876 protein-coding genes, 8 tRNA genes, 9 pseudogenes and 1 other annotated feature (1 of these 894 only partly in view) are annotated in these 886,136 nt (G+C 67.5%); of the genes and pseudogenes, 398 read left to right on the top strand and 495 right to left on the bottom strand.

Annotated features, from left to right (window positions below; translation table 11 throughout):
* The 5 genes from rnr to rpmG all read left to right on the top strand — a co-directional run.
* Positions 1 to 631, top strand: partial view of a ribonuclease R gene (gene rnr, locus SNOV_RS07545; protein WP_041782083.1) — the 3' portion only. 1,613 nt of this gene lie to the left of the window's left edge; 631 of the gene's 2,244 nt are visible here — the last part of the coding sequence; the start codon falls outside the window, past its left edge; it ends in the stop codon at positions 629 to 631.
* 37 nt (positions 632 to 668) lie between these two features.
* Positions 669 to 1,121 carry a DUF983 domain-containing protein gene (locus SNOV_RS07540; RefSeq protein ID WP_013166324.1) on the top strand — a complete coding sequence of 151 codons (453 nt, stop codon included), beginning with the start codon at positions 669 to 671 and terminating at the stop codon, positions 1,119 to 1,121.
* A 14-nt stretch (positions 1,122 to 1,135) separates the two neighbouring features.
* Entirely contained in the window at positions 1,136 to 1,876 is a 741-nt protein-coding gene (locus tag SNOV_RS07535) for an NUDIX hydrolase (RefSeq protein ID WP_013166323.1), read from the top strand.
* Positions 1,877 to 2,150: 274 nt separating this feature from the next.
* A complete protein-coding gene (locus SNOV_RS07530) occupies positions 2,151 to 3,308 on the top strand; it encodes an MFS transporter (RefSeq protein ID WP_013166322.1) in 1,158 nt (385 codons plus the stop codon).
* Between the two features lie 163 nt (positions 3,309 to 3,471).
* Positions 3,472 to 3,639 carry a 50S ribosomal protein L33 gene (rpmG, locus tag SNOV_RS07525; protein WP_013166321.1) on the top strand — a complete coding sequence of 56 codons (168 nt, stop codon included), beginning with the start codon at positions 3,472 to 3,474 and terminating at the stop codon, positions 3,637 to 3,639.
* Between the two features lie 405 nt (positions 3,640 to 4,044).
* Here rpmG and SNOV_RS07520 read toward each other — a convergent pair whose 3' ends face one another.
* Positions 4,045 to 4,416: a response regulator gene (locus SNOV_RS07520; protein WP_013166320.1), complete on the bottom strand. Its 372-nt coding sequence runs from the start codon at positions 4,414 to 4,416 to the stop codon at positions 4,045 to 4,047.
* 133 nt (positions 4,417 to 4,549) lie between these two features.
* Between SNOV_RS07520 and SNOV_RS07515 the strand changes: the two genes are divergently transcribed.
* Positions 4,550 to 4,846, top strand: a complete 297-nt coding sequence (locus tag SNOV_RS07515) for a DUF3572 domain-containing protein (RefSeq protein ID WP_013166319.1) — start codon at positions 4,550 to 4,552, stop codon at positions 4,844 to 4,846.
* A gap of 23 nt (positions 4,847 to 4,869) precedes the next feature.
* Positions 4,870 to 6,243, top strand: coding sequence for a DNA polymerase IV (locus SNOV_RS07510; RefSeq protein ID WP_013166318.1), 1,374 nt, complete (start codon positions 4,870 to 4,872; stop codon positions 6,241 to 6,243).
* On the opposite strand, the gene SNOV_RS07505 is transcribed toward SNOV_RS07510, so the two are convergent.
* A complete protein-coding gene (locus tag SNOV_RS07505) occupies positions 6,200 to 7,018 on the bottom strand; it encodes a cell envelope integrity EipB family protein (protein WP_013166317.1) in 819 nt (272 codons plus the stop codon). The genes SNOV_RS07510 and SNOV_RS07505 overlap by 44 nt on opposite strands.
* A gap of 134 nt (positions 7,019 to 7,152) precedes the next feature.
* Between SNOV_RS07505 and SNOV_RS07500 the strand changes: the two genes are divergently transcribed.
* From SNOV_RS07500 to SNOV_RS07485, 4 genes are all read left to right on the top strand, one after another.
* A complete protein-coding gene (locus SNOV_RS07500) occupies positions 7,153 to 7,614 on the top strand; it encodes a RidA family protein (RefSeq protein WP_013166316.1) in 462 nt (153 codons plus the stop codon).
* A 2-nt stretch (positions 7,615 to 7,616) separates the two neighbouring features.
* Positions 7,617 to 8,363: a glycerophosphodiester phosphodiesterase family protein gene (locus SNOV_RS07495; protein ID WP_013166315.1), complete on the top strand. Its 747-nt coding sequence runs from the start codon at positions 7,617 to 7,619 to the stop codon at positions 8,361 to 8,363.
* 120 nt (positions 8,364 to 8,483) lie between these two features.
* Positions 8,484 to 9,779: a GNAT family N-acetyltransferase gene (locus tag SNOV_RS07490; protein WP_013166314.1), complete on the top strand. Its 1,296-nt coding sequence runs from the start codon at positions 8,484 to 8,486 to the stop codon at positions 9,777 to 9,779.
* A 54-nt stretch (positions 9,780 to 9,833) separates the two neighbouring features.
* The gene (locus SNOV_RS07485; protein ID WP_013166313.1) at positions 9,834 to 10,256 is read left to right on the top strand and encodes an HIT family protein; all 423 of its coding nucleotides are present in this window, start codon (positions 9,834 to 9,836) and stop codon (positions 10,254 to 10,256) included.
* Positions 10,257 to 10,258: 2 nt separating this feature from the next.
* Here SNOV_RS07485 and SNOV_RS07480 read toward each other — a convergent pair whose 3' ends face one another.
* The 5 genes from SNOV_RS07480 to SNOV_RS07460 all read right to left on the bottom strand — a co-directional run bounded on the left by SNOV_RS07480 (position 10,259) and on the right by SNOV_RS07460 (position 15,121).
* Complete coding sequence (locus tag SNOV_RS07480; protein ID WP_013166312.1) at positions 10,259 to 10,606, bottom strand: AzlD domain-containing protein; 348 nt, start codon at positions 10,604 to 10,606, stop codon at positions 10,259 to 10,261.
* A complete protein-coding gene (locus tag SNOV_RS07475) occupies positions 10,603 to 11,322 on the bottom strand; it encodes an AzlC family ABC transporter permease (protein ID WP_244412901.1) in 720 nt (239 codons plus the stop codon). The genes SNOV_RS07480 and SNOV_RS07475 overlap by 4 nt, the downstream gene beginning before the upstream one ends.
* A gap of 362 nt (positions 11,323 to 11,684) precedes the next feature.
* Positions 11,685 to 14,123, bottom strand: coding sequence for an ATP-dependent Clp protease ATP-binding subunit ClpA (clpA, locus tag SNOV_RS07470; protein WP_013166310.1), 2,439 nt, complete (start codon positions 14,121 to 14,123; stop codon positions 11,685 to 11,687).
* 31 nt (positions 14,124 to 14,154) lie between these two features.
* Positions 14,155 to 14,490 carry an ATP-dependent Clp protease adapter ClpS gene (gene clpS / locus SNOV_RS07465; protein ID WP_244412964.1) on the bottom strand — a complete coding sequence of 112 codons (336 nt, stop codon included), beginning with the start codon at positions 14,488 to 14,490 and terminating at the stop codon, positions 14,155 to 14,157.
* 292 nt (positions 14,491 to 14,782) lie between these two features.
* Positions 14,783 to 15,121, bottom strand: a complete 339-nt coding sequence (locus SNOV_RS07460; protein WP_013166308.1) for a phasin family protein — start codon at positions 15,119 to 15,121, stop codon at positions 14,783 to 14,785.
* A 424-nt stretch (positions 15,122 to 15,545) separates the two neighbouring features.
* On the opposite strand from SNOV_RS07460, the gene SNOV_RS07455 reads away from it, so the two are divergent.
* Complete coding sequence (locus tag SNOV_RS07455; RefSeq protein ID WP_244412900.1) at positions 15,546 to 17,204, top strand: serine hydrolase; 1,659 nt, start codon at positions 15,546 to 15,548, stop codon at positions 17,202 to 17,204.
* A gap of 10 nt (positions 17,205 to 17,214) precedes the next feature.
* On the opposite strand, the gene SNOV_RS07450 is transcribed toward SNOV_RS07455, so the two are convergent.
* Positions 17,215 to 17,913 carry a DnaJ domain-containing protein gene (locus SNOV_RS07450; protein WP_013166306.1) on the bottom strand — a complete coding sequence of 233 codons (699 nt, stop codon included), beginning with the start codon at positions 17,911 to 17,913 and terminating at the stop codon, positions 17,215 to 17,217.
* 12 nt (positions 17,914 to 17,925) lie between these two features.
* Entirely contained in the window at positions 17,926 to 18,639 is a 714-nt protein-coding gene (locus tag SNOV_RS07445; protein WP_013166305.1) for a vWA domain-containing protein, read from the bottom strand.
* Positions 18,640 to 18,777: 138 nt separating this feature from the next.
* Between SNOV_RS07445 and panC the strand changes: the two genes are divergently transcribed.
* Positions 18,778 to 19,638, top strand: coding sequence for a pantoate--beta-alanine ligase (gene panC, locus SNOV_RS07440; RefSeq protein WP_013166304.1), 861 nt, complete (start codon positions 18,778 to 18,780; stop codon positions 19,636 to 19,638).
* Positions 19,639 to 19,647: 9 nt separating this feature from the next.
* On the opposite strand, the gene SNOV_RS23765 is transcribed toward panC, so the two are convergent.
* The 3 genes from SNOV_RS23765 to SNOV_RS07430 form a co-directional block, all read right to left on the bottom strand.
* Complete coding sequence (locus tag SNOV_RS23765; RefSeq protein ID WP_013166303.1) at positions 19,648 to 19,818, bottom strand: hypothetical protein; 171 nt, start codon at positions 19,816 to 19,818, stop codon at positions 19,648 to 19,650.
* Positions 19,819 to 19,888: 70 nt separating this feature from the next.
* Positions 19,889 to 20,323: a DUF1489 family protein gene (locus SNOV_RS07435; RefSeq protein ID WP_013166302.1), complete on the bottom strand. Its 435-nt coding sequence runs from the start codon at positions 20,321 to 20,323 to the stop codon at positions 19,889 to 19,891.
* A gap of 29 nt (positions 20,324 to 20,352) precedes the next feature.
* Complete coding sequence (locus SNOV_RS07430; protein ID WP_013166301.1) at positions 20,353 to 21,027, bottom strand: glutathione S-transferase family protein; 675 nt, start codon at positions 21,025 to 21,027, stop codon at positions 20,353 to 20,355.
* A gap of 60 nt (positions 21,028 to 21,087) precedes the next feature.
* Between SNOV_RS07430 and SNOV_RS23760 the strand changes: the two genes are divergently transcribed.
* From SNOV_RS23760 to SNOV_RS07420, 3 genes are all read left to right on the top strand, one after another.
* Positions 21,088 to 21,402: a hypothetical protein gene (locus SNOV_RS23760; RefSeq protein WP_187291100.1), complete on the top strand. Its 315-nt coding sequence runs from the start codon at positions 21,088 to 21,090 to the stop codon at positions 21,400 to 21,402.
* A 222-nt stretch (positions 21,403 to 21,624) separates the two neighbouring features.
* Positions 21,625 to 22,305: a DUF599 domain-containing protein gene (locus tag SNOV_RS07425; protein WP_013166299.1), complete on the top strand. Its 681-nt coding sequence runs from the start codon at positions 21,625 to 21,627 to the stop codon at positions 22,303 to 22,305.
* Positions 22,295 to 22,573 (top strand): DUF3253 domain-containing protein, encoded by a 279-nt coding sequence (locus tag SNOV_RS07420; RefSeq protein WP_013166298.1) that lies wholly within the window; start codon positions 22,295 to 22,297, stop codon positions 22,571 to 22,573. The genes SNOV_RS07425 and SNOV_RS07420 overlap by 11 nt, the downstream gene beginning before the upstream one ends.
* Here SNOV_RS07420 and SNOV_RS07415 read toward each other — a convergent pair.
* The 3 genes from SNOV_RS07415 to mgtE (SNOV_RS07405) form a co-directional block, all read right to left on the bottom strand.
* Positions 22,543 to 23,367, bottom strand: coding sequence for a YdcF family protein (locus tag SNOV_RS07415; RefSeq protein ID WP_013166297.1), 825 nt, complete (start codon positions 23,365 to 23,367; stop codon positions 22,543 to 22,545). The genes SNOV_RS07420 and SNOV_RS07415 overlap by 31 nt on opposite strands.
* 9 nt (positions 23,368 to 23,376) lie before the next feature.
* Positions 23,377 to 25,572 carry a putative bifunctional diguanylate cyclase/phosphodiesterase gene (locus tag SNOV_RS07410; protein WP_049785713.1) on the bottom strand — a complete coding sequence of 732 codons (2,196 nt, stop codon included), beginning with the start codon at positions 25,570 to 25,572 and terminating at the stop codon, positions 23,377 to 23,379.
* Between the two features lie 206 nt (positions 25,573 to 25,778).
* On the bottom strand, positions 25,779 to 27,173 hold the full coding sequence (mgtE, locus tag SNOV_RS07405; protein ID WP_013166295.1) for a magnesium transporter: 1,395 nt from the start codon (positions 27,171 to 27,173) through the stop codon (positions 25,779 to 25,781).
* Positions 27,174 to 27,361: 188 nt separating this feature from the next.
* On the opposite strand from mgtE (SNOV_RS07405), the gene SNOV_RS07400 reads away from it, so the two are divergent.
* Entirely contained in the window at positions 27,362 to 27,655 is a 294-nt protein-coding gene (locus SNOV_RS07400; RefSeq protein WP_013166294.1) for an acylphosphatase, read from the top strand.
* On the opposite strand, the gene lipB is transcribed toward SNOV_RS07400, so the two are convergent.
* The gene (gene lipB / locus SNOV_RS07395) at positions 27,652 to 28,389 is read right to left on the bottom strand and encodes a lipoyl(octanoyl) transferase LipB (RefSeq protein ID WP_013166293.1); all 738 of its coding nucleotides are present in this window, start codon (positions 28,387 to 28,389) and stop codon (positions 27,652 to 27,654) included. The two genes, SNOV_RS07400 and lipB, sit on opposite strands and share 4 nt — an antisense overlap.
* Before the next feature lie 182 nt (positions 28,390 to 28,571).
* Here lipB and SNOV_RS07390 point away from each other — a divergent pair.
* Positions 28,572 to 28,656: transfer RNA gene (locus SNOV_RS07390), tRNA-Leu, on the top strand.
* A 76-nt stretch (positions 28,657 to 28,732) separates the two neighbouring features.
* On the opposite strand, the gene SNOV_RS07385 is transcribed toward SNOV_RS07390, so the two are convergent.
* The 37 genes from SNOV_RS07385 to SNOV_RS07205 all read right to left on the bottom strand — a co-directional run bounded on the left by SNOV_RS07385 (position 28,733) and on the right by SNOV_RS07205 (position 53,577).
* Positions 28,733 to 29,521, bottom strand: coding sequence for a polysaccharide deacetylase family protein (locus SNOV_RS07385; RefSeq protein ID WP_013166292.1), 789 nt, complete (start codon positions 29,519 to 29,521; stop codon positions 28,733 to 28,735).
* Positions 29,522 to 29,617: 96 nt separating this feature from the next.
* Entirely contained in the window at positions 29,618 to 30,709 is a 1,092-nt protein-coding gene (locus SNOV_RS07380; RefSeq protein ID WP_013166291.1) for an RluA family pseudouridine synthase, read from the bottom strand.
* A 58-nt stretch (positions 30,710 to 30,767) separates the two neighbouring features.
* The gene (crcB, locus tag SNOV_RS07375) at positions 30,768 to 31,142 is read right to left on the bottom strand and encodes a fluoride efflux transporter CrcB (RefSeq protein WP_244412962.1); all 375 of its coding nucleotides are present in this window, start codon (positions 31,140 to 31,142) and stop codon (positions 30,768 to 30,770) included.
* A 23-nt stretch (positions 31,143 to 31,165) separates the two neighbouring features.
* Positions 31,166 to 32,479 carry a replication-associated recombination protein A gene (locus tag SNOV_RS07370; protein WP_013166289.1) on the bottom strand — a complete coding sequence of 438 codons (1,314 nt, stop codon included), beginning with the start codon at positions 32,477 to 32,479 and terminating at the stop codon, positions 31,166 to 31,168.
* A gap of 7 nt (positions 32,480 to 32,486) precedes the next feature.
* Positions 32,487 to 33,944 carry a DegQ family serine endoprotease gene (locus SNOV_RS07365; RefSeq protein ID WP_013166288.1) on the bottom strand — a complete coding sequence of 486 codons (1,458 nt, stop codon included), beginning with the start codon at positions 33,942 to 33,944 and terminating at the stop codon, positions 32,487 to 32,489.
* Between the two features lie 158 nt (positions 33,945 to 34,102).
* Positions 34,103 to 34,531: a 50S ribosomal protein L17 gene (gene rplQ / locus SNOV_RS07360; RefSeq protein WP_013166287.1), complete on the bottom strand. Its 429-nt coding sequence runs from the start codon at positions 34,529 to 34,531 to the stop codon at positions 34,103 to 34,105.
* Between the two features lie 74 nt (positions 34,532 to 34,605).
* Positions 34,606 to 35,622 carry a DNA-directed RNA polymerase subunit alpha gene (locus SNOV_RS07355; RefSeq protein WP_013166286.1) on the bottom strand — a complete coding sequence of 339 codons (1,017 nt, stop codon included), beginning with the start codon at positions 35,620 to 35,622 and terminating at the stop codon, positions 34,606 to 34,608.
* 124 nt (positions 35,623 to 35,746) lie between these two features.
* Positions 35,747 to 36,136: a 30S ribosomal protein S11 gene (rpsK, locus tag SNOV_RS07350; RefSeq protein ID WP_013166285.1), complete on the bottom strand. Its 390-nt coding sequence runs from the start codon at positions 36,134 to 36,136 to the stop codon at positions 35,747 to 35,749.
* A gap of 115 nt (positions 36,137 to 36,251) precedes the next feature.
* A complete protein-coding gene (rpsM, locus tag SNOV_RS07345) occupies positions 36,252 to 36,620 on the bottom strand; it encodes a 30S ribosomal protein S13 (protein ID WP_013166284.1) in 369 nt (122 codons plus the stop codon).
* Positions 36,621 to 36,809: 189 nt separating this feature from the next.
* Positions 36,810 to 37,394 carry an adenylate kinase gene (locus tag SNOV_RS07340; protein WP_013166283.1) on the bottom strand — a complete coding sequence of 195 codons (585 nt, stop codon included), beginning with the start codon at positions 37,392 to 37,394 and terminating at the stop codon, positions 36,810 to 36,812.
* On the bottom strand, positions 37,391 to 38,722 hold the full coding sequence (gene secY, locus SNOV_RS07335; RefSeq protein WP_013166282.1) for a preprotein translocase subunit SecY: 1,332 nt from the start codon (positions 38,720 to 38,722) through the stop codon (positions 37,391 to 37,393). Before secY ends, SNOV_RS07340 begins: the two co-directional genes overlap by 4 nt.
* A 55-nt stretch (positions 38,723 to 38,777) precedes the next feature.
* Positions 38,778 to 39,269: a 50S ribosomal protein L15 gene (gene rplO / locus SNOV_RS07330; RefSeq protein ID WP_013166281.1), complete on the bottom strand. Its 492-nt coding sequence runs from the start codon at positions 39,267 to 39,269 to the stop codon at positions 38,778 to 38,780.
* A gap of 18 nt (positions 39,270 to 39,287) precedes the next feature.
* On the bottom strand, positions 39,288 to 39,497 hold the full coding sequence (gene rpmD / locus SNOV_RS07325; protein WP_013166280.1) for a 50S ribosomal protein L30: 210 nt from the start codon (positions 39,495 to 39,497) through the stop codon (positions 39,288 to 39,290).
* A gap of 26 nt (positions 39,498 to 39,523) precedes the next feature.
* Positions 39,524 to 40,075 carry a 30S ribosomal protein S5 gene (gene rpsE, locus SNOV_RS07320; protein WP_013166279.1) on the bottom strand — a complete coding sequence of 184 codons (552 nt, stop codon included), beginning with the start codon at positions 40,073 to 40,075 and terminating at the stop codon, positions 39,524 to 39,526.
* Positions 40,076 to 40,115: 40 nt separating this feature from the next.
* Positions 40,116 to 40,478: a 50S ribosomal protein L18 gene (gene rplR, locus SNOV_RS07315; protein WP_013166278.1), complete on the bottom strand. Its 363-nt coding sequence runs from the start codon at positions 40,476 to 40,478 to the stop codon at positions 40,116 to 40,118.
* A 12-nt stretch (positions 40,479 to 40,490) separates the two neighbouring features.
* Complete coding sequence (gene rplF / locus SNOV_RS07310; RefSeq protein ID WP_013166277.1) at positions 40,491 to 41,024, bottom strand: 50S ribosomal protein L6; 534 nt, start codon at positions 41,022 to 41,024, stop codon at positions 40,491 to 40,493.
* A 20-nt stretch (positions 41,025 to 41,044) separates the two neighbouring features.
* Positions 41,045 to 41,443 (bottom strand): 30S ribosomal protein S8, encoded by a 399-nt coding sequence (rpsH, locus tag SNOV_RS07305; RefSeq protein WP_013166276.1) that lies wholly within the window; start codon positions 41,441 to 41,443, stop codon positions 41,045 to 41,047.
* A 13-nt stretch (positions 41,444 to 41,456) separates the two neighbouring features.
* The gene (gene rpsN / locus SNOV_RS07300) at positions 41,457 to 41,762 is read right to left on the bottom strand and encodes a 30S ribosomal protein S14 (protein ID WP_013166275.1); all 306 of its coding nucleotides are present in this window, start codon (positions 41,760 to 41,762) and stop codon (positions 41,457 to 41,459) included.
* A 59-nt stretch (positions 41,763 to 41,821) separates the two neighbouring features.
* Complete coding sequence (rplE, locus tag SNOV_RS07295; protein WP_013166274.1) at positions 41,822 to 42,379, bottom strand: 50S ribosomal protein L5; 558 nt, start codon at positions 42,377 to 42,379, stop codon at positions 41,822 to 41,824.
* Entirely contained in the window at positions 42,372 to 42,689 is a 318-nt protein-coding gene (rplX, locus tag SNOV_RS07290; protein ID WP_013166273.1) for a 50S ribosomal protein L24, read from the bottom strand. The genes rplE and rplX overlap by 8 nt, the downstream gene beginning before the upstream one ends.
* A complete protein-coding gene (rplN, locus tag SNOV_RS07285; protein ID WP_013166272.1) occupies positions 42,689 to 43,057 on the bottom strand; it encodes a 50S ribosomal protein L14 in 369 nt (122 codons plus the stop codon). The genes rplX and rplN overlap by 1 nt, the downstream gene beginning before the upstream one ends.
* A 74-nt stretch (positions 43,058 to 43,131) precedes the next feature.
* On the bottom strand, positions 43,132 to 43,380 hold the full coding sequence (rpsQ, locus tag SNOV_RS07280) for a 30S ribosomal protein S17 (RefSeq protein WP_013166271.1): 249 nt from the start codon (positions 43,378 to 43,380) through the stop codon (positions 43,132 to 43,134).
* A 10-nt stretch (positions 43,381 to 43,390) separates the two neighbouring features.
* Complete coding sequence (gene rpmC / locus SNOV_RS07275; RefSeq protein WP_013166270.1) at positions 43,391 to 43,600, bottom strand: 50S ribosomal protein L29; 210 nt, start codon at positions 43,598 to 43,600, stop codon at positions 43,391 to 43,393.
* 11 nt (positions 43,601 to 43,611) lie between these two features.
* Positions 43,612 to 44,025, bottom strand: a complete 414-nt coding sequence (gene rplP / locus SNOV_RS07270; RefSeq protein WP_013166269.1) for a 50S ribosomal protein L16 — start codon at positions 44,023 to 44,025, stop codon at positions 43,612 to 43,614.
* Between the two features lie 29 nt (positions 44,026 to 44,054).
* Positions 44,055 to 44,762 carry a 30S ribosomal protein S3 gene (gene rpsC / locus SNOV_RS07265; protein WP_013166268.1) on the bottom strand — a complete coding sequence of 236 codons (708 nt, stop codon included), beginning with the start codon at positions 44,760 to 44,762 and terminating at the stop codon, positions 44,055 to 44,057.
* Positions 44,762 to 45,142: a 50S ribosomal protein L22 gene (gene rplV, locus SNOV_RS07260; RefSeq protein ID WP_013166267.1), complete on the bottom strand. Its 381-nt coding sequence runs from the start codon at positions 45,140 to 45,142 to the stop codon at positions 44,762 to 44,764. The genes rpsC and rplV overlap by 1 nt, the downstream gene beginning before the upstream one ends.
* 10 nt (positions 45,143 to 45,152) lie before the next feature.
* The gene (gene rpsS, locus SNOV_RS07255) at positions 45,153 to 45,431 is read right to left on the bottom strand and encodes a 30S ribosomal protein S19 (RefSeq protein WP_013166266.1); all 279 of its coding nucleotides are present in this window, start codon (positions 45,429 to 45,431) and stop codon (positions 45,153 to 45,155) included.
* A 17-nt stretch (positions 45,432 to 45,448) separates the two neighbouring features.
* Positions 45,449 to 46,282: a 50S ribosomal protein L2 gene (rplB, locus tag SNOV_RS07250; RefSeq protein ID WP_013166265.1), complete on the bottom strand. Its 834-nt coding sequence runs from the start codon at positions 46,280 to 46,282 to the stop codon at positions 45,449 to 45,451.
* Between the two features lie 22 nt (positions 46,283 to 46,304).
* Positions 46,305 to 46,601: a 50S ribosomal protein L23 gene (locus SNOV_RS07245; protein WP_013166264.1), complete on the bottom strand. Its 297-nt coding sequence runs from the start codon at positions 46,599 to 46,601 to the stop codon at positions 46,305 to 46,307.
* Entirely contained in the window at positions 46,598 to 47,218 is a 621-nt protein-coding gene (gene rplD, locus SNOV_RS07240) for a 50S ribosomal protein L4 (protein ID WP_013166263.1), read from the bottom strand. Before rplD ends, SNOV_RS07245 begins: the two co-directional genes overlap by 4 nt.
* The gene (rplC, locus tag SNOV_RS07235; RefSeq protein WP_013166262.1) at positions 47,218 to 47,973 is read right to left on the bottom strand and encodes a 50S ribosomal protein L3; all 756 of its coding nucleotides are present in this window, start codon (positions 47,971 to 47,973) and stop codon (positions 47,218 to 47,220) included. The genes rplD and rplC overlap by 1 nt, the downstream gene beginning before the upstream one ends.
* 22 nt (positions 47,974 to 47,995) lie before the next feature.
* Complete coding sequence (gene rpsJ, locus SNOV_RS07230) at positions 47,996 to 48,304, bottom strand: 30S ribosomal protein S10 (protein WP_013166261.1); 309 nt, start codon at positions 48,302 to 48,304, stop codon at positions 47,996 to 47,998.
* A gap of 111 nt (positions 48,305 to 48,415) precedes the next feature.
* Positions 48,416 to 49,606 carry an elongation factor Tu gene (tuf, locus tag SNOV_RS07225; protein WP_013166243.1) on the bottom strand — a complete coding sequence of 397 codons (1,191 nt, stop codon included), beginning with the start codon at positions 49,604 to 49,606 and terminating at the stop codon, positions 48,416 to 48,418.
* Between the two features lie 53 nt (positions 49,607 to 49,659).
* Positions 49,660 to 51,735, bottom strand: a complete 2,076-nt coding sequence (gene fusA / locus SNOV_RS07220; protein ID WP_013166260.1) for an elongation factor G — start codon at positions 51,733 to 51,735, stop codon at positions 49,660 to 49,662.
* Between the two features lie 28 nt (positions 51,736 to 51,763).
* Positions 51,764 to 52,234 (bottom strand): 30S ribosomal protein S7, encoded by a 471-nt coding sequence (rpsG, locus tag SNOV_RS07215; protein ID WP_013166259.1) that lies wholly within the window; start codon positions 52,232 to 52,234, stop codon positions 51,764 to 51,766.
* Between the two features lie 11 nt (positions 52,235 to 52,245).
* On the bottom strand, positions 52,246 to 52,617 hold the full coding sequence (rpsL, locus tag SNOV_RS07210; RefSeq protein WP_013166258.1) for a 30S ribosomal protein S12: 372 nt from the start codon (positions 52,615 to 52,617) through the stop codon (positions 52,246 to 52,248).
* Positions 52,618 to 53,091: 474 nt separating this feature from the next.
* Positions 53,092 to 53,577, bottom strand: coding sequence for a MarR family winged helix-turn-helix transcriptional regulator (locus SNOV_RS07205; protein WP_013166257.1), 486 nt, complete (start codon positions 53,575 to 53,577; stop codon positions 53,092 to 53,094).
* A 480-nt stretch (positions 53,578 to 54,057) separates the two neighbouring features.
* Between SNOV_RS07205 and SNOV_RS07200 the strand changes: the two genes are divergently transcribed.
* A complete protein-coding gene (locus SNOV_RS07200; protein ID WP_013166256.1) occupies positions 54,058 to 54,480 on the top strand; it encodes an organic hydroperoxide resistance protein in 423 nt (140 codons plus the stop codon).
* Positions 54,481 to 54,558: 78 nt separating this feature from the next.
* Here SNOV_RS07200 and SNOV_RS07195 read toward each other — a convergent pair whose 3' ends face one another.
* The 15 genes from SNOV_RS07195 to SNOV_RS07125 form a co-directional block, all read right to left on the bottom strand.
* Positions 54,559 to 55,902, bottom strand: coding sequence for a trypsin-like peptidase domain-containing protein (locus tag SNOV_RS07195; protein ID WP_013166255.1), 1,344 nt, complete (start codon positions 55,900 to 55,902; stop codon positions 54,559 to 54,561).
* 259 nt (positions 55,903 to 56,161) lie between these two features.
* Positions 56,162 to 60,352 carry a DNA-directed RNA polymerase subunit beta' gene (gene rpoC, locus SNOV_RS07190; protein WP_013166254.1) on the bottom strand — a complete coding sequence of 1,397 codons (4,191 nt, stop codon included), beginning with the start codon at positions 60,350 to 60,352 and terminating at the stop codon, positions 56,162 to 56,164.
* A 128-nt stretch (positions 60,353 to 60,480) separates the two neighbouring features.
* The gene (gene rpoB, locus SNOV_RS07185; RefSeq protein WP_013166253.1) at positions 60,481 to 64,611 is read right to left on the bottom strand and encodes a DNA-directed RNA polymerase subunit beta; all 4,131 of its coding nucleotides are present in this window, start codon (positions 64,609 to 64,611) and stop codon (positions 60,481 to 60,483) included.
* Between the two features lie 284 nt (positions 64,612 to 64,895).
* Positions 64,896 to 65,279 carry a 50S ribosomal protein L7/L12 gene (gene rplL, locus SNOV_RS07180; protein ID WP_013166251.1) on the bottom strand — a complete coding sequence of 128 codons (384 nt, stop codon included), beginning with the start codon at positions 65,277 to 65,279 and terminating at the stop codon, positions 64,896 to 64,898.
* A gap of 49 nt (positions 65,280 to 65,328) precedes the next feature.
* Positions 65,329 to 65,847 carry a 50S ribosomal protein L10 gene (rplJ, locus tag SNOV_RS07175; RefSeq protein WP_013166250.1) on the bottom strand — a complete coding sequence of 173 codons (519 nt, stop codon included), beginning with the start codon at positions 65,845 to 65,847 and terminating at the stop codon, positions 65,329 to 65,331.
* Positions 65,848 to 66,326: 479 nt separating this feature from the next.
* Complete coding sequence (gene rplA / locus SNOV_RS07170; RefSeq protein ID WP_013166249.1) at positions 66,327 to 67,028, bottom strand: 50S ribosomal protein L1; 702 nt, start codon at positions 67,026 to 67,028, stop codon at positions 66,327 to 66,329.
* 4 nt (positions 67,029 to 67,032) lie between these two features.
* Complete coding sequence (gene rplK / locus SNOV_RS07165; protein WP_013166248.1) at positions 67,033 to 67,482, bottom strand: 50S ribosomal protein L11; 450 nt, start codon at positions 67,480 to 67,482, stop codon at positions 67,033 to 67,035.
* 245 nt (positions 67,483 to 67,727) lie between these two features.
* Complete coding sequence (locus tag SNOV_RS07160) at positions 67,728 to 68,105, bottom strand: ribbon-helix-helix domain-containing protein (protein WP_013166247.1); 378 nt, start codon at positions 68,103 to 68,105, stop codon at positions 67,728 to 67,730.
* Between the two features lie 79 nt (positions 68,106 to 68,184).
* Entirely contained in the window at positions 68,185 to 68,796 is a 612-nt protein-coding gene (locus SNOV_RS07155; RefSeq protein WP_013166246.1) for a DJ-1/PfpI family protein, read from the bottom strand.
* A gap of 159 nt (positions 68,797 to 68,955) precedes the next feature.
* Positions 68,956 to 69,486 carry a transcription termination/antitermination protein NusG gene (gene nusG / locus SNOV_RS07150; protein WP_013166245.1) on the bottom strand — a complete coding sequence of 177 codons (531 nt, stop codon included), beginning with the start codon at positions 69,484 to 69,486 and terminating at the stop codon, positions 68,956 to 68,958.
* Positions 69,487 to 69,497: 11 nt separating this feature from the next.
* On the bottom strand, positions 69,498 to 69,695 hold the full coding sequence (secE, locus tag SNOV_RS07145) for a preprotein translocase subunit SecE (RefSeq protein WP_013166244.1): 198 nt from the start codon (positions 69,693 to 69,695) through the stop codon (positions 69,498 to 69,500).
* A 221-nt stretch (positions 69,696 to 69,916) separates the two neighbouring features.
* Positions 69,917 to 69,993, bottom strand: a tRNA-Trp gene (locus SNOV_RS07140).
* Between the two features lie 224 nt (positions 69,994 to 70,217).
* Entirely contained in the window at positions 70,218 to 71,408 is a 1,191-nt protein-coding gene (gene tuf, locus SNOV_RS07135) for an elongation factor Tu (RefSeq protein ID WP_013166243.1), read from the bottom strand.
* A gap of 223 nt (positions 71,409 to 71,631) precedes the next feature.
* A tRNA-Gly gene (locus SNOV_RS07130) sits at positions 71,632 to 71,705 on the bottom strand.
* 30 nt (positions 71,706 to 71,735) lie between these two features.
* Positions 71,736 to 71,820, bottom strand: a tRNA-Tyr gene (locus SNOV_RS07125).
* A 212-nt stretch (positions 71,821 to 72,032) separates the two neighbouring features.
* On the opposite strand from SNOV_RS07125, the gene rlmB reads away from it, so the two are divergent.
* Positions 72,033 to 72,845 carry a 23S rRNA (guanosine(2251)-2'-O)-methyltransferase RlmB gene (gene rlmB, locus SNOV_RS07120; protein WP_013166242.1) on the top strand — a complete coding sequence of 271 codons (813 nt, stop codon included), beginning with the start codon at positions 72,033 to 72,035 and terminating at the stop codon, positions 72,843 to 72,845.
* Between the two features lie 351 nt (positions 72,846 to 73,196).
* The gene (locus SNOV_RS07115) at positions 73,197 to 74,876 is read left to right on the top strand and encodes an MFS transporter (protein ID WP_013166241.1); all 1,680 of its coding nucleotides are present in this window, start codon (positions 73,197 to 73,199) and stop codon (positions 74,874 to 74,876) included.
* Between the two features lie 112 nt (positions 74,877 to 74,988).
* Here the strand turns inward: SNOV_RS07115 and SNOV_RS07110 are convergent, their stop codons facing one another.
* From SNOV_RS07110 to SNOV_RS07100, 3 genes are all read right to left on the bottom strand, one after another.
* On the bottom strand, positions 74,989 to 75,330 hold the full coding sequence (locus SNOV_RS07110) for a RidA family protein (RefSeq protein ID WP_013166240.1): 342 nt from the start codon (positions 75,328 to 75,330) through the stop codon (positions 74,989 to 74,991).
* 107 nt (positions 75,331 to 75,437) lie between these two features.
* Positions 75,438 to 76,046, bottom strand: coding sequence for an OmpA family protein (locus SNOV_RS07105; protein WP_013166239.1), 609 nt, complete (start codon positions 76,044 to 76,046; stop codon positions 75,438 to 75,440).
* 36 nt (positions 76,047 to 76,082) lie between these two features.
* On the bottom strand, positions 76,083 to 76,502 hold the full coding sequence (locus tag SNOV_RS07100) for a cysteine rich repeat-containing protein (RefSeq protein WP_013166238.1): 420 nt from the start codon (positions 76,500 to 76,502) through the stop codon (positions 76,083 to 76,085).
* A gap of 312 nt (positions 76,503 to 76,814) precedes the next feature.
* Here SNOV_RS07100 and SNOV_RS07095 point away from each other — a divergent pair, with 312 nt between their 5' ends.
* From SNOV_RS07095 to SNOV_RS07085, 3 genes are all read left to right on the top strand, one after another.
* The gene (locus SNOV_RS07095; RefSeq protein WP_041782072.1) at positions 76,815 to 77,594 is read left to right on the top strand and encodes an alpha/beta hydrolase; all 780 of its coding nucleotides are present in this window, start codon (positions 76,815 to 76,817) and stop codon (positions 77,592 to 77,594) included.
* A gap of 199 nt (positions 77,595 to 77,793) precedes the next feature.
* A tRNA-Thr gene (locus SNOV_RS07090) sits at positions 77,794 to 77,868 on the top strand.
* Between the two features lie 271 nt (positions 77,869 to 78,139).
* Positions 78,140 to 78,952 carry a hypothetical protein gene (locus tag SNOV_RS07085; RefSeq protein WP_013166236.1) on the top strand — a complete coding sequence of 271 codons (813 nt, stop codon included), beginning with the start codon at positions 78,140 to 78,142 and terminating at the stop codon, positions 78,950 to 78,952.
* 72 nt (positions 78,953 to 79,024) lie between these two features.
* On the opposite strand, the gene SNOV_RS07080 is transcribed toward SNOV_RS07085, so the two are convergent.
* Both SNOV_RS07080 and SNOV_RS07075 read right to left on the bottom strand, forming a co-directional pair.
* Positions 79,025 to 79,735, bottom strand: a complete 711-nt coding sequence (locus SNOV_RS07080; RefSeq protein WP_013166235.1) for a sulfite oxidase-like oxidoreductase — start codon at positions 79,733 to 79,735, stop codon at positions 79,025 to 79,027.
* Between the two features lie 88 nt (positions 79,736 to 79,823).
* Entirely contained in the window at positions 79,824 to 80,570 is a 747-nt protein-coding gene (locus tag SNOV_RS07075; protein ID WP_013166234.1) for a TerC family protein, read from the bottom strand.
* A 199-nt stretch (positions 80,571 to 80,769) separates the two neighbouring features.
* Between SNOV_RS07075 and SNOV_RS07070 the strand changes: the two genes are divergently transcribed.
* The 5 genes from SNOV_RS07070 (at position 80,770) to SNOV_RS07050 (ending at position 85,227) form a co-directional block, all read left to right on the top strand.
* Positions 80,770 to 81,765 carry a transglycosylase SLT domain-containing protein gene (locus tag SNOV_RS07070; protein WP_013166233.1) on the top strand — a complete coding sequence of 332 codons (996 nt, stop codon included), beginning with the start codon at positions 80,770 to 80,772 and terminating at the stop codon, positions 81,763 to 81,765.
* A 126-nt stretch (positions 81,766 to 81,891) separates the two neighbouring features.
* Positions 81,892 to 83,016 carry an extracellular solute-binding protein gene (locus SNOV_RS07065; RefSeq protein ID WP_013166232.1) on the top strand — a complete coding sequence of 375 codons (1,125 nt, stop codon included), beginning with the start codon at positions 81,892 to 81,894 and terminating at the stop codon, positions 83,014 to 83,016.
* Positions 83,017 to 83,174: 158 nt separating this feature from the next.
* Positions 83,175 to 83,768 (top strand): outer membrane beta-barrel protein, encoded by a 594-nt coding sequence (locus SNOV_RS07060; RefSeq protein WP_013166231.1) that lies wholly within the window; start codon positions 83,175 to 83,177, stop codon positions 83,766 to 83,768.
* Between the two features lie 98 nt (positions 83,769 to 83,866).
* Complete coding sequence (locus tag SNOV_RS07055) at positions 83,867 to 84,889, top strand: MBL fold metallo-hydrolase (RefSeq protein ID WP_013166230.1); 1,023 nt, start codon at positions 83,867 to 83,869, stop codon at positions 84,887 to 84,889.
* Positions 84,890 to 84,981: 92 nt separating this feature from the next.
* Positions 84,982 to 85,227 (top strand): DUF3297 family protein, encoded by a 246-nt coding sequence (locus SNOV_RS07050; RefSeq protein ID WP_013166229.1) that lies wholly within the window; start codon positions 84,982 to 84,984, stop codon positions 85,225 to 85,227.
* Positions 85,228 to 85,237: 10 nt separating this feature from the next.
* On the opposite strand, the gene cutA is transcribed toward SNOV_RS07050, so the two are convergent.
* Positions 85,238 to 85,576, bottom strand: coding sequence for a divalent-cation tolerance protein CutA (cutA, locus tag SNOV_RS07045; protein ID WP_244412899.1), 339 nt, complete (start codon positions 85,574 to 85,576; stop codon positions 85,238 to 85,240).
* A gap of 29 nt (positions 85,577 to 85,605) precedes the next feature.
* Between cutA and SNOV_RS07040 the strand changes: the two genes are divergently transcribed.
* Positions 85,606 to 86,424: an NAD kinase gene (locus tag SNOV_RS07040; RefSeq protein WP_013166227.1), complete on the top strand. Its 819-nt coding sequence runs from the start codon at positions 85,606 to 85,608 to the stop codon at positions 86,422 to 86,424.
* 3 nt (positions 86,425 to 86,427) lie between these two features.
* Here SNOV_RS07040 and SNOV_RS07035 read toward each other — a convergent pair whose 3' ends face one another.
* Entirely contained in the window at positions 86,428 to 87,552 is a 1,125-nt protein-coding gene (locus SNOV_RS07035) for a DUF2336 domain-containing protein (protein WP_013166226.1), read from the bottom strand.
* Positions 87,553 to 87,656: 104 nt separating this feature from the next.
* Positions 87,657 to 88,694: a hypothetical protein gene (locus tag SNOV_RS07030; protein ID WP_013166225.1), complete on the bottom strand. Its 1,038-nt coding sequence runs from the start codon at positions 88,692 to 88,694 to the stop codon at positions 87,657 to 87,659.
* 224 nt (positions 88,695 to 88,918) lie between these two features.
* Between SNOV_RS07030 and SNOV_RS07025 the strand changes: the two genes are divergently transcribed.
* From SNOV_RS07025 to sseA, 9 genes are all read left to right on the top strand, one after another.
* Positions 88,919 to 89,482 (top strand): nitroreductase family protein, encoded by a 564-nt coding sequence (locus SNOV_RS07025; RefSeq protein ID WP_013166224.1) that lies wholly within the window; start codon positions 88,919 to 88,921, stop codon positions 89,480 to 89,482.
* 4 nt (positions 89,483 to 89,486) lie between these two features.
* Entirely contained in the window at positions 89,487 to 90,086 is a 600-nt protein-coding gene (locus SNOV_RS07020; protein ID WP_013166223.1) for a flavin reductase family protein, read from the top strand.
* 151 nt (positions 90,087 to 90,237) lie between these two features.
* Positions 90,238 to 90,939, top strand: a complete 702-nt coding sequence (locus tag SNOV_RS07015; protein ID WP_013166222.1) for a L,D-transpeptidase — start codon at positions 90,238 to 90,240, stop codon at positions 90,937 to 90,939.
* An 84-nt stretch (positions 90,940 to 91,023) separates the two neighbouring features.
* Positions 91,024 to 91,665 carry a ParA family partition ATPase gene (gene parA / locus SNOV_RS07010; RefSeq protein ID WP_013166221.1) on the top strand — a complete coding sequence of 214 codons (642 nt, stop codon included), beginning with the start codon at positions 91,024 to 91,026 and terminating at the stop codon, positions 91,663 to 91,665.
* A 277-nt stretch (positions 91,666 to 91,942) separates the two neighbouring features.
* Positions 91,943 to 92,191: a hypothetical protein gene (locus tag SNOV_RS07005; protein ID WP_013166220.1), complete on the top strand. Its 249-nt coding sequence runs from the start codon at positions 91,943 to 91,945 to the stop codon at positions 92,189 to 92,191.
* 160 nt (positions 92,192 to 92,351) lie between these two features.
* Positions 92,352 to 93,791, top strand: a complete 1,440-nt coding sequence (locus SNOV_RS07000; RefSeq protein WP_013166219.1) for a cryptochrome/photolyase family protein — start codon at positions 92,352 to 92,354, stop codon at positions 93,789 to 93,791.
* Positions 93,792 to 93,871: 80 nt separating this feature from the next.
* Positions 93,872 to 94,903, top strand: coding sequence for a cysteine synthase A (locus tag SNOV_RS06995; RefSeq protein WP_013166218.1), 1,032 nt, complete (start codon positions 93,872 to 93,874; stop codon positions 94,901 to 94,903).
* On the top strand, positions 94,903 to 95,616 hold the full coding sequence (locus SNOV_RS06990) for an alanyl-tRNA editing protein (RefSeq protein WP_013166217.1): 714 nt from the start codon (positions 94,903 to 94,905) through the stop codon (positions 95,614 to 95,616). Before SNOV_RS06995 ends, SNOV_RS06990 begins: the two co-directional genes overlap by 1 nt.
* A gap of 24 nt (positions 95,617 to 95,640) precedes the next feature.
* Entirely contained in the window at positions 95,641 to 96,489 is an 849-nt protein-coding gene (gene sseA / locus SNOV_RS06985) for a 3-mercaptopyruvate sulfurtransferase (RefSeq protein ID WP_013166216.1), read from the top strand.
* Positions 96,490 to 96,564: 75 nt separating this feature from the next.
* Here the strand turns inward: sseA and SNOV_RS06980 are convergent, their stop codons facing one another.
* From SNOV_RS06980 to SNOV_RS06965, 4 genes are all read right to left on the bottom strand, one after another.
* Positions 96,565 to 97,362 (bottom strand): amino acid ABC transporter ATP-binding protein, encoded by a 798-nt coding sequence (locus tag SNOV_RS06980; protein WP_013166215.1) that lies wholly within the window; start codon positions 97,360 to 97,362, stop codon positions 96,565 to 96,567.
* Positions 97,363 to 97,373: 11 nt separating this feature from the next.
* On the bottom strand, positions 97,374 to 98,750 hold the full coding sequence (locus tag SNOV_RS06975) for an amino acid ABC transporter permease (RefSeq protein ID WP_013166214.1): 1,377 nt from the start codon (positions 98,748 to 98,750) through the stop codon (positions 97,374 to 97,376).
* Between the two features lie 10 nt (positions 98,751 to 98,760).
* Positions 98,761 to 99,957, bottom strand: coding sequence for an amino acid ABC transporter permease (locus SNOV_RS06970; RefSeq protein ID WP_013166213.1), 1,197 nt, complete (start codon positions 99,955 to 99,957; stop codon positions 98,761 to 98,763).
* A 105-nt stretch (positions 99,958 to 100,062) separates the two neighbouring features.
* Complete coding sequence (locus SNOV_RS06965; RefSeq protein ID WP_013166212.1) at positions 100,063 to 101,082, bottom strand: amino acid ABC transporter substrate-binding protein; 1,020 nt, start codon at positions 101,080 to 101,082, stop codon at positions 100,063 to 100,065.
* A 292-nt stretch (positions 101,083 to 101,374) separates the two neighbouring features.
* Between SNOV_RS06965 and metC the strand changes: the two genes are divergently transcribed.
* Positions 101,375 to 102,586, top strand: a complete 1,212-nt coding sequence (gene metC, locus SNOV_RS06960) for a cystathionine beta-lyase (RefSeq protein WP_013166211.1) — start codon at positions 101,375 to 101,377, stop codon at positions 102,584 to 102,586.
* On the opposite strand, the gene SNOV_RS06955 is transcribed toward metC, so the two are convergent.
* The 24 genes from SNOV_RS06955 to SNOV_RS06840 all read right to left on the bottom strand — a co-directional run bounded on the left by SNOV_RS06955 (position 102,568) and on the right by SNOV_RS06840 (position 131,472).
* Positions 102,568 to 104,340 (bottom strand): ArnT family glycosyltransferase, encoded by a 1,773-nt coding sequence (locus SNOV_RS06955; protein ID WP_013166210.1) that lies wholly within the window; start codon positions 104,338 to 104,340, stop codon positions 102,568 to 102,570. The genes metC and SNOV_RS06955 overlap by 19 nt on opposite strands.
* A 79-nt stretch (positions 104,341 to 104,419) precedes the next feature.
* Positions 104,420 to 106,651 (bottom strand): putative bifunctional diguanylate cyclase/phosphodiesterase, encoded by a 2,232-nt coding sequence (locus SNOV_RS06950; protein ID WP_187291099.1) that lies wholly within the window; start codon positions 106,649 to 106,651, stop codon positions 104,420 to 104,422.
* Positions 106,652 to 106,871: 220 nt separating this feature from the next.
* The gene (gene ureG, locus SNOV_RS06945; RefSeq protein ID WP_013166208.1) at positions 106,872 to 107,513 is read right to left on the bottom strand and encodes an urease accessory protein UreG; all 642 of its coding nucleotides are present in this window, start codon (positions 107,511 to 107,513) and stop codon (positions 106,872 to 106,874) included.
* Between the two features lie 17 nt (positions 107,514 to 107,530).
* The gene (locus SNOV_RS06940) at positions 107,531 to 108,250 is read right to left on the bottom strand and encodes an urease accessory protein UreF (protein ID WP_013166207.1); all 720 of its coding nucleotides are present in this window, start codon (positions 108,248 to 108,250) and stop codon (positions 107,531 to 107,533) included.
* Positions 108,243 to 109,007, bottom strand: coding sequence for an urease accessory protein UreE (locus SNOV_RS06935; protein WP_013166206.1), 765 nt, complete (start codon positions 109,005 to 109,007; stop codon positions 108,243 to 108,245). The genes SNOV_RS06940 and SNOV_RS06935 overlap by 8 nt, the downstream gene beginning before the upstream one ends.
* A gap of 159 nt (positions 109,008 to 109,166) precedes the next feature.
* Positions 109,167 to 110,879: an urease subunit alpha gene (gene ureC, locus SNOV_RS06930; RefSeq protein WP_013166205.1), complete on the bottom strand. Its 1,713-nt coding sequence runs from the start codon at positions 110,877 to 110,879 to the stop codon at positions 109,167 to 109,169.
* 44 nt (positions 110,880 to 110,923) lie between these two features.
* Positions 110,924 to 111,544, bottom strand: a complete 621-nt coding sequence (locus tag SNOV_RS06925) for an urease subunit gamma (RefSeq protein ID WP_013166204.1) — start codon at positions 111,542 to 111,544, stop codon at positions 110,924 to 110,926.
* A gap of 40 nt (positions 111,545 to 111,584) precedes the next feature.
* Entirely contained in the window at positions 111,585 to 112,454 is an 870-nt protein-coding gene (locus tag SNOV_RS06920) for an urease accessory protein UreD (RefSeq protein WP_013166203.1), read from the bottom strand.
* A complete protein-coding gene (urtE, locus tag SNOV_RS06915) occupies positions 112,429 to 113,124 on the bottom strand; it encodes an urea ABC transporter ATP-binding subunit UrtE (protein WP_013166202.1) in 696 nt (231 codons plus the stop codon). The genes SNOV_RS06920 and urtE overlap by 26 nt, the downstream gene beginning before the upstream one ends.
* A 4-nt stretch (positions 113,125 to 113,128) precedes the next feature.
* Positions 113,129 to 113,956 (bottom strand): urea ABC transporter ATP-binding protein UrtD, encoded by an 828-nt coding sequence (gene urtD / locus SNOV_RS06910; protein WP_013166201.1) that lies wholly within the window; start codon positions 113,954 to 113,956, stop codon positions 113,129 to 113,131.
* Between the two features lie 10 nt (positions 113,957 to 113,966).
* Positions 113,967 to 115,133, bottom strand: coding sequence for an urea ABC transporter permease subunit UrtC (gene urtC, locus SNOV_RS06905; RefSeq protein WP_013166200.1), 1,167 nt, complete (start codon positions 115,131 to 115,133; stop codon positions 113,967 to 113,969).
* On the bottom strand, positions 115,130 to 116,749 hold the full coding sequence (gene urtB, locus SNOV_RS06900) for an urea ABC transporter permease subunit UrtB (RefSeq protein WP_013166199.1): 1,620 nt from the start codon (positions 116,747 to 116,749) through the stop codon (positions 115,130 to 115,132). The genes urtC and urtB overlap by 4 nt, the downstream gene beginning before the upstream one ends.
* 141 nt (positions 116,750 to 116,890) lie before the next feature.
* Positions 116,891 to 118,198, bottom strand: coding sequence for an urea ABC transporter substrate-binding protein (urtA, locus tag SNOV_RS06895; protein ID WP_013166198.1), 1,308 nt, complete (start codon positions 118,196 to 118,198; stop codon positions 116,891 to 116,893).
* Positions 118,199 to 118,393: 195 nt separating this feature from the next.
* Positions 118,394 to 119,578, bottom strand: coding sequence for an aminotransferase (locus SNOV_RS06890; protein ID WP_013166197.1), 1,185 nt, complete (start codon positions 119,576 to 119,578; stop codon positions 118,394 to 118,396).
* Positions 119,579 to 119,716: 138 nt separating this feature from the next.
* Positions 119,717 to 119,935, bottom strand: a complete 219-nt coding sequence (locus SNOV_RS06885; protein WP_013166196.1) for a hypothetical protein — start codon at positions 119,933 to 119,935, stop codon at positions 119,717 to 119,719.
* A gap of 230 nt (positions 119,936 to 120,165) precedes the next feature.
* Complete coding sequence (locus SNOV_RS06880) at positions 120,166 to 121,287, bottom strand: DUF1513 domain-containing protein (protein ID WP_013166195.1); 1,122 nt, start codon at positions 121,285 to 121,287, stop codon at positions 120,166 to 120,168.
* Between the two features lie 11 nt (positions 121,288 to 121,298).
* Complete coding sequence (locus tag SNOV_RS06875) at positions 121,299 to 122,423, bottom strand: imelysin family protein (RefSeq protein ID WP_013166194.1); 1,125 nt, start codon at positions 122,421 to 122,423, stop codon at positions 121,299 to 121,301.
* 15 nt (positions 122,424 to 122,438) lie between these two features.
* Positions 122,439 to 123,659 (bottom strand): di-heme oxidoredictase family protein, encoded by a 1,221-nt coding sequence (locus SNOV_RS06870; RefSeq protein ID WP_013166193.1) that lies wholly within the window; start codon positions 123,657 to 123,659, stop codon positions 122,439 to 122,441.
* Positions 123,659 to 125,122, bottom strand: a complete 1,464-nt coding sequence (locus SNOV_RS06865) for a multicopper oxidase family protein (RefSeq protein ID WP_013166192.1) — start codon at positions 125,120 to 125,122, stop codon at positions 123,659 to 123,661. The genes SNOV_RS06870 and SNOV_RS06865 overlap by 1 nt, the downstream gene beginning before the upstream one ends.
* 7 nt (positions 125,123 to 125,129) lie before the next feature.
* A complete protein-coding gene (locus tag SNOV_RS06860; protein ID WP_013166191.1) occupies positions 125,130 to 126,425 on the bottom strand; it encodes an imelysin family protein in 1,296 nt (431 codons plus the stop codon).
* Positions 126,426 to 126,596: 171 nt separating this feature from the next.
* The gene (locus SNOV_RS06855) at positions 126,597 to 126,884 is read right to left on the bottom strand and encodes a hypothetical protein (RefSeq protein WP_013166190.1); all 288 of its coding nucleotides are present in this window, start codon (positions 126,882 to 126,884) and stop codon (positions 126,597 to 126,599) included.
* Positions 126,885 to 127,203: 319 nt separating this feature from the next.
* Entirely contained in the window at positions 127,204 to 128,565 is a 1,362-nt protein-coding gene (locus SNOV_RS06850; RefSeq protein ID WP_013166189.1) for a TIGR03862 family flavoprotein, read from the bottom strand.
* Between the two features lie 6 nt (positions 128,566 to 128,571).
* Positions 128,572 to 130,392: a single-stranded-DNA-specific exonuclease RecJ gene (gene recJ, locus SNOV_RS06845; RefSeq protein WP_013166188.1), complete on the bottom strand. Its 1,821-nt coding sequence runs from the start codon at positions 130,390 to 130,392 to the stop codon at positions 128,572 to 128,574.
* A 456-nt stretch (positions 130,393 to 130,848) separates the two neighbouring features.
* Positions 130,849 to 131,472, bottom strand: a complete 624-nt coding sequence (locus SNOV_RS06840) for a TetR/AcrR family transcriptional regulator (protein ID WP_013166187.1) — start codon at positions 131,470 to 131,472, stop codon at positions 130,849 to 130,851.
* 230 nt (positions 131,473 to 131,702) lie between these two features.
* Between SNOV_RS06840 and SNOV_RS06835 the strand changes: the two genes are divergently transcribed.
* Complete coding sequence (locus SNOV_RS06835; RefSeq protein ID WP_013166186.1) at positions 131,703 to 132,680, top strand: homocysteine S-methyltransferase family protein; 978 nt, start codon at positions 131,703 to 131,705, stop codon at positions 132,678 to 132,680.
* A 122-nt stretch (positions 132,681 to 132,802) separates the two neighbouring features.
* Complete coding sequence (locus SNOV_RS06830) at positions 132,803 to 134,179, top strand: esterase-like activity of phytase family protein (RefSeq protein ID WP_013166185.1); 1,377 nt, start codon at positions 132,803 to 132,805, stop codon at positions 134,177 to 134,179.
* Between the two features lie 47 nt (positions 134,180 to 134,226).
* Here SNOV_RS06830 and SNOV_RS06825 read toward each other — a convergent pair whose 3' ends face one another.
* A complete protein-coding gene (locus SNOV_RS06825) occupies positions 134,227 to 135,090 on the bottom strand; it encodes a DMT family transporter (protein WP_013166184.1) in 864 nt (287 codons plus the stop codon).
* A gap of 249 nt (positions 135,091 to 135,339) precedes the next feature.
* Between SNOV_RS06825 and SNOV_RS06820 the strand changes: the two genes are divergently transcribed.
* Positions 135,340 to 136,035, top strand: a complete 696-nt coding sequence (locus SNOV_RS06820; RefSeq protein WP_244412895.1) for an alpha/beta hydrolase — start codon at positions 135,340 to 135,342, stop codon at positions 136,033 to 136,035.
* A 186-nt stretch (positions 136,036 to 136,221) separates the two neighbouring features.
* On the opposite strand, the gene SNOV_RS06815 is transcribed toward SNOV_RS06820, so the two are convergent.
* The 6 genes from SNOV_RS06815 to SNOV_RS23400 form a co-directional block, all read right to left on the bottom strand.
* On the bottom strand, positions 136,222 to 136,563 hold the full coding sequence (locus SNOV_RS06815; RefSeq protein WP_013166182.1) for a hypothetical protein: 342 nt from the start codon (positions 136,561 to 136,563) through the stop codon (positions 136,222 to 136,224).
* 422 nt (positions 136,564 to 136,985) lie between these two features.
* Positions 136,986 to 137,981, bottom strand: a complete 996-nt coding sequence (glpX, locus tag SNOV_RS06810; RefSeq protein ID WP_013166181.1) for a class II fructose-bisphosphatase — start codon at positions 137,979 to 137,981, stop codon at positions 136,986 to 136,988.
* A 13-nt stretch (positions 137,982 to 137,994) separates the two neighbouring features.
* A complete protein-coding gene (locus SNOV_RS06805; protein ID WP_013166180.1) occupies positions 137,995 to 139,314 on the bottom strand; it encodes a homoserine dehydrogenase in 1,320 nt (439 codons plus the stop codon).
* A gap of 60 nt (positions 139,315 to 139,374) precedes the next feature.
* Positions 139,375 to 140,592 carry an LL-diaminopimelate aminotransferase gene (locus SNOV_RS06800; protein ID WP_013166179.1) on the bottom strand — a complete coding sequence of 406 codons (1,218 nt, stop codon included), beginning with the start codon at positions 140,590 to 140,592 and terminating at the stop codon, positions 139,375 to 139,377.
* A 139-nt stretch (positions 140,593 to 140,731) separates the two neighbouring features.
* On the bottom strand, positions 140,732 to 141,247 hold the full coding sequence (locus tag SNOV_RS06795) for a hypothetical protein (protein WP_144295960.1): 516 nt from the start codon (positions 141,245 to 141,247) through the stop codon (positions 140,732 to 140,734).
* Between the two features lie 100 nt (positions 141,248 to 141,347).
* Positions 141,348 to 141,872, bottom strand: a complete 525-nt coding sequence (locus SNOV_RS23400) for a hypothetical protein (protein WP_187291098.1) — start codon at positions 141,870 to 141,872, stop codon at positions 141,348 to 141,350.
* A 241-nt stretch (positions 141,873 to 142,113) separates the two neighbouring features.
* On the opposite strand from SNOV_RS23400, the gene phaC reads away from it, so the two are divergent.
* On the top strand, positions 142,114 to 143,847 hold the full coding sequence (gene phaC, locus SNOV_RS06785; RefSeq protein ID WP_187291130.1) for a class I poly(R)-hydroxyalkanoic acid synthase: 1,734 nt from the start codon (positions 142,114 to 142,116) through the stop codon (positions 143,845 to 143,847).
* A complete protein-coding gene (locus SNOV_RS06780) occupies positions 143,844 to 144,197 on the top strand; it encodes a lysozyme inhibitor LprI family protein (protein ID WP_013166176.1) in 354 nt (117 codons plus the stop codon). The genes phaC and SNOV_RS06780 overlap by 4 nt, the downstream gene beginning before the upstream one ends.
* 22 nt (positions 144,198 to 144,219) lie before the next feature.
* On the opposite strand, the gene SNOV_RS06775 is transcribed toward SNOV_RS06780, so the two are convergent.
* Both SNOV_RS06775 and argC read right to left on the bottom strand, forming a co-directional pair.
* Positions 144,220 to 144,930: a carbonic anhydrase gene (locus tag SNOV_RS06775; protein WP_013166175.1), complete on the bottom strand. Its 711-nt coding sequence runs from the start codon at positions 144,928 to 144,930 to the stop codon at positions 144,220 to 144,222.
* Positions 144,931 to 145,021: 91 nt separating this feature from the next.
* Positions 145,022 to 146,077 (bottom strand): N-acetyl-gamma-glutamyl-phosphate reductase, encoded by a 1,056-nt coding sequence (gene argC / locus SNOV_RS06770; protein ID WP_013166174.1) that lies wholly within the window; start codon positions 146,075 to 146,077, stop codon positions 145,022 to 145,024.
* Between the two features lie 232 nt (positions 146,078 to 146,309).
* On the opposite strand from argC, the gene SNOV_RS06765 reads away from it, so the two are divergent.
* Both SNOV_RS06765 and parE read left to right on the top strand, forming a co-directional pair.
* Positions 146,310 to 146,594 carry a hypothetical protein gene (locus SNOV_RS06765; RefSeq protein ID WP_041782060.1) on the top strand — a complete coding sequence of 95 codons (285 nt, stop codon included), beginning with the start codon at positions 146,310 to 146,312 and terminating at the stop codon, positions 146,592 to 146,594.
* Positions 146,595 to 146,872: 278 nt separating this feature from the next.
* Positions 146,873 to 148,915, top strand: coding sequence for a DNA topoisomerase IV subunit B (parE, locus tag SNOV_RS06760; protein WP_013166172.1), 2,043 nt, complete (start codon positions 146,873 to 146,875; stop codon positions 148,913 to 148,915).
* A gap of 185 nt (positions 148,916 to 149,100) precedes the next feature.
* On the opposite strand, the gene SNOV_RS22560 is transcribed toward parE, so the two are convergent.
* The 3 genes from SNOV_RS22560 to greA all read right to left on the bottom strand — a co-directional run bounded on the left by SNOV_RS22560 (position 149,101) and on the right by greA (position 152,075).
* Complete coding sequence (locus SNOV_RS22560) at positions 149,101 to 150,876, bottom strand: glycosyltransferase family 2 protein (RefSeq protein WP_049785711.1); 1,776 nt, start codon at positions 150,874 to 150,876, stop codon at positions 149,101 to 149,103.
* 72 nt (positions 150,877 to 150,948) lie between these two features.
* Positions 150,949 to 151,578, bottom strand: a complete 630-nt coding sequence (locus SNOV_RS06750) for a LysE family translocator (RefSeq protein ID WP_013166170.1) — start codon at positions 151,576 to 151,578, stop codon at positions 150,949 to 150,951.
* On the bottom strand, positions 151,575 to 152,075 hold the full coding sequence (greA, locus tag SNOV_RS06745; protein ID WP_013166169.1) for a transcription elongation factor GreA: 501 nt from the start codon (positions 152,073 to 152,075) through the stop codon (positions 151,575 to 151,577). Before greA ends, SNOV_RS06750 begins: the two co-directional genes overlap by 4 nt.
* A 216-nt stretch (positions 152,076 to 152,291) precedes the next feature.
* Here greA and SNOV_RS06740 point away from each other — a divergent pair, with 216 nt between their 5' ends.
* A complete protein-coding gene (locus SNOV_RS06740) occupies positions 152,292 to 153,791 on the top strand; it encodes a DEAD/DEAH box helicase (protein WP_013166168.1) in 1,500 nt (499 codons plus the stop codon).
* A gap of 222 nt (positions 153,792 to 154,013) precedes the next feature.
* Here the strand turns inward: SNOV_RS06740 and SNOV_RS06735 are convergent, their stop codons facing one another.
* The 10 genes from SNOV_RS06735 to SNOV_RS06690 all read right to left on the bottom strand — a co-directional run bounded on the left by SNOV_RS06735 (position 154,014) and on the right by SNOV_RS06690 (position 162,601).
* Positions 154,014 to 154,367, bottom strand: a complete 354-nt coding sequence (locus tag SNOV_RS06735) for a TfoX/Sxy family protein (RefSeq protein WP_013166167.1) — start codon at positions 154,365 to 154,367, stop codon at positions 154,014 to 154,016.
* Between the two features lie 165 nt (positions 154,368 to 154,532).
* Positions 154,533 to 154,919, bottom strand: a complete 387-nt coding sequence (gene sufA, locus SNOV_RS06730) for a Fe-S cluster assembly scaffold SufA (RefSeq protein ID WP_013166166.1) — start codon at positions 154,917 to 154,919, stop codon at positions 154,533 to 154,535.
* A gap of 90 nt (positions 154,920 to 155,009) precedes the next feature.
* The gene (locus SNOV_RS06725) at positions 155,010 to 155,402 is read right to left on the bottom strand and encodes a GFA family protein (protein ID WP_013166165.1); all 393 of its coding nucleotides are present in this window, start codon (positions 155,400 to 155,402) and stop codon (positions 155,010 to 155,012) included.
* Between the two features lie 43 nt (positions 155,403 to 155,445).
* Positions 155,446 to 155,877 (bottom strand): VOC family protein, encoded by a 432-nt coding sequence (locus tag SNOV_RS06720; RefSeq protein WP_013166164.1) that lies wholly within the window; start codon positions 155,875 to 155,877, stop codon positions 155,446 to 155,448.
* Positions 155,874 to 156,248: an SUF system Fe-S cluster assembly protein gene (locus SNOV_RS06715; protein WP_013166163.1), complete on the bottom strand. Its 375-nt coding sequence runs from the start codon at positions 156,246 to 156,248 to the stop codon at positions 155,874 to 155,876. Before SNOV_RS06715 ends, SNOV_RS06720 begins: the two co-directional genes overlap by 4 nt.
* Entirely contained in the window at positions 156,245 to 157,507 is a 1,263-nt protein-coding gene (locus SNOV_RS06710) for a cysteine desulfurase (RefSeq protein WP_013166162.1), read from the bottom strand. The genes SNOV_RS06715 and SNOV_RS06710 overlap by 4 nt, the downstream gene beginning before the upstream one ends.
* Before the next feature lie 128 nt (positions 157,508 to 157,635).
* Entirely contained in the window at positions 157,636 to 158,949 is a 1,314-nt protein-coding gene (gene sufD / locus SNOV_RS06705) for a Fe-S cluster assembly protein SufD (protein ID WP_013166161.1), read from the bottom strand.
* 10 nt (positions 158,950 to 158,959) lie between these two features.
* Positions 158,960 to 159,718, bottom strand: coding sequence for a Fe-S cluster assembly ATPase SufC (gene sufC / locus SNOV_RS06700; RefSeq protein WP_187291128.1), 759 nt, complete (start codon positions 159,716 to 159,718; stop codon positions 158,960 to 158,962).
* A gap of 120 nt (positions 159,719 to 159,838) precedes the next feature.
* Positions 159,839 to 161,314 (bottom strand): Fe-S cluster assembly protein SufB, encoded by a 1,476-nt coding sequence (gene sufB, locus SNOV_RS06695; RefSeq protein WP_013166159.1) that lies wholly within the window; start codon positions 161,312 to 161,314, stop codon positions 159,839 to 159,841.
* Positions 161,315 to 161,431: 117 nt separating this feature from the next.
* Positions 161,432 to 162,601 carry a cysteine desulfurase family protein gene (locus tag SNOV_RS06690; protein WP_013166158.1) on the bottom strand — a complete coding sequence of 390 codons (1,170 nt, stop codon included), beginning with the start codon at positions 162,599 to 162,601 and terminating at the stop codon, positions 161,432 to 161,434.
* 363 nt (positions 162,602 to 162,964) lie between these two features.
* Here SNOV_RS06690 and SNOV_RS06685 point away from each other — a divergent pair, with 363 nt between their 5' ends.
* A complete protein-coding gene (locus tag SNOV_RS06685; protein WP_013166157.1) occupies positions 162,965 to 163,630 on the top strand; it encodes an alpha/beta hydrolase in 666 nt (221 codons plus the stop codon).
* A gap of 105 nt (positions 163,631 to 163,735) precedes the next feature.
* On the opposite strand, the gene SNOV_RS06680 is transcribed toward SNOV_RS06685, so the two are convergent.
* Together SNOV_RS06680 and SNOV_RS06675 are read right to left on the bottom strand one after the other, a co-directional pair.
* Positions 163,736 to 164,104, bottom strand: coding sequence for a hypothetical protein (locus SNOV_RS06680; RefSeq protein ID WP_013166156.1), 369 nt, complete (start codon positions 164,102 to 164,104; stop codon positions 163,736 to 163,738).
* A gap of 232 nt (positions 164,105 to 164,336) precedes the next feature.
* Positions 164,337 to 165,491: an anhydro-N-acetylmuramic acid kinase gene (locus SNOV_RS06675; RefSeq protein WP_013166155.1), complete on the bottom strand. Its 1,155-nt coding sequence runs from the start codon at positions 165,489 to 165,491 to the stop codon at positions 164,337 to 164,339.
* Positions 165,492 to 165,582: 91 nt separating this feature from the next.
* Between SNOV_RS06675 and tyrS the strand changes: the two genes are divergently transcribed.
* On the top strand, positions 165,583 to 166,854 hold the full coding sequence (gene tyrS / locus SNOV_RS06670; protein ID WP_013166154.1) for a tyrosine--tRNA ligase: 1,272 nt from the start codon (positions 165,583 to 165,585) through the stop codon (positions 166,852 to 166,854).
* A 149-nt stretch (positions 166,855 to 167,003) separates the two neighbouring features.
* Here the strand turns inward: tyrS and SNOV_RS06665 are convergent, their stop codons facing one another.
* A complete protein-coding gene (locus SNOV_RS06665; protein ID WP_013166153.1) occupies positions 167,004 to 170,567 on the bottom strand; it encodes a YhdP family protein in 3,564 nt (1,187 codons plus the stop codon).
* 152 nt (positions 170,568 to 170,719) lie between these two features.
* On the opposite strand from SNOV_RS06665, the gene bcp reads away from it, so the two are divergent.
* Positions 170,720 to 171,187: a thioredoxin-dependent thiol peroxidase gene (gene bcp, locus SNOV_RS06660; RefSeq protein ID WP_013166152.1), complete on the top strand. Its 468-nt coding sequence runs from the start codon at positions 170,720 to 170,722 to the stop codon at positions 171,185 to 171,187.
* A 157-nt stretch (positions 171,188 to 171,344) separates the two neighbouring features.
* Here bcp and prfB read toward each other — a convergent pair whose 3' ends face one another.
* Positions 171,345 to 172,475, bottom strand: a complete 1,131-nt coding sequence (gene prfB, locus SNOV_RS06655; protein ID WP_013166151.1) for a peptide chain release factor 2 — start codon at positions 172,473 to 172,475, stop codon at positions 171,345 to 171,347.
* Between the two features lie 190 nt (positions 172,476 to 172,665).
* Here prfB and SNOV_RS06650 point away from each other — a divergent pair, with 190 nt between their 5' ends.
* A complete protein-coding gene (locus SNOV_RS06650; RefSeq protein ID WP_244412893.1) occupies positions 172,666 to 173,298 on the top strand; it encodes a glutathione S-transferase in 633 nt (210 codons plus the stop codon).
* Positions 173,299 to 173,316: 18 nt separating this feature from the next.
* Here SNOV_RS06650 and SNOV_RS06645 read toward each other — a convergent pair whose 3' ends face one another.
* Together SNOV_RS06645 and SNOV_RS06640 are read right to left on the bottom strand one after the other, a co-directional pair.
* Positions 173,317 to 175,755 carry a penicillin-binding protein 1A gene (locus SNOV_RS06645; protein WP_013166149.1) on the bottom strand — a complete coding sequence of 813 codons (2,439 nt, stop codon included), beginning with the start codon at positions 175,753 to 175,755 and terminating at the stop codon, positions 173,317 to 173,319.
* Positions 175,756 to 175,927: 172 nt separating this feature from the next.
* Complete coding sequence (locus tag SNOV_RS06640) at positions 175,928 to 177,217, bottom strand: N-acetylmuramoyl-L-alanine amidase (RefSeq protein WP_244412891.1); 1,290 nt, start codon at positions 177,215 to 177,217, stop codon at positions 175,928 to 175,930.
* A gap of 793 nt (positions 177,218 to 178,010) precedes the next feature.
* Here SNOV_RS06640 and SNOV_RS06635 point away from each other — a divergent pair.
* On the top strand, positions 178,011 to 180,758 hold the full coding sequence (locus SNOV_RS06635) for an Rne/Rng family ribonuclease (RefSeq protein ID WP_013166147.1): 2,748 nt from the start codon (positions 178,011 to 178,013) through the stop codon (positions 180,756 to 180,758).
* Between the two features lie 257 nt (positions 180,759 to 181,015).
* Here SNOV_RS06635 and SNOV_RS06630 read toward each other — a convergent pair whose 3' ends face one another.
* Positions 181,016 to 181,858: an SDR family oxidoreductase gene (locus SNOV_RS06630; protein WP_013166146.1), complete on the bottom strand. Its 843-nt coding sequence runs from the start codon at positions 181,856 to 181,858 to the stop codon at positions 181,016 to 181,018.
* Between the two features lie 137 nt (positions 181,859 to 181,995).
* Here SNOV_RS06630 and SNOV_RS06625 point away from each other — a divergent pair, with 137 nt between their 5' ends.
* Complete coding sequence (locus SNOV_RS06625; RefSeq protein WP_013166145.1) at positions 181,996 to 182,364, top strand: winged helix-turn-helix transcriptional regulator; 369 nt, start codon at positions 181,996 to 181,998, stop codon at positions 182,362 to 182,364.
* A gap of 3 nt (positions 182,365 to 182,367) precedes the next feature.
* Here SNOV_RS06625 and SNOV_RS06620 read toward each other — a convergent pair whose 3' ends face one another.
* Positions 182,368 to 183,543 (bottom strand): pyridoxal phosphate-dependent aminotransferase, encoded by a 1,176-nt coding sequence (locus SNOV_RS06620; protein WP_013166144.1) that lies wholly within the window; start codon positions 183,541 to 183,543, stop codon positions 182,368 to 182,370.
* Between the two features lie 183 nt (positions 183,544 to 183,726).
* Between SNOV_RS06620 and SNOV_RS06615 the strand changes: the two genes are divergently transcribed.
* The 6 genes from SNOV_RS06615 to aat all read left to right on the top strand — a co-directional run bounded on the left by SNOV_RS06615 (position 183,727) and on the right by aat (position 189,243).
* Positions 183,727 to 185,148 carry a M48 family metalloprotease gene (locus SNOV_RS06615; protein WP_041782053.1) on the top strand — a complete coding sequence of 474 codons (1,422 nt, stop codon included), beginning with the start codon at positions 183,727 to 183,729 and terminating at the stop codon, positions 185,146 to 185,148.
* Between the two features lie 40 nt (positions 185,149 to 185,188).
* Positions 185,189 to 185,965: a DsbA family protein gene (locus SNOV_RS06610; RefSeq protein WP_013166142.1), complete on the top strand. Its 777-nt coding sequence runs from the start codon at positions 185,189 to 185,191 to the stop codon at positions 185,963 to 185,965.
* A 175-nt stretch (positions 185,966 to 186,140) separates the two neighbouring features.
* Positions 186,141 to 186,590, top strand: a complete 450-nt coding sequence (aroQ, locus tag SNOV_RS06605; protein WP_013166141.1) for a type II 3-dehydroquinate dehydratase — start codon at positions 186,141 to 186,143, stop codon at positions 186,588 to 186,590.
* A gap of 31 nt (positions 186,591 to 186,621) precedes the next feature.
* Positions 186,622 to 187,104 carry an acetyl-CoA carboxylase biotin carboxyl carrier protein gene (gene accB, locus SNOV_RS06600; protein WP_013166140.1) on the top strand — a complete coding sequence of 161 codons (483 nt, stop codon included), beginning with the start codon at positions 186,622 to 186,624 and terminating at the stop codon, positions 187,102 to 187,104.
* 11 nt (positions 187,105 to 187,115) lie between these two features.
* Positions 187,116 to 188,468 (top strand): acetyl-CoA carboxylase biotin carboxylase subunit, encoded by a 1,353-nt coding sequence (accC, locus tag SNOV_RS06595; protein WP_013166139.1) that lies wholly within the window; start codon positions 187,116 to 187,118, stop codon positions 188,466 to 188,468.
* Positions 188,469 to 188,565: 97 nt separating this feature from the next.
* Positions 188,566 to 189,243: a leucyl/phenylalanyl-tRNA--protein transferase gene (aat, locus tag SNOV_RS06590; protein WP_013166138.1), complete on the top strand. Its 678-nt coding sequence runs from the start codon at positions 188,566 to 188,568 to the stop codon at positions 189,241 to 189,243.
* Here aat and SNOV_RS06585 read toward each other — a convergent pair.
* From SNOV_RS06585 to SNOV_RS06575, 3 genes are all read right to left on the bottom strand, one after another.
* Positions 189,174 to 189,845: a DUF2155 domain-containing protein gene (locus tag SNOV_RS06585; protein ID WP_244412889.1), complete on the bottom strand. Its 672-nt coding sequence runs from the start codon at positions 189,843 to 189,845 to the stop codon at positions 189,174 to 189,176. The two genes, aat and SNOV_RS06585, sit on opposite strands and share 70 nt — an antisense overlap.
* A gap of 119 nt (positions 189,846 to 189,964) precedes the next feature.
* Positions 189,965 to 190,378, bottom strand: a complete 414-nt coding sequence (locus tag SNOV_RS06580) for an NADH:ubiquinone oxidoreductase subunit NDUFA12 (protein ID WP_013166136.1) — start codon at positions 190,376 to 190,378, stop codon at positions 189,965 to 189,967.
* A gap of 90 nt (positions 190,379 to 190,468) precedes the next feature.
* Positions 190,469 to 191,668, bottom strand: coding sequence for an MFS transporter (locus SNOV_RS06575; protein WP_041782049.1), 1,200 nt, complete (start codon positions 191,666 to 191,668; stop codon positions 190,469 to 190,471).
* A 564-nt stretch (positions 191,669 to 192,232) separates the two neighbouring features.
* On the opposite strand from SNOV_RS06575, the gene SNOV_RS06570 reads away from it, so the two are divergent.
* From SNOV_RS06570 to SNOV_RS06550, 5 genes and pseudogenes are all read left to right on the top strand, one after another.
* Positions 192,233 to 195,958 carry a vitamin B12-dependent ribonucleotide reductase gene (locus tag SNOV_RS06570; RefSeq protein ID WP_013166134.1) on the top strand — a complete coding sequence of 1,242 codons (3,726 nt, stop codon included), beginning with the start codon at positions 192,233 to 192,235 and terminating at the stop codon, positions 195,956 to 195,958.
* A gap of 226 nt (positions 195,959 to 196,184) precedes the next feature.
* Positions 196,185 to 196,649 carry an Rrf2 family transcriptional regulator gene (locus tag SNOV_RS06565; RefSeq protein ID WP_013166133.1) on the top strand — a complete coding sequence of 155 codons (465 nt, stop codon included), beginning with the start codon at positions 196,185 to 196,187 and terminating at the stop codon, positions 196,647 to 196,649.
* Positions 196,639 to 197,532 (top strand): NAD(P)/FAD-dependent oxidoreductase, encoded by an 894-nt coding sequence (locus SNOV_RS06560; protein WP_013166132.1) that lies wholly within the window; start codon positions 196,639 to 196,641, stop codon positions 197,530 to 197,532. Before SNOV_RS06565 ends, SNOV_RS06560 begins: the two co-directional genes overlap by 11 nt.
* A gap of 537 nt (positions 197,533 to 198,069) precedes the next feature.
* Positions 198,070 to 198,354: pseudogene (locus SNOV_RS06555) on the top strand (DUF2243 domain-containing protein); the annotation flags it as partial.
* Between the two features lie 348 nt (positions 198,355 to 198,702).
* Positions 198,703 to 201,036, top strand: a complete 2,334-nt coding sequence (locus tag SNOV_RS06550) for a PAS domain-containing protein (protein WP_187291097.1) — start codon at positions 198,703 to 198,705, stop codon at positions 201,034 to 201,036.
* A gap of 37 nt (positions 201,037 to 201,073) precedes the next feature.
* On the opposite strand, the gene SNOV_RS06545 is transcribed toward SNOV_RS06550, so the two are convergent.
* The gene (locus SNOV_RS06545) at positions 201,074 to 201,712 is read right to left on the bottom strand and encodes a sulfotransferase family protein (RefSeq protein ID WP_013166128.1); all 639 of its coding nucleotides are present in this window, start codon (positions 201,710 to 201,712) and stop codon (positions 201,074 to 201,076) included.
* Positions 201,713 to 201,745: 33 nt separating this feature from the next.
* Positions 201,746 to 204,589 (bottom strand): ATP-binding protein, encoded by a 2,844-nt coding sequence (locus SNOV_RS06540; protein ID WP_013166127.1) that lies wholly within the window; start codon positions 204,587 to 204,589, stop codon positions 201,746 to 201,748.
* Positions 204,590 to 204,917: 328 nt separating this feature from the next.
* On the opposite strand from SNOV_RS06540, the gene SNOV_RS06535 reads away from it, so the two are divergent.
* Positions 204,918 to 205,292, top strand: coding sequence for a DUF488 domain-containing protein (locus SNOV_RS06535; RefSeq protein ID WP_013166126.1), 375 nt, complete (start codon positions 204,918 to 204,920; stop codon positions 205,290 to 205,292).
* Between the two features lie 310 nt (positions 205,293 to 205,602).
* Here SNOV_RS06535 and SNOV_RS06530 read toward each other — a convergent pair whose 3' ends face one another.
* Positions 205,603 to 206,799, bottom strand: coding sequence for a cupin domain-containing protein (locus tag SNOV_RS06530; RefSeq protein WP_013166125.1), 1,197 nt, complete (start codon positions 206,797 to 206,799; stop codon positions 205,603 to 205,605).
* Between the two features lie 488 nt (positions 206,800 to 207,287).
* Here SNOV_RS06530 and SNOV_RS06525 point away from each other — a divergent pair, with 488 nt between their 5' ends.
* The 4 genes from SNOV_RS06525 (at position 207,288) to SNOV_RS06510 (ending at position 209,709) form a co-directional block, all read left to right on the top strand.
* A complete protein-coding gene (locus SNOV_RS06525; RefSeq protein WP_013166124.1) occupies positions 207,288 to 208,130 on the top strand; it encodes an alpha/beta fold hydrolase in 843 nt (280 codons plus the stop codon).
* A gap of 347 nt (positions 208,131 to 208,477) precedes the next feature.
* Complete coding sequence (crcB, locus tag SNOV_RS06520) at positions 208,478 to 208,861, top strand: fluoride efflux transporter CrcB (RefSeq protein WP_244412885.1); 384 nt, start codon at positions 208,478 to 208,480, stop codon at positions 208,859 to 208,861.
* Positions 208,862 to 208,945: 84 nt separating this feature from the next.
* A complete protein-coding gene (gene crcB, locus SNOV_RS06515) occupies positions 208,946 to 209,347 on the top strand; it encodes a fluoride efflux transporter CrcB (RefSeq protein WP_013166122.1) in 402 nt (133 codons plus the stop codon).
* An 11-nt stretch (positions 209,348 to 209,358) separates the two neighbouring features.
* On the top strand, positions 209,359 to 209,709 hold the full coding sequence (locus SNOV_RS06510; protein ID WP_013166121.1) for a DUF190 domain-containing protein: 351 nt from the start codon (positions 209,359 to 209,361) through the stop codon (positions 209,707 to 209,709).
* Between the two features lie 46 nt (positions 209,710 to 209,755).
* On the opposite strand, the gene SNOV_RS06505 is transcribed toward SNOV_RS06510, so the two are convergent.
* Positions 209,756 to 210,685 (bottom strand): AraC family transcriptional regulator, encoded by a 930-nt coding sequence (locus tag SNOV_RS06505; RefSeq protein ID WP_013166120.1) that lies wholly within the window; start codon positions 210,683 to 210,685, stop codon positions 209,756 to 209,758.
* Positions 210,686 to 210,786: 101 nt separating this feature from the next.
* On the opposite strand from SNOV_RS06505, the gene SNOV_RS06500 reads away from it, so the two are divergent.
* The 7 genes from SNOV_RS06500 (at position 210,787) to SNOV_RS06475 (ending at position 216,806) form a co-directional block, all read left to right on the top strand.
* Positions 210,787 to 211,224, top strand: coding sequence for a nuclear transport factor 2 family protein (locus tag SNOV_RS06500; RefSeq protein WP_013166119.1), 438 nt, complete (start codon positions 210,787 to 210,789; stop codon positions 211,222 to 211,224).
* Positions 211,225 to 211,263: 39 nt separating this feature from the next.
* On the top strand, positions 211,264 to 212,280 hold the full coding sequence (locus SNOV_RS06495; RefSeq protein ID WP_013166118.1) for a quinone oxidoreductase family protein: 1,017 nt from the start codon (positions 211,264 to 211,266) through the stop codon (positions 212,278 to 212,280).
* Positions 212,281 to 212,332: 52 nt separating this feature from the next.
* On the top strand, positions 212,333 to 212,536 hold the full coding sequence (locus SNOV_RS24380) for an SDR family NAD(P)-dependent oxidoreductase (RefSeq protein ID WP_081440944.1): 204 nt from the start codon (positions 212,333 to 212,335) through the stop codon (positions 212,534 to 212,536).
* Positions 212,442 to 212,786, top strand: coding sequence for an aldehyde dehydrogenase family protein (locus tag SNOV_RS06490; RefSeq protein WP_041782045.1), 345 nt, complete (start codon positions 212,442 to 212,444; stop codon positions 212,784 to 212,786). Before SNOV_RS24380 ends, SNOV_RS06490 begins: the two co-directional genes overlap by 95 nt.
* A 97-nt stretch (positions 212,787 to 212,883) precedes the next feature.
* Positions 212,884 to 213,714, top strand: coding sequence for an SDR family NAD(P)-dependent oxidoreductase (locus tag SNOV_RS06485; RefSeq protein WP_013166117.1), 831 nt, complete (start codon positions 212,884 to 212,886; stop codon positions 213,712 to 213,714).
* Positions 213,715 to 213,772: 58 nt separating this feature from the next.
* Positions 213,773 to 214,555 (top strand): carbon-nitrogen hydrolase family protein, encoded by a 783-nt coding sequence (locus tag SNOV_RS06480; RefSeq protein ID WP_013166116.1) that lies wholly within the window; start codon positions 213,773 to 213,775, stop codon positions 214,553 to 214,555.
* 169 nt (positions 214,556 to 214,724) lie between these two features.
* Positions 214,725 to 216,806: a putative bifunctional diguanylate cyclase/phosphodiesterase gene (locus SNOV_RS06475; protein WP_013166115.1), complete on the top strand. Its 2,082-nt coding sequence runs from the start codon at positions 214,725 to 214,727 to the stop codon at positions 216,804 to 216,806.
* A 730-nt stretch (positions 216,807 to 217,536) separates the two neighbouring features.
* On the opposite strand, the gene SNOV_RS24375 is transcribed toward SNOV_RS06475, so the two are convergent.
* Complete coding sequence (locus SNOV_RS24375) at positions 217,537 to 218,430, bottom strand: hypothetical protein (RefSeq protein WP_144295957.1); 894 nt, start codon at positions 218,428 to 218,430, stop codon at positions 217,537 to 217,539.
* Positions 218,431 to 218,482: 52 nt separating this feature from the next.
* On the opposite strand from SNOV_RS24375, the gene SNOV_RS24370 reads away from it, so the two are divergent.
* Complete coding sequence (locus tag SNOV_RS24370; protein WP_049785707.1) at positions 218,483 to 219,004, top strand: GGDEF domain-containing protein; 522 nt, start codon at positions 218,483 to 218,485, stop codon at positions 219,002 to 219,004.
* 99 nt (positions 219,005 to 219,103) lie between these two features.
* On the opposite strand, the gene SNOV_RS23385 is transcribed toward SNOV_RS24370, so the two are convergent.
* The 4 genes from SNOV_RS23385 to SNOV_RS06455 all read right to left on the bottom strand — a co-directional run bounded on the left by SNOV_RS23385 (position 219,104) and on the right by SNOV_RS06455 (position 223,240).
* Complete coding sequence (locus SNOV_RS23385; RefSeq protein ID WP_013166114.1) at positions 219,104 to 219,385, bottom strand: hypothetical protein; 282 nt, start codon at positions 219,383 to 219,385, stop codon at positions 219,104 to 219,106.
* A gap of 232 nt (positions 219,386 to 219,617) precedes the next feature.
* Positions 219,618 to 220,358, bottom strand: coding sequence for an SOS response-associated peptidase (locus tag SNOV_RS06465; protein ID WP_013166113.1), 741 nt, complete (start codon positions 220,356 to 220,358; stop codon positions 219,618 to 219,620).
* Positions 220,359 to 220,922: 564 nt separating this feature from the next.
* Positions 220,923 to 222,194 carry an organoarsenical effux MFS transporter ArsJ gene (gene arsJ, locus SNOV_RS06460; RefSeq protein ID WP_013166112.1) on the bottom strand — a complete coding sequence of 424 codons (1,272 nt, stop codon included), beginning with the start codon at positions 222,192 to 222,194 and terminating at the stop codon, positions 220,923 to 220,925.
* 2 nt (positions 222,195 to 222,196) lie between these two features.
* Entirely contained in the window at positions 222,197 to 223,240 is a 1,044-nt protein-coding gene (locus SNOV_RS06455) for an ArsJ-associated glyceraldehyde-3-phosphate dehydrogenase (RefSeq protein WP_013166111.1), read from the bottom strand.
* A gap of 202 nt (positions 223,241 to 223,442) precedes the next feature.
* Here SNOV_RS06455 and SNOV_RS06450 point away from each other — a divergent pair, with 202 nt between their 5' ends.
* The 6 genes from SNOV_RS06450 (at position 223,443) to moaA (SNOV_RS06425) (ending at position 231,377) form a co-directional block, all read left to right on the top strand.
* Entirely contained in the window at positions 223,443 to 224,327 is an 885-nt protein-coding gene (locus tag SNOV_RS06450; protein WP_013166110.1) for a substrate-binding domain-containing protein, read from the top strand.
* A 2-nt stretch (positions 224,328 to 224,329) separates the two neighbouring features.
* Positions 224,330 to 225,781: a sensor histidine kinase gene (locus SNOV_RS06445; protein WP_013166109.1), complete on the top strand. Its 1,452-nt coding sequence runs from the start codon at positions 224,330 to 224,332 to the stop codon at positions 225,779 to 225,781.
* Positions 225,771 to 227,081 (top strand): sigma-54-dependent transcriptional regulator, encoded by a 1,311-nt coding sequence (locus SNOV_RS06440; RefSeq protein WP_013166108.1) that lies wholly within the window; start codon positions 225,771 to 225,773, stop codon positions 227,079 to 227,081. Before SNOV_RS06445 ends, SNOV_RS06440 begins: the two co-directional genes overlap by 11 nt.
* Before the next feature lie 175 nt (positions 227,082 to 227,256).
* Positions 227,257 to 227,784, top strand: a complete 528-nt coding sequence (locus SNOV_RS06435) for an arsenate reductase (azurin) small subunit (RefSeq protein ID WP_013166107.1) — start codon at positions 227,257 to 227,259, stop codon at positions 227,782 to 227,784.
* Between the two features lie 11 nt (positions 227,785 to 227,795).
* On the top strand, positions 227,796 to 230,258 hold the full coding sequence (locus tag SNOV_RS06430) for an arsenate reductase (azurin) large subunit (protein WP_013166106.1): 2,463 nt from the start codon (positions 227,796 to 227,798) through the stop codon (positions 230,256 to 230,258).
* A 72-nt stretch (positions 230,259 to 230,330) separates the two neighbouring features.
* Positions 230,331 to 231,377, top strand: coding sequence for a GTP 3',8-cyclase MoaA (moaA, locus tag SNOV_RS06425; RefSeq protein ID WP_013166105.1), 1,047 nt, complete (start codon positions 230,331 to 230,333; stop codon positions 231,375 to 231,377).
* Positions 231,378 to 231,390: 13 nt separating this feature from the next.
* Here moaA (SNOV_RS06425) and arsH read toward each other — a convergent pair whose 3' ends face one another.
* From arsH to SNOV_RS06365, 12 genes are all read right to left on the bottom strand, one after another.
* The gene (gene arsH / locus SNOV_RS06420; RefSeq protein ID WP_013166104.1) at positions 231,391 to 232,143 is read right to left on the bottom strand and encodes an arsenical resistance protein ArsH; all 753 of its coding nucleotides are present in this window, start codon (positions 232,141 to 232,143) and stop codon (positions 231,391 to 231,393) included.
* Between the two features lie 11 nt (positions 232,144 to 232,154).
* Complete coding sequence (locus SNOV_RS06415) at positions 232,155 to 233,411, bottom strand: MFS transporter (RefSeq protein ID WP_013166103.1); 1,257 nt, start codon at positions 233,409 to 233,411, stop codon at positions 232,155 to 232,157.
* Positions 233,408 to 234,754: an FAD-dependent oxidoreductase gene (locus SNOV_RS06410; protein WP_013166102.1), complete on the bottom strand. Its 1,347-nt coding sequence runs from the start codon at positions 234,752 to 234,754 to the stop codon at positions 233,408 to 233,410. Before SNOV_RS06410 ends, SNOV_RS06415 begins: the two co-directional genes overlap by 4 nt.
* A gap of 41 nt (positions 234,755 to 234,795) precedes the next feature.
* Complete coding sequence (locus SNOV_RS06405; protein WP_013166101.1) at positions 234,796 to 235,137, bottom strand: ArsR/SmtB family transcription factor; 342 nt, start codon at positions 235,135 to 235,137, stop codon at positions 234,796 to 234,798.
* Positions 235,138 to 235,199: 62 nt separating this feature from the next.
* The gene (arsB, locus tag SNOV_RS06400) at positions 235,200 to 236,255 is read right to left on the bottom strand and encodes an ACR3 family arsenite efflux transporter (protein ID WP_013166100.1); all 1,056 of its coding nucleotides are present in this window, start codon (positions 236,253 to 236,255) and stop codon (positions 235,200 to 235,202) included.
* A gap of 132 nt (positions 236,256 to 236,387) precedes the next feature.
* Positions 236,388 to 237,260 (bottom strand): metalloregulator ArsR/SmtB family transcription factor, encoded by an 873-nt coding sequence (locus SNOV_RS06395; protein WP_013166099.1) that lies wholly within the window; start codon positions 237,258 to 237,260, stop codon positions 236,388 to 236,390.
* Positions 237,261 to 237,279: 19 nt separating this feature from the next.
* On the bottom strand, positions 237,280 to 238,299 hold the full coding sequence (gene pstS, locus SNOV_RS06390) for a phosphate ABC transporter substrate-binding protein PstS (protein WP_013166098.1): 1,020 nt from the start codon (positions 238,297 to 238,299) through the stop codon (positions 237,280 to 237,282).
* Positions 238,300 to 238,531: 232 nt separating this feature from the next.
* Positions 238,532 to 240,391: a DEAD/DEAH box helicase gene (locus tag SNOV_RS06385; RefSeq protein WP_013166097.1), complete on the bottom strand. Its 1,860-nt coding sequence runs from the start codon at positions 240,389 to 240,391 to the stop codon at positions 238,532 to 238,534.
* Positions 240,392 to 240,740: 349 nt separating this feature from the next.
* Complete coding sequence (locus SNOV_RS06380) at positions 240,741 to 241,358, bottom strand: UbiX family flavin prenyltransferase (protein WP_013166096.1); 618 nt, start codon at positions 241,356 to 241,358, stop codon at positions 240,741 to 240,743.
* A 19-nt stretch (positions 241,359 to 241,377) separates the two neighbouring features.
* Positions 241,378 to 243,015: a UbiD family decarboxylase gene (locus SNOV_RS06375; RefSeq protein ID WP_013166095.1), complete on the bottom strand. Its 1,638-nt coding sequence runs from the start codon at positions 243,013 to 243,015 to the stop codon at positions 241,378 to 241,380.
* Between the two features lie 21 nt (positions 243,016 to 243,036).
* Positions 243,037 to 243,465 (bottom strand): SRPBCC family protein, encoded by a 429-nt coding sequence (locus SNOV_RS06370; protein ID WP_013166094.1) that lies wholly within the window; start codon positions 243,463 to 243,465, stop codon positions 243,037 to 243,039.
* An 89-nt stretch (positions 243,466 to 243,554) separates the two neighbouring features.
* A complete protein-coding gene (locus tag SNOV_RS06365; RefSeq protein WP_013166093.1) occupies positions 243,555 to 244,595 on the bottom strand; it encodes an FUSC family protein in 1,041 nt (346 codons plus the stop codon).
* Between the two features lie 36 nt (positions 244,596 to 244,631).
* On the opposite strand from SNOV_RS06365, the gene SNOV_RS06360 reads away from it, so the two are divergent.
* Complete coding sequence (locus SNOV_RS06360; protein WP_013166092.1) at positions 244,632 to 245,987, top strand: UbiD family decarboxylase; 1,356 nt, start codon at positions 244,632 to 244,634, stop codon at positions 245,985 to 245,987.
* A gap of 169 nt (positions 245,988 to 246,156) precedes the next feature.
* Here the strand turns inward: SNOV_RS06360 and SNOV_RS06355 are convergent, their stop codons facing one another.
* The 5 genes from SNOV_RS06355 to SNOV_RS23755 all read right to left on the bottom strand — a co-directional run bounded on the left by SNOV_RS06355 (position 246,157) and on the right by SNOV_RS23755 (position 249,212).
* Positions 246,157 to 246,474 carry a DUF6634 family protein gene (locus tag SNOV_RS06355; RefSeq protein ID WP_013166091.1) on the bottom strand — a complete coding sequence of 106 codons (318 nt, stop codon included), beginning with the start codon at positions 246,472 to 246,474 and terminating at the stop codon, positions 246,157 to 246,159.
* Between the two features lie 156 nt (positions 246,475 to 246,630).
* On the bottom strand, positions 246,631 to 246,816 hold the full coding sequence (locus SNOV_RS06350; RefSeq protein ID WP_013166090.1) for a hypothetical protein: 186 nt from the start codon (positions 246,814 to 246,816) through the stop codon (positions 246,631 to 246,633).
* A 174-nt stretch (positions 246,817 to 246,990) separates the two neighbouring features.
* Positions 246,991 to 247,227, bottom strand: a complete 237-nt coding sequence (locus SNOV_RS23380; RefSeq protein ID WP_144295956.1) for a hypothetical protein — start codon at positions 247,225 to 247,227, stop codon at positions 246,991 to 246,993.
* A 239-nt stretch (positions 247,228 to 247,466) separates the two neighbouring features.
* On the bottom strand, positions 247,467 to 247,973 hold the full coding sequence (locus SNOV_RS23375; RefSeq protein WP_144295955.1) for a helix-turn-helix domain-containing protein: 507 nt from the start codon (positions 247,971 to 247,973) through the stop codon (positions 247,467 to 247,469).
* A gap of 1,071 nt (positions 247,974 to 249,044) precedes the next feature.
* Positions 249,045 to 249,212 (bottom strand): hypothetical protein, encoded by a 168-nt coding sequence (locus tag SNOV_RS23755; RefSeq protein WP_187291096.1) that lies wholly within the window; start codon positions 249,210 to 249,212, stop codon positions 249,045 to 249,047.
* On the opposite strand from SNOV_RS23755, the gene SNOV_RS22545 reads away from it, so the two are divergent.
* The 6 genes from SNOV_RS22545 (at position 249,199) to SNOV_RS23370 (ending at position 255,516) form a co-directional block, all read left to right on the top strand.
* Positions 249,199 to 249,759, top strand: coding sequence for a PDDEXK family nuclease (locus SNOV_RS22545; protein ID WP_049785706.1), 561 nt, complete (start codon positions 249,199 to 249,201; stop codon positions 249,757 to 249,759). The genes SNOV_RS23755 and SNOV_RS22545 overlap by 14 nt on opposite strands.
* Before the next feature lie 11 nt (positions 249,760 to 249,770).
* Positions 249,771 to 251,936, top strand: coding sequence for a Mu transposase C-terminal domain-containing protein (locus SNOV_RS06340; protein WP_013166087.1), 2,166 nt, complete (start codon positions 249,771 to 249,773; stop codon positions 251,934 to 251,936).
* A 2-nt stretch (positions 251,937 to 251,938) separates the two neighbouring features.
* On the top strand, positions 251,939 to 253,048 hold the full coding sequence (locus SNOV_RS06335) for a TniB family NTP-binding protein (RefSeq protein WP_013166086.1): 1,110 nt from the start codon (positions 251,939 to 251,941) through the stop codon (positions 253,046 to 253,048).
* Complete coding sequence (locus SNOV_RS06330) at positions 253,045 to 253,821, top strand: TniQ family protein (RefSeq protein WP_041782042.1); 777 nt, start codon at positions 253,045 to 253,047, stop codon at positions 253,819 to 253,821. Before SNOV_RS06335 ends, SNOV_RS06330 begins: the two co-directional genes overlap by 4 nt.
* Positions 253,815 to 254,906 (top strand): hypothetical protein, encoded by a 1,092-nt coding sequence (locus tag SNOV_RS06325; protein ID WP_041782041.1) that lies wholly within the window; start codon positions 253,815 to 253,817, stop codon positions 254,904 to 254,906. The genes SNOV_RS06330 and SNOV_RS06325 overlap by 7 nt, the downstream gene beginning before the upstream one ends.
* Positions 254,907 to 255,213: 307 nt before the next feature.
* Complete coding sequence (locus SNOV_RS23370; protein ID WP_144295954.1) at positions 255,214 to 255,516, top strand: hypothetical protein; 303 nt, start codon at positions 255,214 to 255,216, stop codon at positions 255,514 to 255,516.
* Positions 255,517 to 255,708: 192 nt separating this feature from the next.
* Here the strand turns inward: SNOV_RS23370 and SNOV_RS06320 are convergent, their stop codons facing one another.
* The 6 genes from SNOV_RS06320 to SNOV_RS06295 form a co-directional block, all read right to left on the bottom strand.
* The gene (locus SNOV_RS06320; RefSeq protein ID WP_013166084.1) at positions 255,709 to 258,549 is read right to left on the bottom strand and encodes a cation-translocating P-type ATPase; all 2,841 of its coding nucleotides are present in this window, start codon (positions 258,547 to 258,549) and stop codon (positions 255,709 to 255,711) included.
* A gap of 86 nt (positions 258,550 to 258,635) precedes the next feature.
* Positions 258,636 to 258,965 (bottom strand): P-II family nitrogen regulator, encoded by a 330-nt coding sequence (locus tag SNOV_RS06315; RefSeq protein ID WP_041782039.1) that lies wholly within the window; start codon positions 258,963 to 258,965, stop codon positions 258,636 to 258,638.
* A gap of 41 nt (positions 258,966 to 259,006) precedes the next feature.
* A complete protein-coding gene (locus SNOV_RS06310; protein ID WP_013166082.1) occupies positions 259,007 to 259,732 on the bottom strand; it encodes a DUF1538 domain-containing protein in 726 nt (241 codons plus the stop codon).
* Entirely contained in the window at positions 259,726 to 260,421 is a 696-nt protein-coding gene (locus SNOV_RS06305) for a DUF1538 domain-containing protein (protein WP_013166081.1), read from the bottom strand. Before SNOV_RS06305 ends, SNOV_RS06310 begins: the two co-directional genes overlap by 7 nt.
* Positions 260,422 to 260,529: 108 nt before the next feature.
* Entirely contained in the window at positions 260,530 to 261,642 is a 1,113-nt protein-coding gene (locus tag SNOV_RS06300) for an AI-2E family transporter (RefSeq protein ID WP_013166080.1), read from the bottom strand.
* A 339-nt stretch (positions 261,643 to 261,981) separates the two neighbouring features.
* On the bottom strand, positions 261,982 to 263,517 hold the full coding sequence (locus SNOV_RS06295) for a sensor domain-containing diguanylate cyclase (RefSeq protein ID WP_013166079.1): 1,536 nt from the start codon (positions 263,515 to 263,517) through the stop codon (positions 261,982 to 261,984).
* A 137-nt stretch (positions 263,518 to 263,654) separates the two neighbouring features.
* On the opposite strand from SNOV_RS06295, the gene SNOV_RS24320 reads away from it, so the two are divergent.
* From SNOV_RS24320 to SNOV_RS06250, 9 genes are all read left to right on the top strand, one after another.
* Positions 263,655 to 264,668 carry a response regulator transcription factor gene (locus SNOV_RS24320; RefSeq protein ID WP_335328979.1) on the top strand — a complete coding sequence of 338 codons (1,014 nt, stop codon included), beginning with the start codon at positions 263,655 to 263,657 and terminating at the stop codon, positions 264,666 to 264,668.
* The gene (locus SNOV_RS06285) at positions 264,668 to 266,044 is read left to right on the top strand and encodes a histidine kinase (RefSeq protein WP_013166077.1); all 1,377 of its coding nucleotides are present in this window, start codon (positions 264,668 to 264,670) and stop codon (positions 266,042 to 266,044) included. The genes SNOV_RS24320 and SNOV_RS06285 overlap by 1 nt, the downstream gene beginning before the upstream one ends.
* Positions 266,045 to 266,137: 93 nt before the next feature.
* Positions 266,138 to 267,088: an AAA family ATPase gene (locus tag SNOV_RS06280; RefSeq protein WP_013166076.1), complete on the top strand. Its 951-nt coding sequence runs from the start codon at positions 266,138 to 266,140 to the stop codon at positions 267,086 to 267,088.
* On the top strand, positions 267,082 to 267,921 hold the full coding sequence (locus SNOV_RS06275) for a DUF58 domain-containing protein (RefSeq protein WP_013166075.1): 840 nt from the start codon (positions 267,082 to 267,084) through the stop codon (positions 267,919 to 267,921). The genes SNOV_RS06280 and SNOV_RS06275 overlap by 7 nt, the downstream gene beginning before the upstream one ends.
* A complete protein-coding gene (locus SNOV_RS06270) occupies positions 267,908 to 268,249 on the top strand; it encodes a hypothetical protein (RefSeq protein WP_013166074.1) in 342 nt (113 codons plus the stop codon). Before SNOV_RS06275 ends, SNOV_RS06270 begins: the two co-directional genes overlap by 14 nt.
* A complete protein-coding gene (locus SNOV_RS06265; RefSeq protein ID WP_013166073.1) occupies positions 268,246 to 269,187 on the top strand; it encodes a VWA domain-containing protein in 942 nt (313 codons plus the stop codon). The genes SNOV_RS06270 and SNOV_RS06265 overlap by 4 nt, the downstream gene beginning before the upstream one ends.
* Positions 269,184 to 270,068: a vWA domain-containing protein gene (locus SNOV_RS06260; RefSeq protein WP_013166072.1), complete on the top strand. Its 885-nt coding sequence runs from the start codon at positions 269,184 to 269,186 to the stop codon at positions 270,066 to 270,068. The genes SNOV_RS06265 and SNOV_RS06260 overlap by 4 nt, the downstream gene beginning before the upstream one ends.
* Positions 270,065 to 270,676 carry a hypothetical protein gene (locus tag SNOV_RS06255; RefSeq protein WP_013166071.1) on the top strand — a complete coding sequence of 204 codons (612 nt, stop codon included), beginning with the start codon at positions 270,065 to 270,067 and terminating at the stop codon, positions 270,674 to 270,676. The genes SNOV_RS06260 and SNOV_RS06255 overlap by 4 nt, the downstream gene beginning before the upstream one ends.
* Positions 270,670 to 271,842: a BatD family protein gene (locus SNOV_RS06250; protein WP_013166070.1), complete on the top strand. Its 1,173-nt coding sequence runs from the start codon at positions 270,670 to 270,672 to the stop codon at positions 271,840 to 271,842. The genes SNOV_RS06255 and SNOV_RS06250 overlap by 7 nt, the downstream gene beginning before the upstream one ends.
* A 336-nt stretch (positions 271,843 to 272,178) precedes the next feature.
* Here SNOV_RS06250 and SNOV_RS06245 read toward each other — a convergent pair whose 3' ends face one another.
* The 5 genes from SNOV_RS06245 to SNOV_RS06230 all read right to left on the bottom strand — a co-directional run bounded on the left by SNOV_RS06245 (position 272,179) and on the right by SNOV_RS06230 (position 275,616).
* Positions 272,179 to 272,874 (bottom strand): type 1 glutamine amidotransferase domain-containing protein, encoded by a 696-nt coding sequence (locus SNOV_RS06245; protein ID WP_013166069.1) that lies wholly within the window; start codon positions 272,872 to 272,874, stop codon positions 272,179 to 272,181.
* 61 nt (positions 272,875 to 272,935) lie between these two features.
* A complete protein-coding gene (locus SNOV_RS06240; RefSeq protein WP_013166068.1) occupies positions 272,936 to 273,688 on the bottom strand; it encodes an SDR family oxidoreductase in 753 nt (250 codons plus the stop codon).
* A 25-nt stretch (positions 273,689 to 273,713) separates the two neighbouring features.
* Positions 273,714 to 273,866 (bottom strand): hypothetical protein, encoded by a 153-nt coding sequence (locus tag SNOV_RS23750; RefSeq protein ID WP_013166067.1) that lies wholly within the window; start codon positions 273,864 to 273,866, stop codon positions 273,714 to 273,716.
* Positions 273,867 to 273,972: 106 nt separating this feature from the next.
* Positions 273,973 to 274,152, bottom strand: coding sequence for a hypothetical protein (locus tag SNOV_RS06235; protein WP_013166066.1), 180 nt, complete (start codon positions 274,150 to 274,152; stop codon positions 273,973 to 273,975).
* 33 nt (positions 274,153 to 274,185) lie between these two features.
* The gene (locus SNOV_RS06230; RefSeq protein WP_013166065.1) at positions 274,186 to 275,616 is read right to left on the bottom strand and encodes an NAD-dependent succinate-semialdehyde dehydrogenase; all 1,431 of its coding nucleotides are present in this window, start codon (positions 275,614 to 275,616) and stop codon (positions 274,186 to 274,188) included.
* 215 nt (positions 275,617 to 275,831) lie between these two features.
* On the opposite strand from SNOV_RS06230, the gene SNOV_RS06225 reads away from it, so the two are divergent.
* A complete protein-coding gene (locus tag SNOV_RS06225) occupies positions 275,832 to 276,746 on the top strand; it encodes a LysR substrate-binding domain-containing protein (RefSeq protein WP_013166064.1) in 915 nt (304 codons plus the stop codon).
* Positions 276,747 to 277,176: 430 nt separating this feature from the next.
* Here SNOV_RS06225 and SNOV_RS06220 read toward each other — a convergent pair whose 3' ends face one another.
* Both SNOV_RS06220 and SNOV_RS06215 read right to left on the bottom strand, forming a co-directional pair.
* Positions 277,177 to 278,529 (bottom strand): ATP-binding protein, encoded by a 1,353-nt coding sequence (locus tag SNOV_RS06220; protein WP_013166063.1) that lies wholly within the window; start codon positions 278,527 to 278,529, stop codon positions 277,177 to 277,179.
* Positions 278,526 to 279,188, bottom strand: coding sequence for a response regulator (locus SNOV_RS06215; protein WP_013166062.1), 663 nt, complete (start codon positions 279,186 to 279,188; stop codon positions 278,526 to 278,528). Before SNOV_RS06215 ends, SNOV_RS06220 begins: the two co-directional genes overlap by 4 nt.
* Before the next feature lie 115 nt (positions 279,189 to 279,303).
* Between SNOV_RS06215 and dsbD the strand changes: the two genes are divergently transcribed.
* The 5 genes from dsbD (at position 279,304) to SNOV_RS06190 (ending at position 283,958) form a co-directional block, all read left to right on the top strand.
* Positions 279,304 to 281,154, top strand: coding sequence for a protein-disulfide reductase DsbD (gene dsbD, locus SNOV_RS06210; RefSeq protein WP_013166061.1), 1,851 nt, complete (start codon positions 279,304 to 279,306; stop codon positions 281,152 to 281,154).
* Positions 281,155 to 281,193: 39 nt separating this feature from the next.
* Complete coding sequence (locus tag SNOV_RS06205; protein ID WP_013166060.1) at positions 281,194 to 281,814, top strand: DsbA family protein; 621 nt, start codon at positions 281,194 to 281,196, stop codon at positions 281,812 to 281,814.
* A gap of 4 nt (positions 281,815 to 281,818) precedes the next feature.
* Positions 281,819 to 282,496 (top strand): L,D-transpeptidase, encoded by a 678-nt coding sequence (locus SNOV_RS06200; protein WP_013166059.1) that lies wholly within the window; start codon positions 281,819 to 281,821, stop codon positions 282,494 to 282,496.
* Positions 282,497 to 282,654: 158 nt separating this feature from the next.
* Positions 282,655 to 283,455, top strand: coding sequence for a TlpA disulfide reductase family protein (locus SNOV_RS06195; RefSeq protein ID WP_013166058.1), 801 nt, complete (start codon positions 282,655 to 282,657; stop codon positions 283,453 to 283,455).
* 26 nt (positions 283,456 to 283,481) lie between these two features.
* On the top strand, positions 283,482 to 283,958 hold the full coding sequence (locus SNOV_RS06190; RefSeq protein WP_013166057.1) for a thioredoxin family protein: 477 nt from the start codon (positions 283,482 to 283,484) through the stop codon (positions 283,956 to 283,958).
* 67 nt (positions 283,959 to 284,025) lie between these two features.
* Here SNOV_RS06190 and SNOV_RS06185 read toward each other — a convergent pair whose 3' ends face one another.
* Both SNOV_RS06185 and SNOV_RS06180 read right to left on the bottom strand, forming a co-directional pair.
* Complete coding sequence (locus tag SNOV_RS06185) at positions 284,026 to 284,259, bottom strand: hypothetical protein (protein WP_013166056.1); 234 nt, start codon at positions 284,257 to 284,259, stop codon at positions 284,026 to 284,028.
* 87 nt (positions 284,260 to 284,346) lie between these two features.
* Entirely contained in the window at positions 284,347 to 284,565 is a 219-nt protein-coding gene (locus tag SNOV_RS06180) for a hypothetical protein (RefSeq protein WP_013166055.1), read from the bottom strand.
* A 241-nt stretch (positions 284,566 to 284,806) separates the two neighbouring features.
* Between SNOV_RS06180 and SNOV_RS06175 the strand changes: the two are divergent.
* Positions 284,807 to 285,064 (top strand): annotated as a pseudogene (locus SNOV_RS06175) (transposase); the annotation flags it as partial.
* A gap of 62 nt (positions 285,065 to 285,126) precedes the next feature.
* Positions 285,127 to 285,261 carry a hypothetical protein gene (locus tag SNOV_RS24210; protein ID WP_272481028.1) on the top strand — a complete coding sequence of 45 codons (135 nt, stop codon included), beginning with the start codon at positions 285,127 to 285,129 and terminating at the stop codon, positions 285,259 to 285,261.
* 154 nt (positions 285,262 to 285,415) lie between these two features.
* On the opposite strand, the gene SNOV_RS06170 is transcribed toward SNOV_RS24210, so the two are convergent.
* The 6 genes from SNOV_RS06170 to solA all read right to left on the bottom strand — a co-directional run bounded on the left by SNOV_RS06170 (position 285,416) and on the right by solA (position 291,332).
* Positions 285,416 to 286,813: an MmgE/PrpD family protein gene (locus tag SNOV_RS06170; protein WP_013166053.1), complete on the bottom strand. Its 1,398-nt coding sequence runs from the start codon at positions 286,811 to 286,813 to the stop codon at positions 285,416 to 285,418.
* Positions 286,813 to 287,580 (bottom strand): amino acid ABC transporter ATP-binding protein, encoded by a 768-nt coding sequence (locus tag SNOV_RS06165; RefSeq protein WP_013166052.1) that lies wholly within the window; start codon positions 287,578 to 287,580, stop codon positions 286,813 to 286,815. The genes SNOV_RS06170 and SNOV_RS06165 overlap by 1 nt, the downstream gene beginning before the upstream one ends.
* Positions 287,581 to 287,594: 14 nt before the next feature.
* Positions 287,595 to 288,452: an amino acid ABC transporter permease gene (locus SNOV_RS06160; protein WP_013166051.1), complete on the bottom strand. Its 858-nt coding sequence runs from the start codon at positions 288,450 to 288,452 to the stop codon at positions 287,595 to 287,597.
* Entirely contained in the window at positions 288,449 to 289,195 is a 747-nt protein-coding gene (locus tag SNOV_RS06155; RefSeq protein WP_013166050.1) for an amino acid ABC transporter permease, read from the bottom strand. The genes SNOV_RS06160 and SNOV_RS06155 overlap by 4 nt, the downstream gene beginning before the upstream one ends.
* 94 nt (positions 289,196 to 289,289) lie before the next feature.
* A complete protein-coding gene (locus SNOV_RS06150) occupies positions 289,290 to 290,102 on the bottom strand; it encodes a transporter substrate-binding domain-containing protein (protein ID WP_013166049.1) in 813 nt (270 codons plus the stop codon).
* A gap of 81 nt (positions 290,103 to 290,183) precedes the next feature.
* Positions 290,184 to 291,332 carry an N-methyl-L-tryptophan oxidase gene (solA, locus tag SNOV_RS06145; RefSeq protein ID WP_049785704.1) on the bottom strand — a complete coding sequence of 383 codons (1,149 nt, stop codon included), beginning with the start codon at positions 291,330 to 291,332 and terminating at the stop codon, positions 290,184 to 290,186.
* A 170-nt stretch (positions 291,333 to 291,502) separates the two neighbouring features.
* Here solA and SNOV_RS06140 point away from each other — a divergent pair, with 170 nt between their 5' ends.
* Complete coding sequence (locus tag SNOV_RS06140; protein WP_013166047.1) at positions 291,503 to 292,468, top strand: LysR family transcriptional regulator; 966 nt, start codon at positions 291,503 to 291,505, stop codon at positions 292,466 to 292,468.
* Between the two features lie 241 nt (positions 292,469 to 292,709).
* On the opposite strand, the gene SNOV_RS24315 is transcribed toward SNOV_RS06140, so the two are convergent.
* From SNOV_RS24315 to SNOV_RS06130, 3 genes are all read right to left on the bottom strand, one after another.
* Complete coding sequence (locus SNOV_RS24315; RefSeq protein ID WP_335328978.1) at positions 292,710 to 292,892, bottom strand: DUF6634 family protein; 183 nt, start codon at positions 292,890 to 292,892, stop codon at positions 292,710 to 292,712.
* 158 nt (positions 292,893 to 293,050) lie between these two features.
* Positions 293,051 to 296,161 carry an efflux RND transporter permease subunit gene (locus tag SNOV_RS06135; RefSeq protein ID WP_013166046.1) on the bottom strand — a complete coding sequence of 1,037 codons (3,111 nt, stop codon included), beginning with the start codon at positions 296,159 to 296,161 and terminating at the stop codon, positions 293,051 to 293,053.
* Entirely contained in the window at positions 296,158 to 297,276 is a 1,119-nt protein-coding gene (locus SNOV_RS06130) for an efflux RND transporter periplasmic adaptor subunit (RefSeq protein ID WP_013166045.1), read from the bottom strand. Before SNOV_RS06130 ends, SNOV_RS06135 begins: the two co-directional genes overlap by 4 nt.
* Before the next feature lie 83 nt (positions 297,277 to 297,359).
* Here SNOV_RS06130 and SNOV_RS06125 point away from each other — a divergent pair, with 83 nt between their 5' ends.
* The 3 genes from SNOV_RS06125 to SNOV_RS06115 all read left to right on the top strand — a co-directional run bounded on the left by SNOV_RS06125 (position 297,360) and on the right by SNOV_RS06115 (position 299,044).
* Positions 297,360 to 297,965 carry a TetR/AcrR family transcriptional regulator gene (locus SNOV_RS06125; protein WP_013166044.1) on the top strand — a complete coding sequence of 202 codons (606 nt, stop codon included), beginning with the start codon at positions 297,360 to 297,362 and terminating at the stop codon, positions 297,963 to 297,965.
* Between the two features lie 143 nt (positions 297,966 to 298,108).
* Positions 298,109 to 298,486 (top strand): antibiotic biosynthesis monooxygenase family protein, encoded by a 378-nt coding sequence (locus SNOV_RS06120; protein ID WP_013166043.1) that lies wholly within the window; start codon positions 298,109 to 298,111, stop codon positions 298,484 to 298,486.
* A gap of 84 nt (positions 298,487 to 298,570) precedes the next feature.
* A complete protein-coding gene (locus SNOV_RS06115; RefSeq protein WP_013166042.1) occupies positions 298,571 to 299,044 on the top strand; it encodes a methyltransferase family protein in 474 nt (157 codons plus the stop codon).
* Between the two features lie 185 nt (positions 299,045 to 299,229).
* Here the strand turns inward: SNOV_RS06115 and SNOV_RS06110 are convergent, their stop codons facing one another.
* Positions 299,230 to 300,084, bottom strand: a complete 855-nt coding sequence (locus tag SNOV_RS06110) for a LysR family transcriptional regulator (protein ID WP_041782956.1) — start codon at positions 300,082 to 300,084, stop codon at positions 299,230 to 299,232.
* A gap of 105 nt (positions 300,085 to 300,189) precedes the next feature.
* Here SNOV_RS06110 and SNOV_RS06105 point away from each other — a divergent pair, with 105 nt between their 5' ends.
* Positions 300,190 to 301,197, top strand: a complete 1,008-nt coding sequence (locus SNOV_RS06105) for a zinc-dependent alcohol dehydrogenase family protein (protein WP_013166040.1) — start codon at positions 300,190 to 300,192, stop codon at positions 301,195 to 301,197.
* Between the two features lie 45 nt (positions 301,198 to 301,242).
* Here the strand turns inward: SNOV_RS06105 and SNOV_RS06100 are convergent, their stop codons facing one another.
* The 3 genes from SNOV_RS06100 to SNOV_RS06090 all read right to left on the bottom strand — a co-directional run bounded on the left by SNOV_RS06100 (position 301,243) and on the right by SNOV_RS06090 (position 304,124).
* Entirely contained in the window at positions 301,243 to 302,361 is a 1,119-nt protein-coding gene (locus tag SNOV_RS06100) for an L-dopachrome tautomerase-related protein (RefSeq protein WP_013166039.1), read from the bottom strand.
* A 119-nt stretch (positions 302,362 to 302,480) separates the two neighbouring features.
* Positions 302,481 to 302,930 carry a GlcG/HbpS family heme-binding protein gene (locus SNOV_RS06095; protein WP_013166038.1) on the bottom strand — a complete coding sequence of 150 codons (450 nt, stop codon included), beginning with the start codon at positions 302,928 to 302,930 and terminating at the stop codon, positions 302,481 to 302,483.
* A gap of 294 nt (positions 302,931 to 303,224) precedes the next feature.
* Positions 303,225 to 304,124 carry a LysR substrate-binding domain-containing protein gene (locus SNOV_RS06090; RefSeq protein ID WP_013166037.1) on the bottom strand — a complete coding sequence of 300 codons (900 nt, stop codon included), beginning with the start codon at positions 304,122 to 304,124 and terminating at the stop codon, positions 303,225 to 303,227.
* 123 nt (positions 304,125 to 304,247) lie between these two features.
* On the opposite strand from SNOV_RS06090, the gene SNOV_RS06085 reads away from it, so the two are divergent.
* Both SNOV_RS06085 and SNOV_RS06080 read left to right on the top strand, forming a co-directional pair.
* Complete coding sequence (locus tag SNOV_RS06085) at positions 304,248 to 305,234, top strand: zinc-dependent alcohol dehydrogenase family protein (protein ID WP_013166036.1); 987 nt, start codon at positions 304,248 to 304,250, stop codon at positions 305,232 to 305,234.
* Positions 305,231 to 306,418, top strand: a complete 1,188-nt coding sequence (locus SNOV_RS06080) for an L-dopachrome tautomerase-related protein (RefSeq protein WP_210160644.1) — start codon at positions 305,231 to 305,233, stop codon at positions 306,416 to 306,418. The genes SNOV_RS06085 and SNOV_RS06080 overlap by 4 nt, the downstream gene beginning before the upstream one ends.
* A gap of 235 nt (positions 306,419 to 306,653) precedes the next feature.
* Here SNOV_RS06080 and SNOV_RS06075 read toward each other — a convergent pair whose 3' ends face one another.
* The 10 genes from SNOV_RS06075 to SNOV_RS06030 all read right to left on the bottom strand — a co-directional run bounded on the left by SNOV_RS06075 (position 306,654) and on the right by SNOV_RS06030 (position 317,862).
* Positions 306,654 to 307,598, bottom strand: coding sequence for an acyltransferase domain-containing protein (locus SNOV_RS06075; RefSeq protein ID WP_013166034.1), 945 nt, complete (start codon positions 307,596 to 307,598; stop codon positions 306,654 to 306,656).
* Entirely contained in the window at positions 307,595 to 308,470 is an 876-nt protein-coding gene (mdcB, locus tag SNOV_RS06070; protein ID WP_013166033.1) for a triphosphoribosyl-dephospho-CoA synthase MdcB, read from the bottom strand. Before mdcB ends, SNOV_RS06075 begins: the two co-directional genes overlap by 4 nt.
* On the bottom strand, positions 308,446 to 309,204 hold the full coding sequence (mdcG, locus tag SNOV_RS06065; protein ID WP_086012066.1) for a malonate decarboxylase holo-[acyl-carrier-protein] synthase: 759 nt from the start codon (positions 309,202 to 309,204) through the stop codon (positions 308,446 to 308,448). Before mdcG ends, mdcB begins: the two co-directional genes overlap by 25 nt.
* Positions 309,113 to 309,844: a biotin-independent malonate decarboxylase subunit gamma gene (locus SNOV_RS06060; RefSeq protein ID WP_013166031.1), complete on the bottom strand. Its 732-nt coding sequence runs from the start codon at positions 309,842 to 309,844 to the stop codon at positions 309,113 to 309,115. The genes mdcG and SNOV_RS06060 overlap by 92 nt, the downstream gene beginning before the upstream one ends.
* Positions 309,831 to 310,760 carry a biotin-independent malonate decarboxylase subunit beta gene (locus SNOV_RS06055; RefSeq protein ID WP_013166030.1) on the bottom strand — a complete coding sequence of 310 codons (930 nt, stop codon included), beginning with the start codon at positions 310,758 to 310,760 and terminating at the stop codon, positions 309,831 to 309,833. Before SNOV_RS06055 ends, SNOV_RS06060 begins: the two co-directional genes overlap by 14 nt.
* On the bottom strand, positions 310,753 to 311,070 hold the full coding sequence (gene mdcC / locus SNOV_RS06050) for a malonate decarboxylase acyl carrier protein (protein WP_013166029.1): 318 nt from the start codon (positions 311,068 to 311,070) through the stop codon (positions 310,753 to 310,755). The genes SNOV_RS06055 and mdcC overlap by 8 nt, the downstream gene beginning before the upstream one ends.
* A gap of 10 nt (positions 311,071 to 311,080) precedes the next feature.
* Positions 311,081 to 312,751: a malonate decarboxylase subunit alpha gene (mdcA, locus tag SNOV_RS06045; protein ID WP_013166028.1), complete on the bottom strand. Its 1,671-nt coding sequence runs from the start codon at positions 312,749 to 312,751 to the stop codon at positions 311,081 to 311,083.
* A 78-nt stretch (positions 312,752 to 312,829) separates the two neighbouring features.
* Positions 312,830 to 313,183, bottom strand: a complete 354-nt coding sequence (locus SNOV_RS06040) for an alpha/beta fold hydrolase (RefSeq protein ID WP_081440941.1) — start codon at positions 313,181 to 313,183, stop codon at positions 312,830 to 312,832.
* A gap of 901 nt (positions 313,184 to 314,084) precedes the next feature.
* Positions 314,085 to 314,894, bottom strand: coding sequence for an autotransporter outer membrane beta-barrel domain-containing protein (locus tag SNOV_RS06035; RefSeq protein ID WP_049785703.1), 810 nt, complete (start codon positions 314,892 to 314,894; stop codon positions 314,085 to 314,087).
* Positions 314,818 to 317,862: a beta strand repeat-containing protein gene (locus SNOV_RS06030; protein WP_144295952.1), complete on the bottom strand. Its 3,045-nt coding sequence runs from the start codon at positions 317,860 to 317,862 to the stop codon at positions 314,818 to 314,820. Before SNOV_RS06030 ends, SNOV_RS06035 begins: the two co-directional genes overlap by 77 nt.
* Before the next feature lie 283 nt (positions 317,863 to 318,145).
* Between SNOV_RS06030 and SNOV_RS06025 the strand changes: the two genes are divergently transcribed.
* The gene (locus tag SNOV_RS06025) at positions 318,146 to 319,279 is read left to right on the top strand and encodes a TIGR03032 family protein (RefSeq protein ID WP_013166027.1); all 1,134 of its coding nucleotides are present in this window, start codon (positions 318,146 to 318,148) and stop codon (positions 319,277 to 319,279) included.
* A 142-nt stretch (positions 319,280 to 319,421) separates the two neighbouring features.
* Here SNOV_RS06025 and SNOV_RS06020 read toward each other — a convergent pair whose 3' ends face one another.
* Positions 319,422 to 320,060: an HD domain-containing protein gene (locus SNOV_RS06020; RefSeq protein WP_013166026.1), complete on the bottom strand. Its 639-nt coding sequence runs from the start codon at positions 320,058 to 320,060 to the stop codon at positions 319,422 to 319,424.
* A gap of 92 nt (positions 320,061 to 320,152) precedes the next feature.
* Here SNOV_RS06020 and SNOV_RS06015 point away from each other — a divergent pair, with 92 nt between their 5' ends.
* Complete coding sequence (locus tag SNOV_RS06015) at positions 320,153 to 321,163, top strand: GlxA family transcriptional regulator (RefSeq protein WP_013166025.1); 1,011 nt, start codon at positions 320,153 to 320,155, stop codon at positions 321,161 to 321,163.
* 44 nt (positions 321,164 to 321,207) lie between these two features.
* Here SNOV_RS06015 and SNOV_RS06010 read toward each other — a convergent pair whose 3' ends face one another.
* The 4 genes from SNOV_RS06010 to SNOV_RS05995 all read right to left on the bottom strand — a co-directional run bounded on the left by SNOV_RS06010 (position 321,208) and on the right by SNOV_RS05995 (position 326,565).
* The gene (locus tag SNOV_RS06010; protein ID WP_013166024.1) at positions 321,208 to 322,689 is read right to left on the bottom strand and encodes a SulP family inorganic anion transporter; all 1,482 of its coding nucleotides are present in this window, start codon (positions 322,687 to 322,689) and stop codon (positions 321,208 to 321,210) included.
* 62 nt (positions 322,690 to 322,751) lie between these two features.
* Positions 322,752 to 322,807: a sequence feature (sul1 is cis-regulatory element that is thought to sense ions involved in sulfur or methionine metabolism; They are found in Alphaproteobacteria), on the bottom strand.
* A 464-nt stretch (positions 322,808 to 323,271) separates the two neighbouring features.
* Positions 323,272 to 323,994 carry an ABC transporter ATP-binding protein gene (locus tag SNOV_RS06005; RefSeq protein ID WP_013166023.1) on the bottom strand — a complete coding sequence of 241 codons (723 nt, stop codon included), beginning with the start codon at positions 323,992 to 323,994 and terminating at the stop codon, positions 323,272 to 323,274.
* A complete protein-coding gene (locus tag SNOV_RS06000; protein WP_013166022.1) occupies positions 323,987 to 325,213 on the bottom strand; it encodes an ABC transporter permease in 1,227 nt (408 codons plus the stop codon). The genes SNOV_RS06005 and SNOV_RS06000 overlap by 8 nt, the downstream gene beginning before the upstream one ends.
* Entirely contained in the window at positions 325,210 to 326,565 is a 1,356-nt protein-coding gene (locus SNOV_RS05995; protein WP_013166021.1) for an efflux RND transporter periplasmic adaptor subunit, read from the bottom strand. Before SNOV_RS05995 ends, SNOV_RS06000 begins: the two co-directional genes overlap by 4 nt.
* 432 nt (positions 326,566 to 326,997) lie before the next feature.
* On the opposite strand from SNOV_RS05995, the gene SNOV_RS05990 reads away from it, so the two are divergent.
* The 6 genes from SNOV_RS05990 to SNOV_RS05965 all read left to right on the top strand — a co-directional run bounded on the left by SNOV_RS05990 (position 326,998) and on the right by SNOV_RS05965 (position 330,918).
* Positions 326,998 to 327,516 (top strand): Hsp20/alpha crystallin family protein, encoded by a 519-nt coding sequence (locus SNOV_RS05990; protein WP_013166020.1) that lies wholly within the window; start codon positions 326,998 to 327,000, stop codon positions 327,514 to 327,516.
* Positions 327,517 to 327,581: 65 nt separating this feature from the next.
* Positions 327,582 to 327,815, top strand: a complete 234-nt coding sequence (locus SNOV_RS05985) for a transporter (protein WP_013166019.1) — start codon at positions 327,582 to 327,584, stop codon at positions 327,813 to 327,815.
* 201 nt (positions 327,816 to 328,016) lie between these two features.
* A complete protein-coding gene (locus tag SNOV_RS05980) occupies positions 328,017 to 328,703 on the top strand; it encodes a CBS domain-containing protein (protein ID WP_013166018.1) in 687 nt (228 codons plus the stop codon).
* A 37-nt stretch (positions 328,704 to 328,740) separates the two neighbouring features.
* Positions 328,741 to 329,181 carry a DUF2267 domain-containing protein gene (locus tag SNOV_RS05975; RefSeq protein WP_013166017.1) on the top strand — a complete coding sequence of 147 codons (441 nt, stop codon included), beginning with the start codon at positions 328,741 to 328,743 and terminating at the stop codon, positions 329,179 to 329,181.
* 39 nt (positions 329,182 to 329,220) lie between these two features.
* Positions 329,221 to 329,658 (top strand): universal stress protein, encoded by a 438-nt coding sequence (locus SNOV_RS05970; RefSeq protein WP_013166016.1) that lies wholly within the window; start codon positions 329,221 to 329,223, stop codon positions 329,656 to 329,658.
* A gap of 237 nt (positions 329,659 to 329,895) precedes the next feature.
* The gene (locus SNOV_RS05965; protein ID WP_013166015.1) at positions 329,896 to 330,918 is read left to right on the top strand and encodes a ribose-phosphate diphosphokinase; all 1,023 of its coding nucleotides are present in this window, start codon (positions 329,896 to 329,898) and stop codon (positions 330,916 to 330,918) included.
* On the opposite strand, the gene SNOV_RS05960 is transcribed toward SNOV_RS05965, so the two are convergent.
* The gene (locus SNOV_RS05960; protein ID WP_013166014.1) at positions 330,905 to 331,960 is read right to left on the bottom strand and encodes a hypothetical protein; all 1,056 of its coding nucleotides are present in this window, start codon (positions 331,958 to 331,960) and stop codon (positions 330,905 to 330,907) included. The two genes, SNOV_RS05965 and SNOV_RS05960, sit on opposite strands and share 14 nt — an antisense overlap.
* A 100-nt stretch (positions 331,961 to 332,060) precedes the next feature.
* On the opposite strand from SNOV_RS05960, the gene SNOV_RS05955 reads away from it, so the two are divergent.
* The 8 genes from SNOV_RS05955 to SNOV_RS05920 all read left to right on the top strand — a co-directional run bounded on the left by SNOV_RS05955 (position 332,061) and on the right by SNOV_RS05920 (position 342,836).
* Positions 332,061 to 332,783: a dienelactone hydrolase family protein gene (locus SNOV_RS05955; protein WP_144295951.1), complete on the top strand. Its 723-nt coding sequence runs from the start codon at positions 332,061 to 332,063 to the stop codon at positions 332,781 to 332,783.
* Positions 332,780 to 333,442, top strand: coding sequence for a phosphoribosyltransferase (locus tag SNOV_RS05950; protein ID WP_013166012.1), 663 nt, complete (start codon positions 332,780 to 332,782; stop codon positions 333,440 to 333,442). The genes SNOV_RS05955 and SNOV_RS05950 overlap by 4 nt, the downstream gene beginning before the upstream one ends.
* 171 nt (positions 333,443 to 333,613) lie before the next feature.
* A complete protein-coding gene (locus SNOV_RS05945; protein ID WP_013166011.1) occupies positions 333,614 to 335,158 on the top strand; it encodes a thymidine phosphorylase family protein in 1,545 nt (514 codons plus the stop codon).
* On the top strand, positions 335,155 to 336,060 hold the full coding sequence (locus tag SNOV_RS05940; protein ID WP_013166010.1) for a ribose-phosphate pyrophosphokinase: 906 nt from the start codon (positions 335,155 to 335,157) through the stop codon (positions 336,058 to 336,060). Before SNOV_RS05945 ends, SNOV_RS05940 begins: the two co-directional genes overlap by 4 nt.
* Positions 336,057 to 337,655 carry an MBL fold metallo-hydrolase RNA specificity domain-containing protein gene (locus SNOV_RS05935; protein WP_013166009.1) on the top strand — a complete coding sequence of 533 codons (1,599 nt, stop codon included), beginning with the start codon at positions 336,057 to 336,059 and terminating at the stop codon, positions 337,653 to 337,655. Before SNOV_RS05940 ends, SNOV_RS05935 begins: the two co-directional genes overlap by 4 nt.
* 371 nt (positions 337,656 to 338,026) lie before the next feature.
* Positions 338,027 to 340,126: a putative bifunctional diguanylate cyclase/phosphodiesterase gene (locus SNOV_RS05930; protein WP_013166008.1), complete on the top strand. Its 2,100-nt coding sequence runs from the start codon at positions 338,027 to 338,029 to the stop codon at positions 340,124 to 340,126.
* 16 nt (positions 340,127 to 340,142) lie between these two features.
* Positions 340,143 to 342,323: a GGDEF domain-containing protein gene (locus tag SNOV_RS24050; RefSeq protein ID WP_013166007.1), complete on the top strand. Its 2,181-nt coding sequence runs from the start codon at positions 340,143 to 340,145 to the stop codon at positions 342,321 to 342,323.
* Between the two features lie 321 nt (positions 342,324 to 342,644).
* Positions 342,645 to 342,836: a hypothetical protein gene (locus tag SNOV_RS05920; protein ID WP_013166006.1), complete on the top strand. Its 192-nt coding sequence runs from the start codon at positions 342,645 to 342,647 to the stop codon at positions 342,834 to 342,836.
* Between the two features lie 204 nt (positions 342,837 to 343,040).
* Here the strand turns inward: SNOV_RS05920 and hmpA are convergent, their stop codons facing one another.
* Both hmpA and SNOV_RS05910 read right to left on the bottom strand, forming a co-directional pair.
* Positions 343,041 to 344,255 (bottom strand): NO-inducible flavohemoprotein, encoded by a 1,215-nt coding sequence (gene hmpA / locus SNOV_RS05915; RefSeq protein ID WP_013166005.1) that lies wholly within the window; start codon positions 344,253 to 344,255, stop codon positions 343,041 to 343,043.
* 14 nt (positions 344,256 to 344,269) lie between these two features.
* Positions 344,270 to 344,701, bottom strand: coding sequence for a group III truncated hemoglobin (locus SNOV_RS05910; protein WP_013166004.1), 432 nt, complete (start codon positions 344,699 to 344,701; stop codon positions 344,270 to 344,272).
* A 103-nt stretch (positions 344,702 to 344,804) separates the two neighbouring features.
* Here SNOV_RS05910 and SNOV_RS05905 point away from each other — a divergent pair, with 103 nt between their 5' ends.
* The 3 genes from SNOV_RS05905 (at position 344,805) to SNOV_RS05895 (ending at position 349,398) form a co-directional block, all read left to right on the top strand.
* Positions 344,805 to 345,245 carry an Rrf2 family transcriptional regulator gene (locus SNOV_RS05905; protein ID WP_013166003.1) on the top strand — a complete coding sequence of 147 codons (441 nt, stop codon included), beginning with the start codon at positions 344,805 to 344,807 and terminating at the stop codon, positions 345,243 to 345,245.
* 330 nt (positions 345,246 to 345,575) lie between these two features.
* On the top strand, positions 345,576 to 348,230 hold the full coding sequence (locus SNOV_RS05900; protein ID WP_013166002.1) for an ATP-binding protein: 2,655 nt from the start codon (positions 345,576 to 345,578) through the stop codon (positions 348,228 to 348,230).
* Positions 348,220 to 349,398 carry a response regulator gene (locus SNOV_RS05895; RefSeq protein ID WP_013166001.1) on the top strand — a complete coding sequence of 393 codons (1,179 nt, stop codon included), beginning with the start codon at positions 348,220 to 348,222 and terminating at the stop codon, positions 349,396 to 349,398. The genes SNOV_RS05900 and SNOV_RS05895 overlap by 11 nt, the downstream gene beginning before the upstream one ends.
* A 10-nt stretch (positions 349,399 to 349,408) precedes the next feature.
* Here SNOV_RS05895 and SNOV_RS05890 read toward each other — a convergent pair whose 3' ends face one another.
* Complete coding sequence (locus SNOV_RS05890) at positions 349,409 to 350,128, bottom strand: winged helix-turn-helix domain-containing protein (protein WP_049785800.1); 720 nt, start codon at positions 350,126 to 350,128, stop codon at positions 349,409 to 349,411.
* 263 nt (positions 350,129 to 350,391) lie between these two features.
* On the opposite strand from SNOV_RS05890, the gene fmdA reads away from it, so the two are divergent.
* The 3 genes from fmdA to SNOV_RS05875 all read left to right on the top strand — a co-directional run bounded on the left by fmdA (position 350,392) and on the right by SNOV_RS05875 (position 352,584).
* Entirely contained in the window at positions 350,392 to 351,618 is a 1,227-nt protein-coding gene (fmdA, locus tag SNOV_RS05885) for a formamidase (RefSeq protein ID WP_013165999.1), read from the top strand.
* 66 nt (positions 351,619 to 351,684) lie between these two features.
* On the top strand, positions 351,685 to 352,203 hold the full coding sequence (locus SNOV_RS05880) for an AmiS/UreI family transporter (RefSeq protein ID WP_013165998.1): 519 nt from the start codon (positions 351,685 to 351,687) through the stop codon (positions 352,201 to 352,203).
* 78 nt (positions 352,204 to 352,281) lie between these two features.
* Entirely contained in the window at positions 352,282 to 352,584 is a 303-nt protein-coding gene (locus SNOV_RS05875; protein WP_013165997.1) for an FmdB family zinc ribbon protein, read from the top strand.
* Between the two features lie 252 nt (positions 352,585 to 352,836).
* On the opposite strand, the gene SNOV_RS05870 is transcribed toward SNOV_RS05875, so the two are convergent.
* Positions 352,837 to 354,189 (bottom strand): sensor histidine kinase, encoded by a 1,353-nt coding sequence (locus tag SNOV_RS05870; RefSeq protein WP_013165996.1) that lies wholly within the window; start codon positions 354,187 to 354,189, stop codon positions 352,837 to 352,839.
* On the bottom strand, positions 354,186 to 354,845 hold the full coding sequence (locus SNOV_RS05865) for a response regulator transcription factor (RefSeq protein WP_013165995.1): 660 nt from the start codon (positions 354,843 to 354,845) through the stop codon (positions 354,186 to 354,188). The genes SNOV_RS05870 and SNOV_RS05865 overlap by 4 nt, the downstream gene beginning before the upstream one ends.
* 143 nt (positions 354,846 to 354,988) lie before the next feature.
* Here SNOV_RS05865 and SNOV_RS05860 point away from each other — a divergent pair, with 143 nt between their 5' ends.
* The 18 genes from SNOV_RS05860 to SNOV_RS05775 all read left to right on the top strand — a co-directional run bounded on the left by SNOV_RS05860 (position 354,989) and on the right by SNOV_RS05775 (position 371,667).
* The gene (locus SNOV_RS05860; protein ID WP_013165994.1) at positions 354,989 to 355,300 is read left to right on the top strand and encodes a PepSY domain-containing protein; all 312 of its coding nucleotides are present in this window, start codon (positions 354,989 to 354,991) and stop codon (positions 355,298 to 355,300) included.
* 162 nt (positions 355,301 to 355,462) lie between these two features.
* Positions 355,463 to 355,813, top strand: coding sequence for a hypothetical protein (locus SNOV_RS05855; RefSeq protein ID WP_013165993.1), 351 nt, complete (start codon positions 355,463 to 355,465; stop codon positions 355,811 to 355,813).
* A 42-nt stretch (positions 355,814 to 355,855) separates the two neighbouring features.
* Positions 355,856 to 356,326, top strand: a complete 471-nt coding sequence (locus SNOV_RS05850) for a DUF2271 domain-containing protein (RefSeq protein WP_013165992.1) — start codon at positions 355,856 to 355,858, stop codon at positions 356,324 to 356,326.
* Positions 356,327 to 356,335: 9 nt separating this feature from the next.
* Positions 356,336 to 358,543 carry a PepSY domain-containing protein gene (locus SNOV_RS05845; protein WP_013165991.1) on the top strand — a complete coding sequence of 736 codons (2,208 nt, stop codon included), beginning with the start codon at positions 356,336 to 356,338 and terminating at the stop codon, positions 358,541 to 358,543.
* A complete protein-coding gene (locus SNOV_RS05840) occupies positions 358,524 to 359,498 on the top strand; it encodes an FAD:protein FMN transferase (RefSeq protein WP_013165990.1) in 975 nt (324 codons plus the stop codon). Before SNOV_RS05845 ends, SNOV_RS05840 begins: the two co-directional genes overlap by 20 nt.
* Positions 359,495 to 359,749 (top strand): hypothetical protein, encoded by a 255-nt coding sequence (locus SNOV_RS05835; RefSeq protein WP_041782024.1) that lies wholly within the window; start codon positions 359,495 to 359,497, stop codon positions 359,747 to 359,749. The genes SNOV_RS05840 and SNOV_RS05835 overlap by 4 nt, the downstream gene beginning before the upstream one ends.
* Positions 359,746 to 360,447, top strand: coding sequence for a VIT1/CCC1 transporter family protein (locus SNOV_RS05830; protein WP_013165988.1), 702 nt, complete (start codon positions 359,746 to 359,748; stop codon positions 360,445 to 360,447). Before SNOV_RS05835 ends, SNOV_RS05830 begins: the two co-directional genes overlap by 4 nt.
* Before the next feature lie 153 nt (positions 360,448 to 360,600).
* A complete protein-coding gene (locus tag SNOV_RS05825) occupies positions 360,601 to 361,956 on the top strand; it encodes a ferredoxin reductase family protein (RefSeq protein WP_013165987.1) in 1,356 nt (451 codons plus the stop codon).
* Positions 361,957 to 362,149: 193 nt separating this feature from the next.
* On the top strand, positions 362,150 to 362,350 hold the full coding sequence (gene napE / locus SNOV_RS05820) for a periplasmic nitrate reductase, NapE protein (protein WP_013165986.1): 201 nt from the start codon (positions 362,150 to 362,152) through the stop codon (positions 362,348 to 362,350).
* A gap of 8 nt (positions 362,351 to 362,358) precedes the next feature.
* Positions 362,359 to 362,871 carry a ferredoxin-type protein NapF gene (gene napF, locus SNOV_RS05815; protein ID WP_013165985.1) on the top strand — a complete coding sequence of 171 codons (513 nt, stop codon included), beginning with the start codon at positions 362,359 to 362,361 and terminating at the stop codon, positions 362,869 to 362,871.
* Entirely contained in the window at positions 362,864 to 363,127 is a 264-nt protein-coding gene (locus SNOV_RS05810) for a chaperone NapD (RefSeq protein ID WP_013165984.1), read from the top strand. Before napF ends, SNOV_RS05810 begins: the two co-directional genes overlap by 8 nt.
* Positions 363,124 to 365,619: a periplasmic nitrate reductase subunit alpha gene (gene napA, locus SNOV_RS05805; protein ID WP_013165983.1), complete on the top strand. Its 2,496-nt coding sequence runs from the start codon at positions 363,124 to 363,126 to the stop codon at positions 365,617 to 365,619. The genes SNOV_RS05810 and napA overlap by 4 nt, the downstream gene beginning before the upstream one ends.
* Positions 365,592 to 366,092, top strand: coding sequence for a nitrate reductase cytochrome c-type subunit (locus tag SNOV_RS05800; RefSeq protein ID WP_013165982.1), 501 nt, complete (start codon positions 365,592 to 365,594; stop codon positions 366,090 to 366,092). Before napA ends, SNOV_RS05800 begins: the two co-directional genes overlap by 28 nt.
* A 9-nt stretch (positions 366,093 to 366,101) precedes the next feature.
* Positions 366,102 to 366,806, top strand: a complete 705-nt coding sequence (locus SNOV_RS05795) for a cytochrome c3 family protein (protein WP_013165981.1) — start codon at positions 366,102 to 366,104, stop codon at positions 366,804 to 366,806.
* Between the two features lie 229 nt (positions 366,807 to 367,035).
* On the top strand, positions 367,036 to 367,488 hold the full coding sequence (locus tag SNOV_RS05790) for a c-type cytochrome (RefSeq protein WP_013165980.1): 453 nt from the start codon (positions 367,036 to 367,038) through the stop codon (positions 367,486 to 367,488).
* Positions 367,489 to 367,500: 12 nt separating this feature from the next.
* A complete protein-coding gene (locus SNOV_RS05785) occupies positions 367,501 to 368,850 on the top strand; it encodes a cbb3-type cytochrome c oxidase subunit I (RefSeq protein ID WP_013165979.1) in 1,350 nt (449 codons plus the stop codon).
* 71 nt (positions 368,851 to 368,921) lie between these two features.
* On the top strand, positions 368,922 to 369,746 hold the full coding sequence (locus SNOV_RS05780; protein ID WP_013165978.1) for a CbbQ/NirQ/NorQ/GpvN family protein: 825 nt from the start codon (positions 368,922 to 368,924) through the stop codon (positions 369,744 to 369,746).
* Positions 369,747 to 369,756: 10 nt separating this feature from the next.
* On the top strand, positions 369,757 to 371,667 hold the full coding sequence (locus tag SNOV_RS05775) for a nitric oxide reductase activation protein NorD (protein WP_013165977.1): 1,911 nt from the start codon (positions 369,757 to 369,759) through the stop codon (positions 371,665 to 371,667).
* A 12-nt stretch (positions 371,668 to 371,679) separates the two neighbouring features.
* Here SNOV_RS05775 and SNOV_RS05770 read toward each other — a convergent pair whose 3' ends face one another.
* On the bottom strand, positions 371,680 to 372,858 hold the full coding sequence (locus SNOV_RS05770) for an NnrS family protein (protein WP_013165976.1): 1,179 nt from the start codon (positions 372,856 to 372,858) through the stop codon (positions 371,680 to 371,682).
* 74 nt (positions 372,859 to 372,932) lie between these two features.
* Positions 372,933 to 374,297, bottom strand: coding sequence for an oxygen-independent coproporphyrinogen III oxidase (hemN, locus tag SNOV_RS05765; RefSeq protein ID WP_013165975.1), 1,365 nt, complete (start codon positions 374,295 to 374,297; stop codon positions 372,933 to 372,935).
* A gap of 151 nt (positions 374,298 to 374,448) precedes the next feature.
* Here hemN and SNOV_RS05760 point away from each other — a divergent pair, with 151 nt between their 5' ends.
* Positions 374,449 to 374,670 (top strand): DUF1858 domain-containing protein, encoded by a 222-nt coding sequence (locus tag SNOV_RS05760; RefSeq protein ID WP_013165974.1) that lies wholly within the window; start codon positions 374,449 to 374,451, stop codon positions 374,668 to 374,670.
* A gap of 101 nt (positions 374,671 to 374,771) precedes the next feature.
* Here SNOV_RS05760 and SNOV_RS05755 read toward each other — a convergent pair whose 3' ends face one another.
* Together SNOV_RS05755 and SNOV_RS05750 are read right to left on the bottom strand one after the other, a co-directional pair.
* On the bottom strand, positions 374,772 to 375,128 hold the full coding sequence (locus tag SNOV_RS05755; RefSeq protein WP_013165973.1) for a DUF2249 domain-containing protein: 357 nt from the start codon (positions 375,126 to 375,128) through the stop codon (positions 374,772 to 374,774).
* 80 nt (positions 375,129 to 375,208) lie between these two features.
* The gene (locus tag SNOV_RS05750) at positions 375,209 to 375,904 is read right to left on the bottom strand and encodes a Crp/Fnr family transcriptional regulator (protein ID WP_041782021.1); all 696 of its coding nucleotides are present in this window, start codon (positions 375,902 to 375,904) and stop codon (positions 375,209 to 375,211) included.
* Between the two features lie 209 nt (positions 375,905 to 376,113).
* Here SNOV_RS05750 and nirK point away from each other — a divergent pair, with 209 nt between their 5' ends.
* The 9 genes from nirK (at position 376,114) to SNOV_RS05705 (ending at position 383,128) form a co-directional block, all read left to right on the top strand.
* Positions 376,114 to 377,238, top strand: coding sequence for a copper-containing nitrite reductase (gene nirK / locus SNOV_RS05745; protein WP_013165971.1), 1,125 nt, complete (start codon positions 376,114 to 376,116; stop codon positions 377,236 to 377,238).
* 60 nt (positions 377,239 to 377,298) lie between these two features.
* Positions 377,299 to 378,123 (top strand): SUMF1/EgtB/PvdO family nonheme iron enzyme, encoded by an 825-nt coding sequence (locus SNOV_RS05740; protein WP_013165970.1) that lies wholly within the window; start codon positions 377,299 to 377,301, stop codon positions 378,121 to 378,123.
* Positions 378,124 to 378,130: 7 nt separating this feature from the next.
* Positions 378,131 to 378,499, top strand: coding sequence for a hypothetical protein (locus SNOV_RS05735; RefSeq protein WP_013165969.1), 369 nt, complete (start codon positions 378,131 to 378,133; stop codon positions 378,497 to 378,499).
* A 35-nt stretch (positions 378,500 to 378,534) separates the two neighbouring features.
* Positions 378,535 to 378,909, top strand: coding sequence for a metal-sulfur cluster assembly factor (locus tag SNOV_RS05730; RefSeq protein ID WP_013165968.1), 375 nt, complete (start codon positions 378,535 to 378,537; stop codon positions 378,907 to 378,909).
* Complete coding sequence (locus tag SNOV_RS05725; protein ID WP_144295949.1) at positions 378,879 to 379,973, top strand: hypothetical protein; 1,095 nt, start codon at positions 378,879 to 378,881, stop codon at positions 379,971 to 379,973. The genes SNOV_RS05730 and SNOV_RS05725 overlap by 31 nt, the downstream gene beginning before the upstream one ends.
* 95 nt (positions 379,974 to 380,068) lie before the next feature.
* The gene (locus SNOV_RS05720; protein WP_041782018.1) at positions 380,069 to 380,503 is read left to right on the top strand and encodes a pseudoazurin; all 435 of its coding nucleotides are present in this window, start codon (positions 380,069 to 380,071) and stop codon (positions 380,501 to 380,503) included.
* A gap of 38 nt (positions 380,504 to 380,541) precedes the next feature.
* Positions 380,542 to 381,702 carry an NnrS family protein gene (locus tag SNOV_RS05715; RefSeq protein WP_013165965.1) on the top strand — a complete coding sequence of 387 codons (1,161 nt, stop codon included), beginning with the start codon at positions 380,542 to 380,544 and terminating at the stop codon, positions 381,700 to 381,702.
* Positions 381,699 to 382,136 carry a hypothetical protein gene (locus SNOV_RS05710; RefSeq protein ID WP_013165964.1) on the top strand — a complete coding sequence of 146 codons (438 nt, stop codon included), beginning with the start codon at positions 381,699 to 381,701 and terminating at the stop codon, positions 382,134 to 382,136. The genes SNOV_RS05715 and SNOV_RS05710 overlap by 4 nt, the downstream gene beginning before the upstream one ends.
* A gap of 302 nt (positions 382,137 to 382,438) precedes the next feature.
* A complete protein-coding gene (locus tag SNOV_RS05705) occupies positions 382,439 to 383,128 on the top strand; it encodes a hypothetical protein (RefSeq protein ID WP_013165963.1) in 690 nt (229 codons plus the stop codon).
* 38 nt (positions 383,129 to 383,166) lie between these two features.
* On the opposite strand, the gene SNOV_RS05700 is transcribed toward SNOV_RS05705, so the two are convergent.
* The 7 genes from SNOV_RS05700 to SNOV_RS22535 all read right to left on the bottom strand — a co-directional run bounded on the left by SNOV_RS05700 (position 383,167) and on the right by SNOV_RS22535 (position 393,602).
* On the bottom strand, positions 383,167 to 386,706 hold the full coding sequence (locus SNOV_RS05700) for a tetratricopeptide repeat protein (protein ID WP_013165962.1): 3,540 nt from the start codon (positions 386,704 to 386,706) through the stop codon (positions 383,167 to 383,169).
* A gap of 335 nt (positions 386,707 to 387,041) precedes the next feature.
* The gene (locus SNOV_RS05695; RefSeq protein ID WP_013165961.1) at positions 387,042 to 388,175 is read right to left on the bottom strand and encodes a DegT/DnrJ/EryC1/StrS family aminotransferase; all 1,134 of its coding nucleotides are present in this window, start codon (positions 388,173 to 388,175) and stop codon (positions 387,042 to 387,044) included.
* Positions 388,168 to 389,466 (bottom strand): glycosyltransferase, encoded by a 1,299-nt coding sequence (locus SNOV_RS05690; protein ID WP_013165960.1) that lies wholly within the window; start codon positions 389,464 to 389,466, stop codon positions 388,168 to 388,170. Before SNOV_RS05690 ends, SNOV_RS05695 begins: the two co-directional genes overlap by 8 nt.
* On the bottom strand, positions 389,463 to 390,494 hold the full coding sequence (locus tag SNOV_RS05685) for a glycosyltransferase family 4 protein (protein ID WP_013165959.1): 1,032 nt from the start codon (positions 390,492 to 390,494) through the stop codon (positions 389,463 to 389,465). Before SNOV_RS05685 ends, SNOV_RS05690 begins: the two co-directional genes overlap by 4 nt.
* The gene (locus SNOV_RS05680; RefSeq protein WP_013165958.1) at positions 390,491 to 391,543 is read right to left on the bottom strand and encodes a glycosyltransferase family 4 protein; all 1,053 of its coding nucleotides are present in this window, start codon (positions 391,541 to 391,543) and stop codon (positions 390,491 to 390,493) included. The genes SNOV_RS05685 and SNOV_RS05680 overlap by 4 nt, the downstream gene beginning before the upstream one ends.
* The gene (locus tag SNOV_RS05675; RefSeq protein WP_013165957.1) at positions 391,540 to 392,172 is read right to left on the bottom strand and encodes an acetyltransferase; all 633 of its coding nucleotides are present in this window, start codon (positions 392,170 to 392,172) and stop codon (positions 391,540 to 391,542) included. Before SNOV_RS05675 ends, SNOV_RS05680 begins: the two co-directional genes overlap by 4 nt.
* A complete protein-coding gene (locus SNOV_RS22535; protein ID WP_049785702.1) occupies positions 392,169 to 393,602 on the bottom strand; it encodes an FkbM family methyltransferase in 1,434 nt (477 codons plus the stop codon). Before SNOV_RS22535 ends, SNOV_RS05675 begins: the two co-directional genes overlap by 4 nt.
* 302 nt (positions 393,603 to 393,904) lie before the next feature.
* On the opposite strand from SNOV_RS22535, the gene SNOV_RS05665 reads away from it, so the two are divergent.
* From SNOV_RS05665 to SNOV_RS05655, 3 genes are all read left to right on the top strand, one after another.
* The gene (locus SNOV_RS05665; protein WP_013165955.1) at positions 393,905 to 394,477 is read left to right on the top strand and encodes a hypothetical protein; all 573 of its coding nucleotides are present in this window, start codon (positions 393,905 to 393,907) and stop codon (positions 394,475 to 394,477) included.
* 44 nt (positions 394,478 to 394,521) lie between these two features.
* On the top strand, positions 394,522 to 395,475 hold the full coding sequence (locus SNOV_RS05660) for an amidohydrolase family protein (RefSeq protein ID WP_013165954.1): 954 nt from the start codon (positions 394,522 to 394,524) through the stop codon (positions 395,473 to 395,475).
* A 119-nt stretch (positions 395,476 to 395,594) separates the two neighbouring features.
* Complete coding sequence (locus tag SNOV_RS05655) at positions 395,595 to 395,840, top strand: hypothetical protein (RefSeq protein ID WP_013165953.1); 246 nt, start codon at positions 395,595 to 395,597, stop codon at positions 395,838 to 395,840.
* Positions 395,841 to 396,154: 314 nt separating this feature from the next.
* Here SNOV_RS05655 and SNOV_RS05650 read toward each other — a convergent pair.
* Together SNOV_RS05650 and rocF are read right to left on the bottom strand one after the other, a co-directional pair.
* Positions 396,155 to 397,220, bottom strand: a pseudogene (locus SNOV_RS05650) (ornithine cyclodeaminase).
* Position 397,221: 1 nt separating this feature from the next.
* Entirely contained in the window at positions 397,222 to 398,139 is a 918-nt protein-coding gene (rocF, locus tag SNOV_RS05645) for an arginase (RefSeq protein WP_013165952.1), read from the bottom strand.
* Between the two features lie 128 nt (positions 398,140 to 398,267).
* On the opposite strand from rocF, the gene SNOV_RS05640 reads away from it, so the two are divergent.
* Together SNOV_RS05640 and SNOV_RS05635 are read left to right on the top strand one after the other, a co-directional pair.
* Positions 398,268 to 398,705: an Lrp/AsnC family transcriptional regulator gene (locus SNOV_RS05640; RefSeq protein ID WP_041782922.1), complete on the top strand. Its 438-nt coding sequence runs from the start codon at positions 398,268 to 398,270 to the stop codon at positions 398,703 to 398,705.
* Between the two features lie 197 nt (positions 398,706 to 398,902).
* Positions 398,903 to 399,316, top strand: coding sequence for a GFA family protein (locus tag SNOV_RS05635; protein WP_013165950.1), 414 nt, complete (start codon positions 398,903 to 398,905; stop codon positions 399,314 to 399,316).
* Positions 399,317 to 399,527: 211 nt separating this feature from the next.
* On the opposite strand, the gene SNOV_RS05630 is transcribed toward SNOV_RS05635, so the two are convergent.
* The 3 genes from SNOV_RS05630 to SNOV_RS05620 form a co-directional block, all read right to left on the bottom strand.
* Positions 399,528 to 399,743, bottom strand: coding sequence for a cold-shock protein (locus tag SNOV_RS05630; RefSeq protein ID WP_013165949.1), 216 nt, complete (start codon positions 399,741 to 399,743; stop codon positions 399,528 to 399,530).
* 290 nt (positions 399,744 to 400,033) lie between these two features.
* A complete protein-coding gene (locus SNOV_RS05625) occupies positions 400,034 to 400,246 on the bottom strand; it encodes a cold-shock protein (protein ID WP_013165948.1) in 213 nt (70 codons plus the stop codon).
* Between the two features lie 304 nt (positions 400,247 to 400,550).
* Positions 400,551 to 402,830, bottom strand: a complete 2,280-nt coding sequence (locus tag SNOV_RS05620; RefSeq protein WP_013165947.1) for an NADP-dependent malic enzyme — start codon at positions 402,828 to 402,830, stop codon at positions 400,551 to 400,553.
* Positions 402,831 to 402,991: 161 nt separating this feature from the next.
* Between SNOV_RS05620 and SNOV_RS05615 the strand changes: the two genes are divergently transcribed.
* Complete coding sequence (locus SNOV_RS05615) at positions 402,992 to 404,980, top strand: hypothetical protein (RefSeq protein WP_013165946.1); 1,989 nt, start codon at positions 402,992 to 402,994, stop codon at positions 404,978 to 404,980.
* A 282-nt stretch (positions 404,981 to 405,262) separates the two neighbouring features.
* Here SNOV_RS05615 and aspS read toward each other — a convergent pair whose 3' ends face one another.
* A complete protein-coding gene (gene aspS / locus SNOV_RS05610) occupies positions 405,263 to 407,035 on the bottom strand; it encodes an aspartate--tRNA ligase (protein WP_013165945.1) in 1,773 nt (590 codons plus the stop codon).
* 137 nt (positions 407,036 to 407,172) lie between these two features.
* Positions 407,173 to 407,643: a DUF992 domain-containing protein gene (locus tag SNOV_RS05605; RefSeq protein ID WP_013165944.1), complete on the bottom strand. Its 471-nt coding sequence runs from the start codon at positions 407,641 to 407,643 to the stop codon at positions 407,173 to 407,175.
* A gap of 141 nt (positions 407,644 to 407,784) precedes the next feature.
* Here SNOV_RS05605 and rnd point away from each other — a divergent pair, with 141 nt between their 5' ends.
* Positions 407,785 to 408,942: a ribonuclease D gene (rnd, locus tag SNOV_RS05600; RefSeq protein ID WP_013165943.1), complete on the top strand. Its 1,158-nt coding sequence runs from the start codon at positions 407,785 to 407,787 to the stop codon at positions 408,940 to 408,942.
* A 4-nt stretch (positions 408,943 to 408,946) separates the two neighbouring features.
* Here rnd and SNOV_RS05595 read toward each other — a convergent pair whose 3' ends face one another.
* From SNOV_RS05595 to SNOV_RS05580, 4 genes are read right to left on the bottom strand one after another with little or no spacing between them, the layout of a single operon-like run.
* The gene (locus SNOV_RS05595; RefSeq protein WP_013165942.1) at positions 408,947 to 410,452 is read right to left on the bottom strand and encodes a Ppx/GppA phosphatase family protein; all 1,506 of its coding nucleotides are present in this window, start codon (positions 410,450 to 410,452) and stop codon (positions 408,947 to 408,949) included.
* Positions 410,453 to 410,468: 16 nt separating this feature from the next.
* Positions 410,469 to 412,769, bottom strand: coding sequence for an RNA degradosome polyphosphate kinase (locus SNOV_RS05590; RefSeq protein WP_013165941.1), 2,301 nt, complete (start codon positions 412,767 to 412,769; stop codon positions 410,469 to 410,471).
* An 18-nt stretch (positions 412,770 to 412,787) separates the two neighbouring features.
* On the bottom strand, positions 412,788 to 413,513 hold the full coding sequence (locus tag SNOV_RS05585; protein WP_013165940.1) for a P-loop NTPase family protein: 726 nt from the start codon (positions 413,511 to 413,513) through the stop codon (positions 412,788 to 412,790).
* 2 nt (positions 413,514 to 413,515) lie between these two features.
* A complete protein-coding gene (locus SNOV_RS05580) occupies positions 413,516 to 414,640 on the bottom strand; it encodes an AI-2E family transporter (protein WP_013165939.1) in 1,125 nt (374 codons plus the stop codon).
* Between the two features lie 194 nt (positions 414,641 to 414,834).
* On the opposite strand from SNOV_RS05580, the gene SNOV_RS05575 reads away from it, so the two are divergent.
* From SNOV_RS05575 to purN, 3 genes are all read left to right on the top strand, one after another.
* Positions 414,835 to 416,022, top strand: coding sequence for a benzoate/H(+) symporter BenE family transporter (locus SNOV_RS05575; protein ID WP_013165938.1), 1,188 nt, complete (start codon positions 414,835 to 414,837; stop codon positions 416,020 to 416,022).
* 83 nt (positions 416,023 to 416,105) lie between these two features.
* The gene (purM, locus tag SNOV_RS05570; protein WP_013165937.1) at positions 416,106 to 417,185 is read left to right on the top strand and encodes a phosphoribosylformylglycinamidine cyclo-ligase; all 1,080 of its coding nucleotides are present in this window, start codon (positions 416,106 to 416,108) and stop codon (positions 417,183 to 417,185) included.
* Positions 417,151 to 417,852, top strand: a complete 702-nt coding sequence (gene purN, locus SNOV_RS05565) for a phosphoribosylglycinamide formyltransferase (RefSeq protein ID WP_049785700.1) — start codon at positions 417,151 to 417,153, stop codon at positions 417,850 to 417,852. The genes purM and purN overlap by 35 nt, the downstream gene beginning before the upstream one ends.
* On the opposite strand, the gene SNOV_RS05560 is transcribed toward purN, so the two are convergent.
* The 5 genes from SNOV_RS05560 to ndk form a co-directional block, all read right to left on the bottom strand.
* On the bottom strand, positions 417,849 to 418,634 hold the full coding sequence (locus SNOV_RS05560) for a cyclase family protein (protein ID WP_013165935.1): 786 nt from the start codon (positions 418,632 to 418,634) through the stop codon (positions 417,849 to 417,851). The genes purN and SNOV_RS05560 overlap by 4 nt on opposite strands.
* Before the next feature lie 173 nt (positions 418,635 to 418,807).
* On the bottom strand, positions 418,808 to 420,889 hold the full coding sequence (locus SNOV_RS05555; protein WP_013165934.1) for a molybdopterin-containing oxidoreductase family protein: 2,082 nt from the start codon (positions 420,887 to 420,889) through the stop codon (positions 418,808 to 418,810).
* A gap of 69 nt (positions 420,890 to 420,958) precedes the next feature.
* Positions 420,959 to 421,702, bottom strand: coding sequence for a TerC family protein (locus SNOV_RS05550; protein ID WP_013165933.1), 744 nt, complete (start codon positions 421,700 to 421,702; stop codon positions 420,959 to 420,961).
* Between the two features lie 178 nt (positions 421,703 to 421,880).
* Complete coding sequence (locus SNOV_RS05545) at positions 421,881 to 422,579, bottom strand: TerC family protein (protein WP_013165932.1); 699 nt, start codon at positions 422,577 to 422,579, stop codon at positions 421,881 to 421,883.
* 377 nt (positions 422,580 to 422,956) lie between these two features.
* Positions 422,957 to 423,379, bottom strand: a complete 423-nt coding sequence (gene ndk, locus SNOV_RS05540) for a nucleoside-diphosphate kinase (RefSeq protein WP_013165931.1) — start codon at positions 423,377 to 423,379, stop codon at positions 422,957 to 422,959.
* Between the two features lie 226 nt (positions 423,380 to 423,605).
* Here ndk and SNOV_RS05535 point away from each other — a divergent pair, with 226 nt between their 5' ends.
* Both SNOV_RS05535 and SNOV_RS05530 read left to right on the top strand, forming a co-directional pair.
* Complete coding sequence (locus SNOV_RS05535; protein ID WP_013165930.1) at positions 423,606 to 423,821, top strand: hypothetical protein; 216 nt, start codon at positions 423,606 to 423,608, stop codon at positions 423,819 to 423,821.
* 250 nt (positions 423,822 to 424,071) lie between these two features.
* Positions 424,072 to 424,290, top strand: a complete 219-nt coding sequence (locus SNOV_RS05530) for a hypothetical protein (protein ID WP_013165929.1) — start codon at positions 424,072 to 424,074, stop codon at positions 424,288 to 424,290.
* Positions 424,291 to 424,592: 302 nt separating this feature from the next.
* Here SNOV_RS05530 and SNOV_RS05525 read toward each other — a convergent pair whose 3' ends face one another.
* On the bottom strand, positions 424,593 to 425,285 hold the full coding sequence (locus tag SNOV_RS05525) for an aquaporin (RefSeq protein WP_013165928.1): 693 nt from the start codon (positions 425,283 to 425,285) through the stop codon (positions 424,593 to 424,595).
* 209 nt (positions 425,286 to 425,494) lie between these two features.
* Here SNOV_RS05525 and SNOV_RS05520 point away from each other — a divergent pair, with 209 nt between their 5' ends.
* The gene (locus tag SNOV_RS05520; RefSeq protein WP_013165927.1) at positions 425,495 to 426,034 is read left to right on the top strand and encodes a DinB family protein; all 540 of its coding nucleotides are present in this window, start codon (positions 425,495 to 425,497) and stop codon (positions 426,032 to 426,034) included.
* 9 nt (positions 426,035 to 426,043) lie between these two features.
* Here the strand turns inward: SNOV_RS05520 and SNOV_RS05515 are convergent, their stop codons facing one another.
* Complete coding sequence (locus tag SNOV_RS05515; protein WP_013165926.1) at positions 426,044 to 426,862, bottom strand: cyclase family protein; 819 nt, start codon at positions 426,860 to 426,862, stop codon at positions 426,044 to 426,046.
* A 124-nt stretch (positions 426,863 to 426,986) separates the two neighbouring features.
* On the opposite strand from SNOV_RS05515, the gene SNOV_RS05510 reads away from it, so the two are divergent.
* Entirely contained in the window at positions 426,987 to 428,858 is a 1,872-nt protein-coding gene (locus SNOV_RS05510) for an ABC-F family ATP-binding cassette domain-containing protein (protein ID WP_013165925.1), read from the top strand.
* Between the two features lie 257 nt (positions 428,859 to 429,115).
* Here SNOV_RS05510 and SNOV_RS05505 read toward each other — a convergent pair whose 3' ends face one another.
* The 3 genes from SNOV_RS05505 to SNOV_RS05495 all read right to left on the bottom strand — a co-directional run bounded on the left by SNOV_RS05505 (position 429,116) and on the right by SNOV_RS05495 (position 432,714).
* Complete coding sequence (locus tag SNOV_RS05505; RefSeq protein WP_013165924.1) at positions 429,116 to 430,405, bottom strand: porin; 1,290 nt, start codon at positions 430,403 to 430,405, stop codon at positions 429,116 to 429,118.
* A 306-nt stretch (positions 430,406 to 430,711) separates the two neighbouring features.
* Positions 430,712 to 431,158 carry a DNA polymerase III subunit chi gene (locus SNOV_RS05500; RefSeq protein ID WP_013165923.1) on the bottom strand — a complete coding sequence of 149 codons (447 nt, stop codon included), beginning with the start codon at positions 431,156 to 431,158 and terminating at the stop codon, positions 430,712 to 430,714.
* Between the two features lie 47 nt (positions 431,159 to 431,205).
* Entirely contained in the window at positions 431,206 to 432,714 is a 1,509-nt protein-coding gene (locus tag SNOV_RS05495; RefSeq protein WP_013165922.1) for a leucyl aminopeptidase, read from the bottom strand.
* A gap of 200 nt (positions 432,715 to 432,914) precedes the next feature.
* Here SNOV_RS05495 and lptF point away from each other — a divergent pair, with 200 nt between their 5' ends.
* The 6 genes from lptF (at position 432,915) to rsmA (ending at position 440,683) form a co-directional block, all read left to right on the top strand.
* Positions 432,915 to 434,072 carry an LPS export ABC transporter permease LptF gene (lptF, locus tag SNOV_RS05490; protein ID WP_013165921.1) on the top strand — a complete coding sequence of 386 codons (1,158 nt, stop codon included), beginning with the start codon at positions 432,915 to 432,917 and terminating at the stop codon, positions 434,070 to 434,072.
* A 52-nt stretch (positions 434,073 to 434,124) separates the two neighbouring features.
* Complete coding sequence (gene lptG / locus SNOV_RS05485) at positions 434,125 to 435,210, top strand: LPS export ABC transporter permease LptG (RefSeq protein WP_013165920.1); 1,086 nt, start codon at positions 434,125 to 434,127, stop codon at positions 435,208 to 435,210.
* A 167-nt stretch (positions 435,211 to 435,377) separates the two neighbouring features.
* Complete coding sequence (locus SNOV_RS05480; protein WP_081441022.1) at positions 435,378 to 437,687, top strand: LPS-assembly protein LptD; 2,310 nt, start codon at positions 435,378 to 435,380, stop codon at positions 437,685 to 437,687.
* A gap of 102 nt (positions 437,688 to 437,789) precedes the next feature.
* Positions 437,790 to 438,770, top strand: a complete 981-nt coding sequence (locus SNOV_RS05475) for a SurA N-terminal domain-containing protein (RefSeq protein WP_013165918.1) — start codon at positions 437,790 to 437,792, stop codon at positions 438,768 to 438,770.
* A 7-nt stretch (positions 438,771 to 438,777) separates the two neighbouring features.
* Entirely contained in the window at positions 438,778 to 439,824 is a 1,047-nt protein-coding gene (gene pdxA, locus SNOV_RS05470) for a 4-hydroxythreonine-4-phosphate dehydrogenase PdxA (protein WP_013165917.1), read from the top strand.
* 7 nt (positions 439,825 to 439,831) lie between these two features.
* Complete coding sequence (gene rsmA / locus SNOV_RS05465) at positions 439,832 to 440,683, top strand: 16S rRNA (adenine(1518)-N(6)/adenine(1519)-N(6))-dimethyltransferase RsmA (RefSeq protein WP_013165916.1); 852 nt, start codon at positions 439,832 to 439,834, stop codon at positions 440,681 to 440,683.
* Here the strand turns inward: rsmA and gmk are convergent.
* The 7 genes from gmk to fabD form a co-directional block, all read right to left on the bottom strand.
* On the bottom strand, positions 440,680 to 441,342 hold the full coding sequence (gene gmk, locus SNOV_RS05460; RefSeq protein WP_013165915.1) for a guanylate kinase: 663 nt from the start codon (positions 441,340 to 441,342) through the stop codon (positions 440,680 to 440,682). The two genes, rsmA and gmk, sit on opposite strands and share 4 nt — an antisense overlap.
* A gap of 10 nt (positions 441,343 to 441,352) precedes the next feature.
* Entirely contained in the window at positions 441,353 to 442,240 is an 888-nt protein-coding gene (locus SNOV_RS05455; protein WP_013165914.1) for a YicC/YloC family endoribonuclease, read from the bottom strand.
* Between the two features lie 118 nt (positions 442,241 to 442,358).
* A complete protein-coding gene (mltG, locus tag SNOV_RS05450; RefSeq protein ID WP_013165913.1) occupies positions 442,359 to 443,498 on the bottom strand; it encodes an endolytic transglycosylase MltG in 1,140 nt (379 codons plus the stop codon).
* A 238-nt stretch (positions 443,499 to 443,736) separates the two neighbouring features.
* Complete coding sequence (gene fabF / locus SNOV_RS05445; protein ID WP_013165912.1) at positions 443,737 to 444,999, bottom strand: beta-ketoacyl-ACP synthase II; 1,263 nt, start codon at positions 444,997 to 444,999, stop codon at positions 443,737 to 443,739.
* A gap of 70 nt (positions 445,000 to 445,069) precedes the next feature.
* Complete coding sequence (locus SNOV_RS05440) at positions 445,070 to 445,306, bottom strand: acyl carrier protein (RefSeq protein WP_013165911.1); 237 nt, start codon at positions 445,304 to 445,306, stop codon at positions 445,070 to 445,072.
* 228 nt (positions 445,307 to 445,534) lie between these two features.
* A complete protein-coding gene (gene fabG, locus SNOV_RS05435; protein WP_013165910.1) occupies positions 445,535 to 446,272 on the bottom strand; it encodes a 3-oxoacyl-[acyl-carrier-protein] reductase in 738 nt (245 codons plus the stop codon).
* 31 nt (positions 446,273 to 446,303) lie between these two features.
* Complete coding sequence (fabD, locus tag SNOV_RS05430; protein ID WP_013165909.1) at positions 446,304 to 447,254, bottom strand: ACP S-malonyltransferase; 951 nt, start codon at positions 447,252 to 447,254, stop codon at positions 446,304 to 446,306.
* Positions 447,255 to 447,660: 406 nt separating this feature from the next.
* Between fabD and rpsF the strand changes: the two genes are divergently transcribed.
* The 12 genes from rpsF (at position 447,661) to SNOV_RS05370 (ending at position 459,462) form a co-directional block, all read left to right on the top strand.
* Positions 447,661 to 448,155, top strand: a complete 495-nt coding sequence (gene rpsF / locus SNOV_RS05425; protein ID WP_013165908.1) for a 30S ribosomal protein S6 — start codon at positions 447,661 to 447,663, stop codon at positions 448,153 to 448,155.
* Positions 448,155 to 448,421 carry a 30S ribosomal protein S18 gene (rpsR, locus tag SNOV_RS05420; protein WP_013165907.1) on the top strand — a complete coding sequence of 89 codons (267 nt, stop codon included), beginning with the start codon at positions 448,155 to 448,157 and terminating at the stop codon, positions 448,419 to 448,421. Before rpsF ends, rpsR begins: the two co-directional genes overlap by 1 nt.
* A gap of 144 nt (positions 448,422 to 448,565) precedes the next feature.
* The gene (locus SNOV_RS05415; RefSeq protein WP_013165906.1) at positions 448,566 to 449,522 is read left to right on the top strand and encodes a DUF2232 domain-containing protein; all 957 of its coding nucleotides are present in this window, start codon (positions 448,566 to 448,568) and stop codon (positions 449,520 to 449,522) included.
* 42 nt (positions 449,523 to 449,564) lie between these two features.
* Positions 449,565 to 450,134, top strand: coding sequence for a 50S ribosomal protein L9 (gene rplI / locus SNOV_RS05410; RefSeq protein WP_013165905.1), 570 nt, complete (start codon positions 449,565 to 449,567; stop codon positions 450,132 to 450,134).
* Between the two features lie 242 nt (positions 450,135 to 450,376).
* Positions 450,377 to 451,639, top strand: a complete 1,263-nt coding sequence (locus SNOV_RS05405) for an SAM-dependent methyltransferase (RefSeq protein WP_013165904.1) — start codon at positions 450,377 to 450,379, stop codon at positions 451,637 to 451,639.
* A 171-nt stretch (positions 451,640 to 451,810) separates the two neighbouring features.
* Positions 451,811 to 453,295 carry a replicative DNA helicase gene (locus tag SNOV_RS05400; protein WP_013165903.1) on the top strand — a complete coding sequence of 495 codons (1,485 nt, stop codon included), beginning with the start codon at positions 451,811 to 451,813 and terminating at the stop codon, positions 453,293 to 453,295.
* 10 nt (positions 453,296 to 453,305) lie between these two features.
* On the top strand, positions 453,306 to 454,430 hold the full coding sequence (gene alr, locus SNOV_RS05395) for an alanine racemase (protein WP_013165902.1): 1,125 nt from the start codon (positions 453,306 to 453,308) through the stop codon (positions 454,428 to 454,430).
* Positions 454,431 to 454,502: 72 nt separating this feature from the next.
* Positions 454,503 to 455,930 carry a DNA repair protein RadA gene (radA, locus tag SNOV_RS05390; protein WP_013165901.1) on the top strand — a complete coding sequence of 476 codons (1,428 nt, stop codon included), beginning with the start codon at positions 454,503 to 454,505 and terminating at the stop codon, positions 455,928 to 455,930.
* 120 nt (positions 455,931 to 456,050) lie between these two features.
* Positions 456,051 to 456,656: a CvpA family protein gene (locus tag SNOV_RS05385; RefSeq protein WP_187291127.1), complete on the top strand. Its 606-nt coding sequence runs from the start codon at positions 456,051 to 456,053 to the stop codon at positions 456,654 to 456,656.
* 100 nt (positions 456,657 to 456,756) lie between these two features.
* The gene (gene purF / locus SNOV_RS05380) at positions 456,757 to 458,256 is read left to right on the top strand and encodes an amidophosphoribosyltransferase (RefSeq protein WP_013165899.1); all 1,500 of its coding nucleotides are present in this window, start codon (positions 456,757 to 456,759) and stop codon (positions 458,254 to 458,256) included.
* A 6-nt stretch (positions 458,257 to 458,262) separates the two neighbouring features.
* A complete protein-coding gene (locus tag SNOV_RS05375) occupies positions 458,263 to 458,679 on the top strand; it encodes a VOC family protein (protein ID WP_013165898.1) in 417 nt (138 codons plus the stop codon).
* 18 nt (positions 458,680 to 458,697) lie between these two features.
* On the top strand, positions 458,698 to 459,462 hold the full coding sequence (locus tag SNOV_RS05370) for an SDR family NAD(P)-dependent oxidoreductase (RefSeq protein WP_013165897.1): 765 nt from the start codon (positions 458,698 to 458,700) through the stop codon (positions 459,460 to 459,462).
* A 91-nt stretch (positions 459,463 to 459,553) separates the two neighbouring features.
* Here SNOV_RS05370 and der read toward each other — a convergent pair whose 3' ends face one another.
* The 5 genes from der to SNOV_RS05345 all read right to left on the bottom strand — a co-directional run bounded on the left by der (position 459,554) and on the right by SNOV_RS05345 (position 463,618).
* A complete protein-coding gene (der, locus tag SNOV_RS05365) occupies positions 459,554 to 460,903 on the bottom strand; it encodes a ribosome biogenesis GTPase Der (protein WP_013165896.1) in 1,350 nt (449 codons plus the stop codon).
* 26 nt (positions 460,904 to 460,929) lie between these two features.
* Positions 460,930 to 461,217: a hypothetical protein gene (locus SNOV_RS05360; protein ID WP_013165895.1), complete on the bottom strand. Its 288-nt coding sequence runs from the start codon at positions 461,215 to 461,217 to the stop codon at positions 460,930 to 460,932.
* A 10-nt stretch (positions 461,218 to 461,227) separates the two neighbouring features.
* Entirely contained in the window at positions 461,228 to 461,935 is a 708-nt protein-coding gene (locus SNOV_RS05355; protein ID WP_013165894.1) for a tetratricopeptide repeat protein, read from the bottom strand.
* A gap of 255 nt (positions 461,936 to 462,190) precedes the next feature.
* Positions 462,191 to 463,012, bottom strand: coding sequence for a 3-methyl-2-oxobutanoate hydroxymethyltransferase (gene panB, locus SNOV_RS05350; protein WP_013165893.1), 822 nt, complete (start codon positions 463,010 to 463,012; stop codon positions 462,191 to 462,193).
* 36 nt (positions 463,013 to 463,048) lie between these two features.
* Positions 463,049 to 463,618 (bottom strand): NnrU family protein, encoded by a 570-nt coding sequence (locus SNOV_RS05345; RefSeq protein ID WP_013165892.1) that lies wholly within the window; start codon positions 463,616 to 463,618, stop codon positions 463,049 to 463,051.
* 462 nt (positions 463,619 to 464,080) lie between these two features.
* On the opposite strand from SNOV_RS05345, the gene SNOV_RS24365 reads away from it, so the two are divergent.
* Together SNOV_RS24365 and SNOV_RS05335 are read left to right on the top strand one after the other, a co-directional pair.
* Positions 464,081 to 464,497 carry a L,D-transpeptidase gene (locus tag SNOV_RS24365; protein ID WP_049785797.1) on the top strand — a complete coding sequence of 139 codons (417 nt, stop codon included), beginning with the start codon at positions 464,081 to 464,083 and terminating at the stop codon, positions 464,495 to 464,497.
* 91 nt (positions 464,498 to 464,588) lie between these two features.
* Positions 464,589 to 465,761 (top strand): GGDEF domain-containing protein, encoded by a 1,173-nt coding sequence (locus SNOV_RS05335; protein WP_013165890.1) that lies wholly within the window; start codon positions 464,589 to 464,591, stop codon positions 465,759 to 465,761.
* Positions 465,762 to 465,765: 4 nt separating this feature from the next.
* On the opposite strand, the gene SNOV_RS05330 is transcribed toward SNOV_RS05335, so the two are convergent.
* Positions 465,766 to 467,385, bottom strand: coding sequence for a peptide chain release factor 3 (locus SNOV_RS05330; protein ID WP_013165889.1), 1,620 nt, complete (start codon positions 467,383 to 467,385; stop codon positions 465,766 to 465,768).
* Between the two features lie 116 nt (positions 467,386 to 467,501).
* Here SNOV_RS05330 and SNOV_RS05325 point away from each other — a divergent pair, with 116 nt between their 5' ends.
* Positions 467,502 to 467,792 (top strand): putative quinol monooxygenase, encoded by a 291-nt coding sequence (locus SNOV_RS05325; RefSeq protein ID WP_013165888.1) that lies wholly within the window; start codon positions 467,502 to 467,504, stop codon positions 467,790 to 467,792.
* Between the two features lie 9 nt (positions 467,793 to 467,801).
* Here the strand turns inward: SNOV_RS05325 and SNOV_RS05320 are convergent, their stop codons facing one another.
* Entirely contained in the window at positions 467,802 to 468,149 is a 348-nt protein-coding gene (locus SNOV_RS05320) for an ArsC family reductase (protein WP_013165887.1), read from the bottom strand.
* 86 nt (positions 468,150 to 468,235) lie between these two features.
* Positions 468,236 to 468,457, bottom strand: coding sequence for a YMGG-like glycine zipper-containing protein (locus SNOV_RS05315; RefSeq protein ID WP_013165886.1), 222 nt, complete (start codon positions 468,455 to 468,457; stop codon positions 468,236 to 468,238).
* 171 nt (positions 468,458 to 468,628) lie between these two features.
* Between SNOV_RS05315 and SNOV_RS05310 the strand changes: the two genes are divergently transcribed.
* On the top strand, positions 468,629 to 469,483 hold the full coding sequence (locus SNOV_RS05310; RefSeq protein WP_013165885.1) for a quinoprotein dehydrogenase-associated SoxYZ-like carrier: 855 nt from the start codon (positions 468,629 to 468,631) through the stop codon (positions 469,481 to 469,483).
* 151 nt (positions 469,484 to 469,634) lie between these two features.
* Here the strand turns inward: SNOV_RS05310 and SNOV_RS05305 are convergent, their stop codons facing one another.
* The 10 genes from SNOV_RS05305 to SNOV_RS05265 all read right to left on the bottom strand — a co-directional run bounded on the left by SNOV_RS05305 (position 469,635) and on the right by SNOV_RS05265 (position 476,851).
* A complete protein-coding gene (locus SNOV_RS05305) occupies positions 469,635 to 470,087 on the bottom strand; it encodes a hypothetical protein (protein WP_013165884.1) in 453 nt (150 codons plus the stop codon).
* A gap of 23 nt (positions 470,088 to 470,110) precedes the next feature.
* A complete protein-coding gene (locus SNOV_RS05300; protein ID WP_013165883.1) occupies positions 470,111 to 470,779 on the bottom strand; it encodes a hypothetical protein in 669 nt (222 codons plus the stop codon).
* Between the two features lie 14 nt (positions 470,780 to 470,793).
* Positions 470,794 to 471,936 (bottom strand): pyrroloquinoline quinone biosynthesis protein PqqE, encoded by a 1,143-nt coding sequence (gene pqqE, locus SNOV_RS05295; RefSeq protein WP_013165882.1) that lies wholly within the window; start codon positions 471,934 to 471,936, stop codon positions 470,794 to 470,796.
* The gene (gene pqqD, locus SNOV_RS24430) at positions 471,933 to 472,244 is read right to left on the bottom strand and encodes a pyrroloquinoline quinone biosynthesis peptide chaperone PqqD (RefSeq protein WP_013165881.1); all 312 of its coding nucleotides are present in this window, start codon (positions 472,242 to 472,244) and stop codon (positions 471,933 to 471,935) included. Before pqqD ends, pqqE begins: the two co-directional genes overlap by 4 nt.
* Positions 472,241 to 472,978: a pyrroloquinoline-quinone synthase PqqC gene (gene pqqC / locus SNOV_RS05285; protein ID WP_013165880.1), complete on the bottom strand. Its 738-nt coding sequence runs from the start codon at positions 472,976 to 472,978 to the stop codon at positions 472,241 to 472,243. The genes pqqD and pqqC overlap by 4 nt, the downstream gene beginning before the upstream one ends.
* Positions 472,975 to 473,913 carry a pyrroloquinoline quinone biosynthesis protein PqqB gene (gene pqqB / locus SNOV_RS05280; protein ID WP_013165879.1) on the bottom strand — a complete coding sequence of 313 codons (939 nt, stop codon included), beginning with the start codon at positions 473,911 to 473,913 and terminating at the stop codon, positions 472,975 to 472,977. The genes pqqC and pqqB overlap by 4 nt, the downstream gene beginning before the upstream one ends.
* Before the next feature lie 38 nt (positions 473,914 to 473,951).
* Positions 473,952 to 474,029 (bottom strand): pyrroloquinoline quinone precursor peptide PqqA, encoded by a 78-nt coding sequence (gene pqqA / locus SNOV_RS22850; protein WP_081441021.1) that lies wholly within the window; start codon positions 474,027 to 474,029, stop codon positions 473,952 to 473,954.
* Positions 474,030 to 474,212: 183 nt separating this feature from the next.
* Positions 474,213 to 474,902: a response regulator transcription factor gene (locus tag SNOV_RS05275; protein WP_013165878.1), complete on the bottom strand. Its 690-nt coding sequence runs from the start codon at positions 474,900 to 474,902 to the stop codon at positions 474,213 to 474,215.
* Complete coding sequence (locus SNOV_RS05270; RefSeq protein ID WP_041782007.1) at positions 474,899 to 476,527, bottom strand: sensor histidine kinase; 1,629 nt, start codon at positions 476,525 to 476,527, stop codon at positions 474,899 to 474,901. Before SNOV_RS05270 ends, SNOV_RS05275 begins: the two co-directional genes overlap by 4 nt.
* Before the next feature lie 114 nt (positions 476,528 to 476,641).
* The gene (locus SNOV_RS05265) at positions 476,642 to 476,851 is read right to left on the bottom strand and encodes a hypothetical protein (RefSeq protein ID WP_013165876.1); all 210 of its coding nucleotides are present in this window, start codon (positions 476,849 to 476,851) and stop codon (positions 476,642 to 476,644) included.
* 486 nt (positions 476,852 to 477,337) lie between these two features.
* Between SNOV_RS05265 and fae (SNOV_RS05260) the strand changes: the two genes are divergently transcribed.
* Positions 477,338 to 477,844: a formaldehyde-activating enzyme gene (gene fae / locus SNOV_RS05260; protein WP_013165875.1), complete on the top strand. Its 507-nt coding sequence runs from the start codon at positions 477,338 to 477,340 to the stop codon at positions 477,842 to 477,844.
* A 540-nt stretch (positions 477,845 to 478,384) separates the two neighbouring features.
* Here fae (SNOV_RS05260) and SNOV_RS05255 read toward each other — a convergent pair.
* The 5 genes from SNOV_RS05255 to SNOV_RS24040 all read right to left on the bottom strand — a co-directional run bounded on the left by SNOV_RS05255 (position 478,385) and on the right by SNOV_RS24040 (position 481,877).
* A complete protein-coding gene (locus tag SNOV_RS05255; protein WP_013165874.1) occupies positions 478,385 to 479,110 on the bottom strand; it encodes an ABC transporter ATP-binding protein in 726 nt (241 codons plus the stop codon).
* Positions 479,098 to 479,847, bottom strand: coding sequence for an ABC transporter permease (locus SNOV_RS05250; protein WP_013165873.1), 750 nt, complete (start codon positions 479,845 to 479,847; stop codon positions 479,098 to 479,100). Before SNOV_RS05250 ends, SNOV_RS05255 begins: the two co-directional genes overlap by 13 nt.
* A gap of 7 nt (positions 479,848 to 479,854) precedes the next feature.
* Positions 479,855 to 480,847 carry an ABC transporter substrate-binding protein gene (locus SNOV_RS05245; protein WP_013165872.1) on the bottom strand — a complete coding sequence of 331 codons (993 nt, stop codon included), beginning with the start codon at positions 480,845 to 480,847 and terminating at the stop codon, positions 479,855 to 479,857.
* Positions 480,844 to 481,368, bottom strand: a complete 525-nt coding sequence (locus SNOV_RS05240) for a DUF3280 domain-containing protein (RefSeq protein WP_013165871.1) — start codon at positions 481,366 to 481,368, stop codon at positions 480,844 to 480,846. Before SNOV_RS05240 ends, SNOV_RS05245 begins: the two co-directional genes overlap by 4 nt.
* Positions 481,369 to 481,529: 161 nt before the next feature.
* The gene (locus tag SNOV_RS24040; RefSeq protein WP_244412877.1) at positions 481,530 to 481,877 is read right to left on the bottom strand and encodes a hypothetical protein; all 348 of its coding nucleotides are present in this window, start codon (positions 481,875 to 481,877) and stop codon (positions 481,530 to 481,532) included.
* Between SNOV_RS24040 and SNOV_RS05235 the strand changes: the two genes are divergently transcribed.
* From SNOV_RS05235 to SNOV_RS05210, 6 genes are all read left to right on the top strand, one after another.
* Positions 481,855 to 482,886 carry an ABC transporter substrate-binding protein gene (locus SNOV_RS05235; protein WP_244412876.1) on the top strand — a complete coding sequence of 344 codons (1,032 nt, stop codon included), beginning with the start codon at positions 481,855 to 481,857 and terminating at the stop codon, positions 482,884 to 482,886. The genes SNOV_RS24040 and SNOV_RS05235 overlap by 23 nt on opposite strands.
* 27 nt (positions 482,887 to 482,913) lie before the next feature.
* Positions 482,914 to 483,897, top strand: a complete 984-nt coding sequence (locus tag SNOV_RS05230; protein ID WP_013165869.1) for a PQQ-dependent catabolism-associated beta-propeller protein — start codon at positions 482,914 to 482,916, stop codon at positions 483,895 to 483,897.
* 44 nt (positions 483,898 to 483,941) lie between these two features.
* Positions 483,942 to 484,367, top strand: coding sequence for a cupredoxin domain-containing protein (locus SNOV_RS05225; RefSeq protein ID WP_013165868.1), 426 nt, complete (start codon positions 483,942 to 483,944; stop codon positions 484,365 to 484,367).
* A gap of 88 nt (positions 484,368 to 484,455) precedes the next feature.
* Complete coding sequence (locus SNOV_RS05220; protein WP_013165867.1) at positions 484,456 to 485,241, top strand: ABC transporter ATP-binding protein; 786 nt, start codon at positions 484,456 to 484,458, stop codon at positions 485,239 to 485,241.
* On the top strand, positions 485,238 to 486,080 hold the full coding sequence (locus tag SNOV_RS05215) for an ABC transporter permease (RefSeq protein ID WP_013165866.1): 843 nt from the start codon (positions 485,238 to 485,240) through the stop codon (positions 486,078 to 486,080). The genes SNOV_RS05220 and SNOV_RS05215 overlap by 4 nt, the downstream gene beginning before the upstream one ends.
* 53 nt (positions 486,081 to 486,133) lie before the next feature.
* Positions 486,134 to 486,754, top strand: a complete 621-nt coding sequence (locus SNOV_RS05210; protein WP_013165865.1) for a hypothetical protein — start codon at positions 486,134 to 486,136, stop codon at positions 486,752 to 486,754.
* A gap of 2 nt (positions 486,755 to 486,756) precedes the next feature.
* Here the strand turns inward: SNOV_RS05210 and SNOV_RS05205 are convergent, their stop codons facing one another.
* From SNOV_RS05205 to SNOV_RS05170, 8 genes are all read right to left on the bottom strand, one after another.
* Positions 486,757 to 487,347, bottom strand: coding sequence for an HXXEE domain-containing protein (locus SNOV_RS05205; RefSeq protein ID WP_013165864.1), 591 nt, complete (start codon positions 487,345 to 487,347; stop codon positions 486,757 to 486,759).
* A 23-nt stretch (positions 487,348 to 487,370) separates the two neighbouring features.
* Positions 487,371 to 487,958 (bottom strand): PQQ-dependent catabolism-associated CXXCW motif protein, encoded by a 588-nt coding sequence (locus SNOV_RS05200; RefSeq protein ID WP_013165863.1) that lies wholly within the window; start codon positions 487,956 to 487,958, stop codon positions 487,371 to 487,373.
* Between the two features lie 24 nt (positions 487,959 to 487,982).
* A complete protein-coding gene (locus SNOV_RS05195; protein WP_013165862.1) occupies positions 487,983 to 488,816 on the bottom strand; it encodes a substrate-binding domain-containing protein in 834 nt (277 codons plus the stop codon).
* A gap of 1 nt (position 488,817) precedes the next feature.
* Complete coding sequence (locus SNOV_RS05190) at positions 488,818 to 489,438, bottom strand: c-type cytochrome, methanol metabolism-related (protein ID WP_013165861.1); 621 nt, start codon at positions 489,436 to 489,438, stop codon at positions 488,818 to 488,820.
* 215 nt (positions 489,439 to 489,653) lie between these two features.
* Complete coding sequence (gene xoxF5 / locus SNOV_RS05185) at positions 489,654 to 491,432, bottom strand: lanthanide-dependent methanol dehydrogenase XoxF5 (protein WP_244412875.1); 1,779 nt, start codon at positions 491,430 to 491,432, stop codon at positions 489,654 to 489,656.
* Positions 491,433 to 491,834: 402 nt separating this feature from the next.
* Positions 491,835 to 492,791 carry a quinoprotein relay system zinc metallohydrolase 2 gene (locus SNOV_RS05180; RefSeq protein ID WP_013165859.1) on the bottom strand — a complete coding sequence of 319 codons (957 nt, stop codon included), beginning with the start codon at positions 492,789 to 492,791 and terminating at the stop codon, positions 491,835 to 491,837.
* Between the two features lie 46 nt (positions 492,792 to 492,837).
* On the bottom strand, positions 492,838 to 493,242 hold the full coding sequence (locus tag SNOV_RS05175; protein ID WP_013165858.1) for a c-type cytochrome: 405 nt from the start codon (positions 493,240 to 493,242) through the stop codon (positions 492,838 to 492,840).
* Between the two features lie 258 nt (positions 493,243 to 493,500).
* On the bottom strand, positions 493,501 to 494,361 hold the full coding sequence (locus SNOV_RS05170) for a hypothetical protein (RefSeq protein ID WP_013165857.1): 861 nt from the start codon (positions 494,359 to 494,361) through the stop codon (positions 493,501 to 493,503).
* Positions 494,362 to 494,596: 235 nt separating this feature from the next.
* Here SNOV_RS05170 and SNOV_RS05165 point away from each other — a divergent pair, with 235 nt between their 5' ends.
* The 3 genes from SNOV_RS05165 (at position 494,597) to SNOV_RS05155 (ending at position 496,355) form a co-directional block, all read left to right on the top strand.
* Positions 494,597 to 495,322, top strand: coding sequence for a carbonic anhydrase (locus tag SNOV_RS05165; protein WP_013165856.1), 726 nt, complete (start codon positions 494,597 to 494,599; stop codon positions 495,320 to 495,322).
* 185 nt (positions 495,323 to 495,507) lie between these two features.
* Positions 495,508 to 495,864, top strand: a complete 357-nt coding sequence (locus SNOV_RS05160) for an ArsR/SmtB family transcription factor (protein WP_013165855.1) — start codon at positions 495,508 to 495,510, stop codon at positions 495,862 to 495,864.
* The gene (locus SNOV_RS05155; protein WP_013165854.1) at positions 495,861 to 496,355 is read left to right on the top strand and encodes an SRPBCC family protein; all 495 of its coding nucleotides are present in this window, start codon (positions 495,861 to 495,863) and stop codon (positions 496,353 to 496,355) included. Before SNOV_RS05160 ends, SNOV_RS05155 begins: the two co-directional genes overlap by 4 nt.
* Before the next feature lie 23 nt (positions 496,356 to 496,378).
* On the opposite strand, the gene SNOV_RS05150 is transcribed toward SNOV_RS05155, so the two are convergent.
* From SNOV_RS05150 to SNOV_RS05115, 8 genes are all read right to left on the bottom strand, one after another.
* Positions 496,379 to 497,086: an HAD family acid phosphatase gene (locus tag SNOV_RS05150; protein WP_013165853.1), complete on the bottom strand. Its 708-nt coding sequence runs from the start codon at positions 497,084 to 497,086 to the stop codon at positions 496,379 to 496,381.
* 16 nt (positions 497,087 to 497,102) lie between these two features.
* Positions 497,103 to 497,402: an antibiotic biosynthesis monooxygenase family protein gene (locus SNOV_RS05145; RefSeq protein WP_013165852.1), complete on the bottom strand. Its 300-nt coding sequence runs from the start codon at positions 497,400 to 497,402 to the stop codon at positions 497,103 to 497,105.
* A gap of 21 nt (positions 497,403 to 497,423) precedes the next feature.
* The gene (tam, locus tag SNOV_RS05140) at positions 497,424 to 498,209 is read right to left on the bottom strand and encodes a trans-aconitate 2-methyltransferase (protein WP_013165851.1); all 786 of its coding nucleotides are present in this window, start codon (positions 498,207 to 498,209) and stop codon (positions 497,424 to 497,426) included.
* A 126-nt stretch (positions 498,210 to 498,335) separates the two neighbouring features.
* Positions 498,336 to 499,418 carry an ABC transporter ATP-binding protein gene (locus tag SNOV_RS05135; RefSeq protein ID WP_013165850.1) on the bottom strand — a complete coding sequence of 361 codons (1,083 nt, stop codon included), beginning with the start codon at positions 499,416 to 499,418 and terminating at the stop codon, positions 498,336 to 498,338.
* Entirely contained in the window at positions 499,411 to 501,174 is a 1,764-nt protein-coding gene (locus tag SNOV_RS05130) for an ABC transporter permease (protein ID WP_013165849.1), read from the bottom strand. The genes SNOV_RS05135 and SNOV_RS05130 overlap by 8 nt, the downstream gene beginning before the upstream one ends.
* A gap of 102 nt (positions 501,175 to 501,276) precedes the next feature.
* Complete coding sequence (locus SNOV_RS05125; protein ID WP_013165848.1) at positions 501,277 to 502,374, bottom strand: ABC transporter substrate-binding protein; 1,098 nt, start codon at positions 502,372 to 502,374, stop codon at positions 501,277 to 501,279.
* A 168-nt stretch (positions 502,375 to 502,542) separates the two neighbouring features.
* The gene (locus SNOV_RS05120; protein WP_013165847.1) at positions 502,543 to 503,634 is read right to left on the bottom strand and encodes an isocitrate/isopropylmalate dehydrogenase family protein; all 1,092 of its coding nucleotides are present in this window, start codon (positions 503,632 to 503,634) and stop codon (positions 502,543 to 502,545) included.
* Positions 503,635 to 503,734: 100 nt separating this feature from the next.
* The gene (locus SNOV_RS05115) at positions 503,735 to 504,661 is read right to left on the bottom strand and encodes a GntR family transcriptional regulator (RefSeq protein ID WP_013165846.1); all 927 of its coding nucleotides are present in this window, start codon (positions 504,659 to 504,661) and stop codon (positions 503,735 to 503,737) included.
* A gap of 326 nt (positions 504,662 to 504,987) precedes the next feature.
* Here SNOV_RS05115 and acnA point away from each other — a divergent pair, with 326 nt between their 5' ends.
* Positions 504,988 to 507,591 (top strand): aconitate hydratase AcnA, encoded by a 2,604-nt coding sequence (gene acnA / locus SNOV_RS05110; RefSeq protein WP_013165845.1) that lies wholly within the window; start codon positions 504,988 to 504,990, stop codon positions 507,589 to 507,591.
* A 124-nt stretch (positions 507,592 to 507,715) separates the two neighbouring features.
* Here acnA and SNOV_RS05105 read toward each other — a convergent pair whose 3' ends face one another.
* From SNOV_RS05105 to SNOV_RS05080, 6 genes and pseudogenes are all read right to left on the bottom strand, one after another.
* Positions 507,716 to 508,804 carry a c-type cytochrome gene (locus SNOV_RS05105; protein WP_013165844.1) on the bottom strand — a complete coding sequence of 363 codons (1,089 nt, stop codon included), beginning with the start codon at positions 508,802 to 508,804 and terminating at the stop codon, positions 507,716 to 507,718.
* Positions 508,801 to 509,430, bottom strand: a complete 630-nt coding sequence (locus tag SNOV_RS05100; protein ID WP_013165843.1) for a cytochrome c oxidase assembly protein — start codon at positions 509,428 to 509,430, stop codon at positions 508,801 to 508,803. The genes SNOV_RS05105 and SNOV_RS05100 overlap by 4 nt, the downstream gene beginning before the upstream one ends.
* Positions 509,427 to 509,795 carry a hypothetical protein gene (locus SNOV_RS05095; protein ID WP_013165842.1) on the bottom strand — a complete coding sequence of 123 codons (369 nt, stop codon included), beginning with the start codon at positions 509,793 to 509,795 and terminating at the stop codon, positions 509,427 to 509,429. Before SNOV_RS05095 ends, SNOV_RS05100 begins: the two co-directional genes overlap by 4 nt.
* A gap of 9 nt (positions 509,796 to 509,804) precedes the next feature.
* Positions 509,805 to 512,309, bottom strand: coding sequence for a cytochrome c oxidase subunit I (gene ctaD, locus SNOV_RS05090; RefSeq protein ID WP_013165841.1), 2,505 nt, complete (start codon positions 512,307 to 512,309; stop codon positions 509,805 to 509,807).
* On the bottom strand, positions 512,306 to 513,295 hold the full coding sequence (gene coxB, locus SNOV_RS05085) for a cytochrome c oxidase subunit II (protein WP_013165840.1): 990 nt from the start codon (positions 513,293 to 513,295) through the stop codon (positions 512,306 to 512,308). The genes ctaD and coxB overlap by 4 nt, the downstream gene beginning before the upstream one ends.
* A gap of 271 nt (positions 513,296 to 513,566) precedes the next feature.
* Positions 513,567 to 514,202: pseudogene (locus SNOV_RS05080) on the bottom strand (LysR substrate-binding domain-containing protein); the annotation flags it as partial.
* Between SNOV_RS05080 and SNOV_RS05075 the strand changes: the two are divergent.
* The 3 genes and pseudogenes from SNOV_RS05075 to SNOV_RS05065 form a co-directional block, all read left to right on the top strand.
* Positions 514,190 to 514,501, top strand: a pseudogene (locus SNOV_RS05075) (pyridoxamine 5'-phosphate oxidase family protein); the annotation flags it as partial. The pseudogenes SNOV_RS05080 and SNOV_RS05075 sit on opposite strands and share 13 nt — an antisense overlap.
* Positions 514,502 to 514,649: 148 nt before the next feature.
* Positions 514,650 to 515,669, top strand: coding sequence for an MBL fold metallo-hydrolase (locus tag SNOV_RS05070; RefSeq protein WP_013165839.1), 1,020 nt, complete (start codon positions 514,650 to 514,652; stop codon positions 515,667 to 515,669).
* A 76-nt stretch (positions 515,670 to 515,745) separates the two neighbouring features.
* On the top strand, positions 515,746 to 516,654 hold the full coding sequence (locus SNOV_RS05065; RefSeq protein ID WP_049785698.1) for a CobW family GTP-binding protein: 909 nt from the start codon (positions 515,746 to 515,748) through the stop codon (positions 516,652 to 516,654).
* A 21-nt stretch (positions 516,655 to 516,675) separates the two neighbouring features.
* Here SNOV_RS05065 and SNOV_RS05060 read toward each other — a convergent pair whose 3' ends face one another.
* Positions 516,676 to 517,122 carry a hypothetical protein gene (locus SNOV_RS05060; RefSeq protein ID WP_013165837.1) on the bottom strand — a complete coding sequence of 149 codons (447 nt, stop codon included), beginning with the start codon at positions 517,120 to 517,122 and terminating at the stop codon, positions 516,676 to 516,678.
* 262 nt (positions 517,123 to 517,384) lie between these two features.
* Here SNOV_RS05060 and SNOV_RS23745 point away from each other — a divergent pair, with 262 nt between their 5' ends.
* The 5 genes from SNOV_RS23745 to SNOV_RS05035 are packed head-to-tail and all read left to right on the top strand — an operon-like array spanning position 517,385 to position 522,740.
* The gene (locus tag SNOV_RS23745) at positions 517,385 to 518,086 is read left to right on the top strand and encodes a J domain-containing protein (protein WP_049785697.1); all 702 of its coding nucleotides are present in this window, start codon (positions 517,385 to 517,387) and stop codon (positions 518,084 to 518,086) included.
* Between the two features lie 32 nt (positions 518,087 to 518,118).
* Positions 518,119 to 519,963, top strand: a complete 1,845-nt coding sequence (locus SNOV_RS05050) for a beta-propeller fold lactonase family protein (RefSeq protein WP_013165835.1) — start codon at positions 518,119 to 518,121, stop codon at positions 519,961 to 519,963.
* Between the two features lie 25 nt (positions 519,964 to 519,988).
* Positions 519,989 to 521,221 carry an ABC transporter permease gene (locus tag SNOV_RS05045; RefSeq protein ID WP_013165834.1) on the top strand — a complete coding sequence of 411 codons (1,233 nt, stop codon included), beginning with the start codon at positions 519,989 to 519,991 and terminating at the stop codon, positions 521,219 to 521,221.
* Positions 521,158 to 521,892 (top strand): ABC transporter ATP-binding protein, encoded by a 735-nt coding sequence (locus SNOV_RS05040; protein ID WP_244412871.1) that lies wholly within the window; start codon positions 521,158 to 521,160, stop codon positions 521,890 to 521,892. The genes SNOV_RS05045 and SNOV_RS05040 overlap by 64 nt, the downstream gene beginning before the upstream one ends.
* A complete protein-coding gene (locus tag SNOV_RS05035) occupies positions 521,889 to 522,740 on the top strand; it encodes a hypothetical protein (protein WP_013165832.1) in 852 nt (283 codons plus the stop codon). Before SNOV_RS05040 ends, SNOV_RS05035 begins: the two co-directional genes overlap by 4 nt.
* A gap of 322 nt (positions 522,741 to 523,062) precedes the next feature.
* On the opposite strand, the gene SNOV_RS05030 is transcribed toward SNOV_RS05035, so the two are convergent.
* From SNOV_RS05030 to SNOV_RS04995, 8 genes are all read right to left on the bottom strand, one after another.
* Positions 523,063 to 523,746 carry a class I SAM-dependent methyltransferase gene (locus SNOV_RS05030; protein WP_013165831.1) on the bottom strand — a complete coding sequence of 228 codons (684 nt, stop codon included), beginning with the start codon at positions 523,744 to 523,746 and terminating at the stop codon, positions 523,063 to 523,065.
* 28 nt (positions 523,747 to 523,774) lie between these two features.
* Positions 523,775 to 524,593: a phosphonate ABC transporter, permease protein PhnE gene (gene phnE, locus SNOV_RS05025; protein WP_013165830.1), complete on the bottom strand. Its 819-nt coding sequence runs from the start codon at positions 524,591 to 524,593 to the stop codon at positions 523,775 to 523,777.
* Positions 524,577 to 525,377: a phosphonate ABC transporter ATP-binding protein gene (locus SNOV_RS05020; protein WP_013165829.1), complete on the bottom strand. Its 801-nt coding sequence runs from the start codon at positions 525,375 to 525,377 to the stop codon at positions 524,577 to 524,579. The genes phnE and SNOV_RS05020 overlap by 17 nt, the downstream gene beginning before the upstream one ends.
* Entirely contained in the window at positions 525,374 to 526,246 is an 873-nt protein-coding gene (gene phnD, locus SNOV_RS05015) for a phosphate/phosphite/phosphonate ABC transporter substrate-binding protein (protein WP_013165828.1), read from the bottom strand. Before phnD ends, SNOV_RS05020 begins: the two co-directional genes overlap by 4 nt.
* Before the next feature lie 98 nt (positions 526,247 to 526,344).
* A complete protein-coding gene (locus SNOV_RS05010; RefSeq protein ID WP_013165827.1) occupies positions 526,345 to 527,481 on the bottom strand; it encodes an alpha-D-ribose 1-methylphosphonate 5-triphosphate diphosphatase in 1,137 nt (378 codons plus the stop codon).
* 132 nt (positions 527,482 to 527,613) lie between these two features.
* Positions 527,614 to 528,360, bottom strand: coding sequence for a phosphonate metabolism transcriptional regulator PhnF (gene phnF, locus SNOV_RS05005; RefSeq protein ID WP_013165826.1), 747 nt, complete (start codon positions 528,358 to 528,360; stop codon positions 527,614 to 527,616).
* 178 nt (positions 528,361 to 528,538) lie between these two features.
* Entirely contained in the window at positions 528,539 to 528,808 is a 270-nt protein-coding gene (locus SNOV_RS05000; RefSeq protein WP_013165825.1) for a hypothetical protein, read from the bottom strand.
* Positions 528,809 to 528,826: 18 nt separating this feature from the next.
* The gene (locus tag SNOV_RS04995) at positions 528,827 to 529,645 is read right to left on the bottom strand and encodes a DUF899 domain-containing protein (protein WP_013165824.1); all 819 of its coding nucleotides are present in this window, start codon (positions 529,643 to 529,645) and stop codon (positions 528,827 to 528,829) included.
* A gap of 112 nt (positions 529,646 to 529,757) precedes the next feature.
* Here SNOV_RS04995 and SNOV_RS04990 point away from each other — a divergent pair, with 112 nt between their 5' ends.
* Complete coding sequence (locus SNOV_RS04990; protein ID WP_013165823.1) at positions 529,758 to 530,978, top strand: hypothetical protein; 1,221 nt, start codon at positions 529,758 to 529,760, stop codon at positions 530,976 to 530,978.
* Between the two features lie 9 nt (positions 530,979 to 530,987).
* The gene (locus tag SNOV_RS04985; protein ID WP_013165822.1) at positions 530,988 to 531,623 is read left to right on the top strand and encodes a Vgb family protein; all 636 of its coding nucleotides are present in this window, start codon (positions 530,988 to 530,990) and stop codon (positions 531,621 to 531,623) included.
* Between the two features lie 5 nt (positions 531,624 to 531,628).
* Here SNOV_RS04985 and SNOV_RS04980 read toward each other — a convergent pair whose 3' ends face one another.
* Genes SNOV_RS04980 through SNOV_RS04960 form a run of 5 tightly spaced genes read right to left on the bottom strand, consistent with a single transcriptional unit; the run spans position 531,629 to position 535,445 of the window.
* Entirely contained in the window at positions 531,629 to 532,096 is a 468-nt protein-coding gene (locus SNOV_RS04980; protein ID WP_013165821.1) for a hypothetical protein, read from the bottom strand.
* A gap of 5 nt (positions 532,097 to 532,101) precedes the next feature.
* Complete coding sequence (locus tag SNOV_RS04975; RefSeq protein WP_013165820.1) at positions 532,102 to 532,881, bottom strand: anti-sigma factor family protein; 780 nt, start codon at positions 532,879 to 532,881, stop codon at positions 532,102 to 532,104.
* The gene (locus SNOV_RS04970; protein WP_013165819.1) at positions 532,878 to 533,444 is read right to left on the bottom strand and encodes an RNA polymerase sigma factor; all 567 of its coding nucleotides are present in this window, start codon (positions 533,442 to 533,444) and stop codon (positions 532,878 to 532,880) included. Before SNOV_RS04970 ends, SNOV_RS04975 begins: the two co-directional genes overlap by 4 nt.
* 31 nt (positions 533,445 to 533,475) lie before the next feature.
* Entirely contained in the window at positions 533,476 to 534,933 is a 1,458-nt protein-coding gene (locus tag SNOV_RS04965; protein ID WP_013165818.1) for a YncE family protein, read from the bottom strand.
* A gap of 11 nt (positions 534,934 to 534,944) precedes the next feature.
* Positions 534,945 to 535,445, bottom strand: a complete 501-nt coding sequence (locus tag SNOV_RS04960; protein ID WP_013165817.1) for a DUF305 domain-containing protein — start codon at positions 535,443 to 535,445, stop codon at positions 534,945 to 534,947.
* A 220-nt stretch (positions 535,446 to 535,665) separates the two neighbouring features.
* On the opposite strand from SNOV_RS04960, the gene SNOV_RS04955 reads away from it, so the two are divergent.
* Positions 535,666 to 536,091 carry a nuclear transport factor 2 family protein gene (locus tag SNOV_RS04955; RefSeq protein ID WP_013165816.1) on the top strand — a complete coding sequence of 142 codons (426 nt, stop codon included), beginning with the start codon at positions 535,666 to 535,668 and terminating at the stop codon, positions 536,089 to 536,091.
* A gap of 46 nt (positions 536,092 to 536,137) precedes the next feature.
* Here the strand turns inward: SNOV_RS04955 and SNOV_RS04950 are convergent, their stop codons facing one another.
* From SNOV_RS04950 to SNOV_RS04940, 3 genes are all read right to left on the bottom strand, one after another.
* Positions 536,138 to 536,923 (bottom strand): sulfite exporter TauE/SafE family protein, encoded by a 786-nt coding sequence (locus SNOV_RS04950; protein ID WP_013165815.1) that lies wholly within the window; start codon positions 536,921 to 536,923, stop codon positions 536,138 to 536,140.
* A complete protein-coding gene (locus tag SNOV_RS04945) occupies positions 536,923 to 538,614 on the bottom strand; it encodes a bifunctional protein tyrosine phosphatase family protein/NAD(P)/FAD-dependent oxidoreductase (protein WP_013165814.1) in 1,692 nt (563 codons plus the stop codon). The genes SNOV_RS04950 and SNOV_RS04945 overlap by 1 nt, the downstream gene beginning before the upstream one ends.
* A 71-nt stretch (positions 538,615 to 538,685) precedes the next feature.
* On the bottom strand, positions 538,686 to 539,609 hold the full coding sequence (locus SNOV_RS04940; RefSeq protein WP_013165813.1) for an MBL fold metallo-hydrolase: 924 nt from the start codon (positions 539,607 to 539,609) through the stop codon (positions 538,686 to 538,688).
* Positions 539,610 to 539,710: 101 nt separating this feature from the next.
* Between SNOV_RS04940 and SNOV_RS04935 the strand changes: the two genes are divergently transcribed.
* The 7 genes from SNOV_RS04935 to SNOV_RS04905 all read left to right on the top strand — a co-directional run bounded on the left by SNOV_RS04935 (position 539,711) and on the right by SNOV_RS04905 (position 543,203).
* On the top strand, positions 539,711 to 540,364 hold the full coding sequence (locus SNOV_RS04935; RefSeq protein ID WP_013165812.1) for a peroxiredoxin: 654 nt from the start codon (positions 539,711 to 539,713) through the stop codon (positions 540,362 to 540,364).
* A gap of 5 nt (positions 540,365 to 540,369) precedes the next feature.
* On the top strand, positions 540,370 to 540,759 hold the full coding sequence (locus tag SNOV_RS04930) for an ArsR/SmtB family transcription factor (RefSeq protein WP_013165811.1): 390 nt from the start codon (positions 540,370 to 540,372) through the stop codon (positions 540,757 to 540,759).
* Positions 540,760 to 540,878: 119 nt separating this feature from the next.
* On the top strand, positions 540,879 to 541,097 hold the full coding sequence (locus SNOV_RS04925; RefSeq protein ID WP_013165810.1) for a YgaP family membrane protein: 219 nt from the start codon (positions 540,879 to 540,881) through the stop codon (positions 541,095 to 541,097).
* Positions 541,098 to 541,101: 4 nt separating this feature from the next.
* Positions 541,102 to 541,983: an MBL fold metallo-hydrolase gene (locus tag SNOV_RS04920; RefSeq protein WP_013165809.1), complete on the top strand. Its 882-nt coding sequence runs from the start codon at positions 541,102 to 541,104 to the stop codon at positions 541,981 to 541,983.
* A gap of 21 nt (positions 541,984 to 542,004) precedes the next feature.
* Complete coding sequence (locus SNOV_RS04915; protein ID WP_013165808.1) at positions 542,005 to 542,361, top strand: ArsR/SmtB family transcription factor; 357 nt, start codon at positions 542,005 to 542,007, stop codon at positions 542,359 to 542,361.
* Positions 542,358 to 542,786 (top strand): YeeE/YedE family protein, encoded by a 429-nt coding sequence (locus SNOV_RS04910; RefSeq protein WP_013165807.1) that lies wholly within the window; start codon positions 542,358 to 542,360, stop codon positions 542,784 to 542,786. The genes SNOV_RS04915 and SNOV_RS04910 overlap by 4 nt, the downstream gene beginning before the upstream one ends.
* Before the next feature lie 3 nt (positions 542,787 to 542,789).
* Positions 542,790 to 543,203, top strand: a complete 414-nt coding sequence (locus SNOV_RS04905; protein WP_013165806.1) for a DUF6691 family protein — start codon at positions 542,790 to 542,792, stop codon at positions 543,201 to 543,203.
* Positions 543,204 to 543,218: 15 nt separating this feature from the next.
* Here the strand turns inward: SNOV_RS04905 and SNOV_RS04900 are convergent, their stop codons facing one another.
* The 3 genes and pseudogenes from SNOV_RS04900 to SNOV_RS04890 form a co-directional block, all read right to left on the bottom strand.
* A complete protein-coding gene (locus SNOV_RS04900) occupies positions 543,219 to 544,346 on the bottom strand; it encodes a YeeE/YedE family protein (RefSeq protein WP_013165805.1) in 1,128 nt (375 codons plus the stop codon).
* 69 nt (positions 544,347 to 544,415) lie between these two features.
* Positions 544,416 to 544,780 (bottom strand): annotated as a pseudogene (locus SNOV_RS04895) (metalloregulator ArsR/SmtB family transcription factor).
* Positions 544,781 to 544,833: 53 nt separating this feature from the next.
* Positions 544,834 to 545,223, bottom strand: coding sequence for a thioredoxin domain-containing protein (locus tag SNOV_RS04890; protein ID WP_013165804.1), 390 nt, complete (start codon positions 545,221 to 545,223; stop codon positions 544,834 to 544,836).
* Between the two features lie 108 nt (positions 545,224 to 545,331).
* On the opposite strand from SNOV_RS04890, the gene SNOV_RS04885 reads away from it, so the two are divergent.
* The gene (locus SNOV_RS04885) at positions 545,332 to 546,066 is read left to right on the top strand and encodes a cytochrome c biogenesis CcdA family protein (RefSeq protein ID WP_013165803.1); all 735 of its coding nucleotides are present in this window, start codon (positions 545,332 to 545,334) and stop codon (positions 546,064 to 546,066) included.
* Positions 546,067 to 546,108: 42 nt separating this feature from the next.
* On the top strand, positions 546,109 to 546,666 hold the full coding sequence (locus tag SNOV_RS04880; RefSeq protein ID WP_013165802.1) for a SoxW family protein: 558 nt from the start codon (positions 546,109 to 546,111) through the stop codon (positions 546,664 to 546,666).
* A gap of 9 nt (positions 546,667 to 546,675) precedes the next feature.
* On the opposite strand, the gene soxX is transcribed toward SNOV_RS04880, so the two are convergent.
* Both soxX and soxA read right to left on the bottom strand, forming a co-directional pair.
* The gene (soxX, locus tag SNOV_RS04875) at positions 546,676 to 547,302 is read right to left on the bottom strand and encodes a sulfur oxidation c-type cytochrome SoxX (RefSeq protein WP_013165801.1); all 627 of its coding nucleotides are present in this window, start codon (positions 547,300 to 547,302) and stop codon (positions 546,676 to 546,678) included.
* An 11-nt stretch (positions 547,303 to 547,313) separates the two neighbouring features.
* A complete protein-coding gene (soxA, locus tag SNOV_RS04870; RefSeq protein ID WP_041782881.1) occupies positions 547,314 to 548,141 on the bottom strand; it encodes a sulfur oxidation c-type cytochrome SoxA in 828 nt (275 codons plus the stop codon).
* A 269-nt stretch (positions 548,142 to 548,410) separates the two neighbouring features.
* Between soxA and soxY the strand changes: the two genes are divergently transcribed.
* The 9 genes from soxY to SNOV_RS04825 all read left to right on the top strand — a co-directional run bounded on the left by soxY (position 548,411) and on the right by SNOV_RS04825 (position 556,764).
* Complete coding sequence (gene soxY, locus SNOV_RS04865; RefSeq protein ID WP_013165799.1) at positions 548,411 to 548,875, top strand: thiosulfate oxidation carrier protein SoxY; 465 nt, start codon at positions 548,411 to 548,413, stop codon at positions 548,873 to 548,875.
* Positions 548,876 to 548,940: 65 nt separating this feature from the next.
* On the top strand, positions 548,941 to 549,270 hold the full coding sequence (gene soxZ / locus SNOV_RS04860; protein WP_013165798.1) for a thiosulfate oxidation carrier complex protein SoxZ: 330 nt from the start codon (positions 548,941 to 548,943) through the stop codon (positions 549,268 to 549,270).
* Between the two features lie 47 nt (positions 549,271 to 549,317).
* Positions 549,318 to 551,012: a thiosulfohydrolase SoxB gene (soxB, locus tag SNOV_RS04855; protein WP_013165797.1), complete on the top strand. Its 1,695-nt coding sequence runs from the start codon at positions 549,318 to 549,320 to the stop codon at positions 551,010 to 551,012.
* A gap of 72 nt (positions 551,013 to 551,084) precedes the next feature.
* Positions 551,085 to 552,371 (top strand): sulfite dehydrogenase, encoded by a 1,287-nt coding sequence (gene soxC, locus SNOV_RS04850; RefSeq protein ID WP_013165796.1) that lies wholly within the window; start codon positions 551,085 to 551,087, stop codon positions 552,369 to 552,371.
* Positions 552,355 to 553,026 (top strand): c-type cytochrome, encoded by a 672-nt coding sequence (locus SNOV_RS04845; protein WP_013165795.1) that lies wholly within the window; start codon positions 552,355 to 552,357, stop codon positions 553,024 to 553,026. Before soxC ends, SNOV_RS04845 begins: the two co-directional genes overlap by 17 nt.
* 51 nt (positions 553,027 to 553,077) lie before the next feature.
* Positions 553,078 to 553,599: a DsrE family protein gene (locus tag SNOV_RS04840; protein WP_013165794.1), complete on the top strand. Its 522-nt coding sequence runs from the start codon at positions 553,078 to 553,080 to the stop codon at positions 553,597 to 553,599.
* Between the two features lie 3 nt (positions 553,600 to 553,602).
* Positions 553,603 to 554,877 carry an FCSD flavin-binding domain-containing protein gene (locus SNOV_RS04835; RefSeq protein WP_013165793.1) on the top strand — a complete coding sequence of 425 codons (1,275 nt, stop codon included), beginning with the start codon at positions 553,603 to 553,605 and terminating at the stop codon, positions 554,875 to 554,877.
* Positions 554,878 to 554,917: 40 nt separating this feature from the next.
* On the top strand, positions 554,918 to 555,313 hold the full coding sequence (locus SNOV_RS04830; protein ID WP_013165792.1) for a CBS domain-containing protein: 396 nt from the start codon (positions 554,918 to 554,920) through the stop codon (positions 555,311 to 555,313).
* 569 nt (positions 555,314 to 555,882) lie between these two features.
* A complete protein-coding gene (locus SNOV_RS04825; protein WP_244412869.1) occupies positions 555,883 to 556,764 on the top strand; it encodes a crotonase/enoyl-CoA hydratase family protein in 882 nt (293 codons plus the stop codon).
* A gap of 45 nt (positions 556,765 to 556,809) precedes the next feature.
* On the opposite strand, the gene SNOV_RS22520 is transcribed toward SNOV_RS04825, so the two are convergent.
* The 6 genes from SNOV_RS22520 to guaB all read right to left on the bottom strand — a co-directional run bounded on the left by SNOV_RS22520 (position 556,810) and on the right by guaB (position 566,964).
* Complete coding sequence (locus SNOV_RS22520; protein ID WP_187291095.1) at positions 556,810 to 559,281, bottom strand: hybrid sensor histidine kinase/response regulator; 2,472 nt, start codon at positions 559,279 to 559,281, stop codon at positions 556,810 to 556,812.
* Positions 559,282 to 559,323: 42 nt separating this feature from the next.
* Positions 559,324 to 561,465: a putative bifunctional diguanylate cyclase/phosphodiesterase gene (locus tag SNOV_RS04815; RefSeq protein ID WP_013165789.1), complete on the bottom strand. Its 2,142-nt coding sequence runs from the start codon at positions 561,463 to 561,465 to the stop codon at positions 559,324 to 559,326.
* Between the two features lie 586 nt (positions 561,466 to 562,051).
* Positions 562,052 to 563,653, bottom strand: coding sequence for a glutamine-hydrolyzing GMP synthase (guaA, locus tag SNOV_RS04810; RefSeq protein WP_013165788.1), 1,602 nt, complete (start codon positions 563,651 to 563,653; stop codon positions 562,052 to 562,054).
* A gap of 31 nt (positions 563,654 to 563,684) precedes the next feature.
* A complete protein-coding gene (locus SNOV_RS04805; RefSeq protein ID WP_013165787.1) occupies positions 563,685 to 564,995 on the bottom strand; it encodes an RsmB/NOP family class I SAM-dependent RNA methyltransferase in 1,311 nt (436 codons plus the stop codon).
* Positions 564,996 to 565,005: 10 nt separating this feature from the next.
* Positions 565,006 to 565,437: an MAPEG family protein gene (locus SNOV_RS04800; RefSeq protein WP_013165786.1), complete on the bottom strand. Its 432-nt coding sequence runs from the start codon at positions 565,435 to 565,437 to the stop codon at positions 565,006 to 565,008.
* 36 nt (positions 565,438 to 565,473) lie between these two features.
* Positions 565,474 to 566,964, bottom strand: coding sequence for an IMP dehydrogenase (gene guaB, locus SNOV_RS04795; protein WP_013165785.1), 1,491 nt, complete (start codon positions 566,962 to 566,964; stop codon positions 565,474 to 565,476).
* A 311-nt stretch (positions 566,965 to 567,275) separates the two neighbouring features.
* Between guaB and SNOV_RS04790 the strand changes: the two genes are divergently transcribed.
* Positions 567,276 to 568,709: a DHA2 family efflux MFS transporter permease subunit gene (locus SNOV_RS04790; RefSeq protein ID WP_013165784.1), complete on the top strand. Its 1,434-nt coding sequence runs from the start codon at positions 567,276 to 567,278 to the stop codon at positions 568,707 to 568,709.
* On the opposite strand, the gene SNOV_RS04785 is transcribed toward SNOV_RS04790, so the two are convergent.
* From SNOV_RS04785 to SNOV_RS04775, 3 genes are all read right to left on the bottom strand, one after another.
* Positions 568,706 to 569,416, bottom strand: coding sequence for an RlmE family RNA methyltransferase (locus SNOV_RS04785; protein ID WP_013165783.1), 711 nt, complete (start codon positions 569,414 to 569,416; stop codon positions 568,706 to 568,708). The two genes, SNOV_RS04790 and SNOV_RS04785, sit on opposite strands and share 4 nt — an antisense overlap.
* On the bottom strand, positions 569,413 to 570,591 hold the full coding sequence (locus SNOV_RS04780) for a Ppx/GppA phosphatase family protein (protein ID WP_013165782.1): 1,179 nt from the start codon (positions 570,589 to 570,591) through the stop codon (positions 569,413 to 569,415). Before SNOV_RS04780 ends, SNOV_RS04785 begins: the two co-directional genes overlap by 4 nt.
* 174 nt (positions 570,592 to 570,765) lie before the next feature.
* Positions 570,766 to 571,284 carry an invasion associated locus B family protein gene (locus SNOV_RS04775; protein WP_013165781.1) on the bottom strand — a complete coding sequence of 173 codons (519 nt, stop codon included), beginning with the start codon at positions 571,282 to 571,284 and terminating at the stop codon, positions 570,766 to 570,768.
* A 486-nt stretch (positions 571,285 to 571,770) separates the two neighbouring features.
* On the opposite strand from SNOV_RS04775, the gene SNOV_RS04770 reads away from it, so the two are divergent.
* Both SNOV_RS04770 and SNOV_RS04765 read left to right on the top strand, forming a co-directional pair.
* Entirely contained in the window at positions 571,771 to 572,376 is a 606-nt protein-coding gene (locus tag SNOV_RS04770; RefSeq protein WP_244412867.1) for a recombinase family protein, read from the top strand.
* 104 nt (positions 572,377 to 572,480) lie between these two features.
* On the top strand, positions 572,481 to 573,794 hold the full coding sequence (locus SNOV_RS04765) for an MgtC/SapB family protein (protein ID WP_244412865.1): 1,314 nt from the start codon (positions 572,481 to 572,483) through the stop codon (positions 573,792 to 573,794).
* Between the two features lie 21 nt (positions 573,795 to 573,815).
* Here SNOV_RS04765 and SNOV_RS04760 read toward each other — a convergent pair whose 3' ends face one another.
* Both SNOV_RS04760 and SNOV_RS23740 read right to left on the bottom strand, forming a co-directional pair.
* A complete protein-coding gene (locus SNOV_RS04760; RefSeq protein ID WP_013165778.1) occupies positions 573,816 to 574,061 on the bottom strand; it encodes a hypothetical protein in 246 nt (81 codons plus the stop codon).
* 76 nt (positions 574,062 to 574,137) lie between these two features.
* Complete coding sequence (locus SNOV_RS23740) at positions 574,138 to 574,821, bottom strand: hypothetical protein (protein WP_013165777.1); 684 nt, start codon at positions 574,819 to 574,821, stop codon at positions 574,138 to 574,140.
* 195 nt (positions 574,822 to 575,016) lie between these two features.
* Here SNOV_RS23740 and SNOV_RS04750 point away from each other — a divergent pair.
* The 3 genes and pseudogenes from SNOV_RS04750 to SNOV_RS04740 all read left to right on the top strand — a co-directional run bounded on the left by SNOV_RS04750 (position 575,017) and on the right by SNOV_RS04740 (position 577,592).
* Positions 575,017 to 575,780: pseudogene (locus SNOV_RS04750) on the top strand (response regulator).
* The gene (locus SNOV_RS04745; RefSeq protein ID WP_013165776.1) at positions 575,777 to 577,054 is read left to right on the top strand and encodes an ATP-binding protein; all 1,278 of its coding nucleotides are present in this window, start codon (positions 575,777 to 575,779) and stop codon (positions 577,052 to 577,054) included. Before SNOV_RS04750 ends, SNOV_RS04745 begins: the two are co-directional and overlap by 4 nt.
* 85 nt (positions 577,055 to 577,139) lie before the next feature.
* Positions 577,140 to 577,592, top strand: a complete 453-nt coding sequence (locus SNOV_RS04740) for a cache domain-containing protein (RefSeq protein WP_013165775.1) — start codon at positions 577,140 to 577,142, stop codon at positions 577,590 to 577,592.
* 89 nt (positions 577,593 to 577,681) lie between these two features.
* On the opposite strand, the gene SNOV_RS04735 is transcribed toward SNOV_RS04740, so the two are convergent.
* A tRNA-Gln gene (locus tag SNOV_RS04735) sits at positions 577,682 to 577,755 on the bottom strand.
* Positions 577,756 to 578,299: 544 nt separating this feature from the next.
* Here SNOV_RS04735 and SNOV_RS04730 point away from each other — a divergent pair.
* Complete coding sequence (locus tag SNOV_RS04730) at positions 578,300 to 578,506, top strand: DUF1127 domain-containing protein (RefSeq protein ID WP_013165774.1); 207 nt, start codon at positions 578,300 to 578,302, stop codon at positions 578,504 to 578,506.
* On the opposite strand, the gene pbpC is transcribed toward SNOV_RS04730, so the two are convergent.
* Positions 578,493 to 580,598 carry a penicillin-binding protein 1C gene (gene pbpC, locus SNOV_RS04725; protein WP_013165773.1) on the bottom strand — a complete coding sequence of 702 codons (2,106 nt, stop codon included), beginning with the start codon at positions 580,596 to 580,598 and terminating at the stop codon, positions 578,493 to 578,495. The two genes, SNOV_RS04730 and pbpC, sit on opposite strands and share 14 nt — an antisense overlap.
* A gap of 13 nt (positions 580,599 to 580,611) precedes the next feature.
* A complete protein-coding gene (locus SNOV_RS04720) occupies positions 580,612 to 585,975 on the bottom strand; it encodes an alpha-2-macroglobulin family protein (protein ID WP_041782866.1) in 5,364 nt (1,787 codons plus the stop codon).
* A 280-nt stretch (positions 585,976 to 586,255) separates the two neighbouring features.
* Between SNOV_RS04720 and SNOV_RS04715 the strand changes: the two genes are divergently transcribed.
* The 6 genes from SNOV_RS04715 (at position 586,256) to SNOV_RS04690 (ending at position 591,886) form a co-directional block, all read left to right on the top strand.
* Positions 586,256 to 586,537: an acyl carrier protein gene (locus SNOV_RS04715; protein ID WP_013165771.1), complete on the top strand. Its 282-nt coding sequence runs from the start codon at positions 586,256 to 586,258 to the stop codon at positions 586,535 to 586,537.
* Between the two features lie 36 nt (positions 586,538 to 586,573).
* The gene (locus SNOV_RS04710; RefSeq protein ID WP_013165770.1) at positions 586,574 to 587,089 is read left to right on the top strand and encodes a 3-hydroxyacyl-ACP dehydratase FabZ family protein; all 516 of its coding nucleotides are present in this window, start codon (positions 586,574 to 586,576) and stop codon (positions 587,087 to 587,089) included.
* Positions 587,082 to 588,266 carry a beta-ketoacyl-ACP synthase gene (locus SNOV_RS04705; protein ID WP_013165769.1) on the top strand — a complete coding sequence of 395 codons (1,185 nt, stop codon included), beginning with the start codon at positions 587,082 to 587,084 and terminating at the stop codon, positions 588,264 to 588,266. The genes SNOV_RS04710 and SNOV_RS04705 overlap by 8 nt, the downstream gene beginning before the upstream one ends.
* 40 nt (positions 588,267 to 588,306) lie before the next feature.
* The gene (locus tag SNOV_RS04700; RefSeq protein WP_013165768.1) at positions 588,307 to 589,587 is read left to right on the top strand and encodes a beta-ketoacyl-ACP synthase; all 1,281 of its coding nucleotides are present in this window, start codon (positions 588,307 to 588,309) and stop codon (positions 589,585 to 589,587) included.
* Between the two features lie 245 nt (positions 589,588 to 589,832).
* Positions 589,833 to 590,855 carry a zinc-binding dehydrogenase gene (locus SNOV_RS04695; protein WP_013165767.1) on the top strand — a complete coding sequence of 341 codons (1,023 nt, stop codon included), beginning with the start codon at positions 589,833 to 589,835 and terminating at the stop codon, positions 590,853 to 590,855.
* A 2-nt stretch (positions 590,856 to 590,857) separates the two neighbouring features.
* Positions 590,858 to 591,886, top strand: coding sequence for a lipid A biosynthesis lauroyl acyltransferase (locus SNOV_RS04690; RefSeq protein WP_013165766.1), 1,029 nt, complete (start codon positions 590,858 to 590,860; stop codon positions 591,884 to 591,886).
* A gap of 75 nt (positions 591,887 to 591,961) precedes the next feature.
* Here SNOV_RS04690 and SNOV_RS04685 read toward each other — a convergent pair whose 3' ends face one another.
* Entirely contained in the window at positions 591,962 to 593,071 is a 1,110-nt protein-coding gene (locus SNOV_RS04685) for a polyamine ABC transporter substrate-binding protein (RefSeq protein ID WP_013165765.1), read from the bottom strand.
* Between the two features lie 106 nt (positions 593,072 to 593,177).
* A complete protein-coding gene (locus SNOV_RS04680; RefSeq protein WP_013165764.1) occupies positions 593,178 to 594,587 on the bottom strand; it encodes a glutamine synthetase family protein in 1,410 nt (469 codons plus the stop codon).
* A gap of 169 nt (positions 594,588 to 594,756) precedes the next feature.
* Between SNOV_RS04680 and SNOV_RS04675 the strand changes: the two genes are divergently transcribed.
* Both SNOV_RS04675 and SNOV_RS04670 read left to right on the top strand, forming a co-directional pair.
* Positions 594,757 to 596,136 carry an aspartate aminotransferase family protein gene (locus tag SNOV_RS04675; RefSeq protein WP_013165763.1) on the top strand — a complete coding sequence of 460 codons (1,380 nt, stop codon included), beginning with the start codon at positions 594,757 to 594,759 and terminating at the stop codon, positions 596,134 to 596,136.
* 61 nt (positions 596,137 to 596,197) lie between these two features.
* Positions 596,198 to 597,577 carry an aspartate aminotransferase family protein gene (locus tag SNOV_RS04670; protein WP_013165762.1) on the top strand — a complete coding sequence of 460 codons (1,380 nt, stop codon included), beginning with the start codon at positions 596,198 to 596,200 and terminating at the stop codon, positions 597,575 to 597,577.
* Positions 597,578 to 597,595: 18 nt separating this feature from the next.
* On the opposite strand, the gene SNOV_RS04665 is transcribed toward SNOV_RS04670, so the two are convergent.
* Both SNOV_RS04665 and SNOV_RS04660 read right to left on the bottom strand, forming a co-directional pair.
* Positions 597,596 to 597,937 (bottom strand): rhodanese-like domain-containing protein, encoded by a 342-nt coding sequence (locus tag SNOV_RS04665; RefSeq protein ID WP_013165761.1) that lies wholly within the window; start codon positions 597,935 to 597,937, stop codon positions 597,596 to 597,598.
* A gap of 63 nt (positions 597,938 to 598,000) precedes the next feature.
* Positions 598,001 to 599,023, bottom strand: a complete 1,023-nt coding sequence (locus SNOV_RS04660) for a DMT family transporter (RefSeq protein ID WP_013165760.1) — start codon at positions 599,021 to 599,023, stop codon at positions 598,001 to 598,003.
* Between the two features lie 203 nt (positions 599,024 to 599,226).
* On the opposite strand from SNOV_RS04660, the gene SNOV_RS04655 reads away from it, so the two are divergent.
* Together SNOV_RS04655 and chrA are read left to right on the top strand one after the other, a co-directional pair.
* Positions 599,227 to 600,096 carry a LysR substrate-binding domain-containing protein gene (locus SNOV_RS04655; protein WP_013165759.1) on the top strand — a complete coding sequence of 290 codons (870 nt, stop codon included), beginning with the start codon at positions 599,227 to 599,229 and terminating at the stop codon, positions 600,094 to 600,096.
* Between the two features lie 58 nt (positions 600,097 to 600,154).
* Positions 600,155 to 601,375, top strand: a complete 1,221-nt coding sequence (gene chrA / locus SNOV_RS04650) for a chromate efflux transporter (protein ID WP_013165758.1) — start codon at positions 600,155 to 600,157, stop codon at positions 601,373 to 601,375.
* Positions 601,376 to 601,378: 3 nt separating this feature from the next.
* Here the strand turns inward: chrA and SNOV_RS04645 are convergent, their stop codons facing one another.
* Positions 601,379 to 602,149, bottom strand: coding sequence for an SDR family NAD(P)-dependent oxidoreductase (locus tag SNOV_RS04645; protein WP_013165757.1), 771 nt, complete (start codon positions 602,147 to 602,149; stop codon positions 601,379 to 601,381).
* A 330-nt stretch (positions 602,150 to 602,479) separates the two neighbouring features.
* Here SNOV_RS04645 and SNOV_RS04640 point away from each other — a divergent pair, with 330 nt between their 5' ends.
* Positions 602,480 to 603,067, top strand: a complete 588-nt coding sequence (locus tag SNOV_RS04640; RefSeq protein WP_013165756.1) for a protease inhibitor Inh/omp19 family protein — start codon at positions 602,480 to 602,482, stop codon at positions 603,065 to 603,067.
* Between the two features lie 313 nt (positions 603,068 to 603,380).
* Positions 603,381 to 603,614 carry a lipase chaperone gene (locus SNOV_RS04635; protein ID WP_013165755.1) on the top strand — a complete coding sequence of 78 codons (234 nt, stop codon included), beginning with the start codon at positions 603,381 to 603,383 and terminating at the stop codon, positions 603,612 to 603,614.
* Positions 603,615 to 603,626: 12 nt separating this feature from the next.
* On the opposite strand, the gene pssA is transcribed toward SNOV_RS04635, so the two are convergent.
* The 4 genes from pssA to SNOV_RS04615 form a co-directional block, all read right to left on the bottom strand.
* The gene (gene pssA / locus SNOV_RS04630; protein ID WP_013165754.1) at positions 603,627 to 604,517 is read right to left on the bottom strand and encodes a CDP-diacylglycerol--serine O-phosphatidyltransferase; all 891 of its coding nucleotides are present in this window, start codon (positions 604,515 to 604,517) and stop codon (positions 603,627 to 603,629) included.
* Positions 604,518 to 604,538: 21 nt separating this feature from the next.
* Complete coding sequence (locus SNOV_RS04625) at positions 604,539 to 605,276, bottom strand: phosphatidylserine decarboxylase (RefSeq protein WP_272481027.1); 738 nt, start codon at positions 605,274 to 605,276, stop codon at positions 604,539 to 604,541.
* An 86-nt stretch (positions 605,277 to 605,362) separates the two neighbouring features.
* Complete coding sequence (locus SNOV_RS04620) at positions 605,363 to 607,294, bottom strand: ABCB family ABC transporter ATP-binding protein/permease (RefSeq protein ID WP_013165752.1); 1,932 nt, start codon at positions 607,292 to 607,294, stop codon at positions 605,363 to 605,365.
* Positions 607,295 to 607,376: 82 nt separating this feature from the next.
* The gene (locus SNOV_RS04615) at positions 607,377 to 607,760 is read right to left on the bottom strand and encodes an ArsR/SmtB family transcription factor (protein WP_244412861.1); all 384 of its coding nucleotides are present in this window, start codon (positions 607,758 to 607,760) and stop codon (positions 607,377 to 607,379) included.
* A 189-nt stretch (positions 607,761 to 607,949) separates the two neighbouring features.
* Here SNOV_RS04615 and SNOV_RS04610 point away from each other — a divergent pair, with 189 nt between their 5' ends.
* The gene (locus tag SNOV_RS04610) at positions 607,950 to 609,140 is read left to right on the top strand and encodes a hypothetical protein (RefSeq protein WP_013165750.1); all 1,191 of its coding nucleotides are present in this window, start codon (positions 607,950 to 607,952) and stop codon (positions 609,138 to 609,140) included.
* Positions 609,141 to 609,242: 102 nt separating this feature from the next.
* Complete coding sequence (locus SNOV_RS04605; protein WP_041782862.1) at positions 609,243 to 609,854, top strand: LOG family protein; 612 nt, start codon at positions 609,243 to 609,245, stop codon at positions 609,852 to 609,854.
* Between the two features lie 229 nt (positions 609,855 to 610,083).
* Here the strand turns inward: SNOV_RS04605 and SNOV_RS04600 are convergent, their stop codons facing one another.
* Entirely contained in the window at positions 610,084 to 610,554 is a 471-nt protein-coding gene (locus SNOV_RS04600; RefSeq protein ID WP_187291123.1) for a GNAT family N-acetyltransferase, read from the bottom strand.
* A 29-nt stretch (positions 610,555 to 610,583) separates the two neighbouring features.
* Entirely contained in the window at positions 610,584 to 611,978 is a 1,395-nt protein-coding gene (gene cysS / locus SNOV_RS04595; protein ID WP_013165747.1) for a cysteine--tRNA ligase, read from the bottom strand.
* 317 nt (positions 611,979 to 612,295) lie between these two features.
* On the opposite strand from cysS, the gene SNOV_RS04590 reads away from it, so the two are divergent.
* Positions 612,296 to 612,631 (top strand): hypothetical protein, encoded by a 336-nt coding sequence (locus SNOV_RS04590; protein ID WP_013165746.1) that lies wholly within the window; start codon positions 612,296 to 612,298, stop codon positions 612,629 to 612,631.
* A gap of 9 nt (positions 612,632 to 612,640) precedes the next feature.
* On the opposite strand, the gene SNOV_RS04585 is transcribed toward SNOV_RS04590, so the two are convergent.
* Positions 612,641 to 613,168 (bottom strand): CreA family protein, encoded by a 528-nt coding sequence (locus SNOV_RS04585; RefSeq protein ID WP_013165745.1) that lies wholly within the window; start codon positions 613,166 to 613,168, stop codon positions 612,641 to 612,643.
* Positions 613,169 to 613,373: 205 nt separating this feature from the next.
* On the opposite strand from SNOV_RS04585, the gene SNOV_RS04580 reads away from it, so the two are divergent.
* Positions 613,374 to 614,396, top strand: a complete 1,023-nt coding sequence (locus SNOV_RS04580; protein WP_013165744.1) for a DUF2865 domain-containing protein — start codon at positions 613,374 to 613,376, stop codon at positions 614,394 to 614,396.
* Positions 614,397 to 614,399: 3 nt separating this feature from the next.
* Here the strand turns inward: SNOV_RS04580 and SNOV_RS04575 are convergent, their stop codons facing one another.
* The 5 genes from SNOV_RS04575 to SNOV_RS04555 all read right to left on the bottom strand — a co-directional run bounded on the left by SNOV_RS04575 (position 614,400) and on the right by SNOV_RS04555 (position 620,800).
* On the bottom strand, positions 614,400 to 615,755 hold the full coding sequence (locus SNOV_RS04575) for a glutamate--tRNA ligase (RefSeq protein WP_013165743.1): 1,356 nt from the start codon (positions 615,753 to 615,755) through the stop codon (positions 614,400 to 614,402).
* Positions 615,756 to 615,804: 49 nt separating this feature from the next.
* Positions 615,805 to 616,608: a pentapeptide repeat-containing protein gene (locus SNOV_RS04570; protein ID WP_013165742.1), complete on the bottom strand. Its 804-nt coding sequence runs from the start codon at positions 616,606 to 616,608 to the stop codon at positions 615,805 to 615,807.
* 112 nt (positions 616,609 to 616,720) lie between these two features.
* The gene (locus SNOV_RS04565; RefSeq protein ID WP_013165741.1) at positions 616,721 to 618,394 is read right to left on the bottom strand and encodes an NAD+ synthase; all 1,674 of its coding nucleotides are present in this window, start codon (positions 618,392 to 618,394) and stop codon (positions 616,721 to 616,723) included.
* 56 nt (positions 618,395 to 618,450) lie between these two features.
* Positions 618,451 to 620,352, bottom strand: a complete 1,902-nt coding sequence (locus SNOV_RS04560) for a rhamnan synthesis F family protein (protein WP_013165740.1) — start codon at positions 620,350 to 620,352, stop codon at positions 618,451 to 618,453.
* A gap of 100 nt (positions 620,353 to 620,452) precedes the next feature.
* Positions 620,453 to 620,800, bottom strand: a complete 348-nt coding sequence (locus SNOV_RS04555) for a winged helix-turn-helix transcriptional regulator (RefSeq protein WP_013165739.1) — start codon at positions 620,798 to 620,800, stop codon at positions 620,453 to 620,455.
* A 170-nt stretch (positions 620,801 to 620,970) separates the two neighbouring features.
* Here SNOV_RS04555 and SNOV_RS04550 point away from each other — a divergent pair, with 170 nt between their 5' ends.
* Positions 620,971 to 621,990 (top strand): zinc-binding alcohol dehydrogenase family protein, encoded by a 1,020-nt coding sequence (locus SNOV_RS04550; protein WP_041782859.1) that lies wholly within the window; start codon positions 620,971 to 620,973, stop codon positions 621,988 to 621,990.
* A 143-nt stretch (positions 621,991 to 622,133) separates the two neighbouring features.
* On the opposite strand, the gene SNOV_RS04545 is transcribed toward SNOV_RS04550, so the two are convergent.
* From SNOV_RS04545 to gor, 4 genes are all read right to left on the bottom strand, one after another.
* Entirely contained in the window at positions 622,134 to 622,943 is an 810-nt protein-coding gene (locus SNOV_RS04545; RefSeq protein ID WP_013165737.1) for an alpha/beta fold hydrolase, read from the bottom strand.
* A gap of 115 nt (positions 622,944 to 623,058) precedes the next feature.
* Positions 623,059 to 623,841: an alpha/beta fold hydrolase gene (locus SNOV_RS04540; RefSeq protein ID WP_013165736.1), complete on the bottom strand. Its 783-nt coding sequence runs from the start codon at positions 623,839 to 623,841 to the stop codon at positions 623,059 to 623,061.
* 100 nt (positions 623,842 to 623,941) lie between these two features.
* On the bottom strand, positions 623,942 to 625,327 hold the full coding sequence (locus tag SNOV_RS04535; RefSeq protein ID WP_013165735.1) for a class II 3-deoxy-7-phosphoheptulonate synthase: 1,386 nt from the start codon (positions 625,325 to 625,327) through the stop codon (positions 623,942 to 623,944).
* Positions 625,328 to 625,492: 165 nt separating this feature from the next.
* Complete coding sequence (gene gor / locus SNOV_RS04530) at positions 625,493 to 626,908, bottom strand: glutathione-disulfide reductase (protein ID WP_013165734.1); 1,416 nt, start codon at positions 626,906 to 626,908, stop codon at positions 625,493 to 625,495.
* A 257-nt stretch (positions 626,909 to 627,165) separates the two neighbouring features.
* Here gor and SNOV_RS04525 point away from each other — a divergent pair, with 257 nt between their 5' ends.
* The 3 genes from SNOV_RS04525 (at position 627,166) to SNOV_RS04515 (ending at position 630,326) form a co-directional block, all read left to right on the top strand.
* The gene (locus SNOV_RS04525) at positions 627,166 to 628,131 is read left to right on the top strand and encodes a Bug family tripartite tricarboxylate transporter substrate binding protein (protein WP_013165733.1); all 966 of its coding nucleotides are present in this window, start codon (positions 627,166 to 627,168) and stop codon (positions 628,129 to 628,131) included.
* A 184-nt stretch (positions 628,132 to 628,315) separates the two neighbouring features.
* Positions 628,316 to 628,801, top strand: a complete 486-nt coding sequence (locus SNOV_RS04520; protein WP_013165732.1) for a tripartite tricarboxylate transporter TctB family protein — start codon at positions 628,316 to 628,318, stop codon at positions 628,799 to 628,801.
* Positions 628,802 to 628,814: 13 nt separating this feature from the next.
* Positions 628,815 to 630,326, top strand: a complete 1,512-nt coding sequence (locus SNOV_RS04515; RefSeq protein WP_013165731.1) for a tripartite tricarboxylate transporter permease — start codon at positions 628,815 to 628,817, stop codon at positions 630,324 to 630,326.
* A gap of 54 nt (positions 630,327 to 630,380) precedes the next feature.
* Here the strand turns inward: SNOV_RS04515 and SNOV_RS04510 are convergent, their stop codons facing one another.
* The 3 genes from SNOV_RS04510 to SNOV_RS04500 form a co-directional block, all read right to left on the bottom strand.
* Entirely contained in the window at positions 630,381 to 630,926 is a 546-nt protein-coding gene (locus tag SNOV_RS04510; protein ID WP_013165730.1) for a DUF2059 domain-containing protein, read from the bottom strand.
* Between the two features lie 23 nt (positions 630,927 to 630,949).
* Complete coding sequence (gene rpiA, locus SNOV_RS04505) at positions 630,950 to 631,654, bottom strand: ribose-5-phosphate isomerase RpiA (RefSeq protein WP_013165729.1); 705 nt, start codon at positions 631,652 to 631,654, stop codon at positions 630,950 to 630,952.
* Between the two features lie 93 nt (positions 631,655 to 631,747).
* Positions 631,748 to 632,239, bottom strand: coding sequence for a lactonase family protein (locus tag SNOV_RS04500; protein ID WP_013165728.1), 492 nt, complete (start codon positions 632,237 to 632,239; stop codon positions 631,748 to 631,750).
* A 170-nt stretch (positions 632,240 to 632,409) separates the two neighbouring features.
* On the opposite strand from SNOV_RS04500, the gene SNOV_RS04495 reads away from it, so the two are divergent.
* Both SNOV_RS04495 and SNOV_RS04490 read left to right on the top strand, forming a co-directional pair.
* On the top strand, positions 632,410 to 633,111 hold the full coding sequence (locus SNOV_RS04495; RefSeq protein WP_013165727.1) for an HAD-IA family hydrolase: 702 nt from the start codon (positions 632,410 to 632,412) through the stop codon (positions 633,109 to 633,111).
* Between the two features lie 89 nt (positions 633,112 to 633,200).
* Positions 633,201 to 633,275 (top strand) — tRNA-Val (locus SNOV_RS04490).
* Between the two features lie 9 nt (positions 633,276 to 633,284).
* Here SNOV_RS04490 and SNOV_RS04485 read toward each other — a convergent pair.
* Positions 633,285 to 634,136, bottom strand: a complete 852-nt coding sequence (locus SNOV_RS04485; RefSeq protein ID WP_013165726.1) for a sulfotransferase family 2 domain-containing protein — start codon at positions 634,134 to 634,136, stop codon at positions 633,285 to 633,287.
* Positions 634,137 to 634,342: 206 nt separating this feature from the next.
* On the opposite strand from SNOV_RS04485, the gene SNOV_RS04480 reads away from it, so the two are divergent.
* Positions 634,343 to 636,268: an acyltransferase family protein gene (locus SNOV_RS04480; RefSeq protein ID WP_013165725.1), complete on the top strand. Its 1,926-nt coding sequence runs from the start codon at positions 634,343 to 634,345 to the stop codon at positions 636,266 to 636,268.
* Between the two features lie 192 nt (positions 636,269 to 636,460).
* Positions 636,461 to 637,051: a L,D-transpeptidase gene (locus SNOV_RS04475; protein ID WP_417872008.1), complete on the top strand. Its 591-nt coding sequence runs from the start codon at positions 636,461 to 636,463 to the stop codon at positions 637,049 to 637,051.
* Between the two features lie 117 nt (positions 637,052 to 637,168).
* On the opposite strand, the gene SNOV_RS04470 is transcribed toward SNOV_RS04475, so the two are convergent.
* On the bottom strand, positions 637,169 to 637,561 hold the full coding sequence (locus tag SNOV_RS04470; RefSeq protein WP_013165723.1) for a gamma-butyrobetaine hydroxylase family protein: 393 nt from the start codon (positions 637,559 to 637,561) through the stop codon (positions 637,169 to 637,171).
* A 245-nt stretch (positions 637,562 to 637,806) separates the two neighbouring features.
* Between SNOV_RS04470 and moaA (SNOV_RS04465) the strand changes: the two genes are divergently transcribed.
* From moaA (SNOV_RS04465) to SNOV_RS04455, 3 genes are all read left to right on the top strand, one after another.
* Positions 637,807 to 638,853 carry a GTP 3',8-cyclase MoaA gene (gene moaA, locus SNOV_RS04465; RefSeq protein WP_013165722.1) on the top strand — a complete coding sequence of 349 codons (1,047 nt, stop codon included), beginning with the start codon at positions 637,807 to 637,809 and terminating at the stop codon, positions 638,851 to 638,853.
* Positions 638,854 to 639,155: 302 nt separating this feature from the next.
* Entirely contained in the window at positions 639,156 to 640,337 is a 1,182-nt protein-coding gene (locus tag SNOV_RS04460; RefSeq protein ID WP_013165721.1) for an MFS transporter, read from the top strand.
* Between the two features lie 108 nt (positions 640,338 to 640,445).
* On the top strand, positions 640,446 to 641,381 hold the full coding sequence (locus tag SNOV_RS04455) for a DMT family transporter (RefSeq protein WP_013165720.1): 936 nt from the start codon (positions 640,446 to 640,448) through the stop codon (positions 641,379 to 641,381).
* Positions 641,382 to 641,580: 199 nt separating this feature from the next.
* On the opposite strand, the gene SNOV_RS04450 is transcribed toward SNOV_RS04455, so the two are convergent.
* The 5 genes from SNOV_RS04450 to SNOV_RS04430 form a co-directional block, all read right to left on the bottom strand.
* Complete coding sequence (locus tag SNOV_RS04450; RefSeq protein ID WP_013165719.1) at positions 641,581 to 642,690, bottom strand: TRAP transporter substrate-binding protein; 1,110 nt, start codon at positions 642,688 to 642,690, stop codon at positions 641,581 to 641,583.
* A gap of 23 nt (positions 642,691 to 642,713) precedes the next feature.
* Positions 642,714 to 643,802, bottom strand: coding sequence for a TRAP transporter substrate-binding protein (locus SNOV_RS04445; RefSeq protein ID WP_013165718.1), 1,089 nt, complete (start codon positions 643,800 to 643,802; stop codon positions 642,714 to 642,716).
* Between the two features lie 199 nt (positions 643,803 to 644,001).
* Positions 644,002 to 645,093: a TRAP transporter substrate-binding protein gene (locus SNOV_RS04440; protein WP_013165717.1), complete on the bottom strand. Its 1,092-nt coding sequence runs from the start codon at positions 645,091 to 645,093 to the stop codon at positions 644,002 to 644,004.
* 153 nt (positions 645,094 to 645,246) lie between these two features.
* Positions 645,247 to 645,654, bottom strand: coding sequence for a type II toxin-antitoxin system VapC family toxin (locus tag SNOV_RS04435; RefSeq protein WP_013165716.1), 408 nt, complete (start codon positions 645,652 to 645,654; stop codon positions 645,247 to 645,249).
* Positions 645,654 to 645,890, bottom strand: a complete 237-nt coding sequence (locus SNOV_RS04430) for an antitoxin (RefSeq protein ID WP_013165715.1) — start codon at positions 645,888 to 645,890, stop codon at positions 645,654 to 645,656. The genes SNOV_RS04435 and SNOV_RS04430 overlap by 1 nt, the downstream gene beginning before the upstream one ends.
* A gap of 186 nt (positions 645,891 to 646,076) precedes the next feature.
* Between SNOV_RS04430 and SNOV_RS04425 the strand changes: the two genes are divergently transcribed.
* Complete coding sequence (locus SNOV_RS04425) at positions 646,077 to 646,898, top strand: isocitrate lyase/PEP mutase family protein (protein ID WP_013165714.1); 822 nt, start codon at positions 646,077 to 646,079, stop codon at positions 646,896 to 646,898.
* Between the two features lie 7 nt (positions 646,899 to 646,905).
* On the opposite strand, the gene apbC is transcribed toward SNOV_RS04425, so the two are convergent.
* Complete coding sequence (gene apbC, locus SNOV_RS04420) at positions 646,906 to 648,096, bottom strand: iron-sulfur cluster carrier protein ApbC (RefSeq protein ID WP_013165713.1); 1,191 nt, start codon at positions 648,094 to 648,096, stop codon at positions 646,906 to 646,908.
* 242 nt (positions 648,097 to 648,338) lie between these two features.
* On the opposite strand from apbC, the gene SNOV_RS04415 reads away from it, so the two are divergent.
* From SNOV_RS04415 to SNOV_RS04405, 3 genes are all read left to right on the top strand, one after another.
* Positions 648,339 to 649,124 carry an ABC transporter substrate-binding protein gene (locus SNOV_RS04415; RefSeq protein ID WP_013165712.1) on the top strand — a complete coding sequence of 262 codons (786 nt, stop codon included), beginning with the start codon at positions 648,339 to 648,341 and terminating at the stop codon, positions 649,122 to 649,124.
* Between the two features lie 81 nt (positions 649,125 to 649,205).
* The gene (locus tag SNOV_RS04410) at positions 649,206 to 649,928 is read left to right on the top strand and encodes an ABC transporter permease (protein WP_013165711.1); all 723 of its coding nucleotides are present in this window, start codon (positions 649,206 to 649,208) and stop codon (positions 649,926 to 649,928) included.
* Positions 649,928 to 650,677 carry an ABC transporter permease gene (locus SNOV_RS04405; protein WP_013165710.1) on the top strand — a complete coding sequence of 250 codons (750 nt, stop codon included), beginning with the start codon at positions 649,928 to 649,930 and terminating at the stop codon, positions 650,675 to 650,677. The genes SNOV_RS04410 and SNOV_RS04405 overlap by 1 nt, the downstream gene beginning before the upstream one ends.
* A gap of 136 nt (positions 650,678 to 650,813) precedes the next feature.
* On the opposite strand, the gene SNOV_RS04400 is transcribed toward SNOV_RS04405, so the two are convergent.
* From SNOV_RS04400 to cobT, 3 genes are all read right to left on the bottom strand, one after another.
* Positions 650,814 to 651,449 carry a uracil-DNA glycosylase family protein gene (locus tag SNOV_RS04400; RefSeq protein ID WP_013165709.1) on the bottom strand — a complete coding sequence of 212 codons (636 nt, stop codon included), beginning with the start codon at positions 651,447 to 651,449 and terminating at the stop codon, positions 650,814 to 650,816.
* 206 nt (positions 651,450 to 651,655) lie between these two features.
* On the bottom strand, positions 651,656 to 652,180 hold the full coding sequence (locus tag SNOV_RS04395) for a thermonuclease family protein (RefSeq protein WP_013165708.1): 525 nt from the start codon (positions 652,178 to 652,180) through the stop codon (positions 651,656 to 651,658).
* A 4-nt stretch (positions 652,181 to 652,184) separates the two neighbouring features.
* On the bottom strand, positions 652,185 to 653,207 hold the full coding sequence (gene cobT / locus SNOV_RS04390) for a nicotinate-nucleotide--dimethylbenzimidazole phosphoribosyltransferase (RefSeq protein WP_013165707.1): 1,023 nt from the start codon (positions 653,205 to 653,207) through the stop codon (positions 652,185 to 652,187).
* Between the two features lie 107 nt (positions 653,208 to 653,314).
* Between cobT and bluB the strand changes: the two genes are divergently transcribed.
* The 4 genes from bluB to SNOV_RS04370 are packed head-to-tail and all read left to right on the top strand — an operon-like array spanning position 653,315 to position 655,681.
* The gene (gene bluB / locus SNOV_RS04385; protein ID WP_013165706.1) at positions 653,315 to 653,965 is read left to right on the top strand and encodes a 5,6-dimethylbenzimidazole synthase; all 651 of its coding nucleotides are present in this window, start codon (positions 653,315 to 653,317) and stop codon (positions 653,963 to 653,965) included.
* Positions 653,966 to 653,973: 8 nt separating this feature from the next.
* On the top strand, positions 653,974 to 654,771 hold the full coding sequence (locus SNOV_RS04380) for an adenosylcobinamide-GDP ribazoletransferase (RefSeq protein WP_013165705.1): 798 nt from the start codon (positions 653,974 to 653,976) through the stop codon (positions 654,769 to 654,771).
* 14 nt (positions 654,772 to 654,785) lie between these two features.
* Positions 654,786 to 654,956, top strand: a complete 171-nt coding sequence (locus SNOV_RS04375) for a DUF1289 domain-containing protein (protein ID WP_013165704.1) — start codon at positions 654,786 to 654,788, stop codon at positions 654,954 to 654,956.
* Positions 654,953 to 655,681, top strand: coding sequence for a TIGR02281 family clan AA aspartic protease (locus SNOV_RS04370; RefSeq protein WP_013165703.1), 729 nt, complete (start codon positions 654,953 to 654,955; stop codon positions 655,679 to 655,681). The genes SNOV_RS04375 and SNOV_RS04370 overlap by 4 nt, the downstream gene beginning before the upstream one ends.
* A gap of 5 nt (positions 655,682 to 655,686) precedes the next feature.
* Here SNOV_RS04370 and SNOV_RS04365 read toward each other — a convergent pair whose 3' ends face one another.
* Together SNOV_RS04365 and dusA are read right to left on the bottom strand one after the other, a co-directional pair.
* Positions 655,687 to 656,523: a sulfite exporter TauE/SafE family protein gene (locus SNOV_RS04365; RefSeq protein WP_013165702.1), complete on the bottom strand. Its 837-nt coding sequence runs from the start codon at positions 656,521 to 656,523 to the stop codon at positions 655,687 to 655,689.
* Positions 656,523 to 657,497, bottom strand: a complete 975-nt coding sequence (gene dusA, locus SNOV_RS04360) for a tRNA dihydrouridine(20/20a) synthase DusA (RefSeq protein ID WP_041781989.1) — start codon at positions 657,495 to 657,497, stop codon at positions 656,523 to 656,525. Before dusA ends, SNOV_RS04365 begins: the two co-directional genes overlap by 1 nt.
* A gap of 151 nt (positions 657,498 to 657,648) precedes the next feature.
* Here dusA and SNOV_RS04355 point away from each other — a divergent pair, with 151 nt between their 5' ends.
* Positions 657,649 to 658,710 (top strand): site-specific integrase, encoded by a 1,062-nt coding sequence (locus SNOV_RS04355; RefSeq protein ID WP_013165700.1) that lies wholly within the window; start codon positions 657,649 to 657,651, stop codon positions 658,708 to 658,710.
* Here SNOV_RS04355 and SNOV_RS04350 read toward each other — a convergent pair.
* On the bottom strand, positions 658,707 to 659,795 hold the full coding sequence (locus tag SNOV_RS04350; protein ID WP_013165699.1) for an LLM class flavin-dependent oxidoreductase: 1,089 nt from the start codon (positions 659,793 to 659,795) through the stop codon (positions 658,707 to 658,709). The genes SNOV_RS04355 and SNOV_RS04350 overlap by 4 nt on opposite strands.
* Positions 659,796 to 659,910: 115 nt before the next feature.
* Here SNOV_RS04350 and SNOV_RS04345 point away from each other — a divergent pair, with 115 nt between their 5' ends.
* The 4 genes from SNOV_RS04345 to SNOV_RS04330 all read left to right on the top strand — a co-directional run bounded on the left by SNOV_RS04345 (position 659,911) and on the right by SNOV_RS04330 (position 663,188).
* Positions 659,911 to 660,921, top strand: a complete 1,011-nt coding sequence (locus tag SNOV_RS04345) for an ABC transporter substrate-binding protein (protein ID WP_013165698.1) — start codon at positions 659,911 to 659,913, stop codon at positions 660,919 to 660,921.
* A 4-nt stretch (positions 660,922 to 660,925) separates the two neighbouring features.
* Positions 660,926 to 661,798 (top strand): ABC transporter ATP-binding protein, encoded by an 873-nt coding sequence (locus SNOV_RS04340; RefSeq protein ID WP_013165697.1) that lies wholly within the window; start codon positions 660,926 to 660,928, stop codon positions 661,796 to 661,798.
* Positions 661,791 to 662,603 carry an ABC transporter permease gene (locus SNOV_RS04335; RefSeq protein WP_013165696.1) on the top strand — a complete coding sequence of 271 codons (813 nt, stop codon included), beginning with the start codon at positions 661,791 to 661,793 and terminating at the stop codon, positions 662,601 to 662,603. Before SNOV_RS04340 ends, SNOV_RS04335 begins: the two co-directional genes overlap by 8 nt.
* Before the next feature lie 135 nt (positions 662,604 to 662,738).
* The gene (locus SNOV_RS04330; protein WP_013165695.1) at positions 662,739 to 663,188 is read left to right on the top strand and encodes an RrF2 family transcriptional regulator; all 450 of its coding nucleotides are present in this window, start codon (positions 662,739 to 662,741) and stop codon (positions 663,186 to 663,188) included.
* Between the two features lie 23 nt (positions 663,189 to 663,211).
* Here SNOV_RS04330 and SNOV_RS04325 read toward each other — a convergent pair whose 3' ends face one another.
* From SNOV_RS04325 to SNOV_RS04310, 4 genes are read right to left on the bottom strand one after another with little or no spacing between them, the layout of a single operon-like run.
* Positions 663,212 to 664,156: a sulfonate ABC transporter substrate-binding protein gene (locus SNOV_RS04325; protein ID WP_013165694.1), complete on the bottom strand. Its 945-nt coding sequence runs from the start codon at positions 664,154 to 664,156 to the stop codon at positions 663,212 to 663,214.
* A 54-nt stretch (positions 664,157 to 664,210) separates the two neighbouring features.
* Positions 664,211 to 664,993 carry an ATP-binding cassette domain-containing protein gene (locus SNOV_RS04320; protein ID WP_013165693.1) on the bottom strand — a complete coding sequence of 261 codons (783 nt, stop codon included), beginning with the start codon at positions 664,991 to 664,993 and terminating at the stop codon, positions 664,211 to 664,213.
* Positions 664,990 to 665,844: an aliphatic sulfonate ABC transporter permease SsuC gene (gene ssuC, locus SNOV_RS04315; protein WP_013165692.1), complete on the bottom strand. Its 855-nt coding sequence runs from the start codon at positions 665,842 to 665,844 to the stop codon at positions 664,990 to 664,992. Before ssuC ends, SNOV_RS04320 begins: the two co-directional genes overlap by 4 nt.
* 1 nt (position 665,845) lies before the next feature.
* Positions 665,846 to 666,457, bottom strand: coding sequence for an NAD(P)H-dependent oxidoreductase (locus SNOV_RS04310; RefSeq protein WP_013165691.1), 612 nt, complete (start codon positions 666,455 to 666,457; stop codon positions 665,846 to 665,848).
* A gap of 112 nt (positions 666,458 to 666,569) precedes the next feature.
* Between SNOV_RS04310 and SNOV_RS04305 the strand changes: the two genes are divergently transcribed.
* The 8 genes from SNOV_RS04305 (at position 666,570) to SNOV_RS04270 (ending at position 674,983) form a co-directional block, all read left to right on the top strand.
* Positions 666,570 to 667,550 (top strand): aliphatic sulfonate ABC transporter substrate-binding protein, encoded by a 981-nt coding sequence (locus SNOV_RS04305; RefSeq protein WP_013165690.1) that lies wholly within the window; start codon positions 666,570 to 666,572, stop codon positions 667,548 to 667,550.
* A gap of 1 nt (position 667,551) precedes the next feature.
* The gene (locus SNOV_RS04300; protein WP_013165689.1) at positions 667,552 to 668,415 is read left to right on the top strand and encodes an ABC transporter permease; all 864 of its coding nucleotides are present in this window, start codon (positions 667,552 to 667,554) and stop codon (positions 668,413 to 668,415) included.
* Between the two features lie 3 nt (positions 668,416 to 668,418).
* Positions 668,419 to 669,177, top strand: coding sequence for an ABC transporter ATP-binding protein (locus tag SNOV_RS04295; protein WP_013165688.1), 759 nt, complete (start codon positions 668,419 to 668,421; stop codon positions 669,175 to 669,177).
* A gap of 8 nt (positions 669,178 to 669,185) precedes the next feature.
* On the top strand, positions 669,186 to 670,364 hold the full coding sequence (gene ssuD / locus SNOV_RS04290; protein WP_013165687.1) for an FMNH2-dependent alkanesulfonate monooxygenase: 1,179 nt from the start codon (positions 669,186 to 669,188) through the stop codon (positions 670,362 to 670,364).
* An 86-nt stretch (positions 670,365 to 670,450) separates the two neighbouring features.
* Positions 670,451 to 671,884 (top strand): FAD/NAD(P)-binding protein, encoded by a 1,434-nt coding sequence (locus SNOV_RS04285; RefSeq protein ID WP_041781987.1) that lies wholly within the window; start codon positions 670,451 to 670,453, stop codon positions 671,882 to 671,884.
* 246 nt (positions 671,885 to 672,130) lie between these two features.
* Positions 672,131 to 673,150: a taurine ABC transporter substrate-binding protein gene (gene tauA / locus SNOV_RS04280; protein ID WP_013165685.1), complete on the top strand. Its 1,020-nt coding sequence runs from the start codon at positions 672,131 to 672,133 to the stop codon at positions 673,148 to 673,150.
* 157 nt (positions 673,151 to 673,307) lie between these two features.
* Positions 673,308 to 674,081 (top strand): taurine ABC transporter ATP-binding protein, encoded by a 774-nt coding sequence (locus SNOV_RS04275; RefSeq protein ID WP_013165684.1) that lies wholly within the window; start codon positions 673,308 to 673,310, stop codon positions 674,079 to 674,081.
* The gene (locus SNOV_RS04270; RefSeq protein ID WP_013165683.1) at positions 674,078 to 674,983 is read left to right on the top strand and encodes an ABC transporter permease subunit; all 906 of its coding nucleotides are present in this window, start codon (positions 674,078 to 674,080) and stop codon (positions 674,981 to 674,983) included. The genes SNOV_RS04275 and SNOV_RS04270 overlap by 4 nt, the downstream gene beginning before the upstream one ends.
* A gap of 169 nt (positions 674,984 to 675,152) precedes the next feature.
* Here SNOV_RS04270 and SNOV_RS04265 read toward each other — a convergent pair whose 3' ends face one another.
* From SNOV_RS04265 to SNOV_RS04245, 5 genes are read right to left on the bottom strand one after another with little or no spacing between them, the layout of a single operon-like run.
* A complete protein-coding gene (locus SNOV_RS04265) occupies positions 675,153 to 676,376 on the bottom strand; it encodes an acyl-CoA dehydrogenase family protein (RefSeq protein ID WP_013165682.1) in 1,224 nt (407 codons plus the stop codon).
* A gap of 7 nt (positions 676,377 to 676,383) precedes the next feature.
* Positions 676,384 to 677,382, bottom strand: a complete 999-nt coding sequence (locus tag SNOV_RS04260; protein ID WP_013165681.1) for an ABC transporter substrate-binding protein — start codon at positions 677,380 to 677,382, stop codon at positions 676,384 to 676,386.
* Positions 677,383 to 677,400: 18 nt separating this feature from the next.
* Positions 677,401 to 678,129: an ABC transporter ATP-binding protein gene (locus tag SNOV_RS04255; protein WP_013165680.1), complete on the bottom strand. Its 729-nt coding sequence runs from the start codon at positions 678,127 to 678,129 to the stop codon at positions 677,401 to 677,403.
* Positions 678,126 to 678,968, bottom strand: coding sequence for an ABC transporter permease subunit (locus SNOV_RS04250; protein WP_013165679.1), 843 nt, complete (start codon positions 678,966 to 678,968; stop codon positions 678,126 to 678,128). Before SNOV_RS04250 ends, SNOV_RS04255 begins: the two co-directional genes overlap by 4 nt.
* Before the next feature lie 31 nt (positions 678,969 to 678,999).
* A complete protein-coding gene (locus tag SNOV_RS04245; RefSeq protein WP_013165678.1) occupies positions 679,000 to 680,082 on the bottom strand; it encodes an LLM class flavin-dependent oxidoreductase in 1,083 nt (360 codons plus the stop codon).
* A 258-nt stretch (positions 680,083 to 680,340) separates the two neighbouring features.
* Between SNOV_RS04245 and SNOV_RS24360 the strand changes: the two genes are divergently transcribed.
* The 4 genes and pseudogenes from SNOV_RS24360 to SNOV_RS24305 all read left to right on the top strand — a co-directional run bounded on the left by SNOV_RS24360 (position 680,341) and on the right by SNOV_RS24305 (position 682,065).
* On the top strand, positions 680,341 to 680,871 hold the full coding sequence (locus tag SNOV_RS24360; protein WP_081440935.1) for a transglycosylase SLT domain-containing protein: 531 nt from the start codon (positions 680,341 to 680,343) through the stop codon (positions 680,869 to 680,871).
* A complete protein-coding gene (locus tag SNOV_RS23735) occupies positions 680,781 to 681,011 on the top strand; it encodes a hypothetical protein (RefSeq protein WP_187291173.1) in 231 nt (76 codons plus the stop codon). Before SNOV_RS24360 ends, SNOV_RS23735 begins: the two co-directional genes overlap by 91 nt.
* A 665-nt stretch (positions 681,012 to 681,676) precedes the next feature.
* Positions 681,677 to 681,730 (top strand): annotated as a pseudogene (locus SNOV_RS24355) (hypothetical protein); the annotation flags it as partial.
* Positions 681,731 to 681,810: 80 nt separating this feature from the next.
* Positions 681,811 to 682,065 (top strand): hypothetical protein, encoded by a 255-nt coding sequence (locus tag SNOV_RS24305; protein ID WP_041781983.1) that lies wholly within the window; start codon positions 681,811 to 681,813, stop codon positions 682,063 to 682,065.
* A gap of 458 nt (positions 682,066 to 682,523) precedes the next feature.
* Here SNOV_RS24305 and SNOV_RS04230 read toward each other — a convergent pair whose 3' ends face one another.
* The 21 genes from SNOV_RS04230 to msrB (SNOV_RS04130) all read right to left on the bottom strand — a co-directional run bounded on the left by SNOV_RS04230 (position 682,524) and on the right by msrB (SNOV_RS04130) (position 709,655).
* Complete coding sequence (locus SNOV_RS04230; RefSeq protein WP_013165677.1) at positions 682,524 to 683,555, bottom strand: NAD(P)-dependent alcohol dehydrogenase; 1,032 nt, start codon at positions 683,553 to 683,555, stop codon at positions 682,524 to 682,526.
* A 44-nt stretch (positions 683,556 to 683,599) separates the two neighbouring features.
* Positions 683,600 to 684,337, bottom strand: coding sequence for an SDR family oxidoreductase (locus SNOV_RS04225; protein ID WP_013165676.1), 738 nt, complete (start codon positions 684,335 to 684,337; stop codon positions 683,600 to 683,602).
* Positions 684,337 to 685,425, bottom strand: coding sequence for an ABC transporter ATP-binding protein (locus tag SNOV_RS04220; RefSeq protein ID WP_013165675.1), 1,089 nt, complete (start codon positions 685,423 to 685,425; stop codon positions 684,337 to 684,339). Before SNOV_RS04220 ends, SNOV_RS04225 begins: the two co-directional genes overlap by 1 nt.
* A 40-nt stretch (positions 685,426 to 685,465) precedes the next feature.
* A complete protein-coding gene (locus tag SNOV_RS04215) occupies positions 685,466 to 686,287 on the bottom strand; it encodes a carbohydrate ABC transporter permease (protein WP_013165674.1) in 822 nt (273 codons plus the stop codon).
* Positions 686,284 to 687,189, bottom strand: coding sequence for a carbohydrate ABC transporter permease (locus tag SNOV_RS04210; protein WP_013165673.1), 906 nt, complete (start codon positions 687,187 to 687,189; stop codon positions 686,284 to 686,286). The genes SNOV_RS04215 and SNOV_RS04210 overlap by 4 nt, the downstream gene beginning before the upstream one ends.
* A gap of 205 nt (positions 687,190 to 687,394) precedes the next feature.
* A complete protein-coding gene (locus tag SNOV_RS04205; RefSeq protein ID WP_013165672.1) occupies positions 687,395 to 688,750 on the bottom strand; it encodes an ABC transporter substrate-binding protein in 1,356 nt (451 codons plus the stop codon).
* Positions 688,751 to 688,947: 197 nt separating this feature from the next.
* Positions 688,948 to 689,940: an AraC family transcriptional regulator gene (locus SNOV_RS04200; protein ID WP_013165671.1), complete on the bottom strand. Its 993-nt coding sequence runs from the start codon at positions 689,938 to 689,940 to the stop codon at positions 688,948 to 688,950.
* Between the two features lie 63 nt (positions 689,941 to 690,003).
* Positions 690,004 to 690,951, bottom strand: a complete 948-nt coding sequence (locus tag SNOV_RS04195; protein ID WP_013165670.1) for a carbohydrate kinase family protein — start codon at positions 690,949 to 690,951, stop codon at positions 690,004 to 690,006.
* A gap of 3 nt (positions 690,952 to 690,954) precedes the next feature.
* The gene (locus SNOV_RS04190; protein ID WP_013165669.1) at positions 690,955 to 692,598 is read right to left on the bottom strand and encodes an FGGY-family carbohydrate kinase; all 1,644 of its coding nucleotides are present in this window, start codon (positions 692,596 to 692,598) and stop codon (positions 690,955 to 690,957) included.
* A 37-nt stretch (positions 692,599 to 692,635) separates the two neighbouring features.
* Positions 692,636 to 693,409 carry an SDR family NAD(P)-dependent oxidoreductase gene (locus SNOV_RS04185; protein ID WP_013165668.1) on the bottom strand — a complete coding sequence of 258 codons (774 nt, stop codon included), beginning with the start codon at positions 693,407 to 693,409 and terminating at the stop codon, positions 692,636 to 692,638.
* A gap of 28 nt (positions 693,410 to 693,437) precedes the next feature.
* Positions 693,438 to 694,442, bottom strand: coding sequence for an ABC transporter ATP-binding protein (locus SNOV_RS04180; RefSeq protein ID WP_013165667.1), 1,005 nt, complete (start codon positions 694,440 to 694,442; stop codon positions 693,438 to 693,440).
* Positions 694,443 to 694,457: 15 nt separating this feature from the next.
* The gene (locus SNOV_RS04175; RefSeq protein ID WP_013165666.1) at positions 694,458 to 695,288 is read right to left on the bottom strand and encodes a carbohydrate ABC transporter permease; all 831 of its coding nucleotides are present in this window, start codon (positions 695,286 to 695,288) and stop codon (positions 694,458 to 694,460) included.
* Between the two features lie 2 nt (positions 695,289 to 695,290).
* Entirely contained in the window at positions 695,291 to 696,163 is an 873-nt protein-coding gene (locus tag SNOV_RS04170; protein WP_013165665.1) for a carbohydrate ABC transporter permease, read from the bottom strand.
* A 184-nt stretch (positions 696,164 to 696,347) separates the two neighbouring features.
* Positions 696,348 to 697,661: an ABC transporter substrate-binding protein gene (locus tag SNOV_RS04165; protein ID WP_013165663.1), complete on the bottom strand. Its 1,314-nt coding sequence runs from the start codon at positions 697,659 to 697,661 to the stop codon at positions 696,348 to 696,350.
* A 285-nt stretch (positions 697,662 to 697,946) separates the two neighbouring features.
* On the bottom strand, positions 697,947 to 698,900 hold the full coding sequence (locus SNOV_RS04160; RefSeq protein ID WP_013165662.1) for a sugar-binding transcriptional regulator: 954 nt from the start codon (positions 698,898 to 698,900) through the stop codon (positions 697,947 to 697,949).
* Positions 698,900 to 699,571 carry an HAD family hydrolase gene (locus SNOV_RS04155; RefSeq protein WP_013165661.1) on the bottom strand — a complete coding sequence of 224 codons (672 nt, stop codon included), beginning with the start codon at positions 699,569 to 699,571 and terminating at the stop codon, positions 698,900 to 698,902. The genes SNOV_RS04160 and SNOV_RS04155 overlap by 1 nt, the downstream gene beginning before the upstream one ends.
* Before the next feature lie 271 nt (positions 699,572 to 699,842).
* Positions 699,843 to 704,111, bottom strand: coding sequence for a translocation/assembly module TamB domain-containing protein (locus SNOV_RS04150; protein WP_013165660.1), 4,269 nt, complete (start codon positions 704,109 to 704,111; stop codon positions 699,843 to 699,845).
* Complete coding sequence (locus SNOV_RS04145; protein WP_417871990.1) at positions 704,111 to 706,123, bottom strand: autotransporter assembly complex protein TamA; 2,013 nt, start codon at positions 706,121 to 706,123, stop codon at positions 704,111 to 704,113. Before SNOV_RS04145 ends, SNOV_RS04150 begins: the two co-directional genes overlap by 1 nt.
* Positions 706,124 to 706,366: 243 nt before the next feature.
* Positions 706,367 to 707,077, bottom strand: coding sequence for a peptide-methionine (S)-S-oxide reductase MsrA (gene msrA, locus SNOV_RS04140; protein ID WP_013165658.1), 711 nt, complete (start codon positions 707,075 to 707,077; stop codon positions 706,367 to 706,369).
* A gap of 28 nt (positions 707,078 to 707,105) precedes the next feature.
* Positions 707,106 to 709,025, bottom strand: coding sequence for a redoxin domain-containing protein (locus tag SNOV_RS04135; RefSeq protein ID WP_013165657.1), 1,920 nt, complete (start codon positions 709,023 to 709,025; stop codon positions 707,106 to 707,108).
* A 144-nt stretch (positions 709,026 to 709,169) separates the two neighbouring features.
* Complete coding sequence (gene msrB / locus SNOV_RS04130; protein ID WP_013165656.1) at positions 709,170 to 709,655, bottom strand: peptide-methionine (R)-S-oxide reductase MsrB; 486 nt, start codon at positions 709,653 to 709,655, stop codon at positions 709,170 to 709,172.
* Between the two features lie 223 nt (positions 709,656 to 709,878).
* On the opposite strand from msrB (SNOV_RS04130), the gene pncA reads away from it, so the two are divergent.
* Positions 709,879 to 710,535 carry a bifunctional nicotinamidase/pyrazinamidase gene (gene pncA / locus SNOV_RS04125; protein ID WP_013165655.1) on the top strand — a complete coding sequence of 219 codons (657 nt, stop codon included), beginning with the start codon at positions 709,879 to 709,881 and terminating at the stop codon, positions 710,533 to 710,535.
* A gap of 44 nt (positions 710,536 to 710,579) precedes the next feature.
* On the opposite strand, the gene SNOV_RS04120 is transcribed toward pncA, so the two are convergent.
* Entirely contained in the window at positions 710,580 to 711,353 is a 774-nt protein-coding gene (locus SNOV_RS04120) for an SDR family NAD(P)-dependent oxidoreductase (protein ID WP_013165654.1), read from the bottom strand.
* 61 nt (positions 711,354 to 711,414) lie between these two features.
* On the opposite strand from SNOV_RS04120, the gene SNOV_RS23350 reads away from it, so the two are divergent.
* Both SNOV_RS23350 and SNOV_RS04115 read left to right on the top strand, forming a co-directional pair.
* Positions 711,415 to 711,672: a hypothetical protein gene (locus SNOV_RS23350; protein ID WP_144295944.1), complete on the top strand. Its 258-nt coding sequence runs from the start codon at positions 711,415 to 711,417 to the stop codon at positions 711,670 to 711,672.
* Entirely contained in the window at positions 711,669 to 712,094 is a 426-nt protein-coding gene (locus SNOV_RS04115; RefSeq protein WP_013165653.1) for an organic hydroperoxide resistance protein, read from the top strand. Before SNOV_RS23350 ends, SNOV_RS04115 begins: the two co-directional genes overlap by 4 nt.
* A gap of 18 nt (positions 712,095 to 712,112) precedes the next feature.
* Here SNOV_RS04115 and yghU read toward each other — a convergent pair whose 3' ends face one another.
* Positions 712,113 to 712,988, bottom strand: a complete 876-nt coding sequence (gene yghU, locus SNOV_RS04110; RefSeq protein WP_013165652.1) for a glutathione-dependent disulfide-bond oxidoreductase — start codon at positions 712,986 to 712,988, stop codon at positions 712,113 to 712,115.
* Positions 712,989 to 713,212: 224 nt separating this feature from the next.
* Here yghU and SNOV_RS04105 point away from each other — a divergent pair, with 224 nt between their 5' ends.
* The 3 genes from SNOV_RS04105 (at position 713,213) to ligD (ending at position 718,674) form a co-directional block, all read left to right on the top strand.
* On the top strand, positions 713,213 to 714,976 hold the full coding sequence (locus tag SNOV_RS04105; protein WP_041781980.1) for a chloride channel protein: 1,764 nt from the start codon (positions 713,213 to 713,215) through the stop codon (positions 714,974 to 714,976).
* A gap of 299 nt (positions 714,977 to 715,275) precedes the next feature.
* The gene (gene ku, locus SNOV_RS04100; RefSeq protein ID WP_013165650.1) at positions 715,276 to 716,139 is read left to right on the top strand and encodes a non-homologous end joining protein Ku; all 864 of its coding nucleotides are present in this window, start codon (positions 715,276 to 715,278) and stop codon (positions 716,137 to 716,139) included.
* 6 nt (positions 716,140 to 716,145) lie between these two features.
* Positions 716,146 to 718,674, top strand: coding sequence for a DNA ligase D (gene ligD / locus SNOV_RS04095; RefSeq protein ID WP_013165649.1), 2,529 nt, complete (start codon positions 716,146 to 716,148; stop codon positions 718,672 to 718,674).
* Positions 718,675 to 718,843: 169 nt separating this feature from the next.
* Here the strand turns inward: ligD and ku (SNOV_RS04090) are convergent, their stop codons facing one another.
* The gene (ku, locus tag SNOV_RS04090) at positions 718,844 to 719,650 is read right to left on the bottom strand and encodes a non-homologous end joining protein Ku (RefSeq protein ID WP_013165648.1); all 807 of its coding nucleotides are present in this window, start codon (positions 719,648 to 719,650) and stop codon (positions 718,844 to 718,846) included.
* Between the two features lie 222 nt (positions 719,651 to 719,872).
* Entirely contained in the window at positions 719,873 to 721,288 is a 1,416-nt protein-coding gene (locus tag SNOV_RS04085; RefSeq protein ID WP_013165647.1) for a helix-turn-helix domain-containing protein, read from the bottom strand.
* A 145-nt stretch (positions 721,289 to 721,433) separates the two neighbouring features.
* Here SNOV_RS04085 and SNOV_RS04080 point away from each other — a divergent pair, with 145 nt between their 5' ends.
* The 3 genes from SNOV_RS04080 (at position 721,434) to SNOV_RS04070 (ending at position 725,784) form a co-directional block, all read left to right on the top strand.
* Complete coding sequence (locus SNOV_RS04080; protein WP_013165646.1) at positions 721,434 to 721,682, top strand: hypothetical protein; 249 nt, start codon at positions 721,434 to 721,436, stop codon at positions 721,680 to 721,682.
* A gap of 157 nt (positions 721,683 to 721,839) precedes the next feature.
* The gene (gene aceA / locus SNOV_RS04075) at positions 721,840 to 723,138 is read left to right on the top strand and encodes an isocitrate lyase (RefSeq protein ID WP_013165645.1); all 1,299 of its coding nucleotides are present in this window, start codon (positions 721,840 to 721,842) and stop codon (positions 723,136 to 723,138) included.
* 468 nt (positions 723,139 to 723,606) lie between these two features.
* Positions 723,607 to 725,784 carry a malate synthase G gene (locus SNOV_RS04070; RefSeq protein ID WP_013165644.1) on the top strand — a complete coding sequence of 726 codons (2,178 nt, stop codon included), beginning with the start codon at positions 723,607 to 723,609 and terminating at the stop codon, positions 725,782 to 725,784.
* A 69-nt stretch (positions 725,785 to 725,853) separates the two neighbouring features.
* Here the strand turns inward: SNOV_RS04070 and SNOV_RS04065 are convergent, their stop codons facing one another.
* Positions 725,854 to 726,465 carry a nitroreductase family protein gene (locus SNOV_RS04065; protein WP_013165643.1) on the bottom strand — a complete coding sequence of 204 codons (612 nt, stop codon included), beginning with the start codon at positions 726,463 to 726,465 and terminating at the stop codon, positions 725,854 to 725,856.
* 164 nt (positions 726,466 to 726,629) lie between these two features.
* Here SNOV_RS04065 and SNOV_RS04060 point away from each other — a divergent pair, with 164 nt between their 5' ends.
* Positions 726,630 to 726,950: a GNAT family N-acetyltransferase gene (locus tag SNOV_RS04060; protein WP_013165642.1), complete on the top strand. Its 321-nt coding sequence runs from the start codon at positions 726,630 to 726,632 to the stop codon at positions 726,948 to 726,950.
* 322 nt (positions 726,951 to 727,272) lie between these two features.
* Positions 727,273 to 729,852, top strand: a complete 2,580-nt coding sequence (locus SNOV_RS04055; protein ID WP_013165641.1) for a DNA translocase FtsK — start codon at positions 727,273 to 727,275, stop codon at positions 729,850 to 729,852.
* Positions 729,853 to 730,075: 223 nt separating this feature from the next.
* Here SNOV_RS04055 and SNOV_RS24025 read toward each other — a convergent pair whose 3' ends face one another.
* The 4 genes from SNOV_RS24025 to SNOV_RS04040 all read right to left on the bottom strand — a co-directional run bounded on the left by SNOV_RS24025 (position 730,076) and on the right by SNOV_RS04040 (position 732,536).
* Positions 730,076 to 730,711, bottom strand: a complete 636-nt coding sequence (locus tag SNOV_RS24025; protein WP_244412859.1) for a BBE domain-containing protein — start codon at positions 730,709 to 730,711, stop codon at positions 730,076 to 730,078.
* Positions 730,708 to 731,574: an FAD-binding oxidoreductase gene (locus tag SNOV_RS24020; RefSeq protein WP_244412858.1), complete on the bottom strand. Its 867-nt coding sequence runs from the start codon at positions 731,572 to 731,574 to the stop codon at positions 730,708 to 730,710. The genes SNOV_RS24025 and SNOV_RS24020 overlap by 4 nt, the downstream gene beginning before the upstream one ends.
* Positions 731,575 to 731,650: 76 nt before the next feature.
* The gene (locus SNOV_RS23345; RefSeq protein ID WP_049785693.1) at positions 731,651 to 732,016 is read right to left on the bottom strand and encodes a hypothetical protein; all 366 of its coding nucleotides are present in this window, start codon (positions 732,014 to 732,016) and stop codon (positions 731,651 to 731,653) included.
* On the bottom strand, positions 732,003 to 732,536 hold the full coding sequence (locus tag SNOV_RS04040) for an MgtC/SapB family protein (RefSeq protein ID WP_013165640.1): 534 nt from the start codon (positions 732,534 to 732,536) through the stop codon (positions 732,003 to 732,005). The genes SNOV_RS23345 and SNOV_RS04040 overlap by 14 nt, the downstream gene beginning before the upstream one ends.
* A gap of 156 nt (positions 732,537 to 732,692) precedes the next feature.
* Between SNOV_RS04040 and SNOV_RS04035 the strand changes: the two genes are divergently transcribed.
* From SNOV_RS04035 to SNOV_RS04015, 6 genes are all read left to right on the top strand, one after another.
* On the top strand, positions 732,693 to 734,153 hold the full coding sequence (locus tag SNOV_RS04035) for an NAD-dependent succinate-semialdehyde dehydrogenase (RefSeq protein WP_013165639.1): 1,461 nt from the start codon (positions 732,693 to 732,695) through the stop codon (positions 734,151 to 734,153).
* Between the two features lie 264 nt (positions 734,154 to 734,417).
* Positions 734,418 to 735,242, top strand: coding sequence for an EamA family transporter (locus SNOV_RS04030; RefSeq protein WP_244412857.1), 825 nt, complete (start codon positions 734,418 to 734,420; stop codon positions 735,240 to 735,242).
* A gap of 195 nt (positions 735,243 to 735,437) precedes the next feature.
* On the top strand, positions 735,438 to 736,754 hold the full coding sequence (locus SNOV_RS04025) for an ATP-dependent DNA helicase (protein WP_013165637.1): 1,317 nt from the start codon (positions 735,438 to 735,440) through the stop codon (positions 736,752 to 736,754).
* A gap of 65 nt (positions 736,755 to 736,819) precedes the next feature.
* Positions 736,820 to 736,966, top strand: coding sequence for a hypothetical protein (locus SNOV_RS23730; protein WP_013165636.1), 147 nt, complete (start codon positions 736,820 to 736,822; stop codon positions 736,964 to 736,966).
* A 99-nt stretch (positions 736,967 to 737,065) separates the two neighbouring features.
* On the top strand, positions 737,066 to 737,515 hold the full coding sequence (locus tag SNOV_RS04020; protein WP_013165635.1) for an RrF2 family transcriptional regulator: 450 nt from the start codon (positions 737,066 to 737,068) through the stop codon (positions 737,513 to 737,515).
* 17 nt (positions 737,516 to 737,532) lie between these two features.
* Complete coding sequence (locus SNOV_RS04015; protein ID WP_013165634.1) at positions 737,533 to 737,934, top strand: methylglyoxal synthase; 402 nt, start codon at positions 737,533 to 737,535, stop codon at positions 737,932 to 737,934.
* A 122-nt stretch (positions 737,935 to 738,056) separates the two neighbouring features.
* Here the strand turns inward: SNOV_RS04015 and SNOV_RS04010 are convergent, their stop codons facing one another.
* Entirely contained in the window at positions 738,057 to 739,295 is a 1,239-nt protein-coding gene (locus SNOV_RS04010) for an acyl-CoA dehydrogenase (protein ID WP_013165633.1), read from the bottom strand.
* 277 nt (positions 739,296 to 739,572) lie between these two features.
* On the opposite strand from SNOV_RS04010, the gene SNOV_RS04005 reads away from it, so the two are divergent.
* The 5 genes from SNOV_RS04005 (at position 739,573) to SNOV_RS03985 (ending at position 745,429) form a co-directional block, all read left to right on the top strand.
* Positions 739,573 to 741,171, top strand: coding sequence for an ABC transporter substrate-binding protein (locus SNOV_RS04005; RefSeq protein WP_013165632.1), 1,599 nt, complete (start codon positions 739,573 to 739,575; stop codon positions 741,169 to 741,171).
* Positions 741,172 to 741,383: 212 nt separating this feature from the next.
* Positions 741,384 to 742,394, top strand: coding sequence for an ABC transporter permease subunit (locus tag SNOV_RS04000; protein WP_013165631.1), 1,011 nt, complete (start codon positions 741,384 to 741,386; stop codon positions 742,392 to 742,394).
* 73 nt (positions 742,395 to 742,467) lie between these two features.
* Positions 742,468 to 743,373 carry an ABC transporter permease subunit gene (locus tag SNOV_RS03995; RefSeq protein ID WP_417872110.1) on the top strand — a complete coding sequence of 302 codons (906 nt, stop codon included), beginning with the start codon at positions 742,468 to 742,470 and terminating at the stop codon, positions 743,371 to 743,373.
* 3 nt (positions 743,374 to 743,376) lie between these two features.
* Complete coding sequence (locus SNOV_RS03990; protein ID WP_013165629.1) at positions 743,377 to 744,372, top strand: ABC transporter ATP-binding protein; 996 nt, start codon at positions 743,377 to 743,379, stop codon at positions 744,370 to 744,372.
* 13 nt (positions 744,373 to 744,385) lie between these two features.
* Positions 744,386 to 745,429, top strand: a complete 1,044-nt coding sequence (locus SNOV_RS03985; RefSeq protein WP_013165628.1) for a dipeptide ABC transporter ATP-binding protein — start codon at positions 744,386 to 744,388, stop codon at positions 745,427 to 745,429.
* A 1,303-nt stretch (positions 745,430 to 746,732) separates the two neighbouring features.
* Here SNOV_RS03985 and SNOV_RS22830 read toward each other — a convergent pair.
* The gene (locus SNOV_RS22830) at positions 746,733 to 747,005 is read right to left on the bottom strand and encodes a hypothetical protein (protein ID WP_013165627.1); all 273 of its coding nucleotides are present in this window, start codon (positions 747,003 to 747,005) and stop codon (positions 746,733 to 746,735) included.
* Between the two features lie 374 nt (positions 747,006 to 747,379).
* Positions 747,380 to 747,718, bottom strand: a complete 339-nt coding sequence (locus SNOV_RS03975; protein WP_041781973.1) for a hypothetical protein — start codon at positions 747,716 to 747,718, stop codon at positions 747,380 to 747,382.
* Between SNOV_RS03975 and SNOV_RS03970 the strand changes: the two genes are divergently transcribed.
* Positions 747,708 to 747,887, top strand: coding sequence for a hypothetical protein (locus SNOV_RS03970; RefSeq protein WP_013165625.1), 180 nt, complete (start codon positions 747,708 to 747,710; stop codon positions 747,885 to 747,887). The two genes, SNOV_RS03975 and SNOV_RS03970, sit on opposite strands and share 11 nt — an antisense overlap.
* Positions 747,888 to 748,011: 124 nt before the next feature.
* On the opposite strand, the gene SNOV_RS03965 is transcribed toward SNOV_RS03970, so the two are convergent.
* The 3 genes from SNOV_RS03965 to SNOV_RS03955 form a co-directional block, all read right to left on the bottom strand.
* Entirely contained in the window at positions 748,012 to 748,518 is a 507-nt protein-coding gene (locus SNOV_RS03965; RefSeq protein ID WP_013165624.1) for a DUF6790 family protein, read from the bottom strand.
* Between the two features lie 385 nt (positions 748,519 to 748,903).
* A complete protein-coding gene (locus SNOV_RS03960; RefSeq protein WP_013165623.1) occupies positions 748,904 to 749,956 on the bottom strand; it encodes a sensor histidine kinase in 1,053 nt (350 codons plus the stop codon).
* A 576-nt stretch (positions 749,957 to 750,532) separates the two neighbouring features.
* Positions 750,533 to 750,781 (bottom strand): hypothetical protein, encoded by a 249-nt coding sequence (locus SNOV_RS03955; RefSeq protein ID WP_013165622.1) that lies wholly within the window; start codon positions 750,779 to 750,781, stop codon positions 750,533 to 750,535.
* A gap of 204 nt (positions 750,782 to 750,985) precedes the next feature.
* On the opposite strand from SNOV_RS03955, the gene SNOV_RS03950 reads away from it, so the two are divergent.
* The 4 genes from SNOV_RS03950 (at position 750,986) to SNOV_RS23725 (ending at position 752,242) form a co-directional block, all read left to right on the top strand.
* Entirely contained in the window at positions 750,986 to 751,216 is a 231-nt protein-coding gene (locus SNOV_RS03950; protein WP_041781971.1) for a hypothetical protein, read from the top strand.
* 192 nt (positions 751,217 to 751,408) lie between these two features.
* Positions 751,409 to 751,702 (top strand): hypothetical protein, encoded by a 294-nt coding sequence (locus tag SNOV_RS03945; protein ID WP_144295942.1) that lies wholly within the window; start codon positions 751,409 to 751,411, stop codon positions 751,700 to 751,702.
* A 72-nt stretch (positions 751,703 to 751,774) separates the two neighbouring features.
* The gene (locus SNOV_RS03940) at positions 751,775 to 752,017 is read left to right on the top strand and encodes a hypothetical protein (protein WP_144295941.1); all 243 of its coding nucleotides are present in this window, start codon (positions 751,775 to 751,777) and stop codon (positions 752,015 to 752,017) included.
* 51 nt (positions 752,018 to 752,068) lie between these two features.
* The gene (locus SNOV_RS23725) at positions 752,069 to 752,242 is read left to right on the top strand and encodes a hypothetical protein (protein ID WP_013165619.1); all 174 of its coding nucleotides are present in this window, start codon (positions 752,069 to 752,071) and stop codon (positions 752,240 to 752,242) included.
* A gap of 34 nt (positions 752,243 to 752,276) precedes the next feature.
* Here the strand turns inward: SNOV_RS23725 and SNOV_RS24015 are convergent, their stop codons facing one another.
* From SNOV_RS24015 to SNOV_RS03925, 4 genes are all read right to left on the bottom strand, one after another.
* Entirely contained in the window at positions 752,277 to 752,483 is a 207-nt protein-coding gene (locus SNOV_RS24015) for a hypothetical protein (RefSeq protein ID WP_013165618.1), read from the bottom strand.
* A gap of 303 nt (positions 752,484 to 752,786) precedes the next feature.
* Entirely contained in the window at positions 752,787 to 753,032 is a 246-nt protein-coding gene (locus SNOV_RS23335; protein ID WP_144295940.1) for a hypothetical protein, read from the bottom strand.
* 79 nt (positions 753,033 to 753,111) lie between these two features.
* The gene (locus SNOV_RS03930; RefSeq protein ID WP_013165617.1) at positions 753,112 to 753,303 is read right to left on the bottom strand and encodes a hypothetical protein; all 192 of its coding nucleotides are present in this window, start codon (positions 753,301 to 753,303) and stop codon (positions 753,112 to 753,114) included.
* A 94-nt stretch (positions 753,304 to 753,397) separates the two neighbouring features.
* Positions 753,398 to 754,435 carry a fatty acid desaturase gene (locus SNOV_RS03925; RefSeq protein WP_013165616.1) on the bottom strand — a complete coding sequence of 346 codons (1,038 nt, stop codon included), beginning with the start codon at positions 754,433 to 754,435 and terminating at the stop codon, positions 753,398 to 753,400.
* A gap of 88 nt (positions 754,436 to 754,523) precedes the next feature.
* On the opposite strand from SNOV_RS03925, the gene SNOV_RS24350 reads away from it, so the two are divergent.
* Entirely contained in the window at positions 754,524 to 754,757 is a 234-nt protein-coding gene (locus SNOV_RS24350) for a DUF6894 family protein (RefSeq protein WP_013165615.1), read from the top strand.
* On the opposite strand, the gene SNOV_RS23330 is transcribed toward SNOV_RS24350, so the two are convergent.
* The 3 genes and pseudogenes from SNOV_RS23330 to SNOV_RS03915 all read right to left on the bottom strand — a co-directional run.
* Positions 754,749 to 755,255 (bottom strand): hypothetical protein, encoded by a 507-nt coding sequence (locus tag SNOV_RS23330; protein ID WP_144295939.1) that lies wholly within the window; start codon positions 755,253 to 755,255, stop codon positions 754,749 to 754,751. The two genes, SNOV_RS24350 and SNOV_RS23330, sit on opposite strands and share 9 nt — an antisense overlap.
* 453 nt (positions 755,256 to 755,708) lie before the next feature.
* A complete protein-coding gene (locus tag SNOV_RS22820; protein WP_335328983.1) occupies positions 755,709 to 756,041 on the bottom strand; it encodes a tyrosine-type recombinase/integrase in 333 nt (110 codons plus the stop codon).
* A gap of 45 nt (positions 756,042 to 756,086) precedes the next feature.
* Positions 756,087 to 756,395 (bottom strand): annotated as a pseudogene (locus tag SNOV_RS03915) (chromosome partitioning protein ParB); the annotation flags it as partial.
* On the opposite strand from SNOV_RS03915, the gene SNOV_RS23720 reads away from it, so the two are divergent.
* The 3 genes from SNOV_RS23720 to SNOV_RS24005 all read left to right on the top strand — a co-directional run bounded on the left by SNOV_RS23720 (position 756,351) and on the right by SNOV_RS24005 (position 757,723).
* On the top strand, positions 756,351 to 756,503 hold the full coding sequence (locus tag SNOV_RS23720; RefSeq protein WP_187291172.1) for a hypothetical protein: 153 nt from the start codon (positions 756,351 to 756,353) through the stop codon (positions 756,501 to 756,503). The pseudogene SNOV_RS03915 and the gene SNOV_RS23720 overlap by 45 nt on opposite strands.
* A gap of 831 nt (positions 756,504 to 757,334) precedes the next feature.
* Positions 757,335 to 757,496 carry a hypothetical protein gene (locus tag SNOV_RS24010; protein WP_244412855.1) on the top strand — a complete coding sequence of 54 codons (162 nt, stop codon included), beginning with the start codon at positions 757,335 to 757,337 and terminating at the stop codon, positions 757,494 to 757,496.
* Positions 757,493 to 757,723, top strand: a complete 231-nt coding sequence (locus tag SNOV_RS24005; RefSeq protein ID WP_244413042.1) for a hypothetical protein — start codon at positions 757,493 to 757,495, stop codon at positions 757,721 to 757,723. Before SNOV_RS24010 ends, SNOV_RS24005 begins: the two co-directional genes overlap by 4 nt.
* A gap of 184 nt (positions 757,724 to 757,907) precedes the next feature.
* Here SNOV_RS24005 and SNOV_RS03905 read toward each other — a convergent pair whose 3' ends face one another.
* Positions 757,908 to 758,696: an SDR family NAD(P)-dependent oxidoreductase gene (locus tag SNOV_RS03905; protein ID WP_013165613.1), complete on the bottom strand. Its 789-nt coding sequence runs from the start codon at positions 758,694 to 758,696 to the stop codon at positions 757,908 to 757,910.
* A gap of 111 nt (positions 758,697 to 758,807) precedes the next feature.
* On the opposite strand from SNOV_RS03905, the gene SNOV_RS03900 reads away from it, so the two are divergent.
* The 3 genes from SNOV_RS03900 to SNOV_RS03890 all read left to right on the top strand — a co-directional run bounded on the left by SNOV_RS03900 (position 758,808) and on the right by SNOV_RS03890 (position 762,059).
* A complete protein-coding gene (locus SNOV_RS03900) occupies positions 758,808 to 759,356 on the top strand; it encodes a TetR/AcrR family transcriptional regulator (protein WP_013165612.1) in 549 nt (182 codons plus the stop codon).
* 702 nt (positions 759,357 to 760,058) lie between these two features.
* Entirely contained in the window at positions 760,059 to 760,274 is a 216-nt protein-coding gene (locus SNOV_RS03895; protein WP_013165611.1) for a hypothetical protein, read from the top strand.
* A gap of 57 nt (positions 760,275 to 760,331) precedes the next feature.
* The gene (locus SNOV_RS03890; protein ID WP_013165610.1) at positions 760,332 to 762,059 is read left to right on the top strand and encodes a recombinase family protein; all 1,728 of its coding nucleotides are present in this window, start codon (positions 760,332 to 760,334) and stop codon (positions 762,057 to 762,059) included.
* Positions 762,060 to 762,162: 103 nt separating this feature from the next.
* Here the strand turns inward: SNOV_RS03890 and SNOV_RS03885 are convergent, their stop codons facing one another.
* From SNOV_RS03885 to SNOV_RS03870, 4 genes are all read right to left on the bottom strand, one after another.
* Positions 762,163 to 763,035: an energy transducer TonB family protein gene (locus SNOV_RS03885; protein ID WP_013165609.1), complete on the bottom strand. Its 873-nt coding sequence runs from the start codon at positions 763,033 to 763,035 to the stop codon at positions 762,163 to 762,165.
* Positions 763,032 to 763,571, bottom strand: coding sequence for a TonB system transport protein ExbD (exbD, locus tag SNOV_RS03880; protein WP_013165608.1), 540 nt, complete (start codon positions 763,569 to 763,571; stop codon positions 763,032 to 763,034). The genes SNOV_RS03885 and exbD overlap by 4 nt, the downstream gene beginning before the upstream one ends.
* Positions 763,572 to 763,577: 6 nt before the next feature.
* Positions 763,578 to 764,651, bottom strand: coding sequence for a tonB-system energizer ExbB (gene exbB / locus SNOV_RS03875; RefSeq protein WP_013165607.1), 1,074 nt, complete (start codon positions 764,649 to 764,651; stop codon positions 763,578 to 763,580).
* Positions 764,652 to 764,866: 215 nt separating this feature from the next.
* Positions 764,867 to 766,300, bottom strand: a complete 1,434-nt coding sequence (locus tag SNOV_RS03870; RefSeq protein WP_013165606.1) for an FAD-binding oxidoreductase — start codon at positions 766,298 to 766,300, stop codon at positions 764,867 to 764,869.
* Positions 766,301 to 766,352: 52 nt separating this feature from the next.
* On the opposite strand from SNOV_RS03870, the gene SNOV_RS03865 reads away from it, so the two are divergent.
* The 10 genes from SNOV_RS03865 to mgtE (SNOV_RS03820) all read left to right on the top strand — a co-directional run bounded on the left by SNOV_RS03865 (position 766,353) and on the right by mgtE (SNOV_RS03820) (position 775,528).
* A complete protein-coding gene (locus tag SNOV_RS03865; RefSeq protein ID WP_013165605.1) occupies positions 766,353 to 766,634 on the top strand; it encodes a type II toxin-antitoxin system ParD family antitoxin in 282 nt (93 codons plus the stop codon).
* Positions 766,624 to 766,932, top strand: coding sequence for a type II toxin-antitoxin system RelE/ParE family toxin (locus SNOV_RS03860; protein ID WP_013165604.1), 309 nt, complete (start codon positions 766,624 to 766,626; stop codon positions 766,930 to 766,932). The genes SNOV_RS03865 and SNOV_RS03860 overlap by 11 nt, the downstream gene beginning before the upstream one ends.
* Positions 766,933 to 766,978: 46 nt before the next feature.
* Positions 766,979 to 768,787, top strand: coding sequence for an ABC-F family ATP-binding cassette domain-containing protein (locus SNOV_RS03855; RefSeq protein WP_013165603.1), 1,809 nt, complete (start codon positions 766,979 to 766,981; stop codon positions 768,785 to 768,787).
* Complete coding sequence (locus SNOV_RS03850) at positions 768,784 to 769,590, top strand: TrmH family RNA methyltransferase (RefSeq protein ID WP_013165602.1); 807 nt, start codon at positions 768,784 to 768,786, stop codon at positions 769,588 to 769,590. The genes SNOV_RS03855 and SNOV_RS03850 overlap by 4 nt, the downstream gene beginning before the upstream one ends.
* A 245-nt stretch (positions 769,591 to 769,835) precedes the next feature.
* Positions 769,836 to 770,435, top strand: coding sequence for an amino acid kinase family protein (locus SNOV_RS03845; RefSeq protein WP_013165601.1), 600 nt, complete (start codon positions 769,836 to 769,838; stop codon positions 770,433 to 770,435).
* On the top strand, positions 770,432 to 770,995 hold the full coding sequence (locus tag SNOV_RS03840) for a flavoprotein (protein WP_013165600.1): 564 nt from the start codon (positions 770,432 to 770,434) through the stop codon (positions 770,993 to 770,995). The genes SNOV_RS03845 and SNOV_RS03840 overlap by 4 nt, the downstream gene beginning before the upstream one ends.
* A complete protein-coding gene (locus SNOV_RS03835) occupies positions 770,988 to 772,466 on the top strand; it encodes a DUF6513 domain-containing protein (protein ID WP_013165599.1) in 1,479 nt (492 codons plus the stop codon). The genes SNOV_RS03840 and SNOV_RS03835 overlap by 8 nt, the downstream gene beginning before the upstream one ends.
* Positions 772,463 to 773,029, top strand: a complete 567-nt coding sequence (locus SNOV_RS03830) for a DUF447 domain-containing protein (RefSeq protein ID WP_013165598.1) — start codon at positions 772,463 to 772,465, stop codon at positions 773,027 to 773,029. Before SNOV_RS03835 ends, SNOV_RS03830 begins: the two co-directional genes overlap by 4 nt.
* Positions 773,030 to 773,034: 5 nt before the next feature.
* Positions 773,035 to 773,766 carry a (5-formylfuran-3-yl)methyl phosphate synthase gene (locus SNOV_RS03825; protein ID WP_013165597.1) on the top strand — a complete coding sequence of 244 codons (732 nt, stop codon included), beginning with the start codon at positions 773,035 to 773,037 and terminating at the stop codon, positions 773,764 to 773,766.
* 361 nt (positions 773,767 to 774,127) lie between these two features.
* Positions 774,128 to 775,528, top strand: a complete 1,401-nt coding sequence (gene mgtE, locus SNOV_RS03820; RefSeq protein WP_013165596.1) for a magnesium transporter — start codon at positions 774,128 to 774,130, stop codon at positions 775,526 to 775,528.
* A gap of 48 nt (positions 775,529 to 775,576) precedes the next feature.
* On the opposite strand, the gene SNOV_RS03815 is transcribed toward mgtE (SNOV_RS03820), so the two are convergent.
* From SNOV_RS03815 to SNOV_RS03790, 6 genes are all read right to left on the bottom strand, one after another.
* Positions 775,577 to 775,789 (bottom strand): DUF1059 domain-containing protein, encoded by a 213-nt coding sequence (locus SNOV_RS03815; protein ID WP_013165595.1) that lies wholly within the window; start codon positions 775,787 to 775,789, stop codon positions 775,577 to 775,579.
* A 156-nt stretch (positions 775,790 to 775,945) separates the two neighbouring features.
* Positions 775,946 to 776,746, bottom strand: a complete 801-nt coding sequence (locus SNOV_RS03810) for a formylmethanofuran dehydrogenase subunit C (protein WP_013165594.1) — start codon at positions 776,744 to 776,746, stop codon at positions 775,946 to 775,948.
* Positions 776,743 to 777,657, bottom strand: coding sequence for a formylmethanofuran--tetrahydromethanopterin N-formyltransferase (gene fhcD, locus SNOV_RS03805; RefSeq protein WP_013165593.1), 915 nt, complete (start codon positions 777,655 to 777,657; stop codon positions 776,743 to 776,745). The genes SNOV_RS03810 and fhcD overlap by 4 nt, the downstream gene beginning before the upstream one ends.
* Complete coding sequence (locus SNOV_RS03800) at positions 777,654 to 779,321, bottom strand: formylmethanofuran dehydrogenase subunit A (RefSeq protein WP_013165592.1); 1,668 nt, start codon at positions 779,319 to 779,321, stop codon at positions 777,654 to 777,656. Before SNOV_RS03800 ends, fhcD begins: the two co-directional genes overlap by 4 nt.
* Positions 779,322 to 780,563 (bottom strand): formylmethanofuran dehydrogenase, encoded by a 1,242-nt coding sequence (locus SNOV_RS03795; protein ID WP_013165591.1) that lies wholly within the window; start codon positions 780,561 to 780,563, stop codon positions 779,322 to 779,324.
* Between the two features lie 16 nt (positions 780,564 to 780,579).
* Positions 780,580 to 780,960 (bottom strand): 4a-hydroxytetrahydrobiopterin dehydratase, encoded by a 381-nt coding sequence (locus tag SNOV_RS03790; protein WP_013165590.1) that lies wholly within the window; start codon positions 780,958 to 780,960, stop codon positions 780,580 to 780,582.
* A 158-nt stretch (positions 780,961 to 781,118) separates the two neighbouring features.
* Between SNOV_RS03790 and SNOV_RS03785 the strand changes: the two genes are divergently transcribed.
* The 6 genes from SNOV_RS03785 to SNOV_RS03760 all read left to right on the top strand — a co-directional run bounded on the left by SNOV_RS03785 (position 781,119) and on the right by SNOV_RS03760 (position 786,978).
* Entirely contained in the window at positions 781,119 to 782,138 is a 1,020-nt protein-coding gene (locus SNOV_RS03785) for a beta-ribofuranosylaminobenzene 5'-phosphate synthase family protein (RefSeq protein WP_244412853.1), read from the top strand.
* 87 nt (positions 782,139 to 782,225) lie between these two features.
* A complete protein-coding gene (locus SNOV_RS03780) occupies positions 782,226 to 783,122 on the top strand; it encodes an NAD(P)-dependent methylenetetrahydromethanopterin dehydrogenase (protein WP_013165588.1) in 897 nt (298 codons plus the stop codon).
* Positions 783,123 to 783,144: 22 nt separating this feature from the next.
* Positions 783,145 to 784,251 (top strand): ATP-grasp domain-containing protein, encoded by a 1,107-nt coding sequence (locus SNOV_RS03775; RefSeq protein ID WP_244412851.1) that lies wholly within the window; start codon positions 783,145 to 783,147, stop codon positions 784,249 to 784,251.
* 20 nt (positions 784,252 to 784,271) lie between these two features.
* Entirely contained in the window at positions 784,272 to 785,240 is a 969-nt protein-coding gene (mch, locus tag SNOV_RS03770; RefSeq protein ID WP_013165586.1) for a methenyltetrahydromethanopterin cyclohydrolase, read from the top strand.
* Complete coding sequence (locus SNOV_RS03765; protein WP_013165585.1) at positions 785,237 to 786,145, top strand: RimK family alpha-L-glutamate ligase; 909 nt, start codon at positions 785,237 to 785,239, stop codon at positions 786,143 to 786,145. The genes mch and SNOV_RS03765 overlap by 4 nt, the downstream gene beginning before the upstream one ends.
* On the top strand, positions 786,142 to 786,978 hold the full coding sequence (locus SNOV_RS03760; RefSeq protein ID WP_013165584.1) for a triphosphoribosyl-dephospho-CoA synthase: 837 nt from the start codon (positions 786,142 to 786,144) through the stop codon (positions 786,976 to 786,978). Before SNOV_RS03765 ends, SNOV_RS03760 begins: the two co-directional genes overlap by 4 nt.
* Here the strand turns inward: SNOV_RS03760 and SNOV_RS03755 are convergent.
* The gene (locus SNOV_RS03755; protein WP_013165583.1) at positions 786,968 to 787,666 is read right to left on the bottom strand and encodes a HisA/HisF-related TIM barrel protein; all 699 of its coding nucleotides are present in this window, start codon (positions 787,664 to 787,666) and stop codon (positions 786,968 to 786,970) included. The genes SNOV_RS03760 and SNOV_RS03755 overlap by 11 nt on opposite strands.
* Before the next feature lie 43 nt (positions 787,667 to 787,709).
* Between SNOV_RS03755 and SNOV_RS03750 the strand changes: the two genes are divergently transcribed.
* Genes SNOV_RS03750 through folB form a run of 3 tightly spaced genes read left to right on the top strand, consistent with a single transcriptional unit; the run spans position 787,710 to position 790,098 of the window.
* Positions 787,710 to 788,672, top strand: coding sequence for an ATP-grasp domain-containing protein (locus SNOV_RS03750; RefSeq protein WP_013165582.1), 963 nt, complete (start codon positions 787,710 to 787,712; stop codon positions 788,670 to 788,672).
* A complete protein-coding gene (locus SNOV_RS03745) occupies positions 788,669 to 789,712 on the top strand; it encodes a hydantoinase/oxoprolinase family protein (RefSeq protein WP_013165581.1) in 1,044 nt (347 codons plus the stop codon). Before SNOV_RS03750 ends, SNOV_RS03745 begins: the two co-directional genes overlap by 4 nt.
* A gap of 23 nt (positions 789,713 to 789,735) precedes the next feature.
* The gene (gene folB, locus SNOV_RS03740; protein ID WP_013165580.1) at positions 789,736 to 790,098 is read left to right on the top strand and encodes a dihydroneopterin aldolase; all 363 of its coding nucleotides are present in this window, start codon (positions 789,736 to 789,738) and stop codon (positions 790,096 to 790,098) included.
* A gap of 60 nt (positions 790,099 to 790,158) precedes the next feature.
* Here the strand turns inward: folB and SNOV_RS03735 are convergent, their stop codons facing one another.
* On the bottom strand, positions 790,159 to 791,400 hold the full coding sequence (locus tag SNOV_RS03735; protein WP_013165579.1) for an acyltransferase family protein: 1,242 nt from the start codon (positions 791,398 to 791,400) through the stop codon (positions 790,159 to 790,161).
* Between the two features lie 192 nt (positions 791,401 to 791,592).
* Here SNOV_RS03735 and pepN point away from each other — a divergent pair, with 192 nt between their 5' ends.
* Both pepN and SNOV_RS22510 read left to right on the top strand, forming a co-directional pair.
* A complete protein-coding gene (pepN, locus tag SNOV_RS03730; RefSeq protein WP_013165578.1) occupies positions 791,593 to 794,241 on the top strand; it encodes an aminopeptidase N in 2,649 nt (882 codons plus the stop codon).
* 127 nt (positions 794,242 to 794,368) lie between these two features.
* A complete protein-coding gene (locus tag SNOV_RS22510; protein WP_013165577.1) occupies positions 794,369 to 795,820 on the top strand; it encodes a sensor domain-containing diguanylate cyclase in 1,452 nt (483 codons plus the stop codon).
* A 365-nt stretch (positions 795,821 to 796,185) separates the two neighbouring features.
* Here the strand turns inward: SNOV_RS22510 and fae (SNOV_RS03720) are convergent, their stop codons facing one another.
* Complete coding sequence (fae, locus tag SNOV_RS03720; RefSeq protein ID WP_013165576.1) at positions 796,186 to 796,725, bottom strand: formaldehyde-activating enzyme; 540 nt, start codon at positions 796,723 to 796,725, stop codon at positions 796,186 to 796,188.
* 285 nt (positions 796,726 to 797,010) lie between these two features.
* Between fae (SNOV_RS03720) and SNOV_RS03715 the strand changes: the two genes are divergently transcribed.
* Together SNOV_RS03715 and SNOV_RS03710 are read left to right on the top strand one after the other, a co-directional pair.
* Positions 797,011 to 799,323 carry an ATP-binding protein gene (locus tag SNOV_RS03715; RefSeq protein WP_013165575.1) on the top strand — a complete coding sequence of 771 codons (2,313 nt, stop codon included), beginning with the start codon at positions 797,011 to 797,013 and terminating at the stop codon, positions 799,321 to 799,323.
* Positions 799,324 to 799,333: 10 nt separating this feature from the next.
* Positions 799,334 to 800,443 (top strand): NAD(P)/FAD-dependent oxidoreductase, encoded by a 1,110-nt coding sequence (locus SNOV_RS03710; protein ID WP_013165574.1) that lies wholly within the window; start codon positions 799,334 to 799,336, stop codon positions 800,441 to 800,443.
* A gap of 141 nt (positions 800,444 to 800,584) precedes the next feature.
* Here SNOV_RS03710 and SNOV_RS03705 read toward each other — a convergent pair whose 3' ends face one another.
* The 15 genes from SNOV_RS03705 to SNOV_RS03640 form a co-directional block, all read right to left on the bottom strand.
* A complete protein-coding gene (locus tag SNOV_RS03705; protein WP_013165573.1) occupies positions 800,585 to 803,584 on the bottom strand; it encodes a bifunctional [glutamine synthetase] adenylyltransferase/[glutamine synthetase]-adenylyl-L-tyrosine phosphorylase in 3,000 nt (999 codons plus the stop codon).
* A gap of 73 nt (positions 803,585 to 803,657) precedes the next feature.
* Positions 803,658 to 805,067, bottom strand: a complete 1,410-nt coding sequence (locus tag SNOV_RS03700) for a sensor histidine kinase (RefSeq protein ID WP_013165572.1) — start codon at positions 805,065 to 805,067, stop codon at positions 803,658 to 803,660.
* Positions 805,051 to 805,731: a response regulator transcription factor gene (locus SNOV_RS03695; RefSeq protein ID WP_210160641.1), complete on the bottom strand. Its 681-nt coding sequence runs from the start codon at positions 805,729 to 805,731 to the stop codon at positions 805,051 to 805,053. Before SNOV_RS03695 ends, SNOV_RS03700 begins: the two co-directional genes overlap by 17 nt.
* 290 nt (positions 805,732 to 806,021) lie before the next feature.
* Positions 806,022 to 807,590, bottom strand: a complete 1,569-nt coding sequence (locus tag SNOV_RS03690; RefSeq protein ID WP_013165570.1) for a Do family serine endopeptidase — start codon at positions 807,588 to 807,590, stop codon at positions 806,022 to 806,024.
* Positions 807,591 to 807,681: 91 nt separating this feature from the next.
* A complete protein-coding gene (locus tag SNOV_RS03685; protein ID WP_013165569.1) occupies positions 807,682 to 808,227 on the bottom strand; it encodes a cytochrome c-type biogenesis protein in 546 nt (181 codons plus the stop codon).
* Positions 808,227 to 808,418: a DUF2283 domain-containing protein gene (locus tag SNOV_RS03680; protein ID WP_013165568.1), complete on the bottom strand. Its 192-nt coding sequence runs from the start codon at positions 808,416 to 808,418 to the stop codon at positions 808,227 to 808,229. Before SNOV_RS03680 ends, SNOV_RS03685 begins: the two co-directional genes overlap by 1 nt.
* Positions 808,415 to 808,666 carry a DUF4258 domain-containing protein gene (locus SNOV_RS22810; protein ID WP_013165567.1) on the bottom strand — a complete coding sequence of 84 codons (252 nt, stop codon included), beginning with the start codon at positions 808,664 to 808,666 and terminating at the stop codon, positions 808,415 to 808,417. Before SNOV_RS22810 ends, SNOV_RS03680 begins: the two co-directional genes overlap by 4 nt.
* Before the next feature lie 3 nt (positions 808,667 to 808,669).
* Positions 808,670 to 810,658: a heme lyase CcmF/NrfE family subunit gene (locus SNOV_RS03675; RefSeq protein WP_013165566.1), complete on the bottom strand. Its 1,989-nt coding sequence runs from the start codon at positions 810,656 to 810,658 to the stop codon at positions 808,670 to 808,672.
* The gene (gene ccmE / locus SNOV_RS03670) at positions 810,655 to 811,101 is read right to left on the bottom strand and encodes a cytochrome c maturation protein CcmE (protein ID WP_013165565.1); all 447 of its coding nucleotides are present in this window, start codon (positions 811,099 to 811,101) and stop codon (positions 810,655 to 810,657) included. The genes SNOV_RS03675 and ccmE overlap by 4 nt, the downstream gene beginning before the upstream one ends.
* A gap of 6 nt (positions 811,102 to 811,107) precedes the next feature.
* Positions 811,108 to 812,232 carry a c-type cytochrome biogenesis protein CcmI gene (gene ccmI, locus SNOV_RS03665; RefSeq protein ID WP_013165564.1) on the bottom strand — a complete coding sequence of 375 codons (1,125 nt, stop codon included), beginning with the start codon at positions 812,230 to 812,232 and terminating at the stop codon, positions 811,108 to 811,110.
* 273 nt (positions 812,233 to 812,505) lie between these two features.
* A complete protein-coding gene (locus tag SNOV_RS03660; RefSeq protein ID WP_013165563.1) occupies positions 812,506 to 812,973 on the bottom strand; it encodes a YMGG-like glycine zipper-containing protein in 468 nt (155 codons plus the stop codon).
* Positions 812,974 to 813,229: 256 nt separating this feature from the next.
* Entirely contained in the window at positions 813,230 to 814,603 is a 1,374-nt protein-coding gene (locus tag SNOV_RS03655; protein ID WP_013165562.1) for a sensor histidine kinase, read from the bottom strand.
* Positions 814,603 to 815,304, bottom strand: a complete 702-nt coding sequence (locus tag SNOV_RS03650) for a response regulator transcription factor (protein WP_013165561.1) — start codon at positions 815,302 to 815,304, stop codon at positions 814,603 to 814,605. Before SNOV_RS03650 ends, SNOV_RS03655 begins: the two co-directional genes overlap by 1 nt.
* Positions 815,305 to 815,651: 347 nt before the next feature.
* Positions 815,652 to 815,900 (bottom strand): hypothetical protein, encoded by a 249-nt coding sequence (locus tag SNOV_RS03645; protein WP_013165560.1) that lies wholly within the window; start codon positions 815,898 to 815,900, stop codon positions 815,652 to 815,654.
* The gene (locus SNOV_RS03640; protein ID WP_013165559.1) at positions 815,894 to 816,691 is read right to left on the bottom strand and encodes a glycoside hydrolase family 108 protein; all 798 of its coding nucleotides are present in this window, start codon (positions 816,689 to 816,691) and stop codon (positions 815,894 to 815,896) included. The genes SNOV_RS03645 and SNOV_RS03640 overlap by 7 nt, the downstream gene beginning before the upstream one ends.
* 15 nt (positions 816,692 to 816,706) lie before the next feature.
* On the opposite strand from SNOV_RS03640, the gene SNOV_RS03635 reads away from it, so the two are divergent.
* Positions 816,707 to 817,174 (top strand): hypothetical protein, encoded by a 468-nt coding sequence (locus tag SNOV_RS03635; RefSeq protein WP_144295937.1) that lies wholly within the window; start codon positions 816,707 to 816,709, stop codon positions 817,172 to 817,174.
* Between the two features lie 7 nt (positions 817,175 to 817,181).
* On the opposite strand, the gene SNOV_RS03630 is transcribed toward SNOV_RS03635, so the two are convergent.
* The 14 genes from SNOV_RS03630 to SNOV_RS03565 form a co-directional block, all read right to left on the bottom strand.
* A complete protein-coding gene (locus SNOV_RS03630; protein ID WP_013165557.1) occupies positions 817,182 to 818,057 on the bottom strand; it encodes an arabinofuranosidase catalytic domain-containing protein in 876 nt (291 codons plus the stop codon).
* Position 818,058: 1 nt separating this feature from the next.
* Entirely contained in the window at positions 818,059 to 818,364 is a 306-nt protein-coding gene (locus tag SNOV_RS03625; RefSeq protein ID WP_013165556.1) for a spike base protein, RCAP_Rcc01079 family, read from the bottom strand.
* An 11-nt stretch (positions 818,365 to 818,375) separates the two neighbouring features.
* Positions 818,376 to 819,065: a DUF2793 domain-containing protein gene (locus tag SNOV_RS03620; RefSeq protein WP_013165555.1), complete on the bottom strand. Its 690-nt coding sequence runs from the start codon at positions 819,063 to 819,065 to the stop codon at positions 818,376 to 818,378.
* A gap of 292 nt (positions 819,066 to 819,357) precedes the next feature.
* Positions 819,358 to 823,260 carry a baseplate multidomain protein megatron gene (locus tag SNOV_RS03615; RefSeq protein WP_013165554.1) on the bottom strand — a complete coding sequence of 1,301 codons (3,903 nt, stop codon included), beginning with the start codon at positions 823,258 to 823,260 and terminating at the stop codon, positions 819,358 to 819,360.
* A 116-nt stretch (positions 823,261 to 823,376) separates the two neighbouring features.
* Positions 823,377 to 823,808: an NlpC/P60 family protein gene (locus SNOV_RS03610; RefSeq protein WP_013165553.1), complete on the bottom strand. Its 432-nt coding sequence runs from the start codon at positions 823,806 to 823,808 to the stop codon at positions 823,377 to 823,379.
* Positions 823,808 to 824,671: a DUF2163 domain-containing protein gene (locus SNOV_RS03605; RefSeq protein WP_013165552.1), complete on the bottom strand. Its 864-nt coding sequence runs from the start codon at positions 824,669 to 824,671 to the stop codon at positions 823,808 to 823,810. The genes SNOV_RS03610 and SNOV_RS03605 overlap by 1 nt, the downstream gene beginning before the upstream one ends.
* On the bottom strand, positions 824,668 to 825,309 hold the full coding sequence (locus tag SNOV_RS03600; RefSeq protein ID WP_013165551.1) for a DUF2460 domain-containing protein: 642 nt from the start codon (positions 825,307 to 825,309) through the stop codon (positions 824,668 to 824,670). Before SNOV_RS03600 ends, SNOV_RS03605 begins: the two co-directional genes overlap by 4 nt.
* Positions 825,309 to 825,917: a phage tail tape measure protein gene (locus SNOV_RS03595; RefSeq protein WP_013165550.1), complete on the bottom strand. Its 609-nt coding sequence runs from the start codon at positions 825,915 to 825,917 to the stop codon at positions 825,309 to 825,311. The genes SNOV_RS03600 and SNOV_RS03595 overlap by 1 nt, the downstream gene beginning before the upstream one ends.
* A gap of 15 nt (positions 825,918 to 825,932) precedes the next feature.
* Positions 825,933 to 826,133 (bottom strand): rcc01693 family protein, encoded by a 201-nt coding sequence (locus tag SNOV_RS03590; protein WP_013165549.1) that lies wholly within the window; start codon positions 826,131 to 826,133, stop codon positions 825,933 to 825,935.
* Positions 826,130 to 826,483 carry a gene transfer agent family protein gene (locus SNOV_RS03585; RefSeq protein WP_013165548.1) on the bottom strand — a complete coding sequence of 118 codons (354 nt, stop codon included), beginning with the start codon at positions 826,481 to 826,483 and terminating at the stop codon, positions 826,130 to 826,132. The genes SNOV_RS03590 and SNOV_RS03585 overlap by 4 nt, the downstream gene beginning before the upstream one ends.
* A 177-nt stretch (positions 826,484 to 826,660) precedes the next feature.
* On the bottom strand, positions 826,661 to 827,068 hold the full coding sequence (locus SNOV_RS03580; protein WP_013165547.1) for a phage major tail protein, TP901-1 family: 408 nt from the start codon (positions 827,066 to 827,068) through the stop codon (positions 826,661 to 826,663).
* A 225-nt stretch (positions 827,069 to 827,293) separates the two neighbouring features.
* Positions 827,294 to 827,698 carry a DUF3168 domain-containing protein gene (locus SNOV_RS03575; protein WP_013165546.1) on the bottom strand — a complete coding sequence of 135 codons (405 nt, stop codon included), beginning with the start codon at positions 827,696 to 827,698 and terminating at the stop codon, positions 827,294 to 827,296.
* 73 nt (positions 827,699 to 827,771) lie between these two features.
* The gene (locus SNOV_RS03570; protein WP_013165545.1) at positions 827,772 to 828,092 is read right to left on the bottom strand and encodes a head-tail adaptor protein; all 321 of its coding nucleotides are present in this window, start codon (positions 828,090 to 828,092) and stop codon (positions 827,772 to 827,774) included.
* Complete coding sequence (locus tag SNOV_RS03565; protein WP_013165544.1) at positions 828,089 to 828,655, bottom strand: head-tail connector protein; 567 nt, start codon at positions 828,653 to 828,655, stop codon at positions 828,089 to 828,091. Before SNOV_RS03565 ends, SNOV_RS03570 begins: the two co-directional genes overlap by 4 nt.
* A 101-nt stretch (positions 828,656 to 828,756) precedes the next feature.
* Between SNOV_RS03565 and SNOV_RS03560 the strand changes: the two genes are divergently transcribed.
* Positions 828,757 to 829,476 (top strand): S1 family peptidase, encoded by a 720-nt coding sequence (locus tag SNOV_RS03560; RefSeq protein ID WP_013165543.1) that lies wholly within the window; start codon positions 828,757 to 828,759, stop codon positions 829,474 to 829,476.
* Between the two features lie 200 nt (positions 829,477 to 829,676).
* Complete coding sequence (locus SNOV_RS03555) at positions 829,677 to 829,883, top strand: hypothetical protein (RefSeq protein WP_013165542.1); 207 nt, start codon at positions 829,677 to 829,679, stop codon at positions 829,881 to 829,883.
* A 77-nt stretch (positions 829,884 to 829,960) separates the two neighbouring features.
* On the opposite strand, the gene SNOV_RS03550 is transcribed toward SNOV_RS03555, so the two are convergent.
* The 5 genes from SNOV_RS03550 to SNOV_RS03535 form a co-directional block, all read right to left on the bottom strand.
* On the bottom strand, positions 829,961 to 831,229 hold the full coding sequence (locus tag SNOV_RS03550; RefSeq protein WP_013165541.1) for a phage major capsid protein: 1,269 nt from the start codon (positions 831,227 to 831,229) through the stop codon (positions 829,961 to 829,963).
* 230 nt (positions 831,230 to 831,459) lie between these two features.
* Positions 831,460 to 832,023, bottom strand: a complete 564-nt coding sequence (locus SNOV_RS03545) for an HK97 family phage prohead protease (protein ID WP_013165540.1) — start codon at positions 832,021 to 832,023, stop codon at positions 831,460 to 831,462.
* A gap of 2 nt (positions 832,024 to 832,025) precedes the next feature.
* Complete coding sequence (locus SNOV_RS23715) at positions 832,026 to 832,193, bottom strand: hypothetical protein (RefSeq protein WP_013165539.1); 168 nt, start codon at positions 832,191 to 832,193, stop codon at positions 832,026 to 832,028.
* Positions 832,190 to 832,378: a hypothetical protein gene (locus SNOV_RS03540; RefSeq protein WP_013165538.1), complete on the bottom strand. Its 189-nt coding sequence runs from the start codon at positions 832,376 to 832,378 to the stop codon at positions 832,190 to 832,192. The genes SNOV_RS23715 and SNOV_RS03540 overlap by 4 nt, the downstream gene beginning before the upstream one ends.
* 63 nt (positions 832,379 to 832,441) lie before the next feature.
* The gene (locus tag SNOV_RS03535) at positions 832,442 to 833,611 is read right to left on the bottom strand and encodes a phage portal protein (RefSeq protein WP_013165537.1); all 1,170 of its coding nucleotides are present in this window, start codon (positions 833,609 to 833,611) and stop codon (positions 832,442 to 832,444) included.
* A gap of 128 nt (positions 833,612 to 833,739) precedes the next feature.
* On the opposite strand from SNOV_RS03535, the gene SNOV_RS03530 reads away from it, so the two are divergent.
* Positions 833,740 to 834,882, top strand: a complete 1,143-nt coding sequence (locus SNOV_RS03530) for an endonuclease/exonuclease/phosphatase family protein (protein WP_013165536.1) — start codon at positions 833,740 to 833,742, stop codon at positions 834,880 to 834,882.
* A 1-nt stretch (position 834,883) separates the two neighbouring features.
* Here the strand turns inward: SNOV_RS03530 and SNOV_RS03525 are convergent, their stop codons facing one another.
* The 4 genes from SNOV_RS03525 to SNOV_RS03515 all read right to left on the bottom strand — a co-directional run bounded on the left by SNOV_RS03525 (position 834,884) and on the right by SNOV_RS03515 (position 838,963).
* Positions 834,884 to 836,206 carry a DNA-packaging protein gene (locus SNOV_RS03525; protein ID WP_041781954.1) on the bottom strand — a complete coding sequence of 441 codons (1,323 nt, stop codon included), beginning with the start codon at positions 836,204 to 836,206 and terminating at the stop codon, positions 834,884 to 834,886.
* On the bottom strand, positions 836,172 to 836,687 hold the full coding sequence (locus tag SNOV_RS03520; RefSeq protein ID WP_244412849.1) for a hypothetical protein: 516 nt from the start codon (positions 836,685 to 836,687) through the stop codon (positions 836,172 to 836,174). The genes SNOV_RS03525 and SNOV_RS03520 overlap by 35 nt, the downstream gene beginning before the upstream one ends.
* Before the next feature lie 435 nt (positions 836,688 to 837,122).
* Positions 837,123 to 837,734: a hypothetical protein gene (locus tag SNOV_RS23325; protein WP_144295936.1), complete on the bottom strand. Its 612-nt coding sequence runs from the start codon at positions 837,732 to 837,734 to the stop codon at positions 837,123 to 837,125.
* Positions 837,735 to 837,982: 248 nt separating this feature from the next.
* Complete coding sequence (locus SNOV_RS03515) at positions 837,983 to 838,963, bottom strand: IS1595 family transposase (protein ID WP_013165533.1); 981 nt, start codon at positions 838,961 to 838,963, stop codon at positions 837,983 to 837,985.
* A gap of 134 nt (positions 838,964 to 839,097) precedes the next feature.
* On the opposite strand from SNOV_RS03515, the gene SNOV_RS03510 reads away from it, so the two are divergent.
* The 9 genes from SNOV_RS03510 to SNOV_RS03480 all read left to right on the top strand — a co-directional run bounded on the left by SNOV_RS03510 (position 839,098) and on the right by SNOV_RS03480 (position 845,013).
* On the top strand, positions 839,098 to 840,069 hold the full coding sequence (locus SNOV_RS03510; protein ID WP_013165532.1) for an IS1595 family transposase: 972 nt from the start codon (positions 839,098 to 839,100) through the stop codon (positions 840,067 to 840,069).
* Positions 840,070 to 840,328: 259 nt separating this feature from the next.
* Positions 840,329 to 840,571: a hypothetical protein gene (locus SNOV_RS03505; RefSeq protein ID WP_013165531.1), complete on the top strand. Its 243-nt coding sequence runs from the start codon at positions 840,329 to 840,331 to the stop codon at positions 840,569 to 840,571.
* Positions 840,572 to 840,721: 150 nt separating this feature from the next.
* Positions 840,722 to 841,366 (top strand): hypothetical protein, encoded by a 645-nt coding sequence (locus SNOV_RS23320; RefSeq protein ID WP_144295935.1) that lies wholly within the window; start codon positions 840,722 to 840,724, stop codon positions 841,364 to 841,366.
* 185 nt (positions 841,367 to 841,551) lie between these two features.
* Positions 841,552 to 842,238, top strand: coding sequence for a DUF6610 family protein (locus SNOV_RS23315; protein ID WP_013165530.1), 687 nt, complete (start codon positions 841,552 to 841,554; stop codon positions 842,236 to 842,238).
* Between the two features lie 55 nt (positions 842,239 to 842,293).
* Positions 842,294 to 842,860 carry a hypothetical protein gene (locus tag SNOV_RS23310; RefSeq protein ID WP_144295934.1) on the top strand — a complete coding sequence of 189 codons (567 nt, stop codon included), beginning with the start codon at positions 842,294 to 842,296 and terminating at the stop codon, positions 842,858 to 842,860.
* 168 nt (positions 842,861 to 843,028) lie between these two features.
* The gene (locus SNOV_RS03495) at positions 843,029 to 843,535 is read left to right on the top strand and encodes a hypothetical protein (RefSeq protein ID WP_013165529.1); all 507 of its coding nucleotides are present in this window, start codon (positions 843,029 to 843,031) and stop codon (positions 843,533 to 843,535) included.
* A gap of 82 nt (positions 843,536 to 843,617) precedes the next feature.
* A complete protein-coding gene (locus SNOV_RS03490) occupies positions 843,618 to 843,791 on the top strand; it encodes a TOBE domain-containing protein (protein ID WP_049785692.1) in 174 nt (57 codons plus the stop codon).
* 70 nt (positions 843,792 to 843,861) lie between these two features.
* Complete coding sequence (locus tag SNOV_RS03485) at positions 843,862 to 844,446, top strand: TetR/AcrR family transcriptional regulator (RefSeq protein WP_013165528.1); 585 nt, start codon at positions 843,862 to 843,864, stop codon at positions 844,444 to 844,446.
* A gap of 72 nt (positions 844,447 to 844,518) precedes the next feature.
* A complete protein-coding gene (locus SNOV_RS03480; protein ID WP_013165527.1) occupies positions 844,519 to 845,013 on the top strand; it encodes a hypothetical protein in 495 nt (164 codons plus the stop codon).
* Between the two features lie 5 nt (positions 845,014 to 845,018).
* Here the strand turns inward: SNOV_RS03480 and SNOV_RS03475 are convergent, their stop codons facing one another.
* Together SNOV_RS03475 and SNOV_RS03470 are read right to left on the bottom strand one after the other, a co-directional pair.
* The gene (locus SNOV_RS03475; RefSeq protein ID WP_013165526.1) at positions 845,019 to 846,545 is read right to left on the bottom strand and encodes a serine hydrolase; all 1,527 of its coding nucleotides are present in this window, start codon (positions 846,543 to 846,545) and stop codon (positions 845,019 to 845,021) included.
* A 192-nt stretch (positions 846,546 to 846,737) separates the two neighbouring features.
* Positions 846,738 to 847,307 carry an NADPH-dependent FMN reductase gene (locus SNOV_RS03470; protein ID WP_013165525.1) on the bottom strand — a complete coding sequence of 190 codons (570 nt, stop codon included), beginning with the start codon at positions 847,305 to 847,307 and terminating at the stop codon, positions 846,738 to 846,740.
* A 243-nt stretch (positions 847,308 to 847,550) separates the two neighbouring features.
* Between SNOV_RS03470 and dcd the strand changes: the two genes are divergently transcribed.
* Positions 847,551 to 848,108 (top strand): dCTP deaminase, encoded by a 558-nt coding sequence (dcd, locus tag SNOV_RS03465; protein WP_013165524.1) that lies wholly within the window; start codon positions 847,551 to 847,553, stop codon positions 848,106 to 848,108.
* Between the two features lie 33 nt (positions 848,109 to 848,141).
* Here dcd and SNOV_RS03460 read toward each other — a convergent pair whose 3' ends face one another.
* Positions 848,142 to 848,468 carry a DUF6481 family protein gene (locus SNOV_RS03460; protein ID WP_013165523.1) on the bottom strand — a complete coding sequence of 109 codons (327 nt, stop codon included), beginning with the start codon at positions 848,466 to 848,468 and terminating at the stop codon, positions 848,142 to 848,144.
* Between the two features lie 171 nt (positions 848,469 to 848,639).
* Between SNOV_RS03460 and SNOV_RS03455 the strand changes: the two genes are divergently transcribed.
* Genes SNOV_RS03455 through SNOV_RS03445 form a run of 3 tightly spaced genes read left to right on the top strand, consistent with a single transcriptional unit; the run spans position 848,640 to position 850,437 of the window.
* Positions 848,640 to 849,539 (top strand): DMT family transporter, encoded by a 900-nt coding sequence (locus SNOV_RS03455; RefSeq protein ID WP_013165522.1) that lies wholly within the window; start codon positions 848,640 to 848,642, stop codon positions 849,537 to 849,539.
* Complete coding sequence (locus SNOV_RS03450; protein WP_013165521.1) at positions 849,536 to 850,024, top strand: helix-turn-helix transcriptional regulator; 489 nt, start codon at positions 849,536 to 849,538, stop codon at positions 850,022 to 850,024. Before SNOV_RS03455 ends, SNOV_RS03450 begins: the two co-directional genes overlap by 4 nt.
* Positions 850,021 to 850,437 carry a VOC family protein gene (locus SNOV_RS03445; RefSeq protein WP_013165520.1) on the top strand — a complete coding sequence of 139 codons (417 nt, stop codon included), beginning with the start codon at positions 850,021 to 850,023 and terminating at the stop codon, positions 850,435 to 850,437. The genes SNOV_RS03450 and SNOV_RS03445 overlap by 4 nt, the downstream gene beginning before the upstream one ends.
* A 5-nt stretch (positions 850,438 to 850,442) precedes the next feature.
* Here the strand turns inward: SNOV_RS03445 and SNOV_RS03440 are convergent, their stop codons facing one another.
* Entirely contained in the window at positions 850,443 to 851,234 is a 792-nt protein-coding gene (locus SNOV_RS03440; RefSeq protein ID WP_244412845.1) for a FadR/GntR family transcriptional regulator, read from the bottom strand.
* Positions 851,235 to 851,487: 253 nt separating this feature from the next.
* Between SNOV_RS03440 and SNOV_RS03435 the strand changes: the two genes are divergently transcribed.
* The 3 genes from SNOV_RS03435 (at position 851,488) to SNOV_RS03425 (ending at position 855,120) form a co-directional block, all read left to right on the top strand.
* A complete protein-coding gene (locus SNOV_RS03435; protein WP_049785691.1) occupies positions 851,488 to 853,134 on the top strand; it encodes an L-lactate permease in 1,647 nt (548 codons plus the stop codon).
* Between the two features lie 57 nt (positions 853,135 to 853,191).
* Positions 853,192 to 854,331 carry an alpha-hydroxy acid oxidase gene (locus SNOV_RS03430; protein ID WP_013165517.1) on the top strand — a complete coding sequence of 380 codons (1,140 nt, stop codon included), beginning with the start codon at positions 853,192 to 853,194 and terminating at the stop codon, positions 854,329 to 854,331.
* Between the two features lie 210 nt (positions 854,332 to 854,541).
* Entirely contained in the window at positions 854,542 to 855,120 is a 579-nt protein-coding gene (locus SNOV_RS03425; RefSeq protein WP_041781948.1) for a LysE family translocator, read from the top strand.
* A gap of 40 nt (positions 855,121 to 855,160) precedes the next feature.
* On the opposite strand, the gene SNOV_RS03420 is transcribed toward SNOV_RS03425, so the two are convergent.
* The gene (locus tag SNOV_RS03420) at positions 855,161 to 855,667 is read right to left on the bottom strand and encodes a YcgN family cysteine cluster protein (RefSeq protein ID WP_013165515.1); all 507 of its coding nucleotides are present in this window, start codon (positions 855,665 to 855,667) and stop codon (positions 855,161 to 855,163) included.
* A 170-nt stretch (positions 855,668 to 855,837) separates the two neighbouring features.
* Here SNOV_RS03420 and SNOV_RS03415 point away from each other — a divergent pair, with 170 nt between their 5' ends.
* From SNOV_RS03415 to SNOV_RS03405, 3 genes are all read left to right on the top strand, one after another.
* Positions 855,838 to 858,087 (top strand): transglycosylase domain-containing protein, encoded by a 2,250-nt coding sequence (locus tag SNOV_RS03415; RefSeq protein WP_013165514.1) that lies wholly within the window; start codon positions 855,838 to 855,840, stop codon positions 858,085 to 858,087.
* 73 nt (positions 858,088 to 858,160) lie between these two features.
* Positions 858,161 to 858,751 (top strand): DUF1214 domain-containing protein, encoded by a 591-nt coding sequence (locus SNOV_RS03410; RefSeq protein ID WP_013165513.1) that lies wholly within the window; start codon positions 858,161 to 858,163, stop codon positions 858,749 to 858,751.
* Positions 858,752 to 858,794: 43 nt separating this feature from the next.
* The gene (locus SNOV_RS03405) at positions 858,795 to 859,340 is read left to right on the top strand and encodes a DUF1254 domain-containing protein (RefSeq protein WP_013165512.1); all 546 of its coding nucleotides are present in this window, start codon (positions 858,795 to 858,797) and stop codon (positions 859,338 to 859,340) included.
* On the opposite strand, the gene SNOV_RS23710 is transcribed toward SNOV_RS03405, so the two are convergent.
* Positions 859,335 to 859,505, bottom strand: a complete 171-nt coding sequence (locus SNOV_RS23710) for a hypothetical protein (protein WP_013165511.1) — start codon at positions 859,503 to 859,505, stop codon at positions 859,335 to 859,337. The genes SNOV_RS03405 and SNOV_RS23710 overlap by 6 nt on opposite strands.
* A gap of 138 nt (positions 859,506 to 859,643) precedes the next feature.
* On the opposite strand from SNOV_RS23710, the gene SNOV_RS03400 reads away from it, so the two are divergent.
* On the top strand, positions 859,644 to 860,885 hold the full coding sequence (locus tag SNOV_RS03400) for a DUF2336 domain-containing protein (protein ID WP_049785690.1): 1,242 nt from the start codon (positions 859,644 to 859,646) through the stop codon (positions 860,883 to 860,885).
* A gap of 6 nt (positions 860,886 to 860,891) precedes the next feature.
* Here the strand turns inward: SNOV_RS03400 and SNOV_RS03395 are convergent, their stop codons facing one another.
* Entirely contained in the window at positions 860,892 to 861,236 is a 345-nt protein-coding gene (locus SNOV_RS03395; RefSeq protein ID WP_013165509.1) for a DUF1491 family protein, read from the bottom strand.
* 8 nt (positions 861,237 to 861,244) lie between these two features.
* Positions 861,245 to 861,922: a peptidoglycan-binding domain-containing protein gene (locus SNOV_RS03390; protein ID WP_013165508.1), complete on the bottom strand. Its 678-nt coding sequence runs from the start codon at positions 861,920 to 861,922 to the stop codon at positions 861,245 to 861,247.
* 216 nt (positions 861,923 to 862,138) lie between these two features.
* On the opposite strand from SNOV_RS03390, the gene SNOV_RS03385 reads away from it, so the two are divergent.
* Positions 862,139 to 862,621 carry a DUF5330 domain-containing protein gene (locus SNOV_RS03385; RefSeq protein WP_013165507.1) on the top strand — a complete coding sequence of 161 codons (483 nt, stop codon included), beginning with the start codon at positions 862,139 to 862,141 and terminating at the stop codon, positions 862,619 to 862,621.
* A 70-nt stretch (positions 862,622 to 862,691) separates the two neighbouring features.
* Entirely contained in the window at positions 862,692 to 863,132 is a 441-nt protein-coding gene (locus SNOV_RS03380; protein ID WP_013165506.1) for a SufE family protein, read from the top strand.
* Here SNOV_RS03380 and SNOV_RS03375 read toward each other — a convergent pair.
* Both SNOV_RS03375 and SNOV_RS03370 read right to left on the bottom strand, forming a co-directional pair.
* Positions 863,120 to 863,668 (bottom strand): DUF6456 domain-containing protein, encoded by a 549-nt coding sequence (locus SNOV_RS03375; protein ID WP_013165505.1) that lies wholly within the window; start codon positions 863,666 to 863,668, stop codon positions 863,120 to 863,122. The genes SNOV_RS03380 and SNOV_RS03375 overlap by 13 nt on opposite strands.
* On the bottom strand, positions 863,661 to 863,999 hold the full coding sequence (locus SNOV_RS03370; RefSeq protein WP_086012041.1) for a helix-turn-helix domain-containing protein: 339 nt from the start codon (positions 863,997 to 863,999) through the stop codon (positions 863,661 to 863,663). The genes SNOV_RS03375 and SNOV_RS03370 overlap by 8 nt, the downstream gene beginning before the upstream one ends.
* A 184-nt stretch (positions 864,000 to 864,183) precedes the next feature.
* Here SNOV_RS03370 and SNOV_RS03365 point away from each other — a divergent pair, with 184 nt between their 5' ends.
* The gene (locus SNOV_RS03365) at positions 864,184 to 864,480 is read left to right on the top strand and encodes a hypothetical protein (protein WP_187291093.1); all 297 of its coding nucleotides are present in this window, start codon (positions 864,184 to 864,186) and stop codon (positions 864,478 to 864,480) included.
* Positions 864,481 to 864,537: 57 nt separating this feature from the next.
* On the opposite strand, the gene SNOV_RS03360 is transcribed toward SNOV_RS03365, so the two are convergent.
* The gene (locus tag SNOV_RS03360) at positions 864,538 to 864,960 is read right to left on the bottom strand and encodes a Ros/MucR family transcriptional regulator (protein ID WP_013165503.1); all 423 of its coding nucleotides are present in this window, start codon (positions 864,958 to 864,960) and stop codon (positions 864,538 to 864,540) included.
* Positions 864,961 to 865,325: 365 nt separating this feature from the next.
* Here SNOV_RS03360 and msrB (SNOV_RS03355) point away from each other — a divergent pair, with 365 nt between their 5' ends.
* A complete protein-coding gene (gene msrB, locus SNOV_RS03355) occupies positions 865,326 to 865,763 on the top strand; it encodes a peptide-methionine (R)-S-oxide reductase MsrB (protein ID WP_013165502.1) in 438 nt (145 codons plus the stop codon).
* A complete protein-coding gene (locus SNOV_RS03350; RefSeq protein ID WP_013165501.1) occupies positions 865,760 to 867,871 on the top strand; it encodes a S9 family peptidase in 2,112 nt (703 codons plus the stop codon). The genes msrB (SNOV_RS03355) and SNOV_RS03350 overlap by 4 nt, the downstream gene beginning before the upstream one ends.
* Positions 867,872 to 867,920: 49 nt before the next feature.
* Here the strand turns inward: SNOV_RS03350 and SNOV_RS03345 are convergent, their stop codons facing one another.
* Positions 867,921 to 868,799: a hypothetical protein gene (locus SNOV_RS03345; protein WP_013165500.1), complete on the bottom strand. Its 879-nt coding sequence runs from the start codon at positions 868,797 to 868,799 to the stop codon at positions 867,921 to 867,923.
* Positions 868,800 to 869,060: 261 nt separating this feature from the next.
* On the opposite strand from SNOV_RS03345, the gene SNOV_RS03340 reads away from it, so the two are divergent.
* Positions 869,061 to 869,657 (top strand): superoxide dismutase, encoded by a 597-nt coding sequence (locus SNOV_RS03340; protein ID WP_013165499.1) that lies wholly within the window; start codon positions 869,061 to 869,063, stop codon positions 869,655 to 869,657.
* 55 nt (positions 869,658 to 869,712) lie between these two features.
* On the opposite strand, the gene SNOV_RS03335 is transcribed toward SNOV_RS03340, so the two are convergent.
* Both SNOV_RS03335 and SNOV_RS03330 read right to left on the bottom strand, forming a co-directional pair.
* Positions 869,713 to 870,099, bottom strand: coding sequence for a hypothetical protein (locus SNOV_RS03335; RefSeq protein WP_013165498.1), 387 nt, complete (start codon positions 870,097 to 870,099; stop codon positions 869,713 to 869,715).
* A gap of 112 nt (positions 870,100 to 870,211) precedes the next feature.
* Positions 870,212 to 871,198, bottom strand: a complete 987-nt coding sequence (locus SNOV_RS03330) for a zinc transporter ZntB (protein WP_013165497.1) — start codon at positions 871,196 to 871,198, stop codon at positions 870,212 to 870,214.
* A gap of 178 nt (positions 871,199 to 871,376) precedes the next feature.
* Between SNOV_RS03330 and SNOV_RS03325 the strand changes: the two genes are divergently transcribed.
* Entirely contained in the window at positions 871,377 to 871,697 is a 321-nt protein-coding gene (locus SNOV_RS03325) for a hypothetical protein (protein WP_013165496.1), read from the top strand.
* 77 nt (positions 871,698 to 871,774) lie between these two features.
* Here the strand turns inward: SNOV_RS03325 and folK are convergent, their stop codons facing one another.
* Positions 871,775 to 872,326, bottom strand: coding sequence for a 2-amino-4-hydroxy-6-hydroxymethyldihydropteridine diphosphokinase (gene folK / locus SNOV_RS03320; RefSeq protein WP_013165495.1), 552 nt, complete (start codon positions 872,324 to 872,326; stop codon positions 871,775 to 871,777).
* Positions 872,316 to 873,158, bottom strand: coding sequence for a dihydropteroate synthase (gene folP / locus SNOV_RS03315; RefSeq protein WP_013165494.1), 843 nt, complete (start codon positions 873,156 to 873,158; stop codon positions 872,316 to 872,318). Before folP ends, folK begins: the two co-directional genes overlap by 11 nt.
* Positions 873,159 to 873,345: 187 nt before the next feature.
* Here folP and SNOV_RS03310 point away from each other — a divergent pair, with 187 nt between their 5' ends.
* The 3 genes from SNOV_RS03310 (at position 873,346) to SNOV_RS03300 (ending at position 877,383) form a co-directional block, all read left to right on the top strand.
* Complete coding sequence (locus SNOV_RS03310; protein ID WP_013165493.1) at positions 873,346 to 874,872, top strand: helicase HerA-like domain-containing protein; 1,527 nt, start codon at positions 873,346 to 873,348, stop codon at positions 874,870 to 874,872.
* A gap of 129 nt (positions 874,873 to 875,001) precedes the next feature.
* Entirely contained in the window at positions 875,002 to 876,384 is a 1,383-nt protein-coding gene (locus SNOV_RS03305; protein ID WP_013165492.1) for a dipeptidase, read from the top strand.
* A gap of 138 nt (positions 876,385 to 876,522) precedes the next feature.
* Positions 876,523 to 877,383 (top strand): branched-chain amino acid aminotransferase, encoded by an 861-nt coding sequence (locus SNOV_RS03300; RefSeq protein WP_013165491.1) that lies wholly within the window; start codon positions 876,523 to 876,525, stop codon positions 877,381 to 877,383.
* Between the two features lie 69 nt (positions 877,384 to 877,452).
* On the opposite strand, the gene SNOV_RS03295 is transcribed toward SNOV_RS03300, so the two are convergent.
* The gene (locus tag SNOV_RS03295; protein WP_013165490.1) at positions 877,453 to 877,656 is read right to left on the bottom strand and encodes a CsbD family protein; all 204 of its coding nucleotides are present in this window, start codon (positions 877,654 to 877,656) and stop codon (positions 877,453 to 877,455) included.
* Positions 877,657 to 877,746: 90 nt separating this feature from the next.
* Between SNOV_RS03295 and meaB the strand changes: the two genes are divergently transcribed.
* The 3 genes from meaB to SNOV_RS03280 all read left to right on the top strand — a co-directional run bounded on the left by meaB (position 877,747) and on the right by SNOV_RS03280 (position 879,958).
* A complete protein-coding gene (meaB, locus tag SNOV_RS03290) occupies positions 877,747 to 878,742 on the top strand; it encodes a methylmalonyl Co-A mutase-associated GTPase MeaB (protein ID WP_013165489.1) in 996 nt (331 codons plus the stop codon).
* Positions 878,743 to 878,857: 115 nt separating this feature from the next.
* The gene (locus SNOV_RS03285; protein WP_013165488.1) at positions 878,858 to 879,244 is read left to right on the top strand and encodes a response regulator; all 387 of its coding nucleotides are present in this window, start codon (positions 878,858 to 878,860) and stop codon (positions 879,242 to 879,244) included.
* A gap of 15 nt (positions 879,245 to 879,259) precedes the next feature.
* Entirely contained in the window at positions 879,260 to 879,958 is a 699-nt protein-coding gene (locus SNOV_RS03280; protein WP_013165487.1) for a pyroglutamyl-peptidase I, read from the top strand.
* Here SNOV_RS03280 and SNOV_RS03275 read toward each other — a convergent pair.
* Positions 879,936 to 880,244: a c-type cytochrome gene (locus tag SNOV_RS03275; RefSeq protein WP_013165486.1), complete on the bottom strand. Its 309-nt coding sequence runs from the start codon at positions 880,242 to 880,244 to the stop codon at positions 879,936 to 879,938. The genes SNOV_RS03280 and SNOV_RS03275 overlap by 23 nt on opposite strands.
* A gap of 79 nt (positions 880,245 to 880,323) precedes the next feature.
* Positions 880,324 to 881,610, bottom strand: coding sequence for a PQQ-dependent sugar dehydrogenase (locus SNOV_RS03270; RefSeq protein ID WP_013165485.1), 1,287 nt, complete (start codon positions 881,608 to 881,610; stop codon positions 880,324 to 880,326).
* Between the two features lie 351 nt (positions 881,611 to 881,961).
* Here SNOV_RS03270 and SNOV_RS03265 point away from each other — a divergent pair, with 351 nt between their 5' ends.
* Together SNOV_RS03265 and SNOV_RS03260 are read left to right on the top strand one after the other, a co-directional pair.
* The gene (locus tag SNOV_RS03265) at positions 881,962 to 882,888 is read left to right on the top strand and encodes a sulfite exporter TauE/SafE family protein (protein ID WP_013165484.1); all 927 of its coding nucleotides are present in this window, start codon (positions 881,962 to 881,964) and stop codon (positions 882,886 to 882,888) included.
* Complete coding sequence (locus SNOV_RS03260; RefSeq protein WP_013165483.1) at positions 882,885 to 883,655, top strand: TIGR02186 family protein; 771 nt, start codon at positions 882,885 to 882,887, stop codon at positions 883,653 to 883,655. The genes SNOV_RS03265 and SNOV_RS03260 overlap by 4 nt, the downstream gene beginning before the upstream one ends.
* Here the strand turns inward: SNOV_RS03260 and SNOV_RS03255 are convergent.
* Both SNOV_RS03255 and SNOV_RS03250 read right to left on the bottom strand, forming a co-directional pair.
* Complete coding sequence (locus SNOV_RS03255; RefSeq protein ID WP_013165482.1) at positions 883,652 to 885,061, bottom strand: AtzE family amidohydrolase; 1,410 nt, start codon at positions 885,059 to 885,061, stop codon at positions 883,652 to 883,654. The genes SNOV_RS03260 and SNOV_RS03255 overlap by 4 nt on opposite strands.
* An 11-nt stretch (positions 885,062 to 885,072) precedes the next feature.
* Complete coding sequence (locus SNOV_RS03250; protein WP_013165481.1) at positions 885,073 to 885,267, bottom strand: DUF4089 domain-containing protein; 195 nt, start codon at positions 885,265 to 885,267, stop codon at positions 885,073 to 885,075.
* A gap of 177 nt (positions 885,268 to 885,444) precedes the next feature.
* On the opposite strand from SNOV_RS03250, the gene SNOV_RS03245 reads away from it, so the two are divergent.
* Positions 885,445 to 885,521 (top strand) — tRNA-His (locus tag SNOV_RS03245).
* A gap of 120 nt (positions 885,522 to 885,641) precedes the next feature.
* Positions 885,642 to 886,019, top strand: a complete 378-nt coding sequence (locus SNOV_RS03240) for an A1S_2505 family phage non-structural protein (protein WP_013165480.1) — start codon at positions 885,642 to 885,644, stop codon at positions 886,017 to 886,019.
* Positions 886,020 to 886,136 lie beyond the last annotated feature (117 nt).

The raw sequence follows: 886,136 nt of genomic DNA, 5'->3' as shown, positions 1-886,136 counted from the left end.
ATATGCCAACGAGAATTACGGCCATTTCGGCCTCAACCTGCGCCGCTACGCGCATTTCACCTCGCCGATCCGCCGCTATGCCGACCTCATCGTGCATCGCGCGCTGATCCGCGGCCTCGATTTCGGCCGTGACGGCCTGCCGGAAGCGACCACGCCCGAGCAGCTCGCCGAGGTCGCTGCCCGCATCTCGGCGAGCGAGCGCCGCGCCATGGCGGCCGAGCGCGAGACCATTGACCGGCTGATCGCCCACCACATGGCCGAGCAGATCGGCGCTACCTTCAAGGGCCGCATCGGCGGCGTCACCAAGGCGGGGCTTTTCGTCACCCTCGACGACACCGGCGCCGACGGCTTCATCCCCGCCGTGACACTCGGCATGGACTATTATCGCTACGACGAAGGCCGCCACGCGCTGATCGGTGACCAGACCGGCGAGATGCACCGGCTCGGCGACCGCGTCGAAGTGAAGCTCGTCGAAGCGGCGCCGGTGGCTGGCGCGCTGCGATTTGAGCTTATATCCGAGGGACACTATGTGAAGGGTGAGAAGCGCGGCCCGCGCGGACCCGGCCGTGGCCGCTACCGGCGGCCGGAGGAGCGCTCCCGCCGCCCCGCCGCGCGCGGCAAACGCAGATAGGCAGCGAACGCTGACAGTGCCTTGGAGGCGCGAGAGAATGGAATTCCAATCGGACCGACCGATCGGCCAGGCGTTGCGCAACGGCTTCAGTTGCCGTTGCCCCGCCTGCGGCAAGGGTGCGCTCTACAGCGCCTATCTGAAGGTGAACGAGCACTGCCCGAACTGCGGCCAGGAGCTGTGGCACCACCGCGCCGACGACGCTCCGCCCTATATGGTCATCACCATCGTCGGCCATATCGTCGTACCGCTGCTTCTGGCGGTGGAGATGGCGCTGCACCCGGCGCTGTGGATCCACCTCGTCGTCTGGCTGCCGCTGACCGTCCTCCTTTCGCTGGTGCTGCTGCCACCGGTGAAGGGGGCGCTCATCGGCTTCCAATGGGCGGTGCGCATGCACGGCTTCGACCCCACCGACGAGGAATACGATCCCGTCCCGCCGAGCCGCCGGCCGGATGCCGCGCTCGTGCCCTCCTCCTCCCGTCCGCCCGCCTGAGCCTTCCGAACAGCATGAGCCCCACCGACGTCTCCGCCCGCTTCCTCGGCGTGGACCGCGATGCCCGCCATCCGACCGTCCGCCCCGCCGACGCCGCCACGCTCGTCCTCGTCGACCGCTCGAAGCGCACGCCGCGCCTCCTGTTCGGCCGGCGCAACCCGAAGCTGAAGTTCATGCCGGGCAAGTTCGTCTTCCCCGGCGGTCGGGTGGACGCACAGGACCGCCGCATGCCGGTCTACGGCACGCTCGACGCCGAGAGCGAGCGGCGCCTGCTCACCCGCGTCACCCGGCCGAGCCCGGCCCGCGCCCGCGCGCTGGCGCTCACCGCCATCCGCGAGACCTGCGAGGAGACCGGCCTCCTGCTCGGCACCCGCGAGGCCGGCGTGCCGGAAGGGCTACCCGAGGGCTGGGCGGCCTTCGGCGCGGCCGGCGTGTTCCCCAATCTCGAGGCGCTGACCTTCGTTGCCCGCGCCATCACCCCGCCCGGCCGCCCGCGCCGCTTCGACACCCGCTTCTTCATGGCCGACGTTGCCGACATCGCTCATCGCGAGGAAGGCGTGGTCGGCCCTGACGCCGAGCTGGTGGAGACGGCGTGGCTGACCATTGCCGAAGCCAAGAAGGCCGAGGTGCCGAACATCACGCTGGCGATCATCGAGGAGATCGAGACCCGCCTCGACGGCGGCAATCGCCCCTGGCTTCCGGTGCCGTTCTATTTCACCCGCGGCGGCAAGATGTACCGCGACTCGCTGGCGTAGCCTCCTCCCTCCGTCATCCCGGCCGAGCGCAGCGAGGGCGGGATCGCTCTCCCGGACAAAACATCGTCATCCCCGGGCCTGCCCCGGGTATCCACGCCTTGGACCGGGCATGCGGCGGGACCGAAGGAGTGGATGGCCGGATCAAGTTCGGCCATGACGTCGTCCATGGAGATCCGTCATGACCGCATCTGCAAAAGTCATTCGACTTCCACGGCCCATGGTTTAGACGGAACGGCCCGGAGGCTGCCCGCCTCCCCTGCGTCAGGTGAGCGTCATGCATGCCCCCGCCGCGCCGCGCGGCGTCAATATCGCGTCCATCGCCGCCGCCATCGGCGCCATCTCGGTGGTCGGGCTGGGCCTCGCCTTGTCGATCCCGCTGCTCGCCTTCGAGCTGAACGACCGCGGCATCCCCTCGACCTGGATCGGCATCAATACCGCGGTGGGCGGCGTCGCCACCGTCATCGTCGCACCTTTCCTGCCCAACCTCGTGCGCCGCGTCGGCGCCGGGCCGCTGCTGCTCGCCGCCATCGCCAGCGCGGCGCTGAGCCTGATCGCCTTCAAGCTCACGCCGTCCTTCGTGCTGTGGTTCCTGCTTCGCTTCATCTTCGGCGCGGCGCTCTGCGTGCTGTTCGTCGTCTCCGAGTTCTGGATCAACGCCGCCTCGCCCAACCACCGGCGCGGCTTTGTCATCGGCATCTACGGCACCGTCCTCTCCATGGGCTTCGCCGGCGGACCGGCGATCCTCAGCCTCGTCGGCACCCATGGCTGGGCACCCTATCTCGCCGGCGCCGCCTTCTTCGCCATCGCCGCCATCCCGGTGATGATCGGCGCCTCCGGCGCGCCGGCCATCGAGAAGGAGAGCTCGCGCGGGGTGTGGAGCCTGATGCGCATTGCGCCTGCAGCAACGCTCGCCGCCTTCGTCTTCGGCGCGGTGGAGACCGGACTGATCAACTTCCTGCCCCTCTACGGCCTGCGGCGCGGGCTGGAGGAGAACCAGGCGGCGATCCTGCTCACCGTCGCCGAGCTCGGCAATGTCGGGCTGCAGCTCCCCCTCGGCCTCCTCAGCGACCGGCTCGACCGGCGGCGGATGCTGCTCGCCTGCAGTGTCATCGGCGTCGTCGGCGCCCTGTTGATTCCCTATCTGCCGATCGACGGCTGGTCGATGTGGATCGTCGTGTTCCTCACCACCGGCATCACCGCCGGCCTCTACACGGTCGGGCTCGCCCTGCTCGGCGCTCGATTCGACGGCGCCGCGCTCGCCACCGCCAATGCCGCCTTCGTCATGCTCTATTCCATCGGCCTGATCGTCGGCCCGACCGCGGTCGGCGGCGGCATGCAGATGTTCGACCCGGACGGCTTCGCCTGGACCATCGGCGCCTTCCTGCTGGTCTATGTGCTGGTTGTCGCGGGGCAGATAAGGCGCGAGCGCTGAACACCTTCGGAAGTGCCTTTTGGCGCCCCTTTTCCTGGCGCCCTTCCTTGACTTTTGGGCGCCGATCCCTGATACGGACGCCCAACGAGCGGCGTTCGCGCCGCGCGAACCTTATTTCTTCGGCGTGGCCCGGCTGCGTCCGAACGCCTCCAGGAGACCGGCCATGGCCAAGGCTACGACCATCAAGATCAAGCTCGTGTCGAGCGCCGACACCGGCTTCTTCTACGTGACCAAGAAGAACTCGCGCACCATGACCGACAAGCTGGTCGTCAAGAAGTACGACCCGGTCGCCAAGAAGCACGTCGAGTTCCGCGAAGGCAAGATCAAGTGATCTGACGCCATACGGGCTCACGCCCGGCATGCGAAAGGCGCCGCGAGGCGCCTTTTTTGTTGGCTGCGGGACTGCCCCGCTCACCGTCATCCTGAGGTGCGAGGCAGCGAGCCTCGAAGGATGGTCCTTGCAGCGCGCCAGGACGCCCCTCCTTCGAGGCCGCCTTTCGGCGGCACCTCATGATGACGGTTATCAGGGAAACAGAGAGCTACTCTGGAATCGGCGGGCGATGGGACGGAGAGGCCTTCCGAGCCATCGCCCGCCGACCAGACCTGCGGGCCCAGGAGATGCGGCGGACCCGAGCATTCCGCAGGGCAAGCGGATAGGTCGGGAAAGCTACCCCAACCGACCGGGAAAGCAACGGGGTACGGGCGGCCTGGCTGCGAATCGCCACCGGCGTGGCCTTCAGGCCGCAGGCAGGAACTGGCGCACCGTCTCGAGGAACTTCGACACCGAGATCGGCTTCGACAGATAGGCCTCGCAGCCGCCTTCGCGAATCCGCTCCTCGTCGCCCTTCATGGCGAAGGCGGTCACGGCGATGACGGGGATCGCCTTCAATTCCGGATCGGCCTTTAGCGCGCGGGTCACGTCGAGGCCGGAAACCTCGGGAAGCTGGATGTCCATCAGGATCAGGTCGGGCCGGTGCCGGCGCGCCAGATCCATCGCCTCCACGCCGCTGCGCGTGCCCACCGTGCTATAGCCGTGCGCTTCGAGCAGATCGTTGAAGAGCTTCATGTTGAGCTCGTTGTCCTCGACGATCAGGACGGTCTTGGACATCTGGTGACGGATCCTCGACTCGACGCCGACGGATTCGGCGACGGATTAAGCGACCGCGGATCATGACGGAATCGTGCATGCGTCCGCCCGTCGATAGGTTAGCTTTAAGCATGCATTCCTTACGGAACCGGAAATGAGAAGCTCCAAACCCCTCTCGACCCAGCAGGCCGCGCGCGAGGTCAGCCTCGGCGCCCTTTCCTATCTCGCCGTCGATCCCGAGCGCATCGGCCCCTTCCTGGCGGAAAGCGGCCTGTCGCCTGCCGATCTGCGCGGGGCCATCGGCTCGAGCGCCTTCCATGTGGCGCTGCTCGACTACATGATCAACCGGCAGGACCTGCTCGTCGCCTATGCGGACGAGGCGGAGATCGAGCCCGGCCATGTGGTTGCCGCGCGCGAGATACTGGCCCACGCCGACATAGGCGAAGAGTAGGGCCGGGAACCGAGGGACGCGCCATGGCGCTGCCGGGCTTCTGCCGCGACTGCCTGTGCGAGGCGGACGACGCACCGCGCTGCCGGCATTGCGGCAGCCCGCGCCTCGCCCGCCACGCCGAGCTCGAGCAGCTCCACATCGCCCATATCGACTGCGACGCCTTCTACGCCGCGGTGGAGAAGCGCGACGACCCGAAGCTGCGCGACGTTCCCGTCATCGTCGGCGGCGGCAAGCGCGGCGTGGTCTCCACCGCCTGCTACCTCGCCCGCGTCAACGGCGTGCGCTCGGCCATGCCGATGTTCAAGGCGCTGGCGCTCTGCCCCGACGCCGTCGTGGTGAAGCCGAACATGGCGAAATACGTCGTGGTCGGCCGGCAGATCCGCGAGCGCATGCTGGCTCTCACCCCCCTCGTCGAACCGCTCTCCATCGACGAGGCATTCCTCGACCTCGCCGGCACCGAGCGCCTGCATGGCGAGAGCCCGGCCCGCGCGCTCGCCCGCCTCGCCCGCTCGATCGAGAGCGAGATCGGCGTGACCATCTCCATCGGGTTGGCGCCGAACAAGTTCCTCGCCAAGATCGCCTCCGAGCTCGACAAGCCGCGCGGCTTCGCGGTAATCGGCGCTGCCGAGGCGGTGGACTTCCTCGCCTCCCGCAGCGTCGCCACCATCTGGGGCGTGGGAAAAGCGACGCAGGAGCGCCTCGCCCGCGAGGGCTTCCGCCTGATCGCCGACCTGCAGGCGGCGGACGAGGCGACGCTCGCCCGGCGCTTCGGCAATGAGGGGCTGCGGCTGTGGCGTCTCGCGCGCGGCATCGACTCGCGGCCGGTGAATCCCGAGCGCGAGACCAAGAGCGTCTCCACCGAGACCACCTTCGACGTCGACATCAGCGATTTCCGCGCGCTGGAGCAGGAGCTCTACCGGCTGACGCGAAAACTCTCGGATCGGTTGAAAGCAGGGAACTATGCCGGCCGCACGGTGACACTGAAGCTGAAGACCGCCGATTTCAAGCTGATCACCCGCGCCCGCTCGCTGGAAGACCCGACGCGTCTCGCCCACCGCATCTTCGAGCATGCCCGGGAATTGCTGGCGAAGGAGACGGACGGGCGCCGCTTCCGCCTCATCGGCGTCGGCGTTTCGGAACTCGCCGACCCGACGCTGGCCGATCCGGCCGACCTCGTCGACGCGCGGGCCACCAAACGCGGCTTGGCCGAACTCGCCACCGACAGCCTGCGCGCCCGCTTCGGCAAGGAGATCATCGACCGCGGCATCGCGCTCGACGCGCCGCGCCGGCGCGGCGCCGAACAACCGCACCGCAACGTGCCCGACGCCGCGGCGCAGGAAGCGGCGGAGAGCACTACTTCGCGCACTCCTCCTTCGGCAGCGCCTCGTAGGCGGTGAGCGTGCCGCGCAGCGCGAACTCGCCATAGTCGAGCTTGAGGTTCCGGCTCACCCCGTTGTCGAACATGTCGAAGCTGATGATGTAATCCGGCGTCTGGCTGTCGCCGCCGCGCTCGTAATAGCTGATCGTCACCGGAAAGCGCATGCGCCCGGCGAGGTCGCCCTTGGTCGCGGCCTCTTCCAGCCCCTTCGCGTCGCTCACGCCCTTGCCGATGATGGAGAGCGTGTCATAGACCTTGCGCGCGTCCGGCGAGCCGTCGAACACCGGCGCCTCGAGCACGGATTCTCCCTGCTCGGCGCTGGTGATCAGCTTGAGCACGTGCTGGGTCGGCAGCAGCACGCCGGTCCCGAGCTGCACCGTGCCCGCCTCGGGCTTGGTCGCCTGCACCACCAGCTTGCCATCCTTGCGCTCGGCGACGCCATCCGCCTCGTCCGGCGCCTCGCCGTTCAGCGCGTTGGTGACGCGGAAGCGGTAGGCGTTGCCGTCGCCGTCCTCCCAGGTCGCAGTGGTCACCGCGCTGTTGAGCCGCCCGCCCTCGGTGGCGAGGTCGGTGCTCTGGCGAAGCTGGACAGAATAGCCGGCGCACGGGTTGCCGCGCAGCTCATAGGTGATCTGCCCCTCGGCGCCGTTGACCCGGTTGCCGGGCTTGGAGGCGTCGAGCGAGACGGCATAGGTGGCGCGGTGCGGCGTCAGCTGGATCGCCGCCGCCGGCAGGGCAGAGCCGCCGAGCAGCGAAAGGGCCGCGGCGGCGCGGACGGGGTAAGCGAAACGCATAGGCAAAAGGCTCCTCGGCAGCTCGACGCGGCTTGCGGATGACAGTTTGATCGGCCAAACATCGCCGACAGAAAATGGCAATTGCACGTCGGCTCCCCGCCGGCGCACGCGCACAACGATAGCAGGAGAAAGCCATGTCAGGAACGGTTGAGGCGAAGCTCGCCTCGCTCGGCATTGTCGTCCCCGCCGCCACTGCGCCGGCAGCGAACTACGTGCCTACCGTCGTCAGCGGCAACCTCCTGTGGATCTCCGGCCAGATCTCCGTCGCCAACGGCCAGATGATGACCGGCAAGCTCAGCTCCGAGGCCGATGTCGAGGCCGGCCGCGCCGCCGCGCGCCAGTGCGCCATCAACGTGATCGCGCAGATCAAGTCGGCGCTGGGCGACCTCGACCGGGTGAAGCGGGTGGTCAAGCTGGTCGGCTTCGTCAACTCCGCGCCGGACTTCTCCGATCACCCCAAGGTGGTGAACGGCGCCTCCGACCTGTTCGTCGAGGTGTTCGGCGATGCGGGCCGCCACGCCCGCTCGGCGGTGGGCGTCGCCGCCCTGCCCTTCAATGTCAGCGTCGAGGTCGAGGCCGTCATCGAATTCGCCTGATCATGAACGCCCCCGATTGGCTCACCGCCCGGCCGGTGGCGCATCGCGCGCTGCACGATGTCTCGCGGGGCGTCATCGAGAACACGGCCTCGGCGGTAGATGCTGCCATCGCCCGCGCCTACGCCATCGAGGTCGACATCCAGCTTTCGTCGGACGGCGAGGCGATGGTGTTCCATGACGACACGCTGGAGCGCCTCACCCTCGCCGCCGGCCCTGCCAAGGCGCTCAGCCGCGCGCAGCTCAAGGCGATCGAGATGCGCGGCACCGCCGACCGGATGATGACGCTCGCCGAATTGCTGGCGCGCGTCGCCGGCCGCGTCCCGCTGGTCGTCGAGTTGAAGAGCCAGTTCGACGGCGACACGGCCGTCGCCGCCCGCGCCGCCGACATCCTCGCCGCCTATGACGGCCCGGCGGCGCTTATGTCCTTCGATCCCGATCTCGTCGCCGCCGTGCGCCATCTGGCGCCGCACCTCCCGCGTGGCATCACCATGGAGCACCGCTACGACGACCCGGAATGGGACATGCTCCCGCCGGCGAGGAAGTTCGCCTACGGCAACCTGCTGCATTTCCCGCGCACAAGGCCGGATTTCATCGCCCACTATGTCAAGGAGCTGCCCTCGGCGCCGGTCTCCCTCGCCCGCCGCGCCTTGCATCTTCCGGTGCTGACCTGGACCGTGCGCACCGCCGAGGATCGCGCCATCGCCGCGCGGCACGCGGACCAGATGATCTTTGAGGGCTTTCTGCCCTGAAGGGGGTGGCCGAAGCCCCGTTCCCGTTGTCGTGAACGGACTTCCATCGCCGGGGCAAGGCGCGCAAAGTAACCGGGCGCCTTCGTCAAATCCCTCGTGCCGAAAGCCTCCATCACACCCATGTCTGACGACACGTTCAGCCTCCGCGTCGAGAGCGACATCACTGCGCTTTCGCCCGATGCCTGGAACGGCTGCGCCAACCCGTCGCCCTCGCACATCAAATTAACATCTTCCTGTAACCAATTGATTCGCATAGAAGACGAGACACATGAAGAGATTCAACCAGCGCCTCACTCCATAGCTGCGGCGGCTGAGCGGCGCCCCTACAACCCCTTCGTCAGTCACGAATTCCTCGCGGCGCTGGAAGAGTCCGGCTCGGCCGCGCCCGCCACCGGCTGGCTACCGCAGCACCTCGTGCTGGAGGCGCCGGACGGCACGGTGATCGGCGCCTGCCCGGCCTATCTCAAGTCCCATTCCAAGGGCGAATATGTCTTCGACGGCGGCTGGGCCGAGGCCTATGAGCGCGCCGGCGGGCGCTACTACCCCAAGCTCCAGGTCTCGGTGCCCTTCACCCCGGCGACCGGCCCGCGCCTGCTCGCCGCGCCGGGTCCCCTGTCCGACACCGCCCGCACGGCACTCGCCGAGGGTCTCGTGACGCTGGCCGGCATGCGCAAGGTCTCCTCCATCCATGCCACCTTCCTCGAGGATGCCGACGCCGCCGTGCTGGAGGAGGAAGGCTTCCTCCCTCGCACCGACCAGCAGTTCCACTGGCACAATCGCGGCTATGACGACTTCGACGCCTTCCTCGGCGAACTCGCCTCGCGCAAGCGCAAGCAGATCAGGCGCGAGCGGCGCGAGGCGCTGGAGGACGGCATCACCATCCACCAGCTGACCGGCAAGGACCTCACCGAGGACGTCTGGGACGCCTTCTTCGATTTCTACATGGAGACCGGCTCGCGCAAATGGGGACGACCCTATCTGACGCGCGAGTTCTATTCGCTCATCGGCGAACGCATGGCCGACAAGGTGCTGCTGGTGATGGCGAAGCGCGCCGGCCGCTGGATCGCCGGCGCCATCAACTTCATCGGCGGCGACACGCTCTACGGCCGCCACTGGGGCGCGATCGAGCACCACCCCTTCCTGCATTTCGAGGTCTGCTACCACCAGGCCGTCGACTTCGCGATCACCCGCGGCCTCTCCACCGTCGAGGCCGGCGCGCAGGGCGAGCATAAGCTGGCGCGCGGCTATATGCCGGTCACCACCCGCTCGGCGCATTACATCGCCGATCCGCAGTTCCGTGCGGCGGTGGCGCATTATCTCGAGCGCGAGCGGGCCTATGTGGCCGAGGCCGGCGAGGAGCTGGCCGAGCATGCGCCGTTCCGCCACGCCCAAGCCGAGGCGCGCGACGAGCCTTGACCGGCGCCGCGCGGCTTGCCATCAGGTCGGGCCACAGGCGAGAGGGAGAGACGCATGGCCTACGATCCCGGCAATATCTTCGCGAAGATCCTGCGCGGCGAACTGCCCGCCCACCGCGTCTATGAGGACGACCGGGCGCTCGCCTTCCTCGACATCATGCCGCGCTCGACGGGCCACGCGTTGGTGATCCCGAAGGCCGCCGCGCGAAACCTGCTCGACGTCGCCCCCGACGACCTCGCCTATGTGGCGCAGGTCGCCCAGCGCATCGCCAGGGCGCAAGTGAAGGCGTTCGACGCCGACGGCATCAGCGTCCACCAGTTCAACGAGACGGCCGGCGGCCAGGTGGTGTTCCACCTGCACGTCCACGTCATCCCGCGCTTCGAGGGCGTCGACCTGCTGCCGCCGCAATCGAAGATGGAAGCGCCCGAGGTGCTGGCGGAGAACGCCGCGAGGCTGAAGGCGGCGCTGGAGAACTGATCTCAGACGCCCAGCCACCAGCCGCCGAGGATCAGCACCGCCTCGGCGGTGAGCACACCGGCGAGAACCGAGCGGCGCAGGAGGAGGAAGCCGGCAATGCCGCTCGCCACCGCGCCGATGCGCAGCCAGAGCGGCAGCGTCACCAGCGCGCCGCTCGGCACCAGCAGGAGCCGGGCGACGACGGCAGCGAGCAGCGCGGTGGCCACCGCCCTCACCCACTGCATCCAGACGCTGTTCTCGTCGATGCGCCGGCCGAACAGCACGCCGAGCACCCGCCAAAGCTCGTTCGGCAGGAAGCCGACGAGGACCACGACCAGCATGGCGCCGAGCTCGGTGGAATAGAAGTTCATGCCCGCCGCCTCGGCATATGGCGGGCGATGAGGAAGGCGAGCGTGCCCCCTCCCACGCCGGCCCAGAACAGGTCCAGCCCGCCCGGCGCGTTTACCGCCAGAGGCGATATCCCCGCGCCGAGCACGATGGCGAGCCAGTCCACCGGCTCGCGGGCGTTGCGCACCAGGAGGATGGTGAAGGAAATCGGGGTCAGGAGCAGCAAGGCAATGGCGAACGGCCCCGGCAGCGTATGGGTGAGATAGAAGCCGATCGCCGTGCCGGCCATGCTCAGCGCGATCAGCCCGCTCCCCAGCCCGCAGGCATAGGCGGGGCGTCCCTCAGGGGATACCTTGGGCAGCAGGCGGAAGCCTTCGACCCAGAGAGTCACGGCGACGAAATGGGCGCAGAAGAGCTCGGTGGAAAGGCGCGGGCGCGGGCCGCGCATCAACGGCATGAGCGACACCACCATCGGCAGCAGCCGCACGCCCGACAGGCAGACGGCCACCGCCAGTGCCGGCAGCGAGGCGCCCGCGGCGAGCCCGCCGATCAGGATCACCTGTGCCGGCAGCGCCCAGATCAGCAGCGTCGAGAGCAGCCCGGCGCCGAGCGGGAAACTGAGGTCGTGAAGTAGCCCGCCAAAGCCGACGAAAGTCGCCACCAGCACGAATCCCGGCACGGAAAGCGCCCCCAGCAGACCGCGCGCAAAACACTGCGCCGGGCGGACCGGGACGGACACGGGCGGATCGGGGATTGCATGCATAATGATGGACTCGATGCCCATCGTTCATCGACATTGCCGCGCGTCCGGTCAAGCCGAACCTGCTCCCGACTGTGCATGGCTGGCATGAGGCGGCGTGTCCGGCGACGCAACGCCCCGTAACATTATCCAACCCACGCCTTCATCCTGAGGTGCGAGCGGAGCGAGCCCCGAAGGATGGTCCGCTGGGTGCACTCGCACGAGCATCCTTCGAGGTCCGGCCGCTGGCCGGGCACCTCAGGATGAGGGTGCTCCATCAATCCGTCTCGGGAGGTGCCTTAAAAGCAAACCGCCCGCAGGTCTCCCCGCGGGCGGTCGCAATCTTCAGAGACGAAGGCGCGTCAGGCCTTGACCAGCGGCACCTTTGGCACCCGCGAGCCGGTCGGCTTGGCGCGGCTGCCGGTGCCGGGGGCCTTCTTGGCCTTCGGCGCTGCCGGCTTGCGGCGCGTCGCACGCTTGGCCTTAGCCGGCGCGATCTTCTCGGGCTTGGGCGTGATCGGCCCTTCCGGGAACTCGAAGCCGAGCGTGGTCTCGCCATCCTCGTCCGTCTTGACGATGACGCGGACATGCCCGCCCGAGCGCAGCTTGCCGAACAGCACCTCGTCGGCCAGCGGCTTCTTGATGTGCTCCTGGATCACCCGGCCCATCGGCCGCGCTCCCATCTGCTGGTCGTAGCCGCGCTCCACCAGCCACGCGCTCGCCTCGTCGGTGAGCTCGATGGTGACATTGCGGTCGGCGAGCTGCGCCTCCAGCTGCAGGACGAACTTCTCCACCACCAGCGCGATGATCTCGTTGGTGAGGTGGGCGAAGGGGATGATCGCGTCGAGGCGGTTGCGGAACTCCGGCGCGAACAGACGGTTGATCGCCTCCACGTCGTCGCCCTCGCGCTTCGAGCGGGTGAAGCCGAAGGCCGATTTCGTCAGGTCGGCGGCGCCCGCATTCGTCGTCATGATCAGGATGACGTTGCGGAAATCGACCTGCTTGCCGTTGTGGTCGGTCAGCTTTCCGTGGTCCATCACCTGCAGCAGGATGTTGAACAGGTCGGGATGCGCCTTCTCGATCTCGTCCAGCAACAGCACGCAGTGCGGATGCTGGTCGATGCCGTCAGTGAGCAGTCCTCCCTGGTCGAAGCCGACATAGCCGGGAGGCGCGCCGATCAGCCGCGAGATGGTGTGCCGCTCCATGTACTCGGACATGTCGAAGCGCAGCAGCTCGACGCCGAGCGAGGAAGCGAGTTGCTTGGCCACCTCGGTCTTGCCCACGCCCGTCGGGCCCGAGAACAGGTAGGAGCCGATCGGCTTCTCCGGCTCGCGCAGGCCCGCGCGGGCGAGCTTGATCGCCGAGGCGAGCGCCTCGATCGCCTTGTCCTGACCGTAGACGACGCGCTTGAGCGTGGTCTCCAGCCCGGCGAGGATCTCGGTGTCGTCCTTCGAGACGGTTTTGGGCGGGATGCGGGCGATGGTGGCGACCGTCGCCTCGATCTCCTTGACGCCGATGGTCTTCTTGCGCCGGCCCTCGGGGAGCAGCATCTGCGCCGCACCCGACTCGTCGATAATGTCGATCGCCTTGTCGGGCAGCTTACGGTCGTGGATGTAGCGCGCGGAGAGTTCCACCGCCGCCTTGATGGCGTCGTTGGTGTAGCGCAGCCGGTGATAATCCTCGAAGTAGGGCTTCAGCCCCTTCAGGATCTCGATCGCGTCGGGCACGGTCGGCTCCGGCACGTCGATCTTCTGGAAGCGGCGGACCAGCGCCCGGTCCTTCTCGAAGTACTGACGGTACTCCTTGTAGGTGGTCGAGCCGATGCAGCGCAAAGTCCCGGAGGCGAGCGCGGGCTTCAGCAGGTTGGAAGCGTCCATCGCGCCGCCGGAGGTGGCGCCGGCCCCGATCACTGTGTGGATCTCGTCGATGAACATGATGGCGTCGGGATAGGCCTCGATCTCCTTCACCACCTGCTTGAGGCGCTCCTCGAAGTCGCCGCGATAGCGCGTGCCAGCGAGAAGCGCGCCCATGTCGAGCGAGAAGACGGTGGCCTTGCGCAACACGTCCGGCACCTCGCCGTTGACGATGCGGCGCGCCAGGCCCTCGGCGATGGCGGTCTTGCCCACGCCGGGGTCGCCGACGAAGAGCGGGTTGTTCTTCGAACGGCGGCAGAGCACCTGGATGGTGCGCTGGATCTCGCCGTCGCGGCCGATCAGCGGGTCGATCTTACCTTCGCGCGCCTTCTTGTTGAGGTTCACGCAGTAGGCATCGAGCGCATCGGCCTTCTTCTTGGAATCCTCCCCGGTCTTCGTCTCCGTCTCCTCTTCGGCTCCGCGCACGGGGCGGCTCTCCGACATGCCGGCGCGCTTGGCGATGCCGTGGCTGATGTAGTTGACCGCGTCGTAGCGGGTCATGTCCTGCTCTTGCAGGAAATAGGCCGCATGGCTCTCGCGCTCGGCGAAAATCGCCACGAGCACATTGGCGCCGGTCACTTCTTCGCGGCCGGAGGATTGGACGTGGATGACTGCGCGCTGGATCACGCGCTGGAAGCCGGCGGTCGGCTTGGAATCCTCGCCGCCGTCCTGGACCAGGTTGTCGAGTTCGGTGTCGATATATTCGACCAGGTTCCGCCGCAGCTTCTCAAGGTCGACATTGCACGCGCGCATCACCGCCGCCGAGTCCTGGTCGTCGACCAGAGACAGCAGCAGGTGCTCAAGCGTCGCATATTCGTGGTGGCGCTCATTGGCGAGCGCAAGGGCCCGGTGAAGCGACTGCTCGAGGCTGCGGGAGAAGGTTGGCATCAGGACCTCTTCATTTAGCCGTCGCGGGGCGTCACTTCTTCTCCATGACGCACTGCAAAGGATGCTGGTGCTTGCGCGCGAAGTCCATGACCTGCGTGACCTTGGTCTCGGCCACCTCGTAGGTATAGACGCCACACTCCCCCACGCCATGCTGATGCACATGCAGCATGATCTGGGTGGCTTCCTCCCGGTTCTTGGTGAAGAAATGCTCCAGCACGTGCACGACGAACTCCATTGGCGTGTAGTCGTCGTTGAGCAGGAGCACCCGGTAGAGGCTCGGCCGCTTCACCTGCGGCTTGGTACGCGTGATCACCGCCGTTCCGGGCGCGTTGTCCCCGCGCCGCCGACGCTCCTCGTCGGCCATCATCGCTTCGCGGAACTGGGACGTGACGTACTCGGACATTCAGGCTGGACCTTCCCCGACCGGCTCACCGGCTCGTAGCTATAATATGTACGCCTCCCCGGCGGCGCCAGAGCCGCATTGCGACAGGACCGTCGCAATCCGGTGACATTTTCACGAGCCGGCCCGGATGCCTTGCGCGAAGGGGCAAAGACCGTGCGCGGCCGAACAGGCAACGAAAAAGGCCCGGCAACGTTGCCGGGCCTTCCGAAAATCTCTGGCGCAGTCGCCCGGCCGGACGGCCGCCGCTAATGAGCGCTCACTTGCCGGTCGGGATCTTCCCGATCAAGCTCTCATACGGCTTGTAGGTCTCCTTGGCGAGATCGGCGTAGAGTTCACCCATCTTGGTCGCCTGGGCGACGAAGCCCTCGTAAGCGTGCTTGAAATACTCGGACTGGATCTCGACCGCCTTATCGAGGGTCTTGGCGCCGAACAGCTTCTCGGCGGTCGCGGTGCCTTCCTCGAACGACTTCTTGGAATAGTCGGCAACTTCGACGGCGATCGCCTGGACGCCCTTCGAAACGGTACCGAAGCTCTTCATGGCGAGGTCCAGATTGTCCTTACCGAGCTTCTGGATATCATCGATGTTCTGCAGCATGAGCCAACTCCTTGTGGTGTTGCCACGCGCGCCGCGCTCCAACCGCTCGCGCCCGCCCGGGAAAGCTCTCTCCCTGCTTTATTGCTAATGCACCGCACCAATCATCGTCAAGCGAAATTGTGCAGTGCAATATAATGCATTCTACGCTTCCCCACCCTGCGCTCATCTTCTCGCCACATCCACAGGGTTCATCACGCATCTTTACGACTCTGTAACCGCACCCTTTTTAAGGTTTGGGAAGTGATGGTTCGGCAGAGTTCCTTAACGGTCGGCCCCTTCGCAACGGCAACAGAACCGCTGCAGGGCCCGGGATTTTGGCGGACGAGTGGGGTTCCGGCGGCGGCCGGAATTGAGTAGCGGGACAGGGTACATGCGAGTTCCGGGGATTGTCGGCACGTCTCTCATGCGTGTCGCCGTAGCGGTCTTGGCGATCTCCCTCGTGGGAGCCGGGGTGGCGGAAGCCGCCTCGAAAAAGAAGAAGCGCACCGCGCGCAACAAGGCCGCCGTCACGCGAACCGTGGCGAGCGGCGACTGGCACCGCGGCTACTCCGACATCATCATCGACGCCAATACCGGTCGCATCCTGCACGAGCAGAACGCCGACGCGCTGCGTCATCCCGCTTCCGTCACCAAGGTGATGACGCTCTATCTGCTGTTCGAGCAGTTGCAGGCGGGCAAGATGCGCCTCAACACGCCGCTGCGCGTCTCCGCCTATGCCGCCAGCCAGCAGCCCTCCAAGCTCGGCGTGAAGCCGGGCTCGACCATCGTGGTCGAGGATGCCATCCAGGCGCTGATCACCCGCTCGGCCAACGACGTCGCCGTGGTGGTGGCGGAGAATATTTCGGGCGACGCCTCGACCTTCGCCGCGCTGATGACCCGCCGCGCCCGCCAGCTCGGCATGTCGCGGACCACTTTCCGCAACCCGAACGGCCTGCCCAACCCGCAGCAGGTGACCACCGCGCGCGACCTCGCCACTCTCGGTCGCGCCATCCAGGAGCGGTTCCCGAAATACTACGCCTATTTCGAGACCCGCAGCTTCATGTATCGCGGCCAGGCGATCCGCAACCACAACCGTATGTTCGGCCGCATCAACGGCGTCGACGGCATCAAGACCGGCTACACCAATGCCTCCGGCTTCAACCTGCTGACCAGCGTCAAGCAGAACGGCCGCTACGTCATCGGCGTGGTGATGGGCGGCGCCAGTGCCGCCTCGCGCGACAACCGCATGGTCGCGCTGCTCAGCGACGCCATGCCAAAGTCCTATGCCGGCCGCCAGCAGGTCGCGCGGATGGATTCCGTTCCCTCCGGCGCCGCGGATGATGATGTCGTCACCCCGGTCGCCCTCGCCGCGGCCGAGCCCACCCCGACGCCTGTCGCCGCACCTGCGGTCGCCCAGGAAGTGGCGCGCAAGCCAGCGACGATCCCCGTTCCCTCGGCCAATCCGCGCCTCGCCATGGCCTCGGCCGCTGGGGAGATGGACCAGGAGACCACCGCCTCCATCCCTGCCCCGGCTCCCGCGCCAGCCCGTCCGGCGCAGGTCGCTGCCGACGCGCCGCCGGTCGGCTCCGCCGCCCCCATCGTCCCGGTCGCGGTCAAGACTGTCGCTATCGGCCGCCCGGCCGCGCCAACCGCCGCCTTCAGCAACCAGCCGGGCATCCTCGGCACGCTCTCCTTCACCAACGGCCAAGTCTCCGGCGCTGCCAAGAACGCGCAGAGCGCCGTGCAGGCCGCTCCCGCCCAGCAGGCGATCAAGCCGGTCCAGCTCGCCAGCGCCGGCGCCACCGAGATTCCGCGCCAGGAAGCCGAGAGCGCCGACCAGTCTGCCGCGCCCCGTTCGGGCGGCTGGGCCATCCAGATCGGCGCCTATGGCAGCGAGGCCGACGCCCGCGCCCAGATCGCCAAGGCCCAGCAGAAGGTCGGCGCCCCCCTGTCCAAGGCCGATCCGTACACGGAAGCGGCGACCAAGGGCTCGACTAAGATCGTTCGCGCCCGCTTCGCCGGCTTCGACGCGGAATCTGCTGCCCGCAAGGCTTGCCAGGCGCTGAAGCGCAGCGATTTCGGCTGCATGGTCTTCCGGAATTGACGGGGAGGCCTCAATGCCCGTCGAGCAGGATATCCTTGGCTTCGTTCACCCGGGCGGCGAGATAGTTCGACCCGCCCTGGTCGGGATGGAGTTTCTTCATAAGGGATCGGTGAGCTTTTCGGATCTCGTCCGTCCCCGACCCCGGCTGAAGCCCCAGGATCTGGTAGGCCTCCTCTTCCGTCATCGCGCCGCGGCGCGGCGGGTCAGCGCGCCGCCCACCCGTGTCGCCCTGAGCGTTCTCACGCCAGCCGGGCGACCGGCGGTCAAGATAAGCTTCGAGTAGCTGCCGGCTCTCCACGTCGACGTCCAGCGCCAGACGCGCCAGCGTCGGCACGTCGAGCGCATCCAGCGCGGCGCCCGCAAGAGGCCCGCTCGTCACCTTGCCCGTCAGCCGGCCGCTGTCATGGTCGAGCATCATGTCGAGCGCGGCGGTGCGCACCTTCGAGGTCCGGCCCGGGCTGGCGCTGCCGCGCGACCAGGGCATGGCGCCCCTTATGTCCCAGCCGATCAGCGACAGGCCGAATATGCCGAGCGGCAGCGCGGTCTCGATATGGCCGCGAGCACCGAGAAAAGCGGCGAGGAGCAGCAGCGCGCCGCCGCCGGCCCGACGGCCGAGCGTCGCCAGCGCCTTGGCATCGGCACGGCCGAAGGCCTTCAGGCCGTAATAGATCAGCGCGACGATGGCAGCGCCGATGACGAGGTTGATCATCGTGCGTCGTCCTTACCGCGTGTCCCGCATGGCCGCGATGAGCCGACGGGCACCAGGAGAGGCATCCGCCAGTGCGGCGAGCGCCTTGGCGCCGCCGGCGGCGTAGCTCGCGGCCGCCCGCAGCAGCGCCCGCAGCTCGGCGGCGGCACCGGCGTCGAAGCGGCAATAGGCGCCACGTGTCAGCCGGGCGATCTCGCGGAAGGCGCGTTCGACCGTGGGATCGTGTCCCTCCTGGAACATGAACACCGGCACGCCGCGCAGCGCCAGCGGCCCGGCCTCGGCGCAGAGTGCGTCGATCGGCTCCTCCATCGCGTCGCCGACGAAGACCACCGCGCCGACCGGACCCTTTTCCGCCTGCGAGGCCGCGTGACCCAGCACCCGGCCTATCTGCGTGCGCCCTCCCCGGCAGTCGATGCGCGCCATCAGCGCGCCGAGCTTGTTCGCATCCGCCATCCAGGGCGAGGCGCGGCATTCGCCGAGGCCACGGTAATAGACGAGCTGGATATCGAGCCCGCCGATCCTGCCGGCTTCCTCGAACATCTCCGCCTGCAGGGCGCAGGCGAGGTCCCAGGTCGGCTGCCGGCTCATCGTGGCGTCGAGCGCGAAGATCAGCCGCCCGCGCCGCTCGGCGGTCAGCGGCGCGCGCGCCTCCAGCTCCTTGAGGAAGGCGGCGACGCCTTCGGATTGGGCAGTGGGCGCGTTGGACTTGGTCTTCTCGATGGCCATCGGACGGTACGCAGCTCGGATTCGGCGCGAGTGTAGCGGGATGGCGCGGCGGGAACAGCATCCTCCCGCAAGGTTGACCCGTTGACCCCCCTTCTCGCTCTGCTAGCTTCCGCGCCCCGACGCAACGGACCTGCCACCATGAGCACCGCCCGCACCATTCGCACCGTCCACACCGTTTCGGAGCTGCGCGAGCAGGTGAAGGCATGGCGAGCGGCGGGCGAGCGCGTGGCGCTGGTGCCGACCATGGGCGCTCTGCATGCCGGCCATGTGGCGCTCATGAGAGCCGCGCGGTCGCACGCCGAGCGCATCGTCGTCTCGATCTTCGTCAACCCGACGCAGTTCGCCCCGACCGAGGACCTCTCCCGCTATCCGCGCACGCTGGAAGCCGATCTCGACAAGGCGGATGCGGCCGGCGTCGACCTCGCCTTCGTGCCAGACGCGGCGGAGATGTACCCGGAGGGTTTTTCCACCACCATCTCGCTCACCGGCCCGGCGCTCGGGCTGGAGACGGATTTCCGCCCCACCCATTTCGCCGGCGTCGCCACGGTGGTCGCCAAGCTGCTGCTCCAGGCGGCACCGGATGTCGCGATGTTCGGCGAGAAGGACTACCAACAGCTCCAGGTCGTCACCCGCATGGCGCGCGACCTCGACATTCCGGTGCGCATTGTCGGCGTACCGACCGTGCGCGAGAGCGACGGCCTCGCCCTCTCCTCGCGGAATGTCTATCTGAGCCCGGAGGATCGCGCCGCCGCCCCGGAGCTGCACCGCGCGCTGAGCGGCGCGGCAGCTGCCATCGCCTATGGCGGAAACGTGCTCTCCGCCGTCGATGCAGCGCGGCGGACGGTGACAGCGGCCGGTTTCCAGCTGGACTATCTCGAGGCGCGGCACGCCGAGACGCTGGCTCCAGTTGCCTCGCGCGAACAGGGGCCGATCCGGCTGCTGGTCGCGGCGCGGATCGGCGCCACCCGTCTCATCGACAACCTCGCCGTGCCGGACTGACATCCGGCATCAGGTGAAGCTCATATAGCTGATCGCAAAGCCGATGATGACCAGCGCCAGCCCGATGCCGAGCACATAGCGCATCGGCTTCACCTCGACGGCCTGGCGCTCCTCGGTATTCGCCTTCACCACAACCTCGCCGTGCTCGACGACGCGGTGATCATCCGAATCCTGCACCATGAGCGCCTCCCTTTCACGCTGTCTCACGCAGGGACAACGCGGAAAGAGGCGTCTCGGGTTCCCTCAAAGCTCAGAGCAGGCCGAGCGAGCGCAGTTCGCGGCGGAGCGTCTCGGGCAGCAGCGGCGCATCGCCGACCGCGTCGAGGTCCGGCGGCGCATCCTTGGCGGGAAGGTAGCGCCAGCCCTGGAACGGTCGGCTCGGGCGCGGTATCACCCGGTACACCACCGGCTCCAGCATCAGCCGGCAGCGGCGTATGCCGTCCTCGTCGACGAAGGGGCGGATGCCGGTCAGCACCTGCCGGCAGGCCACCTCGCCCTTGATGACCCAGTAGAGCGAGCCGCCGCCCAGCAGTTCCTCGGTACGGGTCGGCACCATGCGGGTGGTGTGGAACTGCTCCACCGGCTCGCCACGCGCCGCCTTGTCCGCAAGGTTCTCCGCGATCCACTCTTCCAGGTCCTCGATGGACTCGGCGCCGACGCAGAGCTTGATGAGGTGCAGAGGCATGGGCAGGCTCGCGATAGTTCTCCCGCCCTCTATACGCGCTTGACCGTCGGCCAGTCGACCTCGTCCTCCGGCAATACCCCGGTTTCCTTCAGCCCCTCTTCCTTCCAGGCGACGAAGGCGGGGTGGGCGTGGATCGCCTCGACATAGGCGGCCGCGACCTCGTCGACCTCGATCGCATAGGTGCGGATGCGTGTCGCCACCGGGGCATACATGGCGTCGGCGCCGGAGAATGCACCGAACAGGAAGTCGCCACCCTCGCCGAAGCGCCGGCGCGCCTCGCCCCAGCGCCGGACAAGGACGCGCACGTCCTTGAGTGCCGCCTCCGGCAGGGTGCGCGGCTCCACCGGCCGCCAGAGGTTCATGGGTGCCACGCTGCGCAGCGCACCGAAGCCACCATGCATCTCGGTCGCCAGCGAACGGGCATGGGCGCGGGCCACCGGCTCGCTCGGCCAGACGTTCTTTTCAGGGAACCGCTCGGCCAGATGCTCCAATATAGCGATCGATTCCCACACCACCGCCTCGCCGTCGATCAGCACCGGCACCTTGCCGGCGGGCGAATGCGCGCGGACACGGTCCTTGAAGTCCGGCGCGTCGAGCGGCACCAGGATCTCCTCGAAGGGGATGCCGAGCGCGGTCATCGCGAGCCATGGACGCAGCGACCATGACGAGTAGTTCTTGTTGCCGATGATGAGCTTCAGCGCCATCGTGCGTCTCCCCGTGGATGGACGCCAAGATTCCGCCAGAAGCGGCCGGCGCGCAAACGCATGCGCGTGATGGCGACCATTAATCCGGGTGATCGCAATCGGGCCGATCCCGAGGCCGAAAATGGAAACGGCCCGGCCTTGCGGGCCGAGCCGTCATGGAATGTGCGGGGCGGTCTTTCCGACCACCGCCAGGCGCAGCTGCCGTCAACTGGCGACGATCTGAGCCGCCTGAAAACCGCCGAACAGATAGACCAGGGCGACGCCGGCCAGGAAGGCGGCAACAGCCCAACGCGCGACTCCCCAACAGGAGCGCTCGGGAACCGAATTCATGGTAATCCTCGGAACATCTCACTGCCGCGTCGCGTGCGCCGATGATTCGCGCCATGCGAGCGGTCTGACTGATATTTAATAAAACGTTATCGACTTCGCAATCGCGAAATGGTGATCATTCACTGCAAATCAGCCCCGATCCAGACGCATGACGCAGCGTCGGCAATGCGCAGTCATGCTCCTGGCTCTCGCGAGCCGCTTCCAAGGCAGCAGCTTTCGGTTCACCTAGTGCGTCAAAGCAAAAAATGAGGGAATTTGCCTAAGATCATGCTCGGCTTCACTTATGTCGATGCCACGGCCTTCGCCGCCTTCGTCGCCGCCTGGGTCGCCTATCATCTGTTGATGGAAGGCGGCTGGGCGGAGGGACGCACTCTCAACCGACGCATGGACAAGTACCGCCACGAGTGGATGCAGCGCATGCTGGCGCGCGAGAACCGCATCGTGGATGCCCAGATCGTCGCTGCACTGCAGAACGGCACGGCCTTCTTCGCCTCCACCTCCCTGCTCGCCATCGGCGCTTCGCTCGCCATCCTGCAATCGACCGACGCGGTGATGGCGATCTTCCTCGACCTGCCCTTTGTCGAGCCCAACCGGTCGAGCTGGGAATTGAAGACGCTCGGCCTGACGCTGATCTTCGCCAACGCCTTCTTCAAGTTCGCCTGGGCCTACCGGCTGTTCAACTACACCACCATACTGCTCGGCTCGACGCCACCGCCTGACGAGGCGACGACGCCGCGGGCGCAGGCGCATGCCGTCAAGCTGGCGCGCATGGCCACCCTCGCCGGCCGGCATTTCAACCGTGGCCAGCGCGCCTTCTTCTTCGCCATCGCCTATCTCGGCTGGTACATCAACGGCTGGGCGCTGATGGCGGCGACGTTGGCGATCTTCTTCGTCATGACCAACCGCCAGGTCGGTTCGGACTCGCGATGGCTGCTTGATGATGAATGACAAACCCGTTTACCCTTCCGAAGAGGCCGCTGAGGCAGCCATCCTCGCCCTCGCCGGCCGCCCCGACGCACCGAAGACGATCGCGCCGGAAGAAGCCGCCCGGGCGCTGGCGAGCAATGCCGACTGGCAGAACCTGCTGCCGCTGGTCCGTCGCGCCGCCGTGCGGCTGGCCCAGTCCGGGCGGCTCGTCATCTACCGAAAGGGCAAGCCGGTCGACCCGGCTGACTTTCGCGGCGTCTACCGGCTCGGACTGCCGCCGGGCGGCTGATCCGGCGCCGGGAAGAGCGCGTCGGTACGCCCTGCAAGATAATAGGCGACGAGCCCCATCCATTCGCGGGTGGCGAGATCGACGAAACTCAGACCGTCCGCCACCGTGCCGAAGAGACGGAAAAGCTCCGGCCGGCCGATGGTACGGTAGTCGACCGGATAAGGGATGACCGGAAACCCCGCCGCGCGGAAGCAGCCGATGGCGCGCGGCATGTGAAAGGCTGAGGTGACGAGCAGCCAGCGCTGATCCGGCTGCGGTTTGACGAGCTCGCGGGCGAGCCGGGCGTTCTCTGCCGTGTTGCGGGAATAGCGCTCGAACTCCACCCGTGCCGGATCGACGCCGATCTGCGGCAGCGCCAGGCGAACGACGTCGGCCTCCTGCATCGGCGAGGCCTCGACCAGGTTGCTGCTGCCGCCGGCGAAGACGATGCGCGCGCCGGGGTAGCGCCGCGCCAGCTCGCCCATCGCCAGCATGCGCTCGCCGGCCTCCTGGAAGGAGGACTGGCCGCGCGCGGCCGTGATGCCGGCGAGTTCGGCCCCGCCGAGCACGATCACGCCGTCGACCGGCGACCCTTCGTCGACATAGGCGGGAAAGCGGTTCTCCAGCGGAACCATGAGCATCCGCCCGATCGGGCTGAGACCGGCGACGAGAAGTCCGACGCCGCCGAGAACCGTCAGCACCGTGCCTAGCCGCCGGAACCACGGCAGCAGCACAAGACCGGCCACCGCCAGCAAAGTGAGGAAGGTCGAAGGTGCGGCGACCGCCCAGGCGAGTTTCGAGAGCGTGAAGAACATGCCGACTCGCTAGATAGCCGCGCGCGAGGCCGAGGCGGCGGGCGTGGCGCGCTCCAGATAGCGCTCGATGCTGGACACGGGCACAGGCCCGGCCAGAAGGTAGCCCTGCACATGGTGGCAGCCGACCAATTGCAGGTAACGCAGCTGCTCGCGTGTCTCCACGCCCTCGGCGGTGACGGTGATCGCCAGCGCCCGCGCCAGCCGCACCACGCAGTCGATGATCGCCGCCGCATCGTCGCTCTGGCCGATATTCTGGGTGAAGCCGCGGTCGATCTTGATGGTGTCGACGCGGAAGCGGCGGATATAGCCGAGCGAGGAATAGCCGCTGCCGAAATCGTCGAGCGCGATGCGGATGCCCATGCGGCGCAGCGCGGCGAGCGAGGCGAAGGCCTCCGGCTGGTTGCCGAACAAGAGGTTCTCGGTTATCTCGATCTCCAGCCGCTCGGGCGGGAAACCGGTCTCCTCCAGAATGCGCTTCACCTGCGCTTCGAGGTCGCGCGTGCGGAAGTCGACCGGCGACAGGTTCACCGCCAGCTTGACCGAGCCCCAGCCACGCGCCTGCGCGCAGGCATTGCGCAGCACCCACATGTCGAGCTCGGTGATCAGCCCGGTCTGCTCGGCGATGGGGATGAACTCTCCTGGCGAGATGAGCCCCTGGGTCGGATGCACCCAGCGCACCAGCGCCTCGAAGCCGATAACCGCCTCGCCGTCTATGGCGAATTGCGGCTGGTAGTAGACGGCGAGCTCGCCTTCGGCGAGGGCACGCTGGAGCTCCAGTTCGAGGTCGCGCCGCCGCATCACCTCGCGCTCCATGCGCGGGGCGAAGATTTGGACGTTGCCGCGCCCCTCCGCCTTCGCCCGATAGACCGCGATGTCCGCGAGGCGGATCAGCTCGATGGCATCGACGCCGTGATCGGGTGCGACTGTGCAGCCGATGGAGCCGCTCACCGTCAGCGTCTGACCCGCGATCGGCGCCGGCTGGCGCACCGCGTCCAATATGGCGCTGCCAGCCGCCTCGATGTCCTCGCGCTCGTTCGCCACCGCGACCAGTATGACGAATTCGTCGCCGCCGAAGCGCGAGGCCAGCAAGCTGGAAAATGGCAGCCGCTTGAGGCGGTTACCGATCTCGGCCAGAAGCAGGTCGCCGACATGGTGGCCGAGCGTGTCGTTGATATCCTTGAAGCCGTCGAGATCGAGGAACAGGATCGCCAGCCGCTCGCCGCTGCCCACGCGCTGCAGTCTCTCGCCGAGGGTGCGCATCAGCATGGTGCGATTGGCGAGGCCGCAGAGCGGGTCGGTATAGGCAAGGCGCGAGGCGAGCGCCTCGCTCTCCGACAATTCCTGCGCTGCCCGACGCGCGTACCAGAGCACGATGGCGGCGACCATCAGCAGCAGGGCAGCGGTGCCGACCAGGGCCGGCAGCAGTGCAGCAAGCAGCGCGCTGCCGGGATTCTCCGGCACCCAGCTAAGCCAGGCCGGCGGCGTCTGCGGGTCGTGGAAGGGAATGGGTATGCCCTGCCGGTCGGGCGGTGGCGGCGTGTCCGAGATCAGCGGCTCGGTCATGTGCAGCTCACCGACCAGATCGCCGAGGAAGCTGCGGTCGAGAAACAGCACCGTTACCGCGACCGGTGGCACCCGCGAGGGCGAGACGACCCGTCCGTAGTCCGGCGTGATGCTGATGGCGCCGACCAGCGCCGGGCGTCCCTCGACCCGCATGTAGCCGGCACGGAACACTGGCGGGTTCTCACGGCCACGCGGCTCGGCGGAGGAGCCGGCTGCCTGCATTGCGGACGTCTGGTCGCGATAGGCAGCCTCGACGCCGCGCACCAGCGGGGTGATCGCCGCCTCGTCGAAGGGCGCCTGCGGCACCTGGAAGGAGACGCCGTCTATGGACGCATAGGCTGGGCCGCTCTCCAGCACGATATAGGAGCGGTCATGGCGCTGGGTCTCGTAAAGCCAGCGGCCGAAATTCTCGTGGACCCATTCCACGTCGAGAAAATAGGCGGTGCGCAGCACCGACTCGTCCCAATGGGCAAAGCTGGAGAGGTCGCGTTCGAGGAAGGCCGCACGGCGTTGCAGCGAATCCAGCACCAGCCGGTTCCAGCGATCGCGCGAAGCCACGTCGATCCGCTCGGCGGCGACCAGCGAGAACGCCCCCATCACCACCACCGCCGCCACGATGACGAGCGCCACCGCGAGGATCATGCCGTCGCCGGCTCGTAAGCGCCGTCGCGGCGTCACGGCAATCGGAATTGCCTCGGACACCGGCTCGCCCCGGGACTGGAGCCCCGGACGGCCGCCCTCTGGCGCCCTCATCCGCTCCTCCGACTCGCCACGATCAATCCAATTTATGTTTTTGATGCTGCTCGACGTGGTGGGCACTCAATGAATACAAACTTTGTCGACGAAGTTCAAAACCACAGCGAAGCGATACCGAGAAAGGCGAAGAAGCCCACGACGTCGGTCACGGTGGTGACGAAAGGCCCCGACGATACGGCTGGATCCACCTTAAGTCGATCCAGCGTCAACGGGATCATAATACCCCCGAACGCAGCCGCCAGCAGATTGATGATCATCGCAAGGGCGATGACGAAGCCGAGATCGGCAATGCCGAAACGGGCGAAGACGACGACCGCCATGATCACCGCGAACACCACGCCGTTGAACAGGCCGACCAGCAGCTCGCGGGCCACCACCCGTCGTGCATTGCTGGCGCGCAATTCGCGCGTCGCCAGCGCGCGCACGGCCACGGTCATCGTCTGCGTGCCAGCGTTGCCCCCTTGGCTGGCGACGATCGGCATGAGGACGGCGAGCGCCACCATGCGCTCCAGCTCGCCCTCGAACAGCGAGATGACGAAGGAAGCGAGGTTGGCGGCGATAAGGTTGAGCAGCAGCCAGGAGAAGCGGCTTCTGGCGATGTACCAGAAGCTGTCGGACAGCTCCTCGTCGCCCGCGACGCCGCCCAGCGCCTTCAGGTCCTCATCAGCCTCCTCCTGGATGACGTCGACAATGTCGTCGATGGTCAGTACGCCGACCAGGCGGCCGGCGTCGTCCACCACGGGCGAAGAGATGAGGTTGTAGCGCTCGAAGACGCGCGCGACGTCTTCCTGGTCGTCGGTGGCGTTGACGACGTGGCGGTCGGGCGTGACCACCTCGCCGAGCTTCACCCCGCGCTTGGTGCGCAGTAGCCGGTCGAGCGGCACCGAGCCGGTGAGCCGATAGGTCGGATCGACGACGAAGACCTCGAAGAAAGTCTCCGGCAGGCCTTCGGTTTCGCCGACATAGTCCAGCGTCTGGCCGACGGTCCAGAACGGCGGCAGAGCGATGAACTCGGTCTGCATGCGCCGGCCAGCGCTCTCCTCCGGATAGTCGAGGCTGCGCTGCAGCGCCGCCCGCTCCGGGATCGGCAGATGGGCGAGGATCTCCTGCTTGTCGGCGTCGTCGAGGTCTTCGAGGATATAGACCGCATCGTCGGATTCGAGCTCGCGCACGCCCTCCACGACGGTCTGCGTCGGCAGCTCCTCGAGGATTTGCACACGGACGGTCTCGTCGAGCTCCGTGAGCGCGGTGAAGTCGAAGTCGCTGCCGAGCAGCTCGATGAGCTGCGGCCGATCCGCTGGCGGCAGGGCTTCCAGCAGGCGCGCAAGATCGCTCTCGTGCAGGTCGGCGACGAGGGCCCGCAGCGCATCGACGTCGCGCGATTCGATCGCGCCCAGCGCCGCCTCGACGAAACCGGGCGTCTCCGTCGGGTCCGCGTCGTGTTCCGGGCCGCGCGGCAGGGCGGCGAGATCGGTCTCTTCGCGCATGCCTCGCTCCAGCGGAAGGTTCTGGCGGAAAAGGCGATGGCTCCCCACCTCGGGAAGCCCATGTTGCTTCTAGCGGAATTGTTCTTAAAGAAGCGTCGGCGAAGGACAATGCGGAGCCGACGCGTTCGGTTCGCCGCTTTGCGTCTCGAATCCACCTCTGCGACAAGGCACCGCCAAAGGGCAAGGTCATGAGTTCGAAGCTCGCCACCCGCCTTCTCATACGCGGCCGCGTCCAGAGCGTCGGCTATCGCGCCTGGTTCGCGGCGGAGGCCGAACGGCGTCGGCTGACGGGCTGGGTGCGCAACCGGCGCGACGGCAGCGTCGAGGCGCTGATCCTTGCCCCGGCCGAAACTCTACATGATCTCATCGAGGCCAGCCGGAGCGGACCACCGGCGGCACGCGTCACCGAAGTCGCGTTCAGCGAGGAAGACGTGCAGGAGAGTGAGGCCGGACCCGGCTTCGACGTGCGGCCGACCGCCTAAGCTTCGTCCGGCGTGACCACGGTGGGGCCGAACACCGCCTCGAACTCGCTGCGCAAAGCCAGGTCGACATCCTCCATCGTCACCGGCAGGCCGAGTTCGACGAGACTAGTGACGCCGTGCTCGCGCACTCCACAGGGAACGATGCCCGCGAAGTGCGACAGGTCGGGCTCCACATTGAGCGAGATGCCATGCATCGTCACCCAGCGCCGGACGCGGATGCCGATGGCGGCGATCTTGTCCTCACCCTCCCCGGCCTTGGTGCGATGGCGTACCCAGACGCCGACGCGGTCCTCGCGCCGCTCGCCGCGCACGTTGAAGGCGGCGAGCGAGCGGATGAGCCATTCCTCCAGCGCGGCGACGTAGCGGCGCAGGTCCGGAGCCCGGCGCTTCAGGTCCAGCATCACATAGGCCACGCGCTGGCCAGGGCCGTGATAGGTGAACTGTCCGCCCCGTCCCGTCTCGAAGATCGGGAACCGGCCGGGCTCGACGAGATCCTCAGGCCGCGCGCTGGTGCCGGCAGTGTAGAGCGGGGGATGCTCGAGCAGCCAGACGAGTTCGTCTTCGCGCCCGGCGGCGATCTCCTCGGCGAGCCTGTCCATCTCGGCGAGTGCATCGGGATAGGCGACCGGATGTGCGCTCACGCGCCAGCGCACCGGCCGGCTGGCCGGCTGCGGCAGCAGCAGCGGTGACAGCTCGTCACGGGCGATGGCAGCAAGGATCGGCGCGTCGTTCATGGCCGATACATAATCATCGTGCGGCCCGCTGTCGCCTGCCTATAGCAGCGCCCGCGCCATGCGTTCTCGGCGGAGCTGTGTACAGCCCTGCCGGAGCGGCGGCAGGCCTTGTGGAGCCCCATTCGATCTGTTAGACGATCCCCCGCTCGCGCCGGCCCCGCTCAGTGGCCGCGTGCGGTGATGCGGTCGTGGCGGAATTGGTAGACGCGCTGCCTTGAGGTGGCAGTGGGTAACACCGTGGAGGTTCGAGTCCTCTCGACCGCACCATAATTCGGATCGGAACCATACGATCCCAGCGAACGGCGACCTTCGGGTCGCCGTTGTCGTTTCAGGCCTGTCTCGCCTAATGCGGCGCCGCTGCCGTCTGCACCGGCGGCGGTACGACGTGCACCACGCGGTAGCCCTTCTCCCGCAGCGCCGCGAGGAAGAGCGGCAGCATCCTCGCCGTCTGGTCGCGAGTGTCGTGGAACAGGATGATGCCGCGATGCTCATGTTCCAGCCGCGCCATCACCAGATGCAGCTGTTCCTCGGGCGTCATCGGGTTCCAGTCGCCGGCCCAGAAGTCGGCACCGAACACGCCGATGCCCCGCTGCTTCAGATAGTCGAGCAACTCGGGCGTGGAACCGAAGCCGGGAAACCGGAAAAACGCCACGCGCGGACGTACGCCAGCGCTGCCATAGGCGGCCTTCTCGTCGGCGCGAAACCCCTTCTCGATCTCCGTAACCGCCTTGTCATAGGGAATGTCGGCCAGCGTCATCGGATGGGTCATGCTGTGATGGCCGAGCGTGTGGCCTTCGGCGAGGATGAGGCGCACGAGGTCCGGATGGGCTGCGGCATTCCGGCCGATGGTGAAGAAGGTCGCGTGCACACATTCGCGCGCCAGTGCCTTCAGCACCGCCGGCGTCGTGCCGGGATGCGGGCCGTCATCGAAGGTCAGCACGACCTCCTTGTCGGCGAGGTCGAGCGTCTGGGGGAAATGCTTGGTGCCGACCTGCAGCCCCACCGGGTCGACCTCCAGCACCCGCGAGGTGCCGAGCTTGCCGGTACAGTCCTGGGGCATGGCCAGCGCCGGTGCAGCCATGAGCGTGCACAGCGCCACGGCGAGAAGGACGCGGCGCGCGAGGTTGGGCATATCGAATCCCTGAGAAGCAGATGTTGGCGTCTGCATAGCCGATCCGCCCGCGCCACGCCGTCACGCCGGCGCCACACCAGGCCCTCTAAAGCCCGGTCAGCTCTCCGGCGCGTCGACGATCGGGTCGTAATGCGAGGTGTCGAAGCCGAGCACGTTCCAGCTCTGCTGCATGTGCGGCGGCAACGGCGCGGAGACATCTATCAGCTTGTCGGCCCTCGGGTGCGGGATGACCAGCCGGCGCGCCAGCAGATGCAGCCGGTTCTGCAGCCCGCCCGGCAGCGGCCAGTTCTCGACGTTGAAATATTTCGGGTCGCCGACGATGGGATGGCCGATATGCGCCGCATGGGCGCGCAGCTGGTGGGTGCGTCCCGTCACCGGCTTCATCGACAGCCAGGACAATTTCTGCGCCGCATGGTCGACAACCGCGTAATAGGAGATGGCGTGGCTGGCCTCGTCGTCGCCGTGGCGGGCGACCCGCATGCGCTCTGCCGCCTCGTCCTTGGCGAGATAGGTGGAGATGCGCCCCTGTGCCGGGCGCGGCACGCCGGGCACCAGAGCCCAGTAAACCTTGCGGGCCGAGCGCGAGCGAAAGGTCTTGGCCAGCGTCGAGGCCGCAAGCCGACTCTTGGCAACCAGCAGGATGCCCGACGTGTCCTTGTCGATGCGGTGGACGAGGCGCGGCTTCTGGCCATCGTCGCCACGCAGCGCCTCCAGCATGCCGTCGACATGGCGGTAGGTGCCGGAGCCGCCCTGCACGGCGAGGCCGTAGGGCTTGTTCAGCACCAGCACGTCGCGGTCCTCGAACAACGTCATCGCCTTGAGCGCGGCGGCGTCCTTGTCGTCGACACTGGCGCGCTTCACCGCCGGGGCAGCAAGATCGGATCGGCGGGCGCCCTCCCCGTTCCGTGGCGGGCGCGGCGGAGCCTCGCCGCGCGCTATCGCTTCCTCCGCCTCGATGTGGTCGGCGGCGGAGAGCTGCGGCTTCTCCTCCAGCGGCGGGATGCGCACGCTCTGGCCGGAAGAGAGACGCGTATTGGTCTTCACCCGACCGCCATCGACCCGCACCTGGCCGGAGCGCAGCAGCTTCTGCAGATGGCCGAAGGAAAGTTCGGGAAAATGCGTCTTGAACCAGCGGTCCAGGCGCATGCCCTCCTCATCCCGATCGACGCGGCGTGTCTCGACGGCCATTTCAAATCTCCTCAACCCAGCAGATAGCCGAGGATTGAGGCCAAGTCATTCGGCCAGTTCACGCGACGGCGCGCACCAGCGCGAGGCCGCCGAACACGGCGGTGAGCGAAAGCGCCACCGAGCCGCCGACATAGAGGGCGGCAAGGCCCACCTCTCCGCGGTGCACCAGCATCGCCGTATCCAGCGAGAAGGAGGAGAAGGTGGTGAAGCCGCCCAATATGCCGGCCATCACGAACAGCCGGGCCGGCGTCGTCCATGACGCACCGCCCTTCATCGCCATCCAGCCGGCAATGCAGCCGATGACGAAGGAGCCGACCACGTTGACGACGAAGGTACCGGACGGAAAGTGCATGCCGAACACGCGCATCGCCGCCTCATAGGAGGCGTAACGCAGGACGCCGCCGATGCCGGCCCCGATGAAAACCAGCACGATCGCGTTCACTGCCCTGCCCTCGCCTATTTGCCCTGTTGGCGCTCCGCTCTCAGCCGCGCCCAATATTCCAGCCGCTTGCGGATTTCCCGCTCGAAGCCGCGCTCCACCGGTTCGTAGAAATGCTGGCGCCCGAGCTTCTCCGGGAAATAATCCTGCCCAGAGAAGGCGTCCGGCGCGTCGTGGTCGTAGTCGTAACCCACGCCGTAGCCCTCCTGCTTCATCAGGCGGGTCGGCGCGTTGAGGATATGCCTTGGCGGCACCAGCGAGCCGCCTTCCTTGGCGACGCGCAGCGCCTGCTTCCAGGCGGTGTATACGGCGTTCGACTTGGGTGCCGTTGCCAGATAGACCGCGGCCTGCGCGAGGGCGAGTTCGCCCTCGGGCGTTCCGAGAAAATCGTAGGCGTCCTTGGCCGCGCTGGCGACGACGAGCGCCTGCGGGTCGGCATTGCCGATGTCCTCGGACGCCATGCGCACCAGCCGGCGGGCAAGGAACAGCGGATTCTCGCCGGCGTCGATCATCCGCGCCAGCCAGTACAGCGCCGCGTCGGGGTCGGAGCCACGGATCGACTTGTGCAGGGCGGAGATGAGGTTGTAGTGGCCGTCCTCGCTCTTGTCGTAGATCGGCGCCCGGCGCTGCACGATCTCCTGCAGCTTCGCGCCATCGAACACCTCGCCCGGCCGGGCGGCGCGCCAGGCTTCCTCGGCCAGCGTGAGCGAGGCGCGCCCATCGCCATCGGCGAGGCGCACCAGCACCGCGCGCGCCTCCTCATCGAGCGGCAGCGGCTTGCCCTCCAGTTCCTCGGCACGCGACAGCAGCCGGCCGATGGCGTCGTCGTCCAGCGAGCGGAAGGTCAGAACGCGGGCACGGGAGAGCAACGCTGCGTTGAGCTCGAAGGACGGGTTCTCCGTCGTCGCGCCGATCAGCGTGACGGTGCCGTCCTCCATGACGGGCAGGAAGCTGTCCTGCTGCGCCTTGTTGAAGCGGTGGATCTCGTCGACGAAGAGCAGCGTGCCGCGCCCCACCGCACGGCGCCCCCGCGCGGCCTCGAACACCTTCTTGAGCTCGGCGACGCCGGTGAAGATGGCCGAGACCTGCTCAAAATGCAGGTCCGTCTCGTGCGCCAGCAGCCGCGCCACCGTGGTCTTGCCGGTGCCGGGCGGCCCCCAGAAGATCAGCGAGCCGAGCGAGCGGCTGTCGATCATGCGGGTGAGGATGCCGTCCGGGCCGGTCAGGTGCTCCTGTCCGACCACCTCGGCGAGGCGTTGCGGGCGCAACCGGTCGGCCAGCGGGCGCGGCGCGGCGCCTTCGAGCCCGGCACTGGTGAAGAGGTCGGACAAGATCGCCTCAGCCCGGCAGCACGGCCGAGAGCGTGCGGCCGCCGCGCTGCAGCGTGATCCGCCACATCCGCGCCGGTGTCGCCGTCGCGCGCGCGAGGTCGGCGGTGCGGGTGATCGGCACGCCGTTCACCTCGAGCAGGATGTCGCCTGGCCGGAAGCTGGTGCGCTCGGCGAGGGAGCCTTCTGCGACTGCCGTGATCACCACCCCCTTGCTGGCATCCACCGTGCGCATCTCCTCGACCACGGCCGGGGAGAGATTGACCACCGTCGCCCCGGTCAGCGGCGAGCGCCCGGCAAGAGTGATCTCCTCGCGCGGCACGGTCTCGGGCGCGGTCTCCAGCATCACCCTGAGCGTCACCGGCTTGCCCTGTCGGATGATTCCCAACTCGACGGCGCCGCCCAGCGGCCGGGTGGCGAAGCGGTAGCCGAAAGCGTCGGGATCGCCGACTTCCTGGCCGGCGACCGCGATAATGAGGTCACCCGCCCGAAGCCCGGCCTTCGACGCGGGGCTATCCGGGAGCACATTCTGCACGAGCGCGCCGGTCGGCCGGGCGACATCGAGCCCATCGGCGATATCAGGTGTCACCTGCTGGAGGTCGGCGCCGAGCCACGGACGCCGCACCACCTTGCTGCCGGTGAGCGCAGACTGCAGAACGACGCGCACCATGTCGGCCGGGATGGCGAAGCCGATGCCCAGCGAGCCGCCGGAGCGCGAGAAGATCGCCGTGTTGATGCCGACGATCCGGCCGGCTCCATCCACCAGCGCACCGCCCGAATTGCCGGGGTTGATGGCCGCGTCGGTCTGGATGAAGAACCCGTAATCGGTGATGCCGCGCTGCGTGCGCGCGAGCGCCGAGACGATGCCCTGCGTCACCGTCTGCCCCACGCCGAACGGATTGCCGATCGCCAGCACGATGTCGCCGACCTCGAGGTCGTCGGAAGAGCCGAACACGGCAGAAGGAAATCCACCCTTGGCGCCCTCGATGCGCAACACGGCGAGGTCGGTGCGCGGGTCGCGCAGCACGACATCCGCGTCGAACTCGCGCTTGTCGGACAGGGAGATGCGGATCTCGTCGGCGCCTTCGATCACATGGTTGTTTGTAACGACGATGCCGGACGGGTCGACCAGCACGCCCGAGCCGAGCGAACGCTGGATGCGCTCCGCCGGCATGTCGAGGCCCGGCACATCCGGGCTACCCCTGTCGCCGAAGAAGCGCCGGAAGAAGGGATCGTCCAGCAACGGATTATTTCGAGCCGGCATCGCCTTCATCGCATAGACATTGACGATGGCCGGCGCCGTGCGCGCCACGATGGGCGCAAAGGACAGCCCGATCTCGGCGCGCGAGGCCGGTACGCGCGGCCCACCTACCGCGGCCCCGGGCGCGGGTGCCGTCTGGGCGAGGACGGGAGCGGCCATGAGCAGGGCCGCGGCGACGAGGGCGGAGCGTGTGGCGAAGCGTTTCATGCCGCCAGATATAGTCCCCGGCCTGCGGCGGAGAAAGGGCAAGACGCCAACGCAGCGCCCATATCGCGGCACCGCCGGCTGGCGCGCACCTTCACGGGAGGCGCAAAAGAAAAGGGGCGGTGAAACCGCCCCTCGCCTCAATTCGATGTCGCTCAGGCTCAGGCCGCGACGGTCTCTTCCGAGCGGGCCGCCTCGACGCGGGCGAGGTCCGCCGCGCCCTTGGCCGCCTCGTCGCGATCGACCAGCTCGATCACCGCGATCGCCGCCGAATCACCGTGGCGAAAGCCCGCCTTGATGATGCGGGTGTAGCCGCCGTTGCGGTCCTTGTAGCGCGGGCCGATCACGTCGAAGAGCTTGCGCACGACGGCGACGTCGCGCACCTCGGCGATCGCCTGGCGGCGCGCATGCAGGCCGCCGCGCTTGCCGAGGGTGATCAGCTTCTCAACCACCGGGCGCAGGTCCTTTGCCTTCGGCAGGGTGGTGACGATCTGCTCATGGGTGATGAGCGCCTGCGCCATGTTGGCGAACATGGCCTTGCGGTGTTCCGCGGTCCGGTTGAACCGGCGATGGGCTTTGCCGTGGTTCATGGCGACTAAATCCTAACGTGCGACGGCTTCGAGCCGGGTGGTGAATGTGACGGCCCGAATGCCGCGTTCAATGCTCAGTAATGGTCTTCGAACCGCTTGGCGAGGTCCTCAATGTTCTCCGGCGGCCAGCCAGGCACTTCCATGCCGAGGTGCAGGCCCATGGAGGCGAGGACTTCCTTGATCTCGTTCAGCGACTTGCGGCCGAAGTTCGGGGTACGGAGCATCTCCGCCTCGGTCTTCTGGATCAAGTCGCCGATGTAGACAATGTTGTCGTTCTTCAGGCAGTTGGCCGAACGGACCGAAAGCTCCAGCTCGTCCACCTTCTTGAGCAGCGCCGGGTTGAACGGCAGCTCCTGCATCGCAGGGCTCTCCGTCTCGCGCTTGGGCTCCTCGAAGTTGACGAAAATTTCGAGCTGGTCCTGGAGAATGCGCGCGGCGAAGGCAAGCGCGTCCTCCGGGCTGACCGAGCCATTGGTCTCGATGGTCATGGTCAGCTTGTCATAGTCGAGGATCTGGCCCTCGCGGGTGTTCTCGACCTTGTAGGAGACCTTCTTGACCGGCGAGTAGAGGCTGTCGACCGGGATGAGGCCGATCGGCGCGTCCTCGGGACGGTTGCGCTCACCCGCGACATAACCCTTGCCGGTATCGACGGTGAATTCCATGCGGATCTCGGCGCCGTCGTCGAGGGTGCACAGCACCAGCTCGGGGTTCAGCACCTGCACGTCGCCCACGGTCTGGATGTCACCGGCGGTGACAATGCCGGGACCCTGCTTCTTCACCACCATCCGCTTCGGGCCGTCGCCGGCCATCTTGATGGCGATGTCCTTGATGTTGAGGACGATGTCGGTCACGTCCTCGCGCACGCCCGGGATCGAGGAGAACTCGTGCAGCACGCCGTCGATATGCACCGAGGTCACCGCCGCGCCCTGCAGGGACGACAGCAGAATACGGCGCAGCGCATTGCCGAGTGTCTGGCCGAAGCCACGCTCCAGCGGCTCGGCGACAACGGTCGCGAGGCGCTTCGGGTCGCTGCCTACGGCGACCTCGAGCTTCTCGGGCTTGATCAGCTCTTGCCAGTTCTTCTGAATCACGACGTCACCCTTGGTTTCGACGGTGCCCCGGACACCCTGCCGGCCGTTCCATCCCCCATGGGCGGGAGGGAAGGCCGATGGCAGCGGCCCCTGCGGCGCCGAAGCGCCGCTGGATAATTAAGCGTCAGACGCGCCGACGCTTGCGCGGACGGCAGCCATTGTGCGGGATCGGCGTGACGTCGCGGATCGACGTCACGGTGAAGCCCGCCGCCTGGAACGCGCGCAGCGCCGACTCGCGGCCGGAGCCGGGACCCGACACCTCGACCTCGATGGTGCGCATGCCGTGCTCGGACGCCTTGCGGGCGCAATCCTCGGCAGCGACCTGCGCCGCATACGGGGTCGACTTGCGCGAGCCCTTGAAGCCCATGGCACCCGCCGAGGACCAGGCAATGGTGTTGCCCTGCGCGTCGGTGATGGTGATCATGGTGTTGTTGAACGACGCATTCACATGCGCGACGCCGGAGGCGATGTTCTTGCGCTCGCGGCGCTTGATGCGGGCAGCTTCTTTAGCCATAGACCTCAGATCCTTCAGGCGCGCCCGTCATTCCAGGCGCTCGGGACATTACTCGTAACGAAGCGCCGGCCGCTGAATGCCGCCAGCGCGCAAAAGCGGGCCGAAGCCCGCAAAATCACTTCTTCTTGCCGGCGATCGGCTTGGCCGGACCCTTGCGGGTGCGGGCGTTCGTGTGGGTACGCTGACCACGCACCGGCAGACCGCGACGATGGCGCAGGCCACGGTAGCAGCCGAGGTCCATCAGGCGCTTGATGTTCATCGAAACTTCGCGGCGCAGGTCGCCTTCGACCAGATAGTCGCGGTCGATGGTCTCGCGGATCTGCAGCACTTCCTGGTCGGTCAGCTGGTTGACCCGGCGATCGAGCGGAATGCCGACCTTCTCGACGATATCGGCCGCGTTCTTCGCGCCAATGCCGTGAATGTACTGAAGCGCAATGATGACGCGCTTGTTGGTCGGGATGTTAACGCCTGCAATACGAGCCACGTCGCTCTCTCCATGTGGACCGGACGAGCCGGAAGGGATTGCTCCGCGTCCGGTGGAGGCCGGCCCCTGCGGAGATACACACGAAGTCGCGCGACATCAGCGAATGATGTCGATGCGCGACGCTCGCTTAAGTGAAGCGCGGCACATAGAGCGATTCAGCCCTGATGTCAAGCCGCACGGTCGAGTTTCTCAGACGGTCTCCAGAACGTCCGAGATCGCCTGCGTCACCTCATCGATCGGCCTCATGCCGTCGATCGCCACCAGGAGACCGCGCTCGGCGTAATAGGGCGCCACCACGGCGGTATCGCGGTTATAGGCTTCGAGGCGGGTCTTGAAGACCACCGGATCGTCATCCTTGCGCACCGGCTCGCCGCGGGCGGCGGTCTCACGGGCGCGCTGCAGGATGCGATCGACCAGCTTGGCCTGATCCACCTTCAGCTCGATCACCGCGTCGAGCTTGAGGCCCTTCTCGGCGAGGATGCTATCGAGCGCCTCGGCTTGCGCCACCGTGCGCGGGAAGCCGTCGAGGATGAAACCTTTCGAGCAGTCCGGCTGGTCGATGCGATCGGAGATGATGCCGATCACAATGTCGTCGGACACAAGCTGGCCCGCATCCATCACCGCCTTGGCCCGAAGGCCGACCGGCGTACCGTTGCGTACCGCCTCGCGCAGCATGTCGCCCGTCGACAGCTGCACGATACCGTGGCGCGCGACCAGTCGCTGCGCCTGCGTGCCCTTCCCCGCCCCCGGAGGTCCGAGCAGTATCAGCCTCATCGGCGCTTCCCCCTGAGCTTAGCCTTCTTGACCAGCCCTTCGTATTGGTGTGCCAGCAGGTGCCCCTGAACTTGGGCCACCGTATCCATGGTCACGCTCACCACGATCAGCAGCGACGTGCCGCCGAAGTAGAACGGAACCGCAGCATAGGAGATCAGAATCTCCGGGAACAGGCACACTATCGCAAGGTAAGCCGCACCGATGACAGTGATGCGAGTCAGCACATAGTCGATGTACTCGGCGGTACGCTCGCCCGGACGGATGCCGGGGATGAAGCCGCCATGCTTCTTCAGGTTGTCCGCGGTCTCGGTCGGGTTGAACACGATCGCGGTGTAGAAGAAGCAGAAGAACACGATCAGCAGCACGTAGAGCAGCATGAACAGCGGCTGACCGTGGCCTATCAGCGTCGTCACCGTGGTCAGCCAGCCCGGACCCGAACCCTGCATGAAGCTCGCCACCGTCGTGGGGATAAGCAGCAGCGAGGACGCGAAGATCGGCGGGATGACGCCCGAGGTGTTGAGCTTCAGCGGCAGGTGCGAGGACTGGCCCTCATACACCTTGTTGCCGACCTGGCGCTTCGGATACTGGATCAGCAGCCGGCGCTGCGCGCGCTCCATGAAGACGATGAACATGATGACCGCCACGGCCATCAGGATCACCGCCAGAATGATGCCGGTCGACAGGGCGCCCTGGCGGCCGAGTTCCAGCGTGTTGGCGATCGCCGAGGGCAGCTCCGCCACGATGCCGGCGAAGATGATCAGCGAGATGCCGTTGCCGATGCCGCGCGAGGTGATCTGCTCGCCGAGCCACATCAGGAACATGGTGCCGCCGGTCAGGGTGATGACCGTCGAGATGCGGAAGAACCAGCCCGGATCCGACACAACGGCGCCCGAGCCCTCAAGGCCGACGGCGATGCCGTAAGACTGGAACACAGCGAGCACCACGGTGAGGTAGCGCGTGTACTGGTTGATCTGCTTGCGGCCCGCCTCGCCTTCCTTCTTCAGCGCTTCCAGCGTCGGAGAGACGGTGGTCAGCAGCTGAATGATGATGGAGGCCGAGATGTACGGCATGATGTTCAGGGCGAAGATCGCCATGCGCGAGACCGCGCCGCCCGAGAACATGTTGAACAGGCCGATGATGCCCTGCTGCGCCGTGCGGAACACGTCGGCGAGCGCGTCGGGATTGATCCCGGGCATCGGAATGTAGGTGCCCAGCCGATACACGAGAAGCGCACCCAGCGTGAACCAGATGCGCTTCTTCAGTTCGTCGGCTTTTGCCAGAGCACCGAAATTGAGGTTTGCCGCAAGCTGTTCTGCTGCCGAGGCCATGGTGGCTCCGCTCCTCGTCTGTGCCCTGATAGATACGGTAGGCCCGACTTAAGCGTCAGGCCGCCGTTTCGCCAGTGTCGGCCTTCGACGCGAGCAGCGTCACAGTGCCGCCGGCCTTCTCGACCGCCGCGACGGCGGACTTGGTGGCGTGGGCCACTTCGAGCTTGACCTTGGCCTTCAGCTCGCCGCCGCCGAGGACGCGTACGCCCGCCTTGGCGCGGCGCAGCACGCCGGCCTCGACCAGCGCTTCCTGCGTGACGGTCGCCTTGGCGTCCAGCTTGCCGGCATCCACCGCCTGCTGGATACGGCCGAGGGAGACCTCGTTCCAGTCCAGCGCAAAGATGTTGTGGAAGCCGCGCTTGGGCAGACGCCGATGGATCGGCATCTGGCCGCCTTCGAAGCCCTTGATCGCCACGCCGGTGCGCGAGGTCTGACCCTTCACGCCGCGGCCGGCGGTCTTGCCCTTGCCGGAACCGATGCCACGACCGACGCGCATCCGCTTCTTGCGGGCGCCTTCGTTGTCCTTGATCTCGTTAAGGCTGCTCATCGCCTGTCTCCTTCGCCGTCACGCTTCGACGACGCGGACGAGGTGGCGGACCTTATAGATCATGCCACGCACGGCCGGGGTGTCTTCGAGCGTCGAACGACGCCCGAGCTTGTTGAGGCCGAGGCCGATAAGCGTCGCCCGCTGCTCCTGAGGGCGGCGGATCGGGCTGCCGGTCTGCTCCACAGTGACGGTGGCCTTCGCGGCCGCCTTCTGGGTGCTCTTCGCCATGATTAGCTTCCTACCTCTCAGGCGGCTCAGTCGGTCGCTTCCGCGTCGTCGACGCGGCGGCGGGACTGGAGCTGCGACACCTTCAGGCTGCGACGGGCAGCCACGAGACGCGGGCTGTCCTGGTTCTTCAGGGCCTCGAAGGTCGCGCGGACCATGTTGTACGGGTTGGACGAGCCGAACGACTTCGCCACCACGTCCTGCATGCCGAGCGTCTCGAAGACGGCGCGCATCGGGCCGCCGGCGATGATGCCGGTACCGGCCGGGGCGGCGCGCAGGATGACTTTGCCGGCGCCGTGATGGCCGTGCACGTCATGATGCAGCGTCCGGCCCTCGCGCAGCGGCACGCGGATCAGCGCACGCTTGGCGGCTTCCGTCGCCTTGCGGATCGCCTCCGGCACCTCGCGGGCCTTGCCGTGGCCGAAGCCGACGCGGCCCTTCTGGTCGCCGACGACGACCAGCGCGGCGAAGCCGAAGCGACGGCCGCCCTTCACCACCTTCGCGACACGGTTGATGTGGACCAGCTTGTCCACGAACGTGTTGTCGCGATCCTCGCGTTCACGCTCACGTTCACGAGCCATGATCTTATCCTCGTCGTTCTGCGGGGGATCCCGCTCGTGATCAGAAGTTGAGGCCGCCCTCACGGGCGGCTTCGGCGAGCGCCTTCACGCGGCCGTGATAGATGAAGGCGCCGCGGTCGAACACCACGTCCTTCACCCCGGCCGCGACGGCACGTTCCGCCACGAGCTTGCCGATAGCCTGGGCCGCCGCGATGTCCGCGCCGGTCTTCAGGCTGCCCCGCAGGTCCTTCTCAAGCGACGAGGCGGCCGCGATGGTCACGCCGCGCGCGTCGTCGATGATCTGCGCATAGATGTGCTTCGACGAGCGATGCACCGAAAGGCGCGGCCGCCCGTTCGCCGTCGAGCGGATCGCCCGACGGACACGCGCCTTACGGCGCTCGGTAGCGTCCTGATACTGTGCCATGGTTCGGGTCCGTTACTTCTTCTTGCCTTCCTTGCGGAAGATGAATTCGCCCGCGTACTTCACGCCCTTGCCCTTATAGGGCTCCGGGCCGCGATATTCGCGGATCTCGGCGGCGACCTGACCGACCTTCTGCCGGTCGATACCGGAGACGACGATCTCGGTGGGCTTCGGCGTGACAATCTGGATCCCTTCCGGGATCGGATAGTTCACGTCGTGGCTGTAGCCGAGCGCGAGGTTCAGGGACTTGCCCTGCACCGCGGCGCGGTAGCCGACGCCGTTGATCTCCAGCTTCTTCTCGAAGCCCTTGGTGACGCCCTCGACGAGGTTCGACACCAGCGTGCGGGACATGCCCCACATCGCCTTGTGGCGGTTGGTCTCGCCGTTCAGCGAGAAGAGGATGGCGCCGCCTTCCAGCTTCACGCCGATCTCGTCGACAACCGTGACTTCCAGGGCGCCCTTGGGGCCCTTCACCTTGACCGTCTGGCCATCGACCGTGGCAGTGACGCCGGCCGGGATGGTGACGGGAGCTTTACCGATCTTGGACATGTGCTCTCTCTCCTCCCCGATCAGAAGACCGTGAAGAGGACCTCGCCGCCCACGTTCTTATCGCGGGCTTCGTGGTCCGCCATCACGCCCTGCGGCGTGGAGACGACAGCGACGCCAAGGCCGTTGGCGACGCGGGGAAGGGTCTTGACCGACGAGTAGACGCGCCGGCCAGGCTTGGAGACGCGGGAGATCTCGCGGATCACCGGCTCGCCGTCATAGTACTTGAGCTCGATCTCGAACTCGGTGCGGCCGTTGACCGGCTCGCCCGCGGTGTAACCGCGGATGAAGCCTTCGGCCGTGAGCACCTCGAGAACGCTAGCGCGCAGGCGCGAGCCAGGGGTGGTGATCTTTTCCTTGCGCCGCAGCTGAGCGTTGCGGATGCGGGTGATCAGATCGCCGATCGGATCAGTCGTGGACATGGATCGACCCTCCTCACCAGCTCGACTTGACGAGGCCAGGGATCTGGCCCTGCGAGCCGAGCTCGCGGAGCGCGATACGGCTCATCTTCAGCTTGCGATAGAACGCGCGCGGACGGCCGGTGACTTCGCACCGGTTGCGGATGCGCACCTTCGCCGAATTGCGCGGGAGCTGCGCGAGCTTGAGGACCGCAGCGAAGCGCTCCTCGATCGGCAGATCCTTGTCACTGATAAGGGCCTTGAGACGCGAACGCTTGCCGGAATAGTTCTTCGCGAGCTTCCGGCGGTGTTCGTTCTTTTCGACCGCGCTCTTCTTCGCCATATGATCTTGCTCCTAGTCTCCGCGTTTGGGGCTCCCGCCCCACGGCCGGAAGGGGATGCTTACTGACGGAACGGGAAGTTGAAGGCCTTCAGAAGCGCGCGCGCCTCTTCGTCCGTCTTCGCCGTCGTGCAGACGATGATGTCCATGCCCCACATCTGATCAACCTTGTCGTAGTTGATCTCGGGGAACACGATGTGCTCCTTGATGCCGAGCGCGTAGTTGCCGCGCCCGTCGAAGCTCTTCGGGTTGAGGCCGCGGAAGTCGCGGACACGCGGCAGGGCGATGTTCACGAGCCGATCGACGAACTCAAACATGCGCGTCTTGCGCAGCGTGACCTTGGCGCCGACCGGCTGGTTCTCGCGTAGCTTGAAGTTGGAGATCGCCTTGCGGGCCCGGGTGACGACCGGCTTCTGGCCGGCGATCAGCGCGAGGTCGCCGGCGGCGTTCTGCACCTTCTTCGTGTCGGCGGTCGCCTCGCCAACGCCCATGTTGATGACGATCTTCTCGATCGTCGGCACTTCCATGGCGTTCTTGTAGCCGAACTGCTCGATCATCTTCTGGCGGACCACGTCCTCGTAATAGGACTTCAGCCGCGGCGTGTAGCTGGTCTCAGCCATCGATCTTCTCCCCCGAGCGCTTGGCGACGCGCACCTTGGTGCCGTCCGCCTGCACAAGGAAACCGACGCGGGTCGGCTTGCCGTCCTTCGGATCGGCGATCGCGATGTTCGACAGGTCGATCGGGGCCTCCTTGGAGATGATCCCGCCTTCCTGGTTCGCGCTCTGCCGCTGGTGGCGCTTCACGAGGTTGACGCCGCGCACGCGGGCGGTTCCCTCCTTCGGCAGCACCTCGAACACCTCGCCGGAGCGGCCCTTGTCGCGGCCGGCGAGAACGACGACCTTGTCGCCCTTCTTAATCTTCGCGGCCATCAAAGCACCTCCGGCGCCAGCGAAATGATCTTCATGTGGTTCTTCGCGCGCAACTCGCGCGGAACCGGCCCGAAGATACGGGTGCCGACCGGCTCCTTGTTGTTGTTGATCAGCACGGCCGCGTTGCGGTCGAAACGGATCACCGAACCGTCGATGCGGCGGATGTCCTTGGCCGTGCGAACCACGACCGCCTTCATCACGTCGCCCTTCTTCACGCGGCCGCGCGGAATCGCTTCCTTCACCGACACCACGATGATGTCGCCGACATGGGCATACTTACGCTTGGAACCGCCAAGCACCTTGATGCACATGACGCGACGCGCACCGGAATTGTCCGCCACGTCGAGATTGGTCTGCATCTGGATCATGACGCACCTTTTTCTCGCAAAAACCGCGCGCTGCCGTCACCGGCGCGCGCCCCTCAATTCCCGTTGCCGGGCGCTCAGACTTCAGCCCGCTTCTCGCCCTGGACCACGATCCAGTTCTTGAGCTTGGACAAGGGGCGGTGCTCCTCGATCCAGACGGTGTCGCCTTCCTTCCACACATTGCCCTCGTCATGGGCATGGTACTTCTTGGAACGGCGGACGGTCTTCTTCAGCAGCGGATGGGTGAAACGGCGCTCGACCCGGACCACGACGGTCTTGTCCTGCTTGTCGCTCACCACGACGCCCTGCAGCAAACGCTTCGGCATCGTTATCTCCTCACTTCGCCTTGGCCGCGGAAGCGGCCTTCTGCGCCTGGATGGTCTTGGTCCGCGCGATATCGCGGCGGACCTGACGCACCCGCGCCGTGTTCTCGAGCTGGCCGGTCGCCTTCTGGAAGCGCAGGTTGAACTGCTCCTTCTTCAGCTTGAGCAGCTCGTCCTGAAGCTCGTCCGCGGTCTTCGTCCGAATGTCGGAAGCCTTCGTCATCGTTCCCTCCGTCACTCGGCGATGCGCTCGACGAAGCGCGTCTTGATCGGCAGCTTCGCGGCGGCGAGGGTCAGCGCCTCACGGGCGATCTCGTGGCTGACGCCATCGATCTCGAACATGATGCGGCCCGGCTTGACCTTGGCGGCCCAGAATTCCGGGGCGCCCTTGCCCTTACCCATACGGACTTCGGTCGGCTTCTTCGACACCGGCACGTCCGGGAAGACGCGGATCCACACGCGGCCCGCACGCTTCATGTGACGGGTCAGCGCGCGGCGCGCGGCTTCGATCTGACGCGCGGTAACGCGCTCCGGCTCCAGGGCCTTCAGCCCGAACTGGCCGAAATTGAGGTCAGTCCCGCCCTTCGCAGTGCCGCTGATGCGACCCTTGAACTGCTTGCGGAACTTTGTGCGCTTTGGTTGCAGCATGTCGCGCCTCTTATTCCTTGCGTCTCAACTCACGCCGCGTCGCGGCGCGAGGAGCGACCACCCGACGGCTCACCTTCCGCCTGGCGCTTGTCCTGCGCCATCGGATCGTGCTCCAGGATTTCGCCCTTGAAGATCCAGACCTTCACACCACAGGTGCCATAGGTCGTGAAGGCGGTGGCCGTACCGTAATCCACGTCCGCGCGCAAGGTGTGAAGCGGCACGCGCCCTTCACGATACCATTCGAGGCGGGCAATCTCGGCGCCGCCGAGACGGCCGGAGCAGTTGATACGGATGCCTTCCGCGCCGAGGCGCATGGCCGACTGCACGGCGCGCTTCATGGCGCGACGGAACGCCACACGGCGCTCGAGCTGCTGAGCGATCGATTCGGCGACGAGGCGCGCGTCGATTTCCGGCTTGCGGATCTCGACGATGTTGATGAAGACCTCCGAGTTGGTCATCTCGGCGACCTTCTTGCGCAGCTTGTCGATGTCGGCGCCCTTCTTGCCGATCACCACGCCCGGACGCGCCGAGTGGATGGTCACGCGGCACTTCTTGTGCGGACGCTCGATCACGATCTTCGACACCGCCGCCTGCTTGAGCAGCTTCAGCAGCATCTCGCGGATCTTGATGTCCTCGTGAAGCAGCTGGCCGTATTCGCCCTTGCCGGCGAACCAGCGCGAATCCCAGGTGCGGTTGATGCCGAGCCGCAGCCCGACCGGGTTGACCTTCTGACCCATCAGGCCTTCTCCTCGACTTCACGCACCACGATCGTGATATGCGAGAACGGCTTCTCGATGCGGCTGGCGCGACCACGGGCGCGCGCCGCGAAGCGCTTCATGACCAGGCCCTTGCCGACATGCGCCTCGGCGACGATGAGATCGTCGACGTCGAGCTCATGGTTGTTCTCGGCATTGGCGATGGCCGATTCCAGGCACTTCCTCACGTCGCCGGCGATCCGCTTGCGCGAGAATTGCAGGTCGGCGAGCGCCGCCGAGACCTTCTTGCCGCGGATGAGACCGGCGACGAGGTTGAGCTTCTGGGGGCTGACGCGGAGATTCCGCGCAACCGCCTTGGCTTCCGTATCCGCGAGCGTGCGCGGACGAGCTGCCTTACCCATGACCCTGCCCTTACTTGCGCTTGGCTTTCTTGTCCGCCGCGTGCCCGTAATAGGTACGGGTCGGGGCGAACTCGCCGAACTTGTGGCCCACCATGTCTTCGGTCACCGAGACCGGGACATGCTTGTTGCCGTTATAGACGCCGAACGTGATCCCCACGAACTGCGGGAGGATCGTGGAACGGCGGCTCCAGATCTTGATGACGTCGTGACGACCCGACGAGCGCGCGGCATCCGCCTTCTTGAGGAGGTAGCCGTCGACGAACGGACCTTTCCAGACCGATCGAGACATAGTTCAGATTCCCTCGCTCACTTCTTGCGGGCGTGCCGGCTGGACACGATGAACTTACCCGTCGACTTGTTCTTCCGGGTCTTCTTGCCCTTGGTGGGGAAGCCCCACGGGGTGACCGGATGACGGCCGCCCGAGGTGCGGCCTTCACCGCCGCCGTGCGGATGGTCGACCGGGTTCATCGTGACACCGCGGTTGTGCGGGCGACGGCCGAGCCAGCGCTTGCGGCCGGCCTTGCCGAGATTGGTGTTCATGTGGTCGGGGTTCGACACCGCGCCCACCGTGCCCATGCACTCGCCATGCACCAGACGCTGCTCACCCGAGTTGAGCCGGATGATCACGTAGCCCTGGTCGCGGCCAACGATCTGCGCATAGGAGCCAGCGGAACGGGCGATCTGGCCGCCCTTGCCGATCTTCAGCTCGATGTTGTGCACGATCGTGCCGACCGGCAGGTTGCCGAGCGGGGCCGCATTGCCGGGCTTCACGTCGACGCTCTTGGAGGCAATCACCTGGTCGCCGACCGCGAGGCGCTGCGGCGCGAGGATGTAGCTCAGCTCGCCGTCCTCATACTTGATGAGGGCGATGAAGGCGGTACGGTTCGGATCGTACTCGATCCGCTCGACGACCGCCGCCACATCGCGCTTGGTGCGCTTGAAGTCGACGAGGCGATAGGCCTGCTTATGGCCGCCGCCGCGGAAGCGGACCGTGACCCGGCCGGTGTTGTTGCGGCCGCCCGCCTCGCTCTTGCCCTCGGTCAGCGTCTTGACCGGCTTGCCCTTGTACAGGGCCGAGCGGTCGACGATGACGAGCTGGCGAAGGCTCGGCGTTACCGGCTTGAAGGTTTTGAGCGCCATGTCTCTGGTCCCTATCCCCGGCTCACAGACCCGTCGTGATGTCGATGGAGTGACCCTCGGCGAGGGTCACGACCGCCTTCTTCACGTCGCTCTGCACGCCCTTGCGGCCCTTGAAGAACTTAGTCTTCCCCTTGCGGACCAGCGTGTTGACGCTCTCGACCTTCACGTCGAAGAGCTTCTCGACCGCCTCCTTGATCTGCGGCTTGGTGGCCGACAGAGCAACCTTGAAGACGACCTTGTTGTGCTCGGACGCGGTCGTGGCCTTCTCGGTGATCACCGGGGACACGATCACGTCGTAGTGGCGCGGATCGAGACTCATTTGAAGCGGGCCTCCAGGGCGTCGACAGCCGCCTTCGTCAGCACCAGGGTCTGACGGCGCAGGATGTCGTAGACGTTGATGCCCTGGACGGGCAGCACGTCGAGATGGCCGACATTGCGCGAGGCGAGGCCGAAATTGGCGTCCACCTCGGCGCCCGAGACGACGAGCACGTTCGACAGGCCGAGACCCGCCAGGCGCTCCTTCAGCAGCTTCGTCTTCGGCTCGGCCAGCGTGGCGTCGTCGAGGACGACGATCTGCTGGTCCTTGGCCTTGGACGACAGGGCATGCTTCAGGGCGAGCGCGCGCACCTTCTTGGGAAGGTCGATCGCATGGCTGTGCTGGACCGGGGCGAAGGCCTTGGCGCCGCCCCGGAACTGCGGAGCGGAAGCCGCACCGTGGCGAGCGCCGCCGGTGCCCTTCTGCTTGTACATCTTCCGCTTGGTGCGGTTCACCTCAGAGCGCGAGAGCGTCTGGTGCGTACCGGCCTGGCGGCGGGCGAGCTGCCACACCACCATGCGGTGCAGGATGTCCTGGCGCGGCTCGAGACCGAAGATCTCGTCCGACAGGGTCACGGAGCCGGCGTCGGTGCCGTCGAGCTTTTTGACCGCGAGTTCCATCACACGTTCTCCTCAGCCGCGGCCTCGGTGGCGGGCGCGGCGTCAACCGCCGGCGCCTCGCTCGCCGGGTCCTCGGCACCCGGCAGCCGGAACTTGCCCGGCTTCGGCGCTTCGGCCGGCAGCTTCTTCTTCACCGCGTCGGCGACGATGATCCAGCCGCCCTTGTTGCCGGGAACCGCGCCCTCGACCGCGATCAGGCCGCGCTCGACGTCGGTCAGAACGACCTTGAGGTTCTGGGTGGTCACCGTCTCGGCGCCGAGATGGCCAGGCATCTTCTTGTTCTTGAAGGTCTTGCCCGGGTCCTGACGGCCGCCGGTCGAACCGATCGAACGATGCGAGATGGACACGCCGTGCGTGGCACGCAGACCGCCGAAATTATGGCGCTTCATGCCGCCGGCAAAGCCCTTGCCGATGGAGGTGCCGGTCACGTCGACGAACTGGCCGACCACGAAGTGGTCAACCGTCAGCTCAGCGCCGACCGGAATGAGGTCGCTCTCTTCGACGCGGAACTCCGCCATCTTCCGCTTCGGCTCGACCTTCGCGACAGCGAAGTGGCCGCGCAGAGCGCGGGTGGTGTTCTGCGGCTTCGCCTGACCGACGCCGAGCTGCACGGCGGTATAGCCGTTCTTCTCGACGGTCCGGTGGGCGACCACCTGGCAATTATCGACTTTCAGCACAGTGACCGGAACATGTTCACCTGCATCGTTGAAGATGCGGGTCATGCCGACCTTCTGGGCGATGACGCCTGACCGCATGGCCGTGTCCCCTCGCCTTCCCTCAGAGCTTGATCTCGACGTCGACGCCCGCGGCGAGGTCGAGCTTCATCAGCGCGTCCACCGTCTGGGGGGTCGGGTCGACTATGTCCAGCAGACGCTTATGCGTCCGCATCTCGAACTGCTCGCGCGACTTCTTGTCGACGTGCGGCGAACGGTTGACCGTGAATTTCTCGATCCGCGTCGGCAGCGGAATGGGGCCGCGAACCTGCGCGCCGGTGCGCTTCGCCGTCGACACGATCTCACGCGTCGAGGCGTCCAGGATGCGGTGATCGAACGCCTTGAGGCGGATCCGAATGTTCTGGCCGTTCATTGACTTCAGGCTCCCGGAGGGTTCGCCAAATTGGGGCTCGTAAAAGGGCTCTCACGAGCTCCACGAAATAAGGGGCGCAGGCGATCCCGCGCCCCTCGGGTCTTCTCTAGTTCACTCGATGATGGAGGCGACGACGCCGGCGCCGACGGTGCGGCCGCCCTCGCGGATGGCGAAGCGCAGCTTCTCTTCCATCGCGATCGGAACGATCAGCGCCACGTCAACCGTGATGTTGTCGCCCGGCATCACCATCTCCGTGCCTTCCGGCAGCGTCACGATGCCCGTCACGTCCGTCGTCCGGAAATAGAACTGCGGACGATAGTTGGTGAAGAACGGCGTGTGACGGCCACCCTCCTCCTTCGTCAGGATGTACGCCTCGGCCTTGAACTTGGTGTGCGGCTTCACCGAACCCGGCTTGCACACCACCTGGCCGCGCTCCACGTCCTCGCGCTTGGTGCCGCGGACGAGGATGCCGACATTGTCGCCCGCCTGGCCCTGGTCCAGCAGCTTGCGGAACATCTCGACACCGGTCACCGTCGTCTTGGTGGTCGGACGAATGCCGACGATCTCGACTTCGTCGCCCACCTTGATGATGCCGCGCTCGACGCGGCCGGTCACCACCGTGCCGCGGCCCGAGATCGAGAACACGTCCTCGATCGGCATCAGGAAGGGCTGGTCGATCGGACGCTCCGGCTGCGGGATGTAGGCGTCGACCGCTTCCATCAGCTTCAGCACCGCGTCGCGGCCGAGCTTGGGATCGCCGTTCTCAAGCGCCACCAACGCCGAGCCGCGGATGATCGGGATGTCGTCGCCGGGGAAGTCGTACTTCGACAGCAGCTCGCGAACCTCGAGCTCCACCAGCTCAAGCAGTTCCTCGTCGTCGACCATGTCGCACTTGTTGAGGAACACCACCAGCGCCGGAACGCCGACCTGGCGCGCCAGGAGGATGTGCTCGCGGGTCTGCGGCATCGGGCCGTCCGCCGCCGACACCACCAGGATCGCGCCGTCCATCTGCGCCGCGCCGGTGATCATGTTCTTCACATAGTCGGCGTGGCCGGGGCAGTCGACGTGCGCGTAGTGGCGGTTCGTCGTCTCGTACTCGACATGCGCGGTCGAGATCGTGATGCCGCGCGCCTTCTCTTCCGGCGCCTTGTCGATCTGGTCATACGCCGTGAACGTCGCGCCGCCAGACTCCGCCAAAACCTTCGTGATCGCCGCCGTCAACGACGTCTTGCCATGGTCAACATGGCCAATCGTCCCAATGTTGCAGTGAGGCTTCGAACGGTTGAACTTCTCTTTGGCCACGGGGCTCTCCGTCGGTCAGTATTCGATGTTGATTACGAATTCGCTCAAAAGACTCAGGCGTACTTCGCCTGAACCTCCTGCGCGACGTTCGACGGCACCTGCTCGTAGTGGTCGAACTGCATGGTGAAGGTCGCGCGGCCCTGGCTGAAGGACCGCAGCGTGTTGACGTAGCCGAACATGTTGGCGAGCGGCACCATCGCGTTCACGACGTTGGCGTTGCCACGCATGTCCTGGCCCTGGATCTGGCCACGGCGGGAGTTGAGATCGCCGATGACCGAACCGGTGTAGTCTTCCGGGGTGACGACCTCGACCTTCATGATCGGCTCGAGCAGCACCGGGCCGCCCTTCTGCAGGGCTTCGCGGAAGGCCGCACGCGAGGCGATTTCGAAGGCGAGCGCCGACGAGTCGACTTCGTGATAGGCACCGTCGGTCAGCGTCACCTTGACGTCGACGACGGGGAAGCCGGCCAGCACGCCCGAACCGAGCACGCTTTCCAGACCCTTGTTCACGCCGGGGATGTACTCCTTCGGCACCGCGCCGCCGATGATGGCGCTCTCGAAGGCGAAACCCTTGCCGACTTCGTTCGGCTCGACGGTGAACTTCACGCGAGCGAACTGGCCGGTACCGCCGGTCTGCTTCTTGTGGGTGTAGTCGACCTCGGTCTTGCGGGTGATCGTCTCGCGATAGGCGACCTGCGGGGCGCCGATATTGGCGTCGACCTTGTAGGTGCGCTTCAGGATGTCGACCTTGATGTCGAGGTGCAGTTCGCCCATGCCCTTCAGGATGGTCTGGCCGCTCTCGAAATCAGTCGACACGCGGAAGGACGGATCCTCGGCCGCCAGCTTGGCGAGCGCGAGACCGAGCTTCTCCTGGTCGGCCTTCGACTTCGGCTCGATGGCGATCTCGATGACGGGTTCCGGGAACTCCATCTTCTCGAGGATCACCGGCTTGGCGGGGTCGCACAGCGTGTCACCGGTGCGGACTTCCTTGAGGCCGGCGAGAGCGACGATGTCGCCCGCATAGGCTTCCTTGATGTCCTCACGGTTGTTCGCATGCATCAGCAGCATGCGGCCGACGCGCTCGCGCTTGTCGCGGGTCGAGTTGAGCAGACCCATGCCGGTCTCGAGCTTGCCCGAGTAGATGCGGCAGAAGGTGATGGTGCCGACGAAGGGGTCGTCCATGATCTTGAACGCCAGGACCGACGTCGGGTCGCCGTCCGACGGCTTGCGATCCGTCTCTTCCTCGGTGTTGAAGTCGATACCCTTGATGGCGCCACGATCGATCGGCGAGGGTAGGAAGTCGCAAACCGCGTCAAGAAGCGGCTGTACGCCCTTGTTCTTGAAGGCAGAACCGCAGAACACCGGGTTGAAGACGCGGCCGATGACGGCCTTGCGGATCAGGCTCTTGAGGGTCGCCTCGTCCGGCTCGACACCGTCGAGATAGGCCGCGAGCACGTCATCGTCGAGCTCGACGGCGGCTTCGAGCAGCTTGCCGCGATACTCGAGCGCCTGATCGGCGAGCTCGGCCGGGATCTCTTCGTCGCGATAGGTCGCGCCGAGGTCCTCGTTGTCCCAGACAACGGCCTTCATGCGGACGAGGTCGATCACGCCCTTGAAGTTGTTCTCCGAGCCGATCGGGAGCTGGCAGCACACCGGCTTGCCGTCCACGCGGTCGATGATCATCTCCACGCAGCGGAAGAAGTCCGCGCCGGTCTTGTCCATCTTGTTGACGAACACGATACGCGGCACGTTGTACTTGTCGGCCTGGCGCCACACGGTCTCGGTCTGCGGCTCGACGCCCTGGTTGCCGTCGAGCACGCACACGGCGCCGTCGAGCACGCGCAGCGAACGCTCGACTTCGATGGTGAAGTCGACGTGGCCGGGGGTGTCGATGATGTTCAGGCGCTTGCCGTGCCAGAAAGCGGTCGTCGCGGCCGACGTAATGGTAATGCCGCGCTCCTGCTCCTGGGTCATCCAGTCCATGGTGGCGGCGCCATCATGGACTTCGCCGATCTTGTGGCTCTTGCCGGTGTAATAGAGGATCCGCTCGGTCGTGGTGGTCTTGCCGGCATCGATGTGGGCCATGATGCCGAAGTTGCGGTAGTCTTCGATAGCGTGCGTGCGCGACATAATCAGATCCTCGTCCCGGCTCTCGTCATCACCAGCGGTAGTGAGAGAAGGCGCGGTTGGCTTCCGCCATGCGATGGGTGTCTTCGCGTTTCTTCACGGCAGTGCCGCGGTTGTTCGAGGCGTCCAGCAGCTCGGCCGACAGACGCTCGACCATGGTCTTCTCGTTGCGGGCACGCGCGGCGGTGATCAGCCAGCGGATCGCCAGCGCCTGACGACGCTCGGGACGCACCTCGACCGGCACCTGGTAGGTGGCACCGCCGACACGGCGGGAGCGCACCTCGATGGCCGGGCTCACATTGTCGAGCGCCTGGGTGAACACGCCGAGCGGCTCGCTCTTGGCGCGGTTCTCGACCATGTCGAGAGCGCCATAGACGATGGCTTCGGCGACCGACTTCTTGCCGTCATACATGACGGCGTTCATGAAGCGGCTCAGCACCTCGGACCCGAACTTCGGATCCGGCGTGACTTCACGGCGCTCTGCACGATGACGACGGGACATCGCTCAAATCCTCACTTCGGCCGCTTGGCGCCGTACTTCGAACGGCGCTGCTTACGATTCTTGACGCCCTGCGTATCGAGCACGCCGCGCAGGATGTGGTAGCGCACGCCCGGAAGATCCTTGACGCGGCCGCCGCGGATCATCACCACGGAGTGTTCCTGCAGGTTGTGCCCCTCGCCGGGGATGTAACCGATGACTTCGTAGCCATTGGTCAAACGAACCTTGGCGACCTTACGAAGCGCCGAGTTCGGCTTCTTCGGGGTCGTCGTATAGACGCGGGTGCAAACACCACGCTTCTGCGGGCTGGCCTGCAGCGCCGGAACCTTGTTCCGCGCCCTCTGGGCTTCCCGCGGCTTGCGGATCAGCTGGTTGATCGTCGGCACCTGTCTCGCCTTCGTCTCGCTGCGCCAGGACACGAATGCCCCGCGCTAACCCAATTTCCGCGGCCGCAACCGCATTCTTCTCTCTCGACGGGTCGGAACCTTCCGCACGAATCCGGCCTGTCGCGAACGAAAGAAGCGCCGCCAGCCAGAACCTGGCCGGGGGCGCTCAACGTTCAGAGGATCGCGCGAACGGTCGAAAACCGTTATTTTGCGCGATCATGCGCCGGATTTTAGTCGTGCCTGCGTTCCGGCAGCGTCTTGGGATTCTGTGTCCAGACAAGGCGTCCGAACGCGGTAATCCCAACCGCCTGCCGTGAAAGTAGGCGCCTTCTACGCGCCGAGTCGCCTTTCGTCAACCCCAAACCGTGCAATGACGCCAGTCACGGAGGCGTGCGGGGCGTTGCAGACGTTAGATTTCGCCGCGCCCGTCATGCGCGCAACTAAGTGACGGTCGCGGACGGCCGGTGGCGCGGATCAGGGCACCTCTATATTCCCCGGCGCCGTAGCGCCGCCCTTCTCCGCCCGCGTGGCGGCGAAGGACCGGCGAATCCCCGTCAGCTCGTCACGCAATTGCAGGAGACCGGGCAGGTCCCGGCCGGAGGCGCAGAGAATCGCGTCGGGAATCGCCTCCGCCTTCTCCCGCAACGTCCGGCCGGAATCGGTCAGGCTGACGATGAGCTGGCGCTCATTATCGGGATTGCGCCGGCGTCCGATTAGCCCCAGCAACTCCAGCCGCTTGAGCAGCGGGGTGAGCGTGCTCGAATCCAGCAGCATGCGCTCGGCGAGCCCCCCGACCGTCTCGTCGCCCTCCTCCCACAGCACCAGCATGACGAGGTACTGCGGATAGGTGAGGCCGAGCGGCTCCAGCAGCGGGCGATAGCTGCGCATCACCGCATGCGCCGCGGAATAGAGCGCGAAGCAGAACTGGCTTTCGAGCTTGAGTATGTCGGTGCTGCTCATAGTGGCCTCTCGCTGCTTCCTTCTCGGTCATCCCAGCGCACCATCATCCCGAGGTGCGGTTCCGGACGTGATCCGGGCGAGCCTCAGAGCCTGCCCCAGCAATTCGCGACCGGGATGCTTGGATCTTCGTCATGGCCGGGCTTGGCCCGGCCATCCACGCCTTCGGTTCAGTTCGCGCCGGGCAAGTCGTGGATCCCCGGGCCAAGCCCGGGGATGACGGTCCAAAGGCGGCATCCCCGGGCCGAAAAGCCATTACACGTCAGACGCTAAGAATAAGGTTCAGAAGTCGGACTGTGCCCTACGCGAACCGGAGTCAGCTTCCGGTTCATCCCAACCATCGCTGGTTACATAATAGTTAGCGCGATAATTTTTCGCTAGACACCCGTTCGCCGCCCGACTATTACGATTTACATCGCGCACGATATTTTATCGCGGACGAATTTCCGGGCGCCTTGTCGCCCTCAAATGGGAGTGCTGACCATGAAGGTTCTCTACAAGACGCAGGCCACGGCCACCGGCGGGCGCACCGGCTCCGCCGCCACCTATGACGGCGCGCTGAAGGTCGACCTCGTGACCCCGAAGGAGCTCGGCGGGCCGGGCGGCGTGGGCAACAATCCCGAGCAGCTCTTCGCCGCCGGCTATTCCGCCTGCTTCCTCGGCGCGATCAAGTTCGTGGCCAGCCAGCAGAAGATCAAGGTATCCGACGAGAGCACCGTCACCGCCGATGTCGGCATCGGCCCGCGCGACGACGGCCAGGGCTTCGGCCTGGACGTGGCACTGACGATCAAGCTGCCGGGCGTCGAGCGCACGGTCGCCGAGGACCTGGTGCAGCGCGCCCATATCGTCTGCCCCTATTCGCACGCGACCAAGGGCAGCCTCGACGTGCGCCTCACCGTCGCCTGACGTCGCCTTCTCGGCAGAAAACATAAGGGCCGCTCCAGAAGGAGCGGCCTTTCTCATGTTTGAGGTCGTATCAGTTTGTCAGCGTTCCTCTTCGAGCGGCAGCAGGATGCGCGCCTCGCCCCGCCGCACGGCCAGGACCACATCCTCATCGCCGGGCCCGCTCGATGCCAAAGCCGCAAGGTCGTCGATGGGGCGCGTGTTGATGCCAACCAATATGTCGCCGACCGCCAGCCCACTGGCGGCCGTCTGCTTCTCGTCGCTGTAGAAACCGGCAATGCTGGGCTCCAGATCGACCACCACCACACCCTTGGCGCCGGCCTCCGGCCTCGGAGCGAAGACGGCGCCGAAGCGGTTCAGCCGGTTCTTAGGCTTGCCGTCGAGCGCGACTTTCATCTCGCGGCGGCCGCGGTCGCGCATCACCGTCAGCTTCACCTCCCGCTTGGTGTCGGAGATGCTGACTGCGTTGCGGAACTGGCTGGCGCGACGCGCCGGCCGGCCGTCGATCTCGACGATGATGTCGCCGGTCTTCAGCCCCGCCCTGTCGGCGGCAAGCCCAATGCGCACCGCAGTCACGAGGATGCCCGCCGGCGGACCGAGTTCGAGCGCACGCGCGATGGACGGCGTTAGCGAGCGCACCTCGGCGCCGACCGCCGGGCGCGAGACCTCGCCGGCGTCCGCAAGCTGGCGCGCGATGCGCAGCGCGAGGCCGGAGGGGATCGCGTAGTTGATTCCGGTCTCGTCGTTCAGATCGTCGAGATAGGACGCATTGGTGATGCCGACCACGTGACCCCGGGCGTCGATCAACGCGCCGCCGGATGAACCCGGATTGATGCGAGCATCGGTCTGGATCAGTTCCTCATAGGCCTGCCCGCTGCTGCGGCCGAGGCCGCTGACGATGCCCATGCTGATGGTCTGTTCGAGACCGAACGGGTAGCCGGCACTGAGGACCAGATCGCCGACCTCCAGCCCGTCCTCGGTGTCCAGCGTCGCGGCGGGGAGACGATCCGGCGGTATCTCGATCAGCGCGAGGTCGGTCGCCGGATCGACGCCCCGGATGCGGCCGCGAAACAGCCGGCCATCGGGAAGCTCGACGGCAACCGACGACACGCCCTCGATGACATGGTTGTTGGTCAGCAGCAGCCCTTTCGCCGCATCGAAAATCACCCCCGAACCGGAACCGTCATACGCGCGTGGCCCCGGCCTGGACGATCGCGTGCCCTGGCGCTCGACGACGGCGAGGGGCGGCGCCGGCTCACCGATATCAACCAGCACCCGGACCACGGCGGGCAGCACCGGCGCCAGCACGGCGCGATAGCTGGACACTTTCGGCGGCTCCGACCGGGCGGACGACGCCCACATCCCACTGACCGCCAGCGCGGCAAGCATGGCCGCCGCATGAAAACCCTGCTTACACATGCGCATCCCGTCAGCTCCGGACACCTGAAACGGCCGAAACTCCCGATGCCGCCGCGCAGCATTCCCAATTCTGAGGCACGAGGCGGTCCACCCCCACGCGGAACCTCGCACCACTGAGAATGCGCTCAATCGTGCAAGTTGCAACCGATTATGCGTCAACCCGCCATTACCCTCCCCACGCCGGCCCCGCCGAACGAAAAAGGCCGCCCTCACGGGCGGCCTCTTCCACTTTCGAAGATGCGAGATTCGAGAATGCCGGAGCCGATCACTCGGCGGCGGCGGGACCTTCGATCTGCGGCGCGTTGCTGGCGCCGTTGTCCTGCTCGTTCTGCGCGGCGATGAGATCGTCGCGCGTCGTAGCAGTGACGCGGAGCTTCGACATCTGCGCGCCGGTGCCCGCCGGGATGAGGCGGCCGACGATGACGTTCTCCTTGAGGCCGGCGAGGTCGTCGGACTTGCCGTTGACCGCCGCCTCGGTGAGCACGCGGGTCGTCTCCTGGAAGGAGGCGGCCGAGATGAAGGAGCGCGTCTGCAGGCTCGCCTTGGTGATGCCGAGCAGCACCGGGTGGCCGGCCGCAGGCTTCTTGCCCTCGGCGATGAGCACCTCGTTCAGCTCGTTCAACTCCGAAGCGTCGATTTGCTCGTTGGTGAGCAGGTCGCTGTCGCCGGCGTCGTCGATCTCCACCTTCTGCAGCATCTGGCGGACGATCACCTCGATGTGCTTGTCGTTGATGAGCACGCCCTGCAGCCGGTAGACCTCCTGGATCTCGTTGACCAGATAGGCGGCGAGTTCCTCGACGCCCTTGATCGCCAAGATGTCGTGCGGCGCCGGGTTGCCGTCGACGATGAAGTCGCCCTTCTCGACGAGGTCGCCATCCTGCAGGTGGATGTGCTTGCCCTTCGGGATCAGGTACTCGACCGTGTCGTCGGTCGAGTCCTGCGGCTCGATGGAGAGGCGGCGCTTGTTCTTGTAGTCCTTGCCGAAGCGGATCGTGCCGGAGATCTCGGCGATGATCGCCGCGTCCTTCGGACGACGAGCCTCGAACAGCTCCGCCACGCGCGGCAGACCGCCCGTGATGTCGCGGGTCTTGGCGCTTTCCATCGGCACGCGGGCAAGCACGTCGCCGGCCTTGATGTGCGAACCCGGATCGGCCGAGAGGATCGCATCGACCGGCAGCGTGTAGCGGGCGTCGCCGCCGCGCTGCAGCTTCAGCACCTTGCCGTCCGGCCCCTTCACCACCAGCGAGGGACGCAGCTCAGAGCCGCGACCGGTGCGCCAGTCGGTAACGACGCGCTTGGCGATGCCGGTCGATTCATCGACCGTCTCGCTCAGCGAGGCGCCTTCCACCAGGTCCTCGTAGCCCACCGTACCCTCGACCTCGGTGAGGATCGGGCGGGTGTAAGGGTCCCACTCGGCGATGCGCTGGCCGCGCTTGATCGCGTCGCCCTCGTCCACCTTCAGCTTGGCGCCGAACTGGATGCGGTGCGCCGCCTTCTCCGAGCCGTCATGATCGACGATCAGGACGGAGAGGTTGCGGCTCATCGCGATCAGCTCGCCTTCCGAGTTCCGCACCACGTTGCGGTTGCGGATCTTCACCGTGCCCTCGAAGGAGGCCTCGATGAAGGACTGCTCGGAGAGCTGCGCCGCGCCACCGATGTGGAAGGTGCGCATCGTGAGCTGGGTGCCCGGCTCCCCGATCGACTGCGCCGCGATGACGCCGACCGCCTCGCCGATGTTCACCGGCGTGCCGCGCGCGAGGTCGCGGCCATAGCAGGTGCCGCAGACGCCGTTCTTGGCCTCGCAGGTGAGCACGGAGCGGATCTTGATCTCCTGCACGCCCGCCTTGCTGATGCGCTCGACATCGGCCTCGTCGATCATGTGGCCGGCCGGGATCAGCACGTTGCCCGTGCCGCCCTCGATCACGTCCTCCGCCGTGGTGCGGCCGAGCACGCGCGAGCCCAGCGTCGCGACGATCTGGCCGGCGTCGACGATGGCGCGCATGGCGATGCCGTTGTCGGTGCCGCAATCGCGGATCGTGATGATGCTGTCCTGCGCCACGTCGACCAGACGGCGGGTGAGGTAGCCCGAGTTCGCGGTCTTCAGCGCGGTGTCCGCGAGGCCCTTACGAGCGCCGTGGGTCGAGTTAAAGTATTCGAGAACCGAGAGGCCTTCCTTGAAGTTCGAGATGATCGGCGTCTCGATGATCTCGCCCGAAGGCTTGGCCATCAGGCCGCGCATGGCCGCCAGCTGGCGCATCTGCTCGCGCGAGCCGCGCGCGCCGGAATGCGCCATCATGTAGATCGAGTTGATCGGCTTAGCCCGGCCCGTCTTGGGGTCGGTCTTCACCGCCGAAATCTCGGCCATCATCTCGTCGGCCAGGCGCGCGGAGCACTTGCCCCAGGCGTCGACGACCTTGTTGTACTTCTCGCCCTGGGTGATCAGGCCGTCATTGTACTGCTGCTCGTACTCCTTGGTGAGCGCACGGGTCTCCTCGACCATGTCCCACTTCTTGGAGGGCACCACCATGTCGTCCTTGCCGAACGAGATGCCGGCGCGGAAGGCGTTGTGGAAGCCGAGCGACATGATCCGGTCGCAGAAGATGACCGTCTCCTTCTGACCGCAGTGGCGGTAGACGGTGTCGATCATGTTCGAGATTTCCTTCTTGGTCATCAGCTTGTTGACGACGTCGAAGGTGATCTTGGAACTGCGCGGTAGCAGCTCGCCGAGCTTCATGCGGCCCGGCGTGGTCTCGTAGATCTTGGAGACCTCGTTGCCGTTCTCGTCCACGCCGATGTACCGCCCGCGCACCTTGGTGTGCAGGGTGATGACCTTGTTGCCGAGGGCGTGGTCGATCTCGCCCATGTTCGCGAACGCCATGCCCTCGCCGGGCTCGTTGTCGCGCATCATGGTGAGGTAGTAGAGGCCGAGCACGATGTCCTGCGACGGCACGATGATCGGCGCGCCGTTCGCCGGGTGCAGGATGTTGTTGGTCGACATCATCAGCACACGGGCTTCGAGCTGCGCCTCGATGGACAGCGGCACGTGAACCGCCATCTGGTCGCCGTCGAAGTCGGCGTTGAAGGCGGCGCAGACCAGCGGGTGAAGCTGGATCGCCTTGCCCTCGATCAGCACCGGCTCGAACGCCTGGATGCCCAGGCGGTGCAGCGTCGGGGCGCGGTTCAGCATCACCGGATGCTCGCGGATCACCTCGTCGAGGATGTCCCACACCTCGGGACGCTCCTTCTCGACGAGCTTCTTCGCCTGCTTCACGGTGGCGGACAGGCCCTTGGCGTCGAGGCGCGAATAGATGAAGGGCTTGAACAGCTCCAGCGCCATCTTCTTAGGCAGGCCGCACTGGTGCAGCTTCAGCTCGGGACCGACGACGATCACCGAACGGCCGGAATAGTCGACGCGCTTGCCGAGCAGGTTCTGGCGGAACCGGCCCTGCTTGCCCTTCAGCATGTCGGCGAGCGACTTCAGCGGGCGCTTGTTGGCGCCCGTGATGACGCGGCCGCGACGGCCGTTGTCGAACAGCGCATCGACCGCTTCCTGAAGCATGCGCTTCTCGTTGCGGATGATGATGTCCGGCGCCTTCAGCTCGATCAGTCGCTTCAGGCGATTGTTGCGGTTGATGACGCGGCGGTACAGGTCGTTGAGGTCGGAGGTCGCGAAGCGGCCGCCATCCAGCGGGACGAGCGGGCGCAGGTCCGGCGGGATCACCGGGACATGCGTCAGGATCATCCACTCCGGCTTGTTGCCGGACTCCTGGAAGGCCTCGACGATCTTCAGGCGCTTGGCGAGCTTCTTAGGCTTGAGCTCTGTGGTCGCCTCGGCGATCTCCTTGCGCAGGTTGCCGGCGATCTTCTCGAGGTCCATGCCGCGCAGCAGCTCGCGGATCGCCTCAGCGCCGATCAGCGCGGTGAACGAATCCTCGCCATACTCTTCCTGGGCGCGCAGATAGTCCTCTTCCGAGAGGAGCTGACGTTCCTTCAGCGGGGTGAGGCCCGGCTCGATGACGCAGTAGTACTCGAAGTACAGGATGCGCTCGAGGTCCTTGAGCGTCATGTCGAGCAGCAGGCCGATGCGGCTCGGCAGCGACTTCAAGAACCAGATGTGCGCGACGGGGGCGGCGAGCTCGATGTGGCCCATGCGCTCGCGGCGCACGCGCGACAGCGTGACCTCGACGCCGCACTTCTCGCAGATGATGCCCTTGTACTTCATGCGCTTGTACTTGCCGCACAAGCACTCGTAGTCCTTGATCGGGCCGAAGATGCGCGCGCAGAACAGACCGTCACGCTCGGGCTTGAACGTGCGGTAGTTGATGGTCTCCGGCTTCTTGATCTCACCGAAGGACCACGACAGGATCTTTTCCGGACTCGCGATCGAGATCTTGATCTGATCGAAAGTCGGCGCCGGCGCCGCCGGGTTGAAGAGATTCATGACCTCTTGATTCATCGCCGTCTCCTTCGGCTGGACCCTGCCACCGCCGCCGCGGGTAGTCGGGGTCACTGAAAAGTCTGTCTATCGCGCGAACGAAGGGCGCGGGCACCACCCTGAAGGGGCGCCCGCGCGGGGTTCGTCGGTCACTCGGCCGCCGGCAGGCTCTCGCCCGGGGTCGGCACCGGAGCGTGGGTCTTGGAGTTCATCAGCTCGACGTTCAGGCCGAGCGAACGCATCTCCTTCACGAGAACGTTGAAGCTCTCGGGAATGCCCGCCTCAAAGGTGTCGTCGCCGCGCACGATGGCCTCGTAGACCTTGGTGCGGCCCGCCACGTCGTCCGACTTGACGGTAAGCATCTCCTGCAGCGTGTAGGCCGCGCCGTATGCCTCGAGCGCCCACACCTCCATTTCGCCGAAGCGCTGGCCGCCGAACTGCGCCTTGCCGCCCAGCGGCTGCTGAGTGACGAGCGAGTACGGACCGATCGAGCGAGCATGGATCTTGTCGTCGACAAGGTGATGCAGCTTCAGCATGTAGATGTAGCCGACGGTGACCTTACGGTCGAACTGCTCGCCGGTACGGCCATCGAACAGCGTCGACTGCGCTGAACTGTCGAGGCCCGCCAGTTCCAGCATGTGCTCGATGTCCGCCTCGCGGGCGCCGTCGAACACCGGCGTGGCGATCGGCACGCCGCGGCGCAGGTTCGATCCGAGCTCGACCAGACCGTCCTCGTCGAGCGAGGCGATGGTCTCGTCCTTGCCGTAGATCTTGCCGAACGCGTCCTTCAGCGGCGCGACGTCGTTGGTCTGCCGGTAGCTCTCGATGGCACGGTCGATGACCCTGCCGAGACCCGCGCAGGCCCAACCCAGATGCGTCTCCAGGATCTGGCCGACGTTCATGCGCGAAGGCACGCCGAGCGGGTTGAGCACCATGTCGACCGGGGTGCCGTCCTCAAGGAACGGCATGTCCTCGACCGGGACGATGCGCGAGACCACGCCCTTGTTGCCGTGCCGGCCGGCCATCTTGTCGCCCGGCTGGATCTTGCGCTTCACGGCGATGAAGACCTTGACCATCTTCATCACGCCGGGCGGCAGCTCGTCGCCGCGCTGCAGCTTCTCGACCTTGTCGAGGAAGCGCTGCTCCAGACGCTTCTTGGACTCGTCGTACTGGTTGCGGATCGCCTCCAGCTCGCCCATCAGCTGATCGTCGGCAACCGCGAACTGCCACCACTGGCTGCGCGGATACTCGGCGAGCACCGAACGGGTGATGGCGGTGTCCTTCTTGAAGCCCTTCGGACCGGCGACGCCGGTCTTGCCGTCGAGCATCTCGGCGAGACGGCCGAAGACGTTGCGGTCGAGGATCGCCTGCTCGTCGTCGCGGTCCTTGGCGAGACGCTCGATCTCCTCGCGCTCGATCGCCTGGGCGCGCTCGTCCTTGTCGACGCCATGGCGGTTGAACACGCGGACCTCGACGACCGTGCCGGTGACACCCGGGGGAACGCGCAGCGAGGTATCGCGGACGTCGGCCGCCTTCTCGCCGAAGATGGCGCGAAGCAGCTTCTCCTCGGGGGTCATCGGGCTCTCACCCTTCGGCGTGATCTTGCCGCAGAGGATGTCGCCCGCCTGCACTTCCGCGCCGATATAGACGATGCCGGCTTCGTCGAGGTTCTTCAGCGCCTCTTCCGACACGTTCGGAATGTCGCGCGTGATTTCCTCCGGACCCAGCTTGGTGTCGCGGGCCATCACCTCGAATTCCTCGATGTGGATCGAGGAGAAGACGTCGCCCTTGGAGATGTTCTCCGACAGAAGGATCGAGTCTTCGAAGTTGTAGCCGTTCCACGGCATGAAGGCGACGAGGATGTTCCGGCCGAGCGCCAGGTCGCCGAGATCGGTCGAGGGACCGTCGGCGATGATGTCGCCCTTCTTCACCCGGTCGCCCACGCGCACCAGCGGACGCTGGTTGATGCAGGTCGACTGGTTGGAGCGCTGGAACTTCTGCAGCCGGTAGATGTCGACGCCCGACTTCGACGGATCGTTCTCTTCCGTCGCGCGGATGACGATACGGGTGGCGTCCACCTGGTCAATGATGCCGGTGCGGCGCGCCGCGATGGCGGCACCCGAGTCACGGGCGACCACCGACTCCATGCCGGTGCCGACGAAAGGCGCATCGGCGCGAACCAGCGGCACCGCCTGGCGCTGCATGTTCGAGCCCATCAGCGCGCGGTTCGCGTCGTCGTTCTCAAGGAACGGGATGAGCGCGGCCGCGACCGAGACGAGCTGCTTCGGCGACACGTCCATGAAGTCCACGCGGTCCGGCGTCACCAGGAGCACGTCGCCGGCGTGACGGCAGACGATCAGGTCCTCGGTGAAGCGGCCTTCCGCGTCGAGCGGGATGTTGGCCTGCGCGACGTAGTACTTCCCCTCCTCCATAGCGGAGAGATAGACCACCTCGTCCTGGACCTGGCTGTCCTTGACGCGCCGGTAGGGCGCCTCGATGAAGCCGTACTTGTTCACGCGGGCGAAGGTCGCCAGCGAGTTGATCAGGCCGATGTTCGGGCCTTCCGGCGTCTCGATCGGGCAGATGCGGCCATAGTGGGTCGGGTGCACGTCGCGCACCTCGAAGCCCGCACGCTCGCGCGTCAGACCACCCGGGCCAAGCGCCGAGAGGCGGCGCTTGTGGGTGATCTCGGAGAGCGGGTTGGTCTGGTCCATGAACTGCGAGAGCTGCGACGAGCCGAAGAACTCGCGCACCGCCGCCGCCACCGGCTTCGCATTGATCAGGTCCTGCGGCATCACGGTGTCGATGTCGACGGACGACATGCGCTCCTTGATGGCGCGCTCCATGCGCAGCAGGCCGACGCGGTACTGGTTCTCCATCAGCTCGCCGACGGAGCGCACGCGGCGGTTGCCGAGATGGTCGATGTCGTCGATCTCGCCCTTGCCGTCGCGCAGCTCGACCAGCGTCTTGATGACCGCGAGGATGTCCTCGCGGCGCAGCACGCGCACCGTGTCCTCGGCGTCGAGGTCGAGGCGCATGTTCATCTTCACGCGGCCGACGGCCGAGAGGTCGTAGCGCTCGGAGTCGAAGAACAACGAGTGGAACATCGCCTGCGCGGAATCGAGCGTCGGCGGCTCGCCCGGGCGCATGACCCGGTAGATGTCGAACAGCGCGTCCTCACGGGTGAGGTTCTTGTCGATCGCCAGCGTGTTGCGGATGTAGGCGCCAACGTTCACATGGTCGATGTCGAGGATCGGGAGCTCGTCATAGCCGAGCTCCGCGAGCTGCTTGAGCATCTTCTCGGTGACTTCCTCGCCGGCCTCGACATAAATCTCGCCGGTCGACGGGTTCACCAGGTCCTCGGCCACGTACTGACCGACCATCTCCTCGTCGGAGATCTTGAGCGCCTTGAGGCCCTTCTCGGCGAGCTGGCGGGCCTGGCGGACCGTCACCTTCTTGCCGGCCTCGATCACGACTTCGCCGGTATCGGCGTCGACGAGATCGGCCACGGCCTTGTAGCCCTTCATCCGCTTGGGATCGAACGGCATGCGCCAGCCGTCCTTCGTGCGGGTGAAGGCGATGGTCTCGTAGAAGGTGTTGAGAATCTCCTCGCCGTCGAGGCCGAGGGCGAAGAGCAGGCTCGTCACCGGAATCTTGCGGCGGCGGTCGATACGCGCATAGACGATGTCCTTGGCGTCGAACTCGATGTCGAGCCAGGAACCGCGATACGGGATGATGCGGGCGGCGAAGAGCAGCTTGCCGCTAGAGTGGGTCTTGCCCTTGTCGTGGTCGAAGAACACGCCCGGGGAGCGGTGCATCTGGGACACGATGACTCGCTCGGTGCCGTTCACGATGAACGTACCGTTCGAGGTCATCAGCGGGATGTCGCCCATGTAGACGTCCTGCTCCTTGATGTCCTTGACGGACTTGGAGCCGGTATCCGGGTCGACATCGAACACGATCAGGCGCAGCGTCACCTTGAGCGGCGCGGCGAAGGTCATGCCACGCTGCCGGCACTCGTCCACGTCATATTTCGGCGGTTCGAACTCGTAGCGGACGAATTCGAGCATGGCAGCGCCCGAAAAGTCCGAAATCGGGAAAACCGACTTGAAAACCGCCTGAATGCCGTCGTCCGCGCGACCGCCCTTCGGCTCGTCGATCTGCAGGAACTGGTCGTAGGACGCCTTCTGAACCTCGATGAGGTTCGGCATCTCGGCCACTTCCGTGATCTTGCCGAAGAACTTGCGGACCCGCTTACGACCGGTGAACGTCTGCGCCATGTCGCTCCTCGCTCCGTCCGAGTACCCGTCCGCGCGCTCCACGACCCGGCGGGAATATCCCGCCCTATTCCGTGGAGGCGCATGATCGCGGAACAATCGGTCAAGGATGCGGCACCAAGGTGCCAGCCCTCCGACCATTCCGCGTCCGACGGCTCGCCGGACGATCCCTCTCGGACCGTCGGGGAAGCCGTCGGGGCTTCCCTGCACTTCTCGAAATCCGCCTTCGGCACGCAACCGAAGGCTGAGGCCGCCGGCGAACCGGCGGCCTCCTCATGATCAGATGATCACTTGAGCTCGACCTTGGCGCCGGCCTTCTCGACCTGGGCCTTGATCTTCTCGGCCTCGTCCTTGGACACGCCTTCCTTGATCGGCTTGGGCGCGGCCTCGACGAGGTCCTTGGCTTCCTTGAGGCCCAGGCCGGTGATGGCGCGGACTTCCTTGATGACTTCGATCTTCTTGTCGCCGGCCGAGGCCAGGACGACAGTGAACTCGGTCTGCTCTTCGGCAGCCGGAGCAGCAGCGCCGCCAGCGGCGCCCGGAGCGGCGGCGACGGCCACGGCGGCCGCGGCGGAGACGCCCCACTTCTCTTCGAGGAGCTTCGCGAGCTCGGCAGCCTCGAGAACGGTCAGGTTGGAAAGCTCGTCAACGAGCTTCGACAGATCAGCCATTTTGCTTAAGTCCTTGGATTTCGGTTCGAACCAGTATTACCGGGAAGCCTCACGCGGCTTCGTTCTCGCGGCCGTAAGCCCCGAACACGCGGGCCAGCTTCGCTGCCGGCGCGGTGCTGAGCTGCGCAATCTTGGTCGCCGGGGCCTGGATGAGGCCGATCAGCTTCGCACGCAGTTCATCAAGGGACGGCATCGTGGCCAGAGCCTTGACACCATCGGGGTTGAGGGCCGTCTTGCCGAACGCTCCGCCCAGGATGACGAACTTGTCGTTCGCCTTGGCGAAGTCGACGGCAACCTTCGGAGCCGCTACGGGATCGCTGGAATAAGCGATGATGGTCGGACCCTTCAGCAGGGACGCGACGTGAGCGACTTCCGAACCTTCGAGAGCGATCTTGGCGAGGCGGTTCTTCGCCACCTTCACGGTCGCACCACTGGCCTTCATCTGCCGACGCAGGTTCGACATCTGAGCCACGGTGAGGCCGGAATAGTGGGCCACGACGACGACCGAGGTGGTGTTGAACACCTCGGTGAGCGACGTGACGAGCTCTTCTTTTTGTGCTCGATCCACTTCACTTGCTCTCCGGTGGCGAGGAAGGGAAACTTCCCCGCCGGGTTTGCGCCTTGCCGCCCCTCCTCGCGGAGAGACGACGGTTAGCATCCTGTCCCCTTGGGACCGAAAACCGGCCAAGGCGCTGGTTCGAGCCGAAATCCAAGTCCCGGCGCCGCCGGAACCTTTCTCACGGTCCGTACCCCGTCTATGCTGGCCCCTTGCGGGATTAAGCCACCTCGAATGAGGGGCGCCGGCAGTCTCGGACAGGACTTAAAGCCGGCAAGGCGAGCCCTGCCGGCCTCTCCGCCCGGTTTTACGCGGGCGAAAGCTTCGAATTTCGTTGGTTCACACTCGACTCACGCCGGGCGCGAAACCGTCCATATAGTGGGTCCATTGGGATTTGTCACCCCTGATAGCATCAAGGGCTTGACAAATCCACACCCGTGCGATCACGGGGCCGCGACCGGCCCCGCTCGCTCATTTCACCCGATCGGGCGTCAGCCCGCCGTCAGCACCGAGGCCGGCTCGACCTTCAGGCCGGGGCCCATGGTCGAGGACAGCGCGATGCGCTGGACATAGGTGCCCTTTGCGCCGGTCGGCTTGGCCTTGACCACCGCGTCGGCGAAGGCGCGGATGTTCTCGGCGAGCTTCTCGACCGGGAACGAGGCCTTGCCGATGCCGGCGTGGATGATGCCCGCCTTCTCGACGCGGAACTCGACCGCGCCGCCCTTGGCGGCCTCGACGGCACCCTTCACGTCCATGGTGACGGTGCCGACCTTCGGGTTCGGCATCAGGCCGCGCGGACCGAGCACCTTGCCGAGACGGCCGACCAGCGGCATCAGGTCCGGAGTGGCGATGCAGCGGTCGAAGTCGATCGTGCCGCCCTGGATGGTCTCGAGCAGATCCTCGGCGCCGACGATGTCGGCACCCGCCGCCTTGGCCTCGTCGGCCTTGGCGCCACGCGCAAACACGGCGACGCGCACGGTGCGGCCCGAGCCGTTCGGCAGGTTGCACACGCCACGGACCATCTGGTCGGCATGGCGGGGATCGACGCCGAGATTCATCGCCAGTTCGATGGTCTCGTCGAACTTCGCGGTCGCCCGCTCCTTCAGGAGCGCGATCGCCTCATCGAGGCCGTACAGCTTTGCGGGGTCGACACCCTCGCGCACGGCGCGCACACGCTTGGAAATCTTGGCCATCAGCTCAACCCACCACTTCGAGGCCCATGGAACGGGCAGAGCCCTCGATCATGCGGACCGCCGATTCGACGGTGTCGCAGTTCAGATCCTTCATCTTCTTCTCGGCGATCTCCGCGAGCTGGGCGCGCGTGACCTTGCCGGCGAAGCCGCCCTTGCCCGGGGTCTTGGAACCGGAGCCCGGCTTCTTCTTCGTGTCGAGGCCGGCGGCCTTCTTCAGGAAGTAGGAGACCGGCGGGGTCTTCAGCTCGAAGGTGAAGGAACGGTCCTGGTAGGCGGTGATCACGACCGGGATCGGCATGCCCTTTTCAAGCTGGCCGGTCTGGGCATTGAACGCCTTGCAGAACTCCATGATGTTCAGGCCGCGCTGACCAAGCGCAGGGCCGATCGGCGGCGCAGGGTTGGCCGAGCCGGCCGGCACCTGCAGCTTCACGTAGCCGGTAATCTTCTTCGCCATAGTGAACTCCTCGGCGCCGCGGCTGCCGGCCGCAAACGCCAAAGCACGCCGCCGCGACGGCTTCATCGCGGGCAACGCATATTGAGGATCGCGGTCGCGGCACGTTTTTCACGCCGGCTGGCGAACCGGCCGTGCCTCCCGCGTATGGATGCGGCCCGAGGGACGCGGGCGGTGCGATACAGCAAATCGCACGCCAAGGCAATGCGCCGGCCGAGACCGGCGGCATGCCTCGCCCAGATAGGTATTCAGGCGACGGAGGACAAGCTGCGCCCACGTCCGCTGCGGCGCGCCTCGCGGGCAAGGATGGCGTCGGCGTCGAGGCTGCGGATCGGCGTCGACAGATCGCGCGGCACGTCGCCTTCGAGCTGCAGGGCTAGGTAGCGCCCGCAGCACACGCGCAGGAAGGAAGCGAAGTTCTCGACCTCGCCATGGGCGAAGACCAGCTCCTCATGCAGCTTCGCTAGCAGCTGCGGCAGGCTCATGCCGTCGCGCTGGGCGATCTCGTCAAGCACCTGCCAGTAGAGGTTCTCCAACCGCACGCTGGTGGAGAAGCCGTTGAGCCGCACCGACTTCAGCCGCGTCTGCCAGAGCCGCGGATCGGCCTCGATGAAGAGCTTGCACATGACGGCCTCCCTTCGCGGCGGAACACCCCTGCCCCGCCGCGCCATCATAGTCCCGCTTGCCGCGCCCGCGAAGGCGGGCTCACGCAGCCTTGCGCGCCGTGCTCACCTCGCCGTGGGAGATGCTGGTGCCGAGCACAGCGAGGAACTGGGCGATCCAGGCCGGATGCGCGGGCCAGGCCGGGGCGGAGACGAGGTTGCCGTCGGTCACCGCCGCATCGATGGCGATGTCGGCATAGGTGCCGCCGGCGAGCTCCACCTCCGCCCGGCAGGCGGGATAGGCCGAGCAGGTGCGCCCCTCAAGCACCCGCGCGCCGGCGAGAAGCTGGGCGCCATGGCAGATGGCGGCGACCGGCTTGTCGGCATCGAAGAAGTGTTTGACGATCTCGATCGCCTTCAGGTTCAGGCGCAGATATTCCGGCGCCCGCCCGCCGGGGATCACCAGCGCGTCGTAGCGGGCCGGGTCGACGTCGGCGAAAGTCGCGTTCAGCGCGAAATTGTGCCCGCGCTTCTCCGAATAGGTCTGCGCGCCGTCGAAATCGTGTATCGCCGTGGCGACGCTGTCGCCGGCCTTCTTGTCCGGGCAGGCGGCATGCACGGTATGGCCGACGGCGAGCAGCGCCTGGAACGGCACCATGGTCTCGTAGTCTTCCACATAGTCGCCGACGATCATCAGGATGCGTTTGGCAGCCATCTTCATCCTCCCTTGGTCACGCCCGTGTGGGGTGTCGGGAGAGGATAGGCCGGGCGGCAGGCGCCGCGGTGTTAACGGGCTAACGCAGGCGCCGAACGAAAAAGGCGCGGGACCCTGCCCGCGCCTTCCGAAACTTCCGTCTGCCGCCGAGACCGCAGCTCAGGTCTTCTCGACCTGGGCGAACTCCAGCTCAACCGGGGTGGCGCGGCCGAAGATCGACACCGCGACCTTGAGGCGCGAACGGGCGTCGTCGACTTCCTCGACGATGCCGTTGAACGACGCGAAGGGGCCGTCCGACACCTTGACGGTCTCGCCCACCTCGAAGGTGATGGAGGGCTTCGGCCGCTCGATGCCTTCCTGCACCTGCTGAAGGATGCGCATCGCCTCCTTCTCGGCGATCGGCATCGGCTTGTTGTCGGCGCCGAGGAAGCCGGTGACCTTCGGTGTGTTCTTGATGAGGTGGAAGGCCTCGTCGGTGAGGTCCATCTTCACCAGCACATAGCCGGGGAAGAACTTGCGCTCGGCGTCGACCTTGCGGCCGCGGCGCACCTCGACGACCTTCTCGGTCGGCACCAGCACCTGCTCGAACAGGTCGGTGAGCCCGCGCTGAGCCGCCTGCTCCTTGATGGAATCGGCGACCTTCTTCTCGAAGTTCGAATAGGCGTGGACGATGTACCAGCGCATCGACATCGGTTCTCTCCTCACCGGCCGATCTGCAGGACCTGAGCGATCACGAAGCTCAGGATCTGATCGGCGACCAGGAAGAACAGCGAGGCCAGCACCACCATGACGAACACCATCGCCGTGGTGATCAGCGTCTCGCGACGGGTCGGCCAGGTGACCTTGCGGGCTTCCGCGCGCACCTGCTGAAAGAACTCGACGGGATTCGTCTTCGCCATATTCGTCTCGAAACGCTTCTAGCGCGGGGGATTTAAGTCCCGCGCTGTCCAATCCAAATCGAAGGGTAGGCCGGGCGTATAGCCTGTGCGGCCCGTCGCGTCAAAGGACGCCGTGAAGATTTGTGCGCGGCCGCCGCTTCCGCAAGGCCGCGCGGGCATTAGTTTCGACGCAGGGTGGGGAAATGGCTCGCCTGGCGGTCCGCTGCCACCCCTTGAGAGGGTGGCAGGAGTGGAGGGACTCGAACCCCCAACCCCCGGTTTTGGAGACCGGTGCTCTAACCAGTTGAGCTACACTCCTAGACCCGGCGACGCGGGCGCGCCTTCCTAGGCGATGCGATGGGGGCATGTAAAGAGGGGGCGTCAAGCTCGCTTTGGACAAGTGACGTTCCGATGAACCTTATCCCGAGGCGCTAGTGCAGCGAGCCTCGGAGGATGTCCAAGCGGCTTACCCGTGCCCCCAAACGCAAACGGGCGCCCGAAGGCGCCCGTCGCAGTTTCCCGTACCGGCCGAAGCCGGGAGGTTCACTCGATGATGGAGGCGACGACGCCGGCGCCGACGGTGCGGCCGCCCTCGCGGATGGCGAAGCGCAGCTTCTCTTCCATCGCGATCGGAACGATCAGCGCCACGTCAACCGTGATGTTGTCGCCCGGCATCACCATCTCCGTGCCTTCCGGCAGCGTCACGATGCCCGTCACGTCCGTCGTCCGGAAATAGAACTGCGGACGATAGTTGGTGAAGAACGGCGTGTGACGGCCACCCTCCTCCTTCGTCAGGATGTACGCCTCGGCCTTGAACTTGGTGTGCGGCTTCACCGAACCCGGCTTGCACACCACCTGGCCGCGCTCCACGTCCTCGCGCTTGGTGCCGCGGACGAGGATGCCGACATTGTCGCCCGCCTGGCCCTGGTCCAGCAGCTTGCGGAACATCTCGACACCGGTCACCGTCGTCTTGGTGGTCGGACGAATGCCGACGATCTCGACTTCGTCGCCCACCTTGATGATGCCGCGCTCGACGCGGCCGGTCACCACCGTGCCGCGGCCCGAGATCGAGAACACGTCCTCGATCGGCATCAGGAAGGGCTGGTCGATCGGACGCTCCGGCTGCGGGATGTAGGCGTCGACCGCTTCCATCAGCTTCAGCACCGCGTCGCGGCCGAGCTTGGGATCGCCGTTCTCAAGCGCCACCAACGCCGAGCCGCGGATGATCGGGATGTCGTCGCCGGGGAAGTCGTACTTCGACAGCAGCTCGCGAACCTCGAGCTCCACCAGCTCAAGCAGTTCCTCGTCGTCGACCATGTCGCACTTGTTGAGGAACACCACCAGCGCCGGAACGCCGACCTGGCGCGCCAGGAGGATGTGCTCGCGGGTCTGCGGCATCGGGCCGTCCGCCGCCGACACCACCAGGATCGCGCCGTCCATCTGCGCCGCGCCGGTGATCATGTTCTTCACATAGTCGGCGTGGCCGGGGCAGTCGACGTGCGCGTAGTGGCGGTTCGTCGTCTCGTACTCGACATGCGCGGTCGAGATCGTGATGCCGCGCGCCTTCTCTTCCGGCGCCTTGTCGATCTGGTCATACGCCGTGAACGTCGCGCCGCCAGACTCCGCCAAAACCTTCGTGATCGCCGCCGTCAACGACGTCTTGCCATGGTCAACATGGCCAATCGTCCCAATGTTGCAGTGAGGCTTCGAACGGTTGAACTTCTCTTTGGCCATAACTCGTTTCCTTCAGCGACAGCGGGTCGCGAAAAATCGGGCCGTGGGATAGGCGGTTTCCCGCGTTTCCGCAAGAGCGGTTTCACACGCCGCTTTCACGCGCCGCGTGAGGTGCTCCGCGACGACGCGGCACGCATTTCCCGAAAACCCGGCCGGACGACCCGATAAGTCCGCGCGGGAGCGCGGGACCGGCCGTCGCCTATATAGGTATCCTTGGTGGAATTGGAGCGGGTGAAGGGAATCGAACCCTCGTCATCAGCTTGGAAGGCTGTTGCTCTACCATTGAGCTACACCCGCAAGGCAGAGGTAATCTAGCGAGAGGCGAGGTGGTGGGGGAGGTAGGACTCGAACCTACGAAGGCATAGCCAGCGGATTTACAGTCCGCCCCCTTTGCCGCTCGGGACACTCCCCCAAGTCACTCAGGCACGTCGCGGTCGTTGCCGGCGCGATGTCGCCTGTCGACCTCACGGGGCAAGCCGGCGCGAACGCCGGTTCCCGTGCGGCGGGCTTTATGGTGACGTGCCCCTGCCCTGTCAACCCCGCCCGCGGCACCGTCCCCGGTCGCAAGCGAATGCGCGCGCGCACAAATTGCCAAGCCGGGCACGCCGTGACAGAACGCGCGACATGAACGATCGCCCTCGCCGCCCCGCCCGGCCGTACCATGCCTCCCAGCGCCAACCGCGTCCGCGGCCGGCGGGCCGTCCCTTTGGCGCCTGGCCGGACGACGTGGCGATCCTCTATGGCTGGCACAGCGTTGCCGAGGCGCTGCGCAATCCGCGCCGCAAGATCCGCCGCCTGCTCGCCACCGAAAACGCCGCCAAGCGGCTGGAAGAAGAATCGATTCCGCTCAAGGTGAAGCCGGAGATCGTGCGGCCGGGCGAGATCGACCGGCTGCTCGACCCCGACGCGGTGCATCAGGGTCTGCTGGCGGAATGCGATCCCCTGCCCGCGCTCAGCCTCGCCAAGGCGGCGGAGAGCGACCTCCTGCTGGTGCTCGACCAGATCACCGACCCGCACAATGTCGGCGCCATTGTGCGCTCGGCGGCGGCGATGAAGGTCGGGGCGATTGTCACCACCGCCCGCCACAGCCCGGCCGCCACCGGCGTGCTGGCGAAGAGCGCCAGCGGCGGGCTGGAGCATGTGCCGTTCTGCTTCGTCGGCAATCTCGCCCGCACGCTGGAGGAGCTGAAGGAGCGCGGCGTGCAGGTGGTCGGCCTCGACAGCGAAGGCCCGGCCGATCTTGCCGATACGGCGATGCGCGCGCCGGTGGCGCTGGTGCTCGGCGCCGAGGGCAAGGGCCTGCGCCAGCTCACCCGCCAGACCTGCGACACACTCGCCCGTATCGACCTGCCCGGCGCCATCGTCAGCCTGAACGTCTCGAATGCCGCCGCGCTCGCGCTCTACCTCGCCCGGCGCGCTGTCGCCCGGCCCGCCTGACAGCGGCGGAAAATACTTCGCGCGCCGGCGATTTCTCCCGCGCCGCAGCAATTGCGCGAGTTTACGACCAATTGCCAATCGTCAAACCGAACATGTTTCGCCAAGCTTTCCTTTAAGGCAGCGACGGAATCGCAGAATTGCGCGCGCCTAAGACCGGGGAAGGCCGCCGCTCAAGTCGTCGCGGGCCTCTTCCGGGAGGAGACAGCCCGAGTGCGAGGTGTTCCCGGACGGAACTCCCAAACTCGACAAAGACTATCGACGGGCCTCGCGGACGAGCTCGTCCTTTCGCGCGTGCGGACATTGCTGCACGTCTGAACATCGGCGCGACTTATTCTGGGGAAGGGAACGAACATGAGCGTAACTACAGCAGGGCCCGCCCGAAAGGCGGCCCCGATGACCCGGGAAGAGAGGAAGGTGATCATCGCCTCCTCCGCCGGCACCGTCTTCGAATGGTACGACTTCTACCTTGCGGGCTCGCTCGCGGCCAACATCGCCGCCACTTTCGTGCCCGGCACCAACGACACGGCGAAGTTCATCTTCGTGCTGTTCGGCTTCGCCGCCGGCTTCGCGGTCCGCCCCTTCGGCGCCCTGGTGTTCGGCCGCCTCGGCGACCTCATCGGCCGCAAGTACACCTTCCTCGTCACCATGACGATCATGGGCATCGCCACCTTCCTGGTCGGCCTGCTGCCGAGCTATGAAAGCATCGGCTATGCCGCCCCGGTGATCTTCATCATCTGCCGCCTGCTGCAGGGCCTCGCGCTCGGCGGCGAATATGGCGGCGCGGCGACCTACGTGGCCGAGCACGCCCCGCACGGACGGCGCGGCTTCTACACCTCCTGGATCCAGACCACGGCGACCGTCGGCCTGTTCCTGTCGCTGCTGGTGATCCTGTCGCTGCGCCTGTCGATGACGCCCGAGGACTTCAACGCCTGGGGCTGGCGCATCCCGTTCCTGCTGTCGATCATCCTGCTCGCCTTCTCGATCTGGATCCGGCTGTCGCTGAGCGAATCCCCGGCCTTCCAGAAGATGAAGGACGAGGGCCGCCGCTCGAAGGCGCCGCTCACCGAGGCCTTCGGCAAGTGGAGCAACGCCAAGATCGCCCTGATCGCCCTGCTCGGCGGCACCGCCGGTCAGGCCGTGGTGTGGTATTGCGGCCAGTTCTACGCGCTGTTCTTCCTCACCCAGACGCTGAAGGTCGACGGCACGACGGCGAACCTGCTCATCGCCTTCAGCCTCCTGATCGGCACGCCGTTCTTCATCTTCTTCGGCTGGCTGTCGGACAAGATCGGCCGCAAGCCGATCCTGATCGCCGGCTGCCTCATCGCGGCGGTCACTTATTTCCCGCTGTTCGAGAACATTGCCCGCGTCGCCAACCCGAACCTCATCGCGGCGACGGAGAACGTGAAGATCGACATCACCGCCGATCCGGCGGAATGCGGCACGCTGTTCGACCCGGTCGGCGTGCGGGTCTTCACCCGTCCCTGCGACGTCCTGCGTCGCACGCTGGCGACCAACTCCATGCACTATGAGCTGAAGCCCGGCCCGGCCGGCTCGCCCGTCGCGGTGACGATCAACGGCACGGCAGTGACCGCACCCGAGCCGACCGGCGCGGCGATCGGCACGGCCACCGTGGCAGCGGCGCAGGCGGCCGGCTATCCCAAGGTGGGCGACGCCTCGATCGTCAAGCAGCCGACCGTCGGCGGCGTGCTGACCGATGCGCGCACGCTGTCGCTGATCGGCCTGCTGTTCATCCTCGTCCTCTACGTGACGATGGTGTACGGCCCGATCGCCGCCCTGCTGGTCGAGCTCTTCCCGACCCGCATCCGCTACACCGGCATGTCGCTGCCCTACCACATCGGCAATGGCTGGTTCGGCGGCTTCCTGCCGCCCACCGCCTTCGCCATAGTGGCGGCCACCGGCAACATCTTCTCCGGCCTGTGGTACCCGATCGTGGTGGCGCTGATGACCGTCGTCATCGGCCTGATCTTCCTGCCGGAGACCAAGGACCGGAACCTGGAAGACTGGCACTGAGCCGGCGCCCGGCTCCGCCCCTCCGGGACGGAGCCTCCCCGCAATAAAAAGGCCCCGTCGCGAGACGGGGCCTTTCTCGTTAAGGCACGTCGCCGGCAGGCGGTGGCGGATATCAGATCGCCGCAGTGACGACGATCTCGACCTTATATTCCGGTGTCGCCAGAGCGGCCTCGACGGTGGCGCGGGCCGGCGTGTTGCCGGCCGAAACCCACTTGTCCCACACGGCGTTCATCTCGCCGAAGGTCGCCATGTCGGCGAGATAGATGGTGGTGGTCAGCAGCTTGGTCTTGTCGGTGCCCGCGACGGCCAGCAGCGCGTCGATCTGGTCAAGCACCGCCTCGGTCTGGGTCGTGACATTCTCGCCCTTGGCAACCTGGCCGGCGAGATAGGCGACCGATCCATGGACCACGGCCTGGCTCATGCGCGGGCCGACTTCGATTCTCTTGATGCTCATGGGAATGGACTCGTTCCGGTGCTGGAAAACAATACGGCCGGGCGCCAATCATGGCGCCCGGCCGTCGCTATAGCCGGAAAGGACGGCGGTGCGAAACCGCCGTCGCCTTACTCGAGGCCGATATTGAACAACTGCACGCGGCGGTTGATCGGGTTGGTCGGGTCGTTCGGGGTCTGCAGGTCCTCCTGGCCGAGACCGACCGCCTCGAGGCGGGCCGGATCGACGCCGAACACCGTCACCAGCGCCTGCTTCACGGCATCCGCGCGGGCCTGGCTGAGCTTCAGGTTGTTCGCCCGGGTGCCAGTCGTGTCCGTGTTGCCGACGATGAGGAAGTGGTAGTTGAACAGGATCGGGTGGTGCAGCGCATCCGAGATCGCGCCGATCGTGGCGTAGGATTCCGGGCGGATGATGTCGGAACCCAGCGCGAACTGGATCTGCACCGTGATCTGCGCCAGCTTGAAGAGCTGGGCGGCGACCGCCGACTTGTTGAGGTCGAGCGGCACATTGTTCGCCACGGCCTGCTCGGCCATCTGGCGAAGCAGCTGGGCGGTGATGGTCGGCTCTTCCTGCGTGGTGGCGGTCAGGCCCTGCAGGATCTGCTGGTTGGTCAGGCTGGTCTGCGCGGCGGCGGGCGCGACCGCGAACGGCGCCGCGAGCAGCGCGGCAAGGGCGGCATTCCGGGCGAGGCGCGCGGCGCGAGCGGTGATGCGGGTCATGATCTCATCTCTCCGATCAGGCTTGGTTGCGGCGCGTCACTGCCAGCCGGCGTCGACGATCACCTGCTTGCAGGCGCCGCGGACAACCTTGCTCGAAGCGAGGAGACAATCGAGGATGCGGGCGTCGCCCGGCTTCACGCCGGGGCAGAACTGGCGGATTTCGGCGTTGCAGACGTTGAAGGCACTGTCCTGCGCCGCGTTGCGCTTCGACAGCGAAGCCTGCGCCGCCACGAAATCGCTGAAGCACTGGGCCGGCACCTGGTCCTTGTGCTGCGTCAGGCACTGCTGCACCTGCCCGGTGCCGATGTTCACCTTCGCGCAGAAGCGCTCGATCGACGGGCCGCAGCTCTTGGCGATCAGGGCACCGGCTTCGGCATAGCTCATGGTCTGGGCCGACGCGCTGCCGGCCATGCCGGCCAGCAGCAGCGCCGCCAGTCCGACGATATGTCGCTTCATTGTAAGCCTCCCATTGCGCGCGCCTCGCCGGCGGCCCCGCTGGCGAAAGGGGATCGGCACGCGGTCCCGAGCTACCTCCCCCAGGGTCCGGTCTCGCAGAAGCCCGCCCGTGACGCAACGTCGAATTTCGATCCCATCCGGTTTTACCGCTGGACGGTATCCCGTGGCGGGATCGCGGAGCGCCTGCCGAGTCCATCGTCGGCTACGGGCGGTCGTCCGCGCAAACACCCGTTGACGACCGTGCGAGTGCGTAACGGCGGGCTCGGCTTCGATCGACACTCCCGCGACCGGACAGGTCCTATGGAGATCCCAATGATGAACCGCCGCACCTTCTCGAAAGCCGTGGCCATCGGAGCCGTGGCTTCGCTGGCAGCTTCCCGCGGCATCGCCGCGAGCACCGACAAGCCGGCTCCGGCACGCAACGTCGTCTTCGTTCACGGTCTCTACGCCGACGGCTCCTGCTGGAGCAAAGTGATCGCGCGGCTTCAGGCCAAGGGGCTGAACGCCATGTCGGTGCAGAACCCGCTGACCACGCTGCCGGAGTCCGTCGAGGCGGCGGAATGCGTGCTGGCGCGTCAGGACGGCCCGACCGTTCTGGTGGGACACTCCTTTGGCGGGATGATCGTGACACAGGCCGGCGTCCATCCGAACGTGTCGGCGCTGGTCTATGTCGCGGCACGCGGCCCGGACGCCGACGAGGATTATGCCGCGCTGGCGAAGACCTATCCGGCGGCACCCGCCTCCGCGGGTATCGTGTTCGACGGCGACGAGGGCTGGCTGAGCGAAGAGGCGTTCCTGCGGGACTTCGCGGGCGACCTGCCGGCGGCCGAAGCCAAGGTGCTCTATGCCGTGCAGGAGCCCTTCCGCAAGCCGTTGCTCGCCGGCAAGGTGACCCGGGCGGCCTGGCGCTCCAAGCCAAGCTTCTATGCGGTCTCGACCGAGGACCGCACCATCAACCCCGACCTGCAGCGCTTCATGGCCAAGCGGATGGGCGCCAAGACCATCGAGCTCCCGGCAAGCCATCTGTCGCTGATCTCGCGTCCCGACGAGGTGAGTGCGCTGATCCTTGAGGCCGCCGGCCAGACAGCCTAGCGGCCGGATAGCTGGCTATAGCGCGTGCGCCATTTGACTTCCTCACTCGGAAGCGGCAGCGCGCAAGCGGCTTGACCGGAAGGCCGGTGCGCGCCAAGAGAAGAACGCCGCGACCCGATCGGTACGGCACAGAAGACGGCACATGGCCATCGGTGTGCAATGTGCCGTCCGTACTGAATTCCTGCGGGAATATCAGTTTGCCGGGTTAGCACAGCGGTAGTGCAGCGGTTTTGTAAACCGAAGGTCGGGGGTTCGATCCCCTCACCCGGCACCAGTCCCCTCCTCGCCGTCCCATGCCGCTGACAGGTTGTCGCGCGCGGATGCGGCCGACGGCTCCCGGGGCAGGTTCCGGAGCCGGCCGCGCCAGGCGAATACAGCTGATAATGTTAACCTATTCTTAACTACCCTACGGGCGTCGCCGATTCGACCTGCGCCGGGAGGTCATTCGTCCCTCAAGACGGCGTTTCGACATGATTTATTTTGTCTAAGGCGCTGAGATTCCCACGAATCAGCTATGTTGTTTCGAAATTTTGGGGGATTTGGTGATGAACTCCAAATGGCGGGCACCCGCGTGCTATCTCGGCGTCGGTATCCTGTGCGCTCTGTATCTCTCCATCGTTCCCGGCGTGCGCTTCACTGACGTCTGCGCCGGTGCCGGCCTCGGGGCGGCGGTGATGTGGGCGATCAACGAGTGGGAGACCGGCAAGTGGAACGTTCCCCTGCCGGTGCAGCCGGCGCTGGCCGCGGTCTTCGCCCAGCCCCTCGCGCAGCCGGCGCTAGCGGGAGAGGCGGCCGCGTTCCAGGCAATGGCTTCCGCTGCTGCTCCCATCGCAGCCGTGGCGCTTCCCGTCGCCGCGGTTCCGCCGCCTGCGGAAGCCGTCGCTCCCCCGCCGCCCGCTTTGCCCGATCCCGAGCCGCGCGAGCGTGTCGATGCCGGCGCGGCGACGCCGGAGAAGATGGAGAAGTGGGAGATCGACGAGAAGGAGCCGAGCTGGGACCCGACCGCGCTGGCGGAAACATGGGCGAAGCTGCGCGCCGAACTCTCGATCAACCGGCCGCAGCGTCCCGCCGTCGCGCCGGACCTGCCGCGCACCGCCCAGCTGGCCCGCAACGCGCCGACCACGCGTCCGATCGCCACGACCTCCGGCGCCAAGCCGGCAGCGTCCTCCGGCGCCTCGCCCAGCCAGACCGGCTACACGCTCGGCAGCCTCGGCAAGGCCGGCGGATCACCGGTGCTGAATCGCCTCGCCGGCAGCGCCGCCAGCCAGCCGCCGGCACGCAAGGTGGCGAGCGCGGCGTCCGAGCCGGCGCGCCAGCCGCCCGCCTTCTTGCGGCCGAGCACGTTCCGACCGCGCTGAACGCCCTACCCCGAAATGACAAAGGCCCGGACAAGTGTCCGGGCCTTTTACTTTGGCACCGCCAGAAACGGCTCACTCGTCGGCCGAGTAGCGCTCTTCCTTCCACGGGTCGGCGTGGTTGTGATAGCCGTTCTCCTCCCAGAAGCCGCGCTTGTCCGAGGTGCGGAACTCGATCCGCTTCAGCCATTTCGCGCTCTTCCAGAAATAGAGATGCGGCACCACGAGGCGCACCGGACCGCCATGCTCGCGGGTGAGCGGCTGTCCCTCCCAGCTGTGCACGACGAGCGCGTCCTCGGCAGCGAAGTCCTCAAGCGCGAGATTGGTGGTGTAGCCGTCATAGGAGTGCAGCATGACATGCGTTGCCTCCATCTTCGGCATGACGACGTCGAGCAGGTCGCGCGTGGCGACGCCCTCCCAGCGATTGTCGTAGCGCGACCAGGTGGTGACGCAGTGGATGTCGGTCACCTCCCGCGTCTGCTTCTGCGCCTTGAAGGTGTCCCAGTCCCAGGAGACGGCATTCTCAATCGCGCCGTCGATGTCGAGCCGCCAGCGCTCCAAGGGGACGCGCGGCTGCATGCCGAGATCGAGCACGGGCCAGTCGCGCACCAGATGCTGGCCGGGCGGCAGGCGGTCCTCTTCCGGCCGCGTCACCCTCCCGGTGAGAAACTTGCCCTCGCGCGCCCAGCGCTGCTTGGTGGCGGTCAGCTTGGTATCCGCCGGCAGGCTCGAAAGCCCGCCGGCAGCGTTATCCTGGGGGACGCGGGGGTCGGCGTCATCGCTCATTGACCGGGCTCCTCGGCAAAGGGGAGCCCGATCATAGCATTGTGCGGCGCGGCGCACTTGCCCCGGCGCACGTCAGGCGTGGGCACGCCTAGTGCGCGCCGCTGCTCCGCGCATGCCGCCGACGCTGCAGCATGTTCAGCCCCTCCACCGCCGCCGAGAAGGCCATGGCGGTGTAGATGTAGCCCTTCGAGACGTGGGCGCCGAAGCCCTCGGCGATCAGCGTCGTGCCGATGAGCAGCAGGAAGCCGAGCGCCAGCATCACGATCGACGGGTTGCGGTTGATGAAGTTCGCCAGCGGACCCGCCGCGAACAGCATGGTCATCACCGCGAAGATCACCGCGATCACCATAATCGGGATGTGCTCGGTCATGCCCACCGCCGTGATGATGCTGTCGACCGAGAAGACGAGGTCGAGGATGAGAATCTGCACGATCGCCGCGCTGAAGCTCACCTGAAGGGTGCCGCCCAGCGACGCCTCCTGCTCGTCGTGCGGCGCCATCGCGTGGTGGATTTCCTTGGTCGCCTTCCACACCAGGAACAGGCCGCCGGCGATCAGGATGATGTCGCGCCAGGAGAAGGCGTGGTCGAACACGCTGAACACCGGCTGGACCAGCGTCACGATGAAGGCGACGGTGCTGAGCAGGCCGAGGCGCATGATCAGCGCGAGCCCGATGCCGATGCGCCGCGCCCGCGGACGTATGTCCTCCGGCAGCTTGTTGGTCAGGATGGAGATGAACAGGAGGTTGTCGATGCCGAGCACCACCTCCATGGCGATAAGGGTCACCAGCGCCGCCCACGCGGCGGGGCTGGCGGCAAGTTCAATCAGATATTCCATGGGTCACTCTGCCGAAACGAGGGTCACGATCGAGACAAGCGGGATCGCGGTGTCCGCAGGCGCGGCACCCGATGGTCGAACAAAGATGGACGGCAAGCGAGGCTCCTCTGGCCGGCACGGATGTCGGGTTTAGATCCGACATCACGCAAACGCCGGCATGGCTCGCGTCAGAGGGGCCCGGATCGGGTAGAAGCAATTTATGGCACGGCTGGCCGTATCGCAATGGGAGGAACGCCGCTCCGGCGCGGCTAACGCACGCGGAGGCGCCCTGTTCCTCGCGCTCGCCCTGCTGTTCGCCTTGTGCGGAGCAGTGGCGGGCGAGCCCTCGCGCGCGCCTGCCGAGGCCGAACCGCCCAAGTCGGCGTCGACCGAACCCGAGAAATCGGCGCAGGGTGAGACGGTCGAGCAGGCGCTGTGCCGGCTGATCGAAGGAGCCGCCATCCACAACGACCTGCCGGTCGATTTCTTCACCCGACTGATCTGGCGCGAGAGCAGCTTCCGTTCCGGCGCGGTGAGCCCCAAGGGTGCGCAGGGCATCGCCCAGTTCATGCCCGGCACGGCGGCCGAGCGGGGCCTCGCCGATCCTTTCGACCCGGAGGCGGCCCTGCCCGCCTCCGCCGCGCTACTGGCGGAGCTAGAGGCACGCTTCGGCAATCTCGGCCTCGCCGCGGCGGCCTACAATGCCGGCCCGGCACGGGTGGAGCGCTGGCTCGCCGGCGAAGGCGGACTGCCGCTGGAGACGCAGGATTATCTGGTCTTCGTCACCGGCCGGGCGGCCGAGGACTGGGCCGCCGACCGCGCCGCCGCTCTGCGCCCGCCGGCCACCGGCGCTCCAGCCGAGCCCATGCCACCGCCCCCGCCGCCGAAAACCGACTGCCTTACCGTGACGGCGGCGCTGCGCCGCGGCGGCGGCGAGATCGCGCAGGAGATCGCCACCGTCACCGCGCCCTGGGGCGTGCAGCTCTCCGGCAATTTCTCCAAGGCGCGGGCACTCTCCAGCTATCAGCGGGCGCAGAAGCGCTATGCCGCCGTCCTTGAGGGCACCGAACCGATGATCATCGGCACACGGCTGCGCTCGCGCGGCTCGCGCGCCTTCTACCGCGTGCGCGTTGCCCAGCCGACGCGGGAGGCCGCGACTGCTCTGTGCAACAAGCTGCGTCGCGCCGGCGGCGCTTGCATCGTGCTCCCGAGCTGAAGTTTCGGGACACAGCCGACGAACACCATTTCACCGCTTCCGCGCCGCCCCAGCGCATGTCATCGTCCGTTCATTGCCCGGAAATAGAGCGGATGCGGTTTCGCCTGCCGGTGCTGGGAGGTATCGATGATCCGCTTTTCCCGCCGCGACGTGATGAAGGCCGGCGCCGCCGCGCTGGCCGCGCCCGCCGTCCTGCGCGCCCATGACGCGCTGGCCACCTCGGGCACGCTCAACGTCTATGCCTGGAAAGGCTTCTTCGACCAGAACACGCTGCTCGCCGACTTCACTAACGCCACGGGCATCAACATCCAGCTCTCGACCTACACCTCGAACGGCGAGGCTGAAGCCAAGCTGCGCGCGGTTGGCGGCAAGGGCTTCGACCTCATCTTCCCCTCGGTCGACACCGGCCCGAACTACTACAAGGACGATCTGCTGCGGCCGATCGACGAAGCCAAGCTCAAGGTCGCGCAGATCATCCCCTCGATCTACCGCAGTTCGCTCAAGCTCGGCGCGGAGTATCGAGGCCGGCGCTACCTTGTGCCGTTCGACTGGGGCACCGAGGGCCTCACCTGGGATTCGACCAAATTCGACGCCAAGTCGGGCGAGATCTCCTATGGCGCCCTCTGGCTCCCCGCTAACCCGAAGCAAACCGCCATCCGACCGACATCCGCCTTCACCGGCGTCGCGCTCTATCTCGACGCCACGGGCGAACTGCCCTCCGACCGGGCGCAGGACATGTACAAGTCCGAGGCGGACGCTCGCCGCGTGTTCGACGGCTGCCTGAAGTTCCTCCTCGCCCACAAGGCCAACATCGGCGCCACCTGGAACAACGCGGCGGAAGCCACCGCCGCCTTCGTGAGCGGCGGCTGCACCATCGGCCAGACCTGGGACAGCACCGGCATAGCCCTCCACCGCGACACCGACCGGAAGTGGCGCTACGGCATGCCGAAGGAGGGCGGCCTCGCCTGGACCGACACGCTCGCCATCCCCTCCGGCGCGGCCAATATCGAGCAGGCCTACGCTTTCGCCAATTTCATGTATCAGCCCGATATCGGCGCCCGCTTCGCTAACACCACCGGTTACAACAGCTGCGCGGCTGGTTCGCAAAACTACCTCTCGGCCGAGGACCGTTCCGCCTTCGAGGCCGCCTATCCGGCAGGGACCCTCGACAAGCTGTTCTGGTGGCCGATGCAGACGGACGTCTACCTTACGCTCCGCTCTGAATATGTGGGAAAGCTCGCCAATAGCTGAGCCCCAGATATCTGCACCCCAGGTGTTGCGGAAAGGCACCTACGGCCGCCAACGAGGCTCTTATTGGAACATGATACCGCAAAGCATCCCTATGTATGATTGAGGGGTGCTGGCGGATCGTAGAGCGGTAGGCGTCCATACAGGGGGAGCTGGGGACGATGCGCTACGGCCTGACCATTCTCGCGAGCTGCGCGATGCTCGCCGCCGGCATTCATGCCGCCGCGGCCGACAGCACCAGCATCGGCGGAACCTTCACCACCGAGCGTGGGCCGGAGGATTTCAGCGCCACCACCGGCACCGACTGGCAGGGCGACATCACCCACACCTTCGACAACAAGTTCAGCATCTCCGGCGCCGTGAAATATTACGACACTGCCGGCACCACCGATTCCAAGACCAACGTGCAGGTCGGCATCGGCTACACATGGGAGCTGGGCAAGATGTCGTTGACCGGCAGCATCGGTGCCGGCCAGCACTTCATCCATTCGGACGACGACACCAGCTTTCCCTATTACTACCTGACCATCGCCGGCTCGGTGCCGATCGCGGAGAAATGGTCCTGGACCATGTTTCGCCTGCGCTACCGTAATGCCTTCGACACGTCGAACGATTACGACACGCCCGAGGTTGCCACCGGCGTGACCTACAACATCGATGCCCACAACAACGTCTCGCTGTTCATCGAGCGCGACTGGTCGAATGGTGCGGCGAGCTACACCGGCATCGAGGTCGGGTACCACTACAAGTTCTGACCTCTCCTCACGGCAACGTGACTCCCTGCCGGGTGACCGCGGCGGGAGCGCCTCCTAGCCTTCCGGCCCGACAGATTCCCGTCACGGAGAGCCTGCCCATGGCCACCCCCACCATGTCTCGCCTGTCCCGTCGCAACCTGATGATCGGCGCCGGCGCCCTGCCGCTGGCGGGCACGCTCGCCGGAACCGGCCTCATCGGAACGGGGCTCGCCGCCTCGACGCCGGCTGCGGCGCAGACCGCCTCCGGCCAGCAGGTGCCGGGCCTGTACCGCTACAAGATCGGCAACATCGAGTTGACCGCGGTCAATGACGGCGCCCGCAGCTTTCCGTTCGGCGATAGCTTCGTGCGCAACGCCTCGCGCGACCAGGTGAACACGGCGCTGGAGGCCGCCTTCCAGCCGAAGGACGCGATGACGGTCCAGTTTAACCCGCTGCTGATCAACAATGGCGGCAAGCTGACCCTCATCGACACCGGCAACGGGCCGCAGGCGGCCAACTCCACCGTCGGCAAGCTCACCGCCAATCTCGCCTGGGCCGGGGTCAAGCCGTCGGACATCGGCACGGTGGTGATCTCGCATTTCCACGGCGACCACATAAACGGGCTGCGCGCCGAAGATGGCAGCCTCGCCTTCCCCAATGCCGAGATCCTCGTACCCGAGGCCGAGTGGGCCTTCTGGATGGACGAGGGCGAGATGAGCCGCGCCTCGGAAGGGCTGAAGGGCAATTTCCAGAACGTGCGCCGGGTGTTCAAGGACATCGACAGCAAGGTGAAGCGCTATCAGTGGGACAAGGAAGTGGTCCCCGGCCTCACCGCGGTCGACGCTTCCGGCCACACGCCGGGCCACACCGCCTTCGTGCTCGCCTCTGGGAACGGCAAGCTGTTTATCCAGTCCGACGTCACCAACACGCCGATCCTGTTCGCACCGAACCCGGACTGGCAGGTGCAGTACGACATGGACGGCGCCAAAGCGGCGGCCACGCGGCGGCGCATCTACGACATGCTCGCCGCCGAGCGCTTGCAGCTCACCGGCTACCACTACCCCTTCCCGGCCACCGGCTTCATTCGCAAGGCCGGCAACGGCTATGAGGTGGTGCCGGCGGTCTGGAACCCGGTGCTGTGAGCCCGATCTAGAAACACCGATGCCGACTTGGCAGGCAGCGGGCGCGGGGCTATGTCTCGCGCCCTTGATTTGTCGAGCCTGCGAGGACCCCGATGAGCGACACTCTCCCCGACCGCCTGTCGAGCGACCCGAACAGCCCCTATTTCAATGCCGAGCTGATCGAGCGCGGCGTCGGCATCCGTTTCAAGGGCGCCGAGAAGACCAATGTCGAGGAATACTGCGTCAGCGAGGGCTGGATCCGCGTCTCGGTCGGCAAGGCCAAGGACCGCGCCGGCAACCCGATGACCGTGATGCTCAAGGGCCCGGTCGAGCCCTATCTGCGCGACGCCGAGGGCTGAGCGCCGCCCTTCATTCCTCCGTCTCGGCGGCGATCCAGTCGAGATAGTCGGCGTCGCCACCGGTGACAGGGATGAACAGCACCGCCGGTGTCTCATAGGGGTGGCGGGCGCGCACCGCCTGCGCCACCGGCTCGGCGAGGTCGGCGCGGGTCTTCAGGATCATCACCACCTCGTCCGCGCGCTCGATCTCGCCCTGCCAGCGATAGATCGACACCATTCCCGGCAGTATATTGACGCAGGCTGCCAGTCCGTCCGCCACGATGGCCCGGCCGGCAGCTTCCGCCTCGACGGCGCCGGGCCACGTCGTATAGACCATGATCGTGCTATAGCCGCCCTCTAGCATCGCCATCCCTCACCCCGCGCATCGGGCTGTCCCGCATGAACGAAGTCGCCCGCCCCGCCCCGGAGAGCAGCGTGGAAGCCGACTCTTTACCAGCATATGGCCGAATCGCCTTCGTCGCGAGCGAGGCGCCCGACGCCGTGCAGGCGCAGGCGCGGCTTGTCGCCCGTTACGGCACCATCGCGCCGGAGGACGCGGACATCGTCGTCGCCCTCGGCGGCGACGGCTTCATGTTGCAGACGCTCCACCGCTTCCGCGACAGCGGCAAGCCGATCTACGGCATGAACCGCGGCTCGGTCGGCTTCCTGATGAACGGCTTTCGTGAGGAGGACCTGCCCGAGCGTATCGCCGCCTCGCAGCGCGTGGTCATCCATCCGCTGATGATGGAGGCCACCGACGTCAACGGCCGCCAGCACCGCGCCTGGGCGATCAACGAGGTGTCGCTGATCCGCCAGTCCTACCAGGCCTCGAAACTGCGCATCGCCATCGATGGCAAGGTGCGCATGGAGGAGCTGATCTGCGACGGCGTGCTGGTGGCGACGCCCGCGGGCTCCACCGCCTACAACCTCTCCGCCCAGGGTCCGATCCTGCCCATCGGCACGCCGCTGCTGGCGGTGACCCCGATCTCGGCCTTCCGTCCGCGGCGCTGGCGCGGCGCGCTGGTACGCGACCATGCGCGGGTCGACATCGCCGTGCTGGAATTCGAGAAGCGGCCGGTCAACGCCACCGCCGATCATTTCCAGGTGCTGAACGTGGTCGCCGTGCGGGCGCGGCTCGATCGGGAGTCGTCCATGACCATGCTGGTCGATCGCGACCACTCGATGGAGGAGCGCATCCTCCTCGAGCAGTTCGGCTGAGCCTCAAGCCGCTATCACGCGGCCCGTATCCTTCGCCTCGTCGCGCCAGCGCCGCAGCAGGGCGACGACGCCGTTGCCACCCGTCGTCTCGCCTTCCGCCTCATAGGCGGCGATGACGCGCTCGACGATGCGCTGCTTGAGGCCCGGCGCCTCGTCTTCCTCGTCGAGATAGGCCTCGGCCTGCACCACCTCCAGCGCTGTGCGGAAGCCGATGAAGGCGCCCGCCGGCAGTCCGATGCGGTCATAAAGCAACCGGAATGCCTCCCCAGAGCGGTCGGCGGCGAGCGCGGCGACATGGTCGATCTTGATACCCGAGATCACCGACACTGCCTCCAGGAACAGCCGCACCTGGCCGCACAGCAGCGAACGCAGCACCAGCGCCGAGGTCAGTTCGCCACGTCCGTGCAGCGCCTCGACCAGCGCGCGCACCTCGTCTGCCTGGCGGCGCGATGCCTCGTTGACGGCAGCGGATTCACAAGCCTCGCGCGCGACGCGGGCGGCCTCCGCCGGCGGCAGCCATTGCCGCTCCCCGACGAAGGACGACAGCGTGCCCGCGACGGCACGGATCAGCGCATGATGCGCCGCGGGCGGTAGGTCGTGCCGCACCAGCAGGGCCGCGCGCAGTTCCGGCACATGGCCGAAGCGGGAGACGATATGGCCCAGCGCGAAACCGGGGACGTCCGCCGTCGGGTTGCGCACCAGCGCAAGGCAGGCGGCGACGTCGCCGCTCTCGGCCAGTGCGGCGGACACCGGCGCCGGCAGCGCCTCGCGGTCGGCAATGGCCACTTGCCGGCTGACGACATCGGTCGCCGCGAACCCGATGAGCTCGCGCATGTTCAGCACCGGCGAATGGGTGAGCATCTCCTCGCCCGCCGCGCCGCCGAGCGCGGCCAGCCGCAGCACGAGGTCCGCCGGCACGAGCGGGTGGCGGCAGAGCGCCGAGGCCAGGGCGAGTTGCACCAGTGGCGAAGGATCGCCGGCGATCTGCGGCAGGGCAGCGTCCATCTCGGCACGGTCATCGGCCGCGAGGTCGGGACGCAGATAGACCTTGGCCAGAGCCGCCACCGCCTTGGCACGGGCGTCCTCCGGTGCCGTACGCGCCCACTCAAGAAACTGACGTACGATCATGGCCGACTCCCGGCTGCTTCCATCGATGGGTGATGATGGGAGCCGCCGCTTAAGAAAGCGTTGACCATGATGACGGAGGCGCGACGTGAACCGCCGCGCGGCGCTCAGTCGCCGCTGCCTTCCGTGGCGTCGAGGCTCGGCGGCGCCACCTGCTCGCCGAGCATCACCTCGACCGGCCCGTCCTTGCCGGATTCGACGGTGAACTCCTTGGTGTAGGTCTTGCCCTCGTAGCGGGCGACGGCGGTGTACTCACCTTCGGCCAGCACGAAGGTCGGCAGCGTGTTGATCGATTCCTTCACGCTGTCGCCGCCGGGGGTGAGCACCGACCATTGCGTGTCGGGCAGAGGATCGCCACCCGCCACCTTGACCAGTCGCAGCGCGATCTCGCCGGCCCGGTGATGCAGCGTCGCATCGGTCACCTTGCCCGGCGCCACGGCAACGTCGGCCTGGATGACGGCGTTGCCCTCGCCATAGGTCGAGACAACGTAATAGCTGCCGGCGGGCAGCACGATCAGTTCGCCGGAATTGGCGCCCCGGTAGAACGGACGGCTAGCGGCGCGGCCCTGCAGGAAGCTGCCCTCGAAAATGTCGTAGGTGACCTTCTGCGCCGGGATCGGCTTGTCGCTGACGTCGCTGTGCAGCGTCACGCCGCCGGCGGAGAGCAGCAGTTGCTCGCGTCGCGACTCCTCGCCGACCACGATGCGGCGGGCGACGCTGGCGAGGCCGTAGGAGACGTGGACGACGTAGCCGCCCGGCGAGAGGAAGAACACCGGCGCGGGATCGGCCGCTTCGGCGACCAGCGGATAGGCGCCCGAGGCCTCCGGCCGGTCGGCGAAGATGCGCCAGACCAGCCCGCGCGGAATGAACGGGTCATTGTCGCCAAAGCGCGCGCTCATGCCGATGGCGACCTTCCCCGCCGGGGGCTGCGGCAGGATGGAATGCGGATCGCCGGCCTTCGGCGGTACCTGCGGCTGCTGGCCGGGAGCGATCAGCGCCGGCAGCGCCATGCTGCCCGCCAGTGGCCGTCCAGGCACCTGCGTACCGACGAAGGGCAGCGCGCCCGATGGCGGAGCCTGATCGGATTGCGCCTGCACCGACGCGACAGCCGCCCACAGCATCGGCAGCAGCAGCGCCGCGCGCATGATGAAACGCGTCCTCGCGCCGCCGGTACGCGGGCGGCGCGGATTCGAAGCGACGGGCGAATGGCGGGACGCGTGCGTCATCGGCGCCGTTGGTGCCTTTAAACAGCGGCAAATTCAAGTCGGCAGGAGCCAATGCCGAATGCCACGGCGCCGCCACCGCCGCGGCTTGGTGGCACGCCGGCGCCGTGCTACGCGCAGAGAACGCTGAAGGAACGCCATTGGCCATGACCGACGCCCTGACCCTTCTGAAGACGCGCAAGAGCCCGAAGGTCTTCGATCTCACCTCCCCTGGCCCGACGCCGGCCCAGCTCGACGAGATGCTCGCCATCGCCTCGCGCGTGCCCGACCACGGCAAGCTCGCCCCCTGGCGCTTCGTCATCTTTGAGGGCGAGGCGCGCGGGCGTGCCGGCGAGGCCATCGCCGCCGCCTTCCGCGCCGACAACCCGGACGCCGACGAGGACCGCGTCGCCATCGAGCGCATGCGGCTTTCGCACGCACCGCTGGTCATCGGCGTCGTCTCGAAGGCAGGACCCCACGCGAAAATTCCCGAATGGGAACAGACGCTTTCCGGCGCCGCGGCCTGCACGCTGCTGGTGCTCGCCGCCCATGCGCTCGGTTATGCCGCCACCTGGCTCACCGGCTGGCAGGCCTATGACGCGCGCGTGCGCGCCGCGCTCGGCCTCAGCGAAAACGAACGCTTCATCGGCTTCGTGCATGTCGGCACGCTCGCCCGCCCGCAGGACGACCGGCCGCGCCCGGCGCTCGCCGACATCGTGACGAGGTTCTAAGGCCATGTTTTACGAGCCGACCCGCCGCAATCATGGCCTGCCGCACAACCCGCTTAAGGCCATCGTCGCGCCGCGCCCCATCGGCTGGATCTCCACCCTGTCGGAGGACGGCGTCGCCAACCTCGCCCCCTACTCCTTCTTCAACCTGGTGAGTGAGGGGCCGGACATCGTCATGTTCTCCAGCGACGGGTTGAAGGACACGGTGCGCAACGTCATGGCGACCGGTGAATTCGTCTGCAATCTCGCCACGCACGCACTGATCGAGCAGGTTAACCTCACCTCCAAGCCGATCCCGCCGGACGAGAGCGAATTCGAGCTCGCGGAACTCGAGCGCGCGCCCTCGCGCCTGGTGAAGCCGCCGCGTGTGGCAGCCGCTCCCTGCGCGCTCGAATGCGTGTGGATCGAGACCATCGACCTGAAGGACCGCCACGGCGCGGAGACTGGCCGGCATCTCACCTTCGGCGAGGTGATCGGCGTGCATATCGACGAGAGCTTCATCGAGGACGGGCTGCTGCGCACCGAAAAGCTGCATGCGCTCGCGCGCGGCGGCTATTTCGACTTCTCCTGGGTCGACAACCTCCGCTCCCTGCCCCGCCCGCGCTGAACCCACGCGAACGCCCCGACCGCATGATCACGAATGCGGCAGCCGCACCCCGCAGCGGGGTGTGGAGGCGCGCGATCACGCGCTCGGCAAGAACTTGTTCACCATATTCGCATTAATATGTGCGGGTTGAATTCGCGGAGGGTTGCGGAACATGCCTAACCTTGATCGTCGCGCCGTGCTGGGCCTTTCCATGGCCGGCGTCGCCCTTGCTTTGGGCGGCTGCAAGCGGACGACCACGGCCAGCGCGCCGCTTACCCCGATCACGCCGGTCACCTCCTATGCGCCCACCGGCACCTACGGCCCGATGGCGGATCGCTTCCCCATCGCCGAGGTCGACACCTCGCGGATCAATCCGGTCTATCTGCGCCGCGAGGTGCCCTATTCGACCAGCCAGCCGCCCGGCACCATCATCATCGATCCGCGCGAGCATTTCCTGTACTATGTGATGCCCGGCGGGGTGGCGATGCGCTATGGCGTCGGCGTCGGCAAGGAAGGCTTCGGCTGGTCCGGCAGCGCCACAATCAACTCCAAGCAGGAATGGCCGGACTGGTATCCGCCGAAGGAGATGATCGACCGCAGGCCCGACATCAAGCCGCAGCTCACCAAGCTGCAGAGCGGCCAGGGCGTGGCCGGCGGCCTGCAGAACCCGCTCGGCGCCCGGGCGATGTATCTGTGGCAGAACGGCAAGGACACGCTGTACCGCATCCACGGCACGCTGGAGCCCTACACGATCGGCACCAACGTCTCCTCCGGTTGCATCCGCATGATCAACCAGGATGCCATCGACCTCTACAACCGCGTGGCGGTCGGCACCAAGGTGGTCGTGCTCGGCGGCGCCTCGCCTAGCGCGTGACGCACGCCGGCTGACGTCGCGCGATTAAACGGTTGCCGCCCGCCTGCTGCAGTGCAACGCTGACGGGAGCGGGAGGCACCAGCGATGAGCGGGCGAATCATCACCATTGCCCAGCAGAAGGGCGGATCGGGCAAGACCACGCTCGCCGCCCATCTCGCCGTTGCGCTCGCTCAGGCGGGCGCACGCGTCGCACTGCTCGACTGCGACCCGCAGGGCAGCCTCGGCGAATGGTTCGAGGCGCGCGAGGGCACGCTCGGCGAAGACGCGACCGGGCTCTCCTTCCGCACAGCCTCTGGCTGGGGCGCACGCCGCGAAGCGCGCAGTCTGGCACGCGACTATGGCTTCGTGGTCATCGACACGCCGCCGAAATCCGACGTCGAATCCCGTCCGGCCATAGAGACGGCAAGCCTTGTCGCGGTGCCGGTGCAGCCGACCCCGATCGATCTGTGGGCGACGCAGCCCACGCTGGACATGATCGCTAAGGAAGGCACCGCCTCGCTCATCGTCATTAACCGCGCGCAGTCGCGCGCCGCCCTCACCCAGGAGATGAGCGAGGCGATTCGTGCCCTCGGCCATCCGGCGGCGCAGACGCTACTTGGTAACAGGGTAGCGTTCGCCGCCAGCATGGGCGGGGGGCTGACAATCATGGAAACGGCGCCGGGCTCCAAGGGCGCTGGGGAAATCGAGGCGCTGGCCGCCGAATTGCGGCAGCATCTGGGCGACTGAGCTTCCGCGCGCTTGTCGCAGCGCAACATGGACAGCCAGCCGCCACTCCTTGCCCCAAGAAGCTTTAGCCGGCTCACGAACTTTTGAGTCGCCAATTCAATAGGTATTCAATCGCACACGATCAAGTCGCGATCACCTATATGTTATTGCACTGACGCAATACTAACGGTGCGAATGAACACCGTGCAATGCACCATCGCCGGACATACGTTCCACGTCATCAACCCGGCGGCCGCGTTCGACGGCTGCCTTTCCTCCAAAATCAGGAGATGGAACCATGAACAAGCTCATCCTTGCCGCCGCCGCTGTGGCCACTCTGGGTCTCACCGCTGCCGCCCATGCGGAGTCGCGTGATCCGGCGGAGCGTGCCGCCTACAACGAGACTGTCCGCACCTCGGCGCAGCTCGCCGTTCCCGGCGCGGGTCTCGTGGAAGGCCGCAACGCCGCCGTCGTTTCCCAGCCGACCGCGGGCGTCGAGCCCTACATCCAGCAGCAGATCGAGCAGAATGCGCGCAGCGCGCGCTGAACGCGGATAACTACGCGACGCTTTCTCCCCTGAGGCGACGCTGTGAGGAAGGCGCGGGTGGCGACACCCGCGCCTTTTTCGTGCCGTCAGGATCCCCACGCCATGGTGGCGTCGGTCGGCCTCGCCCTCGGCGGGTCGGATCGGTTAGGCTGCGGCCGCCATGCCTGCATCGCCCGCCCTCGTCTGGTTCCGCGACGATCTCCGCCTCGCCGACAATCCCGCGCTCCATGCCGCACAGCGGAGCGGCCGGCCGCTCGTGCTACTCTACCTGCTGGACGAGGAGAGCGAAGGCATACGCCCGCTCGGCGGCGCCGCACGCTGGTGGCTCGGCCGGGCGCTGGCGTCCGTGACGGAGGCGATTGAGGCCAAGGGCGGCCAACTGATCCTGAGGCGCGGCAAGGCGGGCGAGGTTGTCCCCGCCGTGGCGGCGGAGGCCAAAGCCGGCGCCATCTACTGGAACCGCCGCTACGGCGCGGCCGAGATCGCCGTCGACGCCGCGCTCAAGACGGAGCTCGCACAAAAGGGCCTGATGGTCGAGAGCTTCAACGGATCGCTGCTGCATGAGCCATGGACGGTGAAGACGCAGTCTGGCGGTCCGTTCAAGGTGTTTGGACCGTTCTATCGCAACGCCGCCCAGCACGACATCCGCCGCCCTGCCAGGGTGGGCAGCCACTGGCATTTCGCCGAGACGCCGGCGGGCGATGAGTTGCGCGACTGGAAGCTGGAGCCGACCACGCCCGATTGGGCCGGCGGGCTCCGCGAGAGCTGGATTCCCGGCGAGGATGGCGGCCGCGCCGCGCTCGCCGCCTTCGTCGACGGCGGCCTTCGCAGCTATGCCGCGGGTCGCGACCGGCCGGACATGGAGCACACCTCGCGCCTGTCCCCATATCTGCGCTTCGGCCATCTCTCGCCACAACAGGTGCTCGCCGCCGTGCGCCACGCCGCAGATGCCGGCGAGGTGCGGGGTACGGATGTCGAGAAATTCGTCAGCGAGCTCTACTGGCGCGAATTCTCTTACCATCTGCTGTTCCATTTCCCGGACCTCGCGCAGGTCAATTTCAACCGCCGCTTCGACGGCTTCGAATGGAACCAGGATGCCAAGATCGAGCGCGCCTGGCAGCGCGGACTCACCGGCTATCCGCTCATCGACGCCGGCATGCGCCAGCTCTGGCAGACCGGCTGGATGCATAACCGCGTGCGCATGGTGGCCGCCTCCTTCCTCATCAAGCACGCGCTCGTCGACTGGCGGCGCGGCGAGGTCTGGTTCTGGGACACGCTGGTCGATGCCGATCCGGCCAACAATGCCGCCAGCTGGCAATGGGTCGCCGGCTCGGGGGCGGATGCCGCGCCCTATTTCCGCATCTTCAATCCGGTCACCCAGGGCGAGAAATTCGATCCCGATGGCGCCTATGTCCGGCGTTTCGTGCCGGAGCTGGCGGGCCTTCCCGACACGTCGATCCACAAGCCGTGGCAAGCCCCGCCGCAGGTGCTGGCACAGGCCGGCGTGAGGCTGGGCGAGACCTATCCGCACCCGATCGTCGACCATGCCGCGGCGCGCCGGCGTGCGCTGGAACGCTATCAGCGCATTCGCGGGGATTGACGTGCATTGGAGTTGCCGAGGCGATACCGGCCCACTAATTTCGTGAACCCTTGAAGCACGGCAGCAGAACTCAAAAAATCATGGACATCCGGAACGGTCTGGTCGAGGCGGTCGGCAACACGCCGCTCATCAAGCTCAAGCGTGCCTCGGAAGCCACCGGCTGCACCATCCTCGGCAAGGCGGAGTTCCTCAATCCCGGCCAGTCGGTGAAGGACCGCGCGGCGCTCTTCATCATCCAGGACGCGGTGGCGCGCGGCGAATTGCGCCCCGGCGGCGTCATCGTCGAAGGTACGGCCGGCAATACCGGCATCGGCCTCGCTCTGGTCGGCAACGCGCTGGGCTTCCGTTCGGTGATCGTCATCCCCGACACCCAGAGCCAGGAAAAGAAGGACATGCTTCGGCTCGCCGGCGCCACGCTGGTGGAGGTGCCGGCGGTCGGCTACGCCAACCCGAACAACTATGTGAAGGTCTCCGGCCGCCTCGCCGAGGCGCTGGCGAAGACCGAGCCGAACGGCGCCGTCTGGGCCAACCAGTTCGACAACGTCGCCAACCGGCTGGCGCATATTGAGACCACCGGCCCGGAGATCTGGCAGCAGACCGACGGCAAGGTCGATGCCTTCGTCGCCGCCGTCGGCACGGGCGGCACGCTGGCCGGCACCGGCATCGCGCTGAAGGAGCGCAACCCGGCAGTGAAGATCGCCCTCGCCGACCCGTTCGGCGCCGCGCTCTACAGCTACTACACCACCGGCGAGCTGAAGTCGGAGGGCTCCTCCATCACCGAGGGCATCGGGCAGGGTCGCATCACCGCCAATCTCGAAGGCGCGCCGATCGACATCGCCTACCAGATCCCGGACGCCGAGGCGGTGCAGATCGTGTTCGACCTGCTGGAATTCGAGGGCCTGTGCCTCGGCGGCTCCTCCGGCATCAATGTCGCCGGCGCGATCCGGCTGGCGAAGGAGCTCGGCCCCGGCCACACCATCGTCACCGTGCTGTGCGACTACGGCACGCGGTATCAGTCCAAGCTCTTCAATCCGGCCTTCCTGCGCGAAAAAGGCCTGCCCGTGCCGGGTTGGCTGGAACGCGACGTCGAAGTCCCCAACATGCTGGTCTGATGGCTACCATTCTCCTCTTCCGCGACGACGCCTACCAGAAGGAAACGCCGGCCGTGGTGACCGCGGTGACGCCGGAAGGCGGCATCGTCGTCGACCGCACGGTGTTCTACGCCACCGCCGGCGGCCAGCCGGGCGACCGCGGCACGCTGCTGCGCACGAATGGCACCGAGATCCCGATCGAGACCGCCATCTACGGTCCTTCCAAGGTCGACATCGTCCATGTGCCCGTCGGCGGCCCCATCCTGCCCGAACCGGGCGAGGCGGTGACGCTGCGGCTGGACTGGGCGACGCGCCACCGCCGCATGCGCATGCACACGGCGCTGCATTTGCTCTCCGTCGCCCTACCCTTTCCGGTCACCGGCGGCTCCATCGGCGAGGAGGAGAGCCGGCTGGATTTCGACATTCCCGAGGCCGGGCTCGACAAGGACGAGATCACCGCGAGGCTCGCGGAGATGATCGCCAGCGGGGCGAAGGTATCCGAGCGCTGGATCAGTGACGAGGAACTCCTCGCCAATCCGGGCCTGGTCAAGACTATGGCGGTGAAGCCACCCATGGGCACCGGCAAGGTTCGCCTCGTCGAGATCGCCGGGCTCGATTTGCAGCCCTGCGGCGGCACCCATGTGCGCAGCCTCGAGGAGATCGGCGCGGTGCAGGTGAGCAAGATCGAGAAGAAGGGCCAGCAGAACCGCCGCGTGCGGCTCGCCTGGGCCTGAGCGTTGTTTCCCTCGGAGTCCGCCATGCCGGAAGATAGCCGCTTCGTCTCCACTGAATGGCTGGCCGCCCATCTCGGCGCGCCGAACCTCGTCATCGTCGACGCGTCCTGGCACATGCCGGCCACGGGCCGCAGCGGCCGCGACGAGTATCTCAAGGCGCACATTCCCGGCGCGGTGTTCTTCGACATCGACGCCATCTCGGACCCGTCCAGCGGCCTGCCGCACATGCTGCCGACCGAGACGCTGTTCACCGCGGCGATGGAAGCGCTCGGCATCGGCCGGACGATGAAGATCGTCGTCTATGACACCGCCGGCCTGTTCTCCGCGCCGCGCGTCTGGTGGACGCTGCATGCCTTCGGCGCCGTGGACGTGCAGATTCTCGACGGCGGCTTCCCCAAATGGCTCGCCGAAGGCCATCCGACGGAAAGCGGCGAGGCGCCGCACTACCCCGCCCGCTTCGACGCAAAGCTCGACCGCAACTGGGTCGCCTCGATCGACGAGGTGGCGAAGCGGCTTGCCGAGGGCAGCGCGCAGGTGCTCGACGCCCGCGCGGCCGAACGTTTCCGCGGTGAGGTGCCGGAGCCGCGCGCCGGCGTGCGCCCCGGCCATATCCCCGGCGCCCGCAACCTGCCAGTGTCGGAAGTGGTGAAGGACGGCCACCTGGTCGATCCGGCGGCGATCCGCGCGGCGGTCGCGGCCGCCGGCATCGATCCGTCGAAGCCGGTCATCACCAGCTGCGGCTCGGGCGTCACGGCGGCGATCCTGTGGCTGGCGCTCGACGTCATCGGCACCCCGCCCAAGGCGCTCTATGACGGCTCGTGGACCGAATGGGGCTCCTCCGACAAGCCCGTAGCCACCGGCCCGGCGGACTAAAGCCGGCTCACAAGCCTCGAATCGAAAAGGCCGGGCGCCAGCGCCCGGCCTTTTATTTGCCGACTACCAGATATCTCAGTGCAGGATCTGGCTGAGGAAGAGCTTGGTGCGCTCGTGCTGGGGGTGGGAGAAGAAGGCTTCCGGCTCGTTCATCTCGATGATCTGTCCGGCATCCATGAAGATCACCCGGTTCGCCACCTGACGGGCGAAGCCCATCTCATGGGTGACGCACAGCATGGTCATGCCCTCTTCGGCGAGGCTCACCATGGTCTCCAGCACCTCCTTCACCATCTCCGGGTCGAGGGCCGAGGTCGGCTCGTCGAACAGCATGATCTTCGGCTTCATGCACAGCGCGCGGGCGATGGCGACGCGCTGCTGCTGGCCGCCGGAGAGCTGGCCGGGATACTTGTTGGCCTGCTCGGGGATCTTCACCTTGCGCAGGAAGTGCATGGCGAGCTCTTCCGCCTCCTTCTTGGGCGTCTTGCGTACCCAGATCGGCGCCAAAGTGAGGTTCTCCAGCACGGTGAGGTGCGGGAACAAGTTGAAGTGCTGGAAGCACATGCCGACCTCGCGGCGGATCTCGTCGATGCGCTTGAGGTCGTTGGTCAATTCGATGCCGTCGACGATGATCGAGCCCTGCTGGTGCTCCTCCAGCCGGTTGATACAGCGGATCATGGTCGACTTGCCCGAGCCCGACGGCCCGCAGATGACGATGCGCTCGCCGCGCAGCACCCGCAGGTTGATGTCCTTCAGCACATGGAACTCGCCATACCATTTGTGCACGCCGGAAAGCTCCACCGCGACCTCCCGGCTCGGCGGCGTATGCACGGCGGGCAGTTCGTCGCTCGGGACGATCGAATGAGCTTCGGTCATAAGGGCCTCCGTCAATGCCGGTGAGAGGTGTTCAGCCGCCGCTCCACGAAGAGTGAATAGCGCGACATGCCGAAGCAGAAGAGGAAGTAGACCACGCCCGCGAAGGCGAAGCCGGTGTAGAGCGTCACCGGGCTCGCCCAGTTAGGGTCGGTGAAGGACGCGCGGAGCTGGCCGAGGAAGTCGAAGATCGAGACGATCAGCACCAGCGTCGTGTCCTTGAACAGGCTGATGAAGCTGTTGACGATGCCGGGAATGACCAGGGTCAGCGCCTGCGGCAGGATGATGAGCCGCATCATCTGGCTCCAGGTCAGGCCCACCGCCATGGCGCCCTCATACTGGCCCTTAGGGATCGCCTGCAGGCCGCCGCGTATCACCTCGGCCATATAGGCGGCCGAGAACAGCGCGACACCGACAAGGGCGCGCAGCAGCCCGTCCGGGTTCGAGCCCTGCGGCAGGAACAGCGGCAGCATGTAGGTGGCGAAGAACAGCACGGTGATCAGCGGCACGCCGCGCCAGAACTCGATGAAGACCACCGAGAGCAGGCGCACGATAGGCATCTGCGAACGCCGCCCGAGCGCCAGGGCGATACCCAGCGGCAGCGAGGCGACGATGCCGGTCACCGCGATCACCAGCGTCACCAGGAGCCCGCCCCATTGCCGCGTCTCGACATAGGGCAGGCCGAAGTCGATGTCCCAGGCGAGCACCAGCAGGCCGAAGGCGAGGAAGACCCACATGGTCGCCCGCGCCGCCGCCCGGCCGTCGCCACCAATGAGGCGGATGACGCCGCCGATCGCCGCCATGACGACCAGCGCGGTGAGGATGTAGTCGGCCCAGAAAATCAGGTTCACCCCCGCCACATGGACATGGCCGAACACCGAGTGGAGGAGGCCGAAATGCTCGAACAGGAAGGCTTCCAGCTGGATGTTGCCACCGGTGAGCAGGATGAAGGCGACGATCGGGTAGATCACGAAGAACAGGAAGGCGTTGAGCTTCTTGAAGGGCCAGCTCAGCACCAGGAGCGGCACGAGCAGGACGGCGCCGGCGGCGAAGACGATGTTCGGCCGCCAGCGCTGGTCGATCGGGTAGAAGCCGTAGATCAGCTGGCCGAGCTTCGCGTTGATGAACGGCCAGCAGGCGCCGGTCCCGGGAGCGAGGCAGGCTTCGCGGCTCTGTCCGGTCCACACCGCGTCGATGAACATGAAACGGACCAGTGGCGGCACGATGAGCAACACCAGCCCGAGGCCCACAAGGGTGAGCACGGTGTTGAGGATGCTGGAGAATAGGTTCTCGCGCATCCAGCCGATGGCGCCGACCTGGCGCCGCGGCGGCGGCAGCGGCGCCACCATTTCGGTGCGGATGAAGGTCCCGTCGTCGAAGGTAAGGCTCATCGGCGCGCCCTCACCGTTCCACCAGCGCGATGCGCTTGTTGTAGGCGTTCATGATGAGCGAGGTGAGAATCGACAGCACGAGATAGACGCCCATGGTGATGGCGATGATCTCGATCGCCTGCCCGGTCTGGTTCAGCGAGGTGCCGGCGAACACTGCCACGAGGTCGGGATAGCCGATGCCGACCGCGAGCGAGGAGTTCTTGGTCAGGTTGAGATACTGGTTGGTCAGCGGCGGGATGATCACCCGCATGGCCTGCGGGATGACCACGAGGCGCAGCGTCTGGCCGTTGCGCAGCCCCAGCGAATGCGCCGCCTCGGTCTGCCCGTGGCTCACCGCCATGATGCCGGAGCGGACGTTCTCGGCGATGAAGGCGGCGGTGTAGGTGGCGAGCGCCACCGTCAGCGCCACGAATTCCGGGATGACCCGCACGCCGCCGGCGAAGTTGAAGCCCTTCAGCTCCGGCCGCTCGAAGGTGATCGGGAAGCCGGTGTAGATCATGGCGGCGAGCGGCACGAGGACGAGGATGCCGAGCCCCACCCACAGCATGGGGAAGCGCTGGCCGGTTTCCTCGCGGCGCCCGCGGGCCCAGTAGCCGATCAGGATGACGGCGAGCAGCGCCGCGCCGAAGGCCCACAGCACCAGTCCCGTGCCCTCGCCGAACAGCGGGCGCGGGATGATCAGGCCGCGGTTCGAAATGAAGACCTCGCCGAAGACGGAGATGCTCTGGCGCGGGCTCGGCATGGCGCTGAGCACGGCGAGGTACCAGAACAGGATCTGGAACAGCGGCGGCAGGTTGCGCAGCACCTCGACATAGGTCGTCGAGATCAGCCTCACGACGAAATTCTTCGACAGGCGGCCGATGCCGACCAGGAAGCCGATGATGGTGGCGAGGAAGATGCCGACCACCGCCACCAGTATCGTGTTCAGCAGGCCGACGAGGAAGGCACGGCCATAGGTGGATGTCTCGCTATAGGGGATCAGCGTCTGGCTGATCCCGAAGCCGGCGGTGTTGTCGAGAAAGCCGAAGCCGGTCGCGATCTTCTGCGCCGCGAGGTTATCGCGGGCGTTCTCCGCGAACATCCAGCCGAGCAGGATGACGAGTATCAGCGCGACGAGTTGCAGGCCGATGCTGCGTACTTTCGGGTCGTTGATGAACGACGCGCTATTCGAGCGCCCTTGGACGGGCTCTAACACCAGGTCCGACATGGTCCCCCTCGCCTCTTCCGAGGCCAACAAATCCCGCGCCGGACGTGCCGCCGGCTTTGCGGGAAAAAGCGAGGGCTCCCGGCATGCCGCCGGGAGCCCTGTTTGTCAGCGGATCGGCATGCCGTACTGCTGGCCGCCCTTGGTCCACAGCGCATTGGCGCCGCGCTCGAGCTTCAGCGGCGTGGCGGGACCGACATTGCGGTCGTACATCTCGCCGTAATTGCCGACGCCCTTGATGACCTGGTAGGCCCAGTCATTGCCGATGCCCATGCCCTCGCCGAACTTGCCCTCGGTGCCGACGAGGCGCTTGATCTCCGGATTGGTCGCCGACTTCAGCTGCTCGTCGACGTTCTTGGAGGTCACGCCGAGCTCCTCGGCGTTGATCTGGGCGAAGAGCACCCACTTCACGATGTCGAACCACTGGTCGTCGCCATGGGCGACCACCGGGCCGAGCGGCTCCTTGGAGATGATCTCCGGCAGCACGACGTGGTCGTCCGGATTAGTGAGCTTGAGGCGTTCGCCCGCGAGGCCGGAACGGTCGGTCGTCAGCACGTCGCAGCGACCCGCGTCATAAGCTTTGACCACCTCGTCATTGGTGGCGAAGGCGATGACCTCGTAGGTCATGTTGTTGGCGCGGAAATAGTCGGCGAGGTTCTGCTCGGTGGTGGTGCCGGTCTGGGTGCAGACCGAAGCGCCGGACAGCTCGAGCGCCGAGTTCACCTTCTTGTCCTTGCGGATCATGAAACCCTGGCCGTCATAATAGGTGACGCCGGTGAAGTTCAGGCCCAGCGAGGTATCGCGGGTGATGGTCCAGGTCGTGTTGCGCGACAGGATGTCGATGTCGCCCGACTGGAGCGCGGTGAAGCGGTCCTTCGCCGAGAGCGGCGTGAACTTGACCTTGGTGGGATCGTTGAAGACCGCTGCGGCGACGGCGCGGCAGAAATCCACGTCAAGGCCCGTCCAGTTGCCCTTGTCGTCCGGGGTCGAGAAGCCCGGCAGGCCCTGGCTGACGCCGCATTGGATGAAGCCCTTCGACTTCACCTGGTCGAGCTTGGCGGCCTGCGCGCTGACCGCACACAGCCCGAAGGCCCCGGCGATGGCGAACGTGGAGAGGAGGCGTTTCATGTTGGCAGCCTTCTTCATTCGGTTTTGAGCTGGCGTACCGGCCGCGCGGCACGCGGACGACACGGGCGGAAGAAAAAGCAATTCGCATGCCGCGATTGGCGTTAGGAAGCGGGGCATGCCTACGTCCTTCGTCTGACGGGTGGCTGGACAGTCCGCGAACCAGCCTTCCCCGTCTCCCCCTACAGACGCCACGTCATCAGAACGCCGTAATCCGGTCCGGTCAAGCGCTTGACGTAGGCGCCTCGTCCACTCCCAATTGGCGCCCCGCAGCACAGGTCGGCAGGCAAAACGAATGGCAGAACAATCGGAAGGCGGAGCCGTCCGCAAACGCTCGGTCGAGACCGAGCTGGTCACGGCCGGCCGCGATCCGCAACGCTTTGACGGCTTCGTGAATACGCCCATCGTGCGCGGCTCGACGGTGCTCTCCGCGACGGTGGCCGACCTCGAAGGCCACACGGGACGCTACTCCTATGGAAGGCGCGGCAACCCGACGGTGGAGACGCTGGAGGTAGCAATAACCCGGCTGGAAGGCGGTGCCGGCACCGTGCTCACCCCTTCCGGTCTCTCGGCCGTGAGCACCGCGCTGCTGGCCGTGCTGGAGGCGGGTGACCATCTTCTGATGGTCGATACCGCCTATCAACCGACGCGGCGGGTGTGCAACGAAGTGCTGCGCCGCTACGGCATCGAGACCACCTATTACGACCCGCTCGTCGCCGGTGGCATCGAGGAGCTCCTCAGGCCGAACACGCGCGCCATCTTCCTGGAGTCGCCAGGCTCGCAGTCATTCGAAATCCAGGACGTGCCCGCCATCGTCGACATCGCCCGCAAGCGCGGCATCGTCACGCTGATGGACAATACCTGGGCGACGCCGCTGTTCTTCCGTCCACACGATTTCGGCGTCGACGTCTCGATCCAGGCCGGCACGAAGTACGTCGGCGGCCATTCCGACCTCAACCTCGGCACCATCTCCGCCAATGAACGCCTTTGGCGCCGGCTGAAGCTGGTCCATGGCGACCTCGGCCTCACCGTGGCGCCGGAGGACGCGTTCCTCGCCGCGCGCGGCCTGCGCACCCTGGCGGTGCGGCTCGCGCATCATCAGGCATCCGCGCTCACCGTCGCGCACTGGCTGGAACAGCGGCCGGAAGTGAAGCAGGTGCTGCATCCCGGCCTGCCGCGCCATCCCGGCCACGCAATCTGGCAGCGGGACTTCACCGGCAGCTCGGGCCTGTTCAGCTTCATCCTGCAGCCCGCGCCGAAAGCGGCGGTCGACGCCTTTCTCGACAGTCTGGAACTGTTTGGCCTCGGCTATAGCTGGGGCGGCTTCGAGAGCCTCGCCATCCCGTTCGACTGCAGCAGCTACCGCAGCGCGACCACATGGGCGCCGGGCGGGCCGGCCATCCGCCTGCATATCGGGCTGGAAGACCCGGCCGACCTCCTCGCCGACCTCGAACAAGGTTTCGGGACGCTGGCGGCGGTGCGCGACGCTCAGGAGCCGACGCGGTAGAGCGTCAGCCGCACAACCCGCAGGCCGTTATACTGGAAGCCGCGGACCTCGGCGCCGCGCCCGATACGCAGGCCGAGCGCCTCGGCCCGGCGGGCGAAGCGTGCTTCGTGCCGACCCTCGACGAAGACCACGCGGCAGCCGCCCTCCTTGAGGAAGTCGGCGGCCCCGGCGCCGTCGACGAAGCGGGGCGGCTGCGCCAGCAGCAAAGCGAGGCTCGGCTCGCTGTAGCCGGCCGAAGCGACGAGGATGTCGGCACCGCGCACTGCGCAGGGCTCGTGCTCCGCCAGCGCGACGAGGCGCGGCGAGATCCAGAAACTCCACATCTGCGGCAGCACCAGCTGCATCACCCCAAAGCCGGAGACCAGCATGCCGGCGATCGCCGCCAGTGACGCCTTCTCGACGCCGTAGTCCCGCACCGAGCCCGCCGCCGTCACCAGCGCGAAGAAGCCGATCAGCAGCAGCGGCCAGGCGAGCAGGCTGGTGGTGTGGTCGAAGACGGCGAGGCCGAGCAGCGCGGCGACCGCAATCGCAGCGCCGATCAGCGGCCACAGCCAGAGCAGCCGGGCGAGCCGCGTATTGCCCAGCGCCATCGCGCCGCGCTCGACCGCCAGGGCGATGAGGATGGCGATCGCCGGCAGGGTCGGGCCGACATAGGCCGGCACCTTGGCCGGCAGGAGCTCGAACAGCAGCCAGGCCGGCAGCACCCAGGCCAGGAGAAAGCGCACGGCACCGATGCGCCGCGCCCTCCACAGCATCGGCACGGCCAGCGCGGCGAGCGGCGCCGCCGGCCAGAACAGGCCCCAGAACATGAGCAGATAGGCGCCGGGCGGACCGTTGAAGCCCTGATAGTCGGGCGCGACGCGCCCCAGCAGCAACCGGGCGACGAACTCCTCATGCGTCTCGGGCGGCGCGTAGCGCCGCAACAGGAACCAGCCGCCCGCCACCAGCACGATCAGCCCGAGACCTATGAGCGACTTCGCCCGCTTGAGGAAGCGCGCGGTACGGTCGACGATCGCCAGCGTCGCCAGCGGCAGCAGCACATAGAGCGGCGCGATCAGTCCCTTGGCGAACAGCGCGAAGGCCAGCGCGCCCCAGAAGATCAAAGAGAGTTGCGCCTGCCTGTGCGCCTGCGCCGGCCCCTCGGCCGGCTCGCCATGGCGCTCGTCGAGATAGAGCCGCCCCATTGAACCGATCATCGCCGCGATGGCCGCGAGCAGAGCCGTCTCCGGCACGGCGAGGCGACCGGCCACGCTGAGCGCCACGCTGCTGGCCAGAAGGCAGGCAGCGAACATCGCGGCGCGCCGGTGCGCGAAGGCCAGCGCCGCCCAATAGGTCAGCAGCACGCTGGCGATGGCGGCGGCGAGCGAGGGTAGCCGGTAGAGCCAGATGCGGCGCTCGGCGCCGGGTACGCCGACGAGGTCCGCCGCAGCGACCACCGCCGCCTGCATCCAGTGCAGGCCGAGCGGCTGCGTGTGCCGGGTCTCCCAGCCGAGGCGGGTCTCGGTGAAATCGCCGGTGTCCAGCATCTGCCGTGTCACCTGCGCGGCACGCGCTTCGTTGCGGTCGACCGGCGGGATGGAGAAGAAGCCCGGCAGCAGCGCGACGAGGGTCAGCAGGACGAGGAACAGGCAGGCGCGGCGATCGGAGCGGCTGGCGGCATCGAACAGCTCGATGATCCGGCTGGGCAGGCGCAGGCCGGCCCACGTGTAGAGCGGACCGGGTCTTCCGCGCCGGCCCGCGTTCATTGGCGTCATCTGGTGGAATCCCTCCGAGCCACCAAACCATACCAGACGAATCCAGCGGGCGATGTGTCCCGGAGGCGACGGCTTGGCGTCAGCTGGCGATGTCGACCGCCTTGGCGGACTCGGTGGCGATGACGTCGGCCGCGTCCCAGCCACGCAGCAGCGCCGGAATGCGCGAGGCTGGCAGCGCCTTGGAATAGAGGAATCCTTGCGCGAGATCGCAGCCATTGGCGCGCAGATAGGCAGCCTGCGCCGGCGTCTCGACGCCCTCGGCCACGGTCTCGATACCAAGGCTCTGGCCGAGATGGATGACGGCGCGCACGATCGCCGCGTCATCGATATCGTGCTCGATGTCGTGCACGAAGGAGCGGTCGATCTTGATGCGATCCACAGGAAACTGCTTGAGGTGCGAGAGCGAGGCGTAGCCGGTGCCGAAATCGTCCAGCGCGATGCGCACGCCGGCATGGTTCAGCGACTGCAGGCTGTGGCGCACCATCTCCGTGCCGCGACCGAGGAAGACGGTCTCGGTGACCTCTATCGCCAGGCGCTCGGGCTGGATGTGCGAATTGTCGAGCGCCGTGAGCACCCGCTCCGGCAGCCCGCCGCGGGTGAATTCGGACGAGCTCATATTGATGGCGACATGGCCGAACTCGCAGCCCTGCGCGACCCAGGCGGCCATATCGCGCGTCGCCAGCTCCAGCACCCGTTCGCCGATGGCACCGGCAAGGTCGGCATCGTCGAACACCTGGCCGAACTCCTGCGGGCCGAGCAGGCCCCGGCGCGGATGACGCCAGCGCAGCAGCGCCTCGAAGCCGACGATGGCGCCGCTGCGCAGCGACACCTTGGGCTGGTAGTAGGGCTGGAACTCGCCGTTCTTCAGCGCCAGCCGCACGCGGGCATAGAGCTGGATGCGCTTCTCGGTCGCCTGCTGCATCCGCATGTCGTACTCGACCGCGACGCCTCGCCCCGCCGCCTTGGCGCGGTAGAGGGCGATGTCCGCGTTCTTGAGCAGCGTCGAAGGGTCGGTGCCGTGCTCGGGCGCCACGGCGATGCCGATGCTGCCGCGACAGGAAAGCACGGTACGACGGTAGCTGAAGGGCAGCCTCAGCGCCGAGAGCGCGTGCTGCGCCGCGACCATCGCGTCAGTCGGGCTGTCCATGCGGGTGAGCAGGACGATGAATTCGTCGCCGCCGAGGCGCGCCACCATGTCGACATCGCCGATGCAGCCGCCGAGGCGCTGCGCCGCCTCCACCAGCAGCGCGTCGCCGGCGTCGTGGCCGAGCGTGTCGTTGACGTCCTTGAACTGGTCGAGATCGACCAGCAGCACGCCGACATAGCGGCGCGACCGGCGCGAGCGGCGCAGCGCCGCCTCCAGCCGTTCCCGCATCAGCCCGCGATTGGGCAAGCCGGTCAGCGCGTCATGATTGGCCATGTGCCACATGCGCTGCTCGGCTTCCTTCTGCTCGGTGACGTCCTGCAGCATGCCGAAGGCGCGCAGCTCACCGTCGCCGTCGACCTCCACCGCGCAGGATTTGCGCACCAGCCGATGGTTGCCATGCGCGTCAACGAAGGGCAGCTCGATCTCGAAGGATTCGCGGTTGCGCAGCGCCGCCTCGAACTTCTTCTGGAAGTGCTGGCGCGCCTCCGGCGGGAAATGCGACAGGGCCAACTGCACATCGGGCTCGACGCTCTGGGCAAACCCGTAGATGCGGTAGATGCCGTCCGACCAGTTGAGCCGTTCGGTCGCGACGTCGAACTCCCAGCCGCCAATCTTCGCCAGCCGCTCCGTCTGGGCGAGAAGGCTCTGCCGGCGCCAGAGCTCGCGGCTCTGCATCTCCAAGAGCCCCTGGCTCATCCGCCGGTATTCGAGCTCGCGCCTCGTGCGCTGCGTCGCCTCGTGCAGGCGGAACTGGTCGACGATGATGCGCGACAGGTGGGTGATGATCTCGGTCTCGGAGGCCGACAATGTCCGCGGCTCGGGCCCCCACAGGCAGAGCACGCCGATGTTCAGCCCTGCCCGCAGCGCCAGCGGTGCGCCGGCATAGAAACGGATAAACGGCTCGCCGGTGACAAAGATGTTGTCGGCAAAGCGCGGGTCCTCGCGCGCATCCGGCACCACCATCACGTCGGGCGACATGATGGTCCAGGCGCTGAAGGAGTGCTCGCGCGACGTGCCATCCATGTCCACGCCGGCCTTCGCCTTGAACCATTGACGGTCGCGGTCGATGAGACTGACGGCCACGCTGGACACGCCCAGCATCTCGCGCGCGAGCACGCACACGCCCTCCAGCGCGGCCGAAGGTGCCGTATTGAGAATCTGCAACGCGTGAAGCTCGGCGAGCCTTTCGGCTTCATTTTCCGGTAGCGGATATGCCATCACACACCTTGGCGGATCGGCAGGGAGCGTAACGGCCCCAGTTCAGAAAGCTTTATGATACCTCAAATCGAACATCAAACCCTGCCGGCCGCCCCATCCGCCAAGATCCCACCACAACTATAGCATCTGACGCACAACCAGAAGTACACGAAGCACGTCCGGGCTGTCAGTGCGCCGCACCTTCGGCAGATGCATGGACCAGGCCACCCGCTTCCTCGATGAAGCGCGCCACTTCGTCCACTCCGCTGCCGGCCCGCACATTGGCGAAGACGAAGGGCCGGCGCCCGCGCATGCGGCGCGAATCCCGGTCCATCACCTCCAGTGAGGCGCCGACCAGCGGCGCGAGATCGACCTTGTTGATGACGAGAAGGTCCGAGCGGGTGATGCCCGGCCCGCCCTTGCGCGGGATTTTCTCACCGGCCGAAACGTCGATGACGTAGATGGTGATGTCGGCGAGCTCGGGCGAAAAGGTCGCGGCGAGATTGTCGCCGCCCGATTCGATGAGGATCAGGTCGAGAGCGGGAAAGCGGCCACGCATCTCGGCGATGGCGGCGAGGTTGGCGGAGGCGTCCTCGCGGATGGCGGTGTGCGGACAGCCACCGGTCTCCACGCCCATGATCCGCTCGGCCGGCAGCGCGCCGGCACGGGTGAGGATTTCGGCATCCTCCTTTGTGTAGATGTCGTTTGTAATGGCCGCGAGGTCGTAGCGCTCGCGAAAGGCTCGGCACAGCGCCTCCATCAGCGCCGTCTTGCCAGAGCCGACCGGCCCGCCAATGCCGACCCTCAAGGGTCCGCTGCTGCTTGCCATGATGCTTCCCCTCGCCTTCAGCTTCGGAACAGCCGCGTGTACTGCGTCTCGTGACGCATCGACGCGATGTCGGATTTGAGTGCAGCCCCGCCAAGCCGGTCCAGCGGCACGTCGAGCGCCAGCGGCGCGACCTCACGTACGGTCTTCGTCGCCGCTGCCAGCGCCCTGTTGCCGTCGGTTTGGCCGAGCGGCACGAGGCGGACGGCGGCGGAGATCAGGTTCGCCGCCACCGCGTTGAGATAGGCGGCGAGCGTCGCCTCCAGCGGCAGGCCGTGCGCCGCCGCCGCGATGCCGACCGCGACCGGATAGGCGACGCGCCCGTCCCAGATCGCGGAGAGCCGTTCCAGCGCCGGCGCCGGCCAGGCGGTACGGGTGGCGGCGAGGAAGGCGTCGCCTTGGTTCAGCGTCTCCATCTGCCGCTCGCGCGAGGGCGCGAAGGCCGCCGCCAGTTCCAGCACCTCGACGAGGCGGGCATCGTCGCCCTCGCGCAAGGCGCGATAGGCATGGGCGAGCAGCACCGCGTCGGCAAAGGGGCCGCCATGGTGCAGGAGGTCGTCGACCCAGCGGGTGAGCGAAGCGACATCCGAGATGTCCTGCGTCTCCACCGCCCATTCGAGGCCATGCGAATAGGCGAAGGCGCCGACCGGATAGGCCGGCGAGAGCCAGACGAACAGCGCCAGCAGGTCGGGTGCGGGCTCGCCGCGCGCGCCCTCTGCCGGCCCGTCCGCATCAGCCATGGCGGTGGTCGTGCCCGTGCCCATGGTGGTCGTGATCGTGCGAGTGGTCGTGATCATGCTGGGCATGGTCATGGGAATGGTCGTGCCCGCAGCCGCACGCCTCGCCATGCTTGTGCTCGTGGCCATGATGTTCGTGAGCGTGTGCATGCTCGTGCTTGTGGTCGTGCTCCTGACCGTGGACATGCAGCACGTCCCGCTCATGCGCGTAATGATCATGCCCATGATGGTCGTGATCGTGGGAATGATCGTGCCCGCAGCCGCAGGCCTCGCCATGCTCGTGATGGTGGTGGCCATGATCATGGTCGTGATGGCCGTGTGCCTCGGCGGCCTCATAGGCGCCGCCCTCCGGCTCGAAGGCGGCTTCCACCACCTCGACGGTGGCGCCGAGGCCGCGCGCCATCTCCTCCAGCACACCGTCGCGGGCGATGCGGATACGGTCGGCAAGCAGCTCAGCGGGCACGTGCCGGTTGCCGAGATGCCAGGCGAGCCGCGCGAGGTGATGGGCATCCTGCGCCACGATTTCCGCCACCGGCTCCTCGGCGGCAACCACGGCCACGACGCGCCCGTCTTCCAGCGCCAGCCCGTCACCGTCCCTCAGCCGCGTCGCCTCGTCGAGGTCGAGCAGGAAAGCGACGTCGTTCTCCCCGCGCATGGCGATGCGGCGGCGGTAGCGCCCGTCATGCGGCAGCACGACACGGTCGGCGGCGGTGGCGGCATCCCAGCTGCCGGCGGGCAGAAGCGAACGGGCACGGATCATGGAGAAACTCCGGGTAGAGGGGCGGCGCTCGGCTGGAGCATCCTTCGAGGCTCGCTGCGCTCGCACCTCAGGATGAGGTGGTTTCTTGAGCGCCCTCATCCTGAGGTGCCCGGCAAGGCCGGGCCTCGAAGGATGCTGAAACAGAGCGCCCTCCCACACTTAGAACAGGAAGTAGCGCTGCGCCATGGGCAGCTCGGTGGCGGGGGCGCAGGTCAGGAGCTCGCCATCCGCCCGTACCTCATAGGTTTCCGGGTCGATCTCCAGATGCGGCGTCGCGCTGTTGTGAACCATCGATGCCTTGGAGATGCCGCCGCGCACATTCTCCACCGCCACGGTGCGCTTCTCCAGCCCAAGCTTGTGGCCGACATTGAGGTCGATCGCCGCCTGCGAGACGAAGGTCAGGCTGGTCGCGGTGCGGGCCTTGCCATAGGCGCCCCACATCTGCCGGTAATGCACCGGCTGCGGCGTCGGGATGGAGGCATTGGGATCGCCCATCTGCGCCGCGACGATGGTACCGCCCTTGATCACCATGTCCGGCTTGGTACCGAAGAAGGCCGGCGACCAGACGACGAGGTCGGCGAGCTTTCCCGTCTCCACCGAGCCGATATGGCGGGAGACGCCGTGCGCGATGGCCGGGTTGATCGTGTATTTCGCGATGTAGCGCTTGGCGCGGGCATTGTCGTTGCGTTCGCTGTCCCCCGGCAGCAGGCCGCGCTGCAGCTTCATCTTGTGCGCGGTCTGCCAGGTGCGGGTGATGACTTCGCCGAGCCGGCCCATGGCCTGGCTGTCCGAGCTCATCATCGAGATGGCGCCGAGGTCATGCAGGATGTCCTCGGCTGCGATGGTCTCCTTGCGGATGCGGCTCTCGGCGAAGGCGAGGTCCTCGGCGATCAGCGGGTCGAGGTGGTGACACACCATGAGCATGTCGAGATGCTCGTCGAGCGTGTTGATGGTGAAGGGCCGCGTCGGATTGGTCGAGGACGGCAGCACGTTGGGCAGGCCAGCCACCTTCATGATGTCCGGCGCGTGACCGCCGCCCGCCCCTTCCGTGTGGAAGGCGTGGATGGTGCGTCCCTTGAAGGCGGCGATGGTGTCCTCGACGAAGCCGCTCTCGTTGAGCGTGTCGGTGTGGATCATCACCTGGATGTCGTACTCGTCGGCCACCGACAGGCAGTTGTCGATCGCCGCCGGCGTCGTGCCCCAGTCCTCATGCAGCTTGAGCGAACAGGCCCCCGCCTCGATCATCTCGATCAGCGGGCCGGGCAGCGAGGCGTTGCCCTTGCCGGACAAAGCAAGATTGACGGGGAAAGAGTCGAAGGCGCGCAGCATCATCTCGATGTGCCATGGCCCGGGCGTGCAGGTCGTGGCGTTGGTGCCGGCGGCGGGGCCGGTGCCGCCGCCGAGCATGGTGGTGACACCGCTCATCAGCGCGTGCTCGATCTGCTGCGGGCAGATGAAATGAATGTGACTGTCGAAGCCTCCAGCCGTAATAATCTTGCCCTCGCCGGCGATGATCTCGGTCGAGGCGCCGATGATAATGTCGACACCTGGCTGGATATCGGGATTGCCGGCCTTGCCGATGCCGTGGATGCGCCCGTCGCGAATGCCGATGTCGGCCTTGACGATCCCCCAGTGGTCGAGGATCAGCGCATTGGTGATCACGGTGTCGACCGCGCCCTCGGCGCGCATCACCTGCGACTGGCCCATGCCGTCGCGGATGGTCTTGCCGCCGCCGAACTTCACCTCCTCGCCATAGACGGTGAGGTCCTTCTCCACCTCGATGATGAGCGACGTATCTGCCAGCCGCACGCGGTCGCCGGTGGTCGGCCCGAACATCTCGGCATAGGTGGCGCGGGAAATCTTGATGGACATGGAAAATTCCGTTCGAGCGGGTACCAATCAGCGGCGGAAGAGGGTCACAGCTTGCCCATGACGTCCTGGCGGAAGCCGTAGACCTCCCGCTTGCCGGCGAGCGCCACGAGCTTCACCTCGCGGCTCTGGCCCGGCTCGAAGCGCACCGCGGTGCCGGAGGGGATGGCGAGGCGCATGCCGCGCGCCTTGTCGCGCTCGAAGGCGAGCGCCGGGTTGGTCTCGAAGAAATGGTAGTGGCTGCCGACCTGGATCGGCCGGTCGCCGGTATTGGCGACGGTGAGCGAGACGAACTCCCGCCCGGCCAGCAGCTCAATCTCGCCTTCCTCGTGCAGGATCTCGCCCGGCGCGCCTTCATGATGCGCGGAGGCGATGGGCTCGTGCACGGTGACGAGCTTGGTGCCGTCCGGAAAGGTCGCCTCGACCTGGATCTCGACGACCATCTCGGCGACGCCGGGCATCACCTGCTCCGGCGAGAGCACGGTGGTGCCGAGCGTCATCAGCTCGGCGACCGTCCTGCCGTCGCGCGCGCCCTCCACCACCACGTCGGTGATCAGCGCCACCGCCTCGGGGTAGTTGAGCTTCACGCCGCGCTCGAGGCGGCGGCGGGCCACCATGGCCGCCATGGCGACGAGGAGCTTGTCCTTCTCGCGCGGGCTGAGGTTCATCACTGCGTCTCCGGCTCTGCAAAAGTCAGTATTACCTGCATCAGGAATGCCAGATGCGCGGTATCTCGGCGATGCCGAGCGCGCCGACGACGCGGCGGATCGCGGCTTCCAGCGGCGCGCCGTCGCGCGCCAGCAGCCGGATCGACAGCATGCCGTCCCAGGCGCTGGCGCCGGCATCGAGGTTCTCCGGCAGCTCATCCGGCAGGCCGAGCGCCGCGCGGACGGCCTCCAGCCGGCCCTCGGCATCCGGCGCGACCAGCAGGATCGTGGCGAAGGCGGCCCAGCCGCCGAGCGTGGCGCGGCGGTCCAGCACCCCGGCGATATCGCCGTCGAGTTGCAGCCCGTCGGCATAGACCAGCCTGCCACCGCGACGGATGCGCCAGCGGTCGAACAGAAGGCCATGGCTGAGGCGCTCGCCGCGCGCGGTGCGCCCGAGGATCACCGGCTCGACCAGCAGCAGCCGGCCTTGGGGCGCAACCTCCGCTGAGATGGAGCGCTCGATGCGGGCGCCGTCGAAGACGATGGTCGCCTGCGGCATCCAGTCGAGGCTGGCGCCCGCCGCCACGGAAAGATCGACATCGATGCCCGAGACCGCGCCGTCCGAGCGATAGACCTTCTCGGCAGCCTGCGTCGTGACCACAAACTGGGCAGCTTCCAGGGCATGGAGGACGGTTTGCGAGCGGTCGCCGCCGGCGAGCCCGCCGCCGGTGTTGATCATCACCGCCTCCAGCGCGCCGCCGCGCCGGCCGGAGAGCGGGAAGCGCACGCGCGCGAACCCCTCCTCCTCGATCCGCCCGCGCACCGTCCGGCCGCCGTCCCCGCGCACTTCGACGAGAACCCGTCCGGAGCCCCGCCGCTCGACCGGGATGGTCGCCGGCACGGCGTCAGACGGCAATGCGGTTGCGTACATCCGGGTCCTCGAGAGCGGCGCCGTCGCCCGACATCACCACAGCCCCGCGCTCCATCACGATGAAATGGTCCGCGAGCTCCTTGGCGAAGTCGAAATACTGCTCGACCAGCACGATGGCCATGTCGCCCTTGCTCCGCAAGTAGCGGATGGCGTTGCCGATATCCTTGATGATCGAGGGCTGGATGCCCTCGGTCGGCTCGTCGAGAACCAGCATCTTGGGACGCATGGTGAGCGCCCGGCCGATGGCGAGCTGCTGCTGCTGGCCGCCCGACAGGTCGCCGCCGCGCCGCCGCATCATCGAATCCAGCACCGGGAACAGCGAGAACACATCGTCGGGGATGAAACGGTCGGCGCGCTTCAGCGGCGCGAAGCCGGTCTCCAGATTCTCCGCCACGGTGAGCAGCGGGAAGATCTCGCGCCCCTGCGGCACGAAGGCGATGCCGCGCCGCGCCCGCTCGGACGGCGCCATGGTGGTGATGTCCTCGCCGTTGAAGCGGATGGCGCCCTTCGCCACGGGCGCCTGGCCGACGATGGCGCGCATCAGGCTGGTCTTGCCCACGCCGTTGCGCCCGAGAACGCAGGTGACCTTGCCGGCCTCGGCCTTCAGCGAAACCCCGCGCAGGGCCTGTGCCGCGCCGTAGAAGAGGTTGACGTCGTTGACTTCCAGCATGCCGTCAGCGCCCCAGATAGACTTCGATGACGCGCTCATTGGCGCTGACCTGATCGAGCGTGCCTTCCGCCAGCACCGAGCCTTCGTGCAGGCACATGACGCGCACGCCCAGATCACGCACGAAGGTCATGTCGTGCTCGACCACCACCACCGAGTGGCCGCTGGCGTTGATCTCGCGCAGCAGTTCGGCGGTCTGCGCGGTCTCGGCGTCGGTCATGCCGGCCACCGGCTCGTCGACCAGCAGGAGCTTGGGGTCCTGCGCCAGCAGCATGCCGATCTCCAGCCACTGCTTCTGCCCGTGCGACAGCGCGCCGCCGAGGCGCTCCCGGTGCTCGGTCAGCCTGATGGTCTCGAAGATCTCGTCGATGCGGTCGCGCTCGGCCCCGGTCTCGCGGCGGAAGATGTTGGGCAGCGCGCGGCGCTGGCCCTTCAGCGCGAGCCGCAGATTGTCGAGCACGGTATGGCTCTCGAACACGGTCGGCTTCTGGAACTTGCGGCCGATGCCGAGCGTGACGATCTGCGTCTCGTCGAGCCGGGTCAGGTCGGTGGTGCCGCCATTGAAATAGGCGTCGCCGCGGTCCGGCCGGGTCTTGCCGGTGATGACGTCCATCATCGTCGTCTTGCCGGCGCCGTTCGGGCCGATGACGGCGCGCATCTCGCCGGGATCGACGGTGAAAGACAGCGCGTTCAGCGCCCGGAAGCCGTCGAAGGTGACGGTGACGTCGTTGAGGTACAGCAGCGCCTCGGTCAGGGTCTTCTTCTGCGCCCCGAGGCCGTCTGCCGGCTCGTTTTGGACCGCTTCGGGAGCGGCCAGCAGGTCGATGTCGCTCATGGCTCTCCCCTCACTCGGCGGGCTTCGGTTCGGCGACCGGCTCGACCGGGATATCGGCGGGTATGTCGTCTTGCGCGCGACGGCGGGCGCGCCAGTCGTAGAAGGTGCCGACGATGCCCTTTGGCAGGAACAGCGTGACGGCGACGAACAGGCCGCCGAGCATGAATAGCCAGTAGGGGGCGAGGAAGCCGGAGGTGAAATAGGTCTTGGCGTAATTCACCAGCACCGCGCCGAGCGCCGCGCCGACCAGCGTGCCGCGCCCGCCCACCGCCACCCAGACGATGATCTCGATGGAGTTGGCGGGCGAGAATTCGCTGGGGTTGATGATGCCGACCTGCGGCACGTAGAGCGCGCCGGCGATGCCCGCCAGCATGGCGGAGACGACGAAGGCGACGAGCTTGTAGTTCTCGGCCCGGTAGCCGGTGAAGCGCACGCGGGTCTCGGCGTCGCGGATGGCGATCAGCACCTTGCCGAAATGCGAGCGCACCAGGAAGCGGCAGAGCACATAGCCGAGCCCCAGCGCCAAGGCGGAGAGCACGAACAGCACGGCGCGCGTGCCGTCGGACTGGATGTTGAAGCCGAGTATGTCCTTGAAGTCGGTCAGGCCGTTATTGCCGCCGAAGCCCATGTCGTTGCGGAAGAAGGCCAGCAGCAGGGCGAAGGTCATCGCCTGGGTGATGATCGACAGATAGACGCCGGTGACGCGCGAGCGGAAGGCGAACCAGCCGAAGACGAGGGCGAGGATGCCCGGCGCCAGCAGCACCATGATGGCGGCGAAGGGGAACAGGTCGAAGCCGTACCAGAACCAGGGCAGTTCCTTCCAGTTCAGGAACACCATGAAGTCCGGCAGCACCGGATCGCCATAGACGCCGCGCGTGCCGATCTGGCGCATCAGGTACATGCCCATCGCGTAGCCGCCGAGCGCGAAGAAGGCGCCGTGGCCGAGCGAGAGGATGCCGACATAGCCCCAGATCAGGTCGACCGAGAGCGCGAGCAGCGCATAGGTCAGGTACTTGCCGAGCAGCGAGACGACATAGGTCGGCACATGCACCGCCGATTCCGGCGAGGTGGCGAGGTTGAGGACGGGCACCAGCACGGCGGCGGCGAGCAGCACGCCGAGGAAGACGAGCCCGCTGGTGGTGAGCAGCGCGGGCTGACGGGTATCGCTCGTGCTCATGCTTCGATCGACCTCCCCTTGAGGGCGAAGAGGCCGCGGGGCCGTTTCTGGATGAACAGGATGACGATGACGAGCAGCGCGATCTTGCCGAGCACCGCGCCGGCATAGGGCTCCAGGAGCTTGTTGGCGACGCCGAGCGACATGGCGCCGACCAGCGTGCCCCAGAGATTGCCGACACCGCCGAACACCACGACGAGGAAGCTATCGATGATGTAGCTCTGGCCGAGGTTCGGCGAGACGTTGTCGATCTGGCTCAGCGCCACCCCGGCGATGCCGGCGATGCCCGAGCCGAGGCCGAAGGTCATGGCGTCGACCCAGTTGGTGCGGATGCCCATGGAGGCGGCCATGCGCCGGTTCTGCGTCACCGCGCGCATCTCCAGCCCGATGCGGGTGAGGCGCAGCGTCGCCAGCAGGGCGACGAAGACCAGCATGGCGAAGACGATGATCCAGAGCCGGCCATAGGTGATCGACATCTGGCCGAGCTCGAAGGAGCCGGACATCCAGCTCGGCGCGCCGACCTCGCGGTTGGTCGGGCCGAACAAAGTGCGGATCGCCTGCTGCAGGATCAGCGAGATGCCCCATGTGGCGAGCAGCGTCTCCAGCGCGCGGCCGTAGAGGAAGCGGATGACGGTGCGCTCGATGATGACGCCGATCAGGCCGGTGAACAGGAAGGCGAGCGGGATGGCGATGATCAGCGACCAGTCGAACAGGCCGGGATTATAGGTGCGGATCAGCTCCTGCACGACGAAGGTGGTGTAGGCGCCGAGCATCACCATCTCGCCATGCGCCATGTTGATGACGCCCATCACGCCGAAGGTGATGGCGAGGCCGATGGCGGCGAGCAGCAGCACCGAGCCGAGCGATAGGCCGTACCAGACGTTCTGCACCATGCCCCACAGAGCGAGGTTGCCCTCGATGCCGGAAATGGCGGCGGCGGCGGCGTCCTTCACCGCCGGCGAGGCGTCGGCCGGCACGCTGCGCAGGATGGCGAGCGCGTCCTGGTTGCCCTCGGCGCCGACGGTGGCGATGGCGGCGATGCGGTCGGCCTCCGAGGTGCTCTCCTGGCCGATGAGGATGGAGGCGCGCGCCAGCGTCATCGCCGACTTCACCTTCGCGTCGGTCTCCTTGGCCAGCGCGGCGTCGAGCGCCGGCAGCGCCGCCGCGTCGCGCGAGCGGCCGACCGCCACGGCCGCTTCCAGCCGCTTGGCCGGATCAGGGCTGACCAGCGAGAGCGTGCCGCTGGCGGCCTCGATGGCGCGGCGGATGCGGTTGTTGACGCGCACCGGCTTCACCGGCGGGGCGTCCGCGACCGGCTGCAGGGTCAGCGGGTCGAGCAGGGCCCGGCCCTCGCCTTCGATGAAGACGCGCGGCGGCGCGCCGCCGAAGACCAGCTTGCCGTCCGCCAGCGCCGACACGATCCCGGCGGCGGCGGGGCTGCCGCTCACCGCCAGCGCGGCGAGCGCGGCTTCGGTGTCGTCATATTTGTTGGTGGTGAGCTGGGCCAGCGGGGCGCCGATGTCCTGCGCCTGCACGCGGCCGGTAACGAGCGCGACGGCGCCGAGCACCGTCAGAAGCAGCGCGCAGCCGAGGCTGCGAAGGCGGGCGGGAAAATTCATGTCATCCGTCGATGTGGCGGTGCGGATGGCCGGAAGGTCTCCGGCGGCGAAGGGAAGGCGGATGCCGCCTTCCCCCGTATCGCGGCGGACGCCGGCTGCCAGCGGGCAGCCGGGCCCGACCTTAGGTTCAACCGCGCGGCATCAGTTGCCGGCGCCGCCGCACTTGCCGGTCTTGACGTTGAAGTTGCCGCAGGCGAGCGGCTTGCGCCAATCGGCGATCAGGTCCTTGGAGCCCTCGAGATAGGGCGACCACTCTTCGGCGACGATCAGGCCGGGGGTCTGCTCGACGATGTCGAACTGACCGTCGTCCTTCACCTCGCCGATGAGCACCGGCTTGGTGATGTGGTGGTTCGGCATCATGGTCGAATAGCCGCCCGACAGGTTGGGCACCGAGACGCCGATCAGCGCGTCGATCACCTCGTCCGGATCGGTGGTGCCGGCCTTCTCGACCGCCTTCACCCACATGTTGAAGCCGATGACGGTGGCTTCCATCGGGTCATTGGTCACGCGCTTGTCGTTCTTGGTGAACTTGCGCCAGGCGTCGATGAACGCCTTGTTCTCGGGCACGTCGACCGACTGGAAGTAGTTCCACGCGGCGAGATGGCCGACCAGCGGCTTGGTGTCGATGCCGGCGAGCTCTTCCTCACCCACCGAGAAGGCCACGACCGGGATGTCGGTCGCCTTGATGCCCTGGTTGCCGAGTTCCTTGTAGAACGGCACGTTGGCGTCGCCGTTGATGGTCGACACGACGGCGGTCTTCTTGCCAGCCGAGCCGAACTTCTTGATGTCGGCGACGATGGTCTGCCAGTCGGAATGACCGAACGGCGTGTAGTTGATCATGATGTCCTCGGACTTGACGCCCTTCGCCTTCAGGTACGCCTCGAGGATTTTGTTGGTGGTGCGCGGATAGACGTAGTCGGTGCCCGCGAGCACCCAGCGCTGCACGCCCTCGTTCTCCATCAGGTAGTCGACCGCCGGGATCGCCTGCTGGTTCGGGGCGGCGCCGGTGTAGAACACGTTGCGCTCGCTCTCCTCGCCCTCGTACTGGACGGGGTAGAACAGGATGCTGTTCAGCTCCTTGAACACCGGCAGCACGGACTTGCGCGACACCGAGGTCCAGCAGCCGAACACGACCGCGACCTTGTCCTTGGAGATCAGCTCGCGCGCCTTCTCGGCGAAGAGCGGCCAGTTGGAGGCCGGGTCGACGACGACCGCCTCGAGCTTCTTGCCGAGCACGCCGCCCTTGGCGTTCTGCTCCTGCACCATGAACAGAACGGTGTCCTTCAGCGTGGTCTCGCTGATCGCCATGGTGCCGGAGAGCGAGTGCAGCACGCCGACCTTGATCGTTTCCTGAGCCTGCGCCGCAACGCCGCCGGCCAGCGTCAGCGCCGCCGCGCCGACGAGCGCGCGACCGGCCATGCGCCGCGCATGGTTGAACATGTTCAGCATCTCAATTCCCTTCTGGAGTTCACGCGCAGGACCCCCGTCCGCGCGCCGAAGGAAGGGATTGCAATGGCCGTGCCAATGACCGTCGAAACAATGTGACGGCAATCGCCCGCGCCGATATACCCGCGATCCGAAGCAATAATGCCTAAAAATCAGGCGTAGCTTTTGAGAATCCGGCGGGAATATGCCCAAGTCGCGTCATTTGTATGCATGCAAGCTCGCGGCGCCCGCGCCGCGATCGGCGAAAGAGCCGGCGAGCCGCTCCAGCGCCCGGTCGAGCGTGGCGTCGGTCTTGGCGAAGCAGAAGCGGATGACGCTCTCCACCGGCTGCTCGGCATAGAAGGCCGAGACCGGGATCGCCGCCACGCCGTGGCGCTCGACCAGAAGGCGGCAGAAGGCCTCGTCGCGCAGGCGCGCGTCGAGTGGCGCCAGATCGACATTGAGGAAATAGGTGCCGGCCGAGGGCAGCACCGAAAAGCCGAGCTCGGCGAGCCCCACCGCCAGCCGGTCGCGCGAACGCTGCAGGCCGGCGCGCATGGCGTCGAACCAGCCGGGGTCCTTGCCGAGCCCATAGGCCACCGCCTGCTGCAAGGAGGGCGGCGTGGTGAAGGTGAGGAACTGGTGCGCCTTGGAGAGCACGCGCATCAATTCCGGCGCGGCGCAGACGAAGCCGACCTTCCAGCCGGTCATGCCGAAGATCTTCCCCGCCGAGCCGATCTTCACGGCCCGCTCACGCATGCCCGGCAGCGACAGCACGGAACGGTGCACACGGCCGTCGAAGACGACGTGCTCCCATACCTCGTCGCTCACCAGCACGGCACCGGAGCGGGTGCAGAAGCGGGCGAGCAGTTCGAGTTCCTCGGCATCGAACACCCGGCCGGTCGGATTGTGCGGGTTGTTGAACAGCACGAGGCGCGTGCGCGGCGTGAATGCTTCGGCCAGCGCGTCGTCCGTGATCCGCCACGCCGGCGGCACCAGCCGCACGAGGCGCGGCACGCCGCCGGCGCGCTGCACCAGCGGCAGATAGGCGTCGTAGAGCGGCTGGAACAGCACCACCTCGTCGCCGGGCTCGATCAGCGCCAACAGCGCCCCGGCGATGGCTTCCGTGGCGCCGGAGGTGATCATCACCTCGCTCTCGTCGAGGTCCAGCCCCTGCCAGTCGCGGTAATGCGTGGCAACCGCCCGGCGGAGCTCCGGCGCACCCATCATCGGCGGGTACTGGTTCCAGCCATGCAGCACCGCCTCGGCCGCCTTCTCGCGCACGTCGAGCGGGCCGGGATCGTCCGGGAAGCCCTGGCCGAGATTGACCGCGTCATGATCGCGCGCGAGGCGTGACATGGTCTCGAAGACCGTGGTGGGCAAAGCGGCGAAGACGGAGTTCATTTCACAGCACCGGAGCGAAATGGAAGCGATCGGACGCTTCGGCTCCGTTTTATCCGCCGCCGGCTAAAAGAGGAAGGTCGCAAAAGAAAAGGGCCGCAAGCTGCGGCCCCGGCTCCAGGAGGGATGCCAGTCTCGGGCTTAGAACGCGTGATCGATGCGGCCGTGCCGCATGCAGAACCCGTCGACGCCGGGCGAAGCGTCGAGGAAGAAACCGCTGGAATTGATCGACAACGTACTGGACGCGGAGGCCTCGACGGCCACGGGCGTCGCCACCGACAGAGGAAGATCCGCTGCGATGGCGACGCCCGCCGGCACCCCCACTCCCACCGTAAAAGCGGCGACAGACAAACTCTTCATCACCATCCCCCAGCGGATGATGCGGCGACACTAGTGTTCGGGTCGGGTTTTGACTAGTGTATTCGTGCAACACTCGCCAGATATCCAATGTATTCGTCCGACCTGACGAAGAGACGGGACGCCTCTTCTGGCCCACCGCCGGCTACCTCTCATAGAATATCCGATGGCCGGATACTCCATGAACGCTGTCGCGCGCCGCGAATGCTGCGAACGCGATGCGATTGCTCGATTCAGGCGGCCAGCACCGCGTGATTGTCGAAGCGCGGGCCGCCGGAGCGGCGGGCCACCACGCCGACCTCCTCGCCGTCGGTGGCGATCAGCACCGTCTCGCCGAGCCCGCTGGTGGCGAGGAAGCGGCCCGCCTCGCGGGTCGGGGCGAGGCCGCAGCCGTCGACCAGCGGCAGCGCGCCGATGAAGCGCCCGTCGCGCCGCCACAGCATCACCCGGTTGCCGCGCGGGCTGGCGCAGGCGACATAGGCGCCGGACGCATCGAGGCAGACCGAGCCGACATAGGTGCGCAGGCCCCGCCACGCCTCTTCCGGCGCGTCGAAGGCGCGAAGGCCATCCTCCTCCACCGCATAGATCAGCGGCCGGGCGATGCCGTCCGCCAGCAGGTCCTGCGCGGCGACCACGGTGAAGCCGTCGGCGGAGCTGGCGAGATGGCGCAGCGACAGCGAGGCGAGGTCCTCGGACAGCGCCGCCACCGTTCGCACCGCGCCGGTCTCGGGGTCCAGCCGGGCGACGCTGGCGCCGGCGATCTCGGCGCCCAGCGCCTCCGGCGTGTGCGGCTCGACCCCGCCATTGGCGACGATGAGCGCGCCGCCGCGAGGAAGCGCAACTTGCAGCATGTCGTGCGGGCCGATTCCGGAGGAGGCCCATTCCGCCTCGATGGCGAAGCCGGATTCGACGACGCGGCGCGAGACCACGCCCTGCCCGCTCGCGCGCTCGATCTCCACCGCGAGGAAGCGCCGCCCATTGTCGATGAAGCGGCCATGGCCGGAGAACACCCGCCCCTCGCCCGGCTCGAAGGTGGCGAGCACCGTACCGGCGCGGCGGTCGAACAGCACGGCGGTGGTGCCGGGGCGGCGGGCGACGGCGACCGCGGTGCGCCCGTCCGCGCTCGGCTCGACCCAGTGCAGGCGCTGCGTGCCGCTGCCGACCGGCGTGGCGGCGAAATCCGGCGAGAGCACCACCGGGGCGAAGCCCTCGCCGACGCCGGCGGTGGCGAGCCATTCGGCGTCGAGCAGATGGTCCTGCGCATGCGCCGCGCCACCGAAGAGCACCCGAGGGGCGCCGACGAGGCTGCCCAGCGTGCCGATCAGCGAGCGGCGGGAAAGATCGAGGATGCCCATCGTTTCCTCCCTCAGTCGCCGTCGAGCGCGTTGAAGCCGAGCGCGACGCCGAGCCCGGCGGCCAGCGGCTTGGCGACGCTCGCCTGCGCCGTCTTGAAGGCGGCGGCGGCGCTCTCCAGCTGCTTGCGGCCGGCCGGCGTGGTGGCGGCGGTGCCGATGTTCTCCGGCAGCGCATTGGCAGCGGCGGTGGCGGCCTGCATCGCCTTGGCGATGGTCGCCTGGTCCTTGGCGTTCAGCCCCTGCGCCAGCCGCTCGGCCAGCTCGCCGGCGCTGGCGATGATGGTGAGAATAGTTTCCTTGGCGAGGCCGCTGCGGCGGCGGTCGGCGAGCAGCGGCTTGGCCTCGTCCGCCTCCTTGCCGAGCACGACCAGCAGGCGCTGGTCGACGACGCGCTGATAGGCGCCGGCCAGATCCGTGACGATCTGGCTGAGCAGCGCGGCGGGCTCGGGGAAGAACACCGGATCGGACTTGCCGGCGATGAGCTGCGCCAGCAGCCCCTCGCTGCGGTTGCCCCAGCCGGAGCGGATCTCCTGCGCGATGGTGGCGAGGTTACCGGCGACCGCCCGCCCGAGCTGGCAGCGCCGCGCCGCCTCGTTGCCGGAGACGAGCGCGGCCTCGGCGCCGTCGTCATAGAGCAGGCGCTCCATGGCCGGCAGGCCCTGCGCCGCCGCGCTGAGGCGGAAGAAACGCTGCGGCTGCAGCCGCTCGTCCGTCGGGTCGGCGATGAGCTCGGCCACCGAGCGGCCGACCGCGTTGCGCCGCTCCGGGAACAGGTTGAAGCGGTCCGGCCGCAGCGACAGCATCACCGGGCCGAAGGTGATGAACTCCACGGCCGACCAGGCGTCGGACGCCGCCGCGAAGCGCGCCTTCAGCTCCTTCACGCCATCAGTGGAGGGCGCCTTGCAGAAGGCGGCCCACGCCTCCTGCTGCGCCTTTGTCGTGGCGAGCAGCGTGTCGTAGCGCGGCAGCAGCCAGTCCTCGACCACCTGCGGCGCCGAGACGGCGGCGGCATGGGCGCGGCCGACGAGGATGTTGGAGATCAGCGCGGTCGCCGCCGCGATGGCCGGCACGCCCTGTGCCGCCTGCCCGATCTGGCTCGCCAGCGCCAGCGCCACGGCGAAGGGGGATCGGTTCATGCGCATGCCTCGGGTCTAGAGAGAGGAAACATAGTCGATCAGCGCGCGCCGCCGGGCGGCGTCCAGCGCCTCGAAGCGCGCCCGCGCGCCCGACGCCTCGCCGCCATGCCAGCGCACCGCTTCAACGACGCTCGACGCGCGGCCATCGTGCAGCAGGCCGACGCCACGCGCCAGCGAGGTGGAGATGCCCGCGAGCGGGGCGGTGCGCCATTCGCCCGCCGCCGCACCGGGGACGCCGGCCGGATCGGCGAGGCCCTCGCCCATCTCGTGCAGCAGCACGTCGGTGTAGAGGCTGAGGCTACCGCCCTCGCGCATCGGCAGCGAAGGCTTGTGGCAGGCCGCGCAGCCGGTGGCGGCGAAGAGTTTTGCACCGCGCCGGTCGGCCTCGGCCTGCGGCACCTTGAGGGCACGCAGATAGGCGACGATGCGCTCGACGATGGCGCCAGTGATCTCCGGCTCGCCCTCGGCCTCGCGTCCGTGCGGGGCGTCGCGGCAGGCGGCCTGCGCCTGCGTGCAGTCGCCCCAGGGCTCCATGCGCAGCGGTGTCGACAGGCCGAGATCGAGCGCGAAGGCTTCCGAGGTCTGGCTCGCCAGCGTCGCGTGGCTCGCCTTCCAGCCGAAGCGGCCGATGATCGAGCCGCCCTCGGCATGTTGCAGCCGCCGGGCGCGGCCACGCACGCCGTCGCCGTCGCGGTCGTCGGGGTCTTCCAAAGCGAGGATGGCGTCGTCGTCGACGCGTTCGAGCTTGCCGCGCCCGCGCAGATCCGGCGCCGTGCGCAGCGAGACATGCGTGGCGGCATCGAGCGCCCCGTAACCGGGCTCGTCGATGCGCGGAATGCGGCGGCCGTTCTCTGTGGCGACGGTGAAGCTGCCTTCGACCGGCACGCCCGGCAGCGTCATGGTCTCCAGCCGATGGCCGTAGACCGGGTCGTCGCCGCCATCGGCCCGGAACAGCGACAGCACCATGCCGAGCCCGTCCGGCTTGCCGTCCGCGTCCAGCGCGGTCGCGCCCTTGCCGGCGCCGCCATGGTGGCAGGCGGAGCAGGAGCGCGCGTCGAACAGCGGGCCGAGCCCGTCATTGGCGCGCGTCGAGCTCGGCGCCGGCACCCAGGGCCGCTCGAACAGCGCCTTGCCGATGGCGGCGTCGAGGCCGGCATCGTCGGCAGTGGCGACCGCGAGCGGCAGCATCGCCACGGCGAACGCCGCGCACCGGAACAGCCTGCGCACCGCGCCCATCACACCACCCGGAACCAGCCCATCATCCCGGTCTCCATATGCTCCAGGATGTGGCAGTGGAACACCCAGTCGCCGGACACGGCGACGAAGCCGATCTCCACCGCCTCGCCGGGCTGCACCAGCACCGTATCGGCGAAATGGCGCGGCAGGCGGCCCTTCGAGGAACCCAGCACCGCGAAGGCATGGCCGTGCAGGTGGATGGGATGGGGAAAGCGCGTCTCGTTCTTGATCTCGATCCGATAGCTCCGGCCCTCCTTCATCGCCGCCAGCGGCGGCGGCAGGCCGAGCCGATCGCCGGCGGCCCAGGAGGTCTGGCCGATCGACCAATAGGTCGCGGCGCCGACGCAGAAGCTCGCCACCAGCGCCTTGGCCAGCGGATCGTCCGGCGGCAGGCCGAGATTCTTCACCGCCTCGTCCGTCGCCTGCTGAAGCGTGAAGGAATGGAATTCGGCCGCCTCGAGATCGGGGAACGGCAACTCGGCCGCCGGCAGCGCGAGCGGCCCGCGGCGCGGCTTGCGCTTCGGCTTTCCGGACGGGACCAGCGTGGCGAAATGGTAGATGTCGGCCGCGCGGTAGTCGCCGACGCTCACCCGCTTGCCATCGGCCGGCATGCGCACATGCAGATCGATGCGCTGCGCCGGCCCCATGCGCCAGATGCCATCAGGCAGATCGTCGAGGCGCACGGGTTTCAGCGCATGGCCGTCCACCGCGATCAGCCAGGCCTCGGCGCCCTCGACGCCGATATCCATGATGCGCGTGGCGTCGACATTGAGCACACGCAGGCGCACATCCGCGCCCGGCGCCGCCGAAAGCTCCACGGTCGGCTTGCCGTTCACCGTGCGCGTGGCGCCGAAGGTGCCGGCCTTGGAGGCGCCGTCCGGCTCCGTCAGCGGCAGGAAACCGCCATTCTCGGCGAGCCGCCAGTCCTTCAGGCAGAGGATCTCGTCGGCATCGAATTTCGGGTCGCGCTCGTCCTCGACGATGAGCACGCCCACAAGTCCGCGCCCGGCCTGCCCGGTCTCGTCGCAATGGGGATGGAAGAAGAAGGTGCCCGGATCGTCCAGCGGCAGCAGATGCACGAAGCGCCCGCCCGGCTCGACGAGGGGCTGGGTCAGCGGCGGCACGCCGTCATATTCGTTCGGCATGCGGATGCCGTGGAAATGCAGCGACGAGCCTTCATCGAGGCCGTTCACATAGGTCGCCTGCAGGCGCGTGCCGCGCGGCAGGCGCAGCGTCTGGAACGGCGTACCGTCATAGGCGAGGATGCGGGTCGCCGGCTTGTCCGGCCCGAGCAGCTTCAGTTCGGCGTCGCCGGATTTGAGCGTCAGCGTCTTCGTCGGAACGAAAGGCGCGGGTGCCCTCGCCTGCCCGGTCCTCGTCGGTGACAGCACCGCCAAGGCCCCGAAGGCCGCACCCGCGCCGAGAAGGGCGCGGCGCGAAAGTCTCGCGCCGCCGATCGTCATTTTCGCCTCACTGGCCGACCTTGGACGGATCGTCCAGGCTGTCCGAGCCCTCGACCTTGATCTTCAGCTTCAGCGCCGCGACCACGCCTTCGATGGCGCGGGTCTGGGCGACGAGCGAATCGACGCCCTTCTGCACCAGCGCGTTGCCGGCGGCGTTGCCCTCGCCGATCATCTGGTCATAGGCCTCCTTGCCGCTGTCGCCCTCGTCCTTGATGGCCTTGAGCGCAGCGAGCGCGGCGTCGACCTTGGCATCGGCCTCCTCGGCGGCCTTCGGCGCCTTGGCGGCGGCGTAAGCGGCGACCGACGCACCCTCGACGACGCTGCCGTCAACGCGGGTGTACTTGCCGCGATAGATCGAGGCGATGCCCAGCTCGTCGTAATAGTGCGAGTTGTAGGTGTTGTCGGAGAAGCAGTCATGCTCCTCCTCGGGGTCGTGCAGGATGAGGCCGAGCTTCATGCGCTCGCCCGCCAGCTCGCCATAGGAGAGCGAGCCGAGGCCGGTGAGGATGGTGCCGAGGGCGGCCTTGTCCTTCTGCTTCGCCACGGCGGCGCGGGCCTTGCCCTTGGCGCCCCACCACTTGGTCATGTCGGTGAGATCGGCGACGAGCAGGTCGGTCGCGGCCTTGAGATAGGCGCCGCGGCGGTCGCAATTGCCGTTGGTGCAGTTCGTGGCCGAGTAGTCGGTGGCGGGCCGCTTGCCGGCGCCCGGACCCGTGCCGTTGAGGTCCTGGCCCCACAGCAGGAATTCGATGGCGTGGTAGCCGATGGCGACGTTGGATTCGACGCCGCCGGCTTCCTGCAGGCTGTCGAGCAGCTTGGGCGTGATCTTCGTGGCGTCGATGGTCTTCTTGCCGACGCGGATCTTGGTGTTGGCGATCACGTTGGCGGTGTAGAGCGGGTTCTCGTCGGACGAGTCGCCGTAGCTCTTCTTGTCCACGTAATCGATCAGCCCCTCGTCGAGCGGCCAGGCGTTCACGCGGCCCTCCCAGTCGTCGACGATGGCGTTGCCGAAGCGGTAGCCTTCCGTCTGCTGGTAGGGAACGCGCGCGGCCTTCCACGCGGTCTTGGCCTTGTCGAGATTGGCCTCGGTCGGATCGGCGAGGAAGGCGTCGACGGCGGACTGGAGGTCCTTGGCCGTCTTCAGGCTGTCGCCATACATCGCCTCGGCAATGTCGGCATAGGTCGTGACGATGTCGCGCACCTTCGGCGCCTGGGTCTGCGCACCGGCGGGGCCGGCGGCGACGACGGCACCGAACGCGAAGGCCGCAACGAGCGGCGCGGCGAACAGTGATCTGGCTCGCATGGATATCTCCTCCCGCCGCCCGTGCGGCTTAGCGGGGAAACTCCTACGCCAGCGATGCAAGAAATCGCAAGTGTTCGGCAACACATTAGAATGGTTATACAGTGCAAAGACAAAGGACGTTGCGCAAGACGTCATGTAAATCCGTATGAATACTTTTGCGCGCCCACCTGCCTATGCCGTTACGTCAAGCAGCGGCTGCAGCGCCTCGGCGAGCTCCGCATCCGTCACCGTGCTCAAGGGCTTCATGAGCTTGGCCGCCTCGGTACGCCGGCCGGGGCGCATCACCAGCACCACCGTCTCGGCGCCGCCGCAGGCCGGGTCGCCGCAGGCGATCTCGCTGATCGATATGGTGGTTTCCTCGCCGACGCCGAGCAGCGCGCGCGCCTTGGCGGCGAGCTCGCGCGCCGCGTCGGGCGCCGCCTCGCCGGCCGATCCCCGGCGGAAGAACAGACGTGCCATGAGGAATGACCTCCCGCCTCTCGCTCGCGCGCTGCCGCCTCGCCCGCTCTCACTGAGGTACGCCCGCCATCCCCTTCGCGCAAGGCGTCGCCCGACCGGCGGTGTGCGGTGAAGTAAAACTCTGCCGGTATAGTTTAGAACTATAATAATCCCGGAAGATAATCATTGTGCATGACAAGGGCCACGCGTATTTATCTCGCCAACGCCGACGACGGCGCGCGAATACCAGAACGCGCCCGTCGACATTACCGGCAACGCCTTCGCGAGACCACATCCCGGCAGGTCTCGTGAACCGCGCGGGACGACGGCACGCGCTCCCTCAGTCGTCGTCCCGCGCCTTCCTTCCCTCATCCGCCGCCGACCACGGCCCGGCCCATGCCTCAGGCTGCGGCAGGCCGAGATGCGTCAGCATCCCGCAGGCCGCCGCGAAGCCGGTGGAAAAGCACGCCTGCAGCAGGTAGCCGCCGGTCGGCGCCTCCCAGTCCAGCATCTCGCCGGCGAGGAAGGTTCCCGGTTTCGCGTGCAGCATCAAGTGCTTGTCGAGCATGGCCCGCGACACGCCGCCGGCCGAGGAGATGGCCCGCTCGATCGGCGCCATGGCGGTGGCGGTGAGCGGCAGCGCCTTGGCGAGCGCGGCCAGCGCGCGGGGATCGGCCGGCAGTTCGCGCGAAGCCTCGCGCAGCAGGGCGCTCGCGACCGGCGGCAGGCCGGCCTTGCGCAGCCGGTTGGACAGGCTCTCGCCCTTGCGCCCGGTCGCCAGCTTGTTCGCCAGCGCTTCTAGGGAAAGGTCGGGCCGCAGATCGATCTCCAGCCTTGCCGCGCCGTCGCGGAGGATCGCCTCACGCAGACGTGACGACAGCGCATAGACCGCCCCGCCCTCCAGCCCCGCGGCGTCGATCATCGCCTCGCCGCGCACGCTCGCCCCATCGACGGCGAGCGCGATGCGCTTCAGCGGTTCGCCGGCGAAGCGGGTGCGGAAAGTCTCCGACCAGCCGATGCGCACGCCGCTATTGGCCGGCCGCAGCGGCTCGACCGCTATGCCCGCCGACTGGAAAGTGTCGACCCATTGCCCATCGCTGCCCAGGCGCGGCCAGCTCGCGCCGCCCAACGCCAGCAGGGCGGCGTCACTGGTGACGCTAATGGTGACATTCCGGCCGCCACCGGTGGCATCAGCCGGTGCCTCGAAGCGCAATGCGGTGTCACCTTGCGCATCGTTTGCCCAGCCGAGCCAGCGGTGGCGGGTCATCAGCCTGACGCCGAGCGCGTCGAGCCGGTGCAGCCACGCGCGCAGCAAGGGCGAAGCCTTGAAGCTCGTCGGGAAGACCCGCCCGCTGGAGCCGACGAAGGTCTCCTCCCCCAGCCCCTCGGCGAAGGCGCGCAGCCGGCCGGGGGGATAAGCGTCGATCATCGGCGCCAGCCACTCCGCCGCCGCGCCATAGCGGGCGAGGAAGCGCTCGCGCGGCTCGGAATGGGTGAGGTTCAGCCCGCCGCGCCCGGCGATGAGGAATTTGCGCGCCGGCGAGGCCATGCGCTCATGGATCGTCACACGGCATCCCGCCCGCGCCAGCGTCTCCGCCGCGATCAGCCCCGCCGGCCCGGCGCCGATGATGGCCGCGCGAGGCGGCTCAGATTTTGATTCAACGCCCTGCCGATCCGATTCCGCAAACCCGCCCAACCCCATGGCGTGTCAGCCGATTTCCGGCATGGCGACATCGCAGATGCGCAGGTTCACCTGCGTGCGGCCCTGCCATGAATCGAGCTCCAGCATGCCGGCGACATGCGCCTGCTGGCCGCGCGCGGCGATGAGCGCCTGGCCGAGCGGCGTGTTGGCGGCGCGGAAGGCGACGCCGGAGAGCACCGTGCCGTCCGAGCCGCGCAGCCGCACGCGCACCTGGTCGGAATTGCCCGGCTCGGCATAGACGATGCGATGCGCGGGAAAGGCGAAGATCGGCTGCGGGTTGCCGGCGCCGAACGGCCCGGCCTTCTCGATCAGTTCCACGAGATCGGGTGTCGCCCCGGCGGCGGAGAGCGCGCCGTCGATCACCGTCTCGTCCACCGCCCGCGCCTCCTCGACCGAGACGGCGAGCACCTCCTCCAGATGCGCACGCAGCTCGCCGAGTTTTTCCCGCGCGACCGTCAGACCAGCGGCCATGGCGTGGCCGCCGCCCTTCACCAATATGCCGAGCTCGACCGCCGCCCGCACGGCGCGGCCGACATCGACGCCGGGGATGGAGCGGGCGGAACCGGCGCCGCTCTCGCCGGTGAAGGCGATGGCGAAGGCCGGGCGGCCGAACTTCTCCTTCAGCCGCGCCGCCACCAGCCCGACCACGCCCGGATGCCAGCCCTGCCCCGAGGAGAGGATCACCGCCCCCTCCCCGGCGCGTCCGAGCGCGGCTTCGGCCTCCGCCTCGGCCTGCGCGACGATGGCCCGCTCCACCTGCTGGCGCTCGGCGTTCAGCCGGTCGAGCTCGGCAGCGATGGCGGCGGCCTCGATGGGATCGCGGGTGAGCAGCAGGCGCGTGCCGAGCGCGGCGTCGCCGATGCGCCCGCCGGCATTGATGCGCGGGCCGAGCAGGAAGCCGAGATGCCACGCCTTGGGCGGGCCGGAGAGCCGGGCAGCGTCCATCAGCGCGGTCAGGCCGGGGCGCTCGCGCTTGCGGAGCTGGAGCAGGCCCTTGGTCACATAGGCGCGGTTGAGGCCGAGCAGCGGCACCACGTCGGCCACCGTGCCGAGCGCCACGAGATCGAGGTCGGCGAGCAGGTTCGGCTTGGGGCGCGCCGCATTCCACCAGCCGCGCTGCTCAAGCTCGCGCAGCAGCCCGACGGCAACGACGAAGACGAGGCCGACGGCACAGAGATGGCCGAGGCCGGAGAGGTCGTCGACGCGGTTCGGATTCACCAGCGCCGCGACTTCGGGCAGGGTCTCGCCGGCCTGGTGATGATCGATGACCACCACGTCGAGGCCGAGCTCGCGGGCGCGGGCGAAGGGCTCGAAGCTCATCGTGCCGCAATCGACGGGGACGAGGAGGCTCGCCCCGCCCGCCGCCAGCCCCTCTATGGCCGGGATGTTCGGCCCGTAGCCCTCGAAGATGCGGTCCGGGATGTAGAAGGCGGGATCGAGCCCGCCGGCGCGCAGCACCTCGACCAGCAGCGCGGTGGAGGTGGCGCCGTCGACATCGTAGTCGCCGAACACCGCGACCTTCTCGCCCGTGGTGACGGCGTCGGCGAGGCGGGCGACGCAAGGCCCCATGTCGGTCAGCGTGTCCGGATCGGGCAGCAGGCGCTTGACGGTCGGGTCGAGCCAGGCTTCGACCTCGTCGATGCCGACGCCGCGCCCGGCGAGCACGCGGGCGAGGATTTCCGGCACGCCGGTACGCTGCACGATGGCGAGCGTCGCCTGCGCGCCGCGCAGGTCGAGCCGCTCGCGCCAGAAGCGCCCGGTGGCCGAGCGCGCCACGCCGAGGAAGGCGCGCGGCGCCGGCGCAGCGGTGGGAAGGTTCAGACTCATGCGCGCAGGATAAGCCTCAAGCGCGCGCCCGCGTCGAGGGGGGATGGCGGCATGGGGGATTTGGCCATGCTTGGCGTACAGCGCCCGATCGCCTTCTGTCGTCCCCGACGAACCTCATCCTGAGGTGCCCGGCCAACGGCCGGGCCTCGAAGGATGCTCATCCGGGCGCGCTTAAACGATCATCCTTCGAGGCTCGCTGCGCTCGCACCTCAGGATGAGGATGCGCGGTGGGTCGGGCTCTCAAGATGAGGGTGTACTGCGGGTCAGGCACTCAGGATGACGAGCACGCGTGCCCGATATCCTATTCCCTCGCCCAAGGAACCTCATCCTGAGGTGCCCGGCCAACGGCCGGGCCTCGAAGGATGCTCGTCCGGGCGCTCGGTGGCGAGCATCCTTCGAGGCTAGCCTTTGGCCAGCACCTCAGGATGACGGTGCACGTCCCAGGAGGCTGCCCCTTCAAGGCTGGAACGTCAGCCGCAGGAAATCGCGGAACAGCAGGATCTGCTTCGGCAATATGGAGGGGTCCTTCAGCGCGCGGCCCATCACCAGCCCGCCTTCGACCAGCGTCGCGATCATGTCGGACAGCGCGTCGAGGTCGACCGGCTCGTGTTGCGGGTAACGCTCGGCGATGGCGTCGAGACGGGCGCGGAAGCGCCGGCGCCAGGCGAGCACGCTCTCGGCGTTGAGTGCGTGCACGGTGCGGTCGAAGAGCTGGTCCTGGTAGCAGAGCGTGGCGGCGAGGCAACCGGGATGCGCCTCGGGCAGCGCCGCCATCATCTCGGCGAACAGCTTCAGGCCGACGAGGAAGCCGTGCAGCGGGTCGTCGTTCAATTCGTCGGCGCGCTGGAAGATGTCGTCGAGCAACACCCGGTCGCGCTCGATATGCCGCTCCAGCAGCGCGCGGGCGAGGTCGTTCTTGTCGCGGAAATGATAGAAGAAGCCGCTCTTGGTGATACCGACACCGACGATCAGCTCGTCGATGGAGGTCGAGGAAAAGCCCTTGGCGAGCACGGCCTGCTCGGCGAGCTCGAGCAGGCGCTGCCTGGTATCGGTGCGGCGCTTCGGCGTGTTTTCCAACATGACGTAACTGTACCACAGGCACAGTAAAGCGGCGCGGCTTCGCGTCATGCGCGCATCGGCAGGCGTGGACGGAACCATCAAATACTTGAGAAAACAAGTAAAAATAGAATCTCGGCGCGACTTGACCGCGAGACGGCTAGGTCGGCGGGCCGATCCGGGGCATCAACACGGCCCAGGGCGGGTCCGGTTTCCGCCAGTAAATGCGAAGAAGACAACCCGAGAGGACGACCATGACCGACGCCAATCCGTACGGCGCGAAATATCGCCATGCCCTGCCCCTGCTCTCAGACCGCCTGTTCCTGATGGACGGCGGCATGGAGACGACGTTCATCTTCCACGAGGGCATCGACCTGCCCTGCTTCGCCTCCATCGACCTGATGAAGGATGCGGCGGGGCGCGAGGCCTTGCGCGCCTATTACGCCCGCTTCGCCGAGCTCGCCCGTGCCCACGGCACCGGATTCGTGCTGGACGCGCCGACCTGGCGGGCCAGCCCGGACTGGGCGGACAAGCTCGGCTTCACGCAGGAGGCGCTCGCCGGGTTCAACCGCGCCAGCATCGACCTCCTGGTCGCGCTGCGCGAGCGCCACGAGACGCCCGCCACGCCGGTCGTGGTGAGCGGCGTGGTCGGCCCGCGCGGCGACGGCTACCGGCCGGACGGCGCCATGGCGATCGACGAGGCGGCGGACTACCACGCCACGCAGATCGGCATCTTCGCCGACGGCCCGGCCGACATGGTGAGCGCCTACACGATGAACTATGTCGAGGAGGCGCTCGGCGTCGCCATCGCCGCACAGGAACTGCGCCTACCCTCCGTCATCTCCTTCACGCTGGAGACGGACGGGCGCCTGCCCACCGGCCAGCCCTTGCGCGAGGCGATCGAGCAGGTGGACGCCGAGACCGGCAACACGCCGGCCTATTACATGATCAACTGCGCCCACCCGACGCATTTCGACCATGTGGTGGCGGAGGGCGGCGCGTGGCTGGAGCGCATCCGCGGGCTGCGGGCCAACGCCTCGCACCGCAGCCATGCCGAGCTCGATTCCTCGCCGAACCTCGACGCCGGCGATCCGGCCGAGCTCGGCCGGCAGTACCGCGATCTGCGGGGCCGGATGAAGAACCTCCACATCCTCGGCGGCTGTTGCGGCACGGATTTGCGCCATGTCGAGCAGATCTGCCTCGCCTGCGCACCCGCACAGGCGACGGCGTGACGGGCGGCGAAAGACGGAGGGAGCGTCATCGCTCCGTCATCGTAACGTAGCGTGAAGGACATGGGCGGGGCCCACGACATCGCGCCCGGCCTTGCGCCGGCCGATTTCAAAGGAGATCCGCCATGTCCCCCCTCTCCTCCCGCCTGTCCCTGCTGGCCGGCGCCGCGCTGGCGCTGGTGTTCGCCACGCAGCTCGGCACCTCCGCCCACGCCGACGAGACCTATCCGGCGACGCTCGCCGGCCACGCCGTGATGCCGGCCGAGAGCTTCATCGAGATGCCGGCCGACGCACCGGCCGACCTGAAGACCTCCGGCAAGTTCACCACCGGCACCCGCGTCGAGGCCGCCGGCACGGTGGAAGGCAAGTCCGGCGGGCGCCCGACCGGCGTGTCGCTGCCCTTCAAGGGCCAGCCGCGCCAGGGCCATTCCGGCATCAAGATGATGGCCGACGGCTCGTTCTGGATCATCACCGACAACGGCATGGGCGCGAAGGCCAACAGCCCGGATTCGGCGCTCTACCTCAACCGCTACAGGATCGACTGGGAGAAGGGCACGTTCGAGCCGCTCCAGACCGTCTTCCTCACCGACCCCGACAAGAAGGTGCCGTTCCGCATCGTCCATGAGGGCACAGAGAAGCGCTACCTCACCGGCTCGGACTTCGACACCGAGAGCTTCCAGATCATCGGCGACAATTTCTGGATCGGCGACGAGTTCGGCCCCTATTTGATCAAGGCCGACATGAACGGCAAGGTGCTCGGCGTGTTCGAGACGGTGGCTGGCGAGACGCCGGTGCGCTCGCCCGACCATTACGCCGTCGCCTCGGCCGGCGTGCCGAACCAGACCGCGGCCTTCAACGCCCGCCGCTCCAAGGGCTATGAGGGCATGGCCTCGTCCAAGGACGGCAAGTACCTCTACGCCCTGCTCGAAGGCCCGCTCTGGGACGCTTCGACGAAGGACTGGCAGAAGACCGCCGACGGCAAGACCTTCCTGCCGATCCTCGAATTCGACGTCGCCAACCAGAAGTGGACCGGCCGCATGTGGCAGTACGTCCTCGAGCAGAACGGCAACGCCATCGGCGACTTCAACATGATCGACGGCACGACGGGGCTCATCATCGAGCGCGACGACGCCGAGGGCACCGCCGACAAGGCCTGCCCGGAAGGCCAGAAGCGCCCGGACTGCTTCCACGACATCGCCAGGTTCAAGCGCATCTACAAGATCGAGCTGACCGACGCGAACGCCGGCAAGGCGGCGCACAAGATCGGCCATATCGACCTGATGAAGATCGCCGACCCGGACAAAAAGGCCCGCAAGCCGCTCAATGACGGCGTGCTGACCTTCCCCTTCTTCACCATCGAGAATGTCGAGGTGGTGGACGCCACGCACATCGTGGTGGGCAACGACAACAACCTGCCCTTCTCCTCCTCGCGCGAGCCGAACAAGGCCGACGACAACGAGATGGTGCTGCTCGAGGTCGGCGAGTTCCTGAAGGCCAAGTGACGGACTGACGAAAGGCGGCCGGGGCGGCGACGCTCCGGCCGTTCGCCTCACGCCGTGTCGGGCAGCTTGGCGTCGCGCTTGCGCAGGATCAGCGCCACGCCGGCCACCATGACCAGCGCGCCGGCCACCTTCACCGGCGAGGGATCGTCGCCGATCAGCACGATGCCGAACAGCACCGAGAGCAGCGGGTTCAGCATCGAATAGGGCACCACCGCGCTGATCGGGTGGCGCCGCAGCAGCCAGTACCAGATGCCGTAGCCGAAGATGGACGAGGCGATCGCGCTGTAGAGCACGCACAGCCAGCCATGCCAGCCGGCGGCGTAGACAAGCGGCCACTCCGCCCGTTCGAAGACCCAGGAGCCCAGCAGAAGCTGCGGCACCGAGAGCAGCGACGACCAGCCCATGATCGCCATGGGCGAGATGTCGTCGATGTTCTTGACGATGAGGTTCGACACCGCCCAGCCCGTGGCGCTGATCGTCAGAAGCGTGAAGGACAGCGGCCCCGGCAGCGTCGGGCCGGCGGCGAGGATGGCGATGCCGGCAACCGAAACGAGAAGGCCGAGCAGGCGGCGGCGGCCGAGCGGCTCGCGCAGGAACAGGCAGGCCAGCAGGGTGGCGATCGGCGCGCCGAGCTGGATGATCACCGCGCTGGTGCCGGCCTCGGCGTTGCGCAGGCCGGCGAAGAGAAAGCCGAAATGCAGCGTGCCGAAGGTGAAGGACAGCAAAGCGAGGACCGGCAGGTCGGCCCGCTTGATGCGGGTGAAGGGCAGCACCAGCCCCGCCACCAGCACGAAGCGCATCGCGCTCATCAAGAGCGGCGGGATCTCGGCCACGCCAAGCTTGATGACGATCATGTTGAGCCCCCACACGCCGACCACGGCGATGGCGAGCAGCTTGTCCCTGAGCGGCATTGCGGTCCAAAGGCGGGGCGGGGCGAAACCGGCGGCACCGACCGGAAGCCGATCGCCAACCGCGCGCCGCGATGGGGAGAATCGCGGCAGCTTCTAGCTGATAGCCTTCCGGACCTCCCCGGCAAAGGCCCGCGCCGCCATGCCAGCCCTGCGCCCGCCTCATGACGCGGCGGGACTTGGCTCTGCGCCGCCCCTCTTTGGGCACGCGCGCGGCTTGCACCGGCGGAAGGCCGCACTATGGTGCGCGCCATGCTCGACCTCAGCCTGCTCGGCCGCCTCGCCTTCACCCATGCCGCCCCGACCAAGCCGCCGCTGCCGCCCGGCCGGCACGATCTCGGCCTGTTCGACACGCGCGACTATGTGCTCATCGTGCCCGAGGGCATCGACGCGGCGCGGCCGACGCCGCTGGTGACGCTGTTCCATGGCGGCGGCGGCAGCGCCGAGAAGATCATGCCGATCCTGCGCGGGCACGCCGAGGAGCGCGGCTTCCTGCTGCTGGTGCCGCAGTCGCTGTTCCCGACCTGGGACATCGTCATCGCCGGCAACGGGCCGGACCGCGAGCGGCTCGACATCGGGCTTGCCGAGGTTGCCTCGCGCTTCACGCTGGACCCGGCGCATTTCGCCTTTGCCGGCCATTCCGACGGCGGCAGCTACTCGCTCTCCACCGGGCTGAGCAACGGGCACCTCGTCTCGCACATCCTCGCCTTCTCCGCCGGCTTCATGACGGTGCTGGCGCAGGAGGGCTCTCCACGCGTGTTCATCGCCCACGGCCAGCAGGACACGCAGACGCCGATCGACACCGCCGGCCGCTCCCACGCCGCCAAGCTGCGCCGCGCCGGCTACGAGCTGACCTATGTCGAGCACCCCGGCCCGCACGCCTCCCAGCCCGACATGGTGAAGCTGGGGGTGGAGTATTTCCTGAAGGGCGTGGCGGCGAAGGGCTGACTCCGCAGCCTCGTACAACGTCATGCCCGGGCTTGGCCCGGGCATCCACGACTTGTCCGCGCACAGACCAGAAGACGTGGATGGCCGGGCCAAGCCCGGCCATGACAGTGTTCCGAGTGGCCCCGCCGCAAACAAAAAGGCCGGCCCAGCGGCCGGCCTTCCGTAAACCTCGGCAGAGAAAGCCGCTCAGGCGACCTTCTTCACCGTCTTGGCGATCTCGGCGACCGCGGCGTCGGTTTTGGCCGTGAATGCGCCGAACTCCGCCGGGCCGCTCTTCAGAGCCGCCGCAAGGTCGGACGCCCAGGTGATGTGGCGCAGGGTGAAGGTGGTGGTGGCGGAGGAGCCGTACTTCTTGGCGAGGCGGTCGGCGACCTTGAAGGGGATCGGCTCGGCGGCCATGTAGGTGGTCGTCGGGTGCTCCTTCACGAAGGCCGCATAGGCCTCGGCGACCTCGGTGTATTTGTCTTCGCCGATGAGGCCGACGATCTTCGACTGCAGGGCGGGGATCTCGGAATGAGGAGCGGGCATGGGTCGTTCCCTTGGCAATTGGCTTTGCGTCCCGCGAAGGCTCTCCCGGACGGAAGCGCTTCGACGGCCCACTGGTATACAGCACACCGCGACGCATCCAAAGCCCGGGCTGGGCTTCCGCGTGCCCCGGCCCGCACGCCTGCCGGCAAAATGAAAACGGGGCGCCTCGCGCCCCGCTGACTTCTCTATCCACCCACTCGACCTCATCCTGAGGTGCCCGGCAAAGCCGGGCCTCGAAGGATGCTCATCCGCGTTTGAAGGACCATCCTTCGAGGCTCGCGGAGCCTGTCCTCGGGCTTGCCGAAGGCAAGACCCGTGGGCTCGCACCTCAGGATGAGGGTGCGCTACTGGAGATCGCTCCCCATTCTGCACGCGATCCCGGATCGGCCTGCGGCCGTCCGGGATGACGGCTGCGGGCAGCCTCACCCCAGATGGAACTTCGACATGTCCCGGTGCTCGGCCTCGATCCAGCGGACCGTGCCGGAGGCGGAGCGCATGACAACGGTGTGGGTCTTCACCACGCCCTTCTCGTACTTCACGCCCTTGAGCAAATTGCCGGTGGTGACCCCGGTCGCCGAGATCAGGCAGTCGCCGCGCACCATGTCGAAGATGGTGTAGATCTTCTTCGGGTCGGTGACGCCCATGGTCTTGGCACGCTCGCGCTTCTCCTCGGTGTCGAGGATGAGGCGGGTGTACATCTCGCCGCCGATGCAGCGCAGCGCCGCCGCCGCCAGCACGCCTTCCGGCGCGCCGCCGGTGCCGAGATAGATGTCGACGCCGGTCTCGTCCGGGTTGGTGGTGTGGATCACGCCTGCGACGTCGCCGTCGGTGATGAGCTGCACCGAGGCGCCGGTCTTGCGCACCGCCTCGATGATGGCGGCGTGGCGCGGGCGGTCGAGGATCAGCGCGGTGATCTCGGCGGGCTTCACACCCTTGGCCTTGGCCAGCGAGTGGATGTTGTCCGCCGGCGTCGCGTCGATGTCGATAGTGCCCTTCGGGTAGCCCGGCCCGATGGCGATCTTGTCCATGTAGACGTCGGGCGCGTAGAGCAGCGTGCCGCCCTCGGCCATGGCCATCACGGCGATGGAGCCGGGCATGTTCTTGGCGCAGAGCGTGGTGCCTTCCAGCGGATCGACGGCGATGTCCACCGCCGGGCCCTTGCCGGTGCCGACCTCCTCGCCGATGAACAGCATCGGCGCCTCGTCGCGCTCGCCCTCGCCGATGACGATGCGGCCGGCGATCGGCAGGCGGTTGAGCTCGCGGCGCATGGCGTCGACCGCGGCCTTGTCGGCCGCCTTCTCGTCGCCGCGCCCGCGCAGGCTCGCCGAGGCCACTGCCGCGCGCTCGGTGACGCGCACCAGCTCCAGCGTCAGGATGCGCTCGAGCGCCTGGCCCGCCTTGACCGTAATTTCCGCCATCGTCCCAGCCCTCTCAGTCTTTCTCGATCCGTATCACCTGCGGCGGCGAGGCGATGACGCCATCGAGATCGATGGCGGCGATCGCGCGTCGCACCGCGTCCTCGTTCGTCGCGTAGGTGATCAGCACCACCGGTGCCGGGTCCTCCGCGCTCTCCGCGCGCTCGCCGCCATGGGGGCGGCCGCGCCGGTGCTGCATGATGGATTCGAGCGAGATGTTCTGCTCGGCCATATGCCGGGCGATGGCCGCCGCCGTTCCGGGCCGGTCCACCGCCGCAAGGCGGATATAATACCCACCTTCATGACGCTGGATTGCTGCCTTCTCCGCCGCGCGCAAACTCGCCGAGCGCCAGCCGAAGGGCGCGCCGCCCTTGCCGCCCGCGATGTCGCAGAGATCGCCGACCACGGCCGAGGCGGTGGCGTCGCTGCCGGCGCCGGGGCCGACCAGGGTGAGATGGACCGCGTCGCCGTCGATCGCCACCGCATTGGTGACGCCGGAGACCTGGGCGATCGGCCAGTGCTTGGGCACCATGGTCGGGTGCACGCGCAGCTCCACCTTGTCCCCGGTGCGGGCGGCGACGCCGAGCAGCTTGATGCGGTAGCCGAGCTCGTCCGCCGCCTCGATGTCGGCGAGCGTGATGGAGCGGATGCCCTCGATATGGATGGCGTCCGGGTCCGGCTGCACGCCGAAGGCGAGCGCGGCGAGCAGAGCGAGCTTGTGCGCGGTGTCGAAGCCATCGACGTCGAAGGTCGGGTCGGCCTCGGCGTAGCCGAGATGCTGCGCTTCGGCGAGGCAGGCGTCGAAGGACAGCCCTTCCTCCTGCATCCGGGTCAGGATGTAGTTGCAGGTGCCGTTGAGGATGCCGGAGACGCGGGCGACCTCGTTGCCGAGCAGCGCCTCGCGCAAGGTCTTGATGACCGGAATGCCGCCGGCCACGGCCGCCTCGAAATGGATGCCGACGCCCTTCTCCTCCGCCGCGCGCGCCAGCGCCACGCCGTGATGGGCGAGCAGCGCCTTGTTGGCGGTGACGACCGTGTGGCCGGCTTCGAGCGCCGCTTCCACCGCCGCCTTGGCGATGCCGTCGGGGCCGCCGATCAATTCGACGAAGACGTCGATGTCGGGGTCGCGCGCCAGCGCCACGGCGTCGTCGTACCAGCGCATGCCGGAGAGGTCGCAGTCGCGGTTGCGGGAACGATCGCGGGCGCTGACCGCCACCACCTCGACCGGCCGGCCGATGCGGGCGGCGATCTCGTCGCGGCGGCGATCAAGCATGCGAACCACGCCCGCGCCGACCGTCCCCAGGCCGGCGATGCCAATTTTCAGCGGCGACGCCATCAACGTGTCCGAACTCAAGAATCAATCAGGAAGCGGCCGCGCCCGGCGAAGGCCCGGGCGTCAGCGTGCCGCGGCGAGAGGGACGACGTTGTGCAATGTTTCGGCGCCCGTTTCAAGGAAGCGGCGGATATTGCGGGCCGCCTGGCGGATGCGCTGCTCGTTCTCCACCAGGGCGATGCGCACATATTCGTCGCCATGCTCGCCGAAGCCGACGCCGGGGGCCACGGCGACGTCGGCCTTCTCGATCAGCAGCTTGGAGAATTCGAGGCTGCCGAGGCTCCGGAACTTCTCGGGGATCGGCGCCCAGGCGAACATGGAGGCGCTCGGCGAGGGAATCTCCCAGCCGGCCTTGCCGAAGCTCTCGACCAGCGCGTCGCGGCGCTTCCTGTAGACGCCGCGCATCTCGGCGATGCACTCCTGCGGGCCGTTCAGCGCCGCGGTCGCCGCCACCTGGATCGGCGTGTAGGCGCCGTAGTCGAGATAGGACTTCACCCGCGCCAGCGCCGCGATGAGGCGCTCATTGCCCACCGCGAAGCCCATGCGCCAGCCGGCCATGGAGAAGGTCTTGGACATGGAGGTGAACTCCACCGTCACGTCCACCGCGCCCGGCACCTGCAGCACGGAAGGCGGCGGATCGCCGTCGAAATAGACCTCGGAATAGGCGAGGTCGGACAGCACGATCAGGTCGTGCTTCTTCGCGAAGGCGACGACGTCGCGGTAGAAATCGAGGTCCGCCACCTGCGCGGTCGGGTTCGACGGATAGCAGAGCACCAGCGCCAGCGGCGAGGGAATCGAATGCGCCACCGCGCGCTCCAGCGCGTGGAAGAACTCCGGCCCCGGCTCGCAGGGCACGGAGCGGATCGCCGCCCCGGCCATCAGGAAGCCGAAGGCGTGGATCGGGTAGGACGGATTCGGCACCAGGATCACGTCGCCCGGGGCGGTGATCGCCTGCGCCATGTTGGCGAAGCCTTCCTTGGAGCCGAGCGTGGCGACGACCTGGGTGTCGGGGTTCACCTTCACCCCGAAGCGGCGCTCGTAATAGGCCGCCTGGGCGCGGCGCAGGCCGGGAATGCCCTTGGAGGCCGAATAGCGGTCGGTGCGCGGCTTGCCGATGGTCTCTTTGAGCTTTTCGATCACATGCGCCGGGGCGTCGAGGTCCGGATTGCCCATGCCGAGGTCCACGATGTCGGCGCCGGCGTTGCGAGCGGTGGCCTTCACGCGATTGACCTGCTCGAACACGTAGGGCGGCAGCCGGCGAATGCGATGGAAATCGGTCATGGTCCTCAAGCTCCTAGCCGCTGCGAGTCCCGCAGTCGGCGCAACGAGCGCTTCATATCACCTCTGGCGCGCCCGCACAGCGATCGTTGTCAGCGCAAATGGGCAGAAGAATGATGCGGCGGGCGGCCGGGCCTGTCCATTACTGGTCCGCTTCGAGCTCGCGCAGCGCCTTGGCCTCGCGTTCCTTGGCGAGCGTCTCGAGGTCCTTCTGCAGCTTGGCGGTGTCCTCCTTGCTCATGACCGGCTTGTCGCCGATCTGCGCCGGGGTGCCGAAGCTCGGATAGGGCAACTCCTTCGGCTTGCCGCTGGGCGGCGCCGGCGGCGCGGCGCGCGAGCCGTCGCGCGCGGTGCGGGAGGAGGTCTCGGCAGCGGCGGGCGACGTTGCTGGAGCGGATGCGGCGGGAGCGGATGCGGCGGCAGCGGTCGCGGCCGGCGGAACGGCCTGACCCACCGAGGCTTCGGTCGCCGCGGGCTCGGCGGCCGGCGTCTCCTGCGTCGCCACCACGGCTTCGCCGCCCGCCGCGGGCGCCTCCAGCGCCTCGCCGGTGATCACGCCGGACGGCCCACCGGCGCCGGCGCAGCCGGCCAGCGCCAGCGCGACGGCCAGCACGGCGAGACTCGCCGCCGGTCCTCGACCCTTCAGCCTGTCACCCAAATTCACCGCTCCCGAACATTGCGGCACGCTGTCGCCTCCGCCCTCATACGCACTCGCTAGCATCGGATGGCGCGTCTATTATGGCCACCTATGAACGCACCTACCCGCGGGGACAAGCGGTGAGCAACCGACGCATGAGCCGGAAGCCGGTCTCTCCTCCGAAATCCGAACCGATGGAAGCGGCCGCGCCGCGCAAGGTGGCGCCCTCCCGCGCCGGCGCCGCAAAGGCGACGCAAGCCAAGGCGACATCGGCCAAGACGACGGCCGCCTCAGCGACGGCCGTGAGGTCGGCGCCGGCCAAGCCGGCTGCGGCCAAGCCCTCTGCGGCCAAGCCGGCCGGGACAAAGTCCGCCGCGGCGGCCCCTCCCCCTGCCCGCAAGGCCGTCGCCAAGGCGGCGCCGGCCCCGGCGGCGCGATCGTCGGCCAAGGAAATTGATAAGCCGACTAATAAGATCGAAAAGGTACCGGCCCGCAAGCCGGTCACGCCTGCCCCTGCGGCAGCGAAGCCGGCGGCGGAGAAGCCGACCGCGCCCAAAATCTTGGCGTTGAAGGCGGCATCGGTCGCCGCCGAGCCGGTCTCCGCCAATCCTGCCCCGCCGGCGAAAGCGCGGCGCACCACGGCCAAGCCGACGCCGGCCCCCGCGCCCGTTGCGCCTCCCGCCGCCAAGGCTGCGGCCAAACCCGCTCCCAAACCTGCACTCAAACCTGCCGCCAGACCCGCCGCGAAGCGTCCGGTGAAAGTCGCGACGAAGCCGGCCGCCCCGGCGCCTGCCGCCGCGCCGGCCGCGCCCTCCCCCGTCGCCGCACCGGAGGTGCCGCGCTCCGGCCCGATCGACCTCGAAGCCTTCGCCGGCAACCTCGCCCGCATGATGGAAGAGGGCGGCAAGGCCATGGCCGCCTATCTGCGCCCGCGCGAGGACGGGCGAATCAAGGACGACGTCGCCGAGGACATCGCCGACGTGATGAAGACCATCGGCAACGTCGCCGAATACTGGCTCGCCGACCCGCAGCGCACCGTCGACGCGCAGTCGCGGCTGATCGGCGGCTATCTCTCGCTGTGGTCCTCGACCCTGCGCAGGCTCAGCGGCAAGAAGGCCCGCCCGGTGGCCGAGCCCACCACGCGCGACGGGCGCTTCGTCGACCCGGAATGGTCGAGCAACCCGTTCTTCGACGCGCTCAAGCAGGCCTATCTCCTCACCGCCAACTGGGCCGAGGAGATGGTCGAGGACGCCGAGATCGACGCCCACACCAAGCACAAGGCCGAGTTCTACGTCCGCCAGATCGCCAGCGCGGTCTCGCCTTCCAACTTCGTGCTGACCAACCCGGAATTGCTGCGCACCACGCTCGCCTCCAACGGCGAGAACCTCGTGCGCGGCATGAAGATGCTGGCGGAGGACATCGAGGCCGGCGGCGGCGATTTGAAGATCCGCCAGACCGACGCCTCGAAGTTCCGCGTCGGCGAGAACCTCGCCTCGACGCCCGGCAAGGTGGTCTTCCAGAACGAACTGATGCAGCTCATCCAGTACGCGCCGCAGACGGAAAGCGTGCTGGCGACGCCGGTGGTGATCGTCCCGCCCTGGATCAACAAGTTCTACGTGCTCGACCTCAGCCCGGAAAAGTCCTTCATCCGCTGGGCGGTAAAGCAGGGGCTGACGGTGTTCGTGGTCTCCTGGGTCAATCCCGGCCCCGAGCTCGCCACCAAGGGCTTCGACGCCTATATGCGCGACGGCGTGCTCAAGGCCTTCGAGGTCGCCAAGAAGGCGAGCGGCGCCAAGGAAGTACACGCGGTCGGCTATTGCGTCGGCGGCACCATGCTGGCGATGACGCTGGCGTGGCTCGCGGCCTCCGGCAAGAAGGCCGGCGTGCGCTCGGCCAGCTTCCTCACCACCCAGGTCGACTTCACCTATGCCGGCGACCTGAAAGTGTTCATCGACGAGGAGCAGGTCGCCAATCTCGAGCGCAAGATGCTGGAGGCGGGCGTGATGCAGGGCCGCCATATGGCGAACGCCTTCAACATGCTGCGCTCCAACGACCTGATCTGGCCCTATGTCGTCAACAACTACCTGAAGGGCCAGGCGCCCTTCCCGTTCGACATCCTCTACTGGAACTCGGATTCGACGCGGCTGCCGGCGGCCAACCACTCCTTCTATCTGCGCAATTGCTACCTCGACAACCGGCTGGCCAAGGGCGTGCTGATGCTCGCCGGCAAGCTCCTGGACCTCAAGACCATCGACCTGCCGGTCTACAGCGTGGCGACGCGCGAGGACCACATCGCCCCGGCGCCGTCCGTCTTCCTCGGCGTGCAGCTGTTCGGCAATCCCGGACGCTTCGTGCTCGCCGGCTCCGGCCATATCGCCGGCGTCATCAACCCGCCCGAGCGCGGCAAGTACCAGTACTGGACCGGCGACGCCCCCACGGGGAAGCTGGAGGACTGGATCGCGCGGGCTGAGATGCATCCCGGCTCCTGGTGGCCGGACTGGTTCTCATGGATCGAGGAACTGGACGGCCGCCGCGTGCCCGCCGACACCCGCATTCCCGGCGAGGGGGCCTATCCGGCGCTGGAGGACGCGCCGGGCAGCTATGTGAAGGTGAAGTCGTGAAGCGGACGGCGCTGCTTGCCGCCGCGCTGGCCGGCATCGGCCTTTCCGCGCCGGCCCATGCCGCGAGCTTCGACTGCGGCAAGGCGCAGGCGGCGGACGAGCGGGCGGTCTGCGCCGACCCGGCGCTCTCCGCGCTCGACAGCGAGATGGGCGGGCTGTGGTTCGCCTATGGCCGCCTGCCAATGCTGATGGGCGCGAACGGCAACCGGCATGACGAGGCGCGCGCCTTCCTGACCTCGCGCGCGGCCTGCGGCGCCAATGCGACCTGCCTCACCGCGCTCTACCAGGCCCGCATCGCCGCGCTGAAGCAGCAGATCACCGCCTATATCAAGGCCATGCCGCCGCTGTGAGGCGGCGCCGGGCGTTCGTCGGTCAGTCGAGGAAGGCCACCTTGCCGCTGGCGAGGTCGTAGACCGCGCCGGCCAACCGCACCTTGCCCGCATCGCGGGCCTGCGCCACCAGTGGGCTGGCAGCGGCGATCTGCTCGAGCACCAGCTCGACATTGGTGCGCACCGCATTGGCCATGAGGTCGCCCTTCATGCCCTGCGCCTTGCGCACCGCCGGTACGATCGGTTCCACCATCTGCCCGATGGATCCGGGATAGGTGGCGCCCTTGGTGACGACCTTCGTCGCCGCCTCGACCGCGCCGCAGCCGCTATGGCCGAGCACCAGCACCAGCGGCGCGCCGAGCACCGCCACGCCGTACTCGATCGAGCCGAGCGCGGTGTGGTCGACCGTGTTGCCGGCGACGCGCACGATGAACAGCTCGCCGAGCTTACCATCGAACAGGTGCTCGGGCGGCGTGCGGGAATCCGAGCACCCCACCACCACGGCGAACGGCGCCTGCCCTGCGGCAAGCGGCGCGATATGGCCATGGCCGCCGGCCGGCGTGCAGCTTTCGCCGCCGACGAAGGCGGCATTGCCGCTCTTCAGCCGGCTCAGCGCCTCGTCCGCCGAGACCGAGGTCGACGCCGCCGGCGAGGCGGCGAAAGCCGAGCCGCGGCCAAGACCGGCAGCGGCGGCGCAACCGCAGGCAAGCGCGGCGAACACGCCGCGACGCGAGGCAAGGATGGCATTCGGCATGGCATTTCCCCTAAAGCAACCTTGATCGGCCGACTGATATACTGTCGACCATATCGCTGTCGGGGATGCTGCGAAAGACCGATGTCTGCCCTTACGGGAACAGCGCGATCTGCTCCAGACCCAGCGTCTCGGGATAGCCGAGCACGAGGTTCATGTTCTGCACCGCCTGGCCGGAGGCGCCCTTCACCAGATTGTCGGTGGTCGCGATGACGATCACCCGGTCCGGCGCGCGGTCCTTGATCACGCCGATGAAGGCCATGTTGGAGCCCTTCACGAAGCGCGTCTGCGGCACCTGGCCAAGCGGGAGCACATGCACGAAGGGCTCGCCGCGGTAGAAATCGGCCAGCACGCGATGCACGCCTTCCGCGCCGACGCCGGCGCCGGTCTTCAAATAGATCGTGGCGTAGATGCCGCGGCTCATCGGGATGAGGTGCGGGGTGAAGCTCGGGACGATAGTGCGCCCGGCCGCCTTGGTGAACTCCTGGTCGAGCTCGGCCATGTGGCGGTGGCTGCCCACCCCGTAAGCGTGCATCCCGTCCGTCACCTCGGTGTAGAGCAGGTTCTCCTTGGCCGAGCGGCCCGCGCCGGTGACGCCGCTCTTGGCGTCGACGACGATGTGCTCGGGATCGATGGCGCCGGCCTCGATCAGCGGCACCACGGGCAGGATCGCCGTCGTGGTGTAGCAGCCGGGATTGGCGACCAGCCGAGCCTTTTTGATCTCGTCGCGGTAGAGCTCGACGATGCCGTAGACGGCCTCCTGCTGCAGCTCCAGCGCCTGGTGCGGGTGGCCATACCACTGCTCATAGGCGCCGGCGTCGCGCAGCCGGAAATCGGCCGAGAGGTCGACCACCTTCACATGCGGCGCGCTCTCGAACACCTGCTTGATGACGAGCTGCGTCGTACCGTGCGGCAGCGCGCAGAAGACGAGGTCGACCCCGCTCCACTCGACTTGCTCGATGGTGATCAGGTCGGGCAGCTTGAACGGCGCGAATTGCGGGAACACGCTCGCCATGGGCTGGCCCGCCTTGCGGTCGGCGGTCAGCGCGACGATCTCGACGCGCGGATGGCGCAGCAGCAGGCGGACGAGCTCCGAGCCGGTGTAGCCCGAGGCCCCGAGGATGGCGATCCGTGCCTTGCTGTCGCTCATGGCGGCAATCCCTGCAATGTTCCCGGCAAACCGCAAGGCTCTCGCTGCGGAGCCCTCGCGCATGGAGGAGCGCCATTACACCTTCTGCATGTCCGGCGGAAGACGCGATGCGCGCGCGCATCGCATGGCGGATGCGCGGGTTTCGCAGGAACTGTCGCACGCGATGGGACTTACCTCCCCGCCTGCCGCGCGGTGCCCTACCCTGCCCGGCCGCCTTGTGGAGTATCGCGTCATGTATCCCTTCGACCTCTTCCCGCTGTCCCTCGACCTCGCCCGCCTCGGCCTCGACGCGCAAGAGGTGGTGGCCGAGCGGATGACGAAGCTGGCGCGCGGCGACCTCGCCGCCGGAATCGAGGCGGTGCGGATGGTGACGGAGAAGACCCTGGCGCTCGGCGAGGCCAACGCCCATCTCGCCTCCGCCGCCGCTTCCGGCAAGCTCGACCGGGCGGCGCCGCAGATCGTCGCCCTCTACCGCCGGAAGGTGCGGGCGAACCGGAAGCGGCTGCGCAAGCGCTGAGGATTGGCGAGCGCCTGCACGCCTTGCTCACGATACGCCGTCATCCTGAGGTGCGAGCGCAGCGAGCCTCGAAGGATGGTTGCTACAGCGCGCCCGGACGAGCATCCTTCGAGGCCCGGCGAGACGCCGGGCACCTCAGGATGACGGCGCGTTGGCGAGCGCGCCTCGCCCGAGCCGCCCCGATATGTTCACGGAGCGTTCCGGTTTGGGCTTGCGCCTGCCATAGTGCTGGTGCACACCGAATCATCGCCCGAGAGATCCGAGCCGAAATCCCGCCCATGTCGAATGCCGACGACCTCTTCTCCGCCGCTCCTCCCGCCCCGCGCCCGGCCCGTCCGACGGCGAAGGCTGCCGCGCGCGGCGAGGCACCGCCCCCGGCAGAGAACGGCTACACCGCCGCGCATATCGAGGTGCTGGAAGGGCTGGAGCCGGTCCGCCGCCGGCCGGGCATGTACATCGGCGGCACCGACGAGAAGGCGCTGCACCACCTCTTCGCCGAGGTGATCGACAACTGCATGGACGAGGCGGTGGCCGGCCATGCCAGCTTCATCGATGTCGAGCTGACCGAGGACGGCTTCCTCGCCGTCACCGACAACGGACGCGGTATCCCGATCGAGGACCACCCGAAATATCCCGGCAAGTCGGCGCTGGAGGTGATCCTCACCACGCTGCATGCCGGCGGCAAGTTCGACTCTAAGGTCTACGAGACCTCGGGCGGCCTGCACGGCGTCGGCGTCTCCGTGGTAAACGCGCTCTCCGACGTGCTGGAGGTCGAGGTCGCGCGCGGGCAGATGCTGTACCGCCAGACCTATTCGCGCGGCCTGCCGCAGGGGCCGATCCAGGAGGTCGGCCGGGTGCTGAACCGCCGCGGCACCCGCGTGCGCTTCCATCCCGACGCGCAGATCTTCGGCGAGGGCGCCCGGTTCAAGCCGGCCCGCGTGTTCAAGATGGCGCGCTCCAAAGCGTACCTCTTCGGCGGCGTCGAGATCCGCTGGAGCTGCGACGCCTCGCTCGTCGCCGGCAGCGAGATCCCGGAAAAGGCGGTGTTCCGCTTCCCCGGCGGCCTCAAGGATTATCTCGCCGCCGACATCGAAGGCCACACGCTGGTCCACCCGGATGTTTTCGCCGGCAAGACCTCGCGCCCCGGCGGCCATGGCTCGGCGGAATGGGCGGTGGCGTGGCTGGGCGATGCCGACGGGGCCATCTCTTCCTATTGCAACACCATCCCGACCGCCGAGGGCGGCACGCATGAGGCGGGGCTGCGCTCGGTGCTGCTCAAGGGCCTGCGCGACCATGCCGAGCGTACCGGCAACACCAAGCGCGCCTCAATCATCACCACCGACGACGTGATGGCCGGCTGCGCCGCCATGCTCTCGGTCTTCGTGCGCGAGCCGGAATTCCAGGGCCAGACCAAGGAAAAGCTCGCCACCGCCGAGGCGACCCGCATCGTCGAGGCCGCGCTGCGCGATCCCTTCGACCACTGGCTCGGCGGCAACCCGACGCAGGCCTCGCGCCTGCTCGACTGGGTGATCGAGCGCGCCGACGAGCGCCTGCGCCGCCGGCAGGAGAAGGAAATCTCCCGCAAGACGGCCGTGCGCAAGCTGCGCCTGCCCGGCAAGCTCGCCGACTGCTCGAACAATTCGGCGGCCGGCTCGGAGCTGTTCATCGTCGAGGGCGACTCGGCCGGCGGCTCGGCCAAGCAGGCGCGCGAGCGCCAGACCCAGGCCGTGCTGCCACTGCGCGGAAAGATCCTCAACGTCGCCAGCGCCGGGCGCGACAAGCTCGCGCAGAACCAGCAGCTCGCCGACCTGATGCAAGCACTGGGCTGCGGCACCGGAACGCATTACCGCGAGGAAGACCTGCGCTACGAGCGCGTGATCATCATGACGGACGCCGACGTCGACGGCGCCCACATCGCCTCGCTGCTCGTCACCTTCTTCTTCCGGCAGATGCCGAAGCTGATCGAGAACGGCCACCTCTTCCTCGCCGTGCCGCCGCTCTACCGCATCAGCCAGGGCGCCAAGACGCTCTATGCGCGCGACGAGGCGCACCGCGACGAGTTGCTGAAGAAGGAATTCTCCGGCCGCGGCAAGGTGGAGATCGGCCGCTTCAAGGGCCTCGGCGAAATGATGCCGGCGCAGTTGAAGGAGACCACGATGAGCCGCAAGACGCGCACGCTGCTGCGCGTCAGCATCGAGGAAGCCGAGCGCGCCGCGACCGCCGACATCGTCGAGCGGCTGATGGGCAATAAGCCCGAGAGCCGCTTCGCCTTCATCTCCGAGCGCGCGGCTTTCGCCAGCGAGGAACTGCTGGATATTTGAGGGCTGGTTTCCGCTGGCCCCACCTCATCCTGAGGTGCCCGGCCAACGGCCGGGCCTCGAAGGATGCTCGTCCGGGCGCGCTGTGACGACCATCCTTCGAGGCTCGCTGCGCTCGCACCTCAGGATGAGGGTGCACTATCCCGGCTCTACGGCTTCGCCTTCGGCGGGGATGACGGCTTACGCCCTCACGCCGTCGGTGCCTGCGTATAATGCCGGTCGAGGATGTCCTGGATCGCGCCCTTGTAGCGGTCGCGCGCCACGAGCTTGGCGACCTCGCGGACCTGGCGGCCGCTGCTCAGCTTCATCTCCGCCGAGGCGCCGCTCCAGGTGCCCTGCGCGTGCATGCGGTAGACGCTCATCGGCCGGTTCAGGTAGCCAATGGCGCCGAAGCGGTCGAGGTGGAAGGCGAGGCCCATCTCGCTCAGCCGGTGGCGATAGAGGATGCCGGGCAGTTCCTTCATCAGGTCGCTGCGGAACATGCAGCTCGACAGGTTGGCGATGAGGTTGAGGCTGGGATCGGCGAGGAAATCCGCGGCATCCAGCTTGTTCTTGCGGATGCGGTCCTGGCGTTCCAGCGTGGTGCGGCGCCGGCTGCCGGCCGCCTCCACCTCGATCTTGGAGAACACCATCGAGCAGTCGGGATTGGCTTCGAGGAACGCCACCTGCTTGGCGATCTTGTCGCGGTCGCTCCAGTAGTCGTCGCCTTCGAGAATGGCGAGATAGGCGCCGGCGGCGGTGGCGAAGCTCCGGCGGAAATTGCCGGAGATGCCGCGGTTGATGCCGTCGCCGATGGAGCGCATGCGCCAGCGGTTCTTCTCGCAGTAGCGCTGGACGATCTCCGCCGTGCCGTCGGTCGAGCCGTCGTCGGCGACGACGATGTCCTGGTAGAAGTCGCCGCGCTGGGCCAGCACGCTCTCGATCGCCTCGGCGATGTACTCCGCCTGGTTGTAGCAGACGATGACGCTGGTCACGGTCGGGCAGACATCGTAGCGCCGCAGGATGCGCGCCATGGGCAGCGTCACCGCCTCGCGGTCGGTGATGCGCCCGAGCTTCTTCCCGTCGCGGTCACGGTAGGTCATCAGCACCTCGCCGACGAAGACCGGCGGGTAGCGGTGGAGATATTTCAGGATCAGGTCCCAGTCGACCAGCCGGCGCAGGCTGATGTCGAAGCCGCCGAGCTCCTGGAAGCAGGCCGCGTGGTGCACGAACACACCGAGGTCGATGTAGTTGTCGCGCCTGAGCGCCTCGAGATCGAAGGCTCGGCCGACCACGCGCGGCACGCTCTCCTGGAAGAAGCGGGCGTAAAGGGTGCGCACGCCCTCGTTCATCACGATGCGGCGGGCGAAGGCGTCGAGGAAGCGCGGGTCGACCACATTGTCGGAATCGACATAGGCGATCCACGGGTTGCGCGCCGCCAGCAGCCCGGCATTGCGCGCCGCCGACACGCCGAGATTGCGCGAGAAGCGGATATAGGTGATGCGCCCATCCGCGAACTCGGCGGCGAAGCGCTCGCGCACCAGCGCCTCGGTGCCGTCCGCCGAGCCGTCATCGACGATGATCAGCTCGAAATTGCGGTGCGTCTGGGCGAGGATCGAGCGGATCGAATCCTCGATGATGCCGGCCCGGTTGTAGGTGGCGAGGATGACCGAGAAGGCGATGTCGTCGGCCGCGTCGGTCTGCGGCATGGCCCGCATCGCCCGCCCTTCGTTGCGGCCGAAGCGGACATAGTGCAGCAGCGGGTTCACCCCGGCCGCGGCGACGTCGGGGTTCGCGGAGAGGTAGTGCGCCGCATCGAAATAAGGGGACGGTGCATCGCCCCGTCGCCAGCCGATCTCGAGATAGTGACGCAGAGGCTGGGCATAGGGTCCGATGAACTCGGGATGCTGCTCAAGGTACCAGGCCTCGTCGAACAGCCCGGATTGCCCGACGAGTTCGATGTCCTCGGTCTTCAGTCGGCCCATTTTCTGCACGGTTACCTTGGCTCGGCCCCCGTCGATCAAATGGGGCCTCAAGAAAAGCTCCTGAATAGAGCGTCAATGACGGTCGAAGGCAATACGCGCCGCAAGGCCCAGGAGCAATGCGCCGGTAAATCTTTGCAGCCATGCGGAGAGGCTCGGCCGCTGCGTCAACCCACGGCTGATGGAGCCGGCGAAACCACCCACGAGGCAATTCACGATGGTGCCGCCGACATTCAGCACCAGGCCGAGCAGCATGAACTGGGTGAAGCTGTCGCCGCGCGTGGGATCGACGAATTGCGGCAGGAAGGCCAGCACGAAGATGGCGACCTTCGGGTTGAGCAGGCTCACCAGCACCGCCTCGCGCCACGCCTTCAGGGCCGAGGCCCGGCGTGCCGCGGGCGCGGCGTGGAGGGCGCCGGCACCGCGGATCGCCTGGATGGCGAGATAGACGAGATAGGCGGCGCCCGCCCAGCGCAGCACGGCGAAGGCGCCGGGATGGGTGGCGAGCAGCGCCGCCAGCCCGACCGCGGCGGCGAGCGTGTGCAGGAACACCCCGGCGGCGATGCCGAAGCTTGCGGCGATGCCTGCGCGCGGGCCCGACTTCATGCCTTGCCCGAGGCAGAACAGCATGTCGTTGCCGGGGGTGAGGTTCAGCGCCAGCGCGGCCGGCGCGAAGACCATGAGCGTCTCGACGGGAATGATCACGATGGCCCCATAGCTTCGGGTGCCGTGGCTTCCGGCGCCGGATCGACCGCGACGATCTCCATCGTGCCGACCGGCAGGCTGACCTCGTCGCCGATCCACTTGCCCATCAGCGCGCGGGCGACCGGCGAGATCCAGGCGATGCGCCCCTCGCGCGGCTCCGCCTCGTCCTCGCCGACGATGCGGAAGCGGCGCTGCGCGCCGTCCTCGGCCTCCAGCGTCACCTGCATGCCGAAGGTAATCGCCTCGCCTTCCGCCGGCGGGTCGACCGGCTCGGCATTGGCGCGGCGCGAAGACCAGTAGCGCAGCTCGCGCGAAGCCTGCGCCGCGCCGTCGCGGTCGCCCTTCGCGCCGGCGGCGGCGAGCGCGGCGCGATGGCGCGCCAGCTCGGCCTCGATCAGCGCCAGGCCCCTGCGGGTCACAAGGTTGCGATGCGGGCTGACCGGCCGTTCCGGCAGGCTGTCGGCGCCGCTGTCTTCCTTCACGAATGCGCGGCTCATCGCGCGACCTGCCCTTCCGCACCGCGGTAAGGCCGGCACGCGCCGGAAAGCCCTTGACAGCGGTGAAAACCATTGACTTTCGAGGCGTTATGCATATGGTGCAACGCGTCGTCCGATCCTATCCGACCGATGCGCTCCGCGCGACGACGATCACGCCATCCCCGGCCACGGCCCGGGGCCCCGGCCAGCGGTGCGCAGCCGTAGAATTGACCCCAGATGCCTTTTAACGAACTGGGCCTGAGCGACAAGGTGCTCTCGGCCGTCGCCGATGCAGGTTACACCGAGCCGACGCCGATCCAGGCGCAGGCCATTCCTCATGTGCTCGCCCGCCGCGACGTGCTGGGCCTCGCCCAGACCGGCACCGGCAAGACGGCGGCCTTCACCCTGCCGATGCTCACGATGCTGGAGCAGGGCCGCGCCCGGGCCCGCATGCCGCGCACGCTCATCCTCGAGCCGACCCGCGAGCTGGCCGCGCAGGTGGAGGAGAACTTCACCAAATACGGCAAGAACCACAAGCTGAACGTCGCCCTCCTGATCGGCGGCGTCTCCTTCGGCGACCAGGACGCCAAGCTGCTGCGCGGCGTCGACGTGCTGATCGCCACCCCCGGCCGCCTCCTCGACCACGTCGAGCGCGGGCGCCTGCTGCTCTCCGGCATCGAGATCCTCGTCATCGACGAGGCCGACCGCATGCTGGACATGGGCTTCATCCCGGACATCGAGCGCGTCTGCAAGCTGGTGCCTTTCACCCGGCAGACGCTGTTCTTCTCGGCCACCATGCCGCCGGAGATCCAGCGCCTCGTCGCGCAGTTCCTGTCGAACCCGGTGCAGGTCGAGGCGTCGCGCCCCTCCTCCACCGCGGCCAATATCACCCAGTTTCTGGTGGCCTGCGGCAAGGAAGACTTCGCCAAGCGCGAGACGCTGCGCGAGCTCATCAACTCCGCCGACAACCTGCAGAACGGCATCATCTTCTGCAACCGCAAGAGCGAGGTCGCGGTCGTCCATAAGTCGCTCAAGCGCCACGGCTTCAACGTCGTCGCGCTGCATGGCGACATGGACCAGCGCTCGCGCATGCAGGCGCTCGACCAGTTCCGCACCGGCGAAGCGAACCTGCTGGTGGCCTCCGACGTCGCCGCGCGCGGCCTCGACATCCCCGCCGTGAGCCACGTCTTCAACTACGACACGCCGCACCATGCGGAGGACTATGTCCACCGCATCGGCCGCACCGGCCGCGCCGGTCGCTCCGGCGCCGCCTTCACCCTCGTCACCCCCGCCGACACCAAGTCGCTGGCGGCGATCGAGAAGCTGATCGGCCGTTCCATCGACTGGAGGGAAGGTTCTTCCCTCGACGCGCTGCCGCCCTCCGAGGCGCGCCCGCGCCGCGACCGTCCCGAGCGCGGCGAGCGCAAGGGCGGGGAGCGCGGCCGCAAGGGCGAGCCGCGCGAGGAGGAGCGCCGCGGCGCCCGTCCGGCCCGCCGGCGCGAGAAGGTCGAGGAAGTCGACAACGCGCCCATCGCCGCCGCCGAGGGGCCCGTCGCCGCCCGCGGCGAGCGTCGCCCGCGCGGCGAGAAGCCGGGCCCGCCCGCGCCGGCCCCGGCCCGCGCGCCGGTCACCCCGCTCACCCATCGCCGCAGCGAGCGCGCGCCGGTCGACGAGCCGGCCGACACCTCGCACCTGCCGGCCTTCCTGCTGCGTCCGGTGAAGATCAAGGCGGGCTGAGGCCCGCCTCGCCTACCCCCAAGTACACCTGCCCCACCCAAGACGACCCTCATCCTGAGGTGCCCGGCCAACGGCCGGGCCTCGAAGGAGGCTCGTCCGGGTGCGTTGCAACGACCATCCTTCGAGGCTCGGCTGCGCCGAGCACCTCAGGATGAGGTTGTTTCATAGATATTCCAGCGAGTTGGCATTCTCGCCCCGGTCGCGTAACGCCGGGCGGCGGGTTCAGCCCTTCGCGCGCTTGGGGCGCCGCGGCGGCTTCGAGGCGGCCGCAGCGAGCGCGACGCGCAGGGCGCGGGCGGCAAGCTCGGCCGCCGCCTCGGCGTCGTCGATGGCGCTTTCGGGCAAGGTCCAGTAGGGCAGGCTCACCTGCCGCCCCTTGGCCTCATAGGTGAAGCGCTCCGCGCCCATGGCTTCGAGGTCGCGGGAAAAGTCGGGATCGGCCTTGAGATAGATGCGCTCGAAGGCGACGAGGCCGAACATCACCCCATCGGCATAGATGCCCAGCCCGCCGAACATGCGCCGGCAGCGCACAGGCCGGAAGGCGGCGAAGATGTCGGCGACGTCGTCGGGGGTCACGGGACGGCTCGGCTAGGGGCGGCGCTCGGCTTCAGCATCCTTCGAGGCTCGCTACGCTCGCACCTCAGGATGAGGTTGTTCTACAGAGCCACCTCATCCTGAGGTGCTGGCCAACGGCCAGCCTCGAAGGATGTTGAAGCCGTAGAGCCTGAAGAAGCGCCAACCTCACGCGTGGGCGTCGGCGACGTCGCGCTTCACCGGGGTGATGGCGACCGATTCGCCGCAGCCGCAGGCCGAGGTCTGGTTCGGGTTGTTGAACACGAACTGGGCGGAGAGCTTGTCGGTCTTGTAGTCCATCTGCGTGCCGAGCAGGTACATGATCGCCTTGGGGTCGATCAGCACCTTCACGCCCTTGTCCTCGACCACCTCGTCGAAGCGCCCGGCCTCCTCGGCGAACTCCATCGTGTATTCCATGCCGGCGCAGCCGGCATTCTTGATGCCGACGCGAAGGCCGGCGACCGGCTTGTCGGAGCGCGCGATGATCGCCCGCACGCGCTCGGCAGCGGCGTCGGTCAGCGTCATGACGGGAGGACGGGAACGCAGGTCGGCCATGTCTCAACTCCTAATCGGCGCCGGTTCAAGGCCGACGGATCGGTGCCCCTAAGATGGGGTATGCAGGGGATGCAGGCAAGAGAGAAGCCCCTACTCCTCGAAGCGGCCCGTGCCCTCGCGGTCATGCTCGTAATGGTGCGCGAGCGGGAACGGCGGCAGCCAGGATTCGCGGCGGACGGTCCAGAGCTCGTAGGTCGGCACGAACTGGTCGGGCGCGTCCAGCGTCCCCAGATTCACCTCGACCTCGTCGCCGGTGCGCCCGAAGACGGAGGAGCCGCAGCGCGGGCAGAAGAACCGCCCCGCATAGTCGCGCGTCTCGCCCTCGATGGTCACCGCCTCCTTGGGGAAGATCGCCGAGGCGTGGAACAGCGCCCCGTGATGCTTGCGGCAGTCGAGGCAGTGGCACAGGCCTACCCGGTAGGGGCGCCCCGTCGCCACGATCCGCACGTCGCCGCACAGGCAGCCGCCGGTGAACCGCTCCATGCGCGTCTCCTCCTGTTGCCGGGGCCGGGATGAGGACGAGGGGCTAGTAGTTCGGCCACAGGCCCGGCGTCGCCAGCTCGACCAAGTTCTCGTCCGGGTCGCGGAAATAGAGGCTGACGCCGCCGCCCTTCCAGTCGACCCGGCTCTCGACCGCCACATGGTGCGCGGCGAGATGCGCCGCCCATTGCTCGACCGAGCCCTTGGGGATCGCCAGCGCGTAATGCAGCGGGCCGTGCCCGTCATGCGGGGGAATGGTGCCCTCGGCCATCGCCACCGGCTCCAGCGTCGCCCCGCGCTTGAACAGCAGCAGCACGCTGCCCGGCCCGGCGTCATAGGCGCAGAAGCGCCCGTCGGCGATCATCGGCTTGAGGCCGAGCACGCGCTCGTAGAAGTCGCGGGCGCGCGGCATCTCGTCGACATAGAGCCCGGTTTCCACCACGCCGGCGATCGGCGGCGGTACGGGCGTCTCGCTCACCAGAGGTTCAGCGCCAGGCGCGCCTCCTCCGACATCCGGCCCTGGTCCCAGGGCGGGTCGAAGGTGAGGTTGACGGTCACGCCCGAGACGCCGCCCACGCTCGCCACCGCGCCTTCCACCATGCCCGGCAGCTCGGCGGCCGAGGGGCAGTTCGGCGTGGTCAGCGTCATCTCCACCGCCACCTGGCGGTCATCGGCGATGTCGACCTTGTAGATCAGGCCGAGCTCGTAGATGTCGACCGGGATCTCCGGGTCGTAGACGGTCTTCAGCGCGCCGACGATGTCGTCGGTCAGCCGGTCCAGTTCTTCCTGCGGGATGGCGGACTCGATCGCCGGAGCGTTCGGGCCGTCGGATATCTGGGTTTCGCTCATGCGAACAGATCCTGAGCCTTTATGAGGGCGTCGGCGAGCACGTCGACCTCCTCATGCGTGTTGTAGAGCGCGAACGACGCCCGGCACGTCGCCGTTACACCATATCGCCCCAGAAGCGGCATCGCGCAATGGGTGCCCGCGCGCACCGCCACCCCGGCGCGGTCGATGATCGTCGCGATGTCGTGAGGATGCGCCCCCTTCACGTCGAAGGCGAAGATGGCGCCCTTGCCCGGCGCGTCGCCATAGATGCGCACCGAATTGATGCGCGAGAGCCGCTCCTTGGCATAGGCGCCGAGCGAGGCTTCGTGCGCAGCGATCCGCTCGCGGCCGAGGCTCTCCATATAGGCCAGCGCCTCGCCGAGGCCGATCGCCTGCACGATGGGCGGCGTGCCGGCCTCGAAGCGGTGCGGCGGCTCGCCATAGGTGACGCCACTCTCGGTGACGGTGCGGATCATCTCGCCGCCGCCTTCATAGGGCGGCATCTTCTCCAGCAGCGCGCGCTTGCCGTAGAGCACGCCGATGCCGGTCGGGCCGTAGAGCTTGTGGCCGGTGACGCCGTAGAAATCGACGTCGAGGTCGACCACGTCGACCGGCATGTGCACCGCCGCCTGCGCGCCGTCCGCCACCACCACCGCGCCGGCCTCATGGGCGAGGCGGGCGATCTCCTTGAGCGGCGTCACCGTTCCCAGCACGTTCGACATGTGGGTGACGGCGACGATCTTGGTGCGCTCGTTGAGCAGTTCCTTAAAGGCGTCGAGGTCGAAGGCGCCGTCCTCGGTCACCGGCACCCAGCGGATCACCGCGCCCTTGCGCTCGCGCAGATAGTTCCACGGCACGATGTTGGAGTGGTGCTCCATGATCGAGAGGATGATCTCGTCACCCTCCTCGATCGACTGGCCGAGCGAGGAGGCGACGAGGTTGATGGCGCCGGTGACAGAGCGGGTGAAGATCACCTCTTCCAGCGTCGGGGCGTTCAGGAAGACGCGGCAGCGCTCGCGCGCCTGCTCATAGGCTTCCGTCATCGCATTGGCGAGGAAGTGCAGGCCGCGATGGACGTTGGAATATTCGTTCTCATAGGCGAAGCGCATGCGGTCCAGCACCTGCACCGGCTTCTGCGCCGAGGCGGCGTTGTCGAGATAGACCAGAGGCTTGCCGTAGACTTGGCGTGACAGGATCGGGAAATCCTGGCGCACGCGGGCGACGTCGTAAGTGCCGTTTGCGACGGCGGGGTGGATGGTGGTCATGGCTTCACCCGTCATGGACGGCGCCTTCGGTACGCCGTCATGCCCGGGCTTGGCCCGGGCATCCACGCCTTACGCGTGGAAGGAAGACGTGGATGGCCGGGCCAAGCCCGGCCATGACGATCCTAATGCGGCCTAGCCGCGCCTCACGCCCGCGCCTTGAGCCAGGCTTCCGCCTGCTCGACCAGCGCCTCGCGCAGGCCGTCATGCTTGACCGTCTCGATGGCCTCGCCGACGAAGGCCTGCACGAGGAGGCTCTGCGCCTCCTTCAGCGGGATGCCGCGGGCGCGCAGGTAGAACAGCAGCTCCTCGTCGATGTCGCCGCAGGTGGCGCCATGGCCGCAGGCGACGTCGTCGGCGAAGATCTCCAGCTCCGGCTTGTTGTCCATCTCGGCGTCCTCGCCGAGCAGGAGCGCGCGGCTCATCATCCGCCCGTCGGTCTTCTGCGCCGCCTGGCGGACGACGATCTTGCCCTGGAACACGCCACGGGAAGAGTCGTCGAGCACGGTCTTGAACAGCTCGCGGCTCTCGCAGCCCGGCACCTGGTGGTCGACGAACAGCGTCGAATCCGAGTGCTGGCGACCCTTGAGCAGCGCCGCGCCGTTGAAGCTTACATGGCTGGCATCGCCCGACAGCGTCGCATAGAGCGAGGTGCGCGCCACGCTGGCGCCGGTCGCGAAGGTGAAGGCGTGGACCTGCGCGTGGCGACCGACATCGAACAGGATGGTCGACAGATGGAAGGCGCTGCCGCCCTCCTGCTGGAGGCGCACCACGTCGAGATGCGCCTCGTCGCCGACCACGAATTCGGTGACGCTGTTGGCCTGATAGGCGATCGCCTCCGGCCCTTCGAAGCTCTCGACATAGGTGAGCTTCGCGCCGGCGCCGACCACCACCAGCGAGCGGGCATAGCTCGCCGCTGCCGCATCGCCGGCGAAGACATGGGCGACGTGGATCGGTCGCTCGAGGATCGCGCCCGGCGCCACGGTGAGGACGACGCCGTCCTTGGCCAGCGCGGTGTTGAGCGCCAGCGCGGCGTCGTAGCGGCCCGGCAGTATGCCGCCGACGCGGCTCAGCACCTCGTCGCCGGACGCGATGGCGGCGGCGAGCGTGGTGACGGCTAGCCCCGCTTCGAGGCCGGCGAGGTCGGAAAGCTCCGGCACCACGGCGCCATTGGCGACGACGATGCGGCGTACCTCCACCTCGCGCAGCGCGGTGGCGCGCGCATCCGCTTCGGCGACGGCGGCGCTGCCGGCGACCGGCACAGCGTCGCGCATCAGCGTGCGCAGGTCGGTGTATTTCCACTCCTCGACGCGGCGATGCGGCAGGCCGTGCTCCTCGAAGGAGCGGGCGGCGGCGCGGCGCAAATCGGCGAGGCGGTCGGTGCCGGCCGGCAGACCGCCGAGCTCGGCGATCAGCGCCTGCTCGGCCGGGGTACGGATAGGACGTATCTCAGCGTTCATCGCCCCCTCCTCACGCCGCGTCCTGCTGGTACTCGGCATAGCCGTTGGCTTCCAGCTCCAGCGCCAGTTCCTTGCCGCCCGAGCGGACGATGCGGCCCTTGTGCATGACATGCACGAAGTCCGGCACGATGTGATTGAGCAGGCGCTGGTAGTGGGTGATGACGATCATCGCCCGGTCGGGCGAGCGCAGCGCGTTGACGCCCTCGGAGACGACCTTCAGCGCGTCGATGTCGAGGCCGGAATCGGTCTCGTCGAGGATGCACAGCTTCGGCTCGAGAATGGCCATCTGCAGGATCTCGGCGCGCTTCTTCTCGCCGCCGGAGAAGCCGACATTGACGCCGCGCCGCAGCATGTCCTGGCTGATGCCGAGGTTCGCCGCCTTGTCGCGCACGAGGCGCAGGAAGTCGGGGGTGGAGATCTCCGCCTCGCCGCGCTTCTTGCGCTGCGCGTTCAGCGCCGAGCGCAGGAAGGTCATGGTGGCGACGCCGGGCACCTCGACCGGGTACTGGAAGGCGAGGAACACGCCCTTCGCGGCGCGCTCGTCGATCTCCATCTCCAAGAGGTCCTCGCCGTCGAGCGTGACCGAGCCGTCGGTGACCTCGTAGTCCTCCTTGCCGGCCAGGATGTAGGAGAGCGTCGACTTGCCGGAGCCGTTCGGGCCCATGATGGCGTGGACCTCGCCGGGGTTCACCTTCAGCGAGAGGCCCTTGAGGATTTCCTGCCCCTCGTCGCCGTCGATCTTGGCGTGCAGGTTGTCGATTTCGAGCATGGCCATTTCATCAATTCCGTATCTGGAGCGCGTCGTCCGTCGGGAGCGCGCTGAAATCTGGGAAGCGATCCCGGATCGCGGCGGCGCCGCGTCCGGGATGACGTCATCGGGAAAGGGCCGTCAGCCCACCGAGCCTTCGAGGCTCACCGCGATCAGCTTCTGCGCCTCGACCGCGAACTCCATTGGCAGCTGCTGCAGCACGTCCTTGACGAAGCCGTTGACGATCAGCGCCGTGGCCTCCTCGGGATCGAGCCCGCGCTGGCGGCAATAGAACAGCTGGTCCTCGGAGATCTTCGAGGTGGTCGCCTCGTGCTCGAAATGCGCCGTCGAGTTCTTCGACTCGATGTAGGGCACGGTGTGCGCGCCGCATTTGTCGCCGATCAGCAGGCTGTCGCAGTTGGTGAAGTTGCGCGCGTTGGTCGCCTTGCGGTGGGCCGAGACAAGACCGCGATAGGTGTTGTCCGAGTGGCCCGCCGCGATGCCCTTGGAGATGATCCGGCTCGACGTGTTCTTGCCGAGGTGGATCATCTTGGTGCCGCTGTCGACCTGCTGGCGCCCGTTCGAGATGGCGATGGAGTAGAACTCGCCCTGCGAATTGTCGCCGCGCAGGATGCAGCTCGGGTACTTCCAGGTGATGGCCGAGCCGGTCTCCACCTGCGTCCAGGAGATCTTCGAGCGGTCGCCGCGGCAGTCGCCGCGCTTGGTGACGAAGTTGAAGATGCCGCCCTTGCCCTGGCTGTCGCCCGGATACCAGTTCTGCACCGTCGAGTACTTGATCTCGGCGTCCGCAAGGGCGACGAGTTCGACCACGGCGGCGTGAAGCTGGTTCTCGTCGCGCATCGGCGCGGTGCAGCCTTCGAGGTAGCTCACATAGGCGCCCTCGTCGGCGATGATCAGCGTGCGCTCGAACTGGCCGGTGTTGCGCTCATTGATGCGGAAATAGGTCGAGAGCTCCATCGGGCAGCGCACGCCCTTCGGCACGTAGACGAAGGAGCCGTCGGAGAACACCGCCGAGTTCAGCGTGGCGAAGAAGTTGTCGGTGACCGGGACGACCGAGCCGAGATACTTCCTGACCACCTCCGGGTACTCGCGGATCGCCTCGGAGATCGGCATGAAGATCACGCCGGCCTTGGCGAGCTCCTCCTTGAAGGTGGTCGCCACCGAGACAGAGTCGAACACGGCGTCGACGGCCACGCGCGCGCCGCCGCTCTCGATGCCGAGCAGCGCGTCGCGCTCGCGCAGCGGGATGCCGAGCTTCTCATAGGTCGCGAGGATCTCCGGGTCGATGTCGTCGATCGACTTCGGGCCCTCTTTCCGCTTCGGCGCGGAATAGTAATAGAGCTCCTGATAGGCGATCGGCGGATAGCTCACCCGCGCCCATTCCGGCTCGCGCATGGTCTGCCAGCGGCGGAAGGCTTCGAGCCGCCATTCCAGCATCCATTCCGGCTCGTCCTTCTTGGCCGAAATGAAGCGGATCGTATCCTCGGTCAGGCCCTTCGGCGCCTTCTCGGACTCGATCTCCGTGAAGAACCCGTACTTGTACTGATCGACATCGATGGAGCGGACCTGGTCCACTGTCTCCTGTACGGCCGGCATCGTCTCATCTCCTCTCCCACGCGGGGTCAAGGCCCGCGGGTCAGGTCAACACGTCTTCCGCCGGGCTTCGCGCGCCGCCCGGTGGCCTTTATCGCCGCGAGACGCGGCGCCCTTCCCTCACGCCGCCGCGCGGCGACGCAAAAGTCCCGGCAACACCCGGCGGAACGCGCCGAGTGCCCGGTCGACATCCTCTTCCCCGCTCGACCAGCCGAAGGACAGGCGGAAAGCCGCGCGCGCAATGCGCTCGGGCACGCCCATCGCTCCCAGCACATGCGAGGCCTGGACCTTGCCCGACGAGCAGGCCGATCCGGCGCTCACCGCCACGCCGGCGAGATCGAGCGCGATCACCGCGGTCTCCGCCGCCACGCCGGGAAGCGCGAGGCAGGAGGTGTTGGGCAGGCGGTCGACATCGCCGACGAGCAGGACCAGCTCGGGGAATTCGCACCTTAGAGCGTCTTCAAGCCGCTCGCGCAAGTCGCCTATGCGCGCGGCGTCGGCTTCCGCACAGGCGGCCGCGCGTTCGGCCGCCGCGCCGAAGGCGGCGATGGCCGGCACGTTCTCGCTGCCGGCGCGAAGCCCGCGCTCCTGGCCGCCGCCGGCGAAGACCGGCGCGGGCCGCAGATCGGGGTCCGCCATGATCAGCGCACCGCCCCCCGGCGCGCCGCCAAGCTTGTGGGCGGAAACGGAAACGAGGTCGACGCCGAGATCGGCGATCGACACCTTCATGCGCCCGGCGACCTGCACCGCGTCGCTATGGACGAGCGCGCCATGCGCATGCGCCCGGCGGGCGATCTCGGCGATAGGCTGAATCACCCCGGTCTCGTTATTGGCCAGCATGACCGAGACGAGCATCCGATGCCCGGCCTCGGCATGGCGCTGAAGCGCCGCGTCATAGAGGTCGAGCCGCACGCGCCCGCGCGCATCGACCGGCAGCACTTCGACCCGGTCGGCGGGGAAGCGGTGGCCGCGCAGCACGGCGGCGTGTTCCACCGCGCTCACCAGCAGCACGTCGAAGGACAAGGGTTCCTCGCCGCGGCGGAAATCAGGCGTCAGCGCCAGCGTGTCGGCCTCGGTGCCGCAGGAGGTGAAGACGACGCCGCGCGGATCGGCGCCGACCAGCGCCGCCACTCGCGCTCGCGCGGCCTCGATCATCGCCCGCGCGGAGCGGCCCTCGCCATGCACGGAAGAACCGTTGCCGGTCGCGTCCAGCGCTTCGAGAAGCGCGGCGCGGGCCTCCGGCCGGATCGGCGAGGTGGCGTTGTGGTCGAGATAGGTGCGTTCGCTCATCAGTGTATCGGCTCGAAGACTTCGGCCCGACCTTCGGGCTCGAAATTGCGCGGCCGCCCCCTATATAGGAAAGCGTCACGCAGTCTGCCTGTCCTTTCCGCTATATGCTTGCAAATTCAGGCGACGTCCTGCATAGCTTGGCATCCGTCATCTTCGAAGGGCGTGCCGGGCGCGCAGATTGCATGCGACGCAACCGCAACCCAACGTAGAAACTTAGAATTATTCTAATAAGTTAGGGTTCTTACCCTTTGTCGTCAAGGCGCCTGCGGTAAAGCAGTCCTTTGGGACACGCGCCGGACGCGCACATGCCGGCCCCTCCCGACGGATTCGCCTTGCCCCGCCGCATCCAAGGTCACGCACTACATGCCTGAGGTCATTTTCACCGGCGAGAAGGGGCGGCTCGAGGGCCGCTACCAGCCGGCCAAGCAGCGCCACGCGCCGATCGCCATCATCCTGCACCCGCACCCGCAGTTCGGCGGCACGATGAACAACCCGGTCGTCTACAACCTCTACTACCAGTTCGTGAACCGGGGCTTCTCGACGCTGCGCTTCAACTTCCGCGGCGTCGGCCGCTCGCAGGGCACGTTCGACCACGGCCAGGGCGAGCTGGCGGATGCCGCCGCGGCGCTGGACTGGGCGCAGTCGATCAACCCGGACGCGCGCGCCTGCTGGATCGCCGGCTTCTCCTTCGGCGCCTGGATCGGCATGCAGCTCCTGATGCGCCGGCCCGAGGTCGAGGGCTTCATCTCGATCGCCGCCCCGGCGAACCTCTACGACTTCTCCTTCCTCGCCCCCTGCCCGTCCTCCGGCCTGTTCGTGCATGGTGACAAGGACGCGGTGGTGCCGTTCTCCGCGGTCACCGGCCTGGTCGAGAAGCTGAAGACGCAGAAGGGCATCGTCATCGACCAGCAGACGGTCGCGGGCGCCAACCATTTCTTCGACGGCAAGACCGAGGAGTTGATGGAGGTCGTCGGCGCCTATCTCGACAAGCGCCTGCCCGAGACGGCAAAGAAGATCACGGCGGCCTGAACGGGCTTTCCAGCCTCCTTCAGAAGCGACCTCGTCCTGAGGACCACGACAAACAAAAAAGCCCGGCCTAGCGCCGGGCTTTCTGCTTTTGGACTGCCGGGCCGCTCAGTTCAGCACGAGGCGGGCGGGCTCGTTCACCGTCAGCACGTCGCCGCGGCGGGCGATCTCGACGGTGCGGCTGGCGCCATCGGGCGCGCCCGGCACCGAGAAGCTCATCGCCTGCTCCGGCTGGAGCGTGGCGGCGACGCGTACCGGCGCGCCGTCGGCGACGCTCAGCGTGGCGACGACGTGATAGCCGTCATTCTCGGAGGTGTAATAGGCGACGCCGGTGACGTAGCCGAGTTCGATCTTCTGGGCGGTGGCGGGACGCAGGCCGGGCGCCTTGTCGGCAGCGCGGACGGGGGCGATGAAGGCGACGGCGATCAGGCCGGCCGCCATGGCCAGGGGGAGAAGGTCGCGGGAAAGGGCGCGCATCGGGGTGCTCCAAGTTCTGTCCAGGCGTGTTGAAGAGGAAGCTGCCTGCCTGGCGAGCCGGACTTCCGGGAGCCCCGAACATAGTTGGAATATTGTGCAGTGCATCACACGATTTTGCATCGCACTAATGCGTTTCAGGAATACTGCGACAATCGTTCACTGAATTCAGTTTTTCTGAATGACGCCTTCAGCTTTGCTTGCAGTGGCGGCTGCGCTGGTGAAGGCGACAACCTCAGCCGGCCGCGATGACGACCCCGCCGAGCATCGGCCGGGGCACGCCCGTCGTGGTCGGGAAGCTCAGCGGAAGGCCGCGCAGGGACCGCACCGCCAGGAAGGCGAAAGCCTGCGCTTCCAACGCGTCGCCCGACCAGCCCACCGCATCCGCCGTCACCACCTCGACGCCGAGGCGCTCCCGGAGCATGGCGAGAAGCGTCGGGTTGTGCGCCCCGCCGCCGGCCGCGATCAGCGTCGCCGGGCGCTTCGGCAGATGCGGCAGGATCGCCCCGACGCAGGCCGCGGTGAGCGCCGTCAGCGTCGCTGCGCCGTCTTCCACGCTCATCGCGTCGAGGCCGCCATGCACCGCAACCCATTCGCGAAAATCGTTCCGATCCAGCGACTTCGGCGGTTTCCTTGAGAAGAAGGGATGGGTGAGCAGGCGCGCGATCACCGTCTCGTCGACCCGCCCCGCCGCCGCCGCCGCTCCGTCGCGGTCGACCGGCACGCCGGTGCGCGCCTTCATGAAATCGTCGATCAGCGCATTGGCCGGGCCGGTGTCGCAGGCGATGGGATCGGCTTCACCGTCGAGCCAGGTGATGTTGGCCACACCGCCGAGATTGAGCACCAGCAAGGGGCCGGGCAGCGCCAGCTCCTTCACCAGGCCCTGCGCAAGCGCCCGGTGATAGGCGGGCACCAGCGGCGCCCCCTGCCCGCCCGCGGCGACGTCGGCGGCGCGCAGGTCGTAGACCAGCGCCGGGCCTGGCGCCGGGGTGAGCGCGCGGATCGCCCACGCGAGCGCCGGGCCGTCGCCTATCTGCACCGTCAGCCGGATTTCCGGCCGGTGCAGCACGGTCTGGCCATGGAAGCCCACCGCCGCGACGTCGCGATGCTCGGGAAACTCTGCGAGGAACGCCGCCAGCGCCTGCGCATGGCGCTCGGTCACCACCCGCTCCGCCTCGGCCAGCACGCCGGGCCGGGCACTGCGGTCGGTGAGCGGCTTCGCCTCCTCCAGCGCCCGCATCAGCAGCGCCCGGTCGGCCTCCGCATAGGCATAGGTCCGCCCCGGCCCGAAGGCGGCAACATTCTCGCCATCGGTCTCGATCAGCGCGACGTCCACCCCGTCGAGCGAGGTGCCGCTCATCAGGCCGATGGCCTTCACGGGGCGGGACATGCACAAACTCCGGCGCGGGATGCTTTCGGGGCGCGAAGCTGATACATCCACCCGCCCCTCCTAACATGGCGTTGATGCCCGCAGGCCCGATATGAGCAAGTTCCGATCCGATTTCCTCCGCACGCTGGACGAGCGCGGCTTCATTCATCAGATCTCCGATGAACAGGGCCTCGACGATCTCTTCGCGAAGGAAACCGTCACGGCCTATATCGGCTTCGACCCGACGGCGCCGAGCCTGCATGCCGGCGGCCTGATCCAGATCATGATGCTGCACTGGCTGCAGCAGACCGGCCACCGCCCCGTCTCGCTCATGGGCGGCGGCACCGGCATGGTGGGTGACCCGTCCTTCAAGGACGAGGCGCGCCAGCTCATGACCGTGGACACGATCGAGGCCAACATCGCCTCGATCAGGCGGGTGTTCTCGAACTACCTGAGCTACGGCGACAGCAACCACGGCGACAGCCTTCGCGGCGCGCTGATGATCAACAACGCCGAATGGCTGCGCGAGCTCAACTACCTGGAGTTCCTGCGCGACGTCGGCCGGCACTTCTCGGTCAACCGCATGCTGTCCTTCGACAGTGTGAAGATGCGGCTGGAGCGCGAGCAGTCGCTGTCCTTCCTCGAATTCAACTACATGATCCTGCAGGCCTACGACTTCGTGGAGCTGAACAAGCGCTACGGCGTGCGGCTGCAGATGGGCGGCTCCGACCAGTGGGGCAACATCGTCAACGGCATCGATCTCGGCCACCGCATGGGCAGCCCGCAGCTCTATGCGCTGACCTCGCCGCTGCTCACCACCGCCTCCGGCGCCAAGATGGGCAAGACGCTGGGCGGCGCCGTGTGGCTGAATGCCGACCTGCTCGGCCCCTACGAGTTCTGGCAGTACTGGCGCAACACCGAGGACGCGGACGTGCCGCGCTTCCTCAAGCTCTACACCACGCTGCCCATGGCGGAGATCGCCCGGCTTTCCGCGCTCGGCGGCGCGGAGCTCAACGAGGTGAAGAAGATCCTCGCCACCGAGGTCACCGCCATGCTGCACGGCCGCGCGGCGGCGGAAGCGGCGGCGGAGACGGCGCGCAAGACCTTCGAGGAAGGCGGGCTCTCCGCGGATCTGCCGACCGTCGAGGTGCCGGCGGGCGAGCTGGAGGCCGGCATCGGCGTGCTCGCGGCGTTTGCCGAGAAGACGGGGCTCGTCGCCTCGAACGGCGAGGCGCGCCGGCAGATCAAGGGCGGCGGGCTGAAGGTGAACGACGCCACCGTCACCGACGAGAAGGCCGTGCTGACCGCCCGCGACCTCACCCCCGAGGGCGTGGTCAAGCTGTCGCTCGGCAAGAAGAAGCACGTCCTGCTGCGGCCGGTGTAAGGGCGGCCTTGCCGTAACAAAAAGGCGTCATCCCGGCCGAAGCCCGAAGGGCGTAGAGCCGGGATCGCTCTCCAATGTTTGCGCGATCCCGGATCGGCCTAACGGCCGTCCGGGATGACGGCGTAATGGATGATGGCCGAGCGGGCGCCCTACCGCGTCGGCACCACGGCCGGCGGCGTGGGATCGGGCGCCTGGCGGAACTCGAAGATCTTGCGCAGGAAGCCCGGCGCCACGGCGGAGATCGGGTTCACCCGCAGCGTCGGGCCGGAGAGCGGGCCGACGATCTCGTAGGTCACGCCCACCAGCCCCTCATTCGGCCCGCCGCCGAGGAAGAAGCCGACCACCGGCAGGCGGCTGAACAGATTGTTCAGCCCATAGGCCGGCACGAAGGTGCCGCGCACCGAGATGCGGTCGGCGGCGAAGTCGAGCGTGCCGTCGAAGGTCGAGCCGATGGTCGGGCCCCAGATGGCGCCCTCGCGAATGGTGAGCTGCTCGGCCGAGCGCTGGAAATCGACCTGAAGCTTGCGAAAGGCGATGGCCGAGCCCGGCTGCAGGCGCCCGTCGCGCGTGGACGACGGCGCCGCCGCGATCAGGCGGTCGAGGCCCGGTTCGCCGCGGATGACGAAGTCGCGCATGTTGATGATGCCGAGCTGCGGCTTGCCGTCGCCGCGCGGGGCGTCGACGTCGATCCACATGTCGCCGCCATAGATGCGGGCATAGAGATTGATGAAGCGCAGCAGCGCGCCGGCGTCGCTTGTCGCCACCCGCAGCTTCGGACGGCCATTGCCCTGCGGCGCCAGATCGCCGTTGACCCCGCCGTCGCGGCCGACCAGCGCGCCGAGCGTGAAGGCCCGCAGGTCGCCGCCGCGGCGCGACAGCTTGAGCACCGCCTGGCGCATGGTCTCGCCATTATTGCCGACGACCACGCCGAGATTGACGTCGAGGTCGATGTCGAGCGGCTTCTCGTTCGGCCGGCCGGCGACGGGGGCTTCGAGCAGATGCTTGAGGAAGGCCCGCGCCTCGATCACCTCACCGCGCACGGTGACCTTCATCACGCCATCGGCGTTCTCGGCCTTCACGCTGGCCTTGTCGCCGTCGGAAAGCTGGAAGGTCGGCAGGTTGGCGCTGACCAGCCCGGCCTTGGAGTCGAGCTCGACGGTGCCGCGTATGTTCACCCCCTGCCCGCTCACCACCAGGTCGTCGAGCTTGGTGCCGGCGGACGTCACCGTCGCCTTGGCGGTCAGCCTCGCCTGCTTGCCGGCCGGCTTCGACCAGCCCGGCACCAGCTCGGCAAGACGCGCCCCGGTGAGATCGATGTCGACGTCCGCGGTCTTGGACTTGGCGCCGACGACGCCGGACAGCTTGACGCCCACCGTGCCGGACAGGCCGGCGAGATCCATGCCGAGCTTCTGCCGGGCCGCGTCGTCCAGCGTCGCCTGCAGCACGAAGGTCATGTCGCCGTCGACCGGCTTGGCATATTCGAAGCTCGCCGGCGCCCCGCCGAACTTGCCCTCGCCGCGCAGCACGGTGGCGGCCGGCGTGACGAAGGCACGCACGGTGGCGTCGTCGAGATTCTGGCCGAACGCCACCTTGGCGGCCCCGAAGTCCTTCAGGTCGGCATCGAAGGCGAAGTCGACGTCGGAAGGCTCGATATGCTCGGACAGCCGCACGCTGATCTGCGCGGTGCCGTCGATCGTGCCCGTCGCCGAGGAGGCATCGAGGGGAATCGCCGCCGGGCCGCGCAGCGCCGGCATGCCGGCCAGCTCGATGGCGGCCGCGGCCGAGCCGTCGACCGTCACCCTCACCTTCGCCTCCGGCTTCGCCGGCGCGGTGTCGGAAATGTCGAAGACGCCTTCGCTCACATTCAGGCGGCGCTTGCCCGGCGTGTCGATCGCGCCGTCGGCGACGAGAACATGGGCGGTGCGGCCGGTCACGCGCACGGTCACGTCCGCGCCGGAGACGGGAGGCAGCCCCGGGACCGGGTGGAAGCTGCCATCGGTGCCGACGACATTGATGGTCAGGGCATCGTCGGCCAGCGGCTTGCTCTTGTTGCCGATGGAGGAGAACGGCGCCTTGAAGGCAATCTCCGCCGAGGTCACGTTGCCGGAGATGAGGTTCTCGTAGACCCAGTGGCGCGGCTCCGGCGCCGCGAGCACCGGCCAGAGCCGCTTCAGCGAGGTGACCGACATCGGCGTCGCCGACACCGTCAGGGCGAGCGAGGGCTCCGGCGGACCGAGTTCGAGCGCGCCGCCGAGCGTCAGCCCGCCCTGCGGCCCCTTGAGGTCGCCACGGTCGATGGTCACCTTCTGGGCCGCCGGATCGAAGGAGAGGTCGATGGCGATGTCGTCGAGGAGCAAGGGCGGCTCCTTCTCGGCATGGATTCCGCCGCCGCCGAAGCTCGCCTTCGCCGAGGTGGTGTGCAGGCTCCACTTGCCCGCCGCATCCGCCGGCATGCTCACGACGCCCGACAGGTCCATGCCGAAGGGGCCCGCCTGCACCGCCACCGAGGTCAGGTTGATCTGCCGGTGCGCCGGATCGAGGTTGAAGGCGATGGCCGCCTCGTCGATCAGCATGCGCCCGCCGACATCCGGACCGAGCTGCAATTCGCCGGCGCCGGCGGCGAGGCGCCCCTCCGTCGAGATCAGCATGCCGGCGCGGTCGATGCGGGCCTTGAGGTCCACCGTGAGCGGCGAGGTGGCGAGGATGTCGTCGCCCGCCTTGCCGGCGGCGATCAGCAGGTCGCGGGGGGCGAGGTCGCGCACTTCGAGCGAGAGCTCGCGCTGCGTGTCGACCAGCGCGCCGATGGTGGCGCGCGCCGACCAGGGCCCGTCCGTTCCGCCGGCCTTCACGTCGAAGCTCACGCCGCCGGCCGGCGGCCGCGACAGCGACAGGTCGATGTCGTCGAAGGTCCATTGCCGGCCGCTGATGTCGCTGCGGATGACGACGACGCCTTCCTTGAGGCCGATCTCGCTGAGCTTGCCGCCGTCGAGCCCGCTATGGTCGATCCGGTCGGCCAGCGCCGCCACGGCCGCGAGGCGCAGCGGGCCGAACGGCGTCACCGCCTCGGTCACCGGGGTCGACGGCGCGGCCGTCCCGGCGGGGGGAGCGGCGGCCGTGGGCGGCGGGACAGCGGCGGAAGACGCCGGCGACGCCGCATCCGGAGCGGGCGCGTCCTGGGGCGAGGCGCGCAATGTGCTGCCGCCTTCGGTGGAGACCGCGAGCTGGCCCTGCGCGTCGATCAGGATGTTCAGCCGCACGCCGACGAGATCGACCCGCTTGGGCTGCATCAGCCACGGCAGCCAGCTGTCCTGCAGCGCCACCTCGGCCTGCGGCGCGGCGGCGACGATGTCGCCATCGGGATCGCGCACGGTGATGTCGCTGGCGCGCAGGAGGATGCCGCCATCGCTGGCGCGGTCGGCGACGATGCCGCCGATCGCCACGGCGCGGCCCTCGCCGATCCGCGCTTCCAGCGCCCGCTCGACATAGGGACGGGCCATGTCGACGGTGAGCATGCCGGTGGAAAAGAGCAGGTAGACGAGGACGAAGACCGCCACCAGGGCGCCGGCGACCGAGCCCGCCGACCAGCCGCAGATGCGCAGCCAGCGCCGCTTGCCGGCCGGGACGGCGCACGCCTTCGCCGCGCGCCGCATCCGCAGTCGCTTGACGTGGCGCTTACCGCCGGAATCCGACCTGTGCGTCGTCGGCTCTTTCATCTACGGCTCGAATCCCCGCAAGCTTCACCATAATGCCCGCGCGGCGGACGAGCGGCGACACCTTTCCACACACTGGCTGACGCTTTGCTTTCAGCTGCTGCGCGGCGCTATTGGTCAGCCGATTGCGCCAAATCGCGCCGAAAGGAAGGCAAATGAGCAAGATCGCCGTCGGACAGCCCGCTCCTGACTTCACCCTCGGCACCGATACGGGCGAGAGCGTGACACTTGCCTCCTGCCGAGGACGCAAGCTGGTGCTGTACTTCTACCCGAAGGCCGGCACGCAAGGCTGCACGCTGGAGGCGCACGACTTCAACCAACTCAAGGACGCGTTCGACGCCGCCGACACGCGCCTCATCGGCGTCTCGGCCGATCCCGCCAAGGCACTGGCGCGCTTCCGCGCCAAGCAGGGGCTCGGCTTCACGCTCCTGGGCGACGAGACCCATGCCGTGCTGGAGGCCTATGGCGTGTGGACGGAGAAGCAGATGTACGGGCGCAAGTTCATGGGCATCGAGCGCACCACGCTCTTGATCGACCGCGACGGCCGCATCGCTCGCATCTGGCCGAAGGTGAAGGTCGCCGGCCATGCCAAGGAGGTTCTGGAGGCGGCGAAGGGGTTGTGAGGCGAGCCGGCGTCGAGGGCCTGCGTGCTTCGAGACGCGGGGCTTTGCCCCGCTCCTCAGCATGAGGAATCGGGAGCCTAGACCTTCCTCATCCTGAGGTGCCCGGCACAGCCGGGCCTCGAAGGACGCAGGACCTGCCCGCTATCACGCCGGCGCCTCAGTCCACGTCCTCGACGCTCGCCGGGCCGCCGCCATAGGCGCGCTGGGCGAGCGCGGCTTCCATGAACGGGTCGAGGTCGCCGTCCAGCACCTCCTGCGGCGTGCCGGAGGTGACGCCGGTGCGCAGGTCCTTCACCAGCTGGTAGGGCTGGAGGACATAGGAGCGGATCTGGTGGCCCCAGCCGATGTCGGTCTTGGCGGCCTGGTCGGCGGCGGCCTGCGCCTCGCGCTTCTTCAGCTCCATCTCGTAGAGCTTGGCGCGCAGCATGTCCCAGGCGGTGGCGCGGTTCTTGTGCTGCGAGCGGTCGCCCTGGCTGACCACGGCGATGCCGGTCGGGATGTGGGTCAGGCGCACCGCCGATTCGGTCTTGTTGACGTGCTGGCCGCCGGCGCCGCCCGAACGCATCGTGTCGACGCGCACATCGGCTTCCTTGATGTCGACCACGATGCGGTCGTCGATCACCGGATAGACGTCGATGGAGGCGAAGGAGGTCTGGCGCCGCGCGTTCGAATCGAAGGGCGAGATGCGCACCAGGCGATGCACGCCGCCCTCGGTCTTCAGCCAGCCATAGGCGTTGTGGCCCTTCACCAGCATGGTGGCGGACTTCAGCCCGGCGGTTTCACCCGCCTGCTCTTCGATCAGCTCGACCTTGAAGCCGCGCCGCTCGGCCCAGCGCGTGTACATGCGCAGCAGCATCAGCGCCCAGTCCTGGCTGTCGGTGCCGCCGGCGCCGGCATGGACTTCGAGATAGCTGTCGTTGGAATCCGCCTCGCCCGAGAGCAGGGCTTCGAGCTGGCGGCGGGCGACTTCGGCCTTGAGGCGGTCGAGCGCGGCGGCGGCCTCGTCGACGATGCTGTCGTCGCCCTCGGCCTCGCCGAGCTCGATCAGTTCGACATTGTCGGCCAGCTCGCGATTGATCCGCTCGATGGCGCCGAGACCGTCCTCCAGCGTGCCGCGCTCCTGCATCAGCTTCTGCGCGCGCTCGGGGTCGTTCCACAGGTTCGGGTCCTCGGCGAGCGCGTTCAGCTCGGCGAGGCGGGCCTTGGAACGGTCGAAATCGATGTGCTGCCGCAGGAGGCCGGCGGCTTCACGGATTTCGTCGACGCTCGCGGCGAGCTCGGCGCGCATGATCTTACACTCTCGATGGGACGCGGAAGGCGGCGGAAAATAGAGGGCGCGGCACGGGCTGTAAACGCCCCTTCACATGCCGGACGATCCTGCCACCGTCGGGCTTATGGGCTTCGGCCTCGCCGTGCCGATTTCCTGCTGTTCTGGAGCCGTCGCGGCGCCTTGAATCAGCTAGGCTGGACCTCTCACCATGGAGACGTCCCTAATGCGCCTGATCGGCATGCTGGATTCGCCCTTCGTCCGCCGCGTGGCGGTGTCGATGAAGTTCCTCGACGTGCCGTTCACGCACGAATCCGTGTCGGTGTTCCGGCACTTCGACCATTTCGCCAGCATCAACCCGGTGGTGAAGGCGCCGAGCTTCGTCACCGATGACGGCGTGGTGCTGATGGATTCGACGCTGATCATCGACCATGTGGAGCGCCTTGCCGACCCGGCGCGCTCGCTGCTGCCGGCCGACGTCGCCGACCATGCCCGCAACCAGCGCCTCGTCGGCCTGGCGCTCGCCGCCTGCGAGAAGACGGTGCAGATCGTCTACGAGCACCAGCTCCGTCCCGAGGAGAAGCGCCACGAGCCCTGGCTGGAGCGTGTGCGGGGCCAGCTGCTGGCCGCCTATAGCCTGATCGAGGCGGAAACCGGCAATGGGGAGAGCTGGCTGATCGGGGATCGTCCGATGCAGGCGGACATCACCGCGGCCGTCGCCTGGACCTTCACCCAGGAGATGACGCCCGGCGAGGTGCCGCTCGGCGTGTTCCCGGCGATCGAACGGCTCGCGGCCCGCGCCGAGTCGCTGCCGGAGTTCCGCGCCATGCCCTATGACGGCTGAGGAACCGGCGATGCGGGCTCAGTAAAGCCCGCCGGTGCCATTGGTGCCGAGCGCGCGGTCGGCCTCGGGGTTGATGCTGGTCGGCTGGCCCGAGGCATCGGTGGCGCCGATGATCGAGTAGCTGTCCGGCGGCGCCGTGCCCGGCTTGAAGGCCTCGAGGATGGAGCCTTCGCCCGGCCCGGCACGCAGGCCGGTCTTCGGGTTGATGCGGATCAGCTTGATGCCGGGCGGCACGCGGAACGGCACCGCCGGGCGGTCGGCCAGCGCCACCTGCATGAAGTCGCGCACCACCGGCGCGGCGAGCACGCCGCCGGTCGAGCCCTTGCCCATGGGCTTGGGCGTGTCGAAGCCGAGATAGACGGCGACCACCATGTCCGGGGTGTAGCCGACGAACCAGGCGTCCTTCTCTTCGTTGGTCGTGCCGGTCTTGCCGGCGATCGGCTTGCCCAGCACCTTCAGCGCGGTGCCGGTGCCGCGCTGGACCACGCCCTCCAGCATGGAGGTGACCTGGTAGGCGGTCATCGGGTCGAGCGCCTGCTCGCGCCGGTCGATCAGCACAGGCTCGGCCTGGCTCGCCCATTTGGCGGCGTCGCAGCCGCGGCATTCGCGCTCGTCGTGCTTGTAGATGGTCTTGCCGTAGCGGTCCTGGATGCGGTCGATCAGCGTCGCCTTCACCTTCTTGCCGCCATTGGCGAAGATCGAATAGCCGGCGGCCTGGCGCAGGACCGTGGTCTCGCCGGCGCCGAGCGACATGGAGAGCACGGGCAGCAGGTTGTCGACCACGCCGAAGCGCTTGGCATATTCGGCGATCAGCGGCATGCCGAGATCGTTGGCGAGGCGCACGGTCATCACGTTGCGCGACTGCTCGATGCCGAAGCGCAGGGTCTGCGGTCCGTAGAACTTGCCGGAATAGTTCTCCGGCCGCCACGTCGCCTGCCCCTGCTGCGCGAGCTCGAAGGGGGCGTCCAGCACGACGCTGGAGGGCGTGTAGCCATTGTCGAGAGCGGAGGCATACACATAGGGCTTGAAGGAGGAGCCCGGCTGGCGCTGCGCCTGCGTGGCGCGGTTGAACTGGCTCTCGTCGAAGGAGAAGCCGCCGGCCATGGCCAGCACGCGCCCGGTGGAGGGGTCCATCGCCACCAGCGCACCCTCGATGTTGGGCTGCTGGCGCAGGCGCCACTGGTCGGGCTTGCCGTCGATCGGCTCGACATAGACCACGTCGCCGGGCTTCAGCACGCCGGCGACGCCGGTCTTGGCGCCGCGCAGGGCCCATTTGACGCCGTCCGGCGTCACCATGCCGACGTCGCGCTGGGTGGCGAGGGCACCCGAGCGGTCGCGCTGCGGCTGCAGCCCGATGCGCGCGCCCTGCGCGTCCGATTCCAGCACGACGGCGAGGCGCCAGGGAATGTCGGTGAAGGTTCGCACGTCGGCGAGGCGCGCGCCCCAGTCGCCGGTGACCTCGATCTTGGTCACCGGGCCGCGGTAGCCGCGCCTCTCGTCATAGCCGGTCAGGCCGTCGAGCAGCGCCTTCTTGGCGAATTGCTGGAGCTTCGGATTGAGCGTGGTGCGCACCGACAGGCCGCCGCCATAGAGCTTGTCCTCGCCATAGCGCTCGAAGATCTCGCGGCGCACTTCCTCGGCGAAATATTCGGCCGAGAAGATGTGCGCGCCGGTCGGGCGCACGGTGACGGCGAGGTCGGAGTTCTTGGCGTCGTCGGCTTCCTTCTGGGTGATGAAGCCGTTCTCGGCCATGCGGTCGATCACCCAGTTGCGGCGCTCGATGGCGGCGTCGTGGCGGCGGAACGGGTGGTAATTGTTCGGCCCCTTGGGCAGGGCGGCGAGATAGGCGGCCTCGGCGACGGTCAGTTCGGAGACCGACTTGTCGAAATAGAGCAGCGAGGCGGCGGCGACGCCATAGGAGCCGATGCCGAGATAGATCTCGTTGAGATAGAGCTCGAGGATCTTGTCCTTGGAATAGGCGCGCTCCATGCGCAGCGCCAGCAGCGCTTCCTTGATCTTGCGGTCGAGCGAGACCTCGTTGGTCAGGAGGAAGTTCTTCGCCACCTGCTGGGTGATGGTCGAGGCGCCCTGCGGGCGGCGGCCCGAGCCGTAGTTCTGCAGGAAGGCGTAGCCGGCGCGGAAGATGCCCGACGGATCGATGCCGCCATGCGAATAGAAGTTCTTGTCCTCGGCGGCGAGGAAGGCGTCGATCACCCGCTTGGGGATGTTCTGGATCGGCAGGTAGAGCCGGCGCTCCTTGGCGTATTCGGCCAGCAGCGAGCCGTCCGCCGCGTGGATGCGGGTCATCACCGGCGGCTCGTAGTTCTGCAGCTGCGAGTAGTCCGGCAGATCCTGCGAGAACTTCCACACGAAATAGCCCGCGACCGCGCCGCCGACCACGAACAGGATCGTGCCGAGCGCGAACAGGAAGCCCAAGAACCGCAGAAGCAGCCGCATGCGGCCAAGCCCCCTTCAGCTGAAAAATACGTCCCCCGACGCGGTGCGAGTCATCGCCCACGTCGCGCTGGAACAGAGCACGCCCCAGCCTTCCAAATCTAGCGCACCTTGTTGCCGATCAAGTGATTTTGCTTGATCGGTCAGGGGCCAGAGGCATCCGTGTGCGTGCCAACTATGGCCTTATCGCGGCCGGTTCGGCCCGTGTCGAGGCCAGCGGCTCACCATTCGCCCCGCCCAGGCTCGCAGGCAAGGCCCCCGGCGCGCCGTCCTTCGGCTTCTGCGCCGCGAAATAAGCGTCGATCGCCGCCACCATGGCTTCGGTCACGTTGGATTGCCACTCCGCCGACGTCATGAGCCCCACATCCTTGGCGCTCGAAATGTAGCCGAGCTCGAACAGCACGGAAGGCACGTCGGGCGCCTTCAGCACCTTGAACCCGGCCGATTTCAGCGGCGATTTGTGCATCCGCGCCGCGCCGGCGACGGCCCCGGCGAGGGTGCGGGCGAAATGGGCGGAGAAATTGCGCGTCTCGCGCTGGGCGAGGTCGAACAGGATGCCGGCGACGTCGGCCGGCTCCTCGGAGAGGTCGAGGCCGGCGATCATGTCGGACTTGTTCTCCGAATCGGCCAGCCGCTGCGCCTCGGCGTCGGAAGCGCGGTCGGAAAGCGTGTAGATGGTGGCGCCGCGCACGTCGCTGTCGCGCGAGCCGAGCGAATCGGCGTGCAGCGAGATGAACAGCCGCGCGCCGTTCTCGCGGGCGAAGCGCACGCGCTGGCCGAGCGAGACATAGGTGTCCTTCTCGCGCGTCATCAGCGCCCGGTAGCGGCCGGTCGCCTCCAGCCGGTCGTGCAGCTGCTTGCCGATGGCCAGCATCAGCTCCTTCTCGCTGATGCCGAGGGCGGCATTGCGTGCGCCGGGGTCGATGCCGCCATGGCCGGGATCGATGATGACGACGGGCCGCGTGTCGCCGGCCTCGGCGACCTCGACCTTCGGCATCTCCGGCTCCTCGGCGCGGCGCACCGGGGCGGCCACCGACTGCAGGAAGGTGGTGCGGTCGGTCTTGACGAGATCGACCACGAGCCGGGCCGGCTGGTCGTCCATCGCCTCCAGCACGAAGGCCTTGTCGATGGTCACCGGGGCGGAGACGTCCATGACGATGCGCGCCTTGCCGGGCGCGAACAGGCCGAAGCGATAGGCGGAAACGAGGCCCCTGCCCTCCTGCCCGGCCGAATCCGGCAGGGCGAAGACGACGTCGGGAATGTCGACGACGACGCGGTAGGGATCGGCGAGGGTGAAGGCGCCCAGCGGCACGGAACGGGACAGGTCGACGACGAGGCGCGTGCGCTCGCCGTCGCCGGCCAGGCGCGCATCGGTCGCCACGACAGGATCCGCCGCGCCCGCCGGACGCGAGACGGACAGCGCCGCCGGCAGCAGCAGCGCTGCCGCCAGAAAGACACCGAGCATGCCCGCACGCCAAGACATTGCCGCGTACCGCCTCCTGCGCGCCCTCAATCGGAAAAGTCGTCGGGACGACGTGCGTTCCGACCTTTCTAGCCAAATACGAACGAAGCGTTAACCGCTCCTTGCCGCGATCGCGGCCGCCCGCGCGTTCTGGACCGGCCCCGTTGCGCGCGGGCAACGCAGAAGCGGAATTCGATCGGATGCGATCCTTGCCAAATCGGCACCCATGCCGCTATTAAGGGCATGCATATGGTTCGCATTTCCGGCTCGCTCGCTTGACGTCCGGCTTTCGCGGTCCTGCGGCGATGGGCGGTCCAGCAATGGACAGGCTTGGCACATGCGACGATTGGGCTTCCCAGGAGCGCGTCGTTGTGCCGAATGCGGTCGAACCCGGCCGCGCGCCGACGGATTGCGGCTCTGCCTCGTCTTTTCCGGGCCAGCGGATGCGCGCTTCGCGCAGTTCCTGCGCAATTTCACGTGTCCGTGACTTTCGCGGCCATATGCCTTGAGCCGGATCCGGTGCGATCGCGGCTTGTCCTGTTCGGTCGAGGAATGGACGGCAGCCAACGATGATGTGTCAGCCGGCGAGTGGGGGGCAGGTGCGAGGCGGTAACGTCCGTCGCGCCTATGTCCTCCGGTCCGCGGCCCACGCATCGCGTCGGCGCCCCGCATGCGAGGCGTTCCGCCCCTCCCGCCGCTTTTCACATCCGCTTTCAGTCACCGCTTACAGGCACGGCCACCGCCGTCCGGCGCCCTTCCCGGCGTCGACGCCGCCGCTGCCGCATATGAGAGTTCAATGGCCAACAAGATGCTCATCGACGCCACCCATCCGGAGGAGACCCGGGTGGTGGTGGTGCGCGGCAACCGAGTCGAGGAATTCGACTTCGAAGCCGCCAACCGCAAGCCGCTGCGCGGCAACATCTACCTCGCCAAGGTCACGCGGGTAGAGCCCTCCCTTCAGGCCGCCTTCATCGAGTATGGCGGCAACCGGCATGGCTTCCTCGCCTTCAGCGAGATCCATCCCGACTACTACCAGATCCCCGTCGCCGACCGGCAGGCGCTGCTTGCCGAGGAGGAGCGCCAGCAGCGCCGCGAGGCCGAGGCGGAGAACGAGGACAAGCCGAAGAGCCGCTCCCGCCGCGGCCGCGGTGCGGCGAAGAGCGCGAACGCCGACGAGACGGTCTCCGAGGAGGCCGCCGGCGAGGACGCGCCCGCTGCCGAGGAAGCCGAGGCCGCCCCGGCGCGCCGCTCGCGCCGCCGTCCCCCTTCTTCCTCCTCCTCCGACGACGAGAACGGCGGCGGCGAGGTCGAGGAGATCGCCGGCGAGGAAGAGGTGGTCGACGAGGTCGGCTCCGACGACGCGCTGGAAGAGGTTCCCGAGCGCGGGGCGCCGCGCGTGCGCGCCCGCCAGTACAAGATCCAGGAAGTGATCAAGCGCCGGCAGGTGATGCTGGTGCAGGTCGTGAAGGAGGAGCGCGGCAACAAGGGCGCGGCGCTCACCACCTATCTCTCGCTCGCCGGCCGCTATTCGGTGCTGATGCCGAACACCGCGCGCGGCGGCGGCATCTCCCGCAAGATCACCTCGGCCGAGGACCGCAAGCGGCTGAAGGAGGTCGCCTCCGACCTCGACGTGCCGGAGGGGATGGGCGTCATCCTGCGCACCGCCGGCGCCAACCGCACCAAGCCGGAGATCAAGCGCGACTTCGAATATCTTCTGCGCCTGTGGGAGAATGTGCGCGAGCTCACGCTGGGCTCGACCGCGCCTTCGCTGGTCTATGAGGAAGGCTCGCTGATCAAGCGCTCCATCCGCGACCTCTACAACAAGGACATCGACGAGGTCCTGGTCGCCGGCGACGAAGGCTACCGCGAGGCCAAGGACTTCATGCGCATGCTCATGCCGAGCCATGCGAAGAACGTGAAGGTCTACAAGGACCTCCAGCCGATCTTCACCCGCTTCGGGGTGGAGAGCCAGCTCGACGCGATGTTCCTGCCGCAGGTGCAGCTCAGGTCCGGCGGCTATCTCGTGATCAACCCGACCGAGGCGCTGGTCTCCATCGACGTGAACTCGGGCCGCTCGACGCGCGAGCACAATATCGAGGACACGGCGCTCAAGACCAACCTCGAAGCCGCCGAGGAAGTCGCCCGCCAGCTGCGCCTGCGCGACCTCGCCGGCCTCGTCGTGATCGATTTCATCGACATGGACGAGAAGCGCAACAACCGATCGGTCGAGCGCAAGCTGAAGGATTGTCTGAAGAACGACCGCGCGCGCATCCAGCTCGGCCGCATCTCGCATTTCGGCCTGATGGAGATGAGCCGCCAACGCATCCGCACCGGCGTGCTGGAATCCTCCACCGAGGTCTGCCCGCACTGCGGCGGCACCGGCCATGTGCGCTCCTCGCCGTCGGTCGCGCTGCAGCTGCTGCGGGCCGCCGAGGACCTGCTGCAGCGTTCCAACACGCATAATCTCATCGTGCGCACGCGCACCGAGAACGCGCTCTACGTGCTCAACCACAAGCGTGCGCATCTGCACGAGCTGGAGGAGCGCTTCGGCGTCGTCATCACCATCAGCGCCGACCCGACGCTGACCGGCCTCACCCCCTTCGCCATCGATAAGGGCGAGGCGGTGGCCAATCCCATCCCCCTGCCCCGCGCGCCCGAAGTGGTGATCGAGCCGGAGGAGGAGTTCCCGGTCGCCGAGGAGGTCGAGGAAGAGGAAGCCGAGGTCGCCGAGACCCGCGCCCCGTCCGCGCCGTCCGATGGCGAGCAACCGCAGGGCGACCGCTCGGGTCGCCGCCGGCGCCGCCGGCGTCGTCGGCGCGGCGGCGGCCAGAATGGCGAGAACGGTCATCGCCCGGGCGAGAACGAAGCGGCGGACGCCGCCGGCATCGAGTTCGAGGATGATGGCGAGGATGAGGGCGGCGAGGCCGAAAGCGGCGCGACCGACGTGATCCCCGCCGTGCCGCTGTCCGACGAGGACGCGTCGCTGGTGGCGCCGCCGGCCGAGGACATGGCCGCTCGTTTCGCCGCGAGCGAAGGCGAGCCGGCAGCCGAAGCGCCGGCCGAGGCGCCCGCTACCGAAACGCCGGCCGAGGCGGACGCCGAGGAGACCAAGCCGCGCCGCGGACGTCGCGGCGGACGGCGCACGCGCAAGGCGAGCGAGGCCGGCGAGGAAGCGGTTACGGCCGAGGCGGCTCCCGCCGAGCCCGCAGCCGAGGTCGCCCCGGCCGTCAGCACCGTGCGCGAGCCGGCTCCCGTGGCCCCCGCGCCCGAACCAGCGGCCGAGCACGTCGCGGAAGCCAAGCCGCGCCGCCGCCGTTCGACGGTGCGCGAACCCGCCCCGGTGGTGACCACCGAGACGTCCGCCGCCGTGGCGCCGGAAGTGCCGGCTGCCGCGCCGGAAGCGTCCGCTCCCGAGGAAGCGGCGCCGGAAGCGCCTGCGCCGGAGCCCGCCGCTGCCGAGCCGGCCCCGGCCGCGCCGGCCGCCGCGGAATCCGACCGCCCGCGCCGCACCGGCTGGTGGCAGCGCAAGATCTTCGGCGAGTGAGTTCATCCACTTTCTGAAAACGGAAACGGCGCCTCGCGGCGCCGTTTTCTTTTGGGGCGGCCTCCGGGGCTTGCCCTATAAAGCGCCCTCATCCTGAGGCGCCCGGCATTTCGCCGGGCCTCAAAGGATGTTCGTCCGGGCGCGCTTAAGCGACCATCCTTCAAGGCTCGCTGAGCCTGTCCTTGGGCTTGCCAAAGGCAAGACCCGAGGGCTCGCACCTCAGGATGAGGTTGGTCTCGTAGGATTGGAAAGAGCCCTCACGCCCTCAGCGCGGCCGCGTTCTCCTTCGCCCAATCCGCGACCGTGCGCGGCTTCCGGCCGGTCAGCGTCTCGACGTCGGTCGTGACGGCCGCGGTCCAGCCTTCGCGGACCGGATGGAAGATGCTGGCAAGGAAGCGCGCATAGTCCGGGTCAACACCGGCGCCCGACAGAATGGCGACGAAGGTATCGTCGTCGAGCGGCGTGTAGCCGATCTTGCGCCCCGTCGCCTGCGTCAGCACCGCCGCCGCCTCGCCATAGCTCAGCGCCTCGGGACCGGTGAGGTTGAACGCCTTGTTGTCGAAGCGGTCCGTGGTCAGCGCCGCCGCGGCGCTCTCCGCGATGTCGCGCGCGTCGATGAAGCTGCTCTTCCCCTCGCCCGCAGGCACGGCGATGGCGCCGGTGTGGTCGATGCCCGGCTTCCAGAAGGCGAGGAAATTGTCGGTGAACCAGTTCGGCCGCAGGAACACATAGGGCGTGCCGGACTTCTCCAGCACGATCTCGAGCTGGCGGTAGGGGATGGAATCGTCGGCATCGGCGCCGAACACGCTCTGTAGTACCACCTTCACCTTGCGGGCCGCGGCGGCCTCGACCACCGGCAGCGCCATTTCCCTGGGATGCACCGTGCCGCCCGGCACCAGCACATAGGCCCGGTCGACACCGTCAAAGGCCGCGTCGAAGGTCTCCGGGCGGTCGAAAGCGAAGGCGACACCCTCGGCGCCCTCCACCGGCTGCCCGGTGCGCGAGGCGGCCTTCACCTTCTCGCCCTTCGCCAGCAGAGCCTTCACCAGCGGCCGCCCGACGGTGCCGGTGGCGCCGAGCACGAGAATCTTGCCTGCCATGATCATTCTCCTTAGTATCCATTAGAAACCACGTTTCGAACGGATACATACGCCCGGCCCCGGAAGTGCGGAAGAGAGCACTTTCCGCTCACATGGTGGCCTCGAGGAAACCGGCCCGGCCGGCGACGGAGACGAGAATGCGCTATTCCTACGACGTCTATGAGGATCGCTGCCCCACGCGCATGGTGCTCGACCGCATCGCCGACAAATGGGCGGTGCTGATCCTCGACCGGCTGGAGGACGGGCCGGTGCGCTTCAACGCCATCCGGCGCGAGATAAAGGGCATCTCGCAAAAGGTGCTGTCGCAGACGCTGAAGAAGCTGGAACGCGACGGCCTTATCACCCGCACGGTCTACCCGACCGTGCCGGTGACGGTGGAATACGCCCTCACGCCGCTCGGCCGCACGCTGACCGAGACCGTCTCCGCCCTCGCCCATTGGGCCGAGCACAATATGGACGCGGTGCTGGCGGCGCAGGCCACCTATGACGCGGCCGGGGCGCGGTAAGCCTCACCCCCTGCGCAGGAAGTCCCCGATGCGGTTCACCGCCTGGCGCATCTCGTCGGCGGCGCCGGCATAGGACAGGCGCAGATAATGGTGGCCGCGATGCGGGTCGAAATCGACGCCGGGCGTCGCCGCCACCAGCGCTTCGTCGAGCAGGCGCCGAGCGAAGGCGGCCGAATCGTCGGTGAAGTGCGAGACGTCGGCATAGAGATAGAAGGCGCCGTCGACAGGCAGGAACTCCGGCAGGCCCACCTTGGGCAGGCCCTCGGTGAGGATCAGCCGGTTGGCCTCGTAGCCGTGCTTGACCTCCTCCATCTCGGCGGCGCCGTCGAAGGCGGCCTCGGCGGCGACCTGCGAGAGCGTCGGCACCGAGATCATCAAATTCTGCTGCAACCGCTCCACCGCCCGCACCAGCGGGGCCGGCATCACCATCCAGCCGACCCGCCAGCCGGTCATGCAGAAATACTTCGAGAAGGAATGGATGATCGTCGCCTCGTCGCTGATCGACGCCGCGGTGGTGGCGGGGAAGGCGTAGTCCAGCCCGTGATAGATCTCGTCGGAGATGAAGCGGATGCCGAGCCCCTCGGCGGTGGCGATGAGTTCCGCCAGCGCCTCGGGACGCATCATCGTGCCCGTGGGATTGGCCGGGCTGGCGACGAGAATGCCCTTCAGCGGTGTCCGGCGGTGCGTCTCGATCAACGCCTCCGGCGTGATCACCCAGCGCGAGGCGGCGTCGGTCTCGATCAGCACCGGCTCGCAGCCGAGCGCGGTGAGGATGTGGCGATAGGGCGGATAGCCGGGATTGGCGATCGCCACCCGGTCGCCCGCCTCGAACAGCGACAGGAAGGCGAAGAGGAAGCCGGAGGAGGAGCCGGTGGTCACCACCACGCGCGCCGGGTCGAGGTCGACGTCGTAGGTCTCGCCATAGTGCCGCGCGATGCGGGCGCGCAGCGAGGGGATGCCGAGCGCCGTGGTGTAGCCGATGCGGCCATGGTCGAGCGCGCGCCTCGCCGCCTCGCGGGCGGTCGAAGGCGCCGGCGCGGCCGGCTGGCCGACCTCCATATGGATCACATGGCCGCCCGCCGCCTCCAGGCGCGCGGCGCGCTCCATCACGTCCATGACGATGAAGGGCGCGATCTCGCTGCGGCGCGAGGCGCCGGCGAGCGCCGCGGCGGCAGCCATGCGAGGTGACGTAGAAGAAAGGTCCATGCTGCCGGCCCTGCGAACCGCCGTATCCATGCCGCATTCTGCGGCTCGTCTCGGCTGACGTTCAATTGAAGACAATACGATCGAAGATGATAGGAGGAAGACTTGACCCTGTCGCCTCGACAGCGTCAGGTCGCCCCGAACCATTTCCGTCGATGGATGATGCCTTCATTGCTGCCTGACAACCCCTCAATTGGGCGGCCCGCCGCGCGCGGGCTCGGCCTCGTCGCGGCATTGGCGCTCGCTGCCGCGCCGGCCGTGGCGCAGGCGCAGAGCCGCCAGCCGGGCATCATCCGCGACGCCGAGATCGAGACGCTGCTGCGCGACTATACGCGGCCGGTCTTCAGGGCCGCCGGGCTCACCCAGCAGAACATCCAGATCGTGCTGGTCGGCAGCGACAGCTTCAACGCCTTCGTCGCCGACGGGCGCCGCATCTTCATCAATACCGGCGCGCTGAAGCAGGCCAAGACGCCGAACGAGATCATCGGCGTGCTGGCGCACGAGACCGGCCACATTGCCGGCGGGCATCTGGCGAATATGCGCCAGCAGCTCGAATCCGTGCAGACCGCCGCCATCGTCGGCATGCTGCTCGCCGTGGGCGGCATCGCCGCCGGTGCCTCCACCGGGGCAAGCTTGGGCGGTGCGCCGGCCGCGGCGCTGATCGCGCCGCAGGAGATCGCCCGCCGCACGCTGCTCTCCTACCAGCGCGGGCAGGAAGCCTCGGCCGACCGGGCGGCGGTGACCTACCTCAACGCCACCAAGCAGTCGGCACGCGGCATGCTGACGACGTTCGAGCGCTTCCAGAACGACCAGATCTTCCTCAGCCAGCGCGTCGATCCGTATGTGCTGAGCCACCCGATGGCGACCGAGCGCATCGCCCTGCTCTCCGAGCTCGCGCATAAGAGCCCTTATTTCAACGCCACCGACCCGCCGGCGCTGCAGGCGCGGCACGACATGATGCGGGCTAAGCTCGTCGGCTTCACCCAGCAGCCGGAATCGGTCAGCCGCGTCTATCCGCCATCCAATACCTCGCTGCCGGCGCGCTATGCCCGCGCCATCTCGGCCTATCGCTTCGGCAGCATCCCGGACGCGCTCCGTCAGATCGACGCGCTGATCGCCGAGCAGCCGAACAATCCCTATTTCTACGAGATCAAGGGCCAGGCGCTGCTGGAAGCCGGCCGGGCGCGCGAGGCGGTGCCGCCGCTGCGCCGCGCTGTGGCGCTTTCGAACGGCCATCCGCTGATCCGCATGCTGCTCGGCCAGGCGCTGGTTGCGACCGACGACAAGTCGACCGCCGAGGAAGCGGTGCGCGAGCTGAATTTCAGCCTGCAGCGCGAGCCCGACTCGCCCGGCGGCTGGCGCTATCTCGCCATGGCCTATGGCCGCAAGGGCGACATCCCCAATGCCGACCTCGCCTCGGCGCAGTCGGCTTTCCTGGGCGGCGATTTCCGGCTCGCCCGCGAGCTGGCGACCCGCGCCAAGAACGGCTTCAAGCTCGGCTCGCCCGGCTGGCTGAAGGCCGACGACATCGTCAATTTCAAGCCGCCGCCGGAGCGGCGCAAGAAGCCGCCGGGTCCCTGAGATGACCCAGCGCCACGCCCCTTTCCCCCTGGAGACTGCCATGCCGACCTTCCTCCGCGCCGGCCGCCGCGCGCTCGCCGCCGTCATCGCCACCGGCTTCATGCTCGGCGCCGCGATCGCCCCCGCCTCCGCGCTCGACGATGCCCAGCGCAAGGAATTCGAGGGTGTCATCCGCGATTACCTGCTGAAGAATCCGGAGGTGATCCAGGAAGCGATCATGGAGCTGCAGAAGCGCCAGGCCGCGGCCGAGGCGAGCCAGCGCCAGCAGGCGCTCACCGAGCTCAAGCCGCTGGTGTTCGATTCCCCGCGCGGCACCGTGGTCGGCAATCCCAAGGGCGACGTCACCCTGGTCGAGTTCTTCGATTACAATTGCGGCTATTGCAAAAAGGCGCTCGGCGACCTCGTCGAGCTGGTCAAGTCCGACAACAAGCTCAAGGTGGTGCTGAAGGAGTTCCCGGTGCTCGGCCCGGGCTCGGTCGAGGCGGCGCGGGTCGCGGTGGCGGTGCGCCTCACCGCGCCGGACAAGTACTTCGCCTTCCACCAGAAGCTGCTCGGCGACCGCGGCCAGGCCAACAAGGCCAAGGCGCTGGAAGCCGCCGGCGAGGTCGGCATCGACAAGGCGGCGCTGGAGAAGGCGCTCGCCAATCCCGAGATCGACGCCACGCTGCAAGAGAGCCTGCAGCTCGCCGACGCGCTCGGCATCGACGGCACGCCGAGCTATGTGCTCGGGGACTCGGTCATCGTCGGCGCGGTCGGCCACGACCAGATCCGCAACGCCATCCAGTCGGTGCGCAACTGCGGCAAGACGCAGTGCTGATCTGCCGGTGCTGATCTGCCCGGTGCTGATCGGCGCCGCCTGAGCCCTTCCACGCACGCGGCTGGGGGTTAGTCGCCCCCGGCGCGCGCCGGGGCTTGGCGCGCGCGCAGCCATTGCCTATAAACCCCCGCCGCCTTGGGCACGGGCCGGGTGGCGGGGGAATTTTCGAGGCGCGATGCCCGACACGCTGCATGTTCTGAACGGACCGAACCTCAACCTGCTCGGCACGCGCGAGCCGGAGGTGTACGGGCGCGCGACGCTGGCGGATGTCGAGGCGGCCTGCCGTGCCGCCTGCGAGCGCCATGGCCTCGGGCTCGTCTTCCGCCAGACCAACCACGAGGGCGAGCTCGTCACCTTCCTGCAGCAGGCGCAGGGCTCGGTGGGCGTGGTGCTGAACGCCGCCGCCTACACGCACACTTCGGTCGCGGTTGCCGACGCCATCAAGGCTGTCGGCCTCAATGTCGTCGAAGTCCACCTGTCCAACGTCTTCGCGCGGGAAGCTTTCCGCCACCATTCGTTCATTTCGCCGGTCGCCCGCGGTGTGATCTGCGGTTTCGGGATAGAGGGCTACCGGCTTGCCATCGACGCACTCGCCAGTTCGCTCGCCGATCGCCGCGTCAGCTGAAGGGAGGCGGCGCGACCGTCACGGGATCATGATGAAAACCAACAAGCCGAACATCGACCCCGCGCTGGTGCGCGAGATCGCCAACCTTCTGTCCGAGAGCGACCTCACCGAGATCGAGGTGCAGCACGAGGACCTGCGCATCCGCGTCGTGCGCGCCCCGCCGACCGTCTATGCCGCCCCCGTCGCCGTGGCCGGCCCTGCCGCCGCGCCGGTTGCCGCCTCGGTGGCCGCCGCGCCTGCCCCGGTAACGGCCGCCGCGTCGGACGACGTCTCCAAGCATCCCGGCCTCGTCACCTCGCCCATGGTCGGCACCGCCTATCTCGGCCCGGAGCCGGGCGCCAAGTTCTTCGTCGACGTCGGCGCGGTGGTGAAGGAAGGCCAGACGCTGCTCATCGTCGAGGCGATGAAGACCATGAACGCGATTCCCGCTCCGCGCGCGGGCACCGTCACCCGTGTCCTCGTTGAGAATGCGCAGCCGGTCGAATATGGCGAGCCGCTCCTGATCATCGAGTGAGGAGCGCCTCCATGTTCGGCAAGATCCTCATTGCCAATCGCGGCGAGATCGCGCTGCGCGTGCTGCGCGCCTGCAAGGAGCTCGGCATCGCCACCGTCGCGGTGCACTCCACCGCCGACGCCAGCGCCATGCACGTCAAGCTCGCCGACGAGAGCGTCTGCATAGGCCCGCCGCCGGCCAAGGACAGCTACCTCAACATCCCGGCCCTGCTCGCCGCCTGCGAGATCACCGGCGCCGAGGCGGTGCATCCGGGCTACGGCTTCCTCGCCGAGAACGCCCGCTTCGCCGAGATCCTGATCGACCACGGCGTGCAGTTCATCGGGCCGAAGCCCGAGCACATCCGCATCATGGGCGACAAGATCGAGGCGAAGAAGACCGCCAAACGCCTCGGCATCCCCTGCGTGCCCGGCTCGGACGGCGGCGTCTCCTCCGACGAGGAGGCGGCCAAGGTCGCCCGCGAAATCGGCTTCCCCGTGCTCATCAAGGCCGCCGCCGGCGGCGGCGGGCGCGGCATGAAGGTGGCGCGCTCCGAGCAGGAACTGTCCTCGGCGCTGTCGACCGCCCGCTCCGAGGCCCGCGCGGCCTTCGGCGACGACGCGGTCTATATCGAGAAGTATCTCGGCACGCCGCGCCACATCGAGATCCAGGTGCTGGGCGACGGCAAGGGCAACGCCATCCATCTCGGCGAGCGCGACTGCTCGCTGCAGCGCCGGCACCAGAAGGTGTGGGAGGAGGCCCCCTCCCCGATCATCACGCCCGAGCAGCGCAAGCGCATCGGCGGGACGGTGGCGCAGGCGATGCGCGACCTGAAATATCTCGGCGCCGGCACCATCGAGTTCCTGTACGAGAACGGCGAGTTCTACTTCATCGAGATGAACACCCGCATCCAGGTGGAGCATCCGGTGACTGAGGCGATCACCGGCGTCGACCTGATCAACGAGCAGATCCGCGTCGCCGCCGGCCTGCCGATGAGCGTCACCCAGGACGACATCGTGCTGAAGGGCCACGCTATCGAGTGCCGCGTCAACGCCGAGCACCCGCGCACCTTCCGCCCCTCGCCGGGCCGGATCACCAACTGGCACGTGCCGGGCGGTCCGGGCGTGCGGGTCGATTCCGCCGTCTATCAGGGCTATTCGATCCCGCCCTATTACGACAGCCTGGCGGGCAAGCTGATCGTCACCGCCGACACGCGCGAGCAGTGCCTCGCCCGCCTGCGCCGGGCCATCGACGAGTTCGTGGTGGAAGGCATCGAGACCACGCTGCCGCTGTTCCGCGAGCTGCTCGAGAACGACGACATCAAGCGCGGCGCCTACGACATCCACTGGTTGGAAGCCTTCCTCGCCGAGGGCGAGCCGGGGAGCTGAGGGGCGCCTGAAAAGGCGGGGCCGCGGCCGTTCGGTTTGACAGCGGAACGACGCGCGCCCCCTTCCCCACGCCCCGCATCTCCGTCATTCTTGCCTCATGTCACGCCCGCGCGAACATCAGGTCGAGATCACGCCCGAAGTGCTGCTGAAGGCCTATGCCTGCGGCATCTTCCCGATGGCCGAAAGCGCGGACGACCCCGGCCTCTACTGGATCGAGCCGGAGCGCCGCGGCGTCATCCCGCTCGACGGCTTCGCCATCTCCAGCCGCCTCGCCCGCACCGTTCGCTCGGACAAGTTCGAGGTGCGCATCGACCATGATTTCGAGGCGGTGATCGACGGCTGCGCCGCCCCGGCCGACGGGCGCGGCTCGACCTGGATCAACCGGCGCATCCGCAAGCTCTATTGCGACCTGTACGCCCGCGGCTACTGCCACTCGGTGGAGACGTGGCAGGACGGGGAGCTCGTCGGCGGGCTCTATGGCGTGCGGCTCGGGCGCGCCTTCTTCGGCGAGAGCATGTTCCACACCGCGCGCGACGCCTCGAAGGTGGCGCTGGTGCATCTGGTGGCGCGGCTGAAGCGCGGCGGCTTCACCCTGCTCGACACCCAGTTCGTCACCGACCATCTGAAGAGCTTCGGCGCGGTCGAGGTGTCGCGCCGGCATTATCACAAGCTGCTCACCCACGCGCTGGAAGGCGAAGGCGACTTCTACTGCTGGGGCCCGGGCGAGGCGATCACCGGCGCGGTCTGCTTGCAGTCGGTCAGCCACACGTCATAGATCGGGTGCTCGACGCCGTGCAGGCCGGGGCTGGACGCGAACATCCAGCCGCCGAACAGCGGCTGCACCTTGCCGTCCAGCGTGATCTCCTGAACCTCGACGAAGCCGGTCGTGTTCTGCTGCTCGGTCTCGGGTCGCGTGTAGCAGGCGCGCGGGGTGATCCGCAGCGCGCCGAACTGCACCGTCTCGTTCACCGACACGTCGAAGCTGATGATGCGGCCGGTGATCTTGTCGAGGCCGGAGAAGACGGCGGTCTTGTTCTCGATCTTCTGCTCGGGCGGCTGCACCACCTCGATGTCGCCGCCCGGGCCGACGGTGGCCTGGCCGGGAACCTCGGGCTGCGCCGGGGCGGGTGCGCGCGGCGCGCCGCCGTCCGGGTCTTCCATGATCGAGGGCACGCCGGGACCGCCGGGCGGCGAATCGGGATTTTCCACCTGCCCCTGCCCCTGCCCCTGCCCCTGCCCCTGCTCCGCGCCGGGCGGCGGCGCCAGCGGCTGCGAATCGACGCCGCCCTGCCAGCCCTGCTGGGCGGCGGCCGGCGCCGTCAGCGCGGCGAGCGCCACGGCGGCATAGAGCGCGGAACGGAGCGGACCGGCGAACATCGGAAAGCCTCGGAAGCCGCGCACCGCCATCGGCGCGCGCTCGAGGCCAAGATGCGGGGCAATGCGGCGATGTCGGGGCGGGCGGAAAAAGAACGCGGTCGGCGCCGAACGCAAAGGGCTCACTCGGGCGTCCAGGCCTTGTAGTCGCCGGTCACCGCCGGACGGTGGCCGAGGCCGAGCGTCGAGCCCGGCGGGCGGTAGGCCAGCGCCGTACCGGTGGGATTCGGCCGGTGCGGCTTCTCCCATTCGTGCGGCACGTAGTCCTGCTTCGGCGGCGGCACATCGGAGCGCTGGTGCATCCAGGCGTGCCAGCCCGGCGGGATGGCGGTCGCCTCGGCATAGCCGTTGAAGATCACCCAGCGACGCTCGAAGCCCAGCGCCGGATCGATCTTGCCGCCCTTGGTGCGGTAGTAGCGATTGCCGAACTCGTCATCGCCGACGAACTCACCATGGCGCCAGGTGTGGAAGCGCGTGCCCATGGTCTGGCCGTTCCACCAGGTGAAGGTCTCGGTGATGAAGTCGGAAAGCTTCACGGAAATCGTCCCTGCGCCGGCATTCTAGCTGGCGCGGAACATGCCACCCGCGCCCGCCGGTGTCCAGCCGCGCGCATGATTCTGCGACGCTCAACCACGGCGGAATTCGGTCGCGTAGTAGAGCAGCGCGAGGATCATGATGGCGCTTCCCGCCAGCGTCACCGATCCCCAGCCGGCGACCTCGTAGAGCGGGCTCGCCAGCGCCGAGCCGAGCGCGCCGCCGAGGAAGAAGGTGGCGATGTAGAGAGCGTTCAGCCGCGAGCGGATCTCCGGCGCCAGCATGAAGATGGCGCGCTGGCCGAAGACGAGGTTCGCCGTCGCCGCGCAGTCCAGCACGATGGCGCCGATCGCCAGCACCACGACCGAGGAGGTGGCGACGCCGAGCTCGGTGACGAGGAAGCCGGCGATCGCCAGCAGCAGCGCCGCGCCGGTCGCCGCGCGCGACCAGCCGCGGTCGGCGATCCAGCCGGCGAGCGGCGAGATGAACACGCTCGCCGCCCCCGCCAGCGCGAAGATGGCGATGCCCTCCTGGCCGAAGCCGAATTGCGGCGAGGCCAGCAGCAGCGGCACGGCGGTCCAGAACAGCGTGAAGACGCAGAACATCGCCGCCTGATAGGCCGCGCGGCGGCGCAGGATCGGCTGCGAGCGCATCAGCGGCCACAGCGAGGCGACGAGCGCGCCATAGCTCGCGCCACCGCCGGTCGTCGTCGCCGGCCGGCGCTGCGGCAGGGCGATTCGCAGGCCCACCGCAAGCGCGAGGATCAGCAGCGCGGCGAGCAGGAACACCGCCCGCCAGCCGAGGAAATGCGCCACCAGGCTGGAGACCGGCCGCGCCAGCAGGATGCCGGTCATCAGCCCCGAGACGACGCTGCCGACCTTGCGCCCGCGCTCTTCCGGCCGCGCCAGATGCGCGGCAAAGGGCACCGCCACCTGCGCCACCACCGAGCCGACGCCGAAGACCAGCGCCGCGAACAGGAACAGCGCGGGCTCGCTCGCGACGAAGGCGAGGCCGAGGCCGACCGCGGCGCAGATCAGGATGGAGCCGATGAGCCGCCGGTTCTCGACGATGTCGCCGAGCGGCACCAGCAGCAGCAGGCCCAATATATAGCCCACCTGGCCGATGGTGACGACGAGGCTCGCCAGCGTCTCGTCGAGCCCGATGTCGGCGCCGATCAGCGCCACCAGCGGCTGCGCGTAATAGAGATTCGCCGCCCCGAGGCCGGCGGCCAGCGCGAGCAGAAAAAAGGTGAAGCCGCCGGCCGTGGGGGCGGCGTCGGTCCGATCGGTCATGTTCGCTATGCCGGCTGGGGGGAAGCCTTGGGAGATCGCCATTTGGGCCCGGCGGGCGCGGCTGTCCAGATGCCCGACGGTATAGCTCCCATGCCGTGAGGCGGTTCGCCGTGCGTTCCCGACAGGCGGCATGCCCGTGATCCCCGTTGTCCACCGGGGTGGGATAACGCCTTCGTGCTGGACTCCGCCCGCGAATCCGCGCTCGATAAGGGTTCGCGGGTTGCTAGGCCGGCGTCGGCACCCCACATACGAGATGTAGGGCTTTGTTTACGACTCCCCACTATCTCTTGACGTCATAAGAAGAGTCGTACAGTTTGAGTTTCGTCCCCGCCTTCGGCGTTTCGCGTCGGTCCGGGGACACCTCCGAGCCCAGCACCTTCCCCGATCCGGCAGCGATTGCCGGAGCCGGAAAGGCATGTCCGGGCCGAAGGGCTGGCGGAAACGATAGGCGCCTTGGGCGGTTGTTTCCGACATGGGACGGGGAGGCTACGGACGGAGAGCCGGGCCAGTTGATGTCGACGTGCGGGTCGGGGACAGACCCGCCGCGAACCGGGGACGAAGATCATGCGCATCGAGCGCCGCTATACCAAGGCCGGCCGTTCACCCTATGCGGACATCCCGTTCCGCAAGGACACGAGCGAAATCCGCAATCCCGACGGATCGGTGGTGTTCCGCCTGGAAGGCATCGATGTGCCCGAGCACTTCTCGCAGGTGGCGACCGACATCATCGCGCAGAAGTACTTCCGCAAGGCCGGCGTCCCCGCCCGGCTGAAGAAGGTCGAGGAAGAGACCGTCCCCTCCTTCCTGTGGCGCGGCGCGGCCGACGAGAAGGCGCTCGGCGCGCTGCCTGAGAAGGAGCGCTTTATCGGCGAGACCGATTCCCGCCAGGTCTTCGACCGCCTCGCCGGCACCTGGACCTATTGGGGCTGGAAGGGCGGCTACTTCGATTCGGAGGAGGACGCGCAGGCCTTCTTCGACGAGCACCGCTTCATGCTGGCCATGCAGATGGCCGCGCCCAACTCGCCGCAGTGGTTCAACACCGGCCTGCACTGGGCCTATGGCATCGACGGTCCCAGCCAGGGCCATTTCTACGTCGATTACGCCACCGGCAAGCTGACCCGCTCCAAGACCTCCTATGAGCATCCCCAGCCGCATGCCTGCTTCATCCAGTCCGTCTCCGACGACCTGGTGAACGAGGGCGGCATCATGGATTTGTGGGTGCGCGAGGCGCGCCTGTTCAAATACGGCTCGGGCACCGGCTCCAACTTCTCGGCGCTGCGCGGCGAGGGCGAGCGCCTGTCCGGCGGCGGCCGTTCCTCCGGCCTGATGAGCTTCCTGAAGATCGGCGACCGCGCCGCGGGCGCCATCAAGTCGGGCGGCACCACCCGCCGCGCCGCCAAGATGGTGGTGGTCGACGCCGACCATCCGGACATCGAGACCTATGTCGACTGGAAGGTGAAGGAGGAGCAGAAGGTCGCCGCCCTCGTCACCGGCTCCAAGACCGTCGCTAAGCACATGAAGGCCGTGATGAAGGCCTGCGTGAACTGCGAGGGCGAGGATGACGACTGCTTCGAGCCGGAGAAGAACCCGGCGCTGAAGCGCGAGATTCGTGCCGCCAAGAGGGCGCAGGTGCCGGAGAACTACATCCGCCGCGTCATCCAGTTCGCGCGCCAGGGCTACACCGACATCGACTTCCCGATCTACGACACCGACTGGGATTCGGAGGCGTATCTGACCGTCGCCGGCCAGAACTCCAACAATTCGGTGCGCGTCGACGACGCATTCCTCACCGCGGTCGAGGCCGATGGCGAGTGGAACCTGACCTCGCGCACCACCGGCAAGGTGACGAAGACGCTGAAGGCGGCCGAGCTGTGGGAGAAGATCGGCTATGCCGCCTGGGCGAGCGCCGATCCCGGCATCCAGTTCCACACCACCATCAATGACTGGCACACGAGCCCGGCGGGCGGGCCGATCCGCGCCTCCAATCCGTGCTCGGAGTACATGTTCCTCGACGACACGGCGTGCAACCTCGCCTCGCTGAACCTGCTGCAGTTCCGCAACGCGGATGGCACGTTCGACGTCGAGAGCTACGAGCATGCCTGCCGGCTGTGGACCGTCGTGCTCGAAATCTCGATCCTGATGGCGCAGTTCCCGTCCAAGGAGATCGCCAAGCTCTCCTATGACTACCGCACGCTCGGCCTCGGCTACGCCAATATCGGCGGCCTGCTGATGACCTCAGGCATCCCCTACGACTCCGAGGAAGGCCGCGCCTATTGCGGTGCGCTGACCGCCATCATGACCGGCGTGTCCTATGCGACCTCGGCGGAGATGGCTAAGGAGCTCGGCCCCTTCCCTGAATACAAGCCGAACGCGACGCACATGCTGCGCGTCATCCGCAACCATCGGCGTGCCGCCTATGGCGAGCACGGCGGCTATGAGGGACTGGCAACCAACCCGGTGCCGCTCGACCATGCCAAGGTGCCGGAGGCGATCCTCGTCGACCACGCCAAGGCCGCCTGGGACCGCGCCCTCGCCCTCGGCGAGGAGCACGGCTACCGCAACGCCCAGACCACGCTGCTCGCGCCCACCGGCACGATCGGCCTCGTCATGGATTGCGACACCACCGGCATCGAGCCCGACTTCGCGCTGGTGAAGTTCAAGAAGCTGGCCGGCGGCGGCTACTTCAAGATCATCAACCGCGCCGTGCCGGAAGCGCTGCGCACGCTGGGCTATTCCGAGAGCCAGATCGCCGAGATCGAGGTCTATGCGGTCGGCCACGGCTCGATCACCCAGGCGCCGGCGATCAACCACTCGACGCTGCGCGCCAAGGGCTTCGACGACGCCATGCTGGCGAAGATCGATGCCGGCGCGAAGTCCGCCTTCGACGTCAAGTTCATCTTCAACCGCTGGACGCTCGGCGACGAGGCGATGGGCAAGCTCGGCGTTCCCGCCGACAAGCTCGCCGACCCGGCCTTCGACCTGCTGTCCTTCCTCGGCTTCTCCAGGAAGGACCTCGAGGCCGCCAACATCCATGTCTGCGGCGCCATGACCCTGGAAGGCGCGCCCTTCCTCAAGGTCGAGCACTATCCGGTGTTCGACTGCGCCAATCCCTGCGGGCGCATCGGCAAGCGCTACCTCTCGGTCAAGAGCCACATCTTCATGATGGCGGCGGCGCAGCCCTTCCTCTCGGGCGCGATCTCCAAGACCATCAACATGCCGAACGAGGCGACCGTCGAGGACTGCAAGGAGGCCTACCTGCTCTCCTGGCGCCTGGCGCTGAAGGCCAACGCGCTCTACCGCGACGGCTCCAAGCTCTCGCAGCCGCTCAACTCGCAGCTCATCGCCGACGAGGACGAGGAGGAGGATGCGGTCGAGGCGTTCCTCGACAAGCCCGCCGCCGCCCGCGCCGCGCAGATCACCGAGAAGATCGTCGAGAAGGTGGTGGAGCGCATCGTCGCCGTGCGCGAGCGCGAGAAGATGCCGGACCGCCGCAAGGGCTACACCCAGAAGGCGGTGGTCGGCGGCCACAAGGTCTACCTGCGCACCGGCGAGTACGATGACGGCCGCCTCGGCGAGATCTTCATCGACATGCACAAGGAAGGCGCGGCGCTGCGCTCCTTCATCAACAACTTCGCCATCTCGGTGTCGCTGGGTCTCCAGTACGGCGTGCCGCTGGAGGAGTATGTCGACGCCTTCACCTTCACCCGCTTCGAGCCCGCCGGCCCGGTGCAGGGCAATGAGGTGATCAAGTACGCCACCTCGATCCTCGACTACATCTTCCGCGAGCTCGCCGTGTCCTATCTCGGCCGCAACGATCTCGGCCATGTGGATGCCGGCGAATCCAACTTCGACGCGCTCGGCAAGGGCGTGGACGAGGGCAAGGCGAGCCAGGGCGCCGCGGCGGCCGCCGCCTCGCGCATGGTCTCGAAGGGGCTGACGCGCGGCAAGTCGGTCGGGCTGATGGTGGTGCCGGCGACCAGCGCAGGCGCGCCGGCGTCGAACGTCACCGCGCTGCGCGGCGGCATCCAGGGCGCCACCGCGCTGAAGGCGGCGCCGGAGGCGGAGGACGAGGAGGAGACGGTGGGCGACACCGACGCCCTCCCCTGGTCCGCCCCCGCCCCGGCGGCCTCCGCTTCGGCCGGCGCGCCGACCAAGGCCGAAGCCCGCGCCATCGCCCGCGCCAAGGGCTACGAGGGCGAAGCCTGCCCCGAGTGCCAGAACTTCACCATGGTGCGGAACGGCACCTGCCTGAAGTGCGAGACCTGCGGGTCGACGACGGGGTGCAGCTGAGGCATCACAAACAATTGCCTTGTGTAGACGCACCCAAAGGATGGCCGGATTCACCCAAAGTGCGCCTCGATGCCCCCGGAAGTTCGCCGCACCCCCAAGCGGCGAGCTCTCCGGAATAGGCACAGAGCCTGAAAAAGCCCGGCTTCGGCCGGGCTTTCGATTTTTTGGGCGAAAGCGCCTTGCCCAGGGCTTGATTAGCCGAGCATCACGCAACATATGATGTTGCATGAGAAGAGACAGCCGATTGTCGGGCGTGCTGCACGTCCTCCTGCACATGGCCGAACGGGACGGTCCGACCACGTCGGACATGCTGGCCCGTGCGATGGACACCAACCCGGTGGTGATCCGCCGGGTCATGGCGGGCCTGCGCGACCGTGGCTACGTACAATCCGAAAAGGGCCATGGCGGCGGCTGGACCATCGCCTGCGATCTCGGCGCGATCACGCTCCGCGACATATACGAAGCGCTCGGCAGGCCCGAACTTCTGGCCATGGGAAACCGCACCGACGCGCCGGGCTGCCTGATCGAGCAGGCGGTCAACGCCGCCCTCGGCGAGACGTTCGATGAGGCCGAGGCACTGCTGCTGAGCCGGTTCGGACAAATCTCCCTCGCCGCGTTGAGCGCCGACTTTCATGCCCGACTTGCCGAACGCGGTGGAGCGCCGACCCCGGAGACCAATCATGGATCATGACGCCGTCATCATTGGAGGCGCCTTCGCCGGGCTTGCCGCCGCTACCTATCTTGCCCGTGCGCGGCGCCGTGTCTGCGTCATCGACGCGGGGCGCCCGCGCAACCGCTTCGCCGAGGCCTCGCATGGGTTTCTGGGCTCCGACGGCAGTGATCCATTGGCGATCGTCGCGAGGGCACGCGAACAGCTTTCCGCATATCCTGGCGTCACGATAATCGGCGGTGAGGCGACTGCCGCCCGCGCGTTCGACGACGGCTTCGCCGTCTCGTTGTCGACCGGCGAGGAGATTTCAGCGCGCAAGGCGATCCTCGCCTTCGGGCTGCACGACACTCTCGATCCGATACCCGGCCTGCAGGAGCGCTGGGGCAAGACGGTGCTGCATTGCCCCTATTGCCACGGTTTCGAGTTCAGCGATCGGCAGCTCGGCGTGCTGGCACGCACTCCGATGTCGGTGCATCAGGCCTGCCTTGTTGCCGAATGGGGCCCGACGACGCTGTTTCTCAACGGAGCAGCGCTTGATCGGGCCGATGCGGAACTGCTCGCGCGCCATGGCGTGATGATCGAGTCCGGCGAGGTCGCGCGCCTGGTCGGAAACGGGAGCGCCTTGTCCGCCGTGGAACTGGGGGATGGGCGTGAGAAGCCGGTGGCGGCGCTCTATGTCGCGCCGCAAACCTCCCTGGCCAGTCCGATCGCCGCACAGCTCGGCGCCGCGATCGACGACGGACCGATGGGGCCGATGATCCGGACGGACGCCGATAGGATGACAACGGTGCCGGGCCTGTACGCCGCCGGCGACATCGCTCGCGCGCCGCACAGCGTGAGTTGGGCGGTTGCCGATGGCGTCACGGCGGGAACGTCCGTTCACCGTGCCCTGGTGTTCGGCTGATGGACCGGATGCATGTCAGCGACCACGAGATCGAGGACGTCGACCAGGAGTGGGCGAAGGAGATGTATTTCCAGCTCCTCAGAGGTGGAGGAGCGCCTGCGTGATGCCCGGGCCCACGCCCCGGTGCCGGAACGCACTCTGGTGAACGCCGCGCTTCCCAGGCTGGATTGATAGCAGGCTTCCTCACATCGATGACGAGGCGGAAGCTGCTGGCGAGGCCTATTGCGATGGCTGAGCTCCGGATGCCATGGTGAGCAGCACCGTGACATGATCTCCACCGCCCGAGTGTCGTGGCACCCAAAGGATGGACATTTCGAGCCATAGTTCGGCTCGATGCCAGCCGAAGGTTGGCGCAATGTGCTCAAGCGGTGTTTTGATACGATCGAGGCCCGCCGGGGCAACCCGGTGGGCCCTTCTTTCGAGCGCGACCGATCTGGCTGGTCCCGGGGATGGCGACGATGATCCTCCACCAGTTCCAGCCGCAGCAGCCATTCCGCCCTCCATCACCAAGACGACGGCTATAACGTCTTCGTCGTCGCCGGGGTCGTGTTGCTGTTCCGCAGTAGGCGCTCGCGCCTCCGGGGAAATTGGTCGACGCGACGCTTCATCGGAGCGCTGCTCATCGGCTTCGGCGCCTTCAATCTCGTGGAGGGTGTCGTCAATCACCAGCTATTCGGCCTGCATCACGTCAACGAGACCGTGCCGCGGGAGCAGTGGGTCTATTGGGATATCGGCTTTCTTGCATGGGGAGCCACAATGCTCGTCGGCGGGCTCCTGCTCAGCCAGCGACCAAAAATGGCGCGGTCACGCAGCGGCACGTAGGTCTTCGGGGTTGAGGCACCTCCAATCGTGCCGACCATGCAGCGTGCCATTGAGAGCATGGCAGCGCTGCATGGCGCGGCTCTCCTGCCCAGTGGCCGCTCGACGTCCGGTTAAGCGATACCGTCCCGGGCCAGGGCGGGGCAACCTGCCAAACCGCATGAATTACACCTTGCCCAATTAGCACCCAGCCGCTCGAAACTTAACGAAATTAAACTTGCTGGCGCCGCCATCGACGGCCACCTTCCGCTCGTCGCCACCATATTTCCGATGGAACTGACTCGTCGGTGGCGAGGCTTGCCCGATCACGGCAAGCGCCCAGGCCGGAGCCACTCAAAATGCAGCGGAGCCATGGAGGATAAGGTGGCTCGACGTCTTCTCGCAGCGGCTGGACGCTTCAAGTTCCTTAGCGCACCCGAATGGATGCCGACGAGCTCTTCGAAGCAAGCCGCTGCCAATAACCTCCCAATATCTGCATCGAGCTCGTGGCTTGTTCACCTCACGGCAGCGCTGATCGCCGGGTGCTTTATTACAATCACATTTGCCAGCTTTGCCTATCTCTTCCTGACTTCGGTCGGATCCGAAGAGATCGCGCAACTCCAAGAGCCGTCCGACGAACGGGAACTTCTGATAACACTCCTTGGCTTTATCGCCCTGACCGGCAGCGCCAGCTGGTTCGCCAACCAATTCGCCAGACGTCGTCTCATTGACGACAGCGGTGCCGGGGCCGAACGGGAGCTTCGGAATGCCATCAATACCATTCCCGCCATAGTGTGGAGCACGTCGCCCGACGGTAACAACGATTTCCATAATCAGCGATTGCTTGCCTACACCGGTGTCGACGCGGCAACCGCTCTAGGAATGGGTTGGGTCGACATGCTTCATCCGGAAGACTTGGAGAGGCACGTGGCCGCTTGGCGCGATGCCGTGGCGACCGGGACCGCCTTTGAGTGTGAGTCGCGCCTGAAGCGGTCGGACGGCCAGTATCGCTGGTTTCTGGCCCGGGCGGAGCCGCTGCGCGATCCATCCGGCAGGGTTGTCCGGTGGTATGGCACCAACGTCGACATCGACGATCGCCGCCGGGCGGAGGAGGCCTTGCGCCGCAGCGATGCCTATTTGGCCGAAGCGCAGAAACTCAGTCGCACCGGCAGTGCGGTCTGGAACCTCGCGACTGGAGAGGTCGTATGTTCCGATGAATTCTATAGCATTTTCGGCTTCGCCCCGAGGTCACGACTGTCGGTCGAGATGATCCTGCAACGCACGCACCCGGATGACGCCACGTTCGTTCGACGTGAGCTTGCGCGTGCCGTCGCCGAGGTCGGCCAAATCGATCTGGAGCATCGGCTCCTGATGGAGGACGGCAGCGTGAAGCACGTCCACCTCGTGGCCCACAGCACGCGTGATGCCCAGGAGCGGTGCGAGCTCGTCGGCGCGGTCATGGACGTGACCGCGAGAACGAAGGCATATGCCGCGCTTGAGGCGAGCGAATGTCGCTATCGGCATCTCTTCGATCATATGCCCGTCGCGCTGGGACAACTCGACCTGGGCGAGATGGCGGGACTCTTCGCGGAACTCCGAGCGAGTGGAGTGACCGATCTTGACGCCCACTTCGACGCTCACCCGGACCTCCTGACTTTCTGCCAAGGCTCGCTTGTCATTACGGCGGCCAACGGGAACCTGATCCGACTGCTCGGCGGCACCGATGAAGGCGCCATTATTGGACGGTCGGCGTTGGGCGGGCTCCTTGGAAGCTCCGACACGATCAGAAGGTCCTTGGTGTCCTGCTTCCGCATGGAGACAAGCTTTCAGGACGAGACCAAGATCGAGACTATCGACGGCAGAAGGATCGATGTCCTCTTCACGAGTTCGATCACTAGCTCAGGGCCCGACAGGGACACCGGCGTCCTCGGATTGATCGACATCTCGCAGCGCATCCGCGCCGAGGAAGGTCTGCGGCGGGTTCAAGCCGATTACGCTCACTCCGCGCGGGTGTCGACCCTCGGTCAGCTGACCGCATCCATCGCGCATGAGATCAATCAACCTCTCGCCGCGATCGCCACCCATGGAGAGGCCGGTCTACGTTGGCTGGACAATGCCACGCCGGATCTGGATGAAGTGCGGAAGTCGACCCGGCAGGTGATTGCGAATGCGCATCGCGCATCCGACATCGTGGGACGCATTCGCGCGATGGCGGTCCGGCGGGAACAGCCGCACGAAGTGCTGGCATTCGACACCCTTCTGCGGGAGACCATTCTCTTTCTGCGCCACGAGGCGCAGTCGAGAGGGGTTACGATCATACATCGTAACAATGCGGACAACCTCGCTGTACGCGCCGATCGAGTTCAGCTGCAGCAGGTCGTCGTCAATTTGATAATGAACTCGATCCAGGCAATGGCGGACAGCGAAGCCGACAGGCGCAGGATCACCATAAACACCACACCCGACGGAATGGCTGCCCTGCTCTGCCATTTCGATGACAGCGGCCCCGGCATCAGGCCTGAGCATCTCCCTCGCCTCTTCGAGAGCTTCTTCACGACGAAATGCGACGGGATGGGCATCGGCTTGCCCATTTGCCGATCGATCATCGAAGCTCACGGCGGAAGCATGAGTGCGGAGAATGGTGGTGCCGAGGGCGGCGCCCGATTCATCCTTAGGCTGCCGACGGACGTCTCCTCCGCCAACTAGGTCGAGTACCTAGGAACACAGGGCGGCGCCAACAGCATCAACCTTCCTCCGGTCGCCCGCCGACGAGGTCCCAGAACTCGTCGCGCGTGTTCGTGCGCGGAAAGTCATCATCCGGAACGGGCACTTCGAGAAAACGACACAGAGGCTCCCATCCCTCTGCCGGGTTGAACACGAGCAGGCGCCCCGGAGCGATCACTTCGCGAACCCGCTCATTGTTCTTGCGATACGCCTCTATCGCGCTCTCGCGCTCGATGCGCGGCCCGAACGTCTCGGTGACGAACCACCCCTTCATCACGTCCAGTACCGGGACCAGGTGCGCAGGTAGCGTCGGCACGGGATGGGCATTGAAGAGCATCCCGATCGTCCTGCTGTAGCTCTCCCACCACTCTTCCGCCGGGCGTTCCGTATGGATCACCTTGGCCCCGGGGAACGCCTGTTGAACTTCATGCCACACGGCCGCCCCCGGCCAGTCCACCTGAGAAACATAGCCCTCGTAGACATCCTCCCATTCGACGCGTTGGCCCGCGGCGATGGCCTCCCAGAAGCGAAGTTGGTCCGGCTTGCCCAGGACCTCGACCATGTGATGGCAGGGGCCGAATCCGAGACGTTCGAGGGCAATCTTGGTCGACATGGTGCCGGTCCGACCGAAGCCCGAGCCAATCACTTTGAGGGCCATGACTACATCCCGTCCGTTTTCGCAATTCTTGTCTCAGAGAAGCCGAAGATTACGCGGTTTGGCCAGTTCGTTCAGAAGTTGCCGGGCGGACTTCAGATCACCCGTGTCGAAGCCCTCCCGAAAGCGGCCGTAGACGGCGTCGAGAGTCTCGCGGGCGTGATCGCGCCTCCCTTGTCTCACCAGCAGCCGCGCCAAGCTCGTCGCACAGCGAAGCGCCCACGAGAGCGCGGTTTGTTCCTCGGCAAGGGCGATCGCGCGACGGTACTCTCGTTCGGCGGCACCATAGTCGCTTGATTCCAGGATCAGCGCGTTGAGCCTCAACAGCTCAGGCCAACTGAGTGACCCCCCTCCTTGGGATATCCCTGCAAGCGCTCGATCGACGGTCGACCTTGCTTCGTCCACATCCCCGGACGCCAGAAGAGCATCCGCCAGGGCACAACTCAGCACTGGAACGAACAGCGCATAGCGATCGGCAAGGAGTGAGGTGACCGAAGACTGCAAAAGGCGGATGCCTGCGTCGCCGCTGCCTTGTCTTACCAGTATCTCCCCGGTTATCCCCTGGATGACGGCTTCATAGGGCTTCAGGGAATACCGGTTGGCGAGATCGCTCAATTGATTTCGACAGGACGAGGCATTCGCGATGTCCCCGGTCCAGAGAAATACAAACGTCGTCCACAAAAGGCATATGCAATGCGTGATCGGCTCTCCCTTCATGGACGCGCTGCGCACGCTTTGCATCGCTACCGCGAGTGCTTGATCCGGAGAGCCTTGCAACCATAGGACCTGTGCGAGGGCATTACGAGCCCGCTCGGCATAATCGAAGCCGATGTCCGTTGCCGCCTGCGAAAGCGACGATTGGGGTTGCAGCGCCTGCTCCAGGTGTACGCGAGCGGCCGCTTGGTGCCCGATGAAGTGGTGGGAAATGCCTGTCATCCAGTGCGCGGCGGGCAACATGTCACTGTTCCCGCGCATATTGCTCAGAGACTCGGCCTGCTGGGCCAGCGCGAGCATCTCGCGGAATGACCCCGTGCGGATATGGTACATCAGCAGCTGGGCGATCGCTCTCAGATGCACCCGAGGCTGGTTCTGGCCAGCAGCCAGTTCGGCGGCCCTTGAAAGGGCTGCGTGAGCATGTTGGCCATGACCCTCGACGAACATGGACGAGAGCCCCAAGGCGCCCTGGAGTTTCAGCTCGACGTCAGAGCCAAGCATACCCTCCTCCAGTTTATGCAGGGCGACCCTGCACCATCGTTCGCACTCGCTCAGACGCGAAGACGCAAGCAGGAAGGACGATGCCTCGGCAGCGAGCCGAACGAAAAGGTCGGCGTCCTCTGGTCTATCGATGCTCCACGTCAGCGCGGCTCGCACGTTGTCGAGCGCCTCGGTGAATTCACCCAGCCCGGGTTCGCCAGGACGCAGGGAGCTGAGATGGGAAAGGAAAAATCGAGCATGCCGACGACAAACGTCGTCGCGATCCGCTCCTCTACCGAGCCGATCGATGGCATACGCCCGCGTCGTATCAAGCAGGCGGTAGCGAGCGGTCGGTCCCGGTGCCGTTGAGACGAGGGACTTGCTGACCAGAGAACCCACCGCTCGACCCACGAGAGACTCGTCGAGCAGCTCGTCCGAGACGACCGCTATCGCGGCTTCCAGACTGAACGAGCCTACGAACGGGGACAGCCGAATGAAGACCCGCCGTTCCGCGTCATCGAGGAGCTGGTAGCTCCAATCGATCAAGGATCCCAGCGTTTGGTGTCGCTGTTGACCGGTACGCCGCCCTGGCCAAATCAACGGCAGCCGATCGCCGAGCAACGATGCCGTCGCGGTGATGCCGTGGATCCCCACTCCGCCCGCCGCTAACTCTATGGCCAGGGGCAGCCCGTCAAGCCGTCGACAGATCGAGCCGATGGCGAGTACGTCAGCCTCATTCCCGGCCGCGTATCCGCCCGCGATCGCTCTCTCGATGAAGAGGCGCACGGCCGGGTACCCGAGGGCCGCGATCGGCTCCACGTCAGGCCCGTCCGGAGGACAATCGAGTGGCGAAAGGCGAAAGATGTACTCACCCTCGACTCGCAAGGGTTCCCTGCTTGTCGCCAGGATGCTGACCTGCGGACCCTCCTGGAAAATCCGTTCCGCCAACGCCGCCACGCTGTCTACGAGAGGTTCACAACTGTCCAGCACGAGGAGGATACGTCGCTCCGCGAGCGAACGAATGACGGTGGCGAGCATGTCATTGGCATCGACCATCAGCCCGAGCCGCGACGCGAGCCCGTTGATAAGCGAGCTGGAATCTTCGTAGGCGCTCAGATCAAGGAAGAGGACGGCGCCGCCGAACCGTTCGATCTGCTCCTGCACGACCGCCAGGGCGACGGTCGTCTTCCCCAAGCCCCCGGTGCCCAAGATCGTGACAAAACGATGCCGTGTCAGATGCTCGGATATCGCCCGCACCGCGTCGTCCCGACCGACCATGCGCGCCAGTGGCCGTGGAAGATGGCCCCAATGTTCGCGGCCTTCTTGGCGTTGATCGATGCTTTCCGTCGGCCCCTTGCCATCGGCGACGCCCACGAATGAATAGCCTCGCGTCGGCACATTGATGATGTAACGGGCGCCATCCTGTCCATCCTGCAAGACCTTGCGCAGGCTGGCGATATGGACACGCAATGCGACCTCTTCGACGGCGATGTTCCGCCAGACGGAAGACAACAATTCTCGCTTGGAAACCACCTCGCCCTGGCGCTCGATAAGCGTGACCAGAATGTCGAACGCACGCGCCCCTAGCCTCACCGGCGAGCCATTCTTCTCAAGCAATCGCTTCGCGAAGGAAAGCTTGAATGGGCCGAAAGTCAGAACGCGGTCGCCTGTGCCATCGTCAAGCATCTGACCTACGGGTGAACACGGGGGTACCAGCCCGATGCTACCGCAGTTCCCTAGCGGCACGCTAGATCAGAGTGGAGGCGTCATGTTGCCCCTACCATCCGAGCGAGAACCTTTCGCGCGGCGGCATCACGCGTGGAACAGTCCGATCTCCGCCCGACAGTCAGCTCGAGAGAAGCGAAAATTTCTCTAGGCGACATTGTCAATAATCGCGTCATTCGATCTGGTAATTACTCCTCGTAAATATTGCTTATGCTTCAGCAAATTGATTGATCCGGCGATACGTAAACGTGTGGTCGGCACCGATCAATTCACTTGCGGAGATGCTCGCATGACGTCATCTGAGCCAGACCTCCTGATGAAGCGCGCCTATGAGCCCGCGCGTCCCGACGACGGCGCTCGCGTCCTCGTCGACAGGTTGTGGCCGCGAGGCGTGCGGAAGGATGACCTGAAGCTGACCTTATGGCTGAAGGACATTGCGCCGAGCACCGAGCTGCGGGAATGGTTCGGGCACGATCCGGCTCGGTTCAAGGAATTCGCGCGACGGTACCGCGAGGAGTTGCGGGCGAATGAAGGTGCGCTCGCGCCCCTCGAGCAGCTCTTGGGGAGCGGCCGGGCCACGCTGATCTACGCCGCACGGGACGCCGATCACAATGAGGCGGTGGTTCTCGCCGATTATCTTCGCGAGCGCTTCCGAACGGGATGAAGGCAGATCGGGCGGCGGTGGCTTTGCCCCTCGACCCACGGCTGCCTGCTGGACACCGTAGGTCTCGCCCCGCTTCGCCGGGAATGTTCTGTCGTCAGTTCGGCAGCGCGAAGGGTAACGGAGCTATGCGGCGCGCGCGGTTGCCGGTTGAAGCTCTCAAGCGACGCGGACGATGAGACGGGACGCACCGTGTCGACGTCCGTCCGCGCTCGTGCAGGCGTGTGGCGACGCCACTGCGGATGACCGGCGGGGTAGCTTCAGCCACCACCGCCTTCACCGGCGATCAGGAGGAGAGCCACGAAACCGGCCTCTACCGCAAAAGCGGGCGGTCCCCGGCGGGAATCCTGCTGATGTCCTGGTCGCTGAGATTGGTGTGCGACCGTACGGTTTGTGAAGGCAATGCGCGGAGCCACTGGTTGAGAGAAATCTGCTGGAATTCCGGGGCCGCGAACATCTCGAGGAATACGAGATCCTCCTCGCCGGTATTCTCGATGTAGTGGCCCGCCATGTTCGAAACGAAACCAACGTCGTTCGCGTTGAAATCCATCGTGCGGGCGGCTTCCTGACCTGGGAATACCGTCATGCGGCCCTTTCCCTTGATCCAGTACTGCCATTCGCTGCCATTGGGGTGCCAATGGAGCTCCCGAAGGCAACCGGGCCTTACCGTCACGATCGCGGCCGTGATCTTGGACGAAGCCGGAAAATTGCGGGAGTCGATGATCTTCACAGTTCCGGCCTCGCCTTCAAAGGTGGGCTTCATCGTGCCCGTCTTGAACGTATAGGAGAGCGACGGCCGGGAAGCATGGCGTGCGACCTCGACGATCTCTTCGTCGAGCGACTTCTCCGGTTCATTGCTTCGAAAGATGTAGAGCGGCTCGCCCTTGGGCAATTTCCCGATCGCGTCGGCGTCCAGGCCGCAATTTCTCTCGAGGATTTCCGGGGGCGTGTGTTTCAGCCAGTCCGACAACAGGAGCGTACTCTCCTCGGAGAAGTCGCCCTGATTGAAGACCAGCAGGAATTCGCAGCCCTCATCTCCCAATGCCTGGATCGAGTGTGGGGCGCCCGCAGGGAACAACCAAAGATCGCCGGACGCGACGTCATCGACGAACATCGCCCCTTCCGGCGTGAATACGGTCACGCGAGCCCGTCCGCTCAACATGATCGCCCACTCATCGGCGAGATGCCAATGGAGTTCACGAAAGCTCCCCTTGGCAAGGCGCATGTTGACCCCGGCGATCTCCGTGGAGACCGGCAGTTCCCGGGAAGTGACCTGGTGCGTCCATCCGCCCTCCTGAACGCGTCGATGCGTCAGATCGAAGGAGTACCAGAATGGCTCCACGACGCCGTGATCCGTCGGTGGCGGCACATCGGCGTTTGGGTTGAGCTTGGCGAGAGCCTCGTTGGTCGGGCCCGGGTTCACCGCTGAATCATCGTGTTCGGCGCGGAAGGTCTGGTCTGACAGGGAACCGAAAAGACCGTCGGAAAGAGGCGAGCCTTCTGTAGACATGTTCCATCCTCGTTGGTCACCGGGTTGGTCGCGGCCAGGACGTTCTTCAGGCCACGTCATCTGGCGAAAGCGGTGCACGCACGTCCCAATTGGGCCACGAAGCCCCTGAAAGGCTGCACACGCTAGTCGTCGGACGGAGCGACAATGTCACCGAGGGTATCGGATGGGTTCGGCGTCCATCAGCTTTGTCGACCGACACTTGAGTACTGTGGTGGCCGCGATGATTCCTGGCGAGTTTATTTTCGTTAATTCTGTCTACCTATTTCGGAAGACGGGACCAGAGGCATCCAGGAAGGTCCGTTGTTGTCGCTTACTGTGCAGTCGGTCCAACCCCGCGCCCTAAATTTTAACAATCTTTAACTGGCGACGCGGCCAGTTTCTGTCGATCGTCTCGTCCGCCAGATCGGCCCAGCCGATGCCGCGCCGCCGATCGGGGCGCGTCATCGCACGGCTTGGCCTTGCTGAGCAGTCGCCTAGGGAGCAGAACCATGCGCAATGGCTACGTCACCACCAAGGACGGCGTCGAGATCTTCTACAAGGACTGGGGTCCCAAGGACGCCCAGCCGATCTTCTTCCATCACGGCTGGCCGCTGAGCTCGGACGACTGGGACGCCCAGATGCTGTACTTCCTCGGCGAGGGCTTCCGCGTCGTCGCCAGCGACCGCCGCGGCCATGGCCGTTCGGCCCAGGTGAGCGAGGGTCATGACATGGACCATTACGCCGCCGACGCCAGCGCGGTGGTGGAGCATCTCGACCTCCATAACGCCATCCATATCGGCCACTCGACCGGCGGCGGTCAGGTCGCCCGCTACGTCGCCAAATTCGGCCTGCCGCAGGGCCGCGTCGCCAAGGCGGTACTGGTAGCCGCCGTGCCGCCGATCATGCTGAAGACCGAAGCCTATCCTGGCGGCCTGCCGATTGAGGTGTTCGACGGCTTCCGCGCCGCGCTCGCCGCCAACCGTGCCCAGTTCTACATTGATGTCGCTGCCGGTCCGTTCTACGGCTTCAACCGCGATGGCGCCAAGGTCTCGCAGGGCGTGATCGACAATTGGTGGCGCCAGGGCATGATCGGCAGCGCCAAGGCGCATTATGAGGGCATCAAGGCCTTCTCCGAGACCGACCAGACCGAGGACCTCAAGGCGATGACCGTCCCGACCCTCGTTCTTCAGGGCGATGACGACCAGATCGTCCCCCACAAGAACGCCAGCGCGCTGCAGGCCGAGTTGCTGCCGGACGCCACGCTCAAGGTCTATCCCGGCTTCCCGCACGGCATGCTCACCACCCATGCCGACGTCATCAACCCGGACATTCTCACCTTCATCAAGGGCTGAACCATCGACCGCAGACGATGAGGTCGCGAGCGGTCAGCCTACCGGGCCACTCGATTGCAACTAGGCTGTTGAACGAGTCGGCCCTTCGACCGCACGACCTGCTCGAAGCCGTCCCTCTCCCCGCATACCGCCGGGTCCGTCGCTTGGCTTCTCGCAAATGGCTTTTCACCGCGACGGATCACCGGTCACGAAGCGAACGTGAAAATACCCGCAACGAACGATCCGTCGAGGAAAGGAATGATTCCCTTTGTCGAAATCATCGGTGCGTTCGGGGAAGAACCGGTCGGTGGAGCCGCTAGAACCATTCATGTTGCCAATGGCCGGAGACGCCAGGGATGCTGGGAGCCGTGACCGATCTCATCTGGGTGGCGCTGGGCAGTTCGCTCGGCGGACCGGCCCGCTACTTCCTCTCCGGGCTGATCGACCATCGTCTCGCTACGACGTTTCCATGGGGCACGATCGTGGTGAACATCAGCGGCGCGATGATGATGGGCGCGCTGGCGGCAACCGCCGCGGTCAAGGGGCTGCTGCCCCTCCCCGCAGCATGGGAATTCGCGGCGGTCGGGTTCATGGGCAGCTACACGACCGTATCCTCGTTCAGCCTGCAGACGTTGATGCTGGCGCGCGACGGCGACTTTGCTCGGGCGGGCGCCAATGTGGGCATCTCGCTGATCGCATGCTTCTCGGCCATCGCCATCGGCTTCGCCGCCGCGACGTCCGTGCTGTCGTAGGCGCGCGCCATGGATAATCCCGCTCCGACGCGAGAGAGCCCAGGTCATCCCTCGGCTACGCGGAGGCTTGTCCCTTCGGTTGCCATGGGCGCGACGGCCGAGTTGTATCTGGCGGTCAGCGCCGGGGCCGTTCTCGGATCGGTGGCGCGGGCACTTGTCGCGATCGTGGCGGTGGCCTACCTGGGCGACGCCTTTCCGGTCGGCACGCTGTTCGTCAACGTCGTCGGCTCCTTCGTCATCGGCTACTTTGCCGCCCTTACCGGTCCGGGCGGGCGCATAATGGCCTCCACGCGCCTGCGCCAGTTCGTCATGACGGGTTTCTGCGGAGGCTTCACGACGTTCTCCACCTTCAGCCTGGAGACGCTCATGTTCATCAGGAGCGGCGACGCCCACCTGGCGGCGGCCTATGTCTCCGTCTCCATCGTCACCTGGCTGCTCGCGGTGTGGCTGGGTGCCACGCTCGCGATGCGCTTCAACCGCATGTGAGGGACCTAATCATGCAGGTGCCGACGCAAGCCATGCTGCTTCGGATATTCATTGGCGAGGACGATCGCGCCGAGGATCGACCGCTCTATGAGGCCATCGTGCTGAAGGCGCGCGAGGCAGGACTCGCCGGGGCAACCGCATGGCGAGGCGGCATGGGCTTCGGAAGGTCGAGCGTGCTGCACACCATGAAGCTTCTTCGCCTGTCCGAGGACCTGCCGGTGATCGTCGAGATCGTCGACGCCGAGACGAAGATCAGGGCCTTTCTCCCGACACTGCAGGGCCTGCTCGACGGGGGCCTCGTGACCATGGAGAAGGTCGAGGTTCTTAAATACGGGTCGGATGGGTCAGCGATCGATCCCTGACGACCGCGCCGCAAGAGCCGACGACCTCGCGACTAGTTGCGCGCGCTCATGCGAACGCCGCTTCTCGTACCGCTTCCTTCCGGAAGGCACCCGGTGTCCGGCCGGTCTCCTTCTTGAAGGCGCGATTGAACGCCGCCAACGACTCGTAGCCAACGCTGCGCGAGACCTCGGCGAGGGCCGCGCCCCGCTTCCGGATCATCCTCGTTGCACGGTAGATGCGCCAATGGGTCAGGTAGTCGAGCGGCGTCCGACCGACGACCGCCTTGAACCGGGCGGCAAAGGCCGAGCGCGACATTCCCGCCTGTCGCGCCAGAGTTTCAACGGTCCAGTCACGCGCCGGCTCCGCATGAATCGCCTTGATCGCGTGCGCCAGGTTGCGGTCGGCGACCGCCCCCAGCCAGCCATGCGTGGGCCCCTCCGGATGCGATGCGAGTGCGCGGATGGCGTGCACGAACAACAGCTCGAACAAGCGGCTCGTGACGGCCTCCGAGCCGAGCCCGGGCGCCTCCGTCTCGGCAGCGAGCAGCTCGAGAACCGACTGGAAGGCCAGCGATCGGTTCTGGTCCAGCTTCAGGTGAAGCAGCTTCGGCAGGACATCGAGGAGCGGCTGCGCGTCGAGCGCATCGATCTCGAAGGCGCCGCTGACGAAGGTGGTGAGCGCACCACCCCCGCCGAGCTCGATGCGGTGACCGACGCGCAGCTTCTCGACGTCGACGCAGTCGATCATCTGCGAGCCATCATGATCGAACAGGCGATAGGGCACGTCGTCGAGCATGATGAAGACGTCGCCGCTGCGCAGCGGAATGGGATCGAAATTCCTCCCCGCCGTGAGGATTCCCGAGCCTCGCACCACCAGCACGAACTTCACGGCCTGCTCGCCCTTGGACACGAAGCCCCAGGGCGCCGTCGCGTCGAGCCGGGTGAAGCTCGCCTTGCGGATGCGCATCTGCGTGAAGATTTCCGTCAACGGGTCCATGTCCGGCACCTGTTCTGGACGATAGAGCAATAACTCTGGCGCATCGATATCTATTCGTTCCACTGCATCGGAGCAATATGTGTCGCAGAAGGAGACCAGCAATGGATGCGACCAGAGACGACATCGAGCAGGTTCGGCGCGCCAAGGCACGCTACGCCCGCTTCCTCGACACCAAGGATTGGGATGGGTTCGCCGCGCTCTTCGAGCCGAACGTGCGGGTGCGCATGTTCGACCCGGCGGGAAACATCATCGTCTCCCATGACGACCGCGACAGCTTCGTGGAAGCCGCGCGGGTCGGGCTGGAAGGCGGACAGTCCATCCATCAGATGCACAACGACGAGATCGATCGGGTTTCCGAGGACGAGATTTCCGCGATCTGGTCGATGGAGGACATGATCATCTTCCGCCCGGGTTCGGTGGGACCGGGGCGCATGCATGGCTACGGCCACTACCATGAGCTCTGGCGCCGCGGCCCCGACGGTTGGCGCATCGCGCGTCTCGAGCTTCGCCGCACCATCCTCGAATTCACCGAGAAGTAGGAGGCGGCGATGACGGCAACCCCTCTTCCCGCCACGACGATGCGGGCGCTCGTCATGGCGCGCGCCGGAGGGCCGGAAGTGCTCGAGCTGCGCGAGATCGCGCGCCCGAGCTTCACGGCCGATACCGACATCCTCGTTCGCGTGAAGGCGGCGGGCATCAATCCCGCCGATTGGCAGAACCGCAAGAACGGCGCGGTCTATGGCGACGGGCCGAGCGGCGCCTTCACGATCCTCGGGATCGACGGCACCGGCGTGGTCGAGGCGGTCGGCGCGGGCATCACGCACCTCAAGCCGGGCGACAAGGTCTGGTATGTCGACGGCGGTTATGCGGGTAATTTCGGCAGCTATGCCGACTACAAGGTGCTGAACGGCCATTACGCGGCTCGCATGCCCGCGAGCCTCGGCTTCGTCGACGCCGCCGCGCTGCCGACCGTCGCGCTGACCGCGTGGGAAGCCGTGTTCGACAAGGCCAGCGTCCGACCGGGTGACTTCGTCCTGGTCCATGGCGGCGCCGGCGGCCTCGGGCACATCGCCATCCAGTATCTGCGCAAGTTGGGCGCGCGTATCGCGGCGACGGTCTCGAGCGAGGCCAAGGCGGAGTTCGTCCGCTCGCTCGGGGCCGAACTCGCCATCAATTATCGCACTGAGGATGTGCTCGCCGCCCTCCGTGGCTGGACCGGCAAGGAAGGCGCCGACACCGTCTTCGACTTCGTCGGTCACGAGAACTTCGCGCGCAGCTTCGATCATGTGGCGCCCTTCGGGACGCTGGTGAACACCGTCGTCTCGGCATGGCCGTCGGGGACCAACGCCGCCGCAGAGTGGAACAATCTCGACATCCGTTTCGTGAACATCGGCCAGCCGCAGATCGCTCGCGATCACGCGCGGCGCCTGCGCGCGGCGGAAATCCTCACGCGCGTGGCGGAAATGGTCGATCGCGGCGAGCTTCGGCCTCGCGTCGACCGGGTCGTTCCGTTCGAAGGCGTGGGGGCCGCGCATGATGCCCTGGAGGCGGGCGAGACGCTCGGCCGGGTCGTCTTAAACGTGACGCTCTCATGAGGACATCCAAGCCCGTCGTCCCCCTAAAGGCCGGGCTAACAGGAAGAGAGACATGGATCTGCAACTTCACGGGAAGCGGGCTCTGGTGACCGGCTCGACCGGCGGCCTTGGGGAGGCAATCGCAAAGATGCTTGCCGCCGAAGGTGCGGCGGTCATCGTTCATGGACGCGATGACCGTTTTTGCCGACGTGCACAACGAAATGGATATCGCGCGCGAAGAGATCTTCGGCCCGGTCCTGGTGCTCATCTCATATGAAACGGATGCGGAAGCGGCGAACCTGGCGAACGACTATCCCTACGGCCTTCAAGCTTATGTTTTCTCCCGCGAGCGCGAACGAGCCCTGCGTCTCGCCGACCGGCTACACGCCGGAAGTATCTTGGTGAATACGATCCGACCTGATCTCCTGGCCCCATTCGGGGGTGTCAAGCAATCGGGCCTCGGCCGCGAATTCGGGCTTTTCGGGCTGGAGTCGTTCCTCGAACCCAAGTCGATGATCGTCGAGTGAACATGCTCACCGCCCGCCGCCGCCTCCACGAACATCAAAGCGCTGTCGGAGAACGAGACCGGATCACTCCGCGCAGTCGCGCACAAGGAAGAATGTCATGTCCCGTCAAACCTGGTTCATCACCGGCGCCTCCAGCGGTCTCGGCGCCGCCATCGCGAAGGCGGCGCTGCGCGCGGGCCACCGCGTGGCCGCCACCGCAAGAGACAGCGCACGTCTCTCAAGACTGGCCGAGGCCGGAGGCGAGCGAGTACTCGCCCTCTCCATGGATCTGACCGTGCCGGATCAGATCGAGGCGGCCGTCGCCGCCGCCGAGAGCTGGAACGGCATCGACGTGCTCGTGAACAACGCGGCGCTGGGTTATCTCGCCGCCGTCGAGGAAGGCGAGGATACCAAGATCCGTACTCTCTTCGAAACGAACGTGTTCGGCCTGGCGCACACCATCCGTGCCGCCCTTCCGGGCATGCGCCGTCGGGGAGCGGGCACGATCATCAACGTGTCGTCCTTCAACGGCGTCGTCGCCATGCCCTCGCTCGGCTATTACAGCGCCACCAAGTTCGCCGTCGAAGGGCTCACCGAGGCCCTGGCGCAGGAGGTCGCACCGCTCGGCATCAAGGTGTTGGCCGTCGAGCCCGGAGGCATCCGCACGGGCATCGTCGAACGCAACCTGCGCAGCCCGCCAATCGACGCCTATCGCGAAACCGCCCACGCGATCATCGACCTTCTCGAGAACGACAGGGATGGCACGCTGGCTCCCAGCGATCCTGATCGCATCGCCGACATCCTCGTCCGGCTGGCGGAGACCGGCGAGATGCCGCGCCGCCTCATTGTGGGCGCGGACGCCTGGGCCGGGATCACTTCCGCACTGGATGCGCGCCGGGCCGAGTACGAGGCCTGGAAGGACCTGGCGCACGCCACGTCCTTCGCGTGACGACGGGTCGCTCGGCTGCCCGGCCGCTGCCTCATCAATCGGCAATGGGAACTCAGGAATGACGCGTATCGGGTTTGTGGAATGGCCGGACGGGCTGCTTCCAGAGGGCGCGGCGTGGGACCGGATCGCCAGCGATTTGGACGAGGCGCGGCCCGACGTGCTGGTGACCAACGAACTGCCCTTCGGCGAGTGGATCGCATCCGCGCCGATCTTCGATGCCGCCGCTGCCGCGGTGAGCGTCGAGGTTCATCAGCGCGGCGCGGAGGCGCTGCTCGGGCTCGGCATTGCGACCATCGTGTCCTCGCGTCCCGTCTGGGAAGGGGATCGCCTCGCCAACGAAGCCATCGTCATCGAGCAAGGCCGGGTACGTGCCGTTCACAGGAAGCAGTATTTCCCCGCCGAGGCCGGTTGGCACGAGACCGAGTGGTATGGAGGGGATTCCTCGGGCTTCGAGACTGCCACCATGGGCGGACTTACGGCCGGGGTGCTGCTGTGCACCGAACTGATGTTCAACGAACATGCCCGCGCATATGGCCGCGCCGGAGCGAGCCTGATTGCGGTGCCGCGCGCAACGGGCACGGACCAACGATCGTGGCAGATCGCTGGGGCGATGGCCGCTCTCGCGAGCGGTGCCTTCGTAGTCAGCTCGAACCGGGCGGGACGGGCGAGCGCAAACGGCCCGACCTTCGGCGGGCAAGGATTTGCCTTTGCTCCCGGCGGGTGCCTGATCGCGACCACGTCCCCGGAACGTCCGCTGTCCATCATCGAGCTGGATGTCCAACGATCGGCCGAAGCCCAGGCCTCTTATCCGGTGTATGTCGCGGAGTTGCCTCGGGGATAGCAATCAAGCAGCGCGGCGACCACTTTGGCCGCGCGCCCTGCGGGCTAAATCTGGCCCTGGCGCGTCGCTCGCAACCGATGGCATCCGTGGTGTCACCGATGGGATGGCCACTTCCCCACCGTTAGGTGATGATGGCGAGAGTGAGTGCCGACGCGGGGAAGGTGTCTCAATGACGATGCAGAGGCGGGTGCGCAGGGCGGTACTGCTGTTCCTGTTGGCCGTCGTGCTGTTGTCTTCCCTCGCGGGAGCAGTGCTTTACGAAATCGACACGGAAGCGGAAGACGTCGAATATAACTGGATACCTGCCATCCGCATCGTCTCGGGCATCGGCGATCAGGTCCGCGCCCTTGATATGGATCGGGCCGTTTCGGCAAGAACCGAGCACGCTGGGGCGTCGATCGAGGATGCTGAAGCAAAGCGGGCCGAGACGATCGAGGGGCTGCTCCGGGAGTTGGAGGCCGTGCCTCCGGCGACGGTCGTTCCCGCCGCTCGCGTCCGGGTGGAGACCGCGGTCCGCGCCTTCGTCGCGTCGGCGAGCGCGGCCACGGCGAGCACCGGTTCTCCGCAGGGAGGCGGAGGCGAGGCAACCGCGCTTTACGCGGCAGCCGACAAAGCCCTCACCGAGCTCTCGGCCTTCCTCCACGAGCAGGCTTATGTTCATGCGAACCACGTCGATGAAGCCGTCGACTTCGCGGGACTGCTGCTTGTTTTGAGCGTTCTCGCGTTTCTGGCAGTGGCGCTCGAGGCAGGTCGGCGCTTCAACAGGCACATTATCGGCCCCCTTGATGAGCTGGGCCGTGCGCTGGAAGGTCTCTCGCGGGGCGATCGGGATGTTCGCATCGGCTTCCAGGATCGCAGGGACGAGATCGGCGATCTCGCCCGCGCCTGCGTGGCCTTCCGCGACAGCCTCCTTTCCCTTTCGCTGTCCGAAAAGGCGCGGGAGAAGGCCGAACTCGAACGCGAGCATGTCGCCGGTCATGACCTGGTCACCGGCCTGCCGAACAGAGCCACGTTCACTTCGCTGCTCGGCTCCGCCCTTGCTCGGGGCGGTCAGAACGCGTCGACATACCTGCTGGTCATGGCCGTGGACGGCCTGAGATCGGTCGCGGAGCTGCACGGCGCCGCGGTCAGGGACGAGATGGTGCGGGAGATCGCGAGACGTCTGAAGGCGGAAGCGCCGCAGGAAGTCACGGCGCGCCTGGAAGGGGGTCTGTTCGGCGTTTTCACGGTGGGGTCGAGCAGATCCACGGCGGGGGCGAAGCGCCTCGCCGGGAGGCTGTTGGAGGCTCTCGATCGGCCGATCGTCGTCGGTCCCGCAACCTTGGAACTGCGAACCCGCATCGGCATATCCACCCACCCTGCGGACGCACGCTCCGCCAGCGAGCTTGTCCGGCTCGCCGAGCTCGCGCTGAGCCGCGGCGCGGAGGGCGCACGCACGATACTCTTCGAAGCGAGGATGGACCGGGAGCTTCGGCTCGAAGCCGCCATGGAGGCCGACGTCAAGGCGGCCGTGGCGGGGGAAGCGATGGTCCCCTGGTTTCAGCCGGTCGTGGAGACGGCAACGGGCGTTATCTTCGGCGTCGAGATGCTTGCGCGCTGGCCCCGGGAGGGCGGGGAGATCGTCGGCCCCGGGGAATTCATACCCGTGGTCGAGCGGCTTGGCTTGATGAACGAGTTGACGCTCTCGCTCATGCGCCAGGCCTTCCGGTCCGCCCGTGACTGGCCCCGGGACATCCACCTGGGCGTCAACTTCTCCGCGTCCCAGCTCAACGAGGGAACGCTCCCGCCGCGTCTCCTGAGCCTGCTGCAGGAAGAGGACTTCGATCCCCATCGGCTCGAGGTCGAGGTGACCGAGGACGCCCTGCTCAACTATGAGGGCGCGGCCATGAACGCCCTAAACACGCTTCGAGAATTGGGCGCCTCTCTGGTCATCGACGATTTCGGCATGGGCTATTCGAGCTTCTCCCAGCTTAGGACACTGGCCTTCGACCGGCTGAAGATCGACCGATCCTTCGTGCAGGGGATGCGAGGCGAGCTCGACGGCCGGATCGTGGACGCCATGATCGGCCTGGCATCCGGACTCGGCATCGATGTCGTGGCCGAGGGCGTCGAGGAGGAGTGGATGGCGCGGCTGCTCGTCGAAAAGGGCTGTCGCTTTGCCCAAGGCTTCCATTTCGCGCGCCCGATGCCGGCCGATCGGTTGGCCCGCCTCCTGGCCGGAGGCCGACCCCTGCCCGCTCCTGCCGATTAGGACGACCAAGACAGCCATGGCCGCCTTTCTGAACGACCAGCTCGATTTCATCTTCTTCTTCTACGGATTGGCCTTCCTATTGTTGGGGGCCACGTCCTGGGCGATTTCCCGGCGCCGCCCGGACGAGCTCCCGTGGACGATGCTGGCAGCCTTCGGACTGATCCACGGCGTTGGCGAATGGCTCGATCTCGGCGCGCTCATCCTCGGCGACAGGCCGACCTATGCCGCCGTTCGGATCGGCGTGATGACGGCCTCCTTCGTCTTCCTGGCCGAGTTCGGCAGGCTCCAGTTGGGAGGCTTGGCTCCGAGGCGCTGGGTCTATCTTCCCGTCATCGGACTGGTCGTCGTCACGGGCTACCTGGCCGGACTGACGGAGGCTGGCGTCGCCTCCCGTTACACGCTGGGCCTGTTCGGATCGCTTGCGGCCAGCTGGGCGCTGGTTCGCCTCACTGAGCGCCTCTCCGGGACCGGCGGGTTCCATGCCCGGGCGGCGGCGCTCGCCTTCACGCTTTATGGCCTCGCCACCGGCGTGATCGTGCCCGAGGCCCCCTTCTGGCCCGCGAGCGTCGTGAACTACCAAGCCTTCGCGGACCTTACTGGAACTCCGATCCAGCTCATTCGCGGCCTGCTTGCCTGCTGGATCGCACTATCGGTCTGGGCGCTGTGGGGTCAGCACCTCGCCTCCGAAGTCTCGTCGGAGAGCTTCACGGCCTACCTGCGCAGGCAGTTCCTATGGGCTTCCGGCATCATGTTCGCGATCCTGCTGCTGGGATGGCTGCTGACCGAGCGGCTCGGCGTCGTCTATCGCCGGAACGTGGAGATCGAAGCCGCCATCGACATCGATCTGCTCGCGAGCCGTCTCGCCGGGGAGATCGATGTCGCCGGCGCCCTGGTCAAGGTTCTCGCGGCAAGCCCGATCATCAGGGAGGCACCGGAGCAAGCCGAGGGACAGCTGCTCGCCCAGGCCAATGAGATACTGGCAGTATATGTCGAGGTTGGCCGTGCGCAGGCGGGATATCTCCTGAACGAAGGCGGCGCCACCGTGGCATCGGCGGGTCCCCTTGCGCACCGACCCGCAAGCGAATTCGTGGGCGCAGCACACGATGACAGGGCTGTCGAACCTTCCGCCGGTTTTCTCTTCGATGCCGCCACGAACATGATCGTCCATTTCACGCGGCAACCGGTCCTCGGCGGAGAGGGCCGCGCCGTCGGCGCCGTAGCGCTCGTGGTCTCCATCGAGGGGTTCGCGGGTGACCTGGCGGGTTTGAACAGGCCCTACTTCTTCGTCGACCCGCATGGCGTCGTGATGATGTCGAACGTCTCCGAGGCCGTGAACCGCACCCTTTGGCCGCTCAACCCGGCGACGCTGGCCGAACGGGCGAGCCTTGCCGCACTCGACCTCAAGCCGATAGGCAGCGCCGAGATGGAGGACGCCGCCTGGGTGAACTTCGAGGGATCGCGGGACTATGTCCGCAGGCGGTTCATCGCGGGGACCGATTGGTCCCTCATCATTCTCAAGCCCACGCGGCAAATCTTCGCGACGCGCTTCGTCGGCATCGTCATCACCCTGCTGACTGCGATCGTCGCGCTGATGTACCTGCTGGGAAAGGAGCGATGGATGCACGAGGCGTGCCCAAAGGGAGACCCAGTCGAAGCTTCAAGGCCTCGCGCACGACATGAGCATCAAGGCCGTCACGGATCCCCTGACGGGGCTGTACAACAGGCTGCGCCTCAAGGACGTCCTGCCGCGGGAGATGGCGCGGACCGATCGCACCGGGAACGCACTCTCCGTCGCGATGTTCGACATCGACCGCTTCAAGCGGATCAACGACAGCTTCGGCCACGCGACCGGGGACAAGGTACTCGTCGCTCTTTCCCGGGTGGCGGCGGGGTCGCTGCGCGCCACCGATCATCTGGTGCGCTGGGGCGGAGAGGAGTTCCTCGTTGTGCTTCCCGACGCCAACGCGGAGGAGGCCCGTCACGTCGCCGAGAAGCTCCGCCAAGCGATCGCGAACCACCGCATCGACGAGGTCGGAGAGGTGACGTGCAGCTTCGGGGTTGCGCAATTTGCGCCCGGAGAGGTCACGGCGGACCTGATCGCGCGGGCGGATCGAGCCCTTTACCAGGCCAAGGCGAACGGCCGAAACAGGGTTGAGGTAGCACCAACGCTACTCAACCTCCCGGGGCCGGAGGTCTAGCCCTGCCGCGGCGGAGCACGCACTGTTAGGGTGTCGGAGCAGCCTGACATTCCGCTCGCAGGCGCGGGTTTCGCATCGCCCCGACGTCCATATCGTGGATCATGACTTGCCGCCTTTCACGACCGCGAAGGTCGCCAAGGGCTCATCTGGCGGTCGGTTCCGCGGCCAGTCCAGCAGGCGCGCCTGGCAGCCTTGCCGATAGGGATGGTTTTCCCGGCGATGGTGGCAATCCGAAGAGAGCTTCCTGACGAGCTCGGCGAGTTCGATCTCCGGGCCATAGCAGGCGGCAAGGCGTGCGAGTTTATACGCGCCATACCGTTCGCAGCGCGGGCAATGCACGCGGACGGTTACATAGGGATAGTCTGAAAGCCTCGATCCCATGGGATGGCATCTTGACGATGATCACGCCCGCGGCGAGCGGCGAAGGGGTTGCCGCCGGCACGGCGCATGAAGGCCCTCCCGGTCTGCCGCATCGGCAGATCCGAACGGCAATAGCTTCCAGTTCGGCGGGCGGTGCTCGCTCCTCATGGTGGTCACTCCTCATCTGAGGGCGACGATAATTTCACGAGAACAGACAGAGAACAAGAAGGGTGGCAGCGGCGGGTGGTCGTCGCTACAGCAGCAGCCCCGCCGGTTCCGCCGCGGGATCTTCCTTCGCGCCGCGTGCGACGATCGTCAGAGCGTCGTCGGGCAATGGCCGCTGCAGCGCGCAGGCCTCGCTCCACGGCGCGCGCAGCCACACCTCCCGTTCCTCGGCGGTGGTGAGGATGACCGGCATGGCCTTCGGGTGGATCGGTGCCACCACGGCGTTCGGCTCGGTGGTGAGGAAGCCGTAGACGTCACAGGTGACCTCGCCTTCCCTCACCTTCCGGACGCTGGTCCAGTTCGTCCATAGCCCGGCGAAGAAGGCGAGCGGTCGGCTGTCATCCAGCGCGAACCAGATGTTGCCGCCAGAGTCCTTGTTGAACTCGCTGAAGCTCGTCAGCGGAACCAGGCAGCGATGTTCCGGTTCGAGCCAGCGCTGCCAGTGGCGGCTCTTCACGTTGCGGATGTTCGTGGTGCCGCTGTCCGGCTCGAGCCGAAGCAGTTCCTTGAAATCCACCATTCGGCCTTTCGCCTGCAGCTTCGCCGCGCGGTTCCTGGTGGCCGCGAACAGTGCCTCGGACGAGGACGGCATGCCCCAGCGCGCCATGACGAGTTCACGCTCGTCGTCCGCGCCCGTGCGGACGATCGGTGCCGGGTAGTCGGGGTAGATCCCGGTCTGCGGCGCCAGATTGCCCGAAAGGTTGCGCAGGGCGCCGACGAGATCGCGGATTGCCTCGACGTTGCTGGTGTGGCTGTAGAGATTGCACATGCCCGGAACCTACCCGGACGTCGCGATTTCGCAAAGCTCCTTGTTCCTGCTTCGTTCTCATGGAATACCTTCGGCGATGCCCTTCATGCGGCGGGCTTCCGCCCGGCAACGGGAGCGAAGCCCAAGCTTCGGCGCCCCCATCTCCGCAATCCGCTGAAGGTGGCCACGCGCACGTCGGGTGGCTGAGAGGGTGTGATCCGTGCGGCGACCGGGCCGGACGATCGCTCGCTCCCCACAGCAGGAAGAGGACGTCAATGCCGCACCCGCTCATCTGGGCGGAGAGCGGTCCGGTTCAGTCATCTCGGCCATCGGAAGCGTGAAAGCCTTTCTGGCTGACGCCGGTTCAAAAATAACGAGTCTCGCATTTTCTGCGAGTCCCGTTATTTTTGGATCGTCAACCTTCCAGCTCCCCCATTGACCCGATGCTAGTCCCCGGCTTGGACGCGTCGGAGACCGCACTATTCATCGCCGCAGCAGATCATAACGGCGCGTGCCGACGCCGCATCGTCACCCAGCGCCACGCGGAAGCTGCGCACTCAGGCAGGAAATGGGGCTGCTGGCTACCTATGAGGTCGGCTGAGAAGCGGTCCGCGAATTGTTTCGCGACCCACTCCGAGTAGGCAGCGCCAGCGTCACAATCCAGCAGACGAACAACATAAGCGCCGACCCGATCAGGCACGCGTAGATGCCGCCCAGTTGATAGAGAAAGCCGGATGCGAGGATGCCGATGAAGCGTCCGGCTGCGTTGGCCGCGTAGTAGAAGCCGACGTCTTCCGCGGCCTTTTCGGACCCCGCATAGGCGAGCACCAGATAGGAATGAACCGAGGAGTTGACGGCGAAGGCAACGCCGAACACCCCCAGCCCGACTACCAGAACGACGGTCGGATCGGGTGGCGCCAGTGCCAGCACGATGGCGATCAGGACCGGCACGATCGCCAGCGCCAGGGACCACCAACGGGCCGCTGGCACCTCCCGGGACAGACCATCCGGGCTGCGCGCCACGACCGAAGGCGCGGCGGCCTGTACCAAGCCGTAGCCGATCGTCCAGAGAGCCAGGAAGGCGCCGACCATGGTGAAGGTCCACCCGCTGGCATAGAGGAACACCGGAACGCCGACCACGAACCAGACATCGCGGGCGCCGAACAGCACGACGCGTGCGGCCGCGAGCAGGTTGATGCCCCGCGACCTGGCGAAGAGCTCCCGGGCGCTACGGCTGGCCTTGGCCCTGCCCATCATCGGCGGGAGCGAGAACACGATCCCGAGCAACACCAGGAACAACACACCCGCCATGAGCCACAGCGAATGGCGGAAACCGACCAGCTGGAGCAGCAATCCGCCGAGAAAGAAGCCGACGCCCTTCATCGCGTTCTTCGAGCCGGTGAACCAGGCCACCCATTTGAACAGGCGGCCGTCGCCGCCGCCCGTGGCCTGGGCTTCCGTGATCTTGATTGCGGACTTGGACGCGGTCTTGGTCAGGTCCTTGGCGACGCCACACACGCCCTGCGCGACAACGACCCATACGACCAGCAGGGCACTCCCCCATTCCGGGGAGACGGCCGAAAGCAGCAGGAAGCCGAAAATCTGCGTCGACAGCCCCACCATCAGCATGCGCGTGATGCCGAAGCGCGCCGCCAGCCACCCGCCGATGAAGTTCGCGCCGATGCCCGCGGCCTCGTACAGGAGGAACAGGAAGGCGAGCGTGAAGGGCGAATAGCCGAGCTGAAAGAAGGTGAACAGCACCAGCATGCGCAGGGCGCCGTCCGTGAGGGTGAAGCCCCAATAGGCAGCCGTCACGATCGCGTAGTTGCGCAGTCCACTCGCCGATGCTGCCGACATGATCAGATCCCGACTTTTTGCAGATGGCAGGCGAGATCGACCATGCGGCAGGCATAGCCCATCTCGTTGTCGTACCAGGCATAGACCTTGAGCAGGGTCTCGTCGGTCACCAGGGTGGAGAGGCCGTCCACCACCGAGGAACGAGTGTCGCGAGCGTAGTCGGCCGACACCAGCGGCCGCGGCTCGAAGCCGAGGATGCCCGCAAGCGGCCCTTCCGCCGCGGCGCGGAACAGCTCATTGACCTCTTCCGCCGTGGTCGGCCGCTGCATCTCGAACACCGCGTCGGTGAGCGAGGCGTTCAGCACGGGGGCACGAACCGCGTGGCCGTTCAGCTTGCCCTTCAATTCCGGATAGATCAGCGCGATCGCGGTAGCACTGCCGGTGGTCGTGGGCTGGAGCGAGAGCATGGCCGAGCGGGCACGGCGGAGGTCGCGGTGCGGCGCATCCACCACGACATTGGTGTTGGTCGGGTCATGGATGGTGGTGATCTGGCCGTGGCGGATGCCGATGGCCTCATGCACGACCTTGACCACGGGAGCGAGGCAATTGGTGGTGCACGAGGCCGCCGTGACGATCGGATGGGACGCCGGATCGTAAAGGTGCTCGTTGACGCCGACGACGACGTTCAGGACCGATGGGTCCTTGACCGGCGCGGCCACGATGACGCGCTTGGCGCCACGATCCAGGTGCCCCTGCAGGACGTCCGGGTTGAGGAACTTGCCGGTGCATTCCAGCACGATGTCGACGCCGAGGTCGCCCCAAGGAATCTCGGCCGGTGCACCGAGCGCGGAGAAGGAGATGCGCTTTCCCTCTATCGTGACCGCATCATCGCCGGTCGCGGCAATGTCGGCCCGCCAACGGCCCTGAACGCTATCGAACTCAAGCAAATGCGCGGTCGCCGCCGAGCCGCCCTTGATCTCGTTGAAGTGGACGACATCGAGCGTGTTGTCGGCACGCGGGTCGCTTCCCGGACGTTCGGCGGCTCCCATCGCTGCACGCAGCGCCAGGCGCCCGATCCGTCCCATGCCGCTAATGCCGACTCGCATGTCGCCCGCTCTCCTATCGGTTTGGTCTTCGCCCGATCTCAATGGGATGGGTGCGCCGTAACAGGCTTGAATGACAGTTAGGTGACGTCTTTTGCGGGCCCGGCTCCTGGGTGGTCGCCATCGTGATGATGGTCCGCATTTCCGTCCCAAAGGAAACAGGGTAACGTCTCTGGAAAAAGAAGAACTAAAAACGGGAAACGCCATGTTGGGGAGCGCCGATACGACGGTGAGCCGCCGCCTGTTTCTGAAACAGATCGCGGCCACGACCGCTTGCTTCATGGCTCCTGAAAGCTATTCGTCTGCGAACGTCGAAGAACTTCGCTTCGGGCTGACGCCTGTTTTCCTGACATCCGACTTAGAACTGCTCGGCCGACTTCAACTTTATTTATCTCGCGCGACTGGCTTCCCGGTGACGCTGCTCACGCGACGCACTTATCAGGAAATAGTAGCTCTCCTTATTTCGAGACAGATCGACGCGGCGTGGATCTGTGGCTATCCATACGTCATGCATGAGAGCGAGCTCCAGCTCGTTGCCATTCCGGAATGGCGGGGTCGGCCGCTCTATCAGTCCTATTTGATCGTCGACGCAGATCGTGACGGCGACGATCTCGGAGACTTGCGGGGCGACACCCACGCCTTTTCCGACCCGGACTCCAACTCCGGCTTCCTCGTTACCCGCGCCGCCTTGGCCGAGATGCGAGAAACTCCGGAAAGGTTTTTTGCCCGGACGTTCTTCACCTACGGGCACCGGAACGTTATCCGGGCCGTGGCCTCCGGGCTGGCCGCGTCCGGTTCCGTCGATGGCTATGTCTACGAGGTCGTGGCCGCGATGGAACCCGCGCTGGCGGCGCGCACGCGCGTGATGTGGCGCTCGGAATGGCTCGGCTTCCCCCCAATCGCCGCGCCTCGCAATCCGGTCGACCCGGCACGTCTCGCCCTGTTGTCGAAGGCGCTGCTGCACATGATGGAAGACGAGGACGGACGTGCCGTGCTCGCCATGTTGCGCCTTGATGGTTTCGTGAGCCGGGGACCGGAGCTGTTCGGCCCAATCGCCGCGAAGGCGGCACTCGTTGCATCGGCAGGCTAGCGATGATTGGCTGGCTCCATCCAACCAGCTGGCCGATAACCGTCAAGGTCCCGCTGGCCGTCGCCGCGCTGATGATCCTGGTCGGTGTCGTGCTCTCGGAACGAGTGCTGACGCATCTCGATGAATCCCAGCAACGGCACCTGCGCGACCTGGCACAAAGCTATCTCGACGGTCTCTCCTCGGCGGCGGCTCCCTCGATCCTCCGCGATGATGTCTGGGAAGTCTTCGACGCCATCGAACGGGCGCAAGCGCTGAACAAGAGCGTCAATCCGGCGGAGACCATCGTCGCGAATGCCGACGAGCGCGTGATTGCAGCCTCCGACCCGCGCCGGTTTCCTATCGGGTCCCCCGTGCCACGCGTGGTTCTTGACCAGACACACGCACAGCCCTTCTGGTTCGATATCGGCGGGGATCGCGCCTATGCCATGCGGACACTCGCCTATCCCGGCCGCGAGGTCGGCACGATCTTCGCCAGCTTCGATACCAGCCATCTGGCAAGCGAGCGTCGCGGTGTGATCCTGACACTGGCGGCGACCAATGGCCTGCTCACCTTCCTGCTGGCCGCCGCCGGTTGGGTGCTCGTCGCTCGCATGATGCGCCCGATCCGTGTCCTCTCGGACCATCTGGGCAGTGCCCGGGAATCTGGCGCGACGCCGATCGCGGGTGAAATCGTCGCCCACAGCAGAGGCGAATTTGCGCGCCTGTTCATCGCCTACAACGAGCTGGTCCACTCGATCGATCAGCGGCACGAATTGTCCGCCCGGCTCGCCGAGGAGGAAAAGCTCAGTAGCCTTGGCCGTCTCGCATCGGCGTTGGCGCATGAGATCAACAACCCTCTCGGGGGCATCTTCAACGCGCTCGCGACCCTCAAGAGCCATGGCCATCTTGAAAGCGTTCGCGCTGGTAGCATCGACCTGGTGGAGCGCGGACTCGTCGGCATTCGCGATGTTGTGCGCAGCACCCTCGCCCTTCACCGGACGGACGGCTCGACCCGGGACCTGATCCCTGCGGACATCGACGACCTCTGCCTGTTGGTGGCCCCCGAAGCCAGCCGCAGATCGGTGACGGTATCGATCCACAACGGACTGGCGGGCAAGGTTCCTGTGCCCAGCTCATCGGTGCGGCAGGCGACCCTCAATCTTCTCCTCAACGCCCTCGCCGCGGCGCCACCCGGCTCGCGTGTCGACCTGTCGGCCCGCGTCGCAGATGGTCGCCTCATGCTCGAAGTGGAGGATCGCGGCGGGGGATTGCCCGCCGCCACGGCCGAACAGCTGACCGGTGCGTCGACCAGCCGTCCATTGCGCGACGGAAGCGGTCTCGGCCTCTGGATGACGCGGAGGCTGATGGACATGCTGGACGCGACCATCGCCGTAGAGCGTCCCGAGGAAGGCGGCACGGTCGTGCGGATCCGGGTTCCCGTTCCACAACATGAGGTTCTCGCCGATGTCGCCTGACGCGCCGCTCATCGGCCTCGTCGAGGATGATTCCATCATGGGCGAGAGCCTCGTCCAGCGGCTCGCGCTGGAAGGAGTGACCGTCAAATGGTGGCTGGCAGGAACGCAGGCGCTTGGCGAGATGGGGCGCCACCCGTTGCAAGCCGTGGTCTGCGACATCAGGCTTCCCGACCTCAGCGGCGAGGCATTATTCCGAGAGGTCGTGCGCGTTCCCAACGCTCCTCCGTTTCTGTTCATCACTGGCCATGGCGACATCGATCAGGCGGTCCGGCTGATGCGGGCCGGGGCGGTCGATTACGTCACCAAGCCATTCGAGATGGATGATTTCCTGGCTCGGCTCGGTGACCTCGTCAGGGGACACGATCCGGCGACACAGACGCTCGGCATGTCACCCGCCATGCTGGATGTGGAGCACCTGCTGCGGCGGGTCGCGCGCATCAATTCGAACGTCCTGATCACCGGCGAGACCGGAACGGGCAAGGATGTCGCGGCACGCCTCCTTCATGCCGCCTCCGCCGATCCGTCCACTCCCTTCGTTGCGGTCAACTGCGCCGCCATTCCCACCCATTTGATGGAAAGCGAACTGTTCGGTCACGAAAAGGGAGCCTTCACCGGGGCCGTACAGCGCCATGCCGGTTACGCCGAGCGGGCGGCCAACGGAATCCTCTTCCTCGACGAGATTGCCGAGCTCCGTCCGGATCTCCAGGCCAAGCTGCTACGGCTCATCGAGGAGCGGACCCTTCACCGTGTGGGTGGCGAGCGGCCGGTCCCCTTCCGCGGCCGCCTGGTCACGGCGACCAACGCCGACCTCCCGTCACGCGTCCGGGAAGGAAGCTTCCGCGAGGACCTGTTCTACCGAGTCAACGTCGTCACCATCCGCCTTCCGGCGCTGCGCGAGCGACTCGAGGACATCCCGTGGCTGATGGACCGCTTCTTCGCGGAACTCTCGGAACAATTACCGACGCAGGCTCGCGGCATTAGCGGCCTCGCCCAGGAGGCAGCCCTCGCGCATGCATGGCCCGGCAACGTCCGCGAGCTGCGCAACCGCATGGAACGTGCGGTCGCCTTGGCGATGGGGCCGTGGCTGATGCCCGGCGACCTCTTCCCTGAATCCGCCGGCAGGCCTGTGTCTTCGGCCACCTTCGAATCCCTTGAGACCGCTCGGCTCGAGGCGGAACGTCGACACATCGTACGGGCGCTGGCCGCGACGAATGGCGAGATCAGCGGAGCGGCGCGGCTGCTCGGCATCGGGCGTACAACCCTGTGGGAGAAGATGCGCCGCCTCGGCCTCGATGCGTAGGCTTGTCCGGAAACCCGAACCCACGGCGTTGCAGCATGTTCGGGTTCCCGAACGTCGAAGCAGGCCATTAGACGTCCCGGATCAGCCAACCATCTGACAAACAACAAGATTCGTTCTTGGCCCAATGGCTGCAATGCCGCTCCCGTCCGATCGGACACTATGGGAGGGAGCCAAGATGAAGAGGTGCAACAACCTCGTGGATGCCGGGCGCCGGAAGTTCCTGACGGGAGCCGGGGTCATGACGGCGGGCGCGGCGGTGACGAGCGTGCTGCCCGCGGAGGCCCAAGCGGCCCAGCCCGCGGCGGCGGCATTGGTCAAATATCCGGTCAACCGCCTCGGCAACGTAAAGGACCTGAAGGTCGACGAGGCATTCGACGTCACTTATCCGGACGAGGATGCGCCGGGCGTCCTGCTCAAGCTCGGCACGCGCGTGCCCGGCGGCGCGGGCCCGGACGGCGACATCGTCGGGTTCTCGACCGCGTGCCCCCACAAGGGCTTTCCGCTGTCCTATTCGGCGGGAGACCGCACGCTGAATTGCCCCGGGCACTATTCCCGCTTCGACTGCGAGAAGGGCGGGCAGCAGATCTGGGGCCAGGCGACGCAGAACCTCCCCCAATACGCTCTGCGCATCGATGACAAGGGCGACATCTACGCCGAGGGCGTAGACGAGCTCCTCTATGGCCGCCTGTCGAACGTGCTCTGAGGGAGGGAAAGATGGCCTACAAGCGCCAGATCGGCCGGCTGCCCATAGTGCCGGTGAATGCCAAGGTTCACAACGTCGTCTGCCACTACTGCATCGTCGGCTGCGGCTACAAGGCCTATAGCTGGGATGCTCGCTACGAGGGCGGCACCGCCCCGGCGGACAACGCGTTCGGCGTGGATCTCTCGCAGCAGCAGGAGGCGGATACGCCTGCCTGGTACGCGCCGTCCATGTACAACATCGTCCGGCAGGACGGCCGCGACGTTCACATCGTCATCAAGCCCGATCGTGAATGCTCGGTGAACTCCGGGCTCGGCTCGGTGCGCGGCGCGCGCATCGCCGAGATGAGCTATTCGCGCCAGCGCAATACGCAACTCCAGCGGCTCACCGATCCCCTCGTTTGGCGCTACGGCCAGTTGCAGCCGACAAGCTGGGAGGACGCGCTCGATCTCGTCGCCCGGGTGACGGCCGCGGTGATCGCCGAGCAGGGCGAGGACGGCCTGTTCGTCTCCGCCTTCGACCATGGCGGCGCCGGCGGCGGCTATGAGAACACCTGGGGCACTGGCAAGCTCTATTTCGGGGCCATGAAGGTCAAGAACATCCGCATCCACAACCGCCCCGCCTACAACTCCGAGGTTCACGGCTCGCGCGACATGGGCGTGGGGGAGCTCAACAACTGCTACGAGGACGCGCAGCTCGCCGACACCATCGTCGCGGTCGGCACCAACGCGCTCGAGACCCAGACCAATTATTTCCTGAACCACTGGGTGCCGAACCTGCGCGGCGCGTCGCTCGACAAGAAGAAGGCGGAGTTCGGGAGCGAACCCGTCGAGCGGGGACGCGTCGTGATCGTCGATCCGCGGCGGACGGTGACGGTCAACGCTTGCGAAGCCGAGGCGGGGAAGGAGAACGTGCTCCATCTCGCGCTTAACTCGGGCACCGACCTGGCGCTGTTCAACGCCTGGTTCACCTACGCGGTCGACAAGGGTTGGATCGACAAGGCCTTCATCGGCGCCTCCACGAACGATTTCGACAAGGCGGTCGCCGCCAACAAGACGTCGATCGCCGAGGCGGCGAAGATCACCGGCCTGTCCGAGGCCGACATCGTCAAGGCGATCACCTGGATCGCCGAGCCGAAGGCGGGGGGCGCGCGCCGCCGCGCCATGTTCGCCTATGAGAAGGGCCTGATCTGGGGCAACGACAACTACCGCACCAACCAGTCGCTGGTGAACCTGGCGCTGGCGACGGGCAATATCGGACGTCCCGGCGGTGGCTGCGTGCGCATGGGCGGTCATCAGGAGGGCTACTCCCGCCCGTCGGATGCCCATGTCGGTAGGCCCGCGGCCTATGTCGACAAGCTGCTGATCGAGGGCAAGGGCGGCGTCCACCACATCTGGGGATGCGACCACTACAAGACGACGCTGAACGCCATGGAGTTCAAGCGGGTCTACAAGAAGCGCACCGACCTCGTGAAAGACGCCATGAACGCCGTCCCCTATGGCGATCGGCCTGCCATGGTCGCGGCCATCATGGATGCGATCCGCAAGGGTGGGCTGTTCTCGGTCGACGTGGACATCGTTCCGACCAAGGTCGGCGAGGCCGCCCACGTCATGCTGCCCGCGGCCACCTCGGGCGAGATGAACCTCACCTCGATGAACGGCGAACGGCGCATGCGGCTCACCGAGCGCTACATGGATCCGCCCGGTGTCGCCATGCCGGACTGTCTCATCGCGGCGCGCATCGCCAACCACATGCAGCGCGTGCTCGGCGAAATGGGCAAGGCGGACGTCGCGGCGAAATTCTCGGGCTTCGACTGGAAGACCGAGGAGGACGCCTTCATGGACGGCTATCACGGCCATGAAAAGGGCGGCGAGTTCGTCACCTACGACCTGCTGCGGACCATGGGCACGAACGGCTTCCAGGAGCCCGCGACCGGCGTCCAGGACGGCCAGATCGTCGGGACCAAGCGGCTCTTTGCCGACGGCAAGTTCAACAAGCCGGACGGAAAGGCGGTGTTCGCGCAAACTCAGTGGCGGGGTCTGGAGGCACCCGGCAAGCAAGCCGAGAAGGACAAGTTCCCCTTCCTGATCAACAACGGCCGGGCCAACCTCGTCTGGCAAAGCGCCTATCTGGATGTCGAGAACGAGTTTGTCACCGATCGGTGGCCCTACCCGTTTATCGAACTGAACCTCCAGGACATGGCCGAACTCGGCCTCAAGCAAGGCGATCTCGTCGAGGTCTACAACGACAACGGCTCGACCCAGGCCATGGCCTACCCCACGCCGAGCGCCAAGCCCAAACAGGCCTTCATGCTGTTCGGCTACCCGACCGGCGTTCAGGGCAACGTGGTGTCGTCGGGGGTCAACGAGTTCGTCATCCCGAACTACAAGCAGACCTGGGGCAGCATCCGGAAGATCGCCGACGCGCCGAAGGGCGTGCAGCATCTGAGCTTCAAGTCGCAGGAATACACCTCCTGACGGTGCCGGGCCGCCGCCTGACGGCGGCGGCCCATCTTCTTGCCCGCTCTACGGCCCTCCCGGAGACACACGATGAATGTCCGGTTCGCGTCCGCGGCCGCCGCGGAGCGCCACGCTGTTCCTGTGCCGCTCGTCGACACCTTCGGCCGCGCCGTCACCTATCTGCGTGTCTCGGTCACCGACCGCTGCGACTTCCGCTGCGTGTACTGCATGGCCGAGCACATGACCTTCCTGCCGAAGCCCGAGCTGCTGACGCTGGAGGAGCTCGACCGCCTCTGCTCCGCCTTCGTCGCCCGCGGCGTGCGGAAGCTGCGCCTGACCGGCGGCGAGCCGCTGGTGCGCCGCGACGTCATGACCCTGTTCCGCTCGCTCTCGCGGCACCTCGATTCCGGCGCTCTCGAAGAGCTGACGCTGACCACCAACGGCTCGCAGCTCGCCCGCTTCGCCTCCGAGCTCGCCGATTGCGGCGTCAAGCGCATCAACGTCTCGCTCGACACGCTCGACCCGCAGCGCTTCCGCGCGCTGACCCGCTGGGGAGACCTCAACAAGGTGCTCGCCGGCATCGACGCGGCGCAGGAAGCCGGCATCCACGTCAAGCTCAACGCCGTCGCCCTGCGCGGCGAGAACGAGGACGAGATCCCCTCGCTGATCGAATGGGCGCATGGGCGCGGCATGGACGTCTCGCTCATCGAGGTCATGCCGCTCGGCGAGACCGGCTCCGAGCGCGTCGACCAGTATCTGCCGCTCTCCACGGTCCGCGCCCGCCTCGAAGAGCGCTGGACGCTGGAGGACATCCCCTTCCGCACCGGCGGCCCGGCGCGCTACGTCTCGATTCCCGAGACCGGCGGCAAGCTCGGCCTCATCACCCCGCTGACGCATAATTTCTGCGAGGGCTGCAACCGCGTGCGCGTCACCTGCACCGGCACGCTCTATATGTGCCTCGGCCAGGAGGACGCGGCGGACCTGCGTTCGCCGCTGCGCGCCTCCGAGAGCGACGAGAAGCTGCACGCCGCGCTCGACGACGCGATCTTCCGCAAGCCGAAGGGGCACGATTTCGTCATCGACCGCCCCGGCCGCGCCCCCTCCGTGCGCCGCCACATGAGCGTGACGGGCGGCTGAGCGTCTTGGTGCATCAGCCGCGGTGCGCGCTCCCTTCCATCGCGATCCGCGAGAGATCGGCCTGCTCGGCCTCCGCCTTTAGCGCGGCCTCGCGCCGCTCGCTGTAGCGGCTGGTGAAATAGTCCTTCCGCTCGCGCAGCAGCAGGGTGAACTTGATGAGTTCCTCCATCACATCGACCACACGCTCGTAATAGGGCGACGGCCTCATCCGGCCCGCCTCGTCGAATTCCTGGAAGGCCTTGGCGACGGAGGACTGGTTGGGGATGGTCACCATCCGCATCCAACGGCCCAACACGCGAAGGGCGTTCACGGCGTTGAAGGACTGCGACCCTCCGGACACCTGCATGACCGCCAGCGTGCGCCCCTGCGTGGGCCGGATCCCGCGATATTCGAGCGGGATCCAGTCGATCTGGCTCTTGAACAGGCCGGTGATGGTGCCGTGCCGCTCGGGACTGCACCAGACCTGCCCTTCGGACCACTCCGACAGGGTGCGCAACTCGACCACCTTGGGGTGATCCGCGGGCACGCTGTCGGGCATCGGAAGTCCACGCGGATCGAAGATGCGCGTCTCAGCTCCCATGGCGTCCAGCAGCCGGGCGGCCTCTTCGACGAGAAGGCGGCTGTAGGATCGCTCCCGGAGCGAACCGTAGAGAAGGAGGATGCGCGGTGGGTGCGTCAGGACCTGCGCAGGCGCCAGCTTGTCGGCATCCGGCCGATCGAAGTGCGCGGGATCGAGCGCATCGGTGAAGTCGTCAAAAGTGGTCATGAAAAGGTACCTCAGGACGTGGCGCGCTCGGCGCGGCGCGAAAGATAGGCTGCCAGCCAGAACCCGGCGGCCACTACCACCGTCATGATGACGATGCTGAACAGGACCGCGTCATAGGAACCCGACATCGACCAGATCATCGCCCCGGCCAGCGGAGCCAGGGCGCGCGACACGGTGCTCGGGGCGGACATGGCGCCGTTGACGGCCCCGTAGGCTTCCCGCGTCAGCATTTCCGGGACGGAGAGACCGCGCACGATGGTGGTGATGCCATTCGCGGCGCCGTAGAGCAGCGCGACGACCGCCAGCAGCAGGAAGCTCGGGGGCAGAATGTCCAGCGCCGTCAGCGCAACCGGGAAGATGGCGACGGTGGCCGAGCCGATCACTCGCACAGGCGCGCGCTGGGCGAAAACCCAAATACCGATGCGACCGGCGACCTGCGCCGGGCCGATCAACGTCATGGCGGCAACGACGGATGCGGTCTCGAAGCCCTTCTCGATCAGCAACGGATAGAGGTGGAAGGTGAAGGCCGAAAACGCCGCGGAATAGGCGGTGAACGCAACGGCCAGCGCCCAGAACACCGGCTGATGCATCGCCCAAGCTACGGCCGCCCGGCCGCTGAGCGGCGGGGCGGCGCTCGAGGAACGATGCTGGGGTGCATCCGCTTCGGGATCGATGACCGACCAGTAGCATCCCGCGCAGACGAGGATGTTGATAGTCGCCAGCACCAGCAGCGCGTCGCGCCACCCCATGGTGTCGAGCAGGAACTGCACCAGTGGGATGAACACGGTCGAAGCGAAGCCGCCCCAGAGCGTCAGCGCGGTGATGCCGGATCGCGCATGAGCAGGCCCGGCCCGGCGCGCGATGACGGCGAAGGCCGGGTCGTAGAGGGTGGCAGCCTGGAGGGCGCCGATCCCGGCCACCGCCAGATAGAACAGGAAGATATCGTCGACCTGGGACCACAGCACGAGCAGTAGCCCCGCAAGCACCGAGCCCGCGGTCATGATCGAGCGGCCATGCCCCCGGTCAATGGCCGCCCCGATGGGATAGGCGGCAAGCCCCGCTAGGGCGAGCCCGAGGGTCGCTGCTCCGTACAGCGTGGTCTTCGACCAGCCGAGCTCGTGCCCCATCGCCTCGGCGATCAGGGGAAAGCTGTAATAGAGGGAGCCCCAGGAGCAGACCTGTCCAATACCCAGCCCGGTGACGAACGGACTGCGCGCGCCGGGTGGAGGGTGGTCCCGAACGCCCGAAGCAAGGACGTTGTCGCTCACGCGCGCGACCCGCAGCAAGAAGAAGTCGGCACGGCGGTTTCGGCCTGCCTGGTGGGCGTGCAGCAGCCGGTCGCAGAGGTCTCTTCCGCCCCGATGGACGTGCTGCATACGCCGGTTTCCGGCAGCACCAGCCGCACGTCCCGCGCTGCCGCGTGATCACCGGCAATGGCCGCCGCCACAGAGCGGACCTGCTCGTAGCCCGTCATCATCAGGAAGGTGGGCGCCCGCCCATAGGACTTGGAGCCCACGATGTAGAAGCCCGGCTCGGGATGAGCGAGCTCGGCGGCTCCATGCGGCGGCACCGTCCCACAGGAATGCAGGTTCGGATCGATGAGCGGCGCCAGCGCCGGGGGCGCCTCGACAATCGGGTCGAGCGCCACCCGCAATTCCCGGAATAACGTCAGATCCGGCCGGAAACCGGTGGCGACGACGATACGGTCGACATCCAGGGTGACGGGGTCGCCAGCGAGACGCGCGGCAACCTTCAGAGACCCTTCCTGTTGGCTTATGCGCTCCACCGCGAACGGAACCAGCAGATCGAGGCGGCCCTCATCGATGGCGCGGCGGGCAGCGAGCCCCAAGGCTCCGCGTTCGGCAAGCCGGTCGTCGGCCCCGCCGCCGACGATCTTGGCAAGGCCGTTACGCCGCAGCGCCCAGAACACGCGCGTTGTCGGCGCTTCATCCTTCAGACGCAGCAGATCAAGCACAACGTTGATCGCCGAGTGGCCGCTGCCGACCACGAGGACCCTACGCCCCTCGTAGTTGGACCGCTCGGCGCCAGCCACGTCGGGAATGCCATAGGCGACGTGGTCAGCGGCGTCGGCCTCGCCGGGAACCGGCAGGCCATCGACGCCCATCGGATTCGGCTGACGCCAGCTGCCGGAGGCGTCGACGACCGCGCGGGCGACCACCTGCTCCTCGCTCCCGGCAGGGCCGCGCCAGCGCACCAGGAAGGGGGCGTTCTCGCGGCCGGTGGACGTCAGCTTGTCGAACCCGAGGCGGCTGACGGCGACCACCTCGGCATGAAAGCGAACATGCGGCGCAAGAGCCGGAACGCTCGCGAGCGGCTCCAGATAGTCTCGTACCAGGGCAGCTCCATCCGGAAGTCCCTCCGGATCGGGTTCCTGCCAGCCCCTGTTGATAAGCAGGTCCCGCGCGGCGGCGTCGATGTTGTAGCGCCACGGGGTGAATACGCGCACATGTGCCCAGTCGCGCAGCGATGCGCCAACGCCCGCACCGCGTTCCAGAACCAGCGGCGTCAGACCACGTGCAAGCAATTGCGCCGCGGCGGCAAGTCCCACCGGCCCCGCTCCGACGACGACGACGGGAAGGTTCTGGTCCATCTAATTCGATCCTTCCAGCAAGTTGGAAATATCAGGCAAATTCAATCCGCCGTTTTGGCCTGCGCGGACATCTCCGGCGATGCTGTCCCGGAACAGCCCTCATCCGCACAGCATTCGTCGGCGAGAAAACCGATCAGGGCGTTCATGGCGGGGTAGTGGGCGCGGCAGATCAGCGTCGTGGCCTGTCGCTCCTGGGTCACCAGTCCGGCATCGATAAGACGGCGCAGGTGATGCGAGAGTGTCGAGGCAGCGACGCCAAGCCTCTCCTGCAAGTGGCCAACCGGCAGCCCTGCATGCCCCGCCCGCACCAGCGTGCGGTAGATGGCCAGGCGGGTCGGGCTGCCGATGGATTCGAGCTGGCGAGCTGCTTGTTCGAGATTCATTGAAATAAGCTAGACCGCCACAGGATGAACGTCAACGCTATTTCGACGATCATCGAAATTTGTCAGCGCGTCTCATGTGCGGTTCGCGAGGTCGAACTCCCGCTCTCGTACCATCCCTTCGACCGGTTCACGATCCAGACGACGGACAGCATCACCGGCACCTCGATGAGCACGCCGACCACCGTCGCCAGCGCGGCTCCGGACTGGAATCCGAACAGGCTGATGGCAGCGGCCACGGCCAGCTCGAAGAAGTTGGAGGCACCGATCAGCGCAGAGGGTCCCGCCACGCAGTGTTGCTCGCCGGCGAGGCGATTGAGGAGGTAGGCCAGCCCCGAGTTCAGGTAGACCTGAATCAGGATTGGCACCGCCAGCAGGGCTATGACGAGCGGCTGGGCCAGGATCTGCTCGCCCTGGAAGCCGAACAGCAGCACGAGGGTGGCGAGCAGAGCCACGAGGGAGAGCGGCTGCAAGCGCGCTAGCAAGGCATCGAGGCTCGCCCGCCCTCCCCGCGCCAGCAGCGCGCGGCGTACGACTTGCGCGACCACCACCGGCACGACGATGTAGAGCACCACCGACAGCACCAGCGTGTCCCACGGCACCGTGATCGCCGACAGCCCCAGCAGGAGGCCCACGATCGGTGCGAAGGCGAACACCATGATGGTGTCGTTGAGCGCCACCTGGGTCAGGGTGAAGTGCGGCTCGCCCCGGGTCAGGTTCGACCAGACGAACACCATGGCGGTGCAGGGTGCGGCCGCCAGGATGATCAGCCCGGCAATGTGGCTGTCGATCTGGTCGGCCGGGAGATAAGGGCGAAAGAGCCAGCCGATGAACAGCCAGCCGAGCGCGGCCATGGAGAACGGCTTCACCGCCCAGTTGATGAACAGGGTGACGCCGATCCCGCGCCAATGCCGGGTGACCTCTCCCAGCGCGGCGAAATCGATCCGGAGCAGCATGGGCACGATCATCAGCCAGATCAGCACCGCGACCGGCAGATTGACTCTGGCGATCTCCGCCGCGCCGATGGCATGGAACACGCCCGGCAGAACATGACCGAGGGCGATGCCGACGACGATGCAGAGGGCGACCCAGACGGTCAGGTAGCGTTCGAAGGTTGACATGCTTGCTCCTAGGCGGCCGCCACGCGGTGGCCATCGGCGTCCACGACCAGCTCGCCGTCTTCCTTGCGGAACAGGCCGCGCTGCGCATCGGGGAGGATGTCCAGCACAGAACGATGATCGCTGGTCAGTGCCTCACGCCGCGCGGGCGGCGACGGTCATTTCGGTTGCGCCTTCCATGACGCCGATGTCGCCGAGTCTTCTTTTGAGGGCGGCAAGGTCCAGCGTCTCGATCGGCAGGTTCACGAAGGCCGACATGCGCGCCGCGATCTGCCGGTACGTGCTCTGGAAGGCTGCGCGAAGTTCGGCCTCGTTGTTGCCCGCAGCCGCCGGATCGGGCAGTCCCCAATGGGCCGTAAGAGGGTGTCCCGGGAAATTCGGGCAGCTTTCGCCAGCGGCCGAATCGCAAACGGTAATGACGAAGTCCATCGGCTCGACGGCGCCGTCGGCAAACTCGTCCCAGCTCTTCGAGCGAAGATCGTCGGTCGTGTAGCCGAGGGTGCGGAGTAGATCGATCACCAGCGGATGCGGCGCGCCGCGCGGCTGGCTACCGGCCGAATAGGCGTGGAAGCGGCCACGCCCCTCTCTGTTCAGGATCGCCTCCGCCATGATCGACCGGGCTGAATTATGCGAGCAGACCAGGAGGACGTTGTAGGTACGCGCCACCGGTTCGCTCGGCCGCAGCCGCGGAAAGGCGAGTTCCTCCGCTGCCGGAACCGGCAATTCCGAGATCAGCAACGACAGAATGGAGGCCGTGCGGCCCGTGCTGGCCGCATAAATGATGGAACGGCCTTCGCGACGGGAAGTGACGAGACCTGCGCGTTCCAGCTGGGCGAGGTGCGTCGACATGGTGTTGTGCGGCACGGCCAGCAGACGCGCGATGTCCCCCGCCGCGAGGCCGTAGGGCGCGTAGCGCAGCAGCAGGCGGAATGCATCGAGACGGGTAGGCTGGGCAAGCGCGTCGAAAACCTCGACCGCATCGTCGGACAGCAGGCGCTTCACATCCATCGTGCGCTAGGTCTCCGCTTCAGCTGCCGCTCTTGAACGCCGTGGCCCAGTACTCCTTCACCTGCCGCACCAGCGGCTCCGGAACCGGGACATAGCCGAGTTTCGATGCATATTCACTGCCTTCGCCAAGTGCAAAGGCAAAGAATGCGAAGGCGGTCCGGCTGCGGTCGGGGCTGACGGGAGCCCTGTACATGAGGGCGAAGGTAGTAGCCGCGATCGGATAGGCATCCGGCGCGGGGGAGTCGTTGATCGTGGCATAGAAATCGCGCGTCTGCTTCCAGTCCACGCTCAGCGCCGCGGCCTGGAACGAGGCTGCGCTCGGAGCGATGAAGTTCCCTGCACGGTTCTGGACCAGACCGTAGGCCAGCTTCGCTTGGGTGACATAGGTGAACTCGACGTAGCCAATCGAGTTCTCTACGCGCTGGACTTCGAGCGCCACGCCCTCATTGCCCCGTGCCCCGCTGCCGACCGGCCAGGCGACGGAATTTCCTTCGCCGAGTGTCTCCTTCCACTCCTGGCTGGCTTTCGAAAGATACGAGACCCAGTTGAAGGTGGTGCCGGACCCGTCCGAACGGTGGATTACCGCGATCAGGCTATCGGGAAGCGGAAGGTCCGGGTTGAGCGCCTTGAGCGCGGGATCGGACCACTTTGTGATCTTCCCCATGTAGATGTCGGCCAGCACGGCTCCGGTGAACCGCATGGTGCCGGGTTTGACGCCCGGGATGTTGAAGACCGGCACCACGCCGCCGAAGACGATTGGAAACTGGCCAAGCCCCAGACGCTGCAGTTCTTCGGGCTTCAGCGGCTTGTCCGAAGCCCCGAAATCTACCGCCTTGTCGCGGATGCGGTTCACGCCCGCCGACGAGCCGACCGACTGGTAGCCCACGATGGTGCCATGTGCCTGGCGGTAGGCCTGGGCCCACTGCCAGATGATCGGGTAGGCGAAAGTCGATCCCGCCCCGCTCAACTCGTCCGCATGTGCGGGACTGGCCAGTGTCATGAGGGCGGTGGCTGCCAAGGCGAGGAGAGAGCGGCGCATGGGGTTCTCCCTGATTTATAATTCAATCCGTCGAGATTCATCGACACGATTATAAAAATGATGCACGACATATCAATGACGCAAGCCATAATGTCTTTATGTCGAGAATTATCGACGTTTTTTTGAGCGAGAGGATAGCGAAGCACGTAAAGGCCGTTCCGGATGCGCTGCGGCAAGGCGCCTACGTCCTCGGATAACCATGGCGGTGCTGGGCGGGCTCGGCAATCTCCCGTCAGAAGCGTCGCGTCGACTTTCCTCTTGGTCTTCCCTCGAACGCGTTCGAACGCCGGCTTTTCCGCTGGCCTTCGCTTTTGCCCTGATCCGATGGCTTGCCCTCGCGCGGCTTCTCGAACGCGCCCTTGCCGTGCTCCGCTCTGCCATCGGCCGATTTCCCAGGCGCGGGACCATTGCGAAACTTCTTGCCGCGGGAGGGCTTCTCGGATGGCGGCAGGCCGCGCATCGGCTTCCCGCGGGCGGGACGCGCCGAATGGCCCTCCGGCGGACCGGGCAACCGCTCGATGATTACGTCGTCACCGTCCGCCTTGCTGGCCACCTTGCCGAAGCGGTCAGCGGCGGCGAGGCTAACCTCGAAGGCCGTTTCCTCATCGAATATGCGGATGACACCGATATCCTTTCGGGTCACGTTCCCGCGCCGGCAGATCAGCGGTAGCAGCCATTTCGGATCGGCATTCTTGCGGCGCCCGACATTGAGGCGGAACCAGACACTGCCGGCTCCCGATGCTCCGCCGAAATCCCGACCGGCAGCAAGGTCGCGCGCGGCACGCGGCTCCCCCGGATCGGCGACCTCCTCCGGGGCCGGCAAGCCGGCCCGATAGAGGCGAACCAGCGCGGCGGCCAGATGCTCAGGCGAATGCGCAGCGAGCAGCGCAAGGCCGGCGCTGGCATCCTCTTCATTCGGCTCATCGGCGACCAGGGGGTCGCGCAGCATACGTTCGTGGTCGAGCTTGCGGATGTCCTCGGAGGTCGGCGGGCCCGACCATGAGGGCTTGATGCCCAACGCCCGCATCAGATCTTCCGTCCGGCGCCGACGAAACGGCGGCACCAGCAGCACGCTAACGCCCTTGCGGCCTGCCCGGCCAGTGCGGCCGCTGCGGTGCTGCAGGCTTTCGGCATCGTTCGGGAGGTCGGCATGGATGACGAGGCCGAGGTTCGGCAGGTCGATGCCACGCGCCGCGACATCCGTGGCGACACAGACCCGCGCCCGCCCGTCCCGCAATGCCTGCAAGGCGTGGTTGCGCTCGTTCTGGCTCAGTTCACCGGATAGCGCCACCGCGGAGAACTGCCGCTCCTGAAGCATGGCGTGCATACGCCGCACGGCTTCCCGCGTGTTGCAAAACACGATGGCACTCGGAGTGTCGTAATAGCGCAGCACGTTGACCACGGCATGCTCGACCTCGGTCGGCGCGACGCGCATCGTGCGGTACTCGATGTCGGCGTGACCCCCTTCAGCGCTTGCCACCTCGATCCGCAGCGCGTCGCGCTGATAGCGCCTGGCAAGCGTGGTGATGCCACGCGCCATGGTCGCGGAGAACAGCAGGCTGCGCCGCTCCGGCGGGGTGGCGTCAAGTATGAACTCGAGATCTTCGCGAAAGCCGAGGTCGAGCATCTCGTCGGCTTCGTCGAGCACGGCGACGCGCAGCGCGGAGAGGTCGAGGCGGCCTCGTTCCAGATGATCGCGCAGGCGGCCGGGCGTGCCGACGACCACATGGGCGCCTTGGTTCAGCAGCCGCTGCTCCTGGCGCGGATCCATGCCGCCGACGCAGGAGACGATGCGGGCTCCGGTCGCCGCGTAGAGCCAGGCGAACTCGCGCTGGACCTGCAGCGCCAATTCGCGCGTCGGGGCCACCACCAGCGCCTGCGGCACGGTCGCGGCCGCAAATCTCTCCGAGACGCCCAGCAGCGTCTCGGCCATGGCGAGGCCATAGGCGACTGTCTTGCCGGAACCGGTCTGGGCAGACACCAGGAGGTCGCGACCTGACGCCTCGGGCGCCAGCACGGCAAGCTGCACCGGCGTTGGGTTGTCGTAATCCCGGGCGGCCAGGGACCGGGCGAGCGCCGGATTCGTCGTCATGAAGGGCACGGCTGTTTCCGCCTATCTCGCGGTGTCGTCAGGCGTCGAAGGCGAGCCGTCGGAAAGTATGTGGAGCGCCTTCTTACTAGGCTGGGAGTCCAGATGCCACAGCCGTCCGGGTGCGCTTCCAAGGCGCATCGCGTCGTTCTCGTAAAGCTGCGGGCCAAGGATTGCCCACGGCAGAGGCTCGTCCCGATGCGATTGGGGGATGTCTGTTATTTCAATCAACCCCTGATCTTGCATCGACCCGAGCACTTCCAATTCACTGCACAATCACTGCGCCATCCTGGGTCTCGACAATGGGTGTTCGCGCCTGCGAGCGAGCGGTAGTTCGCCCCGGCCGCCGAAGCTATTGGCCGGGCGTCGCCGGGGCCGCTTCTTGCGCCGGTACGCCGTCCTCCTCGCCCCAGCGGGGAAATGCCTTGAGGTCGAGATCGAACAGATCGAGCACCCGGCCGATCGTGTGGGTCACCATGTCGTCCAGCGACTGCGGGCGCGCATAGAAGGCCGGGACCGGCGGCGCGATGACGCCGCCCATCTCGGTGATCGCCAGCATGCTCTTCAGATGCCCGGCATGAAGCGGCGTCTCGCGCAGCATCAGCACGAGCCGGCGGCGCTCCTTCAGGCAGACGTCGGCCGCGCGGCTGATGAGGCCGGAGGTCACGCCATGGGCGATGTCGCTCATGCTGCGCACCGAGCAGGGCGCCACGATCATCCCCATGGTGCGGAACGAGCCGCTGGAGATCGGCGCGGCGATGTCGCTCGGCGAATAGACCACATCGGCGAGGCTGCGCAGCTCCTCGGACGACATCTCGGTCTCATAGGCGCGCGTCATCTCGCCCGCCTTCGAAACGACGAGATGGCTCTCGATCTCGAGCTGTCGCAGCGCCCTCAGCAGCCGTACGCCGTAGACGATGCCGGTAGCGCCGGTGATGCCCACCACCATGCGCCTGGGTACGCTCCCCATTGTCAGGCTCCCAGCGCCGTCATGCCGACGTCGAGCCTACATGCCGCGGATCGAAATTGGACACGGCCGCCGGCTTGGCCTCGAAGGCGAACGGCCGGTCGGACAGCGTGTAGCGATACCACGGCGCGTCGTTCATGCGGCCGAGCTTGTGGCGCAGGCCGCCGAAGGCGCCATAGATGAGCTTGTAGGGCTGGCCGTGGAAATGCTTAAGGATGTCGAGCCAGGCGCGGGGTTCCGCGCCGATGAAGGCCTCCATCTCCCGCGCGATCTGGTCCTCGCTCATCGGCACGAGGTCCGCCGGCGGGTCGCCGAGATCGGTCACCGCGCTCTTGATGAACTCGTCCGGGTTCCAACCGGCCCCCATGGGCTTGGTGCAGTCCATGCCGATCTTCGAGGCGACGCCGGGCTCGGCGCATTTCGGGTCCACCGTCATGGTGTTGCAGTCCTTGATGATGACGGTGTCGCGGTCGGGCATGTAGCGGAACGCCATGGCGGCGAGCACCGCCTGGTCGTCCCAGATGTCGACGTCGTCATTGAACACCATCGCCACCTTCGGCAGGCCCTGCTTGGAGCAGGTGAGCATCAGGCCGAGCGCCTGCTTGGCATCGCCCGCGCCGAGCGGGCGGATCTTGGCATAGGCGATGTTGGACAGGCCGCCGGCGGGGCTGCGCACCTCGACCACGTCGATGCCGGCAAGGCGCAGCGCGCCGTAGAGGTCGGCCTCGATGGCGGGCAGCTGCAACATGTTGTCGGTGTACCAGGGATGCATGCCGCCGATGGTGCAATGCTGGTAGATCGGGTTCTTTCGGTAGGTCATCGCCTTCACCTTGAGGCGATAATTGTGCTTCATCCCGCCGCCATACATGCCGGTGAACTCGCCATAGGGGCCCTCGTCGAAGTTCAGCCCCTCGGTCGCCATCAGCTCGCATTCGAGCACCAACTCGGCATTGGCCGGCACCATCACGTCGATGGTCTCGCATTTCACCATCTTGGCCGGCGCGCCGTAGAAGCCGCCGAGCACCTCGAAATCGTCGGTGTCGCCAGGCACGCCGACCAGGGCCGAGATCTTGTCGAGGGTCGGCCCGCCGATGACCATGGCGACCTCGAGGTTCTGCCCCTTCGCCGCCGCGGCCATTGCGTGGATGCGCTGGCGGTGCGAGGTGCAGGTCATGTCCACCGACTTCTCGTTCTTCGAGCGGAACATGGAGCGGTAGATGCCCCAGTCATAGACGCCGGTGTCGGGATGCTTGCTGATGAGCAGGTTGTCGTTGGTATAGGCGTGGCCGTCGCGGTCGTGATGCAGGAACAGGGGAAGCCGCGTCAGGTCGACCTCGTCGCCCTTCAGAATGACCTCCTTGCAGGGCGCCGTGTCGACGACCTCCCATTTCACGCGCGACTTCGCCGTCTCGACCATCTTGCGGCCAGTCTGCGTCTTGTCGCACTCCATGGCCCAGGCATACATGTCCTGGTTGGAGTAGGCATTTGCGAGGACCGAGAACTCGCAATCCTTGATCTTCTCGATCAGCACCGCCTTGGTCGGATTGGCCTCGAGCGTGACAGGGATCTGGTCGACGCGGATCTCGTCGGTGATGCGGACGAGGAACCCGGCATCGTCCATGGCCCGGACGAATTCAGGAAGCGACTGCTGCGACGGCATGGGGAGAGCTCCGGGGCGGACTTAGGCAAACGCCGGGTTGGAGACGCCGGATTCCACGTATTCGCGCAGGTGATGCATCAGCGCGCCCCAGATCGTATTGCATTTGATGAAATTGGCTTCGTCGTGGGGCCAGCCGCCATGGGTGACGCGCACCCGCGTCCGTCCGTCAGGCGCCGACGCGAAGGTGAAAGTCGCTGTGGTGCCGACGGAGTCGCCGGGACCCTTGGTGCAGGTCCACAGGATGTCTTCCGGGTTATCCTGGTCGATCCTCCAAGAGAATTCAGGGCGTCCCGAATATTTCAAATTCCAAAGCGTTCCGAGGTCGCCGCTTCCCTCGACATGTGGAGTATTCCATCCCCGGAGGCCTTCGGCGGTGCTCAGCGCTCTTCTGACCTTTTCTATATCGGCCGAAATGAAGATTTCATGCTTCAGCGAATGTGCACCGGCCATTTGGCCCTCCCTTGGCGTTGCGCGATACTGATCCGAATGTCGCGCGCGATGCAAGCAACCCAGCCGCGTCTCGATCCGGCGCGCATGCGTCAAGCCTCGCTCTCGATGCGCGGTGCGGCGAGCAGCGCGAGAAGCCTGCTGCCGACAAGGATCGCCACGACGGCCACGGCAGCCCCGAGCCCGGCCTCGGCCAGCCGCTCGACCAGCAAGGGAGACCATGGGAGATTTCGGCCGAGATTGCTCATGCCGATCGCCAGCGGCGTGATGAAGACGAGCGCCAATGCGTAGTTACGAGCCATGAACAGTTCCGCCACCGCCTGGCAGAGCGCGATGCTGATGATCAGCGCCAGCGGTCCGGGCTCCTGTGCGAACAGGACGGCGCCGATACAGACGCCCCCCAGCGTGCCCAGCAACAGGTAGATCGCCCGGCGCATAGCGTCGGCGGGAGTGAGAGCCGGCATCAGCGCCGCCACCGCGATGGGAGCCCAGAAGGGATGGCCGATGTCGAGGGCGAGAGCGAGCAACCATGCGCCGGTTGCTGCCATTGCCGCGATCGTGATCGTGATGGCGTGGCGGGTCCGGTCGAGGGTGGCCAAGCCGGCCTGCATCCTCAGGCGAACGCCACGCGCAAAGGGCTCTGCGTCAGCCCTGCCGCCCCGCTCCAGCAGTGTGAGCAGAATCGAGAACGCGGCCCCACCGGCGCCGACGGCGATGACCGGCAGTATCTCCTCAGGCGTCAGCGGGATGCCGGCGACGACCAGGAAAACCAGAATGAAGAAGATCTCGCCGCGCGGCACCCAGCGCATGATGGTGCCGAGCGTTCCCGCCCCGACGACCACCGCGGCGAGCATGACCGGCAGCAGCCATTGCGGCCCCTGCGTGACCGAATAGAGCGCCCCCGAAGCAAGGGTGGCGACCAGAGCGGCGCCGGCCACGACCTGCGTCTCGACACGCCGTTCGACGATTTCGCTATGGCCATAGAGCGAGGTCAGCGCTCCAAAGGCCGCATAGACGGCAAAATGGATATGTCCCGATGCATAGATCGCCCATATGGGCAGTCCCACCGAGACGCCGACACGCAGCGCGGCCCTTAGGTCCTGCGTCTTTACCTCGAAAGGAAAGCTGCGCATTAATCACGCCCCTGCGGGCAGCGAGAACGGTGGAACATGCCTTACAAGGACCTGCGAGCTTTCCTCTCGACGTTACGGCAGGCCGGCGAACTCGTCGACATTACCCGGCCCATCGCCCTGCAGTATGACGTCGCCAAGGCCCTCGCCAAGACCAGCGCGCTCGACGGTCCGGCGCTGATGTTCAAGGAAAATGGCACCCAATTCCCATTGGTGGGCGGTCTATACGGCAATCGGCGGCGCGCCCTCATCGCGTTCGAGGCGACGGACGAGACCATTCACGAACGCGTGACCAAAGCTATCGACAATCCCATTGGCCCGGTCGACTTCGACGGGCCCGCGCCGTGCCAGGAGGTCGTCCTGACTGGCGAGGACATCGACCTCAGCAAACTTCCTGTGCCGACTTACAGTCCGAAGGATGGCGGCCCGTACATCACCGCCGGCATTGTCGTTTCCGAGGACCCGGACACCGGCGTGCCTGACATCGGCAATTACCGGTTCCAGCTGCACGATTCGAAGGTGCTCGGCGTGTGGGCCGCGCCGAGCCACCGATTCGGCAAGAATATGGCGAAGGCTATCGCGCGCAAGGTTCCTCTGCACGGCGCCATCGTCATCGGCGTCGACCCGATGACCGCCTTCTCCTGCCAGGTGCAATCAGGCGACACCACCAATGACTGGTTCGTCGCCGGCGGATTGCGCGGCGCGCCGGTCGAACTGGCCAAGGCAGTGACCAGCGACCTGAAAGTACCCGCCCATGCGGAGTTCATCATCGAGTTCGTGGTCGATTCTGACGACCAGCGCGACGAGGGCCCGCTCGGCGAATATACCGGCTATTACACGCCGGTCTCGCCGAAGCCGACGGCGAAGGTCACGGCGATCACCCATCGCAGGGACGCCATCTTCCAGGGCCTGCTCACCGGCAAGCCGATTACCGAGAACCATGTCCTCAAGCAGATTCCGTTCGAGGCGTCCGTGCTGCGCCAGTTGAAGGCGCAATTTCCCACCATTGCCGATGTTTCGATCACCAGCTCGGGCGGTGTTCAGGTCTATTTCGTCATCGCCATGACGCCGCGCTACGAGGGCGAGGCGCGGCAGGCGATCCTGGCGGCCATGGCCCTGAACATTCATCCGAAGTGGGTGGTGGTGGTCGATCCCGACATCGACATCCGTAGATCGTCCGAAGTCGAGTGGGCGATGTCGTTTCGGGTGAAGCCGCGCGAGGACGTGTTCGTGGTCGACCGCACGGCGGCAGCACCGCTCGATCCCTCCACCGATGGCGGCTATTCTTCCACGGTTGGCATCGACGCGACGCGCCCCTTCGGGGTCGAGTTTCCCGAGGTCTCGGAAGTGCCGGACTGGAAGATCTTCGACCTGCCGGAAATCACTCCGCAGTGAATAGCGCGTTCCGGCATCCTCTTGGTTAGTTTGGCGGCCCGTGTTCCGGAAATCACTCCCATGAATGCTCCTGCGATCAACGCTGTTCCAGCGGGCCCTGGAAGTTCGTCGTTGTAGCCACGCAGCGGGTCGAGCAGGCTGCTCGTTGGCCTTTCAGGAGCCAAGCCGGTCAGTGGTAGAGCTTGGAAAGGGGCACCTTGGGCGGTGGCAGTGCGGACTTGCCGAGGCGATACCAGCGACTGAGAGTGCGCGCGATCGTCCGGTCCTCGCTGATCCACAGAACAGGACTGGTCGTGATCCACTGATCGCCCAGATGCGGATGGCCCACCGACTCCCCGATCAGCACCGGCATCTCGCCGTCAATCGCCACCATCCAATTTTCCAGACCGACGGCGCCGATGAGATCGGTCTCCGAAGGCCGCCATCCTTTCGCCAGACGACGCAGGTCGGCGGTCGCAGAAGCGACTCTTTCAGCCAAGCTGGGCATCGCTCATTCTCCTGTCACGTGCATGGGAGGAATGCCATTCCCGTCAGACGGAAGGCGCGCCAGCGCCGCGCCGGTAGTGCGGCGCCGCCGAGAACTGGGCTTATCTTCGCTCGCGTTCGCAGAGCGGCGCCGAGCGCCGACCGGCCGAGATGTCGGTCACGGGATTCGGGCGCCCGCGCCGAGTTCGGCTTTCGCTCGCTCAAACGCGATCCGTCTTCGGATTATGTCCGCCAGCGCTCGGATAACTGTCTCGGGCTCGGCACCCAGCATCACCGCGAGCTCGCCCGCGGCGCCGAGCAGCCTCTCGACTTCCGGTCCGGCGTCTGCCTGTTCGTCCAGCATGGACCTCCATCGAGGAGAATCAGGGCACGCTCGGCACTTGCGTGGGCGGCGCGCGCATTTTCGCGGCACGGCGCATGTGCACGTGAGAAATACCCACGGTCCCGGGCTATGCGCGTGCGTCGAGAGCAGAGCCCATGCGCCCTGCCCTCCCTAACCTACAATCGGGGATGATGATCAGAGCTGGTTTGCCAATCTCAGCAGTGTCTCAGGCTCGCACGTCAGTTCATCGAAGTCGGCGTCGATGACGTCGACGATTTCGTCATCGATACGAACTGGAACCCTGCTTCGCTCTCTCGCCCTCTGGCGTTGACGCTTTGCCAGATTTCTTTGGCGGCGGCCGGTATGTCCGCGTTCAGCGCTGCTGGCGGCCAATAAATCATGCGTAACGTGAAGACGTCGGTCCGTGATCATGCGGCTCTCCAACGGTTCATTGACGCCAGGTCAGCCAATCAGATGGCCGCCAAAGCCCTTGAATGATGGAAACGAAACGCACTTCCGGTGAACGGATGGATGGGGCGCTCGGCTGGATTGCTTCCAGCGAACCTGACCGCATCGCCGAGGCAAATGAGACGCCTCCAACCTATGAACTAATTATACCATTGATATAAATCTTGTCCGCAGATTCCGTTAACTATGGTTAACGCCCGACGTCACCTGGTCCGCCGCTTGGCCGATCGCGAACTGAGGCTCTCTTCCTCGTTCGAACGATATACGACGACTCCGAGGACGTCTTCTCCGAACACGAACTGTGCGCCCCCGGCTTCGAGTGCACGCCGAATACGGCCGATTATCTCATCGCTTGGCTCGAGAAAGCCGTTTTCGAAATCATTGATCGTCTTCTTCGACACGGCAGCCTGATGCCAGAGCCACGCCTGGGAAACGTTGAGGAGGGTCCGCGCGGCCTGGCAAAGAAACCCCGGAATTGGCATTCCCGGCCGCAGAGGCATGAAGCTTGCCGAGGTCAATGGAAGCGGAGAGGCATTATTCAGGTGAAATATTTTTATAGCACTGGTATAATGCCAGCGTCGCTTCTGCCCGGACTGATGTTCCAACGGGCTCGAGTGAGGATCACCTTTCGAGTGGGGTGTTTTAGTCGAAATCGCTCGCCTCATCGGATCGTCGTCGCTTTCAATCAAAGCACCGGCGCGAACTACCAAGCATATCAACGCTCGAACGTCGACACGCGGCGCGGGGTCGAATCCCTAAGGCCTGCGTGATGATACATCAGCGAAGCCTTATTGCGGTCGGGCAAAGGATTTGAACCCTTCCCGGCAGCAGATCACGGAGCGCACTCACGACTGATCCTGCTTGTCGACCTGTGAATCCTGCCTCGTCGATCCCCGAGATCAGGTAGGCCGCGGAAGGCTGGTGAAGATACTGGAACTCGTGCGCCTTTCCTCGGCCACCAGCACCGCGTCTGGGCGCTCCTGTGGTCGCTCGCAGCCTCAGGCTGACTTTGGGCTCGTATCGTCAGCACCCGGGAGCGTCGGCCGTATAGAGATCGCACGTCCACAGCTTGTGCCGAAACAACCGAGGCATCCGTAAATGGGAGCCGGAGAATTTTCAGTGTATTCGCGTTTCGGATCTTGCATTGGCTTTCGGCTCCGGGTATGAGGGCCGCCGCTCTTCAAGAGGTAACCATGCGCCCCCACGACATCATAACGATACGCGACCGGCGGCACGTCCGCGGTCGGATCGATGTCTGGGCAGTGCGCACTGCCTGAGAGCGACCCGATCCGCAACGTCCCGCCGTCCAGGCCCCGGTTTCGAGCCGTGGCCCGTGCGGGAATGCGAAGCTGATCACTTCCCTCCCGGACTGACTTCGAACCCCGCGGGCGACCGCGGGCTCGTCTAGAGGATGCCGTGCCCGCCGGTGCCGATCGGCAGATCGAAACCGGGCGGTCCGACCATCCTCCGTCGTCTGCAACCAGCGCCAAGCGCTCACCAGGAGGAGTGGTCAATGTTCGACGTCATCGATTTCCGCCGCGCCCTCCCCAGCGTTCATCTCTCCATAGCGCGCTCGATACGCATCGCGGGCTGAGTCCCGTTCTGCTTCGACCGCCGAAACCTCCGCGCTGCTTAAGCCGCGGAACGAGGAGACATGGCATGACTATTGGGAAGATCTCGATTTACTACCCGTCGCCGCGTCGGCAGAGGCCCAGGCCCGCAACCACTTCGTGCGTCGCTCCGCCTGCCACTGCGGCTGGCGTCAACGCGGATGCTGCGGGTCATCCCAGCCGCAGCGAGGACGCGACGCAGCGGCCCCGTACCGAGAAGATCTGGATCGCGCCGTCGGCTTCGGTGGCGAGCCGCAGGCCCGCGAAGAGGTCCCGCGGCGCATTCCGGGGGGCGATGGTGAATCCCAGGACCAGGCGGGAGATCGTGTTCGAGAGCACCCTCGAGCGCGATCTGGCCTACATCCTGACCACCACGCCGTCGGTTGTCGATGTGCGCGATCAGGTCGGCCCTGTCGAGTACGTCGACACGGACGGCGTCGTTCGGCAGCACACGCTCGATTTCGTCGCTGACCTCGAAGACGGGACCAGGACGGCATTCGCCGTGAAGCCCGCTCGGCGCGTTGGCCCGAGTGGCATCGGGCGGACGCTGGAGTTGATCCGGGATCAGCGGCCCGGCGTCGCGGACAGGTTCGTGGTGCGTACCGGCGATCACATCACCCGGGATCGCGCCGTTAACGCCAGGTTGCTGCACCGCGCCCTGCGGGGCCGCGACGAGGCCCACATCGCCGACGTCAAGGCGGTTGCGTCGACGCTCCGCGGATGCGTGGCCATCCGCGAAATCCTCGCCGCCTCTCGGGATCCCGGTCAGGGGTTCATGGCGGTCGCCTGCCTGATCGCCGACGGCGTGCTCGAGCATGTGGGACCCGGCCGCCTTTCCATTGACAGCTTCGTGCGCCCGCGCCGCACGACCGGCACCAACCATTGAAGGAGATTGTCATGACGAATGCCATCCAGACTATCCATGTCGAGCCTGCCGCCTACCCGACTCCGCGCTGGAGGCTCGAAGCCCACGACAAGGTCACCGTGGACCGGGAGATCGACTATGTGCCGGTCTCGGATGATGAATCCGGCCACGTACTGCGTCGCGTCGACAATCCCAATCTCTGTGAGCGCTTCAGCCACGACGAGTTCGAGACCCTGCGGCGCGAGGGGCGCGTCAGCATCAGCCGGGGCTTCTATCTGGCGACGAAGGCGAAGCTGCAGTCGCCCGGGGACGTTTCCCGGATCACTGACCTGAGCAATGACCAGCAGATCAAGGTCCTCTGGCAGAAGTCGATCTGCGACGGTTTCCTGCGTATGGAATCCGAGGGCGCCGCAAATCGTTCCGACAGCTCCATGGCAATGGCAATCGCCAACATCATGGCCAAGCTCCTCGCCACTCAGTTCGCTAACGGACGCTGCGGCAGTGCGGACGTCGCGGTAAAGCGTCCTCCGAGCCCGAGGACGCTGCGCAGGTGGCTCCGCCGTTATGAGGCGTGCGGCTACAACGCAATGGCCCTCGTCGACGCGTACCACCGCTGCGGTGACCGCCACACCACGCGCCTCGGCGCCGATGAGAAGGCGTTGATGCAGGAATTCGCCGAGAAGTATGCGAGCAGTCGCAGGCCCACCAAGGCAAGCCTGCTCAGGGATCTGCACGGCGAAATCGAAAAGCGTAATGCAGACCGGAAGAAGGGTGGTCAGCGCCGTCTCGTTAAGCCGAGCCGCAAGGCCTTCGAGCACGTCATCGACGCCCTCGACCCGTTCCATGTCGAAGCGGGTCGGACCTCGCCTGAAGCCGCTCGCAAGAAGTTCTACATCGTCCGCGGTGGGTTGGATGTCATCCGGCCCTTCGAGCGCCTCGAGTTCGATGAGAGCAAGATCCCGCTCCAGGCGATCCTGATGGATGCGGGCCTCTGGGCCCAGCTGTCGCCGGAAGAACGGGCTGAGATCGGACGGGCCCGCTACTGGCTCTCCGTCGCGGTCGACGCCGCCACTCGTTGTTGCGTTGCGGCCCTTCTCGTTGAGAAGCTGTCGGCCTCGACGGCCGTCGCCACGCTCGAAATGGCGGTGAATGACAAGTCGGCTTACGCCGCCGCGGCCGGATGCTCCACGCCCTGGGACATGTGCGGAACGCTCGAAACGGCGGCGCAGGACTCCGGCTCCCAGTTCCTTAGCCACGAGTACTGGGCGGCGAATACGGACCTCGGCTCGGAGGTGATCTTCCCGCCCGCGGGCATGCCGCAGATGCGGGCCCGGAACGAACGGTTCTTCCGCTCGATGAACAAGGGCCTGTTCTCGCGGATCGACGGACAGACGTTCGAGAATGTGGTGATCAAGGGCGACTATGATTCTGAGGCACGCGCCGTTCTCGATGTCGCGGAGATCGGCCGGATGATCGTCCGCTGGATCGTCGACGTGTACCATAATACGCCGCATGCTGGCCTTGGAGGGGAGACGCCTCGCAATGCCTGGCTGCGTCTGTCCAAGACGTATCGCGTGATGCCGCCGCCGGACGTCGACGTGAGCCGTCACATTTTCGGCGTCACCATCGAGCGGAAGATCGGGAACGAGGGCGTCCGCGTTCTCGGCCTGCGCTATCAGAGTCTCGAACTTCAGCGCCTGCGTAGGGACGCCCGGCTGAAGCCCGTTCTCGTCCGCATCAATCCCGCCGATCTGGGCTACGTTTCGGTCCGCACGAACGAAGGTTGGCTGACGGTCCCCTGCCAGCGCCCCGGCTTCGACGGCGTCTCCGTGACGCGCTGGCTCGAAGCGGAGCGCAGCTTGCGTCGCACGAACGCGAACATGGCCAAGCTGTCCGAACCGATCGTCTTCCAGGCGCTGCAGGACATCCAGGAGATGTCCGATGCTGCAACGAAGCGGGCGGGCATCGCGTCTCCGCTCCTGGCGTCGGCCGACATCGACGCTTTCGAGCGCAGCCACTTCCACAGTTTCGAGTTCGCGCGCGGTCCCGAAGGCGGCCCTGTCGTTCTCGACGAGCACACGCTGGGTGACAAGGTCACCGACACGGCGGATGTGCACGCCTTCGAGGAAATCGGAGGAAGCGCGACGGGTGCCCCGGCGAACGACGTCGGTGATGACGATTTCTTCGTGGAGGACTGATCATGGACACGACTGTTCCTGATCTCGTCACCCACGAGGATGCCATTGCCCGCATGCGTCGTCTTCAGTCGGAGCGGCGCGCCCGCGGCGGCGACGTCATGGCGAGTGTCCTCTCCGCTTATTTCGGGACGTCGAGCGACCGGCTGCTCGAGGCAGAGCTCGACAATCTCGTCGACGCCTTCCTTCTTTCCGAGGACGCCGGCAACAGCGATGCTGCCCGTCGCGTCGGGCGGCTCCGGGAAGGCCGGGCGCTTACGATTGTCGGGGAATCCGGCACCGGAAAGTCGAGAACGTTGGACCGTCACTTCCTCAAGCGTGAGGAGTTCGCGGGATATGGCGCCCCGAACAGCGACTGCATGCTGATCTCGGTTACGGCCCCCTCGCCCTGCACGCTCCGTCTCCTGGGCATGAGCGTGCTGGCGGCACTCGGCTATGAAACGACCCGGGAGCTGAAGGAGAATGTGGTCTGGGACCTCGTCCATCATCAGCTCGAGCTTCGGGGCGTTCGCTTCCTGCACATCGACGAACTTCAGCATGTTCTCCAATCCCGGAACCAGCTCGAAATTGCGAAGGTGCAGGACACCCTCAAGGGGTTGATGCAGCATCGGCAGTGGCCTGTCTGGCTGATCCTGTCGGGTCTTCCTGCCGTTGCGACCATGCTTTCCGGTGACGAACAGATCTGGCGCCGCACCCGTCACGTGACTTTCGAAGATCTCACCCTCGAGCGGGATGTGTCGCTGGTACGCCGCCTCGTCGCGTTCTACGGCGCCGAGAAGGCAAGTCTCTCGATCGGGTCATTGGCCGATGACGAATTCGTCGCGCGTCTGCTCCACGCTGCCATGTATCGGTTGGGCGTCGTTATCGAGCTTGTGCAGGATGCGATCCGGCATGCTGTGCTGCTCGGCTCGAGCGCACTTGAGGTCGAGCATTTCGCGGCCGCCTTCGCCGCACGCACCGGCTGCGTTCCCGATCGCAACATTTTCACCGCGTCCACCCTGGACTGGCACCTGATCGATCCCCGCGAGGGCCTTCAGCGCAAGGATCCGGCCGACAGCACGGTGAAGGACAAAAAGAAGAAGCCCCGGGCTCCGCGCGATACGAGGAACAAATGACCCAGCTTCCCATCCAGATGACCGTCGCGCTGGCTAACGACGAGACGCCCGCGAGCCTCTGCTCGCGCAACGCTCTGCTCGTCGGCCGCACCGCCCGCGACTTCTGCCGGGACGCTGGGTTCACGTTCCAGAATGTCGTCGACGGCACTCCGTCCGCACTCGAGGCCTTGGCCGACCGTTGCCGGGCGAACGTCGATCTCCTGGCAGCGACCGCGGCGGTAAAAGTCGCCGAGCGCCGCTACATGATCGGTGAGCAGATCCTGGTGCGGGAAAGCCTGAGCCGCAAGACGCTGCGGGTCTGCCCGCGCTGCCTTTCGCAGGATATCGAGTCCGGCCGGGGACCGGAGCGAACCCGCCCCTACGGTCGCCTGCTCTGGCAGATCGAGCCGATCCGTACTTGCCGCGAGCACGGTATCGCACTGGTTGCAGTCTCGAACGACGACCATCCTCATCGCGTCCACGACTTCGCCATGCTGGTTCAGTCGAGTCTGTCGGATATCCATCGTCTGGCCAGCGAAGCGCCGCGGCGACGTTGGTCTCCCTTGGAGGATCATCTTGCTGGGCGCCTCAAGAACCCGGGATATGGTGAAGCGCTCTGGCTGAGCACCCTGCCCTTTTATGCCGCCGCGAAGGCGTGCGAGATCCTCGGCGCCGTCGCCGCCGCGGTATCAGCTTCGTCGCGGACGCCCTCTCCGATGCGGATTGGCATGAGGCCGGGGCGGTCGGGTATGACATCGCTGCAGCGGGAGAGGCAGGCATCCGGAGCTTGCTGACGCGCCTTCAGGACGGCTTCCAGCAGCGCAAGGGCGACTGGGGCCCCCGGTCGGTCTTTGGCCGCCTCTATGAGTGGCTCGCCCATGAAACCAGCGATCCCGCCTACGATCCGCTCCGGGATATCATCCGGAAGCATGTGATCGAGACCATGCCGGTTGGACCGGGAGACCAGATCTTCGGCCGAGAGGTGACGATCCGGCGCCTCCACTCCGTGCGTTCGGCTTCATTGGAGACGGGTGCCCACCCCAAGCGGCTGCGGAAACTTCTCCACGCAGCTGGCCATATCCCGGCTGAAGTGCTTGCACTCTCCGACGAGCGTATCGTCTTCGACGCCGACGAAGCTCACGGCTTCCTCGATCGCATTACGGAAGCAATGTCGCTCAACGAAGCGCGTGAATATCTGAACATCCCTCGCCCGCAAGAGAGACATCTTTTCGAGGCGGGACATATCCGCCCCTTCGTCATGGGCGGCACCGAGGTCCTCAAGGATCACGCCTTCGCAAAACGCGACCTCGACGCGTTCCTCGACCGGCTGCTGATCGATGCTAGCGAATTGGCTCCCGGTGACGACGGGTTCCTGCCGATTTCCGCTGCCGCGCAGAGGGCGACCTGCTCCGCCATGAAGGTGGTCGAGCTCTTGCTGCGCCGACGGCTGACGCGGGTTCGGTACCGTCCCGACGTCGCCGGCTATCTCTCGGTGATGGTGGATCCCGACGAGGTCAAGGACCTGCTGTACGAACGGACCGAAGGTACCCTGTCGCTCAGGGAGGTCGAGCAGATGCTGAGGTCTTCGACACGGGTCGTGGCGGCTCTGATTGAACTCGGTCACCTGGGCGCGAGCGTCGTCGTCCACCCCGTGTCCCGCTTGAAGCAGCGAGTGGTTTCAGAACAAGAGCTCGATCGCTTCACGAAGCGGTTCGTGAATCTCCACTCGCTCGCCAAGGAAAGCGGCGTCCACTTCCGGAAGCTCGCGAATATCCTCGATGACAGAGGGATCGAACCCGCATTCGACCCGGAGGCGGTGCACGCGACCTTCTACGAAAGGCTCGTCGTTGCGGATGGTGTTTCCCGGCTCGACGGGTAGCCGAACCTCTCAATCCCCACTCATCTTCAAGCACTGGGACCCTCGGCTTGGGCCGAGGGTTTTTCTTTGGTCCCTGAAGTGTGCCTCAGGCTGCGGCACACTTCAGGGGACGAACCTGCGGCAGACTTCGGCGGGCAATCGGCGGGCAATCGGCGGACGCCGCGGCATTCTCCGAATATTTATATAGCTATTACAGTTACTTATGAGGACATCAGCGGCATCCTTTGGGTACCGCTACACACTCGTCAAACGACGAGTGGGCGTTTTTGTGCAGTTAACTGCAACCGACGATGGAGGTGAATCGAGATTGAACCCAAACAATTCGGCAAAAGAAAACACCACGCTGGTGGCAGCCAGCGTGGTGTCACAGCACATTCACGACCCCTCACGCGGAGCTATGAACATGGCAGATATCATTTATCTGACAGGCAATATGACTCAAGAATCCAAAGAAACGATTAAGCTCGCTTCGAATGATAATGCAAGCGTCGCCTATATCGTTCCGATGTATGTATCGGAAACCGGCGAAATTCTCATTCCTAAATTTGAGAACGATAATTTCATTCTCAAACCCATCGGAATCGATACCCGCGGTCACCGACTCTCTTGACGAAATGGATATAACATCGATGAGCAATTTCATCCACTCTTAGCCCACATAGCTCACAAAAAAGAGCTGCAAAAAAGTGGGGCGTATCAGCCTTCCTTCGGTGACGTGCGCCTCCTCCATTCTTGCCGTTCGGCAGCCGTCGTGACGCGTTGCATGTGCGGAATGAGCGCCCGCCCGCGGCGGAACAGTCTCCTATCGGAGTGGTGAACGATCATACTGGCCGTTCGGAACATCGGCGGGGGCCATCATGATCTTGCTCAATTCGCGGAGCCACAAGACCGAACTTGAGACCGCCGCACAAAACAGCCAGTCTCCGGCGCCAAGGCCGACGGTCGAGAACGCCTGCTGAAGGAGGGGCGTGTAAACCACGAAAGCGTGCAGCAGCAGTGAAAGCACGACCGCGCTCCAGAGCCAGCGATTGGTGAAGAGGCCGTGAAAGGCGCTGCGATCGTCGGAGCGCGCGTTGAAGACGTTGAACAGCTGGAACATCACGAGCGTCGTGAAGGCCATGGTCCGGCCATAGGCGAGAGTGCCCGAGCCTTCGATCAGTCCCCCGGGCAGCGCGGCGTCGAGCACGAACAGCGTGCCGACCGCCATGATCGCGCCGACCAGGAAAATGCCGGCCCACATCTGTCCCGTGATGACGCCCTCGCCGCGCGGGCGGGGCGGCCGGTGCATCCCATCCTCGTCGGCGGGATCGATGCCGAGCGCCAGCGCCGGCGCCCCGTCGGTGACGAGGTTGATCCAGAGGATCTGCGTGGCGAGAAGCGGCAGCGCGATGCCGCTGGCGGCCGTGCTGGCCAATCCGATGACGTCGGCGAGGAGGATGCCGAAGAACATGGTCATGACCTCGCCGATGTTTGACGACAAGAGGTAGCGCAGAAACTTCCTGATGTTGGCGAAGATCGCCCGCCCCTCTTCCACGGCGGCGACGATGGTGGCGAAGTTGTCGTCCGCCAGCACCAAGTCGGCCGCCTCCTTGGAGACGTCGGTGCCGGTGATGCCCATGGCGACACCGATGTCGGCGGCTTTCAGCGCGGGAGCGTCGTTGACGCCATCGCCGGTCATGGCGACCGTCTCTCCCCCGCGCTGCAACGCCTTGACGATCCCCAGCTTGTGCTCGGGATTGACCCTGGCATAGACGCAGACCTCCCGGACGGTCCGGTCGAGCTCGGCCTCGGTCATCGCCGCAAGCTCGGCGCCGGTGACGGCGCGGCCGTCAGAGATGATGCCGAGCTCGGCGGCGATGATCGCCGCGGTCACCGGATGATCGCCAGTGATCATGATGCAGCGTATGCCCGCCGACTGCGCCCGCGCGACGGCTTCCCGCGCTTCCTGGCGCGGCGGGTCGATCAGCCCGATCAGGCCGAGAAAGACGAGATCGTGTTCCACATCCTCCGCGAAGGCGCCATGGTCAGCGTGCTCGGCCGGCAGCGAGCGGAAGGCGACGGCGAGCGTCCTCAGCGCCTCATGGGCGAGCGCGTCATTGCTCGCCATGATCTCGGCCCTGCGCGCCTCGGTGAGCGCGACGGCGTCCCGGCCGACAAGCTCACGGGTGCAGCGCGCCAGCAGGATATCAGGCGCCCCCTTGGTCACCGCGATCAGACGCTCGGACTGCTCGGCATCCGTGTGGACCGTGCTCATCAGCTTGCGTTCGGAGGAAAACGGCACTTCGCCAACCCGCGCGAAGCGCGCATCGAGGGCCTCCGGGAACAGACCGGCCTTGCGCGCCGCAACGAGCAGGGCGCCCTCCGTCGGATCCCCCTGGACGGTCCAGTTGCCGTTGCGCTCCTGCAGCACCGCATTATTGGCCCGTTCGGCGGCGGTCAGCGCGCGCATGAGCTCGAGCTGCAACGGTGCGTCGGGCGATGGCGACCCGACGAACTCTATGTCGCCATGCGGCGCATAACCGGTCCCCGACAGATTTGCGCTCCCGCTCGCCGTCACGACCCGGCGCACCGTCATCTCGTTTCGGGTCAGCGTGCCGGTCTTGTCGGAGGCGATGACCGTCGCCGAGCCGAGCGTCTCCACCGCCGCCAGCCGGCGGATGATGGCCTTGTTCTTCGCCATGCGTTGCATGCCGAGCGACAGCACGGCGGTGACCACCGCCGGCAGTCCCTCCGGCACCGCGGCGACGGCCAGCGCGACGCCGAGGATCAGCACGTCGAATATCTCGGCGAAGCCGTGGATATCGCTGACGAGGAAGATCGTGCCGATCATCGCGAGGGCGATGAGAACGACGGTGACCGCCAGCGTCTTCCCGACCCGACCGAGTTCCCGCTGCAGCGGCGTGATCTCGTCCGGCGCCTTTTCCAGCATGCCGGCGATGCGCCCCATGGCGGTCCGCATCCCGGTCGCGGTCACGACGGCGCTGCCATGGCCATAAACCGCCGCGGTTCCGCTAAAGACCATGTTGTGCTGGTCGCCGAGCTCGGGCGTGCCGGAGAGGACGGCGATGTCCTTCGAAACCGGGAGGCTCTCGCCGGTGAGCGCGGCTTCCACCGTCTGCAGGGAGGTCGATTCGATCAGCCGCGCATCGGCGGGGATGGTATTGCCCTCCGCAATCAGGACGATGTCGCCGGGCACGAGCTCGGCCGCCGGGATGCTTCGCCTATCGCCGTCGCGGATGACGGTCGAATGTGTGGCCGACATTTGCCGCAGCGCCGCCGCAGCTTGCTCCGCCCGGGCTTCCTGAATGTAGCCCATCAGGGCGTTGAGGATCACGATGGCGAAGATCGCCAGGGCCTCATAGGGGAGCGCCGTGTCTCGCTCCTGCAGCCAGATCGCGGCGGAAACCATCGCCGCGACGAGCAGCAGGAGCACCAGCACGTCGGTGAACTGGTCGAGGAACTTCAGCCATTGCGGACGCGGCGGCACCGCATCGAGCTCGTTGCGGCCATAATGCGCCAGGCGCCACGCCGCCTCCGTCCGGCTGAGGCCGGACTGGCGCCGCGTCTCCAGGATGGCGATGATCTCGTCGGCGCTCTGCCGGTAGGGCTCATCGACGAGCGGGGCGGGGGACGTCGCGGACATGCTGCGACGATACCCATCCGCGACCGATTGCATAGCTGGGTTCTACCGATGCGGCGATCGATTCCCGGTCGGCCGCGCGGCTTGGATCACGAGGGGCGTTCCTCGACCAGATGCACGATGCCGGCCACTTTATCGACCGGGACGACGAAGGCGAGGCCGTTACCGGGCATAGTCAGTTCCGCGGCACGCACGATCTCCTCAAGCATCACCTCCTTCAGATCCGCCGGCACGACGGTCAGGACGATTTCCTTTTCCGGCTCGATCTGGATACCGAAGACGTGCTGCTGCTCGTTGCGCCCGACGCCGCGCCCGAACAGGACCGTGCCGCCATGGGCGCCCGCGTCCATCGTGGCCTTCAGGACGGTGTCGCCCCAGCCTTTGCGCACGATGGTGACGATCAGGCACGGGCTCTGCATCGGGGCTGGTTGCGTCGAGGCTGGTTGCATTGGAGTCACTCCTAGGTGCGGGTCTTCAGCCGGACGAAGAGCCCGAGCACCATGACGGATATGATCGGCGCCAGGGCGATCAGCGCGACGAAGCCGAAGCCGTGGACGATGGGATCCTGATCCCCCATCGACGCAGAGGCGCCAAGTGCCAGAGCCAGGAGGAAGCTATTGGCCAGCGGCCCGGTCGCGACGCCGCCGGCATCCACGGCAATCGCGACGAAATCCCTGTCGCTGAGCCACATCAGGCCGATGGCCAGCAGATAGCCCGGCACGAGCAGGTATAATAGCGGAATCCCGTAGGCAATTCTGAACATGCCCAGACCGACCCAGAGAGCGACGCCGACGCAGATCGCCCACAGTACAAGCGATCCGGGAATGGAGCCGCTCGAGGCCTGCTCCACCTGATCGGCGAGAATGCGCACCGCGGGCTCTCCCCATGCCGTGAACAGCCCGAGCAGAAGCCCGCCGAGCACGAACAGCCAGGTTCGGTCCAATGCGCCGAGAGCCGCACCCACGGCCCTGCCGAAGGGCAGGAAACCGATGCCGATGCCAAGCAAAAACAGGAAAAGCCCCCCTGCCGCGATCGCTGTTCCCTTGAGGATATCGGCGACCTCCCGTTGCGGCAATTTCAGCAGGAAGACCTGAACGAGCAAGAAGAGCAGGACGAGCGGCACGATGGCGATCGTCACGCTCAGGGCGGTAGCCTTGATCTCCGCGGCCCATGCTCCGGTCACCATAGCCACATCCCGACCAGCAGCACGGCGATGATCGGACCGACGGAGGCGAATCCGAGAAGCCCGAAACCGTCGGACACCGCAGAGCGTCCCGCCAGCACCGAGCTCAACCCGATGGCGAGAGCAATCACGACGGGCCCGGAGAGGACCCCCGTCGTCACGCTGCCGGCATCGAACGCCAATGGCACGACCTCCCCCGGAGCGAGGAGCGACAGGGCGACGACCAGGCCATAGGCGACGGTCAGCATAAGCCGCAGGGACCACCCCAGAATGATGCGGCCCATAGCCATGGCGGCGAAGCCCGCGACCCCGACCGCAATGAGGTAGAGGATCGCCGAGCCGGCGATCGCGCGCCCAGAAACCGCGTCGACCTGCGAGGCCAGAACCAGCACGTCGGGTTCGGCGACCGTCGTCGCGAAACCGAGGGCGAAGCTCACGGCGACGATCAGCATGATCGACCCCTTCTTCGGCAGTTCGGCGCCGATGAAGCGTCCCATCGGCAGGACGCCGAGGTCGACGCCGACAAAAAGCAGCAGCATGCCGAAGACGGCGAGGATCGAGCCGGCGAGAAACTGGAGGAACAGGTCGAGCGGGGCGTGGACGATCGTGACCTGCAGCATGCTGACGAGCCCGACGAGCGGCGCGACGGCCTTGAGCACGTCGATGAGCTTGTCTTTCAGCACGGTCACCATGATCGATCAGACAATAGCATGGATCGGAAGCCTTGCCGCGTCATGCCAGATGCCGACCTTGCCGAGGCGACGGACCTCGCGGCTTCGAGTCTCATGGTGTGAAGCGGTTCAGGAATGCAGCTGCTCCTCGGAGAACAGCGACCAGACGGCAATGAACAGCGCGGCGATCAGGGGGCCGATGACGAAGCCGTTCATGCCGATCACCGAGAGGCCACCCACCGTCGATATGAGGACGACATAGTCCGGCAGGCGCGTTCCCCGGCCGACCAGAGGCGGGCGCAGCAGGTTGTCGACCGTGCTGATGACCAGCACCCCGACCGCAAAAAGCACGACCCCTCTGAAATAGTCGGCCGCGAGCAGGAAATAGACGGCCACCGGGACCCATACGAGCGCCGCGCCGATCGCAGGAAGAAGCGACAAGAACGCCATGAGCACACCCCACAGGAGCGCCGCCTGAATGCCGAGCATCCAAAACGCAATGCCGCCGATCCCGCCCTGGATCGCCGCTATGATGATGTTGCCCTTGACCGTCGCGGCGACGACGGACGAGAATTTTTCGAGGATATGATCGGTGTGGCGACCGCTGAGCGGGCTGGCCTTCCGGATCAGGTTCGCCAATAGCCTGCCGTCGCGAAACAGGAAGAACAGGAGGTACAGCATCACGCCGAGGCTAACGAAGAACTGTGCTGTGTTCTGGCCGATGCTGAGGGCGCGCGTGGCGACCTCCTGGCTGGCGTACATCAGGAAGGACGTCAGCCTGGTCCGGATTTCGACGAAGTCGCCCAGATTCAGCGTGGCGAACGCCTTCTCGACGAAGGGTGGAAGCGCGCCCTGGATCTCCCCGAGCAGGGTCGCGAGATCGAATTCCCGCGTGTTGATCCGGTTGTAAAGGCTGGCTGCCTCCTGGGCCAGAGAGGCGAGGATCGCCGCACCGGGAATGACGACTATGCAGATGCAGGCCAGGACGCTGAGCGCCGCCGCAAGATTGCGACATCCACCTAGTCGGGCCTCCAGGCGCCGGCGCAGCGGATCAAACAGGATCGCCAGGATGACGGCCCAAAGAATGGCACCGTAGTAAGGAAGCAGAAGCCAGAGGAAGGCCGCCGTCACCCCAATGACGAGGACGACGAAGCTCAGCCCCTGGATCGTCGCCTTGGTCACCAGGCAATGCTCCCGCCCGCACAGGCTCCCATCGGTACCCCGTGTGACATAGAGCACCATGAGGATGCTTGTCGATCGGTTAGCGCCAATCCGGACGGTACGAAGGCGCGATCGCGCGACCTCTTGGCCAATCGGCGATCTTCAGGCATGTGCCCTCTTCCAGGCAGCAATCTCCGGTCAGGTCCCGGCATGCGCCCGGCGGCCCTGCGGCTTCGCCATGAACCGGTGGGAGAACTCGTCCTGCCGCGCCGGCACGCCGCTGACGGTACCACAAACCTGCCGGATTTGGATACCATTAGCGAGGCGTCTGCCCTTGCGTCAAGAGACAAGGCCTGAAGGTGCCCCGCGAGGCGTCTCGATGGCCATCCGGGCCATCGGAACCGTGCGCGCGGCCAGATATCACGCCGGGTCCGATACCCGGCGATACTCCGCGGCCGGCTCCTCACGAGCAGAGGCGGCCACGACCCTATTCCGACCACTCGACTTGGCGTTGTACAATGCCCTGTCAGCCTTCTGGACGAGATCCTCGATGGTGCTCGCATCATCGACGCTTCGGGTGGCAAGCCCGATGCTGATCGTCACGCCGGAAAGGCCGGGTGCCTCGGCCTGCAAGTCCTGACCCTCGATCGCGCGACGGACCCTCTCCGCCAGGAACAGCGCCCCGTCCGCCCCGGTCGACGGCAGGATCAACATGAACTCTTCCCCTCCATAGCGCGCAGCATAATCGCCCGCGCGACGCGCGGTCGCCTCGATCGTTGCCGCTACGCGGGCGATCACCCGATCGCCGATCTGGTGGCCATATCGGTCATTGACCCGCTTGAAGTAATCGATGTCGATCATGGCCACCGACAGCTCGGTCTTGTCCCGCGCTGCCCGCAGGGCCTCGTGCGCCAGCATAAGATCGCACGCACGTCGGTTGGGCAGGCCGGTAAGGGCGTCGGTGAGGGAGAGGCGTTGGAGCATCGCCTCCATTTCGCGGCTGCGCAGCAGGGCCAGGTGCAGCGTCCTGATCGTGAACACGACGATCAGCAGGGTGCACAGGACGACCGCCGCGGAAACGGCCAGCTGCTGGTACCATCCTTCCAGAGCCCCGACGGAAGAAATCGCCATGACCAGGACGAGCGGGTAGCCGCTGATCCGATGGGAAAGCAGATAGCGGTTGCCGCCTTCATCGCCCGGGGCTTCGGCCTGCCAAACGCCGGCTTCGGAAAGACCGCCTCGAAGCGCCAGCCGTCTCGCGCCGTCGGCCGCCACGTTATCCGATGCGGGATAGCCGTAGATCGGGGTGCCGTCGGCGTTGAGGAGAACGATCGTATGACCCTGGCGGAGGGTTAGATTCTCGAAAAGGCTTCTGAAGTAGGAGACCCGGACCGTCGCGACGGCAACGCCCGCGAACCTCCCATCGGCGTCGGTAAGTCGACGGCTGATTGCGACGGAGGGTTCGCCATTGCTGATCCGGCTCGGAAAGGGAGCGCTTACGAAAAGCCCCGCATCCGGGGCGAGCTGGGCCTTGAAGTAGTCACGGTCGGCGAGGCTGGCGACGCGCGGCGGATCGGCGGCCGAATCCGCCAAGATCTGCCCGCGTGGGTCGATCACCAGCATGGCCCCGAACCCGCTGGCGCGGACGGAGCTATCGAAAAGTACCTTGCCGCGGATTTCCGGCGGCAGGGCAGATATGGAGGGGTCCACCGCGCCGGCGGCAAGACGTTCCAACGCCAGGCCTATGACATCGAGATTTCTCTCTATGTTGGCGGCGATCGTGCGAAGCGTGTTCTCGGCCGAATTGGTCTCGAGCTGCCAGATCGCCTGATACCTTCCCCAGAGGGCCCATCCCTGGACGACGACGATCAGGACGACCGCGAGTGCCGCCAGGACGGGCGGAACCCACAACTGGAGCTTGCCCTTCCCTGGAAAATGGCCTGCCCCGAACCTCATGATCTCCCGCTGGATTGCCGAGGTGGGCTGCCTGAGCCACCTGGACCACCTGCTCCCCCATGTCGCAGGACCGGACATGTTCTCGCAGGGCACGGAGAATTCGCCATGGGAGTCACCGCCAATCCCGCGATCGCCACATGATCGCCATTCGCGGCGCGGCGCAACATGCACGTTCTACCGTCAAAATCCAAGTCCGACCGATCCTTCTCTTGCTCGCGGGAGACCCGCAACTCATCGGCGCCTGCCGACGCCCTATTGTAACCCGGCGCCATGCTGGCGTGCTGCTGGTTCGTGGACACCGAGATAAGGTGTTCAACGGGACTGGTGAGCGGGAATGCAACGATGGACCGGACCTGAACGAAACTCTGTTGCGGCGCAACAAGGAATCCCGCGCTGGCTGGAAAACACTGGTCACACCTTATGTCAGGAAAAACGCGACTGCGTTTCTTGCGGCTGCTCGGCCCTTCTCCCGCAGGGTGACCGTTTGTTCCAACGACGGCCCGCTATATGCTCGCGCCATGAACCTGATCCGCATTCTCCTGGTCGACGATCATCCGGTCGTGCGCGAGGGGTATCGTCGGTTGCTCGGGCGCCAGCCCGGCTTTTCGGTCGTGGCCGAGGCCGGCGATGGCGAGGCGGCACGGGCGGCCTTCGCCGAGCATCGGCCGGACATCGTGCTGATGGACCTGTCCATGCCGGGCGGCGGCGGCTTCCCGGCGGCGGAGGCCATCCTCGCCGGCGATGCCCAGGCCCGCATCATCGTCGTGTCGATGCATCAGGGCGCGATCTTCGCCCAGAAGGCGATGGCCGCGGGCGCGCGCGGCTTCGTCTCGAAGAGCAGTCCGCCGGACGAGCTCATCCGCGCCATCAAGACCGTGATGTCGGGACGGCGCGTGCTCTCGGACGACATGGCGCAGGAATTCGCCCGCACTTCCCTCGACGACGATGTCGCCGGCCTGACGCCGCGCGAGCGCGACATCCTGCTCCTGCTGGTGCGCGGCATGAACGGGCGGGCCATCGCGCAGGATCTGGGCCTCTCGTCGAAGACCGTGCAGAACAACCTGTCGCAGATCCGCGCCAAGCTCGGCGCCTCCGGCGACGCCGACCTCGTGCTCAAGGCGCAGCGCGCCGGCCTCGTTCCGGCGCTGTGATGCGCGGGCTCCTGCCCCAGCTGGTCCTGCGCGTGCTGGCGGCCGGGCTTCTCACCGTCGTCGCCGCCGCCGGCTGGGTGCTGTGGGACACGGCCAGCGCCGCCCGCCAGGATGCGCAGACCACCGCCACGCTCGTCTCCGACGCGGTGGCCGCCCGGCCGAGCTTCGAGGGCCTCGCCTTCGGCGGCGTGGCGCCGACGCCGGTGTTCCGCGACTGGCAGGAATTCCCCGCCTGGAGCCTGATCGCGCCGGGAATCTGCGTCGAGCTGGGACCTCGGGACCAGCCGGTGCAGAGGCGCTGCGGGCCCTATCTGGCGGCTGACGCGCCCCCGCAATGGTTCGCGTGGCTGGCCCGGCATCTCGGCCTGGTGCCGGAACCGGTCGCCGTGCCGGTGAGGACACGCTACATCTCCGACGCCTACGTCACCGCCATCGCCGATCCCGGCGTCATCATCACCCGCGCCTGGGCACGCACCGGCGACCTCATGCGCGTGGCGGTGGGCATGGCGATCGGCGGCGCTGTTCTTACCGGCCTGCTGGTGATCCGCCTGCTGGCACCGTTCCGCATCATCTTGCGCGGCATCGAGCGGCTGCAGCGCGGCGACTTCGCCACGCGCCTGCCGCGCCTGCACGTCGCGGAGTTCGACCGTCTGAGCGCGGCGCTGAACGACACCGCGGCGACGCTTCAGGAGGCGCAGGCCACCCGGACGGAGCTGACGCGGCGCCTGTTCACCGTGCAGGAGAGCGAGCGGCGGGCGCTGGCGCGCGAGCTGCACGACGAGTTCGGCCAATGCCTCACAGCGACCCGTGCGCTGGCGGCCGCCGTCGCCCAGTCGGGCGAGTCGACCGCGCAGGAGGGGGTGCGCATCGCCGAGATCTCCGGACAGATGATGGACAGCCTGCGCGCCGAGCTCTCCCGGCTGCGCCCGCCCGACCTCGACGATCTCGGTCTGCGCCCGGCGCTGGAGCGGCTGGTCGCGGGCTGGCGTACGCGCGTGCCGTCGGTGCGCTTCGCTCTGGAGCTCGTCGGCGACCTCGACGCCGTGCCGGACGAGCTGGCGCTCAGCCTCTACCGCATCGCTCAGGAGTGCGTGACCAACGCCATCCGCCACGGCGCACCGAAGAATGTCACCCTGCGGATCGATGTCACCGGTGACACCGACGCTGCCACCGGTGGCGGCGAAAATGTCACCGAAAATGTCACCGGCGGAATCACCCTGATCGTCACCGATGACGGCTCGCCGCGCCATGACGGCCTGATCGGCGACGGCTACGGCCTGCTCGGCATTCGCGAGCGGGTGGATGCGCTCGGCGGCAGCTTCGCGCTGGCCCCGGTCGAGGGCGGCATGCGCGCCATCGCCCGGCTGCCGCGCTGAGCCGGGTGATCTTCCCGGGTCAGCCGGGAAGGCCTCTCTGGCGGCCCCCTTCCTGCCGGACGCATGCTCTCCCGATAAAGGGAGGCTTGCCGCATGAACGACATGAGCCATCCGATAACGCGCCTTGGCACCGAGGTCGCCGCCGGGCTGATCGGCCACGAGGAGATGGTCGAGCGGCTGCTGATCGCCCTGCTCGCCGGCGGGCACGTGCTGATCGAGGGCCCACCTGGCATCGCCAAGACCCGCGCCGTCAAACGGCTTGCGGCCTATCTTCCGGGGAACCATGCGCGCATCCAGTGCACGCCGGACCTGCTGCCCTCCGATCTCACCGGTACGCAGGTGTTCCGCCCGGAGACCGGCGGCTTCGACTTCGTGCCCGGCCCGCTGTTCCACGCGCTGGTGCTGGTGGACGAGATCAACCGGGCGCCGCCCAAGGTGCAGTCAGCCTTGCTCGAGGCGATGGCCGAGGGGCAGGTGACGACCGCGGGCGTGAGCCGCCCGCTGCCCGATCCCTTCATGGTGGTCGCCACCCAGAACCCGATCGAGCACGAGGGCACCTTCCCTCTGCCCGAGGCGCAGATGGATCGGTTCCTGCTGCATCTCTCGCTCGGCCTGCCGCTGGCGGAGCAGGAGCGCGCCATCCTCGATCTCGTCGCGGCCGAGCGGATCGCGCCGCCGGCCCTGGCGGCGGTTCCGCTGTCGGCGGAGAACCTGCACGCCGCCAAGGCCGAGGCCGCGCGGGTGCATCTGGCGCCGGCGCTGAAGGACTACATCGTCCGCCTCGTCATGGCGTCGCGGCCCGGCGGCGTGGTCGCCGAATGGGTCGAGCATGCGGTCTCGCCGCGCGGCACGCTGGCGCTGGCGGCCGCCGCGCAGGCGCGCGCCTGGCTGCGCGGCCGCGACTATGTGCTGCCCGAGGACGTAACCGCACTCGCCCCGGACGCACTTGCCCACCGGCTGATCCCGAGCTGGACGGCATTGGGTGAAGGGCGCACCGGGCGCACCCTGGTCGCCGACATCCTGCGCGCGGTGGAGCCATGGTGAGTGCGGCGCTGGACGCGCCGGGCATACGCCTCACCGCGGCGGAGTTGCTGGCGCTGCGCGAGGGCGTGCCGAGGACGGGCCGGCATCGTCCCGCCTCGCGCCGGCCCGGCGCGCTTCCCGCCAAGGCGGCGGGCGCGGGCATGGACCTGCGGGAGATCCGCGCCTTCGCCGAGGGCGACGATGCGCGCCGGATCGACCCCGCCGCCACCGCCCGCACCGGCCTGCCGCACATACGCAGCTTCCACGAGGACCGCGACGACACGCTGCTGCTGATCGCCGACTTCCGGCCCGCCATGCTCTGGGGCACCGGGGAGACGCTGCGTTCGGTGCGGGCGGCACGGGCGCTGGCGCGACGGGGGTGGCAGGCGGTGGCGCGCGGCGCCTCGCTATCGGCGATCAGCGTCGATGCCGCGGGTGTCGCGGTCATCCCGCCCGGTGGCGGCGTGCCGCAGATGAGCCGCATCAGCCACATGCTCGCTGGCCGCCACGACCAGGCCCTCGACGCGCGCGGCGATGCTCCCTCCCTCGCCGAGGCGCTCACCCGCGCCGCGCGGCTCGCCCCGCCGGGTGCCGACGTGCTCATCGCCACCGATGTCGAGGGCGTGGCGCCCGACGATGAGCCGGCGCTGGCCCGGCTCGCGCGGCGCCGGCGGGTGCGGCTTCTTCTGCCGCTCGATCCGCTGGATACCGCACCGCCCGCGCCGGCGCTGCCTATCCATACCGGTCCGCTGAGCCGGCTGGCGCGGCTGCGCCCGCTCGACCACGCCGCGCTGGCGCAGCGCATGCGGGCGCTGAATGTCAGCCTGGAGACGGTGGCCGATGACGCAGGCTGAGCTGATCGCCGCCCTTCCGCAGGGGCGCCTGCCGCCCGAACTGATGCAGCTCCACGCCGCCGACTACGCGCTGCTGTTCGGCGCCGGGCTGCTGCTGGCCGCGCTTCTCTCCCTGCTGGCACTACCGCTGCTGGAACGCCGCCCGTCCCGCCGCTCGCTGATCCGCGCCACCCGCGCCTTGCCGCCGCAGGAGCGATCCCTCGCCATCGCCTGCATCCTCGGCCACCTGCCAACGGGCCTGCGCGCCACCGCATACGGCGCCGCGCCGCCGCTCGATTCCGACACGATCGAGCGGATCGCGCTGAAGGCAGGGCGCGTGCGCCGATGAGCTTCGCCTTCCCGCTCGCGTTTCTCCTGCTGCCGCTGCCCTGGCTGATCCGGCGCCTTCTCGCGGCCCGCGCACCCGTGGCCGCGTCGCTGCGCGTCGGCCCCAAAGCCTTCGCCGCCGCCCTACCGGCAGGAACGCGCGACGACCGGCTGGGCATAGCTCTGGCAATCGCGGCCTGGGCCGCGCTGGTGTTCGCGCTGGCCGGCCCGCAACTGCCGGCGACGAAGGATGTCGTGACCGCCTCCGGCCGCGAAATCGTGCTCGCGCTCGACCTTTCGGGCAGCATGGTCAAGGAGGATTTCGTCCTCGACGGCAAGCCGCTGTCGCGGCTCGATGCGGTCCGGCGCGTCGCTTCCCGTTTCGTGGCGGCGCGACGGGGCGACCGGATCGGCCTCGTCATCTTCGGCGACCGCGCCTATGTGGCCCAGCCGCCCACCTTCGACGTCGGCTCCGTCGCCCACGCCATCGAGGCGGCGCAGATCGGCATTTCCGGGCGCTCGACCGCGATCTCCGACGGGCTCGGCCTTGCCACCCGGCGGCTCCTGCAGAGCGACGCTACCAGCAAGGTCGTCGTGCTGCTCTCCGACGGCGTCGACACCTCGGGCAAGGTGCAGGCGGGCGATGCCGCACGGCTCGCCGCCAGCCACGGCATAAGGGTACACACCATCGCGCTCGGTCCGGAGGATCTGGAAAACCAGCCGGAGTCGCGCGACGCGGTGGATGCGGCAGCGCTGCACGCCATGGCGGAGGCGGGCGGCGGCACCAGCTTCCGCGTCCGCAACATGGAGGATCTGGAGACGATGGCCGCCAGCCTCGACGAGCTCGAGCCCAATCCGATGAGGCGCCCGCCGCTGCAGTACTGGCAGCCGCTCTGGATATGGCCGGGCGGCGTGGCCATGGCGCTCACCCTGCTGCTTGCCGCGCGGAGGCGGGAATGAGCGACCTCGTCCTGCTGCGCCCCGGTTGGCTGGCTGCTCTGCCTCTCCTGGCCGTGCTGACGCTGTGGCAGTGGCGCCGTGGCCCGGCGGCCGGCGGCTGGGAGCGGGTGATGCCTTCAGTCATGCTGGCGGCGATGCGGGCGCTCGGCCATCTGCGCTCTGCGGCCGGCCGGCAGCGTTATGCGGCGCTAGCAGCCGCGGCGCTGATCGGCCTCGGTCTTTCCGGTCCGGCTTTGCCGCGCGCGGACACCCCGCTGCTGGCCGGGAGCGGCGCGATCCTGATCGCCATCGACATGTCCCCCTCCGTCGCCGAGAGCCCGGCCCTGGCCGACGCGCAGGCGGCCGCTGCCGCTATTCTGGCCGCGGCCAACGGTCGGCCGGTCGGCCTCGTCCTCTATTCCGGCGAGGCCTATGACGTCGCCGCCCCCACCGCGGACCCGGCGACGCTGGAAAGCCAGATCGCGGTGCTCGCGCCCGACACCATGCCCGGCGGCGGCAGTCGTCCGGCGACTGCCCTGGCGCTGGCGCGGCAGATGCTCGGCGGGAGCCGCGACGCAGATCTCGTGCTGATCTCCGATGGCGGTGGCATCGACGATGCGACGCAGGTGGAGGCCGGAAGGCTCGCCGGTGACGGCATCCGGCTTTCCACCCTGGCTCTCGAGGGAGCCATGGGCGAGGCGAGCGATGGCGCGGCGCTGGAAGCGATCGGCAATGCCACAGCGCCGGCACGTTCGCCGGAGTCGGTGCTGCGCCGCCTTGCGCGCGGCGGCGGGCTGGAACGGGACCCGGCGCTCGCCGCTTTGGAGTTCCGCGACCTCGGGCCGCTCATCGCCGGGCTGGCGGCGCTCCCGCTGCTCAGCCTGTTCCGGAGGCGCGCATGAACCGCGCTGCGCTTATGGCCGGCGCCGGCCTCGCCTTCATCCTCCTCGCGGGCCCGGCCGCCTGGGGCCGCCTCGCGCTCTGGACCGGCGTGCCTGTTGCGGGGCTTCTGGACGACCCCGCCGCGCGGGGGCTCGCGCTTTATCGCGGCGGCGCCTATGAGGCGGCCGATGCCGCCTTCGCGGAAGCCGGGCGCAGCCAGACCTTCAACCGTGCCCTGACGCTCGCCGCAACCGGCCGCCATGCGCTGTCCGTCGCCTATTTCGACGCCGTGCTCTTCGCCAATCCGGCCGATGAGGAGGCGCGCCGGCTGCGCGATCTCGTCGATGCCATGGTCGACAAGACCGGGGGCGAGAGCATCGCGCCCGGGCGGCTGCCCGGCGAGGGGGGCCTTGGACCGTCGGCGCAGGCGAGCGGCCAGATGATGGCCAGTACGCCCGATCCCAGCTGGAAGAAGCCGATCGTGGCGCGCGGCTTTGCCGCCTCGGATGCCTGGCTCGAAACACTCGCCGACGATCCCGGCGAGTTCCTGCGGCTGCGGCTGCAGAAGGAACATGAACGCCGTGCCGGCCTCGGCCTATTGCGGCCCGAAGAGGGCAACAGATGGTGAAGTGGATCGCCGTCTTTCTCCTGCTGCTCGCCGGCGGCGCCCATGCCGACACATTGCGCCTCGTGGTGCCGGAGGGCATGCGGCCGGTGGTCGGCGAGATGATCCCGGTTACGCTGCGGGGCGAATACACCAGCGTGATCGCGTTGGAAACGCTGACCTTTCCGGGCTCGGACGACTATGACTGGGTGCAGCTCGCGCGCGACCAGTGGCGGGACGAGGAGATCGACGGGCGCACCGTCCGCGTGTTCGAGCGGCGCCTTGCCGTGTTCCCGCGACGGGCGGGCGCGCTGACCATTGGGCCTGTCACGCATCGTCTCACCGTGGTCGGCGCGGACAACCTGCGCACGCCGCTGGAGGTGGTGGCAAGTTCGGTGACATTTCCGGTGCCACCGGTGGCATCCCTCGCCACCGAGGGGACACCCCTTGCCGCCCGCAATGTCACCATCGCGGACGAGCTGTCGTCGGCACCAGGAAACCTCCGCGACGGCGAGACGCTGGTGCGCCGCGTCACGCTCAAGGCCGAGGGCACGCTGCCGCATCTCGTGCCGCCGCGACCGGCCATGCGCGAGCCCTGGCTGATCAGCTTCGCGGCGCCGGAGCAGCGCGAGATGCAGCTCACGCCGGCCGGGCCGGTGACGACGGTCACCTGGGAATGGCATCTGCGGCCCAAGACCGGCGAGCCGGGCGTGCTCCCCGCCGTCACCCTTCCCTGGTTCGACACGGTCGCCCGGCAGATGCGTAGCGCCGAGATTCCGGCGATCCCGTTCGGCTATGCCAGCTTCCGCGACAATCGCCGCGGCATCGACCGGCTGCCCGCCGGGCAGGCGCGCGCCGGGCTGCTCGCCGTCGCGGCGGGGCTGGCGGCGGGTCTCGCCTGCGCCTTTGCGGGGCTGTCGCGCCGGCGCAGGGACGACATGCGGCGCCGGCTGCGGCGGCTCTCGCCCTTCGACCCGACGCGCCACCGTCTCAAGCGCGCGGTTCGCGGCGGCGATCTCACCGCCATCCGCCGCGCGGCCGAACACTATCTGAGCCGCCGCCGCAAACTCGGCCGGCCGGTGAGCGGGCGGGAAACTGCCCAGCTCGACGCGACGCTGTATGGACGGGCTGGAAATGCACCGGAAGTGGGGCCGGAAATGGCAGCGGCGGCGGTCTTTCGACATGGATGAGCGATAGGCCCGCTGGGCCCGGCAGCGCGGACTTGCCGAGGCGACCCCAACAACAGAGGGTGCGCGCGATTGTTCAATCCTCACTGGTCCACAGGGCGGGACTGGTGGGGATCGGCTGGTCCCCGAGAAGGGGTGGCCAACCGCCGCGCCAATAAAGCTATTGGGACGGCCGTTTTGATTGACGCAGGAGAGAATTGATCACCTGCGGTCAGGGTTAGCACGAGCCAGCAGCACCAATTGCCGCCAGGCGATTGATGAGGAGCGAGGGAAGGCGCCTTTTTCGTACCCTGGGGGCGGTCCCGAATTGGCCCGCCCGAAAGCAATCCTACGCGAAGTCTAAGACCTCAGCGCCGTAATGACGGCCTTGGCGACGGCCGCGCTGGAGGCCGGGTTTTGACCCGTGATAAGGTTGCCGTCCTCGACGACGAAAATGCCCCAGTTCGGCCCCTGCTCAAACGCCGCTCCTCGCTCGCGCAGTCGGCGAGCGAGGAGCCAGGGTGCATTCTCGGCCGTGCCGAACTCGATCTCTTCCTCATCGGTGAAAGCCGTCATGCGACGCCCCTCGAACGGCCAGCGAGCATAGTCATCGGCCGCCAGAAGGGCAGCGGGGCCATGGCACACCGAGCCGATTAGCTTCCCCGCACGGTTTGCTTCCACCAGGACGCGGCCCATGTCAGCGTCCTTCCACAGATCCTCGACCGGGCCGTGACCGCCGGGGATTACGATGGCGTCGTAGGTCAGCGGATCGACATCGGCGAGGACGAGAGGCGCTTTCAGACGACCGGAATTCGCGTCGAGGTAATCCCTGTAGCGATTGGCGGTGGCCTCGCCGATCAGATCGGGGGAAAGGCTGAGGGCGTCGATGGTCGGCGCTGCACCGCCGGGCGTTGACAGGTCGACCCGGAGGCCCGCCTGATGAAAGGCCTCGTCGATGACGATGAACTCCTCGGCCCAGACACCGGTCTCGTAGAGCGAGCCGTCCGCGCGAGTCCAGTGATCGGCGGCGGACAGCACGATGAGAATGGACTTCATGGGTAGTCTCCTTGAAAGGGGGGACGTATGACGCCCGCCGTCGGGAAGTACGGATCAGGGATCAGATGTTCTGGCCGCCCGAGATCTCGATGCGCTGGGCGGTGATCCAGCGGTTCTCGAGGCCGAGCAAACTGGCCACGGCCGGACCGATGTCGTCGGGAACGCCTACCCGACCAAGCGCGATCATCGCGGCAAAAGCGTCGTTATAGGCCGGGGTGTCCCGCACGGCGCCACCGAGGAAATCGGTGGCGATGGCCCCTGGCGCGACGACGTTGGCGGTGATGCCCCGGCCGCCCAGTTCCTTCGCCATATAGAGCGTCATGATCTCTACAGCGCCCTTGGCGGCCGAGTAGGCCGAGAAGCCCGGGTAGGAGACACGGGTGAGGCCGGACGAGAAATTTACGATCCGGCCGCCATCGGCCAACATCGGCAGCAAGGCCTGCGTCAGGAAGTAGACGCCCTTTACGTGAACATTGAATATGAGGTCGAATTGCGCCTCGGTCGTCTCGGCGAAGGCGGCCATCTCGCCGTGTCCGGCGTTGTTGACGAGATGGTCGAAGTTGTCCCGGCCCAGAGACGTCAGCGCGTCGCGCACCTGATCTGAGAAAGCGCCGAAGCCCGAGATGTCGCCAGTGTCGAGCTGAAGGGCGACGGCCCGGCGGCCCATGGCTTCGATCTCAGTCACCACCGCTTGGGCCTCGTCGGCGCGGTTGCGGTAGGTCAGGATCACATCGCCGCCATGGCGAGCGATGCTGAGAGCGGTGTTGCGGCCCAGGCCACGGCTGCCGCCGGTGACGATAGAGAGCGTGGTCATTGTCTTCGTCCTTTGAAGGTGAGGGTTAACCAAGCTTGATGTTGCGGAGCGCGACCTCGCCGTGCTCGCGATCAAGGCGCAGCAGGGCGCCGCTGGAGGCGCTCTCTATGAAAAGGGCCAGGGTCGCAGCCAGGAGAGCGGCGAGGCCCAGTCCGGCCGAGACGAACATCCCTGTCATCAGCAGATCGGCTCCGCCGTTGCGGAGACGGCGGCATTGAGCCACCCCAGGCAGTTCAACTGCAGCCAGACGCGCCGACGGATCAGCTGAAGCGCCTAGGTCCGTTTCACGTAGCGGACCGCGAGGCTCTGTCGATTGGTCTCTCAAGAGCCGCGCGGGTTTCACGCCGGTGGCTGATGGCCAGGTTGTAGCGCGTCGTGGCGCCGTTCTGGAGGATGGCGCTGGCGTTGGTCAGGATGGCCGGCCCGGCGATGAAGGACAGGGAGGCGAAGGAATCTTCGAGCACGTCGGACCTCCAGGCTTTGAGGAGCGCGCCGGATCAGGCCGCGAGGCTCAGATGCTTGGTGCGCTGATAGGGCTTGAGGATCTCGGGTCCGCCCTCGGTCTCCATGCCGCTCTCCTTCCAGCCGCCGAGCGCGGCTTCGGGATTGTGGGTAATGGGACCGTTGACGCCGACGACGCCGTATTCGAGCGCGTCGATCAGGCGGCGCTGGCGCACCGGATCATGGGTGACGACGTAGGACGCCAGTCCGAACTCCGGACGATTGGCGCGACGCAGCATCTCGGCCTCATCCGTAAAGGAGAGCATCGGCGCAATCGGACCGAAGGGCTCGTCGTTCAGGACCGAGGCTTCTTCAGGCACGTCGTCCAGCACGGTCGGCGCGTAGAAATAGCCTTCGTTGCCAAGCCTGCGGCCCCCGGTCAAAACGGTCGCACCACGCATCCGCGCGTCCTCGACCATGGCTTCCACGGAGCCCAGGCGGCGGGCGTTGGCGACCGGCCCCATCTCGACGCCAGGATCCTGACCGGGACCAACCCGCAGGGCTTCGGCGCGCTCGACGAAGCGGGCGACGAAGCGATCGCGGATCGAAGCCTCGACGAAGAAGCGCGACGGGCTGAGGCAGAATTGGCCGGCGTTGTGGAACTTGGCAGTCGCCAGCATGTCGGCGGCCCAGATCGGGTCGACGTCGCCGCATACAATGACCGGCGCGTGGCCGCCAAGCTCCATGCTGACGGTCTTGATGCGCGCGCCAGCCGCGGCGGCCAGGCGCTTGCCGATCGGGATCGATCCGGTGAAGGACAGCTTGGCCACTTCCGGCGCGGCGACGAGATGGTCGGAGATCAGGCTCGGTTCGCCGAAGATGACGGAAATCGCTGCCGGCGGCACGCCTGCCTCCAGCAGGGCACGAGCCAAGGTCAGCACGGATCCGGGCGTTTCCTGCGACGGCTTGCAGATCACCGAGCAGCCTGCTCCAAGGGCGCCGGCGAATTTCTTGGCGGCCAGAGCCATGGGAAAATTCCATGGCGTGAAGGCGGCCACGACGCCGACCGGATGCGCTTGGACCTCGGTGCGGCTGCCCGGACTGCGGCCCACAACGGAGTAATCGGCGATCCGTCGGGACTCTTCCCCACCCCATTCCAGAAAGTCTGCGGACCGCTGGACTTCAAGCCGGGCCTGGACCAGAGGCTTGCCCTGTTCTCGAGTGATCGTCCGGGCAGCGACCTCTACGTCGGCGCGCAAGATGTCCGCCGCGCGTTTGAGAATGCGGCCGCGTTCCCACGGCGAGGTAGTCGACCAGGTGCGCAGGCCCCGGACTGACACGCTGACGGCCTGCGTCAGGTCACTGGCGGTCGCGTAGGCGACGGTCCCGATCGCCTCGCCGGTGGCCGGGTCGACGACTTCGGAAGACCGTCCCGCCGAGCCAGCGCGCTCGACGCCGTCGATCAGAAGGCGAAACTCGTGAGACATGGATCGGCTCCTCGCGCCATGTGGCGCGACATGCCCGGCGGGTTTCGCCGGAGGTGATGGTCAGTCGTGAAAACATCGCAGCCGTTTGGCCGGATCGCGTGCGTCGCTCGCCGGAAAGATTGTCCGCGCTGGGCTGACCATCACTGAATAGGCCCAGCGATTGCGCATGAGAATGACTTCGTTTATTTCTCAGCCATACCTGATAGGTATGAGTCATGGAACTTAGGCATCTCCGCTACTTCGTCGCGATAGCCGAGGAAGGGAGCCTGACCTCGGCGGCGGAGAAACGTCTTCACACGGCGCAACCCTCGCTGAGCCGGCAATTGCGCGATCTGGAACATGAGGTGGGCGCGCAACTGCTGGAGCGTGGCGCGCGGGGCGTCACCCTGACTCCTGCCGGCCGAGCTTTCCTGGAGCACGCCCGTCTGGCGCTAAAATCCGCGGCGGAAGCGGTGGGAGCGGCCCGTCGGGCCGCGCGCCCGCCGAAGCCGAGCTTTTCGGTTGGCTTCCTCACGGGTCAGGAAGTGGAATGGCTGCGCCATGTCAGCCACGTGCTGCGCGATCAGCTGAAGGACATCGATTTCCGGGTATCGAGCGACTTCTCCGTCGAGATCGCTGCCTCGCTGCAGCGCGGCGACATCGACCTTGGCTTTTGCCGGATCGAGCCTCAGCCCGACGTGACCTACCGGGTCATCGCATCCGAACCGATAAGGGTCGTGCTCCCTCGCGACCACCCGCTGACCGCCTGCTCGGCGATCGACGTGCGTGACATCGAACCCGCATCCTTCATCGGCTACACCGACTCTCCCCACGTGTTGCGGGGCATTGTCGACCGCTATCTGGCGGATCGCAGCGTGGCGATGGCCCCGACGAGCTTCCTCGACGGCATCGCGACCGGGATTTCCCTGGTGGCCTCTACGGGCGGAGTTACCCTCCTGCCAGCCTATGTCGAGCCGCTCTTGCCCAGGTCCGTTGTCAGCCGCCCCCTGGTGGGCAATCCTCCCGTGATCGACATCGCAGCAGGCTATCGAGCGGACAATCCCTCACCCGTACTCAAGTACTTCTTGGAAAATATCGACAGTCTGGTCACGTCACGGGAAAACGATGCGAGTGCTTTTACCCAAGGCTGAATAACGCCCGGTCGGGAATTGGTTCGCAAATCAGCTATTGGCACACACCGACCGACTTCAGGCCATCAATCCAGGTCCGAAGCGGCTGGGGAGCAACGCGCCCTCCAATATAGCCGCTGCTAGTGTCGCCGCGAATGCCCAGGGTGAGGTCGGGGGTCGAATGGCGCTTAGAGGGGTTTCTCACCACAACCGGACTTTGGCTAGGTGCGACAGCGGCAACGAAATACTGATGCGAAAGTGCCAAGGACTCGAGAGCGGCCGCACACCGAATCTTCGACAGAGGGCCCATTAGAGGGCGGATGTCACGGCGTAGCCTCAGGTGGCGGGAGCGTCTGTCGGGCAAGCCTGCGCGCTCGCGCGCACGGTCGAGGGCATGGCGGCGTCGATTTCAGCGCCCTGAGCACTGTGCAGGGGACGATCCCTGCGCAAATCACGCGGGTCGTGGCGGACTGCTTTCTCGCCCTAGTTCGATGACGGCACGCACACCGGTGCGGTCCGTGCGGTTGGCAATGTCGAGGTGCGCGCCGAGACGACGAGTGGCGGCATCCGCGATGGCGAGGCCGAGACCCGAACCGGCAGCGGTTGTCGTGCGCCCGCGGTAGAAGCGCTGGCGCACGAGGTCGAGTTCCCCCGCGGGAATGCCCGGACCCTCATCCTCGACCACAATCCTGTCTGTCTCCTCCGCACGCCAGCGGATTGTCCCGGCCGGCGTGTTTTGGACGGCGTTCTCCTGCAGGTTGCGTAGCACCAGTGAGAGGGTGTCGCCATCGACCTGTCGCACCCAGCGGTCCAGCTCGGGATCGATGAGGGTCATGACGCCAGGGGGATGCGGCACGGCATCGGCAATGTCGCGGACCAGCGCGCCGAGGGCGACCTCTCTGACCGTGCCATCCGCTCCCGCGTCGAGACGCGCCAGCGCCAGAAGCTGGCGCACAAGCCGGGTGGTTCGATCCACCGAGACGATGATCTGCCGGAGCGCGTTCTCGCGCAGATTGGTCTCGCCGGCGGCGAGGGCGACCTGTGCCTGCGTCTTCAGCCCCGCCAGCGGCGTCCGCAGTTCATGCGCGGCGAAGGCGGTGATATCGCGTTCGTGTGCGCGGGCCGCCTCGACCTTGGAAAACAACCCGTTCAGAGCGCCAATCAGCGGCTGGATTTCCTCCGGCGCACCGCTCGGAGCAACCGGGCGCATGTCATCGCCCTCGCGCGCGGCGATCTCCTCTGCCGCCTTGCTGAGGGGGCGAAGGCCCCGCCCTAGACTGAACCAGATGAGCAGTCCCAGAAGGGGGAAGGCCAGCAAGGCCGGAGCCGCGAGACCGGCGACAAGATCGTGTACCAGTCGGTCGCGCAGCCCGATCCGATCCCCGACCACCACGCGCACCCCTTTCACGGGATCCTCGATCGTGTAGACGCGCCAGGTCTCGCCGTTGATCTGTCGATCGGAGAAACCGGTGCTCTCGCCCGTCAGCGCATCATTCGGCGCGCCAGCGGAACGGGCAATCAGACGACCGTCGAACGACCAGATCTGGCAGGAGAGCTGGCGCTCATAGCCGGCATCGGATGGCGGAGGCAACGACGCCGAGGCTTGCGGGGCCGTTCCGGCCTCTTCGGTGCCTGTCGCCATGGCCAACGAATGAACCATACGGGCCGCTTCCTGCAGGCGAGCGTCGAGGACATGCTCCAACTCGCTGCGGCTGCCGATGCTGATCCAGGCGATGGCGCAAAGCCAGATGAAGCCGGTGGCCGCCAGCAGGATGAGGAAAAGCCGCCGTCGCAGCGAAGTCATGCCGGTACCCGCAGCCGATAGCCGAGCCCACGCACCGTCTCGATCAGATCGCGGCCGAGCTTGGCACGCAGGTTATGGATGTAGACCTCGACCGTGTTGCTCTCGATCTCCTCCTGCCAGCCATAGAGCCGCTCCTCCAGTTCGCCTTTCGAGCGGATCACACCGGGCCGCTCCATCAGCATCGACAGTACGGCGAACTCCCGCCGAGACACCGGCACGGGAACTTCGTCGATGCTCACCGAGAGCGTCGCGGGATCGAGCGCGACAGTGCCATGGGTGAGAAGCGGGCTCGCCCGACCGCCGCCTCGCCGGACCAACGCCCGCAGGCGCGCGGCGAGCTCGTCGAGATCGAACGGCTTGCCGAGAAAGTCGTCCGCACCGCCGTCCAGCCCACGCACCCGGTCCGGCGTCTCGTCAAGCGCCGTCAGCACGATGACCGGGGTCGCGTCGTGCCGCGCGCGCAGCGTCGCCAGGACATCGAACCCCGAGCCGTCCGGCAGCATCAGATCGAGCACGACGGCATCAAAGCGCGACGAACCCAGCGCGGCCTCGGCATCGGCGCAGTTGCCCACCGCGTCGACGGTGAGCCCGGCCAGCCAGAGTCCCGCACGGATCCCATCCGCCAGAACGGCGTCGTCCTCGACCAGAAGTATGCGCATCACGCCCTGTTCATCTCCGTTGCTTCTCGCGTCGGCAGCATCCGCCGGCACCTTAAGGCTGGCTTAAGGTGAGGATAAGAGCGCTGCATCGCGATCAATGAGGAGCGGTGACGCGATGGCATGGCAATTCCTGGCTGGGGTGATCCGCTCGGTGATTCTTGGGCTGGCGTGCCTGTCGCCGCTGGGTGCCACTGCGGGCGAGAGCGCGAGCTTCACCGCGCTGCTAGCCCCAACGGCCGCCGCCGAGCCCTTCACTCTCCAAGCCGGACGGTCGCCTTCGGGCGCGCTGCTGCTGCGCTGGAAGGTTGCGCCGGGAAACTATCTCTACCGCGACAGTCTGGAGGCGTCGCGTGACGGCGCGCCCGTTGCTCTCGAGCGGCCCACCGGAGAGGCCAAGGACGATCCCAATTTCGGCGTGGTCCAGATCTTCCATCGCGATGTTGAGGCCAACGCCGGCGAACTCGCCCGTACCGGTCAGCTTCGGGTCAGCTATCAAGGCTGCTCGGACAAGGGCATCTGCTTTCCACCCCAGGCCCGTCTCGTCAATCTCGCCAGCCTCCAGATAGCTGAGGTGTCGCCTGGGCTGACGTCGTCTCCGGCGGATGCGGCCGACCCGGAAAGCCCGTCTCTGGCCGCGAGTGAAGCGGGCTCGACGCCGATGGCGATCGTCGAGAACGAGAGTGAAGGCATTGCCGCGCTGTTCCAGGGCGGGCTCGGCTGGACAATGCTGGCCTTTCTCGGTTTCGGCCTGCTGCTGGCGCTCACGCCGTGCGTGTTCCCGATGATTCCGATTCTCGCCGGCATGCTCACCCGCTCAGGCGAAGCGTTGACATGGCGGCGCAGCCTCGTGCTCACCGGCTCCTATGTGCTGGCCATGGCGGGCGCCTACGGGCTGATCGGCGCGGTGGCTGGCTGGTCGGGAGCGAATCTTCAAGCGGCGCTGCAGACCCCGCTTGCCCTCGGCGTAATGGCCGCGATCTTCGTCGCGCTGGCGCTGTCCATGTTCGGCCTGTTTGATCTCGCACTTCCGGCGGGGTTTTCCGCCCGGCTGGCCGGGCGCGGCGGCGGCGGCTCTATCAGTGGGGCGGCGGTGCTGGGCTTCGGCTCGGCGCTTATCGTCGGGCCGTGCGTTACTCCGCCACTTGCGGGCGCGATGCTCTATGCTGCTGCGACCGGCGATGCCGCCACCGGGGCCGCGGCGCTCTTCATGCTCGGCCTCGGCATGGGGCTGCCGCTGATGCTGGTCGGGCTGTTTGGCGCCTCGCTACTGCCGCGCGGCGGCGTCTGGCTCGAGCAGGCCAAGAAGGGTTTCGGCGTCGTCTTCCTTGCCGTCGCCATCCTGCTCGCCGGGAGGCTTCTGCCGCCGCCGGCCACGCTGGCCATGCTCGGCGTACTGCTGGTGGGCTCGGCGGCGTTCTTCGGCGGGTTTGATCGGCTTACCGCGTCGAGCGGCGCCGCTGCGCGCCTCGCGCGAGGCGGCGGCATGGTGGCGGCGCTCTATGGCGCGACGCTCGTCATCGGTGCCGCCGGTGGAGCGCAGGACCCATTTCGTCCGCTGGCCTTTGTCGCTGCGCCGGCTGCTGACCAGCCGGTGGCGGACACCGCTGTCACCGTCGCATCTTCCTCCGGCTTCGACCGGGCGATTGTCGAAGCGAGCGAAGGTCCTGCGCCGGACCGACCCATCCTGGTCGACTTCACGGCCGACTGGTGCACTGTCTGCAAGTCCAACGCGACGGTGATGGCCGCGCCCGAATTGCGCGCACGGCTGGTCGGCCTGCCGCAGATTACGGCCGACGTCACCGACTACAACGAAGCGACCCGCTCCCTGATGAAGCGGTTCCGCGTGGTCGGCCCGCCGGCGCTGTTCCTCGTCGACGCGCAGGGACGCGAGATTCCCGGCTCCCGCATCGTCGGCCCCATCACCGTCGAGGAGATCGCCCGCCGGCTCGACGCCGCGGGCGCGTGACCCGCTTCGCCTCTCATCCCTAAACGCTCAGGAGTTCGCATGCAGCGCCGCCACTTCCTTACGCTTGCCGGCATGCTCGTCGCAGGCGCGACCTTTCCGACCTCTCCCGTCCTCTCACAGGGCGTCGATGTCGACGCGATCTTGCGCGACCCCGCCGCACCGACGTCCGGCAACCCGAACGGCGACGTCACCGTCGTCGCCTTCCTCGACTACAATTGCCCGTACTGCAAGAAGGCCGCACCGGATCTCGAACGTGCCGTGAAGGAAGATGGCGGAATCCGGCTGGTCTACAAGGACTGGCCGATCCTCACCGAAGCCTCGGTCTATGGCGCACAAATGGCGCTCGCTGCCAAGTACCAGGACGGCTACGACAAGGTCCATCACGCCCTGATGGCCATCCCCGGCCGCGGCGTCAGCAAGGAGCAGATGGCGGCAGCGGTGCGCGCGACGGGTATCGATATCGACCGGCTCAATGCCGATCTCAACACTCATGTCGGCGACATCGCCGCTCTGCTAAGGCGCAACCTAGCCCAGGCGGAATCGATCGGCCTACAAGGGACGCCAACCTACCTCATCGGCCCGTTCCGCACCTCGACGCTGGACTATGCCGGCTTCAAGGAAGCCTTCGCCGAAGCGCGCCGTCGCCAAGCGGCGGAGTGATCTCATGCAGCTCAGAAATGACCGTCAGACGCTGTGCGGCGTGTCACGGCGCGGCGTGCTCCTTCTTCTTCCCCTCGCGCTCGCCGCCTGCGCCACACGCCGGCCCCAGTCTGCACCAGCGCCCGCTGTCTCCCCGTTTGCCTCGCGCTACGCGGCGCTGGAGGATGGCGGGTTCCGGGTTCCCGGCGTGCCTGTCGGCGAAATGAAGGAGCGCAACCGCCGCGCGCTGGTCGACGATCCCACCGGCCAGCTTCCGGGAACGCTGGTGGTCGACCCCAAGAACCGTTTCCTCTACCTCGTGCAGGAGAACGGCAAGGCCCTGCGCTACGGTGTCGGCGTCGGCCGCGAGGGGCTGGAGTTCAGCGGCACCGCCGAGGTGGCCCACAAGCGCGCTTGGCCACGGTGGACGCCGACCCCGAACATGATCGCGCGCGAGCCGGAGAAATACGAGAAATGGGCCGGGGGCATGGCGGGCGGGGAGAGCAATCCGCTCGGCGCCCGCGCCCTTTACCTGTTCAAGGACGGCAAGGATACGCTCTACCGCATCCACGGCACCAATGAGCCGTGGTCGATCGGCGAGGCGGTCTCGTCCGGCTGCATCCGCATGATGAATCAGGACGTGATCGACCTCTATCAGCGCATCCCGGACGGAACGAAGGTCGTGGTCCTGCCCGCCAACTGAGCACACGCAGCTCGGTAGTATCAGACACGGATGTTGCTGGGCCGCGTCGCCGATTGTGGTGGTCTCCCACGCCACATGAGCCAGCCGCTTAAGCCTCGCTTAAGCTGGGTTTCGCACCAGCCGAGCTTCAGCCGTCCGCGCCTGGAGCCCGATCCGTCATGAGTGCCTATAGCCTCGGTCCCTTCGTCTTCGCCGGCGACCGTCTCGCGGCGATTGTTGGCATCTTTGCGTTCCTGCTGGTGGCGACCTTCCTTGACCGCCGCTTCGCGCCAGGGCTCGGGCGTGCGGCGTGGTGGGCGCTGCTCACGGGCCTCATGGGCGCCCGGCTCGGTCATGTCGTGCAGCATTGGGGCAGCTTCTCGCAGGAACCGATACGCGCCTTCGCCTTCTGGCAGGGCGGCTTTGCACCATTGCCGGGGGCGGTGCTGGCGAGCGCCGCCGGTGCGATGGCCATCCGCTCGTGGCGGGCCGCGGCCGCGCTAGTCGTCTCCGCGGCGTTCGGCCTGCTGTTTTGGGCCGGCACCGGCGAACTCACCCGGGCAACGATCGGCAAGGCCGCGCCGACCGTCGCTCTGGCGCAGCTCGATGGACCGCCGCTGGCCATCAGCGATCTGCGCGGCCGTCCGTCCGTGGTCAATCTCTGGGCCACGTGGTGCCCACCCTGCCGGCGCGAGATGCCGCTGCTGGCGCGCGCTTCTGCCGAGAACCGCGAGGCGGCGTTTGTTTTCGTCAACCAGGCCGAAGGGCCGGACCGCATTCGCGCCTATCTCAAGGATGAAGGGCTCAGGCTTGACCGTGTGCTGCTGGACCCAGCACTTGAAGTGCAGCGCCATTACGGCGCCGCCGGTATCCCGCTCACCCTGTTTCTTCGCGCCGACGGCACGCTGGCGGATCTGCATGTCGGGGAGATTTCGCCAGAGCTGCTGCAGGCCGGTCTCGACGCGGCCGCCGCTCGCTAAATTCGCCCACTTTCAGCAGGCTTTCCATGAACCCGATCGATCCGATACATCTCCCAGATCGGCCGGCGCTCAGCCGTCGGGCTCTATTGCTGGCGCCGATAACACTGACCGCATTTTCGACCGCTGCAACCGCGGTCGTGAGGCGCACGCGCGTCGCCAGCGTGGCCGATTTCGGCGCGGCGCTGGGCTTTCTCGGCCAGCGCCATCCGAATGTGCTGGTCTATGTCTCCGCTCGCTGGTGCCCCATCTGCAGAACGATCGATGCGACCGTACTGACCTCCGCCCGCGTGCGGCAGGCTCTGCGTGACGTGCCGCTGCTGGAGGTCGATGTCACCGCCATGGGCCCCCAAGCCCGCGCCCTCATGCAACTGGTTGCGGCGGAAGGGCCGCCGACACTGTTCGTTGTCGATGCCCGTGTTCGCGCCGAGCGCCCCGGCACCCGGCTCGTCGGTGTTTTCACGGAAGCGGTGCTTTTGGAGCGTCTGCGGCCCTTCACCGGGTAGCCAACAGCGAGGAGTTAGCCAGGGTACCTTCCCGCCAGCTGCGATGTTCGGCTGATTCAGAGCTGGGTCAAGCCGCCCGCTTCATTGCCGTCGAGTTCAGCGGCAAAGCGACGTCGTCGAATTCAACATCGATGACGAGCCGCCGCAATTCCGGGCAGCCAGCCATGACGCCCCAGCCCAGTGCGACAAGCGCCGCCTCATCGTAGTCGGGGACGATCGGTTGGACTGTCACCGCCAGCTGCCGAGTGCCGCGATCATAGGCGAGGCTGGTGCCGTCGATATCGAACTTTCGCGCAAGCATGGGCATTCCCCCTCTGTAACAATCACTAATGAAGTGTGAACGAGGTGGTTCCACGAGTCTCACGAAAGATATGACCCGAAGCTGCGCTCATGCTGCGGCAGCGGTGTTGATTTCCTCGACATCGACCACATGCACGCGGCCGGCGTCCTCGAGGTCGGCCTGCCAGTCGACGCTTATCTGTGCATTGCCATGAACCCCTTGGCGGGCCACCCGCTCGGCCTCTCCGAGATCGGTAGCGTCGACGACGACGCGGCCGATCTCCCGCGTGGTGACGGTCCGCTCGAGCGTGATGGTGAACTGGGTCATGGCGCTGCTCCGCTGAAGACTGCGCGCCGCATATGCATCCGCCGGGGCAGAGCGGTCTTTGAAATTTGCACCCCGCTTGCCCATGGGCACGCCCAGCCGGGAAACTCCATTCACCGTCCGCGTGGAACGATAAAAGTGCTCTGTACCATGCCGGATGTGGCTGCGGCGGCAGGCGCGGTTGACCTGAGACCCTGATCCTCCTCCAGATTTAGGTAGAGGCCGTCGACCATGGAGACGGACGATGCGAGCCTCACGGTTCACAGAGGAACAGATCATCGGGATGCTGAAGGAGCAGGAGGCGGGCGCGAAGACCGCTGACGTCTGCCGCAGGCACGGCATCTCCTCGGCGACCTTCTACAAGTTCAAGGCCAAGTACGGCGGCATGGACGTGTCCGATGCCCGGCGGCTGAAGGCGCTCGAGGAGGAGAACGCGCGGCTGAAGAAGCTGCTGGCGGAGCAGATGCTGGATAACGCCATCAAGCGCTCATCTGGCGGTCGGTTCCGCGGCCAGTCCAGCAGGCGCGCCTGGCAGCCTTGCCGATAGGGATGGTTTTCCCGGCGATGGTGGCAAGCCCCGTCGACATCCCCCGAGACTTCCAGCCGACGGCCGATCTCAAGGGCTTTACCCGGCAGCCGACGCGCGAGGCGAAGCATAGCCTGTCCTCGGACGTGGGAGGCGAGGATCTCGACGCCTAGGGAGAGGACTCATTGCTTATTACCAGAAGACGTGGCGGCGAGAGCGATGGCAGACAGGAATATGGGTGGAGCATCGGCTGTAGAGTTGCGACCCGACGCCAGTCCCTCGGCCTGCCGAACAGCACGCTTCCCCGAGTGCCGCACTTTGCCATAGTTACGCTGTGAGCTCGGCACGCGCAGCCGCGGTCCACAGCGCGGCGACATCTGGCTCTTGATCGAGCGCGCGCAAACGGCGCAGAAGCCGGTCAGCCGCCTCCGGCATCATCGCGCGGGATGCGCACGAGCGGAACTTCGCGGCGTGATCCTCCGCGCTCATCGGGCGTTCGGGGTTGCCAATGGCGAGGTCCCGTGCGCCACGGATCGTCCGGCCATCGCGGAGAAGGAACGTCATCCGGACTGGCGCGGTGCCGATGAAACCCAGCGCCGCAAGCTCGGGCGAGAGCTCCTGCCGAACGACGGCCATGAGCCTTCGCACCTTGGGGTCGGCAAGCGTCTCGGGTACGAACAGGTCCCATGTGAGCGGACCGCGGGCGAGCGTCGCCGCCAGCGCGAACTCCATGGAGAAGCGCGCCTCCTGGGGCGTGCACGGCGCGTGGACGACGAGTTCCCTTTGCGCGAGCAGGCTCACGCCGACATGGACCTCCGCCACATCGTCCGCGCCGAAACCGTGCTCGGCCATGAGGTCGAGCGTGAGGTCACAGGCGGGGTGCGATCCGCTGCAGCACGGGAAGCGCTTGAACGCCAGCCCGCGCGCGGCAAGGTCGAATGGCGTGCCGAACGGAAGGTAGCGCCCGTCGAGGCGCGCGCGGGAGGCGGCTCCGGCGAGGCACGCGACATAGCCGTCCTGGCCCTCGATGGCGGTGCGCGAGGCGGTGACGCCGGCGCGCGCGAGCGAGACGGCTTCGAGCCCGTTGCGAGCCGCCATGCCGGCGTGCCACGGCTTCGCCTGCGTGCCGAAGTTGGAGCGGATGCCGCCGGAGCGCGAGGCCGCGAGGCCGAGCGCATGGACGCATGTGGTCCGGTCGAGGTTCAGCAGCAGGGCGGCCGCGGCGGCGGCGCCGAGGGTGTAGAGCGCGCCCGTCGTATGCCAGCCGGCCTCGGAGGCCTCCGGCATGCAGAGCTCCGCGATGCGGTGCGCGACCTCGACGCCCGCGACGTAAGCGCGGAGGGCGTCCGCACCGGAGCCGCCGACCTGCTCGGCCACGGCGAGCGCCACGGGCGCGACGACGGTGGTGGGATGGCCGATCGTCGTCCAGCTCGTGTCGTCGAAATCGAGCGCATGGCCGGCGACCGCGTTGCAGAGCGCGGCATTCTCGGGATCGAGCCTCAGACCGGCCGCGCCGATCACCGTCGCGCCGGTGCCGAACGCCCGCTCGGCCGCCCAGGCGCGGACATTGCGCGCGACCGGCTCCGCCGCGCCCGCGAGGGCGACGCCGACATAATCGGTGATCGCAAGCCGCGCGATGGCAGCCACTTCGGCCCCCAAGGGCCGGTGGCGGAGATCGATCAGGAAGTCCGCCGCCTGCTCGGTGACACTGCGCCCGGCGGCCATCACAGCACCTGCGAGAGGAATTCCCGGGTGCGCGGATCGCGCGGATCGCTGAAGAAAGCCGCAGGCGGCCCGTGCTCCACGATGACGCCACGGTCGGTGAAATAGATGTGGTCGGCGACATCGCGGGCGAAGTTCATCTCGTGCGTCACGAGCAGGCAGGTCATGCCGTCCTCGGCAAGCTCGCGGATGGTGAAGAGCACCTCCTTCACCGTCTCCGGATCGAGCGCGGCAGTGACCTCATCGAACAGCATGACGTCGGGCCGCATGGCGAGCGAGCGGGCTATGGCGACGCGCTGCTGCTGGCCGCCGGACAGCTCCCCGGGATAGCTGTCCTCCTTGCCGACGAGCCGGACCTTTTTCATCAGGGCGCGGGCGCGCTCCTCGACCTCGCGCTTGTCCTGATGGAGCACGTGGATCGGAGCCATCATCACGTTCTGCAGGGCGGTCTTGTGCGGAAACAGATTGTATTGCTGGAAGACCATGCCGACCTTGCGCCGCAGGGCGAGCTTGTCGAGGCCCGGATTCGCCACCTCGATACCTTCGACACGGATGGTTCCCGAGGTCACGGGCACCAGCGCGTTGATGCAGCGGATAAGCGTCGACTTGCCCGAGCCCGACGGGCCGATGATGCAAATCACCTCGCCCTTCTTCACGTCGAAGCTGACCCCCTTCAGCACCTCCAAGGCGCCGAAGTATTTGTGCACATCGATCAGCTGGACGATGGGCTGGTCGGGCGTCCAGGTTTTGGGAGCAGTCGCAACGGCCATGCTCGAATGGTCTTTCAGCGGATGTGGAATCGACGCTCGAGCCGGGCGGTGAACCGGTCGATCGGGTAGCAGTAGAGGAAGAAGCAGAACAGGGCGAAGCCGTAGAGCGGCGCGAACAGCTCAGGCCGGCCGCCTTCGGCGGTGTGGACCTGGGCGGTAAGCGTCAGCATCTCGGAGACACCGACGATGGAGGCCTGCACGGTCGCCATGGTGACGAGCGAATAGAGGTTCATCCACGGTGGCAGCATGCGTTTGACGCACTGCGGCAGGATGATCCGCCACATCGTCTGGCGCGGCGTGAAGGCGAGCGATTCCGCCGCTTCCCATTGCGTCGACGGCACGGAGCGCACCGCGCCGCGTACGATCTCGGCAACGTTCGCCATCACCGGCAGAGAGAAGCCCACCGTCGCCTTCACCCAGTCGGGCAAAGGAATTTGCACGCCGAAGATCGTGACCTGGAAGGGCACGAGGAACATCACGAAGAACAGCAGCACCAGCCAGGGCGCGTTGCGGAAGAACTGCGTGAGCGCCCAGCAGATACGGGCCAGCAAGGGGTTCTCGGAAATCATGCCCAGGCCGACACCGAGGCCGGCGCCGGTGCCGATCGCCATCGCGATCATGGAGATCAGGATGTTGAAGGCGAAGCCGGACAGCAGCAATGGCGCCCATTTGACGATGACTTCGAGCGGCGGCAGCTGGGCATTGTCGGCCTGCGCCCAGGCGGTGCCGGCGAACAGCGCGAGGCCGGCACCGAACAGGAGGGCGTGCACGGGCGCGAGGCGCGGCGTTCCCAGCCGGGTGGGCTCGATGCGGAACGGCAAGAGGACCGGAAGCGGCGCGTCCGCCCTCATCTGCGTGTCCTTCGTGCTCATCGGCCATACCCCGGGATGTGCAGCGACTTCTCCCAGCGGTGCATGATCCAGACCAGGATGCCCACCAGGATGCCGTAGGTCACGAACAGCACCAGCATCATCTCGAACACATTCTGCGATTCCGACCAGATCTGCTTCACGGCGTAGAGCGTCTCCGGCACGGCGATCGCATAGGCGAGCGTGGTGGTCTTGAGCAGGTTGACCAGGTTGTTGTTCAGGGCCGGCAGGCACACCCGCAGCGCGAGCGGCAATATCACGTAGACATAGGCCTTGAGCCGGGTGTAGCCGAGCGCCTCGGCCGCCTCCACCGTGGTCTTCGGCACGGCCTCGATGCCGGACCGGAAGATCTCGACGTTGAACGCGCCGGCGAACAGCGACAGCGCGATGATCGCCCAATCCACATTGTCGATGAAGGGCTGGCGCAGGCCGAACTGGTCCTGCCCGGCGGGCAGGATCGCGCCGATGCCGAAATAGAAGAAGAAGATCTGTACCAGGGGCGGTGTGTTGCGGAACAGGACGACGAAGCCGTTGATCGCGCCGCGCACGATGCGCGAGGGCGCGCCTTGCAGAAGGGCGCCGACCGCGCCGATCAGAAGGCTCGCCAGAATGGTGGAGACCGTCAGCACGACGGTCATCCTCACGCCGTCGACGTAACGGTTCCAGTCATAGGGGTCGTAGAAGACCGTGAAGTTGAGACCCGTCGTTTCGTAGAGGTCTTTGAACCAGGCGGGTATGACGTCCATCGCGCTATCCGGTTGGCGATCCGCGCAATGCGCGCCATCTCAAAATCTTGGAACGGACGCAGCCGACCCGATGGCAGGTCGGCCGCGTGAGCGATCAGTTGGTCGCGCTCTTCATCTTCTCATGCATGCCCTTCGAGTAATCGGTCGGCTCGATGCCGTACTTCTTCTCTTCGGCGACGATGAAGCCCGTCTTCATCCAGTCTTTGGTCGTATCCTCAAGGAATTTCTGGAGGGTGTCGTTGCCGAGAGCAACTGCCATGATCCACGGGGCGTCCAGCACGCCCTTCAGCGGCATCTCGTAATCGCCGCTCCACTCGGCGTCGAGCAATTTGCCCTGAACGAACGTCTGGTCGTAGACATAACCGACACAGTTCCCCTGCTTGAGCGCGAAGAGCGGCTTCTCGGAACCGTCGAAGGCGACGATCTCGACGCCGTACTTCTGGGCGATCTCCTTGTTGTACCAGGCGCCCGAGGTCGCGCAGAGCGGCTTGCCCTTCAATTCGGACCAGTCCTTCACGCCGGCCTTCTTCGGCAGAAGCACGTTGACGAAGTCGGAGTAGTAGGGCGGGTCGATGGCCTGCACGACCTTCCGGCGCTCCGGCTTGTCCGACATGGTCGCGATCAGCATGTCGACCTTGCCCTGCTGCAGGAATTCGATGCGGTTCGACGATACGACCGGCACCAGTTCGAGCTTCACGCCCAGACGCTTGGCGACGTCGGCCGCGAGGTCGGGCTCGATCCCGACCACGGCACCCGACGGGTCGCGGAAACCGAAGGGCTTGTAGTCGGCCTTCACGCCAACGATCAGCGTACCCCGCTGCTTGATGGCGTCGACACCATCCGCCGCCTGCGCGGCGAAAGGTGCGAGCACGCCGGCGAGGAGAAGAGCGATCATCGATCTGCGCATGAGGAGGAACCTTTCATCGATGTCGGGACGACAGGTCCCGGTTCAGGGAATCGGCGCCGGCAGCCGAGGAGCGGCCGGTCGTCAGCTAGCATGCCATTCCGGGCTCATTTCGAAACGCCCGAGCGAAAAGGGAGTGAGGTCGAACGAGCTCGGGCCACCCGTGACCGCCTCCGCCACGGCCTGGCCGATGCCCGCCGAGTGCTTGAAGCCGTGGCCCGAGCAGGCGGAGACGACCATCACGCGGTCCTGCTGCGGGTGGCGATCGATGATGAATCCGTTGTCGGGCGTTACCGTGTAAAGGCATGCGGCAGCTTGGGCGACCTCGGTGGTGACGCCGGCGACGCGGCCGGCGATGTGCGTGCGCCGCATCTCGGCGGATTCGGCCGACGAGACCTCGCGATCGAGAGTCTCGGCCGTCGTGGCGGCCACGTACTGTTCGGTCGCGACCTTGAGCCGGTCGTCGCCCGGCAGCGGCGGAAAACCGTAGAAGTAATCTTCGTCGCCCGTTCCATGCATCCAGATGATAACCGGGCCTCCGGCATGCGGCGTGACATCTTCCAGCCGAAACCAATGCAGAACCTGCCGGCTCACCGTGAGCAATCGGTCGAACGGCGGGCCAAGGAGCGGCGCCGTCCAGGCGCCGGCCGCGACGACGACCTGGTCGGCGACGATCTCGTCTCCGTCGACGCCGATGCGGACCACATCGCCCTCCTGCCGGATCACGGTGACTTCCGAGCGCAGCCGGAGGCGGGCCCCGAGCGCCCGCGCCTGGCTAAGCTGGGCAGCGATGCAGCGCTCCGGCCGCACGTAGCCGCCATTGGGTTCGTAATAGACCTTGTCGTCGCTCGCGAGTCCCACGAACTGCGGGAACCGCCGGCGTGCTTCGGCGCCGTCGAGAACCTCGTGCGGGATGTCGAACGCCCGCGCCGTTTCGATGGAGCGACCTACGAAATCCGGCTTGCCGTGGTGCGACGACGCGCCGGAACCCGGCGCGACGACCAGAACGCCGCAGGCCTCCAGCAGCGGCTCGCCGGTGGCCGCCTCGAGCTCCCGCCAGATCTCGTGCGAGGCAAGCACGAAGGGTACGTAGTCGGCGCCCTCGCCGACGGCCTGCCGGGTGATCCGCGTTTCGCCATGGCTCGAGCCGAGGGCATGCGGCGGCTCGAAGCGATCGATCCCGATCGCGTCGACGCCACGGCGCGCGAGCTGATAAAGCGTCGCCGCACCCATGGCGCCAAGACCTATGACGGCAACCTGCGTCCGTTCCAACGGCTAGCGCCCCCTCACCTGCACAAAATTACGCCCTGTCTTAAAAACCATCACGGCGTGGTGCGGAGGTCAATCGAAACGCGGCATATTCAGTAGATCTACAAAGAATCATTCCCTACACTAATAAAATCGTGCTGGACCTTGATTTGCATACGTTCCGCCTAGTCGCTGCCGTGGCGGATACGGGAAGCGTTACCGCGGCCGCGGAGCGGGCCGGGGTCACCCAGTCGGCGGTCTCGCAGGCTCTGCGGCGTGCGGAAGCGCTGATCGGCACCCCGTTGTTCGACCGCAGCCGGCGGCCGCTCACGCCAACCCATGTCGGGCGCATGGTTGCCAGTCGGGCTGATGAACTCGCCCGCGCGGCCGAGCGGCTGCTGGCAGATGCGCGGGCTGCCGCGGAACTGCCGGGAAGCATCGATTTACGCATCGGCCTTGTCGATTCGCTGGCCGGCACCGTCGGCGCGCGCATCGTAAGGGAGCTCGCCGACGGTGCACTTGCCCTTACGGTAACCGCCTGGTCAGGCCTCGCCTTCTCCCACACGCAAGCTCTGATGCGCCACGAGATCGATGTTGCACTGACCTGTGACCCCATGGAGGGCCTTGGCGGTGTCGAGCGGATCGTGGTCTTTCGGGAGCCCTATGTGCTGATCGCGCCGCGCACCGAGGTCGATGTGGTGCGCGGCAGAGATTTGCAGGCGGTGCTCGAGCACTATCGTTTGGTGCGTCACAGTGCCCGCTCCTACGCCGGGCAGCATGTCGAACGGCATCTCGGCAGGATGGGGCTTCGGCCGCCACGGGCATTCGAGTTCGATACTTCGGACGCTCTCGTGGCCATGGTCGCAACCGGCATGGGCGTCGCGATCACCACGCCGCTCTGCATATTGCAGGGGGCGGCGCATACCGCAGGCATCGTGGCAATGCCGCTGCCGGGTGCCGCCTTCTCGCGCGAACTGCTGTTGACGACTCGGCGCGGCGACTTCGACGATCTGGCGCCGCGTATCGCGGAAGTTGCGCGAAGCGTGGCGCGATCGCATGCCCTCCCCTCGATGCTCGCAATAGCACCTTGGCTGACGCCCGAAGCCCTCGCGCTCGGCTGAGATGCCAGCGGGTGGGCGGCCGATATTTGGGCCTAACCCGTCTTCGGTTCGCGCGGCGGCTCGGCCCAGGTCTGCTTCCTGGCACAAGTCTAATTTCGGCTCCTGGCGCGTTCCGGAAATCACTCCCATGAATGCTCCTGCGATCAACGGTGGACGTTCCAGCGGGCCCTGGAAGTTCGTCGTTGTAGCCACGACAGCCGGTCGGGCAGGTTCCTCGTTGGCCCTTCAGGAGCGACGCCGGTCAGTGGTAGTGTCTGGAAACGGGCACCTTGGGCGGTGGCAGTGCGGACTTGCCGAGGCGATACCAGCGACTGAGAGTGTGCGCGATTGTCCGGTCCTCGCTGATCCACAGAACAGGACTGGTCGTGATCCATTGATCGCCCAGATGCGGATGGCTCACCGACTCCCCGATCAGCACCGGCATCTCGCCGCAGCGGCGCGTCCGATGCCGGATGAAACACCGGTAACGAGGACGACTTTCGAATTCGACATGATCATTCCTTCGGTGAGTGCTTTGGGATGAGAGGGGCTGAGGCGTCTGCGTGCTCTTGATCCCCGCGCGCCAAGTCGGGCGTCAGCCCCTCATCCGGCGGCAAGGGCTGCGTGCCTGCCCGGTTTTCCCGTCGCGTCCGCATGGACCTCGTCGTCCGTGGCCTTGATGCGGAACCAGGCGGCATACAGCGCGGGGAGGAACAGGAGGATCATCACTGTGCCGACCGCCGTTCCGCCGATGAGCGTGTAGGCCATGGATCCCCAGAACACCGAGTGCGTGAGCGGGATAAAGGCGAGCACGGCGGCCAGGGCGGTCAGCATGACCGGCCGTGTTCGCTGGACGGTGGCTTCGATGACGGCACGATAATCGTCGAGCCCGGCCGCTTTGTTTTCCTTGATCTGCTCGGTCAGGATCAGGGTATTGCGCATCAGGATCCCGGCGAGCCCGATCAGCCCGAGAATGGCGTTGAAGCCGAAGGGTTGGTTGAAGAGCAGCAATGTCGGGACGACGCCGGCAAGGCCGAGCGGCGCGGTCAACATCACCATGGTCATCGTCGAGAGGCTGCGGACCTGCAGGATGATGACGATCAGCATCGCCGCGATCATCACGGGGAAGATATTGGCCAGCGCGACGTTGGCCTTGATGGATTCCTCGATGTTTCCGGCCATCTCGATGCGGTAGCCGACGGGGAGCGAGGCGATCAGCGGCTGCAGCGCCTTCATCACCTGCTGGGAGACCTCCGGCGGCTGCGTCGCCTCGTTGACATCCGCACGGACGGTGATGATCGGCGTGCGGTCGCGCCGCTTCAGGATCGGCTCCTCGAGCCGGATCTCGGAACGCCCGACCTGGTCCAGCGGAACCTGCCGCCCGTCCCGGCTCATCAATGAGAAGTCTGCCAGCCGGGACGGATCGAGCCGATTGTCGCCGGCGCTGCGGGCCACGACGGGCACGTTGCGGATGTTCTCGCGAACCTGCGTGACGGGAATGCCGGTCAGCAGCAGCTGCATCTGCTGGGCGGCCTCGGCGGGCGACAGGCCGATCAGGTTCAGCCGGTCCTGGTCGGGAATAAAGCGCAGGACGGGTGCGCGGTTGCCCCAGTCCCTGTTGGCCTGCCGGACGTCGGCAATGCCGGCCATGATGCCGAGGGCTTTCTCGGAGATGCGGTACAGCTCAACTGGGTCGGGGCCCATGATGCGGAACTCGACCGGGAACGGCGTATAGGGGCCGAAGACGAGCTGCGTAACCCGGACGAAGGCTTCGGGAACGAGACCCTCGGCGATGACCGCGCGGAGCTCATGCTTCAGCCTTTCGCGCGCTTCGGCATCCGGCGTCAGCACCACGATCTTGGCGAAGGACGGATCGGGCAGTTCCGGCGCCATGGCGAAGAAGAAGCGCGGAGCGCCCTGGCCGATATAGCTCGTGACGATCTTCGCCTCGGGCCGTTCCTCCAGCCAGCGCTCGACTTTTTCCACCGCCGCCGTCGTGGTCTCGATGCTGGTGCCTTCCGGCATGCGCACTTCGACCAGCACCTCGGGCCGATCCGAGGTCGGGAAGAACTGCTGCTTGATCGCTCCCATTCCCACGACCGAGAGAGCCATGGCGACGCCCACCACCGCGCAGGTCATGAATTTATGGCGCACGGTGAACTGGATCACGCGCCTCAGGCGCCGATAGTTCGGCGTATCGTAGATCGCGTGGTGGCCTCCCTCGACTGGCTTGATCGCCGGCAGCATCTTCACGCCGAGATAGGGGGTGAAGACCACGGCGACGACCCAGGACACGATCAGCGCGAAGCCGACGACCCAGAAGATGTTTCCGGCATACTCGCCCGCGCTGGAGGCGGCGAAGCCGACGGGCATCAGGCCGATGATGGTCACCAGCGTGCCCGAGAGCATGGGGGCGGCCGTATGGCTCCAGGCGTAGGCCGCCGCCTTTATGCGATCCATGCCCTCTTCCATCTTCACCACCATCACCTCGATGGCGATGATGGCGTCGTCGACGAGCAGGCCGAGCGCCAGGATCAGCGCGCCCAGCGTGATGCGATCGAAGAAGCGGCCGGTCTCCAGCATGATGAGGAAGACGACGGCAAGGGTCAGCGGCACCGCGAGCGCGACGACGATGCCGACGCGCCAGCCGAGGCTGACCAGACTGACGAAGAGGACGACCCCGAGCGCCATCGCGAATTTCATCATGAACTCGCCGACGGCCGCATCGATGTTCACGGCCTGGTCGCTGACCTTGGCGAGCGTCATGCCGAGCGGAAGGGTGTCGGCGATCGCGCTGGAGCGGGCTTCGAGCGCCTTGCCGAGTTCCAGCCCGTTCCATCCCTGCTGCATCACCGCCGCCAGCATGATAGCGGGCTCGCCATCATGGCGGATGATGTAGGTTTCAGGGTCCTGATAGCCGCGGCGCACCTCGGCGACATCGGAGAGCTTGAGCGTCCGCCCGCCGGCAACGATCGGCGTGTCGGCAATCGCCTCGATGCTGTCATAGGCCCCGTCGAAGCGGATGAAGACCTGGGGGCCGCGCGTGTCGATCGAGCCTGCGGGAGTGACGGTGTTCTGGCGCTGAAGCGCGCTGGCGATATCCTGCGCCGACACGCCCAATGTTGCGAGCTTGGCGTAGGAGAACTCGACGAAGATCTGTTCGGGACGTTCGCCCAGAATATTGATCTTCTTGACGCCGGGTACGTGCAGCAGATCCTGCCGGATCACCTCGGCCTGCCGCGCCAGTTCGCGCATCGGCATGCCCTTGGCCTTCAGTGCATAAAGGCCGAAACTCACATCGGAGAACTCGTCGTTGACGAACGGGCCGAGCACGCCGGGTGGGAGGTTGCGCGCCTCGTCGCCGAGTTTCTTGCGCGCCTGATAGAATTCCTCCTCGACGGCGGCAGGGGGCGTGCTGTCCTTCAGCGTGACCGTCAGGAAGGCGAAGCCGGGGCGGGCTATGGTCTCGACCCGGTCGTACCAGGTCAGTTCCTGAATGCGCTTCTCCAGCGGCTCGGCGACGAGATCCTGCATCTCGCGTGCCGTCGCGCCTGGCCACGCCACCGTGACGGTCAGCGTCTTGATGGTGAAGGAGGGGTCTTCCGCCCTCCCAAGCTTGACGAAGGCGTAGACACCCGCGGCAGCCAGCAGAACGATGAAGAACAGGGTGACGGCCCGTTCGCGAACCGCGATGGCCGATAGATTGAAGCTCATCGGTCGGCTCCCGCGATCCGGCCGGCCGTTCTGACGGGGGCGCCGTCTTTCAGGAGATGCGCGCCCAGCGCCACGACTTCCTGTCCAAGCTCAAGGCCGGTGACGGTCGCGCTTTCTCCGCCAAGCCGTTTGATCTGGACGGGAGCGAAGCGCACGGTCGACGATGTGCGCTCGACCACCCAGACACCCGTGCGAAGGCCATCGTCCAGCAGTGCGCCGACCGGGACGGAGACCTCCGATTGCCTTTCACCGCTGGTGAGCGTGATGGTCACGGTCGAGCCAAGCGGCGCCGACGCCGCGTCGCCGTCGAGCACGTAGCGCGCCTCGTAGGTTCGCGTCTGGGCATCGGCGGCATCGGAAATCTGCCTCAAGCGAGCCGCGCTGGGCTCGGCAGTGCTGCCGTAGACGATGGCTTTCGCCTGCGAACCCAAGGCCGGGCGGATCGTCTCTGGAAGCGCGACGACGGCTTCGCGCGGCCCGGCATGTGCCAGCTGAACCACTGTCTGGCCTGCCGCTACCACCTGTCCCGGCTCGCCGAGCGTTGCGACGACGGTGCCGTCTGCACCTGCGGTCAGGGTGGAATAGGTGGCTTCGTTCTCGGCGACGTCGGCTTCCGCCTCGGCGGCGGCGAGCTGTGCCTGTGCCGTGTCGAGCGTCGCCTTTGCCTGCTCATAACGTTGGGGGGTAGCCGCAAGTCCTCCCTTTACCAGGGCGGCGTAACGCTTCTCGTCCGCGCTGGCTTGAACCACGACCGCGCGGGCAGCGGCAACGGCATTGCGCTTGGCGGTGAGTGCGAGACGCAGATCGGTGTCGTCGATGCGCATCAAGGGCTGCCCCGCCTTGACCTGCTGCCCGACATCGACGAGCCGCTCGACGATCTTGCCGGGCACGCGAAAGCCGAGATTGCTCTGCACCCTCGCCTCGATGAGGCCCGTAAAGCCACGCTCGACACCTTTCACAGGCGCCGCCGTCGCCACTCGGACGAGCGGGGCTTCCTGTCGCGGATCGCTCACCGCACCGGCGTGCTGCGAGGAGGAAGAAAGCGTGACGAATGAGGCGGCCCCGGCCCCAGCGATGAGAACACCCGCCAGCACGATAGCGGACTTCTTCTTCATGTCCGTCGCCCTACTAAATTAGATTGCATTTGAACGCTATATTCGATATAGAGTTCGAACGCAATCTAATTAGGAGATCGGCAATGAGGGTCAGTCGGGTGCAGGCGGAGGAGAACCGGCAGACGGTGATCAACGCGGCGAGCCGTCTCTTCCGGGAGCACGGCTTCGACGGCATCGGCCTTAAAGACCTGATGGCCGGCGCCGGCATGACGCAGGGCGCCTTCTACAAGCAGTTCGAGTCCAAGGAGGATTTGGCAGCGCAGGCCTCGCGGCGCGCGCTGGAGGATGCTTTGGGCAGGTGGTCCGCTGCCGCCGCTGCCAATCCCGATGATCCCCTGGCGGCCGTGGTCGACTTTTATCTAAGCCGGGGGCACTGCGCCGAGAAGTCGGATGGCTGCCCGGTCGTTGCGCTCGGCGCGGATGCGGCCCGGCACGGCCCGGATGTGCGGGCCTCGTTCGAAGCCGGGATCAAGGAGTATCTCGCATTGCTGGGCGGCTGGATCGGCGAGGGCGAGGACGGCGAGGCGGACCGAAGGGCCATGGCTGCTCTCGCGACGATGGTGGGAGCGGTGCTGCTCGCGCGTGCCGTCAATGACGAGGAGATGTCGAAGCAGTTCCTGCAGGCCGCGGCGGCGAGCGTCACAGCGCAGGCCGCTCCGGCTCATCTCGATCCCAAGCCAGGCAACTAAAAGGAGCGCATCCCCATGGATGACGTCATCATCATCGGCGGCAGTTTTGCCGGTCTCGCCGCCGCGCTACAGCTCGGCCGTGCCCGAGTGTAAGCAGCATCGATCACGCCAGTTTTAATTTCACAATCGACCGGAGTGCCACCATGGCCGCGGCAAAACCATTCAAAGCTCTAGACGAGAAATTTCCGTTTGACCGCCAACTCGGGATCGCGGCCGCGCCTGTCGTACTCGTCAATGTCTTCACGGTCGATCTCTTCGACGAAGCGGGGTTCCTGGACGCTTTCAAGGCTGCTGCCGAAGTCATAACGAAGCAACCGGGCTTCATCTCCATGCAACTGCACCGAGCGCTCGGTGAAAGCCTGACTTATCTGAACTATGTGGTGTGGGAATCCACCGAGACGGTCCGCGCTGCCTTCGCCGATCCCGAGTTCCTCGCGAAGCTTCCAGCATATCCTTCATCCGTCGTGGCCAAACCGCATTTGTTCCAGAAGGTAGCCGTCCCCGGCTTCTGCACTGCCTGACTTGGGAAATACAGCAAGGCGCGATGACGGGTATCTCGGCCCAGCAGTCGATGGTGGCTTGAGAGTGCAGATTGGAGGATGAGCATGGCAGTCGAACCGGACAGCGCGGGTGTCCGCTTCCCTCCGCCCTTGGTCTATCTGGGAGCGCTGATGCTGGGGCTCGCAGCAGAGCGGTTCGTCCCCCTGAGCTCTTTCGGCATCGACTGGCGGTTGCTGGTCGCGATGGGCTTACTGCTGTTCGTTGCCGGCGCAGCGATGATGCTAATGGCGGCACGTCTGTTCCGACGGCTGGGCACAAACGTTCGGCCAACGCAGCCAACGTCTCTCATCGCAACGACCGGTCCCTATCGTTGGACCCGCAATCCCATGTATTTCGGCATGGCGCTTGTTTATGCCGCCCTTGCGATCGGCTTCGACGGGCCGATTGCCATCGCCTTGCTCCCGTTGGTGCTGATCGTGATCCAGAGTCAGGTGATCGTCCGCGAGGAGCGCTACCTCGAAGCGAAGTTCGGCGACGACTACCGCCGCTACAAGGCCAAGGTTCGCCGCTGGCTCTGACTATCTCGCCGCTGCCACTGCGGAACGGGCTGTAAAGCCATCGGTGGAATTGGCGTTCGAAATCAGTCTGCTTTGCGCCGCCATACCGGACATTCAGAAACACACTTGGCAAAGTCTGCCTATGGCGCGAGCCGCCGGATTGTTCGATCTCGAACATGACGGGGATTGTTCTCGTTGCACTTGGGTCAGGCCCGCGCCAGTCGCTCGATGATGAGGTCCGTCAGGGCGCGCAGACGTGGCAGGCGCCGCAGGTCGCGATGAAAGCCGATCCAGGTATCCCGGGAGGGCGGCTCCTCCCCCAGATCGACCAGCGTGAGGCCCGCGGTCACGTCGCCCAGCGGGCGGGGAAGCACCGCGAGCCCAGCGCCGAGGACGCAAAGACGAGCTTGGATATCCCGGCTGTTGCTGCGGGAGACGACCGTCGCGCGAGGCAGGAGGCGCGTGATCCAGGCGACGTCCGGCATGCCGCCGAAGGCGGTGTCCATCAACACCAGATGACAACCGGCACCATCACCTGCCTGCGGGCGCCAGCGATCGGAGCCGGTATAGAGCCCGTAGCGGATCGTCATGAGCCGACGGGCGATCACCTCCGGCTCGTCGAAGGGAGCGATGCGCATCACGAGGTCGGCCTCGCGCCGCGCGAGGCTGTAGACACGGGCATCCGTCAGCAGTTCGACCGTCACCTTCGGATGGAGGCTGGCGAACTCCGCCAGCACCGGGCTGAGCAGCGTTGTGCCGAACCAGTCCGAGCAGGACAGGCGGAGAAGTCCCTCCAGCCCCCCATCGCTACCCGCAAGCTGCCGCTGCATCGCGAGCGCCTCGTCCTCCATGCGGATGGCGTGCGCATACATCGCCTGCCCTTCATCGGTCAGCACGAAGCCGTCGCTGGTGCGTTGGAACAGCGTGACGCCTGCGGCGGCCTCGAGGGCACGCAGCCGCCGCCCCATGGTTGGCTGGGTCTGGCCGAGGCGCCGTCCCGCGGCGCCAAGCGTGCCCTCTCGCGCAATGGCGAGAAAGATGGGCAGGTCGCTCCACTCCAGCCTGTGCATTCGGGCGCCAAACAATACTGCATGGAGATCATGCGACAAATATAGTCGTCATGCAGATCTGTCGAGGCCAGATGTGGGAGACAAGGAGTCACCCAAATGAGCAGCCCCGACACCATCATGAAGGCCGCCCTCGTCGAGACGGCGAACGGCCCCTTCCGCCTCACCGACATCTCGCGCCCAGCCCTAAAGGCCGGCGAGGTGCTCGTCCGCATCCATGCGAGCGGCGTCAATCCGCTGGACGCCAAGATCCGTGCCGGGGCCGCGGCCCACGCACGCCATCCCCTGCCCGCAGTTCTCGGCCTTGACCTCGCGGGTGTCGTCGAAGCCGTCGCGCCGGATGTCACGCGCTTCCGCCCTGGCGACGAGGTCGATGGCATGACCGGCGGTGTCGGCGGCATCCAAGGCACCCTCGCCGACTATGCCGCCGTCGACGCCGACCTCTTGGCAATCAAACCGACAAATCTCTCCATGCGCGAGGCCGCCGCGCTGCCACTGGTCACCGTCACGGCGTGGCAGGGCCTCGTCGACCGCGCCCACATCCGGCCCGGGCAGACGCTGCTCGTGCAAGGCGGCGCGGGTGGCGTCGGGCACGTCGCGATACAGATTGGACGCGCCTTGGGTGCCGAGGTCTTCGCAACCGGCAGTGCGGCAAGTGCCGATGTCATCCGCTCGTTCGGCGCCACGCCGATCGACTATGCGAGCGAGCGGGTCGAAGACTATGTTGCCCGCCACACCGGCGGCGAAGGCTTCGATTTGGTCTATGACACTGGTGGCGGTGCTGTGCTCGACGCCTCTTTCCAGGCCGTGAAGCGGTTCGGCCATGTGGTCAGCGCCCTCGGCTGGGGCAACCACTCGCTGGCGCCTCTGTCATTCAAGGACGGCACCTATTCCGGCGTGTTCACCTTGGCGCCATTGCTGACCGGCGTCGGCCGCGCCCATCTCGGCGATATCCTGACGCAGGCCACGCAACTGATCGAGGTAGGGAAGCTGCGTCCCCGCCTCGATCCGCGAATCTTCACGCTGGATAGCGTCGCGGAAGCCCATGCCGTCGTCGCAAGCGGGAACAGCGCCGGGAAGATCGTCGTCTCGATCGTCCGCGACTGAACGTGGCGCCCGGGCGGGGCGCGGAGCTCCCGGCGCCGCAGTCCGCTATTTCAGCAGTACCGGTCCGGCATCGATGCGGATGCGGAACAGGACATAGGGCTTCTCGCGCTGGTCCCTGCCCTCGTGGAACTGCGGCTGGCGGTGGAGTTGGTTGGCGGTGAAGTAGAGGTGCCCGTCAGCCGCCACGGAGAGCGTGTCAGGCCACAGGATCCGGGGATCGTGCGCGATGGTGACCCATTCTCCGTCGCTCCCGCGCCGCCGGACGCTGTTGCGCTCGTAGTCGCCGGCGTAGACGCGATCCTTGTCGTCGGCTTCAAGGCCGTCCGAGGCGCCCTTTTCGCCAAGATCGATGACAGCAGCGGCGACCGCCTCATCGGAAGCTGAGCGATCGAGCAGCAGTCGGGTCGGCACCGAATAGAGATGTCGGCTCGACAGGGGACAGTAATAGAGGGTCTCGCCATCGGCCGAGATGGCGATTCCATCCGAGGCGACGGTGAGGGAAGCCGGTGGCTTGCCCTTTTCCCGGACAGCGAAGCGCTCGCCCTCCACCACCGGAATGAAGGCCGGATCGGGCGAGGTCGATACATGGCCGCTCAGCTTGCGCCAGCTCTCGCCGCTGGCGAGGTCGACCACGATGATGCCGCCCGGCCCGCTGATCGAGGAATCGGTGATGTAGGCGACGCCGGTCTTGCCCTTGCGCAGGTCGAAGCGCACGTCGTTCACATAGGTGGTCGGAAGGACGGCCGGACCCGACAGAATGACGGTACGCACGACCTTGTCGGTCGCGAGGTCCACCGCGACGAGCTTCACGGCACCGACCAGCGGTGCGGCGAAGCCCGGCGCGGCCGTGTCGAGCAGCCACAGGCGATTGGCCGGATCGACCACGACGCTCTGCACGCTGCTGAGCGTCTCGGCCGGTCGTGCCGGATCGAAGACATTGGTCGCCGCGTCGGGATAGGGCACGGCCTTGCCGTTCCGGAGCTCGGCCACCGTGAAAGGAACGTCATCACCCCAGCGCGGATAATTGACGAAGATGCGGCCGTCGGCCGCGACGCTCACCCCGGTCGGCATTGCGTCATAGAACTCGAATACCGGCTCGATCTGACCGATGGTGCGGTCGCTCGCAAATTTCTGGCCTGATGCAGTTGAAGCTCTTGCATTCATGCCGTCGTCTCCACGGATGTGAGTTACGACTTGGCGGAAGCCAAGACTGATCGGTATGGTCGCCACCAGTCCCGACACAACGAGAGTGCGCCTAGATAGAGGCATGGCTGTGCCTGAGGTCAGCGCGCGATTGGGTGGTCAGCCGCCAGTGCCGCAACCACGGCATCGCGCCCTGCTTCGGCTACGGCGACGTCCTGTTCGGTGCTGCCGGACCCGACGCCGATCGCACCGACGACACGCCCTTCGTGGATGATCGGCAGGCCGCCGCCGAGATTGACGATGGCATCCCGGCTGGCAATCCCAAGATTGACACCGAACTCGAACGGAATGCCGCCGCCGGGCATGCCGAGTGCCGCAGCGGTGGTGGCCTTGGCGATCGCGGGGTCGCGGGCCAGCGTGGCTGCGCCCTCTACGCGGGCGTAGGCGAGGAGGTGGCCAGCTGCGTCGACGATGGCGATGCATTCGGGCGCACCGAGGTCGTGCGATTTCGCGACGGCGGCGGCGAGGCCGATAGTGGCCGCGGCATAGGTCAGCTGCTTCGACGTCTGCAGCAGTTCAACATTGGGCATCCGTTAGCATCCTTGATTGAAAATGTCAGAACGACGGCGGCATACCCAGCCGAAATAGCAATACCCTCAGGTAAATATGCGCCAATCTATCCGAAAGTCTCTCGCTACGCGGGTCCGCCTCGATAACGGCAAGGAAATTGCAGCGATCAGGTCACTGCACCGCGGATACATACTGCCAAATTACATCACAGACGAAAAACGGATAGTACTAATACCAGCTATTCGAAACCCGGATTGATGTCCGAAATCCGGCCCACTCCGCAGGTACAAGCAAGCGGACCTCGCCGGTGCTGCTCAGTGCCAGCGCAGCAGGGTCGCGTAGTCGGACTGCGCCTTGGACGCCGAGAGGCTCTCGGTCAGATAGGAAAGCAGCGGCCGCACCAGGTCGGATTGCGCCGTCTCCTCTCCCAGCAGGACGATCTCGGTCATCGGCAGGGGCGGCCAGTGTTCAGGCGATTGCAGCACCTGCATGCCGTCCTGCACGAAGGAACGGCCCAGCACCGTCACGCCAAGCCCGCCCTCCACGGCGGCCTGCACTCCCATCAGGCTCGACGCCGTGCAGGCCGCAAACCAATCGCGACGTGTCTCGTCGAGCACCCGCACCATGACCTCCCGATAGGTGCAGGGTGCTCGCAACATGACCAGCGGCACGGGCTGGGAAACATCCGGCGTGAAGTCGGCCGCCGCCATCCACACCAGAGGCTCGCGCCAGATCACCCTCCCGCGCTGGGCGCGTCCATCCTTCTTGGCGATGACGACGTCCAGCGCCTGGGCGTCATAGGCTTCCAGCAGGTCGCAGCTCAACCCGGTCTTCAGCTCGAGATGAACCTGCGGGTAGAGCCGCCGGAAGCGCGCCAGCACGGCGGGGAGCTGGCGCGGGATGAAATCCTCGGCAACCCCGAGCCGCAGGCTGCCCATCGGCGCGGGTTCGAGCAGGCTGCGCACGGTGAGGTCGTTGAGCTCGAGCATGCGGCGTGCCGACACGAGGAACGCTTCGCCGTCCCGGGTCAGGCTGAGCGAACGGCTGGTGCGCTCGAACAGCCGTCGGCCCAGCAGTTCCTCCAGCCGCAATATCTTCTGGCTCACGGCCGACTGCGAGCGGCCCACGACCTCTGCGGCCGCGGTGAAGCCGCCGGTCTCGGCGACGGCCACGAAGGCGCGCAGCAGGTCGATCTCGAGATCAGGATAGCGCATGGACAGCGACCTCCGACGACGATCTAGCTACTTTACAAATCGCTTCTATTACAACAATGCGTTTCTCTAATTGATGATCGGTATTTAGCTTCACCTCGTCAATAGGGACGCGAGGAGAGAGCGATGCGAGCCCAGCTTCTCACAGCTCATGGCGGTCCGGAGAATTTCGAACTGCGGGACGTAGAGCAGCCGATCATCCAGCCGGGCACGGTGCTGGTGCGGATAGCCGCGGCAGCCATCAACCGGATCGACGTGCGCATTCGCGAGGGCCTGCCGATCGGAGCGGATCTGCCCGCCATACTCGGCTCGGATTTCGCCGGCGAAATCGCCGCCGTCGGCGATGGTGTCGATGGCTTCCAACCGGGCGACGAAGTCTATGGCTTTGCGGGAGGCGTGAGGGGCCAGGAAGGCGGCGCGCTTGCCGAGTATATTCTGGCCGATGCGCGCCTCGTCGCGCTCAAGCCGCGCAACCTGCCAATGCGCGAAGCAGCGGCGTTGCCGCTCGTTTCCATCACCGCCTGGGATGCGCTGGATCGTGCCGGCGCCACCGCCGAGGATCATATCCTGGTGCATGGCGGTGTCGGCGGCGTGGGGCATGTCGGCGTTCAACTCGCCAAGGCGCGCGGCGCCCGGGTGGCGACGACCGTCCCCTCGCAGGCCGCCGCTGGGATCGCGCGTTCCCTCGGGGCGGACGACACGATCGATTTCACCCGTGAAGAGGTCGCCGACTATGTCAGGCGCCTGACGGGGGGACACGGCTTCGACGTCGTGGTCGACACGGTCGGCGGTGCTAATCTCGACAAGTCCTTCGAAGCCGCCGGTTTCTACGGCCGCGTTGTCGGCACCGCGGGGCGCAGCACCAACGACCTGTCGCCGATGCATGCCAAGTCGCTGTCCCTCAGCATCGTGTTCGTCATGATCCCCATGCTCTACGGCATCGGGCGGGAACGCCACGGAAGGATCCTGCACGAGCTCGCGGAACTGGTGGAGGGCGGGAAGCTGCGCCCGCTCATAGATGAGCGGCCGTTCACGCTGGAGCAGGTGCCCGACGCCTACCGGTATCTTGAATCCGGACGAGCCACGGGGAAGATCGTCATCGACATCGTTTGACGCCCGCCTTTCGCGGATGGCGCACGCAAGGCGCGATCTGGCTTCCGTCAGCGATCCCCTGCCTACGCGACGATAAGGAGGATGACATGAAACAATCCATCCTGACCGCACTTCTCGCGAGCACACCACTCCTCGCAGCCGCCGCGGTGGTCGCCCAACCGGCGGCGCCGGCGCTCTCCGTGGCGGCCGAAAGCACGCAGATGATCTGGAACGCGGTTGCCGTTGACCGCGGACGCATCTTCGTCGCCGGACCGCGCTGGACCGGCTCCAAAGGACCGGCGTTGGCTCTCCTGGACGCGCAGGGCCAGCCACGGCCCTATCCTGACGCCAGCTGGAATGACTGGCACCCGGGAGCGGATACGGCGTCCGCCTTCGTCAACGTCAACGCCATTCACCTCGATGGCAGGGGCAATCTCTGGGTGGTCGATACCGGCTCGCCGGACTTCGGCGGCGATCCGCTGCCTGGCGGTGCCAAGCTGGTGAAGATCGACCTCGCCACCGACCGGACTGCCCGGATCTATCCGCTCGGCCCCGAGATCGCCAAGCCCGGCAGCTATGTCGACGATATCCGCTTCAAGGGCGAGACCGGCTATCTCACCGATGCCGGCCAGCCCGGCCTGATCGTCTTCAACGCGGTCACGGGCGAAGCCCGTCGCGTACTGGACGGCGATCCATCCACCACCGCACCCGCGGATCGGCCGATCGTCCTCGACGGCACCGTGCTGAAGGGACCGGACGGTTCGCCGCTGCGGGTCAACAGCGATCCGCTGGAACTCTCGCCGGACGGGACCTGGCTCCATTACGGTCCGCTCACCGGCCCCTGGTCGCGCATCGAGACACGCTGGCTCGACGATCCGAACCTCTCGCCAGCCGAACTCGCCAAGAAGGTCGAGCCCTGGGCCGATCTTCCTCCGGTTGGCGGAACCGCCTTGGCGCGGAACGGCGACCTTTACTTCACCGACCTTGCCGACGACTCGCTGAAGCGGCGCGCGCCCGACGGCACGGTGACGATCATCGTCACCGACCCGCGCCTGCACTGGGTCGATGCGCCGTTCATCGATGAGGCCGGATCGATGTGGCTGCCGGTGCCACAGATGGATCGTGTCGCTCTGTTCAATGCCGGGACGTCAAAGACACGCTGGCCGGTCCAGCTCTTTCGCATCGATCTCGGGTTGAAGCCGTGAACCAGCCATATCCCGAGAAGAGCAGAGTCACTGGAGAGAGTTGTCCGCCATGCTGGCAAAGCTCGTGACTTGCCAAGAGCTCCGGTGAAGGGGGGACGATCCTGGGCGGCGCCGATATGCCGGCCCTGCGGAGCCTCGGCCAACTGCAACAGGACCTGCAGAGAGAACTCGAAGGTACGCTCGCCGCCATGATGCCCCGGCCCCAGGGTCATGATCCCGGCCGTCGTCCGGTGATTTACGGCGGGCCGACTGGCGCGACCAACCAGGCGAGAACGCCGCTCGCAGACTTGAAGTCGGCGACGCTGCGACTGGGGATGCCAGGGGCTTGCTCGCTCATCATTCGCGCCAGGGCATCACCGGGACCGAGTTCGAGGATTCGGCTCGGGCGCGCGGCGCGGCAGGCGTCCATACATGCGGCCCAATCGATGGCGGTCGATACCTGTGCGGCGAGCCTGCCGATACCCTCCCCGGCCCGTCGCACGGGCACCCCGTCGACGCCAGCGATCAAGCGAATGCCCGGTGGCACTTCTTCGTCGGTCCGAACGCGCTCGCGCAGAACGTCAAGAAACCGTCCGCTGGCGGCGGCCAGCATCGGCGTGTGCGAGGCAACGTGGATCGGCAGACGGACGGCGTGGCTGGCGCCCTCTTGCCGGGCCTCCGCCAGGGCGTCATCGATGCGGTGAACACTTCCGCCGACGATGAAGTGGGTGGCACCGTTGACGATCGCGACATCGATCTCATGGGCACGGCAGAGGTCATCGATGGATGCGCGTCGAAGGCCGATAATGGCCGCGAGGCCGGAGGCTTCGCGTGTCTCCGCGTCCATAATAGCCGCCCGGCGCATCACCAGGTCGAACGCGGTCGGCACATCGATAAGGCCGGCGATGGCCCATGCGGGCACCTCGCTTGCGCTGTAACCGGCGATGACGAGCGGGCGTGGGAGAGAGGGGCCCAGCACAGCCCAAGCAGCGAGCGTCGCCGTGCAGCACAATATCTGCGCCACGTCATTGCGATGGATGAACTTACCGCCCTGCCTCGCGACGTCGCGTGCATCCCTTCCGCCGAGCGCACGCCTCGCGGCGGCGAAGATCGGCGCGGCGGCGGGCTCGGCGGCGACAAGATCGTACATGCCCGAACCCTGGTTGCCCTGTCCGGAGCAAAGAACGCCGGTGCCGCTCACGACATTCCTTCCAGCGCGTCGAGGAAGATCGTTACCGCCAGAAGGTCGGCGGCGCCGCCGGGGCTCAGGCAACGGGTGACGAAGCGACGGTGGATCGCCATGGCATGATCGAGCCAGTCGGGCCGGCCGACGCTCCCGGCGTCCATAAAATCCTGCGCGTCGCGCCGGGCCAATGCGAGGCCATCGAGACCACCGCGGTGCAGCAGATTGGTATCCTCCATCGAGGCGAGCAGGGCGAAGAAGGCGTGTACCCGTGCGGCCTCCTCGTCCGCCAGAAGGCGACCGGCACGCAGGGCCGGCAGGCCAACGTTCCGCGCGTGCGGGAAACCGGCCGCGGCCTCGGCCCGGGCACCGCCGGCGCTGAACCGTCGCAGCGCGCCGCTACCATGGCTATTTAGCGGGATCGGTCCGCGCCGGATATCCTGCCCCCAGCGTTGGGCAACGGTGGTGGTCAGAAGGTCCACCGAGATCGGCTTCGATGTCGCGATGGCAGCCCCTGTGGCTGCCGACAGCAGGCCGAGCGCGAAGATGGCACCGCGATGCGTATTCACCCCGCCGGTGGCGGCGAGCATGGCCTCTTCCGCCATTCGCCCGATACGGCGCAGCTCGTCCATCCCCACCTGCGCCGCCCCGGCGATGGCGAGGTCGGCATAGTAGGGACGCAGTGCCGCTATGCTGCGCTCGAAGGTTGCGTAGTCCATGTCTTCATGGCTGCCATTGTCGAGCGGGCTGACAAGTCCGGGCTTGGGCCAAGCGTCGAGCTCCGCGGTCAGCGCCTCCGCCGCCAGATCGCCGATACGTTCGGCGTCGACGCGCCTTAAGGCGAGGGGCTCGGATGCCGCCTCGATCAGGGAAACAGGTTTCGTGCGCATCTCAGCTCCGCCCCGTCCAGCGACTTCACCAGTACCCGGTCGTCCGGCCGCTCACGCTGGCCTCGCAGCTCTCGCCAATTCACCCCCTCCCCGTTGGGCAGGATGATCTCCCCGTCGAGTCGGGCGGGCCCTTTCGCGTCGAGCGCTGCTAGGCCATCCAGCAACCCAGGCAGCGGACCGGGGTCGCTCATCGGCCAAAGCAGGTCGACATCGGAACCTGGGCGGAGATAGACCAGTCCCGTCACATGCTGCCAGAGCAGCGCGCCGAAGACGGTCGGCGTGAGCGACAGGCGCTTTGACAGCGCGATCACCGCCTCGAGCTGAGGGCGAAGGTCGGCTGGTGCGGTGGCAAGCGCGTCCGCCAGCGCGACGCCGGGGACCTGGTGCGCCACATGGTGCGGGGCCAGGGTAAAGCCCAGCCTCAGCTTGCCGTGCGACGGCGGCAGCGGCAGGCCGACGGCTATGCCGGTCTCATGCCCCTCGCACGGACGGCGCACGATCAGCGGCCAGCCCCGTTCACACCAGCCTTCGACCAGCCGACGCGGCTCATCAGACAGACGCTCGAGACCTTCGGTGACAGTGAGCGTGGCTCGCCATCCCTCGGGCGTCACCCGCAACAGGTCGTGCCGTGCGTATCGGCCGTCACGCATAATGGTCGCCGCTGGCCCGATCAGCCACCGTGCGGGCGATGCCTGCCGCGACAGTACGGCCGCCGCGCTCGGCACCGAGAGCATCGCGCATGTCCACGGCCGGAAAATTGGCGAGCGTCGCCTCGAATTGCGGGCCAAGCGGCGTTGTCGGATCCCAGAGCTGCGTCACCGCGCCAACCTTGAACATGGAATCGAGACCTGGCGCGAAGACCGGCGTGGTCTTGGAGAGCTCGGTCAGCTTCTCCAGCGGCAGCTTGGTAACCCTTGCCATGGAGGGCAGATCCATCACCGCCGGCTCGGCGCCGGGCAGGCCAACGAGAATATCGGTCGCTCCCGCCGTGGCGAGGAAGGCACCGGCGGCGGCCTTGCCGTAGTTGAGCGCAATCGTCGGATGGCCGTTCAGGCTCGCCAGACGCAGGCATTTGGCGAGGTGCGAAAGGTATTCGTTCAGGCCCAGCATCTCGTCATGGCGCGACATGAGCTGGCCCTCGGTGTCGACGAGAACGAGGATCGGCGTCTTGCCGCCCTCCCCCACCACCTCGAGGACGCGCGCCGCCAGCGGCAACAGGCCGGAAATGCCAAGCGCGTCTCCATCGGCGATACCGATCACCTCGACCGGACTGCCATCGGCCCGCTTGCCCGTGCCGATCACGAGATGGTCGGAGCGTGCTGCTATGTCGTGGCCGTCGGGGAAGAGGCTGTCGAGAATCTCAGCGAGCGTCATGGTCGATCTCCCCCATGGTTGCCGCGACCGCCCGAAAGGCGTCGTCATCCATGTCGGTGATGCCCTGCGGATCGGAAATGCCGAGCGCGGTCCACATGTCGGTGGCGAGGGTGCAGGCGCCGAGCTTCACCACACGTCCGGCGAGCCGCGTATGTTCGGCCTGCAGTCTGGCGAGGTCGAAGGTCGCGGTCCTCTGCATCAACGCCAGCGCGGCCTCCCGGAAGCCGGCAACGCTGTCGTCGACATAGGCGTCGGCGCCGCCGATCAGCCGGCGCGTGCGACCGCCCGTGACGCTCCACACCAGAGCCTTGTCCTGGGAATCGAATTCCTCGACGCCCTTGTTGGTCTCGATCACCTCGGGACCGGTGACGCCGATGCGACCTTGGCCCGAAATGGCGATAGCCGAGCAGGTCGCGGCGGTCAGGCCGGCACCCCCGAAGCAGCCGGCACGCCCGCCGACGAGGGCGATCACCGCGACACCCGCGGCACGGGCCTCGACGATGGCGCGCATCACCTCCGCGACCGCGAGTTCGCCGGCATTGGCCTCCTGCAGACGCACGCCGCCGCTGTCGAGCAACAGCAGGACGGTGCGGGGCAGCTTGTCGTCGACGCTCGCGGCGCGCAGCAGGCCGACCAGCTTGGCGCCGCTCACCTCAGCGAACGTGCCGCCCATGAACTGCCCCTCCTGCGCGGCGATCAGGACGTTCGCGCCGGCGAGCCGGCCGCGCCCAACGATCATGCCGTCGTCGAAGGCGGCCGGCAGGTCGAACAGGGCGAGATGGGGACTGCGCACCCGCTCCGTCGGCGGCAGAAATTCTGTGAAGCTGCCCTCGTCGAGCAGCCCCGCGATGCGCTCGCGGGCGGTGGAAAGGAACCAGCTGGCGGCGTCGATGTCGGAACGGGAGACGTCACTCATGGCCGCTCTCCATTTTGCGCACGCCCTGCATGAGGCGCAGCATCACCGTGTCGGGACGGGCGCCGCCGTCATTGATCGAGATGCGCAGCCCACCAGGCGAGGCTCGCTCCACGAAATCGGCGATGACGGCCTTCCACACGTCGTCGAATCCGCTGACCGGCGTGGCGACCTCCACCGTACACTCCGTGTCGGCCAGAACGCGCTCCAGCAGCACCTCGAGATTGCCGGAGGCGACCACGCCGACGAGGACGTCCGGAGACGAGCCGGGCGCGGCAGAGCGGGTCTTGTGATGGAACTTCAGGTTTTCCATGACCACCTCCTCACCAGTTCCGGAACTTGGCCGGCGGATCGTAGAGATTGCCCGACCAGTGCATCAGCTCCTTGATGGAGCGCGCGGCAAGAAGGCTGCGATTGGCGTCGAGCGGATCGATGCCGAGATCCTCGGGACGCTGGATCACCTTGCGGGCGCGCAATTCCTCCACCATCCGTTTGTCGCGGGCCCGGCCGACATCGGTGTAGCCGGCGATGCCGCGGATCGCCTGCTCGCGCTCGAGGGGCGTGCGGCACAAGAGCAGGTTGGCGATGCCTTCCTCGGTGATGATGTGGGAGACGTCATCGCCATAGATCATCACCGGCGGCAAGGGCAGATCGAGGCTCCTCGCCAGAGCCAGGCTGTCGAGCTCCTCGACGAAAGTCGGGCTCAGTTTGTCGCCGAAGGTCTCGACGATCTGCACCACCAGCTTTCGTCCCCGCGGCAGCGCCTTCGTATCGCCCGCCGCCTCGCGCCCGGCCTGAAGCCAGGGATCGCTGGCATGGCGGCGTCCATGGGGATCGGAACCCATATTCGGCGCCCCGCCGAAGCCGGCGACGCGGTCCTTGGTGAAGGTGGATGAATTGCCGGCGAGATCGATCTGCAGCGTGGAGCCGATGAACAGGTCGGTCGCATAGAGCCCCGCCGACTGACAGTACATCCGGTTCGAGCCCATCGACCCGTCGCGCCCGGTGAAGAAGACGTCGGGTCGGGCCCGCATGTAGTCGTCCATGCCCACTTCGGAGCCGAAACTGTGGATCTGCTCGACCCAGCCGGATTCGATGGCCGGGATCAGCGTCGGATGCGGGTTGAGAGCGAAATGGGTGGCGATCTTGCCCTTCAGCCCCAGCCTTTCGGCAAAGGTCGGCAGGATCAACTCGATGGCGGCCGTGTTGAAGCCGATGCCATGGTTGAGCCGCTTGACGCCGTACGGCGCATAGATGCCCTTGATCGCCAGCATGGCGCCGAGGATCTGCGTCTCGGTGATCTGCGCCGGGTCGCGGGTGAAGAGCGGCTCGATGTAGAAGGGTTCGGGCGCGACGATTACGAAGTCTACGCGGTCGCCGGGAACGTCGACGCGCGGCACCCTGTCCACGAGCTCGTTCACCTGGGCGATGACGATGCCCTGCTTGAAGGCGGTGGCCTCGACGACGACGGGCGAGTCCTCGGTGTTCGGACCCATGTAGAGATTGCCGTCCCGGTCGGCGCAGCGCGCGACGGTGAGCGCCACATGCGGAGTCAGGTCGACGAAGTAGCGCGAGAACAGTTCGAGATAGGTATGGACCGCGCCGAGCTCGATCTTTCCTGCCTTGAGCGCCCGTGCGATGGCGCCTCCCTGCGGCCCCGAATAGGAAAAGTCGAGCCGCTTGGCGACGCCCGCCTCGAACAGGTCGAGATGCTCGGCCAGCACCACGCCAGACTGCACGATGTGAAGATCGTTGACGATCTTGGGATCGACCGCCGCGAGGCTGGCGGCGAGGAAATCCGCCTGCTTCTGGTTATCACCTTCGAGACAGACGCGGTCACCGGGGCGCACCACGGCTTCCAACAGCTTCGTCACATTGTCGGCGGCGACCAGCTTGCCCCTGGCGTAGGCACTCGCGGCAGCCAGCCGCGCCTCGCGCGACTGTCGGGTGCGATCCCACGTTCGTTGCGTCGGACTGCCTGATCGGTTGCTCATTGGCGGCCTCTCACCTGGGCTGAAAGCGCCGCCGACTTGCGGCGGCGCCGGCTTTAGGCACGTCGCGCTGCTCGGGTGTCAGGGAGCCTTCTCTTCCACCTTGCGCGCCGCCTCCGCGATGACCTCTGCGACGCGAGCCGCATGGGACTCATAGACCGAGTGGCTGGCACCTTCGATGACGATGAACGGTGCCTTGGCCCGGTCGCAATAGAAGCACTCGAGATCGGGATTGATGATCTGGTCATTGCCCGCGACGATGCCCCAGGTGGGTTTCATCTTCCAGGCCGCGACGGTCAGGGGTGTCGTGAACACTTCCTTCTTTGCCAGAACCTGGGAGCGTACCTCGAACTTCGCCTGTTCCTCGGGAAGGTCCGGCGCGAACAGCTTCGGAAAGTCGACGGGATCGAGATAGGTGTAGCCGTCCGGCGTCACCCTGACGGCCCCGGGCGTCTTTCTGCGGCGACCTGCACATCCTTGATGTCTTCAGCGTCGGCTTATGCATAATGGTAATCCCGGCGGCGATATACTGTCATCGCACGCCATAATCGTTATTGATTTGCACGTTCCGTGAGGATACCAAGTATAGGCACAACGTTGCGCCTCCAGTATGTTGCTGCGGAACAGCACAACGGATCGGCAAGCGATGATCGACGTCATACTTTAGGCATTGGCACCGATATTCTTCGTCATCGCGACCAGCTCGCGGTGAGATTCCAGCTCGGTTCTGGGCATCGATGTCATCATGCGGCAACTTGCGCTCCGCGCGAATACATGGGCAACCGACCAGGCAATCGTACGCCAGCTATCGGTCGCCACGAATATCTGACGACACTTCGGGTTCACAAGCGAAAGAAGGTCGAATGCGGAAGATATGATCGTTGAACTGGGCAAGCAGGAACTCGACTCGCCCACGACCTATTGGCAATGGGGTACGAGGCCTCGCTGGTCAGTGCCAGGACGCCCGATCGAATCCGGTTCGGTCGAGTAATGTCTATACAGTGCACGTTCAATGCCGCGCTTCATTATACGCGATCTGCGGTTGAACTTCTGGGACTTCGACCCGCCAGCTATCGAAGCGTTGGGCGTGGCCATCGCTGGCCCAGATGGAAGTCGAGAGGTCACATGGGCCGTCAAATTGGATCGTTTCGCGCGGTCCATTGATCAAAGGATCAAGCTCGCCGCCTGGCTTCGGGAGTTCGCAGCCGCGGCGGCTCCTCACACCGAAAAACTACCTCTGTTGCGGCGACGGCTGCGACGGGCAGTTGTCAGGAGACGGCGCACGGCCGTCCTGATAGTCGGCAGCATTTGAATCAAGATGCGTTCGACGGTCCGCTTAGAAGCGCCAGATCAGATTTCCCCTGATCGCGTGATCAGTCTCCCGATCCGAGAGCTGGCCGATGTAAGAGAGGTCGATGGTCGCAGTCGGGCTGAGGCGCACGTTCATACCCGCTTCGACGAGTGCCGCGTTCCGTGCGAGCGGGTTGCCGCCAATGTTAAATCCAGAACCGCCGGAGGCAAAGGCCATGGTCATGGCCGGCGTAATGTCGCCGAAGGCGTGTTGCCAGCCGAACATGCCATAAGTGCTGATCGTCGCACTATCGGCGAGCACATGAGTGATTGTGACCCGTGTACCCAAGGTCGTGAAGACCGCATCGCTCGAATGTCCGTTCACAGCGAGCGCCGCCGCGCCGCCGCTCTCCGTAAAGCCATCGGTGTGGACGTTTACATAGGCCGCGTTCGCAAACGGCTCGATAATGGTGCGGCCCGCAGAATAGCCAACGCCGACCTCGCCGAACGCCTGCATCGTCCGTCCGCGATAATCGGCTTTCACGGAATCGCCGAAGGTGGAGGCGCAGCACAATTCCCCAGACGAGAACGCGATCGCGCGATCCATCGCGACATCGTGCCATGTCTGGGCGATGCCGGACCGCAAACCGATCATGCCGAGTTGGCCGCCGCCATAGAGACCTAAGTGATAATTGTCGACGGCACCCGTCGATGTCCGGTCGTCGACGTGCAGCGATGAGCGCGTGTAGCCGCCGGCAAATCCAAGCCGCCATCGTTCGTCAAAGGTGACGTCGAAGCCGCTGAAGACGCCGCCGAGGGAGCGCCTTAAGGCGGCGGCATTTCCGTCGCCCTCCATGTCCCCAGGTGCCGACCGCCTGGGCCCACGTCGTATTGACAGAATCCTTTTGGACGGGGGGCATGGTGGACGTTAAGCCTGTTGACGACGCATTGTCCGCAGCTCCATTCACCACCGCCGCGCTGCCCGTGAGGGCGGTCGGCGGTGAACCGGCGCCGCTGCCATAGGTCTGCCGCAGGCGGCCGAACACGGCGTCGCGGACGTAGCGCGAGTCGTCGAGCATCATGCCGAAGCCGCTGGCGTAGATTTCTCCCGATAGCAGGTCGAATGCGGCGCGAGCCTGTTCTGCGCTGCCGAGAACGATCACGTCATAGATGGGATTGCCCGTATCGAGCAATTCGACGGCGGCCCCCGTCGCGACCTGATTGGCAGTTCGGCCGACGTCCGCGAATGTCAGCCCGGTGCTGGTGATATTCAGGTACACATTGTTCGCATCGTAGCTGAGACACGCACAGAGGAAGTCGGATGCCCAGCTCAAGTCCGAAAATGTTCCGTTCACCCCCCCGGCAGCGGTGAGGATGGTATAGGTCGAGTTTTTCGGATAACTGCCGGGGTAGGCAATAACGAGCGCGGTGCCGCTGAGCGCGGCGGTACCGGTAACGTCGGTACGGCCGCTGGCACTGGGCGAAATGCTCACCTGGTACGTGGAGGTGGGCGTGAAACTGAGTATGCCCTGAACGTTAAGTACCCCGATTGGAGTGCCGGGAGAGAGCACGCCACCATTGATCGCCGTACTTGGCAACGTCCCGGTGCCGCCCACCGTGCCGCCGCTGTTGACCGTAACGCCGCTCGAGGATGCAATTGAACCATCCACGAGCAAAGTTCCGGCATTGATGTTGGTTGCGCCCGTGTAGGTGCTGGTCCCGGTCAGCGTTTCGGTACCGCCGTTGAGCGTCAGTCCGCCGCTGCCGGCGAGCACGCCGCCGAAGGTCCCGGCGGCACCCGACAGCGTCAGGGTCTGGCTGCCGAGCGTGACCGAACTGCCGGCCACGCCGGACAGCGACGTGATGCTTGCGCCGGCGGTAGTGCCGGAGATGTTGAAGACGCTGGCGGCGCCGTTCAGGTTGACGCCGCCGGAGTTCGCGATGCTGCCGGTGCTCGCCAGAGCGAGCGTGCCGCCATTGATGTTGGTTGCGCCCGTGTAGGTGCTGGTCCCGGTCAGCGTTTCGGTGCCGCCGTCGAGCGTCAGTCCGCCGCTGCCGGCGAGCACGCCGCCAAAGGTCCCGGCGGCACCCGACAGCGTCAGGGTCTGGCTGCCGAGCGTGACCGAACTGCCGGCCACGCCGGAAAGCGACGTGATGCTTGCGCCGGCGGTAGTGCCGGAGATGTCGAAGACGCTGGCGGCGCCGTTCAACTTGACGCCGCCGGAGTTCGCGATGCTGCCGGTGCTCGCCAGAGCGAGCGTGCCGCCATTGATGTTGGTTGCGCCCGTGTAGGTACTGGTCCCGGTCAGCGTTTCGGTGCCGCCGTCGAGCGTCAGTCCGCCGCTGCCGGCGAGCACGCCGCCGAAGGTCCCGGCGGCACCCGACAGCGTCAGGGTCTGGCTGCCGAGCGTGACCGAACTGCCGGCCACGCCGGACAGCGACGTGATGCTTGCGCCGGCGGTAGTGCCGGAGATGTCGAAGACGCTGGCGGCGCCGTTCAGGTTGACGCTCGAGATATCGCCGGTGGCGCCCAGCGCCAGCGTGCCGCCATCCACCGTGAAGGCAGTGTTCGGCATCATTCCCTGAACCGACAGCACGCCGGCGTTCACGGTCCAATCGGTGATGCTTGCGTTGGTGCCGATCAGGGTCCATGCGCTGGCGCCGACCTTCTCGAACACCTCGAAATCCTGATACTGCGCAGCCGGGCCGATCTGCGAGACATCGAAATTCCCGGCGCCGATCCCGCCCAGGGCCAACGTATCGCTGCCAGGTCCGGCGAACACGGTGCCGTTGATGACAGCGGTCGGATGCAATTCCAGCCGGTCGGCTAGCGCCGACGATCGATGGAAGCGAACCGCGCCGCCTGCACCACCGTTCAGCGTGCCGGCGACCGTCAGATTGGTAGCTCCGTTGACGATGCCAAGGGCCGACGTATCGATGGCAAAATCGTCGGCTCCGATTCCGGTGGATGTCACCTGACTCGTGGACGCCACCGTAACCGCGATTGAGCCGCCGGCACCGGTCCTGGCATATATGCCGTCATCGTTGGTACCAGTGACGTCGCCATTGACGGTGATGTTTAGACTGCCGTTGCCGCTGCTTTGTAAGAAGAGGCCGTTCTCTTGACCGCTGACGGTCGTACCCGTGGCCGTCGTCAGTGTGACGCCCGCATTGCCGCGCGCAACGATAGCTGTATCGATGCCGGTCGTGCCGCTGGCAGTGACATCCCCATTGACTGTCACAGTTGTTGATCCGGTCCCGTAGTTACGGCCCAATATGCCGTATCGCGCGCCGGTCACACTGACCCCCGCCCCCGTCACCACGCTGAGGTCCGTACCGAAATTGATAGCGGAGATCCCACGCGACAGCGTGGTCGTGCCGGCGCTGGTGATGTCGCCATCGGCCGTGATCGACAACGCTCCGGTACCGATGTTTCGGGCGCGAATGCCGTAGTTGCGGGTGTTGATGACGCCGTTGGTGTGGATTGTGATGCTGCCCGGGGCGACGACATTCGTCGACATGTTCAGCCCGTTTCCGGCAACCGCAGTAAGGGGAGAGAAATTCGTGTCGGTATAGAATAGGTCGCCGGACCCGGTTATTGACAGGGCATTCGATGAGGCGGTCGTGACGCTAAAGCCGGGCAGCGTGGAGACATCGGCGTTGGCGGCGGAGATCGACTGGCCCGTGCTAGCGCCGGAGCATATGAAGCTCGATCCGCCGGCAGGGACGCAGGCAGCATAAGCGCGCCGGCCATAGCCGATCACCGCGCTCGCGAGCATCGAGGACGAAAGGATCAGGCGACGGGACAATAACCGATGGGCCATAAGCCTCCAGCAATTGTCAGAATCTAACCTACGCGAATCGCAAGCTGCTAGAATATACTATCAAAGTTTGCTCGGCAGCCAATCCCCGCGACGGTACGACGTCGCCGTCAACATGGATAAGCTCAGTCTCAAAACGCGGCGAGCGCGCGCAGGACGGGACACCAAATACCCAAGCCTTATCAACTACCGGCTTGGTGGCCTGACAAAAGTCAGCTAGCGTGGCCGTTATGCAAGAAAGATGCATGGCCCGAAGCAACGAAGACGCGGCTTCATAGGCAAAAACGTGATCGACCTGCCCGCCGATCAACCAGGCACAGACTCTACGGTGCAGAGGGGGAACCGCGGCGCCGACGCCGTCAAGTATTCGATGTCGCCTGGTCTACCGGCCTTTCTTGGATCGGAGCGCATCGCGATCGCGGTTTCGTCCTATCAATCAGGAAAACTCTATTTGATTGGGCAGAACGTCAATGGCGGCCTTCTTGTGCATGAGCGTTTTTTTGACAAGGCGATGGGAATCTGTGTAGCGGACCGAGACACCATCCTGCTCGCCACGCTATTCCAGATCGTCCGGTTCCAGAACGTGCTCGAGCGCGATCAATCAATCAACGATCTGCATGATGCCTGCTATGTGCCGCGTGAACTGTTCACCGTCGGCGAACTTGACATCCACGACATCGGCCAAGCGCGGGATGGTAGCATCGTCTTCGTCAATACGCTCTATAACTGTCTCGCAACAACATCCCGGCGGCACAGCTTCACGCCTCTGTGGAAGCCTCCATTCATTTCTAGGATCGTTAAAGAGGACCGGTGCCATCTCAACGGGCTGGCCATGGAAGCGGGCGTGCCGCGCTATGTGACGGCGGTGAGCCAATCCGACACCGTCGACGCTTGGCGCGATCGCCGCGCCACTGGCGGCATTGTCATCGATGTACAGTCCGGTGCCGTCATTGCCGGCGGGCTCTCCATGCCCCACTCTCCGCGTATGTATCGCGGTCGATTGTGGTTGCTCAATTCTGGAACCGGCGAACTTGGTTGGATCGAAAATCACCTCTCCGCGCATGATGCCCGATTTCGGGTGCTTGCATTCTGCCCGGGTTTCGTGCGCGGACTCGCATTTCACGGCCGATACGCATTCGTTGGTTTGTCAAAACCCCGCTACGAGCGTTTCGAAGGACTGGCCCTCGACCGCAGGCTCGCCGAAGCCGATTCAGAGCCATGGTGCGGGCTGCAGATCATCGATCTCGATACGGGTGCGTGCCTTCATTGGTTCCGTATCGATGGATCCGTGGTGGAACTCTACGATGTCGGCGTGGTTCCAGATTTGGTGCGGCCGATGGCGCTTGGATTCACCACAGACGAGATTCTGAACCTTATTACTCATGATCCGATCGAGACCGACGGTGACCTGAACCCCTAATCCTCGTCCAGATTTAGGGAGTCCGTCGATCACTGATCCGAGACTCGCCGGGGCAACGCGGCGGATCTCTCGTTTGCGGGCGATTGATCAGGCTGGCCACCGTTCCGGTTCGCCAAGCGCTCCGCCCGTGCCCTACACGGCTTCAGCCGTGCCAGTGCGAGGCGCGGATCACGCTGCAGAAATTGCCGCGGTGGAAATGCGGGTCCTTGTCGGCCAGAACATCCGCCTTCACGTTGCCGAAGGTGGTCTCCGACTTGTGCCGAATGCCGTCGTAGAAGGCCTGGATGATGTCTTCCTTGAACTGCGGCGTCCGCGGAAAGGCGTGCACGACCGCCTCGCGCTCCAGATCCGAATACTGATCATAAGTCAGGCCCAGCACGTCCATCTCGACGCCTGCCGTCACCAGCGCCACCACCGGATGCATATGCTTGGGAATGCCGGGTGTGGTGTGCAGCGCGATGGCGGTCCACACCGTCTCGACGTCGGCCGGGGCGATGCCGTGCTGCGTGAGGAAGTCGCGGGCGGCATTGGCACCGTCGACCTCGAAGCGCTCATGAGGAGAGCTGTAGGCCGTCGTCAGGCCGAGATCGTGGAACATGGCGCCGACATAGAGAAGCTCGCGGTCGAATGTCAGGTTGCGGTGGGTGCCCGCCAGCGCTCCGAACAGATAGACGCGGCTGGAATGGTTGAAGATGAGCTCGGACGCGGTGTCGCGTACGAGCTCCGTCGCCTGCCGGGCCAGTCGGCTGTCGGGGATCGCGGCCGATGCATGGATCGTCATGAGAGGGCTCCTGTCTGGGCTTTCGGCAGTGGTAGACCTTCGGGACTCTGTCCTCTATCGTCGTATTCAGGCGAATAAGGACATTTTGCTTCATGGCGAGACATCGATCGGGGACCCGGACCATCGGCATCGTGGCCTTGCCCGGCGTGCAGATGCTCGATGTCGCTGGTCCGCTCGATGTCTTTGCCGAAGCGAACGTGCAGGCGCGTGTGGCGGCCTATATGACGCGAGTCGTCGCCCTGCAGGCCGGTCCGCTGGCGAGCTCCTCCGGACTGCGTGTGCTTCCGGACCTGACCATCGCCGATGTCCGCCCGGGCACGTTCGACACGCTTCTCGTCGCGGGGGCGCCGCATCTGGCCGAAGTCGCCGTAAATCCCGTGCTGTCGGCCTGGCTGGGCGAGCAGGCGCCGACGGCGCGTCGCTTCGGCTCGGTATGCAGCGGCGCCCTGCCCCTGGCCGAGAGCGGCCTGCTAGAGGGACGCCGGGTCACCACCCACTGGGCGGTGGCCGACACTCTGGCGAAGCTCTTCCCCGGGATACGCGTCGAGGTCGACGCGCTGCATGTGCGCGACGGGCCGGTGCGGACGGCGGCCGGCGTCACCGCCGGGCTCGATCTGGCGCTAGCCCTCGTGGAGGAGGATCTCGGGCGGGACATCGCCAAGAGGGTCGCCTCCCAGCTCGTCATGTTCTTCAAGCGGCCGGGCGGACAGCTGCAATTCAGCCGGCGCGGCGAAGCCAACCCTGCCGGACGCTCCGCGCTGCAGGAGATCCAGCGCTGGGTCTCCGCCAATCCCGGCGAGGAACACGGCCTGGCCGCGCTCGCTGCGCGGGCGGGCCTCAGTCCGCGCCATTTCGCGCGGCTGTTCCGCGCGGAGATCGGGGTGACCCCGGCGATCTGGGTCGAGACGGTCCGTGTCGAAGCGGCACGGCGCCTGCTGGAGGCGGGCGAACGTCCCAAGCAGGTCGCGGCCGCCAGCGGCTTCGCCGACGTCGATACGTTCCGGCGCGCCTTCCAGCGCCAGCTGGGCATGACACCTGCCGAGTACCGGCGCCTTCATGCAGGCCGGGCCTCGCCTCCGGGCAGGATGGCAGGAGTGGCCTGAGCGTCTGGGAGGCAATCACGCCAATCATCTCGCGACGGCGTCGTTCAATGCAGGGCCGCGGAGGCAGAAACATCCTTGTCGTGCCTGGCGAAGCGGTCGACCATGGTGGCGCTCGCCTCGTTGAGGCCGATCACCTCGACCCGCGCTCCCGCCTTGCGGAACTTCAGCACCGCCTTGTCGAGCGCGCCGACGGCGGTGATGTCCCAGAAATGCGCGTGGGTGACGTCGATCACCACCTCCCGCGCAGGGTTGTCGAGGTCGAAGCCGGCGAGGAACACCTCGGAAGAGGCGAAGAATATCTGGCCCTCGACGACGAAGGTGATCCGGTCGGCCGGCTCGTCGATGATCTCGCCCACACTGACTAGCTGCGAGACCTTGCCGGCGAAGAACACCCCCGACAGCAGCACGCCGACCAGCACGCCGATGGCGAGGTCGTGCGTCGTCACCACCGTGACCACCGTCGCCAGCATGACCAGCGAGGAGGAGCGCGGGTTGGTGCGCAGATCGAGGATCGAGCGCCAGGAGAAGGTGCCGATCGACACCATGATCATCACCGCGACCAGCGCGGCCATGGGGATGATGCGCACGAGGTCGTCCAGCACCAGGATCAGGAACAGCAGGAAGGCGCCGGCGACGAAGGTGGAAAGCCGCCCGCGCCCGCCGGACGTCACGTTGATCACCGACTGGCCGATCATGGCGCAGCCGCCCATGCCGCCGATCAGCGCCGAGACGATGTTGCCGGCGCCCTGGCCGACGCATTCCTGGCTCTTGTTGCTCATCGTGTCGGTCATGTCGTCGACGATCTGCGCCGTGAGCAGCGATTCCAGCAGGCCGACGGCGGCAAGCGTCAGCGAATAGGGCAGGATGATCTGCAGCGTCTCCAGCGTGAGCGGCACCTGCGGCAGCGCGAGGACCGGGAGGCTGGAGGGCAACTCGCCGAGGTCGCCGACCGTGCGCAGATCCATCCCGCTCCACCAGGCGAAGGCGGTGAGCACGGCGATGGCGACCAGCGGCGAAGGGAGCGCCCGGATCAGCCGCGGGAACAGGTAGATGATGGCGAGGCCCGCAGCGATCATCGGATAGGTCTCGACCGGCACGCCGACCAGCTCCGGTAGCTGCGCCATGAAGATGAGGATGGCGAGCGCGTTGACGAAGCCGGTGATGACCGAGCGCGAGACGAAGCGCATCACCCGGCCGAGCTTCAGAAGGCCGGCGACGATCTGGATGACGCCCATCAGGATGGTGGCGGCGAAGAGATATTGCAGGCCGTGGTCGCGCACGAGGCTGACCATCACCACGGCGGTGGCCGCCGTCGCCGCCGAGATCATGCCCGGCCGCCCGCCGACGAAGGCGGAGACGCAGGCGATGGCGAAGGAGGCGAAGAGCCCCACCTTGGGGTCGACGCCGGCAATGACCGAGAAGCCGATGGCTTCGGGGATCAGGGCGAGGGCGACGACGATGCCGGCGAGCACGTCGGCGCGGATATTGGAGAACCACTCACGGAAATAGGTCTTGGGAAAGCTCATCGGGATTCTTCGCAAAGAGCGGGCGCCCGCCCGAGGGGGCGGTGGGGACTGCGCTGCATCTGCGTTGTCCGGCGGGTCGGCGGCCGGAAGAGCCACCCGGGTTTGCACCGGGTCCTGACGAATGATCCGGACCTAGATGATTTTCTGCTGCGGCGCAACAAGGATCCTGGGGTTGGCTGTCGCTCCCCATGATGGCGAAAGAGCAGCGCGGGGGCCCATGACGTCCAGCCGGAAACCATCCTTCCGCGTCTGGCGCACGCATATCGAAAGTGACCGATAGGCGATATTGAGGAGTAATCAGCAAGGCGACCGATAATCGATACTCGAAGATGGATAGTATTATGAAGCCGGGCTAGAACCCGATCAGGCGACCACAGTCGCGGATCTACGCCTAGTCGGCAGCGCCAAGGTCACCACCCAGCAGACGAACAGCATAAGCGCCGGTGCCCGGCGCAACACATCTGTTCTCTGAGCCCGGCGTGGTGACCGGGGAGGCCGGAGCCTGATTCGAGCGGCACCTGATCTATCAGTACGGCGGCAGCTGGCGAATTCCGGAACCCATACCTCCCGCCGGGTCGCCCCTCAGTGGGCTGGCTTCCCGGGCCGATCGAGCGCGTCCAGGCGTCCAGCGCCGATGCGGCCATCGACGACCTCGATAATGCGGTCGCATCGGCGTGCCAGCGAGAGGTTGTGCGTGACGATGAGGAAGGTCGTGCCGCGTTCGGCATTGATGCGGCGCATCAGCTCGAACACACCCTCGGCGGAGGCGCTGTCGAGATTTCCCGTGGGTTCGTCGGCCAGCACCAGCGTGGGATCCATGACGAGTGCACGCGCCACGGCAACGCGCTGCTGCTGGCCTCCGGACATGTTGGTGGCGCGGTTGTTTCGCCATCTGCCGAGGCCTACCCATTCGAGAAGCTCGTCGGCCCGGCCTTCCATCTGCCCATCGACGCGCCCCCGGTCGACCAGCATCGGCATCATCACGTTCTCGAGCGCCGTGAAGGCGGAGATCAGATAATGGTGCTGAAACACGAAGCCGATGGCATGACCGCGCAGCCTCGTGCGCTCGGCATCGCCGAGTTCGGTCGTATCGCCACCGTTGATGAGCAGTCGACCGGAGGTTGGCCTGTCGAGGAGGCCGATGATGTTGAGAAGCGTACTCTTTCCGGACCCGGATGGCCCGATCAACGCCACGAACTCGCCGGCCCGCACGGAAAGGTCGATGCCGTGCAGCACCTCGGTTTCGACCGGCGTGCCGATGGCATAGGATTTCCTGATCGCCTCCAGAACCAGCACGTCAGCCACGGATCGCCTCCACCGGATCGAGCCGCGCCGCCCGGAGCGCAGGGGCGAGCGCCGCGAGCACGCCGGTCAGCGTGGCGAGCGCCGCCGAGGCGGCGAACAGGCTAGGTTCCAGGAGCAGCGGGAACAGTTCCGAGCCATCGACCTGTCGCAACAGGCGGTGCCAGATGATGAGCGCTCCGGCCCCGAACGCCGACCCCAGGACCGAACCCACGAAGCCGAGCACGCCGCCCTGGATCAGGAAGACCCTCAGCACCCGGCCCCGTGACGTCCCCATGGCGCGCAGTATGCCGATGTCCTTCGAACGCTGGATTACCGACACCACCAGTACGGCCGCGATTCCGAAGGCGACGGAGAGGCCCACGAAGAGGCGGATGATGGTGTTGGAAGTCCGCTGAGCGCCGACCGCGGTGAAGAATTGCGCGTTGGTGGTTATCCAGCTGTCCGCCTTGACCGGGACGATAGCCTCGATGTCGCTTGCGATGTCCTCGGCGGCGTAGATGTCGCTGACGGTGAGGTCGATGCTTGTGGCGCCGCCGATGAGTTTGAGGAGGCTCTGCGCCGTACGCAGGGCCACATAGGCGAAGCGCTCGTTCACCCCCTTGCTGCCGAAATCGAAAATGCCGGTGATGGTGAGCACCCGTCTCCCGCCGTTCGCGGTGGTGACGATGATCTTGTCGCCCACGCTGGCGCCGAGGTTCTTGGCCAGCTCGGTTCCGACGAGGATATCATCCGTTCCGAGCCGTACCTCGCCCGCCACGACGTAGTCAGGCACCCGCACGATCTGGAAATATTGCGCCGGTTCCATGCCGATGATGGAGATGCTGCGACCGGCATCGCCCCTGACGGCGAGGGCCGCGCCCGAGACGGTTGGAGCGACCACCAACACGTCCGGTCGCGCGCGCATGGCGGCGGCGATGGCTTGCCATTGATCGATTGAAAGGACGCGCTGGGTCGGCTTCTGCACGATCGCGCCTTCGATCACGCCGGGCCGATCGCGGAGCGGCCGTGCCACCTCGTCGGGCGGCAGGAGCTGGATCTGCGATTGGGAGGTAATCACCCGCTTGATGAAGTTGGCCTGAAGCCCCGCCAGCATGGCCGACATGAACACGATCACGCCCACGCCGATGGTCACCCCGCCGAGGATGAAGGCGGTCTGCATCCGGCCCTCTCCGAGAAAGCGCAGGGCGGCGATCCATTCGAAGGGCAACCAGCGGCTCATGGCTGCACCGGACGGACGCGCTGGCCCGCGCGCACGCCGGCCGCTACGGGCACGAGGCTCTCGCCGGGTGCGACCCCCTCCAGAATCTGAACCTTGTCGGCCGCCCTGAGGCCGAGGCGCACCGGCTGATTGCGGGCGCGTCCCTCGCGCACCACGAGCACCCAGGGCGCGGCGGAGGTGGGCTCGTGAACTGTCCGCGTGGGAACGATGACCGCATCCTGCCGGCGATCGACGGCTATATCGACGGACACGGTCATGTCCTGCCGCAGATAATCCGGCGGATCGGGCACGGTGAGCTTCACCTCGACCGAGGCCCGGGCGATATCCACCGATGGGTTGATGTAGGTGAGGGTCGCGGCAAATCGCTCCTCGGGATAGGCGTCGGCGGAGGCGAGCGCATCCTCCCCTACCTTGAGCAGGCTCAGATTCTTCTCGTCGATCTGCACCACCAACTGGATATCCCCGGCCGGGGCGAGCACCAGGAGCGACGTCCCCGGTTGCACCACGGCACCACGCTCGACGTTGCGGGTGATGAGCACCCCGTCGCGCGGGGCCGTGATGGTGGCGTAGCCGAGGCGCGCGCGGGCGGTGGCCAGGTTCGCCCGTGCCTGGTCGAGCTGGGTCTGCGCCATGACATAATCGCTGCCACCCGGGCTCGACGTGTAGACCTGCAGTTCGGCGGTGCGCGTCAGGGCCTGGGCGACATTGACGGCTCGCATCGCCTCGTCCAGCGTCGCCTGGGTCCCCGCTCCGGATTTGGCGAGCCGGTCGGCGCGCTCGAAGGCGGACTTGGCATTGTCGAGATTGGCGCGGGCTTGCTTGAGCGCCTCGTCGGCGGCGGGTCTGGTCAATTCCTGCATCTGCCGCATTTGAGCCTCGGCCTGCGCCACGGCCCCAACCGCCTGCACCACCGCCGCATCGAGCTCGGTGGTGTCGAGGACGACCAGGGCTTCGCCCTGCCGGACCGTCTGCCCTTCCTCCACCAGCACATCCTTCACCGTGCCGGTGATCTGGCTGCCAATCTCAACGCGATATGGAGTCTCGACATGGCCGGTGGCGACCACCGTCCGGACCAGTTCGCCCTTCAGCACCGGGTAAACCACGACTTCGGGTCCGACCAGCCAGCGCGGCAGCAACCATGCGGCGGCGGCCAGCAAGAGAGCCGCGGCGCCGAACCACGATTTACGGCGCCACAGGGATTGCAGGAACGCGCCTACGGGTCCTCGCCGCTCCCGCCCACGATAGAACGGTTCGCCGACGCCCCTCGCGATCGCCGGGTCAGAGCCGCCGGGTTGCTGACGGGACGAAGGACCCGGGTCCGATGATTTTCCTTCGTCCAACTCCGTCGTCATGAAGCGCATCCCGGACGACCCGTGGACAAGAACGACCGATGCAGGGCTATCCCGCGCGGAACCGTGTCGCGCCGATAATGAAATTGATCACAGGCGCCGGTTCCATGACATGTCTCAATTGGCCGTCGGCGAAGCGGAATGGCCGCCAAGGCAACAGAGATTCCTGAAATCGAACGTCCGAGGACTGAAACGTCGGCCGTATCGGCTGCTTGGTGGCCCCCGGGCCGCATCGGAAGGTAAGTAATCATTACTACCCTAATGTGTTGGCCCTTCCTGGGTCGATGTATTGCGCCATATCAAAGTCGTCCGAGACTGGAGTATGCTTACCTTCTCTCGCATCAACGTGAAGTCCGAGCGAGCAGACTGAAGCGCGATAACTTCTCGGGAACCGATCACCTCCGCTGCTTGCGCGGCATCGAAGAGGAGAGTGTCATGGCAGAACCGACCAAGCTTCCAGTCAAGAAGGAAACCCGCTCCACCGCTGCCGTCCCAGCGACATGGAGTCCGTTCGAAACGCTCCGCCGCGAGATCGACCAGCTGTTCGAGAATTTCGGTCTCGGCGCCTGGCCGCTGACGCGGTCGGCGCTCCCCTCCGATCCGTTCCGCGACAAGGGGTGGAGCCTGGCCCCGGCCGTCGACTTGGTCGAGAAGGACAAGGAATACGAGGTCACGGCCGAGCTGCCGGGTCTCGACGAGAAGGACGTCGAGGTGAAGGTCGCCAACGGCACACTCACCATCAAGGGCGAGAAGAGGGAAACCCGGGAGGAGCGCGAGAAGGACTATTTCCTCTCCGAGCGTCGCTACGGATCCTTCCTGCGCTCGTTTCGCGTGCCCGAAGGCGTGACCGCCGACAAGATCGAGGCGACCTTCGCCAAGGGCGTACTGACGGTCAAGCTGCCGAAGACCGCCGAGGCCCAGGCCGAGACGACCATCCCGGTGAAGGCAGCCTGAGTGACTCCTTGCGCGGGACCGGACCGTCGGTCCCGCGTTCCGATCGGCCAGAGGAGGAAACGGCCATGCTGGACCAGCAACTCTACGAACGCCTGACCAATGCGGTCGCCAGAAACGGCGACGTGGACATCGCTGTCTCGCCCGAGAAGCGGATCATTACCCTTACCGGCAAGGTCCCCACGCGCGGCGAGCAGATCGCGCTGGAGGACACTGTCGGCGGCCTCGCCGAGGGTTTCATCGTGGTGAACCTCGTCAAGGTTGACCCGCGGCTCGGCAACGTCGGCGCCAACATGCATTGAGCCGCTCAGCGGTCGATCGCGTCCGCTGACGCGGCGCGGCGCACCGACAATGCGAGAACGGATGCCTGTCCCCGCTGCGATCGATGCCGGACATGCAGCTCCGTCAAACTCGGGGGACGGCATTCGCATTCGTTCCGCGCCCATGCCGGAGCCGTTCCTCGTGACGCGCTCCCGAAGCCGGAACCTCGAAGGGAGGAAACCATGAAGGCACGTGACGTAATGACCTCGCCGGTGATCACGGCGAAGACGACCGATCTCGTGGTGCAGATCGCCAAAACCCTGCTCGAGCGGCGCATCAGCGGCATGCCGATCGTCGACGACAAGGGCAAGATGGTCGGCATCGTCAGCGAAGGCGACCTTATCCGCCGCGCGGAAGCCGGCACCGAGCGCCGCCGCTCCTGGTGGCTGCAGGCCTTCGTCGACGACGGCACGCTGGCGGCCGAATATGTGAAGGCGCACGGCCGCACGGCCGCCGACGTGATGCACCGGGATCCGGTGACCGCCGGGCCGGACACGCCCCTGCACGAGATCGCCGCGCTTATGGAATCTCACGGCGTCAAGCGCATCCCGATCGTCGAGAAGGGCCACCTGGTCGGCATCGTCAGCCGCTCCAACCTCATACAGGCGGTCGCCGGCACCAAAATGGGACTGGAGATCCCGCTGTCCGACAGCGCCATACGCGAGAAGGTGATGGAGCGCCTGAACCAGCAGCCCTGGGCGAATACGTGGCGGCTCAACGTCACCGTCGATGACGGCGTGGTGAATCTGTGGGGCATCGCCAACGCCGATACCGAGCGGCAGGCGCTGCGTGTCGTCGCCGAGACCACACCGGGCGTGCGGGCGGTCAATGACCACCTCATGAAGGAGCCGATGGGCCAATGGGCGTGAGCGCCCGCGCCGCTTCGATGTCCCGTGGAGACCTGCAATGAGCGATCCCCATCTCGCCGTACTCGACCATGCCGTCCAGCAGACCAATCTCTGGCTGAAGAATTTGGGCGGGCTGCTGCACGACGATGAACGCCACCATGCCTACAGCGCGCTACGCGCCGTGCTGCACGCCCTGCGCGACCGCCTGCCGCCGGAGAGCGTGGTCCAGCTCGGAGCGCAGTTTCCCCTCATCGTGCGCGGCATCTATTACGAGGGCTGGCATCTCGCAGGCAAGCCGCAGAGGGATCGGGATGTGCAGTCATTCCTCGACCATGTCGCACGGGAGCTGCCGCCGAACTTCCCACGCGATGCGCTCGGCACGACGAAGGCCGTGTTCGGCCTGCTCTGGCGGGAGCTCGACCCCGGCGAGACGACTAAGATCATCGATCTGCTGCCCGTTCCGCTCAAGGCTTGGTGGCCCTCGGCGGCGGCACGATGATCCAACGGCCAGCGAAGCTGTCGCGACAGGAGACGCATCATGTTCGGCCATGTCCTCGTTCCCACCGACGGCTCGCCTCTTTCGACCGTCGCGCTACAATCCGCCCTCGCCTTCGCCCGCGACGCGGGCGCCAAGGCCACGGTTCTGACGGTGGTGGAGCCTTTCCACGCGTTCACGCTCTCGCCGGATCAGATCGAGGCCACCCGTGCCGATTACGAGACGAGGGCGCGGATCAAGGCGGGAGAGTATCTCGCCGCCGCGGAGCACGAGGCCCGGCAACTGGGCGTTCCCTGTGACGTGATCCAGCTGCAGGGCGACGATCCCTATCTCGCCATCATCGAGACCGCCGCCGCCCGCGGCTGCGACCTCATCGCCATGGCCTCGCACGGCCGACGCGGCGTCGCCGCGCTGGTCCTCGGCAGCGTGACCCAGAAGGTACTGACCCACTCGAAGCTGCCGGTTCTCGTCTATCGGTGAGCGCTGCGCGGAAGGACAGGGCCATGTGGAAGCAGGGCGGGGAAACGGAACCCAGGCGACCGGCATCGCGCCGGAGAGGCCAGTACTCGTACACCGAGGACGCCGACGAGGCGCCGAAGGTGGTTGCCGAGGAACCCGTCGAAGTTGAACGAGAGGCGCCGGAGGTTCCGGATCCGCAAGCAATGGTCGATCGTCCGGCTCCTCCGGAACGGTCGCCCGGCTTCGAGGAATAGCGCGATGCAACACGCCTCGGATGCGCTCCACCGTCCCGCCGATCGGACGGCAAAGCTGCGGCTCTTCGCACTGGCCGGAAGCGACGCGTTGGGCCAGGCGGTGGCCGACCGGCTCGGCATCGGCCTCGCCGCGCATGAGGAGCGGGAGTTCGAGGACGGCGAGCACAAGGCGCGGCCGCTCGCCTGCGTTGCCGACGCCGACGTTTACGTCCTGCACGGCCTGCATGGCGGTCCCCTGGCCAGCGCCAACGATAAGCTGTGCCGTCTCCTGTTCTTCCTCGCCGCAGTCAGGGACGCCGGCGCCGCACGCGTCACCGCCGTGGTTCCATATCTGTGTTACGCGCGAAAGGATCGTCGCACCAAGCCCAACGACCCGGTGACGACGCGCTACGTTGCGGCGTTGTTCGAGGCGATGGGCACGGACGCGGTGGTCGCTCTCGAGGTGCACAACGAGAGCGCCTTCGAGAACGCCTTCCGCTGCCGCGCGGTGGCGCTGAGCGCGGCCCCCTTGCTGGTCGAGCGGCTCCGCCCGCTGATCGGCGACGAGCCGCTCTGCGTCGTCTCGCCCGATCTCGGCGGCGGGAAGCGCGCCGACCTCTTCCGCCAGGTGCTGGAAGCCGCCATCGGCCGACCGGTCGGCAAGGCTTTCGCCGAGAAGCACCGCAGCGCCGGGGTGGTCTCCGGCGACCTTTTCGTCGGCGAGGTACGCGATGCCACCTGCATCGTCGTCGACGATCTCATCAGCACCGGTGGCACGTTGGTGCGCGCGGCGCGGGCCGCATTGGATGGGGGCGGTCGGCGGGTGATCGCCTGCGTCGCCCATGGCCTGTTCATGGAAGGAGCGGCCGAAGCGCTGGCCGATCCGGCGATAGAGCGCATCATCGCCACCGACAGCGTGCCGCCCTTCCGCCTGCCGACCGGCACCGTGCGCGAGAAGCTCGATCTGGTCGGCGCTGCGCCGCTCCTGGCCGAGACGATCCGTCGCCTGCACGTCGGCGCCCCGCTGACCGACCTCATGGTGTTCTGAGCATGCGATCGAGCCGCGCCGCGTCCCGGGTCGCAAGCTTCAGATAGGCCCGCGCCTGACGCGGCCACTTATCCGGCGTGCGCGGCGCGGCGTCGTAAAGATGAGCGATGGAAAGCCGCGCCCGCAGCAGGGCGCGATGGCTGCGGTAGAAAAGGAACAGGCCGGAGGATGGGTCATCCCCCAGCCGCGCGGCAAGGCGTCGGCGAAGGCGTTCGCCCGCCCAGCGGGCGCCGAGCCGTTCGCATTCGAGATGCAGGAAGGCGACCTCGTCCAGCGGGTCGAGAGCCCGCAGGCGGGCGTCGAATTCGAGGCAGTCGATGATCGTGATCGGCCGGATCGGCCAGACATGCTCCGGCCGCAGATCGCCATGAGCGTCGACGATCCGTCCATCTCGAACCCTCGCGGCGAGGGCGTCGGCGCGAGCGTCGAGGAAGCGCCGCTGGGCGGCGAGAGTCCTGCCGATCGGACCGACCGGCAAGCGAAATCGTGAATCCAGCAGCACGCGACCGTTCGCCTCGATCGCGTGCCGCCAATCCCCCAGATGGCGCTCCACCGATATGGGGACATGGCGGGCATGACCATAGAACTGCCGCAGCGCGGAGGCGACCTGGTCGATCTGAGCGGGCCGCAGCCGCCGTTCCAGCAATAGCGTTTCCAGGCTCTCCGCCGCGTCGAGCCGCCGCATCACCACCAGCCAGTCGACCGTCTCTCCCCTTCCCCCGACCGTGAGCCCGGAGGCATTCGCCGTCAGCGGCACGACGCCGAGATAGACGTCGGGTGCGAGGCGTCGGTTCAGTCGGTCCTCGGCTTGGCAGATCGCTGCGCGGCGCTCCAGCGTCGAAAAGTCGAGATAGGGAAAGCGCACCGGCTTCTTCAGCTTGTAGACTCGATTCTGCGTGAGGAAGACCCACGACATGTGGGTCTCGCGCGCCTCGACGCTGCCGGGATGATCGGGAAGATTCCGCCCGTCGGACAGGAAGCCGACCTTTTCCGCGAGCCCGAAGCTCGCCTCGCACGGTCGGGGATGCAGCGTCTCGGCCATAAGGCCATCCTGGGAATATCGGCCGATCTCGCTTTTGACGCGGGTCAATGCCCCGATCCGCCATGCGACCACCATACCATGACGGGCAGCCGAGGAGGCCATGATGGAGAAGGTCAAGGGCACGACTGGCGCGGATGGCCCGATCGAGGCCCAGCGGCGCGAGGTACGCATCGGAGCGCTTGGGCTCGTGGGCACGCTCGGTCTTCCGCCCCTGCCGCGCGCGCTGGTCGTTTTCGCCCATGGCAGCGGATCGAGCCGGCTCAGCCCACGCAACCGACAGGTGGCCGAAGCCTTGACCCAGAGGCACATGGCGACGTTGCTGTTCGACCTTCTTCTGCCGGAGGAGAGCGAGGACCGCGCCAACGTATTCGATATCCCGCTGCTGGCGGATCGCCTCGCCGCCGCGCTCGAATGGGTCGACGACGTGGCCGAGTTGAGGGGTCTTCCGGTCGGCCTCTTCGGCGCCAGCACCGGCGCGGCGGCGGCCCTGGTCGCGGCGAGCCTGCTCGGCGCGCGCATTGGTGCCATCGTGTCGCGCGGCGGGCGGCCCGACCTCGCCGGTGAAGCGCTCGCTACCGTGACGGCCCCCACACTCCTGATCGTCGGCGGCGACGATACGCAGGTCATCGAACTGAACCGTGCGGCGCTCGCCCGGCTTGGCGGCGAGAAGGCGATGGTTCTGGTGCCCGGTGCCACGCATTTGTTTTCCGAGCCCGGCGCCCTCGCCGCCGTGACAGCGGCGGCCGGAGCCTGGTTCGAGCGGCACCTGATCCACGGCCATGGCGGGCAGCCCGCAGTTGAGCCAAGGAGGGCGGGCGGATGATGTTCGCGGACCGCGTCGACGCCGGGCGCCGATTGGCCGAGGCGCTCGCGATCTACCGCCAGCGCCATCCCGTCGTCCTGGCGCTGCCGCGCGGGGGCGTCCCGGTGGCCGCCGAGGTCGCGCAGGCGCTCGGCGCGCCGCTCGATCTCCTGCTGGTGCGCAAGATCGGCCTGCCGTGGCAGCGCGAGCTCGCCATCGGCGCGGTGGTCGACGGCGCCGATCCGCTCGTCGTGCGCAACGAGGCGATCATTGCCCATGCCCAGGTGAGCGAGGCCGCGTTCCAGCGGGCGTGCCGCGAGGAGATGGCGGAGATCGAGCGCCGCAAGACCCGCTATCTGGGCGGGCGCGCCCGCGCGCCGCTGGCCGGACGGGTTGTGATCGTCGTCGATGACGGCATCGCCACCGGCGCGACGATGAGGGCCGCCCTGCGGGCCATCCGGCAGCGTGGACCTTCCAGGCTGGTGCTCGCGGTTCCCGTGGCCGCTGCCGACTCGCTTTCGGAATTGAGGCCCGAGGTCGACGACATCGTCTGCCTGGACACGCCCGAGCCGTTCAGGGCGATCGGCTGCTTCTACCGAGACTTCAGTCAGGTGAGCGACGAGGAGGTGATCGCCGCGCTCGAGCGCTTCCCGACCGGCGTGCCGTCGGACGGCGGCTGAACGGCAGTCGGCAGGGTACGCGGGCATCGGCACCACCACCGGACGGAAAAAGGGCAATTTTGCCGATCGACGTCGAGATTCGATGGCTGGATATTGTCATGATCGTAATGATCTGCGGCGAACGATCTCGTGCAGACCGGCGGCAGCAAGAAGTCCCAGGATTTGACCCCGATGAATGCCGTAACCCCGACACGTCCAAAGCTGAAGATCCGCCGCGTCGATCTCGATACCGGCCGCGAAAACGTCGCAGTGATTTCGCGGCGCTCCAGGGCGCTCCGGCCCGAGGTATTCCGGGGGTTCAGCCGTGTCGAGCTTCGAACCGACTCGAAGGAACTGCTGGCGACACTGCTGCTCACGGACGATGATTTGCTGGTAGGCCCCGACGAGCTCGGTTTGGCTGACCCGGCATTCCGACGGTTCGGCGAACCCGCCGGGAGCTACGTCACGGTCAATCCCGCACAACAACCGAATAGCCTGGATGCGGTGCGCGCGAAAATCCAGGGCCATAGCCTGAGCGACGCGGACATCCATGCGATCATCGATGACGTCGCCCACTACCGTTATTCCGACATGGAGATCGCCGCATTCCTGATCAGCTCAGCCAGCTTCATGACCAGCAGCGAGCTTCTCGCCCTGGCGCAGGCAATGGCTCAGGCAGGCACGCAGATCAAATGGGACAAGCCGGTCATCGTCGACAAGCATTGCATAGGCGGAATTCCCGGCAATCGTACGTCGATGATCGTTGTGCCGATCGTGGCGGCACATGGATTGACGATCCCCAAGACATCGTCGCGGGCCATAACCTCTCCGGCCGGGACCGCCGACACGATGGAGGTCCTCGCCCGCGTCGACCTCAAGGTCGACGAGATGAAGGAGGTGGTCGCGGCGTGTCACGGCTGTCTCATCTGGGGTGGGCATGTGAATCTGTCACCCGCCGACGACGTTCTCATTTCCGTCGAACGCCCGCTCAGCATAGATACTCGCGAGCAAATGGTGGCCTCGATCATGTCGAAAAAGATCGCGGCAGGATCGACCCACCTGCTGATCGATCTCCCGGTCGGCCCCGCAGCCAAGGTCACAACAACGATGGAGGCCTTGCGGCTCAAGAAGCTTTTCGAGTTCGTAGGTGACCATTTCGGGATTTCCATCGAGGTGGTGATGACGGATGGTCGCCAACCAATCGGCAATGGGATTGGTCCCGTGCTCGAAGCGCACGACGTAATGGCGGTGCTGTCAAATGATGGCGATGCGCCCCGCGATCTGCGCGAGAAATCGTTGCGGCTCGCCGCTCATCTTCTCGAGTATGATCCCGAACTGCGCGGCGGTACCGGTTACGCGAGGGCTCGCGAACTTCTCGACAATGGCGCTGCACTCAGACAGATGGAGAAATTGATCGACGCGCAGGGTCCTTCGACTTGCCGAACCGATCTGGGCGACCTGACCACGGACATAGCCGCGTCCGCAGACGGAATAGTGTCTTCAATCAACTGCCTGCGTCTGAACCGTCTGGCGCGCATCGCCGGGGCGCCGATCGACAAGGGAGCCGGCATCAAGGTCTTCAAGAAGATCGGCGATCGCGTGGAAAGGGGCGAACCGCTGTATCGCATCCATTCATTCGACCATGCCGAACACGACCTTGCGGTTGGGGCGGCCAGGTCGGAGAACGGCTACGTGATCCAGGATGCAATGTCGGAACCCGATGGGCCGCAGGCATGACCAGTGTCGCCCTTCAATACTTGCCCGGCGCCGGGCGTGACGCCATGCGATTGGCGCGGAGTATGGGAATTGCGGCGCATGAGATAGCGCTGCACCGCTTTCCGGACGAGGAGTTCCTAGTAACCGTTGGCCCCGCCGCCGCGACGACGATAATCTACTCGTCACTCGACCGACCCAATGAGAAGCTTGTGGCCCTCCTCCTTGCGGTGGAGGCGTTGCGGCGGGAAGGGGCGGAGCGACTTGTCCTCGTCGCTCCCTACATGTGCTACATGCGCCAGGATGCGGCCTTCGAACCTGGACAGGCCATCAGCCAACGGGCGATCGGCAAATTGCTTGCCGACGTCTTCGATCGCATCGTCTCCGTCAATGCCCATCTTCACCGGGTCGCCGACATCCAGGCTGTCTTTCCGGGTGGGGACGCCGACGATCTGTCAGCCATGCCGGCGGTCGCGGACACGTTAAGCTCCGTCGGTTACGACCAAGGGACGATAGTGGTGGGACCGGACGCGGAGTCCCGGCGCTGGGTAGCGGATCTCGCAGAACGGCTTCACCTCGATGTTGCGGTCGCAACGAAGGTCCGGCGCGGCGACGAAACCGTCGACATCGGATTTGCGAACGACGCCATGTTTGCGGGGCGGCCGGTTCTCATCGTCGATGACATCGTCTCATCCGGCGGCACCCTGATCGCATGCGCGAAGGCCCTCGCGAGAGCAGGCGCGAGCAAGATGGACGCAATCATCATCCACGCGCTCTTTGACGAGGGATTGGTCGATACTTTCGCGAATTTCGGAATACGAAGTGTCCGGTCCACATCCAGCATTCCACACCCTACGAATGCAATTGCGCTCGATAGCGTCCTTATCGCGGCATTGCATCGAGAGCTTCAGGGAGCCGAGCGTTGAGCGTTACTCTTCGATTTTGCGGCGCCGCGCGGACCGTAACCGGGTCCTGCTTTCTGTTCGAGACATCGTCCAGCCGGGTCATCGTCGATTGCGGCCTCTTTCAGGGCCCGAAGACCCTGAAGGCGCTCAACTACGGAGCCTTCCCATTTCGTCCATCGCAGGTCGACGCCGTGCTTCTCACCCACGCGCATATCGACCACAGCGGGCTTCTGCCAAAGCTGGTGCGGGAAGGATTTCGAGGTCGGATCTTCGCGACGCGCGGCACCATCGATCTGTGCTCCTTCATGCTGCCGGATGCAGGAAGCATCCAGGAATCCGAAGTCGTCACGCTCAACAGGCGTAACGCCGCTCGAGGACGCCCAACGGTAACCCCCATTTATACCCAAGCCGATGCCGTCGCTTCGCTCGCATATTTCCGGCCCGTTGAGTACGAAGCATGGGTGGACGTCGCGACGTCAGTTCGGGCGCGGTACTGGAACGCAGGCCACCTTCTCGGCTCGGCGTCGATAGAGATCGAGTTTATCGAGAAGGGCTCGGACGCGACCCCCTTGCGAGTGCTGGCCTCCGGAGACATCGGCCCCGACGCGAAGTTGCTTCAGCCCAGCCCCCAGGCTCCGGCCGGATTCGACTACGTCATTTCCGAAGCGACCTACGGCGATACCGACCGACCGCCGGTCACCGCCCAGGCCCGACGGCACCGTCTCGCCGCTGAGGTTCTCGACGCGTCGAAGGCCGGCGGCGCGCTTATCATCCCTGCGTTCGCCGTTGAGCGGACGCAGGAACTGATCGCCGACCTCGTCGACTTGATGGAGACGAAGGAAGTTGCACCCGCGCCCATTTTTCTGGATTCCCCGCTCGCCATTCGCGCGACGGAGGTCTTCCGACAACACTCATCAAGCTTGGAAACGGGAATCGATCTGAGTCGCCTGCTCAATTCGTCCTATCTGAGATTCACGGAATCGGTAGATGAAAGCAAATCCATCTCGAGGCTGACCGGATTCCATATAGTCATCGCCGCCAGTGGGATGTGCGAGGCCGGTCGCATCCGCCATCATCTGAAGCGCTGGCTATGGAACGCCAACGCTACCGTCTTGTTGGTAGGCTTCCAGGCCAAGGGCACGCTTGGACGCTTTCTTCGGGATGGTGCTAGATCGGTCCGGATTCAGGGCGATGAGATCAAGGTTGCCGCAAGAATTCGCTATATCGACGAATATTCGGGGCATGCCGACGCACCCGAACTTTCGCGATGGATTTCGTCTCGACGGCCCATCGAACGCGGCATATTTCTCATCCACGGCGAGGAGCCCGCCATAGATGGCTTGTTCGAAAGGCTAGCGGAGCGCACGGTTCCGGAGGCGAAGATATTCCGCCCTGTCCTGGATGACGTCTATGAACTGACTACGAACGTGCCGACGCCCGTTGATGTCTCGCACCGCCGACGTCTCGCGCCCGAAGCCGTGGTCAACCTGGACTGGCACAATGAAATGTCGAAGCTCGTTCTCGACATGAACGACCGTCTCGATGCGGTGGCCGACGACCGTGCCCGAGCCCTCATAATTCGCCGACTGCGCCGAGCGCTGGACGCAAACGACTGACGTTTGGGCACGCCCGCCTGGCGGGCGGCTCCAAGTGCGCCATGGCTGATTGCATGAGTTGAAACGCTGCTAGGCTGGTTTAGCAGTGCATTGCCGCTCGGAGCATGTCGACCATCTGGGAACAAGCATTACCCAGGCGACGCCTGCACGGCGGTCCGGTCTCTTTCGATGGCCGGTGGCGGAGACGCCTTACATGACAGATGTGCGCCTTGGCCAAGCGCGGCACTTCATCTCATAACGGCGAGTGTGGACTCTCAAAGCCCGCGGCTCGCAAGAGCGTGAACGTCCGAAGTGTCACCAATAGAGTGGCCACGTTGCCCATTGGTAAGTGATGATAAGAGAAATCAGGGCGACGACGCGGGTGGTGCCGAATGACGATGCAAAGGCGGGTGCGCGGGGCAGTCTTCGTTTTCCTGGCCGCGCTCATACTCTTGTCTTCCCTTGCGGCCGTTGTGCTCTACGACATCGACAACGAGGCGGAGGACGTCGAGTATCATTGGCTCCCCGCCATCCGCATCGTCGCGGGCATCGGCGATCAGGTCCGCGGCCTTCGGGTTGATCAGGCGATACCGGTCATGACCGAAGGCCCGCTTGAGCCGCGGTCTTCCGAGGAGGCCGTATCGAAGCGAGGCGAGAAGCGGGCTGAGACGATCGAGGGTCTGCTCCGGGAGTTCGGGGCCTTGCCTCCGGCGACGGTCTTTCCCGCCGATCGCGCCCGGGTGGAGACCGCGGTCCGCGCCTTCGTCGCCTCGGCAAGCGCCGCCCCGGCGAGGCCCGAATCCTCTCAGGGAGGCGCAGGCGAGGCAGCCGCGCTTTACGCGGCAGCCGACAAGGCCGTCACCGAGCTCTCGGCCCTCTTCCACGAGCAGGCTTATCTCCATGCGAACCACGTCGATGAAGCCGTCGACTTCGCGGGGCTTCTGCTCGTTCTCATGGTTCTTGCCATTCTGGCCGTCGCGATCGACGCCGGGCGGCGCTTCAATGGGCAAATTATCCGCCCCCTCGATGAGCTGGGCCGAGCGCTGGAAGGTCTCTCGCGCGGCGATCGGGATGTTCGCATCGGCTTCCAGGACCGGAAGGACGAGATCGGCGATCTCGCCCGTGCCTGCGTAGCCTTCCGGGACAGCCTCGTTTCGCTTTCGATCGCCGAGACTGCTCGGGAGAAGGCCGAACTCGAACGCGAGCATGTCGCCGGCCATGACCTGGTCACGGGCCTGCCGAACAGAGCCACGTTCACTTCGCTGCTCGGCTCGGCACTCGATCGGAGCGGTCAGAACGCGTCGACATACGTGCTGGTCATGGCCGTGGACGGCCTGAGATCGGTCGCGGAGCTGCATGGCGCCGCGGTCAGGGACGAGATGGTGCGGGAGATCGCGAGACGTCTGAAGGTGGAAGCGCCGCAGGAAGTCACAGCGCGCCTGGAAGGGGGTCTGTTCGGCGTTTTCACGGCGGGGTCGAGCGGATCCTCGGCAGGAGCGAAGCGCCTCGCCGGGAGGCTGCTGGAGGCTCTCGATCGGCCGATCGTCGTCGGTCCCACGACCTTGGAACTGCGAACCCGCATCGGCATATCCACCCACCCTGCGGACGCACGCTCCGCCAGCGAGCTTGTCCGGCTCGCCGAGCTCGCGCTGAGCCGCGGCGCGGAGGGCGCACGCACGATACTCTTCGAAGCGAGGATGGACCGGGAACTTCGGCTCGAAGCCGCCATGGAGGCCGACGTCAAGGCGGCCGTGGCGGGGGAAGCGATGGTTCCCTGGTTTCAGCCGGTCGTGGAGACGGCAACGGGCGTGATCTTCGGCGTCGAGATGCTTGCGCGCTGGCCCCGGGAGGGCGGGGAGATCGTCGGCCCCGGGGAATTCATACCCTTGGTCGAGCGCCTTGGCTTGATGAACGAGTTGACGCTCTCGCTCATGCGCCAGGCCTTCCGGTCCGCCCGTGACTGGCCCCGGGACATCCACCTGGGCGTCAACTTCTCCGCGTCCCAGCTCAAGGAGGGAACGCTCTCGCCGCGTCTCCTGAGCCTGCTGCAGGAAGAGGACTTCGATCCCCATCGGCTCGAGGTCGAGGTGACCGAGGACGCCCTGCTCAACTACGAGGGCGCGGCCATGAACGCCCTCGACACGTTAAGAAGGTTGGGCGCCTCTCTGGTCATCGACGATTTCGGCATGGGCTATTCCAGTTTCTCCCAGCTCAGGAACCTGGCCTTCGACCGGCTGAAGATCGACCGATCCTTCGTGCAGGGGATGCGAGGCGAGCTCGATGGCCGGATCGTGGACGCCATGATCGGCCTGGCGTCGGGACTCGGCATCGATGTCGTGGCCGAGGGCGTCGAGGAGGAGTGGATGGCGCGGCTGCTCATCGAGAAGGGCTGTCGCTTTGCCCAAGGCTTCCATTTCGCGCGCCCGATGCCGGCCGATCGGTTGGCCCGCCTACTGGCCGGAGGCCGAACCCTGCCCGCCCCTGCCGATTAGGACGACCAAGACAGCCATGGCCGCCTTTCTGAACGACCAGCTCGATTTCATCTTCTTCTTCTATGGCCTGGCCTTCCTGCTGTTGGGGGCCACGTCCTGGGCTATTTCCCGGCGCCGCCCGGACGAGCTCTCATGGAAGATGCTTGCCGCATTCGGACTGATCCACGGCGTGGGCGAATGGCTCGATCTCGGCGCGCTCATCCTCGGCGACAGGCCGACCTATGCCGCCGTTCGGATCGGCGTGATGACGGCCTCCTTCGTCTTCCTGGCCGAGTTCGGCAGGCTCCAGTTGGGAGGCTTGGCTCCGAGGCGCTGGGTCTATCTTCCCGTCATCGGCCTTGTCGTCGTCACGGGCCACCTGGCAGGACCGACCGAGGCCGGCATCGCCTCCCGTTACACGCTGGGCCTGTTCGGATCGCTGGCGGCGAGCTGGGCGCTGGTTCGCCTCGCTGAGCGCCTCTCCGGGACCGGTCGTTTCCACGCCCGGACCGCGGCGCTCGCCTTCGCGCTTTATGCCCTCGCCGCTGGCGTGATCGTGCCCGAGGCCCCCTTCTGGCCCGCCAACGTCGCGAACTACGCGGTCTTCACGAGCCTCACGGGAATTCCTATCCAGCTCATTCGCGGCCTGCTCGCCTGCTGGGTCGCGCTGTCGGTGTGGGCCATCTGGGGACAGCAGCTCGCCTCCGAAGTCTCGTCGCACAGCTTCGCGGCCTACCTGCGCAGGCAGTTCCTATGGGCTTCCGGCATCATGCTCGCGATCCTGCTGCTGGGATGGCTGCTGACCGAGCGGCTCGGCGACGTCTATCGCCGGAACGTGGAGATCGAAGCCGCCGTCGACATCGATCTGCTGGCGAGCCGTCTCGCCGGGGAGATCGATGTCGCCGGCGCCCTGACCAAGGTTCTGGCGGCAAGCCCGATCGTCAGGGAGGCGCTGGAGCAAGCCGAGGGACAGGTGCTCGCCCAGGCCAATGAGATACTGGCAGTCCATGTCGAGGCTGGCCGTGCGCAGGCGGGATATCTCCTGAACGAGGGCGGCGCCACCGTGGCATCGGCGGGCCCTCTTGCTCACCGACCCGCAAGCGAACTCGTGGGCGGAGCGCACGATGACGGGGCTGTCGAACCTTCCGCCGGGTTCCTCTTCGATGCCGCCACCAACATGATCGTCCATTTCACGCGGCAACCGGTCCTCGGCGGAGAGGGCCGCGCCGTCGGCGCCGCGGCGCTCGTGGTCTCCATCGAGGGGTTCGCGGGTGACCTGACGGGTTTGAACAGGCCCTACTTCTTCGTCGACCCGCATGGCGTCGTGATGATGTCGAACGTCTCCGAGGCCGTGAACCGCACCCTTTGGCCGCTCAACCCGGCGACGCTGGCCGAACGGGCGAGCCTTGCCGCACTCGACCTCGAGCCGATAGCCAGCGCCGAGATGGAGGACGCCGCCTGGGTGAACTTCGGGGGATCGCGCGACTATGTCCGCAGGCGGTTCATCGCGGGAACCGATTGGTCGCTCATCATCCTCAAGCCCACGCGGCAGATCTTCGCGACGCGCTTCGTCGGCATCGTCATCACCCTGCTGACGGCGATCGTCGCCCTGATGTACCTGCTCGGGAAGGAGCGCTGGATGCACGAGGCGGCCCAAAGGGAGACCCAGTCGAAGCTTCAGGGCCTCGCGCGCGACATGAGCATCAAGGCCATCACGGATCCCCTGACGGGGCTGTACAACAGGCTTCGCCTCAAGGACGTCCTGCCGCGGGAGATGGCACGGGCCGATCGCACCGGGAGCGCACTCTCCGTCGTGATGTTCGACATCGACCGCTTCAAGCGGATCAACGACAGCTTCGGCCACGCGACCGGGGACAAGGTGCTCGTCGCTCTTTCGCGGGTGGCGGCAGGGTCGCTGCGCGCCACCGATCATCTCGTGCGCTGGGGCGGAGAGGAGTTCCTCGTCGTGCTTCCCGACGCCAACGCGGCGGAGGCGCGTATCGTCGCCGAGAAGCTCCGCCAGGCGATCGCGAACCACCGCTTCGACGAGGCTGGACGGATCACGGTCAGCTTCGGGGTTGCGCAGTATGCGCCCGGAGAGGTCATGGCGGATTTAATCGCGCGGGCGGATCGAACCCTTTACCAGGCCAAGGCGAACGGCCGAAACAGGGTCGAGGTAGCGCCAACGGTACTCAACCTCCCGGGGCCGGAGGTCTAGCTCTGCCGCGGCGGAGCGCCCCACGATGTATCAAACCGTGCGATCGACATCGACGACCGAGTATTCGGGCGATGCCGACCGCGGTAGGGCAATCTTAGCAGCCATTCGCACGATCCCTCTTCGGGTTTGGCGGCCAGTATCTAATCCCGTCGAAGAGGCCTGCGCTGCGTCTGGAAAACATAAAACGGAAAACCCGTGGATGCCCCGGCTGAACCGGTCGGGATGAGAGGGGCTCATAGGGCGATGAGTTGCGAGGAGATGGCGCTAGCGACCGTCGATCTTTACGCTCTGAGCCGTCCCGTCCAAGAAGGAGTAATCCAGATGCCTGATGCCGTCACGCTGATCGAATTGGATGAGCGGATTGCCATCGCTCGTCAAAACCTATCCGAACTGATCGAACAGGCAGCGGCCTTCTCCGGCGGAGCAGACGAAGAACGGGCCGCCGAACGCATCGCAGAGCAGCAGGCCCTCCTGGACAACCTCATCCGCCAAAGAGAGGCCTTGGCTGAGTAACGGCACCGAGGCCGCGAAAGGAGGCGTAGCTAAGTCCGAGCCGCAACAATCGCCATCATAGGCCTGTCGATTTCATTGGCGAGCACTGGCTGCGAGTCCAACTGGGCCTTCGCGCTGAGCAATTACCTCTCCTCGCCCCATACCCGATGAGGCTGCGGCGGCAGGCGCGGTTCATTCCGCCGCCGCATCCGTCATGATCGCCGCTCAGGCGGCCAGCATTTCGTCGGTGGGCCCGAACAGCTCGAAATGGATGCGGTCGGCTCGCACGCCGGCGCTCTTCAGGTCACGCACCAGGCTGCGCAGGAACGGCCGCGGACCGCAGAGGAAGATGTCCGCGGCGTCGAGCGGGGTATTGGCGCGCAGCCAGTCCGCAGTGATGAAGCCGGTGACGTCGTGGGTCTCGCCGGGTGCGTCGCCTTCCCGCGGCTCACTGTAGAAGTTCGCGATCTTGATCCGTCCGTGGAGCTCAGCGAGTGACTTGACGTGGTCCTCCATCGCATGCGTGGCGCTGCTCATGGTGCCGTGGACGTAATACGCTTCGAGCTCGGGATGGTCGGCCGCGATCGTCTCGACCATGGAGACCATCGGCGTCTGGCCGACCCCGCCCGACAGCAGCACCACCGGGCGCTGCGGTACCTCGGGCAGGAAGAACTCGCCGGCCGGGGGCGTCGCCTCGATCACATCGCCGACGGCGACATGGTCGTGGAGGAAGCGCGAGCCACCATTGCCGCCGGCCTCCCGCTTGACCGAGATCCGGTAGTGCTCACCATTCGGCGCGCAGGAGATCGAATAGTTGCGCTTCATCGCCGGTTCCCCGGCCGGACCGAAGCGGAAGGTCAGGTACTGGCCCGGCCTGTGCCGCAGCACCGGCTTGCCGTCGGCGGGGCGCAGGACGAAGGAGGTGATCACGCTGCTCTCGCGCCGCTTGTCGGCGACGACGAACTTCCGCCAGCCGTCCCAGCCGCCCTCGAGTTGCACGATCTCCTCGCGGATCCGTGCCTCCCGGCCCTTCAGTATCTCCGCCAGGAACCAGTAGGCCTCGCCCCAGGCCGTGAGTATGGCGGGCGTTGCCGCCTCGCCGAGCACCTCCGAGATGGCGCCGAGCAGCGCCTCGGCGACGACGGGATAATGCTCGGGCAGGATGTGATAGCCGACATGCTTCTGGGCGATCCGTTCGACGGCAGAGGTGAGCGCGCCGAGATTGTCGATGTTCTGCGCATAGGCCAGGATCGCCCCCGCCAGCGCGTGGACCTGCGTGCCGCTGTCGCCCTGGTTCGCCTGGTTGAACAGCGCCCGGATGTCATCCCGTTCGAACAGGCGCCGGTACATCGTCCGGGTGATGGCCGGACCATGCGCTGCGAGCGCCGGTATCGTCGCCTTGACGAGCGTGATGGTTTCCGTGCTGAGCGGCTGTGTCATTCTCGGTGATCCTTTCAATGTGCGGAGACGATCCGGCCGAAGCGGACGGGCTCTCCGAGGGGGTGGGCCTGTCGAGCCGCATGCGCGCGCAGGGCGTCCTGCAGCGTCTCGGCGATCCGGCGTGCCCTTGCCTGCATCGCTGCCGCCACCGCGCCGGGAAGCATCTCCGACGTGGTCTCCGCCCACAGGCCGAGCCAGCGCTCGAACATCTCCGGCGTGATACGGGGCGCATGCGTGAGGTGGACGGCGACTGGGTTACCCTTGTAGCGCCCGCTCGCCAGCATGACCGACGACCAGAACTCCCCGAGCCGCTCAAGATGGCCGGGCCAGTCATGGATGGCATCGTCGAAAAGCGGACCTAGGTCCCCGTCGCGCCGGACCTTCTCGTAGAATCGCGCGAGAAGCGCCGGGAGCGCGGCTTCATCCAGCATTGGCGCGGCGTTCATGGCTCATCACAATCATTCATTCTATATGAATGTATCGGCGCAAACGAAATCATGCAACAAGGATGAATGTAATGAATGCGCCCTCGCGCCAGAGCCGACCGGCATGAAGCTCACACGCTACACCGACTACGCGATGCGGGTGATGATCCACCTCGGCACGCATGACGACAGGCTGGCGTCGATCCCCGAGATCGCGCGCATCTATGACCTGTCGCACTCGAACCTGATGAAGGTGGTCCAGGATCTCGGCCACGCCGGCTATGTCGAAACCGTGCGCGGCCGCCATGGCGGAGTCCGGCTGGCGCGTCCGGCCGATCAGATCAATCTGGGCGAGCTCGTCCGCCACACCGAGGCGGGTTTCGATCTCGTCGACTGCCAGGGCTGCCTGATCGCGCCCGCCTGCGGGCTGCCGGGCATCCTCGCCGAAGCCACGCGCGCCTTCCTGAGCGTGCTCGACAAATACACGGTCGCCGATCTGCTCGGCCGCCGCTCGGCGCTGCGCCAGCTCTTCGCCATCGTGGAGCCGGAAATCAATCGCGCCTGATGTAAGGGTAGATTCAGCCTCTCTTACAGCCCAACGGAACGGAGACAGCTGCAGGCTGACCATGCTCCCTGTTTTCTGCCGGTCACAGGGTAAGTCCGGCTGGCTCTTGGTCCTTATAGGACCGGCCGTGATCGAAGCGGCGACCGAATACGAGGTTCTGATAAAGGGTGCGCGGCGCTTCTCATGCGGCGCACCGCCATGCTTGTGAGCGGAAAATTCTCCGCCGTCGACGTCACATCGACGAGATAACCAGCGCAAGCTGGGCGGTCAGCCAGAGTTGGCTTGCTGCCTTTCCATGCGCTAGCCTTGTGACAAACAAGGTAACAAACCGTGGAAACGCCCGAGTTGCCGGCCCTGCGATCCTATCATTCATGGATCGCCAATGAGACGCTTGAGGATTACTCGCTGCGCTACACAGCGCGTTCGTTCCGTCGCTGGTCGCCCTTTGTGATCGCTAATACGGCGCTGGGTGGAATCTCCTTCCTGGCGCTGGAAACCATCGGCGGGTCGATCACGCTGAGCTACGGCTTCGTCAATGCCGGACTCGCCATCCTCGTAGTGTCGCTTTTCATCTTCGTCACCAGTCTGCCGATCGCCTATTATTCCAGCAAGTACGGCATCGATCTCGATCTGCTCACCCGCGGAGCCGGCTTCGGCTATATCGGCTCGACGATCACGTCGCTGATCTATGCGAGCTTCACGTTCATCTTCTTCGCGCTCGAAGGCGCGATCATGGCACAGGCGCTCAAGCTCTATGCCGACATCCCGCTCGTGCTCGGATACGTCATCTCCTCGCTGGTGATCATTCCGGTCACGCTCATGGGCATCACCATGATCTCGCGACTGCAGATGCTTACCCAGCCTCTCTGGCTGGCCATGATGATCCTGCCCTTCATCATGATCGCCGCGAAGTCGCCGCAGGAACTCGCAGAATGGACGCGGTTTGCCGGGTTTGACATCGGCGTGGACGGGTTTGACGCCCTCGCCTTCGGGGCGTCCGTGAGCATCATGTGCTCGCTCGTGGTCCAGATCGGCGAGCAAGCGGACTATCTCCGCTTTCTGCCCGAGAAAACGGGCTCGAACCGCCTCGCCTGGTGGAGCGCGGTGGTGCTGGCCGGACCGGGCTGGGTCATCATCGGTGGGCTGAAGATCCTCGCCGGCGGCTTGCTAGCCGTCCTGGTATTGTCGAGCGGCCTATCGCGGCAACAGGCGCTCGAGCCGATCCACATGTTCATCGTTGCCTATGGATATGTGTTCGAAAACCCATCACTGGTCCTGTTCAGCGCTACACTGTTCGTTCTGCTGTCGCAGGTGAAGATCAACGTCACCAACGCCTATGCCGGATCGCTGGCATGGTCGAATTTCTTCTCGCGCGTGACCCATTATCATCCAGGACGAGTTGTCTGGCTGATCTTCAACATACTCATTTCCCTTCTGCTGATGCTTCTGGGCATCTTCGAGACACTGGAAGTGGTGCTCGCGGTTTATTCAAACATCGCCATGGCCTGGGTCGGCGCCATTGTCGCCGACCTCTGGGTGCTGAAGCCGCTGAAGGTCAGCCCGGGCTTCATCGAGTTCAAGCGCGCACATCTGCGCGACTTCAATCCGGTCGGATGCGGAGGAATGGCCTTCGGCTCGATCGTCGCGATCATCGCCTTCACCGGCGTATTCGGGGATGCCGCGCAGGCCTATTGCGCACCGCTTTCCTTCCTCCTCGCCTTCCTTGCCGCAACGCTGATCGGGGTGGCGACGCGCGGGCGCTATTATCTCGCGCGTCCCCCGGTCGCGCATTTCGGCAGGGACGCGGGTCCGGTCATACGCTGCGAGATCTGCGATCACGGCTATGAGCGGGACGACATGGCCTACTGCAGCTTCTATGAGCGCCCAATCTGTTCGCTGTGCTGCAGCCTCGACGCGCACTGCCACGACGCCTGCAAGAAGTCGAACCAGGACCTCGCGACGTCGCGGTCACATTATCTCGGCGAAGGCATCACCAGCCGCATCGCACCCCATATGCCCCAGCGCCTGTTGAAGGTTGGCGGCGTGCTGATTGCGCTCACCGTCGTGACGGCGGCATTGTTCCTCCTTACCTATCGCCTCATCGAGCCGGGAGCGGAAACGCCACATCTCGATAATGGCTCGCTATTGCTGCGCGTGTTCCTCGCCCTGTTGCCACTCCTGGCGATCAGCGCCTGGTGGATCGTGCTCTCCAACGAGAGCCGCGAGCTTGCACAGCGCAATCTCGTCAGCTCGCTGGAGAAGCTGCACGCGACACGCGCCGAACTGACGCGCACCGAGCGGCTTGCCGCCATCGGCCAGCTCACCGCCACGGTCAGTCATGAATTGCGCAATCCGCTCGGCACGCTGATGAGTTCCGTTGCGGTACTCAAGCGCACCGGCAAGTTCGACAGTCACGACGTGCACGATGAGATCGACCGCATCCAGCGCAATGTACGGCGCTGCGTGCGCATCATCGAGGATCTGCTGGAATTCTCGCGCCGGCCCAACGTCTCCATGGTCCCGCTTGCCCTCGATGCCTGGATCATCGAGCACTTGACCGATCTAAAGAGCCTGTCCCCCGTCCACCTCGAACTCCACCTCGGATGCGACCGCATGATCGAGGCGGACGGCGAGAGATTGCGCCAGGTGCTGGTCAACGTAGTTCAGAATGCCATGCAGGCGGTACAGGAGTGCCCTTCCGCCGCGCGTCCGGGCAAGGTGACGATCGCGACCGCCTGTGAGGACGACCGCGTGTGCATCACCGTTTCCGACAACGGAATCGGCATGAGCGAGGAGGTGCAGGCGCGGCTGTTCGAGCCGCTCTTCAGCACCAAACCATTCGGGCTCGGGCTTGGCCTGGCGCTGGTGCGACGCATCGTCGAGCGCCATGGCGGCAGTGTCCGCATCACCTCGGTCGAGCAGGAGGGCACCTGCGTCGAGATCCGCCTGCCGGCCGCGAGCGGGGAATGGGCCGATGTCGCCTGATGCCCTCCCGCAGACGGCGCCGCGGCGTCGGCTGCTGATTGTCGACGACGATCAGGATTTTGCCGCCAGTCTCGCCCGGTTGCTTCGGATCGAGCACTACGATGTCGCCGTTGCACATGACCGATCCGGCGCGCTGTCTGTTATCGATGGGATCGACGTAGCGCTGGTCGATATCCGGCTCGGCCATGAGGATGGGGTGCAGCTCGCGAGCGAGCTCACCCGTGCCAAGCCCGAGCTGCTGGTCGTGATGGTGACGGCCTACGCCTCGGTACAGACAGCCATCAAGGCGTTGCAAGCTGGCATTTACGACTATGTCTGCAAGCCGTTCGAGCCCGACGACCTGCTCGCCACCATTGCGCGCTGTTTCGACCGGCTGCGTCTCGCCCGGGAACGGGCGGAGACTGAGGAATTATTGCGCCAGAGCCGACGGATGGAAGCCGTCGGCCGACTCTCGGCGGGCATCGCGCACGACTTCAACAACCTTCTGGCGGTGGTCGGCGGCAATCTGCGGCTGGTCCAGGAAGAGCTGGCGCGTGGACCGCAGGGCGATATCGCCATCCTCGGCGAGCTCGTCGAGGACGCGTTGAGCGCCGTGCAGGAGGGCATCGCGACCAATCGGCGGCTGCTCGCCGTCGGCCGGGCGCAGCCGCTATTGCCGCGCCGCATCGAGCTGGGCGCAACTCTCGCGGAGATGGCGCGGAATCTGCGGCCCGCCCTGGGCGAAGACATCGTCGTGCAGTTGCGCCTGCCGGAGGCGCCCTGCCTCGCCCATGTCGACCCGCATCAGCTGGAGGCCAGCCTGCTGAATCTGGCGCTCAACGCACGTGACGCGCTGGCCGGCGCGGGAACGATCCGGCTCGGCATAGGTCTCGTCGATCTGCCGGGAGGTTCGCCGAGCCTCCTCGACGACATGCCTCCCGGCACCTACGCCAGCGTCGCAGTCGAGGACGACGGTTGCGGTATGACTCCGGAGGTCGCCGAGCGCGCGCTGCATCCCTTCTTCTCTACCAAACCGGCCGAAAGCGGCAGCGGCCTGGGTCTTGCCACCGTCTATGGCTTCGTCCGGCAGAGCGGCGGGAACCTCGTGATCGAAAGCGAGCCGGGCGTCGGCACACGCATATGCCTGCTCCTGCCCACCGCTCCCGCTCTCATCAGGCCGGAAGAGTAATCACCAGCAATCATTGGCGCGACGGCGGGGTGAAGACATAGCCTTCGCCGCGCACGGTCTTGATCAGCTGATCGCCGGCATCGTCCAGCTTGCGGCGCAGCTTGCCGATCAGTACGTCGATGCTGCGATCGAACGGCGCCCATTGCCGATTGGCCACGAGATCGAGGATCTGGTCGCGGGTGAGCACGCGGCCGGGACGTTGCGCCAGCGTGACGAGCAGCCTGAACTCGTGACTGGTCAGCGCGACAACCGCCGCGTTGGGACGCGTCAGTTCGCGGCGAGCGAGATCGAGACACCAGCCACCGAATTCGAGCCGGTTTTCCGCCGATGCGGATTTCTCGGACGAAGGCCGGCGCTCGCCCTGCGCGCGCCGCAGGATGGCGCGGATTCGCGCCAGCAGTTCGCGCGGCTCGAAGGGTTTCGTGACATAGTCGTCTGCACCGATCTCAAGGCAGACGATCTTATCGATGGTCTCGCATTTGGCAGACAGCACCAGAAGCGGCGTGTCGAGGCTGGTGCGGACGTTGCGCGCGAGCGAGAGTCCGTCCTCCCCGTCGGGGAAGGTCAGATCGAGAATGATCAGGTCGAAGCGCGTGGTTGCGAGCGCGTGGCGCATCGACGAACCGTTCAACGCGAATTCCGCCGAATAGCCCTCGCGGCCAAGGAACTTGGTGACGAATGCGCACATTCGGCGGTCATCATCGACCATGAGGATGCGCTGAACGCGCATCATTTCATTCATCATTGCGCCCCGTGCATTCTCGCTACGAGACGACCCGTTGCGTCGCCTGATGCGATCTTAGACGGCCGGACCGTCGATGTGTGCCCAACAGCGCGAGAGTTACAAAAAATTACATAACCGACCCAATCGCACCGCTACGACGATTACATGCGCCACCTAGCCTTCTCCGACGGGTGCGGGAGCGTCGTTTCAATTACGGCGCACCTTCGGAACGGCGAGAACGCCGCAGCACCCTCACTGGAGGAAAGCTCATGGCGAAGACCGTCTTCAAGATCGATCTCAGCAAAGCCCCCGAACAGCAGGACATCAAGACCCACAACCGCTGGCATCCCGACATCCCGATGGTCGAGACGTTCAAGCCGGGCGACGAGTTCCGGGTCGAGTGCTACGACTGGACCGGAGGCCAGATCGGCAACAATGACAGCGCCAACGACGTCCGCGACGTAGACCTGACCAAGGTGCACTATCTCAGCGGTCCCTTCGGCGTCGAAGGCGCCGAGCCCGGCGACCTCATGGTGGTGGACATCCTCGACATCGGGCCGATCGAAGGCTCCGAATGGGGCTTCAACGGCCTGTTTGACAAGAAGAACGGCGGCGGCTTCCTCACCGAGCACTACCCCGAGGCGGTGAAGACCTGCTGGGACTTCCATGGCATCTACACGACCTCGCGCCACGTTCCGAAGGTCCGCTATCCCGGTCTCGTCCATCCCGGCCTGATCGGCTGTCTGCCGGACCACAAACTGCTGGCGGAAGCCAATCGCCGCGAGGCCGCCCTGGTCGCCACCAATCCGAACCGGGTGCCGCCCCTTGCCGCCCTTCCCTATAGCGACACGGCGCTGATGGGCCAGATGAGCGGCAGCGCCCGCGACAAGGCGGCGGCCGAGGGCTGGCGCACGGTGCCGCCGCGCGAACATGGCGGCAATTGCGACATCAAGAATCTGTCGCGCGGCTCACGCTGCTATTTCCCGGTGTATGTGAAGGGTGGCGGCCTCTCCATGGGCGACATTCACTTCTCCCAGGGCGACGGAGAGATCACCTTCTGCGGCGCCATCGAGATGGCCGGGTGGATCGACATCGGCGTCGGCCTGATCAAGGGCGGCATGGCGAAGTACGGCGTCATCAACCCCATCTTCAAGCCGAGCCCCATCGACCCGCATTTCGACGACTACCTCATCTTCGAAGGCATCTCCGTCGATGAGCATACGGGCGAACAATATTATCTCGACGCCCATGTCGCCTATCGCCGCGCCTGCCTCAACGCGATCGAATACCTGAAGAAATTCGGTTATTCCGGCGAGCAGGCCTATTCCATCCTGGGCACCGCTCCGGTCGAGGGTCGCATCGCTGGCATCGTCGACATTCCCAATGTCTGCGCGACGGTGGCGATCCCGACCAAGATCTTCGAATTCGACATCAACCCGAACTCGACGGGCCCGACCCGGCAGGTTTCGGGCGTCGACGTCGCCCGCGCCAGCTGAACCTCCAATCAGATCAACGCCGGGTTCCGGTCGTACCGCGGCCGAACCCGGCAACGGAGATCAGCGATGCTGTTAGGTCTTGGACTTCTGTATGTAGGTGCGGTGCTCGTGCTCAATGGTCTTTGGTTGCTCGGACAGATCGAGGACCGCGAGATCGTCGTCGTCAACGTCGTATCGGGCGTCGTCACGCTGGGCATTTCCATCTTCTGGGCTTTCAATCCCGCCGCCGACGCGGGATCGATCAAGGCCGCCGCGCTGACGCTGCTGTTCACCGCGACCTATTTCTGGGTCGCGCACAACCGGCACGTCGAGGTGGACGGGCGAGGGCTCGGCTGGTTCAGCCTGTTCGTCGCCATCACCGTCACCCCGGTGGCGCTGCAGTCGCTGGAGACGGCTGCCTCTCCCATCGGCACCTGGATGGGATGGAACTGGGTTGGCTGGGGTCTGCTCTGGTTCTGCTATTTCCTCCTGCTCACGCTCCGCCTGCCGATCCTGCGCTTCACGGGTGCCTTTACCGTGGCGATCGGCGTGCTGACCGGCTGGGTGCCCGGTCTGTCACTCCTACAGGGCTGGCTGCAACCCTGAACCCCAGGCCGACACGGATGGCCTACGGGCCATCCGTCAACTTCCAGAGAGAGAGAGAGAGAGAGAGAGAGAGAGAACATGCCCCTCTACACCTATTCCTGCGAGGAATGCGGCCCCTTCGAGGGCTGGAGCGCCATGAGCGAGGCTGACAAGTCGGCGTGCTGCCCGGAATGCAGCGGCGAGGCGGCGCGCGACATGTCCATGCCGCGTCTGAGCACCATGAGCGGCACGCTGCGCAAGGCACTGTCGCGTTCCGAGAAGACCGCCTCGGAGCCCAAGGTGGTCTCGCGCGAGCACCTCGCCGGCTGCGGCTGCTCGCTGTGCTCCTCGCGCAAGAACAAGCCGGCTCCCATCGAGCGGCGTTGGTCGCTCGGTCACTAGAATAAATCGGCAAGATTGAACACGGCGAGATCGTGCACCCGATTGGCAGTTGCGCACGACGCGACTTGCCCTTGCGGAGGGATCCGCGCGCTGTCATCACGCGCCATCTGCGCGACCGCGACCGCCGTAGGCCCGTTTCCGACTAAGGTCAGCCTCCGGTGGTCAATTCAAAGGTCCGCTTATTGGCTCCCAGCCAACTTCCGCTTGTGGCGCGCCTACGCCGTCAAGGGGCCGAAACGGCAGCGATAATGCCTACATCAAGGCGGTGCCATCGCCCACCGTCACCAGCCTGACGCTGGCCTCGAAGCCTGATCCCCTACCGGGCCTCGGCGAACGAAGCGTGAGCGGGCTGCCTAGGCGCTCGGCGATGGTCGACACGATCGACAGGCCGATCCCGCTGCCGCGAGCCGAGCTTCCGGCCCGCTCGAAACGCCCGGCCAGCCTCTCCAGCGTCTCGGACGGGACGACGGGACCATCATTCGACACCGTCAGCAGCCCGTCGGGGTCGAGGATCACCTCGACGGGCGACGACGGGCTGCCATGGCTGAGGGCATTCTCCACGAGGTTGCGGCATAGGATCCCGACGGCATCGGGATCGATGTCGGACATCACTGGTGTTTCCGGCACGCGCAGGGAGAGCCTGTCCTGCGGCACGTTCCTGCGCATGTCGTCGATCACGACGCGCAGGGCGTCGCGCAGGTCCGACGTCCGGTCGAGCCGAAGGCGGCCGCCTTCCGCCCGGGCAAGCTGCATGAGGCGCTCGGCGCGCGCCGTCAGCCGCTTGAGCGTCGCCTCGATGTGGGCGCCGCGCCGGGCGACGTGAGGCTCCCCGGTCTCCTTCTGGATGCGCTGGGCCTGGGCGATCGCCCCGGCGAGCGGGTTCCTGAGCTCATGGGCGGTATTGGCGGCGAGGCTTCGTTCCGCCTCGAAGGCCGCCCTGAGCCTGTCGAGCAGCGCGTTCAGCGTGGCTGCGAGCGGTAAAACCTCGCTGGGCAGGTCGTCGGAGGCGACGGGCCCGAGGTCCTTCTCGTTGCGGGTCTCCAGCCGTTCCCGGAACGCCCGCAGCGGCCGCATGCTCCGGCGCACCGCGAGCATGACGGCCGCGAAGGCGGCCGGGATGACCAGGAGGATCGGCAGGCCAAGGCCGATCTGGATTTCCCGCGCGACCCCGTCCTCATGGGCGAGCGGCTCCGCCACCGTGATGCGGATGGTGCCCTGCAGGGCCTCCTCGCTGTACAGGCGGTGCGTCGCGGTCCGGCCGAATCCGGGACCGCTGTAGGGCGGGAAGACCGATAGGTCGGCGGCGTGGGACTGGAGCAGGACCTTGCCCTTGTCGTCGCGGACCACATAGGTGAACAGCTCGTCATGGCCGTGGATGGCGCCGAGCCGCTGGCTGGCGACATCCCCCTCCTCGCGGCCGACGATGTCCATGACCGCGAGCGGAAGCAGGCGTTGCGCCGTCTCCTGCAGGGAGGAATCGAAGACCTCTCCGATCTCGTGCCGCAGCAGGACGGCGGTCGTCCATGCCGCGCCGACCCAGATCACCAGCAGCACCGCCCCGAGCGAGAGCAGGAGCCGGCCCTGGAGGCTTCGAGGGCACCTCATGCCGCCGCCAGCCGGTAGCCGAGGCCGCGCTCGGTCTCGATCAGGTCGGCGCCGAGCTTCTTGCGCAGCCGGCTGACATGGACCTCGATCGTGTTGCTTTCCACCTCGGCATCGAAGTCGTAGAGCTTTTCCTCCAGCTGCGCCTTGGAAAGCACCTGCCCCGGCCGCGCAAGGAACGCCTCCAGCAACGCCCATTCGCGGGCCGTGAGCTGCACCGGCCTGCCCTCCCGGCGCACGCTCCGGCGGGCGATGTCGATGTCCAGCGAGTGATGCCGGATGATCGGGTTGGGATTGCCGGAATAGCGGCGGGCGACCGAGCCGATACGTGCCGACAATTCGTCGAGGTCGAACGGCTTGACCAGATAGTCGTCCGCCCCGGCGGTCAGGCCCTCGATGCGGTCCGACACCTGGTCGAGCGCCGTCAGGATGATCACGGGCGTGACGTTCCCCGCGGCACGCAGGGCACGCAGGAACACGATCCCCCGGCCGTCGGGAAGCATCAGGTCGAGCAGGATCAGGTCGTAGGCGGCGCCCGCCATGGCGTCGCGGGCCGCGTCGATCCGCGTGACCCAGTCGGCGGAGTGACCGTCGCCCACGATCTGGTCACGCACCGCCGCGCCCAGCACGCCGTCGTCCTCTATGAGCAGGATTCGCATCGTCCTTCGCCTTTCGCGGCTCCTGCCTTCCTTGACGGTGCTTCCTGACACCGCGCTTACGCAGATCGCAAGCGAGCTTCAGGATGCCGTCAGCTTCGCCCACCAGGCTTGTCGCAGATCAAGGTGGAAAGGAGTTCCGGCCCGTGCGGCTCGCCCTGACAATTCTCGCATGTATCGCGGTCCTCCCGGTGGGGCAGGCGCTCGCCGACGACGACTGCTTCGCGCCGATGGCGGACTGGAAGCCGAAGGAGGCCGTCGCCGCCCTCGCCACCCGCAACGGCTGGACGGTGCGCCGGATCAAGATCGACGACGGCTGCTACGAGATCGACGGCACGGACGCCGAAGGCCAGCGGATCGAGGTGACGGTCCATCCCTCCACCCTCGACGTCATCGAGATCGAGCGCAAGGACGGCACCGGCCGCCGCCGCGACGAGGAAGATCGCGGCGGCGATTGAGCTGCACCGTCGGGCCGGACCAGAAACTGAGGCCAACCGGCCCCGTCTCTCGGCGGGGCCTTTCGATTCCTGACGGCAGGCTGAAGCAGAAAATCCGTTTGCGTCAGGAACGGATCAGGCAGGGCGCCCAGAACGGTTCCAGCAGAGAAAGGAGACCCTGCCATGAGAAAGACCCTTGCCATCCTCTTCGCCTCGACCGCCCTGACCGCCGGGATCGGCTTTCCCGCGTGGAGCGCGATGCACGAGGCCGCCCGCTTCGAAGGGCTGCGTGACGCCGTCCTGGATGCCGGCCGGGATCTCGGCGTGGTGCTGGCCGGCGACGACGGGGACGACGACCGCGACCATGGACGCCAGTTCCGGCGCGGGGACGATGACGACGAAGACGACGAGGACGATGACGACGACGATACCCGCGGCGGCAGCGTCTCCGCGCCGGCGCCGGCGGGCAGCGTCGCTCCCCCGAACAACGGCCTCTTCGGCAATGGCACGGCGCCCAAGGCCCAGATGAACTGAGCCGACCGCCCTTCATCCATGCCAGATCGAGAGAACCCGACGATGAGAAGCATCCTCGCCGCCCTGGCGGTGACCACGGCGCTCACGCTTCCCGGCATCGCCATGGCGCGGCCGGTGACCCTGACCACGACGCTGAAGAACTATGGCGGCAACGGCGCCTACCTCGCCATCTACGTCACCGACCCGAAGGGGGCCTATGCCGGCAGCCTGTGGATGGCCGGAACCAAGTCCAAATACTACGGGCACCTGTCCGACTGGTATCGCGCGACCGGCGGCAACACCGCCGAGATCAACGGCATCACCGGGGCGAGCGTCGGGGCGGGCCGCCGGTTGGCGATCACCCTCGATCTCGCCGATGCGCTCTTCGACGCCGGTTACACGCTCCATGTCGATGCGGCGGTCGAGGACATGCGCGACAGCCCCAATGAGATCGCCGTGCCGCTGACCGCGAAGGGCGCGGGACAGCCCGTCCAGGGCCGCCGCTACATCGCGAATTTCAGCTACGGCATGTAGGGGGCGAGCATGATCCGCGCCCTCCATCGCTGGCCGGGCCTGCTGGCCCTGGCCCTGGTGACGCTGCTCGCGGTGAGCGGCGCGGCGCTGTCCGTCTTCCCGGCGGCGGAACGGATCGCCGCGCCGCAGGCGGCGGAGGCCATGAGCGTGGCCGACCTCGCCACGCGGATACGGTCCGCCCATCCGGGGGTCGAGCAGATCAGACGCTCCCCCTCCGGGCGCATCACCGCCTTTTGGTTCGACGGCGGCACGCCGGGCTCCGCGGTCATCGACCCGGCGACCGGAGCCGACGTAGCTTCGGCCGATCCCAACGCATTCCAGCGCTGGCTCACCAATCTGCACCGCTCGCTGTTCCTGGATGATGCCGGCCGCATCGTCATGGCGGCGGGGGCGGCGGCGATGCTTGTCCTCGCGGTCTCCGGCTGCGTGCTGGTCGCGCGGCGCGCGGGCGGATGGAGACGCTGGTTTGCGCGGCTGCGCGGGCCCTTGGCGGGGCGCGTCCATGTCGAGCTTGCGCGAGCCGCCGTGCTCGGCCTTCTCATGTCGTCGGCCACGGCCCTCTGGATGACCGCCTCGACCTTCGGCTTCCTTCCCGACGAGGGAGCCCCTCCGGAACCGCCTTCCGCGGTGAGCGGGAGGGCTGGCGCCCCGCTGGCCTCCATGCCGCTGCTCGCCGCGACGCCCGTCTCGAGCCTGCGTGAGCTGAGCTTCCCCTATCCCGACGACGCCACCGACGTCTTCACCCTCAGGACCGACGAGGGGGCGGGTTATATCGACCAGGGCACCGGGGCGACCCTCGCCTGGGTGGGGCTCAGCGGCTGGGAGCGGGTCTCGGAGACCGTCTACATGCTCCACACCGGGCAGGGCGCCCCGCTTCTCGGCCTGCTGCTCGGGCTCACGGCGCTCGCCGTCCCGGCGATGGGCATAACGGGCCTCTCCATCTGGCTGGCGGGTCGCGCCCGTCGTCCCGGGATCCGCGACAACGCCGCGCCGGGCCGCGCGGAGACGATCATCCTCGTCGGCAGCGAGGGTGGCAGCAGCTGGGGATTTGCCGCGACGCTGCACGCGGCGCTGACCCGCGTCGGGCAGCACGTCCACACCACGCCAATGTCGGCATTCGATCCCGCCCACTTTTCCGGGGCCCAGCGCTACCTCGTGCTGGCCGCAACCTATGGCGATGGCAACGCTCCCGCTTCGGCGAAAGGGTTCCTTGACCGCCTGGCCGGGCTTTCCACGGTACCTGAGGCGCCGGTGGCGGTGCTGGGCTTCGGCGACCGGAGCTTTCCGGCCTTCTGCGCCTACGCCAAGTCGGTTGTCGCCGCGGCGGAAGCCAAGGGCTGGCGGCTCCTGCTCCCCTTCGAGACGGTGGACCGCCAGTCGCCGCAGGAATTTGCACGCTGGGGCCACGCGCTCGGCGAGGCGCTCGGCATCGCGCTGGAGCTCGACCACCAGCCCATCCGGCCAGAGACAAGCGCGCTCACGCTGGTATCGCGCCGCGACTACGGCCACGACGTCCAGGCCCCGACCGCCATACTGCGCTTCGCGCTGCCGCGCCTCTCCATGTGGCAGCGCCTGACGGGGCAGGGATTTGCCCGCTTCGAGGCCGGGGACCTCATCGGCATCGTGCCGGAAGGATCGCCCATACCTCGCTTCTATTCGCTCGCCTCGGGCCGCCGGGACGGCTTCGTGGAGATCGTGGTGCGCCGGCATGTCGGCGGCCTCTGCTCGAGCGCGCTCACGACGCTGGAGCCCGGCGGGACGGTCGCCGCCTTCATCCGCCGCAATCCCGGCTTCCACGCGGCCCGCGACCGCACGCCCCTGATCCTGATCGGCGCCGGCACCGGCGTCGGACCGCTTGCCGGCTTCATCCGCGCCAACGGATCGCGACGCCCGATCCACCTGTTCTTCGGCATGCGGCATCCCGACAGCGACTTCCTCTATCGCGAGGAACTGGAAGATTGGGCGGCCGGGGGCCGGCTCCGCCATCTGTCCACGGCGATCTCGCGCGGAGCGCGGCCGCGTTATGTCCAGGATGCGCTGATCGCCGAACAGCTCGAGGTCGTGCGCGCGATCCGGGATGGCGCGCATGTCATGGTCTGTGGCGGGCGACAGATGGCGGCAGGGGTCGCCGAGGCGATGACACGGATGCTGGAACCGCTCGGCCTGTCGCACCAGCTTCTCAAGGCTGAGGGACGCTATGTCGAAGATGTCTACTGATCTCGCGCGGTACGCCCTCAACGGCCCGACAATGGGGACGCGCTGGTCCGTGCTCTTCCATGCTCCCTCCGGCTTCGATGCCGGCGTCGTTCAGGTGGATCTGCAGGCGGCGATGGACGAGGTCGATACGCAGATGTCTACATGGAGGCCCGACAGCGAGCTGATGCGTCTGAATGGGACTCCGGCGGGCGAATGGGTGAGCGTTCCGGCACCTCTTCTGGATGTGCTCCGGCTGGGGCTGGCGATCGGTCGCGCCTCGGGCGGCGCGTTCGACATCGGCATGGGAGACGCGGTCACCGCGTGGGGCTTCGGCGCCGAGGAGGCCAGCCCGGACCGCATCCGCAGCGCGATGGAGGCTCGGCGCGTGCCGGCCCATGACGCGCTCGAGATCGACGGAACCAGGGTCCGCAAGCGCGTGCCGATCACGCTTGACCTCAACGGCATCGCCAAGGGATATGGCGTGGACCGCCTCGCCGGGATACTTGGCGTCGCCGGCATCCGCGACGGGCTTGTGGGGATCGACGGCGAGATGCGCGCCATGGGCCTGAGACCCGACGGCGAGGCCTGGACGGTCGCGGTGGAGCAGCCGGACCCGGAGCGCCGCGCCCCGCATTCACTCCTGTCGCTCCAGGATTGCGCCGTCGCCACCTCCGGCGACTATCGCCACTGGACCGACGTGCAGGGCCGGCGCCTCTCCCACACCATGGATCCCGCCCGCGGTGCCCCGCTTGCGCAATCCCCAGCCTCGGTCACCGTACTCGCGCCGACATGCGCGGAGGCCGACGCCTGGGCGACGGCGCTCATGGTGCTCGGCGCCGGCAAGGGGGGCGAACTCGCCCGGCGGGCGGGGATCGATGCCCTGTTCCTGCTTCGCAGCACCTGTGGCATCCGTAGCTGCGGGATCGGACGCCTCTTCGGGGACGCAACGACGGCGGTTCGGGCGTGGGAAGGTTGAACGCGGTGAAGCCTTCGAACGGGGACAGGCTGAAGATCGCGCTGCTGCTGGTAGGGTTCGGCGGCCTCGCGACCGGCCTCATCCTCCATATCGCGGGAAGGCCGGATCTCGCGCAGACCGTCTGCTTCGCGGGCGTCATTCCCGTCCTGGCCGCGCTTCTGGTGGAAATCCTGCGCGGCCTGGATACGCCGCCATCTGCATCGGCTCCCGTCATCACTCAAACCAGCCTTCCAGGAGTGCATCCGAAATGAGCCGTCTCTCGCATTCGGAAATCCACATGGTCCACCGGATCGGCTGGCTCCGCGCCGCGGTGCTCGGCGCGAATGACGGGATCGTCTCGACGTCGAGCCTCGTCGTCGGCGTCGCGGCGGCCGGATCGGGATCGACCGAGATCCTGATCGCGGGGCTGGCCGGCCTCGTGGCAGGTGCGATGTCGATGGCCGCCGGGGAATATGTCTCGGTCAGCTCCCAGACGGACGCCGAGAACGCCGACCTCGCTCGCGAGAGACGTGAACTCGCCGAGACGCCCGATGCGGAGCTGGAGGAACTGACGCAGATCTACGTCGACAGGGGGCTCGACCGCACGCTCGCGGAACAGGTCGCCGCGCAACTGACGGAACACGACGCGGTGGGAGCCCATGCGCGTGACGAACTCGGCATCTCCGAGACTGTCGCCGCCCGTCCGGTACAGGCGGCCATCGTCTCGGCGCTCACCTTTGCGGCGGGAGCCGTCGTGCCGGTGCTCGTCGCCCTGATGTCACCCGCCGAAAGGACGAGCGTCCTGGTCGCGGCCTCGACGCTGGTGGCGCTGGCCATCCTGGGCGGCCTCGGCGCCACCGCGGGAGGAGCCGGCGTGGTGCGCGGGGCCCTTCGCGTCACCTTCTGGGGTGCGCTGGCCATGGGCGTGACCGCCGCGGTCGGGATGATTTTCGGGGTCCAGGCCGGATAGCGAGCCTTCCGTCTACGACCTCGTCGTCCCTCTCGCGATCGCACCCCGCCTTGAGGCCGCTCAATGCGGCAAGCGGGGCGCCGGGTATCTGTTTCGCGAGCCTAGCCATTCGGATCGCGAGCAGCTTGGCGCGGAAGGAAGAAAGCCCGAGACATGCGACACATCAAGCTGGCCCTTTTCGCCCTCCTCGCCGTTCTCTCCGTGCTGTGGGTCGCGGCCGAGCCTGGGGTGTTCCAGTCGAGCGGCTTCTTCGCGGCAAGAGCGGCCGCCGTGCAATATACCGGCGTCCTCGCGATCGCGGCCATGAGCGTGGCGATGATGCTCGCGCTGCGCCCGCGCTGGCCCGAGCGCTGGATGGGCGGGCTGGACAAGATGTACCGCCTCCACAAATGGCTCGGCATCACCGCGCTCGTCGTCGCCATCATCCATTGGCTGTGGGCGCAGGGACCGAAATGGGCGGTGGGCTGGGGGTTTCTGGAACGGCCGGTGCGGAGCGGCGCTCGCCCGGCGCCTGCGGACCCGGTGGAGGCCCTGTTCTCAAGCCTGCGCGGCACTGCCGAGGGCGTCGGCGAATGGGCTTTCTACGCGGCAGTGGTGCTGATCGCGCTGGCGCTGATCCGCGCCTTTCCCTACCGCTGGTTCTACAAGACCCACCGCCTGCTCGCCGTCGCATATCTGGTACTGGCGTTCCACGCGGTGGTGCTGCTGAATTTCGCCGACTGGATGACGCCGCTCGGCGTCGCGACGGCTCTGCTTCTGGCCGGCGGCGCCTACGCGGCCGGGATCGTGCTGCTGCGCCGCGTGGGCGCCGCGCGACAGGTGAAGGGGCGGATCGCCGAATTCAGATACTATCCGGGCGTCAAAGCGCTCGAAACCATCATCGATGTGCCCCGCAGCTGGCCGGGGCATCGGCCGGGCCAGTTCGCCTTCGCCATGTCGGATGCGTCCGAAGGCGCGCATCCCTACACCATCGCCTCCGGCTGGCACCCGGATCATCCACGGATCACCTTCATCACCAAGGAGCTCGGCGACCACACCGGCCGGCTGCGCGAGAAGCTGCGCGCCGGACAGGAGGTGCAGGTGGAAGGCCCCTATGGCTGCTTCACCTTCGACGACGATTGCCGCCATCAGATCTGGATCGGCGGCGGCATCGGCATCACGCCGTTCGTCGCCCGGATGAAGCATATGGCCCTGCGCGGCGACGCGCCCGACTGGCCGGAAGGCCAGACGGCGGACCTGTTCCACGCCACCGCCGATGTGGACGAGGTCGCGCTGGCGAAGCTCGCGCGGGACGCGGGGGCGGCCAATGTGCGCCTGCATCTCCTGATCAGCGCCCGCGATGGCCGGCTCACCGGCACCCGCATCCGCGAGGAAGTGCCGGATTGGCGCGAGGCAAGCATCTGGTTCTGCGGCCCCGCCGGCTTCGGCGAAGCACTGCGACGGGACTTTGCGGCTCAGGGCTTTCCCGTCGAGGAACGCTTCCATCAGGAACTCTTCGACATGCGGTAAGCGCCAGTTCCGACCGAATCCCGCGACAAACTGCGGACATATGCATGGCCGACCTGCCGCCGCCTCCATTGTAGCGGCCGACGCGGGCTGTCCGACGGCAGCCTGGGCCACACGGATCGACATCGCCGCGGGTTCACGCTACTTTCTTATAAGAACTACAAACTGGCTTTGCTTGTGCGTATCGAGGCCGCCAATGGCTCCGAATACCTCCGAAGACCATGCTTTGGCCGGACACACGGTCCCGCCGCCCTCCCGGCGTGAGGAAATCCTCGCCTTCGTCGTGCTCGCCGTCCTCATCTGGCCGATCCTTGCCGTCGGTGTCGTCGGCGGCTACGGCTTCCTCGTCTGGATGTTCCAGCTGATCTACGGGCCGCCCGGCCCGCCGGCCCATTAGGTGATGCCATGGGCGGATCCGGGCTCGACCGGCGCACGTTCCTGAGCGGACGCTTCGCGACCGCGCATCCGGTGCCGCGGCCGCCGTGGAGCCGCGAGGCGGCTATCGTCTCGGCCTGTTCCGGCTGCGGCGCCTGCGTCGAGGCCTGCCCGCAATCGATCATCGCGTTGGACGACCGGCAGAAGCCGTTCGTCGATTTCAAAGCCGGCGAATGCACCTTCTGCGGAAGCTGCGCCGATGCCTGCCCGGAGCCGGTCTTCGACCGCACACTCACGCCGTTCCCACACATCGCGGTCATCAGGCACGCCTGCTTTGCCGGCCGCGGCATCGTCTGCGAGAGCTGCGGGGATGCGTGTCCTGAGGCGGCTATCCGTTTCCAGATGAGACTTGGTGGCCCTGCCCTGCCGAGTCTCGCCGCAGATCGATGCACCGGCTGCGGCGCCTGCATCGCCGCCTGCCCGGCCGACGCCATCGCCGTGAGCCTCGCCGATGCCGCCGTGATGGAGGCGGGCCATGGATGACGTCCGCCACATATCCAGCGCGGTGGTGATCGCCTTCCCGCATCGCTGCGCCGAGGTCGCGGCCCGGCTGGAGGCCCTGCCGGACACCGAGGTCCACTACGTCCAGGACGGCAAGATCGTGATCGTGCTGGAAGGCGCGAGCACGGGCGAGGTCGGCTCCCGGCTCGCCGCGATCGGGCTGATGGACGGTGTCCTCGCTGCCAACCTCGTTTTCGAACAGATCGACATCCAGGACGATCCCGGAGCTGTCCCATGAGCCCGTCACGCCGCGAAATCCTCAAGGCGCAGGCCGCTGGCGTCGCCGCGCTTGCCGCCAATATCAGCCTGCCGGCGGTCGCCCAGCCGGTGACCGGCGGCGTCGAGGCGCTGAAGATCCAATGGTCGAAGGCGCCCTGCCGCTTCTGCGGCACCGGCTGCGGTGTCATGGTCGGCGTCAAGGAGGGGCGCGTCGTCGCCACCCATGGCGACGTGCTCGCCGAGGTCAATCGCGGCCTCAACTGCGTGAAGGGCTATTTCCTCTCCAAGATCATGTATGGCGGCGACCGCCTCACCCAGCCGCTGCTGCGCAAGAAGAACGGCGCCTATGCCAAGGACGGCGAGTTCACGCCGGTGAGCTGGGACGAGGCGTTCGACGTCATGGCCGCCCAGGCCAAGCGCGTGCTGAAGGAGAAGGGGCCGACCGCCGTCGGCATGTTCGGCTCGGGGCAGTGGACCATCTGGGAAGGCTACACGGCCACCAAGCTGATGCGCGCCGGCCTGCGCTCTAACAATCTCGATCCCAATGCCCGCCACTGCATGGCGTCCGCCGCCTATGCCTTCATGCGCACCTTCGGCATGGACGAGCCGATGGGCTGCTATGACGACTTCGAGGCCACGGACGCCTTCGTGCTCTGGGGCTCGAACATGGCGGAGATGCATCCCATCCTGTGGACCCGCGTCGCCGACCGGCGCCTCGGCAATCCGCATGTGAAGGTGGCGGTGCTCTCCACCTTCACCAATCGCAGCTCGGACCTCGCGGATATCCCGATCGTCTTCAAGCCGGGCACCGATCTCGCCATCCTCAACTACATCGCCAACCACATCATCACGACGGGCCGCGTCAACAAGGACTTCGTCCGCGACCACGCGGCCTTCGTGCGCGGAGCGACGGAGATCGGCTACGGGCTGCGGGACGACGACCCGCGCGAGGTGGCGGCACGCAAGGCCAAGGACGTGGCGGCGACCGAGCCGATCGACTTCGATGCTTACGCCGCTTTCGTGAAGGACTACACGCTCGACAAAGTGTCCAAGCTCAGCGGCGTCGAGCCCGGCTTCCTGGAGCAGCTCGCCGAGCTCTATGCCGATCCGCAGCGCAAGGTGGTCTCGCTCTGGACCATGGGCTTCAACCAGCATGTGCGCGGCGTATGGGCGAACCAGCTCGTCTACAACCTGCATCTGCTGACGGGGAAGATCTCCGAGCCGGGCAACAGCCCGTTCTCGCTCACCGGCCAGCCCTCGGCCTGCGGCACGGCGCGCGAGGTCGGTACCTTCGCCCACCGGCTGCCGGCCGACATGGTCGTGACCAATCCGAAGCATCGCGAGCACGCCGAGGAGATCTGGCGCATCCCGCACGGCATCATCCCGGAGAAGCCCGGCTACCATGCGGTCCAGCAGGACCGCATGCTGCGCGACGGTAAGCTCAATTTCTACTGGATACAGGTCAACAACAACCTGCAGGCCTCGCCGAACAACACGCACGAGGCCTATCCCGGCTACCGCAACCCGGAGAACTTCGTCGTCGTCTCCGACGCCTATCCGACGGTGACCGCCATGGCCGCCGACCTGATCCTGCCGGCGGCGATGTGGGTGGAGAAGGAAGGTGCCTACGGCAATGCCGAGCGGCGCACCCATTTCTGGCAACAGCTGGTGCAGGCGCCCGGCGAGGCGCGCTCCGACCTCTGGCAGATGATGGAATTCTCCAAGCGCTTCACCACCGACGAGGTGTGGCCGGCGGAGATCCTCGACGCCAATCCGAACTATCGTGGCAAGAGCCTGTTCGAGGTGCTGTTCAAGAACGGTAACGTCGACCGTTTCCCGGTGAGCGAGCTCAATCCGGACTATGCCAATAACGAGGCCGCGGATTTCGGTTTCTACGTGCAGAAGGGGCTGTTCGAGGAATATGCCGCCTTCGGGCGCGGCCATGGCCACGACCTCGCGCCGTTCGACACCTATCACCAGGTACGCGGCCTGCGCTGGCCGGTGGTGGACGGCAAGGAGACCCGCTGGCGCTACCGCGAGGGGCTCGACCCCTATGTGAAGGCCGGCAAGGGCGTCGAGTTCTACGGCAATGCCGATGGACGGGCCAAGATCATCGCCGTGCCCTATGAGCCGCCGGCCGAGGTGCCGGACGCGGAATACGACTTCTGGCTGGTGACCGGCCGCGTGCTGGAGCACTGGCATTCCGGCTCCATGACCATGCGGGTGCCAGAGCTGTTCAAGGCCTTCCCCGGCGCGCGCTGCTTCATGCATGCCGAGGATGCGCGCAAGCGCGGGCTCAACCAGGGCGCCGAGGTCCGCGTCATCTCGCGGCGCGGCGAGATGCGGACGCGGATCGAGACCCGCGGGCGCAACCGCATGCCCGAGGGCGTGGTGTTCGTCCCGTGGTTCGACGCCAGCCAGCTCATCAACAAGACGACCCTCGACGCGACCGACCCCATCTCCAAGCAGACGGATTTCAAGAAATGCGCGGTCAAGATCGTCCCCGTCTGAACGCCTTGTCGCTCCTGCTGATCGCGTTTGCGGCCTGCGCCGGTTCCTCGCTCGCCGTGCTCGGCGCCCGCTCGCAGGAGACGGGGCCGGTCACGCTGGTGCCTCGGCTCACCGGGACCGCCGACCCGATGGCGCAGAACTCGATCCCGCCGCTCGACCGCCCGGTCGTCGACGACATGCGGCGGATGCGGAACTATCCCGAGCAGCCACCGATCATCCCGCATTCGATCGACGGCTATCAGCTCACGCTCAACGCCAATCGCTGCCTCGACTGCCACAAGCGCGAATTCACCGAGGGCTCGGGCGCGCCGATGATCAGCGTGACGCATTTCCAGGACCGCGACGGGCAGGTGCTCGCCGACGTTACGCCGCGCCGCTATTTCTGCACCGAGTGCCATGTCCAGCAGACCGACGCGCGGCCGCTGGTGCCGAACAACTTCGTCGACGCCGACGATGTCGGCCGCAACAAGTAGGCCGGCGCGATGGGGAAGCTGAAGGCTCTCATCCTCGCCGCCTGGCGCCTCGTGGTGCGCTTCTGGCAGATCATCAGCCGGCCGAGCGCCTATCTTCCGCTCGGCTTCCTGACCCTGGGCGGCTTTATCTGCGGCGTCATCTTCTGGGGCGGCTTCAACACCGCGCTGGAGATCACCAACACCGAGAAATTCTGCACCTCCTGCCACGAGATGCGCGACAACGTCTATCAGGAGCTGCAATCGACGGTGCACTTCACCAACCGCTCAGGAGTGCGCGCCACCTGCCCGGACTGCCATGTGCCGCATGAGTGGACCGACAAGATCGCCCGCAAGATGCAGGCCTCCAAGGAGGTTTGGGGCAAGATCTTCGGCACCATCTCGACCCGCGAGAAGTTCCTTGACATGCGGCTGACGCTCGCCAAGCACGAATGGGCGCGGCTCGAGGCGAACGATTCCCTGGAGTGCCGCAACTGTCACTCGTCGGTCGCCATGGATTTCACCAAGCAGACCCGCCGGGCGGCCGAGATCCATGGCCGCTATCTGCTCACGGGGCAGCGCACCTGCATCGACTGCCACAAGGGTATCGCCCACCAATTGCCGGACATGACCGGCGTGGAGCCGGGCTGGAAGGAAGCGCCGGAACTCCAGGGCAAGGACCAGTCCTCCCTTCATCTGGAACACGAGTTGCGGGCCTATACCGCCTCGCTGCCCTAGCCGTTCGGTTCAACGCTCAAAGGGAATATGAGGGCCGCGGCGCCGCCGCGGCCCTCGTCGCGAGCGCGCATGCGCTAATCCCCGCCCGGTAGCCGGCTTCGCCCTCTGCGCGGAAGTTTGTTCCCCGACAACGTTCGCCGCCTCGCCGCACCCTAGGAAGGGAGCAGCGCCGGCATCCGCACGGCCGAGGGAGACTCTCAATGTCCGCAAGCCACGGGGGCGCGGCCGCATGAGCGAACGCTTCACCAAATCCGCCGCCCGAAACGTCTTCTATGGCGGCTCCATCTTCTTCTTCGTGGTGTTCGTTGGCCTCACCGCCCAGAGCCACTGGCACATCGTCACCACGTCCACCGACGAGGCGACGCTTTCCGAAAGCGTCATCCGCGGCAAGCATGTGTGGGAGAAGAACTCCTGCATCAACTGCCACTCGATCCTCGGCGAGGGCGCCTATTTCGCGCCGGAGGTCGGCAATGTCTGGATCCGCTATGGCGGCAAGGACGACCCGCAGGCCGCGCGCGAAGGGCTGATCGCCTGGATGCGGTCGCAGCCCTCGGGCGTCGAGGGCCGGCGGCAGATGCCGCAGTTCCACCTGACCGACCAGGAGCTCAACGACCTCGTCGACTTCCTGGAATGGACGAGCCGCATCGACACCCAGAAGTGGCCTCCCAACGACGCCGGCTGAGCGAGGAAACCCATGAAATACGCAAGCCAACGCGTGGCGTACTGGTACTTCACCTGCGCCATGGTCCTGTTCGGGGTCCAGATCCTCGCCGGAGTGCTGGCCGGAACCGTCTACGTGCTGCCGAACGTGCTCTCCGAGCTGCTGCCCTTCAACATCATCCGAATGATCCACACCAACGCGCTGATCGTCTGGCTGCTGATGGGCTTCTTCGGCTGTGCCTATTACCTCGTGCCGGAGGAGGCCGAGCGCGACATCGAGAGCCCGCTCCTCGCCTATATCCAGCTCGGCCTCCTGATGTTCGGTGCGCTGTCGGCGGTCGCCGGCTACACGCTCGGCGTCCATGAGGGCCGCGAGTTCCTCGAGCAGCCGCTCTGGATCAAGGTCGCCATCGTCGTGGTCGCCCTGATCTTCCTCTACAACGTCTCCATGACCGTCCTGAAGGGACGCCGGACCGCGGTGACCAGCGTGCTGCTGCTCGGCCTGTGGGGCATCGCCCTGTTCTGGCTGTTCGCCTTCTATGCGCCGGCAAACCTCAGCCTCGACAAGCTCTACTGGTGGTACATCGTCCATCTCTGGGTCGAGGGCGTCTGGGAGCTGGTGATGGCTTCCGTGCTCGCCTTCCTGATGATCAAGACCACCGGCGTCGACCGCGAGGTGGTCGAGAAGTGGCTCTACTCGATCGTCGGCCTCGCCCTCTTCTCAGGGCTCCTCGGCACCGGCCACCACTACTACTGGATCGGTGCGCCCGGTTACTGGCAGTGGGTCGGCTCGGTGTTCTCGGCGCTGGAGATCGCTCCCTTCTTCGCCATGGTGATCTTCGCCTTCCGGATGGTGTTCAAGGGCCGCAAGGACCATCCCAACCGCGCCGCCGTGCTGTGGTCGCTCGGCTGCACCGTGGGCGCCTTCTTCGGCGCCGGGGTGTGGGGCTTCCTGCACACCCTGTCCTTCGTGAACTACTACACGCACGGCACCCAGCTCACGGCGGCGCACGGCCATCTCGCCTTCTTCGGCGCCTATGTGATGCTGAACCTCGCGCTGATCACCTATGCGATGCCGTATCTCAGGGGGAAGGCGCCCTATCACCAGGGGCTCAACATCCTGTCCTTCTGGCTGATGACCGGGGCGATGACGGTGATGACCTTCGCCCTCACCTTCGCCGGCGTCATCCAGGTCCATCTGCAGCGCGTGCTCGGCATGCCCTACATGGAGGTACAGGACCAGATCGCGCCCTTCTACTGGCTGCGGCTCGGATCGGGCGTGGTGGTCGGCATCTCGGCGATCCTGTTCCTCTGGTCGGTGTTCGGTCCGGTCCGCGAGCGCAAGGCCAGGCCCGCAAAGGTCGCGGTCCAGCCCGCGGAATGAACCGGGACCGGGCGGCGCCGTGCCGCCCGGCTTCCCCCGCCGATCCCACCCGAACATCCCGGAGGCCTTCGATGCCCGCCCTTTCCGACGCCGCTGCGAAGATGGCTCCCGCGCCGCTCGACCCGCTGCCCTTCTACGCGCCCTCCGGTGCGGAATGCGCACTGTTCGAGCACGCCTATCGCAACCAGCTCCCGGTGCTGCTCAAGGGGCCGACCGGCTGCGGCAAGACCCGCTTCGTCGCCCATATGGCGGCTTGGCTCGGCCGCCCGCTCTACACCGTCTCCTGCCATGACGACCTGACTGCCGCCGACCTCACCGGCCGCCATCTGCTCAAGGGCGGCGAGACCGTGTGGGTAGACGGGCCGCTGACCCGCGCTGTGCGCGAGGGAGCGATCGTCTATCTCGACGAGGTGGTCGAGGCCCGCAAGGACGTCACCGTGGTGCTGCACCCGGTCACCGACGACCGGCGCGTGCTGCCGCTGGAGCGCACCGGCGAGTTGCTGGAAGCGCCGGCCGAGTTCATGCTCGTCGCCTCCTACAATCCCGGCTACCAGAACGTGCTGAAGACGCTGAAGCCCTCCACCCGGCAGCGCTTCGTCTCGATCCAGTTCGACTTTCCCGACCCCGAGGCCGAGGCCGCGATCGTCGCCCGCGAGAGTGGGCTCGCAAGGGACCGCTGCGTCCCGTTGGTCCGCATCGCCAACGCGCTGCGCGACCTCAAGGGCCAGGACCTGGAGGAAGGCGCCTCGACCCGCCTCTTGGTCTATGCCGCGACGCTGATCCGCGACGGCGTGAAGCCGGAGATCGCCATCGAGGCGGCGCTGCTGCATCCGCTCAGCGACGATCCCGAGGTGCTGAAGGCGCTGGCCCGCATCGCCGACCTCGCCTTCGGCTGAGGAGGGCGCGATGTCGATCCTCGAGCCGGAAGAGTTCGTCGGCGAGCACTGGCACCGCCTGGTTGGCGGCGTCAGCACCTACAGGCGTCACCCTCGGGCGGCGGTGAGCCTCGCCACAATGCGGACGCGGCTCGGCGTCCTCTACCGGGCGCTGGGCGGCGATGGCGCAATCCGCATCGCCGAGAGCGCCCCCGTCGCCTCGCGCCACCGCCTCAGCCTCATCGAGCGGATCGGCCTCGGCACCGAGAAGATGAGCCTGCCGATCCTCGACGCGGCGACGCTTCGCCTGCCGGGGACGATCGACGTCTTTCCCGACCGGGCGAACAACGAGGCGCTCTACGAATGGCTCGCCGCCTGGTTCGCCCATGCCGTCCCGGTCGTGGAGGACGACGGCGATCCGCTCCGCAACGACCTGTGCCGCCTGCGGGCCGCGGTCGGGACCACGCGGGCGACGCTTACCGCCTGGCCGGGGCTCGGCCGGCACTACCAGCGCCTGCGCGAGGCGACGCTCGCCGTCCGGCCGGAGCGGTCGCTGCCGCCGCATGAGGCCAACCTTGAGGACGCGATCCGCGCCGTTCTCGGCGGGCGGCGCGACGTGACGAATCCCTATCTGCATGCCATCGAGGATCCCGCCTTCGACCTTTCCGACGTGAAGGCGCCGCGCGGCTATCGCACCTTCCTGCCGGTGCCCCTCTTCGGCGACATCCATGGCGGAGCCGCCGCCCCCTCCCCCGACGATGATGGCGAGGCCGAGGGCCGGTCCGTCTCCGTCGACGCGAAGCGCCGCCGCGCCGAGAGGCGGGAGACGGACCAGAGCGACCGCAGCGATCCGCTGTGCTTCCACCGCTTCGAGACCATCTTCGCCGTCGCGGAGATGGTGAACGTCAACCGCAAGGTCGACGACGATGACGAGGAAGGCGCCCGCCAGGCGGCCGACGACCTCGCCGAGCTGACCATCGGCGCGAATCGCCGCCGCTCCGCGGTGCGCCTCAAGATGGACCTCGACCTCGCTCCCGCCGAGGCGGATGGTGCGGCCCTCACGCAGGGCCTCACCTATCCGGAGTGGGACTGGAAGAAGGCGGCCTACCGCCCGGACCATTGCCGCGTATATGCCGGCCCCGCCGCCGAGCAGGGCGAGGACTGGGAGCCGGACGCGGCGATGCAGCGCCGTATCGCCGCCGTCCGCCGCCAGTTCGAGGCGCTGCGGCCGAAGCGGCTGGTGCTGCACGGCCAGCCCGACGGCGACGATCTCGACCTCTCCGCCCTGGTCCGCGCGGTCGCCGACCGCCACGCCGGTGGGATCGGCTCGGAGCGCGTCTTCACGGCAGCGCGCGCGCTGGAGCGGGACCTGTCCTTGGCCGTGCTGATGGACGTCTCGCTCTCGACCGACGCCTGGATCGGCGCGCACCGCGTGCTCGATGTCGAGAAGGGCGCGCTGCTGGCGCTGACGCACGGGCTCACCGCCTGCGGCGACGAGCACGCCATCTACACCTTCACCTCGCGCCGGCGCACCTCGGTGACGGTCTCGACCGTGAAGGGCTTCGAGGAGCCGCTGAATCCCGCCATCCTGCGCCGCATCATGGCGCTCAGCCCCGGGCAATATACCCGCATGGGCGCTGCCGTCCGGCACGTCGCCAAGGCGTTGGCCGAACGGCCGCAGCGGCATCGGCTGCTGCTTCTCCTCACCGACGGCAAGCCGAACGACATCGACTATTACGAGGGACGCTACGGCATCGAGGATACGCGGGCGGCGATCCGCGAGGCCCGCAAGCAGGGCCTCACCGTGTTCGGCGTGACCGTCGACGGCGAGGCGCGCGATTATTTCCCCTATCTGTTCGGCAAAGGCGGCTACGCCATCGTGCCGGATGCGGAGCGGCTGCCGACGGCGCTGCCGGCCATCTACCGCCAGCTCATCGGGTGATCCCCCGCCGGATCACGGCTTGTCCGGCGATCCGGTGACCTGGGCGGCGAGGAAGGCGGTCCAGGCCAGCGCCCAGAGCACCGCCGACATGGCCAGCAGCTCGACATAGCGGTCTGCCAGAATCGGCGCGGCCACCCTGGCCAGCGCCGCGAGATTCACAGCCATGAGGGCGAAGCCGCACAGCGATGCACTCGCCCGTGCCCCGGCGCCGCGCGTCGTGCTGAGGCGGGCCATGACCGCCATCGTCATCGTGCCTATCGCCCCCGCGGTGAAGACGTGCAGCGCCGCGTCCGGCGGGACGAGGGAAAGCGGCTCGGCGGCAAGCGCGGCGAGACCGGTGCCGGCGACGAGCCAGAGATATCCGGCATGGAGCGCGGCGACGTCGACCTGCCGGACCAGCCAGCCGCGCCAGCGCAGCAGCCGTATCGCCTGAAGCACGGCGGCGGCGCCCATCAGCACGGCCGCCGCCCGCGAGGTCGGCGCGGCGGCCCAGACGGCCAGCGCCGGGAAGATGGCGGCGAGCACGAAGACGTCGTAGCGGCCATAGGGCTCGGGCACCTTTTCGGCGCCGCGGGCGGCCAGTGCATTGCGGGTGAGGCTGGGAACCAGCCGCCCGCCCACGGCCGAGATCAGCAGCGCCGCGACGGCGACGCCGATGCGCGCCAGCAGGGCGGCGAGCTCGTGATCCCCGGCGACGAGGCGGTGCGCCACCGCGGCGAGCGCGAGCAAAGGGAACAGCATCAGCCCATGGCGGGACTGCTTGGGCGGCTTCACCCGCGCCTCGCGCAGCAGTGCCGCGGTGATGGCGAGGGGGAAGGCGGCGTCGGCGGCGAGCGCAACCGGCAAGGGCGCTACCAGCGGTACCACTCGTCCGGCGACCCACACCGCAAAGAGCAGCGCCAACGGCGTTCCCGAGGCTGGAAGCTTGCCGGACCAGTTCGGCGTGGCCGAGAGCAGGTAGCCGGCCATGACCGCCGGGAGGAAGCCGAACACCATCTCATGGGCGTGCCAGATCATGGCCGGCATGCCCCCGACCTCCGCGACCCCGGTCAGGAACAGGAAGACCCAGAGCGGCACGGAGGCGGCGGCGAGAGCGGACGCGCCGACGAAGAGCGGCCGGAACGAGGCGGCAAAGAGCCATCCGGCATTGGTGCGGGCGCGGCTGGCGGCGAGCGAGGGCGAGGGTGACATCGTCGATCCTTTCGGCGCGACGATGTCATGGCCGGCGTAGCCCGACTTTGCTCGGGCGCAAGCTTGCGAGAGCCTCACACCGCCGTCGAATGGCGGCCGCCGCGGCCGAGATAGGCGTCGAACTCGGCGGCGACGACGCGCGCGATCTCGTGGCGGTGCCGGCGGATCGCAACGCGGCTGCCGCGCACCTCCACCCATCCCGCATTGACGAGGGGCGCGAGCCTGCGGACATCGTCTTCGAAGCCATCGACGCTCGCGCCGTGCCGCGCTGCGACCTCGGCAAGGTCGACCTCGAAGGCGCAGAGCAGATCCTCGATGACCGCCGCCCGCAGAAGGTCGTCTCCCTCATAGGCCTTGCCGCGCACCGTCGGCAGCCGCCCTGATTCGATGGCCCGCCGCCAGCCGTGGTTGTCAGGAGCGTTCTGCGCGAAGCCCCAGGGCGTCCGGCTGATCGAGGAGGCGCCGATGCCGATCAGCGTGGTCGCGGCGTCGTCGGTATAGCCCTGGAAATTGCGGTGCAGCCTGCGTTCATCCTGCGCCAGCGTCAGCGCATCGTCCGGCAGCGCGAAGTGGTCGATGCCGATCTCGACATAGCCGCCACGCTCGAGGATCTCGCGCGCCAGCGCCGCCTGGCGGATGCGCTCCACGGCGTCCGGCAGCGCCGCCTCGTCGATCAGCCGCTGATGCGCCTTCATCCACGGCACATGGGCGTAGCCAAAGATGGCGAACCGGCTCGGCTCCAGCGCCAGCACCCGTTCGGCGGTGTCGCGGATGGTGTCGAGCGTCTGCAGCGGCAGGCCGTACATCAGGTCGGCATTGATGGCGGTGATGCCGGCGTTCCGCAGATGCGCGAAGGAAGCTTCCACCACCGGAAGCGGCTGGATGCGGGCGATCGCCTTCTGCACCGCGGCGTCGAGCGTCTGCACACCAAGGCTCGCCCGGTTGATGCCGAGGTCGGCGAGCCGCCGCGCGCCCTCCGCGGTCACATGGCGGGGATCGAGCTCGATCGCGTGCTCCATGTCGGGCCGGAAGCGGAAGCGATTGCCGAGGTCGCGCACCAGCGCCTCGAAGCAGTCCGGCGGCAGGATGTTCGGCGTGCCGCCGCCCCAATGGATGTGCGAAACCTCTACCGGCCCGAGCCGCTCGGCAAACAGGGCGATCTCGTCATGGATCGACGCGGCATAGGCGCGCACCGGGTCGTCGCGCAGTGCCGCCTTGGTGGTGCAGCCGCAATAATTGCAGATGGTCCGGCAGAACGGGACGTGCAGATAGAGTGAGATCGCCTCCCCGCGGTCCCGTACCTTCTCTAGCCAGCCGCCATAGGTCTCGGCCGTGACGGCCGGGGAGAAATGCGGGGCGGTCGGGTAGGAGGTGTAGCGCGGCACCATGCGGCGCGCGACGTCGATGAGGGAAGGCGTGGGGATGAAGGGCGCGTTCATGGGCTCAGCTTTCCGCCGACCGGCCTTGCGGGATGGAGCGGCCGTCCGGGTGCCGGCATCGATAGGCGGAGAAACGCCCGCCTTCGTTGCGGCGGAGCAAAGAAGACAGGATGCCGCAGGTCTAGGTTCCGCACGAGAAGGAGACCCGACCATGTCGACGGTCCTGACCGCCCCCATAACCGCCGAGACGATCCTCGACGACCTGATGAGCACCTACAAGGTGACGATCCCGCTGTTCATCCGCCGGAAGATGATGTGCATCGGCTGCCCGGTGGTGCGCCTGCACGACGTCCGCGAGGCCTGCCGCGAGCACGGCGTGCCACTCGACGAGTTCCTCCGGGAAGTGAACGCCGCCATCGCGCAAGGGGCGTGACGGCCACCGGTGACCGTCGGAAGCTTCCCTCAACATGACGCCGATCCTCCGGGTTGAAGGAGGACCGGCGTCGGTGCGGAAGTGGTGGGTGGCGCAGGCCGTCAGCCGCAGCCGCCGCTGGAGGAGCCGCAGGTGCAGCCCTCGTCATGGACGTGGACGTCGGCCGATGCCGGCGCCTGTGTCCGGCCGATCAGCACGCGCCACTCGTCAGGCCCCTGCCGGAGATAGTCCCAGGTGAACAGGCCGGGCACGATCTGGCGGAACTGATGCAGGAGGCCGAGCGGATCGTGATCGTTCACCAGCTCGAAGGCCTCGCCGGGTGCGAGGAGCTCGAACTGGCGGAAGATGAGAAGATGACGGTGCGGCCTCGCGAGAGGACGAACGTCGAGGGTGACCGGCTCGGCGACGGTCGGGTTTGCCGGTTCGGCGGGGATGATCGCTTCGGTGATCTGGGACATGTGCTCTCCTTCGCAAAGCTGCGCGGGAGAGCCCTACCGGGCCGGCGGCACCCGAACGTTGTTCCCGGACAAACTCCCTGTCACTCCGGCTTCTCCGCCAGCACGTGAAGCCCGTGCGCGTCCTTGACCACGACCTTCTTGCGGCCGCTGGCCACCAGCCCCTTGGATTCCCAGCCGGTCATCACCCGGCTGACCGTGTGGAGCGTGGTGCCGGTCATCTCGGCGAGATCCTGCCGCGTGACCGGGAAGTCGATGAGGATACCTTCCTCCGTCTTCCGGCCCGCCTGCCGCACCAGCCGCAGCAGCGCATGCGCGACGCGGCGCTCGACTTCCTCGGTCGAGAGCTCGCGGATCCGCGTATGGGCGTCCTGCAGGCGCTGCCCCACGGTCTGGAGCGCGTTCATGGCGAGCACCGGGCTGCGCGCGATGAAGGCCTCCCACTGGCTCGACGGCCAGGCAAGCGCCAGGCTTTCCACCACGGCGATGGCGGTGGCCGGAAAGTCGGGACGGCGCATCGCGCGGGCGATGCCGAATATGTCCCCCGGATTGACGTGCCGCACGACGACCTGCTGCCCGTCCGGCGTCGTCTGCACGACCTTCAGGCGGCCATGCAGCAGCGCGAAGAACTCGGTGGCGATCTCGCCCTGCGAGAAGGCGGCCTTTCCCTCGGGCAATTGCCGGATCGAGGCCATGGCGAGGACGGCGTCGAGATCCTCCTCCGACATGGACTGGAAGATGCTCAGATCCCGGATCAGCGAGCGGTCGAGCTTCTTCATAGGCATGGCGACGTTCCCGTTTCGCCGCGAGGGTAATCCGGAGGGGGCGTCGCATACAACCGACCGGCCGTTTGCCCCTGCGACGCCCTGCGTCACGGCCGCCGCCGACAACGTGATTCATCTTTGCCTTTTAGCAAAAAGGCCGGCGCGGATCGGGCGTCTATTCGTCGCAACGGCAAGCAAGTCATGCAAGAGGAAGGAACCTGGACATGTTTACCCGTCGTACCACTTTGCTCGGCGCTGCCATTGCCGCCCTTGTGGCGGCGGCGCCTTCTCTCGCCGAGGAGGGCCTCAGCCCGGCCCCCAAGGTTCTCGGCCAGGCGGACCAGACCGCCGGCCTCAAGCATGTCAAGGCGGAGCTCGTCGCGCCGCCCGCGGTCATGCAGCACCAGCAGGTGGACACCGGCGCGCCGAAGGTCGTCGAGTTCACCATGACGATCGAGGAGAAGAAGGTCGCCATCGACGAGGGCGTCACCCTCCAGGCGATGACCTTCAACGGCTCGATGCCGGGCCCGACCATGGTCGTCCACGAGGGCGACTATGTGCAGCTGACCCTCATCAATCCCGAAACCAACACGATGCCGCACAATATCGACTTCCACAGCGCGACGGGCGCGCTGGGCGGCGCGCAGCTCACTCTGGTGAACCCCGGCGAGCAGACGACGCTCCGCTTCAAGGCGACCCGCGCCGGCGCCTTCGTCTATCACTGCGCCCCTCCCGGCATGATCCCCTGGCACGTCGTCAGCGGCATGAGCGGCACCATCCTGGTGCTGCCGCGCGAGGGCCTGAAGGACGAGGCGGGCAACCCGGTCAAATATGACCGCGCCTACACGATCGGCGAGTTCGACCTCTACATCCCGAAGGACGAGAACGGGAAATACGTGGACTACGAGACCCCCGGCGAGGCCTATGCCGACACCGTCGAGGTGATGAAGGGCCTCGTTCCCACCCACGTCGTCTTCAACGGCCGCAAGGGCGCGCTGACGGGCGAGAACGCGATGACGGCGAAGGTCGGCGAGACCGTGCTGTTCATCCACAGCTCGGCCAACCGCGACACCCGCCCCCACCTGATCGGTGGCCATGGCGACCATGTCTGGGAGCGCGGCAAGTTCCACAATCCCCCCGCCAAGGACCTCGAGACATGGTTCGTGGCCGGCGGCAGCGCGGCAGTGGCAACCTACAAGTTCCTGCAGCCGGGCATCTACGCCTATGTGAACCACAACCTGATCGAGGCGGCCGAGCTCGGTGCCACTGCCCATGTGAAGGTCTCGGGCGAGTGGAGCGAGGACCTGATGAAGCAGGTCGCCGCGCCCGGGCCGATCGTCGGCCAGTGAGCCGGCCGACTGCGGCCCGGCCATTCCGGGCGAGCCGCCCCTCCTTCCGGGAGACTTAAGATGCGCAAGCGCCGCCTCGTCTTCCTCACGGTCCTCGGCCTCGCCGGCATGGCCGTGCTCCAGGGTTTCGCCCCGATGCCGGAGGATGGCAGCCTTGTCCGCATCGAGCGCGCCTCGGTGCGCTACCGCGAGCCGGGCGAGTTCATCGACGGGACGAGGCCGGTGAACGGCCCGATCGGCGAGATTGCTGCCAAGAAGCCCTTCGCCATCATGAAAGGACAGGTGACGCGCGGCGACTATGACCGCTGCGTCGCCGCGAAAGGCTGCAAGGCGCTCGACGGTGCGGGGGATTCCGCTCTTCCCGTCGTGGGGATCAGCTTCCACGATGCCGTCGCCTACGCCGAATGGCTGTCGCGCGAGACCGGGCAGAACTGGCGGCTCCCCACCGACCGCGAATGGGCGCTGGCCGCCGGCTCGCGCTACCGGGACGATGCCTATACCGAGATCAGCGACCCGGCGAACCCCTCGCGGCGCTGGATCGCGACCTATGACGCGGAAGCCGCTGCCGAGCAGGCGCTCGATCCCACGCCGAAGCCGGCCGGTGCGTTCGGCGCGAACGAGCACGGCCTGCTCGACCTCGCCGGCAATGTCTGGGAATGGACGAGCACCTGCTATGTCCGCCACCGGACCGATCCGGCGACAGGCGCCGCGACCGAGGTCGAGAATTGCGGTGTCCGCATCGCCGAGGGACGCCACCGGGCCTACATGACCGGCTTCTTCCGCGACCCCAAGGCAGGTGCCTGCTCGGTCGGCATCCCGCCGGCCAATCTCGGCATGCGGCTCGTCCGCGGCGAGGGCCGGCTGCGCGAGTGGTTCGGGCTCTGAGACGGCGATGGAAACCCCGGTCGCAACCCCTCCGACAGCCGACAGCGCGCTGCTCGAACGTCTCGCCCGCGTACTCCACGAGATGGGCCTGCCCTGCGCCTGCCAGGAAGAGGTCGAGCGGACGCTGGCCGCCTTCGCCGAATTCGAGGCCCGGCGCGCACGCCGCCGCCTGCTCGGCGCCGCGCGGGAGCGCGCGAGGCTGCTGCGCGGCTACGTGGCCTGTCTTCCGGACATCGACGGCGAAGCCTCCTCGAACCTCGCGCCCGAGGAGATCGCCGAGTTCGCCGACATGTTCCGGGTAATCGCCGCCGCAGCCGCGGAAGGGGCGGCCAGCCTCGAAATGCTCGCCGACAGCCCCTGCGAGACCCGCCAGTGACGGCGCGGCTGGCCGACGCCGGCAAGGAGATGCCGATGCCTCATGCAAAGGACGGAATCGAAGCCGAGATCCTCGCCGCGCTGCGAGAGGTCGACGACCCCGAGCTCGGCGTGAACATCGTCGATCTCGGCCTCGTCATCTCCTGCGAGATCGCGCCGGGCGACATCTCGATCCGCCTGATAATGACCACGCCGACCTGCCCGCTCGGCCGGCTGATCGCCGAGACAGCCGCGGCCGCGGTCGGCAAGCGCCTTGGGCCGGACTACACGGTGCATGTTCAAGTCGAGCGCGACGCCCACTGGTCGCCGGACCTCGCCTCGCCGGAGGTGCGCACGCGTTTCGCGCCGAGTCCCTTCCGGCCGCTGTCGGCGGCCAAGGCATGGCTCGCGCGCCTCGCGGGCGCATCATGAGCGCCTCCGGCCGGCTGCGCGCCGCGCTGGTGCTCGCGGCAGGCGCCTCCATCGTGGCCGGGCTTGCCGGCGGCCTCGCCCGGCTCGGCCTCGTCCCGCCGCTGTCGACCCCGGCCGAGCATCACGGGGCGCTGATGATCTGCGGCTTCTTCGGCACGCTGATCGCCGTCGAACGGGCGGTGGCGCAGGGCGGAACGCTGGCGCTCGCAGTCCCCGCGCTCGCGGCCGGCGGGGCGCTTCTGCTCCTGCTCGGCTTCACCGGACCGGCGGCGGCCGCCTTCCTGCTGGCGGGCCTCGGCCTCTTCGCTATCACCGCCACGGCCGCCTGCCGGCTGCCGGCCCTGTTCACCGCGGTGATGACGCTCGGCGCCGCGCTCTGGCCGCTCGGCACCGCCCGCTGGCTCGCCGGTGCGAGCGTCGCCGAGGTCGCCTATGCGTGGCTCGGCTTCCTCGTCCTGACGATCACCGCGGAGCGGATCGAGCTTTCCCGGCTGACGCAGCCCGGCCTGGCCGCGAAGGTCCTCCTCGTCGTGATCGTGACGGTCTTCGCGGCCGCGCTGGTGGTCGGCCAGCCCTGGACCGGATCATGGCTGCTGGCGGCCTCGCTCGGCGCGCTCGCGCTCTGGCTCGCCGGCAAGGACATTGCGGCATGGACCATTCGCGGTTCCGGCGCCGCGCGCTTCAGCGCGGTCTGCCTGCTGCTCGGCTATGGCTGGCTGCTGGTCGCGGCGCTGGCGCTCGCCTGGTGGCCGCCGGCCGGCTCGGCGTTCGGCCATGATGCGGCGGTGCATGCCATCGGGCTCGGCTTCGTCCTGTCGATGGTGTTCGCCCATGCGCCCATCATCCTGCCCGCCGTCGTCGGCGCGCGGGTCCGCTACGTGCCGGCGCTCTATGCACCCGTCGTGATGCTCGAACTCGCCGTTGCCGCGCGCATGGCCGGCGATGTGCTGCAATCGACTGGGCTGATCGCCGCCGGCGCCTGGCTCACGCTTGCGAGCCTCGTGGCCTATGCCGCGACGCTGGCGGCGACATCGGCTGACTGGTCACGCCCGCGCGAGTCGTGAAGCGGCGCCAGTTTGCGCTGGCACAACGTTGCCGTGGCTTCGCGCGGCTAGAACCTCCCGCAACGGGCCGCGGTGGTCCGCTTCGGAGAAAGACCATGAAGACCAAGAGCTTCTCCCTCGCCCTCATCGCCGCCGTGACGCTGGCCGGAACGGCCGCCATGGCCGCCGACCACGAGGTGAAGATGCTCAACAAGGGCGAGAAGGGCGCGATGGTGTTCGAACCCGACCTGATCAAGGTCGCGCCCGGCGACACGGTGACGTTCAAGGCGACCGATCCCGGGCACAATGCCGAGACCATCAAGGGCATGATCCCCGACGGCGCCCAGCCTTTCGAAGGCAAGATGGGCCAGGACATCACCGTTACCTTCACCCAGGCCGGCGTCTATGGCGTGAAGTGCAAGCCCCACATCGCCATGGGCATGGTGGGCCTTATCGTCGTCGGCGACCCGGTGAATCTCGATGCCGCCAAGGCCGTGAAGACCAGCGGCGCGGCGAACAAGAAGTTCACCGCGCTGCTCGGCGGGCTCTGATCGCGCGGCGACACTCCTATCCTTGCGGGCACAGGCAAATGACCACGCCTCACTGGCTTTCCGGCGGCTTCCGTCCGTTCTTCCTGCTCGGCGCCCTCGCCATGGCCGGCTCGGTGCTCGGCTGGATCCCTGTCTATCTCGGCGGGCTCGAAATCCCGACCGCGCTTTCGGCGCGGGACTGGCACGTCCACACCATGCTGTTCGGCGGGGTCATGGCGATCATCGCCGGTTTCGCCCTGACCGCCGTCAGCAACTGGACGGGGCGCCCGCCGGTCGCCGGGCGCGAACTGCTCGGGCTCGTCGTCCTGTGGCTCGCCGGGCGTGTGGCCGTCTCCACCTCCGCGCTGATCGGCGCCGATGCGGCGATGGCGGTGGACCTCGCCTTCCCGCTCGCGCTTGCGGCCGTGTTCGCCCGCGAGGTGGTCGCGGCGGGGAACTACCGGAACCTACGCATCGTCGCCGTCGTCGCGGCGCTGGGCTTCGCCGACCTCGCCTTCCATCTCGAGGCGCGCCTTGCCGGGGCGGCGGACTATTCGCTGCGCGCAGCGGTCGCCCTCGTGCTCGTCCTCGTCCTGCTGATCGGCGGGCGCATCGTCCCCGCCTTCACGCGGAACTGGCTGACGGCCCGCAAGGTCACCGAGCTGCCCGCCGCCTTCTCCCGCCTCGACATGGTGTCGATGGTGGCGTGCGGCCTCGGCCTCGCCGCCTGGACCGCCCTCCCCGACGCACGCGCCACCGCCGTTCTACTCGGCCTTGCCGGCGTGCTGACGGCGGTTCGGCTCTGCCGGTGGCACGGCCTCGCCACTCGATCCGAGCCGCTGCTCCTCGTCCTGCACATCGGCTTCGCCACCATCCCCCTTGGCTTCATCGCTGTCGCCGCCTCGATCGTCGCGCCCCGCCTCGTCGATCCGGTCGCGGCCGTGCATGTGTGGACCGTCGGCACCTTCGGCGCCATGACGCTCGCAGTGATGACGCGCGCCAGCCGCGGCCATTCCGGCCGGCCGCTCGCCGCCGGACGGCTGGAGGTCGCGATGTTCGCCCTCGTCCTCGTCGGAGCTGCCGCCCGCATCGCCGCCCCCTATGCCGGCGGGTGGATGACGCACGGGCTTGCCTGCGCCGGCCTCGCCTGGGCCGTGGCCTATCTGCTCTTCGCGGCGGGCTATGGGCGGATGCTGCTCGTACCCGCGAGGCGGACGTGAAAGCGGCTCGGATCAGCCTCGCCGCCGGCGGCCATTTCGCCGTCCTCTTCGCCGTCTATCTCGTCACGGGACCTCTGCGGGCGACCTATCTTGATGGAGCTGTCGGCGCGCGGACGGGGGCGCTGGCGGAGGCAGCAGCATTTCTCATCGCTTCGCTCGTCACCGTGTCCGTGGTGATGCCGCGCATCTCCCACCTCTGGCCGCCCCCCGAAGCTCTCGCGGTCGGCATCGGCGCCCTGGCGCTGTTCGTCATCTGCGACATCGCCGTCGCCGTGAGCCTGTGCGGCGTCCCGGCCGCGCGCCACCTCGCCCGCTTCGGCACCGTGCCGGGCGCCATCCAGGCTACGGCGCTGGCCTTCTACACCTGCGCGCCCCTCGCATGGTGGTGGGACGGTCCCCGCGTCGAAAACTCAGCGCCACGAACATTGAGATGATCTCTCTGCGCTGACTCAGAAGCAGTTGGTTCCAAAATCAGCACTCCGCATAGTGAAATCTTTCACGCTGGGGAGGCTCGCCCCGGACAGCGCGATCGGCAACAAGCCGCCGACCGACTCATGAACGGCTCTTCCGCACCCACGCCGACCTGAGCCATCACTCCCGGAATTCTCCAACTCCTGCTGGATCAAATTCGGGAAGCACCTCACTTCGTGGGCCATGGCCGGAAACTTCGGCAACACCGGATCGTTGCGCTATCCTGCGGCCAAGCGGGATTCTGCCGCCACAACAGGAATGCGACATGCTGTTCCAACTGCATATCCCGAAGACGGCCGGAACCTCGCTGTTCTCGGTTCTTTCCGCGGCCGTCCACCCGGGGCGCTACCATGTGGCGCTGTCGGAGCAGGAGTTGCGCGAACGGACGACGGGCTACGCGCTCCTGTCGGGCCATTTCGGCTGGGATGTGCTTGCCCTGTTTCCGGAGAGGCCACAGGTCCTCACGGTCCTGCGCGATCCCGTCGAGCTCATATTGTCCTTATACGGATATTGGCGGGCACACGCGCATGAGGGGATATTCAGCCCTGAAACCCAGCGGGGCGCAGACGAAGCCGCGTCCCGCCCCGTCGACGAGCTCCTGCTCGATCCGAGTTCGCAGTTGCGGGCGAATTTGGGGATGATGATGGGCTACCTGGCGGGCGGCGAGGCCGTTGCCGCCGGTCGCGGGCTCGACGCGGCCTTGCAGCATCTCGATTCCTGCGCGTGGGTGGCAACCACGCTGACGCTCGATCGGGATGTGCGGGTGCTTCCAGCCATGTTCGGGCTCAAGCCGATGGCGGAGGTACCTCATCACCTGGTCACGCCCGAGCGCCCCCAACGAATCGATATAGGCAAGGAAGCGCTCGGCGTCATAGAGACGCTCGCGGAAGCCGACTGCATCCTCTACGACCGCGCGCGGGCCATCGCCGAGGAGCAGCAGCGCCTGTATGGCTGACAACCCGGCCGGATCCGTGGCAGGCCGTCGGCCGATCGTCAGGCCGGCGCCGCGGCCTTCCGGTCCTCGATTGGGGCGGCGCCCTGCTGCACGGAGGCGGCACTTGTCGCGCGCGCTTGCCACCTGCCGTCGATCCAGTCCGCCGGAGGAAGTCCTGCCCGGTGGCGCTCCCACGACCGGGCGATGAATTCCGCGAACGCGCCGACGCTCGCGGCGCTTTCGATGAACAGCCCAGCCTTCTGCCGCAACTCGGCGCCCAAACCGTTTCGCCACACAGGGTCCTTGGCGAGCCTGAGGGCGATCTGCAGATATTCGTCCTCGTCTCTCGCCGTCAGGCCTGACACGCCGATGTGCTCATAGATCGTCGCTGTCCATTTCCCGAAAGGCATCTCCGAGGGAAGCGTAACCGTGGGCACGCCCACCATCGCCGCGTCGAAACTCGACGACATGCCGCAGAGCGGAAACGAATCCAGGCAGCAGTCGACCGCCAGCAGCAGGCGATGCGCATCCTCCTGCTTCAGCGTGGGCAGGAAGACGACCCTGTCGATCAGCGTGCCGAGCTTCTGGTGCAGCCTGAACCGCAACGTCTTGGAAGGAGGATATTCGCCCCGCAGGAAGACGAGCGTTGCTTCGGGATCGCTCTCCAGCAGCCGGCGGAACATGTCGTCCATGTAGGGATGGATCTTGGGCGGCGTGTTGGCGCAAAGATAGACGCGCCCCGCGGCGCCCGGCCCGAACAGCCGCTGCCTCAACTCCGACTTGGTCGACTCGGCGATCTCGTCCACCGAATGCCGTTCGATGTAATAGGGCGGGTGCTTCAGCAGGGCGACCTTCGACCTGTAGAACTCTGCGAAATCGACCGGCTCGGCGGGTTTCCAGGAGATGTAGTAGTCCGCATTGGTCAACCCGTCGGTCCAGTTCGGCTCGAGCAGGACCATCTGCAGGTGCGCGAGCCGCGCCATCATCGGAAAGAACACCGCTGCAATGGACGGACCCGACACGATGATGTCGAACTGCTCGGCCGCGATCGCTTCGATTGCCGAATAGACATCCGTATCGGAGACTTCGACTACTCTTTCCGTCCGCAGAACCCAGTCCTGCGCCGCCCTGCTCAGCCCCATTCTTCCTGGTCGAATGAAGACAGTCTCAAAGACGGTCGGCTCCAGTCCGCTCAGCAGACCCGACATCATGGGCATGGAATCGTGCACCATGAAACCGATGCGGATCCGCCGGCCCGGAACAGGTCGCAGCCTCTCGTCGGAGATGTGGCGCGCGGTCTGATTGAGCTTCGGCCAGGTCTTGAAGGCGATGCTTTCCAGGGCGGCGACGGCGGAGTTGTAGGCGTCGATGGCACCCAGGCAGAACAGGTACTGCCACGGCGTCCAGTTGTTGGACATGTCGCTTATCGGGTCCGCCAATTCGACCGGTGAAAGAGCGAGGGAATGGCACGCGTCGATGAACTGGTGCATCTGCGCCTCGGCCCGGCCCGCCGCGGACGGAACCATGGGCGGGGTCAGCTGGAATAGCATGTCGATCACACGCTCTTCTTTCTTCAGCGTGTCGCTGACTTCCACTCCATCATCGGTCCGACATCGAACCATCTGCCGCAGCGTCGCCGCGAAGCTCTCGTCCAGATCCAGATACCTGCAGAAGAAGATGAACAATCTCGCCTTGTGACTAGAGAGATTCGCCCTTCCTATAATTTCTAGCGCCTTATGAACGAGACCGCCGAAGGTCTCGACGGCGCATATTCGTTGAAGATCCTTGTAGTTCAATATGACAGCTTCGGCGATCAGGGGATCCAACTGCATCGCATAGATGTAAAATTCGGCGACCGATCGGCCTCCATGATCAGAATCGATCGATAAGCTCTCCATGAAGGAGAAATATCGCTCATATTTAAGCTGATGAGCACACATCTGAAGATAAAAATGACGAAGCTCAACCGCTTCCGGATATTTTCTCAGCCCCTCTTCAAGAACCGTCAGGCAAGCAGCGATATCGCTCAGCCTCAGTGCGGACGCTCCCGCGAAATAAGCATCCCACATGCTCTCGCGCGGCCGGGTCATCAAGGACTGGTAGATTTCACGGGCTTCGGCCGCAAAACCCTTGCCTTCCAGCCGATCGGCGATGTTCCAAAGCGAACCGCTTGGGTCGGGTTCATCGCCGGGAGCCTGGCTCAGCTTGCGCTTGACACGGGATATGTCTTCCTTGTCGATATAGTATTCTACAATCTTCAGTTGTTGCCTGCGCTCTGAAAATTGTTCGAGTGCGACCTCTATCGCTTCAGGATCATTTGCCTCGGCATCTACGAACCTGGCTATCCTGTCAAACAGTCCATTATCAAAGGAAATACGCAGGAGATGCTCACGAATATAGGGCACGTCCGGGTATCGGACGAGTTGTGCTTCGAGCCGATCGGCGGCTTCTTGAGGCGCCAGGAGCCGCTCAAAGGACAAGGAGCAGTACAGCGCTGCCTCGGGTCCGTCGATGACGCGCTTGGAAAGCTTTTCGTAGATGGAGGCCGCCTCATCCTTGCGGCCGAATGCCAGAAGGATGTCCGACAGTCTCCACAACGCGATTACATTGTCGCACGTCCAGATGATCTCCTCGATCTTCGCATCGGCAAGTTCCGGCGAGCCCGTTTCCAGATGGAGGGCCACCAGGTCTACCTGCGCGTTCCAATCGGTGGATTGACTGACCGGTTGTTCGAACGCCGCACTTCCCGCCCGCGCGTTAAGGGCCTCAAGAGCCGCCTCTATCGCTTCGGGACCGTTTGCCTCGCCATCTACGAGCCTGGCTGCCCTGTTGAACTGCCGGTTATCCAGGGAAATACGCAGGAGATGCTCACGCAGATAGGGCACGTCCGGGTATCGGACGATTTCTGCTTCGAGCCGATCGGCGGCTTCTTGCGGCGCCAGGAGCCGCTCAAAGGACAAGGAGCAGCACAGCGCCGCCTCGGGCCCGTCGGCGACGCGCCTGGAAAGCCCTTTGTAGATCGAGGCCGCCTCATCCTTGCGGCCGAGTGCGAGAAGGATGTCGGACAGTCTCCACAACGCGGCTACATTGTCGCTCGTCCGGATGATCTCTTCGATCCTCGCATCGGCCAGCTCCGGCGAGCCTGCTTCCACATGCAAGGCCACCAGGTCGACCTGTGTGTTCCAATCGGTGGATTGACCGACCAGTTGCTCGAACGCGGCTCTTCCGGCCCGAGCGTCGAGGATCTTGATCATCCAGCCGAGCCGCCGCTGCTCGACGCAGATGCGAAGGCAGTTTTCAGCCAGCGACAGAGCGAGGGGATAGCGGCTGTGGCCTTCCGCGAGGAGCTCCGCCGCACGCGTTCCATTGCCCAGCCGGTAATTCGCCAGTCCCACCAGGAGAAAGTCATGCGAGGTGGTCGGCCTGCGTCGGACGAGGACGCGGTAGATTCTATGGGCGGTCTTCGCATCGCTAACCGAGAGGGCGATGTCTGCCCTTGCCCAAGCCTGATCCGTAGGCTCCCTTCGCAGACGGAGCCACTTTGCGAAGGCGGTACGCTGGAAAACGGTTTCCATACCGGAAACGAAGGCACTGGTCATAGCAGTGGCGTGCTCCCCAAAATCGGGACGGCGGGAGGCAGAAAAAAAATCGGAACTGAGGCACGTGCCGGCGAGACGTTAATGAGTACGAACCGCAGCTTGCCGCAGATCGTCCCGTGCGAAGCGCCCCCCGCTTCGTCTCTGCGCCCAACCTCCATTCCCGCGCCCGCGACGTCAAGTTTCATCAACCGACGGATGCATTCCGGCCGCCTGCGTGTCCGTAGGACAACGGGTCCCTGATCCCGGTCGGGGGATCGAGACCCCGCTCGACCGGTGGTCGGAGCGGGGGCGAGCATGTCAATTTTTGCTTCGCGGGAAGGCCGGGCGCCCGCCGCTCAACCCGCGACATGGGCGAGAAGATTCGGGCTCTGCCGGTCGAGCGCGCGGGTCAAGGCCGTCACCACCCTTGCCAGATCGGCATCGCCGAGCTGCGGATAGGACGGCAGCGAGATCCCCCGCGCCGAGATGTCCTCGGTCGTGCGCAGATGGTCATGGGCCAGATGCGCGTACATCGGCATCTGATGCGCGCCGTAGAATACGGGCCGGGTTTCGATGCCGTCGGCAGCCATATCCACCATGAGGCGGTCGCGGTCGCAGTAGCGCGGCAGCAGGCAGGAGACGAGCCATTCGCTGCTCACGACGCCTTCGTCGAGGCGCTGGAACGTCACGGGAGCGTCGGCCAGCAGCGTACGATAGCGCTCTGCGATGCGACGCTTGGCTGCGAGGATATCGTCCAGCCGCTCCAGCTGCGCGAGGCCGATCGCGGCCGCGATATTGGTCATGCGGTAGTTGAACCCGAGTTCTTCGTGCCAGTAGCGCCGCACGAAGCTCTGACCCTGTCCCTTGACCTTACGCATCCGCGTGGCCAGCGCCGGGTCGCGCGTGACGACGGCGCCGCCCTCCCCCGTGGTGACGGTCTTGTTGCCGAAGAAGGAGAACGTGCCGATATCCCCGAAGCCGCCGGGATGGACATTGTCGCGCGAGGCTCCGAGGCACTCCGCGCAATCCTCGATCACCTTCAGGCCGTGCTTCCCGGCGATCTCCATGATCGCCGGCATGTCGCACACGGCTCCGTAGAGATGCACCGGCACGATCGCCTTGGTCCGGGAAGTGATCAGCGGCGCGATGTCGTCAGGTCCGATCTGCCAGTCGCGGGCGCGGCAGTCCGCGAAGACGGGCGTGGCGCCCGTCAGCGCGATCATGTTCACCGACGCGATGTAGGTGAAGGACGGGACGATGACTTCGTCGCCGGGGCCGATGTCGAGGCAATGCAGGGCGAGATGAAGAGCGGTCGTCCCGTTGCAGATGCTGATCGCGTGCTCGATGCTGGTGAAGCTCTCCAGCGCGCGTTCGAACTTGTCGACATAGGGGCCGATCGACGAGATCCACGAGCTCTCGATGCAATCGACGACGTAGGCCTTCTCGTTGCCCGACAGGTCAGGACGATAGATCGGTATCCTTTCAGGCATCGCCCGACTCCGGATATTCGCCGAACATGGCGGACAGTTGCGATTCCAACCGCCGGGCCGTCTCGTTGTCCGCCGGAAGCCCGAGGCCGCCGATCTGCTTGCCGAGATTGCGCGCCGATCGGACCATCGGAGCCGCTGCTGCCGCACGCGCGAGCGCGGGCAACAGCCCGTCCACGTAATGCCGCGCGGAGTTCACGTCGAGCGAGTAGCTCCGCGCGCGCACGCCCCTGGCAGCGGCTGCCGCGCGGTCGTTCATGATCGCGAGCAGATGCTTGGCGACATCAAGTGCCTCGGCTCCCGGGCTACAGCGATAGACCAGATCGCCGGGGACGTCCGCATAGCCTCCGTGGTCGGAAACCAGAACCGGACGGGCCGACCGCATGGCGGTGATCAGAGAGGCCGAACCGGTCTCGAGGATCGGGTAGCGGAGGCAGCACAGGACGTCGACCGTGGCCATCAGGCGGCGTAGCTCGGCGTCTTCCACCCATCCCGTGAAGCTGGGCCTGCGCAGTCCGAGATCGAGGGCCAGGCTTTCGAGCGCCACCCGGGTCTCGGATGTGACGGGCCCGATCAACCGGAACTCGCACCGCCGGCGCAGTTCGCCATGGCTCGCAAGCGCATAGAGCACTTGTTCGGCCTGCCTGTTGGGATTGACATAGCCGATGCTGGCCACGACCAACCGATCGTCACGCGGCTCGGGCGGGGGCGGCATGTTGTCGTCGGGCATGGCCAGCGGCCGGACCAGCACGTCGCCCGGACAGCTCTCGCGCAGCCGCGCCGCCCAGGAGTTCGAGTGGACCACCGCCCCGGAAACCATGGGGGAAAGCCATTCGAGCATGGAGCGCTCTTCGGCCATCTTGACGAGCGGCAGCCAATAGGGACCCGGCCCCAGATCGCCATATACGGCGCTTGCCAGCTGCGTGGGCGTGATGTTTCCGCCGTTCGTGCCGTCTGCCCAGGCCGCGGCGAAATCCGCGAGGAAACCGTCGTGGAATATCCCGAGGACGGGATGCTCGTCCATGAAGCCCGGCAAGGCGCCATGGTAGGGAAAGTAATTGCCGATATTGGCCACGAGAGCGTCGCAAGCGAGGCTCTCGGGAGCGATGTGTGCGAGAGACAATACGGGCTCAATGTCGTCGAGCGGCGCGAGCGCCAGGCCCTCGGCGCTCTCCGTGCGAACAATCTGGACGCGGCAGCCCCTCTCGCGCAGTTCGCGCACGATATGGGCACTGAAATTCGCGATGGCCGACCGGCCATTCCAGGGCGTCATCCAGGCGATCTTGGAGATCATGAGAGGAGGCTATCCAAAGTCTTCGGCCAACTATAGCGCTGCTCCTCCAGAATTTGACGAGCGCCCTCGCCGAGCTGCGCGGCCTGGCTCGGATTCGAATAGAGGGTGGCCATGGCCGTGCCGAGCGCCTCCGGCGTCGGTTCGACGACCAGGCCGGTCCGCTGATCGCGAACGATATCGAGGACGCCACCGGCGTCGGTCGAGGTGATGACCGGTTTGCAGGCCTGAAAGGCCTCCATCGTCACGTAGCCGACGCTGTCCTCGTCATAGGGAATGTAGGCTGCGGCGCGGCAGCGGTTCACCAGCGCCGCGATTTCCTCACGCGGCAGGAATCTCAGGTCGAACCGGACACGATCCTCGACGCCGCAGCGCCGGGCGAGATCGCGCAGCTCGGCTTCCGTCCCTGCATGCTCGGGCGGTCCGGCGATGACGAGCCGCACGTCGGGCGCATGCTGGAGGGCCTCCACCAGGAGCGCCTGGCGCTTGCCGCCATCCACCCTGCCGCCGGCAAAGATGTAGTCGTCCGACGCCTCGTCGCGGAAGAGCTCGGGATCGTTGAGCGGGGCGGACAGTGTCTGTGCATCGACGCCGTTATAGCGTCGCAGACGCCGCGCGGCCTCCTTCAGGGCGAACATGCGATGGGCCGAACGAAACGCCTCTTCATCGACGTGGCGGATGGCGTGGCGCAGCATCCGACCCTCGGCATCGTCGCCCAGATCCGACATACCGGCGTCATACAGGTCATAGGCCTGGCGGAACTGGTGCAGCAGCCAGATCACCTTGCGGGGGTGAGGGACGAGATACACTGGGAACCTCAGTGCGATCACCCTGTCGACATTGGCGACGCGCAGGTTGCGGGCGATGAGCATCTCGTCCACGAGGCGCTCCCTCGGATTCCACGAAAACGGGATCCGCATTTCCTCGGCTTCGTGCCCGGCGATGAGCAATTGACGGACAAGATGCCGCGACAGTTCTTCCGCACCGCCGCGGATGAACGGCACTCGGGTGTTCAGAACGAGTACCTTCATGCGAGCAACTGTCCGATGACCGTATCCCAGTCGATGCCAAGCTCGCGGATGCGGTCGTTCGCCGCCTCCCCCATCCGCGCGGTTTTCTGCCTGTCGAGATAGAGGCTGTCGAGCGCGGCGCCGATCGCCTCCGGGTCGGGATCGACGACCAGGCCGGTGACGCCGTCGGTCACGAACTCCGTGACGCCGCCGCCATCGGCGAGAACCAGCGTGCATCGCCGTGCATGGGCAGCCTCGAGGGTCGGATAGCCGTAGGAATCCTCGTCGAAGGGCACATAGGCCGCCGCCAGCGATCCGGCGAGCTGCTGCGCCTTTTCCTCTTCCGTGATCCACCTGTTCTCGATGATCACGCGATCCTCGCCCGCCTGTGCCGCAAGCCGGCGCAAGTGAGCGACATAGCCCTCGTCCAAGGCGACCCCGCTCAGGCGCAGCCGCAGGGGCGAGCGCACATGGCTCATCGCCTCGACGAGCAGATGCTGGCGCTTGTGATGCTCCAGCCGGCAAATGCAGACGACCTCGTCGCCGAGCCCGGCATCGAAGAACAGTTCAGGCGACAGTACCGGCGGATAGAGCACAGTGGCATCGAGGCCGTTGAAGGCCTTGACCCTGTTGGCCATGACCCGGCTGTTGGTGAAGAGGCGGTAGGCGCCGGCAAGGGCGGCGGTGTCCGCCGCATGGATCACGTCGCGCAGCGCCTCCCCCGCAACCGTGCCGTGAAGCGGGTTGTAATCGGGACTGTCCCACAGATCGTAGAAGTGGCGGATGTGGTGGATGAACCAGCAGACCTTCCGGCGATGGCACACCATATGGGCCGGCGGCCGGAAGGTGATGACGCGGTCGAAATGGCTGTCGAGATCCATCAGGCCGAAGGCGAACATCTGGTCCAAGACGGAGTCCGGCTCTTCCGTCGTCGGGATGAAGATCGTCTCGACTTGATGCCCGCGCTCCCGCAGCTTCTCCTCGAGCCATTCGACGATGAAACGGCCGCCGCCGAGCACCATCGGCCGCGCGGACGAAATCAGCCCGATGCGTTCCGGGACTGCCGTCACGACCGGCTCCCGAGAGGACGGGCCGGTGCGCCGGCAACCCGTGCGCCATCCTCGATGTCGCGCACGACGGCCGACCCGGCGCCGATGACGACATCCGCTCCGATGGTTATCTCCGGCCGGACCGAGGAGCCGACACCTATCAGCGTCCTGGCCCCGACGGTCACGTTGCCGGCGAGCGCACAGCCCGGCGCAACGTGACAGGCGATGCCAAGATCGGCGTCGTGGTCCACGATGGCGCCGGTATTCAGGATGGCGAAAGGCGCGAGCCTCGCATCCGTGCCGACGACCGCCCGCGCCATGACGAGCGCACCTTCCGACACGCGAGCGCTCGGCGCCAGGAAGGCAGTGGGATGAACCAGCGACGGCTGCTCCATGTCCATGCGCCGCAGATCGTTTCCTATCCGCTCGCGCAGAGCGTTGGCCCCGACGGCGGCGAAGGCGTGCCGAACACCCTGTCTGTGGAGCTCCGGCAGCATGTCGTCGCCGCCGAGCACGCGCACGCCGCCCGGTCGTAGGCCGGGCTCGCCCCGATCGAGAAAGCCTACGACCTCGTAGATGCCGAGGGCACGGATCAGTTCCTGAACCACGCGGCCATGGCCGCCGGCGCCAAGGATGACGATGGGCGTCATGACCTGACCCTCAGCAAGGGCCACCGCCCCGGCTCGTCGGGCAGCATCAGGAGATTGATGGAGTCCATGGATTCGATCGCCGAAAGCCTGGCCGCAGAGATCGAGCCGTCGGTTTCGTCGATCATCCAGGGCGTGAAGCCGTGCCGGACGAAGGCATCCAGCCAGTCGGCGGAGGCAATGCCGCTGCGGCGAAGATGGCTCGGACCGAATTCGACGATCAGCGCAACCATGGGCGCGCGGGCAAGGATCCCCTCCATGCCCCGCAATACGTCCATCTCATTGCCTTCGACGTCGATCTTGACGAGCCGAGGAACGACAGTTTCCGGCACCAGCGCGTCGAGGGGAGCGACCGGCACATCGACCGAACCCTCGCCCTCGGGAACGGGCAGCAGGCTGTTGTGCCCCGAGGTGAGCCCGAGATGAAGACGGCCGGTCCCGTTGGCGGCGCCGACGGCCGTCTCGACCACGGTGATGACTTGGTCGAGGTCGTGCAACTGCACGGACTTGCGCAGCAGCTCCGCGGTGCGCGGCGTCGGCTCGAAAGCCATCACACGGCCCTGCCTGCCGACCTTGGCGGCCATGACGAGGGTAAGGGTGCCGATATGAGCGCCGACATCGAGGGCGGCGTCACCTTCGCCGAGAATGTTCTGGATGACCTGCGAGGTGCCAGGTTCGAGGGCGTCGCCGGCTTCAGCCATGGCCGCTATGAGCGGGAGATCTTCGCCGTCGGCCAGCAGCCAACCGAAGGAGGTGCGGCAGAGGACTTCGTGGGACAAGGGGATAACCCGGCGGCGCAATGCGTGCCCCATCAGGTCGATGGACGCACGGGCCTGCCGGCAAAGGGCGTTCAGACTCTCGTCGACAACATCGAACCGCCGGTGGATCGGACCGAACCCGCCGGATATCTTGTCAAAGCGCGCGTCGACGGCATCGAAGCGATGTTCGGTGGCCAGCTGGCGGACTATTTCATGGGCCCGGAGCAAGGACAGCGACGCGGACAGGTTCTTCAGTTGCGAATCCGCGCCTTCGGTCAATATCCGCAGTTGTCGCTCTATGTTTTCAGTCGACGCTCGCAATTGCACGTCGATGGCGGCCGCCGATTCCCGCAGGCTGGCATCGAGGGTCGCGCCGAGTCGGGACGCATCCACTCCGGCCGCGATCCGCTTCAGCATGCTCGCGCGAATGCGACGTTCTATGGGACGCAGGAACCCCAACAGTTTGCGAAGGGGCCTCTTACGGCGAGGCTGGGGAACTTCTTCGTCCGGCATAGCCGGCTGCATCGACGTGTCTGCCGCCGAGACGTGCAATGCCGGCTTTTCAGGGGCGCCGAGCGCAACCTCACCATGGGCCCCCGCGGCGCGCGCGCAATCGCGCTGGCGAACGAGCAAACCTTGCTTGCGTCCTCCCTCGAAAGCCTTGTGAAGGTCCATTGGCGATGTGCTTCTTATTTCGTATCTCCACCTGCAGTAGCCAACAAAATGGCAACGAACAAGTGTCGGCGCGTCTCGCCACGGACGCGGCGACATCCCGGCGTGACGCGGCGAATTCCAAGTGCTCACGACGATTGCGCGGCGAATGTCGGGGCGACTGGCAAAGTCCCGAGCTATCGCCGCCGACGACCAGGCCATGAACGCCCTGTAGCTTCGTCACGCTTCGAGGCAACCCGGCGGTTGCTGTTATTTTTCCATGCTGCCGGTAATCTAAAATCATAAATGGAACGGGGAGCTTTCCGATGCGCTGGATGATGTTGGGGTTTGCACTGGCGATTTCAGGCATGGCGGCGGCTACCGGCTTCGTGCAAGAGGCGACGGCAAAGAACTATCTTTGCAACCAGCAATTTGCGCTTTGCACCTCGGCCCCCTGCGTCCCGCAGCCCGGCAATTCGAATGTCTCGATCTGCGTTTGCGACGTCCAGGAGGGACCGAATCTCGCAACCGTCGAATGTGACACGGTCAAGCCGAGTACTGACGCGGAGGGGGTTCGCACGGTCTACTCGCAGTTCGCGCTCACGCAGTTCGAAGGCGGCAAGAAGGCGCTGAAGTGCGAAAGCGGAACGCCCTGGTCGCAGTGCCTCAACAAGATCTGCACAGTCGATCCCGCCAATCCCGACAAGGCGATCTGCGCCTGCGACGTGGTGCGCACCGGCGAATGGCAGACGGCCGGCGGCAATTGCGACACGGCGACGTGCAAGACCGCCTACTGGTCGGGGGCTCTCCTGGCCGATTCCAGAAGCAATGCCGAATTCATGATGGAGCAGCTCAAGATCGCGAAGTCACCGGCAGAGGCTTGCCCCGTACCCAAGTAATCATCCCGGTTGCAAGAAGCCCTCATACGAGCTGGGAAGCGGGTATGCGCAAGATCGCCCTCGAAGAGCACTTCACGACGCCAGAGCTCGCCGGAAAGTACGTGGCCAGGCCGACACAGAGCGACGCGCTCTTTGCCGATATCGAACGTCGTCTGGCCGATTTCGACGAGTTGCGGCTCGAAATGATGGATCGGGCCGAGATAGATCTTATGGTGCTTTCGGTCACCACGCCGGGGGTTCAGGGCGTACGCGACACCGGAGAGGCGATCCGGCTCGCCCGCGGCGCCAACGACTTCCTCGCACGCGAGGTGCAAAAACGACCGAGCCGCTACGCCGGCTTCGCTCATCTCGCGATGCAGGACGCCGAGGCGGCCGCTACGGAGCTCGAGCGAGCTGTCAGGGAACTCGGGTTCCGAGGCGCGCTCATCAATGGCCAGACCAACGGGCATTATCTCGATGAGGACCAGTACGCGCCGTTCTGGGAGCGCGTGCAGGAGCTGGATGTCCCGGTCTATCTGCATCCCGGCAACATGGCCGACAGTCCGGCGATGTTTGCACACCGCCCGGAATTGGGCGGCCCTATCTGGGCCTGGACCGCGGAAACCGCGGCACATGCGTTGCGGCTCGTCTTCGGCGGCACCTTCACGCGCTTTCCTGGAGCGAAAGTCATTCTTGGCCACATGGGCGAGACCCTCCCCTTCCTTCTGTGGCGCCTCGACAGCCGGAGGGAATTCGACCTCGGAGAGAAGCTCGCGCCGGATGCGCTTCCATCGGCGATCATCAAACGCAACATTGCCGTCACCACCTCCGGGGTGTGCGACCCGGCACCGCTCGTGGCGGCTCTTCAGGCGCTGAGCGACGACAACGTGATGTTCTCGGTCGACTATCCCTATGAGGATCCGCAGCTGGCCTCAAAATTCATCGAGACCGCCCCGATCGGCGAGGAAACGCGCGCCAAGGTTTGCCACGGCAATGCCGAGCGATTGCTGGGCCTTTAGGTTGGCGGGGCAACGTGCACAACTGCCCAGAGGAACAGAAGCAAAACGCGCGGCGTTCCTCCCACCAAAGCCGCCCCGACGTGCCACGTCGATGAAATTGGGGCGGATGGGAGGACAGAATGCCGACGATCCGTGAACTTCTGTTGGTAATCGATATCGAGCTTGAGGAGTACGCTCACCTCGTCTCGATGGCACGCAATCCCGCGCTCACCTCGAAGGAGCGGCGCAACCTGATCAGCGTTTCGCAGGCGACGTGGCGGCGCCTGGAAGCGGCGCATCGGGATCTGGAGAACAGCTTGATCGTTCCCGCGAATGACAGCCGCGCGAGACGCACGCCGCCTCGTTCCGAGCTAGTGACCCGCTGATCGAGACCGGAAGCCGCGCGGCCGCCGCCTCCTCTTCCCTCGTGGGCTGGCAATGCTGCCGAGCTTGCGGATGATGCTTCTCAGATAATTGGCGGACATGGCGAGCCTTCCGGCACGGCGGAAGCGCTCGCTCTCCCAACCACCGGAGCCCATTGGCCTCGTTCCGGCGACTCTTCCATAACTAGCGTCCGGATCGTCGGCGGGAAGATAGCGGCGACTGTGAACGAGGGCGGTGACTGGCAGCTCAACCGCTTCTGCCGGCGATGCCGGACATCGCGCAGGTCGCCGTGGAGTTCCCCTCTCCGCAGCCGGTGTCAGAGGCCGTCGCGTGGGTCGTTGGCGCGCACAGCGGCGTGCCTCAGCAGCATGCCGAACAGATCGCGCGGCTCGTCAGGGTCTGCCAGCAGATCGAGCCTGTCATAGAAGTTGGTCGATCGGATCTTGTCGCGCACGTAGCGCAGGGCCGAGAAATCCTCGATCGCGAAGCCGACCGAGTCGAACACGGTGATCTGCCCTTCGTCCCGGCGCCCGGCCGGAAATGACCTGCCACAGCTCGGTGACCGGGTGGTCGGCCGCCAGTTGCTGGATCTCGCCCTCGATCCGCGTCTGCGGCGGATACTCCACGAAAATCTCGGCCCGCATGAGGATGTCGCGGTGCAGTTCCGTCTTGCCGGGACAGTCGCCGCCGACGGCGTTGATGTGGACGCCCGCCCCGACCATGTTGTCGGTCAGGATCATGGCATGCTGCTTGTCCGCCGTGACCGTAGTGATCACCTGCGCCCCCTCGATGGCCTCCTGAGGCGAGCGGCAGATCGCGACGTCGAAGCCATAGGCAGCAAGGTTGGCGGCGCATCGGCGCGGGGCCGACGCGTCGATGTCGAACAGCCTGAGCCTGTCGATGCCAAGCAGGGCCTTGAACGCCATCGCCTGGAATTCCGACTGCGCACCGTTGCCGATGATCGCCATGCAGGAAGCCCCGGCAGGCGCCAAGTATCGCGCGGCAACGGCCGACATGGCTGCGGTGCGCAGGGCCGTCAGAATGGTCATTTCCGTAAGCAGCATTGGATAGCCGCTGCCGACATCGGCAAGAACGCCGAAGGCGGTCACGGTCTGGCGGCCGCTGCGCGTGTTGAGCGGATGGCCGTTGACATATTTGAAGCCGTAAAGCTCGCCATCGCTGGTCGGCATCAGTTCGATCACGCCGTTGCTGCTGTGCGACGCGACGCGCGGCGTCTTGTCGAAGAGGGGCCAGCGGCGGAAATCCTCTTCGATGTACGCGGCGAGCTCGACCAGAAAGCGTTCCATGCCGACATGCAGCACCAGCGTCATCATGTGTTCGACGCTGACGAAAGGGACGATATTCAGGGCGGGGTTCTTCATCTCAATAGCTCCGCGTGGGCCGGTCCATGATGCGGCGGCCCATGAGGCTCGCGACGAGGTCGACCATCAGGGTTGCGGTACGCCCGCGCTCGTCGAGAAAGGGATTGAGCTCGACCAGGTCGAGGCTGGCGACGCGACCGCTGTCGTGCAGCATCTCCATGACGAGGTGCGCTTCGCGGAACGTCGCGCCGCCGGGGACGGTGGTGCCGACGGCGGGGGCGATGGAAGGGTCGAGAAAATCGACGTCGAGGCTGACGTGCAGCAGGCCCTCCTCCGCGCTCACCCGCCCGAGGAAATCGCGCAGCAGCGGGGCGATGCCGTGCTCGTCTATGGCGCGCATGTCGTGCAGGGTCACGCCCGCCTCATCGACTGCGATGCGTTCCGCCGGATCGATGCTGCGAACCCCGAAGGCGCAGACGCGGGTCGGCTCCACCCGGGCGGCGAGCGGCGGGAAACAGCCCTCGAAGCCCGGCTGGCCGGTGGCATAGGCGAGCGGCACACCGTGCAGATTGCCGCTCGTCGAACTATCGAGCGTATGGAAATCGGTGTGCGCATCCAGCCAGAGCACGAAGAGCGGCCGCCGGGATTCCGCCGCACGCCGCGCCACGCCGGCCAGCGTACCGGCGGAGATGCTGTGATCGCCGCCGAGGAAGATCGGCATCGCGGCGTCGCTCGCGCGATAGGCGGCCTCGGCGAGCGCGGCCGTCCATCCCGCGATCTCCGGCAGGGATTTCAGGCGGGGATTGGGATGAGAGGCGGGTACGGGCGTCGACGCCAGCCTGCCGAGATCGTCCACGGTGTGACCGAGTTCGCGCAACGCCTCCACCAGTCCGGCGACGCGCAGCGCGCTCGGGCCCATCTCGCATCCCTTGCGCCCGGCGCCGTCCTGAACGGGCGCCCCTAAAATCCTGCAGTGCATTCGCTCCCTCCGATTCGGCCGGGTCGATAAGAGCGTAATGCGGCGGCACTTCCCACACCCAGAATTGGCAAGTCAGCTACCGCGCTTTATCATTTCGATAGGCATGAGGGATCGAAGTGGACGTTCGCTTGGACGAATTGGACGAGAGATTGATCACCTTGCTTCGGCAGAACGCCCGGCGGAGCATTTCCGACCTCGCCGGCGATCTCGGCGTTTCCCGCGCGACGGTACGCGTTCGCCTCGAACGGCTGGAGCGTAGCGGCCAGGTCGTGGGCTACACGGTCGTCCTGCGTGCGGACGCCGTCGACCAGCCCGTCCGCGGCATCACGATGATCGGGATCGAAGGGCGCGTGACCGACGGGGTGATCCGGGCTCTCGGAGGCCTGCCCGACGTTACCGCGATCCACACGACCAATGGCCGCTGGGACCTGATCGTGGAGCTGGGCACCGCAACTCTGGCCGACCTCGACGCGGTGTTGCGCCGGATCCGCCTGATCCCCGGCGTAAACAACAGCGAAACGAGCCTTCTGCTGGCGACACCGCGCAGTGCGCGGGCAAGGCTGTGACGCGTTTTCTTAAATGCAAGCCATATCAATATGTTATTGGCGTGCGTGACCGAGATTCAGTAACGCGTCAAGAGGGGTGTTCAGCCCAGCCTTCGACGGACTAGGATGGACAGCAACGGCCGGGTTCGCCCGGCCGTTATCGTTTCCGGACCACGGGGTCGGCCCGGAATGCGATCCGACGGCAAGGGGAGGAACCGATGGAGAAGGATCAGGGCGCCGGCAATGGCTCCGGCGGCAACGGAAAATCGGAAGCGGCGACGGCACAGAGATTCACCGGCGGCTGCCATTGCGGGGCGGTGCGCTTCGAGGCGAGCCTCGATCTGTCGCACACCGTCGCCTGCAACTGCTCGATCTGCTCGACCAAGGGGCTGATCCTCGCCTTCACGCCGGTGGAGAGCTTCACCCTCGCCTCCGGCGACACGCAGCTGCGCGAATACCGCTTCAACCGGCACGTCATCAGCCATCTGTTCTGCGAGACCTGCGGCGTGCAGGCTTTCTCACGCGCCACGACGCCGGAGGGCAAGGCGATGGTGGCGGTGAATGTGCGCGCGCTCGAGGGCGTCGATCCCGCGACTCTCACGCCCTCCCCCTTCGACGGGCGGTCCGCGTAGAGCATTTCCCGATCAGATGGAATCATCTGATCGAAGAGGAATTGCTCCAGTCTATTGAATCTAGAGCACTTTCTTATCGTTCGGATGTTCCATCCGAACGGAAAGGGCTCTAGACGGGCAGCCGGCCGCGCGCGGACATGAAAAAGCCGCTGACCCGGCGGGGTCAGCGGCTTTCCATTCTGTGCGAAGGCCGCAGCCTCCGGGACGGCTATCAGCCGACGCGCAGGTTGACCGCGGAGGTCTTGCCCGAACGCTGGTCGGTCTGCAGCTCGAAGGACACCTTCTCGCCGTCGCGCAGGCCCTGCAGGCCCGAACGCTGGACCGCGCTGATATGGACGAACACGTCCTTGCCCGCGCCATCCGGCTGGATGAAGCCGTAGCCCTTCTGGTCGTTGAACCACTTAACGGTGCCGGTCTGGGTAGACATAGTCGGTAGTCTCTCGCATCGATGTTGCACATTCAGCGGGGACACGTCCCCGCCGCTGGGTCGAATTTGGAAGAAGAGCTGAACGTGCACCCGCGCGTGACAGGTGAAACGGCCCAGAGTCCAGCCAAAGTCTGGGGCAGGAGACTAGCGCCTGCCGCCGTCTTTGCAAGGGGCGCCGATGGTATAAGTCGGCCACTCAAAGCAGAAATGTCGCCGTTTCGCGAAGGAACGGCGACATTGTATTCAATCAAAACGGACAGAACAGTCCGCTCTCGCAGTCGAGCCGGCCGTTACAGCGGGCGCAGGTTGACCGCCGAGGTCTTGCCCGAACGCTGGTCCGTCTGCAGCTCGAAGGAGATCTTCTCGCCGTCGCGCAGGCCCTGCAGGCCCGAGCGCTGCACCGCGCTGATGTGGACAAACACGTCCTTGCCGCCGCTGTCGGGCTGGATGAAGCCGTAGCCCTTCTGCTCGTTGAACCACTTAACCGTGCCGGTATCCGCCATTAGATAAGAACCTTCGAGACCCAGGATGTGACAGCCGGCGAGCCCGTGGACCCGCCGATTCCAGCCGACTTTTGGGAAGAAGCTGCTCGCCCAAGGGGCGGCCCAGTCATTCGGCCAAACTCGTGCTGCGCACAGCTTGGTCAAGAATGTGGCAATTCCACGGCAACAATGGCCACAATTCGATCACGATACTCGGAAGTCATCTTCGGTTCCGTTGCGGCACGGGGTTTTGCGCCGCCGCCTCCGCCCACCGGAAAAATTAAGGCGGGCGGCGGCACTGTGGCGAAGGCGCGGCGCGCGGGCGTCAGGCGCCCTGCGCCTCGACGACGGCGATGGCGGTCATGTTCACGACGCCGCGCGCCGTCACCGACGGGGTGAGGACGTGCGCCGGCCGCTTCGTGCCGAGCAGGATCGGCCCGACGGGAAGCGCATCGCCGAACACCTTCACCATCTGGTAGGCGATGTTGGCGGCGTCGAGATTGGGCATGACCAATATGTTGGCGACGCCCTGCAGCCGCGAGCCGGGCAGCACGCGCTCGCGCATCTCCGGCACCAGCGCGCTGTCCCCTTCCATCTCGCCGTCGACCATCAAGTCGGGCGCGCGCTCCAGCAGCAGGTCGAGCGTGTGGCGCATCTTCTTGGCGCTGTCGTCGTCGCGGCTGCCGAAATCGGAATGCGAGAGCAGCGCAACCTTCGGTTCGATGCCGAAGCGGCGCACATGCGCGCTCGCGAGCTGCGCCATCTCGGCGAGATCTTCGGCGGTGGGGTCGGGGGTCACCTGAGTATCGCAGAGGAAGAAGGCGCCCTTCTGCGTCAGCAGCATGGACAGCGCCGCAACGTCACGCACGCCGGGGCAGATGCCGATGATGGTGCGGATGTGGCGCAGATGCCGGATGAAGCGTCCCTCGACGCCGCACAGCATGGTATCGGCATCGCCCCGCACCACGGCGAGCGCCGCGATCACGGTGGGGGTGGTGCGCACCAGCGTGCGGGCGAGCTCCGGCGTGATGCCGCGGCGCCCGGAAATATCGACATAGGTCTGCACATAGTCGCGGTAGCGGGGATCGTCCTCGGGATTGATGAGGTCGAACTCGCGGCCCGGCCGGATCGACAGGCCGAAGCGCTCGAGCCGCGTCTCGATCACCGACGGACGGCCGATGAGGATCGGACGGGCGAGCCCCTCCTCCACCACCACCTGGGCGGCGCGCAGGATGCGCTCATCCTCGCCCTCGGCATAGATGACGCGCTTCGGCGCCTGCTTGGCGAGCGCGAAGATCGGCTTCATCACCAGGCCGGAGCGGAACACGAACCGGTCGAGCTGCTCCTGATAAGCGTCGAAATCAGCGATCGGCCGGTTGGCGACGCCCGATTCCATAGCCGCCTTGGCGACCGCCGGGGCGATGCGCAGGATCAGGCGCGGATCGAAGGGCGAGGGAATGAGCGAGTTCGGCCCGAACACCGGCGTCTCGCCGCCATAGGCGCGGGCGACGACGTCGGAAGGCGTCTCGCGCGACAGGCCGGCGATGGCGTGCACCGCGGCGATCTTCATCTCCTCGTTGATGGTGGTCGCGCCCGCATCGAGCGCGCCACGGAAGATGAAGGGGAAGCACAGGACGTTGTTGACCTGGTTCGGGAAGTCCGAGCGGCCGGTGCAGATCATGGCGTCGGGCCGCGCCTCGCGGGCGAGGTCGGGCATGATCTCCGGCGTCGGATTGGCCAGCGCCATGATCAGCGGGCGCTCGCCCATGGACTTCAGCATTTCGGGCTTGAGCACGCCGCCGGCGGAAAGGCCGATGAAGATGTCGGCGCCGACGATGGCCTCGGCGAGCGTGCGCTTATCGGTCGGCTGCGCGAAGGCCGCCTTGTAGGGGTCCATCAAGACGTTGCGGTCGGTATAGACCACGCCTTCGATGTCGGTGACCCAGATGTTCTCGCGCTTGGCGCCCATCGACACCAGGAGGTTCAGCGTGGCGATCGCCGCCGCGCCGGCACCGGAAGTGACGATCTTCACGTCCTCCAGCTTCTTGTCGCCGAGGAACAGTGCGTTGACGATGGCCGCCGCGACGATGATCGCCGTGCCGTGCTGGTCGTCATGGAACACCGGGATGTTCATCACCTCGCGCAGCCGGGTCTCGATCTCGAAACACTCGGGCGACTTGATGTCTTCGAGGTTGATGCCGCCGAAGGTCGGCTCCAGAGCCGCCACCACGTTCACCACATGGTCGGGCTCGAGCGCGTTGATCTCGATGTCGAAAACGTCGATGCCGGCGAACTTCTTGAACAGGACCGCCTTGCCTTCCATCACCGGCTTGGAGGCTTCCGGCCCGATATTGCCGAGGCCGAGCACGGCGGTGCCGTTCGACACGACGGCGACGAGGTTCTGGCGGGCGGTGAGTTCGCCGACGAGCGGCTTGTCGGCGGCGATCGCCTCGCAAACGGCGGCAACGCCGGGGGTGTAGGCAAGGGCCAGATCGCGCTGATTGGCGAGCGGTTTGGTCGGCTGGATCTCCAGCTTCCCCGGACGCGGCAGACGGTGGTAGACCAGCGCGCCCGAGCGCAGATCATCGGAAATATACGAGGCCATGACATTCCCTTCCCGGAGTGCCGGCGGAGCATAGGGATTCTCGCCCGCGGCACAACGCCTTTCCCATTTTGTAATGCCCGCCTTCCGGCGGTGGTTTATTGTGCCCTCCCAGGCGGTGCGGCTCTGTCGGCCGCCCCTCGTCCTTCTCAGGTCGGACCCGTATGCGCAAGACATTCGTCGTTGCTTTCGTCGCTCTCCTTGTCGCCGGTGTCGGCGGCTACTTCGGCTTCAACCTCCTCGTCGGCCATCTCGCGCGCAGCCATGTCGAGGCGGTGCTCGCCAACCTCAGGGCGAACGGCATGGAGGCCCAGGCCGGCGAGGTCGATTACGACGTGTTCGAGGGGCGCTTCGAGATGCACGACCTCGCCGTTGCCGCGCCGGGTCAGGGATCGCTGAAGATCGCCTCCTTCCTCGCCACCGGGGTGGAGCGCCCCTCGCCGAGCCGCGTCTTCGCCAAGCATGTGGCGATCCAGGGCATCGCCTTCGACGGGCCGCTGCCGCTGGCCCCGGCCATCGAGGCCAGCTACCGCGCGCCGCGTCTCGACATCGCCGCGCTGGAGATGCCGGCGGAGGTGCCGGGCGGGGGCACGGCGTGGCAGGTGGCACTTGGCTTCTTCGAGAAGGTTAACGCCGACCGGATCATCATTCCCGAATCCACCGTCTCCACCCGTTCGGGGGCCGGCGATTCCTGCATCGAGACGGACGTGATCCATGGCGCCGTCGGCCTGGAGCGTCTGGCGGACGGCCGCTTCGCCACCGCCGGCATGGAGCCCTCGCGCTTCACCATCGGCGGCGCGCCGACGAATGCCGGGCACGGCTCGCTCGGCCGCATCAGCGCCGAGGGCATCGATGTCGGCGCCATGCTGCTGATGCTCGATCCCGAGCGCCGGCAGGCGGTGGACGAGTTCCGCACCGTCTACGGTGCGATCTCGGTCGACGGCTACGAGGTCGTCACCGATGCCGGCCTGCGCCAGAGCTGGCGTTCGCTGACGGTGCGCGACGTCGCCATCCGGCCCTCGGTCATCCCGGCCGAGGAACTGCTGGAGATGGGCCGCCGCATTCAGGAGTTGGCGTCGCGCGACGAGAATCCCTCGCCTGAGGAGACCGCCGAGCTCATGCGCGCCATGGCCGGCCTCTATGACGGTCTGAATATCGCCTCCATCACCTTCGACGGCATGGAGGGCACCGAGCCGGACGGCAGCAAGGCCACCCTCGCCTCGCTGCAGGCCGGCCCGCTCGATTCCGGCCGCCTCGAAAAGCTGTCGCTGGAACGGCTGGAGGGCACGGAGGCGGACGGCAAGCCGTTCCGCGTCGAGCGGCTGCTGATCGGCGGGCTGCGGCCCGGCGCCATGATGGAGGTGGCAGCGGGGCTGACCACCGATCCGCGCTCCCTCGTCGGCTGGCCGGCGCCGCTGTTCAGCATGGTCGGCACGGTCGAGCTCGACGATGCCGAGGCGCCGACCGGCAGCGGCGAGCCGTTGACGGTCGACAAGCTGGCGGTCTCCTGGACCGGCGAGACCGACGCCCTGCCGACGAGCCTCTCCGCCACGCTGCGCATGACCGGCCCGACCACCGCCGTCGACCCGGGCAACACCGCCTTCGCGCTGGTGCCGGACCAGATGAAGCGGGTCAATGTCGCGATGGACGTGAACGCCCGCTGGAACGAGGCCGAGCGCACTGCCACGCTCGACCCGTTCTACCTCGAAGTGTCGGATGCCTTCGCCGTCTCGGCCAAGCTGTCGCTGAACGACGTCGACGATTCCGTCTTCTCGCCGCAGCCCGACGAGGCGCTGGCCGGCGCCGGCGCGGTCAATCTCGGCTCGCTGGACATCACCGTCACCGATTCCGGCCTCTACGAGCAGAAGCTCGAAGAGGCGGCGCGGGAACAGGGCATCAAGCCGGAGGAGATCCGCCAGCTCTTTGCCGGCTTCGCCGAACTGCTGCTGTCGCAAACCGTGGCCGACCGGCCCGAGCTCGGCCCCGCCGTGCAGGCCTTCGTCGGCTTCATCCAGCAGCCGATGAGTACGCTCGCCTTGCGCATCACCCCGCGCGCCGAGCCGCTGCCGCTGATGATGATCCTCGAGGCGCTGCAGAGCGACGATCCGCTCGGCATCGTCGACGAGGTCGACGTGAAGGTGCTGGAGAAGTAGCGAGGGGAGATTCTGCCACTTTCCCTCATCCCCGGGCTTGACCCGGGGACCCAGGTGACCGGGCGCGCCCAGTCACTGGGTGGCCGGAACTCGGGCCCGCCCGAGTTCCTTATCGAGGCGGCCGAAGTCGGCAACAGCTGACTTCGGGGTCAGGCCCGGCCATGAGGGTCATCAGGTGGGAGCCGTCATCCCGGAATTGCCAGAGGCAATATCCGGGATCGCTCTCAGTTGGCGGCGCGCGATCCCGGCTCTCGCTGCGCTCGGCCGGGATGACGAAAGCCCTCACTTCTCCTGGATGTTCGTGCGGATGTGCAGCTCGCGCAGCTGCTTGGGGCTGGCCTCGTTCGGCGCGCCCATGAGCAGGTCGAGCGCCTGCTGGTTCATCGGGAAGATCGAAATCTCGCGCAGGTTCGTGGTGCCACAGAGCAGCATTACGATGCGGTCGACGCCGGCCGCCATGCCGCCATGCGGCGGCGCGCCGTACTGGAAGGCGCGGTAGAGACCGCCGAAGCGCTCGACCACTTCCTGCTCGTCATAGCCGGCCAGTTCGAACGCCTTCACCATCGCCTCGGGGCGGTGGTTGCGGATGCCGCCGGAGGCGATCTCGTAGCCGTTGCAGGCGATGTCGTACTGGAACGCCTTGATGGTCAGCGGGTCCTGCCCGTTCAGCGCGTCGAGCCCGCCCTGCGGCATCGAGAAGGGGTTGTGCGAGAAGTCGATCTTCTTCTCGTCCTCGCTCCACTCGTAGAAGGGGAAGTCGACGATCCAGGCCAGCTCGAAGCGGTCATGATCGACGAGGTTCAGCTCCTCGCCCACCTTGGTGCGGGCGGCGCCAGCGAACTTCACGAACTTCGCCGGGTCGCCAGCGACGAAGAAGGCGGCATCGCCCTCCTTCAGGCCGAGCTGGTCGCGGATCGCGGCGGTGCGCTCCGGGCCGATATTGTTGGCGATCGGGCCGGCGCCCTCCCCGCCTTCGCGCCACATGATGTAGCCGAGCCCCGGCTGGCCTTCGCCCTGCGCCCAGGAGTTCATGCGGTCGCAGAAGGCTCTGCTGCCGCCGGTCGGGCCGGGAATCGCCCAGACGCGGTTCTGCTCGGCTTCCAGCAGCCGCGCGAACACCTTGAAGCCCGAGCCGCGGAAATGCTCGGAGACGTCCTGCATCTCGATGGGGTTGCGCAGGTCCGGCTTGTCGGTGCCGTATTTCTGCATCGACACGGCATAGGGGATGCGCGGCCAGTTCTTGGTCACCGGCTTGCCGTCGGCGAACTCCTCGAACACGCCGGTGATCACCGGCTCGACCGCGGCGAACACGTCCTCCTGCTCGACGAAGCTCATCTCCAGGTCGAGCTGGTAAAACTCGCCCGGCAGGCGGTCGGCGCGCGGGTCCTCGTCGCGGAAGCAGGGCGCGATCTGGAAGTAGCGGTCGAAGCCGCTCATCATGATCAGCTGCTTGTACTGCTGCGGCGCCTGCGGCAGGGCGTAGAACTTGCCCGGATGCAGGCGGCTCGGCACCAGGAAGTCGCGCGCGCCCTCCGGTGAGGAAGCGGTGAGGATCGGCGTCTGGAATTCGAAGAAGCCCTGCCCCTTCATGCGCCGGCGCATGGCGTCGATGATGGCGCCGCGGGTCATGATGTTCTTGTGCAGCTTCTCGCGGCGCAGGTCGAGGAAGCGGTAGCGCAGCCGCGTCTCCTCCGGGTACTCGACATCGCCGAACACAGGCAGCGGCAGCTCGGCAGCGGCGCCCAGCACCTCGATCTCGGTGGCGTAGACCTCGACCTGGCCGGTGGGCAGCTCGGGATTCTCGGTGCCGGCCGGGCGCAGGCGCACGCGGCCGTCGACGCGGATCACCCATTCCGCGCGCACGGTCTCGGCCAGCTTGAAGGCCGGGCTGTCGGGATCGACGACGACCTGCATCAGCCCGTAATGGTCGCGCAGGTCGATGAACAGCACGCCGCCATGATCGCGGATGCGGTGGCACCAGCCGGAGAGCCGCGCGGTGGTGCCGACATCGCTTGCGCGAAGGGCTCCACAGGTATGCGAGCGATAGCGGTGCATGACGTAATCCCGAAAAATTGGCCGCCATCCTTGGCGGAGACACGAAAACACCCCTCGCGTGGGGCGCGCGGAGGGGTGCATGTCGGGCTCGGCTTTGTCAAGGACGGCGGGCCTTGAAGGCCCGTCGCCGGCGCCGCTCAGGGCGCGTAGTTCAGCGTCAGTTCGGCGACGCCCAGCGCCAGCGAGGCGCCGACGCTGCCCTCGACCGAGAGCGGATTGAGCGCGAAGGAGCGGTCGGTGCCGACCAGCGCATTGGCGCCGACGCCGACGCCGAGCGCCACGTCGCCCGACACGCCGGCATATTTGCCGGCCAGCGCGCCCGGCGCGACATTCTTCGACACGGAGGCGACGCCCCAGGTCATCATGCCCGCGCCGGTGGCGCCGAGATCGAGGCCCACGCGCTGGATCACGCCAGTATAGGTCGAGATCGGACCGTCGGTCGGCTTGAAGGTGCAGTTCAGAGGCTGTTTGGATTCCACCACCATGCCGATGCTGGAGCCGACGCTGCACACCAGCACGCCGACGGTGACGCGGTCGGCGGCGTGGGCCGGCACGGCCGCGCCGGCGGCAAACGCGACGGCGGCGAGAGCAAGGATCGTCTTGTTCATGAAAGGGGTCCCCTTGGGAGGTCGGTGAGGTCGGCGTTCGAATCGCTCGGTCCCAGGCCGGCGGCAGGTAACACTTGCCGACGATTGCGGCACGATTCTGGGTCGTATCGGCGGCTCGACTCCGATATGTAACAATTCAGCATGGACATGATCACGACCACCGACACCCTGAGTGCGGCCTGCGAACGGCTGGCCCGCCACCCCTTCATCACCGTCGACACCGAATTCCTGCGCGAGACCACCTTCTGGCCGAAGCTGTGCGTGGTGCAGCTCGCCAGCGTCGAGGAAGCGATCGTGGTCGACGCCGTGGCCGACGGCATCGATCTCGCCCCCTTCTTCGCGTTGATGTCGGACGAGAAGGTGCTGAAGGTCTTCCATGCCGGCCGGCAGGACATCGAGATCGTCTGGCACCTCGCCGGCATCATCCCGCACCCGGTGTTCGACACACAGGTCGCCGCCATGGTGCTCGGCCATGGCGATTCCATCTCCTACGACCAGCTCGTGCAGCGCATCACCGGCGAGGTGCTCGACAAGTCGCTGCGCTTCACCGACTGGTCGCGGCGCCCACTCTCGGCGGCGCAGATCGCCTATGCCGAGGCCGACGTCACCCATCTGCGCGACGTCTTCCTCAAGCTGGACGCGGACCTCAAGAAGCGCGGCCGCGCCGACTGGGTCGGCGAGGAGATGGCGGTGCTCACCTCGCCCGACACCTACCGGCAGGAGCCGGAGCGGGCCTGGGAACGGCTGCGCTCGCGCGCCCGCAAGCCGAAGGACCTCGCCGTGCTGATGGAGGTCGCCGCCTGGCGCGAACGCGAGGCGCAGTCGCGCGACACGCCGCGCTCGCGCATCCTCAAGGACGACGTGATCGGCGAGATCGCCTCCCAGCACCCGACCACCGCCGAGCGGCTCGGCCAGTTGCGCTCGATCCCCAAGGGCTTCGAGCGCTCCCGCGCCGGCGAGCAGATCGTCGAGGCGGTGAAGGCAGGCCTTGCCCGCGACCCGAAGACCCTGCCGCGCATCGAGCGCGACAAGCCGCTCTCCAATGGCGCCTCGGCGACGGTCGAGCTGCTCAAGGTGCTGCTGCGCATGACCTCCGAGCAGCACGGCGTCGCCGCCAAGGTCATCGCCACGGTGGACGAGTTGGAGCGCATCGCCTCGGAGGACGAGCCGGATGTGCCGGCGCTGCATGGCTGGCGGCGCGAATTGTTCGGCGAGCGGGCATTGGCGCTGAAGTCCGGCCACCTGGCGCTGGCCATGCAGCGCGGGCGCGTCATCGCGCTCGACCGGCCGGCGGGCTAGCCGCTCAGTTCGTCACGATCGCCGACTCGCGTCCGATCAGCCGGCCCAGCGTGCGCAGCCGGTTGACGACGCGGTCGCCACCGAGCGGGGCGAGATCGCCCTTGAGATGCAGCGCCACCTTGCCGCGTTCGACGAGAAGCGGCGTCTGCGGCAGCGTGCCGGGCATGGCGGCGGAGAGGATGTAGCCGACCCGCATCGCCGCGCCGAGAATGCGGGCACGGTCGAGAAAGCGGGCCGAGACCAGCTCGCGGATGCGCGGGGAGAGGTCCTCGTCGATCAGCCCGACATGGCGATAGTAGATCGCCAGCGCCAAGAAGGCGCGGCCGGGATGGTCGACGCCGATGAAGGCGGCATGGGCGATCAGGTTGAGGCTCTGCTCGCCGCGATAATCGGGATGCGCCCGCCAGCTTATGTCCGACAGCAGGCAGGCCGCGTGGCGCAGCCGCTTCTCCTCGGCGCTCTCGTCGATGCCGGTCGAATGCATGAAGCGGTCGGTCCACTCGACCAGCTCCCAGCCATGCTCCGGCGAGCGCGAACGCACCTCGTTGAGCTCGGTGGTGGCGGTGATCAGCGGGTCGGACTTCTTCTCGTCGTCGGTCAGCAGCTCGAACAGCCGGCCCTCGCGCACGCCCTGCGCCGAGAGATAGATGTTTGCCGGCTTGCCGATGCGGATGATGTGCTCCAGCACCAGCGCGCCATAGGCGAGCAGCGGCCGGCGCACGTCGGAGACGGTGTCGATGCGCGAGAGCGTGTCGACCGGCACGCGGCGCACGAGCCGGCAGAACTCCAGCGCCTCCTTGGCGGGGATGACGTAGCCGTGCATCACATGCAGCGGGTAGCCGCGCTGGAACATGTGCAGCCGGAACAGCGCGCGCCAGGTGCCGCCGACGGCGTAGAAGGTGCGGCCCTTCAGATGCTCCAGGTGTGTCTCCTTGGAGAGCAGCTCCTTGACGATCTTCTCGGCCTTCTTCAGCGAGCGGCCGGACGTGTCCTGCAAGGCGAGGCCGCCGAGCGGGAAGGTCACGCCGGCACCGATGCGGTGGCCATGCAGGTCGGCGAGTTCCAGCGACCCGCCGCCCAGATCGCCGACCACGCCATTGGCGTGGTGCACGCCGGAGATGATGCCGAGGCCGGAGAGCTGCGCCTCGCGCTTGCCGGAGAGCAGCTCGACCTCGGTGCGGCAGATCTCCGAGCAGGCGGCGACGAACTCCGCCCCGTTGGAGGCGTCGCGCGCGGCGGCGGTGGCGAGCACGATCAGCCGGCCGACGCCCATGCGGTCGCAGAGCACGCGGAAGCGGCGCAGCGTGGCGAGCGCCTTCTCCACCGCATCGGGATTGAGCCGGCCGGTGGTCGCCACCTCGCGGCCGAGGCCGCAGGACGCCTTCTCGTTGAAGATCGGCGTCGGGCTGCGCGACAGCCGTTCATAGACGACGAGGCGCACCGAGTTCGAGCCGATGTCGATGACGGCGATAGGCGCGCCTGCGACCAGGCCGTGGCCTGCCTCCCACATGTTCGGGCTCATGCGTTCACGCGCGATCGCGGCGGCGGAGGAGGTTGCGCGGCGACGATTCCTTGAGCGACTTGCCACGTCCCGACAGGCTCGGATTGGTCATGAAGTAGAGCTGGGCGTTGAATTTCTCTTCGCCCTCCCCCGGCACTATGCGTTGCGAGGAACCGTCCGGCAACACGCGCCAGCTCTGCTGGTTGTCCTGCAGGTTGGCAACCATGATCTGATCGAGAATCTGCATATGCACCGTGGGGTTGGTGATCGGGCACAGCGCTTCGACGCGGCGGTCGAGGTTGCGCGGCATCAGGTCGGCCGAGGAGATGTAGAGCGCCGCGCCCGCATGCGGCAGGCCGTGGCCGTTGCCGAAGGCATAGATGCGCCCATGCTCCAGGAAGCGGCCGACGATCGACTTGACGCGGATGTTCTCCGACAGGCCCGGCACGCCCGGCCGCAGGCAGCATATGCCGCGCACCACGATGTCGATCGGCACGCCGTTCTGGCTGGCGCGGTAGAGCGCGTCGATGATGGTCGGGTCGACCAGCGAGTTCATCTTCAGCCAGATCGCCGCCGGCCTGCCGGCCTTGGCGAAGGCGATCTCGGCGTCGATGTGCTCGAGGATGCGCTTCTTCAGCGTCAGCGGGGCGATGGACATCGCCTCCAGCTCCGCCGGCTCGGCATAGCCGGTGATGAAGTTGAAGATATGCGCCACGTCGCGCCCGATCACCGGATCGGCGGTGAAGAAGGACAGGTCGGTGTAGATGCGCGCCGTGATCGGGTGGTAGTTGCCGGTGCCGACATGGCAGTAGCTGGCGAGCTGCCCGCCCTCGCGGCGCACGACGAGCGACAGCTTGGCGTGGGTCTTCAGCTCCAGGAAGCCGAACACCACCTGCACGCCGGCGCGTTCCAGGTCGCGCGCCCAGCGTATGTTCGCCTCCTCGTCGAAGCGCGCCTTCAGCTCCACCAGCGCCGTGACCGACTTGCCGGCCTCGGCGGCTTCCGCCAGCGCCTTGACGATCGGGCTGTCGGAGGAGGTGCGGTAGAGCGTCTGCTTGATGGCGACGACGTTCGGGTCGCGCGCTGCCTGGCGCAGGAACTGCACCACCGCGTCGAAGGATTCGTAGGGGTGGTGGATGACGAGGTCCTTGGCGCGGATGGCGGCGAAGGAATCGCCGGCATGGTCGCGGAAGCGCTCGGGGAAGCGCGGATTGTAGGGCTTGAACTTGAGGTCCGGCCGGTCGATGCCGACAAGCTGGCTGAACTCGTTGAGCGCCAGCACGCCGTCGACGAGGAAGATCTCGTCCTCGCTCACGCCGAGCTCGCGGGCGACGAAATTGCGCAGCTCCTCCGGCATGGAGGCATCGATCTCGAGGCGGATCACCTGGCCGAGACGCCGGCGCTTCAGCGCGGTCTCGAACTGGCGCATCAGGTCCTCGGCCTCTTCCTCCACTTCGAGGTCGCTGTCGCGGATGATGCGGAAACCGCCCTGCCCCTTCACCTGATAGCCCGGGAACAGCCGGCCGATGAACAGGCTGATCATCTGCTCGAGGGTGATGAAGCGCTGCACGCCGCTCTCGCCGTCCGGCAGGCGGATGAAGCGGTCGATCTTCGCCGGCACGCGGATGAGCGCGTTCATCGCCCGCCCGTCATGGATGCGCGCGAGGTGCAGCGCCAGCGAGAAGCCGAGATTGGGGATGAAGGGGAACGGGTGCGCCGGATCGATGGCGAGCGGGGTGAGCACGGGGAAGACGTGGCTCAGGAAGAAATCGTCGAGCACCGAGCGGTCGGCCTTGTCGACGTCGGCGCCATCGACCAGCACGATGCCGCCCGCCACCAGCTCCGTGCGCAGCTCGTGCCAGCGCGCCTGCTGGTCCTCGGCCAGCACCGCGGTCGCGGTGCCGATGAGCGGCAGCTGCTCGGCGGCGGTCAGCCCGTCCGGACTCCTGCCACCGAAACCTTCGCGCACCTGCTCCTTCAGGCCGGCGACGCGGACCATGAAGAACTCGTCGAGATTGTTGGCGGAGATGGAGAGGAAGCGCAGCTGCTCCAGCAGCGGGTGCTCGCGGTTGGAGGCCTCCTCCAGCACGCGCCGGTTGAACTCCAGCCAGGACAGCTCGCGGTTGATGAAGCGCTCCGGCGCGTTCATCAGCTCGTCCTCGAGCGGCTTGGTGGTGACGGGCTCGTGCACCGGTGGCTCGCCAAGCTCGGCGTCTGCCACCAGCTGTGTCTCGGTTTCTGCCACTATAGCCACCGGGTCCTTCTTGCGGCTCACGCGCTTCGACCGGCGGGAAGGTCGCCGGGCATTGTGAAGGCTGGATGACATGATGGGCCGAACCTATGGTCAAGTCATGAATGGGCGTGCCGAGCCGGCGTCGGGGGCCGACTCCGGCCCTGCCGCGCGGCTGCGCAGAAGCTCCGAGGCAAGTGCCCGCGTCAAGGGCCGCTTGCGCGCCAGCGCCTCGCGGTCGAGCTCGCCGACGATGTCGCGCAAGCCCGCTATGGAGCGCTCGACGCGCGGCAGAAGATAGTTCAGCAGCGCCTCGTCGGGCACGATCTGCCGGTCGGCGAACAGCTTCACCGCCACGGCCGCCAGCAATTCCTCGTCCGGTGCTCCCAGAGAGACGACGGGCATCGCCCGCAGCCGCGAGGCGAGGTCGCGCGTCGCGATCGCCTCCGCCAGCGCGGCGGGCGCGCGCCGCGCCGTCACCAGAACATGGGCGCGCTGCTCGCCGGCGAGATTCATCAGATGGAACAGCGCCGCCTCCGGCACCGGCCCCTCGCCGAGATCCTCGACGACGAGGGCGCCCGAGGCGAGAAGCGCCGGCACCGCGGCGGCATCGAGCGCGGCGGCGGGCACGACCTGCGCCCCGGTCTCCGCCGCGAAGATGGCGGCAAGGTGCGACTTGCCCGAGCCCTCCGGCCCGACGAGGGCGACCAGGCGCGACGGCCAGTCCGGCCAGGCGTCGATCAGCGCCAGCGCCCCCTCATTGGCCGGGCCGGGCAGGAAATCGTCGCGCGTCCGGCTGTCGGCATGCGGCAGGTCGAGCGGCAACTGCCGGGCGGCCATGGTCAACGGGCCTGCGCCTGCGGCGCCGGCTCGACCGGCGCGGGCGGCGCGCCGGAGGGCTCGTCCTCGCCGGTATAGAGCGGGCTGTCGAGATAGCGTTCGATGGCGAAGCGCATCAGTACGCCGACCGCCGCCGCCAGCGGCACCGCCAGCAGGAGGCCGAGGAAGCCGAGCAGGTAACCGAAGGCCAAAAGGGCGAACATCAGCCACACCGGATGCAGCCCGACGCTGTCGCCGACTAGCTTGGGCGAGAGAATGTAGCCTTCGATGAACTGGCCGAAGACGAAGATGCCGATCACCAACCCGATCATCGAATAGTCCGGGAAGAACTGAACGATGGCGACGCCGGCCGCCAGCACCAGTCCGGTCAGCGAGCCGACATAGGGGATGAAGGTGATGATCCCCGAGATGAAGCCGATGACGAAGCCGAAGTTCAGCCCGGTCATGGACAGGCTGATGGCATAGAAGCTGCCGAGAATGAGGCACACCAGCGACTGGCCGCGCACGAAGCCGGCGATGGCGCGGTCCATCTGGCGGGCGAGTCCGCGTATGACCGGGCGGTTCTTCACCGGCAGCCAGGAATCGACCTTCTCCACCATGTGGTTCCAGTCGTTGAGGATGTAGAAGGCCACCACCGGGGTGATGACCAGCAGCGAGAACAGCGAGATCAGCGCCTGCCCGCCGGTCCATAGCGACTGGATCAGGGTGAGCATGTAGGTGGCGCCTTGCGACACCAGCTCGTTCAGGCCCTGCTGGATGCTCGGCATGTTGTCGCCGACGAGGTCGCGCAGCCAGGTCGCGGTCTTCTCCTCACTGGTGATCATGTTCTGCAGCCGGACGATGTAGTCCGGCAGCCGCTGGATGAAGGCGGCGAGCTGCGAACCGAAGATCGGCACCACCAGCAGCATCAGCAAGATGCCGATGAGCAACGTCAGGGCGATGGCGACCAGCGAGGCAGCGAGCCGGTTGACGCCCCATTTCTCCAGCCGGGTGGTCACCGGGTTGAGGAAATAGGCCAGCGCCAGGCCGGCGACGAACGGCAGCAGCACGCTCGACAGCAGCCAGGAGGCCGCGATGACGGCAGCGAGCACCGTCAGCCAGAAGGTCACCTGCTTGTGCCAGGCCATCCGATCTCCATCCCGCGAACCGCACGTCGCGGAGAAATAGATACAGGAAAACCGGGTGTTTGCGATGCGTAAGCGACGTAGCCCCCGCCATTCACAGAAGCTGGCGTCCGCCGCCGAAGGAGCCATGGCCATCGGCGCCGCGGCGTGGCACAAGGCGGGCGGCGCGCCCGTCCGCGCCGGAAGGCAGCCTGCGCATGCACTCTCCCCGAACCTCTTCGCCGAGGGTCACCGTCTCCCTCGTCACCTCCGGCGTCGTCGCCGCGCTGGTCGGCTTCGGCGGCACCCTGCCGCTGATCGTCTCCGCCGCGCAGGCAGTGGGCGCCACGCCCGGCCAGATCTCCTCGGGCGTGATCGGCCTGTGCCTGTCCATGGCGCTGACGACGGCCTGGCTCGGCTGGCGCCACCGCATGCCGATCATCGCCGCCTGGTCGACGCCCGGCGGCGCGCTGATCGCCGGCTCGCACGGGCTCACCATCGAGACGGTCGTCGCCGCCTATCTGCTGGCCGGCCTGCTGCTCTTGGTCACCGCGGCGGTGAAGCCGCTCGGCACGCTGGTGCAGCGCCTGCCGGTCGCCATCGCCGCCGCCATGCTGGCGGGCGTGCTGTTCCGCTTCTGCATCGCCGTGTTCACCGCCGGGCAGGCCGACCCGCTGCTGGTGCTGCCACTGGTGCTGATCTTCCTGGTCGCGCGGCGCATCAGCCCGTTCGGCGGGGTGCTGGCGGTGCTGGTCATCGGCATCGCGCTGGCCTTCTTCCTCGGCCGGGTCGGTCCCCTGCCCGCCGAACTGCCGCTGCCGTCGCTGGAATTCATCGTGCCGCGCCTCGACCTGCAATCGCTGATCGGCGTCGGCGTACCGCTCTACATCGTCACCATGGCCTCGCAAAACCTGCCGGGCTTCGCCGTGCTGCAGGCCGCCGGCTACCGGCCGCCGACGCAGTCGATCCTCGCCCTGACGGCAATCGCGTCACTGGTGACCGCGCCCTTCGGTTCGCTCACCTCGAACCTCGCCGCCATCACCGCCTCGATCTGCACCGGGCCGGACGCGCATCCCGATCCGACCAAGCGCTGGCTCACCACGCCCTTCTACGCGCTGACCTACGTCGTGCTGGCGGCGTGCGGGGCCTTCATGGTGGCGCTGATCGCCGCCCTGCCGGCCGGTCTGGTCGCCGCCTTTGCCGGGCTCGCGCTACTGGGACCGCTGGTCAACGCGCTCGCGACCTCGATGGGCGACACGGCCAAGCGCTTCCCCGCCGTGCTGACGCTGGCGGTGACGGCTTCCGGCATGACGCTTTTCGATATCGGCTCGGCCTTCTGGGGTCTCGCCGCCGGGCTGATCGCGCTCGGCATCGAGCATGCCGGCGCGCGCCGGAAGGCGGCCTGACCACGCAGGCTGTTCCCCGCCGCTTGCGGGGGCGTCCATAAGCGGCTAAGCCGCCAGCATTCCTCGGCGACAGACGGTTTGAGATGAGCGGTACGGAAAAGGGCCTCAGCTATCGCGATGCGGGCGTCGACATCGACGCCGGCAACCGGCTGGTCGATCTCATCAAGCCGCTGGTCAAGGCCACCCGCCGGCCCGGCGCCGACGCCGAGATCGGCGGCTTCGGCGGCGTGTTCGATCCCAAGGCCGCCGGCTTCAAGGACCCGCTGATCGTCGCCACCACGGACGGCGTCGGCACCAAGCTGAAGATCGCCATCGAGACCGGCCGGCACGAGACCATCGGCATCGACCTCGTGGCCATGTGCGTCAACGACCTCGTGGTGCAGGGCGCCGAGCCGCTGTTCTTCCTCGACTATTTCGCCACCGGCAAGCTGGCGCCCGACGTCGGCGCCACCATCGTCGCCGGCATCGCCCGCGGCTGCGCGGAAGCGGGCTGCGCGCTGATCGGCGGCGAGACCGCCGAGATGCCCGGCATGTATGCCGATGGCGACTACGATCTCGCCGGCTTCTCCGTTGGTGCTGTGGAGCGCGGCCATCTCCTGCCTTCGCCGAATGTGCGACCCGGCGACGTGCTGCTCGGCCTCGCCTCCTCCGGCGTGCATTCCAACGGCTATTCGCTGGTACGCCGCATCGTCGAGCGCTCGGGCCTCGCCTGGGACGCCCCTGCGCCTTTCGCGCCTTCAAGCTCGCTCGGCGAGGCGCTGCTGACCCCGACCCGGCTCTATGTGAAATCCTCGCTGGCGGCGATCCGCAGCACCGGCAAGGTGAAGGCGCTCGCCCACATCACCGGTGGCGGCCTGACCGAGAACCTACCGCGCGTGCTGCCCAAGCACACGATCGGCCGCATCAACCTCTCCGGCCTCTGCGTGCCGCCGGTGTTCCGCTGGCTGGCGCAGGCCGGCGGCGTCGAGGCCGAGGAGATGCTGCGCGCCTTCAACTGCGGCATCGGCATGGTGGTGGTCTGCGCCCCCGAGGATGCCGAGACGGTGGCCGACGCCTTTGCCGATGGCGGCGAGGAGGTGATCCATCTCGGTGCCGTCGAGCCCGGCGAAGGCAAGGCGCGCACCGTCTATGACGGCACCCTCGCCCTCGACAAGAAGCTCTGACGAGGGACGGGCGGTGACCAAGCCCCGCGTGGCGATCCTCATCTCCGGCCGCGGCTCCAACATGATGTCGCTGATCGAGGCGGCGAGCCGGCCGGGCTTCCCGGCGGAGATCGCGCTCGTCCTCTCCAACCGCCCCGACGCGCACGGCCTCGCCCGGGCACAGGCCGCGGGCATCGCCGCCCGCAGCCTCGACCACAAGGGTTTTGCCGACCGCGCGAGCTTCGACGCGGCGCTCGACGCGTTGCTGGTGGAGGAGCAGATCGACCTCGTCTGCCTCGCCGGCTTCATGCGGCTGCTGACCGCGCCCTTCGTCGAGACCTGGGCGGGCCGGATGATCAACATCCACCCCGCGCTGCTGCCGAGCTTCAAGGGCCTGCACACGCATGAGCGGGCGCTGGAAGAAGGCGTGAAGATCCACGGCTGTACCGTGCATTTCGTCACGCCGGAGATGGATGTCGGCCCGATCATCATGCAGGCCGCCGTGCCGGTGCTGGAGGGCGATACGCCGGACAGTCTCGGCGCCCGCGTGCTGGCGCAGGAGCATGTGATCTACCCGGCGGCGCTGCGCCTCGTCTGCGAGGGCCGGGCGAGGCTGGAGGGCGGGCGCGTCGTCATCGACGAGTTCGAGATCGCCCCACCCGCGCTGATCGTGCCGCCGGCGGGCTAGTCGTAGAGAAACGCGACCACGCGCGCCGGCGCCGCCGAGGCGCCCTTCAGGCGCAGCGGGAAGACGGCGACGTCGAAGCCGTGGGCAGGGAGCGCATCCAGCCCCCGTAATTGCTCGATATGCCAATAGGGCTTGCGCCGGCCGACGAGATGGCCGGCCCAGAACAGATCCTCCCGCCCCTCTTCCTTGCTGCGGCGGATCTGGTGATGGAACGGCAGGTCCCAGCCCCACTGGTCGATACCCATCACCTTGATGCCGCGGTCGATCAGCCATTCGGTGGCGGCCGGGCTCATGCCGGTGCCGCGCTTCCAGTAGTCGCGCGTCCCCTGCAGCACGTCGCGCCCGGTGCGGATGAGGGCGATGGTTCCCTCCCCGAGCGTAGCGCCGCTCGCGGCCAGCGCGGATTCGAGGTCGGCGACGCCGATCTCCTCGCCATCGGCTTTGTGGGTCATGTCGAAGACGACGCCCGGGCCGAACATCAGCTCCATTGGCATCTCCTCGATGGTCGGCAGCGTCCGGCCCTCAGCGTCCGTCGGGCCGTAATGCCAGGGGGCATCGATATGGGTGGTGGCGTGCACGCCCATACGGGTGATGGTGTCGTCGGCCCAGCCGGCGAAATCCTTCGGGAACAGCCGGAACGGCAGGCCAAGGATGCGCACCAGCCAGCGTGCGCGGCCATGCGCGTGGTGCTTCACCTTGACCCGCATGAATATCGGGTCGTCGGGATTCTCGGCAATTTCCTTCGAGAGATCGACGATACGCGACGGCCGGGTTCCACCCATAAGACACCTCGAACGCTCTGGCCCCGGCCGTGGCGGATAAGGGAGATGTGTTTCAGGACGTTTTCAATTCGCACGTGGGCGGCGCGACTTTAGTAGGGAGATCGGCATCCCGAGGGCCGTCATGGCCGGGCTTGGCCCGGCCATGACGGCGTACAGGCGACGACGCCCGTCCCTCACGCCTTCCCGATCCGCACCCTGTTGTCGTGCAGCGCGGCGCCGCCGAACGGGGCGACGGGGTCGGCGCCAGTGAGACTGTTGATGCCGCGCCCGTCCTGATGCGCCCTGTTCGGCCAGATCGATTCCGCCACCACCACGCCGCGCCGCAGCCCGTCGAACAGTTTTGCGTGCAGCAGCACCTCGCCGCGCGGGCTGGCGACGCGCACCAGCCCCCCCTCCTCCACGCCGAGCGCCACGGCGTCTTCGGGATGGATCATCAATTCCGGGCGCTTCTCGCGATTGAGCGAGCCCGGCGTCTCGGTGAAGCTGGAATTGAGGAAGGAACGCGCCGGCGAGGTCACGAGGCGGAAGGGATACTCCTCTGTCGCCTCCTCGATCACCGCCCAGTGGTCCGGCCATTCCGGCATCGCCGTGTGCGGCCCGAAGCGACCGGGCGCGGAGAACGGTACCTTGGCCCAGTCGGGCCTCAGCCGGAACTTGCCGTCCGGCCAGGCGAAGCCCTTGAGATAATGCGCCGTCTCGAAATCCGGCTGGATGTCGAGGAAGCGCTTCTCCTCCAGTTCCTCCACCGTGCCGCGCCCGGTCGCCTGCAGCATCCAGTCGATGTGCTCACGCGGGCTCATCTGGAAGCCCTGATGCTCGGCGCCGAGGCGCTCGGCCAGCGCGCAGATCACCTCGTGATTGGTGCGGCACTCGCCCAGCGGCTCGACCAGCTTGGGGCCGAGGATGACATATTGGTTGCCGCCGCCCTGATAGAGGTCGTCATGCTCGGTGAACATGGTCGCCGGCAGCACGATGTCGGCCATGCGCGCAGTCTCGGTCATGAACTGCTCGTGCACGGCGACGAACAGGTCCTCGCGGGCAAAGCCGCGCCGCACCTTCTCCTGGTCCGGGGCGATGGAGACCGGGTTGGTGTTCTGGATCAGCATGGCCGTCACCGGCGGCCCGCCGAGCAGCGCCTCCGGATCGCCGGTGAGGATGTCGCCGATGCGCGACTGGTCGAGCTCGCGGGAGGTGACCTTGATGTCCCGCCCCTCCACCATCCGCTTGTTCCAGCGGTAGATCGCGCTGTTGGAATGGAAGGCGCCGCCGCCCTCGTGCTTCCACGCGCCGGTAACGGTCGGAATGCAGCTCACCGCATGCATCGCCACCGCGCCGTTGCGCGAGCGGGTGAAGCCGTAGCCGGCGCGGATGAAGGTTTTCGGAGTCCGGCCAATGGCTTGCGCGAAGGCTTCAATCTCGTCTGCCGGCATGCCGGTGATGGCCGCCGCCCATTCCGGCGTGCGTTCTTGAAGATGTGATTCAAGACCGGCGGAATCGTCAGCAAATTCATTGAGATAGGCACGGTCGGCGAAGCCGTCCCTGAACAGGACATGCATGACCGCGCAGGCCAACGCGCCATCCGTGCCGGGGCGGATCAGCACCGGGATGTCGGCCTGCTCCATGGTCGGGGAGTTGTAGACGTCGACGACCGCGATCTTCGCCCCGCGCTCCTTCCGGGCGCGGGTGGCGTGGGCCATCACGTTGATCTGGGTGGAGACCGGGTTGGTACCCCAGATCACCACGAGGTCGGATTTCGCCATCTCGCGCGGGTCCGGGCCGGCAAGCCGGCCGGTGCCGGCGAGGAAGCCGCTCCAGGCCGGGTTGACGCAGATCGAGGAGAAGAAACGCGAATAGTTCTTGGCGTGGGTCAACCGGTTGATGCCGTCGCGCATCACCAGCCCCATGGTGCCGGCATAATAATAGGGCCACACCGCCTCGGAACCGTGCTCCCGCTCGGCCTCGCGGAAGCGGTGCGCGATCTCATCCAGCGCCTCGTCCCAGGAGATGGGCGCGAAGGCGCCCTCGCTCTTCGCGCCCGTGCGGCGCAGCGGCTGCGTCAACCGGTCGGGATGGTTCGCGCGCTCGGCATAGCGGGCGACCTTGGCGCAGATGACGCCGGCGGTGAAGGAGTTGTCACGCGAGCCGCGCACGCGCCCGATACGCCCGCCGGAGATGTCGATCTCCAGCGCGCAGGTCGAGGGGCAGTCATGCGGGCAGGCGGAATAGCCGGTACGGACAGGCGTATGCTGATTCATGAAAAAGCGCTCCGCCAGCATCGTAGCGGAGCGCTCATTCGTTTTACACCCGCAGCGGGAAGGTCGGCCTCAGTGGGCCGGGGCTTCCGTGCGGCGGCTCTTCACGATCCAGCCGAAGGCAACCACGAAGGTCGCGCCGATCACCGCCGCAAGGTAGTGCGGCAGCGCGGACGGCTTCAGGCCGACCGGGTCTTCCGGATCGTCGATCCGCTCGACCAGATCGGAGGAGAAGCCCTGCATGGTCTCCAGCGCCACCTTGTCGCTCACCAGCATCTCGCCGGCGATCCAGCCGAGCAGCGCCGCGCCGAACCAGACCAGGATCGGGAAGCGCGAGATCAGCTTCAGGATCAGTTGCGAGCCGAAGATGATCAGCGGGATGGTGAGCAGCAGGCCGAAGATGAACAGCTCGGCATGGCCGCGCGCCGCGGCGGCGATGGCGACCACGTTGTCGAGGCTCATCACGGCATCGGCGATGGCGATAGTGCGCACGGCCTTCCAGAGGCTGTCCGCGCTCTCAACGTGATGACCCTCGCCGCCCTCGTCGAGCACCAGCTTGATGGCGATCCAGAACAGCAGCAGCGCGCCGACGACCTTGAGGAAGGGCACGCCGAGCAGGAAGGAGACTGCCAGGGCGAACAGGATGCGCAGGCCGACGGCCGCGCCGGCGCCCAGCAGGATGCCCCATTTGCGCTGCTTCTCCGGCAGCGAGCGGCAGGCAAGCGCGATGACGACCGCGTTGTCGCCGGAGAGCAGCAGGTCGATCCAGATGATCTGGAGCAATGCGACCCAGAAGACAGGGCTCGTGAAATCCATCGTTTCCTCTCAGCTCGTCAAAAATGTTAGTCCGTGGCGCAGGAAGTTCCAGCCCTTAAGGCGGCCCTTTCTCTGGCATACCTTATTAAGTACGCCAGTTTTGAGCGCCTAAACCGACAGCGCCCGCGACGTGTGACGTCGCGGGCGCGCCGGCGGAAGGGAACGTCCGGCCAGGCTGTCAGTGCGTCTCCGCGGAATGCGCGGTGCGGCGCAGCCGGCCCAGGGTCCAGCCGATGCCCACGACCAGCACCGCACCGAGCGCCGCAGCGACGTACTCGAAGTGATGCACGACGGTCTCGCCAAAATACTCCAGCACCTTGATATCGGAGACGAACATCTCGCCGGCGACCCAGCCGAGCAACGCCGCACCGGCCCAGACCAGGACGGGGAAGCGCGAGAGCAGGCTCATGATCAGCGCCGCGCCGGCGATGATCATCGGGATCGAGATGACGAGGCCGATCACGATCAGCGTCCAGTTGCCGTCCGCCACCGCGGCGATGGCGACGACGTTGTCGAGGCTCATCACCAGGTCGGCGACCGCAATGGTGCCCACCGCGCGCCACAGGCTGTCATGCGCGGCGACGCCGCCCTCCTCGCCCTCTTCCGGCAGCACCAGGTCGACCGCGATGTAGAGCAGCGCCAGCGAGCCGACGATGCGCAGCCAGGGCAGGCCGAGCAGCACGGCGATGATGGCGGTGAACACCACGCGCATGCCGACGGCGACGGCGGCGCCGAGGATCATGCCGGTACGGCGCATGCGGTCGGGAAGCGACCGGCAGGCCATGGCGATGACCACGGCGTTGTCGCCCGACAACAGCACGTTGATCCAGATGATTTTCAGGAGTGCCAGCCAGAAAAGCGGCTCAAGATAGTTCATCGTCCTCGTTCCCTCACCTCCCGCCCTTCTCCGGACGAGACTGAAATGTGTTTCAATCGGCGTTGGCGCGCCGTGCTACGGTGAGGCAAGAGGAGGTGGCTCCGGCGGGCCCACTCCCGGGCGCTCTTGGCGCGCCATAAAGGCAATCCCCGCTGCGGGCCACTTCTCCGTGGCCGGACCCCCGCAGCGCCAATCTGCGCAACATACATAATAATCTATGAGGTGGCCAAGGGGTTCGGAGCCAAAGCGTCCGATTTTCCTGCTTTTGCCATGCTGCAGCCGCACAGTACCGACGCTGCCCTGCAATGAAAATGCCCCGCCGGAGGTATCCGGCGGGGCATGAACTCAGCGGAAGGCGCAAATGAAGACTGGGCGCCTCAGCCGACGATCTCGTTGCCCGAGAAGAACTGGGCGATCTCGATCTGGGCATTCTCGGCGCTGTCCGAGCCATGCGCCGAATTCTCGCCGACCGAGAGGGCGAAATCCTTGCGGATGGTACCCTCGGCCGCGTTGGCCGGGTTGGTCGCGCCCATCACTTCGCGATACTTGGCGACCGCGTTCTCGCCTTCCAGCACCTGCACCACGATGGGGCCGGAGATCATGAAGTCGACGAGCTCGCCGAAGAAGGGGCGCTCCTTGTGCACCGCGTAGAAGGTCTCGGCCTGGCCGCGGGTCAGAAGCATGCGCTTCTGCGCGACGATGCGCAGGCCCGCCTTCTCGATATAGGCGTTGATGGCGCCCGTGAGATTGCGCTTGGTCGCGTCGGGCTTGAGGATCGAAAAGGTGCGCTCGAGCGCCATGGTTCTTTTCCTGAAAGCATTGGGGGCGTGGGTTCGCCCGGGCTTATAGCGGCGCCTCCCGATCCCGACAAGATGAGCCTTGGCGCGGCGCTTTCCCGCCCCTGCCTGCGCCCCCAATCACAAGGCCGTGCGGGTAGGCAAGGACCTCCATTGCGGAGGAACCGTTTCAGGACCATTTGCTTAACGGACCAAGTGGTCGGTCGGGTCGCAGCAGCGGAATACAAAGATGAAGAAGGTCGTCATCGCCGTATTGGGCGTTGCAGCGGTTCTGGTCGGCTTCGCCGCCCTGCCGTTCCTGACCGTGGCCGACGCGACCACCGGCACCCTTTACGGGCCGGCGCGTCCACAAGGCTACCAGACCTGCTTCATGGAGCGCCGCGCGGTCTTCACCGACGGCACTCCGCGCATGGTGCGCGAGCGCCGCTGCGTATTCGCCGAATAAAGTCGATCACGACTTCATGAATGGGTCTTGGAACTTTACCGGCGATGCGCACGTTAAGGACACGTTAACGGATCGGGTTGAGGCAAACACGTATGAACGAACGCGTATTGTTTCGTTCCGCTGTGCAGGCCACGAATAGCGGCAGCACAGGCGAGCATGAGGCCCCTGTGTCCCGTTCTGCAGTCGAGAGTGGATTGATGAAGGTTTAGAACGCCGGTGGCCCTCCACCGGGTGGTGGATGAGGTCGCGCATGTTCAAGACCGTTGTCATCAGCGCTGTTGCTGCCGCCATGGGCTTTGCGGTCCTGTTTATCGGCGCGGCATCCGCCACGGGATATTTCAAGCGTCAGGTGCCGGTCGCCACGGTCGAGATTCCGGCCGAACCCGTCGCCGGCGATTGCGTCACGCAGAGCCGCTGGATGAGCGACGCGGGCCGTATGGTCCAGGTCGAACGCGCGGTCTGCTACTGACGTTTCAAGGTTTCACGGCTCGGCTCGCGGCATCCCCACTCCCCCAAGCCCCACGCGAGCCAATAAAGCCCCGGCTCCTCCCCCAGGGAGCCGGGGCACCTTTTTGGGCCCTACCCTTCCCAGATGAACAGTAGCCAACGGCGCGTTCAGCCGCCGTTGCGCCGGCGCGGGCATGATGGGCGCATCCGGCAACGGATTGCCGAGCGCCGGCCGTTTCCGCCGACCCGGACGGCACTCGAAAAACCCCGGTCCTGTTCCTCGCAGGACCGGGGTTTATTGCGTCGCGGTTGCTTTTGCCGCGGTCAGTCCTCGAGCACCTTGGCCTTGAACAGGAGACCGGCGATCAGTGCGCCGATCGGCGGGATCACCACGAACAGCCAGAGCTGCTCCATGGCCCGGCCGCCCACGAACAGCGCCGGACCGATGCTGCGCGCCGGGTTGACCGACACGCCGGTCGCCGGGATGAACACGATGTGGATCAGCACCAGAGTGAGGCCGATGGCGAGGCCCGCCACCGGCGTGGTGCCGGCCTTGCTGGTCGCGCCGAGGATGACCACCAGGAACACGAAGGTGCCGACCAGCTCGGCGATGATCGCGGTCGAGATGCCGAAGTTGCGGCCATAGCCCTCGCCCCAGCCGTTCTGTCCGAGACCGGCGGTCGCGATGTCAAAGCCGCCGATCTTGCCGGACATGATGAGGTAGAGCAGCGCCGCGCCGCCGATGCCCCCGAGCACCTGCGCCACGATGTAGCCGATGAGGTCGCCGGGCGAGAGACGTCCCGCGGCCCAGACGCCGACGCTGACCGCCGGATTGATGTGGCAGCCGGAAATCGGTCCGATGCCGTAGGCCATGGCCGTGACCGAGAGGCCGAAGGCGAAGGCGACCGCCAGGAACCACACCGGCGAAGCTTCGGCGAAGCCGGTCACCACGACCGATCCGCATCCGAAAAGCACCAGGACAGCGGTGCCGATGAACTCAGCGACATATTTCTTCATGTGCCTGTTCCTCGTTGCAGACGCCGAACTGACCATCGGCGCTGCGGTACCCCCGTGGCGAACAGATTCCTCGGAACGATTCGGGTCAAGACTCCGTGATCGGCCCCGGATGCCAGCGGGGCTGATGGCGACCATCACCACATGGAATTGGCAAGCGGCGCCGGCGCGACGCAGGATGGTGCCGTCAGCGCCCCGCCGGACCGAAAGCCATGGCCTCCGATCCCCTCTTCCTGCGCCGCTATCGCGACTTCGCCGCCTACAATGCCTGGGCCAATCGCCGGCTCTATGCGGCGGCAGCAGAGCTCAGCGACGAGCAGTTCCGTGCCGACCGCGGCGCCTTCTTCGCCTCGGTCCACGGCACGCTGAACCATCTCCTGGTCGCCGACCGCATCTGGCTGCGCCGCTTCACCGGCGAGGGCGAGACCTATCCGCGGCTCGACGTCATCCTGTTCGAGGCACGGCCCGAGCTCGCCAGGGCACGCGAGGCCGAGGACGCACGCATCGTGCGGTATATCGACGGCCTCACGGAAACGGATCTTCTCGCCGGGCTGCGCTACGGCAACACGGCCGGGAAGCGCTTCGTCCATCCGCTGGCGACGGTGCTGGATCATTTCTTCAACCACCAGACCCACCATCGCGGGCAGGTGCACGGGCTGATCAGCAGCTTCCTCGGCAACGAGGCCACGCCCTCGCTCGACCTGCTGCTCTATCAGCGCGAGGTCGGCCTCGCCTCGCCGGAGGCGGCGTGAGGCCGGCGCTCACACCAGTGCCAGCACCCGGCTCAGGCCGCCGCTGGCGCCCTTGATCTTCGGCCCGCCGACCACCAGCGTCGCGCCCTTCGCCGGCAGAGCGGAAAGGTTGGCGGCGGCCTCGACGCCCCAATGACCCGAACCCAGCCATTTGTAATGGAAGGCGAAATCCTTCGAGGCGCCATAGTCGAGCGAGAGCGTGTCGACCACCACGCCGGCGACGCCCTTCTGCGCCAGAACCGGCGCAACGTCGACGTGGAAGCCGGGGAAATGCAGGGTGCCGTTGGCATCCGCATTGCGGAACCTGTCGGTGCCGAGATGCGCTTCCCAGCCGGAATTGAGCGCCACCGCGGCGCCCGCCGGCAGCGGGCCGTTGGCAGCCTCCCAAGCTGTAATGTCGCCCGCCGTGATCCGGTAGTCCGGGTCGGCGCCAGCCTTCTCCCTTATGTCGATCACCGCCAGCGGCACCACAAGCGTCTCGATGGGCAGCGCGTCGGCGCTCGGCCCGTCCTTGGAGAAGTGGAACGGCGTGTCGAGATGCGTGCCGGTGTGCTCGTTCACCACCCATTCGTTGAGGTTGAAGCCGTCCTTGTCGAAGCTGAACAGCTGGCGGATCTCCAGCTGCGGCTTGCCGAAATAGGTCGGGAAGGACGGGTCGAGCACATGGGTGAGGTCGACCACCTTCGAGAAGCTCACCGGCGCGGCGAAGGCGCCGCCGGCCGGTAGGGCCGAGAAGCCGGCGAGCGTCGCCATGCCCGCAACGCCCTTGAACACACCCCGGCGCGACAGCCGCCGCGCCACGACTTCCTGGCATCCGGGAATGCACATCGGTCGAACCCTCCCTGATCGGATAAACGGATTTCCGCTACGGCAGGCGGCAAGCATAGACCGTGCCTGCCGCGCTTGTCCGCAAGCCCTTGCGGGCCGCCCGGCCACGCGGCACAAGACGCCCATGATCGTGTTCGAAGACATCTCGCTGCGCATCGCCGGGCGCCTTTTGATCGACCATGCCTCCGCTGCCCTGCCGGACGGTGCGCGCGTCGGCCTGGTCGGGCGCAACGGCACCGGCAAGACCACGCTGTTCCGCGCCATCACCGGCGACATCGCGCTCGAGACCGGCGACATCCGCATTCCCTCCGGAGCGCGCATCGGCCAGGTGGCGCAGGAGGCGCCCGCCGGTCCCGAGAAGCTGATCGACGTGGTGCTTGCCGCCGATGTGGAGCGCGCCCGCCTCCTGAAGGAGCGCGAGGGCGCCACCGACCCGGCGCGCATCGCCGAGATCGAGCTGCGCCTCGTCGACATCGAGGCCCATGCCGCCCCGGCCCGCGCCGCGCGCATCCTCGCCGGCCTCGGCTTCGACGAGGATGCGCAGCAGCGGCCCTGCTCGGAATTCTCCGGCGGCTGGCGCATGCGCGTCGCCCTTGCCGCGATCCTTTTCTCCGAGCCGGACCTCCTGCTGCTCGACGAGCCGACCAACTATCTCGACCTCGAAGGCACGCTGTGGCTGCAGGACTATCTCGCCCGCTATCCGCGCACCGTGCTGATCGTCAGCCATGACCGCGAGCTGCTGAACCAATCCGTGCAGTTCATCCTGCATCTCGACCAGGGCAAGCTCACCCTATGGCGCGGCGGCTACGATTCCTTCGAGCGCCAGCGGGCGGAAAAGCAGGCGCTCGACCAGAAGGCGAGGGTGAAGCAGGAAGCCAAGCGCAAGCATATGGAAGCCTTCGTCGAGCGTTTCCGCGCCAAGGCCTCGAAGGCCAAGCAGGCGCAGTCGCGGATCAAGGCGCTGGCCAGGCTCGCCCCCATCGCCGAGGCGGTGGGCGAGCAGGCGGCGGCCATCTCGATCCGCCACCCGGCGCGCATCCCCTCCCCGCCCATCCTCACACTCGACAGCGCGTCGGCCGGCTATGAGCCGGGCAAGCCGGTGCTGCGCGGCCTCACGCTGCGCATCGATCATGACGACCGCATCGCCCTGCTCGGCCCGAACGGCAACGGCAAGTCGACCTTCGCCAAGCTGATCGCCGGCCGGCTCGATCCGCTCGGTGGAAACATGGTGCGGGCGGCGGGGCTGGAGATCGCCTATCTCGCCCAGCACCAGCTCGACGAGCTCGTCGCCGGCGAGACGGTCTATGATCACGTCCGCCGACTGATGCCGGACGCGCCCGAGGCCAAGGTGAGGTCCCGCGCGGCCGAGATGGGCTTTTCCGGCGCGACGGCCAACACGACCATCTCGGCGCTCTCCGGCGGCGAGAAGGCGCGGCTGCTGCTTGGCCTCGCCGCCTTCCATGGGCCGCATCTGCTCATACTTGATGAGCCGACTAATCATCTAGATATCGCCGCTCGCCAGGCGTTGATGGAGGCGATCAACGACTTCCCCGGCGCGGTGATCCTGATCAGCCACGACCGCTCTTTGCTCGACGCCAGCGCCGAGCGGCTCTGGCTGGTAGCGGAGGGCACGGTGCGTCCCTATGAGGGCGACCTCGACGAGTACCAGAAGCTGGTAGTCGGGCGTACTGCCTCGTCGCAGCGCAAGGAGGCGGGCGCGTCGCGTGTGGACGAGCGCCGGCAGGCCGCCGACCGGCGGGCCGAGACCGCGCCGCTGCGCAAGAAGATCAAGGAGATCGAGGGCGCGATGGCGAAGCTGGAGCGCACGCTCGCGACCCTCGACGCCAGCCTTGCCGACGAAACGCTCTATGTGCGCAAGCCCGCCGAGGCCCAGCGCCTCGCCCGCGAACGTGGCGAAGCCGCCGAGGCGCTGGTGAAGGCGGAGGAGCAATGGCTTGAGCACTCCGCCGCGCTCGACGAGGCGATGGCGTCGTAAGCCGATCGCTCAGCTGACGGGCGGCGACGCTGCTTGAGCAGGCTGGCGTAAGCCGCAGTGCGGTCGGACGAAATTCTCCCGCCTCGGACCTGAAACTTCCCAACCGCGATCACTGAAAGCGCCGGCCGTAGGTGCGGCGGTTACCGCCGTCGGCAGCGCTTGGGTGTCGGGCGGCACTGCCTTCGTTGCGCAGGCTGCAAAAGCAAAAAGCCCCGGCACAAGGCCGGGGCTTTCCGTAGAACCGATCTCGGCTGAGATCAGAAAGAACGACGAGCCGAGAAGGTGATGCGGTTCTGGGTGGTCTCCTGGCTGAACGTATCCGGCGGCAGGAAGAAGGTGTCCGTGCCCTTGTACTCAGCCGACAGGTAGTCGTACTGGAGGACGAGGGTCAGGCCCTTGACCGGGATCCAGCCGATGTTGGCACCGACGTTGTAGCCCTCGAACTTCGCGCTCGCGAAAGCGTCCAGGATCGAGAAGTCGTCGGTCTCGGTCCAGCTGCCGACCACGCTGGTGAACACCGACGGGGTCCAGTAGTGCTGCAGCGCACCGCCGACGTACCAGCCGGAAACCGTGTTGCCCATCGCGTCGACGGTCGGGATCGTGCCCTTCAGGCCGAGGTAACCCGGAGCGCCGTCGGCGTACACGCCTTCGATGTACAGGGTGGTGGTCTCAGCGAAGTCGAAGCGCACGCCGGCCAGAGCCGCCCAGCCCGAGCTATCCGAGTTGGAGATCGGAAGGCCGGTGAAGAGCACGTCGCCGATGTCGTGGTAGGCGCCCGACACCTTGAAGGCGCCCCAGGTGCCTTCATAGGCGATGTTGGCGACCACGTCCGGAACCTGCTGGCCGTCGATCAGGTCGAAGTCCGGCAGGAAGAAGTTGCCACCGAAGTCGCCGTCACGACCGTAGGCGTCTTCGAGCGAGATCGTCGCCGAGAAGCCGTTGCCGAAGTCAGCGGTGTAGGCCACGAGCTGGGTCGTCGTATCCGAGTAGAAGTTACCCGGACGGATGCCGTACCAGAAGTCACCGGCCCAGAAGTCGAACATCGACTGAGCGCGACCGAAGGTGAAGCCGGCGAACTGGATGTAGCCGTACTTCAGGTAGGCATCGCTGCCGCCGACGTCGTCGAAGCCACCAGCGGTGCCGTCTTCGTTCTGACCGAAGCCGAACGACTCACCGGCCTCGAAGCGGGCTTCGATGTACGAACGCAGGGTGCCGTATTCGGTCTGCGTGCGGGCGTCGAGCTGGATCGCGGCGCGGGTGGTGAAGTCGAACTGCCCGTCCGGATCAAGGCGGTTGGTTACCTGGAAACCGTTGAATCGATCCTTGACGTCGACGTCCGTCCAGTAGGTGTCAGCGGTAACGTAGCCGCCGACCTTAAGGCAGGTATCGGTGCCCGGAATGTAATAGAAGCCAGCGCCGTAGGTGGAGCAGATCTTCACATATTCCGCAGCCTTCGCCTTCACAGGCAGATCGGCCGCCGCAGCAGTCCCGACCATGGCAAGCCCGGCAACGGAGCCGAGCAGCACATTCTTGATGACCGTCTTCACTTCATTCTCCCCCAAATTGGACCAATGTTGGGTTTTCGCTTGTCAGGACCCGCCGCAAAGCGCGGCATCCACGGTGATACTGTTCGAAACGCCCCGGCGGTGCAAAGCGAAAGTGGCCGGAAAGTGCCCGCGCTGCCCATTCGGCAACGAAGTGTTGCCACTGAGACACAATTTTCACACCCGGCCCGGCTGGACGCGGGCTCAAAAGGAGAGTGGCGGAAAATCGTGGTGAATCAAGGCTTAACGTGAGGGGCCATTTTGGGCCGGCCACAGATTGTGGCGGCAACTGCCGCCATCCCGCCCGATTCAGCGCCGCTGCCAGCGCCCGTCCGGCCCCTGCTGCCAGTAGGCCACATCGTGCCCCGCCGAGCGCGCTTCCCGCCAGGCCGTCCGGGCATGGTCGAGCGCGTCGGAATCGTTGCCGTCGAACAGATGAATCACGCGCGCGTAAGGCGACAGGTCGGGGGCGGAGGCGCTGTCGATGAAGAATCGCACCGTCGCCCCGTTCGGATTCGATTCGGAGGTGGTGAGCAGAATCGGCTGGCGGCCCGAGTCGGGCTGGCGGTCGGTGCCGTGCGGCAGGAACGACGCCTCGTCATAGGTCCACAGCAGCTGATCGAGGGCCTCGATTCGCTCTGGCGACGAGGACTGCACCGTGCAGCGCCAGCCGCGCTCCAGGCACTTCTCCAGAAGCTGCGGCAGGGCCGCCTCCAGCGGCCGGCTCTGCAGGTGATAGAAGAACACCTCGGTCATGGCGCGCCCTGAACCAGGCCCGGGCCGGCGAACCGGCCCGGCGCTCGTCACGATTCGTAGTGCTTGGCCACCAGGTGGTCGAGCAGGCGCACGCCCCAGCCCGAACCCCAGCTCTTGTTGATCTCGCTCGCCGGCGAGGACATGCCGGTGCCGGCGATGTCGAGATGCGCCCACGGCACGTCGCCGACGAAGCGCTGGATGAACTGCGCCGCGGTGATCGAGCCGCCGAAGCGTCCGCCGGTGTTCTTCATGTCGGCGAACTTCGAATCGATCAGCTTGTCGTATTCGGGCGAGAGCGGCAGGCGCCATACCTTCTCGCCGGTCACCAGCCCCGAATCGGCCAGCCGCTCGGCGAGCGTGTCGTTGTTGGAGAACAGGCCGGCATGCTCGGTGCCGAGCGCGACGATGATCGCGCCGGTGAGGGTGGCGAGATCGACCATGAACTGCGGCTTGAATCGCTCCTTGGCGTACCAGAGCACGTCGCCGAGCACGAGGCGGCCTTCGGCGTCGGTGTTGATGATCTCGATCGTCTGACCCGACATGGAGGTGACGATGTCGCCCGGCCGCTGCGCATTGCCGTCCGGCATGTTCTCGACGAGGCCGATCAGGCCGACCGCGTTCACCTTGGCCTTGCGGCTGGCGAGCGCGTGCATCAGGCCGACGACGCAGGCCGCGCCCGCCATGTCGCCCTTCATGTCCTCCATGCCGGCGGCCTGCTTGATGGAGATGCCGCCAGTGTCGAACACCACGCCCTTGCCGACGAAGGCGACCGGGGCCTCGCCCGACTTGCCGCCGTTCCAGCGCATGACCACGACGCGGCTTTCCTGCTCCGAGCCTTGGCCGACGCCGAGCAGCGCGCCCATGCCGAGCTTCCGCAGGTCCTTCTCGCCGAGCACCTCGACGTCGACCCCGAGCTTGGAGAGGTCTCCCGCGCGCTTGGCGAACTCGCTGGGGGTGAGCACGTTGGCGGGCTCGTTGACGAGATCGCGGGCGATCACCACGCCCTCGCCGATACCCTCGCGCTTCTTAAAGGCGCGCTTCGCGGCGGAGTCATTCTCTATATAAAGAGTCACCTTCGGCTTCGGCGACGCCTCGTCGGGCTTCTTCCTGGTCTTGTAGCGGTCGAAGGAATAGGCGCGCAGCCGGAGGCCCAGCGCGAGCTCGGCCGCCGCCTCGGGCGCCACCTCGCCGCCGGGGAGCGCCAGCACGATGCCGACATCCTTCACCGAGGCCGGCAGCCGGCCCATGATCGAGCCGCCGAGCTTAAGCCAGTCGAACGGCTTCAGCTCCGCCGCCTTGCCGACGCCGACGACGAGCAGCCGCGGCACGGCGAGGCCGGCCGGCGCGACGATGTCGAGCGCCTTGCCGGCCTTGCCGGTGAAGCGGTCCGCCAGCGCGGCGCGCTGCACGAGGTCGCCGGCCGGTGCCAGCAGCGCCTCGACAGTGGGCGCGAGCGCGGGCTCTTCGCCCTCGGCCGGCTCGGCCGCGAGCAGCACGATGAGCCCGTCCAGGGAACTCGGGAGCTTGGCGAAACTGATCTTCACATGATCGGGCATTAGCGCACCTTGCTTGGGGCCTCGCAGTCGTTCGACCTTCTTTAGCCGAATGCACGCCGGGCGACGAGACCGAAACCGGCGCGACGATAAAGCCGGCCTGCCCGATTTGCGCCCGATCGCACAGGCATCTATTCATCGGGGTGAGGACGGCCTCGCCAGGGCGGCGGACGTTTGGCAGAAGGATTGGGGAACGCCGCTCGATGAACCGCCTGGACCGCTACGTGTTCCGTTCGGCCGCCTCGGCCTTCCTCGGAACGCTGCTCGTGCTCACCCTGATGATCTGGATCACGCAGGCGCTGCGTGAGCTCGACATCATGACCACGCAGGGCCAGACCATCCTCGCCTTCGTCTTCATCACCAGCCTCGCTCTGCCCGCGCTGATCCTCGGCCTGGCGCCGGCGGCGCTGTTCATGGCGGTCGCCTACACGCTGTTCCGCATGAACAGCGATTCGGAGATCGTGGTGTCGAGCGCGGCCGGCATCTCGACCTGGCGATTCCTGCGCCCGCTGGTGATCCTGGCGCTCATCGTGGCGGCATGCTGCTCGGTGCTCTCGCTGGAGCTCGTGCCGGCGGCGATGCGGCAGTTCCGCTATGAGATCTCGCGCGTGCGCGCCGACGTCGTGGCCTTCATCGCCCAGCCGGGACGCTTCACCACCCTCGCCGACGGCATGGTGTTCCATGTGCGCGAGCGCAACGCCAACGGCGTGCTCGGCGGCATCTTCATCAACGATGCCCGTGACCCGAAGCAGACCAACACCTATCTCGCCGAGCGCGGCCAGGTGGTCGACAACAAGGACGGCACCTTTCTCATCCTCGAGGAGGGCGCGATCCACCGGCGCACGCCGGGCAAGCCGGACAGCAACGTGGTCGAGTTCCAGCGCTACGCCTTCGACCTGTCGCCCTTCACCTCGAATGGCGAGAACGCGGTCTACCGCGCGCCCGAGCGCTCGTTCCGCGAGCTGCTCAACCCCGATCCGAAGGATTACGTCTATATCCTCGAGTCCGGCCGCTTCACGGAGGAGCTGCACCGCCGCCTCTCGCTGCCGCTCTATGTGCTCGCCTTCTTCGGCATCGCCTGCGCCGCGCTCGCCGAGCCGCGCACGACGCGCGAAGGCCGCGGCCTCGCCCTTGCGGCGACGACGCCCTTCGTCATCGTGCTGCAGGTGACCAGCTTCGGCCTCATCAACCAGATTCGCGGCAATCCCAGCGTGATCCCGTTCGTCTACCTCGTACCGGCGGTCTTCATCGTCGGCTCCGCCCTGTCGCTCAGCGGCCGGTTCAAGCCGCGCATGCCCGAGGCGCTGCGTCGCCAGATCGACCAGATCGCGCAGCGCGTCGTGCGCGCGACGGTGAACTGAGTCATCCTATGCGGACGCGGCAGCGACAACCGACAACCTGCGGAGCCGTGACGTGATCGGGCGCACGCTCGGGGTCTATTTCGGTCGGCGATTCCTTGGCGCCGTGCTCGGCATCTTCGTCGGGTGCGCCGGCCTCATCATGCTCATCGACCTGCTCGAATTGTCGCGGCGCGTCGGCGAGCGCGACGTCGACTTCGGCACGCTGATGCTGCTCGTCGTCTACCGCATGCCGTTCTTCACCGAGCAATTGCTGCCCTTCGCGGTGCTGTTCGGCGCCATCGGCACCTTCCTGACGCTGTCGCGGCGGCTGGAGCTGGTCGTGGCTCGCGCCGCCGGCATCTCGGCGTGGCAGTTTATCGCACCCGCATGCCTGCTCGCGCTGCTGCTCGGGGTGTTCTCGACGACCGTCTACAATCCGGTCTCGGCCGACTTCAAGGACCGCGCCAGCCGGCTGGAGGCGGAGATCTTCAACCGCCAGACCGGCCTCTTCGCCATGACCACCGGCGGCTTCTGGATGCGCCAGCAAAGCGTGGACGGCCAGGCCATCATACAGGCCGCGGCGACCAGCGATGGCGGGCGCCAGCTCACCGGCGTCAACGTCTTCCTGTTCGGGGCGGACGACAAGCTCACCGAGCGCATCGAGGCGGTGCGGGCCATTCTCGAACCCGGCGCCTGGCGGCTCGAACATGCGCGCGTCTTAACTCCTGGCATAGGGTTGCAGGAGTACGATGCGTACATGCTCGCGACCAACCTCACCCCGAATCAAGTCCAGGAAACGCTCCAGAGCGACACCGTCCCGTTCTGGCAGCTGCCGGCGGCGATCGATGCCGCCACCCGCGTGGGCTTCGGTGCGGAACGCTACCGGCTGCAGTATCAGAGCCTGCTGGCGCGGCCTATGCTGCTGCTGGCGATGGTGCTGATCGCGGCCTCGGTGAGCCTGCGCGTGTTCCGCTTCGGCGGCATCGGGCAGACGATTCTCGGTGGCGTCGCCGCCGGCTTTCTGCTTTATGTGTCTACCAAGCTCGCCGAAGACCTTGGCGAGGCCGGGATTGTGCATCCCGTTATTGCAGCGTGGTTTCCAGCGGTCGTTGGGGCATTGATGGGCATTCTCATCCTGCTTCATCGGGAGGACGGATGAAGGTCGGCAACCTGTACGCCGGCCAGGCGGACTCGGTGAGCAAGCGTCGTTCGCGCTGGCTCTCTGCGTCCGCTTGTTGGCTGTTCTTCGCGGTGAGTTCCTCTACGCTGGTTGCGTTCGCTCCGGCGCAGCCGGCGCATGCTCAGAACGCCGGCGGTGCGCCCGCCATGGCGAACGAGCTGCTGGGGAACCGCCAGAACGATCCCAATGCCAAGATGCTCGTGACCGCCGATGAGCTGGTCTACGACAACACGCGCAACGAGGTCATCGCCGAGGGCAACGTCCAGATCTATTACGACGGTGCCGTGCTCGAGGCGCGCCGGGTCGTCTATGACCGCGCCAACAACCGTCTGCGTGCCGAGGGCGGCGTCCGCCTGAAGGACAAGGACGGCACGATCATCACCGCGGACAATCTCGACCTGTCGCAGCAGTTCACCGACGGCTTCGTCAATTCGCTGCGCATCGACACGCCCGACAACATGCATTTCGTCGCCGCGCGCGCCGACCGCTCCGGTGGCGACACTACGGTGCTGACCAGCGGCGCCTACACGCCGTGCGAACCCTGTAAGGAGAACCCGCAGAAGCCGCCGCTGTGGCAGGTGCGGGCCGCCAAGATCATCCACAAAGAAAAAGAACAGATGATCTACTTCCATGACGCCCGGCTGGAGTTCCTGGGCGTGCCGATCGCCTGGACGCCCTATCTCGAGGCGCCCGACCCGACGGTGAAGCGCAAGTCCGGCTTCCTGATCCCGCAGTTCATCAACAGCTCGGAGATCGGCTACGGGATGACCATCCCGTATTTCTGGAACATCGCGCCCAACATGGACGTGACGTTCTCGCCGCTCATCGTCTCCAAGCAGGGCGTGATGCTCGACGGCGAATTCCGCCACCGGTTGGAGACCGGCGCCTACAGCATCCGCGCCGCCGGCATCGAGCAGCAGGACAGGGACGAATTTGCCGGTCAGCCGGGCGATCGCGACCAGCGCGGCATGGTCGAGACCCACGGCCGCTTCAACATCAACCAGAACTGGTACTGGGGGTGGGACGGCTGGCTGATGTCGGACGAGACTTTCCTGGAGGACTACAACCTCATCAGCGAAAGCGTCCGCGAGGTGACCTCGCAGCTCTACCTCGTCGGCCAGGGCGACCGCAGCTACTTCGACGCCCGGGCGATGTATTTCACCGGCCTGACCTCCTATGACGTTCAGGATCAGCAGCCGGTCGTCCATCCGGTCATCGACTACAGCAAGACGCTCGGCCAGTCGGTGTTCGGCGGCCAGTTCAGCTATGACTTCAACCTGACCAGCCTGAGCCGCCAGGAGATCGACCTGCGCGCGACCTCGGCGCTGTACGCCCCGCTCTTCCCGACGCTCTATGACGGTCCCACCAACCAGTGCGACCTCAGCCGCATCCCGCCGGATGTGAGCGTACGCGAGGCCTGCCTCATGCGCGGCATGGCCGGCAGCTACACCCGCGCGACCGGCGTGGTCGACTGGCGCCGCACCTTCATCGACGCGGCCGGCCAGACCTGGACGCCGTTCTTCAACATGCAGCTCGACCTCGCCTCGGTGCAGACCGAAGCGGAAGACTTTCCGTGGCTGCCCAGCGGGGACGACTCGCTCGTGCGCGCCATGCCGGCCGTCGGCCTGGAATACCGTTACCCGTTCATCTCGACGCAGAGCTGGGGTACCCAGACCATCGAGCCGATCGCCCAGGTCATCATCCGTCCGGACGAGACCGACATCGGCCAGTTCCCGAACGAGGACGCGCAGAGCCTGATCTTCGACGACACCAACCTGTTCGAGATCAGCAAATATTCCGGCTATGACCGCGTCGAGGGCGGCGGGCGCGCCAATGTCGGCGTGCAGTATACCGCCAACTTCAACAATGGCGGCCAGGTCAACGCCCTGTTCGGCCAGTCCTACCAACTGTTCGGCCTGAACTCCTATTCGGAGCTCGACATGGCCAACACCGGTGCGGAATCGGGCCTCGAGGACGACACCTCCGACTACGTCGCCCGCCTCTACTACCAGCCGACCAAGAACTTCTCGGTGATCAACCGCTTCCGGTTCGACCACGACGACTGGTCGGTGCAGCGCTACGAGGTCGAAGGCCGCGCGGTGATCGACAAGCTGTCGGTCTCGGCCCTGTACGGCCTTTACACTGCGCAGCCGCTGCTCGGCTATTACGAGGAGCGCGAAGGCATCCTCGGCACCGGCTCGCTCAAGCTGAACGAGAACTGGAGCATCCGGGCTGCCGCCCGCTACAACCTCAACCTCGACGAGATCGACTACACGCTGTTCGGCATCTCCTATATCGACGAGTGCTTCGGCCTCGCGCTGAGCTATCGCTCGGACTATACGGAGAGCGGCAACCGCGAGCGGGTCGACACGGTGCTGGTCACCATCACCCTGAAGACGCTCGGCGAGGCCGGCTTCTCCTCCGACGTAGGCTCCGTCCTCGGTTCGGACGACTAGCTTCCGGCGTCGCATTGACGCCACATCCGCCGATCAGAAAGCGCGATCGGTGGAACGCCAAGGATCGCCGCCGCGCGGCGGGAAGGAAGAACGGGACGCAACATGCTCGCAGGGGCCTGGATACGGGATGGTTGGCGCGCCTGCCGTCGTCTGATCGCGGAGCGGGCGGCCCGGACCCTGGTCGCCGGCATGGTCGCCGCCTGCGCCCTTGCCGCCTTCCCCGGCGCCGCCAGCGCCCAGGGGATCCTCGTCATGGTGCAGGGTCAGCCGATCACCAGCTTCGACGTGGCGCAGCGCATCAAGCTCGCCCAGCTGACCGAACGCCTGTCGCTGAGCCAGAAGCAGGCGCTCGAGGACCTGATCGACGAGCGGCTCAAGATCATCACGGCCGAGCGCGGCGGGGTCACCGCCGACAAGGACGAGATCGAGAAGATGTTCGCGCGTATGGCGAACCGCTCCGGCCGCACGCCCGATCAGCTTACCCAGGCGCTCACCCAGTCGGGCCTTGATGCGCGCATGCTGAAGACCAAGATGCGCGCCGATTACGTCTGGAACAGCTATGTGCGCGGCCGCTACTCCTCGGCCGCCACCGTGCGTGATTCCGACGTGTTCGCGGCGCTGCAGACCAAGGGCGAGGATCTCACCAAGGCCCAGCGCACAACCGAATACACCATTCGCCAGGTCGTCCTCGTCGTCGGCCGCACCGCCAACCCGGCGCAGCGCTCGCAGCGCATGGCCGAGGCCAACAGCCTGCGCAAGAGCTTCACCAGCTGCGACGGCGGCGTCGCCACCGTCCGCGGCATGCGCGAGGCCGTGGTACGCGATCCGGTCATCCGCACCTCCGCCGACATGAGCGAGGGCGTGCGCAAGGTGATGGACAGCACGCCGGTCGGCCAGCTTACGCCGCCCGAAGTCACCCGCGCCGGCATCGAGATGGTCGCCATCTGCGCACGGCGCGAGGTCGTCGGCGAGAGCGCGCAGAAGCGCGAGGTCCGGGCCGATCTGGAGACCAAGCAGTTCGAGGCCGTCTCCAAGCGGCTTCTGGCGGAAGCCCGCAAGGGTGCCATGATACAATACCGCTAGGACGGCCATGGCGCCCTCCCCATCTTCCGTGCTGGCGCTGTCGTCGGGCGATCCTGCCGGCATAGGGCCCGACATCGCGCTGGAAGCTTGGATGCTGCGCGCCGAGCGCAGCCTGCCGCCCTTTCTCGTCACTGGTGATCCTGAACTTCTACGTGCACGCGCGGAGCTTCTCGGTCTCGCCGTGCCGGTCGAGGAGAGCACGCCGGAGGAGGCCTCCCGCCTGTTCCTCACCGCCCTGCCGGTCGTCCCCGTCGGGCCGCGCGTCACCGCTACTCCGGGACGGCCGGACGACAGCAGCGCGCCGTCGGCCCGCGCCGCCATCGACGCGGCGGTCGGACTGGTGCAGGCGGGCCGCGCCGGCGCCATCGTCACCAACCCGATCTCCAAGGCGGTGCTCTACGCCGCCGGCTTCACCTTCCCCGGCCATACCGAGTATCTCGCCCACCTTGCCGGCAACCCGGCGCCGCGCCCGGTGATGATGATCTGGTCCGCGGACCTCGCGGTCGTGCCGGCCACCATCCATGTGCCGATCGCCGAGGTGCCGCGCCTGTTCACGCAGGAGCTGCTCATCGAGACCGGGCGCATCGTCGCCCGCGACCTGACGCGCCGCTTCGGCATCGCCAGCCCCCGCCTCGCGTTTTGCGGCCTCAATCCGCACGCCAGCGAGGACGGCACGATCGGGCAGGAGGACGAGAAGGTCACGCGCCCCGCCGTCGAGGCCTTGCGGCGCGAAGGGATCGACGCGCGGGGACCTCTGCCTGCCGACACCCTCTTCTATCCCGCCGCGCGGCGGACCTATGACGTCGCCATCGGCGCCTATCACGACCAGGTGCTGGCGCCGGTGAAGACGCTCGCCTTCGACCGCGCGGTCAATGTCACGCTCGGACTGCCTTTCGTGCGCACTTCGCCCGACCACGGCACCGCTTTCGACATCGCCGGCACCGGCCGCGCCGACCCGTCGAGCCTGATCGAGGCGCTACGGCTCGCCCGGCGGCTCGCCGAGCGCGACCGGGCGGCGGCGGACGCGGCGCTGGCGTTCGGCCCGACGGCGTGAGCGCGAGATGAGCGTCGACGATCTCCCGCCGCTGCGCGAGGTGATCCGCGAGCATGGCCTCTCGGCGCTGAAGTCGCTGGGGCAGAACTTCCTGCTCGATCTCAACCTCACCTCGAAGATCGCCCGCACCGCGGGGAAGCTGGAAGGACTGACCGTCATCGAGGTCGGCCCGGGACCGGGCGGCCTCACCCGCGCGCTGCTGGCGCTCGGAACGGACAAGGTGATCGCCATAGAGCGCGACCGCCGCTGCATCGCCGCGCTGGCAGAAGTCGCGGCACATTATCCGGGTCGGCTGGAGGTGGTGGAGGGCGACGCCCTCGCCGCCGACTATGCGGCGCTCATTCCCGCCAGCACCCGCGCGGCCATCGTCGCGAACCTGCCCTACAACATCGCGACGCCGCTGCTGGTCGGCTGGCTGACGAGCGATCCCTGGCCGCCTTGGTATGAGAGCCTGACGCTGATGTTCCAGCGCGAGGTGGCCGAGCGCATCGTCGCCGCGTCGGGCAGCGACCATTACGGCCGGCTCGCCGTGCTCACCGGCTGGCGGGCCAATGCGCGCATCGCCTTCGATGTGCCCGCCTCAGCCTTCGTGCCGCCGCCCAAGGTGACCTCCTCGGTGGTGCATATCGTCCCGCGCGAAAAACCCCTGCCCTGCGAGTTGAAGGCGCTGGAGAAGGTGACGGAAGCCGCCTTCGGCCAGCGCCGCAAGATGCTGCGCCAGAGCCTGAAGAGCCTCGGCGTGGATGCGGGCAAACTGCTTGCCGCCGCCGGCATCGAGCCGACCGAAAGGGCCGAGCGCATTCCGGTAGAGGGCTTCGTCGCCCTCGCTAATGCCTGGAAGGCGATGCGGACCGCCTAGGCGGTCATCGCCGCCAGTTCCTCGTCCAGCCGCTCGATGATAGGCGCAAGGCCGAGCTGGCGCTGGCGGCGCAGGCGCTCGGCGGAAAGAATGGCCTGCAGGTTGATGAAGGTCGTGTTCAGGTCCTCGTTGACCAGCACGTAGTCGTATTCCTCCCAGTGGGCGATCTCGGTGCGGGCATTCTTCAGCCGCTTCTCGATCACGCCGGAGGCGTCCTCCGCCCGCCGCTCCAGCCGCGTCTTCAGCTCGGTGGCCGAGGGCGGCAGGATGAACACGCCGACGATGTCGGCGCGCATCTTCTCGTAGAGCTGCAGCGTGCCTTGGTAGTCGATGTCGAACAGCACGTCCTTGCCGGCCGCCAGCGCCGTCTCCACCGGCTCGCGCGGCGTGCCGTAGAAATTGCCGTGCACTTCGGCGGATTCCAGCAGGTCGCCGGTGTCGCGCAGCTTCTCGAAGCGCTCGCGCTTGATGAAGTGGTAGTGGATGCCCTCGACCTCGCTCGGACGCCGGTCACGCGTGGTGACGGACACCGAGAGGTGCATCTCGGGGTGCTCCTTCAGGAGCAGTTGGGCCAGCGTCGACTTGCCCGCGCCCGAGGGCGAGGACAGCACCAGCATCAGCCCGCGGCGCGCGACCGAAATGGCGGGTGGGTTGGTCATGCGCGTCGCCTCACTCGATGTTCTGGACCTGCTCGCGGAATTGCTCCACGAGGCCCTTGAGCTCCAGCCCGATGGCGGTCAGCGACACGTCGTTGGCCTTGGAGCAGAGCGTGTTGGTCTCGCGGTTGAATTCCTGCGCCAGGAAGTCGAGCCGGCGCCCGACCGCCCCGCCCTCGCCCAGCATGGCGCGCGCGGCGGCGACATGGGCGACCAGCCGGTCGAGCTCCTCGCGCACATCGACTTTGGAGGCCATCAGCAGTGCCTCCTGATGCAGCCGGTCGGGATCGAAATTCACCCCCGACTCCATCAGCACGCGCAGCTGCTCGTGCAGCTTGGTGCGGATCGCGTCGGGCTGGCGGGCCGGGTTGGCCTCGGCCGCCGCGGTGAGCGCGGCGATGCCGTCGAGCCGCTCGCCCAGCACGATGCCGAGCGCAGCGCCTTCCTGCGCCCGCATGGCGGATAGGTCGGCCAAAGCCTTCTCGAAGCCTGAGACCACCGCCGCCTCGGCGGCGCGGCGCTGCTCCTCGCTCTCCTCGGCCTCGGTTATCTCCATCACCCCCTTGAGGCCGAGCAGGCTCTCCAGCCGCACCGGCGGCGCGTCGAGTTCGGCGGCAACCTTGCGCACGGAATGGGCGACGGCGCGCAGCACGTCCTCATTGATGCGCACGCTGACTTCGGGATCGGAGCGCGTCATGGACAGGTTGGCATTGACGTTGCCGCGGGCCAGCACGCGCGAGGCGATCTGCTTCAGGCCCGGCTCCAGCCCTTCCCAGCCGGCGGGGAGGCGCAGCCGGACGTCGAGGCCCTTGCCGTTGACCGACTTCAGCTCCCAGGCCCAGCCCCACGCGCCGCTGGTGCCCTGCGTGCGTGCGAAGCCTGTCATGCTGGCGAGCGCCATACTCTTACCCCTTGCCCGCCCCGGTCCACTGCGGCCCCCTGCGGCGGGCGGAACATAACGGCGCGTGCTGCACGCCTCAAGCGAGGCGTGCGATATTGCGGTGGGCGGCGGGGACGCTTCAGTCGATCTCGTGCGGCACGCCGGTATTGCCCGAAGTGCCCGCCGGCGTGCCGGCCGCGTTCTGGTCGCGCTCGATCTGGCGCCAGCGCGTGACGTTCTTGTTGTGCTGGTCCAGCGTCTCGGCAAAGACGTGGCCGCCGGTGCCGTCGGCAACAAAGTAGAGATGCTTCGTCTTGGCGGGGTTGGCGGTCGCCTCCAGCGAGGCGCGGCCGGGATTGCCGATCGGTCCGGGCGGCAGGCCGACGATGGCGTAGGTGTTGAAGGGCGTCGGGCTGGTGATGTCGGTGCGGGTGATCGGCCGGTCGAGCCGGCCCTTGCCGCGCACCAGACCGTAGATGATGGTCGGATCCGACTGCAGCTTCATCTTCTTGTTGAGTCGGTTGACGAACACCGCCGCCACCAGCGGGCGCTCCTCGGCGACGCCGGTCTCCTTCTCGACGATGGAGGCGAGGATGACGAGTTCCTCCGGCGACTTCAGCGGCACGGAGGGGTCGCGTTTCTCCCAGATCTCCTTCAGCTCGGCGTCCTGCGTGCGCGCCATGCGGCGCAGCACGTCCTCGCGCGAGGTGCCGCGGGTGATCTTGTAGGTGTCCGGCATCAGGCTGCCCTCGCGCGGCACCTGACGGATCGAACCCGAGAGCTCCGGTACGTCCATCAGCCGCTGCACGATCTGGTCGCTTGTCAGCCCCTCGGGAATGGTGACGGTGTATTCGAGCACCTTGCCCGACACGATGGTGTCGAGCACCTGCGCGATCGAGGCACCCTGCGGGAAGGCGTATTCGCCGGCCTTGAGCTTGCCGGAAGCGCGGGTGCCGACGGCGGCGCCGACGAAGACCCATTTGTCGGCGATCACGCCCTGCTTCACCAGGAGGTCGGCGATATCCATCACGCCGTACTCATTCGGCACGACCACCGCCTTGTCCGCGGCGAGCGGGCCGGGCGCGCGGTAGCGGGCATCGCCGATCCACAGCGCGCCGCCGCCGAGCACCATGGCGACGAGAAGCAGGGTGAAGAGGGCGCTGCCGGCAGCGATCACCGGATGGTGCGCGCGGCGCGACGCCCAGTGGCGGTCAGGCTGCTTCCCGGTGGGGGTGGAAGCAGGAGCGCCGGTCGGCGTCGGAGCAATCTCGTCGGTCATCGGGGCCTCGCCGGGCGTTCACAGGTGGCGCAACGCCGGGACATGTTCGGCGGAAGCCGGACGGCTTCCTCGATGAGAACATGCCCTGGCTCGTTGAACCTGGAGCGCTTTCCCGTCGCCCGGATGATTCCATCCGGACCGGAAGGCTCAGGCGCAGACTACCCCAAAAAATGGCGAAAGCGGGAAGCCCGCCGGCCGGGAAAATCACGCTTTCCCCGGCATCCGCAACCCTGTGCGGTCAGTTCGCGTAGCGCTTGAAGACCAGCGAAGCGTTGGTGCCGCCGAAGCCGAAGGAGTTCGACAGCGCGTAATTGACCTCGCGCTTGCGCGCCGTGTGCGGCACGAGATCGAGCGCCGTCTCGACCGAAGGATTGTCGAGATTGATCGTCGGCGGCGCGATCTGGTCGCGAATCGCCAGCAGCGAGAAGATCGCCTCCACCGCCCCGGCGGCGCCGAGCAGATGGCCGATGGCCGACTTGGTCGAGGACATCGAGGCGGTCGCCGTCGCGTTGCCAAGCAGGCGCGTCACCGCGCCGAGCTCGATCTCGTCGGCCATGGTCGAGGTGCCGTGGGCGTTGATGTAGTCGATCTCGGAGGCCGAGATGCCGGCCCGCTTCAGCGCCGCCTGCATGCTGCGATAGGCGCCGTCGCCGTCCTCGGAGGGGGCGGTGATGTGGAAGGCGTCGCCCGACATGCCGTAGCCGACGATCTCGCCATAGATCTTGGCGCCGCGCGCCAGCGCGTGGTCGAGCGCCTCGACGATCACGACGCCGGCGCCCTCGCCCATGACGAAGCCGTCGCGGTCCCTGTCATAGGGGCGCGAGGCCTTCTCGGGCGTGTCGTTGAAGCTGGTCGACAGCGCGCGGCAGGCGGCGAAGCCGGCCATGCCGATGCGGCTGATCGGCGATTCGGTGCCGCCAGCCACCATGACGTCGGCATCACCCAACATGACCAGCCGGGCGGCATCGCCGATGGCATGGGCACCGGTCGAGCAGGCGGTGACGACGGCATGATTCGGCCCCTTGAGGCCGTGCTCGATCGACACGTAGCCGCCCGCGAGGTTGATCAGGCGGCCGGGAATGAAGAAGGGCGAGACACGGCGCGGACCGCGCTCCTTCAGCAGGATCGAGGTGTCGGCGATGCCATTCAGGCCGCCGATGCCGGAGCCGATGAGAACGCCGGTCGAGATCTGCTCTTCATAGGTCGAGGGATGCCAGCCGGCATCGTTAAGCGCCTGGGTCGCCGCCGACATCGCATAGATGATGAAGTCGTCGACCTTGCGCTGCTCCTTCGGCTCCATCCACTCGTCGGCATTGAAGGTGCCGTCCGAGCCGTCGCCGCGAGGGACCTGGCAGGCGATCTTGGCGGGCAGGTCCTCGACCTCGAAAGTCTCGATGCGGCGCGCGCCGCTCTTGCCTTCGAGAATGCGGCTCCAGCTGGTGTCGACGCCGCAACCGAGCGGCGTCACCATGCCGAGGCCGGTAACGACGACGCGCCTCATCCGATGTCTCCGGAGAACTTCATGCTGGGATGGCGCCGCGGCGGGGAACCGCCGCAGCGCGCGAGGGCCCTCAGGCCGCGTTCTTTTCCAGGAACTTGATGGCGTCGCCGACCGTCAGGATGGTCTCGGCGGCGTCGTCCGGAATCTCGCAGTTGAACGCTTCTTCAAAAGCCATGACCAGCTCGACCGTGTCGAGGCTGTCCGCGCCGAGGTCGTCGATGAAGCTGGCATTCTCGGTAACCTTCTCGGGCTCGACGCCCAGATGCTCGGCTACAATCTTCTTCACGCGCTCGGCAATATCGCTCATCGGTTCACCCTCGTCCGTATCCGGAGGTTTGCTACGTTGTTCCATCTGGCCCCCGCGCGAACGCGGTGTAGGCGGCCTGTTTTCTGCCCCGATTACAGGAGGTGCCCGGACATTTCCGCGCCTCTTACGCGGCGTCCGCCCCTGTGAGCCGTGGCGGTCGTTAGCACACTTCAACCGGCAAAACCAGCGCCCTAAGGCAAGGTCCCGCGCGGCTTTGGTGGCCTTGAATCAGATCATCGCCATCCCGCCATTCACGTGCAGCGTCTGGCCCGTGACATAGGCGGCCTCGTTGGAGGCGAGGTAGACGGCGGCGGCGGCGATGTCCTCCGGCGTGCCCAGCTTGTTGGCCGGCACGGCGGCGAGGATCGCCTGCTTCTGCTTGTCGTTCAGAACGTCGGTCATCGGCGTGGCGATGAAGCCCGGCGCGATGCAGTTCACCGTCACGCCGCGGGCGGCGACTTCCTTGGCCAGCGCCTTGGACATGCCGATCATGCCGGCCTTGGCGGCGGCGTAGTTGCCCTGCCCGGCATTGCCGGTGACGCCCACCACCGAGGTGATGCCGATGATGCGGCCAGTACGACGGCGCATCATGGAGCGGGCGGCGGCGCGGGTCAGGCGGAAGCCGGCGGTGAGGTTCACCGCGATCACCTGGTCCCACATCTCGTCGGTCAGGCGGACGAACAGCCCGTCACGGGTGATGCCGGCATTGTTGACGAGGATGTCGAGTTCGCCGAGGGTCTCCTCGGCCTGCGGCACCAGCGCCTCGACCTGCTCGGTGTTCGACAAGTCGCAGCGCAACACATGGACGCGCTCGCCGAGTTCGCCGGCCAGCGTCTCCAGCACTTCCCGACGCGTGCCGGAGATGGCGACCGTCGCGCCCTGGGCATGCAGCGCCTTGGCGATGGCGCCGCCGATGCCACCGGTAGCGCCGGTGACGAGGGCCGTCTTGCCAGTCAGATCGAACACGGGAATCTCCTGAAATCTCTCGCCGAAGCCTTCACGCGTCCGCAGGGGCGGCGGCGAAGGCGGCGATATCATCGGGCGTGCCGACATTCGCGGCGGCGACGTGGCGGGCGATACGCTTGGTGAGGCCGGACAGTACCTTGCCGGTGCCGACCTCGACCAGGCGGGTCACGCCCTGCTCGGCCATGAAGGCAACGGATTCGCGCCAGCGCACGGTGCTGGTCACCTGCTTCACCAGCAGCGCGCGGATCTCGGCCGGATCGACGACCGGCGCGGCGGTGACGTTGGCGACGAGCAGCACCTTGGGCGCACGCACCTCGACGCCCGCGAGCGCCTCGCGCATCGCGTCGGCGGCCGAGGCGATCAGGCTGCAATGGAACGGCGCGGACACGGTGAGCAGGATGGCACGCATGGCGCCCTCGCGCTTGGCGATCTCGCAGGCCCGCTCCACGGCGGCGGCGTTGCCGGAGACCACGACCTGACCGGGCGCATTGTCATTGGCGATGTCGCAGACCTCGCCTTGGGCAGCCTCGGCGGCGACAGCGGCGACCTTGTCGAAGTCGAGGCCGAGGATCGCGGCCATGGCGCCGGTGCCGACGGGGGTGGCCGCCTGCATGGCGGTGCCGCGCAGGCGCAGCAGCCGGGCGGTATCGGCAATGGAGATGGAACCGGCGGCGGCGAGCGCCGAATATTCGCCCAGCGAATGGCCGGCTACGAAGGCGGCGTCGCGCTTCAGGTCGAGGCCGGCCTCGCTCTCCAGCACGCGCAGCGCCGCGAGCGAAGCCGCCATCAGCGCCGGCTGGGTGTTGGCGGTGAGCGTCAGCGTCTCGATCGGCCCGTCCCACATGACGGAAGACAGCTTCTCGCCCAGCGCCTCGTCGACTTCCTCGAACACGGCGCGGGCGACGGCGAACTCATCGGCGAGGGCCTTGCCCATGCCGACCGCCTGGCTGCCCTGCCCGGGGAACACGAAGGCGCTGCTCATGACGTGACGAAACCTGCCTGTTAAGAATTAGCGGCGGCAGGAACACTGCCGAGCGCTTCCTGTCAAGTTGCGGGGCGGGGATGTGGCCGAGGCGGCAGGCTTCTCAACGCCTTTATATCATTGGGCCGCACGCGCGGGCGTCGAGACCGCGCCGCGGTCGCCGGCTGGCTGCGGCGGCTTGATTTCCGGGCATTTTCGCGTATAAGCGCGCGCACTGTCGGTCCCGGCCGGGGGCTGAACGGACGGCTGTGCTTTGGCTTTTGCCTTGCGCGGCAGCGGACCCGAGGGTCCGCGTCGTCCCGTGTCCCCGCCTTCGAGATTGTTCGAGCCTTTCCGGGGCTCGAAGGGCTCGGCGCCGGGATGATGGCCCGCAATCGTGCGGGAATCAAAAGGAAAGGCACGAGACATGGCTCTCTACGAGCACGTGTTCCTCGCGCGCCAGGATGTGACGGCGCAGCAGGTCGAGGAACTCACCGCCCGCTTCAAGGGCATCATCGAGGCGAATGGCGGCTCGGTCACCAAGGCCGAGTATTGGGGCGTGAAGACGCTCACCTACCGCATCCGCAAGAACCGCAAGGCCCACTTCTCCCTGCTCAACGTCGACGCCCCGGCGGCGGCGATCGCCGAGCTGGAGCGTCAGCAGCGCATCGACGAGGACGTCCTGCGTTTCCTGACCATCCGCGTCGAGGAGCTGGAGGAGGGTCAGTCGGTCATGCTGCAGAAGCGCGACCGCGACGACCGCGGCGAGCGCGGCTTCGGCGACCGTGGCTTCGGTGGTGACCGCGGCTTTGGCGGCGGGCGCAGCTTCGGCGGCGGCGATCGCGGCTTCGGCGGCGACCGTGGTGATCGCGGCCCGCGCCGTGATCGTGATGAGGCTCCGGCCAGCGTGGAGACTGAGTGATGGCTTTCGGTGGCACCGGCGGTCCTTCCGCCAACACGGGCGCGCGTCGCCCCTTCTTCCGTCGTCGCAAGACCTGCCCGTTCTCCGGCGCCAACGCCCCGAAGATCGACTACAAGGACGTGCGGCTGCTGCAGCGCTACATCTCCGAGCGCGGCAAGATCGTCCCCTCGCGCATCACGGCGGTCTCCGCCAAGAAGCAGCGCGAGCTCGCCCAGGCGATCAAGCGCGCCCGCTTCCTCGGCCTGCTGCCCTTCGTGATCCGCTGATCGCGTGACGTTTTGCGTCCTCGGCCAAGGCCGGGGACGCCGACTTTCAGATTTTGCGACAGGCCCGCGGGATGGTCCCGGCGGTCCTTCAGCTGGGGCGGACATGGATCCGCCTCTAACCGCTCGGAGCGGGACAGCTCGTCGATGGTTCAGAACTGGCTCATAGCCTTCGGCGCCGGCGTGGCGTCAGCCCTCCTGGTCGCCACCGTCGCGACCGGCAGTGCCCTCGCCTTGCCGCTGTTCTACCTCGCTCCCCTGCCCGTCCTCATCGTCGGCCTCGGCTGGTCGCATCTCTCGGCGCTGGTGGCCGCCTCGACCGCTGCGGTCGGTATCGGCGTCTTCTTCGGCCTCGAGCTGCTGACCGCCTATGTCGCCGGCGTCGGCCTGCCGGCCTATGCGCTCGCCTATCTCGCGCTGATGGCGCGGCAGGCGCAGCCGGACGGCCCGCTCGAATGGTTTCCTGTCGGTCGCGTCGTGCTTGCCGCCGCCATCCTCGGCTGCCTTGCGGTCGCCGCGCTGATCCCGCTGGTGGCCGGCAGCGTCGAGGGCTACCAGGCGGCGCTGCGCGAGATGTTCCAGGCGATGTTCGAGGAACACCCCGGCGTTCCCGGCGCCGATACCGGCCGGCTGGTCGACCTCCTGGTCATCGTCATGCCGCCGGCCGCCGCCGTCGTCACCATGGTGACGCAGCTCGCCAATCTCTGGCTCGCCGCCCATGCCGCACGCCTTTCCGGCCGGCTGATGCGGCCCTGGCCGGACCTCGCCGCCATATCCGTGCCCCGCGCCAGCGTGGCGCTGCTGATCGGCGCCCTCATCGCCGCCAGCCTCGACGACGGCTTCGTCGGCCTGCTCGCGGAACTGCTCGGCGCGACGCTGGTCATGGCATTCGCCTTCATCGGCCTTGCGACGATCCACTGGATCACCCGCGGCGCGGCGGGGCGCACGCTGGTCATCGCCACGGTGTGGATCGCGGCGCTGGCGCTGGGCTGGCCCTTCGCCGCCCTCGCTTTGCTCGGCCTCGCCGAGACCCTCTTCGGCCTTCGCGGCCGCTTCAAGCGCGGGAGCCCGCCCAAGGGGCCGCCCGCGGCCAATGACGGCTGATGCCGAATTCCAAGAAACTGACGAATCGAACGGAGAACTGAAATGGAAGTCATTCTGCTGGAACGCGTGGCCAAGCTCGGCCAGATGGGTGAAGTCGTCCGCGTCAAGGACGGTTTCGCCCGCAACTTCCTCCTGCCCTCGGGCAAGGCGCTGCGCGCCACCAAGGAGAACAAGACCCGCTTCGAGACCATGAAGGCCCAGCTTGAGACCCGCAATCTCGAGCTCAAGACCGAGGCCGCCAAGGTCGGCGAGAAGCTCAACGGCACCGAGGTGGTGCTGGTGCGCCAGGCTGGCGAGACCGGCCAGCTCTACGGCTCGGTGTCGACCCGCGACATCGCCGAGGCGCTGACTGCGGCTGGCTTCTCGGTCGCCCGTCACCAGATCGTGCTCAACCACCCGATCAAGACCATCGGCCTGCACGAGGTGCCGGTGACGCTGCACCCGGAGGTCGAGGTGACCGTCCGCGCCAACGTCGCCCGCAGCCCCGAGGAAGCCGCCCGCCAGTCGCGTGGTGAAGACCTCACCGTCGTGCGCGACGACGAGGAAGAGGACGAATACTTGGAGGAAGCTCCGGCCGAGGCCGGCGACGAGGCTGAAGCCGAGCAGGCCTGAAGCATTTACCCAACGTAATACGTCGAATTGCGTAGCCCGGCCGTTCGCGGCCGGGCTTTTTTGCATGCGTTTGAAATACAGGGAATGTTGCGACGCGATAGATGTGATGCAATGATATGCAGCATCAATGACATGCCCAGGGGCTGGGCAGGCGGTCTGCGCGCTTGAAGAAGAGCCCTGGCGGCTGGATGAAGCCGCTGGTGGTTGGCGTCCGGAGCCGCTCGTACCGTTGGAGTTGGCCGATGGAACGGTTGCTCTCGCAGGTCCTCGGGCGCCTCGTGCGCCACGGTTCCCTCACCGTCATCTTTGCGTCCGGCGCGCGCGCCGTCTTCGGAGACGGCACGGGCGAGCCGCTCGTCGTGCGCTTCACCTCCGAAGCCTGGCAGCGCCAGATCGTCCTCGATCCCGAGCTGAAGTTCGGCGAGGCCTATATGGAAGGCGGCCTCGTCATCGAGGAAGGCGACATGGCCGGCGTGCTCGCCTTGCTGATGGCCCATGTCGGCCTCGGCACCGTTCCGAGCACCAGCGCCAAGCTCTTGATGAAGCTGCGCTTCGCCTTCCGGCGTCTGGCGCAGTTCAATCACAGGGCGCGGGCGCAGAAGAACGTCGCCCATCACTACGACCTCGACGGGCGGCTCTACTCGCTGTTCCTCGACGCCGACCGGCAATATTCCTGCGCCTATTTCGAGCATCCGGGCCAGTCGCTGGACGACGCCCAGCTCGCCAAGAAGCGCCACATCGCCGCCAAGCTGAAATTCGACAAGCCGGACCTCACCGCGCTCGACATCGGCTGCGGCTGGGGCGGCATGGGGCTCTATCTCGCGGGCAATGCCGGGGCGAAGGTGACCGGCGTCACCCTCTCCCAGGAACAGCACGGCGTCGCCCGGTGCCGCGCCGAGGAACGCGGGCTTGCCGACCGCGCCGATTTCCGCCTGCAGGATTATCGCGACGTGCCCGGCCCGTTCGACCGCATCGTCTCGGTCGGCATGTTCGAGCATGTCGGGATCGGCCATTACGACGAGTATTTCGGCAAGGTGGCGCAGCTTCTGAAGGACGACGGCGTGGCCCTGATCCACTCCATCGGCCGCTCGGAAGGCCCGGGCATCACCAATCCATGGATCGCCAAATACATCTTCCCCGGCGGCTACATCCCGGCCTTGTCGGAGGTGCTGCCCGCCATCGAGCGCGCGGGCCTGTTCGTCACCGACATCGAAATCCTGCGCCTGCACTATGCCGAGACGCTGAAGGCCTGGCGCGAACGCTTCCTCGCCCATCGCGAGGAGGTGGAGCGGCTCTACGACCAGCGATTCGTGCGGATGTTCGAGTTCTACCTCGCCTCCTCCGAGATGGCCTTCCGCCACCAGGGGATGATGATCTTCCAGGTGCAGCTGGCCAAGCGCGAGGGCGTGGTGCCGCTCACCCGCAGCTACATCGCCGAGGGCGAGGCGGCGCTGAAGCGGATGGAGAAGGAGAGCCGGCCGGGTCTGCGGCTGGCGGGGGAGTAGCGGTATGGCCGTGTAGCGCGGCCGGCCCACCACCAGCGCGAGCGGGACTTATCCCCGCAGTTCCCGCACTTCTCCACCGGACCTTTCCGGCCGATCATTGGCTCTGCGAATCGTTCCCCTGCGGGGGAAGGTGCGATAGGCCTATCGGGTCAGTCCAAGGCCGGAACCGAAATGCTCGATTCTCCTGCCCGCCCTCAGGCGGCGCCCGACACCAATTATCGCAGCGCCCCGCACAACATCGAGGCGGAGCAGGCGCTGCTCGGCGCCATCCTCGTCAACAACGAGGCGTTCTACCGGGTCTCGGACTTCCTGGAGCCGCGGCATTTCTTCGAGCCGGTCCACATCGCCATCTACGAGACCGCGGCGGCGCTGATCCGCGCCGGCAAGGTGGCGACGCCGGTGACGCTGAAGACCTTCCTTCCGGCGGATTTCGATGTCGCCGGACTGACCGCGCCGCAATATCTCGCGCGCCTCGCCGCCGAGGCGACGACGATCATCAACGCCGAGGACTATGGCCGCACCATTTACGACCTGTCGGTGCGCCGCGACCTGATCGCGATCGGCGAGGAGATCGTCAACGAAGCCTATGACGCGGCGATCGACGCCACGCCGCAGGACCAGATCGAGGACGCCGAGAAGCGGCTCTACGAGCTCGCCGAGACCGGCCGCTACGATGGCGGCTTCCTGAAATTCAACGATGCGCTCAAGGAAGCGGTCGACATGGCGAGTCGCGCCTTCCAGCGCGACGGGCACCTGTCCGGCACCGCCTCGGGGCTCGACGACCTCGACCACATGATGGGCGGCCTACAGCCCTCCGACCTGATCATCCTCGCCGGCCGCCCCGCCATGGGCAAGACGTCGCTCGCCACCAACATCGCCTTCAACGTGGCCGCCGCCTACCAGTCGGAGACGCTGCCGGACGGCTCGATCCGGGCGCTCAACGGCGGCGTGGTCGGCTTCTTCTCGCTGGAAATGTCGGCCGAGCAGCTCGCCACCCGTATCCTCGCCGAGCAGGCCGAGATCGCCTCCTACAAGATCCGTCGCGGCGACATCTCCGAGCACGAGTTCGACAAGCTCGCCAGCTGCGCCCAGATGATGCAGACGATCCCGCTCTATATCGACGACACCGGCGGCATCTCCATCGCCCAGTTGCGCGCCCGCGCGCGGCGTCTCAAGCGCCAGCGCGGCCTCGACTTCATGGTGGTGGACTATCTCCAGCTGCTCACCGGCTCCTCCAAGAGCTCCTCGCAGGGCCGCGTGCAGGAGATCACCGAGATCACCACCGGCCTGAAGGCGCTCGCCAAGGAGCTCGGCGTGCCGATCATGGCGCTGTCCCAGCTCTCGCGTCAGGTGGAAAGCCGCGACGACAAGCGTCCGCAATTGTCCGACCTTCGCGAATCCGGCTCCATCGAGCAGGATGCCGACGTGGTGATGTTCGTCTTCCGCGAGGAATATTACCTCAAGAGCCGCGAGCCGAAGGAAGGCACGGAGGAATGGTTCAAGTGGGACCAGGACATGAAGGCGGCGCAGGGCATCGCCGAGATCATCATCGGCAAGCAGCGCCACGGCCCCACCGGCACGGTGAAGGTCGCCTTCGAGGCCCAGTACACCCGCTTCACGACGCTGGCCCAGAACGACCGTCTGCCCGAGCATTGAGTTCGCCATCGTGACCGACCGCGACATCCCGCTGAACGAGGCCGGCGGCGTCCTCACCATCGACCTCTCCGCCCTCGCCGCGAATTTCCGGGACGTCGCCGCCCGCGTCGCCCCGGCCAAATGCGCCGCCGTGGTGAAGGGCGACGCCTATGGCCTCGGCCTCGTCCCCACCGCCTCGACGCTGTGGCACGCGGGCGCGCGCACCTTCTTCGTCGCCCTGTTGAGCGAGGCGCGCAAGCTGCGCGAACTGCTGCCAGACGCCGAGATCTTCGTGCTCAACGGCCTCTTCCCCGGCACCGAAGCGACCTACCAGCAACACGCCCTGCTCCCGGTCCTCGGCAGCGTGCCGGAGATCGAGCGCTGGCAGCAATTCTGCGAGCGCACCGGGGAACCGTTGCCGGCGGCTCTGCATGTCGACACAGGGATGAACCGGCTGGGACTGAGCGCCGCCGAGGCGGTGAACGTCGCCGAGGGACGCGACGAACTCGGCTTCCCGCTAGCGCTCCTGATGAGCCATCTCGCCTGCGCCGACGAGCCGGGCCATCCGCTCACCGACCGTCAGCTCGAGGATTTCCAGGCAATTGTGGCGCTGTTCCCGGATGTGCGCGCCTCGCTGGCCAATTCCGCCGGCGCGCTCGGCGACCCCTCGCTCCATTTCGACCTCGTGCGCCCCGGCATCGCCGTCTATGGCGCCCGCCCGCGCGCCGACGTCGCCCCGCTGCAGCCGGTGGTGCGGCTCGACCTGCGCATCGTTCAGATACGCCGCGTCCATGAGGGCGAGACCATCGGCTACGGCGCCGCGCACACGGCGAAGCGCGAATCCCGCGTCGCCATCCTCTCCGCCGGCTATGCCGACGGCATCCCGCGACTCGCCAGCGCCTCGGACCTGCGTCCCGGGGCGGAGGCGGTGGTGGGCGGCCATCGCTGCCCGCTGATCGGGCGCATCTCCATGGACCTCTTGGCCGTCGACATCACCGATGTCGACGAGGACGCGGTGGCGGCGGGCGACTTTGCCACCCTGCTCGGCGACGGGCTGGCCCTTGAGGACCTCGCGCGCCATTCCGCCACCATCGACTACGAGATTCTGACCAGCCTCGGCCGGCGCTATCATCGCCGCTGGGTGCAGGGCGCTTGATCCCTGTTTGTTCTCGCGCAGAATGGCGCTAGAACCTCGCTGGTCGATTCACGTTCGGGCTGCTGATCCGCCATGGCCAAGCGCACCGCCTCCTTCATCTGCCAGGTCTGCGGCGCCGCGCATACGCGCTGGCAGGGCAAGTGCGACGCCTGCGGCGCCTGGAACTCCATCGCCGAGGAAGCCCCGCCCGGTGACACCCTGCCGGCGACGCTACGCGGCGGGCGCAAGGGCCGGTTGATCGCGCTGGAAAGCCTGTCCGGCACCTCCGAAGACGCACCCCGCATCCGCGTCGGCATTTCCGAGCTCGACCGCGTCGCCGGCGGCGGCCTGGTGCCGGGCTCGGTGCTGCTGATCGGCGGCGATCCCGGCATCGGCAAGTCGACCCTGCTGATCCAGGCCTCGGCGGCGCTGGCGGAAGCCGGCCACCGCATCATCTATGTCTCGGGCGAGGAGGCGGTGGCGCAGGTGCGCCTGCGTGCCGAGCGCCTCGGCCTTGCCGGCGCGGCAGTCGAGCTCGCCGCCGAGACCAATGTCGAGGACATCGTCGCTACACTGGCAGAGGGCAGGCGCCCCGCTTTGGTCGTGATCGATTCGATCCAGACCATGTGGACGGACACGGTGGAATCGGCCCCCGGCACGGTGACGCAGGTCCGCTCCTCGGCGCAGATACTGATCCGCTTCGCCAAGCGCGCAGGTGCGGCCGTCATCCTCGTCGGGCACGTCACCAAGGACGGGCAGATCGCCGGCCCGCGCGTGGTCGAGCATATGGTGGACGCCGTGCTCTCCTTCGAGGGCGACGGCGCGCATCATTTCCGCATCCTGCGGGCGCAGAAGAACCGCTTCGGGCCGACCGACGAGATCGGCGTGTTCGAGATGACCGGCCTCGGCCTCGCCGAGGTGGCGAATCCTTCCGAACTCTTCCTGTCGAACCGTGACCGCGGCGCACCCGGCACCGCCGTCTATGCCGGCATGGAGGGCACCCGCCCGGTGCTGGTGGAGATCCAGGCTCTCGTCGTGCCGACCAGCCTCGGCACGCCGCGCCGCGCCGTGGTCGGCTGGGACCCGAGCCGGCTGTCCATGGTGCTGGCGGTGCTGGAAGCCCGCTGCGGGGTGAAGCTCGGCGCGCATGACGTACATCTCAACGTCGCCGGCGGCTTCCGCATCACCGAGCCGGCGGCCGACCTCGCCGTCGCCGCGGCGCTGGTCTCCTCGCTCTCCGGCGCCGTTTTGCCGCCGGACGGCGTGTATTTCGGCGAGGTCAGCCTCACCGGCGCGGTGCGCGCCGTGCCCCACGCCATGGCGCGGCTGAAGGAAGCGGCCAAGCTCGGCTTCACCCGCGCCGTCGCGCCGGAAGCCAAAGGTTCTGCCAAGGGGAATGGGAACGGCGCCAAGGAAGAGGCGCCGCTGGCCGTCGAGAGTGTCTCCTCGCTCGGCGACATCGTCGCCGGTATCGCCGCGAGAGGCGCCCGGCGCCCGGCGCGCGAACGTCAGGAGGGATAACCGGCGCGAGAGGGATGACGGAAGCGGCAGGTCGCGCTATAGCTCGCGCGGCCCTCTTCTGGGCTCGAATCGCGAAAGATTCGCTCCGCCTTCGCCGGAAGCCACCACAGTCACGGTGCGATAGTCTTGACGCTGCTCGACATCATCCTCGTCGCCGTGATGGTGATCTCCGGCCTTCTGGCCATGGTCCGCGGCTTCGTCCGCGAGGTCTTCGCCATCGCCTCATGGGTGATCGCGGCGGTCGTCACGCTCTATGCTTACCCGCACGTCCTGCCGCTCGCGAAGCAATACATCGCGAACGACACCTTCGCGATGGCGGCGAGCGTGGGCGGCGTCTTCCTCGTCACGCTGCTGATCGTCTCGATCATCACCGTGCGCATCTCCGACCTCGTGCTCGACAGCCGCATCGGCGCGCTCGACCGCACGCTCGGCTTCCTGTTCGGGCTGGCGCGCGGCTTTCTGATCATGGTTGTGGCCTTCCTGTTCTTCAACTGGCTGGTCCAGAACGAGCAGGGCCAGCCCGAGTGGATTCGTGACGCGCGGTCCAAGGTGGTCTTGCAAAGTGCGGGTGACTGGCTCATCTCCGTATTGCCGGAAGACCCCGAGACGCTGATACGCGACATCCGCAACTCGCGGGAGGCCGAGCCGACGGAGCCGCCGCCCGAGCCGTTCAATCCGGGACCGGCGCCGGCTGCTCCCGGCCCGGCGAAGCCGCCGGCGCCATAATTCGACCGCGCCCATGGGACAAAGGCGTCCCCGGGGCGCAGTTGCATTTCAGCATGAGAGCGGGCGCAGCCTCGACTGCGCGGAGCGGAGCGAAGAGTCCATGGCCGACATAGCCGTTGACGAGGTGGTGTCCAAATCGGCAGTAGCCGACGATTTTTACGACGATTACGGCGACACGCTGCGTGAGGAATGCGGCGTGTTCGGCATCTTCGGGCACCCCGACGCCGCCGCCATCACCGCCCTCGGCCTGCACGCCTTGCAGCACCGCGGACAGGAAGCCGCCGGCATAACCACTTATGACGGCAACCGTTTCCACTCCGAGCGCCGCCTCGGCCTGGTCGGCGACGCCTTCTCCGACGGCGAGGCGATCAAGCGTCTGCCGGGCCATATCGCGGTGGGCCACGTCCGCTACTCGACGACCGGCGAGACCATCCTGCGCAACGTGCAGCCGCTCTTCGCCGAGCTCGACGGCGGCGGCTTCGCCATCGCCCACAACGGCAACCTGACCAACGGCCTAACGCTGCGCCGCCAGCTCATCCGCGACGGCGCCATCTGCCAGTCGACCTCCGATACCGAGGTGATGCTGCACCTCGTCGCCCGCTCCAACCGCGCCCGCTTCACCGAGCGTTTCGTCGAGGCGTTGCGCGCCATCGAGGGCGCCTATGCCTTCGTCGGCCTCACCAACAAGAAGTTGGTCGGCGCCCGCGACCCGCTCGGCATCCGCCCTCTGGTGCTCGGCGAGCTCGACGGCCACCCGATCCTGACCTCCGAGACCTGCGCCCTCGACATAATTGGTGCGCGCCACGTGCGTGACATCGAGCCCGGCGAGGTCATCGTCTTCTCCTCCGACAAGGTGGAGACGCTGCGTCCCTTCGGCATGGTGCCGCCGCGCCCCTGCATCTTCGAGTACATCTATTTCGCCCGCCCGGACTCCATCGTCGGCGGCCGTCCGGTGTACCAGGTGCGCAAGACCATGGGCATGCAGCTGGCCGCCGAGGCGCCGGCGGATGCCGACGTGGTGGTGCCGGTGCCGGATTCCGGCGTGCCCGCCGCCATCGGCTATGCGCAGGCCTCGGGCATCCCCTACGAGCTCGGCATCATCCGCAACCACTATGTGGGCCGTACCTTCATCCAGCCGACCCAGTCGATCCGCGACCAGGGCGTGCGCATGAAGCACTCGGCAAACCGCTCCGTGGTCGAGGGCAAGCGCATCGTACTGATCGACGACAGCCTGGTCCGTGGCACCACCTCGGTCAAAATCGTCCGCATGATGCGCGAGGCCGGCGCCCGCGAGGTGCATTTCCGCATCTCCTCGCCGCCGATCACCCACCCGGACTATTACGGCATCGACACGCCGGACCGCGACAAGCTGCTCGCCGCGACGCACGACCTCGAAGGCATGCGCCGTTATATCGGCGCCGACAGCCTCGCCTTCCTCTCCATCGACGGCATCTACAAGTCGATGGGCTATGAGGGCCGCGACCCGATGCGCCCGCAGTTCACCGACCACTGCTTCACCGGCGAGTACCCGACCCCGCTGACTGACCGTGTCGGCGAAGTCGCCCCCCGGCAGCTCTCGCTGCTCGCCGAAGCGAGCTGACCGGCCATGGTCGAGCTCCACGAATGGCATCGCGGGCGCCTCATCGACCATATCCAGCTGGTGGTGCGTGACTTCGACGCCTGCCGCCGCTTCTACGGCGCCGTGCTCGAAGTGATCGGCGTGCCGATCATCGACTGTGACGGCTTCTTCTTCGCCGACGAGCTGTGCGTCTTCCCGGGCGAACCGCTCACCGGGCGGGCCCATATCGCCTTCCAGGCGCCGGACGAGGAGACGGTACAGCGCTTCTATGCCGCTGCACTGCGCGCCGGCGGGCGCGACAACGGCGCGCCGGGACTGCGCGACTACCATCCCGGCTATTACGCCGCCTTCGTGCTCGATCCCGAGGGCAACAATATCGAGGCGGTCTTCCACGGCCCGGCCAAACGCTCCGCGCCGTCGGTGGTGATGACCGACGCGTCGTAAGAAACTTCGAGGAAACCCATGTCGGACATCTCCGCGGCGGAGACCCGCCCGCTCGCCGGGCGCATCGCCCTCGTGACAGGCGCCACCCGTGGCATCGGCCGTGCCACCGCCCTCGCCCTTGCCGAGGCCGGCGCGCATGTGGTCGCCGTCGGCCGCACCGCCGGCGCGCTGGAGGAGCTGGACGACGCGATCGTGAAGGCCGGCTCGACCGCCACGCTGGTGCCGCTCGACATGAAGGACGGCGCCGGCATCGACCGGCTCGGTGGCGCGCTGTTCGAGCGCTTCGGCAAGCTCGACGTCTTCGTCGGCAATGCCGGCGTGCTCGGGCCGATCACTCCCCTCGCCCAGGTCGAGCCGAACGAGTGGGACGACGCCATCGCGGTGAACCTCACCGCCAACTGGCGGCTGATCCGCTCGCTCGACCCGCTGCTGCGGCTCTCCACCGCCGGCCGCGCGGTGCTTGTTTCTTCCGGCGCAGCGCACAAGGCGCGGGCCTTCTGGGGGGCCTATTCCGTCAGCAAGGCGGCGGTGGAAGTGCTCGCCCGCACCTGGGCCACCGAGGTGATGAACATCTCCAGCCTCAAGGTGAACCTGATCAATCCCGGCCCGATCCGCACCCGCATGCGCGCCAAGGCGTTCCCGAGCGAGGATCCGGAGACGCTCCCCGCCCCGGAGGAAGTAGCCGCGGCGATCCTGTCGCTCTGCCTGCCGAGCTTCGAGGAGACCGGCAAGCTCTACGACTTCCCCAGCCGCGGGCTGAAGGAATTCCCGGTTCCGGTGTGACAGCCTCACGCTTGAAACTCACCGCATGAAAAAGGGGACGGCCCATGCCGTCCCCTTTTTTTGATTCCGCCCTTCCGATCCCGACGCCGCCCTAATCCTTCTCGGCGTAGGGATTGTCCTTCTCGCGCAGCGTGAGCCTTATCGGCACACCGGGCAGGTCGAAGCTGGCGCGCAGATTGTTCACCAGATAGCGCACATAGCTCTCCGGCAGCGCGTCGGCGCGCGAGCAGAACAGCACGAAGCTCGGCGGGCGCGCCTTGGGCTGGGTGATGTAGCGCAGCTTGATGCGCCGGCCGGACACGGCCGGCGGCGGATGCTCGCTCGTCGTGTCGTTGAGCCAGCGGTTCAGCGGGTTGGTGGCGACGCGGCGGTTCCACACCTGATGCGCCTCGCTGACCGCCCGCACGAGACGATCGAGCCCCTCCCCGGTCAGGCCGGAGACGAGAACCACCGGCGCGCCCCTGAGCTGCGGCAGCCAGTGGTCGGCTTCCTCGCGCATGCGCTTGACAATGCCGGGTTGGTCCTTGACGAGGTCGGCCTTGGAGAGCGCCAGCACCACCGCCCTGCCCTCGCGCTCGGCGAGGTCGGCAATGCGCAGGTCCTGCTCCTCGAACGGATGGGTGGCATCCATCAGCACCACCACCACCTCGGCGAAACGTGCGGCGCGCAGGCCGTCGGCGACTGAGAGCTTTTCCAGCTTGTCGTCGATGCGGGCGCGCTTGCGCATTCCGGCGGTGTCGAAGACGCGCAGCGCCACGCCATGCCGCTCGATATCGACGGCGATGGAGTCTCGCGTGATGCCGGCCTCAGGCCCGGTCAGCAACCGGTCCTCGCCCAGCAAGGCATTGATCAGGGTCGACTTGCCGGCATTCGGGCGGCCGAGCACGGCGACGCGGATGCGTCGGCCGCCTTCGGAGGTGGTCTCGTCCTCTTCCTCGTCAGCGTCGTCCGGCAGGCATTCGGCGAGCGCGCGCACGAGATCGGCCATGCCGTCGCCATGCTCGGCGGAAAGCTCCACCGGATCGCCGAGGCCGAGCGCATAGGCGTCGAGCGTGCCGCCTTCCGATCCCCGCGCCTCGGCCTTGTTGGCGATAAGGATGGTGTGCTTACCGGAGCGGCGGGCGAGATCGGCGAAGGCGCGGTCGGAAGGCGTGACGCCGGCCTTGGCGTCGATCAGGAACAGCAGCACGTCAGCGTCGTCGATCGCCGCCTCGGTCTGTGCGCGCATGCGTCCTTCGAGCGACTCGGCCTTGGCCTCCTCGAGGCCCGCCGTGTCGATGACGCGGAAGGAGAGATGGCCGAGCCGGCCGTCGCCCTCGCGGCGGTCGCGCGTGACGCCCGGCCGGTCGTCGACCAGCGCGAGGCGCTTGCCGACGAGGCGGTTGAACAGCGTCGACTTGCCGACATTGGGCCGGCCGACGATTGCGACGGTCATCGTCATGGGGCGTGGCGCCTCCGCGCCGAGCGTCACTGGGCCGGGGTGGCAGCCGCACCCGCGGGGGCGGGAGTGGACGGAGTCGGCTCGGACGACGGCATGCCGTAGGTCGAGTTCGCCGGCTGCGGCGGCGCCTGATTGTAGTCTACGCCCGGCACGCCCTCGGGGAATACCGGCGTACGCGCGCCCGGCAACGGCTTCTCGCGCTCGTTGAACGGGTTCAGCGATTCAAGCGTCTCGCATCCGGCGGCAGCGAGTGTCAGCCCGAGCACGGGAAGCAGAAGCAGCGTGCGGCGCAGCCGCGATTTCGCAGGGCGCATCAGGCTCACCTCACTGCACGGCGGGCGCCGCGGCGGCCGGCGGCGTCGCGGGAGCGGCTGGGGCGGGAACCGGCATGGAAGCGGCAGCGAGCGTGCGCATAAGCTCGGCGCGGCGGCGCAGGCCGGGCGGAGTCTGCCCGTCGTTGAGGATGGCGCTGAACGTGTCGGTCGCCGCCTTGAAGTCGCCGGCCTTGTACTGGGCGAGGCCGATGATCTCGCGCGCGGAGTGGCGGAACGCCCCTTCCGGCGTGTCGAGCGGCTTCATGCGGCCCTCGACATCGGCGAGCGGGGCGGTGTCGACCAGCAACAGCGCGGCGCGCACCTGCGCGACGTTCTGCATCAGCGGGCTGATCGAGGGATCCTTGGCCAGCGAGTCGTATTCGGCGACGGCCTTGGCCGCGTCGGTCTTGGCGAGCTCGGTGGCGGCGCGGAAGCGCGACAGCACGCGATAGCCGCTCGTGCCGTCCTTCTCCAGCGCCTGGAACGCGGCCTCCGCCTCGGCGGCCTTGCCGTCGGCGGCGAGCTGCAGGGCCGCCTCGAACTTGGCGCCGGCGGCCTGGTCGCGCTGGAGCTTCCACCACTCGTAGCCGCGCCAGCCGGCAACGGCGAGGACGATCAGCACGGCAAGGCCGATCACATAGGCGCCGTAGCGGGTCCAAAGGCGGTTGAACCGTTCGCGACGCAGGTCCTCGTCGATCTCGTGGAAGATGTCAGCCATGTCGGTCCGTGGAACTCGTCGCAAGGCACCGGCACGCGGGCGCCGGGCGGTATCTGAAAGGCCGCGTAAACTAGCGATGCGGCTTCAACAAGGCAAATCGCGGGAAGGTTCTCCACCGCCTCGCCAGAACGAGCATCCTTCGAGGCTCGCCTTCGGCTCGCACCTCAGGATGAGGCTGCTTGGTGTGGGAGCAACCGACCTCATGCTGAAGTGCTCGGGCGAAGCCCGAGCCTCGAAGCACGCAGGCCAGAAGGCTCACCCCTTCTTCGGCGCGTAGACGTGCTCGGGGCCGGGGAAGGAGCGCGCGCGCACCTCGGAGGCATAGGCCTCCACCGCCGCGCCGATGGACGGGCCGATATCGGCGAACTTCTTGACGAAGCGCGGCACCCGGTCGGACAGGCCGAGCATGTCCTCCAGCACCAGGATCTGCCCGTCGCAGGCGGACGAGCCGCCGATGCCAATGGTGGGCGGCGCCACCTCGGCGGTGATCTGCCGAGCCAGCGGCTCGGCCACCGCCTCGATCACGATGGCGAAGGCGCCGGCATCGGCGATGGAGCGGGCATCATCACGGATGAGCTCGGCGCTCGCCTCGTCGCGGCCGAGCGCACGGAAGGAGCCGAGCGTGTTGATCGCCTGCGGGGTCAGGCCGACATGGCCCATCACCGGCACGCCGCGGTCGGCGAGGAAGCGCACCGTCTCGGCCATGCGGCGCCCACCTTCCAGCTTGATCGCTCCGGCGCCGGTCTCCTTCAGCACCTTCGAGGCAGTGGCGAAGGCCTGTTGCGGCGAGCCCTCATAGGAGCCGAAGGGCAGGTCGACCACCACCAGCGCATGCGAGGAGCCGCGCATCACCGCCTGGCCCTGCAGGATCATCATCTCCACCGTCACCGGCACGGTGGTCTCCATGCCGTGCATCACCATGCCCAGCGAATCGCCCACCAGCATGAAGTCGACATGTGGGTCGATGAGGCGGGCGGTATGGGCGTGGTAGGAGGTGAGCGAGACGATCGGCTCGCCGCCCTTCTTCGCGCGGATATCCGGTGCGGTGAGGCGGCGCACAGTGGACTGGACGGACATGTCGGACGGTTTCCTCGTGTTCTTTTAGGGGCTTGGTCAGCCCATCACCGGCACCCCGACGACATAGGGGTGGAACCAGAAGGCGAGGACGGCATAAAGCACGAGCCCGGCGACGACCGCAACGATGTCGCCGCCCCAGCCGGCGGGCGCCACGGGCAGCGGCGTGCCGCGCCGCTTCACCGCGATGCGGTCATAGACCGCCCACGCGAGGATGGCGGCGGCGAGCGTCATGGTGGCCGCGTCGCCATTGGCGAGGAGATGCGCCAGAGCCCAGATCTTCACCGCCACCAGCATCGGATGCTTGAGCCAGGCGCGGATATGGCTCGGCGCGAAATAGGCGCCCAGCGCGATGCAGGCGATGAGCATCAGCGTCGCCGCGACGTGGCGCATGGCGACCGGCGGCTCCCAGAGCTGGGCCGGGCCGGCAGCGCGCCAGTCGGCATAGCCATAGGCGATCATCAGCACACCGGCGACGGAGAGCAGGGAATAAACGGCGCGATAGGGAAGAAGCCCAAGCTGCGCGATGGTGGCATCGCGCGCCCCGCGCAGGGTCGTGAAGACATGCACGGCGATGAACAGCACGAGGCCGGCCAGCATCAGGATCATGGAACGCGCTCCCGGATGGAATCCGGGGCGACGCTAGAGCGTTTCCAGCCTGCGCGCCATCCGTCTGCGGCGATCCGCCGAGGCGTCTCGGCGGCAATAAGCGAGCCCGATCATGCGGATGTGTAAACCATAGGACGCATCGGCGCTCCCGCCCGCACGCGGAGCGTGCCAGAATGTCGCCACAATGGGGATGGGTTGGGGAGAGCCCGGATGAGGCAGGCCCTTCTTGCGCTCGCGCTGGCGATGTCGCTCGGCCTTGCGGCGCCGGCCCGCGCCGAGACCGTGGTCGAGACCGGGGCGGGCGCGCCGACGGCCACGCCGCAGAACTTGGTCGCGCCGGGCGTCGGGACGCCCGCCGCGGCGACGCAGCCGGCTTCGCAGGGAACCTCTGCCGGCCTCGAAATGCCGGACATGAAGGCGCCGGATGCCAAGCCGCAGGACGCGGCCACGCAAAGCGCGCTCATGCCGGCCGGCATCGCGCCCATCGTCGTGCCGTTGCCGGAGCCCGTCGTCATCCCGCGCAGCATCGTGGCGCAGATCAACCTGTCGAGGCAGCGCATGGAGGTCACGGTCGACGGCGTGCCGCGCTACAGCTGGCCGATCTCGACCGCCCGCCGCGGCTACCGCACGCCGGTCGGCAGCTACCGGCCGCAGCGCATGTACAGGCGCTATTTCTCGCGCAAATACGACAACGCGCCAATGCCTTACTCGATCTTCTTCAACGGCGGCTACGCCATCCACGGCACCACCGATCTCAAGCGCCTCGGCCGGCCGGCCTCGCATGGCTGCGTGCGCCTGCACCCGAGCAATGCGGCGACCCTGTTCGCGCTGGTAAAGGAATATGGCGCCGGCAATACACGGATCATCGTCACCCGCTAGCCGCGACCATTAGAAACAATCGCAACCTTCGGCTGCAAAGCGGTTTGCGAATCCGCGCGCGGGTTGGCAACATGGGGCAGGAGAACGCTTCATGCTGCTTGATTACGTCACGCTTCTGACGGCCGTCGGCATCTCGGCAGCCTGCCTGTCCATCATGATCTTCATGGGCTGGCTGATGGCGCCGAAGGACAGCTATCTCCTCACCTGCTCGCTCGGCGGCGGGCTCGCCGGCATCGGCCTGCTCGTCTACGGCTTCTATGTCGTCAGTCCGATCCCCATCATCGGCGTCTCCGCCTTCGCCGTCGTGCTGTGGGGATTGTCGATGCTGGTCGGCGCCGGCTACCGCTTCCGCACCGACCGATCGCCGCGCAACCTCGTCATCGCGCTCGGCGCGGGCAGCTGCGCCGTCGCGCTACCGGCCCTCGCGCTCGGCTATACCGGGCTCGGTTTCGTGCCGATCAACCTCGCCATGGCCGCGCTGATGCTTGCCACCGCCGCTCAATACTGGGGTACACGGCGGCACGCGCCATTCGCCATCGCCGGCTTGTGCGGGCTCTACACGGCGATCGCCGCCAGCTTTGTGCTGTGCGCCTTCATGCTGCTGCGGCATGGCAACCCCGTAATCGAAACGGCACCGCATGGCTGGGCGGAGGACCTATCGCTGCTCGTCATGATCGCCTGCGTGCCCGGCATCGGCGCGGTGACGCTGGCGCTGAACCAGGCGCGCATCGCCAGCAAGCACCGGCTCGACGCCATGACCGATCCGCTCACCGGCCTGCTCAACCGGCGCGCCTTGTTCGATGCGGTCGGCGAGCGCCCCATCGCCGAGCGCACGGCGGTGCTGGTGTTCGACATCGACCACTTCAAGAGCATCAACGACCGGCACGGCCATGCGGTGGGCGACCGGGTGATCGCGGTGTTCGCCCGCGCGCTGGAGGAACAGCGCCCCGCCGCCGCCCATGCCGCCCGGCTCGGCGGCGAGGAATTCGCGCTGGTCCTGCCGGCAGCGACGGCCGAAGGCTCGCTGCGCATCGCCGAGCAGGTGCGGCGCAGCTTCTGCACCCTGACCGCCGAACTCGACATTGCCGACCTCGCCTGCTCGGCCAGCGCCGGCATCGCCTTCGGCGTCACCCATGGCCGCACCTTCGAGCAGGTGCTGAACGAGGCCGACGCGGCGCTTTACGCCGCCAAGAATGCCGGCCGCAACCGCGTCTTCACCGCCGAGCCGCGCATCGCCACCACCGCCCGCCTGCTGTCGCTGTGAGGCGTCAGGCGGCCTTCTTAACGTCCTTCACGTCGGTGAAGACGATGCCCGGCCAGCGGTCGCCCGTGTAGCCGATCATGAAGGCCGAGGGGCTGAGGAAGACGAGGTCGCCGTCGAGGTCCTCGGCCGTGGAGAGCCGGTTGCCGGCGGCGAATTCGTCGACGCGCTTCGGGTCCTCCGAGGACACCCAGCGGGCAAGCTGGAACTCCGACATGTCGAAGCCGACTTCCAGGCCGTATTCCGCCTCCAGCCGGTTCTTCAGCACGTCGAGCTGGAGCGGACCCACCACGCCGACGAGGGCCGGCGAGCCGTCGGTCGGGCGGAACACCTGAACGACGCCCTCCTCCGCCATCTCCTGCAACGCCTGCTTCAGCTTCTTCGCCTTCATCGCGTCGGGCAGCTTCACCCGACGCAGAATCTCCGGCGCGAAGCTTGGCACGCCAACGAAGTTGATCTCCTCGCCCTCGGTCAGCGTGTCGCCGATGCGCAGGTTGCCGTGGTTGGGTATGCCCACCACGTCGCCGGCATAGGCTTCCTCGGCGAGCTGGCGGTCCTGCGCGAAGAAGAATTGCGGCGTCGCGAGGCTCATCGGCTTGCCGGTGCGCACGAGCTTCGCCTTCATGCCGCGCTGGAGCTTGCCAGAGCACAGCCGCGCGAAAGCGATGCGGTCCCGGTGGTTCGGGTCCATGTTCGCCTGGATCTTGAAGACGAAGGCCGTCATGCGCGGCTCCTCGGCCTCCACCCGGCGCGCGTCCGCCTGCTGGGCGCGCGGCGGCGGGGCGTAGCGGCCGAGGCCCTCCAGCAGGTCGCCGACGCCGAAATTGCGCAGCGCCGAGCCGAAGAACACCGGCGTCAGATGGCCTTCGAGGAAGGAATCGAGATCGAACGGGTTGCAGCCCTCGCGCACGAGGGTCAGCTCCTCCTCAAGCGCGCCCTCGTCCAGCGTGATGTTGAGTGCGGCGATCTCGGCCATGCTCATCTGCCGCAGCGGGCCGGTCTTGCCCTCGTCGCCGTCGAGCAGGCGCATGCCTCCGGTCGCGACGTCCATGGTGCCGACGAAATCGCGCCCACGCCCGACCGGCCAGGTCATCGGCGTGGTGTCGAGCGCCAGCGTCTTCTCGATCTCGTCGAGCAGTTCGAACGGGTCGCGGCTCTCGCGGTCCATCTTGTTGATGAAGGTGATGATCGGGATGTCGCGCAGGCGGCACACTTCCAGCAGCTTGCGGGTGCGCGCCTCGATGCCCTTGGCGGCGTCGATCACCATCACCGCCGCGTCGACGGCGGTGAGCGTGCGGTAGGTGTCTTCCGAGAAGTCCTCATGGCCCGGCGTGTCGAGCAGGTTGAACACATGGCCACCGAACTCGAAGGTCATCACCGAGGTGGCGACCGAGATGCCGCGCTCGCGCTCGATCGCCATCCAGTCGGAGCGGGTCGAGCGGCGGTCCTTCTTGGCGCGCACCTGACCGGCGAGCTGGATCGCGCCGCCGAACAGCAGCAGCTTCTCGGTCAGCGTGGTCTTGCCCGCGTCCGGGTGCGAGATGATCGCGAAGGTGCGCCGGCGGGCGACCTCAAGCGCGATGGGAGACGCCGCCGAATTGGAGGCGGGCTTGCTGATCTGGTCCATGCCGGCGGATGTGGCAGGGAAGGCGCCGCGGATCAAGGGGCGGCGGGCTGCGTCCTGCGCTGCGTCGCGTGTAATATCCGCCGCCACCGCCCTCCCCCGGCACAGAGGAACCGCCCATGTACGGCCTAATCGGCAGGATGATCGCCACCCCCGGCAAGCGGGAGGAACTGCTCGACATCATGCTGGAGGGCATCGACTTCATGCCCGGCTGCATCAGCTATGTGATCGCCCGCGATCCCGCTCATGCCGAAGGCATCTGGATTACCGAGGTGTGGGACAGCGCGGAGAGCCACAAGGCCTCGCTCGGCTTGCCCTCCGTGCAGGCGACCATCGCCAGGGCCCGCCCGCTCATCGCCGGCTTCGACAGCCGCAGCGAGACCGAGCCGGTGGGTGGCATCGGGCTCTAGGCGGCCGTCTCAGGCGAACTGCTTCTCGTAGATTTCCGGCTTGAAGCCGACCAGCAGCGTGCCGTCGACGTCGAGCACCGGCCGCTTGATGACGGAGGTGTTGGCCTGCATCAGCTTCAGGGCCTTGGCCTCGTCGATATTCGCCTTGTCGGCATCGGGCAGGCCGCGGAAGGTGGTGCCGGCGCGGTTGAGCAGGACTTCCCAGCCGACCTTGCCGGCCCATGCCTTCAGATGCGCCGCGTCGACGCTCGAAGCCTTATAGTCATGGAAGGCATAGGCGATGCCGTGCGCGTCCAGCCAGGCGCGCGCCTTCTTCATCGTGTCGCAGTTCTTGATGCCGTAGATGGTGACCGTCACGCCATTCTCCGCTCGCAACGCAAATCGCGCCGGTCATAACGCCGGCGCGATGGCTGCGATAGCTCGGAATGTCTAACGTCGGAGGGTCAGTTGGCGACGGCGGCGCCGATGACGCCGCCCGCCACGGCGCCGGCGCCCGCGCCCCAGGCCGCACCCGTGCCGCCGCCCGCGATGCCACCGATCACCGCGCCGGTGCCCGCGCCGATCAGCGCGCCGGTGCCGGCGCTGCGCTGGGTGGTGGTGCAGCCGGCCGCGACCAATGCGATGACGGCGACGGCGGCGACTTTGACGGTGACGGACTTGGACATCGGGTACTCCCCCAGTTGAATCCCGGGCACCATATCTTCCCCTATCGCGACCTACAATCGCACCATCGCCGGTACTCGCATGATCGTGCCTGCAATTCACGCCGGGAGAGCGTATGATGTCGGCCAACCGCAGGACGCAGAACGATCCGGCGGGCCGCCCGGGAGGCTCCCATGCATCGTGCCATCCATCGCCGTATCCGCCTGATCTTCGCGGTCGTCGTCTTCTCTGCCATCGCCATCTCGGCCGCCGCCGAAGTGCAGGCGCAGGAGGCAAACGCCGACGCCAGCTGGCAATCGCTCAAGCCCGACGTGTTCGGCGAGCGGCGCATCGACGAGAAGAGCCCGCTGGTGCGGCTCACCGCGCCGGTCCGCGCCGAAGACGCCGCCATGGTGCCGATCGAGGTCGAGGTGATACTGCCCGTTGGCGATCCGCGCACGGTGAAGAAGCTCACCCTCATCGTCGACGAGAACCCGGCGCCGGTCGCCGCCACCTTCTCGTTCGGCGGCGAACGACGCGACCTGACGCTCGGCACGCGGCTGCGGGTGAATTCCTATTCCTTCATCCGCGCCATCGCCGAGACCAGCGACGGCGAGTTGCACATGGCGGCACGCTATGTGAAGGCGTCGGGCGGCTGCTCGGCGCCGGCGCTGAAGGACGAGGAGACGGCGCTGAAGAACATCGGCCAGATGAAGCTGCGCGTCGTCGACGCTGCCAAAGCGGGCGAGAAGATCGGCGACGCCACCAAGGCGAACCGCATCTCGCAATTGCAGCTGATGATCCGGCACCCGAACTATTCCGGCCTGCAGATGGACCAGGTCACCCGCCTCTACATCCCGGCGAAGTTCGTCGACGCCATCGACGTGAAGCAGGGCGACGATCTGGTGTTCTCGATGGTGGGCGGCATCTCGCTGAGCGAGGACCCGGCGATCCAGTTCTCCTACGAGCCGACCGGCAAGGAGATCCATGTCGACGCCGCCGACACCGACGGGCGCAAGTTCGAGGGCGGAATCAAGCCGGCGGGGTAGCGCCCTGCAAGTACGCCGTCATGGCCGGCCTTGGCCAGGTCATCCACCACTTTCCGTCTCCGAAGACGTGAATGCCCGGGACGAGCCCGGGCATGACGATGTTCGTGTGGCGATGTTCATGTCGCCATGGCGCCTCGCCGGCGCCCCCTTCTCAATAGAAGCAGGTCACCTCGGCCTCGGCCTGCGCCCGGCGCATCTCGGCGACGATGTCGCGGAACATGCCGGTGGAGCGGAACACTTCCGAGGCCTGCCCCGGCACCTGCACCATGCGCAGGATGGTCTCGGCCTCCTGGTACTTCTCGTAAGGCAGGATGGTGGCGATGGTGTCGATGGAGCAGGAGCACTTTTCCAGCGCCGGCCGGCTCTGGCCATTCGCCGCCATGCAGCCGAAGATGTAGTCGGCACGGGCGACGGTCGGATAGTCGTTGATCAGCCCGGCCGTGGGCGCCTGCGGCGCCGCCTTGGTGACGCCCGGCGTCACGCCCGGCGCGATGCCGAGCCCCGGCGTCTGGCCCCCGTCCTGCGCCAGGGCCGCGCCGGCCAGCGCCAGCGTCATCAGGCCCGCAACCAGGGTACGCGCGGCGTTCCGCGTGGCTTTGCTCATTGGCGATCCTCCCGTGCGGCCGCCTATTTCACTGCGGGCGCAGCAGCGCCAGTCAGCGTTAGGCTGGTCTCGATGATGTTCGATGCCCCGTCCTTGGCCGGCGTGACCACGCGGATAGCGTAGAGCCCGCCCGGGACCTGATCCGAGAACAGGAACTCGTAGCTGCGGCCCGCCAGTTCCTGCAGCTTGTCCTTGTTCGGGTCGGTGGCGAAGGGCTGCATGGTGAGCTTCCAGCCCTCGATCTCGCGGCCGTCATAGGTGAAGCGCGCCGGCTCCACCGTGCCGCCGGCGAGGTGCTCGCGCACGCGGTTGCGGATGTAGAACGGGCTGCCCTTGCTGAGCTGCGCCATCTCCTTCACGTCGCGCTCCAGCAGCACCAACGAGATTGGATTGCCGTTCTGCGTCGGGAACGGCCCGGCCTCGCCCTCCTTGTCGCCGCGATGGATGACGACGTCGGCGACGCGCTTGGCCGCATCCTCCGGCGCCGCGGCCACCTGCATCGTCATGGTCTCGTCGAAGCCCTCGCCGAGCTCCTTCTTGCTGGTCGTGTGCTTGTAGACGTAGTTCAGCGTCGTTCCCGGCGCCACGCGCATGAGATAGGGCGTGTCGAAGAACAGCTCGGTCGCCGTCGGCGCGGCAAAGGCCGCGGTGGTAAAGAAGATGGCCGCGAGCGCGCCCGCCATACGCAACATGAGCCGTGCTCCCGTCAGTTGTTCCGGTCCGGCGTCAGATAGCGCCGGTAATCATATTCCGCCTCGCCGGTGGCGGCATCCGCCTCGGCCAGCGCCAGCATGTGGGCGTGCAGCGGCGACTTGTGGCAGGCGGGATCGGTGGCAGCGGCATCGCCGGCGATGGCCATCGCCTGGCAGCGGCAGCCGCCCCAGTCGATCTCCTTGCGCTCGCAGCTCTTGCACAGATCCGGCATCCAGTCGGTGCCGCGGAAGGCGTTGAAGGCAGGCGAATTCAGCCAGACATCGCTCAGCGAATGCTCGCGCACGTTCCAGAAGTCGAGGTTCGGGATGGTCTCGGCCGCGTGGCAGGGCAGCACCTTGCCGGAGGGTGTCACGTTGAGCGACTGCCGGCCCCAGCCATTCATGCAGGGCTTGGGGTACTTGGCGTAATAGTCGGGCACCACCGCGTCGATGGTGAGCCGGCCCTTGAGGCGCGCGCGGGCCTCCTCCACCACGTCGAGCGCCCAGAACACCTGCTCGCGCGTCGGCATCAGCGCGCCGCGGTTGCGCAGGGCCCAGCCGTAATATTGCGAATGGGCGATCTCGATGCGCTTGGCATCGAGCTCGAGCGCGAGCTCGATAAAGGCCGGGATCTGGTGGATATTCGCCCGGTGCACCACCGAATTGATGGTCAGCGGCAGGCCGAGCCGGCGCACCTCGCGGGCCACGGCGAGCTTCCTCTCATGCGCGCCGCGGAAGTTCGACACCTTGTCGGTCACCTCCGCCGTCGCGCCCTGGAAGGAGAGTTGCACATGGTCGATGCCGGCATCGGAAATCGCCTGGAGCCGCTCCGGCGTCACGCCGACGCCGGCGGTGATCAGGTTGGTGTAGATGCCGACCTCGACGCAGTGGCGGACCATATCCTCCAGGTCGCGGCGAGCCGTGGGCTCGCCACCGGACAGATGAACCTGCAGCACGCCGAGCTTGGCAGCTTCGGAGAACACCCGCTTCCAGGTGTCGAGATCGAGCTCGACATTGCGCCGGTCGAGCTCGACCGGGTTGGAGCAATAGGGGCATTGCAGCGGGCAGCGATGGGTCAGCTCCGCCAGCATGCCATAAGGCGCGGGCGGTGCCGGGCGGACCAGCGGGGTGGTCAGCGGCTGGGCGACAACGTTCATGACGCCGCATCCCCTATTACCGGGTTCGTCACCTCGATCATGCCCTTCTCCACCAGTCCGGCGAGGAAGGCGTCGACATCGGTGGCGACACGCGCGCGGTCGACGGTGAAGGCGCTCGCCAGCTCGTCTACGATGGTGTCGATGGAGCGGACTCCATCGACCTTCTTGAGAATCTCCACCGCGACCGGGTCCGGGCTGAGCACGCGCTCGGGCGCGAGCAGCACCCACTGCCCGCGCGCCTCGTCGTTGCGCAGGCGCACGCCGCGCGCGAGCCTCGGAATTCCGGTCGTGGCGAGGGTCTCGGTCATCGCGTCTCCTTCGGCACGAAGGCGCCGGGATAAGCCATCTTCGGCTCGACATAGGCGAAATAGAGCGCGTCGAGCTGCACCCAGAGCACGTCGCACTTGAATTCCAGCGCGCGGATCGCCGCTTCCTGCTGCTCCGGCGTGCGAGCATGCCGCTTGACGTAGTCGAGCGCGAAGTCTGCATCTCGCGGCGCCTGCGTCAGGCGCTTGTCGAAATAGGCGAGCGTCTCCTTCGAGACGAAATCATAGTTCTTCAGCATGCCGGCGACACGCTCGCCGATGATGCCGGGCGAGAACATCTCCGTGAGCGAGGAGGCGATGGCCTCCAGGAGGCTCTTCTCCCGCACGAAATGCACATAGGCGTCCACCGCGAAGCGGGTGGCGGGCAAGAGGCCGCGCAGCGAGGTGACATAGTCCTGGTCGAGACCGAGCCCGTCGGTGAGCTTCAGCCAGCGGGCGATGCCGCCCTCCCCTTCATGGTCGCCATCATGGTCGATGATGCGCTGGCGCCAGACACGGCGCAGGTCGGCGTCCTCCATGCGGGCGAGGATCGAGGAATCCTTCACCGGGATCATCGCCTGATAGTAGTAGCGATTCAGCGCCCAGGCCTGCACCTGACCGAAATCCAGCTCGCCGCCATGCAGCAGCTTATGGAAGGGGTGCAGACTGTGATAGCGGCGATTGCCTACGTCGCGCAGGCGTTCTTCGAGTTCATTCGGCAAAAGCAGCGTAGTCATAGGGCGATCTCCATCCCATCTTGAGCGATCTCCCATCCGGCTTTATTTGCCGTGATCCGCTCTTTCGAGCCATCAACAAGCACCGGATTGGTGTTGTTGATGTGAACATAGATTTTTCGGCCCACATTGACTTGGCGCAAAGCTTCGATCGAACCATTCTCGCCCGATATCGACATGTGGCCCATGCGCGCGCCGGTCTTGGTGCCGACGCCGGAGATGATCATCTCGTCGTCCTGCCACAGAGTGCCGTCGAACAGCACGACGTCGGCGCCTTCGAGTCGGTCGCGCAGCGCATCGGTCATCGCCGCGCAGCCGGGAATGTAGAGGACGCGGACATCGCCGGCACGCAATTCGACACCGATGGTCTGCTCGCCCTCGATGTCCGTGGCGAGGCTACCGGTCTCCGCCTCCTCGCGCGCCTCGAGATAGAGCGCGATCTTGCCGGGAACCGGAAAGATCGTCGCCGTCACGCCCTCCACCAGCTCGAAGCTCTCGCCGAGCGCGACCGGGCGGCGCGTCACCACGCCTTCCGCCAGCACGTCGAAGGCGCTGCTGGAACGCAGCACCTCATGGACGGCGGGCGTCGCCAGCAGCGTGAAGGGCTGCGCCTCGCGCAGGCTCAGCAGCCCGGCGACATGGTCGATATCGGCATTGGTGAGCAGCACGGCGTTCACCGGCGAGTGCCGGCTTCCCTCGCGCGGATGCAGGGCCGGCACGGCCTGTATCTGCGACAGGATCTCGGGGGCGCAGTTGATCAGCGCCCAGTTCAACCCGTCGGCGCTGACGGCGATCGACGCCTGGGTGCGCCGGCGCACACGCTCATCGCCGGCCCAGGCAAGCGAGCAGACGGGGCATCGGCAGTTCCACTGCGGAAATCCGCCGCCCGCCGCCGAGCCGAGGACGACGAGCCTGAAGCGGGACGGGGACGTGAGCACCGGATAACCGACTATCGCGCCAACCCGCCCCTTTAGGCTCAGAAGTCAGCCGGATAGTAGGCGTTGACTTCCATGCCGACGCAGACTTCGACAATGTGCGGAGTGGTCCAGGCCATATCTTCCTCCTCGATATTTGGCTTCTCTTTACTTCATAAGAAGATCATAAGAAGCCAAGTTGATTTGCGGTTATTACACCGCCTTAGTAGTGTGGTGATGAATTCCCACTTCGTCAAGAAAGACTATGCCGATAATCCTCTAGGCGCACATTATACCAGCACCCTTGCGTCGATGCCGGTATATCAGCCCGGTTCCGGATCGAACATGAAGCCGCGCCCGCGCACGGTCACGATCATGTGGCCGCCATCGGGCAGCGCCTCCGCCAGCTTGTGGCGGAGATAGCCGACATAGACATCCACCACATTGAGCGAGGCGCCGCCGTGGCCCGCCCATAGCGCGGCAAAGATGTCGGCACGCGCCAGCGGCTCGCTCGGATGGCGCATCAAGAGCGCCAGCAGCTCCACCTCGCGCTCGGTGAGGCGCACGCGGGTACCGGCAAGCTGGGCCTGCCGCGTGTCGAGGTCGAGGCTGAGCGGGCCGGCGGTCAGCACGCGCGGCTCACTGTCGGCATTGGAGCGGCGCAGTGCCTGCACCTTCAGCCGCGCCAGCAATTCCTCGAAGGCGAAGGGCTTGATGATGTAGTCGTCCGCCCCGGCCATCAGCCCCTCGGTGCGCTCGTTCACGCTGGAACGGGCCGAGAGCATGATGATCGGCGCGGTCTGTCCGCCGGCGCGCAGCGCCTTGCACACCTCGATGCCGGAGCGGCCGGGCAGCATGACGTCGAGGATGATCGCCTCCCACGCCTTGCCATTGGCCGCGCGCAGCGCCTCCTCGCCGTCGCCGACGAGCTCGACCTGGTAGCTCTCCGAGGAGAAGCCGCGCCGCAGCAGGGAACCGATGTCCGGATCGTCCTCGACGATGAGAATGGTCATTGGGCGGCCTCCAATGTGATGTCGGGCACCGGCGTGGGCAGGCGGACGGTGACGCAGGTCCCCCCGCGCCGCCCTTCGCCATCGGCGACACGGCTGTCGATCTCGATGCGCCCGCCATGGCGGTCGACGATCCACTTCGCCAGGGCGAGGCCGATGCCGAAGCCGGTACCCTCGCGGGCGGCGCCGCGCCAGAAGCGCTCGAAGACGTGCGGCAGGTCGTCCGACGGGATTCCCGTGCCGTGGTCGCTCACTCTTATCACCACATCGCCCGCCTCGCGTGCGGCCTCGACGCGCACCGTCTCGCCGGGCGGCGAATGGCGCACCGCATTGGCGATCAGCCCGTCGAAGGTCTGGCGCAGCCAGTCGCGGTCGGCATCGATGACGAGGTCGTCCGGCATGCAGGCGGTCTCCAGCGTCAGCCCGGCGGCGCGCGCCACCGGCTGCATGCTCTCGCGCAAGTCGGTGATCAGGTCGCAGACGAGGAAGAACGAGCGATCGAGCTCGATCTGCCCGCTCTCGGAACGCGCGATACGCAAAAGGTCCTCGACGCGGCGGTGCAGCCGGCGGGCGCGCGACTGGATGGTGAGCAGCGCCGCCCGCAGGTCCTCCTCGCGCGGCTGCGCCGGACGCAGCGTGATCTCCGCCTCGCCGAGGATGACGGTGAGCGGCGTGCGCAATTCGTGGCTGACATCGGTGAAGAAGCGCCGGCGGGCGAGGTCGACATTCTCCAGCCGCGTATTGGCCGCGCGCAATTCGGCGGTACGCGCGTCGACCGTCTCCTGCAGCTGCTTCTGCGCCGCCACAAGTCGCCCCTCGCGGCGGGCGAGATGCGCCGCCATGCGGTTGAAGCGCGCCATGGCAAGGCTCAGCTCATCATGGCCGGTGACGGCGATGCGGGTGTCCGAGCGGCCCCGCGCGATGGCCGCCGCCGCGGCGGCGACGTCGGCGACGCGATTGACCAGCGAGCGGCCGAGCCGATGATACAGCACGACGGCGATCAGGCAGGCGAGCGCGACGCCGATCAGCCCCCAGCGAATGGTGCGCTCGCGCAGGTCGCGCACCGCGGCCTGCGCGTCATGGGCCGCGATCCGCTCCTCCTCCATCGCCTGGCCGAGCGGTCCGCTGAAGCCGGCGGCGAAGACGTCGAGAGCGACCCGCACCGCCGTCGCCGGCTCCTCCGCCGCGAGCGCGGTGTCGATCTGGCGGTCGAGCACGTCGAACTGCGCCCGCATCCGGGCGAGGGTGCGGCTGCGCGCCGCCATCAGCGTACGCTGCTCCTCGCCGGAGAGGCGTCCGACCTCGGTGGCGAGCGCGTCCTCCAGCCGCGCGAAGGCGGCGCGCGCCCGGTCGGCGGCGGCGAAGCGGCCGGCATGCATCGGCGCCTGCCCGGCGGCGGGGTCTTCGTGCCCGGCCTGCAGCGCCACCAGCGCGTAGTCGCCGATGCGCCCGGAGATGGCGGAGAGCAGCTCCAGCCGGCTCTGCGCCGACACCAGCCGGTCGAGCTGTGCATTGGCCGCCCCAAGGCCGAAGACGAGCGCGAGCGTCGATGCGGCCGTCACCAGAACGGCGACGGCGAGCAGCAGCGCCATGCGCGCCCTGAGCGACGAAAACAAGCCACGCGTCATGCATCCGACCGGGATTGCGCCACCTCACATCGATGGCAACGCGATGATTCCACGGACGGCGTGCAGGCGCACGCTGCGGCGCAGCAGGATTCCTGATTTAAGGTGAAGGAAAGCTCAGATGTCGCGCCCGGCCGACCCCGCCCGCCCGCAGCGCCATTTGGTCACTTTCCACTTGGGATGCGTCTCGCTCCATTCGGCGATGACCGGCGGTGCGCCCATCATGCACTGCACCGGCGCGGGTGTCTGCTCCAGCCCGACCGAGACAATCTCCTCGCGGCAGGTGCCTGGGCTGGCGAAAAGGCAGATCGACAGAATGAGCTCCATAAAAAGTCCTCGAGGCGTGGATCCAAGCCCGTCCGAGTGTCCCTCCAATCCCCGGGCCTAATCTCGCCGCACACGGCGGCCGGATCGCCTCAAGCTTGCAACGTACCGGAGCAAGAAGCGGGCCAATGGGCACGCCGACACATCCGGGAAGCCGGCGCCGACGCCGCTTCGGGCCGGCCCGGCGCCTGCCCGATCACCGGACAGAGCCGTCTGCCGTAGTTTTGACCATGCCGCCATAATCCGCAATAGCGACCATCGATTCCCTCAAGCTTAGACAAACGTCTTGTCAAGCCCGTGCCCGAGCGTCACACGGGCGAAGAATCCCTTGCGGATAAAGGCGAAGCGGGCCTAGTCTCTCCCCCGTAACGTGTCTGGTCGCGCTATCGGGCCAACCGGTTTGGTGTTCCAAACGCTGCAACAAAGATAGCCGGGACATCGGGGGACAGTTCCCGTCCCTTGTCATGCAACCCCGTGTGGGAGGATTAGATGGCCAAGATCAACAAGGTGCTCATCGGCGAATCGCTGGTGGGTGACGGCAACGAGGTCGCTCATATCGACCTCATCATCGGCCCGCGCGGCAGCGCGGCGGAAAGCGCCTTCGTCAACGCCCTGACGAACAACAAGGACGGCTTCACCTCGCTGCTCGCCGTCGTCACGCCGAACCTGCTCGCCAAGCCGAACACCATCCTGTTCAACAAGGTGACGATCAAGGACGCCCGCCAGGCCGTCCAGATGTTCGGCCCTGCGCAGTACGCGGTCGCCAAGGCGGTCGTCGACAGCGTGGCCGAAGGCGTGATCCCCGAGGAAGAAGCCGACGACCTGTTCATCTCGGTCGGCGTGTTCATCCACTGGGAAGCGGCGGACGACGCCAAGATCCAGCAGTTCAACTACGAGGCCACCAAGCAGGCCCTCAAGCGCGCCGTCGACGGCGAGCCGAAGGTCCGCGAGGTCCTCTCTCAGGCCGCTTCGGCCAAGCATCCCTTCGCCGCTTAGATCGGAAGCAACCCTGGGCAGACAACACCACCGCCCGCGGCCCAGTATCCGAAGGGCCTGCTCCAGCGGTTGGCGGCGATTTTCCTGAACAAGTGACGGCGGTTCGCCGGCGTCGCTTGCGCCACTGAGACGGCGGGTGAGCCGCCTTCTCATTGCCCACAATCCCACTTCTCGAGGCCCGGAGCACGCTCCGGGCCTTTTTCTTTGGCGGCCTTCGCCGACTTCCCATGAACCTCATCCTGAGGTGCCGCCGCCGGCGGCCTCGAAGGAGGCTCGTCCGGGTGCGCCTGAACGACCATCCTTCGAGGCTCGCGGCGCGAGCACCTCAGGATGAGGGGGTGGTGTGGAATTGGGCTCCGAGGAGGATTTCGCGTCCGTCATCCCCGGGCTTGGCCCGGGGATTCACGCCTTACCCGGCGCCAGGCTGAACCGAAGTCGTGGATGGCCGGACCAAGCCCGGCCATGACGCGGCACTGGACCGCTGTGGTCCTGAGTGCTGGTCTCTACTTCCCTCTCCTCGTCAGGGAGAGGGAGCTGTCCTCACCCGCCGATGCCGATCGCCCGGCGCAGCTCGTCGATCCGCGCCGGCGCGGCGCGTTCCTCGCGCGACAGGCCCACCGGCGCGTCACGAACGATGCGCGCGGGCTCGCCTTCCAGCACCACGACGCGGCTCGCCAGTTCCACCGCCTCGCGGCTGTCATGGGTGACGAACAGCACCGTCGCCGGCCGCTTCGCTAGCAGGCGGCGCAGCAATTCGCGCAACCGCGCGGCGCCGGCCTCGTCGAGCGAGACGAAGGGCTCGTCCATCAACAGCACGTCCGGTTCGATGACGAAGGCCCGCGCCAGCGCGACCCGACGCTGCTGGCCGAGCGAGAGCCGCTCGGGATAGGCACTGGCGAGATCGGCGAGGCCGACCTCCCCCAGCATCGCCATGGCCCGGCCCCTCGCCTCCTCACCGGACGGCAACGGCAAGGCAACATTGCCCAGCACGGTGCGCCATGGCAGGAGCCGCGGGCTCTGAAAGGCATAGGCGATGCACGGCGTGCCCGCACCGAAGCTCACCTTGCCGGAATAGGCGGTGTCGAGCCCGGCGATGATGTTGAGCAGCGTCGTCTTGCCGAGCCCCGAGGCCCCGAGCAGCACAAGGAACTCGTTCGCTGCCACCTCCAGCCGGAAATCGCGGAAGACGTCCCGCGCGGGCGCGCCGGCGACCGCCGGATAGCGCTTCTCGGCGATGTCGATATGGATCGCGCTCATCGCCGCCATCGGTTGGCCCGCCGCTCCCAAGGTTGCAAAAGGCCGAGCTCGATGAGTTGCACCACCGCGGTGAAGGCCAGTGCATAGGCGAGGATGGTGGCGACGTCGAAGAGCTGGAACGCCGTCTGCAATTCAAAGCCGACGCCGTTGGAGCGGCCGAGCAGTTCCACCACGAGCACGATCTTCCAGGTGAGCGCGAGCCCCGAGCGGGCGCTGGCGGCGAAGAACGGCACGAGCTGCGGCAGGGTGACCTCGCGCAGCGCCTTGAGCCGCGGCAGGCGGTAGACGCGCGCCATCTCGTCGAGGTCCCGCGACAGCGCCGCGGCGCCCTCGCGCATGGTGACGGCGACGTTGGGGATCTTGTTGATCGCCACCGCGGTGATCGCCGCCGCCTCGGTCAGCCCGAACCAGACATAGCAGAGGATGATCACCACCAGCGCCGGCAGGTTGAGCAGCACCACCACCCACGGGCCGAACAGCTCGTTGAGCTGAACGGAGCGGCCGAGCGCGATGCCAATGGCCGAGCCGATCGCCATGGCGATGAGGAAGCTGGCGGCGACGCGAGCGAGCGTGATGGCGATGTTGGCCTGCAAGGCGCCGCTCTCCGCCGCTCGCGCCATCGCCGCGACGACGGCGGCGGGGCCGGGCAGCAGCGGCGAAGCGGCGATCAGAGCGGCGATCTGCCACACGAGCACGAGCCCGGCGAGCGAGGCGGCGGTCAGCAGCAGGCGCGTCGCAGTGGACACCTTCCCCTCACTCGCCCACCGGCCCGAACAGGCTGCGCTCGAAGCCCGGATTCGGCCCGACCAGCTCCGGCCCACCGGTCTGCGCCAGCACCTCGTAGAGCTTGGCGCAGGACTGCCGCTCGGCCTCGCCGAAGCTGCCCGGAATGCCGGCACGGTAATAGTCGCGCAGCCGGGCGAATTCGGCGTCGTCCGCCGCCTGCATAAGCGGGCGAATGCGCTCCCAGGCGGCATCATTCGTCGCCAGCACCCGGTTGGCGGACGCCGCCGCGCGCAGGAAGGCGGAGATCGCCGCGCCCTTGTCGGTCATGACGGCGTTGCGCCAGACGAAGCCGACCAGCGGCGGGGCAGGATCGATGCCGAGCCCCTTGACGACCTCCTTCATGTCGAGGAAGCGCCGGAAACCCTTGGCGTCGAGCCGCGCGGCATAGGGCCAGAAGGTCAGCACCGCGTCGACGCGGCCGAGCACCAGTTGCTCGCTGACCAGCGGCGCGGCGCCGAACACCGGCTCGGCGACTTCAGTGAGATCAACGCCGAGCTGCGCCTTGCCGTAGGCGCGCAGAAGCAGCCAGCTTTTGTCGAGCGCGCCGCCGGCGACGCCGATCTTTTTGCCCTTCAGGTCGGCGAGGCTCTTCACCGGCCCGTCCGTCGCCACCATCAGCGCGCCGAGCGTGTTGGAGAAAGGCGCGAAGCGCATGCGCTCGCCATCCTGGGTGCGGCGTAGCGCCCACAGCCAGTCGCTGACGATGAGGTCGATGTCGCCCGCCTGGAGGGCAACGGTCGTCGCCTGTCCGCTGGCGAAGTCGACGGCGTCGAGGGTGAGGCCCTGCTGCTTGTCGAAGCCTTCCGTGCGGATGGTCTCCACCAGCCAGTTCAGCGTGCCGAATTTCAGCGAGCCGATCCGCAGCTTCATCGCTGCATCCTGCGCATGGGTCGGCAGAGGCAGCAGCGGAACCAGCGTGATGGCAGCCGATGCCAGCAAGGCGCGGCGGGTGAGAATCATGGCGCGGCTTTCCCAGTAAGCGGCGGATCGAGCAGACGATTGCGGATGAGATAGGAGACGCCGCGCAGCCAGGATTCGTCCGTGTTGTTGCGGATGTCGGCGCTGCCCGCGCGCAGCACCTCCCCCGTCGCAACATCCCGCAGCTGGAAGTTGATGTTGAGGATGAGATTCGAGACTTTCTGCACCAGCCCGATCACCTCGATCTGCGCACCGAGGGAGCGGGCGATCTCGAGCTCGCAGCTATTGCAGTTGCGGAAGGGCGAAGCCTCGGTAATCTCGGCCTTTTTCGGCGACAGGTCGACCACTTCATAGCCGGCTTTCTTCAGCCGCTCGCGCAGATCGTCAGTGATGAGGGCGAGGCGCCTCGCCTCCTCCGGCTTCGGCCCGCTGGGGCCCGCCTCGCCGCTGGTGTCGAACAGCTCGAAGTCGAACACGGCGACGCGCGTCGCGGCCTGGGCATCGGCGGCGGCGAGACCGAGAACGAGCGCGGCAGTTGCACCGAGGTAGCTGAAAGCATTCATCCAGTTCTCCCTCCCTGGGCCGGACTTGTTCCTGCCGCCCGGCAATCATAACGCGGAGATATGCTCCTGCAAGCGACCGGGAAAAAGTTCCCGATTTTAATATTTGCTATATGCTTTGGATAACGGCAGCGTTACATTTTCTTATTAGTTTCTTATGCACGCTATTTTATTGAATGCTTGAGCTCGATTGCGTAGAGTTTTGCCACGGCGACCGAGAAAAGTTCCAAAGACACTTGTCGAGAACCAGCAAACACATTGCCGTGGGATGAAATGCCGATGAAAAGGATGGCGAGCGTCACTGGCGCGGCGCTGATTGCAGCATTGTGCGCGATGACTGCGGCGGGCGCGCAGGAGGCCACCTCCCCTGCCCCTTCCTCGCCGCCGCTCGCAGCCAAGCCAGCGGCGGCCATACCGCCCGAGCAGACATTTCGCATCGGCCTGGTGCGGCAGATCCCCGAGCCGCCGCCATGGATCGCGCCGCTGCAGATGCCGCCGAACGACCTCGGCATCGCCGGCGCCGAGCTCGGTATCCGCGACAACCTCACCAGCGGCCGCTTCCTCAAGCTCGACTACAAGCTCTCCACCGAGATCGTGCCGACCGACGGCGATCCGCTGCCGGCGGCGCAGAAGCTTGTCGAGGCCGGCAACAGCTTCATCCTGCTCGATGTTCCCGCCGACCAGCTCATCCGCATCGCCGACGCGCTGAAGGACAAGAACGTCCTCATCATCAATGTCGGCGCCACCGATGACCGGCTGCGCCAGCAGGACTGCCGCGCCAACGTGTTCCACATCGCTCCCAACCGGGCGATGCTGACCGACGCGCTGGCGCAGTTCCTCGTCACCAAGCGCTGGCGCAACTGGTTCCTCATGGTCGGCCGCACCGACGCCGACAAGCTCTATGCCGAGGCGGTGCGCCGCTCAGCGAAGAAGTTCGGCGCCAAGATCGTCGCCGAGAAGCAGTGGGATTATGGCCCGGATGCCCGCGCCACCGCACAGTCGGAGGTGCCGCGCGGCACGCAGGTCGGCGAGTACGACATCCTCGTCGTCGCCGACGAGCTGGGCGAGTTCGGCGACATCCTGCCCTACAACACTTGGCTCGCCCGCCCCACCGCCGGCACGCAGGGGCTGATGCCGCTCTCCTGGCACCCCACCATGGAGAACTGGGGCGCCTCGCAGCTTCAGAGCCGCTTCTTCAAGCAGTCGAAGCGGATGATGCTGCCGCTCGACTTCCAGATGTGGGAAGGCGTCTTCTCCATCGGTTCGGCCAGCCTGAAGACCCGCAACAACGATCCCACCAAGGTGAAGGCGCAGATGCTCGCGCCGGATTACGACCTGCCGGTGTTCAAGGGCGTCGCCGCCTCGTTCCGCGACTGGGACCACCAGCTTCGCCAGCCGATCCTGCTCACCCACGCCACCAACACGGTGACGCTCTCGCCGCAGGCCGGCTTCCTGCACCAGGTCACGCCGCTCGACACGCTCGGCTTCGACCGGCCCGAGACGGCCTGCAAGTTCCAATAAAATCAAGCCATTGCCAGGAGGAAACGAATGAGACGCCAGATCCTGCTGTCCAGCGCCGCCGCCATCGCCGGGCTGCTGCTGGTCGATGCCCTGCCGGCCGCGGCCGGTCCCCGTGCCTTCGTCTCCAATGAGCGCGACCACACGATGAGCGTGGTCGACATGGACACGCTGAAGGTCATCGAGACCATCAAGACCGGCCGGCGCCCGCGCGGCATCATCGCCAGCCCGGACGGCAAGCTGGTCTATCTGTGCGCCTCGGACGACAACCGCGTCGAGGTCTATGACGCGGCGACGCTGAAGCTGGTGAAGACGCTGCGCTCCGGTCCCGATCCGGAGCTGTTCGTGCTGCACCCCTCGGGCAACCCGCTCTACATCGCCAACGAAGACGACAACATGGTCACGGTGGTGAACGTCGAGAACAACGACCTCGTCGTCGAGATCCCGGTGGGCGTGGAGCCGGAGGGCATGGGCATCAGCCCGGACGGCAAGTACATGGTCAACACCTCCGAGACCACCAACATGGCGCATGTGGTGGACACGAAGACCAACGAGATCATCGAGAACATCCTCGTCGATTCCCGCCCGCGCATCGCCGAATTCTCCAAGGACGGCAAGCAGCTCTGGGTCTCGGCCGAGGTCGGCGGCACGGTGGCGGTGATCGACCCCGCGACGTGGAAGATCGTCAAGAAGATCTCCTTCAAGATCCCCGGCGTGACCGATGACGCCATCCAGCCGGTCGGCGTGCGCATCTCCAAGGACGGCTCCAAGGCGTTCGTCGCCCTCGGCCCGGCCAACCGCGTGGCGGTGATCGACGCCAAGACGCTTGAAGTCGAGAAGTACCTGCTGGTCGGCCAGCGCGTCTGGCAGCTCGGCTTCACGCCGGACGAGAAGTTCCTCGTCACCACCAACGGCAACTCGAACGACATCTCGGTCATCGACGTCGCGAACGAGAAGGTCACCAAATCCGTCACCGTCGGCCGCTCGCCCTGGGGCGTGGTGGTGGTGCCGTAAGCCCTGAACGATCAGCCAAGAAACATCATTCGGAGGATTTTGCCATGAAGACGCATATTGCCGCCGTGCTCGCGACTACCCTCGCCCTCTCCGGCCTCGCCTATGCCAAGGGCGACATGACCCTGAAGCCGGTGGAGCTCGAAGAACTCACCGTCGGCCTCGGTGATTCCGGCTTCGGCGTCTCCCAGCAGAAGTATGAGCTGGAGACCGGCAAGGCCTACTCGCTGACCGTCAAGTCGACCGGCAAGAAGGAATGCGCCTGGCAGTCGCCGGGGCTGTTCCAGAACATCTTCCTGCGCAAGGTCGAGGCCGGCGGCATGGAGATCAAGGCCATCCACCTCACCGAGCTTGAGTTCGAGGAAGAGGGCGAGGCCGAGATGTTCTTCGTGCCTGTCAAGCCCGGCAACTATGCCTGGTACTGCAAGGGCATGGAGGAGCGGGGCATGAAGGGCGAATTCATCGTGAAGTGACGACGCGGACTTGTTCTCCTCGTAGACTGTCCCCGGCCATGGCCGGGGACATTTTCTTCTCTGTGTCTGGCCGCTTCCGGGAGACGCCATGACGGTTCCGCTGCACGACACGGCGCCTTCGCCTGCCGATCCAGCCGTGCCGGCGCTTGCGGTGCAGGGCGTCACCCACACCTTCGGCGCGCGCAGGGCGCTGGACGATGTCAGCCTCGACGTGCCGGCGGGCAGCTTCACCGCCCTGCTCGGTCCCAACGGCGCCGGCAAGACCACGCTGTTCTCGCTGATCACCCGGCTCTACGACAATCGCAGCGGTGCCATCCACGTGCTCGGCTACGATGTGCGCCGCCAGCCGGCCGCCGCGCTGAGCCGGCTCGGCGTCGTGTTCCAGGCACGCACGCTCGACCTCGAACTCACCGTGCTGGAGAACCTCGTCTATCACGCCACGTTGCACGGCATGGGCTTCGGCGCCGGGCGGCGGCGGGCAATGGAACTGCTCGACGGCGCCGGCCTCGCCGACCGGGCGAAGGACAAGGTGCGCAATCTTTCCGGCGGGCAGATGCGCCGCGTGGAGATCGTCCGCGCGCTGATGCACCGCCCGCGCCTGCTGCTGCTCGACGAGCCGACCGTCGGCCTCGACATCGCCTCGCGCGCCGCGCTGGTGGCGCAGGTGCGTGAACTGGTGGCAAGCGACGGCATCGGCGTGCTGTGGGCCACGCACATCATCGAGGAGATCGGCTCCGGCGACCGCATCGTCGTGCTGCATCGCGGGCGGGTGCGCGCGCGTGGCAGCTTCGAGGACATTCTGGCCGAAGCCGCCACGGACGAACTCGGCGCCGCCTTCCTCAAGCTCGTCGGCGAGGAGGCGGAGGCCGCATGAATTCTCCCTCCCCGCGCTTCCGCCTGCCGCTCGGCGGCTATCTCGTCGTCCTCGCCGGCATATGCTGGCGCGAGGCGCTGCGCTTCCTCAACCAACGCGGCCGCTTCCTTTCGGCGCTGGTGCGCCCGCTGGTCTGGCTGTTCATCTTCGCCGCCGGCTTCCGCTCGGTGCTCGGCGTCTCGATCATTCCGCCTTACGAGACCTACGTGCTCTACGAGGTCTATGTGACGCCGGGCCTCGTGGCGATGATCCAGTTGTTCAACGGGCTGCAATCCTCGCTCTCCATGGTCTATGACCGCGAAGTCGGGGCGATGCGCATATTGCTGGTCAGCCCCTATCCGCGCTGGTTCCTGCTGGTCTCCAAGCTTCTCGCCGGCATCTGCGTCTCGCTGCTGCAGGTCTATGCGTTCCTGGCCGTCGCCTGGTTCTGGGAGGTCGAGCTGCCGCCCATCGGCTACATCGCCGTGCTGCCGGCGCTGCTGCTCACCGGGCTCATGCTGGGCGCCATGGGGCTGCTGATGTCCTCCGTCTTCCGCCAGATGGAGAATTTCGCCAGCGTGATGAACTTCGTCATCTTCCCAATGTTCTTCGCCTCTTCCGCGCTCTACCCGCTCTGGCGGGTGCAGGAGAGCAGCCTCGTCCTCTGGTGGATCTGTACGCTGAACCCCTTCACCTATGCGGTGGAGCTGATCCGCTTCGCCCTCTACGGCCAGTTCGAGCCGCTCTCCGCCCTCGTCGTCGCCGGTTGCGCCGTTGTGTTCCTTGGCGCCTCGATACTGGCGTATGATCCTTCCGCCGGCGTCATGGCCCGCCGCGGCGGGCCGGAGAATGCCCGATGAGCCGGCCATACACACAGGGTCCGCAGAGGCCCGATACCCTCGAGGAAACGCCTATGCCGTCACGCCGCCTCCTCCGCCTCGCCCTATCGCTTGCGCTGCTGGCGGGCACGACGCCCGCTTTCGCGGCCGCCCCCGCCGGCACGTTGTGGCCCTGCATCCAGCGCAAGGTGCCGACGCTCGCCTATGGCCAGATGTGGTCCGGCCCTGCGCTCGACAATCTCAACTGGCAGGCTGACGAGGGCGTGGCCGCGCTCGTGCCCGTGCTGGTGGCGCAGCGCACCCCCATCGACGACGCGACCAAGCAGGTCGAGGAATTCGCCGGCAAGGCCGGCCCGGACAAGAAGCAGCGCCTGACCCTGCTCTTCGCCGGCGTGTTCGACCAGATCAACACCCGCCGCAGCCACATCATCAACGGCATCGAGCGCTACTCGCAGCACCAGATCGAATTGTCCAAGCGCATCAAGGACGAGAGCCTGGCGCTCGCCAAGGCGAAGAAGGCGGCGCAGACCGACGAGGAGAAGGCCAAGGCCGCCGAGCTCGAGGAGCACCTGCTCTGGGACACCCGCATCTACGACGCGCGCACCCAGGCGGTGACGGCCGTGTGCGAGAGCCCGGTGTTGCTGGAGCAGCGCGCCTTCTCCATCGCCCGCGCCATCCAGAACGTGATGGAGTGAGCTCAGGCGCGCAGCCGTCTCAGCCGCAGCGCGACATAGGCGACGATGGCGAGGTGCAGCAGGACCGCACCCGCCAGCCCCGCGGCATGGAAGCGCCAGCCGACCTCCGGCTCGACGCCGATCGCGCCGATGGTGATGAGGCTGAGCGGCAGGAACAGCGCCAAGGACGTCACCAGCCCGGGATTGTAGACGCCGAGCCGGACGCGCGCGCCGATATGGGTGATGCCGTTCACCAGCATGGCGTAGGGAGCGACGAGCCCGTAGCCCGGCCCCCACAGCAGCACGGCATAGAGGGCGCCGAGGTTCAACGCCCACACCGCGCCGACATTGATGACCAGCACCGCCGGCGTGGTCAGCGCCTCGCGCCCGCCGAACACCACATGGTTGGCGAACAGGCGGAAGCGGTCGCCGGTGTGCTCCTCCACCTGGTGGATCATGTAGCCGGGGCTGTGCAGGAAGATAAGCAGCAGCGCCAGCGACGCCTCGGCTCCCAGCAGCGGGGCCGTCGCCAGCAGCGCCGCCGCCATGAAGCCGGCGCCAGCCACCCAGTGGTCGGCGAGCCAGTCCCTGAGCCATTCCAAGCGTTCGCGCATGAGGCGAGTATAGGCGATTCGCGTCAGTCCAGCGGTGTCGCCGCCTCCAGCGGCAGGCCCGCCTTGGCCCAGCCATCGCTGCCGCCGGGATACCAGAGGATGTTGGTATAGCCGTACTCCAGCGCGCGCTTGGCGGCATTCCAGCTCATCCAGCAGTCGGTCTGGCAGTAGAAGGCCAGCGCGGCATCGTGGCGGCCTTCGGTCAGCGTGCCGAGCCCCCGACGGAAATAGGCGTCCATGCCGGCGCTGAGCGCGCCGTAGCCGACATTGGGCAGCCAGACGCTGCCCGGCAGATGATCGCGCTTCTTGTCGCGCCAGATCGTGCCGGGCGGAAGGTTCGCCGGCTTCACGTCGCGCGGCATGACGTCGACGAACAGCGCTGCCTTGCCGCGCCACAGCCGCTCGGCCTCATTCGTGTCGATGACGCGGGCACCGTTGAGGCTCGCGGGCGTCGGCGCGCGATAGTCGTCCATGCGGTAGCCGGAGGGCTCCGGAACCGCCGGATCGCCGCGGCCGCTGGAAGGTGAGAGCGCCAGGAGCGCAACGGCTAGCCCGGCAATGCCGAGCCAGGCGAGGCGGGTGAGCGGCGGTTCGGGGCGGGGGCTCGTCATGTCCTCGCGTCTCCCGCCGTCCCGTCAGGGCGCCTGTTCGATCGGCCGGTCCTGCCCGTCGAGCAGCGGCACGCCATAATCGAGCAGGATGCGGTTTATGGCGCCCTGCTCGTCGGTGATGAACTGGTTGAGCTGGTGCTTCCAGTTCAGTTCGCCGGGGCGGATGCCGAAGGTGATGCGGTAGACGAGCGAGGGATCGCCCTTCTCCTTCACCAGCGGCGTCACGTTGAGCGGGATGCCCGACTTCTTGGCGTAGTAGCCGCCGATCGGCCCCCAGAGGATGCCGGCGTCGACGGCGCCGGAATCGATGTCGGCGATCATCGTCTCAGCCGGACTCTCATAGCGGCGGTCGACCATAAGCGCGTAGGGCCGCGCCATCGCCATGAGGCCATTGCGCATCAGGAAGTCGCCCGGCGGCGAGCCGGCGATCACCCCGATGCGGCGCCCCTTGAGCCGTGGATCCTCCAGCGTGTCGACATCGGCCAGGTCACCGTCCTTCTTGGTGATCAACACCCAGGCCGAGCGGTAATAGGCATTGGTGTTGAGCACCGGATCGCCGCCGGCGACATAGCCCATCACCACGTCGCAGCGCTTGGTGCCGAGCGTCATGCGGTAGAAGCCGGTCGCCTGCGGGAACCAGGTGTAGTCCAGCGGCAGGTCGAGCTTCTGCGCCATCAGCTCGGCGATCTTGTTCTCGAAGCCCTGCCCTTCCTCGTCGGTGAAGGGCATGTTGGCCGGATCGGCGCAGACGCGCAGTGTGGAGCGGTCGACGAGGTCCGAGACCTGCGCCGACGCGGGCGGGGCGAGCGCGAACGCGGCGAGCGCGAAGGCCGCCGCGCCGGCGAGCCGCCGCCTCATCTCAGCTCGGCCTTCCGAAGCACTGGTTCTCATTGTCAGTGTACGCCTTCGTCTTGTCCTCGCGCTTGCTCGGGCGCGTGCGGTCCAGCGCGCCGTCGGCGCGGGCCTTCAGATAGACATAGATGTCGTCGAGGTAGCACATGACGTTCTTGTTCTCGCCGAAGGCCGGCATCACCTGGTCGGCCGTGCCGACGCCGACGGTCTTCTTGCCGTTGACCACGGTTTCCATGAACTGCGCATAGGTCATGGTCTTCAACGAGGTGGCGAGCGCCGGAGCGTAGGTCGAGCCCATACCGTCAGGGCCGTGGCAGACGTGGCACTCGGCGTGATAGCGGCGGTAGCCCGAATAGGTGTACCAGTCCATCGTGCCGTCGGCCTGGATGTTGTAGGTCGGGTCCCCGTCGGGCGTGGTGTACTTGCCGAGCTCGTCCTTCTCCTTGGCCTCGGCGGGCGCGGCAGGCGTCGCCCCAGCCGTTGCGGCAGGCGCCGTCGCATCCTGCGCACGCACCAGGGTCGGCGCGGCGAGCGTCAGCGCCAGAAGGGCCGGGAGAACGAAGGCCAGGCGGCCAGCGGACGCCGGCAGCGCGCCGGAAACAAGCCATCCGCGAATAGTTTTCTTCATGAGCAGGTCTCCTCAGAGGCGCCGCGACAGAGGCCGGGGGCGGCCGTGACAGGCGCTTCGGGGTCGTGCCCGCGCCTCATGGTTCGGAATTGTTCTAAGAGTTTCATAAGGTGCACCGTTCCGAGACGTTGGGGCCTGGCGCACCGGACAAATGCCGGCGGCCAGGCCCCCCGTTACTCCCGGAAAGGCAGGCCCGAGGGCCTGTCTCCAGTGACTCAGTTCGGCAGCGCGAACACCGTGAGCTGACCGCCGAGGTTGGTGTAGTTGGACAGCGCAGCATAGCCGCCCACCGCACCCAAGCCGGCATTCGGATCAGTCAGGCCGGCCGCAAGGCCGATGCCCGCCCAGCCACCGACACCCGACAGGATGGCGATGTACTGCTTGCCACCGTGCTCATAGGTGGTGACGTTGCCGATGATGCCCGACGGGGTCTTGAACTTGTAGAGTTCCTTGCCCGTCTTGGAGTCGACCGCCTTCAGGTAGCCTTCCAGCGTGCCATAGAACACCACGTCACCAGCGGTGGCGAGGGCGCCCGACCACACCGAGAAGGGCTCCTTGAGCGACCACACGATCTTGCCCTTGGTGTTGTCCCAGGCGATGAAGTTGCCCATGCCGCCATGGCTGTTCGGCGCGGGGAACATCGACAGGGTCGCACCGACATAGGGCTGGCCCGCAGTGTAGCTCACGCGGAACGGCTCATAGTCCATGCAGACGTGGTTGGTCGGCACGTAGAACAGGTTGGTCTTGGGCGAGAAGGCCGCCGGCTGCTGGTCCTTGGTACCAAGGGCCGCCGGGCAGATGCCCTTGGAGTTCACGTCCTCGCCGTTCTGCTCGGTCGAGTACTTGGCCACGACCAGCGGACGACCATAGGTCGGGCTGTTCTTGTCCATGTCGACCTTGGTGGCCCAGTTCACCGCCGGGTCGTACTTCTCGGCGACGAGAAGCTCGCCCGACACGCGGTCCAGCGTATAGCCGAAGCCGTTGCGGTCGAAATGGGTGAGCAGCTTGCGCGGCGCGCCGTTGAACTGCTGATCCGTGAGGATCATTTCGTTCACGCCGTCATAGTCCCACTCGTCGTGGGGGGTCATCTGGTAGACCCACTTGGCCATGCCCGTGTCGGCGTCGCGCGCCCAGACGGTCATCGACCACTTGTTGTCGCCGGGACGCTGCTTCGGGTTCCAGGTCGAGGGGTTGCCCGAGCCGTAATAGACCAGGTTGGTCTCGGGGTCGTAGGAGTACCAGCCCCAGGTGCAGCCGCCGCCGATCTTCCACTGGTCGCCTTCCCAGCTCTTCAGCGAGGAATCGGCGCCGATCGGCTTGCCGAGCGCGGTGGTCTTCTGCGGGTCGACGAGCATCTCGCTGTCGGGACCCATCGAATAGCCGCGCCAGACCTGCTTGCCGGTCTTGGTGTCATAGGCGGTGACGTGGCAGCGCACGCCGAACTCGCCGCCGGAGATGCCGACGATGACCTTGTCCTTCACCGGCAGGACGGTGGCGGTGTTGGTCTCACCCTTCTTCGGGTCGCCGTTGACCACCGACCACTTCTTCTGGCCGGTCTTGGCGTCGAGCGCGACGAGGGTGGTGTCGGCCTGATGCAGGAAGATCGTGCCGTCGGAATAGGCAAGGCCACGATTGACCGTGTCGCAGCACATCACCGGGATGACGTTCGGATCCTGCTTCGGCTCGTATTTCCAAAGAATACGACCATCATTGTTCAGGTCGAGCGCATAGACGATGTTCGGGAACGGCGTATGCACGTACATCACGTCGCCGATGATGAGCGGACCGCCCTCATGGCCACGCAGCACGCCGGTCGAGAAGGTCCAGGCTACCTGGAGCTTGCCGACGTTCCCGGCGTTGATCTGATCGAGCTTGGAATAGCGTGTATTGGCGTAGTCACCCGTCTGGATACCCCACTGCTTGGGGTCCTTGATGATATTGGTCAGCCCATCATTGGCCGACGCCGGCCAAGCATAGACCGCTGCAGCACTCATCACTGCTGCCGCAATTAACTTGCGCATTGCTTATTCTCCTCCTGAACGATCCTCCGGGATCGACCGTCACGGGCGATCCGCCGCGGCTTGTTTGCCGTTCTGGCCGTTTTGTCTTCGACAGCGTGTCACGACCGGCTGGGGGAGAAAGCAGCCGGATCTCACGGGGGCGCGCCGCCCCAAGCTGGCCTACGAACCGGGATCGAGGGTTACCCCCCGAAAGCCGTTGAAGCCGAAGACGAAAGCGAGGCTAATCCGAATCCCGGGGCCGCGCAATAAGAACTCTTATGAGAAAAATGTCTTATTATGATTTTGCTGCGACTGCGAATTGATATACAATATACCAGAGAATAATACTTCAAAGCGCTCGTAAAACGCGCACAACTCGTGCGAGTTGCGTCAACACTACTGCCATTCCAGCTCGTGATAGGCGGCAATCGCGTTGCGCGGATTGAACTCGTCGAACAACGCCCACTCGCCGCGTTGCGCGGTCGCAGCCAGCGCCGGGGCGTCGCCCATCGGCCGCCCCTCCTCTATGCTGCGCTGCACATCGGCGCGCAGGGTTTCGAGGTAGCCGCGCTCGGCCCCCGCCGCCTGCGGCCATTGGACGCTAGCCGGGCCGTGACCCGGCACGGCCCGCGCCGCCGGGCGGGCGGTGAGCGCGTCGAGGAGCTTCAGCCAGCCGAGCAGGCTGCCGTCCAGCGTCGGCACATGGCCGACGAAAAGGAGGTCGCCCATCACCCACGTCCCGGTGGCCGGATCGAGCACCGTAAGGTCGTTGTCGGTATGGGCGGTCGAATGCGCTTCCAGCTGCAGGATCCGGCCGCCGAGGTCGAGCTCCAGCCGCTGCTCGACCACGAGGTCGGGCAGTACGATACGCGTGCCCTCGGCCTCCGGCCCGAGCAGGCGTTGCGCCTGGGCAAGGTAGGTCTCGGCGCGCTGCGACAGCGCGCGCGGCAACTTGTGGTGGCCAACGAAGCGCACCCCGTCCCCCGCGAAGGCGGCATTGCCCAGCGTGTGGTCGGGATGCATGTGAGTGTTGATGATGTAGCGCAGCGGCCGGTCGGTCGCCGCCTTCGCTGCGGCGAGGAATCGCTCCCCGGCGAGCCGGCTATTGCCGGTGTCGATCACCGCCGCCGCCTCGCCGCCGACGATGAGCGTCATGTTGGCGATCGCCCCGTCATTGTCGGGCGCGATGATCTCGTAGGGCGCACGGTAGACGAAGACACCGTCCGCCACACGCTCCAGCGCCAATGGCGCCGCGACGGGAGCCGCCCGGGCGCGTCCCAGGCTCCCGGCCGCCGCAAGGGCGGCGCCGAGGCCGAGGATGCTGCGGCGATCCAGTCGGGGAGCGGCCGGCATGGCGGGCTCCGTTAGACGCCGCGCCTTAGCCGGCGCGGCGGCCGGACTACTTCTTGGTGCCGTCGGCGTTGAACGTGCCGAGATACGCCTCGAGATCGGCGCGGTCGGTCTCCTTGGGCAGGCCAGCGAACACCATCTTCACGCCGGGCATGTAGCCCTTCGGATTGGCCAGATACTGGCTGAGGATCTCCGCAGTCCACACATCGCCCTTGGCGTTGTGCTCCTTCAGCGTGTCGGAATAGTTGAAGCCCTCGATCGACCCCATCTTGCGGCCGATGATGCCGTTGAGCTCGGGACCGACCTTGTTCTTGGCGCCCTCGCCCACGGCGTGGCAGGCCATGCACTTCTTGAAGACGTTGGCGCCCTTGGCGGGATCGCCGGCCGGGCTCTGGGCCAGCGCGGCGGTGGAACCCAGCGCGAGCAGGGCGAAGGAGATGGCGAAGCGATTCATGGCGTCCTTCCAGGGCTTATATCGTTGACCGGCGCCGTCACCTGCGGCGCTTGTGGCGCGGCGCCGACAATAGCGCCACGGTTAGAATGATCCTAGACGACGAAAGGTCCAGTGCGCGAGGCCTGGCGCGGCAGCGGTCGATTCGTCGCGGGAAGAGCAGTGCCGGCGGCTCAAGCCGTTGAAGATGCCGGACATTTCCGATCTGCCGCACGACCACTCCCCATGTCACGCTTGCGGCGAAATACCCCACCCCCGTCCTCAGCAAGCCGCGACGGGCGCTTCGCGTGTCACGCTTGCGGCGACGTCGCCGGGCTCCCACAGCCCCTCGAAATGCGCCATCTGCCAGGCCGCCCACTGCTCGAACTCGGCAAGGAAGGCGTCGGCCACCCAGGCGACGCGACCGCCGGGACCAAGTGCGAACCAGCCTCTCGCCTCCGCCTCCGTCAGCAGGCTGGCGACATGGGCGAGCGAGACCTGGAATCGCTCGGCAAGCGCTCGTCGGCCCAATGGCTCGGCCGACGGCGTATCCCCGAGCCGGTCGTCATAGTGACTTGCCATCACCGCCGTCAGCAGCGGATAGCCGCTGTCCCTCAGGGTGAAATGCAGCACGCCGGGAAAAGCGTGCAGTAGCGTGCCGTTGGCGAGCACATAGGCGCCAGAACGGGCGATCATGTCGCCGAGCATGTCCGGATCCTCCAGCAACGCGGCACGGCCGGGGCGAGGTTCCTCGATCGTATCGGTCGCGGCGACGAAGAGGCGCATCGAGCGCCCGATCTCGAACATCACCCTCGGCATCGGCCTCAGCAGCGTGGCGCGCCGGTCCGCCGGATCGCGCTCCACCGCCACCAGATGCCCCGCCTTCAGCGCGGCGACGAAGCCGGCGGTCTGCCGCGCGCTCACCCCGGCGACGCCTTGCAGGGCGGAGAGGGTCGGCGGCGGTCCGCCACGGTTCCGCCACACGTAGTAATTGTGGATCATCATGAAGCAGACGAGATAGCGGCCGAGCTGGTCGAACAGCTTATAGTAGGGCCAGCGGATCGGTGCCGCCCGGGACATGCCGCGGCAATAGGCGGCGAGCGCCGGACGGAAGCGCGGATGGCACAGCAGCCGCTCGGCCATTGCACCAAATCCTTCCGGGAGCACCGCTGCGGGGCGTTGCGTCGGCTCATCCACTCCGTCGATCAGTCGCCGCCTGGGCAAGGTCGATACCTGCAAAGTTTGGACTGGCGCGAATTACCTACGCAGAAATACTGCCGTCGGGGAAGGCCGGGAACCGACTGTCGCGTGGCATGCGATCGCCGATACACGCACAGATGCACCGCGGCCGCCAAGAATGAGCGGGAGAGAACCTTTCATGTGTAACCAGCACCCCTTCATGCTGTCCCGGCGCCGGCTGTTCGGTGCCGGCATCGGCGCGGCCTCGGCAACGTTCCTCGGCGGCTTCGCCCTGCCGGCCTTCGCCCAGACCGCCGAGCCTGCGCCGCCGCAGAACGCGATCAGCCCCGATGCCGCGCTGGCACAGATCATGGAAGGCAACGCCCGCTACGTGGCGAACACCCCGTCCGTGAAGGATTTCTCCGCCGGCCGGGCGGCACGGACCAAGGGACAATATCCGATCGTCGGCCTGCTGAGCTGCGCCGATTCGCGTGTCTCCCCCGAGCTCGCCTTCGACCAGGAGCCGGGCGACCTGTTCGTGGTGCGCGTCGCCGGCAACTTCCTCGACGATGACGGCCTTGCCAGCCTCGAATATGGCGTGAAGTTCCTCGGCGTTCCGCTGCTGATGGTGCTGGGCCACACGAATTGCGGAGCGGTCGACGCCGCCATCAAGGTGGTGAGGGACAAGATCACCCTCCCCGGCCATCTCGACGAACTCGTCGCCAACATCACCCCGGCGGCAGAGGCGGCGCTCAAGACCAAGCCCGACAACCCGCTCGACGCCGCCATCGTCGAGAACGTCCGTCTCAACGTGAAGGAACTGCAGGACGCCACTCCGGTCATCTCGGAGTTCGCCACAAGCGGCAAGATCAAGGTCGTCGGCGGCCTCTACGATCTTGCCAGCGGCAAGGTCACGGTGATCTGACATTCCCGGACCGGCCGCCTGGGCCGGTCCGCCCCCTCCCCTGCGCGAGACTGCCGGCCGGCTCGCCGCTGCCGGCATTTCGCGCGGCTCATTACTTAGGAATTGACCTAAGTATATCCTTCCGGTAAGTAACCTCCCGCCGGACGGGAACATCCCTCCGGCGCCTGTCGCCGAGAGCCGCCGCCATGATGCCTGCCGCCACCGCCCCGCCCGCCGCGATCGTCGACGGCATCTTCCGTGCCCTCGCGGACCCGACGCGGCGCGACGTGGTGGAGCGGCTGACAGCCAAGCAGGCCTCGATGAGCGAGCTCGCCGCGCCCTACCGCATGGCCCTGCCCTCCTTCCTGGAACACATGAAGGTGCTGGAAGGATGCGGCCTGGTGCGCTCGCGCAAGGTCGGGCGGGTGCGGACCTATCAGCTCGAGACCGCGCAGCTGAAGCTCGCCGAGGACTGGCTCGGCCGCCAGCGCACGCTGTGGGAGCAGCGCCTCGACCGGCTCGACAGCTATCTTTTGTCCATGAAGGAGGAGACGCCGGAATGACTATGCCGCTCGCCAAGTTCGACCCGAAGCTCGATCTCAAGCTGGAACGCGAGATCGACGTCCCCGTGCATCTCGTCTGGAAGGCGTGGACCACGCCGGCGCATCTGAAGCAATGGTTCGTGCCCAAGCCCTGGACCATCGCCTCCTGCGAGCTGGACCTGCGGCCGGGTGGTATCTTCCGCACGGTGATGCGCTCGCCCGAGGGCGAGGAATACGACAATTCCGGCTGCTATCTCGACGTGGTGCCGAACGAGCGGCTGATCTTCACCGACACGCTGCTGCCCGGCTACCGCCCGGCGCCGAAGCCCTTCTTCACCGGCGCGCTGCTGCTCAGCCCGCTGGGCGCGACCGGCACGCGCTATGTCGCCTACGCCATCCATGGCGACGAGGCGACGCGCGAGAATCACGAGAAGATGGGCTTCCACGACGGCTGGGGCACGGTGGCGTCGCAGATGGTGGACTATATCAAGTCCGGTGCCGTCCCGGCCTGAGCGGCCGAGCCGAGGTCGCGACCTTACGGGATCCGATAGAACGGGTTGGGCAGCTGGAACAGCTTCTCGCCATGACCGCCGAACAGGTCGGAGGGCTGGTCGCCCATATTGGCGATGATGGCGTAGCCCTCCGCCTCGATCTGCGTCCGGATCGGCATCTTATAATCGGCGAGCGAGGCGAAGTTCGCCCCGTCCGCCGGCAAATAGAGCTTCTCGTAGCCGCCATAGCCGGCGGCGACGAGGTTCCTGTCGGTCGCCTCGCGCTGGCTCTCCGGCCGACCGGAGATGAAGAACACGGCGACGCCGAGCGCCCGCGCCTTGGCGAACACCTCGCGCACCGGCTCGATCGCCGGGTCGACGCCGAGCAGGTCCCACGCCGCCCAGCCGCAGGGACCATCCTGCCCGAGGCTGCACGGCCCGGGGATGATGCGGCCAAAATCGTCGCGCTTGATGATGTCCCAGTTGGACAGCGCCGTCTCATCGATGTCGAGCACCAGCGCCGGCCGCGTCACCTGCGGCGCGCGCTCAGCGATCCACGCCGATGCCTTTTCGGCAATGACGGCGATCTCGCGCTGATAGGCGCCTGAATCGTGATAGACGGCGGCCGCGAACTTGGCATCGCCGACATTGACCGGCTGCTGCGCCGGCGCGACCAGCGCGCCGGGAGCCGGCTGCGCCGCCGCCGGGGCGGCGAGCGCGAGAAACGCGGCAAAGGCGAGCCGGCCCCGCATCCCCGCCGCTCCGGGCTCAGACCGCGAGCGCGACGACGCGCTCATGCTTCATGTTCGGCGGCGCCTCGAAATAGGGGGAAACAAGGGAGCGCCACGTATGGAAGTCCTCCGATTCACGGAAGCTGACCATATGATCCTCCAGCGTCGCCCACTCCACCACGAGCTTGTAGACGTTCGGCGTCTCCACGACCCGGTGCAGGTTGATGCTGTGGCAGCCCTTGGCGCGCCGGAACAGCGGCACCGCCTGCGCGACGCCGGCCTCGAATGCTTCTTCGTCACCCGGCTTGATGCGCAGCTCGGCCACTTCGATGAACATCGTCCACTCTCCTCTTGGGGGTCAGGATATCCGCCGCGCCACGATGAACAGCCGCGGGAAGCGCAGCAGCAGCGTGCCGTCGTCATGGCGCTGATAGCGCGCGGCGATCAGCTCCTGATAGCGGATAAGGAACTCGGCGCGCTCCTCGGCGGAGAGCGGCTCCATATAGGGCCGCAGCCCGGTGCTCTTGAACCATTCGACGATGGCGCCGGCGCCTTCCATCTCGTGCACATAGGTGGTGCGCCAGATGTCGACGTCGCAGCCGGCCGCGCGCAGCCAGCGGTAATAGTCGTCGAAGGAACCGATGTCGGCCTTGGCCTCGTCCGCCTTGGTGAGCTTTTCCGCCCACGGACCGGCGCTCGCCACCTCGCGCATGGAGGTGTGCGAAGGCTCGTCGTAATTGTCCGGCACCTGCACCGCCAGCACGCCGCCCACCGGCAGCAGTCCCACGAGGCGGGTGAACAGCCGCTCATGGTCCGGCAGCCATTGCAGCACGGCATTGGCGAACATCAGGTCATAGGGCCGGCGCGGCTGCCAGGTGGCGATGTCGGCCTGCTCGAAATGAAGGCCCGGCAGGCGCTCGCGCGCCTTGGCCAGCATGTTGGGCGAGGAGTCCATGCCCTCGACCTCGGCACGCCGATAGCATCTGGCGATGAGCTCGGTGCTGTTGCCCGGCCCGCAACCTATGTCCATGCAGGCGCGGGGATCGTCGAGCGGCACCCGCGCCAGCAAGTCGACCGAGGGACGCGTGCGCTGGTCCTCGAATTTGAGATACTGCGCGGCGCTCCAGTCGACGGTCGAGGTCATGTCGCGATCCTGCGTGACGCGGACTGCCGAGCCGCCGGTCACCTTATGGAGGAAAGAGGCGGTCTTTTTCAATAGAGCGGCGCCGCCCTTTGGCGGCGCTGGAGAGGCTAGCCGACGGCGCCGGGCTCAGGTGGAGGCGGAGGAAGCCGGGAAGACCCAGACGCTCTCCGGTGGGATCTCGCACCACACCGCGCCGGGGGGAAGTGGCCTGGTGCCGTGCGCCTTGGCCGTGAAGGTGCCGCACCGCAGGCGGTATTCCCACTTGTCGCCGAGATAGAGGCTGTCATCGAGCTCCATCTCGATGCGGTGCAGGCCGGGCGCGTCGGAGACCTTGAGCTGCTCGACGCGGATCACCGCCTGCGCCGGCTCGGCGGCGGCGAGCCCACGGCCCTCCTTCACGATGCCCTCCAGCGACCAGCCCTCGCCGGCGATCACCGCGCGGTCGCCGGCGATCTCGGTGATCGCCCCGCGCGCCACGTTGTTGGCGCCTAGGAAGTCGGCGGAATAGAAGCTGTTCGGATTGGAGTAGATGTCGTGCGGCGGCCCCTCCTGCACGATGCGCCCGTCCTTAAGCAGCAGGATGTGGTCAGCCGCCGCCAGCGCCTCGGTCTGGTCGTGGGTGACGAGGATGGCGCAGATCTCGAGGTCGAGAATCAGCTTGCGAATCCAGTAGCGGGCCTCCTCGCGCAGCTTGGCGTCGAGGTTGGAGAGCGGCTCGTCGAGGAGGAGCACGCGGGGTTCATAAATCAAGGCCCGACAAATCGCGACGCGCTGCTGCTGGCCGCCGGAGAGCTGGTGCGGGTAGCGGTCGGCGAGATGGCCGAGGCCCATGCGGTCGAGGATGATCTGCACCCGCGCGGCGAGGTCCGCCGAGCTCACCCCGCGCAGCTTCAGGCCATAGCCGACATTCTCGCGCACGCTACGGTGCGGCCACAGCGCGTAGGACTGGAAGACGAGGCCGATATTGCGTTGCTCGGGGGCCAGCGCGATCTTCTTCTCGCTGTCGAGCGCGACCCTATCGCCGATCTTGATGTAGCCGATCTCCGGCTGCTCCAGTCCGGCGATGCAGCGCAGCAGCGTTGTCTTGCCGCTGCCCGAGGCGCCGAGCAGGGCGACGATGGCGCCGCGACTGGCGGTGAAGCTCGCCCCTTTCAGGATCTGCAGCCCACCGAGCCATTTCTGGACGTTGTTGACGACGAGTTCAGTCATGGACCCTGGCTCCCAGGCGCAGCGCGAGGGCAAGGCCGCCCGCGGTCAATGCGATGCTGATGAAGGCGAGCGCGGCGATCGTATCCATGGCGCCGGTCTGCAGGAGCGACACCATGAGCGAGCCGATCACCTCGGTTCCGGCGCCCATCAGATAGACGCCGGTAGCGTATTCACGCAGGAAGATGATCATGATCAGCGCCCAGGCGCCGACGACGCCCGGCCGGATGATCGGGATGACGACGTCGCGCCAGGTGCGCCCGATGGTGGCGCCGGTGGTGCGCGCCGCCTCCTCCAGTTCCGGCCCGACCTGGATCAGCGTGCCCTGCAGGAGGCGCAGGCCGTAGGACAGGCCGACCACCGCATAGGCGACGAACAGGCTGACCAGCGTCGGCCGCAGCGGGGTGAGCAGCGGCACGAACAGGAATACCCAGAAGAAGGCGAGGCCGACGATGAGGCCTGGCAGCGCCCGCGGCAGCAGCACGATGTAGTCGAGCACAGTGTTCGACATGCCGGTATTGCGGTGGCCGGCAAGCCCGATCAGCAGATAGATCACCACCGCCAGCGCGCCGCCCACCACAGCCAGCACCACCGTGTTGACGATGCCGCGGAAGAGCTGCGGCACCGAATAGAGGTTGGCGAAGTTCGCGAAGGTGAAGTGGTCGAAGAGATTGATGCCAAGTCCCCAGGCATTGACGAAGGCACGCAGCGTGATGCCGCCGATCGGCAGCACGACGGAGACGAACAGCCACAGGCCGATGATCGACAGGGCGATCAGCTGTCCGCCGCGGCCGAGCTTGAGCGGGGTCGAGCGCCCGCCCTTGCCGCCGAGCGCGGCGAAGCGGCGGGAATGGCGCAGCAGCCGGCGCTGGAAATAGACCAGCGGCAGGGTCAGCAGCACCAGCACCATCGCGACGACGGCCATGAGCTGATAGGTCGGCACGCCGAACAGCGTGGTCAGCTTGTAGATATAGGTGGTGAGCACCATGATCCCGTTGGGATCACCCAGCACCAGCGGGATGCCGAAGGTCTCGAAACCCAGCAGGATATTCAGCGCCGCGGCGAAGACCAGCGCCGGCAGCACCATGGGCAGCGTCACGTCGAGCGAGACGCGCCAGATGCCCGCGCCCGAGCAGCGCGCCGCCTCCTCGAGGTCCGAGGGCAGGTTGCGCATGGCCGACGAGACGTAGAGATAGACGTGCGGCACATGGCTGAGGCCGGCGATGACGATCATCCCGCCCAGCGAGTAGATGTTCCACGGCACGAAGCCGAAGGTCTCGCGGAAGAACATCGCCACGAAGCCGGACGGGCCGACCGAGACGGTGTAGCCGAAGGCCAGCACGATGGACGAGATGAACATCGGCATCAGCACGAGGATCTCGAGCCATTTGCGGGCCCGGATGTCCGTGCGGGTCAGCAGGAAAGCGAGCACGCCGCCGAGCGGCACCGCCACCGCCACCATGCCGGCAGCGAACAGCACCGTGGTGCCGAGCGCCTGATAGAAGGACGGGTCCGACAGCACGTAGGCATAGGCATCGAGGCTCAGCCTGCTGCGCGCGCTGAAGAACGGCCCGTTGAGGAAGCTCTGGTAGACGATGAGCCCGACCGGCCCGAGCACGCACACGGCGAGCGTCGCGATGACGCCGATGCGGAACGGCGCGGCATCGAGCCGGCGCCTTAGACGCGGGGCGGGGCGGAGGCCGTCGTCCGCAAGCGCGCCCGGCGCCGTCGCCGCGCTGTTGTCGACCTGCATGGCCATTCCCAATCAATCCTGAGGAACGGGCGCCGCGCGGGGATTCCGGCGCGGCGCCGGCCTGACCGGGCGAGACCGCCCGGTCGACGAGGATTCTCTCGCGGCAGCTCAGGAGCCGGAGAGCGAGGCCTTCCACTGCTTGAAGAACTCGACGCGGTTCTGCGGCTGCATGTAGAAGAGCAGCCCCTCATCGAGCGCTATCGGCTTGAGGTTGCCGCCGACGCGCTGGTTCAGCGTGGTGAGGTTGAAGCCCTTCTCGACGTCGGTGCGCACCGAGGGCAGGCCGGCGGCGGCAAGCGCCTCCTGACCGGGCTTCGACAGCATGAAGTCGATGAACAGCTTGGCCGCCGCCGGGTGCGGCGCGCCCTTGGCGATAGCCGCCACGCGCGAGAAGGCGGCGGTGTAGTCGTCGCCGAAGGCGAGGCCGAGGTTCGGGCTCTCCTTGATCCACAGGAAGGCGTAGGAGCCGATCGCGTTGAAGGCGAGCAGGTTCTCGCCGGAGACCACGGTCTCCTTCATCGCGCCGGTCGAGGAATAGGTACGGCCGGCGTCAGCGCCGAAGGCCTTGGCGAGGTCCCAGAAGTCCTTGCGCTGGCGGGCATCATTGGTGTGGTGAAGGAAGCCCGAGCCGCTCTTCTCAGGGTCGAAGGTCGCGACCTTGCCCTTGAGCTTGTCCTTGTTGTCGCCGAGCCACTTGATCAGTTCGGGGCGGGTCTTCGGCACGCCGTCCGGCAGTGCCTTGGTGTTGTAGATGATGCCGATGGGCTCCACCGTGGTGGCGAACAGCGTGTCCTTGTAGGTCGCCCACGACGGCAGCGACTTGGTCTCGGCGGTGACGTAGGTGTCGGTGTAGCCGTCGGTCGCCAGCGCCATCTGCAGGTCCATGGCGGAGCTCCAGATGATGTCCGCGCCGGTCTGGTTGGCCGCGGCTTCCGAGATCACCCGGTTGTAGACGCCGTTGGTGCCGAGGTCGTTGTACTCGATGGCGATGCCGGGATATTTGGCGGCGAAGGCGTCGAGCAGCCCCTTGGCTTGAGCACCGTCGGTCGAGGTGTAGATCACCAGCTTGCCTTCCGACTTCGCCTGCTTGACGAGGTCGGCATAATTGGCCGGGTAGCCGGCCGGAACGTCCTGGGCGAAGGCACCACCCAGAGCCGCGGCCGACAGAACGGCAGCCGCGATCGCACGCGTGCAGATCATGCGCATGAAATTCCTCCCTTTGTGACCGGCCGCGCGTTTTGGCGGCCGGAGTCCGGGCCGTGAACCGGCCCTGGATCGTTGGAGGCGCCTGCCGGCCGTTCCGGCGGGGAAACACCTCTAATGTACTTTGATACTTTAAAAACCAGTTTGTCTCAAGCCGAAAGCCCCTGCCGTTCAGGCGGCGGAGGTGGCGCGCTGCCCCGCGACGACCTGTTCGGCGACGCGGCGACCGAAAGTGTCGGTGTTGGCCGTGCCGCCGAGGTCGCGGGTGCGCGCGGCCGGGTCGGCCAGCACCTCGTCCACCGCCCGCTCGATGGCGGCGCCGGCGGCCCCCAGCTTGGGCATGCCGCGCTGCTCGCCGAGCCAGCTCAGCATCATCGCCGCCGACAGGATGAGCGAGGTCGGGTTGGCCTTGTTCTGGCCCTCGATGTCCGGTGCCGAGCCGTGCTGTGCCTGGGCGCAGACGAGGCCGGTTTCGGCATTGGCGTTGATCGAGCCGGCGAGCCCGAGGCTACCCGACAGCTCGCTGGCGAGGTCGGACAGGATGTCGGAATAGAAGTTGGTCGCGACGATCACGTCGAAGCGCGAGGGGTCGCGCACCAGATGCGCGCACATGGCGTCGATGATGACGTCGTTCAGTTGAACGTCCGGGAATTCCTCGTGGACCTTGCGGACCTTCTCGAGGAAGAAGCCGTCGGTGATGACGAAGTTGTTGGCCTTGTGCACCGCCGTCACTTTGCCGCGGCGCTTGCGGGCCAGCACGAAGGCGGCGCGGGCAATGCGCTCGCAGGCATGGGCGGTGAGCTTGCGCACCGACATCGCCACGTCCGGCGTCGGCATGAACTCGCCCAGGCCCTTGAACATGTTGCGGTCCGGATAGAAGCCCTCCGTCGCCTCGCGCATGATCACGAGGTCCATCGGCTTGGCGCCGGTGCCGAGGAAGGGCCGCGTGCGGGCCGGGCGGACATTGGCATAGAGGTCGAGGCCGACGCGGAAGCCGGCGGAGACGTTCGGCCCGCCCTTGTCGCGCGGGGGATAGTCCATGTGCGACTGCGGCCCGAGGATGATGCCGTCATAGGTGCGCGACTTCTCGAGCGTCTCGGGGCGCAGCGTCGTGCCGTATTTCTCCAGGCTGGCGAAGCCGACATCGTCGAAGTCGAAGCTGAGGCCGAGGCCGTAGGCGCGGTCGGCCGCCTGCAGCACGGCCATGGTGGCCTCGGTGATCTCGGGGCCGATGCCGTCAGCCGGCAAGACGATGATCCGCATAGAGCCTCCTCCCGTGGCCGGACGCGGCACCGCGCCGGCACTGACCGTTATGGACAGCACTATTGGATTTTTACGGATATAAAAGCAATACTTAAATTGGCTATTCCGCTGCCGTCGATTTCGCCGGAGCCACCGGCAGCACGACGGGCGACTTGCGCGCCAGCGCGCCGCCGAGGTGCCGGCGCATGAGATAGGAAGCTTCGAACACCTCGCCCTTCTCCAGCAGCGTCAGGATTTCCAGATGGTCGGTGCACTGCACCCGCAGCCGCTCGCGGTCGAGCTTGGCCCGGTATTCCAGCAGCCGGCGCATGCGGTTCACCCGCACCAGCGCCTGGTGGAAGAACACGTTGCCGGACATCTTGATCAGCTCTTCGTGGAACAGCGAGCCGTTGTGCAGCAGTCGCTCGGCGGACTGGGTGAGGATGTCGGTGGCGAGCATCGCCTCCTGGATCGCCCTCTGCTCGGCGAGGATCTGCCGGTCGAGGCGGAAGCCCGGCTCCAGCATGGCGGCGGGCTCCACCAGCATGCGGAAGCGGTAGATCTGCTCGAAAGCCTCGGGTGTCTTGGCGACGGGCAGGAAGCGCCAGCCATAGCCCTGCTTGCGCTCCAGCCAGCCCTCCCGGACGGCGCGCATCAGGATGTCGGTGAGCTGCGCCTTGGTCAGCCGGTAGCGGTCGCGCAGGAACTGCTCCGTAACCTCTGCGGGAATCTGGTCGGTGAGCCAATCGTCGGCGAGCCGGCGATATTCGTCCGAACTGTCGGGAAACTCAGCGAGGTCGTCCGCCGTGTCGCCGGCGCGCGCCCGCGCAGGGGGCAGCGCCCGGACGAAGAAGCCGCGATTGGTCTGCTGCTCCAGCACCCCCTCCTCGGCCAGCACCTGCAACGCCTCACGCACCGGCGAGCGCGAGACGCCGAACTGGTCGGCCAGCTTCTGCGTACTGAGGTGCCCGCCGAGGGGCGGGCGCCCGGCGCGGATCAGGTCCTTGATCTCGTCGGCGATGCGCAGGGCGAGCGGGCTGGCGGGCATGTCATCAACTCGGAATACGGAAAGCGGACGCGCATTATGCCACCGGCACGCGCCGGCCTGTAGCCGGGCTAAAGCCGGCGGCACTGCGCTCCAGTCTGATAACATTGCATTTTACACTCACTTCGATCAATTATCCATCGCGGAAGCACGAGCGGCGAGCTAGATTATTCATTGATCTTATTGCAAAACTCGCGACACCCGACTCTCCTCGGGCATCGGAACGACGGATCATCTCTGTCGATTTGATTGCATTTTTATATCTATAAATGTAATTCATCGCGACAAGCATCGCCGTCTTCCCCGGCGGACCGAGGAATGTCGCCCGCATGCCGCCCTTTACCTCGCTGAACTCGGACGGCCGCCGCTACCGCGTCGTCGACCTGCCGGCCGCCGCCGGCGCAGATCTTCTCCGCCTCCCCTATATCCACCGCCTGCTGATGGAGAACGTGCTGCGCACCGCCGAGGACGGTGTGGGCGCTGCCGCCGCCATCCTGCGCTGGCTCGACGCCGGCCGCAGTGAAGAGGAAATCCCCTTTCTGCCCGGCCGCGTGCTGATGCACGACACGACCTGCGGCCCGGCGCTGGTCGACATAGCCGGCCTGCGCGCGGCGCTGGCCGAGATGGGCGGCGATCCGTCGATGCTCAACCCCGTGTTGCCGGTCGAGGTCTCGACCGACCACTCGGTGGCGGTGGACGCCTTCGGCGGCGCCGGGGCGCTCGGCGCCAACATGGCGCGCGAGCTGGAGCGCAACGCCGAGCGCTACCGCTTCATGAAATGGGCAACGCGGGCGCTGAAAGGCTTTCGCGTCCACCCGCCCGGCACCGGCATCATGCACACGCTCAACCTGGAGCGCCTCGCCACCGTCGTGCAGCCTGTCGAGCGCGACGGCGAGCTCTGGGCGGTGCCGGACACGCTGATCGGCACCGACAGCCACACGCCGATGATCAACGGCATCGGCGTGCTCGGCTGGGGCGTCGGCGGGCTGGAGGCCGAGAGCGTGATGTTCGGCATGCCGGTGATGCTGCGCGTGCCTGATGTGGTCGGCGTGCGGCTTACCGGCGCCCCGAAGCCCGGCGTGCTCGGCACCGACATCGCGCTCACCGTCACCGAGCGGCTGCGCCGCGTCGACCTCTCCGACCGCTTCGTCGAGTTCACCGGACCGGGCGTCGCAGCGCTCACCGCCGGCGAGCGCGCCACCATCGCCAATATGGCCCCGGAATTCGGCGGCAATTCCGGCTTCTTCCCGGTCGATGGCCAGACGCTGCGCTATTTGCACAGTACCGGGCGCAGCGGCGAACAGGTCCGCCTTGTCGAGGCGTACACCAAGCGGCAAGGCCTGTGGTTCGACCCCGCCGTGACGCCGCGCTACACTGAGACGATCGAGATCGATCTGAGCGCAATCGAGGTCAGCCTTGCGGGGCCGCGCCGGCCGCAGGATCGCATTCCCGCCGGCGCCACGATCGAGGCGATGCGCGCCCTCATAACGGCGCCCTCCCCGTGCGTCGCCGGCGAGCCGGGCGACGGGTCGGTGGCGATTGCCGCCATCACTAGCTGCACCAACACTTCCGACCCGCGCCTTGTCGTCGCCGCCGGCCTACTGGCCCGCAAGGCGCGCCGGCTCGGGCTGAAGCCGCCCTCCTGGGTGAAGACCTCCCTCGCGCCCGGTTCGCCCACCGCCGAACGTTATTTGCGGCGCGCGGGGCTGCTGGAGGACCTCGAAGCGGTCGGCTTCGGCATCGTCGGCTATGGCTGCACCACCTGCATCGGCAATTCCGGCGCCCTCACCCCGGCCGTCGAGCGGGCGATGGAGGAGCACGGCATCGTCCCGGTGGCGGTGCTCTCGGGCAACCGCAACTTCCCCGGCCGGGTACATCCGCGGCTGGAGGCCGGCTTCCTCGCCTCGCCGCCTTTGGTCGTCGCCTTTGCGCTGGCCGGCGACGTCAATCGCGACATCCTCAAAGAGCCCATCAGTCATGCGCCCAACGGCGCGCCCATCCACCTCGCCGACCTCTGGCCGGATGGCGCGGAGATCGACGCGGCGCTGGCTCTGGCGGGCGATCCGGCCGATTACGCCCCCGCCTACGAGGAAGCCGAGGCGAGCCGCGCCTGGGCGGCGCTGGAAGCGCCTGCCGGCGCGCTATTCCCGTGGGACGAGATCTCGACCTATATACGCCGCCCGCCCTTTGCCGGGCCGGGCGGCGGCACGCGGCTCGGCGCCTATCAGGCGCACCCGCTGCTGGTGCTCGGCGACGACATCACCACCGACCACATCTCGCCTGCCGGCGCCGTGCTGCCCGGCAGCGAAACAGCCGCGTATCTCACGGCGCGGGGCGAGAACCCGCGCGACCTCAATGTCTTCGCCGCGCGACGCGGCAATTGGGAGGCGATGCTGCGCGGGCTGTTCACCAACCGCAATGTGCGCAACCTGCTCGGCCCGTCCATCGCGCCCGGCTCGACCATCGACGCCGACACGGGCGAGGAACTGCCGCTCTGGCGCGCGGCGGAACGCTACAGGACGCGCGGCGCCTCCACCGTCATCGTCGCCGGCGAGCGCTACGGCATGGGCTCCTCGCGCGACTGGGCGGCGAAGGGCGCGGCGCTGCTCGGCGTGCGGGCGGTGCTGGCGGTGGGTTTCGAGCGCATCCACCGCTCCAACCTCATCGGCATGGGCGTGCTGCCGCTGCGCCTGCCGGAAGGGCTGCGGCCGGAGGGACTAGCGCTCAGGCCGGGCGACCTGATCGCCATCGATGCAGCGCCCGAGGCCATCGCGCCGCGCACGGAAATCGCGGTGCTCATCCTCCGCGCCGACGGCGGGCGCGAGAGCTTCACCGCCCGCGCCGCCATCGAGACCTCGCTGGAGGTCGACATCCTCAAGGCCGGCGGCATCCTGCCGCTGATCCTCGAAGCGCATCGGCGACGCACAATCTGAGGCCTCTGGATCTGCCAGAGGTGAGGTGGTGCAAGCTCGAAATGCCTTCGGGCGCGCCGGCGAAAGCACACAGGGAACCGTCCCGCCGTGACCTCATCCGGCTTCAATTCCTATAGTGGCGGAATCACTTCGGCGGGTTGCCGTCGGCACCGGAATAGAACGTCGCGACGGCAGCGATGGCCTCGGGCGGCAGCCGCTCGGCGATGCGCTGCATGATATGGGCGTAGTCGGTGCCGCCGCGCGCGCCCTTCCTGAACAGCCGCAGTTGGCCGGCGATGTAGGCGGCATCCTGCCCGGCGAGGCGCGGATAGGCGCGGTTGCGGCGGTCCGGGCGGCGCTTCGAGGGTGCGCCGTGGCAGCTCTCGCAGGCGGGGACGTCCGCCTCCGGCAGGCCGCGCAGGGCGATGGCGGCGCCGGGACCTTCCGCCGGCCGCACCGTGTCGCTGACGCCGGGCTGCGCCGCATAGTGCGCCGCCAGCCGCCGGACGTCGGCGTCCGTGAGGCCGTCGACCGCGAACTGCATATAGCCGCTGTGGCGGGCGCCCTTGGCGAAGGCCCGCAGCGTGGCGTCGAGATAGGCTTCGCTTTGACCGCCGATCACCGGGAAGGCGCCCCCGCCGGACCCGCCGTCGAGGCCGTGGCAGCGGGCGCAGCCTTCGAGCGCGCGGTCCTGCGGCACGGCCGGGCCGAAGGCGAGCCTGCCGTAGTCCGCCGCCGACAGGCCGGGCAATGCGCGCAGGAAGGCCACCATTGCCCACACCTCGTCGTCGCGCTCGGGCGCGATCCATGCCGGCATGCCGGTGTACTTCACCCCGTGCTTGACGATGCGGGAGAGTTCGCGCCGGCTCCATGTGGCGGAGGCATTGGAGAGCGGCGGCGGCATCGGCGTCATGTGAACGGGCAGAACCGGGTTCACCCTCAGCGGCGAGCCGTGGCAGAAGGCGCAGGACGTCTCGAAATGCCCGGCCGCGCGACGCACATGCGCCGGCGTATCGAGGTTTGCCGGCGGCTCGGGTTCCAACAGCGCATAAGTGCGGGTCGAGTTCTGCATCACCCAGTGCAGCGCCCAGTAGGTGATCCGCCAATGGCCCGAGCTGGCGCCGACATTGATCACGCCGGACCACGCGACCAGCAGTCCCACGGCGGCAAGGCCGACGAGGGTAATGAGAGCGCGGCGCGGGGTGACGAGGAAGGAGAACCGGGACCACCTCATGGCGCCGTCCTCCGCGTTTCCCCGGAAAGCACCACCCGCGCCATCAGGAACAGCCCGCCGGCGAGATAGACCGCGCCGCCGGCGAACAGCATGATCACCCCGCCCATCTGCTGGTCGGCCACCACCGACGTGGTATCGTCGCCGTGCAGATGGCCGTAGAGCGGCCGGCCGGCGAAGGCGATCAGCGCGCCGAGCAGCGTCATATGCATCGAGGTGACGAGCAGCCCGAGCGTGCCGATCAGCGCGCCGGCCATGGTGCCGCCGGCCGCGCGGCCGAGGCAGGCGAGCCAGAGCAGCAGGCCCACGGCGAGGAAGCTGCCCTGCTCGACGACGAACAGCAAGCCTCCCGCCCGCGCTGCGCCATGCAACGCCGGCAAATGCCACCCCCACACCACGACGAATTCCAGCATCGCCGCCAGCAGCGGCGAGAACAGCAGCGGTAGCCGTCCCGTAGGCTCGAAGCGTGTGCCGGCGAGCCCGACGGCGATCAGCGGTGCGGCCAGCGCCACCACGGCCATGTGCATGGTCATGTGGGCGCTGAAGGCATGCCCGGCCATGCCTGGCAGAGGCCCACCCCAGACGAAAGCGAGGATGGCGAGGCCGGCGGCGAGCGCGAGCGGCTTCATCGCACGCACTCCGTCACGAACAGCGCCGGCAGGGCGCCGAAGATCACGCTGACCGCGCTCAGCGCGCAGAGCAGCAGTGTGGCGAGGCCGAGGAAATGCTGCTGGTCCTCGTCCGTCGCCTGGTTGTGTGGCGGCATGTCGGAGCCGAAGCCCCAGTGCCGCCAGGCCTGCACGCCAGCGAGGAGGATCAGCCCCAGCGCAAGCGCAGTCGCGGCGGCAATGGCGAGGCGCAGCGTGCCGAGTGTCTCCGGCGCCTTGGCGCAGATGATGGCCGAGGCGACGTAGCAGAACAGGAAGTGGAAGGCCCACACCACCGGTGGAGTGAGGAGCGTCGAGAGGTTCGGCGTCTCGCGGCGGAACAGCATGGCGGCTCCTCACCTCGCGAGCGGGGCGAGGACGATCACCGCCAGGGTGGTCGCCATGGTGAGGGCGGCGAAGTGCCAGTAGAGCACGACGTTGCGCAGGTCGATGTCGTGTGCTCCGGTCAATTTGCCGGCGAAGCTCCCGGCCAGGCAGTAGCCTTGCATCAGTACGCCGACGACGAGGTGCAGCGCCGTCCACAGTGCCAGCACCCACACCGTCGCCGGGTAGACATGCTCCGTCGGATCCAGCTGCCAGGACGCGAGGAGCAGCAGCGCCGCCCCGGCGAGTGCCAGCAGGAGCGAGAGAGCGAGCGATGCGCGCACCATGCCGGGACGGTTGCGCCAATTCTCCCGCCGGGCGAGCAGCATCAGCAGCCAGGCGATGAGCGTCGCCGCGCCGGCACCCAGCGCCAGCCCGGCATCGGGCATCGCCATGCCCTCGGGCGGGAAGGCGGCATGGATGGTCCAGTAGTAGAAATAGGCGAAGACCAGGCTGAGGAAGGCGGTGCCGTCGCCGACCATGGTGATGAACATGGCCCACCAGCCGACCGAGGCGGAGCCGGAGGCGTAGAGCGGCAGCTCCAGCCCCATGCCAGCATCGGTGGTCAGCGTCGAAGGGATGCGGGCCGTGCCGGTCCACAGCCAGATCATGATCGCGGCGATGCCGAGCGCACCCGACACCAGCGCCGTGATCCACCAATGGAAGGTGGTGGCAATGAAGCTGCCGCCGATGAGGACGGCGGCGATCAGCGGCTTGAAGCTGTCGCCAGGCACGCGCAGCACCTGTTCGGGCGTGGCGTCGAGCACGTCGGTGACCAGTGTCTCGCGTTTCCCCTCCGGGGCGCCCGGCAGGTAGAAGCGGCCGGCGGCGATGTCCTCCATCAGCCCCTTCTGGTCCCAGAGTGGGTAGCGGCTGGAGACCGGCGGCACCGAGCGTATGCCCCAGGGTTCGGAAGGATCGCCCGCCGCCCATTCCAGCGTGCCGGCGTTCCATGGGTTTTGCGGCGCGCGCTTCTTGCCCGGCCGCAGCACGTCGACCACCAGCACGGCGATGCCCGCCGCCATGGTGAATGCGCCGAACGTCGAGATCAGGTTCAGCCAGTCCCAGCCGAGCCCGTCGGGATAAGTGAAGACCCGCCGCGGCATGCCGCGCAGGCCGGTAATGTGCATCGGCAGGAAGGCGATATTGAAGCCGGCGAACATCAGCCAGAACGACCAGCGCCCCAACCGTTCCGACAGCATCCGCCCGGTGATGAAGGGGTGGAAGTAGTACACGCCGGCGATCAGCGGGAAGAACATGCCGCCGATCAGCGTGTAGTGCAGATGGGCGACGACGAAGTAGCTGTCATGCGCCTGCCAGTCGAAGGGCGCGAGCGCCACCATCACGCCGGTCAGCCCGCCGAAGACGAAGATGGCGAGCGCGCCGGTAGCGAACAGCATTGGGATGGAGAAGATCACCCGTCCCGCCAGCAGCGTCGCCACGAAGACGAAGATCTGCACGCCAGTCGGGATCGCCACCGCCTCGGACGCCGCCGAGAAGAAGCCGAGCGACAGCGCCGGCAGGCCGATGGTGAACATGTGGTGCGCCCACAGCCCGAAGCTGAGGAAGCCGGTGCCCACCGCCGCCAGCACGATCCAGCCATAGCCGAGGATCGGTCTTTGGGCGAAGGTCGGCACGATCATCGCGAGCAGCGCGATGGAGGGCAGGAAGATGATGTAGACCTCCGGATGGCCGAAGATCCAGAACAGGTGCTGCCACAGCACGGGGTCGCCGCCGCGCTCGGTGTCGAAGAACGGCCAGTCGAACAGCCGCTGCATCTCGAACAGGATGTCGCCGGCGATGAGCGGGGGGAAGGCGAACAGGATCATCCCGCCGACGATCAGCACATACCAGCAGTAGAGCGGCATCAGGTTGATGCGCATGCCCGGCGGGCGGCACTTCAGTACCCCGACGATTAGCTCCACCGCCGCAGCGATGGAGGCGACCTCGATGAAGGAGAGCCCGAGCAGCCAGATATCGGCGCCGATGCCGCTCTGCGTGGTGTCGGTGGCGAGCGGCGGGTACATGAACCAGCCGCCGTCCGGCGCGGCATTGAAGAAGATCGAGCCGGCGACGAACGCGCCGCCGATGAGGAAGCACCAGAAGCCGAAGGCGGAGAGCCGCGGAAAGGGTAGGTCCCGCGCCGCCAGCATCTGCGGCAGGATGAGGATCGCCACCGCCTCGAAGATCGGCACGGCGAAGAGGAACATCATCATCGTGCCGTGCAGCGTGAAGAGCTGGTTGTAGGTGCCGGCCGAGACGAGGTCGTTGTTGGGCACGGCGAGCTGCGCGCGCATGATCAGCGCCAGCACGCCGGCGAAGAGGAAGAAGAAGAACGACGCCCCGGTGTACCAGAGGCCGACGATCTGGTTGTTGACGTTGGAGACGTAGCGCCAGCCGGTGGAGAAGGCCCAGGTGCGGCGCAGCTCCTCCTCCTCGTGCTGGCGGCGTTCGATGTCGCTCTCGCGCGCCTTCATTTCAGGCTCCCCAGATAGGCGGCGATGGCCTCGATGTCGGCGCCGGGCAGCATGCCGAAGGAAGGCATGCGCACGCCCGGCTTCACCCTCTCGGTGTCGGCGATGAAGCGCTTCAGGTTCTCGGGCGTGTTGGGCAGGATCCCCGCGCCGAGCGTGCGCCGGTCGGCGAGATGGGTGAGGTCGGGGCCGATAGTGCCGGCGGCCTCCGACCCGCGCACCGTGTGGCAGCCGCCGCAGCCGCTGGCGAGGAAGGCGCCGGGGTCTCTGCCGGGTGGCGCCGGGGCAGTCTCGCGGGCGAGCCAGGCGTCGAACTCCGCAGGCTCCATGACGACGACCGGGAAGGCCATCAGCGCGTGCGAGCGGCCGCAGAACTCGGCGCAGGCGCCGCGATAGATGCCGGTGCGCTCGGGCCGCAGCACCAGCCGGTTGGTGCGGCCGGGGATCATGTCCATCTTGCCGGCCAGCGTCGGAATCCACAGAGAATGGATGACGTCGGCGCTGGTGAGGATGAGTTCGACCGCGCGCCCGACCGGCAGGCGCAGTTCGTTGGCGCTCTCGATGCGGGTGTCGTCAGGACCGAGATAGGTGACGCGCCACCAGTACTGCTCGCCCGACACTTCGATGCGCAGCGCCGGCTCGGCGGCGCGCAGCACCGGCATCAGCCGCAGCCCGAAGACCAGCAGCGCGGCCAGCACCACAGTGGGGAACACCGCCCCCGCCCACAGGACGATGCGCAGCCCCGCCCTCTCGTCGATAGGCTTCTTCTGGAAGCGCCCACCGAACACGGCGGCTCCGATGACGACGGTCCAGATCAGCGCGGCGCCGACGAGCATCACCCAGAACAGGGTGAGCACCTCCGCCGCCTCGTGGCCGGCCGGGTCGAGCGCCGACTGGGTGCCGCTGCACGAACCGCACAGCAGCCCGGCAAACGCCGCCCGCAGAACGGCGTCCGGCGGGCGCCACCCGCGCTCCGGCTCCTCGCTCATGCCGCCGCCGGCCTAATCAGGACCAACCGGGGCACGCTGCCGGAATCCTCGACGCCGTGCACCGTTCTTCCCGGCTCTGCGCCCGGCACAAGGATGACCGTCATCCATATCGTCTCCCTCCGTCAGGGACGGAACGACCGATGAGCGGTATGTGTTCCGGGAACGGACCACCACCGATGCCCGTGGAGATCTGTCGCCGGTTTATTCGGGGCGCCGGGCCTCGAATGAGCGGCTTCAACCCGGCCGCCGGGACCGCGTCCCACAGCGCGTGCTAGTGAGCCAGCCGCGCTCGCAGGCGGGGTGCGGTCCAGTCGAGGAAGCTCCGCACCTTCCGTCCCAGGGGATCGGCTGGCGCATGCATGAGGCTTACCGGCAGCGGCTCGGCCGCGAACTCCGTGAGCAACTCCTGCAACGCGCCCGAGCGCAGCTGCTTCGAGACCTGGTAGGACAGCACGCGGATGATGCCGACACCCGCCAGCGCCGCCTGAATGGCGGCATTCGTCGTATTGACTGCGAATTTGGGACGAGGCTCCACGGCGAAGGCCGGACTGTCCCTTCGGTAGCGCCACTCCGGCGCCGTCGCAAATCCCTGGAAGCTGATGCCGTCATGCTCGGCGAGATCATCGGGCCGGCGCGGGATGCCCCGGCGGGCGAGATAGGCCGGGCTTGCGCAGATCACCCGGCGCACCGTGCCCACGCGCGTCGCAATCAACGCGCTGTCCTCCAGATGCCCGATCCGCAGCGCCACATCGATATGCTCGTCGGCCAGCCTGACCTGTTGGTCGGCGAGCGTCAGGCGCAGATCGATTTCCGGATGTTCCTTCAGGAACTCCAGCGCGATCGGCAGCACATGGCGCTCGCCGAAAGCGATCGGCGCGGTCACGTGAAGTCCGCCACCGGCGCCGCCTGAAGATCTTCGGCCATATGCGGATCATCGACGCCGCGGACGATCCCGCCCTTGCGGAGCGACTGGCCGTGCCGGGCTATCCCGGCCGCGTCGAGCGCCTCGTCCTCATCGCGGTGCAGGCGTTCGACTGGAACTGTCCGCAGCACATCACGCCGCGCTTCACCCAGGCCGAGCTCGAGGGCGTGCTCATTCCCGTGCGCGACGAACTCGCGGCGCTGCGGCGCGAGAATGAACGCCTGCGCCACGAACTACAGGCCGCCGCGGAACATCGAGGGAATGACCCGGGAGGTTCGCTCTGAAGCCGGCGGCGCGGATGTCCTGCTCGAACGTCGACATGCCAGATGTGTAGTCGGCACCGCGATGACTTTCGTCGCCTCCATTGGCTTGCCTGCCAGCATGTGATCCGTCATCCTCCCCGCGGCGGGGGTACAGGGCGAGGGCTGCGCTATGACAGAAGAAGCTGCCAGGCACCTCAAACCACTCGACGCGCTCACCGTCGACGTCGTCACGGACAATGTCAGTGACACCTATGTCAGCAAGACCTTGTTTGCCGTCTCCGAGTTCACCAATGTCGTGAATGCCGGCGCCAGCGTCATCTCCGGCGAAACCCTGCTGGCCGCCAATCTCGGCTATGGCCTGCTGCTGCGCTCGAAGCTGGACGGCATCGAGCACACGCTTCTGTTCGATGCCGGGCCGGAGGGTGCGATCTTTCTGCGCAACGCTAAGAACCTCTCGCTCGACCTCGGCGCGGTGGAGGAGATCGCGGTTAGCCACGGCCACTGGGACCATATGGGTGCGTTGCCCGAGGCGATCGGCGCCATCCGGGCCGGTCGCCCCTCCCTTGCCGTCCACGTCAATCCCGGCATGTTCAACGAACGCGGCGTGCTCCTGAAGAGCGGCGCCGTCATTCCGGTCGCGAATGTTCCTACTCCCGCGGACATGGAAGCGATCGGAGCCCGTGTGGTGAATGACGGGAACGAGCGACTGCTGTTGGACGGGCACTTCTACTACAGCGGCGAGATCCCGCGCGTCAGCAGCTTCGAAAAGGGCCGTACCGATCATCTCTGCCGTTCCGGCCCGAACGACGCCTGGCGACCCGACCCGTTCCTGATGGACGAGCGCATGCTGGTAGTTCATGTGCGCGATCTCGGCCTCGTCGTTTTCAGCGCCTGCTCCCATGCCGGCATCGTCAATGTGTGCACCGAGGTGCAGCGTCTCTTCCCCGGTGTGCCGATCCACGCCGTCATGGGCGGCCTGCATCTGGGCGGCGTCATGGAGCGGATCATTCCCGACACGGTGGAAGGTCTGCGGCCGTTCGACGTCCGCTACATGATCACCGGCCATTGCACCGGATGGCGGGCGCTGCACGCTCTCGCGGACGCCTATGGCGATCGGGTCAGCCAATCCGCCATCGGCACCAGCTACGTATTCGCCGCGGACGCTTCAGGCGGGGCAGAGCTGCATTGAGTCGGCGACGGTGATTCCTGCGCCGCGAACCTTTCGCGTCCCGCCCCGGCTTCCCGGCGCGCGAACGCCGGTCACCGTGATCACCGGCTTTCTCGGCAGCGGCAAGACCACGCTCGTGAACCACGTCCTCGCCAACCGGCAGGAGGTGCGGGCCGCCGTGCTGGTCAACGACCTCGGAGACGTGAACATCGATGCCGAGCTGATCGCCTCCACCGGAGACGGGCTGGTGGAACTGTCCAATGGCTGCATCTGCTGCTCGCTCAACGGCGACCTGATGGATGGCCTCGTGCAGGTCCTCGAGCGGCCGCAGCCGGTCGATCATCTGATCATCGAGACCTCGGGCGTGGCGGATCCCCTGCCCGTGGCGATGACGGTGCTCGGCGCGCCGTTCCGGGAGGCCCTGCGGCTCGACGGGATTGTTGCCGTGGTCGATGCGGAGCAGTTCGGCCGGGGGGTGTCCGACAATGACACGGCGCGGAACCAGATCTCTCATGCCGATATGGTCCTGCTCAACAAATGCGACCTCGTGGACAGCGCCCGGCTGGCGGAGGTCGCCGAGAGCATACGGGCACTGAGCCCGCCCGCGCGGATAGTGGAGACCGTGCGAAGTGCTGCCCCTCTCGCCGCGCTTCTCGACATGCACGCCTTTACGCCGGGGCAAGGTTTCGCGGCGTGGCGGGAGACGGCATCGTCACATGTCGCGGATGAGGCAGGCTTCTCCGCCTTCTATTACGCCAGCGAACGCCCCTTCTCGCTTTCGCGCTTCCAGCGCTTCCTCGACGGCGGGCGTCCGGCGGGCCTGTTCCGCGCCAAGGGCTTCCTGTCCATAGCGGACGCCGGCCAGCGCTTTGTCTTTCACCTGGTGGGCGAACGTTTCAGCCTGGAACCGGCCGAGCAGGCGCACGACGGCAACCGGCTGGTGCTGATCGGCAGAGAGATGAATGCCGACGAGCTCAGGCTCGCCCTCGACGCCTGCCTCGCCTGAAAGCGCGGGCATAGGCTGCCGTCAGGACGTGCCGGCCTGAACCCCGGAGCAGACGAATGCGCGGCCCAGCGATGTCGCGCGAGATTGCAACAGGGCCGCCTGCTCGGCGGAGAGCGCGGCTTCAATCTCGCTGAGGGCGATGCCGAACATGAGCGCATGCCGGGCCCGCTCTTCGTCCGCGCTTGCGCTGTCGATGCTCTCTTCCGCCGTGAAGGCCCGCGTCAAACGGTCGAGTTCCATGATCGCGGCGACGAAGCTGCGCCACGCCCCTTCCTGCTCCGGGAGGATGCGCATTGCATCGTGCAACCCCACAAGCTGCCGCGAGACGTCAAGCTGTGCGGCAGGTTTTGTTGCCGGCTCCGCTTCTCGCACCCGTCCGAAGCCCGGCCGGTCGTCCATACCGGCGAGCGCAATGCCTATAGCGGCGGCGGCCACACCGAGCGTGGCAAGCTTGACGAACGTGGACATTATTTCAAAAATTCATTCGAATTTTAGCTTAGCCGTCGATCCATCAAGTACTATTTTCTGGACAATCTATCTATATCCATGTTGCACATCTCAAATGAGACGTCTACAAACAACGCTTAAAAGATCATGCTCGACATTACGGCAGGTATCTCGGCGATATCGCGATCAAGCGCGCATTGCTGCAACTTATCGGATATTAAGACGGTAACATAGTAGCCAACCAATCGTCTATTCTCCGGAGATACGGTAGATGAGTAGTGGAATGGTGATCAGTTCCATCGCCCTGGCCATCTCCCTCATCATCAGCGGCATCAAGTTTATCGACTGGATTTCGCATTCCGATCCGCGCGTCGTCATGCGCATGGGACGGCTCGGCCTGCTTATCGTCGCTGTCGCCTCCGTGCCCGGCCTGATGACATTGCTCGCGCTCCAGAATTGGACAGGAGCCATGCTGCTCGGCGCGGCGATGCTGCTCGCGCTGGTCGTGGTCAAGTGGCGCATGTTGCTGCCGCGCGCGCGCTTTCGGCCGATGTGGGTCGAGGGCGAAATGCCTGCCGAGGTGCGTCCCTACTACCAGCCGCCCGTCCCCGATGCAGAGCTGGCGCGCCGGGCCGCTATCGTTCTTCAGGATTACATCGCACATGCGAGCCGCCACGATGCGATCGCGCGAAATTCGAGTGACGAGATCGAGGCGGACGGCGGCCCGATGAGCGCCGAGGAGGCCCGCGCGGTGCTTGGCCTCGCCGATGGGGCGAACGCAGCAGAGGTGCGCAAGGCCCATCGCCGGCTCATGCAATTGGTCCACCCCGACCGGGGTGGGACCGACTATCTCGCCATGAAGATCAACCGCGCCAAGGATGCCCTGCTCCGAAAGTCTGCGACGGCGGCCGGTGCCGCTGGCGCACGGGCGACGCGCGCAGCGAAGAGCCCGCGCACGACGCATGCCGGCAAGGCAGGCGGCTGAATGGCCAGGAACATGACACGAGGGAGGGGCGAATGGATGAGCTAGGCAAGACTGGGCGGGACGAGGAAGCGCAGCACCGTGCGGATGTGGCCGCGCAGCCGGAACCGTCGCCGCGCGCGCAGATCGATGCCTATCTCAGCCGCCGCAACGAGGTAGCGCGTTCGGACCACGAGGAGTTCCAGGACTATCTCCGCGAGAAGCAGGCCCGGGCGCTTGCGGCGCGCCAGATATTGCCGCCGCCAATGCCCGCGGACGAGGCGCCGACGGACGAGGCGACGTCCACCCGTTTCACCCGCCGCAACATCTTCAAGGCTGCGGCCGCGACGGCGATCGTCGGCGAGACCGCTGCGTTCGCCTATGGTTCCGGCGCGCTGAACGCGCTCGGTGTGACGGGCGGCGACGGGAGCGCTCAAGCCGGCGCCTCGGTCGTCGCGCAGGCGCAGAGCGCGCCGATCGCCCGCGAGCTCATCGACTCCCGCTCGAGTTTCGACGGCCAGGGCCTCGGCAAGTGGGTAGCCCTGCTGCCGACCAAGATGGGCGGCGGCACCTATGCGCTCGACCTCAACACCAACCGCGTGCTCGCCTCGATCTGGTACTGGAACTACGGGGACTTCAACCCGATCTCCCACCATCTCTGCGCCTTTCCGAGCGCCGACCCGTATCACAGCTTCGAGTTCGTCAACTCGACGCAGGGCGGCAAGAACTCGCTGATCTACGGTATCCCCACCAACATCACCGAGCCGGGCCCGGGCTTCAATATCTACCGCGTGCGCTATGACGGCGCGCAGATGCAGCTGATGGAGAACGTGTCGGAGACCACAGGCCTCGGTCTCGGCGTGCATGTCTGCGTCAACCCGAAGGACGCGCAGTCCTATTTCGTGACCGACGGGCAGAAGGACATCGCCGCCTGCTTCGACCGCACCACCTCGCAGGTGAAGGCGGCGCTCAAATTCGACTGGAAGGCGAATTCGACCCGCCTCGATCGGGCGTGGCAGGACGGCGGGGTGCTGAAGATCTCGAAGATCTATCCCGATGCCGCCACCGGCAAGTACGATTATCTCGGCACCAAGGGCCAGAAGATCGACTGGGAGATGGTGCCCATGGGCGAGCTCTTCGTCGAGGAAGGCACCTTGCCCGGCGACGATCCGATGGGCCTCACCGGCGCCGACGGCACCATCTGGCATCCGACCGGACGCTGGGCCGCGACCGTCGTGCGGCTGTGCGGCGGCATCGCCATTCTCGATGCGGAGAACGGCTTCGAGCCGGTCGCCTTCCTGCAGTTCAACGTGGACTCGCCCGACCAGTACGAAGTGGTGAAGCTCGACCAAGACCATTGGGAGGTCACGTTCGACAAGATCCACTCGCCCGGTCATGAGATCGGCTTTTCGCCGGATGGCCGGTTCCTCTGCATGATGAACAATCTGCGCGAGAATAATTGCTCGGTCTTCTCCTGCGAGGATCCCGATCCGCGCAACTGGAAGAAGATCGCCCATGTCGAGGATCCGCTGTGGAAGGGGAAATACCCCAATCCGTTCCACATGGTGTTCTCGCTGGATTCGAAGAAGCTCTACCTTTCCGTGCTCCATCCCTCGCCGGCGGCGAGCGGCGTGATGGTGGTCGACACCGACACCTGGACCATCCGCAAGGAGATCCAGGGCATCGGCCCGGACCTGCAGACGCCGGCCATCACCTATGACGGCAAGTTCGTCGTGGTGCCGTTCAGCGGCTTCCAGCGGCTGTCGAGCGGGATCGCCATCATCGACGCCGCGACCGACAATCTGATCGGCATCCTGCCGAGCACCGGCGGCCACCATGACTGCGTGATCATTCCCACCGAGCTCGAGCACATGAAGCACACGCGTTCCTGCACGCTCTGACTGGCGGCGGGGGACGCGCCGCCCGATGAAGCCGTTCGCCTCGTCACGCTGGCTGCTGCTCGAGCTGGCGGCCAAAAATCTCGGCCGCCGGCAGACCCGCACCTGCATGCTGATCGCTGCGATCGCGATCAGCAGCGCCGTCACCTTTGCCGGCATCGTCGTGATGCGTAGCGTGGTCTCCAGCATGGAGGTCGGCCTTAGCCGTATGGGGGCCGATCTCATGGTGGTCAGCGAGAGCACGCTCACCAACATCAGCAACGCCCTGCTTACCGTCGAGCCGACCGACCAGACGCTGCCGGCCGACGCCATTTCCGGCGCCGGCATCGGCGGCATGTCGAAAGTGGCCGCGCAGCGCGTGCTACGGACCGACCAATCCGGCTTCGGCGGCAATGATGAGCTGGTGGACCTGATCGGGTTCGATCCGCGGACCGATTTCACCGTGCAGCCCTGGCTCTCCGAGCGGCTCTCCGGCACGATGCAGCCCAGCGACGTCATCGTCGGTGCGGCGCGGGACCTGCCTCTCGGCTCACAGTTGGTCCTCTTCGGCCAGCCCTTCCGTGTCTACGGCAAGCTCGCCCGCACCGGGTCGGGCACGCAGGAGCGCGGCGTGTTCATGCAATCAGAAGCCCTCGTCGCGCTTGCGCCGGCGGTACGCCAGCGCGCCGGGGCGGTTCCGCGGATGCTGGAACCGGACAGGGTTTCCGGCTTCCTGATCGAGATGGCACCGGGGGCCACCGAGTTGCAGGCGCGCTTCGCGCTGCTGTCGCGCGTTCCCGGCGTCAAGGTGGTCACCGGCGGCTCGCTGATGACTGGCATCCGGCAGGGACTGGTCGCGCTGCTCGGCGGACTGGTCGTGCTCGTCGGACTATTATCGGTCGGCACCGCCGTGATGGTCGGCGTGCTGTTCTCCGCCATCATGGCCGAGCGCCGCCGGGAACTCGGCCTGCTGAAGGCGATCGGCGCCGGCATTGGCCAGATCGTCGGCATGGCGATCATCGAGGCGACCATCGCGACCGCGGGCGGCGCGGTGATCGGCGTCCTTTTCGGCGTGCTGCTGTTGAGGATGTTCGAGCGCATGCTGGTCCATCATCTCGGCGAGATGGGTATTCCCTTTCTCTGGCTCGACGGCCCGACCACCATCCTGATCGCTGCGCTGTGCGTATCCGGCGCCGCGCTCGTCGGCGTGGTCGGCGCATGGGTACCGGCCTGGCGCCTCGGACGCAGCGAGACTTACGACCTCATCCGGAAAGAAGGCTGAAGATGCTCGCTTGCCGGGGCCTGATGAAGCGTTACGAGACCGATCGCGGATCGGTCGACGCTATACGCGGCATCGATCTCGACGTCGGCAGCGGCCGCTACGCCGCGCTGGTCGGCAGGTCCGGTTCAGGCAAGTCCTCGCTGCTCGCCATGATCGGCGGACTGAGCCGGCCGACCGCCGGCCAGGTGCTGATCGACGGCACCGACATCTGGGCGCTTTCGGACTCAGCTCTTGCGGCCTTCCGCAGTGCGCAGGTCGGCTACGTCTTCCAGTTCGCGAGCCTGCTGCCGAGTCTCAACGCCATCGAGAATGTCGCACTGCCCGCCCGCCTGGCCGGGGTGCGTAGGCAGGGCGACATCCTGGATGCGGCGGCCGGGTTGCTCGCCGATGTCGGCCTGGACAATCATTTCGATGCGCTGCCTTCCGAGCTCTCTTCCGGCGAGCAGCGGCGCGTGGCGATTGCGCGCGCGCTGATGAACGCGCCAAAGCTGCTGCTCGCCGACGAGCCGACATCGGACCTCGACGAGCGCAGCGAGCGCGAGATCATGGCGCTGCTCCTCGACCTGAACCGCCGCCGTGGCACCACGCTGCTGCTGGTCACCCACAGCTTGGCGCTCGCGGCCGAGGCGGAGCCGGTCTTCCAAATGCTCGACGGAACGCTCGCGCCATGAAGCGCCCCGGCCTGCCCGATCTTTCTCGGCTCGACCCGGCGGAAAAGGACGCGCTGATCGTCAGCCTGTGGGAGACGGTGCTGGCGCTGGAAGGCGAGGACAGCACACCGATCCGCGCCCCCTCCGGGGGCATCGATCCGCAGGCCGACAGGACCGGGGAATTGCGCCGGCGGATCGATGCCGCGCCGCGCTCGACCCGCGCGGTCAGCGCGCGACCGAGCCGTGGCCACGGAGTGTCGCGCTGGCTCGACTATCGGCCCCTGCAGATCCTGGTCCTGCTCATCGGCCTCGGCTTCCTCGTGGATTTCGCTATCGGCTGGTATCAACGCCGCGCGGCAGAGGCCCGGCAGGCGGCGGCGCAACAGCTGTCGAGCAGGGCCTTTGGCGGCCTGTTCGTCGAACTCGTGCGCGTCGGCTATGAGCCGGACGGCACGAAGTACCGGGCGACGCTGCGAATGCAGAATACGCGCCCGGATGCGGCGCTCTACGTCATGCTCAGCCAACCGCGGGTGTTCATCCAGACCGGGCTTACATGGCAGGAGGTCCCGGCACAGGCGCCGGCGGGCACCTCCTGGGGCGTGGTCCGGCTGGACGGCGCTTCCGATTATTCGGTGCTCTTCGAGGCCGACCTCGATGATTGGAGCGAACTCATCCCGGGCTATATGCATGTGCAGGTGCAGTCCGACATGCTCATCAGCCAGAGCAGCACCCCATCCGACGACATCGTCGAGCGGGCCAACCGGTTCTATTTCTATCTGAAGCCACGAACGGCGGACGACGCCGAGATCATGCGCCGCTCCAGATTCCCCGGTACGCCCCCGGTCTTCATCCCCATGCCACCGCACTGAGGCGCCGTGCCGGTGACAGCGGACACGAGGAGGGAGCCGGACCCACGACGAGCCGGGAATGTTGCGCGCTCTCGTACTTACCTTCTGCAGGACAGCTCGGTTTGATAATCGCCCCAGACCGGGGGAACCTCATCTCGTCGCGAAAAACGATCGCCTGATCACCCGCCGACACGTTCGCGCTCTCGCGAGTGTCGGAACAAGTGGAGGAGCGGGCTTGGCCCGGAATCCACGACTTGCCGAGGCCAAGCCAACGGAAGTCGTGAATCGCCGGGTCAGGCCCGGGGGATGGCGGAAGAGGGATACCCGTTCAGACCCCGGCGCTTCAGCCCAGCCGTTCGGCGGTGAAGTGCCAGTGCCAGCCGCCCGGCTTCTGCTGGCGGTCTTCGAGCCGGTAGAGCTCGAAGCCCTCGAACAGCTCGGTCAGCTCGTTGGCGTTGCAGTAGAAGTGCGGGTGGTCCTTGTCGCTCGCCACGCCCTCGTCGCCCGCCTCGGCCGGCGGGTTCTCACGCACGAAGGTGTTCGGCGCCACTTCCTCGCCGACGCCGTAATTGACGTTGCGCTTGGAGAGCATGGTGCCCTGGAAATAGCCGCCGGGCTTGAGCACGCGGCGGATCTCGGCGATGGCGGCACGCACGATCTCGCCGTCGCCGTGATAGATCACGTTGAACGACAGCACATAGTCGAAATGCCCGTCCGGGAAGGGCAGCGCGGTCATCGGCGCCACCGACGCCTCCACCGTCACGCCCATCGCGGCCGCCGACTGGCGCACCTGCTCGACGCCGGCCTCGGCCATGTCGATGGCGTGGGCCTCGAAGCCGACGCGGGCGAAGTGCAGCGCGTGGCGGCCGACGCCGCAGCCGAGGTCGAGCGCCCGCACTTCCTCGCCGCCCGCGCGGATGGTCTCGCTCAGCGCGACGACCTCGGGCTCGGCGGCGAGCCAGTCGGCACGGCCGTCCTCGGTCGACCAGCGGGAATTCCAGGCGATATGCGCGGTATCCGTTCTCATTTCAGCACCTTGAGCTTCCAGAAAAAATTCAGCCGATGATCCGCCCGCGCGCCCAGGAGCCGGCCTGCTCGACCAGCATCACCAGCCCGAACACCATCAGGATGACGGTCGCCGCGGTCGGGTAGTCGAACATGTCCATCGCCACCTTCAGCTCCAGGCCGATGCCGCCGGCACCGACCAGGCCGAGGATCACCGAGGAACGGGTCGACTTCTCCAGCGCGAACAAAGTGGTGGTGATGAAGGCCGGCATGGCGGCGGGGATCACCGCGCAGAAGATGGTGTCGAGCCGGCGCACGCCCTGCGCGCGCAGCGATTCCACCGGGCCCTTGTCGGTGTCCTCCATCGCCTCGGCAAAGAAGCGGCCGCAGAAGCCGGCAGTGTCGACCGCGATGGCGAGCGTGCCGGCGAAGGGGCCGAGGCCGACCGCGATGACGAAGATCAGCGCCCAGACGAGGTCCGGCACGGTGCGGAAGAAGGCGATCACCGCTCGCGCCAGTCCGTTGACGATGCGCCCCGCCAGCAGTCCGCGCGCGGCGAGGATCGCCAGCGGCACGGAGAGGACGACGCCCGCCACGGTGCCGACGATGGCCATCTGAAAGGTCTGCACCAGCGCCTGCGACAGCGTGTCGATGCGGGTCAGGCTCGGCGGCCAGGCACGGGAGAGGAAGTCCATCAGCGCCGGCACGCCGTCGAGCATCGCCGTCATCGACCAACCCGAACCTTGGATCGACCACACCAGCACGGCGAGGCCGATGAGATAGCCGAGGAAGGTGGTGATGGAGGGCCGGACGAAGCGTGGCGGCAGCGGGCGGCCGCCCCGCGAGGCGGCGTCAGTTGTAGAGGTCACGCAAGCCTCCGGTCTGCAGGCTGACCGCCGGGGCGTCGAGGGCGAGGCGCCGCTCATAGAGCCCCAGCACACGCTCGGCATAGGTGAGCGCATGGTCGAGATTGTGGGTGGTGAAGACGAGCGTGGTGCGGGTATCGCGGGCAACCCGCATGAACACCTGCATCACCTCCTCGCCGGCCGCGGGATCGAGGCTGGCGGCCGGCTCGTCGGCGAAGATAAAGCGCGGCCCGCCGACCAGAGCGCGGGCGATGGCGACGCGCTGCGACTGGCCGCCGGAAAGCTGGTCAGCACGCTTCAGCGCCAGATGCGCGAGGCCGACACGTTCCAGCGCCTCCATGGCGCGCTCGCGCTGCGTGCTCGATGCCAGCGCGTGCAGCCAGGCGCCGGGGCCGGGGTTGGCGGCGAGCGTGCCGTGCAGGACGTTGGACAGCACCGAGAGACGCACCACGAGATTATGCCTCTGCGCCACGAAGCCGACCGTGCCGCGCAGGCGGCGCAGCGCGCCGGTGCCGAGGCCGCCGATCGGCTGGCCGGACATGCGCACCTCCCCATTGGCGGGCGCCATCAGGCCGAGGCAGCATTTGAGCAGGGTGGACTTGCCGGCGCCGTTGGCACCGATGAGCGCGACGGTCTCGCCGCGCTCGATGTGGAAGCTGACCCCGGAGAACACCACCGGGTTCGAACCGTGGCGCACGGCGAGATCCCGCACGCTGATCTGGCCTTCCGCAGTGCTGCGTGCTGCCAGTTTCGGCGTCTCGACGCCGTGCGCCAGGGTGAGCGTCATTTGCCGATGAACTCGCCGAACTGCGGGTAGCCGATGGTGACGTACATGGCGCGCACGCGGTCGTAGTCGCTGTCCTTCAGCGCCACGAGGTCCATGCCGCGGTACTTCTCCTGCTCATCGCCGGCCGAGAGGATGCCGTCGATGATCTGCGCCTTGTTCTTGATCATGGCGGCGACCAGCGCCTCGGCGACTTCCTGATCGACATGGGCGCCGACGACGATCATGTCGTTCGGCAGGTCGCCGGAGCGGGCGATGACGCGGAACGAGCCGGCCGGCACGCTCTTGTCCTTGTTCCGCACCGACAGCCAGCTGTTGTAGTTGACGCCGATGGCGGCGACGTCGCCGCGCTTCAGCGCCTCATGGGCGACCTGGCGCGAGGTGTGGGTGATGCCGCCGAGGTCCTTGGTGACCGAGACGCCGTAGTCGGCGAGAAGCTGCGAGGGGCACAGATGGCCCGAGGTCGAGCCGATGTCGTCCATGCCGACCTTCTTGCCCTTGAGCTGCACCGGCGCGGTGATGCCGGAATCGGCCTTCACCACGATGGCGCAGAAATAGTCCGGGCGGCTCAGGCCGATGATGGCCTTGGCGTTGGTCAGCTTGTTGATGACGACATATTCGGCCGGGCCGGTGATGACGAAGTCGACGCGCTTGGCCTTGAGCGCCTCGGCAGCGGCGGTGCGGCTCGCTACCGGGAAGAACTCGAAGGTGTCGCCGGTGGCCTTCTCCAGTTGCGCCTTGAACGGACCCCAGTCGGTCTGCAGCCGCTCCATGCCCTCCACGTCGGTAACGGCGAGCTTGTAGGTTTCGGCGAAGGCCGGGGCCGCGAAACAGGCGGCCATGGCCAGGACAGCCAAGGTTTTGCGTATCATGTCGAACCTTCCATTTGCTGTATCAGCGTTATCGAAAGAAATGACCGGCGCGGCTCAAGGCTGCCGGAAGAATTGCGACGCGATTATCTGCACATGAGCTAGTGGACGCGCTGGCCCGTACGCCAGACCGAGCGAACCAGCGGCAGTCCGTCTGCTTCGTGTACCCGCACCAGATCGGCCCGCCGGCCGACGGCGATCACGCCTCGGTCGTCGAGGCCGAGCGCCCGCGCCGGGTTGGCGCTCACCGTCGCCACCGCGCGCGGCAGCGCGTAGCCGACCGGCTCGCGGGTGAGCAGGAAGGCGGCGTGCAGCAGGCTCACCGGCATGTAGTCGGACGACATGATGTCGAGCAGGCCTTCGCCGGCGCAGGCGGCGGTCGAAACGTTGCCGACATGCGAGCCGCCGCGCACGAGGTTCGGCCCGCCCATGACGATGGAGAGGCCGCCCTCGCGGGCCGCGCGCGCCGCCTCCAGCGTCGTCGGGAACTCGGCGATGGCGCTGCCGAGGCCGGCCCCCTCATGAATGTTGGCCGGCGTCGCATCGTCATGCGTGGCGATGACAAGGTCATCCTCCGCCGCCAGCGCGGCGAGCGCGGCGCGGTTGCGGGAGGCGTATTTCTCATGCGCATCGCGCCCGCGCAGCAGCGCCTCGTCCAGCGCCGCCTCGCTCATATTGTCGCTCTTGCGGCGATAGTCGCGCCACATGCCGAGATCGGCGAAGACGCGCTGACCGGGGGTATGGTCCATCAGCGAAATCATGCGGATGGCCTCATGGCCGCGTATGGTCTCGAAGCGCTCGATGATCTGCTGATCCGGCACCTCGCAGCGTATGTGCAGCAGATGGTCGGCGCCGAGCGCGTCCGCGTCGCGGGCCTCGTCGAGGCCGTCGATCATCAGGCGGTGGATCTGCGCCCGGTCGCCATTCTTGCCGCCGACCAGCGCTACCGCGTCGAGAATGGTGGTGATGCCCACCCCGACCACCGCCGCGTCATGCGCCACCGCCGCCGAGACCGGCGGCCAGATCACGTTGGGGCGCGGGGCGATGTACTTCTCAAGCGCGTCGCTGTGGATGTCGACAAGGCCCGGGAGCAGGTAATCGCCCTCACAGTCGAGCCCGCCCGGCGCAGCGGCCGCACCGGCGTCGATGCCGACCACCACGCCGTTCTCGACGGCAAGCGAGCCGCGCACCACCTCGTCGGCGAGCACGATCCTCGCATTGTGAAAGTACTGGGTCATTCCGCCCGACGTCGCTCCGTTTCTGGAGGGGATCGTGCGGCGGCAAGACGAAGCTTCGGTGACGCGGACGGCGCGCGTGGGGGATGACTGCGGCATTCATCTAGGGGATGCGCCGCGGCCGCTGTGTCGCCGCTAGAACTCGAACACCAGGTTCAGCATGTCCGAATTGTGCCGCGAGCGCAGGTACTGGACCGGCACGCCGCTGCGGTCGACATTGATGATCCTGAGCTCCAGCAAGGGCTTGTGCCGGGACAGGTTCAGCAGCCGCGCCTCGCGGAGCGTCGGCATCACCGCGCGCACGGCGGTGCTCTTCTTCGGAATCTCCGGAATGCCGTAGCGCTGCATCGCCACCGTGACCGAGCCGGTCTCGCGGATGGCCTCCTCGATGCCGGCGAAGCGCGGCAGAGGATACCAGCTGAGCGAAACGCTCATCGGCTCCTCGTCGATGACACGCAGCATGTACATCTGCCGCACGGGATGGCCGACTGGCAGCGCGAGACCGGCGGCAACCTCCCGATCGGCCCTGGTTTCCGTCGTTTCGAGGATCTTCCACGTCGCCTTGCGCTCGCCGCGCATGGCCGCGACGCGCAGCAGCGAATTACGCTCCATGCGGTAGCTGATGTCACGGTCGCGCACGAAGGTACCGCGGCCCTGCTCCACCCGCACCATCTGCTTCTCGCGCAGCCGGCCGATGGCCCGCCGGATGGTGTGGCGATGCACTTCGAAGCGCCGCGCCAGCTCGTCCTCGGTCGGCAAGCGGGCGCCGCGCGGGAACTGGCCGCTCTCGATGGCGCGCTCGAGCTCCATCTGCACCTGCCGCCAGCGCGGACCGGCGCCGCGTGAGGACCGCTCCCCGGATGAAGGTTCGTGCCCGGACATGTTCAGGTTTTTCCCGTTCGCGCCCCTGAAGCACGCGAGCCTATCCGGCTCCCCGCACGCCCATATGACGGTTTGTGCGGATGAATCGACCGCTTGTATCCAATCGGCCGGTAAAGCGTCATTTCAGCTTCACCGCGCGCCGGCACGGCGCAGCGGAAGGCTCGCCGGATGCCGGATGTCATCGCCCGGCGAGCAGCCTCAGCCATGGCGACAGGTGGAAGGCGCTCATCAGCACATACATCACGGTCATTCCGCTCAGCGGCGACGTACCGTCCGCCGTGCAGAGCATGTCGGGCGGCCCGCCGCCGGTGGCGCTCGCCAGCGCCATCGCCGCGAAGGTCGGGGCGGCGGCGAGACCCAGCCATTCGGCGGCGCGCAGGCGGGCCGGCCGCCCGCCCCGCGGACGGAGCGCGCCGCCGGCGCCTCCGCCCGGATGAGTGTCGCTCATGTGAGCCTCCCGCCGCCGTCACTCGCAGCAGCTGTGCTTGACGCTGCCGAACAGATCCTTGACGGAACCCGTCGCCCGCTCGGTCGGCGCCGCCTCGTAGCGGTCGTGGTGGCGCACCCATTCCATCTTGTTCTCGACATCGCGCTCGTCGCGGCCCTTGGGCACGAGGTCAAGCATGTTGTAGGTGCCCATCATCACCTCCACCCCGCGCCCATAGGTCGAGTAGGTGTGGAAGATGTCGCCGGCGTCGTCCCTGTAGAAGACGCTGATGCCGGGCCATTCCTCGAAGGCGTAAGGCCACGGGCCGTAATTGTAGTGGATGCGCCCCTCGGCCAGCTGCTCCGGCGTGAAGCTGACGCCGAAATCGTAATTGAAGTCGCTGCCGTGCGATGACACCCAGTCGAACCGCCAGCCCATGCGCGTCTTGAAGCGCTCGATCTGCGCCAGCGGCGCGCGCGAGACGGTCACGAAGGTGACGTCGCGCTGCCGGAGGTGGATGTTCATGGCGTCGGCATGGTCGGCCATGAAGGAGCAGCTCGGGCAGCCCTGGTCCCAGCCCGGGCCGAACATGAAGTGCTGGATCAGCAGTTGCCGGCGGCCGTCGAACAGCTCGGCCAGCGTGCGCCGGCCCGCGGGCGTGTCGAACACATAGTCCTTTTCGATGCGCACCCAGGGTAGAGCGCGGCGCTCTTGCGCGACGCGGTCGCGCAGATGCGTCAGCTCCTTCTCATGCGCCAGCAGCGTCTTGCGCTCGGCAAGCCATTCGTCCCTCGATACGATGCGGTGGTTCGCCAGCCCCGGCTCGGAGGTGGCGGGGGTGTCAGTCATATGGGTCATCGCTTCGCTCCTTGTCTTTCCGCTCTCGCTCCGCGCTCGGCGGGGCGGTGATGGGCAAAGCGTAGGACCGGCCGTCGCCACGGCGGGAGTGACAAGTGTGTCGGGATTTTAGATGGACTCGCTGATCGCCGCCGCGGCCCGCGCGCTCGCCGCGGGTGACCTTCTCGGCGCGCTGAACCGGGTGGCGCTGCGCGACGACGCCCCGGCGCTGGCGCTGCGCGGCATCGCCATGGCGCGGCTCGGCGACTTTGCCCGAGCGAAGACCCTGCTCAAGAACGCTGCGCGCGCCTTCGGCCCGAAGGAGGCGGTGGCCCGCGCCCGCTGCCTCCTCGCCGAGGCGGAGATCGCCCTCGTCTCGCGCGACCTCGCTACGCCGGCAAAGGCGCTCGATGCCGCACGGGCGACGCTGGAACGCCATGGCGACCGGCTGAACGCCGCGCATGCGCGCCATCTCGAAGGCCGCCGCCTCCTGCTTATCGGGCGTCTCGACGACGCCGAAGCCGCCCTCGCCGCCGTCGATCCCGCCACATTGCCGCCGGCGCTGAGGACCGCGCACGAGCTGGCCGCCGTCGGCATCGCCATAAGGCGCGTCAGGACCGAGGAGGCGCGCGCGGCACTCGCGCGTGCCGGGCAGGCCGCCGGTGACGCCGACATCCCGGCGCTGACGGCGGAGGTCGAAACAGCCTTCCGCGTCCTTGAGGCGCCGGCGGCGCGCCTTGTCGGCGGCAGCGGGGAGCGCCTCCTCAAGCTCAAGGATGTCGAAGCTCTGCTCGCCTCCGGTGCCGTCGTCATCGATGCCTGCCGCTACGCCGTGCGCGACGGCCGGAGGACGACCTCGCTCGCGACGCGCCCGGTCCTGTTCGCGCTGCTGCGCGCGCTCGGCGAGGCCTGGCCGGACGATATGGGACGCGATGCGCTGGTGAAATCCGCCTTCCGAGCGAAGGAGGCGGATGAATCGCATCGCGCCCGCCTGCGGGTGGAAATGGGGCGGCTCCGCGCGGAGCTCCGCCCCTTCGCGGACATCGTCGCGACGAAGCAGGGCTTCGCACTGGTCCCGGCTGATAAGCGCCCGGTCGCGGTGATGGCGCCGCCCGTGGAAGAGAGCCACGCCGATGTGCTCGCCTTCCTCGCCGATGGCGAATCCTGGTCGAGCTCGGCGCTGGCGCTCGCGCTCGGCGCCAGCCAGCGCACCGTGCAGCGGGCCTTGGAGGAGCTTGCCGCGGCAGGCAAGGTGCAGCCTTATGGCCTCGGGCGGGCGCGCCGCTGGACCACGCCACCACTGGCCGGTTTCACGACAACCTTGTTACTCCCCGGCCCGCTGCCGGGCGGCTAGGCTCAAGCCATGAAAACATCGACAGCCGACATCCTCCACGAATACGGACCCTTCCCGGACGTCGACCAGGTCGGCGGCGTGACGTTCGACGGACGCCACGTCTGGTTCGCCTCCGGTGACAGGCTGAATGTCCTCGATCCGGCCACCGGTGACATCGTGCGCTGGCACGACGTCGCCGCCGATGCCGGCACCGCCTTCGACGGCACGCATCTGTTCCAGCTCATCGAGGACCGCATCCAGAAGATCGATCCGGCGACAGGCCGCGTGCTCTCGACCATCCCCGCCCCGGGCGGCGGCTCGGGCCTCGCCTGGGCGGAAGGCACCCTCTGGCTCGGCCAGTACCGGGACCGCCGTATCCACCAGATCGACCCGGAAACCGGCGCCGTGCTGCGCACCATCGATTCCGACCGGATGGTGACCGGCGTCACCTGGGTCGACGGCGAACTCTGGCACGGCACCTGGGAAGGCGAGGAGAGCGAGGTCAGGCACATCGATCCCGCGACGGGAGAGGTGCTGGAGCGGCTGCAGATGCCGGACGGCGTCGGCGTATCCGGCCTCGAAACCGACGGCGCTGACCGCTTCTTCTGCGGCGGCGGCAACAGCGGCAGGGTGCGCGCCATCCGCCGTCCGCGGCGGGCGACCTGAAGCACCTAGACCAATGCCGCCAGTACGAGGAAGAAAGCGGTGTGGGCGATCGCGAAGGCGAGGATCCCGGCCGCGCTCAGCGTCCTGATGCCGGCGAAGCCCTGGCCGAGAGCCGGCAGCACGACGCCGGCATTGATCAGCCAGACCAGCAGCGCGTAGGCGAGCCCCTTCTCCAGCCAGGATCCCGGCAGCAGCGGCTTGATCCTGAGATAGATCACCGCCATCACGAGCCCCACCACGACCTTGAAGCCGTTGGTGAAGAGGGCGCCGCCCGGATCGGGGAGATGCAGTGCCGCCCAGGCGCGATCGACGCCCAGCCTTTGCAGCAGGGGCGCGGCCCACAGCTTCACCAGCCGCTGGAAACCGCCACGCGCGGTGACGATGCCGACCCGGTCGGCGAGGCCAAGCAGGGAGAAATTGACCGCCAGCGCAACCAGGCCGGCCAGCAGTGCCCTCGCATAGCCGTAAATCATCGTCGTCAGGCCTCGCTGCGGATCTGGCGCCGTACCTCGTCCGCCAGCGGGTGCAATCTATCCGGCGCCACCGCCCCGACGAGGCTGTAGCCGAGGCCATGGTCGGCCCAGGCGAGGCCGTTGAGGTCGCCTTGTGCGTGGGGCGACATCGGCATGTCGCGCTCGCTCCGCATCGGGCGCGCCAGCATCACCAGCCGCGTCCCGCGGTCGTCGTCATACATGAACAAGGCGGCCGGTCCGTGCTCGGTCGGCACTACGCGCCCGCCCATGAGCCGATAGCCGGCCACCGTCAGGTCCGGGATGGCGACCGGACGGCCGACGCGCTTGGTGGTCCAGGCGGCGAGCGTGTCGCGGTCACTCGCGCGGATCTCGACCGGGCGGACCTGGTCGGGCGCATAGGCGGCATAGCTCGCCGCCGCCTCGCGGGCGAGCGCCTGCACGCCCTCAGAAGGCGGGACCGCGATCCCGCGCAGCGACCAGCCGCTGACACCGCCGGCGCAGACCAGCAGGACGGCCGCCGCGGCCATGGCCCAGCGCGGTGCCTGCCGTGGGCGGCGGCGTTCCTCGATCATGCGCGACAGGTCGAGTTCGGTCGGCACCGGCTCCTCGATCACCGGCGCGAAGGCCGCGCGCAGCATGTCGCGCTGCTCGCCATAGGCCGCGATGCGGCCGGCGACGTCGGGATGCGCGTCCAGATAGGCACTCACTTCGGCGTGGCGATCGGGATTGAGCGTGCCGTCTATGAAGCCGTTGAGATCGTCTTCGGTGATGGGGCGAGAGCTCATTTCACGCTCCGGAAATAAGGCGGAGAAACATAGGCCCGCGGTTCGGCGGACATCAGCTTGGCAAGGCGTTCGCGGGCGCGCGACAGGCGCGACATGATCGTGCCGATCGGCACGTCCAGCACCCGCGCCGCATCGGCATAGGAGAGTTCCTCGACGGTGACCAGCAGCAGCACGGTGCGCTGCTCATCCGGCAGCTGCGCCAGCGCGTTCAGGAGGTCGCGATGGCGCAGGCTCTGCTCCTGCGGCGCCGCGGAGGCGAGGTTCGCCGCATCGGCGTCGTCGAGCGCGACATGGACCGGGCGCTGCGCCGCCCGGCGCAGTCGCGTCATGGCGAGATTATGCAGGATGGTGAACACCCAGGCCCGCGCATCGTCGGTCGGACGTCGCTGGTGCCAGCGGCTGATGGCACGCTCCAGGCAGTCCTGCACCAGATCGTCCGCCGCCGCCCGCTCGCGCATCAGCGCGCGCGCATAGCGCCGCAATGCGGGGATCAGCGGCTCGATGAGGCGCACCATCTCGTGGTTCACGGTGGCTCCTTTCGAGGAGAGGCGAGCCTCCGCCATGAGCTACTCTCCTGGCGGAGGCGGTGGCCCGTCAATCCAGCGTCTGGCGCTGGACGATCGCGCCGGGCTGCGCGACCGTGCCCTCGGCGATGACGAGATAGCGGCGCTGCGCCTTCGCCTCGTTCTGCACGATCTGGCGGATCGGCCCGGCCGCGTTGACGATCGCCGAACCGGCAGGATTGGTCATGAAGGCCGAGAGCGGTTCCAGCGCGCCCTTGCCGTCGGGCTGGCTGGCCAGCGCCAGCACATAAGGCTTCTTCGGCGCGAGGCCGGTCACCGAGGCCTGCAGGACCTGGATCAGCCCCTGGTCGAACAGCGAGACGCTGGTCGGCGTCTTGTCCGCGGCCTTGCCGTCCCCGGCGAGGCTGAGATGGACGGCCTGCCCGGCGACGCCAAGCGGCTGGAGGTTCTGCGTGCCGTCGCCCTCCGGCACGGCGCCAGGGACGTAGGTCACTGCCTGCGGCGCCTGGCCGATCGGGATGGTGGCGATCACCTTGTTGGTCAGCGTGTCGATGGCGGCGAGCGCATCCGCGTTCTCCAGCCCGACATAGATCCGTGAGCCGTCGCCCGACGGCCACAAGCCATGCGGCAGCTTGCCGACAGGGATGGTCGCCACCTGCGAGAAGTCATCGGTGCGGAACACCTTGATCTCGTTGAGGCCGCCGACCGTCACATTGGCAAAGGTGCCGTTGGCGTTATGGGCGATATTGACGTGGTTGGTGATCGGGCCGGTGTCGATCGTCTTGATCACGTCGAAGGGCGGTTGCGCATTGAACACCTGCGTCTTGCCGATGTCCTTCAGCGTGAACCAAACCTGCTTGCCGTCGGGCGTGGCGGCGATGTCCGGGCAGAAGGGGCTCGCCTGCTTCACACGGCCGACGATCTCGTGGTCGGCGACGGAGATCACCACCGTCTCGGGCATGAAGGAGGAGCAGACATAGCCGTATTTGCCGTCGGGCGAGAAGATCTGCATGCCCGGCCCGTTCGGCGCCTTGATGCGGGCCTTCTCCTCATAGGTCGCCCCGTCGAGCACGGCGATGTAGTCCTCCCCGCGCACCGTCACCCACACCTCCTTGCCGTCCGGCGTGAAGAAGGCCTCGTGCGGCGAGCGACCGACATAGGTGGTGTGCTTCACCGCGTTGGTCGCGGTGTCGATGAAGGTGACGGAGTTCGAGCCGATCGACACCACCGCGATGGTCTTGCGGTCCGGCGAGAAGCCCATGCCGTGCACCAGCACCTGCCCCTTGTAGAGCGGGCTGAAGTTCATCGGCTGCGGATCGCCGAGCCGGATGACACCGACCAGCTTGTTGGTGGCGGGATCGGTGACAGAGACGGTGTTGGAGAATTGCTCGGCGGCATAGACGCGGTCATGGCTGCTCACCGGAATGTCCGGCACCGAGGTGGCGAACGGCGCCTGTCCCGCGAAAGCGGGGGTGGCGCAGGCGAGCAGACCGCCGGCGAGCAGGCCGGGCAGGATACGGTTCTTCATCATCTGTGTTCCTATTTCGCCGAAACGGCCGGCTGCATCGCCATGGCACCGTGGGACATCGCGTCGTGGGACATCGCGTCGTGGGCCTTGGCCGAATTGTCGTGAGCGGGAAGCGGCTGGGTCGGCGCCGGGGCGGAGGGCGGCAGCGCCTGGCCGAGCGCGAGGCGCATCGCGGCGATCTCCTGCTGCTGCTCGACGACGATCTCCTGCGCGAGGCGCCGCAGCTGCGGATTCTTGCCGTAGCGCAGATAGGCGACGGCCATGTCGATGGCGCCCTGATGATGCGGGATCATCATCGCCGTGAAATCGGCGTCGATGTCGTCGGTCGGCTTCACCTCCATGTCCGCCATCATCTTGTCCATGGCGGCGGCGTTCTCGGTGAGGAAGGGCGCTTCCTCGCTCGTGGCGGAGGCACTGTCCGCGCCGTGAGCATGGTCATGGGCCTGCGCCGCCGCGCCGGCCAAGCACGCCGCGAGCAGCACGCCGGCACAGGCGAGATGTCGTTGTCGCATGGGCTTTTCTCCTTCGGGCGCAGTGGCGCCTTCAGGAGGTTGGACACCGCGCCGGCCGGATTATTCCGGCGCCGCACGGATTTTTCTCCGGCGCTTCGCCGGACCGGCCCCGCGTCGGCGTGCCGCGCGAGGAAAATTCGCGATCCCCATCCGCCGGGCGGAATAAACCGGCGTCAGGTGAGTCCCCGCCTGTGCAGGTCACATCAGGAGACACCCGCACATGCGCCTTCCCATCCTTGCCGCCAGCCTCGCCCTTCTCGCTGCCTCCGGCTCCGCCGCTCTGGCGGGACCGGCGGAAGACCTCGCCAGGTCCCGCATAGACGCCATCGCCGGCGGCGACCTCGCCGCCGTCACCTCCGCCTACGCGCCCGCCGCGATGCTGCACTGGGTCGGCGGCCCGCTCGACGGCAGCTACAGCCGGCCGAACAAGATCAAGGAAGTCTGGTCGAAGTTCTTCGCCGCCCAGGGCGGCCAGAAGGCGACCATCGCCGCGACGACCGAGGCCGCCAATCCCAAGGGCGGCACCGTGACAGCCGACGTCACCTTCGCCGGCAAGAACACGGTCAAGGTGCGCTACGTGCTGCTGTATCGCGACGGCAAGCTCGTCGACGAGATCTGGCAGGTCAATCCGGCGGCGAAATACTGAGCGACCGATCCTGTCCGTGCGGCCATCGCGCCGCACGGACGTCGGCTCACGCGAGCAGGGCCGATGCGCTTTTGAACAGCATATAGGTCGCCACAACGAAGATCAGTCCGGCAAAGATGGTCGAAAGACGGCCGGTGCGGCCGGCGAGGTGGTGGGCGAGCTTCATGCCGCCGACGCTGCCGAGCGCGCCGCCGATGATGAACACGAAGGCCAGCGGCCAGTTCACCAGACCCGAGAATGCGTAGTTGATCGCCGTGGTCAGGCCGAACGCGGTCACGGCGACGAGCGAGGTGCCGACGGCATTGAGGATGGGCATGCCGGTCGAGCCGATCAGGCCCGGCACGATGAGGAAGCCGCCGCCAATGCCGAAGAAGCCGGAAAAGGCACCGGTGCCGAGGCCGAAGCCGAGCACTTTCGGCGCCTTCTCGCGGGTGCATTCGGCGCCCGGCTCCCCCGGATTGCCGCGCCCGCGCAGCATCAGCACGCCGATGGCGAGCATGAGGAGGGCGAAGAGGAAGAGCAGCTTTTCGCCGCCCACCATCTTGCCGAGGCTCGATCCGGCGAAGGCGCCGACGACGCCGGCCGCGGCGTACATGCCGCCGCAGCGCCATTTCACCGTGCCGGTCCGCGCATGATTGAAGAGACCCACCGCGGCGTTGATCGCCACCGCGAAAGCGCTGGTGCCGATGGCGACATGCGGATTGCCTACGCCGACCAGATAGACCATCAGCGGCACGGCGAGGATCGAGCCGCCGCCGCCGACGAGGCCGAGGGTGAAGCCGACGAGCACGCCGGCTCCGCCCCCCAACGCGTACTGGATCGGCTCGAGCATCAGGCCACCTCGTTACGGGCCGGAGCGGGGATCGGCTCCGGCCCGCAGAGCCATTCGCGCCCCTTCAGCATGGCGTGCCAGTAGATCGGTGGCAGCATGCGGTCCTTGAGGAACCAGGCGAGACGGGTGGGACGCGTGCCGTCGAGGATCCATTTCGGGAAGGTCGGCAGCAGCACGCCGCCATAGCCGAACTCCGCCAGCACGATCTTGCCGCGCTCGACGGTGAGCGGGCAGGAGCCGTAGCCGTCATACTGGGCGGCGGGCGCCTTCCCCTCCAGCGCCGCGAGCACGTTTACCGCCACCACCGGCGCCTGCTTGCGCGCGGCAGCGGCGGTCTTGGCGTTCGTGGTATTGGTGGCGTCGCCCAGGGCGAAGACGTCCGGATAGCGCATATGGCGCAGGGTTGCCGGATCGACGTCGATCCAGCCGCCGGCGCCGGCCAGCGGACTGGCGGCGACGAAATCGAGCGGCTTCTGCGGCGGCACGGCGTGGAGCATCTCGAACCCACGCTCCACCCGCTCGACGGTGCCATCGGTCGCTTTGCGCTCGAAGGTCGCGACCCGCGCGTCGCCGTCGACGGCCACGAGGGTGGAACCGAAATTGAGGTCGATGCCGTAGCGCTCGACATATTCCATCAGCGCCGGCACATAGGACGGCACGCCGAAGAGGACGCCGCCGGCATTGTGGAACTCCACCTCCATGCGCGGCAGGAGGCCGGCCTCGCGCCAGATGTCGCAGGAGAGGTACATCGCCTTCTGCGGCGCGCCGGCGCATTTGATCGGCATGGCCGGCTGGGTGAAGAGCGCCCTCCCCGGCTTCACCGAGCTGGCGGTGCGGAAGGTGTAGGGTGCGAGGTCGAAGCGGTAGTTCGAGGTGACGCCGTTGCGGCCGAGTGCCTCCGGAAGGCCCTGTATCGCCTCCCAGGCCAGCCGCAGGCCCGGCGCCGCCACCAACGCGCGGTAGCGCACCGACGAACCATCGGCGAGGGTGACCTCCTTCGTCTCCGGAGCGAAGCCGGCCGCCGCCTGCCGGATCCAGGTGACGCGGTCGGGCATCACAGCGCCCATGGGAACGCGGGTGGTGTCCGGCTGGAACACGCCGGCGCCGACCATGGTCCAGCCCGGCTGGTAGTAGTGGCACTCCGCCGGCTCGACGATGGCGATGTCGAGCGAGGGGCGGCGCTTGAGCAGGCTCGACGCCGTCGCGATGCCCGCGGCGCCGCCGCCGACGATCACGACGTCGAAGATCTTCGGCGCCATGCCCCGGGCGTCGCCAGCGCGGGCGGCGAGGCGTGCGCGCTGGCCGGAGACGTCGATGCCGGCGGCGTCGGTCAGGGCGAGGATCTCCGCCGGGGTCCGCCGTCCTGCCTCGGCGAGAGCCCAGAGGGTCGCCGCACGCGCACCGCTGCGGCAATAGCCCAGCACGGGACCAGACAGCCGGTCGAGCATGGCTCGCATCGAGGCCACATCTTCATCGACGTAAGTGCCGGGCGTCACGGGGATGTGGACGAAGGCCATGCCGAGCGCCTCGGCGAGGCCACCGGCCTCGGCGGCGTTGAGCTGGTTCGGCTCCTCATCGTCCGGCCGCGTACATATGACGGTACGGAAGCCCGCCGCGGCGGCCGCGGCGAGGCCGGCATGGTCCACCTGGCCGGTGACATGAAAGTCCGGCGTGATCTGCTTTGGCGTCATGGACGTTTCCTCAAATCTCTGGGCGGGCGGTCGTGGGTTGGCCGACGCCCGCCTTGTCGGGGTGATGCGTGTCAGAGCGTGTCGAGCGGCAGCTTGAGGTAGCGGCGGCCGTTCTCTTCCGGCTCGGGAAGATTGCCGGCACGGATGTTCACCTGCACCGAGGGCAGGATCAGCTTGGGCATGGCGAGGGTGGCGTCGCGCCGCGTGCGCATGTCGACGAAATCATCCTCGTCCACGCCGTCGCGCACGTGGATGTTGCCGGCACGCTCGGCACCGACGGTGGTCTCCCACGCATAGGTGTCACGGCCCGGCGCCTTGTAGTCGTGGCACAGGAACAGCCGCGTCTCGTCCGGCAGCGACAGAAGCCGCCGAATCGAGTGGTAGAGCTGGTGGGCGTCGCCTCCGGGGAAGTCGGCCCGCGCCGTGCCGAAGTCGGGCATGAAGATGGTGTCGCCGGCGAAGACGACATCGCCGATCACATAGGCCATGTCGGCCGGCGTATGGCCGGGGACGTGCAGCACGCTCGCCGGGATAGAGCCGACGCTGAACGTGTCGCCATCCTCGAACAGTCGGTCGAATTCGGAGCCGTCGCGGGCGAATTCGGTGCCGAAGTTGAAGATCTTACCGAAGACGCTCTGGACGGTGATGATCTCGCGGCCGATGGCGAGCTTGCCGCCGATCTCGCGCTGGATGTAGGGCGCGGCCGACAGATGGTCGGCATGGGCATGGGTCTCCAGCAGCCAGTCCACCGTCAGGCCTTCGCGCTTCACGAAAGCGATGATCGCGTCCGCCGAGGCGGTGGAGGTGCGGCCGGAAGCGGCATCGAAATCGAGCACGCTGTCGACGACGGCCGCCCGCTTCGTGGCGGGGTCATGGATGACGTAGCTCGCGGTGTTGGTCGGCTCGTCGAAGAAGGCTTCCACGGCGAGGCGGTTGGCAGCCGTGCGGGCGGCGCGGATTTGGTCGGCGGCCCTTTCGAGAGGCAGGTCGGACATGAGCGGATCCTCCGATTGCGATCATTAATTTCATGATTACATAATATATGTAATTGTAAATGCGGATTGCGTCACTTTCCCGCAAGGGGCAATCAGAGGACATGACAGAGCAACTCATCTCCGGGGCCGATTCCGCGCGGTCTGCCCCGCGCCCGCTGCGGATCGGCGACGCCGCCCCGGTGTTCAGCGCACGCTCGACGCAGGGCCAGATCCGGCTGAGCGACTATCGGGGCCGCTGGCTGCTGTTCTTCTCGCATCCGGCGGACTTCACCCCGGTCTGCACCAGCGAGTTCATCGCGCTCGCCCGGTTGGCGCCGCAGTTCGAGGCCGCGGGCTTCGCCCTGCTCGGCCTCTCGGTGGACAGCCTGTTCTCCCATATGGGCTGGCTGCGGGCGATCCGCGGCGCCTTCAATGTCGAGGTGCCCTTCCCGGTGGTCGAGGACACCTCGCTCGTCATCAGCCGCGCCTATGGCATGCTCGACGAGACGGCCCAGGATTCCTCGACCGTGCGGGCGAGCTTCTTCATCGACCCGGACGGCATCGTCCGTGCCCTCAGCTGGTATCCGATGTCGGTCGGGCGTTCGGCGCAGGAGATGCTGCGCCTCGCCATCGCGCTGAAGCGCGTCGAGAAAGGCGACGCCGTGACGCCGGAAGGCTGGCAGCCGGGCGACCCCGTGCTCCGCCCGCTCAGCGACGAGACGCTGCTGTCCGACGACGATCCCGCCTGGTTCTGCCGCACCATCGAGCCGAGGTGAGCCTCATGCCTCTGACCCGCGAGGAAGCCGAGAAGGCCGTCGAGAAGCTGCGCATCTACAGCCAGCCGCAGCGGCTCATGATCCTCTCCTATCTGCAGGCTGGCGAGATGACCGTCGGCGAGATCGACGCCGCCACCGGCATCGGCCAGCCGGCGCTCAGCCAGCAGCTTGCCGGACTGCGGAAGGGCGGGCTCGTCGCCACCCGGCGGGCCTCGAAACAGGTTTTCTACCGGCTGGCCGACGCCGGCGTGGAGCAGTGCGTGCACAGCATTGAGGCGCAGTTCGGCGGGGCGATGCCCGCCGCCAGCCCTGCCGCTCCCCAGCCGCCGGCGCCGCCCGCCGGCGGACGGCGCTCCAACCGGGAAGCCGCCGTCTTCGCCCGGATCGTGTCCTAAGGCCGCACGCGATACCTGCTCTCACGTCCGAATAATTACGTATTTATGATTGCATTTTTTCGCAATTGATATACATCGTTGGAAGCGCGTCGAACCTGCCGCGCATTGGGAGTGAACCCATGGCTCGCAATCTCGGAAATCTCGACCGCGCCCTGCGCGTCGTCATTGGCATCGCCCTGCTGTCGCTGCTCTTCGTGCTGGACGGCGGCCTGCGCTGGATCGGCCTCGTCGGCCTGGTGCCGCTGCTGACCGCGGCGGCCGGCAACTGCCCGCTCTATTCCATCTTCGGCCTGTTGACTTGCCCGCTGCGCACGCGCAACGACCGCGCCCGGGGCTGACGCCATGACCCTCAAGCCCGAAGTCACCGGCTTCTTCGACCCGCGTACCTGGTCGGTCCAGTATGTCGTCGCCGACCCGGCGACGAAGCGCTGCGCCATCGTCGATCCGGTCTATGATTTCGACGAGAAGTCCGGCCAGACCGGCACGGCAAATGCGGACCGTCTGCTCGGTTTCATCCGGGCCAAGGGCTACGAGGTCGAGTGGATCCTCGACACCCATCCCCATGCCGATCATTTCTCGGCGGCGCATTACCTCAAGCAAAAGACCGGCGCACCGACCGCCATCGGCGAACGGGTGAAGGACGTGCAGAAGCTCTGGAAGGGCTTCTACAACTGGCCGGACTTTCCCGCCGATGGTTCGCAATGGGACCATCTCTTCGCCGACGGCGACACGTTCAAGGTCGGCGGCATCGACGCCAAGGTGATGTTCTCGCCGGGACACACGCTGGCCTCGATCACCTATGTGATCGGCGACGCCGCCTTCGTCCACGACACGCTGTTCATGCCTGACAGCGGCACCGCGCGTGCCGACTTTCCCGGCGGCAGCGCCCGTGTGTTGTGGCGGTCGATCCAGGCCATCCTGGCGCTTCCCGACGAGACCCGCATCTTCACCGGCCATGACTACCAGCCGGACGGACGCGAGCCCCGGTGGGAATCGACGGTCGGCGAGCAGAAGGCGACGAACATCCACATGGCGCACTGCAGGACCGAGGAGGAGTTCGTCGCGGTCCGCGAGGCGCGCGACCGCAGCCTCGCCATGCCCAAGCTCATCCTGCAGTCGCTGCAGATCAACACCAATGGCGGGCGGCTGCCCGAACCGGAATCGAACGGGATCCGCTACCTCAAGATCCCGCTCGACCTGCTCACGGGAGCGGCCTGGGACTGAGACGATGACTGGACTGGAACGATGACCGAGACACTGGCTCCCGTTTCCGATGCGGTCGCCATGAAGGCGAAGGTCGACGAGGCCTCCGCCTTCCTCAAGACGCTGGCGAACCCCGACCGGCTGCTGGTGGCCTGTGCGTTGGTCGACGGCGAGCATTCGGTGCGGGAGCTGGAAGACATGCTCGGCATCCGCCAGCCCGGCCTTTCCCAGCAGCTCGCCGGCCTGCGCGCCGCCGGGCTGATCATCGGCCGAAAGGAAGGCAAGCAGGTCTTTTACCGGCTCGCCGATCCGCGCGTCGAAACCTTCATCACCACCATGCATGCGCTGTTCTGTGCGCCAGGCGCACCGACGGCGAATGTGCGCGAGACCTTGTCATGACCGAATTCACTCCCATCGCCTCGCTCGTCGGCGGCATGCTGATCGGCCTCAGTGCCGCCTTGCTGGTGCTTCTGGAAGGGCGCATCGCCGGGATCAGCGGCATCGCCGGCCGGCTGCTCCCGCCCTGGCGCGACAGCCTGTTCGCGCAGCGGCTGGCCTTCGTCGCCGGCCTCGTCGCGGCCCCCTTCCTCGTCGGCGCTGCGACCGGCACGCCGGTCACGCAGACGGTCTCGGCCGACCTCGCGCTCATGGCGGTGGCCGGGCTGCTAGTCGGCTTCGGCTCCGTATGGGGCGGCGGCTGCACCTCCGGCCACGGCGTATGCGGCCTGGCGCGCCTCTCGCCGCGCTCGGTCGTGGCGACACTCGTCTTCATGGGCACGGGATTCCTCACCGTGTTCGTCATGCGCCACGTCATCGGGGGCTGAACCATGCCGATCCTCGTCAATCTCGCGCTCGGCCTGCTGTTCGGCGTCGGGCTGGTCGTCTCGGGCATGAGCAATCCCGCCAAGGTGCTCAACTTCCTTGATCTCTTCGGCAGTTTCGATCCCTCGCTCGCCTTCGTCATGGGCGGCGCCGTGATCGTCGCCTTCATCGGCTTCCGGCTGGCGCGGATGCGGGCGAAGCCCGTGCTCGCCGCAGCCTTCCAGCTGCCGACGCGGCGCGACATCGACGCGCGGCTTATCGTCGGGCCGGCGCTGTTCGGTATCGGCTGGGGGCTCGGCGGCTTCTGCCCCGGCCCGGCCCTCACCGCGCTCGGGCTCGGGGCGGCGGGCACGCTCGTCTTCGTGCCGGCCATGCTTGCCGGCATGTGGGCAGCACGGATGCTGGCCGAACGGACCTAGCGGGCAGCGGCCGCGTCAGGAGCGCGAGCGCCGCCCGCCCGCCAGGCGCGAACGGCCCGCCGCCGACGGCGGGCTCGCGCGGAGAAAGAAGAAGGCCCGCCCCTCCATCAGGAAGGCGATGCCGAGGCGGGCGCCGAGCACCATGCTCGCCACCGCGAGCGGGAAGGACAGAGCGAGCAGCGATCCGGCCGTGATCCCCTGCCCGATCGTGCAGCCGCCGCACAGCACGCCGCCTACGCCCATCAGCACCGCTCCCGACAAATGCCGTCTCATCTCGCGGGCATCGTCGAAGGCCTCCCAGCGAAACTCGTCACCCACCCGCGCGGCAGCGAAGGCACCGAGGATCACGCCGAGGATCGAGGCGGTCCCGAAATTGATCAGCTTGGCGCCGTCGAGCAGCAGGCCGTGGAGCGTGACGGCCGCGGGGGCCACGAAGGTGAGGCTCTGCGGCCGGGCCGCCTGCACGAACTCATCGACCAGGTACTGCGTCGCCAGCCAGCCGCCGATCACGCCAAGGCCCAGCACGGTGCCGGCCGCCAGCAGGCGCCGCGCCTTGCGCAGGCGCACATCGGTCACCGCCAAAGCGATGAGGATGGCGGCGACGCCGGCCGCCAGGATTGCACGGCTCGACACACCGAGGATCGGGTCGATCAAGCCGGGCAGATCCGCCTGTCCGGAGAGTGGCACGGTGAACGCCATGGCCTCGCCGAAGGTGATGCGATAAGCAGCCAGCGTACCCCTGAGCATGGCGTAGGCGGTCGCCGCGAAGACCAGCAGCACGACGAGGCTGCGTAGGTCACCCGAGCCGAGCCGCACGCAGCTTCCGAAGGCGCAGGTGCCGACCAGCGCCATGCCGAGGCCGAACATGAGGCCACCGAGCCCGATGCCGATCCACGGCAGCGCGTCGGGCACATAGGAGGTCGTGCGTGGATCGAGGAAGCCGGTCAGGACGAGGAACTGCGTGCCGGCGATGGCGATGCCGAGCGCGAGGCCGAAGATGCGCAGCCGGCGGGTATCGAATCCCACCAGCGCATCCTCTATGGCACCGAAGCTGCACAGGCGCGCGCGCCGGGTGGTGAATCCAACGGCCGCGCCGATGGCGAGGCCGGCAAGGGCCACCCACCACGCATTGAGGTCGTCCATTGCGCCCGGTCCTCCCGTAACCTGGCACTCGCGGGCATTGTTGCCCGTCTCGGCCGGCGCGTATGTGGCTCAGTCTTCCTTGCTTCCGCAGAAGATGTCGTAGATCACGCCGATCAGCCGGCGCACATCCTCGTCGGCGAGGCTGTAGTAGACGGTCTTGCCGTCCCGGCGCGTGGTGACGAGATCGTCGAGCCGGAGCCTCGCGAGCTGCTGCGACACCGTCGGCTGGCGCAGCGACAGGATGTTCTCGAGCTCGGTGACGGAACGCTCGCGCTCGGCGAGCAGGCACAGCAGAAGCAGGCGGTTCTCGTGCGAGACCGCCTTGAGGAAGTCGCTGGCTTCCCTTGCATTGCGCATGAGGCGGTCGAGCTCGGGGAGACCTCCGGCCCGTCGCGCAACTCGTCCTCTATGCGTTTCGAAACGATTCCCGCCATCATCACGTCGCTTTCAACTCCAGCTTACCGAACTCGCCGCTCCTGCAAAAGCGTCACGGGTTCGCAGGCAGTTTCTTTGTCAGGTTAGCCAGCAGGCCCCAGAAGGCGTCCTCCCCCACATAGCCGGGGATGCGCCCCACTTCGCGTCCCTCGTCGACCAGCACGAAGGTCGGCGCGTAACGCACCGGCGCGGCCAACGCGACGCGCGGCGCGTCGCCTTCGTCGATATCGAGCCGGCGCAGCGGCGCGAGGCGCCCTTCCTCGGTCTTCGCATAGACGGGAACGATCTCCCTGTCGAAGCGCAGGCACCAGACGCAGCCCTGGCGCTCGAACACCAGAAGCTCTGCCGCGCCTGCCGGGCTCGCGCCGATCAGGGCACCGAGAACAGCCAGGGCGGCGAGGCCGCGCCTCGCGCTCATCTTGTCGTGAAGTCGGCTCAGCATCGCTTTCGCCCGATGACGTTGTGCTTCATTTGTTATATATACGCATTCGAATATGAATACGACAGCCAATCCGCCGCAGAGCGGGAATGTCGATCATGGGGAAACGCCGTGTCGCTGGACATCACACTGCCCGGGGCCTTCGGGGCGGGCCTTCTCTCCTTTGCGTCGCCCTGCGTACTGCCGCTCGTGCCGGCCTATCTCGGCTTCCTCGGCGGGGCGGGGCGCGGACTGGCGGAGCAGTCCGGAGCCGGCACGACGCGCCGGCGTCTTATCGCGCTTTCCATCGCCTTCGTCGGCGGCTTTTCCAGCGTCTTCATCCTGCTCGGCGCCACGGCCTCGCAGATCGGCCAGTGGCTCGCCGTGCACGCGCCGGCGCTCACCATGGTCGCCGGGGCGGTCCTCGTCCTGTTCGGCCTGCATTTCCTCGGCCTGCTGCGTATTCCCCTGCTCTACCGGCGGGTGGCGCCCGATGTGGCGCGCGCGCCGGCCGGACTTACCGGGGCGTATCTCATCGGGCTCGCCTTCGGCTTCGGCTGGACACCCTGCGTCGGGCCGATCCTGTCGATGATCCTCATCATCGCGGGAACCGAGGATTCGCTCGGCAAGGGCGTCCTGCTGCTCGCCGCCTATGCCGCGGGCATCGGGCTGCCCTTCATCGCGGCGGCGGCCTTCTCCACCGGCTTCCTGCGCTGGTCGGCGGCGATACGCTCGCGCCTCGGGCTGATCGAGAAGCTGTCCGGCGTGCTCTTGGTGGCGACCGGCATCGTCTTCATGGGGGGATGGATGCCGCAACTCGCCGCCTGGCTGCTCGACACCTTCCCCCTGCTGGGCGCGATCGGATGAGGCGCCCCCTATGGCTTTGAAACCCCGGATATGGAGCCGGTCATGGATATGCGCCTGACCCGTCGTTCGCTCGCGCTCGGTGCGAGCGCGGCCCTGCTGCCCCTTGGGCGCGCCCGCGCAGCCACCCGCCTTGGAGATGACGGGCTCTATGTGCAGGACTGGTATGTGGAGAGCTTCCTCGACCTCGCGGAGGACGAGGCGGCGGCGAAGGCGAAGCGAAAGATCCTCGCCCTGCAATGGAGCCAGCGCGGCTGTCCGCTCTGCAAGCGGCTGCACACGGACTATTTCGCCGATGCGGCCATCGAAGCTTATGTGCGCGAGCATTTCGATGTTGTGCATCTCGACATCTACGGCTCGCGCGAGGTGACGGATTTCGGCGGGCAGACCCTGTCGGAAAAGGCGCTGGCCGGCCGCTATGCGGTGCGCGCCACGCCGACCTTCCAGTTCTTCGCCGCGCGCGACGGCAAGGTGGCCGAGGTGGCCCGCATGCCTGGCCTGCTGCCGAAGCCGGAATTCCTGGCGATGTTCCGATATGTCGAAGCCGGCGCCTATGAGAGCGCCGGCTTCGAGGCCTGGATGGCAGCGCAGAAGGCGCTCTAGGCCGGCGGCCTATTTGTTGACCGGGGATTCCGGGTCGAACAGATAGGCGACGACGTCCTTGATCTGCTGCTCGGTCAGCACGCCGTTGACGCCGAAGCGCGGCATGCTGGAGCAGGCGAGCGAGGCCTGCGCGTCATAGACCTTGGCGAAGGCGATCTTGGCGTCTTCCGCGCTGAAGTTGCGCTCGCGCCCGTAGCCGACGAGGCTCGGCCCGAGCGTGCCATAGCTCACCTCCTTGGGATCGAGCTGGTGGCAGGCATAGCAATTGCCGCCGCTGACCGTGCCGGGCGGATCGCTGAACTGACCGCCCCGCCCGTTCTGGGCGACCTTCGCGCCGTCCTTCCAGCTGCCGAGAACGGGCCCCGCCGGGAATTTGATGCGGACCTCCTCGGCCTTCATGATCGCCGCCGCCTGCTCGGGCGACGGATTGTTGCGCGTCACCGAGCAGATGCGCTGCGTCTCGTCCTGCTGGAGGCGCGACTCCCAGCCCTCGGGCAGCTTGGTGAAGCTCGTCTTGACGACCGCATCGACGCGGGCCGGGTCGACGGCGGAGGCTTCCTGCGCGTGGGCGGCCAGTGGCAGGAGGACAAGGGCGCCGACCTGCGCGGCGCGCTTCAGCAATGTCTCGAATCTCATCTGTGCCTCCCTCAACGCTTGATCGACGGCACTTTGAGCTCACCGCCCTCGGCCTGCTTGGTCAGGTAGAGGGTGAGGGCCGTTACGGCCTCCGACGCGTAGTCGGGCGCCGGCATGCGCATCTGGCGGTAGCAGTCCCACATGCGGTGCTGCATCGTGCGCAGGGCGCTCTGCGAGACGCGGTAGGTCGGCCAGGTCGCCATGGTGAGCTGGGCGTCCTTGCCGGGAACGTCGAGCTGCGGCAGCGCCTGCAGACGGATGCGCTTGCCGGCGGCGCCGTGGCAGGTCGAGCAGGAGAAGTCGTTGATCGAGGAGCGCCGGAAGAACAGCGCCTCGCCGATCGCGTACATCTCCTTTTCCTGCGGCGTCGCCAGCGCGACCTTGATCTTCACGCCGTCCGACTTGTTGGCGATGAAGGCGACGAGATCCTCCATGTCCGAGGTGCGCCCCGGACCGGAGAACGGCTTGGCGACGAGAGGCTTGGTGTCGCGCCCCTGGATAGTCTCCATGCACCAGAGCAGGCGCTGTTCGAGGTCCATCACCTTGCCGGTGTCGGCGAAGTAGCGCGGCAGATGGGCGTAGGCACCTTCCAGCTTGCCCGGTCCCTCGCCGAGATCGCAGGTCTCCAGCGAGACGTTCCTCGTCCCGCGCGGCTCGCTCCACAGCACTTCGCCCCGGTCGACGTTGAGGAAGCCCGGATTGGCCATCGGGTCCTCGATCATCTGGCGGTAGCGTTCGATCTCCTTCTCGCTCTCATCCTCGGCGGCGCGAGCGCCTGTGAGCACGAAAGGCAGCACCAGGAGGGCGAGGGCGAGGCAGCCGGCGGCGAAGCGTCGCATCGGCTGCGGGTATTCCTTGGGTCTGATCTGTTCCTTGGGCATGTGTTTCCCCGGCTGTTGAGCTGCGGCTGCGCCCTTCTGGCGAGGACGTTGAACCGCTCTCCATGGCGAGCGATGATAGGTTTCTACAATCGCCCGATGGCTTACTTTACATTCAAAAAATTTAATATCACAATATGTATGTTCGCCGCCGGACAAGAATGTTCGCCGGCGCTCTAATCCAAGCAAAAACAAGCCGTTGGCGCTCGACGCCAACAGGAGGACGCCTGATGCAACTTCGCAGTTGGACTCCGTCGCGACGGGAAACAATGGGCCTTGGCCTGACCGCCATGCTGGCGGCGGCGCTGGCTCCGCGCCTTGTCATGGCGACCGAGGAGATGGTCGCGGCCGAGCTGAAGAAGCTCTATGGCGACAAGTCGATGGCGGACGGCAAGATCAAGCTGGACCTGCCCGAGATCGCCGAGAACGGCCTCGTCGTGCCGCTCAACATCGACGTCGACAGCCCGATGACCGAGCAGGATTACGTGAAGGCGGTGCACGTCTTCGCGGACGGCAATCCCCTCCCCCAGGTCGTGACCTACAAGTTCACCCCGCAGTCCGGGAAAGCGGCGGCCTCCATCCGCATGCGCCTCGCCCAGACGCAGAACGTGATCGCCGTGGCCGAGATGTCCAACGGCGCGCTCTACACGACCAAGGCGCAGGTGAAAGTCACCATCGGCGGCTGCGGCGGCTGAGCGGCGCGTCCGGTCCTTGAGACCGCGCGCAACGACAACCGGGGAAACGACAAGGAAACGCCATCATGGCCATCAAGTCCAAGCCACGCGTCAAGGTCCCGTCCGAGGCCAAGGCCGGCGAGATCATCGAGATCAAGACCCTCATCTCGCACGAGATGGAAAGCGGTCAGCGCAAGGATTCGTCCGGAAAGACCATTCCGCGCGCCATCATCAACACCTTCACCGCCAGCTTTAACGGCAAACCCTTCTTCGAGGCGAACTGGTTCACGGCCGTCTCGGCCAATCCGTACCAGGCGTTCTTCTACAAGGCGTCCGAATCGGGGGAGTTCACCTTTACCTGGAAGGACGACGACGGCTCCGAGCAGAGCGCAACCGCCAAGCTCACCGTCGCCTGACGTCCGCGCCGGCGTAGCGCCGGCGTCCAACAGGGATGCTGCTTTCGATGATCTCACGCCGCGATTTCGTGATCGCCGCCATGGCTGCCGGCACGCTTGCCGCCGGCGCCCGCGGCGCCTTCGCCCAGGCGGCCGGCACCGGCAAGATGACGCAGGACGACATTCTGCGCTTCGACCCGGTCGGCACGCTGACCATCCTTCACACCACCGACCTGCACGCGCAGCTCGAGCCGATCTATTTCCGTGAGCCTTCCGTCAATATCGGCGTAGGCGAGGCGCGCGGCCTGCCGCCGCACCTCGTCGACGAAGCCTTCCTCGCCTATTTCAAGCTCGCCGCCGGCGGGCGGGACGCCTACGCCCTCACCAGCCTCGACTTCGACGCGCTGGCCAGGAACTATGGCCGCATGGGCGGCGTCGACCGCATCGCCACGCTGGTGAAGGCCATCCGCGCCGAACGCGGGCAAGGCAATGTCCTGTTGCTCGATGGCGGCGACGGTCTCCAGGGCAGCTGGAGCTCCCTGCAGACGCGCGCCGAGGACATGGTCCGCGTCTTCAACGCGCTCGGCCTCGACGCGATGGTCGGCCACTGGGAGTTCACCTACGGCGCCGAGCGCATGCAGGAGATCGTCGAGAAGGCTCCCTTCGCCTTCCTGGCGCAGAACATCCGCAGCGTCGAATGGCAGGAGCCCGTCTTCGAGGGCCGCAAGATGTTCGAGCGGGGCGGCACCAAGGTGGCCGTCATCGGCCAGGCCTTCCCGCGCACGCCCATCTCCAACCCGCGCTGGATGATTCCCGACTGGGAATTCGGCCTGCGCGAGGAGGATCTCCAGAAGCAGGTCGACGAGGCACGCGCCGCCGGTGCGGGCGTCGTCGTGCTGCTCTCGCACAACGGCTTCGACGTCGACCGCAAGCTCGCCGGCCGCGTTAAGGGGATCGACGTGATCCTCACCGCGCATACGCATGACGCGCTGCCGGCGCCGGTCATGGTCGGCTCCACGGTGCTGATCGCGACGGGCTCGCACGGCAAGTTCGTCTCCCGCCTCGATCTCGACGTGAAGGACGGCAAGGTCGCCGGCTTCCGCTACGGGCTGCTGCCGGTGTTCTCGGACGCCATCACCCCCGATCCGGAGATGGCGTCGCTGGTGAAGGAGGTGCGCGCGCCCTACGCCGCCGATCTCGGCCGGGTGATTGGCCAAGCGGGGAGCCTTCTATACCGCCGCGGCAACTTCAACGGCACGTTCGACGACATGATCTGCCAGGCCATGCTCGCCGAGCGGGACGCGGAAATCGCGCTGTCGCCGGGCTTCCGCTGGGGCGGGACGCTGCTGCCCGGAGATCCGATCACCTTCGAGACGATCTCCAACGCCACCGCCATCACCTATCCGGCCTGCTACCGCAACATGATGACCGGACAGCAGCTCAAAGACGTGCTGGAAGACGTGGCCGACAACATCTTCAACCCCGATCCCTATTTCCAGGGTGGTGGCGACATGGTGCGTGTCGGAGGCGTCGGCTATTCGATCGACGTCGGCCAGCCGATGGGCAAGCGAATCTCCGATCTGGTGCTGCTCAAGACCGGCCAGCCGCTCGACGCGGCCAAGACCTATGCGGTCGCCGGCTGGGCCAGCATCAACAAGGATGTCGAAGGCCCGCCGGTCTGGGAGCTCGTCGAACGCTACGTCGCCGCGGCCAAGACGGTGAATATCGCGCCGACAGGCTCGGTAAAGGTCACCGGGGCCTGAGATCGCGTCAGCACACAGGCACGCCCGACTTATTCATAAATTCGAATGTAAATATCCATCCGGGAGGATGCGATGAACCATAGCAAACCGAGGGCCCCGGTCGACCGCCGCCGCTTCCTCAATCTCGTCGGCCTCGCCGGCGCGGGAGCGGGGGCCGTGGCCGCCGGCGTGCGGCCTGCCGCCGCCGGGGCGACGCCGGATCCCGATATCGTCAACATCCCCGGATGGACGCAGTCCCTCGGCGCCGGGGTGAACAACCACCCCTATGGCATCCCCTCCCCCTTCGAGAAGGATGTCGTCCGCCGCGAGGTGACCTGGCTGACCGCCAGCAGCGAGAGTTCGGTGAGCTTCACCCCGCTCTACGCTCTCGACGGCATCATCACGCCCAACGGGCTCTGCTTCGTGCGCCATCATGGCGGCGAGGCGGAGATCGACCCCGCCCGGCATCGCTTCATGATCCACGGCATGGTCGACAAGCCGCTGGTGTTCACCATGGAGGACATCAAGCGCATGCCGGGCCGAACCAACCGGGCCTACTTCCTGGAATGCGCCGCCAATAGCGGCATGGAGTGGCGCGGCGCCCAGCTCAATGGCTGCCAGTACACCCATGGCATGATCCACAACGTCGTCTACACCGGCGTTCCGCTGCGTGCCTTCCTGGAGGCCGCCGGCGTGAAGCCCAAGGGCAAGTGGGTGCTGGCCGAGGGGGCCGACGCCTCGGCCATGACGCGCTCGATTCCGATCGAGAAGGCGATGGACGACTGCCTCGTCGCATGGGCGATGAACGGCGAGGCGCTGCGCCCCGAGCAGGGCTATCCGCTGCGTCTCGTCGTGCCGGGCTGGGAAGGCAACATGTGGATCAAGTGGCTGCGCCGCGTCGAGATCGGCGACCAGCCCTGGGGCCAGCGCGAAGAGACCTCCAAATACACCGACCTCCTGGCCGATGGACGCTCGCGCCGCTTCACCTTCTTCATGGACGCGAAGTCGGTGGTGACCAATCCGAGCCCGCAGGCACCGCTGCGCGCCAAGGGACCGAACGTGGTCTCCGGTATCGCCTGGTCGGGGCGCGGCACCATCACCCGCGTCGACGTCTCGCTGGACGGCGGCAAGAACTGGACGACGGCCCGCATCGAAGGGCCGGCGCTGCCGCGCTCCATGACGCGCTTCTATCTCGACTTCGACTGGAACGGCCAGGAACTGCTGCTGCAGTCCCGTGCCATGGACGATAGCGGCTATCTGCAGCCGACCAAGGCCGAGCTGCGCGCCGTGCGCGGCGAGAATTCGATCTACCACAACAACGGCATCCAGACGTGGCTGGTGCGGAGCAACGGGGAGGCCGAGAATGTCGAGGTCAGCTAGGTCCTGCGCCATCGCCGGCGCATTTTTCCTCGCCTTCACCGCGGTTGCCGCCGCGGACACGGTGAAGCTCGGCCGGCCGGCGCTGCCGGAAGAGATCAAGGCCTGGGACATCGACGTGCGGCCCGACGGCCTCGGCCTTCCCGAAGGCAAGGGCTCGGTGACGCAGGGCGAGGAGCTGTTCCAGAACAACTGCGCCGCCTGCCACGGCGAGTTCGGCGAAGGCGCCGGGCGCTGGCCGGTGCTGGCGGGCGGACAGGGAACGCTGAAATCCGAGCGGCCGGAGAAGACGATCGGCTCGTTCTGGCCCTACGCCTCGACGGTCTTCGACTATGTGCATCGCGCCATGCCCTTCGGCGCGGCGCAGACGCTGCAGCCCGACGAGGTCTATGCCATCGTCGCCTATCTGCTCTATCTCAACGACGTCGTTCCGGAAGACTATGTCCTGTCGAAGGAGAACTTCCCCAAGGTCGAGCTGCCCAACAGCGCCAACTTCTACGACGACGACCGGGAGACGACGGAAAAGGCCTTCTGGAACAAGAATCCGTGCATGAAGGACTGCAAGGCGAAGGTCGAGATCACCAGCCACGCGCGGGTGCTCGACGTGACGCCTGATGGCGCCGGCGAGAACGACAAGCCGGCCGGCGCGGTCGAGTGACCGGCCTGCCGGCACGCCGCCCGAGCCGGAACCGCCGAGAGGAGGAACGACATGCCCATGATCGAGATCAACCGCCGGTCCGTGATGGCGGGGCTGGCGGCCGGAGGCGCGGCACTGGCCGTCGACCGTAGCGCCGCTGCGCCCGCGCAAGTGACGCTCGACGACATCAAGAAGGACGCCGAGGTCGCCTGTCTCTACCATTGCGACTATGGCGATCCCGAACGCTTCGCCCAGACGCTGAACAACATCGGCAACCACTACTCGGTCTATGGCGCGGACCCGTTCGCGCTGCAGATCGTGCTCGTGGTGCACGCTGGCGGCATCAAATTCTTCCTCGACAATCTCGAGGGCACGATGTGGGCCGACGAGAAGCTGCCGCCGGAGCTGTTCGCGCGCGCCGAGGCGATCTCCAAGAACGGGCTCAAGGTCTATCTCTGCGAGATCACCTTCAAGCGGAACCAGCTCGACCTGTCGCGCGCGAGGCAGGCGGACTTCGTCTCCTTCGTTCCCTCGGGCGTCGCCACCTGCGCGGCTCTCCAGGGCAAGGGCTTCGCCTATATGAAGGTCGGATGAGCGATGGCGACGGCGCTCAGCCGTCGCACCCTGCTGGGCGGCCTCGCGCTGGGCGTCGTCGCCATGCCGGCGGTGGCGCGGGCCGCGCCGCCGAGGGTGGCGATCGTCGGAGCCGGCTTCGGCGGTGCGGCGCTCGCGAGCGCGTTGGCGGCGGGCCCGGGTGGCGCGCTCGACGTCGTGCTCGTCGAGCCGGAGCCGGGATATTTCGCACTCTGCCGCTCCAATCTGGTGCTAGGCGGCATGGCCGCGGCGGATTCGATCTGGTTCGGCTATGACGAACTCGCCCGCCGCGCCGGCATCCGCCTCGTGCCGGCGCGCGCCAAACGGATCGACCCGGATCGCCGCACCATCAAGCTGGAGGACGGCACCGCCCTGCCCTACGACGCGGCCGCCGTGGCGCCCGGCATCGCCCTCGACTTTGCCAGCGTCCCCGGATGGAGCCGCGAAGCGAGCGAACGCATGCCGCACGGCTGGATCGGCCGCGCGCAGTTCGCGCTGATCGAACGCCAGCTCGCGACCGTGCCGGATGGCGGCACGATCGTCATCCTGCCACCGCCCGATCCCTCGCGCTGCCCCCCGGCCCCCTATGAGCGCGCCTCGATGATGGCGCATCGGTTGCGCGCCACCGGACGCGGCGGCTGCCGCATCGTGATCCTCGATTCGAAGGAGCGGTTCGCCAAGATGGCGCTCTTCCTCGAGGGATGGGAACGCTACTATCCCGGCATGATCGAGTGGCTGCCGCCCTCGATCCATGAGGGGATCGAGGAGGTCGATCCCGCCACCATGACGGTCCGGTCCGGCTTCGGGACCTATCGCAACTGCGCGCTGGTGAACGTGATCCCCGCCCAGACCGCCGGGACCGTCGCGCTGGAATCCGGGCTGGCCGACCGGAGCGGCTTCTGTCCCGTCCGGCCCGAGGATATGGGCTCTCTCCTTGCTCGCGACATCCATGTGCTTGGCGATGCGGCGCAGGCGAGCCCGATCCCGAAAGCGGCTTCCGCCGCGGTGAGCCAGTCGGGTGTGGTCGCGGCCGCGCTGCGTGCCCGCCTGCTCGGTACGGAGCCCGCCGGCGGCGCCTATTCGAGCGTCTGCTGGAGCCTCCTCGCCCCCGGCGACAGCGTCGTGACCTCGGGGGACTATGCCGCCACGGCGGGCAATATGACCGAAATCTCCAGCTTTGTTTCAAGTCAAACGGAAACATCCGAGCTGCGTCATAAGAACGCGGACAATTATGACGCATGGTTCCATGAGGTCACGGGTCGTATATTTAAGCAATAGTGCGAACTGAGGAATTCAATGTTCCTGCGGAGGCACGTTGATGAGCGTACTCGACCTGTGGCCGAAAGAAATAACGCCAGCGGTGACGATGCCGGCGGACGCGACGGTTGAGCAAGCCACGTCGCTTATGAGCTTCGCGGGCCTTCCCGCGGTGATCCTCGTGCGTGCCGAAGGACACCCGGTCGGCGTGCTGGGCCGGTCCCAGCTGATCACGGCCATCGCCGGCGCGGCGTACCATCGCGCGGCGCTCGCCGAGGCGAGCCTCGGCATGGACGCCTATCCGCAGATCGATTGCGAGGCGTCGCCCGTCGCCATCCTGCGCCTCGCGCTCGCGAGCGACTGCGAAACGGTGATGTTGACCAGGGGCGGCCAGGCCGTCGGCTTTCTCGACCTGATCGACATTCTCGAGACGACCAGGGACGCGCCGCCGCACTAGGCGCGCGGGCTTCGCATGGGCTCGCATCTTCCGATCCCGGAGTTTTCCGGGTCCGTCTTGTCGGGGACAAGGCGGTATTGGGCGCGGCCTAGGCCGCGCCCATTTTTTCAGGTCGGCGAAAGCGCTTTTGTGCAGTGCAACCTGACCGCACGCCACTACCCAGATGCCCGCACTAGGTGTAGTAGTTGCTCGCCGCATGCGCGCCCTAGAGCTAGTCTAGTGCCGCAGCACCGCTTGGACGCAGAGTCGAAAGTCCCAAGGGCACATCAACCAGCCCGCGCATGACCTGATGCATGAGCGCGTTATCGGCGCCTCTATTCCTCGACTTGGACACGGCTCATCCAAAATATTTATCGAGTTGCCACGGGCCGGACCGGAATAGTTTCTGGCCCTCGCGCCCATGCCCGCGCCTAATGGGAGGTGAACTGCCCTCGCGCCGCCGTGCGCCGGGCAGGGTTATCCTCACCTCACCCCCATGGAGCGAGACTATGTCTTTGATATCGTTTAATAATGACGCTTCTCAGGCCAACGCTGCGACCGACTGCAGCGACCTGGCTCGGGAGAAGGCGGTGCGTACGATCCACGCCAGCGGCTATGACAACCTCCGACTGGATATAGATACCATCAACGCCATCTGCTGGTGCTTCATGCGGCCGGTCGGCAAGCCGTCCTACACGCATGAGTTGATGGGCGACATCGGCCTGCTCCAGGCGGCGATCACCCGCGGCTTCACGGACCTGCCGCTGGCGGCGGCGCCGTTCTCCTGGTTCGTCATGGCCTCCGACGTGCCGGGTATCTACAATCTCGGCGGCGACCTCGGCCATTTCGCGGAACGCATCCGCACCCGCGACCTCGACGCGATGCGCCATTACGGCCATGTCGCCGTCACGGCGATCCACCGCAACGCGGTCGCCTTCGATTCGCCGGTGGTGACGATGGCCCTCGTGCAGGGCGACGCGCTGGGCGGCGGCTTCGAGCACGCCCTTTCCTTCGACCTCATCGTGGCCGAGCGCAGCGCGAAGATGGGCCTGCCGGAGATCCTGTTCAACATGTTCCCCGGCATGGGCGCCTACAGCTTCCTGTCGCGGCGGATGGACCGGGCCAAGGCCGAGGCGCTGATCCTCTCCGGCCGGGTCCACACCGCCGAGGAGCTCTACGAAATGGGCGTGGTGGACGTGCTGGCCGAGGACGGCCAGGGCCAGCAGGCGGCGATCGACTACATCGCCCGGCACAGCCGCAAGCATAACGCCCATCTCGCGGTCTACCGGGCGCGCCGCCGGGTGAATCCGGTAACGCTGGAAGAGCTGATCGACGTCGTCGACATCTGGGCCGAGGCCGCGCTGAACCTGACGGAGGCGGACCTGCGCAAGATGGACCGGCTCTGCGCCGCCCAGAACAAGCGGCTAGCCGGCCTGGAGGCTCCCGTGCCGATGCTCACGGCCGCCGAATGACGCTCCCGCGCCCTCGGCGGTCCTGGCGGCCGCCGAGGGCCTGTTTCAGCCCAGCCCCTTCAGGCGCTCGGAACAGGTCGCCATGGCCGCCCGCGTGCGCATCAGCTCATGGCGGGCCAGCCGTTCGAGATCGTCGGCGCCGGCGCGCAATTCGTCGGCGCGCAGCTCGCGCCACGGCCCGCACAGAGCGCTGAGGGCGACGGCGCCCACATTTGCCGAACTGCTCTGCAGCGCATGCGCCTCGTTGCGAAACGCCGCGAGGTCGCCGCGCCGCGCGGTCGCGACGATCCGGCCGATAATCACCTCCGCATCGTGGAGATAATCCTCCATCAGCTCGTTCGCGAATTGCGGCCCGCCGAGACGGCGTAAGCTCTCGATGGCGTCCTCGTCCAGCGTCGGAAGCCCGGCGGCGGGCCTCGGCCGGGGAACGCTGCGCGACCCGGAGATGATCACGGGCGCGCCACCCCGCGCCAGGCGGTCGATCGCCGCCAGCAGCACGGCGGGCTCCACCGGCTTGATCAGGCAATCATCCATGCCGGCATCGCGCCACCGGCTGTCGCGTAGCGCGGTGGCATCGGCGGTGAGGCCGACGATGGGCAGCCGGTCCTCGCCTGTGGACATCATCCGGTAGAGCTTGCTGGCCTCCAGCCCATCCATGTCGGGCATGTTGAAGTCCATCAGCACGAGATCGAAGGCGTCGGCACCGTCCGTCAGGAGGTCGAGCGCCTGCTCCCCCGTTTCCACGACCCGCACCGAATGGCCGGCGCCTTCGAGAATGCGCTGGAAGACCCGCTGGTTCACCCGGTTGTCGTCGGCGAGGAGCAGGCGGCGCGGCCGGCGCGGCGCCGGTGGCGGGACGGGAACCGCCTCCCCGGACGATGCGGCGGCGCCCCGTATCGCCAGCGTCATGGCCCGGCGCAGCTCGAGCGCCGTCGGATTGGCACCGAGCACGCTGGCATAGCGGCGGCGCATCTCGAGCGACGGCAGCCCCTGTACAGCCTCGGGATGCAGCAGCAGCGCCTTTGGCGGCGCGCCGTCGGCGACGGGTGGCAGCAGGGGCAGATTGCGGATATCGGGCTCGAGCAGCAGCCGGATGGCGTTACCCGCCCGCGGTGGGAACATGCGGGCCGGCCCGAGGCGCGGATCGGCGATGAGAGGCTCGATCCGCAGCGCCGCGAGCGCTGAAAGCACGGCCGAGAGCCGGGCCGTGTCGCGGCAGACCAGCACGGCACCGGCCCGGCCCAGCCTGTCCTCCGCGATCAAGGGCTCCTCGCTCGCGGGCACGACGGGGACGTGGAAGCGGAAGGTGCTGCCCTTGCCCGGTGCGCTGTCGACCGAGATGGTGCCGCCCATGAGGGCGACCAGCCGCCTTGTGATCGCAAGACCGAGGCCCGTACCGCCGAACCTGTTGAGGATGCTGGCGTCGGCCTGTGTGAAATCCTCGAAGATGCGTTCCTGGTCGCCTGGCGCGATGCCGATGCCGGTGTCGCTCACCTCGATGACAAGCGACAGCCGCCCATCCTCGGCCGGCTCGGCGTCCACCGCCAGGGTCACACCGCCCTGCTGGGTGAACTTCACGGCGTTGCCGACGAGATTGACCAGCGCCTCGTGCAGATGCTGGCGGCTGCCGACGAGACCGAGCGGCGTGCGCGGCGTCACATGGATGTCGAAGCTCAGCCCACGCTCGCGCGCCTGGCCTTCGACCAGCCGTCGCGCATCCAGAAGCAGTGCGACGAGATCGAACGGTTCGTTCGGCACCGGCATGCGGCCGGCCTCGATGCGGGACAAGTCGAGCAGACCGTCGATGAGCGAGCGCAGCGAACGGGTGGCGACCTCCACCGTCTCGATCATCTCGCGCTGGTCGCTCGCCAGCGACGTGGTGCGCAGCAGGCCGGTCATGCCGACGATGGCGGTCAGCGGCGTGCGCAGCTCGTGGCTGACGCTCGCCAGGAACAGGCTCTTGGCCTGGCTGGCCTCCTCGGCCACCTTGGTGGCCGCCGACAGCTTGCGGATCAGCGTTCCGGCATAGGCGGGCAGGATGACGAGGCCGATCAGCAGCCCGAGCGAGAGATGCCACTGCTGGCGCCAGAACGGCGTCGTCCAGACCACCGCGGCGAAGCACAAGGTCGCGACGGGTATGGCGGTGAACAGCGAGGCGAGGCCGAAGCGGAAGCCGTTGCCGAAGATCACCCAGAGATAGATGGGGAAGAACAGCGCGGCGATCTCGCCGCCCAGATGGAGCTGCCAGGACAGGAAGCCGCAATCGAGCAGCAGCGCGAAGATCCGCCGCCCGCGCGACACGCCCGGCCACACGAGGATGTGGGCGAGCACGCCGAGCGCCAGCGGGATGTAGAGCGCCATCACGTCGAGCGCGTTGTCGACCCCGCCGCTTCTGCGGTTCAGCAGCAGCACGATGACGATGATGAAGGCGAAGACGAGCCGGTTGAAGCTCATCTCGTGCTCGCTGTCGGGCCGGTTGCGCAGCCGGCTCGCCATCCAGCGGAGAGGTGCCATCATCCGGCCCCGCGGGGCTGTATGCTCCGGCATACCGCGCCCCGCCTAGTCGGCGCTGGCGACGGCGCGCTCGCCGTCACGCTGCGCCAGCCAGCGGGCGAAGACGTCCGCGGGAACCGGCGGGCTGAAATAGTAGCCCTGCACCTCGTCGCAGCCTTCCGCGCGAAGGGTTTCCAGCTGCGCGCCCTCCTCCACACCCTCGGCCACGACCTGCAAGTTCAGGATATGACCGAGATCGATGATGGTCCGCACGATGGCCAGAGCCCGCGGATCGTTGGCAAGGTCCTTCACGAAGGACCGATCGATCTTGAGACGGTGCAACGGAAAATTGCGGATGTAGTTCAGCGAGGAGTAGCCGGTCCCGAAATCGTCCACTGACAGGCTCACCCCGAGCGAGCGCAACAGATGCATCTGCTCGGTGACTGTCTCGTCATAGTCGATGAGGATGCCCTCGGTCAGCTCCAGATCGAGCAGATCGGGCGGGAAGCCGCTGTCCTCGAGGACGTCGCGCACCAGTTCGCCGACCTGCTGGCGCCGGAACTGGATTGGCGAAAGGTTGACGGCGATGCGCAACGGGCCGAGGCCTGCCCCGCGCCATTGCGCGCCCTGCCGGCACGCTTCCCGCAGCACCCATTCGTTGATCGGCACGATCAGGCCGCTCTCTTCCGCAAGGCCGAGAAAGGCGCCCGGCGCCAATACGCCGCGTTGCGGATGCGACCAGCGCAGCAGCGCTTCCGCGCCGATGACCGCATTGCGGCGCAAATCGATCAGCGGCTGGTAGTAGAGAACGAAGTCGCGACGCTTCAGCGCGTCGCGCAGTTCGCCCTCCATCTGCGCCCTCTGGGTGGCGCGCGGCGCCATGTCCGCGGCGAAGAAGCGCACGGTGTTGCCGCCCAGCGACTTCGCCAGATACATCGCCTGATCGGAGTTGCGCAGCAGTTCGTCCGGGTCGGCGCCATCGAGTGGAGCGACGGTGATGCCGATGCTCGCGCCGATCCGCGGCGCCGAGGGACCAGCGTCCTCATCGGTCAGCATATGCAGGATGGCGCGGGCCAGCCGCTCGGCATCCTCCGGCCCGTCTATATCCGGCTGGAGGACCGCGAATTCGTCGCCACCGAGCCGCGCCACCGTATGGCTGGGGCCCACCAGACGCGTGAGGCTGTCGGCCACGTTCTGCAGCAGACGGTCGCCGCGGTGATGGCCATGGGCGTCGTTGATCGCCTTGAAGCGATCGAGGTCGATGAAGTGCAGCGCGAAATTCTGGTCACCGCGGCGGCCGCGGGCGAGTTCGCGGCGCAGGTGATCGCGCAGCATCAGCCGGTTCGGCAGCCCGGTCAGGGAATCGTGGCTGGCGAGATATTCGAGGCGCTTCTCGGCCTCGCGGCGCTGCGTGATGTCGATCGAGGTGGTGAGGATGCTGGTGATGCGGCCCGCGCCATCATGGAGCGGCGCCTTGCTGGTCAGGTAGATGCGGTGCTCGCCTGCCGGCGTGGTCACCTCCTCCTCCCGCGGGGCCAGCGCGTGGCTGGTCCTGAGCACCAGTTGATCGAGCCGGCGGCTGATGAGCGCGCGCTCCTCTCCTAGCAGGGCCTCGACGGGTTGGCCGACGAGGTCGGCCGGCTGCCTGCCGATGGAGGCGGCCTGCTGCGCGTTGACGAGGACGCAGCGGCCTTCGAGGTCGGCGGCGCTGATGAAGGCGGGAACGGTGTCGATCACCTGCGCCAGCGCCTCGCGGCTCTCGCGCAGCAGCAGGTCCTTGGCGTTCAGGTTTATTTCCAGCAGCTCCGCCTTCTCGGCGATCAGCAGGTGTTGGGCGCGCAGCTTCAGGAGGTTTCGCGCCCGGGCGAGGAACTCGACATGGTCGACCGGGCTGAGCAGGAAATCCGTGGCGCCCGCCTCCAGCGAGGCGACCCTGAAATTGCGGTCGTCATAGGCGGTGACGACCACGATCGGCACGTCGCGATGCCGCGGCAGCGCACGCACGGCCGCGACCAGCTCGGCGCCGGTCATCTGCGGCATCTTGTAGTCGGTGATGATCAGATCGGCGCTGTTGTCCGACAGCCAATCCAACGCTTTCTGGCCATTCTCGAACGTCCGCACCCAGACATCCGCTTGAAGCCGCCGCGCAAGGACCGAGTAGATGCGCCGATTCGTGGAACTGTCGTCGATTATTAGTATTGCGGGCATCGCTTCTTGGCCTCTGAACGCGGACCGGACCCGTTCTTTCTCAGAATACGACGAAATCGGCTACCACGATACGCAACCTCCGAGACTTTAGACATAGCGAGGTGAGGTGAATCCTACCCAGCAGCAACTAGAACGTGTCCGCAAAAGGGTATAATAATAGCGATAACCCTCGCGTCGGCCTCAATCAGCCCCGTTGGCGCGCGGCCGGACCATCCCGGCGCCGCTGGCGCGATTCCGGCGAAGGGGCCGGCGCGCCGGCGGATATGCGCTGTACCCTGGGCTTTGCCGTGCTGGCGATCGTGGTGCTCGCGACCTTTTCGTGCGGCCTGCCGTGCCCGCTCACGGACGTCATCGGCGCGGCGGGCGGCTGGATTCTCGTCGCCCATGCCGGCGACGGTCGCGTCGCCGAGCCCACCTTCCCGTCCCTGCCCTATGTCGACCTTTCCAACCTCGCCCGATCGTGCCCCGTCTCCTCCCGGGCCATTGTCCCAGCCGCGCTCCTCACGGCGTCATCCGCGCGTCGACGCCCTCCACCCCGGTCTCGACGCCGCACATGGGCGACGCTGACATGGTCGGATGGGTCAGATCACTCCCACTCGATCGTTCCCGGCGGCTTCGACGTCACGTCGTAGACCACCCGGTTCACGCCCTTCACCTCGTTGACGATCCGGGTCGCCACGCGGCCGAGGAAGGCCATGTCGAAGGGATAGAAGTCCGCCGTCATGCCGTCCACGGACGTCACCGCGCGCAGGCCGACCACGTAGTCATAGGTGCGGTAGTCGCCCATCACGCCCACCGTCTTCACCGGCAGGATCACCGCGAAGGCCTGCCAGATCTCGTCATAGAGGCCGTGGCGGCGGATTTCCTCCAGGTAGATCTCATCGGCGAGGCGCAATATGTCGAGCTTCTCGCGGGTGATCTCGCCGGGGCAGCGGATCGCCAGGCCCGGCCCCGGGAAGGGGTGGCGGCCGACGAAGACCTCGGGCAGGCCGAGCTCGCGGCCGAGCGCGCGCACCTCGTCCTTGAACAGCTCGCGCAGCGGCTCGACGAGCTTCATGTTCATGCGCTCGGGCAGGCCGCCGACATTGTGGTGGCTCTTGATCGTCACCGACGGGCCGCCAGTGAAGCTGACGCTCTCAATCACATCGGGATAGAGCGTGCCCTGGGCGAGGAAGGCGGCGCCGCCGATCTTCTTCGCCTCGGCCTCGAACACGTCGATGAACAGCTTGCCGATGGTCTTGCGCTTGACCTCGGGGTCGGTGACGCCTTCCAGCGCGCCCAGGAACAACTCCTCCGCGTCGACATGGACGAGCGGGATGTTGTAGGCGTCGCGGAACAGGGTGACGACCTTCTCGGCCTCGCCGAGGCGCAGCAGGCCGTGGTCGACGAAGACGCAGGTGAGCTGGTCGCCGATCGCCTCGTGGATCAGCACCGCGGCGACGGAGGAATCCACACCGCCGGACAGGCCGCAGATGACCTTCTCATTGCCGACCTGCTCGCGGATGCGGCGGATCGCCTCTTCGCGATACGCCTTCATGCCCCAGTCGCCACGCGCGCCGGAGATGCGGCGCACGAAGTTGCGGATCAGCGCCGCGCCGTGCGGGGTGTGCACCACCTCGGGATGGAACATGGTGGTGTAGATGCGCCGTTCCTCGTCCACCGCGACGGCACAAGGCGCGTTCTCGGAGGTGGCGACCACCTCGAAGCCATCAGGCAGGCGGGTGACGCGGTCGCCATGGCTCATCCATACCGGATAGCGGCCGCCGACCTCCCACACGCCGTCATAAAGCGCGCTCGGCTTGTTCACCGTCACCTCGGCGCGGCCGAATTCGGCAGCATGGCCGCCCTCGACCTCGCCGCCGAGCTGCAGCGCCGCGGTCTGCTGGCCGTAGCAGATGGCGAAGATCGGCACGCCGGCGTCGAACGCCTCCTGCGGCGCGCGCGGGCTGCCCTCGTCCGTCACCGAAGCCGGGCCGCCGGAGAAGATGATGCCGACGGGATTGAGCCGTCGCACCGCCTCGGCCGCGCTCTGATAGGGCACGATCTCCGAATAGACGCCCTCCTCGCGCACCCGGCGGGCGATGAGCTGGGTCACCTGCGAGCCGAAGTCGATGATGAGGATGGTGTCGTGCTGCGCGGCGGCGTCGGTGGCGGCGAGGGTCTCGGTGTCGGTGTCGCTGTCGGTCATGGGCGGCGGCTCTTGTGACGGGTGTCTTGTTCTATCGGGCGGCGGCGGCGCGCACCATGACGGCGACGAAGAAGCCGTCGGTCCGGGTGCGACGCGGGGTGAGAAGCAGGCCCTCCGGGCGGTCGATGGCGGCCTCGCGCAGGGCGATGCCGCGCTCGCCGAGCGCCAGCACGGTATCGGCCGGCGGCAGGGCGCGGAAGGCGGGATGACGGCCGGTGAAGGCGCGGACCTGCGCGACGTTCTCCTCGTCGAGCAGCGAGCAGGTGATATAGGCGAGGCGCCCTCCCGGCTTCACGAAGCGGGCGGCGTTGTCGAGGATCTCCGCCTGCTCCTTGATGCGCTCGGCCAGCGCGCCGGGGCGCATGCGCCATTTGGCGTCGGGATTGCGGCGCCAGGTGCCGGTGCCGGTGCACGGCGCGTCGACGAGGACGAGGTCCATGCGGCCCTCGAGGTCGGCGAGCACGTCAGCCTTGCCCCTGGGCGAGCGGACCTGGACGTTGTGGGCGCCGGCGCGCTGAACGCGCTCATGGATCGGCGCGAGGCGGCGCAGGTCGTCGTCATAGGCGTAGAGCTGGCCGGCGCCGTCCATCAGCGCGGCGAGTTCCAGCGTCTTGCCGCCGCCGCCGGCGCACAAATCGAGCACCTGCCCGCCGCGCGGCGGGGCGGCGAGGATGGCGGCGATCTGTGAGCCCTCGTCCTGGATCTCCACCAGCCCCTTGAGATAGGCCGGCTCGGCGGTGAGCGGCGGCGCCTTGCCGTCGGCCTCCAGCGCGATGCGCAGCGCCAGCGGCGACCATTGGCCGGGCACCGGGTTGAGGTGCGCCAGCTGCTGCTCTGCCTTGTCGACGGCGCCTTTGAGCGAATTCACTCGCAGGTCGAGCGGCGCGCGCTCAGCCAGCGCCGCGCCCTCGGCCGCGCGCTCCTCGCCAAACACGGCGGCGAGCGAGGCGTCGAGCCATTCGGGATAGTCGCCGCGCACGTGAGCGGGCGCGTCGTCGAGCGTCGCACTGGTCAGCCGTGCCGTCTCGGCCCCGCTCAGCGGCGCCGGGGCGAAACGGGAGCCGTCACACAGCGCGGCGACGGCCTCGACGTCGAGCCCGCGGCCGAGCCGCAGCATGCCCAGCGCGAGCGCGCGGGGCGTCTCCTCCCCCATGATAAAGGCGGAGGAAGCGCGCCGGCGCAGCACGTCGTAGACGAGGGAGGATAGCGCCGCGCGGTCGCCGGAGCCGGCGAAGCGGTGCGAGCGGCCCCAGTCCTTCAGCACGTCGGCGGCCGGGCGGCGATCGGACAGAATGGTGCCGATCACCTCGATGGCGGCGGAAAGCCTGGCGGCCGGCGTCATTTCATCTCCGTCACGGCAGCACCGGCGACAACAGGATCCCCAGTGCGAACAATATCCACAGCGCCAGCAGCACCAGCGCCCCGAAGGCGAAGGCGCCGAAGCGCCACGCCACGTCGTTGAAGGTCACATGCACGCCGGCATGGACGATGCGGCTCAGCACGAACAGCCAGGACAACACCACGAAGGGTAGGTCCGCCTGCCGCGTCACCAGCGCGAAGCCGACCACCGCATAGAACAGCACCGGCAGTTCGAACTGGTTGCGCAGGCAGTTGCCGGCCTTGCGCACATAAAGCGGCCAGGCCGTGTCGTCGATCGCCACCCGCTCGCGCTGCACCCGGCCCGCGCGGATCGCCCGCGCCCGCATGAAGCCGAGCCGGAACAGCACCGCGAAGGTAAGCGCCACCTGCACGAAGACCGGCAGCAATATCGCGGTGACGCTCACGGCTGGCCCTCTCCTGCAGGCTCACGCGACCGCGCCTCAAACGCTGCCCGGATAGTTCGGGCTCTCGCGGGTGATGGTCACGTCGTGGACGTGGCTCTCGCGCAGCGAGGCGCCGGAGATGCGCACGAACTGCGCCTTCTCGCGGAAATCCTCCAGCGTCGCGCCGCCGACATAGCCCATGGCGGCGCGCAGGCCGCCGGAGAGCTGGTGCAGCACGCCGCCGACCGGGCCCTTATAGGCCACCTGACCCTCGATGCCTTCCGGCACCAGCTTCAGCGTGTCCTTCACCTCGGCCTGGAAGTAGCGGTCGGCCGAGCCGCGCGCCATGGCGCCCACCGAGCCCATGCCGCGATACGACTTATAGGAGCGGCCCTGGTAGAGATAGACCTCGCCCGGGCTCTCGTCGGTGCCGGCGAGCAGCGAACCGATCATGGCGCAGTCGGCGCCGGCTGCCAGCGCCTTGGCGAGGTCGCCCGAGAACTTGATGCCGCCATCGGCGATCACCGGCGTGTCGTTCTTCTTCGCCACTTCGACGGCGTCGAGGATGGCGGTGAGCTGGGGCACGCCGACGCCGGCGACGATGCGGGTGGTGCAGATCGAGCCCGGACCGATGCCGACCTTCACCGCGTCCGCGCCGGCATCGATCAGCGCCTGCGCGCCCTCGCCGGTAGCGATATTGCCGGCGAGGATCTGCACCTTGTTGGACAGGTGCTTGATGCGGCTGACCTGATCCAGAACCTTGCGCGAATGGCCATGCGCGGTATCCACCACCACGAGGTCGACACCCGCATCCACCAGCAACTCGGCGCGGCGGAAGCCGTCATCGCCAACGCTGGTCGCCGCGCCGACGCGCAGGCGGCCCTGCTCGTCCTTGGCGGCGTTCGGGTTGGTGACCGCCTTCTCCATGTCCTTGACAGTGATGAGGCCGACGCAGCGGCCCTCATCGTCGACCACCAGCAGCTTCTCGATCCGGTATTGGTGCAGCAGCCGCTTGGCCTCGGCCTGCTCCACGCCCTCGCGGACGGTGATCAGCCGCTCCTTGGTCATCAGCTCGGAGACAGGCTGGGCCGGGTTGGTGGCGAAGCGCACATCGCGGTTGGTGAGGATGCCAACAAGCTTGCCGCCGCGCCCGTTCGGGCCGCGCTCCACCACCGGGATGCCGGAGATGCTGTGGTTCTTCATCAGCGCCAGCGCGTCGGCCAGCGTCTGGTCGGGATGGATGGTGACCGGGTTCACCACCATGCCGCTCTCGTACTTCTTGACCATCCGCACATGCTCGGCCTGTACCTCGGGATCGAGGTTGCGGTGGATGACGCCGAGGCCGCCGGCCTGCGCCATGGCGATGGCGAGCCGCCATTCGGTCACCGTGTCCATCGCCGAGGAGAGGATCGGGATGTTGAGCGAGATGGAGCGCGTGACGCGCGAGCGTATGTCGACCTCGCCCGGCATGACATCCGAGAGGCCCGGCTTGAGGAGCACGTCGTCGAAGGTGAGCGCTTCCCGCGCGAGGCCGTCATAGAGCGACATCGCCAACTCCCGTTTAGGGCGCGCGGAGCGTAGCTCCGGTCTGCCCGATGGATGGAATGACGAAGCGAGCCGGGCTGTACGAGTCCGCCTGCTCCCTTCGAGTTGGCGAGGGCTCATACCATGGCCCGGCACGCTTTCCTAGGCACTTACCTCTGTGCTGCACGCAATGCGGCCGTGCGGCCACAGAGCCGCTACGTAACCCGATCGTGATGACGGATTTGTGCGCGGCGAAGCCTCGCCGGACCTCGGTTGCGGCGCTATAGCGCAACCGTCCGCCTGAACGTCGCCCCCCGTTGCCGAACGGATGCCCTGTGCGCACCGAACGCCTCGTCCCCCTCATCGTCGCCTGCGCCCTGTTCATGGAGCAGCTCGATTCGACGGTCATCGCCACCTCGCTGCCGGCCATCGCCGCCGACCTCCACGAGGACCCGATCTCGCTCAAGCTGGCGCTGACCTCCTACCTGCTCAGCCTCGCCGTGTTCATTCCCGCCAGCGGCTGGTTCGCCGACCGATTCGGCTCGCGCACCGTGTTCCGCATGGCGATCGTCATCTTCACCACCGGCTCCCTGCTGTGCGGGCTCGCGCATTCGCTGCCCGACTTCGTCGCCTTCCGTATCCTGCAGGGCATGGGCGGGGCGATGATGGTGCCGGTGGGGCGCCTCGTGATCCTGCGCACCGTGCCGAAGGAGGAGATCGTCTCCGCGCTCGCCTGGCTGACCATACCGGCGCTGATGGGGCCGGTGCTCGGCCCGCCGCTCGGCGGATTCATCACCACCTATTTCGACTGGCGCTACATCTTCTTCCTCAACATCCCCATCGGCCTCATCGGCGTCACGCTCGCCACCCGCTTCATCCCCGACATACGCGAGGAGGACGTGCCGCCCTTCGACTTCCGCGGCATGGTGCTGTCGGGCATCGGGCTGTCGGGCATCGTCTTCGGCTTCGCGCTGCTCGGCCAGCAGGCGGTGGAGCCGTGGATCGCGCTCGTCGTCATCGTGGTCGGCGCGGTGGCGATGTTCTTCTATGTCCGCCATGCGCGGCATGTGGAGCGGCCGATCCTCGACCTCGAGCTCCTGAAGATCCCGACCTTCTATGCCGGCGTGGTCGGCGCCTCGCTGTTCCGCGTCGGCATCGGCGCCCTGCCCTTCCTGCTGCCCCTGATGCTGCAACTGGGTTTCGGGCTGACGCCCTTCGCCTCCGGCATGATCACCTTCGCCTCCGCCGCCGGGGCTATGACGATGAAGTTTACCGCCGCGCCGATCATCCGCATCTTCGGCTTCCGCCGCGTGCTGGTGGTCAACTGCCTGATCGCCTCGGCCTTCATCGCCATCGGCGCCGTGTTCCGGCCCGACATGCCGTATCTGGTGCTGATCGGCGCACTGCTGCTCGGCGGCTTCTTCCGCTCGCTCCAGTTCACCAGCACCAATGCGCTGTCCTATGCCGACGTCTCTAGCGAGGCGATGAGCCGCGCCACCAGCTTCGCCAGCGTGGCGCAGCAGGTGTCGATCTCCACCGGCGTCGCCGTGGCGGCGCTGGTGCTCGACGGCATGCGCGCCTGGCGCGGCACCGACGCCATCCTTCTGTCCGACTTCAGCGTCGCCTTCATCGTCGTGTCGCTTATCGCGGTGTGCTCGCTGTTCTTCTTCCTGCGGCTGCCGGACGATGCCGGCGCGGCGCTCGCCGGTCGGCGGGTGAAGGCCGCGGTGCCGGCCGAGACGCCCAACGAGATGGGCAGCGCCGCCTAGTCCTCGTGCCGCCGGCCGCGAAAGCCGGTCGCCACCACATAGAGCTCGGCGGAATCCGCCCGGCTCGCCTGCGGCTTGATGTGCCGCACCGTGGTGAAGTCGCGCTTGAGCTCGGCCAGCAGCGTGTTCTCCGTGCCGCCCTGGAACACCTTGGCGACGAAGGCGCCGCCGGGTGAGAGCACCTGCCGGGCGAAGTCGATGGCGAGCTCCACCAGGCCGACGATGCGCAGATGGTCGGTCGCCCTGTGGCCGGTGGTGTTGGCCGCCATATCGGAGAGCACGACATCCGCCTCGCCGCCGAGCATCTCCTTCAGCCGGTCGGGCGCCTCGTCCTTGAGGAAGTCGAGCTGGGCGAAGTCGACGGCGGGAATGGGATCGATCTCCAGGAGGTCGATGGCGACCACCTTGCCGCGCCCCTCGGTCGCCTTCACCCGCTGGGCGGCGACCTGGCTCCAGCCGCCCGGCGCCGCGCCGAGGTCGACCACCCGCAGGCCGGGCTTGAGCAGCTTCAGCTTGTCGTCGATCTCGAGCAGCTTGAAGGCCGCGCGCGAGCGCCAGCCCTCGCGCTTGGCGCGCGCGACATAGGGGTCGTTGAGCTGGCGCTGAAGCCATTTCTGCGACGAGGAGGAGAGCGAGCGCGCTTTTTTCAGCCGGACTTTCAGCGGGCGCGCCTCACCCCCCTTGCGGGGCTGGGGCTTGTCGATCACGTCGTAGCCCCGGTGGGTGCCTCAATGGGCGCCGCTCGATGGCGCCAGACGCCGTCGGCGCGCATCAATTCGACCAGTATGCCCTCGCGCAGGCCGCGGTCGGCGACGCGCAGCCGGTCGCAGGGGAAAGCCCGGCGCACCGCTTCGAGGATGGCGCAGCCGGCGAGCACGAGATCGGCGCGCTCGTGGCCGATGCAGGGATTGGCCGCGCGCTCGGCGAAGGGCATGGCCAGCAGCCGGTCCACGACGACGCGCACCTGCTCAGCGCCGAGCCAGGTGCCGTCGACCTGCGAGCGGTCGTAGCGCGGCAGGTCGAGATGCACGCCGGCGATGGTGGTGACCGTGCCGGACGTGCCGAGAAGGTGCAGCCGGCCGCAATTATGCGGGCCGACCGCCTTCACGAAGCCGGCGAGGTGCGGCGAGAACTCGTTGACCATCGCCTCGAAATCGTCGCGCGTCACTTTCACGCCGCCATGGCGCTCGGCCACGGTGACGACACCAAGCGGTACCGACACCCAGGCGCGGATCACCGCCGCCGGCGGGCCGCCGTCGCGGGTCTCCACCCGGTCGAGCCAGACGACTTCCGTCGAGCCGCCGCCGATGTCGAACAGCACCGCGCCGTCGAGATGCGGATCGACCAGCGGCGTGCAGCCGGAGGCGGCCAGCCGCGCCTCGGTCTCCCGGTCGACGATCTCCAGCGCCAGCCCGGTCTCGCGCTCCACCCGGCGGATGAACTCGGCGCCGTTGGCGGCGGAGCGACAGGCCTCGGTGGCGATGAGCCGGCGGTCGGCGATGTTGCGCGCGTCGATCTTGGCGGCGCAGACCTTCAGCGCGTCCACCGCGCGGTCCATCGCCGCCTCGCCGAGCCGGCCGGAGCAGATGAAGCCCTCGCCGAGCCGCACGATGCGCGAGAAAGCGTCCACCACACGGAAGCCGTTGGCGGTCGGGCGGGCGATCAGGAGGCGGCAATTATTGGTGCCGAGGTCGAGCGCGGCGTAGCAGGGATCGTTGCTGCGCGGATGCGCGCCCCCGCCGGAAACGCCCTCTTCCGGACGCGACGGCCCGTTGCGGCGGCCGCGCCAGTGGCGATGGCGTGCGCGCATATGCGGGCGATCGTCACGGGCCGACCTATCGGTTGCCCGTCCCCCCGCCCAGCTCTGGGTCTCGTCGACCATCGCGGATTCCCCGGCCGAAGCCGCCGCCCCGACCACCGCACGAGGGGCGACCGGGATCGAATTTTTCAACATCTCGGATGAAATGTAACATTCGATGCCAAAGGCGCAATCGGCTTCATGCCTGCTGCGCGCGGGGAACGGAGCTGCCGGGGGAGCTCCGCCTCGGCTTCGCGCTCAGCCCTTGCGCGCCTTGAGCGCCGGCAGCGCCTTGTCGATGCCGTCGAGCGGCAGCGCCACGTTGACCACCTGCCCGTCGACCAGGGTAAAGCTGGTGACCGCCTCCTTGGCGCCGGCCAGTTCCTTGGCGAAGCCTTCCTCGAACTTGCCCACCGCCGTGCAGCCGCGCTCATTGCAGGAGAGGTAGCCGATGCGGTGCGGCTTGCCGCCGTCGAGCGCCACCCGCACGCCGTCCTTGAGCCGCACGCCGAGCGGGGTGCGCACGACATAGGTCGGCTTGCCGCCCGCGCTCTCGCCGATCTGCCAGAGCAGCGCCACCTTCTTGGTCTTGGCGTCGTTGATGCGCAGGCTGGCGACGCAGGCCTTCTTGCCCTCGCTACGGTCGCGGCAATTGACGATCCAGTTGCCATAGGTGATCGCGCCGGAGGCGGGCGCCGTCTGCGCTGCGGCTGCCCCGCCCGCGAGGACGAGGGAGGCGAGCAGCAGCGGCGCGGCGAGCTTGGCGGAAACGGACATTCTGACCTCCGGCGGGATACGGGACGGGCACGCGGGGCAGCCGCGGCGCGGAAACGATATGTGCCCCCGGAGCCTCGCCCGGCGGTGCGGCGGATTGAGCCGCACTCTCGCGCGAAACACAATGGACCCGATGTGGCGAATTTGTGCGACCGCGAGGAGCCGCTCCCGCCCGACCCGCGGCCCGGTTTCATTTGCACGCCAAGGAAAAACGCTCGCTTTCCCAAGCGTTCCGACAGACGAATATTATCGAAATTGTCAGACAATTCTCAAAATTGACCGCACCCTCGGGCGGACGTGAAGCACCCGCAAGAATATCATGAAAGTTGTATTATCCTGTGCTAGTCCTACCCTGCGAATTTGGGGGAAGGCTGCAGCAGTGGTTGGATGTCCGTTTGACCGGGCGTTCTTTCGCGGAAAGCGCGCGGCCTGCTGAACATGATGCTGATCGGTTACTGTCTGTTGGGCCGCGATGGCCCGACGGGAGGCTTGGCTGCACCCGAGGCGACGCCCTATGCGCCGTCCGATCACGCATCGGGCGCCCCGCAGGGTCCGGCCGACGCGGCGGGTTCCGAAATGCACGCTCTCGCCGTGCTCGGCTGCGAGCGCGTCTTCAGCGATACGGACGATACGCGGCACCCTGAACGGCCTGGCCTGCGTGCCGCGCTCGAATTCCTGCAGGCGGGCGACGTGCTGCTGGTGCCTGCCTTGCGTCATCTCGGGCGCGACGTCGAGAGCGTCGTGCTGCTGGTGGACCGGCTGCGCCTCGCCAACGTATCGGTTCGCTTGGGCGCAGTGCCGGAGGACGGCCGGCTCGCGCCGAGCGAGGCGCTGGCGCTGGTCTGCCGCGAGCTTGCCGAGCTGATCGTGCCGGACCAGCCGGCGCCCGCCGGGCTCACGGGACCGGCGCGCCGGCGCGGCCGACCGCAGGCGCTCTCGCCGAAGGATATCGCCAAGGCGCGGCGCATGCTCGCCGGCGGCGGCTTCACCGTGCCGGACGTGGCACGCATACTCGGCGTGTCGGCGGCGACGGTCTATCGCTACTTCCCCCGCCGCTCCCAGAAGCAGGCGCCGCCGGAGGACGCGGCGCCCTGAGCGACGGCAGTGGCCGCCCTGCGTTCCGCCCTCCCACCATCCGCGCGGTTCCCGACTTGCGGGAGAGCTGCCATTGGCGCAGGAATCACGCCTGATCGGCTCGAATGACGCTGCGTGAGATCTCGGCCGGAGGGGGCGCCATGGACGAGATGGAGATGTTCCGGCGCATGGCCGTGGCCATAGCGATCGGTGCCGCGGTCGGGGTCGAGCGTCACTGGCGCGAGCGGGACGAGGAGGACGGCGCCCGCACCGCCGGCATTCGCACCTATACGCTCATCGGCATGTTCGGCGGCGTCGCCGCGTTGATCGAGCGCTATCTCGCGCCGACCGGCACGCCGACGGGCCTGGTGCTGGTCGGCTTCCTCGTCACCCTGTCGGCGGCCTTCGTGCTGTTCCAATACCGCGAGGAGATGGCGGCGAACTCGTTCAGCGCCACCGCCGTCGTGGTCGAGATGATGACCTTCGCGCTCGGTGCCCTCGCTGTCCTCGGCGACCTCACCCTGGCCTCGGCGGGCGGCGTGGTGTTGGTGGCGATACTGGCGAGCCGCGAATTCCTGCACGCGGCGATACGCCGGCTGCGCTGGGCCGAGCTGCGTTCCGCCCTCATCCTGCTCACTCTCACCTTCGTCATCCTCCCCATCGTCCCCACCGCGCCGGTCGGTCCCTTCGGCGGCGTCTCCCCCGCCAAGATTCTCATCATGGCGATCGTGCTGGCGACGATCTCCTTCTGCGGCTACGTCGCCGTCCGGCTGCTGGGCGACACGCGCGGGGAACTGGTCGCGGGAACCATCGGCGGCGTGGTCTCCTCCACTGCCACCACCGTCGCCAATGCGCGCCGCTCGATCGGGCACGAGGCGGTACTGCCGCTCGCGGCCGGGGCGATAAGCGCGGGTGGCGTGTCCCTGGTCCGCACCGGCTTCCTGGTGTTCACCCTGGCCCCCTCGCTCGTTGCGACGCTGATCGTCCCTCTCGGCGCCGGCGCGGCGGTGATGTTCGCCTATGCGCTGCTGCTGGCGCGGCGGCCGGGGCAGCCGCATGAGGAGAAGCGGGCGCCGAAGAACCCGTTCGACCTCGACTCGGTCATCAAGATGGCGCTGCTGCTGGTGGGAGTGGCGTTCCTCGCCCGCGCCGCCAGCGAGATCTGGGGAGCGAGTGGCCTCTATCTCGCCTCGGTGCTGTCGGGCCTTGCCGATGTCGACGCGGTGACGGTGACCGTGGCCGGCATGCTGCCGAGCCTCACCGAGCGTACCGCCGCGATGGCGATCGGTCTCGCCGTCCTCAGCAACATGGTGGCGAAGGCGGCCTATGCGGCGATGTTCGGGGCGAAGGGCTTCTTTGTGAACCTGTGGATGGCCTCTGCTGTGGCCATCGCCGCGGCCATCGGCCTCTTCATGGCCATCAATGGATGGCTCGCCTGAGCGAGGCCGCGCCGGGCGGCGCTATCGGATCGCCCAGCGCCAGCCGCACTCGTCGCACATGGTTCCGTCGGTCCTGTGCCGGCACGGCGACGTCACCTGCCCGATGAAGGGATAGAGCAGCCAGCGGAGCAAGGCGAAGCGGCGTTCCTTTCCGCGCGGCAGGATGGACTCGCATCGCAGCCGCATCATCGGCCCGACGACCTCGTTCGCGGTCGCGTGCAGCACCGCACCGTTTCCGTTCGCGCCGCTGCGCACGTCGTTCGTCATGGATCGTTCCCGGCGTTCGCGCGGGTAAACGGGCGCGCCTGGGAGCCAGAGCGCGCCCGCTCCCGGAAGCAGGCGGTCAGTGGGGCGTGGGATGATCCGCCTCTCCCGGCCCCTCCGATCCGAAGGGACCGAAGGAAGCGGGGGTCGCAAAGGGTGGAGCGCCGGGAGGCGGGCCGGGTGGGCGCGGGGGCAGCAGCGGCCCTGCCTGCTTCAGGCGGTCGAATTGTTCCGGCGTAAGCCTGCCACGCAGCTCCCCGATGGCCACCGTCAACCTGTCCGCCGCACGCCCCTGCCCCGCCGCGCACGCCGCCAGCATCGCCGACTGCGCGAGCGCGTCGGGCGGCCCACCGGCTGGTGCCTTCTCCTGCGCCGCCGGGGGATGCAGCATGGCGTAGAGCGCGTCGGTGTAGGCGCGCCAGGCGTCGAGCTGTTCCTCGCGGATGCCGATGAAGCTCTCCATCGCGGCGAGCCGCGAGGCGAGGATCAGTGGGCCGGGGCCCGGCGGCGGAAGAATGCAGGCGACGCTTGCATCGAAGGCGGCGCGCGGGCCCTCGCCGGGTCCGCCGCGATGTTCCACGCAAGCGATGTCCGGCGCGTCGGTGCAGGACGACACCTCGACGACCCGCACCGTTTCCGCATGCTGCGCCATCGGCGCGCGGTCCTGCAGCTTCGTGGTAATCTGGCCGTCCGCCGAGGTGCTGGCGGCGACGATCACACCGCCCAGCAGCGAGGCCGCCACGGTGATGAAGACGAGTTTCAATTCCCGCTCCTGTCTTCGTTGTCGAGCGAGGACAAGCTGAAGCGGCCGCGTTTCCTTTTCAGGTCGGAGTATTTCCGGCGCGAGACGTTTTGTATCCCAACGTTGCCGAAGCGCCTTCAGCAACACTGAGTTGCCATTCTTTCCGGTGAGAAGCGCCGGCATCCGCTAGGGCAGCCGGGACATCGTGCTTTCGGGATGAAGTTCGTGGAGAACAATCCGCATGTGCTCGTGGTCGACGACGACCGGGAGATCCGCAGGCTGCTCGGGCGCTATCTTCAGGGGCAGCGCTTTCGCGTCACGCTGGCCGAAGACGGGCGCAGCGCCGAACGCTGCCTTGCCGCCGGACGCATCGACCTCGTCGTCCTCGACCTGATGCTGCCGGACATTTCCGGCCTCGACCTGTGCCGCTCGCTGCGGGCGCGCTCGCGCGTGCCGATCATCCTGCTCACCGCGCTGAAGGAGGATGTCGACCGCATCATTGGACTAGAGGTCGGCGCCGACGACTATCTCGGCAAGCCGTTCAATCCGCGCGAACTGGTGGCGCGCATCCGCGCGGTGATGCGCCGGACCTCCGCGGTCGAGGCGGCCGGCACAGGGCCACAGCACAGCTTCCGCTTCGGCCGCTTCAGCGCGAGCCCGGTAACGCGCAGCGTCGTGGACGCCGACGGCGTGGAGGTTCCGCTGACCGCCGCCGAATTCGACCTGCTCATGGCCATTCTCGAGCGGCCGGGCCGCATGCTCTCGCGCGACCAATTGCTCGACATCACCCAGGGCCGCAACGCGGTGGCGTTCGATCGTTCGATCGTTCGATCGACGTGCTGATGAGCCGCCTGCGGCGCAAGCTCGGCGACGCCGGCAGCTTCCAGATGTTCAAGACGCTGCGCAATGGCGGCTACCAGCTGGCGGTGAAGGTCGAGGGCGGCGAGGCGCGCCCCAGCCATGGACAGGACGCGCCGTGAACACGCTGCGGGCCAAGCTCACCGGCTTTCTGGCCGGCGCCGTCTTGCTGGTGGTGCTGCTGGCCACGGGCCTGTCCTTCGCACTGCTCTCGCCGCCCCAGTTCGAGGCGGCCGAGGACGCGCTCGCCGCCCAGATCGTCCTGATGTCCAGGCTGATCGAGGCCCACCCGGACGCGCCCCCGATCCCGCAAGGTGCGTTCGTCGGCGTGAAGACCGCACCCGCCGGCGGATCTGTGGCAAAGGCTCCGACGCACGGGATCAATGCCGCCCTGTCGCGCTTGGGCGACAGCCGGCAGGTCGTGGTCAGCGATCCCCCCGATGCCCGTTCGCCCGTCATCTCCTCGCTCTCGGACGGCCGCTGGCTGCTCATGCCCATACCCATGATGCCCGCGCCGGAGCATCCGGGCTGGGCGCTGGCGGGGTGGGCGCTGATGCTCGCCCTCGGCACGACCGCCGTCATGGTGTTCGCCGTCCGGCGCCTCACCGCGCCGCTCGCGCTGCTGGAGCGCACGGCTGCCGCCATCGGCCCGCACGGCGAGTTGGCTCCGCTGCGCGAGCAAGGCCCCACGGAGGTGCGGGCCGCCGCGCGCGCCATCAACCTCCTGTCCTCGCGGCTGAAGGCGGCGATGGAGAGCCGCGTCCGCCTCGTCGCAGCCGCGGGGCACGACCTGCGCACGCCGATGACCCGCATGCGGCTGCGCGCGGAGTTCCTCGACGAGGATCAGCGTGACGCCTGGATCGCCGATCTCAACGAGCTCGACCACATTGCCGACGGTGCCATTCGCCTGGTTCGCGAAGAGGTCGAGACGCCGGCGCAGATGCAGGTTCCGCTGGACGCGCTGGTCGGCGAGGTGGTGGCCGAGTTGCGCGAGATCGGCATGCCGGTCGCGCTCACCGCCTCGGCACCGGTGACGGTGATCGCCCGGCCGCTGGCCCTCAAGCGCGCCATTCGCAACCTGACGATCAATGCCGCGACGCATGGGCGCGAGGCGCGGGTCTCGGTCGGCGCCTGCGAGGGCGAGGCCCTGGTGCGGATCGAGGATCACGGGCCGGGCATTCCGCCGGAACTGCTCGACCGTGTCTTCGAGCCGTTCTTCCGCGTCGATCCGGCACGAGGCGCACCCGTGCCCGGCGCCGGCCTGGGCCTGGCGATCGCGCGGGAGATCATCGTGAACAACGGAGGATCGCTCTCGCTGAGCAATCTCGCCGCCGGCGGACTGGGGCAGCGCGTCAGCCTTCCGGCGGTGGAACAGCGGACCTATCTCGACGCCTGAGTGGCGCTCGATGCCCAGCCAGCCGGATTGCTGTTGCCGGAGCGGAAAGCTATTAAAGTTCGCATGGTCTTCGGGGGGAGAAACCATGTCTCACGCCGCAACGCTGGCGATTTCGCTGCTTTCCTTCCTGCTGTTTTCGAGCGCTTTGTCCGCCCAGCAATTCGGTTCGGCCCAGGAGGCCAGAGCGATGCTGGAGCGCGCCGTGGCAGCACTGAAGGTCGACCAGGCCGCTGCCCTGGCTGCTTTCAACAAGGGGACGGACGGGTTCCGGGACCGCGATCTCTACGTGTTCTGCAACAGCCTCGACGGCACATCGCTGGCGCACGCCAATCCGGCGATGCTTGGCGGCAATCTCAACGAGCTGAAGGACGCCAACGGCAAGGCGTTCGGCAAGGAGATCATGAGCAGCGCCCGTGAGGGGCAGGTAAGCTCCGTGGCCTACGCTTTTCCCCGCCCCGGCGAGAGCCAGCCGGCCGCGAAGGAAAGCTACGTCACCCGGATCGGCGATCTCGTCTGCGGCGTCGGCTATTACAAGTAGCGCGGAAGGCCGACATCGGTGCGGTCGCGCGGCATGGCGACGCCACGGGCGGAGACCTGTTCGCTAACGTATTGATGTTATTGAGAGGTTGGCTGGGGGACCAGGATTCGAACCTGGACTAACGGAGTCAGAGTCCGCAGTTCTACCGTTAAACTATCCCCCACCGAAGCTATTGAAAACACAAGCAGTTTCGGCTCGGTTTCACAATATCGGCGTCCGGTTGTGCAAACCCGGCGGCGAACGCGGGGGATATAGCGTCTCATTCGAGCGCGGTCTACCCCCGTGTGGATTTATCTGCCGGCTCTCATTCGCCGGTCACCAGCAGCGACCAGAATCTCGAATCCCGCCTCTCCAGCACCGGCCGATTCCGCTTGGGCTGAACTCCATTGCCCCTCCCCGTGAGCTGACCCACGGCCGAGGCAATCTATCCATGCCGCAACGGCAATCCACGCCCGCCCTGAGAGCATATCTCGATTTCAATCCCTAGTCGCAATATTAGGCTGTACACGTTCATAATGACTACGTTAATACCTTTATCGTGGTTAATCCGCGCTTAATCACGCTGAGCATCCCGAAAACGGGGCAGGAACGGCCCAACAACCCATGCGTCGGCCTCAGTGCTGTCATGCAGCATCTCGCCTTTTGCGGTGCGAAGAAGCGTCTATATTCCTGGCATACAAGATACCTACCTAGGCTTGGAGGCCCAGATGAACACCGCTACCCTTACCCGTCACACCTCGCCGGACTTCTTCTCCCGCGTCGCCACTGGCGTCGTCGCCTTCTTCGAGGCGGTTGGTGAAGGCCATCGCATCGCCCGCCGCTACGAGACCCTGTCGCGCCTTTCCGACGCGGCCCTCGCCAAGCGCGGCCTGACCCGCCAGGACATCGCCCGCGTCGCCATCAGCGGCCGCTGAGTAGTCCCGTCGCGTCGGCAACCCCTGCCGGCTCGCGAATACGTAAGCTGACGCTGTCACTCGCGCCAGCGGCGTCCATGACGGTCAGGCGCACGAAGCCCGCGCCCGACGGCTGCCAGAAATAGGTGGCCGCCAGTGCGGGCTCGCCGGCCGGCACGCCATCGACGAAGATCGTGAGGCGGCCCGTGCCGCCGCTCACTTTCAGCGCCAGCGGCTCGCCCGCCAGGTGCTCGAGGCTCGCCCCGTCGGGCGGGAACGAAATTTTCGGTCCATCACCAACGCCGCCCCTGCCCGCCATTCGGCCGAACTGCCGGAGAGGTGGCGGCAGGTCGGCGTTTCGTGCGTTCAGCGCCTCGCGCGGCGGCGGGCCAAACGGCACCGGACGGGTCACCAGCCGGGCGAAGGCCTCGAACAGGATCGGCGCCGCCGCCTCGCGCCCGATCATCCCCGGCACCGGCTGACCGTCCGGCCGCCCCACCCATACCGCGATCGTCCGCCGCCCGTCGAAGCCGACCGCCCAGGCATCGCGATAGCCGAAGGACGTGCCGGTCTTGAAGGCGATGCGCCCCACCCGCTCGTTGCGCGGCGCCGGCGTGCCGGCCAGCGCCTGGGCGAGATACCAGGCCGCGACCTGGCTCATCAGCCGCCGCGTTCCCTCCCCTCCCGTCACCGCGCCGTCCATGCGTTCGCGCAAGGCATGCGCCTGCCCGCCATTGGCGATGCCGGCATAGAGCCCGGCCAGCGCGTCGAGGCTCACCCCCACGCCGCCGAGCCCGACCGCCAGTCCCGGCACCTCGCCGGGCGGCAGGCTCAGCGCGAAGCCCGCCTGCCCCAGCCGGCTGGCGAGGCGCTGCGGGCCGACCGCCTGCAACAGCACCACCGCCGGCACGTTCAGCGAGAGTTGCAGCGCCTGCTTCACCGACACCGTGCCCTGGTAGTCGCGGTCGAAATTGCGCGGCCGATAGGCGCCGAAGCGCGCCGGGCGATCGTCGATCAGTGTCTCGGGATGGGCGAGGCCGTCCTCGAAGGCAAGGCCATAGATGAAGGGCTTCAGCGTCGAGCCGGGAGAGCGGATGGCGCGGGTGAGGTCGACTGCCCCGGCGCGCGCGGCGTCCAAGGGATCGGCGCCGCTGACACGCACCAGCACCTCGCCGCTGCCATTGTCCACCATCACCAGGGCGAGCGAGACGCCCGTGCCGAGCTCCCGCACGCGCTCGCGCGCCAGTTCCTCAAGCCGCGTCTGCGCCACGGCGTCGATGGCGAGGCGGTGCGTCTGCGCCGCCGGGCGCTCGCGCCGCGCTGCCTCCGCCGCATGAGCGGCGAGCATGGGCATGGCGATGCGCTCGCGCGGGATCGGCTGGCGCGCGGCGAACTCGGCCTCCGGCTCGTTATAAAGGCCCGCCGCCTTCAGCCGCGCCAGCACATGATCGCGAGCCCAGGCGGCGCGTTCCGGGTGGCGGTCCGGCCTTCGCGATTCCGGTGCCTGCGGCAGGGCGACCAGAAGTGCTGCCTCCGCCAGCGAGAGCCGGCGCGGTTCCTTGCCGAAATAGGCGAGGCTTGCTGCGCGTACGCCCTCGATGTTGCCGCCATAGGGCGCGAGGGCGAGGTAGAGCGCGAGGATCTCGCGCTTGGACAGCCGCGCCTCCAGCTCGATGGCGCGGCGCATCTCGCGCAGCTTGGCGGAGAAGGTGCGCGCCGCGCGCGGCTCCATAAGCCGCGCCACCTGCATGGTCAGCGTCGAGCCGCCAGAGATGATCTGGCCGTGCAGCAGCATCTGGCCCGCCGCACGGATCATCGCCAGCGGATCGACGCCGGGATGCGAATAGAAGCGCTTGTCCTCATAGGCGACGAGCATGTCGAGGAAGCGCCGGTCCACCTCGCCGGGCTGGACCTGCAGCCGCCAGCGCCCGTCATCCAAGGCGAAGGGCCGCAATAGCCGGCCGTCGCGGTCCAACACCTCCACGGAATAAGCCAGCGCGGGCGCCGGCGGAGCTGCCGCGCGCACGCCCATGATCCAGGCATAGGCACCGCCCGCCAGCAGCATCGCGCCGAGAAGCGCGATGCCGGCCATGCGGGCAAGCACCCGTCTCATTTGGCGATCCTTTTCACTTCGAACCACCCGTCACTTCGGTCGTGCCCGCCTCGGTGCGGGCATAGCGGCCGGGGCGGTACATGTCCTCGATCGTCGCCGGCGGATGGGCATAGGTGCCCGGCGAGACGGCCCGCACGATATAGGCGACGCGCAGCACTTCGCCTTCCTCCTCCTCGCCAACCTGCGTCAGATCGAAGGCGGCGGCGAAGAAGGCGTCGCGGAACTCAGCATGCGAGGGCTGGCTGGTGTCGCCGAGCCAGGCCAGCGCGCCGGCGTCAGAGCCGACGGCAAGGTTCGGATTGTCGATCTCGAAGCCGGCCGGCAGGTAGTCGACGAGCAGCACATGGCTCGGCGCCGCCTCGTCCTCCTCCGCCTCCAGCACCACGACGAGCCGCGTGTTCTGCGCCACCTTGGCGGGATCGGCCGGCTGGCCGTCGAGCGTGTAATAGCTGCGCGTCAGGGTGAAGCCGTCCTCCGCCGCCGGCTCGGGCGAGCTCGGCGGCCCGTCGATGGAGACGACGACGTCGAGCGGCGCCGTGCCGCGATTGGTGAGGACGATCGGCTTGGCCAGCTCCTCCGGGGTGAGCGAGCGCTCATAGATGCCGGAATGCGCCACGCCGTCGATGTCCACCGCGATCCCCTTGCCCTCGCGCGCCGCGCGGGCGGCGAGCAGCAACCAGGCATCTTCCTGCGTCGAGGTCGGGCCGGCATCGACGAAGGCAGTGGCGAGCCGCGCCCGCGCCGTGCGCGCCGTGCCGGTGAAGCCCGCCTCGGAGGCCAGCGTCGCCACGCCTGCGGCATCGCGCAGGATCGAGCCGAAGTCCGGCCGGCCGGAGGTGATGGTCTCCGGCGCGTCGGGCAGCAACTCCAGCGCGGCGCCGAACACGGTCTCGGCGCGCTTCTTGTCGCCGAGCATGGCGAGTGCCGCGGCGAGTTGGCCGCGCGCCATCGGGCTCTCCACCGCGTCGAGCTTGGCGTCGGCGACATAGCGGAGGTCGCCGAGCGGCGCCCTTCCGTTCCGCGCCAGCACATAGATGGCATAGGCCGTGCCGTCGTCGGTCGCGCCCTCGGTGGCATAGGCGAGCGCGTTGCGCAGCCGGTCCAGCGCCATGGAGAAGGGTTGCTCCGGCACCTCGTAGCCCTTCTCGCGGGCGCGGGTGAGGAAGTCGGTCACGTAGGAATCGAGCCACAGATCGTTGCCGCCCGCCTCCCACAGGCCGAAGGAGCCATCCGAGCCCTGCCGGGCGACCAGCCGGGCGATGGCGTTGCGGATGGTCTCGGCCGGCTCCTGCTTCAGCCGGAACCGCTCCGGCCCGCCGAAGTCGCTCAAGTAGAGCAGCGGCAGCGCGCGGCTGGTGAGCTGCTCCGAGCAGGCGAACGGATAGCGATCAAGCGCGCCGATCAGCGCCGGCGCGTCGAGCGCCGGGTCGAGCCCGGCGAAGACGGTGACGCCGCCCGTGCCCGGCACGAGATCGGCGACGAGGTCGCGGCTGAGCGTGATCGAGGCGCCGGGCGCGATGCTCTCGATATTGCGGCGGGAGATCGGCGGATAGGCCGGGCGCACGTTCAGCCGGTAGTCGCGGACGACATTCAGCCCGGCGGGACCGGAGAGCCGTACCGAGACCTTGGCCTCACCGAGCCCCGTGCCGGCAAGCTGCAAATTGAAGCCCTGCCGTCCGCCCTTGGCGAGTGGCACCGTCTTCGGCGCGCTCGGAACCGAGACCGGGCCATCGGTCATCACGTCAAGCGCATAGTCGCCCGCCTCACCGTCGACATTGGTGATGGCGAGGTTGAGCGTCGACTTGTCGCCCGAGGCGAGGAAGCGCGGCAGCGTCGCCGTCAGCACCACGGGATCGCGGATGATGATGTCCTTCTCGGCATGGCCCACCGCCGCGCCGGACCACGCCACGGCCATCAACTTTCCCGTCCCGTCGAACGGCGGCAGGGCGAAATCGACCGTGCCCTTGCCCTCGGCATCGAGCTTCACAAGGCCCGAGAACAGAGCGAGCGGCGGCTGGGTGGGCGGCTCGGCCTGCAGGCCGGCGTCCATCGCATCGCCGCCCGAGCGCAGGCGGCCGCGCGCGCCGAGCATGCCGTCGATGAGCTGGCCGTAGAAGTCGCGCACCTCGGTGCCGAGCGCACGCTGGCCGAGATAGAAGCCGTCCGGGTCGGGCGTCTTGAAGCCGGTCAGGTTGAGGATGCCGACATCGACCAGCGCGACCGTGACGAAGGCCTCACTGCCGCGTCCCGGCCCCGATACGCTGACCGGCACGGAGAGCGTCGTCTCCGGCCGCGCCAGCGCCGGCGCGTCGAGCGCCACGTCGAGCACGCGCTGGGCGCGGTCGACGCCGAACCAGGCGAGGCCGATGGCGCGGCCGGGATTGCGGCCGGCAGCCACATCCAGCGGCCGGTGCAGGAACGCGAGCGCATAGGCGCCCGGCCCCCAGCCCGCCGCGACCGGAAACTCGACCGCGCTGTCGCCGGCCGGCACGTCCACAGTCTTCGAGGCCAGCACGCCATCGCCGACGATCAGCACCGTCGCCGAGCCCGCATAGCGGCTGGTGAGGTTCACCTTCATCGGTTCGCCGGCGGCGTATTGCGCCTTGTCGAGCCCGACCTCCAGCCGGTCCGGCGCATCGGCGGTGGCGCCACCGCCCCAGCCGGCCTCGAAGCGCACGGCGGTGGTGAGCTTGCCATCGGTGACTTCCAGCCGGTAACGGCCCCAGCCGACCGGAACATCGAGCCGCGCCGGCGCGCCGGCGGCGAGGTCCAGCTTGCCGTCGGCGACCTTGGCGATCGATTCGACCGGCTCGAAATCCCAATTGCCGCCGAGCCGATACCATTGGTAGCGCGTCTCGATGCGGTAGAGCGCCCATTGCGCGCCGGCAACGGCGACTGGCTTGCCGGCGGCATCGAAGCCCTGCACCTCGAAACCGGCCTGCGAATTCTCGCCCGGCCCCTTGCCGTCGAACAGCGGCTTCACGCCGATACCGTTGCCCACTGGCTGGACCGGCAGCACCAGCGAACGGCGCACCGCCCGGCCGCCGCCCTCGTCCAGCGAGACGAAGATTTCCGCCTCCAGCGGCCGTGCCGTCGAGGAGAGCTGCGGCAGCGCCACCGAGAGGCTCGCCTTGCCCTGCGCGTCCGTCACCGGCGCGTCGGCCAGTGGCTCGCGCACCGTGGTGTAGCCGTCATCCGCCCGGCCGAAGCGCCAGCCCGGCAGGCCGGGGCGCGCATCGGCAATCCGCACCTCGATCTCGCCGGAGAGGTCGAGCCCGGCAGCGGGCGGACCGAATAGCCAGCGCCCATCCGCCGCCACGCTCACCGGCATCTTCGGCGCGATGCTGGTCGCGGTGCTGGAGAGGTCGAGCGCGAGTCGCTCGGGCACATAGTCTTCCAGCAAGAAGGTGGTGGAACCGACCGGCGCGCCGCGCGGGTCGGCATAGGCCTCGACCCGCCAGGTACCGGTCATGGCGTCGCCCATCAGCGCGAAGTCGACGGTGCGCCCGCCGGCGCCGGCATCCTCCGCCAGCACGCGGCGCTCCTCGACGCCATCCGGCCGCTTCAGCATGAGGGTGAGCGGCACGCCGGTCACCGCCTGCACCTGCGGGTCGCGCAGCAGCGCGGTGACATGCACCGTCTCGTTGGAGCGATAGACGCCGCGCTCGGTGGTGACGAAGGCGTCCATGCGCTCGGGCACAGCGCGCCCGCCGACGCCGCGGTCGGTCAGATCGAAGGCCTGGTCGTCCAGTGACAGGAAGGCGTAGTCGCCCTCCTTAGCCTGCGCCACGATCACCGCCGGGGCGAAGCCCTCCTTGCCGCGCACCAGCCCGGAATCGAATTTCGCCGCGCCCGTGGCGTCGGTGCGGGCGGTGGCCAGCACTTCGTTCGACTTGGCGAGCAGGCGCAGCTCGACGCCGTCCAGCGGCTGCGCCGTGCCGAGCGCGCGCACCAGCACGGTCAGGCCGTTGCTGCCGGAGAGCGCGGTGAGGCCGAGGTCGGAGACGACGAACCACTGCGTCGAGCGCGTACTCCACTCGTCATTCGGGTCGAGCGCCTCGCCGGCCGGCCGGGCGGCGAGCACATAGACGCCGGGCGACAGAGTCGGGGCCGCCTCGTCGACCGGGAAGGAGGTGGTGACGTCCTCGTTGAGCGGGGATGAGGTCTCCAGCTCGCCCTTGAACACCAGCTCGCCTCGGCTGTCCTTGAGTTGCTGCAGGTCGTAGCCGCCGAGGTCGCGGCGGAAGTCGCCGTCGATGGCGGTCGGGATCAGGCTGCGATCGCCGATGCGGTAGAGCTCGACGCCCACGCGCGTGGTGTTGACAGAGACGACGGGAATGCCGCGCGGGCCGCTGCGCGGCAGCACATAGTTGCGGCCGGTGAAGCGCACGCCCGGCTTGCGGTCGCGCACATAGATGGTGAGGTCGGCGGTCTCGCGCAGCGGCTCGGCGGCAACCGAGGACGGCAGCCCCTGCCGCAGCTTCACGTCGTAGCTCTCGCCGTGCTTTAGCCCCTCGACGCAGAGCTGGCTCTCCTCCGCCATCACCGCCGGCTTGTCGACCGGGCCGTTCGGCCCCTTGAGCGTCACATAGGAGGAGAAGTCGAGCCCGCCGGTCGCCAGCGGCTCGGAGAACTGCACGCAGATGCGTGGGTTGGAGGCGTCCGAATCGACGCTGTAGTCGAGGATGCGGAAGCCGCGCTCCTCGCGCAGCTTGTCGTAGAAGGCGCGCTGGTCCGGCACATTGGCATAGGTCAGCGCGGTGGCGAGCGTGTCGAGCGCCGGCCGCCAGAGCGAGCGCTGGTCGTAGAAATGACCGATGGCGAACAGCGCATCGGCTTGGGTGACGCGCGTCGTCGCGCTGCGATAGGCGAGGAAGGCCGCCGCCTGCGCGCGCTCGATGAAAGTGTCGGCGCTCTCATTGTCGTTCGGCTTGATGCGGGCGAGCGCGCGGGCAAAGCGCAGCCAGGCGCCGGCATCATTCGGCGTGGCGCGGGCGAGCTTGCCGTAGATTTCGGCGGCGGTGCGCGCGTCGCCGGCGGCGAGCGCGGCGTCGGCGTCCTTGCGCAGCTGCGCGGCCGGCTTGCCCAGCGGCTCGCGGTCGCGCTGCAGCAGCGCCTGCAGCCGCCGCGCCGCCTCCACGAGGTCGGGCCGCGAATAGGTCTTCGGCAGGGCGTCCTGCACCGGTGCGGGCGCCGCCGCCTGGGCCGGCTTGGCCGGCTGCGTGGGCTTGGCCGGCTGGGTCGCCGCCGCGCCCTGCTTTACCGTCTGCTTGAGCGGTGGGGCCTGGGCTATTGCCGGGGCGGCGAGAAGGACGAGGATGAGGGACCCGCCGAGCCCCCGCGCAAGCTTCGAGAAGGCCGAGGACAACGCGACCATGATACCACCCCTACGACCGATGATCCGACCGATGACGGAACGATAGGCCGGAATCTGCCGCAGGGCCATGACGGTACCGTCGAGGGCGTGCATGACGAGCCGCATCCGGGGGCATCGGCACGGATGTCACACAGCCGAGGATTGCCGCGCCGCCGCCATTGAATAGCCGTCCGCGCTTAGGTATACGGGCCGTCATCCATTTGGGGGCCTATCGTCGCGGGAGCGGCGGGAGAACCAGTTCACCCCGGCCGGACGCGGCCGCCGAGACCAGAGGCATTTCATGTCGACCACGTTCGAGACCGTTGCCAACATCATTGCCGAGACGTGCGACATCCCGCGCGAGAACATCACGCCGGAGAGCCACGCGATCGACGATCTCGGCATCGACAGCCTGGACTTCCTCGACATCGCCTTCGCCATCGACAAGGCGTTCGGCATCAAGCTGCCGCTCGAGCAGTGGACTCAGGAAGTCAACGAAGGCAAGGCGACCACCGAGCAGTACTTCGTGCTCAAGAACCTCTGCGCGCGCATCGACGAACTGATCGCCGCCAAGACCGCCTGATCGGCGGTTCGGACGACGGGTGTTGCGGGAAGGGTAATGCGGCTCGAATATTTCCAGATGATCGACAAGGTGCTCGAGCTCGACCTCGAGGCGCGCACCTTACGGACCGCCAACATCGTCCCGGACGAGAGCCCGATCTTTGAGGGCCATTTCCCCGGACACCCGCTGCTGCCGGGCGTGCTGCTGTTCGAGATCATGGCGCAGAGCTGCGGCATGCTGCTGCTGCGCCTGCACAATTACGACCGCATGGCGTTCCTCGCCTCGGTCGACAAGGGCAAGCTGCGCACCTTCGTTACCCCGGGCCAGATCATCGAGGTCTTCGCCCGCATGGAGCACGACGGCTCCGGCTATGCCCGGCTCAAGGCCGAGGGACGGGTCGAAGGCAAGCTGGTCTGCAATGCCGACATCACGCTGAAGACCATGCCGTTCCCGGCGCCCGAGCTGCGCGGCTACCTGCTCTCCACCGCCGAGCGCATCGCCATGCCGATGGGCGACGCGGCGGGCAATGAAGCGGCCGGCGAGGCGCGCTCAGGAAATCTCACGCATGTCTAATCGTCGCGACGTATGGATCACCGGCATCGGGCTCGTCTCCTCGCTCGGTGAAGGTCTGGAAGCCCATTGGCAGGCGCTTTCCGCCGGTACGCGCCCGGTGATCGACGAGACCGGCTTCGCTCCCTACGTCGTGCATCCGCTCGCCAAGATCGAGTTCGACGCGCAGATCCCCAAGAGGGGCGACCAGCGCCAGATGGAGCCGTGGCAGCGCATCGGCACCTATGCCGCCGGCCTCGCGCTGGATTCGGCGGGCATCAAGGGCGACAAGGACATTCTCGGCACCACCGACATGGTGGTGGCGGCCGGTGGCGGCGAGCGCGACCAGGCAGTCGACGGCGCCATCCTCACCGAGATCGAGAAGCAGTCGAACCCCGACGTCTTCCTGAACGAGCAGCTTCAGTCGAACCTACGCCCGACCCTGTTCCTGGCGCAGCTCTCCAACCTGCTTGCCGGCAACATCTCCATCGTCCACGGCGTCACCGGCTCGTCCCGCACCTTCATGGGTGAGGAGAGCTCGGGCACCGACGCCGTGCGCATCGGCTTCTCGCGCATCGCCGCCGGCACCAGCGAGATCGCGCTGGTCGGCGGCGCCTACAATGCCGAGCGGCGCGACATGCTGCTGCTCTTCGCGCTCAAGCGCCTCGCCATGCACGCGCCCTGGGCGCCGGTGCTGGCCGAGCCGAAGGGCGTGCCGACCGGATCGGCCGGCGCCTTCCTCGTGCTGGAATCGCCCGAGCACGCCACCGCCCGCGGCGCCAAGCCCATCGCCAAGCTGTCGGGCGTGTGGTCCGAGCGCGCCAAGCGCGGCGATGGCGACGCGGTCGAGGCGGTGCTGGACGCGCTGGTGAAGGAGGCCGAGGGCGGCGTGACCGACGGGACCGCCATCTTCTCCGCCGCCTCCGGCGCGCCCGAGCCGACCAAGGCGGAGGCCGCCGTGCTCGCACGTACCGGCCTGCCGGTCCGCTCGGTCACCGACCGTGTCGGCCACAGCCTCGAAGGGCAGCTGCCGGTGGCGCTGGCGCTCGCCGCGCTCGCCGTCTCGCAGGGCAAGCTTTTCGCCCCGCTCGCCGGCGAGCCGCTGGAAAAACCTTTCGAAGGCACGCTGTCCCGTGCCATCGTCACCGCAGTGGGGCATTGGCGTGGAGAGGGCGTCGCGCTCGTCGAGCGCGCCGACTAACCCCCGCAACCGGAAGCGCTTCGCTTCCGAGGAGCAGATCATGGCTTCCTATACCGACAAGGCCGGACGGCCGGTCGTCGTCGTCACCGGCATGGGCCTCGTCACTTCGCTCGGCCAGGGCAAGGACGACAACTGGGCGAAGCTGACCGCCGGCACCTCCGGCATCCACCGCATCACCCGCTTCCCGATCGACACGCTGCGCACCACCATCGCCGGCACGGTCGACTTCCTGCCCGAGAGCGGGCGCACCGCGCCGGACCTCTCCGAGGAGCTGGCACAGCTGGCAGCGGAAGAGGCGATCGCGCAGTCCGGCATCGGCTCCAAGGGCAATTTCCCCGGCCCGCTGTTCTGCGCCGTGCCGCCGATTGAGCTGGAATGGCCGCAGCGCCGCATCCTGGCGCAGGAAGCCGCGCCGAACGCCGCCGTCACCTATGACGACCTGCTGCGTGCCGCCGAGGCCAATGGCCACGACGCCTGGCACGAGCGCTTCCTCTACGGCTCCATCGCCGACCACCTCGCGGACCGTTTCGGCACGCGCGGCCAGCCGATCTCGCTGTCCACCGCCTGCGCTTCGGGCAACACCTCGATCCAGCTCGGCGTCGAGGCGATCCGGCGCGGCGACTGCGACGCGGCGCTCTCCATCGCCACCGATGGTTCGGTGACGGCCGAGGCGCTGATCCGCTTCTCGCTGCTCTCGGCGCTCTCCACCAATAACGAGGTGCCGGCGGCAGCTTCGCGGCCCTTCGCCAAGAACCGCGACGGCTTCATCATCGCCGAGGGCGCTGGCGCACTGGTGCTGGAGAGCCTGGAGCATGCGCTGGCGCGCGGGGCGAACATCATCGGCGTGGTTGAGGGCGTCGGCGAGATGGCCGACAGCTTCCACCGCACCCGCTCCTCGCCGGACGCCAAGCCGGTGATCGGCTGCATGCGCGCCGCGCTCGCCGATGCCGGCGTCACGCCGGAGGACATCGACTACATCAACGCCCACGGCACTTCGACGCCGGAGAACGACCGCATGGAGTTCACCGGCATGACCGCGGTGTTCGGCGAGCGCCTGCCGAACATCCCGCTGTCGTCCAACAAGTCTATGATCGGCCACACGCTGACCGCCGCCGGCGCCATCGAGGCGGTGTTCTCGCTGCTGACCGTCCAGAACGGGCGCATCCCGCCGACCATCAATTACGAGATCCCGGACCCGGCGATCCCGCTCGACGTAGTGCCGAACGTCGCCCGCGACGCCAAGGTCAACCGGGTGATGTCGAACTCGTTCGGCTTCGGCGGCCAGAACGTCGCGCTGGTGCTCACCGGCGAGCCGGCCTGAGACCTATCTAGACGTCATCCCGGCCGAAGCGAAGCGCAGAGCCGGGATCGCGTGCCGCTCTCTTACCGGATGGCGATCCCGGCTCGGCCTTCGGCCGTCCGGGATGACGGCTTCATGATCATGCCGCCGCACTAGCCATAAGGCGCCGAGTTCGCTATCCACCCTCGTCCTTTCCGGAAGGTCGCCGCCTCTCCCGTTCGCACCGGGATGAAGGCGGCCGCCGCCGTATCGTCTCGGAGTTCTTCATGCGTGCGCTTCAGCTGGTGTCCGACCGCGAACTGATCCTCACCGACCTGCCGGAGCCCGGCGCGCCGGAGCCGGGCGAGGTGCAGGTCTCGATCAAGGCGCTGGCGCTGAACCACATCGACGTGTGGGGCTGGCGCGGCATGGCCTTCGCCAAGCGCAAGATGCCGCTCGTCGTCGGCGCCGAAGCCGTCGGTGAAGTCACCGCCATCGGCGAGGGCGTCACCCGCTTCCGCCCCGGCTCCAAGGTGGCGATGTATGGCGCGCTGACCTGCGGCCAGTGCCGCATGTGCAAGTCCGGCCGCGACAATCTCTGCGAAGAGGTCGCCGGCGTCATGGGCTTCCATGTCGACGGCTTCGCGCGCGACAAGCTGAACATCAAGGAGCGGCTCTGCGTGCCGATCCCGGACGGCATCTCCTGGACCGACGCCGCCACCGCGCCCGTCACCTTCTCCACCGTCGAGCACATGCTGTTCGACAACGCCAAGCTTGAGCCGGGCGAGACCGTGCTGGTCCACGCGGCGGGGTCGGGCATCGGTACGGTGGCGATCCGCATGGCCAAGGAGATCGGCTGCACCGTCATCACCACCGCCGGCGATGACGAGAAATGCGCCAAGGCGCTGGCGCTGGGCGCCGACCACGCCATCAACTACCGCACCGACCGCTTCGAGCACGAGGTGCGCAAGATCACCAAGAAGAAGGGCGTCGACGTCGTGTTCGAGCATGTCGGTGCCGAGACCTGGAACGGCTCGCTGCTCTCCATGCGGCCGGGCGCGCGCCTCGTGACATGCGGCTCGACCTCAGGCGTGTCTGTGAACATGAACCTGATGCAGCTCTTCCAGCGCCAGTACCGCATAATCGGCTCCTTCGGCGCGCCGATCCGCGCCATCGCCGACGGGCTGAAGCGCATGGAGCGCGGGGTGCTCCCCGTCATCGATTCCGAATATCCGCTGGAGAATTTCGGCGCCGGGCTGGAGCGGCTGGAGACTCGCCGCGTGTTCGGCAAGGTCGTCATCACCTTCTGAGAATGCCGGTGTCCGCCGCCCTCCCCCCTGATCCCGCTCCCCTCCCCGACGAGGAGGGGCCGGAGGCGCTCGCCCCCGCGCCCGCGAAGATCAGCCGGTATGACCGGGCGCAGGAGAAGGAGCCCTCCGCCCCGCGCCGCCCGTCTCTGGCGATGCGGCTGCGCGACGCCGCGCTCTCGGCCAGCGTCTGGGGGCTGATGCGCGTCATGCGGCTGCAGCCGTCATGGCTCGCCTCCTGGGAGGGCGGTTTCTGGGCGCGCAAGATCGGCCCCCTCACCCCGATCCACAAGGTCGCGCTGAACAATCTGCGGCACGCTTATCCGGAGAAGACGGAGGCCGAGCGCCAGGCTATCGCGGTGGGCATGTGGGACAATCTCGGCCGCATGGCGGGAGAGTTCGTCCACCTCGACCAGATCTGGCAATACAATATGTGGGAGCCGTCGAAGAGCCGGATCGAGACGACGGGCGTGTCCAACTTCGTCGCCATGCGGGTCGACGGCAAGCCGGCCCTCGTCTTCACGGCGCATCTCGGCAACTGGGAGCTGCCGGCCATCGCCGCGGCGGCACAGGGGCTCGACAGCGCGGTGCTGTTCCGCGCGCCGGACAATTCCTTCTTCGCCGACCTCCTGTTCGAGATGCGCAGCAAGGTGATGGGCGACCTCGTCGCCGCCTCGCATGTCGCGGTGTTCGAGCTCGCCGCCGTGCTCGACCAGGGCAAGCACCTCGGTATCCTCGTCGATCAGGTGCGGCTCGGCGGGCCGAAGGTGAATTTCTTCGGCCGCCCCTGCTCGGCCAACCCGACCATCGCCCGCCTCGCCCGGCTCTATGAGTGCCCGGTGCACGGCGTTCGGGTGATCCGCCTGCCGAACGGGCGCTTCCGCATCCAGTGCACGCCGCCACTCGACCTGCCGCGCGACCCCAGCGGCAAGATCAACGTCAACAAGTCCATGCAGATGATCACCTCGGTGGTCGAGGAATGGGTGCGCGAATATCCCGAGCAATGGACCTGGTTCTACAAGCGCTGGCGGTGACGCCTCGCGCCTCGCCAATGAAAAAGGCGCCCGGGTGACCGGGCGCCTTTCATGTTTTCGGGCCGTCTCAGCTGGTCACTTGCCGCGCTTGAAGTCGCTCCAGGTGCGGGTGACGACGCGCTGCACCTTCTGCGGATAGGTGGTGACGGTGAAGAGCTTCGCCTGGGTCTCCTTGTCCGGGTAGATCGCCGGATTGTCGAGGATCGCCTTGTCGATGAACTTCTGCGCGCCCTCGCTGCCGCTGGCATAGGAGATGTAGTTGGCGTTCTTCGCCGCGATCTCCGGCTTCATCATGAAGTTGATGAAGGCCAGCGCCTCGTCCGGATGCGGGGCATCCTTCGGGATGGCGAAGTTGTCGAACCACATCAGCGCCCCTTCCTTGGGGATGATGTACTCGATGTTAATCGGCGGCTTGCCGGTCTTCTCGGCGGCTTCCTCGGCGCGGGCCTTGGCCTGGAACACGTCGCCCGACCAGCCCGTGGCGAGGCAGATGTCACCGCCGGCGAGCGCGTTGATGTAGCCCGAACTGTCGAACTTCTTGATGAACTTGCGGACCGGCATCAGCAGCTTGCCCGCCTCCTCGATATCCTTCGGATCCTTCGAGTTCGGATCCTTGCCGAGATAGCGCAGGGCGGTGGGGATGATCTCCTCCGGGCCGTCCAGCATGTAGACGCCGCAATTCTTCAGCTTGCCCAGGATCTCCGGCTTGAAGACGATGTCCCAGCTGTTGAGCGGGATGTCGCCGAGGCGCTCCTTCACCTTGTCGATGTTGAGGCCGATGCCGGTGGTGCCCCACATGTAGTTGACGGCGTACTCATTGCCCGGGTCATAGACCGCGAGGCGCTCGGCGATCGCCGGCCACTGGTACTGCAGGTTCGGCAGCTTCGACTTGTCGAGCTTCAGGAACACGCCGGCCTGGATCTGGCGCTGCAGGAAGGAGCCGGTCGGCACCACCACGTCATAGCCGGTCTTGCCGCCGAGCAGCTTGGTCTCCAGCACCTCGTTGGAGTCGAAGACGTCGTAGCGGACCTTGATGCCGGTTTCCTTGGTGAACTCCTCCAGCACCGACTCGTCGATATAGTCGGACCAGTTGTAGACGTTCACGACCTTCTCCTGCGCCGACGCCGGCGCGATCGCCAGCGCGGACAGCAGGCCTGCCGCGATTGTCGTTAGGAGGCGGGACATCCTCTATTCTCCTCGGAAGTTGGTTGTTGAAGTGCCGTCGAAACACTCACTTCCAAGGCTAGAGCGTCGCTGAGTTCCGCTCAAGCCTCGGTCACGCTGGCAACCCTTACAAATACGTCTCGTATTCCAGCGGATTGATCCGCCGCTCGAAGGCCGCCAGTTCGGCCTGCTTCATGATCGCGAACACCCGCTGATACTCGGCACCGAAGGCCCGCGCCACGAAGTCGGAGCGAGCGAAGGCGGCGATCGCCTCGCCCATGTCGTAAGAGAGCCGCGGCGCCTCCTGCTCATAGGCGTTGCCGGTCAGCGGCGGTGGCGGCTCCAGTTCCTTCTCGATGCCCTCCAGCATGCCGGCGAGGATCGCCGCCAGCACGAGGTGCGGATGGGCGTCCGCCCCGGCGATGCGGTGCTCGAGGCGCCGCGCCTTGGCCGGCCCGTTCGGCACCCGCACCGCCACGGCGCGGTTGTCGTAGCCCCAGGAGACGCTGGTCGGCGCGTAGCTGCCCGGCACCAGCCGGCGGAAGCCATTGTAGCTCGGCACGTACAAAAGCGCCGTGTCGGCCATGGTGGCGAGCAGGCCGGCGGCGCCGTGGCGCAGCAGGCGGTCGCCCGCCTCGCCGGCGCCGAAGGCGTTGTGACCGTCCCTGTCGGTCAGGCTGACATGGACGTGCATGCCGGAACCGGCGAAGTCGAGGAAGGGCTTGGGCATGAAGCTCGCCCGCACGCCGTGCTTGCGCGCCACGCCGTCGATCAGCCGGCGCAACAATATGGCGTCGTCCGCCGCCGCGAGCGCGTCGGTGCGGTGATAGAGGTTCACCTCGTACTGGCCGGGCGCGGCCTCGGAGATCACCGTGTCGGCCGGCAGTCCCTGAATGCGCGCGGCCTCACGTATGTCGTGCAGCAGCCCGGCATAGGCGTCGAGGTCGGACATGGAATACATGTTCTGCCGCGCCGGCCCGTTCCCCGAGGCCGGGAACACCGGCTCCGGCACGCCGCCGGGACCCGGCGCGGGCTTCAGCAGGTAGAATTCCAGCTCGAAGGCGACGCAGGGGTAGAGGCCACGCGCGGCGAGGCGTTCCAGCTGCATGGCGAGCCGGTGGCGCGGATCGAGCTCCCACGGGATCTCGCCGCTCAGCGCATTCGGCTCGTACATGGAGAGCATCACCTGCGCCGCCGGCCGCGGCGACCACGGCACCGGCTTCAGCGTGCCCGGCACGGGCCGGCAGATGCCGTCGCGGTCGCCGGTCTCGATATGGACGCCGGTCTCTTCGACCTCGCGGCCCCAGATATCGAGGCCGAAGATGGAGAGCGGTATCGCGACGCCATCGCCCCAGATCTTCGCGCCCGCCCCGCCGGGAATCCATTTGCCGCGTAGTACGCCATGGGTGTCGGGCAGCAGCACTTCGACGATCTCCGGCGCGCCGTGGGCAGCGACATAGGCGCCGAACTCGTCATGGAGAGGATCGTTTTCGGGCTCGGTGGCCGTGACGGGATTCACGGCTTCAGGCAATGGCATGATCCACCTGGTAAAAAATCAGTCGTGGCGTCGATTTGGTCATGGCAGCCCCGCGCCGGTCAAGCAGCCGCGAGGTTTCCGTTGAAGCTTGTGCCATGCCGGATAGCTTGACGCACGCAAAATGTGATCACATTCTGCGCCGCCCCCTCTCCAAGCCGCGAGCGCCCCGATGTCCCTGCCCTCCTCCACCGCCGAATTGCGCGCGCTCGACGCCGCCCATCACCTGCATCCCTTCAGCGACATGAAATCGCTGAACGCGGAGGGCTCCCGCATCATCGTCAGCGCGGAGGGCGTGTGGCTGACCGATTCCGACGGCAACCGCATCCTCGACGGCATGTCGGGCCTGTGGTGCGTGAATGTCGGCTATGGGCGGCAGGAGATCGTGGATGCCGTCGCCCGGCAGATGGGGGAGCTGCCCTATTACAACACCTTCTTCAAGACGACCCACAAGCCGGCCATCGAGCTCGCGGCCCGGCTCGCCGAGCTGACGCCGCCGCAGTTCAATCGCGTGTTCTTCACCGGCTCGGGCTCGGAATCCAACGACACGGTGATCAAGCTGGTCCGCCGCTATTTCCAGATCAAGGAAAAGCCGGAGAAGAAGATCATCATTTCCCGCCGCAACGCCTATCACGGCTCCACCGTCGCCGCCGGCAGCCTCGGCGGCATGGCGCCGATGCACGGGCAGAGCGCGCCGATCCCCGACATCCTGCACATCGCGCAGCCCTATTGGTGGGGCGAGGCACGCCAGGGCGAGACGCCGGAGGAATTCGGCCTGCGCACCGCGCAGGCGCTGGAAGCGGCCATCGACGCCATGGGCGAGGACCGCATCGCCGCCTTCATCGCCGAGCCGATCCAGGGCGCCGGCGGCGTCATTATCCCGCCTGCGACCTACTGGCCGGAGATCGCCCGCATCTGCCGCGAGCGCGACATCCTGTTCATCTCCGACGAGGTGATCTGCGGCTTCGGCCGTACCGGCGCGTGGTTCGGCTGCGAGACCTTCCACACCGAGCCGGACATCCTCGTCATGGCCAAGGGCATCACCTCCGGCTACATGCCGCTCGGCGCCGTCATGGTCGCCGACCGGGTCGCCGAGGTGCTGCTGGAAGGCGGCGACTTCAACCACGGCTACACCTATTCTGGCCACCCGGCCGCCTGCGCCGCAGCCATCGCCAATCTCGACATCATGCAGCGCGAGGACCTGGTCGGGCGCGTCGCCAATGACGCCGGCCCGTATCTAAAGGCGCGCTGGAGTGCTTTCGCCGAGCACCCCCTCGTCGGCGAGGCGCCGATGATCGGCCTCGTCGGCGCGCTGGAGCTCACCCCGGACAAGGCCGGCCGCACCAAGTTCCCGGACGTCGGCAAGGTCGGCACGCTGGCGCGCGACTTCTCCTTCAAGAACGGCCTCGTCATGCGCGCCGTCCGCGACCGGCTGATCATCGCCCCGCCGCTGGTCATCTCGCATGACGAGATCGACGAGCTCGTCGCCCGCGCCCGCAAGACGCTGGACGACACCTATGCCGAGCTGCGCCGCTGGGGCTGGGTGCGGTGAGGCACGCACACGCGAAACGTGCTTATATGCCCGCCGTCGCAGCCTAGCTGATGGCGGGAAGATGAACGCAGTCACGCCGTTCGCCGAGGGGCCGGGCGTCAGCCCTGCCCGCACCGCCGCCCTGCGCGCGGAGGCCGAGGCGCTCTATCTCGGCACCCGCCCGAAGACCCGCGCCGCGGCCGGCGCCGCCGCGCATCTGCTCGACGGCGTGCCGATGCACTGGATGGTCGACTGGTCGACGCCGGTGCCGCTGGTCATCGCCGAAGCCACCGGTGCACGGCTCGTCGATGTCGACGGTCATGCCTATGACGATTTCTGCCTCGGCGACACCGCGTCGCTGTTCGGTCACGGCCCGGCACCGGTGGCCGAGGCGCTGACGCGGCAGGCGCGGGCGGGCCTCGCCACCATGCTGCCGAGCCCGGACGCCGCCATCGTCGGCGACCTGCTCAGCGCCCGCTTCGGCCTGCCCTACTGGCAGGTTGCCACCACCGCCACCGACGCCAACCGCTTCGCCCTGCGCGCCGCCCGCGCGGCGACGGGGCGGCCGCGCATCCTCGTCTTCGACGGCGCCTATCACGGCGCGGTAGACGAGACCTTCGTCGAAATCGGCCCCAACGGTCGCGCCGCCAACCGGCCGGCGCTGATCGGCGAGCCACGCGACCTCTCCGTGCTCACCCGCGTCGTGCCGTTCAACGACCTCGACGCGGTGGAGGCCGCGCTTGCCGACAACACCGTTGCCTGCGTCATCGCCGAGCCGGTGATGACCAACTGCGCCATGGTGCTGCCGCAGCCAGGCTTCCATGAGGGGCTGCGCGACATCACCCGCCGGCACGGCACGCTGCTGCTGATCGACGAGACCCACACCCTCTCCACCGGCCCTGGCGGCTATACCCGCGCGCACGGCCTGCAGCCGGACATGTTCGTCGCCGGCAAGGCGATCGCTGGCGGCGTGCCGGCCTCGATCTGGGGCATGAACGAGGAAACGGCGGAACGCTTCCGCGACGCCAAGGCCAACCGGCCGGACGGGCATTCGGGCATGGGCACGACGCTGTCCGGCAGCCCGCTCCAGCTCGCCGCGCTGCGTGCGACGCTGGAGGAAGTCGCCACCGAGGACGCCTTCGCCCATATGAACCGCCTCGCCGACCGCATGGAGGCTGGGCTGTCGGCCGTGCTGGCGGAAGCCGGCCTGCCTTGGCACGTCGCCCGCTGCGGCGCGCGCGTGGAGGTGGTGCGTGCGCCGGCCGCGCTCATGGACGGGCGGCAGGCGAAATCGGCGCATTACCCGGCGCTGGAGGCGGCGATCCACCTCGCGCTGCTGGTGCGCGGCGTGCTGATCTCGCCCTTCCACGACATGATGCTGGCCTCACCCGCGACGACGGGCGAGCAGGTCGACCGCCTCGTCGCGGCGACGCGCGACGTGGTGCGGCGGCTGGCGGGCTGAACTCAGCCGGCCCTGCGCTCAGTCCTTGTCGGTCGGGAAGCCCGCATCCTTCCAGGCGAGGATGCCGCCCGCCATGTGGCGGTGCAGGTCCACGCCCGCCGCCTGCGCGGCGGCGGCGGCCTTCTGCGAGCGCTGGCCGGAGCGGCAGGAAAACACCAGCGTCTTCTCGCCGGGGTCGGGCAGCACGGCCGCGTCGAAGGTGGACAGCGGGAACTCGACCGCGCCCGGGATGCGCTCGGCGGCGGTCTCGTTCGGCTCGCGCACGTCGACCAGCAGGATGCTCCCGTCCTCGAGGCCGGCTTTGACTTCCTCGACCGAGAGATGCTCGATCACGCCGCCGAACGGGTTGGGCTGGGACATGGATTGCGCTCCTTCGCTAGGCTCAGGAGGTAGACCCGCCGCCGCGGCTCCGCAAGGGGCATCTCAGGCGCGCCGGCCACCCGGACGCGCGGTGGCGACACCGGCCACCACAAGCGTGCCACCGATGATCACCATCAGCGAGGGGATCTCGCCGAACAGCAGCGCCGCGAAGGTCACGCCGACGACGATCTGCAGCAGCAGCACCACCGAGATCAGCCCCGCCGGCAGCCGGCCGAGCGCGAAGGTCGTCAGCCCCTGCCCGGTCGCATGGGCGACGATGCCGAGCCCGACGACGGCCAGAAGGCCCTGCAGACTCTGCGGCACCAGCACCTCGCCGGTCGCCACCGCCCAGATCAGGCATGTCACCGCGCCTGTCACGGTGGCGATCAGCGCCGCCGTGCCGCCGCCGAGCGCCGCCGCGCCATTGCTGCCGGCGCGCCGGACGACGCGCGTCATCAGCATGTAGCCCGCATAGAACAGCGCCGCCGCGACGCAGAGCACGTCGCCAAACACGCTCACCGCGCGCGGACCGGCGCCATGGCTGTGCCCTGCGCTGCTCAGGATGATGAACAGCGTGCCGGCCAGCGCGGTGGCGAGCGCGAGCAAGAGGCCGCGCGAGGGCCGCTCGCCAAGGAACAGCCAGCCAAAAATGAGCACGAACACCACGGCGAGGTTGCCGAGCAGAACGCCATTGGCGGTGCTGGTATTGGCAAGCCCGACATGGAAGGCGATGAGATCGGCCCCGAAGAACACACCGGCGAGAGCGGCGAAGGCATAGGCACGGATCGGCAGCGGGCGCGGCGTGGCGGATGCCGCGAAGCGCCGGCGCTCCGCGCGATGCTCGGCCCAGGCCCACAGCGCCGTCGGACCGAGGGCGAAGAACAGGCGCCAGAAGCCGATGGCGGCCGGGCCGGCATCGCCATAGCGCACCAGCACCGGCGAGAATCCGATGCAGAAGGCCGCCAGCAGCACGGCCAGGAAAGCCTGTCGGCGCAGCCGCGCCTCGTTCATCGCCGAGGAGGCGACGGACTCGACGGCGGCGTCGAGCGAAGTGGACATCGCGACGGAAGCGGGAGGCGGGGCCATGCTGGACTCGAAGGGAACAACAGTTTCGGTCGGCGACGCGCACGGCCGCGCACGAGTCAACTCGCTGATCGTGACAGAGTGGCGTGTACACCGGGCACTGGCATCATGAAAGTGAATTTATTTTGTCGTTTCATCGTAATTTCTGATATGAACGGCAGTGTGGCTCGGAACGCCACGATCCCTCCAGCGGGAAGGAGGCCGCGATGCGCCATCTCGACACCGAATCCCTCGGCATGCTGATCGCCATCGTCGATACAGGTGGCTTCACCGCCGCTGCCGAGCGGGTCGGCCGCACCCAGTCAGCCGTATCGGCGCGCATCGCCCAGCTGGAGGACAGCCTCGGCGTGCGCCTTCTGGAGCGCTCGCGGCGCGGCATCTCGCTCACCGAGACTGGCGAGCGCCTCGTCGCCCATGCCCGCCGTCTCCTCTCCTATGAAAGCGAGGCGCTGGCCGACCTCAAGGGCGGCACGCCGGAGGGCAGCGTGCGCCTCGGCATGCCGGACGACTATGTCGACGCCTATCTGACGCCGACCATCGCCCGCTTCGCCTCCGCCTATCCGCGGGTCGAGATCTCAATCCGCTCCGACCTGTCGAAGAATATCGAGCCGGAGGTCGAGCGCGGCCATATCGACGTCGCGCTTCTGACCCGCGACCATTCCCGCCCGACCGGTGAGCTGCTCAAGCGCGAGAAGCTGTTCTGGCTCGCGGCCCGCGGCCACCGGCCGGAGAAGAACGACCCGCTTCCCCTCGCGCTGTTCCCCACCGGCTGCCGCGCCCGCCCGCACATCGCCGCCGCGCTCGACAAGGCCGGCCTGAGCTGGCGCGTCGCCTGCACCTCCTCCTCGCAGGGCGGCATCGCCGCCGCCATCGAGACCGGCCTGTGCCTCACCGCCCTGCCGGAATGCGCGGCGCCGGCGGAATGGCGCCGGCTCGGCCCGGCCGAGGGCCTGCCGCCGCTGCCGGACATCGAGATCGGCCTCCTGCTGGCGCCCGCCGCCTCCGCCGCAGCACGCCGCCTCGCCGAGATGCTGCGCGGGGCGCTGGCCATGCCCTCGGTCGTCGCGGCGGCGTGAGGCCGTCATCGAAAATTCGCATGCATCGGCGGTGGCGGCGCGCTAACGCTGACGCGTCATGGCCGAAGCACATACCGACGAATCCACGCCCAGCTACGCTGGCACGCCGCGCGAGGTGCTCGGCGCCTTCCTGAAGCTCGGCCTCACCTCCTTCGGTGGACCGGTCGCGCATCTCGGCTATTTCCGCGAAGAATTCGTGCGACGCCGGCAATGGCTGAGCGAGGAGGCTTACGCCAATCTCGTTGCGCTCTGCCAGTTCCTGCCCGGCCCGGCGTCCAGCCAGGTCGGCATGGCGATCGGGCTGATGCGTGCCGGCCCGATGGGCATGGCCGCGGCGTGGCTCGCCTTCACCCTGCCCTCCGCGCTGATCATGCTCGCCTTCGCCTATGGCGTGACGCATGCCGCCGCGGCGGGCATCAGTGGCGGCTGGCTTGCCGGCTTGAAGGTCGCCGCAGCCGCCATCGTCGCCGACGCCGTGATCGGCATGGCGAAGAACCTCTGCCCAGACCGGCAGCGCCGCAGCCTCGCCCTCGTCGCCGCCGCGGCCGCCGCTTTGGTGCCGGGCGCCATAGGCCAAATCGGCGTCATCGCCGGCGGGGCACTCATCGGCCTCGCGCTCATCCGCCTTGATGCCGTGCCGGCATCCGAGCCGACCGGCCATCATCTGCCGAGCCGTACAGCCTCGATCGCCGCCCTGGTGCTGTTCGCCGTGCTGCTCGTCGGCCTGCCCCTGCTCGCGCAGGCGAGCGGCAATGCCGGCGTGGCGCTGTTCGACACGCTCTACCGCGCCGGCGCGCTGGTGTTCGGCGGCGGCCACGTGGTGCTGCCGCTGATCGAGGCCGAACTGGTACATCCCGGCGGGCTGACGCGCGAGGCCTTCCTCGCCGGCTATGGCGCAGCGCAGGCGGTCCCGGGGCCGCTGTTCAGCTTCGCCGCCTATGTCGGGGCGATGATGCCCAGCGCCCCCAACGGCGCGCTCGGCGCCACCGTCGCGCTCATCGGCATCTTCCTGCCCTCAGCGCTGCTGGTCTATGGCGCACTGCGGTTCTGGACCCTGCTGGCGGCGGAGAAGCGCGTGCGCGACGCGATGGCCGGCGTCAACGCCGCCGTGGTCGGGCTGCTCGGCGCCGCCTTCTGGGACCCGGTGGTGGCTTCCAGCATCACCTCCGGCCGCGCCTTCGCCTTCGCCCTTCTCGCCTATCTGGTGCTGGCGCTGTGGCGGGTGCCGGCTTGGGCGGTGGTGATCGGCGCCGCGCTCGGCGGCGCCGTATTGCTCTGAAGCTCAGTCGCGCGAGACCTTGAACGGCGAGAAGCTCTGGCAGGTCGCGAAAGCCTGGATGCGGTTGATGTTGACGTGCCGCGGCAGGGTGGCGGCGAAGAATACCTGCTCGGCAATGTCCTCGCCGCTCATCGCCTGCGTGCCGGCATAGACGTTGTCGGATTTGGCCGCGTCGCCGTGGAAGCGCACGAGCGAGAACTCGGTCTCCACCATGCCCGGCTCGATATTGGTGGCGCGCACGCCCGTGCCGGCGAGGTCGGCGATCAGGTTGAGCGAGAACTGCTTCACGAAGGCCTTGGTGGCGCCGTAGGTGTTGCCGCCCGGATAGGGATAGTCGCCGGCCACCGAGCCGGTGAACAGCACATGCCCTTCGCGGCGCTCGACCATGGCCGGCAGTGTCGCCCGCACCGTGTAGAGCAGGCCCTTGATGTTGGTGTCGACCATGTCGTCCCAGTCCTTGAGACTGGCGGCATTGGCCGGCTCGAGGCCCAGGGCCAGGCCGGCATTGGCGAACACCACGTTGAATGGGGCGAAGGGTGCGGCCACCTTGGCCAGCGCCTCGGTCAGCGCAGCGTTGTCGCGCACGTCAACCTCCAACGGGTGGAAGTTGGCGCCGAGCTCGTCGCGCAGCGCGATCAACCGGTCGGCGCGGCGGCCGGTGCCGACCACCTTGGCGCCCGCCAGCGCGAAGCGCCGGGCGGTGGCGGCGCCAATGCCGGAGGTCGCCCCGGTGACGAGGACACGGAGGGTGGATGGATCCAGCATCTGATACATGGCGCAGCTCCTCTTCGCTGCGTCGCACATAAAGCAGTTTCACTGAAAACTGAACGTCGCTTTGCGCCGGACCGGGATGCGGTTGTGTCATGCAGCGTCGCGCGGCGAGGCGAGCCGTAAGGATGAACGGCCGTCGACTTTCGTTAAGTTTTCATTGAGCATAAGCGTGTCAGTGCTTGTGGATCAGGACTCTGCCGTGGTCGGGTCACGCTCGTGCCACGATCCTTGGGGAAACAGAGTCCATGTGCGGATGCCTGATCGCATCGCACCGCATCTATCTGGGGCAAGCGTCCGGACTCTTCGGAAAACCGGACGGGGAGTGCAGGGCCGATGAAGTTCTCCGCCGTCGTGGCAACGACCGCCACCGCTCTTCTCATGGGTGGTTGCAGCACCGTTCTCGATGGATTCCCGGGGACGAATGCCGCCCCCATGGAGACCAGCCAGATCACGCCTGCGCCCTCCGGCTCGGTGGAAAGCTCGCCCGTCCCCGCTCCCGGCACGCCGGCCACCGGAGCCTCCGCCGCGACGGCCGCAGACGCCGTTACCCCGCGCCAGCCTGCGAGCCAGGTCGCCCTCGCGCCGCCGCCGGCCACCGCTCCGGGCGGCGTCGCCTATGCCGAACCGGGCGCGGCCCGCACGCAGCTCGCCGGCACCTGGAAATATGGCTGGGACAACGGCCAGAAGAGCTGCAAGGTCACCCTGTCGACCGATCGCGGCATGTCCGGCTTCGCCGCCAATGCCGACGTCGACTGCCCGAACGACATCTTCATGACCAAGGGCTGGGATGTCTGGGGCAACGAGATCGTGCTGCAGAACCATCTCGGCAAGGTCACGGCGCGGCTGCAGCCGGCCGGCAGCGGCCAATATGACGGCGTTGCCACCGGCGATGGCGGCAAGGTCACGCTGACCCGCTCCTGAGGCCAAAGCGCCTCAATGACTGGATCAATCCAGTCATTGATACAGAATTCCACCATCAAGATACCTGCAGCGGCCTCTGCGCGGCCGGCGCGAGGTCGTGCGGACAGGAAATAACTGTTCGAAAACTGAAATATTGACGACTTGTCTTCGTATTGTCTCGGATGGCGTCGAAAGTTACGCCATGAGAACTTTCCCGAACGCACGTTCACAAGAACGGGAACCTGAAAATAGTTCGTGCGTTACGGGCGCAAGCGCCTCATTGTGTGCATGAGGAAAGCTGATTGATTCGCCCTGGCGATCGGAGGCTATTGTGATGCTGCAGACGGCAAGCGTGACAGTGAAGACCCCGTCCTCCGGCACCCTGCGCGACAGCGAACGTATCGCCTATGCGCGGCGCGAGCCGACGTCCGTCGCCCAGCTGATGTCGCAGCATCTCGACCTCGCCCGCCCCGGCTCGGACGCCGAGGCGCTGCGCCTGCTGCGCCAGGCTTTCCCCGGCGCGCCGCTCACCGCCCGCGTCGAGGCGATGATGCGCCGCGCCCGCTGACGGCGCTCTCCTTCAGTTGAGATGGCTCGGCCGGTTCTCGCCATCCGAGGCGGAAGCGCCAGTATGTATGTCGGCGTGACCGGCGGTGGCGAGGCGCTGCTGATATTCACTTGAGAGCCGTGCATAGCGCATCGCGGAGAAGGGCAGCATGGCGAGATAGGCGATGCAGAGCATCGACAGCATCGCCCAGGGCCAAGTCACCAGCACGGCGACGAACAGCACCACGCAGACGAAGAGCGGCATCACCTGCTCGCGCGGGATGCGCGAGCCAAGCCGCTTGCCCGACCAGGCCGGCACCTTGGAAACCATCAGCAGCGCGATAGCGAAGCAATAGGCCGCCGCCACCGCCGGCGAGGCGACGAGGCGCGGCAGGCCGACCAGCTCCAGATAGACCGGCAGCAGCACGCAGATCGCGCCCGCCGGCGCCGGGACGCCGGTGAAGAAGTCGCCAGCGAAAGGCGGCCGGTTGGGGTCCTCCAGCATCACGTTGAAGCGGGCGAGACGCAGCGCCGCGCAGATGGCGAAGGCGAGTGCGGCGATCCAGCCGACCGAGCCCAGCGTCTCCAGCCCCCACATATAGAGCACCAGCCCCGGCGCCACGCCGAAGCAAACGAAGTCGGAGAGGCTGTCGAGCTCGGCGCCGAAGCGCGAGGTGCCCTGCAGCATGCGGGCGAGCCGCCCGTCCATGCCGTCGAGCACGGCGGCGAGCACGATGGCGCCGAGCGCCAGCTCCAGCCGTCCCTCGATCGCCATGCGGATGCCGGTGAGCCCGGCGCACAGCGCCAGCAGCGTCACAAGGTTCGGCAGCAGCAATCGCAGCGGCACCGCCTGGAAGCGGCGGCGGCGCGGCTCAGGCACATCCGGGCCGGCGTCCGGATCGAAGGGGGGAAACAGGTCGGCCATGGCGTTCGCTGCTCTTTTTGCTCAATCCACCCGGTAGGTAGGCTCCGGGCCTTCGCTGGCAAGATCGGCCAGTATGGTCTCGCCGGCAATGGCCCGCTGGCCCTCGGCCACGGCGGGGCGCGTGCCGGCGGGCAGATAGACGTCGACGCGCGAGCCAAAGCGGATCAGCCCGAAGCGCTGGCCCGGCGCCAGGCTGTCGCCCTCGCGCACGAAGCTGACGATGCGGCGCGCCACCAGCCCGGCGATCTGCACCACGCCGACCGAGCCGATGGCGGTGTCGAGCACCATGCCGGAGCGCTCATTGTCCTCGCTCGCCTTATCGAGGTCGGCGGAGAGGAACTTCCCGGGCCGGTAGGCGATACGGGTGACGCGGCCGGCCAGCGGCGCGCGGTTCACATGCACGTCGAACACGTTCATGAAGATGCACACGCGCGGCAACGCCGTCTCGCCGAGGCCGAGCTCGACCGGCGGCACGGCGGGGCCGACGAGACAGACCCGTCCGTCCGCAGGCGACACCACCAACCCGGGACGCACCGGCGTCACCCGCTCGGGATCGCGGAAGAAGTAGCAGATCCACAGGGTGATCAGCACGGCGATCCAGCCGAGCGGCGGCACCAGCCAGAGCAGCAGCACCGACGCCGCCGCCCCGATCAGGATGAACGGGTAGCCTTCGCGATGGACAGGGGCGAGGCCGCTGCGGATGGAATCGATGACCGACATGAAAAGCTGTTCCCGAACCTTGCGCCCTGTGGCGGGCACGGCAGAGGTAGGGCCCCGTCGTGGCGCCGTCAAATGGCTTCCGCGGCGCTCGCCGACCAAAGGCGGCGGCCGGGACTAACGTTCGGTCACGCCACTGCCTCGCCCGCCGGCGCGTGGAGGTCGACGGCTTCCTCCGCCGCCTCGGCCTCCTTGAGCGTCTCGCGGGCACGCTCGGCCTCGCGCTGGCGCTCCCACATGGAGTGGTAGAGCCCCTGGCGCGCCATCAGCTGCACATGCGTGCCGCGCTCGGCGATCTGGCCGTGGTCGAGCACGATGATCTCGTCCGCGCCGACCACAGTGGAGAGCCGGTGGGCGATGACGAGCGAGGTGCGCCCGCGCGAGACGCGCTCCAGCGCATCCTGGATTTCGCGCTCGGTGTGGCTGTCCAGCGCCGAGGTCGCCTCGTCGAGGATGAGGATCGGCGGGTCCTTCAGAATGGTGCGGGCGATGGCGACGCGCTGCTTCTCGCCGCCCGACAACTTCAGTCCGCGCTCGCCGACCTCGGTGGCATAGCCCTTGGGCGTGCGCCGCACGAAGCCGTCGATCTGGGCGAGCTCGGCCGCGCGTGCCACATCCTCGTCCGAGGCGCCGGCGCGGCCGTAGCGGATGTTGTAGGCGAGCGTGTCGTTGAACAGCACCGTGTCCTGCGGGACCATGCCGATGGCGGCGCGCAGGCTGTCCTGCGTCAGCTCGCGAATGTCCTGCCCGTCGATGAGGATGCGCCCGCCATTGACGTCGTAGAAGCGGAACAGCAGCCGCGAGATGGTCGACTTGCCGGCGCCCGACGGGCCGACAATGGCGACCGTCCGCCCCGCCGGCACCTCGAAGGACACGCCCTTGAGGATCTCGCGGTCGGGGTCGTAGGAGAAGCGCACATCCTCGAAGCGCACCGTGCCGCCGGTCAGGTCGAGCGCATGCGCGCCCGGCGCATCCTTGATCTCCGGCGCGCGGGCGAGGATGGCGAACATCGCCTCGATATCGATCAGCGACTGCTTGATCTCGCGGTAGATCATGCCGAGGAAGTTCAGCGGCTGGTAGAGCTGCACCATCATGGCGTTGACCATGACGAAGGATCCGACCGACTGCCGCCCGGCGCGGATGTCGAGCACGCACAGCACCATCACGGCGGTGAGGCCGAGGGTGAAGATCACCGCCTGTCCGGCGTTCAGCCAGGCGAGCGAGGTGTGCGTATGCACCGTCGCCTTCTCGTAGCGCGCCATGGAGCGGTCGTAGCGCTGGGCCTCCCAGCGCTCGGCGCCGAAATACTTCACCGTCTCGTAGTTGAGCAGGCTGTCGACCGCCTTAGCGTTGGCGTCGGTGTCGCTCTCATTCATCGCCGCGCGGATCGACATGCGGTACTCGGTCATCACGAAGGTGAAGACCGTGTAGGCGACGATCATGCCGACGGTGGCGGCCACATAGCGCCAGTCGAACTGCCAGAGCAGCACGACGATCACCATGGCAAATTCGAGAATCGTCGGGCCGAGATGCAGCACCAGCATGCGCACGATGGTCTCGATGCCCTCGCGCGAGCGCTCAAGGATGCGCGTCAGGCCGCCGGTCTTGCGCTCGAGGTGGAAGCGCAGCGACAGCGCGTGCATATGCTCGAAGGTCTCGAGCGCGAGGCGCCGCACCGCATGGATCGCCACCTTGGCGAACAGGCCGTCGCGCCACTGCGTCAGTCCGGCCATGACGATGCGCGAGAAGCCATAGGCCAGCGTCAGCGCCAGCGGCGCGGCGATGATCAGGCTGATCGCATCGGTCGAGATGCGGGCACCCTCGCCCTCCGCCGCCGCGTCCGTCGCCCATTTGAAGAAGAAGGGCGTCGTCATGGTGGCGATCTTGGCCAGCACCAGCAGCAGCACGCCCCACATGACGCGCGCGCGCAGGTCCGCACGGTCGGCGGGCCAGAGATACGGCCAGAGCCCCTTCAGGGCGACGAGCAGACTGCCACGCGGATTGATCTCGGCGGCTTTGGCGGGACGCGCAGGCGCGGCCGCGCCCTCAGATGCGGACATGCGACTTCCAGTTCATTACTTGCTCGGGCGTTTTCGCCCGGTTCCCGATATTCGTCGTCGTTCAGATAGGCGTTCGGCCACCTCAGGCCAGTGCGTCCTCCCGCGCATCAGGGCTGCGCACCGCGTCCGGCGCGGCGGCGGCCTCGCTGGCGAGATGGGCCAGCAGCGGCCCGAGCTGGCGCGCCAAGGCGGCGAAGGTCTCCCGGTCGAGGCAGTAGCAGGAGCGCGGCCCCTCAATGGTGCCGGTGATCAGCCCCGCCTCCTTCAGCACTTTCAGGTGCTGCGAGACGGTCGACTGCGCGAGGGTGAGCCCGCGCACGATCTGCCCGCACTGGCACCTGTCGGCCACCGCCAGCGCGCGCAGGATCGCGAGCCGCGCCGGATGCGCCAGCGCGCGCAGACGCAAGGCGAGCAAGTCGTCATCGACCTCGGTGCAGGCGCCGGACATGGCGTCATTATTGGACATGCCCATCGTTTATCGTCGATAGACGATGAAGGCAAGACAAATACCCATCCCGTTTCCGTGAATTGACGGATCGAACCTGCTTGCGCGAGAGACAACGGTAAGCTCCATACTTGAGCACCATCTGCCATGTTGGAGGCTCGATTCGTGTCGCGACAGCATGTGACCCCGCTATTACTCAGAGTCGGCGAGATGGAAGCCGTGCCGCTGCTTCCCCTCGGTGCGCAGGCGCAAGAAGGCGCCATTGCAGAGGCGGACATTCAGAAGCTGGTGCATGATCACCCCAGCGTTCTTCCTATCGAGGAAATCGACCCCGCCTTTCGACGACCGATATCGATCTGTCGAGAACTACGGACGCTCGCGGGACCGATCGACAATTTCCTCGTGACGCCGAGCGGCCTTCCAGTTCTCGTCGAATGCAAGCTGTGGCGGAATCCCGAGGGCCGGCGGGAGGTCGTCGGGCAGATACTCGACTACGCCAAGGAACTCAGCCGCTGGTCGCAACCTGACATGCAGCGCGAAGTGAACATTCGTCTCGGCAAGAGGGGCAACTCTCTTCTCGAGAAGGTGCGGGAAGTCGATCCAGACGTAAACGAGATCGACTTCAACGATGCGCTGACATCCAATCTTAGGCGCGGCCGCTTTCTGCTACTGATCGTCGGTGACGGAATCCGCGAAGGCGTCGAGGCGATCGCCGAGTATCTGCAGCGGCATGCGGGTCTGCATTTCTCGTTCGGGCTGATCGAACTACCCATCTACGTGCTGCCGGATGGAAGCCGGCTGGTCGCACCGCGCATTCTTGCTCGCACGACAACCGTCGTGCGCAATGTCGTCTCCCTCCCCCACGGCATGACGCTTCAGGAAACCCAGGACGAGGACGACGGTGAGGATGGCTCCGGCGATCCCGAATGGGATCGCCTCACCGCTGTGCGTCAACAGTTTTGGAAGGAGTTCCTTGCCGGCTTGAAGCTAGACGATCCACAGCAAACGATTCCGAAGCCCGCCAAGCAGGGCTATCTCTCCTTCATGTTTCCCGCACCGAATGGCAGCAGTTGGCTCACCGTCTATCGCGACATGAAGAAGAACGAGGTTGGCGTTTTCCTCTCCGCCTCGCGCAACAGTGCCGGCGAATATGCCAATCAGCGCATCGTTGAAGATTGGCCAGCCGTGCACGAGCTCCTCAATGGCACAGCCCAGAAAACGACGGACCGCTATGGACGGCCCCAGATCGGTGATCATCGCACCTTCCGTGATCTGGAGAGAAGCGATGATCGCGCGAAAGCGCTCGCCTGGCTTGCCGAGCGCGTGAACGTCTTCGTGAACGTGCTGCGGCCGCGTGTTCATTCGGCTGTGGTTGATTACCGCGCGGATGGCAATGGCTGAACTGAACCGCCCGCCGCGATTTGCACCCATTGTCGGGCGATGCCATGTGAAGGAATCGAGGGTGGCTTGAATGCGCCCGTGCTGCGGTGCAACATGGTGTCCATGACAAAGATCAAGAGCATATGCGTCTATTGCGGCGCGGCCTCCGGGACCGACGCCATCTATCTTCAGACCGCCGTCGAGCTGGGCCGGATGCTGGCTGCCGAGAATATCCGCCTGATCTATGGCGGCGGCGGCGTCGGGCTGATGGGCGCCACCGCGCGCGCCTGCGCCGAAGCCGGCGGCAAGGTCACGGGCATCATCCCCGACTTCCTGCTCGGCAAGGAGCAGGCCTTCGACCACGCCCATGAGCTGATCGTCACCAAGGACATGCACGAGCGCAAGCGGCTCATGTTCGAGCGCGCCGACGCCTTCCTGGCCCTGCCCGGCGGCATCGGCACGCTGGAGGAACTGGTCGAGCAGCTCACCTGGGTGCAGCTCAACCGCCACGCCAAGCCGGTTCTGGCGCTCAACGTCGCCGGCTTCTGGGACCCGTTGCTGGGACTGCTCGACCACATGCAGGCGACCGGCTTCGTCAATGTCGCCCGACCGGTGAAGCTCCTGGTGGCGCACAATGTCCGCGCCGTGCTGCCCAAGCTGCTCACCGCCGTCTCGCATATCGGCGAGGCTGAGCTGCATGGCGCCGCCGCCGAGAGCGTGCTGGACCGGATGTGAGGGACGGCTGAGCGGTATCCCACAGTGCGCCGTCATCCTGAGGTGCGAGCGTAGCGAGCCTCGAAGGATGGGCTCCTAAGCGCACCCGGACGAGCATCCTTCGAGCCCGGCCTTTTGGCCGGGCACCTCAGGATGACGTTCCTATGGCTGAGAACGGTAGTTTGGGGAGCGATCCCGGCTCTCGCTTCGCTCGGCCGGGATGACGATTAAGTCCCGAATGGCGGCGTACTCAGTGCACCGTCCCGCCACCTTCCTCCAGGCTCTTCTCCATCGTCGTGTTGCCGAGCCACACACCGCCGCGCGGCACGGTGTTGCGATGCTGGGGGACGTAGCCGCGCTTCTGGAAGAAGCCGAGCGCGGTATCGCTCGCATCCACGGCGAGGCTCTTCGAACCCCGCGCCTTTGCCAGCTTCTCGGCCGCATCGCAAAGCAGCGCGCCGATGCCCTGCCCCGCTACCTCGGGATGCACATAGAGCAGGTCGATCTCGCGATTGTCGGCCAGCGCAATGAAGCCGACGGCGCCGCCACCGCGGGTCGCCACGAGAGTCAGGCGCCCGGCGAGACGTTCGGCCAGGGCCGCCTCGTCGTCGAAGCTAGCCGCCCAGGCCTCCTGCTGGTTCTCGTCATAATCCTCGCCGGTCAGCTCCGTGATCGCCGCCACCGCGATGGCCGCGAGCACCGGCACGTCGCCCGGCAGCATCGGGCGCAGCGCGGCGGCGGGAGCGTTGCTCACCGCTTCGGCTCCCACGTCGTTGTGCCGTCCTTGTTGTCCTTCAGCGCCACGCCGAGCGCCATCAGCTCATCGCGGATGCGGTCGGAAGCGGCCCAGTCGCGGTTGCGCCGCGCCTCGATGCGCTCGGCGATGCGCGCCTCGATCTCGGCCTCTGGGATGGTGAGTTCCGGTGCCTGCGCGGCCGCCCATTCGCGGAACGGACCGGGTTCGAAGCCGAGGAAGGCCAGCGTGCCGGCCAGCGCCTTCTTGCCCGCATGGTCCTTGAGCGCATGCATCTCGGCGATGGCCTTCGGCGTGTTGAGGTCATCAGCCAGCGCCTCCAGTACTGCGGCGGCAGGCCGAGGATAGGCATCAGGCGCCGCGGCGTCGAACCACTGCTCCAGCGTCTTCGCGCTCTCCTCCAGCCCCTTCACCGTCCAGTCGATCGGCTGGCGGTAATGGGTCTTGAGCATGTTGAGGCGCAACACCTCGCCCGGCCAATCGGCCAGCAGGTCGCGGATGGTGACGAAATTGCCGAGCGACTTCGACATCTTCTCGCCTTCCACCTGCAGGAAGCCGTTATGCATCCAGACCTTGGCCATGATGTTCGCGTGGAAGGCGCAGCGCGACTGCGCCACCTCGTTCTCATGGTGCGGGAAGACGAGGTCGATGCCGCCGCCATGGATGTCGAAGGTCTCGCCGAGGTGCTTCCACGACATGGCGGAGCATTCGATGTGCCAGCCCGGCCGCCCCGGCACGGCGATTCCCGCCGGCGAGAGCCAGCCCGGCTCGCCGGGCTTGGACGGCTTCCACAGCACGAAGTCCATCGCGTCCTGCTTGTAGGGCGCGACGTCGACGCGGGCGCCGGCGATCATGTCCTCCAGCGGCCGGTGCGAGAGCTGGCCGTAATCGGGCATGGAGGGCACGGAGAACAGCACGTGGTCCTCGGCCACATAGGCGTGGCCGGACGCGACGAGCCGCTCGATCAGCACCCGCATCTCAGCGATGTGCTCGGTCGCGCGTGGCTCGACGTCGGGGTGCAGCACGCCGAGCGCCTCGAGGTCGTCGTGGAACTGCGCCTCGGTGGTGAAGGTCACCTTGGCGATGGCCTCGTTGAGGTCGAGGCCGGGGAATTCGCTCGCCGCGCGCGCGTTGATCTTGTCGTCCACGTCGGTGATGTTGCGCACGTATTTGACGTGTTCGGCGCCGTAGAGGTGGCGCAGCAGCCGGTAGAGCAGATCGAACACGATCACCGGCCGCGCATTGCCGATATGGGCGAAGTCGTAGACCGTCGGGCCGCACACATACATGCGCACCTGCGACGGCTCCAGGGGGACGAAGGTCTCCTTGGCGCGGGTGAGCGTGTTGTAGAGCTTCAGCTCGGGAAGCGACTGCCCGTTGGTGGCCGACATAAATCTCGCCTTTGGATGCGTCCTCGCCCGGCGGCGGGCAACCTCGCGTCTGTCCCCGGTTTGGCCCGCCACGTCAAGCCGGGCGGCCACGGGCGGTCCCGTTCCTGCGCATTCGCACGGATGGCGGCGCCTTCGCACGCTGCCATGATCCTGCCCTACCAGAGGATGGTTGACGCCGCGAGGGACGCGGCGCTATCTCCCGGCGCCGTCGGGAGCCGTGATTATGTGGAATTGTTAAGGCTCGGTTCAAACCTTTTCGCCACATTCGCGTTAATCCCGCCGAACGCCTCAACGCCACCAACCGAACGACCCATCCCATGTTCGCGCCGCCTCATTCCAGCCGTCTCCGCTCGGCCCTCCTCGCTGTCGCCCTCATCGCCGCGCCCGGCCTCGCAATGGCGCAGGAGCCCACCGCGATCTTCGTCGTCGACACGTCGGACGGCTACGGCATCGACAATTGCGTCGCTTCGGGTGCGCCCTGCGGTCAGGCGATGGCGGATGCGTGGTGCCGGGTACACGACTACAGCCGCGCGATCGGCTTCGGCAAGATGAAGTCGGATGCCACGCTGAGCAGCGTCAGCACCGCGCCGCTGCGCACCGCCTGCTATGGCGGCGCCTGCGCCGAGACGGTCGCCATCACCTGCAGCAAGTAAGCCGCCGCCTCACTTCAGATAGTCGGCGCATTTCGGCGCCTCGCCGCTCGCACCCCACGGCATGATCGGCACGCTGGTGGTCGAGTTCTTCGGGCTGCCCTCGATCAGCTTGTCCGAATAGACGATGTAGACCAGCACGTTGCGCTTGGCGTCGCAGCCGCGCACGATCTGCATCTTCTTGAAGATGAGCGAGCGGCTCTCGCGGTAGACCACGTCGCCCTGGTCGAACTTGCTCTTGAAGCTAATCGGCGCCACCTGCCGGCAGGCGATGGAGATGTCCGAGATCTCCTCGGCGACGCCGAGCATGCCCTTCACCCCGCCCTTCTCCGGTACAGTGTAGTAGCAGGCGACGCCCTGCACGAGCGGATCGTCGATCACATAGGTCGCGAGCTTGTCGTCCGGGGTGAGGAATTTCCACACCGTCGACTTCTTGAAGATGAGTTCCGGCTCCTGCGCCCGTACAGGTGCGGCGACGACGAGCGCGCCGGCACACAGGACGAGGACGGCGAGGAGAGCGCGGGCGACGGCACGGGTCATCGATGAGCTCCGGTTCGGGACCGCCCGCATATAAGCGCGTGCGGCACCGCCGCAACATGTCTCGTCTTTCCGCGGCGGCCCCGGCGGTAGATCGTGATTGCTTCAAACTTTCGACAAGCTCGCCATGCTCATTGCGTCCTTCGGCGGTTTCCGGCAAACCGCGCTGACGAGACGCCAGACATTCCGGTTGATACAGTTCCCATCGATGATGCTTACCCGCCCTCGCCTCGCCTCCTATCTCGCCGCCGCGCTGTTTGCCGTCTCCGCCGGCGTCGCGAGCGCGCAGGACATGCCACCCGGCGCAGTGGGTGGTGGTGCGGGCGGCGGCGATCGTTCGGCCTGCATCCGGCTGGAAGGCCAGCTCGCCGCGCTCGACAGCGGGCAGGCGCCGCAGGGCCAGCCCAATCTCGGCGCGGTCATCGCCCAGCAGCAGCAGGACGTCGCCAACCTTTCCGCGCAGGTGCGCCAGCTGGGCTGCGACAAGCGCGGCTTCCTCATCTTCCAGCCTCAGCTGCCGCCGCAGTGCGAATCGCTCAACCGCCGCCTCACCCAGGCGCGCTCGGCGCTCGACCGCACCATGATGCAGTCGCGCGGCCAGCAGAGCGGCACCAATGAGCAGCGCCGCCAGCTGATCTACGCACTGGCGCAGAACAATTGCGGCCCGCAATACCAGGCCGCGGTCGGGCAGGGCGGTGGAGGCGGCGGCGTCTACGGCAACATGAACCGGCGCCCGCGCAACTTCTTCGAACAGCTCTTCGGCGTGCCGCGCACGATGGACGAGGAAGCCGGCCCGCTCGACGTGCAGCCGCTGGAGATGCCGAAGGTCTCGACCTATCGCACCGTGTGCGTGCGCACCTGCGACGGCTTCTTCTTCCCGATCTCGTTTGCCGCCACGCCGGCGAAGTTCGGCTCGGACGAAGCGGTCTGCCAGCGCCAGTGCCCCGGCACGGAAGCGCGGCTCTTCGCCTATCGCAATCCGGGCGGGGACATCGAGCAGGCGGTCGCCGCCAACGGCCAACCCTATATGTCGCTGCCCAACGCGCTGCTCTACAAGAAGAGCTTCGTGCCCGCCTGCTCCTGCCGCCCCGCCGGCATGAGCTGGGCGCAGGCTTTGGGAAGCCAGGAAGACCAGACCCTGCGCAAGGGCGACATCGTCGTCACCGAGGATGCCGCCCGCGAGATGTCGCAGCCGCGCCCCGCGACGCCGCCGGCGACGAAGAAGCCCTGAGCCCTACGCGCGCACGCCCCTCAGCCGCGCCGCAGCCTTCTCCCGGCCGATGAGCGGCAGCAAAGCCTTGAGCTCCGGGCCGCTCTCCTGTCCGGTCAGCGCGAGGCGCAGCGGGTGGAAGAGCGTCCGCCCGGCCCGGCCGCTCGCGGGCTTCACCAGCGCGATCCAGCGCGGATAGACGTCCTCGCCCCATTCCTCGGGAAGCAGGTCCGCGGCGGCAGCCAGGAAATCGGCATCCTCCGGCGCCACGACCGGCTCAATCGGGCCTTCCACCACCCGCCACCACAGGGCGGCATCGGGCAGCCGCGCGAGATTGCCGCGCACCGCCAGCCAGAACGCCTCGCCACCCCCGACGCCGAGCGCGGACAGCCGCTCCGCCACCGTCGCATAAGGCAGATGGTGCAGCGTCGCAGCGGTGAGCGCCGAGAGCTCGACGGGATCGAAGCGCGCCGGCGCGCGGGAGATCTTCGAGAAATCGATCCTCGCCGCCAGCGCGTCGAGGCTCTCGACCGACTCCACCGCCATGGAGGTGCCGGTCAGCACCGCGAGCGAAGCCACCGCCAGCGCCTCCTCGCCCGCCTCGCGCAGCGCCTTGAGCGAGAGATGGCCGAGCCGCTTCGACAGCCCCTCCCCGCTTGGCAGGGTCAGGAGATTGTGGTGGGCGAAGCCCGGCGCCGTGCCGCCCAAAGCCTCGATGATCTCGATTTGCACGCCGGTATTGGTGACGTGATCCTCGCCGCGCACCACATGGGTCACGCTCATCTCGATGTCGTCCACCACCGAGGTCAGCGTGTAGAGATAGGAGCCGTCCTCGCGCACCAGCACGGGATCGGAGAGCGTGGCGGTATCCACGGTCTGATGCCCGCGCACCATGTCCTCCCAGGCGACGATGCGACCGTCCAGCTTGAACCGCCAATGCGGGCGGCGGCCCTCCGCTTCGAGCTTCGCGAGGTCGGCGCCGGTGAGCTTCAGGGCAGCGCGGTCGTAGAGTGGCGGCAGGCCGCGCCGGCGGCGCGAGAGGCGGCGCGTCTCCAGCTCCTCCTCGCTCTCATAGGCCGGATAGAGGCGCCCCGCCGCCTTCAGCTTCTCGACCGCCGCGTCGTAGCGGGGAAGCCGCGCCGACTGGTGCTCGATCCGATCCGGGTTCAGGCCGAGCCACGCCATGTCCTGCGCGATGGCCTGCGCGAATTCCGGCGTCGAACGGGCCGTGTCGGTGTCATCGTAGCGCAGGATGAAGGTGCCGCCCTCGCGCTGCGCATAGAGCGCGTTGTAGAGCGCGGTGCGGGCATTGCCGACATGCAGCAGCCCAGTCGGCGACGGGGCGAAGCGGAGGACGGGCGCGGAAGCAGGGTTCGACATGGCGCGCCTTATCGCCGAGGCGGCGCCGGCTTACAACCGCGCGCATCCGTCACTGCCGTATCGAAAGATCGAGATTCTTGGCCGCGTCCAGATTCCTGGCGGCGTCGAGCCCGAGCAGGCCGATCAGCCGTGCCGAATCCACGTCGGCATTCCTGAAATCCGCGCGCGCCACATTGGCGCCGGTGAAATCGGCGCCGGCAGCCTCCATGCCGACGAGCGAGGCCCCCGCCAGATCGGCGTCCCGGAGATTGGCGAAGCGAAGCTGCGCGCGGGACAGATTGGCACCTTGAAGATTGGCGCCCTCCAGATTGGCCGAGTTCAGCACGCCGCGCATCAGCCCCATGGACTGATTGCGCATGTCCGCGCTGAAATCGGCACCGGCGAGATTGGCCCTGCTGAAGTCGGCGCGCGAGAAATCGCCGGCGATACGCGTGCCGGAGAGGTTGGCGCCGTCGAGCCGGCCGTCCTGCGCCTGCGTGCCGAACAGGCTGGCCTTCTTCAGGCTGGCGCCGGAGAGAATGGCCTTCAGCATCCAGGCCTGATCGAACATCGCACCATCGAGGCGTGCCCGCCCGAGATTCGCGCCATTGAGCAGCGCGGCACGGAAGTTCGCCCCGGTCAGGTCCAGGCCGGACAGATCGAGGCCGTTGAGCCGACGCCCGGCAAGATCGACCGGCGCGCCCGGCCTTGCCGCGGCGATCAGCGCCTCGACATCGGCCCGGCTCATCTCGGCCGTCGTCATCTGCGGTGAGGTCAGGTCTAGGTGGCGCAGCATGTCCTGCGCGGTAACGGGCGCAAAGCCGAGACATCCGGCCAGCAGCGCCGCGAACCCGATCGCCACCGGTGTCTTCACAGCACGCCACCCCTCATGTCGGGACCGCAGCCCCGGAGGAACCACAACACCAGCGATAGCATCACGGTGCCATGCCCGCGCATCACGACTGCGGGACCGAGGCGGGCCCGCCCTATGCCGTCTCGCGGAACCTGTTGGTGATCGGATAGCGCCGGTCGCGGCCGAAATTGCGCGCCGTCACCTTCACGCCGGGCGCCGCCTGCCGGCGCTTGTACTCGGCAATATTGAGCATGCGCTCCACCCGCGCCACCAGAGTCGCGTCGTAGCCCTCGGCAACGATGTCGGCCACCGGCATCTCGCGCTCCACCAGCCGCAGCAGGATGGCGTCGAGCACGTCATAGGGCGGCAGGCTGTCCTGGTCCTTCTGGTTCTCGCGCAGCTCGGCGGTCGGCGGCTTGACAATAACGTTCTCGGGCATCACCGCGCCGGAGGGGCCGAGCGCATAGGCCGGCTTCCAGCGGTTGCGCAGGTGGCAGAGGCGGAAGACTTGCGTCTTGTAGAGATCCTTCAGCGGGTTATAGCCACCGTTCATGTCGCCATAGAGCGTGGCGTAGCCGGTCGACATCTCCGACTTGTTGCCGGTGGTGACCACCATCGAGCCGAACTTGTTGGAGATCGACATCAGCAGCGTGCCGCGCACGCGCGACTGCAGATTTTCCTCGGTGACGTCGCGCGGGCGCCCGTCGAACATCGGCGCCAGCACCTTCTCCAGCGCCTCGACGCTCTCGGCGATCGGCACGATGTCGTAGCGCACGCCCAGCGCTTCGGCGACCGCAGCGGCGTCGGAGAGCGACTCGTTCGAGGTGTAGCGGTAGGGCAGCATCACACAATGCACCCGCTCGGCCCCGAGCGCGTCGACCGCCATGGCGGCGACGAGCGCGGAATCGACGCCGCCGGAAAGGCCAAGCACCACGCCGGGGAAGCGGTTCTTCTCCACATAGTCGCGCAGCCCCATGACGCAGGCGGCATAGTCCGCTTCGTCGTCGAGCAGCAGCGGAGAGCGCGCGCCCTCCTCGCAGCGCCAGCCCTCGGCCCAGCGCTCCCAGCGCGTGAGGCGGATGCGCTCCTGGAAGTTCGGCATCTGCACGGCGAGCGAGCGGTCGGCGTTGAGCACGAAGGAGGCACCGTCGAACACCAGTTCGTCCTGGCCGCCGACCTGGTTCACATAGGCGAGCGGCAGGCCGCTCTCGACCACCCGCGCCACCGCGACATTCATGCGCTCATCATAGACCGTGCGGCGATAGGGCGAACCGTTGGGGATGAGCAGAAGCTCCGAACCCGTCTCGGCGAGGCATTCGATCACGTCCTGCGACCAGATATCCTCGCAGACCGGCACGCCGATCCGCACGCCCTTGAACGGGATCGGCCCCGGCATCGGCCCCGGCGCGAAGACCCGCTTCTCGTCGAACACGCCGTAATTGGGCAGGTCGACCTTGTAGCGGGCGGTGACGACCTTTCCGCCGTCGAGCAGCAGCACGGCGTTGTACAGCTTGTCGCCATCGGCCCAGGGCGAGCCGATGAGCACCGCCGGCCCGCCATCGGCCGTGTCCTTCGCCAGTTCCTCTACCGCCGCGCGGCAGGCGGCCTGGAAGGCCGGCTTGAGGACGAGGTCTTCCAGCGGATAGCCGGCAATGAACAGCTCGGTAAACAGCACCAGCTCGGCGCCCTGCTCGGCTGCCTGCGCGCGCGCCTCGCGCGCCTTGATGAGGTTGCCGGCGATGTCGCCGACGACCGGATTGAGCTGCGCGAAGGCGATGAGAAGCTGGTCGGCGGGTTCTGCGGACATGTTCGTGATTTAGCCTTAGCCTTGCCCCTCGGCAATCGATGCGAACGCGGCGCGGATCAGTCCCAGTCGGTGCCGGGCACGCGCACCGCGGCGGTGGTGAAGCCGGCCTTGCGCACCACCGTCGGCAGCAGACGCTCGATCCCGTGCAGCACGGTGCCGTCGAGCGGAATCGGCTCGACCGGGTAATCGCTCCATTTGAGGTCGAGCGCCAGCACCGGCGCCAGCGCCGCCGGGCGGACGGCGAACATGTTGCCGACGGGGAAGTCGACATAGGTGCCCATCGGCTCGGTCAGCCCCATGTCGCGCCGCAACTCCTCGACCACGCGGCCATTGCGCGCCCAGTCGAGCAGATGGGTGTCCTCGGGATAGACGAGACCGACCTGCGGATGCGCCGCCATATAAGCGAGCACCGCGTCGAGCATGGGATGATCGCCGCCGATCAGGTTCTCCCACAGGAAATTGCGCCAGGGATCGCCGATGGCGCGGCGGCGGCCCTTGGTCTTCTTACCGTGGAGGTGGAGAAGAACGTCGTACTCCCCGCCCGTCAGCACGTCGCGCAGCGCGGTGAGGAAGGGACCGATGTCGCGGCCGCTATTCGGTACGACGTCGATGCGCACCTTGGCCGGCCAGGCGGCGGTCAGCGCGCGCAGCTGTTCCACCTTGGCCGGCGTGTCGGTGGTGAGGAAGAGGTCGGGCCGCGAGGCGTTGGCCGCCAGCCGCTCCAGCAATTCGGGGAGCAGGTCGGGATAGAAGAAATGGCCGTGCAGCCCGACCTTGAGCGGGCTCGCGACCGGCGCGGCCGGCGGGCCGAAAACCGGCACCGCCCAGGGACCTTCCGGCCTTCCTTTCTCGATCCAGTGCGACAGCGGGTAGCGCCGCTCGTCGAAGCAGGCAACCGGGTGGTGCTCGGCATAGATCAGCGGGTGGAAGCCGGAATAGGGCCGGCGCAGCGGCGGGCGGTTCGGGTGCCGCTTGAGCAGCGCCTTGCGCCGCCACGCGGCGATGAGGGAGGCGAGTCTTGCCGGCACTTTGATCTCGCCGGGCGGGTCGCCCTCGCGCGGGATCGCCAGCACTTCCAGCTGGGCCGGATCGGTGGCGAGCACCAGCGCCAGCTCGTTGTCGAGCTCCGCACCGATCTCGCGGCCGATCGCTTCCACATCTTCCGGCGCATTGCCGATAACGAGGCGCCGCCGGCCGGCACGGTGCGGCAGCAATGAGAGCGCCGCCTGCCTCGCGGCATCGGAGGGGAAGGCCACGGCGCTCGCCCGCTCCAGCGCGACGTCCAGCGCCTCGACGAAGTCCGCATAGGTCTCCGGCGCGCCGGCGAGCGCGACGACGGGGATGTTGCGCTGTTCCAATATGTCGGCGGCATCGGCCGCACCGAAGCCGATGGCGACGGCGAAGAGCGGGTGATAATCCGCCGCGCGCTGGGCCAGCGCGTCGAGCAGCACCGCCCGCGGGGCACGCGAGCCGGCGACGTCGACCGGGATGACCGCGGCCGGGAATCCCGAAAGCGCCACACCGTCGAGAACAAGCATCATCACCCCATGATGCCCCGCCAGCGTCCGCACCAGCGCCTCGGCCGGCGCGGCATCGCCCTGCGCCACGACGACCACGGGACGGCGTCCCTCGTCCTTCAACGGGAACGGCAAATGCCGCACCAAAGGCGGCAGGGTGTCGTCAGCATGGGTCAGCCAGGCGGCGAAGGGCCGGCGCGGCCGGCCGGGCTCCTTGAACACCACGCCCCCCAGGCCCGGGCGCGGGCGCTGATAGGTATCGAACAGCAGCGAGCGCAGCCAGGGCCGCGGCCGGCTCTCGGCGTCGAACAGCAGGCGGCCGATCGAGCGGCCGATCTTCTGGCTGGCATTGGTGAGCCACTGCCGCCATTTGCTGCGCCGCTTGGGCTCGAAATAGCGCCGGTTCGGGGTCGGGCTGGCGGGATGCGCCGGGCTGGTCATAGGCGGGTCCAAGGTGCTCGACGGCCGCAGCCGGCCTCGGATAGCGGCGGTCGCACGTCTTCTACCCAGCCGGACCGCCGAAGGCCAGCGTCCCGCGACGTCACTCCGCGGCGACGTCGAAGGGCTGCGTGTGCCGCTTGCCCCAGTCGTGCAGCACCATCACCGCCGGGCGCAGCGCCTCGCCCTCGGCGGTGAGCTGGTAGCCTACCTGCGGCGGCACGGTAGGATAGACGGTGCGGGAGATGACGCCGTCCGCCTCCAGCTCTCTCAGCGCCTTGGCGAGGATGCGCTGGGTCACGCCCGGCATGCGCCGGCGCAGCTCGCTGAAGCGCAATTCGCCGCCGAGCAACTGGTAGATGATGCCGCCCTTCCATTTGGCGCCGATGATCTCCAGCGCCGCCTCGACCGCGCAGCCCGTGCGCGAATAGTCCTGATGGCGCCTCGCCATATTCTCTCTCCCATCCGGGGTCGCCGAAATCTAGGTAAACCCGGCGGCGCGGGGAAGAGGATTACAATTTCGATACCTGCCGACAAATTCGTGCGTTCTTGTGCTTTTGCGCGGCTTTGCGACATCTCAGCCGAGACGAGACCATGACGCGCCATGCGCGGGAGATGATCATGAAGGCCATCGGTTATAGCGAATCCCTGCCCATCGGCGAGGAGCGCGCGCTCTTCGACTTCGAGACCCCGGCGCCGACGCCCGGCCCGCACGACCTGCTGGTGCGGGTGAAGGCGATCTCGGTCAATCCGGTCGACACCAAGGTACGCCGCCGCCGCGCCGGCACCGAGGGCGCCCCGGTCATCCTCGGCTGGGACGCCGCCGGCGTGGTCGAGGCGGTCGGTCCCGAGGTGACCTTGTTCAAGGCCGGCGACGAGGTGTTCTACGCCGGCGACCTCAACCGGCCGGGCACCAATGCCGAACTGCACCTCGTCGATGAGCGCATCACCGGCCACAAGCCGGAGAGCCTCTCCTTCGCAGAGGCCGCCGCCATCCCGCTCACCGCGGTGACTGCCTGGGAAGGGCTGTTCGACCGGCTGGAGGTGCCGTTCAAGGGCAAGGGTGCGAAGGACGCGAAGCTCTTGGTGGTCGGCGCGGCGGGCGGCGTCGGCTCGCTGGTGGTGCAGTTCGCCCGCCAGCTCACCGACCTCACCGTCATCGGCACCGCCTCGCGCCCCGAGAGCCGCAAATGGGTCGAGGAGCGCGGCGCGCATGCGGTGATCGACCATTCGCGCCCGCTCGCCGAGGAGATCGCGGCCGCCGGGCTCGGCGAGATCGACTACACCTTCACCCTGACTAACTCGGACAAGCACTGGGCCGAGATCGTCAAGGCGGCGAGGCCGCAGGGCCGCATCGCCATCATCGACGATCCGGCGAGCCTCGACGCGATGCTCTTGAAGACCAAGAGCCTGTCGCTGCACTGGGAGCTCATGTACACGCGCTCCATGTTCCAGACCCCGGACATGATCCGCCAGCACGAGATCCTCGACGAGGTCGCCCGGCTGATCGATGCCGGCACGGTGCGCACGACACTGGGCGCAAATTTCGGCACGATCAACGCAGAGAACCTCAGGCGCGCGCACGCGGCGCTGGAGAGCGGCATGTCGATCGGCAAGGTGGTGCTGGAAGGCTGGGGCTGAGGTTCGAAGCCTCCGCTTCCCCCTGCTGACCGTCATCCTGAGGTGCCCGGCCAGAGGCCGGGCCTCGAAGGATGCTCATCCGGGTGCGCTCTTGCGATCATCCTTCGAGGCTCGCTGCGCTCGCACCTCAGGATAACGGCGCCCTATGTGTCAGGAGGGGTCGTCGTAGATTGAAGCGCCGCCGCGCCCAGCCGGCGGTCGAGCAGGTGCTCGATCACCACATAGCGCAGCCGGCGGAAGATGCCGGTCTTCTTGCGCCGGCGCATCTTCTGGTAGGTCGCGGACGTCTTGCGCTGCTGCCACAGCCGCGCCTCGAAGGCGGCGATGTCGAAGCAGCCCTCGGCGATGTCGAGCACCGCGCTCTCCAGCATGCCGCATTCCTGCACATAGGCGATGGAGGCATGGCCGCTGAAATAGATGCGCACCAGATCGAGCTCCGCCTCCTTGCGCAGGCGCCTTATGTGCCGGCGATCCTGGTTGAGCGGATCGTAGAAGACGTATTTCACCGCCTCCTTGCGCGGAAGCTGGCGGTCCCAGAGCAGCGACTTGCCCTCGGAACTCCAGCGCCGCTCCCACCACACGCGCCAGCGATCGACGCTGTATTGCGGCGAGAAGGCGATGACCGCGTCGGCGGCGAGCGGCTCGGAGAAGCGATAGGCGGCGTAGGCGCCCATGCTCATGCCATAGGTGATGACCCGCGTGCCCGCGGGGATGTCGGCACGCACGGCGGCCAGCGCCGCCTCCATCTCGGGATAATGATACCACTCGTTGGCGCGCGGCATGACGTGGTAGGCGGTGAAGCCGCGATGGTGGAAGAACTGCTCGCCGAAGCCGCGACGGTCGGGCCTGCGGGTCGGGATCATCGATTCGAACGAGACGAAAACCACGTCCTCGCGATGCCCAGGCATCTTGAAGACCGACACGGCCTCGCTTTCGAACACGCTCTGCCGCAAGGGCGGCCTCCTCAACCGGATCGGCCGCAGGGCCGGGGCGGCGAAACTAACTGCGCCGCCGCCTCCGCAGCAATGGGTTCCGCCTAGAGGGCGGCGGTGGCGAAGTTGCGGCGCCTCAGCCGAACCGGTCGACGAGGTCGGCGCGCAGGCGGCGGAACAGGCGGCTGCGGCTGCGGGCGCGCTTGGCGACATAGAGCGGCGAGTGGTCGATGCGGATCTTCAGTTCCCGCTCGCAGTCCGCCGCATCGAAGCGGTTCTCGCCGATGGCGAGCACGGTCTCGCCGAGCATGCCGCATTCCATGAACACGGTGATGGTCGCGTGGCCGGCATAGGGCACGCGGACGGGCACGACGTCCGCCTCGCGCGCGAGCATCCGCACATGGTGGCGGTCGCGGTTGTGCGGGTCGTAGAACAGATAGACCGGCACGCCGCGCGGCGTGGTCAAATGCTCCCACAGCACCTGGCGCGGGCGATCGAACAGCCGGTCCCAGCGCTTGTCCCAAGGGATACGGCGCTTGTCGATGCTGTATTGCGGCGAGAAGGCGATCACCCGCGCGGCGCCGAGCAGCCCGGCGAAGCGGAAGGCCGCGTAGCCGCCCATGCTCACACCATAGGCGACGATCTCCGGCCCCGGCCCGACATCCGCACGTACCGCCGCCAGCACCTCCGCCATCTCCGGGTACTGGAACCAGAAATTGTCGCCCGCCAGCAGGTGATAGGAGGTGAAGCCGTTGTCCTGCAGGAACTTCTCGCCGAAGCCCTTGCGGTCGAGCGGGCGCTTGAGCTGGTGCGCCTCGAAGGTCACGAAGACGACGTCGCTACGGGTTCCCGGCGTGCGCACCACGCGCACGTTCTCGCTCTCGAAGATAACCTGTCGCTCTAAGATAGCTTGCCGCACCAGCGGCTCCTCACAAAGAAAAACACCGCGGCCGGTGAGGCCGCGGTGTTTCCATATCCAAGCTCAGGCAGCGGGAAAACGCTTTTTGCGTTTCCGAAGATTACTCGGCCGCTTGAGTCACCGGACGCACGCGCCCGGCCCGCTCCTGCTTCAGCAGCTCGGCGACGAGGAAGGCCATCTCGATGGCCTGCTCGGCGTTGAGCCGCGGGTCGCAATAGGTGTGGTAGCGATCCTTGAGGTCCGCATCCGAGATCGCCCGCGCGCCGCCGGTGCATTCGGTGACGTTCTTGCCGGTCATCTCCAGATGCACGCCGCCGGCATAGGTGCCCTCGGCCGCATGGACGGCGAAGAAGTCCTTCACCTCGGAGAGGATCTGGTCGAACGGCCGGGTCTTGTAGCCGGAGGCGGCCTTGATGGTGTTGCCGTGCATCGGGTCCGACGACCACACCACGCTGCGCCCCTCCCGCTTCACCGCGCGCACCAGCGCCGGCAGACTGCCGGCGACCTTGTCGGCGCCGAAGCGGCCGATCAGGGTCAGGCGGCCCGGCTCGTTCTCCGGGTTCAGCGCGTCGATCAGGCGCAGAAGGTCGTCCGGCTTCAGTGACGGGCCGCACTTCAGGCCGAGCGGGTTCTTCACGCCGCGGCAGTACTCGATATGGGCGTGGTCGAACTGGCGGGTGCGATCGCCGACCCAGATCATGTGGCCGGAGGTCGCGTACCAGTCTCCGCTCGTCGAATCCACGCGAGTCAGCGCCTGCTCGAAGCCGAGCAGCAACGCCTCATGCGAGGTGAAGAACTCGGTCGAGCGCATCTCCGGATGATGCTCCGGGTCGATCCCGATGGCGCGCATGAAGTCGAGCGCCTCGGTGATGCGGTCGGCGAGCGCCTGGTAGCGGCCGGACTGCGGTGAGTCCTTGATGAAGCCGAGCATCCACTGATGCGCGTTGCCAAGGCTCGCATAGCCGCCATTGGCGAAGGCGCGCAGCAGGTTCAGCGTCGCCGCCGACTGGCGGTACGCCTCGAGCTGGCGGCGCGGATCAGGGATGCGCGACGCCGGCGTGAACTCGATGTCGTTGACGATGTCGCCCCGGTAGGACGGCAGCTCGACGTCACCCACCTTCTCCATCGGCGCCGAGCGCGGCTTGGCGAACTGGCCGGCGATGCGCCCGACCTTCACCACAGGGGAGGCGCCGGCATAGGTCAGCACCACCGCCATCTGCAGGAAGACGCGGAAGAAATCGCGGATGTTGTCGGCCGAATGCTCGGCGAAGCTCTCGGCGCAGTCGCCGCCCTGAAGAAGGAAGGCCTCGCCGTTCGCCACCTTGGCGAGCTCGCGCTTCAGCCGGCGGGCTTCACCTGCAAAAACCAAGGGGGGAAACGAGGCAAGCTGACGCTCCACCGAAGCCAAAGCTTCGGCGTCCGGATAGTCCGGGACCTGCTGAATGGGCTTCGCCCTCCAGCTTTCCGGCGTCCAGCGATCAGACATGACTGCCTCCAAGAAACCCCAATACGCCGCGCGGGGCTCATCCCCGGCGGGAAAGGCCGGCCTTATACACCCAAGGCTCGCGCCGGCGCCAGTATGCTGCCGCAGCGGCTTCATTGCACGATTGCCCGGAAGGCGTAGAGGGCCTACGCCCCCGCGCCTATGGCCTCAGATCGCCGGGGTCGCCTCGGCGGAGACCTCGGGGATCACCTTGTCACTGGTGGCGTGCTTGGTGCGCAGCGTCACCAGCTCCTCGGCGCTGGAAGGGTGCAGCGCCATGGTGCGGTCGAAGTCGGCCTTGGTGGCACCGATGTTCATCGCGATGGCGGCGATCTGCACGATCTCCGCCGAGCTCTCGCCGATGAGGTGGACGCCGAGCACCTTGTCGGTCATCTGGTCGACGACGAGCTTCATGAAGGTGCGCGAGGTGCTGCCCGACAGCGTCGCCTTCAACGGGCGGAAATCCGTCTTGTAGATGTCGAGCTTGTAACCGCGCGCCCGCGCCTCCTCCTCCGACAGGCCGACCGTGCCGATCTCCGGCTCGGTGAAAACGGCGGTCGGGATGTTCTCGTAGTCGACCTCCCACGGCTGGCCGCCGAACACGCTGTCGGCGAAGGAATGGCCTTCGCGGATGGCGACGGGGGTGAGGTTCACGCGGTCGGTGACGTCGCCCACGGCATAGATGGAGGGGACGTTGGTGCGCGAATTGGCGTCCACCGCAATGGCGCCGGCGTCGTTCAGATGCACCCCGACCGCGTCGAGCCCGAGGCCGACCGTGTTCGGCACGCGGCCGATGGCGAGCATCACCTCGTCGGCGAACAAGTCGCGGCCGTCATTGAGCCGGACGCGCTTTTCGCCTTCGCCTTCGCCCTCGTGGATGCTCTCGATCGTGGCGCCGAACTCGAAGGCGATGCCGGCGGAGGCGAGTTCCGCCGCGATGCGCTCCTGCAGCTCGCCCTCGAAGCCGCGCAGCACCTTGTCGCCGCGGTGGACCACCGTGACCTTCGAGCCCAATCCATTGAAAAGGCTTGCGAACTCAAGCGCGATGTAGCCGGCGCCCTGGATGATGATCCGCTCCGGCAAACGTTCGAGATGGAACGCCTCGTTCGAGGTGATGCCGAGCTCGCGGCCGGGCATATCGAGGCCGATATTGGGCCGACCGCCGGTGGCAATAAGGATGACTTTCGCGGTGACACCGGTGGCATCGGCGAGCCGCACAAGGTGCGGCCCCTCGATCACCGCGCGCTGCTTCACGATCTCGACGCCCGAGCGTTCCAGATTGGCGCGATAGGCGCCTTCCAGCCGCGCGATCTCCTTGTCCTTGTTGGCGATCAGCGTCTTCCAGTCGAAGCTCACGCCCTCCACCGTCCAGCCGAAGCCGGCGGCGTCGGCGAAGTCGTGGGCGAACTGTGCGGCATAGACGAAGAGCTTCTTCGGCACGCAGCCGCGGATCACGCAGGTGCCGCCCAGCCGGTACTCCTCGGCGATCTTCACCTTGGCGCCGTGGTTGGCGGCGATGCGTGCGGCACGCACGCCGCCCGAGCCCCCGCCGATGACGAAGAGGTCGACGTCGAATTGGTCCATGATGCGCGTCCCCGCTGCGGTGCGCAGGCCTCAGCCCGATCCCTGCGGATGTCGCCCCGCGCGCGGCGAACGTCAAGCGGCCGCATGGCTGGCCTGCGCGCGCGTCGTGCAAAAGTCTTAGCCTTCCGTGGAACTCGACACGGTGGGTATCGCGCTCTAGCTTCCAAGCCGCGTGCCCATTCGCCGCGTGCCAACTTCCGCGTGCCAAGCGGCGGCCAGCGTTCAACGCGTCGCCGTTCCATTCCTTGGAGGAAACGATGAATCACATGTTCCGCGGAGCGCTGCTCGCCGCAGCCCTCGCTGCCGCGCCCTTCGGTGCCGCTTCGGCGCAGGTCAGCGACCTCAAGATCATCGCCCCGGCCGCGCCCGGCGGCGGCTGGGACCAGACCGCCCGCGCCCTGCAGCAGGTGCTGCAGTCCGAGAAGCTGGTGCCCAACGTGCAGGTCATGAACGTGCCGGGCGCCGGCGGCACCATCGGCCTCGCCCAGTTCGTCAACGGCAGCAAGGGCGACCCGAACGTGCTGCTGGTCGGCGGCTACGTCATGGTGGGCGCCATCATCACCAACAAGTCGCCGGTGAACCTCTCGCAGGTCACCCCGATCGCCCGCCTCACCGGCGAGTACGAGGCCATCGCCGTGCCGGCCAATTCGCCGCTGAAGTCGATGGCGGACCTCGTCGCCGCGCTGAAGGCCGACCCGCAGAAGGTCTCCTGGGCCGGCGGCTCGGCCGGCGGTACCGACCACATCGCGGCCGGCCTGATCGCCAAGGCGGTGGGCGTCGACCCGACCAAGGTCAACTACATCGCCTTCTCCGGCGGCGGCGAGTCGCTCGCCTCCATCCTCGGCGGCAAGGTGACGGTCGGCATCTCCTCGCTCTCGGAGTTCGACGCCCAGGCCAAGGCCGGCAAGCTGCGCATCCTCGCCGTCTCCAGCGGCCAGCGCCTGCCCGACGCCAAGGACATCCCGACGCTGAAGGAATCCGGCGTCGACGTGGAGATCCAGAACTGGCGTTCGATCTCGGCCGCGCCGGGCATCACGCCGGAGCAGAAGAAGGCGCTGTCCGACATCATCGCCAAGGCGGTGGAATCGAAGGCGTGGAAGGATCTCCTGGCGCAGAAGGGCTGGGTGAACACCTACCTCGCCGGTCCCGAGTTCGAGGCCCAGCTCAACAAGGACATCACCGCGACGCAGGCCATCCTGAAGGATGTCGGCCTCGCCAACTGAGGCCAGCGCCTCTGTCCTGATCATCATCATCCCGGAACGGCCGCAGGCCGTATCCGGGATCGCGCGCCGAATCTATTGTGAGCGATCCCGGCTCTGCGCCCTGCGGGCTCCGGCCGGGATGACGCCCAGCCTGATGACGGGAGCAGGCCTCTCCCGCCGCCACCCGCTCCCCGGAATGCCTGACATGAGCGACCAGCCCTCTTCCTCCGCCCGGCCCTCCGCCGACAGGGCGGGCCTCTTCATCGCCCTCGGCCTCGCCGTGCTGGCGCTCGTCGTCGGCTGGGACGCCTGGCGCCTCGCCAGCGTCAACGCCCATTCGGCGGTCGGACCCGCCGCCTTCCCGACCATCATCGCCGCAGGCCTCGCCATTCTCGCCGTCGCCACCGCGGTGGAGGCGATCCGTGAGGGCGCCATCGCCCGGCCGCGCGACGAGGCGGGGCCGATGGTGTGGGTGCTGGCCGGCCTCGTCGGCCAGATCATCCTCCTGCCCTTCCTCGGCTTCTCCATCGCCACCGGCTGGCTGTTCGCCGCCACCGCCAAGGGCTTCGGCCGCGGCCCGGTCTGGGCGCATTTCCTGGCGGGCACGGTGATGTGCTTCATCATCTACCTGATCTTCGCCAAGGGGCTGCAGCTCTCGCTGCCGGCCGGCCCGCTCGAACGGCTGATCTGAGGGAGCGGCACCGATGGACACGTTCGCCGCCCTCGGCCAGGGCCTCTTCGTCGCCCTCCAGCCGATCAACCTGCTCTTCGCCTTCGTCGGCGTCATGCTCGGCACGGCGGTCGGCGTGCTGCCGGGCATCGGCCCGGCGCTCACCGTGGCGCTCTTGCTGCCGATCACCTTCAAGCTCGATCCGGCCGGCTCGCTGATCATGTTCGCCGGCATCTATTATGGCGGCATGTATGGCGGCTCCACCGCCTCCATCCTGCTCAACACGCCCGGCGAGAGCTCCTCCATCGTCACGGCGCTGGAGGGCAACAAGATGGCCCGCGCCGGACGCGGCGGGCCGGCGCTCGCCACAGCCGCCATTGGCTCCTTCGTCGCCGGCACCATCGCCACCATCGGCCTTGCCTTGATCGCCCCGACCGTGGTCGACATCGCCATCTCCTTCGGGCCGGAGGACTATTTCGCGCTGATGGTGCTGGCCTTCACCACCGTCTCCGCCGCCTTCGGCTCCTCGGTGACGCGCGGGCTCACCAGCCTGTTCATCGGCCTGTCGCTCGGCCTCATCGGCATCGACCTGCAGAGCGGGCAGGCGCGGCTCTCCTTCGGCATCCCCGACCTGCTCGACGGCGTGGAGGTGACGACGCTGGCGGTCGCCCTGTTCGCCATCGGCGAGACGCTCTCGGTCTGCGCCGCGGGCTCGCGCGCCGAGGAGGTCATCGAGCCGGTGAAGGGCTCGGTGTTCATGAACCGGGAGGACTGGAAGCGTTCGTGGCGGCCGTGGCTGCGCGGCACCGTGCTCGGCTTCCCCATCGGCGCGATGCCGGCGGGCGGCGCGGAGATCCCGACCTTCCTGTCCTATGCGCTGGAGAAGCGGCTCTGCAAGAAGCCGGACGAGTTCGGCAACGGCGCCATCGAAGGCGTCGCCGGGCCGGAGGCGGCGAACAACGCGGCCGCCGCCGGCGTGCTGGTGCCGCTGCTGACGCTCGGCCTGCCGACCTCGGCGACGGCGGCGATCATGCTGGCCGGCTTCCAGCAATACGGGCTCAATCCCGGCCCGCTGCTGTTCACCACCAATCCGGACCTCGTCTGGGGCCTGATCGCCTCGCTGTTCATCGCCAACGGCATGCTGCTGGTGCTGAACCTGCCGCTGGTCGGGCTGTGGGTGCGGCTGCTCGCTATTCCCCGGCCGTGGCTCTATGGCGGCATCCTGGTCTTCGCCACGCTGGGCACGCTCGGGGCCAACCCGTCGCTGGTCGAGCTCGGCATGCTGCTGGTGTTCGGCCTGCTCGGCTATGTGCTCCGGCGCTACGACTACCCCATCGCTCCGGTGGTGGTCGGCCTCATCCTCGGCCCGCTCGCCGAGCAGCAGCTTCGCCGCGCCCTCGCCATCAGCGTCGGTGACCCGATCGTGCTGTTCCAGTCGCCGATCGCGCTGACGCTCTATGCGCTGTCGGCGCTCGCCCTGTTCGGGCCGCTGATCTTCTATCTCATCACCGGCCACAAGGCGCCGGTCGGCGGCGACGAGGACTGAAAACGAAAATGCCCGGCGCGAGCCGGGCATTTTTCTTGTCGGGAGGCGGCGGCGTCAGATGGTGAAGCCGCGCTTCTTCATCTCCTCGCGCACCTTGGCTTCCATCTCCCGCGAGAAGCCCGCGCTCCACGCCTGGATGCCGCGCAGGCCAGCGTCGAGCAGCTCCTGGCGCTTCTCGACGAGCTTGCGGCCCACCGGCGAGCGGTAGAACACCAGCAGCTCCTGCAGCTCGGCGGCGCTGAACTGGGCGGCATAGGTGCGGGCGAGGATCTGCACCACCTCGGAGCGGCGACCCTCATATTGCGGCACGAGCTGCTTGGCCACCTCGCGCAGGTCGCGGATGAGGTCCGGATTGGCCTGCACGAAGCTGGCCGCCGCCTGCTCGATGACGTTGGGGATGATGGCGTCGAAGCTCGACGCCTCGCCATTGGCGATCAGCAGCTCGTTGGCGAGCTTCATCTGCTCGGCGCTCGGCTCGGCGCCGGGCTTGGCCTGAGCCATGTTGAACGGCGCCTGCTCCTGCGCCAGCACGGGGGCGGCACCTGCGAGCAAGGCGAGCGCCAGCGCAGCCCCCGTCAGCCGTCCTGCAATATCCAGCATGAAAGTCTCCCTGACGAATCTGCTCACGCGCGGTCGATCACCGACACGCCGCCGGCGCCCGCGAGGATGACGCGGCTCGCCAGATTGATGAAGAGGCCGTGCTCGACGACACCCGGCACTTCCGACAGGCGCGCCGCGAGCGCGGCCGGGTCGGTGATGCTGTGATAGGCGGCGTCGAGGATCAGGTGTCCCTGATCGGTGACGAAAACATGACCGTCCGGGCGGCGCCGCAGCGTCAGGAGCCCCTCGCATCCGGCCGCGCGCGCGGCGCGGTCGATGCCGCGGCGGATGGCGGCGACGCCGAAATCCACCACCTCGATCGGCAGCGGGAAGGTGCCGAGCCGGTCCACCTTCTTGGAGGCGTCGGCGATGACGATCATCTGCTGCGCCGCCGAGGCGACGATCTTCTCGCGCAGCAGCGCGCCGCCGCCGCCCTTGATCAAGGTGAGGTCCGGCCCGATCTCGTCGGCGCCGTCGATGCACAGATCGAGCACCGGATGCTCGTCGAGCGTGCCGAGCGGCACGTTCAGGCTTTCCGCCTGCGCCCGCGTCACCTCGGAGGTCGGCACGCCGACCACTTCCAGCCCCTCGCCCACCCGCTCGGCGAGCAGCTCGACGAAGTGCTTGGCGGTCGAGCCGGTGCCCAGCCCGAGCTTCATGCCCGAGCGTACATATTCCAGCGCGCGGGCCGCGGCCTGGCGTTTGAGAGTCTCAGCTTCGGTCGACATGGCGATGGTCGGGGCTCAGCCTGTAGGTCTTCCAATATCGATGCTGCCTAGCGCCGTTGCGGCGCCGGGACAAGCCCGGCACCGCGGCGCGGCTCAGTGCGTGGGCGCGGTGCAGACCACCGCCGGCTCGGTGCCGCCGCCCTCCTTCGGCATGTCGCGCACATAGCAGACGCTCATCTGCCCGGTCTGCGCGTTCACGCGGAAGATGCCGGTCTCGCCGGAATAGCGGGTCGACATGATGTCGTAGGTGCCCGGCTCGCCGGCAGCGGCGCTGGCGTCGCGGCGGAAGCAGCGGGTGACGCCGACGAGGCTGCCCTCGGGCCGCTCGAACTGGCAGGCGCTCACCTCGCCGTTGCGCACATTGACCGAATAGAGCCGGTTGGCCTGCGCCGAAGGCGGCGAGCCGAAGACGAACGGGCCGTTGCCGGCCGGAGCCTCGCTCGCGGGCGGCGAGGCCGCGGGCGTCTCGGTCGAGCCTCCCGCCGGCGGGGTCGTGCCCTGAGCATGGGCCCCGATCGTGGCAAGCCCGATCAAGGCACCGGCGAGCGCCGCCGTGCCGAGCCAGGTTCCAATCTTCAGCGTCATCGCAAGCACTCCCGAAAACTCGACCCGATTACCATTGACCGGCCGCCACCCTCCTGCGCCCGATGGACGCGCCACGCTGGACAGCAAAAGCGGCAGGATTGTAGGCAGTCTATGCCTGTCTCGCGGCGGCCGGCAGCTTCCATTTACCGTCATCATCCACGGAAATCGACATGAGCGCACCCCCGACCCGCCCCGCCGTGATCGCCTTCGACCTCGATGGCACCCTCGTCGACACCGCCCCGGACCTGCTGGACACGCTCGACGTCATCCTCGACGAGGTCGGCGCGCCGCGCCTGCCGCGCGAGGAGACGCGCAAGATGATCGGCGCCGGCGCCAAGGCGCTGGTCAATCGCGGGCTGACCGCCGCCGGCATCGACGTCGCCCCGCCGGACTTCGACAAGCTCTATGAGCGCTTCCTGGAGCATTACGCCGCCCACATCGCCGACAGCTCGGCGCCCTTCCCCGGCCTCGTCGCGGCGCTGGACGAGCTCTCCGCCCGCGGCCATGTGCTGGCGGTGTGCACCAACAAGCTGGAATATCTTTCGCGCCTGCTGCTCGACCGGCTCGGCCTCGCCGACCGTTTCGCGGTGATCGCCGGAGCCGACACCTTTCCTGTGTACAAGCCCGACGCCGGGCACCTCATCGGCACCATCGAGCGGGCGGGCGGCTCGCCGCAGCGCGCCTTGATGGTCGGCGACAGCATGACCGACGTGCTCACCGCCAAGAACGCCCGCGTGCCGGTGATCGTGGTGCCCTTCGGCTATACCGAGACGCCGGCGGCCGAGCTCGGCGGCGACGAGTTGATCGAGCACTACGACCTTCTCCCCGAGGCGGTGGAGCGCCTGCTTCGGCTCGGGATCAACAACGGATGAAAGCGCGAGCGCGCTTGACACCCGGGGACCCGGCACACTAAATCCCGCCGCGATGGACGACGCCCCTCGGAGAACCCGCCGGGGGTGACGGGCGATTAGCTCAGCGGGAGAGCACTCCCTTCACACGGGAGGGGTCGCAGGTTCAATCCCTGCATCGCCCACCATCTCTTTCCTCAACCTGCCATCAGCAGAGCGTGCCGGGCGATCGCCTGCGCGAAAGACGCTTCACGGAAGGCCTCCGCTTCCCCCGGCGGAAGACGCCGCTCGGCGACATATCTCCACAGTTCGTCGTCAAGCCGCGTGCGGCGCGCCAACGCGCTCATGGTCGCCGGGGTCAGCTCGCTCACCAGCGGCGTGCGGTATTGTTCCGGCATCGGCTGCGTCTCGTTGAGGCGCTCCATCACGAGAGGCGAACCGAGCCAGTCCGACAGATTCTGCGCGAAGCGCGGATTCTCGATGACGTCGGCGAAGTCGAAGGAATCGATCATCGCCTTCGCCTCGGCGAGGAGCTGATCCTCGACGTGAACCGGTATGTGGTCGGCATCGGGAATGAGCGGGTGCGGATACAGCAGCATGCGCAGCGAGACGTTGTCCGTCTGCGCCGCGATCATCGTGTCCTGCAAAAAGGCGAGCAGTGGATTCTTGCTCTTGTGCACGTGATCCGCCCAGCGGCCCCACGCCCGAAGCTCGGCATCGGTGTGGGTTCTCCAGAACAGCCAATGCGAGAGCAAGCGGGAGCGTGCCTCACGCAGGATCGTGATGTGCCTGGCGCCGGGATATCGCGCGCGCGTCGTCTTGGGGGCGTAGTGACCGGCCACGAGTTGCGGGGAAGGCGGGAGCTCCTCCGGCGTGTCGACGATCGTGGCGCGTAAGATCGGAGCCAAGGACTCGAAGTCGTCGAATCCGCCGAACAGCGACCGATCAAAGCCCTCGACGGTTTCACGCGCGCCGATCGCCTGGGCAAGGGCCTGCCGCAACGATGTGCCAGCCGATTTCGGAATGTGGTTGAAGATCAGCGGAGACATCTATCCGGCACCGAGCGTCGTTGCGCGACCGCGCTCGCCGCGGCCAGTAAGTCCTAGCGCCCCCTGTTCCCCATCGTATAGTTTCACGGCGTGTTTTTGCTCGGCAGCGGTCATATCGGGACATCCGCGCTTTTCGTGCAACGCTGCGGCGGCGAAGCCGTGATACAGGGGGCCTGACGAAGTTTCGGGTCCGTTCGCCTGCCGCCATGCATCATCGCCTGCGCTACCGCGCCCATATCGACGGATTGCGCGCCATTGCCGTGCTTGGCGTGGTGCTGTTCCATTTCGGGGCGGGCTGGCTGCCGGGCGGCTTCGTCGGCGTCGACGTGTTCTTCGTCATCTCCGGCTTCCTGATCTCCAAGTCGATCTACGCCGAGACCACCGAGGGCAGCTTCTCGATCTTCGGCTTCTACGAGCGGCGGATGCGGCGCATCGTGCCGGCCTTCGTCGTGGTCAGCGCCGTCACCGCCATTGTCGCGGTCTTCCTGCTGTTCCCGCCGCAATTGGTGAGTTTCGCCCGCTCGCTGATCTGGTCGGCGCTCGCCTTCGGCAACGTGTATTTCTACCGCCGCGCCGACTATTTCGGCCCCTCGGCCGAGGAGATGCCGCTGCTGCACTACTGGTCGCTCGGCGTCGAGGAGCAGTTCTACCTCGTCTTCCCGGCACTGGTGATGCTGTGCTATCGCTGGCGGCCCAGGGCCCTGCCCTTCGTCATCGGCGGGCTGCTCATTGCCTCGCTCATCGCCTGCGAGGCGGTGCTGCGGGTCGATCCGGCCGCGGCCTTCTACCTGCTGCCCTTCCGCGCCTTCGAATTGCTGATCGGCGCCGCGCTGGCGCTGCCGGGGGTGCGCTTTCCCAAAAGCGCGGCCGTGGGCGGCGCGGCGGTGGCGGCCGGCGTCGGTGCCGTGCTCGCCGGCATGGCGCTCATCACCGAGCAGTCGCCCTTCCCCGGCCTGCTGGCCCTCGTCCCATGCCTCGGCACCGCGCTGGCGATCTGGGGCGGCGAGCACAGCGACAGCCTCGTCACCCGGCTGGTCGGCTCACGCGTGCCGCGCTTCTTCGGCGCCATCTCCTATTCGCTCTATCTGGTGCACTGGCCGATCGTCGTCTTCGCCCGGCCGGCCTTCCCGGAGATCGATCCGCTCGCCTTCCTCGTCGGCGGCACGGCAGCCTCGACCCTGCTCGGCTGGCTGTCCTGGCGCTTCGTCGAGCAGCCCGTGCGGCAGAACCGGGCGATCTTCCCCCGCCGCGTCGTGTTCGGCGGTACGGTGGCGGGCGCCGCGGTGCTGATCGCCTTCGCCGGTATCACCACCGGCGCGCGCGGCTTCACCGGCCGGCTACCGGCCGATGTGCAGCATGTGCTGGCGCAGACCCACTACCCGTTCCAGCCGATCCTGCGCGACGGCAAATGCTTCCTGCGCGACGGGCGCGGCGGGGCGCGCGAGCTGGCGCCGGAATGCCTGCCCGTGCCGGGCCGGCCCGCCATCGTGCTGTGGGGCTCGAGCCATCTGGCGCAGTTCTACCAGGCGGTCGCGGCGGCGGCGAAGGCGCGCGGCTATTCGGTCGGGCAGTTCACCGGCGCGGCCTGCCTGCCGCTCGAAGGCTTCCGCAATGTGCCCTCCCCGCTCTGCGACGGGCTGAACGAATTCGCCATGGACTGGCTGCTCAAGCACAAGCCGGCCATGGTCGTGCTCGGCGGCGACGCCCTCGTCTCGCCCGACCACCTCGCGCGGCTCGACGCGACCATCGCCAAGCTCACCGCCGCCGGTATCGAGGTGGTGGTGCTCGGCCCGGTGCCGATGTTCAAGCGCCCGGGGCCGGAGATCGTCGCCGAGCGCATGTACCGGCGCGATGCCGACATGAATGCCGGGCATGACATGGACGACATGGTCTTCACCGCCGAGAAGCTGATGACGCAGCATTTCGCCGGCCATCCGAACGCGCGCTTCATCTCGGTCCTGAAGGCCACCTGCCCGCAGATGCGGTGCCCGATGATGGTCGGCGGAGAGCCGCTGCAATACGACGCGCGGCACTTCACGGCGGCCGGGGTCGACTATTATGCGAGGCCGCTTGCCGCGCTCATCTTCGGCGGCAATCACGCCGGCAGCCCGGCGGCCGCAGCCGCTCCCTAAGGCGTTGGCGCTGTGGCTCTTGTGCCATAGCGGCGCGGCAATCGGCGCAGTCACGTCATCGTAGGCTGCCATTTACCGCAGGCGGCGCAATACTGTGCGTCGAACCGTTCCGGCCGCTGGGGCAGGACGGGCCGTCCCGTGCCCCGCCGGGAAGCGTGGCCGGTTGTGTCCATGGATCGTATGGGGCTTACGATGCGACTGAAGACAATGGCGGCCATCGCGCTGGCCGGACTGACACTCGCGGGCGCGGCGCCCGCCATGGCGCAGAATGCGGCGCCGTCCTTTTTCGGCTTCTTCGCGCGGCCGTCGAATTTCGGCAACGGGCCGGGCTATGGCTACTCGTCGATCCGGCGCACGGTGGTGCCGTACAACGGCAAATACGCTCCGGGCACCATCATCATAAACACCTCGGAACGCCGTCTCTATCTCGTGCAGCCCAACGGCTCCGCGCTGCGCTACGGCATCGGCGTCGGCCGCGACGGCTTCCGCTGGTCCGGCGTGAAGACGGTGACCCGCAAGGCCGAGTGGCCAAGCTGGACGCCGCCGGCGCAGATGCTGCAGCGCCGGCCCGACCTGCCGCGCTACATGCCCGGCGGCATCGACAACCCGCTCGGCGCCCGCGCGCTCTATCTCGGCTCGACGCTCTACCGCATCCACGGCTCCAACGAGCCGGAGACCATCGGCCAGGCCGTCTCGTCCGGCTGCTTCCGCATGACGAATGACGACGTCACCGATCTCTACGAGCGCGTGCGCGTCGGCACCAAGGTGGTCGTGCTGAACTGACGGGCGTTATATCCAGGCGTCACCCCGGTCGAAGCGAAGCGCAGAGCCGGGATCGCTCTCCATTATGATGACGATCCCGGATCGGCCTTCGGCCGTCCGGGATGACGTTGCGAACCCTCAATGCCGCCGGGCGCTGCCCGCCGCGTCGCGCGAGAGGTTCTTCGAGGCCAGCTCCTGCAGGTAGCGCGTCCAGCGCTCCTCCTGCTCGCGGCCGAGCCGGTGCAGTATCTCCCAGGTGTAGATGCCGGTGGAATGCCCGTCGTCGAAGATCAGCCGCACCGCGTAATTGCCGACCGGGATCGCCTCGTCGATGCGGACCTCGCGCTTGCCGGCGACGATCTGCCGGTCGGCGGGCGAATGGCCCTGCACCTCGGCGGAGGGGCTCTCGACCCGCAGATATTCCGCCGGCAGGGTGAAGCTCGCGCCGTCCTCGAAGGCGATGGTCAGGGCGCGGCGGTCCCTGTGGACCCGGATCTCGGTCGGCCAGGCATCAGGCAACGCGTCGGTCATCGTCTTCCCCGTGGCATGTCGCACACCCACATAGAGACGAGGAACGCGTTCGCCAAGCGGCCAAGGTGGACGCCGGCCGCGTCTCGAATGCATGCCGGGTTGCCGGAAGGCACGTCACAAATGGTTCAGCCGATCGCCCGATAGGCATGCGCGCCTTGGCAGGGCCTTGGCCGAACATTACAAATGTTACGAACAGGCCGTTACTCAGCGGCAAGTTCGCAAGCATGAACGCGGGAGCGTTGAGCGTGAGCAGCGAGGAAGCCCTCATCGACCGGATCGACCGCGCCACGCCGCGCGCGCCGCTCGTCGACACCTTCGGCCGCGCCGTCACCTATCTGCGCGTCTCGGTCACGGACCGCTGCGACTTCCGCTGCGTGTACTGCATGGCCGAGCACATGACCTTCCTGCCGAAGCCGGAGCTGCTGACGCTGGAGGAACTCGACCGCCTCTGCTCCGCCTTCGTTGCCCGCGGCGTGCGGAAGCTGCGCCTGACCGGCGGCGAGCCGCTGGTGCGCCGCGACGTCATGACCCTGTTCCGCTCGCTCTCGCGGCACCTCGATTCCGGCGCGCTGGAAGAGCTGACGCTCACCACCAACGGCTCGCAGCTCGCCCGCTTCGCTTCCGAGCTCGCCGATTGCGGCGTCAAGCGCATCAACGTCTCGCTCGACACGCTCGACCCGCAGCGTTTTCGCGCACTGACCCGCTGGGGCGACCTTTCCAAGGTGCTCGCCGGCATCGATGCGGCGCAGGCTGCCGGCATCCACGTCAAGCTCAACGCCGTCGCCCTGCGCGGCGAGAACGAGGACGAGATCCCCTCGCTGATCGAATGGGCGCACGGGCGCGGCATGGACGTCTCGCTCATCGAGGTCATGCCGCTCGGCGAGACCGGCTCCGAGCGCGTCGACCAGTACCTGCCGCTCTCCACCGTCCGCGCCCAGCTCGAGCAGCGCTGGACGCTGGAGGACATCCCCTTCCGCACCGGCGGCCCGGCGCGCTACGTCTCCATTGCCGAGACCGGCGGCAAGCTCGGCCTCATCACCCCGCTGACGCATAATTTCTGCGAGGGCTGCAACCGCGTGCGCGTCACCTGCACCGGCACGCTCTATATGTGCCTCGGCCAGGAGGACGCGGCGGACCTGCGTTCGCCGCTGCGCGCCTCCGAGAGCGACGAGAAGCTGCACGCCGCGCTCGACGACGCCATCTTCCGCAAGCCCAAGGGGCACGATTTCGTCATCGACCGCCCCGGCCGCGCCCCCTCCGTGCGCCGCCATATGAGCGTGACGGGCGGGTGAGCGGCCGTTTGGAAACTCCCGTTTCAACTTGAACCACCTCATCCTGAGGCGCTCGGGCAGAGCCCGAGCCTCGAAGGATGCTCGTCCGGGCACTCTGCTTCAGCATCCTTCGAGGCCCGGCCGGCGGCCGGGCACCTCAGGATGAGGTCGCCCAGTAGTTTCAAATAATCTGGACCCTCGCGTCTTCCGCATGGCTGCTTCCCGCGGCGGATTATTGCTGCGCTGCAATATCTTGTGCATATCTAGCTGGACCTCCCGCTGCTACGCAGGCGGCGACCGTTTCCAGACGACATGAGTTCACGATGCAGCTTCCGCTGTTGGCCCTTGCCATGGCCTCCTTCGGCATTGGCACCACCGAATTCGTCATCATGGGCCTGCTGCCCGAGGTGGCGGCCGACCTGTCGGTGACCATCCCGGCGGCCGGTCTGCTGGTCACCGGCTATGCGCTCGGCGTCGTCGTCGGTGCGCCCATCGTCGCCATCATCACCAATGCCCTGCCGCGCAAGGCGACGCTGATCGGCCTCGCCAGCGTCTTCGTCGTCGGCAATTTCCTCTGTGCCGTGGCGCCGGACTACTGGTTCCTGATGGCCGCGCGCGTCGTCACCGCGTTCTGCCATGGGGCCTTCTTCGGCATAGGTGCCGTGGTGGCGGCGAGCCTCGTGCCGCCGAACCAGCGCGCCAGCGCCATCGCGCTGATGTTCGCCGGACTGACGCTCGCCAATGTGCTCGGCGTGCCGCTCGGCACCGCGCTCGGCCAGGCGCTGGGCTGGCGCTCGACCTTCTGGGCGGTGGTGATCATCGGCATCGCGGCGGTCAGCGCCATCGCCATCTGGGTGCCGCGCGACATCCCCCATTCCGCCGGCAACATCATCCGCGAATTCGCCGTGCTGAAGCGCCCGCAGGTGCTGCTCACCATGATGATGAGCGTGCTCGCCTCCGCCAGCCTGTTCTCGGTGTTCACCTATATCGCCCCGCTGCTGCGCGACGTCACCGGCCTCGCCCCGCACACCGTGACCTACGTCCTGCTGCTGTTCGGGGTGGGCATCACCATCGGCAACCTGCTCGGCGGCCGGCTCGCCGACTGGCGGCTGATGCCCTCGCTGATGGCGATCTTCGTCGGGCTGGCCGCGGTGCTGGTGGTGTTCGTCTTCGTCAGCCCCTTCGCGGCGCTCACCGTCGCCACCGTCTTCGTCTGGGGCATTCTGGTCTTCGCCGTGGTGGCGCCGATCCAGATGCGGGTGGTGGATGCCGCGATCGGCGCGCCCAACCTCGCCTCGACGCTCAACCAGGGCGCCTTCAACCTCGGCAACGCCTCCGGCGCCTGGATCGGCGGCGCGGCGATCACCTTCGGCGTCGGCTATGCCGAGCTGCCCTGGGTCGGGGCGGTGCTGGCGGTCGGCGCGCTCGGCCTGTGCGTCCTCTCGCAGGCGCTGGAGCGACGAAGCGGCGGACTGGTCCCGGCGGCCGCGTGCGAGGATTGTTAACCGTCCCGCAGGCACCCCGGCCGATAATTCTCCCGGACCGCACCCGCCGTCTCGATTCCGTCGCTTTCCGCTGGCTTAAAGCCGCTCTCCGTACCGCCTGACAGTCCCATGCACGCTTCACTCGCCAATCGCCGCGGCATCCTGCTGATGATCGCGGGCTCCTCGGTGTTCGCCAGCAACGACGCCTTCTCCAAGCTCGCGCTGGCTCACATCCCGCCTTCCGAGATCCTCGCGGTGCGCGGCGTCATGGCGGCGCTGATGCTCGTCGCCTTCCTCGGCTGGAAGGGCCAGCTCGCGTCGCTGCGCCATTGCGCCGACAAGCGGGTACTGCTGCGCGCTGCGGCGGAAGCCTGCGTCGCCATGCTGTTCATCACCGCCATCACCACCATGTCGATCGCCGATGCGACGTCGATCCTGCAGGTGGTGCCGCTGGTGACCATGGCCGCGGCGGTCATGTTCTTCGGCGCCCGCATCAGCCGCAGCCTGTGGGTCGCCGTCGCCGCCGGCTTCCTCGGCGTGACGCTGATCGTGAAGCCCGGCAGCTCGGCCTTCGATTTCACCGCGCTGCTGCCGCTCGGCTGCGCCTTCCTCATCTCGTTCCGCGATTTCGTCACCGGCCGCATCGGCGCGCATGTGCCGACCCTCGTCGTCACCGCCACGACCGCCGGCATCGGCATGATGATGGGCTTCGCCGGCTCGACGGTCGAGCAATGGGCCGCGCTCGACCTCTGGACCTTCGGCTATCTCGTCGGTGGCAGCGTGACGCTGATCGCCGGGCACATGCTGACCATCGCCGCCTTCCGCGGCACCGATCCGTCGACCATCTCGCCCTTCCGCTATGCCGGCGTGGTGTGCTCGGTGGCGCTGAGCGCGACGCTGTTCCACCAGATGCCCGATCTGGTCTCGATCGGCGGCATCGCGCTCATCCTCGCCGCGGCGCTCTACACCATGCACCAGCATATGAGCGCGCCGAAGATCGCCAGCGTGCCCGCCAAGCCGGCCGTCGCGGTGGTCTCGGCCGAGGAGCCGCGCAAGGCAGCGTGAGCTGCGGCTCAGACGTCATCCCGGCCGCTTCCCATTTCGGCCGTCATGGCCGGGCTTGGCCCGAAGTCGGCATTTGCCGACTTCGGTCACCTCGAAACGGAACTTACCTTCCACGCCGTACCCGCCGGAGTCGTGGATCCCCGGGCCAAGCCCGGGGATGACGTTGCGAGGGGGTGTTGGGCGCTACGGGAAGGTGCCCTCACCCGCGCGTGCGGGCGCGGATCATGTAGCCGTCATAGGGATACTCGCCGACCTGCCACCACAGGTATTCCTCGTTGCGGAAGGCGAGCATCGAGTCGTAGATCGTCTTGAACTCGGCGTTCTTGGCGGAGATCTCCGCCATCAGCGCGGTGTTCTCCTTATAGGAGGCGTCCATGACCTCCGCTGGGAAGGGGCGAAGCTGCGCCCCGCCCGCCACGAGCCGGCGCAGCGCCGCCGGGTTGCGCGCGTCGTATTTCGCCAGCATGTCGGCGTTCGCGTAGGCCGCCGCCGCCTCGAACGCCGCCTGGTAGTGCCGGGGCAGTTCGTTCCAGGCCTTGAGGTTGGCGATGAAGTGGATGGTCGGGCCGCCCTCCCACCAGCCGGGATAGTAGTAATAGGGCGCGACGCGGTTGAAGCCGAGCTTCTCGTCGTCGACCGGACCGACGAACTCGGCCGCGTCGATCGTGCCCTTCTCCAGCGCCGGGTAGATGTCGCCGCCGGCAAGGTTCTGCGGCACCAGCCCGAGCCGCGCCAGCACCTGCCCGGCGATCCCCGGCAGCCGCATCTTCAGGCCCTTGAGGTCGGCGACGGTCTTGATCTCCTTGCGGAACCAGCCGCCCATCTGCGCGCCCGTGTTGCCGCCGGCGAAGCCGATGACGTTGTGCTTGGCGAGGAAGGCGTTCTGCAGCTCGATGCCGCCGCCATGATAGAGCCACGCGGTCTGCTGGCGGGCGTTGAGCCCGAAGGGCAGCGTGGTGAAGGGCGCGAAGGCCGGGTCCTTGCCGATGTAGTAGTAGAGCGCGGTCTGGGCGACCTCGACCGTGTGGTTCTGCACCGCGTCGAGCGCCTGCAGACCGGGCACGATCTCGCCCGGCGCGAAGACGTCGATGGTGAAGCGCCCGTCGGTGGACTCGCCGACATATTTCGACAGCAGGGTCGAGGCGCCGTAGATGGTGTCGAGCGACTTCGGGTAGCTCGAGGTGAGGCGCCAGCGCACCGTCGGCTCGGGCTGGGCGATGGCGGGAGCCGCGATCGTCGTGGCAGCGGCCGCGGCGCCGGCGAGGCCGGCCCCCTTGATGAGGCGGCGGCGGGAGGTCGAGGTCGGCATCGGCATTTCCCTTGTCGTTCTTGTCACCCGCGGCTTCGGGCGCGGATCATGTAGGCGTCATAGGGGTATTCGCCGACCTGCCACCAGAGATATTCCTCGTTCCGGAAGGCGATCAGCGAATCCATGATCTTCTTGAAGCCGGCATTCTTGGCGCCGATCTCGGCGAAGAGCTCGTTGGCGGCGGTCCAGGACGCGTCGAGGAAGCTCTGCGGGAAGGGCTTGAGCTGCGCGCCCGCCGCCACCAGCCGGCGCAGCGCCGCCGGGTTGCGGGCATCGTATTTCGCCAGCATGTCGGCATTGGCGTAGGCGACGGCCGCCTCGAAGATCGCCTGATAGGCGCGCGGCAAGCCGTTCCACTTGGTGCGGTCGACGACGACGTTCATGGTCGGGCCGCCGTCCCACCAGCCGGGATAGTAGTAATAGGGCGCGACGCGCACGAAACCGAGCTTCTCGTCGTCATAGGGCCCGACCCATTCGCAGGCGTCGATGGTGCCCTTCTCCAGCGCGGCATAGATGTCGCCCGGCGCGATCTGCTGCGGCACCACGCCGAGCTTGGCCACCACCTGCCCGGCGATGCCGCCGATGCGGAACTTCAGTCCCTTGAAGTCGGCGAGGTCCTTCACCTCCTTGCGGAACCAGCCACCCATCTGGGTGCCGGTATTGCCGCCGAGGAAGCCGACGAGATTGTATTTGGCGAGGAACTCGTCCTGCAATTCGCGCCCGCCGCCATGGTAGAACCAGGCGTTCTGCTGGCGGGCGTTCAGCCCGAAGGGCGTGGTGGTGAAACAGGCGAAGGACGGGTCCTTGCCGGTATAGTAGTAGAGCGGCGTCTGCGCGACCTCGACCGTGCCGTTCTGCACCGCGTCGAGCGCCTGCAGCCCCGGCACGATCTCGCCGGCGGCGAAGTTCTGGATGGTGAACCGCCCGTCGGTCGCCTCGCTCACATATTTCGACACCAGCTCGTTGGCGCCGAAGATGGTGTCCAGCACCTTGGGCACGCTGGAAGTGAGGCGCCAGCGCACCTGCGGCGCCGACTGGGCGATGGCCGGCGCGGCGATCGCGGTCGCCGGAGCGGCGAGAGCGGCGGTTCGAAGGAACTGGCGGCGCTTCATGGGCAGTCATCCCTGCAAGGCGGGCGGCGATGTTTGCAACAGCCGGCCGCGCAGGGCAACTGCGAAGGCGTTACGGCTCGAACACCTCTCGAAGCCGTCATCCCGGACGGCCGCAGGCCGATCCGGGATCGCGCTGGAATCGGCGAGCGATCCCGGCTCTCGCTGAACGCTTGGCCGGGATGACGCCTATCGGTTCATCTCACCCGCGCGGGCGGGTGCGGATCTGGAAGCTGTCGAAGGTGTATTCCGCCACCTGCCACCACAGGTTCTCCTCGTTGCGGAAAGCCTGCATGGTGTCGATCGCCTTCTTGAAGTCGGCGTTCTTGGCGGAGATCTCGCCCCAGAGCACGTTGGTGGCCTTGAGGCAGGCTTCCATCACTTCCATCGGATAGGGGCGAAGCTGCGTGCCGTTCGCCACCAGCCGCTTGATCGCCGGCGGGTTCTGCACGTCGTAACGCGCCTGCATGATGGTGTTGGCATAGGTCGCGCCGGCGACCAGCGCCGCCTTGTAGTTCTTCGGCAACTCCTCGAACTTGCCGAGATTGGCGAAGGCGTGGATGGTCGGGCCGCCTTCCCACCAGCCGGGGTAATAATAGTACTTGGCGACCTTGTAGAAGCCGAGCTTCTCATCGTCATAGGGGCCGACCCACTCGGCGCCGTCGATGGTGCCCTTCTCCAGCGCCGGGTAGATGTCGCCGCCGGCGATCTGCTGCGGCACCACGCCGAGCTTGGCCATGACCTGCCCGGCGATGCCGCCGATGCGCATCTTCAGGCCGTTCATGTCGGCGACGTTCTTGATCTCGCGGGTGAACCAGCCGCCCATCTGCGCGCCGGTATTGCCGCAGGGCAGGCCGTAGACGTTGTATTTCTTGTAGAATTCGTTGAACAGCTCATTGCCGCCGTTCTGGAACAGCCAGGCGTTCTGCTGGCGGGCGTTGAGCCCGAACGGCACCGAGGCGGCGATCGCGAAGGTCGGGTCCTTGCCGACGAAATAGTACGAGACGGTGTGGCACATCTCGACGGTGTTGTTCTGCACCGCGTCGAGCACCTGCAGGCCGGGCACGATCTCGCCGGCGGCGAAGACCTGGATCTGGAACTTCCCGTCGGTCAGCTCCGAGACCATCTTCGACATGACCTCGGCGCCGCCATAGATGGTGTCGAGCGACTTCGGGAAGCTGGAGGCGAGGCGCCAGCGGATCTCGGGGGCGGACTGGGCGATGGCGGGCATCGCCACGGCGGCGGAGGCCGCGGCGCCGGTACCGGCGGCGGCAAGGAACTGACGGCGCTTCATGCTGTCTCTCTCCTGAAGGGGGATTCCTCTGCGGCGTGGTTGGCGCATTGGCGCGCTCCACGCACGGATTGCTTGGTTGACCTACTGGTACGCCAGCCCCTTGGACGGCGCAACCGCAGGCGGGCTGCGCCTTTTGTCGAGGGAGCGTCGGCCCTACGCGGTCCAGTCCTCGACGATCAGCCCTTCGACCCGGGTAAACTCCTTCCCGTTCCCCGTGACCAGCACAAGTCCGGCCGCCAGCGCATGGGCGGCGATCCAGAGATCGTTGGCGCCGATGATCGCTCCCCTCGCCTCGAGCTCGGCCCGGATGCGGCCATAGGCCTCGCCGGCCGACGCGGGGAGCGGAGCGACCGGGACCGCCTCGACGAGCCGGGTCAGGACCTCGCGCGCCGCCGCAGGATCGGGCCCCTTGGCGATCCCGTAGCAAAGCTCGCCATAGACGACGGCCGACATCACCGCCTCGCCGGGCTGGAGCGCGGCGAAGCGGGCGACGGTCGCCGGCGGGCGCTGCCGCCGCAGGCGGATGATCAGGTTGGTGTCGAGCAGATAGCGCGGCGCCATCACTCGTCGCCGAATTCCACCGGCGCGGGCGGCGGGTCCGCCGGCTCATCCAGCAGCGCGCCCTCCGGAAAATCCGCGATGATATCGAGGACATGAGCCATGCCGTCGCGTTTCTCCCGAAGCACGACCTCGTCCCCGCGCCGGAAGATTTCCACCTCCGGGCCCTTGAGACGGAACTCCTTGGGCAGGCGTACCGCCTGACTGTTGCCGGACTTGAAGATGCGGGCCGTGCTCATGGCGACCTCGACATGATGTATATACGATAACGTATATACACGCCTGCCGAGCCTTCTTCAAGATGATGGCAGATGGCGGCGGCCCCTCCCATCCAGATACGCCTGCGCCCGCAAGCATCGAGAATGCGTTCTTGATATGTTCCGCATCTGACGTTAGGGTCGCTCAGCCCCCCTCGGAGTGAGCCGATGTCCACGAAAGCGACCGCCTTCCGCGCTCTTCATGATGGTCCCGGTGCCTTCATCCTTCCCAATCCATGGGACGTCGGCACGGCCCGCATCCTTGCCCGCCTCGGGTTTCCGGCACTGGCGACGACGAGCGCCGGCATGGCGTTCTCCCGCGGCGTCGTGGAGGGCCAGACCTCACGCGAGGACATGCTGGCGCACTGCGCCTCCATCGTCGGCGCAACGGCCCTGCCGGTCTCGGCCGATCTGGAGAAGGGCTTCGGCGACAGCCCGGAGAGCGCCGCCGAGACGATTGGCGCGGCGGCGGAGATCGGGCTCGCCGGCGCCTCGCTGGAGGATCATACGGGGCGGGCGGAAGCGCCGATCTACGACTTCACCCTCGCGGCCGAGCGCATCGCGGCCGCCGTCGAGGCGCGCAACGCCTTGCCCGAGGATTTCGTGCTCACCGCGCGCTGCGAGAATTTCCTCTGGGGGCGCCCGGACCTCGACGACACGATCCGCCGGCTGCAGGCCTTCGAGGCCGCCGGCGCGGACGTGCTCTACGCGCCTGGCCTGCCGGATATAGAGGCGGTACGGACCGTCTGCTCCTCGGTCGGCCGGCCGGTCAACGTCGTCATCGGCATCGGCGCCGCGCGCTTCACGGCGGCCGAACTGGCGGAGGCGGGCGTCCGGCGCATCAGCATCGGCTCCACCCTGGCGCGGGTCGCCTATGGCGCCTTCGTCAATGCCGCCCGCGAGATGAAGGCGAGCGGCACCTTCGAGCTTGCCGCAGGCGCGATGAGCTTTTCCGAGCTGGAGAGCTTCTTCCTGCCGCCCGCCGCCTGAACGCCCCTCATCCCTCCATCACGATGCGCGGCGCCGCACGGCTGCTCGCCTTCCGGCCGGCCAGCGCGGCGCGCACGGAATTGGCGATGTCGCGATAGATCTGCGCCTCGTGGCTGTCCGGGCGCGTCGCCACGATGGGCAGGCCGGCATCGGAGGTCTCGCGGATCGACAGGTGCAACGGCACCTCGCCGAGGAAGGGCACGTTGAATCGCTGCGCCTCGTGACGCGCGCCGCCATGGCCGAAGATGTCCGAGCGCCCGCCGCAATGCGGGCAGAGGAAATAGCTCATATTCTCGACGATGCCGAGGACGGGCACGTTGACCTTCTCGAACATGGCGATGCCGCGCCGCGCATCGATCAGCGCGAGGTCCTGCGGGGTGGAGACGATCACCGCGCCGGCAAGCGGCACCTGCTGGGCCATGGTGAGCTGCGCGTCGCCAGTGCCGGGCGGCATGTCGACGACGAGCACGTCGAGCGGCGCCCAGTTCACTTCCTTCAAAAGCTGGCTGATGGCCGACATCACCATCGGCCCGCGCCAGATCATCGGCGTCTCCTCGTCGACAAGGAAGCCGATGGACATGACCTTGAGGCCGAAGGCGTGCATCGGCGTGATCATCCGCCCCTGCACGTCCGGCCGGCCCTTCAGGCCCATGAGCCGGGGCACGGAGGGGCCGTAGATGTCGGCGTCGAGCAGGCCGACCCTCAGCCCCGAGGCGGCGAGGCCGAGCGCGAGATTGGCGGCGAGCGTCGACTTGCCGACGCCGCCCTTGCCGGAGGCCACCGCGATGATGGCGCCGACGCCCGGCAGGCCGGGGCTTTCCTTCTGCGGATCGGCCGGCGGCTGGGCATGAGCGTGTCCGGCATGCGAATGGCCGGCGTGACCGCCGCCTTGGCCGCCCTGGCCGGAGACGCGCACCGGCTGCGTCGAGCTGCCGCCCGCCGGGGCCGAACCCGCCTTGCGCTCGGCGGTCAACGCGACCAGCGCCGAGGTTACCCCCGGCGTGCCGCGCACCGTGCGCTCCACCGCCGCGCGCACCGGCTCCCAGGCCTGCGCCTCGCCGGCATCCACGGTGATCGACATATAGACCTTGCCGTCCGAGACAAGGATTTCCGACAGCGCCCCGGTCTCGGTGACCGGGCGCCCGTCCGGCGCCGAGACCTGCGCCAGCCTTGCCTTCACGTCGTCTGCGGTCGCCATGTCGCGCTCCTCCCGAATGACTTGACGCTCGTGAGACACCAGCGCGCGGGCAGCGTCAACCCACCCCGGCCCGTCGCGCGATCGGCGGCGCTTATGGCGCTGCGCTGCACATAAATGGGTCAGTCCGACTTTATGGCTAGGATTGCAGCATCCCCGTTGCGCATCCTCGGGAAATAGTGCCAGCATGGGTTGCCGGAGAAACAACAACAGCCGGCCCAGAGACATCTCCAGAGGGGAACAGAATGAGCCTCACCCGCTTCGCCGCCGCGGCCATCCTCGCCGCCGCCACGATGGGCGCCTCCCTGAGCGGCGCTTCCGCCAAGGAGTGGAAGACCGTCCGCATCGGCACCGAGGGCGCCTACCCGCCCTTCAACTACATCGAGAACAACGAGCTCAAGGGCTTCGACATCGATATCGGCAAGGCCTTGTGCGAGAAGATGAAGGTCACCTGCACCTTCGTCGCGCAGGACTGGGACGGCATCATCCCCGCGCTGCTCGCCGGCAAGTACGACGCCATCGTCGCCTCGATGTCGATCACCGAGGAGCGCAAGAAACAGATCAACTTCTCCAAGAAGTACTACAAGACGCCCGCCACCTTCGCCGTGCCGAAGGATTCCAAGATCACCGACACCTCGCCGGCTTCGCTGAAGGGCAAGACCCTGGGCGCGCAGGGCTCCACCATCCACTCCAACTATCTCGAGGACGTCTACGCCAAGGCCGGCGCCGAGGTGAAGCTCTACGGCAAGCAGGACGAGGCGAATCTCGACCTCGCCAATGGCCGCCTCGACGCGGTGCTGGCCGACAAGGTGGTGCTGCTGGAGTGGCTGAACTCCAAGGACGGCGCCTGCTGCAAGTTCACCGGCGCCGAATACACCGACCCGAAATATTTCGGCGAGGGCGTGGGCGTGGGAATCCGCAAGGACGATCCCGAGCTCGTCGCCATGTTCAACAAGGCGATCGACGAGATCGTCGCCGACGGCACCTACAAGAAGATCAACGACAAGTACTTCCCCTTCAGCGTCTACTGACGTACCGCTCCGCGGCGCCGTTCCGGAGAGGCTCCCGGAACGGCGCCACCCATCCCACGACCGTGGAGCGCCTCTCGCGTCATGCTGGACCTGCTCAGACTGCTCTCCTTCGGCCCTGAGGGCTGGGGAGACGAGATCGCGCAGGGCGCGCTGCTCACAATCGAGCTGGCGCTCGCCACCCTGCCGGTCGGCATCGCCATCGGCCTCATGATCGCGCTGGCGAAGGATTCCAGTTCCGCCATCCTGCGCGGCTTCGGCAATCTCTACACCACCATCTTCCGCGGCCTGCCCGAGCTCTTGACGCTGTTCATCGTCTATTATGGCGGGCAGATGCTGCTCACCCGCATCGCCGGCTACCTGGTGGACGGCGCCAACATCGAGGTGAACCAGTTCGTCGCCGGCGTGGTGGCGCTCGGCCTCGTGCTCGGCGCCTTCTCCAGCGAGGTGCTGCTCGCCGCCATCCGCGCCGTGCCGAAAGGCCAGAAGGAGGCCGCCGCCGCGCTGGGCCTGTCGGGCTGGCGCACCTTCCGGCTGGTCACCTTCCCGCAGCTCTGGCGCGTCGCCCTGCCGGGCCTCTCCAACAACTGGATGGTGCTCCTGAAGGACACGTCGTTGGTCTCGGTCATCGCCATCAGCGACCTGATGCGCCAGACCGCCATCGCGGTGGGCGTGACCAAGCAGCCCTTCTTCTTCTACCTCGTCGCCTGCCTGATCTACCTCGTCTTCTCCGGTGCCTCGAGCGTGGTGTTCGGCAAGCTGGAGGACCGGGCGGCCCGCGGCTTCAAGCGCGTAGGAGGCCACTGATGCAAGCGGTTCTCGACGCGCTCGGCGCCGGCTTCCTGTCGCTGATGGGCTTCATCGGCCTGAACGCCGACCTGATGGACCGCTACGGCCTGCGCTTCCTCGACGGCGTCTGGGTGACGCTGAAGCTGGTCGGCCTCTCGGTGTTCCTCGGCGCGCTGTTGTCACTGCCGCTCGCCATCGCGCGGGTGGAAGGCGGCAAGTTCCTCTCGCGCCTGTCCTTCGGCTATTCCTATTTCTTCCGCGGCACGCCGCTGCTGGCGCAGACCTTCCTCGTCTATTACGGCGCCGGCCAGTTCCGCGAGCAGCTCACAGACATCGGGCTGTGGTGGTTCTTCCGCGACGCCTTCAACTGCGCGGTGTTCACCTTCACGCTCAACACCGCGGCCTATCAGTCGGAAATATTGCGCGGCGGCATCCAAAGCCTGCCGGCGGGGCAGATGGAGGCGGCGCAGTCGCTCGGCCTGTCGCGCTTCCTCGCCTATCGCAAGGTGATCCTGCCGCAGGCCATCGCCATCGGCTTGCGGCCGCTCGGCAACGAATTGATCCTGATGATCAAGTCGAGCGCCATCGCCTCGGTGATCACCGTCTACGACCTGATGGGCGTCACCCGCCTCGCCTTCTCGCGCTCCTACGACATGGAGGTCTATCTCTGGGCGGCGGTGCTCTACCTCGTCATGGTCGAGATCGTCCGCCGCGTCTGGGACGTGCTGGAGCGCCGGCTGAACCGGCATCTCATGGTGTCGCGCTGAAAAGTGCGACGTCATCCCCGGGCTTGGCCCGGGGATCCACGCCTTCCTTTAGATCGTGATCGGGCAAGTCGTGGATGCCCGGCCCAAGGCCGGGCATGACGGCGCTCTCACCGTTGGTCGTCAGGCCAATGTGGTCTCACCCCAGCAACCGTGCCACCTCGGCCCTGAGCACCGGCACCAGCTCGGCCTCGAACCAGGGGTGGCGCTTGAGCCACCCCGTATTCCGCCAGGAGGGGTGCGGCAGAGGGACGATCCTCGGTGTCTCCCGCGCGTCCCAGATCTCTCGCCAGCGCTCCACCCGCTCGGTGAGGCCGCCGGCGGCGAAACGCTCCAGCCCCAGCCGCTTCAGATGATAGGCCTGCGACGCCGCGCCCACCGCCACCACCAGCTCGAAGGGCTTTCGCGCGGCGAACAGCCGGTCGTGCCACAGGCTCGCGCATTCCCGGCGCGGCGGTAGGTCGCCGCCCTTGGCGTCCTGGCCGGGAAAGCAGAAGCCCATGGCGGCGATGGAGATGCGTTCAGCGTCGTAGAACGTGTCCGCGTCGATGCCGAGCCAGTCGCGCAGCCTTTTCCCCGAGGCGTCGTCAAAGGAACGGCCGGACGCATGCACCTTGGTGCCCGGCGCCTGCCCGGCGATGAGGATGCGCGAGCGCGGCCCGACATGCAGCACCGGCCGCGGCTCGTGCGGCAGCGGTTTCCCGAGTGGGTGTTCGACGCAGACGCGGCAGGCGCGGATCTCGGCGAGGACGGCGTCGAGGGTGTCGGAGGGCATGGGCGTTAGATAGGGGCGAAGGGCCGTGCCCGAAAGAACCCTGAAGCGTCATCCCTAAAGGACCCCCATCCTGAGGTGCGAGCGCAGCGAGCCTCGAAGGATGGTCGGCACCGTGCACCCGAACGAGCATCCTTCGAGGCCCGGCCTTTGGCCGGGCACCTCAGGATGAGGTCGATCATGGGAAGACCGAGGATGACGGCAAGCTCTTAGGACGCCGGCCGCGGATGCGCGGCGCGCCAGTCGGCGGGCATGTCGAACGGGCCGGCCCAGATGCCGCGTCCAGCTGCCCGCGCGGCGCGCTGCTCACCCGCATAGGCGAACCCCGTCGCCACCGCCCAGCCCTCTTCGACCAGCCTCGCGGCAACGTCGCGCCCGCCCGCCTCGCACACCGAGACGGCGCGCTCGTAGCGGTCCTCGTCGACCGGGCGGCAGCTCACCTTGCCCTCGGCCATGATCGTCTCCAGCGCCGCCCTGGCGCGCTCACCGCAGGGCCAGCGCGTGTCCGGCGCGCCGCAGCTCTGGTGCAGCTCGGGCGCGTCGATGCCGTCGAGCCGGATGCGCTCGCCGCCGAGCTCGAAGCTGTCGCCGTCGGAGATCCGCACCACGCCGGTAAGCGCCGGCACGAAGCGCTCGGCGATGAGCGCCACGCCGACCAGCGCCGCCGCGACGAGGATCGAGCGGAACGTGTCCGGCCGCCAGCTTCGCCGGCCGTGGGTGTGCCGGCGCCGCATCCGCTCAGCCTTCCGCCACACCCGCCTCGGCAAAGGTCGCCATGCCGGCATGGCAGGCGAGCGCGGACTTGATGACGCCGATCGACAGCGCCGCCCCCGAGCCCTCGCCCAGCCGCATGCCGAGGTCGAGGATCGGCCGCAGCCCCAGCCGCTCCAGCACCGCGCGATGCGCCGGCTCGGCCGAGACATGGCCGGCGAGGCAATGATCGAGCGCGGTGAGGTCTAGCGCCTTGAGCACGGCGGCGGCGGCCGTGACGACATAGCCGTCCAGCACAACCGGCACGCGCTGGAGCCGCGCGGCGAGGATGGCGCCGGCCATCGCCGCCACCTCGCGCCCGCCGAGCTTGCGCAGCACTTCCAGTGGGTCGTCCAGATGCGCCCTGGAGCGCTCGACCGCCGCCCGCACCGCCTCGACCTTGCGCGCCAGCACCTCGCCGGTGGCGCCGGTGCCCGGCCCGACCCACTCGGCGGCCTCGCCGCCATAGAGCCCGTGGAAGATCGCGGCGGCGACGGTGGTGTTGCCGATGCCCATCTCGCCGAGGCAGAGCAGGTCCGGCTCGCCGGCCAGCGCCTCCATGCCGAAGGCCATGGTCGCGGCGCATTCGGCCTCGGTCAGCGCGTCGCGCTCGACGATGTCCGGGGTCGGCATGTCGAGCGCGAGATCGAAGACGCGCAGGCCGGCGCCGAACACGCCGCAGATCTGGTTCACCGCCGCCTTCCCGTCGGTGAAGGTGGCGACCATCTGCTTGGTCACTTCCGACGGATAGGGCGAAACGCCCCGCGCCGCCACGCCGTGGGTGGCGGCGAACACCGCCACGGTCGGACGATTGATCTGCGGGATCTCGCGGCCCTGCCAGCCGGCGATGAAGATCGCGATCTCCTCCAGCCGGCCGAGCGCGCCGGGCGGCTTGACCAGTTGCCCCTGCCGCGCCGCGGCGGCCGCGCGGGCCTCCTCGTCCGGCCCCGGCATCTGGGCGACGAGGTTGCGGATGTCGTCGAAGGGCAGGCCGGAAGCGGAGCGCAGCATGGAAGTCTCGCGGGTGGGACCGGATTAAGGGATCGCATCGGGCGCGGCGGCGGGGTAGACCCTCGCTCATGTGCGCGCAACCCTTAAATCCGGTCCCGGCGACGGCCATGCCCCTGACGCCCGCCCCTCCCGCCTTCGACACGGCGTTCCGCGAGGGTCTCGATGCGCTCTTCGCCTGGCGGCGGGACGTGCGCCGCTTCGACAGGCGGGCTTTGGATGAGGCCGGCCTCGCCGATCTTCTCGCCTGCGCGGCGCAGGCGCCGAGCGTGGGCCTGAGCCAGCCCTGGCGCTTCGTGCGGGTGCGCGAGCCCGCGCGCCGGGCGGCGGTGCGGGCGGTGTTCGAGGCCTCGAACACCGACGCCCTCGCGCTCCAGCCGGAGGAGCGCGCCGGTCTCTATGCGCGGCTCAAGCTCGCCGGGCTCGACGACGCGCCTGAGCAGTTCGCCGTCTTCGTCGAGCCCGAGCCGGAAGCCGGGCATGGCCTTGGCCGCGCCACCATGCCGGAGACCGTCGCCTATTCCGCCGTGCTCGCCATCCACACGCTGTGGCTGACTGCGACCGCGCGCGGCATCGGGGTCGGCTGGGTGTCGATCCTCGACCCTGGGGCCGTCATCCGCGCGCTCGACGTGCCCGAGCGCTGGCGGCTGGTCGGCTATCTGTGCATAGGCTATCCGGCCGAGCGCTCGGACATTCCCGAGCTCGAGCGCGCCGGCTGGGAGCACCGCCGCCCGCCGGGCGACTTCCTGATCGAGCGGTGAGGCGTCCCATGCGTCCCGCTCCCGGCGAGGTGCTGCGAGAGATATTGCCGGCCCTGCGCTTCCTCTCGCGGCTGCCCGTGCGCCTCCCGTCCAAGCCGGCCGTCGACGGCCCGCCCGACCTCGACCGGCTCGGCCCCGCCTTCCCCATCGCCGGTGCCATCCTCGGCCTGATCGGCGGCATCGCGCTGGTCGCCGCCCATGCGCTGGGCCTCGGCGAGTTCCTCGCCGCGACGCTGGCGGTCGGCGTGCTGGTGGCGATCACCGGCGCGCTGCACGAGGACGGACTCGGCGACGTCGCCGACGCGCTCGGCGGCAACAGCGTCGCCCGGCGGCTGGAGATCATGAAGGACAGCCGCGTCGGCTCCTTCGGGGTCTGCGCGCTCATCCTCGCCTTCGCCCTGCGCATCGGCGCGCTGGCGGCGCTGGCGGGTCAGGGTGCAGTGGCCGCCGGCCTGGGCCTGGTCGCCGCGGCCGGTGTCGGCCGCCTCGCCGCGCTGTGGATGGTGGCCGCCCTGCCCTTCGCCCGCCCCGACGGCCTCGCGCGCAGCGCCGGCGTCCCGAGCCTGGAGAGCCGCCGCGCCGCGCTGGTGCTCGCGCTCGTGATCGCCGCGCTCGTGATTATCCCCACCTTCGGCCCCTTGTCCCTTGCGGGCGGCCTTATCCTTGGAATCGCTGCGTTTTTCGGTATCGTCCGCCTTGCCCGCGCCCAATTCGGCGGGCAGACGGGAGACGTCGCGGGCACCGCGACCCTCGCCGTCGAGATTGCCTTCCTTCTGGGTCTGCTTATCTTCGCGCGGCACCCTTGAGCGTTCCGAATCCGATGCCGACCGATATCTCCACCCCCTGCGTCTCCGTCTGCGTGCTCGACGCCGCAGGACGGGTGTGCGTCGGCTGCGGCCGCACGGTGGAGGAGATCGGCGCCTGGAGCACGATGAGCGAGGCCGAGCGCCGCGCCGTCATGGCCCGCCTGTCGCGGAAGGTGACGCCATGAACGCCGACCGCGTGATGTGGACCGTCGTCATCGGCCTCGCCGCCGGCGTCGGGCTGATCTTCTGGGCCTCCGCCTATGGCAATGTCGGCGGGCTGGGCGCGGGCGAGATCGCCCAGATGGTCTTCTATTCGTCCATCCTGCTGGTGGTCGGCGCCGGCCTGTTCGCCAGCTTCACCGGCCGGCTCGGCGAGGCGCTGCGCGCCGCGCTGCTGTGGCTGGTGATCTTTGCCGTGCTCGGCGTGGGCTACACCTATCGCTACGAACTGCACGCCGTCGCCTATCGCGTGCTGGCGGAGCTGGCGCCCGGCTATGCCGTGCCGCTGAGCCAGAGCGGGGGGCCGGCGGTCGAGGTCGCCCGCGCCCGCGACGGCGACTTCAACGTGCGCGTCGAGATCAACGGCAACCGCATCCCCATGCTGGTCGATACCGGTGCCTCCAGCGTGGTGCTGACGCCGGAGGACGCTGTGGCGGTCGGCCTGCCAATCGAGTTCCTGCGCTACGACATCCCGATCGACACCGCCAATGGCCGCGGCAAGGCTGCCGCCGTGGTGCTCGACCGCGTGTCCATCGCCGGCTCCATCGAGGAGCGCGACGTGCCGGCGCTGATCGCCAGCCCCGGCACGCTGAAGCACAGCCTGCTCGGCATGAGCTTCCTCTCGCGCCTCGCCAGCTTCGAGATCCGCGGCGAGAAGCTGGTGATGCGGGCGAAGGTGCTGGACGAGTAAGCGGCTCAGATGCCGGCCAGCGCCAGCACGAAGCGCAGCCCGACCAGCAGCAGATAGATGCCGAATCCGACCTCCAGCTGGCGCTTGGAGAAGGCATGCGCCATCCGCGCGCCGAGCGGTGCCACCAGCGTCGCCACTCCGCCGACCAGCACGAGGCCGGGCAGCGAGATGTAGCCGAGCGAGAGCGGCGGCAGCTCGTCCATGTGCGGCAGGCCGCTGATGATGTAGCCGATGGTGCCGGGCACCGCGATGAGCGCCCCCAGCCCAGCCGAGGTGGCGATGGCGGTGTGGATCGGCACCCGGTAGAGGGTCAGCACCACCGTGGCGATGCCGCCGCCGCTGATCCCGATGAGCGGCGCCGAGGCGCCGATGCCGAAGCCGTACAGCGCCATCGGCACGCGGCCGGGCAGCTGGTCGGCCACCACCCAGCTGTCGCGGCCGAACAGCAGCTTCGCGGACATCAGCGCGGCGAAGGCGACGAAGGCGATCTTCAGCACCACGTCGTTGGAGATGGCGGCCAGCACCGTGCCGGCGACGACGCCGATGATGATGGGCGCCGCCCATTGCTTGAGCAGGCCGTTGTCCACCTTGGTCCGTCGCCGATGGGCGAGGAAGGAGCGCAGCGCCGTCGGCACGATGATGGCGAGCGCCGTGCCCACCGCCAGATGCATGCGCTCGTCATGGTCGATCCCGACCGCGCCGAACACCTCGTAGAGCACGGGCACGATGATCGCGCCGCCGCCGATGCCGAACAGGCCGGCGAGGATGCCGGTGGCGAAGCCCGCGACGAGCAGCGCACCGGCGAGCCAGAGCAGATGGTCCAGAGGGATGGATTCGAGCATTACGCCACCAGCATTCGCCTGTCGTCGCGCCGCCCTTCCGCCCGGCGCACCTCGTCGACTGCGGCGCGCAGCACGTCGAGACCGGCATCCGCCTTCACCCCGTCGATGGCCAGGCGCCGGCGGAAGGCGCGCGCCCCGGGGCGCCCGGTGAACAGGCCGAGCATGTGGCGAGTGATGTCGTGCAGCCGCCCGCCGGTGGCGAGATGGGCGGCGATGTGGGGCTCGAATGCCTCGACCGCGGCGAAGGCGTCCTCATGCGGATCGGCCTCGCCGAAGAACAGGCTGTCGACGCGCAGCAGCAGCTCGGGCTGGTGATAGGCCGCGCGGCCCAGCATCACGCCGTCGACATGGGCGAGTTGCGCCTGCGCCTCCTCCAGCGAGGCGATGCCGCCGTTTATGCTGATCGGGACATGCGGCAGGCGCTGCTTCAGGCGATGCACCCTGCCGTAGTCGAGCGGGGGAATGTCGCGGTTCTCCTTCGGGGAGAGCCCTTCCAGCCACGCCTTGCGGGCATGGACGATGAGCGCGTCCGCGCCCGCCGCCAGCACCGCGTCGGCGAGCGCGTCGAGTGCCGCTTCCGGGTCCTGCTCGTCGACACCGATGCGGCACTTCACCGTGACGGGGATGGACACTTCCGCCTTCATCGCCGCCACGCAGTCGGCGACGAGGGCGGGCGAGCGCATCAGGCAGGCGCCGAAATTACCGCCCTGCACACGGTCGGAGGGGCAGCCGACATTGAGGTTCACCTCGGCATAGCCCCAATCGGCGCAGATCGCGGCTGCCTTTGCCAGCGCCGCCGGATCCGAGCCGCCGAGCTGCACCGCTACCGGGTGCTCGGCGTCCGAAAAGCCGATCAGGCGCTCGCGGTCGCCGAAGATCACCGCATTGGCGGTGACCATCTCGGTATAGAGCCGCGCCCGGCGCGACAGGACGCGGTGGAACGCCCGGCAGTTCCGGTCGGTCCACTCCATCATAGGGGCCGTAGAAAATCTAAATGATTGATTTATCGACATTATTTCTGTAACTTCAAGGAGTTGGGTCTCGTCGTGTGCACTCGATTTTTCGCCACGATACGCCCCAATTTCCGATTTTTCGACGCGTGAGTGCACACGGAGCGCACACGGATTGGCCACCTTCACTAAACTAAAATCCGGCTCCTGGAGAGCCCAGATCCGTCGGAAGGGGCAGTACGTCAGCGAGACGTTCCTGCGCCGCAAGGATGCCGAGGAATGGGCGCTCGACATGGAGCGTCGCATCGATCGCCAGGAACCCGCTATTACGCGCAAGTCGCGTGACGCGAAACGCTTCCGCGATCTTGTGGCTCTCCATCGCCAGGACATGGCCGAGGTGGGGGTCAGGATCGGCCGCTCCAAGGACTTCTGCCTCACGGCCCTCGACGAGAGGCTCGGCGCCCTGAAGATCGCCGATCTCGACCGCGAGCGCCTCATCAAATACGGAAGGGACCGCGCGAAGGAAGGGGCAGGCCCGGTCACGGTCAGCATGGACTTCGGATATATTAAGACCGTGCTCTCCCACGCTGCGGCGGTCCACGGCGTGACCCTCTCGACCGAGCCCCTCGATCTCGCGCGCATCGCTCTGAAGCGGCTTGGCCTGATCGGGAAGGGCAAGGAGCGGGATCGCCGGCCGACGCAGGATGAGCTGGACCGTATCATCACGGCGCTGGACGAGAACCCTCGGCAGAGCATTCCCGTCGGAAGGATCGTGCGCTTTGCCGTAGCTACCGCCATGCGTCAGGAAGAAATCTGCCGGGTCGAATGGCGTGACTTCGATCCGCGAACGCGGATGCTGCTCATTCGAGATCGCAAGGACCCGCGCAGGAAGGACGGCAACCATCAGCGCATCCCGCTGCTCGATGTGTCGGGTTATGACGCGTGTGAGATCATCGAGGAGCAAGCCCGCTGCTCAAACGGTCGAGAAGGCCGCATCTTCCCCTACAACGGCCGCTCGGTCGGCACTGCGTTTCGTCGGCAGTGCCAAGACCTCAAGATCGAGGAATTGCATTTCCACGACCTGCGCCACGAAGGCACCAGCCGGCTGTTCGAGGCAGGTTTCACCATCGAACAGGTGGCGCTCGTGACCGGCCACAAGGACTGGAAGATGCTACGGCGCTATACACACCTCAAACCGGAGGCGCTCCACACTATCCGGGCAGCGAGAGCGGCTTAGTAGACGAGAGAAAGGTTAGGTCGCGACAGCAGAGGCAGCAGCGTTTCTCCCTGCCGCTTGATCTCGCGCAGATAGGGCGTGTCGGACAATATGAACTGAGTAATGCCGAGGTCCTGGTATTTTCGAAGCGAACCGGCGACGTCCTCGGCCGAACCGACCAACCAGGTCGTGCCGGCGCCACCACCGCCGAACTTGCCCGGAGCCGTATAGAGATTGTCGTCGAGCACGTCGCCGCGGTGATGCAGGTCGAGCAGGCGCTGCTGACCAACGGCGGCTGGGCCCCTGTGATCCTGCCAGCCGGCGCCTCCGGTTCGGGCCATCTCCGCCACCTTTGCCTCGGCGTCGGCCCAGGCTTGCGCCGTCGTGTCCCGCACCAGCGTCGTGATGCGCAGGCCGAACTCGAGAGGCGGGAGATCCCGGTCCAGCGTGCGGCCCAAGGCCTTCAGACGTTCGATCCGCTCGGCCACGCCGTCGCGCGGCTCCCCCCAAAAGAGTTGGACATCCGCCTCGGTCGCCGCGACGCGTTCGGCCGCCTCGGAGGCCCCACCGAAGTAGAAGCGCGGGTGCAGCCGGGCGCCGCGCGCGGTGATGCGCGGCTCGACCGTTGCGCCCGCGACCTGGAAGTAGTCGCCGCTGAAGGTGACATCTTCCTCGGTCCAGAGCCGGCGCACCAGCCGCATGAATTCGCGGGTCCGCGCATAACGTTGTGTGGCGTCCCCCTCGCTGTCGCCATAGGCGGCCAAGCTGTCCTTGCCCGAGACGATGTTGAAACGGGTTCGGCCATCCGAGAGTTGGTCGAGCGTTGCCGCCGCACATGCGAACTGGGCCGGTTGCCAATAGCCGGGGCGGATTGCGATCAGTGGCTCGAAACGGGTCGTTTGCGCAGCAAGCGCCGCTGCGACCGTAAAGGTGTCTGGCCGCCCCCAACCGGTGCCGATCAACGCACCGCTCCAGCCGTGCTGTTCAAGTGCCTTCGCCTGATCGGTCAGGCTGTCGAGGCTGCCAGAATTTGACGCCGGCACGTCGCCGCGATGGCCGGCCTTCACGTCGTTGGGGATATACCAAAGGAAGTCACAACGGCTCATTTCAATCCACGTTCCATGAGCGCCGAGGAGGCGGCGATTAGAAGTCTGTATAGTCTATTGACTTTATATAATAAAGCTCTGAATGTTCGTCATCCCAAGACATGGAGCCTTTCCCATGCGCGTTCGCGCCCTGCTCGCTGCTGCCACATTTTCCCTAGCGTGGGTCGCTGGTCCATCCGCTCTCTCCTCCGCCCGCGCGGAAACGGGTGAGTTGCGGATCGCCCAGCAATTCGGCATCGCCTATCTGCCCCTGATCGTCGCGAAGGAGCAGAAACTCATCGAGAAACACGCCGCCACCGCTGGCGTAAAGGATCTCAAAGTCGAGTGGCTGCGCCTCTCCGGCGCGGCCGCCATGAACGATTCGCTTATTTCCGGCGGCCTCGATTTCGCGACGGCCGGCGTTGCTCCGGCGATCCTCACCTGGGACAAGACGCGCGGCAAAACCGACATCCTGCTGATCGCCGCGCTCGGCTCAATGCCGAATGTGCTGACCACCAACAACCCGAACGTGAAGACCATCAAGGACTTCACCGATACCGATCGCATCGCGCTGCCCTCGGTCAAGGTCGGGTTCCAGCCCATCGTTTTGCAGATCGCGGCCGAGAAAGCCTTCGGCCAGTACGACAAGCTCGATCATCTCACCGTGAGCCTGCCACATCCGGATGCGACCGCCTCGATCCTCTCTAAGACCGGCGGCATCACCGCCCACTTCACCTCGCCGCCCTTCTTCGAGCAGCAGCTTCAGAACGACAAGGTTCATGCGGTGCTGAACAGCTACGATGTGCTCGGCGGCCCGCACACCTTCAACGTCGTCTATGGCACGAAGAAGTTCGCGCTGGACAACCCCAAGACCGTCGATGCCTTCGTCGCCGCGCTGGACGAGGCCAATGAGTGGATTAAGGCGAACCCGAAGGACGCCGCCGCCCTGTATATCGCCGCCGAGAAGTCGAAGCTGGATCCCGGCTTCATCGAGGCCATCATCCGCGACCCGCAGATCCGCTTTACGACCGTCCCGGAGCGGGTGGAGGTGTTCGTCGACTTTGAACACCGCATCGGCCTCATCAAGCAGAAGCCGAGCTGGAAGGACCTGTTCCAGCCGGGCCTGCACGCCCGTAACGGGAGCTGAGCCGGTGGGTTGGCTCCCGCCGCAGAACCAGCCGGCGGCCGGCGGCCCGCCGCCACTGGCGGTGGAGCACGTTACTCTGCGCTACCAAACCGATGCCGGAACGGTCACGGCGGTGGAGGACGTGTCCTTCACCATCGGCGCCGGTGAGCGACTGGCTTTGCTTGGCCCCTCGGGCTGCGGCAAGTCCACGCTGCTGCGTGCCGTGGCCGGCTTCCTCAAGACGAGTTCCGGCGAAATCAGGCTCCATGGTGCGCCGGTGCGTGCGCCGGGGCCCGACCGCATGGTGGTGTTCCAGGAATTCGACCAGCTTCTGCCGTGGCGGACGGTGGCGGGCAATATTGCCTTTGCCCTTCGCCGCGCCCGGGGCCTGGGTCGAGCTGAATCGTTTGAACGCGCGCGCGACTGGGCGGGACGCGTCGGTCTCGGCGGCTTCGCCGATGCATACCCGCACACCTTGTCGGGTGGCATGAAGCAGCGCTGTGCCATCGCCCGCGCTTTCGCCGTGCAGCCGGCGATCCTGCTAATGGACGAACCCTTTGCCGCGCTCGACGCGCTCTCCCGGCGGCGCATGCAGGACGAGTTGCTGGGCCTGTGCGAGGAGACCGGCGCCACCTGCCTATTCGTCACCCACGCCATCGACGAGGCGCTGCATGTGGGCACCCGCGTGCTGGTCATGACGCCGCATCCCGGCCGGATCGGGGCGGAATATTCCGTGCCCGATGCGGCACGGCAGCGGGGCACCCCCGAATTCGGACGGTTGGAGATGGAGATCCAGCAGCGCATTTTCGGTGCGGCGCTGCCGGAGACGAAAACCGCCGCCAGTCTTGCGGCCAGGACGGACGCTCATCACCGCGTCAAGGTTACTCACGATGTCTGAAAGCACCCTCTCGACGTCCGCCCGCCCCGCCCCGTTCACCTTGGGACCCCGCGCACGCCGTCTCGTCATCCTCGTGGGGCTTGCCCTGATCTGGGAGTCCTATGCCCGCTGGCTGGGAAACTCGCTTCTGCTGCCGAGCTTTCTGGAGACCTTGGGGGCCTTGCGGGAGAACCTGCGCAACGGCGAACTTCCCGAGAGGGTGCGCGCCTCGCTCGGCATCCTGCTCACCGGCTACGGCATCGGCATCGGCGTCGCCGCGATCATCACCGCGCTGGCCGCGCTGAGCCGTTGGGGTGAGAGCCTGCTGGGCCTGCTGACGGCGATGTTCAATCCGCTGCCTGCGATCGCCCTTCTTCCCGTGGCGCTGCTGTGGTTCGGCGTCGGCGCCTCCAGCCTCGTCTTCGTCATCGTTCATTCAGTGCTCTGGCCCTTGGCGCTCGCCTGTCACGCGGGCTTTCGCGCCGTGCCGCCGACGCTGCGCATGGCGGGACGCAACATCGGGCTTACCGGCCCGTCCTATGTCGTCGGGCTTCTAATTCCCGCCGCGCTACCGTCCATCCTGTCGGGACTGCGCCTCGGCTGGGCCTTCGCCTGGCGCACCCTGATCGCGGCCGAAATGGTATTCGGGGCCAGTGCGCGAGAGGGTGGCCTCGGCTGGTTCATATTCGTCAACCGCTCTCAGCTCGAAACCGCCAATGTCTTCGCCGGCTTGCTGACCGTGATTTTAATCGGGCTGGCCGTCGAGAGCTTTGTGTTCGCCACTCTCAACCGTCTGACCGTGCAGCGCTGGGGACAAGAAGCCTGAGAGTTGGCGCACCGCGGCAAGACGCTTTCTACCTCACCCAACTCGCTCGATTGAACATCTGCCCCGTTACTGGCACATCAGGGCGGGCTCGCCATATGTCGTATTCGCCCAGCAGGCTTTGAGGACAGATCATCTATGCTGACGAACCGGGGCAAGTATGGCCTCAAGGCGATGCTGCACCTAGCGGCTCAACCGCCCGGCACGAGTTTGGGCGGACAGGAGATTGCCGACGCCAACAACATTCCGAAGAAATTCCTGGACGCCATTCTGCTCGATCTGCGCCATGCCGGAATGCTGCGGTCGCGCAAGGGGCCGGGCGGTGGCTATACGCTGGCGCGCTCCATCGACGACATTCGGGTCGGGCACATCATTCGCGTGCTCGACGGCCCGCTGGCGCCGATCGGCTGCGCCAGCAAGAGTGCCTATGTGCCCTGCCAGGATTGCCGCGATGTGGGCTCCTGTGCCGTGCGTATCACCATGACCAAGGTGCGGGACGCGATTTCGGAAGTTCTCGACCGCATGTCGCTGACAGACATGATGACCTATGCCGAGAATGCCGACATCGACCTGATGTATCACATCTGACCACGGACCGGCCGGCCCGCCGGTCAGAGCCGGGCGGCCAACACCGCGTCCGCCACGACGATCTTCTTCGGCAGCAGCCCGAGGCTGAAGAAGGTATCGGCAACAAGCTGCTGGTCGGCGATCACCTTCGGCGAGAGTGGCGCCACCCCGAAACTCTGGCGGCCGACGGCGAGGCTCAGGACCGGCGCGGGAATCCCGGTGATCGGGGCAAGGTCGGCGACCGCCGCCGCCGGGTCCGTCTGGATCCAGTCATTCGTCTCGCGGATCGATGCGATCAATGCCTCAATCACTGCCGGGTTGGCGTTGGCAAACTTCCGCGAGCCGAGATAGAATTGATAGTTCGGCACGATGCCCTCGGCGGTCGTCAAGACGCGCGCTCCGATCGCCAGCTCCGCCGAGGCCTGGAACGGATCCCAGATCGCCCAAGCATCGAGGGCGCCCTTCTCGAAGGCGGCGCGGGCATCGGCCGGCGGCAGAAACTTGGTCGTGATGTCGGTGTAGGCGAGTCCCGCCTTTTCCAGCGCCTTGACCAGCAGGAAGTGGACGTTGGAGCCCTTGTTGAGGCCGACCGTCTTGCCCTTGAGGTCCGCCACGGACGTGATCGGGCTGTCCTTCGGCACCAGGATCGCCTCGCCCTTCGGCGCCGGCGGCTCGTTGGCGAGGTAGAGCAGATTGTCGCTCGCCGCCTGCGCGAAGATCGGCGGCGCTTCGCCGGTCTGTCCGATATCGATGGCGCCGGCATTCAGCGCCTCCAGCATTTGCGGACCGGCGGCAAACTCCGCCCACTTCACCTTCACGCCCAGCGGCTCCAGCTTCTTCTCCAGAATGCCGCGGCCCTTGAGCAGCACCAGCGTGCCGTATTTCTGGTAGCCGACGCGCACTTGGGTCTCGGAGGCCAATCCGGCGCGCGAGCCGAGGGCGAGACCGGCGGCCCCGGCAAGCGCGGTGCGGCGCGTGATCGACGTCATGATAAGTCGTCCTTCTTTGCAATGTTGAGATTGAAAGGAAAGGAGCCCGCCGCCCTAGGAGCCCAGCAGTCGCTCCAGGATGAGGCCTTCGAGCCGCGCGCTGTCGGCATTGCCGCGTCGGCGCGGACGTGGCAGCGGCACGTCGAGGTCCAGCGCGATGCGGCCGTCATCGATCAGGATGATGCGGTCGGCGAGCGCCACGGCTTCGGACACATCGTGGGTCACCAGAACGGTGGTGAAGCCCTGCTCGCGCCAGATACGCTCGACGAGGCGCTGCATCTCGATGCGGGTGAGCGCATCGAGCGCGCCCAGAGGTTCGTCCAGGGCCAGAATCTGCGGGCCACTGATCAACGCCCGCGCCAGGGCGACACGCTGCTTCTGGCCGCCGGACAGAACGGACGGCCATTCGCCGGCCTGATCGACAAGCCCAACCTGCGCCAATGCCGCCCGCGCGCGCGCATGCCGCGGCTCGCCCTTCAGCTCAGGTGGCAGGCCGACCTCGACATTGGCCAGCACGCGCTGCCACGGTAGCAGACGCGGCTCCTGAAACATGATGCGCGTCAGGCCTTCGAGCGGCTTGCCGTCCGAGGTGATCGACCCGCTGGAAGGCTGATCGAGCCCGGCGAGAAGCCGCAGAAGCGTGCTCTTGCCGCAGCCGCTCTTGCCGACAATGGCGATGAACTGCCCGGCCTCGATGTGCAGATCGATGCCGTCGAGCACCCGCTTCGCACCGAAACTCTTGCCTATGGCCGTCAAGCTGACGGCGATGCCTCTGCCCGGGGCGGGCTCGACGACAGGCCGCTGAGCCGTATTGAGCGGGCCAAGCGGGGCGTTCATCGCTCAGCCCCGGCCTTGTGGAACGAGGGATGCCATTTCAGGCTCGCCCGTTCCAGCAGCTGCGTCGCGACGTCGGCCACTTTGCCAAGCAGCGCGTAGATCACGATCGCCAGCACGACGATATCGACGAGCAGGAATTCGCGCGCCTGCATCGCCATGTGACCGAGCCCGGATTCCGCGGCGATGGTCTCGGCGACGATCAGCGTCAGCCACATGATGCCGAGAGCGAAGCGCAGCCCGACGAATATCGAGGGCAGCGCGCCCGGCAGCACGACGCGGCGGAACAGCGTCCAGCGGGACATGCCATAGGCCCGTCCCATCTCGATCAGTTGCGGGTCGACGCTGCGCACGCCGTGCAGCGTGTTGATGTAGATCGGGAAGAACACCCCGAGCGCGACGAGGAACAGCTTGGCTTCCTCCTCGATCCCGAACCACAGGATCACCAGCGGGATCAGGGCAAGGTGGGGAATATTGCGGATCATCTGCAGCGTGGTGTCGCTGTAGCGATGGGTGAGGTCGGAAAGTCCGTTGGCGATGCCGAGTGCAAAGCCGATGCTGCCGCCCAGCGCCAGTCCCACCAGCGCGCGGGCCGCGCTCACCGCCATATGGTGGAAGAGTTCGCCGGATTTCAGCACCTGCCAGCCGGCATCTGCCACGGCGGAGGGAGCGGGCAGCACGTTGGGGGCGAGGTAGCCGATGCGCGACAGCACCTCCCACACCACGAGCAGCAGCGCCGGCAGGAACCAGCCGGCGATCCGCGCCTCGAAACGGGCAAATAGGGCGGAGCCTGTCGTCCCCTTGCGGCCGGCTCTTGCCGTGCCGAAACGGATGCCGCGATCCACAAGCGACATGTCACGCCGCCTTTTCAACAGCCGCGCGGGGCGGTCTCCGCCGCGTGGTCAGCGCGTGTACCGCCTCTTCGACGACGCGTGCAAAGCGCTCCTGCGCCGGGCCGGGGCTGACGATTCCATTGGCGAAATCACTCTCGGTAAAGAAAGCGCCGGTGCCGAGCGGCTGTGCCTGGAAGAAGGCGAAGAGCGGCCGGAGCTGATGCTCGATCACCAACGCATGGCGCTCGCTGCCGCCGGTTGCGAGCAGGGCGACTGGCACACCGACAAGCCCGCGATAGTCGAGAAAATCGACGAAATGCTTGAAGAGCCCGGAATAGGAGCCCTTGTAAACCGGCGAGCCGACAATCAGGAAGTCGGCCTCCTCCACCGCCCGCAACGCGGCCTCGATTGCCTCGCTGGCCGGGCGCGTCCGCAGGGCACCGATGCCTTCCAGCGCAGCAATGTCGATCAGCTCGGCCGTAGTGGCAAGGCCGGCCATGCTTGCCTGCGCGATGATGCGCCGGAGCGCAAGCTCGACAAGCGACAGAGTGCGCGAGGGAGAGGACAGCCCCCCGCTCAACCCGACGATCGTCAGCGGCTGGGCGCTCAAGGTATCGGCTTTCGACAGAGTCATAGGCACCTCTCATCGTTCATTGGCGGCCAGCGGAGCGGCGTTCACATAGCTCTTGCACAGCTTCAGCTAATAATCTATCGGAAATATAGACATTGCATTCGAGGCCCTCGCCATGACCGTCTCCCTCACCCGGCGCGCTTTCACTGCCCTTGCAACCATCGCCGCCGCGACAAGCGTTGCGGGTGTCTCCTGCCTCGCCGCATCGCCTGCGGAGATCCGGGTCGACTGGGCGACCTACAGCCCGGTCTCGATCGTTCTGAAGGACAAGAAGTTCCTCGAGGAGGAATTCGCCAAGGATGGCACCACCATTCGCTGGGTGCAGTCGGCGGGCTCGAACAAGGCGTTGGAATTCCTTAGTGCCGGCTCGCTCGACTTCGGCTCGACGGCGGGCGCGGCGGCGCTGATCGGCCGCATCAACGGTAACCCCATCAAGGCGGTCTATGTCTATTCCCGCCCCGAGTGGACGGCGCTGGTGACCCGTAAGGACAGCGGCATCACCCAGGTCAGCGATCTCAAGGGCAAGAGCGTCGCCGTCACGCGCGGCACCGATCCGCACATCTTCCTGATCCGCGCGCTGGCGGCCAACGGCCTCACCGACAAGGACGTGCGCTTCATCCTGCTGCAGCACGCCGATGGACGTCTCGCGCTCACACGCGGCGATGTCGATGCCTGGGCAGGGCTCGACCCGCTCATGGCTTCGGCCGAGCTGGACGATGGCGCGGTGCTGTTCTTCCGCGACCCCGCCGCCAACAGCTGGGGCGTGCTCAACGTCCGCGAGGCGTTCGCCCGCGAGAACCCCGAGACGGTCAAGCGCGTGCTCGCCGCCTACGAGAAGGCGCGCAAATGGGCGGTCGACAATCCGAAGGAGCTAGCGGTTCTGCTGGAAGGCGCGACCAAGCTCCCCGCCCCGGTCATCGCCCGCCAGCTCTCGCGTACCGAGCTGACCTATGGCCCGATCGGCGATGCGCAGAAGCAAACCATCATCGCGTCCGGCAGGGCGCTGCAGGAGGCGGGCGTGGTCGCGGCGAACGTCGACGTTCCGGCCACGGCCGATGTGCTGATCGATTCCCGCCACCTCCCGCCGGGGCCCTGAGATGAGCGCTGCGGACGGCGTCGTCGAAGCACCAACCGCGCCACCGCGCCACGGGTGGCGCGGTGGGCGGTCGGAACGACAGCTCCTCGGCTGGCACCGGGCGCTGCTCGGCCTCGCCTTGCCCGTTGGCGCCGCGCTCGCATGGGAGGTGGCTGTTCGCGCGGGGCTCGCCCAAGGACGGCTGCTGCCGGCGCCGAGCTTCCTCCTGGCGACGCTTGCCGACCTCGCCCGCAGCGGCGATCTCGACCTTCACATACGCGCCACCCTCGCCCGCGTCGCGGCCGGCTTCGCGCTGGGCGTCGCGGCGGGGACACTGTTCGGGGCGCTGGCCGGCGCCTCGGGACTGGCCCGCGCGCTGATCGACCCGACCCTCCAGGGGCTGCGTGCCATCCCCTCCATCGCCTGGGTGCCGCTGTTCATTCTTTGGCTCGGGATCTTCGAGGCGTCCAAGGTCACGCTGATCGCGGTCGGCGTCGCCTTCCCGGTCTATCTCGGCACGCTCGGGGCCATCCTCTCGGTCGACCGCAAGATCATCGAGGTCGGGCGCAGCTTCCGCCTGACCCGGTTGCAGCTCGCCCGCCGCATCCTGCTGCCGGCGGTGCTGCCACACTACATCGTGGCGCTGCGCTCCGGGCTCGGCCTCGGCTGGATGTTCGTCGTCGCCGCCGAATTCATGGGCGCCTCGGAAGGCCTCGGCTATCTGCTGGTCGACGGCCAGCAGCTCGGCAAGCCGGCGCAGATCGTTGCCGCCATCGTCGTCTTCGCCGTGCTCGGCAAGCTGACCGATGCGCTGCTGGTGGCCGCGAGTTCGCCGCTGCTGCGCTGGGAAGACACGGCCCAGCGTGCCGTCGCGGCGGAGGGCTGAGCAATGCTGCGGCTCGAAAATATCGGCAAGACCTATCCGTCCGGCACGCAGGCACTGGCCCATCTGACGCTGAGCGTGCGCCCGGCCGAGATTCTCGCCGTGGTCGGTGGTTCCGGCTGCGGCAAGAGCACGCTGCTGCGCCTCATTGCCGGACTCGACCGGCCGAGCGCCGGCCGGGTCGACCTCGACGGCGAGGCCATCACCGCCCCTCACCCGGCGGTGGGCGTCGTGTTCCAGGAGCCGCGCCTGCTGGCCTGGCTGACCGTCGCGCAGAACATCGGCTTCGGCATCGCCCATTTGCCGCGCGCCGAGCGTGCCGCCCGGGTCGAGCTGGCGCTCCAGCGCATCGGCCTTGCCGCGCATGGGGAGCGCTGGCCGCGCGAGCTCTCCGGCGGGCAGGCGCAGCGTGTTGCGCTGGCCCGCGCGCTGATCGCCCAGCCGCGCGTCCTGCTGCTGGACGAGCCGTTTTCCGCGCTCGACGCCTTCACCCGCGCCGACCTGCAGGAGCATCTCCTCGCCTTGTGGGAAGACACCCGCCCGACGCTGGTGCTCGTCACCCACGACATCGACGAGGCGCTGCTGCTCGCCGATCGGATCGTGGTGATGCAGCCAAATCCCGGACGGGTGGCGAGCCTTGTCAGCGTCGAGCTGCCCCGCCCGCGAGAACCCGGCGCTCCGGACTTTGAAGCCCTCAAACGCCAGATCCTGAACGTCCTCGGTCCCATCCGCCGCCAAACGGCGATGCCAGCTGCCGCAGAATAGGAAAACCCATGTCTCAACCCGGCTCCTCAAACGACGGCGTCAACGTCCTCTGGTTCCTGCCGACCCATGGCGACGGGCGCTATCTCGGCACCTCGGTCGGCGCGCGCGCGACGGATATCGACTATCTCCGGCAGGTGGCGCAGGCCGCCGATCGGCTGGGCTATTACGGCGTGCTGATCCCGACGGGCAAAAGCTGCGAGGATTCCTGGCTGGTCGCCTCGGCGCTGGCCCCCGCCACCAAGCGCCTGCGCTATCTCGTGGCGGTGCGGCCCGGCCTGGCCTCCCCCACCCTCTATGCCCGCATGACGGCGACGCTCGACCGCATCTCCGACGGGCGCCTGCTGATCAACATCGTCACCGGCGGCGATCCGGTGGAGAATGCCGGCGACGGCATCTTCCTCAATCATGACGAGCGCTACGAGGTCACCGACGAGTTCCTCACCGTCTATCGCCGCCTTCTGGCCGGCGAGCGGGTGACCTATTTCGGCAAGCACATCAAGGTCGACGACGCGCATCTGCTGTTTCCGCCGGTCCAGGCGGAGGGCCCGGCGCTGTATTTCGGCGGCTCCTCGGAGGCGGCCAACAAGGTGGCGGCCGAGCATGTCGACAAATACCTCACCTGGGGCGAGCCCCCGGCCGCCGTCGCGGCCAAGATCAAGCAGGTCCGGGCGCTCGCCGAGGCCGAGGGCCGCAAGGTCTCCTTCGGTATTCGCCTCCACGTCATCGCCCGAGAGACCGACGCCAAGGCCTGGGAAGCGGCGGACGACCTGATCCGCCATCTCGACGACGACACCATCGCGGCCGCGCAGAAAGTGTTCTCCCGCCTCGATTCAGTCGGCCAGTCGCGGATGTCGGCGCTGCATGGCGGGCGGCGTGATAAGCTGGAAGTGAGCCCGAATCTGTGGGCCGGCGTCGGGCTGGTGCGCGGCGGGGCCGGCACCGCCTTGGTCGGCTCGGGCGAGACGGTGGCGGCGCGCATGCAGGAATATGCCGATCTCGGCATCGACAGCTTCATCCTCTCCGGCTACCCGCACCTTGAGGAAGCCTATCGGGTGGCGGAACTGGTGCTGCCGCGCCTGAAGCTCAACCACGGCATCACGCAGGCCGCCACCAGCGTGAACACCGGGCCGTTCGGCGAGACCATCGCCAACGACTACCGCCCGCCGATCCGCGCCGCGCAGTCTTGAGCGCGGCCATGACCGACGTACAGCCCCCCACGGCCGCGCCATGTAGCATCGGGTCGGGTATCGACCATGATCCGCACGACACCCGATTGGCCCCGACGGCAACGATCGACACGCGCGTCGCCATCATCGGCGGCGGCTTCTCGGGAGCTGCCGTCGCCTGGCACCTGCTGCGCCAGCGCCCGGATCTCACCGGGATCGTCATCATCGAGCCGCGCGAGGAGATCGGCCGGGGCCTCGCCTACAGCGCGGCCGACCCTGCGCACCGCATCAATGTGCCGGCCACCCGCATGTCGCTGGTGCCGGACCAGCCCTGGCATTTCAACGATTGGCTGGAAACCTCCGGCGCGCTGCTCGCCGACCCGGCGGCCTGCTCCAACGGACGGAATTTCCCCTCTCGCGCCGTGTTCGGCCGCTATGTCACACAGGCGCTGGCGGAGGTGTCCCCGCGCCTGCGCCATATCAGGTCGCGCGCCACGGACATCGAACGCGTCGACGGGCGCTACGTGCTCACCACGGCCGACGGCCGGCGCGTGCGCACGGACATACTCGTGCTCGCGGTCGCCCACGCCGCGCCTTCCGCGCCGCGCGCGGTCGAGGCGGCGCTCGGCGGTCATCCCCGCTATGTGAACAACCCCTGTGAGCCGGGCAGCTTCGACGCTATCCGCCCCACCGACCGCGTGCTTATCGTCGGCACGGGCCTCACCATGGCCGACATCGTGGCGAGCCTCGACGCGCGCGGCCATCACGGCGCGATCCTCGCCATCTCCCGCCGTGGGCTGCGCTCGCGCGGGCACCCGGCGGCGCTGCACGACCCGGCGGGTGACTTCCTCACCGCGCCCAGCCGCACCGTCCGCGATCTGGTGCGGCAGGTCCGCGCGGCCGTGGCGGAGGCGGTAGCGGCGGGCAAAAGCTGGCACTGTGTGTTCGATCAGTTGCGGCTGCAGGGCAGCGGAATTTGGCGCGCCCTGCCGCTTGCCGAGCGGAGCCGGCTGCTGCGCCATCTGCGCCCGTTCTGGGACGTTCATCGGTTCCGCATCGCCCCGCAGGTCGAGGAAGTTCTCGACCGCCGCATCGCCGCCGGGACGCTCGCCATTGCCCCCGCCTCGCTCAAGGCGATCCGGCGGGAGGGCGAGGCCATCCAGGTCGAGCTGCGCCAGCGGCGCAACGGCGCCCGCACGCAGGAGAGCGTCGACGCTGTGATCGTGGCGACCGGCCCGGCGCATGGCTCGGTGTTCGCCTCCAATCCCGCACTCGCCGCGCTGGAGGCGCACGGCATGGCCCGGCCCGATCCGCTGCGGCTCGGCATTGACGTGACCATCGACGGGGAGGCGATCGACGCGCAGGGCGCGGCCCAGCCTACCCTGCTGGTCGCGGGTCCTTTGGCCCGAGGCACGATCGGCGAGCTGATGGGCCTGCCGGACGTGACCAACCACGCCGTCCGCATCGCCGGCGCCGTGGCGGCGCAACTGGATAAAGTTGAGGATTCGAACGACGTCGCAAGGCGTTATGCCTCTGCCTGACAGGCACCGACAATAATCTATTAATTAGATAGATTTCTATTGACCGGCGGTGCGGGCTCTGCTCAGATGAGCGTGCCGACGTTGCCGCTGCGCCTTCCGCCAGCGCGCCGACGTCCCGCTGCGGGGGCACTTTCATGACCTGGACCTGTCGACGCCGCTGATCGCGGCCTTCCAGATTCACCCGAGATTTCAACAGCCGATACGCGGGCGCCGCTCGCCCCGACGGCCTGTCTATGGATTTGACCGATGACCACTCTTTCCCGCCGCGGCCTTCTCGCCGCCACGGCCGCGCTCGGCCTGCTGATCGCCGGCCCGGGCTTCCTCGCTCCCGCCTTCGCCACGGACGTCACCATCGGCTACCAGACCGGCGCCGACCCGGCGAAAGTCGCGCAGGCCGACAGCGCCTATGAGAAGGCGACCAAGGCCAGCATCGACTGGCGCAAATTCGACTCAGGTGCCGACGTGATCGCCGCCATCGCCTCCGGCGCCATCCAGATCGGCTATGTCGGCTCCTCCCCGCTCGCCGCCGCCGCCAGCCACGAGGTGCCGATCGAGACCATCTATGTCGCCGCCCTGCTGGGCGAGGCGGAGGCGCTGGTGGTGCGCAACGGCGCCGGAATCGAAAAGCCCGAGGACTTCAAGGGCAAGAAGGTGGCGGTGCCCTTCGTCTCCACCACGCATTACTCGCTGCTGGCGGCGCTGAAGCACTGGGGCGTCGATGCCAAGAGCGTCGAGATTCTGAATCTGCGCCCGCCGGAAATCGCCGCTGCCTTCACCCGTGGCGACATCGACGCCGCCTATGTCTGGGACCCGGCGCTGGGCAAGATCAAGGAGACGGGCACGGTCTTCGCCTCCTCCGCCGATGTCGCGAAATGGGGCGCCCCGACCTTCGACGCCTGGATCGTGCGCAAGGATTTCGCCAAGGCGCATCCCGAGATCGTTGCCGAATTCGTCAAGGTGACGGCGGAGTCTTACGCCGACTACGCGAAGAACGGCGCCAGCTGGACCGCCGCCTCGCCGCAGGTGCTGGCCATCGCCAAGCTCACCGGCGCCAAGCCGGAGGAAATTCCCGAGCTGCTGAAGGGCAACAAGTTCCCGCTGCTGGCCGACCAGCTCTCCGAAGGGCTGCTCGGCGGCGGCTCGGTCGAGGCCATCGTCGCCACCGCCAACTTCCTCAAGGAGCAGGGCCGCATCGAGGCCGTGCTGAAGGACTACGGCCCCTATGTCAGCCGCGCCCCGGCCGAGCAGGCCGCCAAGCTGAACTGACGGGCCCTCTTTTCCCGGCTGACCCTCCATTCCCGAGCGTCGTGGTGCGTGAGACACGCGACGAACTTAAGGCCCGGCCTCCGCACTCGCCAGGGTGCCGATGCCGGGCCCCTTTTCCCCAGCGCAAACTGGCCTGATCGGCCTGACTGTTCACCTCATGAAACTGACCATCCACCAACTCGGCGTCCATTTTCCGCAGCCGGACGGCAGCGAGGCCCCGGTGCTCGACGGCATCGATCTCGCGATCCCGGCTGGCGAACTCGTGGTGCTCCTCGGCGCCTCCGGTTGCGGAAAATCCACGCTTCTCAATGCGATAGCCGGATTCTTGCCGCCGACCGAAGGCGAGATCTGGGTCGAGCAGCGGCGGGTGAGCGGGCCGGGCATCGACCGTGGCGTGGTGCTGCAGACCGACGCGCTTTTCCCCTGGCTGAACGCCCGCGACAATGTCGCATTCGGCCTGCGCCTGCGCTCTATCCCGTTGCAAGAACGACATAATCGCGCTGAGGAGGCGCTCGCCCTGGTCGGGCTTGCCGGCAAGGGCGACCACGCGACCTGGCAGCTTTCCGGCGGCCAGCGCCAGCGCGTCAGCCTCGCCCGCGCGCTCATTGCCGACCCTGACATTCTCTTGATGGATGAACCACTTGGCGCGCTCGACGCGATGACGCGCGAGCAGATGCAGGACCTGGTGCTCGAGGTGTGGCAGCGCACCGGCAAGACCATTCTCTTCGTCACCCACGGCCTCGACGAGGCGCTCTATCTCGGCACGCGGCTGGTGGTTCTGGCGGGAAAGCCGGGCCGGATCGTGCATGACGAGCCGCTCGCCTTTGGCCGCCATGCCCTTGAAATCGGTAGCAAGGTCAAGTCCTTGCCCGCCTTCGCCGCCGCCCGCGAGCGGCTGCGCGCGGTGATCTTTGCCGGAGCCCCGACATGAGCTTCCTGTCCCCCCTGCCGATCGCCGACAGCGCCCTGCCGCTGATCGTGCCGGCGGAAGGCTTCCCCTTCGACGACCAGTTGCCCGAGCGTCAGTCCGCCGCGCCCCAAGCGCGCAAGACCGGACGGCGCTTCGCCTTGCCCGCACGGGTCTGGATCCCGCTCGCCACCCTCGCCGGCTTCCTCGCCTTGTGGTGGGGGGTGACGGCGTATGGCGCGGTGCCGGCGCTGTTCCTGCCCTCGCCGCAGGCGGTGGCCACCCGCCTCTGGCGCCTTGTCACAGAAGGGTTTGTCGACGCCACGCTGGCGCAGCATCTGGCCGCCAGCTTGTTCCGCGTCTTCGCCGCGCTGGCGGCAGCGCTGGTGATCGGCGTGCCGGCCGGCTTCGCCATCGGGCTGTCGACGGTCGGGCGCGGCATCCTCGATCCGATCGTCGAGTTCCTGCGGCCGATCCCCCCGCTCGCCTATCTGCCCCTCGTCATCATCTGGGCCGGCATCGGCGAGAGCGCGAAAGTGCTGGTGATCGCCCTCGCCATGCTGCCGCCGATCATCATCGCCACCGCCGCCGGGACACGCGGCGTGGACGGCAATCGGCTCAATGTCGCGCGGGCGCTCGGCGCCACGCGAGCGCAACTGCTACGGCTGGTTGTGCTCCCCTCGGCCTCACCGTCCATTCTCACCGGCACCCGCATCGCCCTCGGCGCCGGCTGGTCGACGCTGGTGGCGGCGGAACTTGTGGCGGCGACGCGCGGCGTCGGCTTCATGATCCAGTCCGCCGCCAATTTCCTCGCCACCGATGTGGTTGTGGCCGGCATCTTCCTCATCGCCGCCGTCGCCTTCGCCTTTGAATGCGCCGTGCGCCTCATCGAGCGGACATTCGTCGGATGGGCAGGCAAGGGCTAGGCGTTGACCATTCGCGACGTCCAAATGTTCGGCGCCGAGCGACAGACAGAGTAGCCCAAGGCGTAAGCCACGCCCGCCCGAGAGCGGGCGACCTTGCCTCGTTGTCCGCCGTGTCCTCAAGCGAGGCAGGTGGGCGTTTCACCCTTTCCCTGCGACGCTCGCGGACGGATTAAAAGAACCCCTTGGCCGGCAGCCGCGTCCCGTTCGCCTCGAAGGCGCCAATGGCTGCCGCCTTGGTCACACCGGGATTGTGCGTCGCGAGGGTCCGGGCGTTGCGCCAGTGGCGATCGAGGTTCCTGGCGCGGCTGGCGGCGCTGGCGCCGGCGAGATCGAAGAGGCGCCCCGCGCTGCGAATGGCGCGTTCGTCGACGATGAGCTTGGCCTTTGCGGCAGCCAGTGCCGCCTCATGCGCGAGGCCCGCGTCGTCGTGACCATTGTCGCGCGCGGCGCCGACCTCATCGAGCGCCTCGGCGGCGGCGAGCACGGCGGCCTCGGCCGCGAAGGCGTCGGTGGAGAGTTCGCCGAGCACCTGCAGCAGCAGCGGGTCGTCGGCCGGCCGCTCGGCGGTGGCGTAGTAGAAGGTGCGGGTGCGCCCCAGCAGCAGGCGCCGCGCATCGTTGAGCACGGCGCGCGCGATGCCGGCGACGATGGCGCTCACATAGAGCTGCGCCAGCGTGTTGGAATAGGCGTGGCCATAGCCCACCCCGTCGGCATCGAAGACGACCTCGGCGCCCTCGACCCGCACATGGCGGAAATGGCCGGTGCCGGAGGCGGTAAGGCGCTGGCCGACGCCGTCCCAGTCATCGACGATCTCGATCCCCTCGCGCCGTACCGGGATGATCACTGACGCGAGCCGCTCGTCCGGCGTCGCCGCGCGCACCAGCACATAGTCGGCGTAGAGCGTGCCGGTGGTGTAGTATTTGGTGCCCTCCAACCGGAAGCCGTCGCCCTCCGGGGTGATGGTCGTCGCAGGCAGCACGCCGCCGGCCGACTTGGCGCCCAGTTCTATGTTGCCGAGGCCGAAGATGGCGCCCCGCGCGATGGCGTCCTGCCAGACGCGGCCCTGGCCCTCCCGGGCCCGGCGCGCATAAAGCTCGTTCACGGTGAAATGGTTGCGGAAGATGTGCGCCACGTTGGAGTCGGCCGCGCCGAGCCGGATGACGATCTTGAGTAATTGCCGGAAGGTCAGGCCGACAGTGTCGCCCCGCAGCAAACGCAGTGCGCCATAGCCCGCCTCGCGCAGCAGCGCCACCTCGGCGAAGGGGAGTATCCGCTCGCGTTCGCGCTCGCTGGCCCCCGCCTCGATCCGGTCGAACAGCGGCTGAAGGCGTGCAAGTTCGGCCTCACCATCGGCGGGAGGCCGAAGGAAAGAAGCATCGACGGGCTTGTTCATGACACCCTCACACCACGGCCACGTAATCGGTGACCTTCACCTTCTCCGGCAACACCTTGCGCTCGCTCAGCCAGTCCGCAGCGGTCTGGAACTTGGTGAGGAAGTCCTCGTCGGTGACGGAATAGGGGGTGTATTTACGGTTGAGCGAGATGAAGTGGTCGCGCACGGCTTCCGGGTATTTGAGCCCCTTGAAGGCGATGGTCTCCGCCTCGACATTGTTGGCGTTCGCCCACTCGGCCTCCGCGACGATCGCGGCGTTGAAGGCGCGCACCAGGTCGGGGTTCTCCTCGGCGAACTTGCGGCGGGTCAGATAGGTGTTGAAGTCGATCTGGAACGGCAGGTCCCGCTCCTCGATGAACACGTCCTGCGCGTCGTACTCGACGCGGGCGATATCGACGCCGGGGCTCCACATCGACCAGGCATCCACCTTGCCGGCCGCCAGCGCCGGGGCGGCGTCGGGCGGGTTGAGATAGACGAAATTGACCTTGGAACGGTCGATATTGTGCTTTTCCAGCGCCGCGACGACGAGGAATTCGCCAAGGCCGGAGCGATTCACCGCCACCGACTTGCCGATGAGGTCCTCCACCTTGGAAATGCCGGAGCTTTTCTTGGCGATGATCGCTGTCGTGCGCGGCTCATAGATGAAGAACTGGGTGAAGACGAGCGGTGAGCCGGCGAGGATCGCCGCCAGCGCCGGGGTGGTGCTGCCGCCAAAGGCATAGTCCGCCGTGCCGCCGGTCACGGCCTGCAGGGTCGGCGCATGATTGGGGAACGGGCCGATCCATTCGACCTTGATGCCCTGGTCTGCGAGCCGCTTCTCCAGCGCCCCATGCTCCTTGGCGAGGTAGCTCAAGCCGAAATAACCCCAGGTCAGGCGCAGCGTGTCGGTGGTGCGCCCGGTGGCGGAGAATGCCGGCCCGGTGCCGGCGAGACCCGCCGCCGCGACACCGGCGAGCGATGTCGTCAGAAACCGGCGGCGCGACGGGGTGAAGATCGAGTTCGACATGGATATATTCCTATTAAATCAATAAGATGGTGATTGTTCATTGCCGACGGAGACGCCAAGCTCGCTCAGCAGTCCGGCGCGTGCGGCAGCCACGTCGTGATCGGGGGTAAGGCGATGTTCGGCGGCGATGACGCCGTCGCGCATGACGAGGATGCGATCACCGAGGCGGAGCGCCTCGTCGACATCGTGGGTGACCAGCAGAACGCCCGGCTGGTGACGGGCGACAAGGTCCTTGACGAGGCCGTGCATGCGCAGGCGGGTCAGCGCGTCGAGCGCGGCGAAGGGCTCATCGAGCAGAAGCAGCTTCGGCGCCTGCACCAGCGCGCGGGCCAGCGCCACGCGCTGTGCCTGCCCGCCGGAAAGGTTGCGCGGCCAGTCGTCGAGCCGGTCGCCGAGCCCGACCTCGCCGAGCGCCTCCGCGGCGTGGGCGCGGGCGTCCGGGACACGCAGGCCGAGCGTCACATTGCGCCACAGCGTCTCCCAGGGCAGCAGCCGGTGCTCCTGAAACACCACCGCCGGGCGTCCAGGCACCTCGATCGTGCCGCCCTGAACCGGGTCAAGCCCCGCCAGGGCCCGCAGCAGCGTGGTCTTGCCGCAGCCACTCTCACCCAGAAGCACAACGAACTCGCCCTGCCCGATCACCAGATTGAGGTGGTCGATCACCGTGCGCGCGCCATAGGCGCGGCGTAGATTGGAGACCACCACGGCATTGGTCTGGAATGCCGTGGCGCGCGGCTGCACGGTCATCGCCCGTCTCCATAGTTCGGATGCCATGTGAGCAGGCGACGTTCGAGCAACCGGGCGAGGCTGTCGGCGGCGACCCCGATCAGCGCGTAGATGATGACCGTCAGCACGATGACATCGGTGCGCAGGAACTCGCGGGCATCGAGCGCGAGGAAACCGAGCCCCGCCTGCGCACCGATGGTCTCGGCGACGACGAGGGCAAGCCATGCGGTCGCCAAAGAGAAGCGAACGCCGGTGAGGATGGAGGGCAGCGCGCCCGGCAAGATGATGCGCGCGATCAGTTCCCAGGTGTTCAATCCCTGCACGCGGCCAAGCTCGACCAGCTTCGGGTCGACCTGCCTTATGCCGAGCGTGGTGTTGACGTAGATCGGAAAGGCGACACCAAGCGCGACCAGAAAGATCTTCTGCCCCTCCCCCACGCCCAGCCAGACGATGACCAGCGGCAGCACGGCCAGGAACGGGATCGCCCGCACCATCTGCACGCTGCGGTCGATGAAAGCCTCGGCGATGCGGGAAAAGCCGACAAGCGTGCCGAGCGCGAAACCGATTCCACCGCCAATCGCAAAGCCGATCGCCGCGCGCAGCAGGCTGACCGCGAGGTCGTGCAGCAGCGTGCCGGAGACCGTGAGCTTGTAGGCGGTCAGGGCCACCTTGCTGGGCGCCGGCAGGAGGTGCGGCTCGATCCAGCCAAGCCGCGCCAGCGCCTCCCAGGTCACGAGCAGCAGAACAGGCACCAGCCAGGACAGGGCGATGAGGCCGCTCGACCCCAGCCGGAACCCCGGCGCCGGCGCGGACGAATAGGTTCGGCTCTCAGTGGCGGTGAATTCGGTGGTCACACTCATGCCATGCTCTCTCTGGTCGGCCGGGCGGGCTTCAGGCGTCGGACAAAGCGCGCGCGGGGGCGACCTCGCCGGCGGCGCGCACGCGCGGGATGACCTCGCCCGCGAAACGGCGCAGCTCGGCGCGCAGCGGCTGGAATTGCAGCATGAACAGCTCGATCCCGGCGCGGTGGAAGGCGAGGATGCGCTCGCTCACTTGGTCGTAGGAGCCGACCAGCCCGGCGGCGGTGCCGCCATTGGTGCCGACACGCACCGACTTGGCCATGGTCTGGAACATCACCGTCTTGGGGTCGGCATGCTTGCGCTGGAGCGCGTGGACGTCCGCGTCGAGCGCGGCGAGGCGAACAAGCCGCTCATAGGCCTCGTGCGCCTCCTCTTCGCTCTCGCGGGCGATGACGAAGGCGGAGAGGCCGAAGCGCAGCGGCACCCCCCGGCGCGGGCGGCGGCGCAGGTCGGCGATCAGCGACGCGACATCGGCGAGCGGCTGGCCGTTGATGAACCAGACATCGCTGTGGTCGGCGGCCAGCGCCCGCGCCGGCTCTGATTCGCCGCCGATATAGATGGAGGGCCGCGCCCGATGCAGGTCGCGCGGGGTCAGCTTGTAGTCGGTGATCGAGAAGTTCGGCCCCTGATGGGTAACGCTCTCGCCCGCCATCAGCCGGGAGACGACCGAGATCCACTCCCGCCCATATTCATAGCGCGCATCATGCTCGCCGAAGGCGATGCCCGCCTTCTCGAATTCGGCGCTGTTCCAGGCATTGATCAGGTTGATGCCGAACCGGCCGCCGCTGATGTTCTCGATCTGCAGCGCCATCTTGGCGAGGAAGACCGGATGGAAGATGAAGGGCTTGATCGCCGCGATGATCTCAATCCGGCTTGTCAGCGCCGCCAGCGCCGCCGCCGCGGTCCAGGTTTCCAGCTGGTCATGGTCCGGCAGATGTGGGTTGACGGTGTGCTGGGCGATCAGCGTCGCATGGAAGCCGAGCTGCTCGGCTTCCAGGATCACCGCCTTGTTGTGCTCCCAGGACGCATCGAACGGCTCTTCAGGATCGTTCAACGCCGCGCGCGGACCGTGCACCGGCGCCCATACGCCAAAACGGATACCCTGCAACGCCATCGCTCGCCTCTCAGCTAATAATCTATAGAATAGATAGATATTTGTAGGCGGGGTGTCAAACACGTCATCGGCCGGTCGCCCGGTGGATGAGTTCGAAGCCGAGGCCAGGGCATCACCGCCGTCTCTGAAATCGACGGGGACAAGCATTTCCGAGGCGTTTCCCTTGCCGGCGTGACAGCTCAGAAGCCGCATTTTTTGCCCCTGGATCAGACGCGCCCGTCGATCCGAAACATGGTCCTTTGAACACGGACGAGGCCGATGACGGCGACCTCGTCCGGCGCGCGGCGGTGCGCTGACATGGATCGCTCTGGGCTCTTCCTCGCAACCGGACTATCGATCAGCGGCGCGTCGCCCGGCTGTGCCACCGCGCCGACTAAGACGCCCACTGTGGCGTATTCCGTTGCGTTCGACGCCCGTTACATTGACAAAGCTGCGCAGCGCTTCGAGCTTCCTGGCGGCTGGATCCGTGCGGCCCTTCGAGGTGAGAGGGGCGGCAATCCGCGGGCCGCCTCGCCCGACTGTGCGATAGGTTCGCATCCGTCACGGCCTCGCGCTGATGCGGTCAACCCGCGCGATAACATCCGCGTCGGCGCGGCTTACCTGCGGCAACTTTATGACCGCTATGACAGCATATGCGCACTGCTCGTGGCCTATAATAACGGCCAGCGCGCTATGAGGCGTAGCTTGTCGGCGAGCCTTTGCCGCCGAAGATACGCAACTACCTCGCGGCTCTGGCGCCGATCATCGACAATGATTTTGACGCGGCTATCACCGGAACGGTGTTCTTAATCGCGAAAAAATGGCGCAAGGCGCCGCTGTTAGTCGCGCAGCCCGAGCGTAGCAATTCAGCCAATGCCGCGCTCCTCGCGCCGCCATCGGGCGTGCTTTTCATTTCACTTTTGTCATCGTCAAGGCGGTACGACCATTAAGACCGGCTTTCGCACGCTGTCGGGCTCTGGCGCCACATGGAGGGCAAGGAGGTGCAGCACAGCGACCACGACCGCACGAGGGCAGGATAAAAGGACGCACATTGCGCGGCGGTCGGGACGTTGTTTCTCCATGTGTTTTCTGCGGCCTAGGCACCTTGCGGAGCCGAACCACAAGTTGCACGCGTCCCTTAGATGGCCGTAAATCAACAAACTTCTACACATTCCGAGGCTTCACCACGAGCGATGAACGCGAGTTCCGCGTCCATCCCGGCCGCATCCGCTCGGCCCGTGCCGAGCAGGCACGTCTCTTCATCGCGCAGGCCCTCGCCTCGGCTCGAAAGGCCGGCGGCGGGGTTTCTCGCCCCGGCAAGATCGTCTCCGGCAATCGCTCACGCTTCGGCAGCGGACAGTTCGCTAGCCTTCGCACCAGCCGCAGAACCATCGTACTCACGCGGCGCTGGGCTGGCTCGGGCAGCATCACCGACCGTCGCGTGCAGGGGTCACCCCGACGGGAGACGTCAGATCGAAGCCGCGCGTTGCACCGAGCTCAACCCTAACTCGATCCCCGGTCGGCCGCCGGATGAGCATCATGCGCTGAAGATCGGACGTCTGAGAAAGCTCAAGGCGCTTGGCTTGCCAGCGAGATCGGCAACGCGCAATGGGCGATGGAGCCGGCAGCTGAAGCCACCCTGCGCGAACTCGGTGAGGGCGGCGACATCATCAAGCACATGCACCGGGCCCTGACTGCGGGGGACAGAGCACGTGACAGCAAGCTAATGCCGACCGCAACAGTCTCGACATGCCTGTCATCAGCCGGCTGGTCGAGCGCCGCCTCGATGACGAGTTCTACGGCTCCTATGCCATCGTCGATGGCTTGGATGGACGCTCCCATCACATCACGCTGCCCGATCTCGATGCTGTCGGAGATAGTGCATCAAGCTCCATCCTCGAACTGCGGACGTTCGACGATATGCACGGCAAGCGGCGTATCGCGCTCGCTGTGCGTTCTGATCTAGACCTCGCCCATCAGGTGAGCGCCGCGGGCACCACCTGACTCGACATGCTCGCAAGTTCGGGCCGATCCGTGAAGCTCAGATACCCTCAGATAACCCCCTGCCGCTCCGCAACCACAGGCGCCGCGCCGAGCCCATGATTCCTGTTTTCTTCCGACAACAGCGATTTCCACTCTATGATCTGTACTGTCACGATGGCCCGATGCGGTGAGCAGCCATCGTGGGGTGCCAGCGCGCTTCGTGCTCTTTCAGGGTGCTTGGGATAGGTACAGAGCACAGAAGAAAAGCGCGGCGAAGTAAGCCCTTTGTGCACAGAAATTGCACACGCATATCGACTAAGTAACTGAAGAATAAGATAAATCTGCGCCATCCATCATCGGCGCGACGGAAAATCGGTGCGGAGACAGCGGGCTCATCGTCTTCATATCGACGACGCGCGCGCCGGCGGCAAGGCCTGTTCGCGCAAGGCTGCCTGCCGCCCGCCGCGCAGGCCGCCCGATCAGAACAGGATCTGAAGCTTCACGTCGGTCGGATGCGCCTCCTCCGCCCGCTCGAAGGCGACGATGCTGTCGTCGAAGCTGTAGGTGCCGGTGACCAGCGGCTTCAGGTCGACCTTGCCGGAGGCGATCATGTTCAGCGCGCGGTCGAAAACGTTGGCATAGCGGAACACGGTCTCGATACGGATCTCCTTGGCGGCGAAGAGCGACATGTCGAGCGCCACTGGCTCCACCGGCATGCCGATCACCACCAGCTTACCGCCGGGGCGGATCACCTCGGTGATGCCCTCATAGGCTTTGGGCGAGCCGCTCGCCTCGAAGACGAGGTCGGCGCCCCAGCCCTCGGTGTCCTTCAGCACGACGTCGGCCAGCGAGGTCTCGCGCACGTTCACCGGCACGATGTTGGCATAGCGTCCGGCGATGGCCAGCTTCTCCGGCACGAGATCGGTGATGTAGACCTTGGAGCAGCCGCCCAGCAGCGCGGCCAGCGCCACCATGATGCCGATCGGCCCGGCGCCGGTGACGACGCCGACGTCGCCCGGCTTGATCTCGGCCTTCACCGCCGCCTGCACGCCGACGGCGAAGGGCTCGACCATCGCCGCCTCGGAGAAGGAGACGTTGTCCGGCAGCTTGAAGGTGAAGGCGGCCGGATGGACGACGTAAGGCGTCAGGCAACCATGGTCCGGCGGCGTCGCCCAGAAAGTCAAGCTGGGGTCGACATTGTAGAGGCCGATCTTGGAGGCCTTGGAGGCGAGGTCCGGGATGCCCGGCTCCATGCAGACGCGGTCGCCGACCTTGAGGTTCGTCACCTTCGCGCCGACCTCGACCACCGTGCCGGCGGCCTCGTGGCCGAGCACCATCGGCGCCTTGACGATGAAGGGACCGATGCGGCCATGGGTGTAATAATGCACGTCGCTACCGCAGACGCCGACCGTGTGCATCTTGATCTTCACGTCGGCCGGGCCGACCTCGAGCGGCAGGTCGATGTCGCGCAGCTTCAGCTCGTGCTGCCTTTCGAGAACCAGGGCTTTCATCGTCGTCTCCTTACATGCCCGGCGCGCGCCCGAGGGCGCGCCGGCTAGTTGATCAGGAACCCACCGTCGACCGGCATGTCGATGCCGTTGACCATCGCCGCCTCGTCGGAGAGCAGGAAGGCGATCACCGCCGCCACCTCCTCCGGCTCGACGAAGCGTTGCAGCGGGATGCGGGAGAGCATGGGGCCGGACTTCGCCGGATCGCTCCACGCCTTCACCGCCATGGGGGTGAGGGTAACCACCGGATGCACGCCGTTGACGCGGATGCCGTGGCGGCCGAGCTCGTTCGCCATCACGCGCGTCAGCCCATCGAGCGCACCCTTGGAGGCGCAATAGGCGGCGTGGTCGGCGAAACCGATGAAGGAGGAGATGCTCGACACGTTGACGATGGCGCCGCCCTGCCCGACGGCGATCCGCGCGCGGGCATATTCCTGCGACAGTATGAAAGGCGCGCGGCAGTTCACCGCCATGGTCAGGTCGAAGGCCTCGACGCTGGCGTCGACGAAAGGCGCCAGCTCGGCGATGCCGGCGCAGTTGACGAGGAGGTCGACCGGCTGGGCCTCGCACGCTGCCGCGCGGGTGGCCCCCGCATCGGCAAGATCGACGGCGAGGGTGCGGCAGCCGAACTCGGAGCTGAGCGCGTCGAGGTCGGCCTGTGAGCGGCTGAGCGCCACCACCTCGGCGCCTTCCTCGGCGAGCAGCTTCACCGTCGCCCGGCCGATGCCCTTGCCGGCGCCGGTGACCAGCACGCTCCTGCCCTCGAACCGCTTTGCCGTGCCCATCAGAAGGCCCGCCCGTCCTTGTCGAAGACATAGGCCTGCGCCGCGTCGAAGCGTGCGGCGAAGCGCTCGGACTTGTCGAGCGAGCGCCAGCCCGGCGTCTGCAGCGTCACGCTCTCGCCGGCGGCGGTCTGGCCGTAGATCAGCGTCGCGCCGCCCAGGCTCTCGGCGAGGTCGGCGGTGAGCTCGATGCGGCTGTCGCCGGCCTCCAGCCCGAGATGCTCCGGGCGCAGGCCGAGCGTGACGGTGTCCCCCGGCGCCGGCTCGGCACCGTTCCCGCCGCGCCGGGTGACGCTGAGCGGCGCCGCCAGCGAGGGGTGCGCCAGTTCCACCCGGTCGCCGTCGCGGCTTGTGACCGTGGCGGAGAGGAAGTTCATCTTCGGCGAGCCGATGAAACCGGCGACGAAGGTGTTGGCCGGCCGCTCGTAGAGGTCCTTGGGCGAGCCGATCTGTTCCACCTGCCCGGCGCGCAGCACGACGATGCGGTCGGCCAGCGTCATCGCCTCCACCTGGTCGTGGGTGACGTAGATCATCGTCACCCCGAGATTGCGGTGCAGCCGGGCGATCTCGACGCGCATCTGCGCCCGCAGCTCGGCATCGAGGTTGGACAGAGGCTCGTCGAACAGGAACAGCTTGGGGTGCCGCACGATGGCGCGGCCGATGGCGACGCGCTGGCGCTGGCCGCCGGAAAGCTGGCGCGGCTTGCGGTCGAGCAGGTCCTCCATGCGCAGGATGCGCGCTGCCTCGGCGACCTGCCGGTCGATCTCGGCCTGCGGCACCTTCGACATCTTCAGCCCGAAGGCGATGTTGTCGCGCACGCTCATATGCGGGAACAGCGCATAGGACTGGAACACCATCGAGACCTTGCGCTGGGCCGGCTCGAGGTCGGTGACGCGGGCGCCCTCGATGAAGATCTCGCCGCCCGAGACCTCCTCCAGCCCGGCGACCATGCGGAGCAGCGTGGACTTGCCGCAGCCGGACGGGCCGACGAAGACGACGAACTCGCCCTTCTCGGCGGCGATGTCGACGCCGCGGATGATGCGGGCGGCGCCGTAGCTCTTCTCGACGCCTTCCAGTTTCAGATAGCTCATCGCTCCCCGGCCTCCCCGCCGGGCCGCCTTGCTGCGGCACTCATTTGGTGGCGCCCATGGTCAGCCCGCGCACCATGTGACGCGAGACCAGCAGCGCGAAGATGGTGACCGGCAGCACGATCACCGTGCCGGTCGCCATGATCTTTCCCCAGGGCAGCTCGTAGCCGGACATGAAGCTGGTCGCGACGACGGGCGCGGTCTGCACGGCGCGGCGCGTCAGCACGAGGGCGTAGAGCAGCTCGTTCCAGGAGAAGATGAAGCCGAATATCGCCGACACCGCGATGCCCGGCAGGCCGAGCGGCAGGTAGATGCGGCGGAAGATGTCGAACTGGCTCGCCCCTTCCAGCCGCGCCGCCTCCTCCAGCTCGCGCGGGATGGAGCGGAACTGGTCGGTCGAGATCCAGATCACGATCGGCAGGATGAAGGTGACGTAGACCAGGATCAGCACGAGATGCGTGTCGAGGATGCGCAATTGCAGCGCCAGCAGGTAGATCGGCAGCGCCAGCACGATCGGGCTGATGAAGCGGTTGGAGATGAACCAGAACCACAAATCGCTCTTGCCGCGGAACTCGTAGCGGGCAAGCGCGAAGGCGGCGGGCGTGCCGAGGATGACGGAGAGCCCGGTGCTGCCCAGCGCCACGATCAGCGAATTGACGACGGCGTCGATCACCTTCTGGTCGGCGAAGACGTCGGCATAGTTGGCCAGCGTCGGCCGGAACAGCCAGACCGGCGGCGAGGCGAGCAGGTCCGCCTGCGTCTTGAAGGATGAGGAGACCATCCAGAAGAACGGGAAGATGGTGAAGACCAGCACCGCGATCAGGCCGAGCGCGTGCAGGATCCGGCCACGGGAACGGGGGTTCATGCCTCGATCTCCCGGTAGAAGAAGCGGATATAGACCCGCGCCAGCACGACGGTGATGACCAGCAGCAGCAGCGCCTGCGCCGAGGCCAGCCCCATGTCGAACACGCGGAAGCCGACGCGCTGGATGTAGATCGAGATCAGCTCGGTCGCGGCGCCGGGGCCGCCGCGGGTCATGGTGAAGACCATGTCGAACAGCTTGAGCACGTCGGCCGAGCGCAGGATCAGCATGGCGGTGAAGCCGGGCAGCAGATAGGGCCGCTGCACCTGCCAGAACAGCGCCCATTTGCTGGGCGTCTCCAGCCGCGCCGCCTCCTCGATATCGACCGGCACCATGGAGAGGCCGGACAGGAAGATGAGCGCGCAGAACGGCGTCCACTGCCAGATATCCATGACGCAGATGGCGACGAAGGCCCCGGTGGGATTGCCGAGCCAGTCGATGGGCGGGAAGCCGAACACGCCGATCAGCGCATTGGCGACGCCGAAATCGCGGTTGAAGATGAGCCGGCCGAGCAGGCCGACCACCGCATAGGTGGTGGCGAGCGGCACCACCAGCGACACCCGCGCCACGCTGCGCAGCAGGCCGAGGCCCGGCCGGTGCAGCATCAGCGCGATGGCGAGGCCGAGCGCGACCTGGATCGGCATGACGACGAGGAAGAAGCCGGCGGTGCGCCCCAGCGTGTCCCAGAAGGTGGGATCGGTCAGCACCTGCACGTAATTGTCGAGGCCGATGAAGGGAAAGCCGTCGCGCGGGCGGGTGATATTGTAGCGCCGCAGCGAGGTGACGAGCGCGAAGAGCGTCGGCCAGATGCCGATCAGGAACAGCGCAAGCACCGCCGGCGCCAGGAACCAGAACGGCGTCCAGCGGCCATAGGCGAGGCGTCGGCGGGTGGCGGGTGCGGTCATCTGTTCGCGTTCAGGTTCGAGGGACCTCATCCTGAGGTGCCCGGCGGCGCCGGGCCTCGAAGGATGCTCGTCCAGGAGCCATGCGCTGCTCCAGCATCCTTCGAGGCTCGCTGGCGCTCGCACCTCAGGATGAGGGTGTCCGGTTCTTCGCCGGGACTGCGACCCGGCCTGCAGTCAGGCCGGGTCGGAAGTTGAACGAAAGGGTCTACTGCAGCAGCTTCTTCTTGCCGTCGTAGTAGCCTTCCTGCTTGAGGATGGCCTCCATGCGGTTGCCGATCTCCTTGGAGCCGCCCTCCACCGTCACCTCGCCGAGCATCATCTTGGTGCCGAACTCGGCGATGACCTCGGAGACGGCCGGCCAGGCCGGGAAGCGCGGGCGATATTCCGGCACGCCCTTCTGCCAGGAGGCGACCATCGGCTCGACGAACTTGTAGGTCGCCTTTACCTGCGGGTCCTCATAGACCTTCATGCGCCCGGACACGCCGCCGGCGTCGACATAGGCGCGGGCGATGGCCTCGGAGGTCGCCCACTGGATGAAGATCCAGGCGGCCTTCTGCTCCTCCTCCGGCGCCTGCGCCGCCACCGCCAGCGAGAAGCCGCCGAGCGCGGGCAGGCGGCCGGCCTCGCCGGCGGGCTCCGGCGCCACGGCGAGGCAATCGCCGAGCTTGGAGGTCTTGGGGTCGGTCAGCGTGGGATAGAAGGCCGACCACTCGGTGATCATCGCCACCTGGCCCTGCGCCAGCGCGTTCACCGCCTCCGCATGGTCCCAGCTGACGATGCCGGGCGGCATGTATTCCATCAGCTTCTGGCGGTACTGCAGGCCGGCCTGGCTTTCCTTCGACAGCAGGTTCGACTTGAAGTCCTTGTCGAGCAGCGAGCCGCCATGCGGCCAGAGGCTGCGCATGAAGCTGTCCGCCGACTGGGTCTCGCCGCGCAGCGACTGCAGGGCGAAGGCGTACTGCTTCTTGTCCTTGTCGGTCAGCTTGGGCGCGTAGACCTCAAGCAGTTCCTTCCAGGTCGCCGGCGGCTTGTCGAAGCCGGCGTCCTTGAGCATGCACTGGTTGTAGAACAGCAGGCCCGAGTAGTTGTCGAAGGGCAGGCCGTAGACCGTGCCGCCCCAGGTGCCGAACGCGTCGAGCAACAGCGGGAAGAAGCCCTTCAGGTTGAGGTTCGGGTCGGTGATCGAGGCGTCGTTCGCGAACTTGTCGACCGGCAGAATCCAGCCGTTCTCGGCGAATTCGCCGATCCAGACGAGGTCGACCAGCGCGATGGAGAGGTCGCCCTGCCCGCTGAAGTTCAGCACCTCGCGCTCGCGGGTGTTCTCGTAGGGGACGATCTCGTAATTGACCTTGATGCCGGTCGCCTTCTCGAACTCCGGCAGCAGCTTGATGATGGCGCGGTAGCCCGGACGGTCGAGGAAGACGACGTTGAGCTCGGTGCCCTTATAGGGCGCGGCCGCCTTGGCGATATCCCACTCGGCGGCCTCGCTCGGCATCGGCAGGGCGAAGGTTGCAACGGCATAGAGCGCCGCGGCACTGACAGTGCGCAGAAGCTTGTTCATGCTTTCCTCCCACGGCCGATCTGCGTCGGCTCGGATTGATGCGGCCGCCTGGCCGCGACCTTTCCGCGCCCTTTCTCAAGCGGTCGCGGAGCCATCGGAGAGGCCGCACAAGAGTTCAGGCGGCCTATCGAATGTTCAGAGCATCGGTCCGCAGGGCGTGCGGAGTCTAGCCTTCGTGACGCAGCGAATCTGTACTTTCATGCAGGTTGCGTCGCAGCAATCGGCGGCTTCATCGTACCGTGGCGCACAAGAGTATCGGGCGCGACATCCTTACGTTTCGTCATGCGCTGCTGGGCCAGCCGGCGGTAGGAGGACGGCGTGGTGCCGCGCTGGCTGAGGAAGTTGCGGTTGAAGTTGGAGACGTTGGCGTAGCCGATCTCGAAGCAGATGTCGGTGATCGGCATGTCGGTGTCGGCCAAGAGCTTGCAGGCATAGGCGACGCGCAGCGTACGCAGATAGTCGGTGAAGCTGCTGCCGGCGTTCTTCTTGAAGAAGCGCGAGAAGGTCCACTCGCTCATGCCGAGCAATTCGGCGACGTCGTTGAGGTGCACGTCGCGGGTGAAATTCTCGCGGATATAGGTCAGCGCCACATGGATCGAGCCGAGCGAGGCGTGGTCGGTGTCGGGCGTGAAGTCGGCGGAGGAGAGGACCTTGTATTCGCCCCGCGCAGCCATGAGGCCGAGCAGGCGCAGGAACAGCGTCAGGCGCTCGATGCCGCCGGCCTCGCGCATCGCTTCCAGGATCTCGGCGCCCTGCCGGCGGGTCTCGCCGTGGAAGGCGAGGCCGCGCAGCGCCAGCGTGAGGAAGGATTCGAGGCCGGCGAGCTCGGGGAAGCATGTCGCGGCGTGGCGCACCCGCTGATGATCGAACTGCAGGACGATGTCGCGGCCGCGGATGACCTCGCCCGGCGCCGTCGCCGTCACCCAGTCATGCGGCAGGCCGGAGCCGACAATGGCGAGATAGCCGGGCTCGAACGGCTCGATATGGTCGCCGACGAGGGCGATGCCCGAGGCGTTGCGGATGAGATGGATCTCGTATTCCGGGTGGACGTTCCAGACGTTGCGTTCCCACGGATAGTCGTCGCAGCGCCAGAGGAAACTCTCCACTGCATCGGTGACGATCTGCTCCAGCACCGGCCGGCGGGCGCTCGGTGCATTGAAGAGGCGCGCGGCCTCGTCTTCCGCGTCCATGTCCTTCCCCGCAAAGCTGCGTCGAGCCAGACAGTAACACGGCCCGCCGGCGAGGCGAGCCGGTCAGGCCCCCTGCCCCAGCCTGATCGCGACCTCGGACCGGTAGGGCGGGTCGGCGCCGACGCGGCTACAGGTGACCGCGGCGCAGGCCACCGCGAAGCCCAGCACCTCGCGCAGCGCCGCCGCGCTCATGGCGGCGAGCCTCGGCCGGCCGATAGTGCCGGTTTCGCGCAGCGCCGCCAGCAGCGCGCCCTGGAAACTGTCGCCGGCCCCGATGGTGTCGGCGAGCGTGATCTGAGGCGCGGGCACCTCGATCTTTCCAGCCACACGGTGCCAGGCGGTGACGCCCTCCGCCCCGCGCGTCAGCACGACGAGGGAGGCATTGCCGGCGAGCAGCTCCGCCGCCTTCGCATCCTCGTCCGCATCGCCATGGAGATAGGCGAAGTCCACATCCGACAGCCGCACGATGTCGGCGCGCCGGGCGAATTCCTCCATGCGCGCGGCATAGTCCGCCCGGTCGCGCACCAGCGCGGGACGGCAGTTCGGATCGAAGGAGATGGTGACAGTACGGCGGGCATCCTCCACCAGCGCCAGCGTCTGGCTGTAGGTCGGATCGCTGATCAGCGTGGTCGAGCCGACATGCACCGCCTCGACAGCCGAGAAATCGATGCTGCCGGGCTCATAGGTCCAGCGCCGCGCCGCCGTGCCGTCGTCGTAGAAGGCGTAATGCGGCTCGCCCTCGACGAAGCGGACGAAGGCGAGCGTGGTCTCGTGCTCGCTGCGGTCGGCGTGGGCGAGATCGACCTTCGAGCGCTGCGCATGGTCGGCGATCATGGCGCCGAACATGTCGGTAGAGATGCCGCCCACCAGCCCGGAAGGCGCATCGAGCCGGGCCATGGCGACGGCGACGTTGAGGCAGGAGCCGCCGACCGCGGTGACGTAGCCGTCGCGCCCGTCGGCCGTGCTTGCCGGCATGAAGTCGATCAGGGCGTCGCCGCAGCTCAGCAGCATGGATCAGGCTCGCGGTTCGTCGGCCATCAGCGCCCGCCCTTCGCGGTCGAGCGTCTGCATCAGCTTGTAGACCCGGCGCTTGGCGGCGTGGAACGCGCCCATGGCCGGGCCGGACGGCGTGGTCAGCGCGCCGATGGTGGACATCGCTCCCATCGCCTCGCGCACCGAGCCGTAGGCGCGTGCCGCCACCGCGCCGAGCATGGCCGCGCCCAGCAGGACCGGCTCCGGGGTAGCCGGCAGCGCCACGTCGAGGCCGGTGGTGTCGGCCATGATCTGACGCACCAGCGCGCTGCGGCTGGCGCCGCCGCTCATCACCATCATCTCGCAGTCGATGCCCTGCGCGCGCATGACGTCGACCACGTCGGCAAGCCCATAGGCAAGGCCGCACAGGCTGGCGACGAAGAGGCGCTCCAGGCTGTCCATGCCGTCGTCGAGGTCGAGCCCGGCGATCACCGCCCGCGCATCCGGGTCGGCATAGGGCGAGCGGTTGCCGAGGAATTCCGGCAGCACATGGACATCGTGGGCGAGGCGCGCGGTCTCGGCCGGCTGCGCGAACCGGGCGACGGCGCGCTTCTCCAGGAAGTCGAGCAGGCCGAGCCCGGCCTCCTTCGCCGTGGCTTCGGCCTCGGCGCGGGCGGGATGGGCGCGCATCAGATGGTCGATGCCGGCGCCGGCGGCGGACTGGCCGCCCTCGTTCAGCCAGAGGCCCGGCACCATGGCGGAGAAATAGGGGCCCCAGACGCCGGGCAGATAGCGCGGCTCGGCGGTGGTCGCCATGATGCAGGCGGAGGTGCCCATGATGTAGGCGAGGCGCCGCTGCACATCGACGGCGCCATCGCCCGCGCCGCGCCCGCCTATGGTGCCGATGCCGCCGGCATGGGCGTCGATGAGCGAGGCGCCGACCGGGGTTCCCGGCATCAGGCCAAGCTCGCGCGCCGCGACTTCCGTCAGCCCCTGCCCCAGCGCGGTGCCGGGCTCGACGATGGTTTCGCCGATACGGGCATGGCCCTCACCGGCGAGCTCGTCGAGGCCGATGCGGCGGAAATAGTCGTCGCTCCAGCGCCCCTCATGGGCGAGGTAGGTCCATTTGCAGGTGACGGTGCAGACCGAGCGCTCGGTGGCGCCGGTGGCGCGGAAGGACAGGAAATCGGAGAGGTCGAAGAAATAGCCGGCGCCATGGAAGCTCGCCGGCAGGTTCTCCTTCAGCCAGAGCAGCTTCGGCGTCTCCATCTCCGGCGAGATGACGCCGCCGACATAGCGCAGCACGTCTTCCTTCGTCTCGTTGATGCGCCGCGCCTGCCCGGTGGCGCGGTGATCCATCCAGACGATGACGTTGCGTGCGTCATCGCCCGAGGGCGAGACGGTGAGCGGGCGGCCTTGAGGGTCCAGCACCACCAGCGAGCAGGTGGCGTCGAAGCCGAGGCCGGCGATGGCCTCCGGCGGCAGGCCGGCGGTCTTCATCGCCTCGCGGACGGAGTGGACGCAGGCGTCCCATATGTCGGCGGAGGACTGCTCCACCACGTCGCCGGCCTCGTGCCACACCCGGATCGGGTGGCGCGCTGTGGCCAGCAGACGGCCAGCCTTGTCGAATATGCCGGCACGGGCGCTCGCCGTGCCGACATCCACCCCGATAAACGCCTGCTGCATCGTCACGCCTGCCCGTGGCTGCCCTGCCCCACCCGAACTACCAGCAGGTATAGCCGCCATCGGCAAGGACAATGGAGCCGGTCATCAGGCTCGCGGCGTCGGAGGCGAGGAACAGCACGACCGAGGCGATCTCCTGCACCTCGCCGAGCCGGGCCATCGGCGTGCCGCCGATCCAGGCCTCGTACATGGCGGGGTTGGACTTCACGAAGGCGTTGAGCGGCGTGTTGATGTAGGTCGGCGCCACCGCGTTGACCCGCACGCCGCGCGCGCCCCATTCGGCGGCCAGCGACTTGGTGAGGTGGTGCACGCCGGCCTTGGAGGCGTTGTAGTAGCACTGCTCCTGCGGCTTGTTGACGATGAAGCCGGACATGGAGCCGATATTGACGATGGAGCCGGAGCGCGCCTCCAGCATGTGGCGGCCGAAGGCGCGGCAGCACCAGAAGGTGCCGTTGAGGTTGACGTCGATGACGTTCAGCCAGTGCTCGTCGGTCACCGTCTCGGCCGGCGTCTCCGAGCGCGCGATGCCGGCATTGTTGACGAGGATGTCGATCTTGCCGTGGCGGGCGATGACCTCGTCGGCAACGTCGTTGACCTGCGCCGTATCGGTGACGTCGAGCAGCATGACCTCGGGATCATAGCCCTTGGCGCGCATGGCCTCGCGGCCCTCCTCGGCGATTGCGGCGTCGACATCGGCGATGATCACCTTGGCGCCGGCTTCCGCCAGCGCCTCGACGCAGGCGAGGCCGATGGCGCGGCCGCCGCCGGTGACGAGGGCGGTGCGGCCGGAGAGATTGAACATTTCGAGGTACATGGCTCTGCTCTCTTGAATAGCGGGAAGGTCAGGCGCGGAGCGCCCTCCCCTCCGCGTCGAAGCGGTGGATGCGGGCGGGATCGGGGCGCAGGATCACGCGGTCGCCGACCGAGATGCCGAACTCGCCGGGTGCGCGGCTGGTGATGGCGCCGATCTCCGGCACGTCGACATAGAGGAAGGTGTCGCTGCCGAGATGCTCGGCGACGCTGACCGTGCCGGCCCAGCCCTCGCCTTCGCGGCCCGCCGCGACATGCTCCGGGCGCACGCCGATGGTGGCGGCGCCATAGGGCTCGGCGGCCTTGCCGGCGACGAAGTTCATCCGCGGCGAGCCGATGAAGCCGGCGACGAAGAGGTTGGCCGGCCGCTCATAGAGCTCCAGCGGCGTGCCGTACTGCTCGATGCGCCCGGCATTCAGCACCACGATGCGGTCGGCCATGGTCATGGCCTCCACCTGGTCGTGGGTGACATAGATCGCCGTGGTGTCGAGTTGGCGTTGCAGCCGCGTCACTTCGAGGCGCATCTGCACGCGCAGCGCGGCGTCGAGGTTGGACAGCGGCTCGTCGAACAGGAACGCCTTGGGCTCGCGCACGATGGCGCGGCCGATAGCGACGCGCTGGCGCTGGCCGCCGGACAATTCGCGCGGCTTGCGGTCGAGATAGGAGGTCAGGTTGAGGATCTCGGCGGCGCGGGAGACCTTCTCGTCGATCTCGGCCTTGGGCCGGCCGGCCATCTTCAGCCCGAAGGCGATGTTCCCGCGCACGCTCATATGCGGGTAGAGCGCGTAGGACTGGAACACCATGGAGAGGCCGCGCTTGGCCGGCGGGGTGTCGGTGACGTCGGCGCCGTCGATCAGGATGCGGCCGCCGGTGACGTCCTCCAGCCCGGCGATGAGCCGCAGCAGCGTGGTCTTGCCGCAGCCGGAGGGTCCGACGAAGACCACGAAGGAGCCGTCGTCGATCTCGAGGTCGGCGCCCTTGATGATGTCGTGCGATCCGAAGGACTTCTTCACGCCTTCGAGGGTGATGCGGGCCATGGGTCTGCCTCGTTTCTACTTCACCGCGCCGAAAGTCAGGCCGCGGACGAGCTGGCGCTGGCTGAACCAGCCGAGCACGAGAATGGGGGCGATGGCGAGGGTGGAGGCGGCCGAGAGCTTGGCCCAGAACAGCCCCTCGGGACTGGAATAGGAGGCGATGAAGACGGTGAGCGGCGCCGCCTCAGAGGTGGTGAGGTTCAGCGTCCAGAACGCTTCGTTCCAGGCCAGGATGAAGTTGAGCAGCAGCGTCGAGGCAATGCCCGGCACCGCCATGGGCGTCAGCACGTAGATCAGTTCCTTGCCCACCGTGGCGCCGTCCATGCGGGCGGCCTCGAGGATGTCCTTGGGGATCTCCTTGAAGTAGGTGAACAGCATCCACACCACGATCGGCAGGTTGCCGAGGCACAGCACGAGGATGAGCCCCGTGCGGCTGTCGAGCAGGCCGAAGTCGCGGAAGATCAGATAGATCGGCACGAGCACGCCGACCGGCGGCAGCATCTTGGTGGAGAGCATCCACAGGAGCACGTCCTTGGTGCGCTTGGTCGGCGCGAAGGCCATCGACCACGCCGCCGGCACGGCGATAAGCAGCGCGATCAGCGTCGAGCCGCCGGCGATGATCAGCGAGTTCATCGCATGGGCGACATAGTCGCTGCGCTCCTGCACGGTGGCGTAGTTCTCCGTCGTCCAGTGGAAGAACAGGAAGGAGGGAGGCGTCGAGAACGCCTCCAGCTCGGTCTTGAAGCTGGTCAGCACCATCCAGAGGATGGGGAAGAAGATGAGGAAGCCCACCGCCCAGGCGGCGAGCGTGGAGACGAAGACGCGGGAGGCGGAATCGCGGCGTGCCATGATCAGACCTCCAGGCTCCGGCCGACGATGCGCATCAGGAAGATGGCCAGGATGTTGGCGATGACCACCGCCACAAGGCCGCCCGCCGAAGCGCCGCCGACGTCGTATTGGATGAGCGCCTGCGAATAGATGAGGAAGGCGATGTTGGTGGTCTGAAGGCCCGGCCCGCCGCCCGTCGTCACATAGATCTCGGCGAAGACGGTGAGCAGGAAGATGGTCTCGATCAGGATCACCACCGCGATGGGCCGGGCGAGGTGCGGCAGGGTGATGTAGAGGAAGGTCGAGAAGGCGCCGGCGCCGTCCATCAGCGCCGCCTCCCGCTGCTCCTCGTCGAGCGATTGCAGCGCCGTGAGCAGGATCAGCGCCGCGAAGGGCGTCCACTGCCAGGCGACGATGAGGACGATGGAGAAGAGCGGGTACTGCGCGAACCAGTCGATCGGTTCCAGCCCGACCGAGGTCATGATCCAGGCGAACATGCCCGACACCGGATGCATCAGCAGGTTCTTCCAGACCAGCGCGCTCACGGTGGGCATGACGAAGAACGGGGCGATCACCATCAGCCGCACGATCGAGCGCCCGACGAAGGCCTGATCCAGCAATAGTGCCACCAGCGTGCCGACGACGACGGTGATGATGAGCACCGAGCCGACCAGCACCAGCGTGTTGCGCAGCGAGGCGAGGAAGGCGGGATCGGTGAGGAAGTAGACGTAGTTCTCCAGCCCGATGAACCGCTCCATCCCCGGATTGAGCAAGTTGTAGCTGAGCAGCGAGAAGTAGATCGTCATCCCGAGCGGGATGATCATCCACACGAAGAGCAGCGCCACGGCCGGGGTGAGCAGCAGCCGGCCGAGCGTCTGTGTCTGCTGGGTTGCCATGGGTCGTCCCCGGCGTTCGATCGGCAAAAGGGAGCCGGCAGGAGGCGCGGATGCGGCGGGCATCGTCCGCCTCCGGCCGGCAGGTGCCCTCGGAGGATTTTGAGGACGGGGCACTGGCGGGCGCCCCGTTCGCGGCGGGAATGCGGGGAGGTCACGCGTCCCCGCCGCTCCCCCTGGGGTACGGCTATTTGAGGTAGCCGGCGCGCCTCATCTCGCGCTCGGTCGAGGCCTGCGCCGCGGTGAGCGCCGCGTCGACCGTGGTGGCGCCCGACAGCGCGGCGGAGAATTGCTGGCCGACCTGCGTGCCGATGCCCTGGAACTCGGGGATGGCGGCGTATTGCACGCCGACATAGGGCACCGGCTTCACCGTCGGATGGTTCGGATCTGCCGAGTCGATGGAAGCCAATGTCAGCCTGGCGAAGGGCGCGGCGGAGAGGTAGGCCTCGTTCTGGTAGAGAGAGGTGCGCGTGCCGGGCGGCACGTTGGCCCAGCCCTCCTTCGAGGCTACGAGCTCGGTGTAGCCCTTGGATGTCGCCCAGGCGATGAACTTCTTGGCCGCGTCGACCTTCTTGGAGCCCGCGGGAATGGCGAGGTTCCAGGCCCACAGCCAGTTGGCGTTCTTGCCGAGGCCCTTGTTCGGCGCCAGCGCGAAGCCGACCTTGTCGGCGACCTTGGATTCCTTCGGGTTGCTGACGAAGGAGGCGGCCACGGTGGCGTCGATCCACATGGCGCACTTGCCGGAATTGAACAGGGCAAGGTTCTCGTTGAAGCCGTTGGAGGAGGAGCCGGGCGGGCCGGCTTCCTTCATGATAGCGACGTAATCGGTCAGCGTCGCCTTCCATTCCGGCGTGTTGAACTGCGGCTGCCACTTCTCGTCGAACCAGCGGGCGCCGTAGGAATTGGCCATGGCGGTCAGGAACGCCATGTTCTCGCCCCAGCCGGCCTTGCCGCGCAGGCAGATGCCGTAGACGCCGGCGGACTTGTCGGTGAGCTTGCGGGCGGCGTCGAAGACGAAGTCCCAGCTCGGGCTCTCCGGCATCTTCAGACCGGCCTTCTCGAACAGGTCGGTGCGGTACATCATCATCGAGCTCTCGCCGTAGAACGGCGCGGCGTAGAGCGTGCCGCCGACCGACACGGCGTCGGCGATCTTCGGCAGGATGTCCTTGGCGTCATAGGCCGCGCCGAGGTCGTCGAGCGGCAGCAGCCATTTCTGCTTGGCCCAGATCGGCACTTCGTAGGTGCCGATGGTCAGCACGTCGAACTGGCCGCCCTTGGTGGCGATGTCGGTGGTGACGCGCTGGCGCAGCACGTTCTCCTCGAGCGTCACCCATTTGACGTTGATGCCGGGGTTCTTGGCGGTGAAGTCGCTGGTCAGACCCTGCATGCGGATCATGTCGCCATTGTTCACCGTGGCGATGGTCAGCGTGGTCTGTGCGAGCGACGGGGCGGCAGCAAGAAGCGCGGACGCGCCCACAAGGGCGCCGATGGCCTTCCTCATTCTCTCCTCCCAGAATTATTGAGCATATCTTCGTATGCTGAGCATATGCTCACACCGACCCGCGGGCTTGTCAACGCCCTTGGGTGAGGTGGCGCGATGAAGTGGTGACATGAGTGGCGTCATCCCGCCTCAATTCCTGTCACCACTGTCAAAGCATCGCCCGACAAGACAATCGTCATCCCGGCCGCAGCGAAGCGGAGAGCCGGGATCGTGCGAAAGAAGAGCGGCACGCGATCCCGGATACGGCCTCGCGGCCGTTTCGGGATGACGACGACATTGAAAAAGTCAGAGCGCCAGCAGCGCCTTGGCCGTGGCCTCGTCGGTGATGAAGCCGTTCAGCGCGCCGCCGGCGAGCGCGGCACGGATGGCCGCCACCTTGGCCTCGCCTATGGCGACGCCGACCGCGAGGGCGCTCGCGGGGATGGCATGCGGCACGCTGGTGACGCGCTCGTTCGAGCCACCCTCGATGATGCGTCCCTCGACGTCATAGGCCCAGCCGGTGAGCTCGCCCACCGCGCCGAGGCGCATCAATTCAAGCAGCTCCTCGCGGCTGATGAAGCCGTCGACATGCAGCGGCGCCCCCTGCCCGATCTGGCCGACGCCCATCAGCCGCAGATCCGCCTTCTCGGCGATGGCGCGGATGCGGGTGACGGCGTGGATGCGCAGGAGCTGCGCGCGCTCCTGCGCCGAGGAGACGAAGACCGGCAGCGGCATCGGGTAGTGCCGGGCCTTGGTTATGTCGGCGAGCCGCGCCACCGAATCGAAGAAGCTCGCCGAGCCGTCCGGCGAGATGTTGCCGACCAGCGAGACCAGCTGGTGGTTCGGCCGGTCCATGGAGCGCACCTGCTCCACCGTCGCGCGCATCACGCGCCCGGTGCCGATGGCGACGATGGCCGGCGTGTCGGCGGCGAGCACGGATTCCAGCAACGCCGCCGCGCGCTCGGCCACCCCCGCCAGCGACTGCGGCGCCGCCGGATCGGTCGGCACCACCTCGCAATGGGTGAGGCCGAAGGCGTCCTTCATCCGCGCCGCCAGCTCCATGCAGGCGGCGATGGGATGCTCCAGCCGGAAGGTGATCAGCCGCTCGGACAGGCACAGCGAGACCAGCCGCTGCGCCGTGGCACGCGAGACGCCGAGCTTGCGGGCGATCTCGTCCTGGGTGTTGCCGGCGATGAAATAGAGCCAGCCCGCGCGCGCGGCGGCGTCGAGGCGCGAGGGCTCGGAATCCGAGGCGGCCATCAGCCCGCCGCGCGGACGGCGCCGCTTGCCAACCCGAAATCGGTCATCCGCTCGAACACCCGATCCGCCCCCGCCCGCTTGAGCAAGTCACGTCCGTCACGCGCCGCATAATGGCTGCCGCCGACGAATCCCCACGCCGTCATACCAGCGGCCTTGGCCGCTTGCACGCCGCTGACGCTGTCCTCGATGACGAGCGTGCGCGCCGGCGACACCTCCATGCGCTCGGCGGCCAGAAGGAACAGGTCCGGCGCCGGCTTGCCGTGCTTCACCATCTGGGCGGTGAAGATGCGGCCGTCGAACAGTTCGGCGAGGCCGGTGAGGCCGAGCGAGAACTCGACACGGTCGAGGTCGCTGGAGGAAGCGACGCAGTATTTGCGCGCCAGCCGGCGGACGACATCGACGATGTTCTCGATCGGCTTCAGCTCGGCGGCGAAGGCATTGCGAATGTCGCGGCGGAGCACCTGCGGGAAGTCGTCGGGAATGGCATGGCCGGCGGCGCGCAGCTCGGAGACGATGGAGACGGTGCTGCGGCCGAGGAAGCGACGGAACACCTCGTCGACGCCGACCTCGACGCCATAGCGCCCGAGGACCTCGCTCAGGCAGCGGCAGCTGAGGATCTCGCTGTCCACCAGCACGCCGTCACAGTCGAAGATGACGAGGTCGAAACTCATGGGCGCCGGCGTTGTCCGCTCTCCAGATCGGTCACATGCTCACCATGTGAGCGGACGCTCATATTACGTCGACCAGCGGGACTAGCAAGAGAGACGTGTCGACAGATCGCCGGAAGGGTCTGCCCACAATGCACCCTCATCCTGAGGTGCGAGCGCAGCGAGCCTCGAAGGATGGTGGGTTGAGCGCGCCCGGATGAGCATCCTTCGAGGCCCGGCTGACGCCGGGCACCTCAGGATGAGGGCCATCAAGGACGGGAATTCCGGAGCACCTTCAGTAATCCCACTGCGCGCCGATGCCGACCTCGGCGGAGCCGTCGGCGCCGGTGGCGCCCTGCAGGCGGATGTTCTTGGTGACGTCGACATCGACCGTCACCCGGCTCGAACCCGGCGTCGTGCCCTGGCGCACGCCGAGATAGATGTTGTCGTTGAGCCGTCGCCCGATGCCGACCTGCCCGCCCGTGCCCTCGGCATTGGTGCCGACCTCCAGGCTGTCGACGCCGAGCGAGCGGCGCATGTTCTCCAGCACGCCGGCGCCGCCGGAAAACTGGGCGACGACCTGGGCGAGCTGGATCGCCTGGCCGGCGCTGAGCGAGCCGGCGGCGCGGCCGAACAGCAGCCGCGACAGCACCTCGTCCTGCGGCAGGGTCGGCGTGGAATCGAAGCTCACGACCGGCCGCGACGCCGGGCCGGAGACCAGCACACGCGCGGTGATATCGGCGCTGGTGGTCTCGGCGACGAAGTCGAGCTCGGGATCGGTAGTGCCGGTGAAGGTGATGCGGCCGCGGGTGAAGGTGAGCCGCCGTCCGCCGAAATCGAAGGTGCCGCGGCGCAGCTCGAAGGCGCCGAGCGTCACCGGCGCGCGGCTGGTGCCCGAGAGCTTCAATTCGCCGCCGAGCTGCGCCTCGATGCCGAGGCCGCGCACGAAGACGTTGTTGTTCGGCGCCGACACGACGAGGTCGAGCGGAAGCCCGCTGCCGCGCGCCTGCTGTGCCGAGGGTCGGGGCGGCGCGGTGGCACGCGGGCGCCGGCCGCCATCATTGACGTGGCGTACATTGAGGTTCTGCACGCCACCGGGGAAGCGGTCGGGGATGTTGATGTCGAGCGCACGCAAAGTGAGGCGCCCGGTGAGGCGGGGATCGCGCAGGAAGGCGCCCTCCACGCCGAGCCGACCTTCGGCGACCAAGCGCATCAGGTCGCTGTTGACCAGCGCCGCATTGGTCAGGTCGAGGTCGACGCGGCCCGGATAGAAGGCGGCGGGATCGAGGGCGACATTGCCGCGGCCGGTGACGCTGCCGCCATTGGTGGTGCGGGCGCGCAAGCTCGTGAGGGTCACCGAGCGGTCGGTGCCGGTCAGCACCGCCTCGATCTGGTCGAGGGAGACGCCGTTCACCGCGTCGTCGAAGCGCCCGCCGGAAACGCGCACCGTGCCGCCCGCACGGGGAGCCGCCGCAGTGCCGCGGATGGTGGCGTCGACATTGGCGATGCCGGTGACGCGGGCACCGGTGGTGGCGAGCAGCGGGTTGGCGATGGCGAGGTTGATGGCGCCGCGCAGCGCCAGATCGAGTTCGCCGGCGCCCAGCGGCACCGAGCCGTTCACCGTGAAGCCTTGAAGATGCTGGCCCGAGACCGTCGCGCGCAGATTGGCGCGGCCGCCCGCAAGCGTGCCGTTGGCGGTGATGTCGAACGGGCCGGCGCCAGAACTGGCGAGGTCGGGATTGCTCAGCCGGGCGACGCGCAAATCGTAATTGCCGGTCGGTGCCGCCGCCGTGCCGCCGATACGGGCGGTTCCCGCCAGCGTGCCGGAGAGGTTGGCGCTGGGCGCGGCGAGGTTGGCCAGCGACAGCGGCAGCGCGCGCAAGTCGACCGACAGGTCGAGCGTCTCGCCGGCCGTGCCCGAGACGGTGGCCGTGCCGCCACTGGCGGAGAGCGCGAAGCGGTCGATGGTCACCGCGCCGTTGGCGAGGGTGAAGGTCGCCGGCGCCGTCATCGCCGCATTGAGAGTGCCGCGCGCGGCGGTGAGGCGGTCGAGCCGCAGCCGGGCGCCGCCCTCGCGCGGCTCCAGCCGGCCGGCGGTGCGCAGCGTCGTCCCTTGCGCGACGGCGTCGAGGGTGAGGTCGGTGCCGGTGGCGTTGCCGTTCGCGCGCAGCGAGGCGGTCTCGATGACCACGCCGGACAGGTCGACAGCGCGCAAATCCGCCGTGCCGTTGACCAGCGGAATGCCGGTGGGATCGACGACGGTCGCGTCGATAGTGGCCGAACCGACCGAGCGGCCCATGGCCTGCAGCCGCTCGGCGCTCGCCTTCACCGCCGCGCGCTGGCGGCCGTCGGCGGCGTCGAGGCGGACATCGGCGTTCAGCTGGCCGGCCACCTGCGTCAAGGCGAGGGCGGCGACATCGGCGAGGTCGCCGGCGGCGATGGTCAGGCTGCCCTCGGCCAGATTGTCGGTGCGCAGGGCGACGTCGCCCTTCGCCGTTACCGAGCCGATGGAAAGATCGAGGCCGGAGAGGCGCCGCGTGCCGTTTCCTTCGGTCGTCAGCGCCGCCGTGCCGCGCGCGGGCTTGCCGGCGACCTCGCCGGTGAGGTTCAGCGTGCCGGCGACCGCGCCGGTGATGTCGGTCGCGGTCACGTCCAGCGCGAGGTCGCGGATCGGCCGGCCCTCGGCGGAGCCCTGCGGCACCAGCACCTTCGCCTTGACGCCGAGATCCTCCAGCGAGCCGGAGAACGCCGCCTCCGCCTGCGCCGCGCCGGCGAGGCGCGGGTCGAGCCGGGCGAGGTTGTCGAGCGTCGCCTTGGCGGTGAGGTCGGCGACATCGGTGGCGATGCGCCCGTCCACCGTCGCGCTAATGCCTTCGGTATCGATCTTGAGATTGCTGACGGAGATGGCGTTCGCGCCGTCGCGGGCGAGCGCGCCGTCGACGTTCAGGCTCTTGCCGACGAGGCCGTCGAGCTGGGCGATGCCGGTCGCGAGCCCGCTCGCGGAGCCGCGCAGGTTGAGGCTGGCGCGGGAGAGGTCGGCGGCGGCCGACACATTCGCGTCGAAGGCAGCGGTGCCGGCCAGCGGACGCCCGGCGAGCGGCGCGAAGGCGGCGAGGTCGAGCCGCTCGACCTTCACCTCGCCGTCGATGGCGTCGGCGCCGGCGCGGCCGGTGAACTGGCTGGTGAGCGCCGCGAGGCGGATGGCGGCGCCGGTCAGCGTGGCGCGCAGCGGATCGCCGCCGGCGGGCAGAGTGCCCGCGGCACTGAAATTCCCCACCGTACCCAGCGCCGCCGCGACCTGCGGATCGATCGCGGTGAGCCCTTCCGCCGTGCCTTCGACCGACAGAGCAAGATTACCCACCGCATCCGGCACGGTGCGCAGCGTCGCCGCCAGCGTGCCGGCGCCATAGCCCATGCCGTCGAGCCCCTCGGCGTCGAGCCGCGCCTCGACGGCGGGCGCCGCGAGCGCGCCCTTGGCCGTGCCGGCGAGGCGCAGGCTGCGCCAGGTCGCGCCCCGCGCCAGCGCGGCAAAGCGGGCGGCATCGCCGAGCGTGACGTCGAAGGTCAGATCGGCAGTGTTCGCCGCGTCGAGCGTGCCGCCGGCGGAAGCGTTGAAGCCGGCGGCGCGGGCGGTGAAATTCTCGATGGCGATGTCGCGCTCGTTGCTCAGCGTCGCCGCGCCGGCAAGCTCGGTGCGGCCCTCGAACAGCGGCGCAAGATCGGCCGGCAGCAGACGGGCGATATCGGCGTCGAGGCCGAAGGTCAGGCGGCGGCCCTGCGGGGTGGCGCGAATGCCGGCGGCACCGCTCACCGCGGCGACGTCGCCGGCGGAAAGCGCCAGCTGCCCGTTCCAGGCATCGAGCGGGCCGGAACCCTTCAGCGTCGCTTCGAGCGCGGGCAGCCCTTCCATGCCGGCGGCACGGGCGATCAGCCCGCCGGCCGGCTCGCGCGCAGCGATGTCGAGGTCGAGCCGCTCGCCCTCCGGCGCATAGGCGGCGGAACCCGAGACGCTCCCCGGCTCATCCCGGCGCTCCAGCGCGAAGGTGAGCGACAGCCCTTGCGCCAGCGAGGCGAGATCGGCGGAGCCGGTGAGCGACAATTGCGCGGCATGGCCGAGTACCGGCTCGTCCAGCACGATGTCGGGAATGGTGAGGGTCTCGACCCGCACCGGCAGGGCGAAGGACGAGCCGCCGCTGCTGGTGGAAGGCTCGGAGGGCGGCAGCTCGGGCCGGCGCTGGAGCTCGACGCGCTGGGCGGCGAGCGTCGTCACGTCGAGCCGGCCGGAGAGCAGCGCCAGCGGCCGCCAGTCGAGCCGCGCGCCGTCGATGCGGGCGAACGGTCCCTTGGCGTCGGCGAGCTCGATGGCGCCGACGCCCATGTCGAAGGGGACAAAGCCACTGATGTCGCGGATGTCGACCTGCATCCCACCGGACGAGGCCAGCGAAGAAGCGGTGCGCGCCAGCAGCGCCTTGCCCGGCGTCGTCTGCAACACGCCGAAGGCGGCGGCGACCAGCGCCACAAGCAGCAGCAGAGCGAACAGGACGGATCGGAGCGCGCGTTTCATCAGAAGGCCTGCCCCAGGCTGACATAGACGCCGAAGTCGCCGTCGTCCGGCCCCGGATTGAGCGGGAAGGCGAGATCGAGGCGCAGCGGGCCGATAGCCGTGTAGTAGCGCAGGCCCACACCGGCCGAATATTTCATGCTGTCGAAGTCCGGCCATTCGGAGGCGAAGGCCGAGCCCATGTCGAGGAAGGGCACGATGCCGATCGTTTCGGTGACGCGCCAGCGCGCCTCGATCGAGGCCTCGAAGAAGCTGCGGCCGCCTATGATGATGCCGTCCTCGTTGCGCGGGCTGGCGGACTGGTACTCGTAGCCGCGCAGCGAGCCGCCGCCGCCGACGTAGAAGCGGCGCTGCGGCGGGATGTCGAACAGGCTGGCGCCGAAGACGCTGCCCGCCGCCATGCGCCCGGCGATGATGAGGCGCTTGTCCTCGTCGACCGCGTGATAGGCGGCAAGCGAGGCCTTGATCATGGTCGGGCCGGCGCCGGCATCGCCGAGATAGGCGAAGGGCTCGACGATGCCGGAGGCGCGGATGCCGCGCGAGGGATCGAGCTCGTTGTCGGTCGAATCGTATTTCAGCTCGATGGGGATCCCGACGATGGAATAGTCGCCGGTGCCGTAGCTGTCCTCGACGGTGGAGGCTTCGAGATCGACGCTGACCTGGAGGCTGAGCTCGTCGCTGTAGCGGTGGCGCACGCCGGCGAGCAGCGTGGCCGCCTCGCGCACATAGGCGTTGGTGACTTCGCGCAGCACGGCCGCCTCGGCGACGAGATCGTCCTGCGCCGTATAGATGCCCGGCTTCATGAAGGTGGCGGCGAAGCGATAGCCGAAGGGATCGGCGTCCGGCACGGCTTCCGACTTCTCGCCGAACCAGGAGGCCTTGGCGTCGAGGCGCAGCGTCTCGCCGCCGCCGAACAGGTTGCGATGGCCCCAATAAACGTTCACCGCCGAGCCGTCGGTGGAGGAATAGGAAGCGCCGAAGCCGAAATAGCGCGGCTTGCGGGCGGACACTTCGATATGGATCGGCAGGCTGCCGTCGGGGTCGAGCTTCTCCGCTTCGCGGATGCGTACGCTGGCGATGGACTCGTATTTCAGCAGGCGCCGGCGCAGGCGATCCAGCGTGTCCGGCGAATAGAGCGTGCCCGGCGGGATCTCGATGCGCTCCTCGACGAAGCCGGGGGTGAGGAAATCGGCACCCGACACGGTGAAGCGGCCGAAGGTAGCGACCGGACCGGGCGCGACATAGAGCGTGACGTCGAGCTGCTTGCTCGCATGGTCGGCCACCACGTCCTTGTCGGCGACGCGGGCGAAGGGGTGGCCGGCGCGGCGCCAATGATCGACGAGCACGCCCTCCGCCCGCACGATGGCGTCGGCGCGGGCCGGCTCGCCCGGCACGAGGCGCAGGCGGCTGAGCGTCGGTGCGTCGTTGAGCGGGCGACGCGTGCCGGCCTCTAGGATGGAGATGCGGCCGAAATGGAACAGCGGCCCGGCCGTCACCTCGACCCGCACCGGCACGGGGCCGCGCGCACGAGCGGCATCGACGACGTCGAAGATGTTCGGCGCATCCGGCGGGCTGCCGGCCAGCGTGATGGCGATGGTGCCGGCATAGTAGCCGGCCGAATAGAGCGCGGCGTTGATAGAGCGCTCATCCGCCAGTGCGCGACGCACCAGCCCGGCGGCGCCGGCGGGCGCGCGCGTCTTCAGGCTTTCGAGGCTGGAGGCGCCTTCGACCGCGGTGCGCAGCGCGCTGTCGCCGCCCTTCACCTCGATCGCCACGGTATAGCGCACGGCATCGGGCACCGGCGGGCCGGCATCGGCCGTGCGCTGCGGATTGAACAGGTTGAAGAACGAGCCGAACAGGCCGGGGTTCTCCTGCCCGTCTTCCGACTGGTTCTGCGGGCCACCGAAAATCTGCGCGCGCGCCGGTCCCGCCGACGGGCCGAGCGCCATCGTCACGATGAGGATCGCGGGAAAGAAATGCCAGGGGCGCGGTTTGCGTCGACCCGCCAATATCATCTCCCGACTGGGGTTCCGGGACCATGAAAGGAGGCCGCGCCAAGACGACGACCCTTCGATGAAGCCGCGAACCCTAAGTCACGGCTATGAATTTTAGCTTGCCAAAACCAGGCACCCCTCCTGATTGCCGCTCCGAGAGACGAGCGTCAACCCCGCCGGAGAAGCATGCAAAGTTTTGCCCCGCGACTTGGGGAAGCCGCGGGGCGATGCCGTCGGTACGATGAGATGGAGCGGCGCGTCCGCTCACTGCGTGGCGGGCTTGCCCATATCCGCCACCAGCACCGGCTTGTCGCGGTAACGGTCGGCGAAGAGGCGCTTCAGGTTCTCTATCTTCGGCAGGTCGTTGATGACGATGTAGGGATAGGTCGGATTCCGCGTCAGGAAATCCTGGTGATAGGCCTCGGCCGGGAAGAAGGGCTTGCCCGGCTCGATCTTCGTCACGATGGCCGCGCTGAACACCCGCGCCTGGTTGAGCTGGGCGATATAGGCCTTGGCGATCTTCGCCTGCTCGTCGCTCAAGGCGAAGATCGCCGAGCGGTACTGCGTGCCGCGATCCGGCCCCTGCCGGTTGAGCTGGGTCGGGTCGTGCGCCACCGAGAAATAGATCTGCAGGATCTTGCCGTAGCTGACCTTGCGCGGATCGAAGGTGACCTTCACCGCTTCCGCATGGCCGGTCGAGCCGGTGCCGACCAGCTCGTACTGCGCCATGGACTGGTCGCCGCCGGCATAGCCGGAGACGGCACTGGTGACGCCCTCGACATGCTGGAACACGCCCTGCACGCCCCAGAAGCAGCCGCCGGCGAGGACCGCGACTTCCTGATCCTTGGGCGCTGTCTCGTCGAGCGTCGGCGCGGGAATGGCGATGCCTTCCTCGGCCGAGGCGGGGATGATGCGGGCGGCGCCGGCGAGCGCCAGCAGGGCGGCGCCGACAAAGAGGAAAGAGGACGCTTTCATCAGGTCTCTCCGAAGTTAGCCGGCTTACTCAGCCGAAGGTGAAGGCGTAGGCCTCGACGCCGGGGTCGAGGAAACGGATCTCGAAGGTGCGGTCGCCGATCTCGCCGGGTTGGCGGATGAGCTGGTAGAGGCGCTGGCCGGTAACCACGCCCTCCCCCTGCGCATCGACATCCATGCCGTGGGCGTCGCCCGGCGGCTTGCCGTCGATGGTGACGCGGAAGCGCACGGGCTTGCCGTTCGCGCCGGGGCCGAGCACGAGGTGCAGGTCGCGGGCGTGGAAGCGGTAGACGATGGCCCCGTCCGGCGCGTCGAGGCTGGCCTGCTCGGTGCCGATGGTCCATTTGCCGACGAGACCCCATTCGTTGAGGCGCGGGTCGCCGGCGGCGTAGTCCTTCGGCTCGCCCTGCGCCGCGCCGCCCGGCGAGACGAAGTTCTCCGCGCGCTCGAAGCCGACATAGGTCTCGGGCGACATCACGTCCTTCATGTCGGAGGCGGCCTCGGCGCCGGTGGCCTTCACATCGACCGTGCCGGATGTGACGTCCCTACGGCCGGCCTCCGCCAGCAGCTGCTGGATGACGCGCTCGGATTCCTCGTAGCCGCCCTCGCCGAAATGGTGGTAGCGGATGCGGCCCTGCGCATCGATGAAGTAGTGCGCCGGCCAGTACTGGTTCTTGAAGGCGCGCCAGATGGCATAGTCGTTGTCGATGGCGACCGGATAGGTGATCTTCAGGTCGGCAACGGCCTTCTTCACATTGTCGACGTCGCGCTCGAAGGCGAATTCGGGCGAATGCACGCCGATCACCACGAGGCCCTGGTCCTTGTACTTCTCCGCCCAGGCCCGGACATAGGGAATGGTCCGCAGGCAGTTGATGCAGGAATAGGTCCAGAAGTCGATCAGCACGACCTTGCCCTTGAGGCTCTCGGCGGTCAGCGGGGCTGAGTTAAGCCAGCCCGTGGCGCCTTTGAGCGAGGGCAGCATGCCCTCGACCGGCAGGGAAGGCGCGCCATTGGTGCCGGCGGCAGCGTCGGACTTGGCCATCATCGCCGGGTTGGCGCTCATCATGGCGGCGTTGCTGCTCGCCATCATCGCCGGATTGCTGCCCGTCATCGCCGGGGCGCCCGTCATGGCGGGATTGGCGCTCATCATCGCCGGCGCGTCGCTGCTCATCGCCGGGTTGGCGCTCATCATGGCGTCGCCGCTCGCCATCATGGCGGGGCCACCGGCAGGCGGCGGATTGAGGCGGTCGATCAGCCCCTGCTCCAGCGCATTGGTGCCGGCGAGCGAGACGCGGGTGAGGAAGCCGGTGTCGAGGCCGAGCGCGATGGCGCCGACCGCCACCAGCACCAACGCCCCGAGACCGCGCCGCATCCATTCGCCAACGCCGAGCGAGCGCTTCATCGCCGCAAAGACCTGTCCGCCGACCAGCAGCGCCAGCGCCAGCGAGGTGGCGGCGCCGGCGGCATAGGCGAGTAGGAGTAGGCTGGTGCCGACATTGGCGCCGTTGAGCGCCGCGCCGGTAAGGATGAGGCCGAGCACCGGCCCGGCGCAGGGCGCCCAGAGCAGGCCCGTCGCCACGCCGAGCAGCACCGAGGGGAAAATCCCGCCTGCGCTGCCATCCGCCGACTGCGACAGCCGCCCGCCCAGCGCCACCAGCGGCGCCGTCGCCTTTTCGGCGAGGCTCGGGATCAGCAAGGCGAGGCCGAACAGCGCCAGCAGCACCAGCGCCGCCAACCGCCCATACTGGTTCGCCGCCACCGCCCAGCCGCCGGCCACCGCCGCGAGGCTCGCCACGAGCGCGAAGCTCACCGCCATGCCGAGCAGCATGGGCAGGCCGGAGCGCAGGAAGGGCTGCCCGGCGCGGGCGAAGACGAAGGGCAGCACGGGCAGGATGCACGGGCTGACGATGGTCAGCACGCCGCCGAGATAGGCGAGGACGAACAGCAGCATGATGCGTCTCGGATCTGTCGCGTAACTCTATGTCCCTCATCCCCGGCTTGACCGGGGACCCGGCTTGCGTGCCGCGAGGTTTCACGCTGAGCCCTAGGTGGCCGGGTCAAGCCCGGCCATGAGGGAAATCGCGGGTCACGGCCCTCACGCCGCGACCGGCTTGAAGGTCATCGCCACGCCGTTCATGCAGTAGCGCAGCCCGGTCGGCTTCGGCCCGTCGTCAAAGACATGGCCGAGATGGCCGCCGCAGCGGGCGCAGTGGACGGCGGTGCGCACCATGCCGAAGGAGACGTCGCGCGTCTCGCCCACCGCCTTCTCCAGCGGCGCCCAGAAGCTCGGCCAGCCGGTGCCGCTGTCGAACTTGGTGGCGGAGGAGAACAGCTCGTTGTCGCAGCCGGCGCAGGCGAAGGTGCCGCGGCGGTGCTCGTCGTTCAGCGGGCTGGAATAGGGCCGCTCCGTGCCGTCCTTGCGCAGCACGGTGTATTGCTGCGGCGTCAGGCGCTGGCGCCATTCGGCATCGGTGTAAGTGACCGGATAGGTCTCCGCCGCCCTTGCATCCCGCCCCGGCCGGAGCCAGGCGGCGGTAAGGCCCGCGGCACCCGTCAGCATCAGAAAGCGTCGCGTCAGCATCTCGTGCTCCCGTCGGCGGTTCATCCGCCTTCCCCGGCTAATACGGAGCGGGACGTTATAAGGTTACAGCCGGGCTGTGCATCACAGCTCGGTGTTGGCCGCGAGCGGCCCGGCGACCCCGAAAAGCCTTGCAATCTCACGCACGCGTGAACAGGCGCCGGAGAAGCGCCGGTAACGGCCTGCAGCGGTGGACAGGCCGATGGCACGGGGCTAGGACGCCTGAATGACCGAACGCCACGTCCCCCGACGCCACGACGTCCTTCTGGTCGTCGACATCCAGAACGATTTCTGTCCCGGCGGACGTCTCGGCGTGCCGCGCGGCGACCAGGTCGTGCCGGTGGTCAACCGGATGGCGAAGCGCTTCGCCCATGTGGTGCTGACGCAGGACTGGCACCCGCCGGGCCACCTCTCCTTCGCCTCCTCGCACGCCGGCGCGCAGCCCTACCAGACCATCGACGTCGAGTACGGCGCGCAGATCCTGTGGCCGGACCATTGCGTTCAGGGCACGCGCGGCGCCGCCTTCCGCGACGACCTCGACGTGCCCCATGCCGAGCTCATCCTGCGCAAGGGCTACCACCCGGGGATCGATTCCTACTCCGCCTTCTACGAGAACGACCGGCGCACCCCGACCGGCCTCGCCAGCTATCTGCGCGAGCGCGGCTTCCGCCGGGTGTTCCTCGCCGGCCTCGCCTTCGACTTCTGCGTGCGCTATTCGGCCGAGGACGCGCGGCGGATCGGTTTCGAGACGGTGGTGGTCGAGGACGCCTGCCGCGCCATCGACGTCGACGGCTCGGCCGCCGCCACGCGCCGGCAGTTCGACGCGCTCGGCATCGCCTGCATCACCGCAGCCGCGGTGGAGGGAGCGGCCGCGAAGGGCTGAGGGTCGACGATCCCGATGACGCGGCGAGGTGCGCGTCGCCGCGCTCAGACGCGGTATCGAGCGGCGGGCGTGGAGTTGCGGAAGCCCGGTAACATGGCGTGCCGTGCGGCTTCGAACGCTTCCCACGACGCGGCATCCGGCAGCGGGGGGATCGTCACCGCCTCGCGGCGATCGAATCCCACCAGCGCTGCATCGACAAGGTCATCGACCTCCATGACTCCTGGAATTTGGTTCACGTCGCGCCCGGAGCGCTCCCAGATTTCCGTGCGGGTGGCAGCGGGCAGCACAGCCTGCACATAGATTCCCTTCTCGCCGAACTCGGCGGTGAGCGCATGCGAGAAGGTGAGCATATAGGCCTTGGTCGCCCCATAGATGCCGGTCGATATCTCCGGCGCCAGCCCGATGACCGAACTGAGGTTGACGATCGCGCCGGCGCCGCGCGCCAGCATGCCGGGAATCACCGCATGGGCGAGAAGCGTCGGCGCGGTCACGTTGAGGCGGATCAGCCATTCGAGCCGTGCGCCGTCGACGCCGTCGAAGCCGTCCGACAAGGTCGCCCCTGCATTGTTGATCAGCAGATCGACCGGGCTGCCACCGCGCAGTCGATCCTGAACACCAGCCAGTTGTGCGGGGTCGGTCAGGTCGGCGGTGATCACCTGGGTCTTCACGCCATGTTCGGCCGCGAGCCGAGCCGCGAGCGCGTCGAGCCGGCCGGTGTCGCGCGCCACCAGCACGAGGTCATGGCCGCGTGCCGCCAGCCTGTCGGCATAGACAGCACCAATGCCGGTCGAGGCGCCAGTTACCAGAGCGGTCGTCATCGAATGTCTCCTGCAATGTGGACGCCGGCTCGGCGTCGCGTGTGGATCGCATGGAGTTATGATGGCGATCGCAATTAAAAAGTCAAAGCACGCCCGCCCCTCGGAGGCGGACATGGGCTGCAAGCGGGAAATTTCGACTTCGCCATCGTGCGATCTTGAAGGCGGCAGCGGACGGGGGAGCCGCTTCCAGTCGCCGGAAGCGGCATCCGAAGCTTCCGCGAAGACGCCGTGCCGGCGCGATATCGGCCGGGCGCTTTCGCAGGACGGCCCCGGACGGGTCGGCAATAGTCGCCGCGCCATCACGGAGATCGACCGATGAACATCCTCTATTCGACCCGCGTCGCAGCGACCGGCGGGCGCAAGGGCACCATCCGCAGCGAGGACGGCATCCTCGCGCTGGACCTCGCCATCCCGAAGGAACTCGGCGGCATGGGCGGGGCGACCAATCCCGAGCAGCTCTTCGCCGGCGGCTACGCGGCCTGCTTCGAGAACGCGCTGCTGCGCATCGGCCGGCAGGCTGGCCACCGCTTTGCCGACGGCAATGTCGAGGTGGTCGCGCAGATCGGGCTGAGCCGCAACGAGGCGGACGCCTTCATGCTCTCCGCGACGCTGTTCGTCACCATCGCCGGCGTCGACCAGGCGACCGCCGAGGAGCTAGTGCGCGGCGCCGACGGCATCTGCCCCTATTCCAACGCCATCCGCGGCAATGTCGCGGTCGCCAAGTCGGTGACGGTGCGCTGATCGCGCAAAGGGGCGGCGCTACTGCGCCGCCTCCAGCTTGTCCTGCGTCCTCGTTTCGAAGTCACGCGCGTCGTGGCGCTCGCGCAGTTGCTCGGAAAGTTCACCCGACGCGCGGTTGACCATGCGCCCGCGCTTCACCGCCGGCCGGGCGGCGATGGTGTCGGCCCAGCGCAGCACGTTCTTGTAATCCTGCGCCGAAAGGAATTCGGCGGCGCCGTAGCTCCAGCCCTTCACCAGGCCGCCATACCAGGGGAAGGCGGCAATGTCGGCGATGGTGTAGTCGCGACCGGCGAGATACTCACTCTCGGCGAGGCGCCGGTCGAGCACGTCGAGCAGGCGCTTGGTCTCCATGGTGAAACGGTCGATGGCGTATTCGATCTTCACCGGCGCATAGGCGTAGAAATGCCCGAAGCCGCCACCGACATAGGGCGTCGAGCCCATCTGCCAGAACAGCCAGGACAGGCACTCGGCGCGCGCCGCCGGCTCGGTCGGCAGGAACTCGCCGAACTTCTCCGCCAGATAGACGAGGATGGCGCCGGATTCGAACACGCGGACCGGCTTCCCGCCGGAGCGGTCCATCAGCGCCGGGATCTTGGAGTTGGGGTTCACCTCGACGAAGCCGCTGGAGAACTGGTCGCCCTGGCCGATGCGGATCAGCCAGGCGTCATATTCGGCGCCGCTATGGCCACGCGCCAGCAGCTCCTCCAGCATGATGGTGACCTTCTGCCCGTTCGGCGTCGCCAGCGAATAGAGCTGGAGCGGATGCTTGCCGACGGGGAGCTCCTTCTCATGCGTCGGCCCGGCGATGGGGCGGTTGATGCTGGCGAACTCGCCGCCATTCGGCTTGTTCCAGGTCCACACCTTCGGCGGCGTGTAGTCGGTCGTGTCGGCCATCGTCAGGCACTCCTTGGCTGCGCCGGGACGGCCGCGCTCGCACAGGCCGCCCCGAATCCGAGAAATGGTTCCAACTGAAAGGTAAGCATGTCGCGCGCGAGATGGTCGATGCCGCCCATCATATCCCGGTGACGTAAGCTGCCGTGGCGGCATGGCCGCCTTGCCGGTTGCGCATGGCGCGGGCATTGCCTAGTGAGGCAGCGACAGTGCGAGACGGGGCGAGCGTGACCTCCGATCCAACCTCCGGCAGCGAGACCATCCCGCAGCGCCTGCGCCGGCTGATGCGGGCGAGCGAGCTGAGCGTCGTCGCCCTCGCGGCGGTGGTCGGCGTGCTGGCGGGGCTCGTGGTCATCGCCATGAATGCCGGCTGGCAGATGCTGCACGAGCTCATCTTCCGCATTCCCGCCGGCGCCCATCTGTCGGTCACGACCGGCATCCCGCCCGCGCTGGTGCTGCTCGGCCCGACGCTCGGCGGCCTTCTCTTCGGCCTCGCCTCCTGGTGGGTGCTGCGCGGCTCGGCCGCGCCGGTCGACCCGATCGAGGCCAATGCGCTGCATGGCGGGCGCATGTCGCTGAAGGACAGCTTCATCGTCACGGTGCAGACGCTGTTCTCCAGCGGCGTGGGCGCCTCGGTCGGCATGGAGGCGGGCTACACCCAGGCGGGCAGTGGCCTCGCCTCCTTCCTCGGCCGCATCTTCCGCGTCCGCCGCGCGGACCTGCGGCTGCTGGTCTCCTGCGGCGCCGGCGCGGCCATCGGCGCCGCCTTCAACGCGCCGCTGATGGGCGCCTTCTACGGCTTCGAGCTTATCCTCGGCACCTATGCCATCCCCGCCTTCGTGCCGATGATGACGGCGAGCTTCACCGCCGCTCTCACCCGGCAGGTGCTGGCCCCGGAAGGCCATCCACCCCTGCCCGCGCTCGACGCACCGAGCCTCTCCGACCTGCCGGCGGTGCTGCTGCTCGGCGTCGCCTGCGCGCTGGTCGGCATCGTGGTGATGCGCGGGGCGACGCTGGTGGAGGCCGGCTTCCGCCGCTCGGCCCTCCCCGCCTTCCTGCGTCCGGCGGTGGGCGGGCTGATCGTCGGCATGCTGGCGTTGTGGAGCCCGGCCGTGCTCTCGGCAGGGCACGGCGCGGTCTACTATTATGTCGCCGCCGACGGCACGCTGGCGCTGGCCGGGCTGCTGCTGGTCGCCAAGGTGGCGGCCTCCTCCGTCTCCATCGGCTCGGGCTTCCGCGGCGGCCTGTTCTTCGCCTCGCTGCTGATGGGCGTGCTCGCCGGTCGGGTCTACGCCGCCGGGCTGGAGATGCTCCTGCCCGGCATGGTATTCTCGCACGCCTTCTACGCACTCATCGGCATGAGCGCGCTCGCCGTCGCCGTGGTCGGCGGGCCGATGACCATGACGCTGCTGGCGCTGGAGATGACGGGCGACCTCAGCCTCACCCTCGCCGTGCTGGCGGGGGCGGCCGCCGCCTCGCTGGTCACGCGCCGGCTGTTCGGCTTCTCCTTCACGACGTGGCGCTTCCACCTGCGCGGCGAGAACATACGCGGCGCGCACGACATAGGCTGGCTGCGCGAGCTCACCGTCGGCTCGCTGATGCGCCGCGAGGTGCCGCAGCTCGACATCGACACGCCGCTCGCCGAAGCGCGCCGGCGCTACCCGCCCGGCTCCACTTCCTATCTCGTTGCCACCGAGCACGACCTCTATGCCGGCATGGTCTCGCCTGCCGCGCTCTACGACGCCGGCGAGGCCGAGGCGCCGCCGCCGAACCTGCGGGGGCTGCTTCGCCTCACCCAGACCAGCCTGCACCCGGAGATGACCATCCGCGAGGCGCTCGACCGCTTCGGCAATGCCGAGGCGGATGCGCTCGCGGTAACTACGCGCCAGGGCCAGCTCGTCGGCGTGCTCAGCGAGGCGCACGCGGTCAAGCGCTACAGCGACGAGATGGGCCGCCGGCTCGGCGAACTGACCGGCGAGAAGCTGGACTGACCGTCGCCGATGAACCTCATCCTGAGGTGCCCGGCCATGGGCCGGGCCTCGAAGGATGCTCGTCCGGGCGCACGGTGCCGACCATCCTTCGAGGCTCGCTGCGCTCGCACCTCAGGATGAGGATCGATTGGAGTGGTTGGGTGCTTTTTTCGAGACCTCGCCGCCGGCCATCCCAAGGTATGCTGGTCCGCACCGCGCGGAAGGCGCATGGTGACGGCTGCCGGCGCCCGCGGAACCAGCAAGGCGTGCCGGATGTTGGCGTGAAGGGGCGCGCTCCGCCCCTCACGGAGGATCCGAGCATGGCCGCGCGTGCCGTCTGGAAGGGCTATCTGAAGGTGGACGAGCTGATCTGCCCGGTCGCCCTCTACACCGCCGTCTCCGCCTCCGAGCGCGTGTCGTTCCACACCATTAACCGCAAGACCGGCAACCGGGTGAAGCGGCAATTCGTCGACCGCGAGACCGGCGAGGAGGTCGAGCGCGACGAGCAGGTGAAGGGCTACGAGACCGGACCCGACCAGTATGTGGTGTTCGAGCCGGAGGAGATCGCCGCCGCCGTGCCGCAGGGCGACAAGACGCTGTCGGTCGAGGCCTTCGTGCCGTGCGATCAGGTGGACGACCTCTATTTCGACCGGCCCTATTACCTCGCGCCGGCAGACAAGGAGGCGACGGAAGCCTATGCGCTGATCCGCGACGGGCTGCAGAAGAAGAGCGTCGCCGCCCTTGCCCATGCCGTGCTGTTCCGGCGCGCCCGCTCCCTGCTGATCCGCGCGCTTGACGATGGGCTGACCGCGACGACGCTGAACTACGACTACGAGGTGCGCTCGGCCGACGAGGCGTTCGAGGACGTCGAGAAGATCAAGGTCGACAAGGAGATGCTCGACCTCGCCCGCCACATCATCGAGACCAAGCGCGGGAAGTTCGATCCGCAGGAGTTCGACGACCGCTACGAGGCGGCGGTGGTGGAGCTGGTGCGCGCCAAGGCGGCGGGACGCGAGATCAAGGCGCCGAAGCGCCGCGTGCCGGAGAAGGTGGTCGACCTGATGGAGGCGCTGCGCCGCAGCGCCGGCATGGGCGGCTCGGAGAAGCCGCCTGCCAAATCCGGTAGGCGGCGGACGACCGCCAAGGCCAAGCCGGCGGCCCCGCCACGGCGCAAGGCGGGGTAATCCGCCATGGGCCTGGAGACCTACCGCCGCAAGCGCGACTTCAACACCACTTCGGAGCCGAAAGGGCGCACTTCCCGCCGCGCGGGCAACCTCTACCTGATCCAGAAGCACGACGCCCGCCGCCTGCATTACGACTTCCGGCTGGAGATGGACGGCGTGCTGAAGAGCTGGGCGGTGACGCGCGGGCCGAGCCTGGTGCCCGGCGAGAAGCGCCTCGCCGTGCATGTCGAGGACCACCCGCTCGATTACGGCAGCTTCGAGGGCACCATCCCCAAGGGCGAATATGGCGGCGGCACGGTGATGCTGTGGGACACCGGCACCTGGACGCCGATCGGCGATGCCCATGTCGCCTACAAGAAGGGCCATCTCGAATTCGAGCTCGACGGCGAGAAGCTGCACGGGCGCTGGCATCTCGTGCGCATGCATCCGCGGCCGCGCGAGAAAAAGGAGAACTGGCTGCTGATCAAGGGCGAGGACGAGTTCGCCCGTACCGAGGAGCAGTCCGACATCCTCGAGGAGCTGCCGGATTCGGTGAAGACCGGCCGCGACCTCGACGCCATCGCCAAGGACGCGCCGGGCTGGTCGTCCAAGACCGGCAGGCTGCGGCCGGCCCCGAAGCCCAAGGCCACGCCCGCCAAGGCGAAGGCGGCAAGCGGCGGCGCGGCGAAGCGCAAAACCGTCGCCGGCGCCCCACTTCCCGACTTCATCGAGCCGCAGCTCGCCACCCTCGTCGACAAGGCGCCGAGCGGCACGCGCTGGGTGCATGAGATCAAGTTCGACGGCTACCGGCTGGAGGTGCGGATCGAGGATGGCGAGGTGCGCCTGCTAACCCGCACCGGGCTCGACTGGACAGCGCGCTTCGGCTCTCGGCTGGTCGAGGCGTTCAAGGCGCTGCCCCTCTCGAACGCGCTGATCGACGGCGAACTGGTGGTCGAAGGCGGCAACGGCGCGTCGCATTTCTCGACGCTGCAGGCCGACCTTTCCGAGGAGCGCACCGACCGCTTCCTGTTCTACGCCTTCGACCTCCTGTTCCTCGACGGCGAGGACCTGCGCAGCAAGCCGCTCGTCGAGCGCAAGGCGGCGCTCGCGAAGCTGCTCGCCGGCGTCCCCGACCCGCTGCGCTACAGCGAGCATTTCGACGAGGATGGCGACGTCATGCTGCGGCATGCCTGCCGCCTGAGCCTCGAAGGCCTCGTCTCCAAGCTCGCCGACGCGCCCTACCGCTCCGGCCGGTCCAAGGACTGGCGCAAGTCGAAATGCACCGAGCGGCAGGAATTCGTCATTGGCGGCTATGTGCCCTCCACCGTCTCCAACCACGCCATCGGCTCGCTGGTTCTGGGCGTTTACGAGGCCGGCAAATTGGGCGGCAAACTGCGCCATGTCGGGCGCGTCGGCACCGGCTACACGGCCCGCGTCGCCGCCGACCTGTGGAAGCAGCTCCAGCCTTTGGCACGCGACAAGAGCCCCTTCGCCGGCAAGCTCGCCGCCGAGGCCGCGCGCGGCGTGCATTTCGTTGAGCCGACGCTGGTGGCGGAGATCGAGTTCCGGGGCTGGACGGGCGAGCGCAATCTGCGCCACGCTTCCTATCGCGGCCTGCGCGAGGACAAGCCGGCCGCCGAGGTGGTTCAGGAAGGGGCACCGGAGATGAACGCAGATCGCCCGCCCGGCTCAAGCGTCAAGCTCACCCATCCCGACCGCATCTACTGGCCGGAGGACGGCGTCACCAAGCAGGGGCTGGTGGATTACTACACGCAGGTCTGGCCGAAGATCGCTCCCTTCATCGTCGCCCGCCCGCTCGCGCTGCTGCGCTGCCCGGACGGCATCGCGGAAGCCTGCTTCTTCCAGAAGCACGCCTGGCGCGGCATCAACAAGGCGGTGAAGCTGGTCCCCGACCCCAAGGACAAGGGCGGCGAGCCGCTGCTCACCATCTCCGATTTCGACGGGCTGATCGCGCTGGTGCAGGCCGGCACGCTGGAGATCCACCCCTGGGGCGCGCCGCTCGCCGGGCTGGAGAAGCCGGACATGCTGATCTTCGACCTCGACCCCGGCCCCGGCGTCGGCTGGCCGGAGGTGATCGCCGCCGCCAAGGAAGTACGCGCCCGGCTGGAGGCGGACGAGATGGCGGCCTTCGTGAAGACCTCCGGCGGCAAGGGCCTGCACGTCGTCACGCCGCTCAGCTCCAAGGCCGGCTGGGCGCCGGCCAAGGAGTACGCGAAGGCCGTTGCCGACGCCATGGCGGCCGACGATCCCGACCGCTTCATCTCGGTGGCGACCAAGGCCAAGCGCGGCGGGCGCATCTTCGTCGACTATCTGCGCAATGCGCGCGGGGCAACGGCGGTAGCGCCCTATTCCAGCCGTGCCCGCGCCGGCGCGGCGGTGTCGATGCCGGTGACCTGGGCGGAGCTCGACCAGCTCGCCAGCGCCGCGCAATACACCGTCGACAACGCCCCGACGCGGCTCGCCAGCCTCGATGCCGACCCGTGGGAGGATTTCCGCGCGGCGGCGAAGCCCCTGCCGGCGGGGAAGAAGAGGTAGGGCGGGCACTTCGTCTCTCCTCGGGGAGAGGGATCGACGTCATGCCCGGGCTTGGCCCGGGCATCCACGACTTGCCGCTCGCACCAGGTCCCAAGACGTGGATGGCCGGAACAAGTCCGGCCATGACGTGCATCTTGTGGCGGCGGCATACGGATCAAAGCGGGGCCCCTTACTTCCGCGCCGCCCTCTCGGCGGCGAGGCTGCGCTTCAGCGCCTCGGTGATGGAGATGACGTTGCCGGCCGTGGGCTCCGGCTCGGCCTCCTTCACCTTCTTCGCCGGCGGGCGCTTGCGCTTCCTTGCGGCGATCAGCTTCTGCAGGTTCTCCTGCACGGGATCGTGCACCATGGACGGGTCCCAGTCGCGCACGCGCCGCTCGATCAGCGTGGTGATCAGGCCGAGCGAATCCTTGTCGACCTTCTGCGTACCGACCGCCTCGAAATATTCCTTCGGCTGGCGCACCTCGTCGCCATAGCGCAGGGTCCAGAGGACTATGCCCTTGCCGCGCGGCTCCAGCATCACCGCGCGCTCGCGGCGGTAGAGCACCAGCCGGGCGATGCCGTTCATGCCGGTCGCCTGCATCGCCTCGCGGATGACGGAGAACGCCTCCTCGCCCACCTCGTCGTCGGGCACGAGGAAGTGCGGCGTGTCGTACCAGAGCGACGCGATGGATTCCTTCGGCACGAACATGTCGATGTCGATGGTGCGGGTGCTCTCCAACGCCACCGCGTCGAGCTCGTCATCCTCCAAGAGGACGCTGCGGCCGGGCTCGATCTCGTAGCCCTTAACCTCGTCCTCGTCCTTCACCGGCCGGCGGGTCTCGGCGTCGACATAGCGCGCCTCGACCCGGTGGCCGGTGGCGCGGTTGAGCGTGTGGAAGCGCACCTTTTCCGATTCCGAGGTCGCCGGCGACATCGTCACCGGGCAGGTGACGAGCGAGAGCTTGAGATAGCCCTTCCAGAAGCTGCGCCGCGCCATGGTGACCTCCGATACCGTCACGGATCAACGGCCGAGCGTGGCCGGTGTTCCCGTGCGCCACTTCCGAAGCGTTGCCGATAGTACACCCTCATCCTGAGGTGCGAGTGCAGCGAGCCTCGAAGGATGCTCGTCCGGGTGCACGGTGGCGACCATCCTTCGAGGCCGCCTGCGGCGGCACCTCAGGATGAGGTTCATCGGTGGGAAAACGCTAGGTCGGCCCCCTCACGACAACCCCCGCCGCGCCGAGGCGTAGAAGGCTTCCGCCATGTCGGTCTCGTTCAGCGTGAAGCGGTGGTCGGTCGGCGGCTGGGCGCGCTGCTCGCAATCCATGCGCGGGCAGATGCGGCAGCCCACCCCGATCGGCACCGCCTGCGAGGGATCGTCGAGGTTCATGCCGTCGGAATAGACCATCTGCCGGGCATGGCCGATGTGGCAGCCGAGCCCGATGGAGAGGTGCCGGCGCGGCGCGCTGTGGCGGTGGCCGCCCTTGGTGATCGAGCGGGCGATGCAGAAATAGCGCTGGCCCTCCGGCATCTGGCTGATCTGCACGTTGATCCGCTCGGGATGCAGGAAGGCGGCATAGACGTTCCAGCGCGGGCAAGCGCCGGAATGGCGGGAGATGTGGATGCCCGACAGCGAGAAGCGCTTGGAGATGTTGCCGGCGATGTCGGTGCGCACGAGATGCAGCGGGATGCCGCTCATGCCCGGCCGCTGCAGCGTGGTCATGCGGTGGCAGACCTGCTCGAAGCTGGTGCGGAAGCGGCGCTGGATGCGCTCGACGTCGTAGCGCGTCTCCTGGCAGGCCTTGAAGAACGGCTCGTAGGGCATGACCAGCGCGCTCGCGAAATAGCTTGCCAGCGCGTTGCGGGTGAGCACCGGCGCGTCGGCGGCGAGGTTGCCGGCCTCGATCAGTTCGTCGATCTGCCGCGAGGCCGCGAGCAGGCCGAGCTGGTGGGCAACGGCGAACAGCGCGGATTCAGGTGGCAAAACCTCGGCGGTGATGAGCTCATGCGCCGCGGCATCGTAGCGCCGGGCGATGCCGGCCGGCAGCGAGGCCGAGCGCCAGTTCAGCCCGAACACGTTGAACAGATAGGTCTTCAGCCCGTACTCGAAGGAATCCGACGAGAAGTCGATGTCGTGGCGGATGCGCTCGGCGGCGGCCTCAAGCGTCGGGAAATAATTGGCGTTCTCCTGGATGAAGTCGGAGACCGCGTCGGTGGCGGGGTGATAGCCGACCTCGTCCTCGACCACTCCCTGCCGGCGGCTGGTCTCGCGCAGCGTCTTGTACTGGTCGTAAAGCCGCACCACCGCACGCCCGACGGAGGGGTTGGAGGCGGCGAGGTCGCGTATGTCCTGGTTGGTCAGCGCGTTCTCGGCGAACACGTCGTCGCTGAAAAGCTCCATCAGGTCGCCGACGAGGCGGGACTCGTCATTCTCCACCAATTCGCCCGGCTCGATGCCGAAATAGCCGGCGAGCTTCATCAGCAGCGGCACGGTTATGCGCCGGCGATTGTGCTCTATCAGGTTGAGATAACTCGCGGAAATGCCGAGCGCGACCGCGAGGTCGGCCTGCGAGACGCGCTTGGCGCGGCGCAGCCGCTGCACCCGGCTGCCTATGCGTGGCTCGGTGGCGAGCATGGCCCGATCCTTTGCTCGGTTTACAAAATCAGCCTGTCAACTTTACAAGCCTTATCAGCTTAACACACTGATATAGCTATATCTATTGCCTTTTCGTGTCGAGTGTTAAATCTTTACATGACAAACCTCGAAAGGAGGAATTGACATGATCGGCACCGAACGCACCGCCCCGCCTCCCGGCGAGGAAGAATTCGTCACCCTCATTGGCGGCGACGCCGAGGAGATCGGCCGCGCCTTCAAGGCGGAGGGCCTCGCCGCGCAGGACTTCACCGTGGTCCACCGCATCGGCCGCCATCGGCTGGCGGCGGCGCCGGGCCAGGACCTCGTGGCGCTGATCAGCGCGCTGCTCGACGGGCGGCTCGTCGCCGCCACCTATGCGCGCCGCTCCCGCTAGGCCGCGGACATGCCCGCAAGGCCGCGTTTCCGGCCGATCCGCTTCGAGGACGCCGCCGCGCGCCCCTCTCGCGCATCGGCTGGCGCGGGCGCCGTAACCTCCACGGCGCCCGCGCCCTCTTCCGCCCTTACCGACACACAAGCAGCAGGGAAGAACCATGCTGGACACGCTTCGCACCTCCACCCCCGACAGCTTCCCTGCTCCGGCCTGGGCGCCGGACCGCTGGAGCGGCATCCGCCGCAGCTACGGGCCCGCTGACGTCCGGCGCCTCTCTGGCTCGCTGCGCATCGAGCACACGCTCGCCCAGAACGGCGCCCGCCGCCTGTGGGAACTGCTGCAGACGCAGGACTTCGTGCCGACGCTCGGCACCTACACCGGCGCGCAGGCGATCCAGCAGGTGAAGGCGGGGCTGGAGGCGATCTACCTCTCCGGCTGGCAGGTCGCGGCCGATGCCAACTCGGCGGGCGACATGTATCCCGACCAGAGCCTCTACCCGGTCGACAGCGTCCCGGCGGTGGTCAAGCGCATCAACAAGGCGCTGATGCGCGCCGACCAGATCCAGACCATGGAGAAGGCGGACGGCGTCACCGGCCCGGAACTCGACTATTTCGTGCCGATCATCGCCGATGCCGAGGCCGGCTTCGGCGGCCAGCTCAACGCCTATGAGCTGACCAAGGCGCTGATCGACGCCGGAGCGGCGGCGGTCCATTTCGAGGACCAGCTGGCGTCGGAGAAGAAGTGCGGCCATCTCGGCGGCAAGGTTCTGGTGCCGACGCGCCAGTTCATCCGCACGCTCAACGCCGCGCGCCTCGCCGCGGATGTGGCCGGCGTGCCGACCGTCATCATGGCGCGCACCGATGCGGAATCGGCCCGGCTCATCACCTCGGACATCGATGAGACGGACCGGCCCTTCATCACCGGCGAGCGCACGGCCGAAGGCTTCTATCGCTACAATGGCGGCTTCGAAGCCGGCATCGCCCGCGCCGTCGCCTATGCGCCCTATGCCGACCTTCTGTGGTGCGAGACCTCGACCCCGAGCCTCGACGATGCCCGCCGCTTCGCCGAAGGCGTCCACAAGGCGCATCCGGGCAAGATGCTGGCCTATAACTGCTCGCCGTCCTTCAACTGGGCCAAGCATATGGACAAGGCGCAGATGAAGATCTTCCAGCGCGAGCTGGGGGCGATGGGCTACCGTTACCAGTTCATCACGCTGGCCGGCTTCCACAACCTCAACTACACGACCTTCGACCTCGCCCGCCGCTACCGCGAAGACGGCATGGCCGCCTATTCGCAGCTGCAGGAGGCGGAGTTCGCGGCGGAAAGCCGGGGCTTCACCGGCACCCGCCACCAGCGCGAGGTCGGCACCTCCTATTTCGACGCCATCGCCACCGTGCTCAGCGAAGGCACCAGCGCGACGACGGCGATGAAGGAATCGACCGAGACCGCACAGTTCTGAACGGCCTCCCGCGTCATCCCGGGCGGGATGAGGCGGGAGGAGAGCTTTGCCATCCCGGGGCGAAAGCTAGGCGCGCCGCACGACGGGTTGGGGTCAGACCCGGCCGCGCGGCCCCGGCGATCGCCGGGCGTCTCGGGGTGGCACCTTCATCAAGCGAGCCGGCGAAGTCGAAACATCCGGCTCTCTCGACGAGAAACCGGCGATTTTCCTGGGTGTTTTTGCAATGCGGCATGCCGCGGAGCTGGCAGGATACGGTCAACGTATCTGGTATTCTGTCGACCTGGAAAAACCGGATTAAGCCTGCGATATCATGCAGTTCTGCCATGCCGCAGACGCAGATGTCGGCCCTTGCTGAGGGGACGCGATCCGACTAAGTGCGGTATTGCGCCGCACCCATGTACGCCGCATAGCACAATCAGCCGGAGTCCGTTCGGGGCGGCCGGCCGCCAGTCGAAAAAAGGGAACGCCATGAGCCATACCGACGTCGCCGGCCTGAAGGTGGACACCGCGCTGTATGACTTCATCAATAATGAAGTCATACCAGACACGGGGGTCGTGGCCGCCGCCTTCTGGAATGGCTTTGCCGGGGTGGTCGGCACCTTCGCGCCGCGCAACGCCGAGCTGCTCGCGCGCCGCGACGAGTTGCAGGCGCAGATCGACGCCTGGCACCGCGCCCACCGCAACAAGCCGGTCGATCCCGTCGCCTACGAGGTGTTCCTGGCCGAGATCGGCTACCTGCTGCCGGAGCCCGAGCCCTTCGAGGTCGTCACCGCGAAGGTGGACGACGAGCTCGCCCGCATTCCCGGCCCGCAGCTCGTGGTGCCCGTCACCAATGCCCGCTACGCGCTGAACGCGGCGAATGCCCGCTGGGGCAGCCTCTATGACGCGCTCTATGGCACCGACGCCCTGCCCGAGGCCAATGGCGCCAGCCGCTCCAACGGCTTCAACCCCGTGCGCGCCCAGCGCGTGATCGAGCGCGCCCGCGCCTTCCTCGACGAGAGCGTGCCGCTCGCCGCCGGCAGTCATGCCGATGTCGCCGCCTATCGCGTCAACGAGGGCAAGCTGGTCGCCGAGCTGAAGAACGGCCGCACCATCGGCCTGAAGGACGCCAGCCAGTTCGCCGGCTCCAGCGGCGAGGCGGGCGCGCCCTCCTCCATCCTGCTGGTCAATAACGGCTTGCACATCGACGTGCTGATCGACCGCCACCACCGCATCGGCAAGACCGACCCGGCGGGCATCGCCGACATCGTCATCGAGGCGGCGGTCACCACCATCGTCGACTGCGAGGACAGCGTCGCGGCGGTCGATGCCGAGGACAAGGTGCTGGTCTATCGCAACTGGCTCGGCCTGATGAAGGGCACGCTCAGCGCCAGCTTCGCCAAGGGCCGCGAGACGGTGGAGCGTAGCCTCGCCGCCGACCGCCACTACACCGCCGCCGACGGCTCCACGCTCACCCTGCACGGGCGCAGCCTGATGCTGGTGCGCAATGTCGGCCAGCACATGATGACCGACGCGGTGCTGGACGCCGACGGCAACGAGATCCCCGAGACCGTTCTCGACGCGGCGGTCACCTCGCTGATCGCGCTGCACGACCTCAAGGGCACCGGCCGGCTGCGCAACAGCCGCACCGGCTCGGTCTACATCGTCAAGCCGAAGATGCACGGCCCGGACGAGGTCGCCTTCGCCTGCGAGCTGTTCGCCGCGGTCGAGAAGGTGCTCGGCCTCGAGACCAACACGCTGAAGATCGGCATCATGGACGAGGAGCGCCGCACCAGCGCCAACCTCTCCGCCGCCATCCGCGCCGCCCGCGAGCGCGTCGTCTTCATCAACACCGGCTTCCTCGACCGCACCGGCGACGAGATCCACACCTCGATCGAGGTGGGCCCGATGGTGCGCAAGAACGAGATGAAGGCGCAGGCCTGGATCAAGGCCTATGAGGACAACAACGTCGATGCGGGCCTCGAAGCCCATCTCGACGGCCACGGCCAGATCGGCAAGGGCATGTGGGCGATGCCCGACCGCATGGCCGACATGCTCCAGCAGAAGATCGCCCACCCGCTGGCCGGCGCCAACACCGCCTGGGTGCCCTCGCCGACCGCCGCCACGCTGCACGCGCTGCACTACCACAAGGTGGACGTGTTCAAGCGCCAGGAGGAGTTGCGTTTGCGTCCCCGCGCCTCGAAGCACGACCTGCTGACCATCCCGGTCGTCGACCGCGGCAATTGGGAGCCGGCGGCGGTGCAGGAGGAGCTCGACAACAACATCCAGGGCATCCTCGGCTATGTCGTGCGCTGGATCGACCAGGGCGTCGGCTGCTCCAAGGTGCCGGACATCCACGATGTCGGGCTGATGGAAGACCGCGCCACGCTGCGCATCTCCTCCCAGCACGTCGCCAACTGGCTGCTGCACGGCGTGGTCACCGAGGCGCAGGTCGAGGAGACGCTGCGCCGCATGGCCAAGGTCGTCGATGCGCAGAACGAGGGCGATCCGCTCTACGAGCCGATGGCCCCCGCCTATGACGGCGTCGCCTTCCGTGCCGCGCGCGACCTGGTCTTCGAGGGCCGCACGCAGCCCAACGGCTACACCGAGTTCATCCTGACCGCCCGCCGCCGCGAGGCCAAGCAGGCCCAGGCCGCGGCGGCCTGATCGCCCCTTCGAGGAAGCGCCAGAAGAGAGGCCGTCCCGGGCAGCCGGGGCGGCCTTCTGCTTTGAAGCTCACCCCGGCTTCGCCCAGCGCGTGACCAGTGCCTCCACCTCCGGGCGTGGGCGCTCCGCGGGCGGCTCTTTCGCCGTGCCGATATGGACGATGCCGGCGACGCGCTCGCCCTCGCCTACCCCGAGGATGCGCTGCGCCTCGTCGTTGGTCGCCGCCCAGCCCGTCACCCAGATGCCGGAAAAGCCGAGCGCCTGCGCGCCGTGCAGCAAATTGAGGCACACGGCGCCGGCCGACATCTCCTGCTCGACCACGGGGATCATCGTCTCGCGGTTCGGCCGGCTCACCACGACGATGGCCAGCGGCGCGGGGAAAAGCCGCGACATGATGCCGGCGAACTTCTCGCGCTTCTCCGGCGGCATCTGCGGGTTGCCAGCGCGATAGGCGTCGGCGAGAAGCGCGCCGATCTCGCCCCGTGCCTCGCGCTCGATCAGGATGAAGCGCCACGGCACCAGCATGGCATGGTCCGGAACGCGGGCGGCGATGGCGAGCAGCCGCCGCACCTCGTCGGCAGACGGACCGGGCTCGCACAGGCCCGCGGCGGGCACCGAACGGCGGGTCTCCAGCGCCGCGAGCAGATCGGCGTGCGGCAGGCGGCGTGTGTGTGCGGACATCGACGAGCCTTCCGGATGGATCCCCGCGCCCTATATCGGAGGCAGCCGATAAATTCACCCCACGCAATGAAGGGGGGCGACGCGGCGGCCGTTTTGGTCGACAATATCCCAATCGCGCCCGATACGATTTCACTCATAAACGCGGCGCACCCAAGGAGCAGATCATGAGCATGAACGGCGAAGTCCCGGTCCGCGACAACCGCGGAGCCGACCGCTTCGAGATCGAGCAGGATGGCCACCTCGCCGTCGCGCAGTACATACTCGCACCGGACCACATCATCTTCACCCACACGGAAGTCCCGCCCGAGCTCGGCGGCAAGGGCCTTGCCACCCGCCTCGTCGAGGCCGGGCTCGCCAGCGCCCGCCAGCGCGGCCTGTCGGTGATCCCGCGTTGCTCGGTGTTCGGCCGCTACATGATGAAGCACCCCGAGACGCACGACCTGATGGCGCCGGAAATCCGCGCCACGCTCGGCCTGCCGGTCTGAGAGCTCTCGCATCCGAACAACCTCATCCTGAGGTGCCCGGCCGGAAGGCCGGGCCTCGAAGGATGCTCGTTCGGGTGCGCTCAGACGACCATCCTTCGAGGCTCGCTGCGCTCGCACCTCAGGATGAGGACGCTTTGCTGGATAAGGGGTCGGACGGCGGCCGAAGGTTCCCGTAGCAACGACGCCACAGGCCGGGGAAAACCCGCTGCTCCATACCCTTCATTAACGCTGTGCTCCTAACCATGGAGCACGGCACGACGGCGCCCCCGAGGCACCGCGGGCCATAGGCCCAACGGCAGCAGCGGCAAAGGTTCTGGCGTCCATGCGTAATCCGGCGCGTCCCTCCGATCCCAAGGCGGACAAGGCTTCCACTACCGGGGAGCCGCCCCGCACGACGCACCAGTTCTCGCGGGCCAACCCACAGGTCACGCACGCCCCGCCGGCGCCCAAGGGTAAGAAGCCGGCGGTGGCGCCGACGATGGGTACGATGGTGCCGAGCTGGCTGCAGCCCTTCAGCATGCCGCCGAACACCCGCTTCACCCGCACGCCGGACTATCTGCTGCGCCAGCCGGCGCCGGAACCCGTGCCGGCGCTGCCCGAGCCCACAACCGCGACCGCGATCCCGCCGCGTCCCTCGCAGACGCCGGTGCTGCGCGTGCCGCCGCGCAAGCCGCCGCTCGGCGCCGTGCCGAAGGCGCTGATCGCCGCCCATGCCCGCCGTGCGCTCTCGGCCCAGCCGACCCCGGCCGATTTGAGCCCGGCCGACGTGACACCGTTCGACCCGCCGGCGGCGGAGATGCCCGCCGAGGCGCCGCGCTCGATCCGCCAGATCGCCGGCATGATCCAGCTCGGCTGGGACGTGCCGCCGGTGATGCCCGCGCCGCAGGACGAGCCGCCGGCCTGGATGCCGGAGGAGTTCGCCGCTGCCAACGATCCCGCCGAGGCGATGGAGGAGGCCGAGGAGGCCTATCTCGCCGAACAGGCTGGGAACGACCGCTTCGTCTCCTATGACGAGGACGAGGAGGCGGATTTCGCCGAGGCCTTCGGCGACGATTTCCCGGAGGAGGACGAGGAAGAAACCGACGTCGCCTTCGTCGCGCAGGCGATCGAGGCCGCGTCCGCGCCGCAGATCCCCGTCGTCGAGGCGCCCGCCGCCGTGCCGCCGGCCGCTTCCCTGCCCGGTTTCGGCTACAGCGTGACCCCGGCTGAGGTCTCCTTCTCCTGGCCGATGGTCGGCATGGTGCCCGCCCCGGCGCCCGAACCCGCGTCGGCTCCGGTTCCCGGCGTCGCGCCGGCACCCGTCCGCGCGCCCGAGCCCCCGAAGGCGGCGGCGCCGGTCGTCGCGCCTCGCCCGGCGCCTGCGCCGCGTCCCGCTCCCGTCGAGACCGCCGAATATGAGCTGCCGCCGCTGGAGCTTCTCACCGAAGTGCCGGCGAACGAGCCGGATTACGAGCTCTCGGCCGAGTTCCTCGACCGCAACTCGGTGAAGCTGCAGCAGGTGCTGCACGATTTCGGCGTGCGCGGCGAGATCATCGACGCCAATCCCGGCCCCGTCGTCACGCTCTACGAGCTGGAGCCGGCGCCCGGCATCAAGTCGAGCCGCGTCATCGGCCTCTCGGCCGACATCTCCCGCTCCATGAGCGCGCTCTCCGCCCGCGTCGCGGTGGTGGAAGGGCGCAACGTCATCGGCATCGAATTGCCCAACCAGCGCCGCGAGACGGTGTGGCTGCGCGAGATGCTGGCGAGCCACGAATTCGAGGGCGCCAAGGCCAAGCTCGGCATCGCGCTCGGCAAGACCATCGGCGGCGAGCCGGTGATCGTCGACCTCGCCCGCATGCCGCACCTCTTGGTCGCCGGCACCACCGGCTCGGGCAAGTCGGTCGCCATCAACACCATGATCCTGAGCCTGCTCTACCGGCACCGCCCGGATCAGTGCCGGCTGATCATGATCGACCCGAAGATGCTGGAACTCTCGGTCTATGAGGGCATCCCGCACCTCCTCACCCCCGTTGTCACCGACCCCAAGAAGGCGATCGTCGCCCTCAAATGGGCGGTGCGCGAGATGGAGGACCGCTACCGCAAGATGAGCCGCCTCGGCGTGCGCAACATCGACGGCTTCAACGCCCGCGTGGCGGAGGCCGCCGCCAAGGGTGAGATCATCACCCGCACGGTGCAGAAGGGCTTCGACCGCGAGACCGGCGAGGTCATCGAGGAGGAGGAGATCATGGATCTCGCTCCCCTGCCCTACATCGTGATCGTGGTCGACGAGATGGCCGACCTGATGATGGTCGCCGGCAAGGAGATCGAGGGCGCGATCCAGCGCCTCGCGCAGATGGCCCGCGCCGCCGGCATCCACCTGATCATGGCCACCCAGCGCCCCTCGGTCGACGTCATCACCGGCACCATCAAGGCCAACTTCCCGACCCGCATCTCCTTCCAGGTGACGTCGAAGATCGATTCACGCACGATTTTGGGCGAGATGGGCGCCGAGCAGCTGCTCGGCCAGGGCGACATGCTCTACATGGCCGGCGGCGGGCGCATCTCGCGCGTCCACGGTCCCTTCGTCTCGGACCAGGAAGTCGAGCGCGTCGTCGAGCACCTGAAATGCCAGGCGCGGCCGGAATATCTCGACGAGGTCACCGCCGAGGACGACGAGGAGCCGATCACTGAAGACGCAGCCGTCTTCGACAAGACCGAGATGGGCGCCGAGCCCGGCGACCTCTACGACCAGGCGGTCGCCGTGGTCATGCGCGACAAGAAGGCATCGACCTCCTACATCCAGCGCCGGCTGCAGATCGGCTACAACCGGGCCGCCTCGATCATGGAGCGGATGGAGAACGAGGGCATCGTCGGCCCCGCCAATCATGCCGGCAAGCGCGAGATCCTGCGGGACACGCGCTGAGCGCGCCGCCTGATTCCATCCTCCCCCATCCCCGGGCTTGACCCGGGGAACCAGCCTTTCGGCTTGCCCCGCAATGCACCGTCATCCTGAGGTGCGAGCGGAGCGAGCCTCGAAGGATGGTCGCTCAAGCGCACCCGGACGAGCATCCTTCGAGGCCCGGCCTCTGGCCGGGTACCTCAGGATGACGGTCATCAGTAGGAGTGCCTGACGACACGGCCCGCCGCTACAGCGACTGCTGGAAGTGGAAGACATTGTTCGGATCGACCGCGAGCTTCACCTGCATGAGGCGGTCGAGATTGGTGCCGTAATAGCGCCGGCGCCAGTCGCCGAGCGCCGGGTCGGGGAAGTTCACGAAGGCGCCTCGCCCGCCATGGCTGCCAAGCGTGGCAAAGAGCTCGTCCTGCCACTCGAAAGCCCGGCCCGTCACCTCGGGCCGCAGATTGTCGTCCTCGCTCCAGTTCGCCCCGACCACCGCCAGCCAGCGGGTCTGGCGATGCACGAAAGCGGTCTCGTCCGGCGCCTTCTCGTTGATCCGACCGCCCGTCTGGAAGAAGAATAGCGAGCTCTGTGCGCCGGTGCCGGGCCATTGCTGCAGGCGCTGGAATGAAGCCTCCAGGAAGGCGGCCGTGGGCGCCGCGGCCAGGAAAGCGGAGCGCTCGCGGTACCAGCCCGGCTCGCCGGCCTCGACGAGGAAGTCCTGCCCCTCCCAATAGGGCAGCTGCTTGATGTCGGTGAAGTCGGGCGCGGCGACGGCATAGACGGGGGCGAGCAGGCGCATCAGCTCGTCCTGGCTGCCGGCGAACTGGCCGAGCAGGGTCACCGGCACCTGCCGTCCCTGCTGCACCAGCGCCGGTGTCACCCCGCCAGGGCGATGCGCGAGCCGAAGGAGAGCGGCGCCATCTCGGCGGTGGTGAACAGCGCCTTGGCGACATCGAGCGTCTTGTCGCGCCAGACGATGCGGAAGACGGTGAGGCGCTCGTCGGCCGGCACGGTGCGTAGCGTAAAGGCGGTGCTGACCCCGAAAATACCGCCCCCGCCGCCGCGCAGCGCCCAGAACAGATCCGGCTCCCTGTCCGCCGAGACGTCACGCACCCGGCCGTCGGCGGTGACGATCTGGGCGCCCGTTAGCAGGTCGCAGCCGACGCCGAGCCGGCGCATGTTGAAGCCGATGCCGCCGCCGAGCAGGAAGCCGGCGACGCCCACGCTCGGGCAGCGGCCATGGGTGATCATCCGCCCCGCCTCGCGCAGCGCCGCGTAGACCTCGTGGTTCAGTGCGCCCGCCTCGACCCGCACCTGGCCGGTGGCGGCGTCGTAGTCGATGCCGTTCATCGGCGAGAGGTCGATCACCAGCCCGCGGCTGGAGGAATAACCGCCATAGGAATGCCCGCCGCCACGCAGCGCGAAGGGCACGTCGTAGTCGCGGCAGCAGCGCAGCACATCCGCCACCATCTGCGGCGAGGCGCAGGGCGCGATGCCCTCGGGCCGTATGTGGCGGTAGCGCAGATTGTTGGGCAGCGCCTCGTTGGCGAAGCGGGCGTCGGTCGGCCGCAGCAGTGCACCATTGGTGAGGCGGTTCAGGCTGTCCCAGCGGTCGGGCGCCGGGGGCAGCGGTGAGGAGGTCGTCGCCTCCTCGGCAAGGCCCGGACCGACCAGCGCGACGCCGGCGCTCGCCGCGCCGCCGACCAGCAAGGCACGACGGCTGAACGCCCCCGAACGATTCATCCTTCCCCCCCAATGCGAACAGGCCGGTACCGGCCTGCCGCATCTTCCCGTTTCATCGGCGCGGGGACAATGGGGATCAGGACATCAGCGCCGCCCAGACCGACAGCAGCGCGCCCATGGCGATGACCGCGCCCAGCAGCATGAAGGCGGCCCGCCGGTTGCGGCGGCGCCCGCCGGGCCAGGGGGTGGGTACCCTGCCGGGCAGGGTGTCGGGCGCCTGCCCGTCATAGGAGCGCGAACGCTCATCCGTCACCGCCGGGCCGCGGCGCGCATCGCCGCCGATCTCGGCGGCATGCGCCGTCGCGACGTCCTCGGGCGTCGGCGGCGTGCCGGCGGCCTCGTCATCGGTGCCAAGCGGCGCGGCGGCGGGATCATGGAACGGCACCTTGTCACCGGTGCGGCCCCGGTTGATGTCCTCGCGCAGGCGATCAACGGTCGGCATGCGTCGTCCCTCTTCCTTCCGGCTGCGGATGCCGGTTCTCGTCCGAGACCCGCGACCTCGGCTTCCGAGCCCGGCGCTCGATCACCCGCTCCAGCGGGTTCACCACCACCAGCAGCACCAGCGTGATGACCACGCCGAGCGCGATCAGGTGCCAGTCGCCGAGCGCGCAGGCGATGCCCAGCGCCGCCGTCACCCACACGGTGGCGGCCGTCGTCAGGCCGTGCACCTCCAGCGCCTCCGGGTCGCGCAGCACGACCCCGGCGCCGATGAAGCCGACCCCGGTGAGCACGCCCTGCAGGATGCCCTGCACCACGCGGCTCATGGCGTCGGGGTGCTGGGCGAGGTCGGTGACCCGGATCGCCGCGAGCGACACCAAAGTCGCGCCCATGCAGACCAGTCCGAGCGTGCGCATGCCCGTCGGCTTGCCCTTCAGGTCGCGGTTGATGCCGATCACCATGCCGATGACGGCGGCGGCGGCCAGGCGCAGCAGCGCGTCCACATCGGCATCGGTCAGGGTCATCGTCACCCTCGCACTCCGGCGCCGGATACCGGCGGCCTTCCCTCGTGAACGAGCGAGCCGGGCTCAGGTTCCCGCGTGGCAGGCCCCGACTGCCCCTTTTCGCGGCGCGCCGGCGGTATTAGGTATGGCCCACCCCCACGCCCGAAAGGTCCGGCCATGCAGTCCACCGTCTCCTATCCCGACGTCCTCCTCTTCATCGACGGCCAGTGGCGCGAGGGGCACGGGCATGACGGCGGCGCCGCCAGCCAGCCGATCGTCAACCCGGCGACCGAGGAGGTCATCGGCACGCTGGCGCATGCGAGCCGCGCCGACCTCGACGCCGCGCTCGTGGCCGCCGGGAAGGGCTTTTCCACCTGGCGCCACGTCGCCCCGCACGAGCGCTACAAGCTGATGCGCAAGGCGGCCGAGATCCTGCGCGAGCGGACCGAGGACATCGCCCGCATCATGACCATGGAGCAGGGCAAGCCGCTCCCCGAGGCGCGGCTGGAGACCCAGGCCGCCGCCGACATCATCGACTGGTTCGCCGAGGAAGGCCGCCGCCAATATGGCCGGCTGATCCCCGCCCGCGCGGCGGGCGTGCAGCAGATCGTCCACCGCGAGCCGGTCGGCGTGGTCGCCGCCTTCACGCCGTGGAACTTCCCGATCAACCAGGCGGTGCGCAAGATTTCCGCCGCGCTTGCCGCCGGCTGCTCGATCATCCTCAAGGGGCCGGAGGAGACCCCGGCGAGCTGCGCCGCGCTGGTGAAGGCCTATGAGGATGCCGGTCTGCCCAAGGGCGTGATCAACCTCGTCTTCGGCGTGCCGGCGGAAATCTCCAGCTACCTGATCCCGCACCCGATCGTGAAGAAGATCACCTTCACCGGCTCGACCGTGGTGGGCAAGCAGCTCGCCGCGCTCGCCGGTGCGCATATGAAGCGTGTCACCATGGAGCTCGGCGGCCATGCCCCGGCCGTGGTGTTCGAGGACGCCGACGTCGAGGTGGCGGTGAAGCTGCTCTCTGGCGCCAAGTTCCGCAATGCCGGGCAGGTCTGCGTCTCGCCGACGCGCTTCCTCGTGCATGAGGACATCTATTCGCGCTTCGTCGATGGCTTCACCGAGGCCGTGCAGGGCGTGAAGGTCGGCAACGGCCTCGAGGACGGCGTGCGCATGGGCCCGCTCGCCAATGCCCGCCGCGTCGAGGCGATGGAGGCGCTCACCGCCGACGCCGTCGCCAAGGGCGCGACCCTGCGCACCGGCGGCGCCCGCATCGGCAACAAGGGCTATTTCTTCCAGCCCACCGTGCTGACCGACCTGCCGGCCGACGCCCGCATCCTCAACGAGGAGCCCTTCGGGCCGATCGTGCCGATCATGCCGTTCTCCTCCACCGAGGCGGTGATCGAGGAGGCGAACCGCCTGCCCTACGGCCTCGCCGCCTATGCCTACACCACCTCCGGCACCCGCGCCGACGAGTTCGCCCGCCGGGTCGAGAGCGGCATGGTGTCGATCAACCATCACGGCCTCGCCCTGCCCGAGGTGCCGTTCGGCGGCATCAAGGATTCCGGCTACGGCTCGGAAGGCGGCACCGAGGCGATGGAAGCCTATGTGAACACCAAGTTCGTCACCCAGCTCGGCGTGTGAGGCGGGGCCGCCCCTCGAAGGCGGCCGCTCCCTCGTCGAACGTCATGCCCGGGCTCGGCCCGGGCATCCACGCCTTGATCAGCGCATGCGAAAAGTCGCGGATTCCCGGGCCAAGCCCGGGGATGACGGCGTGCCGGATCGTCCGGGGCGACGCAGGAAATAAGCGGCGCGCCGCGACCTTCTCCGGCTAAGCTTCCAACGAACGTAGCGATTCACGAATCGCCCCCTCAAGCCTATCCCGCATCCATGGAACCCCACGTCTTCATGGCGGTGATCGCCGGCGCCGCCATGCATGCGGGCTGGAACGCCGTCCTCAAGATCAGGCTCGATCCCTTCCTCGCGGTGGTGCTGGTCAACGCCGCCTGCGGCGTCATCGCCCTGCCGATCGCGCTCTATCTTGGCCTGCCGGAGCTGCATGTCTGGCCGTGGATCATCGCCGCCCTGCTGCTCCACGTCGTCTACTACCTGACGCTGACCGGCGCCTACCGGCGCGCCGACATGGGGCTTGTCTACCCCATCGCCCGCGGCAGCGCACCGCTGCTCACCACCATCCTGTCGGTGACGCTGATCGGCGAGGCGATCGACCTGCAGGCCTTCCTCGGCGTGGTGCTGCTGGCCTTCGGCATCCTCACCATCGCCTGGCGCCGGCGCGGCGCCGCCGCCTTCGACCGCACGGCGCTACGCCTCGCGCTGATCTGCGGCCTCACCATCACCGGCTTCACGCTGGTGGACGGCATGGGCGCGCGCGCCGCCGCCAGCCCGCACCTCTACGCCGCCTGGCTGTTCGTGCTGGACGGCGTCACCGTCACCGCCCTCGGCCTCGCCTGGAAGGGGCGGCGGGCGATCGCCTCGACGCTATCCTTCGTCGGCCCGGGCGTCGCGGGCGCGGCAATGTCGCTCACCTCCTACTGGATCGCCGTCTGGGCGATGACCAAGGCGCCGATCGGCCTTGTCGCCGCCGTGCGCGAATCCAGCGTGCTGTTCGGCGCGGCGATCGCGGTGATCGTGCTGCACGAGCCGCTGAGGCGCGAGCGCATCGTCGCCGCCGTGCTGATCGTCATCGGGCTGGTGCTGATCAAGACGCATTGAATATCGTCAAGAGGATTGGTCGGACGCGATCCGCTCGCACGCCGTCATGGCCGGGCTTGACCCGGCCATCCACGTCTTCGGAAACGCCGCGCGACCGGCCCAAGTCGTGGATCCCCGGGCCAAGCCCGGGGATGACGGTCCACGGAAGCCCTCCCAACATTCGCCCTGCCCTCCCTCCTGTGCTCCATTGCGCCGATGAACGCCAAGCCGAGCCTGCCGATTCGACCCGCCGTGCCCGACGATGCCTTCGCCGGGCCGCTGGCGAAGGTGCGCGAGGGCGCGCCCATCGTCATGGTTCTGGGCGGCGCCGGCACGGGGAAGACCACCTTCCTGCACGCGCTTCGGCGCCACGGCGGCGGGCGGCAGGCCTTCCTGGCGCCGACCGGCGTCGCGGCGCTGCAGCTCGGCGGGCAGACCATCCATTCCTTCTTCGGCCTGCCGCCGCGCCTCGTCGATCCCGACCAGGTCAAGCCGCGCTCGCCGAAGCGCACTCTGATGAAGAAGCTGGAGCGCCTCGTCATCGACGAGGTGTCGATGGTGCGCGCCGACGTGCTGGACGCGGTCGACCGCTGCCTGCGTATCGCCCGCGGCGATCCGGCGCCCTTCGGCGGGGTGCAGGTGGTGCTCGTCGGCGACTTCCTGCAATTGCCGCCCGTCGTGCCGCAAACCGAGCGCGAGATCCTCGGCCATCTCGGCTATGAGGGTCCCTTCGCCTTCGATGCCCGCGTGCTGCGGGAAGTGGAGCCGGCCCGGCTGCCGTTCCTGCAGGTGCACCGCCAGACCGACAGCTATTTCGTCTCCCACCTCGCGTCGCTGCGGTCGGGCCGCTACGTCCACGAGGCCGTCGCGGCGATCAACGAAGCCTCCTTCGGCGAGCACCGGCCGGGCCGCATCCCGGTGGTGCTGGCGCCGACGAACATGCGTGTCGACGCCTACAACCAACGCGGCCTCTCGGCGCTGGCCGACGACGGGCGCGTCTATGAGGGCAAGAGCGAGGGCGAGTTCGACCTCGCCAATGACCGGCTGCCCGTCCCCGAGACGCTGGTGCTGAAGGTAGGCGCCCGCGTCATGACGGTGCGCAACGATCCCGAGAAGCAGTGGGTCAACGGCTCGGTCGGCACCATCACCGGGCTGGCGCATGACCGCGCCTATGTGCGGCTCGACGGCGCCGGCCTCGTCGAGATCGAGCGCACCAGTTGGGAGCGCATCCGCTACGACTGGGACGAGACGACTGGAAAGGTCGCCGCCAAGGTGGTCGGCACCTATACCCAGCTTCCCCTCGTCCCGGCTTGGGCGGTGACGGTGCACAAGGCGCAGGGCCTGACGCTGGACGACGTGCGCATCGATTTCGACAGCGGCGCCTTCGCGGCGGGTCAGGCCTATGTCGCGCTCTCCCGCGCCCGCTCGCTGGAGGGGCTGTCGCTGGTGCGGCCGCTGCGCACCTCCGACATCCGCATCGACCGCCGCGTCGCCGCCTTTACCGCCGCCTTCGAGGCCGCGGCGCTGAGCTGAGCGCGCCTTCCTTTACAAAATCCCACATTGTTTATAGATTATCCTCTTCACTCGGAGAGGAACCGATGAGAGAGGCCGGCGCCCGCCGCTATCGTGACAAGCTGTTGTTCGCGCTCGCTTATGCCGCGATCATCGGCGCGGTCCTCTTTGCCCATCCGTTCGGCCAAGGGCCGTCCGCACCGCAGGTCGCCGCCGTGGAGGCCGCACGCTGAGATTCGCCTTCTGGTGAAAATCCGGCTGATCTACCATCTATATGGCATGCTGCCGGCGGGAGATTCGCTTCCGCCGCGCGCCGGGATTTTTGAACGGACATGCTGACCAACAAGGGCAAGTACGGCCTGAAGGCGATGCTTTATCTGGCGCGGATCGAGCCGGGCTCGAGCGCCATGGGCCAGGAGATCGCCACCGCGAACAACATCCCCAAGAAGTTCCTCGACGCCATCCTGCTCGAACTGCGCAATGCCGGCATGCTGCGCTCGAAGAAGGGGCCGGGCGGCGGCTATGCGCTGGCCAAGACCCCGCGCGAGATTCGCATCGGCCACATCATCCGCACCCTCGACGGCCCCCTCGCCCCGATCAGTTGCGCGAGCAAGAGCGCCTATGTGCCGTGCCAGGACTGCGAGGACCTCGCCACCTGCTCGGTGCGCATCACCATGAGCAAGGTGCGCGACGCCATGTCGGAGATCCTCGACGGCATGTCGCTGCAGGACATGATCGTGTTCGCCGACACACCCGACGCCGACCTGATGTACAACATCTGACGCATGACGAGCCGCGCATGACCCTTGGCGAATCCCTCGGGCCGGGCCTGCTCGGCCTCGTCGCCCATGACAGCAAGAAGGACGAGATGGTGGCGTGGGCGATCGCCCACCGCCATGTCCTCGCCCGCTTCCAGATCGTCGCCACCGGCACCACCGGCGGGCGCATCCTCGAAGCCTGTCCCGAATTGCGGCTCACCCGGCTGAAGAGCGGCCCGCTCGGCGGCGACCAGCAGATCGGCGCGCTGATCGCCGAGAACCGCGTGCGGGCGCTGGTGTTCTTCGTCGACCCGCTCACCGCCCAGCCGCACGATGTCGACGTCAAGGCGCTGATGCGGGTGGCGCTGGTCTACGACATCCCCCTCGCCATGAACCCCGCCACCGCGCAGATGCTGATCGCTGCGCTGGCGGCGGAGGGTTAGGCGACCTCCCGCACTCACACCGTCATGGCCGGGATCGACCCGGCCATCCACGTCTTTCCGGTGCGCGAAGAAGCGTGGATCCCCGGGTCAAGCCCAGGGATGACAACCCTGTTCGAGCCCCCTCAGAAGAACGCCTGGTGCCCGGTGATCGCGCGGCCGAGGATCAGCGCGTGGATGTCGTGCGTGCCCTCATAGGTGTTGACCGTCTCGAGGTTCACCATGTGGCGCATCACCGGGAACTCGGCGGAGATGCCGTTGCCGCCGTGCATGTCGCGGGCGAGGCGGGCGATGTCGAGCGCCTTGCCGCAATTGTTGCGCTTCAGCATGGAGATGGCCTCGACGGGGAGTTGCCCCTCGTCGAACAGCCGCCCGGCGCGCAAAGCGAGCTGGAGCCCGAGCGCAATCTCGGTCGCCATGTCGGCGAGCTTCTTCTGGATGAGCTGCGTCGCCGCCAGCGGCTTGCCGAACTGCTTGCGGTCGAGCGTGTACTGCCGCGCCGAGGCGTAGCAGGCTTCCGCCGCGCCGATCGTGCCCCAGCCGATGCCGAAGCGCGCGCGGTTGAGGCAGCCGAACGGCCCCTTCAGCCCCGAGGCGCCCGGCAGCAGGCTCTCCTCCGGCACCTCGACGCCGTCGAGCACGATCTCGCCGGTGATGGAGGCGCGAAGCGACAGCTTGTTCTCGATCTTCGGCGTCGAGAAGCCCTTGGCGCCGCGCTCGACCAGGAAGCCGCGAATGTCGTTGTCATGCGCCGCGGACTTCGCCCACACCACCGCCACGTCGGCGATGGGCGAGTTGGTGATCCACATCTTCGAGCCGGTCAGCCTGTAGCCGCCGTCGATCTTCTCGGCGCGGGTGCGCATGCCGGCGGGGTCGGAGCCGGCATCCGGCTCGGTCAGGCCGAAGCAGCCGATCCATTCGCCGGTGGCGAGTTTCGGCAGAAACCTCTTTTTCTGCGCCTCGGTGCCATAGGCGTTGATCGGGTGCATGACGAGCGAGGACTGCACGCTCATCGCCGAGCGGTAACCCGAATCGACCCGTTCCACCTCGCGCGCCACCAGCCCGTAGGACACGTAGCCGAGGCCGGCGCCGCCATATTCCTCGGGAATGGTGGGGCCGAGCAGGCCGAGCTCGCCCATCTCGTTCATGATCTCGCGGTCGAAGCGCTCCTCCATGAAGGCGGAGGTTACGCGCGGCGCCAGCTTCTCCTGCGCATAGTCGCGCGCGGTGTCGCGCACCAGCCGCTCCTCCTCGGTAAGCTGCCCGTCGAGATGGAACGGATCGCTCCAGTCGAAGCTGGCCCGGACGGATTTGGCGGAAGCCGCCGGGGCGGCGGCGAGAGCTGTGGACGGCGCGGCACTCATGAGACGTCTCCCGAACGGCACGGCGACATGACCCGACGATGGCGCCGGCCCGACGGTCTTACAACTTCGCACGACGGCGTGCATCCCGGCGCGTGAAACAACCCGCCGTAGCGCCCCTACTCCCGTACGTCATGCGACTTAGGTCGGGGGGGTAAGTGTCATTGCGCAATTTTCTGAACCGTGTTTGAGTGCGTCACAGGACCGCGGCGATCAAACAATAGGCCGGCCCACGCAATGGGCACGCCACGCCCGCGCTGTCCGTTAGAGGGGACTTTTCATGTCGGTCATCACTACCAAAGTGGCCTTGGCGGCTGCCATGCTCACGGCATTCGCCGCGCCCGCCTTCGCCGCCAAAACGCTCGTCTACTGCTCGGAAGGCAGCCCGGAGAACTTCACTCCGGCACTCAATACCACCGGCACCAGCTTCGATGCCGCCCGCCCTGTCTACAATCAGCTCGTCGAGTTCGAGCGCGGCTCCACCAAGGTGGTGCCCGGCCTCGCCGAGAGCTGGACGGTGAGCGACGACGGCAAGGAAATCACCTTCAAGCTGCGCAAGGGGGTGAAGTTCCACTCCGGCGTCAACGGCTTCACGCCGACCCGCGACTTCAACGCCGACGACGTTATCTTCACCTTCGACCGCATGTGGAAGCCGGACAATCCGTACCACAAGGTCACCGGCGGCGCTTACGACTACTTCAACGACATGGGCATGCCCGACCTGCTCGCCAGCATCGACAAGGTCGACGACCACACGGTGAAGTTCGTGCTCAAGGGGCCGAACGCGCCCATGCTGGCGAACCTCGCCATGGACTTCGCCACCGTCCATTCGAAGGAATATGCCGACTTCCTGCTGAAGAAGGGCACCCCCGAGCAGTTCGACCAGATTCCGGTCGGCACCGGCCCGTTCTCCTTCGTCGCCTACCAGAAGGACGCGGTGATCCGCTACAAGGCCAACCCGGCCTATTTCGAGGGCAAGCCGGCGCTCGACAACCTCGTCTACGCCATCACCCCCGACCCGACCGCGCGCTACGCCAAGCTGAAGAAGGGCGAGTGCCATGTGATGATCGCGCCGAACCCGGCCGACATCGCCGGCATGAAGACCGATCCCGCGGTCAACCTGCTCTCGCAGCCGGGCCTCAACATCGCCTACTGGGCGTTCAACGTCGAGAAGCCCCCCTTCGACAAGAAGGAGGTCCGCCAGGCCTTCAACATGGCGATCGACAAGGGTGCGATCATCAAGGACGTCTACCAGGGCGCCGGCCAGGCGGCGATCAACCCGATCCCGCCGACCATCTGGTCCTACAACAAGGACGTGAAGGACTACCCCTACGATCCCGAGAAGGCCAAGAAGATGCTGGCCGACGCGGGCGTGAAGACCCCGCTCGACATCGACCTGTGGTGGATGCCGGTGCAGCGCCCCTACAACCCGAACGCCAAGCGCATCGCCGAGATGATGCAGGCCGACCTCGCCAAGCTCGGCATCAATGCCAAGCTCGTCTCCTATGAGTGGGGCGAGTACCGCAAGCGCATGCAGGAAGGCGAGCACATGACCGGCCAGCTCGGCTGGACCGGCGACAATGGCGACCCGGACAACTTCTTCTTCCTGCTCGGCTGCCCCGCCGCGCGCAAGGGCGGCCAGAACCTCGCCAAGTGGTGCAACAAGGACTTCGACGCGCTGATCGAGAAGGCCAAGACCATCTCCGACACCGCCGAGCGCACCAAGCTCTATGAGCAGGCGCAGGTGATCTTCAAGGAAGATGCGCCCTGGTTCACCATCGCCCACTCGGTGGTCTACGAGCCGACCCGCAAGGAAGTGGTCGACTACAAGGTCAGCCCCTTCGGCCGCCACGAGTTCTACGGCGTCGATCTGAAGTGAGCCAGCCGGTGCCGGCGGAGGGAGCGCTCCGCCGGCACCGTGCGTTTTGGAAACTGCCGCCGGGCCGCTGCCTTTGAGCAGGACGGCCCGTGCCGCACACGGGAGCGCGGCTTGTGCCGCCTCCGACCGACACCCTTCCCCACCGCCGTGCAGAGCCGTGTTCCGTCGGAACCGTCCGCGCGCGGGGGAGGCTGTCCGAGCCCGGGATCTCGATGCTCCGATTCTTTTTCCGCCGCGTCGCGCTGACGCTGCCGACCTTCGTGGCGCTGATGTTCGTCACCTTCGTCGCCGTCCGCCTCGTGCCCGGCGACCCCATCGAGGCGCGCACCGGCGAGCGCGGCATCGCGCCCGAGCGCCTCGCCCAGCTGCGCCACGAGCTCGGCCTCGACCAGCCGGTGTGGCAGCAGTTCCTCGACTACGCCAACGGCCTGCTGCACGGCGATTTCGGCGTCTCCATCGTCACCAAGACGCCGGTGCTGCACGAGTTCCTCGTGCTGTTCCCGGCGACGCTGGAACTGTCCATCTGCGCGCTGCTCTTCGCCGTGGTGCTCGGCATCCCGGCGGGCGTGCTGGCGGCGGTGAAGCGCGGCAGCATCTTCGACCACACGGTGATGACGGCGGCGCTGGCCGGCTATTCCATGCCGATCTTCTGGTGGGGCCTGCTGCTCATCATGTTCATGTCGGAATATCTCGGGCTGACGCCGGTCTCCGGCCGCATGGACCTGATCAACTACTATTTCGAGCCGGTCACCGGCTTCATGCTGATCGACAGCCTGCTCTCCGACCAGGAAGGCGCCTTCGGCGCGGCGGTGGCGCATCTCATCCTGCCCTCCATCGTGCTCGGCACGATTCCCCTCGCGGTGATCGCCCGCATGACCCGCTCCTCCATGCTGGAGGTGCTGGGCGAGGACTATGTGCGCACCGCCCGCGCCAAGGGCCTCGCGCCGCTGCGGGTCGTCGGCCTGCACGCGCTGCGCAATGCGCTGATCCCGGTCGTCACGGTGATCGGCCTGCAGACCGGCACGCTGCTCGCCGGCGCCGTGCTCACCGAGACCATCTTCGCCTGGCCGGGCGTCGGCAAATGGCTGATCGAATCGATCGCCCGCCGCGACTACCCGGCGCTGCAGGGCGGCATCATGCTGATCTCCGCCATCGTCATCCTCGTCAATCTCATCGTCGACCTGCTCTACGTCGCGATCAATCCGAGGATCCGTCATGGCTGAGGAGACCGCGATCGACGATCCGATGCCGACCGGCCCGGCGCAACTGGTGCTCGACCCCGACACCGAAGGCACGATTTCGGCTACCGCGGTCATCGCCGCCGCCGAGACGGTGCCGCCGGAGATCACGCCGCTGCGGGCCTTCTGGTCCGCCTTCAGCGAGAACCGCGGCGCGGTGCTCGGCCTGATGGTGGTGGTCTTCATCGCCCTGCTGGCGATCTTCGCGCCCCTCATCGCCCCGCATGCGCCGGCCGAGCAGTTCCGGCAATTCGTGCGGCAGCCGCCGGTCTGGGCCGGCGGCACATGGGCGTTCCCCTTCGGCACCGATGCGCTTGGACGCGACGTGCTCTCGCGCCTGATCTACGGCGCGCGCATCTCGCTCGGCATCGGCCTCTCCGTGATGCTGGTGTCGGTGGCGCTCGGCATCGTGCTCGGTCTCGCCGCCGCCTTCATGCGCGGCATCGTCGAGGTGGTGGTGATGCGCATCATGGACCTCGTGGTGGCGATCCCGAGCCTGGTGCTCGCCATCCTCGTCGTCGCCGTGCTCGGCCCGAGCCTGCTCAACACCATCGTGGCGGTGACCGTCGTCTACCTGCCCCGCTATGTGCGCCTCGTGCGCGCCGCCGCCATCGCCGAACTGTCGAAGGAATATGTCGTCGCCGCGCAGGTGGCGGGCGTCGGCAAGATCCGGCTGATGTTCGTCACCGTGCTGCCGAACTGCCTGGCGCCGCTGATCGTGCAGGCGGCGCTCGGTATCTCCGACGCGATCCTCGAGGCCGCCGCGCTCGGCTTCCTCGGCCTCGGCGCCCAGCCGCCGACGCCGGAATGGGGCGCGATGCTGGCGGATTCGCGCGAGTTCATCCGCTCGGCGCCGTGGATCGTCACCCTGCCCGGCCTCGCCATCCTCGTCACCGTGGTCGCCATCAACCTGATGGGCGACGGCCTGCGCGACGCGCTCGACCCGAAGCTGCGGAGGAGCTGAGCCATGTCCGCCCCCCTCCTCTCCATCCGCAACCTCTCCGTCACCTTCGCCACCGGCCGCGGGCCGTTCAAGGCGGTGGACGGGGTCGACCTCGACGTCGATCCCGGCGAGCTGGTCGCCATCGTCGGCGAATCCGGTTCCGGCAAGTCGGTCGCCATGCTGGCGGTGATGGGCCTGCTGCCCTGGACCGCCAAGGTCACCGCCGACCGATTGACGTTCGACGGCCGCGACCTGCTGGCGCTTTCCCCGCGCGAGCGGAGGAAGATCATCGGCCGCGACCTCGCCATGATCTTCCAGGAGCCGATGTCGAGCCTCAACCCGTGCTTCACGGTCGGCTTCCAGATCCGCGAGGCGATGGCGGCGCATCTCGACCTCTCGCGCGCGCAGCGGCAGGCGCGGGCAGTGGAGCTGCTCGAGCTCGTCGGCATCCCCGAGCCGGAGCGGCGGCTGCGCGCCTTCCCGCACCAGCTCTCCGGCGGCATGAGCCAGCGCGTGATGATCGCCATGGCGCTCGCCTGCAAGCCGAAGCTGATCATCGCCGACGAGCCGACCACCGCGCTCGACGTGACGATACAGGCGCAGATCCTCGACCTGCTGCTGCGGCTGCAGCGGGAGAGCGGCGTGGGGCTGGTGCTGATCACCCACGACATGGGCGTGGTGGCGGAGACCGCGCAGCGCGTCTGCGTCCACTATGCCGGCCAGCAGGTGGAAATGCAGGCGACGGCCGGCCTGTTCCGCGACCCGCACCACCCCTACACCGCCGCGCTGCTGGCGGCGCTGCCCGAGCGCGCCCATGGGCGCCTGCTGCCCTCCATTCCCGGCGTGGTGCCGGGACTGGCGGACCGGCCGAAGGGCTGCCTGTTCTCGCCGCGCTGCCGCTTCGCCACCGAGAGATGCCGCACCGTGCCGCCGCCCCGCCAGGGCGCCGAGCTCGGCTTCGCGCTGTGCCACACGCCACTCGTCGACGGTGCGCCGCAGCGCAAGGAAATAGCTGCTTGAACGAGATTGCCGCATGAACCAGCCTCACGAGCATCTCCCGCACGAATCCGCCGCCGCGCAGGCGGTGATGGAAGCGGTCGACCTCGCCCAGAGCTACGAGGTCTCGCGCGGCCTTATGGCCAAGTCCGCGACGGTGAAGGCGGTGGCCGGCATCAGCTTCCGCCTCGCCCCGCGCTCGACGCTCGCCATCGTCGGCGAATCCGGTTCCGGCAAGTCGACGCTGGCCCGCATGCTCACCATGATCGAGCGTCCCGGCTCGGGCTCGCTGCGGCTCGACGATGTCGACGTCGCCGAGGCCGACGCCCGCACCCTGCGCCGCTACCGCGGCGAGGTGCAGATGGTGTTCCAGAACCCCTATGGGTCGCTCAATCCGCGCCAGACGGTGGGCAAGGCGATCGAGGAACCGCTGCTGGTCAACACCACCCTCTCCGCCACTGAACGGCGCGAGCGCGCGCTCGACATGATGAAGCGCGTCGGCCTGCGCCCGGAGCATCACGGGCGCTACCCGCACATGTTCTCCGGCGGCCAGCGCCAGCGCATCGCCATCGCCCGCGCGCTGGTGCTGCGCCCGAAGATACTCGTGCTCGACGAGCCGGTCTCCGCGCTCGACGTCTCCGTGCGGGCGCAGGTGCTGAACCTTCTCGTCGAGCTGCAGGAGAGCCTCGGCGTCGCCTATGTGTTCGTCAGCCATGACCTCGGCGTGGTCAGGCACATGGCCGACGAGGTGCTGGTGATGTATCTCGGCCGCGCCGTCGAGCACGGCCCACGCGAGGCCATCTTCGAGGCGCCCAAGCACCCCTATACGCGCGCCTTGCTCTCGGCGACGCCGGTGGCCGACCCGGAGGCGAAGAAGGACCGCATCGTGCTGGAGGGCGAACTGCCCTCGCCCTTCAACCCGCCCAAGGGTTGCCCCTTCAACCCGCGCTGCCCGCTGGTGATGGACCGCTGCCGGGTGGAGATGCCGCCGCTGGAGCCGAAGGGCAGCCAGCTCGTCGCCTGCTGGGCCGCGCAGGACACGCCCGGCCCGACGCCGATGCGGCGCGCGGCGGACGCGTGAGGGGGCGGCCTACCCCATCCACCCGAACGACCTCATCCTGAGATGCCCGGCGCCAGCCGGGCCTCGAAGGATGCTCGTCCGGGCGTGCTCAAGTGAGCATCCTTCGAGGCTCGCGGAGCCTGTCCTCGGGCTTGCCGAAGGCAAGACCCGTGGGCTCGCACCTCAGCGTCTGACTCTTAATGGCTTTTCGAGGTGGTGGTGGCCGCCTTTGGGCCGTCATCCCCGGGCACGTCTCAACCGATTCCGACACGCGCTCATGAGCAAGATTTGAAATTATCGAATCCGCCCAACTGAAAGGTACAGCTAGTTCGTATCGCCTTTGGCGCGCCACCTTTTCTTCCGTGGAATCAAAGCACTGTAGCCGACCGCCATTTCCGTAAAAGGTCCGCTGCGGGCGTTGTGTCGCCACCGTGTCGCCACGGCGAGGGAAAATAGCCGGGATTTGGCGGGAGGGCGCGGGATCTGCCGGGACAAGAAGCGATGGTGCGACTTCGTCCAGAAGCCGTGCACCGTTGAGCACTCATAGGCTCGCTTCCTTCGCATCCATTTCATCCATCTCGAAGGTGTAGTGGTGATATCGGCTGCCCGGGGATTAGCCTTCCGGCCTTGGAGTGTGAGGTAGCGGATACGCTCCGCCGCGAACATCGTGAGGAGGCTGGGCAACGTCGGCCGGAATCGATAGGCCGCCTTCCATGAGCCCGCGACCAGAATACAGTGTGCCGACGCTGATGGGCTTGAGCTGATCGCGGTTGCCTTCCCTGAGGCGCATCGAGGGGATGAGCATAATCTGGACTCGCCGACCCTCCATTTTCGGAGGGTAGGTCATTCTGCCCGCGGAGGCTTAAGTGCCGATGATCGGAATAAGGTTCCCGCTCTTCCGTCCTGAAGTTGACGCCGAAGCTGAAGCTCCATTCCCAGCTTTTGATAGCGACGGTGTAGAAGACAGCGTCGCTCCAGGCCGACTTCCGCACTCGCTTGAGTTTGGTCGATTTCGCGGTGCTCTTCACCATTTTCTCACCGTGCGCTGCAGCGGCTGATTTTAGTCCGGAATCCGCTCTACAGCGTCCGCCTTCTTGTAAGTGTTGGCGTTCATTTTCTCCGTGACGCGCCAGCGCTGAAAGTCGCAGCCGGATTCGCGAGAGCTCGGCGGTGAGACCTCATGACACAACCCATCGCGATTCCCCGCGTTAGTCTACCTTCTCGTCCAGGAGCGGGCATGAGTCGCGAGAGGATTGCAGCAGACCTCCGGCAGGCCGAACGCCAGGTGGAGCTTCGCGTCATGGAGCAGGCGCTCAGGGAGCCGTCATGCCCTGCCTGTGATCGGTTCCGGAAAATCCGAAACCTGCTGCTCTTTAGCGGGCAGCCATCGGTTCAACAGAGCTCGATATTCCTTGCTCAGGTTCTGGATTTCGGGCTCTGAGAAAGGCCACTCGCCGACTACGATGCCCTGGCGAATCTCGTTGGCGAGCACCGGCCAAAAGCGACCGACGAGAGGGCGCACTTCCTCTTCCGGCAACCCAATCCTGAGCAGATCTAGCCGGCACAGCTCGCGAGCCGTTTCTTCCGTCTTTTTCATTTTCGGGGCTCCAGCGGCGTCAGCGCCGTGAATTAGGAGACATAGGGCGGTAGCGCCCACCGGCAAGGGAGCGTGGAAGCCGGCCAGAGCATCGTTCCGGCTGCGGAACGCTGTTTGTTCTCATTTTGCTCTCACGGAATCCAATTGGCCTCACAGGGAGGTCAACGTGCTCCAGCGAACGATATGCGGCCTATCGCCGGTTGATGCAGCGCATGCCGAAGGAACTGCGCGCGTTTCACAGCAGCGCCAGGACCTGGTGCAGCAAAGGCGCCCGTCGGCGAGACGGTTTACGTTGCGCTCGACAGCCTCAACAGTGCCCTCATTCTTACGGACCGCGAGCTGCAAGGTGCGATCGATGGCGAGCGCAAGGCACGCTACGCGCCAGAACGACCCCGGAGGCCGAGCAGGTGCACCAGACCCAGAAGCAGCGCGAGGTTGACCAGCATGCCCAACATGAGTGCGGCAACGCCGTTGAACGCGCCAAACAGCTCCAGGTCGGGCATGAGCAGCACCCATGGCAGGCTGAGGGTCACGGCATAGATCGCCACAAACGGGTCCGGTTCTAGGCCAAACCAGCTTCGCACCGTCGCTAGGATCAGCAGCAGTGATATCACGCACGCGAGCACGTAGATGACGACGGCCCCTTTCAGGAGCCTCATTCCGGCTCTCAACAGGAGGCTGCGGTTCATCGGGAGAGCGGGCATGAGCGTCATTTCCTACGTCGTCCTGCCATTTATCGAAAATGACGATGGCGAGCTTCAGCTGGGAGAGGCGCAGGAGGCGCAAACCGCTTTGGCTGCCATTGGCCGCGCTGCGGTGCTGGCGCAGAAGCATGCCGGCGCCATAGCGTTCTCGCGCGCCGGCAATCCCGACTTAGGCTAGTTTGAGCCGGCGGTCACCCTGGCGCGCTATGGCCACGCCGGATGAGTAGACGCCAGAAAAGGGGGCGCCGATGAACGACAATGACTTGCTGCGGGAGCGACAGCGCAACCCATTCGAAAGCGTGTCACAACGCCCTTAGCATCCGACGCACCCCGCCGCGGCGGTTAACGATCCAAACCAACACGGGCAGAAGGACGGCCTGGATCGCCATAACCGGCAGAAGTAAGCCAAAGTTGTTCGGCGCGAAGTCATGCGCCACGACCGCGTCGCGGACATGGCCGACGGCGAGACCGGCGCAGAACAACGCCGCGCACCAGGCGATAGCCGCTTGGAAAGAACGGCTGCGCCAGAAGGCGGCAACAGCGACAACTCCGAGTGCGAGGTTGGCTATTCCGATCTCGAACTGGAACGGCGAAACCTGCCAGCCGATCGATTCCGCAGCGATCTGAGGAAAGAAGAGGTGATAGATACCGGCCAAAAGGGAGGCCGCCCCCACTGGCAGCAGCAGCAACCAGCGCAGCAACCGCTCCGCCAAGGACCCTTCGCTTCGAACTGCAACGGCGGCCACGGCTGAAATGCCGAAAAAAACAGCCGGCAGGTTCGTGAGCACAACGCGGGTTAGCTCAGCCATTCCATCGACGGCCCTCGCCTCGACGATGTCCGTAATCGCCTGGCCATTCGGCGGCGAACGGCACCGATTGCTCTGCCATCATCCTCTGCCGCCCGGACGAGATCAAGAAGCGGATCCTGCCCAACTGCTGTAGGGCGGGCTTTCAGCGGCCCTTGACTCTTGCACGTACACCCCACCGCTGTGGTGGAGCAATGTTCAAGTCATAAGGCCCCTGATTCCCAGCGCCGGCCTCCCATGCGGAGGCAAGCGGATGCAGATCTCCCGGCGGAGCGAAGCCACTCGATCCCGCATTGGTGTATCGCGTGCTGGTGTCGCTCGCTCGGGTGCAAGAGCTGAGGGGGCTTCATCGGCTCCGACGACAAAGCGTTTTAGCGGGAATGGGTCCCTATGCAGCCGGTGGAGCGTTGGGTTGGCCATCGGAGGGCCCCCGGTGACTGATTATCACCGCGGTACCTGGGGCTGCATCACTCAGTTGGATTTCACTTCGCAGATTCCTGGCGAGCGCCTCGACAATCCCGGTGCCAAGGCCCGCCTTGGTGGCGTCGCTCCCTGTCGGCATGCCGATGCCGTTGTCGGTCACGGAAAGAGTCCAATCGCCACCTGTCGAGCGATAGCCGATCTCAATCCTGCCCATCGGCTGATCCGGGAAGGCATGCTTGAGTGCGTTGATGACGAGTTCGGTCACGATCAGCCCCAAGCTGATAGAAACGTCCGCCTCCACCGCGCTGTCGTCCACCGTCACCTCTATCGAAAGTCGGTCTGGGTCCGAGATCATCGAAGCGCCGAGGCTTTGGCAGAGTTGCGTCAGATAGGTGCGCAGCTCGACATTTCCTCCCGCGGATGTCGAGAGATGCCTCTGCACAGTGGCGATCGACATGACCCGGTGATGGGCATTGTGCAGGTGTCCGCGCGCTTCCTCGGACTGAACCCGACGCGCGCTCTGCATCAGGACGCTCGCAATAATCTGCAGACTATTCGCGACCCGGTGCTGGACCTCTTTCATGAGAATGGCCTTTTCTCTAATGAGGTCGTCTTTCAGCCGGGCTTCGGCGCGCATGGCCGTGACGTCGGTCACCGCCATCAGCAGTCGAACACGATCCTTATCGCCGTCATCAATGGTCCGCGCGTTGATAACCAGTTGCCGTGTGTTCCGGTTTGGGCGCCTGAGGTCAATTTCATAGGCTTCGATCTGCGCGCTTCCCGATGCGGTCGCCCGCAGCAGCGAGGCGAGCTGGGGCATTGCCCACTCGCCGTCACCAAGCTCGCGGAGCCGTTTGCCGGGGATCGTCGCGGGATCTATTTCGAAGGTCCGGCAGAACGATGTGCTCGCGGCGATGACCGTCTGGTCCTCCGACAGGAAGAGCAGAGGCTCGTTTGATGAGACCACGACGGCAAGCGTGCTCGCCGCTTCGAAATGGACGATAGGTGCTTTGGACATGAAAAGGCCCTCAAGGGCCGGAGACTCGCGAAGCAAGCCATTGCTCGGCAGGAACGCCCGTCAACACAGACCTTAAGGCCGACGCTCCGATGGACCTTATCATGTCGCCTCTGTACCGGCGTCACACTTAATCGGCATAGCCAATGGATTCGCGAGACGGGGCATCTGCCGCTCTAGGCCCGCCCGCCGCCAGCAACGTCGTGAATGCCGGATCGCGGTCGCCGCCGTATCTTTGGTCCAGACAGCATGAAGGTAGTCGCGCCGTCGTCGTCGACGATGCACACGGTGGTAGCGCTCTGAGAGACATCAAGCCCAGCAACGAGCGACATTCATCCCTCCTGTCCTGTCGTACGCTGCGCAGCTCGGTCCGCCGTCGCTACATTCCTTATTGCGTGCGGCTAGGGCCGGGACGATGGTGAGGCTTGTTGTGATAGCCGGCATGGCCAAAGCTGCGGCGGACCCGGTGTTAGCCTCAGGTCTGGCCGCCGTCGCCGCTTCTGCCGCACGCGCTGGAACCGGTGGGGCAGCCCCTACCGGAGGTGCTATTGGCGCAGGTGGTGAGGGGTATAGCTGAAGCTATCCGGGCTCCAGCGCCCCCTCTGGCACCTCGCCATAGCTGGCGATCAGGACCGGAGGCTCAGCATCGCCGCTCTCGGTTTCCACCTCGGTTGAAAAGGCGATGGCGCCGGCCTTCACCAGGCTGAAGCGCTTGGCCTTCCGGTCAGCATCTTCGGCACTGCGGGCCTCCATCGGAATGCCCGCTTTGATCCGACCACGCTTTCCAGCCTCGAACGGCTGGACGACGTAGAACGTCTTCTTGGTCATTGGAGCCCCAGCTTCTGCGTGGCTGCGGGTCTACGCCACGGCGGCGACTTGTCGATAGCGCTCTCGAACTATCTGCAAACGAATCGCTAGCCCTCTAGGAACGGGCTTTCCAAAGGCTCGTCCATACACGTTTACGGCTCCCCTCATCCGGCGCGTCGGGCCGCGCATCGCGGAACGGCCGCATTCCCCGCGCTATTGTGCAGGATGAAAAACACCGTTGAAGTGCGTGCCAGGGCCATATGCGAGCTCGATCTGATGGAGACCACGGAGCTGCGGCAGGCGGCCCTGGCTGCCGCCGTGGATCGCTATTGGCATGTCATTGCCGCTGAGATCGAAGCGGGGCTGATCGATGCCGCTGGCGTCCGCGTCGACTATGACCATGAAACCGGGATGAAGGCGTATCAGGCTTGGTGCGCGCGGCATCCCGTCTGCTAGACGGCGGCGAACAGACGTCTCGCCCTATGTCTTCATCGCTGCCGGCCTCTCTGCCTCCCGGTTTCGACACCGCGTGCGGCATCGAAGACCATACGTCCCCCGCCCGTAGTGATTTCGAAGTTTGCGGAACCGAAAGTGGGTCTGGTCGTTTGCCGCTGCGTCAGGGGCGACGCGTAGCGCGTGGGGACAGTGGTGGAAATTCTCCGCAGACTGACAGGCGCGGGCATGTTGCGCCCGCCAGGCATGGCCGCTGCACGAGCTGAATACTGGCTTTCCGTGAGGCGGCGAAAGACCGGTCCGAAGGCCGGCGAGGTGATCATCAGCGGGCAGGTTCAGACCGATATGGCCGCGCTTCTTGGCGCCCGCGAGGGTCGCGCTTGGCTGACGCTGGAGACTGGCGCGATCTACGAGGTCGAACTGCACCCTCTCACCACAACTACGGCCGAGTTCCGTGTGCTGCCTCCCTTCGACGGGCTCCTGGCGTAAGGTGCACTTGTGCACCTTGGGGCTCACGCATGGACCTGATGGGGTATGATCCTCTGCCAGGAGGCCACCGCCATGCCCCATAGATTGCAGCAGCCGCTTGCCCGGCCTATCGTGCTGTTGGGTGATCCTCCGCGCACGATTGATACCTTCTTGGCAGCCGTGGAGTTTCTGGCTTCGAACGACGAGATGCGCACGCCGGAAGTCGAAGCTACTATCGATCAGCTCATCGCCGCCGGACAGAGCGGTGACCCCTCCGCTGTAGACGATGTTACCGACCGGCTCGTGCGACTGCTACGTCAGCGCGGGCAAATCTGAGCCGCCGATCCCTATATTGATTGTCTAGGCCCGCTGCATTAATCCGCCGCCATGACCGAAAAACTGGAAGCCCTTCGCGCCCGTCTGATGTCGGCGCAGCGCGAACTCATCAAGGCCGCCGCTGAGGCCGGCACCATCCCCTCTGACAACGCACTGCGCAAGATTGCAGACTTGGAGGTCACCATTGGCGCCGTCGAGACGATGATCGACGAGCGGACGAGATAAATCGCGGACGCTGTGCAGCAAGCGACGGGCAGCGTTATGCGTCGAGCCCGCCGATGACCGGAGGCGGCCGGATCGGACCATGTGCGATTGGCATTCGCCGGGTCGAAACGGCTCTCAGCATATTCCTCGGCAACGTCGGGAAGCGGTCGGAGGCGGCCGTGGCGAGCTTGGTCAGACGCCCATAGTCTTCGTCGCTGACGATTATTGGCGGCTTGCCGGCAGTGGTGTTGAACTTGGTCATGGTTGTACGGCTCCATGCCACGGGACCCATCTTCGGGGTCTCATGGCGCTGAAACGAATTGGGATGTGATGGCAGACGCGCGGGTGAGCTGATCCACCCATGGCCCAGCGCCCCGAAGTCCGGCGCGTCCAGGCCGAACTTCGGGCTACGATTCCGCGATCGGATGCAGTCGCAAAACGATGGGCTGTGCCGTGCTCATGCGCTTGAACTTGAGGGCTGGTGGCGCATTGTCAAGTCGACGCCCGTGTCGGAGCAGCAGCGCCGCTGCGAGCCGGTCAGCCGACAGGCTGTATCTCGGGCGCTTCAACGTAGGCGAGGTGCGCTGGTTTCCAGGCGACGAACAGCATCCACGGAAATGGATGCCACGAGCGTGCCGTCCTCAGCGAAGACGTCGAGCGTCAGCAGGCCGAGAGGTGACAGGTTCCCTCCCACGTCCCGCAGAAGCTGCCCGATCGATGATACGGCTTCCGACCAAGCCATATTGTCATCTCGAAGATCAGCTTCGGTCACAAAGGGGCGGTCGGACCAACGGAAGACATAATACGGCACCTGGCATCTCTGGTCGGTTGCCTTGACTGTCTCATGGGCAAACACCTCTCTTTTGAAGAGGTTGCACGCGTGCCGACGGCTACTCGGCCAAGGTTTCTCTTTGGTGGATGAGATTGTCTAAGAGAGCTTGCTGATCCGCGATGCGTTCGGCGGTGCGCTCTTCGTCTGCGCCGCCGGAGAGGGCGGCGGCCTGTTCAGTCAGCTCGGACAGATTCTGACGCGCGATGGCGATGCGCTCATCCAATTCGATCAACGTCGAAGAATGGGACATGTACCTCGCTCCTCCATAAGCAGAGATCCAGGCAGCGCGCATCGATTTGGGCTGGGCTCGGTGCGTCAGTCGGATGATGATTGCAGTGACTCAGTCAATCCCGCCTCTTTGTCCGGCTTGCTTCCTCGAACGCTACCAGGCGCCCCTGCTCTTCATCCCAGAGCGTCAACCGGACACATTTGAAGCTTTGCCAAAGCGTCAACCGGCCAATGTCGGCAAGGTCGGGATGGTCGCGCAGCACTTCCGGCAAGCGATAGTAGGGAATCCGACTGCAGAGGTGGTGCACATGGTGCATTCCGATATTTGCCGTGAACCATCTGAGCACCCTTGGCAGATCATAGTGCGAGCTGCCATGCAGCGCCGCTTCATGGAAGCTCCAGCTGTCGTCCCTCGCCCAGTTGGCCCCGTCGAACTGGTGCTGGACGTAAAAGAGCCAGACGCCAGCCGCTGCACCAAGGAAGACAATGGGCATATGGATGATGATGAAGGGCCAGAAGCCCGCCGCCCAGGCAAGCAGCGCACCAAGAACGCCTATGCCCAAATTGGTCGCCATTGTGCTTACCCATGGCGACCAGCCCCTTCGAAGCGCGCCATACGGTAAGCGACTCTGGAGAGCAAAGATGTAGATTGGGCCGAGGCCGAACATCACCAAGGGATGTCGATATAGGCGGTAACGCGCTCGTCCCCACCGCGAAAGATCGAGGAATTCGCGGACCGTCAATGTATCGATGTCGCCTATGCCCCTATGGTCAAGATTGCCGGAGCTCGCATGATGGATGGCATGGCTGGCTTTCCAATAGTCATATGGCGTCAGGGTCAGGACACCTATGATCCGCCCGGTCCAGTCATTCCAGTGCCTGCTTCGAAAGAAGGATCCGTGTCCGCAATCGTGCTGGATCATGAACAGCCGCACCAGAAGGCCAGCGGCGGGGAGCACGAGCAAGCCATAGAGCCAGAATTGTTCGAGCTTCAATGCCAGCAGCATCGCGCTCCACGCGATGGCGAATGGAAATGCCGTGATCACCAGTTCAATCATGCTTCGACGCGCGCTCGACTGCCGATAGGCTTGCAGTTTTCTCAGCCACGCAAGTGCCTCCGGATCAGGTGATTTCACTTCACGAGCAGTGACCATGGGACTCTCGAAGCCTGTTTTCTGGCCGCCGACGAAACACTGGGTCTCGTGAGGCGTTGTTGAAGGTGCTTAATGGGGCCCGACCGCCATGCCGCTCTATCGCTTTAGGCTTACGGGCCAGGATCAGGAAACGCCGGTCGACCTGCCTGATGATGACGCCGCTTGGGCCCAGGTCCGGGCTTTGTGCGGTGAAATTCTGACGGACGTGAACGCCAATCTTCCAAGCGGCGCGGATTGGCAGATCACCGCGACGGACCACCGCGGGCAAGACGTCGGTTCAATTCGGATCGTGGCTTCGCGACGCCAGCGGCCCTTATCCTAGCTTTATCTCGCCGCGTCCTTCCGGTATGTCGCTGGCGCCTCCCTCATTTTCCCAGCGAGCAACAGCACGGCCATCTGAGCCGATGGCTTGACCATCAGCCTCCACCGGAGATCCGCCATCTTTATGCCTATGCAGGAACCGCGCTATCTGTCCTCTTAACATGGCGGTGTTCTGCAGTTCACCCATGGTTCCTGCGCTGTCAAACAGCTCACGCTGTATCATCGCAGGAAGGCGGGGCCACTGCATGAGAAGCGCAGCTCCCAGACAACGAAGGACATGTTCCTCTTCTGCCGCGAAGGTAGTGTTGTCGTGTTGCGCAGCGTTATCGGAATGCAGTGTGTGCTCGTAATTGTTCTTGAGCCATTCTTCGTTGTCGGCTAGATCTTGTGAGCTTTTCTGTAGCTTGCGAAATCGTGAAATCTCGGATGAATTATCGGTCATATTGGCCATGCTTTCGTAATCATCTGACATTTTTGAGTATTTATTCGGATCAAACATCGATGGTCCTGCATCGTTCACATGTGTGAATTGTATATTGTCGATTTCGGAAATTGTTCCGGTCGTAACGTCAACCCATCCCCGAGGCACTGTCCGGTCGGACCCGCAGTCCATACAGTCAACGGAAATCGAGTCGGGCCCATTTGCGGTCACAATGACATTCGATGACTCACAGGCATAACAACGCATCTCGCATCCCTGCGCGATTTGTCGATTGTCCATTTTGGATGCCAATCTCGGCGGTGGCCGGGGTTCGAGATTTGCGGACGGGCGATACGGCCGCCGTCCGAACATTTCTCGGCGCGCGCCTTTTATAGCGGCGATTACCTACCCTATCACTTCGCGATTAAGTCGTAATCACACAGGTTCGTGTCTCGAAGGGAGTATTTCGCGGTCGGCAGGATGGCGGCAATGCGCCGCCCTTCCCCTTTCTGCCGGTGCACTCTTCAAATCCTAACGCTGCTTCGAACGCGGGGCCTCTGCGCCGTCGGCAGCGGCTCTCCCATGGGCCTTCGCAATGTCGTCGCCGATCCGGTTCGCCGCTTTGCGAAGCGGGTCGTTGTCGAGATGAGCATAGCGCTCTGTCGTGGCTGTGTTGGCGTGGCCTAGCAGCTTTCCGATGATGGGAAGGCCAAGGCCTGCACCGGCGCCGAAGCTGGCGTTGGTATGGCGAAGGTCATGGAGGCGGACACCTGATAGCCCAGCCCGCGTCGAAACCGCTGCCCAGGGACGTTTTAGATCCGAGCGTGGCTTTTCTTCCTTCGTCCCGGCATTGGCGCCAGCAATGACATAGGCGCCTATCCGGGGGCAGTTCCGACAGGACGGCTAGGGCATCCCCGTCTTCTTCTTGTCCGCGATCTGCTCCGCTGCCTCGTCGCCAAGGGCATCGCGCACGGCGGCAAGGATGTGGGCCTTGGTGACGCGCCCGAAATAGCTGCGCGCGGTCGCGGTCCAGTGCGCGGTCATGTCGAGCGTCACCGCCGTCGCCAGCTTGTCTTCCGTCTCATGGGCGCGGCGCTTGCTGGTATCCCATGGCAGCTTCACGGCATTGACGGTGAGCGAGGCGCAATACGCAAGCAAGGCCATGAGGCTCGCATGGTCGAGACCTGCGACGAAGCCCCAGAGGCGCGCAAGCTGGCGATCATCCTCCACCGTCTGTGGATCGACGGAACCGAGTTCAACTATGGCGCCGGAGCGGTGGTCACGCGGGCGATGCGCACCACTCTGAAGGCACAACGTGCGGTGTGACGCGCATCGAACGGCAATCTGACGGAGGCACGACGGTCAGTATTCTGCAGCTCCCGCGCGCGGAGAGACGCCCTTGGCGGGGCGTTGAACGAGGATGAGTCCGCTATCTTGCCGGCATCCGCCCCTCTTGGGGATGAGTGCGAGTGATAGCTAGGACCGTCTCGTCACGGGTCTGAACAGGCCCGAAGGAGAGCATGCGACAACCCTTGCGCTGAGCGCGTAGTAACGCAGGGACCCCGCCACAAGGTGCGCCTGTTCGGCTTGCGGATTGATGACGTTCAGCCAAAGATCTGAGAGGCAGGAAAGTGCGAAGTTGCTCTTGACGTTAAGGACCCGATTAGGACGGCAAGATAAAGCGGATTTACAATCCGCGCGGGCGACGCCCGCAAAATGTTGTCTGCACGTTGTTTTCCGTTCCGGAAAACGGACCTAAGTGGCGTTTTGGAACGTGCGGTTTTTCGCGGCGACCTTTCAAGCGTTTGATAGGTTTATCGTTTTCTTGCGCGCGCGCAATGTGCGATCTGCCGTGCGCGCGCCATAGCCGACGTTTCAACGCTATACTTTGACCGAGTGATTTTCGACTTGTGGGTCGGACTTTGGTAGCCAAACCTGCGGTCATGACACGCCACGACGAGAACGATTTCCGCATCAAGCCGGGCCGGCCGCGAAGCCGGCAGACGCGGCTGAAGACGCACGAGTTGCCCTTCGTCCAGCAGGCGCTGATCGCCGCGCGCCATGCCGGTGGCGGCGCGCGGCGATCAGCGACTTTCTCCGCCAGCGGCTCGATGCCCCGGACGACGACGCCCTCCCCTCCAACCCTCTCAAAGGAGCTTGATCACGACACGCGTATTGTTTGTCGGGCAGACGCCGGAAACCGTCGACTTTACCGATCCGTCCCTGCCGCCCGGGTTCAATGCTGAAAAGATCCAGGCGGGCATCGACATCGCAGGGACGACCATGACCGAGCGCGGTTGGCTGGCGATATCTGCATGATCGCTCCCGATGACAGCGGCATCGCCGTACTGGCCACGCAGTTGGTGGAGACGGACTACGATTGCGTCGTGATCGGTGGCGGCCTTCGCATCCCGCCAAAAGGGTTGCTGTTTTTCGAGAGGGTCGTGAACGCCATCCACCAGGGCGCGCCGAAGGCGGCGATCGCCTTCAATACCCGTCCCCAGGATACGGCAGAGGCCGCGGCGCGGTGGATCGGCGCAGATTGACCGCAAGGCGGGGTGTCCGGCCGCGGCGGGGTGCGGGACCCACCGACGTGGCGGGCCGCCCCACTCTTCGGGCGGCCGAGCTCTTGCTATGGCACCGAGGACGTAGGGTTCAAGAGCGTGTTGCTGGTCATGATGCTTAGCCGTGTTGCTTCTGCAGGGTCCGGGTTTCGCTGACGGAGGATGCTCAGCCGAGCCGGCGATAGCGTTCCGCGGGAAGCGCATTGACGAGCTTGCCGAGCATGGCTTTGCGAGCGCCGTCGAAAGCGTCCCACAGGCCGGCATCGTGCAGCGGCGGGATGGTCACCAATTCGCGCCGGTCGAACCCGACGAGGGCAGCGTCCACCAGATCGCCCACTTCCATGACATTGCTCATGGCATCGAGGTCGGCACCGACATGATCCCAGATCTCGGTCCGGGTTGTGGCGGGCAGCACGGCCTGGATGTAGACGCCCTTCGGTCCGAGTTCGTGCGCCAGCCCCTGCGACAGGAACAGCACGAAGGCCTTGGTCGCGCCGTAGACGGTCATGCCGAATTCCGGCACCAGGCCAACGACTGAACCGATATTGACGATGGCGCCTTCGCCGGCCTCGGCAAGCCGCGGAGCAATCGCGCCGGCAAGGCGGACGAGCGCCGTTGCGTTGAGCGCAACAAGTCTCGTCATCTCATCGACGCTCTGCTCGACAAAGGTTCGACCGATCGCTGTGCCGGCATTGTTGACGAGAATACCAATGCGCGCGTCATCCCGCAGCCGCGCCTCGACCTTGGCAAGATCCGACGCCTGGGTGAGATCGGCTGGCAGGATATCGATCGTCACGCCGGTTTCCTGGCGCAGACGGCCGGCAAGAGCCTCCATACGCGTCACGTCCCGGGCGACCAGCACGAGGTCGTGTCCGCGTCGAGCAAACCGCTCGGCATAAATGGCGCCAATGCCCGTCGAGGCGCCGGTGATCAGTACAGCAGGATTCTGGCTCATCGGATTGCCCTTTTGCGTGGTCGACCTTATATTCATGATGCTCATCATGATTGAGCGTAAATATGATGACCATCATGTAAATGTCAACAGCCGTCGCGGAGAATATTGAAAATGAAGGTCAGCCGAGAACAGATGGCGGAAAACCGTCGCCGGATCCTGGATGTCGCCAGCCGGTTGTTCAAAGATAAGGGGGTTGAGGCGGTGAGCGTCGCAGAGGTGATGAAGGCTGCGGGCCTGACCCATGGCGGCTTCTACGGACACTTCAGCTCAAAGGACGATCTGGTGGCTCAGACGCTGGCGCATGCGCTTGCGGTAGACAGTTTTGGAGACGGCGAGTTCAGTGATTTCGTTCGGTCTTATCTGGCGCCTCGTCACCGGGATAATCCGGGCAACGGATGTCCGACGGCAGGTCTGGTCGCCGCTATTCGTCACCAGACGCCCGCGGCGAAAGCAGTGATGACCGAAGGTCTACGCGCCCAGATCGCGCGTATTGAGCAGGCGCTTCCAGACCAGGGTTCATCCGATACCCACCGCGCAGCGATAGCAAGCTGGGCAGCTATGGTGGGGGCAGTCATCCTGGCGAGAGCAGTCGACGATCCTCAATTGTCAGACGAGGTTCTTGAGCAGACGCGTGCATGGATCGATACCCGTGTTGGATAATTCGCGGGCAATCATGGAGTGCGCATTCAGAGCATCTGATCCGGTAGGTTGCGATAGGCCAGTTCAATGGGTCTAAACTGAGGTATCTGATCCATTGTCGGGCTATGCCAGACGATCTAGGCGCTCGCAGAGCTCAGCCGAGAGAAACAATTGATTTTAGAGCCATGAGATAAACGTCCGTTTTGAGGAAACGGTTCATCCCGCTGTAATGTCCGGGATGGCGGCGCAGAGCGGACCTTCGCGAGGGCGTGTCGAAAAGGCCGCATTAGGTCATAAACCTGCCGGGCTCCCTAAGCTCTCATCTCAAGGTCTGGAGGCCTGTACGCAGCGATCTGCGATCGCGACTGGCAACTTGAACGCATTGCGAGGCCATCGCGGTTGAGGGTCTCAGAGACGACACCACAGATGGGCACCGAGAGGCTTTGCCTCTTCTCTGCCCCAACCAGGCTTCCGCCCACCTTCCTCGCTTGGCTTGTGCAGGCGGTTCCCCGCGAAGCCTGTTTTCCCCCTCCATCTCCACCGCTCGCGCGACCCGGGGAAGCAGCAGGAGCTGCTTCGGCTTCGATGAGGAAGGTGGCCTGAGCATGTTGATCCGCCTTTGTGCAAGCCGTTGCACGCCAAGGTGCGACGGCCGTTCGAAGGGACTTTCTGGTGGCCTCTGTAGCCCGTTGAGTGTCGCCCATTCCTGGAACGGATGGGCACATGCGCGACTATCGCAAGCGTGGCGATCGGGTGGCAGCCGAGAAGATCGGCGGCATGGACCGGCACGCGACAATGGAAGGCCGGATCGATATGTCCGTGACCAGGCTCGCCCGGCTGATCGGCCGGCGCATGGCGCGCGAGATGTTCGAGGCGGATGAAGCAGATGATAGGACGGCGGCACCACTGACGGGCCGGAAGCGGTCCGGCGGGCCTTGAACGCCTGAATCAGCTGTGGCCAGATCATCATGACCGATGGGTTCGCAGGAGGCTTCCATGACACGCGTTGCGCTCTATGCCCGCTACTCCTCCGATAACCAGCGTGACGCCTCCATCGAAGACCAGCTTCGCCAGAGCCGGGATTATGCCGAGCGGCAGGGCTGGAGCGTGGTCGAGAGCTTCACCGACCGCGCCATCTCCGGCGCCTCGCTGATCCGCCCCGGCATCCAGAAGCTCATGGCCGATGTGCAGGGCGGCCGCTTCGATATCGTGCTGTCGGAAGCACTCGACCGCATCAGCCGGGACCAAGAGGATGTCGCCGCCGTCTATAAGCGCCTGCGCTTTGCCGGGGTGCAGCTGATCACCCTCTCCGAAGGCGAGATCAGCGAACTGCATGTCGGCCTAAAGGGCACGATGAATGCGCTGTTCCTGAAGGACCTGGCGCTGAAGACCCACCGGGGCATCCGCGGCCGGGTGGAAGCGGGCAAGCTCGGTGGCGGCAATGCCTATGGCTATCGCGTGATGAAGCAGCTCGATGCGAGGGGCGAGCCGATCCGCGGCGAGCGCGAGATCGTCGAAGACGAGGCCGAGATCGTCCGCCGCATCTTTCGTGAGTATGCGGCCGGCAAGGGCCCGCAGCGCATCGCCGCCGACTTGAACCGGAAGGGCATACCCGGCCCCACCGGCGGGCGCTGGTCCGACACCACCATCCGCGGCAATCGCGCCGTCGGCTCCGGCATCCTCAACTGCGAGCTCTATATCGGGATCATCCGCTGGAACCGGCAGCGTCGCCTCAAGGATCCCGCCACCGGATCACGGGTGATGCGAATGAACCCGCAGAGCTCCTGGGTGCGCAAGGAGGTCCCGGAGCTTCGCATCATCGACGACGCGTTGTGGGAAGCCGTCAAAGCCCGACAGACCGAACTGGGCGAGGTCTATAGGAAGAACATCGAGGGCGGCTTGAAGGCACTGGAACAAAGAGCCACCGCCAATGCGCTGAACGCCACCCACCGCCCGCGCACCATGCTGTCCGGCCTGATGTTCTGCGGGTGCTGTGAGCAACCCTATGTCCGCCGGGGTCAGGACCGCTATTGCTGCACCAGCCATCTGATGGGCACCGGCTGTACCAACAGCCGGACCGTCACAAGGGACAAGCTCGAGGAACGGGTGGTCAACGGCCTGAAGCACCGACTCATGGCACCTGACAAGGCGGCAGAAGCGATGCGGGCCTTTGCCGAGGAGACCAACCGGCTCAACCGGGAACGCCGAGCATCCAGCGAATCCGACCGGCAGGAGCTCGCCCAGGTCGAGACTGCTATCCGCGAGATCGTCGCCGTCATTGAGCAAGGCGGCTTCCACCGGGCGCTACTGGATCGGCTGACGGTTCTGGAAGCTAAGCAGGCCGAACTCCAGGAGAGCCTCGCCAGGGCTCCCGTTGACGTCCCCGATCTACACCCCAACATCGCCGAGCTCTATCGCCGCAAGGTCGAGAGGCTATCCGAGGCCCTCGATCATCCTGAGGATCGCTATGAGGCGATCGACGCCATTCGGCAACTCGTCACCCGCGTGGTGCTCACCCCCGGCGCCAAGCGTGGCGAGGTTCATGCCGTGCTGCATGGTGACATCGTCGCCATCGCCGACTGGGTATTGAAGGAAACAGAGCGGCCCCGCAAAGCTGGTCACCCCACCCACCGCGCCCACGCCCTCGCGCGAGTGTCGGAACCGGTTGAGGCACGGGCTTGGCCCGGGGATCCACGACTTGCCGGGCGCTCCAAGCGGTACTGAAGGCGTGGATGGCCGGGCCAAGCCCGGGGATGACGAAACTCCAGGCGTCCCGGTCGCGAATTACGGGTCCGACCCTCAGGATGAGGGCGCTCCAGTGGCTCCCCTACCGCCGTGTGAAATCCACCGGCACGGTGAAGTTGATCGTCCCGCCCGGCACTTCCGGCGGGGGCGGCGGCACGGGGGAGGCGCGGCGCACCATGGCGACCGCTTCCTGGTCGAAGCTGGCATTGCCCGACGAGCCGACCAGCCGCACGCCCAGCACCTGGCCCGAGCGGTTGATGGCGAAGGCCACCCGCGCCTTGCCGGTGCCGTTCTCGCCGGCCGGGAAACGCTTGAAGCGGTTGAGGTGCCCCATCAGCCGCGAGCGCCAGTTGGCCGGCGACCGGCTGCTCGACGAGGTCGCCCCGGCGCTCGGCGCGGCGATGCGGTCGGAGCGCGCGGCATCGAGCGCGGGCGCGGCGGCGGTGCGCGGCGCCGGCGGCTTGTCGCTCTTCTCCCGCTGCTTCGGCTTGGGCTTCGGCTTCGGGCGCTCCTTCGGCGGATCGGGCTTCTTCTCCGGCGGGGTGAGCTCGGCGGCGAGCGGCGGCGGGGGCGGCAGCGGCACCTCGATGTCGGGCGCCGGGCTCTCCGCCACCTCCGGCAGGGGGTCCTCCTGCTCGGGCATGGGCTCGGGCGGCGGCACGTCCTCGGCCTCGGCGAGCGGGTCCGGCGGCACCTCCTCCTCGATCTTCTCGGGGGCCTCCATCATCTCGGGGCCGGGTGGCGCCTCGGTGGGCTCGGCCTCCGGCGCCACCGGCATCTCCGCCAGCTCGATCATGATCGCCGCCGGCTCCTCCGCCGCGACGATGGGCGGCTCGCGCAGCATGTAGGCGAGCGCGCCGCCATGCACGACGAGCACGAGCGCGCCGCAGACGAGCCAGCCCCCGCCCTCGCGCAGCCGGTCGCGCGGGCCGCCTTTAAGCAGCAGCAGGCTCATGGAGCCGGAGCCGGCGCGGGAGAGGCGGCAGGAGCAGGAACGACGGGAGCGGCGGTTCCGGGCGTCGCGGCGGGCGGCGTAGCACGAGACGCGGTTCCCGGCGCGGGCGCCGGCTGCCCGGCCATCTCCAGCCCGACCAGCGCGATCTTGAGATAGCCGGCGGCGCGCAGGAGGTTCATCACCTCCATCAGCTCGCCATAGGCGACCATCTTGTCGGCGCGCAGGAAGATGCGGGTGTCGCGCTTGGTCTCGGTGGCACGGTCGAGCGTCACGCCCAGCATCTCGCGCACCACGTCCTCATTGCCGAGCGCGAGGCCGAGATCGCTCTTCACCGTGAGATAGACCGGCTTGTCCGGCCGCTGCTGCATCTGCGCATTGGAGGCCGGCAGGTCGACGGCGACGTCGACGGTCGAGAGCGGCGCCGCCACCATGAAGATGATCAGCAGCACCAGGATCACGTCGATGAACGGCGTGACGTTGATCTCGTGGTTCTCGACGAGATCGTCGCTGTCGCCGCTCTGCAGCTTCGCCGCCATGGCGCGCTACTCCGCCGCCGCCGTGGCGCGCAGCCGCGCCGCCTCGGCACGGTTGCCGCTGGCCCGCGCCGCGTCGCGCCGGTCGAGATCGCGCGAGAGCAGGCGTAGCACCTCGGCCGAGGCGTCGCCCAGCAGCAGGCGATAGCCCGACACCTGGCGCGAGAAGTGGTTGTAGATGACCACCGCCGGAATGGCGGCGACGAGGCCGATGGCGGTGGCGAGCAGCGCCTCGGCGATGCCCGGCGCCACCACGGCGAGGTTGGTGGTCTGCGCCTTCGAGATGCCGATGAAGGAATTCATGATGCCCCACACCGTGCCGAACAGGCCGACGAAGGGCGCGGTGGCGCCGATGGTGGCGAGCAGGCCGGTGCCGCGGGTGATGGCGCGTCCCGCCGCCACCTCGATGCGCGACAGCGAGATCGAGACCCGCTCCTTGATGCCGTCGGCCGGCAGGTCTCCCGAGCGCTTCACCTCGAGGAAGGTCGTCCTCAGCATGGCGCCGGCGGGGCCGGCGGGGCCGACGTCGCGCGCCTCCTCCAGCGAAGCCGCGCCGAGATAGCCCTTCAGCGCGCGGCGCAGCCGGCCCTTGGCGAAGGTCAGTTCGACCGACTTGGCGAGCCACACCGTCCAGGTCACCACCGAGGCGAAGGCGAGGCCGATCATCACCGCCTTCACGACCCAGTCGGCGGCCATGAACATGCCCCACGGCGACAGGTCATGCGGCAGCTGGGCGGAAACGGACGGGTCTTCGCCCTCGGCATGGACCTGCGTCGGGTCGGCGGGCACCGTGCCGTCGGCCGGGGCGGAGGAAGGATTGGCGGCATCCGGGGCAGCGCCCGTGGAGGGCATGACCGGCGGCACTAGCGGATCGGTGGCCTGCGGCACGCCCGGCGTCGACGGCGCGGCCTGCATCGGCGCCGGCTGGGTGGCCGTCGCGGGCGGGGGCGCCGAGGGCGTCGGCGCCGGCTGCTGCGCGAAGGCCGGCATCGCCGCCGGTACCAGCGCGGCACACAAGAGCGTGGCGGCGATCAGCGCGCTTAAGCTCCGGCGGTGCGGCAGGATTCGGCGAAATGTCAGCATGGCGGCTTTCCGATGTTCCGGTCGGCGGCCCGCCGCACGCGTCATGCGCAGACGTATCGGAGAGCCGGCCCGTCAATTACCGGCTTCCATAAACCCGCAAAGGCGCGGTCGACAATATCAAAAAGCCCGAATTCGCAAATGTAGAACGCTTCGAAACAGCGAATACACTCGCGAATTCTAGTTTGTGATCATTCTAGACTGGTAGATATTGTCGACTACGAACCGATCACCTTGCCCGGATTGAGCAGCCCCGCCGGATCGAGCGCCGCCTTCAGCCGGTGCATCAGGTCGAGCCCGACAGCATCTGCGTAATGCGCCAGCTCCTCGCGCTTGAGGATGCCGATGCCGTGCTCGGCGGCGATGGAGCCGTCCATCGCGACCACGATGTCGTGGACGATGCGGTTGAAGGTCTCCCACTCCGCGAGGAAGGCGGCCTTCTCCATGCCGACCGGCTGGCTGAGGTTGAAGTGGATGTTGCCGTCGCCGACATGGCCGAACGGACAGGGCCGCAGCCCCGGCATGGCCGCGAGGCAGGCGGCCAGCGCCTGCTCCATGAATTCCGGCACGCGCGAGACCGGCACCGAGACGTCGTGCTTGATCGAGCCGCCCTCGTGCTTCTGCGCCTCCGACATGTCCTCGCGCAGCCGCCACATGTTCGCCGCCTGTGCTTCCGAGGTAGCGATCACCCCGTCGAGCACCTCGCCCGCCTCCATGGCGGCGCCGAGCGTCGTCTCCATCAGCGTGCCGAGGTCGAAGGCGCGAGTCGGGGCGGAAAGCTCGGCCAGCACATACCAGTCATAGGTGTCGCGCAGCGGGCGCACCGTGCCGGGCATGTGCTTCAGCACGGTCTCGACGCCGAAGGAGGCCATCAATTCGAAGGTGGTCAGCGCGTCCCCCGCCTCGCCGCGCAGCCGCTTGAGCAAGGCGAGCGCCGACGCCGGATCCGGCACGGCGAGGAAGGCGGTCGAGCGCTGGGCGGGCTTGGGGAACAGCTTCAGCACGGCGGCAGTGATGATCCCGAGCGTGCCCTCGGTGCCGAGGAAGAGCGGCTTCAGGTCGTAGCCCGCATTGTTCTTGCGCAGGCGCTTCAGCCCGTTCCACACCCGGCCGTCGGCCAGCACCACCTCCAGCCCGAGCACCAGCTCGCGCGCATTGCCGTAGCGCAGCACGGCGGTGCCGCCGGCATTGGTCGAGAGGTTGCCGCCGATGCGGCAGGAACCCTGCGAGGCGATGTGCAGGGGAAACAGGCAGTCCACCGCCTCCGCCGCGTGGTGGATGGTGTCGAGGATCACGCCCGCCTCGACCGTCATCGTCATGTCGACGGGATCGACATTTCGGATGCGGTCGAGCCGCTGCAGCGACATCAGCACCTGCCCGAACGGCATCTGCCCGCCGACCAGCCCGGTATTGCCGCCCTGCGGCACGATGGGAACGCCGGCGCGGGCGCAGGCCTCGACGATGAAGGCGACTTCCTCGGTCGAGCCCGGCCGCAGCACGGCGGGCGCCTGCCCGTGATAGAGCCCGCGCTCCTCGTTGAGATAGGGCGCCATGTCGGCGGACCCGGTGAGCACATGCTGCGCGCCGATGCGCTGGGCGATGGAGGCGAGGAGGGCGTCGAGGGAGGAAGATGCGAGATTCATTGAGGTCATGACCGTTCCGCGGTATGAATAATTCATACCGATATCGCGCCGGAGGAAATCCATGGCAACCGCCGAGAAGCGCACCTTCAGTCTGCCACGCGAGCAGGCGGAATTCATAGACAGGCTCGTCTCGACCGGCACCTATGCCAGCGGCAGCGAAGTCATCCGCGCCGGCCTGCGCGCCCTGCAGGAGCGCGACGCGGCGGTCGAGCGCTGGCTGCGCGAAGAGGTGGTGCCGGTGGTCGACGAGATGCGTGCTCACCCGGAACGGGGCCTGACCGCGGACGAGGTGTTCGACAAGATTCGCGCCCTCCACGCCGCGGACATTGCCGGTGACCTATAGGATTATCTTCTCGCCGGAAGCGGAAGAAGATCTGATCGGCATATATCGTTTTGTCTCCCAGCGCTCAGGCAGGGATCTGGCGCTTGGCTATGTTCAACGCATCGAAGCCTATTGCCGTGGATTTGCCACCTTTCCGAAGAGAGGCACCTGCCGGGACGACCTCGCCCCCAATACCCGTCTCGTCGGCTTCGAACGGCGGGTGATGATCGCCTTCCACATCGACGGCGATCTCGTCGTTTTCGACCGGATCCTCTATGGCGGGCGCTCGCTCGACCGGCTGAGCGACGACGAGGACTGACCATCCTCCCCTTGCCCGCCGCCCGCGCATCCCCTATCCCCGCGCCATGGCGCCACCTCTTCTCCTTTTGCAGGACACACGGCTCACCTTCGGCGGCACGCCGCTGCTGGAGGGGGCGGAGCTTTCCGTCTCCCAGGGCGAGCGCGTCGGCCTCGTCGGCCGCAACGGCTCGGGCAAGTCGACGCTGCTGAAGATCGCTGCCGGCCTCGTGCAGGCGGATGGCGGCACGCGCTTCGTGCAGCCCAGCGCGACGGTGCGCTACCTGCCGCAGGAGCCGGACCTGTCGGGCTTTCCCACCACCCTCGCCTATGTCGAGGCCGGCATGGGGCCGGGCGATCAGGACTATCGCGCGCGCTATCTGCTGGAGCAGCTCGGCCTCACCGGCGAGGAGAGCCCCGCCAGCCTCTCCGGCGGCGAGGCCCGCCGCGCCGCGCTCGCCCGTGTGCTGGCGCCCGAGCCGGACATCCTTCTGCTCGACGAGCCGACCAACCATCTCGACCTGCCGGCCATCGAATGGCTGGAGAGCGAGATCGCCTCCACCCGCTCGGCGCTGGTGCTGATCAGCCACGACCGGCGCTTCCTCGAAGACCTCACCCGCGCCACGGTCTGGCTCGACCGCGGCCGCACGCGGCGCATGGAGCGCGGCTTCAGGTTCTTCGAGGAATGGCGCGACCAGGTCTTGGAGGAGGAGGAGCGCGAGCACCACAAGCTCGCCCGGCAGATCGTCGCCGAGGAGCACTGGATGCGCTACGGCGTCACCGCCCGGCGCAAGCGCAACATGCGCCGCGTCGGCGAGCTGGCCGAGATGCGCAAGCAGTACCGCGAGCACCGCCGGGCGCTCGGCACCGTCACGCTGTCCTCCACGGACGCCGAGACCTCCGGCAAGCTGGTGATCGAGGCCGAGCGCATCGCCAAGGCTTATGACGGCCGCGCGATCGTCCGCGACTTCTCCATCCGCATCCAGCGCGGCGATTGCATCGGCATCGTCGGCCCGAACGGCGCCGGCAAGACCACGCTGCTGAAGATGCTCACCGGCGAGCTGGCGCCCGACAGCGGCACGATCAAGCTCGGCACCAATATCGAGATGGCGACGCTCGACCAGCGCCGCGCCAAGCTCGACCCCGCCCGCTCGGTGCGCGACACGCTGACCGAGGGGCGCGGCGACCAGGTGTTCATCGGCGGCAATCCGCGCCACGTCATCGGCTACATGAAGGACTTCCTGTTCACGCCCGAGCAGGCCGGCACGCCGGTCGCCTCGCTCTCGGGCGGCGAGCGCGGGCGGCTGCTGCTCGCCTGCGCGCTGGCGCAGGCCTCGAACCTGCTGGTGCTCGACGAGCCCACCAACGACCTCGACCTCGAGACGCTCGACCTGCTGGAAGAGATGATCGACGACTATGCCGGCACGGTGCTGCTGGTCAGCCACGACCGTGACTTCCTCGACCGCACGGTGACCGCGACCATCGTCTTCGAGGGCGACGGAACGTGGGCGGTCTATGCCGGCGGCTATTCCGACATGGTCGCCCAGCGGGGCCAGGGCGTCACCGCGCGCACGGTCGACAGGCCGAAGGCCGAGAAGACGGAAGCCGCGCCCGCTGCGGCTGCGACGCCGACGTCGAAGCGCAAGCTCTCCTTCAAGGAGAAGCACGCGCTGGAACAGCTGCCCAAGCAGATCGCCGCGCTGGAAGAAGAGATCGCCAGGCTCGCCCACAAGATGCAGGCGCCGGACTTCTACACCAAGGACCCGGCCGGCTTCGCCAAGACCTCCGCGGCGCTGGAGGCGAAGCACGCCGAGCTGTCGAAAGCCGAGGAGCAGTGGCTGGAGCTGGAGATGCTGCGCGAGGAACTGGGGGCGTGAGCCGCCTCATTCCCCTCGCCTCGCCGGACGACCCGCGCATCGACGCCTATCGCGTGATCAAGGAGCGCGACCTCGTCGGGCGCGGCGGGCGGTTCATCGTCGAGGGGCGGACCGTGCTCGACGTCGCGCTCTCAGCCCGCAACCGCTTCGCGCTGGAATCCCTGCTGCTGGCCGAGAGCCGCGTGCATGCGCTCACCGATCTGCTGGCGCAGGCGCCCGACGACCTGCCGATCTACACCGCCGCGCAGCCGATCCTCGACGGCATCACCGGCTTCCACATCCATCGCGGCCTGCTCGGCGTCGGGCTGCGCGGCGAGATGCCGTCCATGGCGGATCTCGTCGCCTCGCTGCCGGACGAGGCGCTGGTCGTGGTGCCGCTCGGCATCACCAACCACGACAATGTCGGCGGCATCATGCGCAACGCCGCCGCCTTCGGCGCCGATGCGGCGCTGTTCGACTTCGCCTCCTGCGACCCGCTCTACCGCAAGGCCATCCGCGTCTCCGTCGGCGGCAGCCTCGTCGTGCCCTTCGCCCGCGAGGGATCGGCCGAAGCGATCCTCGACCTGCTCGCCGCCCACGGCTTCGAACTGCTGGCGCTGAGCCCGGCCGGCGAGGCGACGCTCGGCGGCATCGAACGGCCGAAACGGGCGGCGCTGCTGCTCGGCGCGGAAGGTCCGGGACTGCCCGATCATGTGCTCGCCCGGGCCCGCACGGTGCGCATTCCGATGAAGGCCGGCTTCGATTCCCTCAACGTCGCCACGACGAGCGGTATCGCGCTGCACGCGCTGGCCGGCGGCGGATAACGCGCGCGTGAGCGGTCGAATCAGGCCTCGACAACGGCCCCGACCCGGCGCATGATTCGTAGACTTGATACAGGCGGGTTGCCGTCTGACTGATCGTCACCTTGTCATGGCCCGAGGCTCCGCTTCGGGCCTTTTTCTATCCGCCGCCGTCCCTCGTGCGGCAGATTGTGCCGGTATTACCGGAGCTTGCGCGGTTTGCGCGGCCGGGCGTTTGGCGTAGCCTGCGGCCGAACGGAACGGAACCCATGCCGCAAACCCAGCCACTCCCCGAGATCGTCAAGCTCGGTGGCAGCCTCGTCAGCCATCCGCGCCTGACGGCGCTGCTCTCCGCCCTCGCCCGCCGCGGCGCGCCGCTGGTCCTCGTCACTGGGGGCGGGCCGCTGGCGGACGGCGTGCGGGCGCTACAGCCGCGGCTCGGCTTGAGCGACGCCGCCTGCCATCGCATGGCCATCCTCGCCATGGAACAGACCGCCCTCGCCTTCGCCGATATCGCGCCCGGCCTCATGCTGGCCGACACGCCCGAGGCTATCGTCGATGCCCATGCGCAGGGCCGTGCCGCGCTTTGGGCACCGGCGCGCATGGCACTCGCGGCAAGGGAGCTGCCGGAAAGCTGGGACCTCACCTCGGACAGCCTTGCCGCCTGGCTGGCGGTCGAGATCGGCGCCGCGCGGCTGACGCTGGTGAAATCCGCCCCCGCGCCGGGACCGGCACCCGCCGACTGGGCGGCATCGGGCCTGGTCGATCCGCTGTTCCCCTCCTTCGCCGCGCATGTCACCGGTGCGGTCGAAATTGTCACCATTGATGCCATGGTGGCATCGCCGGGTCGCGGGAGCCTCGCGGCATGAGCGCGACCAAGGGTGCTTACCCGCGCTGGGCCTGGGCGCTGACCGGCTCGGGGCATTTCTTCACCGAGTCCATCGCGCTGATCAAATCGCTCGATGCCGTCGACCTGTTCGTCTCCAAAGCGGCGGACGAGGTGCTGCGCATGTACAAGCAGGAGCTGCCCGAGGGCACCCGCATCTTCAAGGAGACGACGGCCAGTTCGGCGCCGGTCGGGCGCTTCTATGAGGGGCTCTACCACACGCTGGTGGTCTCGCCCGCCTCGTCCAACACGGTGGCGAAGGCGGTGTTCGGCATCTCCGATACGCTGGTGACCAATTGCTTCGCGCAGGCCGGCAAGTGCCGGGTGCATGCGATCGTCTTCGCCTGCGACACCGCGCCGGAGATGATCACCATGGCGCCCAAGGGGCCGGTGCCGGTCTATCCGCGCCGCATCGACCTGGAAAACACCGCCAAGCTCAAGGAGTTCGACGACACTACCGTCGTCGAGTCCATCGAGGATCTGGAAGAGGCCATCGCCGCGCGGCGCCGGCTGGTGGCGGAAAAGGCCGCCGCCCATGGCTGACGAGCCCGCACCGACAGACAAGCGGCCGGAGCGGATCGCGTTCATCACCGGCTCGCTGGCCGAGCCGCGGCTGACCAAGATCGCCGACGAGATCGCCGACGAGGCGGTCGAGCCGGTGGTGGTCAATGTCGGGGTCAAGGTCGCCGCGCTGATGACGGCCGAGATCGTCGAGCGGCGGCTGAAGCTGCCGGCGGGGACCGACCGGGTGCTGATGCCCGGCCGCTTCCGCGGCGACCTCGACCGGCTGGAGCGGTCCTTCGGCGTGCCCTTCAGCCGCGGCCCGGACGAGATGGCCGACATCCCCGACTATTTCGGCCAGCGCCGCCGCGCGGTGGATCTTTCCGCGCATGACGTGACCATCTTCGCCGAGATCGTCGACGCGACGACGCTCGACATCGAGGGCATCCTCGCCCGCGCCCGGCATCTCAAGGGCGAAGGGGCGGATGTCATCGACCTCGGCTGCATGCCGGACACGGAATTCCCGCATCTGGAAGAGGCCATCGCCGCGCTGCATGGCGAGGGGCTGAAGGTCAGCGTCGACAGTTTCGACCTCACCGAACTCTCTCGCGCCACCCGCGCCGGCGCCGATTTCCTGCTCAGCCTCAACGAGGACAACCTCGCCATCGCCGAGGAAGGCCCGGCAGTGCCGGTGCTGGTGCCCGCGAAGCAGGGCGATCTCGATTCTCTCGCCCGCGCCATCGACGCCTGCATCGAGAAGGGCCAGCCCTTCTACGCCGACCCGATCCTCGACCCGATCCATTACGGCTTCACGGCGTCCGTGGTGCGTTATGCCGAGCTGCGCCGGCGCTACCCGAACATCCCCATCCTCATGGGCATCGGCAACGTCACCGAGCTGACCGACGCCGACACCACCGGCATCAATGCCTTGTTGATGGGGATGATCTCGGAGTTGCACATCACCGCCGTTCTCGCCGTGCAGGTGAGCCCGCATTGCCGCACGGCGGTGCGCGAGTTCGACCGCGCGCGGCGCGAATTCTACGCCGCACGGCAGGCCGGCGCGCTACCGCAGGGTTTCGGCGCCGGGCTGATGGCCTTGCGCGACCGCCGCCCCTATGCCGCCACGCCCGAAGAGATCGCCGCCCTCGCGAGCGAGGTGAAGGACCGCAATTTCCGCATCGACGTCACCGAGGACGGCATCCACATCTACAATCGCGACGGCCACCACATCGCGTCCGATCCCTTCGCGCTGTTCCCGAACCTGAAGGTCGAGGATGACGGCGCCCACGCCTTCTATCTCGGCGTGGAAACCGCCCGCGCGGAGATCGCCTACAAGCTCGGCAAGCGCTATGCGCAGGACGAGGGCCTGAAATGGGGCGTCGCCGGCGAGGTGGCCGGCAGTCCCGAGGAGGCGCATCGTTTGACTTTCAAGCAGGCCGGCACGACGTTGCAGGCGAACAAGGACCGGCAGGAAAAGGCCGGCGAGACCGAAGCCGGAAAGGCGTCCGAATGATCCGCGAGACCATCGTCACCACCCGCTCGCCCGAGGGCGTGCCGCACATCGCGCCGATGGGCGCGACGGTGATCGAGGGCGGCTATCTGCTCCAGCCCTTCCGCCCCTCGCGCACGCTGGACAACCTCGCCTCCACCCGCATCGCCGTGGTCAATTTCACCGACGACGTGCGCATCTTCGCCGCCTGCGTCATCGGCCGGAAGCTCAATGTCGACGTCACCCCCGCGACCCGCATCAAGTGCCCGCGCCTGCTCGGCGCGCTGGCGCATGACGAGATCGTGGTCGACCGCATAGAGGACGACCCGCAGCGCCCGCGCTTCTTCTGCCGCACCCATTTCGGCGAGGCGCATCACCGCTTCGAGGGGCTGAACCGCGCCAAGGCGGCGGTGCTGGAGGCCGCCGTGCTGGTCAGTCGCCTGTCCATGCTGCCGGACGACAAGGTCGACCAGGAGATGGCCTATCACGCCATCGCCGTGGAGAAGACCGCCGGGCCGGAGGAACTGGAAGCCTGGGGCTGGATGGTCGAGGCCGTCGCCGAGCACCGGCGCAAGCGCGCCTCGTGAGCACGATGAGCGAGACCCCGCCCGGCCTGCTCGCCAGCGTCGCCGACCTCCACGAGATGGAGCTGGCGCGCGCGGGCGGCGCCGACATCGTCGATCTCAAGCAGCCGGCCTTCGGCGCGCTGGGCGCCTGGAGCCAGGACGCGCTCACCGCCGCCGTCATGCTGTGGAACGCCTGGGGCGTCCAGCTCGGCGAGCACACCCGCCCGGCGCTGAGCGCCACCGCCGGCGACCAGCCCATGGTGCCGGCGCTGATCCGCGCCGCCGCCGAGCGGGTGGCGGAGGCCGGCGTACCGATCGTCAAGGTCGGGCTGTTCGCCTCCAAGCACACCAATGAGTGCATCGAGGCCCTGGCGCCGCTGGCCGGTCGCGCGCGGGTCATCGGCGTGCTGTTCGCCGACGAGGCGCCGGATTTCGGCATCCTCGCCGCGCTCGGCCGTGCCGGCTTCGCCGGGGTGATGATCGACACCGCCGACAAGAAGGCGGGGCCGCTGACCGCGCATCTCGACCCGCTCACCCTCGGCCAGTTCGTCGCCGAGGCCCGCCGGCATGGGCTGATCACCGGCCTCGCCGGCTCGCTGCGGCTGGAGGACATCCCGGCGCTGATCGGCGTCGGCGCCGACTATCTCGGCTTCCGTGGCGCCCTCTGCGAGGGCGGGCGCACCGGCACGCTCGACCCGATGCGGCTCGGCCAGGTCTATGCGCGCCTGCGCGAACCGACGGATTCATCGCGGGCATAACCCTCCCCCGTCATCCCGGCCGAAGCGAAGCGGAGAGTCGGGATCGCGTGCCGATCTCTCTCCCGAAAGCGATCCCGGATCGGTCCTGTCGGATCGTCCGGGATGACGGCTGGAGGGATAGCCATGACGCGCCTTTCCGGCACATGCGCCGCAGCTTGACTTTACCATCCGCGAGGTCCATCTCGGCGGTGCTGCCGGTGTCACGGCGGCGAGATCGGAATCCCCTAACCATGCCCAGCGACAGTTACAGTCGATTGTCCGGCCGGCGGCGGCCGGCGCTCTGAGCCGACCGCGGGCTTGACCTGGGAAATCGGCTCTCTGCGCCCGCCTCCGAAGGCCGGACGTCGGAAAGAGAGCCGAAATGGAAGAACTCCGGAACCCGGCGGATGACCGCCGCGAGGATCGCCGCGACGACGTCGTCGTGGATGCCGCCGCGCTGGCAGCCGAGCTCGCTGAAGAACACCCTGCCGACATCGCCGAGGCCCTCGACGAAGAGGAGCCGGAGGTCGCCTCCGCCGTGCTCGCCAGCCTGCCGCGCGAGCGGCAGGTCGAGGTGCTGGACCTGCCGGACTTCGACCTGTCGAGCGACCTCATCGAGGCGCTCCCCGTCGAGGAGGCGGTGCGCATCGTCTCCGAGATGTCGGCCGACCGCGCCGCCGACCTGTTCCGCTGGATGGACGAGCCGGCGCGCTCGCATCTGTTCGCACGGCTGCCGCCGGAGACGCAGGCCGAGCTCAACCGGCTGCTCTCCTACCCCGAGCACACCGCTGGCAGCCTGATGACCACCGAATTCGTCACCGTCCCCTCGACCTGGACGGTGGGCGAGACGCTGCGCCACATCCGCGAGATCGAGCGCACGCGCGAGACCATCTACGCCATCTACGTGCTCGATCCGGTCAGCCACAAGCTCGTCAAGGCGGTGACGCTGCGCCGGCTGATCACCGGCGAGACCGGGCAGCCCATCCTCTCGGTGGCGCCCAAGCACGACCCGATCACCGTCGATCCGCTGATGGACCGCGAGGACGTCGCGCGCCTCATCTCGAAATACGACCTGCTGGCGGTGCCGGTGGTGGACCAGCACGAGCATGTGCTCGGCATCGTCACCGTCGACGACATGATCGATGCCATCATCGAGGAAGGCACCGAGGACGCGCAGAAGTTCGGCGGCATGGAGGCGCTGGACGAGCCCTATATGGAGATCGGCTTCTTCGAGATGCTGAAGAAGCGCGCCGGCTGGCTCTCCATCCTGTTCCTCGGCGAAATGCTGACGGCCAACGCCATGCAGCATTTCGAGGACGAGCTGGAGCGCGCCATCGTGCTCACCCTGTTCATCCCGCTGATCATGAGCTCGGGCGGCAATTCCGGCTCGCAGGCGACCTCGCTGATCATCCGCGCGCTGGCGCTCGGCGAAATAAAGCTGCGCGACTGGTGGCGCGTCGCCCTGCGCGAGCTGCCCTCGGGCCTGGCGCTCGGCTCGATCCTCGCGGTGCTCGGCGTCGCGCGCATCACGGCCTGGCAGCTGCTCGGCTTCTACGACTATGGCGAGCACTGGCTTTTGGTGGCGTTCGCCGTCGGCGCGACGCTGGTGGCGATCGTCACCTTCGGCTCGCTTGTCGGCTCGATGCTGCCCTTTCTGCTGCGCCGGCTCGGCTTCGACCCGGCGAGCGCCTCGGCGCCCTTCGTCGCCACTTTCGTCGACGTCACCGGCCTGGTGATCTATTTCAGCGTCGCGCTGCTGATCCTACACGGCACGCTGCTCTAACGAGTGCCCGGCCGGCGTCGCAAGCGTCGGCCAGGCAATTGCCGCTCGTCAGGCGGCGCGGTGCACCTGCATGGGCGGCGTGCCCTGGTGGATCGCCTGCTTCAGCTCTTTGCGGAACTCCGGCGTGTCCTTCGCGCCGTGCACCGACACAGCATGCTGGACGACGGCGTCGAGCAGCTCGCGCTCGTTGTCGGCGGCAATGGCGACGGTACAGTTCTTCTCGCTGGGCACTTCGCGGCAGTCGATGAACATGCGGCCCATGGGCGCCTCCTGTGGCCGGAGCCCTTTCCGTTCGGATGGAACATCCGAACGATAAGAAAGCGCTCCAGATTCAATAAGCGCCGAACGGCACGCCCGGCGCCGACGGGTAATTTACACCCGCCGGCCCAGTGCCCCCCAATCACGAAAGCGGGCCTGTCAGGCCGGCACCAGCAGCTCGCCCTGGCCGCCGAGCAGCGTGTCGCCGACGAGGCGGCGGGCGCGGGTGCTCTGGCCGATGACGGCCTTCAGTTCGGGCACGCGGCGGGCCAAGAGCTGAAGCGCGACCAGCTCCTGCTCGCCCGTATCGACGAAGCCGGCCGGCAGCTCGGGAACGGTCCTTGTGAAGACCGTCCCGCGCTTCATGCCGCGCCCCATCAGCGGGCCGATCGTGCCGCCGACGCTCGCCGTGCCGGCGATCATGTCGGTGGCGAGCCCCTCGCCGGCGTCGCCACCGATGACGATCAGCCCGCCGCGCTGGCGCTCGGCCGCGCGCGGCCCGGCATTGCCGCCGATCTTCAGCACGCCGCCCGACATGCCGCGCCGCGAGCCGGAGGTGGCCCCGCCGGCATGCGCGCCGGCATTGCCGGCGAGCTCGATGCGCCCGCCGGAGAGCTCGGCGCCGAGGAAATCGCCGGCATCGCCGGCGATGCGCAACACGCCCCCGCCCATGCCGCGCCCGGCCCAGGCGCCGACCACGCCGTCGACGATCAGCTCGCCCTCCAGCATGCCGGCGCCGACACCGTCGAGCCGGGAATCGCCGATCTCGATCAGCAGCACGCCCTCGGGCGCGCCCTCGATGAAGAACAGCTCGGCCAACGGCACGCTTTTCGCGCCATAGGGCACCGACAGGCCTTCGAGTTCCCGCAGCGTCAGCGGGCAGGTGACGGCCGGCGTGATGCCGGAAAGGTCGACCCGCGCCTCCAAGGTCGCGCGCGGCTTCAGCGACACCCCGCTCATGCCACGTCTCCCTCGTTGGCCATGATCTCGCGCAGCTTGAAGTGGAACGGCCCGAGATTGCCGCCGTAATTGCCGGCGTCGATCGCCACCACGCCGCCCTCGGCGCCGATGTCGCAGACGGCGAGGATGCCCACGCGGGTCGCCTCCGCCACCGCGTCGAAGCTGACGCCGTCGATAACGATCTCCATCACCGAGCCGGTGTCGGCGGTGAGCTGGCTCGGCACGGTGCCGCGCAAGGTCGGGCAATAGGCGTCGTTGGTGGAGGCGAACAGGCCCTTGTATTTCGAGCCGACCTTGGAGCCGGAGCGCACCACGCCGCCCGGGAAGGGCAGGATGACGCCTTCGACCTTGCCCATCGCCGCCGCCGCGGCCTCGGCCGCCCGCAAGGCGGCGCCGCGGGTGCGGGCGAGGATGAGGATGTTGCCGCCGCCGACGCCCTCCACCGAGCCGGTGTCCTCGTCGCAGACGAACTCGCCCTCCATCACCGGCAGGCGCCAGAAGCGCTTGTCGCCGATCTTCTTGGAGATCTGGTGCCCGTCGGCGAAGTAGCGGATGGTCTTGGCCAGCGGCACCCGCTTGCCGGTCTCGACACCGGCATAGCAGGCCGTCGTCGGGCAGGTGAGGATGCACTGGCCGAGGCGCAGCGGCACCACGGTCTTCAACTGCTTGAAATCCATGGCGAAGATCAGCAGCGAGACGCCCGGCCGCCCGTCCGGCGTCTCCTCAGGCGCCAGCACGCGCTCGATGCCGGCTTCGCAGCCGCAGCCGATGACCGAGGTGGCGAAGCCTGTGGTGACGCGCCCGGCGGTCAGCGCCCAGTCCGGCGTGTCGGCGGTGACGATGAGCCGGGTGCCGACCATCGGGAAGGCTTCGGCGAAGTTGTCGCGGATTTCGACGCCGTTGCGGATCATGGCGCCACCCCCTCGCATTTCAGGATGGTCGGCCCGGCGCCATTCCTCAACTCGCCGTCGGCGACGCGGAAATGCTTGGCCTTCAGCCCGACCGCCGCGTCGAACCAGCGGTCCATCTCGGTCTCGATCCCGCGGTCGAAGGCCGGCCGCGCGACATGCGTCGTGCCCTGCGCCAGCTCGACAACCACGCCGTCCTTCACGATCAGCCGGCCGTTCTTGAACACGAAGCGCGCCTTGGAGAACATCGCCTCGCGGTCGGCGTCCTCGGTGTGGACGGCGATGTCGGCCACCGCGCCCGCACCCAGATGCCCCTTGTCCTTGAGCCCGAGGATGCGGGCCGGGGCGGCGCGGGTGAGGATGGCTATCTCCTCCAGCGAATATTCGCGGGTGATCTGCGACAACATCGTATGCGCCTGCGCCGCCTTGTTCAGCGTCGCCAGCTGCGCGTTGCGGAAGTCGCGGTCCATCAGCAGCCGGATCAGGTGCGGATAGGTGGTGAACGGCCCGCCATTCGGGTGATCCGTGGTCAGGAAGATCCGCCAGGGATCCTCGACCAGCAGGAACAGCTCCAGCCCGATCGCCCATTGCAGCGCGTTGACGAAGGACTTGTCGCGATACTCGAACGGCACCACGCCACAGGCGGCGTCGAGCTCTATATCCATGCCGATGGACTTCTTCGGCGAGGCGATGCCGCGGTTGCGGTATTGCGACATGTAGTCGGCCGAGGCGGTCACCGTCTGGCCGAACATCACCTGCCCGACATCGACCGAGATGTTCGGGTTGGCGTTGACCAGCTCCGCGATCCGCGCCGCGGAGGAGGAGAAGCGCTTGTCCCCTTCCGTGCCGTAGGAGTGGAACTGCAGGTGCGTCAGGTGCAGCCGCCGCCCCTCGGCGGCGGCGATGGTGGCGAGCGTCGTCTCGTCATTGCCGGGCACGCCGAGATTGCAGCCGTGCAGATGGATCGGATGCGGTAGACCGAGCTCGGTCACCGCCCGGATCAGCGTGGTCAGCACCTTGCGCGGCGTCGTCCCGTAATGCGGGTTGGCCTCGTCGAGGTCCATCTTGCGGGCGTTGAACTTGAAGGCGTTAATGCCGCCCGGATTGACGATCTTGATGGCGAAGGCCTGGGTCGCCTCGATCATCCAGCCGACATAGGCGTTCACCTGCTCCTGCCCGGCCCCGGCGGCCAGTAGGCGCTGGAAGAAGTCGTCATTGCCGAGCACCAGATAGGCGCCGGTGTCGAGATTGGGGATGTCCGCCATCTCGAGATGTGCGCCGCGCGCATTCGACCCGACCATGGCCGGCTCGAACACGGTGGTGTAGCCGAGCTCGGCATAGCGGCAGCCGGTGGCGTGCGCGGTCGGCACCGCCCGCCCGCCGCCGCAGCCACAGAAATTGCCGGGCATCTCGGGATAGGCGCGCCGATCCTCCTGCATCAGCAGGCGGGCAAGGTTCATCTTGCCGCCGGCGATGTGGCTGTGCAGATCGATGCCGCCGGCCATGACCACGTCGCCGCCGACGTCGTACTCGGCGTCGGCTCTCTGGTCGGTCGGCGCGACGATGCGCCCGTCGAGGATTTCGATGTCGCGCGCCGATCCGGTGGCGACGCCGTTTTCACCATTGGCCGGGTCGAGCACACGCCCGCCCTTCAGCCTGAGCCTCATTTACCCCTCCGCTATGCGACGCACAGCCTCGGCGACGCTGGGGAGCGTCGCGACGCGCAAGGCGCCGAGCGGCAGGCTCACGATCGAATCCATGCGGAACACCGTGCCGGCGTGGTCGACGCCGGGAGTGCCCACGGGGATCAGAACATCCGGTTCTCTTTCGAATACTGTTTCAGGATGGGCAAGCGCGATCAGCTTGCCCGCGAATTCCGGCGGCGGTTCCGGCCGGAAGGCCGAGACCCAGACCAGCACGTCGGCGTCGCCAAGCGCCGCCTGCGTCGCGTAGAGCGCGCCGTCATGCACGCTCTGCTGCCCGCGCACGGCGGTGCGCAGCGGGTAGCCGAGCCGCCAGAGCATGAGCTGATTGACGCCGATGAGGTTGTCGCGCCCGCCGAGCGGGAACACGCCGGCGCGGGTGGTGACGTTCAGCGTGTCGACCAGCGCCGTGGCGCGCTCGGCAACGAGATCGCCGTCGTCGAGCGTGGCGGCGTTCCAGGTCACCACGGCGTAATGGGCGGTGCGCAGCTTGTCGGCGAGAGCGGCCAGCGCCTCGACTGCCACGCCGCCGAAGCTCGTGCCCGGCGGCACGCGGCCTGCCGTGAAGCCGCCCAATGCCTCCAGCACCGCCACCGGATCGCTGGTGGCGATATGCGAGACATCGGCGCCGCCGAGCTGCACCTTCGCCTTCTCGCCCGGCGCGCCGCCGAGGAAGACAACCTTGCGCGGCTTGCCGGCGAAGAGCGGATCAGCGGGGAAGAAGCGTTCGAACAGCCGGCCCCAGATGGCACTCGGATCCTCGCCGACGACGAGCAGCACATCGCAACGGTTGCGCACCTCGGCCAGCGTCGCCGCCAGCCAGCCGGTGCGCTGGGCGGCGGCGTAGTTCCTGAACAGCCCGTCCGAGGCGTAATGGTCGAGCACGCCTCCGAAGCGGACCGCGAGGTCGACCAGCGCCCCGGCGCCGGCCATGTCGGTGCCAAGCCCGCCGATCAGCGGCGCGCGAGCCTCGGAGAGGATCCGCCGGGCCGCCTCGATCGCCTCGTCAAGGCTTGCCGGATCGCCGGCGACACTGACCGGGCGGTCATCGACGTCGAGGCGCGTGAACAGGCGCACCGCCTCCGGGCAGGCCTCGCCCCGCACGCGTACGGCGCGCCCCTCCACCTCGACGGTCAGGTCGTCGCAACCCAGCCCGCAGAAGCCGCAGACCACGTCGTGGATCGTCTGGGTGGAAGCCTCGGCCATCGCTCAATCTTACCGTTCAATCGTATTTGATGTAGGCGAAGCGCAGATCGCCGCGCGGCGTGCCTTCCAGCGCGCTGCCCTCCTCGGTGCCCGGCTGCCAGCCGACCACCTCTTCGATCTTCTTCGCCAGCTGAAAGTCGCGCTCGGTGATGCCCTTGGCGTCGTGCGACATCAGCCGCACCTCGACCCAGGCATAGGAGGCGGTGATGTCGGGATGGTGCCAGGCTGCCTCGGCCAAATGGCCGACGGCATTGATCACCATCAGCGTGCCTTTCCAGCTCGAGGTGCGGTAGGTACGCCGAATCCAGCCGTCCTGCAGCTTCCAATGCGGCAGAGCGGCAGCGAGCCGTTCCTCCACCTCCTTGTCGGTGAAGGTCTTTTTCGGATCCACGGTCATGGTCCGGCGTCCTCCTGGCGGCGTTCGCCCGTTCTGTCGCGGGCGGCTTTTCTCGATTCGGTAGCACGGCCCCGCGGCATCCGGCAAACGCCGAAATGGCCGCACCGGCTTGTCCGCGGCGCCGTCCGCGCCTTACCATGCCCGCCGAGGAAACGCCGGTGAACAGCACGACACGTCAATTCCGCGCGGCAGACGACGAACGGGAACGGGCCGCGGTGCGCATCACCGCGCCGGGCCGGCTGCATCTCGGATTCATCGATCTCGCCGGCACGCTGGGGCGTCGTTTCGGCAGCCTCGGCATCACCCTCGACCGTCCCGCGACCACCGTTCGCATGCGCCGAACCGGGCGCCTCGCCGCCACCGGCCCGGATGCCGGGCGCGCCCTGGCGGCGGTGGAGAAGGCGGCCGCCCGCTTCGGCCTCGACCCCAATGTCGAGGTGACCGTGGAGACGGCGCTGCCGCCGCATTCCGGCCTCGGCTCCGGCACGCAGCTCGGCCTCGCCGTGGCGACGGGCCTGTGCCTGCTCAACGGGCTGGAGATTACCCCACGCGAGGTGGGCGCGGCCTTGGGTCGCGGGGCGCGCTCGGCCATCGGCATCGGCGCCTTCAGCGAGGGCGGTGTCATTCTCGACGGCGGCAAGAAGCGCGGTTCGGACGCGCCGCCTCCCATTCTCTCGCGCCTGCCCTTCCCCGAGCGCTGGCGCCTGATGCTGGTATATGACCACGCGCATCAGGGGCTTAGCGGACCGGAAGAGGTCTCCGCGATGGAGAACCTGCCGCCCTTCGCCGACACGCTGGCCGGGCACATGGCGCGCCTCGCGCTGATGGTGGCGCTGCCGGCGCTGGCGGAAGCGGATGTGGATTATTTCGCCGCGGCGGTAGGCGAAATGCAGCGTCTGCTCGGAGAGCACTATGCGGACGCCCAGGGTGGCCGCTATACAAGCAGCGCCGTCGCCGAGGTGATGGACTGGCTGGAGGCTCGCGGTCTGCGTGGTCTCGGCCAGAGCTCCTGGGGTCCCACCGGCTTTGCCGTGCTGGGCAGCCCCGAGGAGGCGGACGAACTTATCAGCGAGGCCCGCGCCCGTTTCGGCGACCGGCCCGCTCTGGCTTTCGACTGTGTACGCGGCTCCAACGCCGGCGCACGGATCGAATGGCTTGCCTGCGTCGAGCAGTGCTAGCGGCGGTTTTGGCGTAACGCCCGCGTCGCTCTCCCCTACCTCTCCACAGAGGCCGCAAGGCCCGATTCCGACTTAGGGAAGAACGCAATGGCGGATATCGCCCCCATTCTCCACATCGTCTCGCCGCTTCGGCATGTCTCGCCTTTCGACGTCAACATGGCCGTCGACGCCGGCTACACGACGATCCTGCCCTATTCGAACGTGACGCTGGACGAGATCGCCGACCTCACCCAGGACATGATGTTCTCGCGCCATCCGGACGCCGCGCCGCGCACCGGCCTGTTCATCGGCGGCAAGGATGCGAGCCTCGCGCTCGACATGGCCGACAAGGCCAAGAGCGTGCTGTTCCCGCCCTTCGAGATTTCGCTCTTCGTCGATCCCGCCGGCTCCTTCACCACCGCCGCCGCCATGGTGGCCGAGGTCGAGCTGAAGCTGCGCCCGAGCCATCCCGACGGCCTCAAGGGCCTGAACGTGCAGGTCTATGGCGCCACCGGCGTGGTTGGCGGCATCGCCGGCGTGATCGCCGCGCAGGCCGGCGCGCAGGTGACGCTGGTCAGCCATCGCGACATCGAGGCCGTCGACGCCAAGGCCCGCGACTTCAAGCACCGTTTTGGCGTCGACTTCGCCACCGCCGCGGCGAAGAGCGACGACGACAAGCGCGACCTGCTGGCGGATGCCGACGTCGCTCTCGCCTGCGGGCGTGCCGGCGTCGAGATCCTCTCCGCCACGGCGCTGGCCGGGGCGAAGAAGCTGAAGGTGGCCGCCGACGTCAACGCCGTGCCGCCTTCGGGCATCGCGGGCATCGACGCCCATGCCGACGGCAAGCCCCTCGTGAACGGGGCGCTGGGCATCGGCGCACTGACCATTGGCCATCTCAAGTACCGCGTGCAACATGAGCTTCTCAAGCGGATGCGGGTTGCACCCGCTGCCCTGACCATCGGGTTCGAGGATGCCTTCCTCCTGGCGCGATCACTCACAGTCTAGGGACGAAGCCGATGTCGTCATCGTGGGCATCGCCGCGCGAGGACTGGCCGCCGCCGCCCGTCGCGCGGGACTGCGCGCCATCGTCCTCGACCTGTTCGGCGACGAGGACACCCGTGCGCTCGCCGTCGAAGCCATTCCGCTGCGCCGGCTGGGCGGTTTCCGCATCGACCCGGCGGACCTTGCCGAGCAGCTTGCCGTCCATGCCGGGCCGGACCTGCCGATCGTCCTCGGCACCGGCTTCGAGCAGGCGCCGGAAATGGTCGACGAGCTGGCCGCGCGTTTCCGCCTCGTCGGCAATGGCAGCGCGACCATTGCCCGGCTCAAGCAGCCGCTGGCCTTCGCCGGGCTGCTCGCCGGGCTCGGCATCGCGCATCCACGGGTCTTTCCCGAGCGCGCACCGGACGGCGTCCGGACCCTCGAGAAGCGCATCGGCGGCTCCGGCGGATGTCATGTCCGTCCCGCCGACGCCGTCGGCGGCAGCGACCGCTACCTGCAGGAATTCGTCGAGGGCCGCACCGTCTCGGCGCTGTTCCTCGGCGATGGAAGCGAGGCCCGGCTCCTCGGCTTCTCCGAGCAATGGAGCGCGCCGACCCCGGACGCTCCCTTCCGCTATGGCGGGGCGGCCGGCCCGATCCTTCTCGATCCGGCGATCGGGCAGGATGTCGCCGCCGCGCTCGGCCGGCTGGTCGCCGCCACCGGCCTCGTCGGCCTCGCCAGCGCCGACCTCGTGCTCCATCCCCCCGGCTGGAGCCTCATCGAGGTCAATCCCCGCCCCGGCGCGACGCTCGACGTCTTCGACCGCCCGCCGCTGCCGCCCCTCCTCGACCTGCATTTCGACGCCTGCGCGGGAACGCTGCCGGACCTGCCGCCGCTTCTCCCCGGCGAGGGCGTCGAGGTGCGCGCCGCCGGCATCCTCTACGCGCCCGCCTTCATCGAGATGCGGCTCGACGCCCTGCCCGGCTGGGTCGCCGACCGTCCGCCGCAAGGCACCCGCATCGAGGCGGGCGAGCCCGTATGCACGGTCCTCGCCGCCGGCCACGACCTCACCGAGGCGCGCGCACAACTGGCACGCCGCATGGACCGAATCTGGCGGGAGCTGAGCACAGCCAGCCGCAAAGCCGCCGAATAATTTCCTGGAGTCATATTTCCATGGGCGAACCTTCCAACGATAAGCGCCCCAGCGTTGCAGCCCTCAGCCGACCTCTCGTCGACGAGCTCATCGCCAAGGCGGATGTCCTCCGCCTCGATGTGAGCCGCAGCCCCTGCGGGGCGCGCATCGTCGATGCCGGCATCAAGGCGCGCGGCGGCATCGAGGCCGGCCGGCGCATCGCCGAGATCTGCCTCGGCGGGCTGGGCCGGGTCAGCGTCGACACCGCCGGGCGCTTCGCGCGCTGGGGGACGATGATCACGGTCACCACGGCCGATCCGGTCATCGCCTGCCTCGGCAGCCAATATGCCGGCTGGAGCCTCTCCGAAGGCGACTTCTTCGCCCTCGGCTCCGGCCCCGCCCGCGCGCTCTGGGCGAAGGAGACGCTGTTCGGCGAGCTCGGCTATCGCGACAGCGCCGACCATGCCTGCCTTGTGCTGGAGGTCGACCGCACCCCGCCCGACAGCCTGGTCGCGCGCATCGCCGAGGAATGCGGCGTCGCGCCGGAGAGGCTGACGCTGATCCTCACCCCCACGAGCAGCCTCGCCGGCACGGTGCAGATCGTCGCCCGCGTGCTGGAGGTGGCGCTGCACAAGACGCACGCGCTGCACTTCCCGCTCGACCGCGTGGTGGACGGTATCGGCTCCTCGCCCCTGCCCCCGCCGGCGCCGGACTTCGTCGCCGCGATGGGACGCACCAACGACGCGACGCTCTATGGCGGCGACGTGCAGCTCTTCGTGACCGGGCCGGAAAGCGACGCGCGGGAGCTGGCCGAGGGGCTGCCCAGTTCCTCCTCGCGCGACCATGGACGCACCTTCGCGGAGATCTTCACCGCCTACAAGGGCGACTTCTACGCCATGGACCCGATGCTGTTCAGCCCGGCCCGCGTGACCGTGACGGCGCTGGAGACCGGCCGCAGCTTCACCTTCGGCGCCTTCCACGACGACATTCTGGAGCGCTCCTTCGCATGAGCGCCCTGCGCTCCGATACGGTCGTCATCTTCACCGAGGATGCCGACTGGCACACGCGCCGTCTCAAGGCGGCGATCGAGCACGAGGGCTTCGACGTTCTCGTGCTCTCGCTCAACGATTGCGGCTTCGCCATCGGCGAGACCGCGCACGGGCTGGTACTGCCGGGCCTCGGCGACCGGCTGCCCGCCGCCGCCTTCGTGCGGCTCATCGCCAAGGGCTCGACCGAGCAGATCACCGCCCGGCTCGGCCTGCTCCACGCGCTGCGCGAATCCGGCGTGAAGGTGATGAACGACGCCCGCGCCATCGAGCGCTGCGTCGACAAGTCGATGACCAGCTTCCTGATGGCGAAGGCCGGGCTGCCGACGCCGCGCAGCTTCGTGCGCGAGGACCGCGCGGCGATGCAGGCGCTGGTCGACGAGGCGCCGGGCGACATGGTGCTCAAGCCGCTGTTCGGCGCGCAGGGCAAGGGGATCAGGCGGATCGCGCCCCGCGAGGCGCTGCCGGAACCGGAAAAGGTGGGCGGCATCTACTATCTGCAGGACTTCGTCGGCGCCCCGACGGCCCCGAGCTATCAGGACTGGCGTGTCTTCGTCATCGGCGACCGGGTCGCCGCCGCCATGATCCGACGCTCGCCGCGCTGGATCACCAACATCCATCAGGGCGCGGTGGGCGAGGCGGCGCCGTTCGACGCCCGCGCGCATGAGCTCGCCATCCGCGCCACCGCCGCGGTGGGTGCCGACTATGCCGGCGTCGACCTGATCGAGGCCGCCGACGGCACCTTCCAGCTGCTGGAGGTCAACTCCATGCCGGCCTGGAAGGGGCTGCAGAAGACCATCGACATCGACATCGCCGGCGCGCTCGCCGGCCATCTCGCGGCGACGCTGGCGACGGCGCCCGCCACATGAAGGCCGACGCCATCGAGGCCGCCTTCCGCGCCGCCTGCCATGCCGAGCTCGCCGCGCTGAAGGTGGGCAACGTCCACCGCCACAGCGCCGGCCACGGCATGGAGGTCGTGCATTTTGAGAAGGCGGCCGCGGCGGCGGCGCCCTTCCTCGCGACGCCCGGCGTGCGCGTCGGCACCCGCATCGAGGAGGCGGTCGCCGCCTCGCTCAAGGCGACCGGCCTCAACGCCAATCTTGGCATCGTGCTGCTCTGCGCGCCCCTCGCCGCCGCCGCAGAGCGCGCCGGCCCGCTGCGCGAGAACCTTGCCGCGGTGCTCGACGACCTCGATCTGAATGACGCGCAGGCCGCCTTCCGCGGCATCGCCGCCGCCAATCCCGGCGGGCTCGGCCGGCACGGCGAACATGACGTCGCCGCTCCCGCCAGCATCGGGCTGAAGACGGCGATGGCGCTCGCCGCCGAGCGCGACCGCGTGGCGCGGCAATATGTGACTGGATATGCCGACATCTTCGACATCGGCCTGCCGCGCTATGCCGAGCTCTGCGGCGCCGAACCGGAGGCGCGCACCGAGGCGGTGCATCTGGCCTTCATGGCCGCCTTCCCGGACAGCCACATCGCCCGCAAATTCGGCCTGGAGACTGCCGAGGGCGTGCAGGCCGAAGCAGCCGAACTGGCGGCATGCGTCGATTTCCGCGCCCCCGCCACGACGCGCCATCCCGCGCTCGGCGCCTTCGACGCGTCGCTGAAGGAGCGCGGGCTGAACCCCGGCACCAGCGCCGACCTCACCGTCGCCACGCTGTTCGCCGCCTCGCTCGCCGCCTCGCGGCTCACCCCGTGAAGGCGGCGATGTCCGCGCGCGACAGCCGCCCGTCATGCAACGCGCTCGCCAGCAGCACGCCGGCGACGCCCATCTCGGCGAGCCGATGAAGGTCGCCCGCGTCCCGTACCCCGCCCGCCGCATGCACGTGCCGCCCGCCGGCGCGCGCGATGACATCCGCGAGGCGCTCATAGTCCGGCCCCTGCCCGGCACCGACGCGCGCCAGCGTCATGACGATCACCTCGTCGGGCCAGAGATCGGCATTCGCATGCAGCTCCAAGGGCCCGCGCGGACCTTCCGGTCCGTAGTCGAGCGACAGCGGGCCGTGGGAAGCGGCAAGCGCCGCCTTCGCTTCGTCGAGGCTGGCGAGGCTCTCGCTGCCGACCACCGGCCGCCCCGGTCCCTCGCTGGCGCGGCGGGCGAGCGCCTCGGGACTGGCTTCGCCGGCATCGACCCACAGGCCGAGCGAGGGATGGCGCGCCGCGAGGCGGGCAAGCACCGCATCGTGCCCGCCCTTGCCGGCGATGGCGTCGAGATCGGCGACATAGAGCCTGCGGAAGCCGCCGAGCGACATGAGCCCGCCCGCCACGTCGAGCGGGTCGGCGCTCGTGGAGAGCGGCGTCTCGATCGGCCGGTAGGCGTCGCGCGCCCCGCGCCGCGCATGCACCACCAGACCTCCCATCAGGTCGATCACCGGTATAAGTTCCACCTTCCGCGTATCCCTGCGCCGGTTTGAGAATGCTTGTCCGATCATGCTTGTCTTCGTCTGCGAAACGGTCACTGGCGGCGACTATCTCGGCGAGGACCTGCCGGACTCGCTGATAGCCGAAGGCGCGCTGATGCGCGATACGCTCATCGGCGATCTCGAGGACCTGCCGGGGGTGCGCGTCGCCACGACGCATGATGCGCGCCTGCCCGCCCCGCCGCGCGGCAGCTCGACGGCGCTGCGCCTCGGCGACGATCCGCGCTCGATCTGGAACCTGCTTGCCGCCGAGGCCGATTGCTGCTGGCCCATCGCGCCGGAGACCGAGGGCATATTGGAGCGGCTGGTCACGGATTTGCGTGCGCGCTGCCGCCGCGTGATCAGCCCGGACGAGGAAACGTTGCGCGTCTGCGCCAGCAAGGCGCTGACCGCCGAGGCGCTCGCCACTGCGGGCATCCGCGTCGTGCCCACCTGGCGGGGCGGCGCCGTGCCGGCCGACCTCGCCGGCCCCATCGTGATCAAGCCGGACGACGGCGCCGGGGCGGCGGATGTGCGCGTCCACGACCGCCCGCCGCCCCCGCCCTATCCGCCCGGCGTCGTCGTCCAGCCCTTCGTCGAGGGCACCGCCGCCAGCCTGACCCTGCTTTGCCAGGAGGGGCGCACCCATGTGCTCTCGGCCAACCGCCAGCATGTGATGCAGGCCAAACGCGCGCTCTCTTTCTCCGGCGTGACGGTCAGCGCCTTCCCGGTCGATGACGACTTGCGCGAACTCGGTGCGCGCATCGGTGCGGCGCTGCCGGGGCTGCACGGCATCGTCGGCGTCGACTACATCGCCACCGCGGACGGCCCGATGGTGGTCGAGGTCAATCCGCGCCTCACAACCTCCTATGCGGGGCTGCGCCGGTCGCTCGGCGTCAACCCGGCCGCCTTCGTCGCCGAGCTGATCCGCGACGGCGCGGTGCCCGACCTGCCGCATCTGCCGCCCGCCATCCCGATCGAGGTGCTGCTTTGACCGATATCGCCCGCCTGGCATGGGACGTCGGTGGCGCCCATGTGAAGCTCGCCGCCTTCGGCCGCGACGGCCGCTTGAAGGCCGTGCGCATCGCCCCCTGCCCGGTGTGGAAGGGCGCCGATCACCTCGCCGGCGCGCTGCGCGAGCTGCGCAGCGAATTCGCGCCGGACATCCCCTCCGCCGTCACCATGACCGCCGAGGTCGCCGATCTCTGGCCGGACCGGCGCTCGGGCGTGGTCGACGTCACCGCCATATTGATGCGCGAGCTCTCCGGCGCCCCGCTCGCCTTGTTCGCCGGGCCGGAGGGCTTCGTGCCGCCAGAACAGGCCGCCGCCCATGCCGACACGATCGGCTCGGCCAATTGGTACGCCACCGCCGCCGTGCTGGCGCATCTGCTGCCGGGCGGCGTGCTCGTCGACATCGGCTCGACCACCGCCGACCTCATCCCCTTCGACAGCGGCCGGGTGACCGCGCGCGGCTTCACCGATGCCGAGCGCCTCGCCAATAACGAGCTGATCTACACCGGCGCGGTGCGCACGCCCGTCATGGCGCTCACCGCCGAAGCGCCCTTCAATGGCCGCTGGCTGCCGCTGATGGCCGAGCACTATGCGACCACGGCCGACATCCATCGCCTCACCGGCGACCTGCCGGAGGACGCCGATCTGCACGCCACCGCCGATGGCGGGCCGAAGACCGAGGAGGCCAGTGCCCGGCGCCTGCTGCGCATGGTCGGCCACGACCTCACCCCGGCCAACCTGCCCAAGGTCAAGGCACTGGCGCGGCATCTCGCGGAGGCCCAGCTCCATCGCCTCGCCCGCGCGCTCGACTGCGTCGCCTCGGGGCTTGAGGCGGAGCCGGAGCTCATCGTCGGCGCCGGCGTCGGCCGCTTCATGGCGGCGAGGCTCGCCGAGCGGCGCTCGATGGCCTATCTCGATCTCGCCGACGTGCTGACCGACGACCCCGCCCTCTCGCGGCAGGCCGCCGATTGCGCGCCGGCCGTGGCGGTGGGCCTGCTCGCCGCCGCCCTCGCTCCTGCCTGACATCTCCAGCCGGAACCCAGCACATGTCCGACCGCATCTTCCTCCGGGGCATCGAACTGCACGCCTATCACGGGCTGCACGAGGAGGAGGCGCGGCTCGGCCAGCGCTTCGTGGTCGATGTCGACTGGTGGCTCGATACGGCCCAGGCCGCCGCGCACGACAATTACGGCGAGACGGTCGGCTACGAGAAGATCTTCGAGGTGGTGCACGAGATATCGAGCGGCCACCGCTTCCACATCCTCGAAGCCTTCGCCCAGGCCATTGCCGAGGCGGTGCTGGCGCGCTTCGCCCGCGTCGAGAAGGTGCGGGTGGAGGTCCACAAGCCCGCCGCCCCGATCGCCGGCATCTTCCGCGACGCCGGCGTCGAGATCACCCGCAAGCGCTGAGCGCATGTTCCGCAAAAGTTGTTCGACTTTTGCGATCAGAACATGCGCCGCTCCAACAACTCACCGCCGCCGCTCTTCCACCCGCACGGGCACCGCGACCGAGCGCGGCGGCAGCGGGGCGAGGCTGCGTCCGCCCTTCTCGTGGTGGCGCGCGAAACGGGCGAAGCGCTCGCGCCACGGCTCCTCGACAAGGCGGTAGCTCAGCGCCGCCAGCGCGACCACCGTACCGATGAAGGCGGCGAGCAGCGCCGGCGCGGCCAGCGGGTGACCGAGGTCATAGAGGTGCTTCTCGAAGCCCAGCACCTCGGCCGGCTGGTACAGCGTGTCGCCGGAGAGGTCGCCATAGAGCCAGAGCCCATAGCCGAGCACGATCAGCAGCGGCATGTGGATGAGGTAGATCGAGTAGGACCAGCGCCCGAGCGCGGCGAGCGGCCCCACCCGCATCAGCGCCGACAGCGTGCCGTCCTCGCGGGCGAAGACGAGGATCGCCAGCGCGAAGGCGACCGGCGCCAGCACGCTCCACGGATGCACCTGGTCAGGCCCGGTGCCCGCGGCGGCGATGAACAGGCCGGCGCCGACCACGGCCCCCGCCTCCCAAAGACCGGCAAAGGGCAAGGGCCGGCCGCGCAGCCGCTCATGCCCGTGCCAGGCGACGACGCCGGCGAAGAAGCCGGCGATGCAGCGCAGGAAGCCGAAATCGGCGGTCGAGTTCATATAGGCCGGCGCCGCGAGCAGGATCACCGCCATCGCCGCCAGCGACAGCACCGCCGCTGCTCCCGCGAGGCGCTGCGTGCCGAAGAACAGCAGCACGCCGGCGAACAGGGCATAGGTGTAGAACTCCGCGCCGATGCTCCAGGCCGGCCCGTTCCAGGCGACGCCGTAGAAGCCCATCGAGTTCAGCAGCGCAGCGTTGAGGATCAGCGCCCGCATCGAATAATTGCCGGTGTCGGATTGGATTGCCACGCCGTCCGGATAGTGGCCGCTGAGGTTGAACGCCATCACCGCCAGCATCAGGGCGAAAAGCACGGCGAGATGTAGCGGCCAGAGCCGCCCGATCCGCCGCAGCATGAAGCCGACGGCGTGCCGCGCGTCGCGGATGCGTGCGCGATAGGCATGGCAGACGACGAAGCCGGAAAGCACGAAGAAGAAATCAACGAAAAGATATGAATTTGAAATCAATGTAAAATTCAATGCATCCAATCGTACCACATAGATGTAATGATAGATCACTACCATGATGGCGCATAAACCACGCCAGGAATCGAGCGTTTCGAACCGTTCAGGCCGAACGTTTGCCTGCATTACGGACCACTCCCTCATGCACAAGCCCTGACTTTCCCCAATCGACTAACAGATATTTGCCGCTTGGGTTCCCCGCTTGCGGATAATCGGGAGTGCCACGGGCCATGCGAGACCGTGCCGCCGGGGCTTCCTGTTCGGGGCGCGAGGGCCTACTTGTTGGCGACCTGCCTTTCTCCTGTCCGGAGTTCCGCGATGCCGCGCGATGCCGTCCCCCAGCCCGTCCGCCTCAGCGATTACCGCCCGCCGGACTGGCTCGTGGACACGGTCGACCTCGACGTGCGCCTGCACCCCACCGCGACACGCGTCATCGCCCGGCTCGGGCTGCGGCCCAATCCCGAAGGGCGCGAGGGCTCGGCCATCACGCTCGACGGCGACGAGCTGGCGCTGAAGGCCGTCACGCTCGACGGCGAGCCGCTCGCCGGCAGCGCCTATGTCGCCACCTCCTCCGCGCTGACCATCCTCGCCCCGCCGCAGCGGGCGCTGGTGCTGGAGATCGAGACGCTGGTCGACCCTTCCGCCAACACCAAGCTGATGGGCCTCTACCGCTCCAGCGGCACCTACTGCACCCAGTGCGAGGCCGAGGGCTTCCGCCGCATCACCTATTTCCCCGACCGGCCGGACGTGCTCGCCGTCTACACCACCCGCATCGAGGCCGAGCGCGAGGAAGCCCCCGTCCTGCTCGCCAATGGCAACCTGGTCGAAAGCGGCGATGTCGAGGGCACCAGCCGCCACTACGCCGTCTGGCACGATCCCTGGCCGAAGCCCTGCTACCTGTTCGCCCTCGTCGGCGGCAGGCTCGACCGGGTGAGCGACGAGTTCGTCACCGCCACCGGCCGCAAGGTCGATCTCGGCGTCTATGTCGAGCCGGGCAAGGCCGGGCGCGCCGGCTACGCCATGGACGCGCTCAAGCGCTCCATGCGCTGGGACGAGGAGGCGTTCGGCTGCGAATACGACCTCGACGTGTTCAACATCGTCGCGGTCGCCGACTTCAACATGGGGGCGATGGAGAACAAGGGGCTCAACGTCTTCAACGACAAATACGTGCTCGCCAGCCCCGAGACCGCGACCGACGCCGACTACGCCAATATCGAGGGCATCATCGCCCACGAGTATTTCCACAACTGGACCGGCAACCGCATCACCTGTCGCGACTGGTTCCAGCTCTGCCTGAAGGAAGGGCTCACCGTCTTCCGCGACCAGGAATTCTCCGCCGACCAGCGCTCGCGGCCGGTGAAGCGGATCGCCGATGTGCGCCTCCTGAAGAGCCACCAGTTCCCCGAGGATGCAGGCCCGCTGGCGCATCCCGTGCGCCCGCAGGTCTATCGCGAGATCAACAACTTCTACACCGCCACCGTCTACGAGAAGGGCGCCGAGGTCGTGCGCATGCTGAAGACCCTGCTCGGCGAGGAGGGCTTCCGCGCCGGCATGGACCTCTATTTCGACCGCCATGACGGCGATGCGGCCACGGTCGAGGACTTCCTCGCCTGCTTCGCCGACGCCAACGGCGTCGATCTCACCCAGTTCGCGCTCTGGTACGCGCAGTCCGGCACGCCGAAGCTCGCTGTCTCCGGCCAGTGGGACGAGGCCGCGCGCAGCTTCCGCCTCGATGTCTCCCAGACGCTGGCGCCGACGCCCGGCCAGAGCGACAAGCAGCCCATGGTCATCCCGCTCGCGGTCGGCCTCGTCGGCCCGGACGGGGAGGACCTGCCGCTTGTCCTCGACGACGGCACCAATGCCGAGCGCGGCGTGCTGCTCATCACCCAGCCGAAGCAGAGTTTCGTGTTCCGGGATGTGGCCGAGCGGCCGGTGCCCTCGCTCAATCGCGGCTTCTCCGCCCCAGTGAAGCTGACGAGTGACCTCTCCACCGCCGAGCTCGTCTTCCTCGCCCGCCACGACGCCGACCCGTTCAACCGCTTCGACGCCGGCCAGACCATCGCCCTCGCCTATCTGGTCGAGGCGACGACCGCCGCGCGCACCGGACGCGCCCTGTCCCCGCCGGAGGCGCTCGTCGAGGCCCTCGGTTCGACGCTGGAAGACAGCGCGCTCGACCCGGCCTTCATCGCCCAGGCGCTGTCCGTTCCTTCCGAGGGCGACGTCGCCCGCGAGATCGGCACCGACGTCGATCCCGACGCCATCCACGACGCCCGCAAGGCGCTGCGCCAGACGCTCGGCGAGGCGCTGGCGCCGGCACTGAAGGCGGCCTATGCCCGGCACGCGCCGAGCGGCGCCTATTCGCCGGACGCGGACTCGGCGGGGCGGCGGGCGCTGCGCAATGCCAGCCTCGATCTGCTCGCAGCCGGCGGTTCGCCCGAGGGCATCGCCCGCGCCGTCGGCCATTTCGAGCGCGCCGACAACATGACCGACCGCTTCTTCGCCCTGTCGGTGCTCGCCCACTCGGCGCCGGACGCACGCGAGGCGGCGCTGGCGGCTTTCTATGAGCGCTTCCGCGACGATCCGCTGGTTGTCGACAAATGGCTCGCCTTGCAGGCGCAGATCGCCGAGCCGGGCACGCTGGCGCGCGTCGGCGGCCTCACCACCCATGCGGCCTTCTCGTGGAGCAACCCGAACCGGGTGCGCGCGCTGGTCGGCACCTTCGCCAGCATCAACCAGACCCAGTTCCACCGTGCCGACGGCGCCGGCCACGATTTCGTCGCCGACGCGGTGCTGGAGCTCGACGCGCGCAACCCGCAGGTAGCCGCCCGGCTGCTCGCCGCCTTCAAGAGCTGGCGCGTGCTGGAGCCCGGGCGCCGCGCCTCGGCCGAGCGTGCCCTGCGCCGCGTCGCCGACCGTCCCGGCCTGTCGCCGGACGTCTCCGACATCGTCTCCCGCTCACTCGAGTGAGGGCTGCGCGGGCCGCCGCGGCGCCCCGGCGGGGAGGGACGCGGAGGCATATTGAACGGCTGTGCAAAATATGGCTTGCTCGCCCTTCCGGCACTGGATTGCTCCGTAGTGCGGGGAAAGTCGGTCGATGAGCGATCACGCTTTGCCATCGGAGGACGAAGGCCCGGTGACATCCGAGGCGGCCTTCATTGCGGCGCCCGTGGCATTGTGCGTGATCAGCCCCGACCACAAGCTATGCGTCGCCAACGCTCAGATGGCGGAACTGATCGGCGCGCCGGCGCAGGACCTCGTCGGCCAGCGCGTCGACGCGCTCCTGCCGGAGGCGGTGGCGCTGGTCGAGCGCTGGATCAAGCGGGCGATCGCCGGGCTGCCGATCGCCGGCCACGAGCTCACCCTGCCGGAGACCGGCCGCACCTATCTCGCCGCCGCCTGCCCGCTGCATGATGCGCAGGGCGGGTTCGCCGGCCTCTCCGTGGCGCTGACCGACGTCACCCGCCGGCGCATGCTGCGCACCGGCTTCGCCCAGCGCGAGCGGCGCATCGGCTTCGCGCTGCAGAATGCCGGCCAGTGGGTCTGGGAGCTCGATATCCCCAAGGGCCGGGTGCACCGCTCGCCGCACTGGAAGATGGCGCTCGGCTACGACGTCGACGAGGCGACGGAGGAAGACGAGCACGAGGCCTGGAGCATCGTCCATCCGGACGACAAGCCCATGGTGGAGCAGCGTTTCCAGCAGGTGCTCGCCGGCCGCAGCGACGTGTTCGAGGCGGTCTACCGCCTGCGCGACAAGTTCGGCCTCTGGCGCTGGATCCTCGGGCGCGGGCGCATCGCCGAATGGGACGCCGAAGGGCGGCCGCTGCGCCTCCTCGCCACCAGCGTCGACATCTCCAGGCAGAAGCAGATCGAGGAGGAGCTCGCCGCCACGGTGCGCCAGCGCGAGCAGCTGGAGCGCGAGCTGATCGAAGCCAATCGCCGCCTCACCGAGCTATCCGAGATGGACCCGCTGACCGAGCTGCCCAACCGGCGCAAGTTCGACAGCGTGCTGACGCGCGAGATCGGCCGCACCGGGCGCCACAAACCCTCGCTGGCGCTGATGATGATCGATGTCGACGGCTTCAAGCACTACAACGACCTCTACGGCCACATCGAGGGCGACGAGTGCCTGCGCAAGGTGGCGGAGACGTTGCGCCACTGCGCCCGGCGCACCGGCGACCTCATCACCCGCTATGGCGGCGAGGAGTTCGCCGTCATCCTCGCCGACACCGACGAGAACGACGCGGTGATGGTGGCGACCAGCATGCTGCGGGCCGTGCGGGACCTGCGCGTCGCCCATGCCGGCAGCCCTTACGGCATCGTCACGGTGAGCGTCGGCATCGCCATCCACGAGGCGGCGAACCATGACACGACGGCGCCGCCGGTCCTGGTCGCCAGTGCCGACCGCGCGCTCTATGCCGCCAAGCAGGCCGGCCGCAACTGCATATTGGTGGCGCGGCCGGATGGCGGCGCCATGCGGGTGGTGCTGGCGCCGGACGGTGGCATGGGGGGCTCGCCCGCCGCGCCCGGCTCCGAGGTGCGGCGCTGAGCGGGCTTTTCAGAGTCTGACTCGTAATGGATTTTCGGGGTGGTGGATGCCGCCTTTGCACCGTCATCCCCGGGCTTGGCCCGGGGATCCACGACTTGCCGGGCGCTCCAAGCCGTACCGAAGGCGTGGATGGCCGGGCCAAGCCCGGCCATGACGAACCGCCAAGCATCCCGGTCGCGAATTACGGGCCAGGCTCCTGACCGTGTTCCTAATTTGGCTGCCCGACGGCATCTTCTTTCCCTTCTCCCGGAGGGAGAGGGTTAGGGTGAGAGGGCCTTCGACGCTCCGCAATGTTGTCGCCCCTCACCGTCCCGCTTCGCGGTCCACCTCTCCCCAATGGGGAGAGGGAAGTGCGGGACAGACATTCAGTATTCGATGACGCCGTCGAGCGCGTAGTGCTTGATGCTCTTGCGGTTGGCGATCAGCTCGTCGACCGTCGGCTTGCCGGTCATGGCCCGCTCCAGCGCGATCTTCATCGCCTCGTAATTGGTGCGGTAGAGGTCCGCCTTGTCGAGGTTCTCGTCCTCGGCGCAGCGCGGGTCGAGCCAGACCATCACGATCATGCAGATCTCGTCGGCCTGGTCCTTCGGCAGGATGCCTTCGGCCAGCGCGTCGACGATGGCGTCACCGATCGCGCCCTGCACGACGCCGCCGAGCAGGTCGACATATTCCAGCGTGTGGATGGTCGCCTTGGTGGTCATCATCGTCGCCGGGCGCACCATCTGGTTGAGGTCGCGCACCACGAACATGCGGGTATGGCCCTGCACCTGCCCCATCATCGAAGCGAAGGCGTGCCCGGCCGGCCCGCGCACGGAGCCGATCAGCACCTCCGGCATGGCATCGGTGAACTGTCCATCGGCCGCGAGCACCGTCGCCTCGCCGGTGCGGAACCAGATATCGCTCATGTGATGCTCTCCCTGCTGGCCCGGAACGGGCGGCAGTCGCATAGCATCGGGCGGCCAAAGGCGTCCATGCGGCGCGGTTGTCGCGTTCCGTCGCGCCTATTGTCCGCTTCCGCCACCCACCCTGGCACCGGCGGACCACCCGAAGGTTGCTAAAAGCTTAACTTGACTCCCCCGGACTCTGGACAGGGAGGGGCCGATTCGATTCAAATCGGGGTGATTCGGAGAGATGCGGCACATCGCTCCTATCAAGTGGGAACGGGTTTGGGACTTCGGGGGAGGCCGGCGATGGCGCGCGCCAACGCTGCAGGCGCATCCGTGCGCGTGCAGGCCATGGGAGGGCTCGCACGTTCGGTGGCGAGGCCGGCCTATCAAAGGCTGGTCGAAGCCGAGCCCTTCATGCGCAAGGCCGTCCCGGCCCTGATCATCGCCTTCATCGCCTCGGTCGCCATCGCCGCGCTGGTGCAGATCCGCGCCTATCGCGCCGACGCCGTCGCCAATGCCAAGGACGAGCTGGCGCTGTTCGCCGCCGCCATCTCCAGCGAGATCGGCCGCCACGGCACCGGCACCACGCCGGACGTGCTGCTCTCCTCCAGCCTGCCGCCCCGCGCCACCGAAGATGCGCGCCGCTACGGCCTCGTCGATTCCGCCGGCAAGGTGGTCGCGGCGCATGACGAGGTGGCCGCGGCGCGCGAGCAGATCGGCCAGCTCCTCGCCAATACCCAGGCGCTGACCATCTTCGCCGAGAATGCCGGCGTGCTCGACGTGTCGATGCCGGACGGCTCGCCCGCGCTCGCCACCGTGCGCAACCTGCCGGGCGTGCCCTACCAGCTCGTCGTGGTGCAGCCGCTCGCCGGCGCGCTGGCGACCTGGCAGTCCGACACCATCCTCACCGTCACCCTGCTCTCCACCACCGGCGCGGTGCTGCTGATCCTCGGCTTCGCCTTCCACTGGCAGGCGAGCCGCGCCCGCGAGGCCGACGGCATCTACGACACGGTGCGCGCGCGCATCGACACCGCTCTCTCGCGCGGCCGCTGCGGCCTGTGGGACTGGGACATGGGCCGCGGGCGTATGTTCTGGTCGGAATCCATGTTCGAGATGCTGGGTTTCGAACCCCGTGACGAGCTCATCTCGTTCGGCGAGGTGGCGAGCCTCGTCCATACCGACGACACCAACCTCTACGACATCGCCAAGGAGATCGCCGACAAGCCGGGCCGTACCATCGACCGCGTGTTCCGCATGAAGCACGCCGACGGCCACTGGGTGTGGCTGCGCGCCCGCGCCGAGGTGGTGCCGCAGGACAATGGCGAGCCGCCGCACCTCGTCGGCATCGCCGTCGACGTCACCGAGGAACGCCGCCTCGCCGAGCGCACCGCCACCGCCGACATGCGCCTGCGCGACGCCATCGAGAGCATCTCCGAATCCTTCGTGCTGTGGGATGCCTCGAACCGGCTGGTCATGTGTAATTCCAAGTTCCAGTCGCTGCACGGCTTCGGCGACGCCAATGTGGCGCCGGGCACCGAGTTCGAGACTGTGGCGGCCCTCGCCCGCCAGCCGGTGGTGCGTATCCCGCTGCGCCCCGAGGACCGGCCCGAGGAAGGCGCCCGCGCCTTCGAGGCGCAGCTCGAGGGCGGGCGCTGGCTGAAGGTCACCGAGCGCCGCACCAAGGATGGCGGCTACGTCTCGGTCGGCACCGACATCACCGCGCTGAAGCGCCACGAAGAGCGGCTGATGGAGAGCGAGAAGCGCCTCATGGCCCTCGTCGCGGACCTGCGCAAATCGCAGCAGACGCTGGAGATGCAGGCGCTCCAGCTCGCCGAGCTCGCGCAGAACTACGCCGACGAGAAGACCAAGGCCGAGGACGCCAACCGCGCCAAGTCCGAATTCCTCGCCAATATGAGCCACGAGCTGCGCACGCCGCTCAACGCCATCATCGGCTTCTCCGAGCTGATGGAGAGCGGCCTGTTCGGCCCGCTCGGCAGCGACAAGTACAACGAGTACTGCCGCGACATCCGCGATTCCGGCCGCTATTTGCTCGACGTCATCAACGACATCCTCGACATGTCCCGCATCGAGGCGGGCCGCATGCACCTCAACCTGCAGCCGGTCGAGCTCGACGAGGTGGTCACCGATTCCATCCGCGTCATGTCGGTGCGCGCCGACGAGAAACAGATCACCGTCGCCGCCGACACCGACGGCGCCGTCTCGCTGGAAGCCGACAAGCGCGCGCTCAAGCAGATCACGCTCAACCTGCTCTCCAACGCCATCAAGTTCACCCCCGAGAACGGCCGCGTCTCGGTGCGCACCCGCCGCTCGGCGCGCGCCGCGCTGCTGGTCATCGAGGACAGCGGGATCGGCATCCCCAAGGCGGCGCTGGCCAAGATCGGCAAGCCGTTCGAGCAGGTGGAGAGCCAGTTCACCAAGACCCACAAGGGAAGCGGCCTCGGCCTCGCCATCGCCAAGTCGCTGGTGGAGCTGCATGGCGGCACCATGCGCATCCGCTCCTCCGAGGGCGTCGGCACCACGGTGATTATCCGCCTGCCGCTCAACGGCCGCCCGGCGCTGCAATACCGCTCTGGCCGGGCGCTGCCGGCGGAATAATATCCCACTCATGAGCGAAGAATCGTCTGTCGACTGCGTCGTCGCCGGGGCCGGCGTGGTCGGCCTCGCCATCGCCCGCGCATTGGCGCTCAAGGGCCGCGAGGTGCTGGTGCTGGAAGCGACCGGGCTGATCGGCTCGGACACCTCCGCCCGCAACAGCGAGGTCATCCATGCTGGCCTCTATTATGCCGCCGGCAGCCTCAAGGCGCGGCTCTGCATCGAGGGGCGCGAGGCGCTCTATGCCTATTGCGCCGAACGCGGCATCCCGCACCGGCGCTGCGGCAAGCTGATCGTCGCCACCGACGCCGCCGAGACGGAAAAACTCGCCGCCATAGACGCCCATGCCCGCGCCTGCGGCGTTGGCAATCTCGACTATCTCACGGGCGCGCAGGCCCGCGCGCTGGAGCAGGCGCTCAACGCCGAAGCCGCCCTGTTCTCGCCGTCCACCGGCATCATCGACAGCCATGCGCTGATGCTCGCCTATCGCGGCGAGCTGGAGGATGCCGGCGGCATGATCGCCTTCAACGCGCCGATCCTGCGCGGCGAGGTGACGGCTTCGGGCATCATGCTGGAGGTCGGCGGCGCCGAGCCGATGCGGCTCGCCTGTTCCACGTTCGTCAACGCCGCCGGCCATGGCGCCGTGCCGCTCGCCCGCGCCATCGATGGGCTACCCGCCGAGGCGATCCCGCAGGCCTATCTGTGCAAGGGCAGCTACTTCACCCTGTCCGGCAGGGCGCCGTTCTCCCGCCTCGTCTATCCGGTGCCGGAGCATGCCGGGCTCGGCGTGCATCTCACCCTCGACCTCGGCGGGCAGGCGCGCTTCGGGCCGGACACCGAGTGGATCGACACGCCGAACTACGATGTCGATCCCGCGCGCGGCGAGAAATTCTACGCCGCCATACGCCGCTACTGGCCGGCGCTGCCGGACGGCGCGCTCAACCCCGCCTATGCCGGCATCCGCCCGAAGATCGTGCCGCCCGGCGCCCCGGCGGCCGACTTTCGCATCGACGGGCCGGCCGAGCATGGCGTGCAGGGGCTGGTGCAGCTCTTCGGCATCGAGTCGCCGGGGCTGACGGCGAGCCTCGCCATCGGGGAATTGGTGGCGGGAAAGCTGGGCTGACGAACCGAATCCCGGACCGACCTCATCCTGAGGTGCCCGGCCAAAGGCCGGGCCTCGAAGGATGCTCGTCCAGGTGCACTTGAGCGAGCATCCTTCGAGGCTCGCTTCGCTCGCACCTCAGGATGACGGTGTTTTACCGAGTCAGGCTTTCTTCCGCCGCCGCGGCGCGGGCGGGCCGCTCAGCACCCGCTCAAACACCGCCCGTACCTCGCGCTGCGTCTCGAACAGATGCGCCTCCAGCGTCGAGAAGTCCGGCATTGCCCCCGCCCGCGCCAGCAGCCGGCGCAGCGCCGGACTGGATTCCGCCGGCTTGAACGGCCCGGATAGCGACAGCCGCAGCACCTGCGTCAGATCCTGCGTCAGCCGGCAGGCGTCGCCGAGCAGGTGCCCGTCCAGTACGTCGAGCAGCCCCGCCTGCACCGCATTGCCGATCACCCGCACGGTCGAGGTGTCGATGATCTGCGGATGCGTCTGGGCGTGCGCCAGCACGAGGTACTGGGCGATGAACTCGATGTCGACGAGGCCTCCGCGGGCATATTTCAGGTCCCACGGGTCTTCGTCGCCCTTCTCGTCGGCGATGGCGCCGCGCATGTCGACGATGTCGGCGGCGAGCCGGCGCGGCACGCGCTTGGCCCGCAGCACCTGCGCGATCGCGCCCTCCACCCGCGCGCGGAAGGCCGGCGACGCCGCCACCACGCGGGCGCGGGTCAGCGCCATATGCTCCCAGGTCCAGGCTTCCTCGGCCTGATAGGCCTCGAAGCGTGGCAGGCTGGTCGCGACCGGGCCGGCATTGCCGGAGGGGCGCAGGCGCAGATCCACCTCGTAGAGCTGGCCGGCATTGGTCGGCGTGGTCAGCGCGCTGACGATCCGCTGGGTCAGCCGGGCGAAATACTGCCCGCCATAGAGCGGGCGCCGGCCGTCGCTCTCGGGGTGTTCCTCGTCGAAATCGTAGAGCACGATGAGGTCGAGGTCGGAGCCGGCGGTCATCTCCCGCCCGCCGAGCTTGCCCATGGCGAGCACCGCCACCTCGGCGTCGGCAATGGTGCCGTAGGCCTCGCGGAAGCGCACCATCACCGCCTTTTCCAGCGCGCGGATGATCACGTCGGCGAGCCGGGCGAAGGCTTCGCCGGCGCGCGCGGCCGGCAGCGTGCCGGAGAGGATGCGCACGCCGATCAGCACATGGTGCTCCTGCCGGAAGCGGCGGGCGCGGTCGAGCAGGTCCTCCTCGTCCTCGGCCAGCTCCAGATCGGCGTCGAGCCGCGCGGCCAGCGCCGGCTCGTTGGGCAGCGCGCCGAAGAAGGCGGGGTCCAGAAGCGCATCGATGAGCGAGGGCCGGTGCGACAGCATCTCGCCGAGCCGCGGCGCGGTGCCGAGGATGGTGGCGAGCAGCCGCACGAGGTCGGGGTTGTGCCTGAGCGCCGGCATCAGCCGTAGGGCGCTCGGCAGCTCGTGGAAGAAGCGGTCGGCGGCGTTGAGCCCGGCATCCGGGGCGCCGCCGCGCGCCAGCGCGTCGAGCAGCAGCGGCACGATGGCGGCGAGCTCCTCGCGCGCATGTTCGGGCCGTAGCGCCTTGGGCGCGCCGCAGAGCCAGCCGCGCACCGTGGCGCTCGCCGCCTTGGCGTCGGCATAGCCGAGCCGGCTCAGCGTCGCCAGCGTCTCGCGGTCGTCCTTGTCGGGCGGGAATTCCAGCCGCCCCTCGACCGCCGCACGGGTCGGCGCGTCCTCGAACAGCTTGGCATAGTGGTCCTGCACCCGCGCGAGGCGGCGGGTGAGCGCCTGCGCGAAGCTCGCGCGGTCCTCATAGCCCATGAAGCGGGCGAAGGAAGCGAGCGCGTCCTCCTCCTCGGGCAGCGAATGGGTCTGCGCGTCCGCCACCATCTGCAGCCGGTGCTCGACCCGGCGCAGGAAGTGATAGGCCTCGTCGAGCTCTTCGCGCGCGGTCTCGCTGATCCAGCCGGTCTGCGCCAGCACGGCGAGCCCCTCCAGCGTGCGCGGCGTGCGCAGATGCGGGTCGCGCCCGCCCGCGATGAGCTGCTGGGTCTGGGCGAAGAACTCGATCTCGCGAATGCCGCCGCGCCCGAGCTTGACGTTGTGCCCCTCCACCGCGATCGCCTCATGGCCGCGGAAGGCATGGATGTCCTGCTTCATCGCATGGACCTCGGCCACCGCCGCATAGTCGAGCGTGCGGCGCCAGACGAAGGGCGCGAGCTGGCGCAGGAAGGCGTAGCCGAGCTTGATGTCGCCGGCGATGGGCCGCGCCTTGATATAGGCCGCGCGCTCCCAGGTGGCGCCCTCGCGCTCGTAATAGTCGAGCGCCGCGTCGAGCGAGAGCGCGACCTGCGTCGAGGCCGGATCGGGGCGCAGCCGCAGGTCGACGCGGGCGACATACCCTTCGCCCGTGCGCTCCTGGATCATCTTCACCAGCCGCTGGGTGAAGCGCACGAAGAAGGGCGCGGGCTCGAGGTTCTCCCGGAGCGGCGCCGTCTCTGGGTCGTAGAGCACGATCAGGTCGACATCGCTGGAATAATTGAGTTCGCGCGCGCCGTGCTTGCCCATGGCGAGCACGGTGTAGCCGAGCCCGTCCGGCCACGCCTTGGTGAGCTTGCCGGCAGCCGCCCCCTCGCGGGCGAGGAAGTCGACCGCCGCCGAGATCGCCGTGTCGGCGCCGGCCGTCAGCTCGGCGGTGACAGTGGTGAGGTCGAACACGTCGCCGATATCGGCCAGCGCCACGGTCAGAGCCGTCTCGGCGCGCAGCCGGCGCAGCGCCGCCATCGCCGCCGCCTCGTCCTGCGTCGCGGCGACCGCCGCCACGGCCGCCTCGCGCGCACTGGCAAGGCTCGCCGCCGGATCGCCCTCCAGCACCCGCACCAGCCGGGCGGGATCGAGGCGGATCAGTTCGGTGAGGAAGGGCGAATGCTCGGCCACGCCGGCCAGCACGGCCCGCGCCTCCGGGCAGGCGGCCATCAGCGCCTCCAGGCGCGAGCGCACGCCCTTCGGCGCGCCGGCGAAGGCGTCCTTCAGCGCGGACGGCAGGCGCGGCGGGATGGCAAAGCCGGGCGCCCGGCGCAGTCGTGCCGCCAGGCTGTTCGCCGCGACCACATCCTGTTCCGCCGTTGCTGCCGTGCTGCGCCGTGCCGCCATCAAGACTCCCCTTGGCTCCGCTGCCCGGCCCGAGCTTTACCCCATCTGGTTGCGGAATGCTTAGTCCTGTCGCTCAGGCCGGCTCGTTCTCATCCGACGCGTCGAGCGGCAGGTCGATAACGATCCGCAGTCCCGGATCGTTGCTCTCCAGCGCCACCGTGCCACCGTGGAGGTGCACCACCGCGGCGACCAGCGACAGGCCGAGGCCGAAGCCCGGCTGGGTGCGGCTCGCCTCCAGCCGCACGAAGCGCTCCAGCACGCGCGGCCGGTCGGCCTCGGCGATGCCGGGGCCGCGGTCGGCGACGATGATGCGCGCCCGTCCGTCCGCGCGCATGGCGGTGAGCCGGATCTCGCGGCGCTCGCCCGGCGTGTCCGGCGCGCTGTACTTGATGGCGTTGTCCATCAGGTTGGACATCGCCTGTGCGAACAGTTCGCGCACGCCGACGATCGGCAGCGGGCCGGGAATGTCGGCGACAACGTCGAGCCCGGCCTCGTCCGCCAGCGGCTCGTAGAGCTCGGCGACGCTGGCCGCCGTCTCGGCGAGGTCAAAGCGCACCATGGAGGCGCTCGCCTGCCCGGCCTCGGCGCGGGCGATCATCAGCAGCGCGTCGAAGGTGCGGATCAGCGAGTCCGATTCCTCGATGGTCTGCTCGGTGGCGGTGCGCCACTGCTCGTCGCCCTGCGCCGTGCGCAGCGCGTCCTCGGCGCGGTTGCGCAGCCGCGTCAGCGGCGTCTTGAGGTCGTGGGCGATGTTGTCGGAGACCTCCTTCAGCCCCGCCATCAGCGTCTCGATGCGGCCCAACATGGTGTTGAGGCTGAGCGCAAGGCGGTCGAACTCGTCGCCGGTGCCGGCCACGGCGAGGCGGCCGGAGAGGTCGCCGGCCAGGATGGCGTCGGAGATCGCCGTCATCTGGTCGATGCGCTTGAGCACCCGGCGGGTGACGAACAGCCCGCCCGCCACGCCGAGCACGACGAGGAGCGCCAGCCCCCACAGCGCCGGGCCGATGATGATCTGGCGCAGCTCCTCGCGCTCGACCACGTCCCGCCCGACCAGCAGGCGGAACTCGCCGGGTAGCAGCAGCACATGCACCAGCGCCCGGCTCGGCGGCCCGACCGAATCCTCCGAGCGCACATAGTCGATCTCCCGCCAGCCCTCCTTGTCGAGGAAGTTCAGCGGCAGGTTGAGGACGTTGCCGGCCAGCGCGTCGCCGGAATAGGTGGTCAGCAGCAGCAGGCCGGCATCCGGCGCGCGGGCGCGGCGCGTCACCACCTGCGCGAGGCGGGAGACGCCGCCGCGCTCGAACTGCGCCTGCAGGAAGCGGGTGTCCTTCTCGATCGCCTCCGTCGCCTGACGGGTGACGAGCCGCTGGGTGTGCCAGCCGAGATAGGCGATGACCGAACCGGCGAAGACGGCGAAGACGAGGAGATAGGCCGCGATCAGCTTGAACGCGGTGGTGCGGATGAGCTTACCGAACGCCGTCACGGATGATGTATCCCGCGCCGCGCACCGTATGGAGCAGCGGCGGATCGAAGCCCTTGTCGATCTTGGAGCGCAGCCGCGAGACGTGGACGTCGATGACGTTGGTCTGCGGATCGAAATGATAGTCCCACACGTTCTCCAGCAGCATGGTGCGGGTCACCACCTGCCCGGCATGGCGCATGAGATATTCGAGCAGCCGGAACTCGCGCGGCTGCAGCACGATCTCCTGGCCGGCGCGGGTGCAGCGGTGCGCCAGCCGGTCGAGCTCGAGGTCGGCGACGCGATAGACCGTATCGGCCGCCTGCGGGCCGCCGCGCCGCGCCAGCGCCTCGACGCGGGCGAGCAGCTCGGAGAAGGCGTAGGGCTTGGGCAGATAGTCGTCGCCGCCGGCGCGCAGGCCGGTGACGCGGTCATCGACCTGGCCGAGGGCGGAGAGGATCAGCGCCGGGGTCTTGTCGCCGCGCCCGCGCAGCTCGGCGATCAGCGCGAGGCCGTCGCGGCGCGGCAGCATGCGGTCGACGAGAAGCACGTCGTAGCCGCCCTCGCGCGCCAGCATGAGCCCCTCCTCGCCGTCGGAGGCGACGTCGACCACATGGCCGGCCTCGCGGAACGCCTTGCGCAGATAGTCGGCGGCGTCACGGTCGTCCTCGACGATCAGCAGGCGCATGGCGGGCTCTTGGGCGGAGTCTCTGGCGGCCTTCCGGAGGTCCGCGAGGTCGATGACGGGACCGTCATGCGACCGGCGGGAATCGGAGGCAACGGTGGGATTCGAACTCATTCCCATGTACGTCATTTCGAGCCTCGCGCCTATCGCCGCGCCCCGATGGTGAATTCGCGGCAGGGCCATTCGCACGGCCCTGAAAAAGAATGACGCGGGAAGCCCTTCCGGACTCCCCGCGCCACCGAACCGGCCGCAGCCCAAGGGGCGACGGAACGAGCCGCAACCGGAACCGGTCGTCAGCCGCGCTGGTCGCCCAGCGAGATGGCGACGAAGCGGGTGCCCTGCTCCGACTTGACGCGCATCAGGACGGCCTTGCGGTTGTCCTTCTTCGCGGCGGCGATGCCGTCGCGCACGTCGGCGGGGGTCATCACCGGCTTGCCGGCGACGTCGAGGATGACGTCGCCCGACTTCAGGCCGCGCTCGGCGCCGGGGCCGTTCGGATCGACCTCGGTGATCACCACGCCCTGGTCGCCGGCGCCGGCGACACCCTTGGCGGGAGCGAGCGACAGGCCGAGGCGCGGAATGCCGTGGTTCTGCTGCTCAGTGTCGCCGCCCTTGTCCTTGTCGCCGGCCATCGCGGTCTCGGTCGGCAGCTGCTCCAGCGTGACCGGGATGGTCGTGGTCTTGCCGTCGCGCAGCACGCTGAGCTTGACCGTGGTGCCGGGCTTCTTGCGGGCGATCTCGCGCGACATCTCGCGGGAGTCCTTGATGACCTCGCCGTCGATGGCGGTGACGATGTCGCCCGCCTTCAGGCCGGCCTTCTCGCCGGGCGTGCCGGGCTGCACCTGGGCGATCAGCGCGCCCTCGGCCTGCTTCAGGTCCATCGCCTCGGCGACTTCGTCGCTCACCGGCTGGATCTGCACGCCGACATAGCCGCGCGCCACCTGGCCGCCGGCCTTCAGCGCCTCGACCACCTCGGAGACGGTCTCGGAGGGAATGGCGAAGGCGATGCCGACATTGCCGCCCGAGGGCGAGACGATGGCGGTGTTCACGCCGATGACCTCGCCGTCGAGGCCGAAGGTCGGGCCGCCCGAATTGCCGCGGTTGATCGGCGCGTCGATCTGCAGGAAGTCGTCATACGGACCCGAGCCGATGTCACGGCCGCGGGCCGAGACGATGCCGGCCGTGACCGTGCCGCCGAGGCCGAAGGGATTGCCGACCGCGACCACCCAGTCGCCGACGCGCGGGGCCTTCGCGGCGAGCTTCACCCACGGGAAATCGCCCTTGCCGTTGACCTTGAGCAGCGCCACGTCGGTGCGCGGATCGGTGCCGATCACCTTGGCGGTGTAGCTCTTGCCGTCGGTGGTGGTGACGTCGACCTCGGAGGCGCCGTCGACCACATGGTTGTTGGTCACGACATAGCCGTCGGCGGAGATGAAGAAGCCGGAACCCTGGCCGACCACGGCGCGGTGCTGGCCGCCGCGCGGGCCCATGCCCGGACCACCCGGCGCGCCCGGACCGCCGGGGCCGAAGCCGAAGCGGCGCATGAAGCGCTCGATCTGCGGGGGAATGTTCTGGTTGCCGTCCTCGTCGTCATTGGCGGCGACCTGGTCCTCGTCCTTCTTCACCTTCACCGAGACGACGGCGGGCGAGACCTTCTCGACGATGTCGGCGAAGGAGAAGGTGCCGGCCGGCTGGTTGGTGGAGAGCTGGGCGGCGGCGGGGGTCACGACCTCGGGGACGACGATGGCGCCGAGGGCGCCGCCGGCGAGAGCCAGGGTGAACACGCCGGCGAGCAGCCGGGAACGGCTGCTGCGCAGCGTGAAGGAATTCTTGGGAGTCGGGGTGAGCGCGTTGCGCGACATGTGTCGTTCCTCGTTCGACAAGCCTCTTCCCTCGCGGGAGGGTCGATGAGGAAACTAGGGCGCGTCGCCTTAACGCAGGCTGGCGGCGACGTTAAACTTTCGTAACGTCGCCTGGCTCGCGCAGGGCCTCGCGCAGGCGTGTCTCCTCCTCGGGAGACAGCGGGGCGACAGCCGTCGCGGGCTGGCCCGCGCGCCGGCGCAACGCGATGAGCACGCCGATGCCGCCGATGACGAGCACGGCGAAGGGCGCCAGCCACAGGATCGCATTCGCCCCGTGCCAGGTCGGGCGCAGCAGCACGAACTCGCCATAGCGGGCGACGAGGAAGTCCATCACCTGCCCGTCGCTGTCGCCGGCCTCGATCCGCTCGCGCACCAGCAGGCGCAGGTCGCGCGCCAGCGGCGCATCGGAATCGTCGATCGACTGGTTCTGGCAGACCATGCAGCGCAGCTCCTTGGAGAGCGTGCGGGCGCGGGCCTCTTGGGCGGCGTCGGGCAGGACCTCGTCCGGCTTGACGGCGTGGGCGGGACCGATCAGCGCGAAGCCGATGAAGGCGGCCACCAGCAACGTCCGCAGGCGGGCGCCGCCGGGTCCTCGGGCCAGGCCCGGGGATGAGGGTGATGACGAACGGACGCTCATCACTCCGCTGCTTCCGTCAGCACTTCCGGCGCCAGCTTCTCCCGCGCCTGCAACAGCTCCAGCGCGAGGATGTGGCCCTCGTCGTCATAATCGAGGATCACGCCGGGCGAGACCTCCTCGCTCTCGACGATCTCGCCCGTGCTGAACCGCACATAGAGCGCGTTCGCCTCGGGATCATATTTCAGCTTCATGGCCGCCGGGCTCCACGATCGAAGAAGGCCGTGACGACGAACCTCGTCGCGCCATCGTCCCTGTAAACTACACGCAAAATGCGTCCGCCGCGCTCCGGTACCGACGCGAAGGCGCGGGTAAGCTGCGGATCGTTCGGATCTGGCTCCACCCATTCCGGCGACGCCAGCACGCGCTTCACCCACGCGATATCAAGACCGCGCTCACGCAGTACGACCTGCATATGGGCGCTGAAGCGATGGTTCGGCACCCTTCACTCCGCCGCCACCGGAGCCGCAGCCTTCGGCTTCTTCGCGGGCTTCGGCGCGCCGACGCGCAGGCGGCGATCCGACAGCGACAGCGCGCCGCCGAGCGCCATGACGATGGAGCCCAGCCAGATCAGCGTCACGAACGGCTTCCAATAGGCGCGCACGCCCACCGCGCCGCCCGGCAGCTCGTCGCCGAGGCTGACATAGAGCTGGCTGAAGCCGATGGTGCGGATGCCCGCCTCGGTGGTCGGCATGTTGCGGGCGGTGAACAGGCGCTTGGCGGATTCGATGGTGCCGGCGTCGACGCCGCCGCGGCGCACGTTGAACACGCCGACGAGGTCGCGATAGTTCGGCCCCTCGCGCGGCTCCAGCCGGTCGAGGGTGAGCTCATAGCCGCCGACCTCGAAGCTCTGGCCGACCTTCACGCCGATGATGCGCTCGGCGTTCCAGCTGGTCTCGGCGATGATACCGAACAGGCAGACGCCCACCCCGGCATGCGCCAGCGCGCCGCCGAAGGCCGAGCGCGGCAGGCCCCTGAACCGCGCCACGGCCGTGCCGAAGGGCACCCGGCCGAATCCGGCGCGCTCGAATATCTCCACCGCCGCGCCGATGACGACGAAGGCGGCGAGCCCCATGCCGAAGGGCGCGAGGATCGGGCCGCCGCCCTGCGCATAGGCGGCGAGCGCGGCGATGACGATGCCGGCGCCGAACGCCGTCATCAGCCGCTGCGCCGCGCCGGCGAGGTCGCCGCGCTTCCAGGCCAGCAGCGGGCCGAAGGGCATGGCGAAGACGACGGGCAGCATCAGCGCGCCGACGGTCAGGTTGAAATAGGGCGGGCCGACGGTGATCTTCGAGCCGTCGAAGGCCTCCAGCGCCAGCGGGTAGAGCGTGCCGACGAACACCGCCGCCGCCGCCGCGGTGAGCAGCAAATTGTTCAGCACCAGCGCGCCCTCGCGCGACACGGGCGCGAAGATGCCGCCCTGCCGCAGCGCCGGGGCGCGCCAGGCATAGAGCGCCAGCGAGCCGCCGATGAAGAAGACGAGGATGGCGAGGATGAACACGCCGCGCGTCGGGTCGGTGGCGAAGGCATGCACCGAGGTCAGCACGCCCGAGCGCACCAGGAAGGTGCCGAGCAGCGACAGCGAGAAGGCGAGGATGGCCAGCAGGATGGTCCAGACCTTCAGCGCGTCGCGCTTCTCCATCACCACGGCGGAATGGATCAGCGCGGTGCCGGCGAACCACGGCATCAGCGAGGCGTTCTCGACAGGGTCCCAGAACCACCAGCCGCCCCAGCCGAGCTCGTAATAGGCCCAGTAGGAACCCATCGCGATGCCGAGCGTGAGGAACGCCCAGGCGGTCAGCGCCCAGGGCCGCACCCAGCGCGCCCAGGCGGCGTCGATCCGCCCCTCGATGAGCGCGGCGACGGCGAAGGCGAAGGTGATGGAGAAGCCGACATAGCCGAGATAGAGCAGCGGCGGATGGATGGCGAGGCCGATGTCCTGCAGGATCGGGTTGAGGTCCTGCCCCTCCGCCGGCGGCGGCACCACCCGGATGAACGGGTTGGAGGTCAGCAGGATGAAGAGCAGGAACGCCACCGCGATGGAGGCCTGCACGCCCAGCACATTGGCCTTCAGGCTCGCCGGCAGGTTGGAGCCGAACAGCGCCACCAGCGCACCGAAGACGGCGAGCACCAGCACCCAGAGCAGCATGGAGCCCTCATGGTTGCCCCAGACGCCGGTGATGCGGAACAGCAGCGGCTTCATCGAGTGCGAGTTCTCGACCACGTTCAGGACCGAGAAGTCCGACTGCACATAGGCCGCGGTGAGCGTGGCGAAGGCGAGCGCGATGAAGCCGGCGAAGGCGATGGCGAGCGCCGGCCCGACCCGCATCAGCGCGGCGTCGCCAGTACGCGCCCCCCAGATCGGCAGCACGGTCTGCAGGATCGCGATGGCGAGCGCCAGCACCAGCGCGTAATGGCCGATCTCGGGGTTCATTGCGTCGCCTCGCCTTCCTTCCAGACGCCCTGCTTCTTCAGCGCATCGGCGACTTCCTTCGGCATGTAGTTCTCGTCGTGCTTGGCGAGCACGCTGTCCGCGCGGAAGGTGCCGTCGGGCTCCATCACGCCCTCGGCGATCACGCCCTGCCCCTCGCGGAACAGGTCGGGCAGCAGGCCGACATAGTTCACGGTGAGGTTGGCGCCGCCATCGGTGACGACGAAGCGCACATGGGTGTTGTCGGCCTTCACCACGCTGCCCTTCTCGACCAGCCCGCCGAGGCGCAGCCGCGTGCCGGGCATGGTGCGCTCGGCGGCGATGTCGCTCGGCGAGCGGAAGAACACGATGGTGTCGTTGAGCGCGAACAGCACCAGCCCGCAGGCTATGCCGAGCACGCCGATCGCGGAGCCGATGAGGAGGAGGCGGCGGCCTTTGCGGGTCATGATGATCTAGCTCCCGAGGCCGAGTTCGCGCGCCAGCGCGTCGATGCGGCCGAGCGCGGGTTCGTCCTTGGCGAAATGGGTGCGGGCGTCGCTGGCGGCAGCCTTGGCTTTCTCCGCCTCGCCCAGCACGCTCCAGGCGCGCATCAGCCGCAGCCAGCCGTCGATGTCGTTGCCATCCTGCGCAAGGCGGGACTGCAGGCGCTCGACCATGCCGCGCACCATCTCCTGGCGCTGCTGCGGCGTGAGGCTCTCGGCGGCGGCGACGTCGGAGGTGCTCGGGCCGGGCGCGGCGGCCGGCGGCACGGCGCCGACGCGGGCCATGGAATCGTGCACCAGCCCCAGCCACGGCGCATCGGCCGGGGAATCCGCCGCCAGCGCGCCCCAGATCTTCCCGGCCTCGGCAGGCTTGCCGTCCTGCTCGGCGGCGAGGCCGAGGAAATAGCGTGCCTTGGGGTCCTTCGGATCGTCGGCGAGCGCCGCCTCGAAGGCGGCCTTGGCCTGCGCGGTGACGACGCCGCCGGCCTGCGCGATCAGCGCCTCGCCGAGTCCGGTCTGGCGCTGCGCATTGGAGCCGAGCAGCCGGATGGCGCTGGCCCAGGCGCGCGCCGAGTCGTCGATCCGGCCCATGCGGGCATAGATCGGCGCGACCACCTCGTAGCCGCGCCCATCGTTAGGGTTGGCCTCGAGATGCGCCTCGACCTTGCGGATGAGGATGGCGATGTCGGATTGGTCGGGCCGCGCCTCCAGCCGGGTGGCGAGCGGCTGCGGCGGATAGCCGGGCGAGCCGAGCGTCAGATAGAGCGTGCCGGCGATAACAGGCACGCCGACGAGCGCGACGACGGCGGCGGCGCGCCGGCGCGTCTCGGCGCCTCTGGAACTCGCCCCTTGCTGCGCGGCCTCGGCCGAGGCGCGCAGGATGCGCCGGCCCACCTCGGCGCGCGCGGCCTCGCCCTCGGCGGCGCCGATCTGGCCGGTGGCGCGGTCGCGCTCGATCTCGGCGAGCTGGTCGCGGTAGACGGCAAGGTCCGCCTCCGCCGCGCTGGCGGCCGGCGCCACGCCGGCGCGCAACGGCCAGAGCACCGCCAGGATGGCGGCGCCGGTCATCAGCGAGAAGGCGATCCACAGCAACATTAGGGTTCCTCTAATGAGCTGAGGTAGCCGAGCCTGAGCCCGCCGCCAATCCGTAACACCCTCAGTCGGATCGACGCAGGGTCACACTCGCGCGAGGCTGCGTGGTGCTGTGGCACCGGCGTCAGGGCGTCCGAGGGCCTGCGTGCTTCGAGGCCGGCCTTCCGGCCGGCACCTCAGCATGAGGACGGTTTCTCGTCGGCATTCCGCGCATCCTCATCCTGAGGCGCTCGGGCAACGCCCGAGCCTCGAAGGATGTTCGGCTGTGCGTTCGCGTCAGCCCGCGATCGGCGACCACGTGCCGTCCGGGTTGCGGCAGGCGGTGCCGCGAGCGGTCTGCGGCTGGCCGTTGACGTAGATGGTGTGGGTGAATTCGCGGCACTTGGGCGAGCCGCCGCGCGCATAGGCCGGGCCGGGAACGATGGTGCCGTAATTGCCGCTGTCGCCGCGCCAGCTCACCGGCGCGCCCGGATTGCCATATTCCAGCGCCTGCATCTCGGCGTCGCGCGCACGCTGCCGGTCGGCCTGGTCGAGCGCGTTGCCGATCGAGCCGCCGATCAGGCCGCCCACCGCCGCGCCGATCGCCGTGCTCGCGGCATTGTGGCCGGCCAGCTGGCCGATCACGCCGCCCGCCACCGCACCGATGGCCGCGCCGCCGACGGTGTTCGGGTTCTCCTGCACGGTGCTGCAGCCGGAAAGAACCAGGCCGATCAGGCCGGCGGCCGCAAGTTGGTATGCGCGCATGAATCTAGTCCCCTCAGCTCGGTCACGATATTGTCGCCCGCACCAAGCGAGAGGAATAGGGCGAAACCGCGGCTGCGTCACCTATATCGGGGCACCTTCGGGTCTGGTTCAGAATTGAGTCCGGGCGGGCGGCGGCCTCCCTCTCGCCCTCATGGCCGGGCTTGACCCGGCCACCCAGTGACCGGGTGCAGGCGGAAAGGCTGGGTCCCCGGGTCAAGCCCGGGGATGAGGGAAGAAAGAAACGACGGGCAGACGCTCACGCCGCCGGCAGCCGCACCACGCAGCGCAGGCCCCCCAGCGGCGCGCGGCCGAGGGTGAGCCGCCCGCCATAGAGCCCCGCCAGCTCCGCCACGATGGAAAGCCCGAGCCCCGAGCCGGGCTTGGTCTCGTCGAGCCGCTTGCCGCGCTTGAGCGCCTCGGCCTGCTGGTCGGGGGTGAGGCCCGGCCCGTCATCGTCGATGGTGAGCTCGAAGAAGGCCCGTTCCCCGCTCACTGCGGGCACCGGCGCGGCGGCGATCTCGACGCGGGAGCGGGCCCATTTGCAGCCATTGTCGACGAGGTTGCCGAGGATCTCCTCCAGGTCCTGCCGCTCGCCGCGGAAGCGCAGGCCGGGCGCCACCTGCGCCTCTATATCGACGCCCTTGGAACGGTAGACCTTGGCGAGGGTGCCGGCGAGCCGCTCCACCACCGGCTCGACCTCCTCCACATTGGTGACGACCGAGGCGCGGGCGGCGATCCGCGCCCGCTCCAGATGATGCGCCACCTGGCCCTTCATCAGCTCGGTCTGCTCGCCCACCTTGGCGGCGAGCGGATCGTCGGGTGCGCGCGCCGCCTCGTTCTGGAGGACGGAGATCGGCGTCTTCAGCGCATGGGCGAGGTTGCCGACATGGGTGCGGGCGCGCTCGACGATCTCGCGGTTGGTGTCGATCAGCGCGTTCACCTCGGCGGCGAGCGGGGCAATCTCGACCGGATAGTCGCCTTCGAGCCGGTCGGCCTTGCCGGCGCGCACCGCGTGCAGCGCGTTCAGCATGCGCTTCAGCGGCCGCAGCCCGAACAGCACCTGGAAGACGAGGGTGAGCAGGAAGGCGGCGCCGAGCGCGGCCAGCGTCACCGCCAGCGCGTAGTCGAAGGCCTCGACCTCGTTCTCGATCTCGCCGGCATCGGCGGCGACGGCGACCGCGTAATTGCCGTCCTCGCCGAGATCGACCATGCGCTCGACGATGCGCAGATTCTGGTTGGACGGGCCCTTGGCGTAGCCCTCGCGCATGCCGGTGAGCTCGGGCTTGTCCTGCCGCTCGAACAGCAGCGGCAGCTTGCCCTCGGGCATGGAGCGCGAGGTCTTCACCTGCCGCGCCGGTCCGTCGGTGCGGGTGATCTGCCAGTACCAGCCGGAGATGGGGAAGTTGAACAGCGGATCGCCGAGCGTGGTCGGCTCCGGCATGGAGCCGGCGGTGGAATTGGCGACGTCCGCGACGATGGTCTTGAGATAGACGTCGAGCCGCTGGTCGAAGGCGCGCTCCACCGCGTCGCGATAGACCGAGTGCAGGGCGAAGCCGGTGACCAGCAGCACGGCGGCGCTGATCACCGTCGCCGAGATGAAGAGGCGTAGCGCCAGCGAGCCGGCGCGCATCAGCCGGGCGTTCCCTTGGACTGCGTCTCCTGACGCGGCGCCTCGGGCGGCACCAGCAGATAGCCGAGGCCGCGCACGGTCTGGATCACCTCGACGTCGAGCTTCTTGCGCAATCTTCCGACAAAGACTTCGATCGTGTTGGAATCGCGGTCGAAGTCCTGATCGTAGAGATGCTCGACCAGCTCGGTGCGCGAGACCACGCGGCCGGAATGGTGCATGAGATAGGCGAGCAGGCGGTGCTCGTGCGATGTGAGCTTCACCTGCCGGCCGTCCACCGTCACCCGGCCGGAGCGCGTGTCCAGCATCACCGGCCCGCAGGTCAGTTCGCTCGCGGCATGGCCGGCGGAGCGGCGCAGCAGCGCGCGGATGCGCGCCAGCACCTCCTCCATGTGGAAGGGCTTCGCCACATAATCGTCGGCGCCGGCGTCGAAGCCCTGCACCTTGTCGCTCCAGCGGTCGCGCGCGGTGAGGATGAGCACCGGCATCTTGCGCCCCTCGCGCCGCCAGGCTTCCAGCACCGAGAGCCCGTCCATCTTCGGCAGGCCGATATCGAGCACGATGGCGTCATAGGGCTCGGTCTCGCCGAGGAAATGGCCCTCCTCGCCGTCATAGGCGCGGTCGACGGCGTAGCCGGCGTCGGTCAGCGCCTCGACCATCTGGCGGTTGAGATCGGGATCGTCCTCGACAACGAGCAGGCGCACGGCAATTCCTCAACGCGACGCCGCGCGGGGTCGGCGCGGCGCGGGGAGAATGCCATTGCGCGGCGCGGATGTCAGGTGCGGGCACCATTCATCACGCCCTCATGGCCGGGCTTGACCCGGCCACCCAGATTCCAGCCGTACGACCTTGCGGCACGAAGACTGGGTCCCCAGGTCAAGCCCGGGGATGAGGGAAGAGGGATTGGGGTCCAGGCGCTCAAGAGGTAGCGCGCGGCCCCCGCCACCCGCACAGCTCCCGCCCCACCGCATTGTGCGCCTTCACCTGGCGGATGGTCGGGTCGGTGTCGGCGCTGGCCCAGGAGATCGGCCGGAAGGCGCCGCAGGCGCCCCTAGTCGCGGCGGAAGGCGTCGTCGTCGCGCAGGCGGCCAGCATCGGCATCGCGGCGCCCAGCAGCAGCACGCGCGCGGTCCGCGCGCTCGATGGTCTCCAGCACATCGCGTTCTCCTTGCGCGAGACAGGCCGCCCGGCCTTCCATGCGCCCCTTGAGATAGATCGCGCCCGCCGCGACACCGGCGAGCAGCACCAGCCCGGCGATGCGGCCGAGCGGGCTGGCGAGGAGCGAGACGAGGCTCAGCACGGCGCGCCCTCCCCGGCGCGGATGCGCCTGAGCGTGCCGTGCAGCGTCAGCGCGATGCCGGCCAGCATCAGGGCCGCGAAGGCCCAGCGCAGCGGCGCGGCGAAGTCGGCCAGCGGCGCCAGCCGGTCGGCCTGCTCGGCGATCACCGCGCCGAGGCCCGCCCCGCCGGCGAGGATGCCGCCCGCCCCTTCCGGCGTGCGCGAGAGCCGCGTGTCGGCCGCCGGCGCCTTGGCGCTGCCGCGCGCCTGTGGCAGCGGCGCCGGCGCGGCGCACTCCGCCACCATGGCCCTGGCCGCCGCGCGCACCTCGCCGACGCGCCGGGTCCAGCCGGCGCCGAAGGTCGGGAAGGTCCGCAGCCCCCGGAGCATGGCGAGGCGCCGCTCGCACACGCCGTCGATCAGACCCGCCGCCCGCTGCCCCTCCAGCGCCGCCAGCGTCGCCTCGCCAACCTGCCCGTCGGCGGTGACGCCGAGCGCGCGTTGCAGCCATTTCGCCGCCTGGCCGGGGCCGGAATGCACCGCCGCGTCGAACACGCCATAGTCGAGCCCGGCCGGCAGATCGTCCGCCCGCACCGCGTCCCAATATTGCAGCCGGTAGATCGCCTCGATCTCGCCGGGCTCGATCAGCCGCACCGAGCGCACCGGCAGGGCGCGCCGGCGACGCCAGCCGTCATAGACGCGCTGGGTGACGCCGCGCATCGTCGCCCCGCCGGGATCGGCGGGGTGGTCGGCATAGCCACCCTCATGCACGAGCACGCGTTTCGGCGCCTCGTCGAAGCTCGACGCGGTCATGAACGTCTCCGGATTTTGCTGAAGGAATCGCGTCCGCGGCAGGGAACTGGCCCAGGCCGAATCAAGTTCTATTTTCGAAAACTTGCAAAGTTCGCAGATTTCAAGGACGATTTTCGTAAGGACAACGGGGGCCCGGCTCAAATGGCGACGGCGGATCGGTTGGTCGACGACCTGAGGAGCATCTTCGACGATGCGCGAAAGACCTCGGGACAGGTGCAGGCGGAGGCCCTTCTCGCGGCCGCGCCCTTCGTGCTCAAGGGCGCCGAACACGCGCGCGACGAGGTCGCCTATATGCGCGACCGGGTGACGCGCGAGAGCTACCAGGCGATCTGCCGGTCCATCGGCGACGAGATCGATCGCCTCAACGCCGAGATCGCCCGGCTTCAGCATTACGAGCGCATGGCCTCGGTCATGGCCAACACACAGCGCCGTTTCGCGCCCAAGCCGGCCACGGCCGCGGTCACGCCCCCGGCCGCCGAATAGTCGCCGCTTACGGCATGGTGCGCGCCAGCGCGGCGTCGAGGCTCGCCATGTCGAGTGCGGCGCGGGCGAGCACCAGCGTCGACATGCTGCCGGTGAAGTAGAGATCGCTCCAGGCCGAGCCGATGCGCAGCGAGGTCGCCGGGTCGGTGTCGCTGGTCAGGCCGGCGTCATGGAAGCCGCTGGTCGTCACCGCGCCGTCGACGGCGATGTCGCCCTGCCCCTCGCCATAGCGGAAGCGCGCGATGAAGCGCTTGCTGCCGCTCCCGCGGTCGCGGCCAAAGGACTGGTTCGCCGCGCCGTCGATCCGCGTGCCGATCGCCTGCACGAGATTGGTCGCGGGCGGCAGGCAGAGGCTGGCGCGGTGCGCGCCGGAGGCGTTCAGGCACATGAAAAGGAACTCGTTGTCGTTCAGCACCGGCTGGGCGGCGATGGCGACCGTCACATGGCCGGTGTTGCGGGCGAAGCCCTGGGCCGAGGCCGGCGCCAGCCAGTCGTTGACGCCGTCGAACACCAGCACCGGCCGGCCGCTCGGGCCGACATCGAGCACGCCGGCATTGACGAGGCGCGGCTGCGAGGCGGCGCTACCCTGCCCGGCATGGCGGCCATTGCCGCTCTGGTCGTACCAGGTGGCGACGGTGCCGCTCGTCGTACCGACGAAGGCGAGCAGCGCCGGGACGTCGATCAGCCCGCCGGCGAAGCCGATGTCGAGCTGGGCATTGTCGCTCGACCGCCGCACCCGCACGCACGGCCCGGCATAGGCCGAGACCAGCCGGCACAGCCCGTAGGCGGCGTAGAGCTGCGCCGCCAGCGGCTCCAGCGGCGGGGCGGCGCCATGCGCGTGCCGATGCGGAAGATCGAGACCGAGACCGAAGCGTGCCGCCATCTCAGTCGATCCGGTGGATGACGAGGCCGGCCGTGGTGCCGGTCGCCAGCACGCGCCGCACGATGAATTCCAGCACGCTCACCTGCCCGGGGCTGAGCGGCAGCGTCAGCGGCGCGCCGTCGGCGGCGTCGACGGTGAGGATGCGGATCTCCGCGCTCGTCAGCGTCGCCGGGGCGAAGACGCGCAGGCGCGCATAGCGCGGCAGGTCGTCCGCGTCGCTCGGCGTCACCGGCGCGCCGGTGCGGCCGAGGCCGGCCGGCGACATGGCGCGGCGGCGCCAGGGATCCTTGGCGGAATCATAGGGCATGGGAATCTCCGTCAGATGCCGAAGGCGAAGTAGGAGAGGACGAGCCGCACGCGCCCGCCGGTGAAGGCGCCGCCCAGCGCGGTGATGCGCAGCGGCGTGTCGGCGTAGAAGGCCTGCGGGCCGATCACGCCGATATTGGTCGCGCCCAGGGCGACGCCGAGCGAGCCGCCGAACTTCGACGTCTCCCCGGCGATGCCGACCTCATAGGCGGTGGCGCCGGTCACCGCCGCGACGGTGCGGCTGGCGACGGAAAGGCAGATGGCGCGGTTGGGGATGACGATGGACGAGGCGACGAAGGCGCCCGCGAGCACCAGTTCCTCCTCCACCGCCCGCAGCGTGGCGGTGCCGCCGGACGGCGTGCCCGCGAGCATGTCGACCCAATTGGTCCCGTCATGCAGCAGCGTGCGGCGCTCGGCGGCGAGATAGGCGCGCCAGCCCGCGCGGGGCACGAGGAACCGCCAGCCGGAATCGTAGAGCGCGATCTCGCCCACGTGCCCGGCCCAGTCGCCGCCGGCGCCGGCGGCCACGATGTGCCGGTCGCCCGGCGTGGGGGCGGAGGGCGGCGCGGTGCGGGTGCGGTCGAGCACGGCGAGCTGCGCGGCGGCATCGAGCAGCAGCAGCGCCTCGTTATGGGTGACGTGCTTCTGCGCCTGCGCCGCCGCCAGCAGCGGCAGCGCGAGATGGGGGGTCAGTTCCGACATCGAGGGCTCCGGCCGCACTCCCTCTCCCCGTCGGGGAGAGGGTTGGGGTGAGGGGGAAGGTGCGAAGGAATGAGACACAGGGGTTGGCGGCCCTCCCCCTCACCCGCCGCTGCGCGGCGACCTCTCCCCGTCGGGGAGAGGTGAAACAGGCATCCATGTCGCGCCGTCATGGCCGGGCTTGGCCCGGCCATCCACGACTTGGGACGTGGAGGAAGGCGTGGATGCCCGGCCCAGGGCCGGGCATGACGGTGTGCGGGGGGCAGAGCGCCTACCCACTCCTTCTGGAACTTCGTCAAACCCGCACCCGCGCCTCCAGCGCCTCCCCCGCCCCGACAGCGGTGGAGAGCTGGGCGATGCGGATGTCGAGGAAGGGCTGGGCGGCACCGAAATCGGCGATCTCGTCCGCCGCCGCATAGGTCAGCGCCGGCGCGGCGACGGTGAAGCTCCGCACCACCGCAGGCCCGTCGAGGATCTCCACCCGATAGGCCTCATTGGCCTCGCCGAGCGGCACCTCGACGAGGTCCCAGGCATCGCCGTCGATCCGCGTGCGGCGGATCCAGCCCAATTCCACGCCGGCCGGCGTGCGCCGGGCGCGGGGCTGCACCGGCGACAAAGGCCGCAGCGCGACCGGCCCGATGGTGGCGGCGATCTCGGTGACGGCTTCGTCGCCATGGTCGCGGTCGGCCGGCCCGACCCGGTAGACGACCCGGCGCCCGAGCATGTCGAGCCCGCTCGCCACCGGCATCAGGTTGGCGTCGAGGCGCACGACCCGCGTGCCCACGGGCCACGCGACTTCCGCCTTCGCCTCGGTGCCGAGCTGGCCGCGCAGCAGGCCGGACAGCCGCCAGCTCTGCGCGCCGATCAGCTCGGCTTCAGTGAACTGCATCACCTCGATCGCGCCGTCCGGCGCCACCAGCGCCAGCGCATTGGCGCCGCCGAGCACCGCCTCCTCGCGCGCGACGGCGATCAGCCCGTCGAGCTCGACGTCGAGCCTCGTCCGGTTCCAGCGCCAGGGTTCGCCCGGCGCCAGCGCGGTCAGCATCGTGCCCATCACCGCCGGCGCCGCCAGCGTGGCGAGGCGCTGGAAGCTCGCCCCGTCCACCGCCCGCCACACGGCGAGGCTGCCCGGCCAGGGCGCGACGAAGGCGCCGATGAAGGCCAGCGCCGGCGCCGCCGCGCTGCCCGGCATGGGCAGATGCAGCAGCATCACCTCGGGCGGCCCGGCACTCGGCGGGAGTGGCGGCTGCGCCGGGCGGCCGGTGCGCACCGCGAGGTCGAACACGGCCGGATCGATACCCCGCGCACTAACGATCCGCGCCGCGCGGTCCTCGATCGCCGTGATCTCGACGAGGCGCGAACGCCCGTCACGGTCGAGCCGCACCACATCGCCCGGCTCCAGCGCGAGGCGCGAGGGCGGCAAGGCGAGGCGCAGGCTGTCGCGGCCCGCCCACTGGTCCTGCAGCCAGGTCTCCGCCAGCGAAGCGGCGAGGCCGGGATCGACCACCATGGCGATTTCGAGCCCGGTCTCCGCCCGCGCCCCGCCGGCCAGCCGGCGCGAGGAGGCGGTGGCGCGGCGGTAGTCGGCCGCGCCGTCGATGAAGCCGAGCGTCGCGCTCGCCGGCAATTCGCCCTCGGCGGCGCGCACGATCTGCGGCGCCGGCACGTCCTCGCCGGCGACGATCTCCTCGTCGGTCAGCACCGCCCGCACCTTGCCGCCGCGCGGGCGCAAGGCGAGGCCGCCGGCGCGCTCGGTGAGGTCGAAAGCGAAGGCACGCGCCAGCGGCTCCAGCGCCGCGCGGGCGCTCATCGGCCGGTCGATCACATAGCCGTCGACGACGCCGCGCAGGCCCGCCGTGTCCATGCCCGCGACGCCGAAATCCGCCGCCAGCCGGGCGGCGAGCTCGGCCAGCGGCGCGGCGCCGAGCCGGCCGGTGAGCCAGTGGCCGGTCTCCCAGTTCTCGCCATCCGCCCACACCTCGCGGGCGAGCGGGAAGACGGGAAAGGGCCGCGCGTCCCAGGTCCAGGCATAGACGGCGGTGGGGTCGATCATCCGCCCGCCCGGCAGGCCCGGCGCGGCGGGATTGACGGCGGTCGAGCCGGAAAACCCGTCCAGAGTCGCCTGCAAATGCCGGCGCTGCATCAGGTCGTCACGGCGACCGTTGGAGAAGGGCGGCAGGCCGCCCTCGGCCGATTTCGGATCGGGGAAGACGCTCGGCCGGTTGGCGCCCTTGTCCACCGCCGGGCAGCCGATCTCGGTCAGGCGGATGGGCTTGGAACCCGGCACCCAGGCTGTGGGCGCGGCGAGCCGCACGCCACCGACCCGCTCGTGATGGGCGTTGCCCCACCACGCGGCGAGGTCCTTCTGGCGGTGGACCCACGGCTCGCCATAGGCACCATCGGTGATGGCGGCGCGGGCCTGCGCGGCGCGGGCGGCGTCATTGGGGTAATACCAGTCGAAGGCCTCGCCGGCCCTGAGATTGCCGCCGAGATAGGCGAGGTCGTAGCCGCTCTCATGGGTTCCGGCATCGAGATGGGCGTCGCCGTCGCGCCAGTCGGCGAGCGGCGGGTACCAGTCGACGCCGATGAAATCGATATGCGGCGAGGCCCAGAGCGGATCGAGCGGGAAACGCAGCTCCGCCCCGCCGCCGAGCACATGCGCGCCATACTCCGTCCAGTCGGCGGCATAGCCGACCTCCGTGCCGGCGCCGACGATGCTCTTCACCTCGCCCGCCAGCGCATTGAGCGCGCCGACTGCCGGATAGACGCCGCTGCCCGAGCGCACACGCGTCAGCGCCGCCATTTCCGAGCCGATGAGGATCGCCTCCACCCCGCCGGCCGCTTCCGCGAGCTTCGCGTAGTGCAGCACCATGCGGCGCAGCGTCCATTCCTCCGGCCCGGCATAGGTGACGCGCGTGCCGTCCAGCCCGTAATCCGCCGCCGCCGCGCTGCCGAACAGCGCCGCCACCTGCGTCCCCGCCGCCGCGCTGCCGTCCGGCGAGCCGGGCCGGCCGGGCGCGGGATGGCAGGCGATGCGCCCGCGCCAGGGATAGGCCGCCTGCTCCGCGCCGCCATAGGGGTCCGGCAGGTCGTTGCCGGCGGGAATGTCCATCATCACGAAGGGATAGAGCGTCACCGCAATGCCGCGCGCCTTCAGCGCCTCGATCGCCTTCACCACGCTGTCGTCGGAGGGCGTGCCGCCATAGGCGGCGCGGCCGTCGTGCCGGCTGACGAGATAGGCGCTCTCGCGCGTCTCGCCGGCGACCTGCCACTCCTCCGCCCGGCCGAGCCGCTGCGTCGGCTTGGAACGCCGCTCGACGCCGGGGCGGACCTCGCAGCTTCCCGCGCGCAGATCGGTGCCGAACCACGAGACCACCAGCGCCACGCGCTCCAGGTTCGGGCAGCAGGCGAGCAACTGGTCGAGCGCGGCGGCGAAATCGCTGGCATGCGTCGTCACATGCCGGTTCTCCGGCTGGTAGACGCCCGGCCGGTCGGCGCGGCGGATGGTGCGCGGATCGTAGCCGAACTCGGTGGCGCCGGGGATCAGCGTCACCGCGCGCAGCTTCGTCTCCAGCGCCCCCACCGCGCGCTCCAGCTCGACCGAGATCTGCGGCAGCCGGTTGCCGAAGGGGCCGAGCGGCAGCCGCTCGAACACCACATAGGCGAGGCCGCGATAGGCCGGCGCATCGGGCACCCGCGCCTCGATCAGCGGGTCGGGCAGCTGGCCCTCGCCGCCATTGTGGAAGCGCACGTTCAGACGGCTGGCGTCGAGCAGCCGCCCGTCCGCCCAGATACGCCCGAGCCGTGTCACCGGCCCCTCGCACAGGCCGACGGCGAAGCTGCCGAAATAGGAATAGGTGGTGGCGGTCGCCGTGGCCCCGCCCATCAGCTCGCCGCCCTTGCCGCCGGCGCTCTGCGTCTGCGTCGAGACCACCTCCTCCACCGGCGCCGCCCAGATCACCTGGCCGGACAGCCGCGCCCTTCCATAGAGCCGCGGCATGGCCGCGCCCTCGGTCGAGGTCATGGTGCCGAATTCGGTCAGGCGCGGGCCCTCGCTGCGCCGGCCGGGGGTCAGCAGCAGGGAATCCACCGCCGAGCCGCCCAGCGCCCCGAGCGCCCGCCCGGCGAGCGCGCCCACCGGCCCGAACAGCGCCCCGCCGATCGTCCCGCCCAGCGCGCCGAGAATGAGTGTGGCCATGGGGGCTCCCGTTGTGACTAGCCGTCATCCCGGCCGAGCGAAGCGAGAGCGGGGATCGCTCTCCAATGTTTGCGCGATCCCGGATCGGCCTTTGGCCGTCCGGGATGACGGCGAACTCACGCACCCGGAAAGGCGAAGGCGTAGGCCAGCCGCCGGCGCCACCAGGGCGCCAGGAACACCTCGGCCACGGCGCCGTCATGGGCATGGACCATCCGGTCCCGCGTCACCAGCACCGCCGCGTGCTTGGCCGGGAAACCCTCGCGCCAGCGGAACAGCAGCACGTCGCCCGGTTCGATCTTGCTGAGCGGCACTTCGCGCATGTGCCGGCGCGCGGCCTCCGCCATCTGCTCTTCATGGGTCGCCTCGGCCCAGTCGGGCGCATAGGGCGGCAAGGCCTGCGGCTCGGTGCCGAGCACCGCCCGCCAGATACCCCGCACCAGCCCGAGGCAGTCGGCGCCCTCGCCCTTGAGCGAGGCGCGGTGGAGGTACGGCGTGCCGATCCAGCCCCGCGCCTCGGCGACGATGCGCGCGCGCAGTTCCGCACCCATCACTGGCCTCCCGGCACGGCGATGCGCAGCACCGCGTCATTGCCCGGCATGTGCGGGAAGCCTCGGAAATTCAACGTGTTGGCAAAGCGGTCGCGGCAGGTCTCGAAGCTTTTGTCGCAGCCGGCGGTGACGGTGAAGCCGTCCCCCGCCGCCATCGGCTCGGGCGGACGCTGCCACAGCTCCAGCCGCACGCCGCCGGCGACATTGTGCGACTTCACCTCGGTGGCGAAGCCGTCATTGGCGCCAGAAGTGAACACGAGACGTCTCTGCGTGAACCAGCCCGCCGCATAGGCGCCGAGCCCGGCGGCCACGAGCAGCCCCGGCCCCTCCACCGCCGCCACCGTGCCGGCGCCGGTATAGGCGGGCGAGGCCAGCGCCATCTTGCAGCGGGCGTCGCCGAGATCGGCGTCGCAGCCGGCGGTGAACAGCCGCCCGCGCACCACGTTGAGCATGCTGGCGAGCCCGCGCAGCTCGGCGGTGAAGCTGCCGCCCTCGCGCCGCACCTCGCCCAGCGTGGCACGGCGCAGCAGCAGGAAATGCTCCGGCGCCGACCAGTCCGCCAGGATCAGCTCGATGGCCGCGCCGTCATAGCGGCCGGCATCGAGATCGGCCTCTTCGATCAGCTCGGAGGACAGCGCCGCCGACATCTCGCCCCCGCCCACCGCGAAGCCGAGCGAAGAGGCATCCTCGCTCCCCGCCACGCCGCTGGCGGCACGGAAGAAGGTGCCGTCGACGGTGAGGTCCTCGTCATGCTCGGTCAGGCCGATGACGACGCCGTCCCGGCGGGTGAGCCGCCAGCAGCGCGCCAGCGTCGTCACCCCGCCCGCCAGCGAGGCGGCGAGGCTCGCGGGTATCGCCCTCATGGGCGTATCTCCAGGATCGGGATGCGCGGGATCTCGCCCGCCTCGAAGGCGGTGAGGTTCACTTCGAGGAAATCGGTGTCGAAGCGCGCCGGCACGTCGAACAGGAAGCCGGCGGTGACGCTCGCGCCCGAGGCCGGCACATGGCTGGCGAGGAAGCTGACGGTGCCGGTGGTCGGGTCGAGGGTGAAATGCGTGCTTAGCGTGCGCTCCGCCCCGTTCACCGCCACCCGCACCGAGCCGGCCACCGGCTTGGCGATGGGCCGCACATAGGGCGCATGCGTGCCGCCATAGGTCTTGGCGAGATCAAACCGGGTGCGTGCGCCGGTGCCGGTGCCGAGCGCCTGGTCGAAGGGCGTCACCGGCGCGCCCGGTGCGGCGGAGGAATGGTCCAGCCGGTCGCGCCAGCGGAAGCCGTAGAGCCGCCCGCGCCGCTCCTCGAAGAAGGCGACGACGCTGGAGAGCTGCGTGAGCGACTTCACGCCATAGCCCGCATCCCAGCGCCGTCGCGAATGGGCGAGCCGCGTGTTGCGCTCCTCCCGGCCGGTCAGCGTGGTGACGATCTCCGTCGCCCGCTCCGGCCCGCCCGCCGCGCCGAGCGCGATGTCGAGCGGGAACAGCGTCTCGTGGAAGGCGGGCATCAAAGGCTCCTTTCCCCGCGCGCGACGGCGCGGGCGACGAGGCCGGACAGATACGCGTCGGAGCGGCGGAAGGCGCCCGGATCGGGCGTCGCCACGTTCACCGTCACGTTCACCGCACGACCGCCCCCACCGGCGGCGACGCCGAGCCGTCCGTCCGGCCCGCGCCGCAGCGGCAGGATCGCCTCGGCCCCGCGCTCGCCCATCAGGCCGGTCTGGCCGTTGCCGAGCGGGAAATAGGTCGGCGCCGCGACGACGCCGCCTTGCGCGAAGGGGATGACGCGGCCATTCGTGAACGCCCCGCCCTTCGCGAAGCCCAGCGCGCCGCCAAGGGAGCCACCAAGCCCGCCGAGCGCGCCCTGCAGCAGGCCGGCGACGCCCTGCTCCAGCGGCCGGAAGGCGACGTCGAGCGCCAGCGAGGACAGCCGCATCGCCAGCGAGCGCAGCACGTCGTCGGCCTCGCGGCCCTTCAGCGCCGCGCCGGTGAGCGCATCGCCCACCGCGCGCCCGAAGCCGCGCGCCAGCCGCTCGGCCTCGCCGATCTCGCGGCGGAAGGCGCTGGTGTCGGCGTCGATCTCGACGATCAGGCCGTCATCAATGTCGTCGGGCATGGGAGCCTCGCTGTTTCAGTCCGGGAACCGCGCCATCAGCGCGGCGAGTCCGGCACGGTCGAGCCGCGCGGGGACCGGGCCGGCCACCGCGCCGATGGCGGCGGCGAGTTCGCGCGGGGTGAGCCGCCAGAAATCATCGGAAGACAGCCGCAGATGGCCGAGCCCGAACGCCATCGCCTCGGCCCAGGGAAAGGCGCGCGGCGCGGCCGGGCTCACGCCCCCTGCGGCGGGGGAGGGTTTGCCGGCGCGGCACCGTCCGCTGCGCCGAAAGTGGCGGCGATCAGCTCGCCGACGATCCGCGCGAAACCGGCCGCACCGCCGGGCGCGGTCATGCGCGCGACCTCCTCGTCGGTAACGCTCTCGCCGGCCCCGCGCAGCCCGGCGGCAAGGATGCGGATCGCGTCCCGCGCCGCCAGCCGCCCGCGCGAAAAGCGCTCCGCCAGCGCCACCAGATCCTCGGCGCCGAGCGCGTCCTCCAGCTCGGCCAGCGCGCCCAGCGTCAGCACGAGTCGGCGCGGGCGCCCGTCAAGCTCGGCGGCAACCTCGCCGCGATGCCGGTTGGCCATGGGAGGGCTCCTCGAAGACATGTGAGAAATGGAACGCCGTCATCCTGAGGTGCTCGCGCAGCGAGCCTCGAAGGATGGTCGGTTAAGCGCACGCCGGATGAGCATCCTTCGAGGCCCGGCGTGCGCCGGGCGCCTCAGGATGACGTCCATCAGGGGGCAAGGACCACGAGTGCCCTCTCACAGCGCGGCGAAAGTCACCTCGCCCGCACTCTCCAGCGCGATATCGAAGGTCACCTCGCGGTCGTGCTCGGCGGCGATCTCCAGCGCCGTGATCTGGAACGGCCCGGCGATGGTGCCGAAATCCGGCACCAGGATCTGCGCTTCGCGGATCGTCCCGTCGAAGAAGCTCTGGCGGATCAGCGCGTCGGAGGCCGCGTCCTTGAACACGCCGGAGCCGGAAACCGAGGCGCGCTTCACGCCGCTGCCGGCGAGCAGCTCGCGCCAGCGCCCGGCGCTCTCGGCGTGGGTCACGTCCACCGGCTCGGTGTTGAAGGCGATCTGCCGCGAGCGCAGCCCGGCGACCGTCGCATGGGCGGCGCCGTCATGGATCTTCAGCAACAGGTCCTTGCCCTTCTGCGCCGCCATCGGCCGGCTCCCTTCCAGGTGTTCGGCACCGCCCGCAGGAATTCAGGGACGGTTAACCTTCATGAGCTAGATTAAGTACGCATCGGGATGGAAAGCCGGCTCACGGCCTTCACAAGCGGATTGAAGAAGCCCGCCCAACCGGCTTCATCTTCAGAATCAGATTCAACTGGGATTCCCGAGTCGCTGGAATCCTTTGCCGGCGTTTCTTCACGGCTGCGGAAATCTTCAATTCGATTCCGTCACGGCGCGGAAGCGCAGCAGCGCGCGGTAGGTCCGCCCGCCCGGCTCGCGCCTGATCTGCGCCTCGCTGAAGCGCAGATTGACCAGCGCATGGCCGGCAAGTTCCAGCGGCGCGTCGTGCAGCGCCTGCTGGATCAGATGGGCGATGGCGTGCGCCTCGGCATGCCCGCCCTGCCGCGACCAGGCGGCCAGCGTGAGCCGGTGCTCCTCGCCGCGCTCGGTGGCGGTCGACCAGTCGCTCACCTGCGCCTCGCCGAGCGTCACATAGGGAAAGTCCGGCGAGGCCGGCGGTACGTCATGGATGCGTGCGCCGCCCAGCGCCGCGATCAGCGCGGCGTCGGCGATGAGCGCCGCATGCACCGCCCGGCGTAGCTCCACGGCCGCGCTCATCGCTGTCTCCTGTCGATCGGTCGCATCAGCCGGCGGCGCAGCGCCGCCAGCCCTCTCAGCCGGGTGGGGAACCTCACGGCGTCTCCTCCCGGCAATCGCAGACGAGGCGCCGGCCGCGCCCTTCCGGGTCGCTCACCGCCTCGACGAGGAAGCGTCGCGCGCCCAGCCGCAGCCGGTCGCCGGCCTGCACCGTGGCGGGCGCGCGCACCGTCACCTTGTGGCTGAGCACCGCGCCCGGCCGGTCGGCGATCTCGGCAGGGGCGGCGGTGGTCTCCACCCCGCCCCACAGCGCATCGACGGCGATGAAGCTGCGCGTCACCCCGTCCAGGCCGTCCGGCGTCTCCACCGGCGTCTCATGCACCAGCCGGTGCCGCATGGAACCGATACCGCTCATAGCCGCGCCACCCGGAACGGGGCGACCAGCGCGTCGAGCCGGGCGGGAAAGGCCGCCCCCGGCCCCGGCACGTCGCGGTGCTCGTAGAAATGCGCCAGCACCACCCGCACCGCCTCGATCAGCGGCGAGGGCACATGGTCGGCGCTCGCCCCGTGCCCGGCGATCACGTCGATGGCGATGCCGGCGAGCGGGCGGCCGGGCGCCGGCAGCGCGCCACGGGCGACCCGGATCACCCCCGGCAGCCGCGCCGTGTCGAGCGCGAAGGCATCGAGCGCGAGCTCGATCTCCTCGCCGGCGGCGTCCACCACATGGGCGGCGGTGATCTCCCGCAGCGGGTTCACCGGCGCGGCGACGAGGCCGGAGGCCGGCCAGGCGTCGCGCACGATGCGCCAGCCCTGGTCGATCAGCACGCGCCGCGTCAGCGCCTCCACCGTCGCCCGCGCCGCGGTGATCAGCGAGGCGATCAGCGCGTCCTCGGAATCGTGGTCGACGCGCAGATAGATCTTGGCCTCGGCGAGCGTGATCGGCTCGGCCGCAGGCCCGGCGAGAAGGATCGCGGGCATGGTGCCTCTCTGTTGTCGCTGAATGTCCGAAAAGGCCGGCCCCGATTGACGCCGCGTCCGGGCGCCGCCACAAAGCGGCTCCCTCCGCCGGAACGTCCCGAATGCGCCGCCTCGTCTTCTCCGCCCTCGTCGCCCTCGCCCTTACGGCCCCCGCGCATGCCATCGTCGGCGGGCGGCCGGCGGATGCGGCGCTGAAGGGCGAGACGGCAATGATCGTCTCGACGCGCGGCGCCTCCTGCACCGGCGTGGTGCTGGCGCCGAACGCGCTGCTCACCGCGGCGCATTGCGTGCAGCCGCAGGCGGATTACGCGATGGTGGTGTTCGAGGCGTCCGGCCCGCGGCTGATCCCGATCAACCGCATTGCCCTGCACCCCTCCTTCGATCCGAATTCCTTCGAGACCCGCCGCCCGACCCCGGATCTCGCCGTGGTGCGCCTCTCCGAAGCCCTGCCGGCAGGCTTCCGCCCGGCGCAGCTCTCCTCGGAAGTGGCGCTGCCGGCTCGCCGCACCGCCTTCACCGTGGTCGGCTTCGGCGTGACGAAGGACGGCGACGGCAAGTCGGCCGGTACGCTGCGCAGCGTCGAGCTGCCCAGCATCGGCACCACCGGCGGCATCATGGTCCGCCTGTCGGACGGCGCCGCCAAGGGCGGCTGCACCGGCGACAGCGGCGGTCCGATCTATCTCGACGACGTGGTCGCCGGCATCATCGGCTGGTCGACCGCCGCCGGCGGCGCGCGCGGCTGCGGCGGCGTCACCGGGGCGACGCTGGTCGGCCCCCAGCGCGCCTGGATCGACGCGACGCTGCGCAATATCGGCCGCTGACCGGAATTCTATCGCGCGCGCACGGATCGCGCGCGCCCTGCAAGAGGGCGTTTATATGCACGCACGCAAATGTTATTGCACTGGCGCAAATATGACAGCGCCATAACACAAATAGCAATGCGGATTCGCCCACATTAAGTTCTGTTCATGAAAACGGCGCGGCCACAACGACCCGCCCTCACTTCTCAGGAGAGACCATCATGAACAAGATCATCCTCGCCGCCGTCGCCCTGGCCACCTTCGGTTCCGTCGCCGCCCAGGCGGATGGCGGTCGCGATCCCAGCCTCTATGGCCGTCAGGCTCCGGCGCAGATCGTCGAAGGCCGCAACGCCGCGGTGGCGCTGCCGGCCAGCACCGACGGCTACATCAAGGCCTCGGTCGAGCAGGACGCCCGCTCGAGCCGCTGATCTCCCCGACTGACCGTCGGAAACGGGGCGCCTCCTCGCGGAGGCGCCTCTTTTCTTTTGCGCCGCAGCCCTGACCGCTACTCCGCGAACTTCAGCAGCTTGATGGCGTCGAAGTCCTGCACGCCGCCGCCGACGCGCTTGGTCGTGTAGAACAGCACATAGGGCTTGGCGGAATAGGGATCGCGCAGCACGCGCACCCCCGCCCGGTCCACTACCAGATAGCCGCGGCGGAAATCGCCGAAGGCGACCGAGAGGCTGCCCGCCCCGATCTCCGGCATCTCCTCCGCCTCATGGACCGGGAAGCCGAGCAGGCTCGGCGGGGTCCCCGGCGCGGTGGGCGGCGCCCAGAGATACTGGCCGTTCTCGTCCTTCAGCTTGCGCACCGCCCCTTGCGTGCGCCGGCTCATCACGAAAGAGCCGTTCTGCCGGTAGCCGGCTTTCAGCGCATAGACGAGGTCGACCAGCGGGTCGGCCGGGCTGGCGGCGGGGAAATCGCCGGCGGCGCCGGTCGAAACGAAGCCGAGCTTGCCCCACACCCAGGCGCTCTCCGCCACCGTGTCATAGGCGAGGAAGCCCTTCGGCTTGCCCGAGCCGTCGCCGGACACGAAAGCCGAGCCCTCCTGCGCCGCGAAGGCCGCCTCCACCTCGATGGCGAGCCATTCGTCGATATTCACCGCCGCGTCGTCGAGCAGGGTCTGCGTCGCCGCCGGCATGGCGTAGAGCTCCATCGCCGGGAAGGCGAGTTCGTCCAGCACCGGGCTGGCGGTCTGCGCCCGCGCCCCGGTCTCCGCCACCCAGCCGACGGCCGGGCCGGAGGTCATGAACGGCTTCTTGTAGGTGCCGGACGAGATGGTGCGCACATCGGCGATGGCGCGGATCGGCGAGAGCGCCGTCAGGCGCTTGCCGATCTCGCGCTCGGTCTCGTTCGGCACGACATAGCCGCCGTCAGTGCCGACGCCGGCGGAGAGCGCCTTGGCCTCCAGCCGCTTCAGCCCGGCCGCCTCGCCGGTGCGGACATAGGAGTCGAACGCCGCCTTGTGCTCGCGGGCCGCGAGGTCGCTCACGAGGTCGCCGGCACCGCCGAGCGCCGGGCGCCGGGCCTTCAGCACCAGCTCGTCGATCAGCGCCTTCTGCGTGTCGAGCGCGGCATTGATGCGCTCGACCTTGTCGGTGGTCACCGCATCGATGCCGCGCCGCTCCAGCTCGCCGAGGCGCTGGTCGTTGGCGTCCTTGAACGCCTCGAAGGCGGTCATGAACTCCTCGAAGGCCGCCGTCACCTCCGGCCCCGGCAGATGCTTGGTCTCGACCGCGGATTTGGATTCGGGTGCGGGTGTGCTGGGATCCATGTTGCTCATGTCCATGTTCGATATGACGAAAGAGCGCCGTCATCCCCGAGCTTGGCGGGGATTCACGTCTTGACCGGCAATGGTTTGGGAATGGCCCTGCACCCGACGAACCTCATCCTGAGGTGCGAGCGCAGCGAGCCTCGAAGGATGTCGGTAGAGCGCACCCGGACGAGCATCCTTCGAGGCTGGCCTTTGGCCAGCACCTCAGGATGAGGACGCGCTTGAGGACGTCACACCGCCAGCGGCCTCAGCCCCGGCAGCGCCCGCAGGCGCCTGGCGCCGCGGCGGATGATGCCGGCGAGCGAGGCGGCGCGCTTCACGCCGGCGATGCGGGCGTCCGGCTGCATCGGGAAGGTGACGATCGACACCTCCCACAGATCGATGCGCGAGAGCCGGCGCACGCGCGAACGCGGGTCGGTGCGGCCCTCCACCGTGCGGAAGCCGATGGAGAGCCCGTCTATGGCGCCGGCGCGCATCAGCGCCAGCACCTCGCGGGAGCGGGCGACGTCGAGCGTCAGCCGGCCGCGGACATGCAGGCCCACCGCGTCCTCGCGGAGCGACAGCCAGGTGCCGATCGGCTCGGCCGGATCGTGCTGGAACAGCATGCGCACGCCGCTTGTGCCGCGCTCGGCGAGCGAGCGGGCGAAGGCGCCGGGCAGGATCAGGTCGCGGCCGAGATCGACCCGGCCGAACAGGGCGGCATAGCCTTCGAAGCTGCCGTCCGGCTCGATCGTGGCCAGCGCGCCGGGATGCGCCTTGGTCTGGATGGGTGCCGGAGCGAAACCGGCGGGCATGGTCATGCCCCCTCCCCGTCACGCGAGCGGCGGGTGGCGGCGGCGCGCTCGAGACGCCCGAGCGTGCGGCCGAACTCACGGAACACCTGTGGCGCATTGCCGGCATGGCTGGCCGCCGGCAGGCGCGGGCGCCCGGGCAGGAAGGCCCGGATGCGTGGCGTCGATGTCATTGCTCGTCTCCGAACAAGGCGTTGAAGCGCGCGATCTCGCGCACGAAGTCGTCGAAGCGGCGCACCGCCCGGCCGAGCTCGCGCAGGGCGAGCGCCGCCAGTGCAGAGGCGCCGAGCGCCCACATCAGCAGCGCCAGATGAGCGAGGTCGCCGCGCTTGGCGAAAGCATCGATGAGGACCTGCATGGGCGTGTCTCCCTCCGCGCTCCCCCTGTTGGTGCCCGGCCCCGCAGCCGGACCTTCTCGTTCTCAGCCGCGCAGCCCGTAGCCGACGGCCTGGCGTTTTTCGTCCTCGGTGAGGAAATTCGCCTCGTTCACCCGGCGCCACAGCGCCTCGCGCTCGAAGCTCAGCGCCTCGACCGCGTCGAGGTCGGGCTCCAAAGCGAGCCGCGCCGTGCCGAAGGCGGGCGCGAGCCAGCCGGTCAGCTCCTGGCCCAGCCGGCGCGCCAGCGGCAGCACGGTCTGGCGCCAGAGCACCCGGCTCGCCTCGCTGTAATTGGCGTAGGTGGCGTCGCCCGGAATGCCGAGCAGCATGGGCGGCACGCCGAAGGCGAGCGCGATCTCGCGCGCCGCGGCATTGCGCGCCTCGAGGAAATCCATGTCCTTCGGCGACAGCGACAGCGGCCGCCAGTCGAGCCCGCCTTCCAGCAGCAGCGGCCGCCCGGCATTGGCGGAGCCGGAGAAGTTCTGCTCCAGCTCCTCCTTCAGCCGGTCGAACTGCTCGTCCGAGAGGTTGCCGGCGCCGCCATAGACGAGGGCGCCGGAGGGCCGGGCGGAATTGTCCAGCAGCGCCTTGTTCCAGGCGCCAGCGGCGTTGTGCAGGTCGAGCGCCACCTGCGCCGCCTCCAGCGGAGGGGCGCCGTAATGGTCGTCGAGCGGGTTGAACAGCGCGACATGCAGGATGGGAGGCGGCGAGCCGTCCTGGACGAAGCGCACCGAGCGCCCGCCCGCCGTGTATTCGTAAGCTTCCGCCCACCCGTCCGCGCCGGGCACGACGCGCATGCGGTCGGGGCGCAATATGTGCAGCTCGCGCACATCGCCGCCGAGCGCGACCGCCTCGACATAGGCATTGCCGGCGAGCATCAGATGCGCCGCCAGCGCCTCCATCAGCCCGGTGCCGGAGAGGCGCGGATTGGGCTGCGCCAGGAGGTCGGTGAGCGGATGGGCGGCGATCTCGCGCCCGCCCTCGGAAAGGGTGAAGCGCACCTCGCCGACCGCCTGCGCAATGAGCCGCACGCAGCGATGGGCGACGGCGTTGCGCTGGTAGCCCTCGCGGGCCAGCGCGCCATAGTCGCGCGGCGTCCATTGCGGCCGGTGCCCGCCGATCAGCGCGATGAGCGCCTGCGTGCGCGAGGCCTTGGCCTCCGGCGGCGCCGTCGGCCTGCGGCGGAAGGCGAAAGGAAGATTGAGGCGAGCCATGGACCCATCCTGAAGCGGCGCGGGATCGAAAGGGGCACCGGCAAAAGCCGGCAGGCTGTCACAGACAGGAAGGACTACTTCTGGTAGTCTTCCACCGATCGGGCGGAACGACCGGGCGGGGGCATGCCGTGTCGAACAACTACGCCAGTCTGAAGCGTGACCTTCAGCGCGAGCCCGGCGCGGCCGAGCGCTGCGCCGCCCGCCTCCTCGCCATCCGCCAGCGGCTGGAGCCGATCCGGCGGCGCAAGAGCGACGGTTCGCTGCTGCTCGCGACCTGGAACATTCGCGACTTCGATTCCAACAAGTTCGGCTGGGGTCCCCGACTGCCGGAGACCTTCTACTACCTCGCCGAGCTCATCTCCGCCTTCGACCTGGTGGCGATCCAGGAGGTCAACGAGGACCTCGAGCCGTTCCGGCGGCTGATGCGCATCCTCGGGCGCGAATGGGACTACATCGCCACCGACGTCACCGAGGGCGCCTCGGGAAATGGCGAGCGCATGGCCTTCGTCTACAACACCGAGAAGGTCTGGTTCCGCAAGGTCGCCGGCGAGATCGTGCTGCCCGATGGACAGCTCGTCGTCGCCCGCAAGAAGGTGAAGCCGAAGGACCAGCCCGACATCGCCCCGACCATCGTCGAGACGCGCCAGCAATTCGCCCGCAGCCCGTTCATGGTCGCGTTCCAGTCCGGCTGGTTCCGCTTCAGCCTGTGCACGGTGCACATCTATTACGGCGACGACAGCGGCGACCAGCTGCAGCGGCGCATCGACGAGATCCGCAAGCTCGTCGGCTTCTTCGCCAAGCGGCAGGACGCCGCCAAGCCCGATTCCGACCAGCTCGGCGCGCCGGAGAACTACATCCTGCTCGGCGACTTCAACGTCGTCAGCCCCGAGCACGAGACCATGAAGGCGCTGAAGGAGAAGGGCTTCAAGGTCCCCGCCGAGATCGACGGCGACAAGGTCCGCCAGAAGGGCGCGTATTTCTACGACCAGATCGCCGTCCGGGTGAAAGACAGGCGCTTCAAGGTCGCGGGCGGCGGCATGCTCTCCTTGTTCGAGGACGTGTTCCGCGACGAGGACATGGTGCTCTATGCGTCGCATGTCCCGGCGCAGGATCCGGAGAAGAAGGCAGCATTCCGCGCCACCACGCCGGAGGCGCGCTACGCCAAGTGGCGGACCTGGCAGATGTCCGACCACGCCCCGCTGTGGATCGAGATCGAGACCGACTTCGCCGACGACTACCTGCAGGCCATCGCCCAGCCGCCGACGCCCTGATTCACACCTGTCTCACTCTTGGCGCGGCTTCCTTCGGGCCGAGCGCCAAAGCGGTGACCGCCCAGACCAGCGCGTCGAGCCGGTCCGGCGAGCGCCCGTTCGACAGGCCGTCGGAGCCGAAATCGCATAATTCGTCCTCCAGCGCCGGGAAGGCGCCGGCATGGCGCACCCTGCCCTGCTCGTAGAGCGCGGCGACCGGCTCGGCGCGCAGCCATTTTCCGCGCGTCGCCCGCACCTCCCTCACCGGCACGGAAGGATCGATGCCGGCGAGGATGCTCTTCACCATCTCCCCGCCCTGGTTGACCTCGACCACCACGCGGTCCGCCTCAAGCCGGTGGAACAGCCCCACCGCCCGTCCGCCCCATCCGGTCGGCGTCAAGCCTTGCGCGCTCTCATCGGCCAGCACATGCACGAGGCCGTCCCTGTCGATCCCCGCCGCCACCAGCCCGCAGGCATCGGCGTGCTTGCGCGAGGAGGCCGGCGGGTCGACCGCCACCACGATGCGCTCCATTTGCCGGACCATCTCCGGCGCCGCCGCCTCCCGCCCCGCCTCGATCAGCGCGCGGCTCCACAATGCGTCCGGCCGGTCCTCGATCAGTTCGCCGTCGAGTTCCTGCCGGCCGAGCCGCGTGCCGGCATAGCGGCCGACCACGGTCTCGAGAAAGTGTGGGGCCAGATGCGCCGCGTTCTCCGCGGTGCCCATCCGCGTCACCGCCGTCCGCGGATCGGCCAGCAGCGCCCGCAGCAGCGTTGTCGGGCGCGGGGTCGTCGTCACCATCTGCCGCGGCCGGGCGCCGAGGCGCAGCCCGAATTGCAGATTGTCGAACGCCGCCTGCGCGTAGCGCCATTTCGCCAGCTCGTCGCACCAGGCGGCGTCGAATTGCGGCCCGCGCAAGGACTCCGGGTCGTCGGCGGAAAAACCCTGCGCCACCGCGCCGTTCGGCCATTCCAGCCGCTTTCGCGTCGGCTCCCATGTCGGCCGCTCGCCGCGCGGATGCACGGCCAGCAGGCCCGAGACGCCCTCGACCATCACCTCGCGCAGGTCTCCGAGGCTCTCCGCCACCAGCGCGATGCGCCCGGCGGGGGGCCCCGCCCGGCCGAAGGCGAGAGCGCGCACCCATTCGGCGCCGGCGCGTGTCTTGCCGGCGCCGCGCCCGCCCAGCACCAGCCAGGTCAGCCAGTCGCCGCCGCCCTGCGCCGTGTCGGGCGGATGCTGCGACGCGCGGCCGAGCAGCGGCCAGTGGTGCCGCAGCCATTGCGCGGTCGGCGGCGGCAGCGTGGCGAGCAGCTCAGGGAGCCTCCCCTGCCGCCAGCACGCGCTCAAGAGTTTCGCCAAGCTCGCGTCGGAAGGCGTCGGCGTCGCGTGCTGCGTCATCGTCACCGCCCGGCTCGTCCTTCTCCAGCGCCGCCAGCTCGCGCAGCGAGCGCACGAGGATGGCGAGCGTGCGCGCCGCCCGCTCGGTCTCGGCGACGCCGTCGGTCTCGCGCTCGCGGCCGGCCTTCGCCACCAGCCGCTCGACGGCGGCGATCTCGGCCTCGATCCGCCGCACCAGCCGGGCGATCAGCGCGCGGCGGGGCAGCGCCTCGGCCGGGATGCCCTCCTCGGGGGCCGGCGCCGGCGGCTCCGCCAGCGGCACGCCCGGGCGGAACCGCTCGTCGAGCCGGCGCGGCTGCCATCCCTGCCTCTCCGCGTGGCGATAGATGGTCCGCCTGTTGATGCCGAGCAGCACGGCGATGCGCGCGACCGAGACGTCGGTCTCCTCGTAGAGCCGTCGCACCTCCAGCAGGACGGCCGGCGAAATCATTCGGTTGCCCGTCGCCATGCCGCCTCTGCCGAACCCTGCCCGATGGAAAGGCCGGCCGAGCCGGCCCGGATGTGAAAAAGCCGGCCGCGCGGCCGGCTGTGGAATGTGCGGGGCCGGCGTGGTGGCCGGCCGGAAACCCTCATCGCCCCGCGCCGGAAGCCCGCGGCCTCGGACGCAATGGTGGAGCATGACCAAAAGCTACCCGAGCAGCGTCACGCTGTCAAGGATTTTTTTCCCAATAATATACTTGACATAGCCCGTGCGCTGGCGCGATAGTGCGGCATGAGGCGGGCGCAATGGCCTGCCGCGCTTATTTTTTCGATGTGGTTGAGAGGTGGCGCGAGATGTGTGCGACCAAAGAGGAATATCGTCCTGACGTGGAGGGCGTAGAGATTACCGACGCCATGATTGAGGCGGGGGTTTCAGAATTGAAATCTAGCATTGGCGATCCCGACTTCGTTTGGTCGGCTTCAGACCTGGCAGTTCAGGTCTATTCGGCCATGGAAGACGCTCGTCGCGCATCGATTTCTCGACAGAAAGGGCGAAATCTCTAAGAAGAATTGCGCGTTCTCGCAACAGATCGAAGCTAGATAACAAATCATACCCTATCAGCTTTTGCGCGCGGGTATTGCCTTGGTGGGAGAAGGGGTCGACTCGTTGATCCGCGTAATTATATAGCAGAGGTGAGTGAACTGCGTTGTTGCGATCCTCCTCAATTTGTGTGCAAGAGTCGCAAAGAAATAGAATATCTAAGTTTTCTTTTGTTAGTCTTGAAATGTCTATTTGGGCGCTATCGTCGTTATCGAAGTCCCATTTTTTTGATTCATAGATTGCCGCTGAAGCGGCAATTAGGATGTCGCGTTTTGTTCTGTCGCTTTTTAGGCTATTCCATATAGCCAGAGCTACAACGCCATCGTCCTCGCCAGTCATTGCCCAAAGAACCAAGCCAAGGGCCTCATGTAGGGCGTTCCACGCCAACGTCGCTCGCCCTATGGCTGCGGCGTATGGGGTGAAGCGATCATCGGAGTATGTTTGGCGTGGCAACATTATCGGATTCCGCTTCGGTCGATGCGGGTTCCGTTTGCGTGGTGGCACAGGATCGCTCACATGGCAGCTAAAAAACCACACGAAGAGTACACGCCGGAAGAGGTGGCGCAACGGGCGACCGCCGCCCTTCGGCGCGCCCTAACTACTCCTCCGAAGCCGCACGATGCCACTAAGGTCAAGGGTGCAGAGAAGAGGAAGCCTAGGAAGGCTCCCTCCTCTTCAAAACCCTAGCCTTGCGCGCCTTCTGCTTAGGCGTAATGGGCGTTGTCAGTTTGTTGATAGGTGAGCCGTTTGCCGGCCGCGCCGCGAATGGCGTCTTCGGTGCGCTCGCGGTCGGTGACCTTGAGGGCGGTGCGCCGGTTGTAGCGGAAATCGAACTCCGCGAGGTAGCGGTGCAGGTGAGCCTCGCCGCAGTGCTGGTAGACGCCAATCATGCCGCGCTTGAAGACGGCAAAGACGTTCTCAATGGTGTTGGAGTGCACCACGATATCGCCCTCGCGACGGGCATATTCCTTCGTTGAATGCTTGACCGTGGAGTGCTTGGCGAACTCGCCGCCGGTCGTGGTGTAGAGGCGACTCTCGTCGGTGTGGAGCGTCGTTTCCGCTGACACGTTGCGCACCAGCACCTCGCGCACGGTCTCCTTCGTGGCCTCATTGAGGTGGAACATGCGGGCCTTGCCGCCACGCTCCACCAGCCCGACAACGATGCGCTTCTGGGCGCCGCCGGCCTTGCCGCCCTTGGTGTAGGTGGGAACGCGGCCACGCGACAGCTTGCGCGGGGTCTCGCGCGTGCCGATGTAGGTCTCATCGGCCTCGACAATCTTGCCCTCGCCGCCGAGCGGGCCGGAAGCGGTCACGTCTTCCTTCATGGCCTCGCGAATGCGGTGCGCCATGAACCAAGCGGTCTTGTAGGTGACGCCGAGCATGCGGTGAAGCTGATGGGCAGACATGCCCTTCTTGGACGCCGCCATGAGGTGGAAGCCGAGCACCCACTTTGACAGAGGAATCTTGGAGCGCTCCATCACCGAGCCAACGGTGACGGTGAAGTGCTGCCGGCAGGCGTTGCACTGGAACAGCCCCGGACGATGCGACTTGCCGGCCAGCTTGCGGATGCTCGCCGCGTCGGCGTTGCCGCAATGCGGGCAATAGACGCCATCGGCCCAGCGGATGCTTTCGAGGTGTTCGCGGGCCGCGTCGTCGTCGTGGAAGATGGCATCGGTGAGGTTCATCGGGGCAACTCCTTGTCCCGACTATCCAAAATCGCTCACGCTATGTCAAGTATATAATTAGGATTTTTTTCCTAATTATATACTTGACAAAGCACGGCCTGCGCCTATGATCGGATCAACAAGGGATCACGACCATGGCTAGCGGCTTCGACAACCCCATCTTCACCGACGCGGACAAGGCCCGCGAGTATCTGGAAGCCCAGCGTTGGCCGCTTGGCCCGATCTGCCCGCACTGTGGCAACGCCGACCCCGCCGCCATCCGCGGCCTTAAGGGCAAGGCTCACCGTCCCGGCGTCTATCAGTGCAACGCCTGCCGCGAGCAGTTCACCGTCACCGTCGGCACCGTGTTCGAGCGCTCCAAGATCCCGCTCAACAAGTGGCTGTTCGCGACGCACCTCATGTGCGCGAGCAAGAAGGGCATGTCTGCCCATCAGCTTCACCGCATGCTCGGCGTCACCTACAAGACCGCTTGGTTCATGGCTCACCGCATCCGCGAGGCCATGAAGGACGACGTGTCCACCTCTGGCCCCATGGGCGGCGAGGGCAAGATCGTCGAGGCCGATGAAACCTACTTCGGCAAGACCGAAACGCAGCCGACCGTCACCACCAGCGGCAAGCCCTTCACCAAGAAGGGCAAGTCAGGCCCGTCCGGCAAGCGCGCCGTTGTTGGCCTTGTCGAGCGCGGCGGCAACATCCGCACCTTCCACGTTGCCAAGGCGAATGCCGAGACCGTCCGCGACGTGCTGGTGCGCAACGTGTCTCGCGATACCGCGCTCTACACCGACGAAAGCCGTCTCTACACCGTGACCGGCCGCGAGTTCGCGAGCCACGAGACGGTGCGTCATTCAGCTGGCGAGTACGCTCGCGGCACCGTCCACACCAACACCATCGAAAACTACTTCTCGGTCTTCAAGCGCGGCATGCGCGGCGTCTACCAGCACTGCGCCGAGAAGCACCTGCACCGCTACCTCGTCGAATTCGATTTCCGCTACAACCGCCGCAGCGCTCGCGGGATCGACGACACCACCCGCCGCGATGACGCCCTTAAGGGCATCGAAGGCAAGCGTTTGACCTATCGGCGGATTGGTGAAGCCGCTTACGCTTAAGCAGAAGGCGAAGCGCTTCGCCCGCTGGCGCAAACGAAAGTTGCGCAAGACGGGGATTGCCCGCGAGGACAGTTGACGTCCGCGACAGAATGTCTCGAAATTCGAACTGACGATTCGGGAGCGCCGGTTGCAGCCAGCGCCCCCGAGTTCCCGAGCAACCCATGAGCCGGGCTGCGGGGCAAGGCACTTGAACAGCCGGATTAGGAATCCGGATTCGGTCTACGGTCAAGCCCGGCTCGACTTAAAATGGAGCCATCCCATGGCACTGTATCAGAACGGCAACGAGCTGACCCACATGGTTGATGATAGGTTTGACCGTACCTACAAGCCGGGCACAGTGGGGCCGTTCTCCGGCATCTATATCTGCACTAACTGCCGGGATGAGGTGGCCTGTAACGCGGGCAACCCACTTCCACCTCAGAACCATCGCCAGCACTCGCCGTCAAAGGGCGACATCCTCTGGAAACTGCTGGTCCAGACGCAGAACGGGCCTCAGTCCTGACTTTGTCCAGTACCCAAGCGGCGCTTCGTCGCCGGAGACCTGTCGTCCCTTTGCTCAGCCTCCGTTAACGGCCCTTTATGCGGCGTTGGCGGGGTGCTGAGCATCCGCTTGAGCACCTCGTCCATCCTGGTTTTTTGCGGGTCATCACTCATGGCAGTCCTCACTCCTGCGGACATGAACGCCTCCATCGCGGTTGCGATAGGGCGATTCTCCCAAGCCTGCTGTTACATGGAATCGCAGCTGCACTTCCTGCTGTCCCGGCTGCTCCCACTCACAACAGATATGGGGCGCGTCCTCCTTGCTGGGAACCAACTCAGGAGGAACACAGAAATACTGGCTGCGCTTCTTCGGCTACCTGAGATACCGATAAGCACCGGCGAGCGTGAGCGCCTAAGCAAGCTGCCGCCGCGCCTAAAGTCCATCAATGATGACCGATCCCGGTTCCTGCACAACCCCATGATGGGCGGCATGGTGCTTGACCCCGAGAAGGGAGAGGAGCAGCTGTTACTTGCCGTTGCGAGACAAGACGGCGGGTCCGCCGTTCACCCCATTTCCGTCGAGCTCATTAACAAGCTTGTCGAAGAGGCCCGCGCCCTTTGCTCAGAGCTATACACTGCCCCCATCGAATACGACCTGTCTACTTGGGGGAAGGCGTTTCCTCAGTTTGCTCTAAAGCCTTATCCCACAAATCCAAAGCCAAAGCCTGGCAGTCGTAAAGATCGACGACAAAACGGTCGGACGGCACCGGAAGCGCGCGATACCAATCCAAAATCAGAGGGAGAGCAGCCTCGATAAAGGCCGCTCTCGCATCCTCCTCAGCGCCGGCCTGTCGCGAATCACCTTGCATCACATGGCCTGCTTTGTCACGTATATAATTAGGATTTTTTTCCTAGAACCTTTATTAGGACATTGTCCACATTGCATATGCAACGCTATCATTTCACATTCGCGACAATCTGATCATACACTCGAACCACGACATGCGGCTTGGCATTGGCGAACCTGTTTTGAAGTTTGTCGCCCACAGCGCGACTGTTCTACGTATAGCGTCTGCCCATGGATGGCACGCCGGAGCACGATATACCAACCTCAGGGATATTCGTAACTTTGAACGCGTTGGGTTTCTTGATATAGATTGGAAGAATTACAATTTTGAGAAGCATATACAAGCAGTGATACTTACAAAACCGTTTATGACGGTAGCCCAAGACGTAGAAGATAAAATAGAACTTACAAAAATTATCGATCAAGCCTATCTATTACTGGAGCATTGTAAATTCGTAATTATTGTACCAAAAGACCCTTTATTGCAGAATGTCCTTACGGCAGGCATACCATCTGAGTTTATTTTGGGTTACAGTGTCCCGACCCGATATGGGGGCACCCGCATCCCACCGTCCGCCTTCAGGAGGCCCGTCCATCTCCTTGGCGGGAGACCTGATATTCAAAGACGCTTGGCTGACCAGATGCCAGTTGTCAGCATAGATGTGAATAGATTCACGCTAGACGCAGCATTCGGAGACTACTTTGATGGAAGCGGTTTCCGACCCCATCCTGTTGGCGGCTACCAGACCTGCCTAACAGCATCAGTCTCCAACATCAATGCAATCTGGAATGAGTATAGATCAAGCATAGAAAGTTACACAAAATACATCTCCCAGACATAGCAAGAATGACATGGATCCACGCTCAGAATTTCTCATTGCCATGTACAATCAGCTAATGAACGACATCAATCGTCACATTGTTGTCGTATGGCAATCTTTAACAACTCTGGTTGGAGCATTTGCAACATGGTCACTTGTTGAGAAAAACATAATATCTCTTGACATAGCAGTTGCCCTTATAATGCTTATAGCAATATGGGTTATTGAGAATGCATATGATTCTGCCTATTGGTATAATAGAAACTTAGTAATTATTGCGAATATAGAACGTCAATTTCTAAAACAGACTGACTTGAAAGACATACATTATTACTTTGGGCAACATCGTAAAACAGGAAAAATGATTACCCATATAAAATTACAGTTATTTTTGGCTCTTGGAATTGCAGGATTGGTCTTCTTTGTATACTTATACAAAACTATTCTGCCAAATTTGTGTGACAAACTAACAATAGAGAATTACTTTCCGATTTTTGTCTTAATTTTTGGATTATATCGCTGGTATGCTTGTCACAATTTATACAAAGAAAAATATGATGAGTTTCTAAAAAATTCCCCTGGGACGACCATCGACACAACTGGTTTAGTTTACGGGGCTGGGCATCCAACGTCGAAACAATGAATTCCGCTGACAGCGACGACGCCTCAGTATGTACAGCGGGGCTATGATGCGAGATAGGCAGGCCGAAGCACCAGAGGCGGCTTAAGAGCGCCCTCCGCCTTGCCCCCTCCCTATCCATCCTATATCCCTACAAACATATCTTCCGTCCCCCTCCCGGAGACGTTCTCCATGCCGGTCCTTCGCCTTCTCGCCCTCCCCCTCCTCCTCGCGCTCCTCGTCGCCCCGGCGGCGGCGCGGGATCCGGTGGTGCTGGCGGGCGGCGGCAAGGAGGTCAATCTTCCGCTCGACGCCCTGCGCGCCCTCCCCTCGGAGAGCGTCGACGTCGCCTTCCTCACCTCCAAGGGCGAGGAGAAGGCGCGCTACACCGGCGCGAAGCTCTGGGACATCCTCATCGGCAACGGCCTGATTGACCCGACCGACCATCCCGCGCTGCTGCGCAGCCTGGTGATCGTGACCGCCGGCGACGGCTACACGCTGGTGCTCTCGGCCGGCGAGCTGGCGCCCGAGCTCGGCGATGCGCCGGTGCTGCTCGCCACGGCCCGAGAGGGCCATACGATCGAACCCGCCCGCTCCCCCCGCCTCGTCATGCCCGGCGACCGGCGCGGCGCGCGCAGCGTGATCGACGTCGCCCGCGTCGAGGTCCGCCCGCTTGCCCCGGCGGCCACGTCTCCCTGACGCCCGCCCAACCTGTCACTGGTGACATCGCACCGGTGACAGCCTCGATGCCACCGGTGGCAGCCGCGATGTCACCGGTGGCATCGGAAATGTCACCAAAGCTGCCACCACCCCGCATGCGCGGCTGGAGAGCGCCGGCGGGCAGGTCATCACCTCCTCCGTCACCAACGAGGCGGTGGAGGAGCTGGGGCTGAAGGAAGGCGCCAAGGCCTATGCCGTGATCAAGGCTTCCGACGTGATGATCGCGGTCGACTGAGACCGGCCGCCCCCGTACAGGGAGGCCGCGATGCATTGACAATCTACCTACTAGTAGGCAATCTGAGGCCATGGCACATTCCTCTACCATGGCCGACGACATCCTCACCTGCGCCCGCTCGCTGATCGTCGCGGGCGGCTATGACAGCTTCAGCTATGCCGACATCGCCGCGGTCGTCGGCATCCGCAAGGCCAGCATCCACCATCATTTCCCGGCCAAGGCGGACCTCGTGCGCACCCTCGTCGCCCGCTACCGCGAGGACGCGCAAACGGGCATCGCCGCGCTGGAGCGCAACGTTCCCGATCCGGTCGGGCAGCTCGATGCCTATACCGGCTATTGGCAGGCCTGCATCGCCGATGAAAGCGCACCCTTCTGCGTCTGCGCGCTGCTGGCGACGCAGATTCCGGTGCTGCCGCCGGAGGTGGCGCTGGAGGTGCGCGCGCATTTCCGCTCGCTCTCGGCCTGGCTGGCCTCGGTGCTGGAACGCGGCGCCCGGCAGGGCAGCCTGCGGCTCGACGGCACGGCGCGGGCCGAGGCCGAGACCTTCCTCGCCACGGTGCACGGCGCCATGCTCTCGGCCCGCGCCTATGGCGACGCCGGCATGTTCGGCCTCATCGTCCAGCCCTTGATGGCGCGGCTCGTCATCTCCCGCTGACCGCGCGGGAACGAGCCTCGCTTGCCCTATCAACCTACCGATTAGTAGGTAGAAATCGGAAAGGAACTCCTCATGTTCGGCATCTCCCCGCTCGGCTGGGTGCACACGCTCGGAAGCCTGCCGGCCATTCCCGCCGCCGCCTACATGATCCTGCGCTACGGCCGGATCGTGCCGTGGTCGGCGGCCGGCATGGTCTATCTCGTCGCCATGCTGATCGGCGGCACCAGCGTCTTCCTCGTCGCCCACGCGCCGGTGAGCTATGTGATCGGCGTCGTCACGCTGCTGCTGCTGGCGGTCGGCTATGGCGTCGGCGAGCTGAAACTGCCAGGCCGCGCAACGACTTACATCGAGACGGTGTGCCTGAGCCTGACCGTGTTCCTGCTCATGCTGCCGACCGTGACGGAGGTGCTGCGCCGCGTGCCGGACGGCCATCCGCTGGTCACGGACCTGCACGCCCCGCTGCTCGTCGGCTCCCAGGCGAGCCTGCTCGCGCTCCTCGTCATCGGCCTGACCGCGCAGATATTCTGGCTGCGCCGGCAGGGCAGGATGCTCGCCCGCGCGCGCTGACGGGATCACTCCCGCGCCAGCGTGCCCAGCCCTAAACCGTCGAGATCCTCGAGGGTTAGCGCGCGCGCCGTGCCGTCCGGGCCGAGCGAGAAGCTGACCCCGGCCGGCAGGTCCGGCAGCTCGGGCGTCGGGTAGTAGAGGAAGACGTCGCGGTTGAAATGGATCAGCGGGACGCGCGCCTTGCCCTGCGGCCCCAGCCGCAGCTCCAGCTTGTCGCCCACCGCCGCGACCTCGGCGGCGCCGACATAGGCGTTGGCGTAGCGCCCCGCATAGGCCTTGAGCGGCGCGGCCGGCATCGCCCCGCCCGCCGGCGCGGCGTATTCCTTCTTCGCCGCCTCGACCGCCGGACCGAACATGCCGGCATAAGCGGCGTTCCAGGGGGTCAGCCAGTCCTTCGAGATCTTCCCGTCGAAGGCGACGTCGAAGAAGCTGTCCGCCAGCCCCTCCGGCACGCCGGTCGGGAAGGCGTTGGCCAGCACGACGATGCCGAGCTTCGCCTCGGGATAGATCGTCACCAGCGTGCGCGCGCCGACGCTGAACGCCCCGGCATGGCCCCAGCTCAGCCCGTGCCGGCCGAACTCGACGTTCCAGCCGAGGCCGTAGAAGGAGGCGGCGCCGGTGACCGGGTTGTTGCCCCGCGCCATAAGGGGTTCGTGCGTCGCGGCGAGCGCCGTAGGCTTGATCATCGGGCTCCCGTTGAACGTGCCGCCGGATATCTCCAGCCGCAGCCATTGCGCGAGATCGCGCACATTCGACGACACGCCGCCCGCCGGCGCCTGCGCGTCCGGGTCGCGCGGGAGCTTCGCCGCCCATTTGCCGGGCCCGCCGATATGCAGCTCCGCCCGGTTGGTGCGCTTGAGGAAATCGGAATGGCGCGAGGAGGTCGAGCTCATGCCGAGCGGGCCGTAGAGCTTCTCCTGCGCCACGTCCTCCCAGGCCTTGCCGGTCGGCTTGGCGGCGGCTACCGCGCCCTCGGTGAGACCGAAATTCGAGTAGGAATAGCCGGCGCGGAAGCTGGAGGACGGCGGCACCAGCGCCAGCCGATGCAGGATCGTCGCGCGGTCAAAGCCGAACGCCTCCAGCTCGTTGCCCGCGTCCCCCGGCAGGCCGGAGCGGTGGGCGAACAGGTCGCGGACGGTGAGCTGCTGGGTCGGATAGGCTCCTTGCAGCCGGAAGGACGGGTCGAGCGTGGCGATGCTGCTGTTCCATTCCACCAGCCCTTCGCTCACCAGCGCGGCGACGACCGTTGCCGAGATCGGCTTGGAGAAGGAGGCGAGCTGGAACACGGTGTCGGCGTCGACCGTCGCCTGCTTGCCCTGCGCGCGCAGGCCGTAGCCCTTGAGGAACACCGGCGCGTCGCCCTGCACCACGGCGATGGCGAGGCCGGGCACCTGCCCGTCCGCCACCGCCTGCTGCGCCATGTCGTCGAGCGCGGCCAGCGCCGCCTCCAGCCGCTCGCGCGGCACGGGATCGGCGGCGGCCGGCGCGGTCAGCGCGAGAAGGAGACCAAGGGTGAGAATTCGGCGGCGCATGCGCTCCTCCCGGTGACGGACCGGGCGCAGTGTGGCCGAACGCGCCCGGTACTCAAGGGGGTGGAGCCGACATCCGGGAAGAAGCCGTCATCCCGGCCGAAGCGCAGCGGAGAGCCGGGATCGCTCTCCGATGTTTGCGCGATCCCGGATCGGCCTTCGGCCGTCCGGGATGACGGGTTGAATCAGAATGCCTCAGCCCGCCTTGCCCAGCGCGGCGAGGCGGATTTCCTTCAGCAGCGCGTCGACGCCGCCGGCGAGGAAGGCGCGGGTCTTCTCGTCCGCGAACTCGCCGTCTTTGATCTTCTCGCCGACATTGGGGATGGCGAGGTGGGGATAGGTCACCACCCGCGCGCCCGCCGCGCTCAGCGATTCGCGCAGCTGCGCCTGGGCGCGGATGCCGCCGGTCGAGCCCGGCGAGGAGGTGACGACCAGCACCGGCTTGCCGATCAGCGCGCCCTTGGCGTAGGGCCGCGAGCCCCAGTCGACGGCGTTCTTCATCGCGCCGGAGGTGCCGTAATTATATTCGGGCGAGGCGAAAATCACGCCGTCCGCCGCGGCGATAGCCGCGCGCAGCGCCCCCGCGCCGGAAGGCTGGGTCGCGCCGTCTTCGTCCTGATTGTAGAGCGGCACGTCGTTGAGGGTGAGCACGGTGAGCTCCGCCTTCGGCGCGATCGCCTTCTTCAGGGCCTCCAGCACGGCGGTGGAGAAGGCGCCGGAGCGCAGGCTGCCGGAAATGCCGAGGAGCTTGGGAAGGGCGGTCATGGGGAACTCCGAATGAGCGGCATGCGCCGCAAGAAATGATCTCCCTATGAATTGGCGCGCTCGCCTCGCCGGCTCAAGCCCGTTTCATTGCAGCCACGCACGGCCGCTATTGCAACGCACGGCGACGATTTGCGGCGGCTCCCGCGAGGCGCCGCAACGCCGGCGCCCGCGCCGACGTTCCCCCTCGGCGCAAAGCGTGTTACCGATCGTTGCGCTGCAACAGAAATCGAGGGATGGCCGGCCTTGATCCTGACCGACCGCGACATTCTCGACGCCATGGCGGAAGGCTCGGTGACCATCGAGCCGGTGCCGCCGGCGGAGTTCTATGCGCCGAACGGGGTGGATCTCAGGCTCGACAGCCGGCTCACGCTCTACCGCCCGCCGGCCGACGACGAGGACCCGGTCATCGACCCGGCCGGCCCTGGCTATTCCTTCCGCGAGGCCATCACCCGCATGGCCGACGACATCGAGATCGGGCCCGACGGCTTCGTGCTCGCGCCCGGCCGGCTGGTGCTCGGCTGGACGCTGGAGCGGGTGGATCTGCGCGCCGGGGCGCGCCTCGCCGCCCGCGTCGAGGGCAAGAGCTCGCTCGCCCGCATCGGGCTCATCGTGCATCTCACCGCGCCGACCATCCATGCCGGCTCAACGGGGCGCATCCAGCTCGAGATCATCAATCTCGGCCCGCGGCCGATCCGCCTGCGCGCCGGCATGAAGGTGTGCCAGCTCATCCTCGAGCAGACGCTCGGCGTGCCCCAGCGCGGCTATGGCGGCCAGTTCGCCGGCCAGCGCGCGGCGGGTTGAAGCTCGGGGCCTGGGTTCGGCGGCGGGCTGAGGTCAGCGCTTGCCGACACGCGCCTTGCGCGCGGCATAGCGCTCGTCGCGGCGGGCCTTGGCGTCGGCCTCGCGCTGCTGCTTCTCGGCCTCGGCGGCGGCGGCCTGCTCGGCGGCGGCCTGACGGGCGGCGAGCTCGGCGGCGGCCTGCGCCTCCTTGCGGGCGATGCGGGCGGCCTCGCGTGCCTCGGCCGCGGCCTTGCGCTCGGCGGCCCGTGCGAGCACGGCCGGATCGTCGGCGCGGGGCCGGGAGGCGAGCTTGGCGACGAGGCGCGCCTTGGCGTCGGCGGAGGTCTTCTGGCGGTCGTGGAAGTTGTCGATCGATTTCATGCCGAGACGTCTAGCCGCTCGCCGCGCCGCGGGCAACGGTTGTGCGGCAATACCCACCTATTCACCTGCCGCTTCTCTTGCCGCGACGACGCATTGACAGCCGCGCGCGCCCGGCTACGTTCCGGCGCCGTCGGCCCTCCGGGCTGCGTCCCGCGTGCCGGCGTGTCGTTCATGAGCCCCAGAGACATCACCGCCTACATCTTCCTGGCCCTCACCTGGGGCAGTTCTTTCCTCGTCGCCATTCACGCCATCCACGCCTTCGGCTGGGGCGCCACGGTCGCCTTCCGCTGCCTCATCGCCGGCGTGGTGCTGCTCGCCGGGGCGAGGCTCGCCGGACGCCGGCTTGATTTCAGCTTCGGCTTCAAGCCGCTGGTCTTCGTCGGCCTCACCACCGTGGTGCTGCAGCTGGTCGGGCTGCTTTACGGCCTGCCGCTGATCGGCACGGCGATGTCGGCGATCATCGTCACCACCATCCCGATCTTCTCCATGCTGGTGGCGCGGATATTCGGCATCGAGCCGATCACGACGGGCGCCGCGCTGGGCATCGCGCTCGGCGTCGTCGGCGTGGTCATGCTGGTCGGCTTTCCCTCGCAGCCGATCACCACCGACTTCATCCTCGGCAGCCTCGCCTCGCTCATCTCGACTTTTTCGGCGGCCGTCGGCAGCGTCTATGTCGGCCACAAGCTCAAGGATGCCGGGGTGATTGAGATCACGGCCGGCTCCTTCCTCGTTGGCGGTGTCGTCTGCCTGCCGCTGCTCTTCGTCGTGCCGATCCCGGCCTGGCCGGCGCCGGTGGATTATCTCTACCTGCTGATCCTCGGTGCGGTGATGAGCGGGCTCACCTATGTCGTCTATTTCGCCCTGCTTTCCTCCATCGGCCCGACCCGCGCGGTCAGCGTCGAGTTCGCCGTCACCGGCGTCGCGGTGCTGATCGGCACGCTGCTGCTGGGCGAGACGCTCTCGCCGCTCCAGATCGTCGGCACCGCCGCCATCGGGCTGGGCTGCGCCATGGTGCTGGGCCTGCACAAGGTCACCCGCGCCGAGGCCATCGCCGAGCATCCGGGGGCATGAGGATGCGGCAGGGACAGAGCGCCGAATTGCTGCGTCGCCTGCTGCGAGCCAAGGACCATATGGACGCGGCCTCGCACGAGGCCTGGCCGGTGGAGCGGCTGGCAAAAGTCAGCGGCGTCTCACCGGCGCATTTCGCGCACTCCTTCAAGGCAGCCTTCGGCGTCCCGCCGCACCGCTACCTCCTCACGCGCCGGCTCGAGCGCGCCAGATCGCTGCTGCGCGACACCGACGCCCCCATCATCGAGATCGCCTTCCAGGCGGGCTGGAACAGCCTGGGCACGTTCGGGCGCGTGTTCCGCGACGTCTATGGCCGAAGCCCGAGCGACATGCGGGCCTGCGTGCAGGCCATGCCCGACCGGCCCGGCCCCACACCCGCCTGCTTCGTCAACGCCGCCCTGCGGCCCGGCCTCACAATCGCAGTTTCGGAGAAGCGGCGACAGGACCCGGCGCCTATCAAGAAGACCCAACAGATGGAGGTCTCATGAGCCAGGGCATTCAAGTGGTCGGTCTCTATGTCCGCGACCAGGACGAGGCGGTCGAGTTCTATGTCGGCAAGCTGGGGTTCCGCGTCCACACGGACGTGCGCAACGGCGACTATCGCTGGCTGACCGTGGAGCATCCCGAGCAGCCGTTCTTCCAGCTCGGCCTGTTCAAGCCGCACGTCCCGACGCTGGACGCCGTGACGGCGCAGTCCGTGGCCGAGATCGTCGCCAAGGGCGCGATGCCCCCGCTGGTGCTGGCGGTCGACGATTGCCGGGCCGCCCATGCCCGGCTGGCTGCGCTCGGCGTGGAGTTCACGCAAGCGCCGGAAGAGCGCTACGGCAATGTGGACGCCAGCTTCCGCGATCCGTCGGGGAACGGCTGGAAGATGATCGAGGCACGCGGCGGCGAGCGCTGACCCCCTCACCCCGACAGCAGCGTCGAGCGGTTGAGCCGGCGCACGGCGAGGTCGACGCGGGCGGCGTCGACACGGGTCTTCTCGACCGTGTCGCCGGTGAACTTCAGGTGCTCGTAGACCGCCCGCTCGGCGGCGTCGGGATCGCCCGCCACCACCGCCTCGCCGATCGCCTTGTGCTGGGCGAGCAGCGCGTCGCGGAAGGCGGCCTGCGCGAACAGGCTGGTGCGGTTGAAGAAAATGTCGCGCCTCAGCATCTCCGAGAAGGCGCGCATGACGTGCAGGATGACGAGGTTGTGCGAGGCGGCGTAGATCAGCCGGTGCAGCACGATATCGGCCTCGGCCTCGCGGTCCGCATCCAGTGCCTCGTGCGCCGCCGCCATCTCGGCGAGGCATTCGCGGATCGCCTGCCGCTCCGGCGCGGTGGCGCGCACGGCGGCCAGCCCGGCGGCGGTGCGCTCGACCGCGGCGCGGTACTCGAAATAATCCGCCGTCACCTGCTCGTTGGATTGCAGCAGCCCCGCCAGCGGGTCGGTGAGGCCCGAGAGGAACTGCGTCACCCGCGTGCCGTCGCGGCTGGTGGCGAGCAGCCCGCGCTTCTCCAGCATCTCCAGCGCATCGCGCAGCGAGGGGCGCGATACCTCCAGCCGCTCGGCGAGGTCGCGCTCGCTGGCGAGCTTCTCGCCCGGCCGCAGCACGCCTTCCAATATGAGCCGCTCAATGTGCTCGGCGATCGCCTCGGCCAGTTTCGGTGTGCGCAGCCCTTCCACGGTCTCCCCTCCGCCGTCTTGTTTTTCCAACGTTATTTCCCGGTCGCCGTCAACGACACTCGACCAAAGGCTAATCCGTGGACCAATTGACTTGAATGGTAAGAAGAACTTACCAAGCGAGACTTTTTTGTAACCCTTCCCATGCGGAGGGCCGGCCCGGCACCCGCCGCGCCCAAGCGAACGCCAGAAGCGGAGAGAAAACTCCGTCCGCCCCGCCCCCGGAGAAACGCTTGTGACAGAAACCCTCGCAACCTGGAACCAGGTATACGATCCCTTCGGCAGCATGGCGCTGTCGACGCTGCTCGCCGCCGTGCCGATCGTGGTCATGCTGGTCGGCCTCGGCTTCCTGCACATGCGGGCGCATGTCGCGGCCTTCGCCGGCCTGGTGGCGGCCTTCGTCATCGCCGTGTTCATGTTCGGCATGCCGGCCGACAAGGCGGGCCTCGCCGCCGGCTACGGCGCCGCCTACGGTCTGATGCCGATCGGCTGGATCGTGCTGAACATCATCTTCCTGCACCAGCTCACCGAGGCCAACGGGTCGTTCACGACGCTGCAGCGCTCCATCGCCGGCATCACCGGCGACCGCCGGCTGCAGCTCCTGCTCATCGCCTTCTCCTTCGGCGCCTTCTTCGAGGGCGCGGCGGGCTTCGGCACGCCGGTCGCGGTCACCGCAGCGCTGCTCATCGGCCTCGGCTTCTCGCCGCTCGCCGCCTCGGGCCTGTCGCTGGTCGCCAATACCGCCCCCGTCGCCTATGGCGCGCTCGGCACCCCGGTCATGGCGCTCGCCGCCGTCACCGGGCTCGATCTGCTCGACCTCTCGGCGATGATCGGCCGCCAGCTTCCCTTCTTCTCGCTGATCGTGCCGTTCTGGCTGATCTGGGCGTTCGCCGGCTGGCGCGGCATGATGGAGATCTGGCCGGCCATCCTGGTCTGCGGCATCTCCTTCGCCGTGCCGCAGTTCCTGGTCTCCAACTTCCACGGCCCCTGGCTGGTGGACGTGGTGGCGGCCATCGTCTCGATGATCTGCCTCGTCGCCTTCCTGCGCGTCTGGCAGCCGAAGAAGCTCTGGACCTCGACCGCGCTGAAGGGCCGCACGAATGGCGATGGCTCGGAAGGCGCCACGGCCAAGAGCGCGACCGACCTCTCCGGCGCGCGTCCCTCGACCGGCGCGCTCATCAAGGCGTGGCTGCCCTGGGCCATCCTCACCGTCTTCGTCTTCGCCTGGGGCATCCCGCAGGTGAAGGCCGCGCTCGACGCCATCTTCATCTCGAAGATCCCGTTCGAGGGCCTGCACAACCTCGTCTTCAAGGTGCCGCCGGTGGTCGCCGCGCCGCATGCGGAAGCCGCGGTGTTCACCTTCAACATCCTGTCGATGACAGGCTCGGGCATCTTCGCCTCGGCCATCGTCGCCGGCCTGCTGATGGGCTACTCGCCGCTGGCGCTCGTCCGCATCTACCTGAAGACGCTGTGGAAGGTGCGCTACTCGCTCGCCACCATCGCCATCATGCTGGCGTTGGGCTTCCTCACCCGCTACTCGGGCCTCGACGCCACGCTCGGCCTCGCCTTCGCCATGACCGGGCCGTTCTACCCGCTGTTCGGCACCATGCTCGGCTGGCTCGGCGTCGCGCTCACCGGCTCGGACACGGCGTCCAACGTGCTGTTCGGCGGTCTGCAGAAGATCACCTCCGAGCAGCTCGGCCTCTCCCCGACGCTGATGGCGGCCGCCAATTCGTCGGGCGGCGTGATGGGCAAGATGATCGACGCCCAGTCGATCGTCGTCGCCTCCACCGCCACCGGCTGGCAGAACTCGGAAGGCATCATCCTGCGCTACGTGTTCTTCCACTCCATCGCGCTGGCGGTGCTGGTCGGCATGCTGGTCACGCTCCAGGCCTATGTCTGGCCGTTCACCAGCCTCGTCATCCACCATTGACGCCGATCGGGGGAGGTACCAGCCTCCCCCGAAAACGTTCCGGGGGAGGAACACGCCATGGCCGTCGTCACCAACATCCAGGACCTTCGCGCCATCGCCAAGCGCAAGGTGCCGCGGGCGATCTTCCACTACGCCGACCGCGGCTCCTATGACGAGGTGACGATCCGCGCCAACCGCACGGCGCTCGAGGCCATCCCGCTGCGCCAGCGGGTGATGATCGACGTCTCCGACCGCTCGACCGCCACCACCATGATCGGCGAGAAGGTCGCGCTCCCGCTCGCCATCGCGCCGACCGGCCTCACCGGCCTGTTCCACGGCAATGGCGAGATCCACGGCTGCCGCGCCGCGCAGGCCGCCGGCATCCCCTTCACCCTTTCCACCGTCTCGATCTGCTCGATCGAGGACGTCGCCGGCGCGGTCGACAAGCCATTCTGGTTCCAGCTCTACGTCATGCGCGACCGCAAGTTCTCGGAATCGCTGATCGAGCGCGCCAAGGCCGCCAAATGCTCGGCCCTCGTGCTGACGCTCGACCTGCAGATCCAGGGCCAGCGCCACATGGACATCAAGAACGGCCTGTCCGTGCCGCCCAAGCTGACGCTCGCCAATGCGATCGACATCGCCACCAAGCCCGGCTGGGCGCTCGGCGTGCTGGGCGGCAAGCGCCGCACCTTCGGCAACCTCGCCGACCGCGTGCCCGGCGGCGACAGCCTCACCACCCTGTCGCAGTGGATCGGCAGCCAGTTCGACCCCTCCCTGTCGTGGAAGGACGTCGAATGGGTGCGCTCCATCTGGCCGGGCAAGCTGATCCTCAAGGGCGTGCTCGACGTCGAGGACGCGAAGATGGCCGCGGCCACCGGCGCCGACGCCATCGTGGTGTCGAACCATGGCGGCCGTCAGCTCGACGGCGCCGTCGCCTCCATCTCGGCGCTGCCGCGCATCGTCGACGCCATCGGCGGGGGCAAGAGCGAGATCTGGTTCGACGGCGGCGTGCAGTCCGGCCAGGACGTGCTCAAGGCGGTGGCGCTCGGCGCCAAGGGCTGCCTGATGGGCAAGGCCTTCCTGTGGTCGCTCGCCGCGGGTGGCCAGGCCGGCGTCGCCAAGGCGATCGATATCATCCGCAAGGAGCTCGACGTCTCCATGGCGCTCACGGGGGTGAAGGACATCACCCAGGTGGACAAGAGCGTGCTGGCGCTGTGAAGGCCGGATCGTTCCTCCACTCGCCCTGAGAATACCGTCATCCCGGCCGAAGCGCAGCGGAGAGCCGGGATCGCCCTCCATTTCGATGACGATCCCGGATCGGCCTGCGACCGTCCGGAACGACGGACGATGCGGCTCGCTGCCGCACCCCCTATTGTCTAAGCACTGCCCCCGATGCCCGCCGCGGCCGGCGCCGCTAGACGCGACGGTATGACCGATCCCCTGCTGTTCGCCCTCGCCGCGCTCGCTATCCTCGCGACTCCCGGACCGACCAATTCGCTGCTGGCCACCGGCGCCGCCTCCGCCGGCTTCCGGCAGGCGCTGCCGCTCGTGCCGGCGGAAGCGGCCGGCTATCTCATCGCCATCTCGGTGATCGGCTACGGGCTCGGCCCGGCCGTGGCGGCGTCGCCGTCGCTCGGCATCGCCCTGCGCCTCGCCGTCGGCGCCTATCTCGTCGCGCTCGCCTGGAAGCTCTGGCCCGGCGCCCGGCGGCCGGCGCTGGTCGCCGGCATCGTCACCCCCGCCCGCGTCTTCCTGACCACGCTGCTCAACCCGAAGGCCATTGTCTTCGCCCTCGCCGTCGTGCCGCTGCAGGCGGACTACGGCTGGGCCTACCTTCTCTCCTTCGGCTGCCTCGTCGCCGGCGTGGCGCTTGGCTGGATCGGCTTCGGCGCGCTGCTGGGGCGCACGGTCGAGACCACCGCCTGCGAGGGGCTGGTCCCGCGCGTCGGCGCCGCCGTGGTCGGCACCTTCGCCATCGTGCTGCTGACCGCCCCGCTGGTGCGCTGACGGCGTTCGGAAAGCTCGGGCAACCGACCCTGAGCGCCGTTCAGCCCTTCCGCCGTTGCGCGGCCGGTCGCTGCATGGCGCCACGTGGCAGGCGCAGGGGCCAGCGCACCATGTGGTCGACGAAGTCCTCGAGCGGCAGTTCGTCCTCCAGCGCCGCCACCTTGCCGCGCACCGAGACGCCGGCCGCGTGCACCGTGTCCCTGTCACCGGAGACGAGGTGGTGCCACCAGTAGAGGTCGCGCCCCTCCTCGACCAGCCGATAGGCGCAGGAGGGCGGCAGCCAGTCGATGGCGCGCACGGTCTCGGGCGTCAGGCGCACGCAGTCCTCGATCTGCGCCTGCCGGTTCGGGTAGTCGCGGCAGCGGCAGCCGAACTCGTCGAGCAGCTTGCAGCCGATGTCGGTATAGGCGATGGCCTCGGTGTCCTCGTCCTGCAATTTGACGAGGCAGCAGCGCCCGCAGCCGTCGCACAGACTCTCCCACTCGGAAGAGTCCATTTCTTCCAATGACTTGGTGCGCCAGAACGGCGCGGTGTCGGTATCGGCCATGGGAATCCGTGAGGCGCCGGAGCGGGCCGGCCCCGCTTTCCCAAACGCCGTTCAAACCTTAGATAGCCCCACCGTTTCGCCATTGCGAGCCCTCATGCCGCCCTCGTGCAGCGGCGGAGGCTCGGCTATAAGGGCGGAACGTCGCCACGGGCGGCCAGGAGAGTACGGGCTTGAACGACACGCCGAACACCGATGCGCCGGAGGGGGCTCCGGAAGGCACGACGCCCGAAGGCGCGCCGGAAGGTTCGCCCCCGCCATCCAAGGGGCGCTGGCGGCTGCGCAACGTCCTGCTGGCCATCGATTCCTGGATCGACAGCACCATCTATTCCGGGGGTGTCGGCCTGCGCTCGACCTGGGACAGCTTCGTCGCCTTCACCGAGCGCTTCAACGTGCAGGGCCCGGCGCGCTGGGGCATCTCGCTCGCCTCCGAGGGCATGACCTGGGGCACGGTCGGCGCCGTGCTTATGCTGGCGCTCGCCGTCCCGGCGTTCCGCGAGACCTCGGACGACTGGCTCAAGCGCGCCGAGCTCTCCGTCACCTTCCTCGACCGCTATGGCAACACCATCGGCGAGCGCGGCATCCGCCACAACGACACGGTGCCGCTGGAGGAATTCCCCGACCACCTGATCAAGGCGGTGCTCGCCACTGAGGACCGGCGCTTCTACGACCATTTCGGCATCGACATCCCCGGCACCTTCCGCGCCGTGCTGTCGAACGCGCGCGCGGGCGGCGTGGTGCAGGGCGGCTCCTCCATCACCCAGCAGTTGGCCAAGAACCTGTTCCTGTCGAACGAGCGCACGCTCGAGCGCAAGATCAAGGAAGCCTTCCTGGCGCTGTGGCTGGAGTTCCACCTCACCAAGAACCAGATCCTCAAGCTCTATCTCGATCGCGCCTATATGGGCGGCGGCGCCTTTGGCGTCGACGCGGCATCGCAGTACTATTTCGGCAAGTCCGCCCGCGACGTGAACCTCGCAGAGGCCGCCATGCTGGCCGGCCTGTTCAAGGCGCCGTCGAAATTCGCCCCCCATGTCAACCTGCCGGCGGCGCGCGGGCGCGCCAGCGTCGTGCTCGACAACCTCGTCGATGCCGGCTTCATGACCGAGGGCCAGGTGTTCGGCGCCCGCCGCAACCCGGCGACGCCGATCGACCGCAAGCAGGACGATCTGCCGGAATATTATCTCGATTTCGCCTTCGACCAGGTGAAGCGCATCGTCGACACCCTGCCCAAGGGCTATGCCGAGCGCTCCTTCATCGTGCGCACGGCGCTCGATCCCAACATCCAGAAGGCGGCCGACACCGCCATCCGTGACAGCCTGAAGCAGTTCGGCAAGGATTACGGCGCGTCGCAATCGGCCATGGTGGTGATGGAGCCGAACGGCGCCGTGCGCGCCATGGTCGGCGGGCGCGACTATGGCGAGAGCCAGTTCAACCGCGCCACCGACGCGCTGCGCCAGCCAGGCTCGTCCTTCAAGCCCTATGTCTACACCGCGGCGCTGATGACCGGGAAATACAAGCCCAACACCATCGTTGTGGACGGGCCGATCTGCATCGGCAACTGGTGCCCGCAGAATTACGGCCGCTCCTATGCCGGCCGGATCCCGCTGATCACGGCGCTGACCCGTTCGCTGAACACGGTGGCGGTGAAGCTGGCGGAAGCCATCGGGCGCGGCCGCATCGTCAATCTCGCCCACGCCATGGGCGTGAAGAGCGAGCTCAAGATCACCCGCGCGCTCCCTCTCGGCGCTGCCGAGGTGACGGTACTCGACCAGGCGACCGGCTATGCCGTCTTCGCCTCCGGCGGCATGTCGGTCGACCCGCATGCGGTGATCGAAATGCGCACGCCCGCGGGCGATCCGGTCTGGAGCTTCGCCCAGAACGGGCCCAAGCCGCACCAGGTGATCCCGCCCGACATCATCGCCATGATCAACCCGATGCTGAACAGCGTGGTGGAGAACGGCACCGGCCGGCGCGCCATGATCCCGGGCACCAAGGTCTCCGGCAAGACCGGCACTACCAACGCCTATCGCGACGCCTGGTTCGTCGGCTTCACCGGCAATTACGTGGGGGCGATCTGGTTCGGCAATGACGATTACGCCCCGACCCGCAAGATGACCGGCGGCACGCTGCCGGCCATGACCTGGCAGAAGGTGATGGCCTTCGCCCATCAGGGCATCGAGCTGAAGCCGACGCCGGGCCTGGGCAACCAGCCGGCGCCGGTGCTCGATGGCGCGGTGGCGCAGGCGACGCCGCTCGACATCCAGGGCGTGCAGCGTCCCGTCACCCTCACCCCGGCCTCCGCCGAGCGGCTGATGGCGCTCTCCGCCCGGCTGCGCGAAGCGGCGACTCAGCCAGTGCGCCGCCCCACCGCCGCCATGGAGCCGGGGCAGCTTGCCGCCACCCCGGCGGTCGGCAGCAACTGACGTTTCGCCGCGATTGACCTTCGCGCGTCCTGCGCCCATGCATGGGACGCGCTCCACCGGATTGTCCTGACCCGTGCGTTCCCTGCTGTTCCTCCTGACACTGGCCATTGGCGCCGTCATCGGCCTCGGCCTCACCTGGGTGACCACGGTGAATGGCTACGGGCCGGGGCTGGTGCGCTCGGGACCGTGGGAGACCTGGCCGAAGGCCGGCACCGAGACGGCAGACCCTTACGCCCGCGCCGCGCTCGCCCGCGCCGGCGAATTGCCGCTGGAACTCGCCGACGGCATTGCCTTTACCGCCACCACCGATTCCAATGGTCGCGCGCTCGACGGGCGCTGCGACATCCGCCTGTCCGGCAGCCTGCCGCAGGCGCGCTTCTGGACGCTCACCGCCACCGACAATCAGGGCCGGCTGATCGAGAACGCCGCCGAGCGCACCGGCTTCACCAGCGCCGAGGTGGTGTGGAACCGCGACGGCACGCTCGACGTCGCGCTCGGACCGCGGGCGCGTCCGGGCAACTGGCTGCCGACCGGCGCGCGTGATCGCATCGTCCTCACGCTGCGCCTCTACGATACCCCCGTCGGCCTCGCCAACCGGACCAGCGACGCCCCGGACATGCCGCGGCTGCTGGTCGAGCACTGCCCATGGGAGCGAAGCTCATGACGGTCACCGCCCGGAGCCTTGCAGGCGCCCGGAGTTTTGCCCGATGAAGCGGCTGGTCCTGCCCATCGTCGCCGGCCTCGTGCTCGGCGGCATCGTCCATCTCGTGGCGGTGCTGATCCTGCCCTATCTAGCCGAACAGGACGCCTATGCCCGGCTCTCCGCCGTCGGCAGCGCCAACATGGTGGCGCAGATCGACGACCCGTCGGCGCTCGGCGCCGTGCTGCCAGCGACCGATCCGGCCTTCGTCTCGGCCGTGTGCCTCTACAATCTGAGCGAAGGCCCGCTGAAGGTGCGCGTGCCGACCACCGAAGACTACACCTCGGTGTCGTTCTACACGCGCTACGGGCTTCCCTTCTATGCCATCAACGACCGCTCGGCCGGGCGCAGCATCATCGAACTGGACCTGATGAATTCGAAGCAGCGCGCCGCGCTGCCGGAGGACGAGGAGGTCACTGCTGCCGACCGCCTCATCGTCGAGTCGCCGGATGACGAGGGTATCGTTCTCATCCGCGCCATGGTGCGCGAACGTGGCGCCCGTGACGAGGTCAAGGCGCGGATGGACGCCGCTACGTGCGGCGCGCCGTCATAGCGGCTCCCGCGCCGCCGGCTTCACCGGGGCCAGCGGCACCGGCTCGTGGCGCAGGAACTGCACCACTGGGAGAATGACCACCTCGCCCGGATAATCGGGCGGCACACGGACGCCACGGGTCTCGCCCTGCGTCCGACGGATCGGAAACGGAATCACCGCGCCCATCGCGCCCTCCGCTGTTCCATCAACCGGACATGACCCAGTAGGGGTCATTATGGTTAACGCCTTTCTAACGTTCGCCACTTAGCTTGGTTTCGCGCCCCGTCCGGGATCGCAATGCCCTTATCGAGCAGCCCGCCGCCCATGTCTTCCACATCCGGCTCCGGCCCTTCCGATTCGAACGACCAGCTGCGCCGGCCGCCCGGAGACACGCGCCCGGACATGCTGCGCCTGCTGGTGCAGGAGTTCGTGAAGCGGCCGATCCGGAACGAGGCGGCGGACGCGCGATTCGTCACCCTCGCGACCCGCCTCGTCGAGGCGGTGGACGCACCGGTCGCCGCCCGCATCGTGCGCGAGCTGGCGCCGCATCCGGATGTGCCACGCGCGCTGGTGCTGCATCTTGCTACCGCGCCGCTCTCCATCGCCGGGCCGTTCCTGCGCCTGTCACCGGTGCTCGACGAGGCCGACCTCGCCCATCTCGCCGAAAGCGCCGGGCCCTCGCACCTCGCGGCAATTGCTGCCCGTCGGGACGTCTCGCCGACGCTCGCCAAGCGCATCGCCGAGCTGGTGCACCGCCGCGGCGAGGAAGTCGCGCAGGCGGAGCCGATGGTCGCGGCGGCGCCCGACGACGCGCCGGGCGAGGACGTTGAAAGCGCGGCCGATCAGCCGATCGTTCCTCCGGTCGAGACCGCCGATGCCCCGGTGGTCGTCGAGGCTGACGCCGCTCCGCCGGAACCAGCCGCCATGGATGTGAACGCCGAGCCGGAGATCACGGAAGTCCCGGCCAGCGAGCCGGAGACGGCAGCACTGCCGGCAACCGACGCCGAGCCCTCCCCCGCCCCGGCTCCCGTCCCGCCGATCGATTATTTCGCCGCGGGCCCGGAGGAACGTGCCGCCTTCGTCGCCCGGCTCGTCACCTTGCCACCGCTGCCGCTGGCCGAGCGCGTGGCCGCGCCGCCGCCCGGCTTCATCGACATGCTGCTCGATGCCGCCAAGGCCAGCAGCGCCGACGATGTTGCCGGGCTGCTGGAGCGCACGCTCGGGATCACGGAAGCCAATGCGCAGCGCATCGTCGCGGATGCGACCGGCGAGGCGCTCGCCGTCGCCGCGCGGGCGCTCGGCCTGTCCTTCGCCATCCTGTCGCGCGTGCTGTTCCGACTGCACCCCGTCGCCGGCCGCTCGGCGGCTCAGATGACGCGCCTCGCCGAGATGTTCGACAGTCTCCCCACCGCCAGCGCGCAGCATCTTGTGGCGTCCTGGCGCGCCGGGCGGCGCATTCCGCGCGAGCGGGCGGAGGAAACGCCCTCCATGCGCAGCTTCGCGCAGCCGCATCCCGCGCCGCAGACGGCGGCGGACGCCGCTGACAGAGGCCGCCGTAACGGCTGAAAGCTTTCAGCCTTCGCTCAGTTCGAGGAAATACCGGCCTTCGCGGTCCTCGATCTCGACGAACCACAGGTCGGGATCGAAGCCGATCTCGCGCGCCATGCGCTCCTCCGCCTCGCTTTCGGGCGCACCGGGTGCCACCAGCGAACGGAACAGCCGCGCGCCCGGCTCCGGCTCGGCATCGAGCGAGGGCAACGCCGGGCCGTAGAGCGCGGCACGGCCGTCAAGCGTCGCCACCTTGACGAAGATCGCCCCCGCCTCCTCCGCCCCGCGCCGGCGGACGGCGGCAAAGGCGCCGACGCCATTGGCCCGGCGCACCAGCGCGGAGACGAAGATCGCGCTTTTCAGCCGCATCGCCCGACCTATTGGATGGAAAGGCCCGCCACGGCATTCAGCTCGCGGATCAGCCGGTCGGAGACGTCGCCGGTCACCGGCAGGCGGCGGTCGCGCTCGAAGCGCTCGATCGCCTGCTTGGTCGCCTCGCCGGTGCGCCCGTCGACCCGAAGCGGGCCGTAGCCGAGGCGGGCCAGCGCCTTCTGAATCTCCACGATGCGCGGCGACACCGGCACCTCGCCAGGTGGCAGCAGCGAGGCGATGCTCGGCGCGGCGGCGGGAGCGGCGATCGCCACGGGCGTGGCGGCGGCAGGCGCGGGAGCCGCCGCGCGGGGCGGCGGCGCCGGCTTGGATGGGGGCAGTGGTGCGACCGGCGTGGCAGCGGCCGGCGGGGTCATGGCAGCCGCCGGCTGCGGCGCGGGAGCGGCTGCCGGCGCGGCGGGCGCAACGGGCGCGGGATTGTGCACCTGGCGGATATCGGCCGGCGCCGCGGCCGGGGTCGGCACCGCCGAGGAACGAGCCCCTCCGGACCGGCCCTGCTGCAAGGCTAGCGCATTGAACAGCACGGCAGCGCTCGCCGTGCCGGCAAGGGCAATCATGAACAGGTCGGACCGCCGGCGGCTCGGACGATAGGGACGACCAGCGACGCGCTCGCCGTCGAGGTCGATGTCGTCCACCAGGAGGTCGCTTGCATAGGAACGGGGCATGGCAACCGAATCGTGGTGCGCCCGACGGCGCCAGGAGCCCGCACTGTGCCATGCGGGGTTTAAGCGAACCCTAAAAGCGGCGACGTACTTAACACCGGCTTTCCGCGATCGTCGGATTCTGCGCTTTTCCAACACATGTTGAGCAACCCGTGGTCGCTATTGTGCACCTCCTGAAAGGTTCAAAGGGCTCCCTCGGCGAAGACCGCGAGAAGGATCATGTTCTTCCTGCTGCGCATCGGTTTCTGGCTGACCATCGTGTTTCTGCTGCTGCCGGCGGTGACCGGCGGCCCGTCGCCGCACGGCGCCTCGGGCAATGGCGAGCCGCAGGTCAGCGCGGTCGAAGCCCTGTCCGCCGCCTCCTCGGCGGTCGCGGATGCCGGAGGCTTCTGCGAACGCCAGCCGCAGGCCTGCACCATCGGCGCCGGGCTGATCGCCATGATCTCGGAGCGCGCCGAGGCCGGCGCCCGCTTCGCGCTGAGCTACCTCTCCGAGCAGATCCTCGAGGAGAAGCGCAAGGCGGCCACCCGCGCCCTTGGCGCGCCGACCGGCGACACCCTTACCACCCACGACCTCAGCCCGAACTGGCAGGGGCCGAAGCTGCCGGCCGCCCTTGTGGCGCCTTCCGCGCCGGACCCCGCGGAGGCCCGCCCGGCCGCTCCCGCCAACGCCGTGCCGCTGCCGCCAAAGCGCCCGGCCTGAACGCGAAAACCCGCCGAAGCATTGCGCCTGCCGCCCCTGCGCCACTATATGCGGGAGGCGAGAGGCGCTTATGACCACAAAGATCGACAGCATCATCGAGGACTTCGAGCTCCTCGACAATTGGGACGACCGCTACCGCTACCTCATCGAGCTGGGCCGCACCCTGCCGCCCTTCCCCGAGGAGGAGCGGAGCGACCGCACCAAGGTGCAGGGCTGTGCCAGCCAGGTCTGGCTGGTGAGCGATGTGAGCCGGGGCGAGGACGGCCCGCGCCTCGCCTTCGTCGGCGATTCCGACGCGCATATCGTACGCGGCCTCATCGCCATCCTGCTGGCGCTCTACTCTGGCCGCGCCGCCCGCGACATCGTCGCCACCGATCCGGCCGGCGTGTTCGAGCGCATCGGGCTGAAGGACCACCTCACCCCGCAGCGCTCCAACGGGCTGCGCTCCATGGTCGAGCGCATCCGCGCCGATGCCCGCCGGACCTTGGCCGAGACCGCTCAGGGCGCCTGATCCCCCGCCTTCCAGACACGGGTGCGCGAGCGCGCCGGCCCCTGCGCCGCCTCGCTCAGCCCGTAATGCCGAGCCAGCCGATCGAGCGCCAGCGACAGCACCACCTTGGCGGTGCGGGACGGCCAGCCGCGCTCCTGCTCGACCTGCTCCAGCCCTTTGAGGAAGCAGCACACATCCATCAGCAGGCCGGAGAATTCCGGCCCCGCCGCCTCCAGCGCGCGCGAGAGCCGCTGGCGGGCGGCCAGCGCCGCCTCGGGAATGGTGAGCCCCGGCGCGCCGCGCGTCGACGAGCGCGCCACCGCGCCCCAATCGGCGGTCAATCTCGGCGTCATCTGTGCACGGGTGAAATCGGCCCGCAGCCGCTCGCCAGCGACGAGCTGCGCCGGCGAGATGAAGATCCTCCCGTCCCGTCCGCGCCGCCGCGCCAGCCAGCCCAGCGGGCTTTCCTCCAGGTCGATGGTGACGGCGCTGCGCTCGCCGGCGATCTCGACCTCGATCCGGTCCAGCTTGCGCTCAGCCAGTTTTCGTTCAGCCATGGACGCCTCCCCGGGCCAGCGCGCCCCGCACCTCGTCCTCCAGCGCCGCCACATGGTCGTTCCAGCCGGCGACCTCCCGCCGCTCCTCGATCATGCGGCAGGCATGGGCGACGGTGGAGCGGTGACGGCCGAAGTCGCGGGCGACCCGGCTCATCGACAGGCCGAGCCCGACATGGGCAAGGTACATGGCCAGCGCCCGCGCCGAGGAGCAGCGCCGGTCGCGGCGGCCTTCATGCATGAGTGCATCGAACGGCACCTGGACAGCCTCGGCGGCAAACCGCGCCGCGACGAGGCAGGGCCCGGCACCTGCGGGATCGGGGGATCGGATCATCGGCAAACTCCTTAAAAGGAATTTAAGCCTATTATTGATGCCGAAAGTGATCAAGAACAAAAGATGAACATTGCCTTAAACGAGCGCACATAGAATGACGCGGCCTTTTCCCATAGGCCATGAGATAGGAAATTTATCCGCACCCTAGCTACCTCCACCGATACTCGCGGCAGGAGGATCGTCCATGTCATCGCATCATCGAAAGCGCCGCATACGGGCGGTGCGGACCGAAGAGCCGGAAGACGCCATCGCCGCGCGGGCGAAAGCGCTGCGCCCCTTTTTGGGCCGGACACGGGAGGAGCGTCAGACAGCGCTCAGGCGGCTGCTGCGAACGGAGCGCCGCGCCGCCCGCTGCGGCATCGGCTACGACGCCATCCGCCACGCGGCACTGCGCCGGCTCATGGCCGAGGCTGAAAAGATGAACGGAAACAATGAAATCATCGCCCGGACGCGCCCGCATATGCGGCCGGGTACGAGCTGATGCACATCCGGCAATGCCGCCGGACGGCAGGATCGCCTGTCGAGGCCGCCGAATGGCTCAGCCGCGCCCGGCGCGGCGGCGCTGCTGGCCGAGGCCCATCTCCTTGGCGAGCGCCGAGCGCGCCGCCGCATAATTGGGTGCGACCATCGGATAGTCGGCCGGAAGGCCCCACTTCTCGCGATATTCCTCGGGAGTGAGGTTGTACTGCGTGCGCAGGTGCCGCTTCAGCGACTTGAACTTCTTCCCGTCCTCGAGGCAGACGATGAATTCCGGCGCCACGGAACGCTTGATCGGCACCGCCGGTTTGGCCGGCTCGGCGACGGGCTCCGCATCGCCCTTGCCAACGCGCTGCAACGCACCGTGTACGTCCCCGAGAAGGGCCGTCAGGTCATTGGCCGAGACCGAATTGTTGCTCACATAGGCGGAGACGATATCGGCGGCCAGTTCGATATAGCTGTCGGCGTCCTTGGTGTCGCTCATGATACAATCTTCAATGACATCGATTAACCCGAGCACCGCTCGCAGGCGCCCTCTCGCATCCGCCCCAGCGCGCAACAATACGTCGTCACGAAACGTATTCAGTCCACGTCCGGATACATGGCGATAAATAGACTTTGAAAGAGCCGATCACAAGATTTTTCGAGCAAAATTAAACGCAATTCCGCTCCCTTCCCCAAAAGGGACAGGCTCTCGCATTGTTTGCGAAAGCTCAAATCCGTCAAGCCGACGCATTGTATGCACCGCGCCTGCGCTGCACGTGCGAAGCCAAGACTTCGTGAACGGCCTCAACACTTGCCGGGAAGCGGGTGGGCGATTATCTCAGCGAAAAACCTCAAGGATTTCCCATGAACCAGACATCCGGCCGGCCAAAGGTGGTGAAGACGGACGCGGAGTGGCGCGCCCTTCTGACGCCCGAGCAGTACCGCGTGACCCGTGGCCACGGCACCGAATGCGCGTTTTCCGGCCCGCATCTGTCGCAGAAGGAGCCGGGCACCTATAGCTGCGTGTGCTGCGGTGCGCCTCTGTTCCGCTCAGACGCCAAGTTCGAATCGGGCACCGGCTGGCCGAGCTTCTTCCAGCCGGTCGATGCCGAGGCGGTCACGGAATATCATGACCACTCCTACGGCATGCACCGTATCGAGGTGCGTTGCGCCACCTGCGACGCCCATCTCGGTCACGTCTTCCCGGACGGGCCGCGCCCGACCGGGATGCGCTACTGCATGAACGGCGTTGCCATGACCTTCAAGGCCGACGAGCCGGCCGCGCAAGGTGCGGCCTCGTGAGGAGCGAGGCTTCCGGCGGAATTGCCGCTTCTGCGCCCGCCCACCCGCCGCTGGTGCGCAGCTTCCACGGGCAGACGCTCGTCGACCCCTATGCCTGGCTTCGCGCCGACAATTGGCGCGAGGTCATGCGCGACCCGACCGTGCTGGCACCTGACATCCGCGCCTTCCTTAACGCGGAGAACGCGGCGGCGGACGGCTGGTTCGCCCCGCATGCCGAGCTGCGGCGCACGCTGGTCGCCGAGATGCGCGCCCGCATCAAGGAGGACGATTCCTCTGTGCCGGCGACGGACGGCCCCTTTGCCTATTTCACCCGCTTCCGCGAGGGTGGCCAGCATCCGCTGATCTGCCGCCGCCCGGCCGGCGCGGTCGCCGGCGAGACGGTGCTGCTGGACGGCGACGCGCTCGCCGAAGGCAAGGCCTATTTCCAGTTCGGCGATGCCCGCCAGTCGCCCGACCACCGCTTCTACGCCTGGACGGCGGATGAGGCGGGATCCGAGTATTACACGTTGCGCGTCCGCGACATCGCGGCGGATACCGACCTGCCTGATCTCGTCGGCGAGACCACCGGCGACGTGCTGTGGAGCGCTGATGGCACCTATCTCTACTACATCCGCCGTGACGCCGAGCATCGCCCGAGCTTCGTGTATCGGCATGCGCTCGGCGCCGATCCCGCCACGGATATTCTCATCTACGAGGAGCCGGACAAGGGTTTCTTCGTCAGCCTCGGCCGCACCCAGTCGGGCCGCTTCGGTCTCATCTCCTGCGGTGACCACGACACCAGCGAGGTGTGGCTGCTCGATCTCGACGCCCCCCTCGCCCCGCCCGTCCTCGTCGAGCCGCGCGAGCCGAGCCTGCGCTACGGCGTCGAGCACCATCCTTCGCTGGATGGCGTCGAGAGCCTGATCATCGAGACCAATGCCGACGGCGCCGAGGACTTCAAGATCGTCGTCGCGCCGCTGGCCGCTCCCGGGCGCGCCGGCTGGCGCGACCTCGTCCCGCACAAGCCCGGCCGGCTGATCCTCTCGCAGAGCGCCTTCCGCGGCCATCTGGTGCGGCTGGAGCGTGAGGACGGGCTGCCGCGCATCGTCGTGCGCGCGCTCGCCGATGGCGCCGAGCACAGCGTCGCCTTCGCCGAGGAAGCCTATTCGCTCGGCTTCGATCCCGGCTACGGCTTCGACAAGACCGAGATCCGCTTCACCTATTCCTCGATGACCACGCCCTCCGAGGTGTGGGACTACGACGTGGCGAGCCGCGCCCGCGTGCTACGCAAGCGGCAGGAAGTGCCCTCCGGCCACGACCCGAAGCGCTACGTCACCCGCCGGCTGATGGCGCCGGCACCGGATGGCGAGTTGATCCCGGTCTCGCTGCTCTTCGCGAAGGATACGCCGTTCGACGGCAGCGCGCCCTGCCTGCTCTATGGCTATGGCGCCTATGGCATCTCGATCCCGGCTGGCTTCTCCACCTCGCGGCTCTCGCTGGTGGATCGCGGCTTCGTCTATGCCATCGCCCATATACGCGGCGGCACCGAGAAGGGCTGGCGCTGGTACCGCGAAGGCAAGCTGGCGAAGAAGCCGAACACATTCTCCGACTTCATCGCCGCCGCCGAGCATCTGGTGAGCGAGCGCGTCGTGGCCCGCGACCGCATCGTCGCTCATGGCGGCTCGGCGGGCGGCATGCTGATGGGCGCCATCGCCAATATGCGCCGGGAGCTGTTCGCCGGCATCGTCGCCGAGGTGCCCTTCGTCGACGTGCTCAACACCATGCTCGACGACACGCTGCCGCTCACCCCGCCGGAATGGCCGGAATGGGGCAACCCGATCGCCGACGCGGAAGCCTTCGCCGCCATCCGCGCCTATTCGCCCTACGATAATGTCGCGGCGGAGGACTATCCGGCGATCTTCGCCCTCGCCGGGCTGACCGATCCGCGCGTGACCTATTGGGAGCCGGCGAAATGGGTGGCGCGGCTGCGCGAGCTCAAGACCGACAACCGCCCGCTACTGCTGCGCACCAATATGGAGGCGGGACACGGCGGCGCCGCCGGCCGCTTCGACCGGCTGGAAGAGACCGCGCTGGTCTATGCCTTCGCGCTCGCCGTCGCGGGCCGCTGAACAAAAAAGGGCGCCGCGCGGCGCCCTTTTCTTTTCGCAGCGGAGCTGCCTAGCTCTGGCCGCGCCCGCCGCCGGCGACATGCTCGCGCAGGTCCTGCAGCGAGGCAAAGCGCAGCGTGCCGTCAGGCAGGTCGGCCTCGATGGAACCGTCCGAGAACAGCTTGTAGCTCATGCCACCGATGGTGCCGGACTTCAGCACCGTCACCTCCGGCTCGGTGGGTGCCTCTTGCGGCTCCTCGCCGAGGAGGTCAGATTCGCGCAGGAAGGCCGGCGGCGCACTCGGCTCAACTTCGGGCTCTTCGCGCGGACGAGACGGGCGGGGTTCGGGAGAACGGGGCGTCCCCTCGGGGTTTGCAGGCACCGGACGCTCCGGCGCCGATCCGCCCTGCCGCAGGAAGGGCGGCGGCTCGCGGCGCGCAGGCTCGGACCGTGCCGGCTCGGAGGCGGGCCGGAACGGCTCGAAGGCGGGCTTCGGCTCGTGAGCCGGCGCGGGCTCAGCTTCGGGCTCCGCCTCGGCACGCTGGCGACGGAACCACGACGGCAGCCCGCCCGACGGCGCGGCCAGTTCCTCACGCGGCTCGGGGCGCTGCGGTTCGGCCGGCGCCCTGCTCTCCTCGGGGAAGCGCACCGGCGCCGGCATCAATTCCTCGGCCTCGATGACGAGCGCGGTGACATCGGTGCGTCCGGCCGCGGCTTCCTCTTCATAGGGCTCGAAATGGACCGCGCCGTCGAGTTTCTCCGCGATCTCGCGCAAGACCCTCAGAATGAAGCCGAGGGCCAGCAGCAGAAGTCCGCCGACAAAAGCGGTGCTGCCCACCGTCATCAGGGTCGCGCCGGAAGTCGTCTCCGCAGAACCGTATCCAATTGCGCCAAGGACGACACCGAGCGCGGCAACCGCTACGCCGATTCCGATGACAATTGCACCCATCAAGAAACTCCGCCGGACCGATTCGCGGCCGGTCCTCTTCCACAAGACCTTACGTCTAGTACAGCTTCAACGAAAGCGCAGCGCCGCAGATGTCCAGCCGGCGCGAAGGCGGGGGAAGAAATCGGCCGCGCGCGATGCTTTCGGTTGTCCGCCGATCAAGACCGACCTATCTAATCAACGCCGATCTTTCGCGGTGCTCGCGCACCTTGGAAGTACCCGCGCCGGGGTTCGGCCGGATTTCATTTCGCGGAGACAGATTCGATGTCCTTCACGCTTCCCGAGCTTCCCTATGCCTATGACGCGCTCGCTCCCTTCATGTCGCGCGAGACGCTCGAATATCATCACGACAAGCACCACCAGGCTTACGTGACCAACGGCAACAACCTGCTCAAGGGCACCGAGTGGGAAGGCAAGTCGCTGGAGGAGATCGTCAAGGGCTCCTACGGCAAGAATGCCGGCCTCTTCAACAATGCCGGCCAGCACTACAACCACATCCATTTCTGGAAGTGGATGAAGCCGAATGGCGGCGGCGCGATACCGGGCGAACTCGAGAAGAAGATCGTCGAGGACCTCGGCTCGGTCGAGAAGTTCAAGGAAGACTTCGCCCAGGCCGGCGTGACCCAGTTCGGCTCCGGCTGGGCCTGGCTCGCGGTCAAGGACGGCAAGCTCGTCATCACCAAGACCCCGAACGGCGAGAACCCGCTCGTGCACGGCGCGACCCCGATCCTCGGCGTCGACGTGTGGGAGCACTCCTACTACATCGACTACCGCAACCGCCGCCCGGACTATCTCAAGGCCTTCATCGATAGCCTGGTGAACTGGGACTACGTCGCCGAGCTGTATTCCAAGGCGGTCTGACGCCTTTCGAGTTCGTGCATCGCGCCGTCGCCCCCACCGGGCGGCGGCGTTCTGCTTATTTGGGCCCGGGAACCATGGTGCGCGGAGCCCAGCCGCGCGGTGCCGGCGGCCAGCCCTTCACGCAATAGTCGTTCCAGAAATCGAGCTGCCAGGCCGAGCGCCACTGGTAGAGCCAGTTGTCGCACTGCGCCTTGGTGCGGAAGCAGCCATCGGCGGTTCGACCCTCGATGAAATTGTAGTTCCACGGCGAGTAACGGCGCCCGGTGAAATGGCCGTACCAGAGCTGCGCGCCCGGGATCGTCGCCGCCATCTGCCGGCAATTGCCGCCCGGAAAAGTGCCGGTGAACTCATACGCCGCCGCCGGACTCGCCGGGACCAGTGCAGCCAAGGCAAGGCCCAGCGCCATCGCCGCGCCAGGACCGGCCAGGATCAAACGCCTCATGGTAGGGTTCCTCCGGCGGCCGGCGCAACAGGCGCGGCGGTCCGCCGATACCGAATCTAGTCGTCCGAAGGCGCAAGAAAAGAGCCGCTTTCGAGCGCGCAGGAATTTGAATTCACAGCCAGCGGATCATCCGTAGCCAGGCGACGAGACCGACGCCCAGAGCCGCCGCCATCACCGTCACCGCCCAGAAGCCGTTCGGATCCTGGGCACCGGGAATTCCCTCGACATTCATGCCCATCAGGCCGGTCATGAGCGTCAGCGGCGCGAAGATGACCGTCACCGCCGCGAGCACCAGCATGGAGCGGTTCATCTGCTCGGCGCGGCGTTCCACCATCTGGTCGTAGATCACCGCCGCCCGGTCGCGCACGGAATCGAGCTCCTCGGCAAACCGTGTCACTCGATCGGCAGCCTCGCGCAGCCGGTTGCGATCGCGCGGGGAGAGCCACTCCGCATCTTCAAGCGAGAAATGGTTCAGCGCCTCGCGCTGCGGGGCGATGTAGCGGCGCAGGATGATGGCGACGCGGCGCACCTCCGACACCTTGGGGCTGAGATTGGAGAGCGTGGCGCTCAGCACCATCTCCTCGATCTCGTCCGCTTGTTCCGCGAGCGCGGTGATCACCGTATCCATGCGGTCGACGAGGCGCATGGAGAGATCGGCGACGAACTCGCCCGGCGTGCGCGGCGCCCGCCCGCGCTGGATGGCGTCCTCGAAATCCCCCACCGCCGAGAGCGAGCGCTTGCGCACCGAGACGATGCGGTGCGGCTCGACCCAGAAGCGGATGGAGTGCATCTCGTCGGGCAGCGAATAGGGCATCAGGTTGATGCCCCGCAGATTGAGGAAGGCGCCGTTGTCGAACAGCGCGCAGCGCGGCCGCGTCTCCGCCGCCACCAGAGATTCGACGATACTGGGGTCGATGCCGCTCTCGTCCGCCAGCCAGGTGCGTTCGTGCCGGTGATCCAGCTGCTGCAGGTTGATCCAGTCGAAGCCCCGCCCCGCCGGGGGCCCGCCGTGAATCTCGTCCCAGCCGATCCGCCGAGCGCCGCCTGCGCCGTCGAACGTCCAGGCGGAGACAAGACCTTCCCTATCGTAGTCCGGCAAAGCGGCGCTCCTCATTCCCGGCTGAACGCCGGATGAACGGACGGACTGGAATGCGTTCAGATTGATGAACCTATTGCAACAGCCGGTTCAGTTTGGGTTCGGCTGCCCAAGGCTAGCTTTGCGTCCATCCACGGCCAATCCCGGCCGCGAGCGACTAGCAGAGTTTACCGAGGACGTCATGATGCGCTTCGCCAAATCGACCAAGCTCGCCGCGCTCGCTCTCGCGGGCGCCACCATTCTCGCTTCCGCTGGGACCGCCGACGCCGGCTGGCGCGGGCGCGGCCATGGCTGGGGCGGACCCGGCTGGGGTCCCGGCTACTATTACGCTCCGCGTTACCGCCATAACGGCGCCGCCGTCGCCGCCGGCATCATCGGCGGCCTGGCTGTCGGTGCCATTGCCGCGCAGGCCTACAACCAGCCGCGCTGCTGGTACCAGCCGCAGACCTTCTACAACAGCTGGGGCCAGCCCTATTACCGCAACGTGCGGGTGTGCAACTGACGACAGCCGTCCCTGACCCGAGGGGCGACGGAAAAGGCGGCGGAGCGATCCGCCGCCTTTTGCATGTGGGCCGGTTCTCAGTAACCCGCCGGCTGCGGCTCGACCTTGACGATACCGCTGCGGTCGAGCGCCTCCAGAGCCGTGCGGATGGGCCCCCCCTGCACCACGAGGTCGGGCGCCAGTTCGGCCAGCGGGATCAGCGCGAAGGCGCGCTGCATCATGCGCGGATGCGGGATCTCGAGATCCGGCTCGGCGATCACGTCTTCGCCGAAGAGCAAGATGTCGATGTCGATGGTACGCGGCCCGAAGCGCACCTCGCGGGTGCGGTCGCGCCCGAAGGCGTGCTCGACGCCGAGCAGCATGTTGAGCAGTTCCCGCGCCGAGAGCTCGGTCTCCACCGCCACCACCATGTTCAGATACGGCCCCTGCAGCACCGGCCCCCAAGGCGGCGTCTCGTAGAGCGAGGAGCGGGCTATGATCTTCAGCCCGGTGCGGGCGATCAGCCCCACCGCCTTCGCAATGGTCCCGGCGCGGTCGCCGAGATTGGAGCCGAGGCAGAGATAGGCGATGCGCTTCTCGACCTTGCGCGGGCGGCGGACGAAGAATTCGGGCGGCGCCTCACGCGGCATGGAGGATAGCCTCCGTCACCCGCGCCGCCTGCACATGGGCGGCGACGTCGTGCACGCGGATAATGGCGCAGCCGGCCATGATACCGATGACGTTGGAGGCGATGGTGCCCGGCACGCGTTCGGCAGGCGCCGTGTCGATCACCCTGCCGATCAGCGACTTGCGGGAGGTGCCGAGCAGGATCGGGAAGCCGAGCTTGCCGAACTCGCGCAGCGAGGCCAGCGCCTTCAGATTCTGCTCGAAGGTCTTGCCGAAGCCGATGCCGGGATCGAGGCTGATGCGCTCGGGGCGGATGCCCGCCCGCGCCGCCCGTTCCAGCGACTGCTCGAAGAAGCCGATGATGTCGGCGACGATGTCGACCGAATCGTCGACGATGGAACGGTTGTGCATCGCCACCACGCCGGCCTCGTAGCCTGCAGCGACACGCGCGATCTCCGGGTCCCCCATCAGGCCCCAGATGTCGTTGAGGATGGCCGCGCCGCGCTTCAACGCCGCCTCGGCCACCACCGCCTTCTGGGTATCGATGGAGAGCGGCACCGACAGATCGGCCAGCGCCTCGATGACCGGCAGCACGCGGCGCAGTTCCTCCTCGGCCGGCACTGGCGTATGGCCGGGCCGCGTCGATTCCCCGCCGATGTCGATGATGTCGGCGCCTTCCTCGACCATCCGCCGGGCGTTGATGACCGCGTCGTCCAGCGCCGCGCTGCGACCGCCATCGGAGAAGGAATCCGGGGTCACATTGAGGATACCCATCACCAGCGTACGGCCGGCATAGTCCAGCCGGCGACCGCGCGCGTCGAGATAGCGTTGGGTGGGCGGGTCGAGCGAGGCCATGATGCTCCCGGCGTTGATGTTCGCCCTTCAAATCGCGCGGGCGCATCGCGAAGGCAAGCGCCGTGCGACAAATCCCGCCCGCCATGGCGGAAGATAGTATGGGTCGTGCGCCCGCTGTCCCCGCTTGCCGAACCGCCCCCGCCTGCGCTCTAAAGGTGGCCCAGACCTTCGCTCGCAGGAGACGGCCATGTCCGGAGACATCGACGGCAAGATTTTCGTCGGCAAGAGCGAGAAGCCCGAATACCTCACATTGAAGCTCGCCAACCGCCATGGCCTCGCCACCGGCGCCACCGGCACGGGCAAGACCGTCACCCTGCAGACCATCGCGGAAGGCTTCTCGCGCAGCGGCGTGCCGGTCTTCGCCGCCGACATCAAGGGCGACCTCTCCGGCATCGCCATGCCCGGTGAGGGACAGGACTGGATCGTCAAGCGCTGCGAGGAGATCGGCGTCGACTATGTGCCGGACGAATTCCCGGTGATCTTCTGGGACCTGTTTGGCGAGCAGGGCCACCCGGTGCGCGCCACAGTCTCGGAGATGGGCCCGCTGCTGCTGGCGCGGCTGATGGACCTCAACGAGGTGCAGGAAGGCGTGCTCAACGTCGTCTTCCGTATCGCCGACGAGCAGGGCCTGCTGCTGCTCGACCTGAAGGACCTGCGGGCCATGCTGGCCTTCGTGGCGGAGAACGCGGCGAAGCTCACCACCACCTATGGCAATGTCTCGCCCGCCACCGTGGGCGCCATCCAGCGCTCGCTGCTCGTCCTGGAGAACCAGGGCGCCGACAAGTTCTTCGGCGAGCCGGCGCTGAAGATCACCGACTTAATGCGGGTCGATCCGCGCTCGGGCTATGGCACCATCTCGCTGCTCGCCGCCGACAAGCTGATGGGCTCGCCGCGGCTCTACGCTTCCTTCCTGCTCTGGCTGCTCTCCGAATTGTTCGAGGAGCTCCCCGAAGTCGGCGATCCCGACAAGCCGAAGGTCGTGTTCTTCTTCGACGAGGCGCACCTGCTGTTCGACGAGGCGCCCAAGGCGCTGCTCGACAAGATCGAGCAGGTGGTCCGTCTCATCCGCTCCAAGGGTGTCGGCGTCTATTTCGTCACCCAGAATCCGCTCGACGTGCCCGAGAGTGTGCTCGCCCAGCTCGGCAACCGCGTGCAGCACGCGCTGCGTGCCTTCACCCCGCGCGACCAGAAGGCGGTGAAGGCCGCGGCCGATACCTTCCGCCCCAACCCCAAGCTCAACACCGCGCAGGTGATCACCGAGCTCGGCAAGGGCGAGGCGCTGATCTCCATGCTGGAAGGCAACGGCACACCCTCGATGGTCGAACGCACGCTGATCGCCCCGCCTGCCGGACGGGTCGGGCCGATCACGCCGGAATTGCGCAAGGTTGCCATCGAGCGCAGCCCGGTGCGCAACATCTATGACGAGACGCTCGACCGCGAGTCGGCCTCCGAGATGCTGGCCAAGCGTGCCGCCGAAACCGCTCCGGCCGAGGCGCCGGTGACGCCCTCGCCGGGTGCTCCCGCGCCCACCGAGGCCAGCGCGGCCGGTGGCGGCTTCCTCGACAGCGTGCTTGGCGGCCTGTTCGGCACCCGTGCGCCGCGCGGGCGCATGACCATCGGCGAGCAGGTGACCCGGCAGGTCACGCGCGAGCTCACCAACCAGGTCACCAAGGCGATCCTGCGCAACGTGCTCGGCGGCGCGCGGCGGCGATAGGTCATTCCTCCTGGGCGTCATCCCGGAGCGGCCGCAGGCCGCATCCGGGATCGCTCACCGATTTCACGATCCCGGATCTGCGCTTCGCTTCGTCCGGGATGACGGCAAAGAACAACAAGGACTTCCTCCATGGCCGATCTCGACCGCGTTCTCGCCACCGTGGATGCCGATCTCGACGCTTCGCTGGAGCGCCTGTTCGCCTTCCTGCGCATCCCCTCCATCTCGACCGACAGCGCCTATGCGAGCGAGTGCCGCCGTGCCGGCCAGTGGCTGGCCGACGACCTCGCCGGCCTCGGCCTCGACGCGAAGCTCAACGACACCGCCGGCCATCCCATCGTCACCGGCCGCTCGAATACGGGCGCCGCGAAGCGGGTGATGTTCTACGGCCATTACGACGTGCAGCCGGTCGATCCGCTGAACCTGTGGGACAGCCCGCCCTTCGAGCCGCGTCTCGTCGAGAACGCTTCAGGCGTGAAGCGGATCGTCGCCCGCGGCTCCTCGGACGACAAGGGACAGGTGATGACCTTCGTCGAGGCCTGCCGCGCCTATCTCAAGGTGACGGGCAAGCTGCCGGTGGACGTCAGCATCGTCGTCGAGGGCGAGGAGGAAAGCGGCTCGGAGAACATCGGCCCCTTCCTCGCCTCCCACAAGGACGAGCTGGCGGCCGATCTCGCGCTCGTCTGCGACACCGGCATGTGGGATGCGCAGACCCCTGCCATCATCCTCTCGCTGCGCGGGCTGATGCACGACGAGTTCATCGTGCGCTGCGCCGACCGCGACCTGCACTCCGGTTATTACGGCGGCGCCGCGGCCAATCCGCTGCATGTGATCTCGAAGATCATCGGCGGGGTTCACGGCCCGGACGGACGCATCTCCATTCCCGGCTTCTATGACGGCGTCATCGAGCCGCCGGACTATGTGAAGCAGTCCTGGTCCACCCTCGACCTGACGCCGGAGAATTTCCTCGGCCCCGTCGGCCTCGCCAACCCCATCGGCGAGAAGGACCGCCTGCTGATCGAGATGGTTTCCACGCGCCCGACCTTCGAGGTCAACGGCATGTGGGGCGGCTATACGGGCGAGGGCGCCAAGACCGTCATTCCGTCCATCGCCACCGCCAAGATCACCTGTCGCCTCGTCGCAGATCAGGATCCGGCGCATGTGCGCGACGTGGTACGCGCCTATATCCGCTCGAAGCTGCCTTCCGACTGCACGGTCGAATTCCTCAGCGGCGAGGGCAATCGCGCGGTCGCCGTCTCGCACGACAATCCCGCCATCGCCAAGGCCGCCGCGGCGCTGGGCGACGAGTGGGGCACGCCGGCGGTCACCTATGGCGAGGGCGGTTCGATCCCGGTGGTCGGCCAGTTCAAGAAAGTGCTGGGGCAGGACACGCTGCTGGTCGGCTATGCTCTCGACGACGACCGCATCCATTCGCCCAACGAGAAGTACGACCTCACCTCGTTCCACAAGGGCATTCGCAGCTGGGTCCGCATCCTCGCGGCGCTGGCGGACTGAAAACGGGTTGAGGCAACAGCTAATTTCCTTCCTCATCCCCGGGCTTGACCCGGGGACCCGGGGGGACTGGGCGCTCCCGGTCACTGGGTGGCCGGGTCAAGCCCGGCCATGAGGCAAAACATAAAAGAGGGGCACCCGATGACCCAGAGCTGGTCGCGCACCTGGACGTTCTTTGAAGGCCAATGGCACGAGGGCAATGTGCCGATCATGGGCGTGCGCACCCATGCGGCCTGGCTTGGCACCTCGGTGTTCGACGGTGCCCGCGCCTTCGAGGGCGTCACCCCCGACCTCGACCTGCATTGCGAGCGGGTGAACCGCTCGGCGGTGGCGATGGGGCTGAAGCCGTTGATCCCGGTGGAGCAATGGGCGGAACTGACGCGCGAAGGGCTGACGCGCTTCGCGCCCGACGCGGCGCTCTATATCCGCCCCATGTACTGGGCCGAGTTCCCCGGCGCCCGCACCGTCGACGCCGACCCGGAATCCACCCGTTGGTGCCTTAGCCTCTACGAAGCCTCCATGCCTCCACCCAGCCGCGGCGCCGCCATCACCCTGTCACGCTACCGCCGCCCGACCATCGAATGCGCGGTGACCGACGCCAAGGCCGGCTGCCTCTACCCCAACAACAGCCGGGCGCTGGCCGAGGCGCATGCGCGCGGCTTCGACAATGCGGTGTTGTGCGACATGCTCGGCAACGTTGCCGAACTCGCCACCGCCAACCTCTTCATGGTGAAGGACGGTGTCGCCTTCACGCCCGCGCCCAACGGCACCTTCCTCGCCGGCATCACCCGCAACCGCGTCATCAAGCTGCTGCGCGAGGCCGGCGTCGAGGTGGTGGAGGGAGGCCTGACCTGGCCGGACTTCCTCAATGCCGACGAGGTGTTCTCGTCCGGCAATTACTCCAAGGTGTCGCCCATCTCCCGCATCGAGGAGCGCGAATTGCAGCCAGGCCCGATCTTTCGCAAGGCACGCGAGCTCTATTGGGAATTCGCGCACGCCTAGAGCGGTTGCCTGAAACGACAAAGCCCCCGCCTCTGGCGGGGGCTTCCTCGATGCATGAAGCGCAGCCGCTCACATCTTGAAGCGGCGCGACCAGTCGTCGATCTGGCGGTTGGCTTCGTCCTTGGCGAGGCCGTAGCGCTCCTGCAGGAGGCCCTCCAGCTCCTCGCGCTTGCCATGCAGGCGGTCGACGTCGTCGTCGGTCAGCTTGCCCCATTGCTGGCGCACCTGACCCTTCATCTGCTTCCAATTGCCTTCGATCCGATCCCAGTTCATGGGGTCTCTCCCGTTGATGCAAAAGTGCCTCGCCTCGTCAGGCGACGGCGTCGCTGCTAGCATTGGCTATCCAACGCGCAGGTCCCCGAATTGATCCACGCCGCCGCTCCCCTTCCCTCGCTCGAAGAGCTCGTCGAGGGCGTCCGCGCCGGCCGGCGGGCCACGCTCGCGCGGGCCATCACGCTCGTCGAATCGCGCAAGCCCGAACACCGGGCGCTGGCCGAGGAATTGGTGCAGGCGCTGCTGCCCGCCACCGGCAAGGCGATCCGCGTGGGCATCACCGGCGTGCCGGGGGTGGGCAAGTCGACCACGATCGACGCGCTTGGCACCCATCTGCTCGAGCGTGGCCACCGCGTCGCCGTGCTCGCGGTCGATCCCTCGTCCAGCCGCACGGGCGGTTCGATCCTCGGCGACAAGACCCGCATGGCGCGCCTCTCCATGGACGATCGCGCCTTCGTGCGCCCCTCCCCCGCCGCCGGCACGCTGGGGGGTGTCGCGGCGCGCACGCGTGAGACGCTGCTGCTCTGCGAGGCGGCCGGCTACGACGTCGTTCTGGTCGAGACGGTCGGCGTCGGCCAGTCGGAGACGGCGGTGGCGGACATGACCGACACCTTCCTCGTGCTCATGCTGCCGGGCGCCGGCGACGAATTGCAGGGCATCAAGAAGGGCATCATCGAGCTCGCCGACATCCTGGCCGTCAACAAGGCCGACGGGCCGAACGCCCCGCGGGCCAAGAAGGCGGCCGCCGACTACCGCGCCGCGCTGCACCTGCTCGGCGGACGCGAGCCGCACTGGTCGACGCCGGTGCTCACCTATTCCGGCCTTACAGGCGAAGGGATAGAGGAGCTGTGGGGCCAAGTGGTGCTGCACCGCGAGCGCGCCGAGCAGGCAGGCGCCTTGGCCGCCCGGCGCAGCACCCAACAGGTCAAATGGATGTGGGCGCTGTTCGACGATCGGCTGCGTGGCAGGCTGCATGCCGACCCGTCGCTGCGGACCGAGCTTCCCGCCATTGAACGGGCGGTAGCGAATGGTACTCTGGAACCAACATCGGGAGCTTCTCGCCTCGCGGCTCTGCTTGGCTTGTGACACCCCGCAAAAAAGCCGGATTGGGCAGAAACTATTTGTTAACCACGGAATTTCCGGGGTCGGGGGCTGGGGCCCGAACCGCTTGCGGGTGGTGCGGGTAAGGGGTGACGGTCGCATGGAAGGGCAGCACGCGCTGGCCGGACAACGGATTTTCATCGTCGAGGACGAGGCACTCGTGGCGATGATGATGGAAGCAATGATCGAGGAACTCGGCGCCGTCGTCGTGGGTACCGAGGCGCGGATAGGCGATGCGCTGAACTTCGTCGCCCAGCGCCATGGCGAGATCGATGTCGCGGTCCTCGACCTCAATCTCGGCGGCAGCCGAAGCTACGACATCGCCCAAGCGATCAACGGCCACGGCATCCCCATCGTGTTCTCCACCGGCTATGACGACGGCACCATCGAAGACGCCTGGCGCGAGCATCCTCTGCTCAGCAAGCCGTTCCAGCTCGCCGAGCTGGAGGGGGCGCTCGCCCGGGCGCTCGGCACGCGGCGAAGCTGACACGCGCTGACCGACATGCGCCACCGACAGGCTCCGCGCATTCTCGTCACCGGCTTCGGCCGCTTCCCCGGCATGCCGGCCAACCCTTCGTCCGGCCTCGCCTCCGCGTTGGCACGCAGCCGGCGGCTGCGCAGCGGGCAGGTCGAGGCGCGCATCCTGCCGACGCGCTGGTCGGAAGCGGAAGGCTTTCCCGCCGTGCTCGACGCCGCCCCCGATATCGTGCTGATGCTCGGCGTCGCCGGACGGCGTCGCCATGTCACCATCGAGCTCGTCGCGCACAATGCCACCGGCCTCTTACCAGACGCCGCCCGCGCCCGCCCAATCGCGCGCCGGCTTGAGCGGAACGGGCCGGAGCGGCGGCGCCTCGGTGCCGCGCCGATGCCGCTCCTGCGTGCGCTGCGCGAGGCCGGCGCGCCGGCCCGGCTGTCGCGCGACGCCGGACGCTATGTCTGCAACGCGCTGGCCTGGCGCGCCTATGCTTGGGCGCAAGCGGGGTCACGGGCGGATGGCGGGCAGCGGCTCGCGGTCTTCGTCCACATTCCGCGGGCCGGCGTGATCCCGACGGCGACGCTGAAGCGTGCGCTGGCGGCGCTCCTTGTCGCCCTCGCCGGCCAGTACCGGCCGGTAGAGCCGCGGTCGGTAGTGCCGAAGGAGCAGGGTGACGCCGCGCTGGCGGCTTCCCAAGGTCCCCTTACTGCGGCGGCTGGACGGTGACCTTGATCGACGAATACCAGGCGGCGAGGTTAGCGATGTCGGCGTCGCTCAGGGCCTTGGCCACCACCGTCATCATCTCGTTGCTGCGCGCGCCGGAACGAAAGTCCTGCATCGCCTTGACGAGATACATCTCCTGCTGACCTGCCAGGTTCGCCGCCGTCGGAAGCTGGGCGATCCCGTCCTGCCCGTGGCAGACGGCGCATTGCGAGGAGGCCTTGATGCGGCCGGCCTTGGCGTCCTGCGCCAGCGCCGGCGCGCAGGCGACCGATGCCGCAAGGAGCGGCATGCAGAAAGTCCATTTCATTCGATGATTCCCGGCATTGAGAGGTCCCCGCGGCCCCTGAGGGCCGCGGGGTGATGGAGGCTCACTCGCCGTAGGAGATGCGGTAGATCGCACCCGAGGTGTCATCCGCCACCAGCAGCGAGCCGTCATTGAGCTGCGCCACCGCCGCCGGACGGCCAAGATATTCGCCGTTCGGCGTCAGCCAGCCGGAAGCGAACACCTCCGTCTTGGCCGCCGTGCCGTCGTCCTTCAGCGAGGTGAACATCACCCGCGCGCCAACCGGGGTGGTGCGGTTCCACGAGCCGTGCTGCACCGAGAAGATGCCGCCGCGATATTTCTGCGGGAACTGCGAGCCGGTGTAGAAGGTCATGCCGAGGTCGGCAGCGTGCGCCGGCATCTCGACCTCCGGCTTCACCGCATCAGCCGGCGGCGCCTGGTCCTTGTATTCGACGGTGCGGACGGAGCCGCCGCCGAAATAGGGGAAGCCGAAATTCTGGCCGGGCTTGGTCGAACGGTTCAGCTCGCCGGGCGGGATGTCGTCGCCCATGCCGTCGACCTGGTTGTCGGTGAACCAGAGGGTCTTGTCCTTCGGGTTGAAGTCCATGCCCACCGAATTGCGGATGCCGGTAGCATAGACCTCGCGGTTCTTGCCGTCCCGGTCCATGCGCACGATGCCGCTCATGCCGACCTTCTTGTAAAGGTCCAGCTTCTCCGGCGCAAAAACGTTGAAGGGCTGGCCAAGGGTTATGTAGAGCTTGTCGTCCGGGCCAATACGGCACACGCGTGCGGTGTGGTTGAAGGATTCCTCGCCCGGCGGAATCAGGTCGCCCTGCTTCACGACGTTGAAGGCGGCGACGTCCGGCCCCTCGTAGAAGAACTCGGCCGCCGGGAACAGCAGCACGCGGTTCTGCTCGGCGACGAACAGGAAGCCGTCCTTCGAGAAGCAGACGCCGTTGGGCAGCTTGAAGTTGATCGAGGGCGCGAACACCTTGACCTCGTCGGCGACGCGGTCCTTGTCGCGATCGGTCACCGCCCAGACCTTCGCCTTGCGGGTGCCGACGAAGACGACCCCGGTGGTCGGGCCGACCGCCATCTCGCGGGCGTCGGGAACGATGGCGTAGAGCGAGATCTTGAAGCCGTCCGGCAGCTTGATGTTCGAGAGCGTCTTCTTGAACGCGTCGACCCGCGGGCCGGTCTGCGGCACCGACTCCATCTCCATGGAGGCGCCGGTGGTCTGGAAGTTGGAGAGCTTCTCGAGATTGTCGGTCGACTGCTGCGCGCTCGCAGGGCCGGCGATCATCATGACGCCCGCGAGCATGGTCGAAGCCAGCAGCGCAGCGGAACGCTGGCCGCGCCTGAATATAGACATGGGGTATCCTCCTAAGCGTACCGGGCTTCGTACGGGCCCGTTTGCGGTGGGCACGCTAGCACGCAGCCCGCGAACGTTAAGTCAGCACCGATGTCCTATTAGACTTATTTCTAATATTACCTTCGCTTCATCGAATGGAACATTCTCGAATGTAATATCCCAATACTACAAGTTCCTTATGTTTCCCTTAGATTGCGCGGAGTACTTTATTGGTAATAATGTACTCCAGATAAAACTGCTGAAGCCCATGATTCCCCCGCCTTGCGACGGGCGGAGGCCACGATCCCCCACAGCGGGGCGAATCCTGCTAAGCCCTTGGCCGGAACGCTCTCCGCGTGCGGGAACCCGCCAGTGACGATCTATCTGCCGATCGCGGAACTGCCCGTGAACATCTTCACCCTCCTCGCTCTGGGGATCGCGGTGGGCTTCATCTCGGGCATGTTCGGGGTCGGCGGCGGGTTCCTGATGACGCCGCTGCTCATCTTCCTCGGCGTGCCGCCAGCGGTAGCGGTGGCGAGCGTCTCGACCCATATGGCCGCCTCCTCCTTCTCCGGCACGCTCACCTATCTGCGGCGCGGGCTGGTCGACGTGCATCTCGGGCTGGTGCTGCTGGCAGGAGGCCTTACCGGGACACTGGGCGGCGTGCTCACCTTCATGGTGCTGCGCCGCTACGGCCAGCTCGATCTCGTCATCGCCATCACCTATATCGCGCTGCTCGGCACCATCGGCACGCTGATGGTGGTGGAGAGCCTGCGGGCGCTCCTGCGCGAATGGCGCGGCGAGAAGGCCTCGGTGGCGCGACCCGGCGCGCACCCGCTGTTCCTGAGGCTGCCGTTCAAGATGCGCTTCCGCCAGTCGCACATCTATGTCTCGGCGATCCCGGTGGTCGCGATCGGCTTCTCCATCGGCTTCCTCGGCGCGCTGATGGGCATTGGCGGCGGGTTCATCCTGGTGCCGGCGCTGATCTATCTTCTGCGCGTGCCGACCCTCACCTCGGTCGCCACCGCGCTGATGCTGACACTGGTGACCATGGCCGCCGCCATCGTGATGCACGCGGTGCTGAACCAGACGGTGGACGCCGTACTCGGCCTCGTGCTGATGGTCGGCGGCACCATCGGCGCGCAGTTCGGCAGCCGCGCCGGCCAGTCGATGAAGGCGGAGAATCTGCGCCTGCTGCTTGGCCTGCTGGTGCTCGCGGTCGGCATCCGGGTGGCGGTGGACCAGACGACCAAGCCCGCCGACCTCTACGCCGTAACCATCGACGAGAGCGCACCATGAGGCGTGCCGGCGCTCTCCTTCTCGCCTTCTTCGCGCTGATCGGCGCGGCACGCGCGGAAAGCCTGATCCTGTCGCTGTCGAAGCAGCGCATCACCATCACCTCCAGCTTCACCGGTGACAGCATCGTGCTGTTCGGCGTCATCGAGCCCAACGCGGCACCGGGCGAAGCAATGAAACCGAACGACGTCGTCGTCACCGTGCGCGGGCCGAACGAAAGCTTCGTCACCTGGCGCAAGGAGAGGCGCTTCGGCCTCTGGATCAATGTCGACAGCCGCTCCTTCCTCGCCGCACCGTCCTATCTCGCCGTGCTGAGCAACCGTCCGCCGGCGCAGATCGCCGATGCCGACACGCTCCGGCGGGAGCAGGCGGGCTTCGCCAATAACCGCCTCCTACAGCGCGTCGGCAGCGACTATGCCGACGTCGTGCCGGGCGATCCGTTCCGGCAGGCCTTCCTGCGGGTGAAGCAGGCCCAGGGCCTCTATGTCGAGAACACAGCCGGCGTCGATTTCATCGCTCCCCACGTCTTCCGCGCGGTCATTCCGGTGCCCGGCATCGCGCCCGTCGGCACCTATGAGGTGGTGGTGAAGAGCTTCGTCGACGGGGCGCTGGCCCATCGCGGCATGCTGAACCTCGAGGTGGCCAAGGTCGATTTCGAACAGGCGGTCGCGACCGCCGCCGAATATCATCCCTGGCTCTACGGCATCGCCACCATGCTCGGCGCGCTCGCCGTCGGTTTCATCGCCAACCTCGTGTTCCGGAAGGACTAGACCACCGGCTCCGGTGCGAAGGCGACGCCCGCCTTCTCCAGCACCCGCGCGGCCCGCAGCGCGACGTCCTCGCGCCACGGCGTGGCGATGAGTTGCACCGCGATAGGCAGGCGCTCGCCGGTCGGGATCGGCGCCGCCGCCACTGGGAGGCCGATGAAGGAGATCGGCTGGGTGTAGATGCCGATATTCGGCCGCACCAGCATCTCGCGCCCGTCGAGCACGAAGGTCTTCTGCCCGCCGCGTGGCGCCGGCACGGGCGTCGCCGGCGCGATCAGAACGTCCCACTCGGCGAACAGTTCCAGCGCCCGCTCACGGAACCAGCGGCGGAAGATCTGCGCCCGCTGGACCCAAGCTCCCGGCAGCACCGCGCCGGCCAGTAGCCGCTCGCGCACCGCCGGATCGAAATCGCCGGGGCGCTGGCGCAGGCGCTCCATATGCAGCGCCGCGCCTTCCGCCATGGTGATGATGTAGGCAGCCGCCCGCGCCCGCTCGACCTCGGGCAGATCGACGGTCCTTGTCGCGCCAAGCGCCTTGGCGGCACGTGCCACCGCCTCATAGGCCTGCGGCGTGCCCTGCCTCGCGAACCAGCCGCCGAGCACGGCGACGCGCAGATCCCCCGGCGCATCGAGCGTCGGCAGCGTCGGCGCGGCCGGCCTGTCCGCCTGCGCCGGATCGTCCGGATCCAGTCCCACAAGCGCGTCATAGGTGGCAGCGAGGTCGCCGACATGGCGGGCGAAGGGGCCGAGGTGATCGAGGCTCGCCACGAAGGGAAAGCTGCGCGCTCGCGACAGCCGTCCATAGGTCGGCTTCAGCCCGAATATGCCGCAGAAGGAGGACGGCACGCGGATCGAGCCATTGGTGTCCGAGCCGAGCGAGAACGGCACCAATTTGCCACCCACCGCCGCGCCGGAGCCGCCCGAGGAACCGCCTGTCATGTGCTCGGGATCGTGCGGATTGGCCGAGCGGCCGTCATGCAGGTTCTCGCCGGTGAAGTCATAGGCATATTCGCCCATGCTCAGCCCGCCGAGGCAGACCGCCCCAGCCGCGCTGAGCCGTTCGACCAGCGTCGCGTCGCGCGCGGCCGGCGGGCGGTCGCGGTTGATCTTCGAGCCGGCAAGCGTCGGCAGACCCTTGAGATCGAACAGGTTCTTCACCGCGAAGGGCACGCCGGCGAGCGGGCCGAGCGCCCTGCCCGCCGCCCGCGCGGCGTCGATGGCGTCCGCCTCGGCAAGCGCGCGTTCGGTCGTGACGTCGGTGAAGGCATTCAGCACCGGATCGACGCCGGCGATGCGATGCAACGCTGCCTCGGCAACCGCGCGGGCACTCACCTTGCCGCTGCTCACGGCGGCGGCGAGTTCGAGCGCGGGACCGGCGAGGAGGCGCGCCGCCTCAGGATCGACTGTCATGTGGGTGGCGCTCACGGCACATAGACCGGGGCCGGCTCGGCCTCGTCGGGCAGCGGGAACGCGGTGACCAGCTTGGCCATGACGACCGCCGTCTCCAGATGCATCAGCACCCGTGGCCGCAGATCCGGCTCCAGCGGCAGCCCGGCGATCTTCAGTCCCGCATCGAGAAAGGCGCCGAGATCGTCATCCGCCTGCCGTCCGTCCATCGCCCGCTCCCACGCTCATGTCCCGCGCCAGCATACAGGAACCGTGCCATGGGAGTTGCCCGACAGGGCGCGTCGTTGCGGATTTCCGCGATGGTGCTGTGCAACGCGACCGCGCGGCGTTGTATAACGGCTTGCAAAGCCGGGGCCGCTTAATTAGGTTCCGCGCCGTTCTGGCACGCAGCTGTAGCTCAGTTGGTTAGAGCGCCGGTCTGTGGAACCGGAGGTCGGTGGTTCGAGCCCACCCAGCTGTACCAGAGAGAACTCCGCAAGCTCGAAGAGAAACACGGCCCGCGCAGCCTTCCGCCGCCGCCCGTTGATCCACGCTTGACGCTCGCCGCTTGCATCCGTCACAGAGGACGGAAGGAGAGCCGGCCATGGAGCGCAACCCGATCTTCGTCTTCGGTTCCAACCTCGCCGGCATACATGGCGGGGGCGCGGCGAAGTGGGCCTATGAGAATCGCGGCGCGGAATGGGGCGTCGGCTTCGGCCTGACTGGCACCGCCTTCGCCATCCCGACGAAGGACTGGAATATCGAAACCCTTCCGCTGAAGGAGATCGAGAAGTTCGTCCGACGCTTCCTCAAATTCGCGCAGGCGCGGAGCGACCTCACCTTCCAGCTCACGCCGATCGGCTGCGGCCATGCCGGCTACACGCCGGTTCAGATTGCCCCGATGTTCAAGGACGCACCGGCCAATGTGATGCTGCCGGACGAATTCCGCGCCATCCTCGCGCCCGACCAGTCCAGGCCGTGAACCGCCGAACGAACCTCCGCCTTTGCTTTATGACGCTGCCGCCCCATATAAGAGGGGTAGTGCGTCAATGTCGGCGCCTGCGAGAGCCGCGGGGTTCCACTCCAGGCGGCGAGGATT

The organism is Ancylobacter novellus DSM 506 (assembly GCF_000092925.1).
Lineage (GTDB): Bacteria > Pseudomonadota > Alphaproteobacteria > Rhizobiales > Xanthobacteraceae > Ancylobacter > Ancylobacter novellus.
This window is presented reverse-complemented; position numbering and strand designations above follow the sequence as displayed.

Excerpts from the sequence above, each read along its gene's own strand:
- SNOV_RS04960 (WP_013165817.1), bottom strand. The coding sequence starts at position 535,445 with ATGCGACAACGACATCTCGCCTGTGCCGGCGTGCTGCTCGCGGCGTGC.
- SNOV_RS04405 (WP_013165710.1), top strand. The coding sequence starts at position 649,928 with ATGCAAGCGGTTCTCGACGCGCTCGGCGCCGGCTTCCTGTCGCTGATG.
- SNOV_RS07155 (WP_013166246.1), bottom strand. The coding sequence starts at position 68,796 with ATGGCTGCCAAACGCATCCTGATGATCGTCGGCGACTATGTGGAAGAC.
- rplL (WP_013166251.1), bottom strand. The coding sequence starts at position 65,279 with ATGGCTGATCTGTCGAAGCTCGTTGACGAGCTTTCCAACCTGACCGTT.
- SNOV_RS03540 (WP_013165538.1), bottom strand. The coding sequence starts at position 832,378 with ATGCAGGTCCTCATCGATGCTTTCGCCAAGCGCGGCGACCTCGCTCAT.
- SNOV_RS05630 (WP_013165949.1), bottom strand. The coding sequence starts at position 399,743 with ATGTCTACCCAGACCGGCACCGTTAAGTGGTTCAACGACCAGAAGGGC.
- SNOV_RS05580 (WP_013165939.1), bottom strand. The coding sequence starts at position 414,640 with ATGGCCTGGCACAAGCAGGTGACCTTCTGGCTGACGGTGCTCGCTGCC.
- SNOV_RS03565 (WP_013165544.1), bottom strand. The coding sequence starts at position 828,655 with ATGCCCGCGATCCTTCTCGCCGGGCCTGCGGCCGAGCCGATCACGCTC.
- SNOV_RS05970 (WP_013166016.1), top strand. The coding sequence starts at position 329,221 with ATGTTCGGCCATGTCCTCGTTCCCACCGACGGCTCGCCTCTTTCGACC.
- SNOV_RS05595 (WP_013165942.1), bottom strand. The coding sequence starts at position 410,452 with ATGTGGGAGGCAGGCCACGGCCTGGTCGCAGGCGCGCCTATCGCCGTC.
- SNOV_RS04600 (WP_187291123.1), bottom strand. The coding sequence starts at position 610,554 with ATGCTGCCGGGCGACGTGCCGGTGCTCGCGGCCATCGCGGTGGCGGCG.
- SNOV_RS03955 (WP_013165622.1), bottom strand. The coding sequence starts at position 750,781 with ATGACCAAGAAGACGTTCTACGTCGTCCAGCCGTTCGAGGCTGGAAAG.
- SNOV_RS06860 (WP_013166191.1), bottom strand. The coding sequence starts at position 126,425 with ATGCGAGCCAGATCACTGTTCGCCGCGCCGCTCGTTGCGGCCTTCGCG.
- arsB (WP_013166100.1), bottom strand. The coding sequence starts at position 236,255 with ATGTCAACCTTCGAACGCTACCTGACCGTCTGGGTCGCCCTCTGCATC.
- SNOV_RS07530 (WP_013166322.1), top strand. The coding sequence starts at position 2,151 with ATGCATGCCCCCGCCGCGCCGCGCGGCGTCAATATCGCGTCCATCGCC.
- msrB (WP_013165502.1), top strand. The coding sequence starts at position 865,326 with ATGAACCAGACATCCGGCCGGCCAAAGGTGGTGAAGACGGACGCGGAG.
- SNOV_RS04715 (WP_013165771.1), top strand. The coding sequence starts at position 586,256 with ATGTCGACCACGTTCGAGACCGTTGCCAACATCATTGCCGAGACGTGC.
- SNOV_RS05770 (WP_013165976.1), bottom strand. The coding sequence starts at position 372,858 with ATGTCACCCTCGCCCTCGCTCGCCGCCAGCCGCGCCCGCACCAATGCC.
- SNOV_RS05360 (WP_013165895.1), bottom strand. The coding sequence starts at position 461,217 with ATGCGCCCTGCGAAATCGCGGCTGCGCCGCACGCTGCTTCTGCTTCCC.
- SNOV_RS03435 (WP_049785691.1), top strand. The coding sequence starts at position 851,488 with ATGGCGCTGTCGACGCTGCTCGCCGCCGTGCCGATCGTGGTCATGCTG.
- SNOV_RS03630 (WP_013165557.1), bottom strand. The coding sequence starts at position 818,057 with ATGGCGGCACGCTTCGGTCTCGGTCTCGATCTTCCGCATCGGCACGCG.
- SNOV_RS04205 (WP_013165672.1), bottom strand. The coding sequence starts at position 688,750 with ATGAACAAGCTTCTGCGCACTGTCAGTGCCGCGGCGCTCTATGCCGTT.
- SNOV_RS07400 (WP_013166294.1), top strand. The coding sequence starts at position 27,362 with ATGAGTTCGAAGCTCGCCACCCGCCTTCTCATACGCGGCCGCGTCCAG.
- SNOV_RS07025 (WP_013166224.1), top strand. The coding sequence starts at position 88,919 with ATGACCGACGCCCTGACCCTTCTGAAGACGCGCAAGAGCCCGAAGGTC.
- SNOV_RS05715 (WP_013165965.1), top strand. The coding sequence starts at position 380,542 with ATGACCACGCCTCACTGGCTTTCCGGCGGCTTCCGTCCGTTCTTCCTG.
- SNOV_RS06315 (WP_041782039.1), bottom strand. The coding sequence starts at position 258,965 with ATGCAGAGCCCGTGCCTGATCGTCACCATCGTGCGCAAAGGCTGGGGC.
- rpoC (WP_013166254.1), bottom strand. The coding sequence starts at position 60,352 with ATGAATCAAGAGGTCATGAATCTCTTCAACCCGGCGGCGCCGGCGCCG.
- SNOV_RS04065 (WP_013165643.1), bottom strand. The coding sequence starts at position 726,465 with ATGTCCGCACACACACGCCGCCTGCCGCACGCCGATCTGCTCGCGGCG.
- rocF (WP_013165952.1), bottom strand. The coding sequence starts at position 398,139 with ATGCACTGCAGGATTTTAGGGGCGCCCGTTCAGGACGGCGCCGGGCGC.
- SNOV_RS06530 (WP_013166125.1), bottom strand. The coding sequence starts at position 206,799 with ATGTCTACAGAAGGCTCGCCTCTTTCCGACGGTCTTTTCGGTTCCCTG.
- SNOV_RS06115 (WP_013166042.1), top strand. The coding sequence starts at position 298,571 with ATGGCAGTCGAACCGGACAGCGCGGGTGTCCGCTTCCCTCCGCCCTTG.
- SNOV_RS04320 (WP_013165693.1), bottom strand. The coding sequence starts at position 664,993 with ATGAACGCCCCGCTTGGCCCGCTCAATACGGCTCAGCGGCCTGTCGTC.
- SNOV_RS05620 (WP_013165947.1), bottom strand. The coding sequence starts at position 402,830 with ATGGCCTCGTATATTTCCGATGATCTGCGCTCGGGCGCGCTGGTCTAC.
- SNOV_RS23715 (WP_013165539.1), bottom strand. The coding sequence starts at position 832,193 with ATGACATCGACGCCACGCATCCGGGCCTTCCTGCCCGGGCGCCCGCGC.
- SNOV_RS03580 (WP_013165547.1), bottom strand. The coding sequence starts at position 827,068 with ATGGCGGCGCAGAAGGGCAAGGACCTGTTGCTGAAGATCCATGACGGC.
- SNOV_RS06410 (WP_013166102.1), bottom strand. The coding sequence starts at position 234,754 with ATGGACCAGAACCTTCCCGTCGTCGTCGTCGGAGCGGGGCCGGTGGGA.
- SNOV_RS04270 (WP_013165683.1), top strand. The coding sequence starts at position 674,078 with ATGAGCTTCCTGTCCCCCCTGCCGATCGCCGACAGCGCCCTGCCGCTG.
- SNOV_RS04180 (WP_013165667.1), bottom strand. The coding sequence starts at position 694,442 with ATGGCCCGCATCACCCTCGAAGGCGTGAAGAAGTCCTTCGGATCGCAC.
- SNOV_RS04740 (WP_013165775.1), top strand. The coding sequence starts at position 577,140 with ATGTCTCACGCCGCAACGCTGGCGATTTCGCTGCTTTCCTTCCTGCTG.
- SNOV_RS04555 (WP_013165739.1), bottom strand. The coding sequence starts at position 620,800 with ATGGCGAGGCGCCATCAGGACTATTCGCGCACGGGCTGCGCGGTCGAG.
- SNOV_RS03420 (WP_013165515.1), bottom strand. The coding sequence starts at position 855,667 with ATGGCCGATACCGACACCGCGCCGTTCTGGCGCACCAAGTCATTGGAA.
- SNOV_RS05150 (WP_013165853.1), bottom strand. The coding sequence starts at position 497,086 with ATGCGGGGCCGGCTCGCCTTTGCCGCGTTTCTCGCGCTCGCCGCCCCG.
- SNOV_RS06055 (WP_013166030.1), bottom strand. The coding sequence starts at position 310,760 with ATGAGTGACGTCTCCCGTTCCGACATCGACGCCGCCAGCTGGTTCCTT.
- SNOV_RS06495 (WP_013166118.1), top strand. The coding sequence starts at position 211,264 with ATGCGGGCGCTCGTCATGGCGCGCGCCGGAGGGCCGGAAGTGCTCGAG.
- SNOV_RS06260 (WP_013166072.1), top strand. The coding sequence starts at position 269,184 with ATGAGCGACCTCGTCCTGCTGCGCCCCGGTTGGCTGGCTGCTCTGCCT.
- SNOV_RS05255 (WP_013165874.1), bottom strand. The coding sequence starts at position 479,110 with ATGGCGGCGATGAGCGCGATCCATATCGACATCGCCGAGAAGCGCTAT.
- SNOV_RS03890 (WP_013165610.1), top strand. The coding sequence starts at position 760,332 with ATGACACGCGTTGCGCTCTATGCCCGCTACTCCTCCGATAACCAGCGT.
- SNOV_RS03375 (WP_013165505.1), bottom strand. The coding sequence starts at position 863,668 with ATGGCTGAACGAAAACTGGCTGAGCGCAAGCTGGACCGGATCGAGGTC.
- SNOV_RS06220 (WP_013166063.1), bottom strand. The coding sequence starts at position 278,529 with ATGACTTCGCTGCGACGGCGGCTTTTCCTCATCCTGCTGGCGGCCACC.
- SNOV_RS03760 (WP_013165584.1), top strand. The coding sequence starts at position 786,142 with ATGAAGGCCGACGCCATCGAGGCCGCCTTCCGCGCCGCCTGCCATGCC.
- SNOV_RS05415 (WP_013165906.1), top strand. The coding sequence starts at position 448,566 with ATGGTTCAGAACTGGCTCATAGCCTTCGGCGCCGGCGTGGCGTCAGCC.
- SNOV_RS07195 (WP_013166255.1), bottom strand. The coding sequence starts at position 55,902 with ATGCGCATGTGTAAGCAGGGTTTTCATGCGGCGGCCATGCTTGCCGCG.
- SNOV_RS07460 (WP_013166308.1), bottom strand. The coding sequence starts at position 15,121 with ATGCTGCAGAACATCGATGATATCCAGAAGCTCGGTAAGGACAATCTG.
- SNOV_RS04500 (WP_013165728.1), bottom strand. The coding sequence starts at position 632,239 with ATGACGCTGAAGATTGGAACCTGGCTCGGCACGGCGGCGCTCGCCGGT.
- SNOV_RS06465 (WP_013166113.1), bottom strand. The coding sequence starts at position 220,358 with ATGTGCAATCTCTACAGCCACACCAGCAACGTCGAGGCAATCCGCGAT.
- SNOV_RS22535 (WP_049785702.1), bottom strand. The coding sequence starts at position 393,602 with ATGGACCTTCACAAGGCTTTCGAGGGAGGACGCAAGCAAGGTTTGCTC.
- yghU (WP_013165652.1), bottom strand. The coding sequence starts at position 712,988 with ATGGCCGACACGACCGACTACACGCCGCCGAAGGTGTGGACCTGGAAC.
- SNOV_RS04815 (WP_013165789.1), bottom strand. The coding sequence starts at position 561,465 with ATGCCCGCAATACTAATAATCGACGACAGTTCCACGAATCGGCGCATC.
- SNOV_RS07205 (WP_013166257.1), bottom strand. The coding sequence starts at position 53,577 with ATGAGCAGCACCGACATACTCAAGCTCGAAAGCCAGTTCTGCTTCGCG.
- SNOV_RS06200 (WP_013166059.1), top strand. The coding sequence starts at position 281,819 with ATGCAGCTCAGAAATGACCGTCAGACGCTGTGCGGCGTGTCACGGCGC.
- SNOV_RS03800 (WP_013165592.1), bottom strand. The coding sequence starts at position 779,321 with ATGAGGCTCAGGCTGAAGGGCGGGCGTGTGCTCGACCCGGCCAATGGT.
- SNOV_RS03300 (WP_013165491.1), top strand. The coding sequence starts at position 876,523 with ATGACCCAGAGCTGGTCGCGCACCTGGACGTTCTTTGAAGGCCAATGG.
- SNOV_RS06885 (WP_013166196.1), bottom strand. The coding sequence starts at position 119,935 with ATGAAGAGTTTGTCTGTCGCCGCTTTTACGGTGGGAGTGGGGGTGCCG.
- mdcC (WP_013166029.1), bottom strand. The coding sequence starts at position 311,070 with ATGGAAAACCTGAAGTTCCATCACAAGACCCGCTCTGCCGCGCCCGGC.
- SNOV_RS04195 (WP_013165670.1), bottom strand. The coding sequence starts at position 690,951 with ATGCTGCTGAGCTGCGGCGACGCCCTGATCGACTTCATGCCGGCAAGC.
- SNOV_RS22520 (WP_187291095.1), bottom strand. The coding sequence starts at position 559,281 with ATGATGGCACCTCTCCGCTGGATGGCGAGCCGGCTGCGCAACCGGCCC.
- SNOV_RS23345 (WP_049785693.1), bottom strand. The coding sequence starts at position 732,016 with ATGCCGACCGTTGATCGCCTGCGCGAGGACATCAACCGGGGCCGCACC.
- SNOV_RS07450 (WP_013166306.1), bottom strand. The coding sequence starts at position 17,913 with ATGATCAACCTCGTCATCGGCGCTGCCATCGTCGCGCTGATCTATTAC.
- SNOV_RS04945 (WP_013165814.1), bottom strand. The coding sequence starts at position 538,614 with ATGACGCCAAAGCAGATCACGCCGGACTTTCATGTCACCGGCCAGGTG.
- SNOV_RS07430 (WP_013166301.1), bottom strand. The coding sequence starts at position 21,027 with ATGGCGCTGAAGCTCATCATCGGCAACAAGAACTACTCGTCATGGTCG.
- SNOV_RS03815 (WP_013165595.1), bottom strand. The coding sequence starts at position 775,789 with ATGGGCCGCATGTTCATCGACTGCCGCGAAGTGCCCAGCGAGAAGAAC.
- rlmB (WP_013166242.1), top strand. The coding sequence starts at position 72,033 with ATGAACGATCGCCCTCGCCGCCCCGCCCGGCCGTACCATGCCTCCCAG.
- SNOV_RS05195 (WP_013165862.1), bottom strand. The coding sequence starts at position 488,816 with ATGAGGCGGCGGCTCGCCGGCGCGGCGGCCTTCGCGCTCGCCGCGTTC.
- SNOV_RS04700 (WP_013165768.1), top strand. The coding sequence starts at position 588,307 with ATGGCTTCCTATACCGACAAGGCCGGACGGCCGGTCGTCGTCGTCACC.
- SNOV_RS05605 (WP_013165944.1), bottom strand. The coding sequence starts at position 407,643 with ATGAACAAGACGATCCTTGCTCTCGCCGCCGTCGCGTTTGCCGCCGGC.
- SNOV_RS06165 (WP_013166052.1), bottom strand. The coding sequence starts at position 287,580 with ATGGCCGTTGCGACTGCTCCCAAAACCTGGACGCCCGACCAGCCCATC.
- SNOV_RS04295 (WP_013165688.1), top strand. The coding sequence starts at position 668,419 with ATGCTGCGGCTCGAAAATATCGGCAAGACCTATCCGTCCGGCACGCAG.
- SNOV_RS04030 (WP_244412857.1), top strand. The coding sequence starts at position 734,418 with ATGGCGGTGATCGCCGGCGCCGCCATGCATGCGGGCTGGAACGCCGTC.
- SNOV_RS03505 (WP_013165531.1), top strand. The coding sequence starts at position 840,329 with ATGGCACTGTATCAGAACGGCAACGAGCTGACCCACATGGTTGATGAT.
- SNOV_RS07245 (WP_013166264.1), bottom strand. The coding sequence starts at position 46,601 with ATGAGTCTCGATCCGCGCCACTACGACGTGATCGTGTCCCCGGTGATC.
- SNOV_RS06190 (WP_013166057.1), top strand. The coding sequence starts at position 283,482 with ATGAACCCGATCGATCCGATACATCTCCCAGATCGGCCGGCGCTCAGC.
- SNOV_RS03450 (WP_013165521.1), top strand. The coding sequence starts at position 849,536 with ATGAGGATGCGGCAGGGACAGAGCGCCGAATTGCTGCGTCGCCTGCTG.
- SNOV_RS05345 (WP_013165892.1), bottom strand. The coding sequence starts at position 463,618 with ATGATCCTGATGCTGGCCGGCCTCGTGCTGTTCATCGCCGTGCATGTC.
- SNOV_RS07060 (WP_013166231.1), top strand. The coding sequence starts at position 83,175 with ATGCGCTACGGCCTGACCATTCTCGCGAGCTGCGCGATGCTCGCCGCC.
- SNOV_RS03575 (WP_013165546.1), bottom strand. The coding sequence starts at position 827,698 with ATGAGCGCGGCCGTGGAGCTACGCCGGGCGGTGCATGCGGCGCTCATC.
- purF (WP_013165899.1), top strand. The coding sequence starts at position 456,757 with ATGGCCGACATAGCCGTTGACGAGGTGGTGTCCAAATCGGCAGTAGCC.
- SNOV_RS03615 (WP_013165554.1), bottom strand. The coding sequence starts at position 823,260 with ATGGCCACACTCATTCTCGGCGCGCTGGGCGGGACGATCGGCGGGGCG.
- SNOV_RS04325 (WP_013165694.1), bottom strand. The coding sequence starts at position 664,156 with ATGACGTCGATCACGCGCCGCACCGCGCTTGCCGGGGCCGCCGGTCTC.
- SNOV_RS03385 (WP_013165507.1), top strand. The coding sequence starts at position 862,139 with ATGTTCTTCCTGCTGCGCATCGGTTTCTGGCTGACCATCGTGTTTCTG.
- rpsK (WP_013166285.1), bottom strand. The coding sequence starts at position 36,136 with ATGGCTAAAGAAGCTGCCCGCATCAAGCGCCGCGAGCGCAAGAACATC.
- SNOV_RS07380 (WP_013166291.1), bottom strand. The coding sequence starts at position 30,709 with ATGGCCGTCGAGACACGCCGCGTCGATCGGGATGAGGAGGGCATGCGC.
- SNOV_RS03985 (WP_013165628.1), top strand. The coding sequence starts at position 744,386 with ATGAACCAGCCTCACGAGCATCTCCCGCACGAATCCGCCGCCGCGCAG.
- clpS (WP_244412964.1), bottom strand. The coding sequence starts at position 14,490 with ATGATGGCCGACGAGGAGCGTCGGCGGCGCGGGGACAACGCGCCCGGA.
- SNOV_RS05190 (WP_013165861.1), bottom strand. The coding sequence starts at position 489,438 with ATGAAGAAAACTATTCGCGGATGGCTTGTTTCCGGCGCGCTGCCGGCG.
- SNOV_RS04115 (WP_013165653.1), top strand. The coding sequence starts at position 711,669 with ATGAACATCCTCTATTCGACCCGCGTCGCAGCGACCGGCGGGCGCAAG.
- SNOV_RS07035 (WP_013166226.1), bottom strand. The coding sequence starts at position 87,552 with ATGATCGTACGTCAGTTTCTTGAGTGGGCGCGTACGGCACCGGAGGAC.
- sseA (WP_013166216.1), top strand. The coding sequence starts at position 95,641 with ATGCCGGAAGATAGCCGCTTCGTCTCCACTGAATGGCTGGCCGCCCAT.
- SNOV_RS04670 (WP_013165762.1), top strand. The coding sequence starts at position 596,198 with ATGAACGCAGTCACGCCGTTCGCCGAGGGGCCGGGCGTCAGCCCTGCC.
- SNOV_RS05225 (WP_013165868.1), top strand. The coding sequence starts at position 483,942 with ATGAAGACGCATATTGCCGCCGTGCTCGCGACTACCCTCGCCCTCTCC.
- SNOV_RS07075 (WP_013166234.1), bottom strand. The coding sequence starts at position 80,570 with ATGGAATATCTGATTGAACTTGCCGCCAGCCCCGCCGCGTGGGCGGCG.
- SNOV_RS05220 (WP_013165867.1), top strand. The coding sequence starts at position 484,456 with ATGACGGTTCCGCTGCACGACACGGCGCCTTCGCCTGCCGATCCAGCC.
- SNOV_RS05985 (WP_013166019.1), top strand. The coding sequence starts at position 327,582 with ATGCTGGACCAGCAACTCTACGAACGCCTGACCAATGCGGTCGCCAGA.
- SNOV_RS07425 (WP_013166299.1), top strand. The coding sequence starts at position 21,625 with ATGCTCGGCTTCACTTATGTCGATGCCACGGCCTTCGCCGCCTTCGTC.
- SNOV_RS04330 (WP_013165695.1), top strand. The coding sequence starts at position 662,739 with ATGCTGACGAACCGGGGCAAGTATGGCCTCAAGGCGATGCTGCACCTA.
- SNOV_RS24360 (WP_081440935.1), top strand. The coding sequence starts at position 680,341 with ATGACGGCGACCTCGTCCGGCGCGCGGCGGTGCGCTGACATGGATCGC.
- SNOV_RS07480 (WP_013166312.1), bottom strand. The coding sequence starts at position 10,606 with ATGAACTTCTATTCCACCGAGCTCGGCGCCATGCTGGTCGTGGTCCTC.
- panB (WP_013165893.1), bottom strand. The coding sequence starts at position 463,012 with ATGTCCGTCCAGTCCACTGTGCGCCGCCTCACCGCACCGGATATCCGC.
- SNOV_RS04535 (WP_013165735.1), bottom strand. The coding sequence starts at position 625,327 with ATGTCTGATCGCTGGACGCCGGAAAGCTGGAGGGCGAAGCCCATTCAG.
- SNOV_RS06870 (WP_013166193.1), bottom strand. The coding sequence starts at position 123,659 with ATGGGCGCGGTGCGCAGGCTGTTCCGGTGCGCGGCGTTCGCCGTGGCG.
- clpA (WP_013166310.1), bottom strand. The coding sequence starts at position 14,123 with ATGCCAACCTTCTCCCGCAGCCTCGAGCAGTCGCTTCACCGGGCCCTT.
- SNOV_RS07080 (WP_013166235.1), bottom strand. The coding sequence starts at position 79,735 with ATGAGCGATGACGCCGACCCCCGCGTCCCCCAGGATAACGCTGCCGGC.
- mdcA (WP_013166028.1), bottom strand. The coding sequence starts at position 312,751 with ATGAGCAACCGATCAGGCAGTCCGACGCAACGAACGTGGGATCGCACC.
- SNOV_RS03240 (WP_013165480.1), top strand. The coding sequence starts at position 885,642 with ATGGAGCGCAACCCGATCTTCGTCTTCGGTTCCAACCTCGCCGGCATA.
- SNOV_RS04170 (WP_013165665.1), bottom strand. The coding sequence starts at position 696,163 with ATGGCAACCCAGCAGACACAGACGCTCGGCCGGCTGCTGCTCACCCCG.
- SNOV_RS04060 (WP_013165642.1), top strand. The coding sequence starts at position 726,630 with ATGAGCATGAACGGCGAAGTCCCGGTCCGCGACAACCGCGGAGCCGAC.
- SNOV_RS03975 (WP_041781973.1), bottom strand. The coding sequence starts at position 747,718 with ATGACGCTCATGCCCGCTCTCCCGATGAACCGCAGCCTCCTGTTGAGA.
- SNOV_RS04915 (WP_013165808.1), top strand. The coding sequence starts at position 542,005 with ATGACCGAGACACTGGCTCCCGTTTCCGATGCGGTCGCCATGAAGGCG.
- SNOV_RS06375 (WP_013166095.1), bottom strand. The coding sequence starts at position 243,015 with ATGCCGTCGCAGCAGTCGCTTCCTGAATTCGTCCGGGCCATGGACGAT.
- SNOV_RS06330 (WP_041782042.1), top strand. The coding sequence starts at position 253,045 with ATGACCCAGCTTCCCATCCAGATGACCGTCGCGCTGGCTAACGACGAG.
- SNOV_RS03310 (WP_013165493.1), top strand. The coding sequence starts at position 873,346 with ATGTCCGGAGACATCGACGGCAAGATTTTCGTCGGCAAGAGCGAGAAG.
- SNOV_RS05975 (WP_013166017.1), top strand. The coding sequence starts at position 328,741 with ATGAGCGATCCCCATCTCGCCGTACTCGACCATGCCGTCCAGCAGACC.
- SNOV_RS03865 (WP_013165605.1), top strand. The coding sequence starts at position 766,353 with ATGGCAACCGCCGAGAAGCGCACCTTCAGTCTGCCACGCGAGCAGGCG.
- urtD (WP_013166201.1), bottom strand. The coding sequence starts at position 113,956 with ATGAGCGACATCGACCTGCTGGCCGCTCCCGAAGCGGTCCAAAACGAG.
- SNOV_RS03925 (WP_013165616.1), bottom strand. The coding sequence starts at position 754,435 with ATGGTCACTGCTCGTGAAGTGAAATCACCTGATCCGGAGGCACTTGCG.
- ccmE (WP_013165565.1), bottom strand. The coding sequence starts at position 811,101 with ATGACCCGCAAAGGCCGCCGCCTCCTCCTCATCGGCTCCGCGATCGGC.
- SNOV_RS07065 (WP_013166232.1), top strand. The coding sequence starts at position 81,892 with ATGATCCGCTTTTCCCGCCGCGACGTGATGAAGGCCGGCGCCGCCGCG.
- SNOV_RS07540 (WP_013166324.1), top strand. The coding sequence starts at position 669 with ATGGAATTCCAATCGGACCGACCGATCGGCCAGGCGTTGCGCAACGGC.
- SNOV_RS05965 (WP_013166015.1), top strand. The coding sequence starts at position 329,896 with ATGCAACACGCCTCGGATGCGCTCCACCGTCCCGCCGATCGGACGGCA.
- SNOV_RS05035 (WP_013165832.1), top strand. The coding sequence starts at position 521,889 with ATGAAGCGCCCCGGCCTGCCCGATCTTTCTCGGCTCGACCCGGCGGAA.
- SNOV_RS04215 (WP_013165674.1), bottom strand. The coding sequence starts at position 686,287 with ATGAACCCCCGTTCCCGTGGCCGGATCCTGCACGCGCTCGGCCTGATC.
- guaA (WP_013165788.1), bottom strand. The coding sequence starts at position 563,653 with ATGACCGACAGCGACACCGACACCGAGACCCTCGCCGCCACCGACGCC.
- SNOV_RS23385 (WP_013166114.1), bottom strand. The coding sequence starts at position 219,385 with ATGGGATCGAGGCTTTCAGACTATCCCTATGTAACCGTCCGCGTGCAT.
- SNOV_RS05180 (WP_013165859.1), bottom strand. The coding sequence starts at position 492,791 with ATGCCGGCCGCTCCCCGACTGGATCGCCGCAGCATCCTCGGCCTCGGC.
- moaA (WP_013166105.1), top strand. The coding sequence starts at position 230,331 with ATGAATGTCCGGTTCGCGTCCGCGGCCGCCGCGGAGCGCCACGCTGTT.
- SNOV_RS03460 (WP_013165523.1), bottom strand. The coding sequence starts at position 848,468 with ATGAAATCGATCGACAACTTCCACGACCGCCAGAAGACCTCCGCCGAC.
- phnF (WP_013165826.1), bottom strand. The coding sequence starts at position 528,360 with ATGTCCGGGCACGAACCTTCATCCGGGGAGCGGTCCTCACGCGGCGCC.
- SNOV_RS05910 (WP_013166004.1), bottom strand. The coding sequence starts at position 344,701 with ATGAACGCCGCGCCAATGCTGGATGAAGCCGCGCTCCCGGCGCTTCTC.
- SNOV_RS05895 (WP_013166001.1), top strand. The coding sequence starts at position 348,220 with ATGTCGCCTGATGCCCTCCCGCAGACGGCGCCGCGGCGTCGGCTGCTG.
- SNOV_RS06225 (WP_013166064.1), top strand. The coding sequence starts at position 275,832 with ATGGAACTTAGGCATCTCCGCTACTTCGTCGCGATAGCCGAGGAAGGG.
- SNOV_RS04260 (WP_013165681.1), bottom strand. The coding sequence starts at position 677,382 with ATGTCGAACTCGATCTTCACCCCGTCGCGCCGCCGGTTTCTGACGACA.
- nusG (WP_013166245.1), bottom strand. The coding sequence starts at position 69,486 with ATGTCGATGCGCTGGTACATCGTCCACGCCTATTCGAACTTCGAGAAG.
- parA (WP_013166221.1), top strand. The coding sequence starts at position 91,024 with ATGAGCGGGCGAATCATCACCATTGCCCAGCAGAAGGGCGGATCGGGC.
- SNOV_RS06925 (WP_013166204.1), bottom strand. The coding sequence starts at position 111,544 with ATGAACCTCAGCCCGCGCGAGAAGGACAAGCTCCTCGTCGCCATGGCG.
- SNOV_RS07535 (WP_013166323.1), top strand. The coding sequence starts at position 1,136 with ATGAGCCCCACCGACGTCTCCGCCCGCTTCCTCGGCGTGGACCGCGAT.
- SNOV_RS05355 (WP_013165894.1), bottom strand. The coding sequence starts at position 461,935 with ATGGCTGACATCTTCCACGAGATCGACGAGGACCTGCGTCGCGAACGG.
- SNOV_RS07020 (WP_013166223.1), top strand. The coding sequence starts at position 89,487 with ATGTTTTACGAGCCGACCCGCCGCAATCATGGCCTGCCGCACAACCCG.
- SNOV_RS06060 (WP_013166031.1), bottom strand. The coding sequence starts at position 309,844 with ATGACGCTCGCTGAGATTCTCGACAGCCTCTTCCCCGACGGCCACGAC.
- SNOV_RS04135 (WP_013165657.1), bottom strand. The coding sequence starts at position 709,025 with ATGCTGCTGTTCGTCCTCGCCTATCTCGGCGGCGTGCTGACCATCGTC.
- SNOV_RS04675 (WP_013165763.1), top strand. The coding sequence starts at position 594,757 with ATGTCCCTGCCCTCCTCCACCGCCGAATTGCGCGCGCTCGACGCCGCC.
- SNOV_RS05695 (WP_013165961.1), bottom strand. The coding sequence starts at position 388,175 with ATGCCTGAAAGGATACCGATCTATCGTCCTGACCTGTCGGGCAACGAG.
- SNOV_RS22510 (WP_013165577.1), top strand. The coding sequence starts at position 794,369 with ATGAGCGATCACGCTTTGCCATCGGAGGACGAAGGCCCGGTGACATCC.
- SNOV_RS05705 (WP_013165963.1), top strand. The coding sequence starts at position 382,439 with ATGCTGTTCCAACTGCATATCCCGAAGACGGCCGGAACCTCGCTGTTC.
- dusA (WP_041781989.1), bottom strand. The coding sequence starts at position 657,497 with ATGATGGAGTGGACCGACCGGAACTGCCGGGCGTTCCACCGCGTCCTG.
- SNOV_RS23765 (WP_013166303.1), bottom strand. The coding sequence starts at position 19,818 with ATGGTGCAGGATTCGGATGATCACCGCGTCGTCGAGCACGGCGAGGTT.
- greA (WP_013166169.1), bottom strand. The coding sequence starts at position 152,075 with ATGAGCCGCGCATTCGTGAAGGAAGACAGCGGCGCCGACAGCCTGCCG.
- SNOV_RS03270 (WP_013165485.1), bottom strand. The coding sequence starts at position 881,610 with ATGTCTATATTCAGGCGCGGCCAGCGTTCCGCTGCGCTGCTGGCTTCG.
- fmdA (WP_013165999.1), top strand. The coding sequence starts at position 350,392 with ATGGCGAAGACCGTCTTCAAGATCGATCTCAGCAAAGCCCCCGAACAG.
- SNOV_RS07040 (WP_013166227.1), top strand. The coding sequence starts at position 85,606 with ATGAACGAAGTCGCCCGCCCCGCCCCGGAGAGCAGCGTGGAAGCCGAC.
- SNOV_RS05125 (WP_013165848.1), bottom strand. The coding sequence starts at position 502,374 with ATGCGCATGATCTGCACGCGTGCGATCGCGGCTGCCGTTCTGTCGGCC.
- SNOV_RS06935 (WP_013166206.1), bottom strand. The coding sequence starts at position 109,007 with ATGATCCGTGCCCGTTCGCTTCTGCCCGCCGGCAGCTGGGATGCCGCC.
- argC (WP_013166174.1), bottom strand. The coding sequence starts at position 146,077 with ATGAGCGACAGCAAGGCACGGATCGCCATCCTCGGGGCCTCGGGCTAC.
- SNOV_RS06630 (WP_013166146.1), bottom strand. The coding sequence starts at position 181,858 with ATGGCAGGCAAGATTCTCGTGCTCGGCGCCACCGGCACCGTCGGGCGG.
- napE (WP_013165986.1), top strand. The coding sequence starts at position 362,150 with ATGGCTCCGAATACCTCCGAAGACCATGCTTTGGCCGGACACACGGTC.
- SNOV_RS04935 (WP_013165812.1), top strand. The coding sequence starts at position 539,711 with ATGACAGAGCAACTCATCTCCGGGGCCGATTCCGCGCGGTCTGCCCCG.
- SNOV_RS24050 (WP_013166007.1), top strand. The coding sequence starts at position 340,143 with ATGGCCGCCTTTCTGAACGACCAGCTCGATTTCATCTTCTTCTTCTAT.
- SNOV_RS06650 (WP_244412893.1), top strand. The coding sequence starts at position 172,666 with ATGGAGACGTCCCTAATGCGCCTGATCGGCATGCTGGATTCGCCCTTC.
- SNOV_RS05790 (WP_013165980.1), top strand. The coding sequence starts at position 367,036 with ATGAGCGAACGCTTCACCAAATCCGCCGCCCGAAACGTCTTCTATGGC.
- SNOV_RS04220 (WP_013165675.1), bottom strand. The coding sequence starts at position 685,425 with ATGAGCTATCTGAAACTGGAAGGCGTCGAGAAGAGCTACGGCGCCGCC.
- SNOV_RS04160 (WP_013165662.1), bottom strand. The coding sequence starts at position 698,900 with ATGGCCGCCTCGGATTCCGAGCCCTCGCGCCTCGACGCCGCCGCGCGC.
- SNOV_RS23710 (WP_013165511.1), bottom strand. The coding sequence starts at position 859,505 with ATGGGCGCGGTGATTCCGTTTCCGATCCGTCGGACGCAGGGCGAGACC.
- hemN (WP_013165975.1), bottom strand. The coding sequence starts at position 374,297 with ATGAACGCGCCCTTCATCCCCACGCCTTCCCTCATCGACGTCGCGCGC.
- pepN (WP_013165578.1), top strand. The coding sequence starts at position 791,593 with ATGCCGCGCGATGCCGTCCCCCAGCCCGTCCGCCTCAGCGATTACCGC.
- SNOV_RS04515 (WP_013165731.1), top strand. The coding sequence starts at position 628,815 with ATGGACACGTTCGCCGCCCTCGGCCAGGGCCTCTTCGTCGCCCTCCAG.
- glpX (WP_013166181.1), bottom strand. The coding sequence starts at position 137,981 with ATGGCGGAAATTACGGTCAAGGCGGGCCAGGCGCTCGAGCGCATCCTG.
- mltG (WP_013165913.1), bottom strand. The coding sequence starts at position 443,498 with ATGACCGACGAGATTGCTCCGACGCCGACCGGCGCTCCTGCTTCCACC.
- rpsF (WP_013165908.1), top strand. The coding sequence starts at position 447,661 with ATGGCTCTCTACGAGCACGTGTTCCTCGCGCGCCAGGATGTGACGGCG.
- SNOV_RS04965 (WP_013165818.1), bottom strand. The coding sequence starts at position 534,933 with ATGAAGAACCGTATCCTGCCCGGCCTGCTCGCCGGCGGTCTGCTCGCC.
- SNOV_RS05750 (WP_041782021.1), bottom strand. The coding sequence starts at position 375,904 with ATGAAGAAGCTCGACCGCTCGCTGATCCGGGATCTGAGCATCTTCCAG.
- SNOV_RS05510 (WP_013165925.1), top strand. The coding sequence starts at position 426,987 with ATGATCGTGTTCGAAGACATCTCGCTGCGCATCGCCGGGCGCCTTTTG.
- SNOV_RS06620 (WP_013166144.1), bottom strand. The coding sequence starts at position 183,543 with ATGGCTGCCGCCGCGGCGCTCGCCGGCGCCTCGCGCCGCAGCGAGATC.
- SNOV_RS03275 (WP_013165486.1), bottom strand. The coding sequence starts at position 880,244 with ATGCCGCTCCTTGCGGCATCGGTCGCCTGCGCGCCGGCGCTGGCGCAG.
- SNOV_RS04585 (WP_013165745.1), bottom strand. The coding sequence starts at position 613,168 with ATGACCCGTGCCGTCGCCCGCGCTCTCCTCGCCGTCCTCGTCCTGTGT.
- SNOV_RS04085 (WP_013165647.1), bottom strand. The coding sequence starts at position 721,288 with ATGCTCGCCACCGAGCCACGCATAGGCAGCCGGGTGCAGCGGCTGCGC.
- sufC (WP_187291128.1), bottom strand. The coding sequence starts at position 159,718 with ATGCTCGAAATCGACAACCTGCACGCCAAGATCGACGGCGACGAGGGG.
- mch (WP_013165586.1), top strand. The coding sequence starts at position 784,272 with ATGGGCGAACCTTCCAACGATAAGCGCCCCAGCGTTGCAGCCCTCAGC.
- SNOV_RS04225 (WP_013165676.1), bottom strand. The coding sequence starts at position 684,337 with ATGGGCACGGCAAAGCGGTTCGAGGGCAGGAGCGTGCTGGTCACCGGC.
- SNOV_RS05375 (WP_013165898.1), top strand. The coding sequence starts at position 458,263 with ATGGTCGAGCTCCACGAATGGCATCGCGGGCGCCTCATCGACCATATC.
- SNOV_RS05660 (WP_013165954.1), top strand. The coding sequence starts at position 394,522 with ATGCGCAAGATCGCCCTCGAAGAGCACTTCACGACGCCAGAGCTCGCC.
- SNOV_RS06450 (WP_013166110.1), top strand. The coding sequence starts at position 223,443 with ATGTTGGGGAGCGCCGATACGACGGTGAGCCGCCGCCTGTTTCTGAAA.
- SNOV_RS05240 (WP_013165871.1), bottom strand. The coding sequence starts at position 481,368 with ATGAATGCTTTCAGCTACCTCGGTGCAACTGCCGCGCTCGTTCTCGGT.
- cysS (WP_013165747.1), bottom strand. The coding sequence starts at position 611,978 with ATGTCGGCCACCAACGGGCAGTCGCTTCCCGAGCTGAAGCTCTACAAC.
- parE (WP_013166172.1), top strand. The coding sequence starts at position 146,873 with ATGTCGAATGCCGACGACCTCTTCTCCGCCGCTCCTCCCGCCCCGCGC.
- SNOV_RS05495 (WP_013165922.1), bottom strand. The coding sequence starts at position 432,714 with ATGCCCGATCATGTGAAGATCAGTTTCGCCAAGCTCCCGAGTTCCCTG.
- dsbD (WP_013166061.1), top strand. The coding sequence starts at position 279,304 with ATGGCATGGCAATTCCTGGCTGGGGTGATCCGCTCGGTGATTCTTGGG.
- cutA (WP_244412899.1), bottom strand. The coding sequence starts at position 85,576 with ATGGCGATGCTAGAGGGCGGCTATAGCACGATCATGGTCTATACGACG.
- SNOV_RS05955 (WP_144295951.1), top strand. The coding sequence starts at position 332,061 with ATGATGGAGAAGGTCAAGGGCACGACTGGCGCGGATGGCCCGATCGAG.
- SNOV_RS06085 (WP_013166036.1), top strand. The coding sequence starts at position 304,248 with ATGCGAGCCCAGCTTCTCACAGCTCATGGCGGTCCGGAGAATTTCGAA.
- SNOV_RS05010 (WP_013165827.1), bottom strand. The coding sequence starts at position 527,481 with ATGACCCAGTACTTTCACAATGCGAGGATCGTGCTCGCCGACGAGGTG.
- SNOV_RS05950 (WP_013166012.1), top strand. The coding sequence starts at position 332,780 with ATGATGTTCGCGGACCGCGTCGACGCCGGGCGCCGATTGGCCGAGGCG.
- pqqC (WP_013165880.1), bottom strand. The coding sequence starts at position 472,978 with ATGACTACGCTGCTTTTGCCGAATGAACTCGAAGAACGCCTGCGCGAC.
- urtC (WP_013166200.1), bottom strand. The coding sequence starts at position 115,133 with ATGAGCACGAGCGATACCCGTCAGCCCGCGCTGCTCACCACCAGCGGG.
- rsmA (WP_013165916.1), top strand. The coding sequence starts at position 439,832 with ATGAGCGTCGACGATCTCCCGCCGCTGCGCGAGGTGATCCGCGAGCAT.
- crcB (WP_013166122.1), top strand. The coding sequence starts at position 208,946 with ATGGGCGCGACGGCCGAGTTGTATCTGGCGGTCAGCGCCGGGGCCGTT.
- fusA (WP_013166260.1), bottom strand. The coding sequence starts at position 51,735 with ATGTCGCGCACGCACGCTATCGAAGACTACCGCAACTTCGGCATCATG.
- SNOV_RS06240 (WP_013166068.1), bottom strand. The coding sequence starts at position 273,688 with ATGACCACGCTCTCTATCGTCACCGGCGGCAGCCGTGGCCTGGGCCGC.
- mdcG (WP_086012066.1), bottom strand. The coding sequence starts at position 309,204 with ATGCTCTCGGTGCCGAGCGCGGCGGCCGTACTGTCGCGGCAGGCATCG.
- ccmI (WP_013165564.1), bottom strand. The coding sequence starts at position 812,232 with ATGTTGCTGTGGATCGCCTTCTCGCTGATGACCGGCGCCGCCATCCTG.
- SNOV_RS06385 (WP_013166097.1), bottom strand. The coding sequence starts at position 240,391 with ATGACGACGAATCCGGCGCTCGCCCGGTCCCTGGCCGCCCGGGATTAC.
- SNOV_RS06685 (WP_013166157.1), top strand. The coding sequence starts at position 162,965 with ATGCCTGAGGTCATTTTCACCGGCGAGAAGGGGCGGCTCGAGGGCCGC.
- SNOV_RS06940 (WP_013166207.1), bottom strand. The coding sequence starts at position 108,250 with ATGGCTGATGCGGACGGGCCGGCAGAGGGCGCGCGCGGCGAGCCCGCA.
- rplA (WP_013166249.1), bottom strand. The coding sequence starts at position 67,028 with ATGGCCAAGATTTCCAAGCGTGTGCGCGCCGTGCGCGAGGGTGTCGAC.
- SNOV_RS06550 (WP_187291097.1), top strand. The coding sequence starts at position 198,703 with ATGGAGGATAAGGTGGCTCGACGTCTTCTCGCAGCGGCTGGACGCTTC.
- SNOV_RS06095 (WP_013166038.1), bottom strand. The coding sequence starts at position 302,930 with ATGCCCAATGTTGAACTGCTGCAGACGTCGAAGCAGCTGACCTATGCC.
- SNOV_RS05515 (WP_013165926.1), bottom strand. The coding sequence starts at position 426,862 with ATGTGCATTCCCGGATGCCAGGAAGTCGTGGCGCGGCGGCTGTCGCGC.
- SNOV_RS05780 (WP_013165978.1), top strand. The coding sequence starts at position 368,922 with ATGCCCGCCCTTTCCGACGCCGCTGCGAAGATGGCTCCCGCGCCGCTC.
- SNOV_RS03395 (WP_013165509.1), bottom strand. The coding sequence starts at position 861,236 with ATGCGGCTGAAAAGCGCGATCTTCGTCTCCGCGCTGGTGCGCCGGGCC.
- SNOV_RS06485 (WP_013166117.1), top strand. The coding sequence starts at position 212,884 with ATGTCCCGTCAAACCTGGTTCATCACCGGCGCCTCCAGCGGTCTCGGC.
- SNOV_RS04400 (WP_013165709.1), bottom strand. The coding sequence starts at position 651,449 with ATGCCCTCCGACACCCTCGACGCCGTCCTCGCCGAGATCCGCGCCTGC.
- SNOV_RS05575 (WP_013165938.1), top strand. The coding sequence starts at position 414,835 with ATGCACTCTCCCCGAACCTCTTCGCCGAGGGTCACCGTCTCCCTCGTC.
- SNOV_RS04150 (WP_013165660.1), bottom strand. The coding sequence starts at position 704,111 with ATGAAACGCGCGCTCCGATCCGTCCTGTTCGCTCTGCTGCTGCTTGTG.
- SNOV_RS03595 (WP_013165550.1), bottom strand. The coding sequence starts at position 825,917 with ATGCCCGACGACATTGATGACGGCCTGATCGTCGAGATCGACGCCGAC.
- SNOV_RS04640 (WP_013165756.1), top strand. The coding sequence starts at position 602,480 with ATGAAGTTCTCCGCCGTCGTGGCAACGACCGCCACCGCTCTTCTCATG.
- SNOV_RS05845 (WP_013165991.1), top strand. The coding sequence starts at position 356,336 with ATGATCCGCGCCCTCCATCGCTGGCCGGGCCTGCTGGCCCTGGCCCTG.
- SNOV_RS04660 (WP_013165760.1), bottom strand. The coding sequence starts at position 599,023 with ATGGCCCCGCCTCCCGCTTCCGTCGCGATGTCCACTTCGCTCGACGCC.
- SNOV_RS05850 (WP_013165992.1), top strand. The coding sequence starts at position 355,856 with ATGAGAAGCATCCTCGCCGCCCTGGCGGTGACCACGGCGCTCACGCTT.
- SNOV_RS06100 (WP_013166039.1), bottom strand. The coding sequence starts at position 302,361 with ATGAATGCAAGAGCTTCAACTGCATCAGGCCAGAAATTTGCGAGCGAC.
- SNOV_RS05875 (WP_013165997.1), top strand. The coding sequence starts at position 352,282 with ATGCCCCTCTACACCTATTCCTGCGAGGAATGCGGCCCCTTCGAGGGC.
- SNOV_RS06435 (WP_013166107.1), top strand. The coding sequence starts at position 227,257 with ATGAAGAGGTGCAACAACCTCGTGGATGCCGGGCGCCGGAAGTTCCTG.
- msrA (WP_013165658.1), bottom strand. The coding sequence starts at position 707,077 with ATGAAAGCGTCCTCTTTCCTCTTTGTCGGCGCCGCCCTGCTGGCGCTC.
- SNOV_RS24040 (WP_244412877.1), bottom strand. The coding sequence starts at position 481,877 with ATGCCGAGGTCGTTCGGCGGCATCTGCAGCGGCGCGATCCATGGCGGC.
- SNOV_RS05145 (WP_013165852.1), bottom strand. The coding sequence starts at position 497,402 with ATGTTCATCGAAGTGGCCGAGCTGCGCATCAAGCCGGGTGACGAAGAA.
- SNOV_RS03480 (WP_013165527.1), top strand. The coding sequence starts at position 844,519 with ATGTTCGGCATCTCCCCGCTCGGCTGGGTGCACACGCTCGGAAGCCTG.
- SNOV_RS04950 (WP_013165815.1), bottom strand. The coding sequence starts at position 536,923 with ATGCTCGAGCCGATCCAGTACGCGTTGGGGGGCGGAGCCGGCGTGCTC.
- SNOV_RS04245 (WP_013165678.1), bottom strand. The coding sequence starts at position 680,082 with ATGGCGTTGCAGGGTATCCGTTTTGGCGTATGGGCGCCGGTGCACGGT.
- SNOV_RS04435 (WP_013165716.1), bottom strand. The coding sequence starts at position 645,654 with ATGGCGCCGCGCTATCTGCTCGACACCAACCTGATCATCCGCCTGCGG.
- SNOV_RS06775 (WP_013166175.1), bottom strand. The coding sequence starts at position 144,930 with ATGCCGAATGCCATCCTTGCCTCGCGTCGCGGCGTGTTCGCCGCGCTT.
- SNOV_RS06610 (WP_013166142.1), top strand. The coding sequence starts at position 185,189 with ATGCCGACCTTCCTCCGCGCCGGCCGCCGCGCGCTCGCCGCCGTCATC.
- SNOV_RS06015 (WP_013166025.1), top strand. The coding sequence starts at position 320,153 with ATGGCGAGACATCGATCGGGGACCCGGACCATCGGCATCGTGGCCTTG.
- SNOV_RS24210 (WP_272481028.1), top strand. The coding sequence starts at position 285,127 with ATGGTGGCAAGCCCCGTCGACATCCCCCGAGACTTCCAGCCGACGGCC.
- radA (WP_013165901.1), top strand. The coding sequence starts at position 454,503 with ATGGCCAAGCGCACCGCCTCCTTCATCTGCCAGGTCTGCGGCGCCGCG.
- SNOV_RS24350 (WP_013165615.1), top strand. The coding sequence starts at position 754,524 with ATGCCGCTCTATCGCTTTAGGCTTACGGGCCAGGATCAGGAAACGCCG.
- SNOV_RS06150 (WP_013166049.1), bottom strand. The coding sequence starts at position 290,102 with ATGCGCAGATCGATGATCGCTCTTCTCCTCGCCGGCGTGCTCGCACCT.
- SNOV_RS03475 (WP_013165526.1), bottom strand. The coding sequence starts at position 846,545 with ATGCGCCGCCGAATTCTCACCCTTGGTCTCCTTCTCGCGCTGACCGCG.
- SNOV_RS23745 (WP_049785697.1), top strand. The coding sequence starts at position 517,385 with ATGGTGATCAGTTCCATCGCCCTGGCCATCTCCCTCATCATCAGCGGC.
- SNOV_RS03430 (WP_013165517.1), top strand. The coding sequence starts at position 853,192 with ATGGCCGTCGTCACCAACATCCAGGACCTTCGCGCCATCGCCAAGCGC.
- SNOV_RS05830 (WP_013165988.1), top strand. The coding sequence starts at position 359,746 with ATGAGCCGTCTCTCGCATTCGGAAATCCACATGGTCCACCGGATCGGC.
- SNOV_RS23380 (WP_144295956.1), bottom strand. The coding sequence starts at position 247,227 with ATGATCACGGACCGACGTCTTCACGTTACGCATGATTTATTGGCCGCC.
- SNOV_RS23325 (WP_144295936.1), bottom strand. The coding sequence starts at position 837,734 with ATGTTGCCACGCCAAACATACTCCGATGATCGCTTCACCCCATACGCC.
- SNOV_RS06120 (WP_013166043.1), top strand. The coding sequence starts at position 298,109 with ATGGCCGCGGCAAAACCATTCAAAGCTCTAGACGAGAAATTTCCGTTT.
- SNOV_RS24365 (WP_049785797.1), top strand. The coding sequence starts at position 464,081 with ATGCCGGCCGGCATCGCGCCCATCGTCGTGCCGTTGCCGGAGCCCGTC.
- mgtE (WP_013166295.1), bottom strand. The coding sequence starts at position 27,173 with ATGCGCGAAGAGACCGATCTCGCCGCCCTGCCGCGCGGCCCGGAACAC.
- phnD (WP_013165828.1), bottom strand. The coding sequence starts at position 526,246 with ATGATACGCAAAACCTTGGCTGTCCTGGCCATGGCCGCCTGTTTCGCG.
- SNOV_RS05045 (WP_013165834.1), top strand. The coding sequence starts at position 519,989 with ATGAAGCCGTTCGCCTCGTCACGCTGGCTGCTGCTCGAGCTGGCGGCC.
- tam (WP_013165851.1), bottom strand. The coding sequence starts at position 498,209 with ATGACCTCGACCGTCGACTGGAGCGCCGCGCAGTATCTCAAATTCGAG.
- urtB (WP_013166199.1), bottom strand. The coding sequence starts at position 116,749 with ATGAATTTTCCCGCCCGCCTTCGCAGCCTCGGCTGCGCGCTGCTTCTG.
- SNOV_RS05440 (WP_013165911.1), bottom strand. The coding sequence starts at position 445,306 with ATGAGCGATATTGCCGAGCGCGTGAAGAAGATTGTAGCCGAGCATCTG.
- SNOV_RS05030 (WP_013165831.1), bottom strand. The coding sequence starts at position 523,746 with ATGAGAACGGATACCGCGCATATCGCCTGGAATTCCCGCTGGTCGACC.
- urtE (WP_013166202.1), bottom strand. The coding sequence starts at position 113,124 with ATGCTGGAAGTCAACGACGTCAACCTCTTCTACGGCGCGGCACAGGCC.
- SNOV_RS05585 (WP_013165940.1), bottom strand. The coding sequence starts at position 413,513 with ATGGCCGCCCGGCAGTTGCCGCTCGACCTGCCGCATGCCGACAGCCGG.
- soxY (WP_013165799.1), top strand. The coding sequence starts at position 548,411 with ATGCAACTTCGCAGTTGGACTCCGTCGCGACGGGAAACAATGGGCCTT.
- rpsJ (WP_013166261.1), bottom strand. The coding sequence starts at position 48,304 with ATGAACGGCCAGAACATTCGGATCCGCCTCAAGGCGTTCGATCACCGC.
- SNOV_RS07515 (WP_013166319.1), top strand. The coding sequence starts at position 4,550 with ATGAGAAGCTCCAAACCCCTCTCGACCCAGCAGGCCGCGCGCGAGGTC.
- SNOV_RS07505 (WP_013166317.1), bottom strand. The coding sequence starts at position 7,018 with ATGCGTTTCGCTTACCCCGTCCGCGCCGCCGCGGCCCTTTCGCTGCTC.
- SNOV_RS03790 (WP_013165590.1), bottom strand. The coding sequence starts at position 780,960 with ATGACCGTGGATCCGAAAAAGACCTTCACCGACAAGGAGGTGGAGGAA.
- SNOV_RS03930 (WP_013165617.1), bottom strand. The coding sequence starts at position 753,303 with ATGTCCCATTCTTCGACGTTGATCGAATTGGATGAGCGCATCGCCATC.
- pqqD (WP_013165881.1), bottom strand. The coding sequence starts at position 472,244 with ATGACCGAGACCCTCGCCACGACCGGAATTCCGAGGCTCGCGCGCGGC.
- SNOV_RS06805 (WP_013166180.1), bottom strand. The coding sequence starts at position 139,314 with ATGGCGTCGCCGCTGAAAATTGGCATCGCCGGCCTGGGGACGGTCGGC.
- SNOV_RS03325 (WP_013165496.1), top strand. The coding sequence starts at position 871,377 with ATGATGCGCTTCGCCAAATCGACCAAGCTCGCCGCGCTCGCTCTCGCG.
- SNOV_RS04020 (WP_013165635.1), top strand. The coding sequence starts at position 737,066 with ATGCTGACCAACAAGGGCAAGTACGGCCTGAAGGCGATGCTTTATCTG.
- SNOV_RS06765 (WP_041782060.1), top strand. The coding sequence starts at position 146,310 with ATGTATCCCTTCGACCTCTTCCCGCTGTCCCTCGACCTCGCCCGCCTC.
- aroQ (WP_013166141.1), top strand. The coding sequence starts at position 186,141 with ATGCCCGACACGCTGCATGTTCTGAACGGACCGAACCTCAACCTGCTC.
- SNOV_RS04605 (WP_041782862.1), top strand. The coding sequence starts at position 609,243 with ATGACAAAGATCAAGAGCATATGCGTCTATTGCGGCGCGGCCTCCGGG.
- SNOV_RS03335 (WP_013165498.1), bottom strand. The coding sequence starts at position 870,099 with ATGAGGCGTTTGATCCTGGCCGGTCCTGGCGCGGCGATGGCGCTGGGC.
- SNOV_RS04430 (WP_013165715.1), bottom strand. The coding sequence starts at position 645,890 with ATGAGCACGGCCCGCATCTTCAAGTCCGGCAACAGTCAGGCGGTACGC.
- SNOV_RS06640 (WP_244412891.1), bottom strand. The coding sequence starts at position 177,217 with ATGCTCGGTGTCTTTCTGGCGGCAGCGCTGCTGCTGCCGGCGGCGCTG.
- SNOV_RS05205 (WP_013165864.1), bottom strand. The coding sequence starts at position 487,347 with ATGCGCGAACGCTTGGAATGGCTCAGGGACTGGCTCGCCGACCACTGG.
- SNOV_RS03360 (WP_013165503.1), bottom strand. The coding sequence starts at position 864,960 with ATGAGCGACACCAAGGACGCCGACAGCTATATCGAACTGGCCGCCGAT.
- SNOV_RS05500 (WP_013165923.1), bottom strand. The coding sequence starts at position 431,158 with ATGACCGAGGTGTTCTTCTATCACCTGCAGAGCCGGCCGCTGGAGGCG.
- SNOV_RS04470 (WP_013165723.1), bottom strand. The coding sequence starts at position 637,561 with ATGACCGACGCGTTGCCTGATGCCTGGCCGACCGAGATCCGGGTCCAC.
- SNOV_RS04495 (WP_013165727.1), top strand. The coding sequence starts at position 632,410 with ATGAGCGCACCCCCGACCCGCCCCGCCGTGATCGCCTTCGACCTCGAT.
- SNOV_RS06430 (WP_013166106.1), top strand. The coding sequence starts at position 227,796 with ATGGCCTACAAGCGCCAGATCGGCCGGCTGCCCATAGTGCCGGTGAAT.
- SNOV_RS06205 (WP_013166060.1), top strand. The coding sequence starts at position 281,194 with ATGCAGCGCCGCCACTTCCTTACGCTTGCCGGCATGCTCGTCGCAGGC.
- SNOV_RS03485 (WP_013165528.1), top strand. The coding sequence starts at position 843,862 with ATGGCACATTCCTCTACCATGGCCGACGACATCCTCACCTGCGCCCGC.
- SNOV_RS07105 (WP_013166239.1), bottom strand. The coding sequence starts at position 76,046 with ATGACCCGCATCACCGCTCGCGCCGCGCGCCTCGCCCGGAATGCCGCC.
- SNOV_RS03835 (WP_013165599.1), top strand. The coding sequence starts at position 770,988 with ATGGCTGACGAGCCCGCACCGACAGACAAGCGGCCGGAGCGGATCGCG.
- rplD (WP_013166263.1), bottom strand. The coding sequence starts at position 47,218 with ATGGAACTCGCGGTCAAAAAGCTCGACGGCACCGACGCCGGCTCCGTG.
- rpsS (WP_013166266.1), bottom strand. The coding sequence starts at position 45,431 with ATGTCTCGATCGGTCTGGAAAGGTCCGTTCGTCGACGGCTACCTCCTC.
- SNOV_RS06725 (WP_013166165.1), bottom strand. The coding sequence starts at position 155,402 with ATGGAGCGGTTCACCGGCGGCTGCCTGTGCGGCGACGTGCGGATCGTG.
- SNOV_RS05905 (WP_013166003.1), top strand. The coding sequence starts at position 344,805 with ATGAAGCTCACACGCTACACCGACTACGCGATGCGGGTGATGATCCAC.
- SNOV_RS05685 (WP_013165959.1), bottom strand. The coding sequence starts at position 390,494 with ATGAAGGTACTCGTTCTGAACACCCGAGTGCCGTTCATCCGCGGCGGT.
- SNOV_RS06675 (WP_013166155.1), bottom strand. The coding sequence starts at position 165,491 with ATGTCCCGCCCCGTGAAGGCCATCGGCCTGATGAGCGGCACCTCGCTC.
- SNOV_RS03305 (WP_013165492.1), top strand. The coding sequence starts at position 875,002 with ATGGCCGATCTCGACCGCGTTCTCGCCACCGTGGATGCCGATCTCGAC.
- SNOV_RS03840 (WP_013165600.1), top strand. The coding sequence starts at position 770,432 with ATGAGCGCGACCAAGGGTGCTTACCCGCGCTGGGCCTGGGCGCTGACC.
- SNOV_RS24005 (WP_244413042.1), top strand. The coding sequence starts at position 757,493 with ATGATCGCTCCCGATGACAGCGGCATCGCCGTACTGGCCACGCAGTTG.
- SNOV_RS23330 (WP_144295939.1), bottom strand. The coding sequence starts at position 755,255 with ATGTTTGATCCGAATAAATACTCAAAAATGTCAGATGATTACGAAAGC.
- SNOV_RS05040 (WP_244412871.1), top strand. The coding sequence starts at position 521,158 with ATGGGTACCGGCCTGGCGCCTCGGACGCAGCGAGACTTACGACCTCAT.
- SNOV_RS06825 (WP_013166184.1), bottom strand. The coding sequence starts at position 135,090 with ATGCCGCTCAGGGACAAGCTGCTCGCCATCGCCGTGGTCGGCGTGTGG.
- SNOV_RS04080 (WP_013165646.1), top strand. The coding sequence starts at position 721,434 with ATGATCGGCACCGAACGCACCGCCCCGCCTCCCGGCGAGGAAGAATTC.
- SNOV_RS04550 (WP_041782859.1), top strand. The coding sequence starts at position 620,971 with ATGAAGGCCATCGGTTATAGCGAATCCCTGCCCATCGGCGAGGAGCGC.
- SNOV_RS05730 (WP_013165968.1), top strand. The coding sequence starts at position 378,535 with ATGCCTCATGCAAAGGACGGAATCGAAGCCGAGATCCTCGCCGCGCTG.
- SNOV_RS05330 (WP_013165889.1), bottom strand. The coding sequence starts at position 467,385 with ATGGACCAGATCAGCAAGCCCGCCTCCAATTCGGCGGCGTCTCCCATC.
- SNOV_RS06490 (WP_041782045.1), top strand. The coding sequence starts at position 212,442 with ATGGACGCGATGACCGTTTTTGCCGACGTGCACAACGAAATGGATATC.
- recJ (WP_013166188.1), bottom strand. The coding sequence starts at position 130,392 with ATGAGTCTGAACCTTCCCACCGCTGCGCCGGCGCCGCGCGCCTTCCTC.
- SNOV_RS06665 (WP_013166153.1), bottom strand. The coding sequence starts at position 170,567 with ATGAAAGAGCCGACGACGCACAGGTCGGATTCCGGCGGTAAGCGCCAC.
- SNOV_RS24380 (WP_081440944.1), top strand. The coding sequence starts at position 212,333 with ATGGATCTGCAACTTCACGGGAAGCGGGCTCTGGTGACCGGCTCGACC.
- SNOV_RS04985 (WP_013165822.1), top strand. The coding sequence starts at position 530,988 with ATGAAAACATCGACAGCCGACATCCTCCACGAATACGGACCCTTCCCG.
- SNOV_RS05990 (WP_013166020.1), top strand. The coding sequence starts at position 326,998 with ATGGCAGAACCGACCAAGCTTCCAGTCAAGAAGGAAACCCGCTCCACC.
- SNOV_RS04955 (WP_013165816.1), top strand. The coding sequence starts at position 535,666 with ATGCGCCTTCCCATCCTTGCCGCCAGCCTCGCCCTTCTCGCTGCCTCC.
- SNOV_RS03250 (WP_013165481.1), bottom strand. The coding sequence starts at position 885,267 with ATGGACGGACGGCAGGCGGATGACGATCTCGGCGCCTTTCTCGATGCG.
- SNOV_RS06455 (WP_013166111.1), bottom strand. The coding sequence starts at position 223,240 with ATGCGAGTCGGCATTAGCGGCATGGGACGGATCGGGCGCCTGGCGCTG.
- mgtE (WP_013165596.1), top strand. The coding sequence starts at position 774,128 with ATGGAAGAACTCCGGAACCCGGCGGATGACCGCCGCGAGGATCGCCGC.
- SNOV_RS07495 (WP_013166315.1), top strand. The coding sequence starts at position 7,617 with ATGAACGCCCCCGATTGGCTCACCGCCCGGCCGGTGGCGCATCGCGCG.
- SNOV_RS05725 (WP_144295949.1), top strand. The coding sequence starts at position 378,879 with ATGGCTCGCGCGCCTCGCGGGCGCATCATGAGCGCCTCCGGCCGGCTG.
- SNOV_RS04415 (WP_013165712.1), top strand. The coding sequence starts at position 648,339 with ATGAGCCTCACCCGCTTCGCCGCCGCGGCCATCCTCGCCGCCGCCACG.
- SNOV_RS05555 (WP_013165934.1), bottom strand. The coding sequence starts at position 420,889 with ATGAATCAGCATACGCCTGTCCGTACCGGCTATTCCGCCTGCCCGCAT.
- SNOV_RS04760 (WP_013165778.1), bottom strand. The coding sequence starts at position 574,061 with ATGACGAACGACGTGCGCAGCGGCGCGAACGGAAACGGTGCGGTGCTG.
- fabF (WP_013165912.1), bottom strand. The coding sequence starts at position 444,999 with ATGAGGCGCGTCGTCGTTACCGGCCTCGGCATGGTGACGCCGCTCGGT.
- SNOV_RS03970 (WP_013165625.1), top strand. The coding sequence starts at position 747,708 with ATGAGCGTCATTTCCTACGTCGTCCTGCCATTTATCGAAAATGACGAT.
- SNOV_RS05775 (WP_013165977.1), top strand. The coding sequence starts at position 369,757 with ATGTCGATCCTCGAGCCGGAAGAGTTCGTCGGCGAGCACTGGCACCGC.
- SNOV_RS06715 (WP_013166163.1), bottom strand. The coding sequence starts at position 156,248 with ATGAGCGAAACCCAGATATCCGACGGCCCGAACGCTCCGGCGATCGAG.
- SNOV_RS05615 (WP_013165946.1), top strand. The coding sequence starts at position 402,992 with ATGCGCAAGACATTCGTCGTTGCTTTCGTCGCTCTCCTTGTCGCCGGT.
- SNOV_RS06310 (WP_013166082.1), bottom strand. The coding sequence starts at position 259,732 with ATGGTGACCGGAGCATGGGCCGCGGAGATCAAGGCTACCGCCCTGAGC.
- aspS (WP_013165945.1), bottom strand. The coding sequence starts at position 407,035 with ATGCACCGCTATCGCTCGCATACCTGTGGAGCCCTTCGCGCAAGCGAT.
- SNOV_RS04250 (WP_013165679.1), bottom strand. The coding sequence starts at position 678,968 with ATGAGTGTGACCACCGAATTCACCGCCACTGAGAGCCGAACCTATTCG.
- SNOV_RS03560 (WP_013165543.1), top strand. The coding sequence starts at position 828,757 with ATGCGCCGCCTCGTCTTCTCCGCCCTCGTCGCCCTCGCCCTTACGGCC.
- SNOV_RS07015 (WP_013166222.1), top strand. The coding sequence starts at position 90,238 with ATGCCTAACCTTGATCGTCGCGCCGTGCTGGGCCTTTCCATGGCCGGC.
- SNOV_RS05325 (WP_013165888.1), top strand. The coding sequence starts at position 467,502 with ATGTACGGCCTAATCGGCAGGATGATCGCCACCCCCGGCAAGCGGGAG.
- rplR (WP_013166278.1), bottom strand. The coding sequence starts at position 40,478 with ATGGCACAGTATCAGGACGCTACCGAGCGCCGTAAGGCGCGTGTCCGT.
- SNOV_RS03845 (WP_013165601.1), top strand. The coding sequence starts at position 769,836 with ATGCCGCAAACCCAGCCACTCCCCGAGATCGTCAAGCTCGGTGGCAGC.
- SNOV_RS03470 (WP_013165525.1), bottom strand. The coding sequence starts at position 847,307 with ATGACCGCCCTTCCCAAGCTCCTCGGCATTTCCGGCAGCCTGCGCTCC.
- SNOV_RS05655 (WP_013165953.1), top strand. The coding sequence starts at position 395,595 with ATGCCGACGATCCGTGAACTTCTGTTGGTAATCGATATCGAGCTTGAG.
- lipB (WP_013166293.1), bottom strand. The coding sequence starts at position 28,389 with ATGAACGACGCGCCGATCCTTGCTGCCATCGCCCGTGACGAGCTGTCA.
- SNOV_RS07000 (WP_013166219.1), top strand. The coding sequence starts at position 92,352 with ATGCCTGCATCGCCCGCCCTCGTCTGGTTCCGCGACGATCTCCGCCTC.
- SNOV_RS07410 (WP_049785713.1), bottom strand. The coding sequence starts at position 25,572 with ATGATCCTCGCGGTGGCGCTCGTCATCGTGGCGGCGGTGGTGGTGATG.
- SNOV_RS06830 (WP_013166185.1), top strand. The coding sequence starts at position 132,803 with ATGTCCCCCCTCTCCTCCCGCCTGTCCCTGCTGGCCGGCGCCGCGCTG.
- rpsQ (WP_013166271.1), bottom strand. The coding sequence starts at position 43,380 with ATGCCGAAGCGTTTGCTGCAGGGCGTCGTGGTGAGCGACAAGCAGGAC.
- SNOV_RS05560 (WP_013165935.1), bottom strand. The coding sequence starts at position 418,634 with ATGGGTGGAACCCGGCCGTCGCGTATCGTCGATCTCTCGAAGGAAATT.
- pqqA (WP_081441021.1), bottom strand. The coding sequence starts at position 474,029 with ATGGCCTGGACCACTCCGCACATTGTCGAAGTCTGCGTCGGCATGGAA.
- SNOV_RS05810 (WP_013165984.1), top strand. The coding sequence starts at position 362,864 with ATGGATGACGTCCGCCACATATCCAGCGCGGTGGTGATCGCCTTCCCG.
- SNOV_RS05720 (WP_041782018.1), top strand. The coding sequence starts at position 380,069 with ATGAAGACCAAGAGCTTCTCCCTCGCCCTCATCGCCGCCGTGACGCTG.
- SNOV_RS07115 (WP_013166241.1), top strand. The coding sequence starts at position 73,197 with ATGAGCGTAACTACAGCAGGGCCCGCCCGAAAGGCGGCCCCGATGACC.
- SNOV_RS04840 (WP_013165794.1), top strand. The coding sequence starts at position 553,078 with ATGCCCATGATCGAGATCAACCGCCGGTCCGTGATGGCGGGGCTGGCG.
- SNOV_RS06185 (WP_013166056.1), bottom strand. The coding sequence starts at position 284,259 with ATGCTTGCGCGAAAGTTCGATATCGACGGCACCAGCCTCGCCTATGAT.
- SNOV_RS05920 (WP_013166006.1), top strand. The coding sequence starts at position 342,645 with ATGCCTGATGCCGTCACGCTGATCGAATTGGATGAGCGGATTGCCATC.
- SNOV_RS05270 (WP_041782007.1), bottom strand. The coding sequence starts at position 476,527 with ATGACGCGTGGCTTGTTTTCGTCGCTCAGGGCGCGCATGGCGCTGCTG.
- SNOV_RS03280 (WP_013165487.1), top strand. The coding sequence starts at position 879,260 with ATGCGCCACCGACAGGCTCCGCGCATTCTCGTCACCGGCTTCGGCCGC.
- soxA (WP_041782881.1), bottom strand. The coding sequence starts at position 548,141 with ATGCGACGCTTCGCCGCCGGCTGCCTCGCCCTCGCCCTCCTGGTGCTG.
- SNOV_RS06820 (WP_244412895.1), top strand. The coding sequence starts at position 135,340 with ATGCTCGACCTCAGCCTGCTCGGCCGCCTCGCCTTCACCCATGCCGCC.
- apbC (WP_013165713.1), bottom strand. The coding sequence starts at position 648,096 with ATGGCGACCGCAGACGACGTGAAGGCAAGGCTGGCGCAGGTCTCGGCG.
- SNOV_RS04995 (WP_013165824.1), bottom strand. The coding sequence starts at position 529,645 with ATGACCCATATGACTGACACCCCCGCCACCTCCGAGCCGGGGCTGGCG.
- SNOV_RS05200 (WP_013165863.1), bottom strand. The coding sequence starts at position 487,958 with ATGACGAGCCCCCGCCCCGAACCGCCGCTCACCCGCCTCGCCTGGCTC.
- SNOV_RS05960 (WP_013166014.1), bottom strand. The coding sequence starts at position 331,960 with ATGGCCGAGACGCTGCATCCCCGACCGTGCGAGGCGAGCTTCGGGCTC.
- SNOV_RS06635 (WP_013166147.1), top strand. The coding sequence starts at position 178,011 with ATGGCCAACAAGATGCTCATCGACGCCACCCATCCGGAGGAGACCCGG.
- SNOV_RS05590 (WP_013165941.1), bottom strand. The coding sequence starts at position 412,769 with ATGTCATCCAGCCTTCACAATGCCCGGCGACCTTCCCGCCGGTCGAAG.
- sufB (WP_013166159.1), bottom strand. The coding sequence starts at position 161,314 with ATGCCGGCCGTACAGGAGACAGTGGACCAGGTCCGCTCCATCGATGTC.
- SNOV_RS05275 (WP_013165878.1), bottom strand. The coding sequence starts at position 474,902 with ATGACCATTCTCATCGTCGAGGACGATCCGGACATCGGTTCCCTGCTG.
- soxX (WP_013165801.1), bottom strand. The coding sequence starts at position 547,302 with ATGAGATTCGAGACATTGCTGAAGCGCGCCGCGCAGGTCGGCGCCCTT.
- SNOV_RS05525 (WP_013165928.1), bottom strand. The coding sequence starts at position 425,285 with ATGAAGAAATATGTCGCTGAGTTCATCGGCACCGCTGTCCTGGTGCTT.
- SNOV_RS05945 (WP_013166011.1), top strand. The coding sequence starts at position 333,614 with ATGAATGCCGTAACCCCGACACGTCCAAAGCTGAAGATCCGCCGCGTC.
- SNOV_RS03715 (WP_013165575.1), top strand. The coding sequence starts at position 797,011 with ATGGCGCGCGCCAACGCTGCAGGCGCATCCGTGCGCGTGCAGGCCATG.
- SNOV_RS06035 (WP_049785703.1), bottom strand. The coding sequence starts at position 314,894 with ATGGAGGGCGACGGAAATGCCGCCGCCTTAAGGCGCTCCCTCGGCGGC.
- SNOV_RS06195 (WP_013166058.1), top strand. The coding sequence starts at position 282,655 with ATGAGTGCCTATAGCCTCGGTCCCTTCGTCTTCGCCGGCGACCGTCTC.
- SNOV_RS06560 (WP_013166132.1), top strand. The coding sequence starts at position 196,639 with ATGGATCATGACGCCGTCATCATTGGAGGCGCCTTCGCCGGGCTTGCC.
- SNOV_RS07070 (WP_013166233.1), top strand. The coding sequence starts at position 80,770 with ATGGCACGGCTGGCCGTATCGCAATGGGAGGAACGCCGCTCCGGCGCG.
- SNOV_RS03780 (WP_013165588.1), top strand. The coding sequence starts at position 782,226 with ATGGCGGATATCGCCCCCATTCTCCACATCGTCTCGCCGCTTCGGCAT.
- SNOV_RS03690 (WP_013165570.1), bottom strand. The coding sequence starts at position 807,590 with ATGTCGCGCAACGCGCTCACCCCGACTCCCAAGAATTCCTTCACGCTG.
- SNOV_RS06875 (WP_013166194.1), bottom strand. The coding sequence starts at position 122,423 with ATGAACCGATCCCCCTTCGCCGTGGCGCTGGCGCTGGCGAGCCAGATC.
- SNOV_RS04410 (WP_013165711.1), top strand. The coding sequence starts at position 649,206 with ATGCTGGACCTGCTCAGACTGCTCTCCTTCGGCCCTGAGGGCTGGGGA.
- SNOV_RS06970 (WP_013166213.1), bottom strand. The coding sequence starts at position 99,957 with ATGTCGGACCTGGTGTTAGAGCCCGTCCAAGGGCGCTCGAATAGCGCG.
- SNOV_RS05235 (WP_244412876.1), top strand. The coding sequence starts at position 481,855 with ATGCCGCCGAACGACCTCGGCATCGCCGGCGCCGAGCTCGGTATCCGC.
- SNOV_RS03655 (WP_013165562.1), bottom strand. The coding sequence starts at position 814,603 with ATGCGCGCCGGCTCGCTGGCGCTACGCCTCTTCATCTCGGCGACGGTG.
- acnA (WP_013165845.1), top strand. The coding sequence starts at position 504,988 with ATGCCGCCCTTTACCTCGCTGAACTCGGACGGCCGCCGCTACCGCGTC.
- SNOV_RS03940 (WP_144295941.1), top strand. The coding sequence starts at position 751,775 with ATGCCCCATAGATTGCAGCAGCCGCTTGCCCGGCCTATCGTGCTGTTG.
- SNOV_RS05335 (WP_013165890.1), top strand. The coding sequence starts at position 464,589 with ATGCTGCTTGATTACGTCACGCTTCTGACGGCCGTCGGCATCTCGGCA.
- SNOV_RS05550 (WP_013165933.1), bottom strand. The coding sequence starts at position 421,702 with ATGGATTTCACGAGCCCTGTCTTCTGGGTCGCATTGCTCCAGATCATC.
- SNOV_RS05105 (WP_013165844.1), bottom strand. The coding sequence starts at position 508,804 with ATGAGGTGGTCCCGGTTCTCCTTCCTCGTCACCCCGCGCCGCGCTCTC.
- SNOV_RS04580 (WP_013165744.1), top strand. The coding sequence starts at position 613,374 with ATGATGCTTACCCGCCCTCGCCTCGCCTCCTATCTCGCCGCCGCGCTG.
- SNOV_RS05890 (WP_049785800.1), bottom strand. The coding sequence starts at position 350,128 with ATGCGCGTTCAGCGCATCCTCATGGTCGATGATGACCGCCGAATGTGC.
- SNOV_RS05265 (WP_013165876.1), bottom strand. The coding sequence starts at position 476,851 with ATGGAGCTCATTCTGTCGATCTGCCTTTTCGCCAGCCCAGGCACCTGC.
- SNOV_RS03600 (WP_013165551.1), bottom strand. The coding sequence starts at position 825,309 with ATGCCCGCCTTCCACGAGACGCTGTTCCCGCTCGACATCGCGCTCGGC.
- SNOV_RS05870 (WP_013165996.1), bottom strand. The coding sequence starts at position 354,189 with ATGAGGTGCCCTCGAAGCCTCCAGGGCCGGCTCCTGCTCTCGCTCGGG.
- SNOV_RS04040 (WP_013165640.1), bottom strand. The coding sequence starts at position 732,536 with ATGACCCTGACCGATGCCGATGTGGACGCGCTGCTGCGCCTGGCCGCC.
- SNOV_RS06645 (WP_013166149.1), bottom strand. The coding sequence starts at position 175,755 with ATGCGGCTGCTTCTGCGGTTCTTGGGCTTCCTGTTCGCGCTCGGCACG.
- SNOV_RS05000 (WP_013165825.1), bottom strand. The coding sequence starts at position 528,808 with ATGAGCGACACTCATCCGGGCGGAGGCGCCGGCGGCGCGCTCCGTCCG.
- SNOV_RS04210 (WP_013165673.1), bottom strand. The coding sequence starts at position 687,189 with ATGACCGCACCCGCCACCCGCCGACGCCTCGCCTATGGCCGCTGGACG.
- SNOV_RS04765 (WP_244412865.1), top strand. The coding sequence starts at position 572,481 with ATGACGCTGCGTGAGATCTCGGCCGGAGGGGGCGCCATGGACGAGATG.
- SNOV_RS23315 (WP_013165530.1), top strand. The coding sequence starts at position 841,552 with ATGCGGCTTGGCATTGGCGAACCTGTTTTGAAGTTTGTCGCCCACAGC.
- accB (WP_013166140.1), top strand. The coding sequence starts at position 186,622 with ATGAAAACCAACAAGCCGAACATCGACCCCGCGCTGGTGCGCGAGATC.
- SNOV_RS06280 (WP_013166076.1), top strand. The coding sequence starts at position 266,138 with ATGAACGACATGAGCCATCCGATAACGCGCCTTGGCACCGAGGTCGCC.
- SNOV_RS06510 (WP_013166121.1), top strand. The coding sequence starts at position 209,359 with ATGCAGGTGCCGACGCAAGCCATGCTGCTTCGGATATTCATTGGCGAG.
- SNOV_RS04655 (WP_013165759.1), top strand. The coding sequence starts at position 599,227 with ATGCGCCATCTCGACACCGAATCCCTCGGCATGCTGATCGCCATCGTC.
- SNOV_RS03640 (WP_013165559.1), bottom strand. The coding sequence starts at position 816,691 with ATGACCGCGTCGAGCTTCGACGAGGCGCCGAAACGCGTGCTCGTGCAT.
- SNOV_RS03765 (WP_013165585.1), top strand. The coding sequence starts at position 785,237 with ATGAGCGCCCTGCGCTCCGATACGGTCGTCATCTTCACCGAGGATGCC.
- rpsC (WP_013166268.1), bottom strand. The coding sequence starts at position 44,762 with ATGGGTCAGAAGGTCAACCCGGTCGGGCTGCGGCTCGGCATCAACCGC.
- rpmG (WP_013166321.1), top strand. The coding sequence starts at position 3,472 with ATGGCCAAGGCTACGACCATCAAGATCAAGCTCGTGTCGAGCGCCGAC.
- SNOV_RS04520 (WP_013165732.1), top strand. The coding sequence starts at position 628,316 with ATGAGCGACCAGCCCTCTTCCTCCGCCCGGCCCTCCGCCGACAGGGCG.
- SNOV_RS04685 (WP_013165765.1), bottom strand. The coding sequence starts at position 593,071 with ATGTCCCGCCTCCTAACGACAATCGCGGCAGGCCTGCTGTCCGCGCTG.
- SNOV_RS03885 (WP_013165609.1), bottom strand. The coding sequence starts at position 763,035 with ATGAGCCTGCTGCTGCTTAAAGGCGGCCCGCGCGACCGGCTGCGCGAG.
- SNOV_RS06980 (WP_013166215.1), bottom strand. The coding sequence starts at position 97,362 with ATGACCGAAGCTCATTCGATCGTCCCGAGCGACGAACTGCCCGCCGTG.
- pbpC (WP_013165773.1), bottom strand. The coding sequence starts at position 580,598 with ATGAGACGGGTGCTTGCCCGCATGGCCGGCATCGCGCTTCTCGGCGCG.
- SNOV_RS05880 (WP_013165998.1), top strand. The coding sequence starts at position 351,685 with ATGCTGTTAGGTCTTGGACTTCTGTATGTAGGTGCGGTGCTCGTGCTC.
- SNOV_RS03900 (WP_013165612.1), top strand. The coding sequence starts at position 758,808 with ATGAAGGTCAGCCGAGAACAGATGGCGGAAAACCGTCGCCGGATCCTG.
- SNOV_RS03610 (WP_013165553.1), bottom strand. The coding sequence starts at position 823,808 with ATGGGTGCGGAACTGCGCGCGCGCATCGTCGCCGAGGCGCGGGGCTGG.
- SNOV_RS05400 (WP_013165903.1), top strand. The coding sequence starts at position 451,811 with ATGCTCGATTCTCCTGCCCGCCCTCAGGCGGCGCCCGACACCAATTAT.
- SNOV_RS03545 (WP_013165540.1), bottom strand. The coding sequence starts at position 832,023 with ATGCCCGCCGGTTTCGCTCCGGCACCCATCCAGACCAAGGCGCATCCC.
- SNOV_RS06160 (WP_013166051.1), bottom strand. The coding sequence starts at position 288,452 with ATGAGCACGAAGGACACGCAGATGAGGGCGGACGCGCCGCTTCCGGTC.
- ku (WP_013165650.1), top strand. The coding sequence starts at position 715,276 with ATGGCCGCGCGTGCCGTCTGGAAGGGCTATCTGAAGGTGGACGAGCTG.
- SNOV_RS05930 (WP_013166008.1), top strand. The coding sequence starts at position 338,027 with ATGACGATGCAAAGGCGGGTGCGCGGGGCAGTCTTCGTTTTCCTGGCC.
- ligD (WP_013165649.1), top strand. The coding sequence starts at position 716,146 with ATGGGCCTGGAGACCTACCGCCGCAAGCGCGACTTCAACACCACTTCG.
- SNOV_RS04155 (WP_013165661.1), bottom strand. The coding sequence starts at position 699,571 with ATGAGTTTCGACCTCGTCATCTTCGACTGTGACGGCGTGCTGGTGGAC.
- SNOV_RS03855 (WP_013165603.1), top strand. The coding sequence starts at position 766,979 with ATGGCGCCACCTCTTCTCCTTTTGCAGGACACACGGCTCACCTTCGGC.
- ssuD (WP_013165687.1), top strand. The coding sequence starts at position 669,186 with ATGTCTCAACCCGGCTCCTCAAACGACGGCGTCAACGTCCTCTGGTTC.
- SNOV_RS06340 (WP_013166087.1), top strand. The coding sequence starts at position 249,771 with ATGACGAATGCCATCCAGACTATCCATGTCGAGCCTGCCGCCTACCCG.
- rplP (WP_013166269.1), bottom strand. The coding sequence starts at position 44,025 with ATGCTGCAACCAAAGCGCACAAAGTTCCGCAAGCAGTTCAAGGGTCGC.
- phaC (WP_187291130.1), top strand. The coding sequence starts at position 142,114 with ATGATGGAAGAGGGCGGCAAGGCCATGGCCGCCTATCTGCGCCCGCGC.
- cobT (WP_013165707.1), bottom strand. The coding sequence starts at position 653,207 with ATGCTGCGCTCCGCTTCCGGCCTGCCCTTCGACGACATCCGCAACCTC.
- SNOV_RS04930 (WP_013165811.1), top strand. The coding sequence starts at position 540,370 with ATGCCTCTGACCCGCGAGGAAGCCGAGAAGGCCGTCGAGAAGCTGCGC.
- ku (WP_013165648.1), bottom strand. The coding sequence starts at position 719,650 with ATGGCGCGGCGCAGCTTCTGGAAGGGCTATCTCAAGCTCTCGCTCGTC.
- SNOV_RS03830 (WP_013165598.1), top strand. The coding sequence starts at position 772,463 with ATGATCCGCGAGACCATCGTCACCACCCGCTCGCCCGAGGGCGTGCCG.
- SNOV_RS07160 (WP_013166247.1), bottom strand. The coding sequence starts at position 68,105 with ATGTGCAAGCTCTTCATCGAGGCCGATCCGCGGCTCTGGCAGACGCGG.
- SNOV_RS03685 (WP_013165569.1), bottom strand. The coding sequence starts at position 808,227 with ATGAGCGTCCGTTCGTCATCACCCTCATCCCCGGGCCTGGCCCGAGGA.
- fae (WP_013165875.1), top strand. The coding sequence starts at position 477,338 with ATGGCCAAGATCAACAAGGTGCTCATCGGCGAATCGCTGGTGGGTGAC.
- exbB (WP_013165607.1), bottom strand. The coding sequence starts at position 764,651 with ATGCTGACATTTCGCCGAATCCTGCCGCACCGCCGGAGCTTAAGCGCG.
- SNOV_RS05245 (WP_013165872.1), bottom strand. The coding sequence starts at position 480,847 with ATGATTCTCACCCGCCGCGCCTTGCTGGCATCGGCTGCCATCACGCTG.
- SNOV_RS06480 (WP_013166116.1), top strand. The coding sequence starts at position 213,773 with ATGACGCGTATCGGGTTTGTGGAATGGCCGGACGGGCTGCTTCCAGAG.
- guaB (WP_013165785.1), bottom strand. The coding sequence starts at position 566,964 with ATGTCGCTCTATGACGGCCTCGCGCGGGAAGCGCTCACCTTCGACGAC.
- SNOV_RS06275 (WP_013166075.1), top strand. The coding sequence starts at position 267,082 with ATGGTGAGTGCGGCGCTGGACGCGCCGGGCATACGCCTCACCGCGGCG.
- SNOV_RS05825 (WP_013165987.1), top strand. The coding sequence starts at position 360,601 with ATGCGACACATCAAGCTGGCCCTTTTCGCCCTCCTCGCCGTTCTCTCC.
- pstS (WP_013166098.1), bottom strand. The coding sequence starts at position 238,299 with ATGCGCCGCTCTCTCCTCGCCTTGGCAGCCACCGCCCTCATGACACTG.
- ssuC (WP_013165692.1), bottom strand. The coding sequence starts at position 665,844 with ATGTCGCTTGTGGATCGCGGCATCCGTTTCGGCACGGCAAGAGCCGGC.
- SNOV_RS04975 (WP_013165820.1), bottom strand. The coding sequence starts at position 532,881 with ATGAGCTCTCGCCCCATCACCGAAGACGATCTCAACGGCTTCATAGAC.
- SNOV_RS06815 (WP_013166182.1), bottom strand. The coding sequence starts at position 136,563 with ATGCCCGCTCCTCATTCCGAGATCCCCGCCCTGCAGTCGAAGATCGTC.
- SNOV_RS06575 (WP_041782049.1), bottom strand. The coding sequence starts at position 191,668 with ATGACCGATCGGACCGACGCCGCCCCCACGGCCGGCGGCTTCACCTTT.
- exbD (WP_013165608.1), bottom strand. The coding sequence starts at position 763,571 with ATGGCGGCGAAGCTGCAGAGCGGCGACAGCGACGATCTCGTCGAGAAC.
- SNOV_RS06300 (WP_013166080.1), bottom strand. The coding sequence starts at position 261,642 with ATGGTGCTCTATGTCACACGGGGTACCGATGGGAGCCTGTGCGGGCGG.
- SNOV_RS06570 (WP_013166134.1), top strand. The coding sequence starts at position 192,233 with ATGCGCATCGAGCGCCGCTATACCAAGGCCGGCCGTTCACCCTATGCG.
- SNOV_RS03605 (WP_013165552.1), bottom strand. The coding sequence starts at position 824,671 with ATGAGGGCGATACCCGCGAGCCTCGCCGCCTCGCTGGCGGGCGGGGTG.
- SNOV_RS04510 (WP_013165730.1), bottom strand. The coding sequence starts at position 630,926 with ATGCTGGATATTGCAGGACGGCTGACGGGGGCTGCGCTGGCGCTCGCC.
- SNOV_RS04590 (WP_013165746.1), top strand. The coding sequence starts at position 612,296 with ATGTTCGCGCCGCCTCATTCCAGCCGTCTCCGCTCGGCCCTCCTCGCT.
- SNOV_RS23750 (WP_013166067.1), bottom strand. The coding sequence starts at position 273,866 with ATGACAGGGATGTTCGTCTCGGCCGGACTGGGCCTCGCCGCTCTCCTG.
- SNOV_RS04350 (WP_013165699.1), bottom strand. The coding sequence starts at position 659,795 with ATGAGCCGTTGTGACTTCCTTTGGTATATCCCCAACGACGTGAAGGCC.
- SNOV_RS05070 (WP_013165839.1), top strand. The coding sequence starts at position 514,650 with ATGACAGAAGAAGCTGCCAGGCACCTCAAACCACTCGACGCGCTCACC.
- SNOV_RS06840 (WP_013166187.1), bottom strand. The coding sequence starts at position 131,472 with ATGTTGGAAAACACGCCGAAGCGCCGCACCGATACCAGGCAGCGCCTG.
- SNOV_RS06500 (WP_013166119.1), top strand. The coding sequence starts at position 210,787 with ATGGATGCGACCAGAGACGACATCGAGCAGGTTCGGCGCGCCAAGGCA.
- SNOV_RS05230 (WP_013165869.1), top strand. The coding sequence starts at position 482,914 with ATGAGACGCCAGATCCTGCTGTCCAGCGCCGCCGCCATCGCCGGGCTG.
- prfB (WP_013166151.1), bottom strand. The coding sequence starts at position 172,475 with ATGCGCGCCGAGCTCGCCGCGAGCGTCGACGAAATCCGTGAAGCCGCC.
- rplO (WP_013166281.1), bottom strand. The coding sequence starts at position 39,269 with ATGAGCAGCCTTAACGAGATCAAGGACAACGAAGGCGCCCGCAAGAAG.
- SNOV_RS05315 (WP_013165886.1), bottom strand. The coding sequence starts at position 468,457 with ATGTCCAAGTCCGTCACCGTCAAAGTCGCCGCCGTCGCCGTCATCGCA.
- SNOV_RS04940 (WP_013165813.1), bottom strand. The coding sequence starts at position 539,609 with ATGTCCGACCTGCCTCTCGAAAGGGCCGCCGACCAAATCCGCGCCGCC.
- aceA (WP_013165645.1), top strand. The coding sequence starts at position 721,840 with ATGCTGGACACGCTTCGCACCTCCACCCCCGACAGCTTCCCTGCTCCG.
- pdxA (WP_013165917.1), top strand. The coding sequence starts at position 438,778 with ATGGCGCCCTCCCCATCTTCCGTGCTGGCGCTGTCGTCGGGCGATCCT.
- SNOV_RS03535 (WP_013165537.1), bottom strand. The coding sequence starts at position 833,611 with ATGGCTCGCCTCAATCTTCCTTTCGCCTTCCGCCGCAGGCCGACGGCG.
- SNOV_RS06125 (WP_013166044.1), top strand. The coding sequence starts at position 297,360 with ATGAGGGTCAGTCGGGTGCAGGCGGAGGAGAACCGGCAGACGGTGATC.
- secY (WP_013166282.1), bottom strand. The coding sequence starts at position 38,722 with ATGGCCTCGGCAGCAGAACAGCTTGCGGCAAACCTCAATTTCGGTGCT.
- SNOV_RS04920 (WP_013165809.1), top strand. The coding sequence starts at position 541,102 with ATGACCCTCAAGCCCGAAGTCACCGGCTTCTTCGACCCGCGTACCTGG.
- rnd (WP_013165943.1), top strand. The coding sequence starts at position 407,785 with ATGGACATGATCACGACCACCGACACCCTGAGTGCGGCCTGCGAACGG.
- SNOV_RS06835 (WP_013166186.1), top strand. The coding sequence starts at position 131,703 with ATGACCGACGCCAATCCGTACGGCGCGAAATATCGCCATGCCCTGCCC.
- SNOV_RS04425 (WP_013165714.1), top strand. The coding sequence starts at position 646,077 with ATGTCCACGAAAGCGACCGCCTTCCGCGCTCTTCATGATGGTCCCGGT.
- SNOV_RS06990 (WP_013166217.1), top strand. The coding sequence starts at position 94,903 with ATGGCTACCATTCTCCTCTTCCGCGACGACGCCTACCAGAAGGAAACG.
- SNOV_RS04055 (WP_013165641.1), top strand. The coding sequence starts at position 727,273 with ATGCGTAATCCGGCGCGTCCCTCCGATCCCAAGGCGGACAAGGCTTCC.
- SNOV_RS06305 (WP_013166081.1), bottom strand. The coding sequence starts at position 260,421 with ATGGTGACCGTGCTGAAAGACAAGCTCATCGACGTGCTCAAGGCCGTC.
- SNOV_RS23310 (WP_144295934.1), top strand. The coding sequence starts at position 842,294 with ATGAACGACATCAATCGTCACATTGTTGTCGTATGGCAATCTTTAACA.
- SNOV_RS04120 (WP_013165654.1), bottom strand. The coding sequence starts at position 711,353 with ATGACGACCGCTCTGGTAACTGGCGCCTCGACCGGCATTGGTGCTGTC.
- tauA (WP_013165685.1), top strand. The coding sequence starts at position 672,131 with ATGACCACTCTTTCCCGCCGCGGCCTTCTCGCCGCCACGGCCGCGCTC.
- SNOV_RS07005 (WP_013166220.1), top strand. The coding sequence starts at position 91,943 with ATGAACAAGCTCATCCTTGCCGCCGCCGCTGTGGCCACTCTGGGTCTC.
- SNOV_RS06090 (WP_013166037.1), bottom strand. The coding sequence starts at position 304,124 with ATGCGCTATCCTGATCTCGAGATCGACCTGCTGCGCGCCTTCGTGGCC.
- SNOV_RS06405 (WP_013166101.1), bottom strand. The coding sequence starts at position 235,137 with ATGAATCTCGAACAAGCAGCTCGCCAGCTCGAATCCATCGGCAGCCCG.
- rplF (WP_013166277.1), bottom strand. The coding sequence starts at position 41,024 with ATGTCCAAGATCGGTAAAGCTCCCGTCACCATCCCGGCCGGCGTCACT.
- rplX (WP_013166273.1), bottom strand. The coding sequence starts at position 42,689 with ATGGCCGCGAAGATTAAGAAGGGCGACAAGGTCGTCGTTCTCGCCGGC.
- SNOV_RS05130 (WP_013165849.1), bottom strand. The coding sequence starts at position 501,174 with ATGGCCATGCAGGTCGACAACAGCGCGGCGACGGCGCCGGGCGCGCTT.
- pqqE (WP_013165882.1), bottom strand. The coding sequence starts at position 471,936 with ATGAACGTTGTCGCCCAGCCGCTGACCACCCCGCTGGTCCGCCCGGCA.
- napA (WP_013165983.1), top strand. The coding sequence starts at position 363,124 with ATGAGCCCGTCACGCCGCGAAATCCTCAAGGCGCAGGCCGCTGGCGTC.
- SNOV_RS07055 (WP_013166230.1), top strand. The coding sequence starts at position 83,867 with ATGGCCACCCCCACCATGTCTCGCCTGTCCCGTCGCAACCTGATGATC.
- SNOV_RS06565 (WP_013166133.1), top strand. The coding sequence starts at position 196,185 with ATGAGAAGAGACAGCCGATTGTCGGGCGTGCTGCACGTCCTCCTGCAC.
- accC (WP_013166139.1), top strand. The coding sequence starts at position 187,116 with ATGTTCGGCAAGATCCTCATTGCCAATCGCGGCGAGATCGCGCTGCGC.
- SNOV_RS04925 (WP_013165810.1), top strand. The coding sequence starts at position 540,879 with ATGGCTCGCAATCTCGGAAATCTCGACCGCGCCCTGCGCGTCGTCATT.
- SNOV_RS04610 (WP_013165750.1), top strand. The coding sequence starts at position 607,950 with ATGGAAGCCGTGCCGCTGCTTCCCCTCGGTGCGCAGGCGCAAGAAGGC.
- SNOV_RS05940 (WP_013166010.1), top strand. The coding sequence starts at position 335,155 with ATGACCAGTGTCGCCCTTCAATACTTGCCCGGCGCCGGGCGTGACGCC.
- SNOV_RS04310 (WP_013165691.1), bottom strand. The coding sequence starts at position 666,457 with ATGACTCTGTCGAAAGCCGATACCTTGAGCGCCCAGCCGCTGACGATC.
- SNOV_RS04145 (WP_417871990.1), bottom strand. The coding sequence starts at position 706,123 with ATGATATTGGCGGGTCGACGCAAACCGCGCCCCTGGCATTTCTTTCCC.
- SNOV_RS04395 (WP_013165708.1), bottom strand. The coding sequence starts at position 652,180 with ATGCGGCGCCGGCACACCCACGGCCGGCGAAGCTGGCGGCCGGACACG.
- metC (WP_013166211.1), top strand. The coding sequence starts at position 101,375 with ATGGCAGAACAATCGGAAGGCGGAGCCGTCCGCAAACGCTCGGTCGAG.
- SNOV_RS03365 (WP_187291093.1), top strand. The coding sequence starts at position 864,184 with ATGTCATCGCATCATCGAAAGCGCCGCATACGGGCGGTGCGGACCGAA.
- SNOV_RS04525 (WP_013165733.1), top strand. The coding sequence starts at position 627,166 with ATGAATCACATGTTCCGCGGAGCGCTGCTCGCCGCAGCCCTCGCTGCC.
- SNOV_RS04300 (WP_013165689.1), top strand. The coding sequence starts at position 667,552 with ATGAGCGCTGCGGACGGCGTCGTCGAAGCACCAACCGCGCCACCGCGC.
- rpsE (WP_013166279.1), bottom strand. The coding sequence starts at position 40,075 with ATGGCTCGTGAACGTGAGCGTGAACGCGAGGATCGCGACAACACGTTC.
- SNOV_RS07445 (WP_013166305.1), bottom strand. The coding sequence starts at position 18,639 with ATGGCCATCGAGAAGACCAAGTCCAACGCGCCCACTGCCCAATCCGAA.
- SNOV_RS06155 (WP_013166050.1), bottom strand. The coding sequence starts at position 289,195 with ATGGACGTCATACCCGCCTGGTTCAAAGACCTCTACGAAACGACGGGT.
- SNOV_RS07490 (WP_013166314.1), top strand. The coding sequence starts at position 8,484 with ATGTCTGACGACACGTTCAGCCTCCGCGTCGAGAGCGACATCACTGCG.
- SNOV_RS04615 (WP_244412861.1), bottom strand. The coding sequence starts at position 607,760 with ATGTCCAATAATGACGCCATGTCCGGCGCCTGCACCGAGGTCGATGAC.
- panC (WP_013166304.1), top strand. The coding sequence starts at position 18,778 with ATGAGCACCGCCCGCACCATTCGCACCGTCCACACCGTTTCGGAGCTG.
- arsH (WP_013166104.1), bottom strand. The coding sequence starts at position 232,143 with ATGACCACTTTTGACGACTTCACCGATGCGCTCGATCCCGCGCACTTC.
- SNOV_RS03380 (WP_013165506.1), top strand. The coding sequence starts at position 862,692 with ATGACCACAAAGATCGACAGCATCATCGAGGACTTCGAGCTCCTCGAC.
- SNOV_RS06295 (WP_013166079.1), bottom strand. The coding sequence starts at position 263,517 with ATGAGGTTCGGGGCAGGCCATTTTCCAGGGAAGGGCAAGCTCCAGTTG.
- SNOV_RS03750 (WP_013165582.1), top strand. The coding sequence starts at position 787,710 with ATGCTTGTCTTCGTCTGCGAAACGGTCACTGGCGGCGACTATCTCGGC.
- SNOV_RS06230 (WP_013166065.1), bottom strand. The coding sequence starts at position 275,616 with ATGTCTCACGAGTTTCGCCTTCTGATCGACGGCGTCGAGCGCGCTGGC.
- SNOV_RS03625 (WP_013165556.1), bottom strand. The coding sequence starts at position 818,364 with ATGCCCTATGATTCCGCCAAGGATCCCTGGCGCCGCCGCGCCATGTCG.
- nirK (WP_013165971.1), top strand. The coding sequence starts at position 376,114 with ATGTTTACCCGTCGTACCACTTTGCTCGGCGCTGCCATTGCCGCCCTT.
- SNOV_RS05210 (WP_013165865.1), top strand. The coding sequence starts at position 486,134 with ATGCCGTCACGCCGCCTCCTCCGCCTCGCCCTATCGCTTGCGCTGCTG.
- SNOV_RS06030 (WP_144295952.1), bottom strand. The coding sequence starts at position 317,862 with ATGGCCCATCGGTTATTGTCCCGTCGCCTGATCCTTTCGTCCTCGATG.
- SNOV_RS03260 (WP_013165483.1), top strand. The coding sequence starts at position 882,885 with ATGAGGCGTGCCGGCGCTCTCCTTCTCGCCTTCTTCGCGCTGATCGGC.
- rpsN (WP_013166275.1), bottom strand. The coding sequence starts at position 41,762 with ATGGCGAAGAAGAGCGCGGTCGAAAAGAACGAACACCGCCGGAAGCTC.
- SNOV_RS04910 (WP_013165807.1), top strand. The coding sequence starts at position 542,358 with ATGACCGAATTCACTCCCATCGCCTCGCTCGTCGGCGGCATGCTGATC.
- arsJ (WP_013166112.1), bottom strand. The coding sequence starts at position 222,194 with ATGTCGGCAGCATCGGCGAGTGGACTGCGCAACTACGCGATCGTGACG.
- SNOV_RS07435 (WP_013166302.1), bottom strand. The coding sequence starts at position 20,323 with ATGCCTCTGCACCTCATCAAGCTCTGCGTCGGCGCCGAGTCCATCGAG.
- rpiA (WP_013165729.1), bottom strand. The coding sequence starts at position 631,654 with ATGTCGACCGAAGCTGAGACTCTCAAACGCCAGGCCGCGGCCCGCGCG.
- SNOV_RS04635 (WP_013165755.1), top strand. The coding sequence starts at position 603,381 with ATGCTGCAGACGGCAAGCGTGACAGTGAAGACCCCGTCCTCCGGCACC.
- SNOV_RS04485 (WP_013165726.1), bottom strand. The coding sequence starts at position 634,136 with ATGTCTCCGCTGATCTTCAACCACATTCCGAAATCGGCTGGCACATCG.
- SNOV_RS05740 (WP_013165970.1), top strand. The coding sequence starts at position 377,299 with ATGCGCAAGCGCCGCCTCGTCTTCCTCACGGTCCTCGGCCTCGCCGGC.
- SNOV_RS23730 (WP_013165636.1), top strand. The coding sequence starts at position 736,820 with ATGAGAGAGGCCGGCGCCCGCCGCTATCGTGACAAGCTGTTGTTCGCG.
- rplE (WP_013166274.1), bottom strand. The coding sequence starts at position 42,379 with ATGGCTGAGACCAGCTACACGCCGCGGCTGAAGTCCTATTACGAGGAC.
- SNOV_RS05100 (WP_013165843.1), bottom strand. The coding sequence starts at position 509,430 with ATGAAGCCGCTCGCGCTCGCCGCCGGCCTCGCCATCCTCGCTTTCGTC.
- SNOV_RS03620 (WP_013165555.1), bottom strand. The coding sequence starts at position 819,065 with ATGTCGGAACTGACCCCCCATCTCGCGCTGCCGCTGCTGGCGGCGGCG.
- SNOV_RS06890 (WP_013166197.1), bottom strand. The coding sequence starts at position 119,578 with ATGAACTCCGTCTTCGCCGCTTTGCCCACCACGGTCTTCGAGACCATG.
- SNOV_RS07520 (WP_013166320.1), bottom strand. The coding sequence starts at position 4,416 with ATGTCCAAGACCGTCCTGATCGTCGAGGACAACGAGCTCAACATGAAG.
- bluB (WP_013165706.1), top strand. The coding sequence starts at position 653,315 with ATGCCCCTGACGCCCGCCCCTCCCGCCTTCGACACGGCGTTCCGCGAG.
- rpmD (WP_013166280.1), bottom strand. The coding sequence starts at position 39,497 with ATGGCGAAGAGCACCCAGAAGGCGGCCGCGAAGGCCACCGTCACTGTG.
- SNOV_RS03870 (WP_013165606.1), bottom strand. The coding sequence starts at position 766,300 with ATGACCTCAATGAATCTCGCATCTTCCTCCCTCGACGCCCTCCTCGCC.
- ndk (WP_013165931.1), bottom strand. The coding sequence starts at position 423,379 with ATGGCGCTCGAGCGCACCTTTTCGATCCTCAAGCCCGACGCGACCAAG.
- SNOV_RS05405 (WP_013165904.1), top strand. The coding sequence starts at position 450,377 with ATGGAACGGTTGCTCTCGCAGGTCCTCGGGCGCCTCGTGCGCCACGGT.
- SNOV_RS03445 (WP_013165520.1), top strand. The coding sequence starts at position 850,021 with ATGAGCCAGGGCATTCAAGTGGTCGGTCTCTATGTCCGCGACCAGGAC.
- urtA (WP_013166198.1), bottom strand. The coding sequence starts at position 118,198 with ATGCTGAACATGTTCAACCATGCGCGGCGCATGGCCGGTCGCGCGCTC.
- SNOV_RS03520 (WP_244412849.1), bottom strand. The coding sequence starts at position 836,687 with ATGATTTCGCCGGCCGTCCTGCTGGAGGTGCGACGGCTCTACGAGGAG.
- SNOV_RS03695 (WP_210160641.1), bottom strand. The coding sequence starts at position 805,731 with ATGCGCCTGCTGATCGTCGAGGACGACCGTGACGCCGCCGACTATCTG.
- SNOV_RS05635 (WP_013165950.1), top strand. The coding sequence starts at position 398,903 with ATGGAGAAGGATCAGGGCGCCGGCAATGGCTCCGGCGGCAACGGAAAA.
- SNOV_RS06955 (WP_013166210.1), bottom strand. The coding sequence starts at position 104,340 with ATGACGCCAATGAACGCGGGCCGGCGCGGAAGACCCGGTCCGCTCTAC.
- SNOV_RS06380 (WP_013166096.1), bottom strand. The coding sequence starts at position 241,358 with ATGGGGAGCGTACCCAGGCGCATGGTGGTGGGCATCACCGGCGCTACC.
- SNOV_RS07030 (WP_013166225.1), bottom strand. The coding sequence starts at position 88,694 with ATGCGCGCGGCGCTGCTGCTGCCGATGCTGTGGGCGGCTGTCGCGTCG.
- SNOV_RS04620 (WP_013165752.1), bottom strand. The coding sequence starts at position 607,294 with ATGTCCGCATCTGAGGGCGCGGCCGCGCCTGCGCGTCCCGCCAAAGCC.
- SNOV_RS04970 (WP_013165819.1), bottom strand. The coding sequence starts at position 533,444 with ATGGCGGAGGCTCGCCTCTCCTCGAAAGGAGCCACCGTGAACCACGAG.
- SNOV_RS03570 (WP_013165545.1), bottom strand. The coding sequence starts at position 828,092 with ATGAGCGGTATCGGTTCCATGCGGCACCGGCTGGTGCATGAGACGCCG.
- folP (WP_013165494.1), bottom strand. The coding sequence starts at position 873,158 with ATGGCCTCGCTCGACCCGCCCACCCAACGCTATCTCGACGCGCGCGGT.
- SNOV_RS04780 (WP_013165782.1), bottom strand. The coding sequence starts at position 570,591 with ATGGTCGACGAGACCCAGAGCTGGGCGGGGGGACGGGCAACCGATAGG.
- SNOV_RS06615 (WP_041782053.1), top strand. The coding sequence starts at position 183,727 with ATGATGCCTTCATTGCTGCCTGACAACCCCTCAATTGGGCGGCCCGCC.
- SNOV_RS07050 (WP_013166229.1), top strand. The coding sequence starts at position 84,982 with ATGAGCGACACTCTCCCCGACCGCCTGTCGAGCGACCCGAACAGCCCC.
- SNOV_RS06180 (WP_013166055.1), bottom strand. The coding sequence starts at position 284,565 with ATGACCCAGTTCACCATCACGCTCGAGCGGACCGTCACCACGCGGGAG.
- SNOV_RS06995 (WP_013166218.1), top strand. The coding sequence starts at position 93,872 with ATGGACATCCGGAACGGTCTGGTCGAGGCGGTCGGCAACACGCCGCTC.
- SNOV_RS23760 (WP_187291100.1), top strand. The coding sequence starts at position 21,088 with ATGCGCGTGATGGCGACCATTAATCCGGGTGATCGCAATCGGGCCGAT.
- SNOV_RS24315 (WP_335328978.1), bottom strand. The coding sequence starts at position 292,892 with ATGCCGGTGCTGATCGGGGAGTCGGTGAGCCATCCGCATCTGGGCGAT.
- SNOV_RS04990 (WP_013165823.1), top strand. The coding sequence starts at position 529,758 with ATGGACTCGCTGATCGCCGCCGCGGCCCGCGCGCTCGCCGCGGGTGAC.
- SNOV_RS05760 (WP_013165974.1), top strand. The coding sequence starts at position 374,449 with ATGTCGACGGTCCTGACCGCCCCCATAACCGCCGAGACGATCCTCGAC.
- SNOV_RS03585 (WP_013165548.1), bottom strand. The coding sequence starts at position 826,483 with ATGGCCAACCGGCATCGCGGCGAGGTTGCCGCCGAGCTTGACGGGCGC.
- SNOV_RS06505 (WP_013166120.1), bottom strand. The coding sequence starts at position 210,685 with ATGGACCCGTTGACGGAAATCTTCACGCAGATGCGCATCCGCAAGGCG.
- rpsG (WP_013166259.1), bottom strand. The coding sequence starts at position 52,234 with ATGTCCCGTCGTCATCGTGCAGAGCGCCGTGAAGTCACGCCGGATCCG.
- SNOV_RS03710 (WP_013165574.1), top strand. The coding sequence starts at position 799,334 with ATGAGCGAAGAATCGTCTGTCGACTGCGTCGTCGCCGGGGCCGGCGTG.
- SNOV_RS06020 (WP_013166026.1), bottom strand. The coding sequence starts at position 320,060 with ATGACGATCCATGCATCGGCCGCGATCCCCGACAGCCGACTGGCCCGG.
- sufA (WP_013166166.1), bottom strand. The coding sequence starts at position 154,919 with ATGGCCGACCTGCGTTCCCGTCCTCCCGTCATGACGCTGACCGACGCC.
- SNOV_RS04565 (WP_013165741.1), bottom strand. The coding sequence starts at position 618,394 with ATGTCCGCAGAACCCGCCGACCAGCTTCTCATCGCCTTCGCGCAGCTC.
- rplC (WP_013166262.1), bottom strand. The coding sequence starts at position 47,973 with ATGCGGTCAGGCGTCATCGCCCAGAAGGTCGGCATGACCCGCATCTTC.
- ctaD (WP_013165841.1), bottom strand. The coding sequence starts at position 512,309 with ATGAAGGCGCGCGAGAGCGACATCGAACGCCGCCAGCACGAGGAGGAG.
- aat (WP_013166138.1), top strand. The coding sequence starts at position 188,566 with ATGTCACGCCCGCGCGAACATCAGGTCGAGATCACGCCCGAAGTGCTG.
- SNOV_RS04375 (WP_013165704.1), top strand. The coding sequence starts at position 654,786 with ATGCCGACCGATATCTCCACCCCCTGCGTCTCCGTCTGCGTGCTCGAC.
- SNOV_RS03455 (WP_013165522.1), top strand. The coding sequence starts at position 848,640 with ATGAGCCCCAGAGACATCACCGCCTACATCTTCCTGGCCCTCACCTGG.
- SNOV_RS04335 (WP_013165696.1), top strand. The coding sequence starts at position 661,791 with ATGTCTGAAAGCACCCTCTCGACGTCCGCCCGCCCCGCCCCGTTCACC.
- SNOV_RS04730 (WP_013165774.1), top strand. The coding sequence starts at position 578,300 with ATGAACACCGCTACCCTTACCCGTCACACCTCGCCGGACTTCTTCTCC.
- SNOV_RS04005 (WP_013165632.1), top strand. The coding sequence starts at position 739,573 with ATGTCGGTCATCACTACCAAAGTGGCCTTGGCGGCTGCCATGCTCACG.
- SNOV_RS06540 (WP_013166127.1), bottom strand. The coding sequence starts at position 204,589 with ATGCTTGACGATGGCACAGGCGACCGCGTTCTGACTTTCGGCCCATTC.
- SNOV_RS05480 (WP_081441022.1), top strand. The coding sequence starts at position 435,378 with ATGGCGAACGAGCTGCTGGGGAACCGCCAGAACGATCCCAATGCCAAG.
- SNOV_RS07500 (WP_013166316.1), top strand. The coding sequence starts at position 7,153 with ATGTCAGGAACGGTTGAGGCGAAGCTCGCCTCGCTCGGCATTGTCGTC.
- SNOV_RS04380 (WP_013165705.1), top strand. The coding sequence starts at position 653,974 with ATGCGTCCCGCTCCCGGCGAGGTGCTGCGAGAGATATTGCCGGCCCTG.
- SNOV_RS05135 (WP_013165850.1), bottom strand. The coding sequence starts at position 499,418 with ATGACTGAACTCGTCGTCAACAACGTCCAGAAATGGCTCGGTGGGCTG.
- SNOV_RS05475 (WP_013165918.1), top strand. The coding sequence starts at position 437,790 with ATGCTCGCAGGGGCCTGGATACGGGATGGTTGGCGCGCCTGCCGTCGT.
- SNOV_RS04035 (WP_013165639.1), top strand. The coding sequence starts at position 732,693 with ATGCAGTCCACCGTCTCCTATCCCGACGTCCTCCTCTTCATCGACGGC.
- SNOV_RS04835 (WP_013165793.1), top strand. The coding sequence starts at position 553,603 with ATGGCGACGGCGCTCAGCCGTCGCACCCTGCTGGGCGGCCTCGCGCTG.
- SNOV_RS05995 (WP_013166021.1), bottom strand. The coding sequence starts at position 326,565 with ATGACGACGGAGTTGGACGAAGGAAAATCATCGGACCCGGGTCCTTCG.
- SNOV_RS06740 (WP_013166168.1), top strand. The coding sequence starts at position 152,292 with ATGCCTTTTAACGAACTGGGCCTGAGCGACAAGGTGCTCTCGGCCGTC.
- rplB (WP_013166265.1), bottom strand. The coding sequence starts at position 46,282 with ATGGCGCTCAAAACCTTCAAGCCGGTAACGCCGAGCCTTCGCCAGCTC.
- SNOV_RS03810 (WP_013165594.1), bottom strand. The coding sequence starts at position 776,746 with ATGAGCGGGGTGTCGCTGAAGCCGCGCGCGACCTTGGAGGCGCGGGTC.
- SNOV_RS04900 (WP_013165805.1), bottom strand. The coding sequence starts at position 544,346 with ATGGACGACCTCAATGCGTGGTGGGTGGCCCTTGCCGGCCTCGCCATC.
- SNOV_RS05160 (WP_013165855.1), top strand. The coding sequence starts at position 495,508 with ATGATGCCTGCCGCCACCGCCCCGCCCGCCGCGATCGTCGACGGCATC.
- rplN (WP_013166272.1), bottom strand. The coding sequence starts at position 43,057 with ATGATCCAGATGCAGACCAATCTCGACGTGGCGGACAATTCCGGTGCG.
- rpmC (WP_013166270.1), bottom strand. The coding sequence starts at position 43,600 with ATGACGAAGGCTTCCGACATTCGGACGAAGACCGCGGACGAGCTTCAG.
- SNOV_RS06965 (WP_013166212.1), bottom strand. The coding sequence starts at position 101,082 with ATGAAACGCCTCCTCTCCACGTTCGCCATCGCCGGGGCCTTCGGGCTG.
- SNOV_RS05455 (WP_013165914.1), bottom strand. The coding sequence starts at position 442,240 with ATGGCGCTCGCCAGCATGACAGGCTTCGCACGCACGCAGGGCACCAGC.
- SNOV_RS06680 (WP_013166156.1), bottom strand. The coding sequence starts at position 164,104 with ATGCGCGCCCTTTCCCGCGACCTTCTCCCCCTGGCCATGGCGGCCGGC.
- soxB (WP_013165797.1), top strand. The coding sequence starts at position 549,318 with ATGATCTCACGCCGCGATTTCGTGATCGCCGCCATGGCTGCCGGCACG.
- SNOV_RS07340 (WP_013166283.1), bottom strand. The coding sequence starts at position 37,394 with ATGAGGCTGATACTGCTCGGACCTCCGGGGGCGGGGAAGGGCACGCAG.
- SNOV_RS06350 (WP_013166090.1), bottom strand. The coding sequence starts at position 246,816 with ATGCTGGACGAACAGGCAGACGCCGGACCGGAAGTCGAGAGGCTGCTC.
- SNOV_RS06285 (WP_013166077.1), top strand. The coding sequence starts at position 264,668 with ATGCGCGGGCTCCTGCCCCAGCTGGTCCTGCGCGTGCTGGCGGCCGGG.
- SNOV_RS05170 (WP_013165857.1), bottom strand. The coding sequence starts at position 494,361 with ATGGCCGAGCGGCTGCTGTGCCATCCGCGCTTCCGTCCGGCGCTCGCC.
- SNOV_RS05665 (WP_013165955.1), top strand. The coding sequence starts at position 393,905 with ATGCGCTGGATGATGTTGGGGTTTGCACTGGCGATTTCAGGCATGGCG.
- SNOV_RS04200 (WP_013165671.1), bottom strand. The coding sequence starts at position 689,940 with ATGGACGCGGAAGACGAGGCCGCGCGCCTCTTCAATGCACCGAGCGCC.
- SNOV_RS04275 (WP_013165684.1), top strand. The coding sequence starts at position 673,308 with ATGAAACTGACCATCCACCAACTCGGCGTCCATTTTCCGCAGCCGGAC.
- SNOV_RS05865 (WP_013165995.1), bottom strand. The coding sequence starts at position 354,845 with ATGCGAATCCTGCTCATAGAGGACGACGGCGTGCTGGGCGCGGCGGTG.
- SNOV_RS04695 (WP_013165767.1), top strand. The coding sequence starts at position 589,833 with ATGCGTGCGCTTCAGCTGGTGTCCGACCGCGAACTGATCCTCACCGAC.
- SNOV_RS04645 (WP_013165757.1), bottom strand. The coding sequence starts at position 602,149 with ATGTATCAGATGCTGGATCCATCCACCCTCCGTGTCCTCGTCACCGGG.
- chrA (WP_013165758.1), top strand. The coding sequence starts at position 600,155 with ATGGCCGAAGCACATACCGACGAATCCACGCCCAGCTACGCTGGCACG.
- SNOV_RS07110 (WP_013166240.1), bottom strand. The coding sequence starts at position 75,330 with ATGAGCATCAAGAGAATCGAAGTCGGCCCGCGCATGAGCCAGGCCGTG.
- coxB (WP_013165840.1), bottom strand. The coding sequence starts at position 513,295 with ATGAGCGAGGAGCCGGAGCGCGGGTGGCGCCCGCCGGACGCCGTTCTG.
- SNOV_RS05020 (WP_013165829.1), bottom strand. The coding sequence starts at position 525,377 with ATGACGCTCACCCTGGCGCACGGCGTCGAGACGCCGAAACTGGCAGCA.
- SNOV_RS04365 (WP_013165702.1), bottom strand. The coding sequence starts at position 656,523 with ATGCTCGAATCCATCCCTCTGGACCATCTGCTCTGGCTCGCCGGTGCG.
- SNOV_RS06855 (WP_013166190.1), bottom strand. The coding sequence starts at position 126,884 with ATGGCACGTCTGTTCTTCCGCCGGGGATCGGCCGGCGAGGCGGCGCCC.
- fhcD (WP_013165593.1), bottom strand. The coding sequence starts at position 777,657 with ATGATCCGCAACGGCGTCGAAATCCGCGACAACTTCGCCGAAGCCTTC.
- SNOV_RS03340 (WP_013165499.1), top strand. The coding sequence starts at position 869,061 with ATGTCCTTCACGCTTCCCGAGCTTCCCTATGCCTATGACGCGCTCGCT.
- SNOV_RS24015 (WP_013165618.1), bottom strand. The coding sequence starts at position 752,483 with ATGACCAAGTTCAACACCACTGCCGGCAAGCCGCCAATAATCGTCAGC.
- SNOV_RS04980 (WP_013165821.1), bottom strand. The coding sequence starts at position 532,096 with ATGATTTACGGCTATGCGAGGGCACTGCTGGCCGGCCTGGTTGCGCTG.
- secE (WP_013166244.1), bottom strand. The coding sequence starts at position 69,695 with ATGGCGAAGACGAATCCCGTCGAGTTCTTTCAGCAGGTGCGCGCGGAA.
- pssA (WP_013165754.1), bottom strand. The coding sequence starts at position 604,517 with ATGGCCGACCTGTTTCCCCCCTTCGATCCGGACGCCGGCCCGGATGTG.
- SNOV_RS04025 (WP_013165637.1), top strand. The coding sequence starts at position 735,438 with ATGAACGCCAAGCCGAGCCTGCCGATTCGACCCGCCGTGCCCGACGAT.
- fabD (WP_013165909.1), bottom strand. The coding sequence starts at position 447,254 with ATGAGCAGCGCCTTCGTGTTCCCCGGGCAGGGCAGCCAGGCGGTCGGC.
- msrB (WP_013165656.1), bottom strand. The coding sequence starts at position 709,655 with ATGCTGACGCGACGCTTTCTGATGCTGACGGGTGCCGCGGGCCTTACC.
- SNOV_RS04905 (WP_013165806.1), top strand. The coding sequence starts at position 542,790 with ATGCCGATCCTCGTCAATCTCGCGCTCGGCCTGCTGTTCGGCGTCGGG.
- SNOV_RS05095 (WP_013165842.1), bottom strand. The coding sequence starts at position 509,795 with ATGCTGTTCCGCCGCGAGACGCCGAACCTCTCGACGCTCCTCACTCCA.
- SNOV_RS05700 (WP_013165962.1), bottom strand. The coding sequence starts at position 386,706 with ATGACCAGTGCCTTCGTTTCCGGTATGGAAACCGTTTTCCAGCGTACC.
- SNOV_RS06445 (WP_013166109.1), top strand. The coding sequence starts at position 224,330 with ATGATTGGCTGGCTCCATCCAACCAGCTGGCCGATAACCGTCAAGGTC.
- rplK (WP_013166248.1), bottom strand. The coding sequence starts at position 67,482 with ATGGCGAAGAAGATTACCGGCTACGTGAAGCTGCAGGTGCCGGCCGGC.
- SNOV_RS05800 (WP_013165982.1), top strand. The coding sequence starts at position 365,592 with ATGCGCGGTCAAGATCGTCCCCGTCTGAACGCCTTGTCGCTCCTGCTG.
- SNOV_RS03285 (WP_013165488.1), top strand. The coding sequence starts at position 878,858 with ATGGAAGGGCAGCACGCGCTGGCCGGACAACGGATTTTCATCGTCGAG.
- SNOV_RS03905 (WP_013165613.1), bottom strand. The coding sequence starts at position 758,696 with ATGAGCCAGAATCCTGCTGTACTGATCACCGGCGCCTCGACGGGCATT.
- SNOV_RS06370 (WP_013166094.1), bottom strand. The coding sequence starts at position 243,465 with ATGGCCGGTGCACATTCGCTGAAGCATGAAATCTTCATTTCGGCCGAT.
- SNOV_RS05855 (WP_013165993.1), top strand. The coding sequence starts at position 355,463 with ATGAGAAAGACCCTTGCCATCCTCTTCGCCTCGACCGCCCTGACCGCC.
- SNOV_RS04010 (WP_013165633.1), bottom strand. The coding sequence starts at position 739,295 with ATGAGTGCCGCGCCGTCCACAGCTCTCGCCGCCGCCCCGGCGGCTTCC.
- soxZ (WP_013165798.1), top strand. The coding sequence starts at position 548,941 with ATGGCCATCAAGTCCAAGCCACGCGTCAAGGTCCCGTCCGAGGCCAAG.
- SNOV_RS04475 (WP_417872008.1), top strand. The coding sequence starts at position 636,461 with ATGCGACTGAAGACAATGGCGGCCATCGCGCTGGCCGGACTGACACTC.
- SNOV_RS07100 (WP_013166238.1), bottom strand. The coding sequence starts at position 76,502 with ATGAAGCGACATATCGTCGGACTGGCGGCGCTGCTGCTGGCCGGCATG.
- SNOV_RS07085 (WP_013166236.1), top strand. The coding sequence starts at position 78,140 with ATGAACTCCAAATGGCGGGCACCCGCGTGCTATCTCGGCGTCGGTATC.
- SNOV_RS03965 (WP_013165624.1), bottom strand. The coding sequence starts at position 748,518 with ATGGCTGAGCTAACCCGCGTTGTGCTCACGAACCTGCCGGCTGTTTTT.
- purN (WP_049785700.1), top strand. The coding sequence starts at position 417,151 with ATGACGGCACCCTCGCCCTCGACAAGAAGCTCTGACGAGGGACGGGCG.
- SNOV_RS06270 (WP_013166074.1), top strand. The coding sequence starts at position 267,908 with ATGACGCAGGCTGAGCTGATCGCCGCCCTTCCGCAGGGGCGCCTGCCG.
- SNOV_RS23320 (WP_144295935.1), top strand. The coding sequence starts at position 840,722 with ATGGCAGTCCTCACTCCTGCGGACATGAACGCCTCCATCGCGGTTGCG.
- sufD (WP_013166161.1), bottom strand. The coding sequence starts at position 158,949 with ATGAACGCTGAGATACGTCCTATCCGTACCCCGGCCGAGCAGGCGCTG.
- ureG (WP_013166208.1), bottom strand. The coding sequence starts at position 107,513 with ATGGCAAGCAGCAGCGGACCCTTGAGGGTCGGCATTGGCGGGCCGGTC.
- SNOV_RS06395 (WP_013166099.1), bottom strand. The coding sequence starts at position 237,260 with ATGGATGTGAAGCGCCTGCTGTCCGACGATGCGGTCGAGGTTTTCGAC.
- SNOV_RS04460 (WP_013165721.1), top strand. The coding sequence starts at position 639,156 with ATGCAGCTTCCGCTGTTGGCCCTTGCCATGGCCTCCTTCGGCATTGGC.
- SNOV_RS03660 (WP_013165563.1), bottom strand. The coding sequence starts at position 812,973 with ATGCGCGCATACCAACTTGCGGCCGCCGGCCTGATCGGCCTGGTTCTT.
- SNOV_RS05980 (WP_013166018.1), top strand. The coding sequence starts at position 328,017 with ATGAAGGCACGTGACGTAATGACCTCGCCGGTGATCACGGCGAAGACG.
- SNOV_RS05165 (WP_013165856.1), top strand. The coding sequence starts at position 494,597 with ATGTGTAACCAGCACCCCTTCATGCTGTCCCGGCGCCGGCTGTTCGGT.
- SNOV_RS06975 (WP_013166214.1), bottom strand. The coding sequence starts at position 98,750 with ATGAGCCTTACCTTCGACGACGGGACCTTCATCCGCACCGAAATGGTG.
- SNOV_RS05520 (WP_013165927.1), top strand. The coding sequence starts at position 425,495 with ATGGCCTCCGATCCCCTCTTCCTGCGCCGCTATCGCGACTTCGCCGCC.
- SNOV_RS03895 (WP_013165611.1), top strand. The coding sequence starts at position 760,059 with ATGCGCGACTATCGCAAGCGTGGCGATCGGGTGGCAGCCGAGAAGATC.
- SNOV_RS03425 (WP_041781948.1), top strand. The coding sequence starts at position 854,542 with ATGACCGATCCCCTGCTGTTCGCCCTCGCCGCGCTCGCTATCCTCGCG.
- SNOV_RS04230 (WP_013165677.1), bottom strand. The coding sequence starts at position 683,555 with ATGAAAGCCCTGGTTCTCGAAAGGCAGCACGAGCTGAAGCTGCGCGAC.
- SNOV_RS03255 (WP_013165482.1), bottom strand. The coding sequence starts at position 885,061 with ATGACAGTCGATCCTGAGGCGGCGCGCCTCCTCGCCGGTCCCGCGCTC.
- SNOV_RS04845 (WP_013165795.1), top strand. The coding sequence starts at position 552,355 with ATGTCGAGGTCAGCTAGGTCCTGCGCCATCGCCGGCGCATTTTTCCTC.
- rpoB (WP_013166253.1), bottom strand. The coding sequence starts at position 64,611 with ATGGCGCAGACGTTCACCGGTCGTAAGCGGGTCCGCAAGTTCTTCGGC.
- SNOV_RS04680 (WP_013165764.1), bottom strand. The coding sequence starts at position 594,587 with ATGCCATTGCCTGAAGCCGTGAATCCCGTCACGGCCACCGAGCCCGAA.
- SNOV_RS04720 (WP_041782866.1), bottom strand. The coding sequence starts at position 585,975 with ATGGTCGCGTTGTCCTCGGCCTTCTCGAAGCTTGCGCGGGGGCTCGGC.
- pncA (WP_013165655.1), top strand. The coding sequence starts at position 709,879 with ATGACCGAACGCCACGTCCCCCGACGCCACGACGTCCTTCTGGTCGTC.
- SNOV_RS06525 (WP_013166124.1), top strand. The coding sequence starts at position 207,288 with ATGCGCAATGGCTACGTCACCACCAAGGACGGCGTCGAGATCTTCTAC.
- SNOV_RS04345 (WP_013165698.1), top strand. The coding sequence starts at position 659,911 with ATGCGCGTTCGCGCCCTGCTCGCTGCTGCCACATTTTCCCTAGCGTGG.
- SNOV_RS06440 (WP_013166108.1), top strand. The coding sequence starts at position 225,771 with ATGTCGCCTGACGCGCCGCTCATCGGCCTCGTCGAGGATGATTCCATC.
- tyrS (WP_013166154.1), top strand. The coding sequence starts at position 165,583 with ATGAGCAAGTTCCGATCCGATTTCCTCCGCACGCTGGACGAGCGCGGC.
- SNOV_RS05120 (WP_013165847.1), bottom strand. The coding sequence starts at position 503,634 with ATGCGGATCATCGTCTTGCCGGCTGACGGCATCGGCCCCGAGATCACC.
- SNOV_RS06850 (WP_013166189.1), bottom strand. The coding sequence starts at position 128,565 with ATGGGGTTGGGCGGGTTTGCGGAATCGGATCGGCAGGGCGTTGAATCA.
- xoxF5 (WP_244412875.1), bottom strand. The coding sequence starts at position 491,432 with ATGAGTGCTGCAGCGGTCTATGCTTGGCCGGCGTCGGCCAATGATGGG.
- lptF (WP_013165921.1), top strand. The coding sequence starts at position 432,915 with ATGAACCGCCTGGACCGCTACGTGTTCCGTTCGGCCGCCTCGGCCTTC.
- SNOV_RS03295 (WP_013165490.1), bottom strand. The coding sequence starts at position 877,656 with ATGAACTGGGATCGGATCGAAGGCAATTGGAAGCAGATGAAGGGTCAG.
- SNOV_RS05755 (WP_013165973.1), bottom strand. The coding sequence starts at position 375,128 with ATGTCCCAGATCACCGAAGCGATCATCCCCGCCGAACCGGCAAACCCG.
- SNOV_RS05535 (WP_013165930.1), top strand. The coding sequence starts at position 423,606 with ATGAAGAAGGTCGTCATCGCCGTATTGGGCGTTGCAGCGGTTCTGGTC.
- SNOV_RS03390 (WP_013165508.1), bottom strand. The coding sequence starts at position 861,922 with ATGCCCCGTTCCTATGCAAGCGACCTCCTGGTGGACGACATCGACCTC.
- SNOV_RS05060 (WP_013165837.1), bottom strand. The coding sequence starts at position 517,122 with ATGTCCACGTTCGTCAAGCTTGCCACGCTCGGTGTGGCCGCCGCCGCT.
- SNOV_RS03735 (WP_013165579.1), bottom strand. The coding sequence starts at position 791,400 with ATGCAGGCAAACGTTCGGCCTGAACGGTTCGAAACGCTCGATTCCTGG.
- SNOV_RS04000 (WP_013165631.1), top strand. The coding sequence starts at position 741,384 with ATGCTCCGATTCTTTTTCCGCCGCGTCGCGCTGACGCTGCCGACCTTC.
- SNOV_RS06170 (WP_013166053.1), bottom strand. The coding sequence starts at position 286,813 with ATGGCCGCCGGGCGCAGTGTCACCGAGCAGGCGGCGGACTTCCTGATC.
- SNOV_RS05795 (WP_013165981.1), top strand. The coding sequence starts at position 366,102 with ATGGGGAAGCTGAAGGCTCTCATCCTCGCCGCCTGGCGCCTCGTGGTG.
- SNOV_RS04440 (WP_013165717.1), bottom strand. The coding sequence starts at position 645,093 with ATGAAGCGCCGTCAGTTCCTTGCCGCCGCCGGTACCGGCGCCGCGGCC.
- SNOV_RS05690 (WP_013165960.1), bottom strand. The coding sequence starts at position 389,466 with ATGATCTCCAAGATCGCCTGGATGACGCCCTGGAATGGCCGGTCGGCC.
- SNOV_RS04480 (WP_013165725.1), top strand. The coding sequence starts at position 634,343 with ATGCATCATCGCCTGCGCTACCGCGCCCATATCGACGGATTGCGCGCC.
- SNOV_RS05300 (WP_013165883.1), bottom strand. The coding sequence starts at position 470,779 with ATGTTGCGTATGGCGGGCGCGCTCGCGGCCATCTTCTTTACCACCGCG.
- SNOV_RS03825 (WP_013165597.1), top strand. The coding sequence starts at position 773,035 with ATGAGCGAGACCCCGCCCGGCCTGCTCGCCAGCGTCGCCGACCTCCAC.
- rplQ (WP_013166287.1), bottom strand. The coding sequence starts at position 34,531 with ATGAACCACGGCAAAGCCCATCGCCGGTTCAACCGGACCGCGGAACAC.
- SNOV_RS04665 (WP_013165761.1), bottom strand. The coding sequence starts at position 597,937 with ATGTCCCAGCCCAACCCGTTCGGCGGCGTGATCGAGCATCTCTCGGTC.
- der (WP_013165896.1), bottom strand. The coding sequence starts at position 460,903 with ATGACGATGACCGTCGCAATCGTCGGCCGGCCCAATGTCGGCAAGTCG.
- ureC (WP_013166205.1), bottom strand. The coding sequence starts at position 110,879 with ATGTCCATCAAGATTTCCCGCGCCACCTATGCCGAGATGTTCGGGCCG.
- SNOV_RS03795 (WP_013165591.1), bottom strand. The coding sequence starts at position 780,563 with ATGGCCGAGGCTTCCACCCAGACGATCCACGACGTGGTCTGCGGCTTC.
- SNOV_RS05310 (WP_013165885.1), top strand. The coding sequence starts at position 468,629 with ATGCATCGTGCCATCCATCGCCGTATCCGCCTGATCTTCGCGGTCGTC.
- SNOV_RS07385 (WP_013166292.1), bottom strand. The coding sequence starts at position 29,521 with ATGCCCAACCTCGCGCGCCGCGTCCTTCTCGCCGTGGCGCTGTGCACG.
- SNOV_RS06360 (WP_013166092.1), top strand. The coding sequence starts at position 244,632 with ATGCCTTACAAGGACCTGCGAGCTTTCCTCTCGACGTTACGGCAGGCC.
- SNOV_RS04710 (WP_013165770.1), top strand. The coding sequence starts at position 586,574 with ATGCGGCTCGAATATTTCCAGATGATCGACAAGGTGCTCGAGCTCGAC.
- SNOV_RS06320 (WP_013166084.1), bottom strand. The coding sequence starts at position 258,549 with ATGTCCGCGACGTCCCCCGCCCCGCTCGTCGATGAGCCCTACCGGCAG.
- SNOV_RS06535 (WP_013166126.1), top strand. The coding sequence starts at position 204,918 with ATGACGTCATCTGAGCCAGACCTCCTGATGAAGCGCGCCTATGAGCCC.
- SNOV_RS06710 (WP_013166162.1), bottom strand. The coding sequence starts at position 157,507 with ATGACGGGTGAAGCCATGACCACCATCCACCCCGCCGTCGCAAACGGC.
- SNOV_RS06355 (WP_013166091.1), bottom strand. The coding sequence starts at position 246,474 with ATGCCCAGCTTGGCTGAAAGAGTCGCTTCTGCGACCGCCGACCTGCGT.
- SNOV_RS05735 (WP_013165969.1), top strand. The coding sequence starts at position 378,131 with ATGGAAACCCCGGTCGCAACCCCTCCGACAGCCGACAGCGCGCTGCTC.
- SNOV_RS05785 (WP_013165979.1), top strand. The coding sequence starts at position 367,501 with ATGAAATACGCAAGCCAACGCGTGGCGTACTGGTACTTCACCTGCGCC.
- SNOV_RS07485 (WP_013166313.1), top strand. The coding sequence starts at position 9,834 with ATGGCCTACGATCCCGGCAATATCTTCGCGAAGATCCTGCGCGGCGAA.
- SNOV_RS05370 (WP_013165897.1), top strand. The coding sequence starts at position 458,698 with ATGTCGGACATCTCCGCGGCGGAGACCCGCCCGCTCGCCGGGCGCATC.
- SNOV_RS03950 (WP_041781971.1), top strand. The coding sequence starts at position 750,986 with ATGAAAAACACCGTTGAAGTGCGTGCCAGGGCCATATGCGAGCTCGAT.
- SNOV_RS22560 (WP_049785711.1), bottom strand. The coding sequence starts at position 150,876 with ATGGGCCGACTGAAGACCGAGGACATCGAACTCGTCGGGCAATCCGGG.
- SNOV_RS06245 (WP_013166069.1), bottom strand. The coding sequence starts at position 272,874 with ATGAAGTCCATTCTCATCGTGCTGTCCGCCGCCGATCACTGGACTCGC.
- SNOV_RS24370 (WP_049785707.1), top strand. The coding sequence starts at position 218,483 with ATGAGCATCAAGGCCGTCACGGATCCCCTGACGGGGCTGTACAACAGG.
- mdcB (WP_013166033.1), bottom strand. The coding sequence starts at position 308,470 with ATGCGCACGAAACCTGTTTCCCTGATCGAGGCGGCATCCGAGCCCCTC.
- purM (WP_013165937.1), top strand. The coding sequence starts at position 416,106 with ATGAGCGGTACGGAAAAGGGCCTCAGCTATCGCGATGCGGGCGTCGAC.
- hmpA (WP_013166005.1), bottom strand. The coding sequence starts at position 344,255 with ATGACACAGCCGCTCAGCACGGAAACCATCACGCTCGTCAAGGCGACG.
- soxC (WP_013165796.1), top strand. The coding sequence starts at position 551,085 with ATGAACCATAGCAAACCGAGGGCCCCGGTCGACCGCCGCCGCTTCCTC.
- SNOV_RS04575 (WP_013165743.1), bottom strand. The coding sequence starts at position 615,755 with ATGTCGAACCCTGCTTCCGCGCCCGTCCTCCGCTTCGCCCCGTCGCCG.
- SNOV_RS23350 (WP_144295944.1), top strand. The coding sequence starts at position 711,415 with ATGGCGATCGCAATTAAAAAGTCAAAGCACGCCCGCCCCTCGGAGGCG.
- SNOV_RS05545 (WP_013165932.1), bottom strand. The coding sequence starts at position 422,579 with ATGAACTATCTTGAGCCGCTTTTCTGGCTGGCACTCCTGAAAATCATC.
- SNOV_RS04175 (WP_013165666.1), bottom strand. The coding sequence starts at position 695,288 with ATGGCACGCCGCGATTCCGCCTCCCGCGTCTTCGTCTCCACGCTCGCC.
- SNOV_RS24020 (WP_244412858.1), bottom strand. The coding sequence starts at position 731,574 with ATGAATCGTTCGGGGGCGTTCAGCCGTCGTGCCTTGCTGGTCGGCGGC.
- SNOV_RS03990 (WP_013165629.1), top strand. The coding sequence starts at position 743,377 with ATGTCCGCCCCCCTCCTCTCCATCCGCAACCTCTCCGTCACCTTCGCC.
- SNOV_RS05175 (WP_013165858.1), bottom strand. The coding sequence starts at position 493,242 with ATGAATCGCTTCGCCATCTCCTTCGCCCTGCTCGCGCTGGGTTCCACC.
- SNOV_RS04070 (WP_013165644.1), top strand. The coding sequence starts at position 723,607 with ATGAGCCATACCGACGTCGCCGGCCTGAAGGTGGACACCGCGCTGTAT.
- SNOV_RS05625 (WP_013165948.1), bottom strand. The coding sequence starts at position 400,246 with ATGGCGGATACCGGCACGGTTAAGTGGTTCAACGAGCAGAAGGGCTAC.
- solA (WP_049785704.1), bottom strand. The coding sequence starts at position 291,332 with ATGGGTGCGGCGACGCTTTATCAGCTCGCGCGCCGTGGCGTCGACGCG.
- SNOV_RS04705 (WP_013165769.1), top strand. The coding sequence starts at position 587,082 with ATGTCTAATCGTCGCGACGTATGGATCACCGGCATCGGGCTCGTCTCC.
- SNOV_RS07420 (WP_013166298.1), top strand. The coding sequence starts at position 22,295 with ATGATGAATGACAAACCCGTTTACCCTTCCGAAGAGGCCGCTGAGGCA.
- folB (WP_013165580.1), top strand. The coding sequence starts at position 789,736 with ATGTCCGACCGCATCTTCCTCCGGGGCATCGAACTGCACGCCTATCAC.
- SNOV_RS04805 (WP_013165787.1), bottom strand. The coding sequence starts at position 564,995 with ATGACGCCGGCCGCCAGGCTTTCCGCCGCCATCGAGGTGATCGGCACC.
- SNOV_RS05155 (WP_013165854.1), top strand. The coding sequence starts at position 495,861 with ATGACTATGCCGCTCGCCAAGTTCGACCCGAAGCTCGATCTCAAGCTG.
- SNOV_RS06625 (WP_013166145.1), top strand. The coding sequence starts at position 181,996 with ATGCGCTATTCCTACGACGTCTATGAGGATCGCTGCCCCACGCGCATG.
- SNOV_RS06880 (WP_013166195.1), bottom strand. The coding sequence starts at position 121,287 with ATGGGCATCCTCGATCTTTCCCGCCGCTCGCTGATCGGCACGCTGGGC.
- folK (WP_013165495.1), bottom strand. The coding sequence starts at position 872,326 with ATGCCGCGTGAGGCGCCGCCCGAATTCTTCGTCCGCCGCCCGCGCAAG.
- SNOV_RS03680 (WP_013165568.1), bottom strand. The coding sequence starts at position 808,418 with ATGAAGCTGAAATATGATCCCGAGGCGAACGCGCTCTATGTGCGGTTC.
- SNOV_RS04890 (WP_013165804.1), bottom strand. The coding sequence starts at position 545,223 with ATGCTGAGCCGACTTCACGACAAGATGAGCGCGAGGCGCGGCCTCGCC.
- SNOV_RS04775 (WP_013165781.1), bottom strand. The coding sequence starts at position 571,284 with ATGTCCGTTTCCGCCAAGCTCGCCGCGCCGCTGCTGCTCGCCTCCCTC.
- SNOV_RS03705 (WP_013165573.1), bottom strand. The coding sequence starts at position 803,584 with ATGGCGGCACGGCGCAGCACGGCAGCAACGGCGGAACAGGATGTGGTC.
- SNOV_RS04830 (WP_013165792.1), top strand. The coding sequence starts at position 554,918 with ATGAGCGTACTCGACCTGTGGCCGAAAGAAATAACGCCAGCGGTGACG.
- rplV (WP_013166267.1), bottom strand. The coding sequence starts at position 45,142 with ATGGGTAAGGCAGCTCGTCCGCGCACGCTCGCGGATACGGAAGCCAAG.
- SNOV_RS04190 (WP_013165669.1), bottom strand. The coding sequence starts at position 692,598 with ATGCAGCAGGCGTTTATCGGGGTGGATGTCGGCACGGCGAGCGCCCGT.
- SNOV_RS06800 (WP_013166179.1), bottom strand. The coding sequence starts at position 140,592 with ATGACCGATTTCCATCGCATTCGCCGGCTGCCGCCCTACGTGTTCGAG.
- SNOV_RS07510 (WP_013166318.1), top strand. The coding sequence starts at position 4,870 with ATGGCGCTGCCGGGCTTCTGCCGCGACTGCCTGTGCGAGGCGGACGAC.
- SNOV_RS04015 (WP_013165634.1), top strand. The coding sequence starts at position 737,533 with ATGACCCTTGGCGAATCCCTCGGGCCGGGCCTGCTCGGCCTCGTCGCC.
- SNOV_RS07095 (WP_041782072.1), top strand. The coding sequence starts at position 76,815 with ATGATGAACCGCCGCACCTTCTCGAAAGCCGTGGCCATCGGAGCCGTG.
- SNOV_RS03405 (WP_013165512.1), top strand. The coding sequence starts at position 858,795 with ATGAAGCGGCTGGTCCTGCCCATCGTCGCCGGCCTCGTGCTCGGCGGC.
- SNOV_RS05530 (WP_013165929.1), top strand. The coding sequence starts at position 424,072 with ATGTTCAAGACCGTTGTCATCAGCGCTGTTGCTGCCGCCATGGGCTTT.
- SNOV_RS05840 (WP_013165990.1), top strand. The coding sequence starts at position 358,524 with ATGTCGAAGATGTCTACTGATCTCGCGCGGTACGCCCTCAACGGCCCG.
- SNOV_RS03960 (WP_013165623.1), bottom strand. The coding sequence starts at position 749,956 with ATGTCCAAAGCACCTATCGTCCATTTCGAAGCGGCGAGCACGCTTGCC.
- SNOV_RS04880 (WP_013165802.1), top strand. The coding sequence starts at position 546,109 with ATGGATATGCGCCTGACCCGTCGTTCGCTCGCGCTCGGTGCGAGCGCG.
- SNOV_RS03675 (WP_013165566.1), bottom strand. The coding sequence starts at position 810,658 with ATGAACCCCGAGATCGGCCATTACGCGCTGGTGCTGGCGCTCGCCATC.
- SNOV_RS06585 (WP_244412889.1), bottom strand. The coding sequence starts at position 189,845 with ATGTTCGCCGGTCCGCTCCGTTCCGCGCTCTATGCCGCCGTGGCGCTC.
- SNOV_RS04305 (WP_013165690.1), top strand. The coding sequence starts at position 666,570 with ATGACCGTCTCCCTCACCCGGCGCGCTTTCACTGCCCTTGCAACCATC.
- SNOV_RS06000 (WP_013166022.1), bottom strand. The coding sequence starts at position 325,213 with ATGAGCCGCTGGTTGCCCTTCGAATGGATCGCCGCCCTGCGCTTTCTC.
- napF (WP_013165985.1), top strand. The coding sequence starts at position 362,359 with ATGGGCGGATCCGGGCTCGACCGGCGCACGTTCCTGAGCGGACGCTTC.
- SNOV_RS05675 (WP_013165957.1), bottom strand. The coding sequence starts at position 392,172 with ATGACGCCCATCGTCATCCTTGGCGCCGGCGGCCATGGCCGCGTGGTT.
- SNOV_RS06265 (WP_013166073.1), top strand. The coding sequence starts at position 268,246 with ATGAGCTTCGCCTTCCCGCTCGCGTTTCTCCTGCTGCCGCTGCCCTGG.
- SNOV_RS06475 (WP_013166115.1), top strand. The coding sequence starts at position 214,725 with ATGACGATGCAGAGGCGGGTGCGCAGGGCGGTACTGCTGTTCCTGTTG.
- SNOV_RS06215 (WP_013166062.1), bottom strand. The coding sequence starts at position 279,188 with ATGCGCATACTTCTGGTCGAGGACGACGCCGTTCTGGCGGATGGGATC.
- SNOV_RS03345 (WP_013165500.1), bottom strand. The coding sequence starts at position 868,799 with ATGGGTGCAATTGTCATCGGAATCGGCGTAGCGGTTGCCGCGCTCGGT.
- SNOV_RS06335 (WP_013166086.1), top strand. The coding sequence starts at position 251,939 with ATGGACACGACTGTTCCTGATCTCGTCACCCACGAGGATGCCATTGCC.
- bcp (WP_013166152.1), top strand. The coding sequence starts at position 170,720 with ATGAGCAAGATCGCCGTCGGACAGCCCGCTCCTGACTTCACCCTCGGC.
- rpsR (WP_013165907.1), top strand. The coding sequence starts at position 448,155 with ATGGCTTTCGGTGGCACCGGCGGTCCTTCCGCCAACACGGGCGCGCGT.
- SNOV_RS06365 (WP_013166093.1), bottom strand. The coding sequence starts at position 244,595 with ATGCGCAGCTTTCCTTTCGAGGTAAAGACGCAGGACCTAAGGGCCGCG.
- SNOV_RS24305 (WP_041781983.1), top strand. The coding sequence starts at position 681,811 with ATGCCTGTCATCAGCCGGCTGGTCGAGCGCCGCCTCGATGACGAGTTC.
- SNOV_RS03400 (WP_049785690.1), top strand. The coding sequence starts at position 859,644 with ATGTCTTCCACATCCGGCTCCGGCCCTTCCGATTCGAACGACCAGCTG.
- SNOV_RS04560 (WP_013165740.1), bottom strand. The coding sequence starts at position 620,352 with ATGACCAGCCCGGCGCATCCCGCCAGCCCGACCCCGAACCGGCGCTAT.
- SNOV_RS06865 (WP_013166192.1), bottom strand. The coding sequence starts at position 125,122 with ATGACGATCGGCGGCGCGAGACTTTCGCGCCGCGCCCTTCTCGGCGCG.
- rplI (WP_013165905.1), top strand. The coding sequence starts at position 449,565 with ATGGAAGTCATTCTGCTGGAACGCGTGGCCAAGCTCGGCCAGATGGGT.
- SNOV_RS04690 (WP_013165766.1), top strand. The coding sequence starts at position 590,858 with ATGCCGGTGTCCGCCGCCCTCCCCCCTGATCCCGCTCCCCTCCCCGAC.
- SNOV_RS07365 (WP_013166288.1), bottom strand. The coding sequence starts at position 33,944 with ATGAAACGCTTCGCCACACGCTCCGCCCTCGTCGCCGCGGCCCTGCTC.
- SNOV_RS04255 (WP_013165680.1), bottom strand. The coding sequence starts at position 678,129 with ATGACCGTGCAGCCGCGCGCCACGGCATTCCAGACCAATGCCGTGGTG.
- SNOV_RS24320 (WP_335328979.1), top strand. The coding sequence starts at position 263,655 with ATGATCGCCATTCGCGGCGCGGCGCAACATGCACGTTCTACCGTCAAA.
- SNOV_RS06250 (WP_013166070.1), top strand. The coding sequence starts at position 270,670 with ATGGTGAAGTGGATCGCCGTCTTTCTCCTGCTGCTCGCCGGCGGCGCC.
- SNOV_RS05215 (WP_013165866.1), top strand. The coding sequence starts at position 485,238 with ATGAATTCTCCCTCCCCGCGCTTCCGCCTGCCGCTCGGCGGCTATCTC.
- SNOV_RS06255 (WP_013166071.1), top strand. The coding sequence starts at position 270,065 with ATGAACCGCGCTGCGCTTATGGCCGGCGCCGGCCTCGCCTTCATCCTC.
- SNOV_RS23720 (WP_187291172.1), top strand. The coding sequence starts at position 756,351 with ATGGTCGAGACCTGCGACGAAGCCCCAGAGGCGCGCAAGCTGGCGATC.
- SNOV_RS04265 (WP_013165682.1), bottom strand. The coding sequence starts at position 676,376 with ATGAACAAGCCCGTCGATGCTTCTTTCCTTCGGCCTCCCGCCGATGGT.
- fae (WP_013165576.1), bottom strand. The coding sequence starts at position 796,725 with ATGAGCGATATCTGGTTCCGCACCGGCGAGGCGACGGTGCTCGCGGCC.
- SNOV_RS04185 (WP_013165668.1), bottom strand. The coding sequence starts at position 693,409 with ATGTACCTCGAAATGTTCAATCTCTCCGGCCGCACCGCCCTCGTCACC.
- SNOV_RS03495 (WP_013165529.1), top strand. The coding sequence starts at position 843,029 with ATGCCGGTCCTTCGCCTTCTCGCCCTCCCCCTCCTCCTCGCGCTCCTC.
- SNOV_RS07200 (WP_013166256.1), top strand. The coding sequence starts at position 54,058 with ATGAAGGTTCTCTACAAGACGCAGGCCACGGCCACCGGCGGGCGCACC.
- SNOV_RS04445 (WP_013165718.1), bottom strand. The coding sequence starts at position 643,802 with ATGAAGCGCCGCCAGTTCCTTCGAACCGCCGCTCTCGCCGCTCCGGCG.
- gmk (WP_013165915.1), bottom strand. The coding sequence starts at position 441,342 with ATGACCAACCCACCCGCCATTTCGGTCGCGCGCCGCGGGCTGATGCTG.
- SNOV_RS06105 (WP_013166040.1), top strand. The coding sequence starts at position 300,190 with ATGAGCAGCCCCGACACCATCATGAAGGCCGCCCTCGTCGAGACGGCG.
- SNOV_RS04370 (WP_013165703.1), top strand. The coding sequence starts at position 654,953 with ATGAACGCCGACCGCGTGATGTGGACCGTCGTCATCGGCCTCGCCGCC.
- SNOV_RS06545 (WP_013166128.1), bottom strand. The coding sequence starts at position 201,712 with ATGGCCCTCAAAGTGATTGGCTCGGGCTTCGGTCGGACCGGCACCATG.
- SNOV_RS03550 (WP_013165541.1), bottom strand. The coding sequence starts at position 831,229 with ATGGATCCCAGCACACCCGCACCCGAATCCAAATCCGCGGTCGAGACC.
- SNOV_RS23725 (WP_013165619.1), top strand. The coding sequence starts at position 752,069 with ATGACCGAAAAACTGGAAGCCCTTCGCGCCCGTCTGATGTCGGCGCAG.
- SNOV_RS07415 (WP_013166297.1), bottom strand. The coding sequence starts at position 23,367 with ATGTTCTTCACGCTCTCGAAACTCGCCTGGGCGGTCGCCGCACCTTCG.
- SNOV_RS04165 (WP_013165663.1), bottom strand. The coding sequence starts at position 697,661 with ATGAGGAAGGCCATCGGCGCCCTTGTGGGCGCGTCCGCGCTTCTTGCT.
- SNOV_RS03510 (WP_013165532.1), top strand. The coding sequence starts at position 839,098 with ATGGCTAGCGGCTTCGACAACCCCATCTTCACCGACGCGGACAAGGCC.
- SNOV_RS05305 (WP_013165884.1), bottom strand. The coding sequence starts at position 470,087 with ATGAGCAAAGCCACGCGGAACGCCGCGCGTACCCTGGTTGCGGGCCTG.
- SNOV_RS03515 (WP_013165533.1), bottom strand. The coding sequence starts at position 838,963 with ATGAACCTCACCGATGCCATCTTCCACGACGACGACGCGGCCCGCGAA.
- SNOV_RS06135 (WP_013166046.1), bottom strand. The coding sequence starts at position 296,161 with ATGAGCTTCAATCTATCGGCCATCGCGGTTCGCGAACGGGCCGTCACC.
- SNOV_RS06010 (WP_013166024.1), bottom strand. The coding sequence starts at position 322,689 with ATGAGCTTTCCCAAGACCTATTTCCGTGAGTGGTTCTCCAATATCCGC.
- SNOV_RS03370 (WP_086012041.1), bottom strand. The coding sequence starts at position 863,999 with ATGATCCGATCCCCCGATCCCGCAGGTGCCGGGCCCTGCCTCGTCGCG.
- SNOV_RS06920 (WP_013166203.1), bottom strand. The coding sequence starts at position 112,454 with ATGTACGCAACCGCATTGCCGTCTGACGCCGTGCCGGCGACCATCCCG.
- SNOV_RS03555 (WP_013165542.1), top strand. The coding sequence starts at position 829,677 with ATGAACAAGATCATCCTCGCCGCCGTCGCCCTGGCCACCTTCGGTTCC.
- gor (WP_013165734.1), bottom strand. The coding sequence starts at position 626,908 with ATGGACCAATTCGACGTCGACCTCTTCGTCATCGGCGGGGGCTCGGGC.
- SNOV_RS04455 (WP_013165720.1), top strand. The coding sequence starts at position 640,446 with ATGCACGCTTCACTCGCCAATCGCCGCGGCATCCTGCTGATGATCGCG.
- rpsH (WP_013166276.1), bottom strand. The coding sequence starts at position 41,443 with ATGTCCACGACTGATCCGATCGGCGATCTGATCACCCGCATCCGCAAC.
- SNOV_RS06690 (WP_013166158.1), bottom strand. The coding sequence starts at position 162,601 with ATGAGCGAACGCACCTATCTCGACCACAACGCCACCTCGCCGATCCGG.
- SNOV_RS04450 (WP_013165719.1), bottom strand. The coding sequence starts at position 642,690 with ATGCCGACCTCGACCTCCCGCCGCCGCCTCATCAAGGGGGCCGGCCTC.
- SNOV_RS22830 (WP_013165627.1), bottom strand. The coding sequence starts at position 747,005 with ATGAAAAAGACGGAAGAAACGGCTCGCGAGCTGTGCCGGCTAGATCTG.
- SNOV_RS05050 (WP_013165835.1), top strand. The coding sequence starts at position 518,119 with ATGGATGAGCTAGGCAAGACTGGGCGGGACGAGGAAGCGCAGCACCGT.
- tuf (WP_013166243.1), bottom strand. The coding sequence starts at position 71,408 with ATGGCCAAAGAGAAGTTCAACCGTTCGAAGCCTCACTGCAACATTGGG.
- SNOV_RS06130 (WP_013166045.1), bottom strand. The coding sequence starts at position 297,276 with ATGAAGAAGAAGTCCGCTATCGTGCTGGCGGGTGTTCTCATCGCTGGG.
- SNOV_RS05115 (WP_013165846.1), bottom strand. The coding sequence starts at position 504,661 with ATGCCCGCCAGCCCGCTCGCCCTGCGCATCGCCGACGAGATCAAGGAC.